Annotated in this window: 703 protein-coding genes, 24 tRNA genes, 5 pseudogenes and 2 riboswitches; of the genes and pseudogenes, 356 read left to right on the top strand and 376 right to left on the bottom strand. The window is 65.5% G+C overall.

Annotated elements, in window-relative coordinates:
• Both GGC64_RS24955 and GGC64_RS24960 read left to right on the top strand, forming a co-directional pair.
• Positions 1–705 (top strand): DUF3375 family protein (locus tag GGC64_RS24955; protein WP_192725284.1); only part of this gene is annotated, 705 nt, incomplete at its 5' end.
• Positions 706–759: 54 nt separating this feature from the next.
• Complete coding sequence (locus tag GGC64_RS24960) at positions 760–1,161, top strand: ester cyclase (RefSeq protein WP_192725285.1); 402 nt, start codon at positions 760–762, stop codon at positions 1,159–1,161.
• 14 nt (positions 1,162–1,175) lie between these two features.
• Here GGC64_RS24960 and GGC64_RS24965 read toward each other — a convergent pair whose 3' ends face one another.
• Complete coding sequence (locus GGC64_RS24965) at positions 1,176–1,967, bottom strand: DUF4239 domain-containing protein (protein WP_192725286.1); 792 nt, start codon at positions 1,965–1,967, stop codon at positions 1,176–1,178.
• Between the two features lie 112 nt (positions 1,968–2,079).
• Between GGC64_RS24965 and GGC64_RS24970 the strand changes: the two genes are divergently transcribed.
• From GGC64_RS24970 to GGC64_RS24990, 5 genes are all read left to right on the top strand, one after another.
• Positions 2,080–2,562: a hypothetical protein gene (locus tag GGC64_RS24970; RefSeq protein WP_192725287.1), complete on the top strand. Its 483-nt coding sequence runs from the start codon at positions 2,080–2,082 to the stop codon at positions 2,560–2,562.
• A 208-nt stretch (positions 2,563–2,770) separates the two neighbouring features.
• Positions 2,771–3,472: a DUF4194 domain-containing protein gene (locus tag GGC64_RS24975; RefSeq protein WP_192725288.1), complete on the top strand. Its 702-nt coding sequence runs from the start codon at positions 2,771–2,773 to the stop codon at positions 3,470–3,472.
• Between the two features lie 153 nt (positions 3,473–3,625).
• Positions 3,626–4,591: a metal-dependent hydrolase gene (locus tag GGC64_RS24980; protein ID WP_192725289.1), complete on the top strand. Its 966-nt coding sequence runs from the start codon at positions 3,626–3,628 to the stop codon at positions 4,589–4,591.
• Entirely contained in the window at positions 4,588–4,776 is a 189-nt protein-coding gene (locus GGC64_RS24985; RefSeq protein ID WP_192725290.1) for a ferredoxin, read from the top strand. Before GGC64_RS24980 ends, GGC64_RS24985 begins: the two co-directional genes overlap by 4 nt.
• Before the next feature lie 4 nt (positions 4,777–4,780).
• Positions 4,781–6,016, top strand: a complete 1,236-nt coding sequence (locus GGC64_RS24990; protein WP_192725291.1) for an NAD(P)/FAD-dependent oxidoreductase — start codon at positions 4,781–4,783, stop codon at positions 6,014–6,016.
• A gap of 5 nt (positions 6,017–6,021) precedes the next feature.
• Here GGC64_RS24990 and GGC64_RS24995 read toward each other — a convergent pair whose 3' ends face one another.
• A complete protein-coding gene (locus GGC64_RS24995; protein ID WP_192725292.1) occupies positions 6,022–8,232 on the bottom strand; it encodes an MFS transporter in 2,211 nt (736 codons plus the stop codon).
• A gap of 87 nt (positions 8,233–8,319) precedes the next feature.
• On the opposite strand from GGC64_RS24995, the gene GGC64_RS25000 reads away from it, so the two are divergent.
• Complete coding sequence (locus GGC64_RS25000; RefSeq protein WP_370582311.1) at positions 8,320–8,883, top strand: TetR/AcrR family transcriptional regulator C-terminal ligand-binding domain-containing protein; 564 nt, start codon at positions 8,320–8,322, stop codon at positions 8,881–8,883.
• Positions 8,884–9,049: 166 nt separating this feature from the next.
• Complete coding sequence (locus tag GGC64_RS25005; RefSeq protein WP_192725293.1) at positions 9,050–12,412, top strand: ATP-binding protein; 3,363 nt, start codon at positions 9,050–9,052, stop codon at positions 12,410–12,412.
• Between the two features lie 17 nt (positions 12,413–12,429).
• On the opposite strand, the gene GGC64_RS25010 is transcribed toward GGC64_RS25005, so the two are convergent.
• The gene (locus GGC64_RS25010; RefSeq protein ID WP_192725294.1) at positions 12,430–12,897 is read right to left on the bottom strand and encodes a VOC family protein; all 468 of its coding nucleotides are present in this window, start codon (positions 12,895–12,897) and stop codon (positions 12,430–12,432) included.
• Between the two features lie 139 nt (positions 12,898–13,036).
• On the opposite strand from GGC64_RS25010, the gene GGC64_RS25015 reads away from it, so the two are divergent.
• From GGC64_RS25015 to GGC64_RS25030, 4 genes are all read left to right on the top strand, one after another.
• The gene (locus tag GGC64_RS25015; RefSeq protein WP_192725295.1) at positions 13,037–14,164 is read left to right on the top strand and encodes a saccharopine dehydrogenase NADP-binding domain-containing protein; all 1,128 of its coding nucleotides are present in this window, start codon (positions 13,037–13,039) and stop codon (positions 14,162–14,164) included.
• Positions 14,165–14,348: 184 nt separating this feature from the next.
• A complete protein-coding gene (locus tag GGC64_RS25020) occupies positions 14,349–15,161 on the top strand; it encodes an alpha/beta hydrolase (protein ID WP_192725296.1) in 813 nt (270 codons plus the stop codon).
• A 45-nt stretch (positions 15,162–15,206) separates the two neighbouring features.
• Positions 15,207–15,458, top strand: coding sequence for a hypothetical protein (locus GGC64_RS25025; protein ID WP_192725297.1), 252 nt, complete (start codon positions 15,207–15,209; stop codon positions 15,456–15,458).
• A 98-nt stretch (positions 15,459–15,556) separates the two neighbouring features.
• Positions 15,557–16,510, top strand: coding sequence for a nitronate monooxygenase family protein (locus GGC64_RS25030; protein ID WP_192725298.1), 954 nt, complete (start codon positions 15,557–15,559; stop codon positions 16,508–16,510).
• 19 nt (positions 16,511–16,529) lie between these two features.
• On the opposite strand, the gene GGC64_RS25035 is transcribed toward GGC64_RS25030, so the two are convergent.
• Both GGC64_RS25035 and GGC64_RS25040 read right to left on the bottom strand, forming a co-directional pair.
• Complete coding sequence (locus tag GGC64_RS25035; protein WP_192725299.1) at positions 16,530–18,050, bottom strand: adenylate/guanylate cyclase domain-containing protein; 1,521 nt, start codon at positions 18,048–18,050, stop codon at positions 16,530–16,532.
• A gap of 40 nt (positions 18,051–18,090) precedes the next feature.
• The gene (locus GGC64_RS25040; RefSeq protein WP_370582313.1) at positions 18,091–20,766 is read right to left on the bottom strand and encodes an AAA family ATPase; all 2,676 of its coding nucleotides are present in this window, start codon (positions 20,764–20,766) and stop codon (positions 18,091–18,093) included.
• 117 nt (positions 20,767–20,883) lie between these two features.
• Between GGC64_RS25040 and GGC64_RS25045 the strand changes: the two genes are divergently transcribed.
• Positions 20,884–21,666, top strand: coding sequence for an alpha/beta hydrolase (locus GGC64_RS25045; protein ID WP_192725300.1), 783 nt, complete (start codon positions 20,884–20,886; stop codon positions 21,664–21,666).
• Between the two features lie 19 nt (positions 21,667–21,685).
• Here the strand turns inward: GGC64_RS25045 and GGC64_RS25050 are convergent, their stop codons facing one another.
• The gene (locus tag GGC64_RS25050) at positions 21,686–21,889 is read right to left on the bottom strand and encodes a DUF3072 domain-containing protein (protein WP_192725301.1); all 204 of its coding nucleotides are present in this window, start codon (positions 21,887–21,889) and stop codon (positions 21,686–21,688) included.
• A gap of 186 nt (positions 21,890–22,075) precedes the next feature.
• Between GGC64_RS25050 and GGC64_RS25055 the strand changes: the two genes are divergently transcribed.
• Together GGC64_RS25055 and GGC64_RS34805 are read left to right on the top strand one after the other, a co-directional pair.
• Complete coding sequence (locus tag GGC64_RS25055; protein WP_192725302.1) at positions 22,076–22,408, top strand: hypothetical protein; 333 nt, start codon at positions 22,076–22,078, stop codon at positions 22,406–22,408.
• A 117-nt stretch (positions 22,409–22,525) separates the two neighbouring features.
• Positions 22,526–23,941, top strand: a complete 1,416-nt coding sequence (locus tag GGC64_RS34805; RefSeq protein WP_225952458.1) for a sigma-70 family RNA polymerase sigma factor — start codon at positions 22,526–22,528, stop codon at positions 23,939–23,941.
• 5 nt (positions 23,942–23,946) lie between these two features.
• Here GGC64_RS34805 and GGC64_RS25065 read toward each other — a convergent pair whose 3' ends face one another.
• From GGC64_RS25065 to GGC64_RS25075, 3 genes are read right to left on the bottom strand one after another with little or no spacing between them, the layout of a single operon-like run.
• Entirely contained in the window at positions 23,947–24,564 is a 618-nt protein-coding gene (locus GGC64_RS25065; protein ID WP_192725303.1) for a heme-binding protein, read from the bottom strand.
• Positions 24,524–26,053: an MFS transporter gene (locus tag GGC64_RS25070; protein WP_192725304.1), complete on the bottom strand. Its 1,530-nt coding sequence runs from the start codon at positions 26,051–26,053 to the stop codon at positions 24,524–24,526. The genes GGC64_RS25065 and GGC64_RS25070 overlap by 41 nt, the downstream gene beginning before the upstream one ends.
• A complete protein-coding gene (locus GGC64_RS25075; RefSeq protein ID WP_225952459.1) occupies positions 26,050–26,823 on the bottom strand; it encodes a hypothetical protein in 774 nt (257 codons plus the stop codon). The genes GGC64_RS25070 and GGC64_RS25075 overlap by 4 nt, the downstream gene beginning before the upstream one ends.
• Positions 26,824–27,050: 227 nt before the next feature.
• On the opposite strand from GGC64_RS25075, the gene GGC64_RS25080 reads away from it, so the two are divergent.
• Positions 27,051–28,319, top strand: a complete 1,269-nt coding sequence (locus tag GGC64_RS25080) for a PP2C family protein-serine/threonine phosphatase (protein ID WP_370582315.1) — start codon at positions 27,051–27,053, stop codon at positions 28,317–28,319.
• Complete coding sequence (locus GGC64_RS25085; RefSeq protein ID WP_192725305.1) at positions 28,307–29,299, top strand: B12-binding domain-containing protein; 993 nt, start codon at positions 28,307–28,309, stop codon at positions 29,297–29,299. Before GGC64_RS25080 ends, GGC64_RS25085 begins: the two co-directional genes overlap by 13 nt.
• On the opposite strand, the gene GGC64_RS25090 is transcribed toward GGC64_RS25085, so the two are convergent.
• A complete protein-coding gene (locus tag GGC64_RS25090; protein ID WP_192725306.1) occupies positions 29,259–31,268 on the bottom strand; it encodes an MFS transporter in 2,010 nt (669 codons plus the stop codon). The two genes, GGC64_RS25085 and GGC64_RS25090, sit on opposite strands and share 41 nt — an antisense overlap.
• A gap of 121 nt (positions 31,269–31,389) precedes the next feature.
• Positions 31,390–33,087 (bottom strand): hypothetical protein, encoded by a 1,698-nt coding sequence (locus GGC64_RS25095; RefSeq protein ID WP_370582316.1) that lies wholly within the window; start codon positions 33,085–33,087, stop codon positions 31,390–31,392.
• 94 nt (positions 33,088–33,181) lie between these two features.
• Here GGC64_RS25095 and GGC64_RS25100 point away from each other — a divergent pair, with 94 nt between their 5' ends.
• The gene (locus tag GGC64_RS25100) at positions 33,182–34,810 is read left to right on the top strand and encodes a hypothetical protein (RefSeq protein WP_192725307.1); all 1,629 of its coding nucleotides are present in this window, start codon (positions 33,182–33,184) and stop codon (positions 34,808–34,810) included.
• Between the two features lie 148 nt (positions 34,811–34,958).
• Positions 34,959–35,414 (top strand): nuclear transport factor 2 family protein, encoded by a 456-nt coding sequence (locus tag GGC64_RS25105; RefSeq protein WP_192725308.1) that lies wholly within the window; start codon positions 34,959–34,961, stop codon positions 35,412–35,414.
• A 59-nt stretch (positions 35,415–35,473) separates the two neighbouring features.
• Here GGC64_RS25105 and GGC64_RS25110 read toward each other — a convergent pair whose 3' ends face one another.
• The 4 genes from GGC64_RS25110 to GGC64_RS25125 all read right to left on the bottom strand — a co-directional run bounded on the left by GGC64_RS25110 (position 35,474) and on the right by GGC64_RS25125 (position 39,284).
• Positions 35,474–35,803 (bottom strand): hypothetical protein, encoded by a 330-nt coding sequence (locus GGC64_RS25110; protein WP_192725309.1) that lies wholly within the window; start codon positions 35,801–35,803, stop codon positions 35,474–35,476.
• Positions 35,804–36,297: 494 nt separating this feature from the next.
• Positions 36,298–36,960 carry a GNAT family N-acetyltransferase gene (locus GGC64_RS25115; RefSeq protein ID WP_192725310.1) on the bottom strand — a complete coding sequence of 221 codons (663 nt, stop codon included), beginning with the start codon at positions 36,958–36,960 and terminating at the stop codon, positions 36,298–36,300.
• 54 nt (positions 36,961–37,014) lie between these two features.
• Positions 37,015–37,533, bottom strand: coding sequence for a DUF5994 family protein (locus GGC64_RS25120; RefSeq protein WP_192725311.1), 519 nt, complete (start codon positions 37,531–37,533; stop codon positions 37,015–37,017).
• 542 nt (positions 37,534–38,075) lie between these two features.
• Positions 38,076–39,284, bottom strand: a complete 1,209-nt coding sequence (locus GGC64_RS25125; protein ID WP_192725312.1) for a fatty acid desaturase — start codon at positions 39,282–39,284, stop codon at positions 38,076–38,078.
• Positions 39,285–39,497: 213 nt separating this feature from the next.
• Between GGC64_RS25125 and GGC64_RS25130 the strand changes: the two genes are divergently transcribed.
• Both GGC64_RS25130 and GGC64_RS25135 read left to right on the top strand, forming a co-directional pair.
• Positions 39,498–39,635, top strand: coding sequence for a hypothetical protein (locus GGC64_RS25130; protein ID WP_192725313.1), 138 nt, complete (start codon positions 39,498–39,500; stop codon positions 39,633–39,635).
• A complete protein-coding gene (locus GGC64_RS25135; protein ID WP_192725314.1) occupies positions 39,619–40,806 on the top strand; it encodes a N(5)-(carboxyethyl)ornithine synthase in 1,188 nt (395 codons plus the stop codon). Before GGC64_RS25130 ends, GGC64_RS25135 begins: the two co-directional genes overlap by 17 nt.
• 75 nt (positions 40,807–40,881) lie before the next feature.
• On the opposite strand, the gene GGC64_RS25140 is transcribed toward GGC64_RS25135, so the two are convergent.
• From GGC64_RS25140 to GGC64_RS25175, 8 genes are all read right to left on the bottom strand, one after another.
• Positions 40,882–41,217, bottom strand: a complete 336-nt coding sequence (locus GGC64_RS25140; RefSeq protein ID WP_370582317.1) for a hypothetical protein — start codon at positions 41,215–41,217, stop codon at positions 40,882–40,884.
• Between the two features lie 56 nt (positions 41,218–41,273).
• Complete coding sequence (locus tag GGC64_RS25145) at positions 41,274–41,432, bottom strand: DUF6307 family protein (RefSeq protein WP_192725315.1); 159 nt, start codon at positions 41,430–41,432, stop codon at positions 41,274–41,276.
• A 52-nt stretch (positions 41,433–41,484) separates the two neighbouring features.
• On the bottom strand, positions 41,485–43,008 hold the full coding sequence (locus GGC64_RS25150; protein ID WP_192725316.1) for a glycoside hydrolase family 130 protein: 1,524 nt from the start codon (positions 43,006–43,008) through the stop codon (positions 41,485–41,487).
• Positions 43,005–44,030 (bottom strand): glycosyltransferase, encoded by a 1,026-nt coding sequence (locus GGC64_RS25155; RefSeq protein WP_192725317.1) that lies wholly within the window; start codon positions 44,028–44,030, stop codon positions 43,005–43,007. The genes GGC64_RS25150 and GGC64_RS25155 overlap by 4 nt, the downstream gene beginning before the upstream one ends.
• Positions 44,027–45,127, bottom strand: a complete 1,101-nt coding sequence (locus GGC64_RS25160; RefSeq protein ID WP_370582377.1) for a glycosyltransferase — start codon at positions 45,125–45,127, stop codon at positions 44,027–44,029. The genes GGC64_RS25155 and GGC64_RS25160 overlap by 4 nt, the downstream gene beginning before the upstream one ends.
• Before the next feature lie 406 nt (positions 45,128–45,533).
• Positions 45,534–45,728, bottom strand: a complete 195-nt coding sequence (locus tag GGC64_RS25165; protein WP_192725319.1) for a hypothetical protein — start codon at positions 45,726–45,728, stop codon at positions 45,534–45,536.
• On the bottom strand, positions 45,725–46,246 hold the full coding sequence (locus GGC64_RS25170) for a DUF5994 family protein (RefSeq protein WP_192725320.1): 522 nt from the start codon (positions 46,244–46,246) through the stop codon (positions 45,725–45,727). Before GGC64_RS25170 ends, GGC64_RS25165 begins: the two co-directional genes overlap by 4 nt.
• A gap of 308 nt (positions 46,247–46,554) precedes the next feature.
• Complete coding sequence (locus GGC64_RS25175) at positions 46,555–46,758, bottom strand: cold-shock protein (protein WP_192725321.1); 204 nt, start codon at positions 46,756–46,758, stop codon at positions 46,555–46,557.
• A 236-nt stretch (positions 46,759–46,994) separates the two neighbouring features.
• On the opposite strand from GGC64_RS25175, the gene GGC64_RS25180 reads away from it, so the two are divergent.
• The 3 genes from GGC64_RS25180 (at position 46,995) to GGC64_RS25190 (ending at position 49,450) form a co-directional block, all read left to right on the top strand.
• Positions 46,995–47,477, top strand: a complete 483-nt coding sequence (locus GGC64_RS25180; protein WP_370582318.1) for a DUF5994 family protein — start codon at positions 46,995–46,997, stop codon at positions 47,475–47,477.
• A 55-nt stretch (positions 47,478–47,532) separates the two neighbouring features.
• Positions 47,533–48,243 carry a M15 family metallopeptidase gene (locus GGC64_RS25185; RefSeq protein WP_225952462.1) on the top strand — a complete coding sequence of 237 codons (711 nt, stop codon included), beginning with the start codon at positions 47,533–47,535 and terminating at the stop codon, positions 48,241–48,243.
• Positions 48,244–48,361: 118 nt separating this feature from the next.
• Positions 48,362–49,450: a hypothetical protein gene (locus GGC64_RS25190; protein WP_192725322.1), complete on the top strand. Its 1,089-nt coding sequence runs from the start codon at positions 48,362–48,364 to the stop codon at positions 49,448–49,450.
• A gap of 92 nt (positions 49,451–49,542) precedes the next feature.
• On the opposite strand, the gene GGC64_RS25195 is transcribed toward GGC64_RS25190, so the two are convergent.
• From GGC64_RS25195 to GGC64_RS25220, 6 genes are read right to left on the bottom strand one after another with little or no spacing between them, the layout of a single operon-like run.
• Positions 49,543–50,940 carry a serine hydrolase domain-containing protein gene (locus tag GGC64_RS25195; protein ID WP_370582319.1) on the bottom strand — a complete coding sequence of 466 codons (1,398 nt, stop codon included), beginning with the start codon at positions 50,938–50,940 and terminating at the stop codon, positions 49,543–49,545.
• A gap of 26 nt (positions 50,941–50,966) precedes the next feature.
• Positions 50,967–52,307, bottom strand: a complete 1,341-nt coding sequence (locus GGC64_RS25200; protein WP_192725323.1) for an MFS transporter — start codon at positions 52,305–52,307, stop codon at positions 50,967–50,969.
• 48 nt (positions 52,308–52,355) lie between these two features.
• The gene (locus GGC64_RS25205) at positions 52,356–55,001 is read right to left on the bottom strand and encodes an adenylate/guanylate cyclase domain-containing protein (RefSeq protein WP_370582322.1); all 2,646 of its coding nucleotides are present in this window, start codon (positions 54,999–55,001) and stop codon (positions 52,356–52,358) included.
• 48 nt (positions 55,002–55,049) lie between these two features.
• Positions 55,050–56,252, bottom strand: a complete 1,203-nt coding sequence (locus tag GGC64_RS25210) for a cytochrome P450 (RefSeq protein ID WP_370582323.1) — start codon at positions 56,250–56,252, stop codon at positions 55,050–55,052.
• The gene (locus tag GGC64_RS25215; RefSeq protein WP_192725325.1) at positions 56,249–57,970 is read right to left on the bottom strand and encodes an amidohydrolase family protein; all 1,722 of its coding nucleotides are present in this window, start codon (positions 57,968–57,970) and stop codon (positions 56,249–56,251) included. The genes GGC64_RS25210 and GGC64_RS25215 overlap by 4 nt, the downstream gene beginning before the upstream one ends.
• Positions 57,955–59,151 (bottom strand): amidohydrolase family protein, encoded by a 1,197-nt coding sequence (locus tag GGC64_RS25220; RefSeq protein ID WP_192725326.1) that lies wholly within the window; start codon positions 59,149–59,151, stop codon positions 57,955–57,957. Before GGC64_RS25220 ends, GGC64_RS25215 begins: the two co-directional genes overlap by 16 nt.
• Positions 59,152–59,367: 216 nt before the next feature.
• Between GGC64_RS25220 and GGC64_RS25225 the strand changes: the two genes are divergently transcribed.
• The gene (locus GGC64_RS25225; protein ID WP_192725327.1) at positions 59,368–59,850 is read left to right on the top strand and encodes a hypothetical protein; all 483 of its coding nucleotides are present in this window, start codon (positions 59,368–59,370) and stop codon (positions 59,848–59,850) included.
• A 127-nt stretch (positions 59,851–59,977) separates the two neighbouring features.
• Here the strand turns inward: GGC64_RS25225 and GGC64_RS25230 are convergent, their stop codons facing one another.
• Positions 59,978–60,916 (bottom strand): hypothetical protein, encoded by a 939-nt coding sequence (locus tag GGC64_RS25230; protein ID WP_192725328.1) that lies wholly within the window; start codon positions 60,914–60,916, stop codon positions 59,978–59,980.
• 186 nt (positions 60,917–61,102) lie between these two features.
• On the opposite strand from GGC64_RS25230, the gene GGC64_RS25235 reads away from it, so the two are divergent.
• Entirely contained in the window at positions 61,103–62,467 is a 1,365-nt protein-coding gene (locus GGC64_RS25235; RefSeq protein ID WP_192725329.1) for an FAD-dependent oxidoreductase, read from the top strand.
• Between the two features lie 3 nt (positions 62,468–62,470).
• On the opposite strand, the gene GGC64_RS25240 is transcribed toward GGC64_RS25235, so the two are convergent.
• Positions 62,471–63,682 carry a septum formation family protein gene (locus GGC64_RS25240; RefSeq protein ID WP_192725330.1) on the bottom strand — a complete coding sequence of 404 codons (1,212 nt, stop codon included), beginning with the start codon at positions 63,680–63,682 and terminating at the stop codon, positions 62,471–62,473.
• A gap of 276 nt (positions 63,683–63,958) precedes the next feature.
• Between GGC64_RS25240 and GGC64_RS25245 the strand changes: the two genes are divergently transcribed.
• Positions 63,959–65,371 (top strand): DUF4185 domain-containing protein, encoded by a 1,413-nt coding sequence (locus GGC64_RS25245; RefSeq protein WP_192725331.1) that lies wholly within the window; start codon positions 63,959–63,961, stop codon positions 65,369–65,371.
• On the opposite strand, the gene GGC64_RS25250 is transcribed toward GGC64_RS25245, so the two are convergent.
• Positions 65,372–65,602: a hypothetical protein gene (locus tag GGC64_RS25250; RefSeq protein ID WP_192725332.1), complete on the bottom strand. Its 231-nt coding sequence runs from the start codon at positions 65,600–65,602 to the stop codon at positions 65,372–65,374. It lies immediately after the preceding gene.
• A gap of 134 nt (positions 65,603–65,736) precedes the next feature.
• Here GGC64_RS25250 and GGC64_RS25255 point away from each other — a divergent pair, with 134 nt between their 5' ends.
• The gene (locus GGC64_RS25255; RefSeq protein ID WP_192725333.1) at positions 65,737–66,501 is read left to right on the top strand and encodes a hypothetical protein; all 765 of its coding nucleotides are present in this window, start codon (positions 65,737–65,739) and stop codon (positions 66,499–66,501) included.
• An 88-nt stretch (positions 66,502–66,589) separates the two neighbouring features.
• Here GGC64_RS25255 and GGC64_RS25260 read toward each other — a convergent pair whose 3' ends face one another.
• Complete coding sequence (locus GGC64_RS25260; RefSeq protein ID WP_192725334.1) at positions 66,590–67,192, bottom strand: rhomboid-like protein; 603 nt, start codon at positions 67,190–67,192, stop codon at positions 66,590–66,592.
• Positions 67,193–67,346: 154 nt separating this feature from the next.
• Between GGC64_RS25260 and GGC64_RS25265 the strand changes: the two genes are divergently transcribed.
• Positions 67,347–67,550 (top strand): cold-shock protein, encoded by a 204-nt coding sequence (locus GGC64_RS25265; RefSeq protein ID WP_192725335.1) that lies wholly within the window; start codon positions 67,347–67,349, stop codon positions 67,548–67,550.
• Between the two features lie 59 nt (positions 67,551–67,609).
• Here the strand turns inward: GGC64_RS25265 and GGC64_RS25270 are convergent, their stop codons facing one another.
• The 4 genes from GGC64_RS25270 to GGC64_RS25285 all read right to left on the bottom strand — a co-directional run bounded on the left by GGC64_RS25270 (position 67,610) and on the right by GGC64_RS25285 (position 71,698).
• Positions 67,610–68,116 carry a DUF5994 family protein gene (locus GGC64_RS25270; protein ID WP_370582325.1) on the bottom strand — a complete coding sequence of 169 codons (507 nt, stop codon included), beginning with the start codon at positions 68,114–68,116 and terminating at the stop codon, positions 67,610–67,612.
• Between the two features lie 5 nt (positions 68,117–68,121).
• A complete protein-coding gene (locus GGC64_RS25275; protein ID WP_192725337.1) occupies positions 68,122–68,262 on the bottom strand; it encodes a hypothetical protein in 141 nt (46 codons plus the stop codon).
• 275 nt (positions 68,263–68,537) lie between these two features.
• Positions 68,538–70,334 carry a bifunctional serine/threonine-protein kinase/transporter substrate-binding domain-containing protein gene (locus tag GGC64_RS25280; RefSeq protein ID WP_192725338.1) on the bottom strand — a complete coding sequence of 599 codons (1,797 nt, stop codon included), beginning with the start codon at positions 70,332–70,334 and terminating at the stop codon, positions 68,538–68,540.
• 68 nt (positions 70,335–70,402) lie between these two features.
• Positions 70,403–71,698: a diguanylate cyclase domain-containing protein gene (locus tag GGC64_RS25285; protein WP_192725339.1), complete on the bottom strand. Its 1,296-nt coding sequence runs from the start codon at positions 71,696–71,698 to the stop codon at positions 70,403–70,405.
• 392 nt (positions 71,699–72,090) lie between these two features.
• On the opposite strand from GGC64_RS25285, the gene GGC64_RS25290 reads away from it, so the two are divergent.
• The 4 genes from GGC64_RS25290 to GGC64_RS25305 all read left to right on the top strand — a co-directional run bounded on the left by GGC64_RS25290 (position 72,091) and on the right by GGC64_RS25305 (position 75,045).
• A complete protein-coding gene (locus tag GGC64_RS25290; protein WP_192725340.1) occupies positions 72,091–73,356 on the top strand; it encodes an EAL domain-containing protein in 1,266 nt (421 codons plus the stop codon).
• Between the two features lie 191 nt (positions 73,357–73,547).
• The gene (locus GGC64_RS25295) at positions 73,548–74,132 is read left to right on the top strand and encodes a hypothetical protein (protein WP_192725341.1); all 585 of its coding nucleotides are present in this window, start codon (positions 73,548–73,550) and stop codon (positions 74,130–74,132) included.
• 41 nt (positions 74,133–74,173) lie between these two features.
• Complete coding sequence (locus tag GGC64_RS25300) at positions 74,174–74,659, top strand: hypothetical protein (RefSeq protein WP_192725342.1); 486 nt, start codon at positions 74,174–74,176, stop codon at positions 74,657–74,659.
• Positions 74,659–75,045, top strand: coding sequence for a DUF2237 family protein (locus GGC64_RS25305; RefSeq protein ID WP_192725343.1), 387 nt, complete (start codon positions 74,659–74,661; stop codon positions 75,043–75,045). The genes GGC64_RS25300 and GGC64_RS25305 overlap by 1 nt, the downstream gene beginning before the upstream one ends.
• On the opposite strand, the gene GGC64_RS25310 is transcribed toward GGC64_RS25305, so the two are convergent.
• Complete coding sequence (locus tag GGC64_RS25310; protein ID WP_370582326.1) at positions 75,046–76,065, bottom strand: LLM class flavin-dependent oxidoreductase; 1,020 nt, start codon at positions 76,063–76,065, stop codon at positions 75,046–75,048.
• A gap of 35 nt (positions 76,066–76,100) precedes the next feature.
• Between GGC64_RS25310 and GGC64_RS25315 the strand changes: the two genes are divergently transcribed.
• A complete protein-coding gene (locus GGC64_RS25315; protein WP_192725344.1) occupies positions 76,101–76,592 on the top strand; it encodes an SRPBCC family protein in 492 nt (163 codons plus the stop codon).
• On the opposite strand, the gene GGC64_RS25320 is transcribed toward GGC64_RS25315, so the two are convergent.
• A complete protein-coding gene (locus GGC64_RS25320) occupies positions 76,589–77,047 on the bottom strand; it encodes a cyclic nucleotide-binding domain-containing protein (protein WP_192725345.1) in 459 nt (152 codons plus the stop codon). The genes GGC64_RS25315 and GGC64_RS25320 overlap by 4 nt on opposite strands.
• 53 nt (positions 77,048–77,100) lie before the next feature.
• Positions 77,101–79,245, bottom strand: coding sequence for a CocE/NonD family hydrolase (locus tag GGC64_RS25325; RefSeq protein WP_192725346.1), 2,145 nt, complete (start codon positions 79,243–79,245; stop codon positions 77,101–77,103).
• A gap of 65 nt (positions 79,246–79,310) precedes the next feature.
• Here GGC64_RS25325 and GGC64_RS25330 point away from each other — a divergent pair, with 65 nt between their 5' ends.
• The 3 genes from GGC64_RS25330 (at position 79,311) to GGC64_RS25340 (ending at position 82,125) form a co-directional block, all read left to right on the top strand.
• The gene (locus GGC64_RS25330) at positions 79,311–80,108 is read left to right on the top strand and encodes an aminoglycoside phosphotransferase family protein (protein WP_192725347.1); all 798 of its coding nucleotides are present in this window, start codon (positions 79,311–79,313) and stop codon (positions 80,106–80,108) included.
• Between the two features lie 116 nt (positions 80,109–80,224).
• The gene (locus tag GGC64_RS25335) at positions 80,225–81,151 is read left to right on the top strand and encodes a cyclopropane mycolic acid synthase family methyltransferase (RefSeq protein WP_192725348.1); all 927 of its coding nucleotides are present in this window, start codon (positions 80,225–80,227) and stop codon (positions 81,149–81,151) included.
• A 119-nt stretch (positions 81,152–81,270) separates the two neighbouring features.
• A complete protein-coding gene (locus GGC64_RS25340; RefSeq protein ID WP_192725924.1) occupies positions 81,271–82,125 on the top strand; it encodes a cyclopropane mycolic acid synthase family methyltransferase in 855 nt (284 codons plus the stop codon).
• 3 nt (positions 82,126–82,128) lie between these two features.
• On the opposite strand, the gene GGC64_RS25345 is transcribed toward GGC64_RS25340, so the two are convergent.
• The gene (locus GGC64_RS25345; protein WP_192725349.1) at positions 82,129–83,379 is read right to left on the bottom strand and encodes a KasA/KasB family beta-ketoacyl-ACP synthase; all 1,251 of its coding nucleotides are present in this window, start codon (positions 83,377–83,379) and stop codon (positions 82,129–82,131) included.
• Between the two features lie 239 nt (positions 83,380–83,618).
• Between GGC64_RS25345 and GGC64_RS25350 the strand changes: the two genes are divergently transcribed.
• The 4 genes from GGC64_RS25350 (at position 83,619) to GGC64_RS25365 (ending at position 88,523) form a co-directional block, all read left to right on the top strand.
• On the top strand, positions 83,619–85,217 hold the full coding sequence (locus GGC64_RS25350) for an aldehyde dehydrogenase (NADP(+)) (RefSeq protein WP_192725350.1): 1,599 nt from the start codon (positions 83,619–83,621) through the stop codon (positions 85,215–85,217).
• Positions 85,218–85,248: 31 nt separating this feature from the next.
• Positions 85,249–86,187: a 5-dehydro-4-deoxyglucarate dehydratase gene (locus tag GGC64_RS25355; RefSeq protein ID WP_192725925.1), complete on the top strand. Its 939-nt coding sequence runs from the start codon at positions 85,249–85,251 to the stop codon at positions 86,185–86,187.
• A 2-nt stretch (positions 86,188–86,189) separates the two neighbouring features.
• Positions 86,190–87,455: a glucarate dehydratase family protein gene (locus GGC64_RS25360; RefSeq protein ID WP_192725351.1), complete on the top strand. Its 1,266-nt coding sequence runs from the start codon at positions 86,190–86,192 to the stop codon at positions 87,453–87,455.
• A 141-nt stretch (positions 87,456–87,596) separates the two neighbouring features.
• Entirely contained in the window at positions 87,597–88,523 is a 927-nt protein-coding gene (locus GGC64_RS25365; RefSeq protein ID WP_192725352.1) for a LysR substrate-binding domain-containing protein, read from the top strand.
• Between the two features lie 6 nt (positions 88,524–88,529).
• On the opposite strand, the gene GGC64_RS25370 is transcribed toward GGC64_RS25365, so the two are convergent.
• Positions 88,530–89,330 (bottom strand): maleylpyruvate isomerase family mycothiol-dependent enzyme, encoded by an 801-nt coding sequence (locus GGC64_RS25370; RefSeq protein WP_192725353.1) that lies wholly within the window; start codon positions 89,328–89,330, stop codon positions 88,530–88,532.
• 222 nt (positions 89,331–89,552) lie between these two features.
• Here GGC64_RS25370 and GGC64_RS25375 point away from each other — a divergent pair, with 222 nt between their 5' ends.
• Both GGC64_RS25375 and GGC64_RS25380 read left to right on the top strand, forming a co-directional pair.
• Positions 89,553–89,885 carry a hemophore-related protein gene (locus tag GGC64_RS25375; protein WP_192725354.1) on the top strand — a complete coding sequence of 111 codons (333 nt, stop codon included), beginning with the start codon at positions 89,553–89,555 and terminating at the stop codon, positions 89,883–89,885.
• 111 nt (positions 89,886–89,996) lie between these two features.
• On the top strand, positions 89,997–91,316 hold the full coding sequence (locus GGC64_RS25380) for an NAD(P)/FAD-dependent oxidoreductase (RefSeq protein WP_192725355.1): 1,320 nt from the start codon (positions 89,997–89,999) through the stop codon (positions 91,314–91,316).
• Here the strand turns inward: GGC64_RS25380 and GGC64_RS25385 are convergent.
• Positions 91,273–92,235 carry a 2-hydroxyacid dehydrogenase gene (locus GGC64_RS25385; protein WP_192725356.1) on the bottom strand — a complete coding sequence of 321 codons (963 nt, stop codon included), beginning with the start codon at positions 92,233–92,235 and terminating at the stop codon, positions 91,273–91,275. The two genes, GGC64_RS25380 and GGC64_RS25385, sit on opposite strands and share 44 nt — an antisense overlap.
• Before the next feature lie 282 nt (positions 92,236–92,517).
• Here GGC64_RS25385 and GGC64_RS25390 point away from each other — a divergent pair, with 282 nt between their 5' ends.
• The 9 genes from GGC64_RS25390 to GGC64_RS25430 are packed head-to-tail and all read left to right on the top strand — an operon-like array spanning position 92,518 to position 101,826.
• On the top strand, positions 92,518–94,062 hold the full coding sequence (locus tag GGC64_RS25390) for an ABC transporter substrate-binding protein (protein ID WP_192725357.1): 1,545 nt from the start codon (positions 92,518–92,520) through the stop codon (positions 94,060–94,062).
• 3 nt (positions 94,063–94,065) lie between these two features.
• The gene (locus GGC64_RS25395; protein WP_192725358.1) at positions 94,066–94,992 is read left to right on the top strand and encodes an ABC transporter permease; all 927 of its coding nucleotides are present in this window, start codon (positions 94,066–94,068) and stop codon (positions 94,990–94,992) included.
• 7 nt (positions 94,993–94,999) lie between these two features.
• Positions 95,000–95,977 (top strand): ABC transporter permease, encoded by a 978-nt coding sequence (locus GGC64_RS25400; RefSeq protein ID WP_192725359.1) that lies wholly within the window; start codon positions 95,000–95,002, stop codon positions 95,975–95,977.
• 11 nt (positions 95,978–95,988) lie between these two features.
• Entirely contained in the window at positions 95,989–97,005 is a 1,017-nt protein-coding gene (locus GGC64_RS25405) for an ABC transporter ATP-binding protein (protein ID WP_192725360.1), read from the top strand.
• Between the two features lie 9 nt (positions 97,006–97,014).
• Positions 97,015–98,010: an oligopeptide/dipeptide ABC transporter ATP-binding protein gene (locus GGC64_RS25410; RefSeq protein WP_192725926.1), complete on the top strand. Its 996-nt coding sequence runs from the start codon at positions 97,015–97,017 to the stop codon at positions 98,008–98,010.
• Positions 98,007–98,729 carry a sulfite exporter TauE/SafE family protein gene (locus GGC64_RS25415; RefSeq protein WP_192725361.1) on the top strand — a complete coding sequence of 241 codons (723 nt, stop codon included), beginning with the start codon at positions 98,007–98,009 and terminating at the stop codon, positions 98,727–98,729. The genes GGC64_RS25410 and GGC64_RS25415 overlap by 4 nt, the downstream gene beginning before the upstream one ends.
• An 8-nt stretch (positions 98,730–98,737) precedes the next feature.
• The gene (locus tag GGC64_RS25420; protein WP_192725362.1) at positions 98,738–99,541 is read left to right on the top strand and encodes an IclR family transcriptional regulator; all 804 of its coding nucleotides are present in this window, start codon (positions 98,738–98,740) and stop codon (positions 99,539–99,541) included.
• A gap of 9 nt (positions 99,542–99,550) precedes the next feature.
• Entirely contained in the window at positions 99,551–100,876 is a 1,326-nt protein-coding gene (locus tag GGC64_RS25425; RefSeq protein WP_192725363.1) for an enolase C-terminal domain-like protein, read from the top strand.
• Positions 100,873–101,826 carry a 2-hydroxyacid dehydrogenase gene (locus GGC64_RS25430; protein ID WP_192725364.1) on the top strand — a complete coding sequence of 318 codons (954 nt, stop codon included), beginning with the start codon at positions 100,873–100,875 and terminating at the stop codon, positions 101,824–101,826. The genes GGC64_RS25425 and GGC64_RS25430 overlap by 4 nt, the downstream gene beginning before the upstream one ends.
• Positions 101,827–101,945: 119 nt before the next feature.
• Here GGC64_RS25430 and GGC64_RS25435 read toward each other — a convergent pair whose 3' ends face one another.
• Positions 101,946–103,517 (bottom strand): serine/threonine-protein kinase, encoded by a 1,572-nt coding sequence (locus GGC64_RS25435; RefSeq protein ID WP_192725365.1) that lies wholly within the window; start codon positions 103,515–103,517, stop codon positions 101,946–101,948.
• A gap of 246 nt (positions 103,518–103,763) precedes the next feature.
• On the opposite strand from GGC64_RS25435, the gene GGC64_RS25440 reads away from it, so the two are divergent.
• From GGC64_RS25440 to GGC64_RS25455, 4 genes are read left to right on the top strand one after another with little or no spacing between them, the layout of a single operon-like run.
• Positions 103,764–106,040, top strand: coding sequence for an MMPL family transporter (locus GGC64_RS25440; protein WP_192725927.1), 2,277 nt, complete (start codon positions 103,764–103,766; stop codon positions 106,038–106,040).
• A 3-nt stretch (positions 106,041–106,043) separates the two neighbouring features.
• A complete protein-coding gene (locus GGC64_RS25445; protein WP_192725366.1) occupies positions 106,044–107,105 on the top strand; it encodes a 3-oxoacyl-[acyl-carrier-protein] synthase III C-terminal domain-containing protein in 1,062 nt (353 codons plus the stop codon).
• A 2-nt stretch (positions 107,106–107,107) separates the two neighbouring features.
• Positions 107,108–107,611: an isoprenylcysteine carboxyl methyltransferase family protein gene (locus GGC64_RS25450; RefSeq protein WP_192725367.1), complete on the top strand. Its 504-nt coding sequence runs from the start codon at positions 107,108–107,110 to the stop codon at positions 107,609–107,611.
• Complete coding sequence (locus GGC64_RS25455) at positions 107,608–108,621, top strand: NAD(P)/FAD-dependent oxidoreductase (protein WP_192725368.1); 1,014 nt, start codon at positions 107,608–107,610, stop codon at positions 108,619–108,621. Before GGC64_RS25450 ends, GGC64_RS25455 begins: the two co-directional genes overlap by 4 nt.
• Here GGC64_RS25455 and GGC64_RS25460 read toward each other — a convergent pair.
• Positions 108,602–109,942: a cytochrome P450 gene (locus GGC64_RS25460; RefSeq protein WP_192725369.1), complete on the bottom strand. Its 1,341-nt coding sequence runs from the start codon at positions 109,940–109,942 to the stop codon at positions 108,602–108,604. The two genes, GGC64_RS25455 and GGC64_RS25460, sit on opposite strands and share 20 nt — an antisense overlap.
• A 234-nt stretch (positions 109,943–110,176) precedes the next feature.
• Between GGC64_RS25460 and GGC64_RS25465 the strand changes: the two genes are divergently transcribed.
• A complete protein-coding gene (locus GGC64_RS25465) occupies positions 110,177–110,641 on the top strand; it encodes a hypothetical protein (RefSeq protein ID WP_192725370.1) in 465 nt (154 codons plus the stop codon).
• Between the two features lies 1 nt (position 110,642).
• On the opposite strand, the gene GGC64_RS25470 is transcribed toward GGC64_RS25465, so the two are convergent.
• Positions 110,643–112,085 (bottom strand): DUF4407 domain-containing protein, encoded by a 1,443-nt coding sequence (locus GGC64_RS25470; RefSeq protein WP_192725371.1) that lies wholly within the window; start codon positions 112,083–112,085, stop codon positions 110,643–110,645.
• 165 nt (positions 112,086–112,250) lie between these two features.
• Between GGC64_RS25470 and GGC64_RS25475 the strand changes: the two genes are divergently transcribed.
• The gene (locus GGC64_RS25475) at positions 112,251–112,418 is read left to right on the top strand and encodes a hypothetical protein (RefSeq protein ID WP_192725372.1); all 168 of its coding nucleotides are present in this window, start codon (positions 112,251–112,253) and stop codon (positions 112,416–112,418) included.
• 25 nt (positions 112,419–112,443) lie between these two features.
• Complete coding sequence (locus GGC64_RS25480; protein WP_192725373.1) at positions 112,444–112,797, top strand: hypothetical protein; 354 nt, start codon at positions 112,444–112,446, stop codon at positions 112,795–112,797.
• Here GGC64_RS25480 and GGC64_RS25485 read toward each other — a convergent pair.
• The 6 genes and pseudogenes from GGC64_RS25485 to GGC64_RS25510 form a co-directional block, all read right to left on the bottom strand.
• Positions 112,792–113,751: a homocysteine S-methyltransferase family protein gene (locus GGC64_RS25485; RefSeq protein ID WP_192725374.1), complete on the bottom strand. Its 960-nt coding sequence runs from the start codon at positions 113,749–113,751 to the stop codon at positions 112,792–112,794. The two genes, GGC64_RS25480 and GGC64_RS25485, sit on opposite strands and share 6 nt — an antisense overlap.
• A gap of 27 nt (positions 113,752–113,778) precedes the next feature.
• Positions 113,779–115,338, bottom strand: coding sequence for an AMP-binding protein (locus GGC64_RS25490; protein ID WP_192725375.1), 1,560 nt, complete (start codon positions 115,336–115,338; stop codon positions 113,779–113,781).
• Entirely contained in the window at positions 115,335–116,198 is an 864-nt protein-coding gene (locus GGC64_RS25495) for an SDR family NAD(P)-dependent oxidoreductase (RefSeq protein ID WP_192725376.1), read from the bottom strand. The genes GGC64_RS25490 and GGC64_RS25495 overlap by 4 nt, the downstream gene beginning before the upstream one ends.
• A 39-nt stretch (positions 116,199–116,237) precedes the next feature.
• A pseudogene (locus GGC64_RS25500) lies at positions 116,238–116,630 on the bottom strand (arsenate reductase ArsC); the annotation flags it as partial.
• A 2-nt stretch (positions 116,631–116,632) separates the two neighbouring features.
• Positions 116,633–117,400: an MIP/aquaporin family protein gene (locus GGC64_RS25505; RefSeq protein WP_192725378.1), complete on the bottom strand. Its 768-nt coding sequence runs from the start codon at positions 117,398–117,400 to the stop codon at positions 116,633–116,635.
• Positions 117,401–117,405: 5 nt separating this feature from the next.
• A complete protein-coding gene (locus GGC64_RS25510) occupies positions 117,406–117,807 on the bottom strand; it encodes an ArsI/CadI family heavy metal resistance metalloenzyme (RefSeq protein ID WP_192725379.1) in 402 nt (133 codons plus the stop codon).
• A gap of 101 nt (positions 117,808–117,908) precedes the next feature.
• On the opposite strand from GGC64_RS25510, the gene GGC64_RS25515 reads away from it, so the two are divergent.
• Both GGC64_RS25515 and GGC64_RS25520 read left to right on the top strand, forming a co-directional pair.
• Positions 117,909–118,268 carry an Rv2640c family ArsR-like transcriptional regulator gene (locus GGC64_RS25515; protein ID WP_192725380.1) on the top strand — a complete coding sequence of 120 codons (360 nt, stop codon included), beginning with the start codon at positions 117,909–117,911 and terminating at the stop codon, positions 118,266–118,268.
• Between the two features lie 20 nt (positions 118,269–118,288).
• Positions 118,289–118,789: a hypothetical protein gene (locus GGC64_RS25520; RefSeq protein ID WP_192725381.1), complete on the top strand. Its 501-nt coding sequence runs from the start codon at positions 118,289–118,291 to the stop codon at positions 118,787–118,789.
• A gap of 41 nt (positions 118,790–118,830) precedes the next feature.
• Here GGC64_RS25520 and GGC64_RS25525 read toward each other — a convergent pair whose 3' ends face one another.
• The 5 genes from GGC64_RS25525 to GGC64_RS25545 form a co-directional block, all read right to left on the bottom strand.
• Positions 118,831–119,118, bottom strand: a complete 288-nt coding sequence (locus GGC64_RS25525) for a hypothetical protein (protein ID WP_192725382.1) — start codon at positions 119,116–119,118, stop codon at positions 118,831–118,833.
• Positions 119,119–119,171: 53 nt separating this feature from the next.
• Positions 119,172–122,255, bottom strand: a complete 3,084-nt coding sequence (locus tag GGC64_RS25530) for a lantibiotic dehydratase (RefSeq protein ID WP_192725383.1) — start codon at positions 122,253–122,255, stop codon at positions 119,172–119,174.
• 14 nt (positions 122,256–122,269) lie between these two features.
• Positions 122,270–124,426: a peptidase domain-containing ABC transporter gene (locus tag GGC64_RS35345; RefSeq protein WP_192725384.1), complete on the bottom strand. Its 2,157-nt coding sequence runs from the start codon at positions 124,424–124,426 to the stop codon at positions 122,270–122,272.
• The gene (locus GGC64_RS25540; protein ID WP_192725385.1) at positions 124,423–124,887 is read right to left on the bottom strand and encodes a hypothetical protein; all 465 of its coding nucleotides are present in this window, start codon (positions 124,885–124,887) and stop codon (positions 124,423–124,425) included. The genes GGC64_RS35345 and GGC64_RS25540 overlap by 4 nt, the downstream gene beginning before the upstream one ends.
• A gap of 358 nt (positions 124,888–125,245) precedes the next feature.
• Positions 125,246–127,327: an Ig-like domain-containing protein gene (locus tag GGC64_RS25545; RefSeq protein WP_225952466.1), complete on the bottom strand. Its 2,082-nt coding sequence runs from the start codon at positions 127,325–127,327 to the stop codon at positions 125,246–125,248.
• A gap of 10 nt (positions 127,328–127,337) precedes the next feature.
• Between GGC64_RS25545 and GGC64_RS25550 the strand changes: the two genes are divergently transcribed.
• The 3 genes from GGC64_RS25550 (at position 127,338) to GGC64_RS25560 (ending at position 129,250) form a co-directional block, all read left to right on the top strand.
• Positions 127,338–127,889 (top strand): hypothetical protein, encoded by a 552-nt coding sequence (locus GGC64_RS25550; RefSeq protein ID WP_192725386.1) that lies wholly within the window; start codon positions 127,338–127,340, stop codon positions 127,887–127,889.
• Between the two features lie 94 nt (positions 127,890–127,983).
• The gene (locus tag GGC64_RS25555) at positions 127,984–128,580 is read left to right on the top strand and encodes a TetR/AcrR family transcriptional regulator (protein ID WP_192725387.1); all 597 of its coding nucleotides are present in this window, start codon (positions 127,984–127,986) and stop codon (positions 128,578–128,580) included.
• Between the two features lie 136 nt (positions 128,581–128,716).
• Positions 128,717–129,250: a hypothetical protein gene (locus GGC64_RS25560; protein ID WP_370582329.1), complete on the top strand. Its 534-nt coding sequence runs from the start codon at positions 128,717–128,719 to the stop codon at positions 129,248–129,250.
• 13 nt (positions 129,251–129,263) lie between these two features.
• Here GGC64_RS25560 and GGC64_RS35190 read toward each other — a convergent pair whose 3' ends face one another.
• Positions 129,264–130,910 (bottom strand): hypothetical protein, encoded by a 1,647-nt coding sequence (locus GGC64_RS35190; protein ID WP_304611123.1) that lies wholly within the window; start codon positions 130,908–130,910, stop codon positions 129,264–129,266.
• A 660-nt stretch (positions 130,911–131,570) separates the two neighbouring features.
• Between GGC64_RS35190 and GGC64_RS25570 the strand changes: the two genes are divergently transcribed.
• Positions 131,571–131,810, top strand: a complete 240-nt coding sequence (locus tag GGC64_RS25570) for a hypothetical protein (RefSeq protein WP_192725388.1) — start codon at positions 131,571–131,573, stop codon at positions 131,808–131,810.
• A 246-nt stretch (positions 131,811–132,056) separates the two neighbouring features.
• Here GGC64_RS25570 and GGC64_RS25575 read toward each other — a convergent pair.
• A tRNA-Tyr gene (locus tag GGC64_RS25575) sits at positions 132,057–132,142 on the bottom strand.
• Positions 132,143–132,247: 105 nt separating this feature from the next.
• On the opposite strand from GGC64_RS25575, the gene GGC64_RS25580 reads away from it, so the two are divergent.
• Both GGC64_RS25580 and GGC64_RS25585 read left to right on the top strand, forming a co-directional pair.
• Positions 132,248–132,739 (top strand): YajQ family cyclic di-GMP-binding protein, encoded by a 492-nt coding sequence (locus GGC64_RS25580; protein ID WP_192725389.1) that lies wholly within the window; start codon positions 132,248–132,250, stop codon positions 132,737–132,739.
• Between the two features lie 31 nt (positions 132,740–132,770).
• The gene (locus tag GGC64_RS25585) at positions 132,771–133,796 is read left to right on the top strand and encodes an NAD(P)H-dependent glycerol-3-phosphate dehydrogenase (RefSeq protein ID WP_192725390.1); all 1,026 of its coding nucleotides are present in this window, start codon (positions 132,771–132,773) and stop codon (positions 133,794–133,796) included.
• A gap of 18 nt (positions 133,797–133,814) precedes the next feature.
• Here GGC64_RS25585 and GGC64_RS25590 read toward each other — a convergent pair whose 3' ends face one another.
• From GGC64_RS25590 to grcC1, 4 genes are all read right to left on the bottom strand, one after another.
• Positions 133,815–133,967 carry a hypothetical protein gene (locus tag GGC64_RS25590; RefSeq protein WP_192725391.1) on the bottom strand — a complete coding sequence of 51 codons (153 nt, stop codon included), beginning with the start codon at positions 133,965–133,967 and terminating at the stop codon, positions 133,815–133,817.
• 56 nt (positions 133,968–134,023) lie between these two features.
• Positions 134,024–134,569 carry a hypothetical protein gene (locus tag GGC64_RS25595; RefSeq protein WP_192725392.1) on the bottom strand — a complete coding sequence of 182 codons (546 nt, stop codon included), beginning with the start codon at positions 134,567–134,569 and terminating at the stop codon, positions 134,024–134,026.
• A 46-nt stretch (positions 134,570–134,615) separates the two neighbouring features.
• Positions 134,616–135,494 carry a zinc metalloprotease HtpX gene (gene htpX, locus GGC64_RS25600; protein ID WP_192725393.1) on the bottom strand — a complete coding sequence of 293 codons (879 nt, stop codon included), beginning with the start codon at positions 135,492–135,494 and terminating at the stop codon, positions 134,616–134,618.
• Between the two features lie 77 nt (positions 135,495–135,571).
• Entirely contained in the window at positions 135,572–136,579 is a 1,008-nt protein-coding gene (gene grcC1 / locus GGC64_RS25605) for a nonaprenyl/(2E,6E)-farnesyl/geranylgeranyl diphosphat synthase (protein WP_192725394.1), read from the bottom strand.
• Positions 136,580–136,600: 21 nt separating this feature from the next.
• On the opposite strand from grcC1, the gene menJ reads away from it, so the two are divergent.
• From menJ to GGC64_RS25620, 3 genes are read left to right on the top strand one after another with little or no spacing between them, the layout of a single operon-like run.
• The gene (menJ, locus tag GGC64_RS25610) at positions 136,601–137,821 is read left to right on the top strand and encodes a menaquinone reductase (RefSeq protein WP_192725395.1); all 1,221 of its coding nucleotides are present in this window, start codon (positions 136,601–136,603) and stop codon (positions 137,819–137,821) included.
• Between the two features lie 19 nt (positions 137,822–137,840).
• Positions 137,841–138,743 carry an alpha/beta hydrolase gene (locus GGC64_RS25615; RefSeq protein ID WP_192725396.1) on the top strand — a complete coding sequence of 301 codons (903 nt, stop codon included), beginning with the start codon at positions 137,841–137,843 and terminating at the stop codon, positions 138,741–138,743.
• 8 nt (positions 138,744–138,751) lie between these two features.
• The gene (locus GGC64_RS25620; protein WP_192725397.1) at positions 138,752–139,741 is read left to right on the top strand and encodes an alpha/beta fold hydrolase; all 990 of its coding nucleotides are present in this window, start codon (positions 138,752–138,754) and stop codon (positions 139,739–139,741) included.
• Here GGC64_RS25620 and GGC64_RS34810 read toward each other — a convergent pair whose 3' ends face one another.
• Entirely contained in the window at positions 139,742–140,191 is a 450-nt protein-coding gene (locus GGC64_RS34810) for a hypothetical protein (RefSeq protein WP_225952467.1), read from the bottom strand.
• A 30-nt stretch (positions 140,192–140,221) separates the two neighbouring features.
• Here GGC64_RS34810 and GGC64_RS25630 point away from each other — a divergent pair, with 30 nt between their 5' ends.
• From GGC64_RS25630 to GGC64_RS25640, 3 genes are read left to right on the top strand one after another with little or no spacing between them, the layout of a single operon-like run.
• Complete coding sequence (locus GGC64_RS25630) at positions 140,222–140,668, top strand: GAF domain-containing protein (protein ID WP_192725398.1); 447 nt, start codon at positions 140,222–140,224, stop codon at positions 140,666–140,668.
• Entirely contained in the window at positions 140,665–141,096 is a 432-nt protein-coding gene (locus GGC64_RS25635; RefSeq protein ID WP_192725399.1) for a DUF488 family protein, read from the top strand. Before GGC64_RS25630 ends, GGC64_RS25635 begins: the two co-directional genes overlap by 4 nt.
• Positions 141,097–141,145: 49 nt before the next feature.
• Positions 141,146–141,370 (top strand): hypothetical protein, encoded by a 225-nt coding sequence (locus tag GGC64_RS25640; RefSeq protein ID WP_192725400.1) that lies wholly within the window; start codon positions 141,146–141,148, stop codon positions 141,368–141,370.
• A 181-nt stretch (positions 141,371–141,551) separates the two neighbouring features.
• Here the strand turns inward: GGC64_RS25640 and GGC64_RS25645 are convergent, their stop codons facing one another.
• Positions 141,552–142,244 (bottom strand): demethylmenaquinone methyltransferase, encoded by a 693-nt coding sequence (locus GGC64_RS25645; protein ID WP_192725401.1) that lies wholly within the window; start codon positions 142,242–142,244, stop codon positions 141,552–141,554.
• A 70-nt stretch (positions 142,245–142,314) separates the two neighbouring features.
• Here GGC64_RS25645 and GGC64_RS25650 point away from each other — a divergent pair, with 70 nt between their 5' ends.
• A complete protein-coding gene (locus GGC64_RS25650; protein WP_192725402.1) occupies positions 142,315–143,139 on the top strand; it encodes an SDR family oxidoreductase in 825 nt (274 codons plus the stop codon).
• 76 nt (positions 143,140–143,215) lie between these two features.
• Here the strand turns inward: GGC64_RS25650 and GGC64_RS25655 are convergent, their stop codons facing one another.
• On the bottom strand, positions 143,216–144,343 hold the full coding sequence (locus tag GGC64_RS25655; protein ID WP_192725403.1) for a glycosyltransferase family 1 protein: 1,128 nt from the start codon (positions 144,341–144,343) through the stop codon (positions 143,216–143,218).
• Positions 144,344–144,476: 133 nt separating this feature from the next.
• Between GGC64_RS25655 and GGC64_RS25660 the strand changes: the two genes are divergently transcribed.
• Complete coding sequence (locus tag GGC64_RS25660; protein WP_192725404.1) at positions 144,477–145,166, top strand: thioredoxin domain-containing protein; 690 nt, start codon at positions 144,477–144,479, stop codon at positions 145,164–145,166.
• Here GGC64_RS25660 and GGC64_RS25665 read toward each other — a convergent pair.
• The 4 genes from GGC64_RS25665 to GGC64_RS25680 form a co-directional block, all read right to left on the bottom strand.
• On the bottom strand, positions 145,157–145,666 hold the full coding sequence (locus GGC64_RS25665; protein ID WP_192725405.1) for a DUF3592 domain-containing protein: 510 nt from the start codon (positions 145,664–145,666) through the stop codon (positions 145,157–145,159). The genes GGC64_RS25660 and GGC64_RS25665 overlap by 10 nt on opposite strands.
• Positions 145,663–147,321, bottom strand: a complete 1,659-nt coding sequence (gene menD / locus GGC64_RS25670; protein ID WP_192725406.1) for a 2-succinyl-5-enolpyruvyl-6-hydroxy-3-cyclohexene-1-carboxylic-acid synthase — start codon at positions 147,319–147,321, stop codon at positions 145,663–145,665. Before menD ends, GGC64_RS25665 begins: the two co-directional genes overlap by 4 nt.
• Before the next feature lie 52 nt (positions 147,322–147,373).
• Positions 147,374–148,858: a cytosine permease gene (locus GGC64_RS25675; protein ID WP_192725407.1), complete on the bottom strand. Its 1,485-nt coding sequence runs from the start codon at positions 148,856–148,858 to the stop codon at positions 147,374–147,376.
• Between the two features lie 64 nt (positions 148,859–148,922).
• Entirely contained in the window at positions 148,923–149,702 is a 780-nt protein-coding gene (locus GGC64_RS25680) for an alpha/beta fold hydrolase (RefSeq protein ID WP_192725408.1), read from the bottom strand.
• Between the two features lie 111 nt (positions 149,703–149,813).
• Between GGC64_RS25680 and GGC64_RS25685 the strand changes: the two genes are divergently transcribed.
• The gene (locus GGC64_RS25685; protein WP_192725409.1) at positions 149,814–150,695 is read left to right on the top strand and encodes a DUF559 domain-containing protein; all 882 of its coding nucleotides are present in this window, start codon (positions 149,814–149,816) and stop codon (positions 150,693–150,695) included.
• On the opposite strand, the gene GGC64_RS25690 is transcribed toward GGC64_RS25685, so the two are convergent.
• From GGC64_RS25690 to GGC64_RS25715, 6 genes are all read right to left on the bottom strand, one after another.
• The gene (locus tag GGC64_RS25690; RefSeq protein ID WP_192725410.1) at positions 150,692–151,414 is read right to left on the bottom strand and encodes a DJ-1/PfpI family protein; all 723 of its coding nucleotides are present in this window, start codon (positions 151,412–151,414) and stop codon (positions 150,692–150,694) included. The genes GGC64_RS25685 and GGC64_RS25690 overlap by 4 nt on opposite strands.
• A gap of 15 nt (positions 151,415–151,429) precedes the next feature.
• Positions 151,430–152,395 (bottom strand): GlxA family transcriptional regulator, encoded by a 966-nt coding sequence (locus GGC64_RS25695; RefSeq protein WP_370582332.1) that lies wholly within the window; start codon positions 152,393–152,395, stop codon positions 151,430–151,432.
• 69 nt (positions 152,396–152,464) lie between these two features.
• Complete coding sequence (locus tag GGC64_RS25700; protein ID WP_192725412.1) at positions 152,465–153,610, bottom strand: LLM class flavin-dependent oxidoreductase; 1,146 nt, start codon at positions 153,608–153,610, stop codon at positions 152,465–152,467.
• 46 nt (positions 153,611–153,656) lie between these two features.
• Entirely contained in the window at positions 153,657–154,619 is a 963-nt protein-coding gene (locus GGC64_RS25705; protein ID WP_192725413.1) for an o-succinylbenzoate synthase, read from the bottom strand.
• A gap of 9 nt (positions 154,620–154,628) precedes the next feature.
• A complete protein-coding gene (locus tag GGC64_RS25710; RefSeq protein WP_192725414.1) occupies positions 154,629–156,197 on the bottom strand; it encodes a long-chain-fatty-acid--CoA ligase in 1,569 nt (522 codons plus the stop codon).
• Between the two features lie 2 nt (positions 156,198–156,199).
• Complete coding sequence (locus GGC64_RS25715) at positions 156,200–157,804, bottom strand: amidohydrolase (RefSeq protein WP_192725415.1); 1,605 nt, start codon at positions 157,802–157,804, stop codon at positions 156,200–156,202.
• Between the two features lie 144 nt (positions 157,805–157,948).
• Between GGC64_RS25715 and GGC64_RS25720 the strand changes: the two genes are divergently transcribed.
• The 3 genes from GGC64_RS25720 (at position 157,949) to GGC64_RS25730 (ending at position 160,677) form a co-directional block, all read left to right on the top strand.
• On the top strand, positions 157,949–158,419 hold the full coding sequence (locus tag GGC64_RS25720; protein ID WP_192725416.1) for a YciI family protein: 471 nt from the start codon (positions 157,949–157,951) through the stop codon (positions 158,417–158,419).
• A 121-nt stretch (positions 158,420–158,540) separates the two neighbouring features.
• The gene (gene fadD8, locus GGC64_RS25725) at positions 158,541–160,151 is read left to right on the top strand and encodes a fatty-acid--CoA ligase FadD8 (protein ID WP_192725417.1); all 1,611 of its coding nucleotides are present in this window, start codon (positions 158,541–158,543) and stop codon (positions 160,149–160,151) included.
• A gap of 4 nt (positions 160,152–160,155) precedes the next feature.
• Positions 160,156–160,677: a putative immunity protein gene (locus GGC64_RS25730; RefSeq protein ID WP_192725418.1), complete on the top strand. Its 522-nt coding sequence runs from the start codon at positions 160,156–160,158 to the stop codon at positions 160,675–160,677.
• A gap of 111 nt (positions 160,678–160,788) precedes the next feature.
• Here GGC64_RS25730 and GGC64_RS25735 read toward each other — a convergent pair whose 3' ends face one another.
• Positions 160,789–160,998, bottom strand: a complete 210-nt coding sequence (locus tag GGC64_RS25735) for a hypothetical protein (protein ID WP_192725419.1) — start codon at positions 160,996–160,998, stop codon at positions 160,789–160,791.
• A gap of 101 nt (positions 160,999–161,099) precedes the next feature.
• On the opposite strand from GGC64_RS25735, the gene GGC64_RS25740 reads away from it, so the two are divergent.
• From GGC64_RS25740 to GGC64_RS25790, 11 genes are all read left to right on the top strand, one after another.
• On the top strand, positions 161,100–161,720 hold the full coding sequence (locus GGC64_RS25740) for a TetR/AcrR family transcriptional regulator (RefSeq protein WP_192725420.1): 621 nt from the start codon (positions 161,100–161,102) through the stop codon (positions 161,718–161,720).
• Positions 161,692–162,351 (top strand): enoyl-CoA hydratase/isomerase family protein, encoded by a 660-nt coding sequence (locus tag GGC64_RS25745; RefSeq protein ID WP_192725421.1) that lies wholly within the window; start codon positions 161,692–161,694, stop codon positions 162,349–162,351. Before GGC64_RS25740 ends, GGC64_RS25745 begins: the two co-directional genes overlap by 29 nt.
• Positions 162,352–162,411: 60 nt before the next feature.
• Positions 162,412–163,614: an RNA polymerase sigma factor gene (locus GGC64_RS25750; RefSeq protein WP_192725930.1), complete on the top strand. Its 1,203-nt coding sequence runs from the start codon at positions 162,412–162,414 to the stop codon at positions 163,612–163,614.
• Between the two features lies 1 nt (position 163,615).
• Positions 163,616–164,308: an HAD family hydrolase gene (locus GGC64_RS25755; protein ID WP_192725422.1), complete on the top strand. Its 693-nt coding sequence runs from the start codon at positions 163,616–163,618 to the stop codon at positions 164,306–164,308.
• Between the two features lie 14 nt (positions 164,309–164,322).
• Entirely contained in the window at positions 164,323–164,541 is a 219-nt protein-coding gene (locus GGC64_RS25760) for a hypothetical protein (protein WP_192725423.1), read from the top strand.
• The gene (locus GGC64_RS25765) at positions 164,538–165,449 is read left to right on the top strand and encodes a 1,4-dihydroxy-2-naphthoyl-CoA synthase (RefSeq protein WP_192725424.1); all 912 of its coding nucleotides are present in this window, start codon (positions 164,538–164,540) and stop codon (positions 165,447–165,449) included. The genes GGC64_RS25760 and GGC64_RS25765 overlap by 4 nt, the downstream gene beginning before the upstream one ends.
• Positions 165,450–165,590: 141 nt before the next feature.
• The gene (locus GGC64_RS25770) at positions 165,591–165,800 is read left to right on the top strand and encodes a hypothetical protein (RefSeq protein WP_192725425.1); all 210 of its coding nucleotides are present in this window, start codon (positions 165,591–165,593) and stop codon (positions 165,798–165,800) included.
• A gap of 118 nt (positions 165,801–165,918) precedes the next feature.
• Positions 165,919–167,427, top strand: a complete 1,509-nt coding sequence (locus tag GGC64_RS25775; RefSeq protein WP_192725426.1) for an RNA polymerase sigma factor — start codon at positions 165,919–165,921, stop codon at positions 167,425–167,427.
• A gap of 137 nt (positions 167,428–167,564) precedes the next feature.
• The gene (locus tag GGC64_RS25780; protein ID WP_192725427.1) at positions 167,565–168,101 is read left to right on the top strand and encodes a hypothetical protein; all 537 of its coding nucleotides are present in this window, start codon (positions 167,565–167,567) and stop codon (positions 168,099–168,101) included.
• Between the two features lie 206 nt (positions 168,102–168,307).
• Positions 168,308–169,492 carry a PrsW family intramembrane metalloprotease gene (locus GGC64_RS25785; RefSeq protein WP_192725428.1) on the top strand — a complete coding sequence of 395 codons (1,185 nt, stop codon included), beginning with the start codon at positions 168,308–168,310 and terminating at the stop codon, positions 169,490–169,492.
• A 160-nt stretch (positions 169,493–169,652) separates the two neighbouring features.
• Positions 169,653–169,928 carry a hypothetical protein gene (locus tag GGC64_RS25790; protein ID WP_192725429.1) on the top strand — a complete coding sequence of 92 codons (276 nt, stop codon included), beginning with the start codon at positions 169,653–169,655 and terminating at the stop codon, positions 169,926–169,928.
• On the opposite strand, the gene GGC64_RS25795 is transcribed toward GGC64_RS25790, so the two are convergent.
• Positions 169,929–170,456 (bottom strand): pyridoxamine 5'-phosphate oxidase family protein, encoded by a 528-nt coding sequence (locus tag GGC64_RS25795; protein ID WP_192725430.1) that lies wholly within the window; start codon positions 170,454–170,456, stop codon positions 169,929–169,931.
• A gap of 64 nt (positions 170,457–170,520) precedes the next feature.
• Between GGC64_RS25795 and GGC64_RS25800 the strand changes: the two genes are divergently transcribed.
• The 3 genes from GGC64_RS25800 to GGC64_RS25810 are packed head-to-tail and all read left to right on the top strand — an operon-like array spanning position 170,521 to position 173,344.
• The gene (locus GGC64_RS25800) at positions 170,521–171,399 is read left to right on the top strand and encodes an SDR family oxidoreductase (protein WP_192725431.1); all 879 of its coding nucleotides are present in this window, start codon (positions 170,521–170,523) and stop codon (positions 171,397–171,399) included.
• Positions 171,400–171,401: 2 nt separating this feature from the next.
• Complete coding sequence (locus GGC64_RS25805) at positions 171,402–172,949, top strand: long-chain-fatty-acid--CoA ligase (protein WP_192725432.1); 1,548 nt, start codon at positions 171,402–171,404, stop codon at positions 172,947–172,949.
• 23 nt (positions 172,950–172,972) lie between these two features.
• Positions 172,973–173,344, top strand: a complete 372-nt coding sequence (locus tag GGC64_RS25810) for a VOC family protein (protein WP_192725433.1) — start codon at positions 172,973–172,975, stop codon at positions 173,342–173,344.
• A gap of 10 nt (positions 173,345–173,354) precedes the next feature.
• Here GGC64_RS25810 and GGC64_RS25815 read toward each other — a convergent pair whose 3' ends face one another.
• The 3 genes from GGC64_RS25815 to GGC64_RS25825 are packed head-to-tail and all read right to left on the bottom strand — an operon-like array spanning position 173,355 to position 175,230.
• A complete protein-coding gene (locus GGC64_RS25815; RefSeq protein ID WP_192725434.1) occupies positions 173,355–173,660 on the bottom strand; it encodes a DUF3349 domain-containing protein in 306 nt (101 codons plus the stop codon).
• Positions 173,661–173,666: 6 nt separating this feature from the next.
• Positions 173,667–173,951 (bottom strand): hypothetical protein, encoded by a 285-nt coding sequence (locus tag GGC64_RS25820; RefSeq protein WP_192725435.1) that lies wholly within the window; start codon positions 173,949–173,951, stop codon positions 173,667–173,669.
• A 31-nt stretch (positions 173,952–173,982) separates the two neighbouring features.
• A complete protein-coding gene (locus GGC64_RS25825) occupies positions 173,983–175,230 on the bottom strand; it encodes an inorganic phosphate transporter (RefSeq protein WP_192725436.1) in 1,248 nt (415 codons plus the stop codon).
• Positions 175,231–175,451: 221 nt separating this feature from the next.
• On the opposite strand from GGC64_RS25825, the gene GGC64_RS25830 reads away from it, so the two are divergent.
• The 3 genes from GGC64_RS25830 (at position 175,452) to GGC64_RS25840 (ending at position 177,473) form a co-directional block, all read left to right on the top strand.
• Positions 175,452–175,754, top strand: coding sequence for a DUF3349 domain-containing protein (locus GGC64_RS25830; RefSeq protein ID WP_192725437.1), 303 nt, complete (start codon positions 175,452–175,454; stop codon positions 175,752–175,754).
• Between the two features lie 50 nt (positions 175,755–175,804).
• A complete protein-coding gene (gene menE, locus GGC64_RS25835; RefSeq protein WP_255528985.1) occupies positions 175,805–176,890 on the top strand; it encodes an o-succinylbenzoate--CoA ligase in 1,086 nt (361 codons plus the stop codon).
• A 70-nt stretch (positions 176,891–176,960) separates the two neighbouring features.
• Positions 176,961–177,473 carry a hypothetical protein gene (locus tag GGC64_RS25840; RefSeq protein ID WP_192725438.1) on the top strand — a complete coding sequence of 171 codons (513 nt, stop codon included), beginning with the start codon at positions 176,961–176,963 and terminating at the stop codon, positions 177,471–177,473.
• Here GGC64_RS25840 and GGC64_RS25845 read toward each other — a convergent pair.
• Positions 177,468–179,966 carry a glycogen/starch/alpha-glucan phosphorylase gene (locus tag GGC64_RS25845; RefSeq protein ID WP_192725439.1) on the bottom strand — a complete coding sequence of 833 codons (2,499 nt, stop codon included), beginning with the start codon at positions 179,964–179,966 and terminating at the stop codon, positions 177,468–177,470. The two genes, GGC64_RS25840 and GGC64_RS25845, sit on opposite strands and share 6 nt — an antisense overlap.
• A gap of 59 nt (positions 179,967–180,025) precedes the next feature.
• On the opposite strand from GGC64_RS25845, the gene GGC64_RS25850 reads away from it, so the two are divergent.
• The gene (locus tag GGC64_RS25850; protein ID WP_192725440.1) at positions 180,026–180,640 is read left to right on the top strand and encodes a pyridoxamine 5'-phosphate oxidase family protein; all 615 of its coding nucleotides are present in this window, start codon (positions 180,026–180,028) and stop codon (positions 180,638–180,640) included.
• Positions 180,641–180,716: 76 nt separating this feature from the next.
• Here GGC64_RS25850 and GGC64_RS25855 read toward each other — a convergent pair whose 3' ends face one another.
• The 4 genes from GGC64_RS25855 to GGC64_RS25870 form a co-directional block, all read right to left on the bottom strand.
• Positions 180,717–181,478 carry an SDR family NAD(P)-dependent oxidoreductase gene (locus tag GGC64_RS25855; protein WP_192725441.1) on the bottom strand — a complete coding sequence of 254 codons (762 nt, stop codon included), beginning with the start codon at positions 181,476–181,478 and terminating at the stop codon, positions 180,717–180,719.
• A gap of 165 nt (positions 181,479–181,643) precedes the next feature.
• The gene (locus tag GGC64_RS25860) at positions 181,644–182,231 is read right to left on the bottom strand and encodes a TetR/AcrR family transcriptional regulator (RefSeq protein WP_192725442.1); all 588 of its coding nucleotides are present in this window, start codon (positions 182,229–182,231) and stop codon (positions 181,644–181,646) included.
• A 38-nt stretch (positions 182,232–182,269) separates the two neighbouring features.
• The gene (locus GGC64_RS25865) at positions 182,270–183,082 is read right to left on the bottom strand and encodes a GNAT family N-acetyltransferase (RefSeq protein ID WP_192725932.1); all 813 of its coding nucleotides are present in this window, start codon (positions 183,080–183,082) and stop codon (positions 182,270–182,272) included.
• Positions 183,083–183,087: 5 nt separating this feature from the next.
• Positions 183,088–183,570, bottom strand: coding sequence for a DUF417 family protein (locus GGC64_RS25870; RefSeq protein ID WP_192725443.1), 483 nt, complete (start codon positions 183,568–183,570; stop codon positions 183,088–183,090).
• A gap of 126 nt (positions 183,571–183,696) precedes the next feature.
• Between GGC64_RS25870 and GGC64_RS25875 the strand changes: the two genes are divergently transcribed.
• On the top strand, positions 183,697–185,052 hold the full coding sequence (locus GGC64_RS25875) for a hypothetical protein (RefSeq protein ID WP_192725444.1): 1,356 nt from the start codon (positions 183,697–183,699) through the stop codon (positions 185,050–185,052).
• On the opposite strand, the gene GGC64_RS25880 is transcribed toward GGC64_RS25875, so the two are convergent.
• Positions 185,033–185,926 carry an RNA polymerase sigma-70 factor gene (locus GGC64_RS25880; protein WP_192725445.1) on the bottom strand — a complete coding sequence of 298 codons (894 nt, stop codon included), beginning with the start codon at positions 185,924–185,926 and terminating at the stop codon, positions 185,033–185,035. The genes GGC64_RS25875 and GGC64_RS25880 overlap by 20 nt on opposite strands.
• A gap of 158 nt (positions 185,927–186,084) precedes the next feature.
• On the opposite strand from GGC64_RS25880, the gene GGC64_RS25885 reads away from it, so the two are divergent.
• Entirely contained in the window at positions 186,085–186,570 is a 486-nt protein-coding gene (locus tag GGC64_RS25885; protein ID WP_192725446.1) for a carboxymuconolactone decarboxylase family protein, read from the top strand.
• A gap of 81 nt (positions 186,571–186,651) precedes the next feature.
• Here the strand turns inward: GGC64_RS25885 and GGC64_RS25890 are convergent, their stop codons facing one another.
• Genes GGC64_RS25890 through GGC64_RS25910 form a run of 5 tightly spaced genes read right to left on the bottom strand, consistent with a single transcriptional unit; the run spans position 186,652 to position 190,096 of the window.
• Positions 186,652–187,065: a hypothetical protein gene (locus tag GGC64_RS25890; protein WP_192725447.1), complete on the bottom strand. Its 414-nt coding sequence runs from the start codon at positions 187,063–187,065 to the stop codon at positions 186,652–186,654.
• Entirely contained in the window at positions 187,062–188,162 is a 1,101-nt protein-coding gene (locus GGC64_RS25895) for a molybdopterin-dependent oxidoreductase (protein ID WP_192725448.1), read from the bottom strand. The genes GGC64_RS25890 and GGC64_RS25895 overlap by 4 nt, the downstream gene beginning before the upstream one ends.
• Positions 188,159–188,788 carry a class I SAM-dependent methyltransferase gene (locus tag GGC64_RS25900; RefSeq protein ID WP_192725449.1) on the bottom strand — a complete coding sequence of 210 codons (630 nt, stop codon included), beginning with the start codon at positions 188,786–188,788 and terminating at the stop codon, positions 188,159–188,161. The genes GGC64_RS25895 and GGC64_RS25900 overlap by 4 nt, the downstream gene beginning before the upstream one ends.
• Complete coding sequence (locus tag GGC64_RS25905) at positions 188,778–189,449, bottom strand: DUF2064 domain-containing protein (protein ID WP_192725450.1); 672 nt, start codon at positions 189,447–189,449, stop codon at positions 188,778–188,780. The genes GGC64_RS25900 and GGC64_RS25905 overlap by 11 nt, the downstream gene beginning before the upstream one ends.
• Positions 189,449–190,096: a glycosyltransferase family 2 protein gene (locus GGC64_RS25910; protein WP_192725451.1), complete on the bottom strand. Its 648-nt coding sequence runs from the start codon at positions 190,094–190,096 to the stop codon at positions 189,449–189,451. The genes GGC64_RS25905 and GGC64_RS25910 overlap by 1 nt, the downstream gene beginning before the upstream one ends.
• A 105-nt stretch (positions 190,097–190,201) precedes the next feature.
• Here GGC64_RS25910 and GGC64_RS25915 point away from each other — a divergent pair, with 105 nt between their 5' ends.
• The 4 genes from GGC64_RS25915 to GGC64_RS25930 all read left to right on the top strand — a co-directional run bounded on the left by GGC64_RS25915 (position 190,202) and on the right by GGC64_RS25930 (position 192,861).
• Positions 190,202–190,885 (top strand): response regulator transcription factor, encoded by a 684-nt coding sequence (locus GGC64_RS25915; protein ID WP_192725452.1) that lies wholly within the window; start codon positions 190,202–190,204, stop codon positions 190,883–190,885.
• Entirely contained in the window at positions 190,875–191,894 is a 1,020-nt protein-coding gene (locus tag GGC64_RS25920; RefSeq protein ID WP_192725453.1) for a HAMP domain-containing sensor histidine kinase, read from the top strand. The genes GGC64_RS25915 and GGC64_RS25920 overlap by 11 nt, the downstream gene beginning before the upstream one ends.
• Positions 191,895–191,949: 55 nt before the next feature.
• The gene (locus GGC64_RS25925) at positions 191,950–192,387 is read left to right on the top strand and encodes a nitroreductase/quinone reductase family protein (RefSeq protein WP_192725454.1); all 438 of its coding nucleotides are present in this window, start codon (positions 191,950–191,952) and stop codon (positions 192,385–192,387) included.
• Between the two features lie 66 nt (positions 192,388–192,453).
• Entirely contained in the window at positions 192,454–192,861 is a 408-nt protein-coding gene (locus GGC64_RS25930) for a hypothetical protein (protein ID WP_192725455.1), read from the top strand.
• A 5-nt stretch (positions 192,862–192,866) separates the two neighbouring features.
• On the opposite strand, the gene GGC64_RS25935 is transcribed toward GGC64_RS25930, so the two are convergent.
• From GGC64_RS25935 to GGC64_RS25955, 5 genes are all read right to left on the bottom strand, one after another.
• Entirely contained in the window at positions 192,867–193,985 is a 1,119-nt protein-coding gene (locus GGC64_RS25935; protein WP_192725456.1) for a nitronate monooxygenase family protein, read from the bottom strand.
• 60 nt (positions 193,986–194,045) lie between these two features.
• On the bottom strand, positions 194,046–194,789 hold the full coding sequence (locus GGC64_RS25940; protein WP_192725457.1) for a maleylpyruvate isomerase family mycothiol-dependent enzyme: 744 nt from the start codon (positions 194,787–194,789) through the stop codon (positions 194,046–194,048).
• Positions 194,790–194,887: 98 nt separating this feature from the next.
• Positions 194,888–195,919 (bottom strand): NAD-dependent epimerase/dehydratase family protein, encoded by a 1,032-nt coding sequence (locus GGC64_RS25945; protein WP_192725458.1) that lies wholly within the window; start codon positions 195,917–195,919, stop codon positions 194,888–194,890.
• Positions 195,916–196,692: an S-methyl-5'-thioadenosine phosphorylase gene (locus GGC64_RS25950; protein ID WP_192725459.1), complete on the bottom strand. Its 777-nt coding sequence runs from the start codon at positions 196,690–196,692 to the stop codon at positions 195,916–195,918. The genes GGC64_RS25945 and GGC64_RS25950 overlap by 4 nt, the downstream gene beginning before the upstream one ends.
• Positions 196,693–196,698: 6 nt before the next feature.
• Entirely contained in the window at positions 196,699–196,917 is a 219-nt protein-coding gene (locus tag GGC64_RS25955; protein WP_192725460.1) for a hypothetical protein, read from the bottom strand.
• Positions 196,918–196,961: 44 nt separating this feature from the next.
• Here GGC64_RS25955 and GGC64_RS25960 point away from each other — a divergent pair, with 44 nt between their 5' ends.
• The gene (locus GGC64_RS25960; protein WP_192725461.1) at positions 196,962–197,831 is read left to right on the top strand and encodes a 1,4-dihydroxy-2-naphthoate polyprenyltransferase; all 870 of its coding nucleotides are present in this window, start codon (positions 196,962–196,964) and stop codon (positions 197,829–197,831) included.
• On the opposite strand, the gene GGC64_RS25965 is transcribed toward GGC64_RS25960, so the two are convergent.
• Together GGC64_RS25965 and GGC64_RS25970 are read right to left on the bottom strand one after the other, a co-directional pair.
• Positions 197,828–198,394 carry a Clp protease N-terminal domain-containing protein gene (locus tag GGC64_RS25965; RefSeq protein WP_192725462.1) on the bottom strand — a complete coding sequence of 189 codons (567 nt, stop codon included), beginning with the start codon at positions 198,392–198,394 and terminating at the stop codon, positions 197,828–197,830. The genes GGC64_RS25960 and GGC64_RS25965 overlap by 4 nt on opposite strands.
• Positions 198,395–198,396: 2 nt before the next feature.
• On the bottom strand, positions 198,397–198,597 hold the full coding sequence (locus tag GGC64_RS25970; protein ID WP_192725463.1) for a helix-turn-helix domain-containing protein: 201 nt from the start codon (positions 198,595–198,597) through the stop codon (positions 198,397–198,399).
• Between the two features lie 103 nt (positions 198,598–198,700).
• Here GGC64_RS25970 and GGC64_RS25975 point away from each other — a divergent pair, with 103 nt between their 5' ends.
• Genes GGC64_RS25975 through GGC64_RS26000 form a run of 6 tightly spaced genes read left to right on the top strand, consistent with a single transcriptional unit; the run spans position 198,701 to position 203,683 of the window.
• Positions 198,701–199,693: a MoxR family ATPase gene (locus tag GGC64_RS25975; RefSeq protein ID WP_192725464.1), complete on the top strand. Its 993-nt coding sequence runs from the start codon at positions 198,701–198,703 to the stop codon at positions 199,691–199,693.
• An 8-nt stretch (positions 199,694–199,701) separates the two neighbouring features.
• On the top strand, positions 199,702–200,574 hold the full coding sequence (locus GGC64_RS25980; RefSeq protein WP_192725465.1) for a DUF58 domain-containing protein: 873 nt from the start codon (positions 199,702–199,704) through the stop codon (positions 200,572–200,574).
• Positions 200,564–201,037 carry a hypothetical protein gene (locus tag GGC64_RS25985; RefSeq protein ID WP_192725466.1) on the top strand — a complete coding sequence of 158 codons (474 nt, stop codon included), beginning with the start codon at positions 200,564–200,566 and terminating at the stop codon, positions 201,035–201,037. Before GGC64_RS25980 ends, GGC64_RS25985 begins: the two co-directional genes overlap by 11 nt.
• The gene (locus GGC64_RS25990) at positions 201,028–202,032 is read left to right on the top strand and encodes a hypothetical protein (protein ID WP_192725467.1); all 1,005 of its coding nucleotides are present in this window, start codon (positions 201,028–201,030) and stop codon (positions 202,030–202,032) included. The genes GGC64_RS25985 and GGC64_RS25990 overlap by 10 nt, the downstream gene beginning before the upstream one ends.
• Entirely contained in the window at positions 202,029–202,973 is a 945-nt protein-coding gene (locus GGC64_RS25995) for a VWA domain-containing protein (protein ID WP_192725468.1), read from the top strand. The genes GGC64_RS25990 and GGC64_RS25995 overlap by 4 nt, the downstream gene beginning before the upstream one ends.
• Complete coding sequence (locus GGC64_RS26000; protein ID WP_192725469.1) at positions 202,970–203,683, top strand: hypothetical protein; 714 nt, start codon at positions 202,970–202,972, stop codon at positions 203,681–203,683. The genes GGC64_RS25995 and GGC64_RS26000 overlap by 4 nt, the downstream gene beginning before the upstream one ends.
• On the opposite strand, the gene GGC64_RS26005 is transcribed toward GGC64_RS26000, so the two are convergent.
• Positions 203,680–204,024 carry an ester cyclase gene (locus tag GGC64_RS26005; protein ID WP_192725470.1) on the bottom strand — a complete coding sequence of 115 codons (345 nt, stop codon included), beginning with the start codon at positions 204,022–204,024 and terminating at the stop codon, positions 203,680–203,682. The genes GGC64_RS26000 and GGC64_RS26005 overlap by 4 nt on opposite strands.
• 29 nt (positions 204,025–204,053) lie before the next feature.
• A complete protein-coding gene (locus tag GGC64_RS26010; RefSeq protein ID WP_192725471.1) occupies positions 204,054–204,236 on the bottom strand; it encodes a hypothetical protein in 183 nt (60 codons plus the stop codon).
• A 171-nt stretch (positions 204,237–204,407) separates the two neighbouring features.
• Here GGC64_RS26010 and GGC64_RS26015 point away from each other — a divergent pair, with 171 nt between their 5' ends.
• Entirely contained in the window at positions 204,408–205,061 is a 654-nt protein-coding gene (locus GGC64_RS26015) for a response regulator transcription factor (protein WP_192725472.1), read from the top strand.
• Here the strand turns inward: GGC64_RS26015 and GGC64_RS26020 are convergent.
• Complete coding sequence (locus GGC64_RS26020; RefSeq protein ID WP_225952468.1) at positions 205,039–205,434, bottom strand: response regulator; 396 nt, start codon at positions 205,432–205,434, stop codon at positions 205,039–205,041. The two genes, GGC64_RS26015 and GGC64_RS26020, sit on opposite strands and share 23 nt — an antisense overlap.
• 107 nt (positions 205,435–205,541) lie before the next feature.
• Here GGC64_RS26020 and GGC64_RS26025 point away from each other — a divergent pair, with 107 nt between their 5' ends.
• Positions 205,542–207,125 carry a GAF domain-containing protein gene (locus GGC64_RS26025; RefSeq protein ID WP_192725473.1) on the top strand — a complete coding sequence of 528 codons (1,584 nt, stop codon included), beginning with the start codon at positions 205,542–205,544 and terminating at the stop codon, positions 207,123–207,125.
• A gap of 19 nt (positions 207,126–207,144) precedes the next feature.
• Here the strand turns inward: GGC64_RS26025 and GGC64_RS26030 are convergent, their stop codons facing one another.
• The 4 genes from GGC64_RS26030 to GGC64_RS26045 all read right to left on the bottom strand — a co-directional run bounded on the left by GGC64_RS26030 (position 207,145) and on the right by GGC64_RS26045 (position 210,332).
• The gene (locus GGC64_RS26030) at positions 207,145–207,375 is read right to left on the bottom strand and encodes a hypothetical protein (RefSeq protein ID WP_192725474.1); all 231 of its coding nucleotides are present in this window, start codon (positions 207,373–207,375) and stop codon (positions 207,145–207,147) included.
• A gap of 92 nt (positions 207,376–207,467) precedes the next feature.
• The gene (locus GGC64_RS26035; RefSeq protein ID WP_192725475.1) at positions 207,468–208,922 is read right to left on the bottom strand and encodes an NAD(P)/FAD-dependent oxidoreductase; all 1,455 of its coding nucleotides are present in this window, start codon (positions 208,920–208,922) and stop codon (positions 207,468–207,470) included.
• 52 nt (positions 208,923–208,974) lie between these two features.
• Positions 208,975–210,009, bottom strand: coding sequence for an aminotransferase class V-fold PLP-dependent enzyme (locus tag GGC64_RS26040; protein ID WP_192725476.1), 1,035 nt, complete (start codon positions 210,007–210,009; stop codon positions 208,975–208,977).
• Positions 210,006–210,332, bottom strand: a complete 327-nt coding sequence (locus GGC64_RS26045) for a DUF4229 domain-containing protein (protein WP_192725477.1) — start codon at positions 210,330–210,332, stop codon at positions 210,006–210,008. Before GGC64_RS26045 ends, GGC64_RS26040 begins: the two co-directional genes overlap by 4 nt.
• A 47-nt stretch (positions 210,333–210,379) precedes the next feature.
• Between GGC64_RS26045 and GGC64_RS26050 the strand changes: the two genes are divergently transcribed.
• On the top strand, positions 210,380–210,544 hold the full coding sequence (locus GGC64_RS26050; RefSeq protein ID WP_192725478.1) for a hypothetical protein: 165 nt from the start codon (positions 210,380–210,382) through the stop codon (positions 210,542–210,544).
• A gap of 1 nt (position 210,545) precedes the next feature.
• Here GGC64_RS26050 and GGC64_RS26055 read toward each other — a convergent pair whose 3' ends face one another.
• The 8 genes from GGC64_RS26055 to GGC64_RS26090 are packed head-to-tail and all read right to left on the bottom strand — an operon-like array spanning position 210,546 to position 217,927.
• Positions 210,546–211,640, bottom strand: coding sequence for a MinD/ParA family protein (locus tag GGC64_RS26055; protein WP_192725479.1), 1,095 nt, complete (start codon positions 211,638–211,640; stop codon positions 210,546–210,548).
• Between the two features lie 21 nt (positions 211,641–211,661).
• The gene (ccsB, locus tag GGC64_RS26060; RefSeq protein WP_192725480.1) at positions 211,662–212,642 is read right to left on the bottom strand and encodes a c-type cytochrome biogenesis protein CcsB; all 981 of its coding nucleotides are present in this window, start codon (positions 212,640–212,642) and stop codon (positions 211,662–211,664) included.
• Positions 212,639–214,183: a cytochrome c biogenesis protein ResB gene (locus GGC64_RS26065; RefSeq protein WP_192725934.1), complete on the bottom strand. Its 1,545-nt coding sequence runs from the start codon at positions 214,181–214,183 to the stop codon at positions 212,639–212,641. The genes ccsB and GGC64_RS26065 overlap by 4 nt, the downstream gene beginning before the upstream one ends.
• 23 nt (positions 214,184–214,206) lie before the next feature.
• Positions 214,207–214,977, bottom strand: coding sequence for a cytochrome c biogenesis CcdA family protein (locus GGC64_RS26070; RefSeq protein WP_192725481.1), 771 nt, complete (start codon positions 214,975–214,977; stop codon positions 214,207–214,209).
• Complete coding sequence (locus GGC64_RS26075; protein WP_192725482.1) at positions 214,974–215,570, bottom strand: TlpA disulfide reductase family protein; 597 nt, start codon at positions 215,568–215,570, stop codon at positions 214,974–214,976. The genes GGC64_RS26070 and GGC64_RS26075 overlap by 4 nt, the downstream gene beginning before the upstream one ends.
• Positions 215,567–216,175 carry a histidine phosphatase family protein gene (locus GGC64_RS26080; protein ID WP_192725483.1) on the bottom strand — a complete coding sequence of 203 codons (609 nt, stop codon included), beginning with the start codon at positions 216,173–216,175 and terminating at the stop codon, positions 215,567–215,569. The genes GGC64_RS26075 and GGC64_RS26080 overlap by 4 nt, the downstream gene beginning before the upstream one ends.
• Positions 216,172–217,488 carry a glutamate-1-semialdehyde 2,1-aminomutase gene (gene hemL / locus GGC64_RS26085; protein ID WP_192725484.1) on the bottom strand — a complete coding sequence of 439 codons (1,317 nt, stop codon included), beginning with the start codon at positions 217,486–217,488 and terminating at the stop codon, positions 216,172–216,174. Before hemL ends, GGC64_RS26080 begins: the two co-directional genes overlap by 4 nt.
• 52 nt (positions 217,489–217,540) lie before the next feature.
• Positions 217,541–217,927 (bottom strand): nitroreductase/quinone reductase family protein, encoded by a 387-nt coding sequence (locus GGC64_RS26090; RefSeq protein ID WP_192725485.1) that lies wholly within the window; start codon positions 217,925–217,927, stop codon positions 217,541–217,543.
• Positions 217,928–217,950: 23 nt separating this feature from the next.
• Here GGC64_RS26090 and GGC64_RS26095 point away from each other — a divergent pair, with 23 nt between their 5' ends.
• Positions 217,951–218,331, top strand: coding sequence for a nitroreductase family deazaflavin-dependent oxidoreductase (locus tag GGC64_RS26095; RefSeq protein ID WP_192725486.1), 381 nt, complete (start codon positions 217,951–217,953; stop codon positions 218,329–218,331).
• Here the strand turns inward: GGC64_RS26095 and GGC64_RS26100 are convergent.
• The 14 genes from GGC64_RS26100 to GGC64_RS26165 form a co-directional block, all read right to left on the bottom strand.
• Positions 218,328–219,698, bottom strand: coding sequence for a cytochrome P450 (locus GGC64_RS26100; protein ID WP_192725487.1), 1,371 nt, complete (start codon positions 219,696–219,698; stop codon positions 218,328–218,330). The genes GGC64_RS26095 and GGC64_RS26100 overlap by 4 nt on opposite strands.
• Positions 219,695–220,180: a pyridoxamine 5'-phosphate oxidase family protein gene (locus tag GGC64_RS26105; RefSeq protein WP_192725488.1), complete on the bottom strand. Its 486-nt coding sequence runs from the start codon at positions 220,178–220,180 to the stop codon at positions 219,695–219,697. Before GGC64_RS26105 ends, GGC64_RS26100 begins: the two co-directional genes overlap by 4 nt.
• A 45-nt stretch (positions 220,181–220,225) precedes the next feature.
• Positions 220,226–220,462, bottom strand: coding sequence for a hypothetical protein (locus tag GGC64_RS26110; RefSeq protein WP_225952469.1), 237 nt, complete (start codon positions 220,460–220,462; stop codon positions 220,226–220,228).
• Between the two features lie 164 nt (positions 220,463–220,626).
• Positions 220,627–221,223, bottom strand: a complete 597-nt coding sequence (locus GGC64_RS26115) for a TetR/AcrR family transcriptional regulator (RefSeq protein ID WP_192725490.1) — start codon at positions 221,221–221,223, stop codon at positions 220,627–220,629.
• Positions 221,210–222,064 (bottom strand): oxygenase MpaB family protein, encoded by an 855-nt coding sequence (locus tag GGC64_RS26120; RefSeq protein ID WP_192725491.1) that lies wholly within the window; start codon positions 222,062–222,064, stop codon positions 221,210–221,212. Before GGC64_RS26120 ends, GGC64_RS26115 begins: the two co-directional genes overlap by 14 nt.
• A gap of 149 nt (positions 222,065–222,213) precedes the next feature.
• Positions 222,214–222,438 carry a hypothetical protein gene (locus GGC64_RS26125; protein ID WP_192725492.1) on the bottom strand — a complete coding sequence of 75 codons (225 nt, stop codon included), beginning with the start codon at positions 222,436–222,438 and terminating at the stop codon, positions 222,214–222,216.
• The gene (locus GGC64_RS26130) at positions 222,435–222,926 is read right to left on the bottom strand and encodes a DUF3093 domain-containing protein (protein ID WP_192725493.1); all 492 of its coding nucleotides are present in this window, start codon (positions 222,924–222,926) and stop codon (positions 222,435–222,437) included. The genes GGC64_RS26125 and GGC64_RS26130 overlap by 4 nt, the downstream gene beginning before the upstream one ends.
• A complete protein-coding gene (locus tag GGC64_RS26135; protein ID WP_192725494.1) occupies positions 222,923–223,297 on the bottom strand; it encodes a hypothetical protein in 375 nt (124 codons plus the stop codon). The genes GGC64_RS26130 and GGC64_RS26135 overlap by 4 nt, the downstream gene beginning before the upstream one ends.
• 21 nt (positions 223,298–223,318) lie before the next feature.
• Entirely contained in the window at positions 223,319–223,738 is a 420-nt protein-coding gene (locus tag GGC64_RS26140) for a hypothetical protein (RefSeq protein WP_192725495.1), read from the bottom strand.
• Positions 223,739–223,763: 25 nt separating this feature from the next.
• The gene (hemB, locus tag GGC64_RS26145; protein ID WP_192725496.1) at positions 223,764–224,741 is read right to left on the bottom strand and encodes a porphobilinogen synthase; all 978 of its coding nucleotides are present in this window, start codon (positions 224,739–224,741) and stop codon (positions 223,764–223,766) included.
• A gap of 15 nt (positions 224,742–224,756) precedes the next feature.
• Positions 224,757–226,427, bottom strand: a complete 1,671-nt coding sequence (locus tag GGC64_RS26150) for a bifunctional uroporphyrinogen-III C-methyltransferase/uroporphyrinogen-III synthase (protein ID WP_192725497.1) — start codon at positions 226,425–226,427, stop codon at positions 224,757–224,759.
• Complete coding sequence (gene hemC / locus GGC64_RS26155) at positions 226,424–227,377, bottom strand: hydroxymethylbilane synthase (RefSeq protein ID WP_192725498.1); 954 nt, start codon at positions 227,375–227,377, stop codon at positions 226,424–226,426. The genes GGC64_RS26150 and hemC overlap by 4 nt, the downstream gene beginning before the upstream one ends.
• 3 nt (positions 227,378–227,380) lie before the next feature.
• Complete coding sequence (locus tag GGC64_RS26160) at positions 227,381–228,724, bottom strand: glutamyl-tRNA reductase (protein ID WP_192725499.1); 1,344 nt, start codon at positions 228,722–228,724, stop codon at positions 227,381–227,383.
• Positions 228,725–228,788: 64 nt separating this feature from the next.
• Complete coding sequence (locus GGC64_RS26165) at positions 228,789–229,046, bottom strand: glutaredoxin family protein (protein ID WP_192725500.1); 258 nt, start codon at positions 229,044–229,046, stop codon at positions 228,789–228,791.
• Between the two features lie 38 nt (positions 229,047–229,084).
• On the opposite strand from GGC64_RS26165, the gene GGC64_RS26170 reads away from it, so the two are divergent.
• Both GGC64_RS26170 and GGC64_RS26175 read left to right on the top strand, forming a co-directional pair.
• Complete coding sequence (locus GGC64_RS26170; RefSeq protein WP_192725501.1) at positions 229,085–229,993, top strand: HAD-IB family hydrolase; 909 nt, start codon at positions 229,085–229,087, stop codon at positions 229,991–229,993.
• Between the two features lie 74 nt (positions 229,994–230,067).
• A complete protein-coding gene (locus GGC64_RS26175; protein ID WP_192725502.1) occupies positions 230,068–230,607 on the top strand; it encodes a MaoC family dehydratase N-terminal domain-containing protein in 540 nt (179 codons plus the stop codon).
• A gap of 16 nt (positions 230,608–230,623) precedes the next feature.
• On the opposite strand, the gene GGC64_RS26180 is transcribed toward GGC64_RS26175, so the two are convergent.
• From GGC64_RS26180 to GGC64_RS26220, 9 genes are all read right to left on the bottom strand, one after another.
• Complete coding sequence (locus GGC64_RS26180; protein ID WP_192725935.1) at positions 230,624–231,718, bottom strand: lysophospholipid acyltransferase family protein; 1,095 nt, start codon at positions 231,716–231,718, stop codon at positions 230,624–230,626.
• 14 nt (positions 231,719–231,732) lie between these two features.
• Positions 231,733–232,821, bottom strand: coding sequence for an SDR family oxidoreductase (locus GGC64_RS26185; RefSeq protein WP_192725503.1), 1,089 nt, complete (start codon positions 232,819–232,821; stop codon positions 231,733–231,735).
• 29 nt (positions 232,822–232,850) lie between these two features.
• Positions 232,851–232,952: a 30S ribosomal protein bS22 gene (locus GGC64_RS26190; RefSeq protein WP_003402602.1), complete on the bottom strand. Its 102-nt coding sequence runs from the start codon at positions 232,950–232,952 to the stop codon at positions 232,851–232,853.
• A gap of 102 nt (positions 232,953–233,054) precedes the next feature.
• Complete coding sequence (locus tag GGC64_RS26195) at positions 233,055–233,318, bottom strand: helix-turn-helix domain-containing protein (RefSeq protein ID WP_192725936.1); 264 nt, start codon at positions 233,316–233,318, stop codon at positions 233,055–233,057.
• A 138-nt stretch (positions 233,319–233,456) separates the two neighbouring features.
• Positions 233,457–234,329, bottom strand: a complete 873-nt coding sequence (gene proC, locus GGC64_RS26200) for a pyrroline-5-carboxylate reductase (protein WP_192725504.1) — start codon at positions 234,327–234,329, stop codon at positions 233,457–233,459.
• Positions 234,330–234,359: 30 nt separating this feature from the next.
• Positions 234,360–235,169, bottom strand: a complete 810-nt coding sequence (locus GGC64_RS26205) for a thioesterase family protein (protein ID WP_192725505.1) — start codon at positions 235,167–235,169, stop codon at positions 234,360–234,362.
• A 17-nt stretch (positions 235,170–235,186) separates the two neighbouring features.
• Positions 235,187–236,032 carry a sugar phosphate isomerase/epimerase gene (locus GGC64_RS26210; protein WP_192725506.1) on the bottom strand — a complete coding sequence of 282 codons (846 nt, stop codon included), beginning with the start codon at positions 236,030–236,032 and terminating at the stop codon, positions 235,187–235,189.
• A 16-nt stretch (positions 236,033–236,048) separates the two neighbouring features.
• Positions 236,049–237,068 (bottom strand): hypothetical protein, encoded by a 1,020-nt coding sequence (locus GGC64_RS26215; protein ID WP_192725507.1) that lies wholly within the window; start codon positions 237,066–237,068, stop codon positions 236,049–236,051.
• A gap of 93 nt (positions 237,069–237,161) precedes the next feature.
• Positions 237,162–238,127, bottom strand: a complete 966-nt coding sequence (locus GGC64_RS26220) for a Ppx/GppA phosphatase family protein (protein WP_192725508.1) — start codon at positions 238,125–238,127, stop codon at positions 237,162–237,164.
• 12 nt (positions 238,128–238,139) lie between these two features.
• On the opposite strand from GGC64_RS26220, the gene GGC64_RS26225 reads away from it, so the two are divergent.
• Positions 238,140–238,937: a hypothetical protein gene (locus GGC64_RS26225; RefSeq protein WP_192725509.1), complete on the top strand. Its 798-nt coding sequence runs from the start codon at positions 238,140–238,142 to the stop codon at positions 238,935–238,937.
• Positions 238,934–239,227: a YciI family protein gene (locus tag GGC64_RS26230; RefSeq protein WP_192725510.1), complete on the top strand. Its 294-nt coding sequence runs from the start codon at positions 238,934–238,936 to the stop codon at positions 239,225–239,227. The genes GGC64_RS26225 and GGC64_RS26230 overlap by 4 nt, the downstream gene beginning before the upstream one ends.
• A gap of 323 nt (positions 239,228–239,550) precedes the next feature.
• Here the strand turns inward: GGC64_RS26230 and GGC64_RS34815 are convergent.
• The 7 genes and pseudogenes from GGC64_RS34815 to GGC64_RS26260 form a co-directional block, all read right to left on the bottom strand.
• Positions 239,551–240,414 (bottom strand): annotated as a pseudogene (locus GGC64_RS34815) (glycosyltransferase 87 family protein); the annotation flags it as partial.
• 94 nt (positions 240,415–240,508) lie between these two features.
• Positions 240,509–241,195 carry a two-component sensory transduction protein RegX gene (regX, locus tag GGC64_RS26235; protein ID WP_192725511.1) on the bottom strand — a complete coding sequence of 229 codons (687 nt, stop codon included), beginning with the start codon at positions 241,193–241,195 and terminating at the stop codon, positions 240,509–240,511.
• An 8-nt stretch (positions 241,196–241,203) separates the two neighbouring features.
• Positions 241,204–242,391 carry an ATP-binding protein gene (locus GGC64_RS26240; protein ID WP_192725512.1) on the bottom strand — a complete coding sequence of 396 codons (1,188 nt, stop codon included), beginning with the start codon at positions 242,389–242,391 and terminating at the stop codon, positions 241,204–241,206.
• Between the two features lie 154 nt (positions 242,392–242,545).
• Complete coding sequence (locus GGC64_RS26245; RefSeq protein WP_192725513.1) at positions 242,546–243,292, bottom strand: phosphoglyceromutase; 747 nt, start codon at positions 243,290–243,292, stop codon at positions 242,546–242,548.
• Positions 243,293–243,304: 12 nt separating this feature from the next.
• Positions 243,305–243,814, bottom strand: a complete 510-nt coding sequence (locus tag GGC64_RS26250) for a YbjN domain-containing protein (protein WP_192725514.1) — start codon at positions 243,812–243,814, stop codon at positions 243,305–243,307.
• Entirely contained in the window at positions 243,811–245,115 is a 1,305-nt protein-coding gene (mshA, locus tag GGC64_RS26255) for a D-inositol-3-phosphate glycosyltransferase (protein WP_192725515.1), read from the bottom strand. Before mshA ends, GGC64_RS26250 begins: the two co-directional genes overlap by 4 nt.
• Before the next feature lie 65 nt (positions 245,116–245,180).
• The gene (locus tag GGC64_RS26260) at positions 245,181–246,413 is read right to left on the bottom strand and encodes an ROK family protein (protein ID WP_225952540.1); all 1,233 of its coding nucleotides are present in this window, start codon (positions 246,411–246,413) and stop codon (positions 245,181–245,183) included.
• A gap of 230 nt (positions 246,414–246,643) precedes the next feature.
• On the opposite strand from GGC64_RS26260, the gene GGC64_RS26265 reads away from it, so the two are divergent.
• Positions 246,644–247,399, top strand: coding sequence for an SDR family oxidoreductase (locus tag GGC64_RS26265; protein WP_192725517.1), 756 nt, complete (start codon positions 246,644–246,646; stop codon positions 247,397–247,399).
• On the opposite strand, the gene GGC64_RS26270 is transcribed toward GGC64_RS26265, so the two are convergent.
• Positions 247,377–248,666, bottom strand: a complete 1,290-nt coding sequence (locus GGC64_RS26270) for an Ig-like domain-containing protein (RefSeq protein ID WP_192725518.1) — start codon at positions 248,664–248,666, stop codon at positions 247,377–247,379. The genes GGC64_RS26265 and GGC64_RS26270 overlap by 23 nt on opposite strands.
• Before the next feature lie 15 nt (positions 248,667–248,681).
• Entirely contained in the window at positions 248,682–249,728 is a 1,047-nt protein-coding gene (locus GGC64_RS26275; RefSeq protein ID WP_192725519.1) for a UDP-N-acetylmuramate dehydrogenase, read from the bottom strand.
• 26 nt (positions 249,729–249,754) lie between these two features.
• On the opposite strand from GGC64_RS26275, the gene GGC64_RS26280 reads away from it, so the two are divergent.
• Genes GGC64_RS26280 through GGC64_RS26300 form a run of 5 tightly spaced genes read left to right on the top strand, consistent with a single transcriptional unit; the run spans position 249,755 to position 253,273 of the window.
• Positions 249,755–250,264 carry a DUF2505 domain-containing protein gene (locus GGC64_RS26280; RefSeq protein ID WP_192725520.1) on the top strand — a complete coding sequence of 170 codons (510 nt, stop codon included), beginning with the start codon at positions 249,755–249,757 and terminating at the stop codon, positions 250,262–250,264.
• Positions 250,265–250,286: 22 nt separating this feature from the next.
• Positions 250,287–250,802 (top strand): DUF2505 domain-containing protein, encoded by a 516-nt coding sequence (locus tag GGC64_RS26285; RefSeq protein WP_192725521.1) that lies wholly within the window; start codon positions 250,287–250,289, stop codon positions 250,800–250,802.
• Positions 250,777–251,568, top strand: a complete 792-nt coding sequence (locus GGC64_RS26290; RefSeq protein ID WP_192725937.1) for a class I SAM-dependent methyltransferase — start codon at positions 250,777–250,779, stop codon at positions 251,566–251,568. The genes GGC64_RS26285 and GGC64_RS26290 overlap by 26 nt, the downstream gene beginning before the upstream one ends.
• 5 nt (positions 251,569–251,573) lie before the next feature.
• On the top strand, positions 251,574–252,398 hold the full coding sequence (locus tag GGC64_RS26295) for a carbon-nitrogen hydrolase family protein (protein ID WP_192725522.1): 825 nt from the start codon (positions 251,574–251,576) through the stop codon (positions 252,396–252,398).
• Positions 252,395–253,273 (top strand): DUF2993 domain-containing protein, encoded by an 879-nt coding sequence (locus GGC64_RS26300; RefSeq protein WP_192725523.1) that lies wholly within the window; start codon positions 252,395–252,397, stop codon positions 253,271–253,273. Before GGC64_RS26295 ends, GGC64_RS26300 begins: the two co-directional genes overlap by 4 nt.
• On the opposite strand, the gene deoC is transcribed toward GGC64_RS26300, so the two are convergent.
• From deoC to GGC64_RS26330, 6 genes are all read right to left on the bottom strand, one after another.
• A complete protein-coding gene (gene deoC, locus GGC64_RS26305; protein WP_192725524.1) occupies positions 253,270–253,953 on the bottom strand; it encodes a deoxyribose-phosphate aldolase in 684 nt (227 codons plus the stop codon). The genes GGC64_RS26300 and deoC overlap by 4 nt on opposite strands.
• On the bottom strand, positions 253,953–254,357 hold the full coding sequence (locus tag GGC64_RS26310; RefSeq protein WP_192725525.1) for a DUF2599 domain-containing protein: 405 nt from the start codon (positions 254,355–254,357) through the stop codon (positions 253,953–253,955). Before GGC64_RS26310 ends, deoC begins: the two co-directional genes overlap by 1 nt.
• Before the next feature lie 4 nt (positions 254,358–254,361).
• The gene (locus GGC64_RS26315; RefSeq protein ID WP_192725526.1) at positions 254,362–254,643 is read right to left on the bottom strand and encodes a DUF2516 family protein; all 282 of its coding nucleotides are present in this window, start codon (positions 254,641–254,643) and stop codon (positions 254,362–254,364) included.
• Between the two features lie 71 nt (positions 254,644–254,714).
• A complete protein-coding gene (locus tag GGC64_RS26320) occupies positions 254,715–255,332 on the bottom strand; it encodes a heparin-binding hemagglutinin (protein WP_192725527.1) in 618 nt (205 codons plus the stop codon).
• A 13-nt stretch (positions 255,333–255,345) separates the two neighbouring features.
• Positions 255,346–255,804: a helix-turn-helix domain-containing protein gene (locus tag GGC64_RS26325; RefSeq protein WP_192725528.1), complete on the bottom strand. Its 459-nt coding sequence runs from the start codon at positions 255,802–255,804 to the stop codon at positions 255,346–255,348.
• A 110-nt stretch (positions 255,805–255,914) separates the two neighbouring features.
• Positions 255,915–257,231: a DUF445 domain-containing protein gene (locus GGC64_RS26330; protein WP_192725529.1), complete on the bottom strand. Its 1,317-nt coding sequence runs from the start codon at positions 257,229–257,231 to the stop codon at positions 255,915–255,917.
• Between the two features lie 102 nt (positions 257,232–257,333).
• Here GGC64_RS26330 and GGC64_RS26335 point away from each other — a divergent pair, with 102 nt between their 5' ends.
• From GGC64_RS26335 to GGC64_RS26345, 3 genes are all read left to right on the top strand, one after another.
• Positions 257,334–258,044: a TetR/AcrR family transcriptional regulator gene (locus GGC64_RS26335; RefSeq protein ID WP_192725530.1), complete on the top strand. Its 711-nt coding sequence runs from the start codon at positions 257,334–257,336 to the stop codon at positions 258,042–258,044.
• Positions 258,037–258,909 carry a polyphosphate kinase 2 family protein gene (locus GGC64_RS26340; RefSeq protein ID WP_192725531.1) on the top strand — a complete coding sequence of 291 codons (873 nt, stop codon included), beginning with the start codon at positions 258,037–258,039 and terminating at the stop codon, positions 258,907–258,909. The genes GGC64_RS26335 and GGC64_RS26340 overlap by 8 nt, the downstream gene beginning before the upstream one ends.
• A gap of 152 nt (positions 258,910–259,061) precedes the next feature.
• Positions 259,062–259,910: a DUF559 domain-containing protein gene (locus GGC64_RS26345; RefSeq protein WP_192725532.1), complete on the top strand. Its 849-nt coding sequence runs from the start codon at positions 259,062–259,064 to the stop codon at positions 259,908–259,910.
• On the opposite strand, the gene GGC64_RS26350 is transcribed toward GGC64_RS26345, so the two are convergent.
• The 3 genes from GGC64_RS26350 to GGC64_RS26360 all read right to left on the bottom strand — a co-directional run bounded on the left by GGC64_RS26350 (position 259,898) and on the right by GGC64_RS26360 (position 263,188).
• Complete coding sequence (locus tag GGC64_RS26350; protein WP_192725533.1) at positions 259,898–260,758, bottom strand: 3-hydroxybutyryl-CoA dehydrogenase; 861 nt, start codon at positions 260,756–260,758, stop codon at positions 259,898–259,900. The genes GGC64_RS26345 and GGC64_RS26350 overlap by 13 nt on opposite strands.
• A 63-nt stretch (positions 260,759–260,821) precedes the next feature.
• Positions 260,822–262,108, bottom strand: coding sequence for an isocitrate lyase (aceA, locus tag GGC64_RS26355; protein WP_192725534.1), 1,287 nt, complete (start codon positions 262,106–262,108; stop codon positions 260,822–260,824).
• A 264-nt stretch (positions 262,109–262,372) separates the two neighbouring features.
• Complete coding sequence (locus GGC64_RS26360) at positions 262,373–263,188, bottom strand: acyl-[acyl-carrier-protein] thioesterase (protein ID WP_192725535.1); 816 nt, start codon at positions 263,186–263,188, stop codon at positions 262,373–262,375.
• Between the two features lie 102 nt (positions 263,189–263,290).
• Here GGC64_RS26360 and ramB point away from each other — a divergent pair, with 102 nt between their 5' ends.
• The 3 genes from ramB to GGC64_RS26375 all read left to right on the top strand — a co-directional run bounded on the left by ramB (position 263,291) and on the right by GGC64_RS26375 (position 265,626).
• Positions 263,291–264,718: an acetate metabolism transcriptional regulator RamB gene (gene ramB / locus GGC64_RS26365; protein ID WP_192725536.1), complete on the top strand. Its 1,428-nt coding sequence runs from the start codon at positions 263,291–263,293 to the stop codon at positions 264,716–264,718.
• On the top strand, positions 264,715–265,257 hold the full coding sequence (locus GGC64_RS26370; RefSeq protein WP_192725537.1) for a carboxymuconolactone decarboxylase family protein: 543 nt from the start codon (positions 264,715–264,717) through the stop codon (positions 265,255–265,257). The genes ramB and GGC64_RS26370 overlap by 4 nt, the downstream gene beginning before the upstream one ends.
• A gap of 69 nt (positions 265,258–265,326) precedes the next feature.
• Positions 265,327–265,626, top strand: a complete 300-nt coding sequence (locus tag GGC64_RS26375) for a DUF4193 domain-containing protein (protein WP_192725538.1) — start codon at positions 265,327–265,329, stop codon at positions 265,624–265,626.
• Positions 265,627–265,640: 14 nt separating this feature from the next.
• Here the strand turns inward: GGC64_RS26375 and GGC64_RS26380 are convergent, their stop codons facing one another.
• The 6 genes from GGC64_RS26380 to GGC64_RS26405 form a co-directional block, all read right to left on the bottom strand.
• Positions 265,641–265,910, bottom strand: a complete 270-nt coding sequence (locus GGC64_RS26380; RefSeq protein WP_192725539.1) for a hypothetical protein — start codon at positions 265,908–265,910, stop codon at positions 265,641–265,643.
• 111 nt (positions 265,911–266,021) lie between these two features.
• Entirely contained in the window at positions 266,022–266,432 is a 411-nt protein-coding gene (locus tag GGC64_RS26385) for a hypothetical protein (protein ID WP_192725540.1), read from the bottom strand.
• Positions 266,433–266,439: 7 nt separating this feature from the next.
• Positions 266,440–266,730 carry a hypothetical protein gene (locus GGC64_RS26390; protein ID WP_192725541.1) on the bottom strand — a complete coding sequence of 97 codons (291 nt, stop codon included), beginning with the start codon at positions 266,728–266,730 and terminating at the stop codon, positions 266,440–266,442.
• Positions 266,731–266,732: 2 nt separating this feature from the next.
• The gene (lpdA, locus tag GGC64_RS26395) at positions 266,733–268,127 is read right to left on the bottom strand and encodes a dihydrolipoyl dehydrogenase (RefSeq protein ID WP_192725542.1); all 1,395 of its coding nucleotides are present in this window, start codon (positions 268,125–268,127) and stop codon (positions 266,733–266,735) included.
• Between the two features lie 10 nt (positions 268,128–268,137).
• Entirely contained in the window at positions 268,138–268,656 is a 519-nt protein-coding gene (locus GGC64_RS26400; protein ID WP_192725543.1) for a hypothetical protein, read from the bottom strand.
• Positions 268,649–268,927: a putative holin gene (locus GGC64_RS26405; protein WP_192725544.1), complete on the bottom strand. Its 279-nt coding sequence runs from the start codon at positions 268,925–268,927 to the stop codon at positions 268,649–268,651. The genes GGC64_RS26400 and GGC64_RS26405 overlap by 8 nt, the downstream gene beginning before the upstream one ends.
• A 103-nt stretch (positions 268,928–269,030) precedes the next feature.
• On the opposite strand from GGC64_RS26405, the gene GGC64_RS26410 reads away from it, so the two are divergent.
• The 8 genes from GGC64_RS26410 to GGC64_RS26445 all read left to right on the top strand — a co-directional run bounded on the left by GGC64_RS26410 (position 269,031) and on the right by GGC64_RS26445 (position 278,456).
• Complete coding sequence (locus tag GGC64_RS26410; RefSeq protein WP_192725545.1) at positions 269,031–269,918, top strand: MoxR family ATPase; 888 nt, start codon at positions 269,031–269,033, stop codon at positions 269,916–269,918.
• A gap of 1 nt (position 269,919) precedes the next feature.
• Positions 269,920–271,011, top strand: coding sequence for a VWA domain-containing protein (locus GGC64_RS26415; protein ID WP_192725546.1), 1,092 nt, complete (start codon positions 269,920–269,922; stop codon positions 271,009–271,011).
• A gap of 70 nt (positions 271,012–271,081) precedes the next feature.
• Complete coding sequence (locus GGC64_RS26420; protein ID WP_192725547.1) at positions 271,082–271,588, top strand: (2Fe-2S)-binding protein; 507 nt, start codon at positions 271,082–271,084, stop codon at positions 271,586–271,588.
• The gene (locus tag GGC64_RS26425; protein ID WP_192725548.1) at positions 271,585–273,978 is read left to right on the top strand and encodes a xanthine dehydrogenase family protein molybdopterin-binding subunit; all 2,394 of its coding nucleotides are present in this window, start codon (positions 271,585–271,587) and stop codon (positions 273,976–273,978) included. The genes GGC64_RS26420 and GGC64_RS26425 overlap by 4 nt, the downstream gene beginning before the upstream one ends.
• Complete coding sequence (locus GGC64_RS26430; RefSeq protein WP_192725549.1) at positions 273,975–274,829, top strand: xanthine dehydrogenase family protein subunit M; 855 nt, start codon at positions 273,975–273,977, stop codon at positions 274,827–274,829. The genes GGC64_RS26425 and GGC64_RS26430 overlap by 4 nt, the downstream gene beginning before the upstream one ends.
• A 2-nt stretch (positions 274,830–274,831) precedes the next feature.
• Positions 274,832–275,467 (top strand): SRPBCC family protein, encoded by a 636-nt coding sequence (locus GGC64_RS26435; RefSeq protein WP_192725550.1) that lies wholly within the window; start codon positions 274,832–274,834, stop codon positions 275,465–275,467.
• 23 nt (positions 275,468–275,490) lie between these two features.
• On the top strand, positions 275,491–277,494 hold the full coding sequence (locus tag GGC64_RS26440) for a prolyl oligopeptidase family serine peptidase (protein ID WP_192725551.1): 2,004 nt from the start codon (positions 275,491–275,493) through the stop codon (positions 277,492–277,494).
• Positions 277,495–277,547: 53 nt separating this feature from the next.
• Positions 277,548–278,456 carry a crotonase/enoyl-CoA hydratase family protein gene (locus GGC64_RS26445; RefSeq protein WP_192725552.1) on the top strand — a complete coding sequence of 303 codons (909 nt, stop codon included), beginning with the start codon at positions 277,548–277,550 and terminating at the stop codon, positions 278,454–278,456.
• On the opposite strand, the gene GGC64_RS26450 is transcribed toward GGC64_RS26445, so the two are convergent.
• Genes GGC64_RS26450 through GGC64_RS26480 form a run of 7 tightly spaced genes read right to left on the bottom strand, consistent with a single transcriptional unit; the run spans position 278,443 to position 287,144 of the window.
• Entirely contained in the window at positions 278,443–279,381 is a 939-nt protein-coding gene (locus GGC64_RS26450) for a DUF2889 domain-containing protein (RefSeq protein WP_192725553.1), read from the bottom strand. The two genes, GGC64_RS26445 and GGC64_RS26450, sit on opposite strands and share 14 nt — an antisense overlap.
• Positions 279,382–279,393: 12 nt before the next feature.
• Positions 279,394–280,245 carry a hypothetical protein gene (locus GGC64_RS26455; RefSeq protein WP_192725554.1) on the bottom strand — a complete coding sequence of 284 codons (852 nt, stop codon included), beginning with the start codon at positions 280,243–280,245 and terminating at the stop codon, positions 279,394–279,396.
• Between the two features lie 30 nt (positions 280,246–280,275).
• Positions 280,276–281,130: a polyphosphate kinase 2 gene (gene ppk2, locus GGC64_RS26460; RefSeq protein WP_192725555.1), complete on the bottom strand. Its 855-nt coding sequence runs from the start codon at positions 281,128–281,130 to the stop codon at positions 280,276–280,278.
• A 58-nt stretch (positions 281,131–281,188) separates the two neighbouring features.
• The gene (locus tag GGC64_RS26465; protein ID WP_192725556.1) at positions 281,189–282,706 is read right to left on the bottom strand and encodes an aldehyde dehydrogenase family protein; all 1,518 of its coding nucleotides are present in this window, start codon (positions 282,704–282,706) and stop codon (positions 281,189–281,191) included.
• Between the two features lie 53 nt (positions 282,707–282,759).
• On the bottom strand, positions 282,760–283,254 hold the full coding sequence (locus GGC64_RS26470) for a phosphatase PAP2 family protein (RefSeq protein WP_192725557.1): 495 nt from the start codon (positions 283,252–283,254) through the stop codon (positions 282,760–282,762).
• Positions 283,255–283,286: 32 nt separating this feature from the next.
• Positions 283,287–283,802, bottom strand: coding sequence for a mycothiol transferase (locus tag GGC64_RS26475; protein WP_192725558.1), 516 nt, complete (start codon positions 283,800–283,802; stop codon positions 283,287–283,289).
• 9 nt (positions 283,803–283,811) lie between these two features.
• Positions 283,812–287,144 carry a LuxR family transcriptional regulator gene (locus tag GGC64_RS26480; RefSeq protein WP_192725559.1) on the bottom strand — a complete coding sequence of 1,111 codons (3,333 nt, stop codon included), beginning with the start codon at positions 287,142–287,144 and terminating at the stop codon, positions 283,812–283,814.
• 162 nt (positions 287,145–287,306) lie between these two features.
• Between GGC64_RS26480 and GGC64_RS26485 the strand changes: the two genes are divergently transcribed.
• Entirely contained in the window at positions 287,307–288,395 is a 1,089-nt protein-coding gene (locus GGC64_RS26485) for a methyltransferase (protein ID WP_192725560.1), read from the top strand.
• Here GGC64_RS26485 and GGC64_RS26490 read toward each other — a convergent pair.
• Complete coding sequence (locus GGC64_RS26490) at positions 288,392–288,781, bottom strand: VOC family protein (RefSeq protein WP_192725561.1); 390 nt, start codon at positions 288,779–288,781, stop codon at positions 288,392–288,394. The genes GGC64_RS26485 and GGC64_RS26490 overlap by 4 nt on opposite strands.
• Before the next feature lie 40 nt (positions 288,782–288,821).
• Positions 288,822–289,721 (bottom strand): enoyl-CoA hydratase/isomerase family protein, encoded by a 900-nt coding sequence (locus GGC64_RS26495; protein ID WP_225952474.1) that lies wholly within the window; start codon positions 289,719–289,721, stop codon positions 288,822–288,824.
• On the opposite strand from GGC64_RS26495, the gene GGC64_RS26500 reads away from it, so the two are divergent.
• Positions 289,702–291,435, top strand: coding sequence for an amidohydrolase family protein (locus GGC64_RS26500; RefSeq protein ID WP_192725562.1), 1,734 nt, complete (start codon positions 289,702–289,704; stop codon positions 291,433–291,435). The genes GGC64_RS26495 and GGC64_RS26500 overlap by 20 nt on opposite strands.
• Here the strand turns inward: GGC64_RS26500 and GGC64_RS26505 are convergent.
• A complete protein-coding gene (locus GGC64_RS26505; RefSeq protein WP_192725563.1) occupies positions 291,432–292,265 on the bottom strand; it encodes an alkaline phosphatase family protein in 834 nt (277 codons plus the stop codon). The genes GGC64_RS26500 and GGC64_RS26505 overlap by 4 nt on opposite strands.
• Before the next feature lie 32 nt (positions 292,266–292,297).
• Here GGC64_RS26505 and GGC64_RS26510 point away from each other — a divergent pair, with 32 nt between their 5' ends.
• Positions 292,298–292,669, top strand: coding sequence for a pyridoxamine 5'-phosphate oxidase family protein (locus GGC64_RS26510; protein WP_192725564.1), 372 nt, complete (start codon positions 292,298–292,300; stop codon positions 292,667–292,669).
• A gap of 156 nt (positions 292,670–292,825) precedes the next feature.
• The gene (locus GGC64_RS26515) at positions 292,826–293,623 is read left to right on the top strand and encodes a class I SAM-dependent methyltransferase (protein WP_225952475.1); all 798 of its coding nucleotides are present in this window, start codon (positions 292,826–292,828) and stop codon (positions 293,621–293,623) included.
• A 2-nt stretch (positions 293,624–293,625) separates the two neighbouring features.
• Here GGC64_RS26515 and GGC64_RS26520 read toward each other — a convergent pair whose 3' ends face one another.
• The 3 genes from GGC64_RS26520 to GGC64_RS26530 form a co-directional block, all read right to left on the bottom strand.
• Positions 293,626–294,639: a hypothetical protein gene (locus tag GGC64_RS26520; RefSeq protein ID WP_192725566.1), complete on the bottom strand. Its 1,014-nt coding sequence runs from the start codon at positions 294,637–294,639 to the stop codon at positions 293,626–293,628.
• A 144-nt stretch (positions 294,640–294,783) separates the two neighbouring features.
• Positions 294,784–296,409, bottom strand: coding sequence for a chaperonin GroEL (gene groL / locus GGC64_RS26525; protein WP_192725567.1), 1,626 nt, complete (start codon positions 296,407–296,409; stop codon positions 294,784–294,786).
• 189 nt (positions 296,410–296,598) lie between these two features.
• Positions 296,599–297,162, bottom strand: a complete 564-nt coding sequence (locus tag GGC64_RS26530) for a TetR/AcrR family transcriptional regulator (protein WP_192725568.1) — start codon at positions 297,160–297,162, stop codon at positions 296,599–296,601.
• A 96-nt stretch (positions 297,163–297,258) separates the two neighbouring features.
• Between GGC64_RS26530 and GGC64_RS26535 the strand changes: the two genes are divergently transcribed.
• Both GGC64_RS26535 and GGC64_RS26540 read left to right on the top strand, forming a co-directional pair.
• Positions 297,259–298,167 carry an SDR family NAD(P)-dependent oxidoreductase gene (locus GGC64_RS26535; protein WP_192725569.1) on the top strand — a complete coding sequence of 303 codons (909 nt, stop codon included), beginning with the start codon at positions 297,259–297,261 and terminating at the stop codon, positions 298,165–298,167.
• 55 nt (positions 298,168–298,222) lie between these two features.
• Positions 298,223–299,215, top strand: a complete 993-nt coding sequence (locus GGC64_RS26540) for a VWA domain-containing protein (protein ID WP_192725570.1) — start codon at positions 298,223–298,225, stop codon at positions 299,213–299,215.
• Here the strand turns inward: GGC64_RS26540 and GGC64_RS26545 are convergent.
• Complete coding sequence (locus GGC64_RS26545; protein ID WP_192725571.1) at positions 299,212–300,201, bottom strand: VWA domain-containing protein; 990 nt, start codon at positions 300,199–300,201, stop codon at positions 299,212–299,214. The two genes, GGC64_RS26540 and GGC64_RS26545, sit on opposite strands and share 4 nt — an antisense overlap.
• An 86-nt stretch (positions 300,202–300,287) precedes the next feature.
• Here GGC64_RS26545 and GGC64_RS26550 point away from each other — a divergent pair, with 86 nt between their 5' ends.
• Positions 300,288–300,785 (top strand): cupin domain-containing protein, encoded by a 498-nt coding sequence (locus GGC64_RS26550; RefSeq protein WP_192725572.1) that lies wholly within the window; start codon positions 300,288–300,290, stop codon positions 300,783–300,785.
• Here GGC64_RS26550 and GGC64_RS26555 read toward each other — a convergent pair.
• Positions 300,775–303,321, bottom strand: a complete 2,547-nt coding sequence (locus GGC64_RS26555) for an excinuclease ABC subunit UvrA (RefSeq protein WP_192725573.1) — start codon at positions 303,319–303,321, stop codon at positions 300,775–300,777. The genes GGC64_RS26550 and GGC64_RS26555 overlap by 11 nt on opposite strands.
• 230 nt (positions 303,322–303,551) lie before the next feature.
• On the opposite strand from GGC64_RS26555, the gene GGC64_RS26560 reads away from it, so the two are divergent.
• On the top strand, positions 303,552–305,231 hold the full coding sequence (locus GGC64_RS26560) for a DEAD/DEAH box helicase (protein WP_192725574.1): 1,680 nt from the start codon (positions 303,552–303,554) through the stop codon (positions 305,229–305,231).
• On the opposite strand, the gene GGC64_RS26565 is transcribed toward GGC64_RS26560, so the two are convergent.
• Positions 305,228–305,695 (bottom strand): SRPBCC family protein, encoded by a 468-nt coding sequence (locus tag GGC64_RS26565; protein ID WP_192725575.1) that lies wholly within the window; start codon positions 305,693–305,695, stop codon positions 305,228–305,230. The two genes, GGC64_RS26560 and GGC64_RS26565, sit on opposite strands and share 4 nt — an antisense overlap.
• A gap of 68 nt (positions 305,696–305,763) precedes the next feature.
• On the opposite strand from GGC64_RS26565, the gene GGC64_RS26570 reads away from it, so the two are divergent.
• Positions 305,764–306,477 (top strand): peptidase E, encoded by a 714-nt coding sequence (locus tag GGC64_RS26570; RefSeq protein ID WP_192725576.1) that lies wholly within the window; start codon positions 305,764–305,766, stop codon positions 306,475–306,477.
• A 19-nt stretch (positions 306,478–306,496) separates the two neighbouring features.
• Here GGC64_RS26570 and GGC64_RS26575 read toward each other — a convergent pair.
• The 5 genes and pseudogenes from GGC64_RS26575 to GGC64_RS26595 form a co-directional block, all read right to left on the bottom strand.
• Positions 306,497–307,670: pseudogene (locus tag GGC64_RS26575) on the bottom strand (HNH endonuclease signature motif containing protein).
• Between the two features lie 45 nt (positions 307,671–307,715).
• Positions 307,716–308,531: an HAD-IIA family hydrolase gene (locus tag GGC64_RS26580; protein ID WP_192725577.1), complete on the bottom strand. Its 816-nt coding sequence runs from the start codon at positions 308,529–308,531 to the stop codon at positions 307,716–307,718.
• Positions 308,532–308,573: 42 nt separating this feature from the next.
• The gene (locus GGC64_RS26585; protein ID WP_192725578.1) at positions 308,574–309,050 is read right to left on the bottom strand and encodes a VOC family protein; all 477 of its coding nucleotides are present in this window, start codon (positions 309,048–309,050) and stop codon (positions 308,574–308,576) included.
• A gap of 18 nt (positions 309,051–309,068) precedes the next feature.
• Complete coding sequence (locus tag GGC64_RS26590) at positions 309,069–310,463, bottom strand: PH domain-containing protein (RefSeq protein WP_192725940.1); 1,395 nt, start codon at positions 310,461–310,463, stop codon at positions 309,069–309,071.
• 32 nt (positions 310,464–310,495) lie between these two features.
• Positions 310,496–310,978 (bottom strand): PH domain-containing protein, encoded by a 483-nt coding sequence (locus GGC64_RS26595; RefSeq protein WP_192725939.1) that lies wholly within the window; start codon positions 310,976–310,978, stop codon positions 310,496–310,498.
• Positions 310,979–311,025: 47 nt separating this feature from the next.
• Here GGC64_RS26595 and GGC64_RS26600 point away from each other — a divergent pair, with 47 nt between their 5' ends.
• The 6 genes from GGC64_RS26600 (at position 311,026) to GGC64_RS26625 (ending at position 317,478) form a co-directional block, all read left to right on the top strand.
• Complete coding sequence (locus tag GGC64_RS26600; RefSeq protein ID WP_192725579.1) at positions 311,026–311,937, top strand: SDR family NAD(P)-dependent oxidoreductase; 912 nt, start codon at positions 311,026–311,028, stop codon at positions 311,935–311,937.
• The gene (gene glp / locus GGC64_RS26605; protein WP_192725580.1) at positions 311,937–313,130 is read left to right on the top strand and encodes a gephyrin-like molybdotransferase Glp; all 1,194 of its coding nucleotides are present in this window, start codon (positions 311,937–311,939) and stop codon (positions 313,128–313,130) included. Before GGC64_RS26600 ends, glp begins: the two co-directional genes overlap by 1 nt.
• A gap of 41 nt (positions 313,131–313,171) precedes the next feature.
• Positions 313,172–313,870 (top strand): phosphatidylserine decarboxylase, encoded by a 699-nt coding sequence (locus tag GGC64_RS26610; RefSeq protein ID WP_192725581.1) that lies wholly within the window; start codon positions 313,172–313,174, stop codon positions 313,868–313,870.
• Positions 313,867–314,721 (top strand): CDP-diacylglycerol--serine O-phosphatidyltransferase, encoded by an 855-nt coding sequence (pssA, locus tag GGC64_RS26615; RefSeq protein WP_192725582.1) that lies wholly within the window; start codon positions 313,867–313,869, stop codon positions 314,719–314,721. The genes GGC64_RS26610 and pssA overlap by 4 nt, the downstream gene beginning before the upstream one ends.
• 1 nt (position 314,722) lies before the next feature.
• The gene (locus tag GGC64_RS26620; protein ID WP_192725583.1) at positions 314,723–316,921 is read left to right on the top strand and encodes an AAA family ATPase; all 2,199 of its coding nucleotides are present in this window, start codon (positions 314,723–314,725) and stop codon (positions 316,919–316,921) included.
• A gap of 131 nt (positions 316,922–317,052) precedes the next feature.
• Positions 317,053–317,478, top strand: a complete 426-nt coding sequence (locus GGC64_RS26625) for a GrpB family protein (RefSeq protein WP_192725941.1) — start codon at positions 317,053–317,055, stop codon at positions 317,476–317,478.
• Here GGC64_RS26625 and GGC64_RS26630 read toward each other — a convergent pair.
• Positions 317,461–317,949, bottom strand: a complete 489-nt coding sequence (locus tag GGC64_RS26630; RefSeq protein WP_192725584.1) for an SRPBCC family protein — start codon at positions 317,947–317,949, stop codon at positions 317,461–317,463. The genes GGC64_RS26625 and GGC64_RS26630 overlap by 18 nt on opposite strands.
• A gap of 42 nt (positions 317,950–317,991) precedes the next feature.
• Here GGC64_RS26630 and GGC64_RS26635 point away from each other — a divergent pair, with 42 nt between their 5' ends.
• Genes GGC64_RS26635 through GGC64_RS26670 form a run of 8 tightly spaced genes read left to right on the top strand, consistent with a single transcriptional unit; the run spans position 317,992 to position 325,521 of the window.
• Positions 317,992–318,462 carry a DUF1707 domain-containing protein gene (locus GGC64_RS26635; RefSeq protein WP_192725585.1) on the top strand — a complete coding sequence of 157 codons (471 nt, stop codon included), beginning with the start codon at positions 317,992–317,994 and terminating at the stop codon, positions 318,460–318,462.
• A 52-nt stretch (positions 318,463–318,514) separates the two neighbouring features.
• A complete protein-coding gene (locus GGC64_RS26640) occupies positions 318,515–321,391 on the top strand; it encodes a Na+/H+ antiporter subunit A (protein WP_192725942.1) in 2,877 nt (958 codons plus the stop codon).
• On the top strand, positions 321,388–321,858 hold the full coding sequence (locus GGC64_RS26645) for a Na(+)/H(+) antiporter subunit C (protein WP_192725586.1): 471 nt from the start codon (positions 321,388–321,390) through the stop codon (positions 321,856–321,858). The genes GGC64_RS26640 and GGC64_RS26645 overlap by 4 nt, the downstream gene beginning before the upstream one ends.
• Positions 321,855–323,453: a Na+/H+ antiporter subunit D gene (locus GGC64_RS26650; RefSeq protein ID WP_192725587.1), complete on the top strand. Its 1,599-nt coding sequence runs from the start codon at positions 321,855–321,857 to the stop codon at positions 323,451–323,453. Before GGC64_RS26645 ends, GGC64_RS26650 begins: the two co-directional genes overlap by 4 nt.
• Positions 323,450–323,983 carry a Na+/H+ antiporter subunit E gene (locus GGC64_RS26655; RefSeq protein WP_192725588.1) on the top strand — a complete coding sequence of 178 codons (534 nt, stop codon included), beginning with the start codon at positions 323,450–323,452 and terminating at the stop codon, positions 323,981–323,983. Before GGC64_RS26650 ends, GGC64_RS26655 begins: the two co-directional genes overlap by 4 nt.
• Complete coding sequence (locus GGC64_RS26660; protein WP_192725589.1) at positions 323,980–324,267, top strand: monovalent cation/H+ antiporter complex subunit F; 288 nt, start codon at positions 323,980–323,982, stop codon at positions 324,265–324,267. Before GGC64_RS26655 ends, GGC64_RS26660 begins: the two co-directional genes overlap by 4 nt.
• Positions 324,264–324,626: a monovalent cation/H(+) antiporter subunit G gene (gene mnhG / locus GGC64_RS26665; protein WP_192725590.1), complete on the top strand. Its 363-nt coding sequence runs from the start codon at positions 324,264–324,266 to the stop codon at positions 324,624–324,626. Before GGC64_RS26660 ends, mnhG begins: the two co-directional genes overlap by 4 nt.
• Positions 324,613–325,521, top strand: coding sequence for an SAM-dependent methyltransferase (locus tag GGC64_RS26670; RefSeq protein WP_192725591.1), 909 nt, complete (start codon positions 324,613–324,615; stop codon positions 325,519–325,521). Before mnhG ends, GGC64_RS26670 begins: the two co-directional genes overlap by 14 nt.
• Positions 325,522–325,533: 12 nt before the next feature.
• Here GGC64_RS26670 and GGC64_RS26675 read toward each other — a convergent pair whose 3' ends face one another.
• From GGC64_RS26675 to GGC64_RS26695, 5 genes are read right to left on the bottom strand one after another with little or no spacing between them, the layout of a single operon-like run.
• Entirely contained in the window at positions 325,534–326,166 is a 633-nt protein-coding gene (locus GGC64_RS26675; RefSeq protein WP_192725592.1) for an LON peptidase substrate-binding domain-containing protein, read from the bottom strand.
• A 2-nt stretch (positions 326,167–326,168) separates the two neighbouring features.
• Positions 326,169–327,308 (bottom strand): glutamate--cysteine ligase, encoded by a 1,140-nt coding sequence (locus GGC64_RS26680; protein ID WP_370582341.1) that lies wholly within the window; start codon positions 327,306–327,308, stop codon positions 326,169–326,171.
• Positions 327,289–327,993 (bottom strand): superoxide dismutase family protein, encoded by a 705-nt coding sequence (locus GGC64_RS26685; protein ID WP_192725593.1) that lies wholly within the window; start codon positions 327,991–327,993, stop codon positions 327,289–327,291. The genes GGC64_RS26680 and GGC64_RS26685 overlap by 20 nt, the downstream gene beginning before the upstream one ends.
• Before the next feature lie 10 nt (positions 327,994–328,003).
• On the bottom strand, positions 328,004–328,471 hold the full coding sequence (locus GGC64_RS26690) for a LytR C-terminal domain-containing protein (protein ID WP_192725594.1): 468 nt from the start codon (positions 328,469–328,471) through the stop codon (positions 328,004–328,006).
• A gap of 41 nt (positions 328,472–328,512) precedes the next feature.
• A complete protein-coding gene (locus GGC64_RS26695) occupies positions 328,513–328,821 on the bottom strand; it encodes a DUF3263 domain-containing protein (RefSeq protein ID WP_015304500.1) in 309 nt (102 codons plus the stop codon).
• 137 nt (positions 328,822–328,958) lie between these two features.
• On the opposite strand from GGC64_RS26695, the gene GGC64_RS26700 reads away from it, so the two are divergent.
• Genes GGC64_RS26700 through GGC64_RS26710 form a run of 3 tightly spaced genes read left to right on the top strand, consistent with a single transcriptional unit; the run spans position 328,959 to position 331,235 of the window.
• Positions 328,959–329,552 carry a peptide deformylase gene (locus GGC64_RS26700; protein WP_192725595.1) on the top strand — a complete coding sequence of 198 codons (594 nt, stop codon included), beginning with the start codon at positions 328,959–328,961 and terminating at the stop codon, positions 329,550–329,552.
• Positions 329,553–329,555: 3 nt separating this feature from the next.
• Positions 329,556–330,431 (top strand): GNAT family N-acetyltransferase, encoded by an 876-nt coding sequence (locus GGC64_RS26705; RefSeq protein ID WP_192725596.1) that lies wholly within the window; start codon positions 329,556–329,558, stop codon positions 330,429–330,431.
• Positions 330,432–330,434: 3 nt separating this feature from the next.
• Positions 330,435–331,235 carry an exodeoxyribonuclease III gene (locus GGC64_RS26710; RefSeq protein ID WP_192725597.1) on the top strand — a complete coding sequence of 267 codons (801 nt, stop codon included), beginning with the start codon at positions 330,435–330,437 and terminating at the stop codon, positions 331,233–331,235.
• Positions 331,236–331,305: 70 nt separating this feature from the next.
• On the opposite strand, the gene GGC64_RS26715 is transcribed toward GGC64_RS26710, so the two are convergent.
• Both GGC64_RS26715 and GGC64_RS26720 read right to left on the bottom strand, forming a co-directional pair.
• On the bottom strand, positions 331,306–332,241 hold the full coding sequence (locus tag GGC64_RS26715) for a lysophospholipid acyltransferase family protein (RefSeq protein WP_192725598.1): 936 nt from the start codon (positions 332,239–332,241) through the stop codon (positions 331,306–331,308).
• A 30-nt stretch (positions 332,242–332,271) separates the two neighbouring features.
• The gene (locus GGC64_RS26720) at positions 332,272–334,041 is read right to left on the bottom strand and encodes an MFS transporter (RefSeq protein WP_192725599.1); all 1,770 of its coding nucleotides are present in this window, start codon (positions 334,039–334,041) and stop codon (positions 332,272–332,274) included.
• 125 nt (positions 334,042–334,166) lie between these two features.
• Positions 334,167–334,275, top strand: a riboswitch (TPP riboswitch).
• On the opposite strand from GGC64_RS26720, the gene thiC reads away from it, so the two are divergent.
• From thiC to GGC64_RS26760, 8 genes are all read left to right on the top strand, one after another.
• Positions 334,266–335,825 (top strand): phosphomethylpyrimidine synthase ThiC, encoded by a 1,560-nt coding sequence (thiC, locus tag GGC64_RS26725; protein WP_192725600.1) that lies wholly within the window; start codon positions 334,266–334,268, stop codon positions 335,823–335,825. (Overlaps the previous riboswitch by 10 nt.)
• On the top strand, positions 335,822–336,658 hold the full coding sequence (gene thiD, locus GGC64_RS26730; RefSeq protein WP_192725601.1) for a bifunctional hydroxymethylpyrimidine kinase/phosphomethylpyrimidine kinase: 837 nt from the start codon (positions 335,822–335,824) through the stop codon (positions 336,656–336,658). The genes thiC and thiD overlap by 4 nt, the downstream gene beginning before the upstream one ends.
• On the top strand, positions 336,655–337,272 hold the full coding sequence (locus GGC64_RS26735; RefSeq protein ID WP_192725602.1) for an alpha/beta family hydrolase: 618 nt from the start codon (positions 336,655–336,657) through the stop codon (positions 337,270–337,272). Before thiD ends, GGC64_RS26735 begins: the two co-directional genes overlap by 4 nt.
• The gene (locus tag GGC64_RS26740; RefSeq protein WP_192725603.1) at positions 337,269–337,802 is read left to right on the top strand and encodes a DUF4190 domain-containing protein; all 534 of its coding nucleotides are present in this window, start codon (positions 337,269–337,271) and stop codon (positions 337,800–337,802) included. Before GGC64_RS26735 ends, GGC64_RS26740 begins: the two co-directional genes overlap by 4 nt.
• A 15-nt stretch (positions 337,803–337,817) precedes the next feature.
• A complete protein-coding gene (locus tag GGC64_RS26745; RefSeq protein WP_192725604.1) occupies positions 337,818–338,477 on the top strand; it encodes a septum formation family protein in 660 nt (219 codons plus the stop codon).
• A gap of 20 nt (positions 338,478–338,497) precedes the next feature.
• Positions 338,498–339,124 carry a septum formation family protein gene (locus GGC64_RS26750; protein ID WP_369434871.1) on the top strand — a complete coding sequence of 209 codons (627 nt, stop codon included), beginning with the start codon at positions 338,498–338,500 and terminating at the stop codon, positions 339,122–339,124.
• A gap of 43 nt (positions 339,125–339,167) precedes the next feature.
• On the top strand, positions 339,168–340,652 hold the full coding sequence (locus tag GGC64_RS26755; RefSeq protein WP_192725605.1) for an NAD(P)/FAD-dependent oxidoreductase: 1,485 nt from the start codon (positions 339,168–339,170) through the stop codon (positions 340,650–340,652).
• A gap of 19 nt (positions 340,653–340,671) precedes the next feature.
• Positions 340,672–340,938, top strand: a complete 267-nt coding sequence (locus tag GGC64_RS26760; RefSeq protein WP_192725606.1) for a hypothetical protein — start codon at positions 340,672–340,674, stop codon at positions 340,936–340,938.
• Here the strand turns inward: GGC64_RS26760 and GGC64_RS26765 are convergent.
• Positions 340,905–342,143, bottom strand: a complete 1,239-nt coding sequence (locus GGC64_RS26765; RefSeq protein WP_192725607.1) for a TetR/AcrR family transcriptional regulator — start codon at positions 342,141–342,143, stop codon at positions 340,905–340,907. The two genes, GGC64_RS26760 and GGC64_RS26765, sit on opposite strands and share 34 nt — an antisense overlap.
• A gap of 104 nt (positions 342,144–342,247) precedes the next feature.
• Here GGC64_RS26765 and GGC64_RS26770 point away from each other — a divergent pair, with 104 nt between their 5' ends.
• Genes GGC64_RS26770 through GGC64_RS26780 form a run of 3 tightly spaced genes read left to right on the top strand, consistent with a single transcriptional unit; the run spans position 342,248 to position 344,086 of the window.
• The gene (locus GGC64_RS26770) at positions 342,248–342,472 is read left to right on the top strand and encodes a hypothetical protein (RefSeq protein ID WP_192725608.1); all 225 of its coding nucleotides are present in this window, start codon (positions 342,248–342,250) and stop codon (positions 342,470–342,472) included.
• 11 nt (positions 342,473–342,483) lie between these two features.
• Positions 342,484–342,825 carry a hypothetical protein gene (locus tag GGC64_RS26775; protein ID WP_192725609.1) on the top strand — a complete coding sequence of 114 codons (342 nt, stop codon included), beginning with the start codon at positions 342,484–342,486 and terminating at the stop codon, positions 342,823–342,825.
• A 16-nt stretch (positions 342,826–342,841) separates the two neighbouring features.
• Positions 342,842–344,086 carry an APC family permease gene (locus GGC64_RS26780; protein WP_192725610.1) on the top strand — a complete coding sequence of 415 codons (1,245 nt, stop codon included), beginning with the start codon at positions 342,842–342,844 and terminating at the stop codon, positions 344,084–344,086.
• Here the strand turns inward: GGC64_RS26780 and GGC64_RS26785 are convergent.
• A complete protein-coding gene (locus GGC64_RS26785; protein ID WP_192725611.1) occupies positions 344,044–345,576 on the bottom strand; it encodes an alpha/beta hydrolase in 1,533 nt (510 codons plus the stop codon). The genes GGC64_RS26780 and GGC64_RS26785 overlap by 43 nt on opposite strands.
• Positions 345,577–345,652: 76 nt before the next feature.
• On the opposite strand from GGC64_RS26785, the gene GGC64_RS26790 reads away from it, so the two are divergent.
• Positions 345,653–346,303 (top strand): TetR/AcrR family transcriptional regulator, encoded by a 651-nt coding sequence (locus GGC64_RS26790; RefSeq protein ID WP_192725612.1) that lies wholly within the window; start codon positions 345,653–345,655, stop codon positions 346,301–346,303.
• Here GGC64_RS26790 and GGC64_RS26795 read toward each other — a convergent pair.
• A complete protein-coding gene (locus tag GGC64_RS26795; RefSeq protein ID WP_192725613.1) occupies positions 346,300–346,725 on the bottom strand; it encodes an ester cyclase in 426 nt (141 codons plus the stop codon). The two genes, GGC64_RS26790 and GGC64_RS26795, sit on opposite strands and share 4 nt — an antisense overlap.
• Before the next feature lie 78 nt (positions 346,726–346,803).
• On the opposite strand from GGC64_RS26795, the gene GGC64_RS26800 reads away from it, so the two are divergent.
• On the top strand, positions 346,804–348,096 hold the full coding sequence (locus GGC64_RS26800) for a solute carrier family 23 protein (protein ID WP_192725614.1): 1,293 nt from the start codon (positions 346,804–346,806) through the stop codon (positions 348,094–348,096).
• Here the strand turns inward: GGC64_RS26800 and GGC64_RS26805 are convergent.
• Positions 348,038–349,201 carry an acyl-CoA dehydrogenase family protein gene (locus GGC64_RS26805; protein ID WP_192725615.1) on the bottom strand — a complete coding sequence of 388 codons (1,164 nt, stop codon included), beginning with the start codon at positions 349,199–349,201 and terminating at the stop codon, positions 348,038–348,040. The two genes, GGC64_RS26800 and GGC64_RS26805, sit on opposite strands and share 59 nt — an antisense overlap.
• A 53-nt stretch (positions 349,202–349,254) precedes the next feature.
• On the opposite strand from GGC64_RS26805, the gene GGC64_RS26810 reads away from it, so the two are divergent.
• A complete protein-coding gene (locus tag GGC64_RS26810) occupies positions 349,255–350,481 on the top strand; it encodes an FAD-binding oxidoreductase (protein ID WP_192725616.1) in 1,227 nt (408 codons plus the stop codon).
• Between the two features lie 105 nt (positions 350,482–350,586).
• Complete coding sequence (locus GGC64_RS26815) at positions 350,587–350,925, top strand: hypothetical protein (RefSeq protein ID WP_192725617.1); 339 nt, start codon at positions 350,587–350,589, stop codon at positions 350,923–350,925.
• Positions 350,926–351,039: 114 nt separating this feature from the next.
• On the opposite strand, the gene xylA is transcribed toward GGC64_RS26815, so the two are convergent.
• Complete coding sequence (gene xylA / locus GGC64_RS26820; RefSeq protein WP_192725618.1) at positions 351,040–352,263, bottom strand: xylose isomerase; 1,224 nt, start codon at positions 352,261–352,263, stop codon at positions 351,040–351,042.
• 80 nt (positions 352,264–352,343) lie between these two features.
• On the opposite strand from xylA, the gene GGC64_RS26825 reads away from it, so the two are divergent.
• The gene (locus tag GGC64_RS26825) at positions 352,344–353,441 is read left to right on the top strand and encodes an ROK family protein (protein WP_370582346.1); all 1,098 of its coding nucleotides are present in this window, start codon (positions 352,344–352,346) and stop codon (positions 353,439–353,441) included.
• Here the strand turns inward: GGC64_RS26825 and GGC64_RS26830 are convergent.
• The 3 genes from GGC64_RS26830 to GGC64_RS26840 are packed head-to-tail and all read right to left on the bottom strand — an operon-like array spanning position 353,425 to position 358,339.
• A complete protein-coding gene (locus GGC64_RS26830) occupies positions 353,425–354,708 on the bottom strand; it encodes an acyl-CoA dehydrogenase family protein (RefSeq protein WP_192725620.1) in 1,284 nt (427 codons plus the stop codon). The two genes, GGC64_RS26825 and GGC64_RS26830, sit on opposite strands and share 17 nt — an antisense overlap.
• A gap of 2 nt (positions 354,709–354,710) precedes the next feature.
• Positions 354,711–356,777: an acetate--CoA ligase family protein gene (locus GGC64_RS26835; protein WP_370582347.1), complete on the bottom strand. Its 2,067-nt coding sequence runs from the start codon at positions 356,775–356,777 to the stop codon at positions 354,711–354,713.
• Positions 356,723–358,339 carry an NAD(P)/FAD-dependent oxidoreductase gene (locus GGC64_RS26840; protein ID WP_192725621.1) on the bottom strand — a complete coding sequence of 539 codons (1,617 nt, stop codon included), beginning with the start codon at positions 358,337–358,339 and terminating at the stop codon, positions 356,723–356,725. The genes GGC64_RS26835 and GGC64_RS26840 overlap by 55 nt, the downstream gene beginning before the upstream one ends.
• A gap of 94 nt (positions 358,340–358,433) precedes the next feature.
• On the opposite strand from GGC64_RS26840, the gene GGC64_RS26845 reads away from it, so the two are divergent.
• Positions 358,434–359,081: a TetR/AcrR family transcriptional regulator gene (locus GGC64_RS26845; RefSeq protein ID WP_192725622.1), complete on the top strand. Its 648-nt coding sequence runs from the start codon at positions 358,434–358,436 to the stop codon at positions 359,079–359,081.
• Here GGC64_RS26845 and GGC64_RS26850 read toward each other — a convergent pair.
• A complete protein-coding gene (locus GGC64_RS26850) occupies positions 359,071–360,216 on the bottom strand; it encodes an ABC transporter ATP-binding protein (RefSeq protein ID WP_192725623.1) in 1,146 nt (381 codons plus the stop codon). The genes GGC64_RS26845 and GGC64_RS26850 overlap by 11 nt on opposite strands.
• A gap of 10 nt (positions 360,217–360,226) precedes the next feature.
• The gene (locus GGC64_RS26855; protein ID WP_370582349.1) at positions 360,227–361,612 is read right to left on the bottom strand and encodes an aspartate aminotransferase family protein; all 1,386 of its coding nucleotides are present in this window, start codon (positions 361,610–361,612) and stop codon (positions 360,227–360,229) included.
• Positions 361,613–361,706: 94 nt separating this feature from the next.
• On the opposite strand from GGC64_RS26855, the gene GGC64_RS26860 reads away from it, so the two are divergent.
• The 3 genes from GGC64_RS26860 to GGC64_RS26870 are packed head-to-tail and all read left to right on the top strand — an operon-like array spanning position 361,707 to position 364,755.
• Complete coding sequence (locus GGC64_RS26860) at positions 361,707–362,936, top strand: spermidine/putrescine ABC transporter substrate-binding protein (RefSeq protein ID WP_192725625.1); 1,230 nt, start codon at positions 361,707–361,709, stop codon at positions 362,934–362,936.
• Positions 362,937–362,941: 5 nt separating this feature from the next.
• Entirely contained in the window at positions 362,942–363,883 is a 942-nt protein-coding gene (locus GGC64_RS26865) for an ABC transporter permease (RefSeq protein WP_192725626.1), read from the top strand.
• The gene (locus GGC64_RS26870; RefSeq protein ID WP_192725627.1) at positions 363,880–364,755 is read left to right on the top strand and encodes an ABC transporter permease; all 876 of its coding nucleotides are present in this window, start codon (positions 363,880–363,882) and stop codon (positions 364,753–364,755) included. The genes GGC64_RS26865 and GGC64_RS26870 overlap by 4 nt, the downstream gene beginning before the upstream one ends.
• Here GGC64_RS26870 and GGC64_RS26875 read toward each other — a convergent pair.
• Positions 364,752–364,973: a helix-turn-helix transcriptional regulator gene (locus tag GGC64_RS26875; RefSeq protein WP_192725628.1), complete on the bottom strand. Its 222-nt coding sequence runs from the start codon at positions 364,971–364,973 to the stop codon at positions 364,752–364,754. The genes GGC64_RS26870 and GGC64_RS26875 overlap by 4 nt on opposite strands.
• A 251-nt stretch (positions 364,974–365,224) precedes the next feature.
• On the opposite strand from GGC64_RS26875, the gene GGC64_RS26880 reads away from it, so the two are divergent.
• Positions 365,225–366,397 carry an SRPBCC family protein gene (locus tag GGC64_RS26880; protein WP_192725629.1) on the top strand — a complete coding sequence of 391 codons (1,173 nt, stop codon included), beginning with the start codon at positions 365,225–365,227 and terminating at the stop codon, positions 366,395–366,397.
• On the opposite strand, the gene GGC64_RS26885 is transcribed toward GGC64_RS26880, so the two are convergent.
• Together GGC64_RS26885 and GGC64_RS26890 are read right to left on the bottom strand one after the other, a co-directional pair.
• Positions 366,351–367,796 (bottom strand): M28 family peptidase, encoded by a 1,446-nt coding sequence (locus tag GGC64_RS26885; RefSeq protein ID WP_192725630.1) that lies wholly within the window; start codon positions 367,794–367,796, stop codon positions 366,351–366,353. The genes GGC64_RS26880 and GGC64_RS26885 overlap by 47 nt on opposite strands.
• On the bottom strand, positions 367,793–369,301 hold the full coding sequence (locus GGC64_RS26890) for a M28 family metallopeptidase (RefSeq protein WP_192725631.1): 1,509 nt from the start codon (positions 369,299–369,301) through the stop codon (positions 367,793–367,795). Before GGC64_RS26890 ends, GGC64_RS26885 begins: the two co-directional genes overlap by 4 nt.
• A 355-nt stretch (positions 369,302–369,656) precedes the next feature.
• On the opposite strand from GGC64_RS26890, the gene GGC64_RS26895 reads away from it, so the two are divergent.
• Positions 369,657–370,343, top strand: a complete 687-nt coding sequence (locus GGC64_RS26895) for a slipin family protein (RefSeq protein ID WP_192725632.1) — start codon at positions 369,657–369,659, stop codon at positions 370,341–370,343.
• Between the two features lie 7 nt (positions 370,344–370,350).
• On the opposite strand, the gene GGC64_RS26900 is transcribed toward GGC64_RS26895, so the two are convergent.
• From GGC64_RS26900 to GGC64_RS26930, 7 genes are all read right to left on the bottom strand, one after another.
• On the bottom strand, positions 370,351–371,109 hold the full coding sequence (locus tag GGC64_RS26900) for an ABC transporter permease (protein ID WP_192725633.1): 759 nt from the start codon (positions 371,107–371,109) through the stop codon (positions 370,351–370,353).
• Positions 371,106–372,014: an ATP-binding cassette domain-containing protein gene (locus GGC64_RS26905; protein ID WP_192725946.1), complete on the bottom strand. Its 909-nt coding sequence runs from the start codon at positions 372,012–372,014 to the stop codon at positions 371,106–371,108. The genes GGC64_RS26900 and GGC64_RS26905 overlap by 4 nt, the downstream gene beginning before the upstream one ends.
• Positions 372,015–372,027: 13 nt before the next feature.
• The gene (locus GGC64_RS26910) at positions 372,028–372,786 is read right to left on the bottom strand and encodes an SGNH/GDSL hydrolase family protein (protein ID WP_192725634.1); all 759 of its coding nucleotides are present in this window, start codon (positions 372,784–372,786) and stop codon (positions 372,028–372,030) included.
• Entirely contained in the window at positions 372,783–373,541 is a 759-nt protein-coding gene (locus tag GGC64_RS26915; RefSeq protein WP_192725635.1) for a thiazole synthase, read from the bottom strand. The genes GGC64_RS26910 and GGC64_RS26915 overlap by 4 nt, the downstream gene beginning before the upstream one ends.
• Entirely contained in the window at positions 373,534–373,731 is a 198-nt protein-coding gene (thiS, locus tag GGC64_RS26920) for a sulfur carrier protein ThiS (RefSeq protein ID WP_192725636.1), read from the bottom strand. Before thiS ends, GGC64_RS26915 begins: the two co-directional genes overlap by 8 nt.
• Positions 373,728–374,765: a glycine oxidase ThiO gene (gene thiO, locus GGC64_RS26925; protein WP_192725637.1), complete on the bottom strand. Its 1,038-nt coding sequence runs from the start codon at positions 374,763–374,765 to the stop codon at positions 373,728–373,730. Before thiO ends, thiS begins: the two co-directional genes overlap by 4 nt.
• A riboswitch (TPP riboswitch) is annotated at positions 374,734–374,844 on the bottom strand. It overlaps the preceding gene by 32 nt.
• Positions 374,845–374,868: 24 nt before the next feature.
• Positions 374,869–376,236: an NAD(P)/FAD-dependent oxidoreductase gene (locus tag GGC64_RS26930; protein ID WP_192725638.1), complete on the bottom strand. Its 1,368-nt coding sequence runs from the start codon at positions 376,234–376,236 to the stop codon at positions 374,869–374,871.
• Positions 376,237–376,311: 75 nt separating this feature from the next.
• Here GGC64_RS26930 and thiE point away from each other — a divergent pair, with 75 nt between their 5' ends.
• Complete coding sequence (thiE, locus tag GGC64_RS26935; RefSeq protein ID WP_192725639.1) at positions 376,312–376,983, top strand: thiamine phosphate synthase; 672 nt, start codon at positions 376,312–376,314, stop codon at positions 376,981–376,983.
• On the opposite strand, the gene GGC64_RS26940 is transcribed toward thiE, so the two are convergent.
• Positions 376,955–377,458, bottom strand: coding sequence for an NUDIX hydrolase (locus GGC64_RS26940; protein WP_192725640.1), 504 nt, complete (start codon positions 377,456–377,458; stop codon positions 376,955–376,957). The genes thiE and GGC64_RS26940 overlap by 29 nt on opposite strands.
• 145 nt (positions 377,459–377,603) lie before the next feature.
• On the opposite strand from GGC64_RS26940, the gene glnX reads away from it, so the two are divergent.
• The 4 genes from glnX (at position 377,604) to GGC64_RS26960 (ending at position 382,729) form a co-directional block, all read left to right on the top strand.
• Positions 377,604–378,923, top strand: coding sequence for a protein kinase G-activating protein GlnX (glnX, locus tag GGC64_RS26945; RefSeq protein ID WP_192725641.1), 1,320 nt, complete (start codon positions 377,604–377,606; stop codon positions 378,921–378,923).
• Positions 378,923–379,876, top strand: a complete 954-nt coding sequence (locus GGC64_RS26950) for a glutamate ABC transporter substrate-binding protein (RefSeq protein ID WP_192725947.1) — start codon at positions 378,923–378,925, stop codon at positions 379,874–379,876. Before glnX ends, GGC64_RS26950 begins: the two co-directional genes overlap by 1 nt.
• Entirely contained in the window at positions 379,876–382,158 is a 2,283-nt protein-coding gene (locus GGC64_RS26955; protein ID WP_192725642.1) for a serine/threonine-protein kinase PknG, read from the top strand. The genes GGC64_RS26950 and GGC64_RS26955 overlap by 1 nt, the downstream gene beginning before the upstream one ends.
• A 229-nt stretch (positions 382,159–382,387) precedes the next feature.
• Positions 382,388–382,729: an STAS domain-containing protein gene (locus GGC64_RS26960; RefSeq protein WP_370582351.1), complete on the top strand. Its 342-nt coding sequence runs from the start codon at positions 382,388–382,390 to the stop codon at positions 382,727–382,729.
• A 30-nt stretch (positions 382,730–382,759) separates the two neighbouring features.
• On the opposite strand, the gene GGC64_RS26965 is transcribed toward GGC64_RS26960, so the two are convergent.
• The 3 genes from GGC64_RS26965 to fgd are packed head-to-tail and all read right to left on the bottom strand — an operon-like array spanning position 382,760 to position 387,006.
• Positions 382,760–383,890, bottom strand: a complete 1,131-nt coding sequence (locus GGC64_RS26965; RefSeq protein WP_192725644.1) for an acetate kinase — start codon at positions 383,888–383,890, stop codon at positions 382,760–382,762.
• Positions 383,890–385,983 carry a phosphate acetyltransferase gene (gene pta, locus GGC64_RS26970; protein ID WP_192725645.1) on the bottom strand — a complete coding sequence of 698 codons (2,094 nt, stop codon included), beginning with the start codon at positions 385,981–385,983 and terminating at the stop codon, positions 383,890–383,892. The genes GGC64_RS26965 and pta overlap by 1 nt, the downstream gene beginning before the upstream one ends.
• A 12-nt stretch (positions 385,984–385,995) precedes the next feature.
• Positions 385,996–387,006, bottom strand: a complete 1,011-nt coding sequence (gene fgd, locus GGC64_RS26975) for a glucose-6-phosphate dehydrogenase (coenzyme-F420) (protein ID WP_192725646.1) — start codon at positions 387,004–387,006, stop codon at positions 385,996–385,998.
• A 35-nt stretch (positions 387,007–387,041) separates the two neighbouring features.
• Between fgd and GGC64_RS26980 the strand changes: the two genes are divergently transcribed.
• The 4 genes from GGC64_RS26980 (at position 387,042) to GGC64_RS26995 (ending at position 393,031) form a co-directional block, all read left to right on the top strand.
• Complete coding sequence (locus tag GGC64_RS26980) at positions 387,042–387,782, top strand: MBL fold metallo-hydrolase (protein ID WP_192725647.1); 741 nt, start codon at positions 387,042–387,044, stop codon at positions 387,780–387,782.
• A gap of 88 nt (positions 387,783–387,870) precedes the next feature.
• The gene (locus tag GGC64_RS26985) at positions 387,871–388,446 is read left to right on the top strand and encodes a hypothetical protein (RefSeq protein ID WP_192725648.1); all 576 of its coding nucleotides are present in this window, start codon (positions 387,871–387,873) and stop codon (positions 388,444–388,446) included.
• Positions 388,446–391,208, top strand: coding sequence for an AMMECR1 domain-containing protein (locus GGC64_RS35350; protein WP_192725649.1), 2,763 nt, complete (start codon positions 388,446–388,448; stop codon positions 391,206–391,208). Before GGC64_RS26985 ends, GGC64_RS35350 begins: the two co-directional genes overlap by 1 nt.
• On the top strand, positions 391,205–393,031 hold the full coding sequence (locus GGC64_RS26995) for a RiPP maturation radical SAM C-methyltransferase (protein WP_192725650.1): 1,827 nt from the start codon (positions 391,205–391,207) through the stop codon (positions 393,029–393,031). Before GGC64_RS35350 ends, GGC64_RS26995 begins: the two co-directional genes overlap by 4 nt.
• A 10-nt stretch (positions 393,032–393,041) precedes the next feature.
• Here GGC64_RS26995 and GGC64_RS27000 read toward each other — a convergent pair whose 3' ends face one another.
• The 5 genes from GGC64_RS27000 to GGC64_RS27020 are packed head-to-tail and all read right to left on the bottom strand — an operon-like array spanning position 393,042 to position 397,379.
• Positions 393,042–393,332: a hypothetical protein gene (locus GGC64_RS27000; RefSeq protein WP_370582378.1), complete on the bottom strand. Its 291-nt coding sequence runs from the start codon at positions 393,330–393,332 to the stop codon at positions 393,042–393,044.
• Positions 393,333–393,373: 41 nt separating this feature from the next.
• Entirely contained in the window at positions 393,374–394,708 is a 1,335-nt protein-coding gene (locus GGC64_RS27005) for an NtaA/DmoA family FMN-dependent monooxygenase (protein WP_192725651.1), read from the bottom strand.
• Between the two features lie 3 nt (positions 394,709–394,711).
• On the bottom strand, positions 394,712–395,827 hold the full coding sequence (locus tag GGC64_RS27010; protein ID WP_192725652.1) for an LLM class flavin-dependent oxidoreductase: 1,116 nt from the start codon (positions 395,825–395,827) through the stop codon (positions 394,712–394,714).
• Positions 395,824–396,891 (bottom strand): LLM class flavin-dependent oxidoreductase, encoded by a 1,068-nt coding sequence (locus GGC64_RS27015; RefSeq protein WP_192725653.1) that lies wholly within the window; start codon positions 396,889–396,891, stop codon positions 395,824–395,826. Before GGC64_RS27015 ends, GGC64_RS27010 begins: the two co-directional genes overlap by 4 nt.
• The gene (locus tag GGC64_RS27020; RefSeq protein WP_192725654.1) at positions 396,888–397,379 is read right to left on the bottom strand and encodes a GNAT family N-acetyltransferase; all 492 of its coding nucleotides are present in this window, start codon (positions 397,377–397,379) and stop codon (positions 396,888–396,890) included. Before GGC64_RS27020 ends, GGC64_RS27015 begins: the two co-directional genes overlap by 4 nt.
• 97 nt (positions 397,380–397,476) lie before the next feature.
• Between GGC64_RS27020 and GGC64_RS27025 the strand changes: the two genes are divergently transcribed.
• Together GGC64_RS27025 and GGC64_RS27030 are read left to right on the top strand one after the other, a co-directional pair.
• Positions 397,477–397,917, top strand: a complete 441-nt coding sequence (locus GGC64_RS27025) for a hypothetical protein (RefSeq protein WP_192725655.1) — start codon at positions 397,477–397,479, stop codon at positions 397,915–397,917.
• 20 nt (positions 397,918–397,937) lie between these two features.
• Positions 397,938–398,801 carry an SDR family oxidoreductase gene (locus tag GGC64_RS27030; protein ID WP_192725656.1) on the top strand — a complete coding sequence of 288 codons (864 nt, stop codon included), beginning with the start codon at positions 397,938–397,940 and terminating at the stop codon, positions 398,799–398,801.
• A 264-nt stretch (positions 398,802–399,065) separates the two neighbouring features.
• Here the strand turns inward: GGC64_RS27030 and GGC64_RS27035 are convergent, their stop codons facing one another.
• The 6 genes from GGC64_RS27035 to GGC64_RS27060 form a co-directional block, all read right to left on the bottom strand.
• Positions 399,066–399,419 (bottom strand): hypothetical protein, encoded by a 354-nt coding sequence (locus GGC64_RS27035; RefSeq protein ID WP_370582352.1) that lies wholly within the window; start codon positions 399,417–399,419, stop codon positions 399,066–399,068.
• 69 nt (positions 399,420–399,488) lie between these two features.
• Positions 399,489–400,721, bottom strand: a complete 1,233-nt coding sequence (locus GGC64_RS27040) for an O-succinylhomoserine sulfhydrylase (RefSeq protein ID WP_192725658.1) — start codon at positions 400,719–400,721, stop codon at positions 399,489–399,491.
• Entirely contained in the window at positions 400,706–401,119 is a 414-nt protein-coding gene (locus tag GGC64_RS27045) for a rhodanese-like domain-containing protein (protein WP_192725659.1), read from the bottom strand. Before GGC64_RS27045 ends, GGC64_RS27040 begins: the two co-directional genes overlap by 16 nt.
• A 19-nt stretch (positions 401,120–401,138) precedes the next feature.
• On the bottom strand, positions 401,139–401,546 hold the full coding sequence (locus GGC64_RS27050) for a lumazine-binding protein (RefSeq protein WP_192725949.1): 408 nt from the start codon (positions 401,544–401,546) through the stop codon (positions 401,139–401,141).
• Between the two features lie 32 nt (positions 401,547–401,578).
• Positions 401,579–402,832, bottom strand: a complete 1,254-nt coding sequence (purT, locus tag GGC64_RS27055; RefSeq protein WP_192725660.1) for a formate-dependent phosphoribosylglycinamide formyltransferase — start codon at positions 402,830–402,832, stop codon at positions 401,579–401,581.
• A gap of 24 nt (positions 402,833–402,856) precedes the next feature.
• Positions 402,857–403,171, bottom strand: a complete 315-nt coding sequence (locus tag GGC64_RS27060; RefSeq protein ID WP_370582379.1) for a UBP-type zinc finger domain-containing protein — start codon at positions 403,169–403,171, stop codon at positions 402,857–402,859.
• Between the two features lie 27 nt (positions 403,172–403,198).
• On the opposite strand from GGC64_RS27060, the gene GGC64_RS27065 reads away from it, so the two are divergent.
• A complete protein-coding gene (locus GGC64_RS27065) occupies positions 403,199–404,788 on the top strand; it encodes a Na+/H+ antiporter (RefSeq protein WP_192725662.1) in 1,590 nt (529 codons plus the stop codon).
• Here GGC64_RS27065 and GGC64_RS27070 read toward each other — a convergent pair.
• Positions 404,775–405,257, bottom strand: coding sequence for a MarR family winged helix-turn-helix transcriptional regulator (locus GGC64_RS27070; RefSeq protein WP_192725663.1), 483 nt, complete (start codon positions 405,255–405,257; stop codon positions 404,775–404,777). The two genes, GGC64_RS27065 and GGC64_RS27070, sit on opposite strands and share 14 nt — an antisense overlap.
• A 63-nt stretch (positions 405,258–405,320) precedes the next feature.
• Between GGC64_RS27070 and GGC64_RS27075 the strand changes: the two genes are divergently transcribed.
• From GGC64_RS27075 to GGC64_RS27090, 4 genes are read left to right on the top strand one after another with little or no spacing between them, the layout of a single operon-like run.
• A complete protein-coding gene (locus GGC64_RS27075) occupies positions 405,321–407,360 on the top strand; it encodes an MMPL family transporter (protein ID WP_192725664.1) in 2,040 nt (679 codons plus the stop codon).
• Positions 407,308–408,114: an alpha/beta fold hydrolase gene (locus tag GGC64_RS27080; protein ID WP_192725665.1), complete on the top strand. Its 807-nt coding sequence runs from the start codon at positions 407,308–407,310 to the stop codon at positions 408,112–408,114. The genes GGC64_RS27075 and GGC64_RS27080 overlap by 53 nt, the downstream gene beginning before the upstream one ends.
• A 9-nt stretch (positions 408,115–408,123) precedes the next feature.
• Entirely contained in the window at positions 408,124–409,329 is a 1,206-nt protein-coding gene (locus GGC64_RS27085; RefSeq protein WP_192725666.1) for a cytochrome P450, read from the top strand.
• Positions 409,326–409,517: a ferredoxin gene (locus GGC64_RS27090; protein WP_192725667.1), complete on the top strand. Its 192-nt coding sequence runs from the start codon at positions 409,326–409,328 to the stop codon at positions 409,515–409,517. The genes GGC64_RS27085 and GGC64_RS27090 overlap by 4 nt, the downstream gene beginning before the upstream one ends.
• Here the strand turns inward: GGC64_RS27090 and GGC64_RS27095 are convergent.
• Genes GGC64_RS27095 through GGC64_RS27105 form a run of 3 tightly spaced genes read right to left on the bottom strand, consistent with a single transcriptional unit; the run spans position 409,514 to position 412,116 of the window.
• The gene (locus GGC64_RS27095) at positions 409,514–410,167 is read right to left on the bottom strand and encodes a hypothetical protein (protein WP_370582353.1); all 654 of its coding nucleotides are present in this window, start codon (positions 410,165–410,167) and stop codon (positions 409,514–409,516) included. The two genes, GGC64_RS27090 and GGC64_RS27095, sit on opposite strands and share 4 nt — an antisense overlap.
• Before the next feature lie 18 nt (positions 410,168–410,185).
• Positions 410,186–410,824 carry a PaaI family thioesterase gene (locus GGC64_RS27100; protein ID WP_192725668.1) on the bottom strand — a complete coding sequence of 213 codons (639 nt, stop codon included), beginning with the start codon at positions 410,822–410,824 and terminating at the stop codon, positions 410,186–410,188.
• Positions 410,821–412,116: an adenylosuccinate synthase gene (locus GGC64_RS27105; protein ID WP_192725669.1), complete on the bottom strand. Its 1,296-nt coding sequence runs from the start codon at positions 412,114–412,116 to the stop codon at positions 410,821–410,823. The genes GGC64_RS27100 and GGC64_RS27105 overlap by 4 nt, the downstream gene beginning before the upstream one ends.
• Positions 412,117–412,197: 81 nt before the next feature.
• Between GGC64_RS27105 and GGC64_RS27110 the strand changes: the two genes are divergently transcribed.
• Genes GGC64_RS27110 through GGC64_RS27120 form a run of 3 tightly spaced genes read left to right on the top strand, consistent with a single transcriptional unit; the run spans position 412,198 to position 414,516 of the window.
• On the top strand, positions 412,198–412,788 hold the full coding sequence (locus tag GGC64_RS27110) for a peptidase M50 (RefSeq protein WP_192725670.1): 591 nt from the start codon (positions 412,198–412,200) through the stop codon (positions 412,786–412,788).
• A gap of 9 nt (positions 412,789–412,797) precedes the next feature.
• Entirely contained in the window at positions 412,798–413,577 is a 780-nt protein-coding gene (locus tag GGC64_RS27115) for a site-2 protease family protein (RefSeq protein ID WP_192725671.1), read from the top strand.
• A gap of 45 nt (positions 413,578–413,622) precedes the next feature.
• On the top strand, positions 413,623–414,516 hold the full coding sequence (locus tag GGC64_RS27120; RefSeq protein WP_192725672.1) for a cation diffusion facilitator family transporter: 894 nt from the start codon (positions 413,623–413,625) through the stop codon (positions 414,514–414,516).
• A 1-nt stretch (position 414,517) separates the two neighbouring features.
• Here the strand turns inward: GGC64_RS27120 and GGC64_RS27125 are convergent, their stop codons facing one another.
• Complete coding sequence (locus GGC64_RS27125; protein WP_192725673.1) at positions 414,518–414,934, bottom strand: DUF3151 domain-containing protein; 417 nt, start codon at positions 414,932–414,934, stop codon at positions 414,518–414,520.
• 59 nt (positions 414,935–414,993) lie between these two features.
• Between GGC64_RS27125 and GGC64_RS27130 the strand changes: the two genes are divergently transcribed.
• Entirely contained in the window at positions 414,994–415,782 is a 789-nt protein-coding gene (locus GGC64_RS27130; RefSeq protein WP_192725674.1) for a DUF4878 domain-containing protein, read from the top strand.
• Here GGC64_RS27130 and GGC64_RS27135 read toward each other — a convergent pair.
• A complete protein-coding gene (locus GGC64_RS27135; RefSeq protein WP_369434865.1) occupies positions 415,779–416,063 on the bottom strand; it encodes a hypothetical protein in 285 nt (94 codons plus the stop codon). The two genes, GGC64_RS27130 and GGC64_RS27135, sit on opposite strands and share 4 nt — an antisense overlap.
• 37 nt (positions 416,064–416,100) lie before the next feature.
• The gene (gene fbaA, locus GGC64_RS27140; protein WP_192725676.1) at positions 416,101–417,138 is read right to left on the bottom strand and encodes a class II fructose-bisphosphate aldolase; all 1,038 of its coding nucleotides are present in this window, start codon (positions 417,136–417,138) and stop codon (positions 416,101–416,103) included.
• A gap of 169 nt (positions 417,139–417,307) precedes the next feature.
• Between fbaA and GGC64_RS27145 the strand changes: the two genes are divergently transcribed.
• Positions 417,308–420,046: a M4 family metallopeptidase gene (locus tag GGC64_RS27145; protein WP_192725677.1), complete on the top strand. Its 2,739-nt coding sequence runs from the start codon at positions 417,308–417,310 to the stop codon at positions 420,044–420,046.
• On the opposite strand, the gene GGC64_RS27150 is transcribed toward GGC64_RS27145, so the two are convergent.
• On the bottom strand, positions 420,039–421,052 hold the full coding sequence (locus tag GGC64_RS27150) for an alcohol dehydrogenase catalytic domain-containing protein (RefSeq protein WP_192725678.1): 1,014 nt from the start codon (positions 421,050–421,052) through the stop codon (positions 420,039–420,041). The genes GGC64_RS27145 and GGC64_RS27150 overlap by 8 nt on opposite strands.
• A 59-nt stretch (positions 421,053–421,111) precedes the next feature.
• Here GGC64_RS27150 and GGC64_RS27155 point away from each other — a divergent pair, with 59 nt between their 5' ends.
• The gene (locus tag GGC64_RS27155; RefSeq protein WP_192725679.1) at positions 421,112–421,807 is read left to right on the top strand and encodes a VTT domain-containing protein; all 696 of its coding nucleotides are present in this window, start codon (positions 421,112–421,114) and stop codon (positions 421,805–421,807) included.
• On the opposite strand, the gene nhaA is transcribed toward GGC64_RS27155, so the two are convergent.
• The 7 genes from nhaA to clpB form a co-directional block, all read right to left on the bottom strand.
• On the bottom strand, positions 421,804–423,609 hold the full coding sequence (nhaA, locus tag GGC64_RS27160) for a Na+/H+ antiporter NhaA (RefSeq protein ID WP_192725951.1): 1,806 nt from the start codon (positions 423,607–423,609) through the stop codon (positions 421,804–421,806). The two genes, GGC64_RS27155 and nhaA, sit on opposite strands and share 4 nt — an antisense overlap.
• Positions 423,610–423,638: 29 nt before the next feature.
• Positions 423,639–424,745: a glycoside hydrolase family 76 protein gene (locus GGC64_RS27165; RefSeq protein WP_192725680.1), complete on the bottom strand. Its 1,107-nt coding sequence runs from the start codon at positions 424,743–424,745 to the stop codon at positions 423,639–423,641.
• A gap of 15 nt (positions 424,746–424,760) precedes the next feature.
• The gene (locus GGC64_RS27170; protein ID WP_192725681.1) at positions 424,761–425,402 is read right to left on the bottom strand and encodes an RNA methyltransferase; all 642 of its coding nucleotides are present in this window, start codon (positions 425,400–425,402) and stop codon (positions 424,761–424,763) included.
• Positions 425,399–426,292: a hypothetical protein gene (locus tag GGC64_RS27175; protein ID WP_192725682.1), complete on the bottom strand. Its 894-nt coding sequence runs from the start codon at positions 426,290–426,292 to the stop codon at positions 425,399–425,401. Before GGC64_RS27175 ends, GGC64_RS27170 begins: the two co-directional genes overlap by 4 nt.
• A gap of 11 nt (positions 426,293–426,303) precedes the next feature.
• Entirely contained in the window at positions 426,304–427,080 is a 777-nt protein-coding gene (locus tag GGC64_RS27180; RefSeq protein ID WP_192725683.1) for an SDR family oxidoreductase, read from the bottom strand.
• Between the two features lie 14 nt (positions 427,081–427,094).
• Positions 427,095–427,937, bottom strand: coding sequence for a trehalose monomycolate transport factor TtfA (ttfA, locus tag GGC64_RS27185; RefSeq protein WP_192725684.1), 843 nt, complete (start codon positions 427,935–427,937; stop codon positions 427,095–427,097).
• Positions 427,938–428,062: 125 nt separating this feature from the next.
• Positions 428,063–430,633, bottom strand: coding sequence for an ATP-dependent chaperone ClpB (gene clpB, locus GGC64_RS27190; protein WP_192725685.1), 2,571 nt, complete (start codon positions 430,631–430,633; stop codon positions 428,063–428,065).
• 132 nt (positions 430,634–430,765) lie between these two features.
• Here clpB and GGC64_RS27195 point away from each other — a divergent pair, with 132 nt between their 5' ends.
• Positions 430,766–431,158: a transcriptional regulator gene (locus tag GGC64_RS27195; protein ID WP_369434864.1), complete on the top strand. Its 393-nt coding sequence runs from the start codon at positions 430,766–430,768 to the stop codon at positions 431,156–431,158.
• Positions 431,158–431,805, top strand: coding sequence for a GAP family protein (locus GGC64_RS27200; RefSeq protein ID WP_192725687.1), 648 nt, complete (start codon positions 431,158–431,160; stop codon positions 431,803–431,805). Before GGC64_RS27195 ends, GGC64_RS27200 begins: the two co-directional genes overlap by 1 nt.
• Here GGC64_RS27200 and GGC64_RS27205 read toward each other — a convergent pair.
• A complete protein-coding gene (locus GGC64_RS27205; RefSeq protein ID WP_192725688.1) occupies positions 431,800–432,432 on the bottom strand; it encodes a TetR family transcriptional regulator in 633 nt (210 codons plus the stop codon). The two genes, GGC64_RS27200 and GGC64_RS27205, sit on opposite strands and share 6 nt — an antisense overlap.
• A 99-nt stretch (positions 432,433–432,531) precedes the next feature.
• Between GGC64_RS27205 and GGC64_RS27210 the strand changes: the two genes are divergently transcribed.
• The 3 genes from GGC64_RS27210 to GGC64_RS27220 are packed head-to-tail and all read left to right on the top strand — an operon-like array spanning position 432,532 to position 435,652.
• Positions 432,532–433,551, top strand: a complete 1,020-nt coding sequence (locus tag GGC64_RS27210; RefSeq protein WP_192725689.1) for an ABC transporter permease — start codon at positions 432,532–432,534, stop codon at positions 433,549–433,551.
• Positions 433,552–433,562: 11 nt separating this feature from the next.
• Positions 433,563–434,729 (top strand): FAD-binding oxidoreductase, encoded by a 1,167-nt coding sequence (locus GGC64_RS27215; RefSeq protein ID WP_192725690.1) that lies wholly within the window; start codon positions 433,563–433,565, stop codon positions 434,727–434,729.
• Between the two features lie 20 nt (positions 434,730–434,749).
• On the top strand, positions 434,750–435,652 hold the full coding sequence (locus GGC64_RS27220) for an aldose 1-epimerase (RefSeq protein WP_192725691.1): 903 nt from the start codon (positions 434,750–434,752) through the stop codon (positions 435,650–435,652).
• 170 nt (positions 435,653–435,822) lie between these two features.
• Here GGC64_RS27220 and GGC64_RS27225 read toward each other — a convergent pair whose 3' ends face one another.
• Genes GGC64_RS27225 through dnaK form a run of 4 tightly spaced genes read right to left on the bottom strand, consistent with a single transcriptional unit; the run spans position 435,823 to position 439,898 of the window.
• A complete protein-coding gene (locus GGC64_RS27225; RefSeq protein WP_192725692.1) occupies positions 435,823–436,206 on the bottom strand; it encodes a heat shock protein transcriptional repressor HspR in 384 nt (127 codons plus the stop codon).
• Positions 436,206–437,372, bottom strand: coding sequence for a molecular chaperone DnaJ (gene dnaJ, locus GGC64_RS27230; RefSeq protein ID WP_192725693.1), 1,167 nt, complete (start codon positions 437,370–437,372; stop codon positions 436,206–436,208). The genes GGC64_RS27225 and dnaJ overlap by 1 nt, the downstream gene beginning before the upstream one ends.
• A 40-nt stretch (positions 437,373–437,412) precedes the next feature.
• Complete coding sequence (gene grpE / locus GGC64_RS27235) at positions 437,413–438,036, bottom strand: nucleotide exchange factor GrpE (protein WP_192725694.1); 624 nt, start codon at positions 438,034–438,036, stop codon at positions 437,413–437,415.
• Entirely contained in the window at positions 438,033–439,898 is a 1,866-nt protein-coding gene (gene dnaK, locus GGC64_RS27240; RefSeq protein WP_192725695.1) for a molecular chaperone DnaK, read from the bottom strand. Before dnaK ends, grpE begins: the two co-directional genes overlap by 4 nt.
• Before the next feature lie 402 nt (positions 439,899–440,300).
• On the opposite strand from dnaK, the gene GGC64_RS35195 reads away from it, so the two are divergent.
• Positions 440,301–441,632, top strand: coding sequence for a PGRS repeat-containing protein (locus tag GGC64_RS35195; RefSeq protein WP_192725696.1), 1,332 nt, complete (start codon positions 440,301–440,303; stop codon positions 441,630–441,632).
• Between the two features lie 34 nt (positions 441,633–441,666).
• Here GGC64_RS35195 and GGC64_RS27250 read toward each other — a convergent pair whose 3' ends face one another.
• The 4 genes and pseudogenes from GGC64_RS27250 to GGC64_RS27265 all read right to left on the bottom strand — a co-directional run bounded on the left by GGC64_RS27250 (position 441,667) and on the right by GGC64_RS27265 (position 447,954).
• The gene (locus GGC64_RS27250; RefSeq protein WP_192725697.1) at positions 441,667–443,184 is read right to left on the bottom strand and encodes an amino acid permease; all 1,518 of its coding nucleotides are present in this window, start codon (positions 443,182–443,184) and stop codon (positions 441,667–441,669) included.
• Between the two features lie 92 nt (positions 443,185–443,276).
• Positions 443,277–443,456: pseudogene (locus GGC64_RS27255) on the bottom strand (hypothetical protein); the annotation flags it as partial.
• Positions 443,457–443,544: 88 nt separating this feature from the next.
• Positions 443,545–444,777 (bottom strand): glycosyltransferase, encoded by a 1,233-nt coding sequence (locus tag GGC64_RS27260; RefSeq protein WP_192725699.1) that lies wholly within the window; start codon positions 444,775–444,777, stop codon positions 443,545–443,547.
• Positions 444,778–447,954 carry an adenylate/guanylate cyclase domain-containing protein gene (locus tag GGC64_RS27265; RefSeq protein WP_192725700.1) on the bottom strand — a complete coding sequence of 1,059 codons (3,177 nt, stop codon included), beginning with the start codon at positions 447,952–447,954 and terminating at the stop codon, positions 444,778–444,780.
• A gap of 134 nt (positions 447,955–448,088) precedes the next feature.
• Here GGC64_RS27265 and GGC64_RS27270 point away from each other — a divergent pair, with 134 nt between their 5' ends.
• Genes GGC64_RS27270 through GGC64_RS27280 form a run of 3 tightly spaced genes read left to right on the top strand, consistent with a single transcriptional unit; the run spans position 448,089 to position 449,971 of the window.
• On the top strand, positions 448,089–448,805 hold the full coding sequence (locus GGC64_RS27270) for an MBL fold metallo-hydrolase (RefSeq protein WP_192725701.1): 717 nt from the start codon (positions 448,089–448,091) through the stop codon (positions 448,803–448,805).
• Positions 448,802–449,341, top strand: a complete 540-nt coding sequence (locus GGC64_RS27275) for a hypothetical protein (protein ID WP_192725702.1) — start codon at positions 448,802–448,804, stop codon at positions 449,339–449,341. The genes GGC64_RS27270 and GGC64_RS27275 overlap by 4 nt, the downstream gene beginning before the upstream one ends.
• Before the next feature lie 9 nt (positions 449,342–449,350).
• Positions 449,351–449,971, top strand: a complete 621-nt coding sequence (locus GGC64_RS27280; RefSeq protein ID WP_192725703.1) for a TIGR03085 family metal-binding protein — start codon at positions 449,351–449,353, stop codon at positions 449,969–449,971.
• 1 nt (position 449,972) lies between these two features.
• Here GGC64_RS27280 and tpx read toward each other — a convergent pair whose 3' ends face one another.
• Complete coding sequence (tpx, locus tag GGC64_RS27285; protein ID WP_192725704.1) at positions 449,973–450,476, bottom strand: thiol peroxidase; 504 nt, start codon at positions 450,474–450,476, stop codon at positions 449,973–449,975.
• Positions 450,477–450,565: 89 nt separating this feature from the next.
• Between tpx and GGC64_RS27290 the strand changes: the two genes are divergently transcribed.
• Complete coding sequence (locus GGC64_RS27290; protein ID WP_192725952.1) at positions 450,566–451,507, top strand: LLM class F420-dependent oxidoreductase; 942 nt, start codon at positions 450,566–450,568, stop codon at positions 451,505–451,507.
• Positions 451,508–451,570: 63 nt separating this feature from the next.
• Here the strand turns inward: GGC64_RS27290 and GGC64_RS27295 are convergent, their stop codons facing one another.
• Positions 451,571–451,981 (bottom strand): hypothetical protein, encoded by a 411-nt coding sequence (locus GGC64_RS27295; RefSeq protein WP_192725705.1) that lies wholly within the window; start codon positions 451,979–451,981, stop codon positions 451,571–451,573.
• 38 nt (positions 451,982–452,019) lie between these two features.
• On the opposite strand from GGC64_RS27295, the gene GGC64_RS27300 reads away from it, so the two are divergent.
• The gene (locus tag GGC64_RS27300; RefSeq protein WP_192725706.1) at positions 452,020–452,493 is read left to right on the top strand and encodes a hypothetical protein; all 474 of its coding nucleotides are present in this window, start codon (positions 452,020–452,022) and stop codon (positions 452,491–452,493) included.
• A gap of 57 nt (positions 452,494–452,550) precedes the next feature.
• On the opposite strand, the gene GGC64_RS27305 is transcribed toward GGC64_RS27300, so the two are convergent.
• The 4 genes from GGC64_RS27305 to GGC64_RS27320 all read right to left on the bottom strand — a co-directional run bounded on the left by GGC64_RS27305 (position 452,551) and on the right by GGC64_RS27320 (position 457,937).
• The gene (locus GGC64_RS27305) at positions 452,551–454,035 is read right to left on the bottom strand and encodes a dynamin-like GTPase family protein (protein ID WP_192725707.1); all 1,485 of its coding nucleotides are present in this window, start codon (positions 454,033–454,035) and stop codon (positions 452,551–452,553) included.
• Positions 454,036–454,113: 78 nt separating this feature from the next.
• Entirely contained in the window at positions 454,114–455,973 is a 1,860-nt protein-coding gene (locus GGC64_RS27310) for a dynamin family protein (RefSeq protein ID WP_192725708.1), read from the bottom strand.
• Between the two features lie 101 nt (positions 455,974–456,074).
• Positions 456,075–457,106 (bottom strand): IniB N-terminal domain-containing protein, encoded by a 1,032-nt coding sequence (locus tag GGC64_RS27315; protein WP_192725709.1) that lies wholly within the window; start codon positions 457,104–457,106, stop codon positions 456,075–456,077.
• Between the two features lie 279 nt (positions 457,107–457,385).
• Positions 457,386–457,937: an Rv0340 family IniB-related protein gene (locus GGC64_RS27320; protein WP_192725710.1), complete on the bottom strand. Its 552-nt coding sequence runs from the start codon at positions 457,935–457,937 to the stop codon at positions 457,386–457,388.
• 200 nt (positions 457,938–458,137) lie between these two features.
• Here GGC64_RS27320 and GGC64_RS27325 point away from each other — a divergent pair, with 200 nt between their 5' ends.
• From GGC64_RS27325 to GGC64_RS27355, 7 genes are all read left to right on the top strand, one after another.
• Positions 458,138–459,925, top strand: coding sequence for an Hsp70 family protein (locus GGC64_RS27325; RefSeq protein ID WP_192725711.1), 1,788 nt, complete (start codon positions 458,138–458,140; stop codon positions 459,923–459,925).
• Positions 459,926–459,928: 3 nt separating this feature from the next.
• Entirely contained in the window at positions 459,929–462,460 is a 2,532-nt protein-coding gene (gene iniR, locus GGC64_RS27330) for an isoniazid response ATPase/transcriptional regulator IniR (RefSeq protein ID WP_192725712.1), read from the top strand.
• A gap of 107 nt (positions 462,461–462,567) precedes the next feature.
• The gene (locus GGC64_RS27335; RefSeq protein WP_192725713.1) at positions 462,568–464,391 is read left to right on the top strand and encodes an Hsp70 family protein; all 1,824 of its coding nucleotides are present in this window, start codon (positions 462,568–462,570) and stop codon (positions 464,389–464,391) included.
• A 125-nt stretch (positions 464,392–464,516) separates the two neighbouring features.
• Complete coding sequence (locus GGC64_RS27340) at positions 464,517–467,471, top strand: (Fe-S)-binding protein (RefSeq protein WP_192725714.1); 2,955 nt, start codon at positions 464,517–464,519, stop codon at positions 467,469–467,471.
• A gap of 38 nt (positions 467,472–467,509) precedes the next feature.
• Entirely contained in the window at positions 467,510–468,784 is a 1,275-nt protein-coding gene (locus tag GGC64_RS27345) for a pyridoxal phosphate-dependent aminotransferase (protein ID WP_192725715.1), read from the top strand.
• Between the two features lie 270 nt (positions 468,785–469,054).
• Positions 469,055–470,242: a YibE/F family protein gene (locus GGC64_RS27350; RefSeq protein ID WP_192725953.1), complete on the top strand. Its 1,188-nt coding sequence runs from the start codon at positions 469,055–469,057 to the stop codon at positions 470,240–470,242.
• 123 nt (positions 470,243–470,365) lie between these two features.
• Positions 470,366–472,015, top strand: coding sequence for a cytochrome D1 domain-containing protein (locus GGC64_RS27355; RefSeq protein WP_192725716.1), 1,650 nt, complete (start codon positions 470,366–470,368; stop codon positions 472,013–472,015).
• Here GGC64_RS27355 and rfbA (GGC64_RS27360) read toward each other — a convergent pair.
• From rfbA (GGC64_RS27360) to GGC64_RS27375, 4 genes are read right to left on the bottom strand one after another with little or no spacing between them, the layout of a single operon-like run.
• A complete protein-coding gene (gene rfbA, locus GGC64_RS27360; protein WP_192725717.1) occupies positions 472,012–472,875 on the bottom strand; it encodes a glucose-1-phosphate thymidylyltransferase RfbA in 864 nt (287 codons plus the stop codon). The genes GGC64_RS27355 and rfbA (GGC64_RS27360) overlap by 4 nt on opposite strands.
• The gene (locus GGC64_RS27365) at positions 472,875–473,222 is read right to left on the bottom strand and encodes a nuclear transport factor 2 family protein (RefSeq protein WP_192725718.1); all 348 of its coding nucleotides are present in this window, start codon (positions 473,220–473,222) and stop codon (positions 472,875–472,877) included. The genes rfbA (GGC64_RS27360) and GGC64_RS27365 overlap by 1 nt, the downstream gene beginning before the upstream one ends.
• A gap of 19 nt (positions 473,223–473,241) precedes the next feature.
• Complete coding sequence (locus GGC64_RS27370; protein WP_192725719.1) at positions 473,242–473,994, bottom strand: maleylpyruvate isomerase family mycothiol-dependent enzyme; 753 nt, start codon at positions 473,992–473,994, stop codon at positions 473,242–473,244.
• A 2-nt stretch (positions 473,995–473,996) separates the two neighbouring features.
• On the bottom strand, positions 473,997–475,316 hold the full coding sequence (locus tag GGC64_RS27375; protein ID WP_192725720.1) for a cytochrome P450: 1,320 nt from the start codon (positions 475,314–475,316) through the stop codon (positions 473,997–473,999).
• A 67-nt stretch (positions 475,317–475,383) separates the two neighbouring features.
• Between GGC64_RS27375 and GGC64_RS27380 the strand changes: the two genes are divergently transcribed.
• Positions 475,384–476,001 (top strand): TetR/AcrR family transcriptional regulator, encoded by a 618-nt coding sequence (locus GGC64_RS27380; protein WP_192725721.1) that lies wholly within the window; start codon positions 475,384–475,386, stop codon positions 475,999–476,001.
• Here GGC64_RS27380 and GGC64_RS27385 read toward each other — a convergent pair.
• The 4 genes from GGC64_RS27385 to dcd form a co-directional block, all read right to left on the bottom strand.
• Positions 475,979–477,328: a UDP-glucose/GDP-mannose dehydrogenase family protein gene (locus GGC64_RS27385; RefSeq protein WP_192725722.1), complete on the bottom strand. Its 1,350-nt coding sequence runs from the start codon at positions 477,326–477,328 to the stop codon at positions 475,979–475,981. The two genes, GGC64_RS27380 and GGC64_RS27385, sit on opposite strands and share 23 nt — an antisense overlap.
• Before the next feature lie 73 nt (positions 477,329–477,401).
• A complete protein-coding gene (locus GGC64_RS27390; RefSeq protein ID WP_192725723.1) occupies positions 477,402–478,982 on the bottom strand; it encodes a hypothetical protein in 1,581 nt (526 codons plus the stop codon).
• 215 nt (positions 478,983–479,197) lie between these two features.
• Positions 479,198–480,511, bottom strand: a complete 1,314-nt coding sequence (locus GGC64_RS27395) for an ammonium transporter (protein ID WP_192725724.1) — start codon at positions 480,509–480,511, stop codon at positions 479,198–479,200.
• A gap of 91 nt (positions 480,512–480,602) precedes the next feature.
• Positions 480,603–481,175, bottom strand: coding sequence for a dCTP deaminase (gene dcd / locus GGC64_RS27400; RefSeq protein ID WP_192725725.1), 573 nt, complete (start codon positions 481,173–481,175; stop codon positions 480,603–480,605).
• A gap of 58 nt (positions 481,176–481,233) precedes the next feature.
• Here dcd and GGC64_RS27405 point away from each other — a divergent pair.
• A tRNA-Gly gene (locus tag GGC64_RS27405) sits at positions 481,234–481,307 on the top strand.
• Positions 481,308–481,342: 35 nt separating this feature from the next.
• Here GGC64_RS27405 and GGC64_RS27410 read toward each other — a convergent pair.
• The gene (locus tag GGC64_RS27410) at positions 481,343–482,542 is read right to left on the bottom strand and encodes a site-specific integrase (protein WP_192725726.1); all 1,200 of its coding nucleotides are present in this window, start codon (positions 482,540–482,542) and stop codon (positions 481,343–481,345) included.
• Entirely contained in the window at positions 482,535–483,188 is a 654-nt protein-coding gene (locus GGC64_RS27415; RefSeq protein WP_192725727.1) for a helix-turn-helix transcriptional regulator, read from the bottom strand. Before GGC64_RS27415 ends, GGC64_RS27410 begins: the two co-directional genes overlap by 8 nt.
• A 104-nt stretch (positions 483,189–483,292) precedes the next feature.
• Between GGC64_RS27415 and GGC64_RS27420 the strand changes: the two genes are divergently transcribed.
• Genes GGC64_RS27420 through GGC64_RS27430 form a run of 3 tightly spaced genes read left to right on the top strand, consistent with a single transcriptional unit; the run spans position 483,293 to position 484,787 of the window.
• Positions 483,293–483,523: an AlpA family transcriptional regulator gene (locus GGC64_RS27420; RefSeq protein ID WP_225952480.1), complete on the top strand. Its 231-nt coding sequence runs from the start codon at positions 483,293–483,295 to the stop codon at positions 483,521–483,523.
• A gap of 5 nt (positions 483,524–483,528) precedes the next feature.
• On the top strand, positions 483,529–483,855 hold the full coding sequence (locus GGC64_RS27425) for a hypothetical protein (protein WP_192725728.1): 327 nt from the start codon (positions 483,529–483,531) through the stop codon (positions 483,853–483,855).
• Positions 483,855–484,787, top strand: coding sequence for an AAA family ATPase (locus GGC64_RS27430; protein WP_192725729.1), 933 nt, complete (start codon positions 483,855–483,857; stop codon positions 484,785–484,787). The genes GGC64_RS27425 and GGC64_RS27430 overlap by 1 nt, the downstream gene beginning before the upstream one ends.
• 205 nt (positions 484,788–484,992) lie before the next feature.
• On the opposite strand, the gene GGC64_RS27435 is transcribed toward GGC64_RS27430, so the two are convergent.
• From GGC64_RS27435 to GGC64_RS27445, 3 genes are all read right to left on the bottom strand, one after another.
• Positions 484,993–487,035 (bottom strand): AAA family ATPase, encoded by a 2,043-nt coding sequence (locus GGC64_RS27435; RefSeq protein WP_192725730.1) that lies wholly within the window; start codon positions 487,033–487,035, stop codon positions 484,993–484,995.
• A gap of 472 nt (positions 487,036–487,507) precedes the next feature.
• Positions 487,508–488,431: a hypothetical protein gene (locus GGC64_RS27440; protein WP_192725731.1), complete on the bottom strand. Its 924-nt coding sequence runs from the start codon at positions 488,429–488,431 to the stop codon at positions 487,508–487,510.
• A gap of 417 nt (positions 488,432–488,848) precedes the next feature.
• A complete protein-coding gene (locus GGC64_RS27445; protein WP_192725732.1) occupies positions 488,849–489,409 on the bottom strand; it encodes a TetR/AcrR family transcriptional regulator in 561 nt (186 codons plus the stop codon).
• A 103-nt stretch (positions 489,410–489,512) separates the two neighbouring features.
• On the opposite strand from GGC64_RS27445, the gene GGC64_RS27450 reads away from it, so the two are divergent.
• From GGC64_RS27450 to GGC64_RS27460, 3 genes are all read left to right on the top strand, one after another.
• A complete protein-coding gene (locus GGC64_RS27450; RefSeq protein WP_192725733.1) occupies positions 489,513–490,433 on the top strand; it encodes an alpha/beta hydrolase in 921 nt (306 codons plus the stop codon).
• Between the two features lie 113 nt (positions 490,434–490,546).
• The gene (locus GGC64_RS27455) at positions 490,547–491,341 is read left to right on the top strand and encodes an SDR family oxidoreductase (protein ID WP_192725734.1); all 795 of its coding nucleotides are present in this window, start codon (positions 490,547–490,549) and stop codon (positions 491,339–491,341) included.
• Positions 491,342–491,371: 30 nt separating this feature from the next.
• Positions 491,372–491,448: transfer RNA gene (locus GGC64_RS27460), tRNA-Gly, on the top strand.
• Here GGC64_RS27460 and GGC64_RS27465 read toward each other — a convergent pair.
• Positions 491,449–492,672, bottom strand: coding sequence for an alpha/beta hydrolase (locus GGC64_RS27465; RefSeq protein WP_192725735.1), 1,224 nt, complete (start codon positions 492,670–492,672; stop codon positions 491,449–491,451).
• Positions 492,673–492,709: 37 nt separating this feature from the next.
• On the opposite strand from GGC64_RS27465, the gene GGC64_RS27470 reads away from it, so the two are divergent.
• The 4 genes from GGC64_RS27470 to GGC64_RS27485 all read left to right on the top strand — a co-directional run bounded on the left by GGC64_RS27470 (position 492,710) and on the right by GGC64_RS27485 (position 495,455).
• Positions 492,710–493,207: a hypothetical protein gene (locus GGC64_RS27470; RefSeq protein WP_192725736.1), complete on the top strand. Its 498-nt coding sequence runs from the start codon at positions 492,710–492,712 to the stop codon at positions 493,205–493,207.
• A gap of 79 nt (positions 493,208–493,286) precedes the next feature.
• Entirely contained in the window at positions 493,287–493,661 is a 375-nt protein-coding gene (locus tag GGC64_RS27475; RefSeq protein WP_192725737.1) for a VOC family protein, read from the top strand.
• 186 nt (positions 493,662–493,847) lie between these two features.
• The gene (locus GGC64_RS27480) at positions 493,848–494,033 is read left to right on the top strand and encodes a hypothetical protein (RefSeq protein ID WP_192725738.1); all 186 of its coding nucleotides are present in this window, start codon (positions 493,848–493,850) and stop codon (positions 494,031–494,033) included.
• A gap of 132 nt (positions 494,034–494,165) precedes the next feature.
• On the top strand, positions 494,166–495,455 hold the full coding sequence (locus tag GGC64_RS27485; protein ID WP_192725739.1) for a cytochrome P450: 1,290 nt from the start codon (positions 494,166–494,168) through the stop codon (positions 495,453–495,455).
• On the opposite strand, the gene GGC64_RS27490 is transcribed toward GGC64_RS27485, so the two are convergent.
• From GGC64_RS27490 to GGC64_RS27505, 4 genes are read right to left on the bottom strand one after another with little or no spacing between them, the layout of a single operon-like run.
• Entirely contained in the window at positions 495,413–496,285 is an 873-nt protein-coding gene (locus tag GGC64_RS27490) for an ABC transporter permease (protein WP_370582359.1), read from the bottom strand. The genes GGC64_RS27485 and GGC64_RS27490 overlap by 43 nt on opposite strands.
• Positions 496,270–497,073, bottom strand: coding sequence for an ABC transporter permease (locus GGC64_RS27495; RefSeq protein WP_192725740.1), 804 nt, complete (start codon positions 497,071–497,073; stop codon positions 496,270–496,272). Before GGC64_RS27495 ends, GGC64_RS27490 begins: the two co-directional genes overlap by 16 nt.
• The gene (locus GGC64_RS27500) at positions 497,073–498,062 is read right to left on the bottom strand and encodes an ATP-binding cassette domain-containing protein (RefSeq protein ID WP_192725741.1); all 990 of its coding nucleotides are present in this window, start codon (positions 498,060–498,062) and stop codon (positions 497,073–497,075) included. The genes GGC64_RS27495 and GGC64_RS27500 overlap by 1 nt, the downstream gene beginning before the upstream one ends.
• Before the next feature lie 24 nt (positions 498,063–498,086).
• Positions 498,087–499,418: a wax ester/triacylglycerol synthase family O-acyltransferase gene (locus GGC64_RS27505; RefSeq protein WP_192725742.1), complete on the bottom strand. Its 1,332-nt coding sequence runs from the start codon at positions 499,416–499,418 to the stop codon at positions 498,087–498,089.
• A 197-nt stretch (positions 499,419–499,615) separates the two neighbouring features.
• Here GGC64_RS27505 and GGC64_RS27510 point away from each other — a divergent pair, with 197 nt between their 5' ends.
• Positions 499,616–500,686 carry an alpha/beta fold hydrolase gene (locus GGC64_RS27510; protein ID WP_370582361.1) on the top strand — a complete coding sequence of 357 codons (1,071 nt, stop codon included), beginning with the start codon at positions 499,616–499,618 and terminating at the stop codon, positions 500,684–500,686.
• On the opposite strand, the gene GGC64_RS27515 is transcribed toward GGC64_RS27510, so the two are convergent.
• On the bottom strand, positions 500,683–501,993 hold the full coding sequence (locus GGC64_RS27515) for a hypothetical protein (RefSeq protein ID WP_192725743.1): 1,311 nt from the start codon (positions 501,991–501,993) through the stop codon (positions 500,683–500,685). The genes GGC64_RS27510 and GGC64_RS27515 overlap by 4 nt on opposite strands.
• A gap of 413 nt (positions 501,994–502,406) precedes the next feature.
• On the opposite strand from GGC64_RS27515, the gene GGC64_RS27520 reads away from it, so the two are divergent.
• Genes GGC64_RS27520 through GGC64_RS27530 form a run of 3 tightly spaced genes read left to right on the top strand, consistent with a single transcriptional unit; the run spans position 502,407 to position 504,777 of the window.
• Positions 502,407–503,597 (top strand): hypothetical protein, encoded by a 1,191-nt coding sequence (locus GGC64_RS27520; RefSeq protein WP_192725744.1) that lies wholly within the window; start codon positions 502,407–502,409, stop codon positions 503,595–503,597.
• 44 nt (positions 503,598–503,641) lie between these two features.
• Complete coding sequence (locus tag GGC64_RS27525; RefSeq protein ID WP_192725745.1) at positions 503,642–504,007, top strand: RNA-binding S4 domain-containing protein; 366 nt, start codon at positions 503,642–503,644, stop codon at positions 504,005–504,007.
• Positions 503,986–504,777: an SDR family NAD(P)-dependent oxidoreductase gene (locus GGC64_RS27530; protein ID WP_370582363.1), complete on the top strand. Its 792-nt coding sequence runs from the start codon at positions 503,986–503,988 to the stop codon at positions 504,775–504,777. Before GGC64_RS27525 ends, GGC64_RS27530 begins: the two co-directional genes overlap by 22 nt.
• On the opposite strand, the gene GGC64_RS27535 is transcribed toward GGC64_RS27530, so the two are convergent.
• From GGC64_RS27535 to GGC64_RS27545, 3 genes are all read right to left on the bottom strand, one after another.
• Positions 504,761–505,684, bottom strand: coding sequence for a glycoside hydrolase family 26 protein (locus tag GGC64_RS27535; protein ID WP_369434859.1), 924 nt, complete (start codon positions 505,682–505,684; stop codon positions 504,761–504,763). The genes GGC64_RS27530 and GGC64_RS27535 overlap by 17 nt on opposite strands.
• A gap of 91 nt (positions 505,685–505,775) precedes the next feature.
• Positions 505,776–506,471, bottom strand: a complete 696-nt coding sequence (locus tag GGC64_RS27540; protein ID WP_192725746.1) for a hypothetical protein — start codon at positions 506,469–506,471, stop codon at positions 505,776–505,778.
• A 161-nt stretch (positions 506,472–506,632) separates the two neighbouring features.
• Positions 506,633–506,950, bottom strand: coding sequence for an intersectin-EH binding protein Ibp1 (locus tag GGC64_RS27545; RefSeq protein WP_192725747.1), 318 nt, complete (start codon positions 506,948–506,950; stop codon positions 506,633–506,635).
• A gap of 155 nt (positions 506,951–507,105) precedes the next feature.
• Here GGC64_RS27545 and GGC64_RS27550 point away from each other — a divergent pair, with 155 nt between their 5' ends.
• Positions 507,106–507,837 (top strand): ABC transporter ATP-binding protein, encoded by a 732-nt coding sequence (locus GGC64_RS27550; RefSeq protein WP_370582364.1) that lies wholly within the window; start codon positions 507,106–507,108, stop codon positions 507,835–507,837.
• Positions 507,834–510,338: an FtsX-like permease family protein gene (locus GGC64_RS27555; protein WP_192725748.1), complete on the top strand. Its 2,505-nt coding sequence runs from the start codon at positions 507,834–507,836 to the stop codon at positions 510,336–510,338. The genes GGC64_RS27550 and GGC64_RS27555 overlap by 4 nt, the downstream gene beginning before the upstream one ends.
• A 3-nt stretch (positions 510,339–510,341) precedes the next feature.
• Here the strand turns inward: GGC64_RS27555 and GGC64_RS27560 are convergent, their stop codons facing one another.
• The 4 genes from GGC64_RS27560 to GGC64_RS27575 all read right to left on the bottom strand — a co-directional run bounded on the left by GGC64_RS27560 (position 510,342) and on the right by GGC64_RS27575 (position 513,535).
• A complete protein-coding gene (locus GGC64_RS27560) occupies positions 510,342–511,064 on the bottom strand; it encodes a hypothetical protein (protein WP_192725749.1) in 723 nt (240 codons plus the stop codon).
• A gap of 73 nt (positions 511,065–511,137) precedes the next feature.
• The gene (locus GGC64_RS27565) at positions 511,138–511,764 is read right to left on the bottom strand and encodes a class I SAM-dependent methyltransferase (protein WP_192725960.1); all 627 of its coding nucleotides are present in this window, start codon (positions 511,762–511,764) and stop codon (positions 511,138–511,140) included.
• Positions 511,761–512,330 (bottom strand): DUF4389 domain-containing protein, encoded by a 570-nt coding sequence (locus GGC64_RS27570; RefSeq protein WP_192725961.1) that lies wholly within the window; start codon positions 512,328–512,330, stop codon positions 511,761–511,763. The genes GGC64_RS27565 and GGC64_RS27570 overlap by 4 nt, the downstream gene beginning before the upstream one ends.
• A gap of 26 nt (positions 512,331–512,356) precedes the next feature.
• Positions 512,357–513,535 (bottom strand): NAD(P)/FAD-dependent oxidoreductase, encoded by a 1,179-nt coding sequence (locus tag GGC64_RS27575; RefSeq protein ID WP_192725750.1) that lies wholly within the window; start codon positions 513,533–513,535, stop codon positions 512,357–512,359.
• A gap of 42 nt (positions 513,536–513,577) precedes the next feature.
• Here GGC64_RS27575 and GGC64_RS27580 point away from each other — a divergent pair, with 42 nt between their 5' ends.
• A complete protein-coding gene (locus GGC64_RS27580) occupies positions 513,578–515,047 on the top strand; it encodes a glycosyltransferase family 39 protein (RefSeq protein WP_192725751.1) in 1,470 nt (489 codons plus the stop codon).
• Between the two features lie 3 nt (positions 515,048–515,050).
• Here GGC64_RS27580 and GGC64_RS27585 read toward each other — a convergent pair whose 3' ends face one another.
• Positions 515,051–515,866, bottom strand: coding sequence for a family 16 glycosylhydrolase (locus tag GGC64_RS27585; protein ID WP_192725962.1), 816 nt, complete (start codon positions 515,864–515,866; stop codon positions 515,051–515,053).
• 124 nt (positions 515,867–515,990) lie between these two features.
• Here GGC64_RS27585 and GGC64_RS27590 point away from each other — a divergent pair, with 124 nt between their 5' ends.
• Complete coding sequence (locus GGC64_RS27590; protein ID WP_192725752.1) at positions 515,991–517,085, top strand: hypothetical protein; 1,095 nt, start codon at positions 515,991–515,993, stop codon at positions 517,083–517,085.
• On the opposite strand, the gene GGC64_RS27595 is transcribed toward GGC64_RS27590, so the two are convergent.
• From GGC64_RS27595 to GGC64_RS27610, 4 genes are read right to left on the bottom strand one after another with little or no spacing between them, the layout of a single operon-like run.
• Positions 517,082–518,917 (bottom strand): zinc ribbon domain-containing protein, encoded by a 1,836-nt coding sequence (locus tag GGC64_RS27595; protein WP_225952484.1) that lies wholly within the window; start codon positions 518,915–518,917, stop codon positions 517,082–517,084. The two genes, GGC64_RS27590 and GGC64_RS27595, sit on opposite strands and share 4 nt — an antisense overlap.
• Positions 518,918–518,937: 20 nt before the next feature.
• Positions 518,938–520,584 carry a S53 family peptidase gene (locus GGC64_RS27600; protein WP_192725753.1) on the bottom strand — a complete coding sequence of 549 codons (1,647 nt, stop codon included), beginning with the start codon at positions 520,582–520,584 and terminating at the stop codon, positions 518,938–518,940.
• Positions 520,541–520,816 carry a hypothetical protein gene (locus tag GGC64_RS27605; protein ID WP_192725754.1) on the bottom strand — a complete coding sequence of 92 codons (276 nt, stop codon included), beginning with the start codon at positions 520,814–520,816 and terminating at the stop codon, positions 520,541–520,543. The genes GGC64_RS27600 and GGC64_RS27605 overlap by 44 nt, the downstream gene beginning before the upstream one ends.
• A gap of 30 nt (positions 520,817–520,846) precedes the next feature.
• Positions 520,847–521,131 (bottom strand): hypothetical protein, encoded by a 285-nt coding sequence (locus GGC64_RS27610; protein WP_192725755.1) that lies wholly within the window; start codon positions 521,129–521,131, stop codon positions 520,847–520,849.
• A gap of 300 nt (positions 521,132–521,431) precedes the next feature.
• On the opposite strand from GGC64_RS27610, the gene GGC64_RS27615 reads away from it, so the two are divergent.
• Genes GGC64_RS27615 through GGC64_RS27635 form a run of 5 tightly spaced genes read left to right on the top strand, consistent with a single transcriptional unit; the run spans position 521,432 to position 527,115 of the window.
• Positions 521,432–523,084 (top strand): ABC transporter substrate-binding protein, encoded by a 1,653-nt coding sequence (locus GGC64_RS27615; protein ID WP_192725756.1) that lies wholly within the window; start codon positions 521,432–521,434, stop codon positions 523,082–523,084.
• Between the two features lie 7 nt (positions 523,085–523,091).
• A complete protein-coding gene (locus GGC64_RS27620; RefSeq protein ID WP_192725757.1) occupies positions 523,092–524,129 on the top strand; it encodes an ABC transporter permease in 1,038 nt (345 codons plus the stop codon).
• Positions 524,130–524,153: 24 nt separating this feature from the next.
• Positions 524,154–525,116, top strand: coding sequence for an ABC transporter permease (locus tag GGC64_RS27625; protein ID WP_192725758.1), 963 nt, complete (start codon positions 524,154–524,156; stop codon positions 525,114–525,116).
• Positions 525,113–526,117, top strand: coding sequence for an ABC transporter ATP-binding protein (locus tag GGC64_RS27630; protein WP_192725759.1), 1,005 nt, complete (start codon positions 525,113–525,115; stop codon positions 526,115–526,117). Before GGC64_RS27625 ends, GGC64_RS27630 begins: the two co-directional genes overlap by 4 nt.
• Positions 526,114–527,115, top strand: a complete 1,002-nt coding sequence (locus GGC64_RS27635) for a dipeptide ABC transporter ATP-binding protein (RefSeq protein ID WP_192725760.1) — start codon at positions 526,114–526,116, stop codon at positions 527,113–527,115. Before GGC64_RS27630 ends, GGC64_RS27635 begins: the two co-directional genes overlap by 4 nt.
• Here GGC64_RS27635 and GGC64_RS27640 read toward each other — a convergent pair.
• Positions 527,112–528,878 (bottom strand): Hsp70 family protein, encoded by a 1,767-nt coding sequence (locus GGC64_RS27640; RefSeq protein WP_192725761.1) that lies wholly within the window; start codon positions 528,876–528,878, stop codon positions 527,112–527,114. The two genes, GGC64_RS27635 and GGC64_RS27640, sit on opposite strands and share 4 nt — an antisense overlap.
• 160 nt (positions 528,879–529,038) lie before the next feature.
• On the opposite strand from GGC64_RS27640, the gene GGC64_RS27645 reads away from it, so the two are divergent.
• Both GGC64_RS27645 and GGC64_RS27650 read left to right on the top strand, forming a co-directional pair.
• Positions 529,039–530,544: an FAD-dependent oxidoreductase gene (locus GGC64_RS27645; protein WP_192725762.1), complete on the top strand. Its 1,506-nt coding sequence runs from the start codon at positions 529,039–529,041 to the stop codon at positions 530,542–530,544.
• Between the two features lie 10 nt (positions 530,545–530,554).
• A complete protein-coding gene (locus tag GGC64_RS27650; protein ID WP_192725763.1) occupies positions 530,555–531,013 on the top strand; it encodes a nuclear transport factor 2 family protein in 459 nt (152 codons plus the stop codon).
• A gap of 3 nt (positions 531,014–531,016) precedes the next feature.
• On the opposite strand, the gene GGC64_RS27655 is transcribed toward GGC64_RS27650, so the two are convergent.
• The gene (locus GGC64_RS27655) at positions 531,017–531,670 is read right to left on the bottom strand and encodes a L,D-transpeptidase family protein (protein WP_192725764.1); all 654 of its coding nucleotides are present in this window, start codon (positions 531,668–531,670) and stop codon (positions 531,017–531,019) included.
• Positions 531,671–531,756: 86 nt separating this feature from the next.
• Here GGC64_RS27655 and GGC64_RS27660 point away from each other — a divergent pair, with 86 nt between their 5' ends.
• Positions 531,757–533,250: a bifunctional phosphatase PAP2/diacylglycerol kinase family protein gene (locus GGC64_RS27660; RefSeq protein WP_192725765.1), complete on the top strand. Its 1,494-nt coding sequence runs from the start codon at positions 531,757–531,759 to the stop codon at positions 533,248–533,250.
• Here GGC64_RS27660 and GGC64_RS27665 read toward each other — a convergent pair.
• A complete protein-coding gene (locus tag GGC64_RS27665) occupies positions 533,204–533,875 on the bottom strand; it encodes a phosphatase PAP2 family protein (RefSeq protein WP_192725766.1) in 672 nt (223 codons plus the stop codon). The genes GGC64_RS27660 and GGC64_RS27665 overlap by 47 nt on opposite strands.
• A 62-nt stretch (positions 533,876–533,937) precedes the next feature.
• Here GGC64_RS27665 and GGC64_RS27670 point away from each other — a divergent pair, with 62 nt between their 5' ends.
• Positions 533,938–534,420, top strand: a complete 483-nt coding sequence (locus GGC64_RS27670; RefSeq protein ID WP_192725767.1) for a hypothetical protein — start codon at positions 533,938–533,940, stop codon at positions 534,418–534,420.
• A 14-nt stretch (positions 534,421–534,434) separates the two neighbouring features.
• On the opposite strand, the gene GGC64_RS27675 is transcribed toward GGC64_RS27670, so the two are convergent.
• Positions 534,435–536,003, bottom strand: a complete 1,569-nt coding sequence (locus tag GGC64_RS27675) for an HNH endonuclease signature motif containing protein (RefSeq protein ID WP_192725768.1) — start codon at positions 536,001–536,003, stop codon at positions 534,435–534,437.
• A 169-nt stretch (positions 536,004–536,172) separates the two neighbouring features.
• On the opposite strand from GGC64_RS27675, the gene GGC64_RS27680 reads away from it, so the two are divergent.
• Together GGC64_RS27680 and GGC64_RS27685 are read left to right on the top strand one after the other, a co-directional pair.
• Positions 536,173–537,543, top strand: a complete 1,371-nt coding sequence (locus GGC64_RS27680) for a sulfatase (RefSeq protein ID WP_192725769.1) — start codon at positions 536,173–536,175, stop codon at positions 537,541–537,543.
• Positions 537,544–537,609: 66 nt separating this feature from the next.
• Complete coding sequence (locus GGC64_RS27685) at positions 537,610–538,410, top strand: Stf0 family sulfotransferase (protein WP_192725770.1); 801 nt, start codon at positions 537,610–537,612, stop codon at positions 538,408–538,410.
• Here GGC64_RS27685 and GGC64_RS27690 read toward each other — a convergent pair.
• On the bottom strand, positions 538,399–539,169 hold the full coding sequence (locus GGC64_RS27690; RefSeq protein ID WP_192725771.1) for a trans-aconitate 2-methyltransferase: 771 nt from the start codon (positions 539,167–539,169) through the stop codon (positions 538,399–538,401). The genes GGC64_RS27685 and GGC64_RS27690 overlap by 12 nt on opposite strands.
• An 88-nt stretch (positions 539,170–539,257) precedes the next feature.
• On the opposite strand from GGC64_RS27690, the gene GGC64_RS27695 reads away from it, so the two are divergent.
• The gene (locus GGC64_RS27695) at positions 539,258–541,126 is read left to right on the top strand and encodes a glycosyltransferase family 39 protein (protein WP_192725772.1); all 1,869 of its coding nucleotides are present in this window, start codon (positions 539,258–539,260) and stop codon (positions 541,124–541,126) included.
• Positions 541,127–541,142: 16 nt separating this feature from the next.
• Entirely contained in the window at positions 541,143–542,351 is a 1,209-nt protein-coding gene (locus GGC64_RS27700) for a S9 family peptidase (protein WP_192725773.1), read from the top strand.
• On the opposite strand, the gene eccE is transcribed toward GGC64_RS27700, so the two are convergent.
• From eccE to GGC64_RS27765, 13 genes are all read right to left on the bottom strand, one after another.
• Positions 542,338–543,150 carry a type VII secretion protein EccE gene (gene eccE, locus GGC64_RS27705; RefSeq protein ID WP_192725774.1) on the bottom strand — a complete coding sequence of 271 codons (813 nt, stop codon included), beginning with the start codon at positions 543,148–543,150 and terminating at the stop codon, positions 542,338–542,340. The two genes, GGC64_RS27700 and eccE, sit on opposite strands and share 14 nt — an antisense overlap.
• A complete protein-coding gene (gene mycP / locus GGC64_RS27710; protein ID WP_192725964.1) occupies positions 543,147–544,430 on the bottom strand; it encodes a type VII secretion-associated serine protease mycosin in 1,284 nt (427 codons plus the stop codon). Before mycP ends, eccE begins: the two co-directional genes overlap by 4 nt.
• A 44-nt stretch (positions 544,431–544,474) precedes the next feature.
• Positions 544,475–545,869 carry a type VII secretion integral membrane protein EccD gene (gene eccD / locus GGC64_RS27715; RefSeq protein ID WP_192725775.1) on the bottom strand — a complete coding sequence of 465 codons (1,395 nt, stop codon included), beginning with the start codon at positions 545,867–545,869 and terminating at the stop codon, positions 544,475–544,477.
• Positions 545,851–546,705 carry an ESX secretion-associated protein EspG gene (locus tag GGC64_RS27720; protein ID WP_192725776.1) on the bottom strand — a complete coding sequence of 285 codons (855 nt, stop codon included), beginning with the start codon at positions 546,703–546,705 and terminating at the stop codon, positions 545,851–545,853. Before GGC64_RS27720 ends, eccD begins: the two co-directional genes overlap by 19 nt.
• Positions 546,706–546,993, bottom strand: coding sequence for a WXG100 family type VII secretion target (locus GGC64_RS27725; RefSeq protein WP_192725777.1), 288 nt, complete (start codon positions 546,991–546,993; stop codon positions 546,706–546,708).
• 17 nt (positions 546,994–547,010) lie between these two features.
• Entirely contained in the window at positions 547,011–547,304 is a 294-nt protein-coding gene (locus GGC64_RS27730; protein WP_192725778.1) for a type VII secretion protein EsxS, read from the bottom strand.
• Positions 547,301–548,839 carry a PPE family protein gene (locus GGC64_RS27735; RefSeq protein WP_192725779.1) on the bottom strand — a complete coding sequence of 513 codons (1,539 nt, stop codon included), beginning with the start codon at positions 548,837–548,839 and terminating at the stop codon, positions 547,301–547,303. Before GGC64_RS27735 ends, GGC64_RS27730 begins: the two co-directional genes overlap by 4 nt.
• Before the next feature lie 2 nt (positions 548,840–548,841).
• Entirely contained in the window at positions 548,842–549,150 is a 309-nt protein-coding gene (locus GGC64_RS27740; protein WP_192725780.1) for a PE family protein, read from the bottom strand.
• Complete coding sequence (eccCa, locus tag GGC64_RS27745) at positions 549,150–553,025, bottom strand: type VII secretion protein EccCa (protein ID WP_192725781.1); 3,876 nt, start codon at positions 553,023–553,025, stop codon at positions 549,150–549,152. The genes GGC64_RS27740 and eccCa overlap by 1 nt, the downstream gene beginning before the upstream one ends.
• Positions 553,022–554,485 carry a type VII secretion protein EccB gene (gene eccB / locus GGC64_RS27750; protein ID WP_192725782.1) on the bottom strand — a complete coding sequence of 488 codons (1,464 nt, stop codon included), beginning with the start codon at positions 554,483–554,485 and terminating at the stop codon, positions 553,022–553,024. The genes eccCa and eccB overlap by 4 nt, the downstream gene beginning before the upstream one ends.
• Positions 554,482–556,305, bottom strand: a complete 1,824-nt coding sequence (gene eccA, locus GGC64_RS27755) for a type VII secretion AAA-ATPase EccA (RefSeq protein WP_370582366.1) — start codon at positions 556,303–556,305, stop codon at positions 554,482–554,484. The genes eccB and eccA overlap by 4 nt, the downstream gene beginning before the upstream one ends.
• Before the next feature lie 76 nt (positions 556,306–556,381).
• A complete protein-coding gene (locus GGC64_RS27760) occupies positions 556,382–557,437 on the bottom strand; it encodes a hypothetical protein (RefSeq protein ID WP_192725783.1) in 1,056 nt (351 codons plus the stop codon).
• A 19-nt stretch (positions 557,438–557,456) separates the two neighbouring features.
• Positions 557,457–558,350: a class I SAM-dependent methyltransferase gene (locus GGC64_RS27765; RefSeq protein WP_192725784.1), complete on the bottom strand. Its 894-nt coding sequence runs from the start codon at positions 558,348–558,350 to the stop codon at positions 557,457–557,459.
• 48 nt (positions 558,351–558,398) lie between these two features.
• Here GGC64_RS27765 and GGC64_RS27770 point away from each other — a divergent pair, with 48 nt between their 5' ends.
• Positions 558,399–558,989, top strand: a complete 591-nt coding sequence (locus GGC64_RS27770; RefSeq protein WP_192725785.1) for a class I SAM-dependent methyltransferase — start codon at positions 558,399–558,401, stop codon at positions 558,987–558,989.
• Here GGC64_RS27770 and GGC64_RS27775 read toward each other — a convergent pair.
• A complete protein-coding gene (locus GGC64_RS27775) occupies positions 558,986–559,885 on the bottom strand; it encodes an oxygenase MpaB family protein (RefSeq protein WP_192725786.1) in 900 nt (299 codons plus the stop codon). The two genes, GGC64_RS27770 and GGC64_RS27775, sit on opposite strands and share 4 nt — an antisense overlap.
• An 82-nt stretch (positions 559,886–559,967) precedes the next feature.
• Between GGC64_RS27775 and GGC64_RS27780 the strand changes: the two genes are divergently transcribed.
• Complete coding sequence (locus GGC64_RS27780) at positions 559,968–560,594, top strand: TetR/AcrR family transcriptional regulator (RefSeq protein WP_192725787.1); 627 nt, start codon at positions 559,968–559,970, stop codon at positions 560,592–560,594.
• On the opposite strand, the gene GGC64_RS27785 is transcribed toward GGC64_RS27780, so the two are convergent.
• The 3 genes from GGC64_RS27785 to GGC64_RS27795 all read right to left on the bottom strand — a co-directional run bounded on the left by GGC64_RS27785 (position 560,582) and on the right by GGC64_RS27795 (position 562,928).
• On the bottom strand, positions 560,582–561,229 hold the full coding sequence (locus GGC64_RS27785; RefSeq protein ID WP_192725788.1) for a hypothetical protein: 648 nt from the start codon (positions 561,227–561,229) through the stop codon (positions 560,582–560,584). The two genes, GGC64_RS27780 and GGC64_RS27785, sit on opposite strands and share 13 nt — an antisense overlap.
• 560 nt (positions 561,230–561,789) lie before the next feature.
• Complete coding sequence (locus tag GGC64_RS27790; RefSeq protein WP_192725789.1) at positions 561,790–562,338, bottom strand: hypothetical protein; 549 nt, start codon at positions 562,336–562,338, stop codon at positions 561,790–561,792.
• Between the two features lie 8 nt (positions 562,339–562,346).
• Positions 562,347–562,928 carry a VOC family protein gene (locus GGC64_RS27795; RefSeq protein ID WP_192725790.1) on the bottom strand — a complete coding sequence of 194 codons (582 nt, stop codon included), beginning with the start codon at positions 562,926–562,928 and terminating at the stop codon, positions 562,347–562,349.
• 76 nt (positions 562,929–563,004) lie between these two features.
• Between GGC64_RS27795 and GGC64_RS27800 the strand changes: the two genes are divergently transcribed.
• The 6 genes from GGC64_RS27800 (at position 563,005) to GGC64_RS27825 (ending at position 572,794) form a co-directional block, all read left to right on the top strand.
• On the top strand, positions 563,005–563,640 hold the full coding sequence (locus GGC64_RS27800; RefSeq protein ID WP_192725791.1) for a TetR/AcrR family transcriptional regulator: 636 nt from the start codon (positions 563,005–563,007) through the stop codon (positions 563,638–563,640).
• Positions 563,637–564,779: an alpha/beta hydrolase gene (locus GGC64_RS27805; RefSeq protein WP_192725792.1), complete on the top strand. Its 1,143-nt coding sequence runs from the start codon at positions 563,637–563,639 to the stop codon at positions 564,777–564,779. The genes GGC64_RS27800 and GGC64_RS27805 overlap by 4 nt, the downstream gene beginning before the upstream one ends.
• Positions 564,755–565,714, top strand: coding sequence for a 2-hydroxyacid dehydrogenase (locus GGC64_RS27810; RefSeq protein WP_192725793.1), 960 nt, complete (start codon positions 564,755–564,757; stop codon positions 565,712–565,714). The genes GGC64_RS27805 and GGC64_RS27810 overlap by 25 nt, the downstream gene beginning before the upstream one ends.
• Before the next feature lie 44 nt (positions 565,715–565,758).
• Positions 565,759–567,963, top strand: coding sequence for an acyl-CoA dehydrogenase (locus GGC64_RS27815; protein WP_192725794.1), 2,205 nt, complete (start codon positions 565,759–565,761; stop codon positions 567,961–567,963).
• Between the two features lie 359 nt (positions 567,964–568,322).
• The gene (locus GGC64_RS27820; RefSeq protein WP_192725795.1) at positions 568,323–572,279 is read left to right on the top strand and encodes a diguanylate cyclase domain-containing protein; all 3,957 of its coding nucleotides are present in this window, start codon (positions 568,323–568,325) and stop codon (positions 572,277–572,279) included.
• A 113-nt stretch (positions 572,280–572,392) separates the two neighbouring features.
• Entirely contained in the window at positions 572,393–572,794 is a 402-nt protein-coding gene (locus GGC64_RS27825; protein WP_192725796.1) for a PAS domain S-box protein, read from the top strand.
• A 16-nt stretch (positions 572,795–572,810) separates the two neighbouring features.
• On the opposite strand, the gene GGC64_RS27830 is transcribed toward GGC64_RS27825, so the two are convergent.
• Entirely contained in the window at positions 572,811–573,467 is a 657-nt protein-coding gene (locus GGC64_RS27830; RefSeq protein WP_192725797.1) for a ScbR family autoregulator-binding transcription factor, read from the bottom strand.
• A gap of 58 nt (positions 573,468–573,525) precedes the next feature.
• Entirely contained in the window at positions 573,526–574,194 is a 669-nt protein-coding gene (locus GGC64_RS27835) for a TetR/AcrR family transcriptional regulator (RefSeq protein ID WP_192725798.1), read from the bottom strand.
• A 451-nt stretch (positions 574,195–574,645) separates the two neighbouring features.
• Here GGC64_RS27835 and rfbC point away from each other — a divergent pair, with 451 nt between their 5' ends.
• Positions 574,646–575,194 carry a dTDP-4-dehydrorhamnose 3,5-epimerase gene (gene rfbC / locus GGC64_RS27840; RefSeq protein ID WP_192725966.1) on the top strand — a complete coding sequence of 183 codons (549 nt, stop codon included), beginning with the start codon at positions 574,646–574,648 and terminating at the stop codon, positions 575,192–575,194.
• Between the two features lie 462 nt (positions 575,195–575,656).
• Positions 575,657–577,171: a sugar transferase gene (locus GGC64_RS27845; RefSeq protein ID WP_225952485.1), complete on the top strand. Its 1,515-nt coding sequence runs from the start codon at positions 575,657–575,659 to the stop codon at positions 577,169–577,171.
• Positions 577,172–577,250: 79 nt separating this feature from the next.
• On the opposite strand, the pseudogene GGC64_RS27850 reads toward GGC64_RS27845, so the two are convergent.
• Positions 577,251–577,595: pseudogene (locus GGC64_RS27850) on the bottom strand (metalloregulator ArsR/SmtB family transcription factor); the annotation flags it as partial.
• A 249-nt stretch (positions 577,596–577,844) separates the two neighbouring features.
• Positions 577,845–578,732, bottom strand: a complete 888-nt coding sequence (gene rfbA, locus GGC64_RS27855) for a glucose-1-phosphate thymidylyltransferase RfbA (protein WP_192725799.1) — start codon at positions 578,730–578,732, stop codon at positions 577,845–577,847.
• 563 nt (positions 578,733–579,295) lie between these two features.
• Between rfbA (GGC64_RS27855) and GGC64_RS27860 the strand changes: the two genes are divergently transcribed.
• The 8 genes from GGC64_RS27860 to GGC64_RS27895 are packed head-to-tail and all read left to right on the top strand — an operon-like array spanning position 579,296 to position 589,304.
• A complete protein-coding gene (locus GGC64_RS27860; RefSeq protein ID WP_192725800.1) occupies positions 579,296–580,327 on the top strand; it encodes an NAD(P)-dependent oxidoreductase in 1,032 nt (343 codons plus the stop codon).
• Positions 580,324–581,505 (top strand): DegT/DnrJ/EryC1/StrS aminotransferase family protein, encoded by a 1,182-nt coding sequence (locus tag GGC64_RS27865; RefSeq protein WP_192725801.1) that lies wholly within the window; start codon positions 580,324–580,326, stop codon positions 581,503–581,505. The genes GGC64_RS27860 and GGC64_RS27865 overlap by 4 nt, the downstream gene beginning before the upstream one ends.
• Positions 581,502–582,296 carry a glucose-1-phosphate cytidylyltransferase gene (rfbF, locus tag GGC64_RS27870; RefSeq protein WP_192725802.1) on the top strand — a complete coding sequence of 265 codons (795 nt, stop codon included), beginning with the start codon at positions 581,502–581,504 and terminating at the stop codon, positions 582,294–582,296. Before GGC64_RS27865 ends, rfbF begins: the two co-directional genes overlap by 4 nt.
• The gene (locus tag GGC64_RS27875) at positions 582,293–583,525 is read left to right on the top strand and encodes a class I SAM-dependent methyltransferase (protein WP_192725969.1); all 1,233 of its coding nucleotides are present in this window, start codon (positions 582,293–582,295) and stop codon (positions 583,523–583,525) included. The genes rfbF and GGC64_RS27875 overlap by 4 nt, the downstream gene beginning before the upstream one ends.
• A gap of 39 nt (positions 583,526–583,564) precedes the next feature.
• Positions 583,565–584,491: a hypothetical protein gene (locus tag GGC64_RS27880; RefSeq protein WP_192725803.1), complete on the top strand. Its 927-nt coding sequence runs from the start codon at positions 583,565–583,567 to the stop codon at positions 584,489–584,491.
• Positions 584,484–585,452: a glycosyltransferase family 2 protein gene (locus GGC64_RS27885; protein WP_192725804.1), complete on the top strand. Its 969-nt coding sequence runs from the start codon at positions 584,484–584,486 to the stop codon at positions 585,450–585,452. Before GGC64_RS27880 ends, GGC64_RS27885 begins: the two co-directional genes overlap by 8 nt.
• Complete coding sequence (locus tag GGC64_RS35355) at positions 585,445–588,198, top strand: glycosyltransferase (protein ID WP_370582368.1); 2,754 nt, start codon at positions 585,445–585,447, stop codon at positions 588,196–588,198. Before GGC64_RS27885 ends, GGC64_RS35355 begins: the two co-directional genes overlap by 8 nt.
• A gap of 11 nt (positions 588,199–588,209) precedes the next feature.
• Complete coding sequence (locus GGC64_RS27895) at positions 588,210–589,304, top strand: glycosyltransferase family 1 protein (protein ID WP_192725805.1); 1,095 nt, start codon at positions 588,210–588,212, stop codon at positions 589,302–589,304.
• On the opposite strand, the gene GGC64_RS27900 is transcribed toward GGC64_RS27895, so the two are convergent.
• A complete protein-coding gene (locus tag GGC64_RS27900; protein WP_192725806.1) occupies positions 589,240–590,550 on the bottom strand; it encodes an O-antigen ligase family protein in 1,311 nt (436 codons plus the stop codon). The genes GGC64_RS27895 and GGC64_RS27900 overlap by 65 nt on opposite strands.
• A 210-nt stretch (positions 590,551–590,760) precedes the next feature.
• On the opposite strand from GGC64_RS27900, the gene GGC64_RS27905 reads away from it, so the two are divergent.
• From GGC64_RS27905 to GGC64_RS27950, 10 genes are all read left to right on the top strand, one after another.
• Positions 590,761–592,191: a YveK family protein gene (locus GGC64_RS27905; RefSeq protein ID WP_192725807.1), complete on the top strand. Its 1,431-nt coding sequence runs from the start codon at positions 590,761–590,763 to the stop codon at positions 592,189–592,191.
• A 23-nt stretch (positions 592,192–592,214) separates the two neighbouring features.
• A complete protein-coding gene (locus GGC64_RS35360; RefSeq protein ID WP_192725808.1) occupies positions 592,215–594,386 on the top strand; it encodes a cellulase family glycosylhydrolase in 2,172 nt (723 codons plus the stop codon).
• 5 nt (positions 594,387–594,391) lie between these two features.
• Positions 594,392–595,489: a glycosyltransferase gene (locus GGC64_RS35365; protein ID WP_192725809.1), complete on the top strand. Its 1,098-nt coding sequence runs from the start codon at positions 594,392–594,394 to the stop codon at positions 595,487–595,489.
• Positions 595,482–596,465 carry a glycosyltransferase gene (locus GGC64_RS27920; RefSeq protein WP_192725810.1) on the top strand — a complete coding sequence of 328 codons (984 nt, stop codon included), beginning with the start codon at positions 595,482–595,484 and terminating at the stop codon, positions 596,463–596,465. The genes GGC64_RS35365 and GGC64_RS27920 overlap by 8 nt, the downstream gene beginning before the upstream one ends.
• A 3-nt stretch (positions 596,466–596,468) precedes the next feature.
• Complete coding sequence (rfbB, locus tag GGC64_RS27925) at positions 596,469–597,464, top strand: dTDP-glucose 4,6-dehydratase (RefSeq protein ID WP_192725811.1); 996 nt, start codon at positions 596,469–596,471, stop codon at positions 597,462–597,464.
• The gene (locus tag GGC64_RS27930; RefSeq protein WP_370582369.1) at positions 597,454–598,536 is read left to right on the top strand and encodes a LysR family transcriptional regulator; all 1,083 of its coding nucleotides are present in this window, start codon (positions 597,454–597,456) and stop codon (positions 598,534–598,536) included. The genes rfbB and GGC64_RS27930 overlap by 11 nt, the downstream gene beginning before the upstream one ends.
• Positions 598,537–598,606: 70 nt before the next feature.
• Positions 598,607–600,103 carry an APC family permease gene (locus tag GGC64_RS27935; RefSeq protein ID WP_192725812.1) on the top strand — a complete coding sequence of 499 codons (1,497 nt, stop codon included), beginning with the start codon at positions 598,607–598,609 and terminating at the stop codon, positions 600,101–600,103.
• A 25-nt stretch (positions 600,104–600,128) separates the two neighbouring features.
• Complete coding sequence (locus GGC64_RS27940; RefSeq protein WP_192725813.1) at positions 600,129–601,145, top strand: aminotransferase class IV; 1,017 nt, start codon at positions 600,129–600,131, stop codon at positions 601,143–601,145.
• 97 nt (positions 601,146–601,242) lie between these two features.
• Complete coding sequence (locus GGC64_RS27945) at positions 601,243–601,491, top strand: hypothetical protein (RefSeq protein ID WP_370582370.1); 249 nt, start codon at positions 601,243–601,245, stop codon at positions 601,489–601,491.
• Between the two features lie 8 nt (positions 601,492–601,499).
• On the top strand, positions 601,500–601,811 hold the full coding sequence (locus GGC64_RS27950; protein WP_192725815.1) for a hypothetical protein: 312 nt from the start codon (positions 601,500–601,502) through the stop codon (positions 601,809–601,811).
• Here GGC64_RS27950 and fadD2 read toward each other — a convergent pair.
• Entirely contained in the window at positions 601,808–603,568 is a 1,761-nt protein-coding gene (fadD2, locus tag GGC64_RS27955) for a long-chain-fatty-acid--CoA ligase FadD2 (protein WP_192725816.1), read from the bottom strand. The two genes, GGC64_RS27950 and fadD2, sit on opposite strands and share 4 nt — an antisense overlap.
• 54 nt (positions 603,569–603,622) lie before the next feature.
• On the opposite strand from fadD2, the gene GGC64_RS27960 reads away from it, so the two are divergent.
• From GGC64_RS27960 to GGC64_RS27975, 4 genes are all read left to right on the top strand, one after another.
• Positions 603,623–604,858, top strand: coding sequence for a DNA polymerase domain-containing protein (locus GGC64_RS27960; protein WP_192725817.1), 1,236 nt, complete (start codon positions 603,623–603,625; stop codon positions 604,856–604,858).
• A gap of 117 nt (positions 604,859–604,975) precedes the next feature.
• Complete coding sequence (locus GGC64_RS27965) at positions 604,976–605,389, top strand: STAS domain-containing protein (RefSeq protein WP_192725818.1); 414 nt, start codon at positions 604,976–604,978, stop codon at positions 605,387–605,389.
• A gap of 134 nt (positions 605,390–605,523) precedes the next feature.
• Positions 605,524–606,198, top strand: a complete 675-nt coding sequence (locus GGC64_RS27970; RefSeq protein WP_192725819.1) for a GAP family protein — start codon at positions 605,524–605,526, stop codon at positions 606,196–606,198.
• 29 nt (positions 606,199–606,227) lie between these two features.
• Positions 606,228–606,536 carry a hypothetical protein gene (locus GGC64_RS27975; protein ID WP_370582371.1) on the top strand — a complete coding sequence of 103 codons (309 nt, stop codon included), beginning with the start codon at positions 606,228–606,230 and terminating at the stop codon, positions 606,534–606,536.
• A 3-nt stretch (positions 606,537–606,539) separates the two neighbouring features.
• Here GGC64_RS27975 and GGC64_RS27980 read toward each other — a convergent pair whose 3' ends face one another.
• The gene (locus tag GGC64_RS27980) at positions 606,540–607,751 is read right to left on the bottom strand and encodes an acyl-CoA dehydrogenase family protein (protein ID WP_192725821.1); all 1,212 of its coding nucleotides are present in this window, start codon (positions 607,749–607,751) and stop codon (positions 606,540–606,542) included.
• Positions 607,752–607,857: 106 nt separating this feature from the next.
• Between GGC64_RS27980 and GGC64_RS27985 the strand changes: the two genes are divergently transcribed.
• The gene (locus GGC64_RS27985) at positions 607,858–608,922 is read left to right on the top strand and encodes a M42 family metallopeptidase (RefSeq protein ID WP_370582381.1); all 1,065 of its coding nucleotides are present in this window, start codon (positions 607,858–607,860) and stop codon (positions 608,920–608,922) included.
• Between the two features lie 29 nt (positions 608,923–608,951).
• Here the strand turns inward: GGC64_RS27985 and GGC64_RS27990 are convergent, their stop codons facing one another.
• Positions 608,952–609,800 (bottom strand): class I SAM-dependent methyltransferase, encoded by an 849-nt coding sequence (locus tag GGC64_RS27990; RefSeq protein WP_192725823.1) that lies wholly within the window; start codon positions 609,798–609,800, stop codon positions 608,952–608,954.
• Positions 609,801–609,820: 20 nt separating this feature from the next.
• On the bottom strand, positions 609,821–610,393 hold the full coding sequence (locus tag GGC64_RS27995) for a TetR/AcrR family transcriptional regulator (RefSeq protein ID WP_192725972.1): 573 nt from the start codon (positions 610,391–610,393) through the stop codon (positions 609,821–609,823).
• Between the two features lie 169 nt (positions 610,394–610,562).
• Here GGC64_RS27995 and GGC64_RS28000 point away from each other — a divergent pair, with 169 nt between their 5' ends.
• The 7 genes from GGC64_RS28000 to GGC64_RS28030 all read left to right on the top strand — a co-directional run bounded on the left by GGC64_RS28000 (position 610,563) and on the right by GGC64_RS28030 (position 618,147).
• Entirely contained in the window at positions 610,563–611,375 is an 813-nt protein-coding gene (locus GGC64_RS28000) for an oxidoreductase (RefSeq protein ID WP_192725824.1), read from the top strand.
• Positions 611,372–611,836, top strand: a complete 465-nt coding sequence (locus GGC64_RS28005) for an MmpS family transport accessory protein (RefSeq protein ID WP_370582372.1) — start codon at positions 611,372–611,374, stop codon at positions 611,834–611,836. Before GGC64_RS28000 ends, GGC64_RS28005 begins: the two co-directional genes overlap by 4 nt.
• Positions 611,833–614,760, top strand: a complete 2,928-nt coding sequence (locus tag GGC64_RS28010; RefSeq protein WP_192725825.1) for an MMPL family RND transporter — start codon at positions 611,833–611,835, stop codon at positions 614,758–614,760. Before GGC64_RS28005 ends, GGC64_RS28010 begins: the two co-directional genes overlap by 4 nt.
• 12 nt (positions 614,761–614,772) lie before the next feature.
• Positions 614,773–615,711: an NAD(P)/FAD-dependent oxidoreductase gene (locus GGC64_RS28015; protein WP_192725826.1), complete on the top strand. Its 939-nt coding sequence runs from the start codon at positions 614,773–614,775 to the stop codon at positions 615,709–615,711.
• Positions 615,712–615,917: 206 nt separating this feature from the next.
• Complete coding sequence (locus GGC64_RS28020; protein ID WP_192725974.1) at positions 615,918–616,256, top strand: DUF732 domain-containing protein; 339 nt, start codon at positions 615,918–615,920, stop codon at positions 616,254–616,256.
• A 5-nt stretch (positions 616,257–616,261) separates the two neighbouring features.
• Entirely contained in the window at positions 616,262–616,702 is a 441-nt protein-coding gene (locus tag GGC64_RS28025; RefSeq protein ID WP_192725827.1) for a DUF5078 domain-containing protein, read from the top strand.
• Positions 616,703–616,734: 32 nt separating this feature from the next.
• Positions 616,735–618,147 (top strand): NCS2 family permease, encoded by a 1,413-nt coding sequence (locus GGC64_RS28030; protein WP_192725828.1) that lies wholly within the window; start codon positions 616,735–616,737, stop codon positions 618,145–618,147.
• On the opposite strand, the gene GGC64_RS28035 is transcribed toward GGC64_RS28030, so the two are convergent.
• The 3 genes from GGC64_RS28035 to GGC64_RS28045 form a co-directional block, all read right to left on the bottom strand.
• Positions 618,148–618,615, bottom strand: coding sequence for a hypothetical protein (locus tag GGC64_RS28035; protein WP_192725829.1), 468 nt, complete (start codon positions 618,613–618,615; stop codon positions 618,148–618,150).
• Positions 618,616–618,678: 63 nt separating this feature from the next.
• Positions 618,679–619,335 carry an IF2 family translation initiation factor gene (locus tag GGC64_RS28040; RefSeq protein ID WP_192725830.1) on the bottom strand — a complete coding sequence of 219 codons (657 nt, stop codon included), beginning with the start codon at positions 619,333–619,335 and terminating at the stop codon, positions 618,679–618,681.
• Positions 619,332–619,877, bottom strand: coding sequence for a CsbD family protein (locus GGC64_RS28045; RefSeq protein WP_192725831.1), 546 nt, complete (start codon positions 619,875–619,877; stop codon positions 619,332–619,334). The genes GGC64_RS28040 and GGC64_RS28045 overlap by 4 nt, the downstream gene beginning before the upstream one ends.
• 111 nt (positions 619,878–619,988) lie before the next feature.
• Here GGC64_RS28045 and ligD point away from each other — a divergent pair, with 111 nt between their 5' ends.
• The 4 genes from ligD (at position 619,989) to GGC64_RS28065 (ending at position 625,479) form a co-directional block, all read left to right on the top strand.
• Positions 619,989–620,954, top strand: coding sequence for a non-homologous end-joining DNA ligase (gene ligD / locus GGC64_RS28050; RefSeq protein ID WP_192725832.1), 966 nt, complete (start codon positions 619,989–619,991; stop codon positions 620,952–620,954).
• Complete coding sequence (locus GGC64_RS28055) at positions 620,941–622,317, top strand: MFS transporter (RefSeq protein WP_192725833.1); 1,377 nt, start codon at positions 620,941–620,943, stop codon at positions 622,315–622,317. The genes ligD and GGC64_RS28055 overlap by 14 nt, the downstream gene beginning before the upstream one ends.
• A 132-nt stretch (positions 622,318–622,449) precedes the next feature.
• The gene (locus tag GGC64_RS28060; protein ID WP_192725834.1) at positions 622,450–625,059 is read left to right on the top strand and encodes a LuxR family transcriptional regulator; all 2,610 of its coding nucleotides are present in this window, start codon (positions 622,450–622,452) and stop codon (positions 625,057–625,059) included.
• 75 nt (positions 625,060–625,134) lie between these two features.
• The gene (locus GGC64_RS28065; protein WP_192725835.1) at positions 625,135–625,479 is read left to right on the top strand and encodes a DUF732 domain-containing protein; all 345 of its coding nucleotides are present in this window, start codon (positions 625,135–625,137) and stop codon (positions 625,477–625,479) included.
• A 12-nt stretch (positions 625,480–625,491) separates the two neighbouring features.
• On the opposite strand, the gene GGC64_RS28070 is transcribed toward GGC64_RS28065, so the two are convergent.
• The 23 genes from GGC64_RS28070 to GGC64_RS28180 form a co-directional block, all read right to left on the bottom strand.
• Entirely contained in the window at positions 625,492–626,847 is a 1,356-nt protein-coding gene (locus tag GGC64_RS28070) for an MFS transporter (RefSeq protein WP_192725836.1), read from the bottom strand.
• A 97-nt stretch (positions 626,848–626,944) separates the two neighbouring features.
• Positions 626,945–627,018, bottom strand: a tRNA-Arg gene (locus GGC64_RS28075).
• A 19-nt stretch (positions 627,019–627,037) separates the two neighbouring features.
• A tRNA-Thr gene (locus GGC64_RS28080) sits at positions 627,038–627,110 on the bottom strand.
• Between the two features lie 34 nt (positions 627,111–627,144).
• Positions 627,145–627,219 (bottom strand) — tRNA-Arg (locus GGC64_RS28085).
• 16 nt (positions 627,220–627,235) lie between these two features.
• Positions 627,236–627,308: transfer RNA gene (locus GGC64_RS28090), tRNA-Arg, on the bottom strand.
• 2 nt (positions 627,309–627,310) lie between these two features.
• A tRNA-Arg gene (locus GGC64_RS28095) sits at positions 627,311–627,383 on the bottom strand.
• A gap of 15 nt (positions 627,384–627,398) precedes the next feature.
• Positions 627,399–627,484 (bottom strand) — tRNA-Ser (locus tag GGC64_RS28100).
• Positions 627,485–627,500: 16 nt separating this feature from the next.
• A tRNA-Ala gene (locus tag GGC64_RS28105) sits at positions 627,501–627,573 on the bottom strand.
• Between the two features lie 5 nt (positions 627,574–627,578).
• Positions 627,579–627,653: transfer RNA gene (locus GGC64_RS28110), tRNA-Ile, on the bottom strand.
• Between the two features lie 4 nt (positions 627,654–627,657).
• A tRNA-Glu gene (locus tag GGC64_RS28115) sits at positions 627,658–627,729 on the bottom strand.
• A 5-nt stretch (positions 627,730–627,734) separates the two neighbouring features.
• Positions 627,735–627,807, bottom strand: a tRNA-Gln gene (locus GGC64_RS28120).
• Positions 627,808–627,820: 13 nt separating this feature from the next.
• Positions 627,821–627,892: transfer RNA gene (locus GGC64_RS28125), tRNA-Gln, on the bottom strand.
• Between the two features lie 2 nt (positions 627,893–627,894).
• A tRNA-Asn gene (locus tag GGC64_RS28130) sits at positions 627,895–627,966 on the bottom strand.
• A gap of 80 nt (positions 627,967–628,046) precedes the next feature.
• On the bottom strand, positions 628,047–628,538 hold the full coding sequence (locus tag GGC64_RS28135) for an HNH endonuclease (protein ID WP_192725837.1): 492 nt from the start codon (positions 628,536–628,538) through the stop codon (positions 628,047–628,049).
• Between the two features lie 41 nt (positions 628,539–628,579).
• Positions 628,580–628,656: transfer RNA gene (locus GGC64_RS28140), tRNA-Met, on the bottom strand.
• A gap of 14 nt (positions 628,657–628,670) precedes the next feature.
• A tRNA-Val gene (locus tag GGC64_RS28145) sits at positions 628,671–628,742 on the bottom strand.
• Positions 628,743–628,744: 2 nt separating this feature from the next.
• Positions 628,745–628,822, bottom strand: a tRNA-Pro gene (locus tag GGC64_RS28150).
• A gap of 2 nt (positions 628,823–628,824) precedes the next feature.
• Positions 628,825–628,900 (bottom strand) — tRNA-Trp (locus GGC64_RS28155).
• A 4-nt stretch (positions 628,901–628,904) separates the two neighbouring features.
• Positions 628,905–628,977: transfer RNA gene (locus GGC64_RS28160), tRNA-Gly, on the bottom strand.
• 20 nt (positions 628,978–628,997) lie between these two features.
• Positions 628,998–629,069 (bottom strand) — tRNA-Lys (locus GGC64_RS28165).
• An 8-nt stretch (positions 629,070–629,077) separates the two neighbouring features.
• A tRNA-Lys gene (locus tag GGC64_RS28170) sits at positions 629,078–629,150 on the bottom strand.
• Between the two features lies 1 nt (position 629,151).
• Positions 629,152–629,238, bottom strand: a tRNA-Leu gene (locus GGC64_RS28175).
• A 14-nt stretch (positions 629,239–629,252) separates the two neighbouring features.
• Positions 629,253–629,338, bottom strand: a tRNA-Leu gene (locus GGC64_RS28180).
• A 566-nt stretch (positions 629,339–629,904) separates the two neighbouring features.
• On the opposite strand from GGC64_RS28180, the gene GGC64_RS28185 reads away from it, so the two are divergent.
• A complete protein-coding gene (locus tag GGC64_RS28185; protein WP_192725838.1) occupies positions 629,905–630,261 on the top strand; it encodes a cupin domain-containing protein in 357 nt (118 codons plus the stop codon).
• A 10-nt stretch (positions 630,262–630,271) separates the two neighbouring features.
• Here GGC64_RS28185 and GGC64_RS28190 read toward each other — a convergent pair whose 3' ends face one another.
• The 3 genes from GGC64_RS28190 to GGC64_RS28200 are packed head-to-tail and all read right to left on the bottom strand — an operon-like array spanning position 630,272 to position 633,820.
• Entirely contained in the window at positions 630,272–631,702 is a 1,431-nt protein-coding gene (locus GGC64_RS28190; protein WP_192725839.1) for a trypsin-like peptidase domain-containing protein, read from the bottom strand.
• A 35-nt stretch (positions 631,703–631,737) separates the two neighbouring features.
• Positions 631,738–632,892: a hypothetical protein gene (locus tag GGC64_RS28195; RefSeq protein ID WP_192725840.1), complete on the bottom strand. Its 1,155-nt coding sequence runs from the start codon at positions 632,890–632,892 to the stop codon at positions 631,738–631,740.
• A complete protein-coding gene (locus GGC64_RS28200; protein WP_192725841.1) occupies positions 632,885–633,820 on the bottom strand; it encodes a metal-dependent hydrolase in 936 nt (311 codons plus the stop codon). Before GGC64_RS28200 ends, GGC64_RS28195 begins: the two co-directional genes overlap by 8 nt.
• Positions 633,821–633,919: 99 nt before the next feature.
• On the opposite strand from GGC64_RS28200, the gene GGC64_RS28205 reads away from it, so the two are divergent.
• Both GGC64_RS28205 and GGC64_RS28210 read left to right on the top strand, forming a co-directional pair.
• Positions 633,920–634,537 carry a TetR/AcrR family transcriptional regulator gene (locus GGC64_RS28205; protein ID WP_192725975.1) on the top strand — a complete coding sequence of 206 codons (618 nt, stop codon included), beginning with the start codon at positions 633,920–633,922 and terminating at the stop codon, positions 634,535–634,537.
• A 63-nt stretch (positions 634,538–634,600) separates the two neighbouring features.
• Positions 634,601–635,980, top strand: coding sequence for an NAD-dependent succinate-semialdehyde dehydrogenase (locus GGC64_RS28210; RefSeq protein WP_370582373.1), 1,380 nt, complete (start codon positions 634,601–634,603; stop codon positions 635,978–635,980).
• A 164-nt stretch (positions 635,981–636,144) separates the two neighbouring features.
• Here GGC64_RS28210 and GGC64_RS28215 read toward each other — a convergent pair whose 3' ends face one another.
• Positions 636,145–636,630 carry a MarR family transcriptional regulator gene (locus tag GGC64_RS28215; protein ID WP_192725842.1) on the bottom strand — a complete coding sequence of 162 codons (486 nt, stop codon included), beginning with the start codon at positions 636,628–636,630 and terminating at the stop codon, positions 636,145–636,147.
• Positions 636,631–636,769: 139 nt separating this feature from the next.
• On the opposite strand from GGC64_RS28215, the gene GGC64_RS28220 reads away from it, so the two are divergent.
• Positions 636,770–637,894, top strand: a complete 1,125-nt coding sequence (locus tag GGC64_RS28220) for a spirocyclase AveC family protein (RefSeq protein WP_192725843.1) — start codon at positions 636,770–636,772, stop codon at positions 637,892–637,894.
• A 13-nt stretch (positions 637,895–637,907) separates the two neighbouring features.
• On the opposite strand, the gene GGC64_RS28225 is transcribed toward GGC64_RS28220, so the two are convergent.
• Positions 637,908–639,548, bottom strand: a complete 1,641-nt coding sequence (locus GGC64_RS28225; RefSeq protein ID WP_192725844.1) for a GMC family oxidoreductase — start codon at positions 639,546–639,548, stop codon at positions 637,908–637,910.
• Between the two features lie 161 nt (positions 639,549–639,709).
• Here GGC64_RS28225 and GGC64_RS28230 point away from each other — a divergent pair, with 161 nt between their 5' ends.
• From GGC64_RS28230 to GGC64_RS28295, 14 genes are all read left to right on the top strand, one after another.
• Complete coding sequence (locus GGC64_RS28230; protein ID WP_192725977.1) at positions 639,710–640,918, top strand: MCE family protein; 1,209 nt, start codon at positions 639,710–639,712, stop codon at positions 640,916–640,918.
• Positions 640,915–641,940, top strand: a complete 1,026-nt coding sequence (locus tag GGC64_RS28235; RefSeq protein WP_192725845.1) for an MCE family protein — start codon at positions 640,915–640,917, stop codon at positions 641,938–641,940. Before GGC64_RS28230 ends, GGC64_RS28235 begins: the two co-directional genes overlap by 4 nt.
• On the top strand, positions 641,940–643,022 hold the full coding sequence (locus GGC64_RS28240; RefSeq protein ID WP_192725846.1) for an MCE family protein: 1,083 nt from the start codon (positions 641,940–641,942) through the stop codon (positions 643,020–643,022). The genes GGC64_RS28235 and GGC64_RS28240 overlap by 1 nt, the downstream gene beginning before the upstream one ends.
• Positions 643,019–644,323, top strand: coding sequence for an MCE family protein (locus tag GGC64_RS28245; RefSeq protein WP_192725847.1), 1,305 nt, complete (start codon positions 643,019–643,021; stop codon positions 644,321–644,323). The genes GGC64_RS28240 and GGC64_RS28245 overlap by 4 nt, the downstream gene beginning before the upstream one ends.
• Positions 644,324–644,370: 47 nt before the next feature.
• On the top strand, positions 644,371–645,543 hold the full coding sequence (locus tag GGC64_RS28250) for an MCE family protein (protein WP_225952488.1): 1,173 nt from the start codon (positions 644,371–644,373) through the stop codon (positions 645,541–645,543).
• Complete coding sequence (locus GGC64_RS28255; protein WP_192725849.1) at positions 645,543–647,063, top strand: MCE family protein; 1,521 nt, start codon at positions 645,543–645,545, stop codon at positions 647,061–647,063. Before GGC64_RS28250 ends, GGC64_RS28255 begins: the two co-directional genes overlap by 1 nt.
• A complete protein-coding gene (locus GGC64_RS28260; protein ID WP_192725850.1) occupies positions 647,060–647,599 on the top strand; it encodes a hypothetical protein in 540 nt (179 codons plus the stop codon). Before GGC64_RS28255 ends, GGC64_RS28260 begins: the two co-directional genes overlap by 4 nt.
• Positions 647,600–647,610: 11 nt before the next feature.
• Entirely contained in the window at positions 647,611–648,117 is a 507-nt protein-coding gene (locus GGC64_RS28265; RefSeq protein ID WP_192725851.1) for a DUF302 domain-containing protein, read from the top strand.
• A gap of 166 nt (positions 648,118–648,283) precedes the next feature.
• Positions 648,284–649,162: a hypothetical protein gene (locus GGC64_RS28270; protein ID WP_192725852.1), complete on the top strand. Its 879-nt coding sequence runs from the start codon at positions 648,284–648,286 to the stop codon at positions 649,160–649,162.
• 370 nt (positions 649,163–649,532) lie between these two features.
• Entirely contained in the window at positions 649,533–650,156 is a 624-nt protein-coding gene (locus GGC64_RS28275; RefSeq protein ID WP_225952489.1) for a (2Fe-2S)-binding protein, read from the top strand.
• Between the two features lie 3 nt (positions 650,157–650,159).
• Positions 650,160–651,137, top strand: a complete 978-nt coding sequence (locus tag GGC64_RS28280; protein WP_192725853.1) for a xanthine dehydrogenase family protein subunit M — start codon at positions 650,160–650,162, stop codon at positions 651,135–651,137.
• The gene (locus GGC64_RS28285) at positions 651,134–653,302 is read left to right on the top strand and encodes a xanthine dehydrogenase family protein molybdopterin-binding subunit (protein WP_192725854.1); all 2,169 of its coding nucleotides are present in this window, start codon (positions 651,134–651,136) and stop codon (positions 653,300–653,302) included. The genes GGC64_RS28280 and GGC64_RS28285 overlap by 4 nt, the downstream gene beginning before the upstream one ends.
• A gap of 178 nt (positions 653,303–653,480) precedes the next feature.
• Positions 653,481–654,503: a zinc-dependent alcohol dehydrogenase family protein gene (locus tag GGC64_RS28290; RefSeq protein ID WP_210083559.1), complete on the top strand. Its 1,023-nt coding sequence runs from the start codon at positions 653,481–653,483 to the stop codon at positions 654,501–654,503.
• Between the two features lie 36 nt (positions 654,504–654,539).
• Positions 654,540–655,439: a helix-turn-helix transcriptional regulator gene (locus GGC64_RS28295; protein WP_192725856.1), complete on the top strand. Its 900-nt coding sequence runs from the start codon at positions 654,540–654,542 to the stop codon at positions 655,437–655,439.
• A 15-nt stretch (positions 655,440–655,454) separates the two neighbouring features.
• Here the strand turns inward: GGC64_RS28295 and GGC64_RS28300 are convergent, their stop codons facing one another.
• A complete protein-coding gene (locus GGC64_RS28300) occupies positions 655,455–656,342 on the bottom strand; it encodes a LysR family transcriptional regulator ArgP (RefSeq protein ID WP_192725857.1) in 888 nt (295 codons plus the stop codon).
• A 62-nt stretch (positions 656,343–656,404) separates the two neighbouring features.
• On the opposite strand from GGC64_RS28300, the gene lysE reads away from it, so the two are divergent.
• The 3 genes from lysE (at position 656,405) to GGC64_RS28315 (ending at position 658,784) form a co-directional block, all read left to right on the top strand.
• Entirely contained in the window at positions 656,405–657,004 is a 600-nt protein-coding gene (lysE, locus tag GGC64_RS28305) for an L-lysine exporter (protein WP_192725858.1), read from the top strand.
• A gap of 26 nt (positions 657,005–657,030) precedes the next feature.
• A complete protein-coding gene (locus tag GGC64_RS28310) occupies positions 657,031–657,633 on the top strand; it encodes a TetR family transcriptional regulator (RefSeq protein WP_192725859.1) in 603 nt (200 codons plus the stop codon).
• Positions 657,634–657,710: 77 nt separating this feature from the next.
• Complete coding sequence (locus GGC64_RS28315; RefSeq protein WP_192725860.1) at positions 657,711–658,784, top strand: hypothetical protein; 1,074 nt, start codon at positions 657,711–657,713, stop codon at positions 658,782–658,784.
• A 16-nt stretch (positions 658,785–658,800) separates the two neighbouring features.
• Here the strand turns inward: GGC64_RS28315 and GGC64_RS28320 are convergent, their stop codons facing one another.
• Entirely contained in the window at positions 658,801–659,145 is a 345-nt protein-coding gene (locus GGC64_RS28320) for a heme-binding protein (protein WP_192725861.1), read from the bottom strand.
• 40 nt (positions 659,146–659,185) lie between these two features.
• The gene (locus GGC64_RS28325) at positions 659,186–659,488 is read right to left on the bottom strand and encodes a hypothetical protein (RefSeq protein ID WP_192725862.1); all 303 of its coding nucleotides are present in this window, start codon (positions 659,486–659,488) and stop codon (positions 659,186–659,188) included.
• Between the two features lie 248 nt (positions 659,489–659,736).
• Here GGC64_RS28325 and GGC64_RS28330 point away from each other — a divergent pair, with 248 nt between their 5' ends.
• The 8 genes from GGC64_RS28330 to GGC64_RS28365 are packed head-to-tail and all read left to right on the top strand — an operon-like array spanning position 659,737 to position 666,637.
• Positions 659,737–660,291: a hypothetical protein gene (locus tag GGC64_RS28330; protein ID WP_192725863.1), complete on the top strand. Its 555-nt coding sequence runs from the start codon at positions 659,737–659,739 to the stop codon at positions 660,289–660,291.
• Positions 660,288–660,686 carry a nuclear transport factor 2 family protein gene (locus GGC64_RS28335; RefSeq protein ID WP_192725864.1) on the top strand — a complete coding sequence of 133 codons (399 nt, stop codon included), beginning with the start codon at positions 660,288–660,290 and terminating at the stop codon, positions 660,684–660,686. The genes GGC64_RS28330 and GGC64_RS28335 overlap by 4 nt, the downstream gene beginning before the upstream one ends.
• Positions 660,687–662,006: a peroxidase gene (locus tag GGC64_RS28340; protein ID WP_192725865.1), complete on the top strand. Its 1,320-nt coding sequence runs from the start codon at positions 660,687–660,689 to the stop codon at positions 662,004–662,006. It abuts the gene before it with no gap.
• Positions 662,007–662,016: 10 nt separating this feature from the next.
• On the top strand, positions 662,017–663,018 hold the full coding sequence (locus tag GGC64_RS28345; protein ID WP_192725866.1) for a hypothetical protein: 1,002 nt from the start codon (positions 662,017–662,019) through the stop codon (positions 663,016–663,018).
• A 22-nt stretch (positions 663,019–663,040) separates the two neighbouring features.
• The gene (locus GGC64_RS28350) at positions 663,041–663,841 is read left to right on the top strand and encodes an SDR family oxidoreductase (RefSeq protein ID WP_192725867.1); all 801 of its coding nucleotides are present in this window, start codon (positions 663,041–663,043) and stop codon (positions 663,839–663,841) included.
• Positions 663,842–663,875: 34 nt separating this feature from the next.
• Positions 663,876–664,967, top strand: coding sequence for a phenazine antibiotic biosynthesis protein (locus tag GGC64_RS28355; RefSeq protein WP_192725868.1), 1,092 nt, complete (start codon positions 663,876–663,878; stop codon positions 664,965–664,967).
• Positions 664,968–664,982: 15 nt separating this feature from the next.
• Positions 664,983–666,344, top strand: a complete 1,362-nt coding sequence (locus GGC64_RS28360; RefSeq protein WP_192725979.1) for an aldehyde dehydrogenase family protein — start codon at positions 664,983–664,985, stop codon at positions 666,342–666,344.
• Positions 666,345–666,370: 26 nt separating this feature from the next.
• Positions 666,371–666,637, top strand: coding sequence for an EF-Tu/IF-2/RF-3 family GTPase (locus GGC64_RS28365; RefSeq protein ID WP_192725869.1), 267 nt, complete (start codon positions 666,371–666,373; stop codon positions 666,635–666,637).
• Between the two features lie 3 nt (positions 666,638–666,640).
• Here the strand turns inward: GGC64_RS28365 and GGC64_RS28370 are convergent, their stop codons facing one another.
• Positions 666,641–666,946 (bottom strand): STAS domain-containing protein, encoded by a 306-nt coding sequence (locus GGC64_RS28370; RefSeq protein ID WP_192725870.1) that lies wholly within the window; start codon positions 666,944–666,946, stop codon positions 666,641–666,643.
• On the bottom strand, positions 666,946–671,124 hold the full coding sequence (locus GGC64_RS28375; protein ID WP_192725871.1) for a SpoIIE family protein phosphatase: 4,179 nt from the start codon (positions 671,122–671,124) through the stop codon (positions 666,946–666,948). Before GGC64_RS28375 ends, GGC64_RS28370 begins: the two co-directional genes overlap by 1 nt.
• Positions 671,125–671,398: 274 nt before the next feature.
• On the opposite strand from GGC64_RS28375, the gene GGC64_RS28380 reads away from it, so the two are divergent.
• The 10 genes from GGC64_RS28380 (at position 671,399) to GGC64_RS28425 (ending at position 680,430) form a co-directional block, all read left to right on the top strand.
• A complete protein-coding gene (locus GGC64_RS28380) occupies positions 671,399–672,343 on the top strand; it encodes an ABC transporter substrate-binding protein (protein ID WP_192725872.1) in 945 nt (314 codons plus the stop codon).
• A 12-nt stretch (positions 672,344–672,355) separates the two neighbouring features.
• Positions 672,356–673,048: a queuosine precursor transporter gene (locus GGC64_RS28385; RefSeq protein WP_192725873.1), complete on the top strand. Its 693-nt coding sequence runs from the start codon at positions 672,356–672,358 to the stop codon at positions 673,046–673,048.
• A 75-nt stretch (positions 673,049–673,123) separates the two neighbouring features.
• The gene (locus GGC64_RS28390; protein WP_192725874.1) at positions 673,124–673,804 is read left to right on the top strand and encodes an allophanate hydrolase subunit 1; all 681 of its coding nucleotides are present in this window, start codon (positions 673,124–673,126) and stop codon (positions 673,802–673,804) included.
• Positions 673,801–674,685, top strand: a complete 885-nt coding sequence (locus GGC64_RS28395) for a 5-oxoprolinase/urea amidolyase family protein (protein WP_192725875.1) — start codon at positions 673,801–673,803, stop codon at positions 674,683–674,685. The genes GGC64_RS28390 and GGC64_RS28395 overlap by 4 nt, the downstream gene beginning before the upstream one ends.
• A gap of 103 nt (positions 674,686–674,788) precedes the next feature.
• A complete protein-coding gene (locus GGC64_RS28400) occupies positions 674,789–675,373 on the top strand; it encodes a GNAT family N-acetyltransferase (protein ID WP_192725876.1) in 585 nt (194 codons plus the stop codon).
• A gap of 19 nt (positions 675,374–675,392) precedes the next feature.
• A complete protein-coding gene (locus tag GGC64_RS28405) occupies positions 675,393–676,169 on the top strand; it encodes a class I SAM-dependent methyltransferase (protein WP_192725877.1) in 777 nt (258 codons plus the stop codon).
• A 106-nt stretch (positions 676,170–676,275) separates the two neighbouring features.
• Positions 676,276–677,670: a NarK/NasA family nitrate transporter gene (locus GGC64_RS28410; protein WP_192725878.1), complete on the top strand. Its 1,395-nt coding sequence runs from the start codon at positions 676,276–676,278 to the stop codon at positions 677,668–677,670.
• A 120-nt stretch (positions 677,671–677,790) separates the two neighbouring features.
• Positions 677,791–678,939, top strand: a complete 1,149-nt coding sequence (locus tag GGC64_RS28415; protein ID WP_192725879.1) for a uroporphyrinogen-III synthase — start codon at positions 677,791–677,793, stop codon at positions 678,937–678,939.
• Positions 678,936–679,616 (top strand): sirohydrochlorin chelatase, encoded by a 681-nt coding sequence (locus GGC64_RS28420; protein WP_192725880.1) that lies wholly within the window; start codon positions 678,936–678,938, stop codon positions 679,614–679,616. Before GGC64_RS28415 ends, GGC64_RS28420 begins: the two co-directional genes overlap by 4 nt.
• A 52-nt stretch (positions 679,617–679,668) precedes the next feature.
• Positions 679,669–680,430: a superoxide dismutase family protein gene (locus GGC64_RS28425; protein ID WP_192725881.1), complete on the top strand. Its 762-nt coding sequence runs from the start codon at positions 679,669–679,671 to the stop codon at positions 680,428–680,430.
• Here the strand turns inward: GGC64_RS28425 and fdxA are convergent.
• The 5 genes from fdxA to GGC64_RS28450 all read right to left on the bottom strand — a co-directional run bounded on the left by fdxA (position 680,427) and on the right by GGC64_RS28450 (position 685,019).
• Positions 680,427–680,777 carry a ferredoxin gene (gene fdxA, locus GGC64_RS28430; protein WP_192725882.1) on the bottom strand — a complete coding sequence of 117 codons (351 nt, stop codon included), beginning with the start codon at positions 680,775–680,777 and terminating at the stop codon, positions 680,427–680,429. The genes GGC64_RS28425 and fdxA overlap by 4 nt on opposite strands.
• A 78-nt stretch (positions 680,778–680,855) precedes the next feature.
• The gene (gene nirD / locus GGC64_RS28435) at positions 680,856–681,200 is read right to left on the bottom strand and encodes a nitrite reductase small subunit NirD (protein ID WP_192725883.1); all 345 of its coding nucleotides are present in this window, start codon (positions 681,198–681,200) and stop codon (positions 680,856–680,858) included.
• An 8-nt stretch (positions 681,201–681,208) separates the two neighbouring features.
• On the bottom strand, positions 681,209–683,770 hold the full coding sequence (gene nirB / locus GGC64_RS28440) for a nitrite reductase large subunit NirB (protein WP_192725884.1): 2,562 nt from the start codon (positions 683,768–683,770) through the stop codon (positions 681,209–681,211).
• Between the two features lie 112 nt (positions 683,771–683,882).
• Positions 683,883–684,251 carry a hypothetical protein gene (locus GGC64_RS28445; protein ID WP_192725885.1) on the bottom strand — a complete coding sequence of 123 codons (369 nt, stop codon included), beginning with the start codon at positions 684,249–684,251 and terminating at the stop codon, positions 683,883–683,885.
• Between the two features lie 9 nt (positions 684,252–684,260).
• On the bottom strand, positions 684,261–685,019 hold the full coding sequence (locus GGC64_RS28450; protein WP_192725886.1) for an isocitrate lyase/phosphoenolpyruvate mutase family protein: 759 nt from the start codon (positions 685,017–685,019) through the stop codon (positions 684,261–684,263).
• A gap of 111 nt (positions 685,020–685,130) precedes the next feature.
• Here GGC64_RS28450 and GGC64_RS28455 point away from each other — a divergent pair, with 111 nt between their 5' ends.
• The 5 genes from GGC64_RS28455 to GGC64_RS28475 are packed head-to-tail and all read left to right on the top strand — an operon-like array spanning position 685,131 to position 689,204.
• The gene (locus tag GGC64_RS28455) at positions 685,131–685,421 is read left to right on the top strand and encodes a hypothetical protein (protein WP_192725887.1); all 291 of its coding nucleotides are present in this window, start codon (positions 685,131–685,133) and stop codon (positions 685,419–685,421) included.
• Positions 685,422–685,466: 45 nt separating this feature from the next.
• On the top strand, positions 685,467–686,288 hold the full coding sequence (locus GGC64_RS28460; protein WP_192725888.1) for a hypothetical protein: 822 nt from the start codon (positions 685,467–685,469) through the stop codon (positions 686,286–686,288).
• A 37-nt stretch (positions 686,289–686,325) separates the two neighbouring features.
• On the top strand, positions 686,326–688,239 hold the full coding sequence (locus GGC64_RS28465; protein ID WP_192725889.1) for a fumarate reductase/succinate dehydrogenase flavoprotein subunit: 1,914 nt from the start codon (positions 686,326–686,328) through the stop codon (positions 688,237–688,239).
• Entirely contained in the window at positions 688,239–688,991 is a 753-nt protein-coding gene (locus tag GGC64_RS28470; RefSeq protein WP_192725890.1) for a succinate dehydrogenase/fumarate reductase iron-sulfur subunit, read from the top strand. Before GGC64_RS28465 ends, GGC64_RS28470 begins: the two co-directional genes overlap by 1 nt.
• Positions 688,992–689,042: 51 nt before the next feature.
• Entirely contained in the window at positions 689,043–689,204 is a 162-nt protein-coding gene (locus GGC64_RS28475; protein WP_192725891.1) for a hypothetical protein, read from the top strand.
• Positions 689,205–689,214: 10 nt separating this feature from the next.
• On the opposite strand, the gene GGC64_RS28480 is transcribed toward GGC64_RS28475, so the two are convergent.
• Positions 689,215–689,700, bottom strand: a complete 486-nt coding sequence (locus tag GGC64_RS28480) for a flavin reductase family protein (RefSeq protein ID WP_192725892.1) — start codon at positions 689,698–689,700, stop codon at positions 689,215–689,217.
• A gap of 68 nt (positions 689,701–689,768) precedes the next feature.
• Here GGC64_RS28480 and GGC64_RS28485 point away from each other — a divergent pair, with 68 nt between their 5' ends.
• A complete protein-coding gene (locus GGC64_RS28485) occupies positions 689,769–690,413 on the top strand; it encodes a GAP family protein (protein WP_192725893.1) in 645 nt (214 codons plus the stop codon).
• Here GGC64_RS28485 and pe read toward each other — a convergent pair.
• From pe to GGC64_RS28505, 4 genes are all read right to left on the bottom strand, one after another.
• Entirely contained in the window at positions 690,410–691,549 is a 1,140-nt protein-coding gene (gene pe / locus GGC64_RS28490) for an acyltransferase PE (RefSeq protein WP_192725894.1), read from the bottom strand. The two genes, GGC64_RS28485 and pe, sit on opposite strands and share 4 nt — an antisense overlap.
• A gap of 38 nt (positions 691,550–691,587) precedes the next feature.
• Positions 691,588–693,342: an AMP-binding protein gene (locus GGC64_RS28495; RefSeq protein ID WP_370582374.1), complete on the bottom strand. Its 1,755-nt coding sequence runs from the start codon at positions 693,340–693,342 to the stop codon at positions 691,588–691,590.
• 193 nt (positions 693,343–693,535) lie between these two features.
• Entirely contained in the window at positions 693,536–696,517 is a 2,982-nt protein-coding gene (locus tag GGC64_RS28500) for an RND family transporter (protein WP_225952490.1), read from the bottom strand.
• A gap of 30 nt (positions 696,518–696,547) precedes the next feature.
• A complete protein-coding gene (locus GGC64_RS28505) occupies positions 696,548–697,969 on the bottom strand; it encodes a condensation domain-containing protein (protein WP_192725982.1) in 1,422 nt (473 codons plus the stop codon).
• Between the two features lie 226 nt (positions 697,970–698,195).
• Here GGC64_RS28505 and GGC64_RS28510 point away from each other — a divergent pair, with 226 nt between their 5' ends.
• On the top strand, positions 698,196–709,160 hold the full coding sequence (locus GGC64_RS28510; protein ID WP_192725895.1) for a type I polyketide synthase: 10,965 nt from the start codon (positions 698,196–698,198) through the stop codon (positions 709,158–709,160).
• On the opposite strand, the gene GGC64_RS28515 is transcribed toward GGC64_RS28510, so the two are convergent.
• Positions 709,157–710,239 carry a dihydrodipicolinate reductase gene (locus tag GGC64_RS28515; RefSeq protein ID WP_192725896.1) on the bottom strand — a complete coding sequence of 361 codons (1,083 nt, stop codon included), beginning with the start codon at positions 710,237–710,239 and terminating at the stop codon, positions 709,157–709,159. The two genes, GGC64_RS28510 and GGC64_RS28515, sit on opposite strands and share 4 nt — an antisense overlap.
• 235 nt (positions 710,240–710,474) lie before the next feature.
• On the opposite strand from GGC64_RS28515, the gene GGC64_RS28520 reads away from it, so the two are divergent.
• The gene (locus GGC64_RS28520; protein WP_192725897.1) at positions 710,475–712,310 is read left to right on the top strand and encodes an acyl-CoA dehydrogenase; all 1,836 of its coding nucleotides are present in this window, start codon (positions 710,475–710,477) and stop codon (positions 712,308–712,310) included.
• Between the two features lie 57 nt (positions 712,311–712,367).
• On the opposite strand, the gene GGC64_RS28525 is transcribed toward GGC64_RS28520, so the two are convergent.
• Positions 712,368–712,724, bottom strand: a complete 357-nt coding sequence (locus GGC64_RS28525) for a DUF732 domain-containing protein (RefSeq protein ID WP_192725898.1) — start codon at positions 712,722–712,724, stop codon at positions 712,368–712,370.
• Positions 712,725–712,947: 223 nt separating this feature from the next.
• Between GGC64_RS28525 and GGC64_RS28530 the strand changes: the two genes are divergently transcribed.
• Genes GGC64_RS28530 through GGC64_RS28540 form a run of 3 tightly spaced genes read left to right on the top strand, consistent with a single transcriptional unit; the run spans position 712,948 to position 716,696 of the window.
• Positions 712,948–714,615, top strand: a complete 1,668-nt coding sequence (locus GGC64_RS28530) for an NHL repeat-containing protein (protein ID WP_192725899.1) — start codon at positions 712,948–712,950, stop codon at positions 714,613–714,615.
• Between the two features lie 47 nt (positions 714,616–714,662).
• Complete coding sequence (locus tag GGC64_RS28535) at positions 714,663–715,952, top strand: hypothetical protein (RefSeq protein ID WP_225952491.1); 1,290 nt, start codon at positions 714,663–714,665, stop codon at positions 715,950–715,952.
• Between the two features lie 27 nt (positions 715,953–715,979).
• Complete coding sequence (locus GGC64_RS28540) at positions 715,980–716,696, top strand: esterase (RefSeq protein ID WP_192725901.1); 717 nt, start codon at positions 715,980–715,982, stop codon at positions 716,694–716,696.
• Here the strand turns inward: GGC64_RS28540 and GGC64_RS28545 are convergent.
• The 4 genes from GGC64_RS28545 to GGC64_RS28560 all read right to left on the bottom strand — a co-directional run bounded on the left by GGC64_RS28545 (position 716,681) and on the right by GGC64_RS28560 (position 721,244).
• Positions 716,681–717,328 (bottom strand): response regulator transcription factor, encoded by a 648-nt coding sequence (locus GGC64_RS28545; protein WP_192725902.1) that lies wholly within the window; start codon positions 717,326–717,328, stop codon positions 716,681–716,683. The two genes, GGC64_RS28540 and GGC64_RS28545, sit on opposite strands and share 16 nt — an antisense overlap.
• Positions 717,325–718,593 (bottom strand): sensor domain-containing protein, encoded by a 1,269-nt coding sequence (locus GGC64_RS28550; protein WP_225952617.1) that lies wholly within the window; start codon positions 718,591–718,593, stop codon positions 717,325–717,327. The genes GGC64_RS28545 and GGC64_RS28550 overlap by 4 nt, the downstream gene beginning before the upstream one ends.
• A 249-nt stretch (positions 718,594–718,842) precedes the next feature.
• The gene (locus tag GGC64_RS28555; protein WP_192725904.1) at positions 718,843–719,772 is read right to left on the bottom strand and encodes a TIGR03564 family F420-dependent LLM class oxidoreductase; all 930 of its coding nucleotides are present in this window, start codon (positions 719,770–719,772) and stop codon (positions 718,843–718,845) included.
• Between the two features lie 164 nt (positions 719,773–719,936).
• Entirely contained in the window at positions 719,937–721,244 is a 1,308-nt protein-coding gene (locus GGC64_RS28560) for an acetyl-CoA C-acetyltransferase (protein ID WP_370582376.1), read from the bottom strand.
• A 38-nt stretch (positions 721,245–721,282) separates the two neighbouring features.
• Here GGC64_RS28560 and GGC64_RS28565 point away from each other — a divergent pair, with 38 nt between their 5' ends.
• The gene (locus GGC64_RS28565; RefSeq protein ID WP_192725906.1) at positions 721,283–722,632 is read left to right on the top strand and encodes a 3-oxoacyl-ACP reductase; all 1,350 of its coding nucleotides are present in this window, start codon (positions 721,283–721,285) and stop codon (positions 722,630–722,632) included.
• A 28-nt stretch (positions 722,633–722,660) separates the two neighbouring features.
• Positions 722,661–723,482, top strand: a complete 822-nt coding sequence (locus tag GGC64_RS28570; protein WP_192725983.1) for a MaoC/PaaZ C-terminal domain-containing protein — start codon at positions 722,661–722,663, stop codon at positions 723,480–723,482.
• Here the strand turns inward: GGC64_RS28570 and GGC64_RS28575 are convergent.
• The 7 genes from GGC64_RS28575 to GGC64_RS28605 all read right to left on the bottom strand — a co-directional run.
• On the bottom strand, positions 723,477–724,076 hold the full coding sequence (locus GGC64_RS28575; protein ID WP_192725907.1) for a L,D-transpeptidase: 600 nt from the start codon (positions 724,074–724,076) through the stop codon (positions 723,477–723,479). The two genes, GGC64_RS28570 and GGC64_RS28575, sit on opposite strands and share 6 nt — an antisense overlap.
• A gap of 41 nt (positions 724,077–724,117) precedes the next feature.
• A complete protein-coding gene (locus GGC64_RS28580; protein WP_192725908.1) occupies positions 724,118–724,276 on the bottom strand; it encodes a hypothetical protein in 159 nt (52 codons plus the stop codon).
• A 106-nt stretch (positions 724,277–724,382) separates the two neighbouring features.
• A complete protein-coding gene (locus GGC64_RS28585; protein WP_192725909.1) occupies positions 724,383–726,548 on the bottom strand; it encodes a hypothetical protein in 2,166 nt (721 codons plus the stop codon).
• A gap of 73 nt (positions 726,549–726,621) precedes the next feature.
• Positions 726,622–727,533, bottom strand: coding sequence for a carbohydrate kinase family protein (locus GGC64_RS28590; RefSeq protein ID WP_192725910.1), 912 nt, complete (start codon positions 727,531–727,533; stop codon positions 726,622–726,624).
• Between the two features lie 11 nt (positions 727,534–727,544).
• A complete protein-coding gene (locus tag GGC64_RS28595; protein ID WP_225952492.1) occupies positions 727,545–729,350 on the bottom strand; it encodes an ABC transporter ATP-binding protein in 1,806 nt (601 codons plus the stop codon).
• Positions 729,351–729,390: 40 nt separating this feature from the next.
• Positions 729,391–730,014: a TetR/AcrR family transcriptional regulator gene (locus GGC64_RS28600; RefSeq protein ID WP_192725912.1), complete on the bottom strand. Its 624-nt coding sequence runs from the start codon at positions 730,012–730,014 to the stop codon at positions 729,391–729,393.
• Between the two features lie 28 nt (positions 730,015–730,042).
• Positions 730,043–730,453: glycoside hydrolase family 3 N-terminal domain-containing protein (locus GGC64_RS28605; RefSeq protein WP_304611129.1), on the bottom strand; the 411-nt coding region annotated here is incomplete at its 5' end.

The following is a 730,453-nucleotide window of genomic DNA, read 5'->3' on the forward strand; positions in this document are numbered from 1 at the left end:
CGCATGATCAACGACCCCGACCAACGCGCCGAGTTCGAAGCCGACGTCGCCGCCGTCGCCGAAGCCCTGCCCGCCCTCGACCCCGCCCTGCGCAAGGTCATGGCCGGCTTCTTCGAACTCGTCGGCCACCAGATCGACGAAGTCGAACGCATCCAGCAGCGCTGCGCCCAACGCGTCAAACGCTTCACCGCCTTCGGCACCATGGAACAAAGCCGCGGCGTCGCCCGCCAACTCAACGACGCCATCGGCGCCGCCCGCGCCCTCCTCAAGTCAAGCTTCACCGACTCCCGCCTCGACATCGACGTCCCGCTGGCCCGCCACGCCATCAGTTCCATTGGGGCCCTTGGCTTCCGGATCGGCGACCTGTCCAACCCCAAGCCCGCCAAACCCGGCGACACCGAAGTCGACCTCACCAGCTTCGCCGCCCTCACCACCCAGGTCGACGCCCCCGCCATGTCCGACATGCTCAACCACGCCATCACCACCGGGCCCGTGAGCCTGCCCGACGCCGTCGCCATGCTCGACACCGCCTACCTCGGCCACGTCATCGTGCTGTGGTCCTGGGCCCTCAAGCAGCCCAACCCCGACGACACCGAGTCGGCCACCGTCCGCTTCCGCTCGCTCGACGGCCGCGACCGCGAAATCGCCGTCCCCCGTTTGACATTCACCGAACCCATCACCACCCTCGCCAGCGCTGTGTCATAACCGCATACGTCCAAACCCCCACGGCGGCGGGACGACAGGGGGATCGTTGGCTACATGCGATCAACCAAGATTGTCGACGCCTTCTGGGATGAGGTCTGGAACGCGCACGACCCCGATGCCGTCGACAAGTTCGTGGCCGACGACGTCGTCATCGAAGCGGGCGGCCAGGAAATCACTGGCAAGGAAGACACCAAGAACTGGGTCAAGCAGTTTCTCGACCATGTCGACGACCTGCACGTCGACACCATCGAGACCTTTCAGGACGAGGACGGCACCCGCGTCAGCTCCCGATGGGTCCTGACCGGGTCCAACAACGGCATCCTCGGCACCGAACCCAACGGCAAGCCCATCGCGCTCACCGGCACCGCCGTCTGGACCATAGAAGACGGAAAGCTACAGCGCGGCTGGGTCGAACAGGCGTCGTTCGAGCTGTATCACTACCTCCTCGCGAAGTAGCGGCCAGCGCCGGCTTAGGTCCCGCGATCGATCGAGTCGAAAACCGTCAGCGACTGCTCGAACGGTTCGGACGTCACACCCAACTGGTTGCCGAACGGATGGTCGAGCCAGAACACGACGAACAGCAGCAAGCCCAGCAGCACGGCGACCGCGCTCAGCAGCCCCAGATGCGCCCGCGTGCTGCCCAGTCGCATGAAACCGCCGAGCCCCAGCAGCACGACACCACCGAAGAGCAACCCCGTCCACAGCAGCCCCGGTATTCGCGGCTTGGCGTCCAGGATTCGCTGATTGCGCTGTGACGCCAACGTGCCGAGCTGGTCTAGAAACTTCTGACTGATCGGGCTCGACGCGACACTGGACTTCTCGCTGCCCAGCAGTCGGTACATGTCGTTGAGTGCGTCTCGCGCGCTTTCGGTTCCGGTGCGGGCGCGTATAGCGCTCGCCCATTCGGGCCCAGAGACCGCGTCTGCGTACTTGCGCAGCAGCACCCGCATCTGGGTCTGCTCCGGCACCGGCATGCCGACGGTCTGGCGGTACATCGTGATCAACGTCGACGCCTCGTTGGACACATTGGTCTCCGCCGACGAGAACTGCTCCCACGCGACCACGATGACGAATCCGAGCAGCGCGCCATACACCAGGCCGACACACGTCAAGAACGGCGATAACGCTCCGTTGTGTCCCTCGCTCACCAGGTCTGGCAGCGTGCGGTTCGCCAGCCACACGGCCGCGGCCGCGACCGCCACCGCCGCGATAAGCGACAGGGCCAGCAGCACCCACAGACCCGCGATCCCGAAGTCGCCCACGGCTTACCCCCACATGTCAGAAGCATCTGGATACCCCCAGTACACGCTCGTTAGTCGCTCCGAGGCTGGCGAATCGGCCGTCTGCCCACGTAGCCGGTGGTAGGGAGGACGAATGGATCTTGCGAGTTGGAGCGTGGGCCTTGCGCTCATCGTGCTGACCATCGCGATCCATACCACCGCGGTGGTGGTGATGGCCTTCGGTCTTGAAGCCAGAATTCGGGTCCGTGCCGACAAGCCCACGGCCGATCGGCTGCGCGCGGTCCCGACGATGATCGGCCACATCGGCGCTGTCGCGCTGATCTTGGCCGCACTGCACGGCGTCGAGGGCTTCCTGTGGGCCCTGGCGTATTGGGGCCTCGGCGCCCTGGACTCGGTAACGGATGCGTCCGTCTACGCCCTGGCCACCATGACGACGTTCGATGTACCGGGATTGGCGGTGCCCACCCGGTTCCAGATGCTGAGCGTGCTGCAAGCCGTGAACGGTGTGCTGCTGTTCGGCATCAGCACGGCGTTCCTGTTCGCGGTGCTACAGGTCCAATGGCGGCTGCTGTCTCACCGCTACGAATTAGTGGCCGACCGCCAACTCAAACACTGAGCTGCTGGCAACATAAGCCTCAGATTTCACAGCGGCACCAGCGGTCGCCGAACGATCGCAATGTCCTTGGGAGCGGCGGCATTCCGCTGACGTCGGCAAATGCTGACGCGTCAAATTTCTGCGCCGACACGACCCCGTCCCGGGCCGAGGATGTCGGCGCGGTGGCCTATGTTGGGGCGTCCGACCAATTACAAAGCGAGGAACGCAGGTGACCACGACCGACCAGGACGCCGACTTCGCTGCTTTTTCCGATCTTCCCCAGGTCGACCAGAGCGCGCGCCCGCCCGTCCAGCGTCGGCCGCGTTTCGACGGCGACGTCTCCGAACTGCCCGACCGCGCCTGCTGGGCCCTACAGCACCTGCTCACCCGCCGCTACATCAGCGCCGAGGCCGACGCCGACGTCTACAGCTGGGTGCTCGAGTACCGCAAAGAACTGTCGGTCCGGCTCTCCGAACTCGACTTGCTGCTGCGCATCGTCGACGGCACCGACGTGGCCTTCGTCGAACAGGCCCGCTACGAATCCGCAAGGGGCATCAAGCTTTTGCGCCGCGAGCCGCTCGGCACCTACGACTCGATTCTCGCCCTGCACCTGGCCCAGATGATGCGCGCCAACGCCGGTCAGGCCGTCGTCATCAGCCGCGACGAGATGCACGGCTTGTTCTCCGGCGTGCTCAACGACACCGACCGCGACGCCGTCACCTTCGCCGCCCGCATCGACGGCGCCATCGCCCGCCTCACCGGCCTGGAGATCCTGCGCAAGACCCGCGACGACGAGGACAGCTACACCATCTCCCCCGTCATCACCGCCGTCATGACCGCCTCGGTCATCACCGAACTCCAGCAGCAGTTCGAACAGCTGCTCAACGGCGGCACGCCGGCAGAAGAAGAGGTCGAGGACCCGGACGACTGAACCGCTGCGACAGCCTGGCAGCTGACTGACGAAAAGCTGTGAGAGAGGGCATGTTTCCGCTGTTCAAAATCCGGTACCGCGGGTACGCATAACTGGCATCCAACCCGGGTAGCCGACGGACACCGACACCGCCGTCACATCCGGGGAGAGTTCATGCCAGAAGTCCAGTTGCACCACGACGGGCATCCGATGTATCGCCGCATGGTCCGCTTCGACTGGTCGCAGACACCGCTGCACTGGGTGCCCGACGACCCATTCACCACGCACATGATCAACGTCCTGCACCTCCTGCTTCCCGAGGGCGAACGCCACTTCATCAAAGCCGTTCTGGAGGCGTCGTCACTGGTCGAGGACCCAGAGCTGGAAGCGGCCATCAAACCATTCGTCCAGCAGGAGTCCTGGCACGCCTGGGCGCACCAGGTCGTGCTGGACCATCTCGCCGAGCAGGGCATCGACACCAAGGCCTACACCGACCGCCTCGGCCGGCACCTGTCGGCCATGCTCGGTGATCCGCCAAAGTTCTTCCCGCCCCCGCTACGACGGTGGTGGCTCTATCGCCGGTTGGCCGACGTGGCCGCCCTCGAACACTTCACCGCGATGCTGGGGCACTGGGTGCTGAAGAACCGCGCCCTCGAGCAGGCCGGTGCCGACCCGATGATGCTCGACCTGTTGCGCTGGCACGGCGCCGAGGAAGTCGAACACCGCTCGCTGGTCTACGACGTCTATCAACACGTCAGCGGCAACTACTTCATCCGCGCCTTCTCGATGCTGATGACCACGCCACTGTTCGTCGGCTGGTGGATCGCCGGGGCGCGCTACCTGATGGCCGCCGACGCGACCATCGACCAGAAGTGGCGCTGGCGCGATTGGACGCGGGCCGCACGCCAGGGTCTGCTGCCCGGGTGGTGGACGCTGCTGCTGTCCGCGCCGCTGCGCTACCTGCGGCCCGGCCATCATCCCAACCATGAAGGCGACACCCAGATGGCCATCGACTACCTCGAGTACTCGCCGGCCGCCAAAGCCGCGCGCGAACGCGCTGGCAAACAGCAACGACCCCAGGGCGCGGAGATGACCAGCGGCCAGCAGATCGCCGACACGAAAGAGGTTGCAGCCCAATGAAAGTAGCAGTCGACCTTGACACCTGCGACGGCAACGGCGTCTGCATGAGCATCTGCCACGAAGTGTTCGACGTCCGCGAAGACGGCCTGCACGTGCTCGACGACCATCCGAGCGATGACCTGCGCCAACAGATCATCGGTGCGCAAGTGTCGTGTCCCACCCAGGCCATCACGGTGGAGGACTAGCCGCATGCCTACCGACCTTCACGACATCGTCGTTGTCGGGGCGGGGATCGCGGGGATGCGCGCCGCGGAAACGCTGCGGAAGGAAGGCTACGACGGTGCGCTGACCATCGTCGGCGACGAATGGCACGCCCCCTATCACCGTCCGCCACTGTCCAAGAAACTGCTCAGCGGGCAGATCCAACGGGCAGGCATTGACCTGGCTCCCCAGTTCGATCTCGACGCTCGCGTCTTGCGCGGTGCGTCGGCACGCAGACTGGATCCGTCGTCGCGCACCCTAGAACTCGACGACGCCGGCACGCCACTGTCGCTGCAGTACGACGGCCTCGTCATCGCCACGGGCGCCACCCCGCGCGCCTGGCCCGGCGGCGAGGTGCCCGACGGGGTCATGCTGTTGCGCACGGTCGACGACTGCCTTGCCATCCGCGAGCGGATTTCCGGCCGTCCCCGCGTGGCGGTGGTCGGCGGCGGGTTCATCGGCGCGGAGGTCGCCGCGACCTGCCGGATGCTCGGCCTCGACGTCACACTGATCGAACGCGGCGACGGTCTTCTGTTCTCGGCGCTTGGTCCCGAAATGGCCTCGTGCTGGGCGCAATTGCACAAGATGCACGGCGTCGACGTGAGGATCGGCGCACACGTCGACACGTTCACGGGTAACGGACGCGTCGAAGGCGTGCGACTCAAGGACGGTTCACAAATCGCGGCCGATCTCGTCATCGTCGGCTTGGGCGTCACCCCGGCGACCGAGTGGCTCGACGGGTCCGGACTGCCTATCGACGACGGCCTCGTGTGCGACGCGACGGGAGCCGTCGAGGGCGGCAGCGGCATCGTCGCTGCCGGTGACGTCGCACGCTGGTGGCACCCGCGCTACGAGCGCCACCTGCGCGTCGAACACTGGGACCACGCCGGGCGCCAGGGCGAGGCGGCGGCAAGGACACTGCTGGCCGAACCCGGCAACGCCGACACATACGACCAATTGCCGTACTTCTGGTCCGACCAGTACGACGTCAAGCTCCAGATGCTCGGCGTGCCAACCGATTACGACGCTTTCACCGTCGTCGAGGGGCACCCGGAAGAGTGGGTGTTCACTGCCGCCTACGGCCGTGCCGGCCGGACCATCGCGGTGCTGTCTACCGTTCCAGGACGCGTGCAGGTCTATCGCAAGGCGATCAGTGACGGTGCAGCCTTTCCTCCTCGGGCAAGCGGCGAAACCCCTACCGAGACATACGAAAACGACACCTGATCGTCTCAAAGATTTTTGCTTTGAAGCCAGGCGCGGATGGCCTCAACGAGCTCGGCCTTTCGTTCCAGTGGGAGCCAGTGTCCCGCAGGAAGACTCGCCACGGTGAGGTCTGTGCAGGACGCGCGCATCGGATCACCTTGGCGATTGCCGGTGATGCTGCAGATGACATCCCATTCACCGTTGACGAACAGGACAGGGTGCGACAGGAGGCCGCCGTTGGGAGCGGTGGCCGCGTAGGCGACGTTGGCTTCGTCGTTCGTGTACCACGCGCAGGGTGGGCCAAAGCCATGAGTCTCATAGGCCTGCACCAGCGCGTCGAAGTCCGCTGGAGGCCACAGCGCTGGGTCGGGTTCAGTCGGCGGAGCACGGTGCGCGGAACCGAAACGGCCTCCGTTGCGCGTGACCACCGCGGTGGGCGACGGAGTTCCGATGGCATCCGGATTGCCAGGCCGATAGATCGAGGCAAGTGTTGCTGCGCGATCGGCGTCGAGGTCGGCGACCGCCGCGCCGAAATTCGTTGTGTAGTAACGGTAGTAGTCCCACTGGCCATCTGGATGCTGATCTATCGGGTATATCGTTCGGTCGACTAGTGACACGAGCGTGGCCAGACTGTTCGCCCTTGGGAAGTATGCCCACGAAGTCAAGACGATGCCGCGGCAACGCTCGGGTTCGTGGGCGGCCATCGCACCCACGACGATGCTGCCCCAGTCGTGGCCAACCCAGATCGCAGCCTCGCCGCCAAGGTGGTCATGGAGCTCTGCCATATCCGTTACCGCTGACTCGATGGTGTAGGCATCGTTGAGTGTTGGGACAGACGAGCCGCCATAGCCGCGTAGATCGGGAGCGATGCAGCGCCATCCATCGGCCGCGAACGCATTCATCTGCGCGCGCCACGTCAAGCCCATTCCCGGCCAGCCGTGCAGGAAGATCATCAGCGGTCCGTCTGTCGGCCCGGACTCGAGGTAATGGGTCGTGTGACGAGGCGTTCCGAAATGGCGCGAAACCAGTGTTGAGACAGTGTCCGGCCCACTGTCAGTTCCGCGCCGCGCCTGAACGGCGGCTGCGACCATCGCGACGACAACGAGAGCGACTTCCAACGCCCCGTATGTGACCGCTGTTGACTTCAGCCCGAATCGTCCTACTGCGAACCCGGCAGCGAGCGCCGGCACACTGAATGCGAGGTAGCTGATGATGTATGTCGTCGCAAAAACCTGCCCTCGCTGGGCGATCGGCGCCGCCTCGCCGAGCGCGTTGATGGCGTATTGGAATGCCGCGCCGAAGCCCAGCCCCGCGATGACCGATCCGACCACGTAGAGCGGCAGTGAGCTCATCAACATCGCTGCGACAGTGAGCAGGACACCCAGCATGAGACTTACGTAGCCGAACCACTGGCGCCGTTGCGTGGCAAGGACTGTCGAGACTACGGCGCCCACTGTTCCCGCGGCGAAGAGAGCTCCTATCACGATGCCGACGACGAAATGACTGTGTAGGTGAAGGACGGTGCCAAGTACGGACGAGCCCAGCGACAGATACAGCCCCGCGAGCGCCCACGTCGCGGCGATTGACGGCACAAGCGCTAAGAAGAGCGGTCGCGTGCTGCGCGGAAGGGCGATGCTCGGCCGAAGTGATCGCCAGATCGATTCCCGCGATGTCGACTCAGGGCGAGAGCGTTCGGGCATGAACCACACGAGCGCGCCGAGGAACAGATAGGCAATGGCGAGCACCCAGAACACGAGTTCTGTTGGCAAAGGGGCGAATTCAACCAGAGCGCCGGAGAGAACCGCCCCGATCACGATTCCTAGCGAAGGGACCGCACTACTGACGATCGAGCCGCCCCGCGGGTTCACTGCCGAATCGATGATCATGGCCGTGGTGGTAGCGGTCGCAGCGCCGACGGCGAAGCCCTGCACGATGCGCGCAATGATCAGGTCGACGGGACCGCCTGAATTCGCGAACAGCAGCATGCCCAGCGTGAGAAGCACCAGGCTGCCCGAGGCGACAGGACGACGCCCAACCCGGTCGGACAGCGAGCCGACGGTAAGCAGCGCAGCGAGCAATGCGAAGACATAGACGGCGAAGATCAGCGTCAGCGTGAACGCGGAGAAGCCCCACATCTGCTGATAGACGGGGTAGAGCGGGGACGGCGCCGCGGCGGCGGTGAGTGTGGCGGCACCGGCGGTGCCGGCAACCAGAAACGACATTCGACGGCTGAGCACAACACTCCCCTAAAGAGAATTTCTTTGCTTTTAGCACACTAGGGCCTCGGCCTTGCTTAAAGCAAATATTTTTGCTTATGATCTGTCGTGTCGCAGAGGGCAGCCGCGAGTCGTCCAGGAGGGCGCAGCAGTCGGGTGCTGACCGCGATCTACACGGCGGTCGGCGAGCTCGTCGGCGAGGGTGCCGACAAGATCAGCTTTCCCCTCATTGCGGAACGGGCCGGTGTCAATCCGACGACGTTGTACCGGCGTTGGAACGACGTCAACGCACTGCTCGAGGAGGTTGCGGTCGCTGCCCTGACGCGAAGCTCCGAGTCACCGCCCGACACCGGCTCTTTGAAAAAAGACTTGATGGAGTGGGCGGAGATCATCGCTCGCGACATCACCCGCCCGGAGCGCACCCGCTATCTGCGCGCGACGGTGTCGGCGCGCCTCGAAATCGTGTCGCGTTGCCCCGTCATGGAGACGCGTCGTGAGCAGGCGTTGGAGATGGTGCAGCGCGCCCGCGAACGAGGCGAGAGCACCCCGACCGTCGCCCAGATCCTCGACCACGTCATTGCCCCGCTCTACCACCGCGTCGCGTTCGCGCTTGAAGTAGAAACCGGATACCCGCGGCAACTTGTCCGCGACGTACTCGCCATGGCCCGTTGAGTCAGTTTCGACGATCCTCCTGAGTCTCATCAGCCTCGTGTTTCGCACTAGTTCAATCAGCTCACAGCGTCGCGCCAGCCAGGCCCCGACACTCCCCCGTCGCACCCAAGATCTGTCGTCCCCGTGCCCTATGTTGGAGCGTCGATGAGAACCGAGGAAGCCTTTGATGACGACTGAGCAGTTTCACCTGTCCCGACTGCAGGTCATCAACTGGGGCGTCTTCGACGGCTACCACTCCATTCCGTTCAGCAGCGGCGGCGCACTGATCGCCGGCGCCTCCGGCAGCGGCAAATCCTCACTGCTGGATGCCATTTCGCTCGGCTTCCTGCCGTTCAACCGCCGCAACTTCAACGCCTCCGGCGACAACACCGCCGCCGGGTCGAGCGCGGGCCGCCGCACCGTCGACAAGTACGTTCGCGGCGCCTGGGGCCAGCGGTCAGATGGCGGCACCAGCCGGGTGATGTATCTGCGCGGCGACGGCACCGCCTGGTCGGCGGTCGCGGTCACCTACGCCAGCGACTCCGGACGCACCGTCACCGGCCTGGTGCTCAAGTGGCTGACCGGTGAGTCTCGCAACGACTCCTCGAGCCGCTTCGTGCTCGGCGACGGCGACCTCGACATCGAGGACGTCTGCAACCGCTGGGCAGCCGGACGCTTCGACGCGGGCGTCTTCAAGGAGGACTGGCGGTTTTCCACCAAGGTCGAGTCGCAGTATCTCGCGCAGTTGTACGCCACCATCGGCATCCGCGCCTCCGACGCCGCCCAGCAGCTGCTCGGCAAGGCCAAGTCGCTGAAAAGCGTTGGCGGACTTGAGCAATTCGTCCGCGAGTTCATGCTCGACGAACCCGACAGCCTGGCCCGGCTGCCCGAGGCGCTCAAGCAGATCGATCCGCTGGTCGAGGCCCGCGAGCTGTTGGCCGTCGCGCAGAAGAAGCGCAAGATCCTCGGCGACATCGAGACCATCCAGCAGCGCTACGCCTCCGAGTCCTCGGACCTCGGCATCATCGACCTCGTCGACGCGCCGATGGTGCGCGCGTACACCGATCACGTCCGGCTGGCGCAGTGTCCCGCCCAGATCGCGACGCTCGACGGCACCATCGACCAGCTCGAGAACGAGTACGAGGACGTCACGCGGTCGCTGAATCTGGCCAAAGCAGAAGCGGATTCGCTCAACGCGCAGATCAGCGGCTCCAGCGCCAACATCGCTCCGCTGCAGTCGCAGGTGACCGCCGCCGAGACCGAGGCCGAGCAGGTCGAGCGCCGTCGCGCCGCCTACGAGGACCTGCTCAACGCGCACGACATCGAGATCCCGGACACCGCCGACGAGTTCTGGAACCTGCGTGAGGACCTGCTCGCGCAGGCCACCGAGATGCTGGCCAAGGTCGAACGCAACCGCGAGGCGTCCACCGACGCGGAGTATGCGCAGAAGTCCGCCCGCATCGCCCGCGATGACGCTGCCAAGGAACTCAAGCGTGTTGAGCACGTCGGCTCTGCGCTGCCGGAGTTCGCGCTCGCGATGCGCGACCACATCTGCGCTGAGGTCGGTGCCGACGCCAGCGAGTTGCCCTACATCGCGGAACTTCTGGATCTCAAGTCCGACCAGACGCGCTGGCGCACCGCGGTCGAGAAGGTGTTGCGCGGCGCGGGCCTGCGGCTGCTGGTGCCCGACCAGCACTGGGAGAAGGTGCTGCGGTTCGTCAACGAGACCGACATGCGCGGCCGGCTGCAGCTGCACCACGTGCGGGCGAAGTACCTCGGCGCCGAACCCGTCGAACCCGAGCCGAATACGTTGGCAGGCAAGCTGTTTGCCGTCGATCCTTCGCATCCCTGCGCCGCCGAGGCCGTCGACGTCATCACCAACGCCGGTGACCACGTCTGCGTCGACACTCCCGACGTGTTCGACCGGTTCCGCCGCGCGGTCACCGACACCGGGCTGTACAAGGACTCCGACCGGCTGGCCATCAAGGACGACCGGCGCCCCGTCAAGCAGTCCGAATATCTGTACCAGGGCGACGTCACGGCCAAGATCAACGCGCTGACCGTCGAGCTGGCAGCCGCCGAGGAGGCCTACCAGAAGGCGCGGCGGGTCGCCGACGACATCGCCGCGCAGCGCCAGCAGTGGCGCGACCGCGCGGCGGCGTGCAAGGCGATCTGCGAGCAGTACCCGCAGTGGAGCCAGATCGACACCGAGACCGCCGACGGGCACGCCGAGCGACTGCGCGAGCAGTACGAGCTGCTGATGGCCGAGAACCCCGACCTCGATGCGCTCAACGCCCGCGCCGACGAATGTTGGTCGCAGATACAGAAATTCATGACGCGTCGCGGTGCGATCCAGATCCGGCGGGACGCCCTCGATGAGCGCCGCACCCGGCTGATGGAACTGGCCGAGCGGCTGTCACCGGCGTTCGTGTCCGAGCCGCTGACCGAGTTGTTGAACCGCTACGCCGCTGCGCTGCCCGTGTCGTTGGAGTTGCTCGATCCCGAACCGCACCGCGACGCGTTGTTCACCGCGATCAAGAAGGAACGCGAACAACTGCGTGAGAGCCGGCGGCGCTCGTACGACGAACTGGCGCGCATTCTCAACACGTTCGACACGTCGTTCCCCGACGCGATCCCGAACGACAGCGATGATTTCGATGAGCGCGTGCACGATTACGTCGCGCTGTGCAAGCACATCGATGAGCGCGAACTGCCCGAGGCCTACGAGCGAATGATGCGGCTGGTCACCGAGCAGGCGCCGGACGCGATCCTGACGCTGCACCGCGTCGCCGAGCAGGAGGCGCGGCGGATCAGCGACCAGATCGACCGCGTCAACACGGGTTTGGGCGCGGTGGAGTTCAACCGGGGCACTCGGTTGACGCTGCGGGCGACACCCAGGCATCTGCCCGCCGTGGCCGAGCTGACCGAAATTGTGCGGTCGATCTCGCGGCGCATCGCGGAGGTCGGGTTGGGCGACAAGCAAGCGATCCTGGACCAGTACGCCGACATTCTGCGGCTGCGCAACCGGCTGGCGTCGACGGCGCCGGAGGACAAGGCGTGGACGCGCGATGCACTGGATGTGCGCAACCGGTTCACGTTCGACTGCGCGGAGTGGGACGTGGCCAACGACGAGTTGATCCGCACGCACAGCAATGCTGGCGACAACTCCGGTGGTGAGCAGGAGAAGCTGATGGCGTTCTGCCTCGCCGGCGCGCTGAGCTTCAACCTGGCCAGCCCCGAAAGTGCCGACAACAAGCCGGTTTTCGCGCAGCTGATGCTCGACGAGGCGTTCAGCAAGTCCGACCCGCAGTTCGCGCAGCAGGCGCTGCAGGCATTCCGCAAGTTCGGCTTCCAGCTGGTGATCGTCGCGACGGTGCAGAACGCCACCACGATCCAGCCCTACATCGACAGCGTGGTGATGGTGTCGAAGACCGAGCCGACGGGCCGCAACGCCCGCCCGGTCGCATCAGTCGCGACGAGGACGATCTCGGAGTTCACCTCGCTACGACGAGAGATGCGGGCCAAAGACCGGGTGCCTGCCGGGGTGTGACGCTCTGATCGTGGCTTCTAGTTCGAGTCTTGCGCATAGGCTTCCAATTGCTTGAGCTTCTCCGGGTCGAGATAGAGAAACTCCCATTGGATGCCGTCGGGATCGGCGAAGTCGAACATCGAGCCCATACCCTGAGCGGTCCGGATTTCCGACCGTTTGACCTTCTGAAGGTCGAGCCAACGCGTCCACCGTTGAAGATCCTCCGACGACTGAGCAACTAGCGCGAGATGGTCTAAGCCGGTGGAGGTTGGGTCGAACTGGGCACCCCCGTTGCGGCTGTGCTCATAGAGATCGATTATCAGCGAACCGATTACCACGACAGCCATGCGGCCGGAAAACGCGGGACTGTCTCCGTCGTACGGGATGCGCGCCAGTATTGCTCCGAGGACATCACAGTAGAAACTGATGCTGCGCTCGAGATTCGCCACTGACAGTCCAAGATGGCTCAGGCCCACTTGGTCGGGACGGTCGAGTGTGCGCTCCATGGAGTAGATGCTGCCACTCGGGCTACGGCGATCGAAGTTTTTGCAATGGGAATCGAGCTTGTCCTCGGTTGACTCATTGCCCTGCCCAGCACTGCGACAAGCCGGATAGTAAACGTAGCGACGAAGTGGGGGACCGGAGATGGCGCAACCCTCGGCATCTGAACTCAGCGTCCTGATCGTCGGTGGATCGGGCCTGGCCGGCGGGCGGATCGCCTCCGCGCTGCTGGACTGTCCCGACGTCTCTGTCGTGTTGGCCGCCCGCAGTGCAGCCCCGCTCCAGCGAGCCGCTGCGGAACTGGCATCGAAACACAACGCTGACCGCATCTCCACGACGGTCGTCGATGCCACGGACCCGGCTAGCTTGTCGCGTGCGATCGACGGCTCACAAATCGTCGTAATAGCCGCCCACGTCAAGGAATTCGGGGCCGTCGTCGCAGAGGCCGCCATCACCGCCGGAGCCGACGTGGTATCCATCAACGCCTCGCGGACACCTCATCCCATGGAACCGCTTCGGGCTGACGCCGAGAGGTCAGGACGCTGCCTGGTCACCGACGCCGGAATGTCACCAGGCCTGCCGGCATTCTTGATGCGCCTCGCCGGTGGTCGACTCGATCGAATGGAGACCGTCTTCGTCGGTGGCGCTGTGAGCAATCCAAACGGCTGGCCCCCTGACACGACAACAGAGATCGTCGAGGAACTCCCCCACCTCGAACCGCTCCTGTGGCGCGACGGATCATGGCAACGGCGCCGCGTCGGCGGCGCCCTCGACGGACGATCATTCGACCTAGGGCCGGCATGGGGCCGTCGACGCTGCTCCCTACTGTTCGCCGAAGAGCTGCGCGACATCCCGCCGCTCTTCCCGTCACTGCGTGAAGCCGCCAATTTCGGCTCAGTGAACCGCTTCGTTGATTCTGTCGCGTTGCCAACGGCGTTGATGACCATGAAGGTCGCGCCTAATAGGGTGCGTGAGCCCGCGAGTCGGCTGCTCAGATGGGGCATGCGGAGTTTCGCCCGCCCACCGTTCGGCGCGATCTTGGTTGTCGAGGCCACCGGTGAGGTCGACGGCGCGCCCGGCCGAATTCGTGTGAGCGTCAGCCACGAAGACGAGTACACGGCCACCGGCCTCGTAGTCGCCGCCTACATTTCGCAGTGGGCGGACCCACAGTGTCCTTCGGCGCGTACGCCGGGCCTGCATCCGATGGGCCTGATTGTTGAGCCCGAATCGTTCCTGCAGCAACTCGCGAAGCGGGGCTTTGGCATCGCCTAGAGGCTCGCCTATTTCGAAACGGCCGTCAGTGCAGCTAGGGCCTGATTATCTGACCGCAGGCCGTCTCCGGTGTGGCTGGCAATCGATTGAGTTGCAAGTCGCGCGGAACTCGTTCAATCGGGATTATCGCCTTCTGCGCACCGCTTACCATTTCGGGGGCAATCTTGATCGGGGGGACGGACCGATGCTCGAAATTGTCGACAGAGGGTCTTGCACTGACGCTCATCCGACGCCGCTGTTGTTTGTCCACGGCGCATGTCATGCGGCGTGGTGCTGGGACGAGCATTTCCTCGGCTTTTTCGCCGACAAGGGCTATCGTTCGGTCGCCCTGAGCCTGCGTGGCCACGGCGCAAGCTCCAACTCGAAACCACTGCGCAACTGTTCAATTGCCGACTTTCTCGACGATCTGGTTTGTGTGGCCGGCAGCCTTCCAGCGACACCCGTGGTGGTCGGTCATTCGCAGGGTGGCTTCGTGGTGCAGAAGTATTTGGAGTCACACCGTGCGCCTGCCGCCGTATTGCTCGCGTCCACCCCACCTCAGGGTGCAGCTGCAGGGCTCGCCCGATCTGTTGGAAGCCAGTTGCGCATGATGGCACAGCAGCCGTGGCTCAGTGCAAAAGCCGTAATGACCGGTAGAACGCCGCCTGCCGTGGAAGTCACCGATGCGCGGGTTCGCGATGTGTTCTTTTCGCCGGGAACGCCCGGCGCCCTCGTCACCCAATATATGGAGCGCCTCCAAGCGGAGATAAGCGCACGAGCACTTCTCGACATGATGTTTCTGAATCTGCCCAAGCCACAACGGGTAACGACGCCCATGCTTGTGCTCGGTGCACAACGCGATGGCAGCGTTACCGAACGTGAACTGCACGCCACCGCGCGCGCCTACCGCACACGGGCAGAAGTCTTCCCCGACATGGGGCACGACATGATGCTCGAGCCCGGATGGCAGTCAGTCGCCGAAAGAATCGACAGTTGGCTTGGCGGCCAAGGACTCTAGCGGCCGCGAAGTTTCGGCATGATGGCCGCCGGGCATATGAGGCGCATGGACAAGCTCGACCGACTTCGGCGTGCACAACGGCGGATCGTCAAAGTTCAGCGGCGCGTGTGGCTTGCGCAGGCGCTGATCTGGCCCACAGTCATTGCCGCTGTTTCCGCGGCCGGGGCTCTGCTCTACCTGCTGTGGCGGCGCCGGTCGCCTGATGGACGGCACGTGCTGCCGCAGACGCCGGGGGATCACGAGACGGGCACGCTGCGCGTTGAGGCCGACGGCCGGCTTTCGGCGGCTGAGGCATGAGGCCACTGGGGGTTGCCTAGCCGGAGCGCGACGACATCGGTTCGGCGGCCATCCCGGCTGTCACAAAAAGCACACCTCAGAGGCCTAGGCTGTTGTCAATGGCCGCAGCTTTTGATCTGCGTCGTTTGAATGTGCCGGTCGTTCAGGCCGGCATGGGTACCGTCGCGGGCCACGAGCTCGCGGCAGCAGTTTCGGAGGCAGGCGGTCTCGGAACGATCGCTGGCGCCCGCGCGGACATTGCAAAGGAAATTGCGGCCGCGCGCAGGCTCACCGGACGGCCGATCGCAGTGAACCTACTGCTGCCCTTCCTGCGGCCCGGTGACCTCGAGGCCGCCGCTGGCGCCGACGTCATTGTGACTTTTTGGGGTGTTCCTCGCAGGCTGGCCGCCACGACGTGGATCCATCAGTGCGGGTCCGTCGACGAGGCCAAGGCGGCCGCCGCCGCGGGCGCGGACGCCGTGATCGCACAAGGCGTCGAAGCCGGTGGCCATGTCCGCGGGACCGTTCCGGCGCTCGAGCTACTCGAACAGATACGGGCCGCGGTGACGATACCTGTTCTGATGGCAGGCGGAATCGTAGATGCCGACGGTGTCGGAGAAACGCTCGACGCCGGTGCCGTTGCCGCGGTAGTCGGTACTCGTTTCCTGTTGAGCGAAGAGTGTCACGCGCATGCGGAGTACAAGAAGCGGTGCATCGAAGCCAACGAAACGGTGCTGACCGAACTCTTCGGACTGGGCTGGCCCGACGCGCCGCACCGGGTGATCCCCAACGCCGCGACCCGCCGCTGGTTGGGGCGCGACAAACGAGGTCCGCGTTGGATTCGAACCGCGAATCGAGTCGCGACGCGGATGGCCAACGTTGTGCCGGAATCAGCCCAAAACCGTGCTGTCAGAGCGCAATTGCCCGGCCTTTCTTTTTTGATGGCGCAGCCGCCGACCGATGACGGTCCCGCCGCCCTTGTCGAGAACCGTCCGCTGTATGCCGGGACGAACGTCGGCCGCATTACCGATATCCGCCCGGCCGCGGAACTCGTCAGCCTGCTGACTCCGTGACGCCACGCGATGGAGTCTCCTACCCCAAGGCGTGGCTGTTTGGGTTGAGCCCGAACACCGGTACAGCCGCTGACTTCCCTTTCAAGGCATGCGACCCCCGATTGATGAGTCCTGACGGAGCGGAATCCAAAGCTGCGACGGTCTGCTCCGTCAGGAGTATCGCATCGCCCGTTGTCTTGGTGAGCTGCTCGACACGCGCGGCGACATTCGTGGTGTCACCAATCAGAGTGAACTCGAGGTGATTTCCCCCGCCGATGGTTCCCGCGATCACCACACCGGTATTGATACCGATACCTATCCGGAGTTCCCCACCGAACCGCTCGGCGACCAGACGCTGAATCAGCACAGCGGCGTTCACCGCTGCATCAGCATGATTCACAAGGTCATTGGGTGCACCGAAGACTGCCAGCGCGCCGTCACCGAGGAACTTGTTCACATGTCCACCCGCGTCGACGACCGCGGGCACCACGATCTCGAACAACGCATTCAGCCGAGCGACGGTGTCCTCCGCCGTGTTCGCCTCGGCGAACGGAGTGAAGTCGCGCACGTCGACGAACATCACCGTCACCTCGCGACGCTCCCCGGTGAACACATCATCGCCCTGTTCGAGCAGCCGCGCTGCGAGCACCGGGTCGACGTAGGCGCCGAACGCCGCCTGAAGTCGTTGCCGCTCAACCAAACCCGCCTGCATCCGGTTGAACGACGCGGCCAGGGCACCGAGATCGTCGTCTTGAACCACCGGCAAGCGCTGGCTGTAAACGCCAGCCGCAACCCGTTTGGTGGCCTCGGCAAGGTCTTGAATGGGTCGCCAGGACGGCGAGAAGTTCAGACCGACGGTAAACGGCACGGCGTAGGCAAGCGTCATCCCACACCCGATCAGCACCCAGAGCACCGGGCCTTCACAGATTCGCTCGAAGACGGCCGCCACCATCGCACCCCCAATGGTGAACGAGAACGCGACCGCCAGCACAGACACGTTCGACCACGCCCCGAAGCTCGGGTGAGAGCGAGGCAGGGAATCACCGATTCCTGTGTCACCAACGAGGGCCACCCTTGCCGGGCGCATCATGCCTTCCACGAGGCTGTGCACACTGATCAGCCACAGGACAGCTCCGATCGCAAGGCCCAAAACCGCGTATTGGACGAGGCGCGACCCGCTTGCCCCGGCGATCTCACCGACCACTACCAACAACAAAGCGCACCAGACAGCACCAACGATGACCCACCGAACAGGCGCGCGCCGAGCGTAGGCGTAGGTGGCCTCCAGCGCTTCCTCGCGATCGACCTCGTGGCCGGCTGCCCACCGCTCCACAAAGCGGCTCCATCCCAAACCGGGAAGAAATATCAGGTACACCGCCACCAGGTCGGCTACACCAGTGATCGCCACCGCCTCGACGTAGTGACCGGACTGTTCGTAAGCGACGACGACCAGCGCCGGAAGAAGGTAGATCAGCAGCAGTAGAGGAGTGGAGATCGCATAGATCGCCCACAAATACCGCGGCCCATACCGATCCCACGCCCATTGCCATATGCGATCCATGTCGGGAGATTAGGCATCCTTCGCGCTCGGCTCATAGCGATTAGGAGACAGCGTTGAGTTCCGCCCGGACCTGGTCGATCTGGTCGTAGGCGTACGCGACCATCTCAGCGATGGTCATGGCCCTCCCCGTTTGTGCTAGCGATTCGTACTCTTCCTCACCGAGGACGTCACGCAGGTAAGTGATCGCAGCCATCGTTTCGGGATGCCATGCGGCGATAAGGGAATTGAACGCGATACCTCCGATGGTCGCCGCCACCTCGTGACGTTCGAACCGGTCGAACAGACCCGCGAGCACGGCCAGGGCGTCCCAGACTTGGATGGTGTTGCCGGAGTCATGGTGATTGCGTATCACCAGAACCAAGTACTCGAGCGCGGCTAATGCGTCACCGTGCTCTGCCTCCAGTCGCGCCAGGACCTGTTCTAGGAAGATTTCGTCAAGCCAGTTGCCGCTGTCTTGGGCGATCCTCAGACCCCGCCGCAGCACGTCGCGGGCCCGATCAGGATCGGCATTATGGAAAGTGAACCCGTAGGCAAGGTGCGCGTACGCGAGCACATACGGGTTGTGGGTGGCCTCGGCGGCCTCGATCAGCCCCGTCGCGACACTGATTGCCTCGTCGGGACAACCGGCGATCACCAATGCTTGGGCGAGGGCTCCCCGCGTGAGGGTGTGGGTGTCTCGACCGCGTGCTAGTTGAGCGCGTGCCCATTCAACCGAGCGTTCGGGTTGGCCGAGCGCCAGATACGCTGTGCCAAGCCAACCTTCGATTCCGAATGGCACCTCGGCGCGGCTATCGTTGACCACCGGCTGTCCCGCATCGATATACCGGACAGCTTCCTCGAGCCGTCCGGTCAGCCAACACTGCGCCGCCATCACATACAGGGCCGCGAGACGGGGATGCTCGACGGCGGAGGCGGTTTCGATCAACTCTTCTGCCCATGCGATCGGCTCATAGGTCAACACCCCGAAGCCGAGCATTGAGGTGAACGTCGCAATGGTGGCAGCGACGTCGAGGTCGCCCCGATCGGCCGCCCAGCGAAAGGCTGTGCGCAGATTGGCCAGTTCTGCTGAAAACCAGTCGTAGGCTTCGCGCTGCTGGGGGCCATCCCAAAGTCCCAAGATGTCAGCTTCTTTTCCTGCGAAGTGGTGGGCATGGACAGCCCGAACATCATCCGCCGCACCGGATGCCGCAAGCTGCTCCTCTGCGAACTGCCGGATGGTCTCCAACATCGAAAACCTCGTCCGCCCCGATGATCGCTTGGCCACGAGCAGCGATTTGCGCACCAAGGCATCGAGCGAATCCAGCACACGGTATTCGTCGCCATCCCCGTATCCAGCCACAGCACAAGCACTTTCAAGATCGAAGCCACCGGCGAACACCGAGCACCGATTGAGCAGCGACTTCTCAGTCTCATCAAGAAGCTCATAGGACCAGGCCACGGCATGGCGCAGCGTTTGGTGGCGTTCCAGTCCACGCCGCGACCCGACGAGCAGCCGGAAGCGGTCGTCAAGCCGGTCGCGCATTTCACTAGCGGTCATCGACGACATTCGCGACGCTGCCAGCTCGATAGCCAAGGGAATACCGTCGAGGCGTTGACAAACCTCTGTCACTGCGGCGGCTTCATCTTCATCGGTCATCGAAAACTCAGACGTGATGCCTTGCGCGCGTTCAACAAAGAGGCGCACCGCGGCCGCGTCGGTACCCGTTGCCGAGTCCAGCGAACGGACCAAACGCACTTGCTCCACGCCGATCCCAAGTACTTCTCGACTCGTGGCCACCAACCTCACTGTCTCGGACTCCGCGAGGATGGCCTCAATCAGATCGGCCGCAGCGTCTCGAACGTGCTCGCAGTTGTCGAGCACCAACAGCCGCAGCCTGCCCTCCAGCGCGGCGGCCACACTGTCCGCCAAACTCTTGCCCGGCTGTTGGGTGATGCCCAAGGCAGTGGCCACGGCGTCGGGAACCGAGGCCGGATCAGTAACCGCTGCAAGTTCGAAAAGCCAAACGCCATCGGGGAACTCGTCGGCCAATTGAGCGGCGACTTCCAATGCGAGGCGGGTCTTGCCGACGCCGCCCACCCCGGTCAGCGTCACCAGCCGATGAGACCGCACCGCGGTCTTGATCTCTGCGATGTCGCGGTCGCGCCCGATCAAGCTGGTGGTGGCTGGCCGCAAGTTTCCCGGCGTTTTTTCCAGGGCCCGCAATGGCGGGAACTCCGTGCCGAGTCCCTCGGCCAGCACTTGAAACACCCCGAGCGGTATCGGCACGTCCCGCAGCCGTCGCGGCCCAAGATCGAGAAGATCGACTCCGCTCAATAACCCTGCCGTCGAATCAGTAACCAGAATCTGGCCGCCGTGCCCTGCGGCCATCACTCTTGCGGCCCGGTTGAGAACCGTGCCGAAGTAGTCACCGTCGCGAAGCTCGGCCTCTCCGGTTGCGATACCCATTCGCACCGGCAACGAGAGGGCAAGTTGTGCGGCAATGGCTGCGTCGACCGCGGATCTGGGCGACGCAAAGGCCGCCGCCACACCGTCTCCGCTGTGGCTGAACAAAAACCCGTCGTGTGTTTCGATCGCGGTGCGCAGCACCTGGTCGTGCGCGAGTAGGGCAGCCCGCATGGAATCGGCGTCGGATTCCCACCGACGAGTGGACCCCTCCACGTCGGTGAACAGAAAGGTCACTACCCCAGAAGGCGGCACCCCCGCGGCCACTCGCACAGGATGTCACACGAAACCCTGCTCAACGCAGCTATCGCGATGGACTCGCGTAAGGCGGTAGCGCGCTGCACCGTGACCTACGATTGCGGGCGGCGAACTTGACCCGGGGGGCTGGCGATGCTCGAAGTGATTGACAAGGGATCCGCCACCGATTCACACCCGGTACCACTGCTTTTCGTTCACGGTGCGTGCATCGCGGCTTGGTGCTGGGATGAGCATTTTCTGGACTTCTTCGCCGCCAGGGGTTACCGGGCCGCAGCACTGAGCCTTCGCGGCCACGGCGCCAGCACTTTGTCCAAGCCACTGAATTCTTGCTCTGTCGCCGACTACGCAGACGACGTACGCGCCGTTGCTGCCACATTGGATGCCCCGCCAGTGCTCATCGGCCATTCCCTGGGCTGTTGGGTCGTACTGAAATACCTCACGACGCATGGCGCCGCCGCAGGAGTCCTCATGGCACCCGGCACACCGCGGGGATTACGACGATGGGCTTTCCGCTCGATTCGCCGTCACCCGTGGAAGTTTCTGCGCGCCAACACTTTTGGCAGCGCAGTCGACCTATTCAACACGCCGGCCTTGGCCCGCGAATTCTGTTTCTCCCCACACACCCCCGAGTCCGTTGTCACATCCTGTGCCGCGCGCCTGGAACTGGAGAGCTCAGGTGTCACCCGCGAGCTGATGAACCCACTTCCCGATCCCGACCTGGTGACAGCGCCGATGCTTGTACTCGGAGCGAAAGAAGACGGGTCGCGGATCGACGGTGACGCGCTCGCCGTGGCGCAGACGTACCAAGCAGACGTCGAGATCTTTCCCGACATGGGCCACGTCATGATGCTCGAACCCGGGTGGCGGGCGGTCGCGGAGAGAATCGACGGCTGGCTCCAGAACCAAGCCCTCTAGCTGACTCTCGGCGCGACGGCTACTGACCGCGGCCCGTCTCCTTTTGCAACCTGTCGATAGCCTCGGAAGCCTCCGCTTTGGTCAGGTCGTCGGGCACCTCTTGCTTGGCCTCCTGCGCGAGCGTCTGAAGATAGCTGCGCTGCGGGCCGGTCATCGGCTCATCGCCAGTCACCCAGTCCGAGGTGTCCTTTTCGGGGTTCTGCAACTGTGCATCGTTACTCATGCGCGAGGAGTATCCATCGCACGCCTGTTCGAAACCCAGCACCCTGGCCTCGCTTTGACCAGCGGTTTCCGGCCTGCAGAAAAATTTCGAAAAAACTTCTGGAAAAAAATGAGGAGACGGCTGGGCGTGGCTGCTCCTACCTGTGAACGCGGCACACGAGCCGCGACCAACCAACAGGAGAAACCAATGAACACCATCACCACCGTCCGCAACCGCATCACCGCCGCAGCCACCGTCGCCGTCGGCGCCGGCGCCATCGCGATCGGCGCGCTGGCCCTCAGCGCACCGGCCTCCGCGGTCACCAGCATCCAGCCGACCTGCGTGGAGCACCCCAACCTCTACGCCGACGGCGCCACCCTCGGTGTGTACAGCACGCAGAAGCACGGCTTCGACCGTGACCAGATCTGCAAGCTCTACGACCCCAGCTCCAAGCTGCTCGGTGTGTACACCACCACGGACTACGGCTACTACAAGATGGCCACCCCGGTCACCCCGCCGCCAGTCCTGTCTGCCCGCTGATACGCCGACTGAGCCGGCCGGACGTCGTCCGGTCGGCCTCAAGTCGTTGCATGATCTTGTACAACCAGCAAAGATGACCTGCACGGGTCCGGCTTCCGGATCGCAGGGGGAGACATCATGACGGCTTCCACGTCCGTCCCGCCGTCGGAGTACGACGACGCCGACCTCGCTCGCGCAGCGGCAACAGGCGACCGCACCGCCCTGGGCGCGATATACGACCGCTACGCCGACCGACTACATGACTTCTGTGTGGGCATGCTGCGTGATCGTGAAGCAGCGGCGGACTGCGTCCAAGACGTGTTCGTCACCGCCGCAACGAAACTCGCTCAACTTCGGGAGGCCGACCGGCTTCGACCTTGGTTGTATGCGATCGCCCGCTCGGAGTGCCTCGCAAAAATCCGGGACCGCAAACGCGAACAACCGACCGAGGACATACCCGAAATGCACAGCCTCGATGAAAGCCCCGACACCATCGTCGCCCGCGCGGACCTCGTCGAGCTCATCCGCGACGTCAGCTGCGGACTCAGCGACCGCGACCGCGTCGTACTGGAACTCTCTTACCGACAAGGATTGACCGGGCCAGAGCTCGCCGACGCCCTGGGCGTCACCGGCAGAAACGCCTACAACCTTGTCGAGAGGCTCCGCGACACCGTAGGACGTTCCCTTGGCGCGCTGCTCATGTGCCGACGCGCGAAGGGCAACCCCGCAGCGTGCCCCGAATTGGCCGACATGCTCGCCGACTGGGATGGCGAGTTCACGGTGCTGACCCGCAAACGCGTCGCCCGCCACATCGACGACTGCGTCACGTGCGAGGGCCAGCGCGGCAAGATGGTCAACCCGGCCGCGCTGCTGGCCACGACACCGGTCGTTGCCCCAGCACCCGCATGGCTGCGTGAGCGCACGCTCGACCAAGCCATTCAGGCACTTCCTCCGACCACTCCCACTATCGGCCAGTCATGGTGGCCACCAAGTGATTTCGATTTCAAAGACGTCGCCGAGTCGCCGGCTGACAAACCACGAGCCGGCGGTCGCCGCGGGCGGGCCAGTCTTGGTGCGGTCCTGCTGCTGCTCGCCGCGGGCGGCGCGATTCTGCTCGCCGCACCGCCGCGCGACGTCGCCCCTGTCGATATGCCCACCAGTGATGTGTCGGATAGTTCGACGCTCACCACGGGATCGCCGACGACGGGCATTGCCAGTCGAACCGCGCCGAGCACCCCCATGCCGCTACCGCCGGCCGTCACGTCGAGGACGATCGATCCGACGTCGACGCCCGCCGGGGCTCCGCGCATTCAAAGCGACCCGACCACCACTCGCCCGCAGCCACCCGAGAGTCCGCCCGAAACCTCAACCAAAGTGACCAAACCCAGCGTCACTCACACCACGCCGCCGAAACCCTCACGCGTGGTGACCCAGCCATCCAACACTGCGCCGACGAACACTGCGACGAAGGTGAAGCCTTCGGTGCCAAAGGTTCAGCCGCCTGCCAAGTCGCCGACCGGCGGCGGTACCGGTGGCTCCGGACAAATCGGGTGACCGGCTTATTCAGCGGACTCCAGGATCGGCACCACGATCTCGTTCCGACGGCGAAACGGCAGGGTCCACGGCGGGTCGTATAACCACGTCGCCGGCTGCCCCGCCGCCTCGAAGCCATAGGCCTGCAGTTCCTCCCGCAATTCGGCGGTGCGCTCAGCGACCGCGGCCGCGCTCGCAACGCCGTTGAACCGCAGCGCCGCAACCGATTCCGCGGGCACAGGCACCAGCCGGACCCGATCGTCGTCGGGCACCGGCAGCGACTCCATCGTGAAGTCCGCAGGCATATAGAACCGGATAACCCAGCCCGATGACGACGACGTACTGCTCACCGGTGCCGTCATCGCGATCTGTTGACCGACCGGAGCCGTCATGTCGATGTGAATACGGTCCCGGTTGCGTCCGAAGATGTAGCCGGCCAGCCGGCGGAAGCCTTCACTGCGCGCCGATACCTCGTCACCGCCCACGACCGTTTCTGCGGCGATCCGCGGACCGTACCGGCGGATCTGCACCTGCTTGGTCAACTGCTCTGAGCTGTGCGCCGGCTCCTCGACGGTACGGATGCCCACTACTGACACCGCCGACTCAGCGGCCTGAACAAGCGGTTTCGTCAATCTGTCTATCATCATTGATCCTTTCCGATCTGGCAGGCGTGCGCCACGCGACCCACGCCGCAGCGCCACCCGCCGCTATCGCAAGCACAAAGGCGGCGCTGTGGGTGGCGGTCAGAAACGCCTCGAGAGCCGCCTCCTGAATCCGTACACCGTTGGCTCCCAAGGCGTCCGCAATCTGCAGCGCCCCGCCTGGTGATTCGGTAACCGTCGCCCGCAGCGGCTCCGGAAGCAACGGCAGCCGCGATGTGACGACGTGCGTGTAGCGCTCCGCAAGCACCGAACCGGCGACGGCGATACCGATCGCGGCGCCGATCTCGCGAGCCGCGTCATTGACCGCGGATCCCAGCCCCTGCCGCTCGTCTCGCACCGCGCCCATGATCGCCGCGGTAGCCGACGCCGTGCACAACCCGATGCCCGACCCGATGATCAACACCGTCACCGCCAACCGCACGTATGGTGAATTTGCTTGCAGCAGAGTCATACTCGCGAACCCCACCGCAATCAGGCCGAGGCCGGCGGCCAGTACCGACTGCAGGCCCAGGCGTGGCGCAAAGCGGAACGACAGCGCCGATAGTGCCACCACCGGCAGCGCGAACGGGGCAAACGCCAGCGCCGCCGTGAGCGCCGAATATCCCAACGTCAATTGGGCGTACTGCATCGCCAGGTAGAAGAACGCGAACGTCGACGCGAACAGCGCTATCACCGTGGCCACCGCGGCCGAGAATCGTGCATCGGCGAATAATGCGATGTCCAGCAATGGCATTGGACGCCTTCGCTCGACGATGACGAACAGCCAACCCAATCCGAGGCCGGCCGCCAACCCTGCGATTGTCAGCGGATGATCCCAGCCGCGGTGCGGGGCGTCGAGAAGCGCCATCACCACCACCGCGATCGCAGCGGCGATCAGCGCAGAACCCGGCCAGTCGACCGGCGGCGCGTCGGGGTCACGCGACCGCGGCACCGAGCGCGCCATCACCGCGACCACGGCCGCCGCCACCCCGAGCGCCCAGCAGATGACACGCCAGTCCGAAAACTGCAGCAGCACAGCCGAACCCACCATGCCGACCACTCCTGCGCACCCCGCGACGCCGGCCCACAGGCCGACGACCTTGGCGCGCTGGTGGCGCGGCAAGGCCTGCCCCATCAGCGCCAGCGTCGCAGGCATCACGAACGCCGCGCCCGCGCCGGCCACTACGCGCCACGCCACGATCGCCGCCGGACTGTCGACATACGCCGGAGCCACGGATGCGAGAGCGAAAACGGTGAGGCCGCCAAGCAGCGCGGCGCGCCGGCCGTAGCGGTCGCCGATCGCACCGGCAGGCAACAGCAGGCACGCCAGCGCTACCGTGTAGCCGTCCACGATCCACGTCAGCTGTGTCTGGGTGGCCGAGGTGGCGCGGGCGATGTCACCGAGTGCGGTGTTGAACGCCACCATCGAGCCGACCACAAGGGCCACGCCGGCGCAACCGGCCAGCAGCGTGGCCGCGGACTCGCGTCTCATTTCTTGTCGGCGGCAGCGTGTTTCGATGTGCGCTTGGGTGTGGTCGGCTTGCTGTCAGTAGTGGAGCTGTCGGTGTCCGCCGTCTCCTTGGCGGTCGACTGGGGAGTCACCTTGTTGCCGGTCGTCGTCGTGGTCGGCGACTTGGCGTAGTGCAGGCCGATGTTGAATGCTCCGATGGTGTAGTCACCGGTGTTGAAGAAGCCGATGTTCCCGGTGCCAGTGTTTCCGATGCCGACGTTGAGCTTGCCGGAGTTGGCGACGCCGAAGTTGCGCACTCGGTCGTTCAGCGCGCCGACGTTGAAGTCGCCGCGGTTGCGGATGCCGATGTTGAAGTCACCCTCGTTGGCCAAGCCGATGTTGAAGTCGCCGGTGTTGCGGACGCCGATGTTGAAGTTGCCCACATTGGATGCCCCCGTGTTGGCGACGCCCTGATTCGACAGCCCGGTGTTGAAGACGCCGGTGTTGTTCGCACCGAGGTTGGGCGAGCCCGTCAGCAGACTCAGTTGAATGCCCGTATCCGCGGGCGCTGCGGCGACCGGCTGCGGGGCGGCGACCTTGTAATCCGTCACCGGCGCCGCCGCAGGCACTGCGGCAACGACCGCCGGTGCGGTGGCGGCGGCCGGTGCGACGGCCGCTTGCAGCGGCTGTTGGGCGTGCGGTGCTGCCGGCCCGGCTGCAATGACGGCTGCTCCCGCGACCGATAAGCCGGCCAGTAGGTAGGTGCGCGCACTGACGCGGGCGGACAAGGTGTGGCTTTTGGGCATGTTCATCTGCAGATTCCTCCTGGTGTGCGGTGGTGACGGTGTGTACCCCGCCAGAAGTGATTCGATGCACAATCGATGCGGGATGGGTAGAAGAATTTTCTCTTTCGTGAAAATGGGGGCCGGATAGGTAGCCTAGATACTGAGGTTGAGTTGCCAGCCTTCTCTTACGGATCTCCGCGGAGCTGACGATTTCGCTCCTCATCCGATTCCCGCACGGGAGAAGGTCGGTTTTTGTGTCGTTAACGCCCACTGGCAGCCACGCTCCTCTGCAGGTCAGCGCCGTTCGCACCCGTGAACAACTGGCCGAAGCGGTCACCGTCGACTTGAGCGGCTCGCTCAACGTCCGCCGCACCGCACTGAAGCTGATCGACTTGATCCAACCCGGGTTCGCCGACTGGGCGATGGTGGTCGTGCCCGACAGCACCTCCGGTGAACTCGTCATGGTGGGCGACGCCGAGCCCGGTGGGGTCGTCGTCACCCGCGCCCGCCTGGATGGGCTGCCACTGAGTCGCATCCTTGCCACCGGCCAGACCGAACAGATCGAGGGAAGTGAACTCTCGGGACTGGTCCCCGTCGATCCGTTCCTTCGATCAGCCATGGCGCTGGCGCCCGCTGAGGCCCTGGGTTTCGGGCTGACCGCGCGTGGCGCCACGTTCGGTGTGCTGGTGCTGCTGCGCCGGGCGAACTTCGGCTTCAACGCAGACGACATCGCCTTCGCCCAACGCATCGCCGCTCGGGCGTCGTTCGCGCTGGATTCCGCACGCCTCTACGAAGAACGAGCCGGTGTCGCGTCGACCCTGCAGCGCCATCTGCGTCCGCCCGCACTGCCCGACATCGCAGGTGTCCGGCTGGCGGCCCGATACCGTCCGGCCGCCGAGCATTTCGACATCGGTGGCGACTTCTATGACGTCACCGGCCGTGACGACGACTGGCTCGTCGTGCTCGGTGACGTCTGCGGTAAAGGTATCGAGGCGGCGGCAGTAACCGGGCAGGCCCGCCAAAGTATCTGCACTGCAGCATATTTCGACCACGATCCAGCCGCCGTGCTGAGCGCGTTGAACACTGTGTTGCATCGGTCGAGTTCGCCACAATTCGTGACGGTGCTGTGCGCCCGGCTGCGTCCGCACCCCGACGGCACCCACGTCGACGTCGACCTCGCCACCGCCGGGCATCCCGCACCGCTGGTGCTGCGCGCGAACGGCCGCGTGGAGCAGGTCGACGTCTACGGGATGGCTGTCGGCTTGGTCGCGGAAATGCGTTACGGCACCGCGACTCTGCGTCTTGACCGCGGCGACACCATGCTGATGTTCACCGACGGGATCGACGAAGCGCGCGGCGCCACCGGCCAGTACGGCATGGACAGGCTGCATTCGCTGCTGCCCGCGTACGCGGGTGCCGCGCCCGAGGCGGTATGCGAGGCGGTGGAACGCGACGTGATGGAATACCTCGACGGCCGCGCTCACGACGACATGGCGCTTCTCGCGGTCACATGCTCGAGCTAGCCGGTGTGCTGCAACGCTATGAGCAGGCGGTCGCTGACGGTGATCGGCAGGCCGTTGTCGCGCTGACCGAGGAACTGCTCGACAGCCAGTGTGAACCGCTCGACATCCTGATCGGAGTCGTCGCCGCCGCTCAACGCGCTATCGGCGAGCGATGGCAGCGGGGCGAATGGACAGTGGCGCAGGAGCATGCCGCCACCGCAATGGCAACGGCCGCAACGGAAATCGTCGCGGCCCGGATCGCCGAGACGCCGGTCACCCGCGGGCAGATCATCGTCACCTGCGCCGAGCGCGAATGGCATTGGCTGCCAGCCGCGATCATCGACTGTGCGCTGCGCGCCGACGGCTGGCAGACGACGGCGCTCGGACCCGCCACTTCGCCGCTGCGCCTCAGCCAGTACATCCACGACATCGGCCCCGACGCGGTGGCCGTGAGTTGTTCGGTGCTCGGCGCATTACCGACGACGCGACGGTTCATCGAAGCCAGCGCCTCGGCCGGTGTTCCTACCGTCGTCGGCGGAGCGGCTTTCGGGGTCGACGCCCTGCGCGCGCAGGCCCTGGGTTCCACGGCGTGGGCGTCCGACGCTCGCAGCGCCGTCGAAGCCGCCGCCAGTCTGCCCGTCGTGGTGTCTGCGGTGGCTCCCCTGCCCGCGGATGTGGCCGCCGAACAGGCGGCTCTGGAACTAGACCATCTGCGCCTCACCGATCAGGTTGCCCGCCAATGGATTGTGGGAGCGGACCCGGCACTGCGTGCCGTCGCGCGCGATGCGGTGCCACACACGCTGCACGCCGTGTCGGCGGCCCTGCTCACCAACGATCCGCGCACCGTCTCGGAGACGGCGGCATGGCTGGGCACCCTGCTGGCCAACCGCGGCGTCGAATCACCTGTTGCCGTCGAGGACCTGAGCCGCGTGCTTCTCACCGCGTTGATCGACTTTCCGCTCAGCGTCGAGCTGGTTCGAAACCATTTCGCGCTGAACTAGTTTCGGGCGTCACCAAGCGGCCGTTGCTGCCTTCGGGCACGACGAACACCGGCTTGTTGGTGTGCGCGATCACCGCAGACGCCACGCTGCCCTGCAGGTGACCCAGCACTCCGCTGCGCCGGTGCGGGCCAAGCACGATCACGCTCGCGTCGAGGTCGTCGGCGGCAGACACGATGCCCTTCCATGTCGGCGCCGCTTCCACCGCCATGCTCTGCGCCTCGAAACCGGCGCGCTCCGCCACCGATGCCCCGTGCGCGGCCGTCCTCTCGGCGGCCTGCCGTACCTGCGTGGCCTTGTCGGCGTCGAAGTGCGTCGAGTCGGTCGGGGTGAACCCGACGTCGGCGGTCTGCCAGACACAGACGACGACCGCGCATCGGCCCGCCGCGAAGTGATCCGCCGCGTGCTCGATGGCCCGTTGCGCGAGATCGGTTCCGTCGTAGGCGAATACCACCGGACCGGTAGACGTCGGCTGCAGCGCGGGCGGCGGTGCAACGCGACCAACCGGTGCGCCTGCCGACGGCAGACCCCTGACCCGCGCCAGCAGCGGCGGCGAATGCCAGGCAGGCGAATCACCGTCGAGGAACTCGTCGAGGTCCGGTGTCTGAGGTCGTGCACCACTGAGCAGATAGATCATCACGCCGAACACCGCTCCACCGATCGCCAACCCGAAACCGATCCACAGCGTGACGCGCGTGCCCGCATTCAAGTCTCCCGGCAGCGCGTCGGCGATGTGGGCCAGGATCGGTGCCACCATGAATGCGGCTACCGCCCTTAGCAATTCGATGATCGCGAACACCCTCTGCAGGCTCGCCGACTGCAGCGAGAAGCCCGCAACGAACAGCGCAGGCGCCACCGTCGCCCCCAATGCCAGACCGGTCAACCCCGAACCCAGCAGCGCCAGCGGCACATTCGCGGGAAGCGCGAACCAGAACACCACGATTCCCGCGGCCAGCAGCACCATGCCCACCAGCGGCAGGTAGTGCATCGCGCGACGGGTGATGACGAAGCCGAACACCACCGCCATCACGACGGCCCCGCCGAGTTCGGGCAGATACAGCAGACCGACCTCGACCGGGCTGAAGCTCTGCAACAACACGTTGGCCGTCAGCGCTGTCGCGGCAATCGACGCCGCGGCCGCGAACAACGCCACCCCGACACCGGCGACAGGGATGGCACTCGTCACCATCGTGCGGATCGTCAGCAGCGGCCGCTGTGCCTTGAACTGGTAGACGATCAACACCACGATCAGCGCCAGACCACCGAGCATGGGCGCCGTCGCGGCGATGTCGTGTAGACCGTGCGTGGTGAGCTGTGCGGCGCCGACGAACGCCGCCGTACATCCGACCGTCGCCAACGCGATGGCCGTCAAGTCCGTCGGCGCATCGCGATCGGCGGGCGGCGCGTCCTCGAACGTCAACGCCGCCATGACCAACGCCAACAACGCGATCGCGGCGACGATCCAGAACAGCGGCCGCCACGCGTGCGCTTCGGCCTGCGCACCCCCGATGAACGGACCGATCGCGACGGCCCCGAACACGCACATGTTCATGATCACCGCGGTGTTGCGCAGCTTGTCCCTCGGAAAGCCGATGGTCAACGGCGGCGCGGCGGCGATCAGCAGCATGCTCGTCGCCAGTCCCTGCAGCACGTGACCGCCGATGAACATGCCGGCGCTCTGCGCGGACGCGGTCAACACCGATCCGATGACGAGCACCACCGCGTAGCCGAGCAGCATCCGTCGCTGCGGCAGGTGCTGGGCGAACTGGACCGCGAGCACCGTGCCCACTGCATACGCCGCGTTCCCCAACCCCGAGCTCAGGCTCATGGTCTGCGCCGTCATGTGCAGGTCCCTGCAGATGATCGGGACAAGCGGGTCGATCGCCGCCGACAGCGCCAGGTAAGGAATCAAGGCGAGCGTGACCATGGCGGCCACGGCGGGATATCGCCCTGCTAGAGGTCCCTGCCGCATCAGCGCTGCCCGAGGACGGCTGACGACAAGGACGCGGGGTTCGCTACTGGTCTGGGCACGTGCTCCGGAAACCCAGATGCGCGAGTTTCTATTCCCCGTCCAGCAGATTCACAGGAACGAACTACGGCGAGAGCGGGATCGTCGTCACCGGCGCCGAGCCGGAACCTCCACTGCCGCTTGATGATCCGCCACCGCTCGACGGCGCCTCGATCACCGGAGCAGGCGCCGGCTTCTCGATCACCGGAGCCGGCGCCGGTGCCGGCGCGGGCTCCGGCGCCACGGCCGGCGGAACGTACGCGGGCGCTGCCGGCGGGACGTATGCGGGCGCCTGCGACACCGGCGACTCGGGCTGCGGCGCAACCGTCACCGGTGGCGCGGTCTTCTCGATGACCGGAGGCGGCGCCTCCGACGACGTGGTGGTTGTCGTCGTCTGTGTGGTCGTGGTCGTCGGGGTCGTGGTGGTCGTCGTCGGTGTGGTCGTCGTTGTCGTCGGCGTCGTCGTGGTGGTCGTCGGCGTCGACGTCACCGTCGTCGTGAACGTCGGCGGCGGGAACTGGTTGAACGGCGGGAACGGGATCACCGGCGGAATCGGGACCACCGGCACCTCCGGCGCAGGACCGTCCGCGGGAGGCGGTGGCTGCGGGGCCGGAGCCTCCGGCGCGACGCTGTTCGGCCCGCGGTTGATCCCCACACTCGGGGCCGGGGCCGGGGCCGCGGGCGCAGGCGACACCACCGCGACCGGTAGCGCCACCGGATCCGGTTCGTGCGGCACCTGCGGCAGGAAGCGCCCCGGCACGGTCTCCGGCTGAATGGCCTGCACCGGCTGTGCCTGCACGTCTGCCGCAGGCCGGATCGTCACCGCGACCGAAACCGCCAGCGTCGCGAACGCCACCACCACGAACGCCAGGGCACTGCCCATGAGCACTGTTCTCGGCGGCGGAGGCGCGATCATCGCCGTATACGCCTCTTCGTCCTCCAGCTCCGGGACGAACTCCTCGAGCTGTTCAAAGGGCAGCTCGTACTCGCCGGGCTCCTCCTGTGAGTACGCCAGCTGCGGCCCAACTGCCGCGGAATCCGCCGACGGCGCCATCTGCGTCGCCTCCGCGGCCGCGGGCGCCATCAACGTCGCATCGCTGACCGCCGACGCCATCAACGTCGCCTCCGCGGCGGCCGGCGCCATCATCGTCGCGGCCCCAGCCGGATAGCCGGACTCCTGCGCCGTGTCCGCCGCACCGCGCGCGATCGCATAGCTCGCATCGGGCGGCACCTCCAGCGGCGCCGTCGAACTCAATTCTGCTGCAATGGAATTCAAGTCCAGCCGCTGACCAACCAGCATGATCCGGGTGACCTCGGGGCCAGGCACGCTCTGCAACACCGCCGCGCATGCGACCGCGGCCCCCGCCGCGCCGATCGGCACCGACGCCAACACCGACTTCGACTCCTCGTCCTCACCGACCACCGTCAGCGACACGGTGTCGTCGTCGGCCAGCAACAACGCGGCGTCCGCGCCCATCTGCCGGGCCAGCGCCGCGGCCGCCTCGGCCTCGCCGACCGCTTCGACGTTCGGCACTCCCGCGCTCACGACGGTCTGCCGCAGCGTCTCGGCGGCGGCCGGGTCGGGCAGGCACAGTCGCGTCGCAGCCACCCGGTTGCCCGAGTCGGCCACCTCGCGATAGGTGCCCACGATGGTCTCGGCCAGGTCGGTCATCGCATCGTCGGGCAGGTCCAGCGCGTACTGGTCGAACACCTGACCACCTGCGCCGACCATCGCCAGGCGCGCCACCCGTCCGGTGACCGCTACCCCGACGACTACATCCACGACTCCACCCTTTCACAACGTTGCTTGTGCCCGAGAGCAAAAATGAGCACCCTAAGTGGCGACCCCTCGCGCCACTCAGAGAGGAAATCGCCACGTGAGCGACTCGCGTTACGACGCGCCGGCCACCGTCGCGGTGCCAACTACCGCCGCGCCCGCCGTCGCCCGGTCGCCCCGCGTCGGCTATGTGCCCGCCCGCACCAACATCATGCGCGACGGCATGGCGGTCGGCCTGCTCGTCCTGGCGCTGCTCCTGCCGTGGAGCCTCGTCTTCGGCCTCGGCGTCCCCGGCAGCGATGGCCTGCTCTTCGGCCTCGTCGTCGTGGTCACGCTGCTGGCACTGGCCGCTGCGTTGGCGCCACACTTCGGGCCGCTGCGGCTGAACGGCCCGCAGCCCGACGTTCGACGCACCAGCCTCATCCGGTTGCTGCTGAGCCTGCCCTACGCGATAGTCGCCATCTGCTTTGTGGGCTACCACCTTGTGCAGACGGTTCGCGACGGCGGAACCGGCTTGGTGCCGCCTGGTGTGGGGCCTGGTTTGATCGTCGGTATCGGCGGCGCGATGCTGGCCGCACAGCCGCCGATCACCAGTATCACTATCGAGGACAACCGTTTTCGACGTTGGTACGCGGTCGCCCGGCTGCTCGGTGCGGTGTCGATTGCGCTCGCGACTCTCGCGGTTGCGTTCAACGTCTATTGGCGATTGCGCTACCTATTCGTGACGGATGTCGACTTGGGCGGTCAGGATGCCGCCGTCATCATCACGACGCTGCTCTACGGCGCGGAGGCGATGATCGCGTTGGTCATCGCGTCACGCTGGCTCATCGAGAAATCCGCCGCCGCACGACTGTCCACAACCGCGCTTGGCGCTTCGGCTGCGTTCGCCGCCACTCTGGTGTGGATCCTGCCCGTTGGCCGCGATATCGACGCCTTTCACGGCATCGCACAGAACACGTCGACGGCCGCCGTCGGCTACGAGGGCTACCTGTTCTGGGCCGCGGCCGCGGCGATCGTCGCCCCGACGACGCTGTACGCCGTCTTCCTGATCAAGCCGCCGACCCTGGGCGCCTACCGCTCTGCTGCGCAGAAATGTCTGACCCTCATCGCGTTCTGGGCATTCGCCGCGGCCGCATTGCGGGTCGTCGACTACCTGATCGCGTTATCGCTGGATCTGCCGCGTGCCCTGTTCGACAGCGCTGCGATGACGGCGTTCAACCTTGTCGCCGGCGTGATTGCGACGTGGCTGCATCGCCAACTCGGCAAGGGCGACCCGGCGCCGACCGTGATCGCGGCCTTCAGCGGGGTCTTGTTCGTCTTCACGGTCGCGAATCTGGCCATCGGTCTCGCGCTTGCCCCGCGTTACGCCGCGTCAGCGCCCGACGCGATCTACGGCAACAACCTGGCCCAGCAGATCACCAGCACGTTCGACGTGGTGATCTGTGCGCTGAGCCTGACCGTGCTGATTGCCATGCTGTTCACCGGTCCGCTGGCCGCGTATCTGGGGCGTCGACGCGAGACACCGGTCGCATCGGCACCGCCGCCACCGCCGCCCACCGCTGAGCCGACCGCGCCGCCCACGATCGCGCGGCACCCACAAGCGTCGAGCATGCCGAGAATCGCTCGGATCAAAGAAGATTCGACGACCGTGCTCGAGGCGCCCGCGACGGAGCAGATCTCTCCTGCGACCGCCACGCTGCGGATCAAGCGCCGCGAACCGGAGAACTAGTCACTGCATTCGCAGTCGCACAGGCGCTCGCCGAAGGTCGCTGGCCGCGACCTCAGCGTGAACCGGGAAGACGGCTTCTGCGACGCAGCGCGTTGGCGACTTACTACATTTGCGAGAATCGCTCGATCTGCAAAGTCAGGACTCAACCGTGCCCACAGCTGCTGAACAACTTCGGAACGACCCCCACATCGACACGATCCAGCGGTACTACCGTGCCTGCACTGCGGGCGACGTAGACGGTGTGGTCGCGTGCTGCACTGCTGATGTCACCCAGTACATGCTCGAGCCGGGAGCAGCCCCGGTGCATGGTGCCGAGCACCTTGGGCGGTTCTGGCGAAAGACCGTGCGCATCATCAGTGCCGAATGGAATGTCGAACACGCAATTGCCTGCGACGACGAGGCCGTCATCGAGTGGAGCATGCGCTGGACCTCGACCCAGGACGGCCAACGCTACATCGTGCACGGCGCGGAGTGGTACGTGTTCAAAGGTGGGTTGATCTCCGAGATTCGCGCTTACTACCGGCACCGTTCGCCCGAAGACACCGGGCTCGACGGCTTCCCATACGCCGAGCGAGGCTACAGCGTGATCAATCGAACTAGCTAACACGCGCTGCCCTCATCGAATCAGCCAAAAAGTCGCCTTCGCAGTCCGCGGCGTTCGGGCTATCCTTCGCCGCCGAGTTCGGATTCGTCCCGCTCGTTCTCGGCGGTGTCCTGAGCCACCGGGGCGTCATCAAGCCAGTCTCGGACGTCGACGCCGAGGCGGTCGGCTGACAGTTGGGCGAAGTCGACGGCCAGTACCGCCATCGCAGCCAAGACTTTCAAAGCCCTTCCGCTGCGGTGGATCTCGGACATCACCGCACTGAGTGCCTGATTGTCATCGGCCGATAGTGCCCTGAGGTATCGGCGAGCGTCGGCGAATTCACGGTCGACGTGGGCCGCTTTCCTGCGGAAGTCGTCCGGTGACGGCAGATCCTGGGGCGTCTCGGTCATTGTTTCTCTCTCGCGCCTAGCCGTTGGGGCAGGGCGCGGGAATCCACATCGCCCAGCACATACCCGGAGGCGGAGGCAGCCCGGGAGGCGCGGGGGCCGGAGGAGCTTGAGGGGGCGGAGGATTGGGACCCTCATAGATGCCTTGGCCCTGGTTGGCGTCCTCGGGGGCGACATGCCAGTAGGTGTGGCACACGTTCGTGTCCCAGGTCACCGGGTTGTAAATGTGATTCTGGGTCAAGTGGAAAAGGGAATCCCCTGGGCACCAGTGATTTGGGCCGTAGCACATGCCATTGACCCGCGTGGGCGGCGAACAATCGTCGTCTGCGTTGGCGATTCCCGCTCCAAGACCGACCAGCCCACCCGACACCAACAAAGCGGTTGCAAGCCCCACAGTTAGTCGCTTCATCGTTCTCCCTTTCACGATGCCGACCGTCGCCGGTCACGCGGAGCCTGCGACTGACGCCTTGGAGAATTCTTGGTGCGCAGTTCAACCCCTATCCGGTAGCGCCAGGTGCGCGAACAACCATGTGCACACCGGGGAAATAGCCCGCCATCTCCGACCGCGCCTTGCGCAGCGCCGCAGTACCGTAACCGTGCTGTCGGTGCTCCGGATGAATCCACACCCGAACGTTCACCTCGCCGTCGACCAGCTCGCCGAACACCATTCCGACTGTCTGCGTTCCGTTTTCGGCGACCAGCCACACCGCGTCCTCGGCGTCGATCCGCCCCAGCGCCGAGCGGATCTCGTCATCGAGACTTCCGGCAGGGCTGCCGGAGCCGTCGCCCGCGGCACCGATATCGGTCGTCCGCGCCCCGAAGAGGTCCCGGTCCGTCTTGCTGGAGAACGGCCGCAGTACAAGGTGCTGGCCGGAGCTCTCTGGCCGCTCGATCAGCGTGAAGGTGAGCTGGCTGTTGAGGTCGTCGAGTTCGGCGGCGATCCGTTGACGCGAGTCCTTGGTCAGTCGATGCAGCGGCATCCCCACCACCGCCTCGGCGCCCAACGGCGTGATGCCGAGCAGCGTTGCAACCGCATCCACGGCCGCGGCCCGATTCTCGGCGTCCACGATCGCGTCGAGCACCTCATGGCGACGGTCAAGCGCGGCGATCAGGGCATCGGTGATCTCGCGGCGCGAGGCGGCGCGGTCGTGGTCGGCCATGGCGTCAAGCGTAGACCGGAGCGGTAAACCCCGTTGTGCTCGCGACATTTCCGGTCAGCTTGCAAACCTACGGACACGCCTGCGAAATGTCGGGTGGTAACAGGTGTTCGGGCCTTGTTGTTCCTGCGCGCCGATCCCGAGCAGGTTGCCGACCATCGACGTGTCATTGGGTGCGGCCGCGGTCATCATCGCCTCGTGGGCAAGATCGGAGTCGGTATACGGCGGTACCACCAGTAGAACAATCCTGCCACCGGTGAGGCCGAGTACTTCGATCGTGTTTGTCGGCTGCCGAAGGTATCCATCGAGCCGTACCAGTCGCCCGCCCGTGTCCAACTTCGGGGCGGAATCCGACCACTCATTGAGGTTGTAGAGCACGCGGTCAATGCGCCCGAGCCGAACCGACAGCACCGCCAGCAGATCTGGGAGCTCCGCGGCGAGGTCGCCGCTGCGGGGCCACCATGCCCCGTCGACATGCCCACTGTGGGGCGCCTTGGGCTTCAGGCGCAGTCGTGGCGTGTGATCGGGCGGTGCGGATCGTTGTTCGGTCTCGGTGCGAACTTGTCTCAGCGTCATTGTGACGCTCCTGTCTTGACCGCGAACCGGCCAGATCCTTCAAATCGACGACGACACAACCTTGAACGGTCGCATGACGAAGTACCGGCGATCTGTCTTCAGTCTACCTTGGCTGTCCAGCTCTGCGCCGTAACAATCTAGATCGTTGGGACACAGCCGATTTCATCGACCGCCCGGTCCGTCGGCGCTGTTGACAAAGACCTCAATCGAGCGTGTACTGGGGGCCTACCAGCAGATATGAGACCTTGAATGCTTGTCATCCACATTGCCGACCGGGCGACGCGGTGAAGTCCCTCGTATCGCGGCTACTGCGAACGGATCTGTGGCCCGCCGCGAGTCGCGCGGCCGATGCCCGCCGGGCTGTCGCCCGTCATCTCCGCAAGCTGGCGTTCATCGATCGAGATCACGACACCAGGCTCGAACATCAGGCGCGAGCCGACTCGTCGGATCAATCTTAAGGACGAGCATGCTCAGCAACACAATCGTTTTGATACTTGTCACCGCATTGGCGGTGTTGGCACTCGCGGGCGTGCTCGTCTGGGTCACTTATAAGACGCGCCCGCCTGTAACGCCGACCGTAGACCTCTTATCGGTAAAACCGACCGACTAGCCGGCGTGGCGCCGGTGGCGAATTTGCGTTCCGACGCAGTTTCCGGTGCGTCGTCAGATGTGGCCCGCAGAAACTCGTCGGGCAGCGCGAGTTTGTGGATGGTCCGCAGCGTCAAAAGGTATTGGCGCGCAAGCGAACCGGTGGTGTAAGGCAGATCGTACTTGTCGCAAAGCGCCCGCACCCGCGCAGCGATCTCGGCGTAGCGGTTGCTCGGAAGGTCTGGGTACAGGTGGTGCTCGATCTGGTAGCACAAGTTGCCGCTCGAGAACGCCAGCAGCGGGCCGGCTTTGAAGTTCGCGGCACCGAGCATCTGCCGCAGGTACCACTCGGCTCGACTTTCATTTTCGAGTACATCGGGAGTGAATTTCTCTGCGCCATCCGGGAAATGCCCGCAGAAGATCACCACGTACGCCCAGAGGTTCCGCAGAAGGTTTGCCGAGGCGTTTGCGGCAAGCGTTCTTCGCCAGCGAGAACGGCTCAGCGCCGGGATCAGCACGTAGTCCTTGACCGCTTGGCGGGTGATCTTTCCCATCAGCGCCGCCCTTGCGCTGGCCACCTTCTGGGCATCTTCGGCCGCCCGATCGCGCTCCGAGTGGACACCGTGAAGCGCGATGCCCCACTCGAAAACAATTGCCAACAAAAGATTTCGAAGCGGCTGTATCAAGTGAGAAACTTGCCACGGCTCGTCACGGGTCACGCGTATCACGCCGAAGCCGAGGTCGTCGTCCACACCGACCACATTGCTGAACACGTGGTGGCGATAGTTGTGCGAATACCTCCACTGCGACGAGACCGCGACCATGTCCCACTCCCACGTGCTCGAGTGAATCTCGGGATCGTTCATCCAATCCCATTGGCCGTGGCTGACATTGTGACCGATTTCCATGTTCTCGACGCTTTTGGCGAATGCCAGCGACGCGGTCCCCAGCAGCCAGCCGGCGCGTGTCTTGCTGCAGCCGATCAGCAGGCGCGCCGCGACGTCGAGGGTCCTTTGGAACCTGATGGTTCGCCGGATATAGGCCGCATCCCTTTCACCGAGTGACTCCTCGATGTCGCGGCGGATGGTATCCAGTTCGTACCCGAGGGCCGTAACATCCGCCTCACTTAGATGCGTGTACGCAGCGATGTCCGCAATTGCCAAGAGTGGTCCGTCCGATGGTGATGGGTGGGCTCGTGTGAGAACCCGCGGATTGCGGACCACCGGCCGAGATCGAGACGACGGCAGCGCGTCGGCGTGTCTTCAGTGTACGTGCTGTCGACGCGGTAAACCAACGTTGTGCGCCAACATCAAATGGCAACCGAGTAACGTCAGGGTTATCGGGACCAACCAGGCCCCATGATCAAGGGGTCAGCGATGTCTGATAAATCTCCCCGACATGCCGAGAGCAAGAAGTCCGGAAAATCGTTGAAAGAGAAGAGAGCCGCCAAGCACGCCAAGCTGCTGGCTCGGACCTCGGCGACCGAGGCATTGCTTCATGCCAAGAAGCGCTGAGGCGCAATCGCTTTCGGTAGGCGTGCTAGCTCGTTCGCGTAAGCCGGACGAGCGGAGACTGCCGATTCACCCGGCTCATTTCGTCAGGATCGACGAGCAGGTTCGGCAGCAGATCTTCCTCGAGCACGGCTATGGCGCGGAGTTCGGCGCCACGGATGACGCGCTGGCCGGACTGGTCGGCGGCATCAGGACGCGGGAACAACTCATCGCCGACTGCGAGGTCATTCTGTTGCCCAAGGTCCAGGCCGAGGACTTGGCAGAACTCAATGTGGGACAAATCGTCTGGGGCTGGCCGCACTGCGTGCAGGACACCGCCCTGACCCAGATTGCGATCGACCGACGGCTGACGCTCATCGCCTTCGAGGCGATGAATCACTGGCAGGCCGACGGGGGATTCGGGCTGCACGTCTTTCACAAGAACAACGAGCTCGCCGGGTACTGCTCCGTACTGCACGCCATGCAACTAGCCGGGATCACCGGCAGCTACGGCCGGCGTCTGCGGGCATCGGTCATCGGGTTCGGGGCTACGGCCAGAGGCGCGGTCACCGCGTTGAACGCCCACGGCGTGGACGATGTGCGCGTGCTGACCAACCGCGAGGTGGCCGCCGTCGGTTCGCCGATCCCGTCCACACAGATTGTCCAGATGGGGCAGGACGAGGACGCGCCCGGCCGGACCTGGGCGGATACCCCGGATGACGGCGTGATGCCGGTGGCCCGATTTCTCGCCGACAACGACATCGTCGTCAATTGCGTATTGCAGGATCCCGCGGCGCCACTGATCTTCGTCACCGAGGATGAGTTGGACGCTTTCGCTCCGGGGAGTCTGATCGTCGACGTCTCCTGCGACGTGGGTATGGGCTTCAGCTGGGCGCACCCGACCTCGTTCACCCACCCGGTCGTCGAGGTGGCCAATGGTGTGCATTACTACGCCGTCGACCACAGCCCGTCATACCTGTGGAACTCGGCCACCTGGGAGATCAGCGAGGCGTTGTTGCCACACCTCGAGACGATCCTTGCCGGTCCGGCGATGTGGAAGTCCAGCTCGACGATTTCCCGGGCCATCGAGATCCGCGACGGTGTCGTTCTCAATCCCACCATCCTGAAGTTTCAGCACCGAGGCGATGCCTACCCGCACGCTGTCGTCGCGCAGGGAACCGGGGACGCGCAATAACGCGACGACTCCGCTACTGTGCGCCGCCTTCAGATCCCAGATCGACTGTGCTGCAAGCATTTCCCGCCAGCGCCGCTATGTGCCCGCAGTGGCGGGCGGCTGGCCGAACGCCGATTCCGTCGCACGCCGCAGCCGGCGGTTGTTCATCGGTTCGCGCGCCGACTTCTGGTGTTCGAGTTGTCGAATCAGCTCGCGCTTGGCGTCATTGAGGGCGCGGGTGATGTCTGGGTTCTCGGCAACGGCGATCAGCTGCGGAAGGCCCGGCAGCGTGGTGCGCAGTGTGACGCGCTGCTCCTTGCCGCCGCGGTCCTGCAGGGTGACTTCTACGTCCACGTCGCGCGAATCCCACCTTCCCAGATGGGACGTGAGTGTGGACAACGCCTCCACCACGTGCGGACGTTCCTTTGCCACGAACCCCGCCCCGACGTGAATCACGTTTTCGCGAGGGGTGATTCGTTGTTTGGCGTTCAGCGCATCTTCTCGGGGATTGAGTTCAGCGCGTGCAGGACGTGCACAGCGAGTTCGCCTGCCGCCTTGTCCCCAAGTTTCGAATGAGCGGTGATGGTGTCCCTGACCAGTTCGACACGTAGGTCGTAAGGCGTCCGGAACGAAATTGGCGAAGTCATCGAATTTCCTTTACAAGCAGGCATGTTCGCTCACGATTGAGCTGCCCGATAACTACGACCTTACGCCCTTTTCCGTAGCGGTGTACTCCTTCGACGAGTCCGCGTCAAGCGCCGCCAGCAAGTCGCTCAGCGGCACGGTCGCGACTCCGATTGCGGCGTCGCCGATGCCGTATGGCAGCACCAGTGTTCCGGCATGCACGAGCGCACCGCACGAGTAGACGACATTGGGGACGTAGCCGTCCTGCTCGTCGGCAGCGGGACTCAACAGCGGGTCGCGGAGCTGACCGACGATCCGCGTCGGATCCTCGAGATCGAGCAGCATCGCCCCGATTCGATAGGTGCGCATCGGGCCGACGCCGTGCGTGAGCACCAGCCACCCGGCCTCGGTTTCGACGGGCGGGCCGCAGTTTCCCAGTTGCAGCGCCTCCCACGCTCGCGTGGGCTGCTGGCATGGAACGGACTCGGCCCACTCGAACGGATGATCCGAGAACGCAATCGAATTCGACTCGCGGTCTGATCGGGACATCGCGGCGAATCGACCGTTGATGCGGCGTGGAAACAGAGCCAGACCCTTGTTGGCCGCGGCATGGCCGACCATCGGCGTGGACGTGAAGGTGCGGAAGTCCGAGGTCTCCAGCAGTTGCTGGCTGATGTGGGTTCCGCTGTAGGCGGTGTAGCTGGCATAGAACGTGACAGAGCCGTCGTCGTCGACAAACCGGACGAATCGGGCGTCCTCCATGCCGGTGGCTTCTGCGTTCATCGCAGGCCACAGGATGCGCTCTGGCAGCGAGATGTCAGCGGCGAATTCGACGCCGTAGGTCCGTTCTGCGATGGCCCGTATCAGCGAAATCGTCTCGGCAGCGTGGCGACGCGTGCGCCGGTGGGTTTGAAGATTGTCGAGTTGCTCGTCGAGGTCGGATCTTGTGAACCGATCGCCGAGCGCATCGAGCACGTAATCGGCGGCCTCACCGGCCCCACGCAACCGACGCAGCTCACTTCGCATCACCGCACCGTCCAACAACGTTGGCACCACGACTCCGGCGCTGGCGAGCGGACCCGGGTCGTCGATTGTCACGTCACCTGTCTCGTCGACAACGCCTGTGCGGAATCCGATTGACGAACGATGACCCTCGCCAATGCCCCGCACGCTCATCACGAATCGCAGACTGCCCGAGGCGACCCCGGTCTGGTCGGGGTGAGCGACCATGCTGGGGTTGCACAAAGCCGCACCCTCGATCGCATACTCACTCGTGAATACCGCACCCAGCAACAACATTCGTGCGTCGGAAAGGTCAACGGAAGGGTCCAGTCGATCGGCCACTTCACGGGCGTGCCTGCGGCAGGTGCCTGCCAGATCGCGATGACGCCCGTCAAAGCGGATGACCACTTCGTTCAGCGACGCACGCACCTCGTCCTCGTCGAGGGCCAAGATGCGTGCCAGTACTGCGCCCGTTCGCGAGTCCTGGTGCTCGAAACCCTCCTGTCCTGGTACGAACAGTCGGGTGATCACTCTGGACCGGTCAGCGGCAAGCCGATGCGGGCTACGCGTGACCAAGCCGGCATCTACGGAAGTCATTGCAGCACAGTCGATAAACGTTGCGCCTGCTGTAAAGTCGAGATCACCGCCAGGGTCGACTCCGCGCCCTGATTGGTGTTCACCCGGTCGGCGTGCAGTCCGTCGTATCCACCACCGGTGTGCGGGTCCCACATCGGCTCGGCGATGTCGTTGTCGCCCATGAACCAGGCCGCCGCGGCAATGACCCCGTCGCCCCAGATCTGGTTGGTGTCAACGGCGGCGGCACGCGTGCATGCATCGGCAAGCGTGGACACCTCGATGGGCTGTTGGTCGAAGCCGGGCTTGGCGTCCCCTGGGCCTCTGCCCGCGACGGGCGTCGGCGACAGATGGCCGTCTGACGTTTCGATGCCCAGCAGCCAGGCCAGCAGATCCAGGCCCCGCTGGCACAGCGCCGAGTCATCGAGCGCGGCACCCGCGGCGATCATCGCCTCGGGGATGACACCGTTCGCGTATGTGAGCCGTGGCTCGGGCCAGGGCCACGCCGCGTCGTCGTTCGCATCGGGCACCGTGGCGGCATAGTCGGCGATCAGCGAGCGAGCAGCTTGGTGCTCGGGGTCGAAGGCGAGGACTTCGGCTGCGCCCAACACTGCGAACGCCATCGCCCGTGGCCATACCGACCTCGCCTGCGCGGCGCGCTCGAACTGCATGATGGCCGTCTGGCGGGCCCAGGCGACATTGCTGTGCGCGGCCGCGGTGCCCAGACCCCAGACACAGCGCCCCCAGGCATCTTCCAGTGCGGGCTCGTCGAGCCACTTGCCCGCGCTGTCCAATCGGTTGCGACAGGCACCAGTGAGCGCCTGTGCGTCGTTCAGGAATCGCAGCGCTACTCCGGCCAGACCGTTCAGTGCGCGGTCGGTCCCGTGGTCTCGGGTCGCAACGACAAGGACGCGCGCCACGTCGTCGGTGCAGTAGCCGTGCTCACGCAGCGGCTCGGCGAGCCGGGCGTGCTCAAATGTGCCTCGCTCGTCCGTCAGCCGCAGCAGGTGGCTGAATACCGGCTCAGGGTATGTCGTCGCAGTCATACTCTTGCCCGCCGTTGCGCGAGGAGCTGGTGCGCCACCGTCACATAGGCATTCGCGACGACCGGCCAGGCCATCTCGGGTGCCAGTCGGCGAGCCTCGGCCGCCATGTCGCCGGCCAACCGCGGCTGGGTCAGCACCCGGCGCAACGCGGAGGCCAGCGCATCCGGATCGTCGTGCGGGACGACGATGCCTGCCCCACTGGCAAGCAGTTCCACGGCGTGCGGGAACGCGGTGGCCACGACGGGCCTGCCGCTGGCAATGGCGTCGACCAGAACACCGGAGGTGACCTGATCGGTCGAGTCGTAGGGCAGGACGACGACTGCCGCAGTCTGGATGAGTGCGCTCAGCGTCGCTACGTTCCGGTATCCGGTATCGAAGTGCACCGAATCCGCGACGCCGCTTCTGCGCGCCTGTTCCATCCGCGCGTCGCGGTATGCCTCGCCATCGGCGGCCAGCACCTTCGGATGCGTTCGGCCCGCGACCAAGTACCGTGGCCGGCCCGGCAGATCACTGAGCGACCCCATCGCCTCGATCACCCGCTCGACGCCCTTGCCGGGACCCATCAGACCCCACGTCAACAGCATTGGTCGACCGCCCCTGATGCCTGAGGCATTCGCCGGGACGGTCGCACCATGCGGGATGGTGGTGACTTTGCGGTGGTCGATGTCAAAGCCACTACGTAACCGCTCGTTGGCCGCGTCGGACATCACGACGATCTGATCCGCCCGGGCCGCAACTGCTTCGAGGACCGAACGTTGGTGTCGCGTAGGGTCTTTCAGGACAGTGTGGGCGATCACGATGGATGGGACGCGTAGCCCGTCGATGACGTCCACCACTTCGTCTCCGTCGGCACCTCCATAGATGCCGTACTCATGCTGGATGACCGCAACGTCGGTCTGGTTCAGCAACTCGGAGCATGCCGCCACCGATCTTGGTGACCCGTTGACCATTTCTCCGATGACCCGGGCGCTCTCCGAGCGCGGTCCGTCGGAGAGTCGCACGACGCTGACCTCGGCGCCATTGGCACTCAATCCCCTTGCCAGCGCGGCGGAGAATGTCGCCAGCCCGCACGGCGTCGGCGGGTATGTACTCAATATTCCGAAACTTGGCGTGCCCGGAAAGCCTTGATAACCAACGGAAAACGTCGACAAAGAAGGAGTAAAAAGGGTGGTCAAGGTGATCCCAACTGGTGGTTGTCACCGGCATATCCGGCGTGAGCGATTGCTCCTTGCGGTCAGCGGCAACGCGGCTGACTCATCCCGGACTGGCTGGGTTCCCAACTACTTCGACGATACACCCACGGTCATTGGCCTGATCCCGACGCCTTGGCAGCCGAAGCTTTTTCGGCGTCGCTGTCGGAAAAGACAGGAGCTTGAACAGGTTCCGAATCGTGCTCGGCCTTCGACGCGGCCTCGGGCACGTATGGATGCGAAAACAGGTCAGTGGATTGCATAAAGTTTGTCCTCAAATTGGTTGTGTGCAAAGGTTTGTCAGCGACGATCATCATCCCCAGAAACGCTTTTTCGACCTCTTCTGAGTTCCTTCGACGTCGGTCCAATCCCCTTGCGCGTAGCTGTGTGGATGTTTGGCGCCGGTACGAACGACGTCGAGCGTGCCGTCGTGATTCTTGACGTAGGCATCACCGGACCGCATGTACTCGTCGGTTCCGCCGTCGGGCAGCGTCACTATGACTGTCATGGTCGGAGCCTCCGTACCCGCCGACGAAATGTCGAACGGTGATAGTCGTCAGCAGCTTCGCCTCCGCTATGCGCGCCGATCGCGAGCAAGTCGCCCACGGTGGTCACATCGCTCGGAGCCGCCGCGGTCATCATCGCGTCGTGCGCGATGTCTGGATCGGTGTGCGGAGGCACCACCAGCAGCAAGATCTTCTCGCGGCCGAGTCCCACCACCTGGAGGGTGTTGGCCGGCTGTAGCCGGTAGCCGTCCAGTCGCACCGCTCGCCCGCCGGTTGTCAGTCGCTTCGGCATCTGCGCCCATTCGGCCAGGTTGTAGAGCACGCGATCGATGGTGCCCAGCCGCACCGAAAGCACCGCCAGCAGATCCGGCAGCTCAGCGGCGAGGTCGTCGGTCTGGGGCCACCACGCGCCGTCGACATGCCCGGATACCGGCGCCTTCGGCTTCAACCGCAACCGCGGGGTCTGCTCTGGTCCTGGGTGTTGGCCGTCCGAATCGGACCGGCCTTCGTGTCGTGTCATACGACACTCCCGTCTTGACCGCGAAACGGCCAATTCACTCGACTCGGCGACGACGCGATCTCAAACGGTCGCGCACGACATACCACCGAATCTATGCATCACGTCAAGAACGGACGTCGATGCCGACTCCCAATAAGAGTCTTGGTGAGTCAATGTTTCTGACTGTGTAGCACGTCAGTTATCGGCGATGAATGCAGCCGATATACCCCTACGGTACGCCTATCCCGCCTGATCTGGATAGGTAACTCCCCCAAACGCATTGTGGGCTGGCGGAAAACGACCCACCAGCCCACATTGATTAGACGTTGTTAGACGGCTGTCACTCCGACTGCCTGCGGGCCCCTGGCCCCCTGCTCGATATTGAACTCGACTCTCTGGTTCTCCTCGAGCGATTTGAACCCGCTGCCCTGGATCTCCGAGTAGTGGACGAACACATCGTTGGCGCCGCCGTCAGGAGCGATGAAGCCGAAGCCCTTATCGCCGTTAAACCACTTCACAGTTCCCTGTGTCATACTTTTTCAACTTCTCTCATTCTGAACGAATGCCGACAGGCATCCACCCTCAGCGTAGCACGGATAGCTGGATAAACCTCTTCGATTGTGCTGCAACGGTTTTCGCGCTCGTTATGAGTTGGAAGCCGGATGCAGCGTCGGAACACCATGGGTGTAGCCTGAGTCCAACTGAAGGAAGCTGCCGTGGATCAAACCATCTTGTACATCAAATTTCCTGCGCGCCAAGCAGTCTCAGCGTGACCAGCGTCCTAGACGGACGGCGCCTGCGCAGCCCGGTTCGGTTCACGCTGACATCGATGCTCGGCAGCGGCCTGGACGGGGCATGGTGGCCTCACTCGGTCTCGCTCGCTCGCGAGCTGTCGGACTTGACTGACGCTCTGCGCGAACCGCTTGGCGACGTCGTCGATATCGGCGTCAACTGGTCGCCGCTGCAAGGTGTCGCCGATCTCGACTTGCTCAATCGCCGCGGCGTCCCGGCAATGCCCGGCGAGGACAGTCGTCATCTGCGCGTCATGACCATCACCGGTAGTCGCGCCAAGGCACAACTGCTCGTCGTGCCATGCGGAACGAGTATGGCTCTGGCGGTCATGGTGCTGCGCCAAGCCGCCGATCTGCCCGTCATGGATGCGCACCAGCACACCACGGCGTTCCAAACGGCCGACGCGATTGTTCAGGCCGCCCGTGCTCAGCAACGATGTGAACCCGCCAACGCAGGCTAGGCTTGTCGTATCTGTACCAGTCAAATGAAACCGCCGATGGCAGCGGGTTTTTCAGTTGAGACGACGCGGTGAGGCCTCGTCGCGAGTCAGCGCCCGGCGGATCGCGGCGCTGACACTGGCCGGTGCAGTTCTCGTGCAATGCGCCTCAGAGCCGGCGCCATCGCCTCCGTCGCAAACGGCGCAGGCACCGTCCGCCACCACGCCACCGCCGGCCGCTGCTCCCATTCAGCCCGTCACCGCCGCCGAACTCGGCCCCAGCTTGCGACCCGGCTGCCCGATCGATCCGCGGCGGCTGCGCCGCGTCGAAGTCGACTACCTCGGCTTCGACGGACAAGCGCACCGGGGTGCCCTGATCGTCAACGAAGACCTCGCGGCCGACGTGGTCGCGATCTTCGGGCAGCTGCTCGCATTGCACTATCCGATCGACAAGATCCGCACCGTCGACAACTACCCCGACGCCGACGACGAACTGTCGATGGAGGACAACAACACCTCGGCCTTCAACTGCCGCGACATTCCCGGTACCGGCCACTGGTCCCAGCACGCATTCGGCCGTGCCATCGACCTCAACCCGTTGCTCAACCCCGAGATCGATCGAACCGGCGCGATCCAACCCAAGACCGCCGCGCCGTACGTCGACCGCAACCGCACCGACCCCGGAATCCTGCACGCAGGAGACCCTGTCGTTCGTATCTTCACCGATCGCGGCTGGCGCTGGGGCGGTGACTGGACAACTCCCGTCGACTATCAGCACTTCGAGCGCTGATCTCCCAGCAAATAAACCATAGGGAAACACCCGATACGTCTGCATGGGTCTGGCTCTACCGTCGTTGACAGGGCGACAGTCCGCTCACTGATCAACAACAATCTTGCAAGGCTCTCCCATGGTCTATCCGCACTATCCCGATCCGCACCAAGACGCCGTCCCCTGGCCCAGCGGCTACGACGATCAAGATCACTTACGTCCCAAGCGAAGTCCGCTGCTTGTCGGATCGATCGCGGGAGTCGTCACCGTTCTCGTGCTGGCCGTCGGGATACTCCTTGGTCTTCAGTTCAGCCGGTCCCCTCAACAACAACCGCTTACTTCCAGCCCGTCGCCTTCTGCCGGCGCCAGCGCGAACGGTGGAATGACTCCGACGCAGTCTGAGCCGACCGAGCAACGGCGCCCGGAAGACACCGCTCGCCTGGACCGGTCGACGTATGCTTCGCTCAGCGCACGCGAGTTCGCGCTGATGGCCAAGGACCCCGACTCGTGGATCGGTCGCAAGGTCGTCGTCTACGGTGTTGTGACGCAGTTCGACGCTGCGACCGGCCCGACAACGTTTCGCGCGGCCACCGGACCCGCCCCCGCGGACAGTCGCAGTGACTACGACCAGAACACCCTTGTCACCGCGCACGACGCCGGCATGGTTGCCAACATCGTCGAAAACGACGTCGTGACCATGTACGGCGTGGTTTCCGGAGCCGTCACATATGACACGCAAATCGGCGGAAAGACCACAGTGCCATCGCTTTTGGTCAACATCATCGAACCGACGGCACTCACCGCGCAGCCACATACCGAACAGCCACTCCCGGCGCCGGCGCCGACCGACCAGTCCGCAGGCCAATTGCGCTCCATCGCGGCGAGCGATCAGCCCTACGTACTCAGCGAGCTTGCCGATCGCTGGGTGCCGCAGTTGAGTTCCAAACGCGTCGGTCTCGTCGCAGAGGGACAGACGTGGACCAACGCGTCGATCCTGGCCGAGCACCAACAGCTTCGCCAGACCTACTCCAACGTTCGACTGCTGTGGTCGGCCGACTGGTCAACGTTCTCGGGTTCAGAATTCTGGGTGACAATCGTGGATTCCGGGTTTGCGACCGCCGATGAGGCGTTGGCGTGGTGCAGGAGCAACGGATTCGACCGCGACCATTGCTTCGCCAAGCTGATCAGCACGACTCATCCCGTCGAAGGCAGCACGGCCTACAGCTAGTAACCACGCGTTTCGGCACTGTCATCATTTGTTGACACGTCGCAAAAGCATGTCGCTCCCGGACACCCGAGGGGTTCGCAGGCATGCAATCGTCAGGTGCCGTACAGATGCAGCGCCTTGGCCGTCGCCGTCGCCACTTCGCCGCGCAGATTCTGGATCGGTGCGCTGCCGCGCACCTGAATCGAGTTCGAGAGCAGCACGACGTAGGTGTCCGAGCCCGGATCCAGCCACACCGTGGTTCCCGTGAAGCCGGTGTGCCCGAAGCTACCGATCGGGAAGATCAGGCCCCGCGGCGCGGAAAGGCGGGTGTCGATATCCCAGCCGAAGCCGCGCAGATTCTGTCCTGCGATCGCCGGATAGTTCGGCGCGAGTAGCGGATTGACCTTGTTCGGCTTTGTTGTGATGGCTTCTCGGGTTGCGGCGTTCGCCTTGTCGATTTGTTGTGCTGTGTGTCCAGGCTGCTGCGGAGTCGTCATCAACTCCAAAGTTGCTTGCTGGAGTGGGAATTCGCTGGGCCGGCCCGCCAGCCGGTCAAGCAGGGCCTGCGCGTAGATGCCGATATCCTGCGCCGTCGAGAACAGACCGGCATGCCCGGCCACACCACCCATGCGCCGCGCCGTCGTGTCATGCACCCTGCCGCGCAGCAGATTGCCGAAGTCGGGGTTCTTACTCGGGTCGCCTGCGTTTTCCTCGTCACGCGCTGTCGGTGCGATCCGCGGCAACAGACTGCTATCGGGCAAGTAACCCGTGTCTGCCATGCCAAGCGGTGCGAACACGTTCTGCTCTACGTAGACGTCTTCGGTTTCGCCAGTCAGGCTTTCGACCAACGCGCCAAGCAGAATGAAGTTGATGTCGGAGTAACGGAAGCCTTCTCCCGGAGCCGATTCCAGCGGCGTGGTGAGCGCACGACGAATGCCCTCGGCTTTGTCGGGGCGGTCGAGCCCCCACGGATCCTTGAGGTCGACGTCGCCTGTTTCACCCGAAAAGTGCGTCAGCAACATCCGGACGGTCACCTTTGCGCGCTGCGGATCGTTGGCCGGATTGAAGCCGGGCAGATACTGCTGCACGGGATCGTCGAAGGCCACCTTGCCTTGTTCGTAGAGCTGCATGATGGCGGTCGCGGTGGCAAGGGGTTTCGTCAGCGACGCCATGTCGAAGATCGTGTCCTCGGTCATCGGCTCTGCGGGCGCGGGCGATGCGTCCAGGCCCGGCTCGCCTGCGAGCTTGCGGTCCCCGTAAGCCTGCTGGAAGACGACCGTGCCACCGTGGCCGACGAGCAGCACTGCGCCCGGAAGCTCATGCGCCGCGATCGCGTCGTTGATCAGCTTCGAGACCGGTGCGAAGTCATATGTGGGTGCGGGGTTAGGCGGCGGGACCGGGGCGGGAGCCTGCGCGGCCGGGGGAGCCGCTGTAGGCGGGGGCTTTGCGCTTTCGCTGACCGGTGCCTGCACTGCCGCCCCGCTTGAACACCCCGTCGCGAGTGCAAGCACGACGGCGCCAACAGCAATGGCCTTGGTCAGCGGAACGCCGCTCCCTGCTCGCGGTCGAGGTACGTCTCAGACTTGTTCTTCAGGAAGAAGACGTAGACGACAAGTGAGACCGCGATGCAGACCGTCACGTAGCCGATGAACAACGGCACCTGATCGCGCGCCTTGAGCGCCTGGTAGATCAGCGGGGCGGTGCCGCCGAAGATCGAGTTCGCCAGCGCGTAGCCGACCCCGACACCGAGCGCCCGAACGTGGGCGGGGAACAGCTCGGATTTCACCAGCGCGTTGATCGACGTGTATCCGGTCAGGATCACGTACCCGACGGCTACCAGCAGGAAAGACATTATCGGGGAACGAGTTTCGGGCAGATAGGTGATCAGCACATAGGTGTAGATCAGCCCGCCGAAACCGAACCACAGCAACAGCGGTTTGCGGCCGACCTTGTCGCTGATGATTCCGCCGACGGGCTGCAGCAGCATCAAGAAGATGAGGCCGATCAGGTTGATCCAGGTCGCGGTCATCGCCTGCGATTTGTAGGCCGTCTTGACGATGGTGGGTGCGTTGACGCTGTAGGTGTAGAACGCGACGGTGCCGCCCATCGTGATCAGGAAGCACAGCAGCAGCGGCCGCCAGTAGCGCGTCAACAGTTCTCGCATCGAGCCGGCACCAGGGTCCTTGCCCTCCCTGACGGCTGCGAGGGTTTCCTCGCTGAGCGACTCGTCCATCGTGCGACGCAGCCAGAACACCACGACCGCGGCCACGCCGCCGATGGCGAACCCGATCCGCCAGCCGAACTCGTGAACCTGCTTGTCGTCGAAGGCGGTCAACACGATGAGCAACGTGAACTGAGCGAGCACGTGACCGCCAACCAGCGTCACGTACTGGAACGAGGAGAAGAAGCCGCGGCGCTCCCGCGTCGCCGCCTCCGACATGTACGTCGCCGACGTGCCGTACTCGCCGCCCGTGGCGAACCCCTGGAGCAACCGGGCGAGGATCAGGATGATCGGCGCCGCGATGCCGATGCTCGAGCGCGCGGGTACCAGCGCGACCACCATCGAACAGGCGGCCATCAGCGACACGCTGACCGTGAGGGCGGCCCGGCGACCGCGGCGGTCTGCAAACCGCCCGAAGAACCACGACCCGATGGGCCGCATCACGAACGTGATCGCGAAGATCGCGTAGATGTAAACCGTCGAGTTCTCGTCGGTCTCGGCGAAGAACTGCTTCTCGAAATACGAGGCGAACACGGTGTAGACGTAAACGTCGTACCACTCGACGAGGTTGCCCAACGATCCGCGGATCGTGTTCCAGATCGCCCGGCGGGTCGCGGCGGCCGACGGCGGCGGCACTTGTGCAGTCGATGCGGTCATGTCTGTCGATTCAAGCATTGACCGGCGCTACCACGTCGCATAAGTCGGCTAGTTGTTGCAGAGAAGTGTCCGGGCTTGGTCGGCCTGATCGTATGCATACGTCGCCATCGCCGAAAGCGTCATCGCCGCGCCCACGGCGGCGAGCGATTCGTACGCGTCGTCGCCGAGAACGCCGCGCAGGTGCATGACGGCGTCGTCGATCTCGGGAACGGCAAACGAGATCAAGGGGTCGACGGTGAAGCCGGAAATCGTCGCGGCCGGTTCGTAGTGCCCCAATCGGTCCAATACCGCTGCCAGACAGGCCAACGGCATCCGAATCTGTGCGGTGTTGCCCGAGTCGTAATAGTGGCGAATGCCCAGGGTGACGTAGTCGAGCGCCGCGATCGGATCACCATGTTCGACCTCGAGCCGACCAAGACTCATCGCGGCGAACGACTCGTTGGCACGAACACCGTTGTCGTGCGCGATCGCCCTACTGCGGCGCAGCGCGTCCAATGCGACGAGCGGCGCCACGTCGCGATGCGCGAAGCCATAAGCCAGCAGGGTGAACGTGATCGCGTGCGGATTGTGGGTCGCCTCGCCGACCTCGATCAGGCCGTTCGCGGCTGCCAACGCCTCGTCGGCCACACTGGCGATCATCTGGCACAGCACGAACGCGGCGCGAAGAAGTCCGCGCACGTCATGCCCGGCTGCGAGGCGGGGCCGACACCAGTTCGCCCAGCCCTCGCCGTCCCGCGTCAACAGATACAACCGACCGAGTAGACACTCGAAACCGAACAGCACCTCAGCGCCGCGGGTCATCTCAGCCATCGCCGCATCTCGGTATCGAACCGCGTCAGCGATCCGGCCTTTCAGGCCGCACATGGACGACAACACGTACAGCGTCGCCAGCCGCGGATGATCGCTGGCTAGGGCAGCATCCAGAAGTTCTTCCGTCCATGTGATCGGCTCGAGGTTCTCGACGATGTAGCCGAGGATGCCCGCATAGGTCGCAATGGCGGCGGCGTCGTCGAGGTTACGATCGGCCGCCCACCGAAACGCCACGCGCAGATTGGCCAATTCGGTGCCGAACCAGGCGTAGGCGTCGCGCTGCTGCGGGCTGTCCCACAACATCATGATCTCCGACTCCCGCTCGGCGAAGTGGTGTGCGTGTGCGTCTCGAACCTTGTCAGCCGCACCGCTTTTCACCAGTTGCTCGCCTGCGAAATGACGAATGGTCTCGAGCATCGAGTACCTCGTGTGCCCCGCTGTCTGGTTCACGACGACCAGCGACTTCCGCGCCAACGCATCGAGCAGATCCAGCACGAGGTACTCGTCGGCGAATCCACCTATCGCACAGGCACTTTGCAGATCGAACCCGCCCGCAAACACCGAACACCGTTCCAACAGCGCCTTTTCGGCATCCCGCAGCAGATCGTAGGACCAGTGCACGGCATGGCGCAGACTTTGATGATGCGGAACGTCACGACGTGAGCCGACCAGCAGATGGAACCGGTGATCCAGCCGATCACGCACCTCGTTGGCGGTCATCGACGCCATCCGTGAGGCAGCGAGTTCGATGGCCAACGGAAGGCCGTCGAGGTGGCGGCAGACGTCTATCACCGCATCGGGTTCGGTCAATGCGAACTGCGGCCACACGCTGCGGGCGCGTTCGACGAAGAGTGCCACGGCTTCGGAGTCGATGCCGTCACCGACTTCCAGCGAGTACACCGGCCACAGTTGCTCATCGCCCAGACCCAATCGCTCGCGACTGGTCGCCAACACCTTCACGGTTTCCGATTGGTCGAGGATGGCTTCGATCAGGTCGGCAGCGGCGTCCAGGACGTGTTCGCAATTGTCGAACACCAGTAGACGGGTTCTGCCGTGCTGTGCCACGGCAATCGAATCCTGCAGGCTCTTGCCCGGCTGCTGCGTGATATTCAGCACCGCGGCGACCGCATCAGGAACCGCCGAAGCATCGTTCACCGCGGCAAGTTCGAAAAGCCATACACCGTCGGCGAATTCGTTTACCAACGCAGCGGCGGTCTCGGTGGCCAGCCGGGTCTTACCAACCCCGCCAGGACCGGTCAGCGTCACCAACCGGTGTCCGCGCACGGCGCTCTTCAGTTCGACGAGATCCAGCTCCCGTCCGACGAAGCTGGTAACCCCTGGCCGCAGATTCCCTGGCGTCGCGTCGAGCACCTTTATCGGCGGGAACTCCGAGCGCAAACCCGGTGCTTGAAGCTGAAATATTCTGACGGCTGTCGGCACGTCACGCAGCCGCCGCAGCCCGAGGTCGAGCAGGTCCAACCCGCTCAGTTGGTTGGCAGTCGAGTCGGCCAGCAGAATCTGACCACCGTGGCCGGCCGACATCACCCGCGCGGCCCGATTCAGTACGACACCGAAGTAGTCCCCGTCGCGAAGCTCGGCCGCCCCGGTCGCCAGGCCCATCCGTACCGGCAACTGCAGCGCTCGCTGCGCCGCGACGGCTGCGTCCACGGCCGACTTCGGTGAGGCAAACGCGGCGACCACGCCATCGCCCGTACGGCTGAACAGGAAACCGTCGTGCGCGTCAATGGCGTGGCTCACGACGTCGTCGTGTGCGGACAATGCGGCCCGCATGCCTTCGGCATCGGCTTCCCACCGACGAGTCGAGCCCTCGATGTCGGTGAACAAGAACGTGACGACCCCAGACGGCGGTCCCCCCGCGGCCACGGCCACAGGATGTCACAGCTAACCAGCTTGCATCTCGAACATCGCCAATTACGCGGCCGTGAATACCACTGGCAACGCCGCGGGCGAGCGGAATGCCACGCCGTTGATCACCGGCTTGGGCGCCGTCGGGTCGAGATGTAGGCCCGGCAGCCGGTCGAGCAAAGCGTTGATCGCCACCGTCGTCTCCATCCGCGCCAGCGGCATGCCCAGGCAGACGTGCGGGCCCGCGCCAAACGTCAGGTGCGCGAGAATCTTTCGCGTCGGATCGAACCGGTCAGGATCCGGATAGTGCGCCGGGTCGCGGTTGGCCGCCGCCACGCTGACACTGACGTTCGTCCCCCTGGTGATCTTGATGCCGCCCAGCTCACAGTCCTTCTTGGCCACGCGCACCACCGTGCTGATCGGCGGTTCCCACCGCAGCGCCTCCTCGATCGCACCCCGCAGCAGCGTGCGGTCGTCCCGCACCGCCTGCAGCTCCGCCGGCTCCGTCAGCATCGCCACCAACAGATTCCCCGACGCCCGATACGTCGTCTCCACTCCCGCAGGCAAGATCAACAACAGGAATGCGAAGATCTCCTCGTCGGACAGTCGCTCGCCATCGATCTCCGACTCGGCCAGCGTGCTGATCAGGTCGTCCTGCGGATCCTTTCGCCGTTGCGCCAAGATTTCCCCGAAGTACTCCTTGAGCGTCGCCGACGCCGCCATTCCGACATCCCAGTTGTAGACCACACTCAACAGCTCGATCGACAACTGCTGAAACCGCACATAGTCCTCCCGCGGCAGGCCCATCAACCGTGCAATCACCTGCACCGGAAACGCAAACGTGAACTCCCGCACCAGATCTGCGTGCCCTCGCGGTGCGAACCGGTCGATCAGCTCGTGCACCACCACCTCGACCAGTTCGGCGCGCCACCGCTCCAACAGCTTCGCCCGAAACAGCGGCGACACCAGCGCTCGGCTGGCCCGGTGCTCGTCGCCCTCCTGCTCCAGCAGCGTCTTGCCCATCACCGGGCCCATGATGTTCTGGTAGATCGACGACGAGAACCGCTCAGAATCCGTCAGCACCGCCTGACACTCGTCGTAGCCGAGCACCGTGACGCCTGCCATGTCGAGGTTCTGCGCCGGCGTCTCGACGATCGGGTTGCCGACCATCACGCGATGCTTTTCCCGTGCCACCCTTAACTTCTCGTGCACATTCTCGACCGCCATCAGCAGCCCGTCCTGCAGCTTGGCGGGGTCGAACTCCGTCACGACGCAGTCACCGTCTCCGTGTCACGGCCTGATCGCAGAACTGTGCCCGGCAGCGCGCCGGTTGCGACGCCGTCGCGGCAGACCTCTGTACCGGCGACCCAGACCGATGTGATGCCTTTGGCATCGGCGACCAAACGCGGTGCGCCGGCAGGCAAGTCGTAGCGCGTGAGCTCCGGCCCATGGTCGACGATCGCGGGGTCGAACATCACCAGGTCCGCATGCCACCCTTCGGCGATGCGGCCGCGGTCCTTCAGCCCGTACAGTCGCGCCGGCACATCGGTGATCAGCCTGACGGCTTCCTCCAACGTGACCACCTGGTGCTCCCGCACGCCATGGCCGAGCAACGACGTCGTGTAGATCGCGCCGCACATCATGTCGAGATGCGCGCCTGCATCCGAACCGCCGATCACCGCGTCCCTATTGCGCCACACCTGCGCGCGCGCCTTCCAGTCCGCTTCATCGTCACCGAAGGGCCGCGGCGACAAGCCTGTCCGCAGTTCGTCTGCGATCACGATGTCCAGCAGCACATCGAACGGTTCTCCCCCGCGCGCCGCCGCGACTTCACCGACCGTGCGGCCCGTCGCGTCGTCGTTCTGGGCCGCGAACGTCTCGACGATGATCAGGCGTTCCCAATTGGCAAGGCCGCGAAGGATTCCCGCCTCTTCGGAGTGGGCACCCTCGTCGAGGCGCCTGCGCACCTGGGGATCGGCGAGGGCCTTGAGTCGCTCCGGCACCGGCAGATGCATCGTCTCGCGCCAGCCCGGCAGCCCGTCCAGCACGAAGCCGGTCAAGAACGACAGCCGGATCTTCGACGAATGCGGCAGCGTCAGCGCGACGATGCGGCCGCCACGCTCGGCGGCGACTTTCGATGCGCGCAACTGCTTTTCGTGGCCTTCGGGGTTGGCGGCCGAGACGCCGAGCACGTTCCAGTTCAGCGGCCGGTCGGCGGCCCGCGACATATCGGTCAGCAGCGCGATGTCGTCGTCGGTGAAGCCGGACAGGCAGCCGGGGATGATCGCCTCCATCTGTGTGCCCGAATGTTGACGCAGGACGGCCGCCAACGCCACCAACTCGTCGCGGGACGCGCTGCGCGACGGCACCGGTTGCCCCGACCCGTCGTTGTGGGTGTTCGACTGCGACGTCGACAACCCCAGCGCACCGTCCGACAGCGCAGCACCGAGCAGCGTGGCCATCTTTTCGATCTGCGCCCGAGACGCCTCACCACCGACCGCGTCGTCACCCATCGCGGCCAGCCGAATCGCCGAGTGGCCCACCAGGAATCCGGCGTTGACGGCCGTGCGTCCGTCGAGCCGGGCCAGCCAGTCGCCGAACGACGACCACTGCCAGTCCAGCCCGGCGCGCAGCGCTTCCAACGGCATGCCCTCGACGCGGGCCAGCATCCGAGTGAGGTAATCCTGTTGTTCGGGCCCGGCGGGAGCCAGCGTGAAGCCGCAGTTGCCGCCGAACACCGTCGTGACGCCATGTTGCACCGACGGGCTCGCGGTCGGATCCCAGAACAGCTGGGCGTCGTAGTGCGTGTGCAGGTCGACAAACCCAGGTGTGAGCGTCTGACCCTGCGCATCAACGGTTTTCGATGCCTGCTCGTCGACGTCACCGACCGCGACAATCCGGCCGTCGCGCACACCCACATCACCGTGCCGGGCGGGCGCGCCGGTGCCGTCGACGATCGAGGCGTCTTTGATCAGGAGGTCGAGCATGCCAGCCATCCTTCGTCGGGCAGTGGGTGGCGGAACAACTCGGCGGCGTTGCGGTGGGTGATGCGGGCCGCGTCGTCGGCTGACAGGTTCGCGACATTGCGCGCGACGACGTGCTGGGTGTCGGGCCACGTCGAGTCGGCATGCGGGTAGTCGCTCTCGATGAGGATGCGTTCGGCGCCGATTGCGTCAAGCGTGCCGAACGCCGTCGGGTCGTCGATCGAGCAGAACCAGAAGTTGCGCCGCAGCACTTCGCTGGGCAGCAGGTCGCTTTTCCACGCGCCGCCCTCGGCGCCCGACGCGGAGTGGGCAAGCACGAAGTCGGCGCGGTCGGCGAGCATCGCCACCCAGCCGAGGCCGCCCTCGTCGAGCGTGATGTTCAGCTTCGGGAAGCGCACCGGGATGCCTGACCACAGCCAATCTGCCGTCGCGACAAGGGCATTCACGGGGAACAGTGTGGTGATGGTCTCGAACGGGGTGTCGGGCGCGGGAATCGGTGCCCACTGCGCGGAGCCGGTGTGCAGGCAGATGACGGTGTCGGTTTCCTCGCACGCGGCCAAGAACGGATCCCATGCGCCGGTGTGCAGGCTGGGTAGGCCGCACTGCGCGGGTAGCTCGGGAAAGCTGACGGCCTTGAAGCCGCGTTCGGCGTTGCGCCGCAGCTCCTCGGCGGCCAAGAGCGGGTCGGCCAGCCAGGGCAGCTGCAGTGGGATGATCCGGTCGGGGTAGGAGCCGGCCCACACCTCGTGGTGCCAGTCGTTCCACGCACGCAATACGGCGAGGCCGAGTTCGGGGTCGTCGCTCTTCCAGAACACCGTTCCCGCGAAGCCGGCGATCAGCGACGGGAAGTTCAACGATGCCCAGATGCCGGCCAGGTCCATGTCGGCGATCCTCGCGTCGATATCCCAACAGCCGGGGCGCATTTCGTCGAACCGGGCGGCCTCCATGCTCCACTCTTCTTTAGGCCGACCGATCACAGCGTTCAGACCGATGTTCGGATAGGTGCGGCCTTCGTAATTCCAGACCTGAGTGCCGTCGTCGGACTCGACGATCTTGGGCGCCCAGTCGGCCAGCGCCTTCGGCAAGCGGCCTTCGAACATGTCGGGTGGCTCGATGACGTGGTCGTCGACCGAGATGAGGATGTGCTGTCGCTCCCGGGGCGTCGGGTCAGGCAGCAGCGCCATATGACGACTATGGTCGCTTTGCCGATCCTGTCGATGCTATTTGTGCAAAAACAGCGTAATTCCCGGCGGCTCGCTGAGACCTGGCTGTGAGGACGCCAAACATCTCGTGGCAATTTCGTTATCGAGGTTTATCTCATTCGTCACTTTGGCAACACTGGTATCAGTGCGGCACAGCCGGCACGTCCCGTCAACGAAAGAGTGGAATGGAAGACCTGCATGAACACAGTTCTGTACTTCAGCCCCAGCGGCGTCGCTTATGAGACCCAGGCCTACACCACCGCCGATATCGCCGAGCTTGTCAGCGACTATGGCCTGGAAAGCCTGACGAGCACCGACCGGCGATTCGACTTCTGGTTCACGAAGTCAACGCAGCGGTGCCAACGCCGAGCCAACCGTGCCGCGACCCGACTGTTGTTGGCTACCACCAACTTCACTGCGAAAACGGTTCCGCTGCTGCGAGGGTGCGTGGTTATCGCGACCCACGACTCGGACGGTGATCTCGACGGCCTGAGCTGGGAGCAGCTGGACCTCTTGGCGCAGCGAAACCGCGCGCTGACGAAACGCGAAGAACGAGTGCTCGACCGGCGGATCGCGCAGGACTTGCGCCGGCAACGGCGCCTACGCCGCGGGGTTGACGTCGGGAGCGTCGGCCACGACGTCGATCTTGTCCGCGGCCGCGGGAACGCAGAACGCACATAGCTTTGGGCTCAGCGTGGGGTAGCCGCACGCCGGACAGATCGCCAACGATCCGCCCTCGATAGAGATAGTGCTCGCCACCCCAGTCCCCTTCCGCCCGGTGGAGGGTATATACCCCGGCTGGCGGACTTCAACCGACCCGTGGCGCATCCCAGTCCACGACAAATCGGTGTGACGGGTCGGCCGGGTCGACGGCGCAGGTCAACGGCAGGCCTACGGCGAGACCTGGCACATGGGCAACGGGCACCGGCTGGACGGCCCGGCCCGTGATCGGGGCCAGATTCGGGAAATGCAGCTCGACCTCGAGCATGTAGTGCGGAGCGTCGATGAGTTCCGGCCGACTCGGCGTCCTACCGAGGCTGCGCGGCGTGGTGCCGGTGGGCGCGAAAGACTTCAACGCTGCCTGCACACGCTGGCCCGTCGCGAGTAGCGCGGCCGCCGAAAGCACCTGGCCCGCACCGCCGGTCTGCCTGTACGCCTCGGCCTGCTGTCCGACGTTGCCCTGAAAGGCGCCTTCCACTGCCGCCTTGATCTGGTCGGCCAGGTCGCCCGGTGGTGGCGAACCCGTCCATCCCGTTTGCGGCGACCAACTCGACTGGTTGAACGTCACTTTCGGAGGCGCGTTGAAAACCGTTCGTGCCGGGCCCGATCCGACTTGCGGCGGGATGGGTTGACTCAGATCGATGCGGACGTTCTGTGGATTGGAATCTTCGACCTGCACCGGCACGGTCTTCCCCGGCACCACGGCGATGCCGAGCACGTAAGGCTCGAAATTCTGCCGAATGGTCACCTCATACGGTTCACGGCCGAGGACCTCGACCCTGAGTCCGATCCTGCACGCGGAGCGCTGATTCGGCGGGCTCCCGACGGCCCAGCCAATCTTTCGCACCGACAACACCTGTGCCGTTCCAGGTGTCGACGGACCGCGCACCTTCGTCTCCCTGGTCCTGATAACCACGTACACGATCAGCGCGGCAACGCAGATCGGCACGCCGAACGTCAGCCCGTTTGACAACAGTGCATCGACGGCACTGCTCGACGACCCGAAAGCGAGGTTGGCCAGCACCATTGGCGCACGTTAGCAAGGCGCCCAGCGTTGCCAGCGATCGTTTGCAATATCTTCAGCCGATTCCCAGTTCCGGCCAACACCATTATTGACATGAACGCTAATTACGGGTAGGCCTATTAGCTGGCAAACACATTGCTCCCGGGCCGCCCGGGCGGCCAGGCTCGTCATCCAGCGAAGGGTAACGCCATGGCTGATGTGGACTATTGCGTAGTGGGCGCGGGATTCGCCGGATTGACCGCGGCATTGCGCCTGAAACAGGCGGGCCACTCGGTGGCGTTGCTGGAGGCGCGCGATCGCGTCGGCGGTCGCACCTTCACCGAAACCCGCGACGATGGGCTGTGGATCGATCGCGGCGGCGCGTGGATCGGACCGGGCCAGGACGCCATCTACGCGCTGATGAACGAGTTCCACATTCCCAGCTACAAGCAGTATGTCGACGGCGACGCCATGATGTACGTCGACGGCAAGAAGTACCGATACAAGGGCACCATTCCGCTTTCGATGAGCCCCTGGGCAGTCGCCAACATCGGCACGGTCTTCCTCGAGCTCACCCAGATGTGCAAGTCGATTCCGGTCGAAGCACCGTGGGAAGCACCCAAGGCAGCGAAGTGGGATCGGCTCAGTTGGGGGGCTTGGCTGGACAGGAATACCCTGTCGAAGCCCGCCCATCAGCTGCTCGATTCTTCCGTCGCTGGCCTGTATACCTCTGCGGCGTCAGAGGTTTCGCTGCTGTTCGTCCTTTACCAGATGGCGTCGGCCGGCGGGCCGAGCTTCGTGCTCGGCGTCAAGGACGCGGCCGAGGACGCCAGGCCCGTCGGCGGCATGGGTGCCATCCACCGGGCCATCGCCGCCGAACTCGGCGATGCCATCCACCTGTCGCAGCCGGTGCGCAGCATCGTCCAAGACGCCGACATGGTCACGGTCCGCTCCGACGACATGGTGGTGCGCGCACGCCGCGCGGTCGTGGCCGTACCGATTGCGATCGCAAGCCAGATCCATTACGAGCCAATGCTTCCGATGGACAGGTCGTTCCTGCATCAGCGGATGCCGCTCGGCGCGGTCTTCAAGATCGCCTTGGTTTACGACGAGCCGTTCTGGCGAGCCGACGGCCTGTCGGGTCAGTCTTTCGCGCCTGGTTCGATGGCCAACCTCACGATCGACTCCTGCACCGGCGCCGGTCGACCCGGCGTGCTGACGGTCATCACGGAAGGACCCGTCGCGCGCCAGATGACGAAGCTTCCCGACGACGAGCGCAGGAAGGCCGTACTCGCCGCGGTCACCGAACGTTTCGGCGACAAAGCACAGTCACCGGCCGACTACGTCGAGCAGAACTGGAGCACCGAGCGCTACTCCGGCGGCGGGATGATCTCCCACACTCCACCCGGGGTACTCACTGAGTTCGGCCCCGCCCTGCGTGAGCCTTGTGGGCGCATCCACTGGGCCGGCACCGAAACGTCGGCAGTCATGTATGGATTCATCGACGGAGCCGTCCGCTCCGGTGAGCGCGCCGCGGCCGAGGTGATGGAACGTGAAGCGATGACGGTGGCCTGAGCCCTATCCGACCGGAAGTTCTTGCGCCGGAGGCGATTCGGATTCCGGTCGCGGCGCTGGCGGCCCGATCGTAATCGGGACCGGCCCCGGCAGCCCTGGGCCTTCCATATGCTCTACCGGCCCCAGTCCCTCCGCGCCGTCGATATGAGGGACGGGCTGCGCGACATCAGTGGAATCGTCCGTAGTCTCGTCGGATTGGTCGGGTTCGTCGGTTTGGCTGTTCACGCGCACCGGCACCTCTTCGGTCGGTGACGGTTCGACGGGTTCAGTTGTCGGGACGGCGACTTCGATGGTCGGCCACTGCACCGGGTTCGGCAGCGGTCCAGCGGGTTGCCCATCGATGCGCACGCCGTTTTTCGCGCTACGCAGTAATCTCGCCCACCCTCCGTCAGGGGTCGGTGAGCCGAGGAGGCACGCGACCCGGCGGCTTCCCGCCGCCCAGCCCGCCGCGTCGATCGGCTGATAGCGAATGGACAGGCCCGTGGCGTCCAGCGTCACCGGCGAGAGATACGCCGCCGTCGCCACGCCACAGGCATCCCGCACCACGGCATCCTGAGCCGCCGTCGACGGCGCCGCTTGACCGAATACGGTGGAAAGGTCTGCGGTGCCAGTGATTTCGAGCGCGTGCGGCAAACCGCAGTCCACCGCGATGTCGGTCGTCTTGCCCTCCCGGATGCCCAGGCACGTGCCGGTCGCCCAAACGCGAGACTGATCCTGGCTCTCTACCTTGCCCTTGAATCCGAACGAAGCGATGCCGTCGCTTGGCAACTGCAGACCGCACACCAGCCGGCCGCCGGTCTGCACAGCGCCCACGACGAATCGCCCGCCCGGATCATAGTGCGTCCCAAGGTAATAGCCGACCGCTCGCGCGCAGGTCTGTTGACCGTCGGCTCCGGCAGGGGGTATCGGTTCGGAATCAGCGACCTCGAACAGGTGCTCCCCGCCGCAGTCGACCTTCGTCGCACGCTCTGGTTCGCCCGGCGGCCAGGTGAGGCAGTCGCCGCGACGCGCGTCGGCGGTCGGTGCGTGGGCATTCGAGCGATGCGTCATCTGCCAGACGACCGCAACCGATGCGGCGACGACAGCAACGGCCACAGCGACGAAGAACAACCTCATCGACCACAGCGGAAAGCGCACCCGTCGTGGCCGGGGGCGCGCATGCGAATGGTGCACCGGCAGCTTGTCGGTGGACACCTCGTCGGACCTGTGCTTCACCGACACGCAATGATGGGACCACAGCTAATGTTCTGCTGCAATGGCAAGCAAAGCACTTTCACCAAATAGTTAGCGGAAAGCGCACAGATAGCAACAGCTGACCAGATTGCTGTGCGATAACGGGCCGGGCCACGAATTACATCGATGTATAGCGACACGGTCACGGATCCATACCCATCTGTGCATCACTAGGCACATAAGCCTCATCAATCACTAACGTCACAGCAGTCGACTTCTGACGTCAAAGCGACGTCATGTCCCCTTGAAAGGTGTGTCATGTCGCCGCGTCTGCGAATCGCCTCTGCATCGGTGGCGTCGGCGGCTGCAATCAGCTTGTGCGCCGCCATCGGCGTCACACCGCTCGCCGGGGCCGAACCGTGCACCGATGCCGCCGCGGCGGCCCAACCTGACGTTCCCGCGGCCCCGGCCATGCCGGTGACCGGCGGCCTGCCACGGGGACACCGGCCTCCCAATGTGAATACGAGCGCGCCGTTACCGCGGCTGGGCCAGGTGTCGCGAGCCCTTCTCAACGCGTTCACTCCCCAAGCCGGGCAGGTCCAGAAGCAGGCGGGCGTTGCGCCTGCGCCCACACCACCGAACGCTGCCAATCAGCAGACTCCGGCCACTGCGCAGCCTGTCCCCGAAGCGGCCCCCGCCCCGCCGCCCGCACCGCCGACCGCCGACCCGCCTGGCACCTCACTCGTCGGTTGGGTGACCGGGCCCAACAGCCCGAACAACACGCTGTCACGTTTCGCCATCTCGGGTACCGACCTTGGGATCATGTGGGACAACGGTTCTCGCGAAGTCCTGATGGCGTTCGGCGACACCTCTGGCTACTGCAGCGCGCCCGGTCACCAATGGCGATACAACGTGCTGATGCGCAGCCAGGACGGCGCCCTGTCGAACACCGTCAGCGTGGCCAACTCGCCGATGTGGGCCCGCGGCATCTCCAAACAGATCATCAACACCACCAAGTGGGCGCCCGACGAGACTGGAATCATCCCGACCGCCGGCATCTCGGTCGGCGGAAAGCAGTACCTCAACTACATGTCCATCAAGAGCTGGGATGCCAACGGCGCCTGGACAACCAACTATTCGGCTATCGCTGTGTCACCCGACAACGGCGACCGCTGGGGCGTCTACCCGGGATCTGTCCGCACGCCACGACCCGACGCCATCCCGGGCGCGCGGCACGTCGACGGAAATCAGAACTTCCAGCAGGGGGCATTCCTCAAACCCGGCCCCGGCGACCCGTACATCTATTCGTTCGGAACGCCGGCAGGCCGCGGCGGTTCGGCATACATCGCGCGCGTCGCCCCGGAGAACATACCGGACGTCACCAAGTACGAATACTGGAACTCAGACCAAAACGCTTGGGTCCCAGGCAATCCCGGCGCGGCAACGGTGGTCATCCCCGGGCCGGTTGGCGAGATGTCAGCCCAATTCAACACATACCTGCATCAGTATCTGGCGATGTACTGCAACGGCGCGAACGACGTCGTGTTCCGGACTGCGCCTGCACCACAAGGCCCGTGGAGCCCGGAGCAGATGGTGGTGCCGTCGATGCAGTTCCCCGGCGGGATCTACGCCCCGTTCCTGCACCCCTGGTCGACGGGCAAAACGTTGTACTACAACCTGTCTGAATGGAATGACTACAACGTCATGTTGATGAAAACGGTTCTGCCGTAGTCAGAGCGACTCGATCATCTTGGTCGCGGTGGCCAAGTCGACGCCACTCTCCTCCTTGTACGCCTTGATCGCGGCTATCTTGTTGCCGGACGCGAGCAGTTGCCGCACGCGGTCGGAGACTTGGGTGAGCGTCTGCAGATCTGGGATCGGGATCCCTGTCTTCTCGTAGAGGTGCCGAACCAGCTGCTCGAGCACACCGAGCCGTTCGTAAACGTCGCGTGAGGATGTCATCGCGTCAGTGTCTCAGCTGGACTCGCTCGCGCGAAAATCGCGCGACTCGACCGCTTGCTAGCTAACATCGCGAAGGCGGTATCAACCATTGGGGGGCAGTACCGATGAACCACGGGCCATTTGGACTGTCGCCGATGGCGTTCGGCGTCGGGGTCATGGTCGTTTGGCTGGGCGGCGGCGTGCTGGTGAGCGTTCTGATGAGCCGCCGCAAATCGTACAGACGCATGCTTACGGCCACGGCGGCAAGCTACACGGCGCAACAGCAGCCGGGAGCGCACCCTTGGGCAGATCTCATGGGAGTGTGGCACTTCAAGTCGGCGGCCAGGTTGGTCGGCGTTATCTGTGGTGTCGTCCTGGGTTTCGGAGCGATCAGCATTCCGATTTCCATGCTCACTCAACCGGCTCTCTTTGAGAGCGGAGACCGGTCAGAGGCGATTCTGTCCGCCCTAGTGTCGGGGGGCGTCGGGCTGTCGTTGGTCACTTACTCCCTTTGGCGTCCGACACGCGCGGCCCAGCGGTGCACTGTCGATCGCAACCTCTTCATCACCTTGGGCCGTGGCGGTCGCGAGATCCCCTTGGACTTCCGCCACTATCGCTACGCCCGGATGCATGTCAGCCAGTCCCGATTCGGCTTTACGCGTCCGAGCATGCTGGTTTTCGATCGCGATTCGCTGCCCGGCATGGGCACGCTTTTGAGCAGCATGCTGCTACCGCGGTTCGACGAGGGGCGAATCGTGCTGTTTCTGATGAGCTGGACGACGGCCGCGGGTGCGCGCATCGCGTACAACCGGGTCGACGATTTCTTCATCGACACGTGCAGACGCGCCGGGTACGAGCCGCACTTCAGAAGGACGTGGTTCACGTTTGGCCGCCCCGGTTGGGATGTTCGGGCAGGGTAAGCGCTCCGAACGATATGTCGCCTGCGGGCTGTCATCAAATGATGACAGCCGCGAAAAGAGAGGTGTGGTGAGCAGCAGCGAGTTCATCTCATAGGCGCAGGCCGCTCGGATACGGCGTCTCCTCACGGTCCGGTGCGATCGGGATGGCCGCAAGTCCCACGAGGAACGCCGTGAGATGCCCAGCCTCGCTGAACGTCGGCCGTACCGCGAAGTTGGCGAGAAGCACCGTCACGGTGGCCACCTGGCATCGAGCTCGCCACGGCGGCGGTACGTAGCCGGAAAGCGTGCCCGCTGTGCCGAATACGAAATAGCTGACTCCGACGTCGCGTGCGGCGACCAAACGCCAGGGCGCCTTGCCTATCCGGATCATGAGCCGCAGATAACCCTGGCCGACATACGTACCGATCACATGCGCCGCGACACCGATGAAAAGCCAACGCCACCAACGCAATCGGCGCTCAGCGGGGCCGACTATGCCGACGAATACCGGAACATACGGCCACCACTTACGATCGTCGAGCCAAAACAAGCTGGTCGCGAGGACGCGATACGGCTCAGTGCGCAGGCGACGCAGGTTGGTCGAATTCGTGCGTTGTATTCGACGCGATCCCCACCGCCCGGCCGACCGCTGAATCCGGGTAGTGACGAACAACACCAGCAGCCACGCGAAGGTGAGGGGCGCACGCCTCATAGCGCCAACTTAGCCAACGCAGGGATACCCGGGCCTTGATGCGCCGCGAGCGCACCCCCTACTCGACGCAACAGGGTCTGAGAATTCGCCCAGCACTGCTACGGTGATGCGCGGATGTTTTTGGTACATCCGCATTGAATGAAAGAGTAAGTAAATGGCACAGGGAACTGTGAAGTGGTTCAACGGCGACAAGGGCTTCGGCTTCATTACGCCTGACGACGGCGCGAAGGATGTCTTCGTGCACTTCTCCGAGATCCAGGGCAGCGGCTTCCGCAGCCTCGAGGAGAACCAGCGCGTCCAATTCGAGGTCGAGCAGGGAGCCAAGGGCCCCCAGGCGGTACGAGTCTCCGCCATCTGAGTAACCCAGACCTGACGATGGGCTGGTGCGGATAGCTCCGTACCAGCCCATTGGCGTTTCTAGAGCAGCGCGGCAGGGTCCTCGGTCGTTGCCGTGTCACGCATCCGACCGGTCCACGATGCGCTCTCGAGTTGAGCGGCGCGCAGCACGCAATCAGCGATCTCGAACAATTGAGTGTCGCGTTCCGCGCCCGAGAACGACTTCGCCGCCGCGCATCGCATGACCATCACGCCGAGCGCCTGCGACGTCATGTGCGGCACGACAAGCAGATTTGCACAACCATGCTGCCCCTCGACCACCATCAGGCGCTGCCGCCCCGGGTGGCCACCCTGCATCGATCGGCCGCCGGCAATGGTCTCGTACAGCTCACGCGGTCCCTGCGTGGCCGACCAGTTGATGCAGATGTCGATGATTTCGCCGAGCGTCGTGTGCAGGGCCCCGATGAGCTGCGGAAGTTCATCCGCAACAGACGCGGTGTAGGGCCACCACGCGCCGTCGATGTCTGCGCCCAACTGTCGCGCGAGTGCGAGCCTGACGGGACGGGCCAAGCGCCGCGCCCCCGTCATGCCGTTCATGAGGTCGGCGGCGTATCAGCAGTCGAGTCTTTTCGGGGGCGGTCGGAGAACACAGGAGCCTGCACCGGCTCCGAAGACTCGCGGTTCGGCACCGCTTCGGGCTGATAGGGATGTGAGAACAAGTCGGACGATTCCATGGCGCGGTCCTTAACCATGTCGGTTCAGCCCGGGGGTAGATCGTCGGGCGAAAGTGGTCGATTCGCAGGCTGATCGTCTTCACGTATAGGTGCACTGTTGGCAAGGCAAATACGAAACGGCCTATCTCCAATCTACACCCGGGGACCTCGGCCGCCACATCGCATTCACAATCGGCGCGTCAGAAAAGCGGCGAGCCGGATGATCCCGAACTTCCCGCCGGAACTGGCGCGCACTCGAGAGTTGTTGGGGCACGGGTCATTTGCCCCAATATCGGCTATCGGACCGCGCCGTTGATGGCGGGTTTGTCGATCATGCCCTTCTCGACACCCCACATCGTCGCGATCGTCTTGTATTCACCGGTCTGCATCAGATGCTCCAGCGCACGCCGCAGTGGCTCCCCAAGGCCTGAATCCTTGGCCACCGGCCAGCCGTAGGGCGCCGTATTGAAGATCTCCCCCGCCGGCTCCAGCTTCCCGCCCGACATCTTGATCGCGAACCCGGTCGCCGGCGAATCGGTCGTCATCGCATCGACTTCCCCGGCGATCAACGCGGCGTTCAAGTCGTCCTGGCTGACGTAGACGACCTTCTCAATCGCAGGGTTGCCCGCGTCCGTGCACGCCTGACTCTTCGCCGGAAGCTCCACGGTTTCCTGGATCGTCGCGTACTGCACACCAACACGAAGGCCGCAGGCGTTGTTCGGATCCACTCCGGCTCCGACCCTTTGGGCCCACAAGGTCCCCGCCTGAAAGTACGTCACGAAGTCGACGGAGCTCTCGCGGTCCTTCGTGTCGGTGAACGACGACATCCCGGCATTGAAGTCGCCGGCGCGGATTGACGGAATGATCGCCTCGAAGCCGGTCTCGCGGTAATCCGGCGTCAGCCCAAGCGTCTTCGCCACCGCATTCATCAGATCCACGTCGAAGCCGACGATCTCACCCGAGGCATTCTTGAATTCGTTTGGCGCATAAGGCAAATTGACGCCGATCACCAGCCGGCCCGTCTTCTTGATGTCGTCGGGTACGGTCGCGGCAATCTCGGGAACCGCGCCTGCCACCGGCGCCGGGGTCGCCGAACTCTCCGCAACGCCTGCCGGTTTCGTGTCCCGATCGCCCGACCGGCCCACCAGCTGCCACACCCCGAATGTGCCAAGGGCCGCAACCAACACCACCGCGGACGCAATCGCCAACGCCCGTCGCGACACTCCTGGAGACCGCTGCCGTGAATGCCTGCCCGATCGACCGGTCGTCCGAACCGGCGTCTCGAGTGCGCGCCTGGCCGCGGCCGCCAACTCGCCCGCCGTCTGATACCGCTTGACCGGCTGTTTCGCCATGCCCTTGGCGATGACGTCGTCGAACGCCGACAGCTTCGGGTCAACGGCCGACGGCCGCGGTGGCGGCGAGACCATGTGCCCCTTGATCTGCTGCTCGTAGCTCTCCGCCGGGTAGGGCCGCTGCCCAGTGATGCACTCGTAGAGCACGCACGTCAGCGCGTAGATGTCCGCGCGCGGATCGATCTGTGCGCCGTCGAACCGCTCCGGCGCCATGTAGGCCAGCGTGCCCAGCGTGTTCCCTGCCGTCGTCAGGCCCTTCTCGCCGGCCGTTCGCGCCAAACCGAAGTCGATCAGATACACGAATTCGCGATCGGTGATCAGGATGTTCGACGGCTTGACGTCGCGATGGATCAGCCCTGCTTCGTGTGCGGCGTCCAGCGCCGTCGCCACCTGCTCGACCACATTGACCGCGAACGACGCCCCGAGCGGCTCGCCGTCGGCGTCCTCGAGCATGGTGCCGAGGTTTTTTCCCTCGATCAGCCGCATATCCAGGTAGAGCCGGCCATCGATTTCGCCGTAGCCGTGAATCGGCACTACGTGCGGGTCGTTCAGCCCGGCGGCCGCCTGCGATTCGCGCCGAAACCGCTGCTGGAACGTGGCGTCCTCGGCCAGATGATGCGGCAGGACCTTGAGCGCGACGATGCGGTCGGTCTTGGTGTCGTAGGCCCGGTAGACCTCTCCCATACCGCCCCGGCCGATCAGCTTTTGCAGCTGATAGTGCCCGAATGGTGTCGAATCCACCTCTAACTCCTCGACAGCGGCTGTCCCCGCTGCGGTATGAAGCTACATCACGTTTGCCGGCTGTGCCGCTACTGCAAGTGCCTGATCCGCCGGCCTGCCCGCTTCGCCTCATACATCGCCCGGTCTGCGTTGCGCAGGATCTCCTCTGGGTCTCGCCGATCGCCACGCACCACCTCGACGAGCCCGACGCTCGCGCGGATGGTCGTGCTGGTGTCGGCGATAGCGACCGGCTCGGCCAATGCGGCCCGCAATCGATCGACCAGGGCGTTGAGCTCTTCGCGCGTCGCCGCTCCGAAGATGAGAGCGACGAACTCGTCTCCGCCGTGTCGTCCGACCACGTCCGCGGGCCCGACAGCCTCGCGCAGTCGCGCCGCGGCAGCGCGCAGCAGAGCATCGCCCGCTTCATGACCCAACGTGTCGTTGGTGGCCTTCAGATCATCGAGGTCGATGAACAGGACCGCGCGCAACGAAGCGCCATCGGCAGCCTCGAGGGCCGTCCGTATTCGGCGCAGTACGTATCCGCGATTCGGCAACCCCGTCAGGGGGTCGTGGTTGGCCTGGTACACCAGCCGCTCCACCGATTCATGCTGTTCAGTGACGTCGGAGAATGACACCAGCAGGTCCGGTTTTTCGGCATCTTCGAGGCTCACCAGGCGCCCACTGAGCAACAGCCATCGCCGTTGGCCGTTGGGCAGGTCCATCGCATACACCTGCTTCGAGAACGAGACGCCTGTGCGAAGCGCGCGAGCCACTGGTCGCTGCTCGGTGGGCACGGGAACGCCCTCGACGTCATACATGGGTAACCATGCCGCCCAGGTGGCGAAGTCGGAAGCGAGGTGTTCGAGTTTGAGATCAAGGATGCGGCGAGTTGCAGCATTGAAGAACTTGACCGACCCGTCGCTTCGCATCAATACGATGCCTTCGTCCAGATTCTCCAGGATGGTCTCGAAGCGCCGAGATGGCCGACGCGGTCCGTCCCTTGCGCTGACGTCGCGCAGGATGAGCTGATACGCGGGCTCGCCGTCCCACAACGTCAGTACGCCCACCACCTCGACTCGCAGCGCCAGGCCGTCGACCGGCACGATGTGCACCTCCAACGGCTCGGTGGCGCTCCCAACGTCGGTCAATTTCGCGATGCACGCACATACGGCCAAGATCGCGTCGGGGTCGACGAACTCGGTGAGGTCGTGGCGCAGCAACTGCTCGCGCGTCTCCACCCCCACCCAGCGCAGGGCAGTCGCATTGACATATTTCAGCCGGCCGTCCTGGACCACACAGATCGCGTCAGGGCTGTGCGCCACGAGTCGCTGAAATCGATCTTCAGTCAAACCGCGGTTGGTGCAGCGCTTGTCCGGCCTTGCCACCAGCGGCCATCCTTTCGTGCGGTGGCCTTTGCTCATACCATTCCAGCACATCAAACTGATTGATTCATAAAACAAGACCGGCTGCGGCGCGCCCGCCGCCATAGCGGCTAACTTCATCGACGTTTGCTAGTCTGCTTGCAAAGCTCTGGCAGAAGCAGTGCCGAACCCACCACGAAGGGTCGACGCCGCCCCGGTTGGCAAAACTTGAAGATGAGCAAAATGCGACATGTTTGCGAGATCCGCGCTTTTCCGCCAAGTTCCGTTACCCTCAGCTGCGAACCCACCCCTGCGTCGGCGATCGAGGCCAGCGTGACAACACTCCATCGGGCGGCACGCTCGTGACAGTTCAACCGCGTCTCGTTCCGCCGCTCGACAAAGCGCCGCGTCCCTCAATGCCCGACTCCCGACCGCGGGGCGTCGTGACTCAGTTGGGGTTTCGGTCGGACCAGGGCATCGACGCCGCATCGGCCGGCGTCGGCCTGATGCCGGTATTTCAACCCGTGGTCTCGCTTCCCGACGAACGGGTCGTCGGCTTCGAGGCCCTCGCACGGTGGCCGATGTTCGCCACCATGACAGCCTCCAACGTGTTCTCGTTTGCGAACGCTTCCCGCCAGGCAGACATTCTCGATCAGCAGTGCATCGATGCGGCAGTCCGTGCCGCGCTGCACTCTGCGCTGCCGCGGGGCAGCCTGCTGTTGATCAACACAGAGCCTGCCGTCGCACACATCCCCCGGGCCACTCATCCATCCCTCAACGAAGCATGCGAACGATTCCAGGTGGCCTTCGAACTCACCGAACGCCATCTGCTCACGCACCCGAAGGCGTTGCTGGAAAAGGTGGCCGCGATTCGCAGCGACGGCATCGCCATCGCAGTGGATGACGTTGGCGCACATCCTGATTCACTCGCGATCCTCGACATCGTCGACCCCAACATCGTCAAGCTCGACGTGTCGGTGATCCAGAAAAGTGAGCGGCTCGACAAAGCCAAGATTCTGACCGGTGTACTGGCCCACCACGAGCGAAGCGGCGCGCTGATCATTGCCGAAGGCGTTGAGACAGACGAGGACCTCGAGCAGGCGCTCGCCATGGGAGCGGGCCTCGCGCAGGGATATCGGTTCGGCCGAGCCCGACCGCTCGGCCGGCAGCGCCACACGACGGGGCCTCCGCCGACGATGCGAGAGGTGCGGCGCGATGGGCATTCCGCGCACGCGGCGGCCGACGATGACCGGATGCCGCTTCGGGTGGCACGAAAGCACGTTGTCGCCGCGTTCGCCCGCCATATCGAGGAGCAGGCGCGACACTCCATCGACCACCCGATCGTGCTGGCCGCCGTGCAGCGCGCGGAGGACTTGGCCGCCGCCTCGCGACAGCTTTACCAGGAGCTGGCGGCGACGTCGCCGCTCGTCGTCGTGCTCGGCCGCGACGTACCCGTCGACCTCGGTGGCGGCGTTCGCGGCATCGAACTGCACCCAGAGGACCCGCTGTGCGAGGAGTGGGTGGTCGTGACCCTCGGCGCAGACACATGCAGGGCACTGGTCGCACGCGAGTTACGCAGTTCCGCGACGCACGACGGCGAGCGACGATTCGAATTCCTCATCACCAGCGATCGTGCGATGGTCACGAGGGCCGCGCGCGGCCTGTTGGCTCGCGTCGTGTGAGTTGCCCGCCACACGACGGCGACTCGTCGTGGCGCATCTCATAGCACATCCGACGACAAAGAGCGCGCTCAGCAAGTTAGCCAGCGATAGGATCAACGGGTCCACGTCTCACAGCGGCGGCGCGGTCGGGTTTCTAGTTTCCCAGACTGGTCTATCCACACCTCGGTGCGCGACTGACCGAGGAGGACATCATGCAGGGGTTCACGGCGGCGTGGTGGCGTTGGCGACTGGCCCAGGCCCGCGGGCGCAATCCCCTGGTTCGGGCGAGCGACCGCGTCGAGGTCGCCGTCATGGCCCTCGCTGTCCTGATCTCGCTGACCGTCATGCCCTTCGCGGGCGCTATCGGCACCGCGATCCACGACGAACACGCCAAGACCTACGCCGCGCAACAGCGCGACCGTCATCAGGTCGCCGCGCCCGCGGTCAACGCCGCAGCCCCGACCGGGCCCGCCGCGGTTCTCCAGGCCCGTTGGCGAGCAGGTGATGTCGAGAACGCCGGTGCCCTCGACTGGACCAACCCGACGAAAGACGCTGCGGGCGCTGACATTTGGGTCGACAAGAACGGTCGTGAGGTCGGCCCGCCCGCCGCTTCATGGCAGGCGGGCGCCGACGCGATCGTTGCCGCGGCCGGCGTGTGGCTGGCGGCGACCGCCCTTGCCGCGTTGACCGTCGCGCTCGTCCGACGGGGCCTGAGGCGCGCACGGTCCAACGCGTGGAACCGCGAAATCGCGATCCTGGTGCACGATGACGGCGGCCGCACCGGTCGGCACCGGTGAATTCCGACCCAGCGGCGCCTCGGTAGTCCTACCGTGAGCACATGGCCGAACAGTCACCCGCTGTCTTCGTATCGCATCCGCCGGAAGGGCTTCTCCGCGTCGTCAACCCGGCCCTGAAATTCCTGCTCGGCACACCGCTGGCAGGTTCAGCAGGCAAGCAATTGATGGTGCTGAACTTCAAGGGCCGCAAGTCGGGCAATCCGTACTCAATTCCGGTGAGCGCACACTTCATTGGCGACCAACTCTATGCACTGGCCGGCGCGGGCTGGACCAAGAACTTCCGCGGCGGCGCCGATGCCGAGGTCCTGCACGACCGCAAGAAGAAACCGATGCGAGGCGAGGTCATCGCAGACCCCGCGGTCGTCGCAGAGCTTCAACACCGGGTCGCCGAGTCCTACGGCGTCAAGCGCGCACAGCGCTCGATGGGCCTGGGCTTCCGCGAGCAGCGCATCCCCACCGTCGACGAGTTCAAGGAAGCGTGCGAGCGGGAAGGCATCGTCGCCATCAAGTTCACGCCGCGCACCTGATGCCCGAAACCAACGTGATCGGCGGACCGCTGGAGCCATGCGGCACCGAACCGCTTACCGGCTTCTACCGCGACGGCTGCTGCGCGACGGGGCCAGAGGACCTTGGCAGGCACACCATTTGCGCGGTCGTCACCGCGGAGTTTCTCGAGCATCAGCGGTCGATCGGCAACGACCTCTCGACGCCGCGGCCCGAGTTCCGGTTCCCCGGCCTGTCGCCCGGCGACCGATGGTGCGTGACCGCCGCGAACTGGTTCCGGGCCTATCAGGACAACTGCGCCGCGCCGGTCGTGCTCGCATCCACCCATGCGCGCACATTGGACGTCGTGCCGTTGGCAGCGCTCAAGGAGCACGCGGTCGACGTCCCTGACGACCTGGCGGACTTGTAGCTATCCCACGATGTCGAGTAGCTGCTCCAGCGTCGAGAGCTGGTCGGCGTAGTCGCCCTCCAGCTTGGCCAGCAACGTGGTGATGCCTGCGGCCTTGTACTTGTCCACCCGCTCGGCGATAACCGCTTGTGTCCCAACGAGATTCGTCAGGCGGCCGAGGTCGAGCGGCACGGCCGCGCGCGCTTCGTCCCGGTTGCCGGCCTGCCACAGTTCGGCGACCTTGGCGATCTCGTCGCCGTAGCCCAGCCGGGTGAACGCATCGTTGTAGAAGTTGCGCCCGCCGGCTCCCATGGCGCCGATCGTGAACGCATATCCGTCGGCGTGCCTGCGTGCCGCCGCGTCGGCGGACGCGTCGTCGTCGTGGAACTCGACCGCGACCGGCGCCACCAGATCGAGATCGGTCAGCGGCCGTCCGGCGCGCTCGGCCCCTTCACGCAGCGGACCGAGGAACACCTCGGCGGCCTCGGGAATGAACGCATTGCCGAGCCAGCCGTCGGCGGACTCACCGGTGAGCCGCAGGTTGCGCGGCCCCATCGCCGCGACGTAGACCGGCACCGGCCGCGGCCGCACCATCGGTTTCAGCGCCGCGCCAACGCTGTCGGGCAGCGGAAGCGGGTAGATCTCGCCGGGATGCTCGAGCCGGTCGCCGCGGCTGACGATCCGGACGATCTCGATGGTTTCCCTGGTCGTCTCGACCGGCTTGCGGAACCGGACCCCATGCCAGCCCTCCATCACGCGCGGGCCCGACGTTCCGATGCCCAACAGGAAGCGGCCGTCGGAGAGCTCCTGCAGGCTGAGCGCGGATGTCGCCAGCATGGCCGGACTGCGCGAACCCAGTTGCACCACAAAGGTTCCCAGCTTGATCGTCGACGTCTTGGCGGCGACGAACGCGAGTCCGGTCAGCGCGTCGTAACCCCAGATCTCAGGCGTCCACAACGAATCGACACCGAGTCGCTCGGCCGCCGCGGCGAACTCCACTGCGCCGGGCAATCGGGGCTCGATCATGGTTCCGACCTTCACGCCTGACCCCTTTTCCGCCGTGGCATGCTGCAAAAATGCGTTACCGCGATCAGCCCACCATAGAAGTGACGCAACGCGTGCACTGCGATGTCGAGACCGCATGGAAGTACGTCACCGACATCAACCTGCCCGCGCACTGCTCGAGCGAGTTGCAGTCCGTGGAATGGCTCGACGGTGCAGACGGCGTGACCCTCGGCGCCCGATTCCGCGGCCGCAGCCGCCACGATGCGTTCGGCGACTGGCAGACGGTGTGCGAAGTCGTCGAGGTCGAGGATCAGCGCCGCTGGGTGTGGAACGTCAGCGGCCCCGACGGAGTGGGCGCCACCTGGGGGTTCGAGGTGGAGCCTGCCAGCGATGGGGTACTGATCCGGCAGTGGGGCCGGATGGGACCGGCCTCGTCGGGACTGACGTCCGCGATTCTCGCGCAGCCGGACAAGGAAGCCAGGATCATTTCGCGTCGGCTGTCGGAATGGCAGCAGAACATGGCGACCAATCTCGACTGGATCCGCTCGCAGGTCGAGGGTTAACCCTGGTCGGCCGCTTGCGGGACGTGGCGCGCGACTGTCTCGTCCATCATCTGACGTAGTGCCGGGACCTCGTCGAGCAGGCGATTGAGGTCGTTGCGCGCGATGTGCAGCACTTCGGCCCTGCCGGTCGTCGTCACCGTCGCATTGCGGAGTTTGCCGCTGCGCAGCGCGGATTCACCGATCACCTCGCCCGGGCCCACCACGGCGATGCGCTCCTGGCCGATGTACACGCCTGCCTCGCCGCTGAGCAGGATGTAGCAGGCGTCGGACGGAGTCTGCTCCCGGATCAGCGGCCACGGCCCGGATGTCGAGGTTCGATGGGTCGCCTGAGCGATGCGCGCCAGGTCGCTGTCGGAGAACTTCGCGAACGCCGGGAAATCCTTCAGCCGGCGGGCGTCCTCTGCATACTGCTGCTCGCGGGCTTGTTTCGCCTCAGTGGTCTCACGCCTGTTCATATGACTCCCCCGATCACGACGACACTGTCGTCTCCGACCCTAGCGAGCGGGGCCTAGGCCGCGACGGTTTTCGCCGCTGCCGAGTCTGTCGAGATGTCCGCCGCGTTCGCCGTCGGCAACGACAGCGTCATGCCCGATACGTTCAGCGCGCCCGCTGTCGTGATCGTCTCGTACGGGAACGCCGACGCCACCAACTGCAGCGTCACCGTCTCACCCGGCTCGAGCGTCTGCGCCACCATCTCCATCGGCACCGACACCGTATGCGTCTTACCGTCCAGCGTGACCGGAACCGGTGTGACGAGGTTGCCCAACACCAAACCGGTCGTATCGTCGACCAGCTGCGCGTAGACGTGACGGCTGGTGCCGGTGCCCGAATACGTCATCGTCAACCGCGGCGCCCCCACGATGTAGGTCGTGTCGGCCACCGCCGGAATCGTGAGGTTCAACGCGTTGACCGCCCGCGAACCGGACGGGATACCGAGCAGGGTGCCGAGCGGGAACGCGGTCAGGATCCGAGGTTCGGGCCCCGACCCGCCGAGGAACGGAATGAGCGGCAGCACACCACCTTTGGAGGTGGACGCGACAATCGGCGTGCCCTGGTGCACCGGATAGGTGTCCGACGAGAACCGCTGGCCGTGCTGGTCGACCCACTCGAACTGCGGGCCGGTGTCCACGCTCAAATCGCCCTTCACGTACCTGTCCAGCCACGCCATCGTCGCCTCCTTGACCATCACACCGTCATTGGTGGACGTCAGGCACGCGCCGTGGCCGCCGCAGAACCACACCACCTTGGTCGGAACACCCGCCGCCACAAGCGCTTTCGCGTTCGCGTCAGCCTCGGCCAAGGTGAACAGCGTGTCGACTGTGCCCTGCACCAGCAACGTGGGCGCCGTGATGTTCTTGACGAGGTCACCGGGACCGCGTTCGGCGATCAGATCCTGATCGGCTTCCGTGATGGTGCCGGTGATGTCGCCGTAGATCAGGCCCGGGTAGATACGCGGGTTGACGCGGGCATTCGTGCCGATGAGCGCGGCGACCAGGATTGTGCCCCAGCTGCTCTTGAACGCCTGATCCTTGTACAGCGACGTGGTCAGGCTGTGCCAGGCGATGGTCGGCACGATCGCGTCGATGCGATGGTCGTTGACGGCGGTCGCCAACTGGATACCGCCGCCATAGGAGGCGCCGACCATGCCGATCCGCGGATCCAACGTCTTGGCATCGTCGAGCTTGACCTCGGGCTGCGTAGCCAGCCAGCTGATGATCGCCGAGACGTCCTTACCCTCGAAGTCCGGATGGTCGACCTGCATGGTGCCGCCCGAACTCCATTCCCCGCGCGGGTCCCAGGTGACGACGTTGTATCCGGCATGCCGCAGTGTGCCCACACCGATCACGTCGTTCGGCAGGAATTCGTCGTTCATCGCGTCGGGGTTCGTCGCACCCGGTAGCGCCAGGCCGGGGCCGTCGAGGATCGTCGGCGCCTTCTGCCCCGCCCGCAGCCCGGCCGCGGGCATGAAGTGCACGTAGATCGGGGTGCCGTCGAAGGAGATCACCTTCACGTCGCGCGGCACCGGCGTGCCCGGCGCGAGGCCGAACTGCACCGGATAGCCGACGAAGCGGTGCAGGACGTCGCCGATCAGCGGGATCTGGTGGATGAACGCGACCACCGGCGTGACGAACATCGGCCCGACGACAGGCAGATGCTGCAGGCCCTCCAGCGGCGCGGGCGCCGCGATCGCGACCGGCGGCTGGGCAGCGGGGGTGGAGTCCGACGTCGTGACGGTCGACGCCGCGACGGTGCTGGCCTTCGCCAGCGTCTTCGACCTGTTGGATTCCTGTCGCGCGGCGGCCACCATCATCAACGGCAGCGCCGGCTCCGCCGGCGGGTTCGGCTTCTGCGCCGCCGCCACGGCGGTCTCGACGGTCTCGACGACCTTCGGGTCCGAAGCAACCGTCACGCTGGTGGTCTTCTTCTTCTTTTTCTTCGGCGTCGACTCTGCGGCCGGCTTGGTCTCGGTGGATTCCTTTGCGGTATCAGTCTTTTCGTCCTGCGCGGGCTTGGCGTCCGTCGCTGACGTCTGCGAACCTGCCGCACTCGTCGGCTCGGCCGACGCGACTCCCTGCCCGACAAAAAGGGCGGCCCCGATTCCCAGAGCCACCGCCAGTCCACCGATCCGCCCCACGTACACCCCAGATTCCATGACTATGCAAATACCGTGCGACGGGCGTCGCGTCCTCGTTTTCGGCGAGATGACACCATCCGTTGGTGACCAACCTCGCCGACGTCACGCAGAACCAACTCGACCGATGGCGGCTCCGCCGTGACGGCGAACCGGTCCGGGGGGCCTGCTCGGTGGTGCTGCCGGTGCGGACGTCCGAAGGAATGCAGGCAGTCCTGAAGATCACCGATGACGTCGAGTCCGAACACGAGCACCTCGTGCTGCGCCGCTGGGGCGGCGACGGCGCGGTCCGCCTGCTCAGCGCCGACCCCCCGCACCACGCGGTCCTGCTGGAGCGACTGCGTGAACACAGCCTGGACACGCTGCGAGACGTCGACGCCTGCGAGGTGGTCGCCGCGCTATACCGGCGGCTCCACGTCCCCGCCCTACCCCAATTACGCACGCTCACTTCATATCTCGAAGGGTGGACCGTCGAATTCGAGGAACTCCCGCGGAGCGCGCCCATCCCGCACCGGCTGGTTGAGCAAGCGACGGCGTTGAGCCGCGAACTGGCAGATCAACCGGCAGACAACGTGGTTCACGGCAACCTCCACTACCGCAACGTGCTCGCCGGCGACCGTGAACCCTGGCTCGCCATCGCGCCGCGGCCGGCGAACGGCGATCCACATTACGAAATCGCACCGATGCTGTGGCATCGCTGGGACGAACTCGTCGGCAACGTCCGCGACGGCGTGCGACGGCGTTTTTACGCGCTCGTCGACGCGGCAGGCTTCGACGAAGACCGCGCCCGCGCCTGGGTCATCGTCCGGGTGGTGCGGCAAGCCGTCCACGACTCCGCCAACCTGACCAGGTACGTTGCCTTGGCCAAGGCGGTGCAGGACTGATTGGTTGCCCACCAACAGTATTGGGTGCTCGCATCGACAAGGGTAATGTCAGGATCGGTGTTAAAGAAGCTGACACATATCAACTGCCCGTATTCGACTGTCAGCGAGGATGCATAGTGTCAGGTAGCGCAGGAACAACTCCGGTCGCCCAGTCCAAGTGGCTGTCCAAGTCCGCCGGCCAGACGCGCGGCTCGGACAAGAAGGAAGTCCAGTTCCACTACGACATCTCCAACGACTTCTTCAAGCTGTGGCAGGACCCCACTCAGACCTACAGCTGCGCCTACTTCGAGCGCGACGATATGACGCTCGAACAGGCGCAGATGGCCAAGGTCGACCTTTCGCTCGGCAAGCTGGGGCTGCAACCGGGGATGACCCTGCTCGACATCGGTTGTGGGTGGGGGTCCACGATCATGCGGGCCGTCGAGAAGTACGACGTCAATGTCATCGGGTTGACGCTTTCGGAGAACCAGAAGCAGCACATCGAGGACCACTGGTTCGCCAACTCGACGAGCAAGCGTCACATGGAGGTTCGCCTGCAGCCGTGGGAGGAGTTCGAAGGGCAGGTCGACCGGATTGTGTCGATCGGCGCGTTCGAGCACTTCGGGTTCGGCAAGTACGACGACTACTTCAAGAAGACCTTCAACTGGCTGCCGGACGACGGGGTCATGCTGCTACACACGATCATCATTCCCGAAGACGAGGAGATCAAAGCCAAGAAGTTGCCGCTGACCATGTCGAACGTCCGCTTCATCAAGTTCATCATGGATGAGATCTACCCGGGCGGTCGGCTGCCGCTGGCGTCGATGGTCAGGGACCACGCCGTCGAGGCCGGCTACCACGTCACGCGTGAGCAACACCTCCAGCCGCACTATGTTCGGACGCTGGATACCTGGGCGGCAAATCTCGAGTCACAGAAGGACGAGGCCATCGCCATCACCTCGACAGAGATCTACGAGCGGTTCATGAAGTACCTCACGGGGTGTGCCGACCTGTTTCGCAACGGATACACAGATGTTTGCCAGTTCACTTGCGAGAAAGGCTGATTCGCCCACCTAACGAAACTTGAGGTAGAAACAAGGGGGGTCAGGTCCGTCGAGATCGCGAGAGCGATCCGTGGAGGAGGTCGATAGAGGTGGCTGAGGGCAACGCCGGGACGGTGAAGATGCGGCCGTTTTTCGAGGAGATCCAGGCCCACTACGACCTCTCCGACGAATTCTTCGGGACGTTTCAAGACCCATCCCGCACCTACAGTTGTGCGTTTTTCACCAACGACACCATGTCTCTTGAAGACGCGCAGATGGCGAAGATCGATCTCGCGCTCGACAAGCTCGAATTGCGCCCCGGAATGACGCTTCTCGACGTCGGTTGCGGGTGGGGCTCGGTACTGAAGCGTGCGGTTCAGAACTACGACGTCAACGTCGTCGGGCTGACGCTGAGCAAGAATCAGGCGGCTTACTGCCAGCACTTGCTCGAGGAGATCGATTCCGATCGCTCGCGGCGAGTGTTCCTGCGCGGCTGGGAAGAATTCGACGAGCCCGTCGACCGCATCATCAGCATCGAGGCGTTCGAAGCGTTTCCGAAAGACCGCTACGCGGCCTTCTTCGAAACCTGCTATCGAATCCTGCCTGCGGGCGGCCGGATGGTGCTGCAGACGATCCTCGGCCATCCGCTCAAGCGGTGGCCCGAGATGGGCATCCCGATCACCATGACGGACCTGAAGTTCATGCGGTTCATTGCCAAGGAGATCTTCCCTGGCGGCGCCATCCCCTGTGACGAAGACATTGCCGAATACTCCGGTGCGGCAGGGTTTTCGCTGGAACAGACGCAGTACCTCAATGAGCATTATGTGCGGACGCTGGATGCGTGGGCGGCCAACTTGCAAGCCGCGCACGACGAAGCGGTGGCCGCGACGTCCCAAGAGGTTTTCGACCGCTACATGCGCTACCTGACCGGATGCTCCGCCTTCTTCCGCCGCGGGATCAGCGAACTGGGACAGTTCACGTTGACGAAGGCGTGACGCTCAAGCGGCGCCGAACACGACCGCGACGTTGTGGCCGCCGATGCCAAACGAATTGGTGACCGCATAGCGGTAGTCGCCGTTGCGGGGAATGCCGCTGACGACGTCGAGGTCGATTTCGGGGTCGAGGTTCGTCAGGTTGAGCGTCGCAGGCACGACTCCGTCGCGCAGCGCCTGAACCGTCAACACCGCCTCCACGGCGCCTGCCGCGCCCAACGAATGACCTAGTGCGGCTTTGGGAGCAAAAACCGCCGGCTTGTGATTGCCGAATGCGAGCGCGATCGCGTTGGCCTCGGCGAGGTCGCCGTGCTTGGTACCGCTGGCATGCGCATTCACATGGTCGATGTCGGTAGGCGTCAGCCCCGCCAAGTCGATGGCGCGCGCGATCGCGTGGCTGGCATCCTGCCCGCTTGGGTTCGGCTCGACCACGTCGTAGCCGTCGGAGGTCATCGCCGCCCCCATGACCCGCGCCAGGATCGAGGCACCGCGCGCCTTGGCGTGTTCCTCGGTCTCGATGAGCAGCAGCGCACCGCCTTCGCCGAGCACCATGCCGTCGCGGTCCTTGTCGAACGGGCGGCAGGCTGCCTGCGGGTCATCATTGTTGGCTGACAACAGCCCCGCCTGCCAGAACGATGCGACGGGCACCGCCTCGATGTGCGTCTCCACCCCGCCGCAGATCGCGATGTCAGCCTCGCCGAGCACGATCTGTCGCCACGCCTCGGCGATTGCTGCGGCGCCCGACGCGTCGCCCATGATCGGCGACATGATCCCGGCCTTGGCCTGGCGATCGAGCCCGAGCGCTGCGGCAGGCGAATTCGGCATGTACATCTGCACCGCGAGAGGCGACACCGCGCGCAGCCCCTTCTCCTTCCAGGAGTCGTACTGCGAGGGGATCTCCTCGGTGCTGCCGAGCGCGAGGCCCATTGCGATCATCAGTCGCCTGGTGTCGACGTCCGGCGTTCCGGCGTTCTCCCACAACCGCCGTCCCAACACGAGCGACATCTTCTGCATGTACGCCAGCCGCCGGAGCTCCACGCGGCTGAGGTGTTCGTCGAAATTCTCTTGCAGCGGCCCGCCGATGCGCACCGGTGAATCGAACTCGCCGACGAAGGCTTTATCCAGTTCGCGAATGCCGCTTTGCCCGTCGAGCAGCGCCCGCCAAGTCTTTTCCGCATCGGGGCCAAGCGAAGTGGTCGATGCGACTGCGGTGACGACGACGTCGGGGAAACCGTCGCCCGTTCTCAACGACGCCATGCCTGCCGAATTCCTTCACTCGCGAGATTGTGTTGAGCGGTCTGACACCAGATTACGAGCCTCTGCAAGGCGACTCACAGGTCGTCTTGTCGATGTTCGTTCGATGGCTTCCCCGTTCGTTTGCCGAGGCATTAATCCAAGTACTGCATCATTCGGCCGTATATCGGTCTTGGACAAGCATGGATATGCCTCCTACCGTTGCTGATAGACAGCGACGACCAGCGACGGCCGAGGACACCATGACAACGACCATGCCCGACACCTCACGCCTGACCGGACAGATGCTCATCGCCGGCTCACCCGTGCGCGGCGCAGGCACACCGATTCGCGGGTTCAACCCGAGCACCGGCCAGCAACTCGAGCCTGCCTACCCCTACGGCGATCGGTCTCACGTCGAGACCGCGTGCTCCGCGGCTGCGGCGGCTTTCGCCGACTACCGGTCGACAACCGCCGAGCAGCGCGCCAAGTTCCTGGAGAAGATTGCGGCCAACATCGAAGCCATCCGCGACGGTGTCATCGCCCGCGCCGTCGCGGAATCAGGACTGCCAGAGGCCCGCATCACCGGCGAGGTCGCGCGCACCACCGGTCAGTTGCGGATGTTCGCCGACGTGCTGCGCGAGGGCAGCTGGAACGGCGCACGCATCGATCCCGCCCTGCCCGACCGGGAGCCGTTGCCACGGCCCGACATTCGTCAGCGCTCCATTCCGCTGGGGCCGGTCGCGGTGTTCGGCGCAAGCAACTTTCCGCTGGCGTTCTCGGTCGCAGGTGGCGATACCGCGTCGGCACTGGCCGCCGGGTGCCCGGTCGTCGTCAAAGCCCACGACGCCCACCCCGGGACCTCCGAATTGATCGGCCGCGCCATCACCGAGGCTGTCGCCGACACCGGACTGCCCGCAGGCACCTTCTCGCTACTGTTCGGATCGGGGCCCGAGCTTGGCATCGCGCTCGTCACCGATCCGCGGATCAAGGCGGTCGGCTTCACCGGATCACGCACTGCGGGAACGGCTCTCGTCGCTGCCGCGGCGAGCCGTCCCGAACCGATCCCGGTGTACGCCGAGATGAGCTCGGTCAACCCGGTGTTCCTGCTCGACGGCGCCTTGGCGTCACGCGGCGCAGCCCTCGGCGCTGCGTTCGTCGCGTCGCTGACAATGGGCTCCGGACAGTTCTGCACCAATCCGGGTTTGGTGATCGCCATAGACGGGCCGGGCCTTGACACCTTCCTCGGCGCGGCACGGGATGCCGTCGCGAAGGCAGCTGCCACCCCGATGCTCACGCCCGGCATCGCGTCGAACTACGCCGCCGGTGTCGACACGTTGAGCGGAGAAGCCGACCTGATAGTCCGTGGCGAGGCTTCCGAGAGCGAAACATATTGCCGCGCTGCACTATTCACGACCGATGCGTCGCGTTTCCTGGGCTCGGAGCGGCTGCAGGCCGAGGTATTCGGCGCGTCGAGCCTGATCGTGCGCTGCGCCGACGCAGCCGAGATGCGCGCCGTCGCCGAGGGCCTCGAGGGCCAGCTGACTGCCACCGTGCACGCCGACGAGTCCGACTACGACGATGCTCGCCAGCTGGTGCCCCTGCTCGAGCTCAAGGCAGGCCGGATCCTCTTCGACGGCTGGCCTACCGGCGTCGAGGTCGGGCACGCGATGGTGCACGGTGGCCCATACCCGGCCACGTCCGACTCGCGGAGCACATCGGTTGGCTCTCGTGCGATCGAGCGCTTCCTTCGCCCGGTCGCCTACCAGAACGTGCCGAAGTCGCTGCTGCCCAGTGCAATTGCCGACGACAATCCAGACCACCTGTGGCGGCGCATCGATGGCCGACTGACCCGTGACTGACCCCGCAACACCGATCAAGGAGTCCCAACCGATGCACCCCACGTTTAGTGGAGTTCTGTTCTTCCCTGTCACCCCGATGACCGAGGCAGGCGAGGTCGACCTCGACCTGCTGGCCCGCCACGTCGGCAGCGGTGTCGACGCCGGTCCCGGCGGCGTGTTCATCGCTTGCGGCACAGGTGAATTCCACGCCATGGAGGCCGAGGAGTTCGGCCGCGTCGTGCGAACTGCCGTCGAGGTGGTCGCCGGCTGCGTGCCGGTCTACGCGGGCGCAGGCGGCTCCGTCACCCAGGCCAAGGTATTCGCCGCGACCGCCGAGGACGCCGGCGCCGACGGCATCCTGTTGCTGCCGCCGTATCTCGTCGAGATGCCGCAGGCTGGGCTGATCGCCTACACCCGAGAGGTCGCGGCTGTCACCGACCTTCCGCTCATCGTCTACAACCGCAACAATGCCCGCTATACCGAGGCATCCGCCATCGAGGTCGCTAAGATCCCGAATGTGATCGGATTCAAGGACGGCACAGGCGATCTCGACCAGGTCGCGCGCATTGTCCGCGCGGTCAGCGATGCGTTGAAAGATGCAGACAAGGACTTCCTGTTCTTCAACGGCATGCCGACCGCGGAGACCACGCAGCAGGCCTACCGCGCGATCGGGGTGCCGCTGTACTCGTCGGCGACGTTCGCGTTCGCCCCCGACCTGGCGCTGGCGTTCTTCAACGCGCTCGAAGCCGGAAATGACGCGCTGGCGAACGGTCTGCTGCGGGAGTTCTTCCACCCGCTCGTGCGACTGCGCGACACCGTGCCCGGATATGCGGTATCGCTCGTCAAGGCGGGCGTCGCATTGGAGGGCACGCCCGCGGGCCCGGTCCGCCCACCGCTGGTGATGCCGACCGCCGACGACGTGATCGAACTGCAGGCCATCATCGCCGCTGGTCGGTCGGTGCTGGCCGAGGCGCTCACCGAGGCTGTATAGCCATGGCGCCCAGCCGAATTCGCATCACGGGCGCCCGCATCACGCCGGTCGCGTTCGTCGACCCGCCACTGCTCAACACCGTTGGCCTGCACCAGCCGTACGCGCTGCGTGCGATCATCCAGCTGGACACCGACGCAGGCCTCGTCGGCCTCGGCGAGACGTATGCCGACCAGGCCCACCTCGCGCGGTTGGGAGCGGCGGCTTCCGCGATCACCGGCCTGGACGTGTTCGCGTTGAATTCGATACGCGCGGCGATCGCTTCGCGACTCAAGGGTGACTCCCGTGCGGTCGGGACGGCCGGCATGATCGCGTCGGCCAGCGCGGTCGACCAGGTGCTGTCGCCGTTCGAGGTCGCGTGCCTTGACGTGCAGGGGCACGCCACCGGCCGTCCGGTGTCGGACCTGCTCGGCGGCGCGGTCCGCGATGCCGTTCCGTTCAGCGCATACCTGTTCTACAAATGGGCGGCGCATCCCGGCTTCGAGCCGGACGCATTCGGCGAGGCGCTCGACCCGGACGGCATCGTCGCGCAGGCGCGGCGCATCGTCGACGAATACGGTTTCAGCGCAATCAAACTCAAGGGCGGCGTGTTTGCGCCCGAGGAGGAGATGGCGGCCATCGAAGCGCTGCGGTCGGCGTTCCCTTCGCATCCGTTGCGGCTGGATCCGAACGCGGCATGGACGCCACAGACCTCGGTGAAGGTGGCCTCCGGCCTGGCAGGTGTCCTGGAATACCTCGAAGACCCGACGCCGGGGCTGGAAGGAATGGCCGAGGTGGCACGGCAGGCGCCGATGCCGCTTGCGACGAACATGTGCGTCGTCGCCTTCGATCACCTGGCGCCCGCAGTCGCGAAACAGTCGGTGCGCGTAGTGCTCTCGGATCATCACTATTGGGGCGGACTGCAGCGGTCGCGGCTGCTGGCCGGCATTTGCGAGACGTTCGGGCTCGGGCTGTCGATGCACTCGAATTCGCATCTGGGCATCAGCCTGGCGGCGATGGTGCATTTGGCCGGCGCAACACCCAACCTGACCTACGCGTGCGATACGCATTGGCCATGGAAGACCGAGGAGATCGTCAAGCCAGGAGCGCTGTCGTTCGTGGACGGATCGGTGGCGGTGCCGACGACGCCTGGACTCGGGGTCGAGATCGACGAGGCTGCGCTGGCGGCGTTGCATGAGCAGTACGTGCGGTGCGGGATCCGTGACCGCGACGACACCGGATACATGAAGAGCATCGATCCGAGTTTCGACGCGACCGGTCCGCGCTGGTAGCCCTTACCCCGCCGAACGTGGGTTACCCGCACGCTGTTGGCGCCTGAAGCGTGCGTTAAGCCCACACTCGGCGATCGGTGGCACCTAAACTGATGCCCAACCTGCGCGTAAACGGTGCGCAGTGATGCGAGGAGTGCATCGGTGTTTTCGCTCGCCCGGTTGTCCTGTTTCGTCGCCGTCGCGGAAGAGCTGCACTTCGGGAGGGCCGCCGAGCGGCTGCACATGACCCAGCCCCCACTGAGCAGGCAGATCCAGCAGCTGGAGAACGAGCTTGGCGTGCAGCTCATCGACCGAACCACCAGGACGGTGACGCTGACTCCTGCTGGCGTCGCGTTCCTGCCCGATGCCCGGCGCATCCTGCAGCTGGCCGAGGGTGCTGCACAAACCGTGAAACGGATCCCGGAAGGCGACCTGGGCACCGTCGTCGTCGGGTTCACCGCGGCCTCCGCTCACGTGGTGCTACCGCGGCTGCTTGGGGCGGCGCGCGAGAAGCTGCCCGATGTGAAGCTGGAGCTGCGGGAGATGGTGACGGCGGTGCAGCTCGAGGGGCTGATGACCGGTGAGCTCGACCTGGGCATGGCGCGCCCGCCGGTGAAGCGGCCGGGCCTGGTGTCGCGACCGCTACTGCACGAGCAGCTGATCGCCGCGGTGCCCGAGGGCCATCCGATGGCCTCGCTAGGACGGCAGCTGACGCTGAACGACCTCGACGGCCAGGACGTGATCATGTACTCGCCGGTGCAGGCCAGGTATTTCAACGAGTTGCTCATCAGCACGTTCACGATCGCCGGGGCGACGCCGCGCTACGTGCAGTACGTGACGCAGGTGCACACGATGTTGGTGTTGGTGCGCTCAGGCATCGGCATCGCGCTGGTGCCTGCGTCGGCGGCGACACTGCACCCCGACGGCGTGGTGTTCCGGTCGATCGGGGCGTTTCGGGAGCGGCCGGTGGAGTTGGATGCGGTGTGGCGGGGCGACAGCTCCAATCCCGCCCTGCTGCGGCTGTTGAGAGACGTTCTGCCGCAGCGCGAATGGACCACCGATGATCTGGTCGAAGACGTCGTGGGATAGCGGCGCTCAAGCCTTGACGAAGAGCTTTTTAAAGCGCAACGCGAGCCAGGGTTTCCGGCCAAAGGCGACCATCTTCCCGCCGAGTAGCGCCTTCCATTCCGGTTCGCGGTCAGCACCCGTCAGCAGGAAGGCGACTGGGTCAGCAGAGATTCGGCAGTCGGCATTGGGCGCGGGACCCGGCGAGAAGGACACTGCGCCATCGGCGACGGTCATCGCGCACGTCGGGCCGCCGCGAAGCCTGAGTTCGTAGGTGGCCTCCATCCCGCGCGTGCTTTGTGGATCGACGAATTTGGGCAACGGAACCGTCAAACCACCGATGGCTATCACCGCCTCGTCATGCGTAATGGACCAAGTCCTGCCGACGGCTCTCGCGATATCTAGACCGTGGACGAGTAACTCCTCGACGTAGAGGGCGATGGCCGACGTGCAGTCCGAATCGAGGTCGAATAACCTTGCAGGAGCCCGCCCGGATGGACACAACGACAGCAACGATGCCGTTCCAGCTTCGAGTCGATCGGCAAGTTCGTCGAGACTGAACGCCGAAAGCGCGTCCAGTTCGTGTGCGTTCATTTCGGGCATGGTGGCGTAGAACGCCTTTCCTTGACCCTGAACAAAGGGCACATAGCGGGCAGTGAGCGACACGACGTGGGCCGCCACCTGGGCGACAGTCCAGTCGAGCCCCGGCACCGAGGCTTGCGCATCGGGTGCCGATCGGAGCAACTCCACGAACCGATCGGTCGCACGTTGGCAGGTAGAACTCACGGTTTCCCACTCGAGTGGGATTGCGCATTCGATGCCTGCCGTCATGTTTCGCCCCCCAGCGCAAAGCCTGTCGCCCGCTGATTGTATGCCGGGCACATATTGCTGTGGCGGCAATCAGTCCAGGTAGATAACTGGGACTGATTTGCTTGAAATTGCAATCGATGCGCGCTTCAACTGCGGGGCTCGCAGCGAGAAACATGAGAGGTGTTCTCTTTCAACGAAAATCGACGACGGACGCGCTGGTCTGCGGCGTGCTAGCGTGAATGCATGATCTTGAGGACGAAGGTGGTTGTTGCCGCGACCGGCATGGCACTGTCGCTCGGCCTCAGCAGCGGGATCGCTTCCGCAACTCCCGATGTAGGTGCGGTCGTCAACACGACATGCAGCTACGACCAGGTGATCGCAGCGCTGAATGCCCAGTCGCCCGAGAACGCCGCCGAGTTCACCGGAAGTCCGGTGGCGGTGGGATGGCTGCACCAATTCCTCGGCGCGCCGGTACCTCAGCGTCAGCAGATGCTCCAGCAGGTGCAGAGCATTCCGGCGGCTGCGCCATACACCGGCCTTGTCGTCCAGGTCGCCAACAGCTGCAACAACTACTAAGACGTTCTCAAGCGTGTCATCATTTGATGACACGCCCCAGTAGGGTCGGGTCTGCCGGAGTGAACTCGAGTGAGCGAACGTCGACAAACCGCAGTCGTATGTGGCGCAAGCATGGCCGGACTGCTCGCCGCCGCAGTCCTTTCCGACTTCTATGAATCCGTCACGCTCATCGAGCGTGATGTGTTGCCCGACGAGGTAACTCACCGGCGTGGCGCATCGCAGAGCCACCATCTGCACGCGTTGATGAGTCGCGGCTCGCGCGCGTTGGGTCAATTGCTCCCCGAACTGCCGGACGACCTCGTCACGGCAGGCGCCGGATTCGTCGACGGCACCGACCCGGCCGTCGCCTATATCCGCTTCGGCGATCACGTGTTGTCCCGCGCCGGCCGATTCACCAACCCCCACGGGATCTCCACTCATCTCGCCAGCCGCCCACTGTTGGAGACGCTTGTGCGGCGTCGAGTGCGGGCGATCGAGAACGTGACGATCCTCGACGGACACGAGGCCATCGAACCGACCGTCGACCTCGCAGGCGATGTCACCGGGATTCGCGTGGCCAACCGCGCCTCGGGCGAAGAGCATCGGCTGGACGCCGACTTGGTCATCGCCGCGACCGGCCGCTCGGCGCGCACGCCGGCATTCCTCGAAGCGCACGGCTACGGCCGACCCACCGAACAGCGCTACACCGTCAACCTGAACTACACGAGCCAGTTCTTCAAGGTCCCGATCGGCCTGATCAGCGAGAAGACCGTCCTGATTGCACCGACGATCGAAAGGTCAACCGGCGCAGGTCTATTGGTCTACGAAAACGATGTCGTGGTCCTCACCCTCATCGGCGTCGCAGGCCAGAAGCTACCGACTGACTTTGCCGGGCTCATGACGTCCATGGCCGAACTGTTGCCGCCCCACATCATCACCGCGCTGCGCGCCGGCGAACCACTGGGCCCGGTGCGCGCGCAGAACTACCCCGCGAGCGTGTGGCGCCGTTACGACAAGATGAGTCGATTCCCGAAGGGACTGCTTGTCATCGGCGACGCCGTCTGCAGCTTCAATCCGGTCTATGGCCAAGGCATGACTTCCGCAGCGCTGCAAGCTATTGCGTTGCGTGACGCGTTGCGCAAGGGCACCGATGACGTGGCTCAGCGCTACTTCCGCGCCACCACCAAGAAGTTGCGGCCCGTCTGGCGGGGCAACCGGTTGAACGACTTCGCCGTCTTCCCCGCCGACGATTGGCGCTCGGTACCGAAACGGTTAATCAACTGGTACATGGACAGATTCATGGCTGCCGCGGCCAAAGACATCGTTCTGACCGAGACATTCGTTCGCATTCTGCATCTCGTCGAGCCCGCGAGCCGACTGATGCACCCGGCCATGTTGATGAGGGTGATCAGGAGTCAGCGCCGACCCGCGCCGGCATCGGCACCGGCGTGACGAGCTGACCGGTCTTCAAGAAGCTGTCGAGGTTGCGCAGCGTCAGGTCCTCCATCGCCGCGCGGGTTTCCACCGTGCCGCTGGCGACATGCGGCAACACGACGACGTTGTCCATGGTCAACAGCGCGCCAGGCACATTGGGCTCGTCCTCGAACACGTCGAGTCCCGCACCCGCCAACCGGCCTTCCTCCAGCGCGTCGACCAACGTCTTCTCGTCGACGACACTGCCGCGCGCGATGTTCACCAGATAACCGTCGGGACCCAACGCCTCGATCACCTCGCGGCTCACCAGGCCCTGCGTGCCCGCACCGCCTGCCGCGGCGACGATCAGCACATCCACCCCGCGCGCCAGGTCCGCCGGTGTCTCCACATACTCATACGGTGATCCCTCGACCACATGTCTGTTGTGATAGGAGATCACGCAGCCAAAGGCGCTGAGCCGCTGCGCGATTGCACTGCCGATGCGGCCGAGCCCGATGATCCCGATTCGCTTGTTGCTCACCTGACGGGTCAGCGGATAGTTCCCGTCAACCGGCCACCGGCCCGCGCGCACATAGCGGTCTGCAGCCGAGAACTGCCGCATCACGTCGATCACCAAACCCACCGCCGTGTCGGCCACGCAGTCCGTCAGCACATCGGGGGTGTTGCTGACCACGACGCCGCGCGCTGCGGCCGCATCCACGTCGGTGGTGTCATAGCCGACCCCGAAGTTCACGACCGCCCCAAGGTTGGGCAGCGCAGCCATCAACTCGGCATCAACGCCCTTCCGGCCCGACGTCACCACCGCCTTGATCTCGCTGCCGTGCTCGGTCAGGAAGTCGGCGGGCTCGTCGGGCAGCACGTAGGCGGCGTAGTCGTCCCGCAGGGTCTGTGCCAACGACGGCTTCAACGGCCCGACCTGCAACACCGAACGACTCATGACCCCCACGGTACGGCGACCTGCGAATACCCGTCCAACCCCGAAATAGCATGGACTTATACCCAACCCGCATGACAGCGCTATCGACAGTCCAGGCAGGGTATGAGCGGTCGAAAAACCAAGTGTGAGCTGGCATTTCGCAGGAGAGGTTGGCCAATACAAACTCCCATTCGGCCACTTGGCCCGGGTTGACGCTGTTCCGAAGCCCTCCCTAACGTGTGTCTGCGATCACACGGTTTATCTACATACGTGGACGTCACCAACCGCAGCCCGGGAGGATCCATGAGACGCCAAGCACTTGCCGTCGCGCTTGCGGCAGTCACCGTGGTCGCCAGCGGCTGCACCGTCGCCAACTCGCGGCACGGTGGCTACGACCTCAACACCCTGCGGATCGTGCTGCCCGAGGAGCCGCCGACCCTCGAGCCGTGCGAGAGCTCGCTGACGTCGACGGGTGTCGTCGTCAGGTCCAACATCACCGAACCGCTCATCGAGCGCGACCCGGCCTCCGGTGACCTGCAGCCGCTGCTGTCCACCGGCTGGCGGCAAACCTCGCCGACCGAGTGGACCTTCGACATCCGCAAGGACGTCACCTTCTCCAACGGTGCTCGGTTCACCGCAACCGACGCCGCGTTCTCCATCGACCGGGCCGTCAACTCCGATCTGAATTGCAACGTCGACGGCTACGTGTTCGGCGACGAGAAGCTCAAGCTCAACGCCGTCAACGACACCACGCTGACAGTGACCACCGAAACCCCCGATCCCATTCTGCCGCTGCGTATCTCGTTCGTGGAGATCGTCCCGCGCACCACCAGCACCACCGCGAAGGTGCGCGAACCGATCGGCACCGGCCCCTACGTCGTCGACGATTGGGAGTACGGCCAGAAGTTGCGGCTGGCGCGCAACGCCACCTACTGGGGCAAGCAGCCCGCGTTCGCCCGCGCCGAATACCAGTGGCGCAGCGAGGGCAGCGTGCGCGCCGCGATGATCACCAACGACGAGACCGACATCGCGACGGGCCTTGGCCCCGAGGACGGCGCGGGCAACCTCGGTGTGGCGTTTCCCAACAACGAAACCACCGCACTGCGCATCACGTGTATCCAGGCGCCGCTGAACGACATCCGCGTCCGCCAAGCCATCAACTACTCGGTCAACCGCACCGGAATCGTCAAGGCGCTGTTCCGCGGCATGGGCGAGCCGGCCGCCCAGTTGATCCCCGACGGCGTCGTCGGCCACAACCCAGATCTGGCGCTGTGGCCGCACGATCCGGACAAGGCCAAGCAGTTGGTGGCCGAGGCGAAGGCGGCCGGAGTCCCTGTCGGCACGCAGATCAGGTTGATCGGCCGCACCGCGCAGTTCCCGAAGATCACCGAGACCATGGAAGTCATCCAAAGTGAGCTGGCCGAAATCGGCCTGAACGCCAAGATCGAGATGATGGATACCGCGGGTCAGCTGCAGTATCAGCTACGCCCGTTCCCTGACAACGCAGGACCGTTCGTCGCGCTGATCATGCACGGCAACCAGGCCGGGGATGCAGCGTTCAGCGTCGACCAGTACATGCGCACCGACGGAGCGCAAAACGGCTGCGGTACACCTGCTTTCGACCAGAAGATCGACGCGGCCGGACAGCTCATCGGCCAGCAGCGTCAGGACGCGTACGCCAAGCTGTTCGCGGCCGAGCCGACCGAGGTCGGCCAGTTCGCCTACATCGCGCACATGAACGGGGTGCTCGGAAAGTCACCGCGCGTCGACTATCGGCCGAACTCCGCAACCGGAGACGAGATGCGGCTAGCCCAGATGACGTTCGCCAGCACAAACCGGGAGGCCTAGCCCATGTTCTCCTTCATCCGGCGACGGATGTACACCAGCGCACTGCCGTTGATCATCGTGCTGCTCGGGGTGTTCCTCCTCGCCCGACTCACCGGCGACCCCACGAACCTGTACCTGCCCGAGTCAGCCACCCCGGAGCAGCGTGCCGACTTCGCCGCGAAGAACGGGTTCGACCAGCCACTGTTGACCCAACTCGGCGACTATTTCAAGGGCGTCCTGCACCTGGACTTCGGCACCTCGCTTCGCACCGGTGAATCCGCGTCCGAAATGGCGCTGCGGGCCTTTCCTGCCACGCTCCAATTAGCGTTCACCACAATGCTTCTGGCGATCGTGCTCGCCGTGGTCATCGGCTGCTGGGCCGCTTACCGTCCCAACTCGCTGGCCGACCGGTTCTCCAGCCTGCTGTCCATGACCGCCGCCAGCATCCCCGACTTCTGGTTCGCGATCACCGGCGTCTGGCTCTTCGCCGTCCTGCTCGGCTGGCTGCCCACCTCCGGTGTCGACAGCGGCCTGTCCTGGATCCTGCCGATCGCGACGCTGATGATCCGGCCGCTCGGTGTGCTCACTCAAGTCGTGCGCGGCGCAATGGTTTCCGCACTGTCCGCCCCTTACGTGCGACTGGCCCGCAGCAAGGGCGCCAGCGACCTGCGGGTCGTCACCCACCACGCGCTGCGTAACGCCGCGGCCCCCGCGCTGACCGTCGCAGGCGACCTCGCGGTGGGACTGGTCAACGGTGCGGTCGTCGTCGAGGCGATCTTCGGTTGGCCGGGCATCGGCAAGCTGATGATCGACGCGATCCTGCAACGGGACTTCGCCGTGCTGCAGGCGGCCGTGCTGTTGACGGCGGTGAGCATCTTCGCCCTCAACATCTTCATCGACGCCTGCTACGCGTTGCTCGACGCCCGCGTCCGGGAACCAGCGAGAGTCTAGGAGAGACATGAGCACGCAACTCGATCTCGTCCCGGTCAAGCCGACCACCGCGATCGTCGGCGAGCCCGAAACCCGCAAGCGCTCGAAATGGTTCCGGTTGCTGGTCAACGACCGCGTCGCCGCCGCAGCAGCGGTCGTGCTCGGCCTGGTCTTTTTCACCGGGATAGTCGGACCGATGTTCGTCGGCAACCTCGCCACTCATATCGACCTGGACAACTCCAACCAGGCGCCCTTCACGCTCGCGCACGGGTGGGCCAACATCCTCGGTACCGATCCGCTCGGCCGCAGCATGCTGGCCCGGCTGATCGTCGCCTGCCGCACCACGTTGTCGGTCGCGGTCCCCGCCGTGGTCATTTCCGCCGTCGTGGGTTCCGCGATCGGCATGTGGGCCGGCTACTACCGCGGCTGGCGCGAAACGATTGCGATGCGGGTCGCCGATGTGATCATGAGCTTCCCGTCGCTGCTGCTCGCCGTCGTCGTGCTGTACGTGTTCTCGCCAAGCGCGGCGAACATCGTTCTGGTGCTGGCGATCACGCGCGTCCCTGTCTACCTGCGCACGGCTCGTGCCGAGTCCGCCGAACTGCAGAGCAGGCTGTTCGTCGACGCGGCCCGCACGTTCGGCGCCAGCGCCCAAGCGATCATCTGGCGCCACGTCGCGCCCGTCGTCCTGCCCACCTTGCTGACCGTCGCGACGCTCGACTTCTGCTACGTGATGCTGGCGGAGAGCTCGTTGAGCTTCCTGGGCATCGGCATCCAGCCGCCCGACGTCAGCTGGGGCCTGATGGTCTCGCAGGGCCGCACCTACCTGCACACCGCGTGGTGGCTGTCGTTCTTCCCCGGCCTTGCCATTGTCATCACCACCGTGTCGGCGACCATCCTCGCCGCATGGGCCCGGATCGCCACCGACCCGGGACAACGGTGGCGCCTGACCGTTCCGCAGAAACGCCTCTCTCGCTTCACCAAAACCACGAAGCGCCTCTCTTGAAAGGCATAAGCATGACCGCTGTCGCAGAACGCCTGCCCGATCTCGACGAAACGGTGTTGGAGGTCGACGGGCTGACCGTCGACATACGCACGATCAGCGGCACCGTCCGCGCGGTCAACGACGTCAGCTTCACGGCGCGCCGCGGCGAAACGCTGGCGCTGCTCGGCGAATCCGGCTGCGGCAAGTCGATGACGGCCACCGCCCTCGTCGGCCTGCTCGAGCCCGTCGCCGACGTGGTCGGCGGGACAGCGCAACTCAGCGGCTTTGACCTGTTCCGCGTCGGCAGGGCCAAGCGCCGTGAGATCGCGGGCACCGAACTCGCGATCGTCTTTCAGGATGCACTCACCGCGCTGAACCCGCTCTACACCGTGGGAACCCAACTGGCCGAACCATTCCGGATCCACCACGGCATGAGCGCCAAGCAGGCCAAGGCCAAAGCGGTCGAGCTGATGGCCCGCGTCGGCATCCCGCAACCCGAGACCCGGCTGAACTCCTACCCACACCAGTTCTCAGGCGGCATGCGGCAGCGACTGCTGATCGCGATGGCCGTCGCGCTCAACCCCAGCGTGCTGATCGCCGACGAGCCGACCACCGCGCTCGACGTGACCGTGCAGGCTCAGATCATGGCGCTGCTGCGCGATCTGCGTGCCGAATACAAGATGGCCGTCGTGCTGATCACGCACGACCTGGCGCTGGTCGCAGAGGAGGCAGATCGCGTCGCGGTGATGTACGCGGGCAATATCGTCGAAACCGGCTCGGTAGCAGAGGTTTTCGCCAACCCGCGGCACCCGTACACCAAGGGGCTGCTGAACTCGGTTCCCGTCCACGCCCGCCGCGGTGATCAACTCAAATCGATCGGCGGCACGCCCCCGGACTTGCACGCCATCCCTGCGGGTTGCGTGTATCAGGCGCGCTGCCCGTTGGCGCGCGACATCTGCGCGACGACGCGACCCGCCCTTGATGGTGGCGACCGCAAGGCCGCCTGCCACTTCCCCGAAGAGGTTGAAGCCGGACGAGAGGAGGACTAACAAATGCCTGTGTCTGAGAAGCTGCTCGAAGTCCGCGATCTGCACAAGTCGTTCAGCGTTCCCAACGCAGGCAAGAAGAAGCTCTGCGCGCTGGACGGCATCACGCTCGACCTGTCCCGCGGCGAGACCCTCGGCCTTGTGGGCGAATCCGGATGCGGAAAGTCGACGCTGGCAAGGACATTGCTGATGCTGGAACGACCGGACTCGGGCACCGTGCGCTTCGACGGCATCGATCCGTTCGGCCTGCGCGGCAAGGAGCTGCTGGCGTTCCGCCGTCGGGTCCAGATGGTCTTCCAGGATCCCTACGCGTCGCTGAATGCGCGGATGACGGCCGGCGAGCTCATCGCCGAGCCGTGGCGCAGCCACAAGGGTGTGTACAAGGGCCGTCGTGACCGTGAGATGCGCGTGCGCGGCCTGCTGGACCTTGTCGGTCTCGGCGCGAAGTCCTTCGACAAGTATCCGCAGGAGTTCTCCGGCGGCCAGCGCCAACGCATCGGGATCGCCCGCGCGCTGGCGCTCGACCCAGATGTGATCATTTGCGACGAGCCGGTGTCCGCGCTCGACCTGTCGGTGCAGGCGCAGGTACTCAACTTGCTCAACGACCTGCAGAGCCAGCTGGGCATCTCGTACATCTTCATCTCGCACGACTTGTCCGTCGTCCGCCACGTCGCAGACCGCGTCGCGGTGATGTATCTCGGCAGAATCATCGAATCCGGCCCTACCGAAGCGGTTTTCGACCGGCCAAACCACCCATACACCGCCGCGCTGATGTCTGCGGCGCCCAAGCTGAACGGCGAGCAGCGCCCCGAACGGATCTTGCTCAAGGGCGAGGTGCCTTCCCCGCTGAACCCACCGTCAGGCTGCCGGTTCCGGACGCGCTGCTGGAAGGCCACCGACGTCTGCGCGACGACAACGCCGCCGAGTGCGGTGGACCCCGAAGTATCTGGACACGCCGCCGAGTGCCACCATCCGCTGTTGCAGGAGGGGACGCTGGCCTCGGTATGAGTGTCCTCGGATTCTGCACTGTCGCCGGGGCGGTGATGCTGGCGTCCTGTCTGCAGGCGTCGATCGGCTTCGGCATCGGCATGCTGGCCGCGCCGGTGATCGCGCTCGTCGACCCGCGGCTCATTCCGGGCACCCTGATCATGGTCGCGACGCTGGTGACGTTGATCGTGGCCGTGCGGGAGCGCGAAGACATCGACTTGCACGGCACGGGCTGGGCTCTGGTAGGCCGGGTGCCCGGAACCATCGCGGGCGCATTGCTTTTGGCCATGCTGCCTGAGCGGGCACTGACGGTGATGCTGGCCGGCGTGGTGCTCGCAGGTGTCGCCCTTACCAGCTTCGGTTGGATTCCTGCACCGCGGCGGCGCAACGTGGTGCTGGCGGGCGCGACGTCGGGTGTGCTGGGCACCGCGACGTCGATCGGTGGTCCGCCGATGGCGCTGGTGTGGCAACGCAACAGCGGTGCGCGCCTGCGTGGGACGATGAGCGGCTTCTTTCTGGTCGGCTCGATGATGTCGATTGCCGCGCTCGCGGTGACCGGGGCCATCGACGGCCGAACCGTGTCGGCGTTCGCTGCGTTGATCCCTGCGGCGGTCGCCGGATACGCGCTTTCACGCCGCGTCAACCGCTTTCTTGATCCAACCCGACTGCGCTGGTTGGCAATCGGCGCCTCGACACTGGGCGCCGTGGTATTGATCGGCCGCGAACTGCTGCCGAGCTGAGGAGGACCGTGACTGACGAGCCCGACATCGCCGTACGCAAGGTGAAATCCGCCGTGCGGACCGTGGAGCTGCTCGAGTACCTGGCCGCCCGGCCCGACCACCCTGCGCGCCTCCGCGAGATCAGTGACGCACTCGACATGCCCCGCAGCAGCGCGCACGCCCTGCTGCGCACGCTCGTCGCGCAGGGCTGGGTACGGTGCGATCCGTCAGGCACGCTGTACGGCATCGGCATTCGCGCACTGCTCGTCGGCACGAGCTACCTGGACAGCGACCCGTACCTGCCGCTGATCACCCCGTTCCTCGACGACCTGCGCCAGGACCTCGACGAGACATTTCACCTCGGCCGCCTCGACGGCACCGACGTCGTATACCTGGCCACCCGCGAGTCCAAGCAGTACACCCGCGCGGCGAATCGGGTCGGCAGGCGGCTGCCGGCATACTCCACCGCGCTGGGTAAGTCGCTGCTGGCCGAGCGGTTCGGCACCGACCGCGACGAGCACATCCCGGGCGCGCTTCGGGCGCTCACCGCCAACACGGTGGTCGACCGCGCCGCGCTCGACGAGGTGCTCGACGACGTGAGGGTGCGGGGTTTTGCCGCAGACCACGAGGAGAACACCACGGGACTGCGGTGTTTCGCCGTCGCGCTGCGCTACTGCACACCCGCGCAGGACGCCATCAGCTGCTCAGTGCCGGTGGGCCGGCTGACGAAGGACCGTGAGCGCGAGATCGTCGACGCGCTTTGCACGATGGGCGACAAGGTGTCCCGCGTCGTGCGCCCACTGGCCAACGGCGACAAATGGTTCGCGTCGTAAGGAGATGGCATGAACACACCCGTCGTTAGCGACATCACGGTGATCCCAGTCGCGGGCCACGACAGCATGCTGCTGAACCTCAGCGGCGCGCACGGGCCGTACTTCACCCGAAACCTGGTGGTCCTCACCGACTCCGAGGGCAACACCGGTGTCGGTGAAGTTCCTGGCGGTGAACCGATCCGTCGCACACTCGAGGAGGCAGGTGCTCTGGTCACCGGCCGCAGCATCGGCGACTACCACGCTGTGCTCAACGACATGCGGCGCGTGTTCGGCGACCGTGACGCCGCGGGGCGCGGCGCGCAGACGTTCGACCTGCGCGTCGCCGTGCATGCGGTGACCGCCGTCGAGTCGGCGATGCTCGACCTTCTCGGCAAGCATCTCGAGGTGCCGGTGGCGGCGCTGTTGGGCGAAGGGCAGCAGCGGGATCGTGTGCAAGCGCTGGGGTATCTGTTCTTCGTCGGCGACCGCACCAAGACGGATCTCGCGTACCGATCGGCGCCCGACGAGGCCGACGACTGGCTGCGACTGCGCCATGAGGAAGCGCTGACACCGGACGCCGTCGTGAGTCTCGCGGAAGCGGCGCGGGCGCGGTACGGGTTCCGCGACTTCAAGCTGAAGGGCGGCGTGCTGCCGGCGGCCGACGAGGCCAAGGCCGTGATCGCACTGGCGGAGCGATTCCCCGACGCTCGAATCACGTTGGACCCCAACGGCGGTTGGCTACTGGCGGACGCGGTGAGGACGTGTCGCGAGCTGACGGATGTGTTGGCCTACGCCGAGGATCCGGTCGGTCCCGAGGGCGGTTTCTCCGGTCGCGAGGTGATGGCGGAATTCAAACGGGCGACCGGTCTGCGGACGGCGACGAACATGATCGGCACCGACTGGCGCGAACTTGGTCACGCGATCCGCGCGAACGCGGTAGACATCCCGTTGGCCGATCCGCACTTCTGGACGATGGCCGGGTCGGTGCGCGTCGCGCAGCTATGCGATGCATGGGGGTTGACCTGGGGGTCGCACTCCAACAACCACTTCGACGTTTCGCTGGCGATGTTCACCCATGTCGCGGCCGCGGCACCTGGCACGATCACCGCGATCGACACCCACTGGATATGGCAGGACGGCCAACGGATCACGGTCGAGCCGTACCAGATCGTCGACGGCTACCTCACGGTGCCAAACAAACCGGGGCTTGGGGTCGAACTCGACATGGCGGCCGTCAGCGCGGCACACGAGTTGTATCAACGCGAAGGGCTCGGCAGCCGCGACGACGCCGTCGCGATGCAATACCTGATCCCCGGCTGGACGTTCGACCCGAAACGCCCTGCGCTGCAACGATGAAGATTGTCGTCGCAGATAGGAACCTGCTGCCGCACCGCGAGCGGTTCGAAGCGGCGATGCCACCGGGTGCCGAGGTGAGTTGGGGCGGCGACGGGTTGCGGAACGCCGATGTTTATGTCGGGAGCAGGTTCACCGCGGACATGGCGGGCGTGGCGCAGAAGCTGCGGTTGATTCACGTCGCCGGTGCGGGAACCGACAAGGTGGACTTCTCGTCGCTGGGTCCGGATGTTCTGGTGGCCAATACGTTTCACCATGAGCGGTCGATTGCCGAGTATGTGGTCGCGGCCGCGGTGATGCTGCGCCGCGAGTTTCTGGCGCAGGACCGTCAGTTGCGGCGCGGCGTGTGGGCGACGTCGGTGTACGACGGCGCGATAGCTCAGCTCGACATCTTGGGCAGCGCACACATCGGGTTCGTCGGGTTCGGGCACATCGGCCGGTGCGCATGGAACTTGTTCCGCGCCTTCGGTTGTAGCGGGTCGGCGGTGACGGGCTCGGGGCGGGTTTCCGCGTGTGGCCTGGAGTGGTCCGGGCCGACGACGGAGCTGGATCGACTGCTGACAGAGTGCGACGTCGCGGTGGTGTCGGCGCCGCTGTATGAGCACACCGAGGGAATGATCGGCCCTGGGCAGCTGCGCGCACTGGGACATGACGGCGTGTTGATCAATGTCGGGCGAGGTCCGCTGGTGCAGGAGCGGGCGTTGTACGACGCGTTGGCGGCCGGGGTGATCCGCGCTGCGGCGATCGATGTCTGGTATCGCTACCCGTCGGGCCAGGGTGCTGCTCCGCCGAGTGACCTGCCGTTCGCGGAGCTGTCGAACGTGTTGATGACGCCGCACTCGTCGGGCGTCACGCGGGACACCTTCGCGGGACGGGCAGACGACATCGCTGCGAACATCGGGCGCCTGCAACGGGGTGAGCCACTGGAGAACGTCGTCTTCGGCGGCAAGTGACGGCGTCCAAGCCAGAGGCTGACTGCACTCCTCCCGGGGCTGTCATCAATTGTTGACAGTCTCTAGAAGAGAACACCGCCCGAGCAGCGCAATCAAACCAGCCGTCGACCGCCACGCTTTTACGGTCCGGCGGAGTACTCCAACGCCGGCTCGTCCGAATCCACATGCCCGTTGCTGCGGATGGTCAGATGATCGGGCCGCACCTCATAGCTCGCGCCGTCGGCCGGGTTGCTGACATCAAAACCGCCGCCATTGGGCACGGCGTTGCTGAGCCGTACGTTGGCGCCGTCGCGCAACCGTTCACCGTGGTAGTAGTAGCTGCCCGCACTCGTCTGGCATATCACCGCGAGTGACTGCGCCGTCCTGATCGCGGCCACCGCCGTGTTCCCCGCGTCGCACCGCGCCGCGTGCCCGACGAACCCCTGGGCATCCGTGCCAGACACTCCCGGCAACGGTGTCCCAGTTGTCGTCGGCGTCGTCGAGGTCGTTGTCGACGGCGTGGTCGTCGTCGTGGTCGATGGCGAAACCGTCTCCGTGGTCGTGCTCACCGACGGCGGCGGCGCGGTGACCGTGGTCGACGGCGGTGCCGCCGTGTCGTCGCCGCCGGAGAACAGCTGCATCGCCAACACCACCGCCACGCCGAACAGCACGACCGTCGCGATCACGAGCGCCACCTGGCTGCCGCCGAACCTCGACTTCTGCGGCGACGGCACCGGCTCAGGCGCAGGAATCGGCTGCGGCGGATACGGCGTATAGCCCGTGCCCGCCGGATTCGGATACACGGCCGAGAACTGCCGCGTCGAAGCCGGTGGGGGGCTGGTCACCGCGGGGACCGCAGGCGCAGGCGGCACGGGGCCGCCCGAAACCGCGGCCGTCGTCGCTCTGGCCAACTCACCCGCCGAGGCGAACCGCTCCCCTGGCTTCTTCGCCATGCCCTTCGCGATGACGTCATCGAAGGCCCTCGGAATGCCCCGCCGCATGATGCTCGGCCGCGGCGGCGGCGAGAACATGTGCGCCGTCATCAGTTGACGCAGATCCCCCGTCTCAAAGGGTGGCCGACCCGTCAGGCTCTCGTAGAGCAGGCAGGTCAGCGAGTACACATCGGCGGCAGGCCCCACCTGCCCGCCGCTGAACCGCTCCGCCGACATGTAGGCGCAAGATCCGATGATCAACCCCGTCGAGGTCACACTCGCGTCGCCGCCGCCGTGCGCGATCCCGAAGTCCACCAGGTACGCGAAGTCGTCGGAGGTCAGCAGCACATTCTCCGGTTTGATGTCGCGATGTACCAGGCCGTCGGCGTGCGCGGCGTCCAGCGCCGCAGCCACCTGCGCGATGATCGACGCGGCCCGGGCCGGCGCAAGCGGCCCGTTCGCCCGCAGTTCGTCCTTGAGGCTGCCGCCCTCGACCAGGCGCATGTCGATGTACAGCACCCCGTCGATGTCCCCGAAGTCGTGCACGGGAATGACGTGCGGCTCCTGCAGCCGGGCCGCCACCCGCGACTCCCGCCTGAAACGCTCCTGATAGGTCGGGTCCGCGGCCATCTCAGCCCGTAGCACCTTGACCGCCACCGTCCTGTCCTTCACGGTGTCGTAGGCGCGATACACCTCACCCATACCGCCGACCCCGATCAGCGAGTTCAGCTCGTAGGGCCCGAAGCGGGTGCCAAGGCGTGAACCTTGAGGCAGGGTCATGCCAATCCTTCCCAGTCCTAACCGACCTAACCGTCCGCACCCCGACGCGCAGCGATACATCGTGTTCCCACATTGGACGCGTGCTTAACGCGCTCCGAAGTTGATGCGCAGCAAAGCAACTGGTTTCGACGACGACACGCACTTACCACCGTACGTCGAGCAGGCGACTCCCGCATGCAGCGAGGTATTGAACAACTACCGCATGAATTTCGTTGAAGGGACAGGGCACCGATCGGAGGACAACCGCTGCTGCACCGCATCGCCGAATTGGCCATCGCCGCACCGCGACGTGTTATCGCTTCCGCGGTGCTGCTCACTGTCGCCCTCGGAATATTCGGCGTCCCCGTCGCGAAAAGCCTTTCTGCCAGTGGATTTCAGGACCCGACATCGGAATCGGCCAGGGCAACCGAGATCTTGACCGACAAGTTCCACCAGGGCGACGTGCAGTTGCTGATCGTCATCTCGACCCCCGACGGCGCCGACAGCGCCGCTGCTCGGGCCGCAGGCAACGAAATCGTTGACCAACTCCGTAGTTCGCCACACGTCGCGCATGTCACGTCGGCATGGACCGCGCCACCGCCCGCCGCCGCCGATCTGATCAGCCGCGACGGCTCCTCGGGGCTCGTCGTCGCGGGCATCACCGGCGACGAGAATCAGCAGCAGCGCTACGCCAGGGAGTTATCCGAGGCGGTGGCAGGCGACCATGACGGCGTTACCGTCCGGTCCGGCGGGGCCGCGATGGTCAACGTCCAGATCACCGAGCAGTCGCAGCGCGACCTGCTGGTGATGGAGTCGCTGGCCATCCCGCTGAGCTTCCTCGTGCTGGTCTGGGCATTCGGCGGGCTGGTGGCCGCCGCGCTGCCAGTGGCCGTCGGCATGATGGCGATCCTCGGAGCGTTGTCGGTGCTGCGGCTGATCTCCTTTGCCACCGACGTGTCGATCTTCGCGCTCAACCTCACCACCGCGATGGGCCTGGCGCTGGCCATCGACTACACCCTGCTGATGATCAGCCGGTTCCGCGACGAGCTTGCCGAGGGCGCCGGCCGCGAGGAAGCACTGGTGCGCACGATGACGACCGCGGGCCGCACCGTCGCGTTCTCCGCCACGACCGTCGCGCTGTCGATGGCGGTCCTCGTGCTCTTCCCGATGCATTTCCTCAAATCGTTTGCCTACGCCGGCGTCGCGACGGTGGCCTTCGCCGCGGTCGCCGCGATCGTCGTCGCACCCGCTGCACTGGTGCTGCTCGGCGATCGACTGAACTCACTCGACGTGCGCCGACTGATCCGCCGCGTGTTCGGTCGCGCCGAACCGCAACCCGTGCCCGTCGAGCGGCGGTTCTGGTACCGGTCCGCGAGTTGTGTTATGCACAAAGCGATTCCGCTCGGATTGGCCGGCGTCGCGCTGCTGTTGCTTCTCGGCGCGCCGTTCCTGAGCGTGCGCTGGGGCTTCCCTGACGACCGCGTGCTGCCCCACTCTGCGTCGTCTCATCAGGTCGGCGACCAGTTGCGCCGCGACTTCGTCCACAACTCCGACGCCGCGGTGACCATCGTCATCCCAGACACCACCGGCGTCACTGGAGCCGACATCGGCAGGTATGCAGCCGACCTGTCTCGCGTGCCCGATGTGTCCGCCGTATCTGCGCCCACCGGGACGTTCGTCGACGGCAACTGGGTCGGCCCGGTGTCTGCACCCGCAGGCCTGGTTGCCGACAGCGCTTTCCTCACCGTCGACAGTTCGGCCCCGATGTTCTCCGATCGCTCGGAAAAGCAGCTCGACCGCTTACACGCCGTACCCGGCCCGGCCGGCAAGCAGGTGGACATGACCGGCGCGGCGCAGACCAACCGCGACAGCGTCGACGCGATCACCTCACGGCTGCCGCTGGTGCTCGGGCTGATCGCCGTCATCATGTTCGTGTTGCTGTTCCTGCTGACCGGCAGCGTCGTCATGCCGCTGAAAGCGTTGGTGCTCAACGTGCTTTCTCTGACAGCCGCGTTCGGTGCGATGGTGTGGATCTTCCAGGACGGCCATCTCGGCGCACTCGGCACCACACCCACCGGGACGCTGGTGGCCAACATCCCCGTGCTGTTGTTCTGCATCGCGTTCGGCCTGTCGATGGACTACGAAGTGTTCCTGGTTTCACGGATCCGGGAATTCTGGCTGGCCTCAGGTAAGACCCGAGCCGACAACGAGGAGAGCGTGGCCCGCGGCATCGCCTATACCGGGCGGATCATCACCGCCGCCGCGCTGATCATGTCGATCTCGTTCGCGGCGTTGATGGCCGCCGAGGTGGCCGTGATGAAACTGTTCGGCCTCGGTCTGACGTTGGCGATCCTGGTCGACGCGACGCTGGTGCGGATGGTGCTGGTGCCTGCGTTCATGCACGTTATGGGCCAATGGAATTGGTGGTCACCGCAGTGGATGGTCGGTGTGCACCGACGGCTCGGTTTCAGCGACGGTCAAGCACATGCGCAGGAACCGCACAGTGGCGAGATCGAACCGACCGGCTCCGGGCCACGTGTCTAGTACGTGAGCGTTATTGCAGGTGTACACGGAGCAGTTCCCCCGCATCGATACAGCCAGGACGAGATCACCGACGCATTCGTCGCTGCTCCCGCCTTCGCCGGATACGAGAAGGCCGTGCGCAGTCTGCACGCCAGCGCGAAGGTCGACGGCAGGAATCTCATCCTCCCGATCGACGAATACCCGATGCTCGGCGACTTCGGCCAAACCAACGACCTCTTCATCGAACACGCCGTCCAACTCGGCTGCGAGGCCTTGTCGGGCGCGCTCGAGGACGCCGGCCTGCAGCCCAGTGACATCGACCTGATCGTCACCACGACCGTCACCGGCATCGCGGTGCCGTCGCTGGATGCCCGCATCGCAGGCCGGTTGGGTCTGCGGCCCGATGTGCGTCGCGTCCCGATCTTCGGTCTCGGATGTGTAGCAGGCGCGGCAGGTATCGCGCGGCTGCACGACTACCTGCGCGGGGCACCCGACGACGTCGCCGTGCTGGTGTCAGTCGAGTTGTGCTCGCTGATGTACGCGGCCGCCGAGCCGACCATGGCCACTCTGGTCGGCAGCGCATTGTTCGCAGACGGTGCCGCCGCCGTCGTCGCCGTCGGTGACCGCCGTGGCCTGCGTGACGGCGTGGCCGGACCCGATGTGCTCGCGACACGCAGCCGGATGTATCCAGACTCGCTGAACATAATGGGTTGGGACGTCGGCGCTTCGGGCTTCCAACTCGTCCTGTCCCCCGATCTGCCAGACCTCATCGAGAAGTACTTCGCCGACGACGTAACCGGCTTTCTCGCCGAGCACGATCTGACGGTCGACGACATCGGCTCGTGGGTGTCACATCCCGGTGGGCCAAGGGTTTTGGAGGCGATCAACAGCGCCCTCGACCTCGACGACAACGCACTGGAGCTGTCCTGGCGGTCGTTGGCCGAGATCGGCAACATCTCGTCGGCGTCGGTGCTGCACATTCTGCGCGACGCGCGCGCCAAGCCACCACCGGCAGGCACGCCGGGCCTGTTGATGGCGATGGGGCCAGGGTTCTGCGCGGAACTGGTGTTGTTGCGCTGGCACTGAACATGGTCGCCTATGTGCTGTTGATCGCCGCAGTGGCGGCCGAACGGATCGCGGAACTCGTTGTTTCGCAACGTAACCTGGCATGGAGCCGCACCCGCGGTGGCGTCGAGTTCGGTGCGCGGCACTATCCGGCAATGGTCGCGTTGCACACCGGTCTGCTGGTGGGCTGTCTGATAGAGGCCATGTATCGCCCGTTCCTGCCTGCCCTTGGCTGGCCGATGTTTGCGGTCGTGCTGGCCGCACAGGCGTTGCGCTGGTGGTGCATCACGACACTTGGCCACCAATGGAACACGCGTGTGGTCGTGATCCCCGACGCGGAGCGAGTGACCGGCGGCCCGTACCGGTTCTTCTCGCACCCGAACTATGTCGCGGTCGTCGTCGAAGGTATCGCGCTGCCGTTGGTGCACACGGCGTGGATCACCGCGGCGGCGTTCACGGTGCTCAACTTCTTTGTGCTACGGACCCGTATCGGTGTCGAGAACACCGCGTTGGCGAGACTGCGATGATCGACCTGCTCGTGGCAGGCGGCGGACCGGCCGGGCTGGCCACCGCGATCTTCGGTGCGCGTGCCGGGCTGGAAGTCGTGGTGGTCGAGCGACGGGACGGCCCCGTCGACAAGGCGTGCGGCGAGGGACTGATGCCGCATGCGCTGGCCCTGCTGGACAGCCTGGGCGTGGACCCGCCGGGTAAACCGTTTCACGGCATCGCCTACGTCGACGGCACGCACCGCGTGACGGGGCGGTTCCGCGGCGGCGCCGGGCGCGGCGTCCGCAGAACCGCGCTGCACGCAGGGTTGTTGAAGGCGGCCGCCGATGCCGGAGTGCGCATCGAGAACGGCGATATCGGACCAGTGAGCCAGAGCGCAACGTCGGTGTACTGCAGCGGTTTTCAGGCGCGATATCTGGCCGCGGCCGACGGGCTGCATTCGCCCCTTCGCGCCGCGCTTGGACTGGCCAAGCCGTCTCGTGGACCGCGCCGGTGGGGCATCCGCCGTCATCATGTGATGACACCGTGGAGCGATTGCGTCGAGGTGTATTGGGCTGACGCAGCCGAGGCGTACGTCACGCCGGTCGGAGACGACTGCGTCGGCGTCGCGATACTGACGTCGCGCAAGGGCGGCTTCGATGCGCACCTGGCTGCGTTTCCCGCACTGCGCGAACGGGTTCGCGATGCCGCGCACGGTCCGGACCGAGCGGCGGGACCGTTGCACCAGCGGGTGCGTGGTCGGACGGCCGGTCGGGTGTTGTTGGTCGGTGATGCCGCGGGCTACATCGATGCGCTGACCGGGGAGGGTCTCGGCATTGCTTTCGGCGCGGCGAAGCTCGCCGTCGAGTGTGTGGCGGCAGATCAACCGCAAGACTATGACCGGCGTTGGCTGCGGATGTCGCGGCGGTACCGAATGCTGACTGCGGCGGTGCTACGGGGAACCGCGTCTCCGCTGCGCCCGCTGATTGTTCCTGCGGCAGCACAGTTTCCGCGGGTATTCGGCGGCGTCGTCAACCTGCTGGCTGAGTAACCACCGGCGCCGTGCGCCGCGCTCGCACGCGAATTCGTCCGCCGTCGCGCGGGACGAAGATCACGTGCTTGACTCTCTGCGTTTCGCCGGGGGCCGTCGTCGTGGCCAGCTCGACCCTTCGCAGGATTTCGCGGAGCACGATCCGCATCTCGACCATTGCGAACGTCGCGCCCAGGCAACGCCGGTTGCCGCCACCGAACGGGAACCAGGTCGTCGGGCTCAACGTCGCGCCTACCATCCGGTCCGGATCGAATCGCTCCGCATCGGGATACAGCTCGGAGTCGCTGTGCACCAAGCCGATTGCAGGCACGACCATCACACCTTCGGGCAATTGGTAACCGGCCAGCTCGACCGGTTGCTTCAGCACCCGGCCCACGTCGGGCACGACCGGCCGGATCCGCAGGGTCTCCTTGGCCACCGCGTCAAGATATTCGTCGTCTCCGGTGTCGGCGGCATGCACCGCTTTCGCCAGTATCGCCGGGTGGCGCGTCAACCTTTCGAGGGCCCATGACAGCGCGGTCGCGGTCGTATCATGGCCTGCGACAAGCAAAGTCATCAATTGGTCGCGCAGTTCGCGGTCGCTGAGCGTGCGTCCGTCTTCGTCGGTGGAGCGCACCAGCATGGCCAACGCGTCGGTGCGCTCGTCGAGGTGCGGGTCGGCGCGGCGCTCGGCGATCTCGGCGTACAGCAGGCGGTCGGCCTCTCGGATGCGTTCCGCTAGTGTCCGCCACGGGCGGAGTTGTTGCAGGCGGGGCCAGGCAAGCGCGACGGACGTCCACTGGGTGACGTTCAACAGCTTTGGCATGACTGCGCGCAACGCCGCAAGTCGCGCCGGGTCGCTCGCGCCGATGACCGTCCGCAGGATCACCTCGAGAGTGATCTCGGATGCCTTCGGCGCGACTGCGAACGGCCGTCCCACCGGCCATCCGTCGATGTTCGCCGCCGCGATCTCCGTCATCTGCTCGACTTGTTTGGCGACGGCGTCGCGGTGAAACGGCGGCAGCATCAGCCGGCGCCGTTCGCGATGCACGTCGTCGTCGATCACCAGCACCGAGGTGTCGCCGAGCAGACCGCCAAGGATCACGTTGGCCTCGCCTGCGTGGAAAACACTCGGGTCACCGGCGAACACCTTCTTGATCTCGGCCGGCTCGGTCAGGTACACCATCGGCGGGGTCATCGCCGCGCGAATCGTGAACACCTTGCCGTAGCGACGCCTGCACGCGGCGACGAACCGCGGCCAATAGCGCAGGAACACGATCATCTGGAGCCACTTGGGCAGCGGAGGGCCCGGCGGCAGCGCTGACGCCGTTATTCGACTCATGCCTAACAGGCTACTCGGCCGGTGCCGTATTGAAAACTGTTCGCTGGAGTGCATCGCAGCGGCAGACGGGCCACGGCGCAGCAAAGGACCTGCCCGACGCGCGGTGGTCGTTCCGTTGCGATATCAAAGACGCATCACCGTATTGAGGAAACGCCTTCTGCGCGCGCCCATACGTGGTGCAATTGTTTGCTAGGGGCACATAACGGGGTGTGCACAACAACCGGGGGGGTTGTGATGACGGGGAAGCTCATTGTCCTAGCCGCGGCTGCCGGGGCAGCAGCCGCGATGTTCGGGGCGGGCGTGGCCAACGCAGAGCCTGACCTGACGGGCATGACGTACTCGGACGCGAAGACGACCATCCAAAACATGGGCGCGACCCCCCAGGTGTCGGCGAGGGTTGGCGACCGGTTATCCGAAAACGACTGCCTGGTCACCGGGCACACCAGATCGGCGAAGCCACCGCACGGATTCCCAGGAGCCGGGTCGAACATCGTGCTCGTAGCGCTGGATTGCAACGGCAACGTCGCATCGGCCACCAACCCTGGCTACTCGGCGGCGAGCCCGGAGGGCCGCGCTGTCGTCAAGGAGCAGCAGAAGAAGGAGTGGCTGGCGACCGACGATGGCCAGGCCTATTGCGTGAAGGCCGAGAAGCAGCATCCCGAGTGGGGCAGCATCCCGGGCTGCCACCCCGAGGGCTGACCTACTTGGCCGACGGCAGTTGGCGAGGACTGTCTCCTGCGCTCAGTTCTGAGTACATGTCGCGCTCTGTCATCGTTTGTTGACGATCCGCAGCCGACACGGCCGCCCCGTGCTCCTCCGACTCGACGCTGACCTTGTGCGTGCGCCGCAGTGAGAAGTGGATCTCCTCCGTCTCTTCGAAGACCTGGCGTGCACTGCGCAGCGGCTTGGTCGTGGTGTCGATCGCGGTCGCGATGATCGGCGGCACGAACGGACGCAGCCATCGTGCCGCGGCCTTGGTGACGTCCGGGATCGTCGGAATCAACGACGTGCCCGGCTTCGGCTCGTCTTCGACCACCGCAGGCAGATTGTCCGATGCTTCTGCCACTGGCAGCTCGGGCGTCGGTTCAGCGACCCGTTCTGACTGCGTGTGTCGTGGCGTCGCGTCGAGCGCCTCCATGACGCGGCGGCGCTGCTGTTCGCGATCGATCTCGGTCTGCGCCTCGACGGCAAGCCGAGCGCTGGCCAATTGCTGTTCAGCCCAGAGCGTTTCGACGGCGGTGCGCACCTCGGCACGCTTGACCGCGATCGCGGTGTCGGCCGCCAGTTCGGCGCGCTCGACCTCCGCGCGCGCCGCCCCGCCCCGATCCTCGCTCGTCCGGCCGCGCCACAGCCGAAGGAGCAGGGGTAGGAGCAACAGCAGCGAGAAGAACGCGATCGTCGCAAGCCGCAGCAACATTGCTCCGGGGTTGGCGAGGGTGTGGTCGTTCATCGCGACCCAACGCGCACCAAGACCGTGGTCCGCGTCCTTCATCGCCGAGGCGCGAGCCCGCTCCAATGCCTGGTCGCGCGCGACGATCTCGGCGTCGAGCCCGGGCGCCAAGCGGTCACGGTTGGCCACCGCGGTGTCGAGTTGCCGCTGGCTGTCCGCGAGAAAGTCTGTGGCCGTGCGTGTTTCGGGTCCGGACCCTGGCACGCCGGTGATGTGGGTCTGCGGGCAGGCCGGCGACGGGTGGAACTCGCAACGCGCGACGACGAGCGCCGCGTCGCGCCGGCGCCCGGCGTCGTCGACCGCGGTATCGAGCGCGCTGCGGGTAGCGCGGGCGCGGTCGAGCTCCGCGGCAGCCTGTGCGACGACGGGCGTCGCGTCGGCGGTGCGTGCGGCGCGCTCGTCGAGAGCGCGATCGATCGGACCGGAGAAGATCACGACTGCGGCGAGTTCACCGACGACGGCACCCACGCCGACCGCGACGGCGCCGCGGCCGAGGACGCTTGGCCAACCCGGCGCCGGGCCACCGGCGACGGCCCAGCTCACGGCGCCGACCAAGAGGCCGAAAACCAGCGTCAACGGCACAATGACGAGTGTCGAAACGTGCGTCGCCGCGGTCATGACGAGGATGGCGACGAGCCAGGCCGCCGCAGCGGTGATAAGCGTCAACAGGTGACCAATTCTGTTGGCAGACATGGAAACTCCAAACACTGTTACTCCCCCATGGCGCGCCATCACGTCGGCGCGGATCCCCGGAATTCTCTCATAGTGTCGATATGCGCGCTCCGCGCGGTGGTGTCCGCCTAGGATCGGGCGGATAATCCTGAGCAGCCTACGAAGTGCCATTGAAGGAGGTGGTGGATGACAGAGAACCGCAGCGGCCCAGGCCATGACTACGAGTACGACGAAGCACACGATGCGCTGGCCCAACCCATAGCCACGACGCCGGTGCCCCATCGCGTCGACGCCCCGACATTGCCCCTCGATCCCGGCGGGGACTACGGATACGACGAGGCTCACGATTTCTGAGGCTGACGACATAGAAGCGATGCTCGTGAGCGTCCCCCCCGAGGACCTGGCGAGAGTCCTGATGCCGGCGTTCCTCGAAGGCACGGACCTCAGCGAGGCGAAGCTCGTGCGGTGGCTGCATCGCAAGTACCCCGACGCCGCAGACGGCGATACCGTGTGGCTGGAGCGGCCGGTACGCGAGGCCCTGCAAGTGCTCGAGCATGCCGAACTCATCTACCTCAGCCGGTGGTCGGACTCCCCGCCGCAGTGGCGCGTGACCCGATTGGGCGTGCTGTGTCTGAACGAGGGCGAGGATTCCGTCCGTCAGTGCATCGAGGATCGGATCGCACCACCGCGGCAACCCGCCGCCGATGCCGAGCAGGTCGTCGACGAGCTATAGCGTCATCGCGTCCCGCGCGGCATGCACATTTCGCGCAATCTCGTCGAGATGCGTGTCCCACGTGCCGCAGCAGCCACCCCACATGTCGATGTGCGGGTACTGCTCGGCCAGCCCACCCATCAACTCGCCGAGCTGCGCGGGGTCGCCCGACTCGAGATGGCCGAGCGTGCAGAGTGAGATCTTGTCCATCATCGCGGCATTGGGTCGAAGCACGCGGACGCGCTCGAACCAGCTACCCGGCTCGATCGCCGGCATGAACTCGAGTGGGTGTGAGCAGTTGATGCCGTAGAACGTCGGCCTGTCATCACCGGCCTGCGCATCGACCGCCTCGACCGCTTCTTTGAGAGTGGGCCCCGACACGAGTCGCTGCGTGCTGTTGTCAAGCGTGAACGAAACCGAAAGCGGCAGGCCCACCCTCGCTGCGGCACGGGACAATCCGACCACTTCGTCGACACCGTTGAACGTCATCGCTTCGACCACGTCGACGCCTGCCAGCGCCAGCGTTGCGAGTTGGACGCTGTGGTAGTCCTCGGCCTCGGCGGCGGTGATGGTCCGGTTCAACTCATAGGCGTCGCCGCGCGGGCCGACAATGCCTGCGTACAGGAGTGCCGGCAGCTGCCCTTGATACGGCTTGGCCACCTCGCGAAGGAAATCGATTGCGCGCAACTGCATCTCGGCCAGCGTGGAACCGGGGTATCCGAGTAATGACGCCCAGTCCGGGCTCGCCCGGTAGTCAAGGCCGCCCATGACCACACCGAAGCCGTGGCGCGCAGCGGTGTCGAGGTACCGGCCGTACATCGCGCGCAGCTCCGCCATCGCGCGCGGGTTGTCGAGCAGCGGCAGCATCGCGAAGTGCGGCAGCTCGTAGCCGTACTTGTACATGATCTCGGTCTCCTGACCGCCCTCGGTCAGGTAGTTCAATCCTGGTTGCTGCGACGGGAATTGTTTTGACATGACGCCCCCTTGCCGGGAGCGTAACCGTTAGCCCGATTGAGGCAGGTCGTTTCGCAGCACCTTGCCAGCCGGATTGCGAGGAATGCGCTCGACGATCTGAATGTCGCGCGGTTGTTCGAAGCGAGAAACTTTGTTTTTCAAGTACTCTCGCAGCTCGGCTTCGTCGATGGTGGTCTGTGGCACCACGTACGCGGCAAGCCGCTCCCCGTAGTCCGGGTCGGCCACCCCGATCACCGCGTTGTCGGCGACGTCGGGATGCTCGGCGAGCGCATTCTCGACCGCGCGCGGGTAGACGTTCTCGCCGCCGGAAACGATCATGTCGTCTTCACGACCGACGATGAACAGCCGCCCGGCTTCGTCGAGGTAGCCCATGTCCCCGGTGTCCATCATGTCGCCGACGACGCCCTTCGTGCCGCCGCCGGTATAGGAGTCGAAAGTGAGGTCGCCGCCGACGAAGATGCGTCCCGTGACACCGGGTCCCACGCGCCTGTCGTCGTCGTCGAGGATCGCCACCGGGCAGCCCGCAACGGGTCTGCCCACAGTTTCCGGGGCCTGGCGCAAATCAGCGGGCGTAGCGAGTGCGCCGATACCGACCTCCGACGAACCGTAGCCGTTGTAGATGACATCGCCGTACGCATCGGTAAAGCGTTTAGCCAAGCTGGGATCCAGTCGCGCTCCGCTCGAGATCACCACACGCAGCGACGGCAACGGATTTCGCGTTCGCACCTCCTCGGGAAGATCAAGAATGCGCGCAAGCATGACGGGCACTGCGGTCAGCGCGTCGGCACGCCATTGGGACGCCTGGGCCAGGGTCGCTTCGGCGTCGAACCGACGCAACACCAGGGCGGTCCCACCCAAACCGATGGTGAGGATCAACATTCCGAACCCGAGTCCGTGAAACATCGGCACCGCCACGGCGATTCGCACGCCGATACGGAGTCCGGTGCGATCCAGAATCGTGGCGCCCACACCAAGCGCAGATACGATCTTCGGTTTGCGCGGCACACCTTTCGGCGTCCCTGTCGTACCGGATGTCAAAAGAACGATACGTCCGCCGGCAGCGACCCTCGGCCGCGAACCGGTCTGGTGCACTTCGGCTTCCGCCGGATCGATGACGGTACGCGCACCTGCCGCCCTGGCAGTCTCGGTGAACTCACCGTCGCAGACGACCGTCGTCACGTGATGCGTCTGCAGCGCAGAGGTAAGTGCTTCGGTACGAAAGTCGGTGTTGAGCAACACCACGTCGGCGCCGACCAATGCCGCAGCGAAGACGGCCACCACAAAGCCGCGTCCATTGCGGCACAAGATGCCCACCGCCTGCCCGGCCTCTGCGCCACGGGCGCGCAGTTCGACGGCCAATGACTCAGCATGCCACTGCAATTCGCGATAGCTGATCGGTCCGTCCTCGTCGACCAACGCCGCACGCGAAGGCCATCGCGACGCCGAGACGGCAAGCAGAGTGAACGGATTCGTCCCACCGCGAGCAGCCTCGCGTACCACGCCGAGCACCCCGCGTGGCCCCGGCGGCGTCAGCAACCGAGAACGCAGCAGCGCCCGAGCGGCCGTCGTCAACACGTGGTCGGTCATTGTTCGTCCGATTCTCGGGTGCGCCGGTACCAGACTTGAGTGGCCCGCTCCACGGGCGCGCGAAGAAACACCGTCGTCAGCTCCGCCGGCCACACCCACCACGGCGCAATGGTCCTGGGCCGCTTGATGATCGCCCTCGCCACGATGTCCGCGGCCTGATCGGGAGACAGGCCCGGCACGTTTCGCAGGCTCTTCGTCGGCTCGACCATCCGGGTGTGGATCAATGCCATGTAGATCGACGTGACGTCCACGCCGTCGGCGTGCAGCTCAGGAGCAACGCTGCGTAGCCACATGTCGAATGCGCCCTTCGAGGCTTGGTATGCGCCCCACCGCGGACCGGGCGGCACGCGCACGCCGACGCTGGAGATGTTCACGATGTGGCCGCTGCCGCGCTCGCGCATCGCGGGAAGCAGCCCGAGCAGCAAGTGAATTGGGCCCAGGTAGTTGACACCGATGGTCCGATCGAAGTCATGAAGCCGGCCGTACTGCTGGTCCAGTGGTCGCCGGATCGACTTGCCCGCATTGCTGACCACGATGTCCGGCGGGCCATGGGCCTGAAGTATTCGATCAGCCAATGCGGAGACATCGCCGTCGCTGGTGAGGTCTGCAGGCAGCGCGATCACCCGCTCGCCGCGAGCGGTGGCGGAGGCTGCCAGGGCATTGAGTTCATCCGCCGACCGCGCGACGGCCAGCACCGTCGCGCCTGCCGCGGCGAGTTTGATCGCGGTGGCGTTACCCAACCCGTGCGAGGCACCGGTCACCACCACCGTCCTGCCGCGAACGGCGGTGCGCAGACGGTCCGGGTCCGACATTCGCGGTGGATTAACGAGCCTGTCGATGGCCTTGGTCGCCACGTTCATCGACCCTTGGATACCGCCGAGCAGCGAAGGCTAAACGAGTCAAAGGAGGAGCTCGGTCAGAAGTTGGCGAACTCGGCGCTCGATCTCATCGCGGACGGGCCGTACTTCGTCGACCGGCCTGCCTGCCGGGTCGGGCAGCACCCAATCTTCGTATCGGCGGCCCGGGATGACCGGGCAGGTGTCACCGCATCCCATCGATACGACGACGTCCGCCTGCTCGACCATCTCCTGCGTCCATCGCTTGGGCTGCTGACCGGTGATGTCGATGCCGACCTCCGCCATCGCTTCGACCGCCGCCGGGTTGACCTGATCCGCGGGTTCGGATCCGCCGGAGTAGGCGACCGCCCTGTCACCCGCCAGCCGCGTGAAATAGCCGAGGGCCATCTGCGAACGACCGGCATTGTGGGTGCACAGAAACAACACAGTCGGCTTCGTCATCGTCGCTCCGAATCCTCGGTGGGCGTTGAAGGTCCATGGGGCACAACGACTTCGTCGGCACTCTGCTGAACATCGGGATACAGCACAACCACCAGGGCAAGTCCGATGACCGCGCCGACTATCTGAGCCGCGATGAACCCCGGCGCCGAAGACGGTGCTATCCCGGCGAACGTGTCGGAGAAGATGCGACCGATCGTGACGGCCGGGTTGGCGAATGATGTGGAGCTGGTAAACCAATATGCGGCACCGATATACGCGCCGACGGCTGCCGCGGACAGACCTGCCCGACCCGTGCGCGCGAGAGCGAAGATCACCGCGACGAGGCCAGCGGTTGCGACGACCTCGCCGACGAGATGGCCTACCGTGACGCGGTCTTTCGTCGAGATCTCCAATACTCGACGGTCGAACATCAGGTTGGCCAACAGCGCGCCGAGGACACCACCGGATACCTGAGCAAGGCTGTAGGCCAACACGTTTCCACCGGTCATGCCTGTCCCGGCGCGCCGACCCAAGAGCCAGTCGGCGGCCGAGACGACCGGGTTGAAGTGAGCACCGGAGACCGGTCCGAACAACAGGATCAGCACGGCGAGACCAAACGCGGTGGCGACCGAATTCTCGAGCAACTGCAGCCCCACATCGTCAGGCGACAGTTGAGCCGCGGCGATGCCCGAACCAACTACCACGGTCACGAGAAGCCCGGTGCCGACAAACTCGGCCAGCAGCCGTCGGCCAACGGGGTGGCCCGCGCCGGTCCTGTTGTTCACCGGCGTCAGCAGCAGGATGCCGGGGTCTGCGAACCGAACGTCTCCGAGTCCGCCAAGACGGTGTAGACCTCCCACTTCTCGCCCGCGGGTCCAGTGACCCAGACCTTGTCTTGCTTGGCGAAGCAACAGGTGGTGCCCATTTCCTCCTCGGTGAACAGGCCCTCATCCGCCAGGCGAGAAATCTCGGCATGCACCTCGTCGCTGGACTTCACCTCGACACCGAGGTGGTTGATGGTGCCGCCCTGACCGGGGTTCTGCAGCAGCACGAGCTTCAGCGGCGGCTCGGCGATGGCGAAGTTGGCGTAGCCGTCCTTGCGCTTCGCGGGTTCGGTGTTGAACAGCTTTGAGTAGAACTTGATCGCTTCGTCGAGGTCGTCCACGTTGAGTGCGAGCTGGACACGGGACATGATGACACCCTTCCTGGGTTGTGAGACATATATCGAAATGGCGCCGCCCTCATCATGCAAACCTTTTTGATATATGTCAACAAGCCTGGCACCATGGGTTCATGCCCAAGACGTTGCCGACGGTCGACATGTCCGCCCCGGTCTGCTGCGCGCCCGTCGCCGCCGGACCCATGAGCGACGATGCCGCCCTCGAGGTGGCGCTGCGCCTCAAGGCGCTGGCCGACCCGATGCGGGTCAAAATCATGTCGTGCCTGTTCGGTTCCTCGGCAGGCGAAGAGACGAGTGGGGATCTGGCGGCGGTGCTGCTATTGAGCGAGTCGACGGTGAGCCATCACCTCGGTCAGCTGCGCCGGGCCGGCCTCGTTGAATCCGAACGTCGAGGCATGAACGTCTTTCACCGTGCTCGCCCCGACGCGCTGACCGCGCTGTGCACAGTGCTCGATCCCAACTGCTGCACGTAATCTTCTGCGACACTCGGGCAATGACCCGCGACGGTCTGAGCAGTCTCGTCGGCGTGAGCGCCGGGTTGCTCGCGTTCGCGGTGTCGCTGTCTGCGCCTGCCGGTGCCGACGCTGCGTCCTGGAACGGCGAGTACGCGATCACGTTCATCGTCGGCCCGAAGGCGGGAACGAGCGTCGCGGCCGGACAGCCTGAGAGCCAGTACACCGATACCTACACATTGAGTTCGAGCTGTGCGGGTGGAAAGTGCACCGCCACGATCGTCGGCGGCCCTGCACCGAGGAATCCCACGGTGCCGCAGCCGGTCCAATTCACCTGGGACGGGTCATCGTGGACGCAATCCAGTGAGTTCCAATGGGATTGCATGATGCCCGACACGACGATCGAGTGGGACCCCGCCCGGGCTGACGTTCGCTACACGCCCCAAGCCGACGGAACGCTTGCCGGCACGATGCACACCGAAATCTTGAGTGGCACTTGCCAAGGCACGCTCGAGATGAACATGACGGCCGAGCGCGTCTGACGCGAGCGCGGGCCAACCGGCCCGCCTCGCGCGACCCTGGCTTAGCCGCCCGACGGGTTGAAGACGCGGCCGCCCGAGGGGTTCAGAACAGAGCCGCCCGACGGGTTGATCACCGAAGTGCCAGCCGACTGAACAGAGCCGCCCGACGGGTTGATGACCGACGTGCCCGAAGCGCGGATCACCGAGGTACCCGAGCTGATGGTCTGCTTGTCCGTGCCGGCAGCGGTGGATACGCTGGCGCCGCCGCCGTGGGCGATGCGCAGCTCGCTGTCGGTGAGGGTGCGGATGCTCTGCCGGCGCAGCGCCAGCTTCTTGCGGTTGGTGTTCATGATCTCTCCTGTTTGTGGTCGCGGCCCCTGGTCGGCCGCGTCAGAAGAGAGCATCAGTTGTCGCGCTTGGAACTTTCTTGGCGCGGCACCCGGGCGAGACGGCTGGCGTAATCGCGGTCAAGAAAGCTCAGCAGGACGAGTTCGTGTGTGCGCGCGGCGGAGCGCAGCAGCCGAATGGCGTTCAGGTGACTGAAACTGCGCAACAGGTTAGGGAAATCCTGGGTCAAAAGACCGCGTCGGCCACGGTCTGAGAGCTCAGCCAGCAGCGGGACGAGCTGTTCGGAGCGTTGCCGGAAGACCTGGCGCGCCGACTCGTACGGATGGTCTGCGGTGTCGTCGAGCAGCGCTGCGAGACCTGCGCGCTCGGTGCGCCAGCGAGCCCCGATGCCGGAGTCCAGAGTCGGTGCGTTCGGATACTCGATCCGGTAACCGGCAGCGCCGTCCTTGGACCACTGCCGGCGCTGTTGGATGTCGAGGCCGGCGTCGGCCAGCAGGCGGTCGGTGGCATACAGGCACAGCTGCCAGCGTGCATCGGCCAGCTCTTCGTCGTCGAGCATGCTGAGCACGGCCAGCACCGCATCGCTGTCCGCCGCGTGGATCTGCTCGGCGAGCGCGATGCCGTCGTCGCCGCCATACCGTTCTATCTCGCGGTGGTAGGTGTCCAACGCCAGCTTCGACACCATGCTGTCGGCGAGGTGTGGGGTCACTGCGTCGGTGAGGGCCGAAAGCGCTTGTTCGCGAAGCGCGGACGGGTCGCCGTGAAGCCGCAGCCGCAAATGGTGCTCGGGATCGCGATACCGCAGAAAAAGCCACTGATCGATGACGCCGTCCTGCCGCAATCCGTTGATCACCGGTCCGATGGTTTCGGTGAGGATGCGGTCAGCGGTTGCGGTCCCGGTGTAGATCTTCAGGTAGAGCCACTCGCTGCCTGGCGCGAAAGTGCGTTGCACCCGAGGTGGATGCCACGGCTCCGGGCTGGGCGCCGGCTCGGCGCGCCGGATGAACGGCACGATGAGTTCCTGGGCGAAGCGCCCCTGCGGGCCGGTGGCGACATCGTCGCGCAGCACCTCTTCCACCACCGCGCCGGTTCGACCGCGCAACACTTTGGCGGCGGCGGCACTCAGCGCGGGGCTGGTGGTGTCGACATACAACCGGTTGTCGCCGTCGGCGATGAGCAGCTCGGACGGGAGGCCACGCTGCCGGCTGAGGGTCGACCAACCGTCGGCCGCATCTGCTCCCGTGACCAGGCTGAGCTCGGCGTGCGAAAGCCGCCAGCGGGCTCGGGCCAACACGAGCCGGCCTGCGGTGACGCGCGGCAGGGTCGGCGCGTTAGCCACCGCACCCCAGTCCCATGCCAGCCCAGATGCGACCCCGGCCCGTTGAAGTGCCGCGAGGAACCGGTACACGCCAAACCCACGCCAGGCCGGGTTGTGTGCAGTGGTCAGGCGCGGCCGGACCTCGACGTCCAGCCGTGGGCTGTAGAGGACGAGTCGCTGCCCGTCCATGCGCAGAGTCAGCTCGTCGACATGTAGTTGACGGTCGGCCGGAACCCCCGAACGTCCAAGCAGGACCAGCTCGTAGTCGCGTAACACCGGCCGGGCCAAGATGTTGCCGATCCTGCCCTCCGGCAGGTGGACGAGTTCGGCGAACACGACGCCGGGCGCATGGTCCTCTTCGGCACGCAGGTGGGCTCGAACGGCATCGTGGAGTCGCGCGTCGCCGTGACAGAACCGGCCGAGCAGCTCGGCCCCCGAAGGGCCGGTGGCGCTGTGGATTTCGATGCCGTCCTCGAGCATGCACGCGAATACGGCTAACGTGTCCGGCAGCGGCAACGGTGTGCCGGTCTCAAGGCGTGCGACGGTTTGCGCGTCCAGTTCCAGCCTGTCGGCACCGCTGTCGCGGGCGCGGATGACCATGTCGAGAAGTGCGGCGTCGCGCGCGGTGAACTCCGATGAGCCGGCTACGCCTCCGAGATCGAGGCCTGCCAACAGCGGCGACTCGTCGGCGGCGGGATGTGTCGACCGGTCGTACCCGATGCCCATCTCCTCGTCGAGAGCCTCCATCAGCGGGACCTCGCGATCCTCGTAGCGCTTGGCGAACTCGGCCTTGAACCGTGACAGCGCTGGATCCTCGCGACCCGAAGACAACCGATGAAGCAGGTCCACCGCCTCGGTGAGCAACGCGACGTCGCCGCGCCCAAGGGTCAAACCCGTTCCCGCACGGTGCAAATCGACCTGGACCAGTCGGGCATCGTCGCCTCCGCCCGCGAGGTCGAGCAGGGTCTCCGTGACGGCGGCGTAGCGCTCGGGCGGGTTGCCGACACCGGCGGCATCCATCCGCGCGAGTTCCTCGGCGACCAGTTCCAGCGCGTTGACCGACTCCCCGAGGTCGTGCTCGCGCAGCGACGTCAGAACGTGGGTCAACGGTTCAGGGCCCGTCACTGCCGGCTCTGCCACCGGGGTCAGCACCTTCGCCTCGACGAGCGCATCCACGTATTCACGTGCCTCGTCATGGTCGACACCTGTATGCGCCTGGACGGCGGCAGCGATCTTGTTCACCAGGCAGCCACCCGCGGCCGCATCCAAGGCGACCCGCAGTGGCTCGTCGTCCTCGATCACGACGAGGTGGTGGGTGCGACGGCCTTGCCGCAGCCGGCTTTCGATGATCCGCATCGCACCGGCCGCGCGGTATCGGCTCGAGTTGGGTTCGACAACCATCGCCGACCGCGTCGACGGCTCTGCAATGAGCCGGTCAACGAGCGATGCCAGCACCTCGGTGTCCGGCCGGCTGTGCCGACTGGTCCCTTCCGGCCCGTCGATGCACAAGGCGGTCGTGTCGCCGATCGCTCCCACCGAGCATCCGGCAAATAGTCCGAATGGTGTTGCGCGCGTGCACATTCGGACGAGGTAGGCGGTCACTGCAGCGGCCACCCGGTCATCGGCGTTCCCGTCGGTCAAGCGGCGCACCAACCCCGGCGATGCGAGATAGAGCGCTTCGCGAACGTCCGGCCGATCGGCCAGGGCGCGCCAGTACTCGGGGTCGGCGCGCAGCCGGTCCAATTCCTCCATCGGCAACAGCGGGGCGCGCATCACGAAGAACCCGCTTGACGTCAGCGGGGTTCCGCTTCGCTTGCCCACGTGACTGCCCTTCTCTAGTGCGGAGTTTCGCCGACGAGCTGACCGGACACCAGTTGCGCATAGTGACCGCCGGCCGCAAGCAGATCCCGGTGGCGGCCGACCTCGACGACCCGGCCGGCATCCATCACCACGATGTGGTCGGCGTCGATGACGGTGGCGAGGCGATGCGCGATCACGATGACGGTGCATTGCAGGCGGGCGATGTTCGCGTGCACATGCGCTTCGGTGACGGTGTCGAGATTGCTTGTCGCCTCGTCGAGCAACAGGATCCGGGGCGACGGCGCGAGCGCCCTGGCAAGGGCCAGCCGCTGGCGTTGCCCACCCGATAATGAGGCGCCCGCGTCGACCAGCGGGGTATCCCAGCCCATGGGCATGGCGCGGATGTCGTCAGCGACACCTGCGATCTCGGCGGCGGCCTCGAGTCGGTCCAGTGGTAGATCCGGGTGTCCCAGCACGAGGTTGTCTCTGATCGACAGTCCGAAGATGTACGGGTCTTGGGTGACGACCCCGATCTGGGATCGCACGCTGCGCGGGTACAGGGTGGCCAGGTCGATTTCGTCGAGCAGGACGCGACCCTGCGACGGGGGGTAAAGCCCCAGCAGCAATCGGCCCAAGGTGGACTTGCCGGAGCCCGAGCGGCCGACGATCGCCACCAATTGCCCTGGGCGCACGTCGATGTCGGCAGCATCGACGGCCGGCACACCGTGCGGGTGATACCGGAAGGTGAGCCCTTCGGCGCGCACCGCACCGGTCAATGGCGGAGCAGGCCGCAATTCGCGGCCATCGGTCTCGGTCGGTGTGTTGATGACGTCTTCGATGCGGGCGAGGTAGCTGCCCAGCAGCTGGATCTGCAGGGCGGTGCCGACCAGGACGGCAAGCGGTTCCAGGAATGCGCCACCGAGCGCGGCCAGCGCGAGCATCGTGCCGAGCGAGAGCTGACCGCTGCCCACGAGGTGAGCGCCCACCAATAGCACCGCGATCGGCGACAGTAGCGCCAGGCCGTGAATCGCGGTTTCCACCGCGGCGGAGAGCCGACCGCGCCGCAGCGAGACGTTCATCTCTGCGATGAACAAGTTGGTCCAATGCGTCACGGCGCGCCGTTCTGCGCCTGCGGCTTTGAGCGTTTCTACCGCCGAGAACATCTCGTAGGCGTACGACTGTGATTTGGCTTCGGTGGCCAGCGCCTCGCCCATCAACTGTTGATTGCGCCGCCTCGCGGCCAACAACACCACCACCTGCGCTGCGCCCAATGCGACGACGAGGACGCCGAGCAGGGGAGACAGTGCCAGTATCGCCACCAAATAGAACGTGGCCAGTGTGCCGTCGAGCAGGGCGGCGATGGTGCCGGTGGTGAGGACTTCGCGGACAGTCGCGTTGCTGCGCAACCGCATCATCAGGTCGCCGGATGATCGCTTCAAGAAGAACGCATACGGCAGATCCACCAGGTGCTCGAGAAAATCCAGCGTCATGTCGACATCCAGGCGGCTGCGCAGCCGAAGCAACAGATGGGCCCGTAGGAAGTTCGCGATCACTGAATAGCCGACAAGCGCGACCATCACCGCCGCAATGACTTTCAACAGATGCTCGTCGTTCGCGGGCGCGATCCGGTCTACGACCACCCCCGTCAGCACCGGCACCGCGAGTGCCATCAGCCGTACCACCACCGAGGTGGCCAGCACCTTGCCGAGGCCACTCGATCGTCTCAACAGTCGGAGGGCGTGCTGCCACGCACCGTTGGTTGCCCGTCCACCCGCAGTGAATTCGGCGGAGGGTTCGAGCAGGATCGCGACGCCGCTGTACAAGTCGTCGACGGCCTGCCAGCTGACCCGGTAGCGGCCTGCGGCGGGATCGACCACCGTCACCCCGCGGCGCGACGTCGACTCCAGGACCACGAAATGTGCTTGACCCCAATGCAATACGCTGCCGCGAGGTAACACCCCCAGGTCGTCGAGTTCGGTTGCCACCCCGCGGGCGCGCAGACCGTAGGTAGTGGCGGCCTCGGCAATCCGCAGCGCGTCGGTGCCGTCACGACCGGTGCCGGTGGCGGTATGCAATTCCGACAGCGGAACATGCCTGCCGTGATAGGCCAGGGCCATCGCGAGCGCCGCTGCGCCGCAATCCGCCATCTCGGCCTGCGCGACGTAGGGGATCGCGCGCCGGCGCCACCTCACCACAGTCTCGGCAGCAGCACTGTGATCAACCGTTGCCGCCCCGTCGGTACCAGCAGTTGGCCTGTCGATTCCGGGCCGGGCTGCTTCAGCTGGGCCACCACCTCGGTCGCACCGACGTCGACTACGACTGCGTCATACGTCGCGCCGGACGGGGCACGGAATTGGACCGCACTGCCCTGGGCGGGCGCGGGTCCGCGGTTCACTGCCGGGAGTACCGCAATCACCGAATTGCCTTGCACCGCAGCGGGCAACGACTCGCTGCGCGCGACGGTGACCGTGCCCGCCACCACCGCACCGGCAACCAAAAGCACGCCAAGAGCGGCCAGCCCGGCATCAATCCAGCCCGGCTGCTTGATCAACTCCCCCGGACGGGCACCCCCTGACTGACGGTCGCGCCACCGCTCACGAAATACCGATTCGTAACGAACTTCGCCGTCGTCGGTCATGCTGACCTCACTCACTCTGCTCACCTGCGGCTTCGCCACCGTCATTGTGGCCGCTGGCGGTGAGAGACGCGGCAAGTTCGCCGCGACCGTCGCCCTATCCCGGCGGATAGGAAACCCTTCCCTCAAAGGTGGGGAATCTGGCTTTCCGGCGATTACGGAGTGCCGCGTTGATGACGACTATTGAACTATTCCGCACCGAGCCTTGAGGAGTCCGACATGTCTGACCTTGCGCTTCACCGCCCGGAGACAGCTGCCGTCGATTGGCGCGCGCTGGCGGACCAAGTCTTCCCAGCCGATGCACTGCGGTCAGTGCCGGCCGTCAACCCGTTCGTTTTGTCCAGGAAGTGACCGCACGAGCACGTGCCATCACCGATTACGCGTTCTGCTGGGCTTCCAGCGCGGCCGCCGGATCCGGCAGGCTCTGCACGTCGCCGTCCACGCTGGAGGTGACGAATCCGGTCAACGACTGCTGAAACGCGCTGATGGTCGCATCGGCCTTCAGGTAGCCGGTGTGCGTTCCCGTGACGGTGACGTCGGCGAGGTAGTGCACCGTCGTTTGGCTGCCGTTGTAGTCGGCAGATTCGGTGCCGTTCAGGATCATTCCGTCTTCGTTGACGTAGTTGGTGTAGGTGACCGTGCGGATCGTGCGCGTCGCATTCGCCGGATCCGGCGCCTCGCTGACCACCGCGGTGCCGCCTCCGACGCCCGCATACGTTCCGGTGGCCGGCAACGGCGTCGTCGTCGCGACGTACGTGGCAAGGCTCGGGGCCCACGAATCCGAACTCGGAGTTGACCTGTCCACAGCCACCGGCCCGACGCTGGTCGTGTACTTCAGGTTCGCAATGACAAGCCGTGACACCGTCGGGTCGGTGATGCTTGACTCCCAGAAGGTGACCGCGGTGCCGTCGGGATTCCAGCTGGGCATGCTTCGTGCGGCGTATCCGTCGCCGGTGTCGAACAGCGGAATCCCGTTCTCGCGGTTGAGCTCATCGCCCAGAGCCACCGCCCACTCCTGGTTGGAGACGTTGACCGGTTTCGAATAGAACCCGTATACGGGCGCGCCGATGTAGACCGGCAGGAAGTTCTGCCGAATGATTCGCGTCATCGGCGTCAGTGCGTCGAGCCCGCGCGTGCTTCCGATCGCGATCCACTGCTCGTTGGGTGAGAAGTCCATGTCCTCGTCGTAGTCGAGGCTGGCCGTCACCCGGTGCACCCCTCCGGTGGCCAGGTCGACCTCGATGTCGTCGACATTGCCCGCGTCGAACTGCCCGCCGAGGATCACCACACCCTTGCCGTCAGGCGTCCACTGCTTACCCTCGCCGGTCGGGTAGACCACCCGCGCATCGGTGACTTCGTATCCGGTGGCGGTGCGGTTCAGCGTGCCGACGATCGGCAGGGCCTGCAGAAGGTTGTTGGGGCCCAGCACGATTCGGGTGAACAGCACCTTCGTACCGTCTGGCGAGACCCTCATCTCGCGTTGCCTGTCGAGGATGATCCCCCCGCCGGCCGGCGTGGTGATGGGCACCAGCTGCGGGCCGCTGACGCCGTCTTCCAGCATCGAATAGCGGGGTGGTTGACCCGCCACGTTGACCAGCACGAGCACTCGGCCCGAACCGTCGTCGACCGGAACCGGTTTGGCCAGGTTGCCGGTTTCGCTCAAGGTGACGCCACAGGTCACGCAGCGAGCGTTGGTGCCGTCGACGTTGACCTGATAGATCTCGGAGCGGCCGCCGGCAGTCGGTTGACCGGCGAAGTAGATGGACTTTCCGTCTGCCGAGTAGCGCGGATTCGCCGGGCTACTGATCCCGTTGGGCAGGTCGAGGATCACGCGCGAGACAGTGGGATTGAGAACGGACAGGCCGATGGTCGCCTGATCACTGTGCGGACTGAACAACCCAAGCAGGTTGAACTTTCCGTCCGCGACGGACACTGTGAACGAGTCTGTCTGTGCCGCAGTGTAATTGATGTCGTCCGGCGTGTAGGTGAATTTGCCTGTCGCCTTGTCGATGGTCACCGTGCCGTGCTGCGGCGCCTGGGTGACCTTGTAGGTCAACGCGTCGCCCTCGGGATCGGTGGCGCCGATGTTGCCGGTGACGGTTTGGCCGGTCTGCACCGTCGTGGTCGGGTTGTAGTTGATGGTCGGCGATTGGTTGAAGAGGTTGCGCCGTACCCACGCCAGCACTGCCCACACGACCGGGGTGACAGGTTCCGGAGTGGACGGAGCAGGCGCCACGAACGGTTTGAGCAGGCTGGTGACGACGGTGTTGAGGAATCCCACCATACCGGTGACGGGAGTAGCGAGTTGCGGCGTCGGCGCTGGTGTGACGGGAGCGACGGCCGAAGTGGTCAGCGTTGCGCTTACGGCCGATGGCTCAAGCGTTTTCGCGGCAGGCGTCACCGTCGACTCGGAGACGGTCGCGGAAGTTTGAGCCGTCCCTATCGAGGTTGCCGGCATCGACGAAGCGGTGCTCAGCGACGTGGTTGCGGCACTGACGGTCGGGGTGTGTTTGGAGTTCGATTCGGTCTTCGCCGGAGCGGTTTTCGGCGGCGCGGACTCGCTCGACTTCGGTTCCGTGTCAACACCACTGGTGTGCGCTCCGCCGCTGCTGCTCACGGTGACACCGGAGCCGACCTCGGTGCTCGACGACGTCGTGCCTGAGGTGTTCGGGGTGCCGGTCGGCGTCGTAGCGGTATCGGTGGACGTCGGTCCGCTGGTCGCGGTGGAGGCGCCTGCGGTGGTGGTTCCCGGGGACGGCGTGGCCGTGGATCCCGTCGACTCACCAGTCGAAGTCGTGGATGCCGAACTCGTCGACGACTCCGAGGACGTGCCATTTGTGTCGGCGGCGGCCACCCCATATCCGGTCGCCACGGCGGCGACCAGCCATGCCGTCACTGCCATGCCGCCGTATCCGCCGAGCCGCGCAGCGCTGTGGGCCGCTCTCGCAGCCGGCGCGGGTGCCGCGAACAGGGGGTTGACGGGACGGTTATCGGTCATGGGCTCGACTCCGATGGCGTAGCGACCAATTCTGATCGATCGATCAAATGATAAGGTGGCGCATGTTTAGCACGAGCCGATATCTGGGGTCAACCCCCTCGCGGCTGGGAGCGTGAATGCCGACGCCGCGTAAAGCGAAAGACGACGGCGGCACCCGACGCCGGCTGATCGAGGCGACCGCGCAGATCATGCACGACGAGGGCTACGCGGCCGCCACGTCACGCCGGGTGGCCGCGAGGGCCGGCGTCAGACAGCCTCTCGTCCACTATTACTTCCCGACGATGGACGATTTGTTTCTTGCGGTGCTGCGCGAAGGGGCGGACGCCGCACTCGATGAGATGCGCGCCGCGCTCACCAACGAAGACCCGCTTGGCACGCTTTGGGCCATCAACAGCGACTCTCGTCGAACCGTACTCAACGCCGAATTCATGGCATTGGCCAACCATCGCAAGGCAATTGGCGTTGAGCTCGCCGCGTACGCTGAACGCGTTCGCGATATCGAGACCGCCGCCGTCACCGTCGCGCTGCGCGCCAGCGGCGTCGACTTGGGCACCTACCCGCCGATCGTGGTCTCGATGCTGATCGCGCAGATCGCGCGCAGCCTCTGCAACGAAGCCGCCGTGGGCGTCACCCTCGGTCACGACGAGGCGCGCCGCTTCGTCAAGCAACAGATCGACGCGCTGACCAAACCCTCCACCGGCTCGCACAGTTAGTCTCGCTCGCCCCGCCGATACGGTCTGCAGGCTCGTCCATTGACCGTGATGCGGCGCGGCGCTGCGTGTTGACAGCCCACGCCTCCTCGTGTCAACTTTCTGATCGATCGATCAATAAGCGACGCGAGGGGTATCAGTGGGCATTCGACTCGGCCTGAGGATCGGCGCGATCGTCACCGTGGCAGTGGCAGTCGGTGTGATCGGCAGCGTGGAGCCGACGACTTCGGCATACGCCTCGAACTTCGGCGTCGAACTCAACGGCACCTATCGGGTGATCTCAAACGGCGATTGGGCCAAGAGCAACGAGGTCTTTCTGGATGAGAAGACCGTGGTGCAGACGTGGACAGTGACGTCGAGCTGCACAAGTCCGATCATGTGTACCGGCACGGTGACCAGCGACCAGGGCTGGAGCGCCCCGATGAGGACGACCGGCGATTACTGGAGCGTCGACCGCATCGTGGAGAACTGGATGCCCTGCCCGGACGGTACCGCTGCCGCTGGCGCGCAGAACTTCAAGTTCTGGGGCTGGGATCCGGTGAACAGCTACCGGAATCTGAAGATCGTCGACCTGCTGGCAGGCAAGAACAGAACGGTTGCCGCCAGCGGCGCGTGTGGGGTGAACAGGCCGCTGGTGATCGAGCTGCCGATGCGCCTGGAGAAAGTGTCGTGACCCGGGTTAGGCGTTATCCATGTGCACCAGAAGTGCCGTCATTGCTTGCGGTCGATCCCGATCCAGCGCCCCCGGCGCCGCCTAATCCTCCCTCAGCACCAGGGCCGTCAGCGCCCCCGGCGCCGCCGTTGCCGCCAGTGCCGGTGCCGGTGGTCGCGGTGGCATTACCGCCGTCGCCGCCGCTGCCGGCGTGATACCCGTTGGCCCAACTGGTGCCACCGCCGCTGCCGCCGTCACCGCCTAGCGCGGTGCCGATGCCGGTGGTGGCGCCCCCACCACTTCCGCCGTCACCGCCGTCTTGCATCAGGCCGCTGCCGCCGCCCGAACCGCCTGCCCCGCCGGTAGCGTCACCCGTCCCGACGGTCGCAGTGCCGCCCGATCCGCCGTCGCCGCCCTGACCATCGATGCCCCCGAGGCCGCCATCTCCACCGGCCCCGCCAGCAGCGGTACCTGAGGCGGCCGACGCGCTGCCCCCGCCGCCGCCGCCTCCTGCCGTGCCGTTGTAGATGTCGCTGCCGCCGGCTCCACCCGCTCCACCAGTGGCGACACCCGTGTCCGTGGTGGCATCACCCCCGGTGCCGCCGTCGCCGCTGGCGCCCTCGATACCAAGGCCTCCGCCGTCGCCGCCGGTCCCGCCGCTGGCATCGCCGGTTCTGCTTGTCGCGTCGCCGCCCACGCCACCATCGCCTGCCCATCCGAACAGCAATCCGGTGTTCCCGCCGGCACCACCGTCGCCGCCGGTGGCGGTGCCCGTGCGGGTGATGGCATCGCCGCCGACGCCGCCTTCGCCGCCCGTACCGATCCACATGTTGCTTCCGCCATCGCCGCCGGACCCGCCCTGTGCGTCGCCGATCAGGCTGGTGGCGTCGCCTCCTGCACCGCCGGCACCGGCATTGCCGAAGATGAGGCCGGAGTTGCCACCGTCGCCGCCGTTTCCGCCCGTCGAGTCTCCGCTGTCACTCGAGATGCTGGCGCCGATTCCGCCCGCTCCGCCGTTGCCCCACAACCCGGCACTGCCCCCGTCGCCGCCGTCGCCGTTGTTGACGCCCGCGATCCCCGCGCCACCGTCGCCGCCGCTGCCGAACAACAGACCGCCGCGTCCGCCGTCCTGGCCTGGACCACCATCGGCGCCATTGCCGATCAGCAGGCCACCGTTCTCGCCCGGCTCGTCACCGTTGCTGATGAAAATCCCGACGAACCTGACGGCGTCATATGTGAAGACGCCGATCGCCTCAAACGCAGGATTTCGGATGGGCCCGAATAGTGTTGCCGCAGAAGAAGACCCGGCCCCGAGCGTCGCACTCGATCGCGGGTTGTTGCCTGCCGAGGACCCGGCCATGTGCGGAGTTACCGTCGATGGCGCGAACGCCTGGATCGCCGGCTCGGTACTGAGCACGGGACTGGGGCCGAACACCCGTAGCCCTGGATCGGCGTCGGAGAGAGGGTCTGCGCCGCCGGCGCCGAGCCCGCCGTTCGGACCCGAAGCCGCGATTGCTTGCGTCGCTGAGAGCAGCGGGGTCGGTGCGGGATCCGAACCAATGGCGGCAGCCAACATCGATGTCCGCGTGCTCACGGGTTGTGGATAGGACTGCAACCCGTAACCGTCGTGTGGGCTGCCCACCGCGGCAGCCAACGCGCCTCCGGCAACGGCGGCTCCCATGACCAGTGTCCTACCGGACGGTCTCGCCGCAGTGGTCCGCTTTCGGTGCTTAGCCGTCACCATTGCCCTCCCTACATCGGCAAGTGACTCCGCCCCCGTGCTAGCGCCACTGGCTCCTATCTACCCTCGCGTCAATATTTTGTAACGCGATTGCGCAAATTTTCTTCACTACTCGAGCCACTAATCCGGGGGTCGATCGATGATGCTCAGCAACACTCGGCGTAAATCAGGTCCGCGTCATCACCGGCGCCGTGGACATCGGCCGCTAATTCGATCTTGAATGGACCCGCCTGGCCCACCGTTGACTGGAAGTGCTTGTGCCCCATATGACTTCATGCGCTGGGCGACGGCGATGTTGCCCTTTTTGCGACAGGACGCAATGAACATGTGGATAACGCGGTTCGCGGGCACCGCGGCCTGCCAAGCAAATAGTCCAACTAAATTGCTGATTGCGTTGTCGTGGTGCACGTTCAGGGCCACGGTTCGACGAATGCAGAAGCTCCGCAACCTACGGTTGCTGTACGCGGCGGCATCGATTCCACGCGTCGCGATTCGTAGCGGATTGCCAGAACTTATTCAGCGATCGTCCAGTTGAACGGGGAACTCTCAAGAGATCCGCACGCAATGCAAAGGCGCGCCACAGAGACCAGGAGGGACATCATGCAGCAGTCGACGAAGTTGCGGGCGATACTGGTTGCCGGAGCGACACTCGTGGCCGCGGGCGCTTTCGCAACGGCGCTCGGCGAGGAGACGGTCAACGGCGTCTCCGCGCCGATCGTGTCCAGCGGCGAAATGACACTCGGTAGCACCGCCACCACGACCACTCCTCCGACAGCGGTTCCCATCGCTTCTCCCACCGAGAAGGCGACTGTGCCTTGCGGATTCACCACAGGCTGCTGATCAGTAGCAGCTAAGGCGTCAAAAGCCTTGCGCGGCATCACGCTTGGTGGTGACAACGCGCAGTACGTAGCGCTGCGGCGTGACCGTTTCGCCGGCGGCACGGGTGCCACTAGCCCGATGCGTTTAGTGGACGGCGCTGGCACTGACTGGCGCCGTCCCGGGCTCATCGTCAGCGTTGCCGCACCTACCCTGGCGCGGTACGTCTGACTCGAACGTACGGCCATCGGCCGAAACGACCGCTGACCATGGTGGCAGGTGCAGGATTCGAACCTGCGTAGGCGTTAGCCGACGGATTTACAGTCCGCTCCCATTGGCCGCTCGGGCAACCTGCCTGGGTGCTGCACCGCGGTGTGACCCGGTTTGGTGCGACTAGCAGGGTACAACGAGGATGGGCTTAAGACGAAAACGCACCCGACCACCGAGGAGGACAGGGTCCAATGGCGGATTCATCGTTCGATGTCGTCAGCAAGGTTGACCGCCAAGAGGTCGACAACGCGCTGAACCAGGCCGCCAAGGAGCTGGCCACCCGCTTCGACTTCCGCGGCACCGACACGACCATCGCCTGGAAGGGCGAGGAGGTCATCGAGATCGTCAGCTCCACCGAAGAGCGGGTGAAGGCCGCTGTCGACGTGTTCAAGGAGAAGCTGATCCGCCGCGACATCTCGATGAAGGCCTTCGACGCAGGCGATCCGCAGGCCAGCGGCAAGACCTACAAGGTCAGCGGCACCATCAAGCAGGGCATCAGCAGCGAGAACGCCAAGAAGATCACCAAGCTCATCCGCGACGAGGGTCCCAAGGGCGTCAAGGCGCAGATTCAAGGCGAGGAGATCCGCGTTTCCTCCAAGAAGCGCGACGACCTTCAGGCCGTGATCGCGTTGCTCAAGGGCGCCGATCTCGACGTCGCGCTGCAGTTCGTCAACTACCGGTGAAACAGCAGGTGTCGGCCCTACGCTGATCGGCATGGCACCTGCTCAGCGCGAACCCAACGTCGTCGTCCTCGGGGGAGGATCCTGGGGCACTACCGTGGCGTCCATCTGCGCCAGGCGCGGACCGACCCTGCAGTGGGTGCGCTCCGAGGAGACCGCCGAGGACATCAACAAGAATCAACGCAACTCGAAGTACCTCGGCGACGACACGCAGCTCCCAGAGAACCTCAAGGCCACCAACGACTTTTCCGAGGCTGCGCGCGCGGCCGATGTCATCGTGATGGGCGTGCCGTCGCACGGCTTCCGCGCTGTACTGACCGAGCTCGCCAAGGAACTGCGGCCCTGGGTGCCGGTGGTCTCCCTGGTGAAGGGTCTCGAGCAGGGCACCAATTACCGGATGAGCCAGATCGTCGACGAGGTGCTGCCCGGCCATCCGGCCGGCATCCTCGCGGGGCCGAACATCGCACGTGAGGTGGCCGACGGGTACGCCGCCGCGGCCGTATTGGCAATGCCGGACCAGCATCTCGCGGCGCGGCTGGCAGAGTTGTTCCGCACCAAGCGTTTTCGGACGTACACCACCGACGACGTCATCGGCGTCGAGATGGCGGGCGCGTTGAAGAACGTGTACGCGATCGCGGTCGGCATGGGCTATTCGCTTGGCATCGGCGAGAACACGCGCGCGATGGTGATCACCCGCGCGGTGCGGGAAATGTCGAAGCTCGGCGAGGCGGTCGGAGGGCACCGCGACACCTTCGCGGGCCTGGCGGGCACGGGCGATCTGATCGTCACCTGCACCAGCCAGCGCAGCCGCAACCGCCACGTCGGTGAACAACTGGGCTCGGGCAAGCCGATCGACGAGATCATCTCGTCGATGAATCAGGTCGCCGAGGGCGTCAAAGCCTCGAGCGTGATCATGGAGTTCGCCGACAAGTACGGGATCAACATGCCGATCGCTCGCGAGGTCGACGGCGTCATCAACCACGGCAGCACCGTCGAAGACGCCTACCGCGGGTTGGTCGCCGAGAAGCCGGGCCACGAGGTGCACGGCTCCGGCTTCTGAGCGACTGCTAGCCGCCTACTAGCTCGACTTCTTGCCGCCCTTTTTGCCGCCCTTCTTCGAAGCATTGGGCGTATTGGCGATCTTGGCGGCCCGCGCCTTGCTCATGCCCTTCTTGCGCAGGCCCTCGTACTGCTTGTCGTTCTTGACGCTCGGGCCATGATCCTTCGCCATCGTGCCTCCTTCGTACTCGTTGCATTCGAGTACCCGGATCGCGGTGCGAAGAACACTCAGTTGGAGAACGGCCCCTTGTTGTCCGGACGATAGAGCAGTGGGGATTCCGGATTGAGGATGAAGCTGCCCGCGGGGCTCAGCACGAAGCCCGACTGGCTGCGGTTGTCGACGCACGTCGTCGTCGTGCCGTCGTTGCCGCAGCTGACGGTCTGATAGCTGATCCGCGAACCTGCGGGCAGTGGCTTGGCCGCACCGGCCGCGGCGAAGACGTTGCCCGGCGCAATCGAGAAGCCGGCCACTCCGCCGTAGGCACTGCTGACCAGATTCGCGCCCTCGGGGGCGGCAGGGATCGGACCGCTGCAGCCGTAGCCGTTGCCCTTCTGCAGTGCGCAGATGACGCCGTCGGGCGTGGTGAAGGCGAACCAATTGCCGTCCATCACCGCGTAATCGGACAGCTTGACCGGTGCCAACGCATTGACGTTGGGAGGTGGCGGTGGCTGTGGAGGCGGGTCCGGTGGCGGCTCAGCCGACGCGAAACCCGGCGCGCCGACGACGGCTGCGGCACCCAGAAGACCCATCAAGACTCTGCTCAGCACTGCCATAGCCTATGTGTCGCCGGATCGACCAGCAGTGTTTCATTGCGCAAGCTCAGTACTGGCCTGGTCCGCGGCCTGCCATCGTCTCCAGCCTGCGGATCCGGTCCTCGATCGGCGGGTGCGTCGAGAACAACTTCCCGATCTTCTCACCCGAGCGGAACGGGTTGGCGATCATCAGGTGCGCCTGATCGGCCAGTTGCGGCTCCGGCGGCAGCGGCGCCTGCTGCACGCCCGCGCTGATCTTGCGCAGCGCGCTCGCCAACGACAGCGGATCACCCGTCAGCTCGGCACCCGACTGGTCGGCCTGATACTCGCGCGACCGCGACACCGCCAGCCGGATCACCGTCGCCGCGACCGGGCCCAACAGCGAAACCAACAGCAGCGCAAATGGATTGGAGCCACCATCGCGATTGCCGCCGAACATCCCCGCGAGCAACGCAATGTTGGCCAGCGCGGTGATCACCGCCGCCATCGCGCCTGCCACACACGAGATCAGGATGTCGCGGTTGTAGACATGCGAGAGCTCATGGCCCAATACAGCGCGCAGTTCCCGCTCGTTGAGGATCTGCAGGATGCCCGTCGTGCAGCAGACGGCAGCATTGCGCGGGTTGCGCCCCGTGGCGAACGCATTGGGCGCCGAGGTGTCGCTGATGTAGAGCCGAGGCATCGGCTGGCGCGCAGTGGTGGCCAACTCGCGCACGATCCTGTACATCACCGGCGCCTGCATCTCATTCACCGGCTGGGCATGCATCGCCCGCAGCGCCAACTTGTCGCTGTTGAAGTAGACGTAGACGTTCATGCCGACGGCGAACAACACCGCCAGGAACATGATGTTTCGGCCGAACAGGGCCCCAACGAACACGATCAGCGCAGAGAACCCCGCCAGCAGCATAAAAGTCTTGGCGGTGTTGACGTGCGGATGCCAGGTCATCGGGGCGTCCTCCCTACTAAAACCGGCACAGTCTTCGCTGGGTCAACGTCCGGCCGGCCCCCGCGGGTTCCGCTGCGTCAGCCGTGCCGGTTCACGGTGTAGTCCACCAGCGTCGCCAACGCCTGGCGACCCGGGCCATCCGGCAGGTAGGCGAGCTCATCGCGGGCCTGGGCGGCATACCGCGACACCGTCTCCTTGGCCTGCGCCATGCCCGACGATTTGCGCAGCAGCCGCAGCGCCTCGGCCAGGTCATCGTCGTTCTCCACCGGGCCTTTGAGCAGCTGCCGCAGCCGGTCGCCGTCCGGGCCGGTGTCGCGCAGCGCGTAGAGCACCGGCAGCGTGTGGACGCCTTCACGCAGGTCGGTGCCGGGTACCTTGCCCGATTCATCGGGGTCGCTGTCGATGTCGATGATGTCGTCGGAGATCTGGAACGCCGTGCCGACAATGCCGCCGAGTCGGCTCAGCCGCTCGATCTGCTCCTCGTCGGCGCCCGAGAACGTCGCCCCGAAGCGGCCGGACGCCGCGATCAGGCAGGCCGTCTTCTCGTACACCACCTTCAGGTAGTGCTCGACCTCGTCGACACCCTCGACGACTCCGCGGGTCTCGCGCATCTGGCCCGTCACCAGCTGGGCGAAGGTATCGGCGATGATGCGCACCGCCTCCGGGCCCAGCCTGCTGACGAGGCGCGACGCGGTGGCGAAGAGGTAATCACCTGCGAGGATCGCGATGTTGTTGCTCCAGCGGGCGTTGGCACTCGGGGCGCCGCGGCGCACCTGCGCCTCGTCCATCACGTCGTCGTGGTACAGCGTCGCCAGGTGGACCAGTTCGATGACGGCCCCCGCGACGGTGACCTGCCACGCGTCGGGCTCCGGTCCCAGCCGGGCCGACAGCACGGTGAACAGCGGCCGGAACCGTTTGCCGCCTGCCTGGAACAGGTGTTGCACGGCCTCGGACATCAGCTCATCGGCTTTGCCCAGCTCAGTGGCCATCAGATCTTCGATGCGGGCCACGCCGTCGCGCACTTCCTGCGCGAAATTGGGGTCGCCGAAATCCACCCCCGCCACCACGCTCGCTGGTGTCCTCACCCTGCCAACATACTGGGAGGCGTGGACACACAAGCCGACGTGGTCGTCGTCGGGGCCGGGCCTGCGGGCTCGGCGGCTGCGGCCTGGGCCTGTCGCGCCGGTCGCGACGTGCTCGTCGTCGACTCGGCGCAGTTTCCCCGCGACAAAGCATGCGGCGATGGCCTGACCCCGCGCGCGATGCTGGAGTTGCAGCGGCTCGGGCTCGGACCGTGGCTCGAGGGGCGCGTGCAGCACCGCGGGCTGCGGCTGATCGGGTTCGGCGGCGACGTCGAGGTCGAGTGGCCTGGTCCGTCGTTCCCCGCGGTCAGCAGCGCGGTACCGCGCGTAGAGCTCGACGACCGCATCCGGATGGTGGCCGCCGACGACGGTGCCAAGATGCTGCTCGGCGCGAAAGCCGTTGATGTGCACCATGATTCGAGTGGACGGGTGTCGTCGCTGGTGTTGGACTCCGGCGCCGAGATCGGGTGCACGTCGTTGATCGTGGCCGACGGGGCCCGCTCGCCGTTGGGCCGCGTGCTGGGCAGGCAGTGGCATCAGGAGACGGTGTACGGCGTCGCGGTGCGTGGCTACATCGCCACACCGCGGGCCGACGAGCCGTGGATCACGTCACATCTGGAGCTGCGGTCACCGGAGGGTCGCGTGCTGCCCGGATATGGGTGGATCTTCCCGCTCGGAAATGGCGAGGTGAACATCGGCGTCGGCGCATTGGCGACCGCGAAGCGACCGGCCGATGCGGCCTTGCGGCCGTTGATGTCGTACTACACGTCACTGAGACGTAAGGAATGGGGCTTCGTCGGCGAACCTCGACTGGCGTTGTCAGCGTTGTTGCCGATGGGCGGCGCGGTTTCCGGGGTGGCCGGGCCGAACTGGATGCTCATCGGCGACGCGGCCGCGTGCGTCAACCCGCTCAACGGAGAGGGCATCGACTACGGACTCGAGACGGGCAGGCTGGCCGCGGAGATGCTCGGCTCGGGCGATCTGTCGACGGCGTGGCCTGACGTGCTTTCGGCGCACTACGCGCGGTCGTTCTCGGTCGCCCGGCGGCTCGGGCTCCTGCTGACGATCCCGCGGTTCCTGCCGTCGACGGGGCCGCTGGCGATGCGCTCGGCGTTCCTGATGAACATCGCGGTGCGGGTGATGGGAAACCTCGTGACCGACGAGGATGCCGACTGGATCGCGCGGGTGTGGCGATCGGCGGGCTTGGCGTCGCGACGCATCGACCGGCGGGCGCCGTTTCACTGACCGGTTAGAGTGCCACGCTGTGTCGATACTGACCCGACAACCGGTGGCCGATCTGGCGGCGCGGTTGTTCGCCGCCGTCGTCAACCCCACCCCCAAACCCGGAGTCCGGTTCCCTGAGATCGTCGGCAACACCACCGAGATCCGCATCGAGACGCGCCATGGGCCCGTCGCGGCGACGATCTATCACCCGCCGTCGCAGGCGGAAAGGCCTGCCGTGTATGTCAACGTGCACGGCGGCGGCTTTGTGGTGGGTCATCGCGAACAAGACGACCCGTGGTGCCGCTACCTTGCCGCGCACGCCAATGTTGTTGTCGTCAACTGTGATTACGTGTTGGCCCCGCACAAGCGCTTCCCCGTGCCCGTCGAACAGGTATACGACGTACTCCAATGGGCCTCCGCGCCCGAACGTGACTGGGACGGCCAACGGCTCTGTGTTGGAGGGCAAAGCGCCGGAGGCAACCTGTCTGCCGCGGTATCGCGGATGGCGCTGGAGAACGGCGGCCCCACGATCGCGTTGCAGATGCTTCATTACCCGCCATTGGATTTGGTGACCTCGGCCGCGGACAAATCCACACCGCTTGGCTCGAAGGCCGTCCTGCAGCCGTGGATGAGCGCAGTGTTCGACACCGCGTACATTCCCGACCGCGAGCAACGCCGCCACCCGCTGGCCTCTCCCGCGTGGGGACCAAACGCCGACGACATCACCGGTATCGCACCGGCATTGGTCGTCACCGCGGAATACGACCGCCTCTGCGGCGAGGGCAGGCGGTACGCGGACAAGCTGGAAGCCGCCGGCGCGCTTGTCGAATACGTTGAAGTGCGCGGGGTGGATCACGGCTACAACATCATGAGTGACGCTAAGGAGATAACCCGACAGATGTACGACTCGATTGTTGAACATGTGAGGCGGGCGACGAGTTGAGCGGCTGGATGATCACTCGACGCGACTTCGCGCGCGGCGTCGGATTCGCGGTCGCCGCAAGCTCTGTTGCCAGTTCTGCGATTGCCTCGGCTACGCCGACACACACCTCCTTCGCCCCGCTCAAACAGGTTGACGCAGGGTTGCTCAACGTCGGGTACGCGGAGGACGGTCCTGTCGACGGCCCGCCCGTCATCCTGCTGCACGGTTGGCCCTATGACATCTACAGCTACGTCGACGTCGCACCGATCCTGGCCGCGCGCGGATACCGCGTCCTCATCCCCTACTTGCGCGGTTATGGCAGTACGCAATTCCTGTCCGCGGACACCGTCCGCAACGGGCAGCAGGCCGCGCTGGCACAGGACATCGTCGCGTTCATGGACGCGCTGAACATCGACCGCGCGGTGCTGGCCGGGTATGACTGGGGCGCGCGGACCGCCGACATCGTCGCCGCGATCTGGCCGGAGCGCGTCAAGGCGTTGGTGTCGGTCAGCGGTTATCTGATCGTGAATCTCGTTGCCAATCAACAGCCGTTGTCTCCGAAGGCCGAACACGGTTGGTGGTATCAGTACTACTTCGCGACCGACCGTGGGGTGCGTGGATATCGACAGAACACCCACGACTTCAACAAGCTCATCTGGCAGGAAGCGTCGCCGACATGGAAGTTCGACGACGCCACCTACGACCGCAGCGCCGCGGCGTTCGCCAACCCCGATCACGTCGACATCGTGATCCACAACTACCGCTGGCGGTTGGAACTGGCGCCAGGCGAACCGCAGTACGACGACCTCGACGCCAAACTGGCAGCGAGCCCGCCGATCACCGTTCCGACCATCACCATCGGCAGCGACTTCGACGGGCCCAACAAGGACGGCGCCGCCTACCGCAAGATGTTCACCGGCCCGTACGCCCACCGCGTTCTGGACGGCATCGGGCACAACGTGCCGCAGGAGGCGCCGCAGGCGTTCGCCGACGCGGTGATCGCGGCCGACAAGCTGTAGCTAGTCGCTGGACGACGACGAGCCGGAATCGCTTGACGACGAACCGGAGTCGCTCGACGACGAGTAGTCACTTGACGACGAGTAGTCGGAGGATGAGGAGTAGTCGGAGGATGACGAACCGGAGTCCGTCGAAAAGCTGAAGGCGCTTGACGAGAACGGGTCGTAGGTGCTCGACGAGCCCTCGCTGGAGGTGCCCCCATGTGACTGCATGCGCTTGGCGACGGCGATCGCAAGACGGGTATCGGCAGGCGGTTTGTTCGGGTCGCTGGCACTGGTGAGCGCCAGGGCGATGAGGACGTCGGCGGTGGTGATGAACAGCCCGGCCCAATACGCCCACTTCAACGACGGATCTGGTTGCATCGCAAAGTAAATTGTCAGGAAAATCGGCCCGACGATGCCGCAGACGAACACCCCCAGTTGGATCTTGACGTAACGCCAGAACGTGTCCACAGCGGCAGCATATCGCGCAGGATGATTGACATGCCCGAGGTCTTTCGCGCACCGATGCGGTCTCGCAGCGACGACGTCGATCCGCGGGCGACGATCGAGCGTGCCCGCCGTCTGGGCCTGTGCGGCTTCGGCCAGCGCGTCCGCGATCGAGGAGAGAAGGAGCGACTCGCCCGCCGCGTCGCCCGGTTCGCCGAGATCGAAGACGGCGCGTTCGTGTGGACACGCGACGTCGACGGCTTCTACTGGCTGGGGCGCATCGAGGGGCCGTACTTCTACGATGACGACGCGGACGCGACCGCTGTCGATCTTGTGCATGTGCGTCGGTGTCGCTGGCTGCCTGAACCGGCGCTCGAATCCGACGCCCCGGCAGCCGTTGTCGCGACCTTCAGCCGCGGCGGACGCAATTTTCAGCAAACGCACGACCCCGACGTCGGCCCGCAGACCGCTCGGCTGTGGGAGGAACGGGCCGGCGGATGACCACGGTGATGACGATCGGGTATCAGAACAGGACGGTCGATGACGTCGTCGCAATGCTCCGATCCGCGGACGTGAAAGTCCTTGTAGACGTGCGGCTTACACCGCTGTCACGCAAGGCAGGCCTTTCGAAGAACGGACTTGCCGCCCGACTGCATGACGTCGGCATCGACTACGTGCACCTGCCGCAGCTCGGCAATCCCCGGGACAACCGCGGCGCGTTCCGACGCGGTGTACAGGCGGCTGTGGCGAGGTACCGAGAAGAACTAAGAACACCGGAAGGTCAAGCGGCGCTTGGCGAGTTGTTTCGATTGGCTAGCCAGATTCGGGTAGCGCTGATGTGTTTTGAGGCCAACGCGGCCGAGTGCCATCGGTCGATGGTCGCCGATGCCTTGGACGAGATCGGGTCCGTGCAGACTATCCACCTTTGAACGACAACGGCGTACGCTGAAATGCACCAGGTCGTCAGGAGGATCCGCGATGACCAGACGGAAATTGATAGTTCCGGCGCTTGCCGCAATTGCAAGTGCGACAACGCTTTGTCTGCCCGTTGCGGCGCACGCCGTTCCCGTTGGCCCCTGCGCCGAGGTTCCGTACGTCGGCGTCTGCGTCCCGCCGAGCGAGCAGCCCATGCCGCCCCAACAGAGCCGCGGCGAGACGGGGTTCGTCCCCGAAACCAGCGGCGGCATCCACGTCGTCAATTAAGACAGCGGCGCGAGGCCTGACCAAACGAGGTCCAAAGCGGCTGCGGTGATTTCACCGAGATCCCGGGTGCAGCCATTGCCGCCCCGATGTTCGACGGCCACCACCGGCGCGGCGGCAATCGTGGCATCGGGATCTGCCAGCCGTCCGTAAACCATGCCGAGCGGTACAGCGCAGGCTTCGGTCAGCTCATGGGTTTCGTCGCCGCGTGCAGCGCGACGATGCCACCCGTCAGGTTGCGCCACCGCACCGCTGACCATCCGGCGTCGGCAATACGACGTGCCAACTGCGCCTGATCCGGCCACGCGCGAATCGACTCGGCCAGATAGACGTAGGCATCCGGATTCGACGACACCGCGGTCGCGAGCCGCGGCAACGCCTGCATCAAGTACTCCTTGTAGGCGGTCGCGAAGACGCGGTTCGTCGGGGTGGAGAATTCGCACACCACCAACCGGCCGCCCGGTCGCGTCACCCGCGCCATCTCGCGCAGCCCCGCGCTGTGGTCGACGACGTTGCGCAGCCCGAAGCTGATCGTCACCGCGTCGAACACCCCGTCGGCGAACGGCAGCCGTGTCGCATCGGCGCCCACCTTCGGCACGTCGCGCTGGGCTCCTGCGGCCAGCATGCCGACCGAGAAGTCCGCGGCCACACACCACGCCCCCGACGCCTTCAGTTCGACCGTTGAGACCGCGGTGCCCGCCGCGAGGTCGAGCACCTTGTCCCCCGGCCCGATCCGCAGCGCCGATCGGGTGGCCCGCCGCCAGAACCGGTCCTGGCCCAGCGACAGCACGGTGTTGGTCAGGTCGTACCGGCGCGCGACGGCATCGAACATCGACGCCACTTCATGCGGGTCTTTGTCCAGCGTCGCGCGGTTCACGGAGCCGACGGTACCTGTGAACATGCTTGATCCGGGAATGAGGACGGCCGCAACGGGCATTACCCCTCCCATGAGCAACAAGGTTTGGTTCATCACCGGGACATCACGCGGGTTCGGCAGGGAATGGGCGATCGCGGCGCTGGAGCGCGGCGACAAGGTCGCGGCCACGGCACGCGACACCGCCTCGCTGGACGACCTCGCGCAGAAGTACGGCGACGCGCTGCTGCCGCTGCAGCTCGACGTGACCGACCGCGACGCCGACTTCGCCGCGGTCAAACAGGCGCACGACCACTTCGGACGTCTCGACATCGTCGTCAACAACGCCGGCTACGGCCACTTCGGTTTCATCGAGGAGCTGACCGAAGCCGAGGCGCGCGCCCAGATCGAGACCAACGTCTTCGGGGCGTTATGGGTGACGCAGGCGGCGCTGCCATACCTGCGGGCGCAGCGCAGCGGACACATCATCCAGGTGTCGTCGATCGGCGGCATAACCGCTTTCCAGAACGTCGGCATCTACCACGCGTCGAAGTGGGCTTTGGAAGGCTTCTCGCAGGCGCTGGCGCAGGAGGTCGCGCCGTTCGGCATTCACGTGACGCTGATCGAGCCCGGCGGGTTCGCCACCGACTGGGCCGGGTCGTCGTCGAAGCGCTCGGCGCCGCTGCCCGACTACAAAGAGGTGCACGAGGCCGCGGACAAGGCTCGCAGCCAGCGCGTGTCCAAGCCGGGCGATCCCCAGGCTTCGGCGCGCGCTTTGCTCAAGGTGGTCGACGCCGCCGAGCCGCCGCTGCGGGTGTTCTTCGGTGAGCTGCCGCTGCAGTTGGCCAAGGTCGACTACGAAAGTCGGCTCAAGACATGGGAGGAGTGGCAACCGGTCGCCGTCGAAGCCCAGGGCTGAAAGGCGCGAGCGACCGCAAAATGCCACTCTTCAACGGCGTGTCGCCGTACCGACACGGTCGCTCGGCGGAGGTAAGTCAGGCAGCCCGCAGCTGGCGCTTGCCGATGACGTCCTCGTAGTGGCCGAGAAGTTCGTCGCAGATCGCGGGCCAGGTGCGGCCCAACACGCTGCGACGAGCGGCCACCGAGTACCGCGTGCGCTCGGCGATCAGATGGTCGACGGATTCGGTCAGCTTGGCTTCGAACTCGTCGACGTCGAGCAACAGCCCGGTGCGATAGGGACTGACAAGGTCGCGGGGGCCTCCCGCGTTCGGGGCGATGACCGGCAGACCCGATGCCATCGCTTCCTGCACAGCCTGGCAGAACGTCTCGTGCTCGCCGGGGTGAACGAAGACGTCCATGCTGGCGTACGCGGCGGCCAGCTCGGCGCCGTACAGCGCCCCGGTGAAAACAGCTGACGGCAAAAGGCTTTCGAGCTTGCCTCGGTCGACGCCGTCACCGACGACCACGAGTTGCAGGTCGCGGCGCGCGCTCAGCGACGCCAGCCGCTCGACGTGCTTCTCCGGTGCGAGTCGGCCGACGAACCCGACGATCGGCTTACCGTCCGGTGACCAAACCTGTCGCAGGGCTTCGTCGCGTGCCGACGGCGCGAAGCCGGTGATGTCGACGCCGCGGGCCCATTTGTGCACGCGCGGAATGCGGTGCGCGGTAAGGTTTTCCATCGCGGCGGTCGACGGCGCCAGCGTGCGGTCGGCACGGCTGTGCAGGTGTCGGGTCCAGGCCCACGCGGCGCGGGCCGTGAAGCCGATGCCGTAGCTCTCCGCGAAACCCGCTACGTCCGTTTGGAATACGGCGACTGTCGGCACCCCGAGGTAGCGTGCGGCGTGCAGCCCGCCGTAACCAAGCAGCGCCGGTGACGCCAAATGCACCACGTCGGGATCGAATCCGCGCAGCACCTTGACCATCCTCGGCCGGGGCACACCGAGCGGCAGCGAGGTGATCTTCGGAAACATCCGCGACGGCACCCGATGCACACGGATACCGTCGTGAATCTTGTCGGCCGGCGGTTGGCCGCGCGGGGTGTCTGGGGCGATGACGAGAGCCTCGTGGCCGCTGCAGCGGAGATGCTCGATCACTCGAAGCACCGAGTTGGTGACACCGTTGACATTCGGAAGGAACGACTCTGCGACGATTGCAACGCGCACACCAAGAGCGTGCCATCGGTGCCTGTCGCCGAGGTTGCGTCGGGGCATACGACACGCAAATTGCTCGTGCAAATGATCGGCCGGTCCGCCGAGCCGATTTCGAGTAGGGTGCGCACAACGAAGGGCGGTTGACATGCGGATTTCCCGTGCCACGGTGGTGCTCGCGGCGGCGCTGCTGTTGCTCGTCGCCGGCTGCACCAAACAGGTCGCGGGCGCAGCGGAGTCCGATCCGAACAAGGCACCGCTGTCGATCAGCAAGGACGGCTTCGGCATCGTCGCAGGCTTCAGCGATGCGCCCAAGAAGATCGAGATCTACACCGAACCGCAGTGCAATCACTGCGCAGACCTTCAACACGACTTCGGTGACCAACTCGCCTACTACATCGCCGTCGGGGAACTCGAGGTCACCTACCGCCCGATGACGTTCCTTGACGACAAGACCGGCGGCTACTCCGGTCAGGTCAGCAACGCACTGTTCCTGGCCGCCGAGAAGGCCGGTTCACCCGAGGTCACCGCGACCGGCACCGAGTTTCAGCGGTTCGTCGAAAACGTGTGGGCACACCAGCGTCCGGGCGGCACCCCGCCCACCGCCGACGAACTGCAGGACTACGCCAAGAAGGCGGGCATCCCCGACCCCGTCGCGCAGAACATCAAGGGCGGCGGATCCGCGGTCAACACCAAGGACATGGACGACGCGAACTTCGAGTTTCTCTACCAGATCGACTCGACCGCAATGGGCACGCCAACCGTCTACGACTTGGACAAGGGCGAGAAGCTCGACATCTTCGACAACGACTGGCTGAACAAGCTCATTCAATCCTGAACTGCGGCAGTCATTTTGGATCTTCGCCGTTCCAGCAGCGTGACGCCGGTGAGCGCGGCGCCCGCGGTCAACCAGCCCACCACGGCGATCGAGCCCGCCGGAATGATCGCCAGTGATGCGTTACGGTGCTGCACCCGAACAAGATCCGGATTGTTCTTGTCGTACTCGACATAGATCCGCATACCCTCATCGAGTTCGGACGGGTACAGCACACCGAGTTCCGGTCGATAGGTGACGCGGTCGGGCGTGACGAATTCGATCGTCGAACGTCGCGGGCCGGCGCTGAGCACGTTCGCTTCGGCCACGCCCATGTGCCGCTCGATCTGCCGGTCGTTTCGCCACGCGCCGAACACCAGTAGCACCGACTGCAGCGTCACCAAGCACGCGGCCAGGATGATGCCGATGCGGATGCGCCGAAAAACGCGCTGCGCTCGAGTTTCGTCGGGATCACGTTGCAGCCGGGGAATCAGGAAGCGCCACAACGTAATCAGCTTGCTCATAGGGCAGCCTTGATCGACGCATGCAACGCGCGCAGCGACGATCGGTCGGCCTTCACCTCCAGCACCCGCATTCCGTCGTAAGGCTCGTTGAGTGCGTCGACCAAGCCGTCGGCCTCGATCTGCCTGCTCTCGACGTGATACGCGCGGCACAGCGCGCCGACATCGACATCGTGTGGCGTGCCGAAGATCCGCGACGACACATCGGAGAACCGCGGGTCACCCTGCTCCAGCAGTTCGAAGATGCCGCCACCGTTGTCATTGGACACCACGATGGTCAGGTTGTGTGGCGTCGGCTCCGTCGGCCCGATCAGCAGTCCCGAGCTGTCGTGCACGAAGGTCAGGTCGCCGATCAACGCGATGGTTCTGCCCGGCTTGCCCCCGCCCGCCTCCCTCTCGTGGGCCAGCGCCGCGCCGATGGCCGTCGACACCGTGCCGTCGATGCCTGCCACACCGCGGTTGGACCGAACCTTGATGTCGTGGGCGTTGAGGCCGACCAGCGCCGCGTCACGCACTGGGTTCGACGCGCCCAGCACCAGCTGGTCCCCCGGCCTGACAGCTGCCGCGACGGCCGCCGCGACGTGCAGCCCGGTGGTCAGCGGATGGGCCTCGAGTTGGCTGCGGACGGCCTCTACCGCGTGCCGGTTCACCTCCGCGCAGCGGTGCAGCCACGCGGGGTTTGGCTCGCCGGTTGTGACCGCTCGGGTGCCCGTGGCCTGCGAATTACCCGAGACGTCCGGCCAGCGCGGCCCGGTGGTCAGCGCGTAGACCGGCACCGAAGGATCGGCCAGCAGCGCCGACACCGGGCGGTGCAGCGTCGGGCGGCCCAGCATGATGACCTGCTGCGGATGGACCAGTCGCAGCGCGAACGGGTGCAGCGGGTTCTCGGCGGGCGGCGCGGTCGGCTCGGCGACCGTCGGCAGCGCGGCGAGATTGGGGTGCACGCCCGCGCCGTGCCCGGCGATCACGACCGTGTCCGGGGTGAGGTCGATGTCCAACGGCTGGTCGAACGTCACCGGCGGCGTGTAAGTCCACGGCTTGCCGCCCGGCCGGCCCTCAGGTACGTAGCCGCCCGACGCCGGGTCTTCGTTGACGTCGGGCACCAAGGGCTCGCGCAGCGGGATGTCGAACTGCACCGGCCCGGCATTCGCGGTGCGAGATCCGGTGGCGGCCACCAGAACTCGGCACGTCGCTGAGCGCCACTGCGCGTTCAGTGCGTCCATCTTCTCGGGGGCGTCTTCGGCAAGGCCGAGGCTGATGTTGGCCCGCACCTGCGTGCCGAAGTAGCCCATCTGCTCGAAAGTCTGGTTGGCTCCGGTGCCCAGCAGTTCGTAGGGCCGGTTGGCGCTCAGCACGATCAGCGGCACCCGCGCGTAGTTGGCCTCAACCACCGCGGGCCCCAGGTTGGCGACCGCGGTGCCCGACGTCATCGCGACGCACACCGGCGCGCGCTCGGCGACCGCAAGCCCGATCGCCAAGTAGCCTGCGGTGCGCTCGTCGATGCGGACGTGCAGCCGGATACGCCCGGCGCGGTCGGCGTCATGCAGCGCGAACGCCAGCGGCGCGTTGCGCGAACCCGGGCAGAGCACCACGTCGCGCACGCCGCCGCGAATCAATTCGTCGACGACAACGCGCGCCTGCGCAGTCGATGGGTTCACCACTACAGCGTGTCACATGCTGGTTTGGTGCCCCTCGGGCCGCTGGCCCGGGTCATCCGGTGGCGTCGCCGAGGTGTTCCTCGGGACGCAGGTGTGCCTGGGCCAGTCGCTCCAGTTCGGCCGCCTCGGCCTGCGCGATCTTGGTCTCAGCCGCGACGTCGACCGACTTGGCCAGCACCCAGTACAGGATTCCGGCCACCGGCAGGCCGACGAACATCGAGATGTCGGCCCCGCCCAACGCGGACGCGACGAAGCCGGTGTACTTGCTGGTGCTCAGGAAGGGCAGCATCGCCGCGAACCCGACAAGGTACGACACGATGCCCCGCCAGCCCCACCGGCCGTACATGCCGCGAGGGTTGAAGATCTCGGCGATGGCGTAGTGCCCGCGGCGCACCACGTAGTAGTCGACGAGGTTGACCGCCGTCCACGGCACGAAGAGGTAGAGCACCAGCAGCAGGAAGTCCTCGAAGTTGGTGAGGAAGTTCTCGCCGATGAGCAGGGCCGGGATGAGGGACAGCACCGCGGTGAAGGTGATGGTCGCGATGCGCAGCGTGCTCGTCGGCTTGATCTTCTTGAACGAGTCGATCGCGCTGATCAACGTCAGCGACCCGCCGTACATGTTCAGCGCGGTCACCGAGATGAGGCCAAGCGTCGAGAACACGAGCGCGATCGCGCCGAAGCCGGAGAACACCTCATTGCCTGCGGCTTCGATCGACGCGATGGTGTCGAATTTGTCGCCTGCCCATGCGGCCAGCGCGGCGCCAAGGCACATCAGCCAGATCGCGCCGAGCGCCGAGCCCCAGTACGTCCACAGGAATGTCTTGCGCACCGTGACCGACGGCGGCAAGTAGCGGGAGTAGTCGGAAACGTAGATGGCCCAGCTGATCTGGTAACCGGCGACCGCTCCGAACTGGATGAGGAAGGGGGTCCATTTGAAGTCGCCGAGATCGAAGGAGCCCGCCGGAAAGTTCAGCGTGCAGATCCCGATGGTGAGCAGTCCGAAAATGACGAGGAACCCCGCCGTCAGCCAGCGCTCCACCCCGTGGATGAGGTCGTAGCCAATCAAAGCCACCACCGCGGCGACAACCGTCGCGACGACGATCCACATCTTGCTGGGACCGTGGATCGTCGAGTGCAGGGCGTCGCCGGCCAAGATGGTGTTGAAGATGTTGAAGCCTGCGTACTGCAGATAGGCGAAGGCCCAGACAAGCAGCGCCCCGACGTATCCGAATTGCGGTCTTGACTGGATCATCTGAGGCAGCCCCAACTGCGGACCCTGCGCCGAGTGGAACGCCATGAAGAAGGTGCCGAAAAGAACTCCCCCGATGATCGCGAGGAACGACCAGATCAGGTTGCCGCCACCGGTGACCGAGAACGTGCCGACCGCCAGAGTCGCGATCTGCGCATTGCTCATGAACCAGAGCGGTCCCTGACTCCACACCTTGCCGTGGCGTTCGTTCAGTGGCACGTAGTCGATCGAGCGGACCTCGACCCCGGCGATGCGTTTCGAAGCGACGGGCGACATTTCACCAGACATGCGGACAGCTATACCCCCGTCGCCCCCTGATAGTTGGGGAACGGTCGAACGAGACGCACAGTCGTTATGCGGCGGCGAAGAATTGCAGGGCCGCGGCGTTGACCACCTGCGGCCTTTCGATGAATCCGAGGTGGCCGGTATGTGGTATCTCCAGGTAACGGCCGTTGGGGATCGCATCGGCGACCTCCTTGCCCAGGTGTGGGGGCAGCACGACGTCGTCCTCGAAGCCGATGACGAGCACCGGGGTCGCAATGCTGCGGTACGCGGCCAGCCGGTTGCCCTCGGGGGCGATCGCCAGCTGCGTTTTCAGGCCCGCCGTTGGCTTAGTCGGCCACATGGTGAACATGTCGATCCAGTCGCGCACCGCGACGTCGTCGTTCAGTGTTTTCGGCGAAAAGCTTTCCAGCAGACGCACTTTCGCGTCATAGGTGGCTGGCAGCTCGATGCCGGAGCTCACCAGGTCGAGTTCGGCGCTGCGGAAGAAGTCGCGGGTCCGGTCGTGGCGGCCACGGGTGGCCATCAGCACCGCGGACCTGACGAGTTCGGGCCTGGCCAGCATCAGCTCCTGGGCAATGAACGCACCCATCGACACTGCCACGATGCGCACCGGTGCCACGTCGAGCTTCTCGATCAGAGCGGCTGTGTCGGCCACCATCGTGTCGGTCGTGAAACCGTCGGCATTCTCGGTCGCACCAACGCCGCGGTTGTCGAACGTGATGCAGCGATGGCCGGCCCGGATGAACTCGGGCACTTGATGCAGATGCCAGGTGCGGCCCGCTCCGCCGCGACCCGCGATGAATAGCACGGGCTCGCCTCTACCTCGGTCGTCGTAGGCCAGATTCACGCCGACGACGCTACTGGAGCGCGATTTCGGCGCGCGAATCCACGCTGAGCGACGGTTAGCGCGCCGAAACCGCAAGGGAACCGTCGGCAGAGCGACCGCGTCCATCACAAGGTGTTGGATGACTATCTGCGGAGCCAGGACGGTGTCCTCACGCTCGCACAGGCGCGAAGCGCGGGGCTCAGCCACGAAGCCGTTCGGCGCCGACTGCGGTCTGGTCATTGGATTCGATGCAGCCGCGGCGTCTACTTCGTCGACGACCGACCGTTCACCGACGCGGCGCGCATCCGAGCCGCTGTATGGGGCTACGGCGAGCACGCAGCGGCCAGCGGTCTCACGGCGGCGTGGTGGCACGAACTCACGAAATTCGCGCCCGACATCGTCGAGGTCACGGTGCCCCGAAACAGCCACGGTCGCAACCGCGATGGTTGCCGGTTGCGGCGTCGAGACTTGAACACGGCAGACATAGTCGTGCATCGACGAATACGTGTGACCGCGTTGCCGCTCACCGTGATCGAAGCTGCCGTGAAGCAACGCGGCGGTGCCAAGCTGATGGATGCGGCCCTGCAGCGCCGACTTGATTTGCACGAACTGTGGCGCGCGCATCTTCGGAACAAAGGCCGATACGGGTCTCCGCGAGCGCGGCGACTATTGCAGGCCGCATCCAACGGAGCCCGTTCAGAGGCCGAGCGCTTGCTCGTCAGGCTCCTGGGCGAAGCGGGAATTACAGGTTGGCAGACCGATTACCCGATCGGTGCGTACAAGGTCGACGTCGCATTCCCAGTGCCGAAGGTCGTCATCGAGGTCGACGGTTGGGCGTTCCACAGTGATCAGGAAGTTTTTCAATACGACCGAAAGCGCCAGAACTACCTCACGCTGATGGGTTGGCAGGTACTGCGGTTCACGTGGCTGGACCTAGTCGAGTACCGGCGTCGGGTCATCGCCGAAATCCGCTCGGCGATTTCGGCGCGCGAATCCACGCTGAGCGACGGTTAGCGCGCCGAAACCACTTCACGCGCACGCTGAATTGCCGCGTCCCACAGCAGCCGCACCGACTGGCTCACCTGGTGCTGCTTGAAGGTTTCCTTGCTGAGCTGCGCGGTGGCAGTGGCCCTGGTCGCGGCCGACGCCTTCGACACGTGACCAGAGTCGAACGGCGGCTGCGGGTCGTATTCGATGGCCAGCTGCACCGCCTTGGCCTTGGCCTCGCCACAGATCTCACCGAACAGCCACATCGCAAGGTCGATGCCTGCCGAGACGCCCGCAGCGGTGACGATCTTGCCCTCGTGCACGATCCGCTCGTCGCCAACCGCCTCGACGCCGAACGGTTTCAGCATCGGCAGCACCAGCCAATGCGACGTCGCGCGATGGCCCTTCAGCACGCCGGCGGCGGCGAGGATGACCGAGCCAGAGCACACCGACGTCGTCCAGGTCGACGTCTGATCGGCACGGCGCACCCAGTCGAGCAGCTTCTCGTCGCGGGCGTGCTCGAAGGTGGTCATGCCGCCGGGGACCAGAAGGATGTCGGGCGAGGGCGTCTCGTCGAACGAATGCGTGGCCCCGACGAGCAGCGAACCGGAGTCGGCGGCGATCGGCCCCGGCTGGTGCCACAGGAACCGCACCTCGGCATCGGGCAGGTTGCGCAGCACCTCATAAGGCCCAATGAAGTCCAGCGCCGTAAAGCCGGGGTATACCACTATCGCGATCTGCGTCATTGCCATCTCCTTTGGCTAGGCGAATGTCTTGCGGTATTGATCCGGCGAAATACCGAGCCGCCGAACAAAATTGCGCCTCAAGGTTTCCGCCGAACCGAAGCCGCAGCGGGCTGCGATCACCGTGACGGTGTCATCGGTCTCCTCGAGCTGGCGGCGGGCGGCCTCAGTGCGGATGCGCTCGACGTAGGCGCCTGGCGCCTCGCCGACCTCGTCGGTGAACAACCGGGTGAAGTGCCTGGGGCTCATTGCGGCGCGCCGAGCCAACTCCGGAATACTATGCGCGCCACCGGGTTCGGACTCGATGGCCTCTTGCACCTCACGGATCGGCGCCCGCTTGGCGCGCGGCATCCAGACCGGCGCCGCGAACTGCGTCTGCCCACCCGGCCGTCGCAGATACAACACCAGCCAGCGCGCGACGGTCTGCGCGGCTTCGGTGCCGTAGTCGTCTTCCACCAGTGACAGCGCCAGATCGATTCCTGCGGTGACGCCGGCCGCAGTCCAGATCTTCTCCGAGCTGCGGACGAAGATCGGCTCGGGATCGACTGTGACAGAGGGAAACTCGTTAGCCATCTGTGCCGCAAAGGCCCAGTGCGTGGTGGCGATGCAGCCATCGATCAATCCCGCCTGCGCGGCGAGGAATGCGCCCGTGCAGACGCTGACCACGCGACGGGCGTTTTCGGCCGCCATTTGTATCCACCCGGTGGTGTCCGCGTTGCGCCGCGCATCGTCGACTCCGACGCCGCCGGGCAGAACCAGGGTGTCGATCGGGTCGCGTGGATCTGGCAACGGCTCTGCGAACAGAGCGAGACCGGTGAGCGTGGTGACCGGTTCGCCGCCGCTCGACACGACGCTGACACGGTAGCCCTCGTCAGTGCGACCCCGGCCGGCCAGATAGATGGTGGCGCCGGTGAACACCTCGAACGGGCCGACCAGGTCGAGTGCCTGGACGCCCGGGTAGCCCAACACCACCACCGATCGCATGAACCCAGTGTTGGCGACCGCAGCCATGGCGTCTATGCCCTGGGCCCCACAAATTAGGACAAGAGCTGGTCAGAGTCTTTTGATCCGGCTGACGGCCTGTGCGAAGGCCACCGCAGAGGCGAGTCCTTTGCGAAGGTGACGCTGCATCGGCCCGATATTCGCCAGCACGACGTAGCGCACACCGTTGTCACGCCATTCGGCCACGCGCTCGGCGATCTCGGCAGGGGTCCCGGTCAGCAACCCGTTGCGGACCACCTCGGTTGGAATCTTCTTGACGTATGACAGGGCTTCCTGCTCGCTCATCTCTTGGGGCGTCAGATCCTGCGCGCCGGCGAAGCCCACACCCAGCGGATGCTGGGCACCGTACTTGGCGAAGAATTCATCGGAGGCGGCCAACCCGAATGCCTTGATGACCTCGCATTCCAGAGCCTCATCGACGTCCTCTGCCGTGCGCCCCGCGACAGTCATCATCCATATCGCAGGCATGATCTTCATCGGGTCGCGCCCCGCGTCGGACGCTGCGGAGCGCACCGCGTCGAGGCGTTGCGCGTACTCCTGAGGAGAGTGCGGGAAGGCTGGAAAGAATCCGTCGCCGTACCGCCCGACCGCACGCAACATGCGCGGACCGTGGCCTGCGATCCAGATCTGCGGCCACGTGCCCTTGTATTGCGGGAGGTCGAAGACGGCGTTGCGGAGCGGAAAGAACGGCGAATCACGGGTGACGAGTTCGCCTTTGGAGTCCCACAGCGCCCGGATGGTGGCCATTGCCTCCTCGAACCGGCTGACCGGTTTGGTCCAGTCGACGCCGTAGGGTTCGTTTCCCTCGCGCTCGCCAGGGCCGATGCCAAGGATGGCGCGTCCGCGGGTGAGCAGATGGAGGGTGGCCGCGGCCTGCGCGGTGACGGCGGGGTTGCGCCTGCCGGCGTCGGTAACGCCGATGCCGAGGCTCATCCGCCGAAACCGGTTGCGCGCCGCGATGTGGCCGAGCATGGCCCACGGTTCGAGAACGGCGTCGGCCGTCGGCACGATCCGCGCGGCATCGGAATACTTCGGGCTCCACAGGGACCGCGGGAACAATGCGTTGAGGTGGTCGGGCACCCAGAACGAATCGACACGGGCCGCCCGGGCGCCCAAATAACTGACGCGAGTGAAGGTTTCGGCGGCCGGCCGAGCGGCGATAAGCGGATCCATGATGCCGATGCGAAGGCTGCTCATGCTGCTCAGCATGCCGGGGCAAGGCGAGGCCGGCTAGAGTATTCGCCTACTCGACTATCTCTCGATAGCTAGCAGTGATCCGGTCCTGCCACCAGCGCCTGCGATCCGGCTGAGCCGCAAGGGAATCGAGTCGATGCGGATCCGGCGTCGCCCGTTCGACCGGCAAATAGCCGTCTACGGGTAGTGCAGGTTCAGCGACGTCGTCGACGAACAGGCCGCCGGTGCCCAGCCCGCAGGCGTGCTGCAGGTCCGGCAATGCCGCCGCGGCGAGCAGGCCCTGCCCGATGCCGACGGCCGAATCGAGCGCGCTGGAAACCACGATCGGGATGTCGATCTGCTCTGCGATCTCCAGCAGCTTACGCACGCCACCCAGCGGCGCGACCTTGAGAACTGCGATGTCGGCCGCGCCTTGGCGGACGACATGCAGCGGATCGTCGGCCTTGCGGATGCTCTCGTCGGCGGCGATCGGCACGTCGACACGGCGCCGCAGCTCGGCGAGTTCGGGCACCGTCTTGCAGGGCTGCTCCATATACTCGAGCGGGCCGTCGGCCGTCAAAGCCGTTGCGGCCGCGACAGCTTCGTCGACGCTCCAGCCACCGTTGGCATCGACCCGCACCGTCGGCACCACGGCCCGAACGGTGTTGACCCGAGCCACATCGTCGGCCAGCGACTGCCCGGGCTCGGCCACTTTCACCTTGGCGGTGCGCGCACCGGGGAAACGGCCCAGCACGTCGGGCACTTCGTCGGGGGCGACGGCGGGCACCGTGGCGTTGATCGGGATGCGGTCGCGCCGAACATCGGGCGGCGACTCGTAGGCGGCCTCGATGGCGGCCGCCAGCCAGTGCGCGGCCTCGGGCGGCTCGTACTCGAGGAACGCGCCGAACTCACCCCAGCCGGCGGGCCCGTCGATCAATGCGACCTCACGAACCATGGTGCTGCGGAAGCGAATTCGCATCGGCAGCGCGACGACGTGCAGGCGGTCCAGCAGGTCGTCCAGCGGCGGTAGCACGAACCCAGGCTAGACCGTCGCGCGGTCGCGGCCCTCCCAGTACGGCTTGCGCAGATCCTTTTTCAGAATCTTTCCGGTCGGATTGCGGGGCAGCTCGTCCTTGATGTCCACCGTCTTCGGGCACTTGTATGCGGCCAGGTGCTCGCGGCAGTACGCGATCAGATCCTGCTCCGACGCCTCACCCTCAAGCTGGACAACGGCTTTCACGACCTCGCCCCACTTGTCGTCCGGCACGCCGATGACCGCGACGTCGACCACCGCGGGGTGCTCGGCCAGCACCCGCTCGACCTCGATCGAGTAGATGTTCTCCCCGCCGGAGATGATCATGTCCTTCAGTCGGTCCTCGACGAAGATGTAGCCGCCGTCGTCGACACGACCGATGTCGCCGGTGCGGAACCAGCCGTCCTCGGTGATCGCCTCAGCCGTCGCCTCCGCCTTGTTGTGATAGCCCTTCATCAATTGCGGTGAGCGGAACCACAATTCGCCCTGCTGGCCCTCAGGCACGTCCTCCAACGTGTCCGGGTTGACGACCCGAACCTCGGCATTGGGCACCAACGTCCCCGCGCTCGAGAGCCGCTCCTCCTTGCCCGGGTCGCGGTGCGCCTCGGGCAGCAGATGGCTGATCACACCGCACAATTCGGTCAACCCGTAGGCCTGGATGAAGTCGGTGTTCGGCCACGCCTCGAGCGCGGCACGCAGTAGCGGCAACGGCATGGGCGACGCCCCGTATGCATAGGTTTTCAACGCACCGAACAGCTTGACGGCGTCCTCGCCCGACTCCAGCACCTTGGCCAGCACGGCCGGAACAAGGAATGTTCTGTTGGCGCCCTTGAGAATTGCGCCCGCCAAAGTCATGCCGTCGACGTCGCGCGTCATCACACTGGGGAAGCCGTCGTGAATCCCGAACTGCACGTAGGACGAACCGCCGACGTGAAACAGCGGCATCGACACCATGTTCTTGTCGCCCTCGTCGAACTCGAAGCCCTCATGGGCGTTGACGGTGTGCGCAATGATGTTCTTCTGCGTCAGCTCGACACCTTTGGGGCGGCCCGTGGTGCCCGACGAGTACATGATGATGCACACGTCCTCGGGATCGACGTCGTCGCCGCGACCGACCGCCGTCGCACCGGACAGCAGCGCTTCGTATTCGTCGCCGTCGCCGCCCTCGGGCGTGACCGTGATGACGTGCTCGACATTGGTGAGTTGATCGCGGATCTTGTCGACGCCGTCCTTGAGCTCCGCGCCGACGACCAGGATCTTGGCGCCGGAGTCGTTGAGCACGTAGTCGAGTTCCTCAGCGGCCAGCCGGAAGTTGATGATCGCGTTGGCCGCGCCCAGCGACGCGGCGGCGATCGTCAGTTCGACGCATGCCGGATGGTTTTTGTCCAGAAACGCGACGACGTCACCACGCTTGACGCCGCGTTCCTGCAGCGCGCCCGCCAGCCGGCGCACGCGGTCGTTCCACTGCGACCAGGTCCAGGTCCGGTCCAGATAGGTAAACGCCTCGTCGTCGGGCTTGGCCTCGGCCCAGTGGGCGGTTCGTTCGTCGAGGAAACGCGGTTCAGGCAGGTCGGACATGATCAGAGCGTGCCATAAACCTGCCTGCCTGCCAGGAAAGTTCCGCGAACCTCCAGATCCGCGATCTGCTCCGGCGGCACGGCACGCGGATCGGCCGACAGCACCACCATGTCGGCGTACTTGCCGACCTGCAACGAGCCCACCACATCGTCTGCGAACAACTGCCACGCCGCGTCGATCGTCTGCGCGCGAACCGCCTGCTCGACGGTCAGTCGTTCGTCCGGCGCGAGCACCCGACCGCTCGGCGCTTTCCGGGTGACGGCCACGCTGATGTTGCGCAGCGGCTCCTCCGGCGTCACCGGAGGATCGTTGTGCAGCGAAATGCGCATGCCGGTCTTGACCGCGGTGCCGCACGGCATCCACCGCTCGCCGTGCTCGGGGCCGAACAGACCGTCGACGATCACATCGCCCCAGTAGTGGATCTGGTCGACGAACAGGCTGCACGTCACGCCGAGATCGTGAGCGCGTTGCAGTTGTTCCGGTCTGATGGCACCCACATGTTCGAGGCGCAGCCGATGGTCGTCGCGCGGCCAGCGCCGCAGCGCGTCTTCGTAGACATCGAGGATGGTGTCGACGCCTTTGTCGCCCTGCACGTGGCAGGCCATCGGCCAGCCCTTCGGGAAGTAGGCGCCGACGATCTCGGTGAGCTGCTCGCGGGTGTAGTTCGCGTGGCCGCACGAACCGGGAGTGACGCCGATGGTGCGCGTGGCGTCGGTGTCGAGATACGGGAAGGACAGGTCGATGTTGCCGACCCATGGCGAGCCGTCGACCCAGATCTTGATGCCGACCTGACGGAACATGTCGTCGCCGTTGGCCGGCGTCATGGCGGTGGTCATTGCAGCCGTGGAGATCTCGTATACGCGCAACCGGACGGTGAGCTCCTCGCGCATCTTCTCCACTGCCGGCCGCAGCGACGGGTCGAACGCCATCTCCGAGCATGTCGTCAGCCCGGCCCGGTTCAGCCGTTCGCATTCGGCGCGGAGTTCGCCGGGAAAGTCGCTCGGATTGACGGCGCCTGCCACGACCGCGAACAGTGCCGCGGTTTCCTCTGCGGTGCCGTCGAGGTCGCCGTTGGGGTCGCGACCGAACTTGGCGCCCTTCGGGTCCGGGGTGTCGCGGGTCAGGCCGGCCTGCGCGGCCGCCGCGGAGTTGAAGTACGCCTTGTGCCCGGAGTTGTGCACGATCACCAGCGGGGCATGCGGCGCTGTTGCGTTCAGCCAGTCGAGTGTCGGCTCGGGTAGTCCCTGCTGCAGCAACGGATCCCAACCGATCAGGTAGGCACCCTCGGCGCCACGGGTAGCCACCTCGTCACGGATCGCGGCTACGACGTCGGCGGCGTCGCGCATGGTGACGGGCCGGATGTCGACCATCCGGTCGGACAACACGATCGCCTCCATCAGGGGATGGCCGTGCGCCTCGACGAAGCCGGGCATCACGCAACCCGCTACGTCGACGGTCTGCGTGGTGGAGCCGATCCAACCCTCGACCGCGGAGCGCCCGCCGACCGCGACGATGCGGCCATCGGAGACCGCGAGCGCCTCGGCCGTGGGCTGCGCTTCGTCGACGGTGAGGATGGCTCCGAAAATCACCAGGTCAGCGGCCGGCATCAGCCCATCCTTGCAGCGGGCGAAAAAATTCTTTGAAGAATTTCGCAAGCCGTGTCGATTCGGGGCGGTTGCCGTTCGACGTGATTGCGAGGGCCACTTGAACAACAATGGACGGGCCCCTTCCCAACTAGAAGGAGACACACAATGTCGCGCTACATGCTGATCATGCGGGTCACGCCCGAGGGCGCTGCGGCCTTCGAGGACGCGAACATCGATTTCAACGAGGTCATCGAGTCGATGGGCCGCTACAACGAAGAGCTCATCAAGGCCGGCGTGATGCTGGCAGGCGAGGGCCTGACCGGACCCGACGAAGGCTTCGTCGTCGACTTCGACTCGGATCCGCCGGTCGTCACCGACGGGCCGTACACCGAAGCCAAGGAACTGTTCAACGGGTTTTGGATCATCGACGTGTCGTCGAAGGAAGAGGCCAAGCAGTGGGCGCAGAAAGCCCCGCTGGGCCCCGGTGTCCGAGTTGAGGTGCGTCGGGTGTCCGAGTCCGAGGAGTTCCCGCAGGACAACCCGTGGATCAAGAAAGAGATCCAGTGGCGGGCCGACCTTGCCGAGAAGATCGCGGCCGGCTACCGGGCCGAGGCGGATAAGGCCGCGGGGCGCTGAGCACGGCGCTGAAACGGTATTCCGGCAGGAAAAGTTCGAGTAAGCGCCTGCTGGAATACCGTTTCGGCGGAATTCCGGGGCCACGCCCACCAAATCTGGAACACGTTCTAGTCTGGACGTCATGACGGACGAGCTGCTACGCCATCCCCTGCACTCCGGCCACCTCACGGTCGGTGCTCTCAAACGCAATAAAGACAAGCCCGTGCTGTTCCTCGGCGAGACCACGCTGACCGGCGGACAGCTCGCCGACCGCATCAGCCAGTACATTCAGGCCTTCGAGGCATTGGGGGCGGGTTCCGGGGCGGCCGTCGGGCTGTTGTCGCTGAACCGGCCCGAGGTGCTGATGATCATCGGCGCCGGGCAGACGCAGGGCTACCGGCGCACCGCACTACACCCTCTCGGCTCTTTGGACGATCACGCCTACGTGTTGTCCGATGCGGGGGTCACGTCGCTGATCATCGATCCGAATCCGATGTTCGTCGAGCGGGCGCTCGGGCTGCTGGAGAAGGTGCCTTCGTTGAAGCAGGTGTTGACGATCGGCCCGGTTCCCGAAGCGTTGGCCGGCAGCACTGCCAAAGCCGTCGACTTGAACGCCGAGGCGTCCAAATATTCGCCGCAGCCGCTGGTGGCCGCCGACTTGGCGCCCGACCACATCGGCGGGCTGACGTACACCGGCGGCACGACCGGTAAGCCGAAGGGCGTCATCGGCACCACGCAGTCGATCACCACGATGACGACGGTTCAGCTCGCCGAGTGGGAGTGGCCCGAGCATCCGAAGTTCTTGATGTGCACGCCGCTGTCGCACGCGGGCGCGGCGTTCTTCACTCCCACGATCGTCAAGGGCGGCGAGCTCGTCGTGCTGACCAAGTTCGACCCGGCCGAGGTGCTGCGGGTGATCGAGGAGCAGAAGATCACCGCGACCATGCTGGTGCCGTCGATGATCTACGCGCTGATGGACCATCCGGATTCGCACACCCGCGACCTGTCGTCGCTGGAGACCGTGTACTACGGCGCTTCGGCGATGAACCCCGTGCGACTTGCCGAGGCGATTCGCCGGTTCGGCCCGATCTTCGCGCAGTACTACGGGCAGTCCGAGGCGCCGATGGTGATCACGTACTTGGCCAAGGGTGATCACGACGAGAAGCGGTTGACGTCGTGCGGGCGGCCGACGCTGTTCTGCCGCGTGGCGCTGCTCGGCGACGACGGACACCCGGTGCCGCAGGGCGAAGTCGGCGAGATCTGTGTGTCGGGCCCGCTGTTGTCCGGCGGCTACTGGAATCTGCCCGAGGCGACGGCCGACACGTTCCGCGACGGCTGGATGCACACCGGTGATCTGGCCCGCGAGGACGAGGACGGCTTCTACTACATCGTCGACCGGACCAAGGACATGATTGTCACCGGCGGCTTCAATGTGTTCCCACGCGAGGTGGAAGACGTTGTGGCAGAGCATCCTTCGGTTGCGCAGGTGTGCGTGATCGGCACCCCCGACGAGAAGTGGGGTGAGGCCGTGACGGCTGTGGTGGTGCTGCGGCCGGACGCACCGTCTGACGACGAGGCGGTGGAACGGATGACCGCGGAGATCCAGGCCGCGGTCAAGGAACGCAAGGGTTCGGTGCAGTCGCCCAAACAGGTGATCGTCGTCGACTCGGTGCCGGTGACCGCACTGGGCAAGCCGGACAAGAAGGCTGTGCGCGCGCAGTTCTGGGAGGGCGCGGGCCGCGCAGTCGGCTAGGGCCGTGAGCGAAGTCGAGCTGAGCAAGCAGGATCTTCGCGAGGTCACCGCGTTTGCCGCTGCATGCGCGGAGGCGGTGCTGTCGATTTTCGAGGCCGAGCGGCCAGACGACTCACGGCCTCGAGACGCGATTGGTGCCGCATGGGAATTCGCGCGGGGCGGCGAGCGCGGGAAGTCGCTGCGGGTCAACGCGTGGGCGGCTCTTGACGCAGCCAAGTGTGTCGACACAGCGGCCGCGCGCGAGGCGGCGTGGGCGGTGATGTCCGCGGCCGGCGCCGCCTACCTACATCCGTTGGCCAAGGCCAGCCAGGTCAAACACATTCTCGGAGCAGGGGCTTACGCAGCGCGAGCGGCCGAGCTTGCGGCCGGCGACGATCCGCGCGTCGGCTCCGAACACGTTGAGCGAGTGGCGGATCGGGCGACCGCGGGTGTCGTTGATGTGCTGAAGCGATTTCCGGCAGCGCCGGCCGGCGGCGGACGGGTCGGTGAGTTGGTCCGAATGCTCGACATGCTTCTTCGGCATTAACCGCTCCGAGGGCATATGTCGAAGTTCCCGGCTCTGGGCGACAAAGTCGCCGCCAGCGACAATGTCGCTTCAAGCCGGGCAATTTGAGAGGTGGGTCCCCACGCGCTCGCGCTAGTCGAGCAGCGCGTCGATCTCGGCGCGTAGTCGCTCGATGCGCTCGGCTTCGGGCGGGATGCAGCGGCTCTCCTCGGCGGCCCGTTGCCAGCCCAGCCGCCACATGCGAGCGACGGCACGGTCGCCCATCCCCGCGTACGGGTTGAGAAGCGTATGCCCGAACGCCTTTCGCCCTTCGCGGTATGCGGTGACAAGCCGGTGCGCCATAGCACCAACTTTCCGCCTCGATGGTTGCTACTGCCCGCATTGCCTCGGCGTGTCATGCAGCCATTTGATAACAGAGCAAGCGCTCTGTTACTTTGGCTCTCATGCCCCGGCCGCAGGTGTACGACCGCGACGCGATGCTCGACGCGGCCGAACAACTCGCCGTCGAGGGCGGCGTCACGGCCGTCACCATCCGCGCGGTGTCCGAGCGGGCCGGCATCTCCAACGGTGCGATCTATCACGCGTTCGGATCCCGAGGCGGCCTCGTCGGTCGCGCCTGGGTGCGCGCCGCCCGACGGTTCCTGACACTGCAGAAGCAGGCCGTCGACGCCGAAGCCGACCCTGTGCGCGCCGTCATCGTCGCGGCCGACGCACCAGCGGTGTTCAGCAAGCAGTACCCGCAGTCGGCACGGCTGTGGCTGAGCATTCCCCGCGACGAGTTGATCGGCGACGCACCCGCCGACGTGGGAGCCGAGCTCCGTGCGCTGGAAGCCGACCTTCGCGACATGCTGATCCGCTTGTCGATCGCGATGTTCGACCGCAAGGACGCCGCCGCCGTCGCCGTGATCGAGGACTGCATCGTCGGCCTGCCCACCGGTCTGATGCTGCGCAGGCCGATGCCCCCGACCAACGACACTCGCCGCCGCCTTGCGACCGCGGTGGAAGCCATCCTGTCCGTCAAGTTAGGAGAAGTGAATGCCCGCCCATCTCGAAATCACCGATGACATAGCCGTTTTGAATCTCGGCGACAACGAAAACCGGTTCTCACCGGAATGGTTGCAGACCGTCAACGGCTTCCTCGACCGCGTCGAGGCGGGCGAGGCCAAGGCGCTCGTCACCACCGGCGACGGGAAGTTCTACTCGAACGGACTGGACCTGGACTGGCTTGGCGCCCATAGTGATCAAGGCGACTGGTATGTCGGCCAGGTCCAGCAACTGTTGGCTCGCGTGCTCGTCGCACCGGTACCAACCGTCGCCGCCGTCAACGGCCACGCGTTCGGCGCAGGCTCAATGTTGGCGACAGCGCACGACTTTCGCGTCATGCGGGCCGACCGCGGTTACTTCTGCTTCCCCGAGGTCGACATCCACATCCCCTTCACTGAAGGCATGGCCGCACTGATCCAGTCGAAGCTCACCCCCGCTGCCGCGGTCGAGGCGATGACCACAGGACGCCGCTACGGCGGCGCCGACGCCGAGGCCGTCGGTCTGGTCACCGCCACCGCTCCCGAAGGCAAGGTGGTCTCGACGGCCGTCGACCTCGTCGCGCCGCTGAAGGGCAAGGATCCCGGCACGCTGCAGGCGATCAAGTCGACGATGTTCGCGAGCGCAATCGCCGCACTGCGCGGACAGGCGTAAGCGGCTCGGCACAATGGGCACGTGCCGGAGCTACAGCAGACCGTCGATGCGGTCTGGCGGATGGAGGCCGCCAAGATCGTCGCGACGCTGACCCGCGCCGTCGGCGACGTCGGCCTCGCCGAGGACCTGGCGCAGGAAGCCCTCGTCGACGCGCTGACGCAGTGGCCTTCCTCGGGCGTTCCACGCAACGCCGGAGCCTGGCTGACCACCGTCGCCAAGCGCAAGGCCATCGACTATTGGCGGCGGCAGGAGAACCTCGACGCCAAATACGCGGTGTTGGCGCACGAGCTCGAAACCACGCTCGATGAGGCATGGGACCCCGACCGCATCGACGACGACGTGCTGCGGCTGATCTTCATCTCGTCGCACCCGGTGCTGTCGCGAGAAGGCCAGATCGCGCTGACGCTGCGCGTGGTCGGCGGCCTGACCACCGACGAGATCGCCCGCGCGTTCCTGACGTCGGCGGCGACGGTCGCCGCGCGGATCACCCGGGCCAAGAAGACGCTGGCCGCCGCGAACGTGCCTTTCGAGGTGCCGGACCGGTCGGAGTATCCGCGGCGACTGTCTGCGGTGCTCGCCGTCATCTACCTCATCTACAACGAGGGCTATTCGGCGTCGTTCGGACAGCGCTGGATCCGCGACGAGCTGTGTAGCGAAGCGCTGCGACTGGGCAGAGTGCTGGCGGCGCTGGTGCCCGACGAAGCCGAGGTGCACGGACTGGTGTCGCTGATGGAATTTCAGTCGTCACGGCTCGCGGCGCGCACCGACGCCGACGGACGCCCCATCCTGCTCGAGGACCAAAACCGCGCCAAATGGGATCGCGCGCAGATCCAGCGCGGTGTCGCGGCGTTGGAACGCGCCGCAAATGCCTTGCAGCGCAAGGGTGTTGGGTGGGGTCCGTACGCGTTGCAGGCGGCGCTCGCCGAATGTCACGCCGTCGCGCCGACCGCTGCCGACACCGACTGGGCGCGCATCGTGCTGCTGTACGACGGACTGCGCCAGATCGCACCGTCGCCGGTGGTCGAACTCAACCGCGCGGTGGCCGTCGCGATGGCTGATGGCCCGGCCACCGCGCTGAAGATCGTCGACGGCATCGACGGCCTTGCGGATTCGTATCTGTTGCCCAGCGTGCGCGGTGAGTTGCTGGCACGGCTCGGTCGGGATGCCGAGGCCGCCGACGAGTTCGACCGCGCGGCAAAGATGACCGACAACGAGCGTGAACGAGAAGTGTTAGCGGACAAGGCCGCTCGGGCCCGTGGCTAGCATGGGACGAATGACTGTTCGCGCCGTCCTGCTCGACTATTCCGGCACGTTGTTTCGCCTCGAAGAGGACGAGAGCTGGTTCGAGGGCATCACGGTGGACGAGCGTGAGGTCGACGGGCACGTGCAGGCCGAACTGATGCGCCGGCTCACCTCGCCGGTTGGACAGCACGTCGACATGACGCCCGAGGCCTACCACGCGTGGGTCAACCGCGACCTCGCTCCCCACCTGCATCGCGAGGCGTACCTGCACGTGCTGCGCGAATCCGGGCTCGCCGAGCACCATGCTGAGACGCTCTACGGCAGGGCGATCGATCCGTCCTCTTGGACGCCTTATCCCGACACCGCAGCGGTGCTCGAGGGTCTGCATCGGCAGGGCATCCAAACCGCGGTCGTGTCGAATATCGCGTTCGACGTCCGCCCGGCGTTCGTGACCCTTGGCGTCGCCGACTATGTGGGCGAGTTCGTGCTGTCCTATGAGGTCGGCGTCATCAAGCCGGACGCAGCGATCTTCGAGACCGCGCTGTCACGGCTCGGTGTCGAGGCCACCGACGCCGTAATGGTCGGTGACAGCGACGAGGCAGACGGCGGCGCCCGCGCGATCGGCTGCGGATTCAGCCTCGTCGACCCGCTGCCGACCGTCGAACGGCCCGAGGGCCTGCGCAAAGCGCTGGCCGACCACGGTGTGACGGCTTGAGTAGCGTTACGGGCATGTCCAACGGTGAGCGCATCCGACCGCCCTGGTGGTTGAAGTACGTGAACAAGGTGCTGATCGGGGTGCAGCCGCTGCTGCGGGAGTTTCCGATCAAGGTGCCGACGGGCGTCGGCTTCATCAAGAACGCGGGTCTGGTGACCGGACCCAATCCCGACGAGTTCGAGGCGTTGGCGGGCCGTTGCCCGGTGTTCCGGCTGGATCCGGTGAACGCATGAGCGACAACCCTTTTGACGCGTCGATGTGGCAGCCCGTCGAGGGTTTCGAGCTGACGGACATCACGTATCACCGGCATGTGCTCGACGGGAAGCCGCAGCCGACGGTGCGCGTCGCTTTCGACAGGCCGGAGGTACGCAACGCGTTTCGGCCACACACCGTCGACGAGTTGTACCGTGTGCTCGACCACGCCCGGATGTGGCCCGAGGTCGGCGTCATCCTGTTGACCGGCAACGGGCCCGCACCCAAAGACGGCGGCTGGGCGTTCTGCTCCGGTGGCGATCAGCGCATCCGTGGCCGCAGCGGCTACCAGTACGCCTCAGGTGACACGGCCGAGACGGTCGACCCCGCACGCGCCGGCCGACTCCACATCCTCGAGGTGCAGCGGTTGATCCGGTTCATGCCGAAGGTGGTGATCTGCCTTGTCAACGGCTGGGCGGCCGGCGGCGGGCACAGCCTGCACGTGACGTGCGACCTGACCCTGGCCAGTCGCGAGCACGCCCGGTTCAAGCAGACCGACCCCGACGTCGGCAGCTTCGACGGCGGTTACGGCAGTGCGTATTTGGCGAAACAGGTGGGCCAGAAATTCGCGCGCGAGATCTTCTTCCTCGGCAGGCCTTACACCGCCGAGCAGATGCATGCGATGGGCGCGGTCAACGAGGTCGTCGACCACGTCGATCTGGAGAAGGTCGGCCTACAGTGGGCGGCCGCAATCAACGGCAAGTCGCCGCAGGCGATCCGGATGCTCAAGTACGCGTTCAATCTGAGCGACGACGGGCTGGTCGGCCAGCAGCTGTTCGCCGGTGAGGCAACAAGGTTGGCGTACATGACCGACGAGGCAGTCGAGGGCCGCGACGCATTCCTGCAGAAGCGCGACCCGGATTGGACGCCGTTCCCGCGCTACTTCTAGCGATTTGTGTGCGTTCAGGAGCGCTGAGCGCGCCTAGACGCACACAAATCACTCGGAAAAAAGTGTCACCAGTGGCGCGTCCCGCTGCACATACCTGTGAGCCGAGGCCAAAGGACTCGGACGAGACCAGGAGAAGCAGACATGACCGCTGCCCTCAAGCCCAGGACGACCGCGAAGGTCGGCGCCGGACTGGCCATAGTTGCCAGCGCGTTGGTATTCGCCTCGGCCAACCTCGGCGCGCCGCCTGCGCCTTCGGGCCATTCGATCGTGGTCCCCGCTCCTCAGCAACCGACGGTGCTGGGGCGGGGCACGCTGCCGGCCCGGCATCTGCCGAACGTGCTGGCGGGCTGACCATCACCGCGCGCGCCGAAGGCAATTACAACGATGTTTGCCGGATCAATTTCAATCATTTCCTCACCGAACTATCCTCACAACCACGGGGATTTGGCGTCGTAGGCAGGGGGATGCCATGACCGCAGCGGTGCCCGGTCGGCACGTCGTCAGCGATGCTGAGCTGGTCCACGCCGCAGCCGCAGGCGACCGCGCAGCCTTTGCGGCCATCTACGACCGTTATGCCGATCCGCTGCACGACTTCTGCATCGGCATGCTGCGCAATCGGGAAGCGGCAGCAGACTGTGTGCACGACGCATTTTGTATTGCCGCCAACAGCCTTTCGAAGCTGCGCGAACCGGCCAAGCTGCGGCCCTGGCTGTATTCGATAGCCCGCTACGAAGCCCTGCGCTGCCTGCGCGGACGCAAACGGGAACAGGCCGTTGACGAACTCCCCGAGGAGTTGGACACCGGGCCCGGCCCGGCCACGCTCACGCGGCGCAACGAGTTGGCCGAACTGATCGCCGCCGCGGCGGGCGGCTTGTCCGAACGTGACCGCGCGGTCTATGAGCTGGCCTACCGCAAGGGCCTGGAAGGCGCCGATCTCGCGGAAGCTCTGGGCGTCAGCGCATCGAACGCCAAGAAGATGGCTCAGCGGCTGCGCGAGACCATCGAACGCTCGCTGGGGGCGCTGCTGGTGTCGCGGGCGGCCCGCAACAACGTCAACGCGTGCCCCGGGCTCGCCGAGATTCTCGACGGCTGGGACGGCAAGTTCACCGTGCTCATGCGCAAGCGCATCTCCCGCCACATCGAGTCCTGTCCGACTTGTGATGACCTGCGGCGCCGAATGGTCAATCCCACCGCGCTACTCGGCTCGGCCCCGCTGCTGATCTCGGCGCCCGCCGCGTTGCGTCACCGCACGTTGGACAGCATCAGACTGGTTTCTTCGTCCGGTCCGGCCCCCACGCCACAGCACACCGGCGCCGAAGCCACGGTCGTCATGCGCACGATCGCCAGCGAGCCCACTGTCGTCATGCACACGCTCGCCACCCGAAGCGCCTCCGGTGACGGTGAGAGCAGAGGCAGTCGGTTCACCCGGCGGGCTGTGGCGGGCGCCGGGCTGATAGCCGGGCTGATCGCAGTTCCCGCGGTGGCCATCGCGGTGCAGCACAACCATGAGACATCCGTGAATCCCGCGAACGTGATCCAGTCGTCGGTGTCTCCGAGCACGATTGCTCGGCGGGTGACCCCGCCGACGACTCTTCCTGCCGTGTCGATCGCGGCTCCCCCGACCGAATCCGGCCCCCCTCCGGCCCGAGTCGTCGAGCACGACCCGACGATCACGTACGAGGCCCCGGCCACCGTGACGGCGCCGCCGCAGCCGACTGGCGCCGGTGCCTCGCCAAGCGTCGGCCCGACCACGCGGACAAGCAAGGTCTTTACTCCTCCGCCGGTGAATACCCAGACCCCACAAGAGATTCCGACGCTCACACCCACTGCGCCCACCGAGGCGATTCAGCCGAATCCGCCAAGCGGCGGCAGCACGATCACACCGTCACCGGGCGGGAGGAACATTCGTACGCCTCCCACGAGTCTGGAACCTCTACAGCCGGACTTCGGCGGCAGCGGTGACGGCCCCGTCGGCTGAGCCGGCGCCGAATACCACCCCAAAAACTGGTCACCAAATCGACCGTTCGCCACTCATACCTGTGCGGCCCCACTGGGTCGCACCAACGGCATGAATGGCCGGGCGGCTCACGGCCGCCTCAGAACACAGGAGCGGTGATGATGACATCGACATTCTGGTACCGGATGCCCGCAAGCGCGCGCATCACGGCGACCGGGGTTTTCGGCCTCGCGGCAGGCATAGCGCTTTCTTCGCTGTACTACAGCGTCGCGGGGGGCAAGATCTCGGTCTTCGGGATCGCCATGGCGGGTTATGTGACCGTGGTGATGCTGATTTCGGCGATCGTGGGCGAGCGCCTTGCGCGCCGAAACTTCGGCTCGATAGAGCAGTACCTCGTCTACGCGGGGGCGTTGCGTTCGGGTGAATTGCCGACGCGCGTCGACCTCGATACCTGGCGCGGTTGGCTCGCACGTAGCCGCAGACTCAACCGACAAGCACCGGTAATGGTCCCGCTGCTGGGTGTCTTCGGGGTGGCACGCGCCTTGCACCATCCGTCGCTGGATCACGCAATCGTCGCTGGATTTCTCGGGCTGGGCGCGGCAGTCATCGTTGTCAACTGGTTTCTGCTTCGCGGGCGAATCTCCCGGCTTGCCGAAGCCGTTGAGCGCAGGGCAAACGAACTGCCGACAGACTGACCAGAACCCTTCGTGCACAGACTTTTTCACGAAGTCAGACCCATGACACGCCTTTGCCCGGGGCGTGTCATCGGTGTCTGGACAGTGGACGATTCCCATCCTTTTCGAAATCGCTTGACAGAAAAGTGTCACCGCGCGGGCCTGCCGTTGCTCCAAGTCTGTGAATGACGCTCAACGGGAGCGTCGACACACCTCAAGGAGTCAACATGACCGTCGTCCTCGAGCGCCCGAAACAGCAGGCGCCCGTCGTACAACCACTGCCCTCAGTAGCCGCCCGAACGGCACGGCCCCGACGGGCACTGCGGGTGACCACCTGGATCACTCTGGGTATCAGCTCGGTGGCCTGGCTGGCCGGGATGCTCATGATGGGAATGTCGGCAACTGCAGCAGGGTTGGCGCTGTCACTCGGTCTGGCGATTGTGCCTGTCCCCGTCGTCCTGGCGGCGTTCCGGTGGATCGACCGCGCCGAACCCGAACCCGCCCGACTGCTACTGGTCGCGTTCATCTGGGGTGCCACCACCGCCGCCATCGTCAGCGTGCTGGTCGAGACGTTCGTGGGCGGCCCGCTCTGGTTGAGCGCAGGAACCGTCGAAGAAGTCGCCAAGGGATTCATCCTGGTGGCCCTCGTGTGGTTCGCGCGTTCAGAATTCGACGGGGTCATCGACGGCATCGTCTACGGCGGCTTTGTCGCCACCGGCTTCGCCTTCACCGAAAACATCGGCTACTACGTCAAGGCCTACACAGTCGGTCTGCTCGCCGACCCCACTGCCGAGATCGTGCCCGGCCAGTACCACACCGGCGATGTGCTGCTGAATTTCGTGATGCGCGGCGTGATTCTGCCGTTCTCGCATCCGCTGTTCACCGTCATGTTCGGCATCGGGCTCGGAATCGCAGTCGCCAGCGCCAAGCGTGCGGTGCGGATCATCGCTCCTGTCGTCGGGCTGGCCGTCGCGATGGCCTTGCACTCGGTGTGGGACTACGTGCTGTTCTCGAATCCCTCACCGGAGGGGCTCCTCGTGTTCCTCGGGGTTTCGGCGGCGGTCTTCATCGCGATGATCGTCATCGTCAGCCGGATCCGTCGACGCGAGCTCCGCAGCATTGGAGCGCACCTGCAGGGCTATGCCAACCGTGGATGGTTCGCGCACACCGAACTGCCCGCCCTGACGACGTTCAAGGGTCGCCGGGCAGCCCGGCGCTGGGCCGCGTCCATCAGTGGCAAGCAAGGCAAACGCGCGATGGTCGACGTACAGCACTCCGCCGCCAAGTTGGGGCTGCTGCACCGCAAGTTGGCCGCAGGCCGCCCCGTTCCGGACTTCGCTATTCGCCAGCGCGATCTGCTGGTGAAGCTGGCAGGCGCCCGGACGGTACTCGCGCTGGGTCAGTCGTTCTGACCTCCGGCAGACGAGTCGCGCCGGCCCGGGCCGGCGGGGATCACCACCGGGCGTCCCCGCCGGCCCGTCCGCCGTGGCCCAGAAAAGTGTCCCCGTCACGCCGCGTTGATGCACCTACCTGAGAAGCCCGACAAACTGCGACCCTGACAAAGGACGACTCATGGCCCACGAACACCTGCTAGCCGACAATTCCCGCGAGTTCTTTCAGACCTCGAAGTTGATCGAGTTGATCATTTCGCATCCGCTGCTCGCGCTGATCGGCATGCTCGGGATCTTGGCCGCATACGGCTGTTCGGAGATCGCGATGAGAAAGAACCGCAACGACCGACTGTGGGCAACTCTTGGCCTGCTTTTCAGCGTCGTCCCCCTCATCGCGCTGCTGGCACTCCCGTCAATCGAGCAGACGCCCCGCATCGGAGACCGCGCCAGGGCGTGACTATCCAGTGGGTCGGAATCGGGTCTGGCCGTGCGGCGACTTCGTGAATGCCAGCACCTTGGCCGGAAGCACCCGGAACACGTGGGCGATGTGGCGCTCACCGCTGCTGTCGGTGTGCCCGAAGCCGTCGTCGTCGGGCGTGTAATCCCAATCACCGCTGTACTTTTCGCGAATCGCGTCGGCCAACGGCGACAAGATATCGAGGCCGGTCAACCGTTCCGCGTTGCCCTCGACGACGACGTCCAGCCCGTCGTTCCACGTGTTCACCCCTGTGGTGACCGTGACGGCGGTACCGTGCGCCAAATTGCGGGCCTTCTGTTCCTCGGGCCCTGTGCAGAACACGAACGCCGGCCCTTGTTGGTTATCCACCCACGCGCCCACCAACGGCGTGGTGTGCGGGCGGCCGTCCGCGCGGACAGTGGTCAGCCAGTACAACTCGGCGCCGGCCATGGTGCCGCTGACCTGCTGCCAGTCAACCGGCTCTGTCGCCTCACTGAACCTGGTGTCGAGCTTGCCGTTGATCGTCATATCCAATACGACCGCGTCGGCTCGGAAAACTCATCAAAAACTAGACCACCTAAACTCATGAGCTGTGAGCAAGAGCCCGCTGCGCAGGCTGTCCGAGACCCTGCTGCTGACCAGCATGCGGCCTGCGCTGACCGAACAAGCGCTGCGCCGCCGGCGCGACCCCGTTGACCTGGAAGGCAAACGCGTGCTGCTGACCGGGGCATCCTCGGGCATCGGCGAAGCCGCGGCTGAGAAGTTCGCCCGCCGCGGAGCGCGGGTCGTTGTCGCCGCGCGCAGGCAGGAACTGCTCGACGCCCTCGTAGAGCGCATCACGCAGGCAGGCGGCGATGCGAAGGCGTACGCGGTGGACCTGTCCGATCTCGACGCCGTCGACGAACTGGTCGCCAAGGTCGAGCAGGACCTCGGCGGCGTGGACATCCTGATCAACAACGCAGGCCGGTCGATCCGCAGGCCGCTCGCCGAGTCACTGGACCGGTGGCACGACGTCGAGCGGACGATGACGCTGAACTACTACTCGCCGCTGCGGCTGATCCGAGGCATCGCGCCCGGCATGATCGAGCGCGGCGACGGGCACATCATCAACGTTTCGACGTGGGGCGTGTTGAGCGAGTCGTCGCCGTTGTTCGGCGTCTACAACGCCTCGAAGGCGGCACTGTCGGCCGTCAGCCGAGTCATCGAAACCGAATGGGCGGACAAGGGCGTGCATTCGACGCTGCTGTACTACCCGTTGGTGAAGACGCCGATGATCGAACCCACCCGCGCCTACGACGGGCTGCCAGGGTTGACCGCCGCCGAAGCCGCCGATTGGATGATCACCGCGGCGCGCACCCGCCCCGTGCGCATTGCACCCCGAATGGCCGTCACGGCTCATGCCGTGAACAGCTTCGCGCCCAACGCCGTTGACGCGATCATGAAGCGCCAGCGGGTTCAGCCCAAAGACTGACCATGCCGCACCCCGACATCGTCACGATCGCCGAGCTCGTGCGGGTGCACGCGGCCGACCGGGCCGACGCCATCGCGCTCGTGGTCGGCGATCAGGCGATCACGTTCGCCGAGCTCGACGCCCGCTCCAGCCAAGCGGCACAGGCGTTTTCAACTGCCGGGGTGGGGTTTGGCGACCGGGTTGCGTTCATCGAGAAGAACGGCGCGGAATTCTTCGAAGTCGTCTGCGGCCTTGCCAAACTCGGAGCCGTCGGTGTCCCGGTGAACTGGCGACTGACCGCGCAGGAGATGTTGCACATCGTCGCCGACGCACAGGCGAAGGTGGTGGTCGTCGGCTCGGAGTTCTTCGATCGGGTCGAAGCGATCGAAGACCTGCTCACGGCTTCCATCGTGGCCATCGGCGATCACGCCCGCTGGCCGGGCTTCGCCGACTGGGTGACCGCCCAACCGGCCGAAGACCCTGGCGTCACAACGAAATCCGATGACCTCGCGTTTCTGATGTACACCTCGGGCACCACCGGCCCGCCCAAGGGCGTGATGCTGACCAACAACAACTACTTCAGCAAGGCCACCGGAATCGCGGAGAAGTGGCGGTTCGACGTCGAGAGTGTGAGCCTTGCCGTGATGCCGATGTTCCACATGGCGGGCTCGGGTTGGGCGTTGGTCGGGTTCGCCGAGGGCTGCACCACTGTGGTGCTGCGCGACGTCGACCCGTCCGCGATTCTCGATGCCGTTGGGCGGCACCGGATCACCAACATGCTGCTGGTACCCGCGGTGATCCAGATGCTGCTCACGACACCCAGCGACGCCGACTTCTCCAGCGTGCGGGCCATTGTCTACGGCGCCTCGCCGATCACCGACGACGTTCTGGTCAAGGGACTCAAGCGGTTTGGCTGCGAGTTCCTGCAAGTGTACGGATTGACCGAGACCACGGGCTCCATCACCCAACTCGACGAGCATGATCCAGTGCGGCGGCCCGGCCTGCTGCGCTCGTGCGGCAAGCCGTACGCGTGGGTGGATGTTCGTATTGTCGACAAGCAGGGCGTCGACGTTCCGAACGGCGCAGTTGGGGAGCTGTGGACACGCTCGCCCCAGAACATGCTTGGCTACTGGAACAATCCCGATGCGACAGCGGCGACCGTCACCCCCGACGGCTGGCTGAAGACCGGTGACGCCGGCTACCGCGATGACGACGGCTACATCTATCTGCAGGACCGGGTGAAGGACATGATCGTCTCCGGCGGCGAAAACGTATCGCCCGCCGAAGTGGAGAACGTGCTGATGACGCACGCCGCAGTTGCTGACGTAGCGGTCATCGGCGTCCCCGACGAGAAATGGGGCGAGGCGGTCAAGGCGGTCGTTGTGCCCGCGGTTGGGTCCAAGCCGAGTGAGGCCGAGCTGATCGCCTATGCCCGCGAGCGGCTCGCGGGGTTCAAACTGCCCAAATCGGTGGACTTCGCCGACGTGCTGCCCCGCACCCCGAGTGGCAAGCTGCTCAAGCGCACACTGCGCGAACCCTATTGGAAGGGTGTCGAGCGCCGGATCGGCTGACCGGGCGTGATAGACACGGACCCATGGAGATCCTGGCCAGCCGGATGCTGATTCGGCCGGCCGACTATGAGCGGTCGTTGCGGTTCTACCGTGACGAGCTCGGCCTGGCGATCTTTCGCGACTACGGCGCGGGCACGGTGTTCTTCGCCGGCCAGTCACTGATCGAGCTCGCCGCCCACGGCGCCCCGAGCGCGGGCGGCACGATGTGGCTTCAGGTGCGCGACGTGTACGCCGCCGAGCAGCAGCTGCGGGGTCGCGGCGTCGAGATCACCCGCGAGGCAAAGCAAGAACCGTGGGGACTGCACGAAATGCACGTCGTCGATCCTGACGGGACGCTGCTGATCTTCGTCCAGGTGCCCGAAACGCACCCGCTGCGCCGCGACACCAGAGGCTGAACCCCGAGGTTCAGCTGGCAGACGCCGCCAGCGGCCACCCGACGGAAGCCAGCCGAGCAGCGACCTGGTGGATCTCCTCCGGATTGGGTTCCTTCTCGATCACCGCGTGCACCGCATCGCGGATCTGGTCTTCGGTCACCGTCTCGGAATCGGTTGTCTTGAGGATGGATTGGGCCGCCTTGACGACCTCCTCCTCCGTCAGCGACCGCTTCAGCAGCGCCAGCAGCGGGAAGTAGTCCTTCTGCGGAACACCTTCGGGGTAGCCCTCGTGCAGCCACCCGAGCACGTTGTCAAGAACAGTGCGGTTCTCGGTCATGTGCTTTCAGCCCTTCTTGACGCCGGGGAACGGATCAATGCCGAAGTGGTGGATGATCGTGCCCCTGGTGATCCAGAGCAGCGCGGCGACGACCACCAATCCGACGAGCAGAAACAGCAGCAGCCCGAGATACTTCAGCACCGGGTTAGGCGCTGTGACGGTGCCGTCTGGATGTTCGCCCCCGGCACCCGCCGAGAACGCCACCATGCCCGACGCGAAAACCGCTGGCAGTCCGGCGCCGAGGATCAGACCCACCACGAGAACCTTCAAGATCGCTTCTATGTAGTGCATCAACGCTTCCCTATTTCGTCGTGGCTGTTCGCTAGACCGCGGCCGTGTCTTTGGTCGCCTTGGTTGCCTCGCGGACCTCGGCGGGGACGACAGAGTTGGTCGAGTCGTCCCAATCGGCGTTGACGTTGTTGCTGTCGACCTTCTGCTGCTGGGCGCGCCAGTACATGTAGCCCGACAGCGCCACCAAGATGAGGAAGATCACGCCGTCGCCGGCGAGGTCGGAACCGGTGACCGCCTCGATTCCCTCCGAGATCCAGTACGACACCGCGCCGACGAGTGCGGCGGCGGGCAGCGTGATCAGCCAGGCCACCACCATGCGGCCCGCCACGGCCCAGCGCACCTCTGCGCCCGGCTTGCCGACGCCGCTGCCGAGGATCGAACCCGTCGCGACGTGAGTGGTGGACAGCGCCATGCCCGCGGCGCTGGAGCTGAGGATGATCGCGGCCGACGACGCCTCGGCCGCGAGGCCCTGCGGGGACTCGATCTCGACGAGACCCTTTCCGAGCGTGCGGATTACGCGCCAGCCACCGATGTAGGTGCCGAGACCGATGGCGAGCGCGCAACTGAAGATGATCCAGAACGGCAGGCCGTCCTTCTTCACGTCGCCAGTCAGGTGGCCGGTGGTGATCAACGCCAGCGCGATGACGCCCATCGTCTTCTGGGCGTCGTTGGTGCCGTGGCTCAGCGCGACGAGCGACGCGGTCGCGATCTGGCCCCAGCGGAAGCCTTCTTCGCGGCGCTTCGCCAGGACCTTGCGAGTGATGCGGTACACGAGCCAGGTGCCGCACGCGGCGACGAGGCAGGCGATCACCGGTGCGGCGACCGCCGGGATCAGCACCTTCGAGGTGATGCCGCTCCAGTTCACGCCCGCGGTTCCCAGTGCCGCGAGTCCGGCGCCGATCAGACCACCGAAAAGCGCATGCGACGAGCTCGAGGGAATGCCGAACAACCAGGTGAGCAAGTTCCACAGGATGCCGCCGATCAAGCCGGCGAAGATGATCGTCAAACCCATGGATGGGGTGATGTTCGGGAGAAGGTGCCCGCTCTTGCTGTCTTGCACCTTGAGCACAGACGTGGTGACGGTGACCGCGACCTCGACGGAGAGGAAGGCGCCGACGAGGTTCAACACGCCGGCAAGCAACACGGCGGTTTTCGGCTTGAGGGCACCGGTGGCAATCGACGTCGCCATGGCGTTGCCGGTGTCGTGGAATCCGTTGGTGAAGTCGAATGCCAGTGCCGTTGCGATCAAAAGCACCAGGATGATCGTCTCTGCGGTCATGACGCTCATTCTGGGGTGCGATCGGCGAAATCACCTAGTACCGAAGGACCCTAATTGAGCGTGTCGACCTGCGACTTTGCCGAGCCGGGTGAGGTGTTCATCCATTCTTCACCTGATAGCCCAGACTTGTTGGCCTGCGCCGGCGGCCAGGCTGGGCACTACGATCGTTTCAACATGGAGCCGAGGCCGCCGGGTCCTCCGTGGGGAGCTGAGCTGACACTGTGACCAAGTTTCTCGCCAAGATCGTCGCGTGGATCACCGCGGGCTATCCAGAAGGGGTGCCGGGCCCGGATCGCGTCCCGCTGTTCGCACTGCTGAAACCGCGGCTCACCGACGACGAGGTGAAGACCGTCGTGCAGGAACTGCTGGACCGCGGCGAGTTCGACGACATCGACATCGGGGTGCTGATCACCCAGCTCACCGACGGATTGCCCGCTCCCGAAGATATCGACCGAGTGCGAAATCGACTGGCCGCCAAGGGTTGGCCGCTGGACGATCCGCGTGAACCCGGGGAGTCCGAATAACCGTCCTGCGCGCCGTCACTGTCTCACCCGGCAGATCAGCGCTGTCGCTGCTGCCGGTAGTGGAGGAGGCGCTTGGCGGTCGTGCGGCGGTGCTTCCGGTACCGGCCGACGACGAACGCCAAACCTCGCTGCTGACAACGTCTTTGCGCGCCGACCAGCCGATCGACGACGACGTCGCTGTCGTGGTTTCGACCTCCGGGACGACGGGCGTTCCCAAAGGGGCGATGCTGACCGCATCGGCGTTGACGGCCAGCGCCGACGCCACACACCGCAGACTGGGCGGTCCCGGCGCGTGGCTGCTGGCGCTGCCGGCGTATCACGTCGCGGGTCTGCAGGTGCTGGTGCGGAGCGTCGTCGCGGGTACGACACCGGTCGCGGTGTCCGCCGGTTTTGATGCCGCCGAATTGGCCTCCGCCGTGGCGACATTGGGACCGGGTCGCAAGTATGCGTCGTTGGTGGCTGCGCAGTTGGACAAGGCGCTGCGTGACAGTGGCGCAGCTGCAGCGCTTGCGGCGCTGGACGCGGTGCTGATCGGCGGCGGCCCGATGCCGCACGGCATTGCCGAAAAAGCAGCGGCGGCAGGTGTTTCGGTGGTGCGGACCTACGGGATGAGTGAGACGGCCGGCGGTTGCGTGTACGACGGTGTTCCGCTCGACGGGGTTCGGGTTCGCATCGATGAGGGCAGAGTCGTGCTGGGCGGGGCGACGCTGGCGAAGGGTTACCGCAATCTGGTAGACCCCGACCCGTTCGCCGAGCCCGGCTGGTTTCGTACCGATGACATTGGCACACTTGATGATTCGGGTGTATTGCGGGTGCTGGGGCGGGTCGACGACGCAATCGGCACCGGTGGGTTGACAGTACTTCCGCAGTTGGTGGAAGCGGCGTTGGCCACGCATCCCGCGGTGGCGGAGTCCGCGGTGTTCGGGGTCGCCGACGAGCGGTTGGGTCAGCGCGTGGTGGCGGCCGTGGTCGTCGCACCGGGTTCTGCGGCACCAACATTGGTTGAGCTGCGCACGCACGTCGCGGCGACGTTGCCGTCGACGGCGGCGCCACGCGAGATCCACGTCGTCGACGAACTCCCCCGCCGCGGCATCGGGAAGGTCGACCGGCGCGAACTCGCCGCACGTTTCGGCTGACGCGGCGGCAAACCTCCACCCAGTTCGTCGACGTGACGTGCCCGTCACACGACTGAGCTAGCATCCGGGCGTGATCCGCGCATTCGTTACTGCCGCATGTACCGTCGCGCTGTTCGGAGCATCGCCCGTAGCTGTGGCGGACCCAGCCGAGCAGGGCGACGTCGTTTTCGCGATCGGCAAATGCTACGACCCGAGTCAGCCTCTTTTGCAACGGCCGAACTCATTCGCCTACAACTGCGACACCACCGGCGTCATGCAGAACATGACCTGGAGTGCGTGGGGACCCGACGGCGCACGCGGAACCGGTACCGACAGCTCCGTCGAGTGCAAGCCCAACTGCGCGCAAGGCACCCGCCTGTTCAACCCGATCGTCGTGCACGCGTGGAACGCCTCAGCGTCAACGAGTCCCGCGTGCCCGACGAACGTCCAGTTCTACTCCGACCTGACGATCGCCTATCCCCACGGCGTTCCACCCTGGATACACCCGGGCATAACCTGGTCTCCCGGAACGGATTTCGTCACAGTCGACGGCATGCCCGCGGTGCACTTCTCCGGCTTGACGCCCACGTGTGCGCCGCTATGACGTAGGCCGCGAAACGGTCACCGGCAAGACGTTCCAGATGTCATCGCAGTACTCCGCGATGGCCCGGTCCGACGAGAACTTGCCGCTGCGGGCGGTGTTGAGGATCGACATCCGCACCCACGCGGCAGGGTCGCGCCACGCCGCACTCACCCGGCCCTGGCTCTCCACGTACGACGCGTAGTCGGCGAGCACGAGGAACGGATCGGCGTAGCGCAGATTGTCGACGAGCGGACGGAACACCTCGGTGTCGCCGTGCGAGAAGGTGCCGCCTGCGATCAGATCGAGCACGGCGGCCAGCTCGGCGTTTCCGTTGACGTAGTCCGACGGCCGGTAGCCGTCGCGCTTGATCCGCTCGACCTCGTCGACGGTCAGCCCGAACAGGAAGAAGTTCTCGGCGCCGGCCTCTTCACGAATCTCGACGTTGGCGCCGTCGAGCGTGCCGATGGTGAGCGCGCCGCTGAGCATGAACTTCATGTTGCCCGTGCCGGACGCCTCCTTGCCCGCAGTCGAAATCTGCTCGGACAGATCGGCGGCCGGGTAGATCAGGTGTGCGTTCTGGACGTTGAAGTTCGGAACGAAGGCGACCTTGAGGAACCGGTTGACGTCCGGATCATTGTTCACCGCCTCACCAACGGCGTTGATCAGCTTGATGATTCGCTTGGCCAGGAAGTAGCCGGGCGCGGCTTTACCACCGAAGATGAAAGCACGCGGCGGCATCTCCAGGCGCGGGTTCTCCTTGAGCCGGTGGTACTGGGTGACGATGTTGAGCACGTTGAGGTGCTGGCGCTTGTATTCGTGGATCCGCTTCACCTGAATGTCGAAGAGCCACTCGGGATTCAGTTCCACGCCTGTGGTCGCCTTCACGAAGTCGGCCAGCCGCGACTTGTTGGCCCGCTTGACTGCGAGCCACCGGTCGCCGAACGCGGCGTCGTCCGCGAAGGCCTCCAGCCCGCGCAGCTTCGTCAGGTCCGTGAGCCAGCCGTCGCCGATGGTGTCGTCGAGCAACTCCCGCAAGCCGGGGTTGGACAGCGCGAGGAAGCGGCGTGGCGTGACACCGTTTGTCTTGTTGGAGAACCGCTCTGGCCACAGTTCGTAGAAGTCTTTGAGCACGCTCTGTTTGAGAAGCTCGGAGTGCAGCGCGGCGACCCCGTTGATCGCGTGACTGCCGACGGTGGCCAAGTGCGCCATCCTTACGCTCTTGCCGTTGTCCTCGCCGATCAGCGACATTCGCCGCAACCGCGCGTCATCGCCGGGGAACTTCGCGCGCACCTCGTCGAGGAATCGTCGATTGATCTCGTAGATGATCTCGAGGTGCCGTGGCAGCGCGTCGGCGAACATTGCCAGTGGCCACGTCTCCAGCGCCTCGGGAAGCAGGGTGTGGTTGGTGTAGCCGAACGTCGCGACGGTGATCTCCCATGCCTCGTCCCAGTCGATATGCCGTTCGTCGACCAGTAGCCGCATCAGCTCGGCAACGCCGATGGAGGGGTGAGTGTCGTTGAGCTGCAATGCAAATCGCTGAGGTAGGTCATTCAGCGAGGCGTCGGCTAAATCATCCATGATGTGCAGCACGTGCTGCAGCGAGCACGACACGAAGAAGTACTGCTGCAGCAGTCGCAGGTGCTTGCCCGCCTCGACCTCATCGTTGGGGTAGAGCACCTTGGTGACGGTCTCGGAAGTGACCTCGTCCTCGACGGCCTTGTAGTAGTCGCCGGTGTTGAACGCCTCCAGCGCAAACGACTTCACCGCACGCGCGCTCCACAGCGTCAGCACGTTGCAGGTGTTCACGCCGTAACCCTGGATCGGGGTGTCATAGGCGACGCCCTTCAGCACCCGACCCGGCACCCACCGAACGCGATCGTGGCCGGCTTCGTCGGCATAGTGCTCGGCGTAGCCGCCCCACTTCACGAGGTAGTTCACGTCCGGCTTGGCGATCTCCCATGGGTTTCCGTTGTCCAGCCAGTTGTCGGTCTTCTCGACTTGCCAGCCGTCGTGGATCTCCTGGTCGAAGATGCCGAACTCATAGCGGATGCCGTAGCCGATGGCGGGCCGTTCGAGTGTGGCGAGCGAGTCGAGATAGCACGCGGCCAGCCGACCGAGGCCACCGTTGCCAAGGCCCGGTTCCTCCTCGCAGCCCAGCACCTCGTCGAGGTCCTGGCCGAGCGTCGACAATGCCTCGCGGGCCGCGCCTTCGATGCCGAGGTTGATCAGGTTGCTGCCCAGTTGCGGCCCCATCAGGAATTCGGCCGACAAGTAGCAGGTGACCTTCCGGCCGAGGTCGAGTGACGTTTGCGTCGAGGCGACCCGGTTGTCCTGCATGCGGTCGCGCACGGCCAGCGCGAGGGCGCGGTAGTAGTGCTCGGGCTTCAGCGCGGCCGCGGGACGGCCGACCGAGTAGCGCAGGTGGTCGACCACGCCGCGGCGCAACGCGTCCGCGGAGAGTCCGGTGCGGCTGTGCTCGTAGGTGGTCTGCGGGGTCTGCGCGACGTCGGTCATCGGCGGAGTGTGACAAACGTGACCGACCGCAAAGTGAACGCAAGGAGGATGATGAGGCAATGCGCCGGGAAGTGAAGACAGTCGAGGAGCTGCGGGCAATCGTCGGCGAGCCCGACAAATACGTCGCGAACAAGGTGAAGGATCGGCTGTCCCCGATCCACCAAGATTGGCTCGCGCACTCGCCGCTGGGATTCGTCGCGACGACCGATGCGCAGGGCCGCGTCGACGTGTCCCCGAAGGGCGATCCACCCGGCTTCGTCCACATCATCGACGACACGACGATCGCGATTCCCGAGCGGCCGGGCAACAAGCGTGCGGACGGGTATCTGAACCTGTTGCAGCAGCCGCGGGTAGGCACACTGTTTCTGATCCCCGGCCGGGGCGACACGTTGCGGATCAACGGGACCGCGCGGATCCTGGCCGACGCCGACTATTTCGACGCAATGATCGTCAAGAACAGGCGGCCGATCCTCGCGCTCGAGATCGACGTCGAAGAAGTGTTCTTCCACTGCGCCAAGGCATTTCTGCGTTCCGACACCTGGGATCCGTCGACGTGGAACCCGACCGCCGTGCCCAGCGTCGCGCAGTTGGCCAAGGCGATCCGGTACGACTGGAGCCTGGAAGAGCTCGAGGCCCGCTACAGCGAAGAGGCCGTCCGCAAGGTCCTGTACTGACTCCCGCGACACGGTATTCCAGCAGAGGAAGTACGAGTAGAGACCTGCTGGAATACAGTTTCGGCGGTTCGGTTCGTTAGATCTGGTTGATGCCGCCGTCGACAGGGATGTCGGCGCCGGTGGTGAAGCTGCTCAGGTCCGACGCGAGAAACACCACTGCGTTGGCGACCTCCTCGGGAGTGCCGTAGCGCCCCATCGGGACGATACTGCGCTGGAGGTTCTCGAACTCCTCCTCGGCGTTGGGGCCGGGGAACACCATGCGGGCGACGGTGTCGATGCCGGGTGTGTCGGTGGCGCCCGGGCTGACGGCGTTGACCCGAATGTTGCGGTCACGCAATTCGCTTGCCCACGTACGGGCGAACGATCGGATCGCTGCCTTGATCGCGGCGTACACACCAAGGCCGTCTACACCCCGTGCGGCGACGTTCGACGCGTTGAGGATTACCGAACCACCGTCATTGAGCAGCGGAAGCGACTTTTGCACCGTGAAGACCACGCCTTTGAAGTCGACACCGAGCTGGTAGTCGAGCTGCTCGTCGGTGATCTCACCGATGCGCGCGGCCTCGAGGATCGCGGCGTTGGCGAACACCACGTCGAGACGGCGACCGCTTTCGGCCACCGCGGAGTAGAGGCGGTCGAGATCCTCCGGCTTGCTCACATCGCCCTGCACACCGGTGGCATAGTCTCCGAGTTCCTTGACGGCCGCCTCGAGTTCGGCTTGCCTGCGGCCGGTGATGAAGACGTATGCACCCTCCTCGACGAACCGCTTGGCGGTGGCCAGTCCGATGCCCGTGGTGCCCCCGGTGATTACCGCTGTCTTGCCTTTGAGAAGTGCCATCGCGGTGCCTTTCGATAGTTCTGGACCATTCGGTCAAGAACTATGACACGCCCGCCGTGAGTTCTATTCCGCCAGGCGTTGTGCTGCCCCACCGCGAGCGGCCGCTTTTGTACGCGCTGTCCCGGCGTGTCGGCGGACAGACACGGTCGCTCGCGGCAGGGGGGGTTATTTCGGGAGCAGCGCGATCATCTGCTCGGCCGACGCCTTGAGCTGGGCCGGCTTCACCCCACCCTTGTGCAGTGCTTCCTGCCCTCGCATGAACGCCAGCACGGTCGTTGCGAGCGCCTGGGGGTCTTGCTTCTTGTCGATGGCCCCGTCGCGCTGCGCTTCTGAGATGCAGTCGGCGAGCTCGGCCGCCCATGTCGCGTAGGCGTTTTCGACCGCCCGCTCCACAGTGTCGTCGGTGGCGCTCAGCTCTGCGGCGCTCTTGGCCATCATGCAGCCGCGGCGCACCTTGTCCGCGGCGATCGCTTTGGCCTGTGCCCGGATGTGGCGCACCAGCCGGTCGTAAGCGCTGTGTGTGGGATCGCGGAGCTGGCCGCGCACGCTGTCGAGCGAGGTTCCGATGTAGTCGTCGAGCGCACGCAGATACAGCCCGTGCTTGTCGCCGAACGCCCCGTAGAGGCTGCCTTTGCCTAGGCCCGTTGCCGACGTGAGGTCGTCGATCGACGTCGCGGCATATCCGCGCGACCAGAACTCGTCACGGGCGGCGGCGATCACATCACTCTCATCAAACGTGCGTGGGCGAGGCATGCGTCCAGGTTACGCCATTATGGACCGACCGGTACGGATCAGTCCTTGACCAGGATCGCCCGCGTGTAGAGCAGGTGAAAACCGCGGCGCTGCACGTTCTGCTGCGATTTCGATCCCGGCGCAGTGGTGACGACGGCAATGTCACAACCCGCACGTGCGGCCTCAGTCAGCCGCGCCGCCAGCAGCGCGGTCTGCACCCCGCGGCGGCGATGCGCCGGTGCAGTCGCCGCACCGGTGAGCTGTGCCACGCCCTGGGACATTCGCATACTGCCGCCGCCCGCGACTGCTCCGTCGCGGAACGCGAGATACGAAGTCACGCCTGCCTTTTCCATGTCCGCCATGGCCCTTCTGATGACCTCTCGCGGGAAGTCCTCGTGCGAGGGCACGCCCTGCTCGTCGGGATGCGCAAAGCCGTCGACCACGACGTCCATATACGCGGCGACGTCATCACTCAATCGCACCTCGACACCCTGCGGCTGCGCAGCTTGCACGCCGTCCAACGATCGGCCGAGCACGTTCTCGAACGAGACCAGGTGATAGCCACGGCTCGTCAACGCCGCGCCGATCGCGGGATCTGCCAGGTTCGACAGCTCGACCTGCGTCGGGGTCGCGCGCGCCGCGTACGCCTGCTCGATCTGATCGAGCGCCTCACCGCTGGGCACGCCGCCGAAGCCGAGCCCGACGATCTTGTTCAGCGGCGAGCCGTCCTCGACGTAGCACGCCGCGCCGCCGGCGACGGGCATGACGAATGCCGAGGCGCCGACGCGCTGTCGTGCGCCCTCGGTCGCGCTGGTGATCAGTTGGGTTTCGGCCCCTTCGATGCGCGCCGCCAACTCGACGCTGCAGAACAACGTATTCACGTGCTCATCGAATCAGGGCGGGCGCCCAGCGCGTCGCCGAGAGTCCAAATTGCCACACCGATGAGCACCAGGTCCTTGAGCAGGAATTGGCCAGGCTGCGCTCCGAGGACCGGGACGCCGTCATAGTGCGCGACCACCAAGCCCGGCGTGGTGAACAGAAAGCTCACGGTCCCGAGGAAGAGCACCACCGCTAGCGCGCTGCCGACGGCCGAGGCGTGCGGCCACACCGGCCGAAGCGCGATCAGCACCGCGGCGACGATCTCGGCCGTTCCCAACGAGACAGCAACCGCGCGAACGCTGAGAAGGTCGTAGATCCACGACATCAGCGGGCTGTGCTCGATGAGCACCCGGGCCTCCATTTTCGCGTACTTGCCGAAGCCGATCCACGCCAGCACGATCACGAGCCCGTACCGACTCACGAGCTGGCCCGCAGTGGTCAGCCACGTCGCTGCGTTGGTGCGGGTTAGCGGTTGGTGCATCGGGCGTTTCCTTTCGTCGGGTCCCGTAGTGGTGCAACGCGGGTCTGGCGTTACGCCGTCGCACCGCGCTCATGACGTCACCGATTCGTCAGACGGGTCAGAGCGGCCGCGCAATAGGCTGGCGGCGTGCGGATCGGACGCAGGGAGGCGGTGGCGGTCGCCGTCGGCGTCGTCCTCGTCGTCGCCGCTTTCGTGGTGCCGCACCTGCATCTGGGGCTTGTCACCCCGCTGATCAACGCATCTGCCGCACGGCTCTACAGCTTCGCCGACACCGCGCCGATCTTCGGCTGGTGGAACGCGCACGTCGGCTGGGGCACCGGGCCTGCGATCGTGATCGGCATCGCCGCGGTGCTGTGGGGACAAACAATTGCGCAGCGGCTGCCGTGGCGTGCGCTGCCCTGGGTCACCTGGGCGACGTCCTGCGCATGGGCGTTTTCGCTGGCCATGATCGACGGTTGGTACCGGGGCTTCGCGCACCGCCTCGCCGCGCAACACGAGTATCTGCGCCAGGTGCCCACCGTCACCGACATTCCGAACGCGGTGCGGACGTTCGCGAGCAGAATCCCTGATTTCCAACCTAATTCGTGGATCACGCATGTTTCGGGTCATCCACCGGGGGCACTGCTGACGTTCGTCTGGCTCGACCGGATCGGGTTGGGCGGCGGGGCGTGGGCCGGACTGCTGTGCCTGCTCGTCGGCTCCAGCGCGGCGGCCGCGATCGTGGTGGCGATCCGCGCGTTGACGGACGAGGGGACGGCGCGATTGGCGGCGCCGTTCGTCGCGGTTGCGCCGACGGCCATCTGGATCGCCGTTTCCGCCGACGGTTACTTCGCAGGCGTGGCCGGCTGGGGCATCGCGCTGTTGACGCTGGCCGCCCGGCGCACCGTGCGCTGGCCGGCGCTGGCCGGCGCGGGCGCCGGACTGCTGCTCGGCTGGGGCATCTTCCTGAACTACGGCCTGGCGCTGATGGCGCTGCCCGCGGTGGCCGTGCTGCTCGCGGCCGTGAGTTGGCGGGCGGCCCTTGGCGCGCTGGCTCCTGCTGTGCTGGCCGCGCTCGCGGTCGTTGTCGTGTTCGTGGTCGCAGGGTTTTGGTGGTTCGACGGTTACACGCTGGTGCAGGATCGCTACTGGCAGGGCATCGCGAACGACCGGCCGTTCCAGTACTGGTCGTGGGCGAACTTCGCATCGGTGGTGTGTGCGATCGGACTCGGCAGCGTCGCCGGAATCGGCCGGGTGTTCGACATCACCGCGATCAAGCGGCGGTCCGGATTGCATCTCGTCGTGCTCAGCGCGCTGCTGGCTATCGTGGCAGCAGACCTTTCGATGCTGAGTAAGGCTGAGACAGAACGTATTTGGCTGCCGTTTACGGTGTGGCTCGTCGCGGCCGGGGCATTGCTGCCGCCGCGGTCACAACGCTGGTGGCTGGCGCTCAACGTCGCCGGCGCGCTGCTGCTCAACCACTTCATCCTGACGAACTGGTAGTCAGCCTCGTCGCGCGCTCAACGTGCGACAGCTTCTCAGGATTGCGCACGATGTAAAGCCCGGTGATCCGGCCGTCGTCGAAACGCGCGGCCACCACGCTGTCGATCTCGTCGTCGATCCTGATGATCAACGCCGGGCCGCCGTTTATCTGCACCGGTTCCACCGAGACCTGGCCCTCGAGCCTGGGTAGGCCCAGCCCCAGCAGACGAGCCACCCGATGCGCACCCGAGATCGGCCGCTGCAGCGCTTGCTTCACCCCGCCGCCGTCACTCAGCATCACGACATCGGGCGCCAGCACATCGACGAGGCTCTGTAGATCGCCGGTTTCGATCGCCCGCTGAAACGCGCCGAGCGCATCCTTTGTCTCCGCGGCCGAGACGACACCGCGCGGACGGCGAGCGGTGACGTGCGACCGCGCCCGGTGGGCGATCTGACGCACCGCGGCCGGGCTCTTGTCGACGGCCTCGGCGATCTCGTCGTACTCCAGCTCGAACACCTCGCGCAGCAGGAACACCGCCCGCTCGGTGGGCGTCAGTGTCTCCAGCACGAGCAGCATCGCCATCGAAACGCTGTCGGCCAGCGCGACGTTTTCGGCAACGTCGGGCGTGGTCAGCAGCGGCTCGGGCAGCCACGGTCCGACGTAGGACTCCTTGCGACGGCCGAGTGTGCGCAGCCGGCCGAGCGCCTGGCGGGTGGCGATCCGCACCAGGTAGGCGCGCTGATCGCGGACCGTGTCGAGATCGACGTCCACCCAGCGCAGCCACGTCTCCTGCAAAACGTCCTCTGCGTCCGCGGCCGAGCCCAGCAGTTCGTAGGCCGCGGTGAAGAGCAGGTTGCGGTGGGTCAGAAACGCTTCGGTGGCAGCGTCGGACATGCGACTCCTTTTCGTCGGTCACCCACCAGACACCGGACGAGGCCATTTTGTGACATCCGACCGGCTGTGGCGCACGTCACGTCATCGCGCTGTCACAGCGGTCGGTCCGTCGGCATCTCATGTTCGTCCCATGCAACACCGTGACCGAGGAGGAAGTAATGGACGCCCGATTCGACATCATGGGCAACGCGCTCGCCGTCAGGTTCAGCAAGCGGTTCGCCGGCGCGGCCCTGGTGCTCGCCGAGTCATCGCTGCCGAAGGCCACCCAGGAGTTAGTCAGTCTGCGGGTCAGTCAGATCAACGGCTGTGCACCCTGTATTGACATGCACACCAAAGAGGCCGCGGCCGCAGGTGAGTCCGCGGTGCGGCTCAACTTGGTTGTGGCGTGGCGCGAGGCGATCGTGTTCAGCGAGGCCGAGCGAGCCGCGCTGGCACTCGCCGAGGAGGGCACCCGACTCGCAGACGCCCACGACGGGGTTTCCGACGAGACCTGGGCGCAGGTCCGCAAGCACTATGACGACGACGAGATCGTTGCGCTGATCGGTCTGATTGCGCTGACGAATGCGGCCAACCGGCTCAACGTGATCGTGCGGAATCCGGCCGGTTCGTATCAGGCCGGGATCTTCGCCAGTATGTCCAACTGAGGCCCATGGTGGTTTTCGACATCAGGGCTGTGGGTACAACCGCTGCGGCGCCGACCAACGACCCTGGTGTCGAAACCGGCCCTAGGACCGTGAACGGGTCCTCAACCCGCGGAGACGCGCAACCACGTAATACAACGGCACGCAGGCCCACACCACGCCAAGCGAAATCCAGAGGCCGACAGGGTAATTGCGGTCGAGCACAGTCATGTTGTCCGGCCGCATACCCGGCCTGCCGTATACCGGGATCGCAAGGAACACCAGCACGACGCTGCAGAGCGCGGCCACCGCGATCGGCGGCCACCACTTACCCGGGATCAGCCTGCGGGCCGCGAACCCCAACGCCACACACAGCGGCGCGAAAACCAAGTCGTGCAGCACAATACCGACAAGCGCCCACACCAGGATTCGCATGATTATCACCGGCGGGTTCTCCCACAGCAGCACCGCGCCATATGCGCCGATCAGCACACCGAGGGCCACCAACATCACCCTCATGGCACAACCTCGATACGGGACAGCCACTTCGTTTGCAGCACACCGGGTCTCGTCGGCGCGATCAGCCGGCACGGATAGCCGTGGTCCAGATCGAGTGGCTGGCCGTTGAGCTTCAACGCGATCAATGTCCTGTCGTCGCGGGCATGCCGCGAGGGCAGTACCGTCCGCGAGTAGGGTCCCGGCGGTTCCAGCGAGATCATCCGCACGTCGGAATCACGCGAGCCACCGACCGCGGCGACCAGATCCGCCAGCACCACACCAGCCCACTCGGCGTCGACACTCCAGCCCTCGACGCACGCGATCGGCAGTCGGTGCGTGGCCTGTTTCATCGCCTGCAGGTCGGCCAGGCTGAACGCTCGCGTCGTCGAACCGTTCGTCACCGTCAAGCGGTAATCCGGTGACCGTGCGCTGCGCAGCACGCCCGCCGCGATCGCTGACCTGTTGATCGGAACACCTTGCGGCCCTTGGCCTGAGCGTGGCGCGAGTACCGAAACCTTGCGAAGCAGCGGGACCGTTTGGCCCGCCGTGACGACGGTGGCAAGCGCGACGGCAAGCCATGTCCCGCGCAGCACCGTGCGCCGGGTCGGGCCGTCCGCAACGGGCACTTCATCGATTGGCTCGCCAAGCGCGCGGCGAATCACCGGCAGCTTCACACCGATGTGCACGAGCACCGCCCCTGCCGCGACGTAGGCCATCGCGTAGTGACTGGTGGTGAAGAAGAATTTGAACGCATACCACTGCGCGATGTTCATCAGCCCGGTCGACAGCTGAAACAGCATCGACCCGACCAGCACCAGGATCGACAAGCGCTCGATCTGCCGGACCAACCCGCCAATGATGGGACGCTCGAACAGTTTTGGCCACACCGACCACAGCTTGACGATGATCAGCGGAATGGCCGCGATGCCCGAGATGACATGTAGGCCCTGGGTCACCCGGTACAGCCAGACAGGACGGGTTGGCCAGAAGAACCACGGCTGCGGGTGCTGAATGAAATGACTGATCAGCCCGGTGATGAAGCACACCGAGACCGCGACGCCCAATGCGAGGCCGACGCGAGCGGTGACCGCTGTGCCCCGCAGGCTCTCGGTCTTCATTTCGCCGCCAGGCTGGCCACCACGCGGCGGCCGATCGGGTGGACGCCCACCACCGCAAGGCCGACGTCGTCGGCCAACCGCGCCGCGCAATCGACGCCGACCGAGGCCCACCGGAACCACGGCCCGATCGTGCGTCGCGATTCGAGCCGAACCCATCCGGTGTGGATTCCCTCGATGGCCGAGTCGAATTCGGCAAGACAGCGGCCCCGTGGGCGCAGCAGTTCGCCTGCCCGGCGCAGGATTCGCCACGGGTCGCCGCCGAGGCCGACGTTGCCGTCGGCCAACAGCACGTTGTGCCAGCGACCGGTCCCCGGTAGCGGGTCGAACACGTCGCGGCGCAGGGCAGGCGCACCGCTGCGGTGCGCCAGTGCGACGGCGGTGGCCGATTGGTCGACGCCGAGCGCCGGTACCCCACGCTGGATCAAGTGAGCCACCAATCGTCCAGGGCCACAACCCAAGTCGATGGTCGGCCCCTCGCACAGCCCGACCACCTCGTGATCGAACCGTTTGTCGGCCTTGCGGCCGCCCAGCCAGCTCCGGATGGGCAGCCGGTCGAGCCTGCCGTCGTCGTGGCGAAGCCAGCACCGCTCGCCGTCAAGCGCGCGGTCGTAGAGGTTACCGAGCATGCGACACGCCCTGCGTCGCGTGCGCGAATCGACTATCGGACGCGCAATCCCGCCGGACGCGCTCGACGTCGTCGACGGTGTCCACGTCGGCCAGCGTGGGAACCAGGCTCACATTGGTTGCAGTGCCCGAAAGTGCGGCCAGCGTTACAGCGCCGGTGTCGGCGCGCGACATCGGAATGGTGCGCAGGCAGTCGGCCATCGCGGGCCTGGTCACACCCAGCACCCACCAGCCGCCGTCGCGGGCGAGCCCGAGCACGGCGTCGGCTGCGAGCAGTTCGCGCGCACATTCCCCGATCAGCTCGCCGGTCACCTGCGGGGTGTCCATGCCGATCTGCAGCACCGGCAGCCCGCTGGTGGCCGAGGCGGCGTCGACGTGGGCATTCGCCAGCCGCTCGGCGAAGGTCACCCCGCGCTGCGGGACCACGGTGAAATCGGCCAGCCGCGACCGGATCTGCGTGCCCGCGCAGGCATCGTCAAGGTTTCCCGTCAACGCGACCACCCGCTCGGCGACCGGCGCATCGGCGACCGCATCCAAGGTGTCCAGCAGCGCCGCAGCGGCGATGTCGGCAGCGGCGCGGTCGCCGACGGTGGCTGCCAGCCGGGTCTTGGCCTGGCCCGGCACCGGCGCTTTGGCGACCACCAGCACTGCGACGGGAATCATCAGATCACCCTCCAGAAGTCCAGCGCCGCAACGAAACTCCCACGGATCGAACCGCTCACTTTCGACTTGCCGCCAGTGCGCGGGCCGTATGCGACGTCACGTTCGACCACGCGCCAGCCCGCTTGCGCCGCGCGTACCAGTAGTTCCAGCGGATATCCGAATCGGCGGTCGGTCACACCCAGCGCCAGCAGCGCCTCGCGCCGCACCACCCGCATCGGCGCGATGTCGTGCACGGGCAACCCGTACCGGGTGCGCAGCCGCCAGCACACCGCGGCGGTGCCCAGGCGCGCGTGCCACGGCCACCGCAGCCCGTTGACCGCGCGGCGACGACCTATGGCCATGTCGGCGCCACGATCGAGTTCGTCGACCAACGCGGGCAGCTCGCGTGGATCGAGTGAGCCGTCGGCATCGATGACCGCGACGATGTCCGTCGTCGCCGCCATGACCCCGGCGTGCACGGCCGAGCCGTAGCCGGGACGCTGTTCGGCGACCAGGTCGGCGCCGTGGGCACGCGCGACGTCCGCGGTGTCGTCGGTGCTGTTGTTGTCGACCACCAGCGCCCGATACCCGTCGGGGAGCGCTGCCAGCACGCCCGGTAGCGACGCCGCCTCGTTGAGGCAGGGCAGCACGACCGTCACGTCAGGCATATCTGCTGACGGTAGGCCGTCCACAACGCATGCGGCAACGAATGAACAGTGACGGAACAATGACATAGGCGCTGGTAGTAGCGCCGCGACGATATGGTCGAAAACATGACGCGAGTGCTGATCGCCGATGACGACATCGTGGTGCGCGATGTCGTGCGCCGATATCTCGAGCGCGACGGCCTCGACGTCTCGATCGCCCACGACGGCACGGAGGCCCTGCGGCTGCTCGGCTCGGAGCGCATCGACGTCGCGGTGCTCGACGTGATGATGCCGGGTCCGGACGGCCTGACGCTGTGCCGAACCCTGCGACAGCGCGGCGGCTACAGCATGCCCGTCATCCTGCTGACGGCGCTGGGCGAGGAGGACGATCGCATCGCCGGGCTCGAGGCCGGCGCGGACGACTACCTGACCAAGCCGTTCAGCCCGCGAGAGCTGGCGCTGCGCGTGCGTTCGGTATTGCGGCGGTCGCCGTCGCCGTCGAGCGTGCTGCCGATGGACATGACCGTCGGCGACATGACCGTGTCCACCGCCGCCCGTTCGGTGACCGTCGACGGCGAGCCGGTCAGCCTGACCAACCGTGAGTTCGACCTGCTGATGTTCTTCCTCACCCACACCGACACCGTGTTCTCTCGCGAAGAGTTGTTGAAGCAGGTGTGGCGCTGGGACTTTGGTGACCTGTCGACAGTCACCGTGCACGTCAAACGATTGCGGTCCAAGCTCGGCGAGCATCATCGAGTGCAGACGGTGTGGGGCCGCGGGTATCTGTGGAGTGGCAACAGTGCCGACTGATCTGTGGGAGATCGCCGCGTTGGCGCTGGCCTGTTCTGTGCCCGTCGTGCTGGCCGGCGCGATCATCATCCGGCTGGCGCGGTCGTGGTCGCTGGCCGTCAGCATGGTGGCGCTGGTCTTGATCCCGGTGTTGGCGACGTTCTCAGGCGTGCTCGGCGCAAGCGGGTTCATGATCACCGAGACGTTCGAGCGCACGGCCATTGTGCTGGTGATCGTGTCGGTGGTGACGATTCCGGCCGCGGTGATGCTGGCGCGCTACCAGGCCCGAAGAACGGTGTGGGAGCAGGACATCCGCGATTCCGAGCGCGCTGCCGAACATTCGCGGCGCCGGCTGGTGGCGTTCGTCAGCCACGACCTGCGCACGCCGCTGGCCGGGATACGGGCCGTGTCGGAGGCCATCGCCGACGGCGTCGTCCCCGATTCAGAGGTCCGCGTGCACGCGAAAACGATTGAGCAGGAGTCGATTCGGCTCTCCGAGATGGTGGATGACCTGTTCGAGATGTCGAAGATCAACGCGGGCGCGGTCGAGCCCGTTTTCGACAAGGTAGCCCTGGACGAGGTCGTCGACGACGTGCTGGCCGCGCACCGGATCGCGGCCGAGCGTGCCGGCGTGGTGTTGAGAGCTGATCTGCCGAACAAGCCGGTGCAGGTGCTCGGCAGCGACCGCGCGTTGGTGCGGGTGCTGTCCAATCTCGTGGCCAACGCGATCGCCCACACGCCGTCGGGCGGCAGGGTGTCGCTGGCGCTGGGGTCCGACGAGAACGGCGCATGGGCCCGCGTCGACGACACCGGGGTGGGAATCGACGAGGCCGATCTACCGCGGGTGTTCGACGTGGCTTACCGCGGCTCCAACGATCGGGTGCCGAGAGCGGACTCGTCGTTGCCCAGCGGGTCGGGACTGGGGTTGGCGATCGCCGCGGGCCTGGTGCAGGCGCACCGCGGCACCTTGTCGGCCCACAACCTGGCGACGGGCGCCCGGTTCGAGGTGCGGTTGCCGCTGGCGGACTAGGCGATATCGCTCAGGGTCTTGTAGTTGAGTGGTCGTTCTATTATCGTCGTTCACTATGGCAAACAAGGCGCTGCGCAAGTTCAAGTTCGAGCGACGGATGGGCCGCGCTGTGGTCAATCCGCTCGTCGCGGCGATGGATCGTATCGGCATCCGCTCATCGCTCGTCGTGGAACTCGAAACCACCGGCGCCAAGAGCGGTCAGCCGCGCCGTGTCCCTCTCACCGGCCGCGCCGACGAGCGCGGGGTGTGGGTGATCTCGCAGCATGGCCGGCGCGCGGGTTGGGCGCACAACATCGCAGCCAATCCGAAGGTCCGCGTGCGAGTCAACAACCAATGGCATAGCGGCACAGCCACTTTCGAGCCCGACGACGACGTACGTGCCCGGGCCCGCAGTATCGGCGGCGATGGCAAGCTCAGCCAATCGGCCGCCGCGCTGGCGATGCGGGCGATGGAAAGCGACCCGATCTCGGTGCGCATCGACTTCGACGACTGAAAAAAAGACCCCGCGTTTCGACCCCTCCGCTGCGGGTAACCCGGACGGAGCGACAAGGAGGGGTTCATGAAATCGGGTGCAAGGACAGGGATCGCGCTGTTCGGCGGCGCGGCTGCGATGGTTCTGGCTGTCGGATGCGGCGGCGGTGACAAGGGCGAATCGACGAGCACTACGAGTACGACGACTACCACGACCTCGGCGACCACGACCGCGCCTGCGACGACCACCGGAACAGCGGTTCCCGGCGGCCCGACGGGTAGCGGCGGCCCAGGTGGCGGCGGCGGCGCAGTTCCAGGCGGCCCGACCGGCAGCGGCGGCCCCGGTGGCGGCGGCGGTGCCGTTCCCGGTGGTCCGACCGGCGGCGGAGGCCCCGGCGGAGGCGGCGGCAGCGTTCCCGGTGGTCCGACCGGCGGCGGAGGCCCCGGCGGAGGCGGCGGCTGCGTTCCCGGCGTTGGCTGCGTCAGCGTGCCGTAGGTCGCCTAGTCAGGCAGCGAGTTGCTGAGCCGCTCCGTTGCGGCGAGGTAGTCCTCGATGAACTCGCGCACCACTTCGCGGGCGGGCTTGACCTTGTTCATCAGGCCCACGCCCTGCCCGACGAAGTAGGTGGCCAGCGCCTGCGCGCCCGGATGCCCTTGTGAGGCCAGCGCGTCGACCCGCCGAATGATCGGCTCGCTCAACATCGACTGCAGCGGAAGCGGCAACGGCTTGCGGCCGCCCTCGTTCGGCTGCCACGCATCCGTCCACTCCGACTTCAGTTGGCGCGCAGGCTTTCCGGTGCGCCCGGCCGATCGGATGGTGTCGCGCGACGTCGCCTCCAGCATCTTCTGGACGGTGTGCGGCGCCGTCTCGGCCTCCTCCGTCGTGAGCCAGACCGATCCGGTCCATGCGCCGTCGGCGCCCATCGCGACGGTGGCGGCCATCTGCCTGCCCGTCACGATCCCGCCCGCCGCGAGCACCGGCACCGCGCCCTCGATGGCCTCTATGACTTCGGGGATGAGGACCAGTGTCGTGATTTCGCCGCAGTGCCCACCGGCCTCGGTGCCCTGCGCGACGATCAAGTCAACCCCGGCCTGCACCTGCTTGGCGGCGTGCTCCTTGGCGCCGACCAGTGCGGCGACGGGCACACCCCGCTCCTTGCCCGCGTCGATCATGTAATCCGGCGGCACGCCAAGCGCATTGGCGATCAGCTTGATCGGATGGCTGAATGCGACCTCCAGCAGGTCCTTGCCGGTGTCACCGGACAGGAACGACGGACCGGTGCGCGGTGACTCCTCGGGCTCGATGTCATGGGCCGCAAGCAATTCCGCGATGAATCCGCGGTAGTCGTCGGGGATCCGGGACGCCAGCTCACCGGGCGCGAGCTTCTCGCCCTTGCCCTCGAACTTGGCGGGCACGATGAGGTCGACGCCGTACGGCCTGCCGTCCACATGCTCGTCGATCCACGACAGCTCCTTGTCCAGCCAGTCCGGCGTGAACGCCGTCGCACCGAGCACGCCGAACCCGCCTGCGTTGGTGACCGCAGCCACGACGTCTCTGCAGTGGCTGAACGCGAAGAGCGGGAAATCGATGCCGAACTGTTCACAGATGGCTGGCTTCATGCCACCAGTATTACTAAGTCATACCTGTTGTCGACAGGCGGTCCGACACGCGCGGGCCAATCAGATCACGCGCAGCTGCCGGACGATCTCCAGAGCCACCGCATCTCCGTCGGAGTGGACGCCCAGCTCGTCCCAGGTGCCGCGCTGAGTCACCCACCGCACGAACGCTTGCGAGTCGGACTCGACGTGGGCAACCACGTCGCCCCTGCCGACGCGCAGCGTGCGTGCACACATGCCGCCAAGGCGTATCTCCACCGCCGAGTGCATGCGGTCGAGCAGCTCCGAATTCTGTTGGGGCAGCGCTACTTCGATCCAGTCGAGCGTCGGCGCCAAGCGCAGCTCGTCGGTCTGGGGCGGATCGCCCTCCAACGGCCCGTCCGGGGCGAACAGATCGAACCGAATGTGGATGTATTCCTCAAAGGCCAACGCCGTCGGAATGACTGAGGCCGGATAGGTTCCGACATCCCCCAGCGGTACCTCGAAGTCTTGACCCTCCAGCCCGGCGAGGACTTCCAGCCCCTGCAGGCTCACCGACTCGTAGTCGGCCACCAGCTCCTCGGGAGTCATCGACCGGCGGGACTCGACATACAAGTCCGCGGCGCGCTCGGCGGGCAGTCCCCCGGGCTCGGGCAATTTCGAGGGGTCGACGGCCAACCAGAAACTGCACGCCATGTGGGACAACAGGTCCTGCACCGACCAGCCCGGACACCCACTGTTCTTCGTCCAGGCGGAGTCGTCCATCTGCCGACACAGTTCCAGGAGCACCTTCCGGTCTTCCTCAATGGCCTTGATCGCAGAGCTCATGCCGCACTCCCATTTGCAGATACATACCGTATGTATGAGCGTACATACGGTATGTATGGTGCGCAACGGTCTACTCCGCAAGCCGCTCGGCACAGGAGCTAACCGCGCAGCGGGGCGTGCGCGAACTCACGTAACCCGTCGCGGGGGTCGACGGCCGCCCGGAAACCCAACTGCTCGGCTGCCCGGGTCGGATCGGCGACGATGTGGCGCACGTCGCCGCTGCGGTACTGGCCGGTGACGAGCGGCAGCACATCGCCGCGCATCTCGCACAGCTCGGTGGCCATCTCCAGGATCGAGATCGGCTGCCCTGAGCAGACGTTGTACGCCGAGAAGCCAACGCGATTCGCGTTCATGGCGGCGATGTTGGCTGCGGCGACATCGTCGACGTGGACGAAGTCGCGCATCTGCCCGCCGTCCTCGAAAACCCTTGGCACGTCACCCGCTTCGAGCTGTGAACGGAAGATGGCCGCGACGCCGGAATAGGGTGTGTCACGCGGCATTCCCGGGCCGTAGACATTGTGGTAGCGCAGGGCGGCAACCGAACCGCCGGTCGACTCTGCCCATGCCAGCGCGTAGTGCTCTTGCGCGGTCTTGCTCGCCGCGTACAAGCTGCGCGGCCGAAGAGGAGCGTCCTCGTCGACCAGTCGCCACTGCACGGGCTCTGCGCAAGTCGGGCAACGGTGTTCGAAGATTCCTGCGTCGAGGTCGGCCCGTGCGCGTGGCAGCGGGTCGACGAGCCCGTGCTCCCCGCACTCGTACCTGCCTTGCCCGTACACCACCATCGACGAGGCCAACACCAACCGTTGACAGCCCGCGGCGAACATCTCGGCGAGCAGCACCGCGGTGGCGAAGTCGTTGTGGCTGCCATAGGCGGGCGCATCGGCAGCGTCCACCCCGGCGCCGACGACCGCCGCCTGATGACAGACGAGATCGACCCCCTTGAGAAGCGGGGCCAGTGCCGCGGCGTCGCGTACATCGACCCGTTGAACATCAAGCGGCAGTTCGGCATTGGCGCCATGCGCCGCCGCGAGCATCGCATCTACCGCCACCACGTCGTGGCCCGCGACGCTCAGCGCCGCGGCAACCCGAGTCCCGATGAAGCCGGCCGCGCCGGTGAGCAGCACCCTCACGGCAGATCGAAGGGCAGCTCGACGCCGTCGTGCGGCAGGCAGTGGGTACACGTGCGTTCGGTGTCGACGTTGTCGATCGCTTCGTGCACCAGCTTCTTGAACGGCACCAGGTTGCGTTCGAATTCGGCGAACACGTCCACGGCCCGCACACCCGCGCCAGTTTCGATGCCAGCGTCGAGATCGGTGACCAAAGCGATGGCGGCGTAACATATTTCGAGTTCACGGGCGAGCACCGCCTCCGGATAGCCGGTCATGTTCACCAACGTGAAGCCCTGCCGTGCGAACCACTGGCTCTCGGCGCGGGTGGAGAACCTGGGGCCTTGAACCACCACCATGGTGCCGCCGTCGACGACACCGGGTAGCTCCGCGGCCGCCGCGCGCAGCGTCGGGCAGTACGGATCGGCGAAGCCGACGTGGATGCCGCCGGAGTCGAAGTACGTGTCGTCGCGTCCTGTTGTGCGGTCCACCAACTGATCGGGCACGACCATCGCGCCTGGACCCAGGTCCGGCGTGAGACTGCCGACCGCGCAGGGCCCGAAGATGCGCCGCACCCCCAGCGCTCGCAGCGCCCACATGTTCGCGCGATAAGGCACTGTGTGCGGCGAGAACTCGTGCTTGACGCCGTGGCGGGGCAGGAACGCGACCTCGTGATCGCCGACCGTGCCGACCGTGATCGGCGCGCTCGGTGCGCCGTAGGGAGTGTCCAGGCTTATGGTGCGGGCGTCGGCTCCGAAGAATGTGTAGAAACCGCTGCCGCCGATGACGCCGAGCAAGTCGCGCTACTCGTCCTCGGCCTCGTCGGCGGAGGGCTGCGAAGCGCGCCGGGAAGCGTCGCGGATCTCGAACATGTCGGTGGCGAAACCACCGATGGCGTTCGCGACGTCCTTCACGGCGGTGGTGATGATCGACGCCACCTCACCCACGGTTGATGCGCCTGACTCGACGATTTCCTGCATGGCGTCCTTGCGGATCTCTGTCTTGCTGAGTCGGTCGTCCATGCGCTCAGTCTGCCACGCCATGCGCCCGTGCAAGACTGGTGATCGTGGCCAGCTTCGCGCAGTGGGTCGAGGGCGCCCGCCCACGGACGCTGCCCAACGCAATCGCGCCGGTGATCGCAGGCACCGGCGGCGCCGCGTGGCTGCACGCCGCGTGCTGGTGGAAGGCGCTGTTGGCGTTGCTGGTGGCGGTCGCGATGATCGTCGGCGTCAACTACGCCAACGACTACTCCGACGGGATCCGCGGGACCGATGACGTTCGGGCCGGGCCGTTGCGGCTGGTCGGCTCGAGGCTGGCGGCGCCGCGCAGCGTGTTGACGGCCGCCGTGGTGAGCCTCGCCGTGGCAGCGGTGGCCGGCGTGGTGCTGGCCTGGTTCAGCGCGCCGTGGCTGATCGCGGTCGGCGCGGCGTGTATCGCCGGGGCATGGTTGTACACCGGCGGCAAGAAGCCGTACGGGTACCTCGGACTCGGCGAGGTCGCTGTGTTCGTGTTCTTCGGTCTGGTCGCTGTGCTGGGTACGCAGTACACCCAGGCGCTGCGCGTCGACTGGGTCGGGTTGGCGCTGGCCGTGGCGATGGGTTCGTTGTCGTCGGCTGTGCTGGTCGCCAACAATCTGCGCGACATCCCCACCGACAAAGAGTCAGGGAAGATCACGCTGGCGGTGCGACTGGGTGACGCCCGCACCCGGGTGCTGTATCAGAGCTTGCTTCTGATCGCGTTGGCGCTGACGTTGGCGCTGATGCTCGCGACACCGTGGTGTGCGGCGGGGCTGATAGCGGCGCCGCTTGCCTTTCGTGCATGGGGTCCGATCCGAAAAGGCCTGGGCGGCAAGGACCTTATCCCCGTGTTGCGCGACACCGGCCTGACGATGCTCGTGTGGGCCGTCGCAGTAGCGGTGGCGTTGACGTTTGGCTAGGCGGCCTCGTCGAGCAGCCCGATGACCGCTGTGCGCAACCGTGCGGGATCAACGTGCTCGCTGATCAAGCCGAGTGTGAACTTGTCACCGCCGCGAAGAACCCCCAGCACGATGTGCTCACAGTTGATCCCATTGTCCTTGTGCGCCAGTGCTTCTCGTAGCGCAAGCTCCAGGACCTTCTTGGCGGATCTGGTGAACGGCAAGTGGCCGCGGCGGCGTGGACGGCGACCGGACTTTCGCAGCGAATCGTCATAGGTGCCCCGGCCGAACGTCCGGTCCACGGCGTCACGCACCGCATGCAAATCGATTCCGATCGAGCGCAAAGCGTCGGCGTCTGCTTCGAAGGACTCATCGTCTGACCGATCTGCGGAGGCGAGTCGGTCGCGCACGACGTCCGGCCGCAAACCGAAGTCTGACAGCACAGCGGACAGATCGCGCCCTGCGCTTTGCAGAACGCCGACCAACACGTGCTCCGGCCGGATCTCCTGCGCGCCCAGTTCGCGGGCCTCTTCCTGAGCGAGCACGACGGAGACCCGTGCACTGCGGCTGAATCGCTCGAACATCGTCAACTCCTTCGGTTGTACTTCTGGTGCACGGCCTGCCGGCTCACCCCGAGCGCCTCGGCGATCGCCTGCCAACTCCAGCCCTGATCACGGGCGTTCGCGACATGAATGGCCTCGAGCCGCTCCTGCAGCTGACGCAGGGCCCTGACCGAATGCAGTCCCACAGCCGGATCGGCACTGGTCAACGCCTCGGTGTCAGTCATGTGTCAACTTTACTTGACGTCATTCGATCATGACAACCGTGTGTGTATACCGTGGCCGGGGGGGTACTCAACGCACTTCGTCTCGATCCTTCGAAAGGCATCCATGACCGCAGCACGCGCGCAGTCCGACGTCGCCGAGACCCAGCGCGTTGTCGGCGCGATCGCCGAGGCGTTCTCGGCGAAGGTGGTCGGGCAAGAGAACTTGCGCGAATCGCTGCTCATCGGACTGCTCGCCGGCGGGCACATTCTCATCGAGAGCGTTCCGGGGCTGGCCAAGACAACCGCAGCCCGAGTGATCGCCGAAGCCGTCCACGGCGGGTTTCAACGCATCCAATGCACACCGGACCTGCTCCCCAGCGACATCATCGGCACTCAGGTCTACGAAGCACAGACCCACTCATTCGTCACCCAATTGGGTCCGGTGCACAGCAACATCGTGCTGCTCGACGAGATCAACCGCTCCAGCGCCAAGACGCAGAGCGCGATGCTCGAAGCGATGGAGGAGCGTCAGACCACGATTGCCGGCAAGGTGTACCCGATTCCGGAGCCCTTCTTGGTGATCGCGACCCAGAACCCCGTCGACCAGGAAGGCACCTATCCACTTTCCGAGGCGCAAACCGACCGATTCATGCTCAAAGATGTGCTGCGCTATCCCTCTTCAGAGCAAGAGGTCGAGGTGATGGCGCGGTTGGACGCCGGGGTATACGACAAGGACCGCGGTACCCGGCCCGTTGCCAGCCTCGATGACATTCGCCGCCTGCAACAGGTCGTCCGCAATGTCCACATGGACCGGGCGTTGATGCTCTACGCCAGCCGCCTTGTCAACGTCACGCGCACTCCCGACCAGTACTTGCCGAGAAACCTTGGCCGCGTTATCGAATACGGTGCAAGTCCGCGCGCCACCATCGCCTTCTGTCAGGCGGCACGTGCGCTCGCGGTGCTCTCGGGACGCGCCCACGTCATCCCCGACGACATCGCCAAACTTGCCCATCGGGTGCTGAGGCACCGGCTGATTCTCGGCTTCGAGGCGGCGAGCGCGAACATCACGCCGGAAGTGGTCATCGACGCCGTGCTGCAAGCGGTGCGGGTGCCGTAGAGGTCGCGGTGGGCAAGCATCTCCACAGAGCCAAGGCACATTTCGGCACGGACACCCGCGGCATGCTGGAAGGCGGCCGCTATGCCCTGCTGCACACCCGCAGCATGGAATTCGACGAGCTGCGACCCTACGTACCGGGCGACGACGTCCGTGACATCGATTGGAAGGCGTCAGCCCGGTCGGGCACCGTCTTGATCAAGCGCTTCGTCTCCGAGAAGCACCACAAGATCCTCCTTGTCGCCGACACCGGTCGCAACATGTCGGCGCTGACCCCCAGCGCCGAGACCAAACGCGATGTCGCCACGAACATTCTGGGTGCGATCGGATTGATCACCATCGGACGCGCCGACCAGATCGGCCTGGTGTACGGAGACGCTCGCGGCTGCATCAACATTCCCGCGCGCCGCGGCGAGACTCACATCGAGAGCATGCTGCACCGGTTTGCGACCCACACCCGCGAACAGCAGGGGCCCAGCGACATCAGTTGCCAACTCGATTACGTGGCAACGCATTATCGTCATCCGCTGCTGGTGGTCGTCGTCTCTGACGAGCCCGAGGTTTCCGACCGTCTCGAGGACACCGTCACCCGACTGCGGGCCCGGCACGATGTGCTGTGGGCGATGGTCGCCGACATGCCCGCGGTCGCAGGAGCCGACGACGAGCGGGGTGGCTATGACGTGGCGACGGGGCAGTTCGTGATGAGCGGGGCTGCGCTGGGTCCACGCATCGTCGCCGCGTATCGGCGCGCCGAGAGCGAAAGAGTCAGCCGGCTAGCGGAATTCATGACCGCGCACGCGATTCCGCACACCACCATCACCGGCAGCGCGGAAATCCGAAACCGACTGGTCGAGCTGACGCAGGTGTTCGCCCGTGCCGGATGATCTGCTCCGGTTCGTCAGTGGTACTCCGCCATACTCGCAGTGGTGGCTGTGGTTGGCGCTGGCACTCATATTGCTCGTGATCGCCTGGTATGCAGGCGTATTCGTCTGGACATTGCCGTCGCGACAATTGCGCCGTCTGCCGGTGATCCGATCCTTGCACGGCTTTGTGTTACGCAGGCGGTTCACCCGCAGCATCGGTGCGGCTGTCGCCGGGCATCGCTCCGGGAGCCTGACCGCCGCGGCCGCCGGCACCCGGATCAGCCAGACGTTGCGAAGTTTCCTGCACCAGGCCACGGGCACACCGGTCCAGTACATGCACGTCGAGGCGATCATGGCCAGTGAGCTGGCTGCCGCCGGGCCGGTGTTCGCGGCACTCAACGATGTCCAATTCAATTCCGACTCACACGAAGACATGGCCGACCTCGCGAACAAGGCCGAGGAGTTGATTCGGACATGGAGCTGAGTTGGTGGCCCGTCGCCGTCGTCGGATTCTGCTGTCTGACAGGGGCGGTCGCGTTGGCGGTGTTGTCGGCGCGAGGCGAAGTCCGTCGAGGATTGCGTCCGCTGGCCAACACCGCGCGGTTGACTCGGCTGCCGGGCTATGCCCGGTTGGCGCGAATGCGTTTCCTCGCGATGCTCGTCGCCTTGGTGCTGTTACTGACGGTGTTCTGCGCTGCCGTGGTAGCGAGCGCGCGCCCCACCGGATGGTCGTGGACTCCCGATGACGATGCGCCGCAGGACATCATGCTCTGCGTCGGTCAGCCGGTCGCCGACCCGGCCACCTCGAAATTCCTCACCTACTTCGCCGCCAATGCGAAAACATTCGGCACCCAGCGCATCGGGCTCACCTCACCGACACGCCGCGTGGTTCCGATGACCCGCGATTACCAATACGCCGCCGGCCAGTTCGGAACATACGCCGAACTTGCTCAACACCAGGCCGATCCGGTTGTGCGCGCGACGGCCGCTGGCTTTGCACCTCCGGTTTCGTATGTCGACTACGCACAGAGTATCGATGACGTTCTCGCGCTGTGCATGACCGGTTTTCCGTCGTTCGAAGACAAGAGCACCCACCGCCGCACGCTGATCTATCTGGGCCCCAGTTCGATCCGTGCACCCGGAGAGACACGGCCGGCTTTGTTCGTCAGCCAACGCGTTACCGATATGGCGGAGCAGGCCGGCGTCCAGATCAACGCCATCACCACCTCACCCCGCGGCAGAGAAGCCGGGCTGCGGTCCATCGTCGAAGCCAGCGGGGGACAGTTCTTCTTCTACGACGCCGCGGATGCTGCGCTCGGCGCCGATCTGGACTCCATCGGCGAGCGGCCACCAGCGGCCGCCCTTCCCGGTGACGCAACGGTACTGGGGTGGCGCTCGGATTCACCCGTCGTTCCGCTCGCCACCGGCGTGATTGCCGCCGCCCTGTTGTGTGTATCCCTCGCGGTGCTGCGCCGATGAACTTCGATCCCGTTTTGCCGCCGGCCCTGCTTCTGGTGATCGCGCTGGTTCTCCTCGTGATTCGGCTGATCACGATGTACCAGCTGCACACCACGGCGGGAGCGCGGTGGTCGACCGTGTGGCGCTGGTGCGGACTGACTCTGGCGGTCACCCTGGTGATGATCGCCGCATTGCGGCCGTGGCTGGCGGCGGGCGGGCAACCGGCTACGGCTTCGGCGCCGGCCGGCGAGAACGTCAACGTGTTCTTGGTCGTGGACCGGTCCCCATATTCTGCCGTCGCCGACTACGGGGACGCCTCACGCATGGACGGCATCCGCACCGACATCGCCGGATTGATCGACCGTTATCCAGGTGCGCGTTTTGCGATGATCGATTTCGCGTCGCGGGCCTCATTGGATTGGCCGCTATCCGAAGATGTCTGGAGCCTACGGCCCGTGACCGCGCGGTTGGCGCCGTACGACGAGCCGGACGGAGGGGCGGCGGCAGATGCGGCTGCAGCGGCGAACGTGCTGCGGTACCAACTCATCGGCGCCGGACAGCAGTACCGCGATTCGGCGAACCTGGTGTTCTACTTCGGATCAGGCGCACCCGGCTCCAGCGCGCCGCAGGGTGAGTTCGAGCCGCTAGCAGGCACAGTCGACGGTGGAGCCGTGCTCGGTTACGGCGCAGCATCCCGGTTCGACCAGACGCGTCTCGAGGCCATCGCCGGGCAACTCGGCGTTCGGTACGTCCATCGCAACCCCGGTGAGCCGCTTCCCGCGACCGCCGTGCAGCCGAATTCGACTGCGCGGCAGCAGAATACCGTGACCCCCGCGACTGCCCGCACCGAGCTGTACTGGGTGTTCACGCTACCGGCGTCCGTGCTGCTGCTGTTCGAGCTCTTCTTGACTGTCCGCGAGATTCGCAGGACAAGGACGGCGGGTCGAGAGGCGGCCCCGTGAAACAGGTTCCCTCGCGCCTGCGGCTGCGCCGACGTCTGCTGCTGTTCTCCGCCCCAGTCGTGATCGTCTCGCTGCTGACGGCGGCCAAGCTGATCTCCGCGGTGACAGCGGCAAGTTCAGCGGGCGCACATTTCAGCGAGGGCCAGGTGTCCGCGCTTCGCACCGACGTAACGACGATGAGCACCGTCAACCTGATTGAACCGGCGAAGGCGCCGTTCGCCGCAGGCACCCTGGCAGTGCTGGAGGGTCGCCTCGATGAGGCAGACGACCACTTCTCCGAGGCGTTGACCCGGGCCGACGCGGGACTGGCGTGTCCGGTTCGGGTGAACCTCGAACTGGTGCGTGAGCGGCAGGGTGACCTCGCCGCCTGGGAGGGGCAATTCGACAAAGCACGCAGCTTCTACACCGGTGCGCTGACCGTCATCCACGAGGCGCGCGACGGATGCTTTGCGGCCAATACGGATCCCGACGCTGAGCGCCGGGCGATCCGCAACGATGCAACGGCGCGGGTGAACACCAAGATGGCCAACCTCGGGAAGACGGCACCGGCGCCGCCACCACCGCCTCCACCCGCTCCGCCGCCGCCCACTCCGCCGGCCGAGCAGAACTCACAACAGGTCGACGAGCCGACCGGACCGCTGCGGTTGAACCCGGGGGCGGGCGACCCGATCGAGCGGCTGCGCCAACTGCTGGAGGACGGGGCCGGCTAGCCGGTCGACGTGCCCGTCCAGTACTCGACGAAGCGGCCGTCGTTGAACCGCAGGATGTCGTTGCCGGTGAACCGCGCCGGACCGTCCTTCGTCGCACCGGTACCGACCCAGCGGGCGGCGACCAGATCGCGCTCGACGAACGGCTCGATCTCGACGACGAACATCAAGTCGGACAGCATCTGATGCGTTTCGTCGACCATCGCCTGCAGTTCGTCGGGTCCGTGTACATCATGAGTCGGCCAGTGACCGACGAAGTCGTCGGAGACCAGTTCGGCCGCGGCGACTTTACCGGTCCACAGCTCCGTTATCCATCGCTGATAGAGCGCCTTTGCTGTCGTCATAGCCGACTCCTACCCCACCGTGCCGCAAACTATGCGATGCCGAACAACGCGGTGAAGTCCACCGCTGCAATGGGACTACGGCTGCCAAGACCAACGGCGACCGTGAACACGAGCGCGAATGCGCCGACCGCCTCGGCGACGTATTTGTCCAGAAATCGCGGCGTTTCAGCGAGCGCGCGCGGAGAGTGGAGGTCAACCAGCAAGGCGGTCATGAGGTACAACCTTCGCCGGTGGGCGACCCGAAGTCGTCAACGCTGACCGCCATCCAACGTTCCTGCTAACCCGAGGATCAGATACCTGCTAGCGGTAAACCTGCTGCCCCGACTGTGAATTCCATGCAAGATTGGTGGGTCTGCCCCTTTCCCGGCGTTGGAAGGATCCACATGTCTGCAGTGCAGGTCGTCGTCGCCGACGACGACGTGTTGCTGCGCGAGGGGCTCGCCAGCCTGCTCGAGCGCTCAGGCTTCGAGGTGGTTGGCCAAGCCGCCGATGCAACCGAGTTGCTCACCGTCGTTCGCGACCGCAAACCGCAACTCGTCGTGGTCGACATACGCATGCCACCGACACACACCACCGAGGGTCTCGACGCGGCGCGCGTGATCCGGACGGAGCTGCCCGACACCGGAATCCTGGTGCTGTCTGCACACGTCGAGGTCGAGCACGCAACCGAACTGCTGGCCAGCGGGCACGCCATCGGTTACCTGCTCAAGACCCGCGTCACCGACGTCGCCGATTTCGTCGACACCCTGGAACGCGTCTCCAAAGGTGCGTCCGTCGTCGACCCCGCACTGGTGCAGGAGCTGGTCTCCGCGCGGCGCCGCGACGACCCGCTGGCGGCGCTGAGCGCACGTGAGAAAGAGGTGCTGATGCTGATGGCCGAGGGGCGATCGAACGCCGGCATCGCCCGGCGGCTCTGGGTCACCGAAGGCACCGTCGAAAAGCATGTCCGCAGCATTTTGACCAAGCTCAATCTGCCCGAAACCGGCGACGACCACCGCCGCGTGCGGGCGGTGATCACTTACCTTGAGGCCCGCTGACGTTGACCAGATTCCGGATGGCGTCAGGCGACAGCGAGAGCTTCTGCAAAAACCCGACCGCCGGGCTGGCGTTGATCATCTCTTCGAGATCCGACTCGGCGTAGGTGGACACGAGAATCACCGCCAAGTGGCTTGCGGCGCCCGCACGGTCGAGTTTCTCGGCGAGCTCGAAGCCGTCCTCACCGCCGAGGTCGATATCCACCAGCGCGACGTCTGGATGAAAGTCTTCGTAAAACCTAAGAGCCTCAGCGCTATTGGACGCCTTACCGACTACGCTGATGCCCGCCCGCTCGAGCATCGCGCTTGCGGCGTCGCGAAACTCGGCGCTGTCGTCAACGATCAAGCAGCGCACGTCGACTCCCGCGGCAAACATGGTTTTGAGCTTCGCAGATGTTCACCATGATCGCATTCCCGCTAGCCGGAACTCCTACCATCCTCACAGGCAATAATCGATGAGCCGTGCCGTGTTGAAGAGGCCAGATGAATCAGAACTCCGCGTCGCTACCCGCGCCTGAACCGCGGCCGCTGACCACGCGACTGCTGGCGCTTGTGGTGCGGCCGACCTCACCCCCGGTGTGGCTCGGCGTCGTCGTCGCCGCCGCGTTCATCTGCGCCGAAACGCTCCTGGTGCACCAACTGCAGCGCATCGCGCCCGAGAACGCGTTCGGCGTGCTCTTCCTCGTCGGCGTGTTGGTCGTCTCGGCTGGGTGGGGTTTCCGGCTGGCCGTGGCCACGACGCTCGCCAGTGCGGCGGTCTACGTGCAATTCCACATGGACACCGGCACGGGATTTCTGCCGACGCATCCACAGGATGCGCTGGCCATCCTGATCTTCCTGCCGGTGGCGCTGCTGGCGAACCTGCTCGCCGGACAGGCCCGGTTGCGGGCCGCTGAAGCCGAGCAGCGCAGGCGCGAGGCAGAAGCAAGCCGCGCCAAGGCGAGCGCACTCGCTGACCAACAGGCCGCGCTGCGACGCGTCGCGACGATGGTGGCGCGTGGAGTCGACCCGGCACAGGTGTACCCCGCAGCCGTTGCCGAACTGTCCCACGGCCTCGGCATCGACAATGTTGCATTGATTCGCTACGAGTCGGGCGAGGCGCTGGTACTGCTCGCAGGCCGCGACGATGAGGGACCCACGAAAATGGCTATCGGAGAGCGGATTCCGCTCGACGGCGACAATGTTGCCGCTTTGATCCTCGAGACCGGCGAACCGGCCCGAATGGACACTTACGACGGTGCCACCGGCGCCACGGCTGATCGGGTCCGTCGCCTCGGCCTGCGCTCGGCGGTGGGGGCTCCGATCATCGTCGACGGCGCCACGTGGGGCGCGCTGGTGATCGGGACGGCGCAGAGCGAGCCGCTGCCTCCCGGAACAGAGGACCGCATATGCGATTTCGCCGACCTCGTCGCGACGGCGATCTCCAACGCCGAGACGCGCGCGGAGCTCACCGCGTCACGCGCGCGCATCGTCGCCGCGAGCGATCAGGCCCGGCGCCGCTTCGAGCGCGACCTTCACGACGGTGCGCAGCAGCGCATCGTCTCGCTCGGTCTGCAGCTGCGCGCGGCCGAGGCGGCGATCACGGAAGAACACCCAGAGCTGCGGGAACACCTTTCGAATGTCGTCGACGGTTTGGTCGGCGTCTCGACGGAATTGCAGGAGATCTCCCGCGGGATGCATCCCGCGATCCTGTCGAAGGGCGGGCTGGGCCCGGCCATCAAGACGCTGGCACGGCGCTCAGCCGTGCCCGTCGAGCTCGATCTGAACGTCGATCGCCGGCTGTCGGAATCGGTTGAGGTCGCCGCCTATTACGTGGTCGCCGAGGCATTGACCAATGCGGCCAAACACGCGCAGGCATCTGTCGTGACGGTGAGCGCGGTCGCCGACGACGACGAGCTACACCTGAAAATCCATGACGACGGGGTTGGCGGCGCCGCGGCGGGCGGAGGGTCGGGGTTGATCGGACTCAAGGACCGGGTCGAGGCGTTGTCTGGCCGGCTTGGCATCAGCAGCCCGGCCGGGAGTGGGACGACCTTGACGGTGGTCATCCCACTCCAGAGCGAATAGCCGATGCCTAGAACGGGTTTCAGCGCCCGCCGTGGTGGAACAGCAGCACGTCGCCGAAGAACGGGTACTGCGCTTGGTAGTCGACTGGCGGCGGGGTGGCAATGATTTGAGCGTTCCCTTCGGACTCGCAAACGCTGGCCGTGCCGGTCGACGTACAGCTGGGCGCGGCTGCGGCCAGCGGTGCGACCGCAATCGCGACGGCACTCGCACCGGCAACCAACAGCGGCGGAATCAGACCCCGGATTTTCATTTTCGCGTTACTCCTTTGTTGGCCTTTTTGTAGGCACTCTCAGGATCGCGCGGCTGCGAGCCGAAGTCGTCAACGCTGCCACCCATCTGTGGCTAGCAGTTATCCCCCACCAGATACGCTCCCGGTTCCAGCTCCCGGGTCCGGCGGGTGTACGCCGCCCACCGCCATGGCCACTGATTCGGGCTGTGCCCGTTTTCGTCGAGATACCAATTGCCGCATCCACTCCACACCGTGTCGGGAAGAGCCTGCCTGACCTCGTTGTGGAAATCGTCGGCGACCTGACGACGGACTTCGATCTTGCGGGTGCCGGTTCGCTTCAGTTCGGCGAGCGCCGCGAGCACATGCGTCATTCCCGCCTCGACGATGAACACCACCGATCCGGTTCCGCCGTTGGTGTTCGGGCCGTAGAGCAGGAACATATTCGGAAACGCCGGAACACTGAGCCCCAGATAGGCTTTCGGCGTCTCGGCCCACTCATCGGCGAGTCTGCGGCCGCCGACACCGCGGATTTCCATCGGTGCGACGAAGTCGTGGGACTTGAACCCCGTCGCGAGCACGAGCACATCGGCCTGGCGTTCAACGCCATCGCCGCCGACCACGCCGTGCGGCGTGATCCGCTGCACCCCACCGGTGATCACCTGAACATTGGGTTTGGCCAGCACGGGATACCAGGCATCGGTCACCATCACGCGCTTGCAACCGAACTCGTCTTTTGGGGTCAACGCTTCCTGCAGCGCCGGATCCGCGATCGCGTCGCGTATCCGCTTGCGGCCAAGCGCCTTCAACGGCGTCAGCAGCCACTTGCGTCGCGTCATCCCGATGGCGCCGAACTCCATGAACGCCTGAACCGACCGGCGGTCGAGACGTTGCAGCGCCGGAAAACGCCGGAACAGCCGCTTGGCACGTTCGGAGTACTCGTAATCCATCCGCGGCATCGTCCACCCCGGCGACCGCTGATAGACGTCCGCCGTCGCCACCTGCGGCTGGATGGCGGGCACGACCTGTGCGGCGCTGCAACCGGTGCCGATGACGGCGACCCGTTTGCCGGTCAGATCGACGTCGTGACGCCACGTCGCGGTGTGGAAGGCCGGCCCCTCGAACTCATCGAGACCCTCGATGTCGGGATACTTCGGCGTGGACAACTGCCCGCACGCAGTGATGAGAACATCCGCGACATGCTCGCCGGTGGCGGTGTCGAGCACCCAATGTCCGCGGTCGTCCCAAATCGCCGAGCGTACTTCGGAGTTGAACCGGAACATCGGCTCGACACCCTGCTCGCGCACCACCCGTTCCAGATAGGCCTTGATCTCCGGCTGCGGCGCGTACCTGCGCGACCAGTCGGGGTTCATCGCAAACGAGAACTCGTAGAAATGCGACGGAACGTCGCACGCCGCACCGGGATAGGTGTTGGCGTGCCATACCCCGCCGAGACCGGGGTTCTTCTCGAACACGGTGACGTTTTCGTAGCCGTCGCGTTTGAGCATCGTCGCGGCGGCGATTCCGCCGATGCCTCCGCCCACCACCGCAACAGAAAATGTGGAGGTCATTTGTCCTCCCTTCCCGCGGTGAGTCTAGGCCGCGCCGAGGCGAAAAAAGGCGCTATCGGAGCGCGTCGAGCAGGCGATCCAGATCGTCCTCGGTGTTGTACAGATGGAAGCCGACGCGGACGGCGCCCGCGCGCACCGACGCGCGAATACCGGCCGCGCGCAGCTTGTCGGCCGCATCGGCAATAGGGATCGACACGATTGCCGAATCCTGCTGGGGCAGATCGAGTTCCATGCGCGCGCGGTTGGCCAAGCCGACGGTATGCGCCTCGATCGCGGCGCCGTCCAGCGATGCGAGCCACGGCAGCGTGAGGCCTGCGCCCAGCGCGCTGAACCAGCCGGGCGAGGCGTCGAAGCGGCGCGCACTGTCGGCCAACCGCAGCGGCAAACCGTAGATCGACTGCCACGGGTCTTCCCCCGCATACCAGTTCGCCGCATGCGGCGTCATGATGTGAGCGATCCTGTCGCTCAACGACATCCACGCGGTGCCGCGGGGCGCCAGCAGCCACTTGTACACCCCGGCCGCCGTCACATCCGCCCAGCCGACATCGACCTGTTTCCAGCCAAGCGCCTGGGTGATGTCGAGGACGGTCAGTGTGTCAGTGCCCGCCACCGTCCGCCGCAACGCGTCGGCGTCGAGCACCGCGCCGTCGGCCGACTGCACCAGGCTGGCCGCCACCACATCGAAGTCGGCCGCATCCGAAACCAACTGTTCGGGCGTCAACTCGGTGACCGTCACGCCCCTGCCCGCTTGTGCGGCGAACGGGAACGTGGTGCTGGTGAATTCGCCGGCCACGGTGGCCACCCGGCTGCCGTCGGGAACGGCCGCCGCCACCAGACCCAGCACGGCGGAAACGTTGCCGCCCATGGCCACCGAATCGACTGGAACACCGGTCAAGGCGGCATAGGCGGCGCGGCCCGCGCGAACCGGTTCGTCGAACGACGACGCCTCCATCGTCCCGGCCTGCCACGCCGCGATGCAGTCCTGCAATGCGTCGATGAGGAAGCCCGGCGGCAGGCCGTAGGTCGGCGAGTTGAGAAACCCGTCGGCACCGGCGAATTCGGCACCGAACGCTGCGCGCGCCGTCATTCGGCCGGCGGCCGGTCGTCGGTTGCGGAATCCTCGCCGCGCAGCCGGGCCTGCAATTGCTCGCGATCTTTGCGGCGCCGTTCGTCGAAAATGGCGATGCTTGCGGTGGCGCGACGCCGCAGCGGGGAGAAGATCCAGATGCCGAGCGGAAGCGCGATCACCAACGCGAACAGCAGCGCGACGACAAGCGGGAAATCACGCACGCCGAGCAGATGTCCGGCACCGAAGATCACCGCGGTCAAGACGACGACGAGCAGCAGCCGGGCCAGGACGTAGAGCAGCACGTCCACCACGAGGCCGGATCGGGACGGTCGGTCAGACACGGCCCGAGCCTACCGACGGCGCGTATATTCACACCAAGGAGGTTTTTGTGGCGTATTTGCTCCTGATACTCGTCTTGGCCGGTTTGATCTACGCCGGCTGGCGGCTGACGCGCATGACAGCGGCGGCTCGCCCGAAGACGCGCGTGATCGGCCCGGACGACGATCCGGATTTCCTGCGGCGGCTCGGCCACGGGGACAACAACCCGCGGTGACCTAGCCCGACTGGGCGTCTTGGCGATTCGCACCCGAAAAACCGTTGGCGACGACGGCCGCCAATTCGATCAACGCCTCCCGCGTCTGCGGCTTGAGCCGGTCGAGGCTGATCTCCGCGCCCTCCTCCAGGTGCGGATCGAACGGGACCTGAAGCACAGCACGGCAACGCCGCGAGAAGTGGTCGACCACCTTCTTCAAGTCGACCTTGCCCGAGCGCGGCCGCACCGCGTTGATGACCGCGATCGAGTTGCGCACCATGTCCTGATGACCGTGGGCGTCCAGCCAGTCCAGCGTGGCCGAGGCGCTGCGGGCGCCGTCGACCGAACCTGAGCTGATGACGACGAGCACGTCGGCCTTGTCCAACACGGCCGACATCGCCGAGTGCAGCATTCCGGTGCCGCAGTCGGTGAGCACCAGGCTGTAGAACCGCTCGAGCACCTCGAGTGTGCGGGTGTAGTCGTCGGAGCTGAATGCCTCGGACACCGCGGGGTCCTGTTCGGACGCGAGCACCTCCAGCCGGCTGGGGCCCTGCGAGGTGTAGGCGCGGACGTCGCTGTAAGCCTCGATGCCCTCGGCGTCGCGCAGCAGGTGCCGCACGGTGGCAGGCGTCTCCAGCGGGACCTTCTGGCTCAGCGTGCCGCGGTCGGGGTTGGCGTCGACGGCGACGACGCGGTCACCGCGGATGGACGCAAGCGTCGCGCCCAGCGTCGCGGTGATGGTGGTCTTGCCGACGCCGCCCTTCAACGACAGCAGCGCGATCCGGTAGCAGCCACGCAATGGTCGCCGCACCTCGGCCACCAGACCGTTGCGCCGGTTGACCTTCGGGCTTTCCCCGACGTTGACCAGCTTGAACGTGCCGTAGTACAGCCACTTGCGCCAGCCCTCGGACGGGGCGCGCTTGGGCTGGCCCAGCAGGGCGACGGTCGAAAGGTCGAAGTAAGGCGTCGGATCGTTCTGCTGTGACTGCAGCGGGCGCGACGCATATCCCAGCGGCAGCCCGTTCGGTGGGGTCGGCGCGGTCCATTCGGCAGGCACCGCCTCCGCCGGATCGCTGAACCGCTGCTGGTCGCGAAAACCCGCCTGCTGGTCAGACAACGCGTGCGCCCCCTTCTGGAATCAGCCGACTCCAGCGTACGAATGCAAGCCGACGGTCACCAGGTTGATGAAGAACAGGTTGAACACCATCGCGACGAAGCCGACGACGTTGATCCAGGCCGCCTTCTTGTCGCGCCACCCCGCCGTCGAGCGGGCGTGCAGGTAGGCCGCGTAGACCACCCACGCGATGAACGACACCGTCTCCTTGGGGTCCCAGCCCCAGTAGCGACCCCAGGCCTCCTCAGCCCAGATGGCGCCGAAGATGACGCCGAAGCCGAACACCGGGAACGCGAAAATGGTTGTGCGGTAAGCGATCCGGTCGAGCGTCTGCGCGTCGGGCAGCCGCTGCACAAACGCGTTGTCGGGGAGGTACATCTTGAGCAGGAACAGGATGCTGGCCACCCCCGCGACCAGAAACACGCCCGAGCCGAGGCTGACCACCGACACGTGGATCGGCAGCCAGTAGGACTGGAGCGCGGGCATCACCGGTGCGGCGTTGGTGTAGAGCCAGCGGCCCGACACGGTCAACAGGATCAGCACCGGCACGAGCACGAACACCCACAGTGCGCGGTACTGCGGCTTGCGCAGCACGATCGCGCCTGCGACGAGACCCGAGAAGCACGTCAGGTTGATGAACTCGTACATGTTGCCCCACGGCACCCGCGCCGTGGCCAGGCCGCGCAGCGCTATACACAGCAGCAGCAGCCCGATGCCGACATAGACCAGGGCCAGGCCGGACTTGCCTGCGCGTTCGTCGAGCGGACGCTTCGGTGCTTCGGCGACGACGCCTGGGGTAGCGCTGTCCGCGCCGACAGTTGCGCCCATGCCCGATGTCGCCGCCGCGGCGGCTCCGACCAACTCGCGGCGTTCGACCCTGCGGCCGCGGCTGTAGGCCAGCTCGACGGCGAGCAGCACCATCGCGGCCACCAGGACCACCACCGACGAGGTGAACGCCCAGTCGGAATAGCGGGCCAACCCGATGTCGACATGCTCGGTATTCATACGGTCTCCTTCGACGGCTGGACGTCGGCGTCCAGCAGACGCTGCGTCAACCGCTCGAACTCGTCGCCCCAGCCGGAGTTATCGGTGCGCGCCAAGCCGCCCAGCTCGACGCTTACCGTACCTGCACCTGCGGGTGTGAGCCGAACCCAGACCCGCCGGCGCCGCACCACCAGCGACACCAGCAGACCGGCCATCATCGTCAGGGCGAAAACCAGCACCCAGATCTGTGCGGGGTCGTGGGAGACCTGCACGTTGATGAACGGCACCGCGCCGTCGAACCGGACGATGGTGCCGTCGTCCAGCCGAGTGTCCTGACCGGCTTTCAGGTTCACCCGCGCCTTCTTGGTGAGCCGCTTCTGCTCGATGAGCGCCGGGTCCAACGAGAACAACGATTGCGGCTTGCCGGTGTCCAGGCCGGTGTCGCCCTTGTAGATGTCGATGGCGACGGCCGGGTCGTTCAAGGCCGGGAAGCTCGAGGACAGCAGGGCCCCGTCGAGCTGTTCGGTCGGCGCGAACAGGCCCTGGATCGCGATCTGGTTTTTCCGTCGCTGGTCGGCATCGGAATAGCTGCCGCCCGGCGGATCGAAGCGCATGGCCCCCGACGACAGCATGGTGATCTGGCTTTCCGGCCGGAACTGCAGTGTCTGCGTGCGGGTCTGCCCGTCGGGGAACGTGACGGTGAACGTCGGCGCGTAGCCGTGGCCCTGCAGGTAAACCCGATCACCGCCGACCCGCAGCGGCTCGTTGACCTTCAGGTGATAGGGCCGCCAGGTGTCTGAATTCAGGTCGGCGCCTGCCTGGTAGTCGATGTTGGCTGCGAAGCTCACAGCCTGACCGCTCGGCATATAGTGTGCCTGAAAGTCGTTGACGCGCAAGCAGATCGGATACAGCGAGGTGCCGTCGACAGTGTTGCCCGCACGGAAGGAGTCGAACGCCGCGGGCGAGGCCGAGCAGAAGCCGGGACCTCGGTCGGCGATGACGATGACGTTGCCCTCGTAACCGAACAGCTTTCCTGCCGCCACTGCGACGAGCAGGCCGAGCAGGGAGAAGTGGAAGACGATGTTGCCGAACTCGCGCAGATAGCCCTTCTCCGCGCTGATTTCCACGCTGTCGCCGTCCTTGCGGACGGTGCGGCGCCAGCCCTTGAGACGGCCCGAGATCGTGTCGGTCAGCTGTTGCGGCTCCCCGGAAACCTCAGCGGTGTGGTGCTTGGGCAGCCGGCTCAGGTTACGGGGGGCGGCGACCGGGGTGGCGCGCAGGCTGCGGACATGCTCGATCATTCGCGGGGTCAGACAGCCAACCAGCGAAATGAACAGCAGCACATAGATCGCGGTGAACCAGAAGCTGGAGAACACGCTGAAGGCCTGCACCCTGTCCAGCCAGGGGCCGATGGTCGGGTGCTCGGCGATGTACTGCTCGACCTTGAACTCGTTGAGGCTGCGCTGCGGCAGCAGGGCGCCGGGAATGGCGCCGAGCGCGAGCAGGAACAGCAGCACCAGAGCGGTGCCCATCGACGTCAGGGTCCGCCAGGTGTTGCGCATCAGCGCGAGCGGGGAAACCGTTCTCATATCGGCAACGTCACATCGTTGACGAACGCGTCGCGCACCCAGGAAACGAAGTCGTTCCACAGGCCGGTTACCAGCGCGGTGCCGACGAGGATCAGCAGCACTCCGCCGAAGATCTGGATGGCGCGGGTGTGCCGGCGCAGCCAGCCAAGGCCCTGCACGGCGCGTGCGGAGCCAAAGGCCAACAACACGAACGGGATTCCCAGTCCGAGGCAGTAGGCGATGACCAGTGCCACACCGCGCGCGACGCTTGCGCCGTCGGTCGCCGAGGCCACCGCGATCACTCCGGTCAGGGTCGGTCCGAGGCACGGCGTCCAGCCCAGCCCGAACACCGCACCAAGCAGCGGTGCGCCGCCGAGCGTCGAGATCTGTTTCGGCGTGAAGCGGGCGTCGCGCTGCAGCAGCGGGATGAACCCGACGAACACCAGACCCATCACGATCGTGAGCACCCCGCCGATGCGTTGCAGCAGAAGCTGATTGGTGATCAGCGTGGTGGTCATCCCGAGCACGGCCACGGTACCGAGCAGAAACACGGCGGTGAAGCCGGCGACGAACAACAGCGCCGCACCGGTTACCCGCAAGCGTGCGGTGCGCACGGCCACGGCCCCAGGCTGTTCTTCCACCCCGACCACGGCCGCCAAATAGGACAGATAGCCCGGCACCAGGGGCACCACGCACGGTGAGGCGAACGAGACGAACCCGGCGACGATGCTGACCCCGAGCGCGAGCAGCACGGGCCCGGCCGCAGCGATCTCAGTGAACCCGGTCATGTCTTCGGTTCCGGTTCGGCCGCAAGCCTTTCCACGACCGGCTGCAGATCCTCGGCGAGAAGTTCGCGCAGAAACACCGCGGCCACCCGGTGCCGACGGTCGAGCACGACGGTCGACGGGATCACCGTGGCAGGGTACTTACCGCCGAATGCGATCATCGTGCGCATCGGCGGGTCATAGATCGATGGAAACGTGACCTTGCGGTCGACGATGAAATCCTTTGCGGCATCGCGGTTGTTGTCGCGTACGTCGATGCCGAGAAACGCCACACCCTGGGCACGGGTGGCGTCATACACCTTCTGCAGCTGCGTGATCTCGGTGCGGCACGGCCCACACCATTGGCCCCATACATTGACCACGACGACCTTGCCTGCAAAGTCGTCGAGCGAAATCGTCTTGGCAGGGTCCATCAGCTCGGGGCCGGCCAACTTGCCTGGGCGACCCCGGCTTTCGGGTGGATCGTAAAAGATGTCGGTCTTACCGCCCGGCGCAACGAACTCGAACGTGCCACCCTGGGCGACAGCGTCGTCACCGGTGGAGCAGCCAGCGAGCGCGACGATCGCCGCGCTTGCCAGGACCGCCAGCCACTTCACTGCCCGGCCAGCTCCGCGTATCCCCAGCCGACGTAGGTATCGCCGCGGAAATAGAAGGACGTCACCGACGCCAGGTTGCACATCCGCCGGGTCGGGAAGTGGTGCAGCGTCTGGCCGGTCATGGCCCGGCGCAGCGTCTCCACCGGCAACTGATGGCTCACGCAAACCGCTTCATGTCCCGCCGCCTTGATCCGCGCCCGGTGCATCGCCGCGGTCATTCGAGTCGCGATCTCGCTGTACGGCTCGCCCCAGGACGGCGTCCGCGGATTGCGCAGATACCACCAGTTGCGGGGGTCGCGCAGGGCACCGTCACCGGGTGAGACACGTTGACCCTGAAAGATATTCGTCGACTCGATCAGCTCGTCGTCGGTGTCGATCGGCAGGCCGAGTTTGGTAGCCAGCGGCTGCGCCGTCTCCTGCGCCCGCTCCAGCGGCGACGCGACGACATAGACGACGTCGCGCAGTGCCAGCCAGTCGGCAACGGCCTGTGCTTGGGCCCGGCCACGCTCGGAGAGGTGGTAGTTGGGCAGCCGGCCGTACAGGATCTTGTCGGGGTTGTAGACCTCGCCGTGCCGCATCACGTGCACAACTGTCTTCTCGCTCATTGAGGCTTCGTCGCTTCCGCAGCGGCGCGAGCGGCGCCTGGCAGCGCGTCGGCGATGCGCTCGAACGCCTCGTCGTCCAGAACGGTTGAGACGAACCACGTTTCGAATGCGCTTGGCGGCGGGTAGACACCTGCGTCGAGCAGGGCATGGAAGAAGGCCGGGAACCGCCAGGTTTCGGTGGCGCGGGCGGCCGCGAAGTCGTGGACGGGCTCGTCGGTGAAGAAGACGCTGAGCATGTTTCCTGCGCGCTGAACCTGGTGCGCTACACCGGCTTCCGTCAACGCTTTGCCCATCAGCACGGCCAGGCGGTCGGCATTGACGTCCAGCGCGGTATAGGCGGCGTCGTCGGCCGCGCGCAGGGTGGCGAGGCCGGCGGCCATCGCGACGGGGTTACCCGACAGCGTGCCTGCCTGATAGACGGGGCCCAGCGGCGCGAGCCGCTCCATCACCTCGGCGCGGCCACCGAACGCGGCGGCGGGCAGCCCACCGCTCATCACCTTGCCGAAGGTGAACAGGTCGGCGTCGACGGGATCCACGCCGTACCAGCCGGATCGGCTGACCCGGAAGCCCGTCATCACCTCGTCGGAGATCAGCAGCGCACCGTGGTCGGCGGTGATGCGGCGCAGCGCCGCGTTGAAACCCGGCAACGGCGCAACCGTGCCCATGTTGCCGGGGCTAGCCTCGGTGATGATGCAGGCGATCTCGTCACCGAACTGTCCGAACACCTCTTCCACCGCGGGAATGTTGTTGTACGGCAACACAATCGTATCGGCAGTCGCGGCGCCGGTGACTCCCGGCGAGGACGGCAGGCCGAGCGTCGCGACACCGGATCCCGCGTCGGCGAGCAGCGCGTCGCTATGGCCGTGATAGCAGCCGGAGAACTTGATGATCTTGGCGCGGCCGGTGAAGCCGCGGGCCAGCCGGATCGCGCTCATGGTGGCCTCGGTGCCGGAGTTGACCATCCGGAGCCGCTCCACAGGGGCGACGCGACCGATGATCTCGGAGGCGAGTTCGGTCTCCGAGGGCGTCGGCGCGCCGAAGGACAGGCCGTCGGCGGCGACGCGCTGGACCGCTTCGACCACGGCGGGGTGGGCGTGGCCGAGGATCATCGGCCCCCACGAGCACACCAGGTCGACGTAGCGGTTGCCGTCGGCATCGGTCAGCCAGTAGCCGGAGGCAGAGGTGATGAACCGCGGGGTGCCGCCGACCGAGGAAAAGGCCCTGACCGGTGAGTTCACCCCGCCGGGGATGACTGCGCACGCGTCGGCGAACAGCGCAGCGGAGGCTGCCGTCGACAACGGGGTGCTGTGCATGACCACCAGTGTTCCAGCCCGGCGGATCGGGTCAACTACAGGGTGTAGTGGCTCAGCCCTTGGGTGTGACGACGAACACCGGGTGATCGGCCTCGCGCGGCAACCGCTTGAAGTAGCCCACCACGGCACGGCCGGCCTTCTGCCGGTAGGCGGCCAGAACCGGCTGGCGGTCCTGCTCGGGAATCTCGCGTGCGACGTAGGCCGTCGAACCGATCGTCACGTTCGGGTCGGCGCGGACGTTCTTCACCCACTCGGATTCGCCGCGGGTGGAGACCAGATACTTGGCGCCGCCCACGTCGACGGTGATCACTGGAACTTCTTGGGCTTGCTTGCTGCGGCGCCGGGTCACAGTCAGCTTTTCGGTGTTGCACATCCCCGTGGCGACGGCGATCTTGTTGAACACCGCGCGGGTGAACCATCCAGGCTTGAGGTAGGCCATGAGCTACGAGTTTGATGGTCGTCATGCAATTACCGCAATGGCTGGCACGGTTCAATCGGTACGTCACCAACCCGATCCAGCGGATGTGGGCGGGGTGGGCGCCGACGATGGGCATTCTCGAGCACGTCGGCCGGAAGTCGGGCAAGCCCTACCGGACGCCGTTGACGGTGTTCCCGACCGACGACGGGGTGGCCATCGTCCTCACATACGGCCCGAATCGGGACTGGCTGAAGAACGTCGTGGCCGCCGGGGGTGGCCGAATCAAGCGCTATGGCAAGACATTTCAGCTGAGTGACCCACGAGTGATGCCGAAGACGCAGGCGGCGCCTGCAGTGACCGGATGGATGCGGCCGCTGTTCGGCCTGCTGCCCTTCGAGCAGGCGGTGCTGCTGAAGCGCGTCTAGCTTCGCGGACGCACCTCTGCCCAGATGGGCCCGTCGGCGACGGTGGTGAACGGCACCTCACACCGGAATTCCTTGTCGGTGGACCGGATTTCCAAGGCCCTGACGATGGTCGCCAGCGCAAGCGTGGTTTCCAGCCTCGCGAAGTGCTCGCCGATACACGGCCGTCCCCCGCCGAGAAACGGGAGGAACTCCCACCGATTGCGCGCCTTCGTCTTCTCGGGGCTGAACCGGTCGGGATCGAAGGTCATCGGGTCTGGCCAGATCGCCGGATCATGGTGCAGGCCATAGATTCCCACCGCGATGAGACTGCCCGCCTCCACCCGGTAGCCGTCCACCGCGATGTCCCGCGTCGCCAACCGCCCGACCCCCGCTGCGGGCGGGCACAACCGCAACGACTCGTGCAGCACCTGCACGGTGTATCCGAGCCGGGGGACGTCGTCGGGCGTCAGCTCCCGATCGCCGATCGCGGCGGCCTCTGCGGCGACGCGCGCCTGGATATCAGGGTGGTGCCCGAGTATCCACAGCGAGTAGGTCAACGCCGTAGCAGTGGTGTCGTGGCCCGCCAGCATGAAGATCAGCAGATCGTTGGAGATGTCGTCGTCGGAGAGGTGCTGCCCGGTTTCCGGATCGGTGGCCGCGATCAACGCCTGCACCAGCGGAGCGTCACGCGTGGGATCCTCGCGGCAGGCGTGCACCATCTCGTCGGTGATTTTGCGCATCGCCCTGACGGCCGTCCGGGCCTTGCGGCGCGCGGGCGTCGGCAGCCACCGCGGTGCATGCACGGGGCGCAACGCGCGGTCCGCCGTGTAGGACGACGCGACATGCATGCACCGGGCAATGGTCTCTGCTCGTTCGTTGAGATCGATGCCGAGAACCGAACGCCCCAGCGACTGCATCGCGACCTTGCGACATTCGACGTCGAGGTCCACCTCACCACCGTCCGGCCAGCGGTCTACGAATTGCTGTGCAGCCCTGGACATGTGGCCGCCGAAGTTTCGGACGTTGTGCTTGGTGAATACGGGTTGCAACGCACGCTTGCGCGGACGCCACTGCAGGTTGGGCAGGACGAACAGGCTGTCGCCTGCCATGTTCTGCACCTCCTCGTGAATGATGCACCGCTCGGAGGACGCGTCGCTGCGGCTCAATACGTCGCGCATCGCGTTCGGCGACATCACCGCCACGATCGGCGGAAAGAGCCACTTCGGTCCGAACGAGATCCGGGTGATGGGCCCACCGGCGTCGCGAATCACTTCCTGCCCGGTGTCGAGCCTGCGCACCAGCTTGACCAGCTTGCGCAGCGGCAGCGGATTCCTCGGCGTCAACGGCAACGAACTGACGTCGGTCGCTTCGCTGGTTGTCAGATTCACTTCGCAGTCCAGGTGAGGGTTTCGCCTTCACCGTTAATCATCGCCGTGCCGGGCATCACCCGCAGGCGATATGGGCTCAATCGCAGGGCGGCGAACTGATCCGACGTCGGTCCGTCCGCCCACATCGGGATGATGCGCGGGTCGTAGCCGACGGGCGCGGGGCCGTTCGCGAATTTGTTCCAGACGGCGGTACGGGTCTCGTCGTCGTGATACCACTCCACCAGGCACTCGGCGCTGCACGTGTCGTGGTTGGTGGTCCAGTAGCTGACCGCCATTTCCGGGTGAACGGCAAGATGCGCCTTCTTCACCGGGCTGGGCACCGTGGCGATCCAGCCGAACAGGTCGGTGCCGTCCCACTCCCAATACGGATGGAGGATGCGCGTGCGGGGCCGACTGTTTTCGTCGACGGTGGCGACGGAGGCCCACACGATCGAGTGGGCCATCTCGATGAAAGCCGGGGCGATTACCTCAAGCGATGTCACGCCTTGCAACCCTAGGCATCAGCACACGCGCCCGGGCTGGAAGGTTCAGGACTCCTGGAGCTTGCGGAATTCCTCGGTGTTGCGGTATTCCACGTTGCCCTCTTCGGCGGTGGTTTCGACCTTGCCCTTGTCCTCGTCGTCGACCCACTCGGTGACGGCGGTTCCGGAGACCGTGCCGCCGCTGCCGGGCAGGGTGGTGGTCTGGAGGTCGTCGTTGTAGGCCTGGGCTTGCCTCTTGGCCTCTTCCTTGTGCTCGTCAGTGACCTCGGGCTTCTCGGTCATTTTCGGTTCTTCGGAGTTTTCGGTTGACTCAGCCTGTCGCCGTTGTTCGCGGACATCAGGCTGCCCACCCTGTTGCTGCTGTTCTGACTCGCCGGTGCGTTGCTCTTGTTCGGTACCCATGGCTACGGGCTGCCCGAAGGTCCGCGTTACGAAACGCAGGGCAGCTAACCAGCCGGTACTGCCCGCAGCGCAGCAGGGAGGCTCGGCAGGAAGTGCTGCGTGGCGAAGGCGCGGATGTTTTCTGCGGTTTCCAGCGGTTGCGCGCTCGGCAGCAGCAACACCATTGCCGCGTATCGCAGGATGGTATCGGCCAGCTCGAGCACCGCCCGCTCTCCGATCCGCTCGGCGAAGCCGGCCGGGAAGATCACCCGCAGCGCCTCGGCCATGCGCTCGATCGCCGCGCCGTAGTGCTGGCCGGCCATCTCGAGGAGCAGGCCCGGCTCATCGGTCATCATGCGATCGAGCACCCGGTGCCTGCGAAACTTCAGTATCGACAATGTAAATGCTTCGACGTAGTAATTCGACTGCGGCGCAGACTGTTTCAGTTCGGCGGCGATGTCGGCGAACAGCCGGACGTTCTCACGTTCGATGACCGCCGCGACGAGTTCGTCCTTGTTGGCGAACCGCCGGTAGATGGTGGTGCGGCTGACCCGCGCCCGGCGTGCGACGTCGTCGAGGGCGACCCTGCGAAAGCCATGCTGTTCGAACTCGACGACGGCTGCGTCGAGGATGGCCTCCAGCGTGGAATCAGCCCCTGGCATAGCCCTTTAGCGCATAACCGTTGTAGCGCAGCCGCATTGGCAGATGATCCCACACCCAATTAACGGGCTTCGAGCGCCACAAGGCGGCGAAGCGCTGATAGCGACGCTCCTGGCTCGCACTCCAGGGCAGGCCGAGCAGATCGCGGGCGCGTGGCGGCAGCCCGCCGGTCGTCAGGAAGGCGGCGACCGGATCGAATACGACCGCGACGACGCGCCACACGACCGGCGACATTCCCTTCGGGCAGGGGAAACCCTTCGTCACGTAGCCGACGCCGTACTTGGCGGTCGGATGCGCAACCATGACCTCGTTCATCATCCGATCCCAATACTGTTCGAACTCAGCGTAATTCGCTGGCATCGGTCGATCGCTGACGCCGTAGCGGCGATACCACGTCTTGGATTCGAGGTAGATCTGCTCCTTCTCGTCCTGCGTCAGCCGCTTGACGAACGTGTCGGCGAAGTAGAGCACCTGCTCGACGAAGGTGGCGTGCGCCCAAAAGTAGGTGTCGGGATCGAGTGCGTGGTAGCGGCCGCCATCCGGCATGTCGCCCTTCACATGGTGGTGGAAGTCGCGGACCTGCGTGCCTGCATTGGCGTCCTCGGAGCCGTAGACGGTGTTGAAGATCGGCGGGATGGTCCGCTTGAGCCGCTCGGCGGTGTCGGCGAAGAACGTGGAGTGGTCGAGCACGCCCTGGCCGAGTTCGGCGAGCATGTTCTGCAGCACCGCGGGACGCGGGCCGATCAGGTACATGCGGTTGTCCCCGAAGTAGCGCCAGACCAGCGAATCCGGGCCGAGTGGTAGGGCGTCTGTCGCTGTGGGCTGCTCCGCAAGCTCCGTCATGTGCAACAGTGTTACAGATTTCGAACTTTGTACCAATCGGATGTGGCGAGGCCCACAGTTGGTCCGACAAGGCGCGACCGACCCCTTTTGTACGTCGATGTACGGCGTGTCCGTGTACAAACACGGCCGCTCGCGGAGATGGGGTGCGGTCAGCGGTGGCGCAGCGCGGCGATGCCGAGTACGGCCAGCACCCCTGCGACCGTCGCCAGCAGCAACGACAACCCCAGCAGCGGCGGGCTGTAGACCACCGACGTCGTCTGGGGTTCGCCCTCCAGCACCGGCGCCACAACGACCGTCGAACTGGCGGCCAACCAGCTCAGCACGCATCCGATCGCCGCGGCGACCGCGAGCAGCAGCTCTATCCGGGCCCTCATGACGCCCGCTCGGGCGGGATGCGCTCTTCAACGAGACGGGTCAGCGCCGACCGCAGCATCTGGTGCTTACGCGCCCATGCCTGGGCGGTTCGATCGTTCGTGAGCCGCAGGCCGATGCCCGTGCGCCCGCGCGGCACACCGGTGAGCTCGCCCAGTGCGCGCGCCGACATCCATTTCTGCTCGTCCGGTCCGGTCGGCTCCGGATAAATCCGCACGATGTCGTCGATACGGAGGCGTTCGGTGCCTTGGCGCAGGTAGTCGGGCGTCAACTCCACCGAGGTGTGGATACGCGCGGCCTTCACCTGAATCCAGAGAAATCCGGACACCAGCGCGAAGAAGATGCCGGGCACCAGCAACTGGATGCCGTAGCCGGCCGACAGTTGGATCAGCGCCATGGCGATACCGGCGCCAGGGCCTGCCGACAACCACCACCAGCTCGCGCCCTGCTCGTAGAACAGCACCTCGGGTTCCGCGCCGCTGTCCGTCATTGCGGCTCCTGCTCGGGCGCCGTTGCGCTCGGTCGGGTAATCAGCACGGTCCCGGCCACCAGAGGGAACACCGCCAGCAGCGTGATGCCGTTCGTCAGACGGAAGAGCGCCGCGACCGCGACCAGCACGACGATGGTCAGCGCCAACGCCAACGCGGCGCGCCGATAACGGGTGTCGCCGCCCCGGCTGCGTCCCGCCAGAAACGCCAGCGCGGCGCCCGCGAGCGCAAAAATGACACCCGCTCCTCGAAAGGCCACGGGCATGTGCAGCGAAGCGGCGATCAGACCACCGAGGAGGAGAAGAAAAGACGCTGCTACCCAGCACCAGAATGCGGCGGTGACGACACGCGGTCGCGACTGTGGGGCTGTCATGTCCCGGTCAGCCTAACGGTCTCATCTGGTGAAGAAGGCGTGGGCATCCTTGCGGTGTAGCAGGAACACACCGCCGACGATCAGCACAGACCCGACGATCGCGGTGACCGCGAAGCCGACGGCCGCCGCGGTGGGGCGGGCCACGGAGAACAGGTTGCTGGCTGTGTAGACCACCGACGCGACGCCGCCACCCGTCAAGAACGTGCGCGCCCACCGGTATCCGTGCCTCATCAAGATCAGGAACGTCAGGACGACTGCGGCCAACACGACGACGAATACGACCGAGATCGCCGTCACGATCGTCGGCTGATGACTGTCGGTGACCACCAGGTCGATGACGTAACCGATGACCATCAGCGGCAGCGCCGCCACCCACAGCCAGAATCCGGTGTCGACGTCCAGCGGCCTGGCCCGCTCGGTCGTCTTCTGGGGCTGGGTCATATGTCGCGCGCCCCGCGGCTCTGCGTCACGCCAGCCAGCCGGCCACGTCTGCGGCCCAGTACGTCAGCACGATGTCGGCGCCCGCGCGTCGAATGCCCGTCAACGTCTCCAGTGCCACCGTCTGCAGATCGATCCAGCCGTTCGCGGCCGCGGCGCTGATCATCGAGTACTCGCCCGAGACCTGATACGCCGCAACCGGCACCGGCGAGACCTCGGCGGCGGCGCGCACCACGTCGAGGTAGCTCATCGCAGGCTTGACCATGATGATGTCGGCACCCTCGGCGATGTCCAACTCGATCTCGCGTACCGCCTCGCGAGCGTTGGCCGCGTCCTGCTGATAGGTCCGACGGTCACCGCTCAGGCTGGACGCCACGGCCTCACGGAACGGGCCGTAGAACCCCGATACGAACTTGGCCGCGTAAGCCAGGATCACGGTATCCGGGTGACCCGCGGCGTCAAGGCCGTCGCGGATCGCCGCGACCTGGCCGTCCATCATCCCGCTCGGGCCGACGACGTGCGCTCCCGATTCTGCTTGTGCGACAGCCAATTCCACGTATTTGGCGTTGGTGGCGTCGTTGTCGACCCGGCCCGCGGCGTCCAGTACTCCGCAGTGGCCGTGATCGGTGAATTCGTCCAGGCAGGTGTCGGCCATCAGCACGGTGTCCTCGCCCAGATCCTTGGCCAGATCGCGCAGCGCAACGTTGAGAATGCCGTCCTCGGCAATCCCCGCCGAACCGACGGCGTCCTTATCCTCGTCGCGCGGGATGCCGAACAGCATCAGCCCGCCGACACCTGCAGCCACCGCATCGGCGGCCGCGCGGCGCAGGGAGTCCCGCGTGTGCTGGACAACGCCCGGCATCGAGGCGATGGCGCGCGGCTCGTCGACGCCGTCGGCGACAAACATCGGTAGCACCAAATGCCTTGGCTCAAGCGAGGTTTCCGCTACGAGCCGGCGCAGCGCAGGAGTCGTCCGGAGCCTGCGGGGACGGTGGCGTGGGAACACTGGGCCCCTTTCGGTTTACCGCCGGCGGCTCTTCTTGCGCGGCGGCGGCAGCGCACCCTCGGCGCGCAGCCGCGCGGCGTGCTCGGCCAGCGCATCGACCAGCGGACCGACCGCGGCGACTTCGGGCTGCACATCGACGCGCAGGCCGAATTCCGCTGCTGTCTCAGCGGTTTTCGGACCGATGCAGGCGACGATGGTGCGCGCATGCGGCTTGCCTGCGATACCGACCAGGTTTCGCACCGTCGAACTCGACGTGAAGCAGACCGCGTCGAAACCACCGGTCTTAATCATTTCGCGGGTCGACGCGGGCGGCGGCGCCGCGCGCACAGTGCGATAGGCCGTGACGTCCTCGATCTCCCAGCCACGTTCACGCAACCCCTCGGCCAGCGTCTCGGTTGCGATGTCTGCCCGCGGCAACAGCACCCGGTTCACGGGATCGAAAACGTCGTCGTAGGGCGGGAACTCATCAAGTAAGCCCAGCGACGACTGCTCGCCCGAGGGCACCAGCTCCGGGTTGATGCCGAAGGCGCGCACCCGGTCGGCCGTGGCCTGTCCGACGCACGCGATCTTCACCCCCGAGAACGCACGCGCGTCAAGGCCGAACTCGTTGAACTTCTCCCACACCGCACGCACCGCGTTGGTGGAGGTGAACACCACCCACTGGAACCGGCCGTCGACCAGACCCTTGACCGCGCGCTCCATCTGCGCGGGGCTGCGCGGCGGCTCGACCGCGATGGTCGGCACCTCGACAGGCAATGCACCGTGCCCGACCAGCTTTTCGCTCATCTCGCCCGCCTGGTCCTTGGTGCGCGGCACCAGCACGGTCCAGCCGTACAGGGCGCGACTCTCCCACCAGTTGAGCTTCGCGCGGTTGGCGACGGTTTTGCCGATGGTCGCCACCAGCGGCCCGGCCAACGGACCGGCAAGCTCGCTGCCCGCAGGCCTGTCCAGCACAGCCTTGTCGAGCAGGCCCGCGAGAGTTGTCTCGACCGAACGCTGTTGGCACGTCGTGCCATTGGCGGTCACGACGGTCGGCGTGGTGTCGACCAGCCCGTGCTCGATCAGCGCGCGCGCCGCATCAGGAAGGTGAGATGCGGTGGCGTGCAAGATAAGTGGGCCCGGCGCGGCGGCCAGCGCCGCCCAGTCCACGTCACCACGGACATCGGCGACGGTGTGCGCCGACCCAAGCGGCAGCCCCGCATACGTCGGCACCGCGGTGGTGTCGGGCAGTCCCGGAACGATTTCGAAGTCCAGGTGCGTCTTGGCCAGCGCGGTCACCTCGGTGATCACCGCGTCTACCGACAGCGGGTCACCCGCGACCAGACGGACCACGTCCACGCCGGTGCGGGCTTCGGTGGCCAGTGTCTTGGCGACCTCGGCAGGGTCACCCAGCGCGGGCCGGATGTCGGGGCCGCCGGGGATCGCAGGCGTATCAGCCGGCGCGTCGGCATCGGTATCGGCCGCTTTCGGCGCTTGGGCCGGCTCGGGTCCCGACGGCGGCGGCAGCTCAGAACCCGCAATGGCGAGCACAGCTTCTGGCACGTCAGGATCGGTGAAGACCAGCGCAGCGTTGGCGAGCACTGTTCGCGCCCGTGTCGTCAGCAGCCCGGGATCGCCCGGCCCGGAGCCGACGAAGGTGATGCGGCCGGGCTTTGTCTTACGCCCTCGGCCCGAGTGCCCAGTCATTTCTCTCTCCCAGCCTCGGCCAACAGATCGCGCGCCCCCAGCTCGAACAATTCCGCGGCCACCGAGAGCCCCAGCTCTCGTGCCCGATCGGGTGTCCCGATGCCGGACGCACGGATCACGTCGGATCCGTCCAGCGTCGCCACGCAGCCGCGCAGCGACAGCTCTTCGAAGACGCGACCGTCCTCATCGATGGACTCGACCACCTCGGCGATCGCCCCCACCGGTGCGGAACAACCCGCCTCCAGTTCGGCGAGCAGGACTCGTTCAGCGGTGACCGCGGCGCGCGTGTCGGCGTCGTCCAACTCCGCCAGTAGCGCGGCGAGCTCGGTGTCGTCTGCGCGGCACTCGACCGCGAGCGCACCTTGAGCCGGCGCTGGCAACATCTGCACCGGCTCGAGAGTCTCGGTGACATCTGCCAGCCGCCCGATGCGGGCCAGTCCCGCCCGTGCGACCACGATGCCGTCGAGATCACCATTGCTTACCCTGTTCAACCTGGTATCAAGGTTGCCTCGTAGGGGGCGGATTTCCAAACCGAGACCCAATGCTCTAAGCTGCGCGGCCCGGCGCGGGCTCGACGTGCCGATCACGGAGCCGACGGGCAACTCTCCGAGCACCATCCCGTCACGGGCCACCAGGGCGTCCCTGGCGTCCTCGCGTGGGGGTATCGCGGCGATCACGAACCGGGGGTCGGGCGCCGTCGGCAAATCCTTGTAGGAGTGCACGGCCATGTCGACCTGACGCTCGTCAATGGCCTCGCGCAGTGCCGCGGTGAACACGCCGATGCCGATGTCGACGATCGGACCGGTGGACCGGTCGCCTTCGGTGGAGATGATGACCAGCTCGGCGGCATGCCCGTTGGCGGCCAGCGCGTCTTTGATGGCACCGGCCTGGGTCTTGGCCAACAGGCTGCCCCGGGTGCCTATCCGGATTACTTCGTGCCTAGTGCTCAAGCGCTACTCGGTCTTGTCGAGATCTCTTGTGACCAAAGGTAATTCGGGCCCGGCGACGGCATCGACTGCCTGCTGGTCGAGTTCGAACAGCTCGCGCAGCGCCTCGGCGTAGCTGTCGCCGCCAGGCGCGCTGGCCAACTGCTTGACCCGCACGGTCGGCGCGTGCAGCAGCTTGTCGACGACGCGGCGCACGGTTTTGGCGACCTCGTCACGGTGCGCGGCGTCGAGCCCTGGCAGCCGGTTGTCCAGCCGCAGCAACTCGGCCTCGACCACGTCGGCCGCACGCTGCCGAAGAGCCGTCACGGTAGGGGTGACCTCGGCCATCCGCTGTCCGGCCAGGTAGCTGGCAACCTCGGCGGCGACGATCGCGCGGGCCGCGTCGGCGTCCGAGGCCGCGGCGCGGGCCGACGGATCGCGCTGGATGCGGTCCATGTCGACGACGAAGACGCCGGGCAGGCCCGCGACGGCGGGATCGACGTTGCGCGGCATGCCGAGATCGCAGATCACCAGTTGCTTGGGCTCCTGCCCGTGCGCCAGGCCCCGGTGCACGTCGGCGAGCGAAACCACCGGGCGCACGGCCCCGGTGCAGCTGACGACCACGTCGGCATCGGTGAGCACAGGGGTCAGGTGGTCGAACGGGAATGCGTCGGCGCTGATGTCGAGCTCGCGGAGCTTGTCGGCCAGCCGCTTGGCGCGGGGCAGCGTCCTGTTGACGATGTGGATGCGTTCGACGCCCGCGCGGGCCAATTGCTTGGCGGCCAGCGCGCCCATCGCGCCTGCGCCGACGACGACCGCCGAGCGGCCCGCCAAGCCGTCCAGCTTGCTATCCGCCAACCCAAGGGCCACCGACACCACGGAGGCGCCTGCCGCGTCGATGCCGGTCTCCGAATGCACCCGCTTGCCGACGGACAGCGCGCGCTGGGCCAGCTCGTGCAGTGTGCGGCCGACGGTGTGGTTGGCCTCGGCGGCGGTATAGGCGCGGCGCACCTGCCCAAGCACCTGCGCTTCGCCGATCACCGCGGAGTCAAGACCGCTGGTCACGGCGAACAGATGCTCGACGGCCGCTTCCGCGTACCGGACGTAGGCGTATTTGGTCAGGTCGTTGAGCGACATTCCGGAGTGCTCGGAGAGCACCGAACCGATCACCGAGAGGCCACCGTGGAACGCCTCGACGACGGCGTACACCTCGACGCGGTTGCAGGTGGACAGCACCATGGCTTCGGTCACGAGCGAGGATTGCAGCACCTGCTCGACGATCTTGGCCTGATCGGCTTCATCAGTGCTGAGTTGCTCGAGCACCGACACCGGCGCGCTGCGGTGCGAAACCCCGAAAAGCAACACGCTCACGGCTTGTCCACCACGTCATCCAAGGTAATGGCTGAGCAGCTGGCCTACCAAATTTGCTCAGGTCTCATCGGTTCGCCAGATCCGCCCTCAGCCGGGGTTCGTCGACCTCCCAGTAACTGTGCTCGGCGCCGTCCAGCAGCACCACGGGCAGCCGGTCGCCGAATTCGGCACGCAGCGCGGAATCCCCTGCCGCCGCAGCCGCGTCGACGTCGGTGATGCACAATTCGAAGCCCAACTCTTCGGCCAGTTGCCGCAACCGCGTGGCCGCCGCGGTACAGATCGTGCAGCCATCCCGTGTGAGCAATTCCACGCGCCCGTTCACCCCGCAAGTATGACTACCCGCTGCCTTACTGTTGATCCGTGTCCGAAAGCGGGGGAACCGACGTCGAGGCCAGCCTGGAGGCCAAGGAACAGCAGGTGGCCGGTGAGGCGAGCGCCGAGGCGGCCGTCACCGATCTCGCGGTCGAAGCTGCCACCACGCCTCCCCCGCCGCCGCCCGACCTGACCGCGGCGGCGTTCTTCGACGTCGACAACACCTTGGTGCATGGCTCCTCGCTGGTGCACTTTGCCCGCGGGCTGGCCGCCCGCAAGTACTTCACCTACGGCGATATGGGCCGATTCATCTACGCGCAGGCCAAGTTTCAGCTTCTCGGCCGGGAGAACAGCGACGACGTGGCCGCCGGCAAGACCAAGGCGCTTTCGTTCATCGAGGGCCGCTCGACCGCCGAGTTGGTTGCTCTCGGCGAGGAGATCTACGACGAGATCATCGCCGACAAGATCTGGCCGGGCACCCGCGCGTTGGCACAGATGCACCTTGATGCGGGCCAGCAGGTGTGGCTGGTCACCGCAACGCCCTACGAGTTGGCCGACACGATCGCAAGGCGGTTGGGCCTGACCGGCGCGCTCGGCACCGTCGCCGAATCGATCGACGGGGTGTTCACCGGTCGGCTGGTCGGCGACATCCTGCACGGCAGCGGCAAGGCGCACGCCGTGCGGTCGCTGGCCATCCGCGAGGGTCTCAACCTCAAACGCTGCACGGCCTACTCCGACAGCTTCAACGACGTGCCGATGCTGTCTCTGGTCGGCACGGCCGTCGCGATCAACCCCGACGCCGACCTGCGCGATCTGGCGCGTGAGCGGGGCTGGGAGATCCGCGATTTCCGCACTGCGCGCAAGGCTGCCAGGATCGGAGTGCCTTCAGCACTGGCGCTCGGTGCGGTCGGCGGCGCGTTGGCAGCGATCGTTTCCCGTCGCCAGGACGGTGCCTAGCACGCTGCCGGAGGCGGCGATCCGGCGCTGATAGGCTCGCGCCGCTAACACTTAGAACGGAAGACGAAGCCAGCATGGGCATCGCTGACAACATCATCGGAACCCACTTCCGCTACCCCGACTATTTCGAGGTGGACCGGGAGAAGATCCGCGAGTTCGCGCGCGCCGTCAAGGACGACCATCCCGCGCACTACAGCGAGGAGGCCGCCAAAGAGTGCGGCTACGACGCCCTGATCGCGTCGCTGACGTTCCTGGCCGTCGCCGGCCGCAGGGTGCAGCTGGAGCTCTTCAACCAGTTCGACGTGCCGATCAACATGGAGCGGGTGCTGCACCGCGACCAGAAGATCGTCTTTCACCGACCGATCCTCGCGGGAGACAAGCTGTTCTTCGACTCCTACCTCGATTCGGTGACCGAGTCGCACGGCGCGGTGCTCACCGAGATCCGCGGCGAGGTGACCGACGAAAACGGCGACCCGGTTCTGACGAGCGTCGTCACCGTGATGGGTGAGGCGCAGTCTGACACCGAGGCCGACGAAGTCAGCGCGAAGATCGCAGCTGCCCGCGACGCCGCGATCGCGAAAATGGTTGCTGGGCAAAGCTCTAAGCAGAGCTGAACCGACCGAGAACCCCTCAGCCGAGGAACATGTTGCGGCGGTTTGCCAGCAGTTGGTACAGCGTCTGCTGAATGGTCTCGCGGACCTGGTCGGTCAGCTCGAACGTGACCATCGGATCCTCGGCCGCAGACTCGTCGTAGTCGGCGGTCTCGATCGGCTCGCCGAACTGGATGTGCCACTTCGAAGGCAGCGGCACCATGCCGGCCGGCCCCGCAAGCGGGAACAGCGGCGTGACCGGGAAATACGGCAAACCGAACAGCCGGGCCAGCAGCTTCACGTCGGCGATCATCGGGTAGATCTCCTCGGACCCGACGATCGAGCACGGCACGATCGGCGCCTTGGTCCGAAGCGCCGCCCCGACGAAGCCGCCCCTGCCGAACCGCTGCAGCTTGTAGCGATCCTTGAAGTGCTTGCCAAGACCCTTGTAGCCCTCGGGGAAGACGGCGGTCAGCTCGCCCGCCGCCAGCAGTCGGTGCGCGTCTTGCGTGCACGCCATGGTGTGGCCCGCCTTGCGCGCAGCCTGACCGAGCATCGGCATGTCGAACACCATGTCGGCGGCGAGCAGGCGCAGGTCGCGGTGGGTGGGGTGCTTGTCGTGCACGGCCACCGCGGTCATCAATCCGTCGAACGGCAACACGCCTGCGTGGTTGGCGACGACGAGCGCCGCACCCGTGCGCGGCAGGTTTTCAATCCCGCTGACTTCAACGCGGAACCACGAGTTGAAGAGCACGCGCAGCAAAGGCAAAAAGATTGCGTCGTTGAGGTGTGGGTCGAAGCCGAACTCGTCGACGGTGTAGTCGCCCATCATCCGCTTGCGAACGAACTCGGCGATCGAGGCGATCCGCTTGGCGAGTTCGGACGGCGTCTCTTCGACGGGCGCGCTGCCCGAGACGGCGCCGCGCCGCTGGTCGATTTCGCGGACGACCGCGGCGATCTGCTCGGCCGAAGCGCGCCCACCGGAGTCTGTGAGCAGTGAGGGATGTCGGCGTGACCCTTCAGCGCGCGCGGCAGCAGCGCGGCGCCCAGCCGACGATCGGCTCGAATTAGAATGCAGCGGAATGACTTTGGCTTTGGGCTCGCCCGCCACGTTGTTACCTTCTCCCCACCCGATTTGAAACTGTTTCTCTAGCGTCCCCAGCGTTGCGCCGCCGACACGGCGCGACTCTCCATTGAGCGTACCCATCGCGGATCGATGATCGGCGTCAATCCGCGGCCCCGGACGTAATCGTCAAAGGCTTCCGCGGTTGTCCACTTCGGGCTGTAGCCTAGGTCATTTCGCATCCGCGTCGTGTCCATCACCCGGCCGTAGCTGAGGTAGTCAAGCTGCTCTCGATCGAGTTCAGTGTAGCGAGTTGCGCGCCTCAGCGAATCCACCGCCCACAGCGCAGAACGCGGAACGGGCAGCGGAATGCGGCCCGAGCGGCGGATGGCCTGACTCATCATGATGATGCCGGATGCGCCGACGTTGAACGTGCCCGACTTGCCCGCCATCGTCGCGCGCTCCAGCGCACCGAGCGCGTCCTGCTCGTGCAGCAGTTGCAGCCGGGCGTCGTGGCCGATCACCGTCGGCACCACCGGACCGGCCAGATACCGCGACAGCGCTGTGTCCATCGCGGGCCCGATCATGTTGGCCAGCCGCAGGATGCTCACGGAGATGTCGGGACGACGACGGCCAAGGCCGCGGGCGTAGCCCTCGATGTCGATGCTGTCGCGGGCGAAGCCCTCGCCCGGCGGTCTGCGCCTGCTGCTGCTCTCGGTGAACAGCACCGGGTCGCGCGAACTCGAGCCGTACACCTCCGACGTCGACTTGAGCACGACGCGGCGAACGGACGGGGCCTTCTGGCAGGCCGCGAACAGCTGGATCGCGCCCATCACGTTGAGTTCCTTGAGCGTCGCCCGTCCGCCCGAGCGTGGCGAGTAGGACGCCGCCGCGGCATGCACGACGGTGTCGACGTCGCCGTTGCGGATCACCTTGGCGATGAACGGGTTACGGATGTCGGCCCTGACGAACTCCGCCCGGCCCATCCGGCGCAGCAGGTCCTTGCTCGGCGCGATCGCGTCCACCGCGATGACGTGGTTGATCAACGGGTTCTGCGCGAGTCGAGCGGTCAGATACCCACCGAGGAACCGGCACGCACCCGTGACCAGGACGACCTTCGGATAGCCAACGGTGTCCCGCGAATCCGCGCCGTTTGATCCGCCCCCAGAATCCATTCGGTCAGCCTAGCGGCCGAGCGTGAAAGCTACTTGCCGAGTTTTCTGCGCTGCACCCGGGTGCGACGAAGCAGCTTGCGGTGCTTCTTTTTCGACATGCGCTTGCGCCGCTTCTTGATGACTGAACCCATGAACTCAGAAGTCTCCGTACCTATGCTCTCAAAGCCTCTTGACCCGCATACCTTACCGAAGATGCATAGGTAAACGAAAAACAGCGCCTGCGCGCGGGACAATCAGCCCGCGTCGAAGTACGAGCTCTCCAACATGTCGTGGACAGCCTTGGCGTGCACCCGGAACGAACGCCCGACGCGGACGGCGGGCAATTCGCCGTTGTGCACCAACCGATACACCGTCATCTTGCTGACTCGCATCAGGCTCGCCACCTCGGCGACAGTGAGAAATTGAGCACGTGGCGGCTGACCGTCGGTGGGGCCGGCGTCACGCGGCGCCTTCCCACTAGCCGAATCCCGCGCCGATGGCCCGTTCATAGACGTCATCGCAACCCAATCCATCAGGCACGGGCAGTCCAGCGGCTTCCCCACCGCTGGCACCAACCCGTGCTTACCACTGGGAGAATAGCGTGGCGGATGGGGTTACTGCGACGGGTGTGGGCTAATCGGTTGGAAATTGATTAATTACTCAGATGTAATTCCGAGCTGCTCAGAGCGCCTTTTTGCGGCTTCGACGGCCTCGCCGACCGCCGCCCGCAAACCGCCCCGCTCGAGTTCGCGCAGACCAGCGGCGGTGGTGCCCCCCGGCGAGGTAACGGTGGCGCGCAATTGGGCGGGCGTGGTGTCGATGGCGGTGCCCATGGCGGCATCGCCTGCGGGCTGAGCCTCGTCGAGGCGCTCCAGCAACATCGCGGCCGAGCCTGCCATCGTTTGCACGACCAGATCGGTCGCCACCGACCGCGTCAGGCCCACCGCGACGCCCGCGTCCACGAGCGCCTCGACCATCAGGAAGAAGTACGCAGGCCCCGAACCCGAGACCGCGGTGACCGCGTCGAGCTGCGATTCGGGCACCGTGAGCACACCGCCGACCGCATCGAAGATCGACGACACCTCCTTGAGGTGGTCTGCCGTCGCGAACCGGCCGCGAGCCAGCGCGCTGACTCCCCCGCCGACGACGACGGGCGCATTGGGCATCACCCGGATGACCGGCGATCCAGCGGGCAGCTTGTTCTCGTAGAACTCGGTCGTCACACCGGCGACGACCGACACGAAAACCTGTTCGGCGGTGTCACTTTCGGCCTTGGCCGCGGCGTCGGCGATCTCACTGACGACGGCGCCCACATCGGCCGGCTTGACCGCGACGACGACATAGGTGGCGGTGTCGACCGCGTCGGCGACCGTCGTCACCAACACCGAATACGTGTCGGACAGATATTTCGCGCGCTCGGGAAACTTCTCGGCGACAACCAGGTCCTTGACCTGTCGTCCGGAGCGCAGCAGCCCGGATAGCAGTGCCTCGCCAATACTTCCGCCGCCGACGATCGCGATTCTGGCCATGCGCGCAAGCATTGCAGACGCGCGGGAGCACTAGGGCGTGGGCACCATCGCCAGCTGTCGGGTCTGCACCACGATGTGGCCCTCGCAGTCGACGACGATGTGGTCCTCGTCGAACCAGTCCTGGCCGATCTGCACCGTGGTGCACAACACCCGCAGCCAGCCGTCGGCGGGCAGCGCCCGCAGATACGCGGTGAGCTGAACCGTCGGCGCCCAGCCCGTCCGGTTCACTCCGAATGTCACCGGCGCTGACACATCGCCACACAGCAGCGCGAAAAGGACATCGGGCGCAACACCTTTCGGGCGCACCCAGTACTCGATGATCGGCGGGCCGCCGTCGGTGCGCGGGGTGAACGTGGTCAGCGACGGCCGGATGTCGCAGCCGTGCGCCAGATGCACGATGTCCTCCATCGGATGCCCTGGGCCGATCGGTTCGAGGCCGGGCGGCGGCTCCGGTTGCATCAGCGGAATGACGGGGTTGACCGACAACAGCGGCGGCACATGGTGTTCCGGGTCGCCGAGGGTGACGGCCGCGCGCACGGCCGTGCGGTCGCCCTGATTCAGCTCGACGTCGATCAGGCTGACCCGACGCCCGCGCTTGCGCACGGTCGTGACGACCCGCATCGGACCGGGATCAGGGGCCCACAGAAAGTTGCCCGAGACCGCGATCGGCTGCACGTCGCCGCCATGTTCCGCGCGAGCCGCGTTCGCGCACAGCGCCAGCATCGCCCCGCCGTGCACCTTCGGACCGATGGTCCAGTGCTCGTTGAGCTCGCCGTCGTAGCGGCCGTCCCCGAGCGGGGCCAGCGCCATGGCGTCGGTGAACAGGGTCGATCCCGGCATGTGGTTCCTTTGATGCGTCAGCGAAGCAGGTGCTTGCGGGCGAACTCCAGCGATTCGCGCAGCAGCGCTTCGCGTTCGGTGGCGGTGCGTGCGCCCGACGTGGTCACCTCGAGGATCACATGCCCGGCAAAGTCGCTGTCGGCCAGCATCTGGCAGACCTCCGCCGTCGGCTGGGTACCGCGTCCGGGCACCAGGTGCTCGTCGGTGGACGCGCCGCTGCCGTCGCACAGGTGCAGATGCACCAGCCCCTCGCCCATCCGGCGGGCCATGTCGAGCGCGTCGGTGCCCGCGGTGGCGGTGTGGGACAGGTCCAGCGTGTAGTGGGCGTGGTTGCCGTCCAGCGGGTCATAGGAGGGCGCGAAGGCCGAGATGCCCGGCCCCGGCCTGCCGCCCCGCTTACGCATCCGCTCGATCGACGTCTGGCCCGCCCCGAAGAACCGGTCGGCGCGGAACGGAAACATGTTCTCGACGGCCACCAACACGTCGCTTGACGCCTCGAGCTCTGCGACCTGCTCGGAGAAGCCCTCGGCATAGCGGCGCTGCCAGCGGAACGGCGGGTGCACGACGACGGTCTGCGCGCCGAGCTGTTCGGCCGCTCGCACGCTGCGCTCGAGCTTCGGGATGGGGTTGGCCCCCCACACCCGCTGCGAGATCAGCAGGCACGGCGCATGCACCGACAGCACCGGCATGTCGTAGCGCTTCGACATCGCCTCTATGGCGTCGACGTCTTGGCTGACCGTTTCCGCCCACACCATCAGCTCGACGCCGTCATAGCCGAGCTTCGCGGCGTACTCGAAAGCCGCCTCAGTCCTCAGCGGATAAACCGAGGCCGTCGATAGACCGACCTTGATGGCGGGGCGCACGGTATCTGTCGGCGCCTCAGCCGGACTGAAGCAGAGCCAGCGGTCCCAGCGTCACCAGAGCGCCCACCGCCACCGCGATCAACGTGCTGCCGATGTCCTCGGTCTTGCGAACCACGCGGACCCCGACCACGAGGCCGAGGATCACCAGCACCGAAAGCACGAGGGCGACGATGTTGTTCCACTTCCACAGTTGGTCGAACGCGATGAATAGACCGGCGCCGAAAGCGACCGCGATGATGCACTGGCCGACGACCCACGCAGTGCGCAGGACCGACGACATCCCGCTTGAGGACGCAGCCTCGCCGCCTTCGAGGTCCGCGTCGTCCTCGAGATCGATGTCCTCGGGGCGCGGGCGCGACCCGCGGGCCAGGTCGTCGGCGACCGTCTGACCGCCGAACAGCGTGCCCGACGTGGCCCGCAGATACGACGGAAGCTCGTCCTTCGCGTCGACTTCCTCGGCGAGTGCGGCTTCGGTGTCCTCGTCCTCGATCTCCGGTTCGTCGGTCAGGACCAGGTCTTCCTCGTCCTCGTCGACCGGATCCGGGCTCATCTGCTCGGCGCCGACAACGCCGAAACGGCGCTGACCGGGCGCGTACTGCGGGCGGCGCGGTGGCGGCGCGAAGAAGTCCACCAGGTCTTCGTCGGTGTCGCGCCGTTCGATGTGGGTCGAGTATTCGGCGACGGCGTCGGCATAGTCGTCCGCGGCGTCGTCGTCGTACTCGTCCTGCGCGGGTTCGGCCTCTGCCTCGGGTTCTTCGAGCTCGACCTCGTCGACGTGGCTGTCGACACCGTTCGTCGAAACCGGCTCGTCTTTCACGGCCGGGAGGGTCCGCGTCGTCTCGTTCTCGTCGACGTCATGCCCCGAAACGATCGGGATTTCGCCCGTCAGCTCCGCGACTGTGACCGAATCGCTGTTGCCACGACGGCGCCGGCGCCTGCCGCCGACGGGCGGGGCACCGATCGTGCCGTTCTTGGCCAGCAACTCCGCAACCGAGATCGGTCGCGTGTTGCTGTAGCTGTCTTCTGGTCCTGTCATCGTGTGTTGCCTTTGGGCCTAGCTAGTGTTTCATGTCGGCGCCGGTGCACCTTCATTCCTCATGTCGGCGCCGGCGCGCCTCCGTCCGCTCGTTCAGCGTTCCCGCACAGACGTCTCCACCAAGGCAGTTCCATCGGCTTCGCTGTCGAGTTTCCGCAGAATCAGCCCTTCCCGCAACGCCCAGGGGCAGATATCTACGCTTTCGATATCGAGAGCCTTCATGCTCGCCTCAGCTACCAAAGCTCCGGCCACGATCTGTGGCGCCCGCTCGGCGCTCACTCCTTCCAACTCAGCACGGTCAGCCGCGGTCATCCTAGAGATGAAAGCTATGAGCTGTCTGAGGCCGCTGGCCGTGAGCGTTCGTTTCACGCGCGGACCGGCGCCCGACGGTGCCGCGCCGGTGAGTCTGGCCAGCGAGCGGAAGGTTTTCGACGTGGCGACCGCGAGGTCGGGGTTTCCGGCCTTGAGCACTTCGGCGGCGGAGTCGGCGACCTCGGTGGCCAGCCAGTCCCGCAGCATTGCGACGCGACGGCGGCCCGGCGGGTCGTCGGGCAGCCACTCTCGGGTCAGCCTGCCCGCGCCCAGCGGCAGCGACAGTGCCACCTCGGGCTCCTCGTCGACCCCGTTGGACAGCTCCAGGGAACCGCCGCCGATGTCGATATTGATGATGCGCCCGGCGCTCCAGCCGTACCAGCGGCGCACGGCAAGGAACGTCAGCCTGGATTCGTCTCGCCCGCTGAGCACCTGCAGCGCCACGCCGGTCTCGCCAAGCACCCGCGCAAGCACGTCCTCAGAGTTCTTCGCGTCGCGCACCGCGGACGTGGCGAACGCCATCAGTTCGGCGCATCCGGAGCTCGCAGCGATCTTGGCGAACTCGTCGATGGTGCTGATCAGTTTGTCCGCGCCCTTGCGGGTCAGCTTGCCCGAACCGTCGATCGCCTCCGCGAGCCGAAGCGACGCCTTGGTGGAACTCATCGGCGTCGGATGCCCGCCGCGGCGCGCGTCCACCACCAACAGATGAACGGTGTTGCTGCCGACATCCAGCACGCCTAATCGCACCCATCCAACCTAATGGAGCTACCGTTTACTTTTGTGAGCGCATCGCATCCAGGTGAGGTGGAATTGGACTTCGCCCGTGAGTGGGTGGAGTTCTATGACCCAGACAACCCCGAACATCTGATCGCCGCCGACATGACGTGGCTGCTGTCGCGGTGGACATGCGTGTTCGGGACACCGGCGTGTAAGGGCACCGTCGAGGGCAGACCGGACGACGGCTGCTGCTCGCACGGCGCATTCCTTTCCGACAAGGACGACCGCGCGCGACTGGACGATGCCGTCAAGCAGCTGACCGACGAGGATTGGCAGTTCCGCGACAAGGGGCTCGGCAAGAAGGGCTACCTGGAGTGGGACGAGTACGACGACAAACCCAATCTCCGCACGCGAAAGTACAAGGGCGCCTGCATCTTTCTGAACCGGCCTGGTTTCCCGGCGGGCATCGGCTGCGCGCTGCACAGCAAGGCTTTGAAGCTCGGTGTCGAACCACTGACCATGAAGCCCGATGTGTGCTGGCAGTTGCCGATCCGGCGCACGCAGGAGTGGGTCGAGCGGCCCGACGGCTCCGAGGTGCTCAAGACCTGGATCAGTGAATACGACCGCCGCGGCTGGGGTGAGGGTGGCGAAGACCTGCACTGGTACTGCACCGGCGACCCGAATGCGCACGTCGGCGCCAAGCAGGTGTGGGAGTCCTACGCCCCCGAACTGACCGAACTGCTCGGCGAGAAGGCGTACGCCGAGCTGGCCGCAATGTGCAAGCGGCGCAACGGGTTAGGGCTGATCGCCGTGCACCCCGCGACCCGCTTGGCCGAATGACGCTTTTCCTGTTCCGGCTCATCCCGCCTCGCGCCGACTTCGCGCAGACGATGACGGCCGAGGAGCAGAAGGCGATGGCCGAGCACATGTCGTACTGGGAACAGCTGATGGCCGACGACAAGGTCCTCGTCTACGGTCCGGTCGCCGATCCCGAAGGCGTGTGGGGCATGGGCGTGCTGCGCGTCGCCGACCGCGCCGAGGTGCTCGAGATCGGCGAGCGCGATCCGTCAGTGTCGGCCGGCGTCAACACCTTCGAGGTGTTCGAGATCATGGGCGGACGCACGGCGTAGAGCCAGACCGCCGACCCGATCAAGGTCACGAAAAACACCAAAACGTAAGCGCCAGGCAGTAGTTCAGACCACAAACCGCCGGGATGCAGTGACAGCAGGCCAGCCTGCGGCGTGTCTCCGGCGCTGAACACGATCCATCCGCCGAGCAACGCGCACAGCACCCACATGGACACCGCCGCTGCCTTGCTGCCTGCCACGTAGCCGCGATACCCGAGATGAACGACCAACGGCGCGAACCACACCCAGTGGTGGCTCCAGCTGAACGGCGAGGCGGCGGCAGCGGCCAACCCGACGATCGCGAGCGCCAACACCGAATGGCCCCTTCGGTAGGTCATCGCGGCGATCACCACGGCAAGAGCCGCCACGGCGACGGAGGCAACCGTGGCCATTGCAGACGAGACGTGCAGCCGCAGCAGCAACCCACTCAGGCTCGTATTCGCGAACGGGTCGTGCGAGATCCGGTTGACGTCGTCGAAGCGGCCCCGCAGCCAATACGTCACCGAATCGGTTGGTGCAACGGCGAACCCGAGGACAACCGTCGCGGCGAACGTCGCGCTCGCCAGCAACGCCGCCCGGAACCGTCGGATCGCCAGCAGATACAGAATGAACAGCGCCGGGGTCAGCTTGAGGCCAGCGGCCAACCCGATCCCGATGCCCGTCCACTTGCCCCGCCCCAACAGATCAACCACGACCAGGACGAGCAGGACGACGTTGATCTGACCCAACTCGGCGGTCAGGCGCAGCGGCTCCAGCCATGCGATCACGCCAACGAGCAGCGCGGTGAGGCTGGCCAGCGCGCCGCCGGTCCGCAGGCCCATCGATGTCAGCATCCGCACGACCGCATACGTCAGCGCGGCCACCGTGCCAAGGAGCCAGAGCCACTGCACAGTGGTGCTGTCGAGCAGGGCCAGCGGCGCCGCGCAGATCGCGGCGAAGGGCGGGTAGATGAACAGCAACTCGGTGTGATTGCCGGTCAGCCCGGTCGAATAGAGGTCGAGGCCCGCCAACAGCCGCTCCGCGGCGAAGCGGTACACCATCAGGTCGACCTGCATCCGCAGCGCCGGCCAGTGCGCGTAGGCCGCGACATATGCGACCAGTGCGAGCGCCGCGACCGTGGGGCCACCGCGCCGGACCCACGGATTGATGATGTTGTTGTTCGTGTTGTCTTGTGTGGTCTCAGTGGTCATTACTCGTCGTCCGCTGTGTCGGCCCTTGATTACGAGGGGCCCAGACTAGACGAGTTACTTGTGAGTGGCTCTCAGGTTTCTTGTCCGGGCGCGATCAGCCCTCGAGCTTGTAGCCCAGACCGCGCACCGTCACCAGGTGCACCGGGTTCGCCGGGTCGGCCTCGATCTTGGACCGCAACCGCTTGACGTGGACGTCGAGCGTCTTGGTGTCGCCGACGTAGTCGGCACCCCAGACTCGATCGATCAACTGGCCGCGGGTGAGCACCCGGCCACTGTTGCGCATCAGGTACTCGAGCAGATCAAACTCCTTGAGCGGCAACGTAATCTGCTCGCCGTTGACCGAAACCACGTGGCGCTCGACGTCCATCCGCACCGGGCCGGCCTCCAGGATGCCGTCGCCGATGCCGGAGTCGTCGCTGTCGCTGCCGCGCCGCAGCACCGCCCGGATCCGCGCAATCAACTCGCGCGCGGAGTACGGCTTGGTGACGTAGTCGTCGGCACCGAGCTCGAGGCCGACGACCTTGTCGATCTCGCTATCGCGTGCCGTCACCATGATGACGGGAACGCTTGAGCGCGAACGCAATTGCTTGCACACATCGGTTCCGCTCATGCCGGGCAGCATCAGGTCCAGCAGCACGATGTCTGCTCCGGCCCGCTCGAATTCCGCCAAAGCCGATGGCCCGTCGGCCACCACGGTGGCCTCAAAGCCCTCCTTGCGCAGGAGAAAGGCCAGGGGATCGGCCAAGGACTCCTCGTCCTCCACGATCAGCACGCTGGTCATTGGTCTGGCTAGTCCTCTCGCTCGTCTTGCATTTCCAGGTCATCATCACCATGGGGGTAGGCCGGGATCGACAAGGTGAACGTCGATCCCGTCCCCGGCTGACTCCACAGCCGGATGGATCCGTTGTGATTGGCGGCGACGTGCTTGACGATCGCCAAACCCAATCCGGTGCCGCCGGTGGCTCGTGAGCGCGCCTTGTCGACACGGAAGAATCGCTCGAACACCCGCTCCTGGTCCTCACGCGCAATGCCGATGCCACGGTCGGTGACCGCGATCTCGATGTTGTGCCCGCGTCGGCGCCTGCTGATGGAAACTGGAGAACCGTTGGGCGAGTAGGCGATTGCGTTCGACACCAAGTTGGCGATCGCCGTTACCAGCAGTGGTTGGTCGCCGTAGACGCGGTAGCCGGTCGGGGCGTCGGTGGTTATCGCGATGTCAGCGTTGTCGGCGGCCACCTTGTACCGCGACAGCGCCTCGGCCACCACATGGTCGACGTCGACCGCCTCCAGATCCGGCAGTCGTTCACCGCCCTGCAACCGGGACAGGTCGATCAGCTCGCCGACCATGTTGGCCAAGCGGTTGGATTCGGTGAGCATCTTCTCGGCGAATCGACGCACGGTCTCGGGGTCGTCGGCCGAGGCCAGCAGCGCCTCGGCAAGCACACCCATCGCGCCGACCGGCGTCTTGAGCTCGTGGCTGACGTTGGCAACGAAATCCCGACGAGTCGCCTCCATGCGGGCGTGCTCCGACTGATCGTCGACGTAGACGACCGCGAACCGCCGATCCTCCTCGGTCAGCAGCTGTACGTGCCCACGCACCGACAGCCCGGAGCGTCCGGGGTTGACGCGTTTGCGCGGCGACAGGTCGACCTCGCCGGGCTCACCGGTCGCAAGAGTGCGCTCGGCGGCCAGCCAGGCCCGCTCGTCGAGCAGTCGGTCGCGGACCAGTCCCAGCTCGCGGGCCCGGTTGTTGGTGTAGACCACGTCACGGTAGGTGTCGACCACGACGATCCCCACCGGCGAACCCGAGACGATGTGCTCGAGCATCTGCGAGACGGTGATCCCGGACTGCTCGGCCGCGCGGCGACGTCGGTTTTCCAGGATGCGCGGGGTGAGGCCTGCCCCCAACCCTGCACCGATCGCCAGAGCGAGCAGCGCCACGGCCCCCACAAGTAGGAGCGCCGATACCACACTCACGCGAAAATCGTACGCATCCGGTGAACGTCATCCCAGCAGCGTGCGGCCAAAACGGGACATGTCACATGCCCAAACGCAGGTGTTCGGTAGCCGTTTACCCAGAGTTTGCCCAGCGGCACGGGCATCAGCCCCATTCGGCGCCGGCGCCGGCGCTCTACTTCGCGCCCTGGGCGGCGACCGCCGCCGCACCGGCCGCCGCGGCCTCGGGGTCCAGGTACTGGCCGCCGATGACCTTCGGCTTCAGCCCGCCGTCGAGGTCGTAGCGGAGCGGGATCCCGGTCGGGATGTTCAGCCCGACGACGTCCTCGTCAGACATGCCGTCGAGGTATTTCACCAGCGCCCGCAGCGAGTTGCCGTGCGCGGCGATCAGCACCGTCTTGCCGGCCCGCAGGTCAGGGACGATCGTGCTCTCGTAATACGGCACGAAGCGCTCGACGACGTCCTTGAGGCATTCGGTCAGCGGGCCGCCGTTGATGTCCGCGTACCGCGGATCGGTGTCCTGGCTGTACTTGCTGCCTGCCTCGATCGGCGGCGGCGGGGTGTCGTAGCTGCGCCGCCACGCCATGAACTGCTCTTCGCCGTATTTCTCTTTGGTCTCCGCCTTGTTCAGGCCCTGCAGTACACCGTAGTGGCGCTCGTTGAGCCGCCAGTCGCGGTGCACCGGGATCCAATGCCGATCGGCGGCGTCCAGCGCGAGGTTGGCGGTGTTGATCGCGCGGCGCAGCAGCGAGGTGTACAGCACGTCGGGCTGACGGTCCAGGTCCTTGATCAGCTCACCGGCGCGGACCGCTTCGGCCCTGCCCTTCTCGGTGAGGTCGACGTCGACCCACCCGGTGAACAGGTTCTTCTGGTTCCAGTCGCTCTCGCCGTGGCGGAGCAGGATCAACGTCGCGTCACCCATGGCGCGATCCTCTCATGAGTCGTCCTCGTCGATCAGATGGGCGAACGCCTGCAGGTTCTTCAGCGACTCGCCGCGCGAAACCCGCCACTCCCACTCTTTCTGGATCGACGACCGAAAACCCAACTCCAGCAACGTGTTGAAGTCCGAGTCGACAGCCTCCAGCACCTGGCCGAGGATGCGATCGATCTCGTCGGCGGTGACCGATGCCAGTGACATCCGGCCGACCAGATAGATGTCGCCGACGTTGTCGAGGGTGTAGGCCACGCCGTACAGCCTGCGATTGCGCTTGAGCAGGAACCGGTACACGCCCTCGTGGTTCTCGTCGGGCTTGCGGCAGACGAAGGCCTCGACGCGCACAGAGTGCTCGCCGATGGACAAGATGGTGTTGGTCTTCAGCCGGCGCTCGCCCGGCAACTCGACGATGATGCCCGGCAGGCCGCCGTGCGCGCCCTTGTGCGGGGTGCAGACGAGGCCGTGCTCCTTGCAGGTGTCCTCGATGACTTGCTGGACGTCCGCCGTCACGCGCGGACCCCGCGCCTGATCGAGAACCGGCGACCGTTGCGCCGCGCCGTCAGGTCGGGCATCCGATGCCGGGCGCGGTAGTCGGTGATGGCGCGGCCATAGCTGGCCAGCAGCGCGTCGACGGTGTGCGCCCACGAGAACGTGGCGGCATGGTCGACGGCGGCGCGGCTCATGCTCTCGGGGCCGCGCTTGAAAAGGGCATCGATCGTCTGGGCCCAGTCGTCGACGTCGTGGCCGTCGACCAGCGAGCCGGTGACCCCGTCGCGCACGGCGACCGGCAGCCCGCCAACGGATGCGGCCACCACCGGAGTGCCGCACGCTTGGGCCTCGATGGCGACAAGTCCGAAGGACTCCGAATAGCTCGGCACGCCGACCAGGTCGGCAGCCCGAAACACCTCGACTAGTTGATCGCGCGATTGCGGCGGCAGGAATGTCACCCGGTCGGCGATACCCAGTTCGTCGGCCAGCCGAACCAGCCCGTCCGGTGCAGCCAGCCCGCTGCCCGACGGCCCACCAGCCACGAGCACCCGCACGCCGGGCAGTTTGGCGGCCGCGCGCAGCAGCACGTCGGGCGCCTTGAGGGGTTGGATGCGGCCGACGAACGCGAGCACCTGTTCGTCGGGGTCGATGCCGAGCGTGGCGCGCGCGGCACGTTTGTCGCCGGGGGTGAACATTTCCAGGTCGACGCCGGGATGCACCACATCGATGCGCGACGGGTCGGCGTGGTGTAGCGAAACCAGTTGTGCCGCTTCATGTTCGGTGTTCACGATCATCCGGTCGGCCTCGTCGACCACCTGCTGCTCACCGACGGCCCGCAGCGGCGGTTCCGGCGAGTCGCCGTCGGCCAGTGCGGCGTTCTTCACCGCTGCCAGGGTGTGCGCGGTGTGTACCAATGGCACGGCCCAGCGGTCGCGGGCCAGCCAGCCGACCTGTCCCGACAGCCAGTAGTGCGAATGCACGATGTCGTAGTAACCCGGCTCGTGGGTGGCTTCTGCGCGCAGCACGCCGGCGGTGAACGCGCACAGCTGAGTGGGCAGGTCGTACTTGTCGAGACCCTCGAACGGGCCGGCGACGACATTGCGCACCAACACACCGGGCGCCACCTTGACGACGGGCTGATCGGCCGAGGACGTGGCGCGGGTGAAGATCTCCACCTCGACGCCGCGGCGGGCCATCTGCAGCGCGCTCTGCAGCACGTAGACGTTCATGCCGCCGGCATCGCCAGTGCCGGGCTGAGCCAACGGGGACGTGTGCACCGAGAGCACAGCGACACGGCGGGGAGCATCTGTTGCTATGCGCACACAGACATGTCTACACCGACGTTTAGCGGGCTGATTACTCACGCCTGGCGTAGGCGATCAACCCGCTAAGCGGTCGCCTCCGGGCGACGACTCCGGACGCGACGCATCGCCCCGATCGGGTCGGCATACAGCCCGCCGAGCGAGACCACACCCGCGCCTGCCTCTTGCACCCGGTTCCCGAACGCGGTGACCCGGATGTCGCGGGCAGGCAGCACGGATCGTTCGGCGTAGGCCGCCTCGACGAGGTTCATGCCCTCGGGGTACTCGGTGAACGCCTGGCCGCCGACCACCAGATCGTCGGGGTTGAGCATGTCGCGCAGCAGCGCGACGGCCCCGCCGAGCACGCGGGCCCGCTCGGCGAGCAGCGCCTGAGCCTGCTGGTTGCCCTGCCTGGCCGCCTTCGTCACGGCCGTCACCGTCGACGCGGGGCCCTCGGCCGGGACGATGCGCGCCTTGCGGGCGGCAATCAGCACCGCCTCGTCGCTCACCGTCGACTCCAATTGGCCGCTGCCGCCGAGCAGTTCCGACTGAACCGGCAACGCGGCAATGGTGCCCGGCCCGCTGGTCGGCGAGTGCACCCGCCCGCCGATCGACAGCGCATAGCCGACGGTTTCACGGGCGTAGACGTACAGGCTGGTGGTCGACGGAGTCGGCTGGCGACGGACGCCGAGCAACAGTTCGGCACCTGCCATCGCGTCAACATGCGAGGCCACTGACACCGGAAGGCCGAGCGTCTCGGCGAGCACCGGGCCGACCGGCGCATCGGACCAGCCCAGCCGCGGGTGGTCGAGGTGGCCGGTCGCGCTGTCGACGACACCACCGGCGGCCACGCCGACCCACAGCGGGCGCCTGCGGTGCCAGCGGCTCAGGTAGCGGCGGGCACTGCCTGCCAGCGATGCCAGCGCAGCGGCCTGCGCCCCACGCGGAGTCGGCGTCTCGACGGCGTCCAGCGTGCGGCCGAACAGGTCGGTGGCCACGATGCTGGTGGTTCGCGCACCGATGTGGATGCCGAGCGTCAGGAATGGCTCATGGTTGACCTCGACGGGCACGCGGGGCCTGCCGATGGCGCCGGAGACCGCGAGGTCGGCGCGCTCGCGCAGGATGCCCGCATCCAGCAGCGCGGTCACCTGCCGGTTCACCGTCGCGATCGACAGCGAAGTGACTTGGGCGACCACGTCGCGGGCGATCGGGCCGCGCAGCCGCGCCGCGCTGAACACAGAAGCCGCCGCCGCATCGGCCACCTTCAGCGAGGGCGCGACGACGCGGTGACGCGCCTGGGGGTAACTCGCGGGAACCAGCGTTCGCTTACTGCGGACACCCCTGTTGGAGGTCGCCGGCTGAGGGAGGGCGGTGGTGGAGGAAGTGCGCACGGGTCTGTCCTTTGTTGAAGTCGGCTGGTGGGTCCTGGCCACACCTGCGACTCAACTCAGACAGTTATCCGGGGTCGGTCAGGCGCGGCGATTCACGCGGCGACAACAACAGCTCCGGAACACACAGCGAACTTAGCACGCCAACTAAAGTTGGGCAGATGACGACACCTTCAGCGTCCGAGCGGGTCGCGGTGGTCACCGGGGCCAGCGCAGGTATCGGCGAAGCGACCGCGAAAACGCTTGCAGCCCTTGGCTTTCACGTCGTTTGCGTGGCCCGTCGCGAGGGCCCCATCAAGGCACTTGCCGACCAGATCGGCGGCACCGCGATTGTGGCGGACGTCACAAGCGATGCGGACATGTCGGCGCTGGCCGACGCCCTGGACCGGGTCGATGTGCTGGTCAACAACGCAGGCGGCGCCCGCGGGCTGGAACCGGTGCTCGAGGCGGATCTCGACAACTGGCGCTGGATGTGGGAGGCCAACGTGCTCGGCACGCTGCGCGTCACGCGCGCGCTGCTGCCCAAGCTGATCGACTCCGGCGACGGCCTGATCGTCACGGTCACCTCGATCGCCGCGATCGAGACCTACGACAACGGCTCCGGCTACACCTCGGCCAAGCACGCCCAGGGCGCGCTGCACCGCACACTGCGCGGCGAGCTGTTGGGAAAACCGGTGCGGCTCACCGAGATTGCGCCCGGAATGGTCAAGACCGACTTCTCACTGCGCCGCTTCGGCGGCGACGAGGACCGCGCCGCGAAAGTCTACGAGGGCGTCGTACCGCTGGTCGCCGAGGACGTCGCCGAGGTCATCGGGTTCGTGGCGTCTCGGCCGTCGCACGTCAACCTGGACACCATCGTGATCCGGCCGCGCGACCAGGCCAGCGCTTCGCGGTTTAACCGCCGGGCCGCCCGTTGACCGGCTGAGGCGCGTCCGACGGCGTCGCAGGCGCGGTGCTCGGAATCTGCGACGGTGAGCCCTGCGGCGACAGCGCTGACATCGCCACCCAGTCGTCCCACGACACCGCCCAGTCCCAGATGTCACCGTCGGAGTACGACAACTCGATCGACGTGCCGGTGACCTCGACCGGGTCGCCGTACATCGCGCTGTTGAAGTACTGCTGGGAGTTTTCCAGATTCAGGTTGATGCACCCGTTGGTGACGTTGGTATTGCCTTGGGCGCCAATGCTGTTCGGGTTGCAGTGAATGAACTCGCCGTTGTTGGAGATCCGCACGGCGAACCGCTCGTGCACATTGCTGTAACCGGCAGCGGGATTGGACATGTAGAAGTCTTCATACTTCTCGGTCACGACGTGGACGCCGCTGCGGGTGATGTTGCGCGGCAGGTCACCCTCGCCGTAGCTGCACGGGAAGTCCATGATGACCGCGCCGGTGCCGTCGAGCACCTGGATGCGGTGCGAGGACGCCTCGGCCTTGACCACCTGGCGGCGGCCGATCTCGAAGTTCAGCGTGATGTCCTGCGCGCCGAACGCACCGTCGCCGAACGGAACGCCGTAAAGCCGCGCCTCGACGTTGACCTTGGTGCCTGCCGGGTAGTACTCCTTGCTCCGGTAGTGCACCCGCGAGCCGCCCACCTCGTCGGGCAGCCACGCCCAGCTGCCCTCGACCGGTGGCTCCGTCGTGACCTTCAGCGCCTTCTCGACTGCGGCCTTGTCGGAGATCGACGCGTCGAACTGGATGATGACCGGTGCCGCGACACCGACAGTCTGGCCGTCGGCGAGTTGGAACGCGCCGTTGACCTGCTTGGTCGGGTTGATCGTGGTGAAGTTGCCCTGCACAGGGACGGCCTTGCCGTCGTGGCCGACCACCGAGCCTGCCCAGGTGTAGGACGCGCCGTAGCCGAGCGGTTCGGTGGTGGCGAAGCTGGTGCGCTCGCGGTTGAGGACACCCGCGACGACCTTGCCGTCGGCGTTGGTGAGCGTGACGCGCTGAAACCAGCCGTCTTTGACGTCGACGCGCACCGGTGCGACGGGCGCGACGTCGCTGGCGTTGTCGGCGGGTTGATAGCTGATCGACGGCGCAGGCGGCGCGGACGGCGCCTCTGCGGTTGGTTTGCCGACCCTGCTGCCGCAGGCCGCGAGTGCGCCCGGCGCGACGACCCCGACCGCGAGTGCGGTCAGGGCCTTCCGCCGACTGAACGACGGAGACGGATTGGCTGGGCTCACGTGGACCCAGGGTACCTAGAGAGAGGCCCCAATCAGAATCGGCTCGGGTGTGAGATCGATCCCGAAGGCCGCCCGAACACCGTCGCGCACCGCTCTGGCCAGCGCAATTACGTCGGCAGTGGTCGCGGTGCCCCGATTCGTCACAGCGAGCGCATGCTTGGTCGACAGCCGCGCGGGGGCGTGCTCGTTCGGGTATCCCTTGCCGAAGCCCGCGCGTTCCACCAGCCAGCCCGCGGCCAGCTTCACTCCGTCCGGCGCGGGGTAGTTCGGCACCGGCCCGTCGACGCTGTTCTGCAAGCGCTCGTATTCCGCGGCCGACACGACGGGGTTGGTGAAGAACGATCCGACGCTCCAGGTGTCGTGGTCTGCCTCGTCGAGCACCATGCCCTTGCCTGCACGCAGCGACAGCACCGCCTCCCGCACCCGCGCGGGGTCGGCGGTCGATCCGGGTTCGGCCCCGAGCGCAGCGGCCAGTTCGCCGTAGCGGATCGGGGCGCTGCGCCCGTCGCGATCCAACGCGAATTCGACCTCCAGCACGACCGCGGCGGCTGAATGCTTGAGAATGCTTGTGCGGTAACCGAATTGGAGAACATCAGGCGTCACCCAGCGATCTTCGCCGGTGCGGCGGTCGAGCAACCGGACGCGGTGGATGGTGTCGGCGACTTCGGCGCCGTATGCGCCGACGTTCTGCACCGGCGTCGCGCCTGCCGAGCCGGGGATGCCCGAAAGGCATTCCAGGCCGCCGAGCCCGTGTGCCAGCGACGTGACCACAACGTCGTCCCACACCGCGCCGGCCTCCACGCGCACGACGTTGTCCTCGACGGTGATCTCGGTGTTGGCGAGCAGCACGACGGTCAGGTCGGCCAGGTCGTCGGCCAGCACCACATTCGACCCGCCCGCGAGCACCAGGGCGTCCGGCAGTGCGCTCAGCGCGGCCACGATCTGCTCAGTGGTCGTGCACGTGATCAACCGGCGCGCAACACCTCCGATGCGCAGCGTGGTCAGCGGCGCCAGCGCTACGTCGTCGGCGACGGCGGCACCCCCCAGTTCCAGACCGGTCACGGGCGGTAACGGTAGCGTGGCCAGCTATGCCGCGTTCATTCGACATGGCGACGGAATACGGTGCCAGCGTTGAACAGGTCCACCAGGCATTCAGCGATGAACAGTATTGGCTGTCGCGATTGGCCGATTCGGGCGCCGACGACTACTCGCTGGATTCGTTGACCGTCGACGGAAATGGCATTGACGTGGTCACCACTCAACGGCTGCGCGCCGACCGGTTGCCCGCAGTGGTGACGCAGTTCCACCGCGGCGATCTCGCCCTTGTCCGCGAGGAGTCATGGTCGCCGGTCAGCGACAGGCGGGCGACCGCGACCATTCAGCTCGCGATCACCGGTGCACCTGCGACGCTGAGCGGTGCCGCGGTACTCGCGCCGGCAAAATCCGGCGAAGGCTCACGGCTGGACTTCAAGGCCACGGTCACGGTGAATGTTCCGCTCGTCGGCGGCAAGATCGAGAATTTCATCGGCAGTCAGCTGATGGACCTTCTCATCCAGGAACAGCGCTTCACCACGGTGTGGATCACCGAAAACGCGTAACCCATAAGTAAAATTATGTTCCATGTCGCGTCGCATGGATTACACCATCGAGTTCGGCGCACCGGCGGAGAAGATCTACCAGGACTTCACCAGCCGGGAATACTGGCAAACCCTGATGGACGCGTACCGCTTCCTGACGCCGCAGTCGGAGATCAAGACCTTCTCGACCACCGAGCGCGGCACGGACATCGTCTTCGTGCAGAACCTGCCCCGCATGTACCTGCCGCCCATCGCGCGCAACGTCGTGCCGTTCGACATGATCATCACCCGCAAACAGCATTTCGATCGCTACGACCACGAGAAGAATCGGGCCAAGGGCACGTACTCGGCATCGATTCCGCACGGCCCCGGCAGCTTTGGCGGTCAGTACTTCCTCACCGAGACCCAGGCAGGCAGCAGGTTGCGGCTTTCCAGCGTCTGCAAGGTCCACATCCCGTTCATAGGCGGCGCGCTGGAGGACCTGATCCTGCATCACATCAAACAACTCTTCGACGCCGAGGAGGCGTTCACCGCTGACTGGATTGCCAAGCACCACTAGGCCGGTCGGTGCCATCACGCGTGGCACCACCGGTCATAACCGGTTGCGCCGCAGCGACCGGTGGCTGGTGCACTCGCGCCGGGTGCGCGCCGCACTGCAGGCGGCGGCCGACCCGCTGGTGATCGACCTCGGCTACGGCGCGCTGCCGGTGACGACGCTGGAACTCGCCGCCCGGCTGCGGGTGGTGCGTGCCGACGTCCGCGTGGTCGGCCTCGAGATCCATCCCGAACGTATTGCGCCCTCTCGCGACGGCGTGGAATTCGGCCTCGGCGGCTTCGAATTAGCGGGTCGCACACCGGTTTTGGTGCGAGCGTTCAACGTACTGCGCCAGTACCCGGTGGACGCGGTGCCAGGGGCGTGGGCCACGATGCAGGCACGGCTGGCGCCCGGCGGACTCATCGTCGACGGCACCTGCGACGAGTTGGGCCGTCGCTGCTGCTGGGTACTGCTCGACGCCGACGGGCCGATCAGCCTGACGTTGGCGTGCGATCCGTTCGCGATCGACCGACCGTCGGATCTGGCCGAACGCCTTCCCAAGGTGCTGATCCACCACAACCTCCAAGGCCAGCCGATTCATGCGTTGCTGTCGGCGGCGGACCGGGCGTGGGCCAGCGTCGCGGGGCACGGGGTGTTCGGGCCGCGGGTGCGCTGGCGCGCGATGCTCGACCTGCTGCGCGACGAGGGCCTGCCCGTCGAGCCGCCGCGGCGGCGGATGCGCGACGGCGTTCTCTCGGTGCCGTGGGCCGCCGTCGCGCCCGTAGGCTGAACCCCATGCGGATTGCCCTCGCGCAGATCCAGAGCGGCGCAGAACCCACGGCCAACCTCGGCCTCGTCGAGGACTACACCCGACGCGCCGCCGACGCAGGCGCCCGCCTCGTGCTGTTCCCCGAGGCGACGATGTGCCGCTTCGGGGTGCCGCTCGCCCCGATCGCCGAACCACTTGACGGATCGTGGGCGTCGGCGGTCCGGGCGATCGCCGAGCGGGCGGGCATCGTCGTCGTGGCAGGCATGTTCGCGCCCGCCGAAGAAGACAGGGCCGGCAGGGTGACCAACACGCTGCTCGCGACGGGTCCCGGGGTCGACACGCACTACGACAAGATCCATCTCTACGACGCGTACGGCTTCGCCGAATCCGACACCGTCGCGCCTGGGCATGAACCCGTGATGATCACCGTCGACGACGTGAACGTCGGGCTGACCCTGTGCTACGACGTCCGCTTCCCCGAGCTGTACGTCGAATTGGCTTCGCGGGGAGCACAACTCATCACGGTGCACGCATCGTGGGGCACCGGCGCAGGCAAGCTCGAGCAGTGGCAGTTGCTGGCCCGCGCCCGCGCGATCGATACGACGGGCCTCGTCGCCGCCGTCGATCAGGCCTACCCCGGCGATGAACTCGCCGCAGCGGGTCCGGTTGGTGTCGGCGGCAGCCTGGTCTCGTCGGCGATCGGGGAGGTACTGGCATCGGCCGGGGCGGACCCCCAGTTGCTCGTGACCGATCTCGACCTCGACGCTGCGCACAAGGCCCGCGAGACGATCGCGGTATTGCGCAACCGGACAGACTTCACCCGTCTGGGTAAGGCAGAATCGCTCAGGTGACCGATCCCTGGGCTCGGCCGGCCAACCAGGTCCCGCCCGTCGAACCGCCGCCACAGTTCCCACAGGGCGCGCCAGCCGGCCAGCCGGCACCGCCGCAGGCCCCGCCCCCTGAGCAGGACTCGTCGCTGCTGAACAAGGTCAAAGACCTGTTCCGCGACCCGTTGTCGATCGTCCTCGCCGTCGTCATCGTCATCGCGCTGGTCGCGGCCGGCCTGCTCGCAGGCGAGCTGTACGCGCGCAGCCGCGCCGACGACGTGGTCGCAGCCGCGGCGCAATGCGTGGTGCAAGACAGCGCATCGGTGTCGTTCGACGCACTGCCGCCGTTCCTCTGGCAGCACATGACCGGTCACTACACGAACATCCACTTCGAGACCGCGGGCAATCAGGTCCGACAGGCCAAGGGCATGAAGGTCAACGTGGCCATCAAGGACGTCCGGCTCGGGGACACCGCGAACTCCGGCGGCACGATCGGCTCGTTGGTCGCCAACGTCACCTGGTCGACGCAGGGCATCAAGGACACCATCCAGAACGCGATCCCTCTCGTCGGCTCGTTCGTCACCGGCGTGACCACCAACCCGTCGGCAGGCACCATCGAGTTGCAGGGCGCGCTGGGCAGCATCACCACGAAGCCGACCGTCGCCGACAACGGAATCTCGTTGCCGGTAACGGAATTGACCGGCCTGGGCTTCACGCTCCCGCGCGAGACGGTGCAGCCGGCGCTCGACGCGTTCACCGACCAGTTCACCAAGGGCTACCCGCTCGGTATCCACGCGACCGGGGTGCAGGTCACCGATACCGGTGTGGTGGCACAGTTTTCGACGCAGAACGCCTCGATGCCGAAGGGTAACCAGGACCCCTGCTTCGCGGGCCTCTAGCCCAGTCCGTCGAGCACCGCGCGCGTGCCGGATAGCCCGAGCCGGGTCGCGCCCGCGTTCAGCATTGCGACGGCATCGTCGGCTGTGCGGATACCGCCGCTGGCCTTGACGCCCAGCCGATCTCCGACGGTGTTCGCCATCAACTCGACCGCCCGCACGGAGGCACCGCCACTCGGGTGAAATCCTGTGGAGGTCTTCACGAAATCGGCGCCTGCCTCCTCGGCGATGCGGCACACGTCGGTCAGGCGCTGCTCGCCGGCCAATGCGATCAGCGCAGCCGACTCCACGATCACCTTCAAGACCGCGTCCGAAGGTATCGCGTCGAAAACCGTTGCGATATCTGAACGCACCGCATCGAAGTCGCCTTCGAGAGCAGATCCGACATCGATCACCATGTCGATCTCACCGGCGCCGGCCGCAACGGCCAGCCGGGCTTCCTCGGCCTTGATCGCCGGAAGGTGTTTTCCTGACGGAAATCCCACCACCGACGCGATCTCATATGCGCCTGTTCGGAACGACTTGGCCGTCGCCACCATGGTCGGTGACACGCACACCGCGAACACGTCGAGCTCTTCGGCCTCCTTCAGCAGCGCGATCACGTCGGCCTCGGTCGCCTCGGGCTTCAACAGAGTGTGGTCGACCAGCGCTGCCACCTGCTCCCGGCTGTAGCTGTGCGGCACTAGAACGGTTCTTCAGTGCCGCCGGGATTGCAGTGCGCGTCGACCATCGCCTGGTCGGAGACCTCGTTTCGCCACGGTTCGAGGTTCCAGCTGACCTTGCCCGGCTGGGCTAGTTCGGCGAACTCCCAATGACATTGAAACTGGTGCTGCATGGAGGGTGTATTGGCGTCAGGCGAAAGCGTCAGTACCTCAGCCCACGCTTCGTCGAAGGCCGAGGTGGTGGCCACCAGCGACGCCTGCCTCCCCGACTCCGTGGGGTACACCCGCAGGCTGGACAGGTCGCCCCACTTCGCCCACTGGACGTGGTCGATGTACGGCGGCGCCGGCACGTCGGCCGACGCGATCGGCGCCAGCGCGACGGGAATGGTGATGGCCGCCAATGCGACGGCGAGGCGGAGGCGCACGCGGCTAACGGGACTTGCCCTGAATCTCGAGAATCTTGGGCCGCACGTCGACGAGATAGACACCTGCGGCCACAGCGGCGATCGCCACGCCGGTGATGCCGAGGACGAGTGCCAGGAGCACGCCGACGCCGAGGATCACCAGCCAGACGGGTTTCGTCAGCTTGTCGGCGGCGGTGTAGGCGTCGGGCCGCTGCAGGGCGGCGTGCACGAACGCGTAAACCGCCGTCACCACCACCGCGATCTGCAAAACAGCGAGGACGTAACCCACTAGGCCTTGAAGCTCCACATAGCTAGCCTAAGCGGGTTACGTCCCCGGGTCGACTCTTCGTCGCCGCTACCGGCGACACGAGCCCTTATTTACTTCTGGGTGACCTTCTTGGCCGCGGCCTTCTTCGCAGGCGCCTTCTTGGCAGGAGCCTTCTTGGCCGGGGCCTTGGCCGCGGCCTTCTTGGCGGGCGCCTTCTTCGCGGGCAGCTCGACACCGACCAGCTTGGCGGCACGCTCGCCGACGGCGCGGGTCTGCGATGCCACGTTGCCCAGGGCCTCCTGGGTCAGCTCGACGGCCTGGTCGCTGTAGCGCTCGACGCGCTCGCGGCCCTCTTCCAGCGCCGGCGTGTTGCGGATCCGCTCCAGGGCGGCCTCGCCACGCTCGACCAGGGTGTTGTAGCGGGTCTGAGCCGCCTCCGCGTAGCTCTCGGCCACCTTGCGCAGCTCCTCCGAGCTCAGCCGGCCACGCAGCTCCTCGAACTGGGTCGGCAGGTCCTCCTGCAGCTTGGTCAGCCGAGCGCGGCTCTCCTCGACGCGTGCCTGGGTGTCGGTGCGGGCCTCGCCGGCGCGCTCACGCAGGGTGGCGACGATCTCGTTGACCCGCTCGAGAGCGAGGTCGGCGGCGCCGACCGCAGCGAGCAGCGGGGCCTTCAGGTCGTCAACGGTGGGCTGGTTCTTGGCGGTCTTCGCAGGCTTCTTCGTAGCCATGTTGTAGTTCCTTTCACTGAATTTCGTTACTTTGCGAGATTTCTAGAACGGGGGGTTGGTCTGTGATCGCTTCAGTCGTCGGCTCCTCACTGACGGCTTCGTTTTGTTGGCAAAACGACGTGTAAATGTCGAGCAGCACCTGCTTTTGCCGCTCGGTGATCGCCGTGTCGGTGACGATGGCGTCGCGGACTTCGCTCGTCTCGCTGGGCTCGAGGATCCCGGCCCGCACATAGAGCACTTCCGCAGACACCCGTAGTGCCTTGGCGATCTGTTGCAGCACGTCGGCCGAGGGTTTCCGCAATCCGCGCTCAATCTGGCTGAGGTAGGGATTGCTGACGCCGGCCTTCTCGGCCAACTGCCGCACGGACACCTGCGCTGCTTCGCGCTGCGTTCGGATGAAGCTGCCGATGTCCTGGGCCGCGTTCTGTGCGGCGTTGGACACGACGGCGGCAAGATTTTCATCCTGCGGCATGGCGCTTAGCCCCCTCGGTTGCGTCGGGTGTTCCGTTTTGGATTGCTCCAGTGCGACGCCACTAACCGTACGACGGGGTGCTAACTTTTGCAAGCACTAGTTAGCGCAGGTCAGAAGAGTAGCTGGGCTACCGAATAGATGATCAGGCCGGCCAGCGACCCCACCACCGTGCCATTGATCCGGATGAATTGCAGGTCACGGCCCACGTGCAGCTCGATCCGCCTGCTGGCCTCGTCGGCGTCCCAGCGCTCGATGGTTTCGGTGATGATCGCCGTGATCTCCACCCCATATTCGGAAACCAGGTGTTGAGCTGCGCGGATGATCCAGTTGTCGACCTTGTCACGCAGGTCGGCGTCGTCTCGGAGCGATTCGCCGATGTGGACGACGGACTCGGCGATGCGCGTGCGCAAAGCGGATGACGGGTCGTCGACCGACTCGAGAATGATCCGCTTGGCCGCGGCCCACGCCGTCTCGGCGGCCCTGGCCACCTCGTCCCGGGCCATCAACTGATCCTTGACGTTCTCGGCGCGCTGAATCGTCGCCTCGTCGTGCTGCAGATCGTCGGCGAATTCGAATAAGAACCGCGTGGCCGACCTTCGCAGCTCGTGGTCGGGGTTGCGGCGCACCTTGTCGGTGAAGTCCATCAACTCCCGATGGATGCGGTCGCCGACCAGGTGGTCCACCCAACGCGGCGACCACGTCGGCGAATCGCGTTCGACCACCCGCTCGATGATGTCGCCGGCGTTCAGCGACCACTGGAACGCCCGGTCGGCGAGCAGCTGCAGCAGCGCCTCCTGGCGGCGCTCTGCCAACAGCGTGGCCAACACGCGACCGATGGGCGGACCCCACTGCGGTTCGGCGATGCGCTTGACGATCATCCGATCCAGCACGTGCTGCACGTCCTCGTCGCGCAGCATCTCCACCAAAACCCTTAGCGCCGTTGATGTTTCGGCTGCGACACGCTTGGCGTGCTCTGGCTCGGAGAGCCACTTGCCCAGTCGGCCAGCGACCTGCGCGTCGCGCAGCTTGGTCGCAACGACCTCCGGCGACATGAAGTTCTCCCGAACGAAGGCACCCAGACCCTCTCCGAGTTGGTCCTTCTTGCGCTTGATGATCGCGGTGTGTGGGATCGGGATGCCAAGCGGATGTTTGAACAGGGCCGTGACCGCGAACCAGTCGGCGAGTGCGCCGACCATGCCGGCCTCGGCGGCGGCCCGGACGTATCCGACCCAGGCGGCCGCGCCGTCGGACTGAGCCCAGGTGCAGAGCAGGAAGACGACGGTGGCGCCGAGCAGGAAACTCAGCGCGACGAGCTTCATCCGCCGCAGCCCGCGGCGGCGTTCGGCGTCGGCGACGCTGTCGGCCCCCGCTAACGACTCGGCGAAACTGGTCGGAGCCGGTCGGCCGGCGTCCGGTCTGTGTGCCACTCCTCCATCATCCGCTAAGTCCGCGTCGGGCCCGTCCCACAAGCCCCCAGAACAAGATCGGCCGTACTATCAAGGGGACTAACGGAATGGATCACGGCAATAGTGGCACAGCAGACCTCCCCGGTGGCGATCAAGACTGATGGACGCAAACGGCGCTGGCACAAGCACAAGGTGGAGCGCCGCAACGAGCTAGTAGACGGCACGCTGGAGGCCATCCGGCGACGCGGCAGCAACGTCAGCATGGACGAAATCGCGGCCGAGATCGGCGTCTCCAAGACGGTGCTGTACCGCTATTTCGTCGACAAGAACGATCTGACGACCGCGGTGATGATGCGGTTCGCGCAGACCACACTGATCCCGAACATGACCGCCGCGCTTACGTCGAATCTCGACGGCTTCGATCTGACCCGCGAAATCATTCGCGTCTACGTCGAGACGGTGGCAGCAGAGCCCGAGCCGTACCAGTTCGTGATGGCCAACAACTCGGCCTCAAAGAGCAAGGCCGTCGCGGCTTCGGAGGCGATCATCGCCCGCATGCTCGCGGTGATGCTGCGCCGCCGCATGGTGGAGGTGGGGATGGACACCAGCGGTGTCGAGCCGTGGGCCTATCACACCGTCGGCGGGGTTCAGCTGGCCACGCACTCGTGGATGAACGACCGGCGGATGACCGCCGACGAGTTGATCGACTACTTGACGATGTTGTCGTGGAACGCGCTGTGCGGAATCGTCGAGGTCGGCGGTTCGTTGCAGAAGTTCCGCGAACAACCCCACCCGTCGCCGGGATTGCCGCCACAATTACTGGCTCATGAGTAACGACGACGCACTCCCCTCCATCTGGTCGCATGACCCTCGGCAGCACCTCGCGTTTTCCCGAGGGGACAAGGTCGCCGACATCAAGACCAACAGCTCTCCGGGTTTCGACGGGTCCAAGAAGGACGCCAAGGTGTTGCAAGACGAGCGCAACATCCGCTACGCCGAGCTACAGGAGATGTTGTACGCGAACAGCAGGTCCGAGGCCGGCGACACCCGATCCGTGTTGCTCATCCTCCAGGGCATGGACACCGCGGGTAAGGGTGGAATCGTCAAACACGTTGTGGGAGCCGGGAATCCGCAAGGAATTCGGTACGCCAGCTTCGGCAAACCAACCGAGGAAGAGCTGGCCCATGACTATTTGTGGCGGATTCGCAAGGCCTTACCACCGGCCGGGCACATCGGGGTGTTCGACCGCTCGCATTACGAAGACGTTCTCATCGTGCGCGTCCACAACTTGGTGCCGCGCGAGGTGTGGAGGAAACGGTATGACGAGATCAACGCGTTCGAGCGCGAACTCGTCGACGGCGGAACGACTCTCATCAAAGTTGCCATGTTCGTCTCGCTCAGCGAGCAGAAGAAGCGGTTGTCCCAACGGCTAGACCGCCCCGACAAGTATTGGAAATACAATCCGGCTGACATCGATGAACGCAAGCTGTGGCCCAAGTACGAGCGGGCGTTCCAAGCGATGCTGGATAAAACCTCTACCGAGTACGCGCCGTGGTACGTCGTGCCGTGCGACAAGAAGTGGTACGCCAGGTTGGCCGTCACCGAGTTGCTCATCGACGCCCTCAAGGGGCTCAATATGTCTTGGCCGTCACCCGATTTCGACGTCGAGGCGGAGAAGAAGCGGCTAGCCGACGCCTAGCGGGAGCCGAGCGTCGGCTTCTCCGAGCGCACGGTTGTTTGCAGGCCTACTCGACGTTTGCGTACAACAACCGTGCGCTCGGTCGGTGAAATTATCCACAGCCGAACCAATTGCTGTGGTCGGCAGTTTCGACTGTGCCCCACGATTATCTGGTGCGACCCGATCTCATAGTGGCGACAGAAGCGATTGCCACAGGTGAACTCAGCAGGCGAGACCTCAAGCGCTACTACAGCAAGATTCATCGAAATGTCTACTCGCGAAAAGGCATGCCCCTCACCGCGGTCGACCGCGCGCACGCCGCGTGGCTGTGGTCAGGACGCAACGCCACTCTCGTTGGTCACTCGGCTGCGGCCCTACTGGGAAGCAAGTGGATTCCTTCCGATGCTCCGGTGGAGCTGGCGCGAGTGCGACGGCCAGCGGCCAGAGGCATCCATGTGTACAGCGGCGTTCTCGCGGAGGATGAGATCTGCTTGAGACAGCGCATTGAATGCACGACGGCGTCGCGCACCGCTTACGACCTCGCTCGGCGTTTGCCGCTGGAGACAGGTGTCATTCGTGTGGACGCATTGCTCAATGCGACAAGAACGCCTGTGGCCCAGGTGAACTCAATCGCGGCCCGCTACCCCGGCGCACGCGGCCTTCGGCAGCTCCGCGAGACGCTCGATTTGGCCGACGGCGGCAGTGAATCTCCCCAGGAAACTCGATTGCGTCTATTCCTCGTCCAGTCCGGACTCCCGCGTCCGGTGACTCAGATCGTCGTACTAAACGACAGGGGCCCCGATAGGCGCGTCGATATGGGGTGGCCCGAATGGAAGGTCGGCGTTGAATACGACGGCGAACAGCATTGGACGAACCCAGACAGCTACGCCGAGGACATTGAGCGGCTGGAATTCCTTGCCACACAAGGTTGGAACATCATTCGCGTCAGCTCACGACAGCTGCGTTACCGCCGACAAGAAATTCTGACACGCGTCCGAAGCGCGCTCGCTCAGTACTTGTAGAAGCCCTGGCCCGACTTCTTGCCGAGCTGGCCCGCCTCCACCATCCGCAGCAGCAGCGGCGGCGGCGCGTAATGCGGATCCTTGAGCTCGGTGTACATCGAGTCGGCGATCAGCTTCATCGTGTCAAGACCGATCAGATCCGAAAGTCGCAGCGGCCCCATCGGATGCGACAGCCCGGCGACGATGGCCTTGTCGATATCTTCGACAGTCGCCACACCCGACTCGACCATCCGAATGGCCGACAGCAGGTAAGGCACGAGCAGCGCGTTGACGACGAAACCCGACCGGTCGCTGCAGCGCACCACCTGCTTACCCAGCACATCACTCGCGAACTTCTCCGTGCGCGCGATCGCGGCATCCGAGGTGACGAGGGTGTTGATCAGCTCGACGAGCGGCAGCACCGGCACCGGGTTGAAGAAGTGCAAGCCGAGCACGCGGCCCGGATTCTTCGTCGCCGCAGCGATTTTCATGATCGGGATGCTCGAGGTGTTCGACGCAAGCACCGCGTCGGGGTCGGTGATGATCTCGTCGAGCTCGGCGAAGATCTTGCCCTTGACCGTCTCGTCCTCGATCACCGCCTCGATGACGAGCTGGCGATCCGCCAGGTCCTTGAGCTCGGTCGTGAACTTCAGATTCGCCAACGCCTGATCACGTTCGCGCTCGGTGATCTTGCCCGTGCTGACGCCGCGCTCGAGCGACTTGGTGATGCGCGCCTTGCCCGCCGTTGTCAGCTCCTCGGTGGGCTCGTACACCACCACGTCGACACCGGCCCGCGCCGACACCTCGGCGATGCCGCCGCCCATCTGGCCGGCACCGATGACGCCTACTCGTTCGATTGCGTTGCTCATGGAAACTCCCCTTACACAGCATCAGGCCCCGCCCAAACATGGACGGGGCCTGACGCTATCAACTCAGTGGAACTGGCCCTCTTCGGTCGAACCCGCGAGCGCGGTGGTCGACGAGTTCGGATCAACCGTGGTGGCGATCCGGTCGAAGTAGCCGGCGCCGACCTCGCGCTGGTGCTTGGTCGCGGTGTAACCCCGCTCCTCGGCGTCGAATTCGCGCTCCTGCAGCTCGACGTACGCGCTCATCTGGTTGCGGGCGTAGCCGTAGGCCAGATCGAACATCGAGTAGTTCAGGGCGTGGAAGCCGGCCAGCGTGATGAACTGGAACTTGAAGCCCATCGCGCCGAGCTCCTTCTGGAACTTCGCGATCGTCGCGTCGTCCAGGTGCTTGCGCCAGTTGAACGACGGCGAGCAGTTGTAGGCCAGCATCTGGTCGGGGAACTCGCTCTTGACGCCCTCGGCGAACTTCGCCGCGAGCTCGAGGTCCGGCGTGCCGGTCTCCATCCAGATCAGGTCGGAGTACGGCGCGTAGGCCTTGGCGCGGGCGATGCAGGGCTCCAGGCCGTTTTTCACCCGGTAGAAGCCCTCAGAGGTGCGCTCACCGGTGATGAACGGACGGTCGCGCTCGTCGACGTCGGAGGTGATGAGCGTGGCGGCCTCGGCATCGGTACGGGCGATGACCACGGTCGGCACGTCGGCGACGTCGGCCGCGAGACGAGCCGAGGTCAGCGTGCGGATGTGCTGCTGAGTCGGGATCAGCACCTTGCCACCGAGGTGGCCGCACTTCTTCTCCGATGCCAGCTGATCCTCCCAGTGCGACCCCGCGACGCCCGCGGCGATCATGGCCTTCTGCAGCTCGTACACGTTGAGCGCGCCACCGAAGCCGGCCTCGCCGTCGGCGACGATCGGCGCCAGCCAGTTCTCCACCGAGGTGTCTCCCTCAACCTTGGCGATCTCGTCGGCACGCAGCAGCGCGTTGTTGATACGACGCACCACCTGCGGCACCGAGTTGGCCGGGTACAGGCTCTGGTCGGGGTAGGTGTGGCCGGACAGGTTCGCGTCACCGGCGACCTGCCAACCCGACAGGTAGATGGCCTTCAGGCCGGCGCGGACCTGCTGCACGGCCATGTTGCCGGTCAGCGCGCCGAGCGCGTTGACGAACTCCATGTCGTGCAACTGCGCCCAGAGCACCTCGGCGCCGCGGCGGGCCAGCGTGGCCTCCTCGACGACGGAACCCTGCAGCGCCACGACATCGGCTGGGGTGTAGGTGCGCTCGATGCCCTTCCACCGCGGATTGGTGTCCCAGTCCTTCTGGATCTCTTCCGGCGTCTTCGGCTGGCCAACGGTCGACATTGGTGCTCCTTTTCTTGCAAGTCGCTGGATCCGCTTCACGCCACATGCTTGTTAACGGCCCAACACGTTCACTTGAGTGCTAAGTCGAGGATGCCCCAAGCCATACCCGCAGGTCCAGCCGTTTCACTTGCCAAGTTTCGCCAACGCTCGGCATTAACTTGCTAAGTTTGCGAATGCGGCTACCGGCTTGACCGGTTCAGTAGCTACTGGCCGGTAACACAATTTTCGCTGGTCAGTACGCTCGTACTGTTAAACCCGCCGGGGTCAGAGGGCGAAGATCGCGGCCACTGCTTTCGTCTCGTCGCCGACGGCATATGTGAGCGTTCTAACAGTGCGGTCCGCGAGCTCGGGACCGAATTGCTCGGTCGATCCGGCGGGGTGCACGTGCGAAATGATCTCCAACTTGTCGCCGAGCGCCACGGCGGCGTCGTGCTCGATGGTCACCCGGATCGGCTTGTGCAGCAGTTCCGGCGTGCTGAACAGATAGTCCTCGATCACGCTCCAGTACACGGAGTTGTTCATGTGGTCGAAGATGTCGATGTCGCTGACGCGCACCGGGTAGTCGCGGATTTGCGCCGCGTCCTCGCGACTGCCGGGCTTCAGGTACGCCTTCCACCGCAACCGGTCAACCGAGGTCGTGCGTTGCAGGCCTTCGATGAAGTCGTCGGAGATACGCGCCGGGCCCTGGGTCTCGCGGTTGATGTTGATCCAGAACGCCTCTGATTCCATCAACCCGCCCTTGCGGCCGTCGATGCGGACCCGCATCTCGCACCACCGGTTCGACGTCCCCGAACACCACCGCCGCATCCGCAGCATGTCCTGGAACTCGATCGGCTTGATCAGGTCGATCATCGTGCGCCGGACGATCCACAGCGGATGTGTCTCCTCGAAACCCATCTCGCGCAGTTGGTCTGAGCCGATGTCCTGGATGTGGCGGGTGGCGGCGTCGAACTTCAGCCTGCCCTCGCGGTCGATGTCGGCGACCCGCAGCGGCCACTCCCTGTCGAACACGTCAGGGTGTGGATCGGGCACAGGCATCATCACCTTCGCCAAACCGGTGCTACCTGCGATACCCGCCATCGTGTGTTCTCCCCTGTCACTCCAACGGGGCCGATCCTGCCACAGCAGCCAATCTGCCAACAATGCGAAGCATGCCTTCGCAGCGTTGTTAGGGTGGTTGACGTGGCGAAAACGTTTGTCGGCTCGAGGGTGCGACAACTGCGCAGCGAACGCGGGTTCAGCCAGGCCGCGCTGGCGCAGATGCTGGACATCTCGCCGAGCTACCTCAATCAGATCGAGCATGACGTGCGCCCGCTTACGGTGGCCGTCCTACTGCGCATCACCGAGGTGTTCGGCGTCGACGCGACGTTCTTCGCATCCCAGGACGACACCCGGCTCGTCGCGGAACTGCGCGAGGTCACCATGGACCGCGACCTCGACATCGACGTCGACCTCGCAGAAGTCGCCGACATGGTGGGGTCGCATCCGACGCTGGCCCGCGCGATGGTCAATCTGCACCGCCGCTATCGGCTGACCACCACGCAGCTGGCCGCCGCGACCGAGGACCGATACTCCGACGGCACCGGCTCCAGCTCTGGATCGGGCGCGATCACCATGCCGCACGAGGAAGTGCGCGACTACTTCTATCAACGGCAGAACTATCTGCACGAACTGGATACCGCCGCCGAGGACCTCACCATCCGCATGCGGATGCACCGCGCAGAGTTGGCCCGCGAGCTGTCCGACCGGCTGACCATGGTGCACGGCGTGCACATCATGCGCCGCATCGACCTCGGCGACACCGTGCTGCATCGCTTCGACCCGGCCACCAAGACGCTGGAGATCAGCGGCCACCTCTCGTCGGGCCAGACGGTGTTCAAGATGGCCGCCGAGCTGGCCTACCTGGAGTTCGGCGACCTGATCGACAAGTTGGTGGAAGAGGGCAAGTTCACCAGCGAGGAGTCGACGACGCTGGCCCGGCTGGGACTGGCCAACTATTTCGCCGCCGCGACGGTGCTGCCGTACGGGCAGTTCCACGACGTCGCCGAGAATTTCCGCTACGACATCGAGCGGCTCTCTGCCTTCTATTCCGTGTCCTACGAGACCATCGCCCACCGGCTGTCCACGCTGCAGCGCCCGTCGATGCGCGGGGTGCCGCTGTCGTTCATCCGCGTCGACCGCGCAGGCAACATGTCGAAGCGACAGTCCGCCACCGGTTTTCACTTCTCGTCCTCCGGCGGCACCTGTCCGCTGTGGAATGTCTACGAGACTTTCGCCAACCCCGGCAAGATCTTGGTGCAGATCGCGCAGATGCCCGACGGTCGCAATTACATGTGGGTGGCGCGCACGGTGGAGCGCCGCGCCTCGCGCTATGGTCAGCCAGGTAAGACGTTCGCGATCGGCCTGGGCTGCGAACTTCGGCACGCACACCGGCTGGTCTATTCGGAGGGACTGGACTTGTCCGCTGACAACGCGACTCCGATCGGCGCCGGCTGCCGCGTCTGCGAGCGCGACAACTGCCCGCAGCGAGCGTTCCCCGCGCTGGGCCGCGCACTCGACCTGAACGAACACCGCAGCACGGTGTCGCCGTATTTGGTGCAGCAGTCGTGAACGCCCCCGCACGTATCCCGCCGGGCGGGTTCAAGGAACTCGGGCCCGTCAACTGGGCGATCGCCAAGCTCGGCGCCCGAGGCATCCGCGCTCCGAAGTTCCATCTGTTCAATGTGCTTGGTCAGCACAAGCTGCTGTTCCTGGCGTGGCTGCCGTTCTCGGGCTACCTGCTGTACGCCGGCAAGCTGTCCCGCAAGGACGCCGAACTGGTGATCCTGCGCGTGGGATACCTGCGCGACTGCGAGTACGAGCTGCAGCAGCATCGCCGGCTGGCCAAGAGCCGCGGCGTCGGCACTGAGTTGCAGGCCAGGATCTTCGAGGGGCCCGACGCCGATGGCCTCACCGACCGCGAGCGAGTGCTGATCACCGCGACCGACGAGTTCGTCATCACCCGCTCGATGTCGCCGGAGACCTGGTCGGCACTGTCGAGCATCCTCAGCCGTCCGCAGCTGATCGAATTCTGCACCCTGGCAGGGCAATACGACGCGCTCGCGGCCACCATGGCGACGCTGAAAATTCCGCTCGACTTTCCCGACTGAGTTAGGGAACAATCCGCTTCCTGACTGCGTTTGGCGGTTTACAGACTTGATCAGGAAGGGGCATGTCGCATGGCCACCGACTACGACGCTCCCCGCGTCACCACCGAACCCGAACCCGACGAATCGCTCGAGGCGCTGACCAGCCGTCGCAAGAACGACGCGTCGACGGCGGTCATCGACGTCGATGACGGCGACGCGATCGATTCGTTCGATCTACCCGACGCCGACCTCACCAACGAGGAACTCACCGTCCGCGTCGTCCCCAAGCAGGCCGACGAGTTCGTCTGCTCCAGCTGCTTCTTGGTGCATCACCACAGCCAATTGGCGTTGCGTAAGGACGGCCAGCAGTTCTGCAACGACTGCGTCTGATCTAAACCCGAACGCTAAGCGCCCGGCGCCGGAGGAATGACTGCCGCAGGCGACGCGTCGAATGCGGGAGGCGCGTCAGCAGGCACAGGTTCGACCGGTGGCGGCGCGAGGTCCGGCTGACATGCCAGCACCGGCTGCGGCGTCATGGAGAGCATGAACGGATCGCAGTTGTCGTCGGCGCCGGCCTGGGCAGCCAAACCCAGCGCGCATCCTGCCATCACTGCACCGACGAACGAGGCGTTCATCACTGCGCTGATCAGTTTCGCGCGTCGTGGTTGAGTCATCGGTGCATCCTTCTGTGTCGGTCGATCCGGTCAGCGTAGTGGCACCGGAAGCTGTCAGCGACCGCAAATAGCGAGAATCGCTGTCTTCGAAGATATTTCGACTGAACCTGTTCAACTCTGGCGTGCGGGCACACGGCTCGCCACGAATGCGCCGACGTGTGCGGCCACCAGCACGAAGTGCACGACGGTCGCGGCGATGCCCATCGGCACCATGCCGAAGACCACGAAGCTGTCCCAGAACACCAGATTCGCCGTGCCCAGCAGTGTGTGCACGGCCGCGGCCGCGACGTGCCAGAACCGGCGTAGGTCGCGGGCGGCGACGGTCAGCAGCAGCACCCCGACGATGAACGCGAGGCCGTGCGCCTCGACCCAACCGAGCGCATACGGCGACTCTTCGAAGAGGTATCCGTACGGTCCGGCGCCCGTGTGGTAGGCGAGCAGTTCGAACACCACTTGAATCCCGCCGACCACCACGAGGAAGACCCCGTTGGCCATGAGCAGTCGTCGTCGCGCAGCGATCATGGCCTGACTATAGGTAGGTAACCCCGAGGACGGTCAGCGACAGCAACACCGGGGCGACGGGTAGCGCCCACAGAAACGCCGCCCAGATTTCTGACTTCTGCTTGTACGACCGCCAACCGAAATACGCTGCGACGCCGCCGACGACGAACGACACCGCTGCCACGACAAGCACCCATGTGCTGATGGACTGCGTCGCGATCGCGACGGAAATCCCGGCCAGCCACAGGATGTGGCCGACCACCAATCCGCCGATCGCGGCGACCCAGATCGCTCTCGCTGCGCCGGCCGTCTGAGCCACGTTCAGAAATTGATCATGTGGCCGACGAGACCGTGGAAGCACTCCTGTAGCGCTTCGGACATCGTCGGGTGGGTGTGGACGTTGCGGGCCAGCTCGGTGGCGGTCAGGTCCCACTTCTGGGCCAGCGTCAGCTCAGGCAGCAGCTCGGACACGTCGTGCCCGATCAGATGCCCGCCGATCAGCTCGCCGTATTTGCCGTCAGCGATCAGCTTGACGAAGCCGCTCGGGTCGCCGACGCCGTGCGCCTTGGCGTTCGCGGTGAACGGGAACTTGGCGACCTTCACGTCATAGCCCTCAGCACGCGCCTGCTCCTCGGTCAGCCCGAAGCTGGCCACCTGCGGCTGACAGAACGTCGCGCGCGGCAGCATCCGGTAGTCGCCGAGCGGCAAAGTCTCTGCGCCGCCGATGGTTTCGGCGGCGACCACGCCTTGCGCCTCGGCGACATGCGCCAGCTGCAGCAGCCCGGTGACATCGCCGATGGCGTAGATGTGCGGGACATTGGTGCGCATGTAGTCGTCGATGCCGATGGCCTTGCGATCGGTGATGGCCACACCGGCCGCGTCAAGCCCGTAGCCCTCGATGTTGGGGGCGAAGCCGATGGCCTGCAGCACCTTCTCGGCCTTGATCTCGTCGGTCTTGCCGTCCTTGCTGACGGTGACCACAACCTCGCCACCGTCATCCTTGATCGACTCGACCTTGGTGCCCGTCAGCACCTTCACGCCGAGCTTCTTGAACTGCTTCTCGATCTCCTTGGAGACCTCGGCGTCCTCGTTCGGCAGGGCGCGCGGCAGGAACTCGACGATCGTCACGTCGACGCCGTAGTTCTTGAGCACGTAGCCGAACTCCATGCCGATCGCGCCCGCGCCCGCGATGACTATGGACTTCGGCAGATCGCGCGTCAGGATCAGCTCTTCGTAGGTGACCACGTTGTCCGACAGCGACGTGCCGGGCACCAGCCGGGTGCTGCTTCCGGTGGCGATGATGATGTTGTCGAACGTCACCGTCTCGGTTCCGCCCTCATTGAGCTTGACCGACAACGTGTTTGGGTCGGTGAACGTGCCGTACCCGTGGATCTCGGTGATTTTGTTCTTCTTCATCAAGAAGTGCACACCGGCGACGCGGCCGTCGGCCACCTTGCGGCTGCGGTCGAACGCCACCCCGTAGTCGAACGTCGCGTCACCGCTGATGCCGAACTGCTTGGCCTCCTTGGTGAAGATGTGGGCCAGCTCGGCGTTACGCAGCAGCGCCTTGGACGGGATGCAGCCGACGTTGAGGCATACCCCGCCCCAATACTTGGGTTCGACGACTGCGGTGTTCAGCCCGAGCTGTGCGGCGCGAATGGCCGCGACGTATCCGCCGGGGCCTGCTCCAAGAACGACGACGTCATAGTGAGTCACCCGGCCAACCTTAGTAGGGAATCAACCCCACCAAACATCGGCTTACGTGTTGACAGAAATAGGTGCCGTGCAGCACCGCCGCGGCACCCAGCGCAGCCAGCGGCGCCGACATCAATGCGATCGCCAGCGCCGAGACCAGCGGTTTGTCGGTCACCATGGCCGCCAGCAGGCCGCCGACCGTGCACCCGATGACGAACAGCAGCACCACGAAGACCGGTGCTGTCTTGTTGAGCGATTGGAACCACCAGTCGTAGAGGCCCAGCCCGCAGGCCGCCGCGGCGATCCACACTCCCGCCACGACGAGGACGAACGTCCAGCGCTTGAGGTAGTGGTAGGTGCCGACCACGACCTCGGGATGAACCACCACGGGCATGGGTCCCGTCGTCGCCTCCGTACCGTTCGCGGGGTCGCGTTCGGCCGCCAACGGTTGCATCGGGTCGGGTGACGCGGGAAATTCGCCGGTGAAAATCGGCGAGTAGGGCTGCGTCGGGTCGCCGGGCAGCGTTTCTTGTTCTGTCGAACTAGGCACCGTTGACCACCTGAATCACGACGAGCACTCCGAACCATCCCGGCGCGATGGCCAGGATGAACGCGCCGAGCGCGGTAAGCCATCGTCGCCCAGAGAACAAGATCAGCAGCATGCCGATCACGCTGGGCACAGCGATCACGAGCGCGATCACGACGTCGGGTCTAAGGGGGGCCTTGACCAGCAGCGTCGCTGCGATTCCCGCGATCTGGCCGACCGCGACTCCCAGCAGCATTGCGCTGGCCAACAGCCATGCGCGCGGTAGGGCAATCACGCTTGGAACGATAAGGCCGCTTATGGGGGCCACCGCATTCCGCCACGCGAGGTCACGGCCGAAGATACGCAGCTGTGATCAACCCCTGACCTACGCTCGCGGAGTGAGTGTTTCCACGCCGAGTGCCGGGTCGCCGACGGAACTGGCGCAGGCGCTCGAGGCAACCGGATACCTCGCCGACGAAGGCGTCGCGACAGCCGCGTACCTGGCGCTGCGCATGGGCCGCCCGTTGTTCTGCGAGGGCGAGCCAGGAACCGGAAAGACCTCACTTGCCGCCGCGCTGGCGCAGGCGTTGAGTCTGCCGCTGATCCGGTTGCAGTGTCACGAGGGCATCGACGCCGCGCAGGCGCTCTACGACTGGGATTTCCCGCGACAACTGTTGCATCTGCGAACGCTGGAAGCGGCGGGACACCTCGAGGCGGAGTCGGCGGAACGATCGCTGTACACCGAGCGGTTCCTGCTCGCGCGGCCGCTGCTGCGGGCGCTGACAGAAGCGCCGTGTGTACTGCTCGTCGACGAAATCGACCGTGCCGACGACGAATTCGAGGCATTCCTGCTCGAGGTGCTCGACGAGAACGCCGTCACCATCCCCGAACTCGGCGAGGTGCGCGCCGCGACGCCACCGCTGGTGGTGCTCACCTCCAACCGAACCCGGGACGTGCACGACGCGCTCAAGCGGCGCTGCCTTTACCACTGGCTCGAACATCCCGACCTGGCTCGCGAAATCGCGATCCTTCGCAGTCGCATCCCCGGCATCGCGGAGGCCCTCGCCGACCAGGTGGCCCGCGCCGTGCATGCCTTGCGCGCGATGGAACTGGTCAAGCCCCCTGGGGTGGCCGAATCGCTGGACTGGGCAAGGGCCCTACGCGAACTCGATCGCGACGTGCTCGACGCGCAGACGGCTGCCGCGACGCTCGGCGCCGTCGTCAAGTACCACGAGGACCTGGAGCGGGTGACCAGGGCCGGGCTGGACAGACTGCTGGCCGGGTGACATGCCTGAGCTGGCCGGGGTGGCAGGTTTCGCACACGCTCTCGCCGTGGCGGGGCTGCCTGTGGTGTCCGACGCCGTCGACACCTACACCAGGGCACTGCGCGAAGTAGATCTCGCCGATCCGCGCCAGGTGTACTGGGCGGGCCGCGCAACGCTGTGCCGCGGCCCCGACGACATCCCCCGCTACGACCTGGTGTTCGAGAACTGGTTCGGCGGCACGGTGCCCGTCGGCGTTGCGCAGCGGGGGCAGGAACCGCGTCGTCCCCGCATCGCCGCGTTGGACGCCACCGGCGCCACGGACGCCGGCACAGACGCACCGCAGCTGCGCGTCGCCGCGGCCGAAACCGAAATTCTGCGGCATCGCGACATCGCGGAGCTGTCCGCGGCCGAACGCCTACACCTCGCCGAACTTCTGGCCGCACTGAATCCACGCCCGGCGACCCGGCCTGCCTTACGGATGCGGCCCTCCCGAAGGGGGGCCATCGATGCGCGACGGACGCTGCGCGCCATGCTCGCCGCCGGCGGCGAGCCGGTACGCCCACGACATCACCGCAAGGCCACCCGGCCGCGCCGCATCGTGCTGCTGCTCGACGTATCCGGATCGATGAGCCCGTACGCGGACGCGCTGTTGCGCTTCGCGCATGTAGTCGCGCGCAAAAGCCCTGCCACCGAAGTGTTTTCGCTGGGCACCCGGATGACAAGACTGTCGCGGGCATTGCGCGTCCGCGATCCGGAGGTGGCACTGGCCGCCGCGGGCCGCGCGGTGCCCGACTGGGCCGGCGGCACCCGGCTCGGCGAGACGATGCGCGCGTTCCTCGCCCGCTGGGGCCGACGCGGCCTGGCCCGCGGTGCGGTCGTGGTGATCTTCTCTGACGGCTGGGAGCGGGGCGACCCGGATCTGCTTGCCGAACAGATGGCGGCGCTGCGGCGACTGGCCCACGCGGTGCTGTGGGTCAACCCCCACGCGGGTGCCGACAGCTACCTGCCGGTGCAGTCAGGGATCGCGGCGGCGTTGCCGTTCGTCGACAAGTTGCTGGCCGGCCACAGCCTGGCGACACTGCAGGAGTTGCTCGACGAGATCCACACCGCCTGACTCAGCCTGGCGCGTAACCGGTTTCGTCATTTCGGGCGCTGAAGACGGTCAGCCAGAGCAGAGTAGGCCTATGCGCATCTCTGTCACCGTCGATGGAACGACATATACCGACGACGTGGAGCCCCGGCTTCTACTCGTGCATTACCTTCGCGAGCGACTCGGCAAGGTTGGCACCGTGATCGGCTGCGACACCAGCAACTGCGGGGCGTGCACCGTTCACCTCAACGGGTACAGCGTCAAGTCGTGTTCGGTACTCGCTGTGCAGGCCGACGGGGGCGACGTCACCACCATCGAGGGGCTGTCCCGAGACGGCACCCTGCACCCGGTGCAGGCAGCGTTCCGCGACAACCATGCGTTGCAATGCGGCTTCTGCACCCCCGGCATGATCATGCAGTCCATCGACCTGCTGGCCGAGGACCCACACCCGGACGAGCACACGGTGAGACACGGCCTGGAAGGAAACCTGTGCCGCTGTACCGGCTATCAGAACATCGTCAGCGCGGTCCTCGACGCCGCACAGCGCCTCGAAGCGAAACAGGCTGCAACACAACCTGATTCGGCGGAGGCGGTGCGATGACCGCCACCGCGGAGCCCGAAATCGGCAGGGCTCGGGTCCGTAAGGAGGACGAGCATCTGATCACCGGTAGGACCCGGTGGACCGACAACATCGTGTTGCCCGGCATGCAGCATCTGGCCATCCTGCGCAGCCCCTTCGCACACGCGCGCATCACCGGAATCGACGTCAGCGCCGCGCGCAGCATGCCCGGCGTCGTCGCTGTCTTCACCGGGGCCGACCTCGCCGCCGAACAGGGCAGCCTGCCGAACGCGTGGCAGATCACCGAGGACATGAAAGCGCCTGCGGCGCCGTCGCTCGCCGTGGACACCGTGAACTTCGCCGGCGAAGCGGTGGCCGTCGTCGCCGCCCGCACCGCCTACGAGGCCCAGGACGCGCTGGAACACATCGACGTCGACTACGACGATCTGCCCGTGGTGCTTGACCTGGCCGCCGCCGCCGCGGACGAGGAGGTGGTGTATCCCGAGCTCGGTACCAACGTCAGCGCGGTGTGGACGTTCGACTCGGCCGAGGCGGGGACGGGTGGCGACGTCGAGGCGGCGATCCGCGACGCCGAGGTTCTGCTGCAGCGCACGTTCCGCCAGCAGCGGCTCATTCCTGCGTTCATGGAGCCACGGTCGGTGGTGGTGGACCCGACCGGCCCGCAGCTGACGGTGTGGTCGGCCACGCAGATCCCGCACATCCTTCGCCTCATGTTGGCGATGACGCTGGAGATTCCGGAGCACAAGGTCCGCGTGATCGCGCCCGATGTCGGTGGCGGGTTCGGCGGCAAGCTGCAGGTGACTCCAGAGGAAGTCATCGCATTGCTGGTCGCGCGACGGCTCGGCAAGCCCGTCAAGTACACCGAATCGCGCAGCGAATCGATGCTGGCCGCACACCACGGTCGCGACCAGATCCAGAAGCTGACGCTCGCCGCCCGCCGGGACGGCACCGTCACCGGGATGAAGGTGGAACTGCTCGCCGACATGGGCGCCTATCTGCGGCTGGTCACCTCCGGCATCCCGATACTCGGCGCCTTCATGTTCAACGGCATCTACAAGTTCGGTGCATACCACTTCACGTGTACCAACGTCTTCACCAACAAGGTCCCCACCGACGCCTACCGCGGCGCAGGCCGTCCCGAGGCGACGTTCGCGATCGAACGGATGATGGACGAACTCGCCGCCGAGCTGTCGCGTGACCCGCTCGAGTTGCGCGCCCAGAACTGGATCACCCACGACGAGTTTCCGTTCGACACCGTCGCGGGCCTGACATACGACTCGGGCAACTACGAAGCCGCGACCGCGAAGGCCCGAGAGTTGTTCGACTACGCGGGATTACGCCGCGAGCAGGCCGAGCGCCGCGAGCGCAACGACCCGGTGCAACTCGGCATCGGCGTGTCGACGTTCACCGAGATGTGCGGGCTGGCGCCGTCGCGGGTGCTCGGTTCGCTGTCGTATGGCGCGGGGGGCTGGGAGCACGCCGCGATCCGCATGCTGCCCACCGGCAAGGTCGAGGTCGTCACCGGTTCCTCACCGCACGGCCAGGGCCATGAGACCGCCTGGAGCCAGATCGTCGCCGACCAACTCGGCGTGCCGTTCGAGGATGTCGAGGTCATCCACGGCGACACGCAAAGCTCGCCGCGCGGCCTCGACACCTACGGCTCACGATCCCTTGCGGTCGGCGCGGTCGCGGTGGTCAAGGCCGCGGAGAAGGTGATCGCCAAGGCCAAACCGTTCGCCGCCCACATGATGGAGTGCGCCGAGGACGACCTCGAATTCACCGACGGCCGGTTCCGCGTCACGGGTACCGAGAAGGCGGTCACACTCGCCGAGGTCGCCCTCGCGGTGTTCGCCGCGCACGACCTGCCCGACGGTCTGGAGCCGAACCTGGATTCCGAGGCCACCTACGACCCGGAGAACTTCTCGTTCCCGCACGGCACCCATCTATGTGCGACGGAAGTCGACACCGAAACCGGTCAGGTGCATATTCGCTCGTACGTCTGCGTCGACGACATCGGACATGTGGTCAACCCGCTGATCGTCGACGGGCAGGTGCACGGCGGACTGGCGCAGGGCATCGCGCAGGCGCTGTACGAGGAAGCGGTGCACGACGAGTCGGGCACGTTGATCAACGCCTCGTTCTCGGAATACCTGCTGCCGTCGGCGGTCGATCTGCCGAAGTTCGTCACCGGACGCACCGAAACCCCCGCAACCACGAACCCGCTCGGCGTCAAGGGTGTCGGCGAAGCGGGCACCATCGCATCCACCCCGGCGGTGGTCAACGCGGTGATCGACGCCGTGCGACACCTGGGTGTCAAAGACATCGAAATGCCTTGCAGCCCAATGAGAGTGTGGCAGGCGATCCACGAAGCCGGAAGGCCGGCGACATCTGACCAGGGAGTTAACCGGTGATCCCCTCGAACTTCGAGTACGTCGCACCGAGCACGGTGGACGAGGCCGTGGCCGCGCTGGCGGACGGCGGTGAGGACGCCAAGGTGATCGCGGGCGGGCAGAGCCTGATGCCGGTCCTTCGGCTGCGGCTCGCGGCACCGACCGTGCTCGTCGACCTCAACCGGATCGACGAGCTGCGCGGTGTGCGCGATGACGGCGACGCCCTCGTCATCGGCGCGATGACCACCTACTACGGCCTGCTCGGTAATCCGCTGATCAGCAAGCATGCGCTGCTGCTCGCCGACGCCACGCAGACAGTTGCGGATCCGCAGATTCGGCATCGCGGCACGCTTGGCGGAAATCTGGCGCACGCCGATCCGGCCGGCGACCTTGCCGCACCGACGCTGGCGCTCGATGCGACTCTGACCGTCGCAGGGCCGTCGGGCCGGCGCAGCATCCCCGTCGCGGATTTCTTCGTCGACTACTTCACCACCGCGCTGGAACCAGACGAAATCCTCACGGAGATAAGGGTTCCCAAGCACACCGACTGGGCCGCGCACTACGAGAAACTGCACCGGGTGGCACAAGCCTGGTCGATTGTGGCGGTGGCCGCGACCGTCGAGGTGGACGGCGGAGTCATCCGGCAGGCGCGCATCGCGCTGACCAACATGATGTCGGTGCCGGTGCGTGCCCGCGGTGTCGAGGACGCGCTGGTCGGCCAGGCGGCTACAGAGGAGTTGATCCGAGCGGCGGCCGAGCACGCCGCCGAGGGCATCGATCCCCTGTCCGACGGGAATGCCGATGCCGACTATCGCAGCCACCTCGCGAAGGTGCTGACGCGGCGGGCCGTCACGACGGCGATCGGTGCCTGACGATGCAGCTGGAACATCAACTGTCCGTGCCTGCGCCCATCGACGTGGTGTGGCCCGCCATTCTGGACCCGGAGCGGGTTGCACCGTGTGTGCCCGGCGCGACGCTGACTGGGGTCGACGGTGAATCGTTCACCGGAACGGTGAAGGTCAAGGTTGGCCCGATCACCTTGCTGTACAAGGGCACCGGGACATTCGCCGAGACCGACGAACAGGCGCGCCGCGCCGTGCTCAAGGCGTCGGCGAAGGACACCCGCGGCAACGGCACCGTTTCGGCGACCGTCACCCTCACGCTGATCGCCGACGGCGACCGCACCTCCGGCGTCGTGGCCACCGATCTGTCCATCACCGGCAAGCCAGCCCAGTTCGGCCGCGGCATGATCGCCGACGTCGGGGGCAAGATCATCGAGCAGTTCGCCGCGTGCCTGTCGGAGAAGCTCGCCGTCGCCTCGCCCGAGCCCGCGGCCGCGCAGGTCGAGCCTGCCGCCGCGCAACCTGTCGAGGAGTCTGAGCCGCTCGATCTGGTCCACTACGCGAGGACCTCGGCATTGAAGCGGGTAGGGCCGCTGGTCGGGGTGGCGATGCTGGTGCTGATCGTCGGCGCCTGGGTGCGACGCGTACGGTCGCGGTCGCGGTCCTGAGCCCGACCGGCAGGATAGTGGGCGTGACAACGGACGACCCGTATCTGTGGCTCGAGGACATCACCGGCGACGACCAGTTGGACTGGGTGCGCAGGCACAACGAGCCAACGCTGACCGAGTTGGGGGGCGACCGGTTCGAGCAGATGCGCACCGAGGCACTCGAGATTCTCGACACGGACGCGCGCATCCCGTACGTGCGGCGCCGCGGCGAGTATCTGTACAACTTCTGGCGCGACGCGCAGAACCCGCGGGGCCTGTGGCGGCGCACCACGCTGGAGAGCTACCGGACCGAGGAGCCGGAGTGGGACGTCATCCTCGACATCGACTCGCTGGCTGAGGCCGACGACGAAAACTGGGTGTGGGCAGGCGCCGACGTCATCGAACCCGACTACACGCTGGCGCTGATCGAGCTGTCGCGCGGCGGCGCCGACGCCACCGTCGTGCGCGAGTTCGACATGGGGAAGCGCGAATTCGTCACCGGCGGCTTCCAGTTGCCCGAGGCCAAGTCCGCACTGTCGTGGGAGGACCACGACACCGTGTTGGTCGGCACCGACTTCGGCCCGGGTTCGCTGACCGAGTCCGGCTACCCGCGCATCGTCAAGCGGTGGCGGCGCGGTGAGCCACTCGAGGCGGCGCAGACCCTGTTCGCTGGTGACCCTTCGGACGTCAGCGCCGGCGGCGGATGGGACAGGACACCGGGATACGAGCGGCTCTGGATCACCCGGCACATCGATTTCTTCAACTTCGAGCGCTACGAGCTACGCGGTGACGAGCTGATCCGCATAGACGTTCCCACCGACTCGAACATCTCGTTGCACCGCGAGTGGCTGCTGATCCGGCCCCGCTCCGACTGGGCGGTAGGCACCACGGTCTATCCCGCAGGATGCCTGCTGGCTGCGAATTACGACGACTTCCTCGCTGGCACAGCCGAATTGACCGTCGTGTATGAGCCAGATGATCACTCCACGCTGGAGAGCTTCGCGTGGACGAAGGATCACCTTGTGCTGGTCAGTCTCGTCGATGTGGCCAGCCGGGTTGAGCTGGTGACCACTGGTTCGTGGCAGCGGGTCCCGATCGAAGGCGTTCCACCGAATACTCACACCGTGGTCGTCGACGTGGACGAGTACGGGGACGAGATGTTCCTGGACTCCAGCGGTTTCACCATGCCGTCCCGACTGCTGTGGGGCCGCGCGGGCGATACGGTGACCGAGATCAAGAGTGCACCGGCGTTCTTCGACGCATCCGACATCGAGGTGACCCAGAACTTCGTCGCGTCCGCCGACGACACGATGATCCCGTACTTCGTGGTCGGTCATCGCAGTTCGACCGGGCCGACCAAGACCCTGTTGGGCGGTTACGGTGGCTTCGAGAGCTCGAGCGTGCCTGGATATGTGGGAGTGCTTGGCCGACTGTGGCTTTCGCGGGGTGGAACGTATGTGATGGCCAACATCCGGGGCGGTGGCGAGTACGGTCCGCGCTGGCACACGCAGGCGATGCGGGAGGGTCGGCACCTGGTCGACGAGGACTTCGCCGCAGTGGCGAAAGACCTGGTTCAGCGTGGCATCACCACGGTCGAGCAACTGGGCGCGCAGGGTGGCAGCAACGGCGGTCTGCTGATGGGAATCATGCTGACCAAGTACCCAGAGCTGTTCGGTGCGTTGGTGTGCAGCGTGCCGCTGCTCGACATGCGACGGTTTCATCTGCTGTTGGCCGGAGCCTCATGGATTGCGGAGTACGGCGACCCGGACAACCCCGACGATTGGGAGTTCATCTCCAAATATTCGCCGTACCAGAATATTTCGGCCGACCGTCGCTACCCTCCAGTGTTGATCACCACGTCGACGCGTGACGACAGGGTGCATCCCGGCCATGCCCGCAAGATGACCGCAGCGCTGGAGGCCGCTGGCCAACCGGTGCAGTACTACGAGAACATCGAGGGCGGTCACGCAGGGGCGGCCGACAACGCACAGACCGCGTTTCGGGCCGCTTTGATATACGAGTTCCTGCTTCGCAGGCTCGGCGACTAGCTGCGCGGCGGGTAACGGCCAGTTCCCTCGACCGCCTCTGCCAAACTTCAGCCATGCCAACGACGTCATCCCAGTTCGAGACCCTGCTCTACAAGACCGACGGCCCAGTCGCGACGATCACGCTGAACAGGCCCGACCACCTCAACACCATCGTTCCGCCGATGCCAGACGAGATCGAGGAAGCCATCGGCCTGGCCGAACGCGATCCCGCTGTCAAAGTCATCGTGTTGCGCGGGGCAGGCCGCGCCTTCTCCGGCGGTTACGACTTCGGCGGCGGCTTCCACCATTGGGCCGATGCGATGAACACCGACGGCCGCTGGGACCCCGGTAAGGATTTCGCGATGGTCAGCGCCCGCGAGACCGGGCCGACGCAGAAGTTCATGGCGATCTGGCGCGCGTCCAAACCGGTCATCGCCCAGGTGCACGGCTGGTGTGTCGGCGGCGCCAGCGACTACGCGCTGTGCGCCGACATCGTCATCGCCAGCGACGACGCCGTCATCGGAACGCCCTATGCCCGGATGTGGGGCGCCTACCTGACCGGCATGTGGCTGTACCGACTGTCGTTGGCGAAGGTGAAATGGCATTCGCTGACCGGTGAGCCGCTGACCGGAATAGAAGCTGCCGCAATAGAACTCATCAACGAGTCGGTACCGTTCGAGCGCCTCGAGACCCGTGTCGCCGAAGTCGCCGCCAAGCTCGCGAGCATCCCGCTGTCCCAATTGCAGGCGCAGAAGCTCATCGTCAATCAGGCCTACGAGAACATGGGCCTCGCGTCGACCCAGACGCTCGGCGGCATCCTCGACGGGCTGATGCGCAACACCCCTGAGGCGCTGCAGTTCATCGACACCGCAGCCAATCAGGGTGTGCGCGCTGCGATCGAGCGCCGCGACGGGCCGTGGGGTGACTACAGCCAGGCCCCGCCGGATCGCAGGCCCGACCCGTCAAACGTCATCGAGCCCTGAGGTTCACGAGCGCATCGAGATCGGCAAGCGCACGCAGGGTGTCGTTGAGATGCGTGCACGTACTGGTCCCGACGAACTCGCCGCGGATGCGAGCACGCAACTCGGCCAACGTCATTCCCGCCACTCGCGCTGCGCTTGCGATGGCACCTGGGCATTCCTGCCACGGCAGCACCTGCACGCTCGCATCGACAGCCGTGATCGTTCGCGTCGACGTATCCAGCGAGCCGACGACGGTGTACTCGTGCACGATCGTCTCGACACCCTCGCCGTCGACATGGCTGTCCCGGAAGTGCGCGGTGAATCCGTCGTCAGGATTCAGGTCGAGGCGCCGCAGCCGGCGCATCCCGTGGGCTCGCAGCGGTTCGACGGCGTGCATCTCCAAGCCGTCGAGCGACGGCGCGAGCGGCCCGTGCACAGACGGAATGGTGCCGTTGCGCTTGGCGTACGGGACCAACGAGGCGTCGGACGCGAAGCCCGCGCAGATGCCCGCCATGCGGTCGGCGACGCCGGGGCCGATCTTCTCCTCGATGCCGAGATTGATCGCCGCATGCTGCACGGCGTACCCGGAGACCAGCGCTGCGCCGACCCAGTCGTCGAGCAGCAGGTGCAGCAGGCTGGCCCGCCGCACCTCCTCGGGAAACAGCTTGCCGACCGTCGAGCGGAATCCGGGGCCGACGCGGTTGCCGACCAGCGCTTGCAGGCCGTCGTCGATGGCATCGATCACGCGATCGGTCAGGTGTGCGCGCACCCGAACCTCGCCGAGCACGTCCGCCGAGATGTCGCGGGCCCGCAGGTCGACGCTGGATTTGCCAGTTCCGGCCGGGTGGGTGTCGATGGTGCTGGTGCGCCGCAACGCACCAGGTAAAAGCGCCGGCCATGACCGGACTGGCCGCTGTGGGCCGACGATGTCCGTCACGAATGGCATGAACTGACGGTACTAGTCCTGCCTGCGGAGCCCACCGAGCATCGACACCAGCACACCGAACACGACCAGCGCACCACCCGCGGCCAGCGTCAGGTTCAGCCAGAGATGCATGCTGGCCTCGGCATGGTTGACCATCGCGTCGGCGACCTGACGAATGTCACCCTCCGTGCGGTTCAACGCGTGATCGACCCACCGGCGCGCCACCTCGAGGCCGGCCCAGCCGGCCGCGCCCACCAGCAGAGCCGAAACCCCCAGCGCTGCAAGCGCTTTCCCGCGCGACCGGGCTGCTGCCAACGTGAGCAGTGCGGCCACGCCCGTCAACACCGACGCACCGATGCTGACCCACGGACCCCACGTCGAGAACTGACGCAACTGCCCCGGGCGCATACCTGAGGTGTCGGACACCGTGATCGGAACGGTCAGCGTGGCAGGCACGTCGAGGTTGAGATTGCCCAGCGTCGCCTTCAGCGACGGATCAGACAGCATCGGCGCAACGTCGATCAGCCAGCGATCGTCCGTGCCTTCCTGGCGCCGGATCTCGTCGGTGAACATCCAGGTGTGCACAATGCGGTTCGCCTGCGCGAATTGCCCTGGGAAGCCTGCGTTCTGGGTGTAGGACGTCGTCACCCCGCGTACCAGATCGGGATTGAGGTCATAGCCCTCGTTGCGACCCAGTCGCACGATCTGCGTGGTGAGTTCGGAGGCCATCGCCTGCTGCAGTTTCGGATCCTTGGCCGCCGACGACGCAAACGCCGCGTAGCCGTCAGCGTCGACGACATTCTTCTGCGCCCACATGGCGGGCAAGGCAGCGGTCAACGCGATCGTCGTGACGAGCCACAGGAACACGGTCGCCACGAACCGCACGCGTCCTCCTTCCAGGCGCGACGCGCAGTCTCAGTCGGCGAGGGCGCGTCCCACGATGAGGGGATCCGGCCTGCCGACCACCTCATGGTCCTTGTTGTCGTAGTCGAACTTACTCAACACGAAGCGCATCGCATTGACGCGTGCGCGCTTCTTGTCGTTGCTCTTGACCACCATCCACGGCGCGACCTCGGTGTCCGTCCACGCGAACATGTCTTCCTTAGCCGTGGTGTAGGAGTCCCACTTGTCCAGCGACGCCAGATCCGTCGGCGACAGCTTCCACTGCCGCACCGGGTCGACCTGGCGGATCGTGAAGCGGGTGCGCTGCTCGGACGGCGACACCGAGAACCACAGTTTCGTCAGGCTGATGCCGTCGTTGACCAGCATCTGCTCGAACAGCGGGACCTGCCGGATGAACTCGGCGTGCTGCTTGGGTGTGCAGAACCCCATCACCCGCTCGACTCCGGCCCGGTTGTACCAGGACCGGTCGAACAACACGATTTCACCGTGGGCGGGGAGATGGTGCACGTAGCGCTGGAAGTACCACTGGGTGCGTTCGCGTTCGGTCGGCTTCTCCAGCGCGACGACGCGAGCGCCGCGCGGGTTGAGATGCTCCATGAACCGTTTGATCGTGCCGCCCTTGCCCGCGGCGTCGCGGCCCTCGAACACGATCACGTGCCGGTGGCCGTTGGCCTGGCTCCACTTCTGCAGCTTCAGCAGTTCGATCTGCAGCAGCCGCTTCTGCTCCTCGTACTCGTCGCGCGACATGCGCTCGTCATACGGGAAGTTCTCGCGCCAGGTGTCGACTGGAATGCCGTTGCCGTCGAGCAGGATCGGGTCGTCATCGTCGTCGTCGTGCACGCGGTAGTTGTGTGCGTCCAGGGTCACCGGCCGAAAATATCGACGCGGGCAGACGCTGGGGTAACGCGCAGGTGAACGCGGGGTGCTACTTGGCGGCGCGCCGAGGGGTGATCAGCGCCAGCTTCGTCATCAGCTTGTTCATCCGCCGCAGCGCCTTCTGCGAGTTGTTGTAGTAGTTGCCGCCCGCGCCGACGTTCGTGCGCGGCGCCACCACCGCCTCCTGACGGCAGAACTTGCGCAGCCCCTCGGCGCCGCCGAAGCGCGCCCCGATACCCGACGTCTTCCAGCCGCCCATCGGCGCCGTGGTGCACATCAGGTTGGAGATCACGTCGTTGACGTTCACGGCACCGCAATCAAGTTGCACCGCAACCGCTTTGGCGCGGTCGATGTCCTTCGAGAACACTGATGCGCTCAGCCCGTAAGGGCTGTCGTTCGCCAGCCGGATCGCCTCGTCGACACTGGACACCTTCATGATCGGCAGCGTCGGGCCGAACGTCTCTTCGGTCATGCACTCCATCGAATGGTCGACGTCGACCAGCACCGTCGGCGGGTAGAAGCTGCCGGGACCGACCGGGCGCTTGCCGCCCGTGAGCGCCCTGGCTCCCGCGGCAAGCGCGGCGCTGACATGGCGGTCGGTCACGGCCACCTGGCTGTCGTCGATCTGTGCGCCGAAATGATGACCCTCGCCTGCGCCCATCTTCAGGTTCTTCACGTCGCGCACCACCGCGTCGACGAACTTGTCGTAGACCGACTCCAGCACGTAGACCCGTTCCACCGACACACACGTCTGCCCCGCGTTGAAGAACGCGCCCCACACCGCGGCGTGCGCGGCCAGGTCGACGTCGGCATCGTCGAGCACGATCATCGGGTCCTTGCCGCCGAGCTCGAGGCTGACGGGAGTGAGCCGGCGCGCCGCCCGCTCCATGACCTTCGCACCGGTTGCGCTCGAGCCGGTGAATTGGATGTAGTCGGAGTTGTCGACGACGGCCTCGACCGCCTCGCGCGCGCCTTGCACGATCGCCATGACCTCAGGGGCGCCCGAGTCCAGCCACCCGCGCAGCAGCAGTTCGGCGGTGAGTGGCGTGCGCTCCGACGGCTTGAGGAGGACGGCGCAACCGGCCGCCAGCGCCGCGATGCCGTCCATCAGCAGGTTGGCGACGGGGTAGTTCCACGGCGCGATGATGCCGACCACGGGGCGCGGCCGGTAGTGCACCTCGACCTTCTTGATCGTCAGGAACGGCAACGACGCAGGCCGCTTCTCCGGCGCGAGTGCCTTCTCCATCGTCTTGACGTAGTAGGCGGCGATCATGATCAGCAGCGGCACCTCTTGGGCGGCGTCGGTGGCCGACTTGCCGGTTTCCTTGATCAGCAGCGCCTCGATTTCGTCGCGGTGTTCACCCAGCCACACCGCGTAGCGGGCCAGCACCTTGGCGCGTCCCTTCGCGCCGCGCGCCTCCCACTGCTTCTGCGCTTCGCGCAGGCCCGCGGCGATACGTGGCACGTCGGCGGGATCGGTCCAGCGCACCTTGCCGGCCACCGCGCCGGTCGCAGGATTGCGGATGGTGCCGGTGTCGGGCAGATCAACTTCCGGAGTGGCCGTCATGGCCTCATGGTAACCACTGGCTGTGACGCAGATCGCAGTGGGGTTGACAGGTGTCAAGTTCGGTGGGGTGCGTGTCCTGATATGAGGGCTGCCACACAGACGATCGACGTGCCCAGCAGCAGTCCGCCGACGGTGTCGGTGAAGTAGTGAAACGACACCCCTACGCCCAGCATGCCGAGCAGGCAGTACGCAACCGCGGTCAGCACTACCCATAGCGCAGCGCCTGCTGCCAAGACGACCATCCCCATCACGACGACGAGCGTCGCGGTGTGGCCGCTCGGGTAGGCAAAGGCCGGTCCACGTTCACGGCCGAAGAGCGGCTTCAGCACACGTGCGAGCGCCATTGCGAGCAGCGGACACACGGCCGACGCGATCGCGAGTCGATGCCGTCGCTGGTACAACGCGACGCCGACGGTCGCGACCACCACGGAGGCAAGCACCCACGGGCTGACGAGAAGCGTCAGGTAACGGGCGTCGCGTCCGTGTCGATGGAACCAGTCGTCCATCGGGGTGGAGCCGTGCCCCACCGTCACGCCGAGTGCCACCATCGCGACAACCCCGATGGGTGGCCACAACCGGATCAGGCGATGCCCCGCACGTACGCTGCCTGGCCAAGATGCTGGGCAGAGTCATCGATGATGCTGACCAGGCGCACGCTGGCCGTCACGGGCGGATTCCAGTTCGGGTCGACGACGCGACTCAACTCCTCGGCGGTCACCGAAGCAATGTATTCCAGCGTCGCCTTGTGCACAGCGTGGTAATAGCCGGCCAGCAGGTCGGCCGAGGCGCGCACCTTGCCGACCTCCTCGGGGCTGTGGCCGTAGCCGTGCGCATCGCGAGGCAGATCGAGGCCGAACCGGTCGACCCAGCCGTCGCGTGTCCACACCTGTTCGATGTCTGCGATGTGGCAGAGCTGGGAGTCGTGCTGTCGCGCGCTGTGCCAGATCAGCCAGGCGATGCTGTTGGCGGTGCCGGTCGGGCGAAAGAAGGCGACCTCGTCGGTCAGGCCGTCGGTGAGGTCCTCGACGTGCTCGATGAGCCGGGTGAACGAGTCGCGCAGCAGCTCCCGCACTGCTGCCAGATCGGAGTCAGCCATGCCATGACGCTAGCCTGTCCGCCAGTTCTGTCGCGTGGCCTCTTGCGCCAGTTGCACCCGCGAACTGATACCCAGCTTGTTGTAGACATGGGTGAGATGGCTTTGCACGGTGCGCGGCGAGACGAAAAGCCGAGTCGCGATCTCCTTATTGGCCAGTCCTTCGCTGACCAGACGCACTACGTCGCGTTCAGCGGGCGTCAACGCACCCCAACCACTTGCCGGGCGCCTGCGTTCACCATGTCCGCGACGGACGTACGCGATCGATTCACACGTGGACATTGCCGAGCCTTCGGCCCATGCGGTTTGAAAGTCGTTGTCGCCCAATGCTTCACGGACCGCGTCGACGCCCCTTGCGTATCCGTCGTCGTAGCTCTTGAACCTGACCGCACCAGTTACTTTGCGGACCGCGTCGGCCGCACCAAAGAGCCGTGCCGCTTCACGGTGAACGCCAGAGTCACTGGAAAGTCCCGCAAGGCATTCCAGGGCGTCCGCGGTGATCAGGTGCGCATCCGTTGCCGCGGCCACGGCCAGCGCGTCACGGGCATCGCGCTCCGCCAGTTCGCGCTGACCCTCGGCGGCGGCAACCCGAGCACGGGACGACAGCGCCACAGCCGTATGGCAGCCGACCGACACGGACACGGCATCATCGGCCCACCGGCGCGCCGCGACGATGTCCCCGTTCGCCAGCGCCACATCGACTATCGGGTTGATCGCGACCATCCTCAGCCCACCAACTGCGCGGAATTGCTCGGCAGCGCTGGTGCCGGCCGTCACCGCGGCCGCGACATCACCGGCCGCCAGGTGTGCGGTCGCCAACGGCGCATTGCAGAGGGCTTCCCACAGGCCGCCGAGTTCGGACGTGGCAGTCAATGCGGCGTGCGCCGCCGCTTGCGCGGCTTCCGATTCCCCCATCCACGCCAAAGTGTGGGCGCGGTGGGCATGGCAGGCGGCCAGCATGGTCACGCTGTGGTTCGCGTCGCCCTCTGCCAGTAGTTCATTGAAGAGGGCGATCGCCACCGCCAGTTCGCCGCGCATGAACCGTGCCGTGGCCAACCCCCAGTAGCGACACATCCACGAGACCAGCCGATCGCCGATCTCGTCGGCCAGGTCGCGTCCCTCCTCCCCGAACCTGATCGCGGCGCGCAGATCTCCGTCGTGTATCGCGACATAGGCCTGCCACCAAAGGATCTGGCTCAATTGCCATTTGTCGTCGCGTTCGCGGGCCAGTCCCTCCGCCTCGTCGAGGTAGGGGTGAGCCACCTCGGCTTGAAAAGCGCCAGTGCTTCCGCACGCGATGAGGGATCGAATCAACAGACCGACGTCACCGACCTCACGGGCGATCGCCAGCGCCCGCTCCGGGAACTCCATACCCATTGGGGTGCCGACCGCCGCGCTGGTGACCGCCTGGTCGGCAAGCGCCCGCGCGTACACCGCAGGTGTCACGTCCGCGGGCGGCTTTGAAGGGTCAGATAGCACCGCGCTGATCCAGGACAGGGATTCCTGTACGCGTCCGCTGCTCATCCACAGCCGCTGCAGACTGCACGCCAGGCGCAATGCCCCCTCGCTGTCGCCGAGGCCGCAGTTCCACGTGAATACGGCTCGCAGATTGTCGATTTCGATATCCGCCTGCTCGACGTGCCGTTGACGTTCCGAGGTCGGCTGGTCGACGAGGTCCGCCAGCTGTGTGTAGTGGTCTCGGTGCCGCACGCGCACCGCATCGGATTCGCCGCTGTCACCGAGCTTTTCCAATGCGTACTGGCGAACGGTCTCCAGCAACCGGTATCGCGTTGCACCGCTGGCATTTTCGGCGATCACCAACGACTTGTCGACGAGTAATGTCAGCTCGTCGAGCACTTGGTGGGCGTGCACGTAATCGCCATCGGCAGCAACGGCCTCGGCCGCGTCGAGATGAAAGCCCCCGCGAAAGACGGCCAACCGGCGGAAGATAACCCGTTCGACGTCGGTGAGCAGCGCGTGCGACCAGTCCACCGAGGCACGCAGTGTCTGTTGACGTCGCACCGCACCCCGCACGCCCCCGGTCAGAATTCGGAACCGGTCATGCAGGCCGGCGAGGATGTCGGGGATCGACAGTGCCCGTACCCGCGCCGCGGCCAGCTCTATCGCCAGCGGCATGCCGTCAAGGCGGCGACAGATTTCCGTCACGGTGGCGGCGTTGTCGTTGGTGATTGCGAATTCCGGCCTCACCAGACGCGCACGGTCGGTGAACAGCTCAACCGCCTCGTCGGTGATCGACAACGACGACACCCGCCAGATCGCTTCTCCTGCCATGCCGATCGGCTCACGGCTGGTCGCCAGCACCGTTACGGCGGGGCAGGCTGCGAGCATGGCCGCGACGAGTTCGGCAGTCGCATCCAGGAGGTGCTCGCAGTTGTCCAGGATCAGCAGCATCGGCCGGTCGGCGATGAAACGCAGCAGAGAGTCGGTCGCGGAGCGCCCTGGCACATCGGGCAGGCCGAGTGCGCGCGCGGCGGTCGTCGGCAAGAGGTCGGGTTCGGTGATCGGTGCCAGGTCGACATAGTGCGCGCCGTCCCGGAATTCCGTGGCTATGGCGGCTGCGACCTGTACCGCAAGGCGGGTCTTGCCCGAACCGCCTGCGCCGGTCAACGTGACAAGCCGGTTCTTGGCGACGATGCGCGACAATTCCGCTATTTGAGCCGTGCGACCAACGAAGCTCGTCAGCTGCGTTGGCAGCCCGTGTGAGACCGCGGCGGGCAACCGCAACGGTGGGAATTGGTTGTTCAGGTCAGGGTGACACAGCTGGATGATCCGGTCGGGGCGTCGAAGATCTCGCAGTTGATGGGTACCGAGCGTAACCAGCCACGCGCCAGGTGGCAGATAGTCGGCGACGATCTCCTCGGTCGCGCCGGACAGCACCGTCTGGCCGCCGTGTGCCACATCTCGCAGACGTGCGGTTCTGTTGATCGTCGGCCCGAAATAGTTCCCTTCGTCGCGAAGCTGGACCTCGCCGGTGTGCAGACCGATCCGCAGTTTGATCGGCGCCAAGGGCGCCATCTGCAGGTCGAGCGCGCATGCCACCGCGTCACTGCCACGATCGAACGCGATGACCAGGCTGTCGCCTTCGCCCTGCTCGACCGGTCGCACGCCATGATGCGCAGCAACGATCTTGGCGAGTAAGCAATCGAGTCGTGCGACAGCTTTCTTCATTTCCTGGGGCTGCGCTTCCCACAGTTGGGTGGAGCCCTGGATATCAGCGAGCAGGAGCGTAACCGTGCCAGTCGGTAGCTCGCTCACGCCCAAATCGCTCTCGTTCACCGGTGGCGTGCCCGCCCCTCGGTCGATCTCGCTCATGTTAGCCAGCATCGCCGGTCGTCACGTCCACAACATCAGCGAAACCGCGCACATTGCGTTTGCCGTCGCCCCGGGTCTCCGACCCTGCCCCGATTTTTTTGCGCCTTCTGGCCGATGGTGGTGAACCGCCGGCAGCTCATCATCGAATCGAGGCACAACGAGAGAGGCTGGGCCATGAAGATCCCGTCGATGACACCGCCGGTCGGCTTGATCAGCGCGGTGCAGCGCAGCCGCCACCATCTGTTGCGGCTTCACTCCGCGCTTGTCCCCGCACAGGTCGCGATGACAGAGCTCATCATCGGGGCCAGTGTGGCCCAGGCCATGTCCGTGGCCGCCGAACTGCGCATCGCCGACGCACTTGCCGACGGGCCACTCGGGCTGGACGAGTTGGCGCAGAGGGTCGGCGCCGACCCGGACGCGTTGGGCCGGTTGCTTCGGTTGCTGATCAGCCGGGGCGTCTTCCGCCACCGCGACGGCCGCTACGAACTGACGGCGCTGGCGCGCACCCTGCGGTGGGATGCTCCGCACTCAATGGCCGCGTTCGCCCGCTTCGAAGGTTCGCTTCAACACCGGGAGCATTGGAGCCACTGCATCGATGCGGTCCGTACCGGTGAGGCAGTCGTTCCCAAGCTGCGTGGCATGGAAGCCTTCGATTGGATCGAGACCGACAGCGAAATCAGTGACGTGTTCAACGCGGCAATGACGAACATCTCCGAGTTGGCCGCCGAAGCGGTGACCGGGGCTTACGACTTCGCCGGCTATCGCACCATCGTCGACGTCGCCGGCGGGCATGGGCGGCTGCTGGCCGGCATTCTGTTAGCGACCCCCACCGCGACAGGCGTTCTCTTCGACCTGCCGCATGTGGCCGCAGGCGCCGGCCCACTGTTGCGCAAACACGGCGTGGCCGAACGCGTGCGAATCGCCGAAGGTTCGTTCTTTGACGGAGTTCCCCATGGCGGGGACCTCTATGTGCTGAAGAACATCATCCACGACTGGCCCGACGACAAGGCACGCCAGATTCTCAAGACGCTGCGCGCGGCGATGGGCACGGGGACGACCGTCGCTCTGATCGAGTGCGTGATACCGCCGCACGATCGCGACTTTCTCGCCAAGACGATGGACCTGGAGATGCTGATCTACAACGCGGGCCGGGAACGCACCGCTGCGCAGTATCAGAACCTCTTGCAGCAGGCAGGTTTTCGGATGACTCGTGTCGTGCCGACGGCGTCGCCGCTCAGCATCGTGGAGGCGACTGCCGCCTAGGCTTTCGGCGGGGCGCCGTGGAAGACGGCTTCGACGTTGTTGCCGTCCGGGTCGCGGACGAACGCGCCGAAGTAGCCCGGGTGGTACTCCGGCCACAGTCGCGGCTCATGCAGTGATTCGGCGCCGGTCTCGAGCGCCGCGTCGTAGAACGCCCTGACCGCGTCGGCGTCGTTGGCCTGGAATGCGACATGGTTCTCGCGGTTCGGGCCCGACGCGTCGCCTGCGCTCATATCGGCGATCCAGAAATCCGGCTTGCCGTCCTTGCCGTAACCGATCGCGACCTGGAAGTCCATCTGCCTGCTGTAGCCCAGCACGCCGAGGACCTTGTCGTAGAACGCCTTCGATTTGTCCCAGTCCGCACAGTTGATCCCAAGGTGGTCAATCACGGGCTCATCCAAGCATGGCGCACCGACGGCAGGCCGAGATTCATTGGGCTTGCCCGTCTTCCTGGTGGCCAAGGTGGTAGCCGAGGCGCAACTCGTAATCGCCTGCCTGATTGCGCCCGGCAGCCAGTGCAGCAGGGAGTCGCCGCTTCGACCCCGGCCAACTGAACGAGTCGAAGTAGATGTCGGAGGACGACTTGATGTCGTCTGCGGAGGGCAACGTGTGCCGGTTGATCTGTTGCTTGACGGCCGCGATGGACTCTTTGTCGAACGCCGCGATCCGCCGCGCCAGCGAGTCAACCAACTCGTCGAGCTCGCCGTCTTCGACGGCGCGGTTCACCCAGCCGTACCGTTCGGCCAGCTCACCCGGATAGTCGTCACTGGTCAACGCCACTTCCAAGGCTCGCGCCCGGCCCAGCAGGAGGGGCAAATGCTCCAGCCCGCCGCCGCCGGGGAGGTTTCCGTTCGCGGTTTCCGGCTGACCGAGCAGAGCACGCCTGCTGGCGAAGCGCATGTCCATCGCCTGGGTGAACTCGTTGCCCACGCCGCGCAGCCGACCTCGAATCTTGGCGATCGACACCACGGGCATGCGGGACAGCCGGATGTTGATGTCGATGACCAGCGGATAGCCGGTCACGCCAAGCTCTTTGGGCGTCTCGGCCACCCGTGAGGTGTCGTAGTGATTCAAGAAATAGTCGGGGTTGGCCGACTCGAACACCGCCACCCGCAACTCGGACGACGCTTCCATCTGGTCGATCAGCTGCGGCAACTCCGTGAGCATCTCAGGGGTGACCAGATTGATCGGCGGGTTGTCGAACGTGACCCGCCACAGTCGGTCGGTCTCGGCGGTCACCGAAAAATGGGTCCAGTGGTTCACAGGTTGATCCTGGCATCGGACACCGACCCAGCCGTAGATTCGGTTGATGACGTACGAGTTGATCATCCGCAACGGCACCATCGTCGACGGCCTCGGCGGACAGCCATATGTCGGAGACGTCGCGATTTCCGACGGCGTGATCGCCGCGGTCGGCGAGGTGGACGGGTCAGGGACGCGGGAGATCGATGCGACGGGGCTGCTCGTCACCCCGGGCTTCATCGATCTGCACACGCACTACGACGGACAGGCCATCTGGTCGGACCGGATGACGCCGTCGTCGGCACACGGCGTCACGACCGCGGTGATGGGCAATTGCGGCGTCGGCTTCGCGCCGTGCCGGACCGAGGACCACGAGGTGCTCGTGGACGTGATGGCGGGCGTGGAGGACATCCCAGGCGTCGTGATGGTTGACGGCCTGCCGTGGGATTGGGAGACGTTCCCGCAGTATTTGGATGCACTGGACGCCCGGCAGCGGGACATCGACGTCGCGGCGTATCTGCCGCACTCACCGCTGCGGGTATACGTGATGGGTCGGCGCGGCGCCGACCGCGAGCCAGCAACCGATGACGATCTGAAGCGGATGCGGGAGCTGGCGCGCGAAGCCATCGAGGTCGGCGCGCTGGGGTTCGCGTCGTCGCGGTTCTCGTTTCACAAGACCGCCAGTGGCGAGTTGATCCCGACATACGACGCCGCGCAGGCCGAGATCGACGCGATCGCATCCGGTGTCGCCGAGGGTGGCGGCGGCCTGATCCAATTCGTCCCCGACATCGCCGCGGGCGGTTATGCCAATGTGCTGCAACAGGTTTTCGAGGCTGCGCAGGACAATGGGCTGCCGGTCACGTTCACGCTCGCGACCGGCAATGCAGGCGACCCGATCTGGCCCGACGCGATCACGCTGATCGAGAAGTACAACTCCATCGGCAATCCGGACACCACGATCACCGCGCAAATGTTCCCGCGCCCAATCGGTTTGGTGATCGGACTGGAGCTGACCGGCAATCCGTTCGTGTTCTATCCCTCCTATCAGGAGATCGCCGATCTACCGCTGGCCGAGCGCGTCGCCGAGATGCGCAAACCAGAAGTGCGGGCTCGCATTCTGGCCGACAAGCCAGCCGAGGGCGGCCATCCGCTGCTGTATCTGGCGCAGGCGTGGAACTGGATCTTCCCGCTGACCGAGAACCCCGACTACGAGCCGGATCCGTCGACGTCCATTGCGGCGCGAGCGGCGGCTCGTGGCGTCAGCCCGATGGAGGAAGCCTACGATCGGCTGCTCGACGACGACGGACACGCCATGCTGCTCGTCGCGATGGCCAACTTCGAGAACAACTCACTGGATACGGTTGGCGAGTTGATCCGACGCGACGACGTCGTGCTCGGCCTCGGTGACGGCGGCGCCCACTACGGAATGATCTGCGACGCAAGCTATCCCACGTTCCTGTTGGCACACTGGGCGCGTGACCGGGCCAAGGGCCGGCTGAATGTGCCGGATGCGGTTCGCATGATGACGTCAGTGCCTGCGCGGGTCGCCGGCTTGGCCGATCGGGGCCGAATCGCGGTGGGCTACAAGGCGGATCTGAACGTCATCGATCACGCGGCGCTGCGTCTGCACAAGCCGATCATCACCCACGACCTACCCGCCGGCGGGCGCCGTCTGGACCAGACCGCCGACGGTTACGTCGCGACGATCGTGTCCGGCAAGGTGATTGCGGAGAACGGGGTGCCGACGGCCGCCCGGCCCGGCCGACTGGTGCGTGGCCGCCAACCGGCGCCGACGGGTTAATCCCAGATGTCGGCGATCGCAGGCGCGTTCGCGGCAAGGCCTGTCTTGGCCAGCCCGTACATCTCCTCGACGGTCGACAACACGTTGTAGTGACTGATCGGCTCGCCGTATGCGCCCGGCCGGACGTGGGCGCCGTAGATCATGGTCGGAATCTGGTTGCTCGGGCCGTTGTCGTCCTCGTCCCATGTGACGATCAGCAGGCTGTTGTTGGCAACCGCCCAATTCGCGTATCGCGCAAGGTTTGTCGCCAGCCAACTGTCGGCCTGGGCGATGGTGCCGTCGTGCATGTCGTTGTCGAGATTGGGAATCACGAAGGAAACAGTCGGGAGGCTCTGGTAGTCGGTGCGGCCGTTGAAGGCGCTGAACGGTAGCGACGCTTCGGCAGGGACGTTGGTGAAGTTTGCCCACGGCACGTGTTTTCGTGCGTACTTGCCAGCCGAACACACCGCCGAACCGACCGCGGGCAGGTCTTCGGAGAAGCCCGCGAATGTATAGCCGGCAGCGAGCAGTGCCGCCGCGAGATTCGGCGCGGTGCCGGCGTTCACCGGGCAGGCGTCAGACGTCAACCCGAAGGTGCTGCCGGAAAACATCGCCAGATAGTTGGGCTCGCTGGGATGCGTCTCGGCATACGACTGCGTCATCAGCGCGCCTGCGGCGGCCAGTTGGTTCATGAACGGCGCTGACTTGTTGCCCAGCACGTTGGCGCTTGAGTGGTTTTCCTCGACCACGATCACGATGTGCGCCGGCGTCGGGATGGCTTGCGCCGCGGCCGCGGGTGCATGGCCGACGGTGGCAATCACCACTGTCGCCAGATAAGGCCAACGCCTCATGGCCGCAGTGTAGCCGGGCCTATCCTCGATACATGAGTGTGAAAGTCGATGTCGACCAGCTCGGTGACGCCCTTGCCGACTTCACCTTCGCGTATCTGATCACCGTTGGCGATGACTACCGCGCACACACCGTCGCAGTGCAGCCAGAACTGCGCGCCGGTGTGCTCGCCGTCGGGGCCATCGGCAACACCACACGTCGCAACGTCGGACGGCATTGCGACGTCACGCTCGTGTGGCCGCCCAGCCAGCCCGGTGGTTACACGCTGATCGTCGACGGTCTTGGCACGGCGGGTGAAACCCTGACCGTCAAGCCAACGCGCGCGGTGCTGCACCGCCCGGCGACACCGGAAACTCCCGCCACGAACCCGGGCTGCCTGCACGATTGCGTGCCACTCGAAGGCTGAATACCCCGCCGAGTGTGGGCTTGTGTCACGCTCTGCGGCCAAAAGGTGTGCGGGTAACCCACGTTCGGCGCCCGCGGGTGATTACGCTCAGAGCGTAGAACGTAATTGTTGTTTAACTAGTTGATTTTCTTGTCTGCTGGGTTCATGCTGACAAGCATGGTCGACACTCAGTACTCAACGGGCGTATCGCGGCAAGGCATCGAGCGTGCGCTCCTCGCGGCAGGTCTGGACCTTCGACATCTTCAGCCCGCCGACCTCGCGCCGCTCGAGGACTTCCACACCATGGGTCGCATCGCCACCCATCAGCTGGTGGGCCTGCTGGACCTATCCCGCGACGACAAGGTTCTCGACGCCGGCAGCGGCGTCGGCGGCACCGCCCGCTTCGTCGCCGACGGCCGCGGGTCTCGCGTCACCGCCGTCGACTTGACCGACGAGTACTGCGAAACGGCGCGTTGGCTCAACCGGCTCGTCGGATTGGATGACCGCATCTCGGTGCGGCAGGCAGATGTCACCGCACTACCGTTCGCCGCCAACACCTTCGACGTCGTCTTCAGCCAACACGTTCAGATGAATGTGTCCGACAAGCCACGACTCTACGCCGAAGCGCGCCGGGTATTGGTCAACGACGGGCGACTTGCGTTGTGGGACATCGTTTCTGGCGATGGACGCGAACTCGGGTATCCGCTGCCGTGGGCCGACCACCCCGCGCACAGCCACCTCGCCTCCGCCGACCAGTTGCGTGCCGCGATCGAAGACGCCGGGTTCGCCATCGACCATTGGGCCGATCTCACCGAGGACGCCGCCGCGTTGATGCAGGCACTGTTGGCATTGCCGCCCAATCCGCTTGGCCTGCATGCGTTCGTCCCCGACTTCGAGACCAAGGCCAAGAACCTGGTCGCGGCGTTGGCCGACGGTCGGCTTCGGACTATCCAAGCCATCGCGCGTGCGACCTAGCCTCAACCGTCAGAGAGGTCGAACGCGCGCTCAAACAGCTTGAGGTTCTCAGCGATGCCTTGCCGTTGCACGGCTTGCCGTATCTGCTCCCGAAGCGGCTCAGGGCATTGCTCCAGGTCGGCCTTACGGGTTCGGTGAGAGTCAAACCCCGTGAATAGTCGCGCCGCACCGAGCAACTCACTCTCGGAGTCGGTTGCGGCGGCTGCCAGCAATACATCAATCGGGTATTCCAGCAGAAGCTCTTCAGGAACTTCCTCGTGGTCGTAGTACCTGTTCCACGGTCGGGAGTCCGAACCGAACCAGGCGAAGAGCGCCCGCACCCGTCCGACGGGATCGGGCGTCGCGGCTTCTAAAAGCAGGCGAGCGGCGTCGAGGTCTGGGGCCCGCCCTCGCCCGTCGCCCAGTCGTTCCGGCCACAGCGGTAGCAGACTCGGCGGCATGGCCCGTACCCAGTTCAGCACATGTCGCTGCCGTTCGGCCATCGACTGCTCGCGTTCCTCGCATCTGTCTCGCGCATCTGGAATGCCGTAAGTCAGTAGCCAATCCGCGAAGCGCCGCGGATAAGCGAGCGTCGCGTCCCCCTTCCATACCGAAGACCATCGGATCGTGTCCCAGTCGATGACTTCCAACGTGTGCACGTGTTGTTCGCCGGTCCACAGTTCCAAGTGGTGGTCACCGATACTCATCACGTGTCCGTATACGTCAGCCTCCGCAATCCGAAGTGCGGCAACAAGTTCGGTCAGGCTTTCGGGGTCCGTGACATCCAAACGCACCACATCGAACACCCTTTCCCTGGCGTCATACCGCTCACCGTCGTATTCCTCAACGGCAAATACTTCGCGGTAGCCAATCAATCGAACTCGCGTGACCCTCTCGAACACCGCATCGAGGCTCGCCTGTGTCGGGTCCGGATCAGTCGACGACAGGTAGTCGGCGGTCATCTGATCCATGACGCCGGTTACGCGCCCGTCCTCGTCGACGAACGGGACGAAGGGCGACTGCTCATTCTCAGCCATGTCGCACTGTATCGCTCGATTGCCGAGTGTGGGCTTGTGTCACGGTCCGCCCCGAAAATGCGTGCGGGTAACCCACGTTCGCGCCGGGAAGGCACGAAAAAGCCCGGGGTGCCGAAGCACACCCGGGCCTTCTCGTAAAGGGACTTAGAAGTCCATGCCGCCCATGCCACCGGTCGGGTCGGCCGCACCAGCCGGAGCCTTCTCCGGCTTGTCGGCGACGACCGCCTCGGTGGTCAGGAACAGCGCCGCGATGGACGCCGCATTCTGCAGCGCCGAACGCGTCACCTTGACCGGGTCGGCGACGCCTGCCTTGAGCAGGTCCTCGTACTCACCGGTGGCGGCGTTCAGGCCGGTACCGGCAGCAGAGTTGCGGACCTTCTCGGCCACGACACCGGGCTCCAGGCCGCCGTTGAAGGCGATCTGCTTGAGCGGGGCCTCCAGCGCAACGCGAACGATGTTCGCGCCGGTGGCCTCGTCACCGGTGAGGTTCAGCTCCTCCAGCGCAGGCGCGGCCTGCAGCAGGGCCACGCCACCGCCGGCGACGATGCCCTCCTCGACGGCCGCCTTCGCGTTGCGAACAGCGTCCTCGATGCGGTGCTTGCGCTCCTTGAGCTCCACCTCGGTGGCAGCACCGGCCTTGATGACCGCAACACCGCCGGCCAGCTTGGCCAGGCGCTCCTGCAGCTTCTCGCGGTCGTAGTCGGAATCGCTGTTCTCGATCTCCGAGCGGATCTGCGCGACGCGGCCGGCGATGGCCTCGCTGTCGCCTGCACCCTCGACGATGGTGGTCTCGTCCTTGGTGATGACGACCTTGCGGGCCTGGCCCAGCAGTGAGACGTCGGCGTTCTCGAGCGACAGGCCGACCTCTTCGCTGATGACCTGACCACCGGTGAGGATGGCCATGTCCTGCAGCATCGCCTTGCGACGGTCACCAAAGCCCGGGGCCTTGACGGCGACGGACTTGAAGGTGCCGCGGATCTTGTTGACGACGAGCGTGGACAGCGCCTCGCCCTCGACGTCCTCGGCGATGATCAGCAGCGGCTTACCGGACTGGATGACCTTCTCCAGCAACGGAAGCAGATCCTTGACCGTCGAGATCTTCGACGAAACGAGCAGGATGTACGGATCCTCGAGGACCGCTTCCTGACGCTCGGCGTCGGTCACGAAGTAACCCGAGATGTAGCCCTTGTCGAAGCGCATGCCCTCGGTCAGCTCGAGCTGCAGGCCGAAGGTGTTGGACTCCTCGACCGTGATGACGCCCTCGTTGCCGACCTTGTCCATGGCCTCGGCGATGAGCTCGCCGATCTGGGTGTCGCCTGCCGAGATCGCGGCGGTGGCAGAGATCTGCTCCTTGGTCTCGACCTCCTTGGCCGACTTCAGCAGCGTCTCGGTGATCTTCTCGACGGCCTTCTCGATGCCGCGCTTCAGGCCGAGCGGGTTGGCCCCGGCCGCGACGTTGCGCAGACCCTCGCGAACGAGCGCCTGGGCCAGCACGGTGGCGGTGGTGGTGCCGTCGCCTGCGACGTCGTCGGTCTTTTTGGCAACTTCCTTGACCAGCTCAGCGCCGATCTTCTCGTAGGGATCCTCCAGCTCGATCTCCTTGGCGATGGAAACACCATCGTTGGTGATCGTGGGGGCGCCCCACTTCTTCTCCAGGACGACGTTGCGACCCTTGGGGCCCAACGTCACCTTTACCGCGTCGGCGAGGCTGTTCAGGCCCCGCTCGAGACCGCGACGGGCCTCTTCGTCATACGCAATTGTCTTAGCCATTGCGAAGTGTTCCTCCGGATTGGGGATGCACGTCTTATTGGTCGGGCGCAGTGCCCGCGACGGACGGCTGGGGATGTGCTCCGCGCGGGTCCCCGGCCTCACCGTCCCGACCTAGCACTCACCGGTCGCGAGTGCCAACTGCATTCTTAGCACTCGACCAGGGCGAGTGCAAGGTCACCTAGGCGGTGTTCACCCTGCGCGCAACCCGTCGAGCACCACCTCGATGAGACGATCGGCCGCCTCGGCGTTATAGGTCTGGATGGCCTGCGCCCCGACCATGAGAGCCTTCACGTCGCGCACATCGAGATCACGCCGAACCGTGCCCGCCTTTTGGCCTGCTCGCAGCAGATTCCCCAGCAGCTCGAGGAACGCGTCCTCCGCGTCGGGCACCGCGGCCTTGACGTCGACGCCCAGCCCCGCGAGCGCCTCGGCCAGACCTCGATCCGTCGCACCCCACTGCAGCACCATCGACCGCAGGAACGCGAACAGTGCGTCGCCCGGATCCGCCGCGGCCAGCAGGCGGCGGCCGTCGTCGACAATGTGGTTGATGCGGGCCTCGATCACCGCCCGGTACAGGTCCTCCTTGGTGGGGAAATGCCGGTACACCGTCCCGGCGCCGACCCCTGCTCGGCGGGCGATCTCGTCGATCGGCACGCCTAGGCCCTCTTCGGCGAAGGTCTGGTAGGCGACCTCCAGCACCCGCGCACGATTTCGCGCCGCGTCGGCACGCATCGGCCGGGCCGTTTCGGTCATCGGTCACCTCGGGAATAGATAAGCGGGGCGTGCGTTCCGTATAGTCGTCATCAAACGGAGCCTCCGCCCCGTTTAACCGATTGTAGGAGATCCCTCATGGGCAAGTGGACAACTGCCGACATTCCCGACCAGACCGGCCGCACGGCCGTCGTCACCGGCGCCAATACCGGCCTCGGCTACGAGACCGCGACCGCGCTCGCGGCGAAGGGCGCACACGTTGTGCTCGCCGTCCGCAATCTCGAGAAAGGCAAGGCCGCCGCCGACCTCATCGCACGGGCTCATCCCGGTGCCAGCGTGGCCATTCAAGAGTTGGACCTTTCGTCGCTGGATTCCGTCCGCGCCGCTGCCGATCAGCTTCGCGCCGACTACCCGTCGATCGATCTGCTGATCAACAACGCCGGCGTGATGATGCCGCCACAGGCCGTCACGAAGGACGGCTTCGAATTGCAGTTCGGTACAAATCATCTGGGCCATTTCGCGCTGACCAATCTGCTGCTCGACCGGGTCCTCGCTGCGCCGGGTTCGCGCATCGTCTCGGTCAGCAGCCAGGGCCACCGCTTCGTCAACGGCATCCGCTTCGACGATCTGCAGTGGGAGCGCGACTACAGCCGAGTCCGCGCATATGGACAGTCGAAGCTGGCCAACCTGATGTTCACCTATGAACTTCAGCGGCGCCTGCGCGGCACCGACACCATCGCCGTCGCCGCCCACCCCGGTGGCTCGCGGACCGAACTGACTCGCAACCTGCCGGCACTGGTCGCCATCACGACGCGGGTGCTCGAACCGGTGATGCAAGGCGCCGACATGGGGGCGCTGCCGTCGCTGCGCGCCGCGACCGATCCCGGGGTCATCGGCGGGCAGTACTACGGGCCCGACGGATTCGCTGAACAACGCGGCTACCCGAAGGTCGTCGCCTCGAGCGTGGCGTCGCATGACGTCGACGCACAGCGCAGGCTGTGGGCGGTGTCGGAAGAGCTGACAGCGGTGGTGTCGCCGGTCGGCTGAGCCGAGCTGACCAGGGACACAGGGGATTCCCAGCAGCAGCGGCGACAGTGAGGCGGTGACGGTTCCTGGATTGGGTCTGTTGTCGCTGTCTGGGTTCGACGACCCGGCGTGGCTGATCCTGCTGGTCGCTCCCGCGGCGCTCCTGGGGATCTATGCGGCCGCCCAGGGGCGACGCGGGCAGCGGATACGACGGTTCGCCGGCGGGGGCGCCACGCGGCCGTCGCGGTGGCGGCATCTGCCGATGGCCTTGCTGCTTGTCGCGCTCGTGCCGCTGAGCATCGCGCTGGCGCAACCCACCCGGGATGTCCGGGTGCCACGCAACCGCGCCGTCATCATGCTCGTCATCGACGTGTCGCAGTCGATGATGGCAACAGATGTGTCCCCGAACCGGCTGACCGCCGCCGAGCACGCCGCGCAGGATTTCGCCAAGCAGGTAACGCCCGGTGTGAACCTCGGGCTCATCGCGTTCGCGGGCACTCCCAACGTACTGGTCGCACCCAGCCCCGACCACCAACTCACCGTGGCTGCTCTCGACAAGTTGCGGCCCGACGACAAGACCGCCACCGGGCAGGCGATTTTCTCTGCGCTGCAATCGATTCAGACCGTCAACGCGGTGCTGAAAGGCCCGGACGACAAACCGGCGCCCGCAACCATCGTGCTGCTGTCCGACGGCAAGGAAACCGTGCCCGACAACCCGAACGCACCCGACGGCGCCTACACCGCGGCACGGGCCGCCAGACAAGCAGGTGTGACGATCTCGACCGTCTCGTTGGGAACACCTACCGGCAACGTCGAACTCAAGAACCAAACCATTCCCGTACCGGTCGACGCCGAGACGATGAACGCCATCGCGAACCTGTCCGGCGGCCAAACATCCTCCGCCGCAACCGTTGACGAGCTCGGTCGCAACTTTCACGCCGCCGAGGATCAACTGGGCTACCGGATCGAGCGCGGCCCGGCCAGCGCCGGATGGCTGCGACTGGCCGTCATCCTGGCCGCCGCCGGCGCGGTGCTCGGACTGGTGATCAACCGCCGACTGCCCACCTAATCCGGCAGCCTCCTGTTGAGTACCGCTGCCGCCGCCAGGGCAGCGATCAAGACCAACGCCCCCAACCGAATCCATGGCGCGCTGGCGTCGCCGGGAATCGTCTCGAAGCCGATGTTGCGCTGCAGAGTCGAGTACACGCTGTTGAGGGTGTCCAGGCTGTCCGCGTGGAATGCCTGTCCGCCCGAAATCTCGCTGATCTTCTGCAATGTCGAGTCGTCGACGGGCACTGGAATTTCCTGGTCGCCGAGCGTGACGGTGCCGCCGGGGGTGCCGAACGAGATCGTCGAGATTCCCACGTCCTGTTCCTTCGCGGCGTGCGCAGCAGTGAAGGCACCGCGCGGCCCATCCGGGTCGCCGGGCACGGTTTCCTTACCGTCGGATTCCAGAACAATGCGCGCAGGCGGCGGACCCTGACCACCGCCGAGTACGGCCGTGGTTGCGGCGATCGCCTGCAGCGCCGTGAAGATTCCCTCACCCGTTGCGGTTCGTTCCGCAGCCTTAAGCGTGCCGATCGCGGCCTTGACGGCTTCCCGATCGACCGTCGGCGCCATCAATAGTGTTGCGGTACCGGCGAATTCGACCAAGCCGAGGTTGATTCCCGGCGTCAGTTCGTCGACGAATCGCTTGCCGGCTTCCTTGGCGGCCGCCAACCTGTCCGGCGCGACGTCGGTCGCCACCATCGACTCTGACACGTCGATGACGAGCATCACGACCGCGCGGTTGCGCGGCACCCGCAGGTCATGTGTCGGGCCCGCCATCGCGGTGGTCAACAACGCCAGTGATGCGACGAGCAGCGCTGCGGGCAGGTGCCGCCACCGCCGTCGACGCGATTTCGCCACCGCTTGCAGCAAGTCGAGATTGGCGAACCGCATCACCCGTCGCCGCCGCGCGCGCTGTGCAACGACGTAGCCCGCGAGCATCGCCGCGATCGCGACGAAGAACAGCAGAAACCACGCGTTGGCGAACCCGGACACCGAGAGGTCCATGGCACGCCACTATGCGGGCGAGACCTGTACGAGCGCTGTGCCCGTGGTGCGCACTTGCGGTCAGCGCATCGCTAGGCTGAGTACCGATGTCTCTGATCGTGCCGCCCTATCCCCCGCCTCGCTACACCGAGGACCAGCCCGAAGTCAGCGCGTGGCTTCGGCGCGGAGAGGAGGCGCCGGACTACGACTCGTTCGGCCTCGTCAAGTACCACTATCTGGCCAACCAACAGGCCACCGACGGCGACTACGGGCTGTATCGGGTGGAGATCGCGCCGCAGGGCGGCGGACCGGGCCCGCACTTTCACCGCGCGATGTCCGAGGCGTTCTTCGTGCTGTCGGGCACCATCAGGCTGTACGACGGCACCGACTGGATCGACGGGCATCCGAACGACTTCCTGTACGTGCCGCCCGGCGGCGTCCACGGTTTCCGCAACGAGGCCGAAGAACCGACGTCTATCTTGATGTTGTTCGCGCCCGGCGCGCCGCGTGAGCACTACTTCGAGGGCATGGCCAAGCTGGGCGAGATGTCCGACGACGAGCGCCGTGAGTGGTTCGCCAAGAACGACAACTTCTTCATCGAATAGCGGACGCCGCCAAGCGCTTTGCCAGATACGGTGCCGTACGGCTGCGTTTCGCACGAGCAACCTTCGCCGGTGGTCCTGCCGCGACGACGCGACCACCGTCACCACCGGCCCCCGGTCCCAGATCGATCACCCAGTCGGCATCCGCGACCATTCGCATGTCATGTTCGGCCACCACGACCGTATTGCCCGCGTCGACGAGTCGGTGCAGCTGACGATCGAGCAGATCCACATCGGCGGGGTGCAGACCGGTGGTCGGTTCGTCGAGGACGTAGAGCGTGTGACCGCGCCGCGGCCGCTGCAGTTCGGACGCCAGCTTGATGCGCTGGGCCTCGCCGCCGGACAGCTCGGTCGCGGGCTGTCCGAGACGTAGATATCCCAGCCCTACCTCTTGGAGTGTGGTCAGACTCCGAGCAGCAGGCGCAACGTCGGCGAGGAACTCCGCGGCCTCGTCGACCGTCATCGCGAGCACATCGGCGATGGTTCGATCCCGATACCGCACTTCCAGCGTCTGCTCGGAGTAGCGCGCGCCCTGGCACGTCGGACACGTGGCGTATGTGCCAGGCAGAAACAGCAGCTCCACCGAGACGAACCCCTCCCCTTGACAGGTCGGACACCGCCCTTCGGCGACGTTGAACGAAAACCTGCCCGCGGTCCAACCGCGACGCCGCGCCTTCGGGGTCGCGGCGAATTCGCGACGTACGGCGTCGAACAGGCCGGTGTAGGTCGCCAGCGTTGACCGCGGGGTACGTCCGATCGGTCGCTGGTCGACCGAAACCAATCGGTTGATCTCCTCGACTCCGTGGGCCGTCACGCCGATACTCGCGTCATGGTCGAGATCGACTATCCCAGTGCCGGATTCGTCATCGTCGGATTCGGCCGGCTCAGTGCAACGGCCCGTTCCGAGGTGGTTGTTCACGACGTCGCCGAGAACCTTGACGACGAGCGTCGACTTGCCTGAGCCCGACACACCGGTGACCGCGGTGTACACCCCGAGTGGCAGGTCCACGTCGAGGTCTTTCAGATTGTGGAAGTTGATGCCGCGCAACCGCAGCTGCCCGGTCTGCGTGCGAGGGTCACGAGTTGCCGGCTCCGCCCCGTCGAACAGGTACCTGCGAGTGACCGAAGCCTCGATGTCCGCGAGCCCGGGCACCGGCCCGCTGTAGAGTACGTCGCCGCCGAGCTCACCGGCCCCAGGGCCAACATCGACGATCCAATCGGCACGGCGTACGACGTCCATGTCGTGCTCGACCACGAACAACGAATTGCCCGCTCGCCGAAGACGATCGAGCACGACGAGCAGTGGTTCGGCATCGGCCGGGTGCAGACCGGCCGACGGCTCGTCGAGGACGTAAAGCACTCCGAAAAGGCCGGCTCGCAATTGAGTGGCCAACCGCAACCGCTGCAGTTCGCCCGGTGACACCGTCGGCGTGCGGCGACTGAGCGTCAGGTAGCCGAGACCGAGATCGATGAGTATCTGCAGGCGTGCAACAAGGTCAGCGGCGATCATGGTCGCCACTTCGGTCAGTTCACCGGATTCTGTGGACTCGTAGGCAGCGGCGCCGTCGGTGCGAGAAGCCGTGGGCTGCAGAGTATTTGCGAGCTCCGTCAACGGCATCGCCGCGTATTCCGCGATCGTACGCCCGGCGAATGTCACCTTCAGCGCCTCCGGCCGCAAGCCTGAACCGTCGCACACCGGGCAGTCGACACTGTCGACGAACTGCAGCACACGCCGACGCATCATCGCGCTGTGCGAGTTCGCCAACGTGTGACGGACGTGGCGTTCGGCGCTGGAAAACGTGCCGTTGTAGTAATAATCGGCCTGCACGGGATGCTGGCCCGGATCGATCTCGACAGTCGGCTGGTCTTCGGTGAACAAGATCCAATCCCGTTGTCGCTTAGGGAGCTTCCGCCACGGCTTGTCGATGTCATAGCCGAGGGTGACGAGGATGTCGCGTAGATTCTGGCCTTGCCAGGCGCCCGGCCATGCTGCGACCGCACCCTCTCGGATGGTCAGCGAAGGATCGGGTACCAGCGTCTCTTCGGTCACGCGGTGAATGCGTCCGAGCCCGTGGCATTCGGGGCACGCCCCGACCGCGGTGTTCGGGGAGAACGCGTCGGAGTCCAGTCGTTCCGTGGCGCCCCGCGGGTAGGTGCCTGCGCGGGAGAACAACATCCTCAGCAGGTTCGACAGGGTGGTGACGGTGCCGACCGTCGACCGTGACGTAGCCGAACCTCGGCGCTGCTGCAATGCGACGGCGGGCGGTAGCCCGGTGATGTCATCTACCTTCGGCGCGCCGGACGGCAACAGCAGGCGACGGGCATACGGAGCGACAGATTCGAAGTAGCGGCGCTGCGCCTCGGCGTAAATGGTGCCGAAGGCCAGCGAAGACTTCCCGGAACCGGAGATGCCGGTGAACGCCACCAGCGCGTCACGTGGTGCGACGACGTCGACGCCCCGTAGATTGTGTACGCGCGTCCCGTACACGCGTACGCAAGGGTCGATGTCGTCAGTGCTGCGGTAGGTCATTGCTGTCATCGTGGCCAACTGGGTACCCACCCTGACGCAGCGCAAGCCTGGTGTTTGCTGCTCGACGAGTGGCGTGGCCAGCTCGGTTACTTACGCCCTTGTCCGGAAATGGCCTCGTGATGCTGCCTGTCGCCGACCATCGGGCTAGCGCGTTGCCGGCCTGCGACACGTTCTCCAGTAGAGATGCGCGCGTGTAATCCCCTGCGCTAGGCTGCTGTCCGATCAGTGAGGAGCTTTGGGTGCCGGCTTTTGCAGCGCCCGACACCCAGGCTTTGCGGGGCTGGCAGCGTCGGGCATTGGTGCGGTATCTGGGTGCCAAACCCCGCGACTTCCTCGCCGTCGCGACCCCGGGGGCAGGTAAGACCGCGTTTGCCCTGCGCATCGCTGGAGAGCTGCTGGCCGACAACACCGTCGAGCGAATCACGGTCGTCGTGCCGACCGAACATCTCAAGACGCAGTGGGCGCAGGCCGCCGCCAGGGTCGGCATCGCGCTGGACCCGAAGTTCAGCAACTCGTCGGCGCAGACGTCGTCGGAGTACCACGGTGTCGTCGTCACCTATGCACAGGTGGCCAGCCATCCGACGCGGCACCGGGTGCGCACCGAGAACTACCGCACGCTCGTCATCTTCGACGAGATCCATCACGGCGGGGACGCGAAGAGTTGGGGCGACGCGATCCGCGAGGCCTACAACGACGCGACGCGGCGGCTTGCGCTGACGGGTACGCCGTTCCGCAGTGACGACAGCCCGATCCCGTTCGTCACCTACGAACCCGACGGCGACGGGCTGATGCGCTCGCTGGCCGATCACACCTACGGCTATGCCGAGGCGTTGGCCGATGGTGTGGTCCGGCCCGTCGTCTTTCTGGCCTACTCGGGTGAGGCGCGGTGGCGCGACAGCGCGGGTGAGGAACATGCCGCGCGCCTCGGTGAACCGCTGACCGCCGAGCAGACCGCCCGCGCGTGGCGCACCGCGCTGAATCCGGCAGGCGAGTGGATGCCGGCGGTTCTCGCTGCCGCCGACAAACGCCTGCAACAGAAGCGTCAGCACGTTCCCGATGCGGGCGGCATGGTCATCGCCTCCGATCAGACCGCTGCTCGCGCATACGCCGCGTTGCTCACCAAGATCACCGGTGAGGCGCCGACGGTCGTGCTGTCCGACGATCCCGGTTCCTCGGACCGCATCAGCCAGTTCTCGGCAGGAAGCAGTCGCTGGCTGGTCGCGGTGCGGATGGTGTCCGAGGGCGTCGACGTGCCGAGGCTCGCCGTCGGCGTGTACGCGACCAGCGCGTCGACGCCGCTGTTCTTCGCCCAGGCGATCGGACGGTTCGTCCGTACTCGCCAACCCGGTGAGACGGCGAGCATCTTCCTGCCGTCCGTGCCCAACCTGCTGTTGCTGGCCAGCGAGATGGAAGCCCAGCGCAACCACGTGCTCGGCAAGCCGCACCGCGAGGCCGAAGGCGACGAGGAGTACGTCGAGCGACGCAAGTCCGAGCCCGGTGATATGGACAACGGCTTCGAATCGCTTGGCGCCGACGCCGAGCTGGATCAGGTCATCTTCGACGGCTCCTCGTTCGGGACGGCGACGCCTGCCGGCAGCGAGGAGGAGGCCGACTACCTGGGTATCCCCGGCCTGCTCGACGCCGACCAGATGCGAGACCTGTTGCGGCGCAGGCAGGATGAACAATTGTCGAAGCGCACTGCGACGGGTGAGGTGCCGCGGCCGTCGACGCATGGACAGCTGCGCGAGTTGCGTCGTGAGCTCAACGCGTTGGTGTCGGTGGCCCACCACCGAACCGGCAAGCCGCACGGCTGGATTCACAACGAGCTGCGTCGGCTCTGCGGCGGGCCGCCGATTGCCGCCGCGACGACGGATCAGCTCAAGGCGCGCATCGAAGCGGTGCGCACGCTGCAGGCTTAGGCCAACTCCGCCAGATGCTTCAGCGAGTTGTCCAGATGCTGCCGGTCGAACGGCGGGAATCCGATGTGTTCGCGTGTTTCCGATGGGACATCCGACCAGTCGTAGGTCAACGTGACTTCGGTTTCCGCCGGGCCGACTGACGTCAGGTCATAGCGCCAGAGCCAACCACCGAACTCGAGATCGGCGTCGTCAGCACCCTGGCCGGGTAGCCATGCGATGGCGCGCGGCGGCTCGAAGACCTCGACTCTGTTGGCCATCTCGTAGAACTTGTCCGGGTGGTTCTCGTGGAACATCGTCATCCGGAAAACCTGACCGACGCCGGCCAGCGGCTTGCCATCCAGCGGCTCACGCACCCATCCGGTGCCGTCAATGGCCTGGTGCGTCGACGGGTCGGCCAGCACGTTGAAGACGTCCTGAACCGGCGCCTGGATTGTCAGCGTGGCAGTCATGCGTTCTTCGGTCATGTGAATAGAGACTCCGCGCATCCCGATAAGTAATCGCGCAAACCGACAATCCCGCATACGTTTTCCTCATGCCCGCCGACGCGCCGACAATCCTCGCGACTAGCGGAGGCCTGCGGGAAGGGCGGCGGACCCGATGGGAGTTCAGCGAGCTGACGGAATACGCGATCGAGTTGGCCGGCGTCACGGGACGCGCGCCGCGGATCTGTTTCGTCGCCACCGCGCTCGGTGACAATCCGACCGTCCTGCACTGGCTCACTGACGCCGCGCACGTGCGCGGGCTCGCCGCGTCGCACCTGACGCTGTTCCCGATGCCCAACGTCGACGACATCACCGCGCACCTGCTCGACCAGGATGTGGTGTGGGTGTTCGGCGGAAGCGTGGCGGGTCTGCTGGCGATGTGGCGGCTGCACGGTGTCGACGCGGCGATGCGAACCGCATGGCAGGCAGGCGTGGTGCTCACCGGCGTCTCCGCGGGATCGATCTGCTGGCACGTCGGAGGCACGACGGATTCGTTCGGACCGGATCTTCGGCCAGTCACCGACGGGCTCGCCCTCGTGCCGTATTCGAACGGCGTTCATTACGACTCCGAACCGCAGCGCCGCCCGTTGTTCCAACGCCTCGTCGGTGACGGCACCTTGCCGGCCGGATACGCCACCGATGACGGCGCGGGTGTGCTGTATCGCGGCACCGACTTTGTCGAAGCGTTCAGCGAACGTGATGGCGCCGCAGCGTATTTCGTCGATGCGGCCGACGAGACTCGACTCGACACCCGGCGGCTCTAGGACGCTGCCCGGGTCGGGGTTAGTTGTTGGTTGGTGGTGGTTGGTAGGGGTCATACCACCACCAGTCGGCGCGCTCGCCCAGCGGCCCGGTCCAGGGTGGGACATCGGGCGGGGGTTGGGTGGGTGGCGGGTCCGGTGAGGGTGATGACGCCGCGGTGATGCAGCCGGTGGTGATACGGACACAGCAGCACGAGGTTGTCCAGGTCGGTGGGGCCGCCGTTTTCCCAGTGCACCAGGTGATGGGCGTGCAGTCCGCGGGTGGCCCCACACCCGGGTACCGCACAGGCGGGGTGGCGATGTTCAAGGGCGCGGCGCAGCCGCCGATTGACCGTGCGGGTGGTGCGTCCGGCGCCGATCGGCTGGCCGTGGCGTTCGAACCAGACTTCGCAGGTGGCATCACAGGTCAGATACCGCCGATCGGCGTCGGTCAGCAGCGGCCCCAGGTGCAGGGCCGCGGTGTGGTCTTTGACGTCGAGGTGCGCGATCACGGTGGTGTGTTGTGCGTGGGGGCGGCGCGCGGCCTCGGCGTCCCAGCCGGCCTCCACCAGCCGCATGAACGCCTCACCCGTGGTCGGCGCCGGGGGCCGCTGCGCTGAATCGCCGCCGCTTCCGTGGTCGAGCTTGTACTCGGTGTAGAGGGCGTCGTGATGCGAGGCCAGTGCGGCGTCGAGCTTGGCCGACTCGATATGCGGCAGTCGGATGCGCCACGTGGTGAAGTGCTCATCAGAGCTCTTGGTGACCGAAACCTTCGGCTCCGGCGGAGGCTCGGGGTTGGGGTCGGGTCGGGGTTCGAGTTTGACCGCGGTGCGCAATTGGTTGACCGTCGCCACGGCCGCCAACTGCGCGTAATGCTCATCAGAGCCCGCACCCGCGGCGCCGGCGATGACGCCGACCTGATCCAGCGACAACCGGCCCTCGCGCATCGCTTCTGCGCAGCGCGGAAACTCGTCCAACCGGCCCGCGACCGTCGTAGTGGTCTTCGCGGTGGTCGAGGACAACCCCAGTCGCCAGGCCACCAACCCCGCCACCGAGCGTGCCTCGGTGGCACCCCACAACCCGTCGCGGTCGATCTCGGCGACGATCTCCACCACGCGCCCGTCGATGGCGTTGCGCTGCCCCGCCAACTCGGCCAACTCCCCAAACAGCACCTCAAGACGCTCTTTCGGAATCATCGCGGTCGCCGCCAAGGACATAACCCCATCATCACAAAGGGGTCCGACAAATTTCGGGCCGCAGCGTTAGAGCCCGAGGAGTTCCGGCAGATCGGCTACCGAGTCGATGACATGATTGGGCTGCATCGCGAATTCGTCTGCGGCCCAACGGTCCAGCGTGTCCTGGCGGAACTTGCCGGTGCGCACCAGCACCCCGGTCATCCCCACCACCTGCGCGGCCAGCACGTCGTTGTTGAGGTCGTCGCCAATCATGTACATCTCGTCTGCGTCGACGCCCAGCCTGCTCGCGGCGGCCAGAAAACCTTCGGGCGCAGGCTTGCCGACAGCGGTGGCCTTACGGCCGGAAGTCTCTTCCATTCCGATCAGGTACATGCCGGTGTCGACCCGCAAGCCGTCGGTGGTGGTCCACGCGGTGCTGCGATGCATTGCGACCACCGGCACTCCCTGCGCCATCCAGTCGTACACCCACGACAACGTCAGATGGCTGTACTCCGGGCCCGCCCCGCCCAGCAGCACCACATCGGGCGTCTCGGGTGCCTTCGGGCCGGCGAATTCGCTCGAATACGCGATGTCGATGCCAGGCATGTCCTCGGCGATCTGCCCGCTGTTGACCAAGAAGCACCGCGCATCGGGATAGCGGCTGCGGACATACTCCGCGGTGAGCACCGCAGCGGTGATGACCTCGTCGGCGCGCACCGCCATCCCGGCCTCGGTGAGGAGTCCGGCGATCTGCACACGGGTCCGCGTCGTGGTGTTGGTCAGGTACGAGCATGCAATCTGGTTGTCAGACAAAGTCCGCAATGTTTTCGATGCGCCCGCGATCGGCTTCCACGACGTCACCAGGACGCCGTCGATGTCGAACAGCACACCACCGATTGCCATGGCCCGACACTAAACGGCAAACGAATCAGCGCAACTCGGGGGCTACCCGAACTGCGCGAAGTACGGCCGCTCCTGCTTACCCTTCTCGACCAGGATGAAGACGACACCCCACGGGTCAGCGAACCATGTGGTGCGCACTCCTGCGATATCGGCGATTCCGTCGACAAGAAACTGAACTCCCTTGTCTTCCAGCATTTTCCGGGTGGAAACGACGTCGTCGCAGATCAGCCCGATGTGCGACAGCCCCGGGTCGGCCAGACCTGTCCGGGCCGTGTCGCCGCCGTCGGCACGCAGATACTCGATGACTTCGAGCACCCGGTCACCGTCGTCGCCGAAGCCTACGATCGCGGCTTTCATCGCAGGATCGGCCAACAATTCACCCATGTCGGCGCGGATGGCGTCACCGTCCATCACGTACGGCGGCGAAAGCACCGTGAATCCCAGCACGTCGCGGTAGTAAGCCACCGCCGCCTCACAGTCGGGAACGCAGACGCCGCTATGTGCCAGGCCCGTGATCATGTCCTCGATTCTGGCAGTTCAAGCCTTAGCCCATGCGTTGTCGGCGACCCACGGCGATGCGGCCGCTGCGATCGTCCACGCCAACTCGGCAGGAACGTCGATCACCCGGTAACGCTTCACTCCCGCTGCGGTCGCGGCGATCAACGTCGCGACGCCCGCACGGCGCTGCAGCAGCGTCTGGCGCACGGTCCATCCGATGATGCCCGCCGCCGCAATGCAGTCGCGGCGCCGATCCAGGCTGCCCGACCGTGCCACCAGCCACTCCGGATCCACCCGATGCCTGAGCGCCCGCGACCGGTCGACCGCCAACAGCACACAGCAGACCGTCAGCACCACCCACACCGGCCACCCCCAGATCGGTGTCGGCACCACGACCATCACGATCAGCAGCACCGCGGGCAGCGCCAACGCCCGCGTCCAGCGCCTGCGCGTCGCCGCGGCGCCGTGTGCCTGCAGCGGGCCGCTCACCGCGTCCGGGTTGGCGATCAACCCCGACAACACCGACTCAGCAGTCACGCGCGGGCATGGCGGCAGCAGCAACGACGCCTCGCCAGCCCCACCGACACCCGTCATCACCGCGTCCAGTCCGGCGCCCCCGAACAATCGCACCAACAGCGGCTCACGCAACGTGCCGCCGCGCAACCGCCGCATGTCGAAGGTGTGCTCGCGCAGCCGCAGCAGTCCATGCTCGAGGTGCAGCAGCTCCGCATCTCGGCGCAACACGAGATTTCCATACGTCACCAGCGACCGCAGCACCGACAACACCACCGAGGCGACGAGCACCACGACCGCGGCCACGCTCAGGCTTGCCGCGACTCCGAAGCGCTCCGCGGCCTCAACGCCAGACCGGGCCAGTCGCGAATCCTGCAGTGCCGCAATGGCACCCGCCTGATACACCAGGCCAACTGCCGCCGCGATCATCGCCAGTCCGGTGAAACTCAGCGGACTGTAACGCAACCAGGAAGGCTGCCAACGCGCCAACTCCCGGCCCGACGTTTCCTGCTCGATCGCAAGCGAATCCGCCAGCAGAATGGCGCGCAGCCGCGGCACTTGTCCGGCCTCGACCGCGTCGAGTGCGAACGCCGCGTCGCGCGTGGCTTCCTGGCCTGTGCCGAGCCGCAACACAGTCAGCCCGAGCAGTCGGTGCAACAGCCGAGCGTCGGTCGAAACAGAGCGAATCCTGTTGCGCGGCACCGAAAGAACCTTGCGCTGAAGCACGCCTTTACGCAGCCGCACTTCTTCGGCGTCGATCCGGTACGCGGTGGTGAACCACCGCGCCACGCCATAGCCGACGACGAGCGCGAGGCCGAACAGCGTCCACAGCGGATTGCCCGTCGCCGATCCGAGCACTACTGAGCCGATCAGCAGCGGTATCTGGCGCAGCACCTCGTGGACGGGATGCACCAACAGCATGCGTGGGCTGAGTCGTTGCCACACCTCACCGGTCACGTCGCGTCCTCCGCGCCGAGGGCCGCGATATCGGTCAGCTGTGCGACAACCCGTTCTGCCACATCGAAATCCAGCGCCACGATGCGCACCGCACCCGCCGACGACGCCGTCGTCACCGTCACATTGGCCAGCCCGAACAGCTGGTCCAGCGGGCCACGTTCGGTGTCGACGGTCTGCACCCGCGAGATCGGCGCGATCCGGTGCTCCTGCACCAGCCAGCCTGTCCGCGTATACACCGCCTTGGGGTCGATGTCCCAGCGGTGCACGCGGTATCGCCACACCGGGACCACCCCTACGAACAACACGATGCCCAACGCCGTGGCCATGGCCGCAGTCGCGTGTAACCACGGCAACCGGGGGCTGACGACGAACCAGACCAGCTGGCCCACCGCCAGCATCAGCCACGGGATCGCCGCGCCGATCGCCCAGACCAGCGGGGCCTTGCGACTCGGCCGGTTGGCCGGTTCGATCAGCTGCATCCCCACGACAACGAAACTAACCGTTAGGCCCTGAGTATGTTGAGGCCATGAGCAGCAAGTGGACCGCGGCCGACGTGCCGGATCAGACGGGCCGAGTCGCAATCGTGACGGGTGCGAATTCGGGCCTGGGCTTCGACACGGCGGCGGTATTGGCGGGCAAGGGTGCCCACGTCGTGCTCGCCGTGCGCAATCTCGCCAAAGGCAACGAGGCCGCAGATCGGATCAGGTCGAAGAATCCCAACGCAGAAGTCAGCCTCCAGGAGTTGGACCTGACGTCGCTGGACAGTATTCGCAACGCCGCCGATCAGTTGCGCGCCGACTATCCGCTCATCGACCTGCTGATCAACAACGCGGGCGTGATGTACGTGCCGACGCGCGAAACCACCAAAGACGGTTTCGAGATGCAATTCGGCACCAATCATCTCGGCGCCTTCGCGTTGACCGGTCAGCTGCTCGACAACCTGTTGCCGGTCGAGGGGTCGCGGGTCATCGCGGTCAGTAGCGTCGGCCACCGCATCCTGGCCCGGATCCATTTCGACGACTTGCAGTTGGAACGCAGATACAACCGCGTCGAGGCCTACGGCCAGTCCAAGCTCGCGAATCTGCTGTTCACCTATGAATTGCAGCGGCGGCTCGCCGCCAAGGGGACGCCCACAATCGCCGCGGTCGCCCATCCAGGTCTGTCGGACACCGAGTTGATGCGGCATCTGCCCAGCTTCATCCCTCCCTTCCTATGGCGTTCGTTCATGCAGCCCGCAGCGATGGGTGCGTTGCCGATCCTGCGCGTGGCCACCGACCCCGACGTGCAGGGCGGCCAGTATTACGGGCCCGACGGCATCGGCGAAACCAGAGGCCATCCGAAACTCGTTGAGTCCAGCGGTCAGTCGCATGACGAGGATCTTCAGCGGCGACTGTGGACGGTGTCCGAAGAACTCACCGGCGTGACGTTCCCCGTCTGATGCGCACCGTCGATGAACACCGGCGCGTCGTCGCCGGACTGATCACCGCCAAGCCTGCGGTCATGCTGCCGCTCACCGAGACGCTCGGCCTCGTATTGGCCGACGATGTGGTGGCGCCGCTCTCGCTGCCGGGGTTCGACAACTCGGCCATGGACGGGTACGCCGTGGTGGCCGACGACGTCGCTGCCGCGACACCCGAACAGCCCCTGCTGCTGCCCGTCGCCGAGGACATTCCGGCAGGCCGCACCGACCCGCTCACACTGAAACCCGGTACGGCACACCGCATCATGACCGGCGCGCCCCTGCCGACAGGGGCGACCGCGGTGGTGCCGGTCGAGGCGACCGACGGTGCGACCGACACGGTGGCCATCCGCACCAGCGCGAAACAAGGTCAGCATGTCCGCCGCGCCGGCGAGGACGTCACGGCGGGTACTACGGTGTTGCACGCGGGCCAGGTACTCACGCCGGCGGCGCTGGGCCTGGCCGCTGCGCTGGGCTTGGGCGAGCTGAAAGTTGTTCCCCCGCAACGGGTCTTGGTGATGTCGACCGGCACCGAGCTGGTGGCTCCCGGCACCCCGTTGCAGCCGGGACAGATCTACGAGTCCAACGCCGTGATGCTGGCCGCTGCCGTGCGTGACGCAGGCGCGGTCGTTGTCGCCTCGCCGATGGTCGGCGACGACGTGGACGCGTTCCGCAACGCGCTCGATGCACATGTCGGTGACGCCGACCTGATCATCACGACGGGTGGTGTGAGCGCGGGCGCCTACGAGGTGGTCAAGGATTCGCTCGGCGGCGAGGTCGACTTCGTCAAGGTGGCGATGCAGCCGGGCATGCCGCAGGGTGCGGGATCGGTGAACGGCGTGCCGATCATCACGCTGCCCGGCAACCCGGTCAGCGCGCTGGTGTCGTTCGAGGTGTTCATTCGCGAACCGCTGCGCGCCGCGATGGGACTGCCGAATCCGGAGCGGCCGCGGCGAACGGCGGTACTGGCCGAGGACCTCACCTCCCCCCGCGGCAAGCGGCAGTTCCGCCGCGGAGTGCTCGACCGCGACGCTGGAACGGTCACCAGCTACGGACCGCCGGCATCACACCATCTTCGCTGGCTGGCCTCGGCCAACTGCCTGCTGGAGATCAACGAGGACGTCGCCGAGGTGGCCGCCGGGTCGACCGTGCACGTGTGGGACTTGGCCTAAGCCCTCTCGGCGAAAGGGGCCGCCCGTAGAATCGCTGCACGATGGCCAGACGCCCCGACCTCAAATCCGGCCCCGAGCGGCTCGCGGCGCTGGTGCGCACCACCATTCCGCCGATGCACGCTGCAGGGCTGCCCTTCGTTGGCGCCAGCCTGGCGCTCGCCGCGCTGGGACGCAAGCGCCCATGGCTGCGCAGAGCCGGTCTCGCCTCGGCGGCCGCGAATGCAGCGTTCTTCCGGCATCCGCCGCGGGTGCCACCCACCCGGCCGGGACTCATCGTCGCGCCCGCGGACGGGCTGATCTGTCTGATCGAGGAGGCGCTGCCGCCTGCCGAACTCGGCCTGCCCGCAACGCCGTTGCCGCGCATCAGCATCTTCCTGTCGATCTTCGACGCCCACGTGCAGCGGGCGCCGATCAGCGGCGAGGTGGTCTCGGTCGTGCACCGGCCGGGGGCGTTCGGCTCGGCCGAACTCGAGGCCGCCAGCGAGGACAACGAACGCAACAGCGTGCTGATCCGCACGGCCGAAGGCGCCGAAGTGATCGCCGTGCAGATCGCGGGCCTGGTGGCGCGGCGCATCGTGTGTGAGGCGAAGGTCGGCGACAAGCTGACCATCGGCGACACCTACGGCCTGATCCGCTACGGGTCCCGGCTGGACACCTATCTCCCCGCAGGCTCGAACATCCTGGTGTCTACCGGGCAGCGGGCGCTGGCCGGCGAAACCGTATTGGCCGAGCTGCCGTGAGACCGCGCATCAAGGCGCCCGTCGTAAGCCTGCGCATTCTGCCAAGCGCAATGACGGTGGCAGCCATCTGCCTTGGCTTGACGTCGGTGAAGATGGCGCTGGACAACCGGCCCACCGAGGCGATGGCGTTTCTGGCGGTGGCCGCGATCCTCGACGCGCTCGACGGGCGCATCGCCAGGATCCTGAAGGTCACGTCGCGGATGGGCGAGGAGATCGACTCGCTGGCCGATGCGGTGAATTTCGGTGTGGCACCGGCGTTTATCGTCTACGGCACCCTGCTCTCACACTCGCGGGTCGGCTGGATCGTGGTGCTGGTCTACTCCGTGTGCATCGTGTTGCGGCTGGCGCGCTTCAACGCGATGCTCGACGTCGACAAGCCTGCCTACGAGAAGGAGTACTTCGTCGGCATGCCTGCCCCGGCAGGAGCGATCGGCGCAATCGGGCCGCTGGCCGCCAAGATGCAGTTCGGCGAGGGCTGGTGGACCTCGGAGGCGGCGGTCATCATCTGGATGATCGGCGTCTCGCTGCTGGTCGTCAGCACCCTGCCGATGCGCAAGATCCACACGTTCTCGGTGTCGCCCAACATGGTTCCGCTGCTGCTGCTCGGGGTGGCCGTCCTGGTGGCGGCGTCAATCTTCTACGGCTATCTGACAATCCTGGCGATCATCGCGGCATACGTCATCCACATCCCGTTCGCGATCCGGACTCGACGCTTCCTTGCCGAACATCCGGAGGTATGGGACGACAAACCCCGGCAGCAACGCGCGGCGCGCCGGGCGATCCGACGTGCGTCGCAGCCCCAGCGCCGCCGGTCCAATCTGCGACTTGGACTGCGCAGGCCCGGTCGCTGACATGACGCAGAGCGAAGCCGCGGAGGATCCTCCGCTGAGCCATCTGCGTCTCACCGCGCGACTGAACACGTCGGCGCTCGACGCACGCAGAGGCGTCGTTCGGTTGCACCCGGAAGCCATTGCAGCCCTTGGCATTCGCGAGTGGGATGCGGTATCCCTGACGGGTTCGCGAACCACCGCCGCGGTCGCAGGGCTGGCGCCGGGCGGGACGCCTGCCGGGACTGCACTGCTGGACGATGTGACGCTGTCCAACGCCGGACTGCGCGAGGACACCACGGTGATCGTCTCGGCGGTCACCGTCTACGGCGCACGATCGGTGACGGTGGCCGGCTCCAAACTTGCCACGCAGTCGATTTCGTCGGCGACGCTGCGTCAGGCTCTACTTGGCAAGGTGATGACTGTCGGCGACACGGTGTCACTGTTGCCGCGCGATCTCGGGCCCGACATTCCGACGTCGGCCGCCACCGCGGCGCTGGCATCGTCGGTGGGCATCACCTGGACGTCGGAGTTGTTGACGGTCACCGGTGTCGATCCGGCTGGACCCGTTAGCGTGCAACCGAACTCGGTGGTGAGTTGGGGTGACGGGGTTGCGCCGGTTGCGCCCGCAACGGCGGGCCAGCACACGGTGTCCACCCCGAAGAAGGCGGCGACGGTCAACATCGACGACCTGAAGGGTTCGCACGCCCAGGCTTCGCGGCTCACCGAATGGCTCAAGCTTGCGCTCGACCAGCCCGAGCTGCTCGAAACTCTGGGCGCCACATCCAATCTCGGCGTGCTGGTGTCCGGGCCGGCCGGCGTCGGCAAGGCCGCCTTGGTGCGGGCGGTGTGCGCCGATCGGCGACTGGTCGAGCTCGACGGCCCCGAGGTGGGCTCGCTGCGTGCTGAAGACCGACTGCAGAGCGTGTCGTCCGCCGTGGCCACTGTGCGCGACGGTGGTGGCGTGCTGCTCATCACGGACATCGACGCGCTGCTGCCGGCTACTGCGGAACCCGTTGCAACGCTGATCCTTACCGAACTCCGCAATGCGGTGGCCACCCGGGGCGTCGCGTTCATCGCAACAACGCAGCGGCCCGACGGAATCGATCCGCGGTTGCGGGCGCCCGACCTGTGCGACCGTGAACTCGGCCTGAGCCTGCCCGACGGCGCGGTCCGCAAGCAGCTGCTCGAGGTGCTGTTGCGCGACGTGCCTGCCGCCGACCTCAGTCTCGACGAAATTGCCGATCGCACACCGGGTTTCGTCGTCGCTGACCTTTCAGCGCTGGTGCGGGAGGCCGCGTTGCGGGCCGCGTCGCGAGCCAGCGCAGACGGTAAGCCGCCAGTGTTGACGCAGGACGATCTCATCGGCGCGACGACCGTCATCCGACCGCTGTCACGTTCGGCGACCGAAGAGGTTTCGGTCGGATCGGTGACGCTCGACGACGTCGGCGATATGGCAGAGACCAAGCAGGCGCTGACTGAGACGGTGTTGTGGCCGCTGCAACATCCGGACACCTTCCAGCGCCTCGGTGTTGCACCGCCGCGGGGAGTTCTGCTCTACGGCCCACCCGGCTGCGGCAAGACGTTCGTGGTGCGTGCACTGGCCAGTTCGGGGCGGCTGTCGGTACACGCGGTCAAGGGTGCCGAACTGATGGACAAGTGGGTCGGCTCGTCGGAAAAGGCGGTGCGCGAACTGTTTCAGCGTGCCCGCGATTCGGCGCCATCGCTGATTTTTCTCGACGAGATCGACGCGCTCGCGCCGCGGCGCGGGCAGAGCTTCGACTCCGGGGTCACGGACCGCGTAGTCGCAGCGCTGTTGACCGAACTCGACGGCATCGAGCCGCTGCGCGACGTGGTGGTGCTCGGCGCGACGAACCGCCCGGAACTGATCGACCCCGCGCTGCTGCGGCCGGGCCGGCTCGAGAAGCTGGTGTTCGTCGAGCCGCCCGATGCAGCTGCCCGTCGCGAAATCCTGCGCACCGCAGGCAAATCCATCCCGCTGTCCGCTGACGTCGACCTGAACGTGCTGGCCGGTGAGCTGGAGGGCTACAGCGCAGCGGACTGCGTGGCTCTGTTGCGCGAGGCGGCGCTGACAGCGATGCGGCGCTCGATCGACGCGGCCGACGTAACAGCTGCCGACGTCGCGAAGGCTCGCGAAAACGTCCGGCCGTCGCTGGACCCCGCGCAAGTGGAGTCGCTGCGGGCATTCTCGGCGGCACGCTGAGTTGAGGCCGCCATGCCACTTACGTGTTCCATCGCCGAGTTCGACACCAGGGCTGTGGTTTATGGCGTAGCGGCGAGATTCAACAGCCCTGCTGCAGAAATCGCGCGTAGCACCGTGGCGCGACTCCTAGGCTGAGTGAGTGGCTCGCTCAACCGGTCGAGCACGTGGGTTCGACCGCAGTGCCGGGTCGGGCGTCCAAACCGATCGTCGACATCCTTGCTCCGATCACCTCGCTGATGGATGCGCAGGCGGCGGTGCCACTGCTCGAAGAGGATGGGTGGCGTCACTGGCCCTCCGATCCGAACGGGTCGTGGCGATCTTGGTTCCTACGACCGCGACCCGAGGCTCGCACCCATCACCTTTATCTCATCCAGTACGACCATCCGCGCGTGGCAGAACTTCGTGCGTTTCGCGATGCACTGCGCGCCGACGGCTCGCTTCGCGACCGTTACGAGGCGCTGAAACGCAACTTGGCGAACGAGTTTCGCGACGATCGCGAGGCATACACCAATGCCAAGGCTGGCTTTGTCGCGGATGTGTTACGCGTGTTCCGCTAGCGCGGCGAGGCGCTCGATCGATGCCAGCAGTTTGTCTGCGGTGGTGTCACGCGCGCGCGGCAGTCGCTTCTCGTCGGTCAGCGCCGACCAGTCGTAGGTGTGGGTGACCCGCGTGCGTGAGTCGTCGACGGGTTCGAGCTCCCATCGCCACAAGTGACCCGGCGGCAGCTTGCCCGGTTCCGAGGGCCGCCATGCGATGAGCCTGCCCTCCTCGAATTCGACGACGTGATTCGTCCGATCGCTGCCCATCGTCAGCGTCATCGTGAACACGTCGCCCACTGTCCGCACACGTTGACCGACGGGTGCTTCGGCGAGGTTGTCATTGCCATCCCATCGCGGCTGCTGCGATGGATCGGCGATCAGTTCGAAGATCTTGTCCGCTGGGGCCGCGATCACCCGGCTCGCGCTGACGACCTTGGTAGTCACGATCCGATTCAACAACATCTTGACAGTGACTAGTTGCAAGCGCATAGTCAAACCCAGAACTTGTCACTGCCAAGATCGGAGGTCCCCATGACCGCACCGGCCCTCACGTCCGTTCGAGCCGGCGACCGCGACCGTGAGCGCACCGCCACCCAGCTGGGCCAGGCACTGTCACAGGGTTACCTCGTCTTCGACGAATACGAAAGCCGGCTGCAGGCCACCTTCGCCGCCCAAACCACCGGCGAGCTGCGCCAACTCGTCGCCGACCTGCCTCTGGCTCAGCTTCGTCGCAACGACCCGCAGCGCCTCGCGGCCCGCCGCCGCGCAGCATGGCTCGGGGTCCGCATCCATCTCGGTGCATACCTCGCGACGGCCGCCATCGTCCTGACGGTGTGGCTGGCGGTCGGCCTCACCGCCGACGAGTGGTACTTCTGGCCGATCTGGCCGATCGTCGGAGCAGGCATCGGCCTGGCCTCCCACGCCATCCCCGTTCGACTCGCAACGCCACGGCGAGTTCGCCGGCATCCGGTAGCTGTATCCGCCCACGTAGACTGGCGTTGAACCAAAGCCATTAACCCGGCTGACACCCCGACCCCAAAACGATCGGAGTGCCCTGCTCGCCGTCCTGCTTGCCCACGCCGTCGCAACGGCTCTGGCTCCCCTGCTCGTCGCGCGCTGGGGCCGGATGGCGTTCTATCCCCTGTCCCTGGTGCCGCTGGGCTCGCTGGCTTGGGTCGCGACGAACTGGCCGGGCCATCGAGGGCCGACGACAGTCGACATCGAATGGCTGCCCGAGCTGTCGATGAACATCACACTCCGATTCGATGCGCTCTCGGCCATCATGAGCGTGCTTGTCCTCGGCATCGGCGCGTTGGTCCTCTTCTACTGCACCGACTATTTCCATCACCACGACGGCCACACCGAGAAGCGGCTGCCAAGTTTCGCCGCCGAGTTAGTCGCGTTCTCCGGCGCGATGTTCGGTTTGGTCTGTAGCGACAACATGCTGTTGCTCTACGTGTTCTGGGAGCTCACCACGGTGCTGTCGTTCCTGCTCGTCGGCCATTACGCCGAACGGGCCACCAGCCGTCGAGCCGCCACGCAGGCGTTGTTGGTGACGACGTTCGGCGGGCTGGCCATGCTGGTCGGCATCGTCGTGCTCGGCAATGCGTCCGGCACCTACCTCTTGTCCGAATTGATCGCCTCGCCGCCGACGGGCCTGGCCGCCTCGATCGGGATCGTGCTGGTGCTCGTCGGTGCGCTGTCCAAATCGGCGATCGTGCCGATGCACTTCTGGCTGCCTGGTGCGATGGCCGCTCCCACGCCGGTCAGCGCGTACCTGCATGCCGCCGCGATGGTCAAGGCCGGCGTGTATCTCGTCGCGCGGATGAGCCCGGGCTTCGCCGACTCGCCACCGTGGCGGCCGACAGTAGTGATCCTCGGCGTACTCACCATGCTGCTGGCCGGCTGGCGCGCAGTACGCGAACACGACCTCAAGCTGATCCTCGCGTTCGGCACCGTCAGCCAGCTCGGGTTCATCACCATGATGGTCGGCGCGGGCGGTAGCGACCTGATGCTGGCCGGTCTGGCGATGCTGTGCGCGCATGCGATGTTCAAGGCGTCGTTGTTCATGGTCGTTGGCGTCATCGACCACGCCACCGGCACCCGTGACATCCGCAGGCTCGCGTGGCTCGGGCAACGCAGTCGTCCGCTGCTGGTCATCGCAGTCGGCGCGACCGCGAGCATGGCCGCGCTACCGCCCTTCCTCGGCTTCGTCGCCAAGGAGGCAGATTTCGAAACCGTCGCGCACGCACCGACACTCGGCGCCGCCGCGCCGTACGTGCTCGCAGGCATCGTGCTCGGTTCCGTGTTCACCACCATCTACAGTCTGCGGTTCCTGTGGGGAGCGTTCAGCCGCAAGGGATTGCCTGAACCGAGCCGGCGGGTAGCCGAAATGCACCGCCCGCCAACCACTTTCCTGCTCGCACCCGGCATCCTGGCTGTCGCGGGGCTGGTGTTCGGGGTGTGGCCTGCCGGCTTGGACGACGCGATCGACGGCTACGCCGAGACGGTGCCCGGCGGGCACGAATACCACCTGGCGCTGTGGCATGGCTTCGGTTTGCCGCTGCTGTTGTCGGCGTTGGTCTTGGCTATCGGCACAGCCGCCTACTTCGGTCGGGCGCGATTGCGGCGGTGGCGCACCGTCCGCGAACCGCTCGGCAACGCCGACCGCATCTACGACGCTGCCCTGCGCGGTCTCGACCTGATGTCCGTGCGCCTCACCGGATTCACGCAACGCGGGTCGATCCCGGCCACGCAGTCGGTGATCCTGTCAACGCTGGTGCTGGTGCCCGTTACTGTTCTGGCGCTCGGCGCCCGCGACCGGCCGTCCTTCGCGCTGTGGGACTCGCCGCTACAGGTGGTGGTCGGACTGCTGATGCTGGCCGCTGCGCTCGGCGCCACGGTGATGCGAAACCGACTCGCGGCCGTCCTACTGGTCGGTGTCACCGGTTACGGCTGCGGCGCGATCTTCGCGTTCTACGGCGCACCGGACCTGGCGCTGACCCAATTCCTGGTCGAGACACTGACTTTGGTGATCTTCGTGCTGGTGCTGCGCACACTGCCCGCCGAGGCCGACCGCGAGAACATCAAGCGATTTCGGCTACCGCGCGCCGTCCTCGCACTCGCCGTCGGCGCGACCGTCACGACGTTGGCGGTGTACGCAATGGCCGCGCGCACCGGCACCCCGATCGCTGCTTTGCTGCCCGACGCGGCGTATCTCCGAGGGCACGGCGCCAACACCGTCAACGTGCTCCTGGTCGACATCCGGGCCTGGGACACCCTCGGTGAGATCTCAGTGCTGCTTGTCGCTGCGACGGGCGTGGCATCACTAGTATTCCGGCACAGGCGTTTTGGTGCCGCACCTCGCGTCGCCGACGCCGGCGAGACCGACATCAGCAGGCTTTCCGACGTCGCGATCAGCCCCGCCGCGGGCGACGTCACCTGGCTGCGCGGCAGCGAATTGCGCGATCCGCGGCACCGGTCGCTGGTGCTCGAGGTCGCAACCCGAATGATCTTCCCGCTCATCATGGTGTTGTCGGCGTACTTCTTCTTCGCAGGGCACAACACGCCAGGCGGTGGCTTCGCAGGCGGACTGACCGCCGGGCTGGCACTCGTGTTGCGGTATTTGGCAGGCGGCCGTTACGAACTCGGCGAGACGCTGCCGTTGGACGCGGGAAAGATCCTGGGCGTCGGCCTTGGTTTGTCGGCAGGCACTGCGGTGGCCTCCCTACTGGTCGGCGCGCCCGTGCTGTCGTCGGCGCTGATCCAGGTCGACGTGCCGGTGCTCGGCACGGTCAAGTTCGTCACTGCGTTGTTCTTCGACCTCGGCGTGTACCTGATCGTCGTCGGCCTGGTGCTCGATGTGCTGCGTAGCCTCGGCGCACGGGTCGACGTGGAACTCGGTGAACAACGACAGAAGGTGGTCGCATGACCACTTTGCTGGTTCCGCTCTTGCTCATCGGTGGGCTCACCTCCGCAGGGGTGTACCTGCTGCTGGAGCGCAATCTGACCCGAATGTTGCTGGGGCTGTTGCTGATCGGCAATGCGATCAATCTGCTGATCCTGACCGTCGGCAGCCCGTCGGGCAATCCGCCGATCCGCGGCCGCACCAGCAACAGCGACGCCACCACCGCAGATCCGTTGGCGCAGGGCATGATCCTGACTGCGATCGTCATCAGCATGGGCATCGCGGCGTTCGTACTGGCGCTGACGTATCGGTCTTATCGATTGAACACCGCCGAAGAAGTCAGCAACGATCCCGAGGACACCAGGGTCTCCCAGCTCGCCGAACGTGACGGTGTCCCACTGGAAGACGACCGCCCCGAGCCCGACAAGGCGAAAGACACCGACGCGCCGGACGAACTCGACGCACTGCCGGGGTTGGAGGGCTCGCGATGAGCATGGCGATGGTGCTGACGCCGCTGCCGGTGCTGATCCCGATGGTCGGCGCCGCGCTGACGTTGTTCGCAGGCCGCAGACCAAGGCTGCAGCGAGTCATCACGCTCGCCGCGCTGTGCGTGGTGGTCGCGGTGTGCGCTGCGCTGCTCTACTTCACCGACCGCGACGGGACGCTGGCTTTGCATGTCGGCGGGTGGGGTCCGACCTCGGCAGGCGTCGGCCCGCTCGGCATCACCTTGGTAGTCGATCGGCTATCGGCACTGATGCTCGTCGTGTCGTCAATTGTGTTGCTGTGCGTGGTGTTCTACGCGATCGGGCAGGGCATCCGCGACGGCGACGAACGGCAACCGGTTTCGATATTCCTGCCCACCTATCTGGTGTTGTCGGCGGGCGTGTGCACGGCATTCCTGGCCGGTGACCTGTTCAATCTGTTTGTCGGGTTCGAGGTGCTGCTCTCCGCGAGCTTCGTGCTGTTGACGATCGGCGCCAGCAAGGATCGCGTCCGCGCGGGCATCGCCTACGTCATGGTCTCGATGGTGTCATCGCTGGTGTTTCTGTTCGGCATCGCATTGGTCTATGCCGCCACCGGGACGTTGAACATGGCCGAGGTGGCCGTGCGGCTCGACAGCGTGTCAGCAGGCACCCGCACCGCGTTGTTCGCGGTGCTGCTGGTCGCCTTCGGCATCAAGGCTGCGGTGTTTCCGCTGTCGACCTGGTTGCCGGACTCGTATCCCACCGCGCCCGCACCGGTCACCGCGGTGTTCGCCGGGCTGTTGACCAAAGTCGGTGTGTACGCGATCATCCGGGCGCACTCGCTGCTGTTCCCCACCGGTGGGCTGGATCCGCTGTTGTTGGTGGCGGCGCTGCTGACCATGTTGATCGGCATCCTGGGCGCGATCGCACAGAGTGACATCAAACGTCTGCTGTCGTTCACATTGGTGAGCCACATCGGCTACATGGTGTTCGGCATCGCGCTGTCGAGCCAGCTCGGCATGTCGGGCGCGATCTACTACGTCGCGCATCACATCGTGGTGCAGACGACTCTGTTTCTCGTCGTCGGATTGATCGAGCGGCAAGCGGGCGCGTCGACGCTGCAGCGGCTCGGTGGTCTGGCCGCCGTCAGCCCGCTGCTTGCGTTCCTGTTTGTCGTGCCCGCCCTCAATCTCGGTGGTATTCCCCCGTTTTCCGGATTCATCGGCAAGGTGGCATTGCTCGAGGCCGGCGCGCAGAGCGGTTCTGTGCTGGCCTGGCTGCTGGTCGGCGGCGGCGTGCTCACCAGCCTGCTGACGCTGTATGTGGTGACGCGGGTGTGGACAAAGGCGTTCTGGCGTTCGCGTGAGGATGCGCCCGAAGGCCACCTGTCGGCCGCGGCGCCTTCGGTTCTGCTCGACGAACCCGAGGACATTCAGTTCGTCGACCGCGACCACGTGGGCCGCATTCCGGTCGGAATGCTGCTGCCCACCGGCGCGCTGATCACTGTTGGCCTGACGCTGACGGTGCTCGCAGGGCCGATCTTCTCGTACAGCGGTCGTGCCGCGGACGAAGTCCTCGACCGCCAGCAGTACATCAGCGCCGTGCTGGGAGGCCCACGTTGAGGCGGGTCGCGCTGCGGGCATGGGTGCTGGTCTGGCTGATCCTGGTGTGGATTCTGTTGTGGGGTACCGCTTCTGCAGCCAACGTTCTGTCCGGCCTCGCGATCGCGCTGATCATCACGTTGCTGCTGCCGCTGCCGACCGTGCCGATCGAGGGACGGGTGCACCCGATCTCGCTGCTGGGCCTGATCGGCTTGGTGGGTTGGTATCTGTTGCAGTCGTCGTGGCAGTTGGCGGTGCTCGCGGTCAAGCCGGGCCCACCGCCGCTGTCCGCGGTACTGCGCGCACACATGGCCATCAAGTCGGATCTGGTCCTGGCGCTGGCGGTCAACATCATCAACCTGACACCGGGCACCATCGTGCTCGAGATCGACCAGGTTCGCCGGATGCTCTACATCCACGTCATCGACGTCGGATCCGAACGTGCGGTCAACAGGTTCTACCGGCAGATCAGACAGATCGAGCGGCGGCTGGTGGCTTCCTTTGAGCGCGAAAAGCATTGGCGGCCATCGACGGAGAGGGAGCCGACATGACAGTCGTTTGGATCCTCGCGGCGGTCATGCTCACGGCCGCCGCCATCCTCACCATGTTCCGGTTGCTCGCCGGTCCGAGCACACTGGACCGACTGGTCGCACTTGACGCCCTTGTCGCGGTCACGATGTGCGCGATCGGCACGTGGGCCGCGTTCAGCCTCGACACCACGGTGACCTACGGCCTCACCGCACTGGCGTTGATCAGCTTCGTCGGCTCCGTCAGCGTCGCACGATTCCGCGTGCCCGACATCGACAAACCGCGCTCCGCACGGAGGCCGCGATGAGAATGTTCGACGTTGCCGCGGGCGTGCTTGTGCTCGGCGGTTCGACGCTCGCGCTGACCGCGGCGATCGGCGTGGTGCGTTTCCCCGACACACTGACCCGGATGCACGCGGCCACCAAGCCGCAGGTGCTCGGGCTGTTGCTGGTGCTGGCCGGCGCGGCGATCCGGCTGCGCGGCCACGCGGACGTCGGCATGGTCATCCTCACCGGACTGTTCACGTTGATCACCGCTCCCGTGGTCGCGAACCGCGTCGGCCAGCTGGCATACCGCGAACAGAACATTCGCGATGACCTGTTGACGAGGGACGAAATGCATGAGTTCGTCGAAAACAGGGAATCCGGCGGCGATGGTGAGAACTGACGATGACAGCTGGGATGTCACCGAGGGTGTCGGGCAGACCGCGCTCGGGGTGGCGATGGCACGCGCCGATGAGTCGGCGACCGGTTGTCCATTGTTCAGCGACCCGTTCGCGCAGTTGTTTCTCGACGCCGCCACCGAACGGGGGTGGCAGCAACCGCCGCCGTACATGGTGGAGCGGATACGGTCCATCAGCAGCTACGCGGCGTCGCGCACCAAGTGGTTCGACGAGTTCTTCATCGCCGCAGGCGCCAACGGGATCGACCAGGCCGTCATCCTCGCCGCCGGCCTCGACGCACGCGGCTGGCGGCTGCCGTGGGTCGACGGCACCGAGCTCTACGAGATCGACCAACCCAAGGTGCTCGAGTTCAAGGCGGAAACACTTGCCCGCCACGACGCGAAACCGAGTGTGTCCCGCTACATCGCGGTCCCGGTCGACCTGAGACAGGATTGGCCGAAAGCGTTGCGCGACGCTGGATTCGATACGACCCGGCCGACGGCGTGGGCGGCAGAAGGGCTGCTGCCGTATCTGCCCGCCGCCGCACAGGACCTGCTCTTCGAGCGGATCGAGGAACTCAGCGCCGCGGGCAGTCGTGTCGCGGTCGAATCGTTCGGCAAGGGTTTCTTCGACAAGGACTACCTGGCCAGTCGTCGCGAGCAGATCCGTCGCCTGCGTGAAGAGGCCGGAGAGGATCCCGATGCGAACGCCCCTGACACCGAGGACTTGTGGTATCTCGAGGACCGCACCGACGTGGCCGACTGGCTGACCGGTCACGGCTGGCAGGTATCCGCGATCGAGGCCCGCGAACTGATGACCCGATACAACCGCTGCGGCCCAGACCGAGACGAGGCGACCATCCCTCGCTCCGTGTTCATCGAGGGCCACCGGTTCTGCTAGGGCCGACCGTTCTCACTCCGACAGCTGGAATTCGACCATCGCGGTGACGGTCTCGACGGCGTCGCGAAGCGCCGTGACCCGGTCTGCGACAGTAGGCGCCGACAGCACCGCGTAGCGGTCGGCCTGGCCCATCGGGAGGCGGGAGGCCAACGCGTACAACCACATTGCCGCATCACCGGAGTCGTCCGCGCCGGCCACGATGTCCCTCGGGTCCACCTCGGCACCGCGGGCCTTGGCGATGCGCTCGAACAACGCGATCATCCGATCCTCGATGTCGCGAATCGCGTCGACGTCGACCGCCGCGCCGGGCTGGTCGGGCCACATCTCGACGGCCGCCCTCGGGTAGGGGTCGTCGGGACGCCATTCGAGCACTCGGATGCGCTCGGCCATCACGCAACGCAGCCGGTAGCGTCCGTCACCGAAGTCGGCGCACTCGGTGATGTGGGCCATCGCTCCGACGTCGCTGCGGGCATCGCCGCCGCCGACCTCGCGGCCTGCCGAGATCAGCACCACGCCGAACGCCGGATCCTCGGCGGCCAGGCAGTCGGCAACCATTGCGGTGTAACGGGGTTCGAAGATGCGCAGCGGCAGTTCCTCGCCGGGCAGCATAGCCACCTCGAGCGGGAACATCGGCGTGACGAGCACTCCTAGATGTCCAGCTCCGCAACCAGCGAGTCGACCACCGCGCGCAGATCGCCGTCGTGCTCCTCGGCGACCCTGCGCTGGCGTTGGTAGGAACCGCCCGACCGATAGATGTCGGACACCGCGGCCAGTTCGTCGGCACAGTTCAGCGATTTTGCAACGGGCTCGAGCTTGTTCAGTAACTCGTCGAGGTCCTCGGTCACCAGCCGCTCATTGCTCTCGGCGTCCTGGATGATGACGGCGTCGAGGCCATAGCGTGCCGCCCGCCACTTGTTCTCTTGCACATGCCAGGGCGGCATGGTCGGTAGCCGCTCACCGGCATCCAGGCGGTGGTCGAGGTCGACGATGAGGCAATGAGTCAGCGCGACAAGCGCGCTCAGCTCGCGAAGGTTGGAAACCCCGTCGAAGATCCGCACCTCGACCGTCCCCTTATGCGGCGAAGGCCGGATGTCCCACCGGATTTCGTTCATGTGGTCGATGATGCCGGTCTTCTTCTGGTCGTACACGAAGCCTTCCCACTCCGCCCAGGTCTGGAAGTGGAACGGCAGCCCGGCCGTCGGCAGCTGCTGGAACATCATCGCGCGGTTGGACGCGTAGCCCGTGTCCTCACTATCCCAGTAGGGCGACGACGCCGAAAGCGCCAACAGATGTGGATAGTGGTTGAGCAACGACGTATTGATCGCCATCACCTTGTGCGCCGACGAGATTCCCACGTGCACATGCACACCCCAGATCAACATCTGGCGTCCCCACCATTGCGTGCGCTTGATCAGCTCGGCGTACCGCGGCGCGTCGGTGAGGCTGCCAGGCGACCACTTCGCGAACGGATGCGTACCCGCGCAGAACAGTTCCATGCCGCGGGCTCGGACGATCTTGCGGGCAGCCGTCAGAGTCGACCGCAGATCGTCCATCGCCTCCGGTACGGAATCACAAATGCCGGTGACGATCTCGACGGTGTTGCGCAGCAGTTCCTTGTGGACGTGCGGGTTGTTCTCGCCGAGTTCGACGATCACCTCCGCGGCCTCGTTGCTGACGTCGCGGGTGTCTGCGTCGACGAGCGCGAACTCCCACTCGACGCCGAGCGTCGGCCGGGGTGAGCCGGCGAAATCTATGTGGCCGGGGTGGCTAACCGGTGCCGATGACACCGCACGCCACGCGCTTTCCGGCGTCGCCGGTTGCCATGGTGGTCTCGTCCGGCGGGGGCGCGCCGTTCACCTGCTGGTAGCGCTCAGGCGGGATGTTGGCGAAGTTGTCCGCCTTCTCGTGAATGACGATCGCGGTCTTGGCGCCGCCGAGCAGATCTTCTGCGGTGAACGCATCCGTCGTCGTCACCAGCTTCGCGGTGCCGTCCTGCCGAACCTGAAGCGACGCGAGATCTCCGCTCGCGGGATGGCCGGTGTGGCCCGCCTTCTGGAAATGCCCACCGGCGGAATTGAAGTCGCCGGGCGCGCCGCCGGTCGGTGCGACGGAGCTGGCCTCGCACTTGCCCACGGAGTGGATGTGCAGGCCGTGGAATCCCGGCGTCAGCTTGCCTGGTGTCGTCGTCTCGACCGTGACGGTGGCGAAGCCGCCTGCGAATTCGATGTCGGCAGTGGCGACCGTGGTGCCGTCGGGGGACTTCAGCTGGGCCGTGAGTTTCTCACCGCTGGGAGCGGGGCTTTCGCCGGTTGAACCGTGGGTCTCACTGGCCGACGCCGACGGTGCCGGCGAGCCGGTCCAGACCGACGGCGTGGTGCCGGGTGAGGTCGCCGGCTGCTCGGGCGCGCTGCACGCGCTCAAGGCGACGGCGGGAACGGCGAAGAAGGCAGCAACAGCGACGGTCTTCAGCATGCGCAAGAGCCTAGCCGGTGACCGCTACGACCACGCCCGGCGGTTGCTCTGTGAGCTCGGGGAGTCGCGCCTGCACCGGCGCCTGCAGCAGCTTGCCCACCTCGTCGGCGGCTTCGTGCTCGCCGGGCGCGTCGCTGAAGAACACCGTCGTCGCCGAGACATCCGGCAGGGTCAGGTTGCCGGTTTCGGTGACATTCCAGCCGGCTTCCCTCAGCTTGTTGGCGGTGGTCTCGGCCGCGCCCTCGGTCGACGAGATGTTGTACACCCGCACGTCGGCCTTCGCAGGGGCGGGCGTCGCAGACGACGTTGCCGAGGACGGGGTGCTGACGGTGCTGGTCGCGATCGAGGACGACTGGTCGCCCTCGGAGTCGCCAGAACCCATCGCCTGGAATCCAACCAGCAGGAACACCACGCCCAGGAACAGCAACACCATGACCATGGCGCGCAGAGGCAGCCCGGAGGAATTTCGCTGATTCATTACCGCCCACTCTATCGAGAGGGCCACTCAGGCCCGAAAGCTCAGGTGACGTCGAAGCCCAGCCGACGCGCCGCGCGGGCCTTCTGCCGGCTGGCCCGTAGCCGTCGCAGCCGCTTGACCAGCATCGGGTCGGCTGCCAGTGCCTCGGGGCGGTCCACGAGCGCGTTCAGCACCTGGTAGTACCGGGTGGCCGACATCGAGAAGAGCTCCTTGATGGCGTCTTCCTTGGACCCCGCGTATTTCCACCACTGGCGCTCGAACGCCAAGATGTCATGCTCGCGCCGAGTCAGCCCATCGGTGAGATCAGAGTCGTCCCCGGATTGCTCAGTCCGCGCGATCGCGCCGTCCATATTGCCCCTGGACCCTTCCCCACACTCGAAATAACAACGTTGCTGTTTCGGCGATCATTCAACCACGGGTTTGGAAGCCGAAGCGTTACCGAACCCCGCGAGTCGGGTGAGAAGGATTGCCGACTTAAGCTTCCCCCGTGGCTGTCAGACCCATCGTCATAGTCGGAGATCCCGTCTTACACACTGCGACCGAACCGGTGACCGTCAATGGCGACGGTTCGCTGCCCGATGATGTGGTGGCGTTGATCGCCGATCTGTACGAGACGATGGACGCCGCCAACGGTGTGGGATTGGCCGCGAATCAGATCGGTGTGCCCAAGCGGGTGTTCGTCTACGACTGCGCCGACGAGCGGGGTAAGACGGCGCGGCGGCGGGGAGTTGTCGTCAACCCCGTACTCGAGACGTCCGAGGTGCCCGAGACGATGCCCGACCCGGACAACGACGACGAGGGTTGCCTTTCGGTGCCCGGCGAATCGTTCCCCACGGGCAGGGCCGACTGGGCCCGCGTCAGCGGCCTGGACGCCGAAGGCAATCCGATCTCGATCGAGGGCACTGACCTGTTCGCGCGGATGCTGCAGCACGAGACCGGCCATCTGGACGGCTTCCTCTACCTGGATCGGCTGGTCGGCAGGCATGCGCGCAGCGCGAAGCGGTCGGTGAAGTCACACGGCTGGGGCGTGCCGGGGCTGAGCTGGATGCCGGGTGAGGACCCGGACCCGTTCGGTCACTAGCTCGTGGTTGACGTCGGCGCGCGTGTCGTGGTGCGGTACCGGTTGCCGGCGGGATCGGTGCCGCCGCTGACCGACGTCATCGGACACCTCGAGGCTGTTGGCCCTACCCTGAGCGTGCGCACCAAACGTGGTGAGCTCGTTGATATTTCCACCGATGACGTCGTCACGATCAAGACGCTTGGTGCCGCCCCGGTTCGGACCGGCGACATTCGCAACCTCGAACACGCGGCCGCCTTGGCGTGGCCGGGCGTCGAGCACGCTGTGGTCGGCGGCTGGCTGTTGCGCTTCGGCCACGGCGTCACCCGGAGGGCGAATTCTGCTGTCCCGCTTGATGTTTACGGCGGAATTGATGTGGTCGTCGATTGGTATGCGGCGCGCGGTGTGACGCCGTTGGTGGCCGCGCCGGACCGGCTGCTGCGGATGCCGCCCGGTGTGCCGACTGACGCCGAAACCGTGATCATGACAGGGGAATTGGAGCCGGGTGGATCTGGCGCGGTCGACATCACGGACGCGCCGGACGACAACTGGCTGCGGCTGTATCGGCGTGAGGTCCCGGTCGATGTGTTGACGGCCGTCGTCGACGGCGAGGTCGCGTTCGGTCTGCTCGGCGGCGCCGCCGTGGGCCGGGCTGCCGTCACCCAGGCACCCGACGGCACGCGATGGGTGGGGTTGTCGGCAGTGCACGTCATCGAGGAGGCCCGGCGGCGCGGCCTGGCGCGTGACCTGTGTTCGGCGCTGCTGGCCTGGGGCGGTGAGCGGGGCGCGACGCGTGCCTACGTGCAGGTTCTCGCGGATAACGCTGCGGCGTCACGGCTTTACGAGTCGATGGGCTTTTCTGTGCACCATCGCTCGCGGTACGTCGACGCACGTAACCTGTAAGCCATGCGGTTGGCGACGTGGAACGTGAACTCGATCCGGGCTCGCGTCGACCGCGTCGTCGATTGGCTCGAGCGGGCCGACATCGACGTCCTCGCCATGCAGGAGACGAAGTGCTCCGTCGACCAGTTTCCTCTCATGCCGTTTCTGGCCGCCGGATACGAGGTCGAGCACTGCGGTTTCAACCAATGGAACGGGGTGGCGATCGCGTCGCGCGTCGGCCTCGACGACGTCCAGGTGGGCTTCGAAGGCCAACCCACCTGGAGCGACAAACCCGATGTCGAAGCCGCGGCGGAGGCGCGCGCACTCGGTGCCACCTGCAACGGCGTGCGGGTGTGGAGCCTGTACGTGCCCAACGGGCGCTTCGTCGGCTCACCTCACTACGAGTACAAGCTGGAATGGCTTGCCGCCCTTCGCAACACGGCTCAGGGCTGGCTGACCGACGATCCGTCGGCACAGATCGCGCTCGTCGGCGACTGGAACATCGCCCCCACCGACGAGGACGTCTGGAGCTCTGAGTTCTACGCGCACAGCACGCATGTCACCCCGCTGGAGCGTGCCGCGTTCAACGCGATTGTCGACGCCAAATACACCGACATCGTGCGCCCGTTCACACCGGGCCCCGCGGTCTATACGTACTGGGACTACACCCAGCTGCGGTTCCCCAAGAACCGCGGCATGCGCATCGACTTCATCCTCGGCTCGCCGGCCTTGGCCGCCAGGGTCGCGCATGCCGAGATCGTCCGCGAGGAGCGCAAGGGCAAGGCGCCCAGCGACCACGCACCGGTACTGGTGGAGTTGACATAACACGTTGAGCCTGCGGCCAGGGCGCAACAGTGCGAGAAAGCAACACCCTCACCGCAGAGTCAGCGCAGGTCTAACCGAACAGCGGAAGCGCCCGCTTCCGCGCCAGTGCGTCCATCCCACGCTGGATGCTGTCCTGGACCTCCCAGTACTTTTGTTCGAGGTACTCATCGTCATCGGCGCGAGCGGGGTCGTGCTCCAGCTCGACGGCGGGCATCAGCCGCGTCCGAATCTTTGCGGGCAGGGGGAACTGTGGCAGCGCAGCGGGCGCAATCCCCCACGGTAACGACATGGCGATCGGAAACACCTTGAGCCGCAACAGCTTATCGAGTCGCAGCTGGCGAGACAGCTGATCGCCGCGGATCAACACCGGCATCGCATCCGCTCCACCGACGGTCGCGATCGGCACGATCGGTACGCCTGCGCGGATCGCCATCTTCACAAAACCCTTGCGCCCGGCCAGGTTTGCGCGGTCGCGCTCAGTCCACGGCCGCAACGAGTCGACCTCGCCGCCCGGCCACACCGCGACGTCTCGCCCCTCGGCCAACGCCGTCGCCATCGAGTCCGGAGCGGCAGGCAGCACACCCATCGCCCGGAAGTACCTGCCGATGAGCGGCATGGCCATCAGCACGTCGTGCGCGGTGCCGTGCAGCGGCCTGTCCTGGCCGAATCGGCGCCACCACTGCACGCCGACGGTCCACGCGTCCCATACGAACGGCGCACCCGAGTGAATGCCGACCAGCAGTACGGGCGGATCAGGCAGGTTCTCCCAGCCGTCGAACTCCATCCGGAACCAGTGGTCGACCAGGAAGTTCCACAAGTACTTCTGACGCTGCATCGTGGCCTCGTCGGGTCCGCTCAGCTCCCACTCGCCGGCACGCTCGTTCAGCCAGCCGACCAGGCCTTCATCGCGCTGACGACGCACCTCGGCCATGCGGTCGCGGGCCTTACCGGCCTGCTCATGCGCCTGCTGTCGCACCTCGGGAGGCCGCTGATCTGTCGTAGTCATGGGCCATGGGTACCCACGACCGGCGATCCGTCACGCCTCGTTGTCGGCGCGCTCCTCGGTGCCGTAGCGGCCCGCGTTGAACAGCGACGCCACCGCGCCGATCAGCATCATCACCGCGGCCGCGCTGAACACCACCACCAGGCCCGAATGGAACGGCCCGGTGATCAGGTGCGGGAAGAACGTCTGACCGGTCACCACGTCGGCGTTGACGCCCGGCTGGTGCAACGCGCCCGACGGCGCCAACAGCTCGGCCATCGGGTTGTACCCCAGGAACGCCGCGAACAGGCTTCCGACCGGAGGCAGATTCGCCACCTCGTGCGCGACCGTCGCGGATACCCCCTGTTCCTGCAGCCCCGAGCTCATCGCCGACGGCAGGGTGTGTGCGAGCCCAATGATCATGAGCGAGAAGAAGATTCCGATCGACAGCGACGATCCGGCGTTGAAGAACGTCGCACGCACACCGGAGGCCGCACCGCGCTGCGCAGCGGGCACGCTCGACATGATCGCCGCCGTGTTGGGCGCCGTGAAGATGCCGCCGCCAAGGCCGTTCAGGAAGACCAAGATCGCGAAAACCCAGTAGTCGAAGTTCACCGGAATCATCACCAGCGCGATGAACGCACCCGCCATCAGCAGCATGCCGCCGACCGTGAAGACCCGAGCGCCGAAGCGGTCTGCCAGTGATCCGGCCATCGGAGCAGCGATCAAAAACCCGAAAGTCGCAGGCAGCAGATAGATGCCCGCCCACAGCGGCGTCGACTCAAAGCTGTAGCCGTGCAACGGCAGCCAGATGCCCTGCAGCCAGATGATCAGCATGAACTGCAGGCCGCCGCGGCCGACCGATGACATCAACCCTGCGAGGTTGCCCATCCCGAACGATGCCGACTTGAACAGCCGGATGTCGACCATCGGCTGGGGCACCCGCAACTCGATGACGCAGAATGCGACGATCAGCAGCACGCCGGCGAGAATCGAGCCGAGCACCCACGGGTTCGTCCACCCGGTCGTCGAATCCCCGTACGGCTGAATGCCATACGTGATCCCGGTGAGCAAGATCGTCAGGCCGATCCCGAACGTGAGCGTGCCTGCCCAGTCCAGCCGCCCTGGTGTCCGCACGCCGAGTTCCTTGAGCGAGCGGTAGCTCCAGACCGTGCCGAGCACTCCGATCGGCACGCCGACCCAGAAGATCGCCTGCCAATGGATCTCCGAGAGCACGCCGCCGATCAACAAGCCAAGAAACGAGCCCGCGACCGCGGCCACCATGTTCACCCCGAGCGCCATGCCACGCTGGTTGGCCGGGAAAGCGTCAGTGAGAATCGCCGCGGATGACGCCATCAGCATGGCCCCGCCGATGCCCTGGATCACCCGCCAACCGATCAGCCAAAGCGCACCTGGACCGAAGTGGAACGGATCGAAGGACAGCGCGATGGCCGCAACGGTGAAGACCGCGAATCCGAGGTTGTAGATGCGCACGCGGCCGAACATGTCGCCAAGCCGGCCGAAGAACACCACGAGCACCGCGGTCACGACGAGGTAGCCCATCAGCATCCACAGCAGATAGCTGACGTTGGCCGGCGCCAGTGGGTTCAGCCCGATGCCCCGGAAAATCGCGGGCAGTGAGATGAGCACAATCGAGGCGTTGATCGACGCCAGCAGCATGCCCAGTGTGGTGTTGGACAGCACGATCCACTTGTAGAACGGGTGATCGTGGTCCATTCGCCGCCGACGATCGGCCGTCTCGGCCATCGCCGTGTCGATATCTGCCACTACCGGCGTCTTTGTCTTCTCTATCTCAGTCGTCATCTATTCGCTTACGTATCCATGGGGCAGCAATCGGCGCAAAACACATATATTAGCTATACAAAGCAACCGCGAGCAATTCCTTATTCCCACTGGGCACACCCGCCACGGCTGCGCTAACCTGCATACTGTCCACACACGGGAGCGCACACCGAGTGCGCTGAGAGGACGGGTAGGCCCGTCGACCGTACGAACCTGACCGGGTAATGCCGGCGTAGGGAGTTGCAATGTCGAATGTTGTTGTCGATCCGTCTGTCACCACCGGCCCGATCCAGGGCAGCACAAAGATCTACGTCGACGGCGTGCCGTTCCGACGGGTGAACCTGACCAACGGCGAGCACCTCGATCTGTACGACACGTCCGGTCCGTACACCGATCCGCATGCCGAGATCGATCTACACAACGGTCTACCGCCGCGCGACGGCGTGGTGCGCGACAGAGGCACGCAGTTGCAGCGCGCCCGCACCGGTGAGATCACCGCGGAGATGGCGTTCATCGCCGCCCGCGAAGGCATGCCCGCCGAGTTGGTGCGCGACGAGGTTGCCGCGGGCCGGGCGGTGATCCCGGCCAACCACAACCACCCCGAGAGCGAGCCGATGATCATCGGCAAGGCGTTCGCGGTGAAAATCAATGCCAACATTGGCAATTCGGCCGTCACGAGCTCCATCGCGGAGGAGGTCGACAAGATGGTGTGGGCCACCCGCTGGGGCGCCGACACCATCATGGATCTGTCGACCGGCCGCAACATCCACGAGACACGCGAGTGGATTCTGCGTAATTCGCCGGTCCCCGTCGGCACCGTGCCGATCTATCAGGCGTTGGAAAAGGTCAACGGTGATCCCACGCAGCTGAGTTGGGAGGTCTACCGCGACACCGTGATTGAGCAGTGCGAGCAGGGCGTCGACTACATGACCGTGCATGCCGGCGTGCTGCTGCGTTACATCCCCCTCACCGTCAAGCGTGTCACTGGCATCGTCAGCCGCGGCGGCTCGATCATGGCGGCGTGGATGCTCGCCCATCACACCGAGTCGTTCCTGTACACCAACTTCGCCGAACTGTGCGAGATCCTCGCCCGTTACGACGTCACCTTCTCCTTGGGCGACGGGTTGCGTCCTGGTTCCATCGCCGACGCCAACGACGAGGCGCAGTTCGCCGAACTGAGAACGCTCGGCGAGCTCACCAAGATCGCGAAAGCCCATGGTGTGCAGGTGATGATCGAGGGCCCGGGTCACATCCCGATGCACAAGATCGTGGAGAACGTCCGCCTCGAAGAGGAACTCTGCGAAGAAGCGCCGTTCTACACCCTCGGCCCGCTCGCTACCGACATCGCTCCGGGCTACGACCACATCACCAGCGCCATCGGGGCATCGATCATCGCCCAGGCCGGCACGGCGATGCTGTGTTACGTCACGCCCAAGGAGCACCTCGGCTTGCCCGACCGCAAGGACGTCAAGGTCGGCGTGATCACGTACAAGATCGCAGCGCACGCGGCCGACCTGGCCAAGGGGCACCCCCGCGCGCAGGAACGGGACGACGCTTTGTCGAAGGCCCGCTTCGAGTTTCGCTGGCACGATCAGTTCGCGTTGTCGCTCGATCCCGACACCGCGCGCGAGTTCCACGACGAGACCCTGCCCGCCGAGCCCGCCAAGACCGCGCACTTCTGCTCGATGTGCGGGCCGAAGTTCTGCTCGATGCGCATCACGCAGGACATTCGCGACGCGATGGCGGAGAAGTCCAGGGAATTCGCCGACCACGGGAACCAGATCTACCTACCCTTGGCCACATGAGCTTCTTGCCACTGACGCCACCGGGCGAGACACCGATCCGGGTGATGACCATCGCCGGATCCGACTCGGGCGGCGGGGCCGGCATCCAGGCAGACCTGCGTACCTTCGCGCTGCTCGGCGTGCACGGCCTCGTCGCCGTCACGGCTGTGACTGTGCAGAACTCGCTCGGCGTCAAGGGTTTTCACGAGATTCCGCTCGACGTGATCGCAGGTCAGATCGAGGCCGTGGCCTCCGACATCGGCCTGCAGGCGGCCAAGACCGGCATGCTGGCGTCGTCGGCGATCATCGACGTCATTGCCGAGACGTGGCGCGAACAGGGCCTGGCAGGAACGGTGCCACTGGTGGTCGACCCGGTCTGTGCGTCGATGCACGGCGACCCGTTGCTGCATCCCAGCGCGCTGGACTCCCTTAAAGGCCAACTCTTTCCGCTCGCCACCCTGGTCACGCCCAACCTCGACGAAGTCCGCCTGCTCGTAGATGTCGATGTCGTCGACGACGAATCGCAACGCGAAGCGGCCAGAAAGCTGCACGCGCTCGGTCCGCAGTGGGCGCTGGTCAAGGGTGGCCACCTGCGAGCGTCGTCGCACAGCCCGGACCTGTTGTTCGACGGCACCGACTTCCACGAGTTCGACACCCCTCGCATCGACACCGGCAACGACCACGGCGCAGGCGACACTCTTGCCGCAGCGGTCGCCAGCGCGCTCGCTCACGGCTACACCGTGCCCGACGCAGTTGCGTTCGGTAAGCGGTGGGTCACCGAATGTCTGCGCGCCGCATACCCATTGGGCCATGGTCACGGACCGGTATCGGCACTCTTCAGGCTCGACTCGTGACCGTCGACGATATCGCAGGCGTCGCGCACGAACCGCGAGGCAAAGCCAAGGGTGTCGTCGTGCTGACCCACGGCGCGGGCGGGAGCCGCGAGTCCCCGCTGCTGGCAAGGGTTTGCGACGAGTGGGCCAGCCGCGGCTGGCTGGCAGTCCGCTACAACCTGCCGTACCGGCGGCGGCGGCCCAAGGGCCCGCCGTCGGGCTCTGCCGCCACCGACCAGGCCGGCGTCGTCGAGGCCGTCGAATTGGCCCGCACGCTGACCAAGGGTCCCGTCATCGCGGGTGGCCACTCCTACGGCGGCCGGATGACGTCGATGGTGGTCGCCGACGAGGCAGCCGCCGTCGACGTCCTCACGTTGTTCTCATATCCGCTGCACCCGCCGGGCAAGCCCGAACGCGCGCGCACCGAGCACCTGCCACGCATCACGGCGCCGACGGTGTTCACCCACGGCACGGCCGACCCATTCGGCACCATCGACGAACTCCGCCCCGCCGCACGGCTGATCCCCGCGGCCACCGAGATCGTCGAAATCACCGGAGCCCGTCATGACTTGGGCTCCAAAACGCTCGATGTCCCGGTGTTGGCGGTCGACGCGGCGCTACGGTTGCTCGCGTGACCGCCCCGCCCGACCCTCTGCGGCCGGGCGGGACGAACGGCTGGGCCGTTGCCGCGTTCATCCTCGGCATCCTCGGCGGCACCATCCTCAGCGTGATCTTCGCGGTCGTGGCGTTGATCCAGATGCGGGGACGGCATCAGCGCGGCCGCGGCTTGGCGATCGCGGCCCTCGTCATCTCAGGCGTGTGGATTGCGGCGCTCACGTCCGTCATCGTGTACGGGGTTTCGACACAAGGGAAGTCGGTGCGCGCCGCCGACCTGAAGACCGGGGACTGCGTCAAAGATGCCTACGACGACCAGTTGCCCACCTGGGTGAAGCGGGTGCGGTGCGACCGCCCACACCACGGCGAGGTGTTCGCGGTCCTCACTGCGCCCGGCGCAACCGCCGCCGACTGCGGATCCCAATTCTTCGATTACGCACCGAACTCACCGGAGGGCCCGGTGTTTCGTGTCGCGTGGGCAAACGGCGAGGGGTCCATGGTTTGCGTCGCAATGGCGAAGCATGAACGGTGGTCCTCGCTTCGCGATTGAGGTTAGGGTCAGCGCGTGACCACACCGCCGAGCAATCCCCCGCCATACGGCGAACCGCCGCAGGGACCGTATGGCCAGCCGGCCCAAAATCCCTATCCGCCGCAACCGGGCGGATATCCGCCGCCGCCTCCTGGCTCGTATCCGCCGCCCCCGCCGGGCGCCTATCCGCCGCCCCCGCCGCTGCCGTACGGCGAGGCTCCCTCGTTCGGTCACTACGGTCCACCACCGAAGAAGAAGACCCGATGGGGATTGATCATCGGCCTGGCGGTCGGCGTCCTCGCGCTGTTGGCCATCGCCGCCATCGTGTTCGTCGTGATCATCGGCAAGGGCACGGTCACCGCCACGGATGTGAAAGTCGGCGACTGCCTCAAGGAGATACCGGGCAACACCCGCGTGCTGACCGTCGACACCATCGGCTGCGACAAGCCGCACGCAGGAGAGGTTTTCGCGGTACTGCTGATGCCCGAAGGCGACTTCCCGGGGCAGTCCGCGATCGAGGCCTACCAGAACAAGTGCGAACCCGAGCTCGCCACGTACGCACCCGGCGCGGTCACCGACAACTCGGTGCAGCTGTACGTGCTGTATCCGACAGCCGAGACGTGGTCGCAAGGTGATCGGGCGGTGACCTGCGTTGCCACCCTGGATCCGCCACGATCGGAGTCGCTAAAAGGCTGAGCCGCAATATTCTGGCCGGCGTGACCCATCCCGTGCACCCGTACCCGCCAGCGCCTGCCAAGACCAACGTGTGGGCGATCTTGTCACTCGTCTTCGGCGTCGTCGGCATCGTCGGGCTACCCGTCAGCTTGGTATGCGGCATCGTCGGGCTCAACAAGGCCAAGCAGGGCCAGGGCGGGCGCGGGTTGGCCATTGCCGGGCTGGCACTTTCCGGCGTATGGGTCTTGGTGGCCGCAGGAGTTTCGGTCTTCTTGCTCGTCAACGACGACAACCTGTTCAAGCCGCAGCGGCCGGGCGCCCCGACGGACCGGCGGTCCGCGGCGTCGTACTTCAAGACCGGTGACTGCTTCAAGGAGCTGCCGACGACTGGCGCGAATGTGACCGTCGTCCCGTGCAGCGAACAGCATGCCGCGGAGGTGGTCGCGGTGTTGATGCTGCCCGAAGGCGACTTCCCGGGGACGGCGACGGTCGACGAATACGTGGGCAGGTGCAAGCAAGAGCTGTTGGATTACGCGCCCGACGCCGTGCCCGAACACGTCGGACTGCTCAAGCGCTTCCCTGACGAGCAGTCGTGGAAGCTGGGCGACCGGTCGGTGACCTGCATCGCGACCGTCGATCCGCCGCGCACGGGCTCGCTGAAGGCCTGAGCCGGTCGGCTGAGTTTCCGGTACCTGAGGTACCGTCTGGGGCATGACTTCGCAGCTCTACGACGCGGTCATTGTGGGAGCCGGCTTCGGCGGGATAGGCGCTGGCATCCAACTCAAGCGGATGGGCTACCACAATTTCGTGATCCTGGATCGCGAGGACGACCTCGGCGGAACCTGGCACGTCAACCGCTACCCCGGCCTGGCCGTCGACGTCCCCACCACGACGTACTCATACTTCTTCGAGCCCAACCCGAACTGGTCGCGGCTGTTCTCCACCGGTGCGGAAATCAAGCAGTACGCCGACGACATCGCAGACAAGTACGACATCCGCAGGCATATGCGCTTTCGCACCGTCGTGGAAGGCGCCCGCTGGGACGAGGAAGCCAGCGTCTGGAAGGTCACTCTCGCCGACGGCGACGTGCTCTCCGCGCGATTCCTGATCACCGCGACCGGCTTCCTGTCGCAGCCGAAGGTCCCCGACATCCCTGGCGTGACGGACTTCGCAGGCAAGGTCATCCACACCACCGCCTGGGACGACGAGTATCCGCTCGAAGGCCGCAAGGTCGCCGTCATCGGCACCGGTGCCACCGCCGTTCAGCTCATTCCCGAACTGACCAAACGGGTCGCTGACCTCACCGTCTACCAGCGCACCCCGATCTGGGTGGTGCCGAAGATCGACATCCGCTTCGGCGAACGCGCCAAGCAGCTGTTCGCTCGAATTCCGTTGACACAGCGCGCGATTCGCTGGCTGACCGATTCGATCTACGAGGTGATGATCAACACCGCGATCATCCACCACCGGCACTTCCGCCGGCTCAACATCGCCGCGGCCGACCTGTCGAAAATGCACCGCTTCGCCTCGATCCGCGACAAGGAGTTGCGCCGCAGGCTGACTCCGGATTACGACTTCGGATGCAAGCGGCCGACATTCTCGAACGGCTACTATCGCGCGTTCACGAAGCCGAACGTGCATCTGCAGACCGACGGCATCACCCGCATCGAGGCAGACGGCATCGTCAACGCCGACGGTTCGAAGACGGTCATCGACACCTTGATTCTGGCCACCGGCTTCGATTTATGGGAAGCCAACTTCCCCGCCATCGAGGTGATCGGCCGCGAGGGCCGCAATCTCGGAAAGTGGTGGCGCGAAACAAGATTCCAGGCCTACCAGGGTGTGACCATGCCGTACTTCCCGAACTATCTCAGCCTGGCCAGTCCGTTCGCATTCCTCGGGTTGAACTTCTTCAACACGATGGAGTACCAGATGCGGCACATGGACCGGTTGTTCGGCGAACTCAAGAAGCGCGGTGCCACCACCTTCGAGGTCACCGAGGAAGCCAACACCCGTTACCGCGATCGGATGACCGAACTGCTCGGCGACTCGTTGTGGACGATCGGCAACTGTGCGACGTCGCGGTCCTACTATTTCAACCCGCAGGGCGAGCCGACGCTGCTGCGGCCGATGTCGACGGACAAAGCGATCAAAGAAGCATCAGGCTTTCCGCTGAGCGACTACCAGATTGCCTGAGCAGAGAGGGTAAGCGGCTGTGCCGAAAACCGATTCGCGTATCGCGAAGTTCGCCGGGCTGGTAGTTGCCGGCATCGGGCTGTCTCATTTCACCAGCCCACAACTGTTCGACGGCATCACGAAGACCGCGTTTCCGCGTAACACCCGCCAGCGCGTCTACATCCACGGCGGCGTCGAGACCGCGCTCGGCCTTGGACTCAGTTCGGCCAAGACACGCCCACTGGCCGCCGTCGGCACGATCGGTTACCTGGCCTACTTGGCGGGCAACGCGGCACGCAACCGGTAGCGGCCGAGCAGCGTCAGGTCCACCAGTCGTTCGACGACCGCCCGGGCCGGCGCCGAGTTGTCATACCGCATCAGCCGGCCAAGGTCGATCACCAGCGACATCGCGGCATGCACGGCGAAGCGCGCCTGTCCCGGGGTCCAGTCAGGCCGTACGGACACCACCAGCTCCACCCACGATTCGACGTTGGCGCGCTGCAGGTTTCGCAGAATCTTCTGGTCACCGGGTGTCATGTTGAGTCGCTCGGTGTAATACACGTAGTCCAGTTCGGGACGGTCGAACGACCGCAGCACGTAGGCGTCGATGACCGACGTCAGCGCCTCTTCGCGATCGGGCGTGGTGGCCACGATCTCAAGCATCTCTTCGGACAACCGGTCGGCAGCGCGCCGGAACGCCGCCGCGAGGATGTCACTTTTTCCCGAGAAGTAGCGGTAGATGCCCGACGCAGGCATCCCGACGGCAGCCGCGATGTCTTCCATGCTGGTGTCGCGGTAGCCCTTGAGGTTGAACAAGCGCATCGATTCATTGAGCAGCGCTTCGTATTTCGGTGTTTCCGCCACACTGGTCACAGCGCTCCGCGCCTCGGCCGCAGTGTCACTGGCATCGGGCAATTCGGCGGTCAGCACAGCCTCGGCGAGGTCGGCGAGCAACGCCCGCACCTGGATGGCGGGCAGCTTGGCACGGTGATCGACGATGCTGCCGATCACCGACAGTGCGGCGGTCGACAACGTCCACCGCTGCCGCGACGTCAGCTGCGGCCGAATTGCCATGAGCGGCTGCTGAATCCGATGGTGAACGCTGCGCATCTGCGCGTTCAGCGTGGCCTGGTCGTCGCCACGGAGAAAGCGGCCTTCCCAGCGGTACAGCCCGCCGGACTCGCGGTTGACCATCGCGGTGTCGATGAGCGCGGCGACGAGCCGGCGCAGCGTCAGCTCTGCGTCACCGTCCGCCTCGTCGGCGAACTCCGTGCAGTCCACCAATTGCTGGCCGAGGTTGAGCACAGCGTCGCGGAACAGCTCGTACTTGCTCGAGTAATGGCGGTACAGCGCGGCCGCGGAAATCCCAACCCGCTTGGCGATGGTCTCCATGCTGACGCCGTAATAGCCGAGCTCGCTGAACCCCTCGGCCGACGCGCGCGCAATCTGCGCCTTGCGGTCTTTCGGCCGGCGCCGAACACCCTCGGCGCGGGTGGGCCTGGTGCGCGCCATGACCAACACCCTAACGGACGCCGGGCATACATAAACGCCCACTTCGGTTGGAAAATCACAAGAAAATAGTCGCCCACGTAAAGAATGGCCATTAACATAGCGATGTGCTCGACGCGCTGCGACGGCTGTTGGGATTCCAGGTGACGATAGGCGAACTGATCGTCGTCGCGATAGTGGTTGGCACTCCGTACCTGATCGTCGGGGTGATTTGGTCGGGCATGCACACGGCGCACCTGCAGGATATGGCGGGCGCCGACCTGGTTGTCTCGTACCTCGGGTCGATCGTGTGCTGGCCGGTACTGCTCTTCGCCGACGTCTGCATGACTTGAACGGGGGATCCTTGCATCACTACCACCACCGCGCGTTCTACATCGGCACCACTGCGTTCGTCCTCGTCGCCGTCGGACTGTTGGCACTGAATTTTCCGGTCTTCCTGGACGCGTTCGACCAATACGGATTTCAGATCAAGTGCGGAACGGGATATGTCACAGACCTGAGCCAGGCGGCATCAGCCGTCGGCCACGACAACTACGTCGATCAATGCGAGAGTGCGCTGTTGACCCGCAGGCTGTGGACCATCCCGCTGGTGGTGGTCGGGTCGATCGTCACCGTCGGTGTGGTTGCCGTGGCGGCCACTGTTTGGGGTCGCGAATCGGCGTTCGGCAAAGACCCGGTTTCCTGACGTAGCATTCGCAGGCGTGAGCACGCCGCACGGCCCTGCGCTGCAGCGGCGACTCGGCACCTTCGACGCCGTCGTGATCGGCCTTGGCTCGATGGTCGGCGCAGGCATCTTTGTCGCACTCGGCCCCGCCGCGGCCGCCGCAGGCTCGGGCCTTCTCATCGGGTTGGCCGTCGCTGCCGTCGTCGCCTATTGCAACGCGACGTCGTCGGCGCGACTGGCCGCGCTGTATCCGCAGTCCGGCGGAACGTACGTCTACGGCCGCGAACGTCTCGGCGGATTCTGGGGCTACACCGCCGGATGGAGCTTCATCGTCGGCAAGACTGCGTCGTGTGCGGCGATGGCATTGACCGTCGGGTTCTACGTCTGGCCAGCACAGGCGCACGCGGTTGCGGTGGCCGCGGTGGTGGCGCTGACAGTGGTGAACTATCGCGGCATCCAGAAGTCGGCGCTGCTGACCCGGGTGATCGTCGCGCTGGTGCTGGCCGTCCTTGCCGCCGTCGTCGTCGCCATTTTCGGGTTCGGCGACGTGGACGGATCACGGTTGGCGCTTGGCGACGACGCCGGCGTCCGCGGCGTGTTGCAGGCCGCGGGTCTGTTGTTTTTCGCGTTCGCCGGATACGCCAGGATCGCGACGCTCGGTGAAGAGGTGCGCGACCCGGCCCGCACCATTCCGCGGGCCATTCCTATTGCGCTCGGCATCGCGCTGGCGGTCTACGCGGTGGTGGCCGTCGCCGTGCTGAGCGAATTGGGCAGCGCCGCACTGGCTTCGGCGAGCGCTCCGCTGGCCGACGCGGTCCGCGCTGCTGGCCTGCCCTGGATGGAACCGGTGGTGCGGGTCGGTGCCGCGGTGGCGGCCGTCGGTTCGCTGCTGGCACTGATCCTCGGCGTCTCCAGGACCACGTTGGCAATGGCACGCAACGGACATCTGCCGCGCGCGTTGGCCGTGGTCCATCCGCGGTTCAACAGCCCGCATCGCGCCGAGATCGTCGTCGGAGTCGTGGTCGCGGTGGCCGCGGCGACGGTGGACCTCCGAGGGGCGATCGGCTTCTCGTCGTTCGCGGTGCTGCTGTATTACGCGATCGCCAACGCGTCGGCATTCACGCTGGGACGCTGGGTGATTCCCGTGATCGGTTTGGCCGGTTGCCTGCTGCTGGCGTTCCTGCTGCCGGTCTCGTCGGTACTTGTGGGTGCGGCGGTCGTGGCCGTCGGGGCCGCGGCCTACGTCGCCACCAGATCGGCTCCCGCTGCCAACGGCTCATAGACGAAGAACTTCGTCATGAAATCGAGCACCACGAACACCACACCGTCGAATGGAGTGCCCTGGACCCGCTGAGTCGATGCGAAGGGAAGCACGACCGCAGTCGCCGTCCCCGCCGTGGTGTCGATCTGAATGCTCTGTTGCGGCGCACCGTAGATGCCGTCATGGGTGCCCGCGAACATGTCGTTGACCCATCCAACGGCGAGCGTCTTGACCGCCTCGACGTTCTGTGGTTGTGAGAAGCCCGCGATGAGATACTGGCTGAGTTGCATGATGGGGTTTCCGCCTTGGAGCGCGTCGATGTGGCGGCCGCCAACAAGCATGACACCGGTGAATTGGCCGGGGCGGGCAGCCTGCAACTCGTCGCCCACTTTGCCGTACATGTTCCATACATAGCGCTCGGACGAGATGTCGTATACCGGACGGTAATTCACGCCAGTGAGCTTCTGCAGAGCAGAAGGGACGCTGTTGTTGACGTCGACCGAGTCGAGCAGGAGCACGCCCGCCAGGTCGTCGATCGCGCCGTTGTCGATCATGTCGGCCGCAGCGCCCATCACGAGGCTGCCGCCTAGCGAGTGTCCGGCGAGCGCAAAATGCGTTGGCAATTCCACCTCGTGTCCTGCTGCTGCACTTGCGCTTTCAGTGAGCTCGGCACGTTCTCCGACGAACAGGTCGGCTACCGCCTGTTGCATGGGTGCTCCGCCCAGCCACGCGCCGTCGATGTCGAAGAAGTTCGATGTCAACGACGGAGCGACGACGATGCTGTTGGTCTGCTCGGCCAGGGTCGCCGCGGTGTAGCTGTACATCGGTCCTGATGCGCCCAGCCCATGTTGGAAGTAAATGAGCCGGGTCGGCGTCTCACCGTCATCGGGGAAGTACCAGTCCGCCTGCACGGTGCGTCCACCCGCGACAGGAATCCTCAGCGTCGACGTGCGCACCGTGACCGTGCTGCCCGCAGGCAGGACCGGGGCGCCGTCAAACGTGTGGATCAGGCCCATGACGACGTTCATGGCGATGGATCCGACGAAGTTGAGCAGCGTCGGCTTGCGCGGGGCGGCGGCCTGCTCGGTGACCGCGAGGGTGGTCGACTCCGAGACTTCGGTCGGCCTCACCGCCTCAACAGCTGCCGGAGCTTTCGCGGTTCGGGCGCCGGATTTAATTGCCGTGGTGGCGGTTTCGTGCGGCGCAGCCGCCGGCTTGACTGTCTTCGCGGCAGGCTCGGCGTCGGACGCGTCCGCCTTTTCGGTATGCGGCTTGTTGCTTTTGGCGGTGGGATTTCTGGTCTTGCGCTTCTTCGGCTGCTCCGCCGGCTTCACCGGTTTCTCGGATTCAGTCCGGGAAGTCGACTCCTGCGTCGACTCGGATGTCTTGGTGCCGTCACCGGCGTCTGATCCCGTGTCTGCTGCTGCGCTCGCTGCACCGGCGAGCAATCCCGCCGCGATCGCCATCAGGACTACCGCAATACCCAACAGCGCCATCAACCGATTGACCACGGCGAGGACGCTAACGCGATAAATTAAACAAATCAAGGGAAATGTCATTTATTGCTGCGGCAGGTACCGTCTGCATGTGCCAGCAACGCCGGAACGCCGTGGTCGCGGCCGTCCACTCGGCGGCGGCATCCCGGCCGAACAATCGCAGGACGCCTTCCTCGATGCGGCGGAGCGGCTGTTCGCGACCGTCGGCTATCGGACGTCGACGATGGAGGCGATCGCGCGCGAGGCCGGGTACTCCCGCGGAAGCATCTACCGCCAGTTTCCGACCCGAGACGCCCTGGTGGATGCATTGGTGCAGCGAACGACACAGCGGCATATGGCTGGCATCCTCGACCGGCTGCCCCCCGACGCCGGTCCGCTCGACATGTTGATCGAGAGCATGGTGATCGTCGCGACCGAATTGATTCACGACCCGCTGCTTCGAACCATCTCCGACGAGAGTGAAAAGGGCACCGTCGGCAGGATGCTCGCGAACAATGCCGCTCTTGTGCAGATGGTGAAGCCCGTGATGGCCGAGCTGCTGTCGTCTGCCCGCAATCCGTTCCGACCGGGTCTTCGCCCAAAAGACTTGGCTCAGTTCTTCATTTCGACGTCAATCAGCATGCTGCTCGGCGTCATACCGGGCACCGAAGATCCAGAGACCGTTCGTCGCTACATCGAAGTCTTCGTGCTGCCGGCGATCGTTGCGTGTCCGCCCAAGCCACGTCCCGTGTTCGGCGACTAATGCAAAGGCGGGATGACGTTCAGCTGCTGCAGCAACGCGAGCACGTCTTTGTCAGACCACTTCTCGACTAGTCGGCCGTTCGCAATGCGGTGAATCACTGTGGCCGTCATACACATTTCGTTACCCGTCGCCGGGATGCCGGCCAGGTCGCCGCTGTGTGTTCCACGCGCCGTCAGCCTGGTCACCACCTTGTCACCCTCGGCGATCTGATCCTCGACCTCATGGGTGCCCGGCGTGGCGTCCCAGAACATCCGGAACGCCTGTTTGAGCCCTTCACGCCCCGGAGCGTCGCAGCCGGGAAACGGCGGCGGTGAATGGTCCAGATAATCCTCGGCCACCAACTCGTCCAGCGCGTCGATGTTGCCGGCATCTATCTCCCGGTAGAAACGCCGGACCAGATCCTTGTTGTCCTCGATCGACATGGTCACCTCCCCCGAGATATGCCGACGATACGCCGATCGGCGTGCGGCGCGGCGGCACATCGTGTGTAGTCAGACATCGTGATCCCGCTGAGTTGGAAACACGTCGAGGCACAAGCCGACCCGGACTTCGTCGTCGCACCCGATGAGCGGCTGAGCTGGGCCCGCACCATCGGCCTCGGTGCCCAGCACGTGGTGGCGATGTTCGGCGCCACGTTCCTGGTTCCGGTGCTGACAGGCTTCCCGCCCGCCACCACTCTGCTGTTCTCCGGCGTCGGCACGGTGTTGTTCCTGGTGATCACGGGCAACCGCCTGCCGAGTTATCTGGGTTCGAGCTTCTCGGTGATTGCGCCGGTGACGGCTGCCGTCGCCTCACATGGCACCGGCAGCGCGCTCGGCGGCCTCGTCGCCGTCGGTGTCGTGCTGATGATCATCGGTGGGGTCGTGCATCTGGCAGGCACTCACTGGATCGACCTCACGCTGCCGCCGGTGGTGACGGGCGCGATCGTCGCACTGATCGGTTTCAATCTGGCGCCCGCGGCGAAGACGAACTTCGAGAAGGGTCCGGTCGTCGGGCTCGTCACGCTGGTGCTGCTCGTCGCGACGCTGGCGTTCTTTCGCGGCATCATCGGCAGGCTGGCGATCTTCCTGGCCGTCGTCGCGGGTTACGTGCTGGCGCTGATCCTCGGTGAGGTCGACACGTCGGCGATCAAGGCGGCGTCATGGGTGGGCTTGCCCGAATTCCACACGCCCACATTCACGGTCGCCGTGCTGCCGATGTTCCTGCCCGCGGTGATCGCTCTGGTGGCCGAGAACATCGGTCACGTGAAATCGGTAGGGCAGATGACGAATACCGACGTCGATCCGGTCATGGGCCGCGCGCTCGCCGCCGACGGGTTGGCGACGACGTTGGCGGGTTTCGGCGGCGGGTCGGCGACCACCACGTATGCCGAGAACATCGGGGTGATGGCGGCGACGCGGGTGTACTCGACGGCGGCATATTGGGTTGCGGCCGCGGTGGCGATCGCATTGTCCTTGTGCCCCAAGGTCGGTGCGGCTATCTCGGCGATTCCGCCCGGCGTGCTCGGCGGGGCGACAGTCGTGCTGTACGGGTTGGTAGGCGTCCTCGGCGTGCGCATCTGGCTGACCAACGAGGTCGACTTCTCCAAGCCGCTGAACCAGATGACCGCAGCAATACCGTTGATCATCGGGATCGCCGACTTCACTTGGCAGGCAGGCAATCTGACGTTCACCGGCATCGCACTGGGCTCGATCGCGGCGCTGCTCGTGTATCACGGCATGCGTCTGCTGGGCTTCAGGACGGGTCGAGCAACGCGGCCGGACCACGAGCCATCAGTTGACGCGCCACGATGATTCGCTGGATCTCGCTGGCGCCCTCCCATATCCGCTCCACCCGCAGCTCACGAAACATGCGCTCGGCGACGTTCTCGCGCATGTAGCCGCGGCCGCCGAATATCTGCACCGCCCGGTCTGCCACCCGCCCGGCCATCTCCGAGCAGTACAGCTTCGCCATCGACGCCTGGCCATGTAGCGTCTTGCGGTCATAGCCCGCGTCGATCGACCTGGCCACTTCGTAGAGCATGGTTCTGGCGGCGAACAGTTCGGTTGCGCAGTCAGCCAGCATGCCGGCCACCAACTGGTGCTCGCCCAGCGGTCGGCCGTCGACGACGCGAGTCTGCGCGAACGCGGTGGCCTCGTCGACCAAACGCTGCGCAGCCCCAACGCATCTCGCGGCCACCATCATTCGCTCGAACCGAAACCAATCCTGTGTGAATGTCATCGGCCCGCCCTCGGTGCCGACCAGATTGACGGCAGGTACACGAACGTCAGTGAACGCCACGATCGGATGCTCGTCCGCGATGTGGTGCGAATACTGCGGTGTCCGAACCACTTCCACACCCGGCCACGGCAGGTCGACCACCAACAGCACGTGGTCGCCAGTCTCAACAACGGCTTCCACGAAGACATAGTCGGCCAGGTTGAACGATGTGACATGCCACTTGACACCGTTGATCACGTACTCGTCACCGTCGCGCCGCGCGGTGGTTTGCAGCGCGGACACGTCGGACCCGGCGAATTCCTCGGTGATCGCATACGCCTCGTGCTTGTCTCCCCGCACCGACGGAAGCAGCCACCGCTGTCGCTGGTAGTCGGTCGCGACGTCGACCCACCACTGCGGCGGGGTGGCCATCACCCAACCCAGCCCATTGGTCACGCGTCCGCACTGCTCCTGCACCAACACCTGCTGCAACGCGGAACAACCCGGTCCGCCCACCGAGACAGGCATATTCGTTGCGTACAGGCCCAATTCGATTGCCCGGGCGCGATGCTCGGCCGTCACTTCTTTGGACAGGATGCCACCCGCGAGCTCGGCCTCCACCTCATGCGGCATCAGCGTCTCGACGAACGCACGCGCCGTGTCCCTGATCCGCAGGTCGTCCTCGGTCAGCCCGTACATCCGCGCCTCCACCCTCTTGACTGAGCGTTCAGTCTATGCCAGCGTTCGGTGGTATGACCAGCTCCCACAGCGCCGATGTCGTGGTGGTGGGTGGCGGAACGGTCGGTGCATGGACGGCCGTGCTACTCGCCGAAAGTGGCGTGCCGAATGTCGCGCTCATCGAGGCGCGGACCCTCGGTGACGGCGCCAGCAGCCGGGCCGCGGGCATGGTCCGCGCACAGGGCGGCACCGAGACCGCAATCAAGCTCGGCCTGTGGACCCAGAACTTCTACGCGGCCAGCGGCGAGCGTTTTCCGCTGGACTGCGGCTTTGTGGCACAGGGCTATCTGATGCCGTGCTTCACCGAAGCAGAGGTGCAGCAGGCCCACGAGCGGATCGCGCTGCAACGCACGCTCGGCCTGCAGGTCGAATGGTTGTCCAGTGCGGACATCGACACTAGACAGACAGGCTTGGAGCGGGGCGTGACGCTCGGCGCGTCCTACGCCCCTGGCGACGGCTACATCGACGCACCGCGCAATGTGCTCGCGTACACGGCGGCGCTGACCACCTTCGGCGTCGACGTCCGCGAACGATGCTCCTTCACCGGTTTACGCACCGCCGGTGGCCGCGTCGTCGGCGTCGACACCTCCGACGGTCCGATCGACACCGAGCACGTGGTGCTGACGGGCGGCCCGCAGCTCGCCGAAGTCGGCCTGACGGCCGGTGGCAGGGTCCCCGCGGGCGGCACCCGGCACCAGGTGGTGGTCACCGCGCCGCTGCCGGTCGACGTGCACAAGCTGCCGATGGTGTTCGACGTGACCTCCGGAATCTACTGGCGCCCAGGTGAATCCGGTGGCCTGCTGTGGGGCATGAGCAATCCCGACGAGCCGCCGGGTGTGGCCACCGACTTTGACACGGTGTACTACCGCAAGGCGCGAGACCGCATCGAGGAACTCCTCCCCGCGGTCCGTGGGCTCGGCCTACGACGGGCGTGGGCGGCGACCATCGACTACACGCCCGACCATCTGCCGATCCTCGGCCCGCTGCTCACCGACGACGGTCCGGTCGACGGCACCGTGGTGGCCAGCCCCGCCGGCCACGGCATGATGTGGGGACCGGCCGTCGCGCAGGTCGCGGCCGACCTGACAACCGCGGGCCGCTGCGATTGGCTCGACCTGACCGACCTCGGCCTCGACCGGTTCGACGCCGACGGCAACAGTCGCGTTGCCCCCGAACCGATTTCGCTCCCGTTCCCGGAGAAGGCTCCAGGACCTGGCCAACGTGGCCCGTGGCGAGCTTGACAAGGTTTGATACGCTCGCGTCGGCTGTGAGGTGAATGACCTCGCGGCCTTTTTGGTGCCCTCGGCCAGAACTGGCCGGGGGCTTTCTTCGTGTCTGGAGGAAGCATGACCGAACTCATCTCAGGCGAAGGGCAGACGTGGGCGGTTCCAGCGATTGCCGATGCGCTGTCCGACATGTTCAAGAATGACCCCAACTGGTCGGTGTTTCAGGACGGCGGCCTCAAGCGGTTCAGCGACGAGCAAGACGACGACCGGGTGTGCCCTCAATGCGGCGAATTGTGGGATTTCCTCTGGACGTATATGTGGGTGAACCGCACGCTCAACCTGTGGGCCAACATCGACACGTGTTATTGCCCGAACATTCATCACTGGACCTTGGTGTGCGTTCCGCCCGTTGACATCGACCAATCAGGTCTCTCGGGAGTTGGTTGGGCCACAGCTTGATCGACGGGCCGTCCCTCTCCGCGCGAGCAGACGCAAAAGTGCGCGCCGTCGCGGCGTGTCGCACCACTTTGCGTCTGCTCGCCGGTGAAGTCTGCGTGTCGGGGCACTCAAACGTCAGCGCGCACCCATCAGGTGCTCGAGCGCCAATTGGTTGAGCCGGACGAAGCCGAAACCCTTGGCGCCGAAGTAGGAATCGGCGTCGAACTCCTCGTAGGCCGACCTGTCGGCCAGTAGGTCTCGGTACGTCTCGCCGGCGTCAAGCGTGGGCTTGCGCAACTCGTTGACACGGGCGGCTTCCAGCGCGTCGGCAACTTCTGGATCGGCGCGGAACGCCGCAGCACGCTGCTTCAGTAGTAGATACATCCGCATATTCGCCGCGGCCGAGGCCCAAACTCCGCTGCTGTCCTCGGTGCGACTGGGCTTGTAGTCGAAATGCCGGGGGCCCGTGTAGCTCGGCCCGCCATCCACGCCACCGTTCTCCAGAAGATCGACGAGCGCGAACGCATTGGCGAGATCCCCGTGGCCGAACACCAGATCTTGGTCGAACTTGATTCCACGCTGGCCATTGAGGTCGATGTGAAACAGCTTGTCGGAGTACAGCGCCTGGCTGATCCCGTGCATGAAGTTCAGCCCGGCCATCTGCTCATGGCCGGTTTCGGGGTTCACTCCGACCATCTCGGAGTGGGCGAGTGTGTCGATGAATGCCAGCGCATGCCCGACGGTAGGAAGCAGAATGTCACCGCGGGGTTCGTTGGGCTTGGGCTCGATCGCGAACCGCAGCGCGTACTTCTGGTCAAGAACGTACTCGCACAAGAGGTTCAGCGCTTCACGGTAGCGTTCGAGCGCCGCGCGGACATCCTTGGCGCTGTCGTACTCGCTGCCCTCTCGACCACCCCACATGACGAATGTTTCGGCGCCGAGCTCAGCTGCCAGGTCAATGTTGCGCAGCGCCTTGCGCAATGCGAACCGTCGAACACCTCGATCATTACTCGTGAACGCACCATCCTTGAACACCGGATGGGTGAACAGATTGGTGGTCACCATGGGCACGACCAGGCCGGTGGCGTGCAACGCGGACGTCAGCCTGTCGATGGCACGACGGCGTTCGCCGTCACTGCTTCCGAATGGAAACAGGTCGTCGTCATGGAAAGTCAGGCCATACGCGCCGAGCGCGGCCAGCCGCTCCACCGCCTCCACCGCGTCCAGGGCGGGCCGGGTCGCCGCGCCGAACGGGTCGTTGGCGGTCCAGCCTATGGTCCAAAGGCCAAACGAAAACTTGTCGGACGGCTTGGGAACGAGGTCACCGGCCGCTGCGATCGTGGATTCGAGGACAGACATGACGCGACTCCTGGCACTGGATTTGTTCTGCGTCCGAACATAAGATGTGCCCTGGGTCACTGTCAAGGGAGGGAGGTTGGGTGAGGATCGGCACCAACACCGATGATGTCCGGCGCCGCAACCTGTCCGCAGTGCTGACCCTGGTTCATCGCGGCCGTGCGGTGACCCGATCGCAGCTGACGCGCAAGACAGGCCTGGCCCGTTCGACGGTGAAGGACCTGGTTGAGGAACTGGTCGACGGCGGCTTGGTGGAGGAAACGCAGGCCGGTCCGGCCAGCCAAGTCGGAAGACCGAGCCCCATCGTGCGGCCGCGGACCGACATGCTCGCAATTGCGGTGAATCCCGAAACCGACGCCATCACAATCGGTTTGGTCGCGTTGGGTGGCACGGTGCTCAATATCGAAAGATATCCGACCGACCATATCCCCAGCGCAGGCGAAACCGTGGCCATCACCGCCAAGGCCGTCGACCAGATCCGGCGCAAGCTGGATCCCAATCGCCGAGTCACCGCAATCGGGGTGGCCGTTCCCGGTCTTGTGCACGCCCCCGGATCCGTGGTGCGGCTGGCACCACACCTCGATTGGCATGACGAGGCGTTGGGGCAGATGCTCAGCGCGGCAGTGGGATTACCCGTGTTCGCGGCGAACGACGCCAATCTCGGCGCTATCGCCGAACACGTATTCGGAGGACATCCGGACGCACACCACATGATCTACGTCAACGGCGGCGCCAGCGGAATCGGCGCCGGATTCGTCGTGGCTGGCGAGCTTCTCGAAGGCGCCGAGGGCTACGCGGGGGAGCTCGGCCACACCTATGTCGGCGGCGCGGCGCCGTGCCATTGTGGGCGCATCGGGTGTCTCGAGACCGAAGTCAGTCAAACCACCGCGAAAACCATTGCACACCAAGCACAGTATCTCGGCATCGCACTCGGCAACGCCATCAACCTGCTGAACCCCAAGCTCGTCGTCCTCGGCGGATTCCTCCGGATCTTCCCGGAACAGGCTGCTGCAGCACTTGATACCGCAGTGGCCCGCCACTCCATGCGGGTGCCCCACGAGGACGTGCGCATCGTGGCGGCCAGCCTCGGATCCCAGACACTGATGATCGGTGCCGCCGAGACGGCGTTCGCTCCGTTACTCGCCGATCCCGCCGCGCACTACTTCAGCGCCGTCGATTGAAGTACTTCTGGTAGGCCTCGGCCGATGCGCGCAATTCGGGGTCGGCCTCGAACTTCTGCTCGAACTTCGCCCACGCCGCTTCACGTTTGGCGGGAAGGTACTCCGTCGGCCAGTACGGATGCTCCTGCGGCCGGTAGTCACGAAGCACGCGGCGCGCAACGGTGGCCTTGTGCACCTCGTCGGCCCCGTCGGCCAGCCCCATCGTCGGCGCGCTCGCATACATCGCCTGCAACGGGGTCAGGTCGGTGGTACCAAGTGAACCGAGGATGTGCAGCGCGTTGAACGACACGTCCCGCAGCACCTTGGCCATTGTGAATTTCACGGTCGCGATGTCGGTCCTGGCCTCTTTGGTGCTGGAATTGTCGATCTTCCAAGCGGTTTCGAGCACCAACAGCCGAAGCATACGGATGGCGGCATACGAATCCGCGATCTTCTCCTGCACCATCTGATGCTCGGCGATCACCTTGCCGTGCGATTCGCGGGACAGCGCCCGCTCGCACATCATGTCGAACGCGAGCTTGCACTGGGCGATCGTGCGCATCGCATGGTGGATGCGTCCGCCACCGAGTCGTCGTTGGGCCAGGGTCTTGGCGCCGTCCTCGGGGCCGAGCAGGTGATCGAGTGGCACCCGGACGTCGCGATAGATGATGTGGTTGTGGTTGCGGGGCTCCGGTTGGATCTCCACGCCGGGAGTTGTGCGGGGCACGACGAACATCCCGTTGGTACACATCACAAACAGAATGTCGGCGACGCGGCCCGCCGAGGTGAACCACTTCTCGCCGTTGATCACCCACTCGTCGCCGTCGCGCACCGCGGTGGTCTTGAACAGATTGGGGTCGGACCCGCCCTGAGGCTCGGTCATCGAGTACGCGGAAAACATGTCCTGGCTCAGCAGCGGCTCGAGCCACCGCTTCTTCTGCTCGTCGGTGCCGAAGGCCGCGAGCATCTCCATGTTGCCGGTGTCCGGCGCGGCAGCACCGAACATCTGCGGGGCGCCGGGGTAGCGGCCGATGACTTCGTTGAGTAGCGCCAACTTGAGCTGACCGAAGCCCGGGCCGCCGAGATCCTTGTCGAGAAAGAGCGCCCACAGTCCCTGGTCCTTGATCTGCTGCTGCAGGCTGCGGACGTAGGCCTTGACGTGCGGATCCGGCGAGCGAACGGCATACGGGAACACGTACTCCAGCGGCTCGACCTCTTCTCTGCAGAACTCCTCTACCCAGTCGAGCTTCTTCTGGAATTCCGGTTCGGTCGAGAAGTCCCACGCCATCTCTAGGATTCTGCCCGACGCATCTGGATCAGGGCATCGACTGCGACAACACCGTCCGCAGTCGCGATCACCGGGTTGGCTTCGACGGCTTCCACGATGTCGCCGAGTTCGAGAGCCATCCTGGAGAACGCGACGATCACGTCGGCCAGCGCATCGATGTCGACCGGCGGTGAGCCGCGCCAGCCCGCCAGCAGCGCACGAATCCGCAACTGGTCGAGCAGTGCCAGTGCGCCCGCATGTGAGACCGGCGGACACGCCACCGCTCTGTCGGCGAGCAGTTCCACCGTCGTGCCCCCAGCCGCGACCACAAGGAGGGGACCGAACGCGTCGTCGCGCACGAACCCCACCGACACCTCGACGCCGTCGGCGACCATCGGCTGCACGGTCACCACCGGCCCGAGGGACCGCGTCATCACCGCGTACGCGGCTGTCAACTCTTCATCGTCGGCGATGCTGAGGGCCACACCGCCGACATCGCTCTTGTGAAGGGCGCTAACGGTTTTCAAAACCACCGGATAACCGATGGCCTCGGCTGCCGCGATCGCGACACTCATCGAATGGGCGGTGCGCGTCTCGACAACCGGAATCCCGTAGGCGGCCAGCAGCCGGAACGCGGGGACGTCGTCGGGGAGTTGCCTGCTTGTCATCGAGGCCCGCACCCGGTCGACCGGCAGGGGCCAGCGCGCCAGGTTGCCCAGTGCCACCAGTCCGCTGCGGGCGCCTTCGAGGACCGGAATTCCGTTGTCCCGCAGACGTTGCGCAGTGGGCGCGTCGATGGCCGACGGTACCGAGGCCAGCACTGCCAGCGGTGCGTCCGTACCGGCGGCGACGTCCAGCACCGCGTCGGCATACGCGGTGTCGCCGTCGTACTCGGTGACCAGGTCTACGGCGAGCGCGGTGACGCCAACGTTCCCGTCCTCGGCGATCGCGCGCAGGCAGGTGCCGAACAGGTTGCGGGTCTCGGCGCCGGTACCCCAGAGGTCAAGCGGGTTGGTCGGAGTGAGGCCGTCGTCCAGCATGCGGCCGATGGTCGCCAGCGTGTCGTCGGCCAGATCGGCGAACGGCAGGCCCAGTTCGTGCGCGAGGTCGGCCACCAGGGCGCGTTCTGCACCCGAGTCGTGCACCGTCGCAAGTCCGCCGCCGCGCGATCGCCTGCCTGCCGAGAACAGCTCCAGCGTGTCGGTGAACTCGGCCATGTCGCGCACGTGTACCGCGCCTGTCGCGGCGCAGAAGGCCTGCCACGCCGCATGTTCGCCGGCCAGCGCACCCGAGTGCGCGGCGACCATCGCGCGCCCGCGCGGCGAACCACCGACCGTGAGAATCACTACCGGCACATCCTGATCGGCGGCCCGCAGCAGCGATTGCCGCAGCCGGGGAACCGAGCGTGGTGTCTCCATCAGCAGGGCGATGATCCGCGTTTCGGGGTCGTCGAGTGCGTAGTCCACGTAGTCGGCGGTGTCGGTAACGAGTTCCTGCCCCGACGACACCGCGAGCCGGAATCCGAAGCCACGGCGCGCCCGCAACAGTGTCGAGAAGGCCGAACCGGAGTGCGTCACCAGAGTAATTCCGCCGGACGGCAACGGATCTGGCTCCAGGTAGCCGAGTGCCCGCACGCCGAGAGCGTTGTTGACGAACCCCATGCAGCCCGCCCCGCAGAGCGCCATGCCCGCCTCGGTGGCCGTCTCCACGACCTTCTGGCGCACCCCGTGCGCGGCGCCGAACAGCACCGCTGACCGCGCGCCCACCGCCGCCGCGAGTTCCATCTGTTCGACCAGGGTCGCGTCGGGCACACCCAGCAGCACGACGTCGACGGCTTCGTCGAGGTTGGCGAGGGTGGGCACACACGGATACTCGCCGATCCGCTGATACCTCGGGTTCACCAAATGCACACGGGCGGAACCACGTTGGGACTCGATGACCATCCGCTCACCGAAACTGCCTGGGCGAGCGCTGGCACCCACCACCGCCATCGACGTGGCACCCAGCATGGCCGCGACGGCCTCGCGGCGCGCATTCATCTGCGCCGCCAACGCTTCTTGTCGGCGAGCGCTGCCCGGGCGGCCTGCCACCCGGGGATGCCGCACACGCCGCCACCCGCGTGCGTTGCCGAACCTCCGTTGTACAGACCGGAAATCGGAGTGCGGTAGTCGGCGTAGCCAGGAGCGGGGCGCATATGGAACAGCTGCTCCAGTGACAGCTCACCGTGGAAGATGTTCCCGCCGATCAAGCCGTATTCGTGCTCCATCTCGTGCGGTCCGACGATGTCGCGGTGCGTGATCGAGGATTTGAATCCGGGAGCGACCTGATCGTAGAGGTCGATCAGGCGATCGGCATAGGCGTCCAGGTCCTCGGTGTGCGGCGCCTGGCTCCAGTCGGCGGGCACCCACTGCGTGAACAACGACATGATGTGTGTGCCATCGGGATTCAGAGTCTTGTCCAACGTCGTCGGAATCACACCATCGGAGAACGGCATCCAGGCGGGCCGCCCCGCCCTGGCGTCCTGGAAGGCCGCCTCGATGTACTCCATCGTCGGCGCCATCTCCACCGAACCGGTGTGGTGCTCGGCGAGCCCACTGCTCGGGTCGGCAGTGAAGTTCGGGAGCTCCCCGAGCGCCAGGTTGATCTTGACCACCCCGCTGCGCGTCTTCCAGTGCTCGATGTCTGCGACGAAGTCGTCGGGCAGCTCCGCTCGCGGAATATGTTCGAGGAAGGCGATTTTCGGGTGAAGGGTGGTGACCACCAACGGTGCGCGGATCTCGTCGCCGTTATCGAGCACCGCTCCCTGCACACGGCCGCCGCTGACCAGCAGGCGAGCCACGCGGGCATCGGTACGGATCTCGGCGCCGAAGCCACGGGCGGACTGTGCGATCGCGGCCGAGACGGCACCCATGCCGCCCTCGGGGTAACCCCAGCTGCCGAGTTGGCCGTCGCCGACGTCGCCGATCGAGTGGTGGGCCATCACGTACGCGGTGCCCGGCTCGTACGGACCCGCCCACGTTCCGATCACGCCGTTGACCGCGAGCGCGCCCTTGATCTGCGGTGACTCGAACCAGTCGTCGAGCAGGTCGGCGATGCTCATCGTCAGCAGCCGCGTGACGTCCGCGGTGGTGCGCACGGTGATCCCGCGCTGGCTCCATGCCAGCTTCGCGAGGTCGAGCAGGTCCGACGGTCGGTGCGAGCCGATGTTCGGCGGCACCTGGGTCAGCAGCGGACCCATCACGTCGGCGATGCCTTCGAGCCACGCGTTCCACTTCGGCCACGTCTCGGCGTCCTTCTTGGACCACTTGGCGAGCTGCTCGTACGTGCGCGCCGGGTCGTCCTCGTAGATCGTCAGGGAGCCGCCGTCGGGAAATGCTTGGTAGTACGGACCCATCGGATGGACGCGGTAGCCGTGCCGGTCCAACTCGAGTTCGCGCACGATGGTCGGCGGCATCAGGCTCATCACATAGGACAACCGGGTGACGCGCAGATGCGGGGCGTCCTCCCACGGCGACTCGGTGGTGGCCGCTCCCCCGAGTGAGCCACGCCCCTCGAGCACCAGTGTCCTGGCGCCTGAGCGCGCCAGGTATGCAGCCGAAACCAGGCCGTTGTGGCCGCCGCCGATCACGAGGGCGTCGTACGTGTTCGACATCGGTGTCCCACTTCCGTCCTGACTGACTGTTCAATCTAATCAAGTGTTACGCTACAGACAAGAGCTGCGCTGCACAGGGAGGGAACAACACGCCATGGCCGAACCAGCGCCCGCGACTGAGCAGAACGAAGCCCGTCGCATCGAAATGCTCCGTGCCGCAGCCGAGCTGATCTGCGAGCGGGGTTTTGGAGATACCCGCATCGCCGATGTCGCCAAGCGGGCGGGTGTCAGCTCGGCACTGGTCATCTATTACTTCGGCACCCGCGACCGCCTGCTTGTCGACGCGCTGCGGCACTCGGAGGAGTCGTTCTACGAAGCAGCCGAACAGATGTTGGCCGACGTCCCTTCGTTGCGCGAACGGCTCTCACTGCTGATCCAATGGACATGCGTGCCTGAAGGTGCCGGCGAGATCCCCGGCGCGTGGGGCCTGTGGTTCGACCTGTGGGCGCAGGCCTTCCGCCACGACGAGATCAAGGCGGGCCGGGCCGAACTCGACGCCAGGTGGCGCAAGATGATCATCGACGCCCTCGACACATCCGATTTGACCGCGAAGGACAAGCGGATGTTCGCGCTGGAATTCGCGGCGTTGCTCGACGGATTGTCCATCCAGGTCGCTCTCGAGGACCCGGACGTCGACTCCGATCTGGCGTACGACATCGCGATGCGCTTCGCGGAGCGCGAACTGAACCTGCCGCCTGCCAAGAAGCGGGTGAACGGCAAGGCGAAGACCGCTAAGAGGTGAGCGCGCCGACCTCGTCGGCGACGGGGTCTGCGATCGGCGCCGCGTCGCTGCGATGCAGCACCCGCACCGCGTCCTGCGTGCACACGCAACACACGCGGGCCCCTGGTTCATGGGTCACCGAGCGCGGGCCCGCATGGTTGGCCACCTCGACGATCAGTGGCGTTGGTGCACCGACATCGACGTGCACCTGGGTCGTGCTGCCGAGATAGACAACCTGCGCCACCACACCGCCAATGACGTTGCGGTCGTGGCTGATTGGCGCGCCGGGTTCCTGCAGCACGATGCGCTCCGGCCGGATGACGATCGCCGCCGCACCGGGGACGGCCGAGCCGTCGACCGCAGCGCCCAGCCGGGTGTCAAGGGCCGCACACACCGCCGTTCCACCGCCGGCTTCGAGCACTTCGGCGTCGAAAATGTTTGCCGCGCCCATGAATCCGGCGACGAAGGTGGTTGCCGGAGCGGAGTAGATGTCCTGCGGTGGACCGACCTGTTCGACACGGCCCTCGGCAAGGACGGCGATCTGGTCGCTCATGGTGAGCGCTTCCTCTTGGTCGTGAGTCACGTAGACGAACGTGATCCCAACCTCGCGCTGCACTGCGCGCAATTCCAGCTGCAACTGTTTGCGCAGCTTCGCGTCGAGCGCGCCGAGCGGTTCGTCGAGCAGAAGCACGCGGGGTCGCAACACCAAGGCGCGCGCCAGCGCGACTCGCTGCTGCTGGCCGCCGGACAGCTGGGCGGGGCGGCGGGCGGAAAAGTCGCTCATCCGAACGAGTTCCAGCGCTTCGCCGACGCGACGCTTGCCTTCGTCGCGCGAGACTTTCTGGTATTTCAGGCCGAACGCGACGTTGTCCCACACCGTCATGAACGGGAACAGCGCGTAGGTCTGGAAGACCGTGTTGACCGGGCGCTTGTGGGGCGGATCGCTTGCGACATCACGGCCGTCGAGTTCGATGCGGCCCGAATCTGGCTTCTCGAAACCGGCGATCATCCGCAGCGTCGTGGTCTTACCGCAACCGGACGGTCCGAGCAACGAATAGAACTGGCCGGCTGGAATGTCGAGGTCGATGCCCGTCACGGCGGGCACCCCGTCGAACGACTTGGCAAGCTGCTGCAGCCGGATCGCGCCGCCCGTCACCGTGCCCCGCTCAGGGTGTCACCGCGTTGGCGAACCTGCCGAAGTTCGCGACGAACCGGTCGACGTCGTCCACGCCGTGCTGAACCGAAAGCAGCCATTGCTCCACCTTCCCCCATGGCGGGAGAAACACACCGCCATTGTGCTGCATGAGCCAGTGCAGGTGGCCCAATCTGGCGTCGATCTCGAGGAAATCGCGGAACTCACGGACCCGTTCGCGACGAAATGTCACGCAGCCCTTGGCGCCGACCGTCACCACGTGCCATTCGAAACCGTGCTGGGCGATCACGTCTTCCAGGGCCGTGCGCAGGCGGTCGGCCAGCGCATCGAGATGGGCGTAGGCCGATTCCGTCAGCACGTCGGTGAGGGTGGCGCGGGTGGCCGCCATCGCCAACGGATTGCCGTTGAAGGTGCCGACCTGCTCGTAGCGGCCGTCGGCGATCGCCGACATCACGGTGGTGGTGCCGCCGAGCGCCGCGACGGCGATGCCTCCGCCGAGCGCCTTGGCGAGGCAGACAATGTCGGGCACGACGCCCGTCGACGCGGTGACGCCGCCAGGACCCGTCGTGAAACCCGTCTTCACCTCATCGAAAATCAGCAGCGCACCCTCAGCGTGCACGAGGTCGCGGATGGTCGCGAGATAACCGTCGTCGGGCGGGATGATGCCTGCGTTCATCATCACCGGTTCGAGGATCATGGCGGCCACCTGGCCGCGGTGCTCGGCAAGCGCCCGCGCGACGGCCCCGGGGTCGTTGAAGGGTACGACGATCACGAGATCACTTATCGCCGAGGCGATTCCGGAATTGGCCGGCACACCTATCGGGTGCTCCCTTGGACCGATCTGATCCGCGTCAGGCAGCACTGACACCTGCACCGAGTCGTGGTGACCGTGGTAGCAGCCCTCCACCTTGATGAGCAGATCGCGTCCGGTCAACGCGCGCGCGAGGTGTACCGCGTCCATGGTGGCCTCGGTGCCGGAGTTCGCGAAGCGCCACAGCGGAAGATCGAATCGCCTGGACAATTCGCCGGCGATCCAGATCGCGTCTTCGGTGGGTTGGGCGAAATGCGTTCCGCGGCGCACGCGATCGCTGACCGCTGCCACGATCGCCGGATGTGCATGCCCGGCAATGGAAGCGCCGTAGCCGCCGTGCATGTCGACGTACTCGGTGCCATCCACGTCGTAGACCTTGGAACCCTCGCCATGACTCATCCAGACGGCCTGTGGCTCGGCGATCTGCCAATTGGAGGTTGCGCCACCGGCGAGGTGTTCGCGAGCCTGCGCGATGAGTTCGGTGCTGCGCGGTTGGCGGCGCAGAAACACCTGCTCCTCGTCGGCGATCAGCCGGCTGAGCTTGTTCGAGGCGTGGGTTTCCTGGCTTTGCACCGCCGGCGAAGACACGGTCAAACCTCCATTCCGGGGCGGTTGACTGAGCATTCAGTCTATGCTTGAGTCCTACCAGCGACAAGGCGTGAAAGCAACGGGGAGGCCGTAGATGCCACAGCCCACCAGCCGACGACAATTCCTGGCGCGCGCTGCAATTCTCGCCGCAACCGCCCCCACCCTCGGCGCCTTCCTGCAGGCGTGTTCGAAGAACGCACCGTCGTCGTCGCAGCCGAGCATGACGCTGGCGGCGCCCACCAACCCCGTCAAATGGCCTATCCCGGACGACAACAAACCCATTGCCGACGGGCTATCGCCCGAGAAGGGCGCGACGCTCAAGATCTACAACTACGCGGACTACCTCAGCCCGCAGGCCGTCAAATCGTTCGAAGACCAGTACCAGACCAAGATCGAGATCTCGACGTTCAACGACGGTGACGAGGCGATCACCAAACTCCGCAGTGGCGTCGACTTCGACATCTACAACGCCAACTACACCGAGATCAGCCGACTGGTGAACGGCGGACTGCTGCGACCCCTGAACCACTCCTACATTCCCAACATCAAGAACGTGTGGGAGGGTTTCACCAACCCCTGGTACGACCAGGAGTGGCGCTACACCGTGCCGTACACCATCTACACCACCGGCATCGGCTGGCGCACCGACCAGGTGCCCGCCGACATCGGTGCGCTCAAGGACCCCTACGACGCGTTCTGGGATGCGCAGTACAAGGGCAAGACCGCCATCCTCGACGACTGGCACACCGCGATGGCGATGGTGCTTCTGCGCCAAGGGATTACAGACATCAACACGTCCTCTGACGCCGACCTGAAGATGGTCGGGGAGCAACTCCAGGCGCTGGCCAAGGCCACCTCACCGAAGGTGACAATCACCGCATACAACGAACTGCCCGCCGGACAGCTCGGGCTCGCACAAATGTGGTCGGGTGACATCATCAATGCGCAGTCCTACCTCCCAGAGGGCACGGGACCCGAGATTCTTCGGTACTGGTTCCCGTCGGACGGCAAGGGCATGGTCGACAACGACATGTTCGTGACGCTCAAGGGCGGCAAGAACCCGGTGCTAGCCCACCTGTTCATCAACCACATGCTCGTGCCCGAGGTGGCGAAGGAGAACTTCTCGGCCATCGGCTACCAGCCGCCGCAGAATACGATCACCCCGGATTCGCTTGTCAAAGAGGCGTTCATCCCCGAGAACCTGCGCACCGCGATCGTGAAGCCCGAATACTTCGACAGCGGCTACCGGCTGCTGGAACTCGACCCGGCCAACGACGCCGCCTGGCACAACGTTTGGCAGGCCTTCAAGGCCGGCGGGTCGTAGCACCTGTGGCGGTACCGGTCATCGCGGCGCCACCGCACAACACCCCGCCACGCCGCGAACGTGTCACTGGGCTGTGGCCGGCTCTGGCCGCCCCCGGAATCGTCTGGCTGCTCTTGTGTTTCGTTTTTCCGCTCTATGTCGTGCTGTGCATCGTGTTCGGCCAGGTCGATCCGTTGTTCCGCACGCCGATCCCGGTGTGGAATCCGCTGCAGTGGGATCCGTCGCAGTTCTCCTACGTGCTCACGCACATCGTCGGCGCCGACGGCATCTTCGGCCCGGCGCTGCTGCGCACCGCGGTGTACGTGTTGGCGGCCAGTTCACTGTGTCTGCTCATCGCGTTTCCGGTCTCCTACTACGTCGCCAGACTGTCGGGTAGACGCAAGGGGCTGTTGCTGGCGCTACTGATCGCGCCGTTCTGGATCAGCTACATGATGCGGATGTTCGCGTGGGTCAACCTGTTGCAAAACGACGGCATCGTGAACCGGGTGCTGTCCTTCGGCGGGCTGCTGACTGTGAATGTGGATTGGCTGACCGGCCAGCCGGCTGTCGTGATCCTCGGTTTGGTTTACGGCTATGTGCCGTACATGATCCTGCCGCTGTACGCCGGTCTCGATCGGCTGCCGCAACCGGTGCTCGAGGCGTCACGTGACCTTGGCGCAGACCGGTTTTCGTCGTTCTGGCGAGTGACGCTGCCGCTGTGCAGGCCGACCATTCTGGCGGCGGTTCTGCTGACGTGTCTGCCGATGCTCGGGGACTACTTCACCAGCGACATGCTGTCCGCGTCACCGAAGACCGCGATGGTCGGGAACCTGATCAACGACAGCGTGCATGCGCCGGGGCGGACCGGTCAGGCGGGCGCGTTCGTGATGCTGGTGTTTCTGGTGGCGTTGTTGCCGATGCTCTACTACATCCGGGTGACGTCACGGCGCGACGAGGTGGCGTCATGAGAGGCCCCGTGACGTGGTGGAACGATCCGTGGCGGCCGCCGCGCTTTTTGGTCGGCATCACGATCGGCTATCTCGCGTGGTCGCTGCTTCCGGTCGCGATCGCCGTGCTGTATTCGTTCAACAACGGGCGCTCTCGCACGACGTGGCAAGGCTTTTCGTTGCGCTGGTACTGGGGCGACAAGACGCTGTCGGTGTGGCACAACGATGCGCTGCACACGGCGCTGCTGCAGACTTTGAAGTTGGGTGTGGTGACGACGGCGATCACGGTGCCGCTCGGGGTGCTCTTCGCGATCGGTATCGACCGGTGGCGCGGCAGGCTACCGGCGGGTGCGAACTTTCTGATGCTGATCTCGTTCGTGCTGCCGGAAGTACTCCTCGCCGTCGCGCTGCTTTTCGTGATCACCACGATCGCGCTGCCGATCTCGCTCGGCACGACGGCGCAGGTGATCGGGCTGATCACGTTCCAGGTGTCGTATCCGGCGGTACTGGTGCGGGCGCGGCTGGCGACGATCGGGCCGCAATATGAGGAAGCCGCAATGGATCTCGGCGCGTCACGGCTCGGTGCGCTGCGACGGATCATCCTGCCGATGCTTATGCCGGCGATCTTCGCCAGCACGGTGTTGGTGTTCGCGGACGTCATCGACGATTTCGTGCTGGTGCGTTACCTGTCCGGTGACGCGGCGACTGAGCCGGTGTCGGTGAAGATCTACAACACGGCGCGCGGTGCGCCGACACCTGCGCTGAACGCGCTGGCCACCCTGCTGTTGTTGGCGGCGCTGACTGCGGTGGTGGTGGGCTTTCTGATCTACCGCTACATGACGCGAGGCGAAAGCGCGGACCGTGGAATCGGAGCATTCGCCGGAGAGGTTTAGCACCGGCCACCGAACTTGCGGTGCAACTGTTGTCGGGACACACCGAGACGTCGACCGATCTCGGCCCATGTGAGTCCGGCTTCTCGGGCCTCGGCGAGGACGGGGTCGGGTTCGTCAGTCGCGGGCAGCTCGTCCGCATTCTCGATCTCGGCTAGAGCGCGTTCCGTCAGCGCGGCTATCTCCGGGTCGTCCTTCCACCAGGGCCTGCCCTCTGCCATAGGTGTTTCCCTTCTGCACCTGTCATCAAATGATGACAACTCCCGGCATCGTGCCCCGGGACACTGACACGAAGAGGGAGGGTGCCCACATTTTCCGGAACCAGGCTGCCCGGGGCACCGAGAGAAGGGGGAGGTTACTTTTTCCAGAGCTGTCATCAATTGATGACAGTTTCGGAGAGAGAGAAGTGCTACACAGGTCCGGAGCGTGCCGAAGAGTAGACCTGCACCCCACGCCCGGCTAGGCTGACTGTATGTTCAAACAGGGAACTCCGGCTCCGGTTCCCGCCGATGACCTGGCCGCCGCGCTGGCACCCTTCGGCCAGTCGCGCATGCTGCCCCGCGAGGCCTACGTCGACCCGGCGGTGTTCGAGTGGGAGCAACACAACATCTTCTCCGGGTGGACGTGCGCGGGCCACGCTTCCGACCTCGCCGCCATCGGCACCCAAAAGGCCGTCGGCACGGGACCAAACGCCATACTGCTGGTCCGCGGCGAAGACGACGCCATCCGCGCGTTCGCCAACACCTGCAGGCACCGAGGGCACGAACTGCTGGCGTGCAACGCGACCGCCAAGGGCCGCGCGATTGTCTGTCCATACCACTCGTGGTCCTACCGACTCGACGGCCGGCTACGCAATGCACCCGGCTTCCGCGACGCGCAGGACTTCGACCCTGACCAGTTCGGTCTCGCCGAACTGCGTTTGGTCAACTGGCACGGCTGGTTGTTCGTCGATCCCAGCGGTAGCGACGTCGAATTCGAAAACCACGTCGCGGGTTGGGATGCCGTCGTCAAGCCTTACCGCCCAGAGGACCTCACCGTCGTTGCCCGCCATTCCTACGAGCTGGCCACCAATTGGAAAGTCATCGCCGAGAACTACCAGGAGTGCTACCACTGTTCCACCATCCATCCGGAACTGTCCCGCATCAGCCCACCGACCAGCGGCGAGAACCTCGACCTGCCCGGCTCATGGATGGGCGGCTGGATGTCGATAGTCGAAGGCGCAGAGACCATGTCGTTGACGGGCCGCAGCGGCGGCGTCGCGATTCAGGGCCTCTCCGAACACGAACTGCGCACCGTCATGTATCTCGTCGGCTATCCCAACCTGTTGGTGAGCCTGCACCCGGACTACGTGATGACTCATCTGATGACCCCGCTGGCCGTGGACCGCACGCACGTCGAATGCGCATGGGCGTTCCCGAAAGACGTTGCCGCAAAGCATGATTTCGACCCGTCCTACGCTGTCGACTTCTGGGACCTGACCAATCGCCAGGACTGGGCGGCATGCGAGTCCGTACAGCGCGGCCTTTCGTCACCACACGCGCGACCCGGCCCGTTGGCCCCCGACGAGGACGGCGTCTACCAGTTCGTCACGCGAGTGGCTAGGGCGTATTCCGGTGCCGCTGGTCCCTCGGCGGAACCCCGTTGACGCCATCGACCGCCTGCGCGTAGGTCCCGATCGCGAACGCGAGCGCCTGACCCATGACCGACAGTGCCTTGCGATCGACGTTGTCGATGTTGTCCTGCGGCGAGTGGTAGTTCGGATCGAACGCGGCGCCCGCCTGTCCACCCCAAAGCCGCGCCTGCACTTCGGTTTTCCGCTGTGACGTGCCAGCGGTGAGTCCGCCGATCGGGACTCCCGCAGCCAGAAACGCGGCGTAGTCCGCGGCTCTGCTCAGCGGCATGTCAGCCGGCCGTACGCCACCGAAATTGAGGTAACCCGCCAGTGTCCGCTCGACGCCCGCCGATCCCGCCGGCACAGTCTGCGGCGGGATGTCCGCATTGGGCTGACCGGACTGGTCGCCGTCATACGTGAAGTAGCCCGCGTTCGGCGAGCCGATCGCATCGGCACCGAGGTACACCGCGATGTCGTCGACTTGGTCTCGGGAAAGGCCACCAAGGTATTTCGTCGGCCCCTCCGGCACCGAACCCCAGAAGACGAACCGGACCGCGTTGGTTGACTTCGGCTGCGCCCCCAGAGCCGATGCGGCCTCGAGCAACGCGGCCACTCCCGACCCGTCATCGTTGATGCCCGGGCTGTGCGGTGAGCTGCCCAGGCGCGCACCGGCCAGCACGACGTTCTTCGCATCACCGGTTTTGGTCTGCGCCACCACGTTTCGTGCCTTGACCATGACGGGCTTGCTGTCGAGCACCAGCTTCACCGGGGCGCCGGTACGCCGCAGCGCCGCATCGACGTTCCTGTCGACGACCCCGACCGGGATCGTGAGCTGCTGGTAGTAACCGGGCGGGAACAAGCCGGCGGGCCCGGTAGTGGCGGGCGCGCTGACGACAAGCAAACCGACCGCACCCTTTGCCACGGCCGCGTTCTGCTTGGCGCCCACCGAACAACCGGTGTCGTCGACGACGGCGATCGCACCCTTCATCGCCACCGTTCCGTAGTCGGCGGCACTACAGCCCGCGGCCTGCTGTGGCCGCAGCGTGATCGCGTTCAGGCCGCCCGGCGCGGTGCCAACGAGCAACGACGCCTGGTCGACGTGATATCCGCGGCCGGCGACCGTCAGCGTCGGATTGCCGCCTTCGGTGCGGTCAAGGCGATCGAACTCCGGGGTTTGGACGTCGAAACCCTTGTCCTTCAACACCTTCACGACGTAGTCCACGGTGGCGTCGAAGCCAGCCGTACCCTCGGCCCGACTGCCTTTGTTGGCGTCGGCGATCTCCTGCATCTTGCGCAGGTGGGTGGTCATCCCGTCGGCGGTGACCTTGCCCGCGACATCGCGACCCAAGTCGGGGCTGGGTGCGGGTTCGGTGGCCGAACACGAAGCCAACGCGGTCACCGCGATGGCAAGGACCGCGGCGGCGACCCTCATGATTCGAGGACGTGTCGCGTGCGGTCGTCTCGGATCGGCACGCCGTTGCGGCCGCTTTGGTCTTGCGCATACAGCCCCACCGCGTATGCCACCCCGCCTCCGTTGATCTCGAGTGCCGTCCTGTCGATGTGGTCCAACGTGTCAGTTGCCTTGTGATAGTTCGGGTCGAACGGCGCATCCGCCTGTCCGCCCCAGCGCTGCGCCTGCTCGACTGTCTTCTTTTCTTCGGCCCCCGAAAAGATGCCGCCGGCCGGCACACCCGCCCTGGTGAAGCCGTCGTAGTCGGATCGACCGTCGAATGAGTAGTCCTCTGGCGGCTTTCCGGCACCCTTCAGGTATGCGACAAGCATGCGCTCGATGCCCGCCGAACCCTCGGGCACCCGGGGTACACCGTCACCGTCGTTGAGCTTGATGGACTGATCGCCGTCGTAGGTGAAGTAACCCGGGTTCGGCGAGCCGAGCATGTCGAAGTTGAGGAACAGCGCAATGTCTTTTAGCGCATCCTGATTCAGCGACTGCACGTAGTTGTTGGACCCCAGCAGGCCCTCCTCCTCGGCGCCGAAGAACCCGAACCGTACCGCATTGGCCACCTGCGGTGAATTGCCAAGCTGCACAGCAGTTTCCAGAACGGCGGCCACCCCTGAACCGTTGTCGTTGATGCCTGGCCCGTCACGAACGCTGTCGAGGTGTGCCCCGACCATCACGACGTTGGCCGTGGAGCCAGTCTTGGTCTGGGCGATGACGTTGCGTGTGTGCTCGACGCGCACTCCGGCGTTGAGCTTGATGGTGGTGGGCCCTGGCGCACCGCGCAGGCGCTCACCGGTGGCTTTGGTGACACTGATGACAGGGATCTTCACGTCGGTTCCCTCGCCGAGGGTGCCGCCCATTTGATCGCCGTCCTCGTTGTTGGCGACGATCAACGCCACTGCACCGCGTTCCGCCGCGACGGCCTGCTTGACACCGAACTGACACTTGCCCCGGTCCACCAGTACCACGGCGCCGGCGACCGGAAGGCCGTCGTAGTCGGAGGCAGTGCAACCAGGGGTGTCGTCCACGCGTGCGGGGACCAACGGGCCGGATACGCCATCAGCCGGGGTGCCCTTGGTGTATTCCAGCGGCTTGGCGGCGACCTTGTCGCCGCTGACCGTCACCACCGGCTCGTCGGCAAACGGAAGCCGCACCTCGAACTCGGGGGTCTGTACGTCAAAACCCTTGTCCCGCAACGTGTTGACGACGAAATCGACGCTGGCATCGTAGCCGGACGTGCCGAGCGCGCGGTTGCCGTGGTTGGCGTCGGCGATCTCCTGCAACTTCTTCAGATGCGCCAGCATCGCGTCGGCGGTCACCCGCTTCTGCAATGTCGCGGCGAATTCCGTGGCCGGGGTGACCGGGGTCGCCTGGGTGCTGGTCGGCTGTGCTTGCTGCGGGCGCGCCTCGCGGTTGCAACCACCCAGCGTCACGACCGCGAGGACCACCGTCAGCGCCGCCAGGCATTTCCGAACCATCGCCACCACGTTAGCGGCATGCACGGCGCCCGCGGACCGAGGCCGCGATAATTCGATTGCGGACGCGCTGGTCCGGTGGGATTCTTTTCCATCGGATCCCTCGGGGGCAGCAGGTGAAGCGGGGTACCGCGACATTTCTGCGCGTCGCCCCATGGGTCCGCGGTGGCACAGGTCGCATAAACCTGAGGTTCGACTCCTCGCAACTACGGATACCGCCTCCGGGGCTCCGTCGTCGACGGCCCTGCGGCGTTCGCCCGCTCGGACAGGGGCGCAACGCCCCGCTAACGACTACGCCCGGCGGCGGTATCCCCTGTGCGCCAACTGAACACACAAACGATCGAAAGGAGGAACCGCGATGAGCCTGACCAGCCGTGTGACCGTCCAGGCGGGCTGGTGCGCACTGGTGTACCGCAGGGGCACGCTGTCGCGGGTCCTCGACCCCGGCACGCACCGCCTGTACGGCGCGGTGTCGGCCGTGCAGGTCGACTTGCGCGAGCGCCTGGTCACCTTGGCGCCGCAGGAGGTGCTGACCTCAGACGCCGTATCGCTACGCATCACGGTCGCGCTGCGCATTGCGGTCGCCGACGCGGTCGCCTTCGTCGAGAAGGCCGACGACCCCGTCGCGGCCGTGTACCTGGCCGCCCAGATCGCGCTGCGCGAGAATGCCGCCGGTCTGGCCGCCGAAGACGTGATGCGCCGCAGCGCCCGCGTCGACGCCGAGGCCATCCGTGAAGCGGCGCGGCAAGCCGGTGCCCGGACCGGGGTCGAGGTGCTGGACGCCTACGTGAAGGATGTCATCGTCCCGGCCGAGATCCGCACGGCGGCAATGCAACTGGTGACGGCCAAGTCGCACGGTGCCGCGCAGCTGGAGGCCGCGCGCGCCGAGACGGCAGCGCTGCGGGCGCTGGCCAACGCAGGCAAGCTGCTCGACGCCCATCCTGCGCTGGCGCAGCTGCGGCTGGTCCAGCAGATTCCGTACGGCTCGCGAGTGGTGCTGGCGCTCGGCGGCGCCGATCCCGACGCGGCGCCTGACCCGGACTAACCCCTGGTCAGGCGTCGCGGCGGTGCACCACGACAATCGCGGCGGCATACACCGCCGCGACGACGACCGTGAAGTACACCAGGGAGCCGAACTCACCCCACGGCATGTCATAGGCCGGGTAGAGCCACTGCACCCTGATGAACTGAAACACGTTTGCGAACGGCAGGTACGGCCCGGCTTCGGAGCCGATCCTTGGCAGGTTGCCCAGGATCGGCTCGACCACCAGCGGCCACAGCAACAGCACCGCGACCGCGCCTGCCGAATGCCGTAGCAGCGCCGCGACCCCGACCCCGAGCACTGCGGTCAGCGCCGCATACAGGGTGATCGCCCCGATCAGGCGCCACGTGCCGGGATCGACGAGCGATAGCTGCGTGCCGACGAGCGGAGGGGCCATCAGCTGTGCCACGACGACCGCAGCAATCGTCATCGCCGCGGCGTACATCGCGGAAAACAACAGTGCGACAGCCGCTTTCGCGATGAGAACCAGGGTCCGATCGGGGGTCGCCATGAAGGTGGTCCGGATCATGCCGCTGCGGTACTCGCCCGTCACCGTCATCGCCGCGAGAACCATCAACACCGGTACACCGAAGACCGCGACCCCTGTCGTCGCCCGCTCGGGCCCCAACGCCGCCGCACCGTATGCCGTCGAGCCCTGCAATGCGGCCAGGCCGATGCTGAGCACCGCTACCGAGGCCGCCGTCCACAGCACCGATCGGGTGGTGGCCAGCTTGATCCGCTCGGCGTCGAGCGCTGCGACCACGCTCACTGCGTGACGGCCCGGTATTCGGTCACCTCGTCGGTGAGTTCCAGGTAGGCCTCCTCGAGCGAGCCCCGTTGCTCGCTCAGTTCATGCAGCGTGATCGCGTTGCGCGCGGCGAGTTCCCCGATGACTTCGATGGCGGCCCCACGCACCACCAACGCCGCGCCGTGATCGGCTTCGGCCGTCAGCCCGGCGTCGGTGAGGACCCTGCGCAGCGTGTCCAGCTCGGGGCTGCGCACCCGTACCGTGTCCGCACCGGAGCGTCCGACGAACTCGGCCACCGTCGTCGACGTGATCAGCTTGCCCTTTCCGATGACGACAAGGCGGTCAGCGGTGTTGGCCATCTCGGCGAGCAGGTGGCTGGACACGAACACGGTCCGGCCTTGGCCTGCGAGCGTGCGCATCAACGTGCGGACCCAACGGATGCCTTCCGGGTCAAGGCCATTGACCGGTTCATCGAAGAGCAGCACCGGCGGGTCGCCCAGCAGTGCGGCAGCGATACCGAGCCGTTGGCTCATGCCCAGCGACAGCGTGCCCGCCTTCTTGTCCGCCACGGCCGACAGCCCGACCATGTCGAGCACCTCGTCGACCCGGCTGATCGGAATGCGGTTGCTGGCCGCTATCCAGCGCAGGTGGTTTCGCGCCGATCGGTTGGGGTGCGCTTGCCTGGCGTCCAGCAGCGCTCCGACCGTGCGCAGCGGGTCTCTCAGGTCGCGGTAGGTCTTGCCGCCGATGGTGGCCGTGCCTGCCGTCGGATGGTCCAGCCCGAGGATGAGCCGCATCGTCGTCGTCTTACCCGCGCCGTTGGGTCCGAGGAAGCCGGTGACCACGCCGGGTTCGACCGAGCAGGTCAGATCGTCGACAGCGCGGGTTCGACCGAACGTCTTCGTCAGGCCCGTCAACTCGATCATCGAGCCCATGATTTCAGGTTGCTTGGGCGACAACCAGGTCCGCGACCGCGCGCATGCCCGCCTCGTTGGGGTGTAACGGTGCCGGCCTACCAGGCAATGGCAAACCTGGTTTGGTCGTCCACGGCCGGGCTGACCAGGCGTGGTGTTCGCGGCTGGCATCGGCGGCCCTGACCCATCCGCAACCCGTAGCCGCGGCCGCCTCGCCGGTGAGGCGTTCCAGCGTGTCGGCGATCCGACGGCCCACCGCGACATCGGTATCGGCCAGTGGGGGCGCAGCACCCGTCGGCGGCAACAGCGTCAGATAGTCGACGAACAGGACCCTCGCCCGCGGCGCTCGCTGGCGCAGCGTGCGACCGACTTCCTTCAACGATTCGGCAACCTCGGCCAGGGCCCGGTCGCGGGCCGCCGGATCCAGCATGTCGCGCACCACGCCGCCGAGCAGCGGGATGGACCGGACGATTCGCGGCAGTCCGGCCGCCATCAGCAGCGGGACGTAACCGACGTCATTGCCTCCGATGGTCACGGTCACCAAATCCTCTGAGCCGTCGAGCGCCTCGACCTGCGGCGGTGCCCCGTGCTGCGAATCGGTGAGGATGTTGGCGGCGGTTGCGCCGGAATACGTCACGTCGACGACTTCGAGGCCCAGCTTCGCAGCGACGAGGTGCGCGTAGTTGCGTGCCGACCGCCCGGCCCGAAACGGCGCACCCGCCGCCGACGGCCGGATGCCGGGACCTGCCGCCATCGAGCTGCCCAGCGCGACATAGCGTTTCATAACGAAGGGCTGGACGCCTGTGCCCAGAATCGCTTCGGAATCCGGCCCGCCTGCCGCGCAAGGTACCCGGCAGTCACTGCCGCGGCCATCGCCGCCGCCATGGTCGGTGGGTCGGCCGCGCGCGTCACCGCAGTGGCCAAAAGCACCGCGTCGCAACCCAACTCCATCGCCAGCGCCGCATCGCTGGCCGTGCCGATGCCCGCATCGAGTATCACCGGCACCCCGGCCGCCTCGACGATCATCTCGATGTTGTGCGGGTTGGCGATGCCCAGTCCGGTGCCGATCGGCGACCCGAGTGGCATCACCGCCACACAGCCGGTGTCCTCCAGCCGGCGCGCCAGCACCGGATCGTCGTTGGTGTAGGGCAGCACGCTGAAGCCATCGTCGACCAATTGCTCGGCGGCCCTGACCAATTCGATGGCATCCGGTAGCAACGTGCGCTCGTCGGCGATGACCTCGAGCTTGACCCAGTCGGTGCCAAGCGCCTCGCGCGCAAGCTGCGCCGTGAGCACCGCCTCGGCAGCCCCGCGACAGCCGGCGGTGTTGGGCAGCGGACTGATGCCGAGTCGGTTCAGCAGGTCCAGCACACCCGTTCCGCTCTCGGCGTCGACGCGTCGCATCGCCACGGTGGTCAGCTCGGTGCCCGAGGCAACCAAAGCCTCCTCGAGGACAGCGAGATTCGACGCGCCTCCGGTGCCCATGATCAGCCGCGAACCGAACTCGCGACCGGCAATCGTCAACTTGGAATCAGCCACCTTGCACCGCCGTCACCACTTCCACCCGCGCGCCGTCGGTCAGCGCGGTTTCCCATTCCGATCGCGGCAGCACCGCCCAGTCGACCGCGACCGCGATGCCCTTCTCCGGAAAGCCAAGGCGTTCCACAAGTGCCGCCACCGTCGTCTGGTCCTCGATCTCGACGGCTTCGTCGTTGACCGTCACTTTCATCGGCTTGCTCCCACTGTGACATTCAGTTCGGCGGCGATCCGCTCGGCCGTCCACGGCGCTAGCAGGAATCCGTTGCGGCCATGCCCAGCAGCGACCAGGACCCGCTCATCGAGTCGCTCGACGATCGGCAGCCCGTCGGGCGTCATCGGCCTGAGACCGGCGGCACATTCGGCGAGCTCGTATTCGCCAAGCGCCGGAATCACCGCGCACGCGTCGTCGAGCAACTCCCGCACACCTGTGACGGCGGGCGCGGTGTCGCGGCCGTGCTCGTATTGCGTGGCACCGACGACCATCCCGTCGGCGCGCGGCACCAGGTACACCTGGCGGCCGTGCACCCGTGCGCGGATCACGCGCTGCGGCACAGGCATACAGCCGTGACGCCATCGCAGGCGCAGCACTTCACCCTTCACCGGCCGGATCGGCAAGCCGGGCCAAAGTGTCGGTGCGTCGATGCCGTTTGCGATCACCACGGCGTCGGCATCGGTCGGCAACACGTCGACCGGCGGCGCCCACTGCACACCCAGCCGCTCGCAATGCGCAGCCAACGCCTCGACGACGGCCCGATTGTCTACGGCCAGTTCCGTTTCGGCGACGAAACCATGTCGAATGCCTTGTGCCAGAAGCGGTTCCAGATCACGAGCCGTCGATGTCGGCCGGACCGGATACCCCTGGGCCGCCAACCATTCTCCGACTGTCTTCAGATCGGCGGCGTCAGCGCGGTCAACGGCGACCACCAGCGATTCGCGTGCGGTGACTACGTCGGCGGGCAGGCCCTCGAGATAGGAGTCGGGTCCCCCTTGATTCCACAGCGCCAGCGAGGCCAGACCGATCTGCAGCAGCCGCTCCTCACCGGGCCAGCCCTCGCTGTGCGGGGCGAGCATGCCGCCTGCCACCCATGAGGCACCGCGTTGGTCGGTGCGGTGCACGCGGACAGCCCAACCGTCCAGCGCAGCGCGTCGCGCGACGGACAGCCCGATGACGCCGCCGCCGATGACGGCCAGTGAACGCACCTTTCCTCCTCCCTTCGCCGGCATGATCCGGATCAGGTGTGACGGTAAGGGCAGGCGTGCCCACTCTCAGTCCTCGGCCCAGGGGACTCCCGTGTCGGCTATCAACAGTACTCGAACATGCCCGACGTCATGTCGGAGTAAGTGCTGGCTCCGCAGCGCGCTGATGACGCCGCCGCGGGCGGGCCGCACGGAGCAGCATCCTCGGATGCAGCAGCGTCGCGGGCGGATCGAGCAGGCCTGTCACACGGAAGAACTGTTGGGCAACGGCGCTGTCGGTCTCCGCGACGGTTTGCAGGCGACTGACGTACCTGTTGGAAAGCTGTGCAAGCCATGGTCTGGGGCCTTCCACTTCCGGAAGGCTCAGATCGGCCCCGACGGCGAACTGCCAGGCGACACTGATGGGCTTGGCGGCCTCGCGGAAGTAGCGTCTCGCCAATTCGTCCCCGCCTCGACGCAAGCACGCGCCGAGCGCCAGTGCTTGCAAGGCGGCCACCGTCATTCCCTGGCCGTAGACAGGATTGAAACTGCAGATCGCATCGCCAAGAACCACTAGCCCGGCAGGGAAGCGGCGCATTTTGTCGTATCGCCGCCACCGAGTCTCCGGGTAGCGGTACCGGCACACATCTGCCAGCGGCTCCCCGTTGCTGATCGCACCGAGCACATGCGCAGGCGCAAAGCCTTCGGCGTAGGAAAGCATGTCGGCCAGCTGGCAGGGCGGTTCGACACCGGCCATGCCAAACACCGTGAACATCCACGTGTCGTTTTCGTATCCGAGGAAGGCCATCCCGCTGGGCCGGCCGGGAACGGCCCCGATCAGGACGAGCTTCTCCTCGAGTGTGCCCGGTGGGAGCCGCAGCAGTTGGCTCGAGTAAGCCAATCGCACCTGCAGACTGTCTTCCTTAGGCCTGCCGTAGCCCATCCCCTCGAGGAATACCGGCGTTCGCGAACCCCTGCCCGTCGCGTCCGCGACAAGATCGGCTGCAAGCAGCTGCTCATCGTCACCGCTATGACGACGGATCCGCACACCGGTTACGCGGTCGCTTTCCGGGGTCGACGCCAGATCGACGACGTCATAACCGTCGAACAACGCGACGTTTTCAATCGCGCGCAACCGTTGCCCGACAAGGGTTTCCAGCAACGGCCTGCTCGGAAGGAATATCGATGGGACATTCAAGGCTCCAGTGCGCGACATTTCGTGACCTGCGAACGAGAAATACGCCTCGGCCATGTCCTGATAGTCGAACGCGGGCGCCCCGGCGCCGACGAGCTCATCGGTGAATGCCGGGAACAACTCGTCCAGCACCGCAGAGCCGCGTCCCAGCAGGGCGTGGACGTGCCGGCCTTGTGGGACTCCTCGGCGATTAGCAGCGTCGGGCGGCAGCACGTCGCGCTCCACCACGGTGACGTGGTCGTAGAAATCGGACAGTACGCGCGCGGCCACCAAGCCGCCCATGCTCGCCCCCAGTACGACTGCGTGTTCCCCCAGCTTCGCCATGCAGTCACCATCGCCCGACCCCCAAGAGCCGCATAGCGTAGCCGGGTACTCGAATTCGGCAGCTAGGGTCGCCGTGTGCAAACACCCGGTGAGCGGCTGGCCTCGTCGTCGCTGTATCTCTGCACCGACGCCCGGCGTGAGCGAGGTGACCTGGCCGAATTCGTCGAGGCCGCGCTGGCAGGCGGCGTCGACATCATCCAGCTGCGCGACAAGGGCTCGGCAGGCGAGCAACAATTCGGCCCGCTCGAAGCGCGCCATGAGCTGGCGGCCCTCGAGGTGCTCGCCGACGCGGCGCGCCGCCACGACGCGCTGCTGGCGGTCAACGACCGCGCCGACATCGCGCTGGCCTCGGGAGCCGACGTGCTGCACCTCGGCCAGGACGACCTACCGCTGCCGATCGCGCGCGGCATCATCGGCCCGCGCCCCGTCATCGGACGCTCCACGCACGACCGCGAGCAGGCGACGGCGGCCGTCAACGAAGATGTGGACTACTTCTGCGTGGGACCGTGCTGGCCAACCCCGACGAAACCTGGTCGCCCATCGCCGGGCCTCGACCTTGTTCGGGCGACCGCCGAATTGGCAACGCACAAGCCATGGTTCGCGATCGGCGGAATCGACGAGCAGCGGCTGTCCGAGGTGCTCGAGGCGGGCGCAACGCGCGTCGTCGTCGTGCGGGCGATCACCGGAGCCGAGGACCCGAAGGCCGCGGCGCATCGGTTCAAAGCTCGGCTGGCAACAGCGGGATAGTCGCCGCGACTTGGCGTAGCCGCTCCCAGCTGGCAGCGAATCCGGGATGCAACGGCAGTTGCGCGACCTCGTCCACCGAGACCCAACGCAATTCGGAACTCTCGCGGTTGGGCACCGTCTCGAGCTGCTCGGCGGCGTCGGCGATCACGGTGGTGTAGGTCCAACGGCTGCCGGTCGCCCCCGAAATCTCAGCGGTGACGACCGTTGTGCGCACGGTCAGCAGGTCGGCCGGCAGGCCTGCTTCCTCATGGGCTTCGCGTACTGCGGCCTGCTCCGGCGTTTCGTGGCTGTCGCGCGCGCCGCCCGGCAGGCCCCAGGTGCCGCCCTGATGACTCCACGGCGCCCGGTGTTGCAGCAGCACCGCAGGCGAGCCGTCGACGCCCGGCGCTCGCAGCAGCAGACCGGCCGCACCGTGCTTGCCCCAGAACGCCGCGCCGGTGTCGGACACGACCCAGCCGTCACCGTCGCCACGCACTCGTTCAGCTTAGGGAACGCAGAAGAAAGACGTGCCCCTCGAATGCCCACACGTCACCACAACAACTCTTAGAATTCTTTTATAGTGTGGTGAAACGGTCGGGACGATAGCCGGAGAGCAGCGAAAAGATGAGGTCCGCGCGCACGTGACTGTGGAGTTGGCGCACCCTTCGACCGAACCACTCGCGTCGCGGTCGCCGACCACCCCCGCGCATCCGCGTTGGTGGTTCCTGTGGACCACACCGGGTCGCATCCTGACCATCGGCGTCGTCCTCTCGGCTCTCGTCATCGCCAGCGCGTTTGCCACGTCGACCACGATCAACGACCGCCAACAGGCGCTCACCACCGTCCTAAATCACACCGAGCCGCTGTCGTTCGCGGCCGGCCAGCTCTACACCACGCTGTCGGTGGCCGACGCCGCAGCGGCGACCGCGTTCATCGCCGGCTCTGAGCCGCGCGACGTCCGCCAGCGCTACGAGCAGGCCATCACCGATGCTTCGGTGGCGGTGGCGCGGGCCTCCAGCGGGCTGACCGACGAGCCGATGGTGCAACTGCTCGGCCGCGTCAACGCCCAACTGTCGGTGTACACCGGGCTGGTCGAAACCGCGCGGACCAACAACCGCGCCGGCAACCCGGTCGGTTCGTCGTATCTGTCCGAGGCGTCGTCGTTGATGCAGACCCAGATGCTTCCCGACGCGCAACGCCTGTACGAAGAGACCTCAGCGCGGGTGGATGCCGAAACGACCGCGTCGACAAAGATTCCCGGGCCGGTCATTCTCGTGGTGCTCGCGACGCTGCTGTTCGGCGCATTCTCGAATCGGTGGCTCGCCCGAAGAACGCGTCGGCGGGTGAACATCGGATTCGTCGCTGGCGGGCTTGCCGTGCTGATCATGCTGATATGGGTTGGCACCGCGCTCGTCATCTCGACGTCGGACAGCCGCAGCGCGAAAGATACTGCGGCGGAGTCCCTGAAGACCGTCACCAGCCTCGCGATCACTGCGCAGCAGGCGCGGGCCGACGAGACGCTGTCGTTGATCCGCCGCGGGGACGAAGACGTGCGCAAGCAGTCCTACTACCAACGGATCGACTCGATGCAGCAAGAGCTGTCGGACTATCTGTCCCGCGACGACGCCATCGACAAGACCGATCTCGCCGACGCCGAACAACTGCTCAAGCGGTGGCGGGCCGCCGACGACAGGATCAACGCCTACATCGCCGTCGGCAATTACCAGGCCGCCACACAGGTGGCGCTCGGCACCGGCGAGGACGACTCGACGCCGGCGTTCGACAAGCTCGACACCGCGCTCACCAAGGGCATCGAGGAAAGCCGCAACCAGTTGCGCAATGACATTCTCAATGCCCGCAGGGTGCTCTCGGGTGCGACGGTCGGCGCGGCAGCGCTGTCGGTCGCCGCGGCGTTGGCGGTGGCGCTGGGGTTGTGGCCGAGGCTAAGCGAGTATCGGTGATGAGGAAATTGTGCGTGCTCGCGGCCGTGGCGGTACTCAGCGGTTGCGCACAGGGGGCCGCGGTGATGCCGGCGCCAGGCGTCACGCTCGCACCGCCGACGCCGGCCGGCCTGCAGGAACTGCCGCCGGTCGCGGCGAAGGCACCGTCCGCGCAAGGAGACTGCAACCGTACAGCCAGCCTGCGCCCGTTCAACACCAAAGCCGAGGCCGACGCCGCCGTCGCCAACATCCGCAACCGCGGCAGACTCATCGTCGGCCTCGACATCGGCAGCAACCTGTTCTCCTTCCGCGATCCGATCACCGGTGAGATCACAGGCTTCGACGTCGACATCGCCGGCGAGATCGCGCGCGACATCTTCGGCAGCCCTTCGCAAGTCGAGTACCGCATCCTGTCGTCGGCCGACCGCATCGCCGCGCTGCAGAACAATCAGGTCGACGTGGTCGTCAAGACGATGACCATCACGTGTGAGCGCAAGAAGCAGGTCGGTTTCTCGACGGTGTATTTGAATGCCAACCAACGGATTCTGGCCGCGCGGGATTCGTCGATTTCGCAACCGTCGGACCTGTCGGGCAAGCGGGTGTGCGTCGCGAAGGGCACCACGTCCTTGGATCGCATACAACAGATCAGCCCGCCGCCGATCATCGTCGGCGTGGTGACGTGGGCCGACTGCCTGGTGGCGCTGCAGCAGCGGCAGGTCGACGCCGTCAGCACCGACGACTCGATCCTGGCCGGCCTGGTATCCCAGGATCCATACCTGCACATCGTCGGCCCGAGCCTGAACGAACAGCCCTACGGCATCGGCGTGAACCTGCAGAACCCCGGGCTGGTGCGGTTCGTCAACGGCACGCTGGAGCGGATCCGCCGCGACGGCACCTGGTACACGTTGTACCGCAAGTGGTTAACGGTCCTCGGTCCCGCACCGGCGCCGCCAGTCGCGAGGTATTCGGACTGATGGCCGAGGCGAAGGACTACGAAGAACGTCCGGGCACACCGTCGAACGAGCCGACAGTCGGGACCCAGCCGGCCACATTCGACGACCTCGGGATGGATTCCGGGTCGACGATTCGCCCGATGGCGACCCAGGCCATCTTCCGTCCACACCTCGACGACGACCTCGACAGCACGTCGGTCGGCACGGAAGACACCGAACCGCACGATCACCTGACGATGATGACGCGTGCGTTGTCACCGACGCGCCGCCTCGGCGGCGGCCTGGTGGAGATCCCGCGCGTACCCGCGAAGGATCCGCTCCAAGCACTGATGACGAATCCCGTTGTCGCCGAGTCGAAACGGTTCTGCTGGAACTGTGGCCGCCCGGTTGGCCGGTCGACGCCCGACGGCCACGCGCTGTCGGAGGGCTGGTGCCCCCACTGCGGCAGCGCGTATTCGTTCCTGCCTCAACTGAGCCCGGGCGACGAGGTGGCCGATCAGTATGTGATCAAGGGCTGCATTGCGCACGGTGGACTGGGCTGGGTGTATCTCGCCTACGACAAGAACGTCAACGATCGACCCGTCGTGCTCAAGGGCCTGGTGCACGCCGGTGACGCCGAGGCGCAGACCATCGCGATGGCCGAGCGCCAATTCCTCGCCGAGGTAACGCATCCCGGCATCGTGAAGATCTACAACTTCGTCGAGCACAACGACAAGCACGGCAACCCGGTCGGCTACATCGTGATGGAGTATGTCGGCGGGACATCGCTCAAGCAGGCCAAAGGCGACCGGCTGCCGGTGGCCGAAGCCATCGGTTTCATGATGGAAATCCTTCCCGCGCTTGGTTATCTGCATTCCATCGGGCTGGTCTACAACGACCTCAAGCCGGAAAACATCATGGTGACCGAGGATCAGCTGAAGCTGATCGACCTCGGCGCGGTGTCGACCATCAACTCGTTCGGATACCTCTACGGCACACCGGGTTTCCAGGCACCGGAGATCGTGCGGACGGGCCCTACCGTGCAGACCGACATCTACACCGTTGGCCGCACGCTGGCAGCCCTGACGCTGAACCTGCGTACCCGCAAGGGCCGCTACGTCGACGGCCTGCCCGAGGACGACCCGGTGCTGCGCGAGTACGACTCGTTCGGCCGGCTGCTGCACCGCGCCATCGACCCGGACCCGCGCCGCAGATTCGCCAGCGCCGAGGAGATGTCCGGACAGTTGCTCGGTGTGCTGCGCGAAGTGGTGGCACAAGACACCGGGGTACCGCGGCCGGGCCTGTCTACGGTGTTCTCACCGACGAGGTCGACATTCGGGGTCGATCTGCTGGTGTCGCACACCGACGTGTACCTCGACGGGCAGGTGCACTCCGAGAAGCTGACCGCGCAGGAGATCGTGAAAGCGTTTCCCGTGCCGTTGGTCGATCCGGCCGACGTGGGCGCGCCCGTGCTGTCGGCCAGCGTGTTGAGCCAGCCGGTGCAGACGCTAGACCAACTGCGCGCGGCAAGGCACGGGTCGCTCGACTCCGAGGGCATCGACCTGTCCGAGTCGGTGGAGCTGCCCCTGATGGAGGTCCGTGCACTGCTCGACCTCGGCGACGTGGCAAAGGCCACCCGCAAGCTCGACGACCTCGCGGGCCGGGTCGGCTGGCGGTGGCGGCTCGTCTGGTTCCGCGCGGTCGCCGAGATGCTGTCGGCCGACTATGAGTCGGCGACGAAGCATTTCACCGAGGTGCTGGACACCCTGCCCGGGGAGCTGGCGCCAAAGCTGGCGCTGGCCGCGACGGCCGAGCTGGCGGGTAACGCCGATGAGCGCAAGTTCTACAACACCGTGTGGAGCACCGACAACGGCGTGATCTCGGCCGGCTTCGGTCTGGCCCGTGCTCAGTCCGCGGAAGGCGATCGGGACGCGGCTGTGCGCACTCTGGACGAAGTACCCGCTACCTCAAGGCATTTCACGACCGCGCGGTTGACCAGTGCGGTGACGCTGCTGTCGGGCAGGTCGATGACTGAGGTGACAGAACAACACATCCGGGACGCGGCGCGCCGCGTGGAAGCGCTGCCCGACACCGAGCCTCGGGTGTTGCAGATCCGCGCGCTGGTGCTGGGCACCGCGATGGACTGGCTGGCCGACAACACCGCAAGCACCAACCACATCCTTGGCTTCCCGTTCACTGAACACGGCCTGCAGCTGGGCGTGGAGGCCTCGCTGCGCAGCCTGGCCCGGGTCGCACCGACGCAGGCGCACCGCTACGCACTGGTGGATCTGGCAAATAGTGTGCGGCCGACCAGCACTTTCTAGAAATATCAATGATCAGGCTGCGGATTTCGTAGTAGGCTCTGTACAGGTTGAGTTAACAGCCCACTGGTGGCGTCATAGGCACGTAGGGCTGAATCCCAAGTGCAACGGCTTTGAGACGTAGGGCCCAATTCCTGACGGCACCCCAGTACGAATATCGATTTTCGACTGAGGGAGGCCTCCTTTGCCTGCAATAGGTACCTGTCGTGTACTCCGCCCAGACCCGCAGTCCGTGGACCGCCCAGAAGAGCACCACCGAGCGACCTTCTCCGCGTCGCGACAGTCCGACAAGACGGTCGTCGTGACGGTCAGCGGCGAAGTCGACGCGGCCAACAGCCGTGCCCTTTCCGACTACGTCGAGCGCCAAATCGCGGGCTGCCCGCAGTTGGTGCTTGACCTGTCGGGGGTCGGCTTCTTCGGCACCGCCGGGTTCGCCACGCTGCACCACGTCAACGTGATCTGCGCCCAGTACCGCGCCTCGTGGGTGTTGGTCGTGGCACCAGAACTGCGACGTTTCCTCAAGATCTGCGACCCCGACGACATCCTGCCGCTCGCGGATTCAGTCCCGCACTAGCCGCAACGACCGTGGGAAGGGCGTTTCGCCCTAGCCCTGGTCGATCACCTCCACGCACGCCCGGGCGATCGCGAGCTCCTCGTTGGTGGGGATAACGAGGACCGCGGTGCGCGAGCTGTCGGCCGAGATGAGGCGGGCAGACTTCGACGGGCTGGCATTGAGATCGTCATCCAGCTCGATGCCCAGCCCCGCCATTCCCGAAAGCGCATCGCGCCGCACCGCCGCGTCGTTCTCGCCGACCCCCGCGGTGAACGCGATGGCGTGGGTGGTGCCGAGCAGCGCCAGATAAGCGCCGACGTACCTGCGCAGCCGATGGATATAGACGTCGTACGCCAATTGCGCTGCGCTGTCCCCGGATTCGATGCGCTGATGCAGCACCCGGAAGTCGATTTCGCCGCCGAGGCCACGCACTCCTGACTGCTTGTTGAGCATCGTCTCGATGTCGTCGACGCTCATGCCCGCAGCGCGCCACAGGTACATGATCACGCCGGGGTCGATGTCGCCGGACCTGGTGCCCATCACCAACCCCTCCATCGGCGTGAGGCCCATCGAGGTGTCCACGGGCCGGCCGCCGACGATCGCCGAAGCCGACGCGCCGTTGCCCAGGTGCAGCACGATCTGGTTCATCTCTGCCAGTGGCACCTGGAGAAACGCCGCCGCTTGTTCGCTCACGTACTGGTGCGAAGTGCCGTGAAACCCGTAGCGCCGGATGTGCCACCGCTCGGCGATGTCCCGATCGATGGCATACGTCGCCGCCGCAGGCGGCAGGTCGTGGAAGAACGCCGTATCGAATACGGCGACGTGCGGCAGGTCCGGTAGCGACTTGCGAGCCACCTGAATGCCAAGAACCGCGGGCGGATTGTGCAGCGGCGCAAGCGAAGACAGCTTTTCTAGCTTGCCGATCAACCCATCGTCGACGACCGTCGGCCGGTACAGGTCCTGGCCGCCGTGCACCACCCGATGCCCCACCGCGACCAGTCCGTCCAAATGGTGGGCCAACTCGTCGAACACGATCCGCATCGCCGCCGAGTGGTCGGCGACGTCCGAATCACCGATGCGCTCGACGATCCCTTCGGCGATCTCTGCGGTCGAATCCGCGTCGACCACTGCATATTTCAGTGACGATGAGCCCGAGTTGAGCACCAGGACGGTTCGCGACATCACGTGCCCTGCGCCTGGATAGCGGTGATCGCGACGGTGTTGACGATGTCCTCGACCAGCGCGCCGCGGGACAGGTCGTTGACGGGTTTGTTCAGCCCCTGCAACACCGGGCCGATCGCGATCGCGCCCGCGCTGCGCTGCACCGCCTTGTAGGTGTTGTTGCCGGTGTTGAGGTCCGGGAAGATCAGCACGGTCGCCCGGCCCGCCACCTTCGAGTCGGGCATCTTTGTCTTGGCCACCGAGGGTTCCACGGCGGCGTCGTACTGGATCGGCCCCTCGACAAGCAGATCGGGCTGCCGTTTGCGCACCAGTTCGGTTGCGGTTCTTACCTTGTCGACGTCGGCGCCGGTGCCGCTGGTGCCTGTCGAATAGGACAGCATCGCCACCCGGGGGTCGATGCCGAACTGCGCGGCGGTGCGTGCCGAGGAGATCGCGATGTCCGCCAGTTGCTCAGACGTCGGGTCGGGCACGATCGCACAGTCACCGTAGGCCAGCACCCGGTCGGCCAGACACATCAGGAAGATGCTCGACACCGTCGACACGTCGGGCAGCGTCTTGATGATCTCGAACGCGGGCCGCACCGTGTGCGCCGTGGTGTGGGTGGCGCCCGACACCATGCCGTCGACCATGTCGTTGTGCACCAGCATGGTGCCGAAATACGAGACGTCGTGGATGATTTCGCGGGCCTGCTCGACGGTGACGCCCTTGTGCTTGCGCAGCTCGGCATACTGCTCGGCGAATTTGTCGCAGAGTTCGCTGGTGCGCGGATTGAGCACCGCCGCCGGTGACAGGTCAACACCGAGTTCGGCGGCACGAGCGCGGATCTGCTGCTCCTCGCCGAGGATCGTCAGGTCGGCAACGCCACGCTGAAGCAGTCGCCCGGCTGCCTTGAGGATGCGATCATCCTCACCTTCGGGCAGCACTATTCGTTTGCGGTCCGACCGCGCGCGGTCTTGCAGCTGATAGGTGAACATCTGCGGCGTGACCACCGAAGGAATCGGGATCGACAACTGCGCCAACAACTCCGCGGTGTCGACGTGGGCGTCCATCAACGCGATCGCGGTGTCTATCTTGCGTTGCGAGCCGACGGTCACCCGCCCCCGCGCAGACGCCACCCGGCTGGCCGTTTCGAACGTGCCGAACCGTGTCGTGACGATCGGCAGCCGCAGCCCGAGACCCGACACCAGCGACGCGATCGAAGGGTGCAACTCGAGTCCACCGTTGAGGATCACACACGACAACGACGGAAATCCTTCGGCCGCATGGGCACTGGCGACAGCGAGGACAACGTCGGAACGGTCACCCGGCGTGATGACCGCGACGCCCTCGGTCAGTCGCTCCACCACGTGCTCGGCGGTCATGCCCGCTACCAAGACGTCCATCACTTCACGCGTGAGCAGAGCCGGGTCACCACGTAGCAGCGAGCCCTCGACAGCTTCGCCGAGTTCGGCCACCGACGGAGCGACCAGAAGCGGCTCCTCGGGCAGCACATAGGTCTTGGGTCCGAAACGTTTCAGCGCGTCGGCGATCGCAGACAGCTGAGACGGGTCACAACGGTTGGCCACCACGGCCGCGGTGTGCGCATGCTGTGCGGTGATCTCGTCGAGGCAGACATCCACGACCTCTGCGACCTGCGCTGGTGTTCGGCCGCTGGCTTTCACCGCCAATACGACCGGTGCACCGAGGTTGGCCGCGATACGCGCGTTCATCGACAGCTCGCTGGGGGTGGCGACATCGGTGTAGTCGCTGCCGACGATCAGAACCGCGTCACACCGGTCCGCGACGTGGTGGTAGCGGTCGACGATGTCGGCGAGCGCCGCATCGGGATCCTCATGCAGCCGTTGGTAGCTGACGCCGACGCACTCGTCGTAGGACAGGCCCGCGGTGGTGTGCGCCAGCAGCAGATCCAGGATGTAGTCGCGGTCTTCGCCAAGACGCGTGATCGGACGGAAGACGCCGACCTTCGCGACCGTGGCCGCCAACCGGTGCAGGATGCCGAGCGCGATCGTCGACTTGCCGGTATCCCCCTCTGGCGAGGCCACGTAAATCGCGGATGAGCGCTCGCGCGAAGACCATGAGCCGGTGGTTGGCACGGCTGAAACGTATCAGCCGAGTCGGCGCAGCCGCGGCTCCAAATCCTTCTGAAAGAGCTCGAGGAACCGGCGCTGATCGTGGCCCGGCGCGTGGAACACCAGGTGGTTCAGGCCCCAGTCGACGTAATCCTTGACCTTGGCGACGGCCTCGTCGGGATCGGACGCGACGATCCAGCGCTTGGCGACCTGCTCGATGGGCAGCGCGTCGGCAGCCTTCTCCATCTCGATCGGGTCGTCGATGGAGTGCTTCTGCTCCGCGGTCAGCGACAGCGGCGCCCAGAACCGGGTGTTCTCCAGCGCCAGTTCAGGATCGGTGTCATAGGAGATCTTGATCTCGATCATCCGGTCGACGTCGTCGGGGTCCTTGCCCGCCGCCTCGGCGCCCTCGCGCATGGCAGGGATCAGCTTGTCCTTGTACAGCTCCTCGCCCTTGCCCGACGTGCAGATGAACCCGTCGCCCGCCCGGCCGGCGTACTTGGCCACCTGCGGGCCACCCGCGGCGATGTAGATCGGGATGCCGCCCTCGGGCACGTCGTAGATCGAGGCGCCCTTGGTCTTGTAATACTCGCCGTCGAAGTCGACGCGGTCGCCCAACCACAGTTCACGCATAAGCCGAACCGACTCGCGCAGCCGAGCGTAGCGCTCCTTGAACTCCGGCCACTCGCCCTCGTATCCGGTGGCGATCTCGTTGAGCGCCTCACCGGTGCCCACGCCAAGAAAGATCCGGTCCGGGTACAGGCAGCCCATGGTGGCGAATGCCTGCGCGATCACCGCCGGGTTGTAGCGGAAAGTCGGCGTCAGCACCGACGTGCCGAGCACCAGCCGCTTGGTTCGCTCGCCGACGGCCGTCATCCAGGCCAGCGAGAACGGCGCGTGCCCGCCCTCGTGGCGCCACGGCTGGAAGTGATCGCTGACGGTCGCGCTGTCCATGCCATGCTCTTCGGCCGCAACGGCCAGCTCGACGAGTTCTCGCGGGGCGAACTGCTCCGCCGACGCCTTGTATCCGAGTTTCAGTTCAGCCACGGGTCCATTTCTACTCTCCTGCCTAGACTCGCGGCATGGCAGCAGCTCTGACGGCCGTCACCGACCACGTGCACTTCGCCGAGACGGACCTGGTCAATTGGACGCTGGTGGCCGACGAGAACGGCGTCATGCTGATCGACGCCGGATTTCCCGGCCACCGCGACGATGTGCTCGATTCCCTGCGACAACTCGGCTTCGGCGTCGAGGACCTCCGCGCGATCCTGCTGACACACGCGCACATCGACCATTTCGGCACCGCCATTTGGTTCGCGAAAACGCATGGCACACCGGTGTTCTGCCACGCAACCGAGGTCGGACACTCCAAGCGGGAGTACCTCGAACAGGCCGGGCCCGCCGATATCATCCCGCACCTGTGGCAACCGCGGTTCCTGAAGTGGACGCTGGCGATTTCGCGCAAGGGTGGCATGGTGCGCGACGGGATTCCGAGCACTCAGGCGTTGACGGAGGACGTCGCGGCGGGGCTGCCGGGTAAGCCGATGGCCATTCCGACCCCCGGACACACGGGCGGGCATTGCTCGTTTGTGGTCGACGGTGTGCTTGTCGCCGGGGACGCGTTGGTCACCGGCCATCCGCTGCTGACGGGCGTCGGGCCGCAACTGCTGCCGAGAATGTTCAACCATGACCAGGACGGTTGCGTGCGCAGCCTCGGCGCGCTCGGCATGCTCGACACCGACGTGCTGCTGCCGGGGCACGGCCCGGTATGGCGAGGTTCGATCCTCGACGCAGTCGAGAAAGCAGCTCCGCAGACCCGTTAGGATTCGGCGGATTCCGCCCTATTTGCGCAGGTGAGTCGGTATTGTTCGGAGTGGCAATACGTCGAAGATCGTAAACCTGGGGGGGTTAATGCCCGACGCATCCGATGACCAACCGCCACGCCCCGACAGCGTCCCTGAGTTCTTTGAACGAGAAGCGCGCGAGGCGCTTCAGTGGGCCAACTCGAAATGGCATACCGACCGCGACGCGACAGGTGACCGGCACCCAGAAGTCGCACCCGAAGTGGCCGAGACCGAGCCGCAGCACCCAGAAGTCGCGCCCGAAATCAGCGAGACCGAGCCGCAACACCCCGAGATCGCACCCGAAATCAGCGAGACCCAACCACAACACCCCGAGATCGCACCCGAAATCAGCGAGACCCAACCACAACACCCCGAGATCGCACCCGAAATCAGCGAGACCGAGCCCCAACATCCAGAGATCGCTCCAGAAGTCATCGACCCGGGCGCTCCGGAGATCGCTCCCGAAATCAGCGAGACCGAGCACCCCGAAGTTGCGCCCGAGATCAGCGAAACCGAATATCCCGAAGTCGCGCCCGAGATAAGCGAAACCGAGTATCCGGAGGTAGCGCCGGAAGTCGCGGAGACCGGGTACCCGGAGGTCGCTCCCGACTCGGGGCCGGATCCGTTCATCGATCCGCACTAGTGTCTGACGAGGACCGCCAGCAGCTGCTGAAGTTGTTGCGCACCAAGGGTATTCTGCACCGGACGGCCACACAGCCCGTCCTCAGCCGAGACGGTACCCCAGCGCGCTGGATGCTGGACTCGCTCAATGTGACGCTGACTCCAGAAGGCGCGAGCTTGGCGGCCCGATGTCTGCTGGCCGAACTCGAGTCGTTCGAAGGTCGCCAGCTCGCCACCTACGGGCTCACCGGAATTCCGCTGATGCAAAGCTGCCTGGTACTCGGCGACGGTCGTTACCTCGGTGCGCTGATTCGCAAGGAGCCCAAGAAGCACGGGTCCTTGAAGGTCATCGAAGGCGAACTGGATCCGGCTGAGCCGGTGGTCATCGTCGACGACTCGGTCAGTTCCGGGCTTTCGATGTGGAATTGCGCAAATACTCTCGAACAAGCGGGTTTTCATGTCGAGGGCGGCGTCACTCTCGTCCGCTTCCGCTACCTGCAAGGCACCGCACTGTTGATACGCCGCGGCCTGCGGATGGCGACGGTCTTCGACATCGACGCCGATTTCATCCGCCAGATGGACGGCGAGCCACCTCGACTCGCCAACCCGACCAAGATGTTCGGTCCATTGACGGCTACCGGCGTGCCCGCAGCGGAGGGACTGCATCCGGCGGCGCTGGCGCGCGCGGTCATCGCCGAATATCTCCGTTCCGGCCGAGTGCTTGACGGTCCTGCCAGCCTCGACGACTACTATGACGCGGCCGGTGGCTGCTGGGTGAGCCTTCGCCGCCGAACCGCGATCAACCGTCGTCCCGCGCGCGACGGCTTCTGGCATTTCCCAGGTGAGGCCGGCAACGGGGCGCCCCGCGACGTGGTGTTGGCAGCCGTGCGCACCGCCAGGCAACTCCAAGCGAAACATGATGACGCGCAGGAGGTTCTGGACGAGTGCGCTATCGCGGTGACATTCTTCACCGCACTCGAGCAGTGCACGGTCGGTGAACTCGACAACGAGCGCTACGGCATCGTGGTGCGCAGCGCTGACCGCGACGCGACCATGGGTGGGGCGCTGCCCCGGATGCCGGGTATCGCCAACGAGTGGCAACAGTTCTGGCATGCTGCACGTCGCAATGCCAAACTCGAGCCGCTCGAGCCGTACCGGCTGTACCGGCACGACGTCCGCAAGGCGGTCGAGCCCGGCGTCACATGGCAGCCGACCGGAGCCCCGGACTCTCCCCGCACGGCGTGGCCTGAGCACGCGGCCCGGGTGCTTGCCCGCGGCGCGCGTCTACACATCGTCGATACCGCTGCACCATCGGAATCCGTTGAGCTGCCTGATCACATCATCGGGCTGTTCGTGACCGTCTATGCCGACGGCAAGATCGTCGGGTGCACCGGCAGTTACAGCGGTGACCTCGCGGCGAAGGTGCCCGCCCTGGCTGAAGCAGCTCTTCACGACAGCCGCTTCGGCGAACCTTCTCCCGATGCCGAGATTGCGGTGGGCGTCTCGCTGCTGGCCAATGCCGTCGAGATCGGAGCGGCTTCGCCGGATTGGGTGACGCATCCGATTCGCTTCGGGGAGCAGGCGCTTCGCGTCCGCCAGGGCACGCGCGACGGTTTTCTGCTACCCGGCGTCGCCATGATGCGAAGCTGGACGCGCCGACAGTACGTCGACGAGGTCATCGACAAGGCGGGCATCACCCGGGCGCCCTATCACTGGACGCGGTATGACTGCGCGACGTGGATCGCCGACCGCGACGGTGAGCGCCCGATCGTTGATGGGCTGCCCGCAGTGCGGGACCCAGAACCCGGCACAGCCAACCGGTTGCGTGAACTGCTGACGGAATACACCCTGCGCGTTCACACGTCGACAGAACCGCCGGTGAACCGCTACCAGGTGTTCGCCGACCGGCTTCGGACCGGTGTGCTTCCCGCGAGGCTCGCCTACGGCGCGTGGGTGAAGGCGCGGGCCGGACTGGCCACCCAGTGCGCCGAGGATCTGGACCGGCTCACCGCCACTGGTGGTTCGTCGGAGGTCGAAGACCATCCCCCTTCCATCGCTACGGCGGCCTTTACCGTTCTGGCGCAGCTGCATTCGGGTATCCATGTCGGCGACAACACCATCGACATGCTGTGGTCGGCCATCGACATCCACGGCAGGATAACGACCCATCGCGACGGCGGGCACGACCGCGACCAGGATTACGCGCCAGGGCAAGTGCTGATGGCGTTGGCCGCAGCCGCTCAGCGGGAGATGACCGACATCCGCGAACCCGACCTGCGGCGGGCGTTCAGGTATTACCGGATGAGGTTCCGTCAGAACCACTCGTGGGGCGCGGTCACCTGGTTGACGCAGGCCTTTTCGTGGTGGGCCGTCGCATTGGACGACCCCTCGACGCTCTCGGACGCATACGAGATCGCCGACTGGGCTCTCGGGTTCCAGTCGGTGCGCTCCGGGGCGTTCCTCAACGACCACCAGGCCGATACTCCCGGCGCCACCACCGCCTTGTATCTGGAGGCTGTGGCCGCAGTGCGCGCCGCCGCTCACCATTTCGGCCACAGCGATCGCGAAACCCGTTATGCCGCTGCCCTGTCCGCCGGCATCGGCTTTCTCGGCCGGCTGGTGTATCTGGATGCTCACCGCGCTGTTCTGCCCAATCCCGGCTGGGCGCGGGGCGGCATCCGAATGTCGCTGACTTCCAGCGACATTCGCACCGACTATGTGCACCACGCCCTGTCGGCGGTGCTCGGCAGTCTGGACACCGAACCATACGGGTGGTCTCGATGAAACCGATGGCACTGATCAGCGCGCCCACGTTGGCGGCGCGGTTTCCCTCGTTCCAGTTGGCCTTGCTCAAACCGCTGATCGAGCGGGCAGGTTTCGAAGTCGAACCGATGTCGTTGTTCCTTCGCTTCGGCGAGTTCGCGGGCTGGGGTTTGAACGAAGCGCTCTCCGAGGTGTCCGGCTGCATGGCCGGCGAGTGGATCTGGTCGAAGGCCGCGTTCGGTCAGTCCCTCGATGTGGACGGATATCTCGACGAGTTCGGCCCCGATCTTGCGGCGATCGCCGGGCGGGCGGGCGCCGACGTCGGCGACATCGTCGCTCTGCATCAGACGAAGGCCGAGGAGTTCGTCGAACACATCGTGTCCGACATCGATTGGACCCGTTACGGGGCGGTTGGTTTCAGCGTGGTATTCCAGCAGATGCTCGCATCCCTCGCGCTGGCCAAAGCCATCAAGCGGCGACATCCCGACATCCCGATCATCTTCGGCGGCGCGACTTTCGAAGACGACATCGCCGGTGAAATCCTCCTCAACAATCCGCAGGTGGACTACATCCACTGCGGCGATGCGGATCAGTCCCTCCCCGAGGTGATCGGGCGGATCTACTCTCGTGCCGGGATGCATGGCGTGGCGGGCATGATGTGGCGCCAGCACGACACGGTCCAATACGAGGGCCGCGCACCGAATTTCACCGCGCTGGACGGCAATCCCATTCCCAACTTCGACGAGTACTTTCACGCCAGGCGCAGCACGGGTTACGAACGCTCCCCCGGCCGCAAGAAGGTCATGCTGCCGATCGAGACGGCGCGCGGTTGCTGGTACGGGATGAAGAACCACTGCACGTTCTGCGGACTCAACCGGGCAGGCATGGAGTTCAGGAGCATGAAACCCGAAGGGGTGCTGCGACTGCTCAAGGCGTTGTCGTCGCGATACGGCGTACGCGACTTCAACGCGATCGACAACATCATGGCGCCCGCATACATCTCGCGGCTTTTCGGTCGGCTCGCCGACGCGCACAGTGACGTGCGCCTGCACTACGAGATCCGGCCGAAGCTGTCCCGAGCGCAGTTGCGCGACCTGCGGCGCGGCGGCCTGTTCTCGGTGCAGCCGGGTATCGAAAGCTTCAGCACCAACGTGCTGACCGCGATGCACAAGAACGTCACGGGCGTCGGCAATCTCGAATTGCTCAAGTGGACGACCTACTACCGAATGAACAACCTGTACAACATCCTTTACGGATTTCCCGGCGAGACCGTCGACGACTACCGCACCCAAGCCGACATTCTGCGCAAGATCCCGCATCTTCAACCGCCGTACGCGATCGCCAGAGCCCGGCCCGACCGCGGCTCGCCGATGTTCGACCAACCCGAGCAGCACGAGGTGTACGGGCTGCGGCCCGCGCGCTGCTATCGCCACATCTATCCGCCGGAATACGACCTGAGTCGAGTGGCGTACTTCTTCGAACACGACACCGACCGCGGACTCGCCCCCGAGTCATACGCCGAATGCCACAAGCTGGTAGCGGACTGGAAGCGCCGGTGGCGGCGCACGCCCAAGCCGTACCTGCGCATGGTGAAGACGTGGGAGTCGCTGACCATTCACGACGGTCGCAGCGACGCCTATCGGCGGTACCGCTTCGACGACGCCGAAGCCGCCATCTACGAAGCCTGCACCGACGCCCGAACCTCCGAGGAACTGCTTCAGGCGCTCGATTGCAGCGCTGAAATGCTGGACGCCGGGCTACGCCGGTTTCTCGACCTCGACCTGATGGTTCGCCTGGACGGCAGATACCTGGCCCTTGCTCTGCCCGACAATCGCCATTACTGAGCCGAGCGCCTCAGGTGAGCACCTCGTAGCCGAGCAGGAAGATCGCGGTCAAGCACAGTCCGCAGCCGATGACGATCGTCGGCATCAGGATCATGCTGTCGAGTTCGTCGTCGTCGAGCACATCGCCTTCAAAGCGCCCGAACAGCACCCGCGCCACCCCGGTCCTGCGGAAGGTGTGCACCAGACCGCGCACGGCTTTGGTGTCGCGTCTGCGGCCGATGAACGTGCGCGACGCGAAGCCGAAAACAAACGTCAGTGCGGCGGCGCCAAGAAGCAGCCAGCCCACCGTCGCCTGAGAAATCGACACATGCACCCCCGGTGTCCACGACACCACGGGCCAGCCTATAGGCCCAGGTGATCCCGCAGGGTATGCCCGTTGTACTCGGCTCGGAAACTGCCGCGCTCCTGCAGCAGGGGCACGACGCGGTCGACGAAGTCGTCGAGTCCGTGCGGAGTCAGGTGGGGCACCAGGATGAAGCCGTCGCACGCGTCGGACTGCACATGCAGATCGATCTCGTCGGCCACCTGCGTCGGTGTGCCCACGAACTGCTGCCTGCTGGTGACGGCAATGACCAGTTCGCGGATGGACAGGTTGTCGGCCTCTGCGCGTTCCCGCCATGCCGCGGCAATGGCCTTCGGGTCGCCGTGGCGGACCCTGCCCTGCGTGACGGTCGGGTCGTCGGCCGGTTCGACGTCCGGTAACGGGCCATCGGGGTCGTACGCGGACAGGTCCCGCTGCCACACCTGCTCGAGCATGGCAATCGCCGTCTGCGGGCCCACTTGCTGTTGGCGGATGTGGCGCGCCTTCTCGACAGCCTCATCCGCGGTGTCGCCGAGTACGAATGTCGCCGCCGGAAAGACCTTGAGCTGGTTCGGATCTCGACCATATGATGCGGCGCGGGACTTGACGTCGGCATAGTATTGCTGGCCGGCTTCGAGCGACGAATGCAGCGTGAACGCCGCATCGGCGTATTTGGCCAGGAACGCCCGGCCATCGCCGCTGTCACCGGCCTGCAGCAGCACGGGATGGCCCTGCGGAGCGCGCGGCAGCGTACTGACACCGCGGACATCGAACTGCGGTCCGCGGTGTTCGACGACGCGAATCCGGCTGGGCTCGACATAGACTCCGTTCTCCCGGTCCGCGAGCACAGCATCGGGTGCCCAGCTGTCCCAGAACTCGCGGGCGACGGTGACGAACTCCTCGGCCCGCTTGTAGCGCTCGGAGTGGTCGAGGAATCCGCCGCGCCGGAAGTTCTCTCCGGTGAAGGCGTCCGACGAGGTGACCATGTTCCAACCAGCGCGTCCGTCGGAGAGATGGTCCAGAGTCGCGAATTGCCTTGCCACCTCGAACGGTTCGTTGAAGGTCGTATTGATGGTCCCCGTCAGCCCGAGGTAGTCGGTGACGGCGGCCAGCGCCGCGAGCACCGTGAAAGTGTCAGGCCTGCCGACGACGTCCAAATCGTGAATTCGCCCGCGGTGCTCACGTAGTCGCAGCCCCTCGGCGAGGAAGAAGAAGTCGAACAGTCCCCGCTCAGCGGTCCGCGCCATATGGACGAACGAGTCGAATTCGATTTGGCTGCCGGAGTCGGGGTCCGACCACACGGTGGTGTTGTTGACGCCGGGGAAATGCGCAGCCAGGTGAATTTGCTTGCGGTCTTTGCCTTCTCGAATGGCCATGGTTCAGATTCCCCAGCGCTTGGCGATCAGTTCGTGTGAGCGCAGCCGGTCAGCGTGACGGTGCGTGACGGAGGTGACGACGACCTCGTCTGCGGCTGTGACGCGCTGCAGGGTCTCGAGCTTGTCGGCGACCTCGTCGGGATCACCGACGAATTGGGTTGCGGTGCGGTCTTTTACGAGTGCCAGCTGCTCATCGGTCAGCGGCTTGACATGGTCGGGATTGGGATACGGTGCGGCGCCGTCGCCCCCGCGGATCGAGTACACCCAGTGGCCGTAGCTGGAGGCGAGATATTGTGCTGTCGCGGTGTCGTCGGCCACCACTATGTCGGCCGACACCACGACGTACGGTTCGGCGAGCGCATCGGACGGCTGGAAGTGCGCACGATAGACGTCGATCGCGTCGAGCGCGGTGGCCGGGGTGATGTGATAGCTCGCGACGAAGGGCAGGCCGCGGGCCGCAGCCACCCGTGCACTTTGGCCCTTGCTGCTGCCGAACACCCACGGGGTGAGGCCCGCGTGCTCGCCGGGCGTCGCATGTGCGTCGACGCCGTCGATCTCGTAGCTGCCGTCGAGCATCGCCAGGATGTCGTTGACCTGGTCGGCGAAGTCCGGCGAGACGGCCTCGGGTTGTTGCAGCACCGACATCTTGGCCCGCAGCCTCGGATTGCGCATCAGGATGGTCATGTCGAACGGCGGCGGGACGATCACGCCGCCGACGTCGAGCCATTCGGTTCGCGGCGGCTTCTTCGGCTTCTGCTCGCCCTCCTTGATCGCTTCGCGGCGCCGTTGACCGGACCGGCCGACGCCGAGGTCGATGCGGCCGGGGTGAAACGCCTCCAGCATGGCGAAGCTCTCGACGACAGCGACGGCGGTGGTCTGCCCGAGCTGGACCGCGGCCGCACCGACACGAATCCTGTTGGTGGCGACGGCGATCTGGCCGATCAGCACCGCGGGCTGTGAGCTGGCGACCGCGACGAAGTGGTGTTCGGCGATCCAGTAGCGCTTGTAGCCCCACTGCTCGGCGTGCTGGGCCAGGTCGACGGTGTTGCGCAGCGCGGTGGCCGCGTCGCAGCCTTCGCTGATCGGCGCGAGGTCGAGGATGGACAGCGGGACACTCATCGCGACCTCGCATAGCGATTTTCAGCGACCGGCAGTCCGAGCCTGGCCCGCAGTGTCTCGCCGTCGGTGTAGGCGGCGCGGAAGCGGCCCGCCCGTTGCAATAGCGGCACCACCTCGTCGACGATGATCGGTAGGTCGGTGGCGTTGACCGCGGGCCGCAGCCTGATGCCATCGACACCGGATCGTTGCCAGTGCAGCATCAGGTCGACGAGTTCGGTTGGCGTGCCGTCGAACACCAAGGCGTCGGAGCGGGCATCCGCCGTCCCGTCGAACGTGACGTAGAGATCGGCATACACCTTGAGGCCTGCGACCTCGGTCAGAATTGCTTGCAGCGAGTCGTCGTCCTTCGGCGTGATGAAGACGAGATCGGTACTGCGCGAGGCGAACTCGTAGATGGGTGTCGCGTGGGCGAGCGCCGACACCACGGGCTGTCCCTGCGGCGGGCGCGGGGTGATCGACGGGCCCTTGACCGAGAAGTACTTGCCGGCGAAGTCGATGTAGTGCAGCTTGTCGCGGTCGACGAACCGTCCGGTGGCGACGTCGCGGATGATGGCGTCGTCCTCCCAGCTGTCCCAGAGTCGACGGGCCACCTCGACGGCGTCGGAGGCCTCGTCGAACAGGTCGACGCCTTCGATGTCGCGCCGCCCGAAGAGTTCGGCCTCGTGCGCGGTGCCGCTGACCCGCACCTGCCAGCCGGCCCTGCCATGGGAGACAAAGTCAAGGGTGGCAATGGCTTTCGAGACGTGGAAGGGCTCGGTGTGGGTGACGGTGGCCACGGGGATGAGGCCGATGTGCTTGGTTGCCGGCGCGACCCTGGCTGCGACGAGCACGGCGTCGGGGCGGCCGGCAAGCCAACGCGGTTCGATGTCGGGACGCCGCCGACGTTGGGCAGTGAGCGCGTCGTCGAACGTGACGAAGTCGAGCAGCCCGCGTTCGGCCGTCGTGGCCAGGCCCGCCCAGTAGCGGCCGCTGGTCACGGGCGGAAGGTCCGGCGTGTGCCGCCATGCTTCGGGATGCCAGCCGTAGCCGTCGAGGGCGACCGCGAGGTGTAGCTGCTCGGTCATGTCAATGCCTTCACAAATGCGATCGGAAAAACGTCGCCCTCCGCGGGCAGCGGCTCGGTCAGTCGCGTGTATCCGGCGGACAGGTACAGCGCCTCGGCCTCCGGCTGTCGATCGCCCGTCGTCAGATAGACGCGGTGATAGCCGCGGGCGACGATCTCGGCCTCGAGCTCGGCCAGCAGTTTCTTGGCATGGCCCTGGCGGCGGTAGCGGCTGTCGGTCCAGATGCGCTTCAACTCGGCGGTGTCAGGGTCGAACCGGCAGAAAGCGCCGCCGGTGACGGGGGCGTCGCCGAGCAGCCCGATGAGCAGGCCGCCGCCGGGCGCGGCGAACTCGTCGGCCGGGTAACCCCGCAGCCATTTCGACACATCTTCTTCCGCCACGGCGTAGCGGCTGGCGTACTCGACCGTCAGCTCAGCCAGCAGTGGCTCGGCCAGCGGGTCGTCCTGGCCGACCGCGACGAAGCGCAGCTGATTGACGGGTACGGACATCACTTAACTGTCTAACGCGACGCGCCGGGACGCATTCCAGAAGGGCTGATTCGCTCAGACTGATTCCAAATACCCGCAGCGGTGCGACCATTTGCTGATGATGTGGCGCGTGGCGGTCATCCTGCTGCTCGCGGCGTGGCCGCTCTACTACCTCGGATCCGGCGCGTATGACTGGTATCGCTATGAAACCGGGACGCCGACGACCGCGACAGGCATCCACTGCCACGTCCAACGTGCTTCGACGGGCCGCCACTCCGGACTTTCTCGGGCGATGCGACCACGGGCGTGCACCGGCAACTGGAGCGTGGACGGGCAGTCCCAGACGGGCGGGATCGAGGGACGACACGGCGGTTACCCCATGTTTGCGACGGCAGAGGTGCGGGTCCACGGCGACAAGGCCTACACGGCCGACGGGGCGCTCTGGCGTTTGGCCGCGGGAGCCATCGCGGCAGCCATAATCGCGTCGTTCATGCTGTTTATTCGGTGGATCGGCGCTCGACAACGGTCCCGCGACAGCTCTCTTCCAAGACAAACTTGACACGTGTAAAGTTTGGCCGCATGGACAACATCCATGGCAAGACCATCGCGATCACCGGCGCCGCCCGCGGCATCGGCTACGCCACCGCCAAGGCGCTGCTGGCCCGCGGTGCCAGGGTGGTCATCGGCGACCGTGACGTTGCGTTGCAGGAGTCGGCGGTCGCCGACCTGACCAAGCTGGGCCCGGTGTCGGGCTATCCGCTGGACGTGACCGACCGGGAGTCCTTCGCGACGTTCCTGGACAAGGCACGCACCGACGGCGGTGGCCACATCGACGTGTTGATCAACAACGCAGGGGTGATGCCGATCGGGCCGTTCCTAGAACAGTCCGAGCAGGCGATCCGCTCCTCGATCGAGGTCAACCTGTACGGGGTGCTGACCGGTTGTCAGTTGGCGCTGCCGGACATGGTCGCGCGCCGCCGCGGCCACATCATCAACATCGCATCGCTGTCCGGACTCATCCCGGTGCCGGGTCAGGTGGTCTATGTGGGCGCGAAGTTCGGCGTGGTCGGGCTTTCGGCCGCGTTGGCCGACGAGATGGCGCCGCACGGTGTGGAGGTGTCGGTGGTGATGCCGCCGTTCACGAAAACCGAGCTCATCTCCGGTACCAAGAGCAGCGGCGCGATCAAGCCGGTCGAGCCTGAAGACATCGCCGCGGCGGTGATCAAGACGCTGGAGAAGCCGAAGACGCACGTGTCGGTGCCGCCTGCGCTGCGGTTCACCGCGCAGGCGTGCCAGATGCTTGGTCCGCGCGGAAGGCGTTGGCTCAACAAACGTTTGGGTCTGGACAGCGTGTTCCTGGAGTTCGACCACGCGGCGCGGCAGAACTACGAGCAGCGCGCCCAGGCCGCGCAGGGTGTGGTCGAGGGCTCGGACAAGGGATAGTCGCATTGCCCGGCTCTGAGCGACTTTGTCGCTACGGCTGTTGATCTGTGGCGTCGTCGAGGTCGAGCCCGAGCATCGCGGCCAGGCAGCCGTGATCCGCGCAGTCGTGTTCGGCATTCGTATTGGCAGTCATTTGAATTCTCCTGTTGGCGTGGTCGTTTGGGTGCCAACAAGCTATGTGTCCACACTCGCGATGGCTCGCTTGTGCACACAAACCGCGTAACAAGCGATTTACGGCTTTTGCGCATTGCGCTCAAGGCGGCGCTACGGGGTGTTGAACTCCAACCGCGGATCGCCGGCCCGGTAAGCCTCGATCGTCTCGACGTGACCGAAGAACTCCTCGGGCGTGAACTCGCTTGATTCCGAGGCGCCGGCCAACATCAGATGAACGATCTCGGCGTCCTCGGCCGCCGACATCCAGATCGTCGTCACGGGCGCCAGTTCATCGGAAGCAACGTCGGTGACCGATGGCTCATAGAGCCAGAACACGAAGTCCTCGTCAGACTCGTCCTCGTCAAATGCCCAGCCGCGCTCGGTGATTCGCGCATCGAACTCTTCCAGATCGGTGGCGATGGCGGCCTCGGTGGCCACCAGGTCGGCCATGACGGTGTCAGGCACCCAACCCGCGCCCCGGGACGCCCGCCGCTTGTTCCGGCGGGCTTTCTTGGACTCGGACCGCCGCGACACCTAACTCAAAGCCCGATCGAGATCGTTGATCAAGTCTTCAGTTCCCTCCAGCCCCACCGAGATTCGCACCACGCCGTCGCCGAGTCCGATCGCGGCGCGGCCTTCGGGGCCCATCGCCCGATGTGTGGTGGTGGCCGGGTGGGTGATCAGCGACTTGGAGTCGCCGAGGTTGTTGGAGATGTCGACGATCTGCAGCTTGTCGAGCACCTCGAACGCGCGCTCCTTCGTACCGCCCTTGAGTTCAAAGGTGACAACGGTTCCGCCGCCGGTCATCTGGCGCTTGGCCAGGTCGTACTGCGTATGCGACTCCAGGAACGGATACTTCACCCAACTGACGGACGGGTGGTTCTCCAGGAACTCCGCGACGCGCTGCGCCGACGCGTTCTGATGCTCGACCCGAACCGCCAGCGTTTCCAAACCCTTCAACAGCGTCCACGCATTGAACGGGCTCAACGCCGGCCCCGTGTGCCGCATCAACTTCTGCACCGGTTCGTCGATGTACTGCTTGTCGCCGAGGATCGCGCCGCCGAGAACCCGGCCCTGCCCATCGATGTGCTTGGTGCCCGAATACACCACGACGTCGACCCCGAGCGGAAAACCCTGCTGCAGAATCGGTGTGGCAAAGACGTTGTCCAGCACCACTTTTGCGCCAGCCGCATGCGCCATTTCACTTACCGCGGCGATGTCGACCAGCGACTGCATCGGGTTCGACGGCGTCTCGAAGAAAACGGCCTGGGTCGGGACGGACAGCGCCTCTTCCCACTGCGACAGATCGTCGCCGTCGACGAACACCGTCTCCACGCCCCAGCGCGGCAGGATCTCGCTGCACACCACGAAGCACGACCCGAACAGGCTGCGTGCGGCCACCAACCGATCGCCCGCGGCCAGTAACGCCCCTAAAGACGTGAACACCGCCGCCATCCCTGTCGCCGTCGCGAAGCAGGCAGGCGCACCCTCGATCAGCCGCAACCGCTCCTCGAACATCGAGATCGTCGGGTTCCCGTAGCGGGAGTACACGTAGCGATCGATGTCGCCGGTGAACGCCTTCTCCGCCTCGGCCGCCGACGAATACACGTACCCCGACGTCAGGTACAGCGCCTCGGCGGTCTCCTCGAAGCCCGACCGCAGCAGACCGCCGCGCACACCGATGGTGGCCTGGCTGACGCCGTCGGGCAGTTGGGCCGGTCTGCGGACCGAGGGAACCTGATCGTTCGTGCTCAAGATTGTCTCCATGGCAGGCCGACGGCTTTCCATCCGGTGCCGCCGCGGTGCTTGTTCTCGTCGAGGTTGCCCTCGAACCCGTCGAGCACGTTGTAGGACGGCGCGATGCCCGCCTCGGTCGCGGCCTCCGCGGCCCCGATCGAACGGTTGCCCGACCGGCACAGGAACACCACGGGCCGCTCGCCCGGCGTCACCCCGGCGGACTTCAGGTCCTCGACGAAGTGGTCATTGTGCTTCCCGTCGGTGCGGTTCCACTCGACGTACACCACGTCGCGCTGCAATGAACTCAGATCCGGCACCCCGACGAACCGCCACTCGGCATCCGTGCGGCAGTCGACCAGCACGGCGTCGGGATTGTCGTTCAGCAGCTTCCAGGCCTCCTCAGGCGTGATGTCTCCCGCGTAGCTCACGATCGGAAGTCTTGCACAGCTAGCTGGGGCCGGTCGAACAGACCTTCCATGCTCCGTCCTCGCGCACAAACGTCATTCCAACACCGGTTTTGGCGTCCGGCGCCTTGTCGAAATGATAGGTCACCTTCGCGGTGGCACGGTCGCCGTCGACCTTGATATCGGTGACGTCGTCGACGAACCGTTCGCCGCGTTTGGCCACCGAATCCCGTTGCCGGGCAAGAACATCGGCCTCCACTCCCTGCTGCGCGCGGCAGGTGTAGGTGCGGAAGTCGGCGAAGTTCTGCCGTTGCAGCGCGTCGTTCTGACCGACCGCGGCCCGCCCCACCTGCTGACCGGCGGGCGGTTCGTCATCACCGAAGACGTTGAACAGCACGATTGCGATCACGACGAGGGCAATGATTGCCAACGCACCCACAAACGGCGCCATCGTCGGCCGGTCGGCATCGGAGTCGGGGTCGGTCACCAGAGTTTGCGCAAAACCGCCGACACCCGCCGGGCCCGGTCGCGCGCGACGATCGGATCGGGGGCCGTGGCCAGCGCGACGCCGAGCCGTCGCCTGCCGTCGGTCTCATCGGGCCGATCGAATAACCGCACGTCGCTCTCGGCGACGGCCAAGGCCTCGCCGACCACACTGAGATCGATGTCCTTGGTCGCGGTCGACTCGGCGCCGGCGTAGCTGACCTCCGCCGCTGCCGGCGAGATCATGATCGTGTCCACCGCGAGCCCGAGGATCGCCCTGGCGTGCAGCTCGAACTGCGAAAGTCGTTGCGAGCGAAGGGTGACCAGGCCGCTGTCGTAGGGCCGCGGCCGCACGTCGGCGAAATACACCTCGTCGCCGCGGACCAGCAGCTCCACGCCGAACACCCCGCGGCCGCCGAGCGAGTTCACGATGCGCGCCGCGATCGACTTCGCCGCGTCAAGGGCAGCAGGCGACATCCGCTGCGGCTGCCACGACTCCAGCACGTCGCCCTCGGTCAGGTTGTGCCCGATCGGCTCGCAGAAGGACACCGCGGGACCCGACGGACCATACGTGCGCACCGTCAGCAACGTGACCTCGAAGTCGATCTCGACGACCGTCTCGGCCATCACTCTGCTGTGCGGGATACGGCCCGCAGCGATCGCGCGATGCCAGGCGGCCTCGACGTCGTCGACACGCACCAGCACCGACTGACCCTCACCCGGCGGCGCGGCGATCGGCTTGACGACCAGCGGAAAACCCGCATGCTCGGCGACCGCGGTCAGCTCCTCGACGGACCCGGCGAACCAGAACGGCGCAGTCGGCAGACCGAGTTCGTCGGCGGCCAGCCGGCGCAGGCCCTCCCGATCGATGGATAGCCGCGTGCTGCGTGGCGTCGGGAACACCTCGATGCCGTCGCCTTCTGCGACCGCGATCAGCGCGTCGGCGGCGATCAGACCCGACTCGGCGACGATGTAGCGCGGTTTCTCCTTCTCGATGAGCGCGGTCAACTCCTCGGCGTCGTTCATCTTGACGACGGCCGAACGGTCGGCGACGCCGTGGGCCGGAGCGTCGGCGTAACGATCGACGGCGATGACGTCAGCACCGAGCCGCTGGAACGCCAGGGCCAACTCGCGGCTCAATTCGCCGGAGCCGAGCAGCATCACGGTCGAGCCGTGGGAAGCCGTCGAGGTGCCTTGCCCGTCAGGTAAGACAACCGGTTCCGGCCCGGTAGCTTCTTCGGTTGTTTCACTCATCGCGCGTCCCAGCCTGCCAGATGCTCAGCCCAGTCGGACGTCGATGTAGCACCACCGCCAGTCCTCCCCCGGCTCGACGGAGCGCATCACGGGATGACCGGTGGCATGAAAGTGTTCGCTCGCATGTTGGTGTGGACTGGAATCGCAGCATCCGACATGCCCGCACGTCAGGCACATCCGCAGGTGTGCCCAGGTGGATTCACCGAGCTCGTCGCACTCCTGGCATTTGCCCGGTGTCAGCGGTTCCGGCTCGACCTGGGATTGCGCCTCGGCGGCGAGGTGTTCGCATGTATCGGCGACCGCTGGGGCGTCGGCGTCGTTCCGGCGTGATCTCCTCAGCATGGTGACCAAGGATAGGAGGTCGCAGTGGGTGCCTCACTGCTAGCGGTGTTGGTGGTGTCCGTTCTGCTGGCCGCGGTGGCCAGGCATTACGACGTGTCGGCACCGCTGGCGCTGGTGGTCGCGGGCCTGCTGGGCGGGCTGATCCCCGGCTTCAAGCAGATCGAGCTGGACCCCGAACTGGTGCTCTACGTGCTGCTGCCGCCGCTGCTGTGGTCGGCCGGGCTGGAAAGCAGCTACCACGGTTTACGTCGCAACATCCGCCCGATCGGACTGCTGGCGGTCGGCCTGCCGCTGGCGACGACGTTCGCGGTCGGCTTCGTGGCCTACAAGACCGTGCCGGAGCTGACGGTCGCGGCGGCACTCACGCTTGGCGCGATCGTCGCTCCGCCGGATGCGGTGTCCGCGACCGCGGTCGGGCGCAGGCTCGGGCTGCCCCGACAGATCATGACGCTGCTGGGCGGCGAGAGCCTGCTCAACGACGCCACCGCGCTGACCGCGTACAAGGTGTCGTTGGCTGCCGCGATCGGAACGGCCGCGACGTGGCAAAGCGGGTTGGAGACGTTCGCGTTGGCCGCGGCAGGCGGCGTGGTGGTGGGTTTCGCGCTTGGCATGCTCACCGCGTTCATCCGGTGGCGGCTCGACGATCCGTTGGTGGAAAGCGCGCTGGGATTGGTCGCGCCGTTCATCATCTACCTGGCCGCAGAGGAGATTCACGGCTCGGGCGTGCTCGCGGTCGTCGTCGCCGCGCTGATTCTCGGCCAGAAGTCCACCAGGGCCGGTTACGCCACCCGGTTGCAGGACAACGCGGTGTGGAAGGCCCTCCAGCTGATCCTCGAGTCGTTTGCGTTCCTGATGATCGGCCTGCAGTTACCTGCGGTGGTGGGCGAATTGGAGGGCATCACCTTCGCGGTGATAGCAATCGCGTCTGCAGCCGTGTTGGCGACGGTCATCGTGGTCCGGATTGTCTGGATGTTCGTGTTCGCATACCTGCCGCGAGCACTGTTCCCAGGCGTCCGCGAACGCGAACCCGCACCGACACCCGCCCAGGTGTTCGTGGTCGCGTGGGCAGGCATGCGCGGAGTGGTTTCGCTTGCTGCGGCGTTCGGCGTTCCGTTGACGACGCTTTCGGGTGCGCCGTTTCCAGGTCGCCCGCAGTTGGTGTTCCTCACGTTCGTCGTCGTGATCGGCACGCTGCTGTTGCACGGTCTGACGCTGCCGTGGCTGATCCGTCGGCTGGGCGTGCAGGGTGACGAGGCCCGCACCGATGCGCTCGCGGCGGCCGCCGCTCAAGACAAGGCGGCACGGGCGGCGGCCGAGCGGCTCGACGAGCTGCTGGCCGAGGAACAAGTCTCCGATGTGCACGAGCGGGCCGCAGATGTGTTGCGCGGCTGGAACACTCGGCGCCGGAACTCGGCGTGGGAACGACTGGGCCGCGACGCCGCCGAGATCGGCGAAAGCCCCGCTGCGGCGTTTCGGCGGCTGCGACTGGAGATGCTGGCGGCCGAACGTGCCGCGTTCATCGCAGAACGCGACAACGGCCGGATCGACGACGAAGTGCTGCGGGAAGTATTGCGCGGGCTCGACTTGGAAGAGGCGACGCTCAACCGGGGCTAGCGTCGAGCTCAGCGCGGAACGCCCGCATCGCGTCGATCACCGCCGTGAAGGTGCGATGGGCGGCAGCCAGGTCGGCGTCGGGAATGCCTGCCAGTGCACGCCTGGTGTGCTCTGCGAGCGGAGTGAAGAAGCCGCGGGCGACGTCCATGCCGTGATCCGCCACCCGCAGGATCACCTTTCTCCTGTCGGCAGGATCGGACTCGCGGCGGACGTGACCGGACGCGATCATCCGCTCCACCAGATACGTGATCGCCGCACCCGACACGCCCATCTGGTGCCGAAGATCGCCGGCGGTCAGCGGAGCGCCAGCGGCCTCGGCGACCATGATGTGCAGCAGCGCGCGGAAATCGTTGGCCGCCACTTCATGTCGGCCCGCGAAGTGCCGCCCGATCTGATCCGACTCGGCCGTCATCGCCCGCACGTCGGCGGCGATCACCGATTCCAGAGCCCCGCGGGCGGCCTTCGGCATTGCTTCAGCATAGTCACATACATTTCAGTTGATTAAATGTTAAGTATCTGAAATATTATGGACATGTCGCACCGCCTGTCCTGGGTGTCGGCGGTCCTCGTCGTGGTCGTCTCCGGCGTCCTGATGGGACTGCTCGGCGCCGACGAGTCCAACCAGCGGTCACCGCTCCCCGTCCCCGCAGACGCCGAGTCCATGCGTGCCGATGCGTTACGCGCGCAGTTCCCCGGCGGCGACAAAGCGCCCGTCATCGTCGTGGTTAGCCGGCGCGACGGCGAAGCACTGAGCCCGGCCGATCTGGCAGCCGTGCAGCAAGGCCCGCTGCAGGTTTCCGGTGACGGCCGCGCAGCGCTGACTGCCATTCCGATGGACGCGAAATTATCGGGGTTCGCGCTCAACGACGCCGTCAAGTCCGTGCGGGACAACGTCTCCCGAGGTGCGCCCGCCGATCTGCGTGTCGAGGTGACAGGCGGACCCGCATTCGGTGCCGATATCGCGAACTCGTTTTCCGGCGCCAACATCACACTGTTGGCGGTGACGGCGGCCGTGGTCGCACTGCTGCTGATCATCACCTACCGCTCACCGGTGTTGTGGCTGGTTCCGCTTGCGGTGATCGGATTCGCCGACCGCGTCGCTTCGGTGGTGGGCAGCGCGATCGCCGAGGCGGTTGGCATGCAACCCGACGGTTCGACATCCGGCATCACCAGCGTGCTGGTGTTCGGAGCAGGGACGAACTATGCGCTGCTGCTCATCTCACGCTATCGAGAAGAGTTGGGCCGTACCGATGATCATCGATCTGCACTTGCGGTGGCGGTGCGGCGAGCCGGACCCGCGATCGTCGCGAGCAACGCGACGGTGGTGCTCGCACTGCTCACCCTGGTGTTCGCCGCGTCACCGAGCACCCGCAGCCTTGGTGTGCAGGCCGCGGCCGGACTTGTTGTCGCGGCCGGCTACGTGCTGGTGGTGCTTCCGCCGCTGCTCGGGTTGTTCGGCAAGCGGCTGTTCTGGCCGTTCATCCCGCACGTCGGTGCCAATCCCCTTACCGAGAGCGGGATCTGGCACCGAATCGCCGATGCGGTCGCCCGCAGGCCTGCCGTCGTGTCGGCCGTGGCCATCGCGGCGCTCGCGGCACTGTGCACCGGCCTGCTGACCACACCGACGGGCTTGTCGCAGACCGAACAGTTCCGGGTACAGGCCGAATCGGTCAGCGGCTACCAGACGCTGGCTGAGCACTTCCCCAGTGGGCTGACCGATCCCACCCGCGTCATCGGGCCGACCGCCCGCGCCGCCGACATCCAGAAAGCGATCACTGATACGCCGGGAGTCGTATCCGCGGCGCCCGCAGGCGAGTCGCCCGACGGGCTGAGCCAATGGTCGGTGGTCCTGGACACCGCGCCTGCATCCGCAGGAGCCTTCAAAACCATTGATGCGCTGCGCGATTCGACCCACGCGGTCGACGCCAGGGTGCTGGTCGGCGGATCCGACGCTCAGGCCAGAGATGCCAGCGCCGCCGCGGCGCGCGACAGGATCGTGATCATTCCGCTGATCCTGGCGGTCGTACTGACCGTGCTCTACGTGCTGCTGCGCTCGGCGCTGGCACCCCTGGTTCTGGTCGCGGTGACGGTGTTGAGCGCGCTCGCGGCACTCGGACTGGGCGGCTGGGCCAGTGTGCACCTGTTCGGCTTTCCGGCCCTGGACAACACCGCGCCGCTGTTCGCCTTCCTGTTCCTCGTCGCACTCGGCGTCGACTACACGATCTTCCTGGTCACCCGGGCACGCGAGGAGACACTCGGACACGGCACGCGAGACGGCATCGTCCGAGCGGTGTCGGCGACGGGTGCCGTCATCACCAGTGCGGGCATCGTGCTGGCCGCGGTGTTCTGCGTGCTCGGTGTGCTGCCGCTGATCGTGCTGACGCAGATCGGGATCATCGTCGGGCTGGGCATCCTGCTGGACACGTTCGTGGTGCGCACGGTGATCATTCCTGCGCTGTTCACGCTGATCGGACCGCGCATCTGGTGGCCAGCGCTACGCGCGGACTACGGTGCCAACGATGGAGGAACACGAGGTCGACACCGCGCTGGGGCGGGTGCACGTCCGCACTAGCGGCAGCGGTGAGCCGATGATGTTCTGGCCCAGCCTGCTGATGACCGGAGACATGTGGGCGGCGCAGGCCGAGCATTTCAGCGCAGAGCATCAGGTGATCCTGGTCGACCCGCCGGGCTTCGGCGAGAGCCAAAGGCTAACGGCGACATTCACTTTCGACGACTGCGCGCGCTGCATCGTCGACATCCTCGACGGCCTCGGGGTGCAGCGGACGCACTTCGTCGGCAATTCGTGGGGCGGCATGATCGGTGGAACGTTCGCGGCCGGCTACCCCGATCGCGTCGGCAGCGCCGTGTTGATGAACTGCACCGCGTCACCCGCGGGTACCCGGCAGAAGATCGAATACGGCTTCCTGCTGCGGACGGTAGGCCTGCTCGGCGGCGTCCGGCCGCCGTTGACGCGCTCGGTGCTCAAGGCATTCCTCGGCCCGACCACGTTCCGCACCCGGCCCGACGTGGTGGCGTTCGTGCGCGAATCGGTCCAGCGGGTCGACATTCGATCCGGTAGGTGGGCGGTGCGCAGCGTGGTGCCGCGACGACCCGATCAGTTGGCGCTGCTGGCGAAGGTGCGGACGCCCGTGTTGGTGGTCGCCGGAATCGAGGACGCGACGTTCCCGGTGGCAGAGACGATGGCGATGGCCGAGGCGATTCCCGGCGCGGCCAGCGCGGTGCTCGACGGGGTGGCGCACCTTGCCGCGCTGGAGAACCCTGCGCTTGTCAACAAGCTGATCGGGGAGTTTGTCTCCCGCGAGTAGCGTCGTTCTATGACCCAAGCGCCGGAGTTGCCGCCCCTTCACATGCGGCGCGATGCGTTCGATCCCACCCCCGCACTTCGGGAGATCCGCGAGACCGACGGTGTGCGCACCATGGTCAATTCGTTCGGCATGACGGTGTACCTGGTCACCCGCCACGAGGACATCAAGGCGGTGCTGTCGGACCACGAGCGGTTCTCCAACGGCAGGCCGCCCGGTTTCGTCCTGCCCGGCGCGCCGCAGATTTCAGAGCAGGAAGTGGCCAGCGCACGGGCGGGCAACCTGCTGAGCCTCGACCCGCCCGAGCATCAGCGGCTGCGGCGGATGCTGACGGCCGAATTCACGATCCGACGGATGAGGCTGCTCGAACCGCGCATCGCCGAGATCGTCGACGGACAACTGGATCTGATGGAAAAAACCGGTCCGCCAGTCGATTTGGTTGAGACTTTCGCGCTGCCGATCCCGTCGCTGGTGATCTGCGAGCTGATCGGTGTGCCGTACGACGACCGCGACGACTTCCAACAGCGCAGCGCCCGCCAGTTGGATCTGTCGATTCCCATTCCCGAGCGGCTGGAGTTGCAGCGGCAGAGCCGCGCCTACATGGGCTCACTTGTCGAGCGGGCGCGCAGACAACCCGGGGAAGACATCCTCGGCATGCTGGTGCGCGAGCACGGCGACGAGTTGACCGATGACGAACTCATCGGCATTGCAAGCCTTTTGCTGCTCGCCGGACACGAGACGACGTCGAACATGCTGGGCCTCGGAACGCTGGCGCTGCTGCGACATCCCGACCAGCTGGCGGCGGTGCGCGACGATCCGGACGCGGTGGGGCCCGCCGTCGAGGAGCTGCTACGCTGGCTGTCCATCGTGCACAGCGCGATTCCGCGGATCACCACCACGGACGTCGAGATCGCCGGTGTGGCGATTCCCGCGGGTGAGTTGGTGTTCGTGTCGCTGCCGTCGGGCAATCGCGATCCGGACTTCATCGACTCGGCGGAGGTGTTCGACATTCGGCGCGGGGCGCCGGGGCATCTGGCGTTCGGCCACGGTGTGCACCATTGTCTCGGTGCGCCGCTGGCGCGGATGGAGATGCGAATCGGGTTCCCGGCGTTGTTGCGTCGCTTCCCGTCGTTGGCGTTGGCCGAAGACTTCGCCGATGTGCCGTTCCGGTCGTTTCATTTCATCTACGGTCTGAAATCGCTGGAGGTGACGTGGTGAGAGTTTCAGCGGATCGCGACGTTTGCATCAGCGCGGGCAACTGCGTGATGGCGGCTGGCGCGGTGTTCGATCAGGACGACGACGGCATCGTCGTGGTGCTGGTCGACGAGGTTCCCGAGAGTGAAGAAGCACATGCCCGCGAGGCGGTAAAGCTGTGTCCGTCAGAGGCTTTGCGGATCACCGACTAGTCGTCGTGATCGAGGTCGATGACGCCGGCGCGCGCCAGTAGCAGCAGGCTGACCACCAGCACCCATACCGGAAACGCAAGCACGAGCCACATCGTGATGTCGCTTGCGACCAAAAGGCCAACGGCGGCAAGGTAACTCACCGCGACCAGCCAGCGCGGCATGAGTCCGGTCTTGAGCCAGATGGTCGCCAACGAGATCATGAACACCGCGGCCATCCGCAGCGCGTAGGTCTTCGACACGGTCAACAGCACCATCTGGCCGAACGTCGCGACATGTGGATCAACCGCCGCGTGGCTGCGCTCCAGTCCGGCGCCGACGCCGGCTGCCACGAACATCATCGCAAGGAACAGCAGCCCGCTGCCGAGGAAGACCGTCGAGAAGAACTTGTCCTCGTAGCGGCCGAGCCCGTCGCGCACCACGCCCATGAACCACAGGAACGCGATCGCCGCGAACGGCATGATCGTCGCGGCGGTCTTGAGATTCGTGCTGCCCGTCTGCAGCCATTGCGCACCAGGGTCTTCGCCCTCCGGCAGCGCTAAGCGGATGAGCACCAACGAGGTACCGAACAGCAATGCGAACAACACACCCGCCACAGCCGCGGCGCGCGGCGTCGACAGGCTGCGCAGGCGGTCGGCTGGCGGATTCGTCACGCCGTCATCGTGACACGGCTAGGGCTGGCCCGGGAGCAATCTGATCATCAGCCCGTTGGCTTCTGCCAGCACGTTGTCCTCAGGATCATGCAGTGACGCGTTGACGAACGCCTTGCGGCCCTCGACCTCACGCACCCAACCGCGTGCGGTCAGCGGCGTGTCGATCGGCGTCACCTTGCGGTAGTCGACATGCAGGAACGCCGTGCGGCTGATCGGGCGGCCCGCCGCGTGGATCACCATCCCGAACACCGAGTCGAACAGCAGTGGCAGCACGCCGCCGTGCACCGCATAGTTGCCACCGACCGAGAACCTGCTGAATTGCACGCTCAATTCGACGCCGTCGGGTTCGAACTTGATCAGCCGGTACGGCGGCATCAACAGGCTGCCCGCGCCGGGTAGCGACGGGACCCGGTTGGCAGGGCCGACACCCTCGGCCGCCTCGAACGGCCCGAGCAGCTTGACCAGTTCCTCGGCACGATCGGCGGCCAGATCCCAAGTGTCGCTGTCGGGATCGGCCGACACCGCCAGATCTTGCGCCCGGCGCATCGCGGTCAGAAACCGTCCGAATCCCGGACCGGGCTCGGCTGCTTCGAAATTCGGGAACCCGCCGTGTTTGTCGTAATCGGGATCGGCGAGATGTGGGTCGTCCGTCGTCACCGCGCCGCCAGGATGTCGCGACGCACGATGGTCTGCTCGCGGCCCGGCCCCACCCCGATGCACGAAACATGTGCTCCGGCAAGCTCTTCCAGCCGCAGCACATAGTCGCGCGCCTTGGCAGGAAGATCGTCGAACTCCCTGGCGTCGGAGATGTCCTCCCACCAGCCGGGCAGTTCCTCGTAAACCGGCTCCGCACGGGCGATCTCGCTCTGGGTCATCGGCATCTCGTCGGTGCGTTTGCCGTCCACGGTGTAGCCGATGCAGATGGGCACCGTTTCCAGGCTGGACAGCACGTCGAGCTTGGTCAGGAAGTAATCGGTGATCCCGTTGACCCGGGTGGCGTAGCGGGCGATGACCGCGTCGAACCATCCGCAGCGGCGGCGCCGGCCGGTCGTCACCCCGAACTCGCCGCCCGTCTTCGACAGGTATTCGCCGAACTGATCGAACAACTCGGTGGGGAATGGCCCCGAACCGACCCGCGTGGTGTAGGCCTTCAAGATTCCGAGCACGGTGGTGATCCGGGTCGGGCCGATACCCGATCCGACGGCCGCACCGCCCGCGGTCGGATTCGACGATGTGACAAAGGGATACGTGCCGTGGTCGACGTCGAGCAGTGTGCCCTGCGAACCCTCGAGCAGCACCGTCTCGCCCTGCTCCAGTGCCTTGTTCAGCAGGTAGCGCGTGTCGGCGATGCGGTGCTTGAACCCCTCGGCCTCGGTCAGCAGGTCCTCGACCACTTCCGCGGCCTCCAGCGCCTTGCGGTTGTAGATCTTGACCAACATCTGGTTCTTCAATTCCAGTGCAGCCTCGATCTTTTGGGCCAGCAGCGACTCGTCGAGCACGTCGGCGACGCGAATCCCGATGCGCGCGATCTTGTCCTGGTAACACGGGCCGATACCGCGGCCGGTGGTGCCGATCTTCTTGCTGCCCGCATAACGCTCGACCACCTTGTCGATCGCCACGTGATACGGCATCAACAGGTGCGCGTCGGCGGAGATCAACAGTCGCTCGGTGTCGACACCGCGATCTTCCAGGCCTTTGAGCTCGGTGAGCAGCACGGCCGGATCGACCACGACCCCGTTACCGATCACGTTGGTGACGCCCGGGGTGAGGATGCCCGAGGGGATCAGGTGGAGGGCGAAGTTCTCGCCGCTCGGCAGCACCACCGTGTGACCGGCGTTGTTGCCACCCTGGTAACGAACCACCCATTGGACGCGGCCACCGAGCAGATCGGTCGCCTTTCCTTTGCCCTCGTCCCCCCATTGGGCACCGATGAGCACGATTGCCGGCATGGCATAGTCTCCCGCTTTATCTGCCTCAAAACTGTGGCAGCCGGTGACCCACCCTATCCCAGCCCGCCACGAGGAGCCGTCTTGACCACAGCAGACGTTGTGGTGTTGCTGGTGGGCGGCCATCGGGTGCCCCGCGCGCTGCGCGATCTGCCTGCCGTCGGCATCGATGACGTCACCGGCCACGGCAGGGTCATCGTGGTGGGCTCGGACGCCGATCTGGCCGCCGTACTGACGCGCCTGCTGAAGGCGGATCGGCTGGACGTCGAGGTCGGCCACGTACGTCGACCCTGGCAGGCCCGGCGGGTCCTGGCCGGCCGGGCCCAACGGGTTCCGCTGATCCGCGACGAAACCGGCACCGTGATCGTCGGCGCCGCGCACTGGTTGCCGCCGAACGCAGCAGCCAGCACCATCACCGGCGAAGCAGTCACCGATGACACCGTGCTGTTCGACGGCCACGCGACGGGGGTGCGCATCGAGCCGACCGAGACGATGCCCGGTCTGCGCGCCAGCGTGCTGACGCCCCGCATGCGCCCGAAGCGCTGGGTGACCGGGCGCGCCGCCCAGCTCGGGACCGACGCAGCGCTGGTGGTGCGCGACGGCGTCCCCGTCCCGCGGCCGGTTCGGCGGTCGACGTTCTATCGACACACCCAAGGCTGGCTGCGCGTTAGGTAGCTTCGTGACGTGAACATCCGCCCGCTGCGCCAGTCGGTGCGGCCCAGCCCGGTCTTCCTGGCGATCGTCGCGCTCACCGTCGTCGGCGGCGTGCTGGCCTGGCTGGCCGCAGACCCCAGCGAGCCGCTGGCCCGCATCGGCGTCTTCGTCTTCGTGATCGCCGGCTTTCTGGTGTCGCTGTGCCTGCACGAGTTCGCGCACGCCTACACCGCATGGCGCTTCGGCGACCGCGATGTCGAGGTGCGCGGCTACCTGACGCTGAACCCGCTGAAGTATTCGCACCCGCTGCTCTCGCTTGGGCTGCCCGCGCTGTTCATCGCGCTCGGTGGCATCGGACTGCCCGGTGGTGCGGTGTATGTGCGCACCTCATGGATGACCAAGCGGCAGAAGACCCTGGTGAGCCTGGCCGGGCCGGCCACCAACCTGGTGTTCGCGATCGTCGTGCTGGTGCTGACGAGTCTGCTCGCCGAGCAAGAACACCTGGTGTTCTGGGCTGCGATGGCTTTCCTGGGCTTCCTGCAGGTGACCGCCTTCGTGCTCAACATCCTTCCCGTGCCGGGGCTCGACGGCTACAGCGCGCTCGAACCGCACCTGAGCCCGCAGACCCAGCGCATGCTGGAACCCGCCAAGGGCTGGGCGTTTTTCGTCCTGCTGCTGTTGCTGTTCACACCCCAGGTCAACGGCTGGTTCTTCGGCGCCATCGACTGGCTCTTCGGGTTGTCGGGGCTCAATCCCGACCTCTGGAAGGTCGGCATGCTGCTCACCCGGTTCTGGTCCGCCTGGTTCTGACAGCAACCTTGCGACATATGCGTCTTTACGCATAGATTGCAAGCCATGGGCGCCGGACACGACCACAGCCATGCCGACGCCCGTGTCAGCCGCATGGTGATCGCGGCGGGAATCCTGACCGCGTTCTTCGCCCTCGAACTCACCACGGCGCTCGTCATCAACTCGCTGGCACTGCTGTCGGACGCCGGCCACATGCTCACCGATCTCGTCGCGATGTTCATGGGGCTGACCGCGGTACTGCTGGCACGGCACGGCAGCACGTCAGCCAAACGGACCTACGGCTGGCACCGCGCCGAGGTGTTCACCGCGGTGGCCAATGCCGTACTGCTGCTCGGCGTCGCCGTGTTCATCCTTTACGAGGCGTTGAGACGCCTCGGCAACGCGCCCGAGGTCCCCGGGGTGCCGATGATCGTCGTCGCGGTGGCCGGCCTGGTGGCCAACGCCATCGTGGTGCTGCTGTTGCGCTCGCACGCCAAGGACAGCCTCGCGGTCAAGGGCGCCTACATGGAGGTCGTCGCCGACACGGTCGGCAGCATCGGCGTGCTGATCGCCGGGATCGTCACGGTCACGACGCGCTGGCCCTACGCCGACGTCGTGGTCGCGGTGTTCGTCGCGCTGTGGGTGTTGCCACGCGCGGTGTCGCTGGCCCGCGCCGCGCTGCGAATCCTCTCGGAGTCGTCACCGAGCCACATCGACGTCGACGAACTGCGCAGCGCGCTGTGCTCCGTCGAGGGCGTGACCGAGGTGCACGACCTGCACGTGTGGACGCTGGTGCCGGGCAAGGACATGGTCACCGCGCATCTGACCAGCAGTCGGGATTCGGCGCTGGTGCTCGACGACGCCCGGGCCGTGTTGAGCGCACGCGGACTCGACCACTCGACCGTTCAGGTGGAGCCGCCCGAAGCGGCCGCCGACTGCGAGTGTGAAGCCGACTACTGAGCTACCCGACACCCAGTTCGCCGCGGGCCGCGGGATCGCAGTCGTCGAGCAGATCAAGGCAGCGCTGATACTCGTCGGTCTCGCCGATCGAATCCGCAGCGCGCGCAAGCGCGGCCACGCACCTCAGGAAACCGCGGTTGGGCTCGTGGCTGTACGGCACCGGCCCGAAGCCCTTCCATCCGTTGCGGCGCAACTGATCCAGTCCGCGGTGATAACCGGTGCGGGCGTAGGCGTAGGCGGCGACGGCCTTGTCGTCGGCAAGCGCATCCTCGGCCAGCGCGGCCCACGCCACCGACGCCGAGGGATGTGCGGCCGCCACGATCGACGGATTCTCGGAGGCGGCGAGTTCGGCCTCCGCCGCGGGATCACCAGGTAGCAGTACCGGATCGGGTCCGAGGAGATCTCCCATGCGCGTCATGCCCACATTGTGCCGGTACGCTGCACCGGTAGTTCGCAGAGGGAGGGACCGCAGCACGGATGTCGAACCCATCAGGGCCGCAGCAACCGGATGACGCAGGAACACCTGCGGCAGAATCTGAGACGGACAACACCCAGCCGGCCGAGGCCGTCACCGACCCGGTGCACGAGCCCGCCACCGAGATCCTGTTGTCACCGGAGGCCGAGGCCCAACTCCCGACCGAGGAGACCAGCCAGCCCGCAGAGCGCCGGTACACCGCCCCGTCGGGATTCGACGGCTCGACACAGCGGATCGACACTCCTGCCGATCCGGCCACTGAGGTGATGCCGCCAATTCCTGGTCCGAAACCTGTTGCGCCACAGCAGATTCCACCTCGTGTCGAGACGCCCAAGCCGCCACGCAACCGTCGCAGTTGGGGCTGGGTCATCGCGGTGCTGTTGGTCTTCGCCGCGTTGGTGGCCGTCGCGATCCTCGGCACCGTGCTGTTGACCCGCGACTCCACCCCCAAGGCCTCCCAAGAGGACAAGGTCCGCACGACCATCCAGAACTTCGACGTCGCTGTCCAAAACGGCGACCTGGCCACCCTGCGCAGCATCACCTGCGGCACCACCCGCGACAGCTACGTCAACTACGACGAGAGCGCGTGGAAGGAAACCCATTCCAGGGTCGCGGCGGCCAAGCAGTATCCGGTGGTCGCCAGCATCGACCAGGTGGTGGTCAACGGCGATCACGCCGAGGCCAACGTCACCACGTTCATGGCCAACGCGCCGCAGACGCGCTCGACACGCAGCTTTGATCTACAGTTCCGCGACGATCAGTGGAAGATCTGCCAGGCGCCCGACAGCTAGCCGTTTTGCGACATCGCGTAGCAGGTCGCGAAGTGCTCCTGGTTGCACGGGACGCCGTTGACCGTCGCGTACTGGCCGGGCAGGCTCACCACATCCGCGCCCTGCGGCGGAACGGTGATGCCGGCAGGCGGACCGCCGCCGGACTGCCCCTGCGTGCACACCCCGTCGAACCGAGCCACAGTCCCCCATGGGCAGGTGTCTGCCGAAGCCGGCGCGGCCACGACGATCGATCCCATGGCGGTCGCGAACGTGCAGCATGCGAGCAGAATTCGACGGTTCACGCCGACCATCCTAGCCCTCTTGTGTTGAATTGCCGGCTCAGCCCGCCGAAACGCTCCTGCCCGCGCTATGCAGATCCCTGCAGGCCTCGACGACGCGCTCGCTCATGGAAGCCTCGGCCTTCTTCAGGTAGCTGCGCGGGTCGTAGACCTTCTTGTTGCCGACCTCGCCGTCGACCTTGAGCACACCGTCGTAGTTGGTGAACATGTGCCCGGCCAGCGGACGGGTGAACGCGTACTGGGTGTCGGTGTCGACGTTCATCTTCACCACACCGAACTTCAGCGAGTCCTCGATCTCGGACTTCAGCGAGCCGGACCCGCCGTGGAACACGAAGTCGAAAGGCTTTGCGCCCTCCGGTAATCCGAGCTTGGCGGCGGCGACCTGCTGGCCCTGCTCGAGGACGTCCGGACGCAGCTTGACGTTGCCCGGCTTGTAGACGCCGTGCACGTTGCCGAAGGTCGCGGCCAGCAGGTACTTGCCGTGTTCGCCCGCGCCGAGCGCCTCGATGGTCTTCTCGAAATCCTCGGGCGTGGTGTAGAGCTTGTCGTTGATCTCGTGAGCGACGCCGTCCTCCTCGCCGCCGACCACCCCGATCTCGATCTCGAGGATGATCTTGGCGGCCGCGGCCTCCTTGAGCAGTTCGCGCGCGATCTCCAGGTTCTCGTCGATCGGCACCGCCGACCCGTCCCACATGTGTGACTGGAACAGCGGATTGCGCCCCTGCGACACCCTCTCCTGCGAGATGGCGAGCAGCGGCTTGACGTAGGTGTCCAGCTTGTCCTTCGGGCAGTGGTCGGTGTGCAGCGCGACCGTGATCGGGTACTTGTCGGCGACGACGTGGGCGAACTCGGCCAGCGCCACTGCACCCGTGACCATGTCCTTGACGCCGAGACCGGAACCGAACTCTGCGCCGCCGGTGGAGAACTGGATGATGCCGTCGCTGCCCGCGTCGGCGAAGCCCTTCAGCGCGGCGTTGATGCTCTCCGAGCCGACGCAGTTGATCGCCGGGAACGCGAACGAGTGCTCCTTGGCGCGGCCCAGCATCTCTGCATAAACCTCAGGCGTTGCGATGGGCATTTCAAGTTCCTCTCGGCTGATCCGGGTCTGTGCACGGAGTATCTCAGGTAGTTCTCCTACTCGGGAGTTCGGCGTCCAGCGGCTGGCGCCCACTGTTTGCCGAGCGCGGGCGAGCAAACCGCGGAAAAGAAGAATTGACGGCGAGAAAAATATTATCCTTGGCGTCATTATGGAGTCGCCTGGGGGGTTTGCGCGATACGTCGGGCGGGTCGGAGCGTTGGCGGTCGCGCTGGGTATCGGCGCGGCGGTAGCGACGTCACCCGGCGTTGCGGTGGCCGAACCCGATACCACCGGGTCGACGCAGAGCAGTACCACCTCGGAATCGACTGACAGTCAACAGGATTCGGCAGCGGCGAACACGCCGGCCCCGACTCCGGCCTCGGGCTCGGATGCCTCGGATACCGTCAAGTCGTCCGCGACCGTTGCCTCAGATCCCCGCGATGGGACGGTGCAGGCAAGCGGGGGCGCCAACACCACCGTGGCGTCTGACGCCACGCTCAGCACGGCGGACGCCGGGACCCAGGCGAAGACGTCGACCGAAACCGCGAAGACCGCAAAGCGCAGCGGGTCAACCGACGCCGAAGCCGCGCAGACCACCCGCCCCACCTCGACCGTGTCCGCCGACACGGTGACCTCTATCTCGACCGCAGCCCCCGCGGCGAACAGCACGCAATCGGCCTCGACCAGCGCGCAACTCACCGCGCCCGCGCCACGGTTCGTCACGACCACGGCGTTGATCAGCCCGGTGTCGGGGTCCGCCACGGCCGTCTTGGCGCCGACCGACCCGATCACCGCGGCCGCGCACCGGGTGGTGTCCCTTGCTGCAGGCTTAGCCTCACTGGTTGGGTTGTCGCCGGCACTGACGGACCAACCGCTGGCCCCCGCGGAGCCACCGACGCTGTGGGTGATGTTGGCGTGGGTGCGGCGCCAGTTCGAAGAGACCCTCTTCAACAGGTCCCCGCAGGTCGGGTTCGGACCCGTCACCACCAGCCAGTCCGAGACCGGGGTCGTGACGGGCGTGATCTCCACCGCCGACGCCGAGCAGGACCCGCTCACGATGCGCGTGGTCACGGGACCGGCGAACGGCACGGTGACGGTGGATCCGCACACCGGCGGTTTCGTCTACACCCCCGATGAGGGGCTGGGCGCATCCGGCGGCGTCGACACGTTCACCGTCGCCGTCAGCGAACTCAACGCTCACGCGCACTGGCATGCCGACGGTGTCGGCACCACGACGGCGACGGTCCTGGTGTCCGTGCTGCCCGCCGGTGCCAGGGAAGCCAACGACGAGGTCCTGGACGCCGCCGAGCTGGTCCGGCTGGTCGCCGACGGCAAGGCGAGCCTGAACGCGAACAACGACGGCACAGTGCGGGCCATCGACGGCACGTTCACCCACACCATCGTCGGAGACAACGCGGGCGCCGCCCTGGCGATGAACTACGTCGCCGGGCTGCTGGGTGCGCCCGCCGGATTCGCCTCCGGAACGAACATCACCAGCCAGGCCTTGCAGCTTGGCGACGCAGGCGCACCGACGGAAGTGATCTACCGCCTGCAGCCGACCGTCGACGGGGTGCCAACCCTGGCCAGCCAGGTGGTGCTGGTCACCGACGAAAATGGCACGGTCACAGGCGTTTTCAGCAGTTACCGCAAGGGCATCACCGACGTCGACACCACGTCGACCGTCGACGACGACACGGTGGCGATGGCGGCGGCCCGCGCTGCGCTGGCCGACAGCCTGGCCGCCCAGGGGGACGATTCCACCGAGGTGGCCGCCATCCTCGCCGAGGTGGCAATGCAAAGTGAGCGCGTCATCTACGACGTCGACCCCGCTGTGGCGCCCAGCCTGGCGCACCGAATCACGGTGTACACCACCGTGATTCCGACAGATGCCGAAGCCACGATGCCAGTCATCAGCACGACGTACTACGTCTATGCCAACGGCGAGAACGCGGGTGATGTGTTCGCGGCGAACTCCAATCTGGCGGACGCATCGACGGCATGGGTGACGACCACCAAGACCGCTACCGACCTGAAGAGCAAGAGCCGCACCATCACCGTCCAGTACCAGCAGAGCAGTAACAGCTATCGCTTCAACGATGTCACGCGCAGCGTCAGCACGTACGCCGCGTCGTCGACGTCGAGTGCTCCTGGCACCTTGGTCACCAAGGCGTGGTGGGCGGGCTGGAACAAATCGGCGGTGTCGGCCCACGCGAACACCGAAGTGGTTTACGACTATTACCGAAACAATCTGGGACGCATGGCATTCGACGGCATCGGTTCGGCGCTGCGCGTCAGCACGCTGCCCAACACCTACAACAACGCCTATTGGGACCCGAGTCTGAAGATCCTGGTGTTCGGCCACGACTTCGAGGCGGCGCTCGACGTGGTCGGCCACGAATACACCCACGGTGTCGTGCAATACGCCGTCGCAAACGGCAATGGGCTGATCTATCAAGGAGAGTCGGGCGCGCTCAACGAGTCCTATGCCGACATCATCGGCAGCCTGATCGAAAACAAGACGGGCACCGGCAGGTGGCTGATCGCAGAGGACTACGGCTGCGGCAAATGGTCCGGCTGCGCCATCCGCGACATGTCCAATCCCGCCAAGTACGGCCAGCCGACCAACTACGCCAACCGCTACACCGGGACCGCCGACTACGGCGGCGTCCACACCAACAGCGGCATCTTCAACTTCGCGGCCTACAAGATGATGACGGACAGCCGCACGAGCACCGTTTCCAGCGCGACGTGGGCCGCGGTCTTCTACGGCTCGCTCTACAAGCTGCCGACCAACGCGACGTTCGCCGACGGGCGATCCGCTGTGCTGAACACAGCGAAAGACCTCGGCTTCACGACGACACAGCAGCAGGCGATCACCGACGCGTTCAACGCGGTCGGGGTCACATAGTCAGGACCATGCGGTAGCGCGCACGGCCCTCCTCCATCGCCGCGTACGCCTCGGCGGCCTCGACCAGCGGTCGCTCCTCGATCCACGCACGCACGCCAGACAGCACGGCGAAGTGCATCGTCTCCTCGACGTCGCGCGAGGTGCCCGACGGATGCCCCTGTACCGAAAGGCCGGGGGTGATCAGTTGGATGGGCGCGATGGGCAACGGGTCGGCGGTCACGCCGACGATGACGAGTTCACCCTCGGCCGCCAACCCGCCGACGGTGTCGGCCATCGCCTGGGAATTGGCCGCCGTGGCGAGGACAACCGATGCGCCGCCAAGCGCCTGCAGTGCAGCGGCGACATCTTCGGCCCGGGAATCGATGTAATGGTGGGCGCCCAGTTCGCGGGCGTTGGCCTCCTTGTCCGCGCCGCGGGCGATCGCGATGGTCTCGAAGCCCATCGCCCGCGCCCACTGCACGCCGAGGTGGCCGAGCCCGCCGATGCCGAGCACCGCGACCCGGTCCCCTGCCACGGCCCTGGTCCGCCGCAGCGCGTTGTACGTCGTCACACCCGCGCAGCCCATCGGCGCCGCCTCGCTGAACGACAGCTCGTCCGGGATGCGCGCAAGCGCGGTGGCAGGTGCTGTCACCGACTCGGCGTAGCCGCCCGGGTAATGCCAGCTCGGCACCTCGCCGTTCACACACTGCATGAACTTGCCCTGGCGGCAGGGAATGCAGCGGTTGCAGTTGCCACCGAACCAGCCGACCGCAACCCGGTCACCGACGGCGAATCCCTCGACACCCTCGCCCAACTCCGCGATCGTCCCGGCGATCTCGTGTCCCGGGGTCAGCGGCCAGGTCATGTTCGGAAAGCCGCCTACGACGAAGCCGTGGTCGGTTCCGCAGACACCGCAGGCGGCGACGGTGATGCGGACGCGGCCAGGGCCAGGTGGCGAGGTCTCGACGTCGACGAGGGTCAATGGCGCATTGGCGGACGCAACATGTACGGCTTTGTGGGAGGTCATAGCCGACCCTAACGCCGGCACAGCAGCCGTTCGGGGCACCGCCGGTATCTTGGGTGGCCATGGACACCACCCCGGCCCTATCGGCGGCCGCAACTCAGCTGGCGCTGATGCCGGACTTCCTGGACCCGATCAAGCTCATCGGCTATTTCGGGGCCTGGGCCCTGGTCGGGCTGCTGGTGGTGGTGTTCGTCGAGTCGGGGATTCTGTTCCCGGTGCTGCCCGGCGACACGTTGCTGTTCGTGGCGGGCATGCTGGCCGCGGGTACGGCCGCCGCCGGACAGGCCGACTTCCAACTCTGGCAGTTGCTCGTGTTCATCCCGATCGCCGCGATTCTCGGCGGTCAGGTCGGGTACTTCATCGGCCGCTATGTGGGTACCGCGATGTTCAAACCCAACGCACGGGTGCTCAAGCAGCGCTACCTCGACGAGGCCCACACGTTCTTCGAGGAGCGCGGGCCGTTCGCGATCGTGCTCGCCCGGTTCGTGCCGATCGTGCGAACCCTCGCGCCGATCACGGCGGGCGCCGCGCGAATGAGCTACGGCACCTTCACGCTCTTCAACGTGATCGGCGCCGTGCTCTGGGGCGTCGGCATCACGCTGCTCGGCTACGGCCTCGGTCAGTTCGAGATCATCCAGAAACTGCTCGAACCGATCTTCATCCTCATTGCGGTCGCGTCGATCACGCCGATGTTGATCGAGTGGTACAAGCGGCGCCGGGCGAAGAAGACGACTGGCGAGCCGGCCGCCGAAAGCTAGCTCTCCAACGCGCGGATCAGGCTCGCCGAATCCCACGGGCCCTTGTGCCGCTTGCCGTTGACGAAGAAGGTCGGCGTCGAGTTGAGGTCCATCAACTCCGCGTCCTGTGCGTCGTCCTGCACCCGGTGCAACACCTTGGTCGGATGCACACGGACGTCCTGATCGAACCGTTCGAGGTCGAGGCCGATTTCGTTGGCGTAGCGGTAGATGTCCGACCATTCCAGATCGTCCTGATGCGCGAACAGCATCTTGCCCATCTCGAAGTACTTGCCCTGCAGGCCTGCCGCCTCCGCCGCCCTGGCCGCGTCGAACGCGCGAGGATGCACGCGTTCGAGCGGCAGGTGGCGCCACACATAGCGCAGGCGCTTGCCGAAATGCTCGGCCACCTCGTCGATTGCGCCCGTGGCCCGGCTGCAGAACGGGCACTCGTAGTCGCCGTACTCCACGAGTGTCAGCGGGGCGTGCGGATCACCACGGAAGTGGTCGCGTTCGGGGTCGACCGGCCGAATCAGCTTGAGGCCCACCGGTTCCGGCGGACTCAGCCAGTCAGTGACCCGGAAGATGGCCCACCCGGCCAGGAACGCGATTGCGGAGGCAAGCAGGACGCCGACGCGCGCCTGATCCTGCCGCGCGGGTTCGGCGATCGCGATGTCGACGATGAAAAGCGAAATGGTGAAACCGATTCCGGACAGCGCCGCACCGCCCGCTGCCCGGCGAAGCGTGCCTCCTGGTGCCAGCCGTCCGAGTCCGGTGCGTTGCATGAACCACGTCGCGCCGGTGATACCGACGAACTTTCCGATCACCAGGCCCGCGATGATGCCCCACGTCAGCGTCGAACCCAGCGCGCCCGTGACGCTGTCGGCGTCGAGTCGCACCCCCGCGTTGGCCAACGCGAACAGCGGCAGCACGACGAACGAGACATAGGGCCCGACCGCGGTTTGCAACCGTTCGTTGATCGAAATCGACTCGCGCAGACCGCGGGTGGCAGCGCGGGCGTACTGCGAGTTGGGCGACTGCCGAAAGGCCCGGATGATGTCGACGGTCTGCTCGACCTGCCTGCGGTCGGGCGTGAAGACGGGAATGAGCAGCGCAACCGCGACCCCGGCCAGCGTCGGGTGTATGCCTGCTGCGAAAAGCGCTATCCACAGCGCGAATCCGAGCAGCGCGTAGGCCGGACCGCGCACAGCGGGCAGAAACCGGACCAACGCGATCGCGGCGAGCAACGCGACCGAGACGATCAGTGCACCGACGTCGATGTGATCGGAGTAGAACAATGCGATCACGCACAGCGCGCCGATGTCGTCGACAACGGCCAGCGTCAGCAGGAAGATCCGCAGCCGGGCAGGGTATTTGGGCTTGATGATGGCCAGCGCGCCGATGAGGAACGCGGTGTCGGTGGAGATCACCACTCCCCACGCCTGCGCGTTCGCTCCCGACGGGTTGAAGAGCAGGAAGATGATCGCGGGCACGGTGAGGCCCGCGATGGCTGCGACGACGGGCACTGCCGCCCGCGCCCGGTCGGTGAGCTCACCGATGGTGAATTCACTGGTGACTTCGAGGCCGACGATGAAGAAGAAGAATGCCATCAGGCCGTCGTTGACGAGATGCTTGACGGTCAGTTCGTAGCTGTGCTCGCCGAAGCTGAAGCCGACGTGGGTGTCCAACAACGTCCAATAGGTATGCGCCCAAGGGGAATTGGCCCACAGAATTGCCGCGAGGGTCGCGGCGAGCAGGAGCGCAGCTGCGGCGTTCTCCTTCGTGCCTGGCGCCTTGGGATCGCGGTTGAACCGGCCAGGCAGCATCCGGACTATCCGCGGAACGGCCGGGGTGGTCACTCGTCTGCGGTGACCGCGTGGGCGGCTTCCATCAGCATCCAGCCCGACAACTGGACGGACAGGTCTCGCTCGGGAATCGCGGAGGCGTTCACGGCCCCCTCGATGAACTCTGCCGATTTCCCACCGGCCCTTGGCAATTCGGCGGTCCGATCCCAGAACGCCGCGAACAGCGGTAGGTTGTCGACGTTTTGGCGGTTGTCCCACGCCGCTTGTGCGGAGCTGAGCACCAGTGTGCGGGCGATGTCGCGGGACTCGGTGTCTTCGGCTGAGTCGCCGGGCAGCGTGGTGACCGTCAACGCCAGATAGCGGGCCAGGATGCCGTTGAACAGACCGCCGTCGCCGCCGCCGGCACCCTTGATGATCCCGTCGGTGGTCATGTTGTCGCGCACGGCCTTGACGAGCCGGTGGACCCGCGCAGCGTGCTGCGGGTCTTTGGTGCGCGCCGCCAACTCGACGTCCAGCCCGATCACCACACCCTGGCAGTACGTGTACTGGGCGCGCACGAGTGAGCCGGCCTTGATGCCGTCGAACACCAGGTGGGTCTCGGGATCGATGAGGGTTTCGTCGATCCAGTCCGACATCTGTTGCGCACGCCGCAGCCGGTCGTCGTACCGGGCCAGGAAGATCCCGGCGGGTCCATTGGCAGGGGCGTTGAAAAACTGATCCTGCTTGCGCCACGGGATGCCGCCGCCGTCCTCGGGCACCCACGCGTTGAGGAATTGCTCGGACAGTTTCTTCAGCGCATTCGGACGTTCGACTCCCGCGAGCCGCCCTGCCCGTTCCAGCGCGAGCGCCAGCCACGCCATGTCGTCGTAGTAGTTGTTGACCCAGGAGAAGTTGTTGCGCAACCGATGTGACCGGATCTGCCTGGTTATCTTCGTGATTCGCTCGGGTTGCGGGTCGCGCAGCTGCGCGTCGACCAGGCAGTCCAGTAGATGCGCCTGCCACCAATAGTGCCATGTGCGGAATTCGGCGTCGTGCCGCGTCGGCGGCCACGACACCACACCGAGTTGGGTCCCAGGCAATTTCCACAGTCGCTTCAGATGGCGCTTGGCAATCGCGGCCTCCGCGCTCGCGGCGCGGTTGGCCCATACCTGATCCATGCTGTCGATCCTGCCCTACCAGGCCGCCGAAATGTCCCCATGTTGAGTGATCCAGGTGTGCATGGCGATGCCCGCAGCAACTCCGGCGTTGATGCTGCGGGTCGATCCGAACTGCGCGATCGACACCGTGACCGCTGCGCCCGCCCTCGCCTCTTCGGTGATACCAGGGCCCTCCTGGCCGAAGATCAGCAGGCATTCCCGCGGCAACGCGGTGTGTTCGATGCGTGCCGCGCCGGGCACATTGTCGACGGCGACGACGGTCAGGCCGTTGTCCGCGGCGAAACTCAACAGCTCGGCGGTGGTGTCGTGGTGCGACAGGCGTTGATAGCGATCGGTGACCATGGCGCCGCGCCGGTTCCAGCGTCGCCTGCCGACAATGTGCACGGTGTCGACGGCGAACGCGTTGGCCGTGCGCACCACGGCGCCGATGTTCGCGTCGTTGCCGAAGTTCTCGATCGCGATGTGCAGCGGGTGCCTGCGCTTGTCGATGTCGGCGATGATCGCGTCGCGCGTCCAGTACCGGTATGCGTCAACGACGTTGCGCGTGTCGCCTTCGCGCAACAGCGCGGGGTCGTAACGCGGATCGTCGGGGAGCGGGCCCTGCCATGGGCCGACGCCGGGCGACTCGCCCCATTCGGTGGGCCCCGCATCAGTCATTTCGTGGTCCACAGCCCGGCGTGGGTGCCGACCATCGACACCGTCGCGTACAGCAGCGCCGCGTTGATGTCGCCCTGCGTGCACAGCGAGACACGGACCTGAACGGCGTCGCGCGACGCGTCGGGCAGAACGAGCACCGAGGAGCCGTAGACGTCGCAGGCGTGGCTCAGCCCGGGGGCAGGCAGCGTTGGCGCCACCAGCACCATCATCGGACCACCGCGGCGTGCCGAATCGTCGCGGTATCGCGCTGCCAGACCGTCGATTTCGAGGCCCAGCAGCATGTAACCGTTGCCGGAGAACGCGTTTGGGTCACCGATGGCCGACGGGTCGAGCTGGTCACCGTCGGCTCGGAAGGCGTCGAGGCTCGACGTCTTCAGCACCAGCCCGGCGTCGTTCTCGTTGGTTGGCAGCAGGCCGATGGGGAACGCGGCGGGGTAGGCCGCAGCCGTGTCGGGGATCCGCTCGCGCGGCGAGTACACGTAGACACCGCGGACCTGGGACTGGTCGCGCTGCGGGCCCAGGCACACCGTGCCGGTCATCCGGTCCGGATTCGGAGCCGACAATGGTTGTACCGCAAGGCTTGTCACGTCTTTACAGCCGCCGAGCGCGTTGGCCTCGACCGGATGCGCCAACGCGCCGTACAGGCCGAATCGGATGTCCTCGGGTTTGGTGTGCGGCGCATCCTTCTTCGCCGCTGAGGCGTCGACGTCGATGAGGACATTGTCGGCGTCGAACCGCAGATTCGACACCGAGATGTTCCAACCGAGCACCGAAAGCGACTGACCGATGGCCGCAGCCTGCGTGGCATAGGGCGCGGGTCTGGCGTCGTCGCCAGAGCATGCCGAGGCGACCATGACGATCGCCGCCATCATGGCGATGAGTGCGCGCATTTACGTGCGGCTCAAGTTCTGTTCCGGCCCTTGCCGACGACTTTCGTCATGGCCCGCAACAGGTTTCGCGGAATCACCCGGCCGCCGGTGGTGAGCGCCTTGTACTGCAGACCCGGCACGATGACGACCTTGCCCTTCGCGACGTCGGCCATGCATTCGCGGACCACGTCGTCGACCTCGAGCCACAGGAACGACGGCGTGCCGCTCATCTCGATGCCCGCGCGCGCATGAAACTCGGTGTGCACGAAGCCAGGACACAGCGCGTGCACCCCGACCGCCGTTTCGGTGAGGCCATTGGCCAGCCCCTCGGAGAACGCGATCACCCACGCCTTGGACGCCGAGTACGTCGAACCGCGGCCCGGCAGCAGCCCAGCGACACTGGCGACGTTGATCACGGTGCCCTCGTTGGCTGCCAGCATGGGAGGCAGCGCAGCGTGCGTCAGCTGCATCACCGCGGTGACGTTGACGTCGAGCTGGGCTTGCAGCTTCGCGTAGTCCGCGGTCCAGAATTCGCCTGAGGTACCGAATCCCGCGTTGTTGACCAGAACCCGCACCCCTGCGGCCAGCCGATCGGCCACCTTGGCGCGGTCGGCTTCCTGAGACAGGTCGGCGACGAGCACCTCGACGCCGGCGCCTGCCTCGTCATGCAGTTCGGCGGCGAGGCACTCCAGCCGCTCGGCATCGCGAGCGACCAGCACGAGGTCGTAGCCGTCGATGGCGTAGCGGCGGGCGAACCCCGCGCCGAGCCCGGACGTGGGTCCAGTGATCAGTGCGACGGGGCGAGACATGCCCTAGACATTACTTACCGCTGGTAGTGCGGAGACTGCCGACCATTACGCGAGGGTGGCGGCGGACGCCGCACACCTTCGGCGCGACCGGCCTCGGGGCGTGCGGCGTAGCGGCCCGCTTCGGGGCGCGACGGCGGGAGGACATCAGCGCGGCCCGGCGGAAGAGATTCAGCGCGTCCAGGCGCCGGCGTCAGCGGCCTGCTCGGCGAACCGCTACGGCGCGCGACGGGCTGACCCGTGGTGGTCTGCGGGATCGGTGGCAGCACCCGCAGCAGGTCGTTGAACTGGCGCACGGTGCGCAGGCCTTCGTCCCACTGCGCGCGCGTGCTGGTAACCGGCATCGACACCAGCGTCCAGTTCTGTTCGTTCCACATGATTTCCGCGCAATCGGGCGCGGTGTGGGCGAAGGTCACCATCCGCCGGTCGCAGGCGCGGCGGGCCGCATCGAGGTTGGTGGAGTACACCATCCGCGGGCCGATCGCGCCGAGCAGCCAGATGTCGTTCTCGCGCGGCTCCTTTATGCCCTTCAGCCGCAGGTCGACGACGACGTTGGTGCCGACCTTGCGGTGCAGCGCGATCACTGTCGCGACGTCCTCGAGGTCGAAGATGAACACCGCCTCGCCGCGGATCTGCCCGAGCACGACGTTCTTGGCGCTGATGTCGCCGACAGTGGACATCACACCGCGCTTCCAGCGCTTGAGGATGTCGTGCGATTCGTGCTCGTAGTCGAACCCGTGCGACTTCGCCCAGGACTTGCGGCGGCGGCCCAGGCCGCGTCGACGGTCGATGTCGACGTACAGCAGCACGGCCGCACCCACGAAACAGAGTGCAGACAGCGTGAACCAGAGCGGGACCATTGCACCAAGCCTATCTGTTAGGTCCTGGTATTCCCGAACTCAACAGGATCACAACCCCATATCAGCGCCGGCTTTCGCAAAAAGCCCCGACACGCCGAAGCGTGCGGGGCCTTTGCGTATCGGTGTCAGCCCAGGACCAGTGAGTTCCCGTCCGCGCTGACGTTGACAGGCACCACGTCGCCGTCGTGCACCTCACCGGCCAGCAACATCTTGGCGAGCTGGTCGCCGATTGCCTGCTGGATCAGCCTGCGCAGCGGACGGGCGCCGTAGATCGGGTCGAACCCGCGCTGGGCCAGCCACTGCTTGGCGGGCAGTGAAACCTCCAGCGTGAGCCGCCGCTGTGCCAGCCGCTTCTGCAGCTGCGCCAACTGGATGTCGACGATGGCCACCAGCTCACCGGGCTCGAGGCCGGCGAAGATGATCACGTCGTCGAGCCGGTTGATGAACTCGGGCTTGAATGCCGAGCGCACCGCGGCCATCACCTGCTCTTCGGTCCCGCCTGAACCCAGGTTGGACGTCAGGATCAGGATCGTGTTGCGGAAGTCGACCGTGCGGCCCTGGCCGTCGGTCAGCCTGCCTTCGTCGAGTACCTGCAACAGCACGTCGAACACGTCGGGATGGGCCTTTTCGATCTCGTCGAACAGGATCACCGTGTAGGGCCGCCGTCGCACCGCTTCGGTCAGCTGACCGCCCTGGTCGTAGCCGATGTAGCCGGGAGGCGCACCGACGAGTCGGGCGACGGAGTGCTTTTCGCCGTACTCGCTCATGTCGATGCGGACCATGGCGCGTTCGTCGTCGAACAGGAACTCCGCCAGCGCCTTGGCCAGCTCGGTCTTACCGACGCCCGTCGGGCCGAGGAACATGAACGAGCCCGTCGGCCGGTTCGGATCGGCCACCCCGGCACGGCTGCGCCGCACCGCATCGGACACGGCCTGCACGGCCTTGCGCTGCCCGATGACGCGCTTGCCCAGCTCGTCTTCCATCCGCAGCAGCTTGGCGGTTTCGCCCTCGAGCATCCGGCCGGCCGGAATGCCGGTCCACGCCGACACCACGTCGGCGATGTCGTCGGGCCCGACCTCTTCCTTGAGCATGACGTCCTCGCGGGCCTCGGCGTGCGGCAGCGCCGCGTCGAGCTTCTTCTCGACCTCGGGGATGCGGCCATACCGCAGTTCCGACGCCTTGGCCAGATCGCCGTCGCGTTCTGCCCTGTCGGCCTCGCCGCGCAACGTCTCCAGCTGTTCCTTGAGCTCGCGGACCACGTCGATGGCGCTCTTCTCGTTCTGCCAGCGGGTGGTCAGCTCGGCCAGCTTCTCCTTCTGGTCGGCCAGTTCGGCGCGCAGCTTCTCGAGCCGTTCCTTCGATGCCGCGTCCTCCTCCTTGGCCAGCGCCATCTCCTCGATCTCGAGGCGACGGACCAGCCGCTCGACCTCGTCGATCTCGACGGGCCGGGAGTCGATCTCCATGCGGAGCCGGGAAGCGGCCTCGTCGACCAGGTCGATCGCCTTGTCCGGCAGGAACCGCGCGGTGATGTAGCGATCGGACAGCGTGGCCGCCGCGACCAGCGCCGAGTCGGTGATGCGCACGCCGTGGTGCACCTCGTAGCGGTCCTTGAGCCCGCGCAGGATGCCGACGGTGTCTTCCACCGACGGCTCGCCGACGAACACCTGCTGGAAGCGGCGTTCGAGCGCGGCGTCCTTTTCGATGTACTTGCGGTACTCGTCGAGCGTGGTCGCACCGACCAGGCGCAGCTCACCGCGGGCCAGCATCGGCTTGATCATGTTGCCCGCGTCCATCGCGCCCTCGCCGGTCGCTCCCGCGCCGACGATGGTGTGCAGCTCGTCGATGAACGTGATGATCTGCCCCGCGGAGTTCTTGATGTCGTCGAGCACGGCCTTGAGCCGTTCCTCGAACTCACCGCGGTACTTCGCGCCTGCGACCATCGAGCCGAGGTCCAGGGAGACGACGGACTTGTCGCGCAGGCTCTCCGGCACGTCGCCCGCGACGATGCGCTGGGCCAGGCCCTCGACGATCGCGGTCTTGCCGACGCCGGGCTCGCCGATCAGCACCGGGTTGTTCTTGGTGCGCCTCGAGAGCACCTGCACGACGCGACGAATCTCGTTGTCGCGCCCGATAACCGGGTCGAGCTTGCCTTCCCTGGCGCGCTCGGTCAGGTTCGTGGAGTACTTCTCCAACGCCTGGTAGCTGCCCTCGGGGTCGGGGCTGGTGACGCGGGCGCTGCCGCGCACCTTGACGAACGCCTCACGCAGCGCTTGCGGTGAGGCACCGTGTCCGGTCAACAGCTTGGCGACGTCGGATTCGCCAGCGGCGGCCGAGCCGCCCAAGCCTCCGGCCAGGCCGACCATCAAGTGCTCGGTCGAGACGTACTCGTCGTCCATCTCGGTGGCGAGATGCTGGGCCGCGGTGATCGCGGCCAGCGACTGCGGGCTCAGCTGCGGCTGCGAGGCAGCGCCGCTGGCGCTGGGCAGCCGGTCGAGGAGCCGTTGCGTCTCGGCACGGATAGTCGCGGGTTCGACGCCGACGGCCTCCAACAGCGGGGCGGCAATGCCATCGTTCTGGGTGAGCAGTGCCATCAATAAGTGGGCGGGCGTGATCTGCGGGTTGCCTGCGGCGGTGGCCGCCTGCAACGCCGCGGTCAGCGCCGCCTGGGTCTTGGTCGTCGGGTTGAACGAGTCCACGACACCTCCATTCGTCTAGAAAATGCTTCTCGCGAAGTTCAACGTCGTCAAGGTTGAGTCTGTTCCGCTCAAGTCTGACTTTTTTCGGCGTGCCGCGCCAGTACTCGGCAAGTAATGGGTCAGGCTTGGTCGGTGCGTCGCGTAGTCCTGCCCGCGGTCGTCGCGGGCTTGGCCCTCCTCTCGCCCGCGCCTGCCCAAGCAAACACCGACGAGGACCAGGTCCGCGCGGTCCTCGACGGCATGAATGGCTCCTACAACCGGACCGACTTCACCGGGTTCGCCGCACATCTGTGTGACGACATGCGCAAGGCCGCGGGCTTCGAGTCGGGTTGGTATGCGAGTCGCAAATCCGACGGGCCCACGCAGATCACCATCAATTCGGTTCGGGTGACCGGTGTGGACGCGGTGGCCAACGTTCGCTTCCAGGCCGCCAACCGTGCGGACGCCAAGACCTTCGACGTGGAATTCCGTCGCGACGGCGCCGATTGGAAGGCCTGCCGCTACCAGGCCGGTCAATACATATAGTGCTCACCGAACTCATCCCGCTGGCGTTGGTCGTCGCACTCTCGCCGCTGTCGATCATTCCCGCGGTGTTGGTGTTGCACACCCCGCGGCCGCGACCAACGGGGCTGTCCTTCTTGGCCGGCTGGCTCATCGGCCTGGCCGCGCTTACCGTGGTGTTCCTCGAGATCTCAAGTCTGCTAACCGATCTCAACAAGCCACCCGCATGGGCGTCGTGGGTGCGCGTGGTGGTCGGCGCCGCGCTGATCGTGTTCGGCGGCTACCGCTGGCTGACCCGCAAACGGGCCGCGCATACGCCGGGCTGGATGCAGAGCCTAGGCAAGCTGAACCCGCTGCGGGCAGGACTCGCCGCGGCAGCGCTGACCGTCGTCAACCCCAAGGTGTTATTCATGTGCGCCGCAGCGGGTTTCGCGATCGGCACGGCGGGGCTCGGCAGCACACACGTGTGGGCCGGCGTCGTGTGGTACGTGGTGATCGCCGGGTCGACGGTGGCGATTCCGATCCTTGCCTACGCGGTGTCCGGTGACCGGCTCGACGAGCCGCTGCGCCGCCTCAAGGACTGGATGGAACAGCAGCATGCCGCACTCGTCGCCGCCATCTTGGTCGTGATCGGTCTTCTGGTGCTGTACAAGGGAATTCACGGGTTATAGCTCGGGGAGCTTGAGCTCGGCGGCGTCGGCCGTCAAGTACCGCGTCACCGTCGGCGCGATCAGCGCCACCACCTCGTCGGCCGACAGCGTCGACAGCGGCGGCACCTCGATGATGTAGCGCAGCATGGCCGTTCCGACCAGTTGACTGGCCGCCAGCATTGCCCGCAGCTTGGCATGCTCGTCGCCGCCCAATACCCCCGACACCGACGTCAGCACGTAGTCCTGCACGAAGCCCCGGAACGCGTCGTGTGCGTCGGAGTTCGACGTCGCCGACTGCAACATCGCCCGCATGCTTGCCGCGCTGTCCGGCGTCTCCCAGATCCGCAGATATGTGCGCACCATCCGGGTGCCGATATCGGGGTCGTCGTCTCCGGTGAGTGCGGCCACCAGCGCGTCGGGGTCGAGGATCAAGCGCAGGGACTCGCGAAACAGCGCCTCCTTCGACCCGAACAGATACAGCACCATCGACGGGTCGACGTGGGCGTCCTGGGCGATGGCGCGCAGGGTGGTTCTTTCGAAACCTTCGCTGGCGAAACGCTGCTTTGCCGCCGCCAGCACCGCGTCGCGGGACACCGGTTCGCCCTGGCGCCGGCCCCTGCGCTTCGTCGTCTTCGCTGGTAGCGGCATGTCTCGACAGTAGCATTTCAATGGCTGTTGAAATTCATCCACTACAGAGCTACCCTCACACACAGCGATTAATTCAACACCGGATGAAAAGGACTCACCATGACTGGGACACCGCTGGGCACGCCGGTAGAGCACACCCACCACGCGTCACCCGTCCACGAGCCACCGGCCGCGATTCGTGCCACCGGGATCATCGCCGCGCTCATCGTCGCGCTGGCGATCCTCGCGATCGCGTTCGCGTTGCCTGCCGCCCGCTCCAAGCCGCACCACATCCCGATCGGTGCGGCGGGCCCTCAAGCCGCCAGCGGCCAAGTGGCCGACATGCTCGAGCAACACGCTCCCGGTGCGTTCGCCATCACCTACTACCCCGGTGAGGCGGCGCTGCGCGACGCGATCCGCAATCGCGATGTGTACGGCGGCATTTCGTTCGGCCCGGACGGTCGGAGTCTGTTGATCGCCACGGGCGGCAGCCCGGTGGTCGCGCAGCTGCTGACGCAGATGGGCAACGGCATCGCGCAACAAGCGCGCGTGCCACTGCGCACCGAGGACCTCGCGCCGCCGACCGCGAATGACCCGCGCGGCGCAGGCCTGGCCGCCTCGGCGCTGCCGATCACATTGGGCGGCCTGCTACCCGCCGTCGCGCTGGTGCTGTTCCTCAAGCGTGAGGTGTGGACCCGCTTCGTCGCCGCGGTGGTGTTCGCCGCAGGGGCAGGTGTCACGATCGCGGCGCTGCTGCGGTATGTATTCGGCTCGATCAACCAGAGCATCTGGGGTGTCGCGGCCGGCCTCACGCTGGGCCTGCTGGCTGCGGGGCTGTCGATGCTGGGCCTGGGCTCGGTGTTCGGCCGCGTCGGCCTTGCCGTCGGCGCATTGTTGGCCCTGCTGTTGGGCAACCCGCTGTCGGGGCTGACCAGTGCGCCCGAAATGCTGCCGAGCGGGTGGGGCACCGTCGGCCAGTGGTTACCGCAGGGTGCGACGGCTACGTTGCTGCGGTCGACCGCCTTCTTCGACGGCGCAGGCGCGACCACCGCGATCGCGGTGCTGACCTGCTGGACCGTTGCCGGTATCGGGCTGATCGTGCTCGCCGCTGCTCGCCAGCGCTCCTCGGAGCGCGCCTAAACTCGGGCGGCGTGGGACTCGAGGACCGTGACGCGCTGCTGCTGCTGCGCAACGCCGTCGATCCTGCGCTGGGTTCCGATCCACTGATCCGCCGGTTCTACACCCGCTGGTTCGCGATCGACACCTCGGCGCGCGACCTCTTCCCACCCGATATGGCCGCACAGCGCGCAGCGTTCGCCACGGCGATCACGTGGTTGTTCTCCGAGTTGATCGCCCAGCGCGCCGAGGAGCCGGTGGCCTTCCTCGCGCAGCTGGGCCGCGACCACCGCAAATACGGTGTCTCGCAACGGCATTACGACAGCATGCAGGACGCGTTGTTGACGACGTTGCGCAGTCACTTGATCGAGAGTTGGGACGACAGGCTCGCAGGCGCCGCCCAAGACGCCGTCACGCTGATCACCGGGGTGATGCGCGGCGCGGCCGACGCCGAGAACGGACCACCCTTCCGCGACGGCACCGTCATCGAGCACCTGCGGATCACCCGTGACGTGTCGGTGGTCCGGTTGCAGCTGGATCAGCCGCTGTACTACCACCCCGGCCAGTACGTCACGGTCCAAGTGCCGCAGTGGCCGCGACGCTGGCGCTACCTGAGCCCGGCGATCCCGGCAGACCGCGGCGGCGCCATCGAGTTCCACATCCGCTCGGTCACCGGTGGCATGGTGAGCACCGCGATCGTCGGCGAGACCAAACCGGGCGACCGCTGGCGGTTGTCCAACCCGCACGGGGGCATGCACATCGACAGGGACGGTGGTGATGTGCTGATGGTCGCGGGCAGCACGGGCCTTGCGCCGTTGCGCACCCTGATCATGGACCTCACCCGCTACGGCGAGAACCCGCGGGTGCACCTGTTCTTCGGCGCCCGCTATCCCAGCGAGCTCTACGACCTGCGCACGCTGTGGCAGATCGCGTCGACGAACCCGTGGCTGTCGGTGACGCCGGTGTCGGAGTTCAACACCGATCCGCCGTGGGCCGCCGACTATCCCGACGTCGAACCGCCGCGCGGTCTGCATGTGCGACAGGCCGGCCTGCTGCCGGATGTGGTGACGCGCTACGGCGGCTGGGGCGACCGGCAGATCCTAATCTGCGGTGGGCCCGCGATGGTGGAGGCCACCAAGGCTGCACTGGTCGCCAAGGGCACACCGGTTGAGCGCATACAACACGATCCACTCGCCAGCTAGGCGTGGCAGGATCGGCAACCATGCCGGAGTTCGAGACCGTCACACTGCGTGACCCGTCGTCGTCGTTGTCTGCGACCTATGTGCCCGGCGCAGGCATGATCGGCACGTCGCTGAAGGACGACGGCGTCGAACTGCTCGGCCAGCGCCGCGGACTGGACGCCTATGTGTCGGCGGGCAAGACGATGGGGATTCCGCTGTTGTATCCGTGGGCAAACCGGTTGAGCGCCAGGACATATGACGTCAACGGCGAGACGGTGACGCTCGCGCCGGACGCCTACGGTGTGCGCGTCGACAACAATGGCTTACCGATTCACGGTCTGCTGGCGGCGTATCCCGGATGGCGGACACAAGAGGTCTCCGAGCAGAAGCTCACGGCTGTATTGGATTTCGGTGCGCACGACGAACTGCTTGCCAGCTTCCCGTTCCCGCATCTGCTCGAGGTGGCCGTTGAGCTGTCTGCACGGACGCTGACGGTCAGCACGACGGTGACGCCTACCGCGGACAAGGCCGTGCCGCTGGCCTACGGGTATCACCCATACCTGCAACTGGCCGATGTGCCGAGAGCCGAGTGGCAGGTCGAGATGCCCACGATGCGTCACCTGATACTCGACGACACCGGCATTCCCAACGGCGCGGTGTCCGAAAGCCCAGCTGTTGCAGAGCCGTTGGGCGACAAGCTGTTTGACGACGGTTTCGATCAGGTGTCCGAGGGCGCAGTGTTCGCGGTCTCCGGCGGCGCGCGTCGGCTCGAGGTGTGCTTTGAGCGGGGTTACCCGGCGGCACAGGTGTTCGCGCCGGCGGGCGAGACGGTCATCTGCTTCGAGCCGATGACCGCGCCGACGGATGCTTTGCGAAGCGGCGGCTACCGCAGCGCGCAGCCGAATGAGCCGGACACCACGGTGTTCTCGATCAAAGTGGACTGAAGGCCCGGCCGGGATGCGAGTTGCCCGGCTCGTAGCGACAATGGCGTTTGCGCAGTTCAGCGTCTTATCGGCGTGAGTCGAATCAGCGACAAATTCCGAGCGAACCGCAGGTCAGCGGGTTGTCGCTACGAGGCGGGCACATCGGTAGTCACCGAGAACCGTGTGCCGCCCTAGCGTTTGTTGCGCGGCTGCCAGACGACGACCGCTGTGCTCTTCGGCACCACCGCGACATCGCGACGCTGGCGCGCCCGCAATTCCTCTAGCTCCTGGGACATTTCGCGAATCCGCGACTGCAGCGCCTCGACCTGGTTCGTCAGCTCGATGATGCGCTTGATACCGGCGAGGTTCACGCCCTCGTCCTGTGACAGTCGCTGCACCTCGCGCAGCAGATCGACGTCGTGCTGGGAGTAGCGGCGCCCGCCTCCCGAACTGCGTTGCGGGCTGACCAGGCCGAGCCGGTCGTACGTGCGCAGCGTTTGCGCATGCATGCCGGCCAGCTCGGCGGCCACCGAAATCAGAAACGTACGGGCTTCGTCGCTGCGCTTGGATGCCATCACGCACCTGCCCATCCGGCGCGCGGGTCAAATCCACTGGCGCGCTCGGCTTTCGCGTAGGCCTCCAGCGCCTCGGCCGCTTCCCCTTCGAGGTTCGGCGGCACCGCGACCTTGACTGTGACGAGCAAGTCGCCGTGCCCACCGGAGCGCTTCGGCACCCCACGTCCACGCACCCGAAGGATGCGCCCGTCGGATGTGCCCTTGGGCACCCGAACACCGACCTTGCCTTCCAGCGTCGGCACCGAAAGCGTTGTGCCAAGCGCCAACTCATGGAATGCGACGGGAACGGAAACCGTCAGGTCATCACCGTCACGACCAAACACCTTGTCCGGCCTGACATGAACGGTCACATACAGGTCGCCCGAAGGCGCCCCACGCAGACCAGCCTCGCCCTGCCCCGCCAACCGGATCCGTTGGCCGTCCTCGACGCCCGGCGGAATCCGCACGTTGATGGTGCGGGTACGGGTGGTCACCCCGGTGCCTTGGCACTCCGAGCAGGGATGCTCGATTATCGACCCACTGCCCCGGCATTCGGTGCACGGTTCGGAGAACCCGAACGCGCCCTGGTTGCGGCTGACGACGCCGGACCCGTTGCAGTTCGGGCACACCTTCGGGCTGGTGCCCGGACGCGCCCCGCTGCCATGGCAATTCGTGCACGGCGCCGGGCTGGTGAGCCGCAGCGGCATCGCCACACCCTTGGTGGCCTCCATGAACGACAGCTCGGTCTCGGTCTCCAGATCGTTGCCGCGCCGCGGCCGACTGGGCCGAGGCTGCGCGCCGCGACCGAACAGTCCGCCGAACAGGTCACCGATGTTCGCGCCGCCGGTCTGCCCGGCCGCGTCGAACAAGTCGTTCAGGTTGAACTCGGCCCCGTCGCCGCCGAATCCGCCGAAGTTCCCGCCGGAGAAGCGGCCCCGGCCGAATCCGCCGCCTGCGAACAGCCGTCGGGTTTCGTCGTACTCCTTGCGCTTGGCCGGATCCGACAGCACGCTGTGGGCTTCGGACACCGCCTTGAATCTCTCTGCGGCGCTCGGATCGGAGTTGGTGTCGGGATGTAGATCGCGGGCCAACTTCCGGTACGCCCGCTTGATCTCGTCGGCGCTGGCCTCAGAGGAGACGCCGAGCTCCTTGTAGAAGTCCTTCTCGACCCATTCTCGTTGGGCCATACCGCGTCACCTCCTTACCTGTTCTCAGTAGTAATTGTTCTTACGATTCTGCGGCCTGATCGGTCGGCTCGTCGCCGTTATCGGGCGTGTCTTGGCCGCCGCCGGCTTCCTCGACGTCCGGAACCGTGTCGACCACACCGACGAGGGCATGGCGGACCACCTGGTCGCCGACCTTGTAACCGCGGCGCATCACCGAGCCGACGATGGGATGGGTCCCCTCGCCCTCGTGCTGAACGGCCTCATGCAGTGCCGGGTCGAATTCGTCGCCCTCGTCGCCGAAGCCGGAAAGCCCAAGCCCCTCAAGCGCGGTCGCGAGCTTGTCGGCGACCGACTTCAACGGGCCGGACTCGAGGTCCCCGTGGCTGCGGGCGCGATCGAGGTCGTCGAGCACCGGCAGCAGTTGGGTGACGACGGCGACCTTGGTCCGCTCGGCGGCCAACTGCTGATCACGCAACGCGCGCTTGCGGTAGTTGTCGTACTCCGCCTTCACCCGCTGCAGGGTGGATTTCAGCTCGGTGACTTCTTCGGACGTCGATCCCTCCGCCGCCGGCGCCGGCCCACTGGGGGCCGGGCCGGTAGCGGCTTCACGAATTTCGCCAGTCTCGGGATCGATACGCCGTTTGTCGGTGACAGTCACCGGCTCGTGCGAATCGTTCTGGCTCACTTGTTCTCCCGGTCATCTTCGACAACCTCGGCGTCCACGACGTCGTCCTGCGAAGGCCCGGCCGAACCGGCGTCAGACCCTGCGCCACCGGCGCCCTGGTCGGCTTGGGTGGCCTCGTAGATGGCCTGTCCCAGTGCCTGCGACTCGACACCCAACTTCTCCATCGCGGACTTGATCGCCGAGATGTCGGTGCCTTCGAGCGCTGACTTCGCTTCTGCGATGGCACTGTCCACCTTGGTCAAGGTGTCCTCGGGAACCTTGCTTCCGCCTTCGGCTTCGCGCTGTTCCTTGACGAACTTCTCCGTCTGGTAGACCAGCGACTCGGCCTGGTTGCGGACGTCGGCCTCCTCGCGACGCTTCCGATCCTCGTCGGCGTGCGCCTCGGCATCCTTGATCATCCGGTCGATCTCCTCCTTGGAAAGGCCGGAGCCCTCCTGGATTCGGATCGTGTTCTCCTTGCCGGTGCCCTTGTCCTTGGCGGTGACGTGCACGATGCCGTTGGCGTCGATGTCGAAGGTGACCTCGATCTGCGGCACACCGCGCGGAGCCGGCGGGATACCGGTCAGCTCGAAGCTGCCGAGCAGCTTGTTGTGCGAAGCGATTTCACGCTCACCTTGATAGACCTGGATCTGCACCGACGGCTGATTGTCGTCGGCAGTGGTGAAGGTCTCCGACCGCTTGGTCGGGATCGTGGTGTTGCGTTCGATCAGCTTGGTCATCACGCCGCCCTTGGTTTCGATGCCGAGGGACAGCGGCGTGACGTCAAGCAGCAGAACGTCTTTCACCTCACCCTTGAGCACACCGGCCTGCAGCGCGGCGCCCACCGCGACAACCTCATCCGGGTTGACGCCCTTGTTGGGCTCCTTGCCGCCGGTCATCTCCTTGACAAGGTCGGAGACAGCGGGCATACGCGTCGAACCGCCGACGAGCACGACATGGTCGATGTCGGCCACCGAGATTCCGGTGTCGGCGATCACCGACTGGAACGGCTTGCGCGTGCGGTCCAGCAGATCCTGTGTGATGCGCTGGAATTCGGCGCGCGTCAGCTGCTCGTCGAGGAACAACGGGTTCTTGTCCGCATCGACGGTGATGTAGGGCAGGTTGATCGACGTGCTCTGCGAGCTCGACAGTTCGATCTTGGCCTTCTCGGCGGCCTCACGCAGCCGCTGCATGGCCATCTTGTCCTTGGTCAGGTCAATGCCGCTGGTGCCCTTGAACTTTTCGACGAGCCAGTCGACGATGCGCTGATCCCAGTCGTCGCCGCCGAGGTGGTTGTCACCCGAGGTCGCGCGGACCTCGACGACACCCTCACCGATTTCGAGCAGCGAGACGTCGAAGGTGCCGCCACCGAGGTCGAAGACCAGGATGGTCTGTTCCTTCTCGCCCTTGTCCAGCCCGTAGGCCAGCGCCGCGGCGGTCGGTTCGTTGACGATGCGCAGCACGTTGAGCCCGGCGATCTGGCCGGCTTCCTTGGTGGCCTGACGCTGGGCGTCGTTGAAGTACGCGGGGACGGTGATCACCGCGTCGGTGATGTCCTCACCGAGGTAGCTCTCGGCGTCGCGCTTCAGCTTCATCAGCACGCGCGCGCTGATCTCCTGCGCGGTGTACTTCTTGCCGTCGATCTCAATGGACCAGTCGGTGCCCATTTCACGCTTGACCGACCGGATGGTGCGGTCGACGTTGGTCACCGCCTGGTTCTTGGCGGGTTGTCCGACCAGCACCTCGCCGTTGCGCGCGAACGCGACAACCGACGGAGTGGTGCGGGAGCCCTCCGAGTTGGCGATCACAACCGGGTCGCCGCCTTCAAGTACCGCGACGACGGAGTTGGTGGTCCCGAGGTCGATTCCGACCGCACGAGCCATGGTTTTGCCTCCTGAATAGTCCTGCTAGGGGTCTGAGTGCACCGCACTCAAGACTGCTCCGATCGACCCTACCGTGTCAACCCAGACTTGAGTCGTATTCACTCAACTGTCGAAGTGGTCAACGGCAGGTCGGCAGCTTTTGTTCCCGGGGCCTTGGTGGTGGGAAGTCGCAGGCAGCACGTGTGCGATGGCCAAGCTGGTTTTGCCGACTGTCACGCCGGGATCGCTGTGGCAGGCGTCGGCCTGCACGGTGCAAGTGCCTTCAGTGCAATAAGCGCGATTGGCGACGCATTTCGTCGCCCGCGGATCGATGTGATGTAGATCACGCTTTGAACAAGCTGTGAACCACACGGATCGCGTAGCCGTGACCGGAGGTAGTTCACTCGGGAAGGAAACCCTGCAATGGCGCATGCGGCGATGAAGATGACGACAGCCTTGGCGACCGGTTTACTCGCGGCAGCCGCCACCAGCCTGCCGAGCGACTCGCCACTTCGGGTGCACACACCGGAGGTGCATCCTCTCGCGCTGACGTCTGCGGCGGTCGACGCCACCACTGTCGCAACGCCGAACAACCTGATGGCCGCCTCGGCAGAACTGCCTGCGATCGGTGTCCGCACACTGTCGAACAGCTTCGTCGCCGCCGACGTCTCCGTGGAGCCGGAGGTGGCGCCTGCGCGAAATACGTTGTTCACCAGTCACTTTCACGCAACTATCAATGTCCCGGCCAGTAGCCGTATGGTCCGGCCACTGATTGCGTCGGCGACGCCGGGAAGTCACGGCGGCATCGGCAAGTCGACAGCGGTGACGGCGTCCATTGCCGGCATTGATTCGATCGGCGCGCTGGTGGCCGTATTCGTCAGCAACGGCACCGCCGACCATCCGAACGCCGGCCTGTTGATCGGCAACGGTGCCGACGGCGCACCCGGACAGAACGGGGGCAACGGCGGGCTGTTGTTCGGCAATGGTGGCAGAGGCGGCGACGGCGTGAACGGCGGGCAAGGCGGCCGCGGCGGGAATGCCGGGCTGGTCGGCAATGGCGGTGACGGCGGAAACGGCAGCGACTTCACCACCAAGGACGGCGTGGCCGCTTTCGGTCGGGACGGCGGCGACGGCGGCAACGGGGGCCGGCTGTTGGGCAACGGCGGCAACGGTGGCACCGGCGGCAACGCGCAAAACCTCGATAAGGGCGGCACTGTCGGCGGAGTCGGTGGCAACGGCGGCAGGGCGGGCGCAATCGGCAACGGTGGCGACGGCGGCCACGGCGGAGTTGCGTTGAGCGGCTCGGGAACCGCGCGGGGCGGCCGGGGTGGTACCGGTGGCACTGCCGGTGTGGCAGGCAACGGCGGCAACGGTGGCGGCGGTGGCGGAACCAACAGCAACACCGGCAACGCCGTGGGCGGCAACGGCGGCACGGCCGGTGCAGGAGGGGCGACCTTCGGTCGCGGCGGCAACGGCGGCGACGCGGGCGGTGGTCGTGTCGGCGGCACCGGCACTGCCACCGGCGGCAATGGGGGCAACGGCGGTGACAGCCACGCCATCGGACAGGACGGCGGCGCAGGCGGTACCGGCGGCAACGCGTCGGCCCCCGCGGGCACCGGCGTCGGCGGCAACGGCGGCAACGCAGGGCATGGCGGAATCGGCGCCGGTGACGGGCCAGCCGGCATCGGTGGCACCGGAACGGGCAGCAACCCGGCCAACAGCCACAACGGTCAGAACGGCACTGGCGCGCCCTGACGAATCAGCGAAAGTAGCTGCGCGACAACCGGAGTCAGTCGTCCTTGGGGTCTTTGTCGTCCTTGTCGTCTTTGTCGCGCGGCAGCGGCCGGTTGGCGACAACGGGGAACTGGCCGGTGAAGCCTTGTCGCTCCCTCGCTACCTCCAGCACGCGCCCCCGAACCGCATACCACCCGACGATGAGTGCCGGAATGATGATGACCAGCGCGGCGACGGTCCAGGTGCCGATCGGCGGGTCGAATGCCATCAGCACGATGACGCCAACCAGGAACGCCAACGTGGCATAGCCGGTGTACGGGGTGCCCCACAACCGGAAGGACGGCCGCTCGAGGATGCCGCGTTTCGACCAGCGGTAGAGCTGGATCTGGCAGATGACGATGGTGCCCCAGGAGGCGATGATGCCGAGGGCCGCGATGTTGAGCACGATCTCGAATGCCTGGCCGGGCACCAGAAAGTTGAGAACTACGCCGAACAGCCCGACGGCCGCCGTCAGGAAGATTCCGCCGTACGGCACGCCGCGGCTGGACATCACCGCCGTGAATTTCGGTGCGCTGCCGTTCATTGCCATCGATCGCAAAATCCGGCCGGTCGAGTACAACCCGGCGTTGAGACTGGAGAATGCGGCGGTCAGCACGACGATGTTCATGACCGTGCCCGCGCCCTCGACGCCGATCTTGGAGAAGAACGTGACGAACGGGCTCTCGCCGGGCTTATAGGTGTTGTACGGGAGCAGCAGCGCGAGCAGGAACAGCGAGCCGACGTAGAAGACGGCGATACGTGCGATCACCGAGTTGATCGCACGCGGCATGATCTTGTGCGGATGCGCGGTCTCACCGGCCGCGGTTCCGACGAGTTCGACTGCGGCGTAGGCGAATACGACGCCGGACATCACGATCACCAGCGGGAAGAGTCCGGCCGGGAAGAGCCCACCGTTGTTCGCGATCACGCTGAAACCGGTTGACTGCCCTTGGATGTGGTAGCGGCCCGCCAGGAAGATGGTGCCGGCGACCAGAAATGTCAGCAGCGCAAGCACTTTGATGGCTGCAGCCCAGAACTCGAGCTCGCCGAACAAGGTGACCGAGATGAGGTTGATGCTCACCACGGCCGCGAGCGCTAGCAATGCGAACAGCCACTGCGGGACAGCCTCCAGCGCTTTCCAGTAATGGAAGTAGGTGGCGATCGCCGTCGAGTCGACAATGGCCGTGAACGCCCAGTTCAACCAGTACATCCAACCGGCGACAAACGCTGCCTTCTCGCCGAGGAATTCGCGAGCATACGACACGAAGGATCCCGACGATGGCCTGTGCAGTACGAGTTCGCCCAGCGCGCGCAGGATCAGGAAGACGAAGATGCCACAGAAGGCGTAGCTCAGGAACAGACCGGGTCCGGCGTTGTGTAGTCGGCCGCCGGCACCGAGGAACAGTCCCGTACCGATGGCACCGCCGATGGCAATCATCTGCAACTGCCGGGGTTTGAGGCCCTTGTGGTAACCCTCGTCCTCCGCCGTCAGCGCGGAGTTGTCGTACTCAGACTGCTTTGGTGCGGTTGTCATCGGACGAGTCCTCGCTCTAGTCAGTTTTGGGGCGGCGCAGGATCAATCGGGTTACCACGGGGATCCCACCGCTCCGGGGGTCCCGGCGTATCGCTGACGTCACGAAACGTCATGACAAAGCCGCACACGGCGACGACCGCGGCGATCGCGTAGCCGATTATCGAATACCAACCGGCGTGCAGATACGCGGTTACCGCGACGATGAACATCGCCAAAAACACGAGGGTCATCCCGATCAACGGAATCTTTGCGAACAAATCAACGCGTGCCATCTGACCCACCTCGATAGACCGAACGACGGTGTACCAGTGATACACCTTCCAGTGGTGCGGCGCTCGCTAAATGGAATTACGTGCGTGCTCAGCCGGCACGAAGTCCGAGCGCGCGCTGCTCGAAGAGATCCGCTCCGCGGGCCAGACCGCCGGTAGCCGCAAAGCCCTCAGCCACGCGTTTTGCGCCGTCGGTCATCGTCATCGCCTCTCGCACCTTCGCGCGAAGGCGTTCGGCCGACAGCTTTTTCGCAGGCAACCGAGTGCCGCATCGGGCTACCTCGACGCGTCGCGCAACCTCGAACTGGTCACGCCCGAAGGGCACGACGCAAACGGGAACCCCGTGCAGTAGGGCTTTTTGAGTTGCGCCCATACCGCCGTGCGTCACCGCACACACCGAGCGGTCGAGCACAGGACCGTGTGGGACGAGCCGGCAGACTGTGGCATTAGGCGTCGCAGACAGCGCGTTTGGTTCCGCGGCGGGAAGGGTCGCAACCACGTGCACCGGTTCGTCGGCCAGGGCAGCCATCGCGGTCTGAACAAGGTTGTCGTCGCCCTGTTTTTCCGACGACGTCGTGACGAGGACGATCGGCCGGTCAATCGACGTCAGCCACGTCGGGGCAGTGTCTGCCGGATCAAGTGCGCACGGCCCGATCATCTGTACCGCGTCGCCATAGTCGGCATGCGGATATTCGAACGGTTTGCCGCTCGCGACCAGCATCAGCGGTGCGCGACGCCAGAACTCGTCCATCGAACGGACTAGCTGCAATCCGATACCTTCGCGAGCCGCGTTCAGAGCGGGCAACCCGCTGTTGACTGTGCCGCTCATCATGGTCCGCAGCAGGGTGTCGCGAACGCGCCCGACGACACTGGGCAACGGTTTCAGACCCGGGCCGAAGGGCGGCATCCCGTCTGCGCGCAGCAGGGGTGTGAAGGGTGAGAAGCAAGCCCATGGGATGGTGCCGGCTTCTGCGGCGGACAGCGCACCCCAGCACAACACGTCCACGAGCAGTGCATCCGGCTTGACGTGTTCGACTGCATCCGCGAGGTCGGCTATTTCGAGCGGAGCGCGCCTGCCGAACACGGCGAACGCGCGTTTCAGCCCGTCGGGCGCCTTGCTGGCCTTCCAATCGTCGTGCTCAATCGCCGCGATCCGCGGGTCGATGGTGTCGGTGTTGAACCCGAGGTGTTGGCCGGTCTCTACAGCGGCGCGCAGCGTGCGTAGGTGGATCTCATGGCCGCGACGCCCCAACTCCGAGAGCAGCGCACTGATCGGCAACGCGTGCCCCAATGCGGGCGATGTATACGCCAAGATCCGTGCCATCTATGTCTCCCTCCCTGTACCAACCATTCGGCGCGCCTCGGCGAGTAGCCCACGGGCGTCAAGCTTTTCGCACAGCGCGAGGTAGTCCTTGCTCAGCTCGGCGCAGCTTTGGGAATCGCCCTCCGCGTCCGCCAACAAAGCCCTCGACTTCAGCCACCACAGGTCCGCGGCGGGAATGTCGGGGCGCCGGACCTGCCAGTCATCCAGCAGTGCGTGGACCTCCTCGAAGTCGCCGGCTCCGCCGCGATCGATGAGCAGCTTGACGAGTGCCTCACCCGCGCAGCCAATCTCGACTCGAATGCCGTTTTGCACGTGAAGTGCGAACAGGGCGCGGAGGTCGTCGATTGCTTCGTCTCGATGGCCTTTCCTGGCAGCATTCAGCGCAAGGTCAGCACCGATAATCGGTAATGTGTTGGTCTGCACATCGTGCTTATCGATATTGGCGCGCGCCCGTCGGAGTACGTCGATCGCCTCATCCTCCGACGAGTTCCGTGCGCGTAACAGCACCGCACCGTAGGCGAATTGAGCGTCGATGATGCCGCAGATGTCGCCAAATGACTCAGCGCGTCGTAGCACCTCGCACATCTCGTCGACCAGGTCGTAAGGCTCGTAAAGTCCCATTGCAACGATGAGGCCCGTGAAAGAGTAGATGATCGCGGCACTGACCGGCGGCAGGGCTCTCGCCTTCTGCATTCCTTCTCGAATGTGCTGCCGGCCCATCTCGAACTGACCGCGGTACATCTCGATAACACCCCGAAACGTGAAGTTCCCCGCGTATTCAATAGTCATCTCTTGGGGCGGCCGCGCCAGGATTTCCTCACTCACTCGGAGGGCCGCGTCGAAGTCGCAGTTGGCGTAATAGGCACGGATTACGGCAATCAGAATGATGTCGATCTCTGGGACCGTGGCCCAGTCCAGAGCGCGGAGCATATCTTCGGCCTCTGCAGCCAGCGCTGCGGCTTCTGGTACGCGAACCTCGTTGAACGTAAACGAAATAATGCGTCCCGCAGTGGCGATCGCGAGTGACCTGATGTCATCGGCGAGTAGTGTCAATTCTCGCAACTCGCGATATTGCTCATCGCCGTCGGGGTCAATACCGACGAATGACGCCGTCGATATCAGCATGGTCCGTGGCGCGATCCGCATCCCGATGACACCCTCGTGATCATCGGACAACTGGTCGGCAAGGTTGCTGGCCTCCTGCCATTGACTACGAGCTGCCGCCATATCCCGCGCCCGAAGCCATGAGCCTGCGCGCATACGCCAGTGGTATGCGTCCACGAGTTCACCGGCCGCTTCCAAATGCGTTGCGATCAAAGCTGCATTCTCGTCGGAGTCTGGTTCGCGCCGCTCAATCGCCGCGGCTAACCGACGATGCGCTTGCGCTCGCGCAGTGTTGAGCTGCGATTCGTAAGCCACCGTGCGAACCAGCGGATGCCGGAAGCAATACCGTTGTCGCGGAATGAACTCGGTCTGGTCGATCAATTCGGCCGACACCAGGTCGGCCAATGCAGACGAGATGGTATCCGGGATAAGAGCTTGCAAAGTATCGGTGTCGAACCGGTTGCCGATCACCGCGGCCGCATTCATGATCGCCTTGGCCTCTGCCGGCAGCCGATCAATACGGGCCGACAGCACAGCTTGCACCGTGGCCGGCACCCCGATCTCGTCTACATCGCCGGACAGTCGATAACTGCCACGGCTCCCGGCTAGTACACCGCGGTCGGCCAAGTCGCGGACTATCTCCTCGACGAAGAACGGATTGCCTACCGCGGCAACAGCAATCCGCTGCACAAGGGGCGCTATCGACGGATCACTACCCAAGAGTTGGCAGACCAACCGGACCGCCATTGCATCCGATAGCGGTTGCAGTACGAGCGTCTCACCCTGCTTCAGCGCACCTTGATACTCGGGACGAAAGGTCGTCACGAACATCGACTCGGTCGCGCCGAGTGTGTCTGCAAAGTCCGCGAGAACCTCGTCGCTCGGCACGTCTATCCAATGCGCATCTTCGAGCACGAACACGATCCGCTCGGGCCTGGCGAGCACCGCCTCCGACATCACCTTGACCAACCGCCGTCTGCGTCCGTCGACACTGACTTGCAATGCCGGGGCACCGGCATCGGCGATGCCCATCACATCGAAAAGGATGTGTGCGTCAGCCGAGTCGGGTATCAGCGCTGCACCACATCGCGACAGCACGCGGGCGCGGGCATCGGCGTCATCGAGGCCGTCCACCGCGAACATCGCCCGCAACATCCGCGACAACGCACGGAACGCCACGTTGGTCGTATGGGCATCGCAGCGTGCCAGCACAATCTGCGTATCCCCACCTGCGGCCCACGCGCTGAATTCGGCGATCAGTCGGCTCTTACCCAATCCGGCCGCGCCCTCCACACCCACCAGATGACTGCTGTTGGTTTCGAAGATGCGCTGCAGGCGATCCAAGTCGGCATCGCGCCCCACCAACGCACCTTCGTTGCGCCCCAACACCATTTGGCGCGAGCCGACTGCGAGAAGGCGACGGGCAGGCACCGGCGCGTCGGATCCTTTGATCACCACTTCCTCGACAGGCGCAAGGTGGGCGACGCCGTCGACCAGTCGCGCGGTCGACAACGAACACAACACCCCACTCGGAGGCGCGGCGGATTCCATCCGTTGCGCCATGCCTACCGGGTGGCCCACCGCCGTGTACTGACCGGCACCAGAACCCATCGAACCGGTGATGACCTGACCGGAATTCAGGCCGGCGCGAACCTCCAGCCGCACCCTGTCGAGGCGGAAAACCTCGACGGCGAACTGCTGAGTGACCGTCTGAATCTCCAACGCTGCGATACACGCCCGCAGCGCATGGTCTTCCAGCGCCACCGGAGCACCGAACAGCGCCATCAATCCGTCGCCGGTGAACTTGTCCAGCGTGCCCTGATAACGCTGCACCACCGCCGCGGCACGGTTGAACAACTCGTTCATGATTTCCCGCAGGCGCTCTGGGTGCAGCACCGCGGCCAGCTTCATCGATCCGACCACATCGACGAACAGCACCGTCACCTGTTTGTACTCGGTGACTAGCGGCAAGCCGACCGGCGAACCGCATACATCGCAGAAGCGCGCCTTGACCCGCAGGTCGTTTCCGCACGACCCGCACCGACTCGTCGCCTCATCGACCGGACTGACCATCCCCCGCAACTCTCCGTCGCAACTGTCCCATGATCGCCTACCCCGACGCACCTCGATTAGCTTTCGCCGGGCGAACTCTCACGGAGAGCTTCATTACCGCGACAACATGGGCCTTCGGAGCGGACCATCGAACCATGCAAACGGAAGTTGTTGAGATCGCAACAGATATCTACCGGCTCTCCACCTATGTTGCGGACGTCCCGCCGAGGGGCTTCACCTTCAACCAGTTCCTGTTGACGGGCGACGAACCGTTCCTCTTTCACTGCGGGCACCGACACTTGTTCCCGCTGGTGTCCGACGCCATCAACCGGGTCGTCCCACTGGAGAAGCTGCGCTGGATCTCATTCGGTCACGTCGAAGCCGACGAATGCGGTGCGGTCAATCTGCTGTTGGCCGCCGCGCCCAACGCCGAAGTCATCCATGGCGCGCTGGCCTGCGCGGTATCACTCAATGACCTGTGCGACCGCGTGCCGGTGATCGCGCCCGACGGCGTACATGATGTCGGCGGTCACCGGCTGAGGTTCATCGCCACTCCGCACGTCCCGCACAACTGGGAGGCCGGCCTGTGGTTCGACGAGACGACATCTACGCTGCTGGCCGGCGATATCTTCACGCAAGTCGGCCAGGGTCCGGCAGTCACCGAATCCGACTGTGTGGCACCGGCATTAGAGGCCGAAGAGGTGTTCCATGCGACAGGGCTGACGACGAATCTGGGTCCGACGCTTGAACAGCTCGCCCAGCTGAACCCGACTACGCTGGCCATCATGCACGGTTCGTCCTACACCGGTGACGGCGCCGCGCAACTGCGGGTGCTCGCCGGCGAATACGCCCGGATGGCGAGCACTGGATGACGCCACGGCAGACAGTTGCTCTCGTCCTCGCCTTCGCCGTACTGACGGGCTGCCAGACCAGCACCTCCGGCACGCCCGTGATCAATCCAACGGAGCCCACCGAGCCGAGCTTTCCGACCAGTCGGCCCGCCAAGCCGACGGCCGCACCGCCGAAGACACTGACACCCGCGCCGAGCCGTACTCCGGATGCGCCAGGTGGGGAGGAGCTGACGCCGGAGAACGGCTATGTGTTCATCGAGACGAAGTCGGGCAAGACGCGCTGCCAGCTCGACAACGCCGAAGTCGGGTGCGAGGCGGAGTTCACCAACGCGCCCGTGCTCGACGGCACGAAGGCCAACGGGGTCCGCGTCAACTCGAACGGTGAACTCAGTTGGCTCGTGGGCAATCTGGGCGACATTCCGGTGGTCAGGCTCGACTACAAGACCTACTCGGCGGTCGGTTGGACCATCGAGGCCAGTGAAGAGGGCACCAGGTTCACCAAGGACGGCACCGGCCACGGCATGGTTATCGCTGTCGAGGGCGTGCAGGCGTTCTAGAGTTTCACCATGACTGCGGCTCAGCGCGAACGCGCCGCCCTCGTGGACACGATGCGCAACGTCGGCCCCAACGCACCGACGCTGTGCGGTGACTGGACCACCCGCGACCTGGCCGCACACCTTGTGGTTCGCGAAGGCAGGCTGGATGCGACGGCAGGAGTCGTCGTCCCGTTCCTCGCCGGCTACACCGGCAGGGTGCAGCGACAGGTCACGAAGACCACCGCATGGGACGACCTGCTTGCCAAGATCGCCTCCGGCCCGCCGCTGTATTCGCCGTTCAAGCTTCTCGATCCGGTTGCCAACCTCGGGGAGATGTTCATTCACCACGAGGACGTCCGCCGAGCCCAAACCGGTTGGGAGCCAAGGCGACTCGACGACGCACTGGTGAAGGCGCTGGGCCGCGGTCTTCCACTGATGGCCAGGCTGAGCCTGGGCAGGTCACCGGCGCGGGTGTCGCTTCGTACGCCGGACGGCAAGACGCTCGCCACCGTCGGCAACGGACCGGAGCTGATCGTCACCGGTGAACCCGAGGAACTGCTGCTGTTCTTGTCCGGACGTGACGAGGTACGGCTGACGTTCTCCGACGCGCAGGCGGCCCAGGCGGTCCGCACCGCCAGGCGCAGCCTGTGAGCTAGACCGAGGCGCCGAGCGCGTCGAGTCCGGCGTCGTAGCTGGGTTCGGAGGCGATCTCAGGAACCAGCTCGCTGTAGGCGACATTGCCGTCCGCGCCGATCACGACAACGGCGCGGGCGAGAAGACCGGCAAAGGGGCCGTCGGCGATCGTGATGCCGTAGTCCTCTCCGAAGCTTCCGCGGAACGCCGATGCCGTGGTGACGTTCTCGATGCCCTCTGCGCCGCAGAACCGCTTTTGAGCAAACGGCAGATCGTTCGACACACACAGCACGGTCATCCCGCTGGCCTGTGCCCGCTCATTGAATACCCGGACGCTGGTGGCGCAGACCGGCGTATCGATTGACGGAAAGATGTTGAGCAACAACGGCTTACCGCGGAACTGCTCGCTGCTCACCTCGCCGAGGTCGGTGCCGATCAGGGTGAATTGGGGAGCGGGGGATCCGACGGCGGGCAGTTCGCCGACGGTGTTGATCGCGTTTCCACGAAGCGTTATCTGTGCCATTCGTACAGTGTGCCAGCGGCGGGGCCGCGGCTCATGTCAGGGGTCAGCGATCAGGGCTGCGGTCGACGACCTCCATATACCGCCCTAGGCTGGCGGTCGTGGATTTCCGCGTCTTCGTCGAGCCCCAGCAGGGCGCCACCTATTCCGACCAACTCGCCGTCGCGCGCGCCGCCGAGTCGCTGGGCTATTCGGCATTCTTCCGGTCCGACCACTACGTCGCGATGAGCGGCGAAGGGCTGCCCGGCCCGACCGACTCCTGGGTGACGCTGGCCGGTATCGCGCGCGAAACGTCGACCATCCGCCTGGGCACGATGGTCACCTCGGCGACCTTCCGTCATCCGGGGCCGCTCGCGATCTCGGTAGCCCAGGTCGACGAAATGAGCGGTGGTCGTGTGGAATTGGGCATCGGCGCGGGTTGGTTCGAGGCCGAACACCAGGCCTACGCGATTCCGTTCCCGCCGCTCGGCGAGCGCTTCGACCGGCTGACCGAGCAACTCGAGATCATCACCGGACTCTGGACGACACCCGTCGGCGAGAAGTACGACTACTCCGGCGGGCAGTACACGGTGGTGGAGTCGCCGGCGCTGCCCAAGCCGGCGCAGACCCCGCACCCGCCGATCATCATCGGCGGCGGTGGCGCCAAGCGCACCCCGGCACTGGCGGCCCGGTTCGCCGCCGAGTTCAACATCCCGTTCGCGCCGCTGGACACGGCCAAGACCCAATTCGCGCGGGTGGCCGCGGCGCTGGCCGAGGCGGGTCGGCCTGCGGACGCGCTGACGTACTCGGCGGCGTTCGTCGTGTGCGCAGGACGCGACGACGCCGAGATCGCCCGGCGCGCGGACGCCATCGGACGCGAGGTGGACGAACTGCGCAGCAACTCCCCGCTGGTGGGAACCCCTGCGGAGATCGCCGACAAGCTCGGCCCCTATGTAGATGCCGGCGTGCAGCGGTCTTACCTGCAGCTTCTCGATATGTCCGACCTCGACCACCTGGAGTTCTTCGCCTCCCAGGTCGTGCCGCAGTTCGCCTGACCCGGCCGCGGGGCCGAACCCGCGGCTACTATCACTGGCCATGGCAGGCGCGGACCCCGACGACTACGACGACGAGTCGTCGGAAACGCCGTGGTACAACCGCACGCCGAACGTCATCGGGGCGAGCGTTGCGGGCATCGCCGCGATCGGAATCATGATCGCGGCGGTGACTTTTGTGTCACGCCAATTCGGCGAGCCCGAGCAGGCGCCGCTGAATTTCGTCGATCCGTCGTACTCGGCGACCGCCAGCCACTCGTCGACGACCACCACCACCGCGACGATCACCAGCACCAGTCCGCCCGTCACCACCGACATCGACGGGCCGTCATCCACCACGTCGTCGTCTGACACATCCAGCACGGACACGACGAGCACCACGCACACCGCATGGACGCAGCCGTACACGCCGCCGAGCGGCGAGGAGTCTTCGCCGTCGACGACGCGCCGCGGGCCGCGCACGAATGTGACGCGCACGCTCTATCCGCAGCCCTGACCGCCTACTATCAGAGCCCGTGGCGCGCTACGGACCTCCCGACGATCCGAACAATCCCGACAACCAGCCGACCGCATACCTCAACTACGGCGATGCCGGTGCCCCGCCGGCAGACGTTGTGCCCTGGTACCGCAAACCGGTAGCGCTGGTGGCGTTCGGTGCGGTCGGCGCTGTGGTGGTCGCGTTGATCATCTTTGGTCTGGTCAAGCTGCTCACCGGCGGCAGTTCGCCCGAGCCTGCGACCACGCTGACCCCGATCACCCGCACCACGACCTCGGCGACTGCACCAACGACGACCGCGGCGACGACGACGGCGCCGACGACCACCGAGCAGACCACCACCACAACGACGACCGAGCCGACGACGACAACCACCACGACCACGACGACCACAACGACGACGACGACCGAACCGAGCGTCAGCACGAGCGTCAGCACCAGCACGAGCACCAGCACCGTCACTCAGACCGTGACTGTCCCACCCCCGCCGTGAGGTTTAACGGGTTGATCACCCACGCCAGGCGTCAGTATTCAACCCGCTAAGCGGGAATCAGCGTCCGCGTGCGGCGTATTCGGCGACCAGTGCCTCGGCGCTACGCACCGCGGCGCGGCATGCGCGAGTGGTGAACGGATCGTTGAGTGGATGGTCGGCGCGGCGCCGCCACCGCTGGGCCGCCGCGAATGCCGCCCGCGGCCCGTCGTAGGGCGCATCGGGCTGCAGCCCCAGCCTGCTGGCCGCGTCGGTGCCGGAGCCGCCGATGATGCGCCGCAGTGAGGCGATCTCGTCCTCATTCAAAGTCGTTGCGCGCGAACGCAATGCACTCAACAGGCGAAGCTCTTCGAAGGCATGGGTGTCGGCGAGCAGCGGGTCGATGTCGGCGAGGATGTACGGCGTCGCATAGATCGGGTTGGTCTGGACGAACTGGCGCAGCGACAGCAGCGCGGTGTGTGCCTTGAGCAGATCCGACCGTTGCGCGAACTGTTGGTCGATGACGTCGCGCAGCGCCACCAGCCCGCTGCGTTCCAGTAGTTCGTCGGCAAGCGCCACCGAATCGCTGACTCCGGCGCGCAGCACCGCGATCGAAATCCTGATGCCGAACATGCCGAACCGGTCCAGCAAGGCTGCGCGGGTGGCGGCGTCGACAGGCAACGAACTGTCCTCGCGCACGAAGCGGTCCACCGAAAGCATGGCCTTGGTGAGCTCGACGGCATCCACCCCGGACAACTTCTCCAGCGCGACGAACTCGCTCTGCCGCAACGTGCGGGCGGTCAGCGCCAGCAGACCGGACACCGGCACCACGGCCTGACAGATGCCGGTCTTGTCCATCTCGGCGGTGAACCGCTTGGCGACGTCCTTGGCCGACAGCATCGCGTCGATCCGGCCCGCGCCGATCTCGTCGGCCCGCGACGCGACCCCGATCACGCCGAGCGCGCCTGCCGACCCGCCCACGAGTTCGCCGATCTGCTTGAGCAGCGCGATGTCCGCGGCGTTCAGTGTGCGCAGCAGGAATACCACCGCGTCGACGCGCGGCACGCCGTCCTCGGGCACCAGCAACCGCAGCGTGCGTTGTGAGACATCCCGGTTCAGCGACGACGTGCCCGGGGTGTCGATGATCGTCGAGTCGATCAGCTCGGCCGCGGGCCACTCCACGTCCAGATCAGCGACATCCTCGGGATCAAGCCTTGCGAAGTCGAATGTCAGCCCACCGTCGCGGGCGATCGGGACGTTGGAGCGTCTGCCCCCGCGGTGGTTGGCGGTCACCTTCGGGATGGGACCGTGCCGGAACCAGGTGACGATGCGGGTGGCCTCGGTCGCGTCGGTCGGCGCGATGTCCTCGCCCACAAGCGCATTCACCAGCGTCGACTTACCCGCTTTCAGCGTGCCCGCCAGCGCGATTCGGATCGGCTGGTTGAGCCGGTAGCCGATGCGCTCCAACTCGTTGTGGACATCGGGCCGGTGCTGGTAGGCCGGATCGTTGCGGTAAGCCTGAATGGTCCCGCCCAGGATCGCGCGCACCTGATCGCTAGTGCTCATCTCGCGCTACTCACCAAAGTCCCCTGGCTGTCCTCCGCTCGGCAATGACCGGAGGTCCAGCTTAGAACGTGTCGAGGCTTACGACGTCCCCACCGGTTGACGGGGTGCTTCGGTGGCGCCCGGCGCCAAGCTGACTGCGTGCTCGGTCACCTGTTTGAGAATGTTGAGCTGACGCTCGAGTTCCCTGATGCGGGTATTGCGCTCGGCCTCCTCGAGCTGTGCCGAGGCGATGTTCGCCTGCAGCGACTCGTTCAGCGATCGGGTTGTCTGGTTGGCGATGCCGCGGTAATGGTCGCGGAGCTGACGCTGAATTCCCTTGAGCCGGTCGCGGGATTCCTTCGTCACCACGAACGAGACGTCGTCGATGAACTTACGCATGTTCATCTTCGCCTCGCTACGCACCCGCATCATGCGGTTCTCCATGTCGTCCTTATAGGTCTTGCGGCCCAACAGAAGACCAGCGCCCAGCGACAGCGGGTTGAACATGCCCAGCCCGACGAACGAGCTCAGCATGCCGAACATCAGCACGCCGCCGTAGGAGCCGCGCATACCGGTGACGACCTTGTGGCCGGCCTTGATCGGCTTGGCCTCCAGCCTGGACAGCGATTTGATTTCCCCAAGGCTGGCGCCCATTTCGCGCGCATCGAGCTGCGGCATGTCGACTGCCTCCAGCCCTGCCTCGACGAACGTTCGCGCGACTTCCTGCGCGAGCACCTCGGCGCGCTGATAGGCCCAGACGAAGTTGTCGCCGACCGCGGTGGCGATGGCGTTCTCCAGCTCCGCGCCGATCTCGGCCCAGTGATGGGTCGGATCACACGTGTCGATGACGTGTTCGGTGTGCTGGGTGATGGCGCGGAACCTGCCACGCAGGTCATGGTCGACATCTGCTGTCAGATCGGCGATTCCGTCGTTGAGCACCTGCTGCCACAGCGCGGTCTGCTGCAACGCCTCCTGTGCTTCCTGCTTGCGCCGCTCCAGCTCGGCCTTCTGCCGTTCACGCGTATCCGGATCGTTGAGTGCCGACAGTTCGGAATTGGCCGTGAGTGTCAAATGTTCAGCAGCAGAGCGGATCTCGGCGAGCACCTGGTCGCGGACCCTGTCGTTTTCCCTTGACAGCACCCTCTCGCTGAGGAACTTCACGATGGCGGGGAAGTTGGACTCCTCGTTGAGTTCCTTGTCGTTCAGCTGGATCGCATGGCTGCGAAGCAGCGACGACGCCGGGATCATCGGGATCGACAAGCCTGCGCGTTGCAGATGGCCCTTGTCAGCTTCGACGATCTGCCGCCAGTGCGGGTACAGATCGATCTTCGTCGCGACAATCGTTGCGACGGGACAGATTTCGAACGCCTGCCGGATGAACGTCATCTCGGGTTCGGTGAACTCCTGGCTGGTGTCGCTGACCATCAGCATCGCGTCCGCGTCGGGCAGCAGTCCAAGGGTCGCCGACAGGTGTGGCTGTCCGTGGCCACCGACGCCGGGCGTGTCGACGAACACCAAACCGCCCTTGAGTAGCGGGCTGTTCGCAGTGACCGCGACGCGCAGCACCTGCCTGCCCCCTGCCGCGGGGTGGCGACGCAGATCGTTTTTGATATCGGCGATCGGAATCTCGATCGCCTCGGGTTCGCCCTCATCGGAGGCCGCCACAATCAGCTTCGCGGTGGCCTGTTCGCCGTAGGACACCATCGTGGCGACCACCGTGGTTTCGTCATCACCGACGCGCGAAACCGGAACATTCAGCAGCGAATTGAGCAATTGACTCTTGCCCTGCTTGAGCTGGCCGGCGATCACGACGCGAATCTGCGGATCACTGATCCGATCTTTGGCCCTGACCATCCGCTGAGCCAGATCACCGCGACCCTGCGTCTCGGCGATCTTGGTCGTGTGGTCGATCAGTTCAACGATGACCTTGACCTTGCGGGGGTCATTCGGTTGCGTCATGGTGTCCCTTTTTGATTGCCGCCGTTTCGTCAACGGTAGGCGTGCCAACTGGCGGGGACCTGAGGTTGGTCCCCGCCAGTTGCGCTATTTGGTTGTCTCGATCAGAAGTGGATTCCGGTGTCCACGTGGGTGTCGATGTCCTGGTGCACCGAGTTGTCGGTGTGAACCGAACTGTCGTTGTGGCTGTCGTGCGTGCTGTTGTCCGTGTGCACCGAGTTGTCGTCGTGGTGGCTGGCGTCGACGTTTCCACCAACGTTGCCGCCGTGGGTGTCGACCGTGGTGACGTCGCCGCCTCCGGTGTTGGTGCTCGTGGTCTGCGTCGGCGAGATGATCACTGCGCCGCCGCCACCGGCGTTGGCGTTGCCACCATCGGCGCTGCCGCCACCGCTCAGGATGCCGCCGCCGCCGGCGTGGCCCCCGTCGCCGCCCGCGGCATTGCCACCGCTGGTGTCGATGTCGCCGGTCTTGACGACCGGGCCCTCGTTGCCGGAGATGACGTCGCCGCCACCGCTGTTGTGGATGCTGCCGGAGCTGTCGCTGGTGTTGCCGATGCCGCCGGACTGCACGGTCGAGCCCTCACCCGCGAGGATGTCGCCGGTGCTGTTGCCGACATTGCCGTCGCCGGTCACGTTGCCCTCACCGTGGACATTGGTGTTGTCGATGTCGCCTGCGGTGCCAGTGTTGATCACGCTGCCGTCGGACGCGGTGTTCGTGGTCTTGTCGCCGAAGGTGATGTCACCGAAGTCCAGGTTGACGCCGCCCTGCTGAACGTCGTGGCCGGCGTTCGGGCTCAGCACGTCGTTGTGGCTCAGCGTGTCGTTGTTGCTGAACGCCTGGTTGTGGCTGAGCGTGTCGTTGTTGCTCAGCGTCTCCGGGGCGAAGCTCGGCGCGTACTGCGGGGTGAAGGCGATGCCGTGAGTCTCGGCGACCGCCTGCTGCAGTCCGTGTACCGGGTTGCCACCGCCGTGGATGACCGCGGCGGGCGCCACCGTGGCGGCCACTGCGTTCACCTGTGCGGCGGTAACGCCCGAAACGCCGGCGTTGGCCATTGCGCGGTCGGGGTCGTTGACGAAGTTCTGGGCCGCAACCGGGTCGCGGAAGAGGTCGAGAATCCAGTCGATCACGTTGGTCATTTCTGTGGTCCTTTTCTGTGTGGGTTTTCTTGAAAGCTGGTCGCCGGGCTGTCCGGCGAACTGGTGACAACGTTATGGAGCCGACGGCGTTGAAGAAACGGGGTCGAATCCCCTCCCTGACCGTATTCACTCCGGGGTTGGGGTGGGGGCCCCGTTAGGGGATTAGGGGGTGGTTAGGGATCTAGTGGGGCGTTGTTTGAATCAGAAACATTTTCGCAGCTCAAACACACAAAATGCGCGGCCCGTGCGGACCGCGCATCGTGCGATGGAGCTGGTGTTTTACGTTTCGAAGATGTCGAACCCACCGTGGTCGGGCTCGACGTGGTGATCCTCGGGCGCGGAGTGGCTCCAGTCGTCCTCGGCATGCGCTTCGATGGCCGGCGCGTCGTCGATGACCGGGCCGTCGAAGTGCAGCGACGGATCGTCGGCACCAGCCAAGTCCGGCACCCCGGCGTCGGCGAGCATGTCGATGCCCGAATGCACGGCGGCATCGGGATCGGTGACCAGATTGTCGACCACGGTGTGAGCGTCGTCGACTGCGACCGTAGGCACATGATCGTCGAACGCATCGAACGCGGCCGTGGCAGCGCCACTTGCCCAAACATTGCTGGCATGATCGTCGATCACGGTGTCAGCACCCCCCGAGGGTGCTGACGGCACTGCCATCGACAGCGATTCCGAAACGACCGGAATCAAATTGTTGACGTCCACACTGGTCACATCGGTCAGATGCGCGTCGGCGATCGCCTGTCCCGGATCAGCAGCGTAGGCTGCGGCGGCGTCGGGGTCGCGCACCAACGACATCACGAAATCGAGTAGCGAGTTAGCCATGGAAACCCTCCTTCCCATTGCAGAGATATATGCGGCGTAGCCCAAAGGCTTGACTCGATGCTATCGACGGGGCCGCCCCCTTAGATCGGTGCGAAACCCAGCTCTGCCGCACGGGCATTAGGGGACTGACCGTTAGGGGTTCTCCCACCATTAGGGGGATTTGGCGGCTATCGTGTGGAACTGCCAAACACGAGGAGACCATGAACGACTCACTTGGGTTGTCCATTGGGATGACCAACTTGGTGGCAGCCCGAATCGGGCGCGCTCCGGTGATGCGCCGTTCCGTGCTTACCTTGTTCAACGACCGAGCACCCGAAGTCGGCGTGCCTTACGAATACGCGGCGAATCCGAACGACATATCCCCCGGTCTGGTGCTGACCGGGTTCGTCGAGCGGGTCGGCGACCCGGTTCCGCTGGTCGCTGCCGACGGCTCACCGCACCTGGGTGAACGCGTGCTCGTGGAGGCTCTCGACGCGATGTCGCGCGCGGTCGGTGGCGGCACACCCGTCGCGATCGCCGTGCCTGCGCACTGGGGTCCCGCGACCGTAGGCGCGCTGCGCGGCGCGCTACGCGCCAAGCCGAGCCTCGCCCCCGATGGTGTGCCCGCTGCGCTCATCCCCGACTCGGCTGCGGCATTCGCCGCGTTGCAGGCCGCACCCGGATTACCGGCGAGCGGCGTCGTCGCGCTGGTGGACCTCGGCGGCAGCGGAACCAGTGTCACGCTGGCCGACGCGGGCACGAACTTCGGCCAGATCGGCCAGACCGTCCGCTACCCCGACTTCTCCGGCGACGAGATCGACCAGGTTCTGCTCAACCACGTCATGGCCGGCATCGCCGACGCCAACAATGCCGACCCGACCGGGACGCTGGGGCTCGGATCGTTGGCCCGGCTTCGCGAGGAGTCCCGGTTGGCCAAGGAGCGGCTTTCGGCCGAGACCGCGGCCGTGGTTCGCGCCGAGCTGCCGGGCTTCAACTCCGACGTGCGCGTCACCCGCAACGAACTCGAGAGCTTGATCGCCGCGCCGCTGGCCGGCCTGCTCGACACCATCGAAGAAACGTTGCAGCGCAACAACATTCCGCTGGCCAACGTGTCGGCAGTGGCGACCGTCGGTGGCGGAGCCAACATCCCGCGGGTCACCCAGCAGCTGTCCGAGCGCCTGCGCGCCCCCGTCATCACCACACCGCAGTCACAATTGAACGTCGCGGCGGGCGCCGCGTTGGTGGCCGACCGGGGGCTCCAAGCCGATGCGCCAACCGGCATGGCGCCGACGGGATTGGCTCCCGCAGCGGATGCGCCGACGGGCATGGCCGCGGCGGGCTGGGCCGCGGGTGCGGCGGGCCTGGCCGCCTCCGAATCGGCGTCCGACGGCGCCGCGTCTGCCACGTTCCGGGCGCTGGCGTGGTCGCAGGACGACGCACCAGGCGGGGAGCCGGTGCCGTATTCCGGCGAGGACTACACCTTCGATCAGGGCGGCACCGAAGCGCGCCCGCAGATGGCGTTCGCTCACGAGGAAGAGGGTTACGAGCCGGAGGCGGCCCCGCTGCCCTGGTACAAGCGTCCGCCCATTCTGTTCGGGGCCGCGGCCGCGGCCGTCCTGCTCGCCATTGGCGGGCTCGCGATCACCCTGACCAGCAGCAGCGAGAACAGCGGCCCGGTGACGCAGACGGCCACGCATGTCGAGACCGGCCCGTCGCCGACCGGACCCGCCACCGAGGGCGCCCCGGTGACGGTGACGGTGACCGGCCCCAACGGGGAGCCGAGCACGACGGTGGTGCCGTCGCCGACGACGACGAGCGAAACCACCACGTCGTCCACCACCACAACGACAACCACCACGACAACCACCACCACGACGACAACGACGACGACTACGACGCCGCCGACCACCACGACGACGAAGCCGACAACCACCCAACCGACGACCACGCAGCCGGTGACCACCACCACCGCCGCCGCGTTGTCACCGGCGACGTCCGTTACACCGTGACCCATGGCCACCCCGGCACCCGATCCGCTGTCCGACATCCCGCCGGCCGCGCGCGACGCGGTGGCCCAGGTCCTCGCCGCACCGGCCGACCCGGTCAAGATCCTGGTCTCCGGAGGTATCGGCACCGGTAAGAGTTCGGTTCTCGCCTCGATCCGGTCGGCGCTGCGCGCGGCCGACGTGCCGGTGCTGACCCGCCCACCCAAGAAGGGTGACGCGGCGGCGGTCGTCATCGACGATGCGCATCTTCTCGACGACGGGGAGCTCGCCCGACTCGGTGAGCTGGTCGCCGATCCCGCAACAATCGTCGTGGCGGCCGCGGAACCGCTCGCACACCACCCGGCGCTGCGTTCGCTCACCACCGCGATCGAGCGCGAGAACCCGATCGTCTCGCTCGGCGCGTTCAGTCCGGCCGAGGTGCACCGCCTGGTCACCGAAACACTAAGCACCCCACCGACTTCCGAGATCATCCGGTCACTGATGGTGGCAACGGCGGGCCTGCCGTTTCTGCTCGCGCCCGCAATCGCCGCTGCAGGCTCACCCGACGGCGAAACACCAGCGACAGCGATCATGCAGGCAGCCAAGTTCGCGTTGATCGAGCGGTTGCGCCGCCTTGACGAACCGGTGCTCGACACGCTGCTGGTGTCGTCGCTGAGCCCCGAACTCGGACCCGACGACGTCGCGGCGGCGTTGAAGGTCGGCGCAGACGGTGCGCAGGCCCTCGTCGACCGCGCCCGGGCAAGCGGCTTGATCGAGCCATCTCACAGCCACACCTTCCTGCGCTCGGTGCACCGTTGCATCGCGGGCATCATCGGCACCGCGCGCCACCACGACACCGAGATCTCCCTACTTGTTTCTCAGCTCGAATCATCCACGCTCTCAACGGATCTCGCGCTGCGGCTGGCTGAACACGGGCTGCGCGACGACCGACTGGCCACCGCGCTGGCCGACCTGGCCTCGCGTGCCCACGGCCAGCCGACGCGCGCGGCGCGGCTGTACCGGGCGGCCGCCGAAGCGGGCGCAACCGCGCTGTCCACTCGGCTGGCCGATGCGCTCGCACTGACCGGTGACTGCACCACCGCGGGCCGGTTGGCCGACGAACTGCTCGGCTCCGAGGACGCGGCCGAGCGCGCTGCCGCGGTCCGGATCGCCGCCAGCGTCGCCGTGCACGACGGCGGCGCCGCGCAGGCGGCCGACCTCTTCCGTTGGCTGGGGCCCTATCCCGATGCATTCGTCAGCGCGGCAGGCGCGATCGTGTTGGTCGGCGCCGGCGACGCAGACGCGGCGCGGTCGACCCTGACCGCCGAGAGCGCCGGACCCCCGACGTCGACCGCCCGCGCCGCGCGCAGTCTGGCCGAGGGCCTGCTGTTGTCACTTGATCAACCCTTCCCGATTGCCGTTGCGCGCCTTGGTCAATCGATCATCGCCGAACAACAGTCCGCTGGCGTCGCACCCGACACCCCGGCCGCACTCGTGACCCTGGCTGCCCTGCACGGCGGTGATCCGGTGCGCGCCCGCAGCGTGATCGGGCGTGCGGTGCGATCCGGTGGCCAGCTGGACACGGCAGATGAATCCTTCAATTCGCACCGGCACCGGCTGTTACTCGGCTGGGTGCACATGCAGGACGGGCAGCTCTCGGCGGCCGCCGCCGACGTCGCCGCGACGGCCGCGACCCCCCTGCACCGCCGCGACGCGCTGTGGGCCGCCGCGCTGCAGACGGCGATCGCCAGGCGCAGCGGCGACAGCGGCGCGGTCCAAAAACATTGGTACGCAGCGATGGAAGTGCTCGCCGAATACTCGGTCGATCTCTTTTCGCTCTTGCCGCTCGGCGAGCTGTGGGTGGCCGCGGCCAGGATGCGTCAAGTCGACCGTTTGCAACACACACTGACCGAGGCGTTCTCGTTGCTCGAGTCGCTCGGCGATCCGCCACTGTGGTCGGTGCCGTTGCATTGGGCCGGTGTGCATGCAGGCATCCTGGCCAACTCGCCGGCCGCGGTGGCGCCGCACGGTCAGGCGTTGACCGCCGCGGCAGCCGACAGCGCGTTGGCCAAGGCGCTGGCGACCGCGGGCCGGACGTGGCTGCGGGTGCTGGCCAATCACGTCGATATCGACGAGGTGACCGTGGCGGCGCGTGGCCTTTCTCAGTTCGGCCTGACCTGGGATGCCACCCGACTGGCGAGTCAGGCCGCCCTGCAGACGCCCGACGGCCGCGTCTCCGGCGCGATGCTGCAGTTGGCCCGTGACCTCAAGCAGACGGCCGCGGTCGACGAGGCTCCCGGCATCGAGCCGGTGACCGCGACTGCCGACGCTGCCCGCTCCGGCCCGTCGAGGCCGACCTCGTCGCGACTGTCGGACCGCGAGCGCGAAGTCGCCGAACTGCTGCTGCTCGGCATGCCGTACAAGGACATCGGCAGCCAGCTGTTCATCTCCGCCAAGACCGTCGAGCACCACGTCGCGCGGATCCGCCGCAGGCTCGGCGCCGACTCGCGATCGGAGATGCTGTCGATGCTGCGCGCCATGCTGGCCCCTCAGGGCTGAGCCCCCAACGCCGCCGATTCCCCTAATCGAAATCCCCTATCGGGGTCATTTCGGCACGGGCGTGGCACCGGATTTGCTGTGGCAGCGATCACCCTACCGTCGTTCCCATGTTCAATTCCCCAGGCAACCAAGGCCGTTCGATCGGCCTGTCGGTCGGTGCGACGAACCTCGCCGGCACCCGCGACGGGCAGACGGCAGTCATCCGTCCCGCCGAGATGGTGCTGCGCGGCCAGCGCCTGACCGGGTTCGTCGACCGCGTCGGGGATCCGGTGCCGCTGATCGCGCCCGATGGTGCGACGTATCGGTCCGAAGAACTGCTCGCAGACGCTCTCGGCGCGATGGCGCACGCGGTCACCGACGGTATGCCGATGGCGGACGCAACCGTGACTGTGCCGGCGCACTGGCGGCCGTCGGTGGTCGACACGCTGCGCAGGAACCTGCGCGGCAAGCTGCCTGTGGTCTCCGATGCGACCGCGGCCCTGACGGCGCTGCGGGCCAAGCCTGGGTTGCCCACACACGGCGTGATCGTGCTGTGCGATTTCGGCGGCAGCGGCACCAGCATCACCCTCGCCAACGCCGCGAGGGATTTCTCGACGTTCGGTGAGACGGTTCGCTTCGCCGACTTCTCGGGCGACCAGATCGATCAGGCGCTGCTGAGCCACGTCGTGACCGGACTGGCCGACGTCGATCCGTCGGGCACCGCGATGGTCGGCTCACTGGTGCGGCTTCGCGACGAATGCCGTCGCGCCAAGGAACGCCTGTCGGCGGAGACGGCGGCCGCCGTCGTCGCGGATCTGCCAGGGCATCGAGCCGACATCCGCGTCACGCGCACCGAACTCGAGGACCTGATGCGGGCCCCGCTGTCGGAATTCCTTGCGACACTTGATGAAACACTCGAACGCTACGGCGTCCCGAAAGCCAGCGTCGCGGCGGTCGCCACCATCGGCGGCGGTGCCCGCATCCCGTTGGTCACCCAACGGCTGTCCGAGCACCTGCGCGCGCCCGTCGTGACGACGCCACACCCGCAGCTGACTGCCGCAGAGGGCGCGGCGCTGATCGCACAACGTGCCCGCGTCGTCGACACCGCCACGGTGATGACGCCAACCGCTCCTGCCGCTGCCGCATCGGCCGTGGCCCTGGCGGCCAGCGAGCAAGCACTGGCCTGGTCCCAGGACGACCAGATCGAGGACGTGCTGCCCTACAGCGACGTCACCGACTCCCGACCCGAGGTGGTTTTCCGCCCTCAACAGTGGCAGGAAGATCCCGCACCGCCGCGGCGCAGCCCCCTGGTGCTGTTCGGCCTGTCGGCGGTTGCCGCGACGATCGCGGCCGCGGTGTTCGGCTTCACGCTTCTGCAAGACACCACCACGACCCCGGTGGAGGCGGCGACCACGTCGACGTCGACCACCTCTCCAACGCCTGCGGCGCCGGCCACTCTCCCAGCAACCCCGGCGCCGCAGGCCCCCCAAATCACCACGGTCGTGGTGCAGCAACCCGCGCCCCGCTATCAGGCACCGCGGCAGGCACCCGTCACACATCAGCCGTACGTGCCGCCGGCAACGCCTCCGACGACCACGTCCGAGACGCCGCCGACCACTGACCCCACTCCGCCGACACCTCCCACACCGACCCCGCCGACGTCATCGTCGCCGAAGCCACCGCCGATCGATCCCGGACCCGGCGGCGGAACGGGAACCGGTGGCACCGGAACCGGAACGGGAACCGGAGGCACCGGGACGGGCACAGGCACCGGTGGAACCGGCACTGGCACCGGAACGGGAACCGGCGGAACTGGAACCGGGACCGGCACAAGCGGAACCGGGACAGGCAGCGGAACCACCAGCGGCACAAGCGGAACGGGCTCGGGCGCCGGCAGTACCGGCAGTACCGGCACCGGCGCTGGAGGGACGTCGACGACCCCGCAGACCTAGTTAGGGCAGCCTTCGTAGCGGGGTTTCCCCGCCGGATGCAACTATGAGCAGGCATCTAGCGAAAGTTACTGGCCAGTAACCAGCGATAAGTTACTCACGGGTAACTTAGAATCGGGAGGCACGCGGTGGAATCGCAGACGCTGATCAGGCTCATTGTCGGGCTACTGCTGACGGCTGTCGTGGCGGCGTTCGCCCTCAAGCGCGTGCTCTGGCTGGCCAGCCTGGTGCGTGCGGGCCAACCGGTCGGCGAGCAGAACAGCCGCACCGACCACATGGGCGAGCGTATCGGCACTCAGCTCAAAGAGGTGCTCGCGCAAACCCGCATGCTGCGGTGGTCGATCCCCGGTCTCGCCCACTTCTTCACCATGTGGGGCTTCTTCATCCTCATCACGGTGTACATCGAGGCCTACGGCGTGTTGTTCGACCCCAAGTTCCATATCCCCGTGGTCGGCCGCTGGGCGGTGCTGGGCTTCCTGCAAGACTTCATCGCGCTGGCTGTGCTCGCAGGCATCATCACCTTCGCGATCATCCGGCTACGCACCGAGCCGAAGGAGCACGGCCGGTCGTCGAGGTTCTACGGCTCCCACACCGGCGGCGCGTGGCTCATCCTGTTCATGATCTTCCTGGTCATCTTCAGCTATGCGTTCTTCCGCGGTGCCGCGGTGAACACGGGCAACTTCCCCTACGGCTGGGGAGCGTTCTTCAGCCACGGCATGGGGCAGCTGCTCGCGCCTCTGGGGCACACGGCCAACGAGTGGATCGAAACGATCGCGTTGCTGGCGCACATCGCAGTTGCGCTGATCTTCCTGCTGATCGTGCTGCACTCCAAGCACCTGCACATCTTCCTGGCACCGATCAACATCACGTTCAAGCGGCTGCCCAACGGTCTCGGCCCGCTGCTTCCGGTCGAGCACAAGGGCAAGCCGGTCGACTTCGAGGATCCCGCGGAAGACGCCGTGCTGGGCCGCGGCAAGATCGAAGACTTCACCTGGAAGGGCTACCTCGACTTCACCACCTGTACGGAGTGCGGCCGCTGCCAGTCGCAATGCCCAGCATGGAATACCGGCAAGCCGCTGTCTCCCAAGCTCGTGATCATGAACCTGCGCGACCACATGTTCGCCAAGGCGCCGTACATCCTCGGCGACAAGGAGACGCCGCTGGAGAACACGCCCGAAGGCGGACTCGGCGAGGAACTCGGCGGCGAAAAGCACGACGAGGTGCACCACGTGCCCGAGTCGGGCTTCGAGCGCATCCTTGGCTCCGGTCCCGACCAGGCCACCCGTCCCCTGGTCGGCACGCTCGAACAGGGCGGCGTCATCGACCCCGATGTGTTGTGGTCGTGCACGACGTGCGGCGCGTGCGTGGAGCAGTGCCCGGTGGACATCGAGCACATCGACCACATCGTCGACATGCGCCGTTACCAGGTGATGATGGAGTCGGAGTTCCCGTCCGAGCTCGGTGTGCTGTTCAAAAACCTTGAGACCAAAGGCAATCCGTGGGGTCAGAACGCCAAGGATCGCACCAACTGGATCGACGAGGTCGACTTCGACGTGCCGGTGTACGGCAAGGACGTCGAATCCTTCGAGGGCTATGAGTACCTGTTCTGGGTCGGCTGCGCAGGCGCCTACGAGGACCGCGCGAAGAAGACCACGAAGGCCGTCGCCGAACTGCTCGCGATCGCCGGGGTGAAGTACCTGGTGCTCGGCGAGGGCGAAACCTGCAACGGCGACTCCGCCCGCCGCTCCGGCAACGAGTTCCTGTTCCAGCAGCTGGCAGCGCAGAACGTCGAGACGCTCAACGAGATGTTCGAAGGCGTCGAGCGGGTGGACCGCAAGGTCGTCGTCACCTGCCCGCACTGCTTCAACACACTGGGCCGCGAGTACCCGCAGGTCGGCGGCAACTACACCGTCCTGCACCACACCCAGCTGCTGAACCGGCTGATCCGGGACAAGAAGTTGGTGCCCGTCAGCAGCCCCGACGGTGGGAAGGACATCACCTACCACGACCCGTGCTACTTGGGCCGGCACAACAAGGTCTACGAGGCGCCGCGTGAGCTGATCGGGGCCTCGGGCGCCAAGCTCACCGAGATGCCCCGGCATGCCGACCGCGGCCTGTGCTGCGGCGCCGGCGGCGCGCGGATGTGGATGGAAGAGCACATCGGCAAGCGCGTCAACCACGAGCGCGTCGAAGAGGCGCTCGACACGGGCGCTTCGGCGATCGCGACCGGCTGCCCGTTCTGCCGGGTGATGATCACCGACGGTGTCGACGACGTCGCAGCAGCCAACGACGTGCCGAAGGCCGAGGTGCTCGACGTGGCTCAGCTGCTGTTGGGCTCGCTGGACACGAGCAGCGTCAAGCTACCCGAAAAGGGCACGGCCGCAAAGGAAGCCGAGGAGCGGGCGGCCCGCGAGCCTGAAGCACCGAAGGTGGAAGCCTCGACCACGGCGGCAGAACCGGAAGCCAAGCCGGAGCCTGCGGCGCAGACCGCAACCGAAACCGAGACCAAGCCGGTCACCGGCCTCGGCATTGCCGGCGGTGCCAAGCGACCGGGCGCCAAGAAGGCCGCAGCGCCCGCCGCCGAAGCAGCCCCGACCGAGGCTCCCGCAGCACCTGCCAAGGGCCTCGGCATCGCCGCAGGAGCCAAGCGTCCCGGTGCGAAGAAAGCCGCTCCGGCTGCGGCGGAGGCACCTGCTGCAGAGGCGCCCGCCAAGCCCGAACCAGAGGTCAAGGGCCTCGGCATCGCCGCAGGAGCCAAGCGTCCGGGCGCCAAGAAGGCCGCGCCTGCCGCGGCTGAACCCGCATCGACCGCGGCAGAACCCGCGTCCACGGCAACCGAGCCCGCGTCGACCGCCGCCGAACCGGAGGTCAAGGGGCTCGGCATCGCACCGGGCGCGCGTCGACCTGGCGCCAAGAAGACCGCGGCGGCACCGAAACCCGCTGCGCCGCAACCAGAACCGGCCACCGACGGCGAATCCCCCGCTGCGCCTGAGCCTTCCGCAGAGGACAACGGCGAGAAGCCACAGCCGCCGGTGAAGGGACTTGGCATCGCCAAGGGCGCCCGTCCGCCCGGCAAGCGATAACCAGCGCTTTTACAAATTAATTGGACTGCGGTGCGATCATGGGAGACGTGACTACCCACCACGTGCCGTGGCAGGCGACCGGGCATCACCCGCGGCAACGCACGTTCACGCAGTCGTCAAAGCTGCAGGACGTCCTGTATGAGATCCGCGGTCCGGTGCATGACCACGCGGCTCGACTGGAGGCCGAGGGTCACCGCATCCTGAAGCTGAACATCGGCAACCCGGCGCCGTTCGGCTTCGAGGCGCCCGACGTGATCATGCGCGACATCATCCAGGCGCTGCCCTACGCGCAGGGCTACTCGGATTCCAAGGGCATCATGCCCGCCCGTCGCGCGGTGTTCACCCGCTACGAACTCGTGGAGGGCTTCCCGAAGTTCGACGTCGACGATGTCTATCTCGGCAACGGCGCCTCCGAGCTCATCCAGATGACGCTGCAGGCGCTGCTGGACAATGGCGACCAGGTGTTGATCCCCGCGCCGGACTATCCGCTGTGGACGGCCTGCACGTCGCTGGCCGGCGGCACCCCGGTGCACTACATGTGCGACGAGACACAGGGCTGGATGCCTGACGTCGCCGACCTGGAGTCGAAGATCACCGACCGCACCAAGGCGATCGTCGTGATCAACCCGAACAACCCGACCGGCGCCGTGTACACCCGCGAAACCCTCACGCAGATAGCCGATCTGGCGCGCAAGCATCAGCTGCTGCTGCTGTCCGACGAGATCTACGACAAAATCCTCTACGACGACGCCAAGCACATCGCGACGGCGTCGGTCGCGCCAGATGTGCTGACGCTGACCTTCAACGGGTTGTCGAAGGCCTACCGGGTGGCGGGCTACCGTTCCGGCTGGTTGGTCATCACCGGACCCAAGGAACACGCGAGCAGTTTCATCGAGGGCATCAGCCTGCTGGCCAACATGCGGCTGTGTCCGAATGTGCCTGCGCAGCATGCGATTCAGGTCGCGCTGGGCGGCCATCAAAGCATCGAGGACCTGGTGCTGCCCGGCGGGCGACTGCGTGAGCAGCGCGACGTGGCGTGGACCAAGCTCAACGAGATTCCCGGCGTCTCATGTGTGAAGCCCGAGGGCGCGCTCTACACGTTCCCGCGGCTCGATCCCGAGGTGTACGACATTGCCGACGACGAGCAACTGGTCCTCGACCTGCTGCTGCAGGAGAAGATCCTGGTCACCCAGGGCACCGGCTTCAACTGGCCGACACCGGATCACCTGCGCATCGTGACGCTGCCGTGGTCTCGCGACCTCGCCAACGCAATCGAGCGGCTCGGCAACTTCCTGTCCTCTTATCGTCAGTGACCGCTTGCGCTTTCCGCGACATTGCACTTATTGCGCGGCTCACTCGAACTTCGTCGCAATAACTGCGGTCTCGCGCGCACTTACCCCGCCGGGCCGATCAAGACCTCGTCGAACACCTTGTCGTGCTCGACGGCGAAGGCCTCATCCGCGGCATCATGGGCCGACGGTCACGGGATCTCTCCACGGTCCCTACACAACCTTCACATCTACCCTGTCCGGGTGGCGCATTCGCATTCGCACTCACTGAGCGGCCCAGCACCGTTGGGCCCGATGGCAGCCAAGGTCGTCGTCGGCGCCCTGATCGCCATCGGCGTCGCGGTGCTGGCAGGCGCGGTGTGGCTGTGGCCCAGCCACCAGAAGGTCGACATCCCACTGCCGTTCCAGAATGCCGCGGGCGGAGCGGTCACCACCGAGGCTGGGCACGTGCTGTCGAGCAAGACCGCACCGTGCGGCAGCCCTTCGAACGGTGCCGTGCTGACAGCCGAACCGGAGCAGGCCCCGCCGGGCGGTGGCCAGTGTGTACAGACGCTGATCAGCATCGACTCAGGCCCCAACAAGGACGCCAACACGATGCTCGAATTCAGCGGCGGACCGGGCCAGCCCCATCTCGCCGTCGGCGACCACATCCGGATCAGCCGTCAGGTCGACGCGGCCGGCACGACGAGTTACGCGTTCTACGACTTCGAGCGGACCTGGCCGCTGATCGCGTTCGCGGCCGTGTTCGCCGTTGTGGTCGTCGCGGTGGCCCGCTGGCGCGGGTTGCGGGCGCTGATCGGCATCGTGGTGGCTTTCGTCGTGCTGGTCGTGTTCCTGCTGCCCGCATTGCGTGACGGCGCCTCGGCAATCCCGGTCGCGCTGGTCGCATCGGCGGCGATCCTGTACGCGGTGATCTACTTGGCGCATGGGGTGAGCCTGCGCACCAGCGCCGCACTGCTGGGCACCTTGGCAGCGCTGCTGCTCGCCGCACTGTTATCTTGGGGCGCAATCGAATTGGCCCATCTGACCGGCCTTTCGGAGGATCAGAACAACGAAGTCGCCGCATATCTCGGCAACGTTTCGATCACCGGACTGCTGCTCGCCGGGTTCATCATCGGCTCCCTCGGCGTCCTCAACGACGTCACTGTCACGCAGGCCTCGACGGTATTCGAGTTGGCCGAGACCGGCGCGAGCCGTAAGGCGATTTTCGTCGGCGCCATGCGGGTGGGCCGCGACCACATCGCAAGCACCGTGTACACGTTGGTGTTGGCATATGCCGGTAGCGCCCTACCGCTGCTGCTGTTGTTCAGCGTGGCGAACCGTTCGCTAGGAGACGTACTGACCAGTGAGAGCGTGGCCATCGAGATCGCGCGGTCGGCGGTCGGCGGTATCGCGCTCGCGCTGTCGGTGCCGTTGACTACGGCGATCGCGGCGGTGCTAGCAACGCCGCTGCTCAGCTCGCGTTCGCCGAATCGACAGTAGCGTCACCCTAATCCGAGAATCCGCAGCTTCACCAGCAACCCCACCTTTGTTTGCGGAATCGAACACCGCCACGGCCGAGTCGTGCGACGCTGGTTGCGTCACACCTGGGGAGAGGTGATCACGATGGGGTACGCGCGAAACATCGGTCGGGTCGGGGCACTTGCCGTGGCACTGGGGGTCGGATTCGGTATCGCAGGTCCGCCGGGCGTGGCCTTCGCCGACACCGGTTCGGAGACGACATCGTCGACATCGTCGACGTCCGATTCGACAACAGCAAAGACGCCGTCCAATCCGTTGTCGGACGCCGTGTCGGCCATCGTGCACAATGTGCTGTCAGGCATCGAGCACGCCACGGACTTCGCGAAAAGTGGTGTGAAATCCTCGAATTCGACGTCGAAGGATGATCCGCGCACCGGAATCGTGCAGAGTTCCGGCGGAGCACTCACCTCCTTCGGTAACGCCGGCGCCGACGATCCACCGAAGTCCGATTCGCATCCCTCTCTGAAGGCCGCGCTCGATGCGCCCGAGTCGTCGGTGAGCAGTTCGGACGTGGTGCGTGGCGGTCCGGCCACCGAACCGCAGGCCGATGCTGCGCCTCCGTCCATCACGCCGACCGCGCTCGCCTCGCCGCTGATCGCCAAGACACCCGAGCCGCCGAAGCCGACGACGGCGGTCACCGGGATTGTCTCGAGCGTGCTCTCCTGGGCCGGCCTGAGTCCCGACGCGAACAAGACACCGACGTCGCCGATGGACTCGCCGGGATTCTTGGCGGTCTTCGCGTGGGCGCGCCGCCAGTTCGGACAGGCGATGTCCGAGGGCGCGGCCCGTGTGATGGCGCCGGTCGAGACCAGCATGATGATTGCCGCGCTCACCGCGACGCCGACGTACACGCCAGAGGCGACCATCCCGATAGGTAAGGGTCCCACCGGGCTGGGAACGAGCCCCGACGGCACCAAGGTCTATGTCGCCGACCGGTTCACGGAGTCGGTGTACGTGATCGACACCAGCACCAACGACGTCGTCGCGACAATCCCGATGGGGGCCGGGCCCAATGCCGTCACTGTCAGCCCCGACGGCACGCGCGCCTACGTCGGCCTGCACGGGACCAATCAAGTTGCGACCATCGACACCGCCACCAATCAGGTGATCAAAACCGTCAAGGTGGGGCCGGGCGTGACGGAAGTCGCCGTGACCCCCGATGGATCGCGCGTCTACGCCAGCAACTCCAGCGGGAGCACCGTTTCGGTGATCGACACCGCGACCAACACCGAGATCACCCGCGTCAAGGTCGGTAGTGCGCCGTTCGGAATAGCCGCGAGCCCTGACGGAAGCAAGATCTATGTCGCCAACCGATCTTCCGGCACGGTTTCGGTGATCGACACCGCCACCAACACCGTCGTCAAAACGGTAAAGGTCGGCAGTTCGCCGCGCGCGCTCGCGATCACACCGGACGGGGCACATATCTATGTGACCAACTACGGTCCTGACACCGTGTCGGTGATCGACACCAGCACCAACACCGTCGTCAAGACGGTCGCAGTGGGCAAGGACCCCATCGGCGGGGCTCTGAGCCCGGACGGGGCCTACTTCTACACGGCCAACAGCAACGACACCGTCACGGTGATCGACACCGCCACGAACACCAAAGTCACGTCATTCTCGATAGATCCGAAGCCGGAAACCAACGTCCATCACATCGCGGTAGCGCCGGACGGCACGATCTACGTGACGGACTACTATGACAAAGCGGTCCGCGTCATCTCGGTGACCTAGCGTTCCAGAAGCTCCAAAAGGTAAGCGCCGTAACCTGATTTGAGCAGGGTGCGCGCCCTGGCGGCCAGCTGCTCGTCGTCGATGAATCCGACGCGCCACGCCACCTCCTCGGGCACGCTGATCTTCAGGCCCTGTCTGCGTTCGATGGTGCGGACGTAGTCACCGGCGTCGAGTAGCGAATCGAATGTTCCGGTGTCCAACCACGCGGTGCCGCGAGCCAGCACCTCGACCGACAGCCGACCCTGGTTGAGGTAGATCTGGTTGACCTCGGTGATCTCGTATTCGCCTCTCTCCGAGGGCTTCAGCGACCGCGCGATCTCGACGACGTCGTTGTCGTAGAAGTACAGCCCGGGCACCGCGTAATTCGACTTCGGGGTGGCGGGTTTTTCCTCGATGGACAGCGCGGTGCCGTCGGCGGCGAACTCGACGACGCCGTACGCCGACGGGTTGGCCACCCAATACGCGAAAATGGCTCCGCCGCTGACCTTTTGGAACCGGCTCAGGCTGGTTCCCAATCCGGGCCCGTAGAAGATGTTGTCGCCCAACACCAAGGCCACCGAATCACCGCCGATGTGCTCGGCCCCGATCACGAACGCCTGGGCAAGGCCGTTGGGTTGCGGCTGCTCGGCGTAGGTGATGTTGACGCCGAAATCCGAACCGTCGCCTAACAATCGGTGAAACGCCGCAGCATCTTCGGGAGTGGTGATGATCAGGATGTCGCGGATGCGCGCCATCATCAACGTCGACAGCGGGTAGTAGATCATCGGCTTGTCGAACACCGGCATCAGTTGTTTGGACGCGCCCCTGGTGATCGGATACAGCCGCGTACCCGAACCGCCGGCAAGGATGATGCCGCGCATCAGCCTGCGAGGTCCTTCTCCGTGAGCTCGGTCGCGGCCAGCGCGGCGGCAAGGTCTGGATGCCGGAACACCGACGTGACGTGGTCGTGCACCACGCGGAAGGCCACGCCAGCGCCGTCCTGCTCCTCGGCGACCACCACCCCGTCGCGGACATACAACCGGCCCGGGTCGGCGGCTGTGACCGTCAGCGAATTCGCCCACTCCAGTAAGGCGTCCTGGCCCTGGCCTGCGCCGTTCGCGTCGCCGAATTCGATGTCGTCGCTGGACACCTGCGTCAGGGTCTCGAAGTCCTGCTCGTTGAGCGCGTCATGCCAGGCGAGGACGGTTGCGATCTCCGAAGTCGTCATGGTCGAGAAGTTACGCCTCTCAGAACGGTGTGTGGTCCAGCCAGCTGTTCCAGACCGCAATGTCGCCGAATACCTCGACCCCGAGTTCGGCCGCGGTGCGCCGACGCACGATGGCCAGCAGCAGATCCTTCGCCGGGCCGCGCAACGCGACGTCGCCCTTGCCGTGGTCGTGGGACCATGCCACGCCGTCCACCTTGTCACTGGTGATCGTCCATTCACCGGAGGGCCCGAGGTCGTCGTCGGTGGCGTGCAGGTGCAACGTGCGGCCCTCCTCCAACGGCAGCGGATACGAGCGGGACTGCACGCTGACGCGCTCGATCCACTCGCTGATCCCATCGGCGGCCAGCTCCGGCGACAGCTCGAACTCCCGGCCCAGCGCGAACGCCGCGTCGGCGCGGTGCACCGTGGCCTCGTGCAGCCTGCGGCGGATCCACCAGCCACACGGGCGCGCACCGATGAACGTCCAGACCCGCGTCTCGGGGCCCACTCGGTCGACAGCGTCGACGATGAGCCGGGCGCCGTTGTTCAACCAGTCGATCGCGGCGTCGGGCTCATCAGGCGGTCTGCCGTCGCGGACATCACGCGGGTCCAGCTCGTCGGTCCTGCGGTCGGCGATGATCTGTGCAGCCCAACGGTTTCCGCGACCGACGTGGCGGAAAAGCTGCTTCAGCGTCCACTCAGGACACGTCGGTACTGGCGTCGACGGGTCTGCACTGCGGATCAGTTCCCCGAAGCCCCGGGTCTGGTCGAGCAGTGCCGCTCGGAAATCCACGCCTACGAACCTACCGCCGCGCGCGCCCTTCCAAGCCTGATCGGGAGTGACGACCATCCGCGCAGCACCCGGGTGTCGCGGCGACTGCCGTCACCGGCAAGCCGAGCGTCCGGGAAGCGCTCGAAGAACGTGCGCAGGCCGACCTCGCCCTCCTGACGGGCAAGCGCCGCACCGAGACAGAAGTGCCTGCCACCCGAAAACGACAGGTGCTTGCCCGCATTCGCACGCTCGATGTCGAAGCGGTGCGGATCGGTGAAGACCTTCGGATCGCGGTTGGCGCCTGCCACGTAGATCAACACGCCCTCGCCCGTACGCACCAGCGTCCCGGCGATCTCGGTGTCAGCGGCGGCCACCCTGGCGGTCATCTGGACCGGCGATTCCAGCCGCAAGACCTCCTCGACCGCGGTCGGCCACAACTCCGGTCGCGCCTTGAGCGCTTCGAGATCGTCGGGCGCATCCAGCAACATGCGAATTCCGTTGCCCAGCAGGTTGACTGTCGTCTCGAAACCGGCGGCCAGTACCAGACCCGCAGTGGCCAGCAGTTCCTCATTACTCAGTCGAGCATCTTCTGCACTGTTGTTGGAAGCCTGGATCAGTTGGCTCATCAGGTCGTCGCCAGGGTTGCGCCGCAACTGCTCCAGGTGGTCGGCCAGCCAATTGTTGAAGCCTTCGATGCCGCGGTAGACCTGCTGGTACTGCTTCCAGGTCAGCCCCATGTCGAGGCTGGGCGCTCCCAACTCGCCGAATTCCAGGATGCGGGGCCGCGCTTCGTCGGGCACACCGAGGATGTCGCCGATCACAGTGACCGGAAGCTGCGAGCAATAGCGCTCCACGATATCAACGGTTCCAGCCCCCTCCAGCTCGTCGAGCAGCCGGTCGGCAGTCTGTTGCACGCGATCACGAAGCGCCGCAACGGCTCTGGTGGTGAACACCGACGAGACCAGCTTGCGGTAGCGGGTGTGGTCAGGCGGCTCGACCGAAAGCATCGACGGCGGCTCGACCGGATGCAGCAGGCCCGGGTCGGTCCGTCGGACGACCCATTGCAGGGGCTTCGGCAGCCCGGAGCCGAAGCCGAAGACGTGGAAATCGTCCGACCGCAGCAAGTCGTTGGCGATCTTATGGTCGACGGTGATGTGCATGAGCCGGCATTTGACGATCGGGCCCATCGCGCGCAGTTCTTCGATGAACTCAACCGGGTTGCTCCGCACCTGCGGGTCGGTGATGAGCCGGCCCTGCGGGTCGCCCCGACGGGCGAGTAGGCGTGAAACTCCGCGGGCGGTGCCATGCATTGCCAGCCATCGAATGCGTTGCTTCGCGGTCATCAGACGCTCCGTCCAACCGAATCTGCGTTCGGTTACCTGGCCGGAGTTTACCGAATTACAATTCGGTATGGCAAGGACGCGGATTCCGGCAGCAGAACGACGGACCCGCATCCTCGACGCGGCAGTCGAGACGTTCGCCGAATCCGGCTACGAGGCGAAAATGCAGGACATCGCGGCGCGCGCCGGTGTCGTACCGTCGGTGCTCTACGACCATTTCGGCTCCAAGCGCGAACTTCACATCGCCCTGTTGGAGTTGCATGCCGAGCAGATCAGGAATCGCTCACTGCGTCGCGTCGAGGGCGCGTCGGCCGAGGAGTTGGTTCGCGCCAGCATTGAAAGCTATTTCGAACTCGTCGAGGAGGATCCGTTCATCTGGCGATTCCTGCACCGCGATCCGCCCGCCGATCCGGAGATCGCCGCGGTCTGTCAGGAAATCGCCGATCGTGGCACCGCTGCCATCGCCGATCTCATCCGGTTCGGGGCGGCCGATACCCAGTCGGTCAAGGGCATCACCGTCGACGATGCGGCATGGATCCTCGCCCGCGCCACGCAGTCGGCGTGCAGCGGCGTCGCCACTTGGTGGTACGAGAACCGCGATGTGCCGCGCGAGCGCGTCGTCGAACTCGTCTTCATGCTGTTGTGGGACGGCTTCGGTGGAATGCTCAAGCAGGCGTCTGCTGGTTGACCCGCGCCGCACTCCGGCCCAAGCAGTACATCCGCCAGCCTGCGTCGGTCCACCGGTCGGCGTCGAGGCAATTACGGCCGTCGACAACGACTTTCGCGCGCACTGTGCCGGCCAGATCGTCGGGATCCAGCTCGACGAACTCACGCCATTCGGTGAGCACCAGCACGGCGTCGGCGCGCTCACAGGCCTCGATCACCGAGGTCGAATAGTTCAATGTCGGGAACAGTCGCTGTGAATTCTCCATCGCCTTCGGGTCATAGACGTTGACGGTGGCGCCGTTGAGTTGCAGCATGCCTGCGACGTTGAGCGCTGGCGAGTCGCGGACATCGTCGGACTCCGGCTTGAACGCGGCGCCCAGCACAGCGATGTTCGCACCCAACAGTGAACCGCCGCAGGCCTTTGTGGCCACTTCCACCATGTGGGTACGACGGCGCATGTTGATGCTGTCCACTTCCCGTAGGAACGTCAGCGCCTGATTGGCCCCCAGTTCGCCGGCGCGAGCCATGAACGCGCGGATGTCCTTTGGCAGGCAACCACCGCCGAATCCGAGGCCCGCGTTGAGGAATCGGCGTCCGATCCGCGGGTCGTACCCGAGTGCGTCGGCCAGCAGCGTGACGTCGGCGTCGGCGGCCTCACACACCTCGGAGATGGCGTTGATGAACGAGATCTTGGTGGCCAGAAAGGCGTTGGCCGACACCTTGACCAGTTCGGCGGTCTGCAGGTCGGTGACCAGGAACGGCACGGCCTCGTCCAGCAAAGGGGCGTAGAGTTCGCGGATCGCTGCCTCTGCTCGCGTCGAATCCCGTTGCACCCCAAGCACAATGCGATCGGGATGCAAGGTGTCGTGAACTGCGAAGCCCTCTCGCAGGAACTCCGGATTCCACGCGATCTCGACGTCGATACCCTCGGGCGCGATCCCGCGCGCACGGTCGGAGAGTTCAGCGGCCGTACCGACGGGGACCGTCGACTTGCCGACGATCACGGCGTGCCTACGCAACCGCGGCACCAACGAGTCGATCACCGCGTGCACATGGCGTAGATCGGCGCCGTATTCGCCCTTCTTCTGCGGGGTCCCGACGCCGAGGAAATGCACATCGGCGAAATCGGCCGCTTCGTCGTAGTCGGTGGTGAACCGCAGCCGGCCCGCGGCGATGTTGTCGCTCAACACCTTTCGCAGGCCGGGTTCGTAGAACGGAATGTCGCCGGATGCGAGTTTGGCTACCTTACCCTCATCGATGTCGACGCCGATGACGTCGTGTCCGAGCTCGGCCATTCCGGCGGCATGTGTCGCGCCGAGATAGCCCGTACCGAAGACGGTGCATCTCATACTGCCTCTATAGGCAGCCGCTATGAGCTAATTGCTAAGGGACACCAAGCGCCAAGCCAACAGAAGGTTACGGCTAGCCGCGCTCGGAGCAGAAGATCAGGAAGCAGCTGGTGCCCCCGCGTCCGCCATGTCCGCCCGAGCCCGGGTAGTCCCCTGAGCCGCCCGAGCCGCCGGAGCCCGGATAGCCGCCCCCTCCGGAACCCGAACCCGGGTAGTCCCCGGAGCCACCGGAGCCCGGGTAACCACCACCGGAGCCGGGCGACTGCGGGTAGTCCGGCGGATCCTGCTGCGGCGGCTCCTGCGGGTGCTGCCACGGCGGCGTCCATGGCCTGGGCCGCGGGTAGTAACCCGGAGGCGGCAGGTACGGGTTGTAGACCGGCGGGTTGTACACCGGAGCCGGGATGTACGGAATGGGTGCAGGCGCGACCGGCGGCGGGGCCGGGGGCGCCTCGGGTGCAGGCGGCGGTGCCGCTGCCGGGGGAGGTGCCTGCGGGGCTGGCGCCTGCTCGACGAACACCTGACGCGGCGCCTGCTTCGGCGCGGGAGCCTCCTGCACGGCGACGGGCACCGGCGGCTTGATGGTCTCGGCCGGCGGCGGGGGTAGTGGCGCGACGGGCTGCTGCGCCTCCTGCACGGGAGCCGGCGCGGGCGCCACCGTGCTCGGCACTATCGCGTTCGGGCCGGGGTTGGGTCGCTGGTCGACCGTCGGGCGGATGCTCACCGCCAGCGAAATGACCAGTGCCACAACGCCAACCACGAAAATCGAAGTCAGCGCGCTGCCGACGAGCAGGAACGGCTTGCGGCCCTCGTCGGTCGGGATCGGCTCCATATCGGTCTGCGCCGAGTACTCGTCGACCAGCCCGACGCCCACCGGAGCCAGCTGTGTTTCGGCCGCGGCCAGGCCCACGTAGGCGTTGCCGGCTGTGGTGCCGTCGGGGTCCTGCGAATAGGCCAGGCCGACGGTGGTTGCCTCGAAAGCCGGTGCGTTCGCAGAAGCCAGCGCCGCGCCGCGGGCCAGCGCCAGCTCGGGCTCGTCGGGCGCGCTGACCGGCATGCTGACGAGAGTCTCGAGGTGCGCCTTGACCGCGCTGACGTCGACGCCGGAGCCGACGACGAACATGCCCTGCGGTGGCGAGTCCTGCGCGGCTACGGCCGCGGCCATGTCAGCGAGGACGGCCATCGCGTCACCGCTGTGCAGCGAGCGGCTCAACACCTTCACGACAGAGCCGTCGTCGGTCTGCACCACCGACAAGGTGGCGCTGTCGCGGTCGATGAACAGCAGGGCGGTGGTCGCATATCCGATCACCCGGCCGGCGGCCTGCGCGAGGGCGCCTGCGGCGTGACCGTCGGAGACCAGCATCACGTCGTTGATGCCGCGCGCGGCCAGCATGTCTCGCAACGTGGAGGCCTCGGCGTGGTCGCTCCACGTGACGCCGATCGACTTGAGGTGATGTCCGCCCGCATCGGCGCTTTCCTTGGTGCCGAGGATTGCGTCGACGACCTGTTCTGCCGCGCTCGAAGACGTTGCTGAGCCATCGGCGGCGGTGACGTCGAAGGCATCGTGATCGACGATCGGCCCGTCGGCCTTATCGCCTTCGACCAGCACCATGCGGACCGTCGTAGGTGTCATCGACACACCTAACACGATGTCCACTGACCCTCCAAAGTGTTTGCTGCGCTATCAAGATTTCCAGTAAGGTCGTGCCTCACACGAGTCGACGACCCGATGTTTCATCGTCGCGAGCAGCCTGGCCGTTACATTCGGCGGCGTTAGCTGAAAGCGGTCGCCGGCGCCGGTATCAAAACCCTACTCGGCTCAACGACAACCCGCCCCTGACGGTTCAAATTCCCTTACCGCCGTTAAGGGAATCAGCCTTCTTCGGCGGTCTCCGGGCGTGGCGCCGGTAGGTTCAGGTCGCCGAACACCGTCGGACGCCGCGACGGCTGATGCCCGTGCACCGCCTCCGCGTAGGCGGTCTCGGCGTGCTGGGTGAAGTCGACGCCGGTGGTCTCGTCCTCCGGACTGATGCGGAAGCCCATGACGCGGTCGATGATCTTGCCGAGCACATAGGACACGACGAACGCATACGTGCCGACGACCACCGCGCCCAGCGCCTGCTTGCCGAGCTGAATAACGCCGCCGCCATAGAAGAGGCCTTGCGCGCCGCCGGTCATCACCGCGGTGGCCAGGAATCCGATCAGCAGCACTCCGACGACCCCGCCGACGAAGTGCACGCCGACGACGTCGAGCGAGTCGTCGTAGCCGAAGCGGAACTTCGCGCCGACGGCGAACGAGCAGACGACGCCCGCCGCCAGCCCGACCACCGTCGCGCCCAAGGTGTTCACGGTTCCACAGGACGGTGTGATCGCGACCAGGCCGGCGATCACACCGGAGGCGGCGCCGAACGTCGTCGGCTTGCCGTCGCGGATCTGTTCGACGGTGATCCAGCCCAGCATGCCCAGGCATCCGGCCACCAAGGTGTTGAGGAAGACCGCTGAAGCCATTCCGTTGGCCGCCAGCGCCGACCCGGCGTTGAACCCGAACCAGCCGAACCACAGCAGGCCGCAGCCAAGAAGCACGAAGGGCAGGTTGTGCGGACGCATGGCCTCCTTCTTGAAGCCGATGCGCGGGCCCAGCACCAGAGCCAGCGCGAGGGCTGACATGCCGGAGACGATCTCGACGACCATTCCGCCCGCGTAGTCCAGCGCGCCGAGGCGCAGCAGCCAGCCGCCGGGAGCCCAGACCCAGTGCGCGACGACCGCATATACCGCGATGGTCCACAGCGGGACGAACACCATCCACGCGGCGAACTTGGCGCGGTCGGCGATCGCACCGCTGACCAACGCGGCGGTGACGATCGCGAAGCCCAATTGGAATGTGGCGAACAACAATTCGGGCACGGGGCCGCGGGCGGTGTCCGGATTGATGCCGAGCATGCCGATGTGTTTGAGGCTGCCGACCACGCCACCCGCGGTGTCGTCGGAGAACGCGAGGGTGTAGCCGACGAGCAGCCAGGCGACGGTCACCAGCGGGATCGAGATGAAGCTCATCATGATCATGTTGAGCACGCCGGTGGTGCGGACCATGCCGCCGTAGAAGATGGCGAGGCCTGGGGTCATCAGCAGGACGAGCGCGGTGCTCGCGAGCAGCCATGCGGTGGCGGCAGGATCGATCGCGTCCAATTCGGGCTCCCTCCAGATCGGAGAAGAGCATATGTTTCGTGTTTCGCCGGAGTTACCGAAACCTCACGGATCCTGCACCCGCGGCGGACCGTCAGGTGGACTTGATGAAGTTCTGATACGACCGCGACGGGGTCGGCCCGCGCTGGCCCTGGTACTTCGAGCCAGCCTTGGCGCTGCCGTAGGGGTGTTCGGCGGGGCTGGTCAGCCGCAGCAGGCACAGCTGGCCGATTTTCATGCCCGGCCACAGCGTGATCGGCAAATTGGCGACATTGGACAGTTCGAGGGTGATGTGGCCGGAGAAGCCGGGGTCGATGAAGCCCGCCGTGGAGTGGGTCAGCAGGCCGAGCCGGCCGAGCGACGACTTGCCCTCGAGTCGCCCCGCCAGATCCACGGGCAGGCTGCAGCGTTCAAGCGTCGACCCGAGCACGAACTCGCCCGGGTGAAGCACGAACGGCTCCCCCTCCTTGGGTTCGACCAGAGACGTGAGGTCGTCTTGGCGAGTGGAGGGATCGATGTGGGTGTACCGGGTGTTGTTGAATACCCGAAACAAGTTGTCCAACCGAACGTCGACGCTCGAGGGCTGGACAAGGCTTTCCTCGAAAGGGTCGATGCCCAGTCGTCCTGCGGCGATTTCGGCCCTGATGTCGCGATCGGAGAGAAGCACGAGGCGAGCGTAGCCGCTCGAATGTTAGCCTTCGTGGTCTAACCGGCTAGTCCGGAATGCCGATGTAGTTCAATGGCAGAACATCAGCTTCCCAAGCTGAATACGCGGGTTCGATTCCCGTCATCGGCTCCACGTTGAACTGCGGAAACGCTATTCGAACTGTTCGACTACACCACGTCAGTGTCACGAGTTGTCACAACCCGGTTCAAGGTCGCTCCCGCTGCCTTCAACGCATCGTCCTGAGAGTGCGCGTACAGCTTCATGGTGAGCGTCGCATCCTTGTGCCCGATCCACGCCGCAATCACCGCTGCTGGGACCCCTTGCAGATGCATCAACGTCGCACAGGTGTGCCGCGCCGCGTGCAACTTGATATGGCGGATACCTGCGGCTTTCACCGTGTCGCGCCAGTACCGCGACAGGACGCCAGGCGCATACGGCTCCCCGACCTCGTTGCTCACGACATACGTCCATTCGCCAATGTTCGCGCCCAGCGCCAGACGTTCGGCTGCCTGCTGAGCCTTCGCCGACCGCAGCACGTTGATGAGCCGCTCCGGGAGCGGTAGCCGCCGACGCGACGCGGCCGACTTCGGATCGTTCTCAACGGTGCGCCCACCCGCAGACACCCGATTGTTCGCAATCGCAAGGGTTTTGGCATCGAAGTCGATATCTGACCAGCGCAGGCCAGCCACTTCTCCACGGCGCAAGCCGGAAAGCGCCAGCTCCCAAGCATGAGCAAGACGGTGACCGTCGATAGCACCGAGAAGGTCGCTCACCTCAGCTTCCGTATAGGTATCAACATCCTTATGGGGAACCGATACACGATTCACCACCTCCGCGACGTTTCGCGAAACGATGCCTTGAGCCTTGGCGTCCGCGAGCACCTGCCCGATTGTCGCGATCACCTTATTAACGGAGTCAGGTGACCACGGCCGCCGCGTCCGTCCGTTCACTGTGGTTGTGCCACCAGCGATGAGGTCCGCGACCAGACTGTCGACGTGGGCTTTGGCCAGGCGCTGCACAGGGACCAGTCCATAACGCTCGCGGAGGGGCGAAAGATCATAAGCCAGCTTGGCTTTCGACGATTCCCGAAGGTTGTGACGGCTCGCGATGTAGTCCTCACAAAGCTCGCCGATCGTCATTGACGAGCGGGCAACAAATTCACCCTTGGCAGCGGCGCTGGAAATCTCGGCAAGAGCGGTACGTGCAGCACGCTCGGTCGCGTACCGCCTGCGAGCCTGCTGCCTACGCCCTGTCTTCGAATTGATGCCGGTGTCAACCGTAACTTGGTACCGCACAACGGCTTTGCCGGTTACCCGGTCCTTTACCGTGATCTTCTTAATCTGCGGGGGAAGCTGCTGCCTATTCATCGTTGTCCTCCTCGGACATGATCCCAGTTCGGCTCATTCCCCACAGCGACTCTTGAGCAGTGCGGATGCGGTTGCGGATAGCTGCGATCTGATCGGCATTGCGGTCCAACATCTGTTGAGCGGTATGCAATTCGGCCGGATCATGCTCAACGGTCCGCAGATGATGCACAAGGGAACTGCGGGTATCCAGCGCCTGGTGAAGGAATGCGATGCTGGCGATCAGCTCCACACCGTCGTTCGGCGGCGAGGGCTCGCCGTCTAGCCGCCCAGCAGCCATGTCGTAGACACGCGGAGTAGACGTCTCGCCGGACACCCAGCGAACCGACTCAGCGTCCGTCGTGAAGACGTTTGGAAGCACGCTGCTCCCACCGTCAGACGCCACTTGCGGAAACAACAGCAAGACAGGCGGAACGTCGAGGGCGGCAGCGAGGACCAACACCTCCGCTACGTCGATCTTGCCCGACCGCAAGTTCGACTCGATCTTCGCGATCGTCCCTCGCGTAACAGGAAAACCCAACTCGGCGGTCTTGCGAGACAGTTCGGCGGCAGTGAGGCCCAGCGCCTTGCGCCGCCACCCCACGGCATTCCCAAACCAGCCGGCACGACCCGTCTCGAACGCCTTCGCTTCCTCATCAATGTTCGGCATTGGAACAATCTATCACATAAGTTGCATCGTTGCGGAACATCAGGTACGTTCTGGGATAGAGCTGATTCGACAGTAATCAGACATATACAGGAACAACTACCAGGATGGACATGACCTACGTTGCACAGCTTCACAGCGTCAAAGGCGCTGTGCAGAAGCTCGGACTGAGCCGCTCGACGCTCTACTTGGAGATGGAGGCCGGCCGCTTGCAGTTCGTTAAAGTCGGCAAGCGGCGGCTCATCAGTGAAGCGGCGCTGCACGCCTACATTGACAGCCTTGTCGCCGAATCCGCCGCGAACGCGGCAATCGCCAACCCCAACCCCGAGGCCGCATAGTGAGCGTGGGGCCGCCGGAAACGATCCGGCAGGCGAAGCGGTGGGATCACACCAAGCAGGCGTACATCAACGAGGGGTTGTGCCATCGTTGTGCCGCCCACGCAGCCTGGGGCCACCAGAACAACGCTGGCGGCTGGAACAAGCTGCCTGGTCCTTGTGAGGAATGCGGGCCGCGAGTGCGCGACTTCCCCGTGCCGACAACGAATCCCATGTGGCGCAAGTTCGACCGCCCGCAGGACCTGATCCGCTCGTTGCCCGCCGTGTACGAGACTTCCGTGGCAGCTGTGGAGGACCCTGTATCGCTTCTCAGCGGGCAGGAATCGGTGGCCTAGTGACGACGTACACGACCATGGACGACTGCGCGCTGACCCCGCTGGACTGGCGACTGCTTGGCACCGCCGCACTGCCAAACTCGGTCATTCCGGGGCTGATCAATGAGGGAGAGTCGGGCTCCCTCGTCGCCCAGGCCGGTGCGGGAAAGTCACTGCTGATGCTCGAAATGGCGGTTAATCTCGCACTCGGCCGACCAATTCTTGGCGAACCTACTCGCGAGCCGGTCCCTGTGATGTACGTCGACATGGAGAACACCGAGACGGAGTTGGCCAACCGCCTCCGCAGCATGGGTCACGAGCCAGCCACACTCGATGGCGCACCGCTGCAATATTTTTCGTTTCCCGACCTGCCACCGCTCGACACGGTGGCAGGCGGGCGGCGGCTTGCCTTGGTCGCTGAACAGTTCAATCCGACGCTGATCATCCTCGACACAATCTCGCGACTGGTCGAGGGCAAAGAGGACAGTGCCGACACCTGGCGGAACTTGTACAACTGCGCGATGTTGCCGTTGCGTCGCCAGGGTCGCACTGTGTTGCGGCTCGACCACCAGGGCCACGATCTGAGCAAGGGCGCTCGCGGTTCATCGGCGAAGCGAGACGATGTCGATGTCGCGTGGATTCTGAAACGGAGGGAGAACAACGTCACGCTGACCCTCGATAAGGGACGCGGACTCGGGCATCCACAGACAATCAGTCTGCGGCGTTACTCCGAACCGACACGTCACCTTCTGGCATCCACGACCACGACCACGACCAAGGTCAGCGACTGCGCCGAAGCCCTTGAGGCCCTTGGCGTCCCGCTCGGCGCAACCCGCGATCACGCCGGGAAAGCCCTGCGCGAACGCAACTACAAGTTCGGCAACGAAGTTCTCGGACAGGCGTTGCGTCTCCGAAGTGCGTCCGCGTCCTGCCGGACGGAGGGGCCGCACTAGCCGCATTCTCCCAGTTCAAGGCATAGTTCCATCGTCCGTCCCGAACACCCCCCTAAAGGGGGTGCGCGGGCCACGCGGACGGACTGCTCAACGACGCCGTCGCCTATGCATTCGTCGAAGGGTGGGGGCGCCCCCAGCCCGTCACGACGTTGCGCCTCGATCTGCAAGCCTCTGCTCTCTCTCTGGCAACGGCCGGTTCGCTCGGTCAGGCATTCGCGACTGGGCGCAACAATTTCTCGCCTGCCCCGATGTCCTGCAAATGGAAAGCCGCATCCCCCAACATCGCAAGCAGACTCTCAAGATTCTCGCTCGTCGCAAAAATGATCTGAGCGCCCCTCGTACCTTGGCCTGCCGCCTCCTGCAAGAGTTCCTCATAGCTTTCCGATGCCGTATCTTGCTGTTTCGGTTCATCGAAGATCAACAGATTCAGATGGTTCCCGCCATATTCGTCGGCGACCCTAAGCATGCCTAGCAAGTACGCCCAAATTACGCGGATCATGTCGCTAGCCGATAGGTCGAATCCCAGATCAAATCCTTCGTGAGCCGGCCTGTAGGTATCACGACTGATCTCCACTTCATCTGTACTCAGCGAACTGAAACCGTACCGCCCAAGTTGGGACCTCAAATACCCCTCAAGCGCCAGTATTTTCGTTAGGTCCGAACCCTGTAATTCGTCAGCGTTCACCGATCGAAGCAATTCGCGTTGTTTTTCCGCCTGCTCGGCCGTGGAGGCAAGACCTTCACGCAGGCCGGCAATCTGGCGGCTGCTCTCCTCTAACCGCTCGACACGGTCCTGTAGCTGTATCCGATTCGCCACGTCGATGGTGGACGGTGCGCTTTCAGCACTCACAAGTGTCTCGCGAAGAGCACGCACTCGGCGCCGCGCCTCCGCGAGCGCACTGCGAGCACTCCGTTCCCGAACACGCAGAGCGGAGGCAGCACTATCAATATCGCTCATAGCAGAACGCAGTGTTGTCAACTCACGGCCGATGAAATCAATATTCTCTTGTACAGCCATTACGTGCGACGAAATATCCATGCCATCATGAACATCTTGATGACATGTCGGACAGACATTCTCTGCTAGCAGTTCTGCCGCGAAGTTTGCACCGAGTTCTACGAGAGTGCGAGCATCCTTATGTTTTTGGAGGTCAGCTTCGAGCGCCTCAATTCTAAGCTCCAACTGGTTCCGTCGCCGCCGATATTCCTCCCGCTCATTAACTACTACTGCGACTTCAACAACTAGGTCGTTTATGGCGTCTTCCTCTGTGACAACATCGGCATCGAGTTGCGTTGACACCTCCCTTACTGCCGGAACAGTTCTGGCCGTCAATGTTGAAAGTTGTTCGCGCAATTGCGGTATAGCTTCATCAAGCGCCACCCAATCGCCATCAACAATCGTCAGAGGCTCTGCGCTATTCTCTTCTAAAGATTCTTTGACCGTTGACGGAATCTTCGCCAACGCGACGCCAGCGGCATCCGCCACCTCACCTAGATCACGCAGTAATTGACGCCATTGCGCGTCTAATTCAGCGATCGAAGAAGCTATGCGCTGTTTCTGTAAAATAAGACTAAATATTTGGAGACTGAGAACAAATTCTGCAGATCGTTTACCCACATCTCTGATTCCTAGATATGTAGGGATTCGTGCCTGAACGCCAGACCACCCGTGCTTTTGCTCCACGTAAAAATAAGGAAACAACGTCTCCATATACAACGGAATCTCTGAACCATCCATCCGCGTTACGTTCGGCAGAGTCCAACCAATGAAATCGGCTAGAAAGTGGTGGAAACCAGCCTCGCGCTGAGCAGCACCAGCACGGCGGACGAAGAAGTCATGTGAATCGTAGGAGCCCGGTGCCGTAATAGCAGCACCCGCCGTTACAGTAACCAGCTTGGTGTTAACCGAAGGATGCTTCACATATCTGAGCACTGTGATGACATCCGCGTCTTTATTGGCTATTTCAAGTTCGACGTACGACTCGATAACATCGAACTCTTCGGACCCAAAGGCTAGCTTTTCAGTCATCGAATGAGGTAGGGGAACGTGGTGAGACGCGCCCAACATCCCTTCCACTCCTAGCGCATAGATTATGGCTTGGAGGGTCGTCGACTTACCGCTTGTGTTGTCCCCACGGATGACATTGAGGCCGTCTTGAAAGGTGAACGTGTGCCCGAACTGTCCGCCATTGGCGGTCTCAACCATCAATCTCACAGCGATCAGTTTCAGGCTAGGCGCTACCGCCATTCCGTCATCTCCCTCATCGCTCTCTGCGTAATACTTCGCGGCAAGCTCTCCAGAAAGCCTTTCTCATCTGCAAGAACATCGTCCCTTGTTCTCACAGCCTGAGCCATCGCCAAGCCTGTGGGAGTAAGCTTCACAACCCCATTGCTGTCCGACTCCACCAGCCCCTGACCAACCGCGAGGTCAATGGTTTTCGTGAGTGACGGATCAAATCGAACAATTATTTCGTCCGGTACCGGCTGTTTATTAAACCAACGGATAATCAAATCTCGACTAGTCTCAGATCGTATAGCCCACCACAAAGTATGCAGATGTTCGATCCTCGCCGTCTTCGCTCGAAATCGAGCCAGGAGCAGACAAAGAACCGCGAGCCTCCATGAAATTCGCAGGTCGCCAGGAATTGAGTCATTCCGACGGCTGAATCCAATTTTCGTCGGCCGACCCGCGAAAAGAGCCTCTAAGGCTTCGACCGAACTCAACTTGCCTCCACGAAGTCCAACGGGCAGCGGAAGATCCAATCGGCAACCGCTGACCAGGCGAGCACACGCGCCGATAGTTGTTCAACCGTAGGCGCCGCTCTGCATATCTCCGCCGCCAACTCTTCGGCGATCGCCTTCACGTCGGCGAGTGATTCGGCTTCGCCCGGGGGATATTCGAGCGCAAGCAGGTCCTCTTTTGTGGACTTCACCCTAGCTACCGCCTGCCATCCGTCAGGGAAGCTCCTTCGCAAGCTTGTCAACATATTCTCGCCTTGAAGGTACTGTGCGAGCAGTGTATGTAGCACCGCCGACAAACCCTCGTCTACCAGGCCCAATGCCTCCAGCTTGCGTTCGGCATCCACCAGTAGCGGCTTGTTCTGCTCCAGCCACTTTTCAATCTCACTACCCTCTATTGGCCGATCGTCTATCAGTTGGGGTGGTATCGACCAGATTTGATCACGTTCGCACTCGTAATTTTCATCAGTTTCGATGGTGATAGCAAAATCATCGGCTATGAAAGGCAGGTCCCAGGTGCGCACCTCTTGCGCTTTGGCTTGCGCATGCTTTACAAGTTCCTTCGAAGCATGCCGTGGAACCATAAAAACGTATGTATGAATCTTTACGCCGTTGAAGAGTGCAATTAATTCGGTACGCTTTTCCGGCCTATTTAACTTGCTCAGGTCCTTAGTCAGTTTGTCTCGCTGCTTTTCATAGAGTTCTTTTATTTCGAGTGGCTCTTCCGCCGCATAGCATTGAAAAGCGACGCCGTCGTGGGTGAATGCCTCGAGGCCAAGGTCTCCTCGGTCGCGATCCGGCACCTCTTGGAGCTGATGATTAGCGTATCGAGCGCGCAGCAAACGAAGACAATAGTCTTGCCACTCACGACCGTTCCACACGCGATAGCGCCCGGCAGTATTCAACCCAGCCTCCCGGCGGAGACCTTACAACGGGAGATAAGGCATACAGCGGCATGACCGCAAAATCGCTGAACCTGCTTGAGCAGCGTGTCACGAGCGTGTCACTACTTGCGGAGACATCCAGGCACCCATGTGCACTCTCGCGGACCCAAACCCACTGGTCATCGGCCACGGTGCACTCTGTCAGCCGACGGTGGACGCACCGAATCGACTTCCCAAGCTGAATACGCGGGTTCGATTCCCGTCATCGGCTCCACGTTGATCAGGTCAGATGCCGTTCGATCCGCAAGCCCGAGGCGGTCGCATGTCCGCAATAGGTCCGCAGTTTCATCAGGGCTAGGGGCGAGAACAGCATGAGATTGTTAGCTGAGGGGCGTGGGCTTCACCGCAAGGGCACCAGACCGCACGTCAACTTCCCGCTCAGGACGAGCGCGGCTGGCTCATAGTCCAGCGTGAAGCCAGGGCGTCGCAGATGGCGCGTTGCTCGATTTCATTCTGGTCATGCATGAGGAGCCCTTCGATGGTGAAGATGCCGATCATCACTTCGGCCTCCACAGTCGCAGGTGAGACTCCTGCGGTCTCTAATTCGTAACGGGCCAGGGCGCCGGTGATCAGATGGAAGTTGTGATGCCACTCGGCGATGGCGGCCGAATGTTCGACGCGGGCGTGCACCGTCGTCACGAGGCGGCTCAACTGGTGTAACTGGCGAACCACCCACAGCAGTCGGGCGGCGATCGGTTCGGTCGCAACTTGTTGGTACTGCGGCCAAACATCGGCCATGACGCTCTCGAGCACAGCGATCAGGACGTCGTCCTTATCCCCGAAGTACCAGTAGATGGTATTGGGCGCCACCCCGGATTCCTTGGCCAGGCGGCTCATCGAGGTGGGGTCGTAGCCAGCATCGATGAACAGCCGTCGTGCCGCTGCGACGATTTCTGCACGCTTCTCATCGGCTGCCTGCGGGCGCTTGTTCCGCGCCATCCCGTCCTCCCGACTGCCGTCTAGGTCACACTCTCTTGAATGCCGTTCAAGACACTGCTAGGTTCTTGAACAGCATTCAAGATACCGAATGGAGGCCAGGGCGATGAACCAGCCATTCAGTTACGTCCGACACGACGTGACCTTCACGTCCGACGGCACACCCTGCGCGGCATGGCTCTACCGGCCCGAGAGCGTTGAGAATCCGCCGATCGTGGTGATGGCTCACGGGTTCGCCGCGTTCCGCGAGCTGCGCCTGGACGCCTACGCCGAACGGTTCGCCAAGGCCGGTTACGCCGTGCTGGTGTTCGACTACCGGTTCTGGGGTGCATCCGGCGGGCAGCCCCGCCGGATCTTGGACATCAAGGCCCAACAAGCGGACTGGCGGGCTGCGATCGCCTACGCCCGCAGCCTGGACGGTGTCGACAACACCCGCGTCGTCGCCTGGGGTTCCTCCTTCGGCGGCGGGCACGTCCTGGTTCTGTCCAGCCACGACCACGACCTCGCTGCGGCAATCGTGCAGGTGCCGCACGTTACCGGCCCAGCGTCGGCGTTCGCCCAATCCCCGAAGCTGGTATCGCGGTTGATTCTCGCGGGTGTGCGCGACCAAGTGGGTGACTGGTTGGGACGTCCGCCCTACCGGACCGCAGCTATTGGCTATCCGGGTGACGTCGCGATGATGACCTCCCCGGGGGCCGCCGAGCTCGTCGAACGGATGGCGGGGGACAAGCGCGAAGAACTGCTCGCCGAGAACGACGTCGCTGCGCGTATTGCCCTACGGGTGCCGCTGTACTCCCCGGGCCGTCACGCCGCCAAGATCACCGCACCCACATTGGTGCAGCTGGCCATCAAGGACGATGTCACCCCGTATGCGAAGGCTCGAAGAATCGTGTCTCGCATCCCCAACGGGGAGGTGAAGTCCTATGACTGCTCCCACTTTGAGCCGTACCTGGAACCTCACTTTGAGGGAATCATCACTGACCAGATCGACTTCTTGAACCGCCACGTCCCGCTGGTGCGACCGTAACGCCAGGCGGCCTCTCCACCCGGCAGACACCCGACCCCGCAGCGCACCACCGCGCGCCCAACCGATCCATCGGCCCGTGATGGCCGACGCCTACCAGTGAGGAACACCCACCCATGAACGCGACTCGACGACGTGCCGCCCTGGTCACCGGGGCATCTGCCGGCATCGGGGCGGCCTTCGCTCGCCACCTCGCCTCCGAAGGCTACGACGTGCTGCTGGTCGCCCGACGCGCCGAGCGCCTCGAAGAACTCGCCACCCAAATTCACCAACACCACGGTGTGCGTGCCGAAGTGTTCGCCACCGACCTCACCGACCCCGCTGCACCCGCTGCGATCATCAGCCGCGCAACCGAATTGGGTCTATCCATCGACGTGCTCATCAACAACGCAGGCCTTTCTGCGAGTACCAAATTTTCCGACACTCCATGGGACTCGGTCGCAGGCGAACTTCAACTGATGGTCACCGCCGTAACCGAATTGATCCACCGAGCCATCCCCGGCATGAAGCAACGCGGCTGGGGACGCATCATCAACCTGTCCTCACTGGCCGCGATGTCCCCGCCGGGAGAAGGGCTGCTGTACACCGGCATCAAGTCCTACGTGCTCAACATGTCGCAATCCCTCGACATGGAACTCAAACCCCACGGCATCCACGTCACCGCGCTCTGCCCCGGCTTCACTCGCAGCGAGTTCCACGACGTGATGGGCACCCGCGATGCCGCCGACCGCCTGCCGAGCGTCATGTGGCAACAGCCAGAATCCGTTGTGCGCGAGGGTTGGGCCGCCGTGACCCACGCTAAGCCCGTCTGCATACCGGGCACCGTCAACAAGCTCACCGCCGCCGCCATACGCCCAGTCCCACAGCGCATTCAGTACTTCCTGGGCCGCACCTTCAATCCCTTTAAGTAGACCAACTCCAAGTCGCTTGTCTCTACCTGCGCCAACGGGTTAGCTTGCGAGTCGCGTAAAACGCTTCCCAAGCTGAATACGCGGTTCGATTCCCGTCATCGGCTCCACTACGGCGTCGGCAGTAGGCCGAGCTGACGATAGATGTCGCGGCGCACCAGCGGCGCGGCGGAGTTGGTCGGCAGGCCCCCGAGAGGCCAGTCGTGAAACTGCCCCCGCCCCACCACCATCGAGATCGGCGCACCGATGTCCACCGCGCGCTGATAAAGCAGCAGGTTGGCGGGCAGCAAGATCTCCTCTGTCCCGACATACATCGTCGTCGGCGGCATCGCCTGCAGAACCTCGGTCTCCATGCGCAACGGGCTTATCCGCGGATCCTTGTCGACGATGCCGTCGAAGGTGTGCACGCCTTGGGAGAAGTACTTGATGGTGACGGCGTTGAAGAACGGGTCGTCGATCCCTCCGCCGTCATTCTCTGCCGAATAGTCGGCTTGGGCAGACATCACGACCATGCGCGCAGGCACGTCGTCACCGCGCAGGATCAGCTCCCGGGCCGCGGCAAACGCGTAGGTGGCTCCCTCCGAGTCGGCGTAGATGCTGACATTCTGGGCACCGCGATCGTCGATCACATGCGAGATGTAATCCGCCATCCCGGGCGTGACGTTGAGCAACGAACCCGCCTCGGTCCTCGCCAGTGGGTACAACGGCACCAGCACCGTCGCCCCGGTGTCACGTGCCATCTGGGTGTAGTCGAACCAGTGCAACAAGTTCGGTTGGTAGATCGCCCCGCCACCGTGGATCGCGACCACGGTGGCGCCGGTCGGATGAGCCGGTTCGAATTCCCATACCTTCCAGACGTTTCCCGGCGATACCTCGAACTCGGTCTGATGTGCGTTCAATCCCAGCGTCAGGAAGAACGGGGGATCTTCGCTAGTGATCAGCTGCGAGAGCACGGCGGTGTAGGGAATGCCGAAGAAGCCGGTGATGTCGCGCACCACGCGCAGGGTCGCGAGCGTCAACTGGTCGATGATCGTCGGTGGCGGTGTGTAAGTCAGCGAATTCTCGACCGCCCTCGTCTGAAGTCCTCCGACTGGGGTGTCGGCCGCTGGAACATCTGCCACCGACGCCGCGGGCAGTGCAGGCTCGAACTCGCGTCGCGCGAACGCCAACAGCGACCACACCGCCGGCGCACCGGCAGGCACTTGTGGCGCACTGCCAGCCGCTGACGGATGGAGCAAACCGCCGAGGAAATTCGACACCACGCCGGCTATCGCCTCGACATGCTCGGCGGGAACGGCCACAGCCGTGTCCTGCGACGAATCGGTCCTTGGCACAATCGGTTCCGCCGAAACGCCGGTGAGGGAAACATCATTGACCGTCGACGTCATCGGTGATGTTGCAACGCTGGGCATTTGTGCTTTCCGCACAGCCGTCGACTCGCTCGGCGTGGCGGGCGAAGTCTTTGCCGAGTTCCGCCTCAGATGCGTCGCAACGATTGTGTCGGAATGCGATTTGCGGCTGGAATGCTGCGGCGCCGTCTCAGGAGAGCTCGGCGACGTCGGGTCCTTCGAAGGCATCGGCTCCGAGTTGGCAGGACTCACAGCAGTGCTCGTAGCCTCCGACGTTGTCTGGGCGCCGGTGGATGCCGAGGACTCCGACGGGGAGTCGGTCGAGGCTGCTTTCGGCGAGTCAGACGACGTTCCCGACGAGGGATCAGACGGTTCAGCTCGCGCAAGCCCATGCCCGGAAAGCACAGCCACCCCGACACCCAGCGTGATAATCAGACCAGCAAACCGGCCCATATCTCGCACCGCCTTGTTGACTAGGGATATCTGGCACGATAACAACCGGAGCGGCAAAAGAAAATAAGCAGGCGGCTTCCGAAAAGGTGAGGCGTTGTTCATCGGCTCCACGATGAGTTTTCGTCCGCATTCGGGTCATCACCCACATGACAGACGAACTCTTCACCGGACTCCACTGCGTCGCCGTGCCGGTTCGCGATCAGGATCGGTCGAAGGCCCTCTTCGAGGGCATGGGCTTCACCACCACGATGGACGCGAATCTGCAGCCGGGCTTCCGCTGGATCGAACTGACACCGTCATCGGGTGGCCCGTCGCTCGCGCTCGTCGCTACCGGGGACCAGCTTCCGACCGGAATCGACACTGGCATTCGACTCATCACGTCCGACGCCCGCGCCGCCCAAACTGCGCTTGCCGCAAAGGGACTCGAGGTGGGCGATATCCTCGACTGGGAAACGGCCCCACTCATGTTCAGTTTCCGAGACCTCGACGGCAATCGCTTCTACGTCGGCCAGTCCAGCTGACTCGCGATCCGACCGGGACCCTCAACCCGAAGGGGCAGCGATGAAGACGAGCGCACCTCTCGCAACGACAGTGGTCGCGATTGCCGTCCTCGCCATCACCACAGCGTGTTCGCGCGCGTCCACGGAACCCCCTGCCGACGGCGGCGGTTCGGCTTCTTCGGGGTCCGACCGCAACCGTGCGCAACCATGGTCCAGGGAGAGGGGTTCGACTCGCCGCACACGTTGGACTACGGACAGTCGGTGACCGGCGAACTCTCGCCGGGGCGCACGGTCACCTGCACGTCTGCCGTCGACGGACTGACCTGCACCTCGACCGACGAGTCCGGATCGCGGGGCTTCCATCTCACCGTCGACTCGTTCACGGTCACCTGACGCATGCCCTGGCAGATAATTTGCAAATCCGTCAAATTTCGCCATCCGGAGCGCCAGCAAAGGTAAGTTCTGATGTGCCGCGTGGCGGCGCTTCATTGCATGGTGCGCGGCTCTCGGTCGAGGAGGCCGCCGATGCCCATCCCCAATCTGCCGCCTGGCTTTGATTTCACCGATCCCGATATCTATAAGGAACGGCTGCCCGTCGACGAACTCGCTGAACTGCGTCGGACAGCGCCGATCTGGTGGTGCGAACAACCGATCGGCAAGGGCGGTTTCAACGATGGCGGCTTCTGGGTGGTGACCAAACACAAGGATGTGCGGGAGGTGTCGCTGCGCAGCGAGGTGTTCTCCAGTTACCAGAACACAGCTTTGCCGCGATACAAGGACGACGCGAGTCGCGAGCAGATCGAGGTCGGCCGGATGGCGATGCTCAACATGGACGCGCCGCACCACACCCGGCTTCGCAAAATCATCTCGCGTGGCTTCACCCCGCGCGCAATCGAACTGCTGCGCGACGAACTCAGCGCGCGCGCACAAACGATCGCCGAGGCCGCTGCAGATGAGGGCTCAGGCGATTTCGTGGAGCAAGTGTCGTGCGAGTTGCCATTGCAGGCCATCGCAAGTCTGCTCGGGGTGCCGCAGGAGGACCGCACCAAACTGTTCCATTGGTCCAACGAGATGATCGGCGAGCAGGATCCCGAGTTCTCTCAGATGAACGCGCTCGGTGCTGCCATCGAAGTCGTCAGTTACGCAATGCAATTGGCTGAGCGCAAGTCCGGTGAACCCGGTGATGACATTGTCACCACGTTGTTGAGTGCGGACATCGACGGGCAGAAACTGTCCCACGACGAGTTCGGCTTCTTTGTGGTGATGCTTGCGGTGGCCGGCAACGAAACCTCGCGCAATGCCATCACGCACGGGATGATCGCATTCACCGAGTTCCCCGAGCAGTGGCAGCTGTTCAGAAGAGAACGGCCGACCACCGCCGCCGACGAGATCGTCCGCTGGTCTACGCCTGTGACCGCCTTCCAGCGCACCGCATTGAAAGACACCGAATTGGCAGGCACAAAGATCAAGGAAGGGCAGCGGGTCGTGATGTTCTACCGCTCGGCCAACTTCGACGAGGACATCTTCAAGGATCCGTTCAAATTCGACATCACGCGAAATCCGAACCCGCACCTCGGTTTTGGCGGGCCCGGCGCGCACTACTGCTTGGGCGCCAACCTCGCAAAGCTGACCATCGACCTGATGTTCGGAGCCATCGCCGATCACATGCCGAACCTCAAGCCAATCCGAACAGCAGAACGCTTACGGTCGGGGTTCTTCAACGGCATCACGCACTGGCAGGTCGACTATTGCGCCACCGATGCTGAACGCGCTCAGCGGGTACAAGCCCTTCGGTACCCCACGATCATCGGGTGAAGACACACCCCGACAATGGCAGCCGACCAGAACAGCGTTGCGAGTACCGGGGTCAGCACTGGACCGCCAAGTGACAGCCCTGCCATCGCATCAATGGCATAACTGAGTGGCTGATGTTGGACCAGGGGCTGAAGCCAGCTCGGATATTGAGATAGCGGAACGAACCCAGTGGAGAAGAAGAACAGCAGAGCCACCACGATGCCGGTCGACTCGGCCAGCACGGTATTGGTCATGTACAAGGCCAGCGTGGTGACGAGAAAAGCGAACGCCACTCCGAAGACAACGGGAATCGCGAACCACGCCGCTGCTGCGGCAATCCCTTGCCTGAACCGGAAACCCAGCACCAAACCCGTACTCATGACCAGCACTGTGGTGGCGAGAATCCGGATCACCTCGGCCGCGAGCCGCGAGACTAGATCCGAAGCACGGTGTATTGGTAGCACCCAGAACCGACCGAGCAACCCTTCGTCACGCTCGTGCATGAGGCAGATCCCGCTCGCGGTCGAGCCGAAAACGGCACCTACGAGGGCAGCCATCGGGACGCTGCCATACAGCGCGCTATGGCCGCTGACCGCCGAAACAAGCTTTCCGAAAACAAGATTGATCGATGCGAGGAACATCGGAGGCAGGATCAGAGCCTGCAGGAGCGTTTGGATGTCGTGGCTCCAGCGAGTCAATAGCCTTCGCGTCTGAATCCAGGTATGCAATACGAGAAGTCGAGCGGAGTTCTCGGATGGACTGCGATCGAGATGCGGTCGTACGTTATCGAACAACCGCACCCGGCCCGGCTCGCAGACAGGCTGCGCGACGGCGTTCATCGCCGCCGCCACAGAACGAAGGCGTACAACGGCACCGCGACGGCCAACATTGCGGCCAACCAAACCAGCGCAGGCGCGGTTACCGACCACGTCGGCCACGGCACGGAATTCGTGGCATCCCCGGCTAACGCACGCAACGCGTAGATGAACTGCGAATACAACTGATTGCGGACGAACCCCTGCAGCCAGACCGGAAACTGCTCCGGCGGAAGGATTCCCACTGACAACATCCCGAGAATCAACTGCGGAAGCAGAAGAATGTGAGTCGTCGCCTCGGGATTCTTGGACACGGTGCCGATGAGGTCACCCACAAACGACAGCACGATTCCGATGAGCAGCACCAAAACGCAGAAGCTGACGGTGTAGATGCCACTTCGGTAGAACCGAAAGCCGATCACGTAGCCGCACAGCAGAGCAGTCCCCAACGCTGCTGCGCATCTGTAGAAATTCCCAGACATGCGTGCGGCCAAGGGCGCCATCGGGACGATTGGCATGGCGCGAAATCGCAGATTGATGCCATGGACGGAGTCGGTCGCAGACCTGAGTGCCGCGGACATCGCGGCGAAAAACACGGTCTGCAACGCAATCATCGGCATCATGTACTGCGCATAGCTACCGGGTACGACGGTAGTCATGATCTGCTTGAGCGGCAGATACAGACTCGCGGTGAACACTGCGGACAGCGACAACGCGATGAGCAGCTCTCCACTTTTCAGCGTCGGTGCGATCACTCGGATGGTGAGCACCCACCATTGTTGGAGTGGCACCGGCTTCGGCCGGGCCATGGTCCAGGTGCTCATCACGTCACCCCTGCGGTCGGCCGCTTAGCCTCGCGAGTCGTGGTTTCCCTTGTCAGAGCGAAGAACACGTCGTCGAGCGACGGCCGACGCAGTGCGACGTCGGCGAACCTGATACCTGCCGCATCGAGTCGGCGCAGAACCTCTGCGACCGTGGCGACGCCGTCCGGTGCAGAGAACGCGATACGATCCGAAGCAATCGTCAGCGCCGACCTGACGTCGTCGAGCATCAGCGTGTCAAGCGCGTCAGCGATGGCCGAGAGCTCGCGCGGATCCTGCGGGACGATCTCGCACGAACCACTTCCAGTGCGGCGCTTGAGTTCGTCGGCAGTCCCTTCGGCAATGATCGTGCCGCGGTCGATCACGATGATGCGATCGCTCAGCGCGTCAGCCTCTTCCAGATACTGCGTCGTCAACACCGTGGTGATTCCGGCGGTCTTGAACTGTCCGACGAGGTCCCAAATGCTCTGTCTACTCCTGGGATCGAGTCCGGTAGTCGGCTCGTCGAGGAACGCCACCTCAGGGCGCACCATCAGACCGCACGCGATGTCGATTCGCCGCCGCATTCCGCTCGAATAGGTATCCACGCGACGATCGGCGGCGTCATCGAGTTCGAAATCGTGAATCAGCGCCTTTGCGCGGATGCGGGACTCGGCCTTGGTCAGCCCTTGAAGCCGGCCGATCATCACCAGGTTCTGTCGTCCGGTCAGCATGTTGTCCAAGGCGACCTGCTGACTGGTCAGCATGATCGATCGGCGCACTTTCGCCGCTTGGGAGACCACGTCATGGCCGGCGACCCACGCTTGTCCCCGATCCGGCCGCGTCAGTGTCGACAATATGTGCACCATCGTCGTCTTGCCCGCCCCGTTCGGACCGAGCAGACCGATCACCTCGCCACGGCCCACTTCGAAACTGATGTCGTGCAACGCATGAACGTCGCCGAAGGACTTGCCGACTCCGCTGACGGTCACACTTTTATCGGAAGTAGACATCGGCACCCCTCCTGGTCGCATTGCTCACAGACCGACGGCGAGTTCAAGGTCTTTCAGAGCGGTTTCGATATGACCCGTGAAGCACTGTGGGTCGGGGACGGCCGCGATGGAGGCGGCGATTCCGAAATCCAGATCGTCGGCCCTGCTGAACAACCCGAAGTTGAGTACTTGTCCCCTCAGCGTCGGCGCCAACGGGTACATGCCTTCGACGCGAGCACCGCCCCAGTACAACGGCTCGCTCCTGCCGCGCACGTGGGTAATGGTCAGGTTGAACACGGGCGGTATCTTGGCCGCCAGTCCCCTCCCCCCGCTTATCGGCGCGCAGATCAACCCTGCGAGCTCAATCGCCAACTGCTGGGGCATCTCTCGGATGATCTGTACGTTGCGTTGCATCGACGCGTGGATGGCTTCCAGCCGTTTCGCCGGGTCGTCGACATCTGTGGCGAGGTTGCACACTGCGGCGCCGAGGACGTTGGCGCGCCGGTCGTCCTCTTCACCGCGCAGGTTCACCGGTGCCATCGCGACAAGGGGAGCGTCGGGAAGTTCGTTGCGCTCGAGGAGATACGCACGCAGTGCGCCTGCGCACATGGCCAGCGCGACGTCGTTGACAGTCACCCCGGCCGCCTTGCCGACAGCCCCGATGCGCTCCAGTGGCCAAGACTGCGTTGCGCATCGCCGTGGACCTCCTGGAGCAACGTTGAAGATGGTTCGCGGCGCCCGCATCGCAGGGATCAAATCCCTTTCGCGCAGCGCGGACAGCATCAACTTCAGTGAACGCTTAACGCCGACAGCAGGTTTCGCAGCCGAGGCAGATCCTTGCGGTGTCACCGGCGCCTCAGGCCGCGGCGTCCACCCCACCCGTATCCGGCGGTCATTCGGGTCGGTGGTCATGTGCTCCTGCAAGGTCTTCGCCCCCGAGACCCCGTCAGTCATCGCGTGATGGGCCTTCAGATACAGCGCGAAGCGCCCGTCGTTCAGACCGTCGATCACATGGCATTCCCACAACGGCCGAGTCCGATCGAGCAACCGGCTGTGCAGGTCGTCGACCACGCCGAAGAGCTCATTGGTGCCTCCCGGCGCCGGCAATGAGGTGTACCGAACGTGGTAATCGATGTCCGCGCGATCGGCATAGGTCCAGCGCATCCGCGAGGTACCCCGGCGCGTCTTCACCGGATGTCCGGAATAGGCAGGGCTGACGTCGCTGAATGAGCGCAAGGTCTCGTAAAGTCGCCGGGCGAAGTCGGGTTCGGCGTCCTCCGGCGGCCTGAACATTTCGAGCATCCCGAGGTGCATCGGATGTTCCCTGGACTCCAGCAGCAACAAAACTACTGCTTCGGGAGGCGCGAATTTCCCCATCTCGGTGTCCTGTGTTCTTGGAGGACCCCAATCCGCCACGATCAGCCGCAAGCGGCCCCCCGGCCTGACTGCGTGGGAAGGATGCTACTCACCGTCTTGGTCATCGCATTGCAATTCCGGCAAATTTTAACGCCATCGTCAAGATTGGCCCCAAGAACGTCCCAAGAACATCCCAAGGCATCCGCCGCATTCTCTACGTGACCGGCCAACAGGCCGCACTCACGGATGAACGGATCGGAGCGCTGATCACCATGCTGGACGTCGACGACCTCCACCAGGCCGTCAAGGGCGTTCGCTACACCGAGCGGACGGTGACGACCCACGATGGCGTTGCACTTGCGGTGCGCGAGTATGGATCACGCACTTCGGCCGACCACACCGTCGTCCTGCTTCACGGATTGTGCCTCGACCAAACCTCGTGGGATGTCGCGCTTCGTCCGCTGCTGCGCCGCTGGGGCCGCAAGGTTCGGGTCATCACCTACGATCACCGCGGCCACGGACGGTCCGGCCACGCCCCGATCCGCACCTACCGGATCGACCAGGCCGCGTCCGACCTCGCCGACGTGCTGGCGGCCTTGGATGTCACCGGCCCGCTCACGCTGGCCGGCCACTCGATGGGCGGCATGATCGCGCTGACCTACCTCAGCCGGCCGGCTTCCCAGCGACCCGCAGACCCTGTTGGACTGGTGCTGGTCGCCACCGCAGCGGGCAAGCTGACCGAGCGCGGGATGGGCCGCCTGCTGGCGACCCCGGCGGTGCGAATGCTCTGCGGCCTGGCCCATCACGTTCGGCTGGATGCGGCCGAGCGGGTGATCCGAGCGGTAGCTCCGGCGGTGTGCGCGGCAGTCGCTCGCGCGGGTGATTTCGGCGACGACGAACGCACGACGTTCCTGTCGACGTCGGCGCGGGTGATCGGCCGCACCTCGTTGACCACCGCTGCGGGCTTTCTGACCAGCATGCGGGACTACGACGTGTACGGCGCGCTGGGTGCCATCTGCGCCCAAACCACCGTCATCAGTGGCGAACTCGACGTCATGACCCCGCCGTCGCACGCCTACGACATGGCCGAAGCCATTCCCGGTGCGACGCACTCCCACGTGGCCGCCGCCGGGCACATGCTGCTCCACGAGGCCCCCGACGTCGTCAACGGCGCCATCGCCGACGCGATCACGACGGAGTCGATCCTGGGTGCCGATCGAGACCTGGACGATCTCGACTCAGCTGCGGTTGCAGCGTTCGGCCTCGGCTCCACGGTGCGCGCGGCTTAACTACCTCCGAAGAACTGTGCGCCGAAGAAGTTGAAGCACGCGGGTCCGTCGCAGTTGCCCTGGTTTGGGCCTGGGAAGATCGCGACGTTGATGATGCCCGTGTTGTTGCCCGCGTTGTCGGTGTTGTCCGGCACGATCACGAAGTTGAAGACACCCGAGTTGTTGCCAGAACCGTCGCTGTCGTCGCCGACCAACGCGTAGTTGGTGGCAAAGCCTGGGAACAATCGGTTGTTCGTGTTATTACCTGAACCGTCGCTCCGATTACCGACGAACACCATGTTGTTTCCGAAGCTGCCGACACCGATGACGCTGTTGTTTCCGGAGCCGTCACTGTTTCTACTGATCAATGCCATGTTGTTGGCGACGTTGAAGGCGCCGACAACGAGGTTGTTGCCTGAGCCCTGGTTGCCGTTCTCCATCAGCACCATGTTGTTACCGAAGCTGAACGCGCTGGCGACGATGTTGCTGCCCGATGGCTCCAAATCCACAAAGGGCGGAAGTGGCGACAAGCCGAAGCGGCCGTTGCGATCTCCCATGAACACGAAGTTGCTGCCCCAGCTGCCCGGCAGTAGCACGAGGTTGTTGCCCGCCAGCTGATTGTCGTCGCCGATGAAGGCCCAGTTGGTACCCGTGCTGCCCGGGACCAGTAATTGGTTGCCGGACAAGAAGTTTCGGTCTCCGGCAGTGACGACCTGAAGGCCGGTACCGACGTTGTTTGCGGTCAGCAGATTGTTGTCGCCGATGAACGCGAAGTTGAGCCCGCCCACGTCCAGGCCGGATAACAGGTTGCCCCCGCCCTGGTTGCCGAAGCCCGGTCCCGCGTTGGCCAACGCATTGCCGAAGCCGGTCAGCGCGCCGACAAGATCGGGCGGTGCGGGATTCGCGGGCGCAGCGGCTGTGGGGCCAACGCCTGCGGGTCCGGTGGCAGTGGCGGCCTTCGGCTGCACCGCCGCCGTTCTCGGGGTTTCCGATGCCGCGCGGGATGACGTCAGAGCGCCGCCCGACGAGGACACCGAACTCTTCGGCATGTTCGACATCAAGTCTGTGCCGGCTTTGGTCAGATCTTTGGTGCTGCGTTGAAGCGAGCCGCCGAAGTCATTGAGTGACTTCTGAACTGAGCCGATGGCGTGCTGTACCGCGTCGCTCACGCTGTTGTTGGTGGCCCCGCCGCCGCTGTTGGCGCCGCCCGCACCTCCGTCGGCATGCGCGACGGGTGACGCCCACCCCGCGAGCAACGATGCGGTGGCCGCAGCGACGAGAAGAGCCCGGCGGCCTCTGTTGTGACGTGTGTTGGTGTGCTTGCCCACGATCGAACCCCCACATGAATCGGGCCGCATCCCCCCGGATACAGCTAATCTCCCGACCACCATCAAGTGTGTCACAAAAGTTCGCGGATATCGACGGCAGATCGTTTCCGGCTGCCGCTCGGCGGCGAGGGCGACGCGCTCGATCGAGGCCCACTATCCACATCGCGAAATATCTTGCTATATCAGGTTTATCAACTTGTTGATCAAGCAATGTCCACCGTCCGGTATTGCGACCCGTGACCACGGGTCCACGGGGTCGTCCGCCGTCCGCCTGACGTTTGCTACAGCAACAAAACGTTTCGATACGTGCAAATTTGGCAACCATATCCAGACGACCGAGGGCCAGCTTGCCTCTCGGTGATCGACTTTGCCCAGAAACCGGTGGGGGCGACGGGATGACACCGCGGCACGGGATGCGACCTTCCCTGTCGCGAGCGGCTGCGATCACCACGGCTGCGATGTTGGCGGTCGCGGGCTGCGCCGAAACCAGCCCGATAGTCAGCCACGCCGACCTGACCAAACTCGACGTGGGCAACTACTCGGCCCAGCTGCGCAACGTACGCAATGAGCCGTCCCTGCCGCAGGGCACCATGCTGGAGGGCATTCGGATGTCCGACGGGGTCGCGGATAGTTCGCAATTCGATTCGCTGCTGCTGTATCTCTGGCAGGCCGACCCGGTTCCGGATACGGCCAGCCTGGTCCAGCTGCTTGGCGAGGGGGGCAGGCAGGTGCTCGACCAATACGGCTGGGTGGCCGGCTATCGCGCCGGCTACGCCGATCGACCACAGCTGGAAAACCGAACCGCGCCGTCTGTGTTCATCGGCATCTCGATCCTGCTCCTCCGGTTTCCCGATGACGCGTCCGCACGAGGGGCGGCCTCGGCGCTGGAACCGATCAGCTGGAAAGACTTCGGCAAAACCGTTCCCCTGCCACTGCCCAAGCACCCTGAGGTGGTGGCGCGGTACACGCCGGGAACTGGGGCGCTGATAGCCGACGCGGCAGTCGGACCGTTTGTCGTGCACTTGATCCTCGAGGCGCCGCCGAATGGGATAGAGACCCATGTGGGCAGCCTCGATCCGGTCTTGGACGCCGAACACACTCTGCTGCGCGATTTCAAGCCGACGCCGGTTTCAGACATTGCGGCGCTGCCTGTCGATCCCGACGGCCTGCTGGCTCGCATGGTCACCACCGACCCGGTGAATCAGCCACCGGTGACGGGCACATTCGCCGTCTACGGCGCCACCGGCGGACTGCGCGACCAGCCGCCGAAATTCCGCAAGGACGGGCTCTACGAGAAGTGGGGGGTGGACCGAATCGGCGTCACGGCCGAGCAGCACCTCTACCGACTCCGCGATCACCAGGCCGCCATGGACATGATGGAGGCCTTCATCGCCGACTCGTCTGGACGCGAGCACGAAATCGAGGCCGACAAGAACGTTCCCGACGAACACTGCTTTGAGACTGCGCAGCCACCGCCGAATGCTCCTGCGTTCGCCTGCCGGATCGTCTTCGACCGTTTCTACACACTCGTGCGCGGCGATACCGCGATCAGCGCCAAGCAGAAAGCGGCCGCCCAATACAAGCTGTTGGCCGAAAACCCCTGACTCCTACGACACCGGCAGAGCCCGGGCAGGCCATGATGGATGCCATGGAGTCGACCCGCGTGGACAAATGGTTGTGGGCGGTCCGGCTGACGAAGACCCGGACCGATGCCGCCGCGGCGTGCCGAGGTGGACACGTGCGTGTCAACGACCGTCCCGCAAAGCCCGCCACCGCAGTGTGTCCCGGCGACAGGGTGCACGCCCGGATCGGGGACAGAACGCGCGTCGTCGAGGTAACCAGGGTGATCCAGAAGCGGGTCGGGGCCTCCGACGCCGTGACGTGCTACCTCGACCGCTCGCCCGCAGCGCCCGCGACGCCGTATGTGCCAGTGGCCGTTCGTGATCGGGGCGCAGGCAGGCCGACGAAGCGAGACCGCAGGCTGCTCGACAAGTGGCGAGCGAGCCAACGCTGATGGCGAGACTGCTCGAGAACAAGGTTGTCATCGTTGCGGGCCTCGGCGGCATCGGCAACGGCCTCGCGCGTCGCTATGCCGACGAGGGCGCACTGCTGGTGATCGGCGACCTCGACGCCGAATTGGCGGCGCGGGTCGCCACCGACATCGACCCGTCGGGTGAGCGCGTACGTGGAGTGGCGCTCGACGGTGCCGACGAGAACTCCGTCATCTCGACGGTCAAACTCGCCGTCGACGGCTTTGGCCGCCTTGACGGCATCCACGTCAACTTCACCAACGCCGCCGACGCATACGAGCCAGGCGGCGTCGTCGAATTGCCCCTCGAGGCGTTCGACGAAGTAATGCGCGTCAACACCCGCGGGTTCGTGATCTGTGCCAAGCACGCGATACCCCCGATGATCGAAAGCGGGGGCGGCTCAATAGTGTTCACCGCTTCCATCGATGCCTACAACGGCGCAGGAACCCGCGTGTCCTATGCGATGAGCAAGGCCGCCGAACTTGCGCTCATGCGCCACATCGCACGTAGGTACGGCCCGAAGGGTATCCGCGCCAATGCCATTGCGCCGGGGCTGATCTGGCACTACAAATTCGACGAGCAGTGGATGCCGGAAGGCGTCGTCGAGCAGACTCGCGCACGGCAGATGATCAAGTCGCGCTTCGGAAAGCCGGACGACGTCGCCGCTTTGGGCGCGCTGTTGCTATCTGATGACGGCAGCTTCATCACCGCACAGACGATCAGTGTCGACGGTGGAGTCACCTTCCGGCCCTGAGCGCAATGTCGTGACATCGCGTCCGACGCGCCCTGCGCAACGCCTTAGCCATCGCTGCTGCCGACTCCGGTGTGCTGGTGATCCTCCAGTCGAATTCCTTGGCGTGCTCGAACCAGACGAAACCGGCGACGTCCCTCTGTTCGGCGACGAAGTCGACGAAGCGGGCGATCCATTTCGCCTTGCGGCCACCACTTTCACTGCAGCCCACTTCGGCGACGAGGATCGGCTTGTCCGAACTGATCGCACGCAATTCACACAGCACATCACCGAAGAGTTCTTCCGGCTCGGTCCATCGGCTCATGGGAAGGCTTGTGCCCCAGTTGTATCCGTCGACGCCGAGTACGTCCACGTAGTCGTCACCGGGATACCACGCCGGTAGCGCACCGACGCCTGCCGCGGTCGGACACCACACCCACCTGACGTTGTCAGCGCCGCGGCTGGAGAACACGTCGTGGATGTGCTGCCACACCTCGACATACGTGGCAGGCGACGTCCCGCACGCGGGCGACCATGGATACCAGTCGCCGTTGAATTCGTGCGCGAGTCGCAGATGCACCGCCGATCCCCAGTCCCTGATCTCGTCGGCCCACCGGCACAGGTATTGATCGAGGGCACCCGAGACGATCGACCTGACGACTGCAGGCGACCGATCGTCGGTCCAGCACCAGGGCTCCCAGGTGACGATCGGATCGGCACCGCAGTAGGCCGCGACTGCTATCGCCGCGATCGGCGGGCTGGCGAAGAAGTCCTCGAACGCCATCACCATCTCGGCGCGGCGGCCCACCGCGTCGGCGACGGCCTGCAGTTCCCGCGCGGCAAGCAGGCCGCCCGGCGTGCTCAGACCGAACTTCAGCGGCGCTCCGACCGCGGTGCGAGGCGCACAAGTCACCGTCGTGGTCCCGTTCACTGGCGCCCCCAAGCTGCCGAAAAACGCTCGATGCCACGTAGCATAAATTGACGTATACGTCAATGCTAGCAAATTCGCCGACTCGGGCGGCTCAGCGGTAGTAGGTTTCCCCGCCGGTCGGGTAGCCACCGCCAGTGGTCGTCACGTGGACGTGGTCGAAGTGGCCGTATCCGCCGCGCTGCGCCCCGCCTGGCGTGTAGTAGACACCGCGCCAGATCGCATCCTGGATGCCGAAAACGGCCGCGTTCTGCAGCACGTACTCCACGATCTGGTTGCCCAGCGCGATGCCCGCATCACTGCTCGGGTTGGGGATCATCACGTCGAGCGCCAGTCCGTCCGGATGCCACCGCAGCGCATCCGGGCGAACGCCACCGATCTCGTGGATCTCGGGGAACTCCTCGCTGATGTGACGCGCAGTCAAGATCGTCCTGACCTGCAGCCCTCTCTCGGGGGCCACCCCCGGCGGCAGCGCGCGGTCGACGACCCGATATCGCGAGGCCGAAACCAACTGAGCAGCAACAGGATTCGCGTCCGAATGCGCACCTGCCGGTTCCACCAACGGCGCCGCAGGCGGTGCCGCGATGATCTCGGCGCAGCACGGAGGCGCTGTCTCGGCCGCAGGCGCAACGTGGGGCGCGGCGGGCTTGGCTACGGGTTCGGCCGCGAACGGATGCATATCCGCTCCGAGGGCGAAGAACATGGCGGCCGGGGCGATGAACGCAGCCAGCGCAACAGGCGGCTTACGCCGCTCCCTGGCTAATGAGTGCCGGCCCACGGCAAGCACCATACGAAAAAACAGGGCCAAATGTCACGAAGTTGTCACGACGGGATCACAGAATGGGGTTCGCGGCACCCGCCCCGCGAACCACAACCACTGCTATACCCGCAGCTCAACGGCGTTTAAGCGGCCGAGATCACCCGCCGAACATTTGTGAAGCCGACGGTCGATCACGGGATCGGTAATGGGCCGCCCCCGCCCTCGGACTCCTGCAGTCCGATGCACTGGCCGGTGTTGGCGCCGGTGCAGGGAATGCCGTCCACCTGCGGCAGGGCCGGGTTGCCCGGGATCGCCTCCGGCGCGGCTTGTTCGCCGCCCGTGACGCAGGCGCCGCTCGTCGGCTCCAGGATGGACCCAGCGGGGCATTCCGCGACCAGGCTCGGTGCAGTCAGGGCCGGCGCGACCGCAATGACCGCCGGAGCTGCCGCAATGGCGAGTGCAAACCCACCTATCGAAATTGCTCGCCGCGATGAACGTTTAAGAGTCATCGTCGCCCCCTTTCACGGAGTTATTAACGCAAGCGAAATTAACTGTAGACAGCACCTGAACTCGTTGCGGGCCGAATTGGCAGACCCAACCGGGAGTAAGCTGCTGATGCTGCTGACAGCAACAATTCGCACTGCCGCAGTAGGGGTGGGCCGCGATGAGCGAGACTTCCGATCCGCGCGAGCACGAGCTGACCGTCGAATTGCGCGACATCGTGCGCGAGTACACCGTGGGCGATCAATCGGTCCGGGCCCTCGACGGCATCAGCTTGCGCCTGTGCGGCGGGCAGTTCGTCTCCATCGTCGGGCCGTCTGGCGCGGGCAAGAGCACGCTGCTGCATTTGCTCGGCGCGCTCGACTCCCCCGATTCCGGGTCGATCACATTCGACGGCGAAGAGATCGGCCGTCTCAGCGACGCGCAGCAGTCCGAGTTCCGACACCACCGGGTCGGTTTCATCTTCCAGTTTTTCAACCTGCTGCCGACGCTGTCGGCGTGGGAGAACGTCGCAGTTCCCAAGCTCCTCGACGGCGTGCGACTGGGCAAAGTCAAGGTCGACGCGGTTCGACTGCTCGACAGAGTCGGGCTGGGCAACCGCACCCAACACCGACCGTCGGAGCTGTCCGGCGGTCAGATGCAACGCGTCGCGGTGGCGCGCGCACTGATGATGGACCCGCCGCTGATCCTGGCCGACGAACCGACCGGAAATCTCGATACCGCAACGGGCGCTTCGATCTTGGCGCTGCTCGCCGAAGTGGCTCACGAAGAGGGCCGTCGTCGCCTGGTGGTGATGGTGACTCACAATTCCGATGCCGCCGCCGCGACGGACCGCGTGATCACGCTGCAGGACGGTCGGCTCGGCTCCGACGAGATGTCGGTGGTCTCGGGGTGAGAACCGGTTCCGCGATCGCCGCCGCGGCCAGCCGCCTGCGCCTGTTCAGCCTGCGAGAGCTCGCTGTGCACCGGCGACGCACGATCGCATCGATAGCCGTAATGGCAGTCTCTGCAATGTATTTGGTGGCGGTGTTCGGCATCTTCGGATCGATCACCGGCTCGGTCAACCGGCTGGCCGACGGCATCGCTGGTATCGCCGCGCTCGAGGTCTCCGGCATCACCGACGCGGGCTTTCCCGAAACGATCACTGCCGACGTGGCCGCGGTGCCCGGAGTTGCCGTCGCGGCGCCGATGATCCGGATGTCCGCACCGACGGCAACGGGCCAGGTTCTGCTGTTCGGGGCCGACAAGAGCAGTGCGGAGTTAGGTGGTGTCCTGAAAGACGCTGTCTCACAACCGGTCCAACAGCTGTCGCAGACGCCGGATGGTGTGCAGGTCGGCCCGTCCGTCGGCCGCAAGAAGGGCGACAGGTTCCAGGTCGGCTCAGGCCAGGTCACGGTCACCGACGTGCTGACCGGCGAGCAACTCACCGACCTCAACGGTGGGCACTACGTGCTCGCCCCACTTGCGTTGGCGCAGAACGTCACGGGCAGGCAAGGTCAACTCGACTCGATCCTGATCACCACGAAGCCGGGCACCGACCCCGCAACGGTCCGTGCGGCCGTCACCAAAGCCGTCAACGGCCGCGCCATCGTCGCTCCCCCGAGCATGCGGGCCGCACGCGCAGGCGACGGTGTGAAGATGATGAACTACATGGCCCTGATGGGCGCCGTCGTCGCATTGATCGTCGGCGCGTTCCTCGTCTACACGACCATGACGATGGCGATCACCCAACGCAGGCCGGTCATCTCGATGCTGCGTGCGATCGGTGGCAGGCGCGCCACCATTGTCCGGGACATGCTCGCGGAGGCAGCCATTCTCGGCGCGATGGGCGGTGCCATCGGATCTGGTATCGGAATACTGCTGGGCCGCATCGCGATTGGCCGCCTGCCTCCGGCGATGACTCAGGGACTCGAGGCGCGCATCGAATACTGGCTGCCCGGCTACGCGATACCGATAGCCCTGGCGACAACGGTGATCACCAGCGTGCTGGCATCGGCGATGGCCGCGCGGCAGGTGTACAAGGTGTCGCCGATCGAGGCGCTGGCACCCGTCGGCGTCTCGGTGGCAGACCGCGTGCCCCGATGGTTACGCATCGCGATCGGCCTCGGCGCCGTCGCCGTGTTCGCCGTGTCGATCCTGACGGTCCTCGGTCGAACCGGCACCATCGCCGTCGTCGCGATGTCCGCGTTGTTCTGCGCCGAGATCGCCCTCGGCTTCGCGCTCGCCGGGCCCATCGTCAAGGCCAGCGCAGCCACCGCCCGGGTCTTCGGCTCGGCAGGCGCGCTGGCCGCTGCGACCATCGAGCGTTCGCCGCGCCGTGTCTGGGCCACCGTGATGACCGTGCTCATCGCCGTGGTCACCACCGTCGTCATCACTGGAACGAACTCGGACATGATCCGGTCGGCCCGCGGGATCTTCGAGCACGTCGCGGACGTCGACGTCTGGGTGAGCGCCGACTCGCCCGACAGGTTCGCCACCGATCCACTGCCGCAAGGCCTTTCGGAGAAAGTCGGCGCGGTTCCCGGCGTGCATAGGGTCACTCAGGGTGCGTTCGCGTTCGCCGACCTCGGCGGCACCCGCGTGATGCTCGACGGGTTCGCCGCAGGCACCGCCGATGCGCTCTACCACGCGCTCGACACCCGGGTCCGCGACGACGTCCTCGCAGGCCGCGGTGTGGTGCTCACCCAGAACCTCGGCAAGTCCCTGCACGTCAAGGCAGGCGACACAGTGCGGATGCAGACGCCACACGGACCGCAGCAGGTGACCGTGCTGGCGCTGGTGCCGTACTTCTCGACGGTCATCGGCACCGTCGGAATGAACCTCGATCAGCTGCGGGAGTGGTTCGACCGCCCGGCGTCGACCACGCTTCAGGTCACTGCCGCCGAAGGTGCAGACCCCAAGCGCGTCCTGCACGACGTACGCCGCGTCGTGCCCGCCCCGAACTACGTTTACGACGGAGCAGCGGCGCTGTCGGGCATCGAGGCGCCGATGCAGCAGAGCATGTTCATCGCCAACGCGGTGTGGATCATCGTCGTATTCGTCGCTGCCATTGCGCTTCTCAACACGTTGACGCTCTCGGTGCTCGAGCGGCGGCGCGAAATCGGTGTGCTGCGCGCGATGGGTTCCAGTCGCCGGTTCATCCTCGCGATGGTGCTCGCCGAGGCCGCAAGCATCGGCGTCGTCGGCGGGGTGTTGGGGCTGCTGTTCGGCCTGACGGATCAGTGGCTCTACAGCCTCGTCAGCGAGGACATCATGAACTTCACCGTCGACTTCCGGCCAAGCCCGATGGCCCTCGCGTTCACCGTCGGCGCGATCGCGATCAGCCTGCTCGGCGCGCTGCCGCCCGCGCGAAGGGCCGCGCGGCTCAACATCATCGAAGCTGTCAGCGTCGAATAACCGTCAGAACCCGGCGCGCACCAGCGCGGTGAACAGTTCGGCGAACGGATCCTCGACCGGAATCGCGACCGAGAAATTCAAGAACGGGCTCATGAACGTGTTCACGGTGTGCCCCGCGACCCCGGTGCTCGCTGCGCCGAACCCCAGGTTGTCTTCGGGGTCCGTCCCCGACGTCAACACGTTCGTGAAGAACGGCGTGCGCAGAACGAACGCCACGAAGTGGTTGTCGTCCGGGTCGGCGGCCGACGTCACGGAGAACAGCCCGAAGAAGCCGTGGGTCGACGTGATGAAGTCGGGGTCGACCGCGGACGTCGTGGCGGCCGGTTTGACTGGCTGCGCCGCGGGGGCGGGTTCGAATTCGCGACGCGCTGCGGCCAGCGCCGTGAGGGCCGCAACCGTCTTCAGCGGTGCCGACGGAGTCCTCGGCGCGGAGGCAGCGGCTGCCGACGTGACCACAGGCCGCGAGGTAGTGCCGCCCTTGCGCAGGTCACTGCCGGACTTCTTCGGAGTGACGGCGGCTTCGGCAGCGTGTTTCGGCGGGTGCCGACGCGGGTTCGGGGCGTCCTTCTTTCCCGACGGCGCATCGGAGGATTGCGCCGACTCGCCCGCCGAGCCCTTTCCGCTATCGCCCGGTGCGGCCGAAGCCACGGCAGGCGTATTCGCCGCCGCAAGCCCTATGCCCAGCGCAACCGCCAAGACCCAACCGATTCGCTTTGCGTTTTCCATGGGTGCTTTCCCTCCGCTCACCCGCGCGACCGCAGTACCTCTATACGGTTCACGGTGCACCCGCGCCAAGGGTTCAAACCTCGACGAGGGTGGCGAAGCCCAGCAGTTGTGGTGTGCACGGTGGCGGCACTGGCGTTCGTCGGATGGTGCGCAGTCCCCCCGTGTCGAATCCGGCCGCCGCAATGGCGTCGACGGTCCGGCGGTTCGGATGACAACCGGACGCCAGCCACGACCACGGCCTGGCGATCAGGTCCTGGAATCGGCCCATCGCGCCGTCGCCGCGGACATGCTCGAGGACGACCAGCCTGCCTCCGGGCACCAGCACGCGCCGGATTTCGCGAAGGCTGGCGTCCATATCGTCGACCGAGCACAACACCAATCCGACGTGAACGGACTCGAAACTGTTGTCCGGGAAGGGAATCGACTCCGCGATCCCGTCGACCACGTCGATGGCAATGCCTCGGCGGCCGGCAAGGGTCAAGGCCATCCGCCGGAACACCGCCTCGGGTTCGACGGCGGCCACCGACGTCACCGCTGGCGGAAGGAACAGCACGTCGGTGCCGGGCCCGATGCCGATCATCAGGAGTCGCCCGGTCGCGTTGCGCATCGCCTCTCTGCGGTACCGGTCGTAGAACAGTTTGCCGAACACCGGCATACCGAGTCGGTACACATACGGAAAAAGGGGATTGCGACGCGTTATGTTTCGCCCAGATCTAGTCGGAATGGCGGATATTCGTCCCGCATCAACGAAACATACACCGCAACCCGATAACGCCATCTGACGATTCCCATCAGGAGATCGAACATCCCCTGATGGGTTGCACCGGTGAACAACAACCACCCCGCATTGATCACGCAGAGCACTTGCAGAAACGGCTCCAACGCCCAGCAGAGCATGATCTGAGGGAAGCCAAGCAGCCACCATTTCACCAGCACAGCCCAATTCGACAACCGATCGGGATAGTCGACCTCGAGGTCACCGGGATAGTCCGGTCGCGGCGCCATCGTGAACGGCGGGTACTTGTCGGTGGTGTTCATCGGGAATCGGTAATTCATCACTCGCCACGACCAGCGCAGTACCCCGACATTGAATTCGAAGATCGGCCGCGGATACCGTCCGGTGAACAAGATCGCCACGCCCGCAACGAAAGTCGTCAACGGATACACCAGATACAGCCCGATCAAGATCGGGTAGTGCGGTGCCGCCAGCACACACCACTTAACCAGCCACAGCCAGCGGGACGGGGCGTCGATGGCGCCCCGCACGCGCACCGGCTCGGTTGTCGTGACAGTCATGAGCTGGTCGCCGCCGAGAGGGCGCGGCTGACCTCAGCGGCGATCCGGCGGTGGCTCACCGCACTGAAGAAAGTCGTAAGCGCCCACGTCATATACCGGTCAGGGATCACCGCGGCGGGCCGCAGGACGGGTTCACCGTGCGACACCTGCAGCGAGGTCACCCGCGACACCGCCGCCACACTTCGGCGCCGAGTCTTTTCGTACCAGCGCAACGCTTTCGCCAAGTCGCCGTCCCGCCGATCCGCGATTGCCTTACACAGCACCATCGTGTCGAGCAGCGCCTGGTTGGTTCCCTGGGCGAGGGTTGGCGGCATCGTGTGGGCGGCGTCGCCGAGCAGCGTCATCGGCCCGCGCCCCGGCGGTGGTATCGGATGCCGAAAATGCGGATACGGCGAATCGGCGAGATCGTCGTCGGTCAGCGTGACCAGTAGCGAGTCGACGGCCTCGCACCACCCGGTGAAATGCTCACGGATCACGTCAATCGGTTGTTGCGGCCGAACGAAGCCGTAGGACCACGGCAAGTCGAACCACCACTGCACCTCGGAGCCGCCTGCCGGCCACAGCCCCAGGTTTCCGCGCTCACCGATGACCAACAGTGCGACGCGCTTATCGGCGATACCGCGATGTGTGGCCAGCCCCTGCCAACTGCACCACCCGGTCGGCTCGGCGTCGCCGGCGCCGAGAATGTCGCGCACCTTCGAATGCAGTCCGTCGGCGCCGACCAACAGGTCGCCCTCGGCTGCGGCGCCGTCCTCGAACTCGACCCGCACACCGCCGTCACCACCGGCCACGTTCGCGGCCCGGCAGCCGTAGCGGATGCGATCGGTCGGGAAACGCTCGAGCAGCCGCTCGAGGACGACGCGCCGCGGAACCATCCGCACCGGTGCGCCCAATCGGTCGGTCATTGCGGTCAGGTCCATCGTGACGAGGGGGCGACCCGTAGAGGTCACCACGCGCACGGCCGAAAGCTCCTGGCCTGCGCCACCCATGTCGACGCCGAGCTGCTCGAGGACCGTCGCGCCGTTGGACCAGATGGTGACGGCGCCGCCGCCCGGCTGAGCCTCGGGTCGCTGTTCGAAGACCGTTACGTCGTGTCCGTCGCGCAGCAATCCCCTGGCGACGGAGATGCCACCCACACCCGCGCCGACGACGAGGACCCGTAGCCTCCGCCCCACGCAAACAGGCTACGACGAAGACTCTGGCAACATAGCCGTCTGATGAGACTGAGGCCGGCCGCGCTCGACCCCCTGATCGTCGGGGTGCTTGGCGCCGCAGTCAGCCTTGGCGGCGCCGCGCGCCCGTCCTTCTGGTACGACGAGGCCGCCACCATTTCGGCCGCATACAGCCGATCGCTGCCGCAGCTGTGGCAGATGTTGGGCAATGTCGACGCCGTTCACGGCCTGTACTACCTGCTGATGCACGCCTGGTTTCACGTCTTCCCGCCGACGGAGTTCTGGTCTCGGGCGCCAAGCGGCCTTGCGGTTGGAGTCGCGGCGGCCGGCACAGTTGTGTTGGGCGGGCAGTTTTCGTCGAGAACCGTCGCGGTGAGCTCCGGGGTGCTGTGCGCGATACTGCCGCGAGCGACGTGGGCGGGCATCGAGGCTCGACCGTACGCGCTTTCGATGATGGCAGCCGTCTGGCTCACCGTGCTGCTCATCTATGCGTCGCGCCGGAACAATCCTTGGCTCTGGCTGTCGTATGCGGTCGCAGCGGCGGGTTCGGTTTTGCTCGACGTTTATCTGGCGCTGATGTTGTTGGCGCACAGCGTCTTTCTGCTCACGTTCCGGCGCTCGCTACCTGTGCTTGTCAGATTCGCCGTCGCGTCGGTGGCGGCGTGTGGCGCCGTGACGCCGTTCGTTCTCGAGGCCATGGGTCAGGTGCACCAGATCGTCTGGATCGCGCCGGTCGGCCACCGCACCATCGAAGACGTTGCGATCCAACAGTATTTCGAGAGAAGCCCGCCGTTCACGATCGTCTCGGCATTGGTGGCGGCGGCGGCCGTCGTGGTGTGGCTCTGCACATCGAAGCGCCCGGCTGCAGAAGAGCGGCAACTGCTTACGCTGGCCATCGCGTGGCTGGTGATACCGACCGCGGCGATACTGCTCTGGTCGGCGTTCGTGGTGCCGATCTACACGCCCCGCTACCTGTGCTTCACCGCGCCGGCGGTCGCACTGGCGCTGGGCGTCTGCATCGGCGCCCTTTCGTTAAGGCCGTGGGTGGCGGCCGCCGTGCTCGGTGTATTCGCTATCGCCGCAGCACCGAATTATCTTCTGGTGCAACGCGGTCCGTATGCAAAGTACGGGATGGACTACAGCCAGGTGGCCGATCTGATCACCGCGAAAGCCACGCCCGGTGATTGTCTGCTGGTCAACGACACCGTGACCTTCATGCCCGCTCCGATGCGCCCGTTGCTGGCTGCACGTCCTGACGCCTACCGGCCGCTGGCCGACCTCAGCCTGTGGCAGCGCGCCACGGACCGCAACGATGTCTTCGACACCAACCTCATTCCGGAGGCAACCGCAGGGCCGTTGAGCGATTGCCACGTCGTCTGGATCATCACCCAGTCCGACACACCCGGCCATCGCTTCGAAGACACTGCGGCATATGCGGTTCCCAACGGCCAGGGCTTCCGGTTCCTCGACCGGTGGTCGTTCAACCTGGTTCAGGTCATCAAGGCAGCGAAATAGGCGCTACCAGACCCTGATCCAGTCGATGAGCATCGAGGACGGGAAGGTGCCGCCTGCAGGATCGCCTGCACCCACGCCACCGACCGCGAGCGTGAACATCGGTGATAGCCAGTAGCCGGGGTTGTTGAACGGCCACCGCAAGTCAGTCACGTTGCCGTGCACCGGAATCGGCTTCGGTGGGACGGTGAAGTACGGCTTGGCGCCGTCGACGTAATCGCGCCAGAACTTGAACCCGTCGAGGTCCCAGCGCATCCGCCAGGTGTGCCACGCGCCGTCGACCATGCCGGGGATCGACTTGCCCTCCCAGGTCTTCCCGTTGGAAGCGGCGTGCACGGTGGTTCCGGGAGCCCATTCCCCGTTGCCGTACCACTCGAACATGTCGACCTCGCCGTCGGGCAGCGGATCCTCGTTCACCGCCCAATACGCCGGCCAGAGGCCGGGGAAGAGGCAGTCGAGTTTGATGCGCGCCTCCCACGTGTGGCCGATCGGCACTCGCCAATTGCCGCGCAGCTTGCCGGTGTAGTACTGGCCGTCGAAGTCATGGGTGGCCATCAGGACGAGGTTGGAGTTGCCGTCGAGGAACACGTTTCGGCGATCGTCGCGGTAGATCCCGTCGACCGGCGGGAACACGTCGTCCTGCCAGGTCTGCACCGTCCAGTTCGCCGGATTGGGTCCCGCACCCATCGGGCCGTCGAAGTCATCGGAGAACAGGTAGGAACCGGTGTCACCGCTTGGCGGCGCAGCTCCGACCTTCGGTAGCGGGATAGCGGCGGCCAGCGCACCGAGCCCGGCCATCAACATCATGTTTCGACGATCCATCTGAGGCACGAGGTGAACCCTAAAGGTTGATCAAGTGACCGTGCGCGATTTGTCGGCGGTTTTTGTGAATTTGATTAGAGCGGTAGTGTCGGAACCGATTTATCTCCGATCGGGGAGCGACCAGGTGGACCTCGTACTCGGCCTCGCGATGACGTCGGCAGACGTGCGGTGGGTGCTGGTAGCGGGCCCGACGGGCGAGGGCGCCACCATCTGTCGCGACGCCGTCGATTTCGACACGCTGGACGACATCGTCGCCGCGGTGGGGGATCACACTCTGCACGCCATTGGTGTCACCTGGGCAAACGAGGCCGAAGCAGCGGCGTCCACCCTGCTCGACGCGCTCGCGGACCGGGGTTTGTACAACGTCATCACGGTCTGTCAGGAGGAGGCCGCCGACTCGCTCGCCGCCGGCATCGCAGATCGCGGCGGCTATGGCGACGTCGCGGTGTGCATCGTCGAACCCGACGAGGCGCTGGTGGCCCTGGTCGACGCCGAAGGGGTGCGGACCGAGTGGGTCGCGGCGGACGCCGACGCGATGCTCGCCGAACTGGATTCCGCCGACAGCCATCCCGAAGCGATCTTCGTGCTGGGTTCGGCGGACGACCTCGACTCGATCGCCGCCGCTTTCCACGGTGCCGCGGTTCCGGTCATCACGGCCGAGCAGGCCGATCTGGCACTGGCCAGAGGCGCCGCATTGGCGGCTGCGCGGGCGGTCAACGCACTCGATGCGCCGCCCACCCGCTGGCGCAGGCCGTCGAGGATCGCCGCGCTGACATCGGTCGCGGCCGCGGCGGTGGTGGCCTTCGTCGTTTCATTGTCCGCCGCACTGAGCATCGGCCTGATACCAGACAGGGATTCGACTGAGCCGCAACGCGATACCGCGGCCACCACCGATCAGCCGGCACAGTCGCCACCTGTCACTTCGGTCGCACAGGCTGCGCCGCAACCCGTTCCGGTCGCGCCACCACCACCGCCACCTGCCGCCGTCACGCCACCACCGGCCCAGACGATCGTCGAGGCCGCGGCGCCCGTACCGGACGCGATTCCGATGATCGAGCCGCCGGACGCTCCGGCACCAGCGCCTCCCCCGGCCTACGTACCGCCCCCTGCGCCGGCATATGTTCCACCGCCGCCGCAACCGCGGCTGCGCGACCGGATCATCGAACGCATCCCGATCATCAACCGATTCCACGAGCCGCAGTACCCGAACGGGAACTAGCGTCGCGAATTGTCGCGCCAGATAAAGCTGTTCACGTACTTGCCCATATCCAACGCCAGCTGCATGTTCACCCCGGACGGGTGGCCGCTGCCGAAGTCGGGGCTGAATTCGTGGTATGGACCGATCGCCGCTGCCACCAACGCGTAGTTGTTCTTGATGGCCACCATCACCACCAACCGCAGCCGCGTGAAGGTGCCGGACGTATCTTGCGGGTACTCGTCTTTGACCACACCGTAACCAGGGTGATAGCCGACCATCGCGTTGGGAATCTCGTAATCCGTTGTGGCATCAGGATATTTCTCGTCGACCAGCTTCTCGGCGAGCTGCTTCGATGTTTTGCCCTCCGCCGGCACGCCGAAGAACTGCATGGTGCCGGTGTCACCGGCCTTGAAGTCGACGTTCACGCCGTCGGGCTCCAACGCCACCTCGTATGCCGTTCCAGCGCGCGGATATTGGACGGAAAACTTGCCGTCGCTGGACATGAACCACGGATTCGTCTCGACTGGCTTGCCGATGGGGGGCTGCCCGCAATCGGGCGGACAAACGAAGCGCGGAACGCTCGGTGTCGTCAGCACCGACATGGTCACCGCCGCGGCGGTCACCACGACCGCCCCAGCACCGAGTGCCGTCAGCAGCCGGGTGTGTGTGGTGTGAGGCGCGGGCGCCGTCTGATAGGAGTCTGCAGGCGCCGCATACCCGGGCCGCGCCACGGCAGCCCCGACCGGCGCGCGCCGCGCGGCGCGCGCCGTTCGCGACGCAGCGCGGGTTGCGACCCCGCAGTTCGGGCAGAAAGCCGTATTCGGCACCACATGGTCGCAGTGCGGGCACAGCACATACCGGTTCGGGTCGCTGTCATCCTGCGCCTCGTGTAGCAACATGGCCTGCTGCCCAATTCGCAAGGCCAGCAAGGCAATCACCGTCACCGCCAGGTGCAGCCCGACGTGTAGGCCCTGGAAGAACGGCAGCGACTCGGCCAGTCCCAGTACGGCGTAGAGAACAAGTGCGACGACGATGCTCGTCGCGAGCAGAATGCTCGCAGGCCCTCGGCTGACGTCGGCGGGCCGGGTGAACCACAGCGCCGCGCCGACCAAACCGCCGATCGCGGCCGCGGTCAATGGCAGTGCGACACCCTGGATCGCGGCTTGAACCAGAAGATCACTGACCGGTCGGCCGGCATCGGCACGCGGGCCGGTGGCGAATTGGGGAGCCATCCGGGCCAGCGTCGCGGCCGCGGTGAAACCGATGGCGCCCAGCGCGCCGAACACGAACCCGTCCAACGACTCTCGGGTTGACGGTCTGAGCAGTCGAAGCACAATGGCCGGGGTGATCGTGAGGATGGCGGCAATGACCGCGACGGCAACTCCCGTGAGCACCGTCGCGGTGTCGGTCTCGACGTCCCCGAGCGCAGCGTCGTATGTTTGCGCGACGACCCCACCGCTCAACAGAGCCCATCCCACCCCGAGACCGATACCGAGCATCGCGGTCAGGATCAACGAACCGATCGGCAGATCGTCGTCGATATCGGTCTCGTGCAGGTACAGGCCGAACAAGAGCGGAAGTCCGACCGCGCAAACCGCGGTGAGCGGCGCCTGCCAGCGCAGCAGTGCGAACACGACCAACAGGAGAAACAACAGCGCCATCCCCGCCCGGAACGCGGCACGCGAGCGGTGCGGCAGATGGGGGAACAAGGTACTCGCGATCGACAAGCGCAGTACGTGTTCTCCGGCCGCCGCGGCAGACGCACCCATGCGCAGTCGGCCTCGGCCGTCGCCGCGCTGGGCCAACAAATGCGCGCCGCATGTGCCGCAATACGCGGCGGCTGGCACATCCATGTCGCAAACGGCGCAGTGCATCATCGCGGGGCACTGCCCCTCTGGATGTCCAACAGGTCACGGACGAGGTAGTCGACGTTGGGACTTCCGAGGCCAGTCACCACGTCGTAGCCCGGCTGCGAGGTATCAACGGCGTTGCCACCAAAGCCGATGTCGCGGAACGCGGGCCGATTCGCCCCTGCCGCAACGCGATACAGCAGTGGGTTGATGTTGCCCAGCTGCTTTCCGCCATGCGCAAGCAGGTACTGATTCATCAGCACCGTGAGCGCGGCCCAGATCGGCGCCGCCTGCGATGTCCCCGCGCCAACCGCGTCCTGCCCGTTGAACACGATCCTCACTCCGGTGAAAGGGTCGGCGACAGCCGCGACATCCGGGGCCAACCGCCGGTGCCTGACGTCGCGTTCGATCGACAGGCTGCCCTGCCACGAGGGGCGGTCGAACAACGCCGACACTCCTCCGCTGGTGCCCTGCGACAACGGTGAGTCGATCCAGGCGCGTTCACTCATCCAGCCGCCGTTCTCGTCTGTCGACAAGGTGGTGCCGCCAACCGACGTCATCGTCGGGAGCGACGAAACCGCGTCCAGCCCAATGTCATCCGGTCCGGGAGGTGCCGACCACTCGTCGCCACCCTTGCATTCCAGGCCCGCCGTGTCGCCGCTCGCGTCGAACGCAGAGGTGCCGCGCTTCTGCGCGGCCGCAAGGGCCGCCTCGATGGGAGCCAGGTCGGCGGCCCTGACCAACGCGTCGCAGCCCCACCCGATCGAGAGGCTCCACACCGCGCCCGGAAACTGCCTGTCCACCGATTCGAACAGCTGCCCGATCTTCTCGTAGGCGCCGTCTCCTTCGACGGTGGGTCTGGCGTTGACGACGACCTTCTGTGCCTCGGGCGCAATCGCATGTGCGACTTCGAGATCCATCACGGTCTCGGCGCCGGACGGGCCCGGCTGACCACCGACCACAACCGGTGTGAAGCGTGGCAATCCCGACGAGTCGGCGAACGCGTCGAGGTCACCCTGGTCGTATCCGCTGAATTCGAAGAACACGATGGTCGCGCCCTTGCCGGTGAAGCCGGCGGCGGCCAGCGGGCCCGCGTTGTACGCCTCCAGTAGCGCCTTCGGGTTGAGCCCGCCATCGGGTACGTCCAGCGGCAGCAATCCCGGCCTTGCCTCATGGTGCGGGGTGTAGCCCAGGATTCGGCCCAGCGCCGTGACGGCATCGCGGACCGGCGCCGGGACCGCCGGCTGTTGCGGCGACGCGTAGAACACCTGCCCCTTGCGGCCCCGGTAATCCTTCACCGGCACGTCGAACGCCGCTGCCACGTCTTGCGCGGCACCCTCGACGACGGCCCACGCGTCCCCCGGTCGCCACCGCACCGACATCCGGTGTGTGCCCGCCCATTGGATCAGCGTCTGCGGGCGTGCCGAGTCGGGCAGCGACGCCGTGAGCTGCACGCCGCCGTTCCGGGACGGGCCGAGATCCATTGAGCCGGCCAGTAATAACGCCAGCGGACCACCGATGACGTTGCGGTCGGCCGGCATCGACTCGGCACGTGCCCCCGCGGCGAGCAGGAGCGCACCCACCGCGAGGATGGCCAGCAGCCGGTGGTGCACCCGAATCTGCGGGTTACGGAACGCCGTTGATACCGGGGTGCTGGCCTGGCGGAACATTGGGCGCCGGGGTCGCCTGAACGGGCGGCGTGAAGAGGTTCCCGCCGGTTGGGTTGATGCTCTTCTCCGTCGGCGCTGCAGCCGGGGACGTGGTCGTCGTCGTCGTGGTCGTCGTCGTGGTTTCGGGTGCTTTTTCTTCCTTGGCACATGCGGCGGTCATCGCGCCCATCGCGATGATCGCGGAGACGCCAGCAACGGCCGCGACGCGACGACCCAAGAGATGTGAATCCATTGTGCAGTCCTATCTATGTCGTAGCTGGCGCTAGTTGTTGCGGTGAACGCCGGGAGGCGCTGTCGGTGCCGGAGGCGCGTAGACCGGCGGCGTGAACAGGTTGCCTCCTGTCGGGTTGATGCTCTTCTCCGAGGGTGCCGCGGGCGGCGGCGCCGCGGAGGTAGTGGTCGACGTGGTGGTGGTGGTCGTTGTAGTCGACGTCTCGGGCGCTTTCTGCTCTTCCTTTGCGCACGATGCCGTTACGCCGACCATCACGACGATCGCCGCACCTCCGGCAACAGCCGCAACACGACGAACCAGGCGTAATGACTCCATGTTGGTTCCTATCTATTGGCCTCGCGACTAGCTGACTTTTCGACCAACGGTAACCACGAGGAATCGCTGTAGCCCAGCCGCGATCATGACACAGTTAACTTCGCTCTGGCTGAAATCGCGGAAAATTGACGTCACTCGTCATTCGTTCCTCCCGCAAACACGGGACAGACCGAACACAAGAAATGTGCGAAAACGGTCGAGTTGCCGTCCGGAAATTTTCCTTCAAGATGGCAACTCAGCCGAACGAAAAGGCGTACTGCTTTAGGGGAGTCAACCCACAAGCCAGCCAGAGGGAGCGAGATGAACACACTGCGCAAAGCTCTAGCCATCGTCTGCATCACCCCACTCGCAGCCTTTGGCGTCGCGGCGTGCGGCGGTAACAAAGGCGGCGGCGGTGGGGGCGGTGGCGGCGGCGGCGATATCAACGTTGCGCTGACGTCTTTCCCCGACTACGTCGACCCGCAACTCTCCTACACGGTCGAGGGTTGGGAGGTGCTCTGGAACGTCTACACCCCGCTGCTGACGTACAAGCATGCCAAGGGCAAGGACGGCACCCAGGTGGTGCCCGCGCTGGCCGAGAAGATGCCCGACATCTCGCCCGACGGCAAGACCTACAAACTCAAGCTGCGGCCGAACATGAAGTACTCGGACGGAACACCCATCAAGGCATCCGATTTCACGTACGGCATTCAGCGGCTGTTCAAAGCCGACTCCGGCGGCTCGGTGTTCTACAAGGTCATCGTCGGCGCCGCGGACTACGCGGACGGCAAGGCGAACACGATCACCGGCATCAAGACCGACGACAACACCGGTGACATCACCATTGAGCTGACCGAGCCGAACGGCACATTCGAAAATGTGCTCGGGTTGATGTTCGCCGCGCCGGTGCCGCAGACCACCCCGCTGGACAAGGACGCCACCAACACCCCGCCGCCCTCCAGCGGCCCGTTCATGATCAGCAAGGTGGAGGCGCCCCGCACCATGACATTGGAGCGCAACCCGAACTTCAAGACGGTCAAGGACGCCGGCGCCACCGATGTAGCCGACGCCAACGTCGACAAAATCACCATCACGGAGAACAAGAACAACAGCGCCCAGGTCACCGACATCGAGCAGAACAAGGTCGACTTCATGGTTGACCCGCCTGCGTCGGACCGGCTGCAAGAGGTGAAGACCCGCTACGGCAATCGGTTCCGCATGGAGGACTCGATCAACACCTACTACTTCTTCATGAACAACCAGAAGCCGCCGTTCAACGATCTCAAGGTGCGCCAGGCGATCAACTATGCGGTCGATCCCGAGGCGCTGAACCGGATCTTCGGCGGCCGGATGCATCCCACCCAGCAGATCCTGCCGCCGGGTATGCCGGGCTACTCCGAGTACAAGCTCTACCCCGGCCCCGACATGAACAAGGCCAAACAGCTGATCGCAGAAGCGAATCCAGCGGATCGCGACATCACCGTGTGGACCGACGACGAACCCGACCGCAAGCGGATCGGCGAGTATTACCACGACTTGCTCACCCAACTCGGCTTCAATGCGACGCTCAAGGTGATCGCGGGCGACGTCTACTGGACAACGATCGGCAACCAGTCGACGCCCGACGTGGATACCGGATTCGCAGACTGGTTCCAGGACTTCCCGCACCCGGACGACTTCTTCCGTCCGTTACTGAACGGCAAGAACATCCTGCCGACCAACGGCAACAACTATTCGCGCGTCGACATCCCCGCCAACAACGCCAAACAGGACGAGTTGCTGACGAAGCTGATCGGCGACGGCGGCGTCGAAGAGCAGTACGCGGCCCTTGACAAGGCATACATGGAGCAAGCGGTGTGGGCACCGTACGGGAACGAGCAGTACACGACGTTCCTGTCCGAGCGCATGGACTTCGACACGTCCTATCACCATCTGCTGTTCAATCAGGACTACACGTCGTTCAAGATCAAGTAGCGGCGCGATGGTCGCCACCGTCGGCGAAATGGAGGCCCCAGGAGAGCCGCCACTTCCCGCTGGAGTACCCAAATCGCAGATCCAGGGCCGCAGTCCGTGGTATCTGGCATGGCTTCGGTTGCGTCGCAACAAGGTCGCGCTGTTCTGCGCCGGCGTGTTCGTGCTCATCGTGCTGTTCTGCCTCGCGGCGCCGCTGTGGGCTGAACACGTCGCACACACCGGGCCGAACGAGAACCACATCACCGAGAAGGTGCTTATCGACGGGCAACCGACGAATGTGGTTGGGCCCGACGGCACCCCGATCGGGCCCGGGCTGCACGGCCAGTACCTGCTCGGCGCGGACCAAAACGGTCGCGACGTGATGGTGCGGCTGATGTACGGCGGACGCACGTCGATCTACATCGGCCTTGCCGCCGCCGCGGTGACGACGGTGCTGTCCGTCATCGTTGCCCTGCTTGCCGGTTACTACCGCGGCTGGATCGACTCCGTGCTGTCGCGGATCATGGATGTGATCTGGGCTTTCCCAGTGCTGCTGCTGGGCATCGCGCTGGGTACCGCGCTGGCCGTCGGCGGTCTCAAGATCGGACCCCTCGCGATCGCGGGTGACTCGATCTGGATTCCGATCATGATCATCGGCTTCGTGTACGTGCCCTATATGGCGCGGCCGATCAGGGGCGAAATCCTGGCGCTGCGGGAAAAGGAGTTCATCGAAGCCGCCGTCGCGCAGGGCAAGGGGCCGTTGCGGATCATGTTCTCCGAGCTGTTGCCCAACATCATCTCCACGATCATCGTGTTCTTCACGCTGAACATCGCCAACAACATGCTGCTCGAGTCGGCGCTGTCGTTCCTCGGCGCAGGTGTGCGCCCGCCAAACGCATCGTGGGGCACGATGATCGCCGACGGTTACGAAATGATTTACACAGCACCACATCTGACAATCGTTCCGGGTCTGATGATCATCGCAACGGTGCTGTCCTTGAATGTGTTCGGCGACGGGTTGCGTGACGCGCTCGATCCCCGCGCGAAGATCCGGCTGGAGCACTGATCCCGTGGCGAAACGAGCATTCTGATGGCCAGATTCATAGTCAGGCGTCTTCTCGGCATGATCGCAGTGCTGTTCGCGATCTCGGTGATCGTGTTCCTGATCTTCAACGTCATCCCGAACTCCGACCCCGCGGCGCGGATCGCCGGCAAGAACGCCGACCCTGCACTGATCGCAAGGGTCAGCGCGGATCTCGGTCTCGATAAGCCGCTTCCGATTCAGTACCTGACGATGATGAAGCAGATCTTCACCGGTCAGCTGATGTCATATGCGAAGGACCGCAACGTCGTTCAGCAGATCTGGGACGGAATACCCGCCACGTTCTCGTTGTGCATCGGGGCTGCGGTGATCTGGATGGCACTGGCGGTGCTGTTCGGTTACCTGAGCGCGATGCACGCCGGGAAGTTCACCGACCGCGCCCTGACAATCCTTTCGCTGGTCGGCATTTCGATGCCCGTGTTCTGGCTGGCCGCGATCCTGCTGTACTTCCTCACGTTCAAGATTCAGCTATTCCCGACAGGCAGTTACGTGCCGCTGACGGAGGATCCGGTGGGTTGGGCGTCTCACCTGATCCTGCCGTGGTTCACGCTGGCCGTGCTGTTCGTCGGGTTCTACAGTCGAATGTTGCGGTCCAACATGCTCGACGCGATGAACGAAGACTACGTGCGAACCGCGCGGGCCAAGGGACTCTCCGAACGGCAGGTGCGCATCCGCCACGTGCTTCGCAACTCGATGATTCCGATCGTCACGCTGTTCGGGCTGGACTTCGGTCAGGTGGTCGGAGGTGGCGCCATCCTCACCGAAACGGTGTACAACCTCAACGGGGTCGGACTGTATGCGGGTGAGGCGATCCGCAGCCTCGACCTACCCCCGCTGATCGGCGTCACACTGTTCGGTGCGTTCTTCATCGTGCTGTTCAACACGATCGTCGACTTCGCCTATGCGGTGCTGGATCCGCGTATCCGGCTTGGTGAGGCGGCACCGGCATGACCGAAGCGATCCTCAAGGTCGACGACCTCAAAGTCAGCTTCGCCACCGAGGACGGTGTGGTCCAGGCGGTCGGCGGCGTCTCGTTCGAGCTGCGTGCCGGCGAGGTGCTGGCCATCGTCGGCGAGTCAGGGTCAGGTAAAAGCGTTACAGCGCAAACGATTACCGGGCTCACCCGCGCCTCCAATGCCAGGATCACCGGATCCGTCAGCTATCGCGGCCGTGAGCTCAACGGGCTCGAGGACGACGAGCTGCGCGACGTCCGCGGCGAGCAGATCGCCATGGTGTTCCAAGACCCGATGTCATCGCTGAACCCCGTTTACCGGGTCGGGGATCAGATCATCGAGATGATCCGGGCACATCGCGACGTGTCGAAACACGAGGCGGCCGACCGGGCCGTGGAACTACTTCGGTCGGTGGGTATCCCGAACCCCGAACGGCGCGTGCGGCATTATCCGCACGAGTTCTCCGGCGGCATGCGCCAGCGCGTGATGATCGCGATGGCGCTCGCGCTCGAACCGGACGTGCTCATCGCCGACGAGCCGACCACCGCCCTCGACGTCACGGTGCAGGCCCAGATCCTGCGTCTACTCGACGATCTCAACCGCGAACGCGACCTCGCCATCGTCCTCATCACCCACGACCTCGGGGTGGTGGCGGAGATCGCAGATCGGGTGCTGGTCATGTACGCGGGCCAGATCGTGGAGAACGCCACGCTGGACGAGACGTTCTACGACCCACAGCATCCCTACACCTGGGGTCTGCTCGGGTCGCTGATGCGGCTCGACCAAACGCGCGGCACTCGACTTGCGCAGATCCCCGGCCAGCCGCCGTCGCTACTGGCGCCGCCGCAAGGCTGCCGGTTCGCGCCCCGTTGCCCCCATAGGTTCGACAAATGTGACGAGCTGCCACCGTTGCAGGCCCGTGTCGGCGGCGAACATCTGGACCGGTGCTGGCTCGACCCTGAAGAGAAGAAATCCCGTCGAGCGCAGGTGATTCCGTGAAGGGCGATCCGCTACTGGAGGTCACCGACCTCGTCAAACACTTCCCGATCAGATCCGGGGTGCTCATCGACCGCGAAGTCGCCAGGGTGCGCGCGGTCGACGGCGTCAGCCTCACCTTGCACGAAGGCGAAACACTGGGCCTCGTCGGCGAATCCGGCTGTGGCAAATCGACGCTGTGCCGCGCGATCTTGCAACTGACGCAGCCGACGTCGGGGTCGGTCAAGTTTCTCGGCGAGGAGTTGGTCGGTCGCTCGCACCGCGACCTTCGCCCGCTGCGGCGACAGATGCAAATGATCTTCCAGGACCCGTTCGCGTCGCTGAACCCACGCAAGCGCGTCGGCCAGATCATCGGCGATCCGCTACAGCTGCATGGGCTGGCCGGCGGCGCCGAGTTGAAGCGCAGGGTTCAGGAGCTACTGGACCGCGTGGGCCTTTCCCCCGAGCACTACAACCGCTACCCGCACGAGTTCTCCGGCGGGCAGCGCCAGCGCATCGGTATCGCAAGGGCGCTGGCCCTGCATCCGAAGTTCATCGTCGCCGACGAACCCGTTTCGGCACTTGATGTTTCGGTGCAGGCGCAGATCATCAACCTGCTCAAGGAACTTCAGGACGAGTTCGGCCTGTCGTATCTGTTCGTGGCCCACGACCTCGGGGTGGTGCGGCATGTGTCCGACCGGGTTGCGGTGATGTATCTCGGCAAGGTGGTCGAGAACTCGGACACCGAAGACCTGTTCCGCAAGCCGATTCACCCGTATACGAACGCGCTGCTGTCCGCGGTGCCGATCCCCGATCCGAAACGCAACGCCGCCCGCGAACGACTCGTGCTGCAGGGCGACGTGCCGAGCCCCATCGATCCACCGCCGGGTTGCAGCTTCCACACCCGATGCCCGTGGGCCACCGAGGTGTGCGCGACGGACGAGCCCGCGTTGCTCGAGCACGCGGCCGCACACGTGGCCGCCTGTCACCACCCGCGCAACGTCGAGCAGGCCGCCGTCTAGGGCACCTGCTGAGGCTGCGGGTACTCGTACTGCGGGGCCTGCGGAGCAGGATTGTTCGGCACCTGAATCGGGATCGGCACCGGAACGAACGGCACGTTGATGTACGTCGTCGTCATCGGTGGTGTCGTCGTGGTCGTCGTCGTGGTGGTGGTCGTCGTCGGTGTCGTGGTGGTCGTCGTAGTCGTGGTGGTTGTAGTGGTGGTTGTGGTCGTGGTGGGCTCGGTGGTGGTCGTCGTCACCACATGCGTCGTGGTCGGCGGGGGAACGTACGTCGTGACGGGCGGCGGTGGTGGCGCCTCGCTGGTCACGGTGACCGTCTCGACCGGGGCCGGAGCCGCAGGCGGCGGTTCCGCGCTTGTCGGTGGCGGCGGCGGTGCGGAGGTGGCGGTCTTGGCCGGCTCGGTCGCCTTGGTGCTGCCGCTGGCACTTGTGAGCGCGATCGCGACGCCGCCGACAGCAACAACGGCGACCACCGCGGCAATACCGAATATCAACTGCGGCAGCCGATTCCACGTTGAATGCGGCTCCTCGATCGGCTCGGTCGGCGGGACGTACTGTACTTGGGGGCGGGCCGACGTCACATCGCTCGAGTAGATGTCGCCGGTGTAGGGCACGACATCGTCGGCGTCGTCGTCCTGCGACCAGGCGAGCGCACGGAACGTCGCGGAATCCGGCGAGCTGACGGGATCGACGACCGGAACCGGCGGCATCGGCGCCATCCCGGTCGGCGCCTCGGCATCGGCACCGTAAGCGGCATATAGGGCTGCCCCAACGGCCGCGTCGAGCGCAGGCTGAGGCGTCGTCACCACCGGCGCCTGCGAGTGCTCGGAGAGCTGCGCAGTGATCAGCGGAATGCTGGCACCACCGCCGATGGTGACTACCGCAGAGACATTCGACCAGCTGATCCTGTTGCGCTCCAAGGCTTTTTCCAGAGCGACGAGCACACCGCTCAGTGGTTGCGCGATCAGGTTTTCCAGATCGGCACGAGTCACCTGGATTGCCGAACGGTAGCCGGGCAGCTCGGCCGTCAGCTCGGTGGTGCTTTCGGCAGACAGCCGCTCCTTGGCGTTGCGGCACTCTTCGCGCAGCCTGGTCAGTGAACCGACCGCGGCGGTACCGGCAGGGTCGACACCACCGGCGTCGGCGATGTTCTGCAGCACGTGGTTCAGCAGCGCCTGGTCGATCAGGTCGCCGGAGAACTCGGTGTAGCGGGCGGTGTCCTCCATCGGCTCGAAGCCGGCTGCGGCGTCGGCGAGTGTGATGCTGGTGCCGCCGCCGCCGAAGTCCAGCAGTGCGACCACACCGTGCGGGGTCAGGCCTGGGCTGGCGTGCAGCGCGGTCAGCGAGGCGACGGCATCGGAGACCAGCCGGACCGGGGTGCCGTTGGGTGCCAGGCTCGGCTTCGCGCGCATCGCGTTGCGCAGCGCCCACAGCGTCGATGTGCCCCAATGTGCGGGCACGGCGATCGCGGTCTGCGGCGACGGCTGGCCACCACTGGCGTAGACCATCGCCTCGAGGGCGTCGGCGAGCAGTTTGTCGGCGAGATGCGACGACCCGTCGGGGGCCACCAGCGGAACCGGGTCGCCGACCCGCTCGACGAATCCGCTCAGCACGACGCCGTCGGTGTGCGCAGAGGGCACACCGACGTCAGGCGCGGCGTGTCCATGCAGGGTCAACACCGAGCGCCGGATCAGCGGTTGATTGCCGACTCGCGCCGCGACCAGGTTGGTCGTCCCGATCGACAACCCCAACGGGTCGCTCATAACGGAGCTCACGATAGCGGTCCGAGGAGACCAATTCCGTTAGACACTCCGCTTTTTGGGCGCCATTGCCAGCGGGTTTACCTCAACCACATAGCCGGGACACAGGTTTCAATGTTGCGGCCAGGGTTTCGTCCGTGCCGGCCTGGGTACAGCGAAGGCCATGACTTCACTGTGGCTCGCCGATCGAATCGACCGGCCGCTACCGCCAAGTCCGCTGGCCGAGGCCAATAGGTCGGCAGACGTCGCGGTTGTCGGCGCAGGCCTGACCGGATTGATCACCGCCGTCCTGCTGGCCCGGGCCGGCAAGGATGTTCTCGTGCTGGAAGCGCACTCCGCGGGAGCCGGGGCGACCGGCAACACGACCGCAAAGATCAGCCTGCTGCAGGGCACCAAGATGTCGAAGATCGTCGGCAAGCACGGTGCGAAAACCGCCCAGCAGTACGTCCAGGGCAACCTCGAAGGCCAGGAGTGGCTGATTCAGCACTGCGAGGCACACGGCATTTCGGTGCAGCGGGAGGACGCATACACGTACGCACAATCCGAGAAGGGTGTGGCGGCCGCGCGCGCGGAACTGGAGGCGTGTGAGGCGGCGGGCTTGGCCGTCGACTGGGTGGACGACGCCGACGTGCCATTCCCCTATCACGGCGGAGCGCGACTGGCCGATCAGGCGCAATTCGACCCGATGCCCTTGCTGGACAGTTTGATTGTGGAGCTCGACGAGCGTGGCGGTCGATTGGCGCAAGGCGTTCGCGTGCAAAGCGTTTCGGGTAAGGGCGATGGATTGGCCCTGCACGTGCGCACCGCCGACGGTGATGAGTTCGACGTCCAAGCCGCGCAATGCGTGCTGGCGACCGGCATTCCGATCCTCGATCGCGGCGGCTTCTTTGCGAGGCTCAAGCCGAGCCGGTCTTACTGCATGGCGTACAAGGTGCCGGGCAACATCACCCGCGGCATGTACCTGTCGGCCGACTCACCAACTCGCTCAGTGCGTTACGCGCCGACGGCCGACGGTGATCGGCTGCTGGTCGGCGGTGCAGGCCATCCGGTTGGCCGCGAGAAGAGCCCGGCGTGCTCGGTCCAGGAGTTGGATTCGTGGGCCAAGTTGCATTACCCGGGCGCGATGCAGACCCATTACTGGTCGGCGCAGGACTACACGTCTGCCGACGAGTTGCCCTACGTCGGCCCGATCCTGCCGGGCAACGAGAAGATCTTTGTCGCAACGGGTTTCGACAAGTGGGGTATGACGAACGGCACCGCTGCGGCGCTGGCGTTGTCGAGTCGGATCCTCGGTGGCCGGATGGATTGGGCGAACGCATTCGCCAGCTGGAGCCCGCACGAGCTGTCGGGCATTCCGAAGGCGTTGCAGGCCAACCTCGAAGTCGGATTCAACTTGGCCAAGGGGTGGATCACGCCGGTGACGCGGATCGGCAACCGCACACCGGAAAGTGGTGGTGTGGTCAGCGGTCCGCCGTGGGACCTGGAGGCCCGCAGCGTCGTCGATGGTGTCGAGCACAGGGTGTCACCGGTCTGCCCGCACCTCGGCGGGATCGTCAACTGGAACGACGCCGACGAATCGTGGGAATGCCCGTTGCACGGCTCGCGGTTCGCCCCCGACGGCACGCTGCTCGAAGGCCCGGCGACGCGAGGCCTGACCGCGGCGCAGTAGCCTGTCGCCCATGGGCGACATCGACGAGATCCAGCAAGTCAAATACCGGTACCTTCGTGCCCTCGACACGAAGCACTGGGACGACTTCGCCGACACGCTGACCGAAGATGTGGTCGGCAGGTACGGCGAATCGATCGGCGAGGAGCACCACTTCACGAACCGCGACGAGCTGGTCTCGTTCATGCGCTCGTCACTCGGTCCCGAAATCCTCACCGAGCACCGCGTCACCCATCCCGAGATCACCGTCGACGGTGATGAGGCGACGGCGATCTGGTACCTGCAGGACCGGGTGATCGCGCCGGACTTCAACTTCATGCTGATCGGCGCGGGCTTCTATCATGACCGCTACCGTCGCACCGCCGAAGGCTGGAAGATCAGCGAAACGGGCTACGACCGCACCTACGATGCGTCGATGTCGACCGAGAATCTCAACTTCAAGGTGAAAGCCGGTCGCGCCCTTAACATTTGACGGCTATTTGGTTATCGCGATCAGCGCACCCGGTTGCAGCCAGCGCATGACCTCCACCAAGGTGCCATCGTCGATCGCCACGCATCCCGCGGTGGGTCCACCGTCGGTGGTGTGAAGGAAGAACGCACCTCCGTTGCCAGGCACCCTGGCCTTGTTGACGCCCATCACGACGGCGTGTGCGTACTGCGGGATGTCGAGGTTCTCGGTGCCGCTGTCCGGTGATGTGTCGAACGGGCACTGTGCCTTCTTGCAGACCTGCATGGTGTTGTAGGTCGGGCTCTTCATATCGCCGTCCCACCAATGGTCCTTGCCGACTTGGACGTACTGCAGGCCCCCGCCGGGGTTGGGCGCGGTGCCGAACGCGAAGTCGAGGGTGTAGATGCCAAGCGGGGTGGCCATGTTGCCGTCGTGGGTCTCGGCGGCGAAGCCGTTGGCGCCGACATGGGCGGGGATACCGGCGCGGACGGCCTCCCATCCCGCAGGGCCGCGTTGGAAGACGTCCATCTTCGCCGACGAACCACCCGCTCCCACAACGGAAATCACCTGCGTGGCATTGCCGACCTGCGGGGCGAACCACGGTGTGAAGTCAGCGTTCGCAACGGGCGCCGCAGTCAGATAGACGGCTGCAGCGCACAGCACAGCGAGCAGTCGGCGCACGCATTCATCGTCAGTGGTGCCACAGCTAGGGTCAAGTAAAGGTTCAGACACGATTGAGGATCGCCGGATCCGGCTACCTTGTCCTCATGGAATTGCTGCCCTTGCGAGGGCGCCGACGCGGTATTCGGCAAATCGGCGAGGGCCTTGGCACCCTGGACCGCGAGGTCTTCGAGGCCATCGCGGAATCACCCAGCCCCCTGCTGGACGCCACCATGCCCCGGCTGACCTGGGCCGCTGACCATTCGAAGCTGTGGTTCGTCATCGCCGCCCTGCTCGGCGCGCTCGGCGGTCCATCCGCGCGCCGCGGGGCGACCCGAGGGGTTGTCTCGTTGGCGATAACCAGCCTGTTGACCAATCAAATCGCGAAGAGGATCTGGGTGCGGCAGAGGCCGAATAGGCTGACTGTGCCGTTGGCCCGCCGGGGGCGTCGCTCGCCGACGTCGAATTCCCTGCCGTCGGGCCACTCAGCCAGCGCCGCGGCTTTCGCGGTGGGGGTCGGTCTTGAGAGCCCGCCGCTTGGTCTTGGACTGGCGCTGTTGGCCGGCTTGGTCGGCCTGTCGCGAGTGGCAACCGGTGCGCACTATCCCGGCGATGTATTCGCGGGTTTCGGCATCGGCGCGGGCATTGCGGTGCTGGGTGGGCGCGTGGTGCCACCAGTCGTGGTGACCAAGATTCCGACGGCGGATCCGCTGCGCGTGGAGGCTCCCGAACGACCGGACGGCGCCGGCGTGGTGTTGGTGGTGAACCCGGCGTCGGGCGGCGGAACAGGCGCACGCGTCATCGACGAGGTGCGAGAGGCGTTGCCGCAGACCGAAATTGTCGAACTCGGCGAGGACGACGACGTCGAAGAGGCATTGAACAAAGCCGCGGGACGGGCCGAAGTCCTCGCGGTGGCGGGCGGCGACGGTACGGTGTCGTGCGCAGCCAGTGTCGCGACGGAGGCGGGTCTACCGCTGGCAGTGTTCCCCGGCGGCACGTTCAACCATTTTGCGAAGGACATCGGCTGCGACACCGTCGCGAAGACGGTGGACGCCATCCGGCGCGGCAGTGTGGCCTGCGTCGATCTGGTGTGCCTCAACGAGGGCCGAATGGTGATCAACACCGCGAGCATCGGCGCTTACCCCACGTTCGTGCAGACGCGCGAGCGCCTCGAGCACAAGATCAGCAAGCCGCTGGCGGGGCTGTACGCGATGTTCCACACGCTGCGGCACGACCAGCCTGTGCGCATCACCTACGACAACAAGACGTTGCAGACCTCACTGTTCTTCGTCGGCAATTCGACGTATCTGCCGTCGGGATTCGCACCGTCACGGCGCACGCGCATGGACGACGGCCTGCTCGATGTAAGGATCCTGGAGACGGGCCGACGCTTGAGCAGGACCAGGATCGTCGCTGCGCTTGCGCTCGGCCGCCTTGAGCGCAGCCCGCTGTACCACGAGTTGCGGGTGCCGGAGTTCAGCTTCCGCGCGGTGGACGGGCCGACGGTACTGGCGCACGACGGCGAGGTCGGCAGCGAGGTCACCGAGGCCACCTTCAGCGTGCGGTACCGAGCGCTGCCGGTCTTTCGTCCGTTACCGTGACGGGCCGCACCGGCGGGACGATCAGCAGGCACGCGACGAAATACGCGTAGCCGAAGGCCCATCCGGCGATCACGTCCGTTGGATAGTGCACGTTGAGCACGACGCGCCCGATGCCGATAGCAACCACAACCAATGCGCCAACCGCGATCAGCCAACCCCTCAGCGGTCGGCGCACGACGGGAAGCGCAACGGTCAGCAGGGCCAGCACCGCTGTCATTACGCCGAGCGCGTGGCCCGACGGAAACGAGCTCGACGGCGCGGCGACCAACGCGGTCGCCGGACGCGGCCGACTGGCGGCGTATTTGGCGATCTCAGTGATGATTCCGGTGAGCTCGACACTGACCACCAGAAACATCGCGACCCGCACGTTGCGGCGCACCAACGCGAAGACGATCACGGCCAGGGTCAGCAGCCGGAACGCGGTGGGCCCGAGCACCGTGCAGAACACATCCCATGCGGTCACCCAGCCGCGGTGGCCGGCGGCATAGCGATGCCCGGCCTCCAGCAAGGACGCGTCAATCGTCGCCAGCCAGGCCCAGTTTGACGCGTAACCGACCCACATCAGCCCGAACACCGCGAAGGCCAGTGCGGCCGACGCGATCAGCCAGGTCTTGCGGGGTGTCACCTCTTCAGCTCTACCACCTCTATCGCCCGCGCGGCTGCGAGGTCGCGTTAGGGTTACTGGACATGGCCGTGTTTCTGCGAAAGCTGCTGGGAATCGGCAAGCTGCCTGCCGAGTTGCGCGCCGAGGTCGAGGCGGAGGGCATCATTCACCTCGCCGAGTACGTTTCTGTCACTCGGCGGTTCAGTGGACGGGTCCCCGGTATGCGCTCGGCGGGCAGCATTTCGAGTTATGTCGGCTCGCTGGTGCTGACCAATCAGCGGGTGCTTGCCACGCTGTCCTCGGTGCCGAAGCTGGCCGGGCGCACCGTCGATCTGCGGTGGGATGCGCCGCAGGGCGGGGCCGTCAAGGGCGAGCTTTCGACGACGGGGCTTCTGCTCGACGTCGACGTCGCCGAGGTCGATCCCCGTTGCAGTGGACATCTTTCGCTGCACTACAAGGAATCGCTCCCCGAGGATCTGCTCATGCGGCTGCCCCGGCGATCTCTGGCCTTCGATGTGCCTCCGGAATATGTGTTCCGCGCAGTCGGTGTGCCCTACCACCCGTAATCGCGCGAAAAGCGTTAGAACGGCGGTGGGTCGTCGTCCCCTGGTGGTGGGCGTGTGGGGAAATAGGCGTCGTTACAATCGTTTTCGAGGTTTTGGCGGAGTTCGTGGTTGCGGGCGCGTTCTTCGTCGATGCGGTTGACGCGATCTTGGGCCCGGGTGTTCGTGCGGCGCGGCATCTTCAGTGCGCGACCAGGTTGAGCACTAGCTGCATGAGTCGGTGTGGTGACCGGTGCGGTGGGTCGGCACAGCGATGGAAACAGCAGCCGGCTACCCGGGTAGGTAGTGAAGGTCTGCCCGCTTGGGCTGGTCCAGATGACGGTGCCATCCGGTAGTTGTCGGTCTAACCAGCCGCAGAATGTCTTGAGCAGGTGGTGTTTTCGGCACAGGCATTTGATGTTCGACGCACACGTCGGCCCGTCTGGATAAGGGATCGTATGGTCCAAGTCGCAATGATCTGCCGGTTCGTCACAGCCGGGGAAGCGACACGTCAGATCCCGGCAGCGCACAAACCGCGCCAACCCCGCCGAAGGCGCATATCGGGGCTCGGGCGGACTGTCACCGGGGTGAATCACCGGACGAATCACCGCAGTGGTGGCCAGTTTGGCCGCCAGCAACGGTGCGGGCAGAATCCCGCCACCCATCACCAGAGCGGGCTTGCTGTTCGGGCTGCCCGTCGGCTCGGGCTGCGCCAACGCCTGCGCGATGCTCATCTCTCGCAGCTCTGCGGTGCTTGGCCCTTGCGCCTCGGCCCCGTCCAGCCGCGTGGCGGTGTCATCAGTGAGGCTGTCCTGCTCGGCGATCACGTTGATCACCACCGCGCTGGGCGTCTTGGCTGCCGCGTCGCAGTCGGGTCTTCCGCACAGGCACTGCAGCCGATCGGCGCCGTGCCCCAGCGCGCCCAACGCGTCGCTGCGGCGCTGATCCAGCGTGCGCGGATCGGCCTCACACACCGCGCCCGCCATCGTCTCCAACCGTTGATCCAGCGCCGCGCCGTCCTGGCTGAGCAAGGTGGCCTCCAGATAGGACACCCCGCTGCCGTTCGCAGCGTCGACCACGTCCACATGCCTGCCCCGGACACTGGTTTCAATGCGGCGCACGGCATCGGGGTCATAGCGATCCACCCAGTAATCGATGGCTGCCTCGACCTTGGCCACCGACATCGATCCCCAGCCCACCGCTGCCGCGGCCAACTCCACATCGACTGCGGCCTGCGCCCCGGCGTCGCGGATCAGCCCGGTGCGATACACGATCGCATTGACCTGCCGGTAAGAAATCCGGCCGGTGGCAAAAACCTCGGCCACCCGGGGCAGCCGCTCGCGCAGCGCCATCGCGATCAGCAGCTGATGGGAGGCCACCCCCAGCGACACATCGTGGGCCGCGGCCACCTCAGCGGCCACGGCATCCCAATTGTCAACACACCACTGCTCGCGCTCGGCGCAATCATCGGCCGCCATCCGCGCGGCAAGCACATCGGCGATCGCGGACAACCTTCGAGCACACACCGCGTTCTCCACCCGCGCCCACGCCCCCACCGCACCGGCACCACAGGCACCGGCCGCGGCCGCCACGAGTTGATCGAACATATGAGCGAAGCTACCCACTCCCAAAGACGCAGACCCGGCTAAACCTGGCCACCAAGCCCAACCTGTGGATGAATTCGGACCTGGGGATAACTTCGTCAGTGAGCCAAAGGGTTGCCGAATCCCCGCATGCGGTGTTCGGTGGGCCGACGGCAGAAGGAGGACCAACCGAGTGACTGTGCGACGGGACAACGTCCTGCTGGTCCACTGGCACGACCTCGGCCGCTACCTCGGCGCCTACGGTCACACCGACGTCGAGAGCCCCCGACTGGACCGGCTGGCCGCCGAAGGCGTCGTCTTCACCCGCGCCCACGCCACAGCGCCGCTGTGCTCGCCCTCGCGCGGCTCGTTGTTCACCGGCCGCTACCCGCAGAGCAACGGTCTTGTCGGCCTCGCCCACCACGGCTGGGAGTACCGCGCAGGTGTTCGCACGCTTCCCCATATCCTTGCCGAATCCGGTTGGCACACAGCGCTATTCGGTATGCAGCACGAAACGTCATATCCGACGCGGCTGGGCTACGACGAGTTCGACGTGTCCAACTCCTACTGCGAGTACGTCGTCGAACACGCCACCCGCTGGCTCACCGACGCGCCCGAGCAGCCGTTCCTGCTCACCGCGGGCTTCTTCGAAACGCATCGGCCCTATCCGCGGGACCGCTACGACCCCGCGGACGCCGACGACGTGGTGGTGCCCGACTACCTGCCCGACACCGACGACATCCGCGAGGACCTTGCCGAGTTCTACGGATCGATCACTGTCGCGGACGCCGCTGTCGGCCGCCTCCTCGACACCCTCGATCAAACGGGCCTCGCCGAAAACACCTGGGTCGTATTCATCACCGACCACGGTCCAGCGCTGCCGCGCGCCAAATCGACGCTGTACGACGCGGGCACCGGTATCGCGCTGATCGTGCGGCCTCCGCGCGGTGCGGGCATCGAGCCCCAGACCTACGACGAGTTGTTCAGCGGCGTCGACCTACTGCCCACGCTGCTCGATTTGCTCGGCCTGAACATTCCCGAGGACGTCGAAGGTCTGTCCCACGCAAGGGGCCTGCGAGCGGCAGGCGCCAACCCGGTGCGGACCGAGGTCTACACGACCAAGACGTACCACGATTCCTTCGACCCGATCCGGGCCGTGCGGACGAAGGAGTACAGCTACATCGAGAACTACGCAACGCGCCCGCTGCTTGACTTGCCCTGGGACATCGCGGAGAGCGCTCCCGGCCGCGTGATGGAGCCGCTCATCCAATCCGAGCGGCCGGCGCGTGAGCTCTACGATCTCGTCGAGGATCCGACGGAAACGCACAACCTGTTGGCAGCCGACGTCACCGACAAGTCCGAAGCGATCGCCAACGATCTCGCGCTGCTGCTCGACGACTGGCGCCACAAGACCAACGACGTCATCCCATCCGAGTTCGCGGGCACGCGGATTGCCGAGCGCTACACCGAAACATATTTACGCATTCATGGCCCACAGATCACCAGCCGATCGGCGATCGCGGCGGAGCGAGGCATCGAAGAGAACCACAGTTCCGCGCAATAGATTTACTCATTGTGATCGCAATGATCGTCCCTGCCAACCGAATTGAATGCGGTTATGCTCTCGCCCATGTCACATGCGACGGCCTACTTGGTGCTCGCTTCACAGCGCAGTGGCAGCACGCTGCTCGTCGAATCGCTGCGCGCGACGGGGGTGGCAGGCGAACCCGGCGAATTCTTCCAATACCTGCCGACCACAAGCCAATCCCCGCAACCGAGGCAATGGTTCGAGGGTGTCGACGACCCGTCGATCCATCGCCTGCTTGATCCGCTCGACGAAGGCAAGCCCGACCTCGCACCACCAGAGATATGGCGGGACTACATCCGCACCGTCGGCCGCACGCCGAACGGCATCTGGGGGGGCAAGCTGATGTGGAACCAGACGCCCCTGCTGCTGCAGCGCGCAGCGGGCCTGCCCGACCGGTCGGGCGACGGCTTGCTTTCAGCCATCCGCGACGTCATCGGCAGCGACCCGGTCCTGATCTACGTTCACCGTCCTGACGTTGTCTCCCAGGCCGTTTCGTTCTGGCGTGCGGTGCAGACCCGGGTCTGGCGCGGTAGACCCGATCCAGTGCGTGACTCCCGAGCCGAGTACCACGCAGGGGCAATCGCACACGTCGTCACGCTGCTGCGCGAACAGGAGAAGGGCTGGCGGGCCTGGTTCGACGAAGAGAACATCACACCGATCGAGATCGCGTATCCCGTTCTGTGGCGCAACCTCACCCAGATCGTCGGCGATGTGCTCGAGGCAATCGGGCAGGACCGTCGGCTCGCACCGCCACCAGTTCTGGAACGCCAGGCCGATCAGCGCTCCGACGAATGGGTTGACCGCTATCGGGCCGACGCGGACAAGCTCGGGCTACCCACCTGACCCAACCTGTGCCACTACGAAGATCCGGCGGAACGGGAAGAACGTCTTGCCATCGGCCCGCGCCGGGTAGGCCGCGTCGAGCATCGGGATCAGCTCCCGCCGAAACTCCTGCCACTGTTCGTCGTTGAGCCGGCTCTTCACCGGGGTGAGCGCTGTGCCGGTGATCCACTCCAGCACCGGATTCTCGCCGCTGAGTTCGTGAACGTAGGTGGTCTCCCACGCGTCGACGGTGCAGCCTGCGTCACTGAGCAGACCGGCATACCCCGACGGGTCATCGACCTGCCCCTCCCGAAACGGGAAGTCCTGCAACGCTTCTGCCCACCGCTCACGACGTGCTAGCTCGCGCACGGCCCGGTGCGACGGCGCGTCGAAGTTCCCTGGCACCTGCATCGCGATCCACGACCCGGCGTCAAGCTGCTGGGCCCAGCGAACCAACAACGAGGCGTGCTCCGGCACCCAGTGCAGCGTCGCGTTGCTCACCACCACGTCGGTGTCCGGCCGCGGAGTCCACTCCCGCACGTCGCCGACGTGAGCGTCGACGCCGCGCTCGCGGGCGGACTCGACCATCTCGACCGAACTGTCCCACGCCTCAACGACCGCGTCGGGCCACCGCTGCGCGAGCGTCGCGGTCAGATTCCCGGGGCCGCAGCCCAGGTCGACCACCCGCCGGGGAGCATCGGCGTTGACCCGCGACAACAGGTCGTAGAACGGGCGTCCGCGATGATCGGCGAAGGTCAGGTAGACGTCGGGATTCCACATGCCGCCAGTGTGGCATTCACACAACTCACAGCGGGTTCGCAGCCCTGGCACAGGGCCCCGGCTGGTAAATACCGGCACCGTATGCGTCGTGACTGCCCTCGTCGACGAACCGGTCCGCCCGCTCGCCGCGCCGACGACCGCGCCGGTGCGCGTCACGCCCTGGTCGCGGTGGGCGCTGGCCGCACTGCTCGGTGCGACGGCGGTGCTGTATCTGTGGAACCTGTCAGCCAGCGGCTACGGCAACACCTTCTATGCCGCAGCCTCGCAGGCCGGTTCGCAGAGTTTTTCGGCGTGGTTCTTCGGCTCTCTTGACGCGCAGAACTTCATCACTGTCGACAAGCCGCCCGCCTCGCTGTGGGTCAGCGGGCTGGCGGTGCGACTGTTCGGGATGAACAGTTGGTCGGTGCTGGCGCCGCAGGCGCTGATGGGGGTTGCGGCCGTCGCCGTGCTGTATTGCGCGGTGCGACGCGCGTTTTCCGACCCCAACCATGGTGCGGCCGCGGGACTACTTGCCGGCGCGACCATGGCGGTGACACCCGCCGCGGCGTTGATGTTCAGGTTCAACAACCCCGACGCGCTGCTGGTGCTGCTGTTGACCGTCGCCGCCTATTGCCTGATGCGCGCCACTCTCACCGCGTCGTGGCGCTGGCTGACGCTCGTCGGGGTCGTGATGGGCATCGCCTTTCTCACCAAGATGATGCAGGCGTTCCTGGTGCTGCCCGGCTTCGGTGTCGCGTATCTGCTTGTGGCGCCGACGACTTGGGGCAAGCGCGCGCTTCATCTGCTCGGTGCGGCGGCGGCGTTGATAGCCGCGGCGGGTTGGTGGGTGCTTGCGGTGCAACTGATCCCGGCGAATGCGCGCCCCTACATCGGCGGGTCGACGGACAATACTGTGCTCGATCTGGCGTTCGGCTACAACGGGATCAATCGCCTACTCGGCCACCGTCGAGAGGGAAAGCCGCTCGGCGATTGGGGCAGTTCGAGCGTGCCGATGCTCGGCGGGCATACCGGGATGCGCCGACTGTTCACCGGTGAGATGGCCAACGAGATCTCGTGGCTGATCGCGGCGGCGTTGTTCGTCGTCGCATTCGGAACGTACCTGGCCGCGCGGCGAGCGCTGAGCCGCGCCGAGTTGTGTGCGCTGGTGACGTGGGGCGCCTGGCTGCTGGTCACCGGCGTGGTGTTCAGCTTCATGGGTGGGATCGTTCACCCCTATTACACGGTCGCGCTGGCGCCCTCGATCGCCGCACTTGTCGGCATCGGCGCGATATGGGCGTGGCGGCGAAGAGCGCGCTGGGACGGCCGCTGCGCGCTAGCCGCATTGGTCGTGCTTGCCGCAGTGCCGTCGGCATTCCTATTGCGCCACAATGCGTTTGGCTGGCCATGGTTGCCGTGGCTGATCGTCGCTGTCGCCGTAGTCAGCGCTGTCGGTCTACTGTGGCCGCGCCCACCGGTGATTGCGTTGGTGACCGGAGGTGTGGCTGCGTTGGCCGCGACAACGGCGTTCTCCGTCGCGACGGCCGCTACGCCGCATCACGGGACGATGCCCACCGCAGCCAGGACGTCACAGGTCTCGGGTGGCTGGATCAACGACGAGGCGACCAATCCCCAACTCGCAGCCATGTTGGCATCGACTCACACCAAATGGTCGGCTGCGACGAACGGTTCTCAATCGGCAGCCGCCCTCGAAATCGCTTCTGGCACATCGGTGATGGCCGTCGGCGGCTGGAGCGGCGACCCGGTTCCGACGCTGCAACAGTTCATCGACGACGTACACGAGGGCAAGATCTCCTACTATGTCGAGGCGGGCCGCGGCCCGAATTCACCAGGCGTAAACGGCAAGGTCATCCGCAGCGAACTGCACACCGCTTCGCATACTCGCGAGGTCTCGGATTGGGTGGCTGCGCACTATCCCGGCACATTCGTCGGCGGATCCACGGTTTACCGGTTGAACTGAGGGCTACCATGCGGAAATGTCCAGCACGCGGGACTCCGACGCCCTTCCCGTCGATCCTCCGATCCCTGTCCCCGACGTTCCCGGTGCCGACGCAACCGTGCGTGGACTGCCGCGCCGCGTCGACCTCACGCTGCGGCAACGTCTGATCGTCGACTCGTCCGCGGTCGTGGACGTCGCGCTTCGCACCGCGATCGCGTCGCTGCTGAGCGCCACGATGCTGCCGGCGACGCTCACCGCTGCGCTGCGCCGGTCCGAGGGCCGCGCCGAACTCGACCACCTCCGGTTTTACGCCGAGCTCGCCAGCGCCCGCGACCCGGAACTGTCCTTCCCCAAGCCGAAACAAGAACCGCGAATCTCCTCACGCCCGGCCAGTCCGATTGCCGAGTGGATGGCCAAGGGCCGAGTGAACAACATCCGCTTCGACAGCAGCTTCGAAGCGGTCAACCCGGCGCTGCGCGATCAGTGCCACGGTTACGTCCGCAACAACGTGGTGCGCGCACAACACTGGGTCCACGACGATGGTCCGCATCCCACATTGTGCGTGATCCATGGGTTCATGGGTTCGCCGTATTTGTTCAACGGCCTGTTCTTCTCACTGCCATGGTTCTACCGGTCCGGCTACGACGTGCTGTTGTACACCTTGCCGTTTCACGGTGCCCGCGCCGAAAAGGGCTCGCCGTTCAGTGGATACGGCTACTTCGCAAACGGTTTCGCCGGTTTCGCGGAAGCCATGGCCCAGGCTGTGCACGACTTCCGCTCACTGATCGACTATCTCGAGTTCACCGGGGTCGACAGGGTGGCACTGACCGGCATGTCGCTGGGCGGGTACACATCCGCGTTGATCGCGTGCGTCGATGACCGAATTCAGGCAGTGATTCCCAACGTTCCCGTCGTCACCCCGGACAGGACCGTCGACGAGTGGTTCCCCGCCAACTACGTGGTACGGCTGCGTGACCTGATCGCAGGCACGGACGATCAGCTGGTGCACGAGGCGACGAAATACCCGTCACCACTGAACTATCCGCCGTTGGTACCCAAGGATCGGCGGCTGATCATCACCGGGCTCGGCGACCGGCTGGCGCCGCCCGAACAGGCCGAAATACTGTGGGAGCACTGGGACCGCTGCGCCTTCCATTGGTTCCCCGGCAATCACATCCTGCATGTGAGTCAGCCGGACTACCTGCGCCGGATGACGCGGTTCATGCGCGACTTCATGTTCGAATGAGCCTGTCCACCGACAGCGGATTCAGCGCATCAAGCGCAAGCCGGTGGCGCCCATTCAACGGTGCGGCACCCGCGATCGGGTCCGGCTTGCCGGGTGTTCTGATCGCACATGCCCGGTCGACGCGCAGGTCGGCTGGGCTGCCCGTGATCTCCAGCGCCATCCAGATTTCCGACGACGGCAGCGACGCAACGTCGTCGAGGCTCGCTACGCGATAGGCGGCGACGTAGCCCGACCCGTCGTGCAGACCACACCACGTTTCCTTGGCATCCGGCCGTGCCGGGGTGTCGGCGCTGTCGACGATCGTGGCGTCCCAGCCCTCCTCACGGAGATGGTTCGCCAGCCGCCTCCCGACCACTTCAGCAGTGTCGCGCAACGGAATTCGCGGCGAACGTGCGCGCAGAGCGGTCAGGTTGTCGGCCGCGCCGATTGTGATCCCGATCCAGGTCGTGCGCGAGCCGCTGAGATCGCGGCTGGTGATGCGGATCTTGTCGCAACGGATGCCGTACCGGTCGAGGTAACCGGCGATCAGCGGCAATGGCAGTCCATCGGGCTCTACCCGAAGCAGGACAGTGGTGTAGTCCGATGATTGGTGAGCGCCGTTCGTCTGTTTCCGGCGCAGCAGCATCGCCACGCGACGGCCGATCGATGTCGTCACGAATGTTCCACGCCACCAGCCGAATAGCACCAGACTGCCTGCCACCGCGATGCCGGGCAGCCACCCGTCGGCTGTCGACGTCCATGGGTAGGTCATCGCCGCTGGAACGATGAGCAGGGCTGCCAGCGCCATGCGAACCGTCATGTGAGGGAGTCCTTTCGTCGGCGCATTCCGATCGTGACCAGCGTGACAACGGCCAGCCCTGCGGTGCCGATGAGCGCAACCGTGCGTGGGGTGTTGTCTTCGGCCTGCGGTGCCGGTGGTTCGGCGATCGCTCTGGCGGCCGCAGTATGCGACGCGGAAGCCTCGGGTACGTCCCAGGTGAGAGCGGCGACGGTGTCCACGCCGCCCGCGCCAACCAGGTTCGACGGTGAACGGGCCGCGCCGTGTGCCGTCGCGGTGATGCGATGGATCACCTGAGCCGCAGTTAGATTGGGAAACTTGCTGCGCACCAACGCTGCAACGCCCGATATGTAGGCGGCCGCATAGCTGGTGCCGCTGATCGGTGACATCTCGTTCCCGTCGTTCGGTATGCCGTTGGCCAGGCCGCCGCCTGGACCGTTGCTCACCGAGACGATGCGCTCACCGGGCGCTGCGACGCCGAGCCAAGGACCTGCCATGGTGAACTCCGATGGCCGACCATTGGCCGCCACGGACCCGGCCGACAACACAAAGGGTTGCCACCACGACGGCACCGACACCGAGGTGACGGTTGCCCAATCCCCGGCGTTCGACTCGCATGCCGCCCCGTCGCGAACGTTGCCCGCCGCCGCGATGATCACCGCGTCCTTCTGCACCGCAGCGTATTTCAGTGCTGCGCCCAGCTCTGTCTGATCAACCGGCTTGTCGGCGGGCAGACACGTCACCGCCGAGATGTTGATGACACTCGCCCCGAGGTCGGCAGCACGCACGACCGCGCGGGCCAAGCTCGCGACGTCGACCGCTGCGCGCGCTTGCATCGGATCGCTGGCAGAGATGCGCGGGGCGTACTTGGCCGATGTCTGGCGGATCGAGATCAGCCGTGCGCCTGGTGCAATGCCAGAGAAGCCGTCATTGCCCGGTTGGCCCGCGATCAGGCCGGCGACCAGCGTGCCGTGCCCATCGCAGTCGGTGAGCCCGTCGGTGGCCGCGACGAAGTCACCACCACCCTCGACGTTCGGTAGCCGTGGACCGGGCTGCACGCCGGTGTCGATCACCGCGACGGCCTGACCATCGCCGCGACTGTGTCGCCACACCTCAGAGAGGTTGAACGACAACTGGTTTGGTGTCGTCATATGTGGATCCGTACCTGGCATCACGCCGGTGGCCACACATGCGCCGCGTTGCGTCATCGGCTGCGGCGGGCCCGGATTGCCCGGTGGCGGTGCGGTCTCGGCATCCACTTGCGGCGGGCTGATGGCGCCCGCCGGCGGTCCGGCACTCATCAGCACGGCCAGCGCCGCCGCGAACACGGAGATTACGCGCAGAGTCACCGATTCAGCACCAACGCGAACAGGCCGGCGAGGTAGGCCATCACCGGGATCAACGACGCGTCGATGGCCGACGCCACAAACCCGACCAATCGTCGCATCGGAAGCGAGTAGCTATCCGGCTCGCCGATACGCGGATTCAGCGCCACAACCACCCACATCACGACCAGTGCGGCCAGCACGGCAAGCGCACACCAGGCCGCTTCGTAGCGTCCGGTGACGGCGAAGAGGACCACCACCGCGACCGTCACGAGGTAGGGGTGCGCGAGCAGCCACGCCTTGCACGTCGCTGAATCCCACACCCGCGCACGCAGTACCGCGCCGACGGCAGCGGCCGCCACCAGGTACCACGCCCACGGCGACGACCCTTCCGGACCGACCAACGCAAGCGAGCCGACAACCGAGAGCAGCACACCGCCCGCGATCAAGCCAGTCTGGTGGGACTCGCTGACTCGGACGCGGCGCGGCAGATCCTCGAGCACCCGTAGCGGTCGCGCCGACGGAGTTGCGTCACCCGGTGCGGGGATCACCGGCAGCGGGAACCGCGCCCACAGCGCTGACAACTGCGCCGACTGCACCGTAACCAGGAGCGCGAACAGGACAACGACGCAACCCAGTGTCGCTGTCGGCAACTCCCACATGGTCGCTGCGGCCGCGGGCAGCAGGACGCCGAAAGCCGTGACCGCAGCGGCGGTGAACACCGCGATTGCGCGCTCTTCGATGGTGATGCTGATGATCGACCATGCCGTCACACCTGCGGCCGCCAGCAGAACCTGGGCCGGCCCGAATTCACCAGGCACCGCGAGCAGGAACGCAGCGGCCACCGGCGCCAGCCCCGCCACCGCCAGCGCCGTGGCCACCCGCGACGACCGAAGGCGGCTCACCAACGCCGCGACCACCGTCGCGGCGGCCACTTCACCGGCCATGAACAGCCCAAGCGCAGCGCCGGTCGCCAGCCGGTGCGCGACGGAGAGTCCGGTGATCACGAGGATCAGGCCGATGAGTGCGACGACGGCGGCCCGCTGGATATGTGCTGTGCCCCAAGGTCGTTCGCGTGCCGCCGAGAAGAGCGCCGCGGCGTCGGCGATGTCCTCGACGATGTTCGCCGCGGACGGGCCGGCGGGCAGCGGCTGCAGGGCGAGCAGATCACCGTCGACCACACCGACGGTGTCCAGCGTGGCGTCCAGGCTGAACGGCGCACCGCCGATGGGCGCCAGACTCAGCGGAACCTCGACGCCGTCCTCACTGACCGGCGACACCATGCGTTGCACAGCGGGCAGGATCTCTCGCAAAGGCAGCCCGGCCGGCAGCGCCAGATCGGTCATTCTGCCACTGTCGTCGGCGGTGGCGAGCACGGCCACCCGCACGATCGGCATTACAGCGTTGTCGGGCATCGGTTTTCCGTTCTGTCGAAGTCGCGGGTGAGCTGGATGTCGGGAAACCAGGACCCGTCGGGAAGCGTGGCGGTGAGGCGCTCGATCGCAGCGGCGATCGCCATAGGTGTGCCGGGTGCGAATGTCGAAACCCATTCGCCGTCGAACGCCTTGGCCGGGCTGACGAGGATGCGGCCTTCGGTGGTGTCGACGATGCTGACGCCGACATCCGTTGTGATGCGGTGACCGTCGCGGTGCTGTCCGGCGACAACCTCCACATATGTGCGTCGCTCGTCGAACGCCGCCTCGGCCACGGGACGCGCTGAGGCGGGAATTCCCAAGTAGTCCAGGGTTTCCCGCAGCCGAGCCCCGGATCGCAACTGTTCGTCGGCCTGTGCGCCTGCGCGCGAAGGCAGGGAGAACTCGGTGAACTGGGCTGGGCGCCGCCGACTCAGACCCGATGCCAATACGGGCACCAGCGCGTGCGGGTGATCGATGTCCATGGCGGTGAATGTGACGAGGCCGGCGTTGCGCAGCGCGACGACCGTGCTCCCGCCTGCGCGAGACACCACTCCGCGCAGCATCGCGCCGCGGCCGCTGACGAATCGCATCTCCAGCCACTGAGCCGGTCGGCAGGTCACCGTAATCCACCGCGTGACCGACTCATCGATGCGACCGCCGGATAGCACGCCGAGCCGGGTCAGTTCGTCGGTCTGCGCCGCAACGAACGCCGTCCGCTCCGCAACGTCGGCGTATGGCTGCGTGATCGCCAGCACCCATGGGAAAGTGCCCGCGCCGCACGACTCGGCGACAAACCACGCCGCGTCGACGGTCAGCTCAACAGCGTTGGCTCGCACTCAACCCCACTTGGCGCCCTCGGCCTGATCCCGGGCGCTCATCGACATCGTGTTGGTCTCGTGTGTGCTTGCCATGGCGCGGTAGGCGCGGACGAGTTCCTCCATGCCGGCGTTCCATTGCGCCTGCCACGCCTGATAGGTCATCCCGGTGTCGCCTTGCCATCCGCTGGCAAGCGCGGCCTGCTCGCTGGCGATGTCGGCGCCGACCGCGTGCAACGCACCGGCGTAGCCTGCCATTTCACCGGCGTGCGCCAGCATGGCCGGGTAGTTGAACATGATCTGAGACATGACTTGACCCTTTCCGATCAGATAGCGGTGTAGCTGCTGGCCGCGGCGGCGTCCTCGGCCGCGTATGTGCCTGCGGCGTCGCCGATGTTGGCCTGCGCGATGTCCAGCAGCGTGTTGATCTTCGCGGAGACCTCGACGAACCGGGCATGCGCGGCCTGGAAGGCAGCAGAAGATTCACCCATGTGGAAGGCCTGAGCGGACTGGGCCGCCTGCTCGGCCTGCGCGATGGTGCTGCGCATCAATGCAGCCTTCGCACCGAACGCCGCCTCCGAGGCGACGAGTTGCGGAATGTGAGCGTCGAGCATGCTCATTGATCTTCCCTTCTCTCTTCTGTAGCGGGATCCCACGTTGAGGGCATCATCGGGTTGACGGGGCCGCCGCCGAACGAATCTCCTTGCAGCATCGTCAATCCGGTGGCTTTGGGCGTGCCGGTGGCCACGGTGCCGGAGAACCCCATCGGGCCTGAACCGCGTGTCGACGCGGTGACGCGCGGTTCCTCGACGGGCGGGCTCGGATCGAGATCGGCGTCCATGTCCATGTATTCGTCGCCGTAGTCCCTCGCGATCGCGCCGCGTTTCTTGCGGGCGCGGCGCCGTTCGCGTGCGAATACGGCTGCCGAAGCCGCTGCGACGGCCGGAATGTCGGCAGCCGGCGCCTTCGCACCGGTCTCGTCACGCAGCGTCGGGGTGAAGCCTTCATCGGGGTCCAGGCCGGGGATCGCGTACGGTACGGCGCTCGCGGCAGCAGGAGCCGCGGGTGCCGCAGGACTGGCAGGCGCTGCGGCACCACCGGCCGCTGACGCGGCAGGGGCCGCCACAGTCGGTGCGACGCCCGCGACCGGCCAGACTCCCGGCTGATCGGCCCTGACCGGAGCAGGCGATCCAGGCACCGGTGCTTCCGCGGGCACCTCGGCCGGCGCAGGCTGATCGAGGTACTGCGGCAGAAGTGCGCCGACCACACCGAGGGTGATCGCCAACAACGGTTGGATCAGCAGCTGCGGATAGGTCAGCGACGCGCCGATCCACGAGAACACCTGGTAGGCAACGGCAAACAGGAACGGCCCCCAGGTGACCAGTGCCTCCGACGGATTGGTCAGAAAATCGGTGATCAGCTGGATCGAGTTGCCGATCGGATCCTGCAGGAAGTTGATGATCGGCTCGAACAACCGATAGGTGTAGTCGGAGTACCACTTCAGCAGCTGCGCAATGAGATCGGCGAGGTTCTGTCCGGCGCCGGCATCGGCGGCCTGCAGTTGTGCGGACGACTGACTGATGTCGGCAACGGCGCGACCGGTTTCCCCGACGCCCGGCGTCAACAGCAACGGCGCAGGCGATATCGTCGGCGTCGCGGCCACCGCAGCACTCGCGACAGCCTGATAGCTGGTCATGGTCGTGGCGGCCTGAATCCACATGCGGACGTAGTCGGCCTCGTTGAGTGCGATCGGAATGGTGTTGAGGCCGAAGAAGTTCGTCGCCACCAGCACGGCATGGGTGGTGTGGTTGAGCGCGAGCTCGGCCAGGGCCGGCATCGCGGCAACGGCTGTGGTGTAAGCGGCCGCGGCGGTTTCGTGCTGCACCGCCGCCGCCGCGCTGTTGACGCTCGCCTGCGCCAGCCATCCGAGGTACGGCGTGTGCGCGGCGATGTACTGTTCGGCGCTCGGCCCCTCCCACGAGCCGGCCTGAACCGCGCCAAGTGTCCATGTCAGTTCCGCTGCCGCCGAGGCATATTCGGCGCTCAGCGACTGCCACGCTCCCGCTGCCGCCAACAGGGACCCGGGCCCGGGGCCACCGGACAGCAGTGCCGAGTGCACCTCAGGTGGCAGGGCCATCCACACGGGGGCGGTCATGGTCAGCCGCGGGCAATCAGGTACGACGAAGCCGCCAATGCGTCGCCGGTGACATAGCTGACACCGGACTCGCCAACACCAATGCCCGATCGACCGAGTTCCTCGACGCCCTGCGCCGCGACCGCCTGCTGTGCGGTGGCGTGCGCGTTGAATCCCAGTGCAGTGGACAGTGATACGGCATCGGCGGCTGGCGGGATAACGGCAGTCACCAGAGGCGCCGCGGCAGTGTGCGCGGCGGCCAGCCGAGCGGTCAGCGCCTCGACGGCCGCGCCGGCGGCGGTCAGGCCCTCGGGTACCACACGCAGGGTCATCAGCTGTATTCCTTTCCATGCGAGGCATGCTCGGCCACAAGTGGGTTGACGAGTTGAACGAAGATTGGAGTCTCTGTGTCGGTGAGTAGGACGCCGCGCCCCGCGGGCAGGCGGCTGAACCGGTGCCCGCGAATCTTGCCGCTGTCGTGCGGGTTACCCGACAGCATGATTGTCGTGGCCTGCAGATCGTTGAGCCGACGCAGCAGTGGCGCAGTCATCACCGCATGCGCCGAACCGGCGGCACGCGCGGTGACGATGACCCGCAAACCGAGATCGGTCGCCTGGGACAGCAGCCCGATCAGCGTCGTCCACGGGCGCTGCCCTGCGTACGGACCCGTCACGGCGGGCGTGTCGGGAATCTGGTCCACATCGTCGATGATCAGGTAATGGGTATGACCCTGATACGTCCAGCCGCTGAGTTCGGCGGCGCTCAATCCGCCGGGCGGACGGCGCTTTTCGAGCAGTGCCGACAGCCCGAGCATGGCAGGCAGAATCCGGTCGATGTTGGGCGTGTACTCGTTGTCGGCGAACAGCGGCTCGTCGACGAGCTGCAGCCGCCGGTCGATCACCGTGAACGCGACGTCATCCGGCCGTGAGTTCTCGCGGACAGTGCGGATCAGGTGCCGCAGCAGCGTCGTCTTACCTGACTTTGCATCGCCGAACACCATCAACAACGGGTTGTCGGCGAAGTCGACGGCGACCGGGGTCAGGTCTTCCTCGCGTTGACCGATGACCACGCGGTCACGTGCCGGATAGAGCGGCGCCACGGTCGCAGGTGCCAGGTTGGCGGGAAGCAGCCTGACCGGGGGTGCCGTGACGTCCGGATATTCGGCGTTGATGGCCGCGATGGACTCCAGCGCGGGGCGGGCGAACAGGAAGTGCTCGGCGGCCATGGTCAGGCCGCGTCCTGGCTGGTCGGCAGGCACGGCTTCAGCGGGCCTGCGCAGCGCGCCCGGCACGCGCACATTGCTGTCCTGTACGTCGTTCAGCCGCAGCTCGAGCCGCAGCCCGAGCCCGTCACGCATGGCCAGCGGCACTTCGATCCAGTTCGGTGTCGTGATCACCGCGTGGATGCCGTAGGACATTCCGGTGTTGACCAGTTCGGTGACCTTGGCCAGCAATGGGTTTCGGGTATTGAAGGCGTCGGAGTTGTCGCGGCTGAATGCGTAGAGGTTGTCGATGAGCAGGAACACCTCGCCGTAGCCGTCGTCGCGATCGTCCGCCCCGCGCGCCTGCCGCGAGCGCAACAGCTGCTCGAGTTCGGCGAACGTACGTCGAATGCGTTCCGGCTCGAGCGGCGAGGCCACACTGCCGACATGCGCGAGATCCTTCAGCGGTGCAAGCTGACCGCCGCCGTAGTCCAGGCCGTAGAACGTGACGTCCCGCGGGGAATGCAGCGCCGCGGCGGACAAGACGAAGGTCTGCAGCGCAGTCGATTTTCCGGACTTGGGCCCGCCGTGGATGACCAGGTTGGCACCCGCCGACGTGGCGTCGAACACCAAAGGGTCGCGACGCATCTCGAAGGGCTTGTCGATCTCACCGAGCGGCCACCGCCACTGTCGAGGGGCAACCCCCGAGCGGTGCACCACGTCGGCGAGGGCGATCGGCTCGTCCAGCGGCTCCAGCCACAGCGGCGGAGCCTTGGGACCGTATTGCGCCAACTGCTCGCCGATGGTGGCGATCAGCTTGCGCGGGGGAAGCACGTCGACGTCCGGATCGTTGAGGATCACCGTGTCGGGCTCAGGTTCGACGCGACCGGCGGTGAACAGCTGCGGACGTGGAACAGCGTGAACGACAACAGATTTGTCCGCTCGCGGCGGTTCGTAGATGCCGTCGACATATGTGCTGCGGAATTTGATCGGCACCGCCCCCGGCGCGGGCACCAGGAATCCGATGCCTTTGTGATCGCGGCCCGACTCGATGTGATAGGCGTCCTCGACGCCGATGACCTGCCGGGAGATGCTGGGACTGGCTACCTTCAAGCCGATCCGATAGGACGTGTTCTTGTCGATGTCCTTGATCCGGCCCACGTCCAGCGTCTGCGAGGCGAACAAGATGTGGATGCGGAATGAGCGTCCCTTGCGGGCAACGTAATCGAACAGATCGGCGTACTCGGGATGGTCGGCGAGCATCAGCGTGAACTCGTCGGCCACCACGAACAGCGTCGGCAGCGGCGGCAGTTCGTGGCCCGCGGCGATCGCATTCTCGTACTCGGTCACCGAGTTGAACGCGCTGCCCTGTACACGTCGGCCCGCCTCGCGCAACAGTTGTTCGCGACGAGCCACCTCGCCACGCAGCGTGTCGGCGAACCTGTCGGCCAATGACCGCTTCTCGGCCATGTTCGAGATGACCGCGACCACCTGCGGGAAGTTGCGGAAGATGTCGGCGCCCGCCTCACCCTTGAAGTCGGCGTAGATGACGATCAACCGGTCGGCGGGATGAGTGGTCAACAGCGCCAACAGAATCGACATCAGCGTCTGCGACTTGCCCGAGCCGGTCATGCCGATCATCAAGCCGTGCGGCCCCATCCCGCCTTCGGCCTCGTCCTTGAGGTCGAAGTAGAGCGGCTCGCCGGTGGCGGTGACCCCGATCGGGACTCGGAGTTCGTCATCGCGGTGGCGTGGCGCCCACAGCGTGGCGACGTCGAGCGCCGAGGCGTCAGGGATGTCGAGCAGCGTGCTGAAGGTGGTCCCGCCGATGCTGGTGGCACGCGAATGGTTCGGGTTGGATTCCCACCGCGACAGCCGCCGTGCCAGGTGGCGGGCGTCACCGGCACCAAGATGGTCTGCGCTGTCGATGAATTCATGCCAGTCGCCGCTGTGCCAGCGCTGAATCGAACCGCCGGCTATTTGCAGGATCGGCCGCTCGGGGTCGGAATATTGTTCTCGGTGCGGAGGGTTCGCCGAACGGTGGATGACGGTGACGCCTGCAGAAAGCAGTGGCCGCGGGTCCGCGTCGAGATCGTCGAGCACCACCAGCCAGTGCTTCGCCGAGCTGTCAGGCAGCTGCAACTCGGACGCATCGGTGTGCAGGTGGCGAGCGGGCCCGACCCCGTCGGCCTCGCCGGGTATGTCGACGTGTGGCAGCCATTTCAGCCAGGACCAGTCGTCGCTTTCCAGATCCGGTCCGCTGAAAGCGATTCCCAATATGGTGGGGTCGTGCCAGGTGGCGGCCTGTGCGATCCATGCCCGCAGCACACCGCGCACCTCATCGTCGTCGCCGAGCACCGTGATCCGCGAGAGCTTGGTCAAGTCAATCCCCGCCGGTGCGTCGTGGAGCGTGCGTTGAGTGTCGAGCAGACCCCGCAAAGTCGTGTGCGAGACGGGTTCGAGGTCGATCTCGTCGGCGGAGTCTTTCACGCGCAGCGTGGTGTCGAGCGGTACGTCGTGCAGCCCGGCGCGAAGCACGAGAAAGTCGTCGTCGTGTGGGTCGCGCTCCCATTGCCTGCGAGTACCGGGGACCGCGATGAGCGCTGATGGCGCGGGATGCGACCACACCAACCGGGCGCGCTGATCGGCTGCGTGCGCACGCACGTTGTCGCGGATCACCGAAAGGTAGCGCAGGTAATCGGCGCGTTCGGCGTCCACCTCTTCTGTTCGCATCTTGTTGTCTGAGCCGCGGTACAGCGCGGTGGCGGCGAGCAGCAAGACGAACGGGAAGAACAACGTCTGCGGCGAGATCAGCCGCATACCGGTGGCGACCAGGGCCACGATCATTCCGACGATCAGCAGCACGATGAGGTAGGGCAGCACGCGGCGCAGCAGCGACGGCGGCACCTGCCGCGGTAGTTCCGGCGGCGGCTCGATGGTGATGGTGCCGGTGCGGGTGGCCGGTGGGGCCAGCCGGCGGTGAGTCTCGAAGATCAACCTGCTCATGGCGCTTGCCTTCCCACACCGTCGGGCGACAGTGCGTCGTGTGCCAACAACGCGTCGGCGCGTGACAGGGTCGGTCCCGCCGCGAACTGGGACAGCACCGACCACGCTATCGGCAAGGGCTGGGCCGTCAGGCCAAGCGACGCAGCGGTTTTCGAATCTTCGATGCCGTAGCGGACGCCGGTGTCGCTGACCCAGAACAGCGACGAGTTGCTGTCGACGAAATAGCCGGTGCCCGGCGAAAGCGAAACCCGGTTAGGGGAGCCGACGAGTTCCACGGTATGCAAGCCGTCGCGTACTGGCACAGCGGCGCCGGTCAGCAAGGTCAGCGAACTCACCTGCGCTCCTTCCGGTTTCGCCCATTGCGCGCACGTGATCGGGTCCTTGGCCATGTCGACGAGCGTCACCCTCTCCGACGGATATGCATCGGTATCGATTCCGCGGGCCACCGGCATCCGCGCGATCTCGTCAGCCCCGAGACGTGGTGGCTGTTCCAGACCGAAGGAGTTCGTATTGCGCAGAATCCCGGCAAGCACCTCGGAAATCGGTTGCAGCCCGTCACTCAGCACCGCGTAATACCGGATGGTGTTGTCGGCTTCATATGCGACGACGACCGCGCCAACCGGGACAGGAGCAGACAGCGGGAAGCGAGGCGCTCCGCCTGCGCCGGCAATGGCAGGCGCGGTCAGTGCGGGACCCTCGGGGATTGCGTTGAACAGCCCGACGGGGATCGGCCGCGGCGCCGCAATGTCGGTACCGAGGCCCAGCGCATCGGTCACTGTACGGTCGGCGAGGTCCAGCGCGCTGCGTCTGCCGTCCCACAGCAGCCAGGTGCGCCCCTCGTTCGATGCGAGGACCGCGTGCAGCGGTTTCAGTTCAGAAGCGCGTTCACCGCCGGTTCCCAGCGATCCGGCGATCACCGTGACCCCCGGATCCGCATCGCCGCACACTGTCCACAGCGCATCGCGAGATGGGTTCTGCACCAACCGTTCCGGAGCACCCGGGATGCCGAGGAGGTTTCCGCGGGGGAACTTGTCGAGCTCGGCGCTCTTGACGGTTGTCGGGTTGTCCGCCCGCCCGACGATCAGCCGTGCAGAAGCGAGGTTCAGTACCGGGTGAAGCTGGTCGCCGAACTTGACATACAGCGCCGCGGTGGACCGGTCGGCCAGCACCACATCGTTGCCTGCCACACCCGAGGGGCGGATCAGCGAGAAGATGAAGCAACCGGCGAGGCCGGTGATCAACACCAGCGCGCCGACGAGCACGGCACGGGTCTGCGTGCGTAACGGGTCGACCAGCATTCGGGTGTCATGCAGTGCGACACCAGAGGCGATGCGGCGCATGACGAATCGCCAGCCCGACACTTGATGCCGCGTGACGAAACCGCGGCGATGCACCACGCGGTCGGCGTTCTCGTTGACCGGAGTGCGCGACGTGAACTCCCGGCGGTCGCGCCCGCTCACCCTGGCACCGGCAGGCCGAGCCCGCGCAGCAGCGGAGCAGCAGAGGAGTTGACGTCTTCTGCAGTGATGGTCATCAGTTCGTCGTCGGTGAACTCTTGCGCGTCGGAATGGTCGAGTCGGTACTCGCGCTCCTCCTCCGACCGCTCGACGAGGTTGCGGACGAACCGGCCGTTGCCTGCGATGTCGAGGCTGCGGCGCGCGACTCCCGCGGCGTCCGGCGTCGTCGTATCGGCGAGGTGACCGAACAGCGCCTCCATGTCGGCGAGCGCTGCTTCTTCGAATACGCTGTCGCGCTTCTCGGCCATCCGCATCGCGATTTCGACGAGTTCAGCTGCTGAGTAGGAAGGAAAGTCGATACTGCGGGTGAACCGTGAGCGCAGACCCTCGTTGGTATCCAGGAAGTGGTCGAGGTCTTTGCGGTAGCCGGCGACGATGACCACCAGGCGGTCGCGGTCGTTCTCCATGCGGGCCAGCAGGGTGTCGATGGCCACCAGCCCGAAGTCGTTCTTGGCGCCGGTGGACACCAGCGCGTAAGCCTCGTCGAGGAACAGCACTCCGTCCAGCGCGCTGTCGATGATCGCGTTGGTCTTGGCCTCGGTTTCGCCGATGTGCTGACCGATGAGGTCGGCGCGGTGCACCTCGCGCACGGTTTCCTTCTTCAAAAGCCCTAGCCCGCAGTAGATTTTGGCGACGACACGCGCGATCGTGGTCTTACCGGTCCCGGGCGGCCCCGCGAACACCAGGTGGTTGGTGCGCTGCGCGACGGTAAGGCCGCGCTCCTGGCGCCGAAGTGCCATGGCCACTGAGCTTTTCAGCCGCGCCACCTGATACTTGACTTCCTCGAGGCCGATGAACTCGGCGAGTTCGGCTTCCGCCTCGATCAGCAGGTGCGCCTTGCGTTCCTTGGCTCCCGGGTCGACGAAGTCGGCTTCGTCGGGTTCTGAATCCGGGTCCCACGGGTCGGTGCGGGCGTCGATGCGCGCAGCGGTGGTGGTCCTCATCCCGAACGACGAATCCGACAGGGCCTCTTCGATGTTCGCGTTGTCTGGATGGGCCGCGTACAGGTCCTGCAACAGGTCGTTGGCCTCGTCGTCCTCACCCTGAGCGCGTAGCGAGAGCGCCTTGGCGAGCGCCCCGTCAACGGCGGCGACCGCGACAGGCCCTTCGGGCTCCTCGAGATACGACAGTGCGGGAGCGAACATGCCCAGCCGGGCCAGTGCGATGCCGAGTGTCACCCGGGCGGCGTGGCTGAAGACGTCGTCCAGTGACGGATCGTTGACCACCGTGGTAAGCAGTCGCACGACGTCCGACCACCGCTCGGCGCGGTAAAAGATGGCCACGCGCTGCCACGTCGCGTCCAGCCAGCCGGGTCGGCGTTCGAGCACCTCGGTGACCAGCCGGTCGGCATCGGCATAGTTGCCTGCGTTGGAAAGAGTTGCTGCAAAGGCCAATTGGAAGTCGTCAGGATCGGATGCGCGCAGCTGGAGGTAGAGACCGGTGTCGTAGGGGAACCCGAGGGCACGCGGCGCCAGACCGGCTTGCCGCTGAAGCAGTCCTGCAGTCGCCGACGTGCGCCAGACGGACTCGACGACATGGGTGTCCGCCTCACCCGCTGCGGCCAGGCCAGTCCACGCATCGCACTGGTCGTGCGCGATGTGGGTCAGCGCCGCGAAGCCGGATCGGGCGGCGGGCAGGTCGGGTGGACGCTGCCGGCCGTGAACGGACAGGCCGAGTGCGCGACAACAGGTGGCGAACCGGCTGATCAGGTCGCGATCGACCCGGGTCAAGGCATGCGGAGCCGCCAGAGTGTCACTACCCACGACGTCTCCTTACTTAGCCTTGCCTTAGCTAACTCGGGTGAAGTTAGCATTGCATAAGCTAAGTGTCGAGACGTACCTACGTCGTGGCGCGCGCTTCGCGTCCTCCTGGAAGCATCAGAACCGCCAGCAGCCACCCCACCAACCCGGCGACAATCGGTGCGCCCGTCCACATTTCGATGACCGCGGGCGTATGACCCACGGTGATCGACGCGACCGCGATGTAGAGCCCCCAGGTGACGAATGCAGTTCCCGCACCGAACAGCCAATACCCGCCAGGCCGGTCGGCGGCGGGACGCAACCAGCGCGCAAACAGATCGGCCAGCAGACCTGCGGCAACGAGCGTCAGCAGAGTGCCAGGGTTGCGCGCCTCGGTCTCGGCTCCCGCGAGTCCGATGGCGGGCAGCCACACCGCGGTCACCGTCCAGAACGGGATCCGCCAGCGCCGGGCGAGGAACAGCACCGGCGCCAGCAGCACGACGTTGGAGATGATCAGCCTGGCCGCGAGCACCGACGCAGCCTGCTGAGCGCCCGAGAATCCGTTGACGATCCAGTCGGCGCGGTACTTCAGCGCATCTCCGTAGCCCAGGAACAAGAAAACCTGCGCGACGGCCATGCCAGTGCTCAGCGCCGCAGGCCAGAACTGCCGAAACGACGGCGCTGCAGGCAGATCAGGATCCGACCACATGGCCCGCAAGGGCGACGTCACGATGATCACCATCGAAGCGCCGAGGCCGAGGTGGCTCGGGCTGAACAGAATGTTGATGGTCGTTTCGATGCCCCAGACGGTGTGCCATACACCGTCGGCGATACCGGAAACCCCGAACACTGCCAACGCGACGACGGTCCATCCGTAGCCGACCGGAATCACGCCGACGCCCGATCTGCCCTGCCGAACGTTTCGCACGATCATCAGGAGCACCCATGCGGCGGTTGCGGTGAAACCGCTGTAGAAGACGGCGTGCCACGGTGTGAAGAAAGTTTCGAGATTCGTCAGATTCGAGTGCGCCCAGGCATCGAGGATCAGACCGGCCAGAAGCCAGCCGGACAACAGACACATCACGATGTTGTCGCGCCGTGACGCCCGTGGGCGCAATCGCCCGCCCACCTGTTTCGTCAGATCGAGATCGGTCACCCTCGCAGTCTCGTCTGGCTCAGTCTTTGATCGCGCTGACCAGGCTGATGTTGCCGGTCATCACGCCCGCCTCGGAGTCAGGGGCCGGCACCGGTCGGCCGAAGGCGCGCAGCTGATACGGCAACGGCGTGGAGACGGCCCACCAGCCGCGGCTACCGAACCACTCGTGCGCGGGCGCGTGCTGCTCGTTGTAGACGAGGTTGAAGAACGTGTCCTCGTCGCCCGCGGCGCGTTCTTCTTCGCGCTTCGCCTGAAAAACCTCGGCGTCCAGCGGCACCGCCTCCTCCACCGCGAGGTGGCTGCCCGCTGCGGCCAGCGAGTCGATGCCCGCGAACAGCTGGTGCTGCGCGGTGGCGGGCAGGTAGATCAACAGGCCCTCGGCGATCCAAGCCGACGGCGTGGATGGGTCAAATCCGTTGTCGCGCAGGGCTCGCGGCCAGTCATGGCGCAGATCGACCGCGACCTCTTTAAGCTGCGCTGTCGGCGCATCACCGTGTGCCGCCAGCACCTCGCGCTTGAACTCGAGCACCCGCGGTTGATCCAGCTCGAACACCACCGTTCCGGCGGGCCAAGACAGCCGATACCCACGGGAGTCGAGGCCGGCGGCCAACAGCACGATCTGGCGAACCCCTGCAGCGGCGGCGGCCTCGAAGTAGGTGTCGAAGTAGCGGGTCCGCACGCCCTGGAAGTTGACGAAGTGCTCGCCGAACTCGGTCTTCAGCGGGTGCTCGAGAGCACCGCCGTCCAACAGGTCGGCCCACTCGCCGCCGACGGCCCGGCAGAACACCTCGGCATACGGGTCCACCGCCGCGGGGTTGGGCTTCTGCGCCTCCAAAGCCCGCGCCGCTGCGACGAACAACGCCGTCGAGCCGACACTGCTCTGGATGTCCCAACTGTCATTTTCGGTACGCACGTACCCGGTTATACCCGCGCATCCTGACATCGCGACCAGACTGGATGTGTGGCAGAACCGTGGAACGTCAACATCCACTACGACGGCAAACTCGAAAAGTGCGTACCTGCGCACGCTTCGTCGGCGCTCGAAGTTGGCTGTGGCGACGGCTTTTTGGCCGCTCGGCTCTCGCAATGGGTCCCACACGTCGTCGCTGTGGACGTCGATGAGCCGGTGCTGCGACGCGCCAGGCAACGTTTCCCCGACGCGCCCGTGACGTGGCGGCACGGCGACGTCCTTGCCCTCGCCGATGAGCTGGGCGAGTTCGACGCCGTCGTGTCCAACGCGATGCTGCATCACGTTGCCGACACCCGCGCGGCGCTGGCGTGCCTGCGCGGACTGGTCAAGCAGGGCGGCACACTGGCCGTGGTCACCTTCGCCAGGCCGGGGTGGCGCCACTTGCCATGGGCGCTGGCCACACTGGTGATCCGCGGCGTGGCGATCCGGGTGCGTGGCAAATGGGAGCACTCCGCGCCGACGGTGTGGCCGCCGCATGACACCGTCGCAGAGTTGCGCCGTCACGTCTTCGCAGAACTACCCGGCGCCCAGGTATCGCTACTTGCACTGGGCCGCGTGTTCGTGAAGTGGCAGGCGCCCTAGACGAGCGGGCGTCCGGTCCGGATCCGCCAGTCGAGATCCTTCAGCAAGACGTTGAACGGAAACTTGCGGATGAAGCTCGGCATCAGGTGGTTGGCGAAGCGAAGGACGCCGATGATGCGATCGAAGCGGCGTTGCTTTGCAGCGTTCCACTCCAGCTGCATCTCGTCGCGGAAGCGTTGCGGCAGAAAGCCCGTCGTGATCAGCAGACCGAAGTCGTCCAGTGCACGCTGTACCCGCGTCGGCAGCGTGACGCCGCGGACCCGCCCCGCCGCGATCGGCCATAGGTATTCGCGCACCGCGTCGTCGATGTGCACCTGCTCCAGCGACTCGCGCCAGTACCGGTCGAATGCGGCGCGGTCCTTGGGCCACATGTCTTCTGGCACCTGCAACGTGGTACCGAGCGGCAACCCCTCGCGATAATGGCGCTCGGCGGTCTCCTCGTCCATCTCGCCGACGAACAACCGATAGATGTCGACCGCGCCCTTGTACAGGCAGGCACCCACCCACAGCTGGAGGTCCTTGTCGAAGGCGTGGTATTTGACCGGACTTTCGTCGGTCGAATAGACCTGTGCGTGCGCCCGGTTCACCGCGCGCCGGAAGGCCGCCTTCTGCTCGGGCGACCCGTTGAGTGCAACCGCAAGATAGGTGAACGTCGTGCGCGCGCGCTTGATCGGGTGCAAGTCGACGCGACCGCTCTCCACACGGCTCTCCATCACGCCGTAGCCGACGCCGGGGCGCGCGAGTTGCATGATCACGTTGGCAGGCCCGGCCAGCAGCGCCACTCCCATCAGCCCGTCGTCCAGGCTGGCGCCGCGGCGGCGCGGTTTCGGTACGGCCAGCGCGGCTTCGCTCACTGGCCGCTCGACATGGTGTTGCACCGGCTCACTGATCGTCATTGACCCACCTAGAGACGCTGTAGACAAATGTGAGAACATCTGTTTCCAGATATATTGCTCCCCCGACCTCGGCGGTGTCAAGATGGATCCGATGGCTCAAGTGCGGCCCTACCGCGGCGTCGAAGCGGCTGACCGGGTTGCCGAGCGCCGCCGACGCTTCCTGGAAGCCGGTCTGGACATCCTCGGCTCTGACACCGACTTGTCAGAGCTGACGGTCCGCGGCGTCTGCGGTCGCGCGGGCGTGGCATTGCGCTATTTCTACGAGAGCTTCACCGACAAGGACGACCTGATCGCGGCGGTGTTCGACTGGGTGATCGCCGATATCGCGGCGACGACGCAAGCCGCCGTCGCGTCCGCGCCGCTGGCCGAACAGAGCCGGGCAGGCATGGCCAACATCGTGCGGGCGATCGCCGCTGACAGCCGGGTCGGTCGTCTGGTGTTCAGCTCGCAGCTGTCCAATCCCGTGGTGGCGCGCAAGCGCACTGAGTCGTTCGCGTTGATGGCGCTGCTGACGTTCCAGCATGCCGGTACCCTCGGCGCGCAGCACACTGACCGCGTCAAGGCCGCTTCGCATTTCGTGGTCGGCGGCGTGGCACAGATGGTCACGGCGTGGATGGAGGGCGACATCGCCCTCACCAATGACCAGCTCGTCGACCAGCTGGCCGCGATGATCGACGGCCTGGCAGTGCCAGATCTCTACCAGTCCTGACCAAGACGTTTACCGCACAACGCTTCCCGTTGTCGCGGAGAAAGACGGCTGCACAACTCGCGCAGCGCGGCATCGGGCAGCATCAGCTGGGAGTAGGTCAGATGCGGGCTTCTGCTGCAGTACGCGAAGGTGACCGAGTAGCGCTCGGACTCAACCGGGGAGACGACGCGGTGCAGCACCTGACCCGTATCGACGTAGATGGTCGTCATCCTTGGACCGGTCACCTGCCTGCGCATGACCACGGGTACCTCCCGACGAACCGCCTCGTCCAGGTGCACAGCACGGAAGGGGCGACCTCGCTTGCCCAAAAAGGCTTTCGAGGTCGCGAGGTCGAGGTATTCGAAGGGTGCTGACGTCTTGTCGACGTCGCTGAGATAGACGATGACCTTGAGGATCCTGCGATCTTCATGATCGAGATGCCACCGGCGAACGGCCGCGTGACTATGTCCGGCGGCAGGGTTCACGATCTCGCGCTTGACTTCGACGCCGAGGTACCGCGGAGGCAGCCCGATGTGACACTCAGCCAGGTCGAGGAGATCCTCGGACAACCCCCACAGGAATAGCTCAGGGTCCCATGCCAATTCGCGAGATGTCGTCTTCGCACATGGTTCGTTGGTCTGCTTGGAGCGCAGCAAGCATACGAAGCGACTTGCCGATTCAAGCGTTGCGGGCGGTAGCGCCAGAGTACGGATGGCGACCCCGGCGCCACGGAGGTCGGCAAGGACACCACTGTGCTGTGGCGACACCGACGGCAGGTTGTCGGCATGACGAGAACGGAGAGCGTCATAGCGGTCGTCGCCCCGTGACCACGGGGACGACAACACGCGCTGAGCGAAGAATGCCCGCCGCCTGACACCCTGGTAGCCCTGCTGCAGCATCTCCCGAACAGCTCGGCGTGGAGGCGGCGACCCCAGGGCGCCGGACGACTCGATTGCCTCAGTGCAGCCCGCCGCCACTCGCCCACGCAGCGAGGTACCGCGGACCATCGATGTTCGAGTGATAGTGTGCTGGTCATCACACAGCACACTATTATTGGCCAGCTCCCGATGAGGTTCAGCTCCGCGTTCGGACGTATCAATACTGTTCAAATGTAATCAGCGTGCGCCGACCTCCGAAAGTCGTCAACCTTTGCCAAGTTTCTAGCAAAGGTCAACAGATTTGCTATTAGTTCTCTGGTCAGCGCAGAGGCCCGCCCTCATGGCAGCAACGGGATTCGCCACAGCGGCATCCCGGGATCGAGCACGTACAGCCGGGTGGCAGTCAGTCGAAGGATGCGTAGCGCCCCGGTGATCAGCACTGCCGCCAGCGGCAACTCCCCGGCCACGGCTGTCAACACCGACAGCCACCGATCGGCGGGAGCTGCTGTCATCAGGTCGAACCACGCGTCGCAGATCAACAGGATGCCGGTGGTGAATGCGGTCAGCACGAGCAGCTGTCGACGTAGCAGGCCTAGCACGGCCGTCGCGGCCAGGAACAACAGGATCAGCGCGTCGAAGCCCACCCACGTCGTGAGCCAGTTGTACGCGATGTACTTGTCCGGCAACGTGATTGCCAAGTAACCGATCCACGGCGTCAGCCCGATGACCGCGCCGAACATCACCACCAGGCGCACCCGCCGTAACCTCGCGAGCTCCGAGGCGGGCAGGAGCTCACCGAGCGGGCGTTCCAGCCGGCTGATCAGCTCGCGGCGTTCGGCCGCCGACATCGCGGCGATCTGGGCGTCAGACAGCGCGCCGTCAGGCATAGCGCCGGTTAGTGCCCGACGGGCACTCGAGGCCGGCGATACGCTGCGGTCTTCGGCGCCGTCTGGGTGTCGTTGTCGGTGAATTCCTTGGTCCAGCAGGCGAACTCGAGCGTGATGCCATCCGGGTCGAGGAAATAGAACGATCGCACGTATACGCCGGGGTGCACGGTCGCCGACACCTGCGCTTCGCTCTCGTCGTGGTTGAGCACCGGACCGACGCGCACGCCCTTGTCCTTCAGTCGCCGCCGGTACTCATCGAACTTCTCCGCAGGCACATGGAACGCAAGATGGTTCATCGTGCTGACGGCGCTGACGATATCGCCGATCCCCGGAATCGCTTCGGGCGACGAAACGCCCGGCACGCGATCGGGCGCATCGGCGAACCAGAAGAACGCCACGCAGTCGCCATTGCCCGCATCGAAGAAGAAGTGCTGTCCCATGCCTCCTGGCAGATCCAAGGACTTGATCAACGGCATACCAAGGACATTGCTGTAGAAGTCGACGGTGCGCTCCATGTCAGAGCAGACCAGCGCCACATGGTTGATGCCGCCGAGTTCGAATTCGGAATTGGGATTGTTTGGCTTGATCACGTCGCTGCTCCTCTAGCCAAGCTCGAAATCTGAATCTAACATCAGATTCAGTTTCGATCAACGGCCGAGGAGCCCAGTGACCGTCAGTCCCCGCGAACAATTGCCGACGCTGCGCGGCAGGCAGACGCAGGCCGCGATCGACGCGGCGGCGCGGGCGGTGATCGCGCGCAAGGGCATTCTGGCCACGACGATTTCGGACATCGCCGCCGAAGCGGGTAAGTCCACGGCCTCGTTCTACAACTACTACGACTCCAAGGAGGCGATGGTCCGCGAGTGGGCCGTCCGGTTCCGCGACGAGGCAAGAGAACGATCGCGCGCAGCGGCCGATCCCGGGTTGACCAACTGGGAGCGCTCGTATGAGGCCGCGGCCGCGCACTGGAACACCTACCGCAACCGGTTGGCCGAGATCATCAGCGTCTCGCAACTCGCCATGGTCAGCGACGACTTCGCCGGGTATTGGGCTGACATCTGCGCGCTACCAATTGAATTGATCACCCACATGGTGAAGCAGGCGCAGCGGCAGGGCTTCTGCGCACGAGAGGATGACCCGCATCTGATGGCGGTGGCGATGGTCTCGATGCTCAACCAGTTCTGCTACACGCAACTGTCCGGCAGGACGGCAACGGCAACCGTCGACGACACCGCGTGCGTCACCACGCTGGCCAACTTTTTCTACCGGACCATCTATCACAAGGAGGCCGGCCTGACATGACGAAAACCTCGACGTCGAGCGGAACACCGGGCGTCACAAGAGAATTCGTCGGAATGGACTCGCCGACGGCGCGACGCGCCGGCTCGGGAGGGCATCCGTGTCAGGGGCTGTACCACCGCGGCGTCGGGCGCAAGCCGAAGGTCGCCATGATCGCCACGCACTACCAGATCGATTTCTCCGAGCATTACCTCGCCGACTACATGGCCACCCGGGGCATCGGATTCCTCGGGTGGAATACCCGCTACCGCGGATATGAGAGCAGCTTTCTGCTCGACCACGCCTTGGTCGACATCGGCGTCGGCGTGCGCTGGCTGCGCGAGGTTCAAGGCGTCGAAACCATTATCCTGCTCGGCAATTCCGGCGGTGGCTCGTTGATGGCCGCCTATCAGGCCCAGGCCGTCGACGCACATGTCACGCCGTTGCCGGGCATGCGGCCCGCTGCCGGGCTCACCGACCTGCCTCCCGCCGACGGCTACGTGGCCAGCGCCGCGCACCCCGGCCGCCCCGACGTGCTGACCGCCTGGATGGATGCCTCGGTGGTCGACGAAAACGATGCCCTGGCAAGCGATCCCGCCCTGGACCTGTTCAACAACGCCAACGGCCCCCCGTACTCGAAGGATTTCATCGAGCGCTACCGCTCGGCGCAGGTCGCCCGCAACCACGCGATCACCGACTGGGCTGAAAGCGAACTCAAACGAGTGCACGCCGCGGGCTTTTCCGATCGCCCGTTCACCGTGCTCCGGACGTGGGCGGACCCGCGGATGGTCGATCCGACGCTCGAACCGACGAAGCGCCCGGCCAACATGTGTTACGCGGGACCGCCGGTCAAGGCCAACCGGTCGGCGCACGGCATCGCCGCGGCGTGCACACTGCGCAACTGGCTGGGCATGTGGAGTCTTCGGCATGCCCAGACCCGCGCCGAACCGCACCTGGCGCGCGTCGACTGCCCGGCCCTGGTGATCAACGCCGAACAGGACACCGGGGTTTATCCCAGCGACGCGCAGCGCATCTACGACGCATTGGCCAGCAAGGACAAGTCCCGCACCTCGATCGACACCGATCACTACTTCACCACCCCCGGCGCGCGCAGCGAGAAGGCCGATACGATCGCCAAGTGGATCGCGAAGCGGTGGCGCTAAGGGTTCTCGCGCACTTCGTTCCCGGCGCCAAGGTCACCGAATTCCTTGCCCCAGAATCGGATTGGTTGGACATCCGGTACTGCGCCGAGGACGACGACGACACCTTCTATCGCGAGCTGACCGAGGCCGAGGTCATCTGGCACGTGCTGCGGCCGATCTCCGGCGCAGACCTCGAAAAGGCGGGCAACCTGAAGCTGGTGCACAAGATGGGCGCCGGGGTGAACACCATCGACGTCGAGACCGCGACGCGGTTGGGCATCGCGGTGGCGAACATGCCGGGTGCGAATGCGCCGTCGGTGGCTGAGGGCGCCGTGCTGCTGATGCTGGCCGCGCTGCGACGGCTGCCCGCACTAGACCGCGCAACCCGCGAGGGCAACGGCTGGCCGTCGGACCCGAGCCTCGGCGAAACAGTGCGTGACATCGGCGGCTGCACGGTCGGCCTGGTCGGCTACGGCAACATCGCGAAGACTGTCGAGAAATTCGTATCAGCGATGGGCGCCCATACGCTGCACACCAGCACCCGCGACGACGGCCACCCCGGTTGGCGCCCGCTGCCGGATCTGCTCGCCGAAAGCGACATCGTCTCGCTGCACCTACCGCTGACCGAGAAGACCTCCGGCCTGCTCGACCAGGCCGCCCTGGCCCTGATGAAACCCGACGCGGTGCTCGTCAACACCTCGCGCGGCGGCGTCGTCGACGAGGACGCTTTGATCGACGCGCTGCGCAGCGGCGCGCTGGCCGCGGCGGGTCTGGACGTCTTCGCCGTGGAACCGATACCCGCGGGCAATCCCCTGCCCACGCTGGACAACGTCGTGCTCACTCCACATGTCACCTGGTATACCGCCGACACGATGCGGCGCTATCTCGAACATGCGGTGGACAACTGCCGACGGATCAGGGACGGCCGGAAGATGGTCAACGTCATCAACGAGTAACCTGGCTCCCAACCGACCGGTTAATTGGGAAAGGCAACGACGCAATGCCCATCGCGATCTCCCCTGAGCACAACGACCTGGCCGATTCGGTGCGGTCCCTGGTGGCGCGCGTGGCGCCGTCGGAGGTGCTGCACGAAGCGCTCGAGACGCCCATTCCGAACCCGCCGCCGTATTGGAAGGCCGCCGCGGAGCAGGGTCTGCAAGGCGTGCACCTGTCCGAATCCGTTGGTGGTCAAGGCTTCGGCATTCTCGAACTCGCGATCGTGTTGGCCGAGTTCGGCTACGGCGCGGTGCCCGGTCCGTTCGTCCCTTCGGCGATCGCCAGCGCGCTGATCGCGGCCAACGATCCCGACGCGAAGCTGCTCAACGACCTGGCGTCGGGCGGCTTGATCGCCGCGTACGCGATCGACTCCGGACTGACGGCCACCCGGCACGGCGAAGCTGGATCGGCTGGGCTGGTCATCCGGGGCGAGGTGCGGGCGGTGCCCGCCGCTGCGCAGGCGTCGGTGCTGGTGCTCCCGGTCGCGATCGACAGCGGTGAAGAGTGGGTGGTGCTGGACGCCGACCAACTGGAGATCGAGCCGGTGGCCAGCGTTGATCCGCTGCGCCCGCTGGCTCACGTGCGGGCCAACGCCGTCGAGGTCGCCGATGACCGCGTGCTGAGCAACCTGAGCCGGACCCTGGCGCGGGCGCTGATGTCAACGCTGCTGTCCGCGGAGGCCATCGGCGTCGCACGGTGGGCTACCGACACCGCCTCCGCGTACGCCAAGATTCGCGAGCAGTTCGGCAGGCCCATCGGCCAGTTCCAGGCCATCAAGCACAAGTGCGCCGAGATGATCGCCGATACCGAGCGGGCCACCGCAGCGGTGTGGGACGCCGCTCGCGCCATCGACGAATATCGCGAAACCGGCTCAGAGGAAAGCGGTTTCGAGTTCGCCGCCGCTGTGGCTGCGACCCTCGCCCCCGCTGCGGCGCTGCACTGCACGCAGGATTGCATCCAGGTGCACGGCGGCATCGGTTTCACTTGGGAGCACGACACCAACGTCTACTACCGCCGCGCGATCATGGTCAACGCCTGCTTCGGCCGCGCCGCGGACTACCCGCAGCAAGTGGTCGACGTCGCGACGAGCACCGGACTGCGCAAGATCGACATCGACCTCGATCCGGACACCGAGAAGCTGCGTGACGAGATTCGTGCGGAAGTCGCAGCGCTGAAAGCGATTCCGCGTGAGGAGCGCACGATCGCGATTGCCGAGGGCGGTTGGGTGGTGCCTCACCTGCCCAAGCCATGGGGGCGCGCGGCGAGTCCCGTCGAGCAGATCATCATCGCTCAGGAATTCACCGCAGGGAAGGTGCGCAGGCCCAACATGGGCATTGCGGCCTGGCTGATTCCGTCGGTCGTGGCGTTCGGCACCGAGGAGCAGAAGCAGCGCTTCCTGCCGCCGACCCTGCGCGGCGAAATGATTTGGTGTCAGCTGTTTTCCGAGCCGGGCTCTGGCTCGGACTTGGCCAGCCTCACCACGAAGGCCACCAAGGTCGACGGCGGTTGGCGGATCACCGGCCAGAAGATCTGGACGACCGCTGCCCAGTTGTCCCAGTGGGGCATGCTGTTGGCGAGGACGGACCCCAGCGCTCCGAAACACAGCGGCATCACCTACTTCCTGCTCGACATGTCCAGCGAGGGCGTCGAGGTCAAACCGCTGCGCGAGCTCACCGGGAACGCGATGTTCAACACCGTGTTCATCGATGACGTGTTCGTTCCCGACGACCTGGTGCTCGGCGAGGTGAACCGCGGGTGGGAGGTCAGCCGCACCACGTTGACGGCCGAGCGGGTTTCCATCGGCAGCAGTGAGGCGCCGTTCCTGGCCAACCTCAACGGTTTCGTGGAGTTCATCCGCGACGGCCACTTCGATCAGATCGACCAGAACCACGCCGGCCGGCTGATCGCGGAAGGGCACGCGGCCAAGCTGCTCAACATGCGCTCGACGCTGCTGACGCTGGCAGGCGGTGACCCGATGCCCGCCGCCGCGATCTCCAAGCTGCTTTCGATGCGCACCGGCCAGGGCTACGCAGAATTCGCGGTGGCCTCGTTCGGCACCGACGGCGCGATCGGCGATCCCGACCAGCTTCCCGGTCAATGGGCGCAGATGCTGCTGGCCAGCAGGGCCACCACCATCTACGGCGGTACGTCGGAGGTACAGCTCAACATCATCGCGGAGCGACTGCTTGGACTGCCGCGCGACCCGTAGGACACCCGTTTCGTGCGTGACCTCGGTCCGACGCTGCGCCGATATCATGCACGGAACCGATTGACCGTCGGTTACGTCCTACCGATGTGATAGCTGGACGGGTTGGGCAACGTAACCACGAAGCAAAGGTGCGCTCGTTAGCCACCCATCGCGATGATTCACGCTTCGTCGACATGCAATTCGCTCCCCCAGCTACCTCCCAGAAGCGCTGGGACAGCACGTTACTCTGAGAGTTTGGTGCTTGTTGGTGCCGTTCGGGCTATTAGTGTGCATCATCCCCAATTAGAACATCTATGATTGGGCACTGATCTTTAAAGAAGTTGCTGGCTTGGCCCGCAGCGTGGTGGCGAGGGGTGGCGATGGAGCCTCGGGGAGATCCCTCGGCAGTGACTCGCTCGGCGGTGCCAGCGCGCAGGTTGCGTATTGTCGCCGCCGCCTACTTCGGCGCGCTGATTGTCACCGCACTGTGGCTGTGGCAAAAGTGGGGTGGCGCATTCGCGACCCGAGTGGTCGACGACGTCGGTTCGTTGTTGGGGATTTTGTTCGCAGCCGCCTGCGCGGTCTGGGCTGTGCGCTCGCTGAATGGACGAGCCCGAAACGGCTGGCGGGCAATGGCATTCGGCCTGTTCGCTTGGGCTATCGGCGAATCCATCTGGGGCTACTACGAAGTGGTGCTGCGCTACGAACAATCTCCGTCGCCGTCGTTGGCCGACGTCTTCTATCTGATGTATCCGGTCGGCGCCGGAGTAGCTGTGGTGTTGCTGTCGACCGCAGGCACAAATCGGTGGCGCGTCCGGCTGATCCTGGACGGCGTGATTGTCGCGGCTTCTCTCTTTCTGGTGTCGTGGGTCAGCGTCATTGAAGGCGTGTTCCACGCCGGTGGCGATTCTCATTTGGCACTCGCCGTGTCGTTGGCCTACCCCATCGCCGATGTCGTGGTCATCACGATCGCGTGGTCCAGTGCCGTCGTCGCATACCGGCCCAGCATCGGTCTTCTCCTCGCGGGCCTGATCATCGTCGCTTTGACCGACAGTGTCTTCACCGGACTGACTGCGGTGGACGACTATTACACCGGAAATCTCATTGACCTCGGCTGGATGGCCGGATGCGGTGTGCTGGGTCTGGCCGCGCTGCGCAGCATCGGAGAGTCCCCGCAGGAGCGGACCCGGTCCGTCATCCCACCCCGTGCGCGACTATGGCTGCCGTACTTGCCGCTCGTTCTAGCCGCTGCTGTCGCGATGGCCAAGATTCTGCCCGGACTCAATTCACTTCCGTTCGCCGCCGTTGTGCTGCTCCTCGTCATTGCCGTATTGACGCGCCAATTCGTCGCGCTTGCGGAGAATCAACAATTGCTGTCCGATGTCGGACGATTGGCGTTCGCGGATCAACTGACCGGTCTTGCCAATCGCGCGCTCTTCATCGATCACCTCGAACAGGCGCTGAAGCGTCAACAGCGAGAACCGCTCACCCTCACCGTGTTGTGCCTGGACCTTGACGGCTTCAAGGCCGTCAATGACCAACTCGGTCATCCAGCCGGTGACGAGCTGCTGGTCCGGGTCGCCGACCGCCTGTCGGCGAGCGTGCGCAACACCGACACCGTCGCCCGGCTCGGCGGCGATGAGTTCGCAATACTGATCGAGGGTCCCGTTGAGGACACTGTCGCGGCCGCAGAGCGAATCCTCAACGCGTTCGGCGAACCGATCGTGGTCGACGGCGTCGCATTGCCAGTGCGGCCAAGCATCGGGCTGACGATGGCCACCGCTGACATGCCGAGGACCAGTGTGAGCAGTCTCATCAGGCAGGCCGACCTGGCTATGTATGCGGCCAAGCGCGACGGCGGTGGGTGTCTGCGCAGTTTCGTGCCCGATCTGCCCGACCCGTATGAATTACCCACGCGATCCCCGACTTTCGTCGACCCGCCGGCCACTCCCGACACCGATTCCACGGCGATTGACAGTGCCGAGAAGGTGGCCGAACAGCCTCCGGAGCCAGTCCCGGAGCAGCAGATGTGGCCCCCACCGATGATGCGGCTTGCGCTGGGCGTGGTGCTGGCAGGCGTTGCGATGTTCGCGCTTTCGACAGTGCTGCGCGAGCGACCGGGCCGCATTGTGCTGCTGGATAGTTGGCTGGAATCGGCGCTGCTGCTGTCTGCGGCAGGAATAGTCGCCGCCCGCGCGTGGCGAGTCGCCGGCGAGCGCTTGGCTTGGCTCCTCATCGCCGCGGGCATGTCAGCCACGGGGCTGGCAACCATCGTGTACGCGCTGTGGGTGCCAGAGGGGCAGGTACCGTCCCTGGCCGACCCGCTGTTCTTGGCGTTTTACCCGCTTGTATTCACCGGGTTGTCACTCCTGATACGTCAGCGACTGCGGTACCTGCCACCCGCGATCCGCCTCGACGCGGTAGTGGTCGGCCTCACCGTCGCCGCGGTCGCCGCCGCGTTGGCATTGGGATCTATGCGACCGGCAACCACGGGCTCGCTGGCAACGGTCCTCATCGGGATCGCTTACCCGGCGGGCGGCTTGTTGTTGGCAGCGCTTACAGCCGGGTCGCTTGCCATCTTGGGCTGGCGCACCGAGCGGCGGTGGGCGCTGCTGTTAGCGGGGTTCGTGCTGTGGGTCATCGCGGACACGATCTACCTATTCGAGACAGCGAGGGGTTCGTATTTAGAAGGGACCTGGATCGATGCGTGCTGGCCGAGCGCCTTCCTGCTGATAGCAGCATCGGCGTGGGTGCCGGATACCCAGATAGCCCAGCGACCCGCCGCTGGGCGGGCACCCTTGCTTCTTCCGGTGGTGTGCACAATCGTTGCCCTCGGGGTAACGGTCGTTGCCGACGACGAGCGCCTGCCAGTGGTGCTGGCCGCGTTGAGCCTGACCGCGGTTGCCGCCCGGTTCGCGGTGACGTTCCGCGACGTCAGTGCGCTGGCTGAGAGCCACCACCAAACGATGACCGATCAGCTGACCGGACTGGCCAACCGGCTTGCCGTCGCCACCGCGTTGACTGCCGCAACGTTCGACCAGCCAGACACACCCAGGTGGGATCGTCGCGGCGCAAAGCTCGGGCTTGTGCTGCTGTCCTTGGACCAGTTCCACGAAATCACTTCGTCCCTCGGCCGCTATGTGAGCGACGAACTCTTGTGTCGTATCGCGAACCGCCTGTCGCAGTCGGTACTGCAAGCGGATCTGGTGGCGCGTGTCGGTGACTACGAATTTGCAGTCCTGCTCCACCAGGCTGATTTGACCACCACCCGAGCCCAGGCCGGTGCACTGATGGACGCGCTGCGCGCGCCGTTCGCGCTGGATCACATCACGGTCCAGGTCGACGCGAGCATCGGAGTCTCGTTATGGCCCGACAATTGCGCGCATCCGCAGGAGTTGCTGACATGTGCCGAGATGGCGATGTCTCACGCAAAGACGACGACGAGCCGTATTGCCGTTTACAACGCAGTCGCCCAACTGCACACCAACAGCGACGGCCAGTTCATCGCTGATCTTCGCAGCACCCTCTCCACCGATGCACCAAACGATTCAACGGCCGACTCGCGGCGCGACGGCGGCCGCGATGTGGGCGAGCTGACGTGTTACTACCAGCCCAAGATCAACGCACGCGATGACAGCGTGCACAGTGTCGAGGCACTCGTGCGCTGGCGTCATCCGACCCGGGGATTGCTGCTGCCCGATCAATTCCTACCGGCGGCAGAACATGCCGGGCTGATGCGCCCTGTCGCGGCCCGTGTGCTCGACATGGCGCTGACGCAGATCCGTTCCTGGCGCGACCGAGATATCGCGCTGACGGTCGCCGTGAATCTGTCCACGACGAACCTGCTTGACCTGGGGTTGGTCGACACGATTGCGCAATTGTTGCGTAGCAACGGCTTACCCCCGGAATCGCTGATCCTGGAAATCACCGAAAGCACGCTGACGACCGATTCGCAGCGGGCGCGCAATACGGTGGCGGCCCTGCGGCGCCTGGGCACCCGACTCTCGCTTGACGACTATGGGACCGGGTGGTCGTCATTGGCGCGACTACAGGATCTGTCCGTGGACGAACTCAAACTGGACAGGGTGTTCGTCGCGCGGCTGGCACTCGATCCCAGGTCCATCGCGATCGTGCGTTCGACGGTGGCACTCGCACACAGCCTCGGAGCGGACCTCGTGGCCGAAGGAGTGGAGGACACCGCCACCCTGCGCGCGCTGCGCCAGTACGGCTGCAACATCACCCAGGGCAATGTGCACAGCCCGCCGTTGTCCTCCGACGACTTTCGCCGCTGGCTCATCGCCCATCCCTCGGCGCTGTCGTCGGCGCGAGCGAAGTAACTGAACCATTCGGCCGTCTAGTTAGCCCGATTCGAAGGCGGCGACCCCTGATCGTTTGCTCACGCGCCTTCGTCAAAACTGACAAAACCCCCGCCGTCGGTCATAATTCCAAAATGGACCGGCGAACGCAGCGCCAACTGGTACGTCCGCCCGACGCGACCCTCGACCAGATGCCCGCTCGACTGGTGCTCGAGCGAATTCCAGTGCCATCCCTAGCGATTGCTCGAGACGGCCGGATACTGTTCGCCAACCAGGCATTCGCCGAGATGGTCGGTTACTCCACCGAAACATTGACCTCGATGGACTTTTCTCAACTCTTCTGGCTGTTCCCGACGGATGCGTCGCCTATTTCGGTGGTGCGCAAGTATGCAAACCAACTTGTTGAGTTGATGCACGCGGATGGTTCGCTGGTGCGAGCGCGGATGAGCAAGTCGGCGCTGATGCGTGATGACGACCCGCTGGCATTGGCGACGTTTCACGATTTGACCGAACAACTATGGAACCAGGGGCGCTGACCGCGAGGGGGTTGCCCTAAGTCGACGCCGACCGGCTATGACGGCGCGTCGATTCTCGGCCAAGGTATTCGCGTAGGTACGGCAGTGACTGTTCCGAGGCCACCGCTGGGAGCAGAAGCTCCCACGTTTCCGTGACGCGCTCCAGCGCGTCCGCACCACCCGACAAGGCGTTCGAAACGAGCTCGGCGCCGAGCAGCGCGCTCATGATGAATTCGGCTGCCTTTTGTGCGTCGATGTCAGCGCGCAGGTCGCCCTCGCTTTGCGCTCGCCGAGTCTGTGTCGCCATCTCTGCGAGCCAAGCACCATAGTTGGTCGTGCTCACATCGCTGAACTTCGCGAAGATTCGCAGCAGCACCGCACCCATGCGCACCAATTTGTCGGCGTTGGCCATTTCCACAACCACGAGGACGCCGTGAATGATGCTTTCCAGCGCGGGCGCGGGCGATCGACTGATGCTTTGAAATGTCTTCAGCAGGATGTCGGATCCCTCGTCGATGATCGCTGCCGCCAGCGCTTCCTTCGAACTGAAGTGGTGGTAAAGAGCACCTTTGGTCAGTCCGGCGTGTTCGACGATGTCGCCGAGTCCGGCGTTGCTGTAGCCGATGTCGTTGAACAAACTTGCTGCGGCGTCGATGATCTTGCGGCGGGTCACCTCGGACCGAGCTTGACGCATAGTCATAGGCGTCCCTCCCCGGTGCGACGAATACGCATGCGACCCGCCAGAAGCATGGCTAGCAATTCGGCGGTGTCATCTTTCCCAGCGCCACAGCGGTCCGGCGATGGACGAATTGTTGGAAGTAACCCATCCGCTCGGGATTGGCGAATCCTGGCAACAGCAAGTTCCATGCCTTCTCGATGTCGAGTAGGAACTGCCGTGGGGCGTCGAGATCGCTGGTGTGGCGAACACCTATATACATCGACACCAGCAACCGTGCGACGTCGTCTGGATCGCGTCCTGCGGCGATGTCACCCTCGTCGACTGCGCGCCGTGCGATTTGACTGAGTGCGTTGACGAGTTCGCGCAGGCTTCTTTCCTCGATTCCGTCGGCCCGACCGATGGACTCGAGCAGGTACAGGCCGGCGCGGGCCATCTCGTCGCTCAGGTCCAGCACCGCGACCAGGTAGGAAAGATCGATCAACGTCTCCAGCCCGGAAAGCTTGCTGGCGAGCACACCGGCCGCAGCTTCGCGGCCCAGCTTGTCGGCCTCATCGATGACGGCGATCGCCAGCGCCTGCTTTGAGGGAAAGTGGAAGTACATACCGCCGCGAGTGACGTCCACGGCGGCAACAACATCATCCAGGTTGACCAGGCTGTAAGGCTTGTGAGCGAACTGTTGCGCCGCGGCGCGCACCAGTGGAGCGCGAGCCGAATCCGCGCGCCGGTCGGTCTGGTCAGTCACTACGGCCTCGATCCAGCAATCCGGAAAGCTATGCCGGCAAGCCTCGGGGCCGCAGCACACAGGTGTGAGCAGGATTCTGCCATTGCTGAATGGCACCACCCACTCGGCGAGACATTTCGCTACCGATTGTTGCAGGCCGGGCATCCGCTTCACGGTGGAATGAACGACTCAAGTCGACGTCAGCGCGCTGAACTCCAAATGAACTAACGGCAAATTTGACGTACTTGTTATGCGGTAAGGCTTCCCAAACCATAACAAAGGTATGTAGCATCGCGTACTACTGAACTTGGAGTCGGTTCAGAAGGTGACAAAGAGGCGCGGAACATGATCCGCGAATCATAATTTGCACGAGTGAAAAATATCAGTAGGTGCCCTTGGAGGGGGACAGCGGACCATCGGCGTGCCTGCTCGAGACCGGATAGACCGTAAGTCATCCGTGCTGGAGGCCACGTTGAAGTACACCGATACCGACATCGACGGAGTCACTGTCGTCGACATTGAGCCTCACAATGACGAGCGCGGGTTTTTCGCGCGGTCGTTCTGCGCCGACGAATTTGCCAAACACGGTCTGGATTCGACTGTCGCTCAAGTCAATTACGCCTACAACCATGCCCGCGGCACGCTTCGCGGCCTACACCGGCAGGTGCCACCATATGCGGAAGCAAAGCTCGTGCGCTGTACGCGCGGGGCAATCTTCGCCGTCGCCGTGGATGTTCGGGCAGACTCCGAGAACTTCGCAGAGCGGGTCACAGTAGAACTGACCGCCGAGAACCGGCGCGCTCTGTTTCTGCCACCCTACGTCGCGCACGGTTTTCAGACCCTCGCCGATGACACTGAGGTCATCTACCAGGTCAGCGGCCCCTATGACGCTGCCAGTGAAGAGGGATTCCGTTGGGATGAACCGGTTTTCGGCATTCCGTGGCCTCTCCCGATAACCGTCATCTCCGAAAAGGACATGAACTGGCCATTGCTCGCCGAAGTCGGCTGCCTGTCACGATGAGCCCGCCGCCGGTACGACGCAGCGTCCTACGTCGGGTTCGGTGATTCCAACCTTTGCTCCGGAAAACCTCCGCCAGCGGTTGCATGCCCGTTAGCAAAGCTTGTGCAATCCACGTCAATTGGTAGTGTCGCGTTCTAATCGGCCACAACAGCGATCTGAGATCGCGATCGCCGTGGCTGGTTCAGTCGCCAGGGGGTGGCGTCGACGACGCGAATTGCGTTGACACTGGGAGGAAATGCGCAACAATGACTGCCCTCGGACGCCCTGCCGGAGACGACGGAAATTCTCCAGACGGTGCTGACTTCAGGAAATCAACGCGCCCCCTTGAGAGTCCGGAGCTATGTAGTGGACGACGGGCCCAAAGGCGGTCTGCAAATCTTCTCGGTTCGCTGCGTCGATAGGCTTGCGCCTCCCGCCGCGGTGCCGACAGATACATGAGCGCGATTGTGAAAGGACGGGAAGATGGCCACACTTCCTGCGTTACGTCCAATGGGACGCGCCCAGAAGGCATCTGGGCCGGAGCCGGCTTTCGCGGCGCAGCATGGGTCGCGACCGCCATGGCAGACGTGGTACCGCAGGGTGCTAGTCGTATCGGATACGGCCGTGATCGTCAGTTGCGTCCTAGCCGCCCAATGGGTGCGCCTCGCCCTGCTGCCCGGCGCGGTGCCCGCCGTGGTCTGGCTCTACTACACGACAATCTCTTTGGTCATTGCGATGACATGGCTGGGCTTCTTGTCTGTGTACCGCACCCGGTCGCTGAGAATCGTTGGCGCGGGAGCCGAAGAGTATCGCCGTGTGCTATCTGCAACGCTTACCTTTGTCGGAATCACCGCGACCGCCCTTGTCTTCGTCCGTCCGGAGGTGGCGCGAGGTTATCTGGGCCTGGCACTGCCGCTCGGCGTCTGCGCGCTGCTACTGAGCCGAAATCTCTGGCGTCGCTGGATCGCAGCGCAACGCCGCAACGGTAGATGCATGTCGGCGATCGTGGTCGTCGGCGACCCGCGTGCCGTGCGTGCGTTGGCCATATCTCTGGCGCGCCAGCCCAGCCACGGCTGCCGAATCGTGGGCGTCTGCGTGCCGGGAGGCAGTGCCCTCGAAGCCATCGACGTACCCGGCCGTTCGTCGTTGCCGATCTGCGGCGATGAATACTGCATCGAGTCCGTAGTCGCACAGACTCGTGCCGACACTGTGGCCCTGACAGCGACGGAGCACCTTGGGCCAGAGGGAATTCGCGATCTGTCCTGGCGCCTTGATGCCCTCGGTCTTGATCTGTTGGTTTCGCCCGGCGTGGACGACGTCGCGGCACCGAGGCTCACGATGTGGCCGGTAGCGGGGCTCCCACTGATCCGCGTTCACCGGCCAAGTTACAACGGCGCCAAACGCTTTCAGAAGCGCGCATTCGACGTATGCTTCGCAACCATCGTTCTCATCGCATCCCTGCCTGTGTTGCTCGTTGTTGCCATTGCTATCAAGCTCACGAGCAGAGGTCCGGTGTTCTACCGGTCAGAACGTATCGGGTTGGACGGCAAGCCCTTCAGCATCATCAAATTCCGAAGCATGGTAATCGACGCCGAGGCCCAGCTCGAAAGCCTCGCGGAGCTCAACGAGTGCGGCGGGGGCGTGCTGTTCAAGATCCGGCAGGATCCGCGCGTCACGAATGTCGGCCGCATCATCCGCCGTTTCAGCATCGACGAGCTACCTCAGTTCATGAACGTGCTGATGCGACACATGAGCGTGGTCGGTCCTCGTCCGCCGCTGCGCCGCGAGGTCGACACTTACGACGACCTCGTCAGACGCAGATTGCTTGTCCGGCCGGGCATTACAGGGCTTTGGCAGGTCAGCGGCCGGTCCGACTTGTCGTGGGAAGACTCGGTGCGCCTCGACCTGTCGTATGTCGAGAATTGGTCAATGCTCAGCGATCTGGTGATCGTGGCCAAGACATTGCGGGTAGTCGTCAACGGCGCCGGCGCCTACTGACAGGCTGCCATGCGCGTCATGTCCGCAGTCGACAATCCTCCGAATGCGTACAGCCACCGGAATCAGGCATGTCGGATTCGCGTTCGGCATCGGGATCCAGCGTTGCGGCCAGCGCATTGAGCGCCCTTGGATGCGGTCGGTGGTAAACATGCATTCCTCGGCGCCGAGAGTCGATGAAGCCGGCGTGGCGCAACTGTCGCAGGTGGTGGCTGATAGTCGTCTCGGGCAGACCGGTCGCGGTCGCTAGCACGCGGCCGCACTCCTCACCGCGCGCGGCGGCGAACAACATCGAGAGCAGCTTGATCCTCACCGGATGGCTCAGCACCCTGAGCCGAAACGCCATTTCCGTTGCGGCGAGATCGCTGACCGGACCTGCGGCGACTGGAGTGCAATGCAGGGGTCCTGCAGTATCGGCGACTGGCACTGGGTGTTCCTCCGTTCTCGTCACCGCGCCCCCAGGATTCCCGGGGAGCCGGAGTGATTACGCCCGGCCTAACATGCATAGCGTCGGTTACTAACGCACTTTAGATACCTTTTGACTTTTTTAAAAGCCCTTTGCTGCACATATATATTGACGTGACCGTAGTTACGCTTCCGTTGATTTTGAACGGCGTTGCTGACGAGTGCCCATTTACGGGAACAGGTTGTGTTCGCGTTCGGGGCCGGCTACCAGTCAGGCGGGCACAGGCCGGGAAACCACGCCGTCGAGGAGGTCGAGCAGGTAACGACCGTATCCGGACTTGTACTGGAGCTCGGCACGCTCCCGGAGTTCGTCGTCGCTGATGAAACCCCGCCGCCAGGCAGCCTCCTCAGGCACCCCGATCTTCAGGCCCTGTCGCTCCTCGATCGTGTGAACGTAGTTCGCGGCTTGAAGCAATGAATCGAAGGTGCCGGTGTCAAGCCAGGCGGTGCCGCGGGGAAGCACCTCAACGGAGAGCTTTTCCATCTCGAGGTAGGCGCGGTTGACGTCAGTGATCTCGTACTCCCCGCGATCGGAGGGCAAAAGGCCGGCAGCGATGTCGACGACGTTGTTGTCATAGAAGTACAGCCCCGGCACCGCATACTCCGACCGGGGCACCTTCGGCTTCTCTTCCAAAGACACCGCCCGGCTCCGATCGTCGAACTCGACCACGCCGTACCGCCCCGGATCTGACACGCGGTAGGCGAAGATGACCCCGCCGTCGACTTCGCTGAACCGACTCAGCCGTGATCCGAGTCCGGGACCGTTGAAAATGTTGTCGCCGAGCATTAGTGCGACTGATTGGGTCCCGATGTGATCCCTACCGAGTACGAACGCGCGCGCCAGCCCGTCAGGGACGGACTGAATCGCATAAGTGATCGAGATCCCGAACTGGGCGCCATCCCCTAACAGCCGGTGGTATGCCGCGGCGTCCGTCGGCGTGGTGATGATCAACACGTCGCGAATGCCGGCAAGGATCAACGTCGACAGCGGGTAGTAGATCATCGGCTTGTCGTATACGGGCAACAGCTGCTTGCTTGTGCCGACGGTGATGGGGTGCAGTCGTGAGCCGGTTCCACCGGCGAGGATGATCCCGCGCATATCCAGCAGTGTGACGACTCTTCCGAGTTTCCGCCAGCCGAATTCCAATTTGCCGCAGAATCAGATGGTTAACTCTTGGTAACGATGAGACGGGACCTTTGCCAATTTTCTGGCAAACGCTATAACGGTTGTGAATGCCTGGTGTTGATGTGGCCAGAGTGGTAGTGCGTATTGACGCTCACGGCGACGGGATCTGCCAGCGCAATACACTACGTAGCCGATCTTCAATTTTCGCAACCACGTACACCTGCCGCTACTAACTGGTCTTTTCCGTGCCCTTCCGGCCGTTAGACGCGACCAACGGCCTGCGCAGCTTTACCAGATTCATGGCATAGGTGCGTCCAACTCGTACAGGGATTGCAAAGGGATTCGCAAAGCTTGTTTCTCAACGTCAGCAAAGTAATCTGTGCACCTAAATGTCGGCAGATGAACGAGGTTGGACAATCAAGAATGAATAGCTGTCTGCTACTCAGGCCCCCCGCGGGAAGAGCGGGAGGTGGTCGGCTCCGCCCCAGTGCCGGCCACCTCCCGGCCCCCCGCCACATCCCGATGCGTGACGCCGCATGCGGATCCTGATCACCGGGCACCTCGGCTATATCGGCGTGGAGATGACGTCCTACCTGGCCGATCTTGGCCACGAGATCATCGGTCTCGACACGGATCTCTACGGCGAATGCAACTTCCTCGCCGCGCCTGACCCGGTGCCGACACTCGATGTCGATGTGCGCGACGTGACCGTCGCCGACTTGATTGGTTTCGACGCGGTCATCCACCTTGCCGCGTTGTCCAACGATCCTCTTGCAGATCTCAATCCGTTGCTGACTTACGCCATTAACCGGGACGCCTCAATAAACCTCGCTCGAGCGGCGAAAAACGCTGGGGTAAAGCGATTCCTCTTCGCATCGTCATGCAGCTTGTACGGCCGGGGCGGCGACATGGAACTCCACGAGGGGGTTTCGTTCGACCCCGTCACTCCTTACGGCGAATCCAAAGTCGACGTCGAGCGCGCGTTGTCAGCGATGGCTGACGAGAAATTCTCCCCCGTGTACTTACGCAACGCGACGGCATACGGCGTTTCGCGTCGTCTTCGGGCGGATGTATTGGTCAACAATCTCGTCGGCCACGCGGTGACCAGCGGCGAGGTGATCATGCAGAGCGACGGCTCACCCTGGCGGCCTTTGGTCCACATTCTGGACATCGCGCAGGCCTTCGGCCAAGTACTGGTCGCTCCCCGCGACGTGATCCACAACCAGGCATTCAACGTCGGCCGGGTCGGCGAGAACTACCGAGTGCGCGATGTGGCCAGCCTCGTCGCGGCGGTCATGCCCGGCGTCAGCGTCAGCTGTGCAGCGGGAGCCACTTCCGATATTCGGGACTACCGCGTCGATTTCGGCAAGATACAGCGCGCGATACCCGGCTACCGGCCCCGGTGGACTGTGCGGCAAGGCATCGAACAACTATTGGCCGCATACGTACGGGCCGGAATGACGGCCGATGACTTCGCGGGCCCAACGTACTTTCGTCTGCGCACCATCAGAGCGCTCATCGACCGCGGCGACCTCGATCTCGAATTGCGACAGGTCGCCCGGCGATGAGCATCGATGCGACGGTAGCGGTCAACGGCAATCCGACGGCTGCGGAGCGCATTCCGGTTGCCGGCCCCTGGGTCACCGATCTCGAGGTGCGCTACGTCGCAGAAGCGGCTGCCAACGACTGGTACGGCACCGCGGGACAGTCGGTCGACCTGTTCGAGTCGGAGTTCGCGCAATACCTCGAAGTCAAACATGCAGCGGCGGTGCCACACGGAACCTCGGCATTGCATTTGGCAATGCTCGCACTGGATATCGGCCCGGGCGACGAGGTGATCGTGCCCGAAACCACATGGGTGGCGAGCGCCGCCCCGATTGTGTACCTCGGCGCCACCCCCGTCTTCGCCGATGTCGACCGTACGACATGGTGCTTGGACCCCCTGTCGCTCGCACAGTGCATCACCGCGCGGACAAAAGCGATCGTGACCGTCGATTTGTACGGGGCCATTCCCGACATGAGCGCGATCGGTGCACTCGCCCAAGGCATTCCGATCATCGAGGACGCCGCCCAGGCAATCGGTGCCACATGGCACACGGCTCCCGCAGGCACCCTTGGCGATATCGCCATATTCAGCTTCCACGGCACCAAGACGATGACCACCGGCGAAGGAGGAATGGTCGTCACGAATAGAAGTGACCTGTTCTCGCGAGTGGCGACCATGCGTGATCACGGCCGGAGCACGGCGAATCATCGGTTGTTCACGACTGACGAGATCGGCTTCAAATACCGAATGAGCAGTCTGCAGGCGGCATTCGGAAGGGCCCAGCTCTCCCGTATCGATGAACTACTGGAGAAGAAGCAGCAGATCTTCTGCTGGTACTCAGAGCGGTTGGCCGACATACCCGACATCAACCTCAATCACCACACCCCGGACGTCATGAACACGTACTGGATGGTCAACCTCGTCGTCGACCGCTCATATCAACTCTCGACCAAGGAGATGATGCGGTACTTCGACCTGCATGGCGTAGATACCCGCCCGTTCCTTCCGCCGCTGAGTTCGTTGAGCGCATTCGCCGGATACGACACAGTGTTCGGCGCACCCGACCGCAATCCTGTCGCCTACGACATCGCCGCTCGATCGATCAATCTCCCCTCGGCCCTGATGTTGAACGAGTCCCAGGTCGATCGTGTGTGCACCTGTTTACGCGAGTTACTCACCTCAGCAAGGAGCGATAGATGAAGGCTGTAATTCTTGCCGGCGGACGCGGTACCCGGATCAGCGAAGAGTCCCAGAGCCGACCCAAGCCCATGGTCGAGATCGGGGGGCGCCCGATCCTGTGGCACATCATGAAAATCTATGGCACCGCGGGGATCACCGAGTTCATCGTCCTGCTGGGCTACAAGGGCTACATGATCAAGGAGTTCTTTGCGAACTACTTCCTTCATTCCTCCGATGTGACGATCGACCTCGCCGCTGACACTGTCACGACACTGCAGTCCAATACCGAGCCATGGAAAGTCACGCTGCTCGACACCGGTGCGAACACCATGACCGGCGGACGACTGCTACGAGCCAGAGATCACATCGGAAGCGAAACATTTACGTTCACTTACGGCGACGGCGTCACCGACCTCGATGTCCGCAAAGTCGTTGACTTCCATCGCAGTACGGGAACGATTGCGACAGTCACCGCCGTTCAACCACCGGGTCGCTACGGAACCCTGGATCTCGAGGACGGTTGCCGGGCCCGATTCGCAGAGAAGCCGCAGGGCAGCAGCGGCTGGGTCAATGGCGGATTCTTCGTTGCCTCTCCTTCGATCCTCGACTACATCGACGGCGACGAAACAGTTTTCGAACAGGCGCCGATGAACCGACTGTCCGCTGACAGCGAGCTGTCCGCATATCGCCACGACGGTTTCTGGATGGGCATGGACACCCTGTGGGACAAGATCAATCTCGACAACTTGTGGAACGACGGCAAGGCGCCGTGGAAGATCTGGTCCGACGCCCCGATCGGATCACTCCGGTGACGGGGAGGTGCAGGCACTGCGGGTTGCCGCTCAAACACTCGTTCTGCGATCTGGGTATGTCACCGCTGGCGAACTCGTACCTGACCGAAGCACAGCTGGATCAGCCTGAGATCTTCTTTCCGCTGCACGCGCATGTGTGCTCGGAGTGCCTGCTGGTGCAGGTAGGCGAATTCGAGGCGCCCGACACGATTTTCAATGACTACGCATACTTCTCGTCCTACTCGCAGAGCTGGCTGGAACATGCTCGAGCCTACGCGAAGGACGTGATCGCTCGCTTCTCGCTGAATCAATCGACACAGGTCATCGAGATCGCGAGTAATGACGGTTACCTGCTGAGGAATTTTGTCGCCGAGGGAATTCCGTCACTGGGCATCGAGCCGGCAGAGAATGTTGCGCAGGAGGCGCGCCGGCTCGGGATACCGACAGAGACAATGTTCTTCGGTTCCGATCTCGCGAGCGAACTCGCGGCTCGTGGTACCAGAGCAAAGCTGCTGATCGGTAACAACGTGCTCGCGCATGTGCCCGACTTGAACGATTTCGTCGCGGGCATGTCCATCGTGCTGTCCGAGGACGGCGTGATCACCATGGAGTTTCCGCACGTCCTGCAATTGATCACGCAGAACCAGTTCGACACCATCTACCACGAACACTTCTCATACTTTTCGCTATTGACCGTGACCCGCGTCTTCGATTCAAACAACCTGCGCATCTTCGACGTCGACCAGATCGATACCCATGGCGGATCGTTGCGAATCTACGCCTGCCACAGAGACTTCGACGGACATCAGACGACCGGTCGAGTCCGCGACGTAGAAGAAGCCGAGCGCGCAGCACGCCTCGACACCCTCGACGGGTACCTCGGCTATCCCGAAAGTGTGCAGGGCGTGAAACGCAGCCTGCTGAGAATTTTGATCGAAGCTCGCGACCTCGGTTATTCCACAGTGGCATACGGTGCACCGGCCAAGGGCAACACTTTGCTCAACTACTGCGGTATTCGGGATGACCTCATCGAATACACCGTTGACCGCAGCCCGCACAAGCAAGGTCGCTACCTGCCGGGTACACACCTCCCGATCTACCCGCCCTCTCACATCCGCGAGACCCGTCCGGACTACGTACTGATCCTGCCGTGGAATCTGAAGGACGAAATCATGCGCGAGATGGCCTATGTCCGCGAATGGGGCGCCCAATTCATAGTTCCCATCCCCGAATTGGCGATTCTCGGGTGATCACCACGATTACGACCTTCGCATGAAAGGAAACACGTTATGGCATGGGTAGTCTCGACCGAGACCGACATCAGCGACGACGAGCGACGGCGACGACTGTATACCGGCGAGGTCTTCTGCATTCCGCCGCGCGAATCGGTGAGGGCCCTCACGGAATTCGCCCTCGACATGATCGCCCAGGCGTTTGGTGATCACGATCCGCTGACCGCACACAACGCGCTGACAGTCGGGGATTACGTAGACAAACTCGCGGCGCTCAAACCCCGTTTCACGCATCACTACAAGTCCAAACAACTTCTCACCGAGATACTTGTCGACCTCGGCGCCGACCCGACCAAGACCTACTTCGATCTGCCGAAGTTGAGGGTCGTTCCGCCATCCGACTACCTGTCGGCCGGCCTCGGCTACAACTACACACCGCATCGCGACACGTGGTACTCGGCCCCCCAATGCCAGAACAACTGGTGGACACCCATCGCGGGCAACTCTGCGGCGACGGGCATGCAGTTTCACCCAGACTTCTGGTTGCGGCCGGTCCCGAACACCAGCGCAGATTTCGACGCGTATGAGTGGAATCGGACTTCCCGACGGGACGCGGCCGTATACATCAAGGACGATCCGCGTCCTCATCCCAGATTGGTTGGGGGCCAGCCCGCTTCGGAGCTCCGAGTTGTGGGCGAGCCGGGTTCGCTGCTGTCGTTTTCCGGCGCGCAACTGCACTCCACGGTGCCCAACCAAACCAGAACCGCGCGCCTGAGCATTGACTTCCGGACGGTTCACGTAGACGACCTGATGACCCATGCAGGCCCCGAGAATGTGGATTCGCGTAGCACTGGCACTTCGGTGCGCGACTATCGCCGTGCCGATACCGGAGAGTCTTTGCCGCACAATGTGATCGCGGAGTATGACCACAATGGCAGCCGCGACGGCGTCCTGGTATTCGATCCGACGGTGCTCAATGTCTGACCTCGCTTTGGCCCTCACACCGCGAAGGGTCACATCGCATGCACCGCCGACGGTCAGTGTCTGCATACCTGTGTACAACGGAGCGGAGTCGATCGTCCGCAGCATCGACAGCGTGTTGGCTCAGACATACGGCGACTTCGAATGTGTTGTCGTTGACAACAACTCGACTGACAACACAGTTCAGCGGGTTTTGTCCTATTCGGACCCGCGGATCCGGATCGTACGCAACGGGCGCAACCTCGGGATGGTCGGCAATCACAACCGGTGCGCATCGGTGGCGCGGGGCCGGTTGATCCAGTTCCTACACGCCGACGACTGGCTACTACCGAACTGCCTGGCAAGACTGGTGCCCGCATTCGACAACGACAGCGTGGGCCTGGCATTCGCGCCGCGGCGGGTGATAACGACGGACGAATCGTGGAGTGCGCGCTTCGGCAGGCTCGAAGACCCGCTGCGCCCTCTGCACCCTGTCAACCATGGTGCCGAGCTCATCCGTCGATACCTCGCCGCAGGAGCCGACGGCAACCCGATCGGCGAACCGACCTCGGTGATGTTGCGGCGCGAAACTCTCCTTGCAGCAGGAGGATTCCGTCAGCAGGTGCCACAGCTGCAGGACATCGATGCATGGCTGCGCATGCTGACCCGCTGCGACGCCGCGTTCATCGAGGAGGAGCTCACCGTTCGCTGGCACCACGCCGGCACCGCGACCGATGCCTTCGCCGGTACCGAGACGCTCGATCAGATGTGGGTGCTTTCCGACCTGATCCACAGCCGAGATCTGGGTTTGTCGCTTCGCCTTCGCGCGTTGGGGTTGTGGGGGAAGGCACTTGCCAGGTGCCCGAAAACGATGCTGGCGTCCCCGCGCGGGCTTCGACTCACGCGGGCCCGCGGATTCGCCGTCCAAACGGGACATCTGTGCCTTGGCAGATCGCTTGCCTTCAAGGCTGACATACATGGCTAGCCGTTCGGGCGGGTCAGCGGTGCAGTCGTTGCGGGTCGGCGCGATCGCCCAAGTCCTGCCGCTGATCGCCGGATACGGGTTGAACTTGATCGCGACCCCGTATGTCGTCAGTCGGCTCGGTCTGCACGACTTCGGTGTGTGGGCGATGACAGGCGCAATCGCCCAGTATGCCGCTCTGTTCGACCTCGGTGCGTCGCGCGCCGTGAACCGATACGTAGCGCTCTTTCACGCGCGCGGTGACGCCGCCGCCGACCGTGCCGTAGTCGGGATCTGTGTGTCCGCCGCGCTGACTCTCGGCGCCGGCTTCGGCGTGCTCGCTGCCTTACTGCCGGGCCCGCTCGAAACGATCCTGCACACAGGCGATCCGGCGCTGACGCGGTCGCTGCTGCTCTGTTCGGTTGCAATCTTGACGTGCGGGCTCACCGCCCGCGTGTTGGCCGGTGCGTCGTTCGGACGCGGCAGACAGGTGCCGGCCAACATCGGCCTTGCGGTGCTGGGGATCACCCAGGTGACCGGCGGCGTGGTGGCGTTGACATTCACTGCGGGCCTGCGCAGTTACGCATTGGGGACCGTAGCCGGAGCAGCGGTCGGCTTGTGTGCCGTCCTGGGCGCCATCGTTCTCGACGAGGGCCGGATAACCATTGGCCGCCCACGCATGGCCATGGCCCGGGAGATCATCGGCTTCGGTCTGAAGAGCCAGGCGCTCGGCGCGGCCGACGTCGTGCTCTTCCAATCGGGCAAGTTGATCGCAGGAATCGTGATCGGTCCTGCGGCAGCAGGAGCTTACGAGCTCGGGATCCGTCTTGTGCAGGGTGTGCAAGCGTTCGGCTCAGCTGCATCGGTGGCGATCACCACACACCTGACACGGGCATTTGCAGTCGGTGGCATTGACGAAATCCGGCGACAGTATTCACGGCTAACCAGCCGCAATGCCGCAGCAGCGATTTTCCTGCCGTTCCTGCTTGGAACCACGGCATCGTCGGCGATCCCGCTGTGGCTGGGCGAGCGACAAGGGGCCGTCGTCGGCGTGGCGACGGCACTGGTGTTCGGCATCGCTGTCAACGTTTCGACGGGTGTGTGTTCGGCCACGATGTTCGCAATCGGGCGGTCGGGCACCATTGGGGCAACTGCCATCACATCGGCCGCCGGATGCGTCGCCTTGGCAATTCCGATGGCAATTGGCTTCGGGTTCAAGGGTTTGGTGGCCGCATATGCCACCTGGTTCGTAATTGGCAACGTGCTTGGCGTGTGGTTTCTGCAGTCGCGGGTCGACATTTCCATGAGGACGTACCTGCGCGCGGTTTCTGGTCCGTTCGGCGTCGCACTCGTCGCCTCTGCTGCAGCAGCGCCGATCAATTTCATTGCCGTTCCACATGATCGGGTATCTGCGGTTGTTCCGTTCATCGCCTCGGCCGCGGTGTTCTGTGCCATCTACATCTGCCTGGCTTCGTGGCTCGGCTACTTACCCCGGTTCAAATCGCGAGCTCGCCCACCACTTGGGCCTATCGAGCCGGAAGAACCGCTATCCGCGACGACAGGGAGAGTCACCATGGGAAGAACCAACCGCATTGGGTCCGTTGCGATCATCGGCACGAGGGGTTATCCCAGCTTTTACGGCGGTTTTGAGACTCTGGTGCGCAAGCTGGCGCCGTTCTTGGCCGACCGCGGCTGGGATGTGACGGTGTACAGCAGGCCCGGTGCCACCGTTGATCGGCCCGAATTCGCGCACCCGGGTATCACCAGCGTCACCACCAAAGGCGTCGACTCGAAATCGTTGAGCACGTTGAGCTTCGGCGCCACGTCTACCTTCGACGCCGCCAGGCGCAAGCCCGACGTCGCCCTTGTGATGAACGTCGCCAACGGCTACTGGTTGCCGATGTTGCGGTCCCGCGGCATCCCTTCAGTGCTCAACGTCGACGGCATCGAGTGGCAGCGGGACAAGTGGAGCCGACTGGGGAAGGCCGTCTTCAAGGGCGGGGCGAAAATGACGGCCAGGTTTGCCGACACCCTGATCTGCGACTCGGTGGAGATAGGTCGGTTCTGGCACGACAACTTCCAGCGCGACGGCATCTTCATACCCTATGGAGGCGATCAGCCGAGCGGACAGCAGGAGGTTCTGGCCGGCCTCGAGAAGCGCAACTACGTACTGCTGGTCGCCAGGCTGGTGCCGGAGAATTCCATCGGTGAATTCCTTGACGCCGCAGAGTCGGTTGTCGACGAGTTCCCGGTCGTGGTCGTGGGATCGTCGGGTTCGGGCGGTCCGCTTGAGGACAGAATCCGTTGTCTTACAGAGAAACACAACCAGTTCGTCTGGCTGGGTCACCTGAGCAATGACAAATTGCTCTCCTCGCTGTGGCAGAACTGCGGAGCATATTTTCACGGTCACAGCGTGGGAGGCACCAACCCAGCCCTTGTGCAGGCGATGGCATCGGGCGCACCCACGATCGCCCGCGACACCGTGTTCAACCGCGAAGTCTTACAGGACTCCGGCCTGTTCGTGCCGCCGGACCCCCGTGAGATCGCGGCGGCCACGCGCCTTCTGATGAGCAGTCCGTCGCTACAGAATTCCCTGTGCGCCAAGGCCAAAGAACGCGCATGCGAGACATTCTCGTGGGACGCAATCTGCGATGCGTATGAAGACGCCTTGCTGGCTGCCACCGACAGGCAAGTAGTGCCACGACCGGTCCGACGAGGCCGGCGACGCGCGACGTCGTTTGCGCACGCGGCGCCCAGCTACGCCGGGTGACGGGGAGATTGATGAACATCCTCATCGACGGCTACTGGTGGGCCGAAGGGCCGATATCCAACCGCATGGTGCTCCACGAAATCGTCCAACGGTGGACCATCGACTATCCCGACGACCGAATCATCATTGCTGCGCCCGGTGAAGCGAATACCTCGGCGCCGGCACCCGACGGAGTCGAAACGGCCCGCACTCGACTGCGGGTCCATCCGGCGATCAATTTTCTGGAACTTCCCGTCATCGCCCGACGCCGAGGTGCCGACGCGATACTGGCGTTCAACTTCGCGGCCAACTCAACTGCAGGTGTGGTGTTCCTTCACGATGTTCTCTTTCAGTCGAATCCCGAATGGTTCACCAGGATTGAGCGCCTCTATTTCGGCTTGATGCCACGCTTGGCTCGACGCGCCAACACCGTCATCGCCACTTCGCAATCCGAACTAGGCCGAATCCGCCGCTATAACCCACGGCTGCGCCGCGTGGTCAGTAGCGGATTGTCCGTCGCGAGCGCATTGAGCACCGCCGAGCCCTTTGACCCCGGGCTGGGGCTGGTCACTGGAAAGTATCTACTCTGCGTCGGCCGGCTCAACGTGCGCAAGAACCTTGCGGTGACGTTGCGTGCCGCCCTGCGGTCCGGGGTTTTGTCGAAAGACTTTCCCCTTGTCGTGGTCGGCGAGCCGTCCGGACGAATCACGCGCTTGGATGCCGATTGTCAATCTGCGGTCGCGGCTGGCAAATTGCGAATCGTCGAGCGGGTCAGCGACAGCCACTTGAAATGGCTTTACACCCATTGCGCGCTGTTCGTGTGTCTGTCGCTCGATGAAGGCTTCGGCCTACCCGTGGTCGAGGCGGCCACCCTGGGTTGCCGGGTCTTAGCCAGCGACATTCCGGTTTTTCGCGAGACAATCGGGTGCCACGCGACGTTTGTCGATGCCCTCGACGTGGATGGTATTTCCCGGGCCATTCGCGACATCGTCGGTCAGCAGCCCACCCCGGCCACGGCCGAATACCGGCAAGCCCACACCTGGAGCAGCGTTTGCGCTGCGATCAGAAGCGAACTGGCTCAAGGCCGGTCGAGCGTTCACGAACTGGCTGTGAATCCCTCTTCGTGAGATCCGCGCTCGACCGCCGCGGCGGGTTGGCGGCCGCGGCACCAAGCGCGATTGCCCACACGCTCAACAGACTCAGCCACGAGTGAATCGAAAGATACAGGCCGGCAGCAGTGATGAGCAGGGCCATGTGGCTCCACCAGCGATCGGCTCGCACCCGAGCGATGACGACGACCACAATGACGGCCAGCAACGCCAACCCGAAGTAACCGTATTCCAGTGCCGCATGCACCACTTCGGAGTCGACGGTGGCACTGACGTCAAGAGTGCCGAAAGGACTGCGCAATGTGTACATCCCCTCCGGCGGACCTGAAGCACCCCATCCCAACGGGTGAGTTCGCAACGATTCCGGCATGATCGCGTAAATCGCCCGGCGATACTGAGCGCTGGCGGTGGTGGGATCCGAGCTTGTCACGCCGTAACCCACGGCCCCTTGTAACAGAAGAACCATTGGGGCTGCGAGCAACAGGAACGCCGTGGCCGGTGCCCTGACCGCCGCGATGTACCGACGGATCCCCGGCGCGCGACCCGACACGGCCACCACGATCACGTAGCAGACCGCCAGTATCATGGCGCCTCGGCTGAAGGTGGCCGCGATCCCTGCTATCAACACCGAGACGAAGAGCACCCGTCTCGTTCCCGCTGTCGCAACGATCGCCACGGTCAGCGCGCAGAGAAGCAATGCGGATAGCACGAGCGTCTGCTCTGAGAACACGGCAGACCGGAATTGACCGTCGATGAATTCGTCGAACGTGTTCCCCTTCAGAATCGGCCCGTCAGTAACCACCTCCGTTACCGCGAGAACTGATGTGATCACCGCGACGCCCAAAATCGCGTAGCCCAATTCGGCGATTCGACCGCTGCGAACCAACAGATATCCGTAGGCGGCGGACAGCGGTGCCACCACGAAGTAGCGGAAATAGGTGTCACCGACTCCGGCGGTGACCACTTGGAAGCCGAGAAACGCCACGAGCATGACGCCGGTGAATCCGAGCACAATCACCGAAATCAACGTTCTGGTCGGCACGCTCGCGGCCAAACTCAGTGCACACGAAACCGCTCCGAGCGCCAACAACACAGCTAATGCAAAGCGCGGCGGCATCGCCAACTCGTACAGACGTGGCCACATGACGGCGGTGACAATCGCAACGTTCGTCAGATGGCCGACGACACGGGGCGCCGAGAGGCGGCATGCTACACCCATAGCTAACGCTGCCAGCAGTACCGCCAGCGCGATGTGAGATGGCACTTCAGCCTCCGGTGTGCCTAGCTTCAGTCGATCGCCAGACTGGTCGAGCGCCGCATATCAGCGCGGTGGACATCGAGCAACACTATAACCGAGCCGATCGCATCCAGCGAACCTTTGCAAGCTTCTTGCAAGGGTTGTGGCCTGCTTAAAAACCGGATTAGATCACTTCTGAGCAACTTATTATCGAGCGATCAGAGGTGCGGCTAGGCGATGGACGAGCTACGGGAATTCTTTCGAGTTGTGCGATATCGAATCCTCGTCATCGCTTTGCTGACGTTGGTGGGTGTCGGTGGGGGTGCGCTGTGGCTCATGCACTCACCCTCGCAGTACGTGGCTACCACGCGGCTCTTCATCTCCGGCGCCACATCGACCTCGCAATATGACGCTCAACAGGGCGGCATATACGCCAGGGACCGAGTCGTCTCCTACGAGCAATTGGTGAACAGCCGCGCGCTGGCGCAAAGGACCATCGACGCATTGCATCTCAACATGGACGCAGCGACGCTGGCGGAGCACGTGGCGTCGAAGTCGTTCCCGGACGCCGCGGTCATGGATGTCACGGTCACCGCGGATTCACCAATCCAGGCTCGTGACATCGCGAATGGACTTGCCAGCCAGTTCATTGCGATGGCGAGCGCATTGGAAACACCGCCCGATGGCACTGCCCCGGTGGTCCGGTTGACCGTAGTAGACCAAGCCGAGGCCGGTCTGCCGGCACAGCTTCTGCCGCCAAAGTTGATTTACATATTCGGCGGCATCTGCGGATTTCTCGTCGGTCTGGTCATCGCGTTCGTGTGGGAGAACTACGCCAGGCGCATCCGTGATGGTGTCGACGTGCAGCGGGCGATCGGCCAGCGTCCGCTGGCTGATCTGCCGGCATCCTCGACAGATTTGATGCTGAATTCGCGTACCGAAGCCGCCGAGGCGACGGCGCGGCTGCGGGTCAGCATCACCACCGCCGATGGCTCGGTTCCGCCCACCGTCGCGCTCGCAGGCATGCCAGGAGATTTGGCGCGCCGGTTCACCGCGGAAGCGGGTCTCAACTTGGTCGATGCCCTGGTCGCCAACAAACGAAGAGCGGTTCTGCTCGTCCTCGATGCCAGTCCCGACATCAAAGTCAGAATCACCCGGTATGCGCGAAAGACCCGCAAGAAGACCGATCGGCTGATCCCCGTTCAGTGGGGATTCGACGATGATTCGCAAGGCAATCCTGTGGACCGACAAGCGCTCGCTGAGCGGCTCCGGCAGCTCAAGTCGGCATACGAATTCGTGGTCGTGGTTGTCCCGCCGCTCAGCCTGTTCGCACATTCCGCTGCCATCGCGCCCGTCGTCGATGGCGTTGTGGCCATTGGCATTTACCACCGCACCAAACGCCGCGATCTCGAAGAACACATGGCAGAGGTGAACCGCGCAGAGGCCACTTCGCTAGGCGCCGCATTCGCCAGGCGCACGCTGATCCCGCGGCCGCCAGCGACGGCGACCACGCTGGGGACCGTAGTGTCGGTCTCCTCGCCGAGTGACGCGGACCTCATGAACCCTGCAGACGCTAAGCGCAACGGCGCGCGGAATTCCCACGGCGCCCCACGCGAGTCCGAGAACGGCGACAGCCCGGCGCAGGCTATCGGCCTGACGCTTCGATGATCGGTCGACGACCTTTCCTCAAGGTGTCGCTTCTCCTCAGTGCAGCGACGGCTGCCGCGCCGCTCGTTGGCGGCTGCGGGCGGCCCGCCAAGGTCGAGGCGGCCCCTTGCTGGAATCCCGATGTGATTCCGGGGCTGGATCTGCATTTCGATGCGACTCGGCTTGAGTCAAGCCCTGTCGACAGCACCGATTTCGCGACCATGAAAACGGGCGCTCGCATCGTGTCGGCGCGCGGCCACGTGTGGACGCACACCGGCAACATCGGCCGAGAGACCTCGGCAATGGTCGACGCTGCACCGCTCTCACAGGCCAAGATCCGGACAACCTTCGACGCGGGCAAATCGAAGGCCAGCGTGTGCATCCTACTGGAGGACAACGACTTTCGGAACTGGGAAATCACCGTACGGAAGTGGGGTGAGATCGACTCGGTCGAACTGCGCGGCTTTCGCTGGGGCGTTGCAGGGCTATACCGAAGTCCGTCAAGGCTTGTACTGGGCGGCGCCAACGCGATCGAGGTCAGAATCACCCCGCGAAGATTGGAAGTCTGGGTCAATCACATCCAGGTCGCCGCGACCGACCTCAACGATGGGTGGTCGGTGAAGCGTTACGGGGTGGGATTGCGCGACGGTGACGCCGAGACAGTGATTCGCGGCTTCGTGATCAGCGACACCGAACCCCGACGGTTGCGCGACGGCGAACGGGTCGAGCGGGTGCCCCAACTCGCTCAGCCAAACAACTGTCTGAACGCACACCAGCAGGGTGATGCGAAAGCGCCTGTGCTGAAGCTCAATTCGATTGGATCGCGCCAGAGTCTACTCTTCGATGGCGCAGACACACTGTTCACCGGGGCACCGTTGGACGGCACCAGTATGACGATAGTCGCCGTCATCCAGGGTCGCGGCACGATCATCGGGCCCGACGAATCGACTGGCGGACTCCAGCTTCGCATCGACGACGACGGATCGCTTGCCGCGCTCAATGCCGGCCGAGCCGGAATAGCGCAGACACAACCAGGGGCGGTCGGCGAGTCCGCAACCATCGCCGCGTTCAGCCTTGACTCCGTGGGAAACTCCGCACTGTACGTCGACGGCCGGCCAGCTGCAGGCGCATTGTCACCAGTGAAGTTTCCCCCCGGCGTCACGATGACCATCGGCTCTGCCTACAACGCCGAATTCTTCTCGGGAACTATCGGTGAAATCCTGCGTTGGAACCGTCCGCTCGGTGGTGCCGAACTGCGCACGGTGTTTGACGCCCTCGCCGCGAAGTGGAGCATTCCGGTGGCCCGGCCCGTCAATGGCCCGACAACCGCACCACTGCGAGCCACGGCATTGAAGGGATCAAACATCATTCCCCCGCTTGTTGATCTGGCCAATGACGATCCCGCGGCGTCGGCATGGCTGAATCTGTGGTCGAGGTGGGACTGGCGGTGGATCGAGCTTTCGGTCCGGCGTGCCGTGGAGCAAGGGGCCAACACCATCCGACTGATAGGTGATGTCAACGCCGTACACAGCGGGCTGATCACCGAAGCGACCTATCACGCCCGGCTGCAGCAGGTCATCAGTCTCTGCCAATCGCTTGGCTGCCGGTTTTACTACTGCGCCATCGATCTACGTCACAAACGTGACGCCGACTCGGTGTTCATCGCGCATTTCCTCTCCGGCGTCGCCGCCGTCCTTGCCCGCCACAGCAACGTCGTTGCGATAGAGCTCTGCAACGAAGTCGCCAGCGCGTATGACATCTATCCGGAACAGGAAGTGCTCGCCTGGATCGGTGCGTGGGCGGCCGCTATTCGCGCCGCCGCGCCTGCTATTCCGCTATCCATCAGCGACGTGTCGCCCGGCACGCTCCACGACAAGATCGGGCAGATCGACCAATACGCGAAGTACGCATACTTGGTCGACTTCTTTGATCTTCACGTATATGACGGCCTCGAGATCGCTTCCGACTCAGCGATCCTGGCGCCCTACGAGCTCGGCGTTGACCGCCCCATGCTCATCGGCGAGTTCGGCATCGACCGGACAGCCGCCGGCGCGGATCCGGGTGCCTTCTACTCGCGTGTCAAGACGTTGCGTGATTCGAGCCCGCTTGTGGTCGGCGCGTTGCAGTGGGGAGCCATCAACGATCAGTGGGGTTTGTACTCCGAATCGGACGATCGCCTCGAGGTCGACATCGCCGACGAGTGGGCCCGATTCTGATGCGCGTGAGGCACGACGGGAGGAACGCGATGCACGCTGCGACGTCGCCCGAATCAGACGTGAGCACGATGGTGGCACTACGGGTTTCACTGGGCAAGATGGACGGCGGCGGAAGGCGGGTGACCGCGTTTCGCCGTGTCCTGGAGAGTGTCGGTGCCGTCCGTCTGGTTGCGGTCGGCCCGAAGGGGCCGGAGGCCGACGCCGCTGTCCTCCATTCACCGCTGCACCGCGCCAAGCGCCGATTACTGCCTGTGCCGTTGCGCAGCCCCGTCGAACGCCTGCTGGCCAAACAGGCGTGCAGCGGACCGACGCTGAGTTTGGTGCCTTCCGCTCATCATTGGAGCCTTGGCTGCGGCCCGACGTGGCTCGACTTCGCTGATCTGTGGAGCGACATTGCCCGAAATCACGCTCGCACAGTGGATCCCATTTCGGCCGCGTTCAATCGTGCGCACGCCAGAATGTGGGCGGACCGGGAGACCGCCGAAGTGCGGCACGCCGATGTCACTTCGGTGGCATCGTGGGCCGACCGCGATCGTCTCGGCGGCGACGCAGTGTGGCTTCCCACCCCGGTCTCAGACCGGTTCAACACAGCACGGCGACCAACCACGCCCATTTCCCGCACCTGCGGGATGCTGGCCAACTTCGATTACCCCCCGAACCGTGACGCCTATCGACGCCTGGTGAGCGAATGGCTCCCGCTGCTGGCCCCGAATTTCGACCGTGTCGTCGTCGCGGGGTTCGGATCGGAGACATTGCCGCCCTCGCCACACATCGACATCCTCGGGTCCGTTGCCTCCGTCGACTCGTTCTATCGAAATGTCGACGCCGTTGTCGCACCGATCGAACGGGGCGGCGGAATGAAAGTGAAGGTGGTCGAAGCCATGATGCACGGGGTACCGGTAATCGCCACGGAACATTCCAGAGAGGGTCTGCCGCCTGCCATCTCGGCGGCGTGCACTGGTATCAGCGAACGTGTGCCGTTGGGACACGATCCCCGCGAATACGCCTCCGTCGCCGAGGAGTTGCGCCACTTCACTTTTGAGAGTTTCGCGCAGCAATTTCGTACGTTGTGGTTCGAGCGAATGGAAGCACGCCATGGTTAACCGTCTCGCAGCATCTGTCGTCGTGGTGACGTATAACTCAGCAGGCACGATCCAAACCTGCCTGAATTCGATACCGCGCAATTGTGAAGTCATCGTGGTCGACCAGAGTTCCTCTGACGACACCATCGCCGTAGCCAGGCGGGCCCGCCATGAGGCAACGGTGATCTCGGCGGGGAGCAATCGCGGATTCGGCGCCGGATGCAATCTCGGCGCCGCCAACGCTCATTCGGATGTCTTGATCTTCCTGAATCCGGACGCCTCGTTCACCCAGGGGGCGGTCTGGTCACTGGCGCAGCGGGTCAGGATCGATGACGCCCTGGTCGGTCCGCGCATCGCCGACGAGGACGGATTCGATCAGACTCGGGCGCGGTTCTGGTCGACGCCTCTGTCAGTGCTCGGCGAAGTCTGCTTGCCGACCTCTTTGGCCAAGCTGTTCCTGCAAAGAGACATCCCTCCCGAATACTCGGTGTACCGATATGGCGGCCCCGTCCCCTACATCCAGGGCACCTGCATGGCGGTCAGTGCCGAGAACTTTTGGCGTGCGGGCGGTTTCGACGAGCGGCTGTTCCTCTATCACGAGGAGGAGATGCTGGCTCGACGGCTCGAATGCGTCGGAGTTCCTGCCATTCTCGAAACCGCGGCGTCCATCACTCATCTCGGCGCCCGATCAACTGAACAGGTACGAGACTTCGCGGCGGGCCAGTACTACCGCTCGGCGGCGATAACGCTCATGGCGCACCATCCGCGCCGCATCGCAATACCGACGGTCACCGCCCTCTGGCTCTTGTTGACGATGATGGCCGTTACGACACCACTGCGCATGCTCGTCGGGTTTCGTGCCGAAAAGGGAGTCTCCTGGTACCGATCGGGCGCGGCTGGAGCGCTGGCCGGACTGTTTGGCCGGGTCGTGAAGGCGCCGACAACCGATCGATCGGCCGACGTCATCAGTTTGGCGTCCAGCAGCAAGGTGGTCTGACCTGTGCGGATCCTGGTGACCGGTGGTGCGGGATTCATCGGCGCGAACTTCGTGCAGGGTACGGTGCGCGACCGTCCCGAGGTTTCGGTGACGGTACTGGATGCGTTGACCTATGCGGGCAGCCGCGAGTCGCTGGCTGCGGTGGAAGACGATATCCGACTCGTGTCCGGCGACATCACCGATGCCGACCTGGTGTCGAAGTTGGTCGCCGAGGCCGACGCCGTGGTGCATTTCGCCGCCGAAACCCACGTCGACAATGCGCTGGCCGACCCGCAACCGTTCGTGCACACCAATGTGCTGGGCACGTTCACGGTATTGGAAGCGGTGCGCGCCGAGCGGGTGCGGTTGCATCATGTGTCCACCGACGAGGTCTATGGCGACCTGGACCTGGATTCCCCCCAAAGGTTCACCGAGTCCACGCCCTACCACCCGTCCAGCCCATACTCGGCGACCAAGGCGGCGGCCGATCTGTTGGTGCGCGCCTGGGTGCGCTCCTACGGGGTAGCCGCCACGATCTCGAACTGCTCCAACAACTACGGCCCGTATCAGCATGTGGAGAAGTTCATTCCACGTCAGATCACCAACGTGTTGACGGGGCGGCGGCCAAAGCTTTACGGCAGCGGCGCCAACGTCCGCGACTGGATACACGTCGATGATCACAACAGCGCGGTGTGGCGGATCCTGGCCGACGGCCAGATCGGTGGCACCTATCTCATAGGCGCCGAGGGTGAACGCGACAACCTGTCGGTGCTGCGCACCATTCTGGCGCTGATGGGCCGCGACCCCGATGACTTCGACCACGTCACCGACCGCCCCGGCCACGACCTACGGTATGCCATCGACCCCTCACCGCTTCATGACGAACTGGGCTGGACTCCCAAGCACATCGTCTTCCAAGACGGTCTGCGCGACACCATCGCGTGGTATCGCGACAATGAATCATGGTGGCGCCCATTGAAAGACGCGGTCGAGGCCAAATACGAAAAGCGTGGCCAGTGACGACGCGCGAACTGTCGATTGCGGCCGGGTGGGGATTCACTCCCACCCATTCACCAACGAAGTCCGCCGAGGGTCACCACCGCTGACCAGCCTGCCGCTACGCTCGGGCTTACCAACAATCTCGCGGAAGGGAACCGGGCCAACGAGCGGTGACGTCACGCTGCGCCAGCTGCGCTACTTCGTCGCGCTCGGCGAGGAGCTGAATTACCGGCGCGCCGCGGAGCGGCTGTTCATCACGCAGCCCGCGCTGTCGACGGCGATCAAACAGCTCGAACATCAGCTCAGCGTGATGCTGTTCACCCGCAGCACCCGCGAGGTGGCCCTGACGGAGCTCGGCCACGCCTGGTTGCCGAAAGTGCGTGACGCACTGCGTGGGATCGACGGCGCGGTCGACGACCTCATCGCGCTGTCGGCGCACTACCGGCGCGTCAGGCTCGGCTACCTGATCGGCACCGGAGCGGACCTGCTGTTCCGGCTGTTGCGTCACTTCGAGGCCGCCTACCCCGAAATAACGCTGGAACCAAGGGAATTCGATTTCTCCGATCCGACGGCCGGCCTCGCCGACGGCAGCACCGAGGTCGCGATCATCAGGCCACCGGTCGATCTGCCCGACCATCGAATGTTCATCCTCGACGCCGAAGACTGGGTGGCCTGCCTGCCGCGCGACCATCCGCTGGCGGGCCGGTCCGAACTGAAGATCGCCGAGCTGCTCGACGATCCGATTGTCGTCGCCCCGGCCAGCGCGGGCCGCTGGCGCGACTACTGGATGGCGATGGACGCCCGCGGCGGCAAACCGGCGACCATCGCCGCCGTCGCCGCCACCTACGAAGAGGAGACCACCACCATCTCGCGCGGCCTCGGGATCAGCTTCACCAGCGAGGCCAGCGCCCGGCTGTACAACCGCCAGGGCATCGCCTACGTGCCGATCGTCGACCGGCCGCGCAACTACACCGCGCTCGCCTGGCACCCGGCCGGCCTCAGCCACGAGGCCGCGCAGCTCGTCAGGCACGTCCGCGAGGAATGGAGCTTTGGCGAGGGCCAGGCGATCGAACGCCCGGCGACCTACTACTGATAAAGCGCGCTTATAAGTAGATCAGAAAGTGCAACTTCCCTGGAAACACCCAGTCGGGTTTCCTCATCCCATGACTGACACCGCCTCAACCGTTACGCCTGTGGCGCCGACGAATGACGAGGACGCCAAGCTCGCACAGTTCGGCTACACCCAAAGGCTCGACCGCTCGGTCGGCCGCCTCGCGTCGTTCGCGATCGGCTTCGCGACGATCAGCGCCACCACCGCGGTGTTCACCGGGTTCGGCGCTGGATACTTCACCGCCGGTGCCCCGTTCGTCTGGACGCTGCTGCTCGCAGGAGCGGTGTTCGTCGTCTGGACGTTCATCGCGGCCGACCTGACCGCCAAGATCCCGCTGGCGGGCTACGCATACCAATGGACGAGCCGGATTCACGGCTCGACGCTCGCGTGGTTCACCGGGGTGATGGCGCTGGCCGGATGGGTGTGCGGCATGACAGGAGTCGGTTTCATCCTGTCCGGATATCTCGGCAGCCTGTTCGGCTGGAACATGAGCCAGACCGCGCAGATCCTCGTCGCCATCGGCGTGATGGCGGTCTGCGTGGTGGTGAACCTCTACGGTGTCCGCTTCGCGACGATGGTCAACAACATCGGCGTCAGCCTCGAACTCGTTGTCACGGTGGGCGCGACGATCCTGGTCGCCATCGTCGCCTTCTCCGCACCCGAGAACCACCAACCGATCTCGGTGTTGTTCACCGGTGGGACGTCGGATCAGCACAGCGCCTACATCTTGGCCTGGCTGGCCGCTTCGCTCGGACCGTTCTTCGGGCTGATCGGTGTCGAGGCGAGCGCGGACGTCGCCGAGGAGACCGTCGGAGCTCGACACGTCATCCCCCGCACGATGTTCTATGCGTTGACCACCTCGATCATCATCGAGTTCGGAATGTATGTCGTCTACGTGCTGGCCATCAAGGACCAGGACGCGGTCGCGGCGGCCCAGGCGGCCCCGATCGAGGAGATCATCACCCAGCAGGTAGGTCCGGGGGTCACGAGAATCGTTGTCGCCGTGGCGCTTACGAACATCATGGCGTGCATCCTTGCGAACATTCTCGTGGCGACCAGGCTGACCTACTCGATGGCACGCGACAACATGCTGCCCTTCTCTCACATCTGGCGGCACGTGTCGCCCTCTAACCGCACCCCCACCTACGCGGTGCTCGGCCTGTTCACCCTGTCGACGATCCTGCTGCTGTCGGCATTGGTGAGCGAGAAGGTGTTCTTCCTCATCATGGGGCTGTCGTCGCTGGCCGTGTTCGCGACCTACTTCCTGCAGACTGTCGCGCTGCTGATCGGTCATCGCCGCGGCACCATCCCGGCCGCGGAGCCCGGCACGTTCGACCTGGGACGCGCCCGGATGCCGGTCTACGTCCTCGGCATCGTGGCGTTCACGCTCGTGTGTTCGGCGCTGATCTTGCTTCCGCAGTTCGTCAACAACGGCTACGTATTCCTCGGTCTCGTCGCGCTGGCCGGCCTCTGGGCTGTCACCGGACTCCGTAAGCGCCTTGCCGACGGCGACGCCGGACCGGACTACGCCAAGACTCACCTCTCCTGAATCCTTCGAAAGGACAACTCTTCTCATGACCGTGGTAGACCAAGGCACCAGCAACCTCGTCGCCGTAGAGCCCGGGGCCATCCGGGAGCACACACCGGCCGGTTCGGTGATCCAGTACAGCGACTACGAGCTGGACACCTCCAGCCCGTACGCCGGCGGCGTGGCCTGGATCGAAGGCGAGTACATCCCGGCGTCGGAGGCGCGGATCTCGATCTTCGACACCGGCTTCGGCCACTCCGATCTGACCTACACCGTCGCACATGTGTGGCACGGCAACATCTTCCGGCTCGGCGACCATCTGGACCGGCTGTTCGACGGAGCGCGCAAGCTGCGGCTCGACCCGGGATACAGCAAGGACGAGCTCGCCGATATCACCAAGCGTTGTGTGGCCATGTCGCAGCTGCGGGAGTCGTTCGTCAACCTCACCGTGACGCGCGGATACGGAAAGCGCAAGGGCGAGAAGGATTTATCCAAACTGACCCATCAGGTCTACATCTACGCGATTCCCTACCTGTGGGCATTCCCGCCCCATGAGCAGATCTTCGGCACGACGGCGATCGTGCCGCGGCATGTGCGACGAGCAGGCCGCAACACCGTGGATCCGACCATCAAGAACTATCAGTGGGGCGATTTGACCGCAGCCAGCTTCGAGGCCAAGGATCGCGGCGCGCGCACCGCGATCCTGATGGACGCCGACAACTGCGTCGCCGAAGGCCCCGGCTTCAACGTCGTGATCGTCAAGGACGGCAAGCTCGCGTCGCCGTCCCGAAACGCACTGCCGGGCATCACCCGCAAGACGGTGTTCGAACTGGCGGACACCATGGGGATCGAGGCGACGCTGCGCGATGTCACCAGCCACGAGCTGTATGACGCCGACGAATTGATGGCCGTCACCACGGCAGGCGGTGTCACGCCGATCAACACCCTCGACGGCGAACCCATCGGAGACGGCGCACCCGGCCCGCTCACTGTCGCGATCCGTGACCGGTTCTGGGCGCTGATGGATGAGCCCTCGCCGCTGATCGAGGCCATTGATTACTGACGATTGCGTCGAAACAGGTCTACGATCGAAATAGTCAGGTAGTCGCTCGGCGTTAGCAGTGCATATGAGCACCTTTGTACGATCTATGGTGCGTCTCGTGGTCATCGGAGCCGCCGCTCTCGCCTTGCTGGTTTCGCCCGCCGCGATCGTCACCGTCACCGCACCGCCCGCATCCGCGCAACCCTGTTACAACGGCGTACTCCCGTGGGGTCCCTTCGTTCCGAGTTGCACCGTGCCCGGTCCGACCGCACCCAGGGTCCGCGGCGCGGCGCCCGACGCCAACGCAATCATCGCGTGCCGAAACCATCCCGGCTGCCTGTCGTGGTACGTGAACGGAGGCCCGTAGCCAAGGACATGTCGCACGACGTTGAGAAGCGCTTCGACCGGCCCGGCACATTCCACGAGGCTGCGATGTACGTCGGTGCCGTTCTCGCGGTTGCAGGCGTCATGTTCGCCGTGTGGGCGACGACCTGGCGAGAAAACGTGATCATCGCGTCGACGGTGCCCGCGGTGCTGTTCGGCGGCGGTGTCGGCGCATTCGTCAAGACCTACCGGGTCTGGAAGGACGAGGGCGCGTGGCCGGCGTGGCAGGGCGCCGGCTGGTTCCTGCTGACCTTCATGCTGGTGTGCCTGGCCGTCCCCGGCGCGGCGATCACCGCCGGTTAGGACTTTCCCGAATTCTCGGAGTTCTCGGCGTTCTCCGAGTTCTCGGACTCATCGGACTTCTCCGACTTTTCGTCGTCGCCGTCCAGAGACATCTCCCGCAACTCGCGCTTGAGCACCTTCCCGGTTGGATTGCGCGGTAGTTCATCGAGGAACACCACCTCACGCGGCACCTTGTAGCGGGCCAGGTGCTCTTTGACGTACGACTTGATGTCGTCCTCGCCGATGCTGGCGCCGTCGCTCTTGACGACGAACGCTCGCAATCGGTGTCCCCATTCCTTGTCCTCCACGCCGAGCGCGGTGGCCTCGACGACGTCGGGATGGCCGCTGATCAGATCCTCGACCTCGGCGGGGAACACATTCTCGCCACCGGACACGATCATTTCGTCGTCGCGCCCGCTGACGTAGAGCAGACCGTGCTCGTCGAAATAGCCGACGTCGCCAGACGACATCAGCCCGTCGATGATCTGCTTGTGGCCGCCGCCGGTGTACCCCTCGAACGGGAACGTGTTGCCGACAAAGATCCGGCCGACGTCACCCTGGGGCAACTCTTTGCCGTTGTCGTCGAGGATCTTGACCTTCACGCCCTTGACCACGGGCCCGACGGTCGCCGGATTGATCGACAGGTCCTTGGGTCGCGCGATTGTCGCGAACGCGATTTCCGTTGAGCCGTAAAGGTTGTAGATAACCGGGCCCAGGTCCTTGAGTGCGCGCTGAGCCAGCTCGGCGCCTAGCTGCGAGCCGGACACGAAAACGATCCGCAGCGAGGACAAATCGGGTTTCTTGTCCATCTTTTCCAGCGCATCGAGCATGCGCGAGAGCATGACCGGGACGACGACGACCGCACTGACTTTGTGCTTTTCGATGTCCTCGAGAACCGTCGGCGGCTTGAAGCGCCGCCGCAGCAGTAGCGTGTCGCCGAGCATCATCGCGATGGTGGCGTGCAGATACCCAAGCGCGTGGAACATCGGCGCCGGAAGGGACGTGATCTCACCGGACCGGAACGGCACGTGGGAGAGGATGCCGCCGATCGGCGCGAGCGACGGCGGCGTACTTCTGTTGGCGCCCTTGGGAGTTCCGGTGGTGCCACTGGTCAGGATGATGATCGAGGAGTGCTTGGTCGCCTTCGGGGCGGGCTTGCCCGAGTTGCGGGCGACGAAGTCTTCCAGCGTCTCGTCGGTGCTGGCCGACGACTCGCCTTTGTCAGGGTTGGTGCCCAGCGCGCGCAGCTTGCCCAATTCCGGCTCCGCTTTGGACACCGCGTCGAAGTACTCGTCGTCGTAGATGATCAGTTTGGCGCCCTCACGTTCGGACACCTCCTTGATCTGAGGTCCGGAGAACTCACTGTTGAGAAGGATGATGCGCGCACCGGTGCGGGCAGCCCCGTATACCGCGATCAGGAACCAGCGGTGGTTGCGGGCCAAGATGGCGATCCCGTCACCGCCCTTGATGCCCTTTTCCAGCAGCCCGTTGGCGACCTCGTGCGCGGCCTGATCCAGTTCGCCGAACGTGAGCTCGCCGAAGTCGTCGATGATCGCGGTGCGGTTGGGGGTGCGACGCGCGTTCAGCGCGGGAATCATGCCGAATTCACCCCAGCGGCGGATGTCGGCGAGCATCGCGGCGATGTTCTGCGGCGGCTCCAGCTTGAACGCGCCTGCCTCCAGCATCTTGAGGAAGTAGTGGAGTTCGGCGGACCCTCGCTCGGCGTACTGCTGGGCTTTGGCGACTGCCTGCAACGGAAGATCGGTGAGCTTAGGCATGATCACACCCTAGTGACGGGCGTCTCAGCGCGACCGGGAAATTACCATGACGATATGGCCGCTTCCATGTCGCTGGACGTGGACGGTCGGCAGGTGTCGATCACCCACCCGGACAAGCTCGTTTTCCCGGATATCGGGGTGACGAAACTCGACCTGATTCGCTACTACCTCGCTGTGGCCGAAGGCGCGCTGCACGGTGTGCGTGACCGGCCGATGATCCTCAAGCGGTTCGTCAAGGGCATCACCGAGGAAGCGGTATTCCAGAAGCGGGCCCCCGAGAAACGACCCGACTTCGTCGACGTGGCCGAGTTGAAGTACGCGTCGGGCACCTCTGCCAAGGAGGCCGTCATCCGCGACGCCGCGGGTCTGGCGTGGGCAATCAACATGGGCTGCGTCGATCTCAACCCGCATCCGGTACGCGCCGACGACCTCGCCCATCCCGACGAACTGCGCGTCGACCTCGACCCGATGCCGGGCGTGCAATGGCGCCAGATCGTCGACGTGGCCCTGATCGCACGCGAGGTGCTCGAGGAGCACGGCCTGACCGCATGGCCCAAAACGTCGGGCTCCCGCGGGTTTCACATCTACGCGCGCATCGCGCCGCGGTGGCCGTTCAAATTCGTGCGGCTTGCGGCGCAGACGGTGGCCCGAGAGGTCGAACGCCGCGCGCCCGAACTCGCGACAGCGCGGTGGTGGAAGGAGGAGCGCGAAGGGGTCTTCGTCGACTTCAACCAGAACGCCTTCGACCGCACGGTCGCTTCGGCGTACTCCGTTCGGGCCACGCCGGACGCCCGGGTGTCGACGCCGCTGTTCTGGGGCGAGGTCGCCGACTGTCAGCCGGAGCGGTTCACGATCGCCACCGTGCCCGCGCGTTTCGAGGAGCGCGGCGATCCGTGGGAGGCCATGGACGACCACGCGGGCACACTGGACGCGCTGCTCGACCTCGCCGACCGGCTCGGTCCGGCTGAGAAGGCGCCACGAGGCGCCAAGAAGGGGACCGGTCGTCGGCAATCGACGATGCCGCTGATCGAGGTTGCACGGACCAAGACCAAGGACGAAGCAATGGCCGCGCTCGACGAATGGCGCGGACGTTACCCGGCAGTAGCCGAAATGCTCCAGCCTGCAGACATTTTGGTGGACGGTATGCGCGGGCCCAGTTCGATCTGGTACCGGATCCGGATTAACCTGCAGCACGTGCCCGAGGAGCAGCGACCTCCGCAGGAACCGCTGCTGGCCGACTACAACCCCTGGGAAAACTACTCTGGGCCGCAATGGATGCGACGCGGCTGAGTGGTTTGCTGCTCGACGCAAAACCGGTTCTTAATAAAGTATTAGCCGTTACTCCCCGTTGCCTTAGATCGGCTCCGTAGCTTCGGTATTAGTTCACCGATCGAGGGGAGGCGCCAGATGTACGGCAATCCGGCATTCGACTGCGACGGCGCCCAGATCCGGGTGTGCAGTCGCCAACTGGCGACCGTTGTGACGGTCACAGGTGATCTCGACGACGCGAACCTCGAAAAGGTCAGCGCATATGCCAAGCGCTTCGTGCTACGGGAAAAGCCCGTCGTGCTCGATCTCAGCGGCGTGAATTCCGCTACACCGCACATCATTTCGCTGTTGAGCGAACTCGATGACGCTTGCATCGTCGCAGGGGTCGAATGGTCGCTGATCGCGAGCCAGCCGGTCAATCACGCGGTACGCACCTTCGACGACCGAGTCGAGCTGCCAACGGTGGCATCGGTCGCAGACGCACTCCACAATTTCGCCGACGCCATACTCGAGCGGCGTCGCCTACTTCCGCTCCTTACCAAGAGCGCTTAGAGACGGGTTCGAACTCGATGCTTCTCGACATTCGGTGGCTGGCCTACCTGGTGCACGGCCGCCACAAGCCGCGCTCGCGGCCCCTGGCACTCACTGCCCGCTGATCCACCCGTAGCTGACTAAGATCGCTGCCCATGTCGGGTAGTTGGGCGGCGATGCTCGGCCAGCTCATCCCGCTGGCGTTGGTGGTTGCCATGTCGCCCCTGACGATCGTCCCGGCGATCGTGCTGGTGCTGCAGTCCGACCGTGCCCGGTCCACCGGCCTGGCCTTCATGTTCGGCTGGCTCATCGGTCTCGCGGTGACGACGGCGGTGTTCGTCCAGTTGCCTCGCCTTCTCGATGGGCTCAACCGGCCCGCCCCCACGTGGGCGGCATGGGTGCGGCTCGCGGTCGGCGTCGCGTTCATCGTGTTCGGCGTATGGCGGTGGCTGACGCGCCACCTGGTCACCAAACAGCCGGCGTGGTTGAACAGGCTGGGCAGGCTGACGCCCGTCGGCGCGTTCGCGGTCGCGGTTGGGCTGATTCTCATCAATCCCAAAGTGCTGGTGATGAACGGCGCGGCCGGGCTGGTGATCGGCACGGCGGCAGTGGGTGCTGCGGGCGTGTGGGTCGCGGTCGTCTACTACACGGCCATCGCGGGTTCGTCGGTGCTGCTGCCGATACTCGCTTATGCCATCGCGGGCGACAGGGTCGACCATCAGCTCGAGCTGATGAAGCAGTGGATGGAACGTCAGCACGCCGTCCTGACAGCGGGCTTCCTGGTCGTCGTCGGTTTGTTGTTGGTGTACACCGGGATTCGCGCGGTTTGAGCCACCTGGCCGCCGGGTACGCGGCGAGGGTGGGGCGCACTGCGAATTGGGTTCTGGCCCTGGCCACTGTGCCGGGCGCCATCGCGGTCGTCGTCTTCCTCTACATGCAGATCATGGGCACCGCGGGCTGCAACAAGCAGCCGTGCCCGCGCCAGGGCCCAGGTGAGCTCGGTTTCACGCTCATCCAATACGGTGCGCCCGCGGTCGCGATCGTCGCCGTCGTGCTGTCCTTCTTCACGGCGCGGCGGCCGGGCGGGTTCATCGTTCCGGTCGTGGCGTGGCTGTTGTTGATCGCAGCCTTTGTGGTGCTTGCCTTTTCGTTCACCCCGACCGGCTAGCCGCTAGCGGATGGGCAGCCCGGTGATCGCCCTGCCCATGACGAGGCGCTGAATCTCGCTGGTGCCCTCGAAGATCGTGAAGATCTTGGCGTCGCGGTGCATGCGCTCGACGGGATAGTCGCGGGTGTAGCCGTTGCCGCCGAGAATCTGGATGGCCTCGTCGGTCACATAGACCGCGGTTTCACTGGCGACCAGTTTGGCCATCGAACCTTCGGCATTCGTAAAGGGCTTGTTGTTGCGCGCCATCCAGCCCGCGCGCCATACCAACAAACGCGCGGCGTCGATACGGGTCTTCATGTCGGCCAGCTTGAACGCAATCGCTTGGAAGTCACCGATTTTGCGGCCGAACTGCTCACGCTGCTGCGCGTAGTCCAGTGCGTACTCATATGCCGCCCGGGCGACACCGAGGGCCATTGCGCCGACGGCAGGCCGGGTGCGTTCAAAGGTCTTCATCGCCGCTTGGCCCGCGGCACTTTGGCCCTCGCGGATGCGGGCGATTCGTTCGTCGAACTTCTCCTTGCCGCCGACGAGGAGACGGCCGGGCAGACGCACGTCCTCGAGGATCACCTCGGCCGTGTGCGAGGCGCGGATTCCGTGCTTCTTGAACTTCTGCCCTTGTTTGAAGCCGGGCGTGTTCGGCGGAATTATGAACGTGGCCTGCCCGCGGCTGCCCAGGTCGGGATGGACCGAAGCAACGACGATGTGCACGTTGGCGATTCCGCCGTTGGTGGCCCACGTCTTCACACCGTTGAGCACCCACTCGTCGTTGGCTTCGTCGTAGACGGCGCGGGTGAGGATGGCGCCGACGTCGGATCCGGCGGCGGGTTCTGAGGAACAGAACGATGCAAGCAGCGGATCCTCTGGCGTGCCGAACATCTGCGGCAGCCATTCACCCATTTGTTCAGGCGTGCCGTTGGCAGCAAGAGACGCCGCGGCCAGTCCGGTGCCGAGGATCGACAATGCAATGCCGGCGTCACCCCAGAACAACTCCTCGAACACCGTCAACGTGCCGAGGCCTGTCGGTTCGGCGGCCTGAGTGGCGAACAACTCCATCGAGTAGAGGCCGACCTTGGCCGCCTCCTGGATGATCGGCCAAGGGGTTTCCTCACGCTCGTCCCACTCGGCCGCCGCCGGGCGCACGACCTCGGCCGCGAATTCGTGAACCCAGTCCCTGACCTGGATCACGTCGTCCGACAGTTCAAGAGAAAACGACACGGTTCACCCCGCCTTTCTATGATTCGGTGAACAAATGTACACCGATACTTACCGCTCGGTAAGGTGAACCCGCTGTGGGTTGCCTCACTGCGACTCCGGGTAAGTCATCGGGGTGGCTGACGAAGGGTTCTCCCGCGAGTTACTCCAAGAGCTCCTGTCCACCTTCGGGCCGTGCGGCCAGGAAGACGCCGTCCGCGACGTGTGCCGTCGCGAACTCGCGCCGCGGGTCGACGAGAACTGGGTCGACGAAGCAGGCAATCTGGTCGGCCTGGTCCGCGGCAGCGGCGGTGGACCGTCGACGCGAGTGCTGGCCCATATGGACGAGTTGTCGATGCTCGTCAAGCGCGTGGAATCCGACGGCACGCTGCACCTCACACAACTGGGGACGATGTATCCGGGCAACTTCGGCCTCGGCCCGGTCGCTGTGCTCGGCGACAACGAAACACTGTGCGGCGTCTTGACGCTCGGCTCGGAACACACGACCTCGGAAAGTCCGAGGATCTGGGAGACGAAGCCGGACCAGGGCGACAAAGCATTGGACTGGACACACGTCTACGTCTTCACGGGCCGCACACCCGACGAATTGTCCAGCGCGGGAATCCGGCCGGGAACCCGAGTCTGTGTGGACGGCAGCAAGCGCACACTCGTCGAATTCGGCGACTACCTCGGCTGCTACTTCATGGATGACCGTGCGCCCGTGGTCGCTCTGCTCGAGGCGGCCCGTCGATTGCAGGAAAGCGCGCGCAGGCCCGCCGGTGACGTCTACTTGGTGTTCACCACCAACGAGGAGATCGGCGGCATCGGCGGTTCGTATGCCAGTCGTACCCTGCCAGGTGACGTCACGCTGGCACTGGAGGTCGGCCCAGCGGAAGCGGAGTATGGCACCACCGTCGGCGGCGGACCGATTGTCGGCTACAGCGACGCACAGTGCGTGTACGACAAGAACATCGTAGACCAATTGATGAGTGTCGCAATGGAATTGGGCTTATCGCCGCAGCCGGCGGTGCTCGGCGCGTTCGAGTCCGACGCGTCGCACGCAAAAGCCAGCGGGCTTTCGCCGCGGGCAGGCCTGCTGTGCCTGCCGACGCTGAGCACGCATGGCTACGAAGTCATCCGCCGCGACGCGATTCCCGAAATGAGTGCGGTTCTCGTCGAGTTCCTGCTGCGCTAGCGAACCGGGCAGACGCCGCGGGCCGGCGGTTATCGCGACGCTTGGGCGCTGACCATCCAGCACGCGGCGGTGTACCGAACCTCGGTTCCGTGCACAAAGGGATCGAAGGCGGGACGGACGGCCTCAATGACTTTGGCGCGGGTCTGCTCGTCCTCGCCTTGAAGTGCCAGACCGACAGGACCCAGCCGCGTGATGAAGCCGATCAACTCCGGCTCGGGCAGGGTGCACTCGACGTCGATGGGCTGGATGTCGACGTCGGCCCAGCCACCCTCGTCGAGGATCGCAGCGACCCGTTGCGGATCGGCGAACGAGAACTGTCCCGGGCCGTCTGCCGGGCGGTCCGGAAGGCTCGGCAGCAGCGGGGCCGCGGCACGCTCGGCGGTCGTCATGAACGGATTCTCCGCGGCGCTGCGCCAGGCGATGACGTGAAGCCTGCCGTCGTCGGTTGCGGCGCGCCGCAGGTTCGCGAAGGCCTGGACCGGGTCGTTGAAAAACATAACGCCGAATCGCGAGATGATCGTGTCGACGCTTGCGCGCTCAAACGGATGGGTCTGCACGTCAGCGAGGATGAAACTTGCTGGTATGCCGTCCCTTTCGGCCCTGGCCCGGGCGGCGGCGATCATCGGCTCCGACACGTCGGCGCCGACGCACTGGCCCTCGGCGCCGAGCCTGCGCGCGACCGCGAGTGTGGTGCCGCCCGTGCCACAGCCGACGTCAAGCACCCGCCGTCCCGATCCGGCAGCCACGCCGTCGACGAGCAGGTCTTCCAAACCCTTCATCATCTGGTCCAGCAGGTCCTGCGCATCGACCCAGGCGCATCCAGCTGTTGTGTTCCAGTGGTTGCTCTGCTCGTCGTTGGTCGGTTGTGTGACATCCATGGGCGAGCCTTCCTGTTGCGCTAGGGAGCCGGGCTGACGCCGCGCTCGAAGGTCCGGATGATCAGTGGTGCGACGGTGTGCCGCGGCAGTGCACCGGCTATGGCTTGCTCACAGCCGCGCAGGATCAATGCGTAGAGCGCGTGCCAGATCCAGGTCGGGGCGAGATCAGGGGCAAACACGCCTTCGTGTTGTCCCCGTGTGATCAGGTTGATCACCACCTCATCGTTCGGGGACTGGGCCGATGGGATATCGCGCAGCACCGCCGGGTCGCCGAAGATGAAGACCAGCCGTTCAGCGATTGAGACGCCGGCGGTGATGAAGCGCCGCATCGCGTCGAGGGCGGGTCCGTCCTCGGTGGCGGCCTCATCCACCGCTTCCATGAGCACGCGGATCGAGTCCAGGGTCGCCTCGTGGATCAGCGTCTCGCGGTCGGCGAAGTAGCGGTGCAGCGTGGTGCGGCCGACCCCGGCCGCGGCGGCGATCTCCGGCATGGTGGCCGTCCGGTTTGCGGCCAATGCAGAGGCCGTCGCAGCGAGGATCGCGGCTCTGGTGCGCGCTTGCACACCCGAGAGTTGTTTTGTCGAGCCCACGATGTGATCCTAGTCGCCCGGGAATAGAACTTTGACGTTCCGATATTGAATGTCTATGTTCATTAACGCGGGTGCCAACCGGGTCGGTACAAGCGGCGTCGTGCGGCTACGGCGGTCTCGGCCTGCTCCCCAGGGGACGCGCACCCCGCCACAGAGTTAGGAAACGATTCACATGGCCACAGCACGACCCGTCGCACTCGTCACCGGCGCCAACTCGGGCCTCGGCAAGTTTGCCGCACGCGCTCTGATCGACGCGGGATTCACCGTCGTGGGCACAAGCCGCAATACGGCAGGGCTGGATTCCAGTCAGGGAGTGACGTTCGTGGATCTCGACGTCACCCGTGACGAGTCCGTCGCTGCAGCGGTTGAGGCGGTGATCGCGCGGTTCGGGCGGATCGACGTGCTGGTCAACAACGCCGGTATGGGACTGGCCGGAGCCAGCGAGGAGAACTCGATCTCCCAGACGCAGAAACTCTTCGACCTCAACGTGTTCGGCGTCATCCGGATGACGAATGCCGTTCTGCCGCACATGCGCAGACAGGGCAGCGGACGCATCATCAACATCTCGTCGATCTTCGGATTGATGCCCGCGCCGTACATGGCTGCCTACAGCGCGACCAAGTACGCCGTCGAGGGCTACTCCGAGTCCGTCGACCACGAGGTGCGAGAGCACAACATCCGGGTGCTTCTGGTCGAGCCCGGTGGCACCAGAACCGGATTCGACGACAACACCGCAAAACCGGACAACGCGCTGGCCGCATACGAACGGCAGCGGGAGCGCTCCAACCAGGCAGTGGCCGAACAGGTCAACAACGGCGACGATCCCGTCGTCGTGGCCAAGGTCATCGTGGCCGCAGCGACGGACTCAAACCCGAAAGTGCGCTATCCCGCAGGCTCAGCCCGCCAACTCAGCGCGATGCGTCGCTTTGCTCCCCGCCGAATCTTCGACAAACAATTGCGCAAGTCCCTAGGCGTCGAGCGGTGACGGGCCGCGTGGTGGAGTCGACATCACCGATACGAAGGGCGGCCGCCCGCCATTGGGCGGTGCTCGTGGCGGTGCTCGTGGTGGCCTTGGTCGTCAGCGGCGTCTACCGTTTGCACGGCATCTTCGGATCGCATGACCAAACCTCAAGGCCCTCAGCTGATTCGCCCGAGAACACCGGATTCGACCCCAAACGGGTCTACCTGCAGGTCCTCGGGGATCCGGGGGAGCGGGCAACCATCAACTTCCTTGACGAGCACGCGCAACCTCAGCGCGTCGACGACGCGCCCCTGCCGTGGTCGCACGAGTTGGTCACCGAGGATACGACGCTGTTCGCCGACCTACGCGCCCAAGGTGATTCGAGCAATATCACCTGCCGCATAACCGTCGATGGCATCGTCAAGGATGAAAGGTCTTCCAACGACGTGAACGGATACATCGCCTGTCTGGACAAGACGGCGTGAGTCAGTACGGGGCAGAGGGATCCGACCGTTCTCGGGCAGCGCGTGTCATCCGCACACTCGCCCTGCCGATCATTCTGATCTGGATCGCGGTCGCCGGCGTGACGAACATACTGGTGCCCCAACTCGAGATAGTCGGTACCGAGCATTCGGTGGCTTTGAACCCGCCTGATTCGCCGTCGGTCACGGCCATGAAGCACATCGGGGAGAAGTTCGGCGAGTTCAACTCCGACAGTGCAGCCGTCATCGTGCTCGAAGGCGATCAGCCGCTGGGCCCGGACGCGCATACCTACTACGACGGCCTCGTCGCGAAGCTGCGAGCAGATACCGAACACGTCCAGCACGTTCAGGACTTCTGGGGCGACTCGGTCACCGCGGGCGGCGCCCAGAGCAAGGACGGCAAGGCAGCGCTCGTTCAGGTCTACCTCCAAGGCAACCAGGGCGAGGCGCGATCCAATCGTTCCGTCGACAGCATCCGCCAGATCGTGGCCGACACGCCGCCCCCGCCGGGGGTCAAGGCATACGTCACCGGCGCCGCCCCGTTGCTCACCGACAACTTCGAGATCGGCAACGAAGGCACCCACGTCATCACTGCCGTCACGTTTCTCGTCATCGCGGTGATGCTGCTCATCGTCTACCGCTCCTTGGTCACCATGTTGATCGTTCTCCTCGTGGTCGCGGTCGAACTCGCCGCAACGCGGGGTGTGGTCGCGGTGCTGGGCAACGCCGGCCTGTTCGACCTGTCCACCTACGCGGTGAACCTTCTGACAGGCATGGCCATCGCCGCGGGCACCGACTACGCCATCTTCCTCGTCGGGCGCTACCAAGAAGCCCGGGGCAAGGGCCTGGATCGCGAGGCCGCTTACCACGACATGTTCGGTGGCACCGTCCACGTCATCGCCGGCTCTGGACTCACCATCATCGGAGCAGTGGCGTGCCTGCACTTCACCCGGCTCCCGTATTTCAGCAGCATCGGCATCCCCGCTTCGCTGGGCCTTATCGTGACGTTGACCGCGGCTCTGACCCTCGGCCCGGCGATGGTGACGACCGCTGGGCGGTTCGGGTTCCTCGACCCCAAACGGGTGCGTCGCACCACGGGCTGGCGCCGCGTCGGCACCACGATCGTGCGGTGGCCGGGACCCGTGCTCGTCACCTCGTTGGCGGTGGCCGCGGTGGGCCTACTCGCGCTGCCGGGAGCCCGGATCAGCTTCGACGGACGGCCCTACCAGCCCGATGACGCCCCGGCCAACATCGGATATACCGCCGCGGAACGCCACTTCTCGGAGGCGCGGCTCAACCCCGAGTTGCTGATGATCGAATCCGATCACGACATGCGCAATCCCTCGGACATGCTGACTCTGGAACGCGTCGCCAAGGCGGTGTTGCACACCCCCGGCGTCGCACTGGTGCAGTCGATCACGCGACCCCTCGGCACGCCGATCAAGCACAGTTCCATTCCCTTTCAGATCAGCGCCCAAAGTGCGGGCCAGGTCATGAACCTGAGCTACCAGGACGACAGAGCCCGCGACCTGCTGACCCAGATTGACCAGACCAGCAAGGCGATCGACATCCTGCAACGGCAGCTCGCCTTGCAGCAGCAAGCCACCGAGGCCACCGACCAGCAGGTGCGGGCATTCCACGACACCGTCGACACCATCAACGAGGTCCGAGACAACCTCGCCAACTTCGACGACTTCTTCCGGCCGCTACGCAACTACTTCTACTGGGAGCCACACTGCTACGAAATCCCGACGTGTGCGGCGCTGCGATCGGTGTTCGACTCACTCGACGGCATCGACAAACTCAGTGACCAATTCGCCAAGATCACCGCAAGCCTGGACAAACTCAACGCGCTGCAACCGCAGGTGCAGTCGCTGATCCCACCTCAGCTCGACATCCAGCAGACCAATCGCGTGCTGTTGCAGTCGAATTACGCCACCATCAGCGGCACCGTGGCACAGGCCCGAGACGCGCTGGCAAACGCTACCGCGCTCGGCAAGGCCTTCGACGATGCCAAGAACGATGATTCGTTCTACCTCCCACCGGAGGCGTTCGACAACGCCGAGTTCAAGCGCGCCCTCACGCTGTTCATGTCGCCCGACGGCAAGGCCGCCCGGATGACGATCACGCACGAGGGCAAACCCGCCACCCCCGAGGGCATCTCCCACATCGACGCCATCCGGAACTCTGCCTTCGATGCGATCAAGGCGACCCCCCTGGCCGACGCCAGGATCTACATCGCCGGGACGGCGTCGACGTACAAGGACATCCAGGAGGCATCGCTGTACGACCTGATGATCGTCACGTTGGCGGCGATCGCGTTGATCCTGCTGGTGATGATCTTCATCACCCGCAGCTTCGTCGCCGCCATTGTGATCGTGGGCACTGTCGTCCTTTCACTGGGAGCTGCGCTCGGGCTATCGATCCTGGTGTGGCAGTACATCTTCGGAATCGAGGTGTTCTGGATCGTGCCCGCCCTGGCCATCATCGTCCTGCTGGCGGTCGGGGCAGACTACAACCTGCTGCTGATCTCCCGGTTCAAGGAGGAAGTAGGTGCCGGATTGAATACCGGCATCATCCGTGCGATGGGCGGCACCGGCCGAGTGGTCACCGCCGCGGGCCTGGTGTTCGCCTTCACCCTCGGCTCGTTCATCGTCAGCGACCTGGTCATGCTCCGGCAGATCGGCACCACGATCTGCTTCGGCCTCATCTTCGACACGTTGATCGTGAGATCGCTGATGACACCGTCGATCGCGGCGCTATTGGGCCGCTGGTTCTGGTGGCCGCTGAACGTGCGCACCAGGCCGGTCAGTCAGATGCTGCAACCGTTCGGTTCGCGGATCTCCGTCCGAAAACTGTTGGGACCAGATGTCAGACCCGCGACGGGCGGATCGCCAGTCGAAGACGTTGCGGCACAGAACAATTAGGAGGATTAATTCATGAACTCTACATGGGACTGCGTCGTCGTCGGTGGCGGAGCCGCGGGCTTGAGCGCGGGTCTGGTACTGGGCCGGGCGCGGCGGCGAACGCTGCTGGTCGACGCGGGTCAGCAGAACAACTTGGCCGCCCACGGTATCGGCGGGTTGTTGGGTCACGACGGCCGACCGCCGGGCGAGCTGTACGAGGCCGGGCGGCGGGAGATTGCCGCCTACCCGTCCGTCGAAGTGCGGACCGGTGAGGTGGTGGCGGGTGAGCGTGCCGGCGATGTGTTCGAACTGGAACTGTCCGACGGTCGGCGTGAACGCGCGCGTCGGTTGCTGCTGGCCGCGGGCATGGAGTACCGGCCGCCTGCGCTGCCCGGGCTCACGGAGTTGTGGGGGCGGTCGGTGTTCCACTGCCCCTTCTGCCACGGCTGGGAGGTTCGCGATCAACCGTTGGCGGTATTGGCGAACGGCAAGCGGGCAGTGCAATCCACGTTCTTGCTCAGGGGATGGAGCGACGACGTTGTGCTCCTGACTGGAGGGCCTGCGGAGCTCGATGATGACGCCCGATCCCGGTTGGCCGCGGCACGAGTCGCGGTCGACGAGAGACCCATTGCCGAACTCGCCTCAAGCAACGGCGAATTGGAAGCCGTCGTGTTCACCGACGGAACTCGGCTGGCACGCAGCGGTCTGCTCGTCGCGACGACACTGCATCAGCGGTCGCAGTTGGTTGAACAGCTCGGCGTCGGATTCGGTGAGCCGACGCCGGCGGCGGCGAATCCAATCGCAATCGATGCGCTCTGTCGGACAACAGTTTCCGGAGTCTTCGCGGCCGGCGACAACGCCAGTGCGCAGATGCCGCAGGTAGCCTCGGCGATCGCGACGGGTTCGCTCGCGGCCACGTCGATTGTGCAGAGTTTATTGGCCGAGGACGCCGGCCTACCGATACCGGAATGAACGGGACCACAGTCAACGGTGAGCTGAATCATGAACTGGAATCCGCTGCGATGCCATCCCGGAAATGAGTGCGGTCCTCGTCGAGTTCCTGCTGCGCTAGACGTTGACGTTCACAAATCGAGCGGTTAAGTTCGTTTCGCGTGGATCTCAACCTAGTTGATAATAGGCACAGTACCGACGGGAGTGACCGTATGAGGGCAATCCTGATGGTGCTCGGCGGACTCCTGCTCGGAATCATGGTGGTGATCGCCGGACTTGCCGTGGCCTGGCCCGCGCATGCTGATCCCGACACCGACTTCGCCAACGAACTCCACACGTACGGCATCTACGGGCAGAAGGACTACAACGCGTGGATCGGCAAGATCACCTGCAAGCGGCTCTATAACGGGCTCGACCAGGATGCCGACAAGTCAGCGAAATTCGTCTTCCTCCAACTGCCCAAGGGCAGCACCACCGATCAGGCGTGGCAATTCCTGGGCGCCGCGATCAACACCTATTGCCCCGAGCAGGCGCCGGTCCTGCAGCGGGCGGCCGGACAGGGGTGAACACCATGTACTTACGCGCAGGGTTCGCGGCACTCGCGATGTGGGGAACCGTCGTCGCCACAGCGGGTTTCGCGGCGGCCGATGCCAGTGACGACTACCCGATCCCGAATCGGATCCTGAAGACCACCTGCACCGTCGATCAGTACATGGCCGCCGTGCGCGACGTCGAACCGGTCTACTACGAGCGCTACATGACCGACTACAAAAACCGGCCCGTCGACGTCCAAGACGCCGCCCGCGACCGCATCTACTGGTTCTTCTCCCTGGACTACGCCGGCCGCCGGCAGTACTCGGAGGACACCGCGACCAACGTCTACTACGAGCAGATGGCCACCCACTGGGGCAACTGGGCCAAGCTGTTCTTCAACAACAAGGGCGTCGCCGCACACGGCACCGACATCTGCATGAACTACCCGCCAACCGACCCATCAGTCTGGAACTGGTAACGATCCGGCGGCGCCCGCTTAGGGTCTGAGGCGTGGGTCGCCTCGATCGATTCTTCGAAATCTCCGCACGCAAGTCGACGGTCGCCGCAGAGGTGCGCGGCGGGGTGGTCACGTTCATTGCGATGGCATACATCATCGTGCTGAACCCGATCATCCTGTCGAGCACGCCCGACGTCACCGGCCACAAGCTGGAGTTCGCACAGGTCTCGGCGATGACGTCGCTCGCAGCGGGCGTGATGACGATCCTGTTCGGCGTTATCGCGCGACTGCCGTTCGCATTCGCCGCGGGACTGGGCATCAACTCGTTCCTGGCGACGACGGTGGTCGGCTCGCTGAGTTGGCCCGAGGCGATGGGCCTGGTGGTCATCGACGGCGTGATCATCGTGCTGCTTGCGGTGACCGGGCTGCGCAGAATGGTGTTCGACGCGGTGCCGATGCAGCTGAAGCTCGCGATCACCGCGGGCATCGGACTGTTCATCCTCTTCATCGGGCTGGTTGACGCCGGCTTCATCGGCTCGACCGGGAAGCCGTCACCGCCAGTCGGTCTGGGGCACGGCGGCATCGGTTCCATCACCACCGTTCCTGCCGTCGTGTTCGTGTTCACACTGCTGGTGACGGGTGTCCTCGTCGCGCGACGGGTACGTGGTGGCATCCTGATCGGGCTGGCGATCGGCACCGTCGTGGCGGTCGCCATCGAGGCGATATGGCATCTGGGATCGTCGACCGAACATCCCGGCGGTTGGACGCTTTCGGTGCCGACGCTGACGGGATCGCCGTTCGCGCTGCCCGACTTGTCCCTCGCAGGCGACGTCAGCCTCGGCAGCTTCGGGCGCATCGGCCTGCTCGCGGCCGTCATGCTGGTTTTCACGCTGGTGTTTGCGAACTTCTTCGATGCCATGGGGACGTTCACCGGACTGGCCCGCGAGGCCGGACTCGCCGACGCGCAGGGCACCTTCCCGCGGCTGCGAGCGGCGCTGATTGTCGAGGGTGCGGGCGCAGTCGTCGGCGGGGCGACCTCGTCGTCCTCGAACACCGTCTTCATCGAATCGGGCGCCGGTATCGAGGAAGGTGCGCGCACGGGGTTGGCGAATCTGGTGACGGGCGCGCTGTTTCTGGCTGCCATGTTCGTCTCGCCGCTGGCGTCGATCGTGCCGACGGAAGTGGCTGCGGCCGCCCTCGTCATCGTCGGCGTGATGATGATGTCGCAGTTGCGCTACATCGACATCACCGAGTTCTCAGTGGGATTGCCGGTGGTCCTCACGGTCGCGGTGATGCCGTTTTCGTACTCGATCGCCAACGGCATCGGTGTCGGCTTCATCGCGTGGGTCGTGCTGCGTTCGGCGGCCGGCAAGGTGCGTGAGATCAGCCCACTGCTGTGGATCGTGGCCGCGGGCTTCGTTCTCTACTTCGCGCGCAACTGGCTCGAGTCGCTCGTCGGCTTGTGATCAGCGGCCGCCGACTTCGGCGGGCAGTGGCGGCGGCAACGGCGTCGTCGAAGTCGTAGGTGGCGCGGCGGGCGGCGCAGGCGCTTCCGGGCGGTGCGCGTCCACCATCGGCTCCTCGCGAATCACCTTGCCGCCCATGCCAATAACGAGAGACTTCGCGGAGACGGTGTAGGTGATGCCGTTGTTGTTCGCTGTGAACCCATCGCCCGACTGCGATGCCGAGAGGATCAACTTGGCACCGTCTCGCACCCGCACGCCGCGATACTCGAACTGACCGTCAGGCGATTTGCAGATCGCAACGCGCGAGGTCTCGGTGCTCCCGAAGAGAACGACCGTCGCCGGAGAAGCACACCGCGCGGCGGAGTCGACATAACCCCCGGGGTCGGTGCCGGGCGCGGCAGTCGCCGGAGGTGGCCCGCACAGCAGCGCACACGCCGCCGCAGCGACGATCAGCCGGGCTTTGCGCATCTTCTCACGGGAACACGGCGATCGTATTAACGCGAGCGTCGACGCCGAATCACAATCGAATTGTTAGCTTCGGCGCTCCTTCTCGCGGTCGGCCAGTTCCTCCAACCGGTCGGCCTGCGCAACGTTTTTTGCCGCGGTCTGGCGCTTGTCGTGAGCGTCCTTCAGTTTCGCATCGGCGGCTGCGGCGGCGTTTTGCTCAGCCGCTCGGGCGATCGCCACTTCCTCGCGTTTGGCCGCTTCGACAGCCCCTTCGCGCTGAGCGGCCGCTTCGTCGGCGCGCTTCGCTCCGGTGGTGATCCGGGTTTCAGCGTTCTTCACCGCATTGCGCTTGCGGTTCTGCGCATCAATGCGCGCGTTTTTGACGGCCGACTCTTTCTCTTCGCGGGCGTCTTCTCGTTCTTGAGCCGCCTTTTCGCGAGTAGCCCTTACATTCGAACCCGCTGCCCTGATGTTCTCGGATGCCGCCGCATCGAGTTGGGCCGCGCGGCGCAGCGCATCGCTGCGCTCGATCAACTCGGTGCCTCGCCGCTCGAATTCCGGGGCACGCAGTACGTTTCCGACGGTCACATCGAGCATCCCGAGCGAACGCTCAAAGAACAGTCGCGCCGGTGCGTCCGACTCCATCCGGCCGAACACCCCGTCGTCCACCAACTGAAGCGGCAACCGAGCCAGTCGGTACTGAAACTTCAAAACCGCCAACGGAAAATCCGTGATGCTCATCGGTCACTCCTCATGTCGGCCTGCTGCCTCAGTCGGTCTGCTTGAGCTCGGGCTTTCGCGGATTCCCGCACCGCGGCCTGGTGGTCATCAAGCGCGTCGGCCACCTCTTCATCCGCAGCGCGGACGGCTTCTCGCTCCTCTGCCTTGGCGTTCTCGACTTGGCGCGCGGCATCTCGTTCGGCATCGGCCTGTTGCTTGGCAAGGTCTACGTGTGCCGCCTGCTGCGTCGCCCGCTTCTGCGATGCCTGCTCCGTGCGAATCTCAGCTTTCTCCGCTGCCGCCTCCGCATTGATCGCGCCCTGCTCAGCGGCACTCTCGAGCTTGGCCTCAGCGGCCTCCTCCCCCGCCTTACTGGCCTCGGCGTCCGCGATCGCCTCCGCCTTGCTGGCCTCCCTGCGCTTCTGCGCCTCGGTCTGCTCGAGTTGTCCCTCGGCGGTCAAGGAATCGTTGCCGGTCACCGCACCGATGACTTCCTTCGCTTTACCTTTCACGGAGTCGATCAACCCTTGACGTGTCTGATCGGCTTTTCCGGAATCAGTCATCCCAGTCCCCTCGTTGTGTCGCTTGCCTCCCCTCATTCCACCGATCCGGCGCGTCGAAACATGATGCGGTCGACGCGACGTGCGCCTTCCCGGCCCGGATAGTGTCGGGATATGAGCGGCGGAGAACAGCGCGCCGGGGTCGACCTGACGAACCTCGATCAGCCGCTGAGTCCGGATGCGGGGGCGACGAAGCGGGACCTGGTCGACTACCTGGATGCCGTGGCCGATCGGATGCTGCCTGGGTTGGCCGACCGGCCGCTCACGGTGATGCGGGTGCTTCGTGGGCAGTCGCCGTTCATGCAGAAGAACGCGCCGAAGTACACACCCGACTGGGTGAAGACCGTGCCGATCTGGGCCGAGGCCTCCAAACGAGAAGTGCGCTATCCGGTCTGCAACGACCGGCGCACGCTGCTGTGGCTTGCCAACCAGCGTGCCGTCGAATACCACCCGTCGTTGGGCTTGGCCGACGACATCTACCGGCCCACCCACTTGGTGCTTGATCTGGATCCGCCCGTTGGCAACGACTTTCGCACGGTGGTGGCCGTCGCTCACCTGGTTCGCCAGGCACTCGCAGAAAGCGGCCTGGCCGGCGCGGTGAAGACCAGTGGCGCGAAAGGCCTGCACATCTTCGTGCCGATCGACGACCACGCACCGGTCGACGACGTGGCCGCGGCCACCCGCGCGCTGGCTGCCCGCGCCGAAGCGCTCGAGCCTTCCTTGGCCACAACGGCTTTCATCGTCGAGGACCGTGCGGGGAAGGTGTTCGTGGATTCGACTCGGTCCGGCGGAGCGACAATCGTCGCCGCCTATAGCCCTCGCCTACGTGCGGGCACCCCCGTGTCTTTTCCGTTGAGCTGGGCAGACCTTGACCACGTCAACCCTGGAGATTTCACGGTCCATACCGCGGTTGACGCGCTGGCGGGCCGCGATCCATGGGCCGACACGATGCCCGCACCCCAGCGCCTACCCAGCGACCTCATCGAGCAGGGACGGACGATTCCGGTCGCCCGGGTGGCGGCCATGCACGAGGGAAAGCGCCGCGCCCGCGCCGCGAGGAGGCTTGATGGCAGTCAATGAACCGGCCACGGTGTCGTCCGTTCTGGACGGGCTTCCGGTCACCCGGTGGCATTGGCGCCTGGTGGTGATCGTCGGTCTCGGGTCGTTCTTCGATCTGTACGAGGTGTTCCTCGGCGGCGTGCTCGCGCCGGTGTTGGCCACCGAATTCAAGCTGGGCACCACCGGCAAGGCGCTGGTGATCGCAGCGGGGTTCGCCGGCATGTTCGTGGGCGCCAACGTGCTTTCCATAGTGGCGGACCGGCTCGGTCGCCGCCGGGTGTTCATCCTCAATCTGCTTGTCTACTCGCTGTTTTCATTGGCGGCGGCGTTCTCGCCCAACGTGGAGACATTCCTGGTGCTGCGCTTCATCGCCGGTATCGGGCTGGGCGCCGAGCTTGTGCTCGTCGATACCTATCTGGCCGAGTTCGTCCCTGCCCGGGTCCGTGGCCGGATGACGGCGTGGGCGTACACGATCGGATTTCTCGGGGTGCCGCTGGCGGCGTTGCTTGGTGGAAAGCTCGTCGCGCATCATCAACTGCTCGGCATCGACGGTTGGCGATGGCTGCTGGTGTTCGGCGGGCTCGGTGCGGTGTTCGTGTTGGCGATCCGCACGATGCTGCCGGAGTCGCCGCGTTGGCTGGAAAGCCGCGGACGGGATGCGGAGGCACGCGAGGTCGTCGCGTCCGTGGTGGCCAAGGTCGCACCGGGCACACCCGTGCCAGCACAGCTGCTCGCCGGCGCCTCCCGTGCCGAGGACGACGCCCCCAACGTCGCGGAGGTGCTGCGGATCGCATTTCGTGATTACCGCAAGCGCACCGTGATGCTGGTGATCTTCCAAATCCTGCAGACAGTCGCGTATTACGGATTCGGCACATTGGCGCCGCTGGTACTCGTCAGCAAGGGTTTCGAGGTGACGCAGTCCCTCGGGTACGCGGCACTCACCTTCGCCGGCTACCCACTCGGCTCGCTGCTTTCGATACCTCTGGTGGAACGATTCGAGCGCAAACACCTGATCATCGTCTCGGCACTCGGAATCGCCTTGTGCGGCATAGTGTTCGCCGCAGCGGAGCAGGTCGTGGTGATCGTGGTCGCGGGATTCCTGCTGACAGCCGTTTCGAACGTGTTCTCCAATGCGTTCCACATCTATCAAGCGGAGATCTTCCCGACCGCGATCCGCAGCACGGCCAGCGGCATCTGCTACTCGCTGTCCAGAGCGACTTCGACCGTGCTGCCGTTTGTGGCCGTGCCCGCGCTCGCCGCGCTTGGGCCGGTGGCGGTGTTCTCCGGTTCGGCGGCGCTCGTCATCTTGCTGTGCCTCAACGTGGGTCTACTCGGCCCCCGCAGCACGGGCCTGCAGCTCGAGCAGGTCGAAAAGATCGGCTGACGCCGGCTGTCGTCTTTGCGCTTGCAAGCGTGTACGCGTGCTAGCTGGGCTAAGCTGTCAACCGCGCCCGAACCAGCTTGAGGTTTGCTGTCCTCCAGGCAGGCTGCCACTGGGAACCAAGGCGGGAGGACTGTGGCCCCGAAGGATCGACTGCTGGAGCGCGACTCGGTGCTCGCAGAACTGGACCGCCACCAACAGAGCGCCGCACGCGCGCGTGGCAGGGTCGTGTTGCTGCGCGGGGAGGCCGGCGTCGGTAAGACCACGGTGATCGCCCGCTTCATCGCCCGGATCGGGCAGCGGGCGCGCGTCTTGCGGGGCTGGTGCGACCCGCTGTCCGCGCCGCGACCGTTGGGCCCGCTGATCGACATGGTCGCGGAGAGTTCGGGCGAGTTGCGAGCCGCCATCGACGCCGGCGACACTGCCGCCATCTACACCGGGCTGGTCGGCATGTTCGGCAACCAAGCCGGTGTGTGCGTCATCGAGGATGCGCATTGGGCTGATGGCGCGACCCTGGATCTGATGCGCTACCTTTCGCGGCGAATCGAGTCGCTGCCACTGTTGTTGGTTGTGTCGTATCGAGACGACGAGATCGGTGATTCACACCCGTTGGCGGTGTTGCTCGGTGACCTCGCGACGTCCGCGGCGGTCAGCCGCATCGGACTTCACCCTCTGAGCACGGCGGCGGTGGCAGAGCTGGCCGCGGGCAGCGGGGTGAACGCCGATGCGTTGCACCGGCTTACCGGCGGAAACCCGTTCTATGTCACAGAGGTGTTGGCTGCCGACCAGGATGTACTGACGCGGGAAGCGTTGCCGGGCAGCGTATCTGAGGCGGTCCGAGGCAGACTGGCCAGGCTGTCGACAGCTGGGCGCGACACCGCGTATGCAACGGCGGTGTGCGGACCGCGGGCGAATCTGGCATTGGTGCAGGAGGTGTGCCCAAGCGCTGCAGATGGACTTGCCGAATGTCTGAACGCCGGGGTGCTGCTGGCCGACGTGGACACCGTCGGCTTCCGCCACGAACTTGCGCGGCGGGCTGCGCTGGACCAGATCGCTCCGTACCAGAGACGGCTGCTGCACAAGCAAGCCCTGGCGATACTCGCCGAGCCGCCGATCAGCCCGGATACCTTCGGTGCGTTGGCGTTTCACGCAGAGCAAGCGAGCGATCACGACGCCGTCATCCGCTATGCGCCCTTGGCCGCCGAACGTGCCTTCCGGCTCGCTGCGAACCGCGAAGCCGCCGAGCTGTTCGCGCTGGCGCTGCGGTACGCCGACAAGATCACCACCGACCAGAAGGTGCTCCTGCTCGAGCAGCACGCGTTCGCGTGCTGGCTGAGTGCGATGGGCGAAGCGGCTGTGGCCTCCTGGCGCGAGGCGATCATGTTGCGGCACGCGTTGGGTGATCGCCTCGGCGAGGGCAGCGATCTGGCCTGGCTATCCCAGATGGTCTACGCGCTGGGCGGCACCCAGGAGGCACTCGAGTCCGCCATGGCCTCGGTGCGGGTGCTCGAAGAGGTCGGCCCGTGTCCACAGCTGGCCTTGTCGCTGGCCACCATGGCCGGCCTGACAGCTGTCGGTTTCGATCCCGCCTGTGCTGAATACGCTTCGCGTGCAATCGATTTGGGCACGCATTTCGGTGACCGCGGGGTAGTCCTGCGCGCACGCTTCTTTGCTGCCCTGGCCCCCGTACTAACCAGCGACAGCGGTTGGGATGAGCTAGAGGAGGCATGGCGCGACGCGATGGCAACGGAGGGGTTGTTCGATCAGGCGGGCCTGCACGGGTCACTCATGGCCTGGTATGCCGCCGTGAAGCACGACCTCGACCGCGCCGAGGAGTACATCGCCGAGTGTTCGGTCTTCTGCGTCAAGCATGACCTGGCGATGTGCCTGGCGATCACCGCAGGCGCAGCTGCGTTGGTGGCGTTGCACCGCGGCGATTGGGACGCATCGTTGGCCCGCGCCCAAGACGTGCTGACCACGCCCGTGCTCGCGACGCAGCGGATACTGCCATTGATCTGCGTGGCGTTGATCAATGCCCGTCGAGGTGGGGAGCCTGTGGCCGCGCTCTTGGACGAGGCACTGGCGGCCGCCGACTCCGACGATCTGTCACGCCTCGGCGTGGTCTGGGCCGCTCGCGCCGAAGCGGCCTGGTTGGCCGGCGACGACGAGGCGGCCCGCGCAGAAGCGCAGGCCGGCCTGGCGGTGGCTACCGAGCACGCGGACCCGTGGCTGGTCGGACAGCTTCGACGCTGGTCGCATCTGGCCGGCGGTTTATCCGAGGACGCGCCGGGACGCGACACGATCACGCCCTACCGGCTCGAAGTCAGCGGCGACTGGCAAGCCGCGACCGCCGAATGGCTGCGCCTCGGCTGCCCGTACGACGCTGCGCTGGCCCAACTCGGCGGTGACGTCGCAGCCGTCGAAACTGCGCTGGAGACGTTCCGCCGACTGGGTGCCCGCGCCGCGGTGCGCCGAGGACGCCAGCGCCTCGCACAACTCCGCGGGCGCGACCCTGACACCCGTCGGAAGAAGACGGCGGCAGACCCCCACGGGCTCACCCAACGTGAACGTGATGTGCTCGAACTCGTCGCGGCCGGGCACAGCAACGCCGAGATCGCGACCGCGCTGTTCATCAGTCCGAAGACCGCGGGCAGACACGTCGAATCGATTCTGGCCAAACTCGGCGTCCGCAACCGCACCCAGGCGGCCGCCTTCGCCGCTCAAAAGCCACCACCTTCGGATTGATCGGCGTCATCAGTCGACCAAATATGGGTAGATCGACGCATGTGCGTACCGGGGTCCACCGGGCACAGTCGATGCATGAGCATCAACCAGAAACTGCGGCGGAGCACAGCTGCCGCATTCGCAGTCGGAGCCCTCGGGATCGTCGCCGGTTTCGGTGCCGGACCGGCCTACGCCGACGCGGTCGACGACACCTTCGTTGCCAGTCTCGCCGACGCGGGCATCCCGCAGATCGATCCCGCCCGTGAGATCGCGGCGGGACACGCGGTGTGCCAAAACATCAGCGAGGGACCGGCGCCCGATGAAATCGTCTCAGCCTTCGTCGCCAAGAACGTCTTCGCCACCAGAGCACAGGACGTGGCGATGATCAGGGCTTCCATCACCGCATACTGCCCGCAGTACCTACCTCAGCTGCACTCGTAGGTCAGCGGATACTCAAGTCGATTGAGCGCGGCTGTAGATCGCCGAGTCGTCGATGTCGGCGCGCGAACGGTCAGGCAGGGCAAGACAACACAGCACCGTCACAACGGCGGCCACGACGATGTAGATGGAGATCGAGTACGGGGTACCGGTCTCGTGGAGCAGCCAGGTCGCCAGCAATGGCGCGGGCCCGCCTGCGAACACCGAAGCCAACTGATAGCCCAGTCCGGCGCCGCCGTAACGGAGATGCGTCGGGAAGCTCTCACCGATCAGCGCCGCCTGGGGTCCGTACATCATCGAGTGCACGATCATCGAGAACACGACGGCGAGGAAAATCGGCACCTGCCCGCCGTGCGTCAAGATGGCGAAGTAGGGGAACGCGAACAGCCCGGCAAGGATCGCGCCGGTCAAGTAGACCCGCTTTCTGCCAAGCGAATCCGACAAGTGCGAGAAGAACGGGATCGTCGCGAGTTCGACCGTGGCGCCAACCAGGACCGCGGTCAGCACGAAAGTCTTGCTGTAGTGGTGGCGCTGCACGACGTAGGTCAACACGAACGTGGTGAACAGGTAGAACGGCATCTGCTCGACGAACCGCAGGCCGGCCGACAGCAGTATTTCCCGCCAGTGTCGGCGGATCACTTCTTTGACGGGAGTGGTTGCGGTCTTGCCTTGCTCCAGCACCTTGCTGAACATCGGCGTCTCGAGGATCTTCAGCCGGATCACCAGACCCACTGCGACAAGGATCAAGCTGGCCAGGAACGGCACCCGCCAGCCCCAGGAGTCGAACGTCTCGTCGGACATCGTCGCCGACAACAACGTCATGCCGCCGGTGCCGAGGACCAGCCCGACCGGGACGCCGACCTGAGCGAAACTGCCGAGCAGCCCGCGCCGTTGCTGATCTCCCCACTCCATCGTCAGCAGCACCGACCCGCTCCACTCACCGCCGACCGCGATGCCCTGGAGCACCCGCAACGTGACGAGTAGCAGGGGCGCAGCGACGCCGATGCTTGCCGTGCCGGGCAGGATGCCGATGACCGCAGACGCAAGACCCATCACCAGCAGCGTGATGATCAGCGTGGTCTTGCGGCCGATCCGGTCTCCCCAGTGCCCGAAGATCGCCGCTCCGATCGGGCGTGCGGCGAACCCGACGAAGTATGTCGCGAACGACTGCATGGCGCCCGCGTAGGTGCTGGACGCAGGGAAGAACAAGTGTGGAAAGACCAGCGCAGCGGCCGTGTTGTAGAGGAAGAAGTCATACCACTCGATCGTGGTGCCGATGGCGCTGGCCATCGCAGCGCGCCGTACCTGTACCCGCTTTGATTCTGGATCGGCTTGCGCCGTGGCGCCGACCCCATCCTGTCCGGTAGCCATGAGCCGCGCCTCCTGTGACCGACGTCAGCCCTTAGAATGCGCCTTCGCGAGCGGTTTTAAACCCGAAATGATCTTGCACAGTGGTGGCGTGGAGTAGAGCCTCCGGCAGGATTCGAACCCGCAAACCGACGAGGTAGAAGCTCGCTGCTCTATCCGTTGAGCTACGGAGGCACGATGCCGTACTGGATCGAGCCGGATGCAGGACTCGAACCCGCGTGGCCTGTTTACAAGACAGGTGCTCTGGCCTGTTGAGCTAATCCGGCAGCCATGAATCGCGGAACGCCGAGCGGGAACCGCTGGTACCCCTGGAGAGAATCGAACTCCCACTTCCAGCTTCGTAAACTGGCGCCCTATCCGTTGGGCCACAGGGGTTTGTCGCGTGGACGCGCACCCTTGGCAGGATTCGAACCTGCAACCTCCGGTTTCGGAAACCGGCGCGCTATCCATTGTGCTACAAGGGCTTTGGGGCGATCGGAGGGAGTTGAACCCTCGACTGCGGAGTCGCAGACCACTGTGTTGCCGTTACACCAGACCGCCATGGACAACTGCTGCGGAGGCGGAGGGATTCGAACCCCCAACCGCGGGTGACGCGGCGGCTCGTTAGCACCGAGCTGCATTACCGTTCTGCCACGCCTCCTGACGCGTTGTGTGAGTGGAGAATAGGGGAGTCGAACCCCTTGCCTCCTGCTTGCAAGGCAGGCGCTCTTCCTGTTGAGCTAATTCCCCTCTTGTTGTCCGGGGAGGAATTGAACCTCCGCCCTCCGCCATATCAGAGCGGCGCTCTGAACCAACTGAGCTACCGGACAGCAGCACCCCGTGCGGGACTCGAACCCGCTTCCCCGCCTTGAAAGGGCGGCAGACTAACCCATATCCGAACGGGGCTTGTGCTGCCTCGTCAGGACTCGAACCTGAACTGACCGGAACCAAAATCCGGTGGGCTACCGATTACCCTACGAGGCAATGTGTTTCGTCGCTGACCCGTCAGGACTCGAACCTAAACCGGCTGACTCAGAATCAGTCGTGCTACCGCTTACACCACGGGTCATGCTCCCCGAGCAGGAGTCGAACCTACAGTCACGGATTAACAATCCGCTGGTTTACCGGTTAACCGACCGGGGAATCGCGTTGGGACACGAGCGGGCGGGCATCCAGACCCCTCCATTGGCCAAAGCCACTGGAGCCCGCCCGCTCGCGCCTGATCAAATGAGTTCCGCAACCGGTGCGGCGCGGAACCGATCGCGGTCCTTCGGCTCGAAGGGCTCGCGAATCATCGTCATTCCGGCTTCCTGCGGGGTCCGGTCTCCTTTGCGCCCATTGCAGGGCCGGCAAGCGGCCGCAAGGTTGAACCAGGTGTCTCCGCCGCCGCGGCAGCGGGGCAAGACGTGGTCAACGGTGTCGGCCCGCCCACCGCAGTAGGCGCAAATACGCCGGTCACGGCGCAGCACCGCGTCGCGGGTGACCCGGCTGACCGCCTTGTACGGAATGTGCACGTATTCGCGCAGCGCCACCGACAACGGCAGCTCGATCACCAGCGACGGGCTGTGCACGTGCACCGCAGGGTTGTGCACATCGATGACGTACACCGCACCGCGGAGGATGAGCCGGACCGCTTCCTGCCACGGAATCCGGGACAGCACGCGGTAGTCGGCGTTGTAGACCTCAACGGTCATGTCGGACATCAGGATTGCCATGGCCGCGTACCTCCTTTCCGTGTCTGTGCGGTATCGGCGACTGGTTGCGCGGGCAGGATTCGAACCTGCGACTTCCGGGTTATGAGCCCGACGGACTGACCGACTGTCCCACCGCGCATCGTGCTTCACTAGTACCCCCGGAGAGAGTCGAACTCTCGACAACCTGCTTGTAAGGCAGGTGCTCTTCCGTTGAGCTACAGGGGTGTTGGTCGGGATGACACGATTCGAACGTGCAACCTCCTGGACCCAAACCAGGCACGCTAACCAAGTTGCGCCACATCCCGCTTGGCACGGATGGAAGGACTCGAACCTCCACCTTGCGGCTTTGGAGGCCACCGCTCTACCAGTTGAGCTACATCCGTATCGAGCCGGTGGCGAGCCTCGAACTCGCTACCTTCAGTTTGGAAGACTGCCGTGCAACCTGTTACACCTCACCGGCTTGTGGTCTTGAAAACGTCGTGCGCCGTGAGGGTTTCGATCCCCCGTCCCCAGATTAAGAATCTGGTGCTATCCCAACTCAGCTAACGGCGCGTGTGCAGTGGGTCGCCCGGGACTCGAACCCGGAATTCAAGGGTAAAAGCCAAGAGTGATAAACCATTTCACTAACGACCCGTACGTCCGGCAGGAGTCGAACCTGCACGCCCTTAACCGGGCACCGGAGTCTGAATCCGGCACGTCTCCCAAATTCCGTCACGGACGCTTGACACCACGAAGTGCGCTCGGCAGGACTCGAACCTGCACGCCCGTATGGGCACCCGGGTTTGAGCCGGGGGCGTCTACCTGATTTCCGCCACGAGCGCGGATGCCACCACTGTGTAGTTCTCAAAGTTCTTACGGGACAGACTTGTTCGCATGTCTCGCCGCTGTGCACACGATCTCGCCGGGTGCGGTGCTTGAAGAATGGTGCGCCCTGAAACGGACGATGTCCAGTAGTTATTTCAGATGAAATGCGTTGTGTTGCAATGGATTTAGGCGCAGCGAGCTACAGGAATGTCAGGCGACGTTCCTGGCTGGGCAAACCGTGCTGCTGAGATATTTATGAGAGTTTTCTTCGGGCCCTTGCTTCCGGCCTGGGCGCACGCCCGCTGACGGGGCGGAAGGTCGGCTGGACAGCCGGAAGCATCTGGGTTGCCTGTGGCTGAGACGCTGCTCTGCCGTCCAGACGGGGGCCGTCACGCTGAGATTCTCCGAGCACGACAAAGCCACCGTGGATGCGGGCATCCCGGTGAGCAAGTCATAGTCGTGTCGGAAAACAGTCACAGAACAAGGGTAACAGCGCGTCCCGCCGCAGAACAGCAAATATTTTCGTGGGATTTCTCGCGTGCACCGCGAAATACGTCTCACACGAATGTGGTTGCGTAGCAATATGAATACCTCGACAGGCGATATGTCACAGTTCGGGCCGAACGCTCCGGGATACGCCTGGGTGCATGCCGACGACGTGGCGTCCGTGCGGCCGTTTCCTGGCATCACCGTCAAACTGCTGTGGGAAGGCGAGAACGGGGCCAAGGCTGTGCTCACCGAGATCGAACCGGGCGCGGTGTGGGGAAAAGAGGACCACCACAGCCCGGGCCCGGAGGAGGTGTACGTGATTTCAGGCGTGCTCAACGACGGGGTGAACGACTATCCGGCCGGCACCTTCCTGCATGCACCAGCGGGTTCATGGCACGTGCCGCAGTCGAAGCAGGGGTGCTCGTTGTTCCTGTTCTACCCCGAGGGGTGAGAACCGCGGGCTACGAAGACTTCTTCGCGTCCGGCTTGATGGTCAGCGTGACGGGCTTACCGTCGCGGAGCACCTCGACCGGAGCGTCCCGTCCGATGGTGAGCTGACGAACCGCGACGGTGAGCTCGTCGAGACTGTTGACCTGGCGGCCGCCGAGCTTGACGATGACGTCCTTCTCCGCAAGTCCGGCTCGTTGGGCGGGGCTGTTGGGGTTCACCTTCGTCACCCGGGCTCCGCCTGTACCGCTGTCGTTCACCGACTCCGCCATGATGCCGAGCGACGCGTGGGCGATCTTGCCGTCGCGGATGAGCACCTCGATGACGGATTTCACCTCGTTCACCGGAATCGCGAACCCCAATCCGCTGGCACTGTCCGAGAGCGACTTGCTCGCGGTGTTGATGCCGATCACCTCGGAATTCATGTTGACCAGCGGACCGCCGGAGTTGCCGTGGTTGATCGAAGCGTCGGTCTGCACGGCGTCGATGACAGTCTTGGTATCGGAGCCCTCACCCGACAGCGGCACCGCCCGGTGCAACGCGCTGATGATGCCCTGGGTGTCGGTGCTGCGCAGGCCCAGCGGCGCACCGGCGGCCATCACCTGGTCTCCGACGCGAAGCTTGCTGGAGTCGCCGAGTCGCGCAACGGTCAGCTTGTCGACGTTGTCGACCTTGAGCACCGCCAGATCGGTTTCGGGATCACGCCCGACGAGGTTGGCAGGTGTCTCTTTACCGTCGTTGAAGATCACGGTCAGCTTGAACTTGCCCGGGCTGGCCGCGGCTTCGGAGATCACATGGTTGTTGGTGACGATGTAGCCGCGTCCGTCGACGACGACCCCTGAGCCCTGCGAACCCTCCGAATCGCTGATGGCCTGCACCGTCACCACCGAATCAGCCACGGCTGCAGCCACTTTCGCCATCTGCCCGTCCGGCAGGTGGCTGGTGTCGGTGGTGTTGAGGGTCACCTTAGGAGTGGTGAACGCCTCGATGACTTCTGCGGTCTTGCGCCCGACCCAACCCCCGACAAGGCCGATGGCTATCGCGATGACGGCGAGCACGACCAGAGCGGGACGCGATACTCGGCCGCCGAACAAGATGTCGCGCACGCCGAGCTTCTCGTGCGGGACGGCCGGTACGACGGGGGGCGGTGCTGCGGGGCCTGCGGTCTCTGCGGCGTCGACGTCAGGCGACTCCGTGGGGTAGCCGTTGTCCTCGGAGTCGGCGTCGGCTACCAGCGTGGGGCCGAACGCCTGGGCCAGCACCGGCTGAGGTGCCTGGTTGGTCGGCGTGTACTGGCCTTGGTCGCGATGGTCGTCGGAATCCAGGAACGAGCTGTCGACGCCGGCGGGTCTGCCGAAGGCACGCTGTGTCGACGCGTCGACGGTCGGGCGCGACACAGGGCTCGGCGATGTTTCCTCGCCGCTGTGCTGGCCGCGTTTGATCACACGAACACGCTACCGGAGGGGCGGCAAAGCTCTTTTCATCGCAGATCGGCGGCGGCAGGCAGCACCGCATCGGGTTGTCTGGCCAACCTGGGCGTGACACTGGCCGCCGCTGCAGTGCACAGCGCGGCCACAACGAAGCAGACGGTCGCGTACCACAGGCTGCCGATCGGATCACCGTTCGCAGTGATCCCGTCGACGGCTTTGAAGTAGGCCGGTAACGCGGTCAGCCAAAGGACGGCCATGACGGCGAGATACCCACAGCTGTATCGGACGATGACTGCATTCGCGTAGCGCTCACTGCTGATCGGATCGGCGCGAAGTCTTCGCCACTGCATGAAGAGAACGGGCACGGCGACCACGGTGATCGCGACGAGTTCGGCCGCGTACACAAATCCCTGCAGCGTGCCGTGTGAGAGCGAGCCGATCAGCGTTGCGGGCAACGGCAGGATCGCGGTACCTACGGATGCCAGTACGCCGATGACGATGGTGCGCCAGACCAGTTGCGGACCAGTGAAGCGCTTTCCGTGATCGGATTGGCGGCCGACGAACAGTTGGACGCACAGCGCCAGCGACATGGGCCATAGCGCGGCGAAAACGACGACGCTGCCCATCGGCACCGAGTCGAACATGGGCTGGTTCATCGGGTTGTTGACCGACCACTCCCACCACCGCAGTTGCGGGCCGAGATGGTCGAAGATCTCGTAAAAGGCATGGTGGACAAAGCCAACGCACAGTGCTCCGACGAATGCGCCGTAGCGGCGGAAAACGCCGAGGGTTCGGACGATCTCGAACGCGACGGTCGCCATCATCGGGTAGATCGCGACGATGTAGAGCGGCAGTCGGCCCCACAGGAAGTCGACGGTGAACACGTTGTGGGCGAACATCGTGTCGACGTGTTCGGCGATGCCGAACGCCGCCGGGAAGTACAGCGGGGGCTCGATGATGAGCAGATACGCGATCGCCCCGAACCACAGCACCAGATTGGTGCCATCGCCGTGGCGCCGAAGTCGCATGATGGCGTAGACCAATGCCAGCACCGCGCCGGCGATCACCGTTACCTCCAGCACCGGCAGGGTCCAGTTCTCCAGGGCGAAGGGGTTCCGGACCTCGACCAGGCCGCCGGCCTGCTCGCAGGAGAAGCCCAGCGATGTCGCCAGGTGTTCGAACGTGGGCGCGCAGAGATCAGGCATCGACGGCCTTCCTTGTAGTCGCCGTGTACCAGTTGGTCACGTCGTAGCCTTCGTCGTAACGGGCGAACCACTCCTTCGCCAGCGCAGGGATGTTCTCGTGTGCCGGATTGTGACTGGGAAGCTGGCTGCGCACGATACCCGTCAACGCGGTGGCTTTCTCGCGATTCGGTAGATGCTTGAAGGCGTCGATCACCGGACCATTGTCGGTCCGGTGGGCGAACGGGATTCGTTGCAGCAGTGCATGTTTGCGCCGATGTGTACCGAACATCGACAACGCGTCGACCTTGCGTTCAGCCAGCGGGATGTGCCTGTTGAACCCTTCGCAGGCCGTCCGCAGGGTGGCAAGGACATGCCTGAAGATCGCCGGTGCCATCCGCATCCGATACACCTGGTCGCCCACCACGTGGTTGTAGATCATCAGCGCGGAACTTCGGTGCTCGACCTCCTCGACGAAATGCCACAAGAACAGCGACGCCACCCGGTCATCGCCGGGCGCGAACAGGGTGTCGTCATGGTCGAGCATCAGCTTGAACACCGGAGTGAACGTGGCTTCCAGATCGGCGGTGTAGGCCAACCGCCAGGCCAGCGGCTTGGTCGCCGTCATCCGGTCGAAGGCCCCGTTCACCTCGTCAAGGGTTTCCTTGAGCGCGGGATAGCTCTTGATCAGGCCCCGGGCATGCCCGCGGTGGGCCATCGAGTGCTGACCTTCCTGACGCACGAACGCCTCGGCTTCCACGGCGATCGCAGGGTCGGTGATCTGTGACTTCGCCTCGGCGATCATGCTGACGATCATCTTCTCGAACCCAATTGCCAAGAACGACACCGCATTTGCCATCGACGAGAACGCCGGATTCGCTTCATTCCACAGAAACGGAACGTGGTGATCGGCGAACGCAAAACGCAGCTTGCGCACGATCAGATCGGTCATCTCTCTGCACCTCATCGTTAACATACATATAGACGTGTTTGTGTATGATTGTGTGGTCACCTGCGCTTGTCAAGAACGACGGGGATACTGATGCGCAAGATGGCGCGCAGACGAGGGTGGGGTGGGAATCCACCCGCGAATGACGAAGAGGCTGTCCGGCGCATCATCGGCGCGGCCGTCGACCTGGTGGCACAAACCGGTTCGGCGGTCTCGTTGGCCGACGTCGCCAACACGCTCGGCATCATCAGGCAGACCGTGTATCGGTACTTTCCGACCGCTGACGCGCTCATGCGTGCGGTCGCGATCGCCTCAGTCGATGACTTCCTCGATCGGCTGGCCGAGCATGTGCGCGGCATCCACGATCCCGCGGACGCGATCACCGAGGGAGCGATCTACACGCTCGACGCGGTAGCCCGGTCGCCACAGCTGGGCATCGTGCTGTCGTCCTCTTATCCGCACAGCCACAGCGGGGACATGGCCTCTGAGGAAGCACAGGCGTTCGGAATGCGGATGATCGACCGATTCGACGTCGACTGGAAACGGCACGGCTACGACGAAGCCAGCCTGCGAGAGCTCGTGGAATTCACGCTGCGAACCATGCTGTCGTTCTTCGTGGCCCCCAACGATCCGGCCCGATCGCCCGACGAGCTCCGGGGTTTCCTTCGTCGCTGGCTCGGCGAGGCGGTGCTTGCCCAGAAACGTGGACCTACGAAATAAGTCGCTGCCGACGGGTACGGCGCCGGTTTTCGTCGTCAAGTGTTGCGTTCGAGAACGGATTCAATGCAGGATGCACCAGTGAGCGCATCTGTCCAGGGCCAGTCCATGTACGCGGTCGTCGACCCGTCCACCGGGGAGGTCGTCAAGGAATACCCGACCGCCACCGACGAGCAGATGGAACAGGCGCTGGCCGCGGCCAGTACCGCGTTTCGAGAGTGGTCGAAGAAGTCGACCCTCGACGAGCGCGCCGCGCTGATCCGTCGTGTCGCCGAGTTGCACACCGAACGCAAAGACGAGTTGGCCGCGATCATCCGGCGCGAGATGGGCAAGCCGTTGGACCAATCCGTCGGCGAGGTGGAGTTCAGCGCTGCGATCTATGAGTTCTACGCCGACAACGCCGCGAAGTTCCTCGCCGACGAGCCGATCGAACTGCTCGACGGTGAGGGCAGCGCGGTAGTCCGTCGCAGTGCGATCGGCGTGCTGCTGGGCATCATGCCGTGGAACTACCCGTACTACCAGGTTGCCCGGTTCGCCGGCCCAAACCTGGTGCTGGGCAACACGATTGTGCTCAAGCATGCGCCGCAGTGCCCGGAATCGGCGGCCGCGATCGCGCAGATCTTCGCCGACGCCGGCTATCCCGAGGGTGCCTACGTCAACGTCTACGCCACCAACGAGCAGATTGCCGAGGCGATCGCCGATCCTCGGGTGCAGGGGGTGTCGCTGACAGGTTCCGAGCGAGCAGGCGCGGCCGTCGCCGAGATCGCCGGGCGCAACCTGAAAAAGGTGGTGCTGGAACTCGGCGGTTCGGACCCGTTCATCCTGCTGTCCTCAGATGACCTGGACGCCACGGTCGAGGCCGCGGTGGCAGGCCGGTTCGAGAACACCGGGCAGGCGTGTAATGCCGCCAAGCGTTTCATCGTCGCCGGGGACATCTACGACGAGTTCCTCGAGAAGTTCACCAAGAGGGTGCTGGCCGCCGCCGATGGTCTGGCGCCGCTGTCGTCCGCGGCGGCCGCGCGGCGCCTCGGAGAGCAGGTCGACCGTGCCGTCGCCGATGGCGCCACCCTGGTTGCCGAGGGCGAGCGCAAAGGCGCCTTCTTCCCGCCCGGGGTGCTCACCAACGTGTCGCCCGACTCGGCGTCCTACAAAGAAGAATTGTTCGGGCCCGTGGCCACGGTGTACAAGGTGTCCTCGGAGGAGGAAGCGATCGCCCTGGCCAACGACACCCCGTTCGGGCTGGGCTCGTACGTGTTCACCACCGATGCCGATCAAGCCAAGCGAGTGGCCGACAACATCGATGCCGGAATGGTTTTCGTCAACGCCGTCGGCGCCGAGGGAGTTGAGTTGCCGTTCGGCGGCATCAAGCGATCCGGGTTCGGACGCGAGCTGGGCCGCTATGGCATCGACGAGTTCGTCAACAAGAAGCTGATTCGTTTCGGCTGAGAGTTCTGTTTACGCTGCCTTGACTATCCCCACCGCAGCGCGTAGTCCGGCGACAACTCGGCGCGGGAACAAGCTCACGCGCCAACCATGCCGGAATGGTTCGAGGACTTGATGGCTCAGATGCCTTGCTGGATAGGGAATCTGCGCTGTGAAGAGCGACTCGATCAGGAAGCGTCGCCGCTTTGACGCAGCGGGTTGGGCACCGGAGACTGCGGGATGCCGCTGAGCTTGCGGAGCGTCGCGATACAGTTGTGAAGTTCTTCGAGGGCCACGCCGGCCGCTTTGGCGCGAAAGAACTCCTGCAGCTGACGCAATGTCTCCCGTTGTACGCGAGCGCCTTTCGCGGTCACCTCGATTCGGGTCATCCGCCGGTCGGTATCAGACCGTTTCCGACGCAACAGGCCTGCGGCGACGAGCTCGTCGACATCGGAGGTGATCGTACTTCGCAACACGTTGAGGTATTCGTGCAGCAAGCCGGGACGGTCGAGGCCTGCGTGAACGAGAAAGATGATGCCCAACGCGCGATCCGAGATCGCATACTTGCGCTCCACGGGCTGAGTGAGGGCCGAGATCATGCGTTGCACGTCCATCACGGCGCCAAGGAAGTCGACGATGTCGGCATCGTCGGCAGCGCCAATGGTGTCGGTCACGACGCCACGATACTCGGCCGCGTCCCCGGCCACCGACGTCAAACTGAATAGTTCATTATCTGAAGCATATGCGCTAACCTGATCCGAGGCGAGATTCGCCCACGCGTCGGATGGGGCGCGAGGACTGCGCGGAGTGTCGATGAAGCCAACGAGTCGTGTCGAGGAACCCACCGACGTCAGCGCCACGCAGTCACGTCGCACCGCATCCCGGACGGCTATCTGGTGGGCGATCGCCGTTGCGGCTGTGGTCTTCATTCTGGGGACTGCGGAGAAGCACGGGCCGGCCTCACCCGAGAACCGGAATCCAGCCGGCGTGGGCAAGCCGCCTCCGGTGGCGCCGCTGTTGGCCCCCTTCGACTGGGTGATGTGGGGACAGATATTGGGCGCGCTGCTCGCTGCCGGCTCGGTCGTCGCGTCGATTCTCGTCTGGAGGCGGCGTCCGGGGCATCCCGTCGTACTGATGGTCCTCGCCTCCAGCACACTGATTTGGTGGGACCCGATCAACAACTGGGCGATCGGTTTGGTCTACAACCCGAATCTCTGGCACTTCCCCCGAAATTGGCCGTGGTTCAACATCTCTCCGATAATCGAGCCGATAACGTCATTCATCTACGCGCCCTACGTCCTTCTCCCCTACTTCCTGGCCATGCCGATCCTGCGGACCGTCCAACGACGCAGTGACCCAAGGGCGTTCGCCTGGCGCCACCCGCTGATCTCGATATCCGTGCTGACGTTCATCATTGGCGTCATTTGGGATGCCGCCCAGGAGATTCTGCTCACCCGCGCCCAGTTCCTCACTTACAGTCATGTCATCGAATTCGGCTCCATGGATCTGGGTAAGAACAGTCAGTTCCCGCTGATGATGGCCAGCGTGCTCATCACGATGGTGATGATCCCAGCGTCAGTTCTGCTCTATCGCGACGACACCGGAAGGTCGCAGGCAGAGAAGCTCGCCCAGCGACTGGGCCTGTATGCCCGTCGTCCCGTGTTGGCCACCTTCATCGTGATGGCGGTTGTCTTGAATATCGCGATGATCAGTTTCAGCTCAACGTTCTGGTTGGTGCGTGCGACCGGCGCGGCGTCCACCGTCGCGTGCCCCTGGCCGTACCCGCAGGCGAAGACCTGGGATCCGCGCGGCTACTACCAATCCCAGGGAGCCCCAGGACCATTCACTGCAGGCAACGCCAGTACGTGGCAAATTGCGCAGCCGGAAGGACGCCCGACAGACATCGTCGTGGAGTCCGACCGCTGCAATTCCCAATGATGTTCTGAGCGGATCAACCGCCGATGATCAGTTCGGCGGCCCGCTCTCCGATCATCAGCGCCGCGGCATTCGTATTGCCGCCCACGATGCTCGGCATGATCGACGCGTCGGCCACCCGAAGTCCCTCAACCCCCAGCACCCGCAGCGCGGGATCGACGACCGCGCGTTCGTCAGTACCCATCCGACACGTCCCGACTGGGTGATAGACGCCCGAAGCGTTTCGGCGTACGTATTCCACGATGTCGGATCCGCCGCGATCTGCGCCCGGCAGCATTTCACGACCCACCTCCCGTGCGACCGCGGGGTGCGCCGCCGCGTCTTTGACGAGCTCCATGCCGGCCACCAGAGTCGCGAGATCGGCGGGTTCGGCCAAGTAGTTCGGATCTATCAGCGGAGCATCAAACGGATCTGTCGAGGCCAGCCGAAGGGTGCCCCGACTCTCGGGATAAATCATCGTCGGCATGAGCGTCAACGACAGCGACAGATCGGGAGGCAGGTGCAGACCCGGCTCGTCCTGATTCTCGGGGTAACCCATGGGGAGGATGAACATCTGCAAGTCGGGAACGTCGGTGCCCGTGCGGATTCCGCTGTCCACGAACGCCACACCCTCAAACAGGGTGTGCGCCAAAAATGTCGATCGTGGACGAACGGTTTCGCGGACCGCTGCCCGGGCGAAACTCAGCGGTGAGGCGCTGCGCCCGCCGCGCGCTTCATAAGACATCGGCACAAACAAATGGTCGTGCAGATTGTCTCCGACCGGCAGGTCGGCTACCACCTTGATCCCATGCTCACGCAAGTGAGCCGCATGCCCGATACCAGAGAGCATCAGAAGTCGCGGCGTACCAAGCGATCCCGCGCTGATGATGACCTCGCGGCTCGCGCGCGCGGGACCGACCGGTCGCCTGCCGCGGCCTGCAACAATCTCCACACCGACGGCGCGGCCGTTCTCCACCATGATCTGGGTCGCGGTGACGCCGGTCAGTACTCGCAGATTCGGCGGTGCGTCCCACAGGTATCCGCGGTCGGTGCCGACCCTGCGGCCTGCGCGGGCGCTCTGCTGTATCGGCGCCACGCCAGCCTGCTCCGCGCCGTTGTAGTCGTGATTCATCCCCACCTCGGCGGTCGCAGCGAGCGCGGCCATGTAGCTTTCGGTGACACTCGCCAGACCGGTGGCCCGTTCTACGGCGATCGGGCCGTCTCCACCGCGCAGATCGCTGGGACCGTCCTCGAAACTCTCGAGTCGCCGGAAGGCAGGCAGCACCTCGGAAAAGTCCCAGCCCTTCGCTCCATCGGCGGCCCACGCGTCGTAGTTCTGCCGATTACCCCGTACAAACGCCATGCCGTTGATCACGCTGCCGCCGCCGAGTATCCGCCCATGAGACTGGGGAAGCTTGCGGCCGTTCATATTTCGCTGCGGCACGCTGTAAGCGGGCCAGGTGACCAACCGTTGCAGGGCCGTGACGGCGTGGATGGCGCCACTCATCCCGGGAATCGTGACCAACGGGCCACGACGCTGACGTCCCGACTCGATCAGGATCACGGCAGCGCCGGTATCGGCGAGCCGCCGCGCCACGACCGCACCAGCACTACCCGACCCCACGACGACGTAGTCCGCCCGCTCCGGTCCTACCGGATCCAACCGTGCGCGTTTCATTCCGAGACCTCCGTCGACGGGGGTAGCATTTACTTCATAATCTGAAGTACTGTAACTTGCGAGACGCCGATTGAGGCACCCAGGTGGCCGAACACACGTCGCCCTTCGGCGGCGGTTACCTCACTGAATAAGACCAGACGGAGTCCGACGTGAACGACGAGATGGCGCCGCGCCACGCCAAGGCGGAGCGGCCCGATCACCGGCGCTCACTGGCCGGTCTATTGACGGTCGCGGCGATTGTCGGAGTTGTCGCCTTGTGTGTCAGCCTCTTTCGAGGCGACTTCGATCACGGGCTGCCAGTGACAGTTGTCTCACCCCGGGCAGGACTCGTGCTCAACTCGGACGCAAAGGTCAAGTTGCATGGCGTCCAGATCGGTCACGTCACCGCCGTCGACGCGCGCCCTGACGGTCAAGCCGCTATCGAACTGACGCTCGACGAATCTCAGGTGCGCCTCGTCCCGGCGAACGTGCAAGTCGAAATCGCCTCACCTACAGCGTTCGGCGCGAAATCGGTCGAGCTAATGGACCCTGAAAATCCATCGCCACAGCGCATCTCGGCCGGACAAGTGATCCAGGCCCGCCACGTCATGGTCGAAATCAACACCCTGTTCCAGCAACTCACCGCCCTGCTGGACAAAGTTGCGCCCGACAAACTCAACGAAACGCTGACAGCTCTCGGCTCCGCCCTCAGTGGACGCGGCCACGAGATCGGCACGACGATCGATCAATTGGACGCGTTCCTGGCTACAGTCGAACCAGCGCTGCCGGCCCTGAGCCGCGAGTTGGCCGCCGCTCCTACGGTGTTCAACACCTACGCCGACGCGGCGCCGGATCTGGTCACCACGGTCGACAACAGCGCACGGATCAGCCAGACGCTAGTCGACGAGCAGCACAATCTGGATGCGTTCCTGCTCAGCGCCATTGGGCTGGCGCAGGCCGGCACCCCGCTTCTCAGCGAGAATCGACAGTCACTCGCTGATGTCTTACACCTCTTGGTGCCGACCACGGATCTGACCAACGAATACAACCCGGCGCTGAACTGCCAGATCACCGGCATGGCATACATCGCCAAGTGGCCACCCCTGCGCGTCCCCGGCGCCGAGGTCATCGCCGGTCTCACAGCGGGGCAGGAACGCTATCGCTATCCCGGTGACCTTCCGAAGGTGGGAGCCAAAGGCGGCCCACACTGTGAAGATCTGCCGGTGCCATTCCTGAGTCACCCCCGTTGGGTGGTCGCCGACACCGGAAGCAACCCGTGGAAGTACGGCAACCAAAATCTCGTGCTCAACAGCGACGGCCTCAAGCAATGGCTGTTCGGCCCGATCGACGGTCCCCCGCGCAACACCGCCCAGATCGGACAACCGGGGTGAGGCGCCTCGGCCTGACTGCGGTCAAATTCGGTGTCTTCGCCGCCGTCATGGTGGTGCTGACCGCCGGCATGTTCTTGATCTTCGATCAATATCAAACCGGCGCCAAGACAAGGTATTCGGCGATCTTCACCGATGCATCGAGCCTGCGTGCCGGCGCCTCCGTCCGGATGGCCGGCATCCGCATCGGAACGGTCCACAGGGTTTCCCTGCGCGACGACACGAGAGTCGAGGTGGACTTCGACGCAGACCGCGACGTCGTGCTGTCGGTTGGGACCCGCGCCGTGGTGCGCTATCTCAACTTGGTCGGTGACCGATACCTCGAGCTTGTCGACAGCCCTGGGGCAACTGGAGTGCTCCCCGCCGGCGCCCAGATTCCCGTGGAGCGCACCGCAGGCGCACTGGATCTCGACCTGCTGCTGGGAGGGCTCAAACCGGTCATCCAAGGTCTCAATCCCGAAGACGTCAACGCATTGACCTCGTCGTTGATCGCGGTCTTCCAGGATCAGGGCGACACGGTGGAATCCCTGATGTCCAAGAGCGCGTCGTTCGCGAACACGTTGGCCGACAACAGCGCAACCGTCCAAGCCGTCATTGACAACCTCAGCACCACCCTCGCCACACTGTCGAAAGACAGTGATCAGTTCTCCACAACGATCGACCGCCTGCAACGGTTGGCCGAGGGGTTGTCGAAGGACCGCGATCCGATCGGAACGGCCATCGAGTCCCTCAACAGCGGGACCGCTTCACTGGCCGATCTACTCACTGCGGCACGACCTCCGCTCGCGGGCACGGTCGAGCAGCTGAGCCGCTTGGCGCCGCTGCTCGACCAAGACAAGGGACGCTTGGAAACCGCGCTACGAATGGCGCCCGACAACTACAACAAACTGATCCGGACCGGGGCCTACGGCAGCTTTGTGAACTACTACCTCTGTGGGGTCGCCTTCCGGGTCAGCGATCTGCAAGGCCGTACCGCCGTCTTCCCGATGCTCAAACAAGAAGCCGGAAGGTGCGGTGAGCCCTGATGCTCAAATACCGTGGGCCGCGCCTCATCCGGGCAGGATTCGTCGGTCTGGTTCTCATTGCGCTCGTCATCGCGATCGGCCTGCAACCCGAACGGCTGTGGTCGCTGGCGACGCAAGTCACCTATCGAGCCCTGTTCGCCGAAGCCGGCGGACTTGCCGCCGGTAACAAGGTCAAATTGTCCGGGGTCGACATCGGGACAGTGACCGAAGTGAGCCTGCAAGGTCTGCAACCGCTGGTCACCTTCAAAGTCGACGCGACAGTACGACTGGCGTCCGACACCTCGGCGCACATCCGCACCGGCAGCCTGCTCGGCGAGAGAGTGCTCGTGCTCGAATCAGCAGGCCGTGCAAAGTTGCGCCCCTTCGACGTCATCCCGGTCTCCCGGACATCCTCGCCGTACTCGCTGACCGACGCGGTCGGCGACCTGACCAAGAACACCGCATCGACCGACACAGCCACGCTGAACCAGTCGCTGAACACGTTGGCGGCCACCATCGACCAGATCGCCCCTCAATTGGGTCCGACCTTCGACGGCATCACACGGCTGTCGAAAACTTTGAACAGCCGCAACGAGACGCTCCAACAGCTTCTTTCGTCTGCCTCAGACATCACCCAAGTGCTCGCCGACCGCAGCCAGCAGCTCAACCAACTGATACTGAACGCCAACGACTTGGTCGAAGTCCTCGTCGCGCGCCGTCAGGCCATCATCGATCTGCTGGCCAATACAACGACTGTGGCCCAGCAACTCTCGGGCCTCATCCACGACAACGAGCAGAAGCTGGCGCCGACCCTCGACAAACTCAATTCGGTGACCGCGATGCTCGAACACAGCCGCGACAACATAGCCAGGATGCTTCCCGCACTGGCGAAGTTTCAGATAACGCTGGGAGAGACCGTTGCCAACGGTTTCTATTACAACGCCTACGTCCCCGACCTGCTGCCCGGCAATATTCTGCAACCGTTCCTCGACTACGCCTTCGGCTTCCGACGCGGAACCGGTAACGGTAAACCACCCGACAACGCTGGACCGCGCGCAGAATTCCCTTTCCCCCGCAACGGCATTCCGGCACCACCACGATGACCAGGCCACGGATTAGATTGATCACCGCCGGCATGTTGCTCGCGCTGATCACGGGCGCATCGACGTGGCTCATCCATGCGACCACGTTCGCACCCAAGACCATCACGGCGTATTTCACCAACGCCACTTCGATCTATCCAGGTGACGAGGTCCGGGTTTCAGGAGTCAAAGTGGGCACCATCGCCGCCATCACACCCGAGGGCACTCAGTCGAAGGTGACGATGCACGTCGACCGCAGCGTGCCGGTTCCAGAGAACGCCGACGCCGTACTCGTAGCGCCGAACCTGGTGGCCGCGCGCTACATTCAGCTCGTTGCGCCGAGCAGCCCCAGCGCTGCGATAATCGCAGACGGTGCGCAGATACCACTCAATCGCACTGCCGTGCCTGTCGAATGGGACGAAGTCAAACAGCAACTGATGCGCTTGGCGACCGACCTGGGCCCGCGCGGCACGGAGTCGAACACCGCAGCAGCCCGCTTCATCGACAGCGCGGCCGGGGCTATGAACGGCAATGGCGACAAACTACGCCAGACACTCTCCGAGCTCTCGGCGGTGGGACGCATCCTCGCCGGCGGCAGCGGCGACATCGTCAGCACCCTGAGAAACCTGCAAGTCTTCGTCAGCGCCCTCAAGGACAGCAACGTTGCGATCGTCCAATTCCAAGATCGCTTCGCGACGTTGACCAGTGTGCTGAACAACAGCAGGTCAGAGTTGGACGCCGCGCTGACAAACCTCGCATCTGTTGTCGGCGAGGTTCAGACATTCGTCTCAGGCACCCGCGACAAAACCAGCGAACAAGTACTGCGATTGGCCAATGTCACCCAGACCCTCGCAGATCACCGCAAAGACGTCGAACAGGTTCTCCACGTCGCCCCGCATGCCGTGGCCAACACCGTCAACATGTTCGACCCACAGATGGGTTCAGGCGCAGGCGCTTTCGTCCTGACCAACTTCTCCAACCCGATCCAGTTCATCTGCTCCTCGATTGGCGTCGTCGCCAACGTGACCGCAACCGAGACAGCCAAACTGTGCGCCCAGTATCTGGGGCCGGCGCTCGACGCCGTCAATTTCAACATGACACCTGTCCCCTTCAACCCGTTCCTCGCGAAAACGCCACCGCCTGAGGACCTGATCTACACCGAGCCCAACCTGATGCCCGGAGCAAGTGGGCCGACCCCCGGCCCACCCGAAACACCTTCCGCGGTTTCGGCTTACGGGTCGGCGCCCGCTGACTCGCCCAGCCTGCCCGACATGCTGCTGCCGGCCGAACACCCACCAGCGACAGGGCCGCCACCGCCATGACCGCACGCAGAAGACTCCGCCAGCTCATACGAGTCGGCTGCGCTGTCATGCTGACCGCAACCGCCGGCTGCGCGTTTCAGGGAGTCAACTCTTTGCCGCTGCCCGGCGCTGTCGGACGCGGACCGGATGCACACATCTACCACATCGAGATCGCCAATGTGGGTACGCTTGAACCCAATTCACCGGTGATGATCGACGACGTCGTGGTGGGCAGCGTCGCCAAAATGGGAGTCAAAGCCGGCCACGCTGATGTTCAGGTGTCGGTGCGCCCCGACGTTTCGGTAGCCGCCAACGCGATAGCGACCATCGGTCAAACGAGTCTGCTCGGGTCCAGTCACCTGGCCTTGGATCCGCCGCTCGGAGAGCGCCCCACAGGGAGCCTGCCGGCCGGTACGACGCTGGCGCTGAAGCAATCCTCGACCTATCCCTCTACCGAACAGACGCTGGCTTCGGTGTCGGCATTGGTCAATTCCGGTGGTCTCGGTCAGATCGGCGACATCGTCCACAACTTGAATTCGGCGTTGTCCGGACACGAACCTCAGCTCCGCGACCTCCTGCAACGGTTGAACCGACTTGTCGGCACCTTCGATGCGCAGCGCGACGACCTGATCGAGGCCATGCGTGCGCTCGATCGCCTCACGGGAACCTTCGGCGCCCAACGTGAGGTGCTGACGCGGGCGCTGCACACCATCCCCGGCGCACTGGACGTTCTCATCCAACAGCAACCCACATTCATCAGCGCTTTGAGTGGACTTGGAGTTTTCGCCGACACCGCGACTCAGGTGGTCAACGCCACTCAAGCCGACCTTCTCACCAACCTGCACAACCTCGAACCCACGATTTGCAGCCTGGCCAACGTCGGGCCGGATCTTGACAGAGGGCTGGCGCTTGCGTCCAGCTACCCGCTCACGCAGGACTTCGTCGACCGCGCCGTACGCGGGGACTACATCAATTTGTTCGCCACCCTTGATCTGACGGTCAACCGTCTCAAGAGCGGGCTGTTCCTCGGAACCCGTTGGGGGCAAGAGGGATTGACGCTTGTGCCGGCCCCCGGCGATCCGGGCTACAACGCTTACTACACCGACAATCCGCTGGGTGTCGGTGCCAGCCCGCCACCGAATCCCACGGCCATGCCCGAAGGCGCGGGGCCTCCTCCGCCGCTTCCGCCAGGGACGCCCCGACCCGCTCCTGGGGCGACGGGGCCGATGGAGGGCTGCTGATGCTCACCCGGTTCGTGCGCACTCAGCTGATCATCTTCACGACACTGTCGGTGATCGGCATCGTGGTGATGGCCACTGTCTACCTGCAGGTGCCGACGCTGTTGGGCATCGGACGGATCACGGTGACCTTGAACCTGCCCAGTGCCGGCGGTTTGTACCGTTTCAGCAACGTCACCTATCGAGGCAGCCAGGTCGGCAAGGTCGTCGGGATCGTACCCACTGCCCAGGGCGCCACAGCGACCCTCTCACTGGACAGCACGCCACACATACCTGCAGACCTGCAAGCACAGGTCCGCAGCGTCTCGGCGATCGGCGAGCAGTATGTCGAGTTGCGTCCGCGCACGGACTCCGGGCCCTACCTGGCGGACGGTTCGGTGATTCCTGTGCGGGACACCATCATTCCGCAACAGGTCGGCCCGATGCTCGATCAGGTCAGCGCGCTTCTCGGCAGCGTTCCGAAGGACTCGCTGGCTCAGCTTCTCGACCAGTCCTCGCAAGGCCTCGGCGGCGGCGGCTACGACCTCGGATCACTCATCGATTCCTCCTCGCGCGTCGTCGGTGATCTCAGTTCGTCCGCTGAGCAGACCCGTCAGCTTGTCGAAGACAGTGAGCCGCTGCTGGATTCGCAAGTGCAGACATCAGATGCGATCCGCTTATGGACGCACAGCCTTGCCGGTGTCACGTCGCAGCTCACCACGAACGACCCCGACATTCGTGGACTGCTGCAGCGCGGTGCGGCCTCATTCGGTGAGGTGACTCGGCTTTTCGATCAAATCAAGCCGACATTGCCCGTTCTGCTGGCGAATCTCACCTCGGTCGGGCAGGTTGGGGTGACTTATCATGCGTCCCTCGAACAGCTACTGGTGCTGCTGCCGCCACTGACCGCGATGTTCATTGGTGCTGGCCCACACAACAATTACGTCGGCCAGGGCCTCGGCGACTTCCGGCTCACGCAGGGAGATCCGCCACCGTGCACCGTCGGGTACCTGCCTCCAAACCAGTGGAGGTCACCTGCCGACACCAGCCCCACCGAAACCCCCGACGGCTTGTATTGCAAACTGCCACAGGACTCGCCGATAGCTGTACGGGGCGCTCGCAACTACCCCTGTATGGGACATCCCGGCAAGCGCGCGCCGACGGTCGAAGAATGCGACAGCGACACACCGTTCGAGCCGTTGGCTCAACGAGAGCACGCGCTAGGCCCGTATCCGCTCGATCCCAACTTGATCAGCCAAGGTGTTCCACCGGATTCGCGGGTGGACGCCAACGACCGCCTCCACGCACCGACGGAAGGCACACCGCTGCCGTCGCAAGAGACCGTCCCGCCGGATCCTCCTGTTGCTGCGCCGCAGGGTTATTCCGGGCGCAGCGGAGCCGATCGCGACGCACCGGTGGCGTTCGCTCGGTACGACCCCGGCACCGGCAAGTACATGGCGCCCGACGGTCGGGTGTGCGAGCAGCGCGACCTTGTCGCTACAGCGCACCCGCATACCTGGGAGGACATCCTCCTTCCGGAATGAGAATCGCCGGCCATGATCTCGACGGACTCGAGGAGAAACCCATGTTTCTGCCCCGCGTAGCAGCGCTGACAGCTTTGGCAGCCGCCGCGACGTTCGGCCTCGCCACGGCCGGAGTCGGCCACGCTGCGTCGTGCGACCGGCCCATCAACGGCACCTACACCGCCACGTCTGACGGGCAATGGGCGAAGACCCGCGAGGTCTACCACGACGAGGTTTCGGTCGTAACGACGTGGACCGTGACGTCTGACTGCGACGACGTGATGCACTGTGAAGGCAAAGTCATCAGCCAGCAGGGCTGGACCGAAGATCTTCAGTGCCGTGCTGGTCAGTGGTACACCAGCCGTCGGGTCGACGATTGGCAGCCGTGTCCAGACGGCAGCACCACGCCGGGCGACCAGTCTTTCCGCTTCTGGCGCACCGCAGATGACCCCGAAACCTTCGTCGGCTTCGACCGCACCATCGGGCCCAGCGGTGGCTGCGGAGTCAACCTCTGGCTCACTGTCGAGATGCCGTTCCGGCTTACCATCGACACGTAGGGTGACCGGTCATGAGTGAGACGACAGAGACAACGGTGACGATCAGCCGCGTCACCGTAACAAGTGATTGTTCGTTCGATGACGTGGTAGCCGCCGTCTACGCGGGTCTTGGGCGGGTCGGCAATTTTGCTGCGACCGTGGCGGATTGGCGCAGCGCAGCCGACCGCGAATCCTTCGATGCCGCGGTGCAACCACTCACCGGTTCCAGTGGTCTGATCGAGTTCCTCAGCCTCGACCACGGTGAGGTCGTGACCCTTCGCTATCCCGATCGTGGCTATCGACTGCTGCGGATCATCGCCGGTAACCCGGTCACCATGAGCACGATGACCGTGACGACGCCCGATGCCGGTTCATACGCGCCGGTGACCATTCTGATCGCAGAACGTGCGCACGGTGTCACGCTGTCTTACGACCGCGTCGCCAGCGCGATCGCGCCTTACGGTAGCGCGGAGGCATCCGCCGTAGCCGAGTCCCTCGACGATGCGGTACTGAGGCTTCTGCACGACGCAGCCGGCTAGCCGTCGCGCACCGAATCACCCGTTGGCTGAGGCGAATTCAAGCGCTAGTTGTCGTCGAACATCGAAAAGATGGCGGAGCCGAGGATCCCGCCGAGTCCCCAAGCGATGAATCCTCTTGCCACCTGGCTGTTGCGCAGGCATGCCGTTGGCAATCACTCGCAGGACCATGCCAACCAAATCGATCGATACCGTCGACACGCGCTGCGGACCGTGGAATCATTTGCTGGTGGACGAGGACGACCCCGAGAAGCGAATCTCCGAGCTGGAGCGCCGGCTGTCCGACTCGCAAGGCGTCGAGCCGCCGCCGATGCCCCAACCGCAGTCCAGTTGGCCGCAGGCCGCCCAGCCCCAACCCGGCTTTTCTTCGCAGCCGCAGGGCTATCCGGGCCTCGGCCAGGGGCCGCAGCCATTTCCGCCACCACCGTCGGTGAGCCCCACCGGCGGCCAGTTCGGCAGTTGGCCCTCCTCATTTCCATCGCCTACACCCGGCTACCAAGACGCACCCCAGTTCGGACGCAGGCCGTGGCAACGGGGCCGCTATCTGGTCTGGATATTGGTGGTGCCGCTGCTGGTGCTCTGGCCAATCGTCAAAAACCCGGTCATGGGGTTCGTTCAGGGCACTGTCGATCACGAGAGCTCAGCGGGCCAGAGCACGACGCAGCCCCTCGCGAGGAGCGCGCTCGGCACGCCGGCGGCCTGCAAGCTGTTCACCATCGACATTGCCAAGCCGGTCCTCGGGCCCGACACACACGTCACGCAGAACACGTCCGGAATCTGCATGTACAAGAGTTCGCAAGGATTCGGCAGCGTTGAGATCAGCGACTGGCCGTCGACGAAACCGTCTGGGCCCGACCTGCGACCGGTGCAGGGTCTCGGTGATGAGGCCGTCTTTTCCGGCGACGAGCTGTACGTCAAAAAGGGCCCGGCCGGCCTGAAGATATCGCTGTCAGATGGGCCCTTCTCGCCTGGTACCTCGGATGACTTCGAGGCCAAGCGCGACGATGCCGAAAAAGCCATCGCTCAGCAGATGCTGGCGAAGCTCTGACCCTCGCCGCGGTGAGGCCCTAACGACCTGCCAGTGGGCAGCACTGCGGCGGTGACTTTCTCGACGAGCGGGCCATCCAGGACGGCGAAATATCTTGCGCACCAACATGTCCTGAGATCGGGTGACGTTCGGTGAACATACCGGTGCTAGGCAACGGAATCGATTGCCATGGGGGGTACTGGCAATACACGTCTCAGCAGGGCCTCCCTCATCGCAGGATTTGATGATTACGTGTGGAACCACGGTGCGTGCCATTCCACCTACAGCCCGGGTTTGCCCGGCACGCCGAGTCGCAGGCACTGATCGCTGACGAGGTCGTGACCCGCTGTGCTTCACCCGCCGCCGAGACCCCACGACCGGAGGAAGCAACATGAGCGATGACATCGACGCGCCGCGCTCGGACACCGAATCGTTGCGGATGAAGCGCCGCACGTTTGTCGGGGCTTCGGTTGCGCTTGGCGGTGCGGTCGCCGCGTTCGGCCTGCTCGAGGGATGTAGCGACGACGGCGCCGACGAGGCGAAGACCTCGACCGTGGTGCGATTGCGGATCAACGGCGAAGACCGGGAGGTCACTGTCGACAACCGCACTTCCGTTCTGGACATGCTGCGCGAGCAGGTGGGTCTTACTGGCACCAAGAAGGGCTGCGACCAAGGCGCCTGTGGTGCGTGCACCGTCATGGTCAACGGCCAACGCGTGGTGTCCTGTCTGACCCTGGCGGTGCAGGCGGACGGCGCAGAGATCACCACCATCGAGGGGCTGGAGCAGGGCGGCAGATTGCATCCGCTGCAACAGGCGTTCATCGACGAGGACGGATTTCAGTGCGGGTATTGCACCGCCGGACAAATCATCTCCGGGATCGGTTGCATCCGCGAGGGCCACACCGGGTCACCGGAGGAGATTCGCGAGTGGATGAGCGGCAATATCTGCCGTTGCGGTGCCTACACCAACATAGTCACGGCCATATCCCGTGTCGCCCAGCAAGGCGGTGCGTAGACGATGCACACATTTGAATTCAATAGGGCCGCTGATGAATCCGCAGCGCTGGAGGCCGGTGCCGCCGGTGCCCGCTACCTCGCAGGTGGTACCACCTTGGTGGATCTGATGCGCCAGAACGTCGAACGGCCAGGGCGTGTGATTGACATCAACGGCCTGCCACATCGCGATATCGATATCAACCCGGCACGACTGCGAATAGGCGCGCTGGTGCGCATGTCCGATCTTGCGGCCAATCACGATGTACGCCAACAGTTTCCCGTCGTCACGCAAGCCCTCGAGCTCAGCGCTTCGGCTCAGCTACGCAACATGGCCTCGATAGGCGGCAACCTGATGCAGCGGCCCCGTTGCTTGTATTTCCGCGACGTCTCGGCCTCCTGTAACCGTCGCACTCCGGGTACGGGATGCGGCGCGATCGATGGCCGCAACCGCACCCACGCCATCTTTGGTACCAGTGATCAGTGCGTGGCAACTCACCCTTCCGACCTCGCGGTCGCGCTCACCGCGCTTGACGCGACGGTGTACGTCAAGGACAGCGACGGCGAGCACCCGATCCGGATCGGCGATTTCTTTCGCCAGCCCGGCAATACGCCGGATCAGGAGCACAATCTGCGTCCCGGACAGCTCATCACCGCCGTGGAAGTCCCCGTGCGGCCCTACACCCGCCGCTCCGGCTACCTCAAGGTGCGCGACCGACAGTCCTACGAATTCGCCCTGTGCTCAGCGGCGGTCGCCCTCGAAGTGTCCGGCGGGGTCGTGCGCACAGCCCGCGTCGCCGTCGGCGGCGTGGGTACGGTGCCGTGGCGGTTGACCAATGTCGAGCATCGCTTGATCGGGCGTCCCGTCAGTGCTGAGCTGTGGACCGACGCGGCCTCGGTTGCCGCCGACGGGGCAAAACCCCTGTCGGAGAACGGGTTCAAACTACAATTGCTCGAGAACACCGTGGCGCGTCAGCTCGCGACCGTAGCGGGCCTGCCATGACGCGGCCACTTACTGCCGCCACGCCGTCGGCCGGCCAGCCCGTCACCCGCGTCGACGGTCGCCTCAAGGTCACCGGCACCGCCCGCTATGCCGCCGACAACCCGGTAGCCGATCTCGTTCACGCCGTACTGGTCTGCAGCATCGTCTCTCGCGGGACCATCGAGGGAATCGACACCAAGGCCGCGCTGGATCACCCCGGCGCGCTTCGGGTATTGACCGACTTCGCCGGCGTCACACTGCCCTTCGATATCCGGCGTGTTTCGTTCTTCGGCCAGCCCGTCGCGATCGCCATTGCCGACACCCTGGACGCCGCGATTCACGCGGCAAATGTCGTGCAGGTGCGCTATCGCACCGAGTCACCGCTCACCGACTTGGACGGTGCCGGGGCCAAACAGGAACCCAGCACCATCGGCCCCGACTACTCCAGGGGCGACGCCGAGGCTGTATTGCGTACCGCTGCGGTCAAAGTGGACGCCACCTACTCGATTGCTCGCAACTATCACAATCCAATGGAAATCCCGGCGACGATCGCGCAGTGGGACGGCGACCGGTTGACGGTGTGGGACAAGGTGCAAGGCGTCAACCTCGCACAGGAGGCCTACAGCAAGGCGTTCGGCATCCCCGTGGACTCCGTCCGCGTCATCTCGCCGTTCGTCGGCGGCGCATTCGGCAGCGCCGGAGAAACCTGGCCCCACCAATTGCTCGCCGCGTTCGCCGCCCGCCAGATGCGCCGCGCGGTCAAGCTTTCCCTCACCCGGCCCCAGATGTATGCCGCGATCGGCTACCGGCCCGCCAGCCGGCAACGGCTGGCAATCGCCGCCGACCCGACCGGCCGCTTCACCGCCACCATCCATGAAAGCCGGGTGGAGATCTCGCGCTACCCCGGCTTCGAAGACCCGATCACCGAGGGCACGCGACTGCTGTATCGCTCCCCGGCGTTCCGCGCTTCGGCGCGCATCGTCCCGCTCGACATCAGCTCCCCCACCTACATGCGCGGACCCGGCGCGGTGACTGGCGCGTTCGCCTTGGAAAGTGCCATCGACGAACTCGCCCATCAAATCGGCATGGATCCCATCGAGATTCGGCTGCGCAACGAACCCGACCGCGACGACAGCACCGGCACTCCGTTTTCCACTCGACGGCTCACCGACTGTTTCCGCCGGGGCGCCGACACCTTCGGCTGGTCGCGGCGCAACCCCACACCCGGAGTCACCCGCGAGGGAGACCTCCTCATCGGCATGGGTACCGCCGGGGCGATCTACCACGTCGTGCGATCGGAATCGTCGGCCTCGGCGCGGATCAACGCCGACGGCACCGCGGAGGTGTTCGCCGCCGCCAGCGATATCGGCCCGGGCACCTACACATCGATGACTCAAATGGTCGCCGATGGTCTCGGCCTGCCGCTGAACAGAGTGCGTTTTTCCTTGGGCGACAGCCGCTTCCCGAAGGCCGCCACCCAGTACGGCTCGCAAACCATGCTCAGTGTCGGCAACAGCATGGCGCTGACCGCCGCCATGTTGCGGGACCGGTTCATTCGCACTGCCGTCGTCGATCCCGGTTCCCCTCTGAACGGGTTGCGACCCGAGGAAATCGCAATCACGGACGGGCGCATGCACGCGCGCACCGATCCGGGGCGCGGCGAAAGCTACCAAGACCTGTTGCGACGCCGCGGCTGGACCAACCTCGAAGCGACGAATACCTACACCCCTGACGATGCCAAGACCCGCTACTCGATGCATTCCTACGGAGCGGTGTTCGCCGAGGTCGCCGTCGACCCGCTACTGGGCACCGTGCGAATCCGACGCATCTACGCGCTTTATGACGCCGGGCGCATCATCAATCCCAAACTGGCCCACAGCCAAGCCATCGGCGGCATGACCCAAGGTATCGGAATGGCGCTTCTCGAGCACAGCGAAATCGACCACCGCGACGGACGCCTCGTCAACGCCAACCTGTCCGATTATCTGGTGCCCGTCAACGCCGACGTGCCCGCACTCGACGCCGCATTTCTGCCCGCTGAAGACACCATCGCCGGCCCGATCGGGGTCAAAGGCCTCGGCGAGGTGGTCATGGTCGGCATCCCGGCCGCCATCGCCAACGCCGTCTTCAACGCCACCGGAAAACGCATCAGGGATCTACCGATCACCATCGAAAAACTGCTGTGATCAACGGGAGGTGCAAGATCACAGCAGACGAGTCCGGAGCGACTCTCAGAGGCGGGCCTCCCCCTTGCCCGACGCAGGGGGGCCCTATCGCGGCCTCCCAGGAACACGTGGAAAAGGGTTTCATGGCTGAAAGGAGCGACGACGCTGAAATCAGCCGCACAGGAAGGAGATCGCACCAGTGCGTGGAGTAGTCATGTACACCGCCGGCGACGTGCGTGTGGAGGAACGCGAGGATCCGAAGCTCATCGAGCCGACCGACGCGATCGTCCGGCTCACCGCGACATGTATCTGTGGGTCGGACCTGTGGCCCTACCGGGGTGTTGAACCGGCTGACCACCAGGTGATGGGGCACGAGTACGTCGGCGTTGTCGAGGAGATCGGCGCGGATGTGAGAAACGTCAAGATCGGTGACTTCGTCGTCGGGTCGTTCGTCATCTCCGACAACACCTGCCAGATCTGCCGTTCGGGCTACCAATCCAAATGTGTGAACGGTGAATTCGTGGCGCAGACGATCGGCACCCAATCCGATAAGGCCCGCATTCCGTATGCGGACGGCACGCTTGTCCCGACGCCGGGGCAACCGGACGCGGAGTTGATCCCGTCACTGCTCGCGGCCTCCGACGTGCTCGGCACGGGCTGGTTCGGTGCTGTTGCCGCCGAGGCGGGTCCGGGTAAGACCGTCGCTGTCGTCGGTGACGGCGCCGTGGGACTCATGGGCATCCTGGCCGCCAAACAGCTTGGGGCCGAGCGAATTATCGCGATGTCGCGCCACCCCGAACGCCAGGAGCTCGCCCGCTTCTACGGCGCGACGGACATCGTGGAGGAGCGCGGCGACGAGGGCGTTGCGAAGATCAAGAAGCTGACAAACGGGCTGGGCGCGCACAGTGTGATCGAGGCCGTCGGCACTCAAGAGTCAACCATGCAGGCGATCGGCGCCACGCGTCCCGGGGGGCACCTGGGTTTCGTCGGCTTGAACTACGACGTCTCGATCCCCGGCATCGATCTGTTCTTCGCCGGCATCCATGTGCACGGCGGCCCGGCGCCGGTGCGTCGGTTCCTGCCCGACCTGATCCAGCTCATCTGGGACCGCAAAATCAACCCCGGCAAGGTCTTTGACCTCACCGTGCCCCTCGACGAGGCCCCGGAAGGTTACAAAGCGATGGACGAGCGTCGCGCCACCAAGGTGTTGTTGACCATCTAAGCCGCGTAGGCCGCCACACGCATACCGTAGGAAGTTATGAGCAGCAAAGACGAGGTGCGGGAATTTCTGATCTCGCGGCGCGCGAACGTCACGCCCGAGCAGGCCGGACTTCCCGGCGGTGGCAGTCAGCGGCGAGTGCCGGGGCTGCGGCGCGCGGAAGTCGCCGTGCTGGCCGGCGTCAGCGTCGACTATTACACCCGGCTTGAGCGCGGCAACATCCACGGAGCATCGGAGAGCGTGCTCGAGGCGATCGCCCGCGCACTGCAACTCGACGACGTCGAGCGTGCGCACCTTTTCGACCTGGCCCGCGGCGCCACCGCCCCTGGCGCCGCACGCGGCCGCAGACCCGTGGCAGCAACGGTGCGGGCCTCGGTACAGCAGGTGCTGGACAACATGTACCTCCCTGCGTTCGTCACCAACGCCCAGCAAGGTCTCATCGCCTCCAACCTCATGGGCAGGGCGATGTTCGCCCCGATTTTCGAAACCGGCAAACCGAATCTGGCCCGGTTCATCTTCCTCGATTCACGCGCGAAGGAGTTCTACGCCGACTGGCCGCTGGCCTGCCGGCTCACCGCGGCGATGCTTCGGTTCGAAGCCGGCCGCGACCCGCTCAACAAAGACATCACCGTGCTGATCGGGGAGCTCTCCACTCGAAGTCCGCAGTTCCGCACCAACTGGGCCGAACTAGACGTTCACGAGCACCGCACCGGCCGAAAGGTTTACAGACACCCCGACGTCGGTGAGCTTGAGCTCAGCTACGACGTCTTCGAACTGCCCGGTGAACCCGGACTGTCGATTGTTACGTTCAGCGCACAAGAAGGCACCCCGTCGGCCGACAAGCTCGCCTTGCTGGCGAGCCTGGCCGCAGCCCGAGAATTCGGCTCGGACCACCGAGTACCTCATGGCGACAGTCCCCCGCGCATGTCGAACAACTGACGCATGTCGCACTCGTTAGCGCGCTTTGCGCAGGGTCGATGCTGCCGCGCTGACGGCGTCGGTGATCCGCTCAACGATCGGGCTGTCGAGTTTCCAGCACTGCCAGTACAGCGGCACATCGAGGTGCGCATCGCTCACCCGCACGAAGGAACCTTCGCGCAGCCGGGGTTCGGCCAGGCTGTCGGGGAACATCCCCCAACCGAGACCGGTGTGCACTGCCGCACCGAAGCCCTCCGCAGTCGGGATGAAATGCTGTGGTCTGGCAACGTCACGGCGAAAGACCTTACGCACCAACATATCCTGCAAGGCGTCGTCGCGATTCCACGCCAACGACGGCGCCGCAGCCACCGCTTGCGCGGTGAAACCATCCGGTAGATACCGCTTCACGTATTCGCGGCTGGCCATCGGCACGTATCGCATCACCCCTAGTGGCTGCACCCGACAACCCGAGACTGGATGGCGCTCGGTGGTCACGGCCCCCATCACCACACCTTCGCGTAGCAACCGTGTCGAGTGGTCCTGATCCTCGATGCGGATATCGAGCACGACGCCGTCCAACTCGGTGAACACGCCGGTGAACCACGTCGACATCGAATCAGCGTTGACCGCCAACGCGATTCGCGCCGCCACCCCCTTGCCACCGCCCATCTCTGCCAGCGCCTCGGCCTCCAACAACGCGGTCTGCGCAGCCAGGCGCAGCAGCGGAACACCGGCAGCCGTTGCCGTACACGGCTTTTCCCGAACCACCAGCACCTGGCCCACCCGCTGCTCGAGCGCCTTGATCCGCTGGCTCACCGCCGACGGCGTCACATGCAACCGTTCTGCCGCCGCATCGAAACTGCCGAGCTCAATCACCGCGGCAAACGCCGCAAGCTGCTGACCGTCCACCTCCACATTAGTCATTCTAATGCAGATGAAGAATCTTTAGCTGTACTGATTCAGCCACCTCTCCTACCGTCGAACCCATGAGCTCGCCCCTGATCGTCGGCTTCATCGCCTCCTTCACGCTGATCGCCGCCATCGGCGCGCAAAACGCCTTCGTGCTGCGCCAGGGCATCCGCCGCGAGCACGTGCTGCCCGTCGTCGCGCTCTGCACCGTCTCCGACATCGTGCTGATCTCGGCCGGCATCGCCGGCGTCGGCGCACTCATCAGTGCCCACCCGAGCGCCCTGAACATCGCCAAGTTCGGCGGGGCCGCCTTCCTCATCGGCTACGGACTGCTGGCCGCGCGCCGCGCATGGCGTCCGTCGTCACTCAGTCCCTCGGAGGCCGCGCCTGCTCGACTGCTCGATGTGCTGCTCACCTGCGCCGCGATGACCTTCCTCAATCCCCACGTCTACCTGGACACCGTCGTGCTCCTCGGGGCGCTGGCCAACGAGCACAGCGACGAACGCTGGCTGTTCGGTATTGGCGCGGTAACGGCCAGCGCAGTCTGGTTCGTCAGCCTCGGCCTGGGTGCCCGACAACTGGCCGGACTGTTCGCGAAACCGATGACATGGCGCATCCTCGACGGCCTGATCGCGGCGATGATGATCGGACTCGGAACGTCATTGGCCTTGTCCTAACACTTTGACATCGACACAATGGCCCAATGGGGGTCACTAATCAGATTCTGGGCTTGCGCGACCGCAAGAAGATCAAGACCCGCGACACGATTCGCCGCGAGGCCATGCGACTGATCGAGGAAAACGGTTACGCGAGCACCACCGTCGAGCAGATCGCAGAAGCCGCCGAGGTGTCACCCAGCACCTTCTTCCGCTATTTCCCGTCCAAGGAAATGGTGCTGATGGCCAACGATCTGGACCTCGTCACCGTTGACGCGCTCGAGAAACAACCCCCAGACATGCCGTCGTTGCAGGCATTTCGCCGCGCTCTCGAAATCACCATGGCGACGCTCTCGGAGGACGAGTGGCGTTTCGAACGGGCCAGGATACGGATGGTGCTGTCCATCCCCGAACTCAAGTCCGCCCAGTTCGACGAGTACCGCCGAACGGTCACGGCGCTCACCGAGGCGGACTGCCGCAGGACCGGCCGCGAACCCGACGACTTCGAGGTCCGCGTATTCGTCGGCGCACTGGCGGGCGGCTTGATGGCTGTCCTCGACCACGCGTCGGGAGTACCCGAGCGGATGTATCGCGCGTTGGACTTCATGGAAGCCGGCATGCCGTTGCGCTCGCGTGACGGCGAATCCTGACCAACTCGACTCATTAAGTACTAATTGACACTTCTGTCACGGTAGGTTCGGCAGCAAAACCGTGAACGGGGGTCGTCATGCACGCAGCCATTCGTCCGTGGGTTACCACCGGCGTCGTGTTGGTTGGCGCCAGCGTCATCGCGGTGACGCCGATCGCGCCGCCACCCCAAACGCTCGTGCCACAAGTGCACGTCCCCGAAGTGCACCTGCCGGCAGTGCAACTCTCGGCTTCGATCGCCGACATCTTCACGTTCCCCGCGCTTCGACAGTTCGTCCTGAATCGAATCGACGACATTGCCACCCTCGGAATCGGATTCGCAGGCTCCGCAGCAGGATTGGGACAATCCATAGCCCAGCTGCCATCGACATTGGTGACGATCACCCAACAGGTGCTCACCGGCGACCTGCTCGGCGCGCTCACCACGGTCGAAACCTATTTGGTCGGAAGCATTGTCGCGATAGGCGAGCCGACCCTGGCAGCGATCATCGAACGGCGCCAGCGTTATCTGGCTGTGCGAGAAGCGTTGCAAGTCGCCGTCCCCCAGGCGTTCATCGACGTCGTCGGCGGGGTGGGACTCGGTTTGGATACCGTTGCTCGAGCCTTCATCGTCGCGGGCCAGGATCTGGTGGATGCGGTGCTGTCGTTCAGCCCCGGCGCCATCGTGAGCGCGCTGGTCAACGGAACCACCCTGGTCGTCGGTTCGTTCGTCGAAGGTGGCCAGCATGTCGTCGACGGCATTGTCTCCGCACAGCAGACCATCGCGACGGCGTTGGCCGCTGAGCCGGCCGCAACGGCAACCACGCTCAGCGCGAAAGTCGCGACCCCCGACGTGACCGCCGTCCCGGATCTGTCCCGCAAGACCGCGATGGTCGCGGTCAGCCCTTCGACCGACAGCGTCGACACCGCGAAAGATTCATCGGATGTGACCACGGCTGCCCCGACGGAATCAAAGTCGACGGAGAAGGAAACCCCCAAGGCCAACGACGACGCGGATTACCCGAAGGCCAAGGACTCCGATTCGACCACCACGGACAAGCCCGACACGCAGTCAGCCACGCGCGAGTCCGACAAGAAGGACGCCGATTCGCCTAAGCATGACACCAAGCAGGCTGACAACGAATCAAAGTCCCAAGGCGCCAAGGACAAATAGCGCAGGGGGTCAACCCCTAGCCCATGGGTCCGTCAGGCAGCGGCGCGTTGCAGCGATCCCGGAAGTCGGATGCCGGCTGACGCACTGCGCTGATCTCGTCCTGCACCTGCGGGTTGGCGTTGAAGTAATCGGTGATTTCTGTTCGCATCTGATCCCTGGACATACCCTTGAGCCCGGTGAAGAACGCGTTCACATCGGGATGCGTGAACAGGTAGGACGACATCCCCGCGTTGACACCCGACATGACGCCGGCCAGGTCGGCGGCTGTGCAGTTCGGCGGATCGGCTGCCGCGGTCGCTGCGGTACCGATGAGCATCGAGCCGGCAATCATGCCTGCGCCGATCAAGCTGCGGAAAAACATGTGAGACTCCTTGAATTCGAGGGTGATTGAGGGATCTTGCTCAACGCGGACCGATACCGCCGCCGCCGCCTGGGCCGCCGCCCGGACGGCCTGGTCGGATCGGAGGCAGGATGACATCGACATCCCAGCCGTCGTCGCAGTACCACGGGTCGGCACAATAGGAGGGGTAGTACGGCCCCGCCGATGGTGCACTGGGGCCACCGCCCCGGACCGTACCCTGCGCACACACGGTGGCATTGCCGGCGTTGGTGCAGTCGGCCGACGCGGGTGCGGCAGAGACAATGCCGAACGGGACCGCTGCAATGGACAATCCCACGATCAGGTAGCGCTGGCTTCTTCGCACGGCTACCCCCCTCCCAGAAGTAGGTGACACGCTGCGGCAGAATCCCCCGACAGCGCGCCTAACTGTTACGTGCCGAGCCTAATTCGATCCGCTTGCGTGCGATGGATTATCGCCAATTTTCACGATCACAAAGTTAGCTTCGCTACCAGGACATTTCGCGTTGGTCCTCGCTGCCCCAAACGCCGACCAACACGCAGGTAGCGGTGCTACGTTCACGTCATCCGTCGGCTGAATTGGGGGCTCAAAATATGCCGGATCAAGATTGGACTAAACCAGCGGCAATGGCCATCCCCAAAGAAGGCTATTTCGAACTGGAACGCGGGCGATACGGGCCGATTTTCCCGCGCACACCGGCCTGCCACGGATTCTCGATCATCGCCAAGGTCAAGGAGGGCCGCGAGGAGGCCGTCCGCGCGTACGGCAAGCAGATCGAGGAGGCGATCGCGGGCAGCCCCGATGTGCTGGCGCCCCTGCGCCTGCACTACCTGAGGTGGGTGCTGTTCGACGTCGGGTCGGGCCTGCACTTCCAATATCAGGGCATCTTCGACACCGACTTCGACAAGTACACCGAGGATGCGGTGCAGTTGTTCAGCCAGACCGGCATCACGACCGTGTTCACGAATCTCGAAGGCTTCCCTGAAGATTGGCGGGAAAACCCTGAGGCGTTCATCAAATTCGTTCGCGACCACCAAGTCCCGAGCTTCCTCGAATACGGCGAGTATCCGTACGTCACCGCTGACGAGATCAAGAAGGCGCTGCGCCTCAAGGCAGCCTTCTCGACGATGCTCGATCAGATGCAATGACCTCGACTCCGCTTGACGCCGTCAAGCGATACATCGACGGCTTCAACGACGGCGACATCGAAACGATGACGTCTGCCTTCGACGCCGAGGGATCGATTCTTGACGGCATGGCGCCACACCTGTGGCTGGGGCCGACCGCCGCGCAAGATTGGTACAAAGACGTGTTGGTCGAGGGCGAAAACCATGGCGCATCAGGGTATTTCGTGACCCTCGGCGAACCGCTGCACGAGAACGTCACCGGCGACGCTGCGTATCTGGCGGTCCCGGCGACCATGACGTTCACCGCTGGCGGCAAAAAAGTCACCCAGACGGGAGCGACCTTCACCGTCGCGCTCCGCCGCCGCTCCAACGGTTGGCGCATTGCGGCCTGGGCGTGGACGAAGGGCAAGCAGTAAATGCTCGAGTTCGACGACATCCAACACATCCTGCTGACCCGCACCCCCGCGATCACGGGACGCTACGAATTCCTGTCCTTCGACACGCCGGCGGGCGGTCGCGCATGGCTGACCGAAGTGCTCGACAAGGTCCAGTCGGCAACGGATGCTCAGGCGACGATGGAGAAGTCCGACCGCTGGGTTACGTTGGCGTTCACCTGGACTGGGCTGCGCGCGCTGGGCGTCCCTGACGAAGCGTTAGCGACCTTCCCGGACGAGTTCCGGGAAGGCATGGCGGCCCGTGCGAGCATCCTCGGCGACACGGGCGCGGCCGCGCCCGAACACTGGCTAGGTGGTCTCGCGGGCGAAGACCTGCATGCGATCGCCATCTTGTTCTCGCGCACCGACGAACAATGCAAGAGTTCCATCTCCGAGCACGACAAGCTGCTGGCGCGGACGGACGGCGTGCGCAGCCTGTCGTATCTCGACCTCAACGCGTCACCGCCGTTCAACTATGCACACGACCACTTCGGCTTCCGCGACCGGCTGTCGCAACCGGTGATGAAAGGGTCGGGCGAGGAACCTACGCCCGGCTCCGGCGATGCCTTGGAACCCGGCGAGTTCATCCTCGGCTATCCCGACGAAAACGGCCCGGTAGCCAATCTTCCTGAGCCCGAGGTGTTATCGCGCAACGGCAGCTACATGGCCTATCGGCGGCTGGAGGAACATGTCGGGGCATTCCGCGACTACCTGCGTGAGAACGCCGACACTCCGGAAGGCGAGGAGTTGCTCGCCGCGAAGTTCATGGGCCGGTGGCGCAGTGGGGCGCCGCTGGTGTTGGCTCCCGACAAGGACGATCCCGAACTGGGTGCCGACCCGATGCGTAACAACGACTACAACTACAAGGAGATGGACCCGTTCGGCTATGCGTGCCCGCTGGGATCGCATGCGCGCAGGCTCAATCCTCGCGACACCGCGCATTACATGAACCGCCGCCGGATGATTCGGCGCGGCGCCACCTACGGTCCCGCCCTTCCCGACGATGTACCCGATGACGGCGTTGAGCGCGGCATCGCCGCGTTCATCATCTGCGCCGACCTTGTCCGCCAGTTCGAGTTCGCTCAGAACGTCTGGATCAACGACAAAGCCTTCCACGAACTCGGCAACGAGCACGACCCGATCTGCGGCACTCAGGACGGCACACTGGACTTCACGGTGCCCAAGCGGCCGATCCGCAAGGTGCACAAGGGCATTCCCGCGTTCACCACGTTGCGTGGCGGTGCTTATTTCTTCCTGCCTGGAATGAACGCGCTGCGTTATCTCGCCGCCCTCGAAAGCTAGAAGGACCAACATGCGGGCACGCACCTACAACCAGAGCCACGTCGCACGCACCCACGACGGTCGCAGACGCATCAGCATCTATTGGACGTGGAGTTACCCCTGGGAATCACAACGGCATCCGGCCGAAATCTACAACCGCTTCTCCACGATGACAGAGGTCCGCAACGTCGCATGGCCGTCCTACGAGACACCCGAATACGATGCCGCGAACTTCCTGCAGGGCATCGCGGGAACGCTCGAGCTGTTTCACCGATCCACGTTGTCGTTTCAGGAACTCGCAGAGGAGGCCACCGACCATCCGGTCGCGGTGTTCCAGCGCATCGATCAGGCCGGGTACAAACTGCCGATCGACGAACGCATCCTGGCGGATACCGACACGCTGATGGTGTTCGGACTCGACCACCTGCTGTCCGAGCAGGCGGCCGCACCCGAGGAGATCGCCGCGCTCAGCGAGTGGCTGCAGCGCGAAGGCACCTGCCTGCTGCTCGCGCCGCACCACGATGTCGGCTTCACCGATGACCTCGACCAGCGGCAGGTCGAATACCAACACCACGGCGACCGGCTGGTGCCACGCCAGCAGCGCTTCGGCCAATACACGCGCTCACTCATGCGGGCGCTCGACGTGCCGGTGCACAACACGTGGGGATTGCGGCCCGCGGTCGTCGAGGGCACCAAGGAGATCGCGCCGCTGACGGGGTTCCGCGACCTCGACACGCCGCGACTGCTCGACAACGTCACCACCTTCAACTTCCACCCCCACCTGCCGCACTACGAACTCACGGCGCCGGAGGGCAACAGGGTGCAGGTCCTCGGGCGTCAGCGGATCGATCCCAACCGTCCGCACCCGTTCACCGAGGCGGGCAACACCGAGTTCAACGCCCTGCTCTGGATGCCGCCTGCGGACCAACGCGCAGGTGACATCGTGCTCATCGACTCCACGCACTTCACCACGCTGTTCGGCGGCACTGACAGCCTGCGCAACCTCTGGCACAACCTGGCCACCATGAAGTGAGGCCGGTGGGCAATCATGGTTCATGGCCAATAGAGCAGTCTTCATCACCGGAGCCGCCGCGGGGATCGGTTACGCGACCGCGCTGACCTTCGCGAAGAAGGGCTACACCGTCGGCGGCTACGACATCGACGAGGTGGGCCTCAAATCATTGGCCGACGACGTAGAGCGGGTCGGCGGGACCGCGGTAGTCGGCCACCTCGACGTCACCGACAGCGCCGAAATGGCGCAGCGGGTAAGCGAATTCGCCGAAGCGGCAGGCGGCAGGCTGGACGTCATGATCAACAACGCCGGTATCCTGCTGGCGGGCCGCTTCGAGGACATCGACGTCGCACGGCATCTACGCGAAATCGACATCAACACCAAAGGCGTCGTCAACGGGCTGCACGCCGCGTTCCCGTACCTGCGCGACACCGCCAACTCGGTGGTCGTCAACCTGTCGTCGGCTTCAGCAATCTACGGGCAGGCCGAGCTCGCCAATTACAGCGCCACCAAGTTCTTCGTCCGCGGCATCACCGAGGCGCTCGACATCGAATGGCAGCGCTACGGCATCCGGGTCATCGCGATGTGGCCGCTGTACGTGCAGACCGCGATGACCGACCACATCAAGACGGGCACCACCGAATCACTCGGTATCAGGCTGACCGCCCAGGACGTCGCCGACGCGATCGCCAAGGCCGTCGAACCATCACGGCTGCGACGCGCCATCCATCAGGTGCACTTTCCTGTCGGCTCGCAGACCAAGGTGATGGTGGCGGGCTCCCGGTTCTCACCCTCCTGGTTGACGCGGCTGGTCAACAAACGGCTCTCGCACTCGGCGAGTTAACCTTCCGGACAACCTGCTGCGACACGATGGCCGGATGGCGGACATCGATTACTCCCTGCTGGACGTGCCGCGCGATGGACCTCCGCCGGACCCGGAGGCATACCTGCACGCGGCGATCGCCTGGCACTTCGGCGCTGAGACGGGCTCACCATTTTGGCTTCGCATCGCGGGGACCCTCGATTTCGATCCGCTGATCGACGTTGCGACGTTCGCCGACCTTCGCCGGTTTCCCAACCTGGTCGACGAACTCCGCAACGTTGCCGTCGAAGACCTCATCCCCCGCGGTTACGGTGCACCGGCGCCCATCCCTCGCATCTTCGAATCGGGCGGCACCACGGGTGCGCCGAAACGCACTGCGCAGCTGCCGGATTGGATCGAGCAGGTGACTCGTTGGCAGGTCGAGGACTTCACCGCGGGCGGGTTCGTCCCCGGCCGCGGGCTGCTGTGCCTGATGCCGAGCGGGCCCCACGGGGTCGGGCACTTCGACCGCGTGGTCGCCGAACGTCTCGGCTCGGCGTTTCACGCGATCGACCTCGATCCGCGCTGGGTCAAGACGCTGGCCGCGCGCAACGCGACAGCGGAGATCGCCGCGTACGTCGAGCACGTGCTGGACCAGGCGCGGCATGTGTTGGAGACGCAGGACGTCGTGAACCTGCATGCGACACCGCCGTTGGTGGAGGCCATCGTCGGCGACGACGGCATGCTCGGCCTGGTGCACAGCAAGATCCGCTACCTGCTGCTCAGCGGAGCGCACGTGGACATGGACACCCTCGATCTGCTCCGCCAGATCTTTCCGCAAACCGCGATCGCCATGGCCTTCGGCAGCACGATGGTGCTGTCACAGGCCGCCACGCGCGTCGACGGTGAGTCGATTGTGTTCGACCCACGCTCGCCGTACGTCTTCTTCTGGGTCGTCGACCCGGATAGCGGTGCCGAGGTGCCCTACGGCAAACGCGGCCAGGTAGTGATGAACCACGTCAGCAAGGGGATGTTCATCCCGAACAATCTGGAACGCGACACCGCGATCCGGATGCCGGGGCCCGACGGGCAGGTCGGCGATTCGATCAGTGAGGTCGCACCCGTCGCGGTGTTCGGCGGCGAACCGGTGATCGAGGGCGTGTACTGACCGATGACCGGCGACCTGGTAGACCTTCCCGCGCTCGGGCCCGACGGTGAGTACCGGACCCGGAATCGGGAGATCATCGCGGACTGTGCCGGTGTACCGATCGCGGAATCAGCTGTTGTGCCAAGGCTATTCGTGACGCGGTCGATCGATGCCCAGCGCAGGTTGCCGCCGCTGCCTGCCGCAGAGCGGGAAGAGGCACTGACGAAGGCCACGGACGCGTTCCTGTCGTCGACGATCGCCGGACTCGACTTCGAGCGCTATGTCGAGCTGACGTGCCGGGTGACCGGCCTGCCGATGACCGCAGTGCGGGCAGGGGTCAACACCGTCACCGAATCCCTCACCACCGCATGCGATGCCGTGCGACCGGCCCGGCCAACGGGCGCGGGATTGGATTGGCGCGAACTGGGACCGGGTGGCGGCGCTGTCTGGGTGCGACGTGGCGAGGTGCTCGCCGTCCAGGCTCCCGGCAATGCGCCGGGCGTACATGGATTGTGGCCACAGGCACTGGCGCTGGGCTACCGGGTGGCGGTCCGCCCGTCGCGGCGCGAACCGTTCACCGCGCACCGCGTCATCCAGGCGTTGCGGCAGAGCGGGTTTCGCGACAGTGATGCGCTGTATCTGCCGACCGACCACGCCGTCGCCGGTGACGTGGTTGCGGCGGCGGACCTGGCCATGGTCTACGGCGGCCAGGATGTCGTCGACAAATACGCAAATGTCCCAACGGTGCTGACCAACGGACCCGGCCGTACCAAGATCCTGATCACCGCCGAGTGCGACTGGCGCGAGCACCTCGATGTGATCGTCGACTCGATAGCCAATCTGGGCGGCATGGCGTGCGTCAACGCGACCGCGGTCCTTTATGAGGGCGACGCCGCATCACTGGCGCACGCCATCGCCGAGCGGTTGTCGGCTATCGAACCGCTGCCGAACACCGACGAACGAGCCGTGCTACCAACGACTTCCATCGAGTCGGCACAGGCCATCGCCGATCACCTCGCGGCCAGAGCCGCCGGAGCGGTTGCGGTGCTGGGCGCCGATCAGGTGGTAGCCGACCTCGGCCATGGGTTCGCCGCGCTGCGCCCGGCCGTGCACCTGCTCACCGAACCGGACCCAGCCAAGCTCAACGTCGAACTGCCGTTCCCGTGCGTGTGGGTCTCGCCGTGGTCACGCAGCGACGGGACGGCGCCGCTGCGCAACTCGCTGGTGCTCAATGCGATCACGACCGACGACGAGTTGGTCGACGAGCTGCTGAGCGAGCCGACCATCACCAACGTCTACCGCGGCCGGCACGCCACCCACTACAGCGCACCCCACATCCCGCACGAGGGATTCCTTGCGGACTTCCTGATGCGCAACAAGGGCTTCATCGACGGCTAGGGCAAATCGGGTGGCACACTGCTGACATGTTCCGATTGACGGTCGAGGACGTGTTCGTCATCAAGAATCGCGGCGTCGTCGCGACCGGGCGCGTGGAGAGCGGCACGCTGAGGGTCGGCGACACCGTGCGGGTCGACGGTGCGCTCGAGGCGCGGGTCGACGGCATCGAGGTCTTCCGAAAGTCGATCGACGAAGCGCAGGCCGGTGACAACATCGGCGTGCTGTTCAGGGGTCTGGAAAAGAACCAACTGAACCGCGGCTCCGTGCTCACCACGGCCGGCTTCATCGTCTGACGGTCAGCCACCGACCTCGACGCTCATCACGTCGGTCAGGCCGCTGATCTCGAGCACCGGCAGCAGAACCGTATTCGCATGCAGCCGAACGCGATCGGCGTACGCGAAGAGGGCGTTGATCGCTCCGCTGTCGAGATATTCCACTCGAACCAGGTCGACCCGCACCGGCTTGCCGTCGGCCAGGGCCACTGCTTCAGCGAGCGCACGCCCAAACCCGTCGACATTGCTCATGTCCAGCTCGCCCGATGCTTTCAGGACAACCTCGCCGTCACCTTCGCGAGTAGTCGACACCGTAACCGGGGTGGCCATCATCCGATCCTCACGTTCATTGCCACGGTGGTGCCTTCTGTACCGGACGATATCTGGACCTCGTGCATGAGGGCACGCATCAACGCGATACCGCGACCCCGATGCGGATTGGCGGCCGGCTGCGGGGTCTTCCACGAGCCGGCGTCGACGATGGTCAACTGCAGACTGTCACCGAGCACCGTGGCCTGAAGGCGAACGAGCCCTTCGGGGTCGTGCCGGTGACCGTGCTCGATGGAGTTGGCCAGCGCTTCGCCGGTGGCGACAAGCACGTTGAGCGCCTGGTCCTGGTCCACCCCCGCGTGGGTCAGCCAACTGCGCAGCGCCGCGCGGGACGGTGCCAACTGCTCGGGTTCCGCCGGTATCGCGATGTTCAGCGGTGGCGGTTGCCGGTACAACAGCATGGCCACATCGTCCTGATAGCCGTCGTCCGGCGTTATGCGAGTCATGATCAGGTCCGCGAGATCGTCGAGAACCGTCTCACGGTTGTGCGCCACGATGTCGCCCGCGCGGCCGATTCCGCGATCCAACGGCTCGCGGCGGCGCTCGACAAGGCCATCGGTGTAGAGCAGCAGCGTCGAACGGACCGGCAGCGTCCGGCGGATCTCGGTGCGCTGTCCGGAGAATCCCAAACCCAGGGGAATGCCGCGGCCGCCGTCGAGCAGCTCAACACTCCGGTCGCTACGGACCAGGATCGGTGGCGGATGTCCCGCACTCGAGTACACGACTTCGCCGGTGTCGGGAGACAACACCGCGCAGAACGCCGTGGTGGTCCGCGCGCCCGGTAACTGTCCGGCGAAGTGGTCAAGCGCGGTGAGCGCGGCGCACGGGCTGGGATGCTCGAGCAGCAGTGCGCGGCAAGCACTCTTGAGCTGACCCATCACAGTCGCAGCGGCGAGGCCGTGCCCGACACAGTCACCCACCACCAGCCCGATGCGGCCGCCATCGAGTTCGACGACGTCATACCAATCGCCGCCGACCTGTAGCGGCCGCGTCGCCGGTTGGTACCGCGCAGTGAATCCGGTGGGCAACTCGGCGGGGCCGAGCATCGCGGTCTGCAGAGCCAGCGCGGTTTCGCGTTGCTGATCGAGTTGATACACGCGCTGCAGGCCGTGGCCGAGACGACCGGCGAGCAGAGCGAGCAGCGCGCTGTCCTCCGTGGTGAACGGACGTCGTTCAGCCAACTCGAGATACAGCACCACGACTCCGTGCGGATGCTGCAGCGCAATCGCCGCGGTCCCAGGCTCTGTCGTGTCACTGGCAAGCAAATTACCCGCGCGTACCCGGTTCAGCCGCTCCCGCACATCTTCGGGTAGCTCTGCCCACCGTGGCACTGCACCGGCGGAGTCAATTCGTGGCGCGTCGTTATCGGCGCCGGTCGACCCGGCCGTGAAAGTGACGGCGAGCACCCGGCGGGCCTGCCAGAGCGCACGCAACGCCTCGGTTGCGCCAGCAAGCGCGTCATCGAGTGTATTGGCTTGTGCCAGTTGCTCATTGAGTTCGGCAAGGGCGGTGTCGCGCTGCACGGCGTAATGCTCGGCGGTGACGTCGCGGAAGGTGCCGACCACGACACGACGCCCGGTCTCCGGATCGTCGGCGTGATTGAAACTGAAGGTGACCCACAGGCGATGCCCGTCCTGATGGGTCACCGGCACGGTGTCGCCACCGGTGCCCTCTGCGAGCATCGTGTCGAACGCAGCCCTAACTTGTCGGTATCCGTCGGGGTCGGTGTCGGCGTCAGGCCACCAAGGCTGAACCGGTTCGAACGGCAGTTGTTCGGGTCCGTACCCGAGAATGTCGGTGAATGCGTGGTTGATCTCGACGACCGCACCATGCTCGTCGCAGACGAAGAACGCCTCCTGTAGAGAATCGACAAGGGCTGTGCGCCAACGTGAATGGTGACCGCGGAGTCGGGACAACTCGACATTGGCCCGCACGCGGGCGAGCAGTTCGGCAGCGGCGAACGGCTTCACCAGATAGTCGTCGGCCCCGGCCTGCAAGCCTTCGATCGACGCCTCCTGCCCCGCCCGTGCCGACAGCAACAGAACCGGCACGGCGGCCAACCGGGGGTCCGCACGCAACGCCGCCACGAGCGCAAGACCATCGAGGCGCGGCATCATCACATCGCTGACGATCAGATCCGGCACGCTCGCGCGGACGCGCTCGAGGGCTTGCCGGCCGTCGGTGACGGCATCGACGAGGTAGCCCGCGCTACGCAGCAACCGAGACACATACTGGCGCATATCGGCGTTGTCGTCGGCGATCAACACCCGGGCGGGCGGTCCGGACACCGCGAACGTGGTGCTGACTTCCGTGTCGGCGGTCAACACGCCCTGCGCGAGCGTCGATGCGGCATCCGAATCTGCGGGCAGCCACCGAAGCGCCTCTGCCACATACGGTTCCGCCAAACCGGAGGGCGCCAATTCACGTGCCAGTGTGACCACTTCATCGGCGGGCAGGTGAGCGCGGCCGAACGGCAGACGGACAGTGAAGGTCGTGCCCGACCCTTCCTCGCTTTCGGCGTCGATCGTGCCGCCGTGCAGCGAGACCAACTCCTTGACCAACGCCAGGCCGATTCCGCTGCCCTCATTGGAGCGAGCCCGCGTCGCCTCGACCCGGTGGAACCGTTCGAACAACCGTGGCATCTCCGCGGCTGCCACACCGATCCCGGTGTCGCGCACAGTGACAACCGCGTTGGAGCCCTCGCGACGAACGCTGATCGACACGCGCCCCTCAAACGTGAACTTCAGCGCGTTCGACAGCAAGTTGAGCACCACCTTCTCCCACATGTCCCGATCGACGTACACCGGTTCACCCAGCGGCGGGCAGTCGACCTCGAACACCAGGCCGGCCCGCTCGATCGCGGACCGGAAGACGCTGGCGAGCTCGACGGTGACCGCGGATAGTTCGACAGGTTCGTATCGCGCCTGAGCGCGGCCGGCTTCGATTCGCGAGAAATCCAGCAGCGTGTTGACCAACTTGGCCAGTCGCAGTGAATTGCGGTAGACCACCTCGAGTTCCTGGCGCGCTTCGGAGTCGAGTCCCGATGCGGGAGAACGCAGTTCGGCCACGGGAGCCATGATCAACGTCAACGGGGTGCGGAACTCGTGGCTGATATTGGAGAAGAAGGTCGTCTTGGCGCGGTCGAGTTCGGCGAGTTCCTCGGCACGACGCTGCTGCGCGGCATAGCTTCTGGCGCTGCCGATGCCCGCGGCGATATGGCTGGCGACCAGCGTGAGGAAGCCGCGATATTGCTCGTCGAGCTCGCGGTAGCGGTTGATCGCGGCGACGAGAAACCCCGCGGGTGCAGCGCCCTGCTGCACCAGTGGTGCGACCAACGCCTGGGTCGGCGGCTCGTCCCAGTCGCCGCAAGGCAGGCCGGGATAGCGTTCGGGATCCAGGTCGATCAGAACCTGATCACCGCGCGCGGATTCGCCCAGCGGCCACAGCGCCGAGCCCGCGGCGGGCAGCAGCGCCGGGGCGGCCGGATGGCCGGGCTCGATTCCGCTCCATCCCGCCAGCCGTGCGTTGCCTGCGTCGTCGAACAGATAGGTCAAGGTGAACGGGAGATCGCGTGGATTCTGGCCGAGTTGGCGCGCCGCGTAGGTCAGCATCTCGTCCTCGGTGCGCACGACGCTCGGATCCGAACCGAGATCACGCAATGTCGCGATTCGGCGCTGGGCGATCACGCGCTCGGTGTCCTCGCTGACGACGCACAACATGCCCACCACCTGGCCGCCGTCGTCGCGCAGCGGGCTGTACGAAAACGTGTGGTACGACTCCTCGAGGTATCCCGACCGCTCCAGGAACAACAGCAGCGCGGAATCCCATGTCGCCCGCCCGGTGGTCAGCACACCGTCGATGCGAGGACCGATGTCGGACCAGATCTCGGCCCACACCTCGCGCGCAGGTCGTCCCAGCGCCCACGGGTATTTATGGCCGAGCGTGTCGCGGCGGTACGCCGCGTTGCAGAAGAACGTCAGGTCAGGACCCCACGCCATCCACATCGAGAACCGCGACGACAACAGGATGCTGACCGCCGTCTGCAGGCTCTGCGGCCAGGTGGCGGGCGATCCGAGCGGCGTGCGCTCCCAGTCGACGGTCGCGAGGTCACGGCCGACCTCTGGATCGGCGTCGAAGACTTCGGGTAGCGAGCCTCGCCTGATGTCGTCCGCGCCCATCTCACTCCCTCTGCTGGCTAGCCCCGAAGGGAGTGGGGTAGCGGCGATTGCAAGACGCGATATACCCAATGGGGAGCCCTGGCAACCCCCGCCGTCCCACTCGTTGTCGATGCCTGCCTCGTAGATTAAGGGACGATTGCATCGAAAGCGCAGCGTTTCACCGTCTCGCTCGGCCTGGTGCTCATCACGTCGAGGGTGCTGCATTGGGGCGTCGCGGCCGCCTGACACGTCGCGTCGACGGCGCCCCGTCAGCAACGCCGGTTACGCTCACGACGTGCTCAGCAGGCGTGGATTTCTTGGCGTAGCCGGCGTCGCACTCGTCGCCGCATGCAGTTCGAAAAAGCCGGGCGAAATCGCCAAGGACGGCTCGGTCACCGTCAAACACATCTTCGGCGAAACAAAGATCCCTTCGCCGCCCAAGCGGGTCGTCAGCGCAGGCTTCACCGAGCAAGACGACCTGCTGGCCGTCGGGGTCGTGCCGGTCGCGATAACGGACTGGTTCGGCGCCCAACCGTTCGGCGTATGGCCATGGGCCCAGCCCAAATTGGGCAGCGCGCAACCTGTAGTGCTCAACCTCAACGACGGCATCCAGGTCGACCAGATCGCGTCGCTGAAGCCGGACCTGATCGTCGCTGTCAACGCCGGACTCGACGAGGACACATACAAGAAGCTGTCAGCCATCGCGCCGACCGTCGCGCAGTCCGGCCAGGACGCGTTCTTCGAGCCGTGGAAGGACCAGGCCACCGCGATCGGGCAGGCCGTATTCAAGGCCGACGAGATGTCCGGATTGATCACCGGCGTCGACGAGAAGTTCGCCGCTGTCGGCAAGAACAATCCGCAGTTCGCAGGCAAGAAGGCGCTGCTGCTCGCCGGCACCTTCTACCAGGACAGCGTTCGTGTGACCGAGTCCGGTTGGCGCACCGACTTCCTCACCACCATGGGCTTCACCATCCCCGACACCGGCGGCTGGTTGATCCCGCGCGACAAGATGGCGTCCGTTCTCGACGCCGCCGACGTGCTGATCTGGACCACCGAAAGCGACGACGAACAGGCCGCGCTGCTTGCCGACCCAGTCGTCGCAAAGCTTAGGGCGACCGCATTGAACCGCAACGTGTTCACCGGCAAGGATCTGTCGGGCGCAATCGCGTTCGCGTCGCCGTTGTCCTACCCGGTGGTGGCCGACCAATTGCCACCGCTGCTGACCAAGGCGCTCGCCTGATCTAATTACCGCGTGACAAGCGACCAGACCACCCTCAAAGAGCAGCACGCCGCATTCGCGCAGGTGGGGTCAAAGTACTATCCGACTTTCGTTGCCGTCTTCACAGCGCTGGTGATCATCTCCAACGTCACCGCAACGAAGGGCGTCGCGTTCGGGCCGATCATCACCGACGGTGGATTCATCGTCTTTCCGCTCACCTACGTGATCGGCGATGTGCTGTCCGAGGTCTACGGCTTCAAGGCCGCGAGGCGGGCGATATTCCTCGGGTTTGCTATGAACGGGCTGGCCGCCCTCACGTTCTGGGTGACCATCTACCTTCCCGCTGCCGATTTCTACACCAATGAAGAGCACTTCGAGAACATCGTCCACGCCTACACACAGCTGATCATTGCCGGGCTTGCGGGCTTCATCGTCGGGCAGACCATCAATGCCTGGGTCGTCGTGTGGATCAAAGAGAAGACCAAGGAGAAACACCTGTGGGCCCGGCTGGTCGGCTCGACTTTCGCGGGCCAGCTTGGCGACACGCTGGTGTTCTGCAGCATCGCGGCCAACGCGATCGGCATCAGCACATTCCGCGATTTCGTCGTGTACACCGCGTTGGGGTGGTTCTACAAGACGGCCGTCGAAGTGGTCATGCTGCCGGTGACCTACCGCGTGATCGCGTACGTCAAGCGCCACGAGCCGACATACGGCGTGGCAATATGAGCTATCGCTAAGCCTTCTCTGGCAAGGCTCCCAGAGCCGGTTATTTCTTAGCTACCCGCGGGTAAGTTCCAGAACATGAGCGTGACTGCGGATCTGATGGACGTGCAGGCTATTGGCACGGTTCGTGATTATGGCGATCAGGCGCTGCTGCTCGAGTTCGACAGCACCGCCGAAGTATTGGCGTGGGCCGACGTGCTGCGCGAAGCCGAGCTGCTCGGCGTGCTGGACATCGTTCCGGCATCGCGCACGGTGCTGCTCAAGCTCGCCGGACCGCGCTATCAGGCGCCGACCCGGCAACGGCTGGGCAAGCTGCGGGTGACGGCCGAGGCGCTGTCGGCGGCGAGCACGCCTGCCGACGGTAAGGCCGACATCGAGATAGGTGTGCGGTACGACGGCGCGGACCTCGAGGAAGTGTCGCGGTTGACGGGGCTGACCACTGACCAGGTGATCGCCGCTCACACCGGGACACCGTGGCGGGTCGGATTCGGTGGCTTCGCACCGGGTTTCGCGTATCTGCTCGGTGGGGACGAGCGACTGAACGTGCCGCGCCAGTCCGAGCCGCGGACCAGGGTGCCCGCGGGATCGGTGGCACTGGCCGGGGAGTTCAGCGCGATCTATCCGCGGGAATCGCCCGGCGGTTGGCAGCTGATCGGCCAGATGGCCGACGACTCGGTGGCGTTGTGGGACATCGATCGCGACCCGCCTGCCCTACTCAGACCTGGCATGTGGGTCCAGTTCAGGGAGGTGCGCTCATGACCGTCACTCTGGAGGTGCTGCGCACCGGACCGCTCGCCCTGATCGAAGACCTCGGCAGGCCCGGCCTGGCGCATATGGGCGTGTCGCGGTCCGGGGCGGCTGACCGTCGCTCGCATCAGCTGGCCAACCGGCTGGTTGCCAACCCCGGTGAGCACGCCACCATCGAGGTGACGTTCGGCGGGTTCTCGGCGCGGGTTCGTGGCGGCGACGTCGCGATCGCAGTCACCGGCGCCGACACCGACCCGGCAGTGAACGGAAAACCGTTCGGAAGCAACAGCATTCATTACGCACACGACGGCGAAGTGATCTCGCTCGGTGCCCCGCACACCGGCCTGCGCAGCTACCTAGCGGTGCGCGGCGGCATCGACGTCTCTCCCGTGCTGGGCTCGCGTTCGTATGACGTGATGTCCTCGATCGGTCCGCTGCCGCTACAACCGGGCGACGTGCTGCCGGTCGGCGAACACAGCGGCGAACTCCCCGACCTCGACCAGGCTCCAGTGGCCGCCATCGAGGACGAGGTGTTGGAACTGCGCGTGGTGCCCGGCCCGCGCGACGACTGGTTCGTCGACCCCGACATCCTGATCCGCACCAACTGGCAGGTCACCAACCGAACCGACCGGGTCGGCATGCGACTGATCGGCATGCCGTTGGAGTACCGCTGGCCCGATCGGCAACTGCCCAGCGAGGGCGCGACCCGCGGCGCAATCCAGGTGCCGCCGAACGGTTTTCCGGTGATCCTCGGGCCTGATCATCCTGTGACGGGAGGCTATCCCGTCATCGGTGTGGTGACCGATGAGGACATCGACAAGGTGGCGCAGAGCCGCCCCGGACAGACGGTGCGGCTGCATTGGTCGCATCCGCGTAAACCATTCGAGGAGTAAGCAGGCGCCGAGTGTGAACTTATGACACGCTTTCGGCCGAAAACCGTGCAATAACTTCACACTCGACGGCCCAGTAGGGGCACGCTACTGGTAGACAGTCAGTGTGCATACGCACGATGCCCCCGCTCCGCAGGCGCGCGGGATCTACACAGCCCGCCTGGTCCATACCTCCGATCTCGACAACGAGACGCGTGAAGATGCCCGCCGGATGGTGTCCGAAGCCTTCGCCGATGAGTTCACCGACGCCGACTGGGAGCACGCTCTCGGCGGCATGCATGCGCTGATCTGTCACCACGGCGCACTGATCGCGCATGCCGCGGTCGTGCAGCGTCGCCTGCTGTACCACGACATCGCGCTGCGCTGCGGCTACGTCGAGGGGGTCGCCGTGCGCGAGGACTGGCGCGGCCAGGGCCTGGCCCATGCCCTGATGGATTCGGTGGAACAAGTGCTGCGCGGCGCCTACCAGCTCGGTGCGCTCAGCCCATCGGAGATCGGCAGACATCTGTACACCGCGCGAGGTTGGCTTCCGTGGCAGGGACCGACGTCCGTGCTGGCGCCGGCAGGCGTGACCCGAACCCCCGACGACGACAACGGGCTCTTCGTTTTCCCGGTGAATTTGCCCGACAGTCTGGAGCTCGACACCACGGCCGAAATCACCTGCGATTGGCGCGAGGGCGACGTCTGGTAGGACGCGTAACTTTGGATGCATGACCACTCCAGCGTTTCGTCCCGACCCGGAGACCTTCGACAAGCTCTACCGCGGCGAGCCTGTCGTCGAGGGCGGGCCGGTGCCGCCCGGCGTGCCGTGGGACGTGCAGCAAGCCCAGCCCAGACTGATGGAACTCGAAGCGCTGGGCGGGTTTTCGGGTGAAGTGCTCGATATCGGCTGCGGTCTCGGTGACAACTCGATCTATCTGGCTTCGCGGGGACACTCGGTCACCGGGTTGGACGGCTCACCCGCGGCGATCTCCGAAGCACGTCGACGCGCGGAAGCCGCCGGCGTCAGCGTGACGTTCGACGTCGCCGACGCCACGGACCTCAAGGGCTACGACGGACGTTTCGACACAGTCGTCGACAGTGCGCTCTACCACTGTCTGGACGACGACGGCAGGCAGGCTTATATCGCCGCGCTGTACCGGGCGACGCGGCCAGGCGCGCGTCTACATCTGTCCTGTTTTTCCGACGGCAACGTCAACGGCGTGATCGCACCCATGGGCGCCGTGCCCGAGAGCAACATCCGCGATACGTTGACTGCCAACGGCTGGCGCATCGACTTCCTCGGCCCCACCACATATTTGGGTAACGCCATCGGATTCGGCACCGACGACGAGGGAATGCCGCAGCACCTGGCCGACCAGATGCCACCCGAGGCGCTCGAGCAGATGCGCCGAGTGACCGAGCGGTTCGCCAAGATCAGGGACTTGCTCGAGAACAACCGGGTGCACCTGCCGTTCACCGTGGTTCACGCACACCGGGTCGATTGAAGACGTCTCAAACTCACACCCCGGCTTTCAGCAAGGTGAGGGGAAGTTCACGGCGGGGTGATCGCGCTGCGATTTCGCGCAATAAAGCCTTCCTAGCGTTGTCCGCATGTCGAAACGCATCACTGACTGGGATCCCGAGGACGTCGTCGCCTGGGAGGCCGGTAACAAGAACATCGCGCGCCGCAACCTGATCTGGTCGGTGGTCGCCGAGCATATCGGCTTCTCGGTGTGGTCCATCTGGTCGGTGATGGTGCTGTTCATGCCGGAGGCGGTCTACCACTTCTCCGCGGGTGACAAGTTCCTGCTGGGCGCCACCGCAACGCTGGTCGGCGCATGCCTGCGAATCCCGTACACCCTGGCCACAGCGACCTTCGGCGGTCGCAACTGGACGGTGTTCTCGGCGTTCGTGTTGCTGATCCCGACCGTCGGGACCATGTGGCTGCTGGCCCATCCGGGTCTGCCCCTGTGGCCGTACCTGCTGTGCGCAGCGCTGGCCGGCTTCGGCGGCGGCAACTTCGCATCGTCGATGACCAACATCAACGCGTTCTACCCGCAGCGACTAAAGGGCTGGGCGCTGGGCATCAACGCCGGCGGCGGCAACATCGGCGTGCCGATGGTCCAGCTCGTCGGCCTGCTCGTCATCGCGACCCTCGGCAACCGTCAGCCCTACTGGGTGTGCGCGGTGTACCTGGTGGCGTTGGCGATCGCAGGCGTCGGCGCCGCGCTCTACATGGACAACCTCGAGCAGCACAAGATCGACCTGACGGCCATGGGCGCGATCCTGAAGGTACGAGACACCTGGGTGATCTCGCTGCTCTACATCGGCACGTTCGGCTCGTTCATCGGCTTTGCGTTCGCGTTCGGTCAGGTGCTGCAGATCAACTTCGCCGCGGGCGGTCAGAGTGCAGCGCAGGCGTCACTACACGCCGCACAGATCGCGTTCATCGGTCCGCTGCTCGGGTCGCTGTCGCGGGTGTACGGCGGCAAGCTCGCCGACCGCATCGGCGGCGGCAAGGTCACGCTGTCGGTGTTCGCCGGAATGATCCTTGGCGCAAGCATTCTCGTCGGCGTCAGCATGCTCGACGACCACACCAAGGGTGCGGCGACCGGTGCCATGATGGCCGGCTACGTGGTCGGCTTCATCGCCCTGTTCCTGCTCTCAGGCATCGGCAACGGGTCGGTCTACAAGATGATCCCCTCGATTTTCGAGGCCCGCAGCCGCTCACTGGATGTGCCGGAGGCCGATCGCGTGGCGTGGTCCCGTGCGATGGCAGGTGCATTGATCGGCTTCGCCGGTGCCATTGGCGCGCTGGGCGGCGTCGGCATCAACATGGCGCTGCGGCAGTCGTACCTGAGCAGCCACTCCGCGACAACGGCCTTCTGGATCTTCCTGACCTTTTATGTGGTGGCGTGCGCTGTCACCTGGGCGATGTACGTGCGACGGCCGGTCTCGGCCCCCGTCACCAGTGCAGAGCCCGCAACGGACCTGGCCCGGACCTGACCTCCTTTCAGTGGGCCGGGGCGGCTGGGCAACAACGGCGTTGCCCAGCTCACACCGCTCGACACGGGTAAGCAATGGCGAAGTAATGGGTTGGAAACATGCGCTACGTAGACATGGCACATGAGTGATCCCGACTGGGCACCGCTCACCGGTTTTCGCGTGGCGGTGACCTCCGCCCGTAGGGCCGACGAACTGGCCAAGCTGCTGGAACGGCGCGGCGCAACCGTCACGTGCGCAGCAGCCATCGCGATGGTGCCACTGCCCGACGACGAACAATTGCGGGCACACACCGAGGAATTGATCGCGCAACCCCCCGACATCGTGGTCGCCACCACCGGAATCGGCTTCCGCGGCTGGGTCGACGCCGCTGACGGCTGGGGGCTGTCTGGCGAACTGCTCGCGGCGCTCGGCAAGGCGCGCATCGTCTCCCGTGGACCGAAGTCGACCGGCGCGCTGCGCGCCGCGGGCCTGCCCGAGGAATGGTCGCCCGAATCCGAATCGTCGCGGGAGGTACTGCACTATCTGGTCGAGGGCGGCATCGCCGGCAAGCGCATCGCCGTGCAGTTGCACGGCGCCACCGACGACTGGGATCCGTTCCCCGAGTTCCTCGACGAATTGCGCTCTGCCGGTGCGGAAGTGGTGCCGATCAGGGTGTACCGCTGGCACCCTGCACCCCGCAACGGCGATTTCGATCAGCTGGTCGCGGGTATCGCCGACGGCAAGTTCGACGCGGTCAGCTTCACTTCGGCGCCTGCTGTCGCGTCGGTTCTGATGCGTGCGATGGAGCTGGACATCGAAGACAAGGTGTTGTCCGCGTTGCGAACTGACGTCCATGCGATGTGTGTGGGTCCGGTGACGGCCCGGCCATTGGTCCGGCTCGGCGTACCAACGTCGGCGCCTGAGCGGATGCGGTTGGGCGCGTTGGCCCGTCACATCACCGACGAACTTCCGCTGCTGCAGTCGCGCACCCTGCGGGTGGCCGGTCATGTGCTGGAGATCCGCGGCACCTGCGTGATGGTCGACGGCGAGGTGAAGGCGGTTTCGCCTGCCGGGATGGCGACGATTCGCGCGCTGGCGCATCATCCCGGCGCGGTGGTCTCGCGATTCGACCTGCTCGGCGCGCTTCCGGGCAGCGGCACCGACACCCACGCCGTTGAGACTGCGGTGCTGCGGCTTCGAACAGCGTTGGGCGACAAGAACATTGTGTCGACGGTCGTCAAACGCGGTTACCGGCTGGCAATCGACGACGAGTTGGCGCACGCGCGATGAGCCTGATGTTGGTCGCGCACGGCACCCGCAAGCAGCAGGGCGTCGCGATGATCGGAGATCTGGCCGAGCAGGTGTCCGCCACGCTCGGGCGGACGGTGCACGTGTCGTTCGTCGACGTGCTCGGCCCGACGCCGTCGGAAGTGCTGACGCAGATGACCGGGCCCGCGATAGTCGTGCCTGCGTTCCTGTCGCGGGGGTATCACGTCACCAGCGATATCCCCGCGCACGTGGCCGCCAGCGGACACCCCGACGTCACGGTGACGGAGGCCCTCGGGCCCGGCCCGGCACTGGTCCGCGTGCTCGCTGATCGGTTGATCGAATCCGGTTGGCGCCAGGACGATTCGGTGGTGCTCGCGGCAGCCGGCACTTCTGACCCCGGCGCCCAACATGATCTGCACACGATGGCGACCTGGCTGTCGGCGGTCACGAGTTCGCGGGTGGAGTTGGCGTTCGCCGCCACGGGGACACCTCGCGTACACGACGCCGTCGAATCGCTACGGCAGCGGGGTGCGCGCAGGGTGGTCGTCGCGTCATACCTGTTGTCGGAAGGCCTGTTCCAGGATCGCCTGCGCGACAGCGGCGCAGACGTGGTGACCGAGCCGCTCGGCACCCACCCCGGGCTGGTGCGACTGATCGCCAACCGGTTCAGCCGCGCCCGCTACTGCGTGGCCGCCTGACTCTTCGCAACCTCGCAGTTTGTTGCCCGCCGGGCGGGGGTACGCCGCGCTAATGACCAAGCATGTCGCCGCTGCCATCGCTTTGCTCGCCGCGCCTGTTGCCATTGCAAGCGGTTGCGCCAACCAATCGGCCAACAACCCGTCGGCGACGACGACCACCTCCGGGTCCGCGTCCAACGCCCAGCAGCTCACAACGCAGCTCAATACTTCCGACGGCAAACACGTCGCGACTGCCACTATCGATTTCACCAGCGGCTACGCCACGGTCACGGTCGAGACCGCTCAAGCAGGCATCCTCTCGCCCGGCTTCCACGGCCTGCACATCCATGCCGTCGGCAAGTGTGAGGGCGACTTCAGTTCGGCCGGCGAACACTTCCAGGCGTCGGGGCACAGCGGCTCGCCGGCCAGTGGGGATCTGCCGCCGCTCCTGGTGCGCTCGGACGGCTCCGGCAAGCTCGTGGCGACCAGCGACGGCTTCACCGCCGAGGACCTCAAGGGCCCGCAGGGGTCCTCGATCGTGCTTCATCAAAGCGCCGACATGAGCGGCTCGGCGTCCGATCAGCGACTGGCCTGCGGCGTGCTCAGCCCCGTAAACGCGACCAGCACATCGGTATCCGTTTCGACCTCGGTGTCGACGTCGACGGTCACCACCGGAGCGACCACCACTTCCGCTCCGCCAGCCACCGTCACCGAGACGACGCCGTCGTCGACGTCGGTCACCACAACGCCCAGCATGAGCACGAGCACCAGCACCGTCACGGTGATCCAGCCGCCGTCCATCCCGCCGATCACCGTGCCGGCTCCGCCCGGCTAGTGAGGTCCTTCGTTCGGCGGTAGGCCTGCGACATAGGGCGTGTCCACTCCAACCCGGCCCAGCGCGGCAGCGCCGCACGGTGAGCCCAGCGGCGCCTCGTGTCCCGGCAGTACCTCGGTGAAGAACGCGGCGTTGTCGGCGAGGAACTGCCGCTGATCCCCGGGCAGGTCGGTCTCGTAGTAGATCGCGTCCAGGCGGCAGATGAACGCGCATGCACCGCAATCCACGCACTCGTCGGGGTTGATGTAGAGCATGCGGTCGCCTTCGTAAATGCAGTCGACCGGGCAGTCCTGCACACAGGACTTGTCCATGACATCGACGCATGCACTACCGATCACATAGGTCATGCAGTCGACGGTATGGAACTGCTGCGGGAGAAATCTCGGGCCGAAAGTCCTCAATCTCTTGTGCCGAGCGCTGAGAACCTAGACGCCGACCTCGACCTGGCCGTCCACGATGCGGGTGGCGTACACCGGCAGCGTGACCTCGGGGTCGTCCAGGCAGCTGCCGTCGTCAAGCGCGAAGGCCTGCTTCTTGATCGGCGTCTGCACCGTGGCGCGCCCACCGCGGTCGCCAACGATGCCGCGCGACATCACCGCCGCGCCCGAAAACGGGTCGATGTTGCCGATGGCGTACAGCGAACCGTCGTCGAGGCGGAACAGCGCCGCTTGCACACCGCCAGGCAGCAGCACACCAACCCCACGGTTCGGGATCAGGAAGTCGTAACGGCAGGCAGTGGTCCACACTTGCACGTCGTTGAGAAGAGTCATCTGCTGTGTTACCCCCGTACCGTTGGCATGCCGATGGGAACGATGCGGCCTGATCGCTCGGTGAATTCGATGGTCGGATCGGCGACTTCCGGGGCGTTGACGAACGAGACGAACCGCGACAGCTTCTCGGGGTCCTCGAGGACACCCTTCCACTCGCAGGCGTAGCCCGCGACGTGGCGTTCCATCGCCTCCTCGAATTCCGCTGCCAGCCCGAGCGAGTCGTTGCAGACGACCTCGCGCAGGTGATCCATGCCGCCGTCCATCGCCTCGAGCCACGGCGCCGTCCGCTGCAACCGGTCCGCGGTGCGGATGTAGAACATCAGGAACCGGTCGATGTATCGCACCAGCGTTTCGTCGTCCAGGTCGCTTGCCAGCAGTTGCGCATGCCGCGGCGACATGCCGCCGTTGCCGCACACGTAGAGGTTCCAACCCTTTTCGGTGGCGATGACGCCGACGTCCTTGCTCTGCGCTTCCGCGCATTCACGCGCACACCCCGAAACCGCCATCTTGATCTTGTGCGGGGCCCGCAGGCCGCGGTAGCGGTTTTCGATGTTGACCGCCATGTCGACGGAGTCCTGCTGGCCGTACCGGCACCACGTGCTGCCGACGCAGCTCTTCACGGTCCGCAGCGCCTTGCCATACGCGTGGCCGGACTCCATGCCGCCGTCGACAAGACGGCGCCAGATCTCCGGCAGTTGATCCACCCGAGCGCCGAACATGTCGATGCGCTGCCCGCCGGTGATCTTGGTGTAAAGCCCGAAGTCGCGGGCGATCTCGCCGATCAGGATCAACTGCTCAGGGGTGATCTCACCGCCTGGCGAGCGCGGCACCACGGAGTAGCTGCCGTTCTTCTGGATGTTGGCAAGGAAGTGGTCGTTGGAGTCCTGCAGCGAGGCCTGCTCACCGTCGAGGATGTGCTCCGAACTGGTCGACGCGAGGATCGACGCCACCACGGGTTTGCATATGTCGCAACCCTTTCCGGTGCCGAACCGTTCGATCAGTCCGGTGAACGTCCGGACCGACTCGGAAGGCCCAGCGGCGACGATCGAGAACAGCTCCGCGCGTGACTGGGAAAAGTGTTCGCACAATGCCTTTGACTGCTCGACGCCCTCGGCTTCGAGGAGTTGCTTCAGCAGCGGCACGCACGAACCACACGAGGTTCCCGCCTTCGTGCAGCTCTTCAGGGACGGCACGTCGCTGCAGCCGCCGGCGATCGCGTCACACAGCTCGCCCTTGGTGACGGCGTTACACGAGCAGATCTGCGCGGCCGCCGGCAGCGACCCGACACCGAGACCCGCTGCGCCCCCTTCTGATCCGGCCGGCGCGATCAACGCCATCGGGTCGCCGGGCAGTTCTTCGCCGACCATCGGCCGCAGCACGCCGTACGAGGACGCGTCACCGACGAGGATTCCGCCGAGCAGCGTCTTGGCATCGTCCGAAAGCACGAGCTTGGCGTAGGTCTGGTTGACGGCGTCGTTGACGACGACCTCGAGGCAGTTCGGCGTGGTGCCCATCGCGTCGCCGAAGCTGGCCACGTCGACACCGAGCAGTTTGAGCTTGGTCGACATATCGGCTTCGGGGAATTCTGCGGCGCCGCCGAGCAATCGATCGGCGACGACCTCCGCGCTGGTGTAGCCGGGGCCGACAAGGCCGTAGCAGCGCCCTTCGATGGCTGCCACCTCGCCGATCGCATAAACGTTCGGATCCCTTGTCGCACAGGATAAGTCGGTGAGAACGCCGCCGCGGGCGGCGAGCTCGAGACCGGCGTCTCTTGCCAGCTCGTCGCGGGGCCGGACGCCTGCCGCGAAAACGACGAGGCCTGCGTCGATCACGGTGCCATCCGAAAGCGTGACCCGCAGCGAGTCATCGTCGGCGGACCGCCGGACGGGCCGGTTGCGCTGCGTTGGCTCGATCGACGTCGTGCCGACGCCGGTGTGCACGGTGATGCCGAGTTCGCCGATCATCCGGCCGAGCAGCGCACCGCCGGCTTCATCGAGTTGTTGTGCCATCAACCGCGGCGCCATCTCGACGACGTGCGGGGTCAGGCCGAAGGCACGCAGCGCATTCGCGGCTTCCAGACCCAGCAGCCCACCGCCGATCACGACGCCGGCCGCTGCGTGTCCCGATTTGAGCGCACGCTGCGCGTCGGCGCGGATCGCGTCGAGGTCGTCGAGGGTGCGGTACACGTGGCAGCCCGGCAGGTCGTGGCCGGGCACCGGCGGCACGAAAGCATACGAACCGGTGGCCAGCACCAGCGCGTCGTAGGTGACACGGGTTCCGTCGGCCGTGATCACCGTCCTCGCGTTACGGTCGATCTCCGCGACGCGGCTGCTGAGTCGCAGCTCGACCCTGTCATCCCCGGCGTAGTCGTTGCCGGGCAGCGCCAGTTGTGCGCGGTCCCAGTGCTCGGTGTAGCTGGTGAGTCCGACGCGGTCGTATGCGGCGTCGGACTCTTCGGCGAGCACGGTTACCTGCCAGGTTCCCTCGGTATCGCGCGACCGCAGCGCCTCGACGAACCGGTGACCGACCATGCCGTGGCCGACGACCACAACGTTTGATGAAGACCGCATGCAGCCGAGGTTAAGCAGCGGATATTGCCGAAATGTCGCCTGATGTGAACCCGCCATCACGGACTGCTCACCGTCGCCGCCAGACGCATGTGAGCGGTCGGCGGCCGGCTGCCTAGATGTGGCCTGCGTTGGTCGGTGTGGTCGTCAGGTACGGATTTGTGATCGTGCTCGACGTCGTGGTCTCGTCGCCGGGGCCGTCATCGGATGGCGTCGACGCCGGCGGCCCGGTCACGATCGGATTGTCCTGGCTGGTTTGCACACTCGGCAGGGTGTAGCTGCTGCTCGACGACGAGCTGGTCGTGTACGTCGACGAGGTGTCAGACGACGGCGGCAGATCGGTTGGCTCAGGCGGCCGCGACGAGTTGTCGGCAGTGTGGATCACCGCCCACACCAGGATCGCCAGCAGCACGACGGCAGCCACCCCGGCGGCCACTATCACGGGTTGCTGGTCGTGCCAGCTGCCGTCGTCGTCAGGGCTCACGCCGGAATGCTAAGCCCAGCGGGCCAGCATCTCCTTCGAGTACGCCGAAAGCGCCCGCTGCCAAAACGGGCCGAAGCTGATCCGGCCGACGCCAAGCGGCCCGAAGGACGCGGGATCGTCCTGTTCGGGCACTGCGATCGCGTTGATCGGCAGAGGAAGCTCAGTTGCCAAGCGCCGCAACGTATCCGGGTCGTGTCGACCAACCGGATACAGTGAATCCGCTCCGGCGGCCGCCGCCTCTTTCATGCGCGCGATTGCGCGATCCACCCGATCGGACTCGTCACCGTCCTGGCGCAGGAACAGATCCGTGCGGGCGTTGACCACCACGTGCACGCCGGCGGTATCGGCCGCCTTGCGCAGTGCGCCGACAAGCTCGGCGTGCTCGCTTGACGACCGCAGCCGTCCGCCTTCGCTGTGCACGGTGTCCTCGATGTTGAGGCCGACCGCGCCTGCCTCCAGCAGACCGGTGATCAGCCGGGTGGCCGGTTCGGCGTAGCCCGATTCCAGGTCGACGGACACCGGCACGTCGACGGCGGAGGTGATCTGCTTGACGCGGGTCACCACGTCGTCGAACGACATGCCCTCCGCGTCGGCCTTGCCAACCGAATCGGCCATCGGGTGGCTGCCCACCGTCAGCGCGACGAAGCCGGCGTCGACCGCCAGCCGGGCCGACCACGCGTCCCACACCGTCGGCAGAACCACCGGATTGCCCGGCTGGTGCAGGGCCAGCAATGTATCTGCGCGCTGCTTGAGGACCTCGCTGGACATAGACCTACCTCCGGTTCGCTGACGTGACCTGTCTCACTCCAAACCCCCTGATGTAACTAACATCGGGTGTCGTACTGTGATCCGAGACACCCTTCAGCCCAAGGAGGTCAAATGTCGAGCACTACCGAACTTACCGAGCTGCACGAGCTAATCGGAAGCCTGCGGCGGTGCGTGACATCGTTGGCGTCGAAGTACGGGGACAGCCCCGCAACCCGCCGCATTGTCAATGACGCCGAACGCATTCTCAACGACATCGACCGACTCGACATCGACGCCGAGGAGCTGGAGCTCACCCGGGGCGTGACGCGCCATCACCACGGCGCCGAGAAGATCACCATCCCCGACACCCCCTACGACACCGCCTTCTGGGGCGATGAGGACGACAGAGGAGTCGCCGGCTAGCGCCGCGGCCACCTCAGCGGGACATAACCACACCGAAAGGGAAACGTGAGCGCACCCACCGCCGACCGCAAAGCGACCGGCGTCTTTTCACCGAGCCGTGCCCAGATTCCAGAGCGCACCCTGCGCACCGACCGGTGGTGGCAGTCACCGCTGATCGTCGACCTTGGCTTCGCGGTCTTTTTGATCTACGCGACGGTGCGGGCGTTCCTGCAGAACAACTACTACGTCCCCCAGTACCACTACCTGACGCCGTTCTACTCGCCGTGCATCAGCAAGGGTTGCGTCCCTGAGGCCAGTCACTTCTGGCCGCAGATCCTGCCCGACGTGTGGTGGTTGCCCTACGCGGCGATGACACTGCCGTTCCTACTGCTGTTCCGGCTGACCTGCTACTACTACCGCGGCGCCTACTACCGGTCGGTGTGGCAGGCACCCACCGCATGCGCAGTGGCCGAGCCCCACGCGAAATACACTGGTGAGACACGGTTTCCGTTGATCCTGCAGAACTCGCATCGCTATTTCTTCTACATCGCGGCGCTCATCTCGGTGATCAACACCTACGACGCGATCATCGCCTTCCAGTCACCATCGGGCTTTGGCTTCGGCCTGGGCAACGTCATCCTCGTCATCAACGTCGTCCTGTTGTGGACGTACACGCTGTCGTGCCACTCCTGCCGCCACGTCGTCGGCGGGCGCCTCAAGAATTTCTCCAAACACCCTGTGCGCTACTGGTTCTGGACCCAGGTGAGCGCGTTGAACACCAGGCACAAGACATACGCATGGATCACCCTTGGGACGCTGATACTCACCGATCTCTACATCGCTGTGGTGGCCAGCGGCACCATTTCCGATCTCAGATTCATTGGCTGACAGACTTTTCCGAGAGCAACAGTAGTGAGGTTTATTTATGGCTGACATCGAACGGCACGAATACGACGTGGTCGTGATCGGTGCCGGCGGCGCGGGTTTACGTGCTGTCATCGAGGCACGCGAACGCGGTTTGAAGGTCGCCGTGGTCTGTAAGTCGTTGTTCGGCAAGGCACACACCGTGATGGCCGAGGGCGGCTGCGCGGCGGCGATGGGCAATGCCAACCCGAAGGACAACTGGCAGGTCCACTTCAAAGACACCATGCGCGGCGGGAAGTTCCTGAACAACTGGCGGATGGCCGAACTGCACGCCAAGGAGGCCCCCGACCGCGTCTGGGAGCTGGAAACCTACGGGGCGCTGTTCGACCGCACCAAGGACGGCCGCATCAGCCAGCGCAACTTCGGTGGACACACCTACCCGCGCCTGGCCCACGTCGGCGACCGCACCGGGCTGGAGATCATCCGCACCCTCCAGCAGAAGATCGTCTCGCTGCAGCAGGAGGACAAGGCCGAGTTCGGCGACTACGAGGCCCGCATCAAGGTTTTCCACGAGTGCACCATCACCGACCTGATCAAGGATGGGGATCGGATCGCGGGAGCCTTCGGCTACTGGCGCGAGAGCGGACGCTTCATCCTGTTCGAGACGCCTGCCGTGGTGATGGCCACCGGCGGAATCGGCAAGTCCTACAAGGTGACCTCGAACTCATGGGAGTACACCGGCGACGGGCATGCGCTTGCGCTGCGCGCAGGCGCGACGCTGATCAACATGGAGTTCGTCCAGTTCCACCCGACGGGCATGGTGTGGCCGCCCAGCGTGAAGGGCATCCTCGTCACCGAGGGTGTACGCGGCGACGGCGGAGTGCTGAAGAACTCCGAAGGCACCCGGTTCATGTTCGATTACATCCCGCCGGTGTTCAAAGGTCAGTACGCGGAGAGCATCGAAGAGGCCGACCAGTGGCTCAAGGACAACGACTCCGCGCGCCGCACCCCCGACCTGCTGCCCCGCGACGAGGTGGCCCGCGCCATCAACTCCGAGGTGAAGGCCGGGCGTAATTCGCCGCACGGTGGCGTGTTCCTCGACATCGCGTCGCGGCTGCCCGCCGAGGAGATCAAGCGCAGGCTGCCGTCGATGTACCACCAGTTCATGGAGCTGGCCGAGGTCGACATCACCAAGGAGCCGATGGAAGTAGGGCCGACCTGCCACTACGTGATGGGCGGCATCGAGGTCGACCCCGACACCGGCGCCGCCAAGACGCCCGGACTGTTCGCCGCCGGCGAGTGCTCCGGCGGCATGCACGGCAGCAACCGGCTGGGCGGCAATTCGCTGTCGGACCTGCTGGTCTTCGGCCGCCGCGCCGGCCTCGGCGCTTCCGATTACGTGCGGGCGCTGCCGGAGCGGCCCAAGGTCTCCGACGAGGCCCTCGCGGACGCTTCCAAGCTGGCGTTGGCGCCGTTCGACGGCCCGACCAACGGCGATCGCGCCGAGAACCCCTACACGCTGCAACTCGACCTTCAAGACACGATGAACAACCTGGTCGGCATCATCCGCAAGGCCGATGAGGTGACCGAGGCGCTGGACAGGCTGCAGGAGTTGCGCGAGCGCTACAAGAAGGTCCAGGTTGAAGGCCATCGGCAGTTCAACCCGGGTTGGCATCTGGCCATCGACCTGCGCAACATGCTGCTGGTCAGCGAGTGCATCGCGAAGGCCGCGCTGGAGCGCACGGAGAGCCGCGGTGGCCACACCCGCGACGACTACCCGTCGATGGACGCGTCGTGGCGCAAGACGCTTCTGGTGTGCCGCGCCGAGGGTGACACCGTGGTGCCCGACATCAGCATCACCCATGAGGACCAGGTGCCGATGCGCGATGACCTCCTCGAGCTCGTCGACATCGAGGAACTCGAGAAGTACTTCACCCCAGACGAACTCGTCAACCACCCGGCAAGGAGAAGCTGATGGCCTATCAAGCGAAGCTGCGGGTGTGGCGTGGTGACGACGACGGCGGCGCGCTGCAGGACTTCTCCGTGGACGTCAACGAGGGCGAGGTGGTGCTCGACATCATCCATCGCCTGCAGCAGACGCAGGCAGGCGACCTGGCGGTCCGGTGGAACTGCAAGGCAGGCAAGTGCGGTTCCTGCTCGGCCGAGATCAACGGCAGGCCGAAGTTGATGTGCATGACCCGGATGTCCACGTTCGACCCGGCCGACACCATCACGATCACGCCGTTGCGGACGTTCCCCGTCATTCGCGACCTGGTCACCGATGTGTCGTTCAACTACGAAAAGGCCAGGGAGATACCGTCATTCGCGCCGCCGAAGGATCTGCAGCCGGGCGAGTACCGGATGATGCAGGAGGACGTGAACCGGTCACAGGAGTTCCGCAAGTGCATCGAGTGCTTCCTGTGCCAGAACACCTGCCACGTCGTGCGTGACCACGAAGAGAACAAGCAGGCGTTCGCCGGTCCGCGGTATCTGATGCGCCAGACCGAACTCGACATGCATCCGCTCGACACGCACGACCGTCGTGCGGTGCAGGCGCAGGAGGAAAACGGCCTTGGCTTCTGCAACATCACCAAGTGCTGCACCGAGGTCTGCCCCGAGCACATCAAGATCACGGACAACGCGCTGATCCCGCTCAAGGAGCGGGCGGCCGATCGCAAGTACGACCCGATCGTGTGGCTCGGCGACAAGCTGTTCCGACGGAGCTGAGCGCGGGTACTCTCGCAGAAAAGCGGCCAATCAACGACGAAAGGCAGCGCAATGCCCCTGCGAGAGCCCAGAAGCATCAATGACATTCGTACCGCGATTCGTGAGCTGAGCACACGCGCGGAGCTGGCCCGCAAAGAAGGCAGGCCGGCCGACGCTGAAGAACTCGAACAGCGCGTCCAGGGCTATCGCGAGGAGCTTGCCGACCGTCCCTGAACCGGCACCGCTAGGCGCCGAGCCGACGAAATGTGCTGCGGTGAAACACAATCGGCGGCACGTCGGCATGCACGGTGATATCGCTGACCCGCAGAATCACTATGGTGTGATCGCCGGCAGGGACCAGCTGCTCGATCGCGCTTTCCAGCCACACACTCGTACCGGAGATGAATACCGCACCCGACTCCCGCGACACGGTCTCCAGGCCCGCGAACCGGTCGCCTGTCTTGGCTGCCAGCGTGCGGGCGGCGGCATCGTGGGCCTCGCCGAGCACGCTGATGCCCAGTGCGGGCAGGCCCTTCAGCTTCGGCCACGTCTCGGAGGTGTTCTGTACGCAAAACGACACCAGCGGCGGGTCGAGTGACACCGGGACAAACGTGCTTGCCGCCAGCCCGATCCTGGTGCCGTCTACCTCCGCGGCTATCGCGATGACGCCGGAGGGGAAATGCCCGAACGCTTCCCGCAGCGTGGTCGGGGTGAGATCGGTATCGCTCATCGACTCCATCTTCACACGCGGCCGGTAGCGGTGACCATCGTCGCGCTCACGGTAGCCTGTGGCCCGATATGTGGATAACGCTCCTGGCGATGGCCATTGCGGTCAGCCTGGAGCCGTTCCGGATCGGCATGACCGTCCTGATGATCAACCGGCCGCGACCGGGTCTACAACTACTGGCCTTCCTGACCGGCGGATTCGCGATGGGCCTCGCGGTGGGCGTGATCGTGCTGTTCGTTTTTCGGCCAGCCTTGGGGTCAGCCCATTTCACGCTGCCACGGGTCCAGATCGTCGTCGGCGTGGTGCTGTTGCTCAACGCCGCCGTGGTTGCCACCCGCGTGGGTTTTGCATCAGAGCGATTTGAACCGCTCGCGACACGCATCCAGCAACTACGCAACGGCCGGTCGCTGTGGACGGCGGGCGTCGCGGGCCTCGGCATCGCGCTGCCGTCCGTCGACTACCTCGCCGTGCTGGCGCTCATCGTCGCCTCGGGTGCGGCGGCCTCGGTTCAGTTCGGCGCCCTACTGCTGTTCAACGTGGTGGCGTTCGGGTTCGTCGAGATCCCTCTCGTGTGCTTCTTGCTGGCCCCTGACCGCACCCGCGCAATGCTGTCGGCAGTGCAGGACTGGCTGCGATCGCGGCGGCGGCGCGCGGTCGCGATGCTGCTGACCGCGGTCGGATGCGTGCTGCTCGTCGCAGGGTTGGCCGGGCTCTAGCCGCCCGGATGATTCAGCACGTACTGCATGCCGGCGAGGAGTTGTGAGACAGGATCGGCACCCCCGCCGAAGGCCGCCTGTGTCGCCGGTGCGGTCGCCGCCGCCGGGTCGTAGCCGCGCACCGGATCCACCGTGATCGGAGCGGTCAGCGGATTGTCGTTTCGCGAATAGCCCGCATCCACCATCGGTTTCAGTACCCCGTCGAGCTGATTCAGCGTGCCTTCATCCACCCCGAGGTACTTGAACGGCAACACCAGCGGAAGGTGCTGTTCGGGGATCAGGTACGTCGTCGTCTTGGCGCCCCTGGAGTTGACGGTCGTCCTGATGTTCTCCGGCGGCACGTTGCTCGGGTTGGTGAACGCCACCGCGGTGTGACCGGTCGCGAGGCCCACGACCGCGTTCAATACCGACATCCAGTTGTCCGACCTGTCGGGCCAGTCGGCGATGCTGTCGTACGCAGAGACGAATTGGTATGTGTCGTACTGGCTTTCCACCGGTGCCGGCATGCGGAAGTCGAGGGAAGGTACGACGCTGCCGACGGGAAACATCTGCGTCAGGAAACTCTCGCCGAAGGCGTGCTTGGCAAGCGGATCGCCATACGTCGCGAAGCTCAAGGTGTTCGGCGGCGGCGCGGTCGGATCGTTCGCGAGCTTCGCCTGCACGGCGTCGAGCACCATCGCACCCTCGGACAAGCCGATCGTGGTGCCGGGACCGCCGTTGCGGATCGCCGTTTCGAGGTTGCCCTCACCCTCGTCGACCGACTCGCCGATGCTGGGACCGTCGATGCCAAGACCCGGGAAGCCGACATCAAGCTGGCCTATCCCCGGAAACAACCTCTCGAGAGTGTGGCCCTGAACCTGACCCGCGGGATAGCCGACGATCTGTCGATCCAATCCCGGGAACCAGTCGGCACCCGTGCGCTTGATGTACTCGTCGTAGGGAATGCCGAGCACGTGCGCACCGCCCAGCGCGTACCCGCGGCCGGGGGTCCCCAACGGCGGTGGCCCGTTGTCCGGCGCCCCGTGGTCAGGCGTCCACCCGGCCAGTGAATCATCGGCTGCGGCAGTCCCGACACCGAAAAAGCCTGTGGCGCCTACGGTTACCAGCGCACTGACCGATGCAACCAGTCTCCGCATTCCCACTCTCCAGACCTTACTCCGCCTACCGGCCCGCTTTAGGCGTCCAACCGAACGAACTGGTCCCGCCGGTACTGCTCGGCGCAGGCGGCGCGCCGGACCTTGCCGCTCGTCGTGGTGGGGATCGAGCCGGGAGGCACCAGAACCAGATCACCGACATTCAGGCCGTGCGCGTTGGATATCGCGGAGGTGACATCGCTTTTGACCTCACTGAGCCAGCGCGTCGCCTCTGTCTCTGCCGCGGAATCTCCACGCTTCTTGACTTCGACGACGGTCACCAACTTCTCCGTGCTGTTCACCGGAACCGAAATCGCCGCGACCCGACCGCGGGTGATTTCTTGGACCGTCGCCTCGATGTCCTCGGGGAAATGATTGCGGCCGCGAATGATCAACATGTCCTTGATGCGGCCGACGATGAACAACCCGCCATCTGACATGAAGCCCAAATCGCCCGTTCGTAGCCAGGGCCCGTCACCCGTGCCAGGCGAAGGGGCACCCAGCGTTGCGCCGAAGCACTGCTGCTCCTCCGGCGATCTGCTCCAGTAGCCGTCGGCGACATTGTCGCCATGCACCCAGATCTCCCCGACGACGTTCTGCGGGCATTCCAGGCTTGTGTCGACGTCGACGATCCGCACCGCCGGTGACGGCGGCAGTTCGTATCGCACCAGGGCTGAGCCTGTCCCGCGCGGACATCGCACAGCGCTGCCCGCGGACAATTCGTCCGCATCGAAATGGGCCGCCCCCGACGAATCACTCCAGGTGCCACTCGCCACGAAGACGGTCGCCTCCGCCAGTCCGTACGAAGGACGCAGCATGTGGTCGCGAAAATTGAAGTGCGCAAACCGATCTGAGAAACGTTCCAGGGTGGACGGTTCGACCCGTTCGGCGCCGTTGATGATGGCGTGCACCCCGCCGAGGTCGAGCCCGGCGAGATCACTGTCGGCCGTTTGTCGAGCTGCCAGGTCGAAGGCGAAGTTGGGCGCGGCCGAAAACGCACGAGAATTCTGCGCCAGTGCTCGCAGCCATCTGGCCGGCCTTTCCACGAACGCAGTCGGACTCGTCAAGACGGCGGGATGTCCGCTCAGGATCGGCCCGCAGATGCCCATCATCAAGCCCATGTCGTGGTAGAAGGGCAACCACGACACGAACGTGGCATCGGTGGCGGTTTTGGCGTGTGCACCCCCGAAATAAGAGCGCATCAGCTGCTCGAAATTCGTCTGCAGGTTGTGGTGCGAGATCATCACGCCGGTCGGCAGCCGGGTCGAACCCGAGCTGTACTGCAGATACGCGGTGTTGGGGAAATCGGCCGTCGAAAAGGCGGCCCCGCCCTCGGCGTCCAGATTGATCGAATCGATTTCGACGACCTTCGGAACAACATCAACGGGTGCTCGATCGATATAGCCGGCGACGTCGTCGGCAACCGCAGACGTGGTGAGGACAACCGTAGGCGCGGCGTCACCCAGCACCGCACTCAGCCGATCCTGACCCGAGCCGCGATGGGGCAGCGGCAGCGGCACCGCGACGAGGCCCGCCTGCATGGCTCCCAGGAATGCCACGACGTAATCCAGACTTTGCGGAGCCAGGATCACCACCCGGTCTCCTGCCGCCGCGTGAAGGCTTAGCTCAACCGCCACGTTCAAGGTTCGGCGGGATAATTGCGACCACGTGAGAGTCTCGGAAACACCCGCCGGGACACTGGCGTAGTCGGTGAAGGTGAACGCTGCGTCGCCGGGCCGCAGGGCGGCACGGCCGTGCAGCATCGAGAGAATCGTTGCTTGGGGCGTAGGTGTCACGTCACATCCGTACTAACTCGCTCAATCCGTCGGCTCGGCGCCATTCTCGGCTGGGACCTCGAAAGTCGCTGTACGACTTGTAATTAACGACATCGTAAGTCAGGGCGAAGAGGTTTTTCATTCCTTTACATGACCCATCGACTTTCCCTTGAAGTTTCACACACATCGCTTCTGCGCGCCGACCCCGCCGTTGCTAGGCGCGTCGTACCGGTTGCTGCCTGCTCAGTCGTGAGGGCCACCAGTTTGCCCGCCCCACCAATGTCGCCATGGCGGGCACTGTGACGGTCCGTACCAGGAAGGTGTCCAACAGGACGCCGACACCGATCAAAAACCCGCCCTGGACCACGGTGGTGATGCTGGAAAACAGCAGACCGGACATCGAGGCGGCAAAGATCAACCCAGCCGCAGTGATCACCCCGCCGGTCGACGTCAGGGTGCGCATCACGCCGTAGCGCATGCCGTGCGGAGACTCGTCGCGCATTCGCGAGACGAACAGCAGGTTGTAGTCGGCGCCCACCGCGACCAGCACCACGAAGGCCAGTGGGGGCACGCTCCAGTGCAATTGTTGGCCGAGCAGGTACTGAAAGGTCAAGACGCTGATACCGAGTGCGGCAAAGTACGAGATGACCACGGAGCCAACCAGATACAGCGGCGCGACGATCGCGCGCAGCAGCACCATCAGGATGAGCAGCACGACGATCAACGTCACGACGATGATGAACCGGATGTCGTGCTCGTAATAGTCGCGGGTATCCCGCAGCGAGGCGGGGAATCCGCCCATCGTGATCTTGGCGTCGGCCAATTGGGTGTTCGGTTGTGCGCTTCGAGCGGCGTCGGTGATCGCATTCACCTGATCCATCGCTTCGGCACTGAACGGGTTCAGCGTGGTTTGCACCAGATACCGGGCCGTGTGGCCGTCGGCCGAGATATAAATCTTCGCGGCCTTCTTGAAGTCGTCGAGTTGAAGAACCTGGGCGGGAAGATTGAAGCCCGCCATCGACGGATCCGCCGCGTCGTTTCGCATCGCCAACAAGAACGCGGCCGCCTCGTCGAGTCCGTCGCCCATCAGCTTGACCTGGCCGACGAGTTGGTCCACTCCGCCCGCCACCTGCCGGCTCCCGTCTGCCAACTTGTTCGCGTTCTGCCTGGCCTGGGTCAGGCCCGCCTGCAGCCCACCGGGTTTGTCGAGACCCATGCTGCGTATCGCCGAACTGAACTGCGAGAGCGCATCGTTGAGTTGTTTCACCGTGGCGTTGAGGGTCTGCTTGTCGCCGAACCCCTGCAGTTGCCCGGCCAGGGTGTTGATCTGGTCGAGGCGCCCGTCGTCACGCGCGGCCATCAACTTCTGAAACTGCATGCGGGTATCGCTGCATGAGGGGTTGGCGTCGCAGACGGCGTTGCCGTTCAACGCCATCAACACCGGACCGATCCACCCGAACATGTCCTTGACGCTCGAGAAGTTCATGCCCATCGAATTGCCGAGCGCGTTGACGCTCTGCACGAGCTGTGCGGCCGTGTCGACCTGCTGGACCAGCTTGTTTCCGCCGAATTGGCCTCGCATCGAGTTGAACGCGTCGATCAGCCGCTGCATGCTGGGGGCGATCCGGTTGATTTGAGCGCGCACGTCGCTGAGGCTGGCGGCCAGCGTGCCTGCGCCGTCCTGCAACCGGTTGAGGTCCTTGGAATTGTCGCTGATCACGGCCGAGCCCTGCGCCATCCGATCGCCGACGATGCCCGCCTGATAGGTGGCCCTGAACTCCTGCGGCACTTCTCCGGTGGGTCGGGTGAGGCCGCTGACGAGACCGATGTTCGGCAGTTGGCTGACCCGTTGTGCCATCTGCTCCAGGTCCGCGAGGGCCTGCGGCGTGCGCAGGTCGCGGGGGGACTCGACCAGGACGTATTCGGGTACGGCCTGGCTGATGGGGAAGTGGCGCTCCAGTGCGGCGTACCCGATCGAACTCGACGCCGATGACCCGAGGGCTTTGCGGTCGTCGTAGTTGTAATGCACCAAGGTTGCGCAGCTCGCGAGGATCAGAAGGACGACCAGGCTGCCGACCAGATGGGCCTTCGGCCGCCGCACGATGCGGGCCCCCGACCGTCGCCAGAACCGGCTGGTGAGTTCGCGCCGCGGCTTGACCCAGCCGCGCGGCCCGGCGAGGACCAGGATGGCAGGAAGCAATGTGATTGCGGCGAGGTATGCCACGCCCACCCCGATCGCGCACGCCACACCGACCGTCGAGAACACCCCCATCCGGGCAAAGCTGATCCCGAGAAAGGTGATTCCGACGGTGGCCGCAGATGCGGTGATCACCTTGCCGATCGAGATCAACGCCCGCTTCACCGCGCCATCGAGATCTGCGCCCTGGCGTAGATAGTCGTGATAGCGGCTGATGAGAAAGACCGCGTAGTCGGTTCCCGCGCCGGCGATCATCGCGGAGAGAAATATGACGGACTGGTTCGAGACACCTATGCCGAACAGATCGGACACCCGGGCCACTACGGCCTGTGCGGTCACCAGAGCCGCGCCGATCGCCGCCAGCGGCAGGAGCATCGTGACCGGGTTGCGGTACACCACCAGCAGTACGAGAAGCACCAGGACGCCGATCGCGATCTCGATCGGGAGGCGATCGTGCTCGCCCGCGACAGTCAGGTCGGCAACCGTGGCCGCGGGTCCGGTCACGTGCACAGCCATGGGGCTGCCAGCCGCGTTTTGTTTGACGACGTCGGCAACCCGGTTGTAGGCCGCATATGCGTGCGGCGTGCCCAACTCGCCCGCGAGCCCGACCGGTAACACCCACGTCGTCTTGTCCTTGCTCGTCAGGAACGGGCGCAGTTGCGGGGTGGTGAAGAAGTCCTGAACCATCACGACATCTGTGACGTCGTCGCGTAGCGCGTCGACCACCTTGCGGTAGGTGGCCTCGTCGGCGGGCTTGAGCCCGGATTCGTTGATGAACGCAACGATTAAGAGGTTCTCCGAACCCGACTCATGAAACGCGTCTGCCATCTGTCGGGCGGCGACACTCGACGGTGCGTCGTTGGGCAGGATGGCGAGCGGATGCCTCTGGGCCATCTCGTTCAGACTCGGGGACGTCAGCGGAAGCGCAATCGCAATCGCGATCCAGACCCCGACCACCACCCAGGGCCACCGCACCACAAGATCCGCTAGCCGTCGCATATCGCCCTCACTTCGCCCCGAACTCGCAAGCTATGCGACCCGTCCCCACTGCCCGCTGTCAGCCACCCGGATGGCCACCGACTTCATCGCCTCCATGTAGCGGGTGACAGACTTCCTGGCGACGGGGTTGTCGGGATGCATGATCGCCATCACGGTCCCCTCCCCGTACCGGAAGATGTAGATCGTCAATTGGTATGAGAACCGGCCGTCAGGATAGATACCGACGTTGTCGGCGAGACCCATGTCGGCGGCCGCGAGAATGGCATTCAGCGGCGCCGCGCCACCGTGAAAGAAGTTCGACACCGGGAAGTTCGGTCGCGGCCACTGTAGCCACGGCGCCAACTCCAACACTCGGTAATACGGCACTCGCGACATGTCCAGGCCTGAATCGAAGGAGGCCTGCGCCGCCCACGCGGCATCGGCGAACGAGGTCGCGGCGATCGGGACGGTGATCGGGATCAAACCGGTGAACCAGCCCTGCGTCATGAAATTATCGCCGCCGGTGCGGGAATCCCGCGGTGTCAGGCCGTAATAGGTGAGAGCACCGGTGAATTCGTGCTCCACCAGGCCGAGGCAGGCGAACAGACCGCCGACGAAGCGTGCGCCGGCCGCCGTGCAGGCCGATTCGAATCGCTCCGTCTGTTCCGGGCTCATCAGGACCAACGAGGTCATGTCGCTGCTCGTCGACTCATTCGGGTTGCCCAGCGGAAGAGGGAACTCCGGAAACCCGTCGCGGTTGTTTTCGGCGAAGTCGATCCATGCGCGTACGCCTGGCGAATCCACCGTCAACGCTGACGTGTACTCGCGTTCGCGGACACAGAAATCGCTGAAGCTACCGGCGTCGGGAAGAGGGAGGGCCTGACCGCCCTCGCTCAGCGCCGAATACATTCCGTTGGCCTCCATCATCGTGGTGCCGATCAGCGTCGCGTCGCCGTGCACGTGATCCATGGCGGCAAAGAAGGTGAAGTGGCTCTCCTGCTGGACGATCCCGAACGTGAAGCAGCCCCATTCCAACGGACTCGGGATGTCCACCACGTGAGCATGAATCTCGTCGAGCGTCAGGTAGCCCTGTTCGATCGGCACGAATTCGATGTCAGCCGGATCTTCGATGGCATGCCGGACGAACTCTCCGTCGCTGGTCTGTTCGAACCAGCTGCGAAACGTGTCGTGCCGACGCAGATACGCGTTGACGGCCTGGTCCATGGCAGAAACGTCACACTGGCCGGCCATCTCGCAGCTGGCGATGATTTGCCGCGAGAAGTTCAAGCCTGCGGTTGTCCGATTGCAGTAGTTACGAAGATGTTGCGTCTGCATGTAACTGATCGGCACCGAACTGACCGGCGCCCGGCGCGCCGTTTCGACGGCCGCGGCAGTCGGATGCCAGGACGTGACCAAGCCGGGCTGCAGTGACCATTCACCAAGCGCGCCAACGGTGATCTTTCCAATCCGCAAAACTTCGTCCTCCCCGATCAGCCGGCTCCGGATCCGCCACCACTCGTGGCTGGACCAACATACCTTCGGTTCGCGGGCGCCAGCCCGCACCCGAATCCGAACCCGGCCAGCAACGTCGCGCATGCCACCGCCGCACGTGCAATAGTGTCCGTCGAGGTTCAATCTACGGTCGCGTCGAATCTCCGGCAGGGTCATTCTGACCCGCCGATGTAAGGAGGACAACGGCATGGGATTTCCCGAACACTCGTTCGAGCCGGCCCTACGTTTCGCAATTGTCGGTTATGCGGCGCGTTTCCCGGGTGCCAAGGATGCGGATGAGTTTTGGGACGTGCTGCGCGAGGGTCGGGACGCGATATCGGAGGTGCCCGAGGACCGCTGGGACGTCGACGAATTCTTCGACCCGGAACCCGGTGCGGCCGGCAAGCTCGTAACCCGCCGCGCGGGCTTCGTCGACGATGTGACGGGCTTTGACGCGCCGTTCTTCGGTATGTCGACGCGCGAGGTCAGGTTGATGGACCCCCAGCACCGGCTTTTGCTCGAGACCGCGTGGCGCGCCGTGGAGCACTCAGGTATCGCGCCGACGGCCCTCACGAACACCAACACCGGTGTGTTCGTCGGGTTGGCGACTCACGACTACTTCGCAATGGCCTCCGACGAGATGGCGTACTCCGACATCGAGGCCCATTTGGCCATCGGGACATCGAACGCCGCAGCAGCGGGTCGGATCAGCTTTCGGTTGGGGCTGCAGGGACCCGCGATCGCCGTCGACACGGCGTGCAGTTCGTCGCTGGTGGCAATCCATCAGGCGTGCCAGGCGTTGCGCTTCGGCGAATGCGACCTCGCGCTGGCCGGCGGTGCGAACGTACTGCTGACCCCGGCCACCATGATCACGTTCTCCAGCGCACACATGCTCGCGCCCGACGGCCGGTGCAAGACGTTCGACGCGGCCGCAGACGGCTATGTACGCGGCGAGGGTTGCGGCGTCATCGTCGTCAAACGCCTCGAGGACGCGATCCGCGACGGTGACCGGATCAGGGCCGTGATCCGCGGCAGCGCGGTCAACCAGGACGGTGCATCGGGTGGCTTGACGGTGCCGAATGGCGTTGCCCAGCAACGGGTTATCGCCGATGCACTGAAACATGCGGGGCTGCAGCCCAGCGACGTCGGCTACCTGGAAGCGCACGGCACCGGAACATCGCTGGGCGACCCGATCGAGGTGCAGGCCGCAGGTGCAGTGCTCGGCGCCGGACGCGAAGCAGGCCAGCCGCTGTTGATCGGCTCGGCGAAGACGAATATCGGTCACCTGGAAGCGGCCGCGGGGATCGCGGGCGTCATCAAGGTGATCCTGTCGCTCGAGCACGAGACTCTGCCGAAGCACCTCAACTTCGAGAACCCGTCGCCGCACATTCCCTGGGACCGACTTCCGGTCGAGGTGGTGAAGCAGACCATCCCCTGGGAGCGCCGTGATCGTCCCCGTGTCGCGGGGGTGAGCTCCTTCGGGTTCGCCGGGACAAACGCTCACGTCATCATCGAGGAAGCTCCCGCTGTGGCACCGACTCCGGTCGAGCAGGCCGGCGACGGACGGTTCAGCATTCTTCCCCTCTCGGCTAAGACCCCCACCGCACTGGCAGCAGTGGCCGACCAATACCGCGACTGGTTGAGCGCGCACCCGGAGGCCCCTCTGGCGGACGTGTGTTTCACCGCGGGGGCCGGTCGCGCGCACCTGGAGCACCGTGCCGCGTTGGTGGTCAATTCGCGGGAATCCGCCATCGAGCTACTCGGCGCGCTCGCCGACGATCGCCCGGCACCAGGTCTGGTTCGCGGAGAATCCCACGACGCACCGAAGACGGCATGGCTGTTCACCGGTCAGGGCAGTCAGTACCCCGGCATGGCCCGGGAGCTGTTCGACACCGAGCCCGTGTTCGCCGAAACGTTGAATCGTTGCGCGGCGGCGATCGCTGATGTGCTCGAAAAGCCGTTGCTGGACGTGATTTTCGACGTAGACGGCCCTGACAGCGCAGAGACGCTGCGGCAGACCGCCTACGCACAGCCGGCCTTGTTCGCGGTGGAGATGGGTTTGGCCCGCCTGTGGCAGTCGTGGGGTTTCGAGCCAGACGTGGTGCTGGGTCATAGCGTCGGTCAGTATTCGGCAGCCTGCGTCGCGGGGATGTTGACTCTCGAGGACGGCGCGCTGCTGATGGCCGAACGTGGTCGCCTCTTCGGCAGTTTGCCCGCGGGTGGCCGGATGGTCGCGGTGTTCACCGCTGCGGAGCGTGCCGAGAAACTGACCGACGACTTCCCGAGTCTGTCGGTCGCCGCCTATAACGGCGCCAACACCGTATTGTCCGGGCCTGCACAGGATCTCGAGACGGCGGTGGCTGCACTGTCCGCCGAGGGTATTCGATGTGACTGGCTGGAGACCAGCCACGCGTTCCACTCGGCACTTCTGGACCCCATCCTCGATGAATTCGAGTCGTACGCCGATCGATTCAGTTTCCGTACGCCCCAACGAATCCTGATCGACAACCGGACCGGCGCCGCGCTCGGCTGGAGCGTGAAACTCGATGGCGCCTACTGGCGCCGTCATGCCCGCCAACCGGTGGAATTCGCCAAGAGCGTGCGCACGCTTGCCGAGCTGAATTGCAAGCTGCTGGTCGAGATCGGTCCGCGACCGGTACTCACCGCCACCGCCCTTGGGGCATGGCCTGATACGACGACCGCACCGCGGGTGATCACGTCTCTGCGCCCCACCACCGCCGACCAACGGCAGATCCTCGAGGCCGTTGCCGACGCGTATGTCCTTGGCCACCTGCCCGATTTCGCTACCTTGCGGCAGGCACACGCGCGCAAGATCGACCTGCCGACCTACCCGTTCGAGCACCGCGAGTACTGGTTTCGCGACAATCTGCAGCGCGCCGAGCAAGAACCGCCCCTTCCCGCGAGTAGCGACGCCCTTCGCCTGCTCGAGGACGGCCGGATCGAAGAACTCGCCACGCTGCTCGACGGTGCAAGCGGTGACTCTCAGACGTTGAATGTGCTGAGCAAGCTTGCCGCGCAACACAATCAACAACGGACGACCCAATCGATCGCGGACGACCGCTACGAGTTCCGCTGGGACAAGTCGCCTACGCCGATAGCCGGCGCGCAAGCCGACGAGAAATGCACATGGATCCTCATCGGTGAGAAGAGCGATGCAGTCCGACCTCTCGTTGATGTGCTCACAGCCCGCGGACACACGCACCGGATCCTCGCACTGCCGGCGTCAGACCCGGACGAGGAGAAGCTTGCAGACGCGTTGCGCGCTGCGGCAGTGGACGATTCGACACTGACTATCGTGCATATCGCGGCGCTCGACGTCGTGACCGCGCCGTCGATGCGGTCCTTGCTGCGCATGCAACACCGGATCTTGGGCGGAACTCGGCGACTCCTGCGCGCCGCCACCGCCGCCGAGTTGGCGGTCCCCATCTGGATGGTGACACGTGGTGCACAGCGGGCCACCGACGCGGACACTGTGGCACCGGATCAGAGTTGCCTATGGGGCTTCGGACGCGCCGCGTCGCTGGAGCTTCCGCATGTCTGGGGTGGGCTGGCCGATTTGTCGGCAGACAGGGAAAACGAAGCCGACGAATGGTCCGGGTTGGTGAACCGGATCACGACGCCGCGCGACTCGACGATCCGAGAAGACCAGATCGCGCTGCGCGGTCAGTCGATCTACGTGCCCCGGCTGGTTCGGCGCGCGGGAACGCCGAGCGATACACCGATGGAATTGCGCTCGGACGCCAGCTATCTCGTGACCGGCGGCCTCGGAGCAATAGGACTGGAGATTGCCGGATACCTGGCTGCGCACGGCGCGCGGCATCTGGTGCTGACCGGCCGAAGCGAACCCAGCGACGCCGCACAACAACGCATCGACGCACTCTGCGAACAGCACGGTTGTGAATTCCGTGTCGTCACTGCGGATGTGGCCGACGCGCACGCCGTTGCACGCCTGTTGACCACCGTAGGAGCCGAGCTACCGCCGTTGGCCGGCATCGTCCACGCTGCAGGCGAGATCGGCACCACTGCGCTGAGCAATCAGGACGACGCCGAACTCGACCGCGTTTTCGCCGGAAAGGTCTGGGGTGCTTGGCATTTGAGCGAAGCAGCCGCCGACCTGAACTTGGACTTCTTCCTCAGCACGTCGTCGATCGCCTCGGTGTGGGGCGGATTCGGCCAGACCGCCTACGGCGCGGCAAACGCATTCCTCGACGGACTCGCTTGGCGCCTGCGCGAGCAGGGCATCCCTGGCGTCAGCATCAACTTCGGTCCATGGTCGGCGGGAATGGCCGATGCGGAGTCTCGTGCACGACTGGATCAGCGTGGGGTCCGGACGTTGTCGCCTGCTGATGCACTGGCGGGCCTGGCCGACGTCGTGGCGGCGGCCAAGGCATCGGGGCCCGCGCAGGGAGTTGTCGCCCGGATCGACTGGACCCGCTTCCTGCCCCTCTATCAGCAGGCAGGCAGGCGGGCACTGCTGACAGAGTTGGAGCGCGAGGTGCCCGCCCAATTCACCGGGGCCGCGCCGTCCGTGACGCCCTCGGGCAAAACCGAGTTCGTCGAGCGACTCACCAATGCGCCAGTGCAGCAACGCAAGAAACTCCTCACGGATTTCCTGCGCGACGCGGTGGCAGAGGTGACGCGTGTCGATGCTTCGGAGATCCGGGAGGACGCCGGGTTCTTCGACCTCGGCATGGATTCGTTGATGGCGGTCGAATTGCGGCGCCGCCTCGAACAAGGAGTGGGCAAGGAGATACCGGTCACCCTGGTGATGGATCACCCTCGGCTGTCCGATGCGTCCGCCTACCTGCTCCACGATGTGCTCGGCCTCGGCGAGCAGGTGTCCGTTCCTGCGCGGGCCTCAGTGGCGACGACACGCACAGACGAACCCATCGCCATCGTCGCGGTGTCGTGCCGTTTCCCCGGCGCGCCCAATCCGGAAGCTTTCTGGGACTTGCTGTCCGGCGGTGTCGATGCGATTCGGGAAGTTCCAGAGGATCGCTTCGACATCGACGAGTTCTACGATGCGGACCCCGAGGCCGCCGGCAAGACCTACACGCGCTTCGGCGGATTCCTCGACGGAGTCGACGGATTCGATCCCGAGTTTTTCGGCATCTCCCCTCGCGAGGCTGTCTGGATCGAGCCGCAGCAGCGGCTGATGCTCGAAACGGCGTGGGAGGGTCTCGAACGAGCAGGCTACGCGCCATCGACATTGCGCGGCAGCCACACCGGCATCTTCGTCGGGGTAGGCGCCAACGAGTACGCGCATCTGCTGTCCGCCGAGTCGCTCGACAAGATCGCGCCCCACTTCATCACCGGCAATGCCCTCAACGCCATCTCCGGTCGGGTCGCCTTCGCCCTCGGACTCGAAGGACCCGCGGTAGCGGTCGACACCGCATGCAGTTCGGCTTTGGTGGCGGTTCATCAAGCCTGCCAGGCATTGCACTCCGGTGACTGCGACATGGCGCTGGCAGGCGGAGTGAACGTCTTGCTGAGCCCGGTGACCTCCGTCGCCGCCTCACGCGCGAGGATGCTGTCCCCCGTCGGGCGGTGTAAGACCTTCGACGCCACCGCCGACGGCTACGTGCGCGGTGAAGGCTGCGGAATTCTCGTGCTCAAGAGGCTCAGCGACGCGCAGCGCGACGGCGATCGGATCTGCGCTGTCATCTCCAGCAGCGCAGTCAACCAGGACGGCGCTTCCAGCGGCCTGACCGTGCCCAATGGCGGCGCACAGCAACGCCTCATCGGGACGGCGCTGGAGCGCGCCGGTCTGACAGGTGGCGACGTCGACTACCTCGAGGCGCACGGGACGGGTACGCCGCTAGGCGATCCGATCGAGGTGCAGGCCGCCGCGGTCGCCTACGGCGCCTCCCGTGCCGCCGACCGGCCGCTGCTGATGGGCTCGGTGAAGACCAACATCGGGCACACCGAATCAGCTTCGGGCGCAGCGGGTCTGATCAAGGTCGTGTTATCACTGCAGCACGATCTGCTGCCGCAGAGCCTGCATTTCGACACCCCGTCGCCACACATCCCCTGGGACTCGCTACCGGTGCGGGTCGTCAACGAGGCGACGCCGTGGCCTGCGGGCGGTAGGCCGCGCCGCGCGGGCGTGAGTTCTTTCGGGTTCACCGGCACCAACGCACATGTGCTGATCGAGGAGGCCCCGCCGCAATCGACGGTCACCGATGAACCGGAGACGCAAGAGCATGCGGTCAATGTGCTTGCGCTGTCCGCGCGGTCACCGGAAGCCTTGGTGGAGTTGGCGCAGCGTTATGAGGAATGGTTGACCGCCCACGCGGATGCCGACCTTGCGGACGTGTGCCTGACCGCTGGAATGGGCCGTTCGCATTTCGAACATCGCGCCGCTCTGGTCGTGGATTCGATCGAGGAGGCCCGGGCTGGCCTGGCCGACCTGGCCGAGAATCGCCTGCGACCCGGTGTCGTCCGCGGTGAGCACACGAACCCCCCGACTACGGCGTGGTTGTTCACCGGGCAGGGCAGCCAGTATCCGGGGATGGCGCGTGAATTGTTCGCCGCCGAGCCCGTTTTCGCCGAGACGGTGACCCGCTGCGCGGAGGCGGTCGAGGACATCCTGCCCGTTCCGTTGCTCGACGTCATGTTCGCAACCGATAGAGAGACCCGCGGAGAAACTGGAAAGTCTCTGCGGCACACGTCGTTTGCACAACCGGCACTATTCGCCGTCGAGATGGGCTTGGCTCGGCTCTGGCAGTCGCGAGGTATCGAGCCCGACGTGGTACTGGGACACAGCGTGGGCCAATACGCGGCCGCATGTGTGGCTGGAGTGTTCAGTCTCGAAGACGGCGCGCGATTGATCGCCGAGCGCGGTCGACTGTTCGGCAGCCTGCCCGAAGGTGGGCGGATGGTGGCGGTGTTCAGCGACGCCAAGCAGGTCGAGGAGATCGCCGCCGAGTTCCCGCGGGTGTCGGTCGGCGCCTACAACGGACCCAACACCGTGCTGTCGGGACCTGGCGAGGATCTGGAGAAGGTCGTCACCCGGTTCGAGGAGGAGGCGATTCGCTGCACGTGGCTGGAGACCAGCCACGCCTTCCACTCAGAACTGCTGGATCCGGTACTCGACGAATTCGAGTCGTACGCAGCACAGTTCGAATTCGCCGTCCCGACGCTACCGTTGGTCTGTAACCGCACCGGCGCCGTGCTCACCACACAAACGCCGATCGACGCGCAGTACTGGCGGCGGCACTCGCGCCAGCCCGTACAGTTCGCCGAAAGCGTGCGGACCGTGGCGGCGCTGGGTTGCTCGGTGTTGATGGAGATCGGTCCGCAGCCGGTGTTGACCGGAGCCGCGGTGCAGAGCTGGCCGGAGCACCTGGCTCCCCCGCGGGCGATCGTCTCGATGCGCAAGGGCGTCAGCGACCGACGGCAGATCGCCGACGCGCTGGCCGCGGCCTACGTCGGCGGCCTACGGCCCGATTTCGCTGCGCTGCAACATCAACCAGGTCGCAGAATCGAACTGCCCACATATCCATTCCAGCGGCGCCGGTTCTGGCCCAAGTCGACCGGCATCGCCATTGAAGGAGGGGTCGGGCCGTCCTCCGGAATCTTGGGCAATGGCAAGGATCTCGCTTCCGGCGACTGCGTCTACACGAGCAGGTTGTCCGTCAAGTCGCAGCCTTGGCTTTCCGACCACGTCATATACGGCACCGTCATCGTGCCAGGAGCGACGTACGCCGCGATGGCGTTGGCCGCCGTCGGTACCCCGGCTCATGCGAAGGATGTCCTCTTCTACGAGCCGATCATCTTGCCCGAGAAGAGTTCCCGCGAGGTGCAGTTGACCCTGCACCCGCTGCAGAACGGCAATGAGTGGACGTTCCAGGTGCACAGTCGCCCCTACGGTGAACGCGGCGCCGAGTGGTCGTTGAACGCCGAAGGCACCGTGGTCAGCGGTATCGCCCCCGGCACTGACGAGACCACACCCGAGAAGGAGCCGGTCGACGAAGCCGTAGACCGTCTGGAACGTATGCGTCCGCAGGAGCTGTTCGACACGTTCGCCGATATGGAACTGGCGTGGGGGCCGACGTGGTCCGGTTCGCTGAAGTCGCTGTGGCTCGGCGAGGGCGAGGCGATCGGCGACATCCTCGTCGGTGACGAACTGGCCGAACAGCTCGGAACCGAGCCGATGCACCCGGTGCTGATGGACCTGTGCACCGGTGTCGCCTTCCCGGCGTTCCCGGCGCTGCTCGCTGCCGAACAGGGCGTTAGCGATCTGTTTCTACCGTTGCGGTATGGGGAGGTGACGCTGCGGGAGAAGATGCCGCGGCGGTTCTACTGCCGCGCGCGGTGGCACGAGAACGCCCTCGACAACGAAACCCAGGTCTTCGACATCGATTACCTCGACCGAGATGGCCGTCATCTGGGCGGGATTCGCGAGTTCACCGTGAAACGCGCGCCGCGCGAGGCGTTGTTGCGCGGCCTCGGCGGCGACGCCACCCGGCTGCTCTACACCCTTGGCTGGCACGAGGTTCCACTGTCGGCTGACCAGAACGCGGCGGTGAGCGGCACCTGGCTGATCGCCGGATTCGGCGAGTTGGCCGCCAAGATGCCTGGCTGCATTCCGTTCGATCGGAACACCGCCTCGGAGCCGTTGGGACAGGTCCTGTCGCAGGCGCACGAGAGGGGCGCAGGGTTCTCCGGCGTCGTCTGGCGTGCCAGCGCACCGAACACGGACGAGTCGACCGCCGAGGCCGCGGCACGGCTCGAAGCGGAGATCGCCAACCTGCTCAGCGCCGTACACACCGTGCAGGGTGGCCTGCGACTGCCCGGCGGGCTGTGGATCGTCACGGAGCGGGCCGTGGCCACCGAATCCGGTGAGCCGGTCGACGCGGTGCAGGCGGCGCTCTGGGGATTCGGGCGCACCACGATCAACGAGGAGCCTGCGCTGCGCGCCAAACTCGTCGACTGCGACGGCTCACCCGAGGCAGTTGCGCTGCTGTCCACTCTGCTGGGCCACCCGGTCGACGAACCGGAAATGGCTCTGCGGCAAGGGAAGTTGTTGGCCTCCCGATTATTGCCGTGGGCGCGCAGCGGCAACCTCACCGTGCCGCGCGGCGGCGACTACGCCCTCGCGCCAACGGAACGCGGTGCGATCGACAACCTGCGGCTGACCGAAAGGGATGTCGCGCCGCCGAACGAGGGCTACGCGCAGGTCCGGGTGGAGGCCGCGGGCCTCAACTTCCGCGATGTGCTCAACGTCCTCGGGCTGTACCCGGGTGACCCCGGACCGATCGGCGGCGACTTCGCCGGTGTCGTCACGCAATTGGGCGATGGCGTCACCGGACTCGAGGTGGGCCAGCGCGTCTACGGTTTCATGCAGGGCGCGTTCGCCAGCCGGTTCAACGTGCCGGCCCAGCTGCTGGCGCCGATTCCCGACGGGGTGAGTGCAGTCGAGGCGGCGACGATCCCCGCCGCGGCACTGACAGTCCGCCTCGCGTTCGACTGGGCGCAGCTCAAGCCCGGCGACCGGGTGCTCGTCCACGCGGCCAGCGGCGGTGTCGGGCTGGCGGCGATTCAGATGGCACAGCAGTGCGGCGCCACGGTCTTCGCGACGGCAAGCACCTTCAAGCGCGCGACGCTACGCAAGATGGGTGTGCAGTACGTCTATGATTCGCGCACAACCGATTTCGCCGACCAGATCTTGGCGGATACCGGCGGTGCGGGTGTCGATGTCGTGCTCAACAGCCTGACCAACGAGGGCTTCCTGGAGGCAACCGTTCGGGCCACCGCCCAGAACGGCCGCTTCGCCGAGATCGCCAAGCGTGACATTTGGACGCCGGAGCAGATGGCTGCAGTCCGTCCCGACATCGCCTACGAGATCGTGGCGCTGGACACGGTGACAATCCAGGAGCCCGAACGCATTCGCAGCTTGTTGACCGAGGTGTCGCACGGACTGGCGGAGGGAGTGTGGACGCCACTGCCCGCGGAGATCTACCCGCTGACCGAGGCGAGGACCGCGTTCCGCCGCATGCAGCAGGCTCGGCACATCGGCAAGATCGTGGTGCAGATCCCGAATCCGCTGCAGCCGCGCGCGGATCGGAGCTATCTGATCACCGGCGGTCTCGGAGCGATCGGTCTGCACACTGCCTCGTATCTGGCTCAACTCGGCGCGGGTGACCTCGTGCTGACCAGCAGGCGTGCGCCCGATGCTGAAGCCCAACAGGCCATCGAGCAGATCACCGAGCGCCACAAGTGCCGCGTGCACGTCTTGTCGGCGGATGTCGGCGACGAATCGGAGGTGGTGGAACTGCTGGCGCGGATCCGCGCGGAGTTGCCGCCGCTCGCTGGCGTGGTCCACCTTGCCGGTGCCCTTGACGATGCACTGCTGTCTCAGCAGAGCGTGGAGCGATTCCGTACGGCGTTGGGGCCCAAGGCATTCGGCGCCATTCATCTGGATCGTCTGACGATGGATGACGAGTTGGACTTCTTCATTGTGTCGTCGTCGGTGTCCAGCCTGTTCGGTTCACCCGGGCAGGCCAACTACGCCACCGCCAACGCACTGCTCGACGGCCTCATCGCGCAGCGAAGGGCACAGGGCCTGCCGGCCACCGGCGTCAACTTCGGTCCCTGGGCGCAGGGCGGCATGGCCTCGTCGGAAGCCGCGCGCGCCAATATCGGTGCTCAGGGCCTCATTCCGTTGGAACCCTCGGCGGCGCTCAGTGCCCTCGCAGAGGTCGTCGCGAATGGAACCGGCCAGGCGACCGTCATCAAGGCCAACTGGCAGCGTGCCGCGAAAGTGCTTGGCAGCTCGCGGCCGCCCATCCTCGACCTCGTGTTGCCGAGTGCCGTGGGCGAGGTGACCGGTGACAGCGAGTTGCTTCGCCAACTACAGGAGATACCGGTGCCGCAGCGCGCCGGCTTCGTCACCGAGTTCCTTCAACGCGAAGTGCAGACCTTCCTGCGGCTCGCGCAACCCCCCGCCGCCACGAGCCGCTTCCTGGACCTGGGTACGGACTCACTGATGGCGATCGAACTCCGCAATCGGCTACACAGCCAGTTCGGCGGTGCGTTCACGATCAACGCGACCGCGGTGTTCGACTACCCGACCATCGGTGGGCTGGCCGAGTATCTCGTGGGCCAGCTACCCGACGCGGAATCAGCGCCCGACGAAACGGAGAGCTAGTCGGCCCAGCGCGTCGCTTCGACCTCCGGCGGCAGCGCTGACTGCATCGGCACATCGAGACCGTCGTAGATCGCGGGCTTCTGGTGGGCGAGCCAGTTCAGCGCTCCGAGCAGGCGGTTGGCGGCCGTCGTGTTGCCGCCATCAGCGCGGGTGCCGCCTGGGACGTCGGCGCGGCTGGTGATGGTGAGCTGCGGGTCCCCGTCGATGATGACGCGGTGGTCGCCGACGCCCTCGTCGGGCTGCGGCCAGTGCGGTGCGCACGACGGATGGATGCGGGTGATGTGGTCGATGACGACGCGCTCGCGCCCCTTCGACTTGCCGATCACCTTGAGCCAGAACGCGCCCTGCGTGCCCTTCTCGAATCGGCCCATCACGGTGTCGACGGACTCTTCGAGCGGCAACCGCTCGACTTCCTCGGTGATCTCGTCGATCTCCATGCCAAGGCCGCGGGCGATGAGCCGGATGTTGCCACCCCAGACCATGGTCGGTACCGACGGCAGCAGCATCATCGGCACCTCATCCATGGAGCCGCCGAACCCGCACGACACCTTGACCGCGTACGGCTGGTTGTAGGTCGAGTAGTCGAAGATCTCCTGGCAGTTGATGGTCTTGATCCGGGTGCACAATCCGGCCGCGATGATGGCCAGCGCGTCATTGCCCCACCCCGGGTCCACGCCACTGACAAGCAACGAGGCCCCGCCTTCTTCGGCGGCCGCCGTCAGGCGCTCCACCCATTCGGTTGGCGCGGACCGCGGGTCATAGAGGGAGTACAGGGACGGCGTGACGACGTGCTTGCCCGCACGCAGGCAGCGGGCGATGTCGTTGACGGCGTCGTCGGGCCGGATGTCGCCGGACGCCATGTAAGCCACCGCGTCGCATGCGGCGAGGGCGGCGTCGACGTCGGTGGTTGCGGAGACACCCGTGTCGGCATCGAGCCGGGCGAAGACCGCCGCGTCTTTTCCGTCCTTGTCCGGCGAAGACGTGATCACACCCGACAGTTCCAGGCCCGGAAACGCCACCGCGGACCTGATTGCTGTGGCCCCCATATTCCCTGTTCCCCACACCACGACTCGAAGCATCCGGACAGCCTATCCACAGCCCGTGATGAAGCTCACACCAGGGCGAACAACCTGATCAGACACGTGTCAACTGCGGTTTTGGACTCCCGGCCAACCACTGGGTTACTTAGCAGGAGGAAATTGCTCCGGGGGGGTTTGAGTTGTAGTTACTGATGGGTATAGTTCGGGCCAGTTACTGGTGGGTAACTTAGAAAAAAGTACCCAACCACAAGTGGCTACTCGACGAGGAGGAAATGTGAGCCACTATAAGAGCAACGTCCGTGACCAGGTATTCAACCTGTTCGAGGTCTTCGGTGTGGACAAGGCGCTCGGTGAGGGCGCATACACCGACCTGGACACCGACACCGCCACGGAGATGCTGGGCGAGATGGCCCGGCTGGCCGAGGGTCCGATCGCAGACTCCTTCGTCGACTCCGACCGCAACCCCCCGGTGTTCGACCCCAAGACTCATGAGGTGAAGCTTCCCGAGCCGTTCAAGAAGTCGATGCGCGCACTGCTCGACGGCGGCTGGGACAAGATCGGCCTGGTCGAGGAACTCGGCGGCATGCCGATGCCCCGCGCACTGCAGTGGGCCCTGATCGAGCACGTGCTCGGCGCCAACCCGGCCGCCTACATGTACGCGATGGGTGCGGGCATGGCCCAGATCCTGTGGAACCTCGGCACCGACGAGCAGAAGAAGTGGGCCGTGCTGGCCGCCGAGCGTGGCTGGACCGCGACCATGGTGCTGACCGAGCCCGACGCGGGCTCCGACGTCGGCGCCGGCCGGACCAAGGCCACCCAGCAGCCCGACGGCACCTGGCACATCGACGGTGTGAAGCGCTTCATCACCTCCGGTGACGCCGACGACATCGGCGAGAACATCATGCACCTGGTGCTGGCCCGCCCCGAGGGTGCCGGACCGGGCACCAAGGGTCTTTCGCTGTTCTTCGTGCCGAAGTTCCACTTCGACCCGGAAACCGGCGAGCCCGGCGAGCGCAACGGCGTCTTCGTCACCAACGTCGAGCACAAGATGGGCCTGAAGGTCTCGGCCACCTGTGAGCTGTCGCTCGGCCAGCACGGCGTTCCCGCCGTCGGCTGGTTGGTCGGCGAGGTGCACGACGGCATCGCCCAGATGTTCGACGTCATCGAGCAGGCTCGAATGATGGTGGGCACCAAGGCCATTGCGACGTTGTCCACCGGTTACCTGAATGCGCTCGAGTACGCCAAGGAGCGCGTGCAGGGCGCCGATCTGACCCAGATGACGGACAAGACCGCGCCGCGCGTGACCATCACTCATCACCCGGACGTGCGCCGCAGCCTGATGACGCAGAAGGCGTACGCCGAGGGTCTGCGCGCGCTGTACCTGTACACCGCGACGTTCCAGGACTCCGCGGTCGCCAAGGCGTTGCACGATGTGGACGCCGAACTGGCGGTGCGGGTCAACGACCTGATGCTCCCGCTCGTCAAGGGTGTTGGCTCCGAGCAGGCGTACGCCAAGCTCACCGAGAGCCTGCAGACCTTCGGTGGCTCCGGCTTCCTGCAGGACTACCCGATCGAGCAGTACATCCGTGACGCCAAGATCGACTCGTTGTATGAGGGCACCACCGCCATCCAGGCGCAGGACTTCTTCTTCCGCAAGATCGTCCGCGACAAGGGACAGGCGCTGGCCTACGTGGCAAGCCAGGTCGAGCAGTTCGTCAAGAACGAGGCAGGCAACGGCCGGCTCAAGGCCGAGCGTGCGCTGCTGGCCACCGCTCTGGAGGACGTGCAGGGCATGGCCGCGACGATGACCGGCTATCTGATGGCGGCGCAGGAGAACCCGGCCGAACTGTACAAGGTCGGCCTGGCTTCGGTGCGCTTCCTGATGAGCGTCGGCGACCTGGTGATCGGCTGGCTGCTGCAGCAGCAGGCCGCCGTGGCCATCGAGGCGCTCGACGCCGGGGCCAGCGGTGACGATCGCGCCTTCTACGAGGGCAAGATCGCGGTCGCGTCGTTCTTCGCGAAGAACATGCTGCCGGTGCTCACCAGCACCCGTGCCGTGATCGACACGCTCGACAACGAAATCATGGAACTGGACGAGGCGGCTTTCTAAACCCGCTTCGTACGCGACAGGCCCCGGACTCTTCCCGGGGCCTTTTGCGTTGGCGCGTCAGTGGTTCGGGCCGACGACGGTCGCACCGTTTGCCATCTGGTGAACGAACTGCGGGCAGTAAGCCATCGCGGCGTCGACGACGATGACCAATGCGGTCTGCCGATCGATGCCACCGTTGGCGGCCGCGATGTTGGCGCTGATGTCACTGGGCTCCATGCCGGCACCGAGCGCATCACACGCGTGGTGGGCGACTTTCATGGCCGAGTCCGGGCTGCCGAAGCCGATGCCTTGCTGCTGCAGCGCACCGAAGAATTGATCGTCGGCAGTCTGCGCGTTCGCGGTTCCCGCGGCAAGCAGGGCCACGCCGATGAGCCCCGCGGCGATGGCTGGTTTGGTGATTCGTGAGCTGAACATGTGTTGGCTTCCTCAACGGTTGATGTTTGCGTTGGAAACACCATTCCCGGCGGCGCTTGATGGATTCTTGGCGAGCAGCCAACCGCGAACATGGGGAGATTTCCCTATTCATCTCGGCCTGACGTGCACGCAGACTTCAGAGCGACGGATCACCAAGAAACCGCCAAGACTGTCTCGGCACGCTTGCGGGCAACACAGACGTCTCCTTTGGAAGGACACCGCAATGACCGCAGTTTCGCCGCCTGTCCGGCGGGCCAGCCGTGGCGTGAAGGTCGCGCTCGTCGTCGGCCTGCTCGTCATCGTGGCGATCGCCGCGGCCGTGAGTATCAGGGCCATGGTCACAGCTCGCGCATCCCAAGAGCACACCGTGACGTACTCATCTCAGACCGTGCTGCCATTCGTACATCTCGAGAAGCCCTACGGCGCTGCGGTCGACGCGGCTGGCAACCTCTACATCGCCGACCATGCCACCCACCAACTCTTGAAGCTCGCGGCGGGAAGCAACGCGCCGACTCCCCTTCCGTCAGAGGGGCTTTCGGACCCGACGGGCGTCGCGGTCGACAGCGCGGGCAGCGTCTACGTCACCGACAACGGCAACGATAGAGTCTGGAAGCTGGAGAAGGGCGCAGACAAGCTCATTGCACTGCCCGTCAGTGGTCTCAAGGATCCCGACGGCGTGGCCGTCGACGCCGGGGGCAACATCTACATCGCCGACTACAGCGCCAACCGGGTCCTGAAGCTCGCCCCGGGACAGAGCACCGCAGCAGTGCTGCCGTTCGGCACCTTGCACGGCCCCGTCGCCGTAGCCGTTGACGCTGCGAACAACGTTTACACCGTCGACAACAAAAGTGGTCGGGTGCTGAAACTGACGGCAGGCGCGAACAACCCGACCGTGCTGCCGTTCGGCTCGCTGCACTATCCCACTGCGGTCGCGGTCGACAGCGAGAACAACGTCTATGTGCTGCAGCACAACCCCGACCCGGTGCTGAAGCTGGCACCAGGTGCAACTGCCCCGACTCCAGTGTCGTTCAGCCTGATCAACGAGGGAGCAGGGCTGGCAGTCGACCAGCGCGGCACGATTTTCGTGACGGACCTCGGTGAGCACAAAGTCATGAAGCTCGCGGCGGGGGCGCGTGGTTCCGACGATCTTCCGTTCACCGTCCTGCGCTACGCCAACGGCGTCGCGGTTGATTCCGCCGGCGGTGTTTTCGTCACCGGCGAAGGTGACAACCGGGTGTGGAAACTGGGGGCAGGTGCGGATACGCCTGCGCTGCTGCCGTTCTCCGACAAGACCGATCCTGCCAGCGTCGCGGTGGATCAGGCAGGCAATCTATACGTCACCGATTTCAACCACCATCAGGTCCTGAAGTTGGCTGCTGGGGCAGCCAGCCCTACGCCACTACCGCTGACGGGCGTGCAGTATCCGGCGGGTGTCGCCGCCGACAACGCAGGCAATCTCTACGTCACCGACTGGGGCAGCAACCGCGTGTGGAAGCTGGCCGTCGGAGCCGATGGCCCGATTGCGCTGCCGTTCAATGATTTACACGATCCGCAGGGCATCGCAGTGAACTCGGCAGGCGACGTCTACGTCGTCGACAACGGCAACAACCGGGTGCTGAAGCTCGCCGCGGGATCGACCACCGCCACAGTGCTTCCCTTCTCCGACCTGAACAACCCCGCCGGGGTGACCGTCGACACCGCAGGCGACGTCTACGTCACCGACCGCGGCCACAACCGCGTGCTGAAGCTCGGCGCGGACTCGACCACACCGACCGTGCTGCCGTTCACCGACCTCAACCTCCCGCAAGGCGTGGCCATTGACGCCGAAGGCAGCGTGTACGTGACCGACAACGGCAATGGCCGCATCGTGAAACTCCCGGTGCAGCGATGAACCGAAACCCCCTGACCCCCAACCACATTATCCAAAAAGGAACGAATATGTCGCGACCCCGGATGACCGTCGGCCTCGTCGCCGTGGCGGCAGTGATGCTGGCCGGATGCTCGTCGTCGAATGGTTCGACGACGGCGCCCAGCGTGGCGGTCAGCCCTGTGACGCCGACGTCGACGGCCGCGCCTGCCACGCCTGCCGTGGCACACGGCGCCGAATCCCCGATCGGCAGCGTGCCCTGGCCGAGTGTCGGCCAAGGCTGGATGCTGGCACTCTGGAGTCCGATCACTCCCACGATGCCGGGCGCTTCGCCTGCGCCCAACGAGCCCAGCCGTGAGACGGCCTCCACGACGCTGTACCTCGTTGACCCGCAAGGAAACCGCTACCCAATCACCACGTTCGCCCCGGAGTCGGACCCGCAGGTGGTCGATTGGTCCGGCGATGGCAGTCACGCCCTGATCAGGACGGAGAAGTACGAGCCTGGCGCGTCATCCTCGCCGCTCGTCTCGATCGATCTGCACACAGGCACACAGACGCCACTTCCGATCACGGGTCACGTCCGATACACCCGCCCTGACGGCGAAGCCCTGCTCATCGCGACCGACAACGACCGGGACAAGCCGGGAACGTTGAAACGGGTCGACCTTGCCGGCAATGAGCAACAGTCGTATCCGACAGATCACCTCGGCGGCGCGGGCCACTTCAGTGGTGGCTACCTCCGGTCGCTCGACGGGACACAGCTTGTGCTCTCGACCGCGAACCTCGAAAAGGACGGGGTCACAAAGTCCGACAACAGCCTTGTCGTGATGGGCAACGACGGCAAGATCATTCGGACACTGAAATCACCTATGCCGAAGGCGGAATGCTCGCCTCTGCGGTGGTGGAACTCAACCGTGATCCTCGCCCACTGCTCCAACGATGCCGGCGGCCAGCTGTGGAAGGTGCCCGTCGACGGTGGGCCTGCGACCGCGCTGACCGCAGTCAACTCGGGCCAGGGTGACGACCATGGCTTCAGCGGGGACTACGGCGACGGCATGGCTTACGAGCTGCCCAGCGGAACGTTTCTGCAAACCGCGGGCGCTTGCGGCACAGTGCATTTGTCCCGCTTGACTCCTGACATGCACACCACCCAGGTGAAAATCCCCGGCGTTTCCGACAGCATCCAACTCGTCGGCATCACAGGGGACAAGTTGTTGCTCTCCGCCCAGGTCGGCTGCGGAGGTACCACATCGCTGCTGACCTATGATCCTGCGACCAACACCTCCACTGTGCTTCTCGGTCCGCCGATCAACGGCGGCGGCGTCACCGACGCGCAGCTCTATCCGGACCAGAAGTCGTAAGTCACCCTCGTTCAAAAGGAAACCGTCATGACATCAAAGTTGCTTCACCGCAACCTCATTGCAGTATTCGCGGGCGCCGCGGTCATCGCACTGGCACTGCCGGCCACTGCTGCTGGGCAATCAACATGCGACAGCCTCGGCGGTACGGTCGACGCCAACCAGGTCTGCCAGGCGCACAGCACCACGGCCACCTACACCATGGACATGAGCATTCCAGTCGACTATCCCGACCAGCAGGCGGTGTTCGATTACCTGGCACAGGACCGTGCCGACTTCCTGGACTGGCTCGCGAAATTCGGTCCCGACGGCCGCATCCAGCCGTTCATGCACGACGTCACCGCGAAGGAATACCGGTCGGGAACCCCGGACTCCGGCACCCAGAGCCTGGTGTTGACGATCAACGACGACACCGGTTTCAGCCATGAGGACCATCCGGGCACGTCGTATCAGGCCTTCAACTACAACCTCGGTAAGCAGGCACCGATCACCTTCGACACGTTGTTCAAGCCCGGGACCAAACCATTGGACGTGTTGAACCCGATAGTGCAGCGCGAGTTGGGGAAGCACACGTACACGCCTATACAAGATCTCGACGAAACCACCTACCGGGACTTCGCCATCACCGACGACGCCGTGATCTTCTTCTTCGGAGAAGATCAGGTGGTGGTGGACAACAGCGGGCCACATCGCGTCTCGGTGCCGCGCAGCGAACTCGCGTCGCTGCTGAGTCAGGAGTTGAGATAGGTCACCACCGCGAGCACCCGGCGGTGGTGCGCCTGCGACGGCGGTAGGTCCAGCTTGGTGAAGATCGCCGACACGTGCTTTTCGACAGCACGCTCGGTGATCGAAAGGTGCTGCGCCAGAGCGCTGTTGGAATGCCCTTCGGCCATCAACTCGAGCACCTCGCGTTCGCGTGGCGTCAGCCTGTCCAGGACGGTCGCCTGCTTGCGGCTGCCGATCAACTGGCGCACGACCTCAGGATCGAGCGCGGTTCCGCCCGAGGCGACGCGGCGCAACGCGTCGTCGAATTCCGCGATGTCGGTGACCCTGTCCTTCAGCAGATAACCGACACCTTCGGGATTGCCCGCCAATAATTCGGTGGCATAACGCGTTTCGACCCACTGGGAGAACACCAGCACGCCGACGTCGGGATGCGAGCGGCGCAGTGCCACCGCCGCGACCAAGCCCTCGTCGGTGAACGTCGGCGGCATCCTGATGTCGACGACCGCGACATCGGGCCTGAAGGCATCGATGGCTTCCAGCAATTCGTCCGCGGTGCCGGCCTTGGCCACCACCTCGTGACCGCGCTCGACGAGCAGTTGCACCAGTCCGTCGCGCAGGATCGCGCTGTCCTCGGCGATGACCAGGCGGGTCACTGTTCGGCTCCCGGCGGGACGACTACCGTCACTACTGTTGGGCCGCCAGCCGGGCTGTCGATCTCCAACCGTCCGTCCAACATCGCCAGCCGGTCGCGCAGGCCCGTCAACCCTGTGCCGTTCCCGACCGCGGCGCCACCGGAACCGTTGTCCCTTACAGTGATTCGTAATTGGGCGGCGTCGCCGTTGATCCGCACCGAGGCGTGGGTGGCACCCGAATGGCGGGATACGTTGGCCAGCAGTTCGGCCACACAGAAGTACGCCATGGTCTCGACGCCGATCGACGGCCGCGCCGCGAGGTCCACCGCCACTTCGACCGGGATGGGGTTGCGCGCCGCCAGCGTCTGCACCGCCTCACCAAGACCGAGATCCAGTGCAGGCGGGCGGATCCCCCGAACCAGATCACGCAACTCCGTCAACGTGTCCTTGGTGTTCGCCAACGCATCCGACACCAGTTCGCGGCCACGCGTCACATCCGACGACGCAAAGTGCTCTTCGGCCCGCGCCAACGCCATCGCGACAGTGATCAGCCGAGCCTGGGTGCCGTCGTGCAGATCTCGCTCGACACGGCGCAGCGTCGCGGCCGAGTCGTCGACCACGTCCGCGCGGGCCCGCTCCAACTGGCCGACCCGTCGCTCGCGCTCGGTCGGTGCAAGCAGCACGCAGGCCAGCCAGACGTGGCCGCGGCCGAGTCCCAGCATCAGCCACCCCAGCAGGTACAGCGTGATCAGGCCGCCCGCCGACAACAGCAGGTATGCGGGCAGCGAATCCACGGGCTCACCAAACGAGACGAAGGGTTCGCCCATCACCGCCCACGCGATCGGCGAGATCACCAACGCCAGCGACATCGCGATGCCGACGATCACCAGATAGCCGACCGGGGTCATCAGCACCGCCTGCAGTGCCAGGAATCCGAGGCTGCGCCAGCCGACGGCGTCGGTGAGCGCGGCCGGGATCGTCTGCAATCGACCGGCAGGACGCCTGAATTCGGGCGGGGCATCGATCTGCACGTCGAGAAGCCGGGCCAGCGACCGGTACAGCCGGTTCCACAGCCGCCCGGTCAGCACCACGCCGGCCAGCAATGGGATGCCGACAAGCGTGACCAACAGCAGCCCGGATCCGAGGCCCGCGAAGAAGATGAACACGACAGCCGCGATGGCGAGCACGCTGACCAGGACGAAGTAGAGATAGGCCCGCCAAGCCGGGGCGCGCAGCGGCGTCAGTAGTGTTCGGGTCCAATCCGGTTGGGTCGCAACAGCAGTCATCGTCACGTCATCATCGTGGCCCGCATACCTCACGCGTTCCATGGGGGTGTCCGGCAGATGTCGGGTGGGGCTAGCCACACCTTGCTACAGACAAAAAGGGCGGGTTCGGGAGGACACTTGAGGGCGTCTCATTAGTCTCGCGCGTCCGGCTTTCACCTCTTGCCGGCACTTTGGATTGGTCACTCCCGAACCCGTCGTGCGCTCGATCGTACGCCTGTGATTGCGGTCACACCAGAGGAAAATCGGGCGCTATTCGTCCCTGGTTCGCAGCAGCGCGCGAGTGCGTGCGCGCCCCTCAGGAGACGGGTCGAACGTGACAGCCGCGAACTCGTCGACGCCCGATGCGGCGACCTCGTCGAGACGGTCGGACACCGTCTTCTCGTCGCCGATAATCGCGGCGTCCTCCGGCCCGGCGTACCCCTCGCGGTCGAGCATCGCGCGGTACGACGGCAGCTGGCCGTAGATCGCGAACTCTTGCGCGGCTCTGGCCCGCGCCGCGTCGATGTCGTCGGTCACGGCCACCGGCAGCGACGCGGCGACGCGCACCGACGTCTCCGAACGGCCCGCTTCGGCCGCGGCCTCGCGCAACGTCGGGCTGACATGTTCGGCCAGCGTCTTGGGGCCCGTCATCCACGTGAGCGTGCCGGCTGTGCGCCTGCCCGCCAGCCGCAGCATCTGGGGGCCGAGCGCGGCGATGTAGACGTCGGGCGTCGGGGCACCGGGAATCTGCAGCGATCCGCGTGTGGTCACCGTTTCGCCTTCGGCGTCAGCGGGCTGTCCGGCCAGCAGCGGCAGCAGACCGTCGAGGTATTCCCGCATCCGCCGCAGCGGCTTTTCATACGAGATCCCCCACATCTGCTCGGTGACCATCTTGTGGCTCATGCCGACGCCGAGGCTGAACCGGCCGCCCGCGATCGCGTTGAGCGTCAGCGCCCGCTGCGCCAGGGATGTCGGATGCTGAACCTGAATCGGCACCACGCCGGAACCCACTTCGATGGTGTCGACCTCATGCAGGGCGACGGCCAGGATGGTCAGCAGATCCGGGTCATAGGGCAGCTGGGCCATCCAGACTCTGCGGAATCCTTCGTCGCGCAACTGGGCGAGGCTCTTGATGGTCGCATCGACGGGCGAGCCGCCCGTATCGCTGAGTAATCCGACGAGGCTGAGGCTGATCTGCATGTCCCCATCGAAGCACCCGGGGCGCGAAAATAAGAGCCCCGTGTTGCCGTCGGGTCGGGGGGTCAGACGGCAACACGGAGCTACCAGGACTATCGACTACCCCCGCGAGCCCGTTACACGCCTGCGAAAATTTTTTGGCTCAGGCTGCTGGGGTCGAATGTCGGCTACGCCTCCAAGATCGCGGCCACACCCTGACCACCTGCTGCACAGATCGAGATCAGGCCGCGGACCGGCTGACCGGTCTCCTTCTTCTTCTCCGCGAGCTGCTTGGCCAGCTGGGCCACGATCCGTCCGCCGGTAGCCGCGAACGGGTGGCCGGCCGCCAGCGACGAACCGTTGACGTTGAGCTTCGACCGGTCGATCGAGCCGAGGGCAGCATCCAGGCCGAGCCGCTCCTTGCAGTACTCCTCGGACTCCCAGGCCTGCAGGTGCGCGAGCACCACCGAAGCGAACGCCTCGTGGATTTCGTAGAAGTCGAAGTCGCCAAGGGTCAGCCCGTTGCGGGCCAGCAGCCGTGGCACCGCATACGTCGGCGCCATCAGCAGGCCGTCCTTGCCGTTGACGTAGTCGACGGCTGCGGTCTCGGCGTCGACGTAGTAGGCCAGCGGTTCGATGCCGTGTTGGGCGGCCCACTCGTCGGTGGCCAGCAGGCTGACCGATGCGCCGTCGGTCAACGGGGTCGAGTTGCCCGCGGTCATGGTGGCGTCACCGGCTTTCACACCAAACACCGGCTTGAGCTTGGCGAGCTTTTCCGGCGACGAATCGGCGCGCAGGTTGTTGTCGCGGTACAGCCCGAGGAACGGGGTGACGAGGTCGTCGAAAAAGCCGCGGTCATAGGCGGCGGCCATGTTGCGGTGGCTGGCGGCGGCCAGCTCATCCTGGTCGACGCGCTTGATGCCCATCGCCTTGGCGGTGATGGCCTGGTGCTCGCCCATCGACAGGCCGGTGCGCGGCTCGCTGTTGACGGGGATTTCGACGCCGAGCGCCGCGGGCAGCTTGCCGACGAGCTTGAGCCGGTCGACGTTGGACTTCGACCGGCGCAGCCCGAGCAGCACACGACGCAGGTCGTCGCCGAACGCGATCGGCGCGTCGGAGGCGGTGTCCACACCGCCCGCAGCGGCCACGTCGTAGCGGCCTGCCGCGATGCCGTCGGCGGCCGCGATGGTCGCCTGCAGGCCTGTGCCGCACGCCTGCTGGATGTCGAATGCGGGCGTGTAGGAGGACAGCGAGCTGCCGAGGACACACTCACGCATCAGGTTGAAGTCGCGGCTGTGCTTGAGCACCGCGCCGCCGATCACCGCGCCCAGCTTTTCGCCTTCGAGGTTGAAGCGGTCGATGAGCCCGCCCAGCGCTGCGGTGAACATGTCCTGGTTGGAGGCGTTGGCGTACGCGCCGTCCGATCGTGCGAACGGGATTCTGTTGCCGCCAAGTACGGCGACGCGTCGGTGGGTATCACTAGCCATGAACCCCATATTACGCACCCTTCTTACTCTGGAGTAAGTTCGTCCCCATGGCTACCGATCTGTACTCGCAAATCGTCCACTCGGCGCCAGGATCGTTCCTCGCCAAGCAGCTCGGCATTCCGCAGCCCGAGACGCTGCGCCGGTATGCGCCCGGCGATCAGGCGCTGGCGGACACGCTGCTGATCGGCGGTGAGGGCCGCGTCGTCGAACCGCTGCGCGCCGCACTGGCCGAGGACTACGACCTGGTCTCCAACAATCTCGGCGGCCGGTGGGCCGACTCGTTCGGCGGGCTGGTGTTCGACGCCACCGGTATCACCGAGCCCGCAGGGCTCAAGGAGTTGTACAAGTTCTTCACCCCGCTGCTGCGCAACCTCGGGCCGTCGGGACGCATTGTGGTGATCGGCACGACGCCCGACGAGGTCAGCGGCCACGAACAGATCGCGCAGCGGGCACTCGAAGGGTTCACCCGCTCACTTGCCAAGGAGATGCGCCGGGGCGCCACGGTCAACCTGGTGCACCTGTCGCCGGATGCCAAGCCGGCCGCGACCGGGCTGGAGTCGACGGTGCGATTCATCCTGTCCGGCAAGTCGGCCTACGTCGACGGGCAGGTGTTCCGCGTCGGTGCGGCCGACTCGGCGCCGCCTGCCGATTGGGACAAGCCCCTGGACGGCAAGGTCGCGATCGTGACGGGTGCGGCCCGCGGTATCGGCGCGACGATCGCCGAGGTGTTCGCGCGCGACGGCGCGAAGGTGGTGTGCATCGACGTCGAGAGTGCAGCCGAGCCGCTGGGGGTGACCGCGTCGAAGGTGAGCGGCACGGCGTTGACGCTTGACGTCACCGCCGACGATGCGGTCGACAAGATCGTCGAGCATCTGCGCGAGGTGCACGACGGGCGGGCCGATGTTCTGGTCAACAACGCAGGCATTACCCGCGACAAGTTGCTGGCCAACATGGACGAGGCCCGTTGGGACTCCGTCGTCGCCGTGAATCTACTTGCCCCGCTGCGGCTTACCGAGGGACTGGTGGAGAAGGGAGCGCTCGGTGAAGGTGGCCGAGTGGTCGGGCTGTCGTCGATGGCAGGCATCGCGGGCAACCGCGGGCAGACCAACTACGCGGCCACCAAGGCGGGCATGATCGGGCTGACCGATGCGCTGTCTGAGGCTTACGCCGACAAGGGCATCACCGTCAACGCGGTCGCCCCCGGCTTCATCGAGACCAAGATGACCGAGGCGATCCCGGTGGCCACCCGCGAGGTGGGCAGGCGGCTCAACTCCTTGTATCAGGGCGGCAAGCCTGTCGACGTCGCCGAAACGATCGCGTATTTCGCCAGCCCCGCGTCGAACGCGGTGACCGGCAATACGATTCGGGTGTGCGGCCAGGCATGGTTGGGGGCATAGCGTGAGCCAAGCGCAGCCGTCGGGGTTGATGAATCTGGTGCGCGCGGCGGCGGGAGCACTGCCGTTCGTGCCGCGTGGCGATACGCTGCCCGACCGCACGTTGACTGTCGACGAGCTGAGCATCGACCCGGCGAACGTGGCGGCGTACGCCAACGTGACGGGGCTGCGATTCGGTGACGCGGTGCCGCTGACCTACCCGTTCGCGTTGACGTTCCCAACGGTGATGTCGCTGGTGACCGGATTCGATTTCCCGTTCGCCGCAATGGGTTCGGTGCACATCGAAAACCACATCACGCAGCACAGGCCGATTCTGGTGACCGATACGGTCTCGGTGCGCACGCATGCCGAGAACCTGCGCGAGCACCGCCGCGGGCTCCTGGTTGACATCGTCACCGACGTGAACGTCGGAAACGAGACCGCGTGGCATCAGGTGACGACGTTCCTGCATCAGCAGCGCACCAGCCTGTCCGACGAGCCGAAGCCGCCGCCGCAGAAGCAGCCGAAGCTCGGCCCGCCGAACGCGGTGCTGCGCATCACGCCGGGGCAGATCCGCCACTACGCATCGGTCGGTGGGGACCACAATCCGATCCACACCAATTCGGTCGCCGCGAAGCTGTTCGGCTTTCCGAGCGTTATCGCGCACGGAATGTTCACCGCTGCAGCAGTGTTGGCGAACATCGAGGGGCAGCTGCCGGATGCCGTGAAGTACTCGGTGCGGTTCGCCAAGCCGGTGGTGCTGCCGGCACAGGCCGGCCTGTATGTCGACCGCATCTCCGAGGGATGGCAGCTCACGCTGCGCAACCTGAAGAAGGGCGACCCCCACCTGACGGGCACGGTGACAGCGCTATAGCGACGGAGTGCCGACACCGATGGTGATCACCGGTGATGCCGAAGGGTCGAGCCAGTTCAGCACGGAACGCATCTGATCGCGGCCGATGGCCACACATCCCCAGGTGGGACTGTCGTCGGTCACGTGGAGAAAAATCCCGGACACGCGTCCCGGGATGCGATTCGGATTCACCGCGATGTTGACCGCGTAGTCGTAGACGGACCCCGAGTCGTACAGATTTTCCGCGATTGACGAAGGACTGCCGGATCGGCGTACATGCGTGTTGTAACTCGGCGACCCCGGGTCCTCGTCCCACCAATCCTGTTGAGTGGCTTGGAAATACGGCATCTTAGTACCGGGGTTGGGCTGCCGCCCGAAGGCCTGGTCGAATCTGAACGTTCCCGCCGGAGTGCGGTGGACACCGTCGCCTGGAGCACCGACACCGAGCTCGCCCACCTTGGCGGGTACCGGTCCCAGGACCACCTTCCACTGTTGGCCGACGCGTTGGTAGGCGGTCAGGGTTCCTGTGGTGGCGTGGGCAGACGGCACGCCGACGACGATCCATTGGGCTGCCGCTGTTGCGGGGTCCGCCGCCGCGGGCCACGCGGTGGTCATGCCCAGTATTACGAACCCAAGCCAAAGCGCCTTGGGCAGTTTCACAGGGGCGGCAGCTTCGCCGACAACCAGTCGTTGATGGCGTCTTGGCCGATCTGGTGTGCTTGCACGGCTTGTGATGGCGACCTCGGTAATCCGGTGCTGTCGAAGTGCGACTGCAACACGCTCAGGATCGCCGAATACAGGTCTCTGTCGGTCACTACTTCCTCTCGTACGGCACGGTGCTTCCGTCGCATTCTTGCGACGGGACATGTCACACGAGGCAAGCTCCGATAACGATTCTGTGGCGAGCGCGATTGTCGCTGGTTACCCGGGCAGCTTGAGCACGTAGCCCTGGGCGTCGTCCTTTTCCCAGGGCAGGCCGCTCCCCGTCGCGCGGGAGCCCGTGTGATCCGTGACGTAAACACTGCTGCCGCGGGCGTCCACCGCCAACCCCATCGGATCCACCAACGGAGGATGTCCAGGCAGCGTCGTCCAATTGTCCGACCCTGGCGCGAGTTTCATCACCGTTCTGGACGTGATCATGTACACGGTGCCCGCTGCGTCGACGGCCACGTCCTGTTCGCCTGAGCTGAAGGTGTCGCCGGAATTGTCGGTGGTGGATGGCAACCGGGTCCAACTCTTCGATCCCGGCGCGAGCCTCAGTAAGCAACTCAGTCGCGTGCGTCCGCGGCTGCAACTCGCGTAAACGTTGCCGGCGGCGTCGACCGCCACAGCACCAGAGGGACCGCCCTCGCCGGTCGCCGGAAGCCGGATCGGCTTGGTTGCCCCGGGGGCCAGCTCGAAGATGTTGCTATGGGAGTAGTCGACGACGTACACGGCGCCTGCGGCGTCCACAGCGATCCCGTGAGGTCCATCCAGGCCGCGGAATGGCAGCACGGTTTGGGTACTCGACCCCGGCGATAACTTCACCACTCTGTCGTTACAGCTGTCGCTGACGTAGACACTGCCTGCCGCATCCACCGCCACCCCAGCCACAGAAGCGTCAATCACGTTGGAGCACAGATCGAGTCCGGTGAACGGCAGCACGGTTTGGGTGTCGGACCCTGGTGCGAGCTTCAACACTTGGTTGGTATGGGTGTCGGCGACGTAGACGTTGCCTGCGGCGTCTACAGCCACACCGTGAGGGACGCGCAGGTCCTTGAACGGCAGCGCGAAAGGCAGTTCGCGCTGCGCCTTCAGCTGGTCTTCCTTCAGCTGGCGGTTGGTTATGATGCCGCCCGCGACCAATATCATCGCGGGCACCGCGACCAACACGATCACTGCGAAGATCACGGCGTAGATCCAGAGCTTGCGCTTGGGCCGAGCCAGTGGCGCCGCCACCGCGTCGGCGTGCGCCCTGTCGTCCAAACACGATGTCAATCCAAGCTTTTCAACCAGCGTCAGCCAGTCCGCGTCCGAGACCACATATGTCGGCTCGGGCGCAGTATGCACTTCGCCACGCCATGAAAAACGGTATGCGAGTTTGGTTCTGCCGCTCCTTGTCCGCTGTGGCGGTTCGGTCCAATCGGCGCACCCGATGGACAGTGGTTGCGCGTCGGGGATGCTCACCGCCAAGACGGGCGTCGTCTGCGTACCCATCCTTGGCATCCGGCGAGTGCTTTCCGCCGGTGTCGCGGTCACCTGTGCCGGTGCCGCCGAGGCGATCACCGTGTTGCTCTTCAGGTCGATCACCGAAATATCATTTTCGGCCAGGTCGATGGCCATGCTCGGCTGCGGCGGATCGGTAGACATCTGCAGCGCTGTTCCCGTGTTTTTGAACATCCCGAAGAACGAGGACGAGAACATTGCCATGGGGTTCGGCAGCAGAAGGCAGCGAATCGGCTGCCCGGGCGTGGGCCGTTGCGCATTCAGCTCACCGCGGCCGCCGACGACAGCGAGAAGGTCATCGAATTCCGCGGGCCACATCCATGCGTCGACGACCTCGACGGCGTCCGCATTCAGTACAGTCCCGGCCGCAGTGCGGTGATCGCGTCCACCGATGACCAGGTCCTTCCCGCCGCTTCGCAGCCGCAGCGCCGTACCTTTCGTGACGCCGCGATAGCCCGCGAGAGCCCAGCGGCTCAGCTGCGCATCACCGAGCGAAAAGACCTCGCCCGGCCGCGTGCTGATGCTCAAGTCATCGGCCGCGACGGCTATGAGCACCTTCTTTCCCCGATAGATCCGACGTTGGAACGCCGCGAATGCAGGGCGGGCCAGCAGCAGTAACGCGGCGTAGAGCACCGCGCTACCCACCTGCCAGAGTCTTTGCGAGCCCACGATCGAACCGAGCAGAAGAAGCGCCGCATTGACACCGCCAAGCAAAGCGATGGCCGCGAAGATGCACACGGAGGTGTACTTCATCATCTGCTTGGTGGTCGGCGGGGCCGCGAACGCCACGAAGGGGCGCGACGCGGCCCCGGTTGGCTCCAGGAGCCGATGCTCCAACTCAGCGACGTGTTTCTCCGGATCACTCCGCGATTCGACGGGCATGGCTAAAAGTGTGTTCGAAAGAGCGCCTTCGGCGCATGGGGTATTTGCCCACTATTTGCCGACCATCGGCGCACTACGCCAACGCGTCGGCGGCCGCGAGGTCGAAGTCGCCGTGGTCGCTGCCCAGTCCCTGCGCGACGAGTGCGGCTACCGCATTGCCGAGGACCGCAGCATCACGCGGCGACCTGCCGAGCCCCATGCCGTAGACGAATCCGGCGGAGAACGCGTCGCCGCATCCGGTCGTGTCCACCACGTCGACGGCGAACGCCGGAACCTCTTGTGCTCCGTCGGCGCTGACGATCATCGCGCCGTCGGCTCCGCACGTGATCGCCAGCAATCCAGCGCCCGCGTCGAGCAGTTTCTGCGAACCTTCGGCAAGATCTGCGGCACCCGTGAAGCCGAGCACCTGATCCTCGTTCGGCAGCAGATAGTCCGTGTATTCCATCGCGGGCGCGATGAGGTCGAAGGTGCCCATGCCGCCCGGTGCGATCAGGTCGACCGAGGTCGTGACGCCGTTTTCCTTGGCGTGCTTGAGGATTCGCGCCGCGAAGTCGGGGCCCAGCATCTCGGTGCCGCCGAGATGGAGGTGATCGGCGGCCGCGATCGCTTCCCAGTCGACGTCGTCGAGGGTGTAGGCGAGGTTGGCCCCGAGCAGGTGCAGTGCAGGCCGCTCCCCGTTCGGTCTGATCGGCAGCACCGACATCGACGTCGGCACATCTGCCTTGCGGACCACCATGCCGGTGTCGATGCCCGCGCGGCCCAACAGCGACAGCAGCAGATCGCCCGGCGGGTCAGCGCCGATCGCCCCCGCCGTCCGCACCGTCGCGCCCAGCTTGGCGAACGTCAGCGCCGTCCCCGCAGCCGTGCCCGCCGCCGTCATCCGCATCTGTTCGACAAGTGCTGTGTCCTGCCCCGCCGGAATGTCCGTGACGGGACGGACAAGCACGTCGAGAATGTGGGCTCCCAGGCAGACAACGACGTTCATCGGGCGAGAGCCTAACCGCTCGGATAGACCAGGTTGGGATCGACATTCTGCGCCTCGTACAACCGCTTGTAGAGTCCGCCTTCGGCAATCAGCGTGCGGTGATCACCGACCTGGGCGATGCGGCCGTTCTCCAGCACCAGGATTCGATCCGCCACCGCCGCAATGAAGTCCATGTCGTGGCTGATCACCAAACACGTACGGTCGCGGGCGTAGTCGCGGATAACTGCGGTCAGCCGGGCCCGTTGGTCGGCGTCGAGGTTCTCCGTCGGCTCGTCGAGCAGCAGTACTTCGGGCCTGCGTAACAGGCACCGCGCCAACGCGATCAGTCGCTTCTGGCCACCGGATGGCACCTGGACATCCACCACGGTGTCGTAGCCGTTGTGCATCTTCATCGGGTCGGTGATCACAGTGTGCACGTTCGCCTGCTTGCAGGCTTCCTCGACGTCTGCATCGGAAGCGTCCGGCCGAGCCAGCCGGATGTTCTCGCGGATCGTGTCCTTGGTGAAGAACGGGAATTGCGCGAGCTTGGATACCTGGTCACGCAGCGACGCGATGGTCACCCCGGCAATGTCGTGGCCGTCGAGCAGTATTCGGCCCCGCTGCGGATCGAGGAACCGCAGCATGAGGTTGAACACCGTCGACTTTCCCGACCCGATGCCACCCACCAGTGCCACCGTCTCGCCTTCGGCGATCGAGAACGACAACCCGTCGAGAACCGCTTGCCGATCCGTGTATCCGAACGTCACGTCCTCGAACACCACGTTGCCGTGCACCTCGCCGAGTGCGACGGCGTCGGCGCGGTCCTCAACCGTCGGTCTGGTGTCGAGCAGTTCGTACGTCGACGTAGCGCTGGGCAGCACCGACCGGTAGGTGGTGTATGCACCCATCACCCGTTGCGCCGCACCGAACATCGTCGGAACCATTCCCGCGAACACCATCAGGCTGGCGAACGTCAGACCGAAACTCGAGCTGAACCCGACCCCGACCAGCAACACCACCACCGTGCTGAGTGCTACGAAAATCTGAGACCCGTTCGCGGTGGCCTGCATCCAGACCACGCTCGTCGCGTCGTTCTTCGCCGCGTTCTCCGACGCTTCGCGAAATCGCTTGCTACGAATGGACTGAGCGTTGAACGTCTGGATCTCGGCGATCCCGTTCACCGTCTGCTCGAGTTCGGCGGACATCACGCGGTCGGCGGTTATCACTCGGTGGATCGCTGCCTGAACATGGCGACCGGCGAACCTCAGGGTGAGCAGCGCCAGCGGTGTGAGCGCCAAGGCGGCGATGGTCATCTGCCACGAGAGCGCCACCAGATAAGCGATGGCCGCGACCAATACGACGGCATCGATCAGTGGCGCCAGTAGACAGTCCATCAGAAGACGTTGCACGCCAGCGGATTCCGTCGTCACCCGCGGGATCAGCGCACCGCTGCTCGACCCGCTGAAGAAATCAAGGGACAACGTCTGGATGTGATCGTGCACCCGCTGCCGGATGTCCGTGACGAGCTTCCGTTGGGCCGTCACCCGTACGGACGCGTTGACCAGGTGCATCAACTGTGTGAGCACGAGGGAGACGCCCCATGTCCCCAGCAGCACCCCGAACGGCACCGGGCCGGCCAAGGAGCGGAGCAGCCCGTCCTCACGCGCGACCAGCGGGCCCTGCAAATCCCATACGCCACTGAGATTCCCGCTGGCGCCCGCGTCGGCGACCACCTGCATCATGGGCCCGAAGGCTGCAGCGGTGACGTACGGCAACGCCGAGGCGATCATGCCGAGCAGGACAAGGGCCACGATGAGGCCGCGGACCGAGCGCAACATGGAAAGGCTGCGCCACACCAGACGACCGCTCAATGGAGTATCAGCCGGTGGCCGCTGGGTGTGCAGGCTGATCTGCAGGCGCGCCCTTCAGGCCGCGCCAGAACAGGTTGATCATCAACTCGGCGGCCTCGTCGACGTCGGCGTCCCCGGTGCTGACCCGGGCGGCGACGGCTTCGCCAGCGCCCACAAGGGCGACGGCCATCATGTCGAAATCGGTGTCCGGCTCGGGATGGCGAGTGCCCGACCGCAGCAGCCTGCCGACCAGGTCGATGATCCGCTCGCGACCCTCACGCACTGTGTGCGCGAACGCCTGCGAACTGGTGGCCTGGGTGTAGAGCACCATCCACGACGCCCGGTTCGTGTCAATGTAGGTCAGGAACGCGAGAACAGCGTTGCGCAGCAAGTCTTTTGGGCTCTGCGAGAAGTCGATCTTGCTGCGCACGTCGTCGACGAACCGTGTCAGCTCGCGGTCGAGGCACGCGCCGAACAACTCTTCCTTCGAGCCGTAATACAAATACAGCATCGGTTTGGAGATCTCTGCCTCGGCGGCGATCGCGTCCATCGACGTCTCGTGATAGCCGTTGACAGAGAACATCTGCACCGCGGCGTCGAGCATCTGCTGTTCGCGCACGGCGCGTGGCAAACGCTTGGTGCCTCCGGCCATTACTCCAGAGTAAGCAATCGGTGACTGATCAGCGCCCGCAGCGCGTATTCGGGCCTTTCACGGCGGCCATTCGCAGTACCGACGTGTCGATCTGCGGCATCGTCAGCTCGCCTGCCGCCAGCGCCTTCTCCAGCCGGTCCAGCACCGCAGGGACCTCGTCGGTGGTCACCCACAACGCGATGTCCGCGCCTGCCTGCAGGCCCCGCAGCGCCGCCTCGGCGACGCCCATCCGGTCGCTGATGGCCTGCATGCTGGACAGGTCGTCGGTGAACACCGGGCCGGTGAAGGCGGGCCCGCCGTAGTCACCCGAACGAAGCAGCGCGTACGCGGCCGGGTTCAGGCTGGCCGGGTCGCTGCCGGTCAGCCCTGGCACCTCGATGTGGCCGACCATCACGCCGACGGGGCCCTGAGTGGTCAGCGTGCGGTACGGGATCAGGTC

The organism is Mycobacterium sp. OAS707 (genome assembly GCF_014873705.1).
Lineage (GTDB): Bacteria > Actinomycetota > Actinomycetes > Mycobacteriales > Mycobacteriaceae > Mycobacterium.

Coding starts and splice junctions, on each gene's coding strand:
- GGC64_RS24960 (WP_192725285.1), top strand. CDS start 760: ATGCGATCAACCAAGATTGTCGACGCCTTCTGGGATGAGGTCTGGAAC.
- GGC64_RS24970 (WP_192725287.1), top strand. CDS start 2,080: ATGGATCTTGCGAGTTGGAGCGTGGGCCTTGCGCTCATCGTGCTGACC.
- GGC64_RS24980 (WP_192725289.1), top strand. CDS start 3,626: ATGCCAGAAGTCCAGTTGCACCACGACGGGCATCCGATGTATCGCCGC.
- GGC64_RS24985 (WP_192725290.1), top strand. CDS start 4,588: ATGAAAGTAGCAGTCGACCTTGACACCTGCGACGGCAACGGCGTCTGC.
- GGC64_RS24990 (WP_192725291.1), top strand. CDS start 4,781: ATGCCTACCGACCTTCACGACATCGTCGTTGTCGGGGCGGGGATCGCG.
- GGC64_RS25005 (WP_192725293.1), top strand. CDS start 9,050: ATGACGACTGAGCAGTTTCACCTGTCCCGACTGCAGGTCATCAACTGG.
- GGC64_RS25010 (WP_192725294.1), bottom strand. CDS start 12,897: ATGGAGCGCACACTCGACCGTCCCGACCAAGTGGGCCTGAGCCATCTT.
- GGC64_RS25015 (WP_192725295.1), top strand. CDS start 13,037: ATGGCGCAACCCTCGGCATCTGAACTCAGCGTCCTGATCGTCGGTGGA.
- GGC64_RS25020 (WP_192725296.1), top strand. CDS start 14,349: ATGCTCGAAATTGTCGACAGAGGGTCTTGCACTGACGCTCATCCGACG.
- GGC64_RS25025 (WP_192725297.1), top strand. CDS start 15,207: ATGGACAAGCTCGACCGACTTCGGCGTGCACAACGGCGGATCGTCAAA.
- GGC64_RS25030 (WP_192725298.1), top strand. CDS start 15,557: ATGGCCGCAGCTTTTGATCTGCGTCGTTTGAATGTGCCGGTCGTTCAG.
- GGC64_RS25035 (WP_192725299.1), bottom strand. CDS start 18,050: ATGGATCGCATATGGCAATGGGCGTGGGATCGGTATGGGCCGCGGTAT.
- GGC64_RS25045 (WP_192725300.1), top strand. CDS start 20,884: ATGCTCGAAGTGATTGACAAGGGATCCGCCACCGATTCACACCCGGTA.
- GGC64_RS25050 (WP_192725301.1), bottom strand. CDS start 21,889: ATGAGTAACGATGCACAGTTGCAGAACCCCGAAAAGGACACCTCGGAC.
- GGC64_RS25055 (WP_192725302.1), top strand. CDS start 22,076: ATGAACACCATCACCACCGTCCGCAACCGCATCACCGCCGCAGCCACC.
- GGC64_RS34805 (WP_225952458.1), top strand. CDS start 22,526: ATGACGGCTTCCACGTCCGTCCCGCCGTCGGAGTACGACGACGCCGAC.
- GGC64_RS25065 (WP_192725303.1), bottom strand. CDS start 24,564: ATGATAGACAGATTGACGAAACCGCTTGTTCAGGCCGCTGAGTCGGCG.
- GGC64_RS25070 (WP_192725304.1), bottom strand. CDS start 26,053: ATGAGACGCGAGTCCGCGGCCACGCTGCTGGCCGGTTGCGCCGGCGTG.
- GGC64_RS25075 (WP_225952459.1), bottom strand. CDS start 26,823: ATGAACATGCCCAAAAGCCACACCTTGTCCGCCCGCGTCAGTGCGCGC.
- GGC64_RS25085 (WP_192725305.1), top strand. CDS start 28,307: ATGCTCGAGCTAGCCGGTGTGCTGCAACGCTATGAGCAGGCGGTCGCT.
- GGC64_RS25090 (WP_192725306.1), bottom strand. CDS start 31,268: ATGCGGCAGGGACCTCTAGCAGGGCGATATCCCGCCGTGGCCGCCATG.
- GGC64_RS25110 (WP_192725309.1), bottom strand. CDS start 35,803: ATGACCGAGACGCCCCAGGATCTGCCGTCACCGGACGACTTCCGCAGG.
- GGC64_RS25115 (WP_192725310.1), bottom strand. CDS start 36,960: ATGGCCGACCACGACCGCGCCGCCTCGCGCCGCGAGATCACCGATGCC.
- GGC64_RS25120 (WP_192725311.1), bottom strand. CDS start 37,533: ATGACGCTGAGACAAGTTCGCACCGAGACCGAACAACGATCCGCACCG.
- GGC64_RS25130 (WP_192725313.1), top strand. CDS start 39,498: ATGTCTGATAAATCTCCCCGACATGCCGAGAGCAAGAAGTCCGGAAAA.
- GGC64_RS25135 (WP_192725314.1), top strand. CDS start 39,619: ATGCCAAGAAGCGCTGAGGCGCAATCGCTTTCGGTAGGCGTGCTAGCT.
- GGC64_RS25145 (WP_192725315.1), bottom strand. CDS start 41,432: ATGACTTCGCCAATTTCGTTCCGGACGCCTTACGACCTACGTGTCGAA.
- GGC64_RS25150 (WP_192725316.1), bottom strand. CDS start 43,008: ATGACTTCCGTAGATGCCGGCTTGGTCACGCGTAGCCCGCATCGGCTT.
- GGC64_RS25155 (WP_192725317.1), bottom strand. CDS start 44,030: ATGACTGCGACGACATACCCTGAGCCGGTATTCAGCCACCTGCTGCGG.
- GGC64_RS25165 (WP_192725319.1), bottom strand. CDS start 45,728: ATGACAGTCATAGTGACGCTGCCCGACGGCGGAACCGACGAGTACATG.
- GGC64_RS25170 (WP_192725320.1), bottom strand. CDS start 46,246: ATGACACGACACGAAGGCCGGTCCGATTCGGACGGCCAACACCCAGGA.
- GGC64_RS25175 (WP_192725321.1), bottom strand. CDS start 46,758: ATGACACAGGGAACTGTGAAGTGGTTTAACGGCGATAAGGGCTTCGGC.
- GGC64_RS25190 (WP_192725322.1), top strand. CDS start 48,362: ATGGTCTATCCGCACTATCCCGATCCGCACCAAGACGCCGTCCCCTGG.
- GGC64_RS25200 (WP_192725323.1), bottom strand. CDS start 52,307: ATGACCGCATCGACTGCACAAGTGCCGCCGCCGTCGGCCGCCGCGACC.
- GGC64_RS25215 (WP_192725325.1), bottom strand. CDS start 57,970: ATGCTCGACCTCCTGATCAAAGACGCCTCGATCGTCGACGGCACCGGC.
- GGC64_RS25220 (WP_192725326.1), bottom strand. CDS start 59,151: ATGGCGCTGCTGCCTGACCCGACGCCCCGGGAGCGACAGCACATCCTC.
- GGC64_RS25225 (WP_192725327.1), top strand. CDS start 59,368: ATGAACACAGTTCTGTACTTCAGCCCCAGCGGCGTCGCTTATGAGACC.
- GGC64_RS25230 (WP_192725328.1), bottom strand. CDS start 60,916: ATGGTGCTGGCCAACCTCGCTTTCGGGTCGTCGAGCAGTGCCGTCGAT.
- GGC64_RS25235 (WP_192725329.1), top strand. CDS start 61,103: ATGGCTGATGTGGACTATTGCGTAGTGGGCGCGGGATTCGCCGGATTG.
- GGC64_RS25245 (WP_192725331.1), top strand. CDS start 63,959: ATGTCGCCGCGTCTGCGAATCGCCTCTGCATCGGTGGCGTCGGCGGCT.
- GGC64_RS25250 (WP_192725332.1), bottom strand. CDS start 65,602: ATGACATCCTCACGCGACGTTTACGAACGGCTCGGTGTGCTCGAGCAG.
- GGC64_RS25255 (WP_192725333.1), top strand. CDS start 65,737: ATGGCGTTCGGCGTCGGGGTCATGGTCGTTTGGCTGGGCGGCGGCGTG.
- GGC64_RS25260 (WP_192725334.1), bottom strand. CDS start 67,192: ATGAGGCGTGCGCCCCTCACCTTCGCGTGGCTGCTGGTGTTGTTCGTC.
- GGC64_RS25265 (WP_192725335.1), top strand. CDS start 67,347: ATGGCACAGGGAACTGTGAAGTGGTTCAACGGCGACAAGGGCTTCGGC.
- GGC64_RS25270 (WP_370582325.1), bottom strand. CDS start 68,116: ATGACGGGGGCGCGGCGCTTGGCCCGTCCCGTCAGGCTCGCACTCGCG.
- GGC64_RS25275 (WP_192725337.1), bottom strand. CDS start 68,262: ATGGAATCGTCCGACTTGTTCTCACATCCCTATCAGCCCGAAGCGGTG.
- GGC64_RS25290 (WP_192725340.1), top strand. CDS start 72,091: ATGCCCGACTCCCGACCGCGGGGCGTCGTGACTCAGTTGGGGTTTCGG.
- GGC64_RS25295 (WP_192725341.1), top strand. CDS start 73,548: ATGCAGGGGTTCACGGCGGCGTGGTGGCGTTGGCGACTGGCCCAGGCC.
- GGC64_RS25300 (WP_192725342.1), top strand. CDS start 74,174: ATGGCCGAACAGTCACCCGCTGTCTTCGTATCGCATCCGCCGGAAGGG.
- GGC64_RS25305 (WP_192725343.1), top strand. CDS start 74,659: ATGCCCGAAACCAACGTGATCGGCGGACCGCTGGAGCCATGCGGCACC.
- GGC64_RS25315 (WP_192725344.1), top strand. CDS start 76,101: ATGCGTTACCGCGATCAGCCCACCATAGAAGTGACGCAACGCGTGCAC.
- GGC64_RS25320 (WP_192725345.1), bottom strand. CDS start 77,047: ATGAACAGGCGTGAGACCACTGAGGCGAAACAAGCCCGCGAGCAGCAG.
- GGC64_RS25325 (WP_192725346.1), bottom strand. CDS start 79,245: ATGGAATCTGGGGTGTACGTGGGGCGGATCGGTGGACTGGCGGTGGCT.
- GGC64_RS25340 (WP_192725924.1), top strand. CDS start 81,271: ATGCGGCCGTTTTTCGAGGAGATCCAGGCCCACTACGACCTCTCCGAC.
- GGC64_RS25345 (WP_192725349.1), bottom strand. CDS start 83,379: ATGGCGTCGTTGAGAACGGGCGACGGTTTCCCCGACGTCGTCGTCACC.
- GGC64_RS25350 (WP_192725350.1), top strand. CDS start 83,619: ATGACAACGACCATGCCCGACACCTCACGCCTGACCGGACAGATGCTC.
- GGC64_RS25355 (WP_192725925.1), top strand. CDS start 85,249: ATGCACCCCACGTTTAGTGGAGTTCTGTTCTTCCCTGTCACCCCGATG.
- GGC64_RS25360 (WP_192725351.1), top strand. CDS start 86,190: ATGGCGCCCAGCCGAATTCGCATCACGGGCGCCCGCATCACGCCGGTC.
- GGC64_RS25370 (WP_192725353.1), bottom strand. CDS start 89,330: ATGACGGCAGGCATCGAATGCGCAATCCCACTCGAGTGGGAAACCGTG.
- GGC64_RS25375 (WP_192725354.1), top strand. CDS start 89,553: ATGATCTTGAGGACGAAGGTGGTTGTTGCCGCGACCGGCATGGCACTG.
- GGC64_RS25380 (WP_192725355.1), top strand. CDS start 89,997: ATGGCCGGACTGCTCGCCGCCGCAGTCCTTTCCGACTTCTATGAATCC.
- GGC64_RS25385 (WP_192725356.1), bottom strand. CDS start 92,235: ATGAGTCGTTCGGTGTTGCAGGTCGGGCCGTTGAAGCCGTCGTTGGCA.
- GGC64_RS25390 (WP_192725357.1), top strand. CDS start 92,518: ATGAGACGCCAAGCACTTGCCGTCGCGCTTGCGGCAGTCACCGTGGTC.
- GGC64_RS25395 (WP_192725358.1), top strand. CDS start 94,066: ATGTTCTCCTTCATCCGGCGACGGATGTACACCAGCGCACTGCCGTTG.
- GGC64_RS25400 (WP_192725359.1), top strand. CDS start 95,000: ATGAGCACGCAACTCGATCTCGTCCCGGTCAAGCCGACCACCGCGATC.
- GGC64_RS25405 (WP_192725360.1), top strand. CDS start 95,989: ATGACCGCTGTCGCAGAACGCCTGCCCGATCTCGACGAAACGGTGTTG.
- GGC64_RS25415 (WP_192725361.1), top strand. CDS start 98,007: ATGAGTGTCCTCGGATTCTGCACTGTCGCCGGGGCGGTGATGCTGGCG.
- GGC64_RS25425 (WP_192725363.1), top strand. CDS start 99,551: ATGAACACACCCGTCGTTAGCGACATCACGGTGATCCCAGTCGCGGGC.
- GGC64_RS25430 (WP_192725364.1), top strand. CDS start 100,873: ATGAAGATTGTCGTCGCAGATAGGAACCTGCTGCCGCACCGCGAGCGG.
- GGC64_RS25435 (WP_192725365.1), bottom strand. CDS start 103,517: ATGACCCTGCCTCAAGGTTCACGCCTTGGCACCCGCTTCGGGCCCTAC.
- GGC64_RS25450 (WP_192725367.1), top strand. CDS start 107,108: ATGGTCGCCTATGTGCTGTTGATCGCCGCAGTGGCGGCCGAACGGATC.
- GGC64_RS25455 (WP_192725368.1), top strand. CDS start 107,608: ATGATCGACCTGCTCGTGGCAGGCGGCGGACCGGCCGGGCTGGCCACC.
- GGC64_RS25460 (WP_192725369.1), bottom strand. CDS start 109,942: ATGAGTCGAATAACGGCGTCAGCGCTGCCGCCGGGCCCTCCGCTGCCC.
- GGC64_RS25465 (WP_192725370.1), top strand. CDS start 110,177: ATGACGGGGAAGCTCATTGTCCTAGCCGCGGCTGCCGGGGCAGCAGCC.
- GGC64_RS25470 (WP_192725371.1), bottom strand. CDS start 112,085: ATGTCTGCCAACAGAATTGGTCACCTGTTGACGCTTATCACCGCTGCG.
- GGC64_RS25475 (WP_192725372.1), top strand. CDS start 112,251: ATGACAGAGAACCGCAGCGGCCCAGGCCATGACTACGAGTACGACGAA.
- GGC64_RS25485 (WP_192725374.1), bottom strand. CDS start 113,751: ATGTCAAAACAATTCCCGTCGCAGCAACCAGGATTGAACTACCTGACC.
- GGC64_RS25490 (WP_192725375.1), bottom strand. CDS start 115,338: ATGACCGACCACGTGTTGACGACGGCCGCTCGGGCGCTGCTGCGTTCT.
- GGC64_RS25495 (WP_192725376.1), bottom strand. CDS start 116,198: ATGAACGTGGCGACCAAGGCCATCGACAGGCTCGTTAATCCACCGCGA.
- GGC64_RS25510 (WP_192725379.1), bottom strand. CDS start 117,807: ATGTCCCGTGTCCAGCTCGCACTCAACGTGGACGACCTCGACGAAGCG.
- GGC64_RS25515 (WP_192725380.1), top strand. CDS start 117,909: ATGCCCAAGACGTTGCCGACGGTCGACATGTCCGCCCCGGTCTGCTGC.
- GGC64_RS25520 (WP_192725381.1), top strand. CDS start 118,289: ATGACCCGCGACGGTCTGAGCAGTCTCGTCGGCGTGAGCGCCGGGTTG.
- GGC64_RS25525 (WP_192725382.1), bottom strand. CDS start 119,118: ATGAACACCAACCGCAAGAAGCTGGCGCTGCGCCGGCAGAGCATCCGC.
- GGC64_RS25545 (WP_225952466.1), bottom strand. CDS start 127,327: ATGCCGGCAACCTCGATAGGGACGGCTCAAACTTCCGCGACCGTCTCC.
- GGC64_RS25555 (WP_192725387.1), top strand. CDS start 127,984: ATGCCGACGCCGCGTAAAGCGAAAGACGACGGCGGCACCCGACGCCGG.
- GGC64_RS35190 (WP_304611123.1), bottom strand. CDS start 130,910: ATGGGAGCCGCCGTTGCCGGAGGCGCGTTGGCTGCCGCGGTGGGCAGC.
- GGC64_RS25570 (WP_192725388.1), top strand. CDS start 131,571: ATGCAGCAGTCGACGAAGTTGCGGGCGATACTGGTTGCCGGAGCGACA.
- GGC64_RS25580 (WP_192725389.1), top strand. CDS start 132,248: ATGGCGGATTCATCGTTCGATGTCGTCAGCAAGGTTGACCGCCAAGAG.
- GGC64_RS25585 (WP_192725390.1), top strand. CDS start 132,771: ATGGCACCTGCTCAGCGCGAACCCAACGTCGTCGTCCTCGGGGGAGGA.
- GGC64_RS25590 (WP_192725391.1), bottom strand. CDS start 133,967: ATGGCGAAGGATCATGGCCCGAGCGTCAAGAACGACAAGCAGTACGAG.
- GGC64_RS25595 (WP_192725392.1), bottom strand. CDS start 134,569: ATGGCAGTGCTGAGCAGAGTCTTGATGGGTCTTCTGGGTGCCGCAGCC.
- htpX (WP_192725393.1), bottom strand. CDS start 135,494: ATGACCTGGCATCCGCACGTCAACACCGCCAAGACTTTTATGCTGCTG.
- GGC64_RS25620 (WP_192725397.1), top strand. CDS start 138,752: ATGATCACTCGACGCGACTTCGCGCGCGGCGTCGGATTCGCGGTCGCC.
- GGC64_RS25630 (WP_192725398.1), top strand. CDS start 140,222: ATGCCCGAGGTCTTTCGCGCACCGATGCGGTCTCGCAGCGACGACGTC.
- GGC64_RS25635 (WP_192725399.1), top strand. CDS start 140,665: ATGACCACGGTGATGACGATCGGGTATCAGAACAGGACGGTCGATGAC.
- GGC64_RS25640 (WP_192725400.1), top strand. CDS start 141,146: ATGACCAGACGGAAATTGATAGTTCCGGCGCTTGCCGCAATTGCAAGT.
- GGC64_RS25650 (WP_192725402.1), top strand. CDS start 142,315: ATGAGCAACAAGGTTTGGTTCATCACCGGGACATCACGCGGGTTCGGC.
- GGC64_RS25660 (WP_192725404.1), top strand. CDS start 144,477: ATGCGGATTTCCCGTGCCACGGTGGTGCTCGCGGCGGCGCTGCTGTTG.
- GGC64_RS25665 (WP_192725405.1), bottom strand. CDS start 145,666: ATGAGCAAGCTGATTACGTTGTGGCGCTTCCTGATTCCCCGGCTGCAA.
- GGC64_RS25675 (WP_192725407.1), bottom strand. CDS start 148,858: ATGTCTGGTGAAATGTCGCCCGTCGCTTCGAAACGCATCGCCGGGGTC.
- GGC64_RS25690 (WP_192725410.1), bottom strand. CDS start 151,414: ATGACGCAGATCGCGATAGTGGTATACCCCGGCTTTACGGCGCTGGAC.
- GGC64_RS25695 (WP_370582332.1), bottom strand. CDS start 152,395: ATGCGATCGGTGGTGGTGTTGGGCTACCCGGGCGTCCAGGCACTCGAC.
- GGC64_RS25700 (WP_192725412.1), bottom strand. CDS start 153,610: ATGAGCAGCCTTCGCATCGGCATCATGGATCCGCTTATCGCCGCTCGG.
- GGC64_RS25710 (WP_192725414.1), bottom strand. CDS start 156,197: ATGTCCGACCTGCCTGAACCGCGTTTCCTCGACGAACGAACCGCCCAC.
- GGC64_RS25715 (WP_192725415.1), bottom strand. CDS start 157,804: ATGCCGGCCGCTGACCTGGTGATTTTCGGAGCCATCCTCACCGTCGAC.
- GGC64_RS25720 (WP_192725416.1), top strand. CDS start 157,949: ATGTCGCGCTACATGCTGATCATGCGGGTCACGCCCGAGGGCGCTGCG.
- fadD8 (WP_192725417.1), top strand. CDS start 158,541: ATGACGGACGAGCTGCTACGCCATCCCCTGCACTCCGGCCACCTCACG.
- GGC64_RS25735 (WP_192725419.1), bottom strand. CDS start 160,998: ATGGCGCACCGGCTTGTCACCGCATACCGCGAAGGGCGAAAGGCGTTC.
- GGC64_RS25740 (WP_192725420.1), top strand. CDS start 161,100: ATGCCCCGGCCGCAGGTGTACGACCGCGACGCGATGCTCGACGCGGCC.
- GGC64_RS25745 (WP_192725421.1), top strand. CDS start 161,692: ATGCCCGCCCATCTCGAAATCACCGATGACATAGCCGTTTTGAATCTC.
- GGC64_RS25750 (WP_192725930.1), top strand. CDS start 162,412: ATGGAGGCCGCCAAGATCGTCGCGACGCTGACCCGCGCCGTCGGCGAC.
- GGC64_RS25755 (WP_192725422.1), top strand. CDS start 163,616: ATGGGACGAATGACTGTTCGCGCCGTCCTGCTCGACTATTCCGGCACG.
- GGC64_RS25760 (WP_192725423.1), top strand. CDS start 164,323: ATGTCCAACGGTGAGCGCATCCGACCGCCCTGGTGGTTGAAGTACGTG.
- GGC64_RS25765 (WP_192725424.1), top strand. CDS start 164,538: ATGAGCGACAACCCTTTTGACGCGTCGATGTGGCAGCCCGTCGAGGGT.
- GGC64_RS25770 (WP_192725425.1), top strand. CDS start 165,591: ATGACCGCTGCCCTCAAGCCCAGGACGACCGCGAAGGTCGGCGCCGGA.
- GGC64_RS25775 (WP_192725426.1), top strand. CDS start 165,919: ATGACCGCAGCGGTGCCCGGTCGGCACGTCGTCAGCGATGCTGAGCTG.
- GGC64_RS25780 (WP_192725427.1), top strand. CDS start 167,565: ATGATGACATCGACATTCTGGTACCGGATGCCCGCAAGCGCGCGCATC.
- GGC64_RS25785 (WP_192725428.1), top strand. CDS start 168,308: ATGACCGTCGTCCTCGAGCGCCCGAAACAGCAGGCGCCCGTCGTACAA.
- GGC64_RS25790 (WP_192725429.1), top strand. CDS start 169,653: ATGGCCCACGAACACCTGCTAGCCGACAATTCCCGCGAGTTCTTTCAG.
- GGC64_RS25795 (WP_192725430.1), bottom strand. CDS start 170,456: ATGACGATCAACGGCAAGCTCGACACCAGGTTCAGTGAGGCGACAGAG.
- GGC64_RS25805 (WP_192725432.1), top strand. CDS start 171,402: ATGCCGCACCCCGACATCGTCACGATCGCCGAGCTCGTGCGGGTGCAC.
- GGC64_RS25810 (WP_192725433.1), top strand. CDS start 172,973: ATGGAGATCCTGGCCAGCCGGATGCTGATTCGGCCGGCCGACTATGAG.
- GGC64_RS25815 (WP_192725434.1), bottom strand. CDS start 173,660: ATGACCGAGAACCGCACTGTTCTTGACAACGTGCTCGGGTGGCTGCAC.
- GGC64_RS25820 (WP_192725435.1), bottom strand. CDS start 173,951: ATGCACTACATAGAAGCGATCTTGAAGGTTCTCGTGGTGGGTCTGATC.
- GGC64_RS25825 (WP_192725436.1), bottom strand. CDS start 175,230: ATGACCGCAGAGACGATCATCCTGGTGCTTTTGATCGCAACGGCACTG.
- GGC64_RS25845 (WP_192725439.1), bottom strand. CDS start 179,966: ATGACCGACGTCGCGCAGACCCCGCAGACCACCTACGAGCACAGCCGC.
- GGC64_RS25850 (WP_192725440.1), top strand. CDS start 180,026: ATGCGCCGGGAAGTGAAGACAGTCGAGGAGCTGCGGGCAATCGTCGGC.
- GGC64_RS25855 (WP_192725441.1), bottom strand. CDS start 181,478: ATGGCACTTCTCAAAGGCAAGACAGCGGTAATCACCGGGGGCACCACG.
- GGC64_RS25860 (WP_192725442.1), bottom strand. CDS start 182,231: ATGCCTCGCCCACGCACGTTTGATGAGAGTGATGTGATCGCCGCCGCC.
- GGC64_RS25870 (WP_192725443.1), bottom strand. CDS start 183,570: ATGCACCAACCGCTAACCCGCACCAACGCAGCGACGTGGCTGACCACT.
- GGC64_RS25880 (WP_192725445.1), bottom strand. CDS start 185,926: ATGTCCGACGCTGCCACCGAAGCGTTTCTGACCCACCGCAACCTGCTC.
- GGC64_RS25885 (WP_192725446.1), top strand. CDS start 186,085: ATGGACGCCCGATTCGACATCATGGGCAACGCGCTCGCCGTCAGGTTC.
- GGC64_RS25890 (WP_192725447.1), bottom strand. CDS start 187,065: ATGAGGGTGATGTTGGTGGCCCTCGGTGTGCTGATCGGCGCATATGGC.
- GGC64_RS25895 (WP_192725448.1), bottom strand. CDS start 188,162: ATGAAGACCGAGAGCCTGCGGGGCACAGCGGTCACCGCTCGCGTCGGC.
- GGC64_RS25900 (WP_192725449.1), bottom strand. CDS start 188,788: ATGCTCGGTAACCTCTACGACCGCGCGCTTGACGGCGAGCGGTGCTGG.
- GGC64_RS25905 (WP_192725450.1), bottom strand. CDS start 189,449: ATGATTCCCGTCGCAGTGCTGGTGGTCGCCAAAGCGCCGGTGCCGGGC.
- GGC64_RS25910 (WP_192725451.1), bottom strand. CDS start 190,096: ATGCCTGACGTGACGGTCGTGCTGCCCTGCCTCAACGAGGCGGCGTCG.
- GGC64_RS25915 (WP_192725452.1), top strand. CDS start 190,202: ATGACGCGAGTGCTGATCGCCGATGACGACATCGTGGTGCGCGATGTC.
- GGC64_RS25925 (WP_192725454.1), top strand. CDS start 191,950: ATGGCAAACAAGGCGCTGCGCAAGTTCAAGTTCGAGCGACGGATGGGC.
- GGC64_RS25930 (WP_192725455.1), top strand. CDS start 192,454: ATGAAATCGGGTGCAAGGACAGGGATCGCGCTGTTCGGCGGCGCGGCT.
- GGC64_RS25935 (WP_192725456.1), bottom strand. CDS start 193,985: ATGAAGCCAGCCATCTGTGAACAGTTCGGCATCGATTTCCCGCTCTTC.
- GGC64_RS25940 (WP_192725457.1), bottom strand. CDS start 194,789: ATGAGCTCTGCGATCAAGGCCATTGAGGAAGACCGGAAGGTGCTCCTG.
- GGC64_RS25955 (WP_192725460.1), bottom strand. CDS start 196,917: ATGGACGACCGACTCAGCAAGACAGAGATCCGCAAGGACGCCATGCAG.
- GGC64_RS25965 (WP_192725462.1), bottom strand. CDS start 198,394: ATGTTCGAGCGATTCAGCCGCAGTGCACGGGTCTCCGTCGTGCTCGCT.
- GGC64_RS25970 (WP_192725463.1), bottom strand. CDS start 198,597: ATGACTGACACCGAGGCGTTGACCAGTGCCGATCCGGCTGTGGGACTG.
- GGC64_RS25975 (WP_192725464.1), top strand. CDS start 198,701: ATGACCGCAGCACGCGCGCAGTCCGACGTCGCCGAGACCCAGCGCGTT.
- GGC64_RS25990 (WP_192725467.1), top strand. CDS start 201,028: ATGGAGCTGAGTTGGTGGCCCGTCGCCGTCGTCGGATTCTGCTGTCTG.
- GGC64_RS25995 (WP_192725468.1), top strand. CDS start 202,029: ATGAACTTCGATCCCGTTTTGCCGCCGGCCCTGCTTCTGGTGATCGCG.
- GGC64_RS26005 (WP_192725470.1), bottom strand. CDS start 204,024: ATGACGACAGCAAAGGCGCTCTATCAGCGATGGATAACGGAGCTGTGG.
- GGC64_RS26010 (WP_192725471.1), bottom strand. CDS start 204,236: ATGACCGCCTTGCTGGTTGACCTCCACTCTCCGCGCGCGCTCGCTGAA.
- GGC64_RS26015 (WP_192725472.1), top strand. CDS start 204,408: ATGTCTGCAGTGCAGGTCGTCGTCGCCGACGACGACGTGTTGCTGCGC.
- GGC64_RS26020 (WP_225952468.1), bottom strand. CDS start 205,434: ATGTTTGCCGCGGGAGTCGACGTGCGCTGCTTGATCGTTGACGACAGC.
- GGC64_RS26025 (WP_192725473.1), top strand. CDS start 205,542: ATGAATCAGAACTCCGCGTCGCTACCCGCGCCTGAACCGCGGCCGCTG.
- GGC64_RS26030 (WP_192725474.1), bottom strand. CDS start 207,375: ATGAAAATCCGGGGTCTGATTCCGCCGCTGTTGGTTGCCGGTGCGAGT.
- GGC64_RS26035 (WP_192725475.1), bottom strand. CDS start 208,922: ATGACCTCCACATTTTCTGTTGCGGTGGTGGGCGGAGGCATCGGCGGA.
- GGC64_RS26040 (WP_192725476.1), bottom strand. CDS start 210,009: ATGACGGCGCGCGCAGCGTTCGGTGCCGAATTCGCCGGTGCCGACGGG.
- ccsB (WP_192725480.1), bottom strand. CDS start 212,642: ATGAATACCGAGCATGTCGACATCGGGTTGGCCCGCTATTCCGACTGG.
- GGC64_RS26065 (WP_192725934.1), bottom strand. CDS start 214,183: ATGCGCAACACCTGGCGGACCCTGACGTCGATGGGCACCGCTCTGGTG.
- GGC64_RS26070 (WP_192725481.1), bottom strand. CDS start 214,977: ATGACCGGGTTCACTGAGATCGCTGCGGCCGGGCCCGTGCTGCTCGCG.
- GGC64_RS26080 (WP_192725483.1), bottom strand. CDS start 216,175: ATGAGCGAGAAGACAGTTGTGCACGTGATGCGGCACGGCGAGGTCTAC.
- hemL (WP_192725484.1), bottom strand. CDS start 217,488: ATGCACAGCACCCCGTTGTCGACGGCAGCCTCCGCTGCGCTGTTCGCC.
- GGC64_RS26090 (WP_192725485.1), bottom strand. CDS start 217,927: ATGGCCTACCTCAAGCCTGGATGGTTCACCCGCGCGGTGTTCAACAAG.
- GGC64_RS26095 (WP_192725486.1), top strand. CDS start 217,951: ATGCAATTACCGCAATGGCTGGCACGGTTCAATCGGTACGTCACCAAC.
- GGC64_RS26110 (WP_225952469.1), bottom strand. CDS start 220,462: ATGACCGAGAAGCCCGAGGTCACTGACGAGCACAAGGAAGAGGCCAAG.
- GGC64_RS26115 (WP_192725490.1), bottom strand. CDS start 221,223: ATGCCAGGGGCTGATTCCACGCTGGAGGCCATCCTCGACGCAGCCGTC.
- GGC64_RS26120 (WP_192725491.1), bottom strand. CDS start 222,064: ATGACGGAGCTTGCGGAGCAGCCCACAGCGACAGACGCCCTACCACTC.
- GGC64_RS26125 (WP_192725492.1), bottom strand. CDS start 222,438: ATGAGGGCCCGGATAGAGCTGCTGCTCGCGGTCGCCGCGGCGATCGGA.
- GGC64_RS26130 (WP_192725493.1), bottom strand. CDS start 222,926: ATGACGGACAGCGGCGCGGAACCCGAGGTGCTGTTCTACGAGCAGGGC.
- GGC64_RS26135 (WP_192725494.1), bottom strand. CDS start 223,297: ATGACAGCCCCACAGTCGCGACCGCGTGTCGTCACCGCCGCATTCTGG.
- GGC64_RS26140 (WP_192725495.1), bottom strand. CDS start 223,738: ATGACCCAGCCCCAGAAGACGACCGAGCGGGCCAGGCCGCTGGACGTC.
- GGC64_RS26150 (WP_192725497.1), bottom strand. CDS start 226,427: ATGACTGGGCACTCGGGCCGAGGGCGTAAGACAAAGCCCGGCCGCATC.
- GGC64_RS26175 (WP_192725502.1), top strand. CDS start 230,068: ATGGGCATCGCTGACAACATCATCGGAACCCACTTCCGCTACCCCGAC.
- GGC64_RS26185 (WP_192725503.1), bottom strand. CDS start 232,821: ATGGATTCTGGGGGCGGATCAAACGGCGCGGATTCGCGGGACACCGTT.
- GGC64_RS26190 (WP_003402602.1), bottom strand. CDS start 232,952: ATGGGTTCAGTCATCAAGAAGCGGCGCAAGCGCATGTCGAAAAAGAAG.
- GGC64_RS26195 (WP_192725936.1), bottom strand. CDS start 233,318: ATGACGTCTATGAACGGGCCATCGGCGCGGGATTCGGCTAGTGGGAAG.
- proC (WP_192725504.1), bottom strand. CDS start 234,329: ATGGCCAGAATCGCGATCGTCGGCGGCGGAAGTATTGGCGAGGCACTG.
- GGC64_RS26205 (WP_192725505.1), bottom strand. CDS start 235,169: ATGCCGGGATCGACCCTGTTCACCGACGCCATGGCGCTGGCCCCGCTC.
- GGC64_RS26215 (WP_192725507.1), bottom strand. CDS start 237,068: ATGACAGGACCAGAAGACAGCTACAGCAACACGCGACCGATCTCGGTT.
- GGC64_RS26225 (WP_192725509.1), top strand. CDS start 238,140: ATGGAGCTACCGTTTACTTTTGTGAGCGCATCGCATCCAGGTGAGGTG.
- GGC64_RS26230 (WP_192725510.1), top strand. CDS start 238,934: ATGACGCTTTTCCTGTTCCGGCTCATCCCGCCTCGCGCCGACTTCGCG.
- regX (WP_192725511.1), bottom strand. CDS start 241,195: ATGACCAGCGTGCTGATCGTGGAGGACGAGGAGTCCTTGGCCGATCCC.
- GGC64_RS26245 (WP_192725513.1), bottom strand. CDS start 243,292: ATGGGTGACGCGACGTTGATCCTGCTCCGCCACGGCGAGAGCGACTGG.
- GGC64_RS26265 (WP_192725517.1), top strand. CDS start 246,644: ATGACGACACCTTCAGCGTCCGAGCGGGTCGCGGTGGTCACCGGGGCC.
- GGC64_RS26280 (WP_192725520.1), top strand. CDS start 249,755: ATGCCGCGTTCATTCGACATGGCGACGGAATACGGTGCCAGCGTTGAA.
- GGC64_RS26285 (WP_192725521.1), top strand. CDS start 250,287: ATGTCGCGTCGCATGGATTACACCATCGAGTTCGGCGCACCGGCGGAG.
- GGC64_RS26295 (WP_192725522.1), top strand. CDS start 251,574: ATGCGGATTGCCCTCGCGCAGATCCAGAGCGGCGCAGAACCCACGGCC.
- GGC64_RS26320 (WP_192725527.1), bottom strand. CDS start 255,332: ATGGCTACGAAGAAGCCTGCGAAGACCGCCAAGAACCAGCCCACCGTT.
- GGC64_RS26325 (WP_192725528.1), bottom strand. CDS start 255,804: ATGCCGCAGGATGAAAATCTTGCCGCCGTCGTGTCCAACGCCGCACAG.
- GGC64_RS26340 (WP_192725531.1), top strand. CDS start 258,037: ATGAGTAACGACGACGCACTCCCCTCCATCTGGTCGCATGACCCTCGG.
- GGC64_RS26350 (WP_192725533.1), bottom strand. CDS start 260,758: ATGAGCAACGCAATCGAACGAGTAGGCGTCATCGGTGCCGGCCAGATG.
- aceA (WP_192725534.1), bottom strand. CDS start 262,108: ATGTCGACCGTTGGCCAGCCGAAGACGCCGGAAGAGATCCAGAAGGAC.
- GGC64_RS26360 (WP_192725535.1), bottom strand. CDS start 263,188: ATGGCGGGTATCGCAGGTAGCACCGGTTTGGCGAAGGTGATGATGCCT.
- GGC64_RS26375 (WP_192725538.1), top strand. CDS start 265,327: ATGGCCACCGACTACGACGCTCCCCGCGTCACCACCGAACCCGAACCC.
- GGC64_RS26380 (WP_192725539.1), bottom strand. CDS start 265,910: ATGACTCAACCACGACGCGCGAAACTGATCAGCGCAGTGATGAACGCC.
- GGC64_RS26385 (WP_192725540.1), bottom strand. CDS start 266,432: ATGATCGCTGCGCGACGACGACTGCTCATGGCCAACGGGGTCTTCCTC.
- GGC64_RS26415 (WP_192725546.1), top strand. CDS start 269,920: ATGCCTGAGCTGGCCGGGGTGGCAGGTTTCGCACACGCTCTCGCCGTG.
- GGC64_RS26420 (WP_192725547.1), top strand. CDS start 271,082: ATGCGCATCTCTGTCACCGTCGATGGAACGACATATACCGACGACGTG.
- GGC64_RS26425 (WP_192725548.1), top strand. CDS start 271,585: ATGACCGCCACCGCGGAGCCCGAAATCGGCAGGGCTCGGGTCCGTAAG.
- GGC64_RS26435 (WP_192725550.1), top strand. CDS start 274,832: ATGCAGCTGGAACATCAACTGTCCGTGCCTGCGCCCATCGACGTGGTG.
- GGC64_RS26445 (WP_192725552.1), top strand. CDS start 277,548: ATGCCAACGACGTCATCCCAGTTCGAGACCCTGCTCTACAAGACCGAC.
- GGC64_RS26450 (WP_192725553.1), bottom strand. CDS start 279,381: ATGCCATTCGTGACGGACATCGTCGGCCCACAGCGGCCAGTCCGGTCA.
- GGC64_RS26465 (WP_192725556.1), bottom strand. CDS start 282,706: ATGACGGCCACTCCGGAAGTTGATCTGCCCGACACCGGCACCATCCGC.
- GGC64_RS26470 (WP_192725557.1), bottom strand. CDS start 283,254: ATGGTGGCACTCGGCGTGACGGTGGGGCACGGCTCCACCCCGATGGAC.
- GGC64_RS26475 (WP_192725558.1), bottom strand. CDS start 283,802: ATGGCTGACTCCGATCTGGCAGCAGTGCGGGAGCTGCTGCGCGACTCG.
- GGC64_RS26480 (WP_192725559.1), bottom strand. CDS start 287,144: ATGCTGGCTAACATGAGCGAGATCGACCGAGGGGCGGGCACGCCACCG.
- GGC64_RS26485 (WP_192725560.1), top strand. CDS start 287,307: ATGAAGATCCCGTCGATGACACCGCCGGTCGGCTTGATCAGCGCGGTG.
- GGC64_RS26500 (WP_192725562.1), top strand. CDS start 289,702: ATGACGTACGAGTTGATCATCCGCAACGGCACCATCGTCGACGGCCTC.
- GGC64_RS26495 (WP_225952474.1), bottom strand. CDS start 289,721: ATGATCAACTCGTACGTCATCAACCGAATCTACGGCTGGGTCGGTGTC.
- GGC64_RS26505 (WP_192725563.1), bottom strand. CDS start 292,265: ATGAGGCGTTGGCCTTATCTGGCGACAGTGGTGATTGCCACCGTCGGC.
- GGC64_RS26510 (WP_192725564.1), top strand. CDS start 292,298: ATGAGTGTGAAAGTCGATGTCGACCAGCTCGGTGACGCCCTTGCCGAC.
- GGC64_RS26515 (WP_225952475.1), top strand. CDS start 292,826: ATGGTCGACACTCAGTACTCAACGGGCGTATCGCGGCAAGGCATCGAG.
- GGC64_RS26520 (WP_192725566.1), bottom strand. CDS start 294,639: ATGGCTGAGAATGAGCAGTCGCCCTTCGTCCCGTTCGTCGACGAGGAC.
- groL (WP_192725567.1), bottom strand. CDS start 296,409: ATGGCTAAGACAATTGCGTATGACGAAGAGGCCCGTCGCGGTCTCGAG.
- GGC64_RS26530 (WP_192725568.1), bottom strand. CDS start 297,162: ATGACCGAAACGGCCCGGCCGATGCGTGCCGACGCGGCGCGAAATCGT.
- GGC64_RS26535 (WP_192725569.1), top strand. CDS start 297,259: ATGGGCAAGTGGACAACTGCCGACATTCCCGACCAGACCGGCCGCACG.
- GGC64_RS26545 (WP_192725571.1), bottom strand. CDS start 300,201: ATGGACCTCTCGGTGTCCGGGTTCGCCAACGCGTGGTTTCTGCTGTTC.
- GGC64_RS26550 (WP_192725572.1), top strand. CDS start 300,288: ATGTCTCTGATCGTGCCGCCCTATCCCCCGCCTCGCTACACCGAGGAC.
- GGC64_RS26555 (WP_192725573.1), bottom strand. CDS start 303,321: ATGACAGCAATGACCTACCGCAGCACTGACGACATCGACCCTTGCGTA.
- GGC64_RS26565 (WP_192725575.1), bottom strand. CDS start 305,695: ATGACCGAAGAACGCATGACTGCCACGCTGACAATCCAGGCGCCGGTT.
- GGC64_RS26570 (WP_192725576.1), top strand. CDS start 305,764: ATGCCCGCCGACGCGCCGACAATCCTCGCGACTAGCGGAGGCCTGCGG.
- GGC64_RS26580 (WP_192725577.1), bottom strand. CDS start 308,531: ATGGCAATCGGTGGTGTGCTGTTCGACATCGACGGCGTCCTGGTGACG.
- GGC64_RS26585 (WP_192725578.1), bottom strand. CDS start 309,050: ATGATCACGGGCCTGGCACATAGCGGCGTCTGCGTTCCCGACTGTGAG.
- GGC64_RS26590 (WP_192725940.1), bottom strand. CDS start 310,463: ATGCTGTTGGTGCATCCCGTCCACGAGGTGCTGCGCCAGATACCGCTG.
- GGC64_RS26595 (WP_192725939.1), bottom strand. CDS start 310,978: ATGCAGCTGATCGAACCGGCCAACCGGCCGAGTCGCAAGGCCCCGCTG.
- GGC64_RS26600 (WP_192725579.1), top strand. CDS start 311,026: ATGAGCAGCAAGTGGACCGCGGCCGACGTGCCGGATCAGACGGGCCGA.
- glp (WP_192725580.1), top strand. CDS start 311,937: ATGCGCACCGTCGATGAACACCGGCGCGTCGTCGCCGGACTGATCACC.
- GGC64_RS26610 (WP_192725581.1), top strand. CDS start 313,172: ATGGCCAGACGCCCCGACCTCAAATCCGGCCCCGAGCGGCTCGCGGCG.
- GGC64_RS26620 (WP_192725583.1), top strand. CDS start 314,723: ATGACGCAGAGCGAAGCCGCGGAGGATCCTCCGCTGAGCCATCTGCGT.
- GGC64_RS26630 (WP_192725584.1), bottom strand. CDS start 317,949: ATGCGCTTGCAACTAGTCACTGTCAAGATGTTGTTGAATCGGATCGTG.
- GGC64_RS26635 (WP_192725585.1), top strand. CDS start 317,992: ATGACCGCACCGGCCCTCACGTCCGTTCGAGCCGGCGACCGCGACCGT.
- GGC64_RS26645 (WP_192725586.1), top strand. CDS start 321,388: ATGACCACTTTGCTGGTTCCGCTCTTGCTCATCGGTGGGCTCACCTCC.
- GGC64_RS26650 (WP_192725587.1), top strand. CDS start 321,855: ATGAGCATGGCGATGGTGCTGACGCCGCTGCCGGTGCTGATCCCGATG.
- GGC64_RS26660 (WP_192725589.1), top strand. CDS start 323,980: ATGACAGTCGTTTGGATCCTCGCGGCGGTCATGCTCACGGCCGCCGCC.
- mnhG (WP_192725590.1), top strand. CDS start 324,264: ATGAGAATGTTCGACGTTGCCGCGGGCGTGCTTGTGCTCGGCGGTTCG.
- GGC64_RS26670 (WP_192725591.1), top strand. CDS start 324,613: ATGGTGAGAACTGACGATGACAGCTGGGATGTCACCGAGGGTGTCGGG.
- GGC64_RS26685 (WP_192725593.1), bottom strand. CDS start 327,993: ATGCTGAAGACCGTCGCTGTTGCTGCCTTCTTCGCCGTTCCCGCCGTC.
- GGC64_RS26690 (WP_192725594.1), bottom strand. CDS start 328,471: ATGAATCAGCGAAATTCCTCCGGGCTGCCTCTGCGCGCCATGGTCATG.
- GGC64_RS26695 (WP_015304500.1), bottom strand. CDS start 328,821: ATGGACGGCGCGATCGCGCGGACTGAGCAATCCGGGGACGACTCTGAT.
- GGC64_RS26710 (WP_192725597.1), top strand. CDS start 330,435: ATGCGGTTGGCGACGTGGAACGTGAACTCGATCCGGGCTCGCGTCGAC.
- GGC64_RS26715 (WP_192725598.1), bottom strand. CDS start 332,241: ATGACTACGACAGATCAGCGGCCTCCCGAGGTGCGACAGCAGGCGCAT.
- GGC64_RS26720 (WP_192725599.1), bottom strand. CDS start 334,041: ATGACGACTGAGATAGAGAAGACAAAGACGCCGGTAGTGGCAGATATC.
- thiC (WP_192725600.1), top strand. CDS start 334,266: ATGTCGAATGTTGTTGTCGATCCGTCTGTCACCACCGGCCCGATCCAG.
- thiD (WP_192725601.1), top strand. CDS start 335,822: ATGAGCTTCTTGCCACTGACGCCACCGGGCGAGACACCGATCCGGGTG.
- GGC64_RS26755 (WP_192725605.1), top strand. CDS start 339,168: ATGACTTCGCAGCTCTACGACGCGGTCATTGTGGGAGCCGGCTTCGGC.
- GGC64_RS26765 (WP_192725607.1), bottom strand. CDS start 342,143: ATGGCGCGCACCAGGCCCACCCGCGCCGAGGGTGTTCGGCGCCGGCCG.
- GGC64_RS26795 (WP_192725613.1), bottom strand. CDS start 346,725: ATGTCGATCGAGGACAACAAGGATCTGGTCCGGCGTTTCTACCGGGAG.
- GGC64_RS26805 (WP_192725615.1), bottom strand. CDS start 349,201: ATGTACGGGCTGACCGAGGACGACCTGCGGATCAGGGACACGGCGCGT.
- GGC64_RS26810 (WP_192725616.1), top strand. CDS start 349,255: ATGACCAGCTCCCACAGCGCCGATGTCGTGGTGGTGGGTGGCGGAACG.
- GGC64_RS26815 (WP_192725617.1), top strand. CDS start 350,587: ATGACCGAACTCATCTCAGGCGAAGGGCAGACGTGGGCGGTTCCAGCG.
- xylA (WP_192725618.1), bottom strand. CDS start 352,263: ATGTCTGTCCTCGAATCCACGATCGCAGCGGCCGGTGACCTCGTTCCC.
- GGC64_RS26830 (WP_192725620.1), bottom strand. CDS start 354,708: ATGGCGTGGGACTTCTCGACCGAACCGGAATTCCAGAAGAAGCTCGAC.
- GGC64_RS26840 (WP_192725621.1), bottom strand. CDS start 358,339: ATGTCGAACACGTACGACGCCCTCGTGATCGGCGGCGGCCACAACGGC.
- GGC64_RS26845 (WP_192725622.1), top strand. CDS start 358,434: ATGGCCGAACCAGCGCCCGCGACTGAGCAGAACGAAGCCCGTCGCATC.
- GGC64_RS26860 (WP_192725625.1), top strand. CDS start 361,707: ATGCCACAGCCCACCAGCCGACGACAATTCCTGGCGCGCGCTGCAATT.
- GGC64_RS26870 (WP_192725627.1), top strand. CDS start 363,880: ATGAGAGGCCCCGTGACGTGGTGGAACGATCCGTGGCGGCCGCCGCGC.
- GGC64_RS26875 (WP_192725628.1), bottom strand. CDS start 364,973: ATGGCAGAGGGCAGGCCCTGGTGGAAGGACGACCCGGAGATAGCCGCG.
- GGC64_RS26880 (WP_192725629.1), top strand. CDS start 365,225: ATGTTCAAACAGGGAACTCCGGCTCCGGTTCCCGCCGATGACCTGGCC.
- GGC64_RS26885 (WP_192725630.1), bottom strand. CDS start 367,796: ATGAGGGTCGCCGCCGCGGTCCTTGCCATCGCGGTGACCGCGTTGGCT.
- GGC64_RS26890 (WP_192725631.1), bottom strand. CDS start 369,301: ATGGTTCGGAAATGCCTGGCGGCGCTGACGGTGGTCCTCGCGGTCGTG.
- GGC64_RS26895 (WP_192725632.1), top strand. CDS start 369,657: ATGAGCCTGACCAGCCGTGTGACCGTCCAGGCGGGCTGGTGCGCACTG.
- GGC64_RS26905 (WP_192725946.1), bottom strand. CDS start 372,014: ATGATCGAGTTGACGGGCCTGACGAAGACGTTCGGTCGAACCCGCGCT.
- GGC64_RS26910 (WP_192725634.1), bottom strand. CDS start 372,786: ATGAAACGCTATGTCGCGCTGGGCAGCTCGATGGCGGCAGGTCCCGGC.
- thiS (WP_192725636.1), bottom strand. CDS start 373,731: ATGAAAGTGACGGTCAACGACGAAGCCGTCGAGATCGAGGACCAGACG.
- thiO (WP_192725637.1), bottom strand. CDS start 374,765: ATGCCGGCGAAGGGAGGAGGAAAGGTGCGTTCACTGGCCGTCATCGGC.
- GGC64_RS26930 (WP_192725638.1), bottom strand. CDS start 376,236: ATGGCGAAGCTGGGGGAACACGCAGTCGTACTGGGGGCGAGCATGGGC.
- GGC64_RS26950 (WP_192725947.1), top strand. CDS start 378,923: ATGAGGAAATTGTGCGTGCTCGCGGCCGTGGCGGTACTCAGCGGTTGC.
- GGC64_RS26955 (WP_192725642.1), top strand. CDS start 379,876: ATGGCCGAGGCGAAGGACTACGAAGAACGTCCGGGCACACCGTCGAAC.
- GGC64_RS26965 (WP_192725644.1), bottom strand. CDS start 383,890: ATGTCGCGAACCGTCCTGGTGCTCAACTCGGGCTCATCGTCACTGAAA.
- GGC64_RS26980 (WP_192725647.1), top strand. CDS start 387,042: ATGGCAGCAGCTCTGACGGCCGTCACCGACCACGTGCACTTCGCCGAG.
- GGC64_RS26985 (WP_192725648.1), top strand. CDS start 387,871: ATGCCCGACGCATCCGATGACCAACCGCCACGCCCCGACAGCGTCCCT.
- GGC64_RS26995 (WP_192725650.1), top strand. CDS start 391,205: ATGAAACCGATGGCACTGATCAGCGCGCCCACGTTGGCGGCGCGGTTT.
- GGC64_RS27005 (WP_192725651.1), bottom strand. CDS start 394,708: ATGGCCATTCGAGAAGGCAAAGACCGCAAGCAAATTCACCTGGCTGCG.
- GGC64_RS27010 (WP_192725652.1), bottom strand. CDS start 395,827: ATGAGTGTCCCGCTGTCCATCCTCGACCTCGCGCCGATCAGCGAAGGC.
- GGC64_RS27015 (WP_192725653.1), bottom strand. CDS start 396,891: ATGACCGAGCAGCTACACCTCGCGGTCGCCCTCGACGGCTACGGCTGG.
- GGC64_RS27020 (WP_192725654.1), bottom strand. CDS start 397,379: ATGTCCGTACCCGTCAATCAGCTGCGCTTCGTCGCGGTCGGCCAGGAC.
- GGC64_RS27025 (WP_192725655.1), top strand. CDS start 397,477: ATGATGTGGCGCGTGGCGGTCATCCTGCTGCTCGCGGCGTGGCCGCTC.
- GGC64_RS27030 (WP_192725656.1), top strand. CDS start 397,938: ATGGACAACATCCATGGCAAGACCATCGCGATCACCGGCGCCGCCCGC.
- GGC64_RS27040 (WP_192725658.1), bottom strand. CDS start 400,721: ATGGAGACAATCTTGAGCACGAACGATCAGGTTCCCTCGGTCCGCAGA.
- GGC64_RS27050 (WP_192725949.1), bottom strand. CDS start 401,546: ATGGCGCCGTTTGTGGGTGCGTTGGCAATCATTGCCCTCGTCGTGATC.
- purT (WP_192725660.1), bottom strand. CDS start 402,832: ATGAGTGAAACAACCGAAGAAGCTACCGGGCCGGAACCGGTTGTCTTA.
- GGC64_RS27070 (WP_192725663.1), bottom strand. CDS start 405,257: ATGCCGAAGGCCGCCCGCGGGGCTCTGGAATCGGTGATCGCCGCCGAC.
- GGC64_RS27075 (WP_192725664.1), top strand. CDS start 405,321: ATGTCGCACCGCCTGTCCTGGGTGTCGGCGGTCCTCGTCGTGGTCGTC.
- GGC64_RS27080 (WP_192725665.1), top strand. CDS start 407,308: ATGGAGGAACACGAGGTCGACACCGCGCTGGGGCGGGTGCACGTCCGC.
- GGC64_RS27085 (WP_192725666.1), top strand. CDS start 408,124: ATGACCCAAGCGCCGGAGTTGCCGCCCCTTCACATGCGGCGCGATGCG.
- GGC64_RS27105 (WP_192725669.1), bottom strand. CDS start 412,116: ATGCCGGCAATCGTGCTCATCGGTGCCCAATGGGGGGACGAGGGCAAA.
- GGC64_RS27120 (WP_192725672.1), top strand. CDS start 413,623: ATGGGCGCCGGACACGACCACAGCCATGCCGACGCCCGTGTCAGCCGC.
- GGC64_RS27125 (WP_192725673.1), bottom strand. CDS start 414,934: ATGACGCGCATGGGAGATCTCCTCGGACCCGATCCGGTACTGCTACCT.
- GGC64_RS27130 (WP_192725674.1), top strand. CDS start 414,994: ATGTCGAACCCATCAGGGCCGCAGCAACCGGATGACGCAGGAACACCT.
- fbaA (WP_192725676.1), bottom strand. CDS start 417,138: ATGCCCATCGCAACGCCTGAGGTTTATGCAGAGATGCTGGGCCGCGCC.
- GGC64_RS27145 (WP_192725677.1), top strand. CDS start 417,308: ATGGAGTCGCCTGGGGGGTTTGCGCGATACGTCGGGCGGGTCGGAGCG.
- GGC64_RS27150 (WP_192725678.1), bottom strand. CDS start 421,052: ATGACCTCCCACAAAGCCGTACATGTTGCGTCCGCCAATGCGCCATTG.
- GGC64_RS27155 (WP_192725679.1), top strand. CDS start 421,112: ATGGACACCACCCCGGCCCTATCGGCGGCCGCAACTCAGCTGGCGCTG.
- nhaA (WP_192725951.1), bottom strand. CDS start 423,609: ATGCTGCCTGGCCGGTTCAACCGCGATCCCAAGGCGCCAGGCACGAAG.
- GGC64_RS27165 (WP_192725680.1), bottom strand. CDS start 424,745: ATGGATCAGGTATGGGCCAACCGCGCCGCGAGCGCGGAGGCCGCGATT.
- GGC64_RS27170 (WP_192725681.1), bottom strand. CDS start 425,402: ATGACTGATGCGGGGCCCACCGAATGGGGCGAGTCGCCCGGCGTCGGC.
- GGC64_RS27175 (WP_192725682.1), bottom strand. CDS start 426,292: ATGCGCGCACTCATCGCCATGATGGCGGCGATCGTCATGGTCGCCTCG.
- GGC64_RS27180 (WP_192725683.1), bottom strand. CDS start 427,080: ATGTCTCGCCCCGTCGCACTGATCACTGGACCCACGTCCGGGCTCGGC.
- ttfA (WP_192725684.1), bottom strand. CDS start 427,937: ATGGTCCCGCTCTGGTTCACGCTGTCTGCACTCTGTTTCGTGGGTGCG.
- GGC64_RS27205 (WP_192725688.1), bottom strand. CDS start 432,432: ATGCCGCTACCAGCGAAGACGACGAAGCGCAGGGGCCGGCGCCAGGGC.
- GGC64_RS27210 (WP_192725689.1), top strand. CDS start 432,532: ATGACTGGGACACCGCTGGGCACGCCGGTAGAGCACACCCACCACGCG.
- GGC64_RS27220 (WP_192725691.1), top strand. CDS start 434,750: ATGCCGGAGTTCGAGACCGTCACACTGCGTGACCCGTCGTCGTCGTTG.
- GGC64_RS27225 (WP_192725692.1), bottom strand. CDS start 436,206: ATGGCATCCAAGCGCAGCGACGAAGCCCGTACGTTTCTGATTTCGGTG.
- dnaJ (WP_192725693.1), bottom strand. CDS start 437,372: ATGGCCCAACGAGAATGGGTCGAGAAGGACTTCTACAAGGAGCTCGGC.
- dnaK (WP_192725695.1), bottom strand. CDS start 439,898: ATGGCTCGTGCGGTCGGAATCGACCTCGGGACCACCAACTCCGTCGTC.
- GGC64_RS35195 (WP_192725696.1), top strand. CDS start 440,301: ATGGCGCATGCGGCGATGAAGATGACGACAGCCTTGGCGACCGGTTTA.
- GGC64_RS27250 (WP_192725697.1), bottom strand. CDS start 443,184: ATGACAACCGCACCAAAGCAGTCTGAGTACGACAACTCCGCGCTGACG.
- GGC64_RS27260 (WP_192725699.1), bottom strand. CDS start 444,777: ATGGCACGGATCTTGGCGTATACATCGCCCGCATTGGGGCACGCGTTG.
- GGC64_RS27265 (WP_192725700.1), bottom strand. CDS start 447,954: ATGGTCAGTCCGGTCGATGAGGCGACGAGTCGGTGCGGGTCGTGCGGA.
- GGC64_RS27270 (WP_192725701.1), top strand. CDS start 448,089: ATGCAAACGGAAGTTGTTGAGATCGCAACAGATATCTACCGGCTCTCC.
- GGC64_RS27275 (WP_192725702.1), top strand. CDS start 448,802: ATGACGCCACGGCAGACAGTTGCTCTCGTCCTCGCCTTCGCCGTACTG.
- GGC64_RS27280 (WP_192725703.1), top strand. CDS start 449,351: ATGACTGCGGCTCAGCGCGAACGCGCCGCCCTCGTGGACACGATGCGC.
- tpx (WP_192725704.1), bottom strand. CDS start 450,476: ATGGCACAGATAACGCTTCGTGGAAACGCGATCAACACCGTCGGCGAA.
- GGC64_RS27305 (WP_192725707.1), bottom strand. CDS start 454,035: ATGAGCACTAGCGATCAGGTGCGCGCGATCCTGGGCGGGACCATTCAG.
- GGC64_RS27310 (WP_192725708.1), bottom strand. CDS start 455,973: ATGACGCAACCGAATGACCCCCGCAAGGTCAAGGTCATCGTTGAACTG.
- GGC64_RS27315 (WP_192725709.1), bottom strand. CDS start 457,106: ATGACCAACGTGATCGACTGGATTCTCGACCTCTTCCGCGACCCGGTT.
- GGC64_RS27320 (WP_192725710.1), bottom strand. CDS start 457,937: ATGGCTAACTCGCTACTCGATTTCGTGATGTCGTTGGTGCGCGACCCC.
- GGC64_RS27325 (WP_192725711.1), top strand. CDS start 458,138: ATGAACGACTCACTTGGGTTGTCCATTGGGATGACCAACTTGGTGGCA.
- iniR (WP_192725712.1), top strand. CDS start 459,929: ATGGCCACCCCGGCACCCGATCCGCTGTCCGACATCCCGCCGGCCGCG.
- GGC64_RS27335 (WP_192725713.1), top strand. CDS start 462,568: ATGTTCAATTCCCCAGGCAACCAAGGCCGTTCGATCGGCCTGTCGGTC.
- GGC64_RS27345 (WP_192725715.1), top strand. CDS start 467,510: ATGGGAGACGTGACTACCCACCACGTGCCGTGGCAGGCGACCGGGCAT.
- GGC64_RS27350 (WP_192725953.1), top strand. CDS start 469,055: ATGGCAGCCAAGGTCGTCGTCGGCGCCCTGATCGCCATCGGCGTCGCG.
- GGC64_RS27355 (WP_192725716.1), top strand. CDS start 470,366: ATGGGGTACGCGCGAAACATCGGTCGGGTCGGGGCACTTGCCGTGGCA.
- rfbA (WP_192725717.1), bottom strand. CDS start 472,875: ATGCGCGGCATCATCCTTGCCGGCGGTTCGGGTACGCGGCTGTATCCG.
- GGC64_RS27365 (WP_192725718.1), bottom strand. CDS start 473,222: ATGACGACTTCGGAGATCGCAACCGTCCTCGCCTGGCATGACGCGCTC.
- GGC64_RS27375 (WP_192725720.1), bottom strand. CDS start 475,316: ATGACCGCGAAGCAACGCATTCGATGGCTGGCAATGCATGGCACCGCC.
- GGC64_RS27380 (WP_192725721.1), top strand. CDS start 475,384: ATGGCAAGGACGCGGATTCCGGCAGCAGAACGACGGACCCGCATCCTC.
- GGC64_RS27385 (WP_192725722.1), bottom strand. CDS start 477,328: ATGAGATGCACCGTCTTCGGTACGGGCTATCTCGGCGCGACACATGCC.
- GGC64_RS27410 (WP_192725726.1), bottom strand. CDS start 482,542: ATGAATAGGCAGCAGCTTCCCCCGCAGATTAAGAAGATCACGGTAAAG.
- GGC64_RS27415 (WP_192725727.1), bottom strand. CDS start 483,188: ATGCCGAACATTGATGAGGAAGCGAAGGCGTTCGAGACGGGTCGTGCC.
- GGC64_RS27420 (WP_225952480.1), top strand. CDS start 483,293: ATGGACATGACCTACGTTGCACAGCTTCACAGCGTCAAAGGCGCTGTG.
- GGC64_RS27435 (WP_192725730.1), bottom strand. CDS start 487,035: ATGGCGGTAGCGCCTAGCCTGAAACTGATCGCTGTGAGATTGATGGTT.
- GGC64_RS27445 (WP_192725732.1), bottom strand. CDS start 489,409: ATGGCGCGGAACAAGCGCCCGCAGGCAGCCGATGAGAAGCGTGCAGAA.
- GGC64_RS27450 (WP_192725733.1), top strand. CDS start 489,513: ATGAACCAGCCATTCAGTTACGTCCGACACGACGTGACCTTCACGTCC.
- GGC64_RS27455 (WP_192725734.1), top strand. CDS start 490,547: ATGAACGCGACTCGACGACGTGCCGCCCTGGTCACCGGGGCATCTGCC.
- GGC64_RS27475 (WP_192725737.1), top strand. CDS start 493,287: ATGACAGACGAACTCTTCACCGGACTCCACTGCGTCGCCGTGCCGGTT.
- GGC64_RS27480 (WP_192725738.1), top strand. CDS start 493,848: ATGGTCCAGGGAGAGGGGTTCGACTCGCCGCACACGTTGGACTACGGA.
- GGC64_RS27485 (WP_192725739.1), top strand. CDS start 494,166: ATGCCCATCCCCAATCTGCCGCCTGGCTTTGATTTCACCGATCCCGAT.
- GGC64_RS27495 (WP_192725740.1), bottom strand. CDS start 497,073: ATGAGCACCTGGACCATGGCCCGGCCGAAGCCGGTGCCACTCCAACAA.
- GGC64_RS27500 (WP_192725741.1), bottom strand. CDS start 498,062: ATGTCTACTTCCGATAAAAGTGTGACCGTCAGCGGAGTCGGCAAGTCC.
- GGC64_RS27505 (WP_192725742.1), bottom strand. CDS start 499,418: ATGGGGAAATTCGCGCCTCCCGAAGCAGTAGTTTTGTTGCTGCTGGAG.
- GGC64_RS27520 (WP_192725744.1), top strand. CDS start 502,407: ATGCGACCTTCCCTGTCGCGAGCGGCTGCGATCACCACGGCTGCGATG.
- GGC64_RS27525 (WP_192725745.1), top strand. CDS start 503,642: ATGGAGTCGACCCGCGTGGACAAATGGTTGTGGGCGGTCCGGCTGACG.
- GGC64_RS27540 (WP_192725746.1), bottom strand. CDS start 506,471: ATGGTGCTTGCCGTGGGCCGGCACTCATTAGCCAGGGAGCGGCGTAAG.
- GGC64_RS27545 (WP_192725747.1), bottom strand. CDS start 506,950: ATGACTCTTAAACGTTCATCGCGGCGAGCAATTTCGATAGGTGGGTTT.
- GGC64_RS27550 (WP_370582364.1), top strand. CDS start 507,106: ATGAGCGAGACTTCCGATCCGCGCGAGCACGAGCTGACCGTCGAATTG.
- GGC64_RS27560 (WP_192725749.1), bottom strand. CDS start 511,064: ATGGAAAACGCAAAGCGAATCGGTTGGGTCTTGGCGGTTGCGCTGGGC.
- GGC64_RS27580 (WP_192725751.1), top strand. CDS start 513,578: ATGAGACTGAGGCCGGCCGCGCTCGACCCCCTGATCGTCGGGGTGCTT.
- GGC64_RS27585 (WP_192725962.1), bottom strand. CDS start 515,866: ATGGATCGTCGAAACATGATGTTGATGGCCGGGCTCGGTGCGCTGGCC.
- GGC64_RS27595 (WP_225952484.1), bottom strand. CDS start 518,917: ATGGATGTGCCAGCCGCCGCGTATTGCGGCACATGCGGCGCGCATTTG.
- GGC64_RS27600 (WP_192725753.1), bottom strand. CDS start 520,584: ATGTTCCGCCAGGCCAGCACCCCGGTATCAACGGCGTTCCGTAACCCG.
- GGC64_RS27605 (WP_192725754.1), bottom strand. CDS start 520,816: ATGGATTCACATCTCTTGGGTCGTCGCGTCGCGGCCGTTGCTGGCGTC.
- GGC64_RS27610 (WP_192725755.1), bottom strand. CDS start 521,131: ATGGAGTCATTACGCCTGGTTCGTCGTGTTGCGGCTGTTGCCGGAGGT.
- GGC64_RS27615 (WP_192725756.1), top strand. CDS start 521,432: ATGAACACACTGCGCAAAGCTCTAGCCATCGTCTGCATCACCCCACTC.
- GGC64_RS27620 (WP_192725757.1), top strand. CDS start 523,092: ATGGTCGCCACCGTCGGCGAAATGGAGGCCCCAGGAGAGCCGCCACTT.
- GGC64_RS27625 (WP_192725758.1), top strand. CDS start 524,154: ATGGCCAGATTCATAGTCAGGCGTCTTCTCGGCATGATCGCAGTGCTG.
- GGC64_RS27630 (WP_192725759.1), top strand. CDS start 525,113: ATGACCGAAGCGATCCTCAAGGTCGACGACCTCAAAGTCAGCTTCGCC.
- GGC64_RS27640 (WP_192725761.1), bottom strand. CDS start 528,878: ATGAGCGACCCGTTGGGGTTGTCGATCGGGACGACCAACCTGGTCGCG.
- GGC64_RS27645 (WP_192725762.1), top strand. CDS start 529,039: ATGACTTCACTGTGGCTCGCCGATCGAATCGACCGGCCGCTACCGCCA.
- GGC64_RS27650 (WP_192725763.1), top strand. CDS start 530,555: ATGGGCGACATCGACGAGATCCAGCAAGTCAAATACCGGTACCTTCGT.
- GGC64_RS27660 (WP_192725765.1), top strand. CDS start 531,757: ATGGAATTGCTGCCCTTGCGAGGGCGCCGACGCGGTATTCGGCAAATC.
- GGC64_RS27670 (WP_192725767.1), top strand. CDS start 533,938: ATGGCCGTGTTTCTGCGAAAGCTGCTGGGAATCGGCAAGCTGCCTGCC.
- GGC64_RS27675 (WP_192725768.1), bottom strand. CDS start 536,003: ATGTTCGATCAACTCGTGGCGGCCGCGGCCGGTGCCTGTGGTGCCGGT.
- GGC64_RS27685 (WP_192725770.1), top strand. CDS start 537,610: ATGTCACATGCGACGGCCTACTTGGTGCTCGCTTCACAGCGCAGTGGC.
- GGC64_RS27690 (WP_192725771.1), bottom strand. CDS start 539,169: ATGTGGAATCCCGACGTCTACCTGACCTTCGCCGATCATCGCGGACGC.
- GGC64_RS27700 (WP_192725773.1), top strand. CDS start 541,143: ATGTCCAGCACGCGGGACTCCGACGCCCTTCCCGTCGATCCTCCGATC.
- eccE (WP_192725774.1), bottom strand. CDS start 543,150: ATGACGGTTCGCATGGCGCTGGCAGCCCTGCTCATCGTTCCAGCGGCG.
- mycP (WP_192725964.1), bottom strand. CDS start 544,430: ATGAGTGCCGGACCGCCGGCGGGCGCCATCAGCCCGCCGCAAGTGGAT.
- eccD (WP_192725775.1), bottom strand. CDS start 545,869: ATGCCCGACAACGCTGTAATGCCGATCGTGCGGGTGGCCGTGCTCGCC.
- GGC64_RS27725 (WP_192725777.1), bottom strand. CDS start 546,993: ATGTCTCAGATCATGTTCAACTACCCGGCCATGCTGGCGCACGCCGGT.
- GGC64_RS27730 (WP_192725778.1), bottom strand. CDS start 547,304: ATGAGCATGCTCGACGCTCACATTCCGCAACTCGTCGCCTCGGAGGCG.
- GGC64_RS27735 (WP_192725779.1), bottom strand. CDS start 548,839: ATGACCGCCCCCGTGTGGATGGCCCTGCCACCTGAGGTGCACTCGGCA.
- GGC64_RS27740 (WP_192725780.1), bottom strand. CDS start 549,150: ATGACCCTGCGTGTGGTACCCGAGGGCCTGACCGCCGCCGGCGCGGCC.
- eccCa (WP_192725781.1), bottom strand. CDS start 553,025: ATGAGCAGGTTGATCTTCGAGACTCACCGCCGGCTGGCCCCACCGGCC.
- GGC64_RS27775 (WP_192725786.1), bottom strand. CDS start 559,885: ATGACGATCAGTGAGCCGGTGCAACACCATGTCGAGCGGCCAGTGAGC.
- GGC64_RS27780 (WP_192725787.1), top strand. CDS start 559,968: ATGGATCCGATGGCTCAAGTGCGGCCCTACCGCGGCGTCGAAGCGGCT.
- GGC64_RS27790 (WP_192725789.1), bottom strand. CDS start 562,338: ATGCCTGACGGCGCGCTGTCTGACGCCCAGATCGCCGCGATGTCGGCG.
- GGC64_RS27805 (WP_192725792.1), top strand. CDS start 563,637: ATGACGAAAACCTCGACGTCGAGCGGAACACCGGGCGTCACAAGAGAA.
- GGC64_RS27815 (WP_192725794.1), top strand. CDS start 565,759: ATGCCCATCGCGATCTCCCCTGAGCACAACGACCTGGCCGATTCGGTG.
- GGC64_RS27820 (WP_192725795.1), top strand. CDS start 568,323: ATGGAGCCTCGGGGAGATCCCTCGGCAGTGACTCGCTCGGCGGTGCCA.
- GGC64_RS27825 (WP_192725796.1), top strand. CDS start 572,393: ATGGACCGGCGAACGCAGCGCCAACTGGTACGTCCGCCCGACGCGACC.
- GGC64_RS27830 (WP_192725797.1), bottom strand. CDS start 573,467: ATGCGTCAAGCTCGGTCCGAGGTGACCCGCCGCAAGATCATCGACGCC.
- GGC64_RS27845 (WP_225952485.1), top strand. CDS start 575,657: ATGGCCACACTTCCTGCGTTACGTCCAATGGGACGCGCCCAGAAGGCA.
- rfbA (WP_192725799.1), bottom strand. CDS start 578,732: ATGCGCGGGATCATCCTCGCCGGTGGAACCGGCTCACGACTGCACCCC.
- GGC64_RS27860 (WP_192725800.1), top strand. CDS start 579,296: ATGCGGATCCTGATCACCGGGCACCTCGGCTATATCGGCGTGGAGATG.
- GGC64_RS27865 (WP_192725801.1), top strand. CDS start 580,324: ATGAGCATCGATGCGACGGTAGCGGTCAACGGCAATCCGACGGCTGCG.
- rfbF (WP_192725802.1), top strand. CDS start 581,502: ATGAAGGCTGTAATTCTTGCCGGCGGACGCGGTACCCGGATCAGCGAA.
- GGC64_RS27880 (WP_192725803.1), top strand. CDS start 583,565: ATGGCATGGGTAGTCTCGACCGAGACCGACATCAGCGACGACGAGCGA.
- GGC64_RS27885 (WP_192725804.1), top strand. CDS start 584,484: ATGTCTGACCTCGCTTTGGCCCTCACACCGCGAAGGGTCACATCGCAT.
- GGC64_RS35355 (WP_370582368.1), top strand. CDS start 585,445: ATGGCTAGCCGTTCGGGCGGGTCAGCGGTGCAGTCGTTGCGGGTCGGC.
- GGC64_RS27895 (WP_192725805.1), top strand. CDS start 588,210: ATGAACATCCTCATCGACGGCTACTGGTGGGCCGAAGGGCCGATATCC.
- GGC64_RS27905 (WP_192725807.1), top strand. CDS start 590,761: ATGGACGAGCTACGGGAATTCTTTCGAGTTGTGCGATATCGAATCCTC.
- GGC64_RS27920 (WP_192725810.1), top strand. CDS start 595,482: ATGGTTAACCGTCTCGCAGCATCTGTCGTCGTGGTGACGTATAACTCA.
- GGC64_RS27935 (WP_192725812.1), top strand. CDS start 598,607: ATGACTGACACCGCCTCAACCGTTACGCCTGTGGCGCCGACGAATGAC.
- GGC64_RS27940 (WP_192725813.1), top strand. CDS start 600,129: ATGACCGTGGTAGACCAAGGCACCAGCAACCTCGTCGCCGTAGAGCCC.
- GGC64_RS27950 (WP_192725815.1), top strand. CDS start 601,500: ATGTCGCACGACGTTGAGAAGCGCTTCGACCGGCCCGGCACATTCCAC.
- fadD2 (WP_192725816.1), bottom strand. CDS start 603,568: ATGCCTAAGCTCACCGATCTTCCGTTGCAGGCAGTCGCCAAAGCCCAG.
- GGC64_RS27960 (WP_192725817.1), top strand. CDS start 603,623: ATGGCCGCTTCCATGTCGCTGGACGTGGACGGTCGGCAGGTGTCGATC.
- GGC64_RS27965 (WP_192725818.1), top strand. CDS start 604,976: ATGTACGGCAATCCGGCATTCGACTGCGACGGCGCCCAGATCCGGGTG.
- GGC64_RS27970 (WP_192725819.1), top strand. CDS start 605,524: ATGTCGGGTAGTTGGGCGGCGATGCTCGGCCAGCTCATCCCGCTGGCG.
- GGC64_RS27990 (WP_192725823.1), bottom strand. CDS start 609,800: ATGGATGTCACACAACCGACCAACGACGAGCAGAGCAACCACTGGAAC.
- GGC64_RS28000 (WP_192725824.1), top strand. CDS start 610,563: ATGGCCACAGCACGACCCGTCGCACTCGTCACCGGCGCCAACTCGGGC.
- GGC64_RS28015 (WP_192725826.1), top strand. CDS start 614,773: ATGAACTCTACATGGGACTGCGTCGTCGTCGGTGGCGGAGCCGCGGGC.
- GGC64_RS28020 (WP_192725974.1), top strand. CDS start 615,918: ATGGTGCTCGGCGGACTCCTGCTCGGAATCATGGTGGTGATCGCCGGA.
- GGC64_RS28025 (WP_192725827.1), top strand. CDS start 616,262: ATGTACTTACGCGCAGGGTTCGCGGCACTCGCGATGTGGGGAACCGTC.
- GGC64_RS28035 (WP_192725829.1), bottom strand. CDS start 618,615: ATGCGCAAAGCCCGGCTGATCGTCGCTGCGGCGGCGTGTGCGCTGCTG.
- GGC64_RS28040 (WP_192725830.1), bottom strand. CDS start 619,335: ATGAGCATCACGGATTTTCCGTTGGCGGTTTTGAAGTTTCAGTACCGA.
- GGC64_RS28045 (WP_192725831.1), bottom strand. CDS start 619,877: ATGACTGATTCCGGAAAAGCCGATCAGACACGTCAAGGGTTGATCGAC.
- ligD (WP_192725832.1), top strand. CDS start 619,989: ATGAGCGGCGGAGAACAGCGCGCCGGGGTCGACCTGACGAACCTCGAT.
- GGC64_RS28055 (WP_192725833.1), top strand. CDS start 620,941: ATGGCAGTCAATGAACCGGCCACGGTGTCGTCCGTTCTGGACGGGCTT.
- GGC64_RS28065 (WP_192725835.1), top strand. CDS start 625,135: ATGAGCATCAACCAGAAACTGCGGCGGAGCACAGCTGCCGCATTCGCA.
- GGC64_RS28070 (WP_192725836.1), bottom strand. CDS start 626,847: ATGGCTACCGGACAGGATGGGGTCGGCGCCACGGCGCAAGCCGATCCA.
- GGC64_RS28135 (WP_192725837.1), bottom strand. CDS start 628,538: ATGGCAATCCTGATGTCCGACATGACCGTTGAGGTCTACAACGCCGAC.
- GGC64_RS28185 (WP_192725838.1), top strand. CDS start 629,905: ATGAATACCTCGACAGGCGATATGTCACAGTTCGGGCCGAACGCTCCG.
- GGC64_RS28195 (WP_192725840.1), bottom strand. CDS start 632,892: ATGCCTGATCTCTGCGCGCCCACGTTCGAACACCTGGCGACATCGCTG.
- GGC64_RS28200 (WP_192725841.1), bottom strand. CDS start 633,820: ATGACCGATCTGATCGTGCGCAAGCTGCGTTTTGCGTTCGCCGATCAC.
- GGC64_RS28205 (WP_192725975.1), top strand. CDS start 633,920: ATGGCGCGCAGACGAGGGTGGGGTGGGAATCCACCCGCGAATGACGAA.
- GGC64_RS28210 (WP_370582373.1), top strand. CDS start 634,601: ATGCAGGATGCACCAGTGAGCGCATCTGTCCAGGGCCAGTCCATGTAC.
- GGC64_RS28220 (WP_192725843.1), top strand. CDS start 636,770: ATGAAGCCAACGAGTCGTGTCGAGGAACCCACCGACGTCAGCGCCACG.
- GGC64_RS28225 (WP_192725844.1), bottom strand. CDS start 639,548: ATGAAACGCGCACGGTTGGATCCGGTAGGACCGGAGCGGGCGGACTAC.
- GGC64_RS28230 (WP_192725977.1), top strand. CDS start 639,710: ATGGCGCCGCGCCACGCCAAGGCGGAGCGGCCCGATCACCGGCGCTCA.
- GGC64_RS28240 (WP_192725846.1), top strand. CDS start 641,940: ATGCTCAAATACCGTGGGCCGCGCCTCATCCGGGCAGGATTCGTCGGT.
- GGC64_RS28245 (WP_192725847.1), top strand. CDS start 643,019: ATGACCAGGCCACGGATTAGATTGATCACCGCCGGCATGTTGCTCGCG.
- GGC64_RS28250 (WP_225952488.1), top strand. CDS start 644,371: ATGCTGACCGCAACCGCCGGCTGCGCGTTTCAGGGAGTCAACTCTTTG.
- GGC64_RS28255 (WP_192725849.1), top strand. CDS start 645,543: ATGCTCACCCGGTTCGTGCGCACTCAGCTGATCATCTTCACGACACTG.
- GGC64_RS28260 (WP_192725850.1), top strand. CDS start 647,060: ATGAGAATCGCCGGCCATGATCTCGACGGACTCGAGGAGAAACCCATG.
- GGC64_RS28265 (WP_192725851.1), top strand. CDS start 647,611: ATGAGTGAGACGACAGAGACAACGGTGACGATCAGCCGCGTCACCGTA.
- GGC64_RS28270 (WP_192725852.1), top strand. CDS start 648,284: ATGCCAACCAAATCGATCGATACCGTCGACACGCGCTGCGGACCGTGG.
- GGC64_RS28275 (WP_225952489.1), top strand. CDS start 649,533: ATGAGCGATGACATCGACGCGCCGCGCTCGGACACCGAATCGTTGCGG.
- GGC64_RS28280 (WP_192725853.1), top strand. CDS start 650,160: ATGCACACATTTGAATTCAATAGGGCCGCTGATGAATCCGCAGCGCTG.
- GGC64_RS28285 (WP_192725854.1), top strand. CDS start 651,134: ATGACGCGGCCACTTACTGCCGCCACGCCGTCGGCCGGCCAGCCCGTC.
- GGC64_RS28295 (WP_192725856.1), top strand. CDS start 654,540: ATGAGCAGCAAAGACGAGGTGCGGGAATTTCTGATCTCGCGGCGCGCG.
- GGC64_RS28300 (WP_192725857.1), bottom strand. CDS start 656,342: ATGACTAATGTGGAGGTGGACGGTCAGCAGCTTGCGGCGTTTGCCGCG.
- lysE (WP_192725858.1), top strand. CDS start 656,405: ATGAGCTCGCCCCTGATCGTCGGCTTCATCGCCTCCTTCACGCTGATC.
- GGC64_RS28310 (WP_192725859.1), top strand. CDS start 657,031: ATGGGGGTCACTAATCAGATTCTGGGCTTGCGCGACCGCAAGAAGATC.
- GGC64_RS28315 (WP_192725860.1), top strand. CDS start 657,711: ATGCACGCAGCCATTCGTCCGTGGGTTACCACCGGCGTCGTGTTGGTT.
- GGC64_RS28320 (WP_192725861.1), bottom strand. CDS start 659,145: ATGTTTTTCCGCAGCTTGATCGGCGCAGGCATGATTGCCGGCTCGATG.
- GGC64_RS28330 (WP_192725863.1), top strand. CDS start 659,737: ATGCCGGATCAAGATTGGACTAAACCAGCGGCAATGGCCATCCCCAAA.
- GGC64_RS28335 (WP_192725864.1), top strand. CDS start 660,288: ATGACCTCGACTCCGCTTGACGCCGTCAAGCGATACATCGACGGCTTC.
- GGC64_RS28340 (WP_192725865.1), top strand. CDS start 660,687: ATGCTCGAGTTCGACGACATCCAACACATCCTGCTGACCCGCACCCCC.
- GGC64_RS28345 (WP_192725866.1), top strand. CDS start 662,017: ATGCGGGCACGCACCTACAACCAGAGCCACGTCGCACGCACCCACGAC.
- GGC64_RS28350 (WP_192725867.1), top strand. CDS start 663,041: ATGGCCAATAGAGCAGTCTTCATCACCGGAGCCGCCGCGGGGATCGGT.
- GGC64_RS28355 (WP_192725868.1), top strand. CDS start 663,876: ATGGCGGACATCGATTACTCCCTGCTGGACGTGCCGCGCGATGGACCT.
- GGC64_RS28365 (WP_192725869.1), top strand. CDS start 666,371: ATGTTCCGATTGACGGTCGAGGACGTGTTCGTCATCAAGAATCGCGGC.
- GGC64_RS28370 (WP_192725870.1), bottom strand. CDS start 666,946: ATGGCCACCCCGGTTACGGTGTCGACTACTCGCGAAGGTGACGGCGAG.
- GGC64_RS28375 (WP_192725871.1), bottom strand. CDS start 671,124: ATGGGCGCGGACGACATCAGGCGAGGCTCGCTACCCGAAGTCTTCGAC.
- GGC64_RS28390 (WP_192725874.1), top strand. CDS start 673,124: ATGAGCGTGACTGCGGATCTGATGGACGTGCAGGCTATTGGCACGGTT.
- GGC64_RS28395 (WP_192725875.1), top strand. CDS start 673,801: ATGACCGTCACTCTGGAGGTGCTGCGCACCGGACCGCTCGCCCTGATC.
- GGC64_RS28405 (WP_192725877.1), top strand. CDS start 675,393: ATGACCACTCCAGCGTTTCGTCCCGACCCGGAGACCTTCGACAAGCTC.
- GGC64_RS28410 (WP_192725878.1), top strand. CDS start 676,276: ATGTCGAAACGCATCACTGACTGGGATCCCGAGGACGTCGTCGCCTGG.
- GGC64_RS28415 (WP_192725879.1), top strand. CDS start 677,791: ATGAGTGATCCCGACTGGGCACCGCTCACCGGTTTTCGCGTGGCGGTG.
- GGC64_RS28420 (WP_192725880.1), top strand. CDS start 678,936: ATGAGCCTGATGTTGGTCGCGCACGGCACCCGCAAGCAGCAGGGCGTC.
- GGC64_RS28425 (WP_192725881.1), top strand. CDS start 679,669: ATGACCAAGCATGTCGCCGCTGCCATCGCTTTGCTCGCCGCGCCTGTT.
- fdxA (WP_192725882.1), bottom strand. CDS start 680,777: ATGACCTATGTGATCGGTAGTGCATGCGTCGATGTCATGGACAAGTCC.
- nirD (WP_192725883.1), bottom strand. CDS start 681,200: ATGACTCTTCTCAACGACGTGCAAGTGTGGACCACTGCCTGCCGTTAC.
- nirB (WP_192725884.1), bottom strand. CDS start 683,770: ATGCGGTCTTCATCAAACGTTGTGGTCGTCGGCCACGGCATGGTCGGT.
- GGC64_RS28450 (WP_192725886.1), bottom strand. CDS start 685,019: ATGTCCAGCGAGGTCCTCAAGCAGCGCGCAGATACATTGCTGGCCCTG.
- GGC64_RS28455 (WP_192725887.1), top strand. CDS start 685,131: ATGTCGAGCACTACCGAACTTACCGAGCTGCACGAGCTAATCGGAAGC.
- GGC64_RS28465 (WP_192725889.1), top strand. CDS start 686,326: ATGGCTGACATCGAACGGCACGAATACGACGTGGTCGTGATCGGTGCC.
- GGC64_RS28470 (WP_192725890.1), top strand. CDS start 688,239: ATGGCCTATCAAGCGAAGCTGCGGGTGTGGCGTGGTGACGACGACGGC.
- GGC64_RS28475 (WP_192725891.1), top strand. CDS start 689,043: ATGCCCCTGCGAGAGCCCAGAAGCATCAATGACATTCGTACCGCGATT.
- GGC64_RS28480 (WP_192725892.1), bottom strand. CDS start 689,700: ATGAGCGATACCGATCTCACCCCGACCACGCTGCGGGAAGCGTTCGGG.
- GGC64_RS28485 (WP_192725893.1), top strand. CDS start 689,769: ATGTGGATAACGCTCCTGGCGATGGCCATTGCGGTCAGCCTGGAGCCG.
- pe (WP_192725894.1), bottom strand. CDS start 691,549: ATGCGGAGACTGGTTGCATCGGTCAGTGCGCTGGTAACCGTAGGCGCC.
- GGC64_RS28500 (WP_225952490.1), bottom strand. CDS start 696,517: ATGCGACGGCTAGCGGATCTTGTGGTGCGGTGGCCCTGGGTGGTGGTC.
- GGC64_RS28510 (WP_192725895.1), top strand. CDS start 698,196: ATGGGATTTCCCGAACACTCGTTCGAGCCGGCCCTACGTTTCGCAATT.
- GGC64_RS28515 (WP_192725896.1), bottom strand. CDS start 710,239: ATGCTTCGAGTCGTGGTGTGGGGAACAGGGAATATGGGGGCCACAGCA.
- GGC64_RS28525 (WP_192725898.1), bottom strand. CDS start 712,724: ATGTTCAGCTCACGAATCACCAAACCAGCCATCGCCGCGGGGCTCATC.
- GGC64_RS28530 (WP_192725899.1), top strand. CDS start 712,948: ATGACCGCAGTTTCGCCGCCTGTCCGGCGGGCCAGCCGTGGCGTGAAG.
- GGC64_RS28535 (WP_225952491.1), top strand. CDS start 714,663: ATGTCGCGACCCCGGATGACCGTCGGCCTCGTCGCCGTGGCGGCAGTG.
- GGC64_RS28540 (WP_192725901.1), top strand. CDS start 715,980: ATGACATCAAAGTTGCTTCACCGCAACCTCATTGCAGTATTCGCGGGC.
- GGC64_RS28550 (WP_225952617.1), bottom strand. CDS start 718,593: ATGACTGCTGTTGCGACCCAACCGGATTGGACCCGAACACTACTGACG.
- GGC64_RS28555 (WP_192725904.1), bottom strand. CDS start 719,772: ATGCAGATCAGCCTCAGCCTCGTCGGATTACTCAGCGATACGGGCGGC.
- GGC64_RS28560 (WP_370582376.1), bottom strand. CDS start 721,244: ATGGGGTTCATGGCTAGTGATACCCACCGACGCGTCGCCGTACTTGGC.
- GGC64_RS28565 (WP_192725906.1), top strand. CDS start 721,283: ATGGCTACCGATCTGTACTCGCAAATCGTCCACTCGGCGCCAGGATCG.
- GGC64_RS28570 (WP_192725983.1), top strand. CDS start 722,661: ATGAATCTGGTGCGCGCGGCGGCGGGAGCACTGCCGTTCGTGCCGCGT.
- GGC64_RS28575 (WP_192725907.1), bottom strand. CDS start 724,076: ATGACCACCGCGTGGCCCGCGGCGGCGGACCCCGCAACAGCGGCAGCC.
- GGC64_RS28585 (WP_192725909.1), bottom strand. CDS start 726,548: ATGCCCGTCGAATCGCGGAGTGATCCGGAGAAACACGTCGCTGAGTTG.
- GGC64_RS28590 (WP_192725910.1), bottom strand. CDS start 727,533: ATGAACGTCGTTGTCTGCCTGGGAGCCCACATTCTCGACGTGCTTGTC.
- GGC64_RS28595 (WP_225952492.1), bottom strand. CDS start 729,350: ATGTTGCGCTCGGTCCGCGGCCTCATCGTGGCCCTTGTCCTGCTCGGC.
- GGC64_RS28600 (WP_192725912.1), bottom strand. CDS start 730,014: ATGGCCGGAGGCACCAAGCGTTTGCCACGCGCCGTGCGCGAACAGCAG.